851 protein-coding genes, 4 tRNA genes, 2 rRNA genes, 12 pseudogenes, 2 CRISPR repeat arrays and 10 riboswitches (2 of these 881 running past the window's edge) are annotated in these 922,746 nt (G+C 29.6%); of the genes and pseudogenes, 285 read left to right on the top strand and 584 right to left on the bottom strand.

Annotated features, from left to right (window positions below; genetic code table 11):
• From E0E45_RS05980 to E0E45_RS05955, 6 genes are all read right to left on the bottom strand, one after another.
• On the bottom strand, positions 1 to 619 hold the 5' portion of the coding sequence (locus E0E45_RS05980; protein WP_130890327.1) for a PhzF family isomerase. The gene continues 293 nt to the left of window position 1, outside the view; only the first 619 of its 912 coding nucleotides appear in the window; it begins with the start codon at positions 617 to 619; the stop codon falls past the left edge of the window.
• Between the two features lie 99 nt (positions 620 to 718).
• The gene (locus tag E0E45_RS05975; RefSeq protein ID WP_130890326.1) at positions 719 to 1,504 is read right to left on the bottom strand and encodes a family 1 encapsulin nanocompartment shell protein; all 786 of its coding nucleotides are present in this window, start codon (positions 1,502 to 1,504) and stop codon (positions 719 to 721) included.
• Between the two features lie 15 nt (positions 1,505 to 1,519).
• On the bottom strand, positions 1,520 to 1,879 hold the full coding sequence (locus E0E45_RS05970; protein ID WP_096402813.1) for a ferritin-like domain-containing protein: 360 nt from the start codon (positions 1,877 to 1,879) through the stop codon (positions 1,520 to 1,522).
• Between the two features lie 186 nt (positions 1,880 to 2,065).
• Positions 2,066 to 2,890 (bottom strand): glucosamine-6-phosphate deaminase, encoded by an 825-nt coding sequence (nagB, locus tag E0E45_RS05965; protein WP_130890325.1) that lies wholly within the window; start codon positions 2,888 to 2,890, stop codon positions 2,066 to 2,068.
• A gap of 40 nt (positions 2,891 to 2,930) precedes the next feature.
• The gene (locus tag E0E45_RS05960; protein WP_130890324.1) at positions 2,931 to 3,785 is read right to left on the bottom strand and encodes a MurR/RpiR family transcriptional regulator; all 855 of its coding nucleotides are present in this window, start codon (positions 3,783 to 3,785) and stop codon (positions 2,931 to 2,933) included.
• 16 nt (positions 3,786 to 3,801) lie between these two features.
• Positions 3,802 to 4,719: a TIGR01212 family radical SAM protein gene (locus E0E45_RS05955; RefSeq protein ID WP_130890323.1), complete on the bottom strand. Its 918-nt coding sequence runs from the start codon at positions 4,717 to 4,719 to the stop codon at positions 3,802 to 3,804.
• Positions 4,720 to 5,028: 309 nt separating this feature from the next.
• Here E0E45_RS05955 and E0E45_RS05950 point away from each other — a divergent pair, with 309 nt between their 5' ends.
• Complete coding sequence (locus tag E0E45_RS05950) at positions 5,029 to 5,874, top strand: DMT family transporter (protein ID WP_130890322.1); 846 nt, start codon at positions 5,029 to 5,031, stop codon at positions 5,872 to 5,874.
• On the opposite strand, the gene E0E45_RS05945 is transcribed toward E0E45_RS05950, so the two are convergent.
• The 4 genes from E0E45_RS05945 to E0E45_RS05930 all read right to left on the bottom strand — a co-directional run bounded on the left by E0E45_RS05945 (position 5,867) and on the right by E0E45_RS05930 (position 8,955).
• On the bottom strand, positions 5,867 to 6,577 hold the full coding sequence (locus E0E45_RS05945; RefSeq protein ID WP_130890321.1) for a 2-phosphosulfolactate phosphatase: 711 nt from the start codon (positions 6,575 to 6,577) through the stop codon (positions 5,867 to 5,869). The genes E0E45_RS05950 and E0E45_RS05945 overlap by 8 nt on opposite strands.
• Before the next feature lie 178 nt (positions 6,578 to 6,755).
• On the bottom strand, positions 6,756 to 7,481 hold the full coding sequence (locus E0E45_RS05940) for a basic amino acid ABC transporter substrate-binding protein (protein ID WP_130890320.1): 726 nt from the start codon (positions 7,479 to 7,481) through the stop codon (positions 6,756 to 6,758).
• A 42-nt stretch (positions 7,482 to 7,523) separates the two neighbouring features.
• Entirely contained in the window at positions 7,524 to 8,252 is a 729-nt protein-coding gene (locus E0E45_RS05935; protein WP_130890319.1) for an amino acid ABC transporter ATP-binding protein, read from the bottom strand.
• Complete coding sequence (locus E0E45_RS05930) at positions 8,245 to 8,955, bottom strand: amino acid ABC transporter permease (protein ID WP_096402805.1); 711 nt, start codon at positions 8,953 to 8,955, stop codon at positions 8,245 to 8,247. The genes E0E45_RS05935 and E0E45_RS05930 overlap by 8 nt, the downstream gene beginning before the upstream one ends.
• A 495-nt stretch (positions 8,956 to 9,450) precedes the next feature.
• Here E0E45_RS05930 and asnA point away from each other — a divergent pair, with 495 nt between their 5' ends.
• The 3 genes from asnA to E0E45_RS05915 all read left to right on the top strand — a co-directional run bounded on the left by asnA (position 9,451) and on the right by E0E45_RS05915 (position 15,267).
• Positions 9,451 to 10,434 carry an aspartate--ammonia ligase gene (asnA, locus tag E0E45_RS05925; RefSeq protein ID WP_130890318.1) on the top strand — a complete coding sequence of 328 codons (984 nt, stop codon included), beginning with the start codon at positions 9,451 to 9,453 and terminating at the stop codon, positions 10,432 to 10,434.
• 264 nt (positions 10,435 to 10,698) lie between these two features.
• Positions 10,699 to 11,613: an AEC family transporter gene (locus E0E45_RS05920; protein ID WP_130890317.1), complete on the top strand. Its 915-nt coding sequence runs from the start codon at positions 10,699 to 10,701 to the stop codon at positions 11,611 to 11,613.
• A gap of 474 nt (positions 11,614 to 12,087) precedes the next feature.
• A complete protein-coding gene (locus tag E0E45_RS05915; protein WP_130890316.1) occupies positions 12,088 to 15,267 on the top strand; it encodes an autotransporter outer membrane beta-barrel domain-containing protein in 3,180 nt (1,059 codons plus the stop codon).
• Between the two features lie 73 nt (positions 15,268 to 15,340).
• Here the strand turns inward: E0E45_RS05915 and E0E45_RS05910 are convergent, their stop codons facing one another.
• On the bottom strand, positions 15,341 to 16,672 hold the full coding sequence (locus E0E45_RS05910; RefSeq protein WP_130890315.1) for an MATE family efflux transporter: 1,332 nt from the start codon (positions 16,670 to 16,672) through the stop codon (positions 15,341 to 15,343).
• Between the two features lie 98 nt (positions 16,673 to 16,770).
• Here E0E45_RS05910 and E0E45_RS05905 point away from each other — a divergent pair, with 98 nt between their 5' ends.
• The 3 genes from E0E45_RS05905 to E0E45_RS05895 all read left to right on the top strand — a co-directional run bounded on the left by E0E45_RS05905 (position 16,771) and on the right by E0E45_RS05895 (position 19,259).
• Positions 16,771 to 17,607 carry a MerR family transcriptional regulator gene (locus E0E45_RS05905; protein WP_130890314.1) on the top strand — a complete coding sequence of 279 codons (837 nt, stop codon included), beginning with the start codon at positions 16,771 to 16,773 and terminating at the stop codon, positions 17,605 to 17,607.
• A gap of 74 nt (positions 17,608 to 17,681) precedes the next feature.
• Complete coding sequence (gene iadA, locus E0E45_RS05900) at positions 17,682 to 18,836, top strand: beta-aspartyl-peptidase (RefSeq protein ID WP_130890313.1); 1,155 nt, start codon at positions 17,682 to 17,684, stop codon at positions 18,834 to 18,836.
• 18 nt (positions 18,837 to 18,854) lie between these two features.
• Positions 18,855 to 19,259, top strand: coding sequence for a YkvA family protein (locus E0E45_RS05895; RefSeq protein ID WP_130890312.1), 405 nt, complete (start codon positions 18,855 to 18,857; stop codon positions 19,257 to 19,259).
• A gap of 268 nt (positions 19,260 to 19,527) precedes the next feature.
• Here the strand turns inward: E0E45_RS05895 and E0E45_RS05890 are convergent, their stop codons facing one another.
• From E0E45_RS05890 to E0E45_RS05855, 8 genes are all read right to left on the bottom strand, one after another.
• Positions 19,528 to 20,283, bottom strand: coding sequence for a class I SAM-dependent methyltransferase (locus E0E45_RS05890; RefSeq protein WP_130890311.1), 756 nt, complete (start codon positions 20,281 to 20,283; stop codon positions 19,528 to 19,530).
• Positions 20,284 to 20,307: 24 nt separating this feature from the next.
• The gene (locus E0E45_RS05885; RefSeq protein ID WP_096402797.1) at positions 20,308 to 21,024 is read right to left on the bottom strand and encodes an ABC transporter ATP-binding protein; all 717 of its coding nucleotides are present in this window, start codon (positions 21,022 to 21,024) and stop codon (positions 20,308 to 20,310) included.
• Positions 21,025 to 21,028: 4 nt separating this feature from the next.
• Positions 21,029 to 21,826, bottom strand: a complete 798-nt coding sequence (locus tag E0E45_RS05880) for an ABC transporter ATP-binding protein (protein ID WP_096402796.1) — start codon at positions 21,824 to 21,826, stop codon at positions 21,029 to 21,031.
• Positions 21,819 to 22,790: a branched-chain amino acid ABC transporter permease gene (locus tag E0E45_RS05875; RefSeq protein ID WP_096402795.1), complete on the bottom strand. Its 972-nt coding sequence runs from the start codon at positions 22,788 to 22,790 to the stop codon at positions 21,819 to 21,821. Before E0E45_RS05875 ends, E0E45_RS05880 begins: the two co-directional genes overlap by 8 nt.
• Positions 22,791 to 22,799: 9 nt before the next feature.
• Positions 22,800 to 23,684 (bottom strand): branched-chain amino acid ABC transporter permease, encoded by an 885-nt coding sequence (locus E0E45_RS05870; protein ID WP_130890310.1) that lies wholly within the window; start codon positions 23,682 to 23,684, stop codon positions 22,800 to 22,802.
• A gap of 71 nt (positions 23,685 to 23,755) precedes the next feature.
• Positions 23,756 to 24,916 carry an ABC transporter substrate-binding protein gene (locus tag E0E45_RS05865; protein WP_130890309.1) on the bottom strand — a complete coding sequence of 387 codons (1,161 nt, stop codon included), beginning with the start codon at positions 24,914 to 24,916 and terminating at the stop codon, positions 23,756 to 23,758.
• Positions 24,917 to 25,544: 628 nt separating this feature from the next.
• Positions 25,545 to 25,829 (bottom strand): GNAT family N-acetyltransferase, encoded by a 285-nt coding sequence (locus E0E45_RS05860; protein ID WP_130890308.1) that lies wholly within the window; start codon positions 25,827 to 25,829, stop codon positions 25,545 to 25,547.
• A 27-nt stretch (positions 25,830 to 25,856) separates the two neighbouring features.
• Positions 25,857 to 26,342: a toxin-antitoxin system YwqK family antitoxin gene (locus E0E45_RS05855; RefSeq protein ID WP_130890307.1), complete on the bottom strand. Its 486-nt coding sequence runs from the start codon at positions 26,340 to 26,342 to the stop codon at positions 25,857 to 25,859.
• A 252-nt stretch (positions 26,343 to 26,594) separates the two neighbouring features.
• Here E0E45_RS05855 and E0E45_RS05850 point away from each other — a divergent pair, with 252 nt between their 5' ends.
• The 4 genes and pseudogenes from E0E45_RS05850 to E0E45_RS05835 all read left to right on the top strand — a co-directional run bounded on the left by E0E45_RS05850 (position 26,595) and on the right by E0E45_RS05835 (position 30,588).
• Positions 26,595 to 26,837 carry a TIGR03905 family TSCPD domain-containing protein gene (locus tag E0E45_RS05850; RefSeq protein ID WP_096402790.1) on the top strand — a complete coding sequence of 81 codons (243 nt, stop codon included), beginning with the start codon at positions 26,595 to 26,597 and terminating at the stop codon, positions 26,835 to 26,837.
• Positions 26,838 to 26,953: 116 nt separating this feature from the next.
• On the top strand, positions 26,954 to 27,697 hold the full coding sequence (locus tag E0E45_RS05845) for a putative ABC transporter permease (protein WP_130890306.1): 744 nt from the start codon (positions 26,954 to 26,956) through the stop codon (positions 27,695 to 27,697).
• Between the two features lie 300 nt (positions 27,698 to 27,997).
• Entirely contained in the window at positions 27,998 to 29,524 is a 1,527-nt protein-coding gene (locus tag E0E45_RS05840) for an ABC transporter substrate-binding protein (RefSeq protein WP_130890305.1), read from the top strand.
• Positions 29,525 to 29,560: 36 nt separating this feature from the next.
• Positions 29,561 to 30,588: pseudogene (locus E0E45_RS05835) on the top strand (M42 family metallopeptidase).
• A gap of 172 nt (positions 30,589 to 30,760) precedes the next feature.
• Here E0E45_RS05835 and E0E45_RS05830 read toward each other — a convergent pair.
• The 5 genes from E0E45_RS05830 to E0E45_RS05810 are packed head-to-tail and all read right to left on the bottom strand — an operon-like array spanning position 30,761 to position 35,633.
• The gene (locus E0E45_RS05830) at positions 30,761 to 32,020 is read right to left on the bottom strand and encodes a PTS galactitol transporter subunit IIC (RefSeq protein WP_130890304.1); all 1,260 of its coding nucleotides are present in this window, start codon (positions 32,018 to 32,020) and stop codon (positions 30,761 to 30,763) included.
• 21 nt (positions 32,021 to 32,041) lie between these two features.
• Positions 32,042 to 32,428 (bottom strand): PTS sugar transporter subunit IIB, encoded by a 387-nt coding sequence (locus tag E0E45_RS05825; RefSeq protein ID WP_130890303.1) that lies wholly within the window; start codon positions 32,426 to 32,428, stop codon positions 32,042 to 32,044.
• A 9-nt stretch (positions 32,429 to 32,437) separates the two neighbouring features.
• Positions 32,438 to 32,875 (bottom strand): PTS sugar transporter subunit IIA, encoded by a 438-nt coding sequence (locus tag E0E45_RS05820; protein ID WP_130890302.1) that lies wholly within the window; start codon positions 32,873 to 32,875, stop codon positions 32,438 to 32,440.
• Between the two features lie 24 nt (positions 32,876 to 32,899).
• Entirely contained in the window at positions 32,900 to 33,550 is a 651-nt protein-coding gene (locus E0E45_RS05815) for an L-fuculose-phosphate aldolase (protein WP_096402783.1), read from the bottom strand.
• 19 nt (positions 33,551 to 33,569) lie between these two features.
• Positions 33,570 to 35,633, bottom strand: a complete 2,064-nt coding sequence (locus E0E45_RS05810; protein WP_130890301.1) for a BglG family transcription antiterminator — start codon at positions 35,631 to 35,633, stop codon at positions 33,570 to 33,572.
• 294 nt (positions 35,634 to 35,927) lie between these two features.
• On the opposite strand from E0E45_RS05810, the gene E0E45_RS05805 reads away from it, so the two are divergent.
• The 6 genes from E0E45_RS05805 to E0E45_RS05780 all read left to right on the top strand — a co-directional run bounded on the left by E0E45_RS05805 (position 35,928) and on the right by E0E45_RS05780 (position 43,351).
• Positions 35,928 to 36,458, top strand: coding sequence for a GNAT family N-acetyltransferase (locus E0E45_RS05805; RefSeq protein ID WP_130890300.1), 531 nt, complete (start codon positions 35,928 to 35,930; stop codon positions 36,456 to 36,458).
• Between the two features lie 101 nt (positions 36,459 to 36,559).
• Positions 36,560 to 36,811: a hypothetical protein gene (locus tag E0E45_RS05800; RefSeq protein ID WP_096402780.1), complete on the top strand. Its 252-nt coding sequence runs from the start codon at positions 36,560 to 36,562 to the stop codon at positions 36,809 to 36,811.
• A gap of 20 nt (positions 36,812 to 36,831) precedes the next feature.
• Entirely contained in the window at positions 36,832 to 37,581 is a 750-nt protein-coding gene (locus E0E45_RS05795; protein ID WP_096402779.1) for a toxin-antitoxin system YwqK family antitoxin, read from the top strand.
• Positions 37,582 to 37,776: 195 nt separating this feature from the next.
• Positions 37,777 to 39,195: a TolC family protein gene (locus E0E45_RS05790; RefSeq protein ID WP_130890299.1), complete on the top strand. Its 1,419-nt coding sequence runs from the start codon at positions 37,777 to 37,779 to the stop codon at positions 39,193 to 39,195.
• Positions 39,185 to 40,285, top strand: coding sequence for an efflux RND transporter periplasmic adaptor subunit (locus tag E0E45_RS05785; protein ID WP_130890298.1), 1,101 nt, complete (start codon positions 39,185 to 39,187; stop codon positions 40,283 to 40,285). Before E0E45_RS05790 ends, E0E45_RS05785 begins: the two co-directional genes overlap by 11 nt.
• Before the next feature lie 12 nt (positions 40,286 to 40,297).
• Complete coding sequence (locus tag E0E45_RS05780) at positions 40,298 to 43,351, top strand: efflux RND transporter permease subunit (protein ID WP_130890297.1); 3,054 nt, start codon at positions 40,298 to 40,300, stop codon at positions 43,349 to 43,351.
• A 55-nt stretch (positions 43,352 to 43,406) separates the two neighbouring features.
• Here the strand turns inward: E0E45_RS05780 and E0E45_RS05775 are convergent, their stop codons facing one another.
• The 4 genes from E0E45_RS05775 to E0E45_RS05760 all read right to left on the bottom strand — a co-directional run bounded on the left by E0E45_RS05775 (position 43,407) and on the right by E0E45_RS05760 (position 48,240).
• Complete coding sequence (locus E0E45_RS05775) at positions 43,407 to 44,489, bottom strand: GDSL-type esterase/lipase family protein (protein ID WP_130890296.1); 1,083 nt, start codon at positions 44,487 to 44,489, stop codon at positions 43,407 to 43,409.
• A 205-nt stretch (positions 44,490 to 44,694) separates the two neighbouring features.
• On the bottom strand, positions 44,695 to 45,714 hold the full coding sequence (locus E0E45_RS05770) for an aspartate-semialdehyde dehydrogenase (protein WP_130890295.1): 1,020 nt from the start codon (positions 45,712 to 45,714) through the stop codon (positions 44,695 to 44,697).
• A 12-nt stretch (positions 45,715 to 45,726) separates the two neighbouring features.
• The gene (locus tag E0E45_RS05765) at positions 45,727 to 47,049 is read right to left on the bottom strand and encodes an aspartate kinase (protein ID WP_096402773.1); all 1,323 of its coding nucleotides are present in this window, start codon (positions 47,047 to 47,049) and stop codon (positions 45,727 to 45,729) included.
• An 18-nt stretch (positions 47,050 to 47,067) separates the two neighbouring features.
• Entirely contained in the window at positions 47,068 to 48,240 is a 1,173-nt protein-coding gene (locus E0E45_RS05760; protein WP_130890294.1) for a homoserine dehydrogenase, read from the bottom strand.
• A 114-nt stretch (positions 48,241 to 48,354) separates the two neighbouring features.
• On the opposite strand from E0E45_RS05760, the gene thrC reads away from it, so the two are divergent.
• From thrC to E0E45_RS05745, 3 genes are read left to right on the top strand one after another with little or no spacing between them, the layout of a single operon-like run.
• Positions 48,355 to 49,833, top strand: a complete 1,479-nt coding sequence (thrC, locus tag E0E45_RS05755) for a threonine synthase (RefSeq protein ID WP_130890293.1) — start codon at positions 48,355 to 48,357, stop codon at positions 49,831 to 49,833.
• Positions 49,830 to 50,705 (top strand): homoserine kinase, encoded by an 876-nt coding sequence (gene thrB / locus E0E45_RS05750; protein ID WP_130890292.1) that lies wholly within the window; start codon positions 49,830 to 49,832, stop codon positions 50,703 to 50,705. The genes thrC and thrB overlap by 4 nt, the downstream gene beginning before the upstream one ends.
• A gap of 9 nt (positions 50,706 to 50,714) precedes the next feature.
• Positions 50,715 to 51,152: an ACT domain-containing protein gene (locus E0E45_RS05745; protein ID WP_096402769.1), complete on the top strand. Its 438-nt coding sequence runs from the start codon at positions 50,715 to 50,717 to the stop codon at positions 51,150 to 51,152.
• A 314-nt stretch (positions 51,153 to 51,466) separates the two neighbouring features.
• Here the strand turns inward: E0E45_RS05745 and ptsG are convergent, their stop codons facing one another.
• Positions 51,467 to 52,963, bottom strand: coding sequence for a glucose-specific PTS transporter subunit IIBC (gene ptsG, locus E0E45_RS05740; protein ID WP_130890291.1), 1,497 nt, complete (start codon positions 52,961 to 52,963; stop codon positions 51,467 to 51,469).
• 206 nt (positions 52,964 to 53,169) lie between these two features.
• On the opposite strand from ptsG, the gene E0E45_RS05735 reads away from it, so the two are divergent.
• Complete coding sequence (locus E0E45_RS05735) at positions 53,170 to 54,288, top strand: helix-turn-helix domain-containing protein (protein ID WP_130890290.1); 1,119 nt, start codon at positions 53,170 to 53,172, stop codon at positions 54,286 to 54,288.
• 39 nt (positions 54,289 to 54,327) lie between these two features.
• Positions 54,328 to 54,936: a CRISPR direct-repeat array (repeat unit 29 nt; unit sequence ATTTAAAGACTTCTGAGTTAATATTCTAC).
• A 170-nt stretch (positions 54,937 to 55,106) separates the two neighbouring features.
• Here the strand turns inward: E0E45_RS05735 and cas2 are convergent.
• The 16 genes from cas2 to E0E45_RS05660 all read right to left on the bottom strand — a co-directional run bounded on the left by cas2 (position 55,107) and on the right by E0E45_RS05660 (position 73,373).
• Positions 55,107 to 55,391, bottom strand: a complete 285-nt coding sequence (cas2, locus tag E0E45_RS05730; protein WP_096402766.1) for a CRISPR-associated endonuclease Cas2 — start codon at positions 55,389 to 55,391, stop codon at positions 55,107 to 55,109.
• Entirely contained in the window at positions 55,392 to 56,393 is a 1,002-nt protein-coding gene (gene cas1b, locus E0E45_RS05725; RefSeq protein WP_130890289.1) for a type I-B CRISPR-associated endonuclease Cas1b, read from the bottom strand. It abuts the gene before it with no gap.
• Positions 56,394 to 56,402: 9 nt separating this feature from the next.
• Positions 56,403 to 56,885 (bottom strand): CRISPR-associated protein Cas4, encoded by a 483-nt coding sequence (locus E0E45_RS05720; RefSeq protein WP_130890288.1) that lies wholly within the window; start codon positions 56,883 to 56,885, stop codon positions 56,403 to 56,405.
• Between the two features lie 13 nt (positions 56,886 to 56,898).
• On the bottom strand, positions 56,899 to 59,481 hold the full coding sequence (cas3, locus tag E0E45_RS05715) for a CRISPR-associated helicase Cas3' (protein ID WP_130890287.1): 2,583 nt from the start codon (positions 59,479 to 59,481) through the stop codon (positions 56,899 to 56,901).
• A gap of 7 nt (positions 59,482 to 59,488) precedes the next feature.
• Positions 59,489 to 60,241 carry a type I-B CRISPR-associated protein Cas5b gene (cas5b, locus tag E0E45_RS05710; protein ID WP_130890286.1) on the bottom strand — a complete coding sequence of 251 codons (753 nt, stop codon included), beginning with the start codon at positions 60,239 to 60,241 and terminating at the stop codon, positions 59,489 to 59,491.
• Positions 60,242 to 60,243: 2 nt separating this feature from the next.
• Complete coding sequence (locus E0E45_RS05705) at positions 60,244 to 61,188, bottom strand: type I CRISPR-associated protein Cas7 (protein WP_130890285.1); 945 nt, start codon at positions 61,186 to 61,188, stop codon at positions 60,244 to 60,246.
• Positions 61,189 to 61,190: 2 nt separating this feature from the next.
• On the bottom strand, positions 61,191 to 62,984 hold the full coding sequence (locus E0E45_RS05700) for a hypothetical protein (protein WP_130890284.1): 1,794 nt from the start codon (positions 62,982 to 62,984) through the stop codon (positions 61,191 to 61,193).
• An 18-nt stretch (positions 62,985 to 63,002) separates the two neighbouring features.
• Positions 63,003 to 63,698, bottom strand: a complete 696-nt coding sequence (cas6, locus tag E0E45_RS05695) for a CRISPR-associated endoribonuclease Cas6 (RefSeq protein ID WP_130890283.1) — start codon at positions 63,696 to 63,698, stop codon at positions 63,003 to 63,005.
• Between the two features lie 485 nt (positions 63,699 to 64,183).
• Positions 64,184 to 64,807 carry a hypothetical protein gene (locus E0E45_RS05690; protein WP_130890282.1) on the bottom strand — a complete coding sequence of 208 codons (624 nt, stop codon included), beginning with the start codon at positions 64,805 to 64,807 and terminating at the stop codon, positions 64,184 to 64,186.
• Complete coding sequence (locus E0E45_RS05685; RefSeq protein WP_130890281.1) at positions 64,804 to 65,457, bottom strand: epoxyqueuosine reductase QueH; 654 nt, start codon at positions 65,455 to 65,457, stop codon at positions 64,804 to 64,806. The genes E0E45_RS05690 and E0E45_RS05685 overlap by 4 nt, the downstream gene beginning before the upstream one ends.
• Before the next feature lie 81 nt (positions 65,458 to 65,538).
• Positions 65,539 to 65,967, bottom strand: a complete 429-nt coding sequence (locus tag E0E45_RS05680) for an N-acetyltransferase (protein WP_130890280.1) — start codon at positions 65,965 to 65,967, stop codon at positions 65,539 to 65,541.
• The gene (locus E0E45_RS17650) at positions 65,960 to 66,127 is read right to left on the bottom strand and encodes a hypothetical protein (RefSeq protein WP_172426502.1); all 168 of its coding nucleotides are present in this window, start codon (positions 66,125 to 66,127) and stop codon (positions 65,960 to 65,962) included. Before E0E45_RS17650 ends, E0E45_RS05680 begins: the two co-directional genes overlap by 8 nt.
• 82 nt (positions 66,128 to 66,209) lie before the next feature.
• Positions 66,210 to 66,542, bottom strand: coding sequence for an arsenate reductase family protein (locus E0E45_RS18070; RefSeq protein ID WP_331865016.1), 333 nt, complete (start codon positions 66,540 to 66,542; stop codon positions 66,210 to 66,212).
• Positions 66,543 to 66,566: 24 nt separating this feature from the next.
• Positions 66,567 to 69,365, bottom strand: a complete 2,799-nt coding sequence (locus E0E45_RS05670; RefSeq protein WP_130890279.1) for an AAA family ATPase — start codon at positions 69,363 to 69,365, stop codon at positions 66,567 to 66,569.
• Positions 69,352 to 70,533 carry a metallophosphoesterase family protein gene (locus E0E45_RS05665; RefSeq protein WP_130890278.1) on the bottom strand — a complete coding sequence of 394 codons (1,182 nt, stop codon included), beginning with the start codon at positions 70,531 to 70,533 and terminating at the stop codon, positions 69,352 to 69,354. Before E0E45_RS05665 ends, E0E45_RS05670 begins: the two co-directional genes overlap by 14 nt.
• Positions 70,534 to 70,535: 2 nt before the next feature.
• Complete coding sequence (locus E0E45_RS05660; protein ID WP_130890277.1) at positions 70,536 to 73,373, bottom strand: ATP-dependent DNA helicase; 2,838 nt, start codon at positions 73,371 to 73,373, stop codon at positions 70,536 to 70,538.
• 154 nt (positions 73,374 to 73,527) lie between these two features.
• Here E0E45_RS05660 and E0E45_RS05655 point away from each other — a divergent pair, with 154 nt between their 5' ends.
• The 4 genes from E0E45_RS05655 to E0E45_RS05640 all read left to right on the top strand — a co-directional run bounded on the left by E0E45_RS05655 (position 73,528) and on the right by E0E45_RS05640 (position 75,333).
• On the top strand, positions 73,528 to 73,719 hold the full coding sequence (locus tag E0E45_RS05655; protein ID WP_096402752.1) for a hypothetical protein: 192 nt from the start codon (positions 73,528 to 73,530) through the stop codon (positions 73,717 to 73,719).
• A gap of 207 nt (positions 73,720 to 73,926) precedes the next feature.
• Entirely contained in the window at positions 73,927 to 74,610 is a 684-nt protein-coding gene (locus E0E45_RS05650; protein WP_229097877.1) for a YoaK family protein, read from the top strand.
• 11 nt (positions 74,611 to 74,621) lie between these two features.
• Entirely contained in the window at positions 74,622 to 74,816 is a 195-nt protein-coding gene (locus E0E45_RS05645) for a hypothetical protein (RefSeq protein WP_130890276.1), read from the top strand.
• A 10-nt stretch (positions 74,817 to 74,826) separates the two neighbouring features.
• Positions 74,827 to 75,333: a GAF domain-containing protein gene (locus E0E45_RS05640; protein WP_130890275.1), complete on the top strand. Its 507-nt coding sequence runs from the start codon at positions 74,827 to 74,829 to the stop codon at positions 75,331 to 75,333.
• Positions 75,334 to 75,524: 191 nt separating this feature from the next.
• Here E0E45_RS05640 and E0E45_RS05635 read toward each other — a convergent pair whose 3' ends face one another.
• The 4 genes from E0E45_RS05635 to E0E45_RS05620 form a co-directional block, all read right to left on the bottom strand.
• On the bottom strand, positions 75,525 to 77,696 hold the full coding sequence (locus E0E45_RS05635) for a transglycosylase domain-containing protein (RefSeq protein ID WP_130890274.1): 2,172 nt from the start codon (positions 77,694 to 77,696) through the stop codon (positions 75,525 to 75,527).
• A gap of 27 nt (positions 77,697 to 77,723) precedes the next feature.
• Positions 77,724 to 78,779 (bottom strand): 23S rRNA (adenine(2503)-C(2))-methyltransferase RlmN, encoded by a 1,056-nt coding sequence (rlmN, locus tag E0E45_RS05630; RefSeq protein ID WP_172604224.1) that lies wholly within the window; start codon positions 78,777 to 78,779, stop codon positions 77,724 to 77,726.
• A 52-nt stretch (positions 78,780 to 78,831) separates the two neighbouring features.
• Complete coding sequence (locus tag E0E45_RS05625; RefSeq protein WP_130890272.1) at positions 78,832 to 79,956, bottom strand: alanyl-tRNA editing protein; 1,125 nt, start codon at positions 79,954 to 79,956, stop codon at positions 78,832 to 78,834.
• Between the two features lie 265 nt (positions 79,957 to 80,221).
• On the bottom strand, positions 80,222 to 81,013 hold the full coding sequence (locus E0E45_RS05620) for an HAD-IIA family hydrolase (RefSeq protein WP_130890271.1): 792 nt from the start codon (positions 81,011 to 81,013) through the stop codon (positions 80,222 to 80,224).
• Positions 81,014 to 81,262: 249 nt separating this feature from the next.
• Between E0E45_RS05620 and E0E45_RS05615 the strand changes: the two genes are divergently transcribed.
• From E0E45_RS05615 to E0E45_RS05605, 3 genes and pseudogenes are all read left to right on the top strand, one after another.
• Positions 81,263 to 81,877 carry a nitroreductase family protein gene (locus E0E45_RS05615; RefSeq protein ID WP_232044065.1) on the top strand — a complete coding sequence of 205 codons (615 nt, stop codon included), beginning with the start codon at positions 81,263 to 81,265 and terminating at the stop codon, positions 81,875 to 81,877.
• 245 nt (positions 81,878 to 82,122) lie between these two features.
• Complete coding sequence (locus tag E0E45_RS05610; RefSeq protein ID WP_130889724.1) at positions 82,123 to 82,365, top strand: transposase zinc-binding domain-containing protein; 243 nt, start codon at positions 82,123 to 82,125, stop codon at positions 82,363 to 82,365.
• Positions 82,366 to 82,380: 15 nt separating this feature from the next.
• Positions 82,381 to 83,331 (top strand): annotated as a pseudogene (locus E0E45_RS05605) (IS91 family transposase); the annotation flags it as partial.
• A gap of 239 nt (positions 83,332 to 83,570) precedes the next feature.
• Here E0E45_RS05605 and E0E45_RS05600 read toward each other — a convergent pair.
• Entirely contained in the window at positions 83,571 to 84,584 is a 1,014-nt protein-coding gene (locus tag E0E45_RS05600; RefSeq protein WP_130890270.1) for a toxin-antitoxin system YwqK family antitoxin, read from the bottom strand.
• 113 nt (positions 84,585 to 84,697) lie between these two features.
• Positions 84,698 to 85,270 (bottom strand): hypothetical protein, encoded by a 573-nt coding sequence (locus tag E0E45_RS05595; protein ID WP_130890269.1) that lies wholly within the window; start codon positions 85,268 to 85,270, stop codon positions 84,698 to 84,700.
• A 335-nt stretch (positions 85,271 to 85,605) separates the two neighbouring features.
• On the opposite strand from E0E45_RS05595, the gene E0E45_RS05590 reads away from it, so the two are divergent.
• Both E0E45_RS05590 and E0E45_RS05585 read left to right on the top strand, forming a co-directional pair.
• On the top strand, positions 85,606 to 86,490 hold the full coding sequence (locus tag E0E45_RS05590; protein ID WP_130890268.1) for an RluA family pseudouridine synthase: 885 nt from the start codon (positions 85,606 to 85,608) through the stop codon (positions 86,488 to 86,490).
• Positions 86,491 to 86,541: 51 nt separating this feature from the next.
• Positions 86,542 to 86,628 (top strand) — tRNA-Leu (locus E0E45_RS05585).
• A gap of 135 nt (positions 86,629 to 86,763) precedes the next feature.
• On the opposite strand, the gene E0E45_RS17645 is transcribed toward E0E45_RS05585, so the two are convergent.
• From E0E45_RS17645 to E0E45_RS05575, 3 genes are all read right to left on the bottom strand, one after another.
• Complete coding sequence (locus E0E45_RS17645; RefSeq protein WP_172604160.1) at positions 86,764 to 86,982, bottom strand: hypothetical protein; 219 nt, start codon at positions 86,980 to 86,982, stop codon at positions 86,764 to 86,766.
• Positions 86,983 to 87,196: 214 nt separating this feature from the next.
• A complete protein-coding gene (locus tag E0E45_RS05580) occupies positions 87,197 to 88,111 on the bottom strand; it encodes a site-specific integrase (protein ID WP_130890267.1) in 915 nt (304 codons plus the stop codon).
• The gene (locus E0E45_RS05575; RefSeq protein WP_130890266.1) at positions 88,101 to 88,520 is read right to left on the bottom strand and encodes a hypothetical protein; all 420 of its coding nucleotides are present in this window, start codon (positions 88,518 to 88,520) and stop codon (positions 88,101 to 88,103) included. The genes E0E45_RS05580 and E0E45_RS05575 overlap by 11 nt, the downstream gene beginning before the upstream one ends.
• A gap of 408 nt (positions 88,521 to 88,928) precedes the next feature.
• Between E0E45_RS05575 and E0E45_RS05570 the strand changes: the two genes are divergently transcribed.
• On the top strand, positions 88,929 to 89,114 hold the full coding sequence (locus E0E45_RS05570) for a hypothetical protein (RefSeq protein WP_130890265.1): 186 nt from the start codon (positions 88,929 to 88,931) through the stop codon (positions 89,112 to 89,114).
• 25 nt (positions 89,115 to 89,139) lie between these two features.
• On the opposite strand, the gene E0E45_RS05565 is transcribed toward E0E45_RS05570, so the two are convergent.
• From E0E45_RS05565 to E0E45_RS05395, 39 genes are all read right to left on the bottom strand, one after another.
• The gene (locus E0E45_RS05565; RefSeq protein WP_130890264.1) at positions 89,140 to 89,568 is read right to left on the bottom strand and encodes a phage holin family protein; all 429 of its coding nucleotides are present in this window, start codon (positions 89,566 to 89,568) and stop codon (positions 89,140 to 89,142) included.
• 15 nt (positions 89,569 to 89,583) lie between these two features.
• On the bottom strand, positions 89,584 to 90,075 hold the full coding sequence (locus E0E45_RS05560; protein WP_130890263.1) for a hypothetical protein: 492 nt from the start codon (positions 90,073 to 90,075) through the stop codon (positions 89,584 to 89,586).
• Positions 90,072 to 90,515, bottom strand: a complete 444-nt coding sequence (locus E0E45_RS05555; protein WP_130890262.1) for a lysozyme — start codon at positions 90,513 to 90,515, stop codon at positions 90,072 to 90,074. Before E0E45_RS05555 ends, E0E45_RS05560 begins: the two co-directional genes overlap by 4 nt.
• On the bottom strand, positions 90,512 to 91,039 hold the full coding sequence (locus E0E45_RS05550) for a hypothetical protein (protein ID WP_130890261.1): 528 nt from the start codon (positions 91,037 to 91,039) through the stop codon (positions 90,512 to 90,514). Before E0E45_RS05550 ends, E0E45_RS05555 begins: the two co-directional genes overlap by 4 nt.
• A gap of 269 nt (positions 91,040 to 91,308) precedes the next feature.
• Positions 91,309 to 92,268 carry a tyrosine-type recombinase/integrase gene (locus E0E45_RS05545; protein WP_130890260.1) on the bottom strand — a complete coding sequence of 320 codons (960 nt, stop codon included), beginning with the start codon at positions 92,266 to 92,268 and terminating at the stop codon, positions 91,309 to 91,311.
• A gap of 375 nt (positions 92,269 to 92,643) precedes the next feature.
• Positions 92,644 to 92,916: a hypothetical protein gene (locus E0E45_RS05540; RefSeq protein WP_130890259.1), complete on the bottom strand. Its 273-nt coding sequence runs from the start codon at positions 92,914 to 92,916 to the stop codon at positions 92,644 to 92,646.
• A 72-nt stretch (positions 92,917 to 92,988) separates the two neighbouring features.
• Positions 92,989 to 93,222 carry a hypothetical protein gene (locus E0E45_RS17640; RefSeq protein ID WP_172604159.1) on the bottom strand — a complete coding sequence of 78 codons (234 nt, stop codon included), beginning with the start codon at positions 93,220 to 93,222 and terminating at the stop codon, positions 92,989 to 92,991.
• A 336-nt stretch (positions 93,223 to 93,558) separates the two neighbouring features.
• Entirely contained in the window at positions 93,559 to 94,872 is a 1,314-nt protein-coding gene (locus tag E0E45_RS05535; protein ID WP_130890258.1) for a collagen-like protein, read from the bottom strand.
• Positions 94,872 to 95,609, bottom strand: a complete 738-nt coding sequence (locus E0E45_RS05530) for a hypothetical protein (RefSeq protein ID WP_130890257.1) — start codon at positions 95,607 to 95,609, stop codon at positions 94,872 to 94,874. The genes E0E45_RS05535 and E0E45_RS05530 overlap by 1 nt, the downstream gene beginning before the upstream one ends.
• Before the next feature lie 3 nt (positions 95,610 to 95,612).
• Positions 95,613 to 97,370 (bottom strand): hypothetical protein, encoded by a 1,758-nt coding sequence (locus E0E45_RS05525; protein WP_130890256.1) that lies wholly within the window; start codon positions 97,368 to 97,370, stop codon positions 95,613 to 95,615.
• A gap of 1 nt (position 97,371) precedes the next feature.
• A complete protein-coding gene (locus E0E45_RS05520) occupies positions 97,372 to 98,085 on the bottom strand; it encodes a hypothetical protein (protein ID WP_130890255.1) in 714 nt (237 codons plus the stop codon).
• Between the two features lie 3 nt (positions 98,086 to 98,088).
• Entirely contained in the window at positions 98,089 to 102,555 is a 4,467-nt protein-coding gene (locus E0E45_RS05515) for a phage tail tape measure protein (protein ID WP_130890254.1), read from the bottom strand.
• Positions 102,556 to 102,620: 65 nt separating this feature from the next.
• On the bottom strand, positions 102,621 to 103,238 hold the full coding sequence (locus E0E45_RS05510; RefSeq protein WP_130890253.1) for a Rha family transcriptional regulator: 618 nt from the start codon (positions 103,236 to 103,238) through the stop codon (positions 102,621 to 102,623).
• Between the two features lie 108 nt (positions 103,239 to 103,346).
• Positions 103,347 to 103,529: a CopG family transcriptional regulator gene (locus E0E45_RS05505; RefSeq protein WP_130890252.1), complete on the bottom strand. Its 183-nt coding sequence runs from the start codon at positions 103,527 to 103,529 to the stop codon at positions 103,347 to 103,349.
• Positions 103,530 to 103,625: 96 nt separating this feature from the next.
• On the bottom strand, positions 103,626 to 104,018 hold the full coding sequence (locus E0E45_RS05500; protein WP_130890251.1) for a hypothetical protein: 393 nt from the start codon (positions 104,016 to 104,018) through the stop codon (positions 103,626 to 103,628).
• A gap of 128 nt (positions 104,019 to 104,146) precedes the next feature.
• The gene (locus E0E45_RS05495; RefSeq protein WP_130890250.1) at positions 104,147 to 104,419 is read right to left on the bottom strand and encodes a Txe/YoeB family addiction module toxin; all 273 of its coding nucleotides are present in this window, start codon (positions 104,417 to 104,419) and stop codon (positions 104,147 to 104,149) included.
• On the bottom strand, positions 104,413 to 104,652 hold the full coding sequence (locus tag E0E45_RS05490) for a type II toxin-antitoxin system Phd/YefM family antitoxin (protein WP_130890249.1): 240 nt from the start codon (positions 104,650 to 104,652) through the stop codon (positions 104,413 to 104,415). Before E0E45_RS05490 ends, E0E45_RS05495 begins: the two co-directional genes overlap by 7 nt.
• Positions 104,653 to 104,753: 101 nt before the next feature.
• Positions 104,754 to 105,353 carry a hypothetical protein gene (locus tag E0E45_RS05485; protein WP_130890248.1) on the bottom strand — a complete coding sequence of 200 codons (600 nt, stop codon included), beginning with the start codon at positions 105,351 to 105,353 and terminating at the stop codon, positions 104,754 to 104,756.
• A 94-nt stretch (positions 105,354 to 105,447) separates the two neighbouring features.
• Positions 105,448 to 106,251, bottom strand: a complete 804-nt coding sequence (locus E0E45_RS05480) for a hypothetical protein (protein ID WP_130890247.1) — start codon at positions 106,249 to 106,251, stop codon at positions 105,448 to 105,450.
• Positions 106,252 to 106,575, bottom strand: a complete 324-nt coding sequence (locus tag E0E45_RS05475; protein WP_130890246.1) for a hypothetical protein — start codon at positions 106,573 to 106,575, stop codon at positions 106,252 to 106,254. It lies immediately after the preceding gene.
• The gene (locus E0E45_RS05470) at positions 106,572 to 106,898 is read right to left on the bottom strand and encodes an HK97 gp10 family phage protein (RefSeq protein WP_130890245.1); all 327 of its coding nucleotides are present in this window, start codon (positions 106,896 to 106,898) and stop codon (positions 106,572 to 106,574) included. The genes E0E45_RS05475 and E0E45_RS05470 overlap by 4 nt, the downstream gene beginning before the upstream one ends.
• Positions 106,891 to 107,241, bottom strand: a complete 351-nt coding sequence (locus E0E45_RS05465; protein ID WP_130890244.1) for a hypothetical protein — start codon at positions 107,239 to 107,241, stop codon at positions 106,891 to 106,893. The genes E0E45_RS05470 and E0E45_RS05465 overlap by 8 nt, the downstream gene beginning before the upstream one ends.
• Before the next feature lie 9 nt (positions 107,242 to 107,250).
• On the bottom strand, positions 107,251 to 107,679 hold the full coding sequence (locus tag E0E45_RS05460; RefSeq protein ID WP_130890243.1) for a hypothetical protein: 429 nt from the start codon (positions 107,677 to 107,679) through the stop codon (positions 107,251 to 107,253).
• Between the two features lie 9 nt (positions 107,680 to 107,688).
• Positions 107,689 to 108,813 (bottom strand): major capsid protein, encoded by a 1,125-nt coding sequence (locus E0E45_RS05455; protein WP_130890242.1) that lies wholly within the window; start codon positions 108,811 to 108,813, stop codon positions 107,689 to 107,691.
• 20 nt (positions 108,814 to 108,833) lie between these two features.
• A complete protein-coding gene (locus E0E45_RS05450) occupies positions 108,834 to 109,475 on the bottom strand; it encodes a hypothetical protein (protein WP_130890241.1) in 642 nt (213 codons plus the stop codon).
• Positions 109,476 to 109,484: 9 nt separating this feature from the next.
• Entirely contained in the window at positions 109,485 to 110,564 is a 1,080-nt protein-coding gene (locus tag E0E45_RS05445) for a phage minor capsid protein (RefSeq protein ID WP_172604158.1), read from the bottom strand.
• A complete protein-coding gene (locus tag E0E45_RS05440; protein WP_130890239.1) occupies positions 110,564 to 112,165 on the bottom strand; it encodes a hypothetical protein in 1,602 nt (533 codons plus the stop codon). Before E0E45_RS05440 ends, E0E45_RS05445 begins: the two co-directional genes overlap by 1 nt.
• A 13-nt stretch (positions 112,166 to 112,178) precedes the next feature.
• On the bottom strand, positions 112,179 to 113,504 hold the full coding sequence (locus E0E45_RS05435) for a PBSX family phage terminase large subunit (protein ID WP_232044064.1): 1,326 nt from the start codon (positions 113,502 to 113,504) through the stop codon (positions 112,179 to 112,181).
• Positions 113,494 to 114,249, bottom strand: a complete 756-nt coding sequence (locus tag E0E45_RS05430; protein WP_130890237.1) for a terminase small subunit — start codon at positions 114,247 to 114,249, stop codon at positions 113,494 to 113,496. The genes E0E45_RS05435 and E0E45_RS05430 overlap by 11 nt, the downstream gene beginning before the upstream one ends.
• 27 nt (positions 114,250 to 114,276) lie before the next feature.
• On the bottom strand, positions 114,277 to 115,173 hold the full coding sequence (locus E0E45_RS05425) for a DNA adenine methylase (RefSeq protein WP_130890236.1): 897 nt from the start codon (positions 115,171 to 115,173) through the stop codon (positions 114,277 to 114,279).
• 120 nt (positions 115,174 to 115,293) lie between these two features.
• The gene (locus E0E45_RS17635; protein ID WP_172604157.1) at positions 115,294 to 115,461 is read right to left on the bottom strand and encodes a hypothetical protein; all 168 of its coding nucleotides are present in this window, start codon (positions 115,459 to 115,461) and stop codon (positions 115,294 to 115,296) included.
• 18 nt (positions 115,462 to 115,479) lie between these two features.
• Positions 115,480 to 115,656: a hypothetical protein gene (locus E0E45_RS17630; RefSeq protein WP_172604156.1), complete on the bottom strand. Its 177-nt coding sequence runs from the start codon at positions 115,654 to 115,656 to the stop codon at positions 115,480 to 115,482.
• Positions 115,656 to 116,018, bottom strand: a complete 363-nt coding sequence (locus E0E45_RS05420; protein WP_130890235.1) for a RusA family crossover junction endodeoxyribonuclease — start codon at positions 116,016 to 116,018, stop codon at positions 115,656 to 115,658. Before E0E45_RS05420 ends, E0E45_RS17630 begins: the two co-directional genes overlap by 1 nt.
• A gap of 101 nt (positions 116,019 to 116,119) precedes the next feature.
• On the bottom strand, positions 116,120 to 116,344 hold the full coding sequence (locus E0E45_RS05415) for a hypothetical protein (RefSeq protein ID WP_130890234.1): 225 nt from the start codon (positions 116,342 to 116,344) through the stop codon (positions 116,120 to 116,122).
• 115 nt (positions 116,345 to 116,459) lie between these two features.
• A complete protein-coding gene (locus E0E45_RS05410; protein ID WP_130890233.1) occupies positions 116,460 to 116,657 on the bottom strand; it encodes a hypothetical protein in 198 nt (65 codons plus the stop codon).
• 12 nt (positions 116,658 to 116,669) lie between these two features.
• Positions 116,670 to 116,843: a hypothetical protein gene (locus E0E45_RS17625; protein WP_172604155.1), complete on the bottom strand. Its 174-nt coding sequence runs from the start codon at positions 116,841 to 116,843 to the stop codon at positions 116,670 to 116,672.
• Entirely contained in the window at positions 116,840 to 117,091 is a 252-nt protein-coding gene (locus E0E45_RS05405) for a hypothetical protein (RefSeq protein WP_130890232.1), read from the bottom strand. Before E0E45_RS05405 ends, E0E45_RS17625 begins: the two co-directional genes overlap by 4 nt.
• Before the next feature lie 10 nt (positions 117,092 to 117,101).
• On the bottom strand, positions 117,102 to 117,761 hold the full coding sequence (locus E0E45_RS05400; protein WP_130890231.1) for a DUF6475 domain-containing protein: 660 nt from the start codon (positions 117,759 to 117,761) through the stop codon (positions 117,102 to 117,104).
• Positions 117,761 to 118,549 (bottom strand): helix-turn-helix domain-containing protein, encoded by a 789-nt coding sequence (locus tag E0E45_RS05395; protein WP_130890230.1) that lies wholly within the window; start codon positions 118,547 to 118,549, stop codon positions 117,761 to 117,763. Before E0E45_RS05395 ends, E0E45_RS05400 begins: the two co-directional genes overlap by 1 nt.
• 364 nt (positions 118,550 to 118,913) lie before the next feature.
• Here E0E45_RS05395 and E0E45_RS17620 point away from each other — a divergent pair, with 364 nt between their 5' ends.
• The gene (locus E0E45_RS17620; protein WP_172604154.1) at positions 118,914 to 119,078 is read left to right on the top strand and encodes a hypothetical protein; all 165 of its coding nucleotides are present in this window, start codon (positions 118,914 to 118,916) and stop codon (positions 119,076 to 119,078) included.
• Here E0E45_RS17620 and E0E45_RS18025 read toward each other — a convergent pair.
• The gene (locus E0E45_RS18025) at positions 119,071 to 119,202 is read right to left on the bottom strand and encodes a hypothetical protein (protein ID WP_269472034.1); all 132 of its coding nucleotides are present in this window, start codon (positions 119,200 to 119,202) and stop codon (positions 119,071 to 119,073) included. The two genes, E0E45_RS17620 and E0E45_RS18025, sit on opposite strands and share 8 nt — an antisense overlap.
• Before the next feature lie 96 nt (positions 119,203 to 119,298).
• On the opposite strand from E0E45_RS18025, the gene E0E45_RS05390 reads away from it, so the two are divergent.
• A complete protein-coding gene (locus E0E45_RS05390) occupies positions 119,299 to 119,700 on the top strand; it encodes a hypothetical protein (RefSeq protein WP_130890229.1) in 402 nt (133 codons plus the stop codon).
• Here the strand turns inward: E0E45_RS05390 and E0E45_RS05385 are convergent.
• From E0E45_RS05385 to E0E45_RS05370, 4 genes are all read right to left on the bottom strand, one after another.
• A complete protein-coding gene (locus E0E45_RS05385; protein WP_130890228.1) occupies positions 119,680 to 119,862 on the bottom strand; it encodes a hypothetical protein in 183 nt (60 codons plus the stop codon). The genes E0E45_RS05390 and E0E45_RS05385 overlap by 21 nt on opposite strands.
• Before the next feature lie 63 nt (positions 119,863 to 119,925).
• Positions 119,926 to 120,111, bottom strand: a complete 186-nt coding sequence (locus tag E0E45_RS05380) for a hypothetical protein (RefSeq protein ID WP_130890227.1) — start codon at positions 120,109 to 120,111, stop codon at positions 119,926 to 119,928.
• A 128-nt stretch (positions 120,112 to 120,239) separates the two neighbouring features.
• Positions 120,240 to 120,671 (bottom strand): ImmA/IrrE family metallo-endopeptidase, encoded by a 432-nt coding sequence (locus E0E45_RS05375; protein ID WP_130890226.1) that lies wholly within the window; start codon positions 120,669 to 120,671, stop codon positions 120,240 to 120,242.
• 13 nt (positions 120,672 to 120,684) lie between these two features.
• A complete protein-coding gene (locus E0E45_RS05370) occupies positions 120,685 to 121,116 on the bottom strand; it encodes a helix-turn-helix domain-containing protein (RefSeq protein WP_130890225.1) in 432 nt (143 codons plus the stop codon).
• A 247-nt stretch (positions 121,117 to 121,363) separates the two neighbouring features.
• On the opposite strand from E0E45_RS05370, the gene E0E45_RS05365 reads away from it, so the two are divergent.
• The 18 genes from E0E45_RS05365 to E0E45_RS05305 all read left to right on the top strand — a co-directional run bounded on the left by E0E45_RS05365 (position 121,364) and on the right by E0E45_RS05305 (position 130,648).
• Positions 121,364 to 121,555, top strand: coding sequence for a hypothetical protein (locus E0E45_RS05365; RefSeq protein ID WP_130890224.1), 192 nt, complete (start codon positions 121,364 to 121,366; stop codon positions 121,553 to 121,555).
• A gap of 133 nt (positions 121,556 to 121,688) precedes the next feature.
• Entirely contained in the window at positions 121,689 to 121,958 is a 270-nt protein-coding gene (locus tag E0E45_RS17615) for a hypothetical protein (RefSeq protein ID WP_172604153.1), read from the top strand.
• A complete protein-coding gene (locus tag E0E45_RS05360; RefSeq protein WP_130890223.1) occupies positions 121,958 to 122,158 on the top strand; it encodes a hypothetical protein in 201 nt (66 codons plus the stop codon). The genes E0E45_RS17615 and E0E45_RS05360 overlap by 1 nt, the downstream gene beginning before the upstream one ends.
• A 14-nt stretch (positions 122,159 to 122,172) precedes the next feature.
• A complete protein-coding gene (locus E0E45_RS05355) occupies positions 122,173 to 122,844 on the top strand; it encodes a pentapeptide repeat-containing protein (RefSeq protein WP_130890222.1) in 672 nt (223 codons plus the stop codon).
• Positions 122,845 to 123,196: 352 nt separating this feature from the next.
• Positions 123,197 to 123,442, top strand: a complete 246-nt coding sequence (locus E0E45_RS05350) for a hypothetical protein (RefSeq protein WP_130890221.1) — start codon at positions 123,197 to 123,199, stop codon at positions 123,440 to 123,442.
• Positions 123,443 to 123,552: 110 nt separating this feature from the next.
• On the top strand, positions 123,553 to 123,726 hold the full coding sequence (locus E0E45_RS17610; RefSeq protein ID WP_172604152.1) for a hypothetical protein: 174 nt from the start codon (positions 123,553 to 123,555) through the stop codon (positions 123,724 to 123,726).
• Positions 123,727 to 123,737: 11 nt separating this feature from the next.
• A complete protein-coding gene (locus E0E45_RS05345) occupies positions 123,738 to 124,055 on the top strand; it encodes a hypothetical protein (RefSeq protein ID WP_130890220.1) in 318 nt (105 codons plus the stop codon).
• Between the two features lie 8 nt (positions 124,056 to 124,063).
• Positions 124,064 to 124,876, top strand: coding sequence for an ERF family protein (locus E0E45_RS05340; protein ID WP_130890219.1), 813 nt, complete (start codon positions 124,064 to 124,066; stop codon positions 124,874 to 124,876).
• Positions 124,876 to 125,445 (top strand): 3'-5' exonuclease, encoded by a 570-nt coding sequence (locus E0E45_RS05335; protein WP_130890218.1) that lies wholly within the window; start codon positions 124,876 to 124,878, stop codon positions 125,443 to 125,445. The genes E0E45_RS05340 and E0E45_RS05335 overlap by 1 nt, the downstream gene beginning before the upstream one ends.
• A gap of 1 nt (position 125,446) precedes the next feature.
• Entirely contained in the window at positions 125,447 to 125,587 is a 141-nt protein-coding gene (locus E0E45_RS17605) for a hypothetical protein (RefSeq protein ID WP_172604151.1), read from the top strand.
• Positions 125,584 to 125,751 (top strand): hypothetical protein, encoded by a 168-nt coding sequence (locus E0E45_RS17600; protein ID WP_172604150.1) that lies wholly within the window; start codon positions 125,584 to 125,586, stop codon positions 125,749 to 125,751. The genes E0E45_RS17605 and E0E45_RS17600 overlap by 4 nt, the downstream gene beginning before the upstream one ends.
• A 9-nt stretch (positions 125,752 to 125,760) precedes the next feature.
• The gene (locus E0E45_RS17595) at positions 125,761 to 125,928 is read left to right on the top strand and encodes a hypothetical protein (protein ID WP_172604149.1); all 168 of its coding nucleotides are present in this window, start codon (positions 125,761 to 125,763) and stop codon (positions 125,926 to 125,928) included.
• 75 nt (positions 125,929 to 126,003) lie between these two features.
• Entirely contained in the window at positions 126,004 to 126,714 is a 711-nt protein-coding gene (locus E0E45_RS05330; protein WP_172604148.1) for a DNA-methyltransferase, read from the top strand.
• A 77-nt stretch (positions 126,715 to 126,791) separates the two neighbouring features.
• Positions 126,792 to 127,376, top strand: coding sequence for a hypothetical protein (locus E0E45_RS05325; protein ID WP_130890216.1), 585 nt, complete (start codon positions 126,792 to 126,794; stop codon positions 127,374 to 127,376).
• An 11-nt stretch (positions 127,377 to 127,387) separates the two neighbouring features.
• Positions 127,388 to 127,747 carry a hypothetical protein gene (locus tag E0E45_RS05320; protein ID WP_130890215.1) on the top strand — a complete coding sequence of 120 codons (360 nt, stop codon included), beginning with the start codon at positions 127,388 to 127,390 and terminating at the stop codon, positions 127,745 to 127,747.
• A 1-nt stretch (position 127,748) separates the two neighbouring features.
• Positions 127,749 to 128,177: a hypothetical protein gene (locus E0E45_RS05315; RefSeq protein WP_130890214.1), complete on the top strand. Its 429-nt coding sequence runs from the start codon at positions 127,749 to 127,751 to the stop codon at positions 128,175 to 128,177.
• A gap of 90 nt (positions 128,178 to 128,267) precedes the next feature.
• Positions 128,268 to 129,674: a recombinase family protein gene (locus E0E45_RS05310; protein WP_130890213.1), complete on the top strand. Its 1,407-nt coding sequence runs from the start codon at positions 128,268 to 128,270 to the stop codon at positions 129,672 to 129,674.
• A gap of 353 nt (positions 129,675 to 130,027) precedes the next feature.
• Positions 130,028 to 130,648: an NUDIX hydrolase N-terminal domain-containing protein gene (locus tag E0E45_RS05305; RefSeq protein WP_130890212.1), complete on the top strand. Its 621-nt coding sequence runs from the start codon at positions 130,028 to 130,030 to the stop codon at positions 130,646 to 130,648.
• A gap of 243 nt (positions 130,649 to 130,891) precedes the next feature.
• Here the strand turns inward: E0E45_RS05305 and E0E45_RS17830 are convergent, their stop codons facing one another.
• From E0E45_RS17830 to E0E45_RS17765, 4 genes and pseudogenes are all read right to left on the bottom strand, one after another.
• Positions 130,892 to 131,074: a hypothetical protein gene (locus E0E45_RS17830; protein ID WP_232044063.1), complete on the bottom strand. Its 183-nt coding sequence runs from the start codon at positions 131,072 to 131,074 to the stop codon at positions 130,892 to 130,894.
• Between the two features lie 2 nt (positions 131,075 to 131,076).
• Positions 131,077 to 132,093, bottom strand: a complete 1,017-nt coding sequence (locus tag E0E45_RS05295) for a hypothetical protein (protein WP_232044062.1) — start codon at positions 132,091 to 132,093, stop codon at positions 131,077 to 131,079.
• A gap of 334 nt (positions 132,094 to 132,427) precedes the next feature.
• Positions 132,428 to 132,562, bottom strand: coding sequence for a hypothetical protein (locus E0E45_RS18020; protein ID WP_269472033.1), 135 nt, complete (start codon positions 132,560 to 132,562; stop codon positions 132,428 to 132,430).
• Between the two features lie 763 nt (positions 132,563 to 133,325).
• Positions 133,326 to 133,443: pseudogene (locus E0E45_RS17765) on the bottom strand (cold shock domain-containing protein); the annotation flags it as partial.
• A gap of 152 nt (positions 133,444 to 133,595) precedes the next feature.
• Between E0E45_RS17765 and E0E45_RS05285 the strand changes: the two are divergent.
• On the top strand, positions 133,596 to 133,850 hold the full coding sequence (locus E0E45_RS05285) for an IS3 family transposase (protein WP_420026340.1): 255 nt from the start codon (positions 133,596 to 133,598) through the stop codon (positions 133,848 to 133,850).
• A gap of 49 nt (positions 133,851 to 133,899) precedes the next feature.
• Here the strand turns inward: E0E45_RS05285 and E0E45_RS05280 are convergent, their stop codons facing one another.
• The 5 genes from E0E45_RS05280 to E0E45_RS05260 all read right to left on the bottom strand — a co-directional run bounded on the left by E0E45_RS05280 (position 133,900) and on the right by E0E45_RS05260 (position 139,497).
• Positions 133,900 to 134,184, bottom strand: coding sequence for an HU family DNA-binding protein (locus E0E45_RS05280; protein WP_130890210.1), 285 nt, complete (start codon positions 134,182 to 134,184; stop codon positions 133,900 to 133,902).
• A complete protein-coding gene (locus E0E45_RS05275; RefSeq protein ID WP_130890209.1) occupies positions 134,177 to 134,470 on the bottom strand; it encodes an HU family DNA-binding protein in 294 nt (97 codons plus the stop codon). The genes E0E45_RS05280 and E0E45_RS05275 overlap by 8 nt, the downstream gene beginning before the upstream one ends.
• Before the next feature lie 190 nt (positions 134,471 to 134,660).
• On the bottom strand, positions 134,661 to 136,988 hold the full coding sequence (locus E0E45_RS05270) for a YadA-like family protein (protein ID WP_130890208.1): 2,328 nt from the start codon (positions 136,986 to 136,988) through the stop codon (positions 134,661 to 134,663).
• A gap of 926 nt (positions 136,989 to 137,914) precedes the next feature.
• Positions 137,915 to 138,481 carry an RNA 2'-phosphotransferase gene (locus E0E45_RS05265; protein WP_130890207.1) on the bottom strand — a complete coding sequence of 189 codons (567 nt, stop codon included), beginning with the start codon at positions 138,479 to 138,481 and terminating at the stop codon, positions 137,915 to 137,917.
• A 425-nt stretch (positions 138,482 to 138,906) separates the two neighbouring features.
• Positions 138,907 to 139,497, bottom strand: coding sequence for a toxin-antitoxin system YwqK family antitoxin (locus E0E45_RS05260; protein ID WP_172604146.1), 591 nt, complete (start codon positions 139,495 to 139,497; stop codon positions 138,907 to 138,909).
• Positions 139,498 to 140,330: 833 nt separating this feature from the next.
• On the opposite strand from E0E45_RS05260, the pseudogene E0E45_RS05250 reads away from it, so the two are divergent.
• Positions 140,331 to 140,892 (top strand): annotated as a pseudogene (locus E0E45_RS05250) (DUF4240 domain-containing protein).
• Positions 140,893 to 141,083: 191 nt separating this feature from the next.
• On the opposite strand, the gene E0E45_RS05245 reads toward E0E45_RS05250, so the two are convergent.
• Positions 141,084 to 141,449, bottom strand: coding sequence for a hypothetical protein (locus E0E45_RS05245; protein WP_130890203.1), 366 nt, complete (start codon positions 141,447 to 141,449; stop codon positions 141,084 to 141,086).
• A 529-nt stretch (positions 141,450 to 141,978) separates the two neighbouring features.
• Here E0E45_RS05245 and E0E45_RS05240 point away from each other — a divergent pair.
• Positions 141,979 to 142,392 carry a DUF6173 family protein gene (locus E0E45_RS05240; RefSeq protein WP_130890202.1) on the top strand — a complete coding sequence of 138 codons (414 nt, stop codon included), beginning with the start codon at positions 141,979 to 141,981 and terminating at the stop codon, positions 142,390 to 142,392.
• Positions 142,393 to 142,785: 393 nt separating this feature from the next.
• On the opposite strand, the gene E0E45_RS05235 is transcribed toward E0E45_RS05240, so the two are convergent.
• Both E0E45_RS05235 and E0E45_RS05230 read right to left on the bottom strand, forming a co-directional pair.
• Positions 142,786 to 142,983: a cold-shock protein gene (locus tag E0E45_RS05235; RefSeq protein ID WP_130890201.1), complete on the bottom strand. Its 198-nt coding sequence runs from the start codon at positions 142,981 to 142,983 to the stop codon at positions 142,786 to 142,788.
• Positions 142,984 to 143,292: 309 nt separating this feature from the next.
• Positions 143,293 to 143,811, bottom strand: coding sequence for a hypothetical protein (locus tag E0E45_RS05230; protein ID WP_130890200.1), 519 nt, complete (start codon positions 143,809 to 143,811; stop codon positions 143,293 to 143,295).
• 424 nt (positions 143,812 to 144,235) lie between these two features.
• Here E0E45_RS05230 and E0E45_RS05225 point away from each other — a divergent pair, with 424 nt between their 5' ends.
• Positions 144,236 to 144,901: a YoaK family protein gene (locus E0E45_RS05225; RefSeq protein WP_130890199.1), complete on the top strand. Its 666-nt coding sequence runs from the start codon at positions 144,236 to 144,238 to the stop codon at positions 144,899 to 144,901.
• A 147-nt stretch (positions 144,902 to 145,048) separates the two neighbouring features.
• On the opposite strand, the gene E0E45_RS05220 is transcribed toward E0E45_RS05225, so the two are convergent.
• Positions 145,049 to 145,414 (bottom strand): hypothetical protein, encoded by a 366-nt coding sequence (locus tag E0E45_RS05220; RefSeq protein ID WP_130890198.1) that lies wholly within the window; start codon positions 145,412 to 145,414, stop codon positions 145,049 to 145,051.
• A gap of 427 nt (positions 145,415 to 145,841) precedes the next feature.
• On the opposite strand from E0E45_RS05220, the gene E0E45_RS05215 reads away from it, so the two are divergent.
• The 3 genes from E0E45_RS05215 (at position 145,842) to E0E45_RS05205 (ending at position 150,112) form a co-directional block, all read left to right on the top strand.
• Positions 145,842 to 148,091, top strand: coding sequence for a sensor domain-containing diguanylate cyclase (locus tag E0E45_RS05215; protein ID WP_130890197.1), 2,250 nt, complete (start codon positions 145,842 to 145,844; stop codon positions 148,089 to 148,091).
• A gap of 395 nt (positions 148,092 to 148,486) precedes the next feature.
• On the top strand, positions 148,487 to 149,080 hold the full coding sequence (locus E0E45_RS05210) for a sigma-70 family RNA polymerase sigma factor (protein WP_130890196.1): 594 nt from the start codon (positions 148,487 to 148,489) through the stop codon (positions 149,078 to 149,080).
• A gap of 498 nt (positions 149,081 to 149,578) precedes the next feature.
• Positions 149,579 to 150,112 carry a phosphatase PAP2 family protein gene (locus E0E45_RS05205; RefSeq protein WP_130890195.1) on the top strand — a complete coding sequence of 178 codons (534 nt, stop codon included), beginning with the start codon at positions 149,579 to 149,581 and terminating at the stop codon, positions 150,110 to 150,112.
• Positions 150,113 to 150,154: 42 nt separating this feature from the next.
• Here the strand turns inward: E0E45_RS05205 and E0E45_RS05200 are convergent, their stop codons facing one another.
• The 18 genes from E0E45_RS05200 to E0E45_RS05110 all read right to left on the bottom strand — a co-directional run bounded on the left by E0E45_RS05200 (position 150,155) and on the right by E0E45_RS05110 (position 197,654).
• Positions 150,155 to 151,660, bottom strand: coding sequence for an ABC transporter substrate-binding protein (locus E0E45_RS05200; protein WP_130890194.1), 1,506 nt, complete (start codon positions 151,658 to 151,660; stop codon positions 150,155 to 150,157).
• 391 nt (positions 151,661 to 152,051) lie between these two features.
• Positions 152,052 to 162,041 carry an autotransporter-associated N-terminal domain-containing protein gene (locus tag E0E45_RS05195; protein ID WP_130890193.1) on the bottom strand — a complete coding sequence of 3,330 codons (9,990 nt, stop codon included), beginning with the start codon at positions 162,039 to 162,041 and terminating at the stop codon, positions 152,052 to 152,054.
• A gap of 17 nt (positions 162,042 to 162,058) precedes the next feature.
• Complete coding sequence (locus tag E0E45_RS05190) at positions 162,059 to 162,640, bottom strand: hypothetical protein (protein WP_130890192.1); 582 nt, start codon at positions 162,638 to 162,640, stop codon at positions 162,059 to 162,061.
• A gap of 810 nt (positions 162,641 to 163,450) precedes the next feature.
• Positions 163,451 to 172,897: an autotransporter-associated N-terminal domain-containing protein gene (locus tag E0E45_RS05180; RefSeq protein WP_130890191.1), complete on the bottom strand. Its 9,447-nt coding sequence runs from the start codon at positions 172,895 to 172,897 to the stop codon at positions 163,451 to 163,453.
• Positions 172,898 to 172,913: 16 nt separating this feature from the next.
• On the bottom strand, positions 172,914 to 173,495 hold the full coding sequence (locus E0E45_RS05175; RefSeq protein WP_130890190.1) for a hypothetical protein: 582 nt from the start codon (positions 173,493 to 173,495) through the stop codon (positions 172,914 to 172,916).
• A 600-nt stretch (positions 173,496 to 174,095) separates the two neighbouring features.
• The gene (locus E0E45_RS05170) at positions 174,096 to 184,376 is read right to left on the bottom strand and encodes an autotransporter-associated N-terminal domain-containing protein (protein ID WP_130890189.1); all 10,281 of its coding nucleotides are present in this window, start codon (positions 184,374 to 184,376) and stop codon (positions 174,096 to 174,098) included.
• A 17-nt stretch (positions 184,377 to 184,393) separates the two neighbouring features.
• Entirely contained in the window at positions 184,394 to 184,975 is a 582-nt protein-coding gene (locus E0E45_RS05165) for a hypothetical protein (protein ID WP_130890188.1), read from the bottom strand.
• 431 nt (positions 184,976 to 185,406) lie between these two features.
• The gene (locus E0E45_RS05160; RefSeq protein WP_130890187.1) at positions 185,407 to 185,730 is read right to left on the bottom strand and encodes an HU family DNA-binding protein; all 324 of its coding nucleotides are present in this window, start codon (positions 185,728 to 185,730) and stop codon (positions 185,407 to 185,409) included.
• Positions 185,723 to 186,019, bottom strand: a complete 297-nt coding sequence (locus E0E45_RS05155) for an HU family DNA-binding protein (RefSeq protein WP_130890186.1) — start codon at positions 186,017 to 186,019, stop codon at positions 185,723 to 185,725. The genes E0E45_RS05160 and E0E45_RS05155 overlap by 8 nt, the downstream gene beginning before the upstream one ends.
• A 558-nt stretch (positions 186,020 to 186,577) precedes the next feature.
• Positions 186,578 to 186,844 carry an HU family DNA-binding protein gene (locus E0E45_RS05150; protein ID WP_130890185.1) on the bottom strand — a complete coding sequence of 89 codons (267 nt, stop codon included), beginning with the start codon at positions 186,842 to 186,844 and terminating at the stop codon, positions 186,578 to 186,580.
• Positions 186,837 to 187,130 carry an HU family DNA-binding protein gene (locus tag E0E45_RS05145; RefSeq protein ID WP_130890184.1) on the bottom strand — a complete coding sequence of 98 codons (294 nt, stop codon included), beginning with the start codon at positions 187,128 to 187,130 and terminating at the stop codon, positions 186,837 to 186,839. Before E0E45_RS05145 ends, E0E45_RS05150 begins: the two co-directional genes overlap by 8 nt.
• Before the next feature lie 81 nt (positions 187,131 to 187,211).
• Positions 187,212 to 190,583 carry an autotransporter outer membrane beta-barrel domain-containing protein gene (locus E0E45_RS05140; protein WP_130890183.1) on the bottom strand — a complete coding sequence of 1,124 codons (3,372 nt, stop codon included), beginning with the start codon at positions 190,581 to 190,583 and terminating at the stop codon, positions 187,212 to 187,214.
• A 124-nt stretch (positions 190,584 to 190,707) separates the two neighbouring features.
• Complete coding sequence (locus E0E45_RS05135; RefSeq protein ID WP_130890182.1) at positions 190,708 to 193,725, bottom strand: autotransporter outer membrane beta-barrel domain-containing protein; 3,018 nt, start codon at positions 193,723 to 193,725, stop codon at positions 190,708 to 190,710.
• Between the two features lie 521 nt (positions 193,726 to 194,246).
• Positions 194,247 to 194,564 carry a hypothetical protein gene (locus tag E0E45_RS05130; protein WP_130890181.1) on the bottom strand — a complete coding sequence of 106 codons (318 nt, stop codon included), beginning with the start codon at positions 194,562 to 194,564 and terminating at the stop codon, positions 194,247 to 194,249.
• Between the two features lie 112 nt (positions 194,565 to 194,676).
• Complete coding sequence (locus E0E45_RS05125) at positions 194,677 to 194,916, bottom strand: DNA-binding protein (protein WP_130890180.1); 240 nt, start codon at positions 194,914 to 194,916, stop codon at positions 194,677 to 194,679.
• Positions 194,917 to 194,994: 78 nt separating this feature from the next.
• Positions 194,995 to 195,801, bottom strand: a complete 807-nt coding sequence (locus tag E0E45_RS05120) for an ATP-binding protein (RefSeq protein WP_130890179.1) — start codon at positions 195,799 to 195,801, stop codon at positions 194,995 to 194,997.
• Between the two features lies 1 nt (position 195,802).
• A complete protein-coding gene (locus E0E45_RS05115; protein ID WP_130890178.1) occupies positions 195,803 to 196,741 on the bottom strand; it encodes a hypothetical protein in 939 nt (312 codons plus the stop codon).
• A gap of 562 nt (positions 196,742 to 197,303) precedes the next feature.
• Entirely contained in the window at positions 197,304 to 197,654 is a 351-nt protein-coding gene (locus E0E45_RS05110) for a hypothetical protein (RefSeq protein WP_130890177.1), read from the bottom strand.
• Between the two features lie 186 nt (positions 197,655 to 197,840).
• On the opposite strand from E0E45_RS05110, the gene E0E45_RS05105 reads away from it, so the two are divergent.
• Entirely contained in the window at positions 197,841 to 198,083 is a 243-nt protein-coding gene (locus tag E0E45_RS05105; RefSeq protein WP_130889724.1) for a transposase zinc-binding domain-containing protein, read from the top strand.
• A gap of 15 nt (positions 198,084 to 198,098) precedes the next feature.
• Positions 198,099 to 199,049: pseudogene (locus E0E45_RS05100) on the top strand (IS91 family transposase); the annotation flags it as partial.
• 190 nt (positions 199,050 to 199,239) lie between these two features.
• Here E0E45_RS05100 and E0E45_RS05095 read toward each other — a convergent pair.
• The 11 genes from E0E45_RS05095 to E0E45_RS05045 form a co-directional block, all read right to left on the bottom strand.
• Positions 199,240 to 200,478 (bottom strand): dicarboxylate/amino acid:cation symporter, encoded by a 1,239-nt coding sequence (locus tag E0E45_RS05095; protein WP_130890176.1) that lies wholly within the window; start codon positions 200,476 to 200,478, stop codon positions 199,240 to 199,242.
• 36 nt (positions 200,479 to 200,514) lie between these two features.
• Positions 200,515 to 201,495: a D-cysteine desulfhydrase family protein gene (locus E0E45_RS05090; protein ID WP_130890175.1), complete on the bottom strand. Its 981-nt coding sequence runs from the start codon at positions 201,493 to 201,495 to the stop codon at positions 200,515 to 200,517.
• 10 nt (positions 201,496 to 201,505) lie between these two features.
• On the bottom strand, positions 201,506 to 201,757 hold the full coding sequence (locus tag E0E45_RS05085; protein WP_130890174.1) for a glutaredoxin: 252 nt from the start codon (positions 201,755 to 201,757) through the stop codon (positions 201,506 to 201,508).
• A gap of 178 nt (positions 201,758 to 201,935) precedes the next feature.
• Positions 201,936 to 203,996 carry a sigma 54-interacting transcriptional regulator gene (locus tag E0E45_RS05080; RefSeq protein WP_130890173.1) on the bottom strand — a complete coding sequence of 687 codons (2,061 nt, stop codon included), beginning with the start codon at positions 203,994 to 203,996 and terminating at the stop codon, positions 201,936 to 201,938.
• A 363-nt stretch (positions 203,997 to 204,359) separates the two neighbouring features.
• Entirely contained in the window at positions 204,360 to 205,544 is a 1,185-nt protein-coding gene (locus E0E45_RS05075) for a MalY/PatB family protein (RefSeq protein WP_130890172.1), read from the bottom strand.
• Positions 205,545 to 205,739: 195 nt separating this feature from the next.
• On the bottom strand, positions 205,740 to 208,007 hold the full coding sequence (locus E0E45_RS05070; protein WP_130890171.1) for a GGDEF domain-containing protein: 2,268 nt from the start codon (positions 208,005 to 208,007) through the stop codon (positions 205,740 to 205,742).
• A 277-nt stretch (positions 208,008 to 208,284) separates the two neighbouring features.
• On the bottom strand, positions 208,285 to 209,913 hold the full coding sequence (locus E0E45_RS05065; protein ID WP_130890170.1) for an amidohydrolase: 1,629 nt from the start codon (positions 209,911 to 209,913) through the stop codon (positions 208,285 to 208,287).
• 31 nt (positions 209,914 to 209,944) lie between these two features.
• A complete protein-coding gene (locus E0E45_RS05060) occupies positions 209,945 to 211,321 on the bottom strand; it encodes an APC family permease (RefSeq protein ID WP_130890169.1) in 1,377 nt (458 codons plus the stop codon).
• Positions 211,322 to 211,767: 446 nt separating this feature from the next.
• Positions 211,768 to 212,406, bottom strand: coding sequence for a DUF4253 domain-containing protein (locus tag E0E45_RS05055; protein WP_130890168.1), 639 nt, complete (start codon positions 212,404 to 212,406; stop codon positions 211,768 to 211,770).
• Positions 212,407 to 212,418: 12 nt separating this feature from the next.
• Entirely contained in the window at positions 212,419 to 212,613 is a 195-nt protein-coding gene (locus tag E0E45_RS05050; protein ID WP_130890167.1) for a hypothetical protein, read from the bottom strand.
• Positions 212,614 to 212,708: 95 nt separating this feature from the next.
• Complete coding sequence (locus E0E45_RS05045) at positions 212,709 to 213,044, bottom strand: hypothetical protein (RefSeq protein WP_130890166.1); 336 nt, start codon at positions 213,042 to 213,044, stop codon at positions 212,709 to 212,711.
• Positions 213,045 to 213,254: 210 nt separating this feature from the next.
• Here E0E45_RS05045 and E0E45_RS05040 point away from each other — a divergent pair, with 210 nt between their 5' ends.
• Complete coding sequence (locus E0E45_RS05040; RefSeq protein WP_130890165.1) at positions 213,255 to 214,001, top strand: hypothetical protein; 747 nt, start codon at positions 213,255 to 213,257, stop codon at positions 213,999 to 214,001.
• A gap of 250 nt (positions 214,002 to 214,251) precedes the next feature.
• On the opposite strand, the gene E0E45_RS05035 is transcribed toward E0E45_RS05040, so the two are convergent.
• From E0E45_RS05035 to E0E45_RS05025, 3 genes are all read right to left on the bottom strand, one after another.
• Positions 214,252 to 216,267, bottom strand: a complete 2,016-nt coding sequence (locus E0E45_RS05035) for a DUF4139 domain-containing protein (RefSeq protein WP_130890164.1) — start codon at positions 216,265 to 216,267, stop codon at positions 214,252 to 214,254.
• 368 nt (positions 216,268 to 216,635) lie between these two features.
• Complete coding sequence (locus E0E45_RS05030; protein WP_130890163.1) at positions 216,636 to 217,418, bottom strand: SDR family NAD(P)-dependent oxidoreductase; 783 nt, start codon at positions 217,416 to 217,418, stop codon at positions 216,636 to 216,638.
• Positions 217,419 to 217,436: 18 nt separating this feature from the next.
• A complete protein-coding gene (locus E0E45_RS05025) occupies positions 217,437 to 217,955 on the bottom strand; it encodes a shikimate kinase (protein ID WP_130890162.1) in 519 nt (172 codons plus the stop codon).
• A gap of 143 nt (positions 217,956 to 218,098) precedes the next feature.
• Between E0E45_RS05025 and E0E45_RS05020 the strand changes: the two are divergent.
• The 4 genes and pseudogenes from E0E45_RS05020 to E0E45_RS05005 all read left to right on the top strand — a co-directional run.
• A pseudogene (locus E0E45_RS05020) lies at positions 218,099 to 219,130 on the top strand (asparaginase); the annotation flags it as partial.
• A gap of 607 nt (positions 219,131 to 219,737) precedes the next feature.
• Entirely contained in the window at positions 219,738 to 221,159 is a 1,422-nt protein-coding gene (locus E0E45_RS05015; protein WP_130890160.1) for an aspartate ammonia-lyase, read from the top strand.
• A gap of 582 nt (positions 221,160 to 221,741) precedes the next feature.
• Positions 221,742 to 223,316, top strand: coding sequence for a sulfatase (locus E0E45_RS05010; protein WP_130890159.1), 1,575 nt, complete (start codon positions 221,742 to 221,744; stop codon positions 223,314 to 223,316).
• A 39-nt stretch (positions 223,317 to 223,355) separates the two neighbouring features.
• A complete protein-coding gene (locus tag E0E45_RS05005; protein WP_130890158.1) occupies positions 223,356 to 225,077 on the top strand; it encodes a solute:sodium symporter family transporter in 1,722 nt (573 codons plus the stop codon).
• Positions 225,078 to 225,372: 295 nt separating this feature from the next.
• On the opposite strand, the gene E0E45_RS05000 is transcribed toward E0E45_RS05005, so the two are convergent.
• Positions 225,373 to 226,554: an ROK family transcriptional regulator gene (locus E0E45_RS05000; RefSeq protein WP_130890157.1), complete on the bottom strand. Its 1,182-nt coding sequence runs from the start codon at positions 226,552 to 226,554 to the stop codon at positions 225,373 to 225,375.
• A 193-nt stretch (positions 226,555 to 226,747) separates the two neighbouring features.
• Between E0E45_RS05000 and E0E45_RS04995 the strand changes: the two genes are divergently transcribed.
• The 10 genes from E0E45_RS04995 to codA all read left to right on the top strand — a co-directional run bounded on the left by E0E45_RS04995 (position 226,748) and on the right by codA (position 236,994).
• Positions 226,748 to 227,710, top strand: a complete 963-nt coding sequence (locus tag E0E45_RS04995) for an AAA family ATPase (protein WP_130890156.1) — start codon at positions 226,748 to 226,750, stop codon at positions 227,708 to 227,710.
• A 17-nt stretch (positions 227,711 to 227,727) separates the two neighbouring features.
• The gene (locus tag E0E45_RS04990; RefSeq protein WP_130890155.1) at positions 227,728 to 228,540 is read left to right on the top strand and encodes a DUF58 domain-containing protein; all 813 of its coding nucleotides are present in this window, start codon (positions 227,728 to 227,730) and stop codon (positions 228,538 to 228,540) included.
• Complete coding sequence (locus tag E0E45_RS04985; RefSeq protein ID WP_130890154.1) at positions 228,537 to 229,253, top strand: hypothetical protein; 717 nt, start codon at positions 228,537 to 228,539, stop codon at positions 229,251 to 229,253. Before E0E45_RS04990 ends, E0E45_RS04985 begins: the two co-directional genes overlap by 4 nt.
• Positions 229,253 to 230,212, top strand: coding sequence for a vWA domain-containing protein (locus E0E45_RS04980; protein ID WP_130890153.1), 960 nt, complete (start codon positions 229,253 to 229,255; stop codon positions 230,210 to 230,212). Before E0E45_RS04985 ends, E0E45_RS04980 begins: the two co-directional genes overlap by 1 nt.
• A 6-nt stretch (positions 230,213 to 230,218) precedes the next feature.
• The gene (locus E0E45_RS04975; protein WP_232044061.1) at positions 230,219 to 231,196 is read left to right on the top strand and encodes a vWA domain-containing protein; all 978 of its coding nucleotides are present in this window, start codon (positions 230,219 to 230,221) and stop codon (positions 231,194 to 231,196) included.
• Positions 231,186 to 232,247 carry a tetratricopeptide repeat protein gene (locus tag E0E45_RS04970; RefSeq protein ID WP_130890151.1) on the top strand — a complete coding sequence of 354 codons (1,062 nt, stop codon included), beginning with the start codon at positions 231,186 to 231,188 and terminating at the stop codon, positions 232,245 to 232,247. The genes E0E45_RS04975 and E0E45_RS04970 overlap by 11 nt, the downstream gene beginning before the upstream one ends.
• A 9-nt stretch (positions 232,248 to 232,256) precedes the next feature.
• Positions 232,257 to 233,891 (top strand): BatD family protein, encoded by a 1,635-nt coding sequence (locus E0E45_RS04965; protein WP_130890150.1) that lies wholly within the window; start codon positions 232,257 to 232,259, stop codon positions 233,889 to 233,891.
• Positions 233,888 to 234,079 (top strand): DUF4250 domain-containing protein, encoded by a 192-nt coding sequence (locus tag E0E45_RS04960; protein ID WP_130890149.1) that lies wholly within the window; start codon positions 233,888 to 233,890, stop codon positions 234,077 to 234,079. The genes E0E45_RS04965 and E0E45_RS04960 overlap by 4 nt, the downstream gene beginning before the upstream one ends.
• 415 nt (positions 234,080 to 234,494) lie before the next feature.
• On the top strand, positions 234,495 to 235,748 hold the full coding sequence (gene codB, locus E0E45_RS04955) for a cytosine permease (protein ID WP_130890148.1): 1,254 nt from the start codon (positions 234,495 to 234,497) through the stop codon (positions 235,746 to 235,748).
• A 10-nt stretch (positions 235,749 to 235,758) separates the two neighbouring features.
• The gene (gene codA / locus E0E45_RS04950; RefSeq protein WP_130890147.1) at positions 235,759 to 236,994 is read left to right on the top strand and encodes a cytosine deaminase; all 1,236 of its coding nucleotides are present in this window, start codon (positions 235,759 to 235,761) and stop codon (positions 236,992 to 236,994) included.
• A 235-nt stretch (positions 236,995 to 237,229) separates the two neighbouring features.
• Here codA and E0E45_RS04945 read toward each other — a convergent pair whose 3' ends face one another.
• The 4 genes from E0E45_RS04945 to E0E45_RS04930 all read right to left on the bottom strand — a co-directional run bounded on the left by E0E45_RS04945 (position 237,230) and on the right by E0E45_RS04930 (position 240,659).
• Entirely contained in the window at positions 237,230 to 237,667 is a 438-nt protein-coding gene (locus E0E45_RS04945; RefSeq protein ID WP_130890146.1) for a GNAT family N-acetyltransferase, read from the bottom strand.
• A 79-nt stretch (positions 237,668 to 237,746) separates the two neighbouring features.
• Positions 237,747 to 238,400 carry a type A chloramphenicol O-acetyltransferase gene (gene catA / locus E0E45_RS04940; RefSeq protein WP_130890145.1) on the bottom strand — a complete coding sequence of 218 codons (654 nt, stop codon included), beginning with the start codon at positions 238,398 to 238,400 and terminating at the stop codon, positions 237,747 to 237,749.
• Between the two features lie 87 nt (positions 238,401 to 238,487).
• Positions 238,488 to 239,873, bottom strand: coding sequence for an aminopeptidase P family protein (locus tag E0E45_RS04935; RefSeq protein ID WP_130890144.1), 1,386 nt, complete (start codon positions 239,871 to 239,873; stop codon positions 238,488 to 238,490).
• A 27-nt stretch (positions 239,874 to 239,900) separates the two neighbouring features.
• Entirely contained in the window at positions 239,901 to 240,659 is a 759-nt protein-coding gene (locus tag E0E45_RS04930; protein ID WP_130890143.1) for a YdcF family protein, read from the bottom strand.
• A 139-nt stretch (positions 240,660 to 240,798) separates the two neighbouring features.
• On the opposite strand from E0E45_RS04930, the gene E0E45_RS04925 reads away from it, so the two are divergent.
• Positions 240,799 to 243,159, top strand: a complete 2,361-nt coding sequence (locus tag E0E45_RS04925; protein WP_130890142.1) for an autotransporter outer membrane beta-barrel domain-containing protein — start codon at positions 240,799 to 240,801, stop codon at positions 243,157 to 243,159.
• 127 nt (positions 243,160 to 243,286) lie between these two features.
• Here E0E45_RS04925 and E0E45_RS04920 read toward each other — a convergent pair whose 3' ends face one another.
• Positions 243,287 to 243,748 (bottom strand): GNAT family N-acetyltransferase, encoded by a 462-nt coding sequence (locus E0E45_RS04920; protein WP_130890141.1) that lies wholly within the window; start codon positions 243,746 to 243,748, stop codon positions 243,287 to 243,289.
• A gap of 72 nt (positions 243,749 to 243,820) precedes the next feature.
• The gene (gene fusA, locus E0E45_RS04915; protein WP_130890140.1) at positions 243,821 to 245,881 is read right to left on the bottom strand and encodes an elongation factor G; all 2,061 of its coding nucleotides are present in this window, start codon (positions 245,879 to 245,881) and stop codon (positions 243,821 to 243,823) included.
• Between the two features lie 311 nt (positions 245,882 to 246,192).
• Between fusA and E0E45_RS04910 the strand changes: the two genes are divergently transcribed.
• The 4 genes from E0E45_RS04910 to E0E45_RS04895 are packed head-to-tail and all read left to right on the top strand — an operon-like array spanning position 246,193 to position 248,064.
• The gene (locus E0E45_RS04910) at positions 246,193 to 246,696 is read left to right on the top strand and encodes a GNAT family N-acetyltransferase (RefSeq protein ID WP_130890139.1); all 504 of its coding nucleotides are present in this window, start codon (positions 246,193 to 246,195) and stop codon (positions 246,694 to 246,696) included.
• Positions 246,696 to 247,109: a YchJ family metal-binding protein gene (locus tag E0E45_RS04905; RefSeq protein ID WP_130890138.1), complete on the top strand. Its 414-nt coding sequence runs from the start codon at positions 246,696 to 246,698 to the stop codon at positions 247,107 to 247,109. Before E0E45_RS04910 ends, E0E45_RS04905 begins: the two co-directional genes overlap by 1 nt.
• Positions 247,110 to 247,166: 57 nt before the next feature.
• Positions 247,167 to 247,532: a hypothetical protein gene (locus tag E0E45_RS04900; RefSeq protein ID WP_130890137.1), complete on the top strand. Its 366-nt coding sequence runs from the start codon at positions 247,167 to 247,169 to the stop codon at positions 247,530 to 247,532.
• Between the two features lie 40 nt (positions 247,533 to 247,572).
• Entirely contained in the window at positions 247,573 to 248,064 is a 492-nt protein-coding gene (locus tag E0E45_RS04895; protein WP_130890136.1) for a hypothetical protein, read from the top strand.
• 65 nt (positions 248,065 to 248,129) lie between these two features.
• On the opposite strand, the gene E0E45_RS04890 is transcribed toward E0E45_RS04895, so the two are convergent.
• The 6 genes from E0E45_RS04890 to E0E45_RS04865 form a co-directional block, all read right to left on the bottom strand.
• Positions 248,130 to 249,191, bottom strand: coding sequence for an alanine racemase (locus E0E45_RS04890; RefSeq protein WP_232044060.1), 1,062 nt, complete (start codon positions 249,189 to 249,191; stop codon positions 248,130 to 248,132).
• A gap of 1 nt (position 249,192) precedes the next feature.
• Complete coding sequence (locus tag E0E45_RS04885) at positions 249,193 to 249,927, bottom strand: transporter substrate-binding domain-containing protein (RefSeq protein ID WP_130890134.1); 735 nt, start codon at positions 249,925 to 249,927, stop codon at positions 249,193 to 249,195.
• A 376-nt stretch (positions 249,928 to 250,303) separates the two neighbouring features.
• A complete protein-coding gene (locus E0E45_RS17825; protein ID WP_232044059.1) occupies positions 250,304 to 250,513 on the bottom strand; it encodes a hypothetical protein in 210 nt (69 codons plus the stop codon).
• 279 nt (positions 250,514 to 250,792) lie between these two features.
• Complete coding sequence (locus E0E45_RS04875; RefSeq protein ID WP_130890133.1) at positions 250,793 to 252,004, bottom strand: diaminopimelate decarboxylase family protein; 1,212 nt, start codon at positions 252,002 to 252,004, stop codon at positions 250,793 to 250,795.
• A 26-nt stretch (positions 252,005 to 252,030) separates the two neighbouring features.
• The gene (locus tag E0E45_RS18015) at positions 252,031 to 252,159 is read right to left on the bottom strand and encodes a hypothetical protein (protein ID WP_269472032.1); all 129 of its coding nucleotides are present in this window, start codon (positions 252,157 to 252,159) and stop codon (positions 252,031 to 252,033) included.
• 225 nt (positions 252,160 to 252,384) lie between these two features.
• Entirely contained in the window at positions 252,385 to 252,690 is a 306-nt protein-coding gene (locus tag E0E45_RS04865; RefSeq protein WP_130890132.1) for an MGMT family protein, read from the bottom strand.
• 393 nt (positions 252,691 to 253,083) lie between these two features.
• Between E0E45_RS04865 and E0E45_RS04860 the strand changes: the two genes are divergently transcribed.
• Positions 253,084 to 253,446, top strand: a complete 363-nt coding sequence (locus tag E0E45_RS04860) for a YbaN family protein (RefSeq protein WP_130890131.1) — start codon at positions 253,084 to 253,086, stop codon at positions 253,444 to 253,446.
• Positions 253,447 to 253,727: 281 nt separating this feature from the next.
• On the opposite strand, the gene E0E45_RS04855 is transcribed toward E0E45_RS04860, so the two are convergent.
• From E0E45_RS04855 to E0E45_RS04835, 5 genes are read right to left on the bottom strand one after another with little or no spacing between them, the layout of a single operon-like run.
• Positions 253,728 to 254,618, bottom strand: a complete 891-nt coding sequence (locus E0E45_RS04855) for an ABC transporter substrate-binding protein (protein WP_130890130.1) — start codon at positions 254,616 to 254,618, stop codon at positions 253,728 to 253,730.
• On the bottom strand, positions 254,615 to 255,406 hold the full coding sequence (locus tag E0E45_RS04850; protein WP_130890129.1) for an ABC transporter ATP-binding protein: 792 nt from the start codon (positions 255,404 to 255,406) through the stop codon (positions 254,615 to 254,617). Before E0E45_RS04850 ends, E0E45_RS04855 begins: the two co-directional genes overlap by 4 nt.
• Complete coding sequence (locus E0E45_RS04845) at positions 255,406 to 256,377, bottom strand: FecCD family ABC transporter permease (protein WP_130890128.1); 972 nt, start codon at positions 256,375 to 256,377, stop codon at positions 255,406 to 255,408. The genes E0E45_RS04850 and E0E45_RS04845 overlap by 1 nt, the downstream gene beginning before the upstream one ends.
• Before the next feature lie 26 nt (positions 256,378 to 256,403).
• Positions 256,404 to 258,434 (bottom strand): TonB-dependent receptor, encoded by a 2,031-nt coding sequence (locus E0E45_RS04840; RefSeq protein ID WP_130890127.1) that lies wholly within the window; start codon positions 258,432 to 258,434, stop codon positions 256,404 to 256,406.
• A 37-nt stretch (positions 258,435 to 258,471) separates the two neighbouring features.
• The gene (locus E0E45_RS04835) at positions 258,472 to 259,740 is read right to left on the bottom strand and encodes a coproporphyrinogen-III oxidase family protein (protein WP_130890126.1); all 1,269 of its coding nucleotides are present in this window, start codon (positions 259,738 to 259,740) and stop codon (positions 258,472 to 258,474) included.
• Positions 259,741 to 259,967: 227 nt separating this feature from the next.
• On the opposite strand from E0E45_RS04835, the gene E0E45_RS04830 reads away from it, so the two are divergent.
• The 4 genes from E0E45_RS04830 to E0E45_RS04815 are packed head-to-tail and all read left to right on the top strand — an operon-like array spanning position 259,968 to position 262,267.
• Positions 259,968 to 260,474 (top strand): flavodoxin family protein, encoded by a 507-nt coding sequence (locus tag E0E45_RS04830; protein WP_130890125.1) that lies wholly within the window; start codon positions 259,968 to 259,970, stop codon positions 260,472 to 260,474.
• A gap of 27 nt (positions 260,475 to 260,501) precedes the next feature.
• Entirely contained in the window at positions 260,502 to 261,122 is a 621-nt protein-coding gene (locus tag E0E45_RS04825; protein WP_005977294.1) for a MotA/TolQ/ExbB proton channel family protein, read from the top strand.
• A gap of 2 nt (positions 261,123 to 261,124) precedes the next feature.
• Complete coding sequence (locus E0E45_RS04820) at positions 261,125 to 261,520, top strand: ExbD/TolR family protein (protein WP_005977292.1); 396 nt, start codon at positions 261,125 to 261,127, stop codon at positions 261,518 to 261,520.
• A gap of 18 nt (positions 261,521 to 261,538) precedes the next feature.
• Positions 261,539 to 262,267 carry an energy transducer TonB gene (locus E0E45_RS04815; protein ID WP_130890124.1) on the top strand — a complete coding sequence of 243 codons (729 nt, stop codon included), beginning with the start codon at positions 261,539 to 261,541 and terminating at the stop codon, positions 262,265 to 262,267.
• 434 nt (positions 262,268 to 262,701) lie between these two features.
• Here the strand turns inward: E0E45_RS04815 and nagE are convergent, their stop codons facing one another.
• Positions 262,702 to 264,153: an N-acetylglucosamine-specific PTS transporter subunit IIBC gene (nagE, locus tag E0E45_RS04810; RefSeq protein ID WP_130890123.1), complete on the bottom strand. Its 1,452-nt coding sequence runs from the start codon at positions 264,151 to 264,153 to the stop codon at positions 262,702 to 262,704.
• Positions 264,154 to 264,528: 375 nt separating this feature from the next.
• Between nagE and E0E45_RS04805 the strand changes: the two genes are divergently transcribed.
• Complete coding sequence (locus tag E0E45_RS04805; protein ID WP_130890122.1) at positions 264,529 to 264,921, top strand: adhesion protein FadA; 393 nt, start codon at positions 264,529 to 264,531, stop codon at positions 264,919 to 264,921.
• Between the two features lie 219 nt (positions 264,922 to 265,140).
• On the opposite strand, the gene corA is transcribed toward E0E45_RS04805, so the two are convergent.
• Complete coding sequence (gene corA, locus E0E45_RS04800) at positions 265,141 to 266,181, bottom strand: magnesium/cobalt transporter CorA (RefSeq protein WP_130890121.1); 1,041 nt, start codon at positions 266,179 to 266,181, stop codon at positions 265,141 to 265,143.
• A 410-nt stretch (positions 266,182 to 266,591) separates the two neighbouring features.
• Positions 266,592 to 267,287: an SAP domain-containing protein gene (locus tag E0E45_RS04795; RefSeq protein WP_130890120.1), complete on the bottom strand. Its 696-nt coding sequence runs from the start codon at positions 267,285 to 267,287 to the stop codon at positions 266,592 to 266,594.
• A 207-nt stretch (positions 267,288 to 267,494) separates the two neighbouring features.
• Here E0E45_RS04795 and E0E45_RS04790 point away from each other — a divergent pair, with 207 nt between their 5' ends.
• The 4 genes from E0E45_RS04790 (at position 267,495) to E0E45_RS04775 (ending at position 271,488) form a co-directional block, all read left to right on the top strand.
• Positions 267,495 to 268,367: a toxin-antitoxin system YwqK family antitoxin gene (locus E0E45_RS04790; protein ID WP_130890119.1), complete on the top strand. Its 873-nt coding sequence runs from the start codon at positions 267,495 to 267,497 to the stop codon at positions 268,365 to 268,367.
• Positions 268,368 to 268,577: 210 nt separating this feature from the next.
• Positions 268,578 to 270,011, top strand: a complete 1,434-nt coding sequence (locus E0E45_RS04785; RefSeq protein WP_130890118.1) for a Na+/H+ antiporter NhaC family protein — start codon at positions 268,578 to 268,580, stop codon at positions 270,009 to 270,011.
• A gap of 224 nt (positions 270,012 to 270,235) precedes the next feature.
• Entirely contained in the window at positions 270,236 to 270,835 is a 600-nt protein-coding gene (locus E0E45_RS04780; RefSeq protein WP_130890117.1) for a sigma-70 family RNA polymerase sigma factor, read from the top strand.
• Positions 270,836 to 271,107: 272 nt separating this feature from the next.
• Complete coding sequence (locus tag E0E45_RS04775; RefSeq protein ID WP_130890116.1) at positions 271,108 to 271,488, top strand: hypothetical protein; 381 nt, start codon at positions 271,108 to 271,110, stop codon at positions 271,486 to 271,488.
• 43 nt (positions 271,489 to 271,531) lie between these two features.
• Here E0E45_RS04775 and E0E45_RS04770 read toward each other — a convergent pair whose 3' ends face one another.
• From E0E45_RS04770 to E0E45_RS04740, 9 genes are all read right to left on the bottom strand, one after another.
• A complete protein-coding gene (locus E0E45_RS04770; RefSeq protein WP_130890115.1) occupies positions 271,532 to 271,741 on the bottom strand; it encodes a hypothetical protein in 210 nt (69 codons plus the stop codon).
• Between the two features lie 632 nt (positions 271,742 to 272,373).
• A complete protein-coding gene (locus E0E45_RS04765) occupies positions 272,374 to 273,165 on the bottom strand; it encodes a prohibitin family protein (protein ID WP_130890114.1) in 792 nt (263 codons plus the stop codon).
• Positions 273,166 to 273,307: 142 nt separating this feature from the next.
• Positions 273,308 to 274,033, bottom strand: coding sequence for a toxin-antitoxin system YwqK family antitoxin (locus tag E0E45_RS04760; RefSeq protein ID WP_130890113.1), 726 nt, complete (start codon positions 274,031 to 274,033; stop codon positions 273,308 to 273,310).
• Positions 274,034 to 274,037: 4 nt separating this feature from the next.
• Complete coding sequence (locus tag E0E45_RS18010) at positions 274,038 to 274,163, bottom strand: hypothetical protein (protein ID WP_269472031.1); 126 nt, start codon at positions 274,161 to 274,163, stop codon at positions 274,038 to 274,040.
• A gap of 205 nt (positions 274,164 to 274,368) precedes the next feature.
• Positions 274,369 to 274,905: a GNAT family N-acetyltransferase gene (locus tag E0E45_RS04755; RefSeq protein ID WP_130890112.1), complete on the bottom strand. Its 537-nt coding sequence runs from the start codon at positions 274,903 to 274,905 to the stop codon at positions 274,369 to 274,371.
• 171 nt (positions 274,906 to 275,076) lie between these two features.
• A tRNA-Leu gene (locus E0E45_RS04750) sits at positions 275,077 to 275,163 on the bottom strand.
• Positions 275,164 to 275,221: 58 nt separating this feature from the next.
• Positions 275,222 to 275,392: a hypothetical protein gene (locus E0E45_RS17580; RefSeq protein WP_172604145.1), complete on the bottom strand. Its 171-nt coding sequence runs from the start codon at positions 275,390 to 275,392 to the stop codon at positions 275,222 to 275,224.
• 82 nt (positions 275,393 to 275,474) lie between these two features.
• Positions 275,475 to 275,675, bottom strand: coding sequence for a cold-shock protein (locus E0E45_RS04745; RefSeq protein ID WP_005976955.1), 201 nt, complete (start codon positions 275,673 to 275,675; stop codon positions 275,475 to 275,477).
• Between the two features lie 208 nt (positions 275,676 to 275,883).
• A complete protein-coding gene (locus tag E0E45_RS04740; protein WP_130892322.1) occupies positions 275,884 to 276,711 on the bottom strand; it encodes an N-acetylmuramoyl-L-alanine amidase in 828 nt (275 codons plus the stop codon).
• 185 nt (positions 276,712 to 276,896) lie between these two features.
• On the opposite strand from E0E45_RS04740, the gene E0E45_RS04735 reads away from it, so the two are divergent.
• The gene (locus E0E45_RS04735; RefSeq protein WP_005976950.1) at positions 276,897 to 277,172 is read left to right on the top strand and encodes an HU family DNA-binding protein; all 276 of its coding nucleotides are present in this window, start codon (positions 276,897 to 276,899) and stop codon (positions 277,170 to 277,172) included.
• Between the two features lie 62 nt (positions 277,173 to 277,234).
• On the opposite strand, the gene hydE is transcribed toward E0E45_RS04735, so the two are convergent.
• Together hydE and E0E45_RS04725 are read right to left on the bottom strand one after the other, a co-directional pair.
• A complete protein-coding gene (gene hydE, locus E0E45_RS04730; RefSeq protein WP_130890111.1) occupies positions 277,235 to 278,326 on the bottom strand; it encodes a [FeFe] hydrogenase H-cluster radical SAM maturase HydE in 1,092 nt (363 codons plus the stop codon).
• 8 nt (positions 278,327 to 278,334) lie between these two features.
• Positions 278,335 to 278,823, bottom strand: coding sequence for a D-Ala-D-Ala carboxypeptidase family metallohydrolase (locus tag E0E45_RS04725; protein ID WP_130890110.1), 489 nt, complete (start codon positions 278,821 to 278,823; stop codon positions 278,335 to 278,337).
• Between the two features lie 27 nt (positions 278,824 to 278,850).
• On the opposite strand from E0E45_RS04725, the gene E0E45_RS04720 reads away from it, so the two are divergent.
• Positions 278,851 to 279,726, top strand: coding sequence for a DMT family transporter (locus tag E0E45_RS04720; protein WP_269472044.1), 876 nt, complete (start codon positions 278,851 to 278,853; stop codon positions 279,724 to 279,726).
• Here the strand turns inward: E0E45_RS04720 and E0E45_RS04715 are convergent.
• Together E0E45_RS04715 and E0E45_RS04710 are read right to left on the bottom strand one after the other, a co-directional pair.
• The gene (locus tag E0E45_RS04715; RefSeq protein ID WP_130890108.1) at positions 279,723 to 280,244 is read right to left on the bottom strand and encodes an NUDIX hydrolase; all 522 of its coding nucleotides are present in this window, start codon (positions 280,242 to 280,244) and stop codon (positions 279,723 to 279,725) included. The genes E0E45_RS04720 and E0E45_RS04715 overlap by 4 nt on opposite strands.
• Positions 280,245 to 281,012: a TrmH family RNA methyltransferase gene (locus E0E45_RS04710; RefSeq protein ID WP_130890107.1), complete on the bottom strand. Its 768-nt coding sequence runs from the start codon at positions 281,010 to 281,012 to the stop codon at positions 280,245 to 280,247.
• Positions 281,013 to 281,189: 177 nt separating this feature from the next.
• Here E0E45_RS04710 and E0E45_RS04705 point away from each other — a divergent pair, with 177 nt between their 5' ends.
• The 3 genes from E0E45_RS04705 (at position 281,190) to dnaN (ending at position 284,607) form a co-directional block, all read left to right on the top strand.
• Positions 281,190 to 282,392, top strand: a complete 1,203-nt coding sequence (locus E0E45_RS04705; protein WP_130890106.1) for an AarF/UbiB family protein — start codon at positions 281,190 to 281,192, stop codon at positions 282,390 to 282,392.
• A gap of 73 nt (positions 282,393 to 282,465) precedes the next feature.
• Complete coding sequence (locus E0E45_RS04700; protein WP_130890105.1) at positions 282,466 to 283,494, top strand: extracellular solute-binding protein; 1,029 nt, start codon at positions 282,466 to 282,468, stop codon at positions 283,492 to 283,494.
• Positions 283,495 to 283,515: 21 nt separating this feature from the next.
• The gene (gene dnaN, locus E0E45_RS04695; protein WP_130890104.1) at positions 283,516 to 284,607 is read left to right on the top strand and encodes a DNA polymerase III subunit beta; all 1,092 of its coding nucleotides are present in this window, start codon (positions 283,516 to 283,518) and stop codon (positions 284,605 to 284,607) included.
• A 192-nt stretch (positions 284,608 to 284,799) separates the two neighbouring features.
• Here the strand turns inward: dnaN and E0E45_RS04690 are convergent, their stop codons facing one another.
• On the bottom strand, positions 284,800 to 285,042 hold the full coding sequence (locus E0E45_RS04690) for a hypothetical protein (protein ID WP_130890103.1): 243 nt from the start codon (positions 285,040 to 285,042) through the stop codon (positions 284,800 to 284,802).
• Between the two features lie 547 nt (positions 285,043 to 285,589).
• Here E0E45_RS04690 and E0E45_RS04685 point away from each other — a divergent pair.
• Positions 285,590 to 286,042, top strand: a complete 453-nt coding sequence (locus E0E45_RS04685; protein WP_130890102.1) for a hypothetical protein — start codon at positions 285,590 to 285,592, stop codon at positions 286,040 to 286,042.
• Between the two features lie 43 nt (positions 286,043 to 286,085).
• Here the strand turns inward: E0E45_RS04685 and E0E45_RS04680 are convergent, their stop codons facing one another.
• The 9 genes from E0E45_RS04680 to E0E45_RS04640 all read right to left on the bottom strand — a co-directional run bounded on the left by E0E45_RS04680 (position 286,086) and on the right by E0E45_RS04640 (position 297,812).
• Positions 286,086 to 286,667 (bottom strand): flavodoxin family protein, encoded by a 582-nt coding sequence (locus tag E0E45_RS04680; RefSeq protein WP_130890101.1) that lies wholly within the window; start codon positions 286,665 to 286,667, stop codon positions 286,086 to 286,088.
• Positions 286,668 to 286,697: 30 nt separating this feature from the next.
• Positions 286,698 to 287,231, bottom strand: coding sequence for a GrpB family protein (locus tag E0E45_RS04675; RefSeq protein WP_232044057.1), 534 nt, complete (start codon positions 287,229 to 287,231; stop codon positions 286,698 to 286,700).
• Positions 287,228 to 290,299, bottom strand: a complete 3,072-nt coding sequence (locus E0E45_RS04670) for a UvrD-helicase domain-containing protein (protein WP_130890099.1) — start codon at positions 290,297 to 290,299, stop codon at positions 287,228 to 287,230. Before E0E45_RS04670 ends, E0E45_RS04675 begins: the two co-directional genes overlap by 4 nt.
• A 2-nt stretch (positions 290,300 to 290,301) precedes the next feature.
• Positions 290,302 to 292,965: a PD-(D/E)XK nuclease family protein gene (locus E0E45_RS04665; RefSeq protein ID WP_130890098.1), complete on the bottom strand. Its 2,664-nt coding sequence runs from the start codon at positions 292,963 to 292,965 to the stop codon at positions 290,302 to 290,304.
• A 15-nt stretch (positions 292,966 to 292,980) separates the two neighbouring features.
• Positions 292,981 to 294,327, bottom strand: a complete 1,347-nt coding sequence (locus tag E0E45_RS04660) for an MATE family efflux transporter (protein WP_147391519.1) — start codon at positions 294,325 to 294,327, stop codon at positions 292,981 to 292,983.
• 264 nt (positions 294,328 to 294,591) lie between these two features.
• Positions 294,592 to 295,908 carry an MATE family efflux transporter gene (locus E0E45_RS04655; protein ID WP_130890096.1) on the bottom strand — a complete coding sequence of 439 codons (1,317 nt, stop codon included), beginning with the start codon at positions 295,906 to 295,908 and terminating at the stop codon, positions 294,592 to 294,594.
• A 213-nt stretch (positions 295,909 to 296,121) separates the two neighbouring features.
• Positions 296,122 to 296,517, bottom strand: coding sequence for an META domain-containing protein (locus E0E45_RS04650; protein WP_130890095.1), 396 nt, complete (start codon positions 296,515 to 296,517; stop codon positions 296,122 to 296,124).
• A gap of 172 nt (positions 296,518 to 296,689) precedes the next feature.
• Positions 296,690 to 296,974: a hypothetical protein gene (locus E0E45_RS04645; RefSeq protein ID WP_130890094.1), complete on the bottom strand. Its 285-nt coding sequence runs from the start codon at positions 296,972 to 296,974 to the stop codon at positions 296,690 to 296,692.
• Between the two features lie 25 nt (positions 296,975 to 296,999).
• Entirely contained in the window at positions 297,000 to 297,812 is an 813-nt protein-coding gene (locus E0E45_RS04640) for a histidinol-phosphatase HisJ family protein (RefSeq protein ID WP_130890093.1), read from the bottom strand.
• A 484-nt stretch (positions 297,813 to 298,296) separates the two neighbouring features.
• Here E0E45_RS04640 and E0E45_RS04635 point away from each other — a divergent pair, with 484 nt between their 5' ends.
• The 9 genes from E0E45_RS04635 (at position 298,297) to E0E45_RS04595 (ending at position 306,116) form a co-directional block, all read left to right on the top strand.
• Entirely contained in the window at positions 298,297 to 299,262 is a 966-nt protein-coding gene (locus tag E0E45_RS04635) for a LacI family DNA-binding transcriptional regulator (RefSeq protein ID WP_130890092.1), read from the top strand.
• Entirely contained in the window at positions 299,262 to 300,185 is a 924-nt protein-coding gene (rbsK, locus tag E0E45_RS04630) for a ribokinase (protein ID WP_130890091.1), read from the top strand. Before E0E45_RS04635 ends, rbsK begins: the two co-directional genes overlap by 1 nt.
• A complete protein-coding gene (gene rbsD / locus E0E45_RS04625) occupies positions 300,172 to 300,579 on the top strand; it encodes a D-ribose pyranase (RefSeq protein WP_130890090.1) in 408 nt (135 codons plus the stop codon). Before rbsK ends, rbsD begins: the two co-directional genes overlap by 14 nt.
• 9 nt (positions 300,580 to 300,588) lie before the next feature.
• Positions 300,589 to 302,085: a ribose ABC transporter ATP-binding protein RbsA gene (gene rbsA, locus E0E45_RS04620; RefSeq protein WP_130890089.1), complete on the top strand. Its 1,497-nt coding sequence runs from the start codon at positions 300,589 to 300,591 to the stop codon at positions 302,083 to 302,085.
• Entirely contained in the window at positions 302,078 to 303,004 is a 927-nt protein-coding gene (rbsC, locus tag E0E45_RS04615; RefSeq protein WP_096403080.1) for a ribose ABC transporter permease, read from the top strand. Before rbsA ends, rbsC begins: the two co-directional genes overlap by 8 nt.
• 16 nt (positions 303,005 to 303,020) lie before the next feature.
• The gene (rbsB, locus tag E0E45_RS04610) at positions 303,021 to 303,899 is read left to right on the top strand and encodes a ribose ABC transporter substrate-binding protein RbsB (protein ID WP_096403081.1); all 879 of its coding nucleotides are present in this window, start codon (positions 303,021 to 303,023) and stop codon (positions 303,897 to 303,899) included.
• 274 nt (positions 303,900 to 304,173) lie between these two features.
• Positions 304,174 to 304,506, top strand: coding sequence for a DMT family protein (locus E0E45_RS04605; RefSeq protein WP_130890088.1), 333 nt, complete (start codon positions 304,174 to 304,176; stop codon positions 304,504 to 304,506).
• Between the two features lie 24 nt (positions 304,507 to 304,530).
• Positions 304,531 to 305,592: an NADH:flavin oxidoreductase gene (locus tag E0E45_RS04600; protein ID WP_130890087.1), complete on the top strand. Its 1,062-nt coding sequence runs from the start codon at positions 304,531 to 304,533 to the stop codon at positions 305,590 to 305,592.
• 47 nt (positions 305,593 to 305,639) lie between these two features.
• Positions 305,640 to 306,116, top strand: coding sequence for a pyridoxamine 5'-phosphate oxidase family protein (locus E0E45_RS04595; RefSeq protein ID WP_130890086.1), 477 nt, complete (start codon positions 305,640 to 305,642; stop codon positions 306,114 to 306,116).
• Positions 306,117 to 306,253: 137 nt separating this feature from the next.
• On the opposite strand, the gene E0E45_RS04590 is transcribed toward E0E45_RS04595, so the two are convergent.
• On the bottom strand, positions 306,254 to 307,981 hold the full coding sequence (locus E0E45_RS04590) for a phosphoenolpyruvate carboxykinase (protein ID WP_130890085.1): 1,728 nt from the start codon (positions 307,979 to 307,981) through the stop codon (positions 306,254 to 306,256).
• 220 nt (positions 307,982 to 308,201) lie between these two features.
• Between E0E45_RS04590 and mscL the strand changes: the two genes are divergently transcribed.
• Positions 308,202 to 308,603 (top strand): large-conductance mechanosensitive channel protein MscL, encoded by a 402-nt coding sequence (mscL, locus tag E0E45_RS04585; protein ID WP_130890084.1) that lies wholly within the window; start codon positions 308,202 to 308,204, stop codon positions 308,601 to 308,603.
• Positions 308,604 to 308,644: 41 nt separating this feature from the next.
• Here the strand turns inward: mscL and E0E45_RS04580 are convergent, their stop codons facing one another.
• The 10 genes from E0E45_RS04580 to E0E45_RS04535 form a co-directional block, all read right to left on the bottom strand.
• Positions 308,645 to 310,216 (bottom strand): helix-turn-helix domain-containing protein, encoded by a 1,572-nt coding sequence (locus E0E45_RS04580; RefSeq protein WP_130890083.1) that lies wholly within the window; start codon positions 310,214 to 310,216, stop codon positions 308,645 to 308,647.
• A 152-nt stretch (positions 310,217 to 310,368) separates the two neighbouring features.
• Complete coding sequence (locus E0E45_RS04575) at positions 310,369 to 310,644, bottom strand: HU family DNA-binding protein (protein ID WP_130890082.1); 276 nt, start codon at positions 310,642 to 310,644, stop codon at positions 310,369 to 310,371.
• Positions 310,637 to 310,933 (bottom strand): HU family DNA-binding protein, encoded by a 297-nt coding sequence (locus E0E45_RS04570; RefSeq protein WP_130890081.1) that lies wholly within the window; start codon positions 310,931 to 310,933, stop codon positions 310,637 to 310,639. The genes E0E45_RS04575 and E0E45_RS04570 overlap by 8 nt, the downstream gene beginning before the upstream one ends.
• A 31-nt stretch (positions 310,934 to 310,964) precedes the next feature.
• Positions 310,965 to 314,654, bottom strand: coding sequence for an autotransporter outer membrane beta-barrel domain-containing protein (locus E0E45_RS04565; protein ID WP_130890080.1), 3,690 nt, complete (start codon positions 314,652 to 314,654; stop codon positions 310,965 to 310,967).
• Between the two features lie 329 nt (positions 314,655 to 314,983).
• Positions 314,984 to 316,360: a class-II fumarase/aspartase family protein gene (locus E0E45_RS04560; RefSeq protein ID WP_130890079.1), complete on the bottom strand. Its 1,377-nt coding sequence runs from the start codon at positions 316,358 to 316,360 to the stop codon at positions 314,984 to 314,986.
• Positions 316,361 to 316,387: 27 nt separating this feature from the next.
• Positions 316,388 to 317,953, bottom strand: a complete 1,566-nt coding sequence (locus E0E45_RS04555; RefSeq protein ID WP_130890078.1) for a PTS transporter subunit EIIC — start codon at positions 317,951 to 317,953, stop codon at positions 316,388 to 316,390.
• 356 nt (positions 317,954 to 318,309) lie between these two features.
• Positions 318,310 to 318,627 (bottom strand): hypothetical protein, encoded by a 318-nt coding sequence (locus E0E45_RS04550; protein WP_130890077.1) that lies wholly within the window; start codon positions 318,625 to 318,627, stop codon positions 318,310 to 318,312.
• Between the two features lie 22 nt (positions 318,628 to 318,649).
• Entirely contained in the window at positions 318,650 to 319,528 is an 879-nt protein-coding gene (lsrF, locus tag E0E45_RS04545; RefSeq protein WP_130890076.1) for a 3-hydroxy-5-phosphonooxypentane-2,4-dione thiolase, read from the bottom strand.
• 14 nt (positions 319,529 to 319,542) lie between these two features.
• Positions 319,543 to 320,544: a dihydroxyacetone kinase subunit DhaK gene (locus E0E45_RS04540; RefSeq protein ID WP_130890075.1), complete on the bottom strand. Its 1,002-nt coding sequence runs from the start codon at positions 320,542 to 320,544 to the stop codon at positions 319,543 to 319,545.
• Between the two features lie 27 nt (positions 320,545 to 320,571).
• On the bottom strand, positions 320,572 to 321,207 hold the full coding sequence (locus E0E45_RS04535; RefSeq protein ID WP_232044056.1) for a DAK2 domain-containing protein: 636 nt from the start codon (positions 321,205 to 321,207) through the stop codon (positions 320,572 to 320,574).
• A 450-nt stretch (positions 321,208 to 321,657) separates the two neighbouring features.
• On the opposite strand from E0E45_RS04535, the gene E0E45_RS04530 reads away from it, so the two are divergent.
• The gene (locus tag E0E45_RS04530; protein ID WP_130890073.1) at positions 321,658 to 323,328 is read left to right on the top strand and encodes an FAD-binding protein; all 1,671 of its coding nucleotides are present in this window, start codon (positions 321,658 to 321,660) and stop codon (positions 323,326 to 323,328) included.
• A 237-nt stretch (positions 323,329 to 323,565) separates the two neighbouring features.
• Positions 323,566 to 325,245, top strand: coding sequence for an FAD-binding protein (locus E0E45_RS04525; protein ID WP_130890072.1), 1,680 nt, complete (start codon positions 323,566 to 323,568; stop codon positions 325,243 to 325,245).
• Positions 325,246 to 325,293: 48 nt separating this feature from the next.
• On the opposite strand, the gene E0E45_RS04520 is transcribed toward E0E45_RS04525, so the two are convergent.
• Both E0E45_RS04520 and E0E45_RS18005 read right to left on the bottom strand, forming a co-directional pair.
• Positions 325,294 to 326,361 (bottom strand): FAD-binding protein, encoded by a 1,068-nt coding sequence (locus E0E45_RS04520; RefSeq protein WP_130890071.1) that lies wholly within the window; start codon positions 326,359 to 326,361, stop codon positions 325,294 to 325,296.
• 200 nt (positions 326,362 to 326,561) lie between these two features.
• Positions 326,562 to 326,696 carry a hypothetical protein gene (locus tag E0E45_RS18005; RefSeq protein ID WP_269472030.1) on the bottom strand — a complete coding sequence of 45 codons (135 nt, stop codon included), beginning with the start codon at positions 326,694 to 326,696 and terminating at the stop codon, positions 326,562 to 326,564.
• 176 nt (positions 326,697 to 326,872) lie between these two features.
• Here E0E45_RS18005 and E0E45_RS04515 point away from each other — a divergent pair, with 176 nt between their 5' ends.
• From E0E45_RS04515 to blaOXA, 3 genes are all read left to right on the top strand, one after another.
• A complete protein-coding gene (locus E0E45_RS04515) occupies positions 326,873 to 327,283 on the top strand; it encodes a DUF6678 family protein (RefSeq protein ID WP_130890070.1) in 411 nt (136 codons plus the stop codon).
• 71 nt (positions 327,284 to 327,354) lie between these two features.
• The gene (locus E0E45_RS17575) at positions 327,355 to 327,513 is read left to right on the top strand and encodes a hypothetical protein (RefSeq protein ID WP_172604144.1); all 159 of its coding nucleotides are present in this window, start codon (positions 327,355 to 327,357) and stop codon (positions 327,511 to 327,513) included.
• 667 nt (positions 327,514 to 328,180) lie between these two features.
• Positions 328,181 to 328,978, top strand: a complete 798-nt coding sequence (gene blaOXA / locus E0E45_RS04510) for a class D beta-lactamase (RefSeq protein ID WP_130890069.1) — start codon at positions 328,181 to 328,183, stop codon at positions 328,976 to 328,978.
• 321 nt (positions 328,979 to 329,299) lie between these two features.
• Here the strand turns inward: blaOXA and E0E45_RS04505 are convergent, their stop codons facing one another.
• Positions 329,300 to 329,848, bottom strand: a complete 549-nt coding sequence (locus E0E45_RS04505) for a hypothetical protein (RefSeq protein WP_130890068.1) — start codon at positions 329,846 to 329,848, stop codon at positions 329,300 to 329,302.
• 615 nt (positions 329,849 to 330,463) lie between these two features.
• On the opposite strand from E0E45_RS04505, the gene E0E45_RS04500 reads away from it, so the two are divergent.
• On the top strand, positions 330,464 to 331,048 hold the full coding sequence (locus E0E45_RS04500; RefSeq protein WP_130890067.1) for a sugar O-acetyltransferase: 585 nt from the start codon (positions 330,464 to 330,466) through the stop codon (positions 331,046 to 331,048).
• 281 nt (positions 331,049 to 331,329) lie between these two features.
• Here the strand turns inward: E0E45_RS04500 and E0E45_RS04495 are convergent.
• From E0E45_RS04495 to E0E45_RS04425, 15 genes and pseudogenes are all read right to left on the bottom strand, one after another.
• Positions 331,330 to 331,770: pseudogene (locus E0E45_RS04495) on the bottom strand (fructose-specific PTS transporter subunit EIIC); the annotation flags it as partial.
• Between the two features lie 234 nt (positions 331,771 to 332,004).
• A complete protein-coding gene (locus E0E45_RS04490; RefSeq protein WP_130890065.1) occupies positions 332,005 to 332,292 on the bottom strand; it encodes a hypothetical protein in 288 nt (95 codons plus the stop codon).
• Between the two features lie 5 nt (positions 332,293 to 332,297).
• Positions 332,298 to 333,242 (bottom strand): hypothetical protein, encoded by a 945-nt coding sequence (locus tag E0E45_RS04485; protein WP_232044055.1) that lies wholly within the window; start codon positions 333,240 to 333,242, stop codon positions 332,298 to 332,300.
• A gap of 532 nt (positions 333,243 to 333,774) precedes the next feature.
• Complete coding sequence (locus E0E45_RS04480) at positions 333,775 to 334,371, bottom strand: tyrosine-type recombinase/integrase (RefSeq protein WP_130890064.1); 597 nt, start codon at positions 334,369 to 334,371, stop codon at positions 333,775 to 333,777.
• Between the two features lie 341 nt (positions 334,372 to 334,712).
• Entirely contained in the window at positions 334,713 to 334,907 is a 195-nt protein-coding gene (locus E0E45_RS04475; protein WP_130890063.1) for a hypothetical protein, read from the bottom strand.
• Between the two features lie 339 nt (positions 334,908 to 335,246).
• On the bottom strand, positions 335,247 to 335,531 hold the full coding sequence (locus E0E45_RS04470; RefSeq protein ID WP_130890062.1) for an HU family DNA-binding protein: 285 nt from the start codon (positions 335,529 to 335,531) through the stop codon (positions 335,247 to 335,249).
• The gene (locus E0E45_RS04465; protein ID WP_130890061.1) at positions 335,524 to 335,820 is read right to left on the bottom strand and encodes an HU family DNA-binding protein; all 297 of its coding nucleotides are present in this window, start codon (positions 335,818 to 335,820) and stop codon (positions 335,524 to 335,526) included. Before E0E45_RS04465 ends, E0E45_RS04470 begins: the two co-directional genes overlap by 8 nt.
• Before the next feature lie 385 nt (positions 335,821 to 336,205).
• Entirely contained in the window at positions 336,206 to 338,065 is a 1,860-nt protein-coding gene (locus E0E45_RS04460) for a PTS fructose transporter subunit IIABC (protein WP_130890060.1), read from the bottom strand.
• A gap of 12 nt (positions 338,066 to 338,077) precedes the next feature.
• The gene (gene pfkB, locus E0E45_RS04455; protein ID WP_130890059.1) at positions 338,078 to 338,992 is read right to left on the bottom strand and encodes a 1-phosphofructokinase; all 915 of its coding nucleotides are present in this window, start codon (positions 338,990 to 338,992) and stop codon (positions 338,078 to 338,080) included.
• A 1-nt stretch (position 338,993) separates the two neighbouring features.
• Positions 338,994 to 339,725, bottom strand: a complete 732-nt coding sequence (locus E0E45_RS04450) for a DeoR/GlpR family DNA-binding transcription regulator (protein WP_130890058.1) — start codon at positions 339,723 to 339,725, stop codon at positions 338,994 to 338,996.
• 477 nt (positions 339,726 to 340,202) lie between these two features.
• The gene (locus tag E0E45_RS04445) at positions 340,203 to 340,541 is read right to left on the bottom strand and encodes a nucleotide pyrophosphohydrolase (protein ID WP_130890057.1); all 339 of its coding nucleotides are present in this window, start codon (positions 340,539 to 340,541) and stop codon (positions 340,203 to 340,205) included.
• A gap of 57 nt (positions 340,542 to 340,598) precedes the next feature.
• On the bottom strand, positions 340,599 to 341,945 hold the full coding sequence (locus E0E45_RS04440; protein ID WP_130890056.1) for a CCA tRNA nucleotidyltransferase: 1,347 nt from the start codon (positions 341,943 to 341,945) through the stop codon (positions 340,599 to 340,601).
• Positions 341,946 to 341,948: 3 nt separating this feature from the next.
• Positions 341,949 to 342,929: a DNA polymerase beta superfamily protein gene (locus E0E45_RS04435; RefSeq protein ID WP_130890055.1), complete on the bottom strand. Its 981-nt coding sequence runs from the start codon at positions 342,927 to 342,929 to the stop codon at positions 341,949 to 341,951.
• Positions 342,930 to 343,190: 261 nt separating this feature from the next.
• On the bottom strand, positions 343,191 to 344,366 hold the full coding sequence (locus tag E0E45_RS04430; RefSeq protein WP_130890054.1) for a mandelate racemase/muconate lactonizing enzyme family protein: 1,176 nt from the start codon (positions 344,364 to 344,366) through the stop codon (positions 343,191 to 343,193).
• Positions 344,367 to 344,433: 67 nt separating this feature from the next.
• Entirely contained in the window at positions 344,434 to 345,786 is a 1,353-nt protein-coding gene (locus E0E45_RS04425) for a Na+/H+ antiporter NhaC family protein (protein WP_130890053.1), read from the bottom strand.
• Positions 345,787 to 346,083: 297 nt separating this feature from the next.
• Here E0E45_RS04425 and E0E45_RS04420 point away from each other — a divergent pair, with 297 nt between their 5' ends.
• Both E0E45_RS04420 and E0E45_RS04415 read left to right on the top strand, forming a co-directional pair.
• A complete protein-coding gene (locus E0E45_RS04420) occupies positions 346,084 to 347,016 on the top strand; it encodes a LysR family transcriptional regulator (protein WP_130890052.1) in 933 nt (310 codons plus the stop codon).
• Between the two features lie 258 nt (positions 347,017 to 347,274).
• Complete coding sequence (locus E0E45_RS04415; protein ID WP_130890051.1) at positions 347,275 to 347,751, top strand: DUF302 domain-containing protein; 477 nt, start codon at positions 347,275 to 347,277, stop codon at positions 347,749 to 347,751.
• 117 nt (positions 347,752 to 347,868) lie between these two features.
• Here the strand turns inward: E0E45_RS04415 and E0E45_RS04410 are convergent, their stop codons facing one another.
• The 8 genes from E0E45_RS04410 to E0E45_RS04375 all read right to left on the bottom strand — a co-directional run bounded on the left by E0E45_RS04410 (position 347,869) and on the right by E0E45_RS04375 (position 369,328).
• Complete coding sequence (locus E0E45_RS04410) at positions 347,869 to 348,330, bottom strand: hypothetical protein (RefSeq protein WP_130890050.1); 462 nt, start codon at positions 348,328 to 348,330, stop codon at positions 347,869 to 347,871.
• An 84-nt stretch (positions 348,331 to 348,414) separates the two neighbouring features.
• A complete protein-coding gene (locus tag E0E45_RS04405) occupies positions 348,415 to 358,584 on the bottom strand; it encodes an autotransporter-associated N-terminal domain-containing protein (protein WP_130890049.1) in 10,170 nt (3,389 codons plus the stop codon).
• Positions 358,585 to 358,596: 12 nt separating this feature from the next.
• Positions 358,597 to 359,157: a hypothetical protein gene (locus E0E45_RS04400; RefSeq protein ID WP_130890048.1), complete on the bottom strand. Its 561-nt coding sequence runs from the start codon at positions 359,155 to 359,157 to the stop codon at positions 358,597 to 358,599.
• 455 nt (positions 359,158 to 359,612) lie between these two features.
• A complete protein-coding gene (locus E0E45_RS04395) occupies positions 359,613 to 361,061 on the bottom strand; it encodes an alanine/glycine:cation symporter family protein (protein ID WP_130890047.1) in 1,449 nt (482 codons plus the stop codon).
• Positions 361,062 to 361,073: 12 nt separating this feature from the next.
• The gene (locus tag E0E45_RS04390) at positions 361,074 to 362,663 is read right to left on the bottom strand and encodes an amidohydrolase (RefSeq protein ID WP_130890046.1); all 1,590 of its coding nucleotides are present in this window, start codon (positions 362,661 to 362,663) and stop codon (positions 361,074 to 361,076) included.
• A complete protein-coding gene (locus E0E45_RS04385; protein WP_130890045.1) occupies positions 362,664 to 363,392 on the bottom strand; it encodes a gamma-glutamyl-gamma-aminobutyrate hydrolase family protein in 729 nt (242 codons plus the stop codon).
• A 405-nt stretch (positions 363,393 to 363,797) separates the two neighbouring features.
• Positions 363,798 to 367,595 (bottom strand): autotransporter domain-containing protein, encoded by a 3,798-nt coding sequence (locus E0E45_RS04380; RefSeq protein WP_130890044.1) that lies wholly within the window; start codon positions 367,593 to 367,595, stop codon positions 363,798 to 363,800.
• An 884-nt stretch (positions 367,596 to 368,479) separates the two neighbouring features.
• A complete protein-coding gene (locus tag E0E45_RS04375) occupies positions 368,480 to 369,328 on the bottom strand; it encodes a MurR/RpiR family transcriptional regulator (RefSeq protein WP_130890043.1) in 849 nt (282 codons plus the stop codon).
• 153 nt (positions 369,329 to 369,481) lie between these two features.
• Between E0E45_RS04375 and E0E45_RS04370 the strand changes: the two genes are divergently transcribed.
• Entirely contained in the window at positions 369,482 to 370,537 is a 1,056-nt protein-coding gene (locus E0E45_RS04370) for an alanine racemase (RefSeq protein ID WP_130890042.1), read from the top strand.
• Between the two features lie 84 nt (positions 370,538 to 370,621).
• Here E0E45_RS04370 and E0E45_RS04365 read toward each other — a convergent pair whose 3' ends face one another.
• On the bottom strand, positions 370,622 to 372,064 hold the full coding sequence (locus E0E45_RS04365; RefSeq protein WP_130890041.1) for an SLC13 family permease: 1,443 nt from the start codon (positions 372,062 to 372,064) through the stop codon (positions 370,622 to 370,624).
• Between the two features lie 12 nt (positions 372,065 to 372,076).
• The gene (locus E0E45_RS04360; RefSeq protein ID WP_130890040.1) at positions 372,077 to 373,330 is read right to left on the bottom strand and encodes an FAD-dependent oxidoreductase; all 1,254 of its coding nucleotides are present in this window, start codon (positions 373,328 to 373,330) and stop codon (positions 372,077 to 372,079) included.
• Positions 373,331 to 373,513: 183 nt separating this feature from the next.
• On the opposite strand from E0E45_RS04360, the gene E0E45_RS04355 reads away from it, so the two are divergent.
• From E0E45_RS04355 to E0E45_RS04345, 3 genes are all read left to right on the top strand, one after another.
• On the top strand, positions 373,514 to 374,440 hold the full coding sequence (locus E0E45_RS04355; RefSeq protein ID WP_172604143.1) for a LysR family transcriptional regulator: 927 nt from the start codon (positions 373,514 to 373,516) through the stop codon (positions 374,438 to 374,440).
• A 316-nt stretch (positions 374,441 to 374,756) separates the two neighbouring features.
• Complete coding sequence (locus tag E0E45_RS04350) at positions 374,757 to 375,338, top strand: beta-class carbonic anhydrase (RefSeq protein ID WP_130890038.1); 582 nt, start codon at positions 374,757 to 374,759, stop codon at positions 375,336 to 375,338.
• A 90-nt stretch (positions 375,339 to 375,428) separates the two neighbouring features.
• Complete coding sequence (locus tag E0E45_RS04345; protein ID WP_130890037.1) at positions 375,429 to 376,235, top strand: DUF368 domain-containing protein; 807 nt, start codon at positions 375,429 to 375,431, stop codon at positions 376,233 to 376,235.
• Between the two features lie 260 nt (positions 376,236 to 376,495).
• On the opposite strand, the gene E0E45_RS04340 is transcribed toward E0E45_RS04345, so the two are convergent.
• The 8 genes from E0E45_RS04340 to modA all read right to left on the bottom strand — a co-directional run bounded on the left by E0E45_RS04340 (position 376,496) and on the right by modA (position 381,663).
• Entirely contained in the window at positions 376,496 to 376,906 is a 411-nt protein-coding gene (locus E0E45_RS04340) for an arsenate reductase ArsC (protein WP_130890036.1), read from the bottom strand.
• A gap of 14 nt (positions 376,907 to 376,920) precedes the next feature.
• A complete protein-coding gene (locus E0E45_RS04335) occupies positions 376,921 to 377,256 on the bottom strand; it encodes a thioredoxin family protein (RefSeq protein ID WP_130890035.1) in 336 nt (111 codons plus the stop codon).
• A 32-nt stretch (positions 377,257 to 377,288) separates the two neighbouring features.
• Positions 377,289 to 378,302 (bottom strand): permease, encoded by a 1,014-nt coding sequence (locus tag E0E45_RS04330; protein ID WP_130890034.1) that lies wholly within the window; start codon positions 378,300 to 378,302, stop codon positions 377,289 to 377,291.
• Entirely contained in the window at positions 378,293 to 378,610 is a 318-nt protein-coding gene (locus tag E0E45_RS04325; RefSeq protein ID WP_130890033.1) for an ArsR/SmtB family transcription factor, read from the bottom strand. The genes E0E45_RS04330 and E0E45_RS04325 overlap by 10 nt, the downstream gene beginning before the upstream one ends.
• 141 nt (positions 378,611 to 378,751) lie before the next feature.
• Positions 378,752 to 379,225, bottom strand: a complete 474-nt coding sequence (moaC, locus tag E0E45_RS04320; protein ID WP_130890032.1) for a cyclic pyranopterin monophosphate synthase MoaC — start codon at positions 379,223 to 379,225, stop codon at positions 378,752 to 378,754.
• 11 nt (positions 379,226 to 379,236) lie between these two features.
• The gene (locus E0E45_RS04315; RefSeq protein ID WP_130890031.1) at positions 379,237 to 380,253 is read right to left on the bottom strand and encodes a molybdopterin-binding protein; all 1,017 of its coding nucleotides are present in this window, start codon (positions 380,251 to 380,253) and stop codon (positions 379,237 to 379,239) included.
• Positions 380,253 to 380,924: a molybdate ABC transporter permease subunit gene (gene modB / locus E0E45_RS04310; RefSeq protein WP_130890030.1), complete on the bottom strand. Its 672-nt coding sequence runs from the start codon at positions 380,922 to 380,924 to the stop codon at positions 380,253 to 380,255. Before modB ends, E0E45_RS04315 begins: the two co-directional genes overlap by 1 nt.
• Positions 380,914 to 381,663, bottom strand: a complete 750-nt coding sequence (gene modA / locus E0E45_RS04305; RefSeq protein WP_130890029.1) for a molybdate ABC transporter substrate-binding protein — start codon at positions 381,661 to 381,663, stop codon at positions 380,914 to 380,916. The genes modB and modA overlap by 11 nt, the downstream gene beginning before the upstream one ends.
• 167 nt (positions 381,664 to 381,830) lie before the next feature.
• Between modA and E0E45_RS04300 the strand changes: the two genes are divergently transcribed.
• Positions 381,831 to 382,319 carry a MogA/MoaB family molybdenum cofactor biosynthesis protein gene (locus E0E45_RS04300; RefSeq protein ID WP_130890028.1) on the top strand — a complete coding sequence of 163 codons (489 nt, stop codon included), beginning with the start codon at positions 381,831 to 381,833 and terminating at the stop codon, positions 382,317 to 382,319.
• A 248-nt stretch (positions 382,320 to 382,567) separates the two neighbouring features.
• Here the strand turns inward: E0E45_RS04300 and E0E45_RS04295 are convergent, their stop codons facing one another.
• The gene (locus E0E45_RS04295) at positions 382,568 to 382,789 is read right to left on the bottom strand and encodes a hypothetical protein (RefSeq protein ID WP_130890027.1); all 222 of its coding nucleotides are present in this window, start codon (positions 382,787 to 382,789) and stop codon (positions 382,568 to 382,570) included.
• Between the two features lie 231 nt (positions 382,790 to 383,020).
• Here E0E45_RS04295 and E0E45_RS04290 point away from each other — a divergent pair, with 231 nt between their 5' ends.
• Positions 383,021 to 383,833 (top strand): MerR family transcriptional regulator, encoded by an 813-nt coding sequence (locus E0E45_RS04290; protein WP_130890026.1) that lies wholly within the window; start codon positions 383,021 to 383,023, stop codon positions 383,831 to 383,833.
• A 20-nt stretch (positions 383,834 to 383,853) separates the two neighbouring features.
• Positions 383,854 to 384,006 carry a hypothetical protein gene (locus E0E45_RS17570; protein ID WP_172604142.1) on the top strand — a complete coding sequence of 51 codons (153 nt, stop codon included), beginning with the start codon at positions 383,854 to 383,856 and terminating at the stop codon, positions 384,004 to 384,006.
• Between the two features lie 198 nt (positions 384,007 to 384,204).
• Here the strand turns inward: E0E45_RS17570 and atpE are convergent, their stop codons facing one another.
• The 8 genes from atpE to E0E45_RS04250 all read right to left on the bottom strand — a co-directional run bounded on the left by atpE (position 384,205) and on the right by E0E45_RS04250 (position 397,961).
• Positions 384,205 to 384,492, bottom strand: a complete 288-nt coding sequence (gene atpE / locus E0E45_RS04285) for an ATP synthase F0 subunit C (protein WP_176892810.1) — start codon at positions 384,490 to 384,492, stop codon at positions 384,205 to 384,207.
• A gap of 392 nt (positions 384,493 to 384,884) precedes the next feature.
• Entirely contained in the window at positions 384,885 to 387,407 is a 2,523-nt protein-coding gene (gene mprF, locus E0E45_RS04280) for a bifunctional lysylphosphatidylglycerol flippase/synthetase MprF (RefSeq protein WP_130890024.1), read from the bottom strand.
• A 214-nt stretch (positions 387,408 to 387,621) separates the two neighbouring features.
• The gene (locus E0E45_RS04275) at positions 387,622 to 388,341 is read right to left on the bottom strand and encodes a PdaC/SigV domain-containing protein (RefSeq protein ID WP_130890023.1); all 720 of its coding nucleotides are present in this window, start codon (positions 388,339 to 388,341) and stop codon (positions 387,622 to 387,624) included.
• A gap of 298 nt (positions 388,342 to 388,639) precedes the next feature.
• The gene (locus E0E45_RS04270) at positions 388,640 to 392,083 is read right to left on the bottom strand and encodes an autotransporter domain-containing protein (protein WP_130890022.1); all 3,444 of its coding nucleotides are present in this window, start codon (positions 392,081 to 392,083) and stop codon (positions 388,640 to 388,642) included.
• Between the two features lie 34 nt (positions 392,084 to 392,117).
• Positions 392,118 to 395,549: an autotransporter domain-containing protein gene (locus E0E45_RS04265; RefSeq protein WP_130890021.1), complete on the bottom strand. Its 3,432-nt coding sequence runs from the start codon at positions 395,547 to 395,549 to the stop codon at positions 392,118 to 392,120.
• Positions 395,550 to 396,009: 460 nt separating this feature from the next.
• Positions 396,010 to 396,660: a tetratricopeptide repeat protein gene (locus E0E45_RS04260; RefSeq protein ID WP_130890020.1), complete on the bottom strand. Its 651-nt coding sequence runs from the start codon at positions 396,658 to 396,660 to the stop codon at positions 396,010 to 396,012.
• Positions 396,661 to 396,772: 112 nt separating this feature from the next.
• Positions 396,773 to 397,546 (bottom strand): alpha/beta fold hydrolase, encoded by a 774-nt coding sequence (locus tag E0E45_RS04255; RefSeq protein ID WP_130890019.1) that lies wholly within the window; start codon positions 397,544 to 397,546, stop codon positions 396,773 to 396,775.
• Positions 397,547 to 397,583: 37 nt separating this feature from the next.
• Entirely contained in the window at positions 397,584 to 397,961 is a 378-nt protein-coding gene (locus E0E45_RS04250) for a hypothetical protein (protein ID WP_130890018.1), read from the bottom strand.
• A gap of 335 nt (positions 397,962 to 398,296) precedes the next feature.
• Between E0E45_RS04250 and E0E45_RS04245 the strand changes: the two genes are divergently transcribed.
• Together E0E45_RS04245 and E0E45_RS04240 are read left to right on the top strand one after the other, a co-directional pair.
• Positions 398,297 to 399,820 (top strand): glutathione ABC transporter substrate-binding protein, encoded by a 1,524-nt coding sequence (locus tag E0E45_RS04245; RefSeq protein ID WP_130890017.1) that lies wholly within the window; start codon positions 398,297 to 398,299, stop codon positions 399,818 to 399,820.
• A gap of 23 nt (positions 399,821 to 399,843) precedes the next feature.
• A complete protein-coding gene (locus tag E0E45_RS04240) occupies positions 399,844 to 400,776 on the top strand; it encodes a sugar-binding transcriptional regulator (RefSeq protein WP_130890016.1) in 933 nt (310 codons plus the stop codon).
• Positions 400,777 to 401,428: 652 nt separating this feature from the next.
• Here the strand turns inward: E0E45_RS04240 and E0E45_RS18000 are convergent.
• Positions 401,429 to 401,563: a hypothetical protein gene (locus E0E45_RS18000; protein WP_269472029.1), complete on the bottom strand. Its 135-nt coding sequence runs from the start codon at positions 401,561 to 401,563 to the stop codon at positions 401,429 to 401,431.
• Between the two features lie 375 nt (positions 401,564 to 401,938).
• Between E0E45_RS18000 and E0E45_RS04235 the strand changes: the two genes are divergently transcribed.
• The 3 genes from E0E45_RS04235 (at position 401,939) to E0E45_RS04225 (ending at position 405,546) form a co-directional block, all read left to right on the top strand.
• On the top strand, positions 401,939 to 403,096 hold the full coding sequence (locus tag E0E45_RS04235; protein ID WP_130890015.1) for a replication initiator protein A: 1,158 nt from the start codon (positions 401,939 to 401,941) through the stop codon (positions 403,094 to 403,096).
• A 68-nt stretch (positions 403,097 to 403,164) separates the two neighbouring features.
• Positions 403,165 to 404,466, top strand: a complete 1,302-nt coding sequence (gene dnaB / locus E0E45_RS04230; protein ID WP_130890014.1) for a replicative DNA helicase — start codon at positions 403,165 to 403,167, stop codon at positions 404,464 to 404,466.
• Between the two features lie 498 nt (positions 404,467 to 404,964).
• Entirely contained in the window at positions 404,965 to 405,546 is a 582-nt protein-coding gene (locus E0E45_RS04225; protein WP_130890013.1) for a sigma-70 family RNA polymerase sigma factor, read from the top strand.
• Positions 405,547 to 405,688: 142 nt separating this feature from the next.
• On the opposite strand, the gene E0E45_RS04220 is transcribed toward E0E45_RS04225, so the two are convergent.
• The 4 genes and pseudogenes from E0E45_RS04220 to E0E45_RS04205 form a co-directional block, all read right to left on the bottom strand.
• Entirely contained in the window at positions 405,689 to 405,898 is a 210-nt protein-coding gene (locus E0E45_RS04220) for an EAL domain-containing protein (RefSeq protein ID WP_130890012.1), read from the bottom strand.
• A gap of 95 nt (positions 405,899 to 405,993) precedes the next feature.
• A pseudogene (locus tag E0E45_RS17820) lies at positions 405,994 to 406,329 on the bottom strand (HD domain-containing protein); the annotation flags it as partial.
• 135 nt (positions 406,330 to 406,464) lie between these two features.
• Positions 406,465 to 406,770, bottom strand: a complete 306-nt coding sequence (locus E0E45_RS04210) for a hypothetical protein (RefSeq protein WP_130890011.1) — start codon at positions 406,768 to 406,770, stop codon at positions 406,465 to 406,467.
• Between the two features lie 9 nt (positions 406,771 to 406,779).
• Complete coding sequence (locus tag E0E45_RS04205) at positions 406,780 to 407,931, bottom strand: hypothetical protein (RefSeq protein WP_130890010.1); 1,152 nt, start codon at positions 407,929 to 407,931, stop codon at positions 406,780 to 406,782.
• A gap of 217 nt (positions 407,932 to 408,148) precedes the next feature.
• Here E0E45_RS04205 and E0E45_RS04200 point away from each other — a divergent pair, with 217 nt between their 5' ends.
• Positions 408,149 to 408,391 (top strand): transposase zinc-binding domain-containing protein, encoded by a 243-nt coding sequence (locus E0E45_RS04200; RefSeq protein ID WP_130890009.1) that lies wholly within the window; start codon positions 408,149 to 408,151, stop codon positions 408,389 to 408,391.
• Between the two features lie 15 nt (positions 408,392 to 408,406).
• Positions 408,407 to 409,357: pseudogene (locus tag E0E45_RS04195) on the top strand (IS91 family transposase); the annotation flags it as partial.
• 192 nt (positions 409,358 to 409,549) lie between these two features.
• Here E0E45_RS04195 and E0E45_RS04190 read toward each other — a convergent pair.
• The 3 genes from E0E45_RS04190 to E0E45_RS04180 form a co-directional block, all read right to left on the bottom strand.
• Positions 409,550 to 410,143 carry an HD domain-containing protein gene (locus E0E45_RS04190; RefSeq protein ID WP_130890008.1) on the bottom strand — a complete coding sequence of 198 codons (594 nt, stop codon included), beginning with the start codon at positions 410,141 to 410,143 and terminating at the stop codon, positions 409,550 to 409,552.
• 24 nt (positions 410,144 to 410,167) lie between these two features.
• Positions 410,168 to 410,578, bottom strand: a complete 411-nt coding sequence (locus tag E0E45_RS04185) for an META domain-containing protein (RefSeq protein ID WP_130890007.1) — start codon at positions 410,576 to 410,578, stop codon at positions 410,168 to 410,170.
• A 1,323-nt stretch (positions 410,579 to 411,901) separates the two neighbouring features.
• A complete protein-coding gene (locus tag E0E45_RS04180; protein ID WP_130890006.1) occupies positions 411,902 to 412,615 on the bottom strand; it encodes an NAD-dependent protein deacylase in 714 nt (237 codons plus the stop codon).
• Positions 412,616 to 413,006: 391 nt separating this feature from the next.
• On the opposite strand from E0E45_RS04180, the gene E0E45_RS04175 reads away from it, so the two are divergent.
• Entirely contained in the window at positions 413,007 to 413,852 is an 846-nt protein-coding gene (locus E0E45_RS04175; protein WP_130890005.1) for an aldo/keto reductase, read from the top strand.
• 31 nt (positions 413,853 to 413,883) lie between these two features.
• On the top strand, positions 413,884 to 415,065 hold the full coding sequence (locus E0E45_RS04170) for a MalY/PatB family protein (protein WP_130890004.1): 1,182 nt from the start codon (positions 413,884 to 413,886) through the stop codon (positions 415,063 to 415,065).
• A gap of 101 nt (positions 415,066 to 415,166) precedes the next feature.
• Here E0E45_RS04170 and E0E45_RS04165 read toward each other — a convergent pair whose 3' ends face one another.
• Positions 415,167 to 415,391, bottom strand: a complete 225-nt coding sequence (locus tag E0E45_RS04165; protein WP_232044054.1) for a TSCPD domain-containing protein — start codon at positions 415,389 to 415,391, stop codon at positions 415,167 to 415,169.
• Positions 415,392 to 415,467: 76 nt separating this feature from the next.
• Here E0E45_RS04165 and E0E45_RS17815 point away from each other — a divergent pair, with 76 nt between their 5' ends.
• Positions 415,468 to 415,593 carry a TonB-dependent receptor gene (locus E0E45_RS17815; RefSeq protein ID WP_232044053.1) on the top strand — a complete coding sequence of 42 codons (126 nt, stop codon included), beginning with the start codon at positions 415,468 to 415,470 and terminating at the stop codon, positions 415,591 to 415,593.
• A gap of 67 nt (positions 415,594 to 415,660) precedes the next feature.
• Here E0E45_RS17815 and E0E45_RS04155 read toward each other — a convergent pair whose 3' ends face one another.
• Positions 415,661 to 416,254: a toxin-antitoxin system YwqK family antitoxin gene (locus E0E45_RS04155; protein ID WP_130890003.1), complete on the bottom strand. Its 594-nt coding sequence runs from the start codon at positions 416,252 to 416,254 to the stop codon at positions 415,661 to 415,663.
• Positions 416,255 to 416,532: 278 nt separating this feature from the next.
• A riboswitch (cobalamin riboswitch) is annotated at positions 416,533 to 416,712 on the top strand.
• Positions 416,713 to 416,847: 135 nt separating this feature from the next.
• On the opposite strand from E0E45_RS04155, the gene E0E45_RS04150 reads away from it, so the two are divergent.
• Both E0E45_RS04150 and E0E45_RS04145 read left to right on the top strand, forming a co-directional pair.
• Positions 416,848 to 418,878 carry a TonB-dependent receptor gene (locus E0E45_RS04150; protein ID WP_130890002.1) on the top strand — a complete coding sequence of 677 codons (2,031 nt, stop codon included), beginning with the start codon at positions 416,848 to 416,850 and terminating at the stop codon, positions 418,876 to 418,878.
• 20 nt (positions 418,879 to 418,898) lie between these two features.
• Positions 418,899 to 419,432 carry a hypothetical protein gene (locus E0E45_RS04145; RefSeq protein ID WP_130890001.1) on the top strand — a complete coding sequence of 178 codons (534 nt, stop codon included), beginning with the start codon at positions 418,899 to 418,901 and terminating at the stop codon, positions 419,430 to 419,432.
• Positions 419,433 to 419,545: 113 nt separating this feature from the next.
• Here the strand turns inward: E0E45_RS04145 and E0E45_RS17565 are convergent, their stop codons facing one another.
• From E0E45_RS17565 to E0E45_RS04100, 10 genes are all read right to left on the bottom strand, one after another.
• Entirely contained in the window at positions 419,546 to 419,716 is a 171-nt protein-coding gene (locus E0E45_RS17565) for a hypothetical protein (RefSeq protein ID WP_172604141.1), read from the bottom strand.
• A complete protein-coding gene (locus tag E0E45_RS04140; protein WP_130890000.1) occupies positions 419,706 to 419,936 on the bottom strand; it encodes a hypothetical protein in 231 nt (76 codons plus the stop codon). Before E0E45_RS04140 ends, E0E45_RS17565 begins: the two co-directional genes overlap by 11 nt.
• A 22-nt stretch (positions 419,937 to 419,958) precedes the next feature.
• The gene (locus E0E45_RS04135; RefSeq protein ID WP_130889999.1) at positions 419,959 to 420,705 is read right to left on the bottom strand and encodes a toxin-antitoxin system YwqK family antitoxin; all 747 of its coding nucleotides are present in this window, start codon (positions 420,703 to 420,705) and stop codon (positions 419,959 to 419,961) included.
• A gap of 134 nt (positions 420,706 to 420,839) precedes the next feature.
• A riboswitch (cobalamin riboswitch) is annotated at positions 420,840 to 421,026 on the bottom strand.
• A 236-nt stretch (positions 421,027 to 421,262) separates the two neighbouring features.
• Positions 421,263 to 421,574: a hypothetical protein gene (locus E0E45_RS04130; protein WP_130889998.1), complete on the bottom strand. Its 312-nt coding sequence runs from the start codon at positions 421,572 to 421,574 to the stop codon at positions 421,263 to 421,265.
• Positions 421,575 to 421,668: 94 nt separating this feature from the next.
• Positions 421,669 to 422,364 (bottom strand): energy transducer TonB, encoded by a 696-nt coding sequence (locus E0E45_RS04125; RefSeq protein ID WP_232044153.1) that lies wholly within the window; start codon positions 422,362 to 422,364, stop codon positions 421,669 to 421,671.
• 3 nt (positions 422,365 to 422,367) lie between these two features.
• Positions 422,368 to 422,778, bottom strand: a complete 411-nt coding sequence (locus E0E45_RS04120) for an ExbD/TolR family protein (protein ID WP_130889996.1) — start codon at positions 422,776 to 422,778, stop codon at positions 422,368 to 422,370.
• Positions 422,775 to 423,404 (bottom strand): MotA/TolQ/ExbB proton channel family protein, encoded by a 630-nt coding sequence (locus tag E0E45_RS04115; RefSeq protein WP_130889995.1) that lies wholly within the window; start codon positions 423,402 to 423,404, stop codon positions 422,775 to 422,777. Before E0E45_RS04115 ends, E0E45_RS04120 begins: the two co-directional genes overlap by 4 nt.
• Before the next feature lie 155 nt (positions 423,405 to 423,559).
• A riboswitch (cobalamin riboswitch) is annotated at positions 423,560 to 423,737 on the bottom strand.
• 280 nt (positions 423,738 to 424,017) lie between these two features.
• Entirely contained in the window at positions 424,018 to 424,797 is a 780-nt protein-coding gene (locus E0E45_RS04110; RefSeq protein ID WP_130889994.1) for an ABC transporter ATP-binding protein, read from the bottom strand.
• 1 nt (position 424,798) lies between these two features.
• Complete coding sequence (locus tag E0E45_RS04105) at positions 424,799 to 425,800, bottom strand: FecCD family ABC transporter permease (RefSeq protein ID WP_130889993.1); 1,002 nt, start codon at positions 425,798 to 425,800, stop codon at positions 424,799 to 424,801.
• The gene (locus E0E45_RS04100; protein ID WP_130889992.1) at positions 425,787 to 426,689 is read right to left on the bottom strand and encodes an ABC transporter substrate-binding protein; all 903 of its coding nucleotides are present in this window, start codon (positions 426,687 to 426,689) and stop codon (positions 425,787 to 425,789) included. The genes E0E45_RS04105 and E0E45_RS04100 overlap by 14 nt, the downstream gene beginning before the upstream one ends.
• Before the next feature lie 112 nt (positions 426,690 to 426,801).
• A riboswitch (cobalamin riboswitch) is annotated at positions 426,802 to 426,977 on the bottom strand.
• Between the two features lie 150 nt (positions 426,978 to 427,127).
• Positions 427,128 to 427,307, top strand: a riboswitch (cobalamin riboswitch).
• Between the two features lie 122 nt (positions 427,308 to 427,429).
• On the opposite strand from E0E45_RS04100, the gene E0E45_RS04095 reads away from it, so the two are divergent.
• On the top strand, positions 427,430 to 428,368 hold the full coding sequence (locus E0E45_RS04095) for a sirohydrochlorin cobaltochelatase (RefSeq protein ID WP_130889991.1): 939 nt from the start codon (positions 427,430 to 427,432) through the stop codon (positions 428,366 to 428,368).
• A 164-nt stretch (positions 428,369 to 428,532) separates the two neighbouring features.
• Here E0E45_RS04095 and E0E45_RS04090 read toward each other — a convergent pair whose 3' ends face one another.
• Positions 428,533 to 429,285: a DUF4261 domain-containing protein gene (locus E0E45_RS04090; RefSeq protein WP_130889990.1), complete on the bottom strand. Its 753-nt coding sequence runs from the start codon at positions 429,283 to 429,285 to the stop codon at positions 428,533 to 428,535.
• Between the two features lie 371 nt (positions 429,286 to 429,656).
• A complete protein-coding gene (locus E0E45_RS04085; protein WP_130889989.1) occupies positions 429,657 to 431,000 on the bottom strand; it encodes a hemolysin family protein in 1,344 nt (447 codons plus the stop codon).
• 184 nt (positions 431,001 to 431,184) lie between these two features.
• Between E0E45_RS04085 and E0E45_RS04080 the strand changes: the two genes are divergently transcribed.
• Complete coding sequence (locus E0E45_RS04080; protein ID WP_130889988.1) at positions 431,185 to 431,898, top strand: sulfite exporter TauE/SafE family protein; 714 nt, start codon at positions 431,185 to 431,187, stop codon at positions 431,896 to 431,898.
• A gap of 175 nt (positions 431,899 to 432,073) precedes the next feature.
• Here the strand turns inward: E0E45_RS04080 and E0E45_RS04075 are convergent, their stop codons facing one another.
• The 3 genes from E0E45_RS04075 to E0E45_RS04065 all read right to left on the bottom strand — a co-directional run bounded on the left by E0E45_RS04075 (position 432,074) and on the right by E0E45_RS04065 (position 434,303).
• Positions 432,074 to 432,508, bottom strand: coding sequence for a bactofilin family protein (locus E0E45_RS04075; protein ID WP_130889987.1), 435 nt, complete (start codon positions 432,506 to 432,508; stop codon positions 432,074 to 432,076).
• Positions 432,448 to 433,341, bottom strand: a complete 894-nt coding sequence (locus tag E0E45_RS04070; protein WP_130889986.1) for a M23 family metallopeptidase — start codon at positions 433,339 to 433,341, stop codon at positions 432,448 to 432,450. The genes E0E45_RS04075 and E0E45_RS04070 overlap by 61 nt, the downstream gene beginning before the upstream one ends.
• Positions 433,342 to 433,520: 179 nt before the next feature.
• Positions 433,521 to 434,303, bottom strand: a complete 783-nt coding sequence (locus E0E45_RS04065) for a sigma-70 family RNA polymerase sigma factor (protein WP_130889985.1) — start codon at positions 434,301 to 434,303, stop codon at positions 433,521 to 433,523.
• Between the two features lie 142 nt (positions 434,304 to 434,445).
• Between E0E45_RS04065 and ruvC the strand changes: the two genes are divergently transcribed.
• Together ruvC and E0E45_RS04055 are read left to right on the top strand one after the other, a co-directional pair.
• Entirely contained in the window at positions 434,446 to 435,018 is a 573-nt protein-coding gene (gene ruvC, locus E0E45_RS04060; RefSeq protein ID WP_130889984.1) for a crossover junction endodeoxyribonuclease RuvC, read from the top strand.
• 22 nt (positions 435,019 to 435,040) lie between these two features.
• Complete coding sequence (locus tag E0E45_RS04055) at positions 435,041 to 435,616, top strand: nitroreductase family protein (RefSeq protein ID WP_130889983.1); 576 nt, start codon at positions 435,041 to 435,043, stop codon at positions 435,614 to 435,616.
• Positions 435,617 to 435,758: 142 nt separating this feature from the next.
• Here E0E45_RS04055 and E0E45_RS04050 read toward each other — a convergent pair whose 3' ends face one another.
• From E0E45_RS04050 to E0E45_RS04020, 7 genes are all read right to left on the bottom strand, one after another.
• On the bottom strand, positions 435,759 to 436,931 hold the full coding sequence (locus E0E45_RS04050; RefSeq protein ID WP_130889982.1) for a GNAT family N-acetyltransferase: 1,173 nt from the start codon (positions 436,929 to 436,931) through the stop codon (positions 435,759 to 435,761).
• 201 nt (positions 436,932 to 437,132) lie between these two features.
• Positions 437,133 to 437,372 (bottom strand): hypothetical protein, encoded by a 240-nt coding sequence (locus E0E45_RS04045; RefSeq protein WP_130889981.1) that lies wholly within the window; start codon positions 437,370 to 437,372, stop codon positions 437,133 to 437,135.
• Between the two features lie 11 nt (positions 437,373 to 437,383).
• A complete protein-coding gene (locus tag E0E45_RS04040) occupies positions 437,384 to 438,742 on the bottom strand; it encodes a hypothetical protein (RefSeq protein WP_130889980.1) in 1,359 nt (452 codons plus the stop codon).
• 12 nt (positions 438,743 to 438,754) lie between these two features.
• Positions 438,755 to 440,056, bottom strand: a complete 1,302-nt coding sequence (locus tag E0E45_RS04035; protein ID WP_130889979.1) for an acetyl-CoA hydrolase/transferase family protein — start codon at positions 440,054 to 440,056, stop codon at positions 438,755 to 438,757.
• 4 nt (positions 440,057 to 440,060) lie between these two features.
• Positions 440,061 to 440,339, bottom strand: a complete 279-nt coding sequence (locus E0E45_RS04030) for a NifU family protein (protein WP_130889978.1) — start codon at positions 440,337 to 440,339, stop codon at positions 440,061 to 440,063.
• 3 nt (positions 440,340 to 440,342) lie between these two features.
• Positions 440,343 to 441,794, bottom strand: coding sequence for a 4-hydroxyphenylacetate 3-hydroxylase family protein (locus tag E0E45_RS04025; protein WP_130889977.1), 1,452 nt, complete (start codon positions 441,792 to 441,794; stop codon positions 440,343 to 440,345).
• Positions 441,795 to 442,031: 237 nt separating this feature from the next.
• Entirely contained in the window at positions 442,032 to 443,501 is a 1,470-nt protein-coding gene (locus E0E45_RS04020) for a sigma-54 interaction domain-containing protein (protein ID WP_130889976.1), read from the bottom strand.
• A gap of 246 nt (positions 443,502 to 443,747) precedes the next feature.
• On the opposite strand from E0E45_RS04020, the gene E0E45_RS04015 reads away from it, so the two are divergent.
• Positions 443,748 to 444,146 (top strand): acyl-CoA thioesterase, encoded by a 399-nt coding sequence (locus tag E0E45_RS04015; RefSeq protein ID WP_130889975.1) that lies wholly within the window; start codon positions 443,748 to 443,750, stop codon positions 444,144 to 444,146.
• Positions 444,147 to 444,161: 15 nt separating this feature from the next.
• The gene (locus E0E45_RS04010; protein WP_130889974.1) at positions 444,162 to 444,593 is read left to right on the top strand and encodes a DUF523 domain-containing protein; all 432 of its coding nucleotides are present in this window, start codon (positions 444,162 to 444,164) and stop codon (positions 444,591 to 444,593) included.
• Between the two features lie 133 nt (positions 444,594 to 444,726).
• Here the strand turns inward: E0E45_RS04010 and E0E45_RS04005 are convergent, their stop codons facing one another.
• The 6 genes from E0E45_RS04005 to E0E45_RS03985 all read right to left on the bottom strand — a co-directional run bounded on the left by E0E45_RS04005 (position 444,727) and on the right by E0E45_RS03985 (position 452,082).
• Entirely contained in the window at positions 444,727 to 448,167 is a 3,441-nt protein-coding gene (locus E0E45_RS04005) for an autotransporter outer membrane beta-barrel domain-containing protein (protein ID WP_130889973.1), read from the bottom strand.
• An 873-nt stretch (positions 448,168 to 449,040) separates the two neighbouring features.
• Positions 449,041 to 449,280, bottom strand: coding sequence for a hypothetical protein (locus tag E0E45_RS04000; protein ID WP_130889972.1), 240 nt, complete (start codon positions 449,278 to 449,280; stop codon positions 449,041 to 449,043).
• 47 nt (positions 449,281 to 449,327) lie between these two features.
• Positions 449,328 to 450,062, bottom strand: a complete 735-nt coding sequence (locus tag E0E45_RS03995; RefSeq protein ID WP_130889971.1) for a DUF4184 family protein — start codon at positions 450,060 to 450,062, stop codon at positions 449,328 to 449,330.
• A gap of 203 nt (positions 450,063 to 450,265) precedes the next feature.
• The gene (locus E0E45_RS03990; RefSeq protein WP_232044052.1) at positions 450,266 to 451,063 is read right to left on the bottom strand and encodes a patatin-like phospholipase family protein; all 798 of its coding nucleotides are present in this window, start codon (positions 451,061 to 451,063) and stop codon (positions 450,266 to 450,268) included.
• A 39-nt stretch (positions 451,064 to 451,102) separates the two neighbouring features.
• On the bottom strand, positions 451,103 to 451,387 hold the full coding sequence (locus tag E0E45_RS17810) for a patatin-like phospholipase family protein (RefSeq protein WP_232044051.1): 285 nt from the start codon (positions 451,385 to 451,387) through the stop codon (positions 451,103 to 451,105).
• Between the two features lie 14 nt (positions 451,388 to 451,401).
• The gene (locus E0E45_RS03985) at positions 451,402 to 452,082 is read right to left on the bottom strand and encodes a toxin-antitoxin system YwqK family antitoxin (RefSeq protein WP_130889970.1); all 681 of its coding nucleotides are present in this window, start codon (positions 452,080 to 452,082) and stop codon (positions 451,402 to 451,404) included.
• A gap of 282 nt (positions 452,083 to 452,364) precedes the next feature.
• Between E0E45_RS03985 and fabG the strand changes: the two genes are divergently transcribed.
• From fabG to E0E45_RS03970, 3 genes are all read left to right on the top strand, one after another.
• Entirely contained in the window at positions 452,365 to 453,087 is a 723-nt protein-coding gene (fabG, locus tag E0E45_RS03980) for a 3-oxoacyl-[acyl-carrier-protein] reductase (protein WP_130889969.1), read from the top strand.
• Between the two features lie 40 nt (positions 453,088 to 453,127).
• Complete coding sequence (locus tag E0E45_RS03975; protein ID WP_130889968.1) at positions 453,128 to 454,336, top strand: acetyl-CoA C-acetyltransferase; 1,209 nt, start codon at positions 453,128 to 453,130, stop codon at positions 454,334 to 454,336.
• Positions 454,337 to 454,427: 91 nt separating this feature from the next.
• Complete coding sequence (locus tag E0E45_RS03970; RefSeq protein WP_130889967.1) at positions 454,428 to 454,760, top strand: hypothetical protein; 333 nt, start codon at positions 454,428 to 454,430, stop codon at positions 454,758 to 454,760.
• A 168-nt stretch (positions 454,761 to 454,928) separates the two neighbouring features.
• Here E0E45_RS03970 and E0E45_RS03965 read toward each other — a convergent pair whose 3' ends face one another.
• Entirely contained in the window at positions 454,929 to 456,140 is a 1,212-nt protein-coding gene (locus E0E45_RS03965) for a class I SAM-dependent methyltransferase (protein ID WP_130889966.1), read from the bottom strand.
• Between the two features lie 328 nt (positions 456,141 to 456,468).
• Here E0E45_RS03965 and E0E45_RS03960 point away from each other — a divergent pair, with 328 nt between their 5' ends.
• Positions 456,469 to 458,829: a heavy metal translocating P-type ATPase gene (locus tag E0E45_RS03960; RefSeq protein WP_130889965.1), complete on the top strand. Its 2,361-nt coding sequence runs from the start codon at positions 456,469 to 456,471 to the stop codon at positions 458,827 to 458,829.
• Positions 458,830 to 459,056: 227 nt separating this feature from the next.
• Positions 459,057 to 459,596: a hypothetical protein gene (locus E0E45_RS03955; protein WP_130889964.1), complete on the top strand. Its 540-nt coding sequence runs from the start codon at positions 459,057 to 459,059 to the stop codon at positions 459,594 to 459,596.
• A gap of 305 nt (positions 459,597 to 459,901) precedes the next feature.
• Here E0E45_RS03955 and E0E45_RS03950 read toward each other — a convergent pair whose 3' ends face one another.
• The 4 genes from E0E45_RS03950 to E0E45_RS03935 all read right to left on the bottom strand — a co-directional run bounded on the left by E0E45_RS03950 (position 459,902) and on the right by E0E45_RS03935 (position 463,388).
• On the bottom strand, positions 459,902 to 460,639 hold the full coding sequence (locus tag E0E45_RS03950) for a hypothetical protein (protein ID WP_130889963.1): 738 nt from the start codon (positions 460,637 to 460,639) through the stop codon (positions 459,902 to 459,904).
• Positions 460,640 to 460,707: 68 nt separating this feature from the next.
• Positions 460,708 to 461,271 carry an elongation factor P gene (gene efp, locus E0E45_RS03945; RefSeq protein WP_130889962.1) on the bottom strand — a complete coding sequence of 188 codons (564 nt, stop codon included), beginning with the start codon at positions 461,269 to 461,271 and terminating at the stop codon, positions 460,708 to 460,710.
• A 10-nt stretch (positions 461,272 to 461,281) separates the two neighbouring features.
• On the bottom strand, positions 461,282 to 462,460 hold the full coding sequence (gene earP / locus E0E45_RS03940; RefSeq protein ID WP_232044050.1) for an elongation factor P maturation arginine rhamnosyltransferase EarP: 1,179 nt from the start codon (positions 462,458 to 462,460) through the stop codon (positions 461,282 to 461,284).
• Positions 462,429 to 463,388, bottom strand: coding sequence for an NADH:flavin oxidoreductase (locus E0E45_RS03935; protein WP_130889961.1), 960 nt, complete (start codon positions 463,386 to 463,388; stop codon positions 462,429 to 462,431). Before E0E45_RS03935 ends, earP begins: the two co-directional genes overlap by 32 nt.
• A gap of 222 nt (positions 463,389 to 463,610) precedes the next feature.
• Here E0E45_RS03935 and E0E45_RS03930 point away from each other — a divergent pair, with 222 nt between their 5' ends.
• A complete protein-coding gene (locus tag E0E45_RS03930; RefSeq protein ID WP_130889960.1) occupies positions 463,611 to 465,236 on the top strand; it encodes an ABC-F family ATP-binding cassette domain-containing protein in 1,626 nt (541 codons plus the stop codon).
• 255 nt (positions 465,237 to 465,491) lie between these two features.
• Here the strand turns inward: E0E45_RS03930 and E0E45_RS03925 are convergent, their stop codons facing one another.
• The 18 genes from E0E45_RS03925 to creD form a co-directional block, all read right to left on the bottom strand.
• Positions 465,492 to 466,961 carry a uridine kinase family protein gene (locus tag E0E45_RS03925; protein WP_130889959.1) on the bottom strand — a complete coding sequence of 490 codons (1,470 nt, stop codon included), beginning with the start codon at positions 466,959 to 466,961 and terminating at the stop codon, positions 465,492 to 465,494.
• A gap of 222 nt (positions 466,962 to 467,183) precedes the next feature.
• Positions 467,184 to 467,723, bottom strand: coding sequence for a spore maturation protein (locus E0E45_RS03920; RefSeq protein ID WP_096403259.1), 540 nt, complete (start codon positions 467,721 to 467,723; stop codon positions 467,184 to 467,186).
• Between the two features lie 30 nt (positions 467,724 to 467,753).
• Complete coding sequence (locus E0E45_RS03915; protein ID WP_130889879.1) at positions 467,754 to 468,350, bottom strand: nucleoside recognition domain-containing protein; 597 nt, start codon at positions 468,348 to 468,350, stop codon at positions 467,754 to 467,756.
• Positions 468,351 to 468,584: 234 nt separating this feature from the next.
• Positions 468,585 to 469,586, bottom strand: coding sequence for an ABC transporter ATP-binding protein (locus tag E0E45_RS03910; RefSeq protein WP_130889958.1), 1,002 nt, complete (start codon positions 469,584 to 469,586; stop codon positions 468,585 to 468,587).
• Complete coding sequence (locus E0E45_RS03905) at positions 469,586 to 470,587, bottom strand: ABC transporter ATP-binding protein (RefSeq protein WP_130889957.1); 1,002 nt, start codon at positions 470,585 to 470,587, stop codon at positions 469,586 to 469,588. The genes E0E45_RS03910 and E0E45_RS03905 overlap by 1 nt, the downstream gene beginning before the upstream one ends.
• 22 nt (positions 470,588 to 470,609) lie before the next feature.
• The gene (nikC, locus tag E0E45_RS03900; RefSeq protein WP_130889956.1) at positions 470,610 to 471,494 is read right to left on the bottom strand and encodes a nickel transporter permease; all 885 of its coding nucleotides are present in this window, start codon (positions 471,492 to 471,494) and stop codon (positions 470,610 to 470,612) included.
• Between the two features lie 14 nt (positions 471,495 to 471,508).
• Positions 471,509 to 472,435, bottom strand: a complete 927-nt coding sequence (nikB, locus tag E0E45_RS03895; protein ID WP_005980232.1) for a nickel ABC transporter permease — start codon at positions 472,433 to 472,435, stop codon at positions 471,509 to 471,511.
• A 176-nt stretch (positions 472,436 to 472,611) separates the two neighbouring features.
• Positions 472,612 to 474,147 (bottom strand): glutathione ABC transporter substrate-binding protein, encoded by a 1,536-nt coding sequence (locus E0E45_RS03890; protein WP_130889955.1) that lies wholly within the window; start codon positions 474,145 to 474,147, stop codon positions 472,612 to 472,614.
• 379 nt (positions 474,148 to 474,526) lie between these two features.
• Positions 474,527 to 475,606 carry a YibE/F family protein gene (locus tag E0E45_RS03885; RefSeq protein ID WP_130889954.1) on the bottom strand — a complete coding sequence of 360 codons (1,080 nt, stop codon included), beginning with the start codon at positions 475,604 to 475,606 and terminating at the stop codon, positions 474,527 to 474,529.
• Between the two features lie 122 nt (positions 475,607 to 475,728).
• The gene (rpsO, locus tag E0E45_RS03880; RefSeq protein ID WP_096404543.1) at positions 475,729 to 475,986 is read right to left on the bottom strand and encodes a 30S ribosomal protein S15; all 258 of its coding nucleotides are present in this window, start codon (positions 475,984 to 475,986) and stop codon (positions 475,729 to 475,731) included.
• Between the two features lie 150 nt (positions 475,987 to 476,136).
• Positions 476,137 to 478,374 (bottom strand): ATP-dependent zinc metalloprotease FtsH, encoded by a 2,238-nt coding sequence (gene ftsH, locus E0E45_RS03875; protein WP_130889953.1) that lies wholly within the window; start codon positions 478,372 to 478,374, stop codon positions 476,137 to 476,139.
• Positions 478,371 to 479,705 carry a tRNA lysidine(34) synthetase TilS gene (gene tilS, locus E0E45_RS03870; RefSeq protein WP_130889952.1) on the bottom strand — a complete coding sequence of 445 codons (1,335 nt, stop codon included), beginning with the start codon at positions 479,703 to 479,705 and terminating at the stop codon, positions 478,371 to 478,373. The genes ftsH and tilS overlap by 4 nt, the downstream gene beginning before the upstream one ends.
• 65 nt (positions 479,706 to 479,770) lie before the next feature.
• Complete coding sequence (locus E0E45_RS03865) at positions 479,771 to 481,435, bottom strand: B12-binding domain-containing radical SAM protein (protein ID WP_130889951.1); 1,665 nt, start codon at positions 481,433 to 481,435, stop codon at positions 479,771 to 479,773.
• Positions 481,435 to 482,391 (bottom strand): endolytic transglycosylase MltG, encoded by a 957-nt coding sequence (gene mltG / locus E0E45_RS03860; RefSeq protein WP_130889950.1) that lies wholly within the window; start codon positions 482,389 to 482,391, stop codon positions 481,435 to 481,437. The genes E0E45_RS03865 and mltG overlap by 1 nt, the downstream gene beginning before the upstream one ends.
• Before the next feature lie 138 nt (positions 482,392 to 482,529).
• Positions 482,530 to 484,113 (bottom strand): DEAD/DEAH box helicase, encoded by a 1,584-nt coding sequence (locus E0E45_RS03855; protein ID WP_130889949.1) that lies wholly within the window; start codon positions 484,111 to 484,113, stop codon positions 482,530 to 482,532.
• Between the two features lie 334 nt (positions 484,114 to 484,447).
• Positions 484,448 to 485,605: a hypothetical protein gene (locus E0E45_RS03850; RefSeq protein ID WP_130889948.1), complete on the bottom strand. Its 1,158-nt coding sequence runs from the start codon at positions 485,603 to 485,605 to the stop codon at positions 484,448 to 484,450.
• Positions 485,598 to 488,114 carry a DUF2339 domain-containing protein gene (locus E0E45_RS03845; protein WP_130889947.1) on the bottom strand — a complete coding sequence of 839 codons (2,517 nt, stop codon included), beginning with the start codon at positions 488,112 to 488,114 and terminating at the stop codon, positions 485,598 to 485,600. The genes E0E45_RS03850 and E0E45_RS03845 overlap by 8 nt, the downstream gene beginning before the upstream one ends.
• Positions 488,111 to 489,502, bottom strand: coding sequence for a cell envelope integrity protein CreD (gene creD, locus E0E45_RS03840; RefSeq protein ID WP_130889946.1), 1,392 nt, complete (start codon positions 489,500 to 489,502; stop codon positions 488,111 to 488,113). Before creD ends, E0E45_RS03845 begins: the two co-directional genes overlap by 4 nt.
• Positions 489,503 to 489,698: 196 nt before the next feature.
• Between creD and E0E45_RS03835 the strand changes: the two genes are divergently transcribed.
• Positions 489,699 to 490,397 carry an AzlC family ABC transporter permease gene (locus E0E45_RS03835; protein ID WP_130889945.1) on the top strand — a complete coding sequence of 233 codons (699 nt, stop codon included), beginning with the start codon at positions 489,699 to 489,701 and terminating at the stop codon, positions 490,395 to 490,397.
• Positions 490,394 to 490,726, top strand: a complete 333-nt coding sequence (locus E0E45_RS03830; protein WP_130889944.1) for a branched-chain amino acid transporter permease — start codon at positions 490,394 to 490,396, stop codon at positions 490,724 to 490,726. The genes E0E45_RS03835 and E0E45_RS03830 overlap by 4 nt, the downstream gene beginning before the upstream one ends.
• Positions 490,727 to 490,800: 74 nt before the next feature.
• On the opposite strand, the gene E0E45_RS03825 is transcribed toward E0E45_RS03830, so the two are convergent.
• On the bottom strand, positions 490,801 to 491,253 hold the full coding sequence (locus E0E45_RS03825; RefSeq protein WP_130889943.1) for a Dps family protein: 453 nt from the start codon (positions 491,251 to 491,253) through the stop codon (positions 490,801 to 490,803).
• Positions 491,254 to 491,347: 94 nt separating this feature from the next.
• On the bottom strand, positions 491,348 to 492,121 hold the full coding sequence (locus E0E45_RS03820) for a glucose 1-dehydrogenase (protein WP_130889942.1): 774 nt from the start codon (positions 492,119 to 492,121) through the stop codon (positions 491,348 to 491,350).
• A gap of 219 nt (positions 492,122 to 492,340) precedes the next feature.
• On the opposite strand from E0E45_RS03820, the gene E0E45_RS03815 reads away from it, so the two are divergent.
• The gene (locus E0E45_RS03815) at positions 492,341 to 493,693 is read left to right on the top strand and encodes an amidohydrolase family protein (protein WP_130889941.1); all 1,353 of its coding nucleotides are present in this window, start codon (positions 492,341 to 492,343) and stop codon (positions 493,691 to 493,693) included.
• 104 nt (positions 493,694 to 493,797) lie between these two features.
• Here E0E45_RS03815 and E0E45_RS03810 read toward each other — a convergent pair whose 3' ends face one another.
• The gene (locus tag E0E45_RS03810; protein WP_130889940.1) at positions 493,798 to 494,442 is read right to left on the bottom strand and encodes an O-methyltransferase; all 645 of its coding nucleotides are present in this window, start codon (positions 494,440 to 494,442) and stop codon (positions 493,798 to 493,800) included.
• 3 nt (positions 494,443 to 494,445) lie between these two features.
• Entirely contained in the window at positions 494,446 to 495,744 is a 1,299-nt protein-coding gene (gene rsmB / locus E0E45_RS03805; RefSeq protein ID WP_130889939.1) for a 16S rRNA (cytosine(967)-C(5))-methyltransferase RsmB, read from the bottom strand.
• 167 nt (positions 495,745 to 495,911) lie between these two features.
• Between rsmB and mgtE the strand changes: the two genes are divergently transcribed.
• From mgtE to E0E45_RS03790, 3 genes are all read left to right on the top strand, one after another.
• Complete coding sequence (gene mgtE / locus E0E45_RS03800) at positions 495,912 to 497,246, top strand: magnesium transporter (RefSeq protein ID WP_130889938.1); 1,335 nt, start codon at positions 495,912 to 495,914, stop codon at positions 497,244 to 497,246.
• 164 nt (positions 497,247 to 497,410) lie between these two features.
• Positions 497,411 to 499,231 carry a molecular chaperone HtpG gene (htpG, locus tag E0E45_RS03795; protein WP_130889937.1) on the top strand — a complete coding sequence of 607 codons (1,821 nt, stop codon included), beginning with the start codon at positions 497,411 to 497,413 and terminating at the stop codon, positions 499,229 to 499,231.
• 107 nt (positions 499,232 to 499,338) lie between these two features.
• On the top strand, positions 499,339 to 499,977 hold the full coding sequence (locus E0E45_RS03790; RefSeq protein WP_130889936.1) for a TrkA C-terminal domain-containing protein: 639 nt from the start codon (positions 499,339 to 499,341) through the stop codon (positions 499,975 to 499,977).
• 57 nt (positions 499,978 to 500,034) lie between these two features.
• Here E0E45_RS03790 and E0E45_RS03785 read toward each other — a convergent pair whose 3' ends face one another.
• The 35 genes from E0E45_RS03785 to E0E45_RS03615 form a co-directional block, all read right to left on the bottom strand.
• Positions 500,035 to 500,397, bottom strand: a complete 363-nt coding sequence (locus E0E45_RS03785; RefSeq protein ID WP_130889935.1) for an adhesion protein FadA — start codon at positions 500,395 to 500,397, stop codon at positions 500,035 to 500,037.
• A 95-nt stretch (positions 500,398 to 500,492) separates the two neighbouring features.
• Complete coding sequence (locus tag E0E45_RS03780) at positions 500,493 to 510,461, bottom strand: autotransporter-associated N-terminal domain-containing protein (protein WP_130889934.1); 9,969 nt, start codon at positions 510,459 to 510,461, stop codon at positions 500,493 to 500,495.
• A 12-nt stretch (positions 510,462 to 510,473) separates the two neighbouring features.
• Complete coding sequence (locus E0E45_RS03775; RefSeq protein ID WP_130889933.1) at positions 510,474 to 511,034, bottom strand: hypothetical protein; 561 nt, start codon at positions 511,032 to 511,034, stop codon at positions 510,474 to 510,476.
• Positions 511,035 to 511,334: 300 nt separating this feature from the next.
• Positions 511,335 to 512,504, bottom strand: a complete 1,170-nt coding sequence (gene tgt / locus E0E45_RS03770; RefSeq protein WP_130889932.1) for a tRNA guanosine(34) transglycosylase Tgt — start codon at positions 512,502 to 512,504, stop codon at positions 511,335 to 511,337.
• A gap of 18 nt (positions 512,505 to 512,522) precedes the next feature.
• Positions 512,523 to 514,703, bottom strand: coding sequence for a RelA/SpoT family protein (locus E0E45_RS03765; protein WP_130889931.1), 2,181 nt, complete (start codon positions 514,701 to 514,703; stop codon positions 512,523 to 512,525).
• A gap of 98 nt (positions 514,704 to 514,801) precedes the next feature.
• On the bottom strand, positions 514,802 to 515,314 hold the full coding sequence (locus tag E0E45_RS03760) for an adenine phosphoribosyltransferase (RefSeq protein ID WP_130889930.1): 513 nt from the start codon (positions 515,312 to 515,314) through the stop codon (positions 514,802 to 514,804).
• 14 nt (positions 515,315 to 515,328) lie between these two features.
• Positions 515,329 to 516,177 (bottom strand): tetratricopeptide repeat protein, encoded by an 849-nt coding sequence (locus E0E45_RS03755; protein WP_130889929.1) that lies wholly within the window; start codon positions 516,175 to 516,177, stop codon positions 515,329 to 515,331.
• On the bottom strand, positions 516,174 to 516,860 hold the full coding sequence (locus tag E0E45_RS03750) for a DUF502 domain-containing protein (RefSeq protein ID WP_130889928.1): 687 nt from the start codon (positions 516,858 to 516,860) through the stop codon (positions 516,174 to 516,176). Before E0E45_RS03750 ends, E0E45_RS03755 begins: the two co-directional genes overlap by 4 nt.
• Positions 516,853 to 518,127, bottom strand: coding sequence for a hemolysin family protein (locus E0E45_RS03745; RefSeq protein ID WP_130889927.1), 1,275 nt, complete (start codon positions 518,125 to 518,127; stop codon positions 516,853 to 516,855). Before E0E45_RS03745 ends, E0E45_RS03750 begins: the two co-directional genes overlap by 8 nt.
• Before the next feature lie 31 nt (positions 518,128 to 518,158).
• A complete protein-coding gene (locus tag E0E45_RS03740; RefSeq protein ID WP_130889926.1) occupies positions 518,159 to 518,602 on the bottom strand; it encodes a CBS domain-containing protein in 444 nt (147 codons plus the stop codon).
• 207 nt (positions 518,603 to 518,809) lie between these two features.
• Positions 518,810 to 519,265 (bottom strand): acetyl-CoA carboxylase biotin carboxyl carrier protein, encoded by a 456-nt coding sequence (accB, locus tag E0E45_RS03735; RefSeq protein ID WP_130889925.1) that lies wholly within the window; start codon positions 519,263 to 519,265, stop codon positions 518,810 to 518,812.
• A 13-nt stretch (positions 519,266 to 519,278) separates the two neighbouring features.
• Positions 519,279 to 519,728, bottom strand: coding sequence for an ACT domain-containing protein (locus tag E0E45_RS03730; protein WP_096403355.1), 450 nt, complete (start codon positions 519,726 to 519,728; stop codon positions 519,279 to 519,281).
• 31 nt (positions 519,729 to 519,759) lie between these two features.
• Positions 519,760 to 520,608 (bottom strand): bifunctional methylenetetrahydrofolate dehydrogenase/methenyltetrahydrofolate cyclohydrolase FolD, encoded by an 849-nt coding sequence (gene folD, locus E0E45_RS03725; RefSeq protein WP_130889924.1) that lies wholly within the window; start codon positions 520,606 to 520,608, stop codon positions 519,760 to 519,762.
• A 23-nt stretch (positions 520,609 to 520,631) separates the two neighbouring features.
• Positions 520,632 to 521,564 carry a methionyl-tRNA formyltransferase gene (gene fmt, locus E0E45_RS03720; protein ID WP_130889923.1) on the bottom strand — a complete coding sequence of 311 codons (933 nt, stop codon included), beginning with the start codon at positions 521,562 to 521,564 and terminating at the stop codon, positions 520,632 to 520,634.
• A 14-nt stretch (positions 521,565 to 521,578) separates the two neighbouring features.
• Positions 521,579 to 522,046: a transcriptional regulator NrdR gene (gene nrdR, locus E0E45_RS03715; RefSeq protein ID WP_130889922.1), complete on the bottom strand. Its 468-nt coding sequence runs from the start codon at positions 522,044 to 522,046 to the stop codon at positions 521,579 to 521,581.
• 9 nt (positions 522,047 to 522,055) lie between these two features.
• Positions 522,056 to 522,529 (bottom strand): PTS sugar transporter subunit IIA, encoded by a 474-nt coding sequence (locus E0E45_RS03710; protein ID WP_130889921.1) that lies wholly within the window; start codon positions 522,527 to 522,529, stop codon positions 522,056 to 522,058.
• Complete coding sequence (gene recO, locus E0E45_RS03705) at positions 522,522 to 523,235, bottom strand: DNA repair protein RecO (protein ID WP_130889920.1); 714 nt, start codon at positions 523,233 to 523,235, stop codon at positions 522,522 to 522,524. Before recO ends, E0E45_RS03710 begins: the two co-directional genes overlap by 8 nt.
• Positions 523,235 to 523,798, bottom strand: coding sequence for a LolA family protein (locus E0E45_RS03700; protein ID WP_130889919.1), 564 nt, complete (start codon positions 523,796 to 523,798; stop codon positions 523,235 to 523,237). Before E0E45_RS03700 ends, recO begins: the two co-directional genes overlap by 1 nt.
• A complete protein-coding gene (gene mreC, locus E0E45_RS03695) occupies positions 523,795 to 524,613 on the bottom strand; it encodes a rod shape-determining protein MreC (RefSeq protein WP_130889918.1) in 819 nt (272 codons plus the stop codon). The genes E0E45_RS03700 and mreC overlap by 4 nt, the downstream gene beginning before the upstream one ends.
• Entirely contained in the window at positions 524,610 to 525,722 is a 1,113-nt protein-coding gene (locus tag E0E45_RS03690; RefSeq protein WP_130889917.1) for a M20/M25/M40 family metallo-hydrolase, read from the bottom strand. Before E0E45_RS03690 ends, mreC begins: the two co-directional genes overlap by 4 nt.
• A gap of 182 nt (positions 525,723 to 525,904) precedes the next feature.
• Positions 525,905 to 526,882 (bottom strand): class II fructose-bisphosphate aldolase, encoded by a 978-nt coding sequence (locus tag E0E45_RS03685; protein ID WP_130889916.1) that lies wholly within the window; start codon positions 526,880 to 526,882, stop codon positions 525,905 to 525,907.
• Positions 526,883 to 526,955: 73 nt separating this feature from the next.
• The gene (locus tag E0E45_RS03680; protein WP_130889915.1) at positions 526,956 to 527,429 is read right to left on the bottom strand and encodes a hypothetical protein; all 474 of its coding nucleotides are present in this window, start codon (positions 527,427 to 527,429) and stop codon (positions 526,956 to 526,958) included.
• On the bottom strand, positions 527,413 to 528,684 hold the full coding sequence (serS, locus tag E0E45_RS03675) for a serine--tRNA ligase (protein WP_130889914.1): 1,272 nt from the start codon (positions 528,682 to 528,684) through the stop codon (positions 527,413 to 527,415). The genes E0E45_RS03680 and serS overlap by 17 nt, the downstream gene beginning before the upstream one ends.
• Positions 528,685 to 528,714: 30 nt before the next feature.
• Positions 528,715 to 529,308, bottom strand: a complete 594-nt coding sequence (locus E0E45_RS03670; RefSeq protein ID WP_130889913.1) for a TIGR03936 family radical SAM-associated protein — start codon at positions 529,306 to 529,308, stop codon at positions 528,715 to 528,717.
• An 83-nt stretch (positions 529,309 to 529,391) separates the two neighbouring features.
• A complete protein-coding gene (lpxD, locus tag E0E45_RS03665) occupies positions 529,392 to 530,402 on the bottom strand; it encodes a UDP-3-O-(3-hydroxymyristoyl)glucosamine N-acyltransferase (protein WP_130889912.1) in 1,011 nt (336 codons plus the stop codon).
• Positions 530,403 to 530,422: 20 nt separating this feature from the next.
• Positions 530,423 to 530,902 carry an OmpH family outer membrane protein gene (locus E0E45_RS03660; RefSeq protein ID WP_070577418.1) on the bottom strand — a complete coding sequence of 160 codons (480 nt, stop codon included), beginning with the start codon at positions 530,900 to 530,902 and terminating at the stop codon, positions 530,423 to 530,425.
• A gap of 29 nt (positions 530,903 to 530,931) precedes the next feature.
• On the bottom strand, positions 530,932 to 533,013 hold the full coding sequence (locus E0E45_RS03655) for a BamA/OMP85 family outer membrane protein (RefSeq protein WP_130889911.1): 2,082 nt from the start codon (positions 533,011 to 533,013) through the stop codon (positions 530,932 to 530,934).
• A gap of 15 nt (positions 533,014 to 533,028) precedes the next feature.
• Positions 533,029 to 537,468, bottom strand: coding sequence for a translocation/assembly module TamB domain-containing protein (locus E0E45_RS03650; RefSeq protein WP_130889910.1), 4,440 nt, complete (start codon positions 537,466 to 537,468; stop codon positions 533,029 to 533,031).
• Positions 537,469 to 537,485: 17 nt separating this feature from the next.
• Positions 537,486 to 538,187, bottom strand: a complete 702-nt coding sequence (gene rsmG / locus E0E45_RS03645; RefSeq protein WP_130889909.1) for a 16S rRNA (guanine(527)-N(7))-methyltransferase RsmG — start codon at positions 538,185 to 538,187, stop codon at positions 537,486 to 537,488.
• Positions 538,188 to 538,189: 2 nt separating this feature from the next.
• Positions 538,190 to 540,076 (bottom strand): tRNA uridine-5-carboxymethylaminomethyl(34) synthesis enzyme MnmG, encoded by a 1,887-nt coding sequence (gene mnmG / locus E0E45_RS03640; RefSeq protein ID WP_130889908.1) that lies wholly within the window; start codon positions 540,074 to 540,076, stop codon positions 538,190 to 538,192.
• Between the two features lie 28 nt (positions 540,077 to 540,104).
• On the bottom strand, positions 540,105 to 540,761 hold the full coding sequence (locus E0E45_RS03635) for a potassium channel family protein (RefSeq protein ID WP_130889907.1): 657 nt from the start codon (positions 540,759 to 540,761) through the stop codon (positions 540,105 to 540,107).
• Positions 540,762 to 540,788: 27 nt separating this feature from the next.
• Entirely contained in the window at positions 540,789 to 542,126 is a 1,338-nt protein-coding gene (locus tag E0E45_RS03630) for a TrkH family potassium uptake protein (RefSeq protein ID WP_130889906.1), read from the bottom strand.
• 180 nt (positions 542,127 to 542,306) lie between these two features.
• Positions 542,307 to 543,548 carry a peptidase T gene (gene pepT / locus E0E45_RS03625; protein WP_130889905.1) on the bottom strand — a complete coding sequence of 414 codons (1,242 nt, stop codon included), beginning with the start codon at positions 543,546 to 543,548 and terminating at the stop codon, positions 542,307 to 542,309.
• A 76-nt stretch (positions 543,549 to 543,624) separates the two neighbouring features.
• Positions 543,625 to 545,013: an MATE family efflux transporter gene (locus tag E0E45_RS03620; protein ID WP_130889904.1), complete on the bottom strand. Its 1,389-nt coding sequence runs from the start codon at positions 545,011 to 545,013 to the stop codon at positions 543,625 to 543,627.
• Between the two features lie 38 nt (positions 545,014 to 545,051).
• The gene (locus E0E45_RS03615) at positions 545,052 to 545,486 is read right to left on the bottom strand and encodes a MarR family winged helix-turn-helix transcriptional regulator (protein ID WP_130889903.1); all 435 of its coding nucleotides are present in this window, start codon (positions 545,484 to 545,486) and stop codon (positions 545,052 to 545,054) included.
• Positions 545,487 to 545,670: 184 nt separating this feature from the next.
• On the opposite strand from E0E45_RS03615, the gene E0E45_RS03610 reads away from it, so the two are divergent.
• The 6 genes from E0E45_RS03610 (at position 545,671) to E0E45_RS03585 (ending at position 552,621) form a co-directional block, all read left to right on the top strand.
• Positions 545,671 to 546,957 (top strand): HTH domain-containing protein, encoded by a 1,287-nt coding sequence (locus E0E45_RS03610; RefSeq protein WP_130889902.1) that lies wholly within the window; start codon positions 545,671 to 545,673, stop codon positions 546,955 to 546,957.
• 157 nt (positions 546,958 to 547,114) lie between these two features.
• Positions 547,115 to 548,686, top strand: a complete 1,572-nt coding sequence (locus E0E45_RS03605) for an AbgT family transporter (RefSeq protein WP_130889901.1) — start codon at positions 547,115 to 547,117, stop codon at positions 548,684 to 548,686.
• 47 nt (positions 548,687 to 548,733) lie between these two features.
• Entirely contained in the window at positions 548,734 to 549,441 is a 708-nt protein-coding gene (locus tag E0E45_RS03600; protein WP_130889900.1) for a DUF5058 family protein, read from the top strand.
• Between the two features lie 28 nt (positions 549,442 to 549,469).
• Positions 549,470 to 550,147: a hypothetical protein gene (locus E0E45_RS03595; protein ID WP_130889899.1), complete on the top strand. Its 678-nt coding sequence runs from the start codon at positions 549,470 to 549,472 to the stop codon at positions 550,145 to 550,147.
• A gap of 10 nt (positions 550,148 to 550,157) precedes the next feature.
• Positions 550,158 to 551,276, top strand: coding sequence for a M20/M25/M40 family metallo-hydrolase (locus tag E0E45_RS03590; protein WP_130889898.1), 1,119 nt, complete (start codon positions 550,158 to 550,160; stop codon positions 551,274 to 551,276).
• 25 nt (positions 551,277 to 551,301) lie between these two features.
• Positions 551,302 to 552,621 (top strand): M20 family metallopeptidase, encoded by a 1,320-nt coding sequence (locus tag E0E45_RS03585; RefSeq protein ID WP_130889897.1) that lies wholly within the window; start codon positions 551,302 to 551,304, stop codon positions 552,619 to 552,621.
• Positions 552,622 to 552,677: 56 nt separating this feature from the next.
• Here the strand turns inward: E0E45_RS03585 and E0E45_RS03580 are convergent, their stop codons facing one another.
• Complete coding sequence (locus E0E45_RS03580; RefSeq protein ID WP_130889896.1) at positions 552,678 to 553,556, bottom strand: LysR family transcriptional regulator; 879 nt, start codon at positions 553,554 to 553,556, stop codon at positions 552,678 to 552,680.
• 132 nt (positions 553,557 to 553,688) lie between these two features.
• Here E0E45_RS03580 and E0E45_RS03575 point away from each other — a divergent pair, with 132 nt between their 5' ends.
• Positions 553,689 to 554,264, top strand: coding sequence for a chromate transporter (locus E0E45_RS03575; RefSeq protein ID WP_130889895.1), 576 nt, complete (start codon positions 553,689 to 553,691; stop codon positions 554,262 to 554,264).
• 17 nt (positions 554,265 to 554,281) lie between these two features.
• A complete protein-coding gene (locus tag E0E45_RS03570) occupies positions 554,282 to 554,845 on the top strand; it encodes a chromate transporter (protein WP_130889894.1) in 564 nt (187 codons plus the stop codon).
• A gap of 25 nt (positions 554,846 to 554,870) precedes the next feature.
• Here the strand turns inward: E0E45_RS03570 and E0E45_RS03565 are convergent, their stop codons facing one another.
• From E0E45_RS03565 to E0E45_RS03270, 64 genes are all read right to left on the bottom strand, one after another.
• A complete protein-coding gene (locus tag E0E45_RS03565) occupies positions 554,871 to 555,752 on the bottom strand; it encodes a LysR family transcriptional regulator (RefSeq protein WP_130889893.1) in 882 nt (293 codons plus the stop codon).
• 54 nt (positions 555,753 to 555,806) lie between these two features.
• A complete protein-coding gene (locus tag E0E45_RS03560; RefSeq protein ID WP_130889892.1) occupies positions 555,807 to 556,268 on the bottom strand; it encodes a hypothetical protein in 462 nt (153 codons plus the stop codon).
• A 43-nt stretch (positions 556,269 to 556,311) separates the two neighbouring features.
• Entirely contained in the window at positions 556,312 to 557,886 is a 1,575-nt protein-coding gene (locus tag E0E45_RS03555; protein WP_130889891.1) for a ClC family H(+)/Cl(-) exchange transporter, read from the bottom strand.
• Between the two features lie 228 nt (positions 557,887 to 558,114).
• Positions 558,115 to 559,518 carry a tyrosine phenol-lyase gene (locus E0E45_RS03550; RefSeq protein WP_130889890.1) on the bottom strand — a complete coding sequence of 468 codons (1,404 nt, stop codon included), beginning with the start codon at positions 559,516 to 559,518 and terminating at the stop codon, positions 558,115 to 558,117.
• Between the two features lie 50 nt (positions 559,519 to 559,568).
• Positions 559,569 to 561,107 carry an alanine/glycine:cation symporter family protein gene (locus tag E0E45_RS03545; RefSeq protein WP_130889889.1) on the bottom strand — a complete coding sequence of 513 codons (1,539 nt, stop codon included), beginning with the start codon at positions 561,105 to 561,107 and terminating at the stop codon, positions 559,569 to 559,571.
• A gap of 402 nt (positions 561,108 to 561,509) precedes the next feature.
• Positions 561,510 to 562,751: a dicarboxylate/amino acid:cation symporter gene (locus E0E45_RS03540; protein WP_130889888.1), complete on the bottom strand. Its 1,242-nt coding sequence runs from the start codon at positions 562,749 to 562,751 to the stop codon at positions 561,510 to 561,512.
• A 22-nt stretch (positions 562,752 to 562,773) separates the two neighbouring features.
• The gene (locus tag E0E45_RS03535; protein ID WP_130889887.1) at positions 562,774 to 563,760 is read right to left on the bottom strand and encodes a D-cysteine desulfhydrase family protein; all 987 of its coding nucleotides are present in this window, start codon (positions 563,758 to 563,760) and stop codon (positions 562,774 to 562,776) included.
• Positions 563,761 to 563,782: 22 nt separating this feature from the next.
• Positions 563,783 to 564,619, bottom strand: coding sequence for a diaminopimelate epimerase (gene dapF, locus E0E45_RS03530; protein ID WP_130889886.1), 837 nt, complete (start codon positions 564,617 to 564,619; stop codon positions 563,783 to 563,785).
• Positions 564,620 to 564,750: 131 nt separating this feature from the next.
• On the bottom strand, positions 564,751 to 566,190 hold the full coding sequence (locus E0E45_RS03525) for a YfcC family protein (RefSeq protein ID WP_130889885.1): 1,440 nt from the start codon (positions 566,188 to 566,190) through the stop codon (positions 564,751 to 564,753).
• A 19-nt stretch (positions 566,191 to 566,209) separates the two neighbouring features.
• A complete protein-coding gene (locus E0E45_RS03520) occupies positions 566,210 to 567,391 on the bottom strand; it encodes a M20 metallopeptidase family protein (protein ID WP_130889884.1) in 1,182 nt (393 codons plus the stop codon).
• Between the two features lie 182 nt (positions 567,392 to 567,573).
• Positions 567,574 to 568,878 carry a diaminopimelate decarboxylase gene (lysA, locus tag E0E45_RS03515; RefSeq protein WP_130889883.1) on the bottom strand — a complete coding sequence of 435 codons (1,305 nt, stop codon included), beginning with the start codon at positions 568,876 to 568,878 and terminating at the stop codon, positions 567,574 to 567,576.
• A 46-nt stretch (positions 568,879 to 568,924) separates the two neighbouring features.
• The gene (locus tag E0E45_RS03510; RefSeq protein ID WP_008695718.1) at positions 568,925 to 569,359 is read right to left on the bottom strand and encodes a threonine/serine exporter family protein; all 435 of its coding nucleotides are present in this window, start codon (positions 569,357 to 569,359) and stop codon (positions 568,925 to 568,927) included.
• Positions 569,360 to 569,374: 15 nt separating this feature from the next.
• On the bottom strand, positions 569,375 to 570,148 hold the full coding sequence (locus E0E45_RS03505) for a threonine/serine ThrE exporter family protein (RefSeq protein WP_130889882.1): 774 nt from the start codon (positions 570,146 to 570,148) through the stop codon (positions 569,375 to 569,377).
• Positions 570,149 to 570,151: 3 nt separating this feature from the next.
• Positions 570,152 to 571,072: a S66 peptidase family protein gene (locus E0E45_RS03500; protein WP_130889881.1), complete on the bottom strand. Its 921-nt coding sequence runs from the start codon at positions 571,070 to 571,072 to the stop codon at positions 570,152 to 570,154.
• Between the two features lie 18 nt (positions 571,073 to 571,090).
• Entirely contained in the window at positions 571,091 to 571,630 is a 540-nt protein-coding gene (locus E0E45_RS03495; RefSeq protein ID WP_130889880.1) for a spore maturation protein, read from the bottom strand.
• A 30-nt stretch (positions 571,631 to 571,660) separates the two neighbouring features.
• Positions 571,661 to 572,257 (bottom strand): nucleoside recognition domain-containing protein, encoded by a 597-nt coding sequence (locus tag E0E45_RS03490; protein ID WP_130889879.1) that lies wholly within the window; start codon positions 572,255 to 572,257, stop codon positions 571,661 to 571,663.
• 340 nt (positions 572,258 to 572,597) lie between these two features.
• Positions 572,598 to 572,770, bottom strand: a riboswitch (Lysine riboswitch).
• A gap of 144 nt (positions 572,771 to 572,914) precedes the next feature.
• Positions 572,915 to 573,706 (bottom strand): glutamate racemase, encoded by a 792-nt coding sequence (murI, locus tag E0E45_RS03485; protein WP_130889878.1) that lies wholly within the window; start codon positions 573,704 to 573,706, stop codon positions 572,915 to 572,917.
• Positions 573,707 to 574,255: 549 nt separating this feature from the next.
• Entirely contained in the window at positions 574,256 to 575,761 is a 1,506-nt protein-coding gene (locus tag E0E45_RS03480; RefSeq protein WP_130889877.1) for a protein kinase domain-containing protein, read from the bottom strand.
• 119 nt (positions 575,762 to 575,880) lie between these two features.
• Positions 575,881 to 576,273, bottom strand: coding sequence for a phage holin family protein (locus E0E45_RS03475; protein WP_130889876.1), 393 nt, complete (start codon positions 576,271 to 576,273; stop codon positions 575,881 to 575,883).
• A gap of 13 nt (positions 576,274 to 576,286) precedes the next feature.
• Complete coding sequence (locus E0E45_RS03470; RefSeq protein WP_130889875.1) at positions 576,287 to 576,775, bottom strand: hypothetical protein; 489 nt, start codon at positions 576,773 to 576,775, stop codon at positions 576,287 to 576,289.
• Positions 576,768 to 577,205, bottom strand: coding sequence for a lysozyme (locus E0E45_RS03465; RefSeq protein ID WP_130889874.1), 438 nt, complete (start codon positions 577,203 to 577,205; stop codon positions 576,768 to 576,770). Before E0E45_RS03465 ends, E0E45_RS03470 begins: the two co-directional genes overlap by 8 nt.
• Before the next feature lies 1 nt (position 577,206).
• Positions 577,207 to 577,830 (bottom strand): hypothetical protein, encoded by a 624-nt coding sequence (locus E0E45_RS03460; protein ID WP_130889873.1) that lies wholly within the window; start codon positions 577,828 to 577,830, stop codon positions 577,207 to 577,209.
• A gap of 19 nt (positions 577,831 to 577,849) precedes the next feature.
• On the bottom strand, positions 577,850 to 578,794 hold the full coding sequence (locus tag E0E45_RS03455) for a phage baseplate protein (RefSeq protein WP_130889872.1): 945 nt from the start codon (positions 578,792 to 578,794) through the stop codon (positions 577,850 to 577,852).
• A gap of 10 nt (positions 578,795 to 578,804) precedes the next feature.
• Positions 578,805 to 579,356, bottom strand: a complete 552-nt coding sequence (locus tag E0E45_RS03450; RefSeq protein WP_130889871.1) for a putative phage tail protein — start codon at positions 579,354 to 579,356, stop codon at positions 578,805 to 578,807.
• Positions 579,357 to 580,415, bottom strand: coding sequence for a baseplate J/gp47 family protein (locus tag E0E45_RS03445; RefSeq protein ID WP_130889870.1), 1,059 nt, complete (start codon positions 580,413 to 580,415; stop codon positions 579,357 to 579,359).
• A complete protein-coding gene (locus tag E0E45_RS03440; RefSeq protein WP_130889869.1) occupies positions 580,412 to 580,864 on the bottom strand; it encodes a DUF2634 domain-containing protein in 453 nt (150 codons plus the stop codon). The genes E0E45_RS03445 and E0E45_RS03440 overlap by 4 nt, the downstream gene beginning before the upstream one ends.
• Positions 580,843 to 581,379, bottom strand: coding sequence for a DUF2577 family protein (locus tag E0E45_RS03435; RefSeq protein WP_130889868.1), 537 nt, complete (start codon positions 581,377 to 581,379; stop codon positions 580,843 to 580,845). Before E0E45_RS03435 ends, E0E45_RS03440 begins: the two co-directional genes overlap by 22 nt.
• Positions 581,376 to 582,353 (bottom strand): XkdQ/YqbQ family protein, encoded by a 978-nt coding sequence (locus tag E0E45_RS03430; RefSeq protein ID WP_130889867.1) that lies wholly within the window; start codon positions 582,351 to 582,353, stop codon positions 581,376 to 581,378. Before E0E45_RS03430 ends, E0E45_RS03435 begins: the two co-directional genes overlap by 4 nt.
• Positions 582,346 to 582,795 (bottom strand): phage portal protein, encoded by a 450-nt coding sequence (locus E0E45_RS03425; RefSeq protein WP_232044049.1) that lies wholly within the window; start codon positions 582,793 to 582,795, stop codon positions 582,346 to 582,348. Before E0E45_RS03425 ends, E0E45_RS03430 begins: the two co-directional genes overlap by 8 nt.
• Positions 582,796 to 582,799: 4 nt before the next feature.
• Positions 582,800 to 584,671, bottom strand: a complete 1,872-nt coding sequence (locus tag E0E45_RS03420) for a hypothetical protein (RefSeq protein WP_130889865.1) — start codon at positions 584,669 to 584,671, stop codon at positions 582,800 to 582,802.
• Between the two features lie 104 nt (positions 584,672 to 584,775).
• Positions 584,776 to 584,913: a hypothetical protein gene (locus tag E0E45_RS17560; RefSeq protein WP_172604140.1), complete on the bottom strand. Its 138-nt coding sequence runs from the start codon at positions 584,911 to 584,913 to the stop codon at positions 584,776 to 584,778.
• A gap of 17 nt (positions 584,914 to 584,930) precedes the next feature.
• On the bottom strand, positions 584,931 to 585,065 hold the full coding sequence (locus E0E45_RS17995) for a hypothetical protein (protein WP_269472028.1): 135 nt from the start codon (positions 585,063 to 585,065) through the stop codon (positions 584,931 to 584,933).
• A 33-nt stretch (positions 585,066 to 585,098) separates the two neighbouring features.
• Positions 585,099 to 585,344, bottom strand: a complete 246-nt coding sequence (locus tag E0E45_RS17805) for a hypothetical protein (RefSeq protein ID WP_232044048.1) — start codon at positions 585,342 to 585,344, stop codon at positions 585,099 to 585,101.
• A gap of 18 nt (positions 585,345 to 585,362) precedes the next feature.
• On the bottom strand, positions 585,363 to 585,797 hold the full coding sequence (locus E0E45_RS03410; protein WP_130889864.1) for a phage tail tube protein: 435 nt from the start codon (positions 585,795 to 585,797) through the stop codon (positions 585,363 to 585,365).
• Positions 585,798 to 585,809: 12 nt separating this feature from the next.
• Positions 585,810 to 586,874, bottom strand: a complete 1,065-nt coding sequence (locus tag E0E45_RS03405; protein ID WP_130889863.1) for a phage tail sheath C-terminal domain-containing protein — start codon at positions 586,872 to 586,874, stop codon at positions 585,810 to 585,812.
• A 9-nt stretch (positions 586,875 to 586,883) separates the two neighbouring features.
• Entirely contained in the window at positions 586,884 to 587,318 is a 435-nt protein-coding gene (locus E0E45_RS03400) for a phage tail terminator family protein (protein WP_130889862.1), read from the bottom strand.
• Positions 587,319 to 587,422: 104 nt separating this feature from the next.
• Complete coding sequence (locus E0E45_RS03395) at positions 587,423 to 587,737, bottom strand: HK97 gp10 family phage protein (RefSeq protein ID WP_232044047.1); 315 nt, start codon at positions 587,735 to 587,737, stop codon at positions 587,423 to 587,425.
• A 5-nt stretch (positions 587,738 to 587,742) separates the two neighbouring features.
• Positions 587,743 to 588,078, bottom strand: a complete 336-nt coding sequence (locus E0E45_RS03390) for a head-tail adaptor protein (protein WP_130889861.1) — start codon at positions 588,076 to 588,078, stop codon at positions 587,743 to 587,745.
• Entirely contained in the window at positions 588,079 to 588,357 is a 279-nt protein-coding gene (locus E0E45_RS03385) for a head-tail connector protein (RefSeq protein ID WP_130889860.1), read from the bottom strand.
• Positions 588,348 to 589,481, bottom strand: a complete 1,134-nt coding sequence (locus E0E45_RS03380; RefSeq protein WP_130889859.1) for a phage major capsid protein — start codon at positions 589,479 to 589,481, stop codon at positions 588,348 to 588,350. Before E0E45_RS03380 ends, E0E45_RS03385 begins: the two co-directional genes overlap by 10 nt.
• A 2-nt stretch (positions 589,482 to 589,483) precedes the next feature.
• A complete protein-coding gene (locus E0E45_RS03375) occupies positions 589,484 to 590,227 on the bottom strand; it encodes a head maturation protease, ClpP-related (protein ID WP_130889858.1) in 744 nt (247 codons plus the stop codon).
• On the bottom strand, positions 590,220 to 591,440 hold the full coding sequence (locus tag E0E45_RS03370; protein WP_130889857.1) for a phage portal protein: 1,221 nt from the start codon (positions 591,438 to 591,440) through the stop codon (positions 590,220 to 590,222). Before E0E45_RS03370 ends, E0E45_RS03375 begins: the two co-directional genes overlap by 8 nt.
• Positions 591,441 to 591,462: 22 nt before the next feature.
• On the bottom strand, positions 591,463 to 593,169 hold the full coding sequence (locus E0E45_RS03365; protein WP_130889856.1) for a terminase large subunit: 1,707 nt from the start codon (positions 593,167 to 593,169) through the stop codon (positions 591,463 to 591,465).
• Positions 593,170 to 593,172: 3 nt separating this feature from the next.
• Complete coding sequence (locus E0E45_RS03360; RefSeq protein ID WP_130889855.1) at positions 593,173 to 593,664, bottom strand: phage terminase small subunit P27 family; 492 nt, start codon at positions 593,662 to 593,664, stop codon at positions 593,173 to 593,175.
• A 91-nt stretch (positions 593,665 to 593,755) separates the two neighbouring features.
• Positions 593,756 to 594,187, bottom strand: coding sequence for an endonuclease (locus E0E45_RS03355; protein ID WP_130889854.1), 432 nt, complete (start codon positions 594,185 to 594,187; stop codon positions 593,756 to 593,758).
• A 47-nt stretch (positions 594,188 to 594,234) separates the two neighbouring features.
• A complete protein-coding gene (locus tag E0E45_RS03350; RefSeq protein WP_130889853.1) occupies positions 594,235 to 594,672 on the bottom strand; it encodes a hypothetical protein in 438 nt (145 codons plus the stop codon).
• Positions 594,673 to 594,697: 25 nt separating this feature from the next.
• Complete coding sequence (locus E0E45_RS03345; RefSeq protein ID WP_130889852.1) at positions 594,698 to 595,333, bottom strand: hypothetical protein; 636 nt, start codon at positions 595,331 to 595,333, stop codon at positions 594,698 to 594,700.
• A gap of 130 nt (positions 595,334 to 595,463) precedes the next feature.
• Positions 595,464 to 595,793 carry a hypothetical protein gene (locus tag E0E45_RS03340; RefSeq protein WP_130889851.1) on the bottom strand — a complete coding sequence of 110 codons (330 nt, stop codon included), beginning with the start codon at positions 595,791 to 595,793 and terminating at the stop codon, positions 595,464 to 595,466.
• A gap of 91 nt (positions 595,794 to 595,884) precedes the next feature.
• A complete protein-coding gene (locus E0E45_RS03335; RefSeq protein ID WP_130889850.1) occupies positions 595,885 to 596,310 on the bottom strand; it encodes a DUF1492 domain-containing protein in 426 nt (141 codons plus the stop codon).
• 68 nt (positions 596,311 to 596,378) lie between these two features.
• Positions 596,379 to 596,666 (bottom strand): hypothetical protein, encoded by a 288-nt coding sequence (locus E0E45_RS03330; RefSeq protein ID WP_130889849.1) that lies wholly within the window; start codon positions 596,664 to 596,666, stop codon positions 596,379 to 596,381.
• A gap of 20 nt (positions 596,667 to 596,686) precedes the next feature.
• Positions 596,687 to 597,163 carry a toxin-antitoxin system YwqK family antitoxin gene (locus tag E0E45_RS03325; RefSeq protein ID WP_130889848.1) on the bottom strand — a complete coding sequence of 159 codons (477 nt, stop codon included), beginning with the start codon at positions 597,161 to 597,163 and terminating at the stop codon, positions 596,687 to 596,689.
• 13 nt (positions 597,164 to 597,176) lie between these two features.
• Positions 597,177 to 597,479: a hypothetical protein gene (locus E0E45_RS03320; protein WP_130889847.1), complete on the bottom strand. Its 303-nt coding sequence runs from the start codon at positions 597,477 to 597,479 to the stop codon at positions 597,177 to 597,179.
• Between the two features lie 104 nt (positions 597,480 to 597,583).
• A complete protein-coding gene (locus E0E45_RS17800; protein WP_232044046.1) occupies positions 597,584 to 597,718 on the bottom strand; it encodes a transcriptional regulator in 135 nt (44 codons plus the stop codon).
• Between the two features lie 16 nt (positions 597,719 to 597,734).
• Positions 597,735 to 598,064, bottom strand: coding sequence for a hypothetical protein (locus E0E45_RS03315; RefSeq protein WP_130889846.1), 330 nt, complete (start codon positions 598,062 to 598,064; stop codon positions 597,735 to 597,737).
• 92 nt (positions 598,065 to 598,156) lie between these two features.
• Entirely contained in the window at positions 598,157 to 598,963 is an 807-nt protein-coding gene (locus E0E45_RS03310; RefSeq protein ID WP_130889845.1) for an ATP-binding protein, read from the bottom strand.
• A 2-nt stretch (positions 598,964 to 598,965) separates the two neighbouring features.
• Complete coding sequence (locus tag E0E45_RS03305; RefSeq protein ID WP_130889844.1) at positions 598,966 to 599,823, bottom strand: phage replisome organizer N-terminal domain-containing protein; 858 nt, start codon at positions 599,821 to 599,823, stop codon at positions 598,966 to 598,968.
• Between the two features lie 90 nt (positions 599,824 to 599,913).
• Positions 599,914 to 600,096, bottom strand: coding sequence for a hypothetical protein (locus E0E45_RS03300; protein WP_130889843.1), 183 nt, complete (start codon positions 600,094 to 600,096; stop codon positions 599,914 to 599,916).
• Between the two features lie 36 nt (positions 600,097 to 600,132).
• On the bottom strand, positions 600,133 to 600,393 hold the full coding sequence (locus E0E45_RS03295; RefSeq protein ID WP_130889842.1) for a hypothetical protein: 261 nt from the start codon (positions 600,391 to 600,393) through the stop codon (positions 600,133 to 600,135).
• A 10-nt stretch (positions 600,394 to 600,403) separates the two neighbouring features.
• The gene (locus E0E45_RS17555; protein ID WP_172604139.1) at positions 600,404 to 600,568 is read right to left on the bottom strand and encodes a hypothetical protein; all 165 of its coding nucleotides are present in this window, start codon (positions 600,566 to 600,568) and stop codon (positions 600,404 to 600,406) included.
• Positions 600,569 to 600,667: 99 nt separating this feature from the next.
• Complete coding sequence (locus E0E45_RS03290) at positions 600,668 to 601,204, bottom strand: hypothetical protein (protein ID WP_130889841.1); 537 nt, start codon at positions 601,202 to 601,204, stop codon at positions 600,668 to 600,670.
• Between the two features lie 9 nt (positions 601,205 to 601,213).
• Positions 601,214 to 601,474 (bottom strand): hypothetical protein, encoded by a 261-nt coding sequence (locus tag E0E45_RS03285; RefSeq protein WP_130889840.1) that lies wholly within the window; start codon positions 601,472 to 601,474, stop codon positions 601,214 to 601,216.
• Positions 601,475 to 601,479: 5 nt separating this feature from the next.
• Positions 601,480 to 601,773, bottom strand: a complete 294-nt coding sequence (locus E0E45_RS03280) for a hypothetical protein (protein WP_130889839.1) — start codon at positions 601,771 to 601,773, stop codon at positions 601,480 to 601,482.
• Positions 601,774 to 601,902: 129 nt separating this feature from the next.
• On the bottom strand, positions 601,903 to 602,097 hold the full coding sequence (locus tag E0E45_RS03275) for a hypothetical protein (protein ID WP_130889838.1): 195 nt from the start codon (positions 602,095 to 602,097) through the stop codon (positions 601,903 to 601,905).
• Positions 602,098 to 602,138: 41 nt separating this feature from the next.
• Positions 602,139 to 602,873, bottom strand: a complete 735-nt coding sequence (locus E0E45_RS03270) for a KilA-N domain-containing protein (protein WP_130889837.1) — start codon at positions 602,871 to 602,873, stop codon at positions 602,139 to 602,141.
• A gap of 400 nt (positions 602,874 to 603,273) precedes the next feature.
• On the opposite strand from E0E45_RS03270, the gene E0E45_RS17550 reads away from it, so the two are divergent.
• Positions 603,274 to 603,420, top strand: coding sequence for a hypothetical protein (locus E0E45_RS17550; RefSeq protein WP_172604138.1), 147 nt, complete (start codon positions 603,274 to 603,276; stop codon positions 603,418 to 603,420).
• Between the two features lie 70 nt (positions 603,421 to 603,490).
• Here the strand turns inward: E0E45_RS17550 and E0E45_RS03265 are convergent, their stop codons facing one another.
• A complete protein-coding gene (locus E0E45_RS03265; RefSeq protein WP_130889836.1) occupies positions 603,491 to 603,697 on the bottom strand; it encodes a helix-turn-helix domain-containing protein in 207 nt (68 codons plus the stop codon).
• 164 nt (positions 603,698 to 603,861) lie between these two features.
• On the opposite strand from E0E45_RS03265, the gene E0E45_RS03260 reads away from it, so the two are divergent.
• The 3 genes from E0E45_RS03260 to E0E45_RS03250 all read left to right on the top strand — a co-directional run bounded on the left by E0E45_RS03260 (position 603,862) and on the right by E0E45_RS03250 (position 606,210).
• Complete coding sequence (locus E0E45_RS03260; protein WP_130889835.1) at positions 603,862 to 604,221, top strand: helix-turn-helix domain-containing protein; 360 nt, start codon at positions 603,862 to 603,864, stop codon at positions 604,219 to 604,221.
• Between the two features lie 11 nt (positions 604,222 to 604,232).
• On the top strand, positions 604,233 to 604,892 hold the full coding sequence (locus E0E45_RS03255; protein ID WP_130889834.1) for an ImmA/IrrE family metallo-endopeptidase: 660 nt from the start codon (positions 604,233 to 604,235) through the stop codon (positions 604,890 to 604,892).
• 211 nt (positions 604,893 to 605,103) lie between these two features.
• A complete protein-coding gene (locus E0E45_RS03250; RefSeq protein WP_130889833.1) occupies positions 605,104 to 606,210 on the top strand; it encodes a beta family protein in 1,107 nt (368 codons plus the stop codon).
• On the opposite strand, the gene E0E45_RS03245 is transcribed toward E0E45_RS03250, so the two are convergent.
• From E0E45_RS03245 to E0E45_RS03230, 4 genes are all read right to left on the bottom strand, one after another.
• Entirely contained in the window at positions 606,146 to 606,751 is a 606-nt protein-coding gene (locus tag E0E45_RS03245) for a sce7726 family protein (RefSeq protein WP_130889832.1), read from the bottom strand. The two genes, E0E45_RS03250 and E0E45_RS03245, sit on opposite strands and share 65 nt — an antisense overlap.
• 306 nt (positions 606,752 to 607,057) lie before the next feature.
• The gene (locus tag E0E45_RS03240) at positions 607,058 to 608,548 is read right to left on the bottom strand and encodes a hypothetical protein (protein WP_130889831.1); all 1,491 of its coding nucleotides are present in this window, start codon (positions 608,546 to 608,548) and stop codon (positions 607,058 to 607,060) included.
• Between the two features lie 4 nt (positions 608,549 to 608,552).
• The gene (locus tag E0E45_RS03235) at positions 608,553 to 609,614 is read right to left on the bottom strand and encodes a hypothetical protein (protein WP_130889830.1); all 1,062 of its coding nucleotides are present in this window, start codon (positions 609,612 to 609,614) and stop codon (positions 608,553 to 608,555) included.
• Between the two features lie 50 nt (positions 609,615 to 609,664).
• Positions 609,665 to 610,102: a helix-turn-helix domain-containing protein gene (locus E0E45_RS03230; protein ID WP_130889829.1), complete on the bottom strand. Its 438-nt coding sequence runs from the start codon at positions 610,100 to 610,102 to the stop codon at positions 609,665 to 609,667.
• 147 nt (positions 610,103 to 610,249) lie between these two features.
• Between E0E45_RS03230 and E0E45_RS03225 the strand changes: the two genes are divergently transcribed.
• Positions 610,250 to 611,278: a tyrosine-type recombinase/integrase gene (locus E0E45_RS03225; RefSeq protein WP_130889828.1), complete on the top strand. Its 1,029-nt coding sequence runs from the start codon at positions 610,250 to 610,252 to the stop codon at positions 611,276 to 611,278.
• A gap of 427 nt (positions 611,279 to 611,705) precedes the next feature.
• Here the strand turns inward: E0E45_RS03225 and E0E45_RS03220 are convergent, their stop codons facing one another.
• The 6 genes from E0E45_RS03220 to E0E45_RS03190 all read right to left on the bottom strand — a co-directional run bounded on the left by E0E45_RS03220 (position 611,706) and on the right by E0E45_RS03190 (position 617,957).
• Positions 611,706 to 611,984 (bottom strand): hypothetical protein, encoded by a 279-nt coding sequence (locus E0E45_RS03220; RefSeq protein WP_130889827.1) that lies wholly within the window; start codon positions 611,982 to 611,984, stop codon positions 611,706 to 611,708.
• Between the two features lie 225 nt (positions 611,985 to 612,209).
• Positions 612,210 to 612,620 (bottom strand): hypothetical protein, encoded by a 411-nt coding sequence (locus E0E45_RS03215; protein WP_130889826.1) that lies wholly within the window; start codon positions 612,618 to 612,620, stop codon positions 612,210 to 612,212.
• 1,070 nt (positions 612,621 to 613,690) lie between these two features.
• Positions 613,691 to 614,011, bottom strand: a complete 321-nt coding sequence (locus E0E45_RS03205) for a hypothetical protein (RefSeq protein WP_130889824.1) — start codon at positions 614,009 to 614,011, stop codon at positions 613,691 to 613,693.
• An 83-nt stretch (positions 614,012 to 614,094) separates the two neighbouring features.
• On the bottom strand, positions 614,095 to 614,943 hold the full coding sequence (locus E0E45_RS03200) for an ABC transporter substrate-binding protein (RefSeq protein WP_232044045.1): 849 nt from the start codon (positions 614,941 to 614,943) through the stop codon (positions 614,095 to 614,097).
• A 74-nt stretch (positions 614,944 to 615,017) separates the two neighbouring features.
• On the bottom strand, positions 615,018 to 616,973 hold the full coding sequence (locus E0E45_RS03195) for a TonB-dependent receptor family protein (protein WP_130889823.1): 1,956 nt from the start codon (positions 616,971 to 616,973) through the stop codon (positions 615,018 to 615,020).
• A gap of 15 nt (positions 616,974 to 616,988) precedes the next feature.
• Positions 616,989 to 617,957, bottom strand: coding sequence for a TIM barrel protein (locus E0E45_RS03190; protein WP_130889822.1), 969 nt, complete (start codon positions 617,955 to 617,957; stop codon positions 616,989 to 616,991).
• Positions 617,958 to 618,021: 64 nt separating this feature from the next.
• A riboswitch (cobalamin riboswitch) is annotated at positions 618,022 to 618,198 on the bottom strand.
• Between the two features lie 169 nt (positions 618,199 to 618,367).
• Between E0E45_RS03190 and E0E45_RS03185 the strand changes: the two genes are divergently transcribed.
• The 3 genes from E0E45_RS03185 (at position 618,368) to argH (ending at position 623,080) form a co-directional block, all read left to right on the top strand.
• The gene (locus tag E0E45_RS03185; protein WP_130889821.1) at positions 618,368 to 619,861 is read left to right on the top strand and encodes a cobyric acid synthase; all 1,494 of its coding nucleotides are present in this window, start codon (positions 618,368 to 618,370) and stop codon (positions 619,859 to 619,861) included.
• Positions 619,862 to 620,166: 305 nt separating this feature from the next.
• Positions 620,167 to 621,645 carry a Na+/H+ antiporter NhaC family protein gene (locus E0E45_RS03180; RefSeq protein WP_130889820.1) on the top strand — a complete coding sequence of 493 codons (1,479 nt, stop codon included), beginning with the start codon at positions 620,167 to 620,169 and terminating at the stop codon, positions 621,643 to 621,645.
• Positions 621,646 to 621,664: 19 nt separating this feature from the next.
• Positions 621,665 to 623,080 (top strand): argininosuccinate lyase, encoded by a 1,416-nt coding sequence (gene argH / locus E0E45_RS03175; RefSeq protein WP_130889819.1) that lies wholly within the window; start codon positions 621,665 to 621,667, stop codon positions 623,078 to 623,080.
• Positions 623,081 to 623,257: 177 nt separating this feature from the next.
• On the opposite strand, the gene E0E45_RS03170 is transcribed toward argH, so the two are convergent.
• Entirely contained in the window at positions 623,258 to 623,671 is a 414-nt protein-coding gene (locus tag E0E45_RS03170; protein WP_130889818.1) for an EamA family transporter, read from the bottom strand.
• A 196-nt stretch (positions 623,672 to 623,867) separates the two neighbouring features.
• Here E0E45_RS03170 and E0E45_RS03165 point away from each other — a divergent pair, with 196 nt between their 5' ends.
• The 5 genes from E0E45_RS03165 to phnW are packed head-to-tail and all read left to right on the top strand — an operon-like array spanning position 623,868 to position 629,581.
• A complete protein-coding gene (locus E0E45_RS03165; RefSeq protein ID WP_130889817.1) occupies positions 623,868 to 624,899 on the top strand; it encodes a putative 2-aminoethylphosphonate ABC transporter substrate-binding protein in 1,032 nt (343 codons plus the stop codon).
• A 24-nt stretch (positions 624,900 to 624,923) separates the two neighbouring features.
• On the top strand, positions 624,924 to 625,907 hold the full coding sequence (locus tag E0E45_RS03160) for an ABC transporter ATP-binding protein (protein WP_130889816.1): 984 nt from the start codon (positions 624,924 to 624,926) through the stop codon (positions 625,905 to 625,907).
• Positions 625,907 to 627,631, top strand: a complete 1,725-nt coding sequence (locus E0E45_RS03155; RefSeq protein WP_130889815.1) for a putative 2-aminoethylphosphonate ABC transporter permease subunit — start codon at positions 625,907 to 625,909, stop codon at positions 627,629 to 627,631. Before E0E45_RS03160 ends, E0E45_RS03155 begins: the two co-directional genes overlap by 1 nt.
• Before the next feature lie 2 nt (positions 627,632 to 627,633).
• Entirely contained in the window at positions 627,634 to 628,437 is an 804-nt protein-coding gene (gene phnX / locus E0E45_RS03150; RefSeq protein ID WP_130889814.1) for a phosphonoacetaldehyde hydrolase, read from the top strand.
• Between the two features lie 25 nt (positions 628,438 to 628,462).
• Positions 628,463 to 629,581, top strand: coding sequence for a 2-aminoethylphosphonate--pyruvate transaminase (phnW, locus tag E0E45_RS03145; RefSeq protein ID WP_130889813.1), 1,119 nt, complete (start codon positions 628,463 to 628,465; stop codon positions 629,579 to 629,581).
• A 49-nt stretch (positions 629,582 to 629,630) separates the two neighbouring features.
• Here phnW and rbr (E0E45_RS03140) read toward each other — a convergent pair whose 3' ends face one another.
• Positions 629,631 to 630,170 carry a rubrerythrin gene (rbr, locus tag E0E45_RS03140; RefSeq protein ID WP_005981983.1) on the bottom strand — a complete coding sequence of 180 codons (540 nt, stop codon included), beginning with the start codon at positions 630,168 to 630,170 and terminating at the stop codon, positions 629,631 to 629,633.
• 154 nt (positions 630,171 to 630,324) lie between these two features.
• Between rbr (E0E45_RS03140) and E0E45_RS03135 the strand changes: the two genes are divergently transcribed.
• The gene (locus tag E0E45_RS03135) at positions 630,325 to 630,777 is read left to right on the top strand and encodes a GNAT family N-acetyltransferase (protein WP_130889812.1); all 453 of its coding nucleotides are present in this window, start codon (positions 630,325 to 630,327) and stop codon (positions 630,775 to 630,777) included.
• Between the two features lie 42 nt (positions 630,778 to 630,819).
• Here E0E45_RS03135 and E0E45_RS03130 read toward each other — a convergent pair whose 3' ends face one another.
• Entirely contained in the window at positions 630,820 to 632,238 is a 1,419-nt protein-coding gene (locus tag E0E45_RS03130; RefSeq protein ID WP_130889811.1) for a hypothetical protein, read from the bottom strand.
• Positions 632,239 to 632,455: 217 nt separating this feature from the next.
• Here E0E45_RS03130 and E0E45_RS03125 point away from each other — a divergent pair, with 217 nt between their 5' ends.
• Positions 632,456 to 632,749 carry an HU family DNA-binding protein gene (locus E0E45_RS03125; RefSeq protein WP_130889810.1) on the top strand — a complete coding sequence of 98 codons (294 nt, stop codon included), beginning with the start codon at positions 632,456 to 632,458 and terminating at the stop codon, positions 632,747 to 632,749.
• 24 nt (positions 632,750 to 632,773) lie between these two features.
• Here E0E45_RS03125 and E0E45_RS03120 read toward each other — a convergent pair whose 3' ends face one another.
• A complete protein-coding gene (locus E0E45_RS03120) occupies positions 632,774 to 633,232 on the bottom strand; it encodes a threonine/serine exporter family protein (protein ID WP_130889809.1) in 459 nt (152 codons plus the stop codon).
• A gap of 1 nt (position 633,233) precedes the next feature.
• A complete protein-coding gene (locus tag E0E45_RS03115) occupies positions 633,234 to 633,998 on the bottom strand; it encodes a threonine/serine ThrE exporter family protein (RefSeq protein ID WP_130889808.1) in 765 nt (254 codons plus the stop codon).
• 117 nt (positions 633,999 to 634,115) lie between these two features.
• Between E0E45_RS03115 and E0E45_RS03110 the strand changes: the two genes are divergently transcribed.
• Positions 634,116 to 634,526: an RrF2 family transcriptional regulator gene (locus tag E0E45_RS03110; RefSeq protein ID WP_130889807.1), complete on the top strand. Its 411-nt coding sequence runs from the start codon at positions 634,116 to 634,118 to the stop codon at positions 634,524 to 634,526.
• A gap of 42 nt (positions 634,527 to 634,568) precedes the next feature.
• Here the strand turns inward: E0E45_RS03110 and E0E45_RS03105 are convergent, their stop codons facing one another.
• From E0E45_RS03105 to E0E45_RS03080, 6 genes are all read right to left on the bottom strand, one after another.
• Entirely contained in the window at positions 634,569 to 635,900 is a 1,332-nt protein-coding gene (locus E0E45_RS03105) for an alanine/glycine:cation symporter family protein (protein WP_130889806.1), read from the bottom strand.
• 130 nt (positions 635,901 to 636,030) lie between these two features.
• Entirely contained in the window at positions 636,031 to 637,032 is a 1,002-nt protein-coding gene (locus tag E0E45_RS03100) for a 7-cyano-7-deazaguanine synthase (RefSeq protein ID WP_130889805.1), read from the bottom strand.
• 2 nt (positions 637,033 to 637,034) lie between these two features.
• Entirely contained in the window at positions 637,035 to 637,583 is a 549-nt protein-coding gene (locus tag E0E45_RS03095; protein ID WP_130889804.1) for a cell division protein SepF, read from the bottom strand.
• A 14-nt stretch (positions 637,584 to 637,597) separates the two neighbouring features.
• A complete protein-coding gene (locus tag E0E45_RS03090; RefSeq protein WP_130889803.1) occupies positions 637,598 to 638,275 on the bottom strand; it encodes a YggS family pyridoxal phosphate-dependent enzyme in 678 nt (225 codons plus the stop codon).
• A 14-nt stretch (positions 638,276 to 638,289) separates the two neighbouring features.
• Positions 638,290 to 639,366 carry a radical SAM family heme chaperone HemW gene (hemW, locus tag E0E45_RS03085; RefSeq protein ID WP_130889802.1) on the bottom strand — a complete coding sequence of 359 codons (1,077 nt, stop codon included), beginning with the start codon at positions 639,364 to 639,366 and terminating at the stop codon, positions 638,290 to 638,292.
• Positions 639,367 to 639,391: 25 nt separating this feature from the next.
• Positions 639,392 to 641,122, bottom strand: coding sequence for a phospho-sugar mutase (locus E0E45_RS03080; protein ID WP_130889801.1), 1,731 nt, complete (start codon positions 641,120 to 641,122; stop codon positions 639,392 to 639,394).
• A gap of 337 nt (positions 641,123 to 641,459) precedes the next feature.
• Here E0E45_RS03080 and gltS point away from each other — a divergent pair, with 337 nt between their 5' ends.
• Positions 641,460 to 642,647, top strand: a complete 1,188-nt coding sequence (gene gltS, locus E0E45_RS03075) for a sodium/glutamate symporter (RefSeq protein WP_130889800.1) — start codon at positions 641,460 to 641,462, stop codon at positions 642,645 to 642,647.
• Between the two features lie 65 nt (positions 642,648 to 642,712).
• Here gltS and groL read toward each other — a convergent pair whose 3' ends face one another.
• Positions 642,713 to 644,332 carry a chaperonin GroEL gene (gene groL, locus E0E45_RS03070; protein ID WP_130889799.1) on the bottom strand — a complete coding sequence of 540 codons (1,620 nt, stop codon included), beginning with the start codon at positions 644,330 to 644,332 and terminating at the stop codon, positions 642,713 to 642,715.
• Between the two features lie 16 nt (positions 644,333 to 644,348).
• Complete coding sequence (locus E0E45_RS03065; protein ID WP_130889798.1) at positions 644,349 to 644,618, bottom strand: co-chaperone GroES; 270 nt, start codon at positions 644,616 to 644,618, stop codon at positions 644,349 to 644,351.
• A 196-nt stretch (positions 644,619 to 644,814) separates the two neighbouring features.
• Here E0E45_RS03065 and E0E45_RS03060 point away from each other — a divergent pair, with 196 nt between their 5' ends.
• Together E0E45_RS03060 and E0E45_RS03055 are read left to right on the top strand one after the other, a co-directional pair.
• Positions 644,815 to 646,167 (top strand): MATE family efflux transporter, encoded by a 1,353-nt coding sequence (locus E0E45_RS03060; protein WP_130889797.1) that lies wholly within the window; start codon positions 644,815 to 644,817, stop codon positions 646,165 to 646,167.
• 12 nt (positions 646,168 to 646,179) lie between these two features.
• The gene (locus E0E45_RS03055; protein WP_130889796.1) at positions 646,180 to 646,632 is read left to right on the top strand and encodes a hypothetical protein; all 453 of its coding nucleotides are present in this window, start codon (positions 646,180 to 646,182) and stop codon (positions 646,630 to 646,632) included.
• A gap of 260 nt (positions 646,633 to 646,892) precedes the next feature.
• On the opposite strand, the gene E0E45_RS03050 is transcribed toward E0E45_RS03055, so the two are convergent.
• Positions 646,893 to 647,549, bottom strand: coding sequence for a YczE/YyaS/YitT family protein (locus tag E0E45_RS03050; RefSeq protein WP_130889795.1), 657 nt, complete (start codon positions 647,547 to 647,549; stop codon positions 646,893 to 646,895).
• A 97-nt stretch (positions 647,550 to 647,646) separates the two neighbouring features.
• On the bottom strand, positions 647,647 to 648,060 hold the full coding sequence (locus E0E45_RS03045) for a GNAT family N-acetyltransferase (RefSeq protein WP_130889794.1): 414 nt from the start codon (positions 648,058 to 648,060) through the stop codon (positions 647,647 to 647,649).
• A gap of 313 nt (positions 648,061 to 648,373) precedes the next feature.
• On the opposite strand from E0E45_RS03045, the gene rsgA reads away from it, so the two are divergent.
• On the top strand, positions 648,374 to 649,339 hold the full coding sequence (gene rsgA, locus E0E45_RS03040; protein ID WP_130889793.1) for a ribosome small subunit-dependent GTPase A: 966 nt from the start codon (positions 648,374 to 648,376) through the stop codon (positions 649,337 to 649,339).
• Positions 649,340 to 649,436: 97 nt separating this feature from the next.
• On the top strand, positions 649,437 to 649,709 hold the full coding sequence (locus E0E45_RS03035) for a metal-sensing transcriptional repressor (RefSeq protein WP_070579057.1): 273 nt from the start codon (positions 649,437 to 649,439) through the stop codon (positions 649,707 to 649,709).
• A gap of 118 nt (positions 649,710 to 649,827) precedes the next feature.
• On the opposite strand, the gene rbr (E0E45_RS17790) is transcribed toward E0E45_RS03035, so the two are convergent.
• Together rbr (E0E45_RS17790) and E0E45_RS03025 are read right to left on the bottom strand one after the other, a co-directional pair.
• Complete coding sequence (gene rbr / locus E0E45_RS17790) at positions 649,828 to 651,870, bottom strand: rubrerythrin (RefSeq protein WP_130889792.1); 2,043 nt, start codon at positions 651,868 to 651,870, stop codon at positions 649,828 to 649,830.
• Positions 651,871 to 651,887: 17 nt separating this feature from the next.
• A complete protein-coding gene (locus E0E45_RS03025; protein ID WP_005981913.1) occupies positions 651,888 to 652,265 on the bottom strand; it encodes a Fur family transcriptional regulator in 378 nt (125 codons plus the stop codon).
• A 447-nt stretch (positions 652,266 to 652,712) separates the two neighbouring features.
• Between E0E45_RS03025 and E0E45_RS03020 the strand changes: the two genes are divergently transcribed.
• From E0E45_RS03020 to E0E45_RS02975, 11 genes are all read left to right on the top strand, one after another.
• On the top strand, positions 652,713 to 654,578 hold the full coding sequence (locus E0E45_RS03020) for a heavy metal translocating P-type ATPase (RefSeq protein ID WP_130889791.1): 1,866 nt from the start codon (positions 652,713 to 652,715) through the stop codon (positions 654,576 to 654,578).
• A 279-nt stretch (positions 654,579 to 654,857) separates the two neighbouring features.
• Positions 654,858 to 655,109, top strand: a complete 252-nt coding sequence (locus E0E45_RS03015; protein WP_005981906.1) for a YhdT family protein — start codon at positions 654,858 to 654,860, stop codon at positions 655,107 to 655,109.
• Positions 655,109 to 656,551 (top strand): sodium/pantothenate symporter, encoded by a 1,443-nt coding sequence (gene panF / locus E0E45_RS03010; protein WP_130889790.1) that lies wholly within the window; start codon positions 655,109 to 655,111, stop codon positions 656,549 to 656,551. Before E0E45_RS03015 ends, panF begins: the two co-directional genes overlap by 1 nt.
• 433 nt (positions 656,552 to 656,984) lie before the next feature.
• The gene (locus E0E45_RS17545) at positions 656,985 to 657,128 is read left to right on the top strand and encodes a hypothetical protein (RefSeq protein WP_172426531.1); all 144 of its coding nucleotides are present in this window, start codon (positions 656,985 to 656,987) and stop codon (positions 657,126 to 657,128) included.
• Positions 657,107 to 658,681, top strand: coding sequence for an ABC transporter substrate-binding protein (locus tag E0E45_RS03005; RefSeq protein ID WP_130889789.1), 1,575 nt, complete (start codon positions 657,107 to 657,109; stop codon positions 658,679 to 658,681). The genes E0E45_RS17545 and E0E45_RS03005 overlap by 22 nt, the downstream gene beginning before the upstream one ends.
• Positions 658,682 to 658,711: 30 nt before the next feature.
• The gene (locus tag E0E45_RS03000) at positions 658,712 to 659,890 is read left to right on the top strand and encodes an amidohydrolase (protein ID WP_130889788.1); all 1,179 of its coding nucleotides are present in this window, start codon (positions 658,712 to 658,714) and stop codon (positions 659,888 to 659,890) included.
• A gap of 38 nt (positions 659,891 to 659,928) precedes the next feature.
• On the top strand, positions 659,929 to 661,491 hold the full coding sequence (locus E0E45_RS02995) for an ABC transporter substrate-binding protein (protein WP_130889787.1): 1,563 nt from the start codon (positions 659,929 to 659,931) through the stop codon (positions 661,489 to 661,491).
• A gap of 29 nt (positions 661,492 to 661,520) precedes the next feature.
• On the top strand, positions 661,521 to 662,693 hold the full coding sequence (locus tag E0E45_RS02990; protein ID WP_130889786.1) for an amidohydrolase: 1,173 nt from the start codon (positions 661,521 to 661,523) through the stop codon (positions 662,691 to 662,693).
• Positions 662,694 to 663,073: 380 nt separating this feature from the next.
• Positions 663,074 to 664,624: an ABC transporter substrate-binding protein gene (locus E0E45_RS02985; RefSeq protein WP_130889785.1), complete on the top strand. Its 1,551-nt coding sequence runs from the start codon at positions 663,074 to 663,076 to the stop codon at positions 664,622 to 664,624.
• 69 nt (positions 664,625 to 664,693) lie between these two features.
• Positions 664,694 to 665,863 (top strand): M20 metallopeptidase family protein, encoded by a 1,170-nt coding sequence (locus E0E45_RS02980; RefSeq protein WP_130889784.1) that lies wholly within the window; start codon positions 664,694 to 664,696, stop codon positions 665,861 to 665,863.
• 9 nt (positions 665,864 to 665,872) lie between these two features.
• Positions 665,873 to 666,364: a peptide deformylase gene (locus tag E0E45_RS02975; protein WP_130889783.1), complete on the top strand. Its 492-nt coding sequence runs from the start codon at positions 665,873 to 665,875 to the stop codon at positions 666,362 to 666,364.
• Positions 666,365 to 666,627: 263 nt separating this feature from the next.
• Here E0E45_RS02975 and E0E45_RS02970 read toward each other — a convergent pair whose 3' ends face one another.
• The 4 genes from E0E45_RS02970 to E0E45_RS02955 form a co-directional block, all read right to left on the bottom strand.
• On the bottom strand, positions 666,628 to 667,497 hold the full coding sequence (locus E0E45_RS02970) for a DMT family transporter (RefSeq protein ID WP_130889782.1): 870 nt from the start codon (positions 667,495 to 667,497) through the stop codon (positions 666,628 to 666,630).
• Positions 667,498 to 667,563: 66 nt separating this feature from the next.
• Complete coding sequence (gene galU, locus E0E45_RS02965) at positions 667,564 to 668,445, bottom strand: UTP--glucose-1-phosphate uridylyltransferase GalU (protein ID WP_130889781.1); 882 nt, start codon at positions 668,443 to 668,445, stop codon at positions 667,564 to 667,566.
• A 25-nt stretch (positions 668,446 to 668,470) separates the two neighbouring features.
• Positions 668,471 to 670,396, bottom strand: coding sequence for a methionine--tRNA ligase (gene metG / locus E0E45_RS02960; protein ID WP_130889780.1), 1,926 nt, complete (start codon positions 670,394 to 670,396; stop codon positions 668,471 to 668,473).
• A 33-nt stretch (positions 670,397 to 670,429) separates the two neighbouring features.
• Positions 670,430 to 671,071 carry a lysophospholipid acyltransferase family protein gene (locus E0E45_RS02955; protein ID WP_130889779.1) on the bottom strand — a complete coding sequence of 214 codons (642 nt, stop codon included), beginning with the start codon at positions 671,069 to 671,071 and terminating at the stop codon, positions 670,430 to 670,432.
• 200 nt (positions 671,072 to 671,271) lie between these two features.
• Between E0E45_RS02955 and E0E45_RS02950 the strand changes: the two genes are divergently transcribed.
• Positions 671,272 to 671,514 (top strand): transposase zinc-binding domain-containing protein, encoded by a 243-nt coding sequence (locus E0E45_RS02950; protein WP_130889724.1) that lies wholly within the window; start codon positions 671,272 to 671,274, stop codon positions 671,512 to 671,514.
• Positions 671,515 to 671,529: 15 nt separating this feature from the next.
• Positions 671,530 to 672,480, top strand: a pseudogene (locus E0E45_RS02945) (IS91 family transposase); the annotation flags it as partial.
• A 174-nt stretch (positions 672,481 to 672,654) separates the two neighbouring features.
• Here E0E45_RS02945 and E0E45_RS02940 read toward each other — a convergent pair.
• On the bottom strand, positions 672,655 to 673,992 hold the full coding sequence (locus E0E45_RS02940; protein ID WP_130889778.1) for a hypothetical protein: 1,338 nt from the start codon (positions 673,990 to 673,992) through the stop codon (positions 672,655 to 672,657).
• A gap of 324 nt (positions 673,993 to 674,316) precedes the next feature.
• Between E0E45_RS02940 and E0E45_RS02935 the strand changes: the two genes are divergently transcribed.
• Positions 674,317 to 675,273, top strand: a complete 957-nt coding sequence (locus tag E0E45_RS02935; RefSeq protein WP_130889777.1) for a hypothetical protein — start codon at positions 674,317 to 674,319, stop codon at positions 675,271 to 675,273.
• Positions 675,274 to 675,394: 121 nt separating this feature from the next.
• Here E0E45_RS02935 and carB (E0E45_RS02930) read toward each other — a convergent pair whose 3' ends face one another.
• Together carB (E0E45_RS02930) and E0E45_RS02925 are read right to left on the bottom strand one after the other, a co-directional pair.
• On the bottom strand, positions 675,395 to 678,601 hold the full coding sequence (carB, locus tag E0E45_RS02930) for a carbamoyl-phosphate synthase large subunit (RefSeq protein ID WP_130889776.1): 3,207 nt from the start codon (positions 678,599 to 678,601) through the stop codon (positions 675,395 to 675,397).
• Between the two features lie 9 nt (positions 678,602 to 678,610).
• A complete protein-coding gene (locus E0E45_RS02925; RefSeq protein ID WP_130889775.1) occupies positions 678,611 to 679,711 on the bottom strand; it encodes a carbamoyl phosphate synthase small subunit in 1,101 nt (366 codons plus the stop codon).
• Positions 679,712 to 680,084: 373 nt separating this feature from the next.
• Here E0E45_RS02925 and E0E45_RS02920 point away from each other — a divergent pair, with 373 nt between their 5' ends.
• Together E0E45_RS02920 and E0E45_RS02915 are read left to right on the top strand one after the other, a co-directional pair.
• Positions 680,085 to 681,290, top strand: a complete 1,206-nt coding sequence (locus E0E45_RS02920) for a M20 family metallopeptidase (RefSeq protein WP_130889774.1) — start codon at positions 680,085 to 680,087, stop codon at positions 681,288 to 681,290.
• A gap of 134 nt (positions 681,291 to 681,424) precedes the next feature.
• Positions 681,425 to 681,599: riboswitch (Lysine riboswitch) on the top strand.
• Between the two features lie 141 nt (positions 681,600 to 681,740).
• A complete protein-coding gene (locus tag E0E45_RS02915; protein ID WP_130889773.1) occupies positions 681,741 to 683,147 on the top strand; it encodes a YfcC family protein in 1,407 nt (468 codons plus the stop codon).
• Between the two features lie 207 nt (positions 683,148 to 683,354).
• Here the strand turns inward: E0E45_RS02915 and E0E45_RS02910 are convergent, their stop codons facing one another.
• The 5 genes from E0E45_RS02910 to E0E45_RS17990 form a co-directional block, all read right to left on the bottom strand.
• Positions 683,355 to 683,684 carry a hypothetical protein gene (locus E0E45_RS02910; RefSeq protein ID WP_130889772.1) on the bottom strand — a complete coding sequence of 110 codons (330 nt, stop codon included), beginning with the start codon at positions 683,682 to 683,684 and terminating at the stop codon, positions 683,355 to 683,357.
• A gap of 162 nt (positions 683,685 to 683,846) precedes the next feature.
• Positions 683,847 to 684,971 carry a patatin-like phospholipase family protein gene (locus E0E45_RS02905; RefSeq protein ID WP_130889771.1) on the bottom strand — a complete coding sequence of 375 codons (1,125 nt, stop codon included), beginning with the start codon at positions 684,969 to 684,971 and terminating at the stop codon, positions 683,847 to 683,849.
• 203 nt (positions 684,972 to 685,174) lie between these two features.
• Positions 685,175 to 688,381: a carbamoyl-phosphate synthase large subunit gene (carB, locus tag E0E45_RS02900; RefSeq protein WP_130889770.1), complete on the bottom strand. Its 3,207-nt coding sequence runs from the start codon at positions 688,379 to 688,381 to the stop codon at positions 685,175 to 685,177.
• Between the two features lie 24 nt (positions 688,382 to 688,405).
• Positions 688,406 to 689,458, bottom strand: coding sequence for a carbamoyl phosphate synthase small subunit (locus E0E45_RS02895; protein WP_130889769.1), 1,053 nt, complete (start codon positions 689,456 to 689,458; stop codon positions 688,406 to 688,408).
• A 64-nt stretch (positions 689,459 to 689,522) separates the two neighbouring features.
• Entirely contained in the window at positions 689,523 to 689,648 is a 126-nt protein-coding gene (locus E0E45_RS17990) for a hypothetical protein (protein ID WP_269472027.1), read from the bottom strand.
• 204 nt (positions 689,649 to 689,852) lie between these two features.
• On the opposite strand from E0E45_RS17990, the gene E0E45_RS02890 reads away from it, so the two are divergent.
• Positions 689,853 to 690,236 (top strand): GrdX family protein, encoded by a 384-nt coding sequence (locus E0E45_RS02890; RefSeq protein WP_130889768.1) that lies wholly within the window; start codon positions 689,853 to 689,855, stop codon positions 690,234 to 690,236.
• 17 nt (positions 690,237 to 690,253) lie between these two features.
• Positions 690,254 to 690,925 (top strand): hypothetical protein, encoded by a 672-nt coding sequence (locus tag E0E45_RS02885; RefSeq protein ID WP_130889767.1) that lies wholly within the window; start codon positions 690,254 to 690,256, stop codon positions 690,923 to 690,925.
• A gap of 78 nt (positions 690,926 to 691,003) precedes the next feature.
• Here the strand turns inward: E0E45_RS02885 and E0E45_RS02880 are convergent, their stop codons facing one another.
• Complete coding sequence (locus tag E0E45_RS02880) at positions 691,004 to 693,466, bottom strand: AMP-binding protein (protein ID WP_130889766.1); 2,463 nt, start codon at positions 693,464 to 693,466, stop codon at positions 691,004 to 691,006.
• Between the two features lie 604 nt (positions 693,467 to 694,070).
• Between E0E45_RS02880 and E0E45_RS02875 the strand changes: the two genes are divergently transcribed.
• The 3 genes and pseudogenes from E0E45_RS02875 to E0E45_RS02865 form a co-directional block, all read left to right on the top strand.
• On the top strand, positions 694,071 to 695,264 hold the full coding sequence (locus E0E45_RS02875) for a coenzyme F420-0:L-glutamate ligase (RefSeq protein WP_130889765.1): 1,194 nt from the start codon (positions 694,071 to 694,073) through the stop codon (positions 695,262 to 695,264).
• 97 nt (positions 695,265 to 695,361) lie between these two features.
• Complete coding sequence (locus E0E45_RS02870; RefSeq protein WP_130889764.1) at positions 695,362 to 695,604, top strand: transposase zinc-binding domain-containing protein; 243 nt, start codon at positions 695,362 to 695,364, stop codon at positions 695,602 to 695,604.
• Between the two features lie 15 nt (positions 695,605 to 695,619).
• Positions 695,620 to 696,570: pseudogene (locus E0E45_RS02865) on the top strand (IS91 family transposase); the annotation flags it as partial.
• 195 nt (positions 696,571 to 696,765) lie between these two features.
• On the opposite strand, the gene E0E45_RS02860 reads toward E0E45_RS02865, so the two are convergent.
• The 7 genes from E0E45_RS02860 to E0E45_RS02835 all read right to left on the bottom strand — a co-directional run bounded on the left by E0E45_RS02860 (position 696,766) and on the right by E0E45_RS02835 (position 704,725).
• The gene (locus tag E0E45_RS02860) at positions 696,766 to 699,267 is read right to left on the bottom strand and encodes an AMP-binding protein (protein ID WP_130889763.1); all 2,502 of its coding nucleotides are present in this window, start codon (positions 699,265 to 699,267) and stop codon (positions 696,766 to 696,768) included.
• A gap of 26 nt (positions 699,268 to 699,293) precedes the next feature.
• Complete coding sequence (locus E0E45_RS17540; protein ID WP_005951366.1) at positions 699,294 to 699,440, bottom strand: hypothetical protein; 147 nt, start codon at positions 699,438 to 699,440, stop codon at positions 699,294 to 699,296.
• A gap of 12 nt (positions 699,441 to 699,452) precedes the next feature.
• Positions 699,453 to 700,130, bottom strand: coding sequence for a response regulator transcription factor (locus E0E45_RS02855; protein ID WP_130889762.1), 678 nt, complete (start codon positions 700,128 to 700,130; stop codon positions 699,453 to 699,455).
• Between the two features lie 12 nt (positions 700,131 to 700,142).
• On the bottom strand, positions 700,143 to 700,772 hold the full coding sequence (gene trhA / locus E0E45_RS02850) for a PAQR family membrane homeostasis protein TrhA (RefSeq protein ID WP_130889761.1): 630 nt from the start codon (positions 700,770 to 700,772) through the stop codon (positions 700,143 to 700,145).
• 235 nt (positions 700,773 to 701,007) lie between these two features.
• Entirely contained in the window at positions 701,008 to 702,615 is a 1,608-nt protein-coding gene (gene ggt, locus E0E45_RS02845) for a gamma-glutamyltransferase (RefSeq protein ID WP_130889466.1), read from the bottom strand.
• Between the two features lie 42 nt (positions 702,616 to 702,657).
• Positions 702,658 to 703,836 carry a hypothetical protein gene (locus tag E0E45_RS02840; protein ID WP_130889760.1) on the bottom strand — a complete coding sequence of 393 codons (1,179 nt, stop codon included), beginning with the start codon at positions 703,834 to 703,836 and terminating at the stop codon, positions 702,658 to 702,660.
• Positions 703,837 to 704,071: 235 nt separating this feature from the next.
• Positions 704,072 to 704,725: a GntR family transcriptional regulator gene (locus E0E45_RS02835; RefSeq protein ID WP_130889759.1), complete on the bottom strand. Its 654-nt coding sequence runs from the start codon at positions 704,723 to 704,725 to the stop codon at positions 704,072 to 704,074.
• A 446-nt stretch (positions 704,726 to 705,171) separates the two neighbouring features.
• Between E0E45_RS02835 and nhaC the strand changes: the two genes are divergently transcribed.
• Both nhaC and E0E45_RS02825 read left to right on the top strand, forming a co-directional pair.
• Positions 705,172 to 706,563 (top strand): Na+/H+ antiporter NhaC, encoded by a 1,392-nt coding sequence (gene nhaC / locus E0E45_RS02830; protein ID WP_130889758.1) that lies wholly within the window; start codon positions 705,172 to 705,174, stop codon positions 706,561 to 706,563.
• A 118-nt stretch (positions 706,564 to 706,681) separates the two neighbouring features.
• The gene (locus tag E0E45_RS02825; protein ID WP_130889757.1) at positions 706,682 to 707,827 is read left to right on the top strand and encodes a M20 family metallopeptidase; all 1,146 of its coding nucleotides are present in this window, start codon (positions 706,682 to 706,684) and stop codon (positions 707,825 to 707,827) included.
• A gap of 184 nt (positions 707,828 to 708,011) precedes the next feature.
• Here the strand turns inward: E0E45_RS02825 and E0E45_RS02820 are convergent, their stop codons facing one another.
• Genes E0E45_RS02820 through E0E45_RS02810 form a run of 3 tightly spaced genes read right to left on the bottom strand, consistent with a single transcriptional unit; the run spans position 708,012 to position 710,013 of the window.
• Entirely contained in the window at positions 708,012 to 708,404 is a 393-nt protein-coding gene (locus E0E45_RS02820) for a YccF domain-containing protein (RefSeq protein ID WP_130889756.1), read from the bottom strand.
• A gap of 41 nt (positions 708,405 to 708,445) precedes the next feature.
• Positions 708,446 to 709,207: an ATP-binding protein gene (locus E0E45_RS02815; RefSeq protein WP_130889755.1), complete on the bottom strand. Its 762-nt coding sequence runs from the start codon at positions 709,205 to 709,207 to the stop codon at positions 708,446 to 708,448.
• Between the two features lie 2 nt (positions 709,208 to 709,209).
• Positions 709,210 to 710,013: a tRNA lysidine(34) synthetase gene (locus tag E0E45_RS02810; protein WP_130889754.1), complete on the bottom strand. Its 804-nt coding sequence runs from the start codon at positions 710,011 to 710,013 to the stop codon at positions 709,210 to 709,212.
• 103 nt (positions 710,014 to 710,116) lie between these two features.
• On the opposite strand from E0E45_RS02810, the gene E0E45_RS02805 reads away from it, so the two are divergent.
• A complete protein-coding gene (locus E0E45_RS02805; protein ID WP_130889753.1) occupies positions 710,117 to 710,431 on the top strand; it encodes a hypothetical protein in 315 nt (104 codons plus the stop codon).
• A gap of 133 nt (positions 710,432 to 710,564) precedes the next feature.
• Here the strand turns inward: E0E45_RS02805 and E0E45_RS02800 are convergent, their stop codons facing one another.
• The 3 genes from E0E45_RS02800 to sppA form a co-directional block, all read right to left on the bottom strand.
• Entirely contained in the window at positions 710,565 to 711,491 is a 927-nt protein-coding gene (locus E0E45_RS02800) for an SPFH domain-containing protein (protein ID WP_130889752.1), read from the bottom strand.
• Positions 711,492 to 711,668: 177 nt separating this feature from the next.
• Positions 711,669 to 712,025 carry a YbaB/EbfC family nucleoid-associated protein gene (locus E0E45_RS02795; RefSeq protein WP_130889751.1) on the bottom strand — a complete coding sequence of 119 codons (357 nt, stop codon included), beginning with the start codon at positions 712,023 to 712,025 and terminating at the stop codon, positions 711,669 to 711,671.
• 69 nt (positions 712,026 to 712,094) lie between these two features.
• A complete protein-coding gene (sppA, locus tag E0E45_RS02790; protein WP_130889750.1) occupies positions 712,095 to 713,849 on the bottom strand; it encodes a signal peptide peptidase SppA in 1,755 nt (584 codons plus the stop codon).
• A 559-nt stretch (positions 713,850 to 714,408) separates the two neighbouring features.
• On the opposite strand from sppA, the gene E0E45_RS02785 reads away from it, so the two are divergent.
• From E0E45_RS02785 to E0E45_RS02765, 5 genes are all read left to right on the top strand, one after another.
• Positions 714,409 to 715,953: an AbgT family transporter gene (locus tag E0E45_RS02785; protein WP_172604222.1), complete on the top strand. Its 1,545-nt coding sequence runs from the start codon at positions 714,409 to 714,411 to the stop codon at positions 715,951 to 715,953.
• A gap of 109 nt (positions 715,954 to 716,062) precedes the next feature.
• Positions 716,063 to 716,947 (top strand): DMT family transporter, encoded by an 885-nt coding sequence (locus E0E45_RS02780; RefSeq protein WP_130889748.1) that lies wholly within the window; start codon positions 716,063 to 716,065, stop codon positions 716,945 to 716,947.
• A 9-nt stretch (positions 716,948 to 716,956) separates the two neighbouring features.
• Complete coding sequence (locus E0E45_RS02775; protein WP_130889747.1) at positions 716,957 to 717,322, top strand: ACT domain-containing protein; 366 nt, start codon at positions 716,957 to 716,959, stop codon at positions 717,320 to 717,322.
• 85 nt (positions 717,323 to 717,407) lie between these two features.
• Positions 717,408 to 718,721 (top strand): hemolysin family protein, encoded by a 1,314-nt coding sequence (locus tag E0E45_RS02770; protein ID WP_130889746.1) that lies wholly within the window; start codon positions 717,408 to 717,410, stop codon positions 718,719 to 718,721.
• 20 nt (positions 718,722 to 718,741) lie between these two features.
• Positions 718,742 to 719,665 carry a multidrug resistance efflux transporter family protein gene (locus tag E0E45_RS02765; protein WP_130889745.1) on the top strand — a complete coding sequence of 308 codons (924 nt, stop codon included), beginning with the start codon at positions 718,742 to 718,744 and terminating at the stop codon, positions 719,663 to 719,665.
• Positions 719,666 to 719,856: 191 nt separating this feature from the next.
• Here the strand turns inward: E0E45_RS02765 and pepF are convergent, their stop codons facing one another.
• The gene (gene pepF, locus E0E45_RS02760) at positions 719,857 to 721,683 is read right to left on the bottom strand and encodes an oligoendopeptidase F (RefSeq protein WP_147391527.1); all 1,827 of its coding nucleotides are present in this window, start codon (positions 721,681 to 721,683) and stop codon (positions 719,857 to 719,859) included.
• A 336-nt stretch (positions 721,684 to 722,019) separates the two neighbouring features.
• Between pepF and E0E45_RS02755 the strand changes: the two genes are divergently transcribed.
• The 3 genes from E0E45_RS02755 to E0E45_RS02745 are packed head-to-tail and all read left to right on the top strand — an operon-like array spanning position 722,020 to position 725,060.
• Entirely contained in the window at positions 722,020 to 722,979 is a 960-nt protein-coding gene (locus E0E45_RS02755) for an ABC transporter substrate-binding protein (protein ID WP_130889743.1), read from the top strand.
• 15 nt (positions 722,980 to 722,994) lie between these two features.
• On the top strand, positions 722,995 to 723,858 hold the full coding sequence (locus E0E45_RS02750) for an ABC transporter permease (protein WP_130889742.1): 864 nt from the start codon (positions 722,995 to 722,997) through the stop codon (positions 723,856 to 723,858).
• Positions 723,858 to 725,060 (top strand): quaternary amine ABC transporter ATP-binding protein, encoded by a 1,203-nt coding sequence (locus E0E45_RS02745; RefSeq protein ID WP_130889741.1) that lies wholly within the window; start codon positions 723,858 to 723,860, stop codon positions 725,058 to 725,060. Before E0E45_RS02750 ends, E0E45_RS02745 begins: the two co-directional genes overlap by 1 nt.
• A gap of 51 nt (positions 725,061 to 725,111) precedes the next feature.
• Positions 725,112 to 725,400: a CRISPR direct-repeat array (repeat unit 29 nt; unit sequence ATTTAAAAACTTCTAAGTTACTATTCAAT).
• Between the two features lie 221 nt (positions 725,401 to 725,621).
• On the opposite strand, the gene E0E45_RS02740 is transcribed toward E0E45_RS02745, so the two are convergent.
• From E0E45_RS02740 to E0E45_RS02720, 5 genes are all read right to left on the bottom strand, one after another.
• Positions 725,622 to 726,872: a uracil-xanthine permease family protein gene (locus E0E45_RS02740; protein ID WP_172604221.1), complete on the bottom strand. Its 1,251-nt coding sequence runs from the start codon at positions 726,870 to 726,872 to the stop codon at positions 725,622 to 725,624.
• Positions 726,873 to 726,950: 78 nt separating this feature from the next.
• On the bottom strand, positions 726,951 to 727,328 hold the full coding sequence (locus E0E45_RS02735; protein WP_130889739.1) for a thioesterase family protein: 378 nt from the start codon (positions 727,326 to 727,328) through the stop codon (positions 726,951 to 726,953).
• A gap of 63 nt (positions 727,329 to 727,391) precedes the next feature.
• Positions 727,392 to 727,649, bottom strand: a complete 258-nt coding sequence (locus E0E45_RS02730) for a hypothetical protein (RefSeq protein ID WP_130889738.1) — start codon at positions 727,647 to 727,649, stop codon at positions 727,392 to 727,394.
• A 21-nt stretch (positions 727,650 to 727,670) separates the two neighbouring features.
• Positions 727,671 to 728,303 carry a thiamine diphosphokinase gene (locus tag E0E45_RS02725; protein WP_130889737.1) on the bottom strand — a complete coding sequence of 211 codons (633 nt, stop codon included), beginning with the start codon at positions 728,301 to 728,303 and terminating at the stop codon, positions 727,671 to 727,673.
• A 15-nt stretch (positions 728,304 to 728,318) separates the two neighbouring features.
• Entirely contained in the window at positions 728,319 to 729,143 is an 825-nt protein-coding gene (locus E0E45_RS02720) for an endonuclease/exonuclease/phosphatase family protein (RefSeq protein WP_130889736.1), read from the bottom strand.
• Positions 729,144 to 729,298: 155 nt separating this feature from the next.
• On the opposite strand from E0E45_RS02720, the gene E0E45_RS02715 reads away from it, so the two are divergent.
• The 6 genes from E0E45_RS02715 to E0E45_RS02690 all read left to right on the top strand — a co-directional run bounded on the left by E0E45_RS02715 (position 729,299) and on the right by E0E45_RS02690 (position 737,305).
• On the top strand, positions 729,299 to 730,015 hold the full coding sequence (locus tag E0E45_RS02715) for an HAD family hydrolase (protein WP_096403550.1): 717 nt from the start codon (positions 729,299 to 729,301) through the stop codon (positions 730,013 to 730,015).
• A 27-nt stretch (positions 730,016 to 730,042) separates the two neighbouring features.
• On the top strand, positions 730,043 to 730,381 hold the full coding sequence (locus E0E45_RS02710; protein WP_096403551.1) for a hypothetical protein: 339 nt from the start codon (positions 730,043 to 730,045) through the stop codon (positions 730,379 to 730,381).
• A gap of 56 nt (positions 730,382 to 730,437) precedes the next feature.
• Positions 730,438 to 734,667, top strand: coding sequence for a 2-hydroxyacyl-CoA dehydratase (locus E0E45_RS02705; RefSeq protein ID WP_130889735.1), 4,230 nt, complete (start codon positions 730,438 to 730,440; stop codon positions 734,665 to 734,667).
• Between the two features lie 66 nt (positions 734,668 to 734,733).
• On the top strand, positions 734,734 to 735,840 hold the full coding sequence (locus E0E45_RS02700; protein ID WP_130889734.1) for a pyridoxal-phosphate-dependent aminotransferase family protein: 1,107 nt from the start codon (positions 734,734 to 734,736) through the stop codon (positions 735,838 to 735,840).
• A 147-nt stretch (positions 735,841 to 735,987) separates the two neighbouring features.
• On the top strand, positions 735,988 to 736,716 hold the full coding sequence (locus tag E0E45_RS02695; RefSeq protein WP_130889733.1) for a GntR family transcriptional regulator: 729 nt from the start codon (positions 735,988 to 735,990) through the stop codon (positions 736,714 to 736,716).
• Positions 736,717 to 736,870: 154 nt separating this feature from the next.
• Positions 736,871 to 737,305 carry an RrF2 family transcriptional regulator gene (locus E0E45_RS02690; protein ID WP_130889732.1) on the top strand — a complete coding sequence of 145 codons (435 nt, stop codon included), beginning with the start codon at positions 736,871 to 736,873 and terminating at the stop codon, positions 737,303 to 737,305.
• 59 nt (positions 737,306 to 737,364) lie between these two features.
• Here the strand turns inward: E0E45_RS02690 and E0E45_RS02685 are convergent, their stop codons facing one another.
• Positions 737,365 to 737,916: a toxin-antitoxin system YwqK family antitoxin gene (locus E0E45_RS02685; protein ID WP_130889731.1), complete on the bottom strand. Its 552-nt coding sequence runs from the start codon at positions 737,914 to 737,916 to the stop codon at positions 737,365 to 737,367.
• A 94-nt stretch (positions 737,917 to 738,010) separates the two neighbouring features.
• On the bottom strand, positions 738,011 to 739,135 hold the full coding sequence (locus E0E45_RS02680) for an ABC transporter ATP-binding protein (RefSeq protein WP_130889730.1): 1,125 nt from the start codon (positions 739,133 to 739,135) through the stop codon (positions 738,011 to 738,013).
• Positions 739,136 to 739,272: 137 nt separating this feature from the next.
• A riboswitch (SAM riboswitch) is annotated at positions 739,273 to 739,358 on the top strand.
• Between the two features lie 79 nt (positions 739,359 to 739,437).
• Between E0E45_RS02680 and metF the strand changes: the two genes are divergently transcribed.
• The 3 genes from metF to E0E45_RS02665 are packed head-to-tail and all read left to right on the top strand — an operon-like array spanning position 739,438 to position 744,004.
• Positions 739,438 to 740,319, top strand: coding sequence for a methylenetetrahydrofolate reductase [NAD(P)H] (metF, locus tag E0E45_RS02675; protein ID WP_130889729.1), 882 nt, complete (start codon positions 739,438 to 739,440; stop codon positions 740,317 to 740,319).
• On the top strand, positions 740,319 to 743,660 hold the full coding sequence (metH, locus tag E0E45_RS02670; protein ID WP_130889728.1) for a methionine synthase: 3,342 nt from the start codon (positions 740,319 to 740,321) through the stop codon (positions 743,658 to 743,660). Before metF ends, metH begins: the two co-directional genes overlap by 1 nt.
• 56 nt (positions 743,661 to 743,716) lie before the next feature.
• Positions 743,717 to 744,004 carry a putative quinol monooxygenase gene (locus tag E0E45_RS02665; RefSeq protein WP_130889727.1) on the top strand — a complete coding sequence of 96 codons (288 nt, stop codon included), beginning with the start codon at positions 743,717 to 743,719 and terminating at the stop codon, positions 744,002 to 744,004.
• A 43-nt stretch (positions 744,005 to 744,047) separates the two neighbouring features.
• Here E0E45_RS02665 and E0E45_RS02660 read toward each other — a convergent pair whose 3' ends face one another.
• Both E0E45_RS02660 and E0E45_RS02655 read right to left on the bottom strand, forming a co-directional pair.
• Complete coding sequence (locus E0E45_RS02660; RefSeq protein WP_130889726.1) at positions 744,048 to 745,226, bottom strand: NAD(P)-dependent malic enzyme; 1,179 nt, start codon at positions 745,224 to 745,226, stop codon at positions 744,048 to 744,050.
• Positions 745,227 to 745,585: 359 nt separating this feature from the next.
• Positions 745,586 to 745,795, bottom strand: coding sequence for a hypothetical protein (locus tag E0E45_RS02655; RefSeq protein WP_130889725.1), 210 nt, complete (start codon positions 745,793 to 745,795; stop codon positions 745,586 to 745,588).
• 171 nt (positions 745,796 to 745,966) lie between these two features.
• Here E0E45_RS02655 and E0E45_RS02650 point away from each other — a divergent pair, with 171 nt between their 5' ends.
• Together E0E45_RS02650 and E0E45_RS02645 are read left to right on the top strand one after the other, a co-directional pair.
• Entirely contained in the window at positions 745,967 to 746,209 is a 243-nt protein-coding gene (locus E0E45_RS02650; RefSeq protein WP_130889724.1) for a transposase zinc-binding domain-containing protein, read from the top strand.
• A 15-nt stretch (positions 746,210 to 746,224) separates the two neighbouring features.
• A pseudogene (locus tag E0E45_RS02645) lies at positions 746,225 to 747,175 on the top strand (IS91 family transposase); the annotation flags it as partial.
• 169 nt (positions 747,176 to 747,344) lie between these two features.
• On the opposite strand, the gene E0E45_RS02640 reads toward E0E45_RS02645, so the two are convergent.
• The 10 genes from E0E45_RS02640 to glmS form a co-directional block, all read right to left on the bottom strand.
• Positions 747,345 to 748,496, bottom strand: a complete 1,152-nt coding sequence (locus E0E45_RS02640) for a hypothetical protein (RefSeq protein WP_130889723.1) — start codon at positions 748,494 to 748,496, stop codon at positions 747,345 to 747,347.
• 160 nt (positions 748,497 to 748,656) lie between these two features.
• A complete protein-coding gene (locus E0E45_RS02635; protein WP_130889722.1) occupies positions 748,657 to 749,412 on the bottom strand; it encodes a 5'-methylthioadenosine/adenosylhomocysteine nucleosidase in 756 nt (251 codons plus the stop codon).
• A gap of 72 nt (positions 749,413 to 749,484) precedes the next feature.
• Positions 749,485 to 750,639: a methionine adenosyltransferase gene (gene metK / locus E0E45_RS02630; protein WP_130889721.1), complete on the bottom strand. Its 1,155-nt coding sequence runs from the start codon at positions 750,637 to 750,639 to the stop codon at positions 749,485 to 749,487.
• Positions 750,640 to 750,732: 93 nt separating this feature from the next.
• Positions 750,733 to 750,820, bottom strand: a riboswitch (SAM riboswitch).
• 61 nt (positions 750,821 to 750,881) lie between these two features.
• A complete protein-coding gene (citF, locus tag E0E45_RS02625) occupies positions 750,882 to 752,426 on the bottom strand; it encodes a citrate lyase subunit alpha (protein WP_130889720.1) in 1,545 nt (514 codons plus the stop codon).
• A 25-nt stretch (positions 752,427 to 752,451) separates the two neighbouring features.
• Positions 752,452 to 753,324 (bottom strand): HpcH/HpaI aldolase/citrate lyase family protein, encoded by an 873-nt coding sequence (locus tag E0E45_RS02620; protein ID WP_096403567.1) that lies wholly within the window; start codon positions 753,322 to 753,324, stop codon positions 752,452 to 752,454.
• A 35-nt stretch (positions 753,325 to 753,359) separates the two neighbouring features.
• Positions 753,360 to 753,620: a citrate lyase acyl carrier protein gene (citD, locus tag E0E45_RS02615; protein ID WP_096403568.1), complete on the bottom strand. Its 261-nt coding sequence runs from the start codon at positions 753,618 to 753,620 to the stop codon at positions 753,360 to 753,362.
• Positions 753,621 to 753,751: 131 nt separating this feature from the next.
• On the bottom strand, positions 753,752 to 754,996 hold the full coding sequence (locus E0E45_RS02610; protein ID WP_096403569.1) for a methylaspartate ammonia-lyase: 1,245 nt from the start codon (positions 754,994 to 754,996) through the stop codon (positions 753,752 to 753,754).
• A 186-nt stretch (positions 754,997 to 755,182) separates the two neighbouring features.
• Entirely contained in the window at positions 755,183 to 756,655 is a 1,473-nt protein-coding gene (locus E0E45_RS02605) for a methylaspartate mutase subunit E (protein ID WP_130889719.1), read from the bottom strand.
• Between the two features lie 26 nt (positions 756,656 to 756,681).
• Complete coding sequence (glmL, locus tag E0E45_RS02600; protein ID WP_130889718.1) at positions 756,682 to 758,088, bottom strand: methylaspartate mutase accessory protein GlmL; 1,407 nt, start codon at positions 758,086 to 758,088, stop codon at positions 756,682 to 756,684.
• Positions 758,089 to 758,144: 56 nt separating this feature from the next.
• Positions 758,145 to 758,564: a methylaspartate mutase subunit S gene (gene glmS, locus E0E45_RS02595; protein WP_130889717.1), complete on the bottom strand. Its 420-nt coding sequence runs from the start codon at positions 758,562 to 758,564 to the stop codon at positions 758,145 to 758,147.
• Between the two features lie 572 nt (positions 758,565 to 759,136).
• On the opposite strand from glmS, the gene rimP reads away from it, so the two are divergent.
• The 16 genes from rimP (at position 759,137) to gmhA (ending at position 777,526) form a co-directional block, all read left to right on the top strand.
• Positions 759,137 to 759,616 carry a ribosome maturation factor RimP gene (gene rimP / locus E0E45_RS02590; protein WP_130889716.1) on the top strand — a complete coding sequence of 160 codons (480 nt, stop codon included), beginning with the start codon at positions 759,137 to 759,139 and terminating at the stop codon, positions 759,614 to 759,616.
• Between the two features lie 29 nt (positions 759,617 to 759,645).
• Entirely contained in the window at positions 759,646 to 760,731 is a 1,086-nt protein-coding gene (gene nusA, locus E0E45_RS02585; RefSeq protein WP_005981730.1) for a transcription termination factor NusA, read from the top strand.
• Positions 760,724 to 761,251 carry a DUF448 domain-containing protein gene (locus E0E45_RS02580; RefSeq protein ID WP_130889715.1) on the top strand — a complete coding sequence of 176 codons (528 nt, stop codon included), beginning with the start codon at positions 760,724 to 760,726 and terminating at the stop codon, positions 761,249 to 761,251. Before nusA ends, E0E45_RS02580 begins: the two co-directional genes overlap by 8 nt.
• 20 nt (positions 761,252 to 761,271) lie before the next feature.
• Positions 761,272 to 763,515, top strand: coding sequence for a translation initiation factor IF-2 (gene infB / locus E0E45_RS02575; protein ID WP_130889714.1), 2,244 nt, complete (start codon positions 761,272 to 761,274; stop codon positions 763,513 to 763,515).
• A gap of 45 nt (positions 763,516 to 763,560) precedes the next feature.
• A complete protein-coding gene (rbfA, locus tag E0E45_RS02570; protein ID WP_130889713.1) occupies positions 763,561 to 763,908 on the top strand; it encodes a 30S ribosome-binding factor RbfA in 348 nt (115 codons plus the stop codon).
• A gap of 7 nt (positions 763,909 to 763,915) precedes the next feature.
• Positions 763,916 to 765,634 (top strand): single-stranded-DNA-specific exonuclease RecJ, encoded by a 1,719-nt coding sequence (recJ, locus tag E0E45_RS02565; RefSeq protein WP_232044044.1) that lies wholly within the window; start codon positions 763,916 to 763,918, stop codon positions 765,632 to 765,634.
• Between the two features lie 14 nt (positions 765,635 to 765,648).
• Positions 765,649 to 766,935, top strand: coding sequence for a trigger factor (gene tig / locus E0E45_RS02560; RefSeq protein WP_130889712.1), 1,287 nt, complete (start codon positions 765,649 to 765,651; stop codon positions 766,933 to 766,935).
• Positions 766,936 to 767,042: 107 nt separating this feature from the next.
• On the top strand, positions 767,043 to 767,618 hold the full coding sequence (gene clpP, locus E0E45_RS02555) for an ATP-dependent Clp endopeptidase proteolytic subunit ClpP (protein WP_096403579.1): 576 nt from the start codon (positions 767,043 to 767,045) through the stop codon (positions 767,616 to 767,618).
• An 11-nt stretch (positions 767,619 to 767,629) separates the two neighbouring features.
• Entirely contained in the window at positions 767,630 to 768,880 is a 1,251-nt protein-coding gene (gene clpX / locus E0E45_RS02550; protein WP_130889711.1) for an ATP-dependent Clp protease ATP-binding subunit ClpX, read from the top strand.
• A gap of 13 nt (positions 768,881 to 768,893) precedes the next feature.
• A complete protein-coding gene (gene lon, locus E0E45_RS02545; RefSeq protein WP_130889710.1) occupies positions 768,894 to 771,203 on the top strand; it encodes an endopeptidase La in 2,310 nt (769 codons plus the stop codon).
• A gap of 21 nt (positions 771,204 to 771,224) precedes the next feature.
• Positions 771,225 to 771,815 (top strand): ribosome biogenesis GTP-binding protein YihA/YsxC, encoded by a 591-nt coding sequence (gene yihA / locus E0E45_RS02540; protein WP_130889709.1) that lies wholly within the window; start codon positions 771,225 to 771,227, stop codon positions 771,813 to 771,815.
• A 34-nt stretch (positions 771,816 to 771,849) separates the two neighbouring features.
• Entirely contained in the window at positions 771,850 to 774,510 is a 2,661-nt protein-coding gene (locus tag E0E45_RS02535) for a valine--tRNA ligase (RefSeq protein ID WP_130889708.1), read from the top strand.
• 78 nt (positions 774,511 to 774,588) lie between these two features.
• A complete protein-coding gene (locus E0E45_RS02530) occupies positions 774,589 to 774,903 on the top strand; it encodes a hypothetical protein (protein ID WP_130889707.1) in 315 nt (104 codons plus the stop codon).
• A gap of 85 nt (positions 774,904 to 774,988) precedes the next feature.
• Positions 774,989 to 775,771: a Cof-type HAD-IIB family hydrolase gene (locus tag E0E45_RS02525; protein WP_130889706.1), complete on the top strand. Its 783-nt coding sequence runs from the start codon at positions 774,989 to 774,991 to the stop codon at positions 775,769 to 775,771.
• Positions 775,772 to 776,069: 298 nt separating this feature from the next.
• A complete protein-coding gene (locus E0E45_RS02520; protein ID WP_005950969.1) occupies positions 776,070 to 776,942 on the top strand; it encodes a LysR family transcriptional regulator in 873 nt (290 codons plus the stop codon).
• A gap of 8 nt (positions 776,943 to 776,950) precedes the next feature.
• On the top strand, positions 776,951 to 777,526 hold the full coding sequence (gene gmhA, locus E0E45_RS02515) for a D-sedoheptulose 7-phosphate isomerase (RefSeq protein WP_130889705.1): 576 nt from the start codon (positions 776,951 to 776,953) through the stop codon (positions 777,524 to 777,526).
• Between the two features lie 67 nt (positions 777,527 to 777,593).
• On the opposite strand, the gene E0E45_RS02510 is transcribed toward gmhA, so the two are convergent.
• The 36 genes from E0E45_RS02510 to E0E45_RS02345 all read right to left on the bottom strand — a co-directional run bounded on the left by E0E45_RS02510 (position 777,594) and on the right by E0E45_RS02345 (position 810,911).
• Positions 777,594 to 777,848 (bottom strand): helix-turn-helix domain-containing protein, encoded by a 255-nt coding sequence (locus tag E0E45_RS02510; protein ID WP_130889704.1) that lies wholly within the window; start codon positions 777,846 to 777,848, stop codon positions 777,594 to 777,596.
• 24 nt (positions 777,849 to 777,872) lie between these two features.
• Entirely contained in the window at positions 777,873 to 778,154 is a 282-nt protein-coding gene (locus tag E0E45_RS02505) for an HU family DNA-binding protein (RefSeq protein ID WP_130889703.1), read from the bottom strand.
• Entirely contained in the window at positions 778,144 to 778,455 is a 312-nt protein-coding gene (locus tag E0E45_RS02500; RefSeq protein ID WP_096403588.1) for an HU family DNA-binding protein, read from the bottom strand. Before E0E45_RS02500 ends, E0E45_RS02505 begins: the two co-directional genes overlap by 11 nt.
• A 4-nt stretch (positions 778,456 to 778,459) precedes the next feature.
• A complete protein-coding gene (locus tag E0E45_RS02495) occupies positions 778,460 to 778,729 on the bottom strand; it encodes a polysaccharide biosynthesis C-terminal domain-containing protein (RefSeq protein ID WP_130889702.1) in 270 nt (89 codons plus the stop codon).
• Between the two features lie 106 nt (positions 778,730 to 778,835).
• On the bottom strand, positions 778,836 to 779,195 hold the full coding sequence (locus E0E45_RS02490) for an oligosaccharide flippase family protein (RefSeq protein WP_172604133.1): 360 nt from the start codon (positions 779,193 to 779,195) through the stop codon (positions 778,836 to 778,838).
• A 171-nt stretch (positions 779,196 to 779,366) separates the two neighbouring features.
• Positions 779,367 to 779,786 (bottom strand): MATE family efflux transporter, encoded by a 420-nt coding sequence (locus E0E45_RS02485; RefSeq protein WP_130889700.1) that lies wholly within the window; start codon positions 779,784 to 779,786, stop codon positions 779,367 to 779,369.
• 682 nt (positions 779,787 to 780,468) lie between these two features.
• On the bottom strand, positions 780,469 to 781,743 hold the full coding sequence (locus E0E45_RS02480) for a protoporphyrinogen/coproporphyrinogen oxidase (RefSeq protein ID WP_130889699.1): 1,275 nt from the start codon (positions 781,741 to 781,743) through the stop codon (positions 780,469 to 780,471).
• A 9-nt stretch (positions 781,744 to 781,752) separates the two neighbouring features.
• On the bottom strand, positions 781,753 to 782,643 hold the full coding sequence (locus E0E45_RS02475) for an NAD-dependent epimerase/dehydratase family protein (protein WP_130889698.1): 891 nt from the start codon (positions 782,641 to 782,643) through the stop codon (positions 781,753 to 781,755).
• The gene (locus E0E45_RS02470; protein WP_130889697.1) at positions 782,640 to 783,695 is read right to left on the bottom strand and encodes an NAD-dependent epimerase/dehydratase family protein; all 1,056 of its coding nucleotides are present in this window, start codon (positions 783,693 to 783,695) and stop codon (positions 782,640 to 782,642) included. Before E0E45_RS02470 ends, E0E45_RS02475 begins: the two co-directional genes overlap by 4 nt.
• Positions 783,696 to 783,697: 2 nt before the next feature.
• Entirely contained in the window at positions 783,698 to 784,240 is a 543-nt protein-coding gene (rfbC, locus tag E0E45_RS02465; protein ID WP_130889696.1) for a dTDP-4-dehydrorhamnose 3,5-epimerase, read from the bottom strand.
• Between the two features lies 1 nt (position 784,241).
• Complete coding sequence (gene rfbG, locus E0E45_RS02460) at positions 784,242 to 785,318, bottom strand: CDP-glucose 4,6-dehydratase (RefSeq protein ID WP_232044042.1); 1,077 nt, start codon at positions 785,316 to 785,318, stop codon at positions 784,242 to 784,244.
• Between the two features lie 11 nt (positions 785,319 to 785,329).
• Positions 785,330 to 786,103: a glucose-1-phosphate cytidylyltransferase gene (rfbF, locus tag E0E45_RS02455; RefSeq protein WP_130889694.1), complete on the bottom strand. Its 774-nt coding sequence runs from the start codon at positions 786,101 to 786,103 to the stop codon at positions 785,330 to 785,332.
• Between the two features lie 12 nt (positions 786,104 to 786,115).
• Positions 786,116 to 787,447, bottom strand: coding sequence for a lipopolysaccharide biosynthesis protein RfbH (gene rfbH / locus E0E45_RS02450; protein ID WP_130889693.1), 1,332 nt, complete (start codon positions 787,445 to 787,447; stop codon positions 786,116 to 786,118).
• A 14-nt stretch (positions 787,448 to 787,461) separates the two neighbouring features.
• On the bottom strand, positions 787,462 to 788,490 hold the full coding sequence (locus tag E0E45_RS02445; RefSeq protein ID WP_130889692.1) for a glycosyltransferase family 2 protein: 1,029 nt from the start codon (positions 788,488 to 788,490) through the stop codon (positions 787,462 to 787,464).
• 21 nt (positions 788,491 to 788,511) lie between these two features.
• Complete coding sequence (locus E0E45_RS17535) at positions 788,512 to 788,667, bottom strand: hypothetical protein (protein WP_172604132.1); 156 nt, start codon at positions 788,665 to 788,667, stop codon at positions 788,512 to 788,514.
• Positions 788,668 to 788,732: 65 nt separating this feature from the next.
• Positions 788,733 to 790,160, bottom strand: a complete 1,428-nt coding sequence (gene rfbD / locus E0E45_RS02440; RefSeq protein WP_130889691.1) for a dTDP-4-dehydrorhamnose reductase — start codon at positions 790,158 to 790,160, stop codon at positions 788,733 to 788,735.
• Positions 790,161 to 790,174: 14 nt separating this feature from the next.
• Positions 790,175 to 791,038 carry a glucose-1-phosphate thymidylyltransferase RfbA gene (gene rfbA / locus E0E45_RS02435; protein WP_130889690.1) on the bottom strand — a complete coding sequence of 288 codons (864 nt, stop codon included), beginning with the start codon at positions 791,036 to 791,038 and terminating at the stop codon, positions 790,175 to 790,177.
• A 1-nt stretch (position 791,039) separates the two neighbouring features.
• Positions 791,040 to 792,110, bottom strand: coding sequence for a glycoside hydrolase family 99-like domain-containing protein (locus tag E0E45_RS02430; protein WP_130889689.1), 1,071 nt, complete (start codon positions 792,108 to 792,110; stop codon positions 791,040 to 791,042).
• A gap of 28 nt (positions 792,111 to 792,138) precedes the next feature.
• Positions 792,139 to 793,173 (bottom strand): EpsG family protein, encoded by a 1,035-nt coding sequence (locus E0E45_RS18080; protein ID WP_130889688.1) that lies wholly within the window; start codon positions 793,171 to 793,173, stop codon positions 792,139 to 792,141.
• A gap of 47 nt (positions 793,174 to 793,220) precedes the next feature.
• Positions 793,221 to 793,364 carry a hypothetical protein gene (locus E0E45_RS17530; RefSeq protein WP_172604131.1) on the bottom strand — a complete coding sequence of 48 codons (144 nt, stop codon included), beginning with the start codon at positions 793,362 to 793,364 and terminating at the stop codon, positions 793,221 to 793,223.
• A 12-nt stretch (positions 793,365 to 793,376) separates the two neighbouring features.
• Complete coding sequence (locus E0E45_RS02420) at positions 793,377 to 794,057, bottom strand: nucleotidyltransferase family protein (protein WP_130889687.1); 681 nt, start codon at positions 794,055 to 794,057, stop codon at positions 793,377 to 793,379.
• 3 nt (positions 794,058 to 794,060) lie between these two features.
• Positions 794,061 to 794,711: a D-sedoheptulose-7-phosphate isomerase gene (locus E0E45_RS02415; RefSeq protein ID WP_005980597.1), complete on the bottom strand. Its 651-nt coding sequence runs from the start codon at positions 794,709 to 794,711 to the stop codon at positions 794,061 to 794,063.
• Between the two features lie 13 nt (positions 794,712 to 794,724).
• Positions 794,725 to 795,756, bottom strand: a complete 1,032-nt coding sequence (locus tag E0E45_RS02410) for a dehydrogenase (protein WP_130889686.1) — start codon at positions 795,754 to 795,756, stop codon at positions 794,725 to 794,727.
• Positions 795,740 to 796,912 carry a glycosyltransferase family 4 protein gene (locus E0E45_RS02405; RefSeq protein WP_005980594.1) on the bottom strand — a complete coding sequence of 391 codons (1,173 nt, stop codon included), beginning with the start codon at positions 796,910 to 796,912 and terminating at the stop codon, positions 795,740 to 795,742. The genes E0E45_RS02410 and E0E45_RS02405 overlap by 17 nt, the downstream gene beginning before the upstream one ends.
• Positions 796,913 to 796,914: 2 nt before the next feature.
• A complete protein-coding gene (locus E0E45_RS02400) occupies positions 796,915 to 797,745 on the bottom strand; it encodes a glycosyltransferase (protein WP_130889685.1) in 831 nt (276 codons plus the stop codon).
• On the bottom strand, positions 797,745 to 799,106 hold the full coding sequence (locus E0E45_RS02395) for a sugar transferase (protein ID WP_130889684.1): 1,362 nt from the start codon (positions 799,104 to 799,106) through the stop codon (positions 797,745 to 797,747). The genes E0E45_RS02400 and E0E45_RS02395 overlap by 1 nt, the downstream gene beginning before the upstream one ends.
• Positions 799,107 to 800,103: 997 nt before the next feature.
• The gene (locus E0E45_RS02390; protein ID WP_130889683.1) at positions 800,104 to 800,595 is read right to left on the bottom strand and encodes a thioredoxin family protein; all 492 of its coding nucleotides are present in this window, start codon (positions 800,593 to 800,595) and stop codon (positions 800,104 to 800,106) included.
• An 18-nt stretch (positions 800,596 to 800,613) separates the two neighbouring features.
• Entirely contained in the window at positions 800,614 to 801,210 is a 597-nt protein-coding gene (gene ruvA / locus E0E45_RS02385; protein ID WP_130889682.1) for a Holliday junction branch migration protein RuvA, read from the bottom strand.
• Positions 801,211 to 804,198: an excinuclease ABC subunit UvrA gene (uvrA, locus tag E0E45_RS02380; RefSeq protein WP_130889681.1), complete on the bottom strand. Its 2,988-nt coding sequence runs from the start codon at positions 804,196 to 804,198 to the stop codon at positions 801,211 to 801,213.
• Positions 804,199 to 804,425: 227 nt separating this feature from the next.
• Positions 804,426 to 804,520, bottom strand: a tRNA-Sec gene (locus E0E45_RS02375).
• 11 nt (positions 804,521 to 804,531) lie between these two features.
• The gene (locus E0E45_RS02370) at positions 804,532 to 804,795 is read right to left on the bottom strand and encodes a DUF3343 domain-containing protein (protein ID WP_232044041.1); all 264 of its coding nucleotides are present in this window, start codon (positions 804,793 to 804,795) and stop codon (positions 804,532 to 804,534) included.
• Positions 804,795 to 805,370 (bottom strand): sulfurtransferase-like selenium metabolism protein YedF, encoded by a 576-nt coding sequence (gene yedF, locus E0E45_RS02365; RefSeq protein WP_130889679.1) that lies wholly within the window; start codon positions 805,368 to 805,370, stop codon positions 804,795 to 804,797. Before yedF ends, E0E45_RS02370 begins: the two co-directional genes overlap by 1 nt.
• 20 nt (positions 805,371 to 805,390) lie before the next feature.
• Positions 805,391 to 807,268, bottom strand: coding sequence for a selenocysteine-specific translation elongation factor (selB, locus tag E0E45_RS02360; protein WP_130889678.1), 1,878 nt, complete (start codon positions 807,266 to 807,268; stop codon positions 805,391 to 805,393).
• On the bottom strand, positions 807,265 to 808,635 hold the full coding sequence (selA, locus tag E0E45_RS02355) for an L-seryl-tRNA(Sec) selenium transferase (protein WP_130889677.1): 1,371 nt from the start codon (positions 808,633 to 808,635) through the stop codon (positions 807,265 to 807,267). Before selA ends, selB begins: the two co-directional genes overlap by 4 nt.
• Before the next feature lie 5 nt (positions 808,636 to 808,640).
• Complete coding sequence (gene selD, locus E0E45_RS02350) at positions 808,641 to 809,618, bottom strand: selenide, water dikinase SelD (protein WP_420026339.1); 978 nt, start codon at positions 809,616 to 809,618, stop codon at positions 808,641 to 808,643.
• Between the two features lie 102 nt (positions 809,619 to 809,720).
• Positions 809,721 to 810,911, bottom strand: coding sequence for a Ppx/GppA phosphatase family protein (locus tag E0E45_RS02345; RefSeq protein WP_130889675.1), 1,191 nt, complete (start codon positions 810,909 to 810,911; stop codon positions 809,721 to 809,723).
• A 200-nt stretch (positions 810,912 to 811,111) separates the two neighbouring features.
• Here E0E45_RS02345 and htpX point away from each other — a divergent pair, with 200 nt between their 5' ends.
• The 3 genes from htpX to E0E45_RS02330 are packed head-to-tail and all read left to right on the top strand — an operon-like array spanning position 811,112 to position 813,767.
• Positions 811,112 to 811,957 carry a zinc metalloprotease HtpX gene (gene htpX / locus E0E45_RS02340; RefSeq protein WP_130889674.1) on the top strand — a complete coding sequence of 282 codons (846 nt, stop codon included), beginning with the start codon at positions 811,112 to 811,114 and terminating at the stop codon, positions 811,955 to 811,957.
• Between the two features lie 45 nt (positions 811,958 to 812,002).
• The gene (locus tag E0E45_RS02335) at positions 812,003 to 812,470 is read left to right on the top strand and encodes a hypothetical protein (protein WP_130889673.1); all 468 of its coding nucleotides are present in this window, start codon (positions 812,003 to 812,005) and stop codon (positions 812,468 to 812,470) included.
• 37 nt (positions 812,471 to 812,507) lie between these two features.
• A complete protein-coding gene (locus E0E45_RS02330) occupies positions 812,508 to 813,767 on the top strand; it encodes a YihY/virulence factor BrkB family protein (protein WP_130889672.1) in 1,260 nt (419 codons plus the stop codon).
• Positions 813,768 to 813,838: 71 nt separating this feature from the next.
• Here E0E45_RS02330 and E0E45_RS02325 read toward each other — a convergent pair whose 3' ends face one another.
• A complete protein-coding gene (locus E0E45_RS02325; RefSeq protein ID WP_130889671.1) occupies positions 813,839 to 814,291 on the bottom strand; it encodes a SoxR reducing system RseC family protein in 453 nt (150 codons plus the stop codon).
• 426 nt (positions 814,292 to 814,717) lie between these two features.
• Between E0E45_RS02325 and E0E45_RS02320 the strand changes: the two genes are divergently transcribed.
• The 10 genes from E0E45_RS02320 (at position 814,718) to rbr (E0E45_RS02275) (ending at position 824,064) form a co-directional block, all read left to right on the top strand.
• Positions 814,718 to 815,521 carry an ABC transporter permease gene (locus tag E0E45_RS02320; RefSeq protein WP_232044039.1) on the top strand — a complete coding sequence of 268 codons (804 nt, stop codon included), beginning with the start codon at positions 814,718 to 814,720 and terminating at the stop codon, positions 815,519 to 815,521.
• On the top strand, positions 815,505 to 816,083 hold the full coding sequence (locus E0E45_RS02315; protein WP_130889669.1) for a Maf family protein: 579 nt from the start codon (positions 815,505 to 815,507) through the stop codon (positions 816,081 to 816,083). Before E0E45_RS02320 ends, E0E45_RS02315 begins: the two co-directional genes overlap by 17 nt.
• A gap of 31 nt (positions 816,084 to 816,114) precedes the next feature.
• Positions 816,115 to 817,161, top strand: a complete 1,047-nt coding sequence (locus E0E45_RS02310; RefSeq protein WP_130889668.1) for a rod shape-determining protein — start codon at positions 816,115 to 816,117, stop codon at positions 817,159 to 817,161.
• Between the two features lie 22 nt (positions 817,162 to 817,183).
• Positions 817,184 to 818,806 carry a hypothetical protein gene (locus tag E0E45_RS02305; protein WP_130889667.1) on the top strand — a complete coding sequence of 541 codons (1,623 nt, stop codon included), beginning with the start codon at positions 817,184 to 817,186 and terminating at the stop codon, positions 818,804 to 818,806.
• Entirely contained in the window at positions 818,790 to 819,326 is a 537-nt protein-coding gene (scpB, locus tag E0E45_RS02300) for an SMC-Scp complex subunit ScpB (RefSeq protein ID WP_130889666.1), read from the top strand. The genes E0E45_RS02305 and scpB overlap by 17 nt, the downstream gene beginning before the upstream one ends.
• Positions 819,313 to 820,014, top strand: coding sequence for a pseudouridine synthase (locus E0E45_RS02295; RefSeq protein WP_172604220.1), 702 nt, complete (start codon positions 819,313 to 819,315; stop codon positions 820,012 to 820,014). The genes scpB and E0E45_RS02295 overlap by 14 nt, the downstream gene beginning before the upstream one ends.
• Positions 820,015 to 820,038: 24 nt before the next feature.
• A complete protein-coding gene (gene gatC / locus E0E45_RS02290) occupies positions 820,039 to 820,329 on the top strand; it encodes an Asp-tRNA(Asn)/Glu-tRNA(Gln) amidotransferase subunit GatC (protein WP_130889664.1) in 291 nt (96 codons plus the stop codon).
• 24 nt (positions 820,330 to 820,353) lie between these two features.
• Positions 820,354 to 821,811, top strand: a complete 1,458-nt coding sequence (gene gatA / locus E0E45_RS02285) for an Asp-tRNA(Asn)/Glu-tRNA(Gln) amidotransferase subunit GatA (RefSeq protein WP_130889663.1) — start codon at positions 820,354 to 820,356, stop codon at positions 821,809 to 821,811.
• Between the two features lie 29 nt (positions 821,812 to 821,840).
• Positions 821,841 to 823,286: an Asp-tRNA(Asn)/Glu-tRNA(Gln) amidotransferase subunit GatB gene (gene gatB, locus E0E45_RS02280; protein ID WP_130889662.1), complete on the top strand. Its 1,446-nt coding sequence runs from the start codon at positions 821,841 to 821,843 to the stop codon at positions 823,284 to 823,286.
• 202 nt (positions 823,287 to 823,488) lie between these two features.
• Positions 823,489 to 824,064, top strand: a complete 576-nt coding sequence (gene rbr / locus E0E45_RS02275; RefSeq protein WP_130889661.1) for a rubrerythrin — start codon at positions 823,489 to 823,491, stop codon at positions 824,062 to 824,064.
• Between the two features lie 42 nt (positions 824,065 to 824,106).
• On the opposite strand, the gene E0E45_RS02270 is transcribed toward rbr (E0E45_RS02275), so the two are convergent.
• From E0E45_RS02270 to E0E45_RS02255, 4 genes are all read right to left on the bottom strand, one after another.
• A complete protein-coding gene (locus E0E45_RS02270; protein WP_130889660.1) occupies positions 824,107 to 825,459 on the bottom strand; it encodes an MATE family efflux transporter in 1,353 nt (450 codons plus the stop codon).
• Between the two features lie 277 nt (positions 825,460 to 825,736).
• Positions 825,737 to 827,095 carry a PFL family protein gene (locus E0E45_RS02265; RefSeq protein WP_130889659.1) on the bottom strand — a complete coding sequence of 453 codons (1,359 nt, stop codon included), beginning with the start codon at positions 827,093 to 827,095 and terminating at the stop codon, positions 825,737 to 825,739.
• A gap of 32 nt (positions 827,096 to 827,127) precedes the next feature.
• Positions 827,128 to 827,397: an ACT domain-containing protein gene (locus tag E0E45_RS02260; protein ID WP_005952196.1), complete on the bottom strand. Its 270-nt coding sequence runs from the start codon at positions 827,395 to 827,397 to the stop codon at positions 827,128 to 827,130.
• A gap of 148 nt (positions 827,398 to 827,545) precedes the next feature.
• Positions 827,546 to 827,965 carry a CGGC domain-containing protein gene (locus E0E45_RS02255; RefSeq protein ID WP_130889658.1) on the bottom strand — a complete coding sequence of 140 codons (420 nt, stop codon included), beginning with the start codon at positions 827,963 to 827,965 and terminating at the stop codon, positions 827,546 to 827,548.
• A gap of 276 nt (positions 827,966 to 828,241) precedes the next feature.
• Between E0E45_RS02255 and E0E45_RS02250 the strand changes: the two genes are divergently transcribed.
• From E0E45_RS02250 to E0E45_RS02235, 4 genes are all read left to right on the top strand, one after another.
• The gene (locus E0E45_RS02250; RefSeq protein ID WP_130889657.1) at positions 828,242 to 829,108 is read left to right on the top strand and encodes a DUF4438 domain-containing protein; all 867 of its coding nucleotides are present in this window, start codon (positions 828,242 to 828,244) and stop codon (positions 829,106 to 829,108) included.
• Positions 829,109 to 829,321: 213 nt separating this feature from the next.
• Positions 829,322 to 829,756, top strand: coding sequence for a MarR family winged helix-turn-helix transcriptional regulator (locus tag E0E45_RS02245; RefSeq protein WP_130889656.1), 435 nt, complete (start codon positions 829,322 to 829,324; stop codon positions 829,754 to 829,756).
• Positions 829,757 to 829,820: 64 nt separating this feature from the next.
• Positions 829,821 to 830,723, top strand: coding sequence for a hypothetical protein (locus tag E0E45_RS02240; protein WP_130889655.1), 903 nt, complete (start codon positions 829,821 to 829,823; stop codon positions 830,721 to 830,723).
• A gap of 39 nt (positions 830,724 to 830,762) precedes the next feature.
• Complete coding sequence (locus tag E0E45_RS02235; protein WP_130889654.1) at positions 830,763 to 831,698, top strand: flavodoxin family protein; 936 nt, start codon at positions 830,763 to 830,765, stop codon at positions 831,696 to 831,698.
• Positions 831,699 to 831,793: 95 nt separating this feature from the next.
• Here the strand turns inward: E0E45_RS02235 and E0E45_RS02230 are convergent, their stop codons facing one another.
• The gene (locus E0E45_RS02230) at positions 831,794 to 832,939 is read right to left on the bottom strand and encodes a M20 metallopeptidase family protein (RefSeq protein WP_130889653.1); all 1,146 of its coding nucleotides are present in this window, start codon (positions 832,937 to 832,939) and stop codon (positions 831,794 to 831,796) included.
• A gap of 231 nt (positions 832,940 to 833,170) precedes the next feature.
• Between E0E45_RS02230 and E0E45_RS02225 the strand changes: the two genes are divergently transcribed.
• The 6 genes from E0E45_RS02225 to E0E45_RS02200 are packed head-to-tail and all read left to right on the top strand — an operon-like array spanning position 833,171 to position 837,258.
• Positions 833,171 to 833,422: an Imm17 family immunity protein gene (locus tag E0E45_RS02225; protein WP_130889652.1), complete on the top strand. Its 252-nt coding sequence runs from the start codon at positions 833,171 to 833,173 to the stop codon at positions 833,420 to 833,422.
• A 57-nt stretch (positions 833,423 to 833,479) separates the two neighbouring features.
• Positions 833,480 to 833,983 carry a YfbM family protein gene (locus tag E0E45_RS02220; RefSeq protein ID WP_130889651.1) on the top strand — a complete coding sequence of 168 codons (504 nt, stop codon included), beginning with the start codon at positions 833,480 to 833,482 and terminating at the stop codon, positions 833,981 to 833,983.
• 16 nt (positions 833,984 to 833,999) lie between these two features.
• Positions 834,000 to 835,082 carry an ankyrin repeat domain-containing protein gene (locus E0E45_RS02215; RefSeq protein WP_130889650.1) on the top strand — a complete coding sequence of 361 codons (1,083 nt, stop codon included), beginning with the start codon at positions 834,000 to 834,002 and terminating at the stop codon, positions 835,080 to 835,082.
• A gap of 18 nt (positions 835,083 to 835,100) precedes the next feature.
• A complete protein-coding gene (locus E0E45_RS02210; protein ID WP_130889649.1) occupies positions 835,101 to 835,577 on the top strand; it encodes a DUF2004 domain-containing protein in 477 nt (158 codons plus the stop codon).
• A 19-nt stretch (positions 835,578 to 835,596) separates the two neighbouring features.
• Positions 835,597 to 836,388 carry a DUF5713 family protein gene (locus E0E45_RS02205; RefSeq protein WP_130889648.1) on the top strand — a complete coding sequence of 264 codons (792 nt, stop codon included), beginning with the start codon at positions 835,597 to 835,599 and terminating at the stop codon, positions 836,386 to 836,388.
• A 6-nt stretch (positions 836,389 to 836,394) separates the two neighbouring features.
• Positions 836,395 to 837,258: a DUF2262 domain-containing protein gene (locus E0E45_RS02200; RefSeq protein WP_130889647.1), complete on the top strand. Its 864-nt coding sequence runs from the start codon at positions 836,395 to 836,397 to the stop codon at positions 837,256 to 837,258.
• 114 nt (positions 837,259 to 837,372) lie between these two features.
• Here the strand turns inward: E0E45_RS02200 and E0E45_RS02195 are convergent, their stop codons facing one another.
• The 21 genes from E0E45_RS02195 to E0E45_RS02095 form a co-directional block, all read right to left on the bottom strand.
• Complete coding sequence (locus E0E45_RS02195) at positions 837,373 to 837,654, bottom strand: HU family DNA-binding protein (RefSeq protein ID WP_130889646.1); 282 nt, start codon at positions 837,652 to 837,654, stop codon at positions 837,373 to 837,375.
• On the bottom strand, positions 837,644 to 837,955 hold the full coding sequence (locus E0E45_RS02190) for an HU family DNA-binding protein (protein ID WP_130889645.1): 312 nt from the start codon (positions 837,953 to 837,955) through the stop codon (positions 837,644 to 837,646). The genes E0E45_RS02195 and E0E45_RS02190 overlap by 11 nt, the downstream gene beginning before the upstream one ends.
• 797 nt (positions 837,956 to 838,752) lie before the next feature.
• Positions 838,753 to 839,967 carry an RtcB family protein gene (locus E0E45_RS02185; RefSeq protein WP_130889644.1) on the bottom strand — a complete coding sequence of 405 codons (1,215 nt, stop codon included), beginning with the start codon at positions 839,965 to 839,967 and terminating at the stop codon, positions 838,753 to 838,755.
• Between the two features lie 84 nt (positions 839,968 to 840,051).
• Positions 840,052 to 840,963, bottom strand: coding sequence for a WYL domain-containing protein (locus E0E45_RS02180; protein WP_172604130.1), 912 nt, complete (start codon positions 840,961 to 840,963; stop codon positions 840,052 to 840,054).
• Positions 840,941 to 842,191, bottom strand: coding sequence for a WYL domain-containing protein (locus E0E45_RS02175; protein WP_130889642.1), 1,251 nt, complete (start codon positions 842,189 to 842,191; stop codon positions 840,941 to 840,943). The genes E0E45_RS02180 and E0E45_RS02175 overlap by 23 nt, the downstream gene beginning before the upstream one ends.
• A gap of 96 nt (positions 842,192 to 842,287) precedes the next feature.
• A complete protein-coding gene (locus tag E0E45_RS02170; protein WP_130889641.1) occupies positions 842,288 to 843,148 on the bottom strand; it encodes a MerR family transcriptional regulator in 861 nt (286 codons plus the stop codon).
• Positions 843,149 to 843,163: 15 nt separating this feature from the next.
• Entirely contained in the window at positions 843,164 to 846,205 is a 3,042-nt protein-coding gene (locus E0E45_RS02165) for an efflux RND transporter permease subunit (RefSeq protein WP_130889640.1), read from the bottom strand.
• 3 nt (positions 846,206 to 846,208) lie between these two features.
• On the bottom strand, positions 846,209 to 847,264 hold the full coding sequence (locus tag E0E45_RS02160; protein WP_130889639.1) for an efflux RND transporter periplasmic adaptor subunit: 1,056 nt from the start codon (positions 847,262 to 847,264) through the stop codon (positions 846,209 to 846,211).
• Between the two features lie 202 nt (positions 847,265 to 847,466).
• Positions 847,467 to 847,856, bottom strand: coding sequence for a PG0541 family transporter-associated protein (locus E0E45_RS02155; protein WP_130889638.1), 390 nt, complete (start codon positions 847,854 to 847,856; stop codon positions 847,467 to 847,469).
• 17 nt (positions 847,857 to 847,873) lie between these two features.
• On the bottom strand, positions 847,874 to 850,954 hold the full coding sequence (locus E0E45_RS02150) for an efflux RND transporter permease subunit (protein WP_130889637.1): 3,081 nt from the start codon (positions 850,952 to 850,954) through the stop codon (positions 847,874 to 847,876).
• 35 nt (positions 850,955 to 850,989) lie between these two features.
• On the bottom strand, positions 850,990 to 852,060 hold the full coding sequence (locus E0E45_RS02145) for an efflux RND transporter periplasmic adaptor subunit (protein WP_130889636.1): 1,071 nt from the start codon (positions 852,058 to 852,060) through the stop codon (positions 850,990 to 850,992).
• A 167-nt stretch (positions 852,061 to 852,227) separates the two neighbouring features.
• Positions 852,228 to 853,499, bottom strand: coding sequence for a TolC family protein (locus E0E45_RS02140; RefSeq protein ID WP_130889635.1), 1,272 nt, complete (start codon positions 853,497 to 853,499; stop codon positions 852,228 to 852,230).
• Between the two features lie 37 nt (positions 853,500 to 853,536).
• Entirely contained in the window at positions 853,537 to 854,175 is a 639-nt protein-coding gene (locus E0E45_RS02135; protein ID WP_130889634.1) for a TetR/AcrR family transcriptional regulator, read from the bottom strand.
• A 214-nt stretch (positions 854,176 to 854,389) separates the two neighbouring features.
• Positions 854,390 to 855,778 carry a sensor histidine kinase gene (locus tag E0E45_RS02130; RefSeq protein ID WP_130889633.1) on the bottom strand — a complete coding sequence of 463 codons (1,389 nt, stop codon included), beginning with the start codon at positions 855,776 to 855,778 and terminating at the stop codon, positions 854,390 to 854,392.
• A gap of 16 nt (positions 855,779 to 855,794) precedes the next feature.
• On the bottom strand, positions 855,795 to 856,457 hold the full coding sequence (locus E0E45_RS02125) for a response regulator transcription factor (protein WP_005976167.1): 663 nt from the start codon (positions 856,455 to 856,457) through the stop codon (positions 855,795 to 855,797).
• A gap of 175 nt (positions 856,458 to 856,632) precedes the next feature.
• Positions 856,633 to 857,727 carry a hypothetical protein gene (locus E0E45_RS02120; protein WP_130889632.1) on the bottom strand — a complete coding sequence of 365 codons (1,095 nt, stop codon included), beginning with the start codon at positions 857,725 to 857,727 and terminating at the stop codon, positions 856,633 to 856,635.
• Between the two features lie 288 nt (positions 857,728 to 858,015).
• Positions 858,016 to 859,125: a hypothetical protein gene (locus E0E45_RS02115; RefSeq protein WP_130889631.1), complete on the bottom strand. Its 1,110-nt coding sequence runs from the start codon at positions 859,123 to 859,125 to the stop codon at positions 858,016 to 858,018.
• A 993-nt stretch (positions 859,126 to 860,118) separates the two neighbouring features.
• Positions 860,119 to 861,294, bottom strand: a complete 1,176-nt coding sequence (locus E0E45_RS02110; protein ID WP_130889630.1) for a M20/M25/M40 family metallo-hydrolase — start codon at positions 861,292 to 861,294, stop codon at positions 860,119 to 860,121.
• A 76-nt stretch (positions 861,295 to 861,370) separates the two neighbouring features.
• On the bottom strand, positions 861,371 to 861,892 hold the full coding sequence (locus tag E0E45_RS02105) for a GNAT family N-acetyltransferase (protein WP_130889629.1): 522 nt from the start codon (positions 861,890 to 861,892) through the stop codon (positions 861,371 to 861,373).
• A gap of 123 nt (positions 861,893 to 862,015) precedes the next feature.
• A complete protein-coding gene (hdcA, locus tag E0E45_RS02100; protein ID WP_130889628.1) occupies positions 862,016 to 862,945 on the bottom strand; it encodes a histidine decarboxylase, pyruvoyl type in 930 nt (309 codons plus the stop codon).
• 34 nt (positions 862,946 to 862,979) lie between these two features.
• Positions 862,980 to 864,464 (bottom strand): amino acid permease, encoded by a 1,485-nt coding sequence (locus E0E45_RS02095; RefSeq protein ID WP_130889627.1) that lies wholly within the window; start codon positions 864,462 to 864,464, stop codon positions 862,980 to 862,982.
• A gap of 220 nt (positions 864,465 to 864,684) precedes the next feature.
• Here E0E45_RS02095 and adiA point away from each other — a divergent pair, with 220 nt between their 5' ends.
• Positions 864,685 to 866,943, top strand: coding sequence for an arginine decarboxylase (gene adiA / locus E0E45_RS02090; RefSeq protein WP_130889626.1), 2,259 nt, complete (start codon positions 864,685 to 864,687; stop codon positions 866,941 to 866,943).
• Between the two features lie 106 nt (positions 866,944 to 867,049).
• Here adiA and E0E45_RS02085 read toward each other — a convergent pair whose 3' ends face one another.
• The 3 genes from E0E45_RS02085 to E0E45_RS02075 are packed head-to-tail and all read right to left on the bottom strand — an operon-like array spanning position 867,050 to position 870,553.
• The gene (locus tag E0E45_RS02085) at positions 867,050 to 867,931 is read right to left on the bottom strand and encodes a DMT family transporter (protein ID WP_130889625.1); all 882 of its coding nucleotides are present in this window, start codon (positions 867,929 to 867,931) and stop codon (positions 867,050 to 867,052) included.
• A 53-nt stretch (positions 867,932 to 867,984) separates the two neighbouring features.
• Positions 867,985 to 869,337, bottom strand: a complete 1,353-nt coding sequence (locus E0E45_RS02080) for an APC family permease (protein ID WP_130889624.1) — start codon at positions 869,335 to 869,337, stop codon at positions 867,985 to 867,987.
• Positions 869,338 to 869,362: 25 nt separating this feature from the next.
• A complete protein-coding gene (locus E0E45_RS02075) occupies positions 869,363 to 870,553 on the bottom strand; it encodes a MalY/PatB family protein (protein ID WP_130889623.1) in 1,191 nt (396 codons plus the stop codon).
• Between the two features lie 268 nt (positions 870,554 to 870,821).
• On the opposite strand from E0E45_RS02075, the gene E0E45_RS02070 reads away from it, so the two are divergent.
• Positions 870,822 to 871,322, top strand: a complete 501-nt coding sequence (locus tag E0E45_RS02070; RefSeq protein ID WP_096403663.1) for a MarR family transcriptional regulator — start codon at positions 870,822 to 870,824, stop codon at positions 871,320 to 871,322.
• Between the two features lie 42 nt (positions 871,323 to 871,364).
• Here E0E45_RS02070 and E0E45_RS02065 read toward each other — a convergent pair whose 3' ends face one another.
• Positions 871,365 to 872,018 carry a chloramphenicol acetyltransferase gene (locus E0E45_RS02065; RefSeq protein ID WP_130889622.1) on the bottom strand — a complete coding sequence of 218 codons (654 nt, stop codon included), beginning with the start codon at positions 872,016 to 872,018 and terminating at the stop codon, positions 871,365 to 871,367.
• Between the two features lie 17 nt (positions 872,019 to 872,035).
• Entirely contained in the window at positions 872,036 to 872,749 is a 714-nt protein-coding gene (locus E0E45_RS02060) for a DNA alkylation repair protein (protein ID WP_130889621.1), read from the bottom strand.
• A 139-nt stretch (positions 872,750 to 872,888) separates the two neighbouring features.
• Between E0E45_RS02060 and pepD the strand changes: the two genes are divergently transcribed.
• The 3 genes from pepD (at position 872,889) to E0E45_RS02045 (ending at position 875,670) form a co-directional block, all read left to right on the top strand.
• Positions 872,889 to 874,322, top strand: a complete 1,434-nt coding sequence (gene pepD / locus E0E45_RS02055) for a beta-Ala-His dipeptidase (RefSeq protein ID WP_130889620.1) — start codon at positions 872,889 to 872,891, stop codon at positions 874,320 to 874,322.
• Between the two features lie 9 nt (positions 874,323 to 874,331).
• Entirely contained in the window at positions 874,332 to 874,871 is a 540-nt protein-coding gene (locus E0E45_RS02050) for a GNAT family N-acetyltransferase (protein WP_130889619.1), read from the top strand.
• Between the two features lie 193 nt (positions 874,872 to 875,064).
• Complete coding sequence (locus tag E0E45_RS02045) at positions 875,065 to 875,670, top strand: hypothetical protein (RefSeq protein WP_232044038.1); 606 nt, start codon at positions 875,065 to 875,067, stop codon at positions 875,668 to 875,670.
• A 249-nt stretch (positions 875,671 to 875,919) separates the two neighbouring features.
• Here E0E45_RS02045 and E0E45_RS02040 read toward each other — a convergent pair whose 3' ends face one another.
• Positions 875,920 to 877,527: a SpoIID/LytB domain-containing protein gene (locus E0E45_RS02040; protein ID WP_130889617.1), complete on the bottom strand. Its 1,608-nt coding sequence runs from the start codon at positions 877,525 to 877,527 to the stop codon at positions 875,920 to 875,922.
• Between the two features lie 24 nt (positions 877,528 to 877,551).
• The gene (gene kdsB, locus E0E45_RS02035) at positions 877,552 to 878,292 is read right to left on the bottom strand and encodes a 3-deoxy-manno-octulosonate cytidylyltransferase (RefSeq protein WP_130889616.1); all 741 of its coding nucleotides are present in this window, start codon (positions 878,290 to 878,292) and stop codon (positions 877,552 to 877,554) included.
• Between the two features lie 110 nt (positions 878,293 to 878,402).
• On the opposite strand from kdsB, the gene E0E45_RS02030 reads away from it, so the two are divergent.
• Genes E0E45_RS02030 through E0E45_RS02020 form a run of 3 tightly spaced genes read left to right on the top strand, consistent with a single transcriptional unit; the run spans position 878,403 to position 880,595 of the window.
• Positions 878,403 to 879,179 (top strand): M48 family metallopeptidase, encoded by a 777-nt coding sequence (locus E0E45_RS02030; protein WP_130889615.1) that lies wholly within the window; start codon positions 878,403 to 878,405, stop codon positions 879,177 to 879,179.
• 29 nt (positions 879,180 to 879,208) lie between these two features.
• A complete protein-coding gene (locus E0E45_RS02025) occupies positions 879,209 to 879,823 on the top strand; it encodes a histidine phosphatase family protein (protein ID WP_130889614.1) in 615 nt (204 codons plus the stop codon).
• Positions 879,824 to 879,839: 16 nt separating this feature from the next.
• Complete coding sequence (locus tag E0E45_RS02020; RefSeq protein WP_130889613.1) at positions 879,840 to 880,595, top strand: EI24 domain-containing protein; 756 nt, start codon at positions 879,840 to 879,842, stop codon at positions 880,593 to 880,595.
• A gap of 179 nt (positions 880,596 to 880,774) precedes the next feature.
• On the opposite strand, the gene E0E45_RS02015 is transcribed toward E0E45_RS02020, so the two are convergent.
• Positions 880,775 to 882,163, bottom strand: coding sequence for a PLP-dependent aminotransferase family protein (locus tag E0E45_RS02015; protein WP_130889612.1), 1,389 nt, complete (start codon positions 882,161 to 882,163; stop codon positions 880,775 to 880,777).
• Positions 882,164 to 882,332: 169 nt separating this feature from the next.
• Here E0E45_RS02015 and pdxS point away from each other — a divergent pair, with 169 nt between their 5' ends.
• The 5 genes from pdxS to E0E45_RS01990 all read left to right on the top strand — a co-directional run bounded on the left by pdxS (position 882,333) and on the right by E0E45_RS01990 (position 887,210).
• Positions 882,333 to 883,208 carry a pyridoxal 5'-phosphate synthase lyase subunit PdxS gene (pdxS, locus tag E0E45_RS02010; RefSeq protein WP_008697867.1) on the top strand — a complete coding sequence of 292 codons (876 nt, stop codon included), beginning with the start codon at positions 882,333 to 882,335 and terminating at the stop codon, positions 883,206 to 883,208.
• A gap of 2 nt (positions 883,209 to 883,210) precedes the next feature.
• The gene (gene pdxT / locus E0E45_RS02005) at positions 883,211 to 883,789 is read left to right on the top strand and encodes a pyridoxal 5'-phosphate synthase glutaminase subunit PdxT (RefSeq protein ID WP_130889611.1); all 579 of its coding nucleotides are present in this window, start codon (positions 883,211 to 883,213) and stop codon (positions 883,787 to 883,789) included.
• Between the two features lie 360 nt (positions 883,790 to 884,149).
• Positions 884,150 to 885,688: an ABC transporter substrate-binding protein gene (locus E0E45_RS02000; RefSeq protein ID WP_130889610.1), complete on the top strand. Its 1,539-nt coding sequence runs from the start codon at positions 884,150 to 884,152 to the stop codon at positions 885,686 to 885,688.
• Between the two features lie 144 nt (positions 885,689 to 885,832).
• A complete protein-coding gene (locus E0E45_RS01995; protein ID WP_130889609.1) occupies positions 885,833 to 886,534 on the top strand; it encodes a 5'-methylthioadenosine/adenosylhomocysteine nucleosidase in 702 nt (233 codons plus the stop codon).
• Positions 886,535 to 886,622: 88 nt separating this feature from the next.
• Positions 886,623 to 887,210 carry a TMEM175 family protein gene (locus tag E0E45_RS01990; protein ID WP_130889608.1) on the top strand — a complete coding sequence of 196 codons (588 nt, stop codon included), beginning with the start codon at positions 886,623 to 886,625 and terminating at the stop codon, positions 887,208 to 887,210.
• A gap of 1 nt (position 887,211) precedes the next feature.
• Here the strand turns inward: E0E45_RS01990 and E0E45_RS01985 are convergent, their stop codons facing one another.
• The 8 genes from E0E45_RS01985 to E0E45_RS01950 all read right to left on the bottom strand — a co-directional run bounded on the left by E0E45_RS01985 (position 887,212) and on the right by E0E45_RS01950 (position 893,853).
• Positions 887,212 to 888,075 carry a YwqG family protein gene (locus tag E0E45_RS01985; protein WP_172604129.1) on the bottom strand — a complete coding sequence of 288 codons (864 nt, stop codon included), beginning with the start codon at positions 888,073 to 888,075 and terminating at the stop codon, positions 887,212 to 887,214.
• A gap of 10 nt (positions 888,076 to 888,085) precedes the next feature.
• The gene (locus E0E45_RS01980) at positions 888,086 to 888,826 is read right to left on the bottom strand and encodes a WGR domain-containing protein (RefSeq protein WP_130889606.1); all 741 of its coding nucleotides are present in this window, start codon (positions 888,824 to 888,826) and stop codon (positions 888,086 to 888,088) included.
• Positions 888,827 to 888,937: 111 nt separating this feature from the next.
• Positions 888,938 to 889,579 (bottom strand): peptidylprolyl isomerase, encoded by a 642-nt coding sequence (locus tag E0E45_RS01975; protein ID WP_130889605.1) that lies wholly within the window; start codon positions 889,577 to 889,579, stop codon positions 888,938 to 888,940.
• 42 nt (positions 889,580 to 889,621) lie between these two features.
• Entirely contained in the window at positions 889,622 to 890,281 is a 660-nt protein-coding gene (locus tag E0E45_RS01970; RefSeq protein WP_130889604.1) for a hypothetical protein, read from the bottom strand.
• A complete protein-coding gene (locus E0E45_RS01965; protein WP_172604218.1) occupies positions 890,259 to 891,404 on the bottom strand; it encodes a THUMP domain-containing class I SAM-dependent RNA methyltransferase in 1,146 nt (381 codons plus the stop codon). The genes E0E45_RS01970 and E0E45_RS01965 overlap by 23 nt, the downstream gene beginning before the upstream one ends.
• On the bottom strand, positions 891,401 to 892,531 hold the full coding sequence (locus E0E45_RS01960; RefSeq protein WP_130889602.1) for an AI-2E family transporter: 1,131 nt from the start codon (positions 892,529 to 892,531) through the stop codon (positions 891,401 to 891,403). The genes E0E45_RS01965 and E0E45_RS01960 overlap by 4 nt, the downstream gene beginning before the upstream one ends.
• A 9-nt stretch (positions 892,532 to 892,540) precedes the next feature.
• Positions 892,541 to 892,939, bottom strand: a complete 399-nt coding sequence (locus E0E45_RS01955; RefSeq protein ID WP_130889601.1) for a NusG domain II-containing protein — start codon at positions 892,937 to 892,939, stop codon at positions 892,541 to 892,543.
• An 8-nt stretch (positions 892,940 to 892,947) separates the two neighbouring features.
• On the bottom strand, positions 892,948 to 893,853 hold the full coding sequence (locus E0E45_RS01950) for a phosphatidylserine decarboxylase (protein ID WP_130889600.1): 906 nt from the start codon (positions 893,851 to 893,853) through the stop codon (positions 892,948 to 892,950).
• 98 nt (positions 893,854 to 893,951) lie between these two features.
• Here E0E45_RS01950 and mgsA point away from each other — a divergent pair, with 98 nt between their 5' ends.
• A complete protein-coding gene (gene mgsA / locus E0E45_RS01945; protein ID WP_096403689.1) occupies positions 893,952 to 894,320 on the top strand; it encodes a methylglyoxal synthase in 369 nt (122 codons plus the stop codon).
• Between the two features lie 19 nt (positions 894,321 to 894,339).
• Here mgsA and E0E45_RS01940 read toward each other — a convergent pair whose 3' ends face one another.
• Positions 894,340 to 895,872, bottom strand: a complete 1,533-nt coding sequence (locus tag E0E45_RS01940; protein ID WP_130889599.1) for a nicotinate phosphoribosyltransferase — start codon at positions 895,870 to 895,872, stop codon at positions 894,340 to 894,342.
• Positions 895,873 to 896,066: 194 nt separating this feature from the next.
• On the opposite strand from E0E45_RS01940, the gene dtd reads away from it, so the two are divergent.
• Both dtd and E0E45_RS01930 read left to right on the top strand, forming a co-directional pair.
• Entirely contained in the window at positions 896,067 to 896,525 is a 459-nt protein-coding gene (gene dtd, locus E0E45_RS01935; protein ID WP_130889598.1) for a D-aminoacyl-tRNA deacylase, read from the top strand.
• Between the two features lie 207 nt (positions 896,526 to 896,732).
• Complete coding sequence (locus tag E0E45_RS01930) at positions 896,733 to 897,365, top strand: hypothetical protein (protein ID WP_130889597.1); 633 nt, start codon at positions 896,733 to 896,735, stop codon at positions 897,363 to 897,365.
• A gap of 42 nt (positions 897,366 to 897,407) precedes the next feature.
• On the opposite strand, the gene E0E45_RS01925 is transcribed toward E0E45_RS01930, so the two are convergent.
• Positions 897,408 to 898,268 carry a GNAT family N-acetyltransferase gene (locus tag E0E45_RS01925; protein ID WP_130889596.1) on the bottom strand — a complete coding sequence of 287 codons (861 nt, stop codon included), beginning with the start codon at positions 898,266 to 898,268 and terminating at the stop codon, positions 897,408 to 897,410.
• A gap of 177 nt (positions 898,269 to 898,445) precedes the next feature.
• On the opposite strand from E0E45_RS01925, the gene glyA reads away from it, so the two are divergent.
• Complete coding sequence (gene glyA / locus E0E45_RS01920) at positions 898,446 to 899,696, top strand: serine hydroxymethyltransferase (protein ID WP_130889595.1); 1,251 nt, start codon at positions 898,446 to 898,448, stop codon at positions 899,694 to 899,696.
• 39 nt (positions 899,697 to 899,735) lie between these two features.
• On the opposite strand, the gene E0E45_RS01915 is transcribed toward glyA, so the two are convergent.
• Both E0E45_RS01915 and E0E45_RS01910 read right to left on the bottom strand, forming a co-directional pair.
• On the bottom strand, positions 899,736 to 900,371 hold the full coding sequence (locus E0E45_RS01915; RefSeq protein ID WP_130889594.1) for a LysE family translocator: 636 nt from the start codon (positions 900,369 to 900,371) through the stop codon (positions 899,736 to 899,738).
• A 24-nt stretch (positions 900,372 to 900,395) separates the two neighbouring features.
• Positions 900,396 to 901,337, bottom strand: coding sequence for a YheT family hydrolase (locus E0E45_RS01910; protein WP_130889593.1), 942 nt, complete (start codon positions 901,335 to 901,337; stop codon positions 900,396 to 900,398).
• Positions 901,338 to 901,852: 515 nt separating this feature from the next.
• Here E0E45_RS01910 and E0E45_RS01905 point away from each other — a divergent pair.
• Positions 901,853 to 902,284, top strand: a complete 432-nt coding sequence (locus E0E45_RS01905; protein WP_232044037.1) for a hypothetical protein — start codon at positions 901,853 to 901,855, stop codon at positions 902,282 to 902,284.
• Positions 902,285 to 902,364: 80 nt separating this feature from the next.
• Here the strand turns inward: E0E45_RS01905 and E0E45_RS01900 are convergent, their stop codons facing one another.
• The 9 genes from E0E45_RS01900 to E0E45_RS01860 all read right to left on the bottom strand — a co-directional run bounded on the left by E0E45_RS01900 (position 902,365) and on the right by E0E45_RS01860 (position 911,280).
• Positions 902,365 to 903,588: an ABC transporter permease gene (locus tag E0E45_RS01900; protein ID WP_130889591.1), complete on the bottom strand. Its 1,224-nt coding sequence runs from the start codon at positions 903,586 to 903,588 to the stop codon at positions 902,365 to 902,367.
• Positions 903,585 to 904,262 (bottom strand): ABC transporter ATP-binding protein, encoded by a 678-nt coding sequence (locus tag E0E45_RS01895; RefSeq protein WP_130889590.1) that lies wholly within the window; start codon positions 904,260 to 904,262, stop codon positions 903,585 to 903,587. The genes E0E45_RS01900 and E0E45_RS01895 overlap by 4 nt, the downstream gene beginning before the upstream one ends.
• The gene (locus E0E45_RS01890) at positions 904,259 to 905,368 is read right to left on the bottom strand and encodes an efflux RND transporter periplasmic adaptor subunit (RefSeq protein ID WP_130889589.1); all 1,110 of its coding nucleotides are present in this window, start codon (positions 905,366 to 905,368) and stop codon (positions 904,259 to 904,261) included. Before E0E45_RS01890 ends, E0E45_RS01895 begins: the two co-directional genes overlap by 4 nt.
• Positions 905,368 to 906,615 (bottom strand): TolC family protein, encoded by a 1,248-nt coding sequence (locus E0E45_RS01885; protein ID WP_130889588.1) that lies wholly within the window; start codon positions 906,613 to 906,615, stop codon positions 905,368 to 905,370. The genes E0E45_RS01890 and E0E45_RS01885 overlap by 1 nt, the downstream gene beginning before the upstream one ends.
• Positions 906,616 to 906,933: 318 nt before the next feature.
• Positions 906,934 to 907,797: a DMT family transporter gene (locus tag E0E45_RS01880; protein WP_130889587.1), complete on the bottom strand. Its 864-nt coding sequence runs from the start codon at positions 907,795 to 907,797 to the stop codon at positions 906,934 to 906,936.
• 105 nt (positions 907,798 to 907,902) lie between these two features.
• Positions 907,903 to 909,837, bottom strand: a complete 1,935-nt coding sequence (locus tag E0E45_RS01875) for a [FeFe] hydrogenase, group A (RefSeq protein WP_130889586.1) — start codon at positions 909,835 to 909,837, stop codon at positions 907,903 to 907,905.
• A gap of 289 nt (positions 909,838 to 910,126) precedes the next feature.
• Positions 910,127 to 910,324, bottom strand: coding sequence for a hypothetical protein (locus E0E45_RS01870; RefSeq protein ID WP_130889585.1), 198 nt, complete (start codon positions 910,322 to 910,324; stop codon positions 910,127 to 910,129).
• A 49-nt stretch (positions 910,325 to 910,373) separates the two neighbouring features.
• Positions 910,374 to 910,850 carry a DUF1456 family protein gene (locus E0E45_RS01865; RefSeq protein ID WP_130889584.1) on the bottom strand — a complete coding sequence of 159 codons (477 nt, stop codon included), beginning with the start codon at positions 910,848 to 910,850 and terminating at the stop codon, positions 910,374 to 910,376.
• A 175-nt stretch (positions 910,851 to 911,025) separates the two neighbouring features.
• On the bottom strand, positions 911,026 to 911,280 hold the full coding sequence (locus E0E45_RS01860; protein WP_130889583.1) for a hypothetical protein: 255 nt from the start codon (positions 911,278 to 911,280) through the stop codon (positions 911,026 to 911,028).
• Between the two features lie 471 nt (positions 911,281 to 911,751).
• On the opposite strand from E0E45_RS01860, the gene E0E45_RS01855 reads away from it, so the two are divergent.
• From E0E45_RS01855 to E0E45_RS01845, 3 genes are all read left to right on the top strand, one after another.
• Positions 911,752 to 912,330: a hypothetical protein gene (locus tag E0E45_RS01855; RefSeq protein ID WP_130889582.1), complete on the top strand. Its 579-nt coding sequence runs from the start codon at positions 911,752 to 911,754 to the stop codon at positions 912,328 to 912,330.
• A gap of 369 nt (positions 912,331 to 912,699) precedes the next feature.
• On the top strand, positions 912,700 to 912,903 hold the full coding sequence (locus tag E0E45_RS01850) for a hypothetical protein (protein WP_130889581.1): 204 nt from the start codon (positions 912,700 to 912,702) through the stop codon (positions 912,901 to 912,903).
• Between the two features lie 157 nt (positions 912,904 to 913,060).
• The gene (locus E0E45_RS01845) at positions 913,061 to 913,243 is read left to right on the top strand and encodes a YegP family protein (protein ID WP_130889580.1); all 183 of its coding nucleotides are present in this window, start codon (positions 913,061 to 913,063) and stop codon (positions 913,241 to 913,243) included.
• Positions 913,244 to 913,448: 205 nt separating this feature from the next.
• Here E0E45_RS01845 and E0E45_RS01840 read toward each other — a convergent pair.
• The 3 genes from E0E45_RS01840 to E0E45_RS01830 all read right to left on the bottom strand — a co-directional run bounded on the left by E0E45_RS01840 (position 913,449) and on the right by E0E45_RS01830 (position 915,782).
• Positions 913,449 to 913,525, bottom strand: a tRNA-Arg gene (locus E0E45_RS01840).
• Positions 913,526 to 913,539: 14 nt separating this feature from the next.
• A complete protein-coding gene (locus E0E45_RS01835; RefSeq protein WP_130889579.1) occupies positions 913,540 to 914,751 on the bottom strand; it encodes an FprA family A-type flavoprotein in 1,212 nt (403 codons plus the stop codon).
• Positions 914,752 to 914,813: 62 nt separating this feature from the next.
• Positions 914,814 to 915,782, bottom strand: a complete 969-nt coding sequence (locus E0E45_RS01830) for a D-2-hydroxyacid dehydrogenase (protein ID WP_130889578.1) — start codon at positions 915,780 to 915,782, stop codon at positions 914,814 to 914,816.
• Positions 915,783 to 915,987: 205 nt separating this feature from the next.
• Here E0E45_RS01830 and lgt point away from each other — a divergent pair, with 205 nt between their 5' ends.
• Entirely contained in the window at positions 915,988 to 916,857 is an 870-nt protein-coding gene (gene lgt / locus E0E45_RS01825; protein WP_130889577.1) for a prolipoprotein diacylglyceryl transferase, read from the top strand.
• A gap of 150 nt (positions 916,858 to 917,007) precedes the next feature.
• Here lgt and E0E45_RS01820 read toward each other — a convergent pair whose 3' ends face one another.
• A complete protein-coding gene (locus E0E45_RS01820; protein WP_130889576.1) occupies positions 917,008 to 917,571 on the bottom strand; it encodes a chromate transporter in 564 nt (187 codons plus the stop codon).
• The gene (locus E0E45_RS01815) at positions 917,559 to 918,140 is read right to left on the bottom strand and encodes a chromate transporter (protein ID WP_130889575.1); all 582 of its coding nucleotides are present in this window, start codon (positions 918,138 to 918,140) and stop codon (positions 917,559 to 917,561) included. The genes E0E45_RS01820 and E0E45_RS01815 overlap by 13 nt, the downstream gene beginning before the upstream one ends.
• Positions 918,141 to 918,259: 119 nt before the next feature.
• Here E0E45_RS01815 and E0E45_RS01810 point away from each other — a divergent pair, with 119 nt between their 5' ends.
• Positions 918,260 to 919,138, top strand: a complete 879-nt coding sequence (locus E0E45_RS01810) for a LysR family transcriptional regulator (protein ID WP_130889574.1) — start codon at positions 918,260 to 918,262, stop codon at positions 919,136 to 919,138.
• A 54-nt stretch (positions 919,139 to 919,192) separates the two neighbouring features.
• Here E0E45_RS01810 and E0E45_RS01805 read toward each other — a convergent pair whose 3' ends face one another.
• The 5 genes from E0E45_RS01805 to E0E45_RS01785 form a co-directional block, all read right to left on the bottom strand.
• Positions 919,193 to 920,146, bottom strand: a complete 954-nt coding sequence (locus E0E45_RS01805) for a DUF561 domain-containing protein (protein WP_130889573.1) — start codon at positions 920,144 to 920,146, stop codon at positions 919,193 to 919,195.
• Positions 920,147 to 920,166: 20 nt separating this feature from the next.
• Positions 920,167 to 921,105, bottom strand: coding sequence for an NAD(P)H-dependent flavin oxidoreductase (locus E0E45_RS01800; protein WP_130889572.1), 939 nt, complete (start codon positions 921,103 to 921,105; stop codon positions 920,167 to 920,169).
• Positions 921,106 to 921,192: 87 nt separating this feature from the next.
• Positions 921,193 to 921,930 carry a phosphatase gene (locus tag E0E45_RS01795; RefSeq protein WP_130889571.1) on the bottom strand — a complete coding sequence of 246 codons (738 nt, stop codon included), beginning with the start codon at positions 921,928 to 921,930 and terminating at the stop codon, positions 921,193 to 921,195.
• Between the two features lie 182 nt (positions 921,931 to 922,112).
• Positions 922,113 to 922,229, bottom strand: a 5S ribosomal RNA gene (rrf, locus tag E0E45_RS01790).
• A gap of 70 nt (positions 922,230 to 922,299) precedes the next feature.
• A 23S ribosomal RNA gene (locus E0E45_RS01785) occupies positions 922,300 to 922,746 on the bottom strand; it runs 2,464 nt beyond the window's last position.

The raw sequence follows: 922,746 nt of genomic DNA, 5'->3' as shown, positions 1-922,746 counted from the left end.
AACTAAATACAAAATATCCATTACAATTTATAATCCTGCTCAATTCATTAAGTTCTTTCATATCTGGTCTTAAATTATGAAGCTGTTTATAATCCTTTATTCCTATCATCACTTTTGAATGCCCTGTGGAAACTATCTGCACAGGAGCTTCTGTTATCAAGTCATCATTATCTATCCCTAAAGCTGAAACTAATCTGTCTAAATTCTTTCCATCTATAATATCACCAAATTCTACTTTTCCCTGTGTCATAATTATATTGTAACTATTATTCTCTATTGGTTCTATTTCTACTGGAAGTATTCCTGCTCCAGTTTTCTGTTTAATACAAGTTTTTTCCTTAAAATTATTTTCTAAAGCTATTACATAATGAGCTGCTATAGTGGCATGTCCACAGATGGGAACTTCTTTTAAAGGAGTAAAGAATCTTACATGAACATCATATTCATCAGAGTCAGATAAAAAAATAAAAGCTGTTTCAGAATTATTTAGTTCTCTCGCTATTCTCTGCATATCTGCTTCTTCTAATCCATCAGCTTTATAAACTACTCCAGCTGGGTTTCCAAAAAATTTTCTATCAGAAAAAGAATCAATCTGATAAATTTTATAGGTATTCTTCATAGTCCCTCCTATTTTATTTTAGTTTATTAGATTATAGCATTTTACTAGCAAAAATAAAAGAACCAGAATATCTCTATCCTGGTTCATAAAGTTAATGGCTTATTTAAATAGAACTATCAATGCTGGATCTAAAACTCTGAAAGTAAAGCTTTCAGTTACAAATAATTCTACAACACTTTCGTTATGATTTTGATATCCAATTGCATAATCTTCACCAATTACTAATTCGATATTTTCATCATCAAATGGAAGAAGTATAGCTCCATCTATTGATTTACTTACTACAATTTTTTGTCCTAATATTTTTTCTAATTTTTCAGGTAATGAGTATTCTTTTACTATAGTGTTTAAATAGTACCATTTTTCATTACTTACAACTAATACATAAGGTTTTTTAGCAAAAGCTGCATCTAATTTTAAAATACCATCAAATATAGCTTTTAATGTCTCGTCAGCAGTTTTTCCAAAGTCTAAAGTTTCATAGCTGCTTGATTTATAGATTCCATCTATTTGCCCATCTTCCAATCCTTTAAATATAGCTTCTTCTTCAAACTTGGCAGCTTTTCTAACCCCATCATCTAAAGAACTATAATCTACATCCTTTGCTCCTCTTTCGATATTATCTAATTCCCATCTGCTTAAAGGGAAACAGATTCTTGATTCAGTAAGAGGTTGTATTTTATATACACCATATTTAATGTCATCTTTAGTTTTTACATCCATTCTTCCAGTAGTTACTGATGTAATATCTCTCCCTAAAGGTCCTGTTACTCTTATAAATTTTCTAGCTGATAATTCTTTTGATAATACTGCAGTTGCTCTCTCTTCTATTTCTTTCCACCCATTAGCTGTAATAGGTGCTAATTCTCTTTTTAAAAAGTCCATATATATTCCCTCCTGTTATTTTAGATTTCCAATTTTTAATGAAGAAGATGATTGTGCCCCATCTCCAGAAGTTGCTTGAGCTTCAATATCTTCTAATGATCCTTCTGTAAATAGATAATCTTTTAATTCATGATCAAACTCAGGAATAGTTCTTCTTAACCACTCGATTATCATAGCAGCATGTTCTATTTCCTCATTTCTATTGTGTATCATAAGTTTTCTTAATTCTTCGTCAGTAGCAAGTTCTGCTCTTTGATTGTAAACATCTACTGCATCCAATTCTTCTCTAAGACTTTCAATTGCTCTTGTTATGTCTTTTGTATTGTTGCTTAATGTTTTCATACTCTCCTGCATTGCTTTCATAGCTTCTACCATAATTCTTACCTCCCAAATATATTACATTACTAATAAACTCTTATATAATATTATTCACCATCCTAAAGGCAATTCCTTTAAAAAAATAAAAAAATAGACTTAAAATTTTTATGATTTCAAGTCCATTTATTTCAATTAAAAATTATTTTTATAAGTTGTTAATTTTTATTATAAACATCTATAAAACTATTTAGTCTTGTATAAGTCAGCAAGAATTTTATCTGTGTCTAAATTATTTTTTTCAATATCTTTAAAGTATCTGTAAGTTCCAACTTTTAATTCTGCACAAGCTGCCTCATCTGAAACTATTATTCCACATCTGTGCAATTGAAGAGCAGAGATAGTCCACATATGATTAACTCCTTCTTCTACTCCATAATGAAGAGCTCTTGCTTTGTTAAGTCCAGTTACCATAATAAGTACCTCTTTAGCATCAAGAATTGTTCCAACACCTACTGTTAGTGCTAATTTAGGAACTGCATTTATATCCCCACCAAAAAATCTTGCATTAGCTGCTATTGTATCCATTGTAAGTTCTTTATCTCTAGTTCTAGAAGTAAGTGAAGATCCAGGTTCATTAAAAGCAATATGTCCATCTGGTCCTATTCCTCCTAAGAACAGATGAATTCCACCATATGATTTTATTTTATCTTCATATCTTTGACATTCAGCTTCATAATCTTCTGCCATTCCATTAAGTATATTTATATTTTCTTTCTTTATATCTATGTGATTAAAAAAATTACTGAACATATAATAATGATAACTTTGATCATTATCTGGTGTTAGCCCTACATATTCATCCATATTAAAAGTAACTACATTTTCAAAAGAAACTATTCCATCTTTATTTAATTGTATAAGTCTTTTGTACATTTCTAATGGTGTTCCCCCAGTAGGAAGTCCTAATACAAAAGGTCTTTCTTTTGTAGGTTTAAATTCATTAATTTTTTTTGCTACATATACTGCAGCCCAATCTCCAACTTTTTTGTCTGTGATGATAACTCTCATAATACCCTCCATATGATTTTATTTTTAAAAATCTTATTAATTAGCTAAGCTTGAAACTTTTCACAAGTTCTATCGCGTTGAAAATATAATCCTGCAATTTTTCATTTTCAAGCATAAGTTTTATATATATCATATCTATTACTGTCAATTGTGAAATTCTTGGAGATAGAGCTGTTGCTCTAAAATCACTTTTCATTTCTACTGTGCTTAATTTTATATCTCCTAACTCTCGTATAGGGCTTTGAACTACACTAGTTAATGTAATTATTTTTATTTTTTTATTCTTTGCAGCTTTTACAAGGTTAAATACTTCTAATGTTTTACCACTGTGAGATATTACAAAAAGAACATCATTTTCATTCATTGTAGCCAGACAACTCAACTGCATATGAGTATCAGCTTCAAATAAGCTTTCTTTACCTAATTCTAAAAGTTTAAAATGGAAATCTTTAGCTACTATCCCAGAGAATCCAACTCCTGCAAGCATAATTTTTCTTGCATCAGATATTATTTTTACAGCTTTTTCTAATTCTTTAAAATCTGTTATTTCATAAGTATTATTTACAGCCATTGTATTTTCAGTAGCCACTTTCTTTCCAATTATTTCAAAAGTATCTGTAGGTTTAATTTCTTCATGCATAATATTTACATGTGATTCAGCTTTTCTATTTCCAATATCCTGACTTAGTGAAAGCTTAAAATCAGGAAATCCCTTGAACCCCAATTTTTTAGAAAACCTTACAATAGAAGCCTGACTTGTGTCACAATTATTAGCAATTTCATAAGTGTTAAGATTTTTTATTCTTTCAGGATCAGCCAGTATATATTCAGCTATCTTTTTTTCTATAGATGTAAGCTGATTTTTCATAGCATTTAATTTAATAATTACTCCCATTTTTAAAACGCCCCCTTTAAAATTTTGTTCCCCCTTGGTATATATTTCCTACTTTCATTTCTTTTTCAATACTATTTAAAACATCTCTTTTATTAAGACTCCATAGTGGTGCAGCCAATGTCTCTTTATTTCCATCACCTGTCAGTCTATGTATAACTATATTATACGATATATTTTGTAATATTTTAACTACTTTTTTCACATATTCTTCTTTTTTTTGTATTTTTAATTCATTTCTTCTATAATATTTCTCTAATTCAGTATTTTTTATAATGTGCAACAAATGTATTTTTATTCCCCATGTGCCACATTTTTCAGAAAATACAGCAGTGTCTAGCGAATCATTTTCCTTTTCTCCTGGAAGTCCTATAATAATATGTGTAACAAATTTTATATTATGTTTTTTTAATTTTTCTGCTGCTGCTTCATATGTCTTTAGGGGATACTGTCTATTAATGATTTTTGCAACTTCTTCATTTATAGTCTGTAATCCTAACTCTACCCACAAGAAATATTTATTATTTATTTCATTTAATAATTCTATTACATTATCTTCTAGACAATCTGGTCTGGTGGCAATAGCCAAACCCATTACTCTAGGATGAGAAAGAGCTTCATAATATATTTTTCTTAAATATTCAATATCTCCATATGTATTAGTGAAATTTTGAAAATATGCTACAACCTTTCCTGAAGGAAATTTATTTTCTATTAGCTTTAGCTGTTCCTCTATCTGTTCAGGAATAGATAACTTTCTGCATCCAGCAAAATCTCCACTGCCACTTTCACTGCAGAATATGCACCCCTTGCTGCTCAAAGTTCCATCTCTATTTGGACAGGTAAATCCTCCATCTAATGAAACTTTGTATATTTTTTCTCCAAAGACGCTTTTAAAATAATTGTCTAATGAATTATATCTTTTCTTATTATTCATTGATTGTTCCTTTCTAAAATCGAAACTTCTTTATTATATTGTAATAAATTTTCAAAAAAAAAGAAACATTATATTTTATTTTTTATCAAGGAAATAAAAACATTGTGAAATACTTTAATATTATATTATAATGTTATTAATAGAAAGATTTTAGAATAAACATAAAATTAGAGAAAAGAGTAATTGTATTAAAAGAAAAATTGAAAAGAAAGTGATAATATACAAGTTAAAAAATAATTATAGAAACAACTGATAATAAATCTTTCTTGATATAAAAATTAAAAATATATGGCAGTATGGGAGGAAGAAATGAACAGGCAGTTAAGGGCAAATTTCTTTGTAGGGTTAGTAGCTTTATTTTGGGGGTCTACCTATTTTTTAACTAAAATAGGAATAGGACTGCTGGAACCTTTTAATCTTACTTCATTAAGATTTGGAACAGCTTTTTTGGTAACAGCTCTATTTTTTCACAAAAGGATATTAAAAGCTGATAAAGTAACTTTGAAATATTCAATTATACTAGGTATGCTTGCATTTATATCAGTATTAAGTATGACTATTGGTGTAAAATATACAAGTGCTTCTAATGCAGGATTTCTTATAAGTCTTTCTGTAGTGATGATACCTGTGATATCAGTTATTTTTTTAAAGAAGAAGATAAAATTCAAATTACTTGTCAGTGTTATTTTAGCAACTATTGGAATAATTCTTCTCACTTTGAATGATCAGCTTACTATCAATAAAGGGGATTTATTATGTATTATCTGTGCCCTTGCCTTTGCCTTACAAGTATTAGTTATGGAAAAAATTCCTAAAAATGCAGATTCAGTAGCAATAGGTGCTTTGCAGATGGGAATAGTGGGAATACTAAACATGACAATTTCATTAGTTACTGAAACTTTTAAAGTTCCACATAATATAGAAATATGGATTGTCATAGTGATCTTGGGAATATTTTGTACTGCAGTATGTTATATCATGCAGATATATGCTTTAAAAGATACAAGTGCCATACAGGCTGGAATAATTTTATCCCTTGAACCTGTATTTTCAGCACTTTTTGCCTTTATATTTCTTGGTGAACTTCTCACAATGAAGGGTTACATAGGAGCAGTTTTATTGTTTATAAGTGTTATTTTAGCTGGAGTTATTTAGTTATAACTCCATTTTTATATTCTGGAACTATATCAAACATGTCCATAGTAAAACAGTGGTTCATATCACCATAGAAACCTATAGTTTTTAAATATTCAAAATGCTTACTTCCTTCAAGAGTCTTTTCTATTCCCAAAGATGTTTCAGCTAATCTTTTCATAGCAAGACTGATATCAGTGAGATGAATATTCTTATTTTTTTCTTTTGCTCTCTTTATTATTTCCCCAGCACATAACGCATCATCTAAAGAAAAATTATTATCAGTACCAGAACAGATTATTACAGTATCAACATTCTCTTCTAATATTTTTTTAGCTACACTTTCTACATTTAAAAAGGCTGCTATAAAAAGTTTTTTAGAACCATTAGCAGAATTTTCAATAGCTCTTGTTCCATTGCTTGTTGTCATAAACATATCTTTTCCTGCTACTGCTTCCTTAGTATATTCCAATGGAGAATTTCCAAAATCAAATCCTTCTATCTTCAGTCCTTTTCTCTCTCCACCTAGGACAAAAGATTTAGATTTTTTTGAGTTTTCCAATACACTTTCAATATCTTTATAGGGATATACTGCCTTTGCTCCATTTGCCAAAGCTGTTATCATTACACTTGTGGCTCTAAGTACGTCTATAATTACTACGATTTTATCTTTTATTTTTTCAGATTGTATATCTGCTGCAGTTAAAATTACATCTATTTCCATTTCTCTTCTCCTTATGTAGGTTTATATAATAATTATATCACTTTTATCAAAAAAATGAAGAGAATGAAAAGTATTTTCAAAAATATAGCTATAAAAAATAAACAGCCTCTGTCCAATGACTATAGAACTTCAGCTGTTTAAAATTTTAAATTAGTTATTTAAATTATCATTATGCTTCTTAATTAAAATATTTTTGAATAAGTTTGTCATAAGTTCCATTTTCTTTAAGTTCACTAAGAGCTTTTTCTACTTTTTCTAAAAGTGCTTTATCATTTTTTCTAACTGCAATTGCATATTCTTCCTGTTCTGCATCAGCATCAGCTAAGACTAAACCTTTATTTTGTGCAACATAATTTTTAGCTGGTTCAGAATCTAATACTACAGCTTCTATTTTATCAGCTTTAAGAGCCATAATTCCTGCATAAGCAGCATTGAATCTTTCGATTTTTACTCCATCAATTTCACTGACTACCATATCTCCAGTAAATCCAAGCATAACTCCTACTCTTCTTCCTTTAAGATCATCAAAAGATTTTATAGAAGTATTTCCTTCTTTTACTATAATTACTTGACTAGCAGTATAATAAGGCTGTGTAAAAGATACTGTTTTCATTCTTTCTTCATTGGCAGTCATTCCAGCTATTACCAAGTCAACTTTTTTCATTTGAAGTGCTGGAAGCAGTCCATCAAAAGCCATATCAACTATTTTTATATCTGCATCTACCAATTTTCCAATCTCTTGAACTAAGTCCATATCAAAACCAGTTATTTTTCCATCTTCAAGATACTCAAATGGTGGAAATTCTGCATTTGTTCCCACATATATTTTTTCTTTTGCCAATGCTGTTGCTGATAAAGACAATACTATTGTTCCCATAAATAATAATTTTAATAATTTTTTCATAATTTACCCCCTCCTTATATCTTCTATTAAACTACAATTTTCTTATTTATTCAAGACTTTCTCTAAAAATTCTTTTGTTCTTTCATGTCTTGGATTATCAAATAGTTCAGCAGGGGTAGTATCTTCTAGTATATCTCCTCTATCCATGAAAAATAATCTATTTGCAACATTTCTTGCAAATCCCATTTCATGTGTTACAATAAGCATTGTCATTCCCTCTTTTGCCAATCCTCTCATAACATCAAGAACTTCTTTAATCATTTCTGGGTCAAGAGCAGAGGTAGGTTCATCAAAAAGCATAACTTCTGGCTCCATAGCAAGAGCTCTTGCTATGGCTATTCTCTGTTTTTGTCCTCCAGAAAGTTGGTTAGGATAAGCATCAGCTTTTTCTCTTAAACCTACTTTATCTAATAAAGCCATTGCTTTCTTGTTGGCATCTACCTGTGAATACCCTTTTAATTTCATAGGTGAAAGAGTAAGATTTTCTAAAACAGTCTTATGAGGAAAAAGGTTAAAATGTTGAAATACCATTCCTACTTTTTCACGAACTTTATTGATATCAGTTCCTGGAGCCATAAGATCTTCTCCTTTTACATAAATATGTCCTGCTGTAGGTTCTTCAAGTCTGTTTAAACATCTTAGAAAAGTAGATTTTCCACTTCCAGAAGGGCCTATTATTGCTACTATATCACCTTTATGTATTTCTGCACTTATATTTTTTAATACTTCTAGTTTTCCAAAATTTTTATATAAATTAGCTACTTTAATCACTTACCTTCAACCCCTTTTCTATTCCTCTCATAAATTTAGTAAATACAGCTGTTAATATTAAATATATCAACCCTACTGCCAATAAAGGTTCTACTCCTCTATATGTCTGACTTGTGATAATATTTGCTGATCTCAATAAATCTACTCCTCCAATGAATCCTACAATAGATGTTTCTTTTAATAAAGTAATAAATTCACTAACTAATGCTGGAAGTATTTTCTTTACAGCCTGTGGTATAATTATCTCTTTCATAGCAATTCCATAAGGCATTCCCAAAGCTCTTGCTGCTTCCATTTGTCCTTTGTCTAGTCCTTCTATACCTGCTCTTATTATTTCAGCAACATAAGCACCTGAATTGATTCCAAAAGATAATCCAGCTATAACAAGTATAGGTGTATCTCTTAAAGCTCCTACAAATATTAAGTTTGCAAGTATCATAAGCTGTACAACTGCTGGTGTTCCTCTTATAAGGTCTACATATGCAAATGCAAGTGATGATATTGGATTGAATTTTTCCCATCCCTTTTTATGTTTTAATGGATAAAAATGTGACAATTCCATAAGAGCAATAAATATACCCAATAATACTCCGATTAGTGCTGCCAGCATAGTTGTCCCTATAGAGAAAGCCAAACCATTTACAATATACATGTATCTGTTTCCTCCAAGAAAAATATCTTTTAGTAATGCTAAATACTCCATTTGTTCCCCCTTCATTTATTTAAATTTTTATTTTTTTTATAAAAAAAAGTACAGCCTTCAAAACAGGTCTGTACTTAAACTCCTAAAAAAATAAAATCAATAGATAAATATCTATTGACCATTCTCATTTTATACTCATGGAAATATATTAAAGAATAAAGATGATTTCCAATCTTTTCAAAGAAAGTTTAATTTTGATCAGCCAATTTTAAAGATAAGGTGATATTCAATTTTCTATTAGTAGATTCCTTATCCTATTATTCCTGAACTTCATTTTCTTTCTCCCTTTAATTTAATTCCTTTATATTTTTTATTATTATACGCCATTACTATTAAAAAGTCAATTCTTTTATTTATGATACTATTTTTTTAATAAATCGTTTTCTTAAAAAATTTTTTCATTTTTTTATTATTTGCTATTGACAACAGACTCAAGTAATGATATCATACTAAATTATATTGAAGTGATAATAATTTAATAAGGAAGTGATTAAAATGAGTTACAAATCAAAACTAGACATCAGGCAGACTGAAGTCGCAATTAAACAGGTAAAAGATTTCTTTGAAAGGGAATTAGCTAAAGAATTAAATTTAACAAGAGTTTCAGCTCCATTATTCGTTAAACCAGAAAGTGGATTAAATGATAATTTAAATGGAATCGAAAGACCAGTAAGTTTCGTCACAAAAGCTGGGGATAAAGCTGAGATTGTTCACTCTTTAGCAAAATGGAAAAGAATGGCACTTCACAATTATAACTTCAATATAGGAGAAGGACTATACACTGACATGAATGCTATAAGAAGAGATGAAGATACAGATTTCATCCACTCATATTATGTTGACCAGTGGGACTGGGAAAAAATAATAGCAAAAGAAGATAGAAAAGAAGAAACATTGAAAGAAATAGTTGGTGGGATATATGAAGTATTTAAAAAAACTGAAGATTATGTTAATTCATTATATCCTGAACTAGACAAAAAGATACCTGAAAAAATAACATTTGTTACTGCTCAGGAATTAGAAGATAAATATCCTCTTCTTACTCCAAAGGAAAGAGAACATGCAGCTGCCAAAGAGTATGGAGCAATATTCCTCATGAAAATAGGAGGAACACTTAACTCAGGAGAAAAACATGATGGAAGAGCTCCTGACTATGATGACTGGGAATTAAATGGAGATATAATCCTTAACTATGATCCTTTAGGAATAGGATTAGAGCTTTCATCTATGGGAATAAGAGTAGATGAAGATTCATTAGTAAAACAATTAGAAATAGCTGGATGTGAAGATAGAAAAGAATTAGATTATCATAAAAGACTTATCAACAAAGAGCTTCCATACACTATTGGTGGTGGAATAGGACAATCTCGTATCTGTATGTTCTTCCTTGATAAACTCCATATAGGAGAAGTACAAGCTTCTATGTGGCCAAAAGAAGTTCATGAGATCTGTAAAAAATTAAATATTCATCTTTTATAAGAATTTCAATAATTATTTTATATTCAAAAAAGTTGATTAATCAGGCTTATTTTATTAAAAATACAAAACTTATTCCATTATAATAGTTGTATTTTTTAGTATTTAATTTCCCTATATTAATCTGACTTTATCTCATAAATTACACAATTATTTATGTTTTATAAAGCCAAAATAGAAATAGATGTCCTCTCATTTAATTGAGAGGATTTTCTTTTGTAAAAAAATATGGTAAAATATTCTGATAAAACTAAGGGGGAGAAAAAATTGATTACTTATATTTTATTAAAACAAATAATAATAATGTTTATGCTTATGGGGGTAGGTGCTGCACTTTATAAATTAAAATATATCACTGATCAAGGAGCAAAGGAATTTGGAAATGTTCTGCTTCGTATAATTATACCAAGTGTTATTATAAAATCATACATAGTAGAATTTACTCCAGAAAAATTTAGAGATATGTGGATGTCAACTGGACTGGCTCTTCTTGGGCTTCTTTTGGCAATGGCTGTTTCTGCTGTTGTCTATGGTAAAAGAAAACCAATTGAAAATTTTGCTTCATCATATTCAAATGCTGGATTTATTGGAATTCCACTTACACAAGCAGTTTTTGGCAGTGAAGCTGTTTTTTATGTAGCTGCTTATGTTACTCTTTTAAATCTTTTTCAATGGACTTATGGAGTGTTTATAATGACAGGAGAAACTGAAAACATAAAGCCTAAAAATTTAGTTACTAATCCAATGTTGGTAAGTATGGTCATAGGACTTGTAATATTTCTTTTATCTATTCCAGTACATGAAACAGTTGTAAAAACAATAGGGTTTCTTGCTTCAATGAATACTCCTGTTGCTATGCTGGTACTAGGTGTATTTCTTGCAAAAGCTGATATAAAAGATATTTTTCTTGATTATAAAATTTATCCATGTATGGCTATGCGTCTTTTAGTTATTCCACTGATAACTTTAGGAGTATTTTATTTTCTTCCAATAGATAATACTACTATGGTAATGTCAGTACTTATTGCTGCTTGTACTTCTGTAGGAGGAAATATAGCAATATTTGCACAACAGTATGACAGAAATTATTTACTTGCTATAAAAACAGTTTGCTTAAGTACTATCCTTTCTATCATTACAATACCTTTATTTTTTATGGTTGTACAAATGTTATATATGTAGAGATAAAATTTCATTTTTTAAGAAGTTATTTATGAAAAATTATTATGATTAATTGATAAAAATTTTTAATAGAAAATTATATATTAAATATTTAAAAACGCCTTTGAAGAGGCGCTTTTTTAATTTAAATAATTAGGTTAAAATTATTTTTTAAAACTAATAATCATGCTCTATATAGAATAAAGTCCTCTTTTATCTATAAAGGCGAACATTTTCCCAATATTTTCTCTATCATTGTAATCTTTAAATTTATAAAAGTCAACATAAAAGATTTTGGAGAAAAAGAGGGTTCAAAAAATGAGATATTAAAAACAGGAAGGTTAGAGCTTCTAAAAGTTCGCCTTTATAGATAAAGAAGAACACTTCTCAGTTACCAGTTAAATTTCTATAAATAAATTCTCAATTTTAATTTGAATTTTAGAATAGAAAATTTAAGAAAAAGTTAAATAAAAATAAACTTGGGAGAGGAAATTTATGATTGAAAAGATTATGAAAGCAGTAAAAAGTAGCAACAAAAAAAGAGGAAGAAAAATAACAATAGGGGCAGTAATTGGATTCCTATTGTCATGCACAGCTGTGATGGGAGCAGATGAAATAGGAGTAAATATAATTGAGAAAAATGGTGAAATAGAAATTGACGATAAAGGTAAATTTTCTGAAAATACATTTGAAAATAATACTTACACTAACAATATGACAATTTCTGCTGAAAATCCTTCAAATGACGCTTATGGAATAAAACTAGCATTATCAAATAAAACTATAAATATAATAAATAATGGCTTAATATCTGGGCATGGTCATGGTTATGGTTATGGAATATCTAATTCAGTTAAAATGGAAAATATAGAAAATATAGGAGTTATAAGTGGTACTGGTTATGGTGTTAGTGGTGGTGCTGGTTATGGAATATTAAATGATAGTTATAGTAAAGAAATGGGAAATATAACAAATGCAGGAATAATAAGTGGTTATGGTTATAGTTATAGTACTAATTATAGTACTGGTTATGGTTATGGAATAAATAATAAATCAGGCACAATTGGAGATATAACAAATACAGGAGTTATAAGTGGTACTGGTTATGGTTATAGTAGTGGTTATGCCTATGGAATATTAAATGATGCTAATACTGAAAAAATAGGAAATATAACAAATATAGGAGTAATAAGTGGTTATGGTATTAGTTTTGGTTATGGAATATGGAATTATAAATATGGTACTGATAGTGAAATAAAAAATATAACAAATACAGGAATAATAAGTGGTTATGGCTATTTAGGTTATGGAATATATAATTATAGTTCAACTACAATGGGAAATATAACAAATACAGGAGTTATTTATGGAAAAACTAATGCTATAAAGAATAATAGTGGAACTATAGGTACATCAAATAATTATGGGATACTTATAAATGGAAAAAATCAAGATGTAAATGATGGGTTAACTAATAGTACCAATTATGGACTTATAATAAGAAATAATGGTAACAATGGAATAGATGCAGGAGTTGGAGGGGAGCAAACTGTAAAATTTGGAACTTCTGAAAGAGAAATGACTATAGAAAACGAAACTGTAAGCAATTCATTTTCTGGAGATAAAGAAAACCATATATTAAATGCTTTGAAAGATACATATAAGACGACTGGTGACAAAAATGATGAAGCTGAAGTAATAGGTTCAATAATCAATGCTTATGGAACAGCAGTTGTATTTGAAGGAGCTGATAAAAAGCTGACTTTATCAGGAACAATAGTGAATGGTGGAATAGATGAGAGTGATCCTGATACTAAAGGTACAGCTATATCAGGAAGTAGCAATGGAGATAATCTAATACTACAGTCAGGAAAAATTAAATATACAAATGGCAACGAAGTTACTCAAAATACTATAGTTAATGGAAATATAAATATGGGAAGGGGAGCTGATACTCTCACAGTAGGAGATGGAACAATAATTAATGGAACTCTTGATGGTGGAGATGAAGATGACACTCTTAATTTTGGAATAAGTTCAGTTGCTAAGTCAAATCCAGCAGAGAGTGAAGGAGTAAGAATCCTACATAATATATCTAATTTTGAAAAGATGAATATAAATGTAAATGTTACTCTATTTGAGAAAACTGTTAATGCTAGTGGAGTAGTAGAAGAATTAAAAATAACAGGTGCAGACAAGATAACAATAGGGGAAAATGGAACTCTTACATTGAGAATAAATAGCAGTAAAATGGGAAGTGCAGATGAAGCAGATAAGATTATGGGTCATGCACTATATGGAAATACAGGAGAAATATCTTCAACTGATGGAGGAAAACTTCTGCTTGCTCTCAATGGGGCAGGAAATAAAGAAATAATAAGTTTTGGAAGTACTAAATTAAATAGCAGTTTAGTAACAGCATGTGAGGGAATGTATTATGAAGATGTAACTTTTGGTACAACATCGTTGATTCATTTTGTAAAAAGAGTAAATGGAACAGAAAATGAAGTAGAAATAACAGTTAAAAAAAATCTTCCTTTAAAAACTTTAAAGTATGAAAAACTAAATAAGATATATCATGGAATTTTAAGTGTTGATGACTTAATAGGGAATTTTAATGTAGATAGTGATGAGAAACTTTCAACATTCTTAGGATACTTAAATGACATCTATGCAAGAAATCTATACTCATATTCAAGTGAACTTTCAAGAAAGTCAGTGGGAATGTTTAGAGATATAGCAGTGGAAAGTCAATTCAAACCAGAACTAAATAAATGGTTGATAATGGGTGGACTAACTCATGTAGATGGAGGAACAAAAGATACATACTATGGTAAAGGATATTATACTTATGACATAGGAAGTTCTGATATGGACGCAGATACTAAGATAACAGGAGCATATATGCTTGGAGAATATGGAGTATCAGATACATTGACTTATGGAGTAGTAATTGGAGGAAACAAACTTAAATCTGATTTGTCTAATGGTTCAAAAGTAGATGGAGATGCGCTGTATATGGGAGCATATGCTAAGAAGTATATTGGAAATCTAAAAGTAACAGGAGGATTAGGGCTACAGTATGGAGATTATGATGCAGATAGATTTGCAGCAGGAAAAGGAATAACAGAAACAAGAAGTTATTCAGATAACTATAATGATATGACATATGATATTTATCTGAATGGAAGATATTCTCATAATCTAGGAGAAAACTTATTCTTAGAACCATACGGAACATTGTCATATACATATGTAGACCAAGAGGGCACAGATGAAGGAAGCAAAGTATTAGCAATAGAAACAGATTCAAAATCATTTGATTATACAGCAGCTAAAGTGGGATTAGACCTTAAAAAAGTAATACCACATGAAAAGGGAAAAAGCACACTTTCAGCAGGAATAAGCTATACAAGACTTCTTACTGGGGCAGATGAAGAGAATATTACAGGAAGATTTAAAGGAGAAAATGCAAGTAACTTTGATATTTTAGTAGCTCACAAAAATGAACACAGCATAGAACTGAATGCTAAGTATACACTTGAACTGGAAAATGGAATTCTGTTTGATGTAAAGGAAAGTTACAATGTAGAAAGAGATTCACACAATGGAAGTGGAAAAAACAGAAACAAAGATGAATGGATAGTAGGTGCAGGGTTAGGATATAAATTCTAGTAAAACTAAAAGGCAGAAATTTATTTTGAGATAATTTCTGCCTTTTCATATAGCTATAATTTTAAATTTTTACTTACTGCATATATCCGTAATTATTTTTCTCTCTTCTTATAAAAAACAAAGATACAAGAATAGATAATATCTCTGCAAAAGGAACTGCCAGCCATATTCCATTCACTTGAAATATCATTGGAAGAAAGAATATTCCTAAAACTATAAAAACTAATGTCCTCATAAAAGAAATTACTGCTGATATCTTTCCATTAGATAATGCTGTGAACAGTGAAGAAGAAAATATATTGTACCCAGCAAAAATATATGTTATTGCAAATAATGAAAAGCCTTTTATTGCAATATCATAAACTTCTGTTCCTTCAGGAGCAAAAAATCCAACAATATATTTTGCAAATATCAATGAAAGAAGAAATACTCCCACTGATGATCCTATAATAAGTTTTGAGCATATATTGAATATTCTTTTTAACTGCTTCTTATTTTGATTTCCATAATTATAGCTTATAATTGGAGCTGTACCCATGGAAAATCCCAAATATACTGCTATAAAAACAAATTGTGAGTAAAGTATAATAGTTATAGCTGCTACTCCCTTTTCTCCCATATATTTCATCATTACTATATTAAAAAGAAAAGTAACTACTCCACTGGAAATATCTGTAACCATTTCTGAAGAGCCATTTATACAGCTTTCTATTATTGTTCCCCAATCTATTTTTACCTTAACAAAGTATAAACTATTTCTCTTTTTTAAAAAATATACTATTCCAAATATTGAAATTATCAAATATCCTGATACTGTTGCCAATGCTGCTCCTACCATTCCCATTGCAAAGGTTTTCATAAATAGATAATCTAATACAGCATTAGTAATACCAGAAACAATAGTCATTCTTAGTCCTAATTCTGGTTTACCAGCTGTTATAAAAAAAGTTTGAAAAAGTATCTGTAATATGAAAAAAGGAGCAAAGAACATGATTATTTTTAAATAATCATAGGAATATTTTTCTAATGCAGGGGAAGCTCCTAAGAATCTTATAATTTCATTTATAAATACATTACCAAAGACTGATATACAGATTCCAATAAATATTCCAGTATATACTATGAGAGAAAAAGTATTTCTTGCTTCTTCATCCCTTCCCTCTCCCATTTTTTTAGCTATAATAGCACTTCCTCCAGCTGCAAACATAATAGCTACTGCATGTATGAAACTTATAAAAGGGTAGACTATATTTAATCCAGAAAGTGCAGTTGTTCCAATAAGTCTTGAGATAAATATTCCATCAACTATTGTGTACAATGACATAAACAGCATCATAATTATTGCTGGAACTGTAAATTTAAGCAGTGATAATAAATTAAATTTTTTTGCTATTGTGTAACTCATTTTTTCCTCCATAATCTATAAAACTATTGAATTTATTGCTTACATCAGATATGATAAGGTATAGTGTAACCCGATAGTCAAGAGGAGAATGAAAAATTATGATAAATAAATCTAATTTATATTTTACTACAGGTGAATTTGCAAAACTTGTAAATGTAACTAAACATACACTTTTTTATTATGATGAGGTGGGGGTATTTTCTCCAATTATAAGAAAAGAAAATGATTACAGATTTTATGCTGTTGAACAGATAGAAGTCTTTGAAGTCATATTAACTTTAAAAGAATTAGGTATGTCCTTAAAAGATATAAAAGAATATATGAAAAATAGGAGTCCTAAAAATTTTATTGCTCTTATGGAAGAAAGAGAAAAAATAATAGATGAAAAAATAATTTATTTAAAAGAGATAAAAAAATTCTTTCATAAAAAGGCTGAAATAGTCAGATCAACTTTAGATATAGACACAGACAAAATAAAAATTGAAGAATACCCTGATGAATATCTTATACCTATAAAAGCTGAAATAAATAATGAAAAAGATATGGCTGTTTATCTGGCAAAACATATTAGATTTTGTGAAGAAAAAAATATATACAGCCCCCATCCTATAAGTGGTATGCAAGACTATGAAAATATTTCTAAGGGAATCTATTACAAGTATTCATCTTTTTATACTAAAATCACTATTGAGCAGCTTCCATTATTACAGAATAATAATATACCCTTTCTTTTAAAAGAAAAGGGGAAATATATTGTTGCTTATCATTCTAAGGGATACTATTCATTAGATGAAGTATATAATAAAATATTTGCCTTTATAAAAGAAAATAATCTGAAAACTATTGGAAATTTCTATGAAGATGTTTTATTAGATGAACTTTCTATAGAAGGATATGAAAACTATATGGTAAAAATATCTATTAAAGTTAAATAATTTAGGCTATGATATTTGCAGTTCATAGGTTATAATAATATTGAAGTTAAATACATATTAAGAAGAGGTGTTTTATGTTTAGATTAATAAAAAATGTTGAAGTATATTCTCCTAAATATCTTGGAGCAAAGGATATCCTGTTCTGTAACAATAAAATAGTAAAAATAGGAAATGATATAAATATTGATGGATTTGATTGTGAGATTATAGATGGAAGTGGAAAAAAGGCTATTCCAGGGTATATAGATCAGCATATTCACATTACTGGTGGAGGTGGGGAAGGAAGTTTTAAAACTAGAGTTCCTGAAGCACCATTATCTAAAATAGTTGAAGCTGGAGTTACTACAGTAGTTGGTGTACTTGGTACTGACAGTACTACAAGAAATGTTGAAAATCTTCTTGCTAAAGCTAAAAGCTTGAAAGAGGAGGGAATATCTTGCTATATCACAACTGGAGCTTATGAATTTCCTTCTCCTACTATTACTGGAACAGTAAAGAGAGATGTTACTTTTATCGAAGAAATAATTGGAGTAAAACTTGCTATTTCAGATCATAGAGCCTCTTTTATCAATGAAGATATTTTAGAGGATTTAGGATCACAAGTGAGAACAGGGGGAATGTTTGCCAATAAAGCTGGAATAGTAGTGCTTCATATGGGAGATGGAAATAGAATTCTTTCTCAAGTATTGAATGTAATTAGAAATTCTGAAATACCAATCAAACATTTTATTCCTACACATGTCAATAGAAAGGCCGAAGTATTTGAAGCAGCTTTAGATTTTGCAAAAAGAGGTGGATATATTGATATTACTTCTTCATTTACAGAGGAAGACTATATGACAGCAGCTAAAGGAGTAGTTGCTGCTCAGAAAGCTGGTGTGCCTTTAGATCGTATTACATTCAGTTCTGATGGATATGGAAGTTTTTCAGATTATGATGCAGCAGGAAATCTTATCAGAATAGGAGCTTCTCCTATAGATACTGACCATGAGCAGATAGTAGAGCTTGTTAAAAAACATGGATTCTCTCTTGAAGATGCTCTACAATTTCTTACAGTAAATCCTGCCAAAGCTCTGAAACTTTATCCTAATAAAGGAATACTGGCTGAAGACAGTGACGCTGATATGATACTGCTAGATGAAAACCTAGATATCAATGATGTTTTTGCACTTGGAAAGCAATTTGTAAAAAATAAAAAGGTTATTATAAAAGGAACATACGAAAATTAATTTACAGCAGGAGGGAAGATGTCAGAGAAAAATATCAATGAAGAAGATATTAATCTTGAAGATGAAAAATATCAGGATAAATATGATGAAAAAACTTTTCTTAATAAACTGGGAAGTGTTGTAAAAAAAGTAGGACTGAAAGGTGTTTACTACTTATTGATACTTTATTTTACTATGAAAAAGAAAGGGATTCCTCCAAAAGAGAAATCAATAATAATAGGTGCTCTAGGATATTTTATTCTACCTCTGGATATACTACCAGATATTACTCCATTAGTTGGGTATACTGATGACTTAATAGCACTGGGACTGGCCATTGCTAAAGTAGCTCCATATATTGATGATGAAGTAAAAGCTAAAGCTAAAAGTACAGTGAAAAAACTTTTTAAAACTAGTGATGAAGAATTGGATAAATTTCTATAACAATGAAGTAATAAAAAAGTTAGTTATATTTATGTTGGAATCTTTATGATGAACATTTTATAGAAAAAGACATATAAATATTTTTAGCAGTTTCAGTTTATTGAGCTGATTTAATGATATAAGACATATTTCTTCTAGTATATAGCAACTAATTTCCAAATTAAAATAGTGAGATTTTAAATAATTAGGGCAGTTAAAATTTTGACTGCCCTAATTACTGATATGCAATGCTGAAAAATTTCTAAAAGTAGATATCTTATTTTTATAATTAAATCTTTTTTGCTGCAATAAATTTTACTTTTGTATTATTTTGATGCTCAGGATTTTTAAAAAGTGTCAAAAGCTCCTGTTTTATTTCTTGTGAAATTTTTTCAGGATAATATTTATTTATATCTAACCTATCCAGACGATTTTTCCACATTTCAAAAACTTCATTACTCATAACTCCTGAAGATGTCAATTCAGTATCTTCAAGATCTTTTTCTGTAATTATTTCCATATTTAATCTTTTAAGAATATTTTTAATTTTTCTTCCTGCCTGAAAATCATATATTCCATTTTCTTTTATATGTTCTTCATATCTTGCAAGTTTTCCAAAATTTTCTTCTGATAAAGGCTGATGCCCTCTTAAAAGATCATCAATTTCTATTAAGGCTATCCATCCTCCAACCTTTAACTTTTCTACCCAGTTTTCAATAACTTTCTTCATATCTTTAGGGAAATAAGCTATTGTAAAACTTGAAAATATTCCATCTAATTCATCTGTAATATAGCCGATATTTGAAATATCATTCTCTACTACATTTATATTTTTTATATTCTTTTCTTTTAGGTTATTGAGGAGATTTTTATTCCTATCAACAGCTATTACATGCTTTACTTTTTCTGAAACTATTTCAGTAAATCCACCAGTTCCACATCCTAAGTCAGCAATAATCTGATTATTTTCTATAGGAAGTAATTCCAATATTTCCATCCATTTACGATATTTCTGTTGTTTTTCATATTCATCTCTCAATTCCATTTCAATCTTTGCTCCTTTTGTCTTCTAAGCACCTAAATATGCTTTTTTAATTTCTGGGTTATTCATAAGTTCTTTAGCATTTCCTTCAAGTGTTATGTTGCCAGTTTCAATAACATATGCACGATGAGATATAGACAGTGCCATTTTTGCATTTTGCTCCACCAATAAGATAGTAGTTCCTGCCTCATTTAGTTTTTTAATTACTGCAAATATTTCTTTTACAAATAATGGTGAAAGCCCCATTGAAGGTTCATCAAGTATTAAAAGCTTAGGTCTGCTCATAATAGCTCTCCCCATGGCAAGCATTTGCTGCTCCCCACCAGAAAGTGTTCCAGCCATTTGATTTTTTCTTTCAGACATTCTTGGGAAAACTTCATAAAATCTGGCACGGTCTTTTTCAAGATTCTCTGGACTATCTTTTATAGTAAAAGCTCCTAATTTTAAATTATCTTTTACCAATAGCCTTGAAAATATTCTTCTTCCTTCAGGAACTTGAGCTATTCCAATTTCACATATTTTATGTGATTTTTCTTTAGTAATATCTTTTCCTTCAAATATTATGTTTCCTTGTTTAGATTGGATAAGTCCAGAAATTGTCTGTAAAGTGGTCGTTTTTCCTGCACCATTGGCTCCAATTAGAGAAACTATTTCTCCTTGTTTTACATTTAGAGAAATTCCTTTTAAAGCATGGATATTGTCATAATATACATGTAAATCTTTTATTTCAAGCATGTTTTCCATGAGATTATTCCTCCTCTCCTCCAATTTCATCTTCATCATCCTGTCCAAGATATGCTGTAACAACTGCTGGGTCATTTACTACTTTCTTAGGGTCCCCAGAAGCAATTATATTTCCATGATCCAGTACAACAAGTCTTTCACAAATTCCCAATACCAGTTTCATATCATGTTCTATCAAAAGAATTGCTATGTTGAATTTATCTCTAATTAAACGGATAGTATTCATTAATTCTTCAGTTTCTGTAGGATTCATTCCTGCTGCTGGTTCATCTAAAAGAAGCACTTTTGGATTTGTAGCCATTGCACGTGCTATTTCTAGTTTTCTCTGTTTTCCATATGGCAGATTTCCTGCTGCTGTATGTGCATATTCTTCTAATCCAAATATTTTTAAAAGGTCCATAGCCTTTTTTTCAGCTTCTTTTTCTTCTCTCCAGTATTTAGGAGTACGAAACATTCCAGCTAGTATTCCATATTTCATATTAAAATTATTTGCTACAAGTACATTTTGAAGTACAGAAAGATACTTAAAAAGCCTGATATTCTGAAATGTTCTTGCTAATCCTTTTTTTACCAATTTAAATGTTGGCATCTTATTGATGACTTCTCCATTAAATTTATACTCACCAGATGTTGGGGAATATACTCCAGTAAGAATATTAAAAACTGTTGTTTTTCCCGCACCGTTTGGTCCAATAAGTCCTACAAGTTCATTTTCTTTTATTTCAAGATTAAAATCTGTAACAGCTTTAAGAGCACCAAAAGTGATAGATATATCTTTTGCATTTAAAATAGGATTACTCATTTGTATCACCTTTTTTCTTCATAAATCTTTCAATCACTTTAGTTATCTGGAATTCTTTACGTCCTAATAATCCAGTTGGACGGAATATCATTGTCATAATAAGGAGCAGAGAATAAACTATCATACGATAATCAGAGAATCCACGAAGAACCTCTGGAAGAATAGTTAAGGCTATTGCTGAAAGTATAGAACCTGTAAAGCTTCCCATTCCTCCAAGCACAACCATTACCAATATGTTGATTGAATAGTTATAATCAAACTGTCTTGCACCTAATATACCAAGATAATGTGCATAAACTCCTCCAGCCACTCCTGCAAATACAGCTGAAATAGTGAATGCAAATGTTTTATAATATGTAGTATTGATACCAGAAGCACCACTTGCTATTTCGTCTTCACGAATAGATAAAACAGCTCGTCCATGTCTGCTGGTCATAACTGAAAACATCATCATAACAGATACAGCCATAATTATATAAATAACACCAAATTTATTGAAACGAGGAATTCCACGAAGCCCTTGTGCCCCTCCAGTAAAACTGAAATATTCAATAAGTACTCTTATGATTTCTCCAAATGCCAGAGTAATAATGGCAAGATAATCTCCATTTAATCTAAGAGCTGGAATACCAATGATAATACCAATAATTCCAGCAACTATTCCTCCGATAATAAGAGCCAGAATGTATCCAGGAATTCCTTCAACAATTCCGCTTTTAGCAAATAAAGCAGCAGCATATGCACCAACAGACATAAATCCAGCATGTCCAATAGTTATCTGCCCCAGACATCCCACTGTAACATTAAGGCTTACAGCAAGAATTATATTTATACAGATAAGTGTAAGAATATTTGTCTGATATCTTGAAATAAATCCAGCTCCAATCATACCTGTAAGTATAAAATAAAGAACTGCTAATAAAATAAACGTTGAAATATAACTAATCATCTTTGTTTTTGACATCTATATCACCTATACCTTTTCTCTCATATTTTTACCTAGTATCCCTGTAGGTTTGACTAAAAGTACTACTATAAGGATAGCAAATACGAAAGCATCTGCCAGTTGAGAAGAAAGATAAGCTCTTGTCAGACTTTCTACAATTCCCAAAATAAATCCTCCAATAACTGCTCCTGGAAGAATTCCTATTCCTCCTAAAACAGCTGCAATAAAAGCTTTTATTCCAAGCATAGACCCCATAAGAGGCTGAACTTGGGGATAAGCTGAAACATACAGAACAGATGCTACTGCTGCCAATCCGCTTCCAATTGCAAATGTTAATTGAATTGTATTATCAACATTGATTCCTACTAATTTAGCTGCTCCATAATCTTCACTTGTAGCCATCATTGCTTTTCCATATTTAGTTTTTTTCATAAAATACTGAAGTCCTACTGATAAAGCTATTGTAAGAATAATAGTTACTACAGTTCCAAAATTTAAATGCATTCTTCCTATAACTATTGGAGCATTTGTAAATACTTTTGGAAATGCTCTAGTATTTGGAGTAAAAAGTTTCATAAAAGTATTTTCTAATAATAAGCTTACTCCTATGGCTGTAATCAGGTTAGAAATTCTTGGTGAATTTCTAAGAGGTCTATACGCTATCCTCTCTGTCAAAGTACCTAAAATTACACATATAATTATAGCTGGAAATACAGTAAGCCATACGGGCAACCCTATTCTTGTAAAGACTGGAATACTAAATAATGAAACATATGCTCCTACCATAATGATATCTCCATGAGCAAAGTTTATGAGCTGTGCTATTCCGTAAACCATTGTATATCCTAAGGATACCAAGGCATATATACTTCCTATTTGTAATCCATTTATTATCTGAAGTAAAAATTCCATTTATAATCTCCTTTCATGTATTATTTTTTAAAGAGAACCATCCCTCAGGGAGAGATGGTTCATGTCTTTAACTATTTAGGCTGAATAACTGAATCAAATGTATAGTTTCCATCTACAACTTTGATAATAGTTACAGCTTTTACTGGGTTATTTTTTGCATCAAAAGTAAGTTGTCCAGTTACACCATCATAATTTATATTTTTCATTGCTTCAACAACAGCTTTTTTATCTGTAGAACCAGCTTTTTCAATAGATGCTTTTACAATATAAGCAGCGTCATATCCTAAAGCAGAGAAAGCAGATGGATCCTCATTGTATTTAGCTTTATAAGATTTAATAAAGTTTTGTACTTTTTCAGAAGTGTCCTGTGTTGAATAGTGATTTGTGAAATAACTGTTTTCAATAGCACCATAAGCTGATTTATCTAGTGCTTTAGCAATTCCATCCCATCCATCTGGTCCAATGAAAGTAGATTTGATTCCAACTTCTCTTGCTTGAGTTGCAATCAAAGCTGCTTGTTCATAATATTCTGGTACAACTAAAACATCAGGGTTAGTTGGAGCGATTTTTGTTAATTGAGCTTTAAAATCTTTATCCCCATCTGCATATCCTTCTTTACCTACAATGGTAATTCCAAGTTTTTCAGCTTCTTCAGCAAATGATTTAGCAATTCCATCAGAATAATCACTTGAGTTATTTACTAGAATAGCAGCAGTTTTTGCATTAAGTTTTTGTTGTGCAAAGTTTGCTAAAACAACTCCTTGATATGGGTCAGTAAAGCATACACGGAATACATTTGGTCCTGCTTCAGTGATATTATATTGAGTTCCAGTAGGTGTAATCATAGGCATATTATCTTGGGCAGCAATTTCTGCAACTGCTAAAGTTGGCTTAGATGTAATATCTCCAATAAGAGCTACAACTCCATCATCAACTAATCTATTATATGCAGTAACTGCTTCAGTAGAATCTCCTTTTTCATCATAAACAATAAATTCTACTTTTTTTCCTAGAATTCCTCCATTGGCATTGATTTCTTCAAAAGCCAGTTTACTTGCATTTGATGCAGTAATACCATAAATGGCAAGTCCACCTGTAAGTGGTGCTAGTCCACCTATTTTGATAACTTCAGGTTCTTTTTTTTCAGCAGTGGCTGCTGGTTTTTCACTGTTTCCTCCGCATGATGTTAATAACAACGAAAGTCCTAATAAAACTGTGGTAAATTTTTTCATAATTGTTTCCCCCTTAATTTCTTTATTTTTATTTTAATTATAAACTAAATTGTGTACACCGACTAATAAAATAGTTATTTTGTTTGTTGTAGACGTACAAATTAATTGATTAAAAAAAAGCAGCCTTGTTAGGCTGCAAAGTATCTATTCTGTCCTTTGATAAAAGATACATCAAAGAAATAATTTAATCAATCAAACCACTTTATTGTTTTATATAAATATAGTTTAAAGATTCAGAATATTGTTTGTTAACCTTAACAAAATCATTTGCATATAAAATTTTACTCACTATGTGTATGAGTAGTATCATGTATATGACGAATGATATTATGCTAAGTATGAACATATTCTTCCTCCTCTTTAATAAAATTTATTGTTATGTCGAGTATAAACCTAAATTAAAAAAAAATCAAGTAAAATTTTTAAAATATTTTTTATTTTTTAAAATTTATTGAATTTTAATTTCTTAATAAAATAAAATACCAAAAAAACAGTATCATTTTTATTTTTATTTGTACATAAAAATTTTATAAAAAACTAATTTTTTTAATGTTTATACCAGAATAATTTTATCTATTTATCTTTATTTAAATATTTCTGTTTGCTTACACTTCTATATTAATTATTTCTATTTAATAACGTCTAGTAATTCTTCTCTATGTTTTTTTAATTCGTGAAGAACATATGGACAAGTAGCAAGTATTTTGATTGAATGTTCTCTGGCATAACTTACAAGCTGGTCAAACATTTCTTTTCCAAGACCTAACCCTTTTTGGCTGTCGTCCACCCAAGTGTGATCTGCTATCAGTATATCTTTTCCAGCAAAAACAAAAGTCATTTCTGCAACTCTTTTTCCATCTTTCTCAATATAAAATTCACCGCTTTTATCTGATATTTTTCTTAAAATTTCCATTTAAATTCCTCCTTAAATCATATATTTTTAGTTAAAAAAATCTTTTATTTTATCTTTCAATTTATCTGTATCTACTAAATATTGTTTAACATCTACAAGCTCTCCATCTTTGTATATTTCAGTAAGGATAAGTTCCTTTTCACTTGTATATCTGTTCCAGTCCCCTTCTCTTTTTCCATTAAGAAAGTTTCCTGTATAGGCAACTGCACCATTTTTATAATATTCATAAAAAGTTCCAACAGCTACACCGTTTTCGAAAGTAGCCTTTGATTGTATCTGTCCATTTTCATAGTATGTAAATTGTTCTCCATTATATTTTCCATCTTTGAAAGTTTCTTTAATTTTTAATTGCCCATTTTCATATTTTCCTGTAATAACTCCAGAATAAGGCTTTTCTTCGTTTACTATATATACTATTCCGCTTCTTTTCTGTTTTTTAGAAATATCAACTTCACTCAAACTGCATCCTACTATTGAAAAAGTTGCAAGAACTAGTAAAAATTTTTTAAACATATTTTTTAACCTCCAATAAATTACTTTAATTAATATTAGTACAAAAGATAGAGATTTCCTTTTATTTTTTTTATATTTTCTTAAATCTTTCTTTAAATATTTACCATTGTATCCCAAATTATTTTTTTATTCCAGAAAAAATAAATTATATAATTTATATATACAATAGTTATAAGAGGACTATTTACAATTTTTCATTTATTTTGTATAATGTTATGTAAATTAATTCGTAGAAAGATTTAAGGAGGGAAAATGCATTATTATTCAACTGAGAAAACTTGTGCAAGACAGATAGGTGTTACTGTAGATGGAGATGGAATCATCACTGAAATAGAATTTGTAGGAGGATGTGATGGAAATACTCATGGACTTCAAAATCTTATTTTAGGAATGACTAAAGATGAGGTTATCAAAAGATTAGATGGAATAGATTGTAAAGGTAAAGGAACTTCTTGTCCTGATCAACTTGCAAAAATATTAAAAAAAATTAAATAAACTTAAAAGAAACTCAAGAAAATTTTATTTCTTGAGTTTTTCTTTATTTTTAAAAAGAAAAACATTACTTTATCAGTAGAACTCTTATATAAGATTTTATTGAGGAGGAAATAAGTATGTATAAATATCTTTACTATTTTTTTATCTACTCTTTTTTAGGATGGTGTCTGGAAGTATGCTATGCAGCTTTGAATACAGGGAGGTTTATTAATAGGGGATTTTTAAATGGCCCTTACTGTCCTATATATGGTGTGGGAGTTGTAATTATTCTTCTATTTGTTTTCCCTTTAAGAAAAAATATGTTGGTACTCTATGTAGCTTCTGTTATTCTTACTTCTATATTAGAATTGACAACTGGATTTGCTCTGGAAAAAATATTTCATTATAGATGGTGGGATTATTCAAATGTCCCCTTTAATATTGGTGGATATATATGTCTTAAATTTTCTCTTATGTGGGGAATAGCATGTATCATGGTTGTGGATATTATCCATCCAATAGTTAATGATTTTGTAAAATGGATACCACATTTTATTGGTAAAATTTTATTAGGTATAATGATAATAATGATGGCTATAGATTTAGCAGCTTCTGTAAGAACAGTCTTAAAATTAAATTCAAGATTGGATAGAATTGATAAAATAGCTGTAGATATACATGACTTTTCAAATGATATTGGAAGTAAATTAACTACTGACTTTTTGGCTACTGATAAAAAAATACAGGAATTGAATAAAGAAAAAGAGGATTTGGTAAAAAAACTAGACTGGGATCAAAAACGTATGTTGAAAGCTTTTCCTAGTATGAAGTCAAATCATCATGAAAAATCTCTTGATAATATGAAAAACAATTTAAAATAATAATTCAGAGATGGTTGGAGAGCTAAGTTTTAGCTTTCTGATCATCTTTTTTATTTATTAATATTTTTTATAAAGTATTACATATAGTTTCCCTCAGATAAAAACATTGAACACGTGTTTAAATTTAAAATGTTTTGTTTTTAAGTATACTCCATTACTATATTATTTAAAATTTTAAGAAGATAATTTTTTACTTCTAAGCATATATTCTATATATTTTTAAAAAGCTGGTTAAAGGAGTAATATATACTAACAAATTCACGTTGTAACACCTATATATAAATACGGAGGAGGAAAAAAATGAAGAAAAAAATAATTACAATTTTAAGTTTAGCTCTCTTTATTTTTGGATGTTCATCTAAAGATGGAGAAAAGAAAACAGATGCCCCAAAAGAAAAAGTGGTAGTAGTTTCACAAGGTTCAAAGCCTAAAAGTCTAGATCCTAATATGTATAATGAAATCCCAGCTCTTGCTGTAACAGAGCAAATTTTCAATACTCTTTTAAGAATTGATGATAACGGAAATGTAGTCCCTGAGCTTGCTGAATCTTATGAGTATGCTTCTCCTACTGAACTTATTATCAAAATCAAGAAAAATGTAAAATTCCATAATGGAGATACAATGACTGTGAATGACGTTGTTTTCAGCCTTAACAGAATGCTTGAAAAACCTGCCAGTAGAATCATGATTGAAATTATTGATAAAATAGATATCCTTGATGACTCAACTATTAAACTTACACTAAAAAATAGTTCTGCACCTTTACTATTTAGTCTGGCTCATCCATTGACAGCTATACTAAATGAAAAAGATACAAAAGCTAAGAATGATATGATTGCTACTGAACCTATGGGAACTGGACCTTACAAATTTGTAAGCTGGGGAGATGGAGAAAAAATTGAATTTGTAGCTTTTGATGATTATTTTGAAGGAAGACCTAAAATAGATAAGCTTATAATAAGAGCTATCACTGAAAATAGCAGCAGACTTGCAGCTTTAGAAACTGGAGAAATAGATATTGCTTATTCAGTAGCTCCTGTAGACACTGGTGTTATTGAAAAAAATAAAAATCTTGAGCTTATCTCTGCTCCAACTACTTCAACTGAATATATGACTTTAAATACTACTAAAGCTCCTTTCAATAACAAAGACTTTAGAGTTGCTCTTAACTATGCACTTGATAAACAAAGTATGGCTGATTCAGTATTTATGGGAAAAGCTAAACCAGCTACTACTATAGTTAACCCAAATGTTTTTGGGTATTCAAGTGAAGTTCCTGGATTTGAATATAATCCTGAAAAAGCTAAAGAGCTTATAAAAAAATCTGGTGTTACTAATCCAAACTTCAAGCTATATGTAAATGATAATGCTATAAGATTACAGCTTGCTCAAATAGTTCAGGCTAACTTCAAAGAAGTTGGAATAGATATGGAAATAGAAACTCTTGAATGGGGAGCTTATCTGCAAAGAACTGCTCAAGGTGAACATACTGCTTTCATAGGTGGATGGGTATCTGGAACTTCTGATGCTGATATCGTTCTTTATCCCCTTCTTCACAGTAGTTCACATGGTGGAGCTGGAAACAGAGCTTTCTATACTAACAAAGAATTTGACAAAGAAGTAGAAATTGCCCGTGCAACTTCTGACCCTGAAGTAAGAAAAGCTCATTACAAAAATGCTCAAATGATATTACAAGAAGAATCTCCATTAATCGTTCTTCTATATAAAAATGAAAATATCGGAATCAATAAAAGAATAAAAGGATTTAAATATGATCCAACTACAATGCATAATTTATATAACCTAGACGTAGTAGAAGTAAAATAATAAAATTTTAACAATACATTTAAGGAGTGATTTCAAATGAATATTGATTTAGATTACATCTTAGATACAACAGTGGAACTTCTTGGTATTCCAAGTCCTGTTGGATTCACAGATGCTGTTATGAACAGAGTAGGAGAAGAACTTAATACTCTTAATGTTCCTTTCAAAATGACTAAAAAAAGGGCTATTATTGCTTTCATTGAAGGAGAAAACAGAAACTACAAAAAAATGATCTCTGCCCACCTTGATACTCTAGGTGCAGTAGTAAAAAAAATAAAGTCTAATGGAAGACTGGAATTGATTAATGTAGGAGGATGTCCTTGGGCTGGAGTAGAAGGTGAAAACCTTACTATCCACACACTAGATGGAAGAGAATATGAAGGGACTTTACTCCCTACAAAATGTTCTGTACACATTTATGGAGATGTAGCTAGAGAAATGCCTAGAACTGCTGAAACTATGGAAGTTAGACTGGATGAAGATGTCCATACAGCAGAAGATACAGAAAAATTAGGAATTAGGGTAGGAGATTTTGTTTCTTATGAAACTCGTACTCGAATCACTGAAAATGGATATATCAAATCTAGATATCTTGATGATAAATTATGTGTAGCTCAAATATTAGGATATATCAAATTTCTTAATGATTATAATCTAAAACCAAAATCTGATCTTTATATCTATTTTTCTAACTATGAGGAAATAGGTCATGGTGTATCTATAATTCCAGATGATCTTGATGAATTCATAGCTCTAGATATTGGATTAGTTGGAGCTGATGCTCTTGGAGATGAAAAAAAGTAAGTATTGCAGCTAAAGATAATAAAACTCCTTATGATATTGAAGTTAGAAAAGGATTGATGAAAGCTGCTGAAGAAGCAGGTATTAACTATACAGTTGATGTATATAATAGATATGGCTCTGATGCAAGTGCTGCTGTCCTTCAAGGATTTGATTTCAAATGTGGATGTATTGGTCCAAGTGTCGATGCTTCTCATCATTATGAAAGAACTCATATTGATGGAGTTATTGAAACTGTAAGACTTATGATTGCATATTTATAACAAGAAAAATTAAAGGCTGTTGGAATGAGTAATTTATTTTACTGACTTCTACAGCCTCTTTTCATATAAAAAACATTTTTGTATATACACATCAAAGAATTAAAAAATTTACTATTTAAAAAAGCTGACCTGAAAAATTCAAATCAACTTTCTCAATTATAATATATTTATCTTAATTAAATATTCCAAATACTTTCCACATGATATATGAAATAATATGCGATCCTGCATCAACTGAAGATACACTTCCTACACCTTTAGGTATATTGAAGCCAACTTCTCCTGCTACTCTAGTTAAAAGAGGAGCCATTGATGAACCAATAAGAAGTATCAAAGACATTATAATCATAGAAGAAATAAATGCCCTGAATATATTACCTTTTGCTGGAATTATTGCCCATGTCAATAAAATTGGAATAATTCCTATATCTGCAAATGGAAGCATTGTATTTCCTGGAAGCACTACTGCTAAAAGAAGCGACATAGGAACCATCATAACACCTACTGACATGATTGTTGGATCTCCTATTGCTATTGCTCCATCAAGACCTATATATACTTTTCTTCCCGGAAATCTGCCACTCATAAACTCCTGAGCTGCCTCTGATAATGGAATTAATCCTTCCATTAAAAGTTTAGTCATTCTTGGCATTAAGAACAAAACAGCTGCAAGGTTTATTCCTAAAAGAAGAACTGCCTGCCAATCATACCCTGCTAAAAACCCGATTATAACCCCTAATATCAATCCCATTATAGCAGGGTCTCCAAATATAGACATTAATGACCCAGTATTATCCTTTTCTTTTAATTCTATTTTGATATCTTTAATAACTGGTATCATATCTATTAATTTATTAATTGCATATCCAACAGGGAGCCAGTTGATTGTTTCAACATGGGCAAATGTTACCCCTTCCATACCAAAGTATTTACTTATTATTGGAGCTGCCCAATCTGCTAGTTTTAAAATTATTACAATAGTTATTGCAGAAGCTATCATTGCAAGGACAAAAGAACCTGTACTGTAATATACTAATGCACCTGTGAATATAAAATGCCAGAAATTCCAAAGGTCTACATTCATTACATTTGTCCAATTGAAAGCAAGCATGATAAAATTTATTCCTATTGCAAGTATAAATATCCATACAACAAGAGGAGTTGCAAAGGACATAGCTGCTTCAACAGGCCACCCTACATCCATTGTAGTTAGGTTAAGATTAAAGTTTTCAGACATTTTTTGTGTTGCAGTTCCTAGATTAGAAACCATCATTCCTATAACAAGGTTTATTCCTATAAACCCAATCCCAATAGTCAAGCCAGATTTAAAAGCTTCTTTTGGCTTTAATCTAAATATTAATCCTAAAATAAAAATGATTATTGGCAAAACAACTACTGCACCCATATCAAGCAATGCTTGTATTATATTCATAAGTCCCTCCTCATTTTATATTTATTTTTTTATAGCTTCAACAATTTCATCTAAAGTTTTTTTCATTCCAACTCCAGTTAAAAATGGTACCCCTGAAAAGACAGGGCAGTCAAATTTCTGATCCTTTGGCAAAACTACTGTATGTACTACAAAGTCAGGTTTTAAAGTTTTTGCCATCCCTTCAAGCTCTCCTATTTTGCATTGAGTGACATCTAAAAGAATCCCTCTCTCCTCAAATCCTTTTTCTATTTTGCTTCTAGCCATTGTTGATGTAGCAATTCCACTTCCACATGCAATTATTGTTTTATATTTTTTCTTTCCTGCATTTATTTTTATTTCAGTTTTTTCTTCTGTTGCTTCCGTTTTCTCTGTTTTATCATTTTTTAAAAACTTGCTAAATATTCCCATTTTACCTCCTTATAGAAGAATATCCAATATGTCTTCATCTGTCATTACAGAAAATCTCTTTAAAATATCTTCATAATTTTCAAACAAATCAGCCATAGCTGATAATATTTCATTCTTATTTTCTTTAGTTAATGCCATTATAAAAAATATATTACACTTTATATCATTTTTTCCATTTTCTATACTTTTAAAAATAACAGGATTATCAGCTATAATTATTGCTATTCTATCTTTTATTACATATTTATCATCTGTATGTGAAATAGCTATATTAGTCCCTTTTTCCAAAATCATTCCTGTTGGAAAATCTTTTTCTCTCTGCTGTAATGCTTTTACAAAACCTGCTGTTACAATTCCATCATGGTAAAATTTATTTCCAACAATTTCCAGTGCCTCATCTCTTGTAAGTTTTTCATTTAATCTGAATATATACTTTTTTTCAAACATTATTTCTCCCTTTATAGATTAGACTTATAGTTTGCAGTATGAACCAAATTTAGCAATATGCCTATCTATCTCTTCTTTAGAAAGTATTACTGGATTGCCTATGCTTCTGGCTTTTACATAAAGTTCTGCACAAAATTCTACATATTCTGTTATAGCAAAAGCATTTTCTATGTCTATTGCTCCCACATTAACTCCATGGTTTGCTAGCAAACATGCCTTTGCTCCTCTCATAGCTTCAAAAGCATTTTCTGCTAATTCTGGAGTTCCAAACATTGCATATTCTGCACATTTCACTTCATGAGTACCTGTTATTGCAAGCATATAGTCAACAGCTTTTAAGGGCTCTCTCAAACATGAAATTGTTGTACAATATATTGAATGTGTGTGAATAAGAGCTTTAATATCCTCTCTTCCTTTATATACCTTTAAATGCATTCCTGTTTCAGAAGAAGGTACATATTGAGGATTTCCATCTGCTACCTTTCCATCTAAGTCTACAAGCATAATATCTTCAGGCTTCAAAATATTATATGGAACACTGCTTGGAGATATTGCCACTAACTTTTCTTTTTCGTTATAAATAGATATATTTCCTCCTGTTCCTTTTGTTAACCCTTTTTCAATTAAAAGATTTAAATATTTTACAATTTTCTCTCTCTCAGTTTGTAATTTCATAAAATCATCCTCCTTAAAATTATTTACTAATATTTTCAATTATGTTAAAAATTTCTTCTGATGTACTGCATTTTTCTAAAATTTCTTTCAGGTTATTTTCATCAATATTCTTTTTTAGTTCAAGCAGACCTTTTATATGTTCATTCTTATCACAGCTTGCCAGAGCAAAAATATGCTTTATTTCCATTTCATCTCCAATCTTTACTGGTTCTATTAATTGCAGATAGCTAATTCCTGTTTTAATAACATTTTCTCCAATATCTGCATGAGGTAGAATTATAGCTTCTCCTATCATCATATATAGACCAAGTTCTTTTATTTTTTCTATCATTTCAAAAATATATTTTTCTTTTATGTAGCCATTGTCATAAAGTATTTTTCCTGCTTCAAATATGGCATCTTCCCATGTTGTAGTATTTTTTGTTATTTTGATATTTTTCAAAGGAAGAATATCTTTTAGTGAAAGGTCTATAAATTTTTCTATCTCCTTGTTTTCAATATTTTCAAAATAACCTGCCAGAATTTTTTCTAATTCTTCCTCGTTCTCTATACTAGAATATTTTTTAATTATTTCCATTATTTCTGGAATATTTACTCTGTTTTTTCGATTCTTTATTCCAACTGTTAATAAGTCAGTTATATTTTCTTTTGTAAGAATTGAATTTACCTTAACTATTGGTATATTTACCTCTAATTTTTTTATATCTGTTGTTGTGATTATAAAATCAATTTCACTTGTATCAATATTCTTTAAATTATTCAAAGGAACCAAATCTTTTATTTCAATATCAAAAAGCTCTTCCATTTCCTGTTTTAAAAGATTAGATGTTCCATATCCCAATCCGCATACTATCAAAATTTTTTTCTTTTCTTCTGATTTTTCAGCCATCCTTTTTATGGAAAGTACAAAATGAACTACAAAAAATGATGTTTCATTTTCAGAAAACTCTTTTCCTATAAAATCCTCTATTTTTTTTAATGCTGTTTTAACTTCATTATATAGAATTGGATATTGTTCTATGATTTCTCTATGAATTGAATTTTCAAGCTCTATATCATTTTTTAATCTGTATATTGTAGGTATAAGGTGATTTATCAATCCATCTCTTAAAGTATTGTCTTTTAATATATTCAAATTTATTTTTTCACTTACCTTTTTAATAAGATCATCTGCCATTTTCTCAATATAAATCCAGTTTTCATAAAATGAGTATTTAAAATTATAGGTATGTGCTCCTAGGAGAAATTCAGTTATTTTAACAATTTCTAATTCATTCATTTTAATATTCTCATTATTTTCTAAGATAAAAATATTGCTTTTAACAATTTCAAAATCATAAGTTGATTTTATAAATTCTTGATTCTGTAAATTTTTTTCTAATGTTAAGTTATTTTCCACTCTTTTAATTACTATAAGGAGATAAATCATAAGAATTTGATAGGCTTCATCTGAAATTTTTTTATTTAAAACTATCTTTAATTTTTCCAGATACTGTGTTACTGTTTGAATATTTTTTGAGCTTATATAATTTTTTATTATGTTGACTTCATAGCTGCTTATTTTTTCAAAAAATTTTAATTTTTTATTTTCTATTTCAAAAATTTTTTTTAGTTTTTCTAATAAAAGCTTTCTAATAATAATTTCATGTCCTACAATTATAAGACCTTTATTAGCCTTAGAGATTACTTTCAATTTCTTTTTTTCAAATTCCTGTCTTACAAATCTCATATCAATTTTAAATGTACTTCTACTTATATCAACCAAATTGCATATTTCATCTGCTTTGCATCCATTACTCGAAATTAATAAAAATAAAAATATTATTTCCATTCTTTCTGATTTTGAGAAATTATAATTTTTATCTTCAAGTTCTTTTATCACTTCTTCAAGATTTCCAAACCCTTTTATTATTCTGCTTTCTATAACTATTTTATAATCAATTTTTTCATCAATAAAAAACTCATTCAAATCTTCTATACGATATCTTATGGTTCTTTCAGATATGCCAAGAATTTCAGAGACTTTTTCTATATCCTCATTTAAATGATTTAATAATACAATTTTTTTATTATCTATAAACATATCGTCTCCTTTCTGTATATCTTAATATAATATTATTCTAAAAATTTTACATTTAAAAGGACTTTATTCTTCATTATTTTTGCAATTTTTTGTCCCTTATCTCAAATGCTCAAAATTATTATATTTTACAATTTATTTAAGGTTTTAAACTTTTATAAATCTAATAGTAATTAAGTACATAATAAATTATATCAAACTTTTTAAGGTATATGTTTTTCACTAAACTTCTTTTTAGTTGCAGATAAATACATTTTCCTGTAAAATTATCATTAAATATATATTTAGGGGGAAAAGATGGATAAATATGTTATTAGAAAAGGAACTGCAGGTGATTTAGATGAATTAGAAAAACTATATGATTCTTTGAATGACTATCTGGAACAGAATATTAATTATCCTGGCTGGAGAAAAGGATTGTATCCAGTCAGAGAAAATGCTGCTGATGGAATAAAAAATGAAAATTTATATGTAATAGAAATAAATGAACAGATTGCAGGAACTCTTATATTGAGCCATGAACCTGAAAAAGCTTATAATAAAGCTCTCTGGAAAACTGAAAATAATTATGAAAATATCATAGTTATACGAACTTTTGCTGTCCATCCAAAATTTATGAAAAATAATGCTGGATTTTCTCTTATGAAGTTTGCAGAAAAATTTGGAAAAGAAAATGGAATGAAATCTATCCGTTTAGATGTTGCCATTCAAAATACACCTGCCATATCCTTATATGAAAAATTAGGATATGAGTATATTGATACTGTAGATTTAGATCTCAATATATCTTGGCTGAAATGGTTTAAATTATATGAACTTCTCTTGTAATATAGATATTTTATAAGTTTTTTGTTTTCACAATGTAGTGTTAAAAGTATTTTTATGTTATAATGAAATATAAATTGAATATTTTGAGGAGCATTGTATTTATGGAAGAAAGAAAAAACTTTTGGAAAATTTGGGGTAAATTTGTTGGATTGCTTCTAGCAGTTCTGGCATTATGGATACTTCTAATATTTATATGTGATAAAGTATTAGGAAAAACTTTTGAAGAATTGAAATATATCCATTACTTTATTTTATTAGTTGTAATAATAAAAGTAAAAAAATGGTTCTTAAAGAAGCTGGATGAGGAAGATGAAAAAGAAATAATTGAAAAACATAAAACTGATGAAATATAGTTTTGGGCAGGAGGATTCAAATGAAAACTAGGGAAGTGGAATTTTACCAGAAACAATTAATGGATGGACTAGCTTATGTCTTAGGCGAAAATGATCCTTTCTCTGGAAATTTTATATACAGATATCGTGATGGTGAAATTAAAACAATTGAGCCTTATGTAAACGGTCTTAAAGAAGGAACTGAAATAAAATTTTATGAAAATGGTCAGATAAAAGAGTCGATAGATTTCGAAGCTGGACATATTTCTGGTGATTCTATTCAATATTATGAAAATGGTCAAATGAAAGAATATATGGGATTTCAAAATGATAGAATGGATGGGGAATGGGTAAAATATTATGAAGATGGTTCTGTTAAAACAAGAGGATTCTTTAAAAATGGTAAACTTAATGGAAACAAAATCACTTATTACCCTAATGGTGCAATAAAGGAATTAGCTTCATTTAAAGATAATCTGCTTCATGGAAGATATGAAACATACTTTGAAAATGGCGAAATAGAAGTTAGTGAGAATTTTTCCAATGGACTTCTTGAAGGAGAAGCTATCTACTATTATGAAAATGGCGAAGTAAAAATAAAAGAGGAATATAAACTTCATGTAAAAAATGGTAAATATGTAAGATATTATGAAAATGGAATCATTAATGCTGTGGGAAATTTTAAAGAAGGACAGCTTAATGGTGACTGGAGTATGTTTTATGAAAATGGTAAACTTTTAGGTACTGCTTCTTTTAAAGAAGGAGAAATAACAAAAGATGATGATGAATAAAATTATAGAAGACAAAGTATTTTGCTTTGTCTTTTTTTATTTCTGGTTATTTGTTTATTGCTAAAAAGAAGAGGAAATAAAAGAGTCTTTGGAGTATATTATTATAAGCATATTTAAACAAAAAATAATAGTGGTAAAAAACCTATTGTTGTAATAAAATATAAAAAACAATTAAATAACATAAAGGAGGTAAAATTGAAAAATTTAATCTTAGCAGTTTACTCTATTTTAATAGCAGGTTGTTCTGCTCTTAATACCTCTGATAAAAATGCTGAATTACTTGATAATCTCTCATTAAAAGAAAAGGAAAGCAAGGAATATATAAAACAATATAATAACATCCTTACTTTAGAAACAGCTTTAAAATTAAGTGTAGATAGGAACCTTGACTTAAAAGTAAAAATTATTGAAGAGGAAATAGCAAAACTTGATAAAAGGATAGCATTTGGCAATTTTCTTCCAAAAATATCATTAGGATACAGTTATACTATGTTAAACAACAAAGTTATGGGTGAAGCTTTAGATACTGGAATACCTGCTCTGCCTGGATTTCCTGCAGCATTAGAGGGAAGGCTGCTTGATAAAAGTTTTTCTCTTTTCAATGTCAATGCACAAATGCCTATTTTTGTTCCATCTACATGGTTTTTATATAGTGCCAGACAAAAGGGAGAAAATATCTCTGTTCTTACTAGAGAGCTTACAGAAAAAATGATTAAACTCCAAACGATTGGAGAGTATTACTATATTCTTGCTTTAGAATCTGAAAGAGAATATTTATCCAAAGAACTGGCTTCTGCTCAGGAGTTAAATAAAAATGCCAAAGTTGCACTGGAAACTGAAAGTATTCTAAAATGGGAGTATGAGGGAACAGAGCAAATGGTCAAAATAAAAGAACATGCTTTGAAGCAAAATAAACGTGATCTTCAAAGTGCAAAAATTTCTTTGATGAATACCCTTAATCTTTATCCATTTTTAGATATCCAGCTGCAAAAACCATCTCCTTTCACAGAAAATAATATTTCTATGGAAGAAGCTGTTTATGAATCTTTAAAAAACAGCGATTTTATAAAAATAAGAGATACTGCTGTGGATATGAATGAGGATGCTGTAAAAATAGCAGTTACAAATTTTCTTCCAAAAATAGTTTTAACTGGAGGATATATAAATACAAGTAATGAAGCTCTAGCTGACCCTGATTTCTTTATGGGTACTCTTGGAGGATTCTTTTCTATATTTAATGGTTTTCAAAATGTAAATGAATATAAGAAAGCTAGAAAAAATCAGGAAATTTCTTTTATTAGAAAAGAACAGGAGATAATGAAGGTTATTTTTGAAACTGTCAATGCATATAATGTGTTGGAAAGTTCTAAAGAAGAAAGAGATATAGCTTCAAAAAATTATATTGTAAACAAAGGAAGATTTGAACAGAAAAAAGCTGAAAAAGAAGTGGGAGCTATTGATAACTGGGAATATATAAAAGCTTTAGCTGATTACGAACAAGCTTTAAGTATAAAAGAAAAAACTGAATATAAGTATCAAATTTCTCTTTCTTCTCTTAATATGCTTATGGGAAAATCTATATTTACAAAAGGAGAAAAGATATATGAAAAATAGAAGAATAAAATCAATGATTTTGATTGCTGCTTCTATCTTGTTAATTTCTTCATGTGGAAAACAGCAAGAAGAAGAAATAATAATTCGTCCTGTAAAAATCATAGAAATAAAAAATTCTGATAGCATTGAATATTTTTCTTTTTCTGGAATAACTACTCCAAGTAAAGAAACAATTCTATCTTTTAAAATTGCAGGGCCATTGGAAAGTATGAATCTCACTCAGGGGCAAATAATAAAAAAAGATGAGATACTGGCTAAAATGGACAGCAGAGATTATAAAATAAATCTGGAAGTATACAAGAAAAAATATGAAGCTACAAAAGCTTCAGCTGATAACGCAGTTCTTCAATATGACAGAGCTGAAAAACTCTATAAAGCAGATGCTATGACAAAAAAGAATTTTGATGCAGCAACTGCTCAGAAAAAAGCTGCTGTTTCTCTTTTAAAAGAAGCACAGCAGGGAGTAGAAAATGCTCAAAATAAATTAAAGGATACTGAGCTTAGAGCTCCATTTTCTGGATATATTTCTAAAAAATTTGCTGATGCAGGAAGCGTTGTAAATGCTGGAACACCTGTAGTTTCTCTTTCAGCTGATGAAAATCCAGAAGTAACAATCAGTGTTGCTATTAAAGATACTGATATTTTAAAAAATGCTGTATCATTTATTTTTGTTCCAAATGACAGTGAAAAAAAATATGAATTAAAACTTAAAGAAATTGGAAAAAATCCTGAATTTTCAAAATTGACTTATCCTGCTACTTTTGAATTATTAGATGGAAAAGATATCAGAATGGGAATGAGTGGAAAAGTTATAGCTTCTATAAAAAGAGATGAATCCTCACCTATTATTATTCCTGCATCTGCCCTTTTTGAAGATAACGGAAGTAAAGTATATATTTATGATAATGGTGTAGCAAAAGCAAGAAAAGTTAAAATAGGCAATCTCTATCCTGATGGAAATATAGTAATTCTAGAAGGACTAAATAAAAATGACAAAGTTATCACTGCTGGTGTTAATACTATCATTGATGGAGAAAAGGTAAAACTTATTCCAGAAGAAAGTCATACTAATGTTGGAAATGTCTTATAAGAGGTGGAGCATATGAATATAATCGATTACTCGATAAAAAATAGAACAGTTACACTTTTTCTGACATTTGTCATTATAGCAGGAGGAATTTTTTCTTATGTTAACCTTGGAAAATTAGAGGATCCTGAATTTAGAGTAAAAGAAGCTATTGTTGTGACCTTGTATCCTGGAGCTGATCCTCATCAAGTTGAGCTGCAGGTAACAGATGAAATAGAAAGCGCCCTTCAACAAATTGCAAATGTTGAATATATTGAAAGTGTTTCTAAAGCTGGTTATTCAGAAGTTAAAATAAAATTAAATGAATCGTTAAAAGCAGAAGTAATAGATCAGTATTGGGATAATGTAAGAAAAAAAATAAATGATGTTCAAAAAAATCTTCCTACAGGAGCTATTTCCTCAGTAGTTTTAGATGACTATGGGGATGTATATGGAATGTTTTTTGCTGTGACAAGTGAAGGATATTCTAAGGAAGAATTAAATAGGTATGTAAATTATATAAAAAGAGAACTCCATTCTATTCCTGGGGTATCAAAAACTGCTGTCTATGGAAAAGTTGATTCTGCTGTAGAAGTAGTCATTGACAGAGAAAAGATAGATGCTCTTGGAATAAATGAAAAACTTATACTTACTTCTTTTATTTCTCAAAATCTTCCTGCCTACAGTAATTCTATAGAACATGGAGATATGAAAATAAGAGTAGATATCAATGAAGCTTTTAATAGTTTGGAAGATATAGAAAATCTGGTGATTTTTTCTAAAGAAAATTTAAGAGGTGGAGAAGAAACTGTTTTCCTGAAAGATATTGCAGTTGTAAAAAAATCTTTTTCAACTCCTATAAAAAGTAAAATGAGATATAATATGAAAGAAGCTATGGGGCTTATGCTCTCACCAGAGGTGGGAACAAATGTTATAAATACAGGTAAAGCTATTGATAAAAAACTTGATGAAATAAAGAAAAATCTTCCTATGGGAATAGAAATTGAGAAAGTGTATTACCAGCCAGAGCTTGTTACTAATGCTATCGGTCAATTCGTTAATAATCTTGTTGCCTCAGTAGTAGTAGTGGTTGGAGTTCTTTTATTTACAATGGGTATGAGAAGCGGACTCATAATAGGAAGTGGACTTATTCTTTCTATATTAGGAACGTTGATATATATGCTTGCTGTTAAAATGGATATGCAGAGAGTTTCTCTCGGTTCATTTATAATTGCTATGGGAATGCTTGTTGATAATGCTATAGTTGTAGTTGATGGTACACTTACCAGTCTGGAAAAAGAGGAAAATCGATATGAAGCATTAACTAAACCAGCTAAAAAAACTGCTGTTCCTCTCCTTGGGGCAACTGCCATTGCTGTAATAGCATTTCTTCCTATGTATTTAATGCCAACTGATGCTGGAGAATATATTTCCACTCTTTTCTGGATAATGGCTGTTTCCTTAGGTTTAAGTTGGGGATTAGCCTTAACTCAAATACCTGTATTCTGTGATATCTTTTTAAAAATAGATAAAGAAAAAGATAAAAATGGGAGAAAAGAAAAATTTTATGATTTATGTCACAAATTTTTAGAAAAAGTTTTAGCACATAAATTTCTTTCTCTGGGAATAGTAATTGGAGCATTTTTATTTTCTATGTTGCTTTTTACAAGACTGCCTATTACTTTTTTCCCTGATTCTGATAAAAAAGGATTTGTTGTAAATTTATGGCTTCCTGAAGGAACTTCACTTGATAAAACAGATAAAGTGAGTCAAATAGTAGAAAAAGAATTGCTTAAAGATAAAGATATAATAAATGTAACAGCAGCAGTTGGATCTTCTCCTTCCAGATACTATGTTGCAACTATTCCAGAGTTACAAAACAGCAGTTTTTCTCAGCTTATTATTTCAGTAAATAAATTAGAGAGTGTAAATAGAATTGGAGAAAATATAAAAAAATTTGTTAAAGAAAATATTCCTGATACTAAAATAGAGGTAAGAAAATATGTAAATGGTATTCCTACTAAATATCCTGTAGAAGTGAGAATACTTGGACCTGATCCATATGTACTGAGAGAGTTGTCTAAAAAAGTTATGAATATTATGAGAACTGTACCAAACGCAGAAAATATACAGACAGATTGGAAAAATAAAGTTTTGACATGGTCTCCTGTATTATCTCAAAATATTGAAAGAAAAAATCTGATTTCACCATTAGATGTTGCCAATTCATTAAATAGGGCAACAGAAGGAATGACTCTTGGAAAATATAAAGAGGGAACTGAAATAATGCCAATAGTTCTAAGAGAAAAATCTGGTGGACAGCAGCTTGAAATTAATAATATTGGTCAGACACCAGTATGGGGATTAGGAATAAAAAGTCTTCCTTTAAATAGAATTATTGAAAAAGAAAGTTTAAAATGGGAAGACCCTGAAATCTGGAGAAGAAACAGAGTAAGAGCTATAAAAGTTCAATGTGATATTTCTGGAGGTGTCACCGCTGAAAGTATTAGAAAGGCAGTTGAAACAGAAGTAAATAAATTATCTCTTCCAGAAAATTATAAAATTGAATGGGGCGGAGAATATTATGAGCAGAATAAAAATGTGGCTGCTGTATTCTCTAGTCTTCCATTACAAGGAACTATTATGTTTTCAATATGTGTACTTCTATTTGCAACTTTGAAAGATCCATTTATAATTTTTGCTATACTTCCTCTTTCATTTATAGGAATAGCACCTGGATTATTTCTCACAGGTAGGTCTTTTGGATTCATGTCTATAATAGGAGCTATAAGCCTCAGTGGTATGATGATAAAAAATTCTATTGTTCTTATAGACGAAATAAAATATGAGATAAATGTGGATAAGAAAGATCCTTATACTGCCGTTATTGATTCAGCAGTAAGCAGAATAAGGCCAGTTTCCATGGCATCAGTTACAACAATTTTTGGAATGCTGCCTCTTGTATTTGATCCACTATATGGAGATATGGCTATAACAATAGTTTTTGGACTTACAGCTTCAACTATGCTGACACTGTTTGTTGTTCCACTTTTATATTCTTTATTATATAAAATTGAAAAGAAGCAATAAAATGAAAAGATCAGAGGAGAAGAAAGATTTCTTTCCTTTGATCTTTTTTATATTTTTATGAAATTTCTAATATATCCTCAATAGACTTGCCAGTTATATCTTCAAAATATTTTTTGATATCATAAATAGCTCCCCATCTTTTAGTAGTATATTCATTTACTCCATACCTCATTGCTACATCTACAAACCTTTTTTCAAGAAAGCAAAAACCATTTGGAAGAGCTAGACTATCACACATTTGAACTAATTTATCATAATCATCATAGACAGCTTCAGTTATAAAATTTTTCATAAATTCATAGTCTTCTTTGGTTATATCCCATTTTCCAATAGATGTAGTTATATCTTTCAACATAAAAGAATGTGTTATGCATATCTGAGCAACTTCTTTCCATCCCTTAGACATACAATATTTATATCCTTCCAGCATATGTCTTTCCTGCACTATTCCAACTCTTCTGCCTATATCATGAAGCAATCCAATTATATAGGCTTTTTCACTGTTCATATGAGGACAATATTCTGCAATTTTCTCACAGGCAAGAGCTGTATATTTAGAATGGCTTATCCACTGTCCTGGATTAAGTTCTCCTGCTTCTTCTAATTCCCTTTCAGCAGTTTCTCTGTCTGGATATCCCATTTCCTTATATTTTACTTTTTCTACAATTTCAGTTAAAGCTTTATTAAAAACGTCATACCCATCATTATTTAAATGTATTCCATCTATAGTATATTTATCTGCCAGCAGTTCACGAACATCTAAAAACAAGTTATAAATATCAAAGAATTCTTCAGTGTATAAATTTTTTAATTTAGTATTTAACATTTTAGATTTTGCATTTATTCTTGGAGTATCACTTGGAAGCATACTTAATAATATAAGTTTTTTAAATCTTTGCCTGAGTATTTCCATAGTTTTATTATAATAATCTAATGTATATTCTTCTTGAAAACCACATAAAATATCGTTTACTCCCACTAAAAGTATTCCAATATCTCCTTTTATTTCAGGTTTTTCTTCCAGAAGCCATAATACATCTCTTGTTTTAAATCCTGCACGTCCATAATTTATATACTTACTGCTGTAATTCCAATCTATAATACTGTCACCAAGCATAACTATTTTTTCTAATGCCATTTTTATTCAGCCTCCTTATCTAACAATTAAATTATATTATAGATAAATTATAAAAACAATAGAATTTTCTTGAAATCAAAGAAAGAAAATGTTAGTTTTTTATTATAAAATTATTTTTTATCTATTTTATTATCGGACTTTTATGCAATGATAAAAATAAAATATCTGTACTCTGTTTTTTTACAGCTATACAGATATTCTAATTTTATATCATTTCTTTTTTTATAAGCAGTTCTGCAATTTGAACAGCATTAGTTGCCGCTCCTTTACGTACCTGATCCCCACAACACCAAAGAGTTAATCCTTTTCCTTCATCATTACTTATATCCTCTCTTATTCTTCCAACATATACCAAATCTTGATCACTTGTATCTAAAGGCATAGGATATTTTTTATTTTGAGGATCATCTACTAATTTTACTCCATCTGCTTTGCATAATATTTCTCTTGCTTTTTCTACATCTATTTTGTTTTTAAATTCAATAGTTATAGATTCAGAATGACTTCTATACACTGGAACCCTAATACATGTACAGTTAACTTTTAACTTGGGATTATTTAATATTTTTCTTCCTTCATTCTGAAATTTCATTTCTTCTGAACTGTACCCTTTTTCATCAAATCCACCTATCTGCGGTATTAAATTATAAGCTATTTGATAAGGAAATGTTTCCATAGTAAAATCCTTTCCCTCTGCTATAGCTTTTATTTCTGCATCCAGTTCAGTTATCCCACTGCTTCCAGCACCTGATACAGCTTGATAAGTAGATACTATCATTCTTTCTATTTCAGAATATTTATTAAGTTCATTTACTACTACCAATCCTATTATAGTTGCACAATTTGGATTTGCAATAAGTCCCTTATGGGCCTCTATAGCCTCTGGATTTACTTCTGGTACTATAAGAGGTACATCATCTGCCATTCTATAGGCACTGCTGTTGTCTATCACTATTGCACCATTTTCTATTGCAGATGGAATAAACTCCTTAGCCTGTTCATTTTCCACTGCTCCTAATAATATATCTATTCCTTCATAAATTCCTTTTTTAGCCTCTTCTATTTCATATTCTTTTCCTTTAAAAAATACTTTTTTCCCAGCACTTCTGCTACTGGCAAAAAGTCTTATATTTTCTACTGGAAAATTCCTTTCTTCCAATACTTTCAACATTTCTTTACCTACTGCTCCTGTAGCTCCTAGTATTCCTATATTATATTTTCTCATTTTTATATCTCCTTAAATAACAAAATTATTATATATAACATTTATTGCTTTTTCAAAATCTTCATTTTCAACTCCAACTATAATATTTATCTCATCTGACCCTTGAGATATCATTCTGATATTTACTCCGCTGTTTCCTATGGCAGCAAAAAGTTTTCCAGACATTCCAGGTCTATCAGCCATATTTCTTCCTACAGTAGCTATAAGACTTATATTATCTATTACTTTTACTTCAGAAGGTTCACATTCTCTTTTGAGATCTGCCACTATTTCATAAAGATATTTTTTTATATTCTCAGTGGCTGCCACTATAGAAAATGTATCTATCCCAGTAGGAATATGTTCTATACTTACTTTATACTTTTCAAATATCTCTAAAGCTTTTCTTATAGCTCCTACTTCTCCTGACATATGGTCTTTATATATTGATATAACAGAAAAATCTTTTTTTCCTGCTATTCCAGTTATAAAATAATTTTTGGCATTTTTCAATAACTCATTATTTTCATCAACTATTATAGTTCCAGGATTTTCTGGAGCATTTGTATTTCTGATATTAATAGGAATATTAGCTTTTTTTACTGGTGCTACTGCATCAGTATGAAGCACATTAGCTCCCATATATGAAAGCTCTCTCAATTCACTATATGTTATTATTTCTATTCTTTTAGGATCTTTAACTACATTTGGGTCTGCCATTAGTATTCCAGACACATCAGTCCAGTTCTCATAAATAGCAGCTTTTATGCAATCGGAAACTATAGCTCCTGTTATATCTGAACCTCCTCTGGAAAAAAGTTTTATTTCTCCATTTGGTAATGTACCATAAAATCCCGGAATAACTCCCTTAGGACTTCTTTCTACTGCTTTTTCCATTGCTTCTCTTGTTTTTTCAGTATCTACTTTTCCATTATAATCAAAAAATATTACATTTTCAGCATCTATAAAATCATATCCTAAATATTCTGCCATTAACATTCCAGCAAGATATTCTCCTCTGCTCACCAAATAATCTCTGTTCATTCCTTTTTTCATTCTGCTTTTTATTATTCTGAATTCGCTCTCAAGATTACATTTCAATCCTAATTCATCTCTTATTTCTAAATATCTGTTTTCTATAATAGAAAACATACTTTCATATGAAACAGAATACTTTATATGAGCATAACAAAGATATAATAAATCAGTTATTTTATTATCTTCCTTAAATCTTTTCCCAGCAGCTGACACCACTACAATTCTTCTATTTTCATCATTCTCTATTATATTTTTTACTTTTTTAAACTGTTCTGCATCAGCTAGTGATGATCCTCCAAATTTTGCTACTTTTATCATTTTAGTCTCCTTTAATTTCTAGTTCTCAAATCTAGCATAAAATATTTCTTTTTCCAGATATTTTTCTGCTGCTTTTTTCATAACACTACAGTCTATCTCTTTAGTTATATAAATAATATTTCCTGAATATTCTAATTTTTTTTCAATAATATCAGAATTATCTTCTGCAAATTGTTCATCATTAATTCTTACATAATATTTCCCTATTATTAGAGAACTGTCCTTTATTAAACTTTTCTCAAATTTTCTTTCAATTAAATTTCCTTTAGCTTCCATAATATCAATTATATCCTGTACTATTGCATTTCCAGTTGGCAGTTTACCTGCTCCCTGTCCATAAAATTTTAATTCTCCTATAGTTTTTCCACAAATAGTTCCTATATTAAAATTTTGTGGTACTGCTGCTTCTATTCTTTCATTTTTAAAAAGTACTGGCTCTACTACAGCACAATATCTATTTTCTGCTTTTTTTCCTTTTGCAATAAGTTTTACTGTATAACCAATATTATTAAAATATTCTATATCTTCTTTTTTTATATTTCTTATTCCAAAAACATCTATTTCTTTTTCTGGTATTTCACATTCAAAAGCCAGACTAGAAGTTATCAACAGCTTTCTCATTATATCTATTCCATCTATATCAGCTGATGGGTCACTCTCTGCATATCCTTTTTCCTGTGCCTTTTTTAATATTTCCTGAAATTCATAACCTTTTTTAGTCATATTATCCAATATAAAATTACTTGTTCCATTAAATATTCCATACATTTCGCTTATCTCATCTATTCTTTTTGCTTTTTCTAAAGACTTTATCCATGGAATTCCACCACAAACACTTGCTTCATATTCAAATGATACACCATTCTCATAAGCCGTTTTGGTAAACTCCTTTAAATATGCAGCTACTACTGCTTTATTTGCAGTTACTACATTTTTTTTATTTTTTAAGGATTTTATTATATACTCATATGCAGGATGAATTCCTCCCATTACCTCCACTACTAAATCAATATCTTTATCATTTAATATTTCCTCTGCATTTGTAGTTATTATATCCATAACTTTATCTTTTTCATCTTTTACAAGAATTTTTTTCACTTCTATATCATTAAAAAAACAGGTTGGACTGCTCTTAACTATCTCATATACTCCACTTCCTACTGTTCCAAAACCTAATAATCCTATTTTCATATTTTACCCCTTTCAAATTATTTTTTGTTTTTATTAGAAAAACACTTGTATTTATTTGAAAAACATTATATCATAGCAAGTAGGTAAATGCAATAACAATTTGGAGGAAAATTTATGAACAGCAAATTTGAAAGTACAAGAGAACAAGATATAACATGCTCAGCTTCACAAGCTGTAATAAAAGGAATTTCCAGTGATGGAGGACTTTTTGTAAAAAGAGATATGGAAAATTTAAAGATAAATATTTCTGAATTAAAAGGTAAAAAATATACAGAGATAGCTGAAATAATTCTTTCTAAAATATTAGATGACTATCCAGAAAAAAGTATAAAATATTGTGTAGAGAGTGCTTATGACAAAAAATTTAGTTCTAATGATATAACTCCCTTAGTTAAAGTCGGAAATGACTATATATTAGAATTATTTCATGGGCCTACTTCTGCTTTTAAAGATGTAGCTCTGTCTATACTTCCATACCTTTCTACTGAAGCATTGAAACTAAATGAAATAAAAGAAAAAATCCTCATATTGACAGCAACTTCTGGGGATACTGGAAAAGCTGCTTTAGAAGGCTTCAAAAATATTGATGGAATAAAAATATTGGTCTTTTTTCCAAATGATGGAGTCAGCAGAGTACAGGAAAAACAAATGATATCACAAGAGGGAAACAATACATATGTTTATGCCATAAATGGTAATTTTGACGATGCACAAAGTGAAGTTAAAAAAATATTTACAGATGAGGAAATAAAGAAAAAGCTAAAGAATAAAAATTATTCTCTTTCTTCTGCCAACTCTATAAATATAGGAAGATTGGTTCCCCAGATAGTTTATTATTTTTATTCATATATAAAATTAGTTGAAAGTAATGAAATTAGTTTAGGAGAAAAAGTTAATTTTACTGTTCCTACTGGGAACTTTGGAGATATTCTTGCTGGGTATTATGCAGAACTTATGGGACTACCTGTAAATAAATTAATATGTGCTTCTAATGAAAACAATGTTTTATATGATTTTATTCAAACTGGAACATATGATAGAAATCGTCCATTCTATAAAACATTATCTCCATCTATGGATATATTAATATCTAGTAATTTAGAAAGACTTATATATCATTTAAGTGGAAATGATAATAAATATATAAAATCGCTTATGGATAAATTAAAATCTGATGGAAAATATACTGTAACTCAAGAAATAAAAAGCTGTATAGATAATTTATTTTATGCTGGATATACTAATGATTTACAAACAAGTGAAACAATTAAAAATGTCTATAATGAATATAATTATCTTTTAGATACACATACTGCTGTAGCATACAATATCATGAAAGAATTTAAGGAAAAAGATTCTAAACATAAAAATATAGTTCTAGCTACAGCTAGTCCATATAAATTCAGCAAAGCTGTTTATGAATCTCTCTTTGGAGAAAATAATTCTGATGAATTCAAAATTATGGAATTGTTAAGTGAGAAAACAGGAGTTCCTATTCCTGAAAATCTTAAAAATTTAAAAAATAAAAAAGATATACATACTTCAGTTATAAATAAAGAAGACATGAAAAACTGTTTTGAGGTGATATTATGATTACTGTAAAAGTCCCTGCAACTACAGCAAATATTGGCCCTGGTTTTGATACTTTGGGACTTGCTTTTAAACTTTATTCATATTTTACTTTTAAAAGAATTGAATATGGTTTAAGAATTGTTGGTTGTGAAGAAAAATACCAAAATGATTCTAATTTAGTATATACATCATTTAAGAAAACTTTAGAAATTCTAAATTATCCTGTTGCCGGTATAGAAATAAGTATAAAAAGTGATATTCCCGTATCCAGAGGACTGGGAAGTAGTGCTGCTTGTATCGTTGGGGGAGTAATGGGGGCAAATATTATTGCTGGAAATCCATTATCTAAGGATGAGATATTTAAAATATGCAATGATATTGAAGGGCATCCTGATAATATAGCCCCAGCTCTTTTTGGAGGTCTTACAGCTTCCTTAGTGGAAGATGGTATTCCATATACTGTTCAGTATAATATTAGTGAAAATCTTTATTTCTGCGCATTAGTGCCGGATTTTAGACTGTCTACAGCTGAAGCAAGAAAAGTTCTTCCATCTGAAATACCATATCAAGATGCAATATACAATGTATCAAGGATTGCTGTTTTATTAAAAGCTCTTGAAAATGGTGATGAACTTCTTATAAAAAAAGCTCTCTCTGACAGACTTCATGAAAAATACAGAAATGTTCTTATCAATGAGTATGAAGAAGTAAAAGAAATTTGTGAAAAAAATGGAAATACAGCTCTTTTTATCAGTGGATCAGGACCAACATTGATGAATATTGCAAAAACTAAAGATTTTCAATGGAAGATAGAATATGAGATAAAAAATCTAAAAAACAGCTGGATTATCAGAACTTTAGATATAGATATGAAAGGAGCAGTTGTTTTATAGGAGGATATCATGAAAGAAAAATACCTTATTGTCAATAAAAAAATACTTCCAGATTATTTTGAAAAAGTAGTTGAAGCTAGAAATCTTTTAACTGAAGGTAAAGTAAAAGGAATAAGTGATGCTGCAAAAATTGTTGGAATCAGCAGAAGCACTTACTATAAATACAAAGATTATGTCTTTCTCCCTTCTGACAACAGTATAGGAAGAAAAGCTCTGGTTTCTATGATGCTTGAGCATAAAAAAGGAGTTTTGTCTGAAGTTCTTAATTATCTATCATTTGTGAATGGAAATATAATTACGATAAATCAGAATATCCCTATAAATAATGTAGCTTCTGTAGTAATATCCTTAGATATTTCAGATATAACTATCCCTATTGAAGATATCATTATAGGAATAGAGCAGATAAACTATGTAAGTTCAACAAAGCTTCTTTCATTGGAATAATAAATAAAAGAGAGAAATTTAAAAAGCAAAATAAATTTTATTTTAGAAATTAGAGAAATTTATATAATTAATGAAATGAATAAAATATAAAAATATATTTGAGCAAAACAAGTTTTCATTAATTGGGACAGTTAATATTTTAACTGCCCTAATTATTAAAACACAACATTGGAACTGCTGTAATCCTTATCTTTTTTATATTTTAAAAACAAAATTAATGACAAATCTCTTTACTTTAAAATTCTAAATTATATCTTTGCTTAAAAGTTTCTCTCTTTTTTATCTTAATGGAACAAACCCATTTTCCTTTTTTCCTAAATTCCAGTCATTTTTTTCAAATCATTGCATATAAATTGTGCTTTTGAACCAAAAATAGCTTGAACTCCATTAGTTCCTACTTTCAATACTCCAGAAGCTCCTAGTTTTTTTAATTCTTGATCACTTACTATTTTTGTATCTTTAACTTCTACTCTCAATCTCGTTATACAAGAATCAAGAGATACAAGGTTATCTTTTCCACCTAATGCTTCTAAAACTCCTACTGCAAGTTCATCTGACTTCACTTGAGAACCAGAAGATGCTGAAGAAGTTTCTACAATTGTTTCTTCTCTGCCAGGAGTCATTAAGTTAAATTTTCTAATAGCAAATCTAAACCCAAAATAGTAAACTACTGACAGACATAATCCTACTACTATTACTAAATACCAATTATTTTGAAATCCACTTGTTCCTGGAAGAACTCCAAAAGCGATATAGTCAATAAGTCCTCCAGAAAATGTCATTCCTATTCTTACATTAAGCATGTTCATAAGCATAAATGAAAGTCCTGCAAATATACAATGAATTCCATAAAGAATAGGAGCCACAAATAAGAATGAAAATTCTAATGGTTCTGTTATTCCTGTAAGAAATGAAGTAAGGGCTGCAGAAAACAATATTCCTCCTACTAGTTTCTTATTAGCTGGTTTAGCTTCCTGATACATTGCTAAAGCTGCTGCTGGCAATCCAAACATCATAAATACAAATTTTCCAGTAAGGAATTTCCCTGCTCCTTGATAAGTATCACTAGAGAAATTAACAACTCCATCTTTAAGCATAGCAAACCATATTGCCTGATCTCCATTGACAACTTGTCCTGCTGCATTTGTATATTCTCCAAATTGATACCAGAAAGGTGCATAGAATATATGATGTAACCCAAATGGAATAAGAGATCTTTCTATTACTCCAAATATAAAAGTAGATATATTTGTATTTGTTTCATTAGCCAGATATGATAATTTTGCTAATCCGACTTGAACAGGCTGCCATATAACAGGCATTGCTAATCCAATTATAAAAGCTGCCACTGCTGTCACTATAGGTACTAGTCTTTTACCTGCAAAAAATCCCAGAAATGCTGGAAGTTCAGTTTTATAAAATTTTTTGTAACATACTGCAGCTATTATACCTGCTATCAATCCACCAAAAACTCCAGTCTGAAGTGTAGGTATTCCTAATACCATTGCATATGACATATCGCCTGCTGCTATTCCTTCAGCTGCTCCTGATACAATTCCCATTGTAGTATTCATGATAAGTATTGCTACTACTGCTGATAAGGCTGCTACTCCATCTCCTCCTACGAGACCAATAGCTGCTCCTATGGCAAATAGTAATGGAAGGTTGCTGAATATTACCTGTCCTGCTTGTTCCATCAGTGTAAATTGCAATTTGTTTCCAAAAGCAAGGAATAGTCCAGCAGCTGGCAATATAGCAACTGGTGTCATCAATGCTTTTCCAATTTTTTGTACTTCTGCAAAAATCTTCATTTCTCCTCCTGTTTCTTCTACCCTTTTTTATTTATTCTCTGTAATTGAAATAATAATATTTTTTCAAAAAAATGTCAAGTTTTTTTCAAATAAAATGAGCTTTTTTCAAAATAAACTATTCATAATAGAATGATTTGCTTTTTTTTCCTAAATATAGTATTATCTATATAAGTAAATATTTAATTTCATATTTTAGGAGAAAACAAATGGAAACAGAAAAAGAATTACAATTGCAACGTTTCAAAATAATTGAGCCTTTTTTAAGAAAAGAAAAAAAATTAAAAGAAATAGAAGAAGAAACTGGTATTTCATACGCTACATTGAAGAGATGGGTAAATGCTTACAAAAAAAATGGGATATTGGGACTTGATAAAAAACAGAGAAATGATAAGGATTCATATAGAGCTATTGATGAAGATGGTGTAGAATATATTGAACAAATTTGCCGTGAAAGTAAGGAAACCAAAATTTCAAAACTTTATTCTTTCTGCAAAGAAAAACTTTCAAACAAATATAATATAAGCTATCCTACTTTTTATAGAATAGTCAGTAATTTAGATGGTTTTTTTAATAAATCCTCAAATTTCCATATGAAAAAAATAAAAAAGGAAAATCAAGTTTATCTTATTCTTGAAATCCCTTTATACATACTTGTATCTGAAGAAGAAAATGAGCATAAAATAGTTCCTCAGTTGTTAATCTCTATTGATACTGCTACTTTAAAACCTATAAATCATGCTTTGAACTATAATACTTCAAGTATATATACTCTTTTGAGTTTTATCAGAGAGAGTATACTTAAAGTTTCATATAAATCAGGAAAATCTGTAAAGCCTCAAGAAATTTTAGTTTCTTCTGAAAATATAAATAACAAAAAAATATTGAAGGAAATCTATGATAATACTTCTATAAAAATATCTGAATATTTTACTGAAAATGAGGAAATTAAAAAATTTATCTCTTTTCTTGAGGAAGATATAGAGAAATTTTATTATCAAAATAATAAAATTCTTTCATATCAAAATTTAAAAAACTTTCTTGATTCATATATCTATTTGGATAATGAAAAATATGATTTTTTACTTAAATATGAAATGATACAGGATGTTCCATATGTTCGTGAATTTGATATCTTTCTTCAGGAAGCCAGCAGAAAAATAAATAAATCTTCTTTAAGATTTAATAATTTTATTTACACTAATAATTTTTTAACCTCTCTGGAAGGAAAGAAAGTTATTGTTAAATACAATCCTTTGGATACTGATATCTTATACTTATTCTTTAAAAATCAATTTTTAGGAACTGCTAATATTGCAACAGGCTAAAAAATTCTTAGCCTGTTTTTTATATTTAATCTAATGAATATTTAAAGACTTCTGAGTTAATATTCTACTTTAAAATACATAGCTTCTCTAGGTGTTGATAAAAAATTTAAAGACTTCTGAGTTAATATTCTACAATTGCTTACTTTGCATAAAACTAAGCTTCCTGTAATTTAAAGACTTCTGAGTTAATATTCTACATTAGGAAGAATAATAGTAGGTGATAATTTAACAATATTTAAAGACTTCTGAGTTAATATTCTACCTGTACTAGTGGAAAAAGGACCTATTAAAAAATCTGATTTAAAGACTTCTGAGTTAATATTCTACAGTTAAAATGGTAGCTTTTAATGGACTAAGGTCATATTTAAAGACTTCTGAGTTAATATTCTACAAGTGCACACAATCAGGCAGCAACGACTATTACTCAATTTAAAGACTTCTGAGTTAATATTCTACTCTTCAACAGCATCTCCGTTTAATAATTGAATCATTATTTAAAGACTTCTGAGTTAATATTCTACTTGTCAAGAGCAAATTTTTATAAAAAAAAAGAACATTTAAAGACTTCTGAGTTAATATTCTACTAAAATTTATATTTAAAGAATTTTTTGTTAAATCTATTTAAAGACTTCTGAGTTAATATTCTACCCTCATGAAAAAAGAATTCATACTATTCATGATCTTTTCTATTATTGAATTTAAAAAGGTTTTTTATCTTTTTTTCCAAGCTATACAATTTTTTATACTTTAAATTTTTATCTTTTCAATCTCTTTTAAAATAACTCTTTAATAAAATTGCTAGTTTTTAGACTTGGAAATCATATAAATATATTTTCATCATCTTTCCAAGGTGTTCCTATTATTTCCTCATCAAAATAATGCTCACTTACCAATTTCACAATGCTTATAAAATCTTCCTTTTTATCAATTATATCTTTCAATTCCAAACGTAATTTTATTAAATTGCTAGGTGTTATCTCCCCACGAAATACAGATCTTTGGTGGTGACTTAAATATTTTTTACATATTTTAAAAACCTTATTTACTCTCTTCTCATTTATATCATAAAAAAGAAATATATAATTATAATTTTTACCTTTCATCTACATCTTTTCCTTTATATAAAATGGAACGAATTCTTTATTTTCCAATAAAAATTTTATTAATTTATATGCGTCATATTTCACAGCAGTTATATAACTAACTTTTCTTTTCAAAATAGGATGTTCAAAAGTTTCATTCATTCTGTCTTCTAAAGCACTTAAAAATATTTTTTTGCCAGTTTCATTTAGAATACAGTAATTTAAGTTTTTCTCAAAATGTTTTTCTACATTTAATTTTCTGTTATTTACACATTCAAAAATTGTTCTAAATACAATAATTGGTTTAAAAACTTCTGATAAATCTAAAGATAGTGAAAATCTTCTTTCAGATGGAGAATGTAAAAAACTTATTGTTTGCTCTAAATGTGTTTGATAAATCTGCCCAATAGTTTTAGTGTATAAAATTGAATTTCCAAAAGATATCAGAGCGTTTATCGGATTATCAGGTGGTCTTTTGACTCTTTTATTTATAATAAAATCCTCTCTTAAAAAGATTTTAAAACTATCATAAAATTTTGCCCAAATCTCTCCTTCCACTGCCATTATCTCATTTATATCATTACTCGCACTCAATCTTCTTTCTACATCATTAGAAAGCCACTCTAAATATTCTTTTAGCTCTTTTTTTTCATGACGATAATAGTGATAAAGTACTTCATAAATATTTTTTCCAATTCCTTTTACAATACTTTTTGCTATAACTTCTTTATGATTTTTATGAGCCTCTACCTGTTTTATTACTAACTTTCCACTGACATATTTTTCTCTTGGATAAAATGTTCCTGAGTATCCCTCATAGTGATTAAAAAAATGTAGTGTAATACCATGTTTAGCTAAAAAATCAAAAAGCTTTGTATTCACAGAAATTTCATCTAATGCAAATATTTCTTTAACTCCTTCTATAGGAATATATGTTGTTTTATTTTCATTTTTAAAACATAGAGAATTGTCTTTTCTATCAAGAATACCTTTACTCAAAATATATTTTGTTTCAGCTCCCATATACACTCCTTAAATATAGCAATATGAATAATATGCACATTTTTTACATTTATTATTTTTTTCAATTGGTGGCAATTCATCTCTTTCAACTAATTTTTCTATTTCCTCTATTATATTCTTGATATATGCCTCATTTTCAGCAGTAAGTTCAATCTCATAGCTTTTTTTCGAAGATTTATTTTTTTCTATTACTTCTATTTTTCCTTTTTTATCTATTCCTTTTTCTTTTAATTTCAAGAGATAATAAAGTACCTGCATTTTTGCTACTTCAATATCTGCATCTGATTTTTTTATCTCTATTAAATAATCTTTCTTTATTTTATCTACTTTGATATTTTCTACAGTTATTTCATCAGTCTTTTTCTCTTCATGCATAGCTTTTCCGATTTTTACTAATTCACTTTCATCTTCCATATTTATTCTATTGTAATGCATATAACATTGTCTTTTACAATGAATAAAATAATTTACAATTGTTCCATTTATAGGCATATACCCTCCATAGTTACAATATCATTTCATAATCTTTATCTGATTGCAGTTTCTTTCTGTCAAATTTTCCATTTACAAAATATTTTTCTCCATCTTCAATATATAGAATATTATCTCCAATTTTACTTTGATAAGATAATCTATATATCATTTCCACAGGAATATTATATGAAAACAGATCTACTTTCTCCATTACTTTAGATAGTTTAACTCTTCTTTCAGCATATCCTATTTTGTTATTTGAAAGTATTTCTTTAAATTCTTTCCATACCTCATTTCCTTCTATCTCTTCTCCTTCTATATTTACATTTCGAGAAAAAAATATCATCTTGGTTTTCATCTCATCTGTTATCAATTTCAATCTTTTATTTATTTGTTCAAAATTTAGTTGAACAACTTTATTTTTTCTAAAATTTTCTATATTCTCTTCATCTTCTTTATTTGAAAGATCATCTAATACCTCAAGAACTTTATTATAGTATTTATTAAAATCTTTATTCAAAAGAACTTCTCTCATCTCTTTATTTAAAAGAGTAAATTCTTTTCTTATTCTTACATCACTTTTATAAATCAAATTTCCTTCATCTAATTTAAAAAAACAAACTTTACAATTTTTCTTCTTACAAGAACGATTAATTCTTCCTAAAAATTGTTCATCAGCATCTAATATAGATATATTTTTGAATCCAATATCCATATCTATATCCACTCCTGCTTCAATTACCTGAGTTGCTATTAATAGCATACTTTTTCTTTCTTTATTTTTTGCTTCTTTTATTATTCTTTTTCTTTCAGCTTTATTATCATCACCAGTTATTAAGAAAATATCTTCTTTGGATACTTCATTGCTTTCTAATAATTTCTTGTAGAACTCAAAAGCAGAAGCTTTTTTAATAAATTCCACTACTACTTTTTTATTTTTATATTTCTCTAAAATAGTTTTTTCTATCTGTTCAAATAACTCTTCCTTTTCATATTCTTTTTCTAAAAATGAAAAATCTAAAGATACTCTATCTTTAAATATTGGATTTTTATAATATTTTTCTTTATTAGTTATAAGTGAAGGAATTTGCACCTTACTATTTGAAAGAAGAGATAAGTTAGGAAGAGTTGCAGACATAATTATTATTTTAATATTTAGAATTTCAGCATATTCTCTTAAGAAAATTATAATTTCTTTCCATATTTTATTTTTATAACTTTGGATTTCATCCATTATCACTACACTATTAGCTAAGTGTGGGAGAGCAAAACTACTCTCCCTATCAATACCAAATAAGTTTTCAAAAAAATGAACATGTGTTGTTAAAATTATTGGTGAATGTATAAATTGCCTGTTTAGCAATGATCTTTCATAGTCTATTTGGTCTTTTCTATATTCTTCCCCTTTCTCAACTTCTTTTATAGGAGTTATTGAGTTTATTACTGAAATATTTTCTTCTAAGGATGAACCTTGAAATATCTCTCTCAAAGATGCATTTGTTTGCTCAACTAAAGTATTAAATGGAAATATATAAAATATTTTATTTAGTTCTCTATTTTTTTCTAATAATTTCAATGCCAGATTAATAGAAGTAATTGTTTTTCCTGACCCAGTTGGAGCTTCTAAAAATAAAATATTTTCTTTTATATTTTTTTCTAAATTTTGTTCTGCTTCTATAAACATTTCACTTCTATAATAATTTATATTATTCTTTGCAAAAATTTTTCCTGTTTCTCGATGTAATTTTATTCCTTTATATATTTCTGTAGCATTAAAAACGGATATATACTCATCTATATTTGTCAGCAAATTTAGACTCTCTATTGGCTTTCCAGAACTATACTCACTAGTAGCATAAAAATCTGATGATACCAATAAAGAATACAGTAGTTTTGTATAAATATAAAAATCAACAGATTTCCAATCATAAGTTTCTATATAATTATTCCATTCTTTTTCTCCAATTTTTAATTGTTTCAATATCCTAAATAGGTTTTTACTTTCTTTTATTGAGAAATTTAAGTTAGGGCAATAATTATTTACTTCTTCAAATAACTCTTTGTATTCTTCATAATCTTTTATTATTTCATTAAAAAAATCTTCACTTAAACTTTTAGTTGATGAATGATGCCTTGATATAATATAAGAATTCAATATGATAAAAATAAAACATTTAAGTGCTGTTTTATTATCTAATTTTTTTTCTGAATATAGTTTAAAAACTTTATTGCTAAAATAATCAATATATATTCTTGCAGATAAATTAGAATGCCTTTTACTTTGATACAAATGCTTTCTGTCAAATATTTTATTTTTCATTTTATCAATTTGAAAATTTATATTCAACTTACCTATATCATGCATATAAATTGTATTGACTATCATTTCATTCCAAAATTTCTTTATGATCTTATTTTCCCCAAAAAATTTATCTGAAAATTTATCAAAAATTATTTCCAAGTTTTTATCTTCATAGATTTTTTTGAAATACTTTATCACTAAATCAGAATGTTCTAATAAGGTTTCTGGATTCTTTATATCTGATATATGAGCTAAAATTTTATTTTTATCTTTTACATATTTTTCTATTGAAAAAAGTTCCTCCTCAAACATATTCCTCCTAATAGAATTCTATTATTTGATTATTTACTTTTGCAAAATTACTTTTATCTTTTAAAATACATTTTTTATTAGTAAAAATTAAGCTTTCAACTTTATATTGATTAGAAATATTATCAAGAGAAATAGGTAATTTTTCTTCATATTTATAATCATATTTTATCTCATCTTCTTCTAATCCTAATATATTAAATTCTTCCTCTAAAAAGCCTTCTATATCTTTTTTCATAAACAAAGAATTTATTTCACTTTCATCTTCTAAAAAATTTTCTCCTTGAAGTATCTCTACATTATTTATTGTTGCCAAATGGTCATTCTTTCCAAGATATATTGTATATTCAAAATTAAAGTTTTTCATTCTTTCTTTTAATTCTTTATGAATCTCTGTATCTTCTATTTTTATAAAAATATCCCATTCTACATCTTCCAACCACTGCTCTTTAACAATCAGATTTCCACCCTCTTCATTACTTGCATATCCTACTGAATTATTAAAAAACTGAATTTTTTTTGAAAAACTTCCATTAGTATTTTTGGGCATAATAGAAATTTTGATATCTTTTAATTTTTCATAAAACTCTGGATATTCCTTTTCTCCTTGAGAATTATATCCTCCATAACCCATTACAGCTCCTAATAATCCTAATAAAGAAACTTTATGTATATGTCCATAAGAGAAGTATACATAAGAATTGACTTCTGGAATTTTAAAAAAAGCTGTTCTTCCACTTAAGGTAAATTTTAATATCTCCATGATTATACCTCTTTTCTAGTAAAGATATTATATTCTTTAGCTCCTTTTATATCATGTTTTACTTTCACATTTAAAGTATTGTAGTATATCTCTACAGACAAAATATTATCTTTGAATTGATTTATAAGCTCATCAAATCCTAATTCTATTACATCACAATCTTTTTCTTTAGAAAATTTTACATATTGAGCTAACTCTGGAAGATAATACCCTTCTTTTACTTCTATAAACAATGCAAACTCATTTTCACATCCTAATTTTGAGTTTGAATTAAAGAAAGTAGCTGAAGTCAGAGCTGCATCTTTAAATTTCTTATAGTCCTCTTCTGTATATCCTTCAGTCATTCCCATTTTTACAAAATCTCTATACACTTGTGGATTAATCACAAATGGATAAAAATAGTGAGCCTCATTACTTACTATTTTTGTCCCTAAAGTTGATTGACTGGCTTCTCCCTCTTTTTCATCCTTGCTACTATCTCTAAATGGTGACAATATTTGTTGTTCTTCTGTATATGAACCTGCATATTTATTAAATCCTTGCCCTATCTGAACTGCCCCTGTAATAGATATATTATTTTTCTCTTCTGCAAAAGTTGCTCCAAAATTCTTTACATCTATTGCTTTAAAAAGATTTTTCATTACATTAGTTTTATCTTTTTCATCTTTTAAATTAGTTTCAAATATTTCATCATATCTTTCTCTCAAAGATTTAGGTCTTACTGCTGTTTCTCCCTTTTTTCCTTCTCCACTATCTACTTTCAAACTTTTTACATATAGAACCTTTTCTCCTTCATTCTCCCACATTTTTTTCATTGGGTATTTCAGAGCTTTATCACTTCCAAAAACTTCTCCTGATGAAGTTGTTTTAGGAAATCCTGTAAAATCTGCATTCCAGTTTGCCATCATTGATCTTATTCCTATTACACCATATATTCTATTTTTCATAATTATTCATTCTCCTCCCCATTAGTTTCTTTAGTTTCATTATTAGCTTCATTTTCTTCTTTAGCTGATTTTTCATAAATCAATGAGTCAGCTAAATATCCTCCTAGTAATCTATCCATATTTATTTCTTCATTCTCAGCCTCATATCCTAACACTCTTTCATAAAGAGTATTAAATTTTGTACTGTAGAAACCTATATCATAAGCATATTTCCTAAAAAGTTTATAAATTTCTCTTTTTAACCCTTCAATATCTCTACTTTCAATAACTCTTACTGCTAATTCATGTGTTTTCACAGTTATTCTATTTCTAGAAATTAAAAATTTTGCTAATTGTCCTAAAGCGAAGAAATATTCTTCATCATTCTCTATCTCTCCCACACCAGTTTCAAATATATTTCTAAATTTTTCTTTCATTTTTTCATGTTTATTCACAGTCATACCCCTTTCTTGTTTTATACTATCGCCTATACTAGTCATTAAATTGAACATATCATAAGCTTCTGTTATGTAATCTTTTTTACACAAAGAATTTTTTATAAGTTCTAAAAATATTTTTCTATAATTATCAGCAAATTTTTTCATATCTCCTTTATATACTAATTCGAAGAATACTTCTTTATATTGATTTGCTATGTTTTTTATTCTTTCATCAAATATTTTCAAGTCTTTTAAATTTTCAAAAATTATTCCATAAAGTTTTCCATTGAATAAAAGATTATTCAATACAGCAGCCAATTCAGAGTTCTTTCTTATTGAACTTCCATATTCTAATTTTCCCTTATCCCCATTTCCTAAACAATCTAATATTTTTATTTCAGGATAAATTTCAGTTCTATAATCTGAAATAATATCATACCTCTCTATTGCGCTTTCACTTTTATCTTTTCTTATTCTCAGATAATAACCAGTAAAATTATCACTTAAAGATTCTTTTATTTCTAAAGGAATTATTTCTTTTTTATCAGATGAAATATATATATTTCTTTTTCCTGAATTTGCCATATTGTAAAGATAGTCAAAAAATTTCTTTTGTTTAAATACTTCTTTTTCATTTAATAAATAAGGAACAGTATATTTTTCTTTTCTTGTTTTATTTTCTAAATATGGTTTTTTAGAATTTAAATTAAGGTTATTATTTGGCAGCCCATAAGTTTCAGCATTTATTATTACATTATAGTCTACACTGTTGTATATGTTAGGAATAATATATCTCTCATTTTCTTTCTTGTACTCTTCTATATTTTCATCAAAGAATATTTTGACATATTCCTTCCCATCTTTTATTTCTTCTTTTATCTTATAGAGATTTGTTTTAATCCATTCTTGATTTTTTTGGATTTTTTCTTCTGAAGGTTTTCCTAACTTTTCTTCAAGTTGTGTATATACTCTTTTCTTTTCCCCTTTGTCATATTTGAGAAATGGATTTTTTAAAATTTCATAATACTTCTCTACACTTTCTTCTAATTCTTTTTTCTTTTCACTTAGAACATTATTCTTAACAAAAAAAGATAAATAATTATTAGAATGAATTTGTTTTTTCCCATCAATCGGCTTATTCATATCCAACAATCTGCTTAAATAATCTCTTTCTGCTAAATATTCATAATCTTCTACAGTTCTTCTATTTGAATTTTCTTCTGATTTTTTTGTTCTTTCTATTTTAGTATGACTATAACTTCCATCACTTTTAACTATGAAATAATCTCCTGGCTCCAATTCATAGCTATCTGTTATAAATCTTTCTCCTTTTTCTTTGTATATTTCAGTAAAGATTTCAACACATTCTCGTAACAAATAATCTCACCTCCTCTATTATACCCATCTTGGGTTCATGTAAGAAAATCCTCTTGCATTCATCTCTCCCAGTCCTACACTCAGACATAGAAAAGCTAATTTTTGAGCAGTTTCATTTTTAGCTATTCCTAGAACAAGCTTATCTCCAAGTAGATTTATATTTTTATATTTTACTTTTACAGGAACTTTATTTTTAAATTCAATAAAATTAAATAAATCAACATTTTCATCTAATTCTTCATTAAAAATGGAATTATATTTTTTTATTATATTTAACTTTAATCTATTTTCATACTCTTCCAATGAAAGATTTTTTTTCCAATATCCATTTTCTGTTTTAAGTATTGTAGGTGTAACAGAAACAAGCTTATCAATATATCTATATTCCATTTCCCTCTCTTTTATTATCAATCCTTTTAATTCCTTTGTTATATTATCTTTTAAATATTTCATAAAATGTTCTTTTAATTTTTCAGAAATAGTCCTTATTTGAACTGTGTATATTTCTCCTGCATTATACTTTTTAGTATTAACTTTTACTGGATAAAAAGAATTAAAGCAATATTCTTTAACTTTTTTATCTGTATGATATTCTTTCCAGTGCTCATCCTTATCAAAAGTAGAATCTATAAAAGCAGCTATTTTTTCTGTAGTTTTATATGGTTCTATGTCTTCTAATAAAAAAACTTTCAACTCTAGAATCCAACTTTTCATTTAATCCCTCCCTTTTAGTCCTCAATAATAATTATACCTCATTTTTTGATAAATAATAGACTTTAATTCAAAAATTTTAATTTTTTAAAAGATTTTTTTATTTTGCATATCTTTCCCTCTGATTTTAGATCTTTTAATATGAAAAAGACTGTTATAAATTTTTTCTTTATTATTCTATTAGCCTTGTCCCAAAAGATAAAGTACTTATTATTTATTTAAAAACTACTCAGTTATTATTCTATATAAAATAAATTGGTTAAAACTAGAAAATGAATATGATTTAAAAACTACTCAGTTATTATTCTATCCTCATGAAATCAGACTCCACATTATTTCCTAATCCCTTCAAACATGATTTTAACAAGATTTTCTTTTTATTTTTCCAAGTGTAATAAAATTTTTATCAAATAATTTTTTCTTTCTCAATTTACTCTGAAGTCTAGTTTAGAAAAAAATGTACTATTTTTAACTTGGAAAATTTTATTTTATTCAGTTTCTAAATCTATTAAATTTATTCCATAAAAAATTCCAAATGAACCTTTCTTTATTTTTATATTCATACTTTTTTTACCTAGATATTTGTCATAAAAATCCTTTTCTATAAGGAATTTTACTTCTTCTCCATTTACATCTGCAATTAAATAATAAAAATTAATATAATATTTGCTTCCAGGCTTTTTAAAATATTTTTTCTGATCTATAATCATCTTAATAATCTTATATTCCTTTTGCTCTCCTTTGCTTCCTATTCTGTTAAGAAAAAATTTTATTCTCATATAAATATATTTAGCAATAAAATTTCCCAGCCATAGCCCAATACAAAGTGATATTGTTCCTTTTAGTGCAATTGCTTCTTTTGTTGACACAACTTCACCCTGCAAATAGTATTGACAGTAAAATATAAATGATGAAAGTAAAAGCCCAATTACAATTGGAGAAAATCTCCCTATTCTATCCTCAAACATAACTACTTTCCATGTAGAAAAATATATCATTATTGGAATTATCATCAAAGCAAAATAATAATGATGATTAAGTCCTAATAATAAAAATAGTAATAAAAAACAAATTGAAATATTTTTTACAGTTTTTTCTGAAAAGTTTTTCATCTTTCCCCTCCGTTTTTTCCTCTCTTTTCTTTTTCAATTTTTTCTCTTTCTAATTTTGAAAATATACAGCCACAATAATCCTGTCTGTATAATTCATATTCTTTTGAAATTTCAATAGATCTTAAATACCTGCTTTTCTTTTTAAAATCTCCATTAAGGAATTTTACTCCATATTTTTTTTCAAGTTCCTCCCCTATTTCATTTATCCACTGTGCATTTTTCATTGGACTTATACTCAATACTGTTGTAAAGTATTTATATCCATCTTCTTTAGCTTTTTTTGCAGTTTCTTCAAGGCGGATTCTATAACATTGATGACACCTTTTTCCACCTTCTTTTTCATTTTCCACCCCTTTTATATTCTGAAAGAAGTCAATTTCAGGATTATATCTTCCTTCAATTACATTTATTTGATATCCTCTTTTTTTATGATATTCTTTTTGCTCTTCCAACCTCTTCAAGTATTCTTCTTGAAAAGTTATATTAGGATTAAAAAAATATATAGTTATTTCAAAATACTCCTGTAAAAACTCTAATATTGCTGAACTGCATGGTGCACAGCATGAATGAAGCAGAAGCCTAGGTTTAATCTTATTTTTTTCTATTTCCTTCAACTGCTTTTCCATTACTAAATCATAGTTAATTTTCATTATTTTAACCTCCAATATTGATTATATCATAGGTTTAATTTTTATCAAAATAAGTTTCCTAACATAAAAATGGAAGAGAGTTTATCTCCTCCACTCCATTAAATGTTCTTTTTCTTTTGTTTTTTCATCAATTTCAGTATTTAATATTTTGAAGCCTGATTTCAGATAAAAATTCATTGCTCTTGTATTCTTATCATATACTGCAAGCTGTAATTTATCATACCTTTCTTTTAAAAAATTAAGCATTCTGTTCCCAATTCCTTTTCTCTGATTGCCCACTTTTATAAACAGTCCACCTATAAATATATTTTCTATCAAACTTACAAACCCTTTTATTTCTCCGTCTTCTTCATATATATAAGTTGTAGAATTAGGTAAATAATTGTTTTTCACATTGTCATAGTTTTCCAGCCAATAGCTGTCAGGAATAAAATTTTGAGCTTCTATTGTTGAAGTTTTCCATAATTTCATAACTGTATTAATATCTTCATTTTTTAAATTTCTAATCATTTTTCTTCCTTTTTAAATTTTTTAATTCTTCCATTTGGGCAGCTAATGTCCTATATTTTTTGAGCAGGGCATTTCTTTCTGGTTCATAATCACATTCATGCAATTCTTCTTTCAGTTCATCGATCATTTTCTCCAGCTTTTCAATTTCTCCTATACTCATTTCCATCATCTCCCATAAGATTATTTATCTTAATATCTTATATACCTTCTGAAAGTCAAAAAATCAATAGTTTTTTCTTATATTATTTTAATTTTTCTGTCCAGTTTTTCCATATTTCTGGTTGATATCCTAATGTTATTTCATTTTTAAATCTTCCAATGGGGCTTTTAAATAAAACTGGGGTTTCCAATAAAGTTTCTTCTAAATTAAATACCATATATTGAAGATTTCTTTTTTTATATTCTGTTCCCTCTGTATCAATCAGTTCTTCAAGGGGATACTTACTGCATATGCTTTTTAACTCTCCTTTAGAAGGAGCTTTTTCTTTTAAATCAATAAATTGAACTTTTACTCCTCTCTCTTTAAAAAATCTTTCAGCTTTCTTTGAATCATTACAATTCTTTTTTCCAAAAATCTGTATTATTATTTTAATCTCCTCCTATAGCTCTATGACTTTTTGTGCCATTTCTCTAAAAGTATCATCATGAGTCACTATTATACTTTGCTCCAGATTTTTCAATATCTCCCCAATTGAATCAGCCAGACTTCTTCTTCTTTCTGTGTCAAGGTTATTAGTAGGTTCATCAAATATTGAAAATTTACTTTCTGTAAACAGTTCACTCATTGCCCCTCTTATAGAAATTGCTACTGCAACCTGTTCTCCTCCTGAAAGCTGCTCAAATTTCAGTTCTCCTCTGTCGCCATCTAAAAAAACAACATATTTATTCTTATCTTCATTAGACCAGATTATTTTTTCCCCTCTTCCAGTTATTTTTCTAAAATTCTCAGTTGCAAGTATTTCTATCTCTTTAAGCATATTTTTTGAAACTTCCTTACCCATAGATTTTATTTTTTCTCTAAATATCTTAGTAAGTTCTAATTTCATATTTAATTTTTCCAAATACTTTCTTTTATTTTTCAGCAAATCTTCATATTTTTTTATTTCTTCTAATTTTTTTTTTAAAGTTTCTGCTTCACTATTTACTGCCCCTAATTTTTCTCTTATCTCTTCAATATCAGATGTAATTTTACCATCTTTTTCCTGAATTTTTTCTAATTCTATATTTTCTATATCTTTTCTTTTTAGTTCTAATAAAGTACTTTTTTCTCTAAATTTCATTTCATTATTTTCAATAATCAATTTTATATTTTCAAGATTTTTTTCTAATTGATTTTTTTCCATGGCTTTTTTATAATTTTCAAGATAAAGATTGCTGCTTCTTTCCAAATTATCCATCTTTTTTTCTAATTTATCAATATTCTCATTAACAGTTATCAATTCATTAGAGAAAATTTTATTTTCATCAAGAAAATTTCTTTTTGCTTCTAAAGTTTTTATATTTTCTTTAATTAATATTTTTTTTGCTTCTATATTTTTTAATTCTATATTTATATTTTTATTAAGATTTTCTATCTCTTTTTCAAGGCCACCTTTTATATCTTCAGACTTTAATAAATCTAAGCTGTCAATCTTTGTTTTAAGTGTTATTCTTATTTCAGAAAGCTTTTCTTTGCTTTCAATATTATTTTCTAATTTAAAGTTTTTTAATTTCAACTTTTCATTTTCTATTTTAGATTTTCCAGTTTCTAGTTTTAATTTTTCTTGAATAAATTCTGCTTCTTTTTCATTAATTTCTTTTGATAAGGTATCTAATTTTATTATTTTTTCCATTATCTCATTTTTATTTATGAGTTTATGGTTTATTTCTTTTACAGTATTTTTTTTATCTTCTATCTCTTTTATATACTTCTCTCTTTTATCTTTAAAATATTCATCTATATTTTTTCCATCAAGATTTTTACACTGTTCTTTTAAATATGGACAATATGAAGTTTTCAACATTTTAAAAGCTTCTTCATTTTCTTTCAGCAGTAAATCTTTTTTTAATATCTCATCTTCTAATAACTTTTTCTTTTTTTCATGCTCCTCTAGTTCAGAAAGTTGGCTTTCAAGATTTTCACTCATTAAATATTTTCTTTTTTCTTTCTCTTTATTTATATCTTCCAACTTTTCCTCTAATTTTATCTCAAAGTTTTTTATATTATTTTCTCCAGATTCAAGCTTTTTTTCAAATTCTTCCAATTTTGCTAAAAGAGGTGTTATTTTATTTAATTCAGACTTATATTCAATAAACTTTGTCTTTTTATCCTCTATTTCTTTTTCTATTTCTAATAATTTATTATTTCTTTCTAAAAGAAGTGATTCATTATTTTCTTTTTTATTTTTAAAAACTTTTATTTCTCCATCAATTTCTGAATTTAACTTTTCTAATAAATTTATTTCTTTTTCATGTAAAAGACATTCTTCTTTTATTTTTTCCAACTCTTTTTTCCTGGTTTTTAATATATTTATTTCCTGAGAATATTTCTGATATTCTTCATATTTCTCTCTGTTTTCTTTTACTATTTTTTCTGAAATTTCACTTTCTCTTATAGAATTACTTACTTTGATTAATTCTTCATTTTTATTTTTTAGATTTCCAGTTAAAGCATTTATCTCACCAGTAAGTTTTTCTATCTCAATATTTAAAGAATTATATGAGTTCAAAAATTCTTTTACTTTGCTTTTCTCATTATTTAATAAAGTTAAACTCAAATTATATTCTTTTGCTCTTCCTTTTTCAAATTCCAATTTTTCTTTTATATCAGCAGGATCTTCCATTATTTCAGCTATATTTTCCATACTGCTTCTTTCTATCTCAATATCTTTTTCATATCTGTTTACTGCATCTCTTGAATATCCTTCATATATTTTTTTATAAATATCAGTGTTAAATACTTTATTAAATATTTTTTCTCTTTCATTGTCTTTTTCTTTAAAAGAAGATATAAATTCATTTTGCTTAGCAACAATTACATTATCATATATTCCTTTCAAGTCGCCTTTAATACCGCAAAGTTCTCTTATTCTATCTTCTTTTCCTATTAATTGAAACTCTGGATTATCTTTCTTATATATACTTGTTGATCCAGGTACTTTTCTTGTAACTATATAGTCCTCCCCATCTATTCCAGTAAATTCTATCTCTATTTTTGCACTTTTTTTTCCATATTTTATTGCTTCTCTTTGATTTCCTCCTCTTAATTCAGAATCAAAAAGAGCATATCCTATTGCTTCAAGAATAGATGATTTTCCTTTACCGTTTTCTCCAAGAAGAAGATTTATTCCACTGTCAAATTCTACATCTAGTTTATCATGTATACGGTAATTCTCAAGATGTATTCTATTTATTTTCATTTCCTATCTCCTCCTCAAGCATAGTATCAAAAAGTTCAAAAAAATCCTTTTCTCTATCATTTTCCTCTTGATATTCTTTAAATTTTTGAAGATAAGATGTTATTTTTTCAGCATCAGAAAATTCTTCCCAATAGTTTATAATCTCTCTTTCTACATCTCTCACAGAGTAATATCCCTCTTCTCCTAAATTTCTATCAAAAATAGAGTTAGGATATCTCAATTTTATATAACCTTTTAAAGCTCCATTACTTTCTAAGATTTTTTCCAATTCATTTACATTTACATATCCACTATCTTTTAATTTTATATTTACAATAACCAGTTCTTCACCAGTTAATCCTAAATTTTTTGAAAATTCTTCAAATTCATCTGTAATATTATTCTCATAAGTAAATTCCTTCTCTATTCTTGTTCTTGGAGAAAGTTCAGAAAATTCATATTCTAAAGTATCTGTATCAAAAATTATAACTCCCTTAGAGTTATTTTTTTCATTTAAAACATTCCAGAATTCAGTTGAACCTGGTATGAAAAAATATGGTTTATCTTTTGGATAGCTTATAAATGAATGGAGATGTCCTCCTGCCATATATATAACTTTATCTTTAAATCTTTTTATTATATCTGTATTTACCAGCCCAGGAAGAAATTCTGATCCTCCTAATGCTGTATGTACCATGACTATATTTTTTTCATTTTCATTTAAATTTTCACTCAGTTTTTCTAAAACTTCATCAACGGCAAACCCAGGATATCCTACTCCATAAAAATTAACATCTCCTATTGTTATTTTTTCAAATTCATATCCTTCATTTGAAGCTCTATATTTTCCTCGTCTTACATAACCTTTTCTCTCCAGATATCCAAGCCATGAGTTTATCTCATCATATCCTGATATGTTATCATGATTTCCTTCAATAAGAAGAACCTGGATATTATTATTTTTTAGCTTTAAAAATACCTTTTCACACCTGTCTAAAGTGTCTGGTGAAAGCTCTTTTTTATCAAATAAATCTCCAGTTATTAAAAAAATATCTACTTCTTTTTCTATTCCTCTGTCTGCAGCCTGTTCAAAAGCGTTAAAAAAATCCAAATATCTTTTTTGAGAAAACTCTTTTGTTCCAAAAGGTTTTTTTCCTAAATGTATATCTGAACAATGAAGTATTTTCATTTTTACTCTCCTCTGCAATAATCTTTAAATTCACATTCTCTGCATTTTTCTTCTGAATACTCTCTTCTATCGAATTCTCTATTCAATATTTTTTTTACAGTATCCTCAAAATTAGAAATAGTTTGCTTTATCTTGCTTTTTTCTAATTTTATCTCCACCATAGTTTCTTCTTTATTTCCTGTATAATACAAGTAAGCTCTTAAATTTTCTGAATTATATTTTTCCCTCAACATATATGAATATATTTCTATCTGCCTTTCATAAGAAGCATATCTGCTGTCATCATATCCAGAAAATCTTCCAGTTTTAAAATCCAGCAGTTCTATATAATCACCTTGTTTTCTTAGAAGGTCAATTGTTCCTTCTAAAATATAGTTATTTTCTACACTGTATTCTTTTTCTTCAGAACTTATTATATTATCCCAATTATTTTTTACACTATCCACATATCTTTTAATCTGTTCAAAAGCTCTTTCTCTTATATTTTCTCCAAGAAATACTCTGACATTTTTTTTCAGCATATTATAGTTTTTTTCAACAAGCTCTTTTAATTCCTCATCAGAATAAATTTTTTCAACATCACTTTTCACTTCTTTATGAATATTCTCAATTGATTTATGTACAAGTATTCCAAAAGATGTTTTATTAGTTTTTAAAGGCTTAAATTCAAATTCTTTGTAAAATCTATATCTCAAAGGACAGTCTTCATATATCAATATATGTCCTGTGTAAGATAAAAATTCTTTAGTTTCAGATTCTTTTAATTTAGATATCTGTAACTTTTCAAAATAAAAATTTTCATCATTCCAATAAGGTATAGTTTCATAAACAGGTTTAAAAATCTTTGATGGCAGTTCTTTTCCACCAGCTCTGTTTTCTACACTTGTCAATACAAGAAGATTTTGCGCTCTAGAAAAAGCTGTATAGAAAACTCTCCAGAAATCAAAAATATTTTTCCTATCTCCAGGTTCAAAATCATTTCCCAGAGTTATAACATCTTCCAGTCTGTCTTCTTCTGTCAACTCTCTATTATCTGGTTCAGACTCCAATGACCCTACTATAACCACTGGAAACTCCAGCCCTTTTGCCTGATGGATTGTCATAAATGACACTGCCCCCAGCAGAGTTTCTTTATTTTCATATTCATCTATTCCTTTTTCAAAAAGAAGCCTGATATGTGTTACAAAAAGATATCTTACTACTTTTTCAATATTTTCCTTTGTTATATACTCTATTCTGCTTAAATTTTCAAATTTATCAAAGATTTGTGAAAGAATTCCCAGATTGTATATTTCTCTTCCCTCTTTAGCACCATTTTTATTCAAATCTATAAGTTCTTTAAATGTTTTAAATGCAAAAAGAGAATAAAAAATTCTGCTTATATTTTCCCCTTTCTCCTCTCCTAAATCTAAATTTTTTTCTCTGTTCTTTAATATCCAATCATATAATTCCTTATCCTTTGCCAGATATTTTTTCAATTCAGTAATACAATCATTATAATAAGTAGCTGTTTTTCTTATATAGACATCATCTAAAACTAATGGCTTACTTTGTGGAAATAATACAAGCAGTGCTCCCAATACAAGTTTCACTTCTTTTCTATAGAAAAAATTCTTAGAACGAGGAGAATAAGCAGGAATACCCCTTTCTTCCAAATAATCTATCAATTCTTTAACTCTTGAGAATCTTACTGATTTAAATAAGAATGCCACTTGGCTGTAATCTTCTATTTTTCCCATTGTCTTTAAATTTTTTATAAATTTATATATATTTTCTTTCCATTGGCTTTCAGAATTTCCTCCTATTCTAATAACTCCAGGATTATCTACAAATTCTTTATCTGCTGGTGGCTGTATATCTTTTTGATATCTAAAATTTTTCCAGTTTATAAGGTTTATCCATCTGTTGCAGAAAGTTATTATATCCTTATGCGAACGGTAATTTATATCAAGAGTCACTATTTTGCATTCATTTTCATCAAATTTATTTGGGAATTCCAGTATATTTTTTACAGATGCTCCTCTGAATCTATATATTCCCTGATCATCATCTCCAACAACACATATATTTTTTCTGTTTCCTCCCAATTCAAAAATTATTTTTTCTTGAATTGAATTTGTATCCTGATATTCATCAATCATTATATATTGAATTTTTTCTCTGATTTCCTCCAATACAAAATTATTATTTAAAAGTATTCTATATATTTCCCTTTGTATAGAGGCAAAATCTATTACATTGTCCTCTATTAATAATTTTTGATATAATTCATGAGCTTCCTTTAAGAATCCTATTTTTTTATCCTGTTCTTCTTTTACATAATCCAGGCTTCTTCCTTCTTCATTTATTCTATTTACCCATTTTTGAATTTTTCCTGCTTTTCCCCAATTATTAACAGCTGGAATTTCCTTAAAAAACTCATTATATCCATCTATTTCTTTAAATTCCTTTATTTTTGAAAAAATAAAAAAATGCTGTTCAAGTTCATCCAGTACTTGATAGCCTTCACTAAAATCAGAATATTCTATATATTCATCTATTAAACGAAGACATATAGAATGCAAAGTTCCCATATATATAGCATTTATATTTATTTTTGAATCATAATCTTTTATTCTTTCAGATATCCTTCCAATTAATTCTTTAGAAGCTCTGTCTGTAAAGGTTGATACCATTATCTTTTCTGGAGATATCTTTTTTTCTATAAGCATATGGACTACTCTTTCCACTAATGTTCTTGTCTTTCCAGAACCAGGTCCTGCAATTACTAAAAGCGGTCCCTCTGTATAAGTTACTGCCTCTCTCTGTTCTTTATTTAAATTTATCTCTTTATTTTCCATATACTCAACTCCATCTTTTCTCTACCTCTATCCAATACATAAATTATATCATATATTCTTCAAGTAAAAAATTTTATTTTACTAAAAGTATTGACCTAATCTTAAAAAAGGACTACAATATAACCACTGGAGAGAAACAGGGAGATGGTCTTAAATGAAAGAACATAAATATGTAAATTTTTCTCAGGAGTATGATGTCCACTATATCATCAATAAATATCCTAAGAAAGAGCATGAAGCAGTTAAAGAATATCTTGAAACATTAAAAACTCAAAAAAATCTTACCCATGAAGATGTTTTTAATCTGATAGAAAAAAATTTAAAATTTAAAAAAATAGCTAAATAATCTACCTTTGATTAATTTTTGATATTTTAATAATTTTTAAATAATATCTCCAGTTACAAAAGAGCAGTCTAAATACTTGGACTACTCTTTTTTATAATCAGTATTCTTTTTATATTTTTTGTCCACTATAAATTAACTATTGTCAATTCTGATAAAAAGTTGTAATATTAGTATTGTCATAATGAATTTATATTGGGGTTGATTTAAATGAAAGTATTAAATAAAATGCTGCTCAATTGGATCTATATGCTTTGTTTTTTAGGTGGATATATCAATGCTATCTGCATTGTAAAATATTCATATACTGTTTCTCATTTTACTGGAAATATTTCCAAAACTGCTATTAATATTTCTCAAGGAAACTTTAGTGAGGTATTTAAAGTTTTTACTATTATAGCTGCTTTTGTTATTGGAACTACTATTTCTGGCTCACTTGTAGATGGGAGAGAATTTAATCTTAAAAGACGATACGGCTATGCTTCAATAACTTTAGGAAGTGGTTTACTAATCCTTTATTCATTTCTCTATGATACTCTTCCCTTTTTTTACTATCTCCCATTTATGATTGGAGTAGAAAATGGATTATTCATTTCATATAAAGGGGTAGTGGTGAGAACATCTCATATTACAGGAAGTCTTACTGATATGGGAGTATATATAGGACATTGTATAAAAGGAAAAACTGAAGATAAATGGAAAGTATTTTTCTGCTTATTTACTATTTTATCTTTTATGGCAGGAGGCTTTTTTGGAATAGAAGCTTTTTATGTATTTAAAAAGGAAGCTTTTCTTATTGCAGCTTTTTTATATATAGGTGTAGGACTGACTTATTTTTCAATTAGGCAGAGATATCAAAAAATATTAGGATATTCAGATTTGAAATTATATTGAAAGGAATTAAAATGGAAAAATATTTAATAACACTGAAGGAAAAAGAAAGTTATATAGAAAAATTCCCAGTTTTAAACTGCAATGAATCTATTGGAATAGATTATGATGGATATGTTTCTATTAAATGTAAAAAACTTTCTGGAACTTGTACTTACAGAATAAGTCAAAAAGAAGAATACAAAAATTGCAGACTTTTAACTAAATAATGGAGGTATTATGGCTTTTAATGCAGAACTTTACAAAGATTTAAGTTTTAAAGAAAAATATTCAGCTTTTTTAAATGAAATTGAAGAATATCTTTCTAGAGAGAGTGATCCAATTGCTAACCTTGCTAATGCTTCAGCTTTTATCTCAGCTTTTTTTGATGAAATAAACTGGTGTGGCTTTTATCTTCTAAAAAAGAATGAATTAGTTTTAGGTCCATTTTGTGGAATGCCTGCTACTACTAGAATTCAGATAGGAAGGGGTGTATGTGGTACTGCTGTAGAAAGAAAAGAAAAAATAGTAGTAAAAAATGTATGTGAATTTCCAGGTCATATTACCTGTGATGTAAGGTCTAAATCTGAAGTTGTTATTCCTCTTATTAAAGATAACAAAATATATGGGGTATTAGATATTGATAGTGCAGTTTATTCAAGATTTTCTTCAGATGAAGTAGTTATTTTAGAAAAAGCCATAGCTATTATTAATAAATATACTGATTATGAAAAAATAACTTATTAAAAAAGGGCTAATATAAATTTAGAATAGTTTAAACAATATAAAATAGGATTCTTTTTTAAATACTTAAAATAAATATCAAAGTAAAAATTAGTAGAAATCTATAAAATGATTTCTATTTTTTTTATAGAAAAATAAAAGAGGCTGTGAAAACTAGTATAATAAATTACTAATTCGCAGCAGCCCTATTTATATTAATTACCTAAAAGTCTTTTAAATAATGAATCATTTGAAGTTGTATTTTCAGGAGCTATATCATTGTTAGTTTTTTCAATAACTGGATTATACCCCTCAACTCCTTCAGTTCCATTTTCTTTTCTTACACTTCCAAATATTCCTGCTATTCCATTTGCATACTTCATTTCACTTTCCATCTGTAGCTTTCCTTTTCTTACAAGAAATTCTCTTCCTGCTCCAGAAATAAGCCCATTATTTACAGTCAGTGTTTGTAAATTAAAATCACCATTTTTCAAGTGATTTTCTAAGAAGGAAAAAGTACTTGGAGCATACAGTCCCTTATCAATTAAAGTCTGATAATACTTTGCCCATAGAGGAGCCACTCCAGTTCCTCCAGTAACATTTCCTTTTATAGATCTATTATCATCATATCCTATGTAGATAGTTGTAACATAATCAGGAGTTATTCCAGCAAACCAGATAGTTCTATTATCATTTACAGTTCCTGTTTTTCCTCCCTGTTCTATTCTCTTTTTATCTTTTGTATATACAGAAGCTCTGCTGGAACTTCCATATTGCACTGAACTTTTCAGCATAAATGTTATTATGCTTGTATTAATACTGTCAAATACTTTTTCTTTTTTAGGTGTATTTTGATATATAGGATTTCCATATCTATCTTCTACATCTGTTACTGTTACAGGCTCTACTACATAACCTCCATTTGAAAATATTGAATAGTCTATAGCATGCTGTAATGGTGTATTTTCAAATGATCCCAAAGATGCAGTAAGATCATCTGGTATATTTAAACTAGGATCAAGTTTTGCAACAGTTTCTTTAAAAGTTTTTGTTCCTATTTTTTGAAGCATTTTTATAGAAACTATATTTAAAGATCTATCCAAAGCATTAAGCAGAGTAACATTCTTTGAATATCTGCTTCCATAGTTTTTTGGTGTCCAACTTCCAAATGAAATAAATGAGTCCTCTACTACTGAATTCATTTCCATTCCATTTTCTATGGCTGTAAAATATAAGAAAGGTTTAAATGAAGAACCTAACTGTCTTTTTGCCATAGTTGCTCTGTTGAAATTTCCTGATTTAAAATTTCTTCCACCAATCAAAGATATTACGTGTCCATTATTTGGATCTATAGTTGCCATTCCACCTTGCAGTTCATCATTTTTTTTGAAGAACTCATAATTTTCAAATACTTCTTTTGCAGTTTTCTGCATTTCTAAATCTAAAGTAGTATGTACTCTCAATCCTCCAGTATACACCATATTCTCTCCAAATTTATCAACTAAAAACTCTTCCACCATATTTGAAAAATCAGGATAATTAATTGTTACATCACTTTTTTTGTTATATATTATAGTTGTATTATCATCCATTTTAAAATTTTCAGGAAGCTTATCTTCATTTATAAATTTATGATTTTTTGCCTGTTCATATTCTTCCTTTGTTATAAGTTTATCCTTATACATTTCAGATAAAATAAGATTAGCTCTCTTTAATGAAGCCTCTAAATTTCTTCTTGGATTATATTTCTCAGGTCTGTTAGGTATTCCTGCAAGGAGAGCTGATTCAGCTATGTTTATTTCAGAAATATCCTTTCTGTACAATTGTTTAGCTGCTGTCTTTATACCATAAGATCCAGCTCCGAAATATATCTCATTCAGATATTTTTCAAATATTTCATCTTTTGTATATCTTCTCTCTATTTCAAATGTTATAATAGCCTCTTTTATTTTTCTTGAAAGTTTTCTCTCATGAGAAAGAAAGGCATTTTTTGCAAGCTGCTGAGTTATTGAACTTGCTCCCTGTACAGCACGGCCACTACGAATATTAGCTACAATAGCCCCTATCAGTCTTTTTATATGTATTCCATGATGTGAATAAAACTGTTTATCTTCTATTGCTAAAAAAGCATTTCTGCTGTATATAGGAACTTCTTTTAGCTTTACTGTATCTCTGGATTCTCTGTATATAGTATCTATTACTTCACCATTTCTATCATACAGTACAGTTGGCAGAGATGGTGCATAGTCTTCTATCAAAGTTACTATATCAGGAAGTTCTTTGGAATATTTATTTATAACTCCTAAAACTACTCCCACAGATGCAATACTTCCAACAATAAATAAAACTATCATTATTTTTATTATTCTTTTTACAAGTATTTTCATAGTTTCAGTACTCCTTTTAAAATCAAACTATTTCTTAGGAGCTTTCTGTCTTAACTGACCACAAGCGCCGTCTATATCAGTCCCTTTTTCTCTTCTCAATGTAACATTTACTTTTCTTACATCTTTCAGGAAAGTAAAGAATTTATCTATTTTCTTTTCAGAAGGTCTTTCAAATTCTGTTCCAGCCACAGGATTATATGGAATAAGATTTACCACATGATCAAATTCATGTACAAAGTCAGCCAATGCATTAGCATCTATATCTGAAACATTAAAATCATTGATCATTATATACTCGAAACTTATTCTACGTTTAGTCTGTCTTTGATATTCCTGTAATATTGCATAAAGATCCTCAAGTGGATAACTTCTGTTTACAGGAATGATTGTATCTCTTTTTGCATTTATTGCACTGTGAAGTGATATAGCAAGTTCAATAGGAAGTTTTTCTAATAAGATTTTTTCTATATTAGGTACTATTCCTGATGTTGATATAGTTATTTTTCTTTTAGAAATATTTATCCCATTTTCATTAGAAAGTATATCAAGAGCTTTCAATACATTTGAAAGATTAAGCAAAGGCTCTCCCATTCCCATAAAAACTATATTACTTATGTTGCTTCCTTGCTTTACAAGTCTTCTTTCTACAGTATATACCTGATTGATTATTTCATTTACATCAAGATTTCTTACAAAGCCATCTTGTCCAGTTGCACAAAAAGCACATTTTACAGGGCATCCTACCTGTGATGATATACAAAGAGTATTTCTTTTGTCTTTATGTCTTAATAATACAGTTTCAATAGTATTTCCATCTTCAAGTTTAAAAAGAAACTTTTCTGTTTTATCAATTTTAGATACCTGCTGCTTCAAAAGATTTAAAAATGGTATATATGCTTTTTCAGCTAAAAGCTCTCTGTCTTTAAGTGAAAGATTTGTTATTTCATTAAGATCTCTTACTATTTTTTTATGAAGCCAGTTAAATATTTGCTTCCCGTAAAATTTTTTCATTCCAAGGGAAATTACTAATTCCTCTAGCTCTTGTTGATTTAAATTTAATAAATTAATTTTTTCTGACATTATTCCTCCGATTATAAAATTACTAACATAATATTATATCAAAAAAAATGCTCAATTACAACTTATTAAGAAAAGTTTCAAGTTGTTTTTTCAACTCTTCTTTTGATATTTTTCCTTTGAAATTTCCCTTTATCTGATTTCCCCCACCTTTAATATTGGTATTAGATGAAGTTAGTTCCTTTAGGAACTCTTTACAATTAATCCTATTTGAGATGATTGAATAACTGTCCTCATTTCCTGCTATCAATATAAAATCTTCTGGAGTAATATGTCTTGGCAGATACTGTACTGTTACCTTATCTCCTGTATATATAATAAATTTATATCCATTTATTTCCTCTGCCTCTCTCATCAGTTTTTCTCCTAAAAGTTCAGCAAATTCTGAAGCAATCATTTTCATTTCTGTTTCAGTTTTTTTCTTTTCTTCCAAGCTTTTGTTCAACATTGTGAGAATTTCATAATCTTTACAGCTGAATATATGACACAATTCTTTTGATAACTCATTTTTAAAAGCATAATCTTTTATAGCTCTATCTCCAGCTATAAAAAAGAATCTTGTGTAGTTTCCTTTTATTTTTTCATGAGATAATATTTTAAATAGTTTTATATCCTTTGTATTTTCAACATGAAAACCAGCACAAGCCCCTAAATCAATATCTGGTATTTCTACAAATCTTACATCTCCAGTCACTTTATCTTTAATAGCCTTTCTCAGTCCTTCTATTTTTAGAGCTTCTTCATGATTAAGTGTATATATTTTCAATTCTATAGCTTTTCTTATAACTTCATTCGCCTTATTTTCCAGTTCTTTTATAGTTTCTTCTGATATTGTATTAGAATCTAAATCTACTGAAGTATATTCTTCTGCCATTCTAAATCCTACAGTATTTAATTGATAGTCATTATATGCAAGAGCTGAAAAAAGATGTTGAGCTGTGTGCTGACAGGCTATATCTTTTCTTCTTTCTGCATCAATAGTATACTCATATTCTCCCAGAGTTAATTCTCTATCAATCACTATACTTCCATCTCTGACTTCAAGAACAATACTCTCTCCTATTGTTCCTCTATCTCCTAATTGTCCCCCTTTTCCATCTATGTAAAAAGAACCATTTCCATCACTTAATTTTATTATATATCCTTCTTTAATTTTTTCACAGTTTAAAACTTCAGCTTTCATTAAAGTATCCCTCCAGACATCTAGAATTTACCACTCTATTATATCACATAAAAGATTAAATTCTTAATAAAAAATAGAGGTTAATCAAAAGCCAACTTCAAATTTTAGAAACTTGTTATTTAGAGAAATTTGTTGACTCTCTCTAATAAAAAATTTCCAAAATTATATTTCTGCTTATGAGTTATCCTCTACTTCAAAAATTTTAATTTAAAAATTCCATATATAAAGTTATTTCAATAAATTCTTTTCAAACTAGATATTTATTTTATATTTTTATATCTTTTATGCTTTCTAATATAAAATCAGGCTTATATGGACTGTCCTTCACATCTTCTTTTTTGCTCTCTCCAGTCAAAACCAGAATAGTATCACAGCCATTATCATAACCACAAGCTATATCAGTATATAATCTGTCTCCTATTATTACAGTTTCCCCTTTAGAAACTCCATTTTTCTTAATGCAGTAATCTAATATTTCCCTTGAAGGTTTTCCTAAAAAAAGAGGTTTTCTTTTAACTGCATATTCCAGCATTTTACATATTGCACCACAATCAGGAAGAAATTTTCCACCCTCTACTGGATAAACAAAATCTGGATTGGCTGCCAGATATTCTGCTCCTTCACTAAGTAACTTGCAGGCAGTCACAATTTTTTGATAATTTAATTCGCTATCCAATGCAACTGCTACATAGTCAACATTATATTTGCCATTAACTTTTTGAGGCTCCTCTATTACTTTTACTCCCATATCTTCTAAAAGTTTTTTTAAAGATTTTGTTCCTACTAGGAATACTGATGGATTATCTTTTTTTTCAATTAGATATTCTCCAAGCATGTATCCAGCAGTAACTATCTCCTCTTCTAAAATTTCAATATTCATTTTTCTAAATTTTTCTACATATTCTTCTCTTGTTCTTGAAGAATTATTGGTAAATAACATAAGTTTTTTACCTTTTTTTCTTATTTCTTTAATTATCTTTTCTGCTCCATCTAAAGGTTTATTTCCTAAAATAAGTGTTCCATCAATATCAAATAGATATAATTTTTTATTTTTCATTTTATTTTCCTCATTTCAATTAGTTTTACTTTAATTATTATACAATAATTTTTCTGTTGTTCCTACAAACAAATACTATCTTTATTACTTTCATACAAACTTTAACATATTTCTGTAAAAAATATATAAAATCTCAGTTAATTATAAGTGAAAAACAGAAAATATTATTATTACTGTATCTATTGACATAAAGTATTTTGTAAGGTATAAAGAAAGTATAATATCTAACTGACAATAAAGGGGGAGTAAATGATGTCTGATATTTCAAAAATGTTATTAGAAAAATCTAAAAAACGTCGTACTTATCGCCAATTTTTAGAAGAGCCTGTAGATATTGATATAATCAAAGATTGTATCATGACTGCTGCCACTGCTCCAAGTGGTGCAGATAAACAGCCTTGGCATTTCTCAATAGTTATTGATCCAATTATGAAAGAGAAAATAAGAGAAGAAAGTGAAAAAATAGAAAAAGAATTTTATGACTCCAAAATTACTAAGGAATGGCAGGAAGATTTAAATAAATTGACACTTACATGGAAAAAACCTTTCCTTACTGAAGCTCCCTGTCTTATTGTCATATTTAAAGAATTTTATAAAGAAAATAAAGATGGAACTTTAGATAAAAATTATTATGTTAATGAATCTATTGGTATTTCCATTGGTTTTCTTATTAATGCACTTCATAATGCTGGGTATGCCAGTCTCACATATACTCCAGCTCCTATGATATTTTTGAGAGACTTGTTAAAAAGACCAGCTGGTGAGACTCCAGTTATGGTATTAGTTGTTGGAAAAGCTGATCCAAACTATTCTCTTCCTATTTTAACAAAAAAAACATTTGAAGAAATAGCTGAAATAATTTAAAATATTTTCACCCTATTATAAATTTTAAATTTAATAAATAAAAAAACTATTATAAATTTAAACTACCTCACTCATTGAAAAATAGAGTTATGAATTATCATTAATTATACTTTATTCATTAAAATAACTTAAATAAAAATAAATACTGAAGTAAAAAAAGCTGAGTAACATTTAAAAAAATGTTTTACTCAGCTCTCTTTTTTGTATAATATAGTTACCACCCTAATTATACAAAGGAGACATACATGCAAATCAAACATATTATCTCTAAAATCAATATAACAAATCTTTTAGGTAAAATCAAGAAATATTTTAAAAATGAGCATTTTGAGGATGTTAAACAGACTATTCAAAAATTCTTAGCTTGTTCTATTGATAAATCTTTTCTCTCTCTTCAATGCCCTAATTGTCACGATGCGCATAAAATTAAAGTTACTTGTAAATCTAGATTTTGTCCTTCCTGCGGTAAACGTTATTCTGCTCTTTGAACTGAAAAAACTTCCACTTCTCTTATTGATGTTAAACATAGAAGTGTCCTTTTTACTATTCCTGAAGAACTTAGAATGTTTTTCTTCTATGATAGAGATCTTTTAACTAAGCTTGCTTATGCTGTTAATGATGTTTTTAAATATCAATTTCATAACATTAAAGCAAAAAATCAAAGAATTCATAAAATTTCAAAATATTCTTCTAAATACTTTACTAACTCAGATATCATTCATTATGGATTGATTACTGTTATTCACACCTTTGGACGCGATCTTAAATGGAACCCTCATATTCATGCTATTGTTACTTTAGGTGGTTTCAATAAAAACTACCAATTTCTTGAAAAAAAATATTTTCATGTCAATTCCATTGCTGGACAATGGAAAAAAATGGTTATTGATATTGTTAAATCTGGAAATTATGACAAGCCTGAAATTAAAGCTAAAGCTTATGCTGCTGCTAACTACCTTTATCGCAAAAATACAAGATTCTTTTTCAATGTTGCAAAAAATGATTTAAATAATAATATTTATGCAATTAAATATATTGGCAGATATCTAGCAAGAGCTCCTATCGCAGAATATAAAATTATTGATTTTTATGATAATAAGGTTACTTTCTATTATGAAAGTCTTGCTGATGATAAACAAAGAATTGAGCTTACTTTAGATGCAGAAACATTTCTTTCCAAATTAATTATTCACATTCCCCCTAAACATTTCAAAATGATTAGGCGCTTTGGAATCTATTCTAGAAATATTAAATCAGAACTTAAAAACATCATGAAATTCATGAGAAAATATGTCTCTAAATATTCCAATTTTACTTTTTATCAGCTTGAAATATGGAAAGCTTTTGGAGTAAATCCTTTTTATTGTTTTAAATGTAATACCAGAATGAAAGTTAAAAAAATATCATATTTTAATATACATACAGGCTCCATTTGCTGGAAAGAATATCGCTAAATAGCTGATTAACAATCAGCTTTTTTGTGCTGTCAATTTTAATCTTATTCAATTAATATATCTAGTATGAATACAAAATAATTAATATTTTTTATTTTTTCAACAAATTTATCAAATTATAATTTCCTAAGAAATAAAAACTAATAGAAATCTATAAAATGATTTCTATTTTTTTTATAAAAAAAGAAGCTCTATAAATCAGTAAAATAAATTACTAATTTGCAGCAGCTTCTTTATTTTTATTTTATTACTTTTATAATTTCGTCATTTTTATATCTCACTTTTTTCTCTTCTTTTCCACTAGGAGTATAAAAAACTACAACTCCTTCTGCCTTTCCATTCTTATAATTTTTTTCAAACATAAGCTGTCCATTCTTGTAATATTCTTTATGACTTCCTTCTAATTTTCCATCTTTATAATGACTTTCATCTGCAATTTCCCCAGTCATATAATAACTTTTATAGCTTCCATCTTTTTTTCCATCTTTATATGAAGTTTCTATATTTAGCTGTCCATTGTTATAATATTGTCTATATATTCCTTCCTGTTTTCCATCTCTATATTTTGTTTCACTATAAAGCTGCCCATTTTCATAATAGACTTTATATTCCCCTCTTATTTTATTTTCTTCCATATTAGCTTCAATGTTTAAATTTCCATTCTCATAATACTTTTTATAAATTCCTTCTTTTTTTTCATTTTTTATATTAGTTTCAATACTCATATTTCCATTTTCATGATATTCTTTAAAAAGTCCTTCTATTTTTCCATTTTTAAAATTTGTTTCATATTGTAAATTTCCATTTGCGATATATGATTTATAAAGACCATCTTTTTTTCCTTTTTTATATTCAGTTTCACTTTTTATTTTTCCATCTTCATAATATTCCTTAAATATTCCATCAGGCTTATTATCTTTAAAATATTTTTCTATTGATAATTGTCCATTCTCATAATATTTTTTTTGTTCTCCATCCAGACGATTATCTTTATAATTCCATTCATTATGAACTTGTCCATCTTCATAGTATTCTCTTACTATACCTTCAAGTTTTCCATCTTTATATTGAGAATCCATTTTTATTTGACCATTCTCATATTTTGATATGATTTTTCCAGTAAATGGTTTTTTTTCATTTTCAATATATACTATCCCATTTTTTTCCTGTTTTTTAGATATATCTACTTCTTTTGGACCACCGCATCCAAATAAAAAAATTATTAAAAATACTGCTCCCAGTCTGTTTTTCATGGCTTCCCTCCATAAACATTATATTATTTGTATTATAACACAAATTTATAAAATAATATCCTATCTTTTATGAATTTAAAACCCCAGAATAAAATATCTGGGGTTTTTACAAATCATTTTTTTATTATTTCTTTGATTTCTTTTAATTTTTCTTTATCTTTTTCAATTCTTTTCTTAATCTTTTCTGCTTCATCTTTTAATCCTTTTTTCAATTCCTTATTACATTCTTCAATATCTTTTTTCAAATAGTCTAGATTTTTTTTCAATTCTTCAACTATTTTATCAGTTTCTTCTGAAATTTCTTCTTTAGTTTTAGAAGCAAAATCTTTAACTTTTACTCCAATTTCTTTTTCTTTTAAAAATATCTTGGGAGCTTCATCAGAAGCGGTACTTGGTCTTAATCTAAGCATTTCTACATTTCCATCATAAGGAACATAAATGATTATATCTTTATCTGATTCTTCTTTTTTTATTTCTTTTTCTTTAATCTTCACTTCTTTGACATGATATTTATCAAAATATTCTCCCATTTTTTCTTCAAGAAATCCTTTTAACTCTCCAATAGTTAAATCATTTGCATTTTTAGCGACTTCACATCCAAAAGCTTCTATAGCTTCCTCTCTTTTTTTCTTTGAATACTCATTAAATTTTTTGTTTGAAAAAGCATGAAATTCTTCGTGTTTCATGATATCATTCCTCCTAAAGTTTATTATAGTTATGTCTAATTTATAATTTGAATAAAATATTTTAAGCTTATTTAAAGGTTTTATCTCTTATTATTTCAGCAGATAAAACTGTATCTTTACAAAATAATTCATCTTTTTATTTTCTTATACTAAATATTCAATTAGAAATAACTAGTTCCTCTATTATTATTTAATATTTTTTCGTCATATAACGTTTTTTTCTCAAAAATTTATTCTTCAATTTTTAAATTTAAAGTTTAAATTATATAAGCTTTAATTTACTTAGTAAGTTAACTATGCTATAATATTCTTTGATATATAACAGGAGGCAAATAATGATAAATAAAAGCAAAAAAAATACTGTGTTTAAAGTTGAAGAAAAAAATGAGTTAATGAACTTTTTAATAGAAAAAATGCCAGAAAAAAGTCGTACAAGCATAAAATCTCTTCTTACTAAAAGAAAGGTTTTTGTTGGAAATGATGTTGTTTCTCAATATAATCATCCGCTTCTTCCTGGTCAAACTGTCACTGTTGACTGGGGAAAAGTAACTATTGAAACAACTATGAAAGGGGTTTCTATCATTTTTGAAGATGACAACATCCTTGTGGTAGAAAAAGAAAATGGTATTCTCTCTATTGCAACTGACAATGAGAGAGAAAAAACTGCATATAATATGCTTAAAGATTATTTAAAAAATAAAGACCCTAAAAATAAAATATTTGTTGTACATCGTTTAGACAGAGATACTTCTGGAATTATGATATTTGCTAAAACAGAAAAAGCTCAGGATATACTTCAAACTACTTGGAATGATTCTGTAAAAGAGAGAACATATGTTGCATTAGTTGAAGGAGCTGTTAAAAAAGAAAAAGACACTATAATATCTTATTTACAGGAAAATAAAGCTTTTATAACTTATTCAAGTCAGAATCCCAAAGAGGGTAAAAAAGCTATTTCCCACTATAAAGTTTTGAAAAAGAATAAAAACTATTCTCTTCTTGAAGTAAACATAGAAACAGGAAGAAAAAATCAAATTCGTGTACATATGCAGGAGATTGGCCACAGTGTAGTGGGAGATAAAAAATATGGTTCTGGTAAAAGTCCTATCAATCGCCTAGGACTACATGCTAATACTATTGTTTTCACTCACCCTATCACTAAAGAAGTTTTACACTTCTCAAGTAAGATTCCTGCAGTTTTTACAAAAATATTTAATTAAAAAAAGTGTTGACTTTTTTCAATAAATGTTATATTATAATTGAGTAACCAAGCCTGGGTGGCGGAACGGTAGACGCGACGGACTCAAAATCCGTTTCCTGTCAAAGGAGTGAGGGTTCAAGTCCCTCCCTAGGCACCAGACATAGCCCCACTATTGAAATATAGTAGCTATGAAAATTATATATATGTTAGCAATGCCTCTGGATCAAACGGTCTGAGGCCTTTTTTATTTAAAATATTTTTTATATAATTGATACTAAAAAAAGGGAAGAAATTAATCTTCTCCTTTTAAATATAGGTTTACCCTTTCAAAGTCCTTTAAAATTAATTTTATAAAGCCATTTTTTATGGAAATTCCTGAAATTTTCCAGTTTTTTCCATATATTATCCTATTATTCTTCCTACTAGTAAACCTTGATTTATTCCAGCTTTGAAAAGAAAATCTAATGGGATTCCTACTTAAAAATTTCATAACAGGTACTGTTATTTTCAAAAAAATTTTGAAGATATTTTAAATTCTACCTGTAGACTTATATAAAAAAATATAAAAATAAAAGGAGAAACTTAATTTCTCCTTTTGTTTTACTATTCAATTATTTACACATCTAGGATTAATGTAATTTAAAAACTTTTAGTTGCTATTCTATCTATTTGATAAAAAAATAAAAAATATAGTATTTGTATTATAAGACTTTTATAAAAAAAAGTCAATCTAGTATATTTAAAATTTCCTTTTCCTCATAAAATTTTATATGAGTATATGTCTTTAATGTTGTTTTTATATCTGAATGCCCCAATCTATATTGAACTAAATGGGGAGGAATATTGTTCTGAATTAAAAAAGTAGCGTGACTATGTCTTAGTCCATGATGGCTAATTTGTATATTTAAAGCCTTACAAGCTCTTTTTAATGTACTTTTATTAAAACCACTTGTATGAGGAATCCCTTTTTCTCTACAAAATATAAAATCCTGATTGTCCTTATGCTCTGTAATAAATTCTTTATATATTTTTAAGTCTTCTAGCAGAGACTTTGGGAGATGTATTATTCTAGTAGACTGTTTAGTTTTAGGCTTATTTATTATAAAATTTCCATGTGTTAAAGAATAAACAGATTTTCTTATAAAAACTGTTCCTTTGACAAAATCTATATCTTCCCATTGCAGACCTCTTGCTTCTCCATTCCTCATACCTGTTTTAAATAACAATTTCAAATAGAGAATTTCTTCTGTTCTATCTTCTTTGTCTTTTTGGATGTATCTTATTATATCTTCAAATTGCTCTAAATTTATAATTTTTGTGACTTTATATTCTGTAAATTTTAGGGGATTTATTAAATCCCCTATATTTACCTTTGTATGTCCCAGTATAAAGGACTCTTTTAAAAACTTTTTTATAAGTCTTATTAACCTAGCAACTAGGTTATTATTATATTTTCCATAGCATTTTTCTTTTAAAAGAATAATGTCCTCTACAGTAATTTCTTTTAAATCTTTATCTAAAATCTCTTTACTTTGTTTAAACATATTATTTGTAGTTGTATATGTTACTGTATAACTAGAGCTCCTAACCCTAGTTTTTAATTCTCTAAAATGAATATCTAGCATATCTTTAAGCGTCATTTTTATCACCTAAAGTTCTAAGATATTTTATAATATTTTCTTGAAATCCTCCTATCTTACAAAAGAATTCTGTATTCTTTGTATAGATAGTTTCTTTAAAAAATTCTAGGTATTTCTCTTGTCCTTTTACAGTTCTATCTTTTATATCATTGTGGAAATCTATCCAAGCTTTTCTAATTCTTATAGCTTGTGCCACATCTGCTGGTTTACCTATTAACTCTGGATAACCTGCTTCTATAAATTCTTTTTGTGCCTTTTCATTTTCTATTTTTTGTCTTTCTTCCTGTGCTTTTTTATAACATTTGTAACACAAGTTTCTATCTGCATTTTCTACTTTCCAATATTCCCCTTTTTCAACAGCCACTGTTCCTTCATGCCCACACCCGAATTTAACTTTATATGTTTTCATATTTTATTCCTCCTTATTTTTTAATGATAATTATAATTATTACTGTTAAAACAAGAAGTACCGTGGACACGATTATCAATCTTTTATTTTCTTTCTTCATATGGTATAATATACATGAGGTGGGGAGGTTCACTCCCCTTACTCTCTTATCTTGTTAAGTAAACAACTGCTATTATAGCCAGATTGTTAATTAATAAGATTAAGATAAAAGTTTTGTGTAGAGTTGGTAGGTCTTTCCCGAGAGATACCAACTCTTTTATTATTTGCCTCATGTTATTTCCTTCACCTCCTTTCTATAAATTAATTATAATACTTTATTTTAATTTTGTCAATACGAAATTAAAATATTTTTAATTTTATATTTACATTTTTAAAATAAAATGTTAATATGAGTTAAGAGGTGGTAATATGGCTGGTATTAAAGGTCAAAAAAGCGGTGGACATTCTACTAAAGGAGTAGCTGGAAGAAAAGCAAAAGGATATATAAAAAAACAATATTCCCTGCCTCCAGATGTAGCTGAATGGCTAGATGAACATGGGAAAAGTGAAAAAGTAATTGAATTAGTAAAGGAAAAAATGGACAAAGAAAAATAGAAAGCAGAGAGATTATTCCCTCTGCTTATCTTTTTTTTATATCTTTATCTCTACATTGTTCTAATGCCAATTTAAGCTTTTCTGGTATAGGTATTCCTAATATTGCAGCATTTTCTAAAATAGATAAAAATTCTGTTGCTACATAAAACATTAATACAAGGGTTCTTATCCCCATACCTTGCAAAATCATATCCATCTGGGTAGCTGCTACAATTATAACAAGAATAATTAATTTCTTTCTTAATCCTTTGTAGGCTCTGTTAGAATTGGCATTTTTGTTTTTAAAGCCTTTTGCAACTCCTGTTATATAATCAAGTACCATCATTATTAATAATGCCCTAAACAAATTATCAAAGCCTCCTATTAAAAAAATAGAAACGCTTATCCAGCTAGTCCAGGTCATAGCTAAACCTATTTTTGCTAAATTTATATATTCTTTTAGTAGTCCATCCATTATGTTCCTCCAGCTTTATATTTTAATACCTGCTCTTAATCCCCCAACTATATTGCTCTCTCCTTTAAAGTCTGTTCTTCCCTCTACAAAGCCTTCTATATATCCCTTACTATTAACATCTTGCTCCATTTGTTTTGTAGTCTTTAATATTTCCTGTGGAGTTCCATTTGCTGCTGTTTCTAAAATTTTATTTAAAATAGTAAGTTGTTTTTCTTTGCTACCTTTAAAAACTTTTTGCAAGTATTTTAACGCGTCCTCTATGGAATTAATAATAAAGGTTTCTGGAATAAGCCATGCAAAATATTTTGGTATTTTCTTCTTTAATTCTTTTATTGCATACTGTAACTTCTCTTTTCCTTGTCCAGACATAAACTCTTCCTCTGCTTGTATTACAATATAATAAGCAGTTGCTCTTACAATTTCTTTTAGAGTATTTCTTTTGTATCTGTATAATAAAATGATTCCAACTATAACAAATACTATAATCCCTATTGTTTCTTTATTCATTTTACATCTCCCCCCTTATATAATTTTATCTCTCTTTCTCTTCTACCTTGTAAAACTGGCAATATCTTGCCCCCTCCATAAATCCATCTCCTAAATTGTGCCTCTATTTCTTCTATAGGAGCAGAAGAATTTATTTTATTAACTAAAGCACTTTTAGAAAATGCTCCCTCTCCTACATTAAAAGCAAAGCTTACTAAAGCATCAAATTCCCTTTGTTTTAAAGATACTCTTATACTTTTATTAACTACATCTTCAAAACGCTTTATATCGCTTTTTAAGAACTCCCTTGATTGTTCCTTAGTTATCTTCATACCCTTTTTAACATCTTTTCCTGTATGTCCTACACCTATAGTCCAAACTTTCGCTGGACATAAATATGCTGTTAAAACTTCCCCTTCTTCTTTTATAATAAATTCTATTCCTTTTTCACTTATTTTCATTTTTCTCCTCCTAGTGATGTAGTAGAAGCTATTGCAATATTATTTATTTCTATTTCTAGCATTCCCATCTTTTCTACTACAAGCTCTATTTCCTCTAAAGTGCTAAATTTAGAACTTTCTAGTAATTTTTTATCTTCTTCTAGTTTAGAGTATTCTAAAATCTTGTCTTTTCTTATTGCTACTAACTCTTCTCTAGTTATTCTTTCCACCCAGTTTGGAGATTGCCACTCTATTTTATACCCTTCTGGCTTTTTTATTTTTCTTATTTCTCCATTTTCTATTATTTCCCCATCTTCTAATAATTCTATTTTGTTGTCTAAAAGAATTAATTCCTCTCTTGTTTTTTCCCTTATAACAGCATTATCTAAAATAGGATTATTATATTTTTCTAATGCTGCATACATAGTATTATCCCAGTCTGGATAGAATAAAACAGGATTTTCCTTAAACTCTTCCATACTATTTATATAAGGCTGTGCTATTATTTCTAAATCTTTATTATAAACATATATTATTTGTTCCATTTTTCTCTCCTTTTTGTAATTTTATTTGTTAAATATTCTAATTTTTACTATATGTAAATTATTGAATTTCATCAAAAATTTAAGTTTATTATATTTCGAAAGTTCCGAAATAATAAGGATTTATAAATTTTAAAATAAAGCTGTAGTTGATCCAAAAGTTAAGAGCAAAATTTTTTTAAAACTTTGTAAATTCAATAAAATCAAGGTATTTCAATCTTGAAACTTTATAAAAAATTGTGTAAATTCAATAATTTAACCAGTTTTTTGACTTAAATTAAGCCTTTTTCTCTACGAATTTGCAAAATTTTCTGACGATTTTCTGTACCTGTTTTTGCTTTAATATAATGTTCCACAGTAGTTTTGGTATCCATATGGTTTGCAAACTCTGCGGCTGTATTTATATCACTCCAATTTTTTAGTAGATTTACAGCTGTTTTTCTAAGAGTATGGGGATATAATTTATTGTATCCTATCAGCTCCCCTATTCTCTTAATCCTGTTTCTTATAGTACTTTGAGCCATCTGCCTGTATTCTTTATTTTCTTTGGTAATAAAGATATAATCTATATCTATGTTATTGTTTTTTCTGTACTCTATCCATTCCCTTAAAATTTTTTCTGTATTATCTAAAAAAATGACATCTACCATCTTGTTCCCTTTTTCCCTAACTCCTGTAAAATAACCATTTTTTAAATCTAATTGGCTAAAAGTAAGGTTTTGTACAGCCGATATTCTGCAAGCACTTTCCAGAAATAATTCCCATAAAAGCCTAGATTGGATATCAAATTTTTTATAATTATGTTGCATAAGTATTCTAGCTTTTATAATATCCTCTATATTTAAAAAGTAACTTTCTCTTCTCTTATCAAATGCCCCCTTTCTTAAACGATCTAACTTGTGCATGAAAGGGTGATGGGAGATAAGATCTCTTTTTACAGCCCAAATATAAAAACTTGAAATAGCTGTAAGCTTATTATTTATAGTCTGGTTATTATTCCCAGAATCTCTACAGAAATTTATGTATCTTTCTAAAACAGATACACAATTTTTAATAGTGCTATCACTCAGCAATAGCCTGTTCCCCTCATTTTTTTGTAGATATTGCATAAACTGTAGCATATTACTTTTATACACCCTATATGTAGTATTGAGCGTTTCAAAGTTCCTAGCTTTGTTACTTTCTAAGTACATCTCATATACCTCTAAATTTGCTTTATTATAACTCTTCATTTCCATTTCCTCCTGTTATACTTTCTTAGCATATATAGTATAACAGAAGTCATTAATTACAGAATTTAACTAACATTAGTATTGAAACAATATGGGAAGGAGCTTCAACTTGGGATAAAACTCTTTCTTTAAATAAAGATTTAAGAAGTTATAAATTAATTATTTTTGTTTTTTCAGGAACATATAACAATACAATCTTTTATAATCCCCTGATATATCCAATAAAAAAAACTGAAAATAGTTTTTCGATTATTTTAACTGATACTTGGGGAGGAACAGTTCATACTATAAATACTATCAATGGAACTATTACATATGCTGGATTTTATAATGGCTCAAGTCATGGTGACAATACATTCAGAAGAATAATAGGAATTAAATTTTAATCCCAACTATTGATTTTATTGTTATTAAATCATCATAGGCTTTGAAGTTTAAGATTGTATCACTTTTCTTTGTGACAAATAGTCCTATAGCATAATTGTGTCCACCATCACCACCACGAGTAATATTTATTCCTTGTTCTACAGCACTTTTAAGAACAAGTGCAACTCTGTAGAATCCTTGTTTATCCATATTTAAGTTAAATTTAAATTGAATAGAGAGTATTTTATAATTTGAAATATTAGAATTTAAAATAACATCCATATTTTGCCCACTGGAAATAGATTTAACTGTATCATAAAGAATATCTTCAGAATATATATTGAAATTCTGTAATTAATTACTTCTATATGGAAAAAATACAAGTGATTGAGAATCGTAACCTCCAGAACAATAAACAGTATCTCCTATACCTACTTGATAAATAAGTCTATTAGCTGCAGCATCACGAGTTTTATAATTAAAGTCGTTTCCATTTATTGTGATGGTAATAGTTAAATTGTTTGAAGCATAAAAATAAATTTGAATGATTCCATTTTTAACAATTGTATTATTTTGCCCCCAAGTCAATCTTTGAGGATTTGAATAATCAGGAATTATACTTAAATTCTGTAATTACAGAATTTAAATATAATTCCAACAAAACTTTGGACAGGAAGTATAGCAAATACTACATTACAAATTTCAGCATTAAAAAATTATTCTGTTATTTTTTGTAATGTAAATTTACACGGATTAAATAGCTATGTTTTTATAAAAAATGTTACTGGGGGAGGTGATGACGATGCTGATAATGCCAAAGGTTCTGGGTTTACTTTAAATTTTACTGATAGTTCATTGACAATAAAAACAGTGAGAAATAATTATTCTACTCCTACATTGACAGGAATATGGGGAATAATGTAATCAATACCCTATTGCTACAAATGAAAATGGGCTTTGAGTTCCACTACTATGAATTTTAAAACTTGAAGTATTAATAATATTTATTCCTAAGTTATTACCCCAAGAGTCATTTCGCAGATGTTCAGCTTGAGCATTAACTATATAATTAGTAGTGGTAAAAATTATAGGTAAAGTTATAGTTATTGTACTGTCTTGACCTATTGCTATACCTCTTCTATAAGCAATTTTTAAACCAATTATTTTTTCTTTAAACCAAAATCCATTACTATTAGAACCACTTTCCCAATTGGATAAATTCTGTAATTTCGCCAACAAGTCATTATTCGAAATAGCTTCGAATTTTGTGCTATCTGCGTAATTTAAAGAATTTGCAACAGTACATTTATAAGTTTTTTTAGTAGTATTATCATAATAGGCTGTTCCTACCACTTTGCTTGTTGTTGTATTTAAAGAACCACCATATGGGATTCCTAAAATTTCTGCTAACTTACTACCTTCCATAACAGTTCCTGCTGTAGTTCCATAAGTTATAGCTGTTGTGTCTCCTTTTGGTCCTATATCTCCTTTTTCTCCTTTTGGTCCTTGTATGCCTTGTTCTCCCTTGTCCCCTTTCTCTCCCTTTGGTCCTGCTACTCCTTGTAATCCCTGTATTCCTTGTGGTCCTGCTGGTCCTTTATCTCCTTTTGGTCCTGTTGCCCCTATGTCTCCTTTATCTCCCTTTGGTCCTGCTACTCCCTGTATTCCCTGTGCACCTGCTGGTCCTACATCTCCTTTATCCCCCTTCTCTCCTTTTGGTCCTTGTATTCCTCGTGGTCCTGTCTCTCCTTTTTCTCCTTTTAAATTTACATAATTATAGGCAGTTTCTCCTTCTACCCTTATTCCTAGTTCTGTTCCATTCCAATTAAATTCCAAAGATTTTCCCTGTGGTCCTATAAGAGATAACAACCATTCTTCTTCTGTTCCTTCAAACCCATTGTCTGTTGCTATTTCATAAGCATTTTCGCCATCTTCTACAATAAAAATATCTGTAGTACCATCTGTATATGTAAATTCATATGTTGTTTCTGGTCCTTGTTTCCCTTTTTTTAATAAAGAAAATATTCCCCTTCCTGTATCCCCTTTTATTCCTTGTATTCCCTTATCTCCTTTTTTAGATTCTATCTCTCCTATTACTACATTATTTTCTAAAATTACCTCATATATATTATTTCCATTTGCTAGAGTTTCTTTATATTTTAATTCTTTTATAGAAAGCCCTCTTGGTCCTCTTACTACTTCTGCACTTGCTTTTAATGTCATTCCACTTTTTCCCATTATATCAACCCCCATACTCCTTCTACTCTTCCAGTATAACCATCTTTTGGTCCAGGGTAATGGTTTACAGTAACTTGCAGTTCTCCATTCCATAAAGCACTTATAGCTCCACCACCATATCTAACTCCATCTCTAGATGCAATTCTTTGCCCTGGAATCATTATTAAAAAATGTATATCACTTTCTGTTCCCCCAGCTTTTATCATTAAAACCTTATATTTCTTAGCTTTTTCATCTAGCGTTATACTTCTGCTGCCTCCGTAAATGTTAAAACTTCCATTAATATCTACCTTTTCAACAGCATTCATGTCATCTAAGGATATTGTTCCAGTGTGTTTCCTTACTGCTTCCATGTTATTTGTCCATTCTATTTCTCCATTTTTTGGATTTTTATATGGTAACCCTGCTCCTTCTGGAATTGTTCCTTCTGTTTTTACTGTAGAACTACAATAAATATCCCCCACCTCTATGCTTTTATCTATATTTCTGCAAACTATCTTCCCAGCAGTATTTTTATTGTCTACATCTTGCTTTAACACTGTTTCTTTAAAAAAAGCTTTCATTATTTTAAAAGTATTCACTAAATTATCCCAGTTTATATTTAAGATATGCCCAAATTTTATATTTTTTATTGGTTTATTTAAATGGGTTTCTTCTTTGGCATAAACTTCTGGATTTTCTACTTCTGTTATTTTATCAATCATTCTTTCTAATTCATTTTTATCTAAATCAGCCACTTTTTACCTCCTGTATATAATAATTTCCTTATCTTCTTTTATATTACTGTCATTATAAAGCCATTTATTAAGCTTATACTTTACCTTTCCACCACCTGTTATAGTTGTATAACAGCTCATTTCTCCCTCTTCTCCTATCTCTATATTATGTTGTATAGAGTAAGCTCTAAGATATAAAGGTGTATCTGTTATATTTTCTTGGAAATACCAGAGCTGGTCGTTAAGTTTTAACTTTGGCATTAAATCCATACTCATGTTGTAGTTTACAACTGGGTCTTTAAGGTCTGCCAGTGCCTGTTCTGCAAACTTCTGGGCTCTTTCCTCTGTGTTTATTATGTCCTCTGTTACATCTAGCCCTAGCGTTATTCTATTTTGTCTATATCTGTCTATACTGTCTTGGTCTCTAAGCTCTATCGTTTTGGTATTGTTCCCATCGTTTTTATCTTTATATATAACCTCTACTATATTTCTAACTCTTTTTAAATCTCCACTATAAGTAAAATCTTCTATAAGGTCTTTTTTTAGTATCTGGTATGTAATATAGCTGGCACTTACACTGTCTTCAAACAAAAGCACCTGTTTATTTTGCTCTCTGTTATAGTTAAAATACAAGCTCCAACCCTTAGCAAGTGCTAAATTTTGTATAGCTTCCCAGATGGTAACATTTTCTATTTTATATTTTTCTGTTAAAGTAGCTGTATTCTCTACATCATATAAGAATTCCATATCTGTAAAGCCATTATTATTTAAGATACTTCTTATAGTCTGTTCAAATGTCTGCCCTTCTGGATATTCCTCGTTTATAGCCATAACATCAAGGTCATAAGAAAAATCTTGGCATTCTATATTTACTTCATGGTATCCAGTACCTTCAAAAGACTTTATCTTCCCATCAAAAATTATCGTATCTTCCTGCCCTGCGTAATATAGAGCTATTACCAGCCTTTCTTTGGTAGGAATGGAAGTGTTCATTTTAACATTAATTCCCAGTACCTTATCCCCTTCTTTTACCTGTGTAACCTCTGTTATCCAGTATGGAAAATTCTCTGGGTCATTACTTTTTGCAAAGTATATATAATCTACTCCATATAACTCTGTAAAATACAAAGCTTCAAAGTAGCCCTCTCCACTTTCTACCCAGCTATATTTGTAGTATCCTATTATTTCTATTACATCAGGATTCACATTTGGGATAAAATAAGTATCTTTATTCAATCCCTCTATTTCTACCCTGTCACTGTCCAAGTCCTCTGCCGTTACTATAACCAGAAAGTTTACCTTTTCATACTCCTTTACTTCTCTATTAAAATACACATACAAACTATTATTAAGTATTGTTGTATTTGTAATTTCTAAATCTGCTTCAGTGGGAGAAAGGGACTGTATTCCATCATATACACTGCTTATTTTTATTTGTTCCATTCTCTCTATATTCTGCAAAAATATGTAGTTTTTCCCTAATCCTGTTAAAGATAGATTATAGTAGTTTGTAGACTTAGCAGTTCTTACCTTAATCCTTACCCGCCTACCTGCCTGAAACTGGTTTGTTTCAAGAATAGGAGAGGCAGTTAACATATTATTCTTGTCATTATGTATTGTTAGGTTAGAAAATTTCTTCAAGCTGTCTATTCCAAAATCTTCACTTCCTACCTCTGCAATATTTCCCAGATTTATTGTTGTAGTTCCTACCACCTGCCCTGTAAAGTCTTGCCATACTCCTTCATTATCAAGAAGTTCATATTTAAGTTTAAAATCCCGCATTTTATACCTCCTCTAAAGTAAAGGTATAAGTTACAATGTCTACAAGTTTAGAATTTATAAAAGCTTGGGAATTTATTTCCTGCACTTCTTCTATTAGAACAACTGTATAATCTTTATTTTTATAAGTAAATGTTTTATAGTTCCCTATTCCGCTATACAATAGACTTTCAAACTTTTCTATTGTATTACTGTAGACATTTGGAGATAACATATATTCTTCATCTGCAAGAGGGATAGTTGTTATATTAAATCTTTTCTTTTTCTTGCTGTCTAAAGTTGTAGAAGTAATTATATTCCCTTCGTGGTTTCTTTTAGAACTCATCATTGTAAAAAATCCATCTGTGGAGATAGAGGCTATACAATTAAGCCTCACTCCATTTAAAATTATCCCGCTGTCTTTAGGTGCTTCCCCTTCATAAAAAAGGTTCCCTATATATTCCTCACTCTCTTCACAAATAAAGGTCAGTTCTGTAAAATTTTTAAGCTGTGCTGCCATTCCATAGGTTAAGTCAAGGGCTGCTATCTCTCCTTTTAATTCTATTTTAGGTTCAAATAAAATATTATCTTCCAGAGGTACAGCCCATGCTGGAATAGTAAAGTTTGGATTTATTCCATGGGTAAGCTGTAAACTAAATTCTATACTTACCTGAGAACCTTCCTTACTTATCACTATTTCATGTTCTGTATTATTTGCTTTTATAGTTTCCGTTCTCACTTTCTACCCCCTTCCTATTCCGTTCCCGCTTCTTCTGCTTCTTTGCATAGAATTATTAACAGTTTTTATTATATATCTGTCCATTTCTTTACCATTAAGCATTACTGGTATTTCTATTGTCTGGTTATTCTCTATTCTTACAGGTTCTTTTAATCCCAAATTTTGTTTCCATAAATTAGTTGCTATACCAGTAACAACGTTTTTACTCATATTCTTATTTAATGTATCCATGCTATTTGTTAAATTGTCCATGTTCATTCCAAGTTCCTTAAAGAGATCTTCTAGTTTTTCATTAGACATCTCCATATACTTTTTAATAAGGTCTATGTACTGCGTAAAAGTAAGATTCTCTAGGTTTCCAGTATCCAAATCTATTCCTAAGTTTCCATCTGCTTTAAACATTTCTTTTACATAATCAGCCACCTTATCTGATAAGCCATTAAATAAGTTTTTGGAAATTTCTGTATTTATAAAGGCATTCTTTAAACTATTAGCTAGCATTTTTTCTATATTATCCCCTAAGTCATCTAATCCATCAAAGAATCCATTTTTTACAACAGAAGCCAGACTGTCTGCAGAAAAGTCTATAATTCCTTTTATAGTTTCTTTTAAAGTTTTTTCCAGTTCTCTATTAGCTGTTGTTATTTGCTGTGCAAGTGCGGATATATCTACTTGTCCGTATTTCCCTTCCCCTGTAGTTAGATATCCATTATTTAATACTGCCCCACCAGCTACAGATTTAAACCAGTCCATTATTTGCTGTTCATCATACTGTGGCATTAAATTTTTTAATGTTTCCATAGAAACCCCATAATTTCCCTTAGAAGCTTCTAGGTCAGATAAGATATTATCATAGTTTGTGTTAGCTGCCACTTTATCATAGATTCCTAAATAGCTACCCATACCCATTCTTGCTAAATCTTCGTTATATTCTTCAACAACATCTTGCCACTTAAATTGTCCAGAAATAAGTCCTTTCTGCAATCTTTCCTGTGCTGCTTTTCTCTTTCTTGCTTCTCTCTTAGCCTTCTTCTTTTTACTTCTACCAAATACAGAACCTACAGCCCCACCAAGTACACCACCTACAACGCTTCCTACTGCACTTCCTGCTGGTCCCAATACCATTCCTGCCCCTGCTCCCAAAAGGCTTCCAATATTTCCCTCTGCTCCTCCGCCTAGTGCTCCAGATACTGCACTCCCTATTCCTGCACCCATACCAAAGTTTTTAAACCCTGCCATTTCAGCCACTCCGTCTGTGCCAAATATACTACCTAAAAATTTAGTTCCTACATCTCCACTTTTGGAAATAGTATCAAAAATGGTACTTCCCACATTTGCTATGTTTGCCAAATTTTTAACTGCTGTACTATTTGTATTATCTCCTATTGCTTGGAATAGTCCAGCTAAATTTCTAAGATTAGTGCTCATTTTGTTGATAGCTTCTGTATTTTTATCTTGTGCATCTTTTGCGTCTTTGTCTGCCTTTTCTTTTTCTGCATTAGCCTCTGTTAAACTTATTTCTGCTACAATAGCTTCTGTATTTGCCTTTTTTTCTTTATCTGTAGAATAATAAGTGTTATCTTTTTTATTCTTCAATGTTCCTATCTTCTTTTCTGTTTCGGCTTCTCTCTTAGCTTCCTCATAGGCTTTTTTTACTGCTTCAATTTCTTCTTTAGTCCCCTGTCCTTTAAGGTCTGCCATGGCTTTGTTATATTCTTCTGTAGCTTTTAACATTTTGTTATTATAGTCTGTATCTACTTTAAGTTGTTCCTCTTTATATCTTTTATCTACTTCTTTCTTAGCTTCTTCCTCTGCTTTTTTTCTTTGCTTTTCTGCTTCTTCTTGTTGCTTTATATCTGTTTCAAAGTCTGTTTTATTCCTGTTAGATGTTATATCTTTTATTTCATTTTCAAGTAATTTTATTTCTTCTTCTACTCTATCCCTTTCATTTTTTGGAGAATTAACAATAGAAGCTCCTAATCTTTCTACTTCATTTTTTTTAGTTTCTACTTTTTTCTTATCCTCTATTTTTCCTTTGTTTCTTTCATATTCTATATCTAATTTTTCTTTTGCTTTTATTTTGTCTTCCAAAGGTAAATTTTTTATTTTATCAAGTTCTTTACTATAGTTGTCCATAAGAACAGACAATTCTTTTGTGGCAGTATCTTTTATTTGTTTTTTTATTGCTTCATAGTTTGTATTATTCCCACTAGAAGCTGCATTTTGATATTTAGAAAGTTCCTTATTTAAATCAACTATTTCATTATCAATTTTTTTTTGAATTTCTGGATTTTTGCTCCCCACTCCTTGCAACTGCTTTATTCTTCCTTCGATTCTTTCTGCTTCTTTTCTCTTTTCTTGCTCTATATTTTTCAATTCTTTAATAGCATTTTTATATTCCTCGTCGTTTTGGATTGGGTTTGTAAGCTGGTAATCTTTGGACTTTTTATAATAGGAAGATTTTATTCTTGCTAAATTATCCCTTACTTCTTTTTCTCTATCTAATACAGTTCTAGGTTTAGAAGGCTCTTTGATTATTCCATTAGCTTTGTCAAGCTCTATTTCTTTTCCCTTTTTTATTTTAATTTTATCCTGAAGTTCTTCTTGTAATCTGCTTCTTTGAAGTGCCGCCTCTGACAATTCAGAGTATAGCTGACTATCAATTTCTTTTAATTTAGCCTTTTGCTTACTATCCAGTTGATCCCAGATTATCCCTTTTTCGCCTTCTAAATTTTCTCCATTTTTTCTAAGTTTATATTTTATCTCAGAATTTCTTCTTAATAGTATATTATTTTTATCTCTTATAGAGTTTTCAGTTTCTTCAACATCTTTTTTAGCAGTAGAATAACTTATTTCACTAGCTACTCTATTAACTTCTTCTTGCCTTTTCTTTATTAAAGATAGTACTTCTGCGTAATTTCCACCTTCTAAACTCCATTTTTTATATGCTTCCGCTACTTCTGGAGCCAGTATCTCTAATACTCGCAAAGCTTCGTTTAGCTTTTTTTGTTCTTCTTCATTTAAAGATTGTTTCTTAGACAGCTCATCTAAAGTTCTTAAATTATTATCTAATTCATTATTTAATTTTTGTCTATAGGCAATTTCCTTATCTATGCCAGCTACTGCATCCCCTACAGTAGCCATCATCTCTCCTGCTACTGCTCCAATATTCTGCTTTAATATTTGCCAATAGTTCCCAGCTCTTGCAAGTCTTTTCTCTTGTGTATTTAGTAGATTTTCAAAATTCCTATCTAATTCATTCACTGGGTCATTTATAGCTCTTAATTTTTCTATATATCCATCTATATCATTACCTAGATTCAGCCAGAAACTTTTTGCCTCTTTTCTGCCAAATAAGCTTTCTATATTAAAATTATTAGCATTAGAATACCCTTTCAACATCTTTAAAATACCTTCAAGGCTTCCTCCACCTTGCATAAAACTATTAATACTTTGCCCTGCTATTTGATTGAATAATTTAGATACATCACTTCCGGTGTCTAGCAATTCATATAAGAATGCCCCCATTTGTGTCTGTGCTACTTCCGCCTTACTTCCTTTAGCTGTAAGTAACGCAATAGAAGCCCCTATCTCCTCTATTTGAATGCCTAATTCTTTAGCTGTAGGAACTGTTTTATATAGTTGTTGCTGGAATTCCTGTACTGTAAGTTTTCCCACTTTTTGTGTTCTTACAAATACATTAGCTACTCTACTAGCTTCTTCTATTGCAATATTATAGGCATTTAAAACTGTTGTAAGTCCATCAACAGCCTCATTTGTAGAAGAAAACCCAGTTACAGCCAGCTTATTTGCAGTTTCTAACAAAGTATATTTTTTATATGTATCTCCTATAGCAGAAACAGTCTGGTAAAGTCCTTCTCTTAATTCTCCTAGATTTGTACCTGTCTTTTTTCCCATACTGTTTATGTTATAATCTATTTCAAGCCCACTAGCTCCAGAAATAGTTCTTATCTTTTCATTTGCATACTCCATCTGCCTATTAAATTTAGAACCCTCTGTTACCATTTGTTTCATGCCAGATATAGCTCTATTTATTCCACTTGCAACTAAATTACCAACAGCAATATCCATTAACCCAAATATTTTATTTGTTTCTTTAGATTGCTTTTTCCCTTCTCCTAAAGCTTTGTGCATTTCTTTTAATCTATCAGCTAGTTCTTTAGCTTGTTTGCTTCCTTCAGCGAAATGGATAGCTTTAGCTTTTAAGGCTATTGCCTCTATTTCGGATTTTAATATTTTTATATCTTCAGGAGAAAAGGCTTTTTTATTCAATTTTATTTCGTTTACTCTTTTCCCTAAAAGATTAGCCTCTTCTTTAGCTTCTTTTAAAGGATTCTTTGGAACTTTTATTTCTGCTTCTACTTCTATTTTTGTATCATTTAACCCATCTATTTTCTTTTCAGCCTGTGTGGTATCCGCTGTTACTATAATTTTTATATCTTCTTGCATTTCATCAACTCCTTTATTTTTGGTAATAAAAAACCCCTCAACTAAATATCTGAGGGGTAAAATAACTATTTAACTTTAATTTCTATGCTGCCATCATTATTTTTTTCTAATACTAAAGATGGTAATTCTTCTTTTGTTGCATCGTATTGTTCTGGATCTTTAAAATCTTTAAATCTCTCCACAACAAATACTGTTTTATAACTTATATCATCAACTATTTTTTTATATTCTGTTTCAAGTAACTCAAAGAGATAAGAAATCATATTTTCTATATGCTCAGCTCTATCTGTTCTATCTCTTACTCTTTTTATTAACCAATCAAACTTTTTATTAACTTTTATTTGTTCTAAATTATCGTGCGATTGTTTTATAAAATTTTCCATTTCATTGAACCTATTAATATATGCCATTTTAAATTCTGTAAAGCCTTGAACATGAAACATATAAAGTGTAAATCCATCTTTTGTGAGTTTGTATTCTCTATTCATTTTCCCATTTTTAGCTTTGTACTTCCCTTCGATTAATAGAGCTGAGATTTCGGCTCTACTATTTTCCTTAATGTTATCAATGCTTTCAAGTACGTTTTTATGCCTTTTCCCTAAGCCATCAGCTAAAGTCCTACTACTAACATAATACCCAATTTTTTCATCAAATTCTAAATTTAAATTTAATATTTCATTCATAATATCTTCCTCCCTTGATTATCAGAGAGAAAACTGATATAATGGATTTATCAGAATTCTTTCTGACACTGTAGAGTGTTAAGAATCCTTGGTTGGGGGATTAACACTCTATTTTTTATTGTCTAGTTCAACCTTTAACATCTTAATACCTTCTATTATTGTATCTGTTCTAGTTTTATTAAGTTTATTTGCACATTCTTGAATTAAATCTAATTCTTCTTGTCTTAACCTAATATTTAACTTTTTATCTCTGGTATTATCTGCTTTGGGTCTACCAGTTCTTGGACTCATTCCATCACCTCACTTTTTGTCCTTACACTAATTTTAAATCAGCACGCCCAAAAAGTCAAGTTTTATTTTTAACAAAAAAGTAAAAACCTCAGATTTTCACCTGAGATCTATTTTATAATGTATTTTTCTTTCTTTTTCTTCACTATTTTTTTTCTCACTATTTTTTTCATTCTGCTCAAGGATATATTCCATTTCAGCTTGTGCTTTAGCTTCTAAAATAGATAAGTCTTTTGTGTCCATTAACTCTTTTGTCCTTTTTGCTATATATACTTCTCTTTCTTCTGTTATTTCTTTTTCTTTCTTTTGATTTTCCTGAATTTTTTCTAATTCTTTTTTAGATTCTTCAGCAATTTTTCTGTCCTTTGCTCCACTGCCTCCAACTAACATTAAAACGATTCCTACTATTATAATAAAGAATCCTACTGCTCCCCCACCTAACAATAAGCTAAGAATCCCTATTATCAATAGTATAATCCCTAATATTCTCATTCACATCTCTCCCTTTAAAATTATAGTTAGTATATTATTAACCTATAATCCTATAAAAGTCAAGAATGAAAATCCCCCAGTATAAAAACTGAGGGATTGAGTATTATTCTATTTTTAGTTCTGCCTGTTTAAAATTCATAATGTGTCCACATACTCACAATCATTATTGTTTTTTCTTCTTCTAGTACCCTATAAACTAATCTGTGTTGCCTGTTTATTCTTCTAGAATATAATCCTTTTAAATTACCTACCAAGCTTTCATATGGTGGTGGATTTTTAAACGGTTCTACTTTTATAAGCTCTAATAATTTCTCCACAGTTCTTTTTAAAGCTGGTTGTTGCTTTATTTTTTCTTTATCTTTTAAAGCTTGTTTTAAAATTACTAACTTATATTCTACCATTTAAATTCCTCACACTCTTCCAATGTAGCTTTTAATCCAGCCTCAAGTCTTTCTTTCATTTCTGGGTTAGAACATAAATATAAAGTTTCTAGTAGTCCATTATACTCTGCTTCACTTATTATAACAACATTACCCTTTTTAGTATTTACATTAATAATATCATTATATTCTATTGCAGAATCTAAATAAGTAAAAAGATTATTTCTTAAATTTGTAGCATTCGTATTAGTCATATTCATCACCTTCCTTATATGTACATTATAACGTACATACATAGAAATGTCAATACTTTTTTCCTCAGATATATTTATTTTCCAATGTCCTATTTTTAATTTTATCTTTTCTTATCTAGCAGCTTACTTACTTTAGCAAACATAGAATAATCTCTATATTCTTGCTTTTTCTCTCTTCCTAGTATGTCTATAGCTGTTTTATTTCCCATTATTCCAGCCATTGTATTAATTATTGCATTTGTATGTATAACTTCTCTTTCTAGCTTCTTGTAATCTGCTTCAAATATAAGGTTTATATCCCAGTAAGACATATTTAATACCTCTTCTTGTGTATACCCCTTACTCATCAATGTAATAATAAGCTCTCTAAAATCCGTTTTAACAGGCTCTCTGTTTTCTGTTTGGGTATTTGTCTTGCTCTCTAGTTCAAACGGGTTTCCTGCTTCTCCTATAAGTTTTTGGAATAATTTATATAGTGCCTCATAGCTCTCTTTTACTGCTGGATAGCTCTGCAAGAAATATTCATAACTATATTCATATCCATGTAGAGATGCATGGATAATTCTTGTTATAGTTTCAAAATCCCTTTCTCCTGCCTTTGTGTACATTTCTGTTTCATCTACATAATGTTTACTTAGCTTTAGTCTTGCCCTTAAATCAAGCTTTAATTTATATTCATTCCCATTTATTTCTAATTTCATTCATTCCTCCTATTTCCCTTATTCTTTTAAATAAAAATACCTTATATTCTTACCTAAAAGGATAAGGAGAAAGGGGATTACTCCCCCTCTGCTCCTACTCTGTATATACTTTCTTTTCTATCATTCCTGATTGAAGTTTTAAGCTTGCTGTATAAGATAAAGCACTTCCGCCATCAAGAGTTCCCGAATGTGTAAACTCTGTTACTTTATACACTCCCTCTATATATGGAGCATTTTTCTTTTTAATAGCTCCATTTCTCGCCTTAATAGTATGTTCTCCATCAAATGCGAAGTTTAATGAAGCTACCGAAGGGAAAGAAGGATCGTAATACCCTTGTATTCCATCAATAGAAGATGTTTTAAGTCCTCCTATTGCACTTTCATACCCATTTGAATGTTTATTGTTAGTGCTTATGTCTGCCTGCTGCTCTGTAGATGTAAAATCTGTTATTTGTGCTATATCTATAAATCCATCATTTTCCAGTAAAATTGCATTTGTAAAAGCTGTGTCTTTTGACTCGTTTGCTAGTGTAATTTCTCCCTCTGCTATAGCTGTTACTTTTATTATTTCCACTAGATTAGGATTAGCCATTCCTTTATAATCCCCTGCTTTAGCTAATGTTTCTAGTTCTGTATTTTTAAATAAAGCTAAAACTATATGTTTTGGATCTGGAATTGCTGTTATTGTTACTCCTTCTTTTAAAGCAAATTTACTACCTGCTATTGTCCCTTCTAACATTTCCATTTTTGGAACTACAACTTTCATAGCTTCAGTATATTCGCTTTCATTCTTTATAGCTTCATATGACTGCATTCCAATGTAAAGCCCTGCTCCATTTGGCTGTACTTCTAAATATCTCTCTTTACTGTTATGTATTTTTTCTTTTATATCTTGCATTTATATCCCTCCTGCACTTAAATTAATAGAATAACTGTGTTTGTTGTTATACTCCCCTATATAGGATTCTGTTATGTTATAACAGTTAAGTTCTTCTAATTTTGTTCTTATTTTTTCTGCTATATCCTTACACTCTAAATACCCATCTTGGCTATCTGTTATACAGATTAAAACTTGTATTCTTCCACCTCTAGTATGTTTAGATGTATCTTTTAGAATAGTTTCTGTTACAAATATCCCTTTATCTGCTGTATTAGAATACCCAAAGTCTGCTTTTATCCCAAGTTCTAATTTATTTATCTCTGTAACTATTTTTCTAATCATTTTTTTACCTCTGCTTTTATAAAGGTTTGTATCTTATCTTTTTCCTCATAGAAAGGTTTTTCTATAAATTTATATCCAGTTCCAGGTGTTGTATAATTTATTTTTGGTATTTCATGGACATAAACATTATAGGGAGCTATTGCCCCACTGCTCCCCACTTCTACAGTTAAGTTATCTGCAGTTGCCTTTTTTATGTATATACTTCTCCTTAGTTCCCCTGTGTCCATTGGAGTAACATCTATAACCTTGCCTTTTAAATGTTCTCCGAAATTATTTAAGCCTCTTGCTACTGCCACATCTAATTTATTCTTTATATTAGACATAATAAATCCACTCTATTGGAGGTTTTCTTATTCTTGCCACTTCCTCCATAGTTATTATTTTTTTAGCTGCTGTACTTGGTCTGTCTCCTTCTGTTTCTCTCTGCTCTATAAGAATATTTTTTCTTATGTCTAGGAGCAAGGGAACAAGGGCATTTCCTACAGAAGAAACGCCATCACCTTTGGTATTCCTTATAGTTTTTATAGAGTTTTCCCATGTTCCCTGTACAACTGTTTTTTTCCATACCTTTGTTGGTCTATGGTATTGGTCCAATTCCCCTTCTGTCTCTTCCCAAATGGTTATTTTATCCCTATTGTATCCGAGTCTATCTCTTAAACTTCCCATAAACCCCTCCTACGATATACTTACAGATTTTCTTATATATCTTTCTAAAGTTTTTATAGATTCCAGATTATTAAATCCATATTTTGCTAATTCTTCCAGTTTATTGCCAGAATTATATGTAACACTTGCAGTTTTGTCACTTTCCGCAATTATTCCGTTTCTGTAAGGCAACAATATATCAGTTTCTTTACTTAAAGCCATATAAGCACTTTCTAAAGCACAAGCTATTTTTATATCTACTCCTATTTCTTTTTGATATATAAGGGGAAAGGCATTTTCTGCACTTCCCCTATAAGCTATATCAAGACTGTTTATCTTAGCAGTAGCTTTATCTAAGAAATATCGTTTCTTTTCAGGAGAAAAGGTTGAATATTCTGAGTATTCTTTTAGCTCAAATTCAAGTATTTTTTCTGCTTCCTCTACTGTTAGATAACTCATAAGATCACCCTATTTCTTTTTTGGAGCTTCTTCAACTTGTGTTTCTTCAACTGGTATTTCTCCATTTAGAACTGAAGCTCCAGAAACAACTTTTTCTTCAACTCTATGTTTTAAAAGAATAACTGCTATTTGTTTAGTTGGGTATGCTGCTTCCCAGTTAGTTCCTTTTATTAACTCAACATCTGGATTTATAACTTCATCTGTTGCCCCTTTCCATTTTGTTCCTCTTACATGGAAAATATGGTTCTTTCTTACTGTAATCCCTTCTTCTTCATAGTGTGGTATTTTCCCTATTTCTACTGGGTATTGTTCTCCGCCTCTACCATATGCAATAGCTCCTGCTACAAATAAGTAAGTTTTATATACTCCATCTGTATCTGGTTTTATAGCATCATCTACTATAACCCTTCTTTTTCCATAGTATTCTATCGGCAACCCTGCCTGATCTGCATTTGTTTGTACAGTTATTAAGTTTTGCTCTTTTAATAGTGTATATGTAGCCGAGTGCATTGCTATAGCTACTGTTTGGTCTTGCCTATCTCCTAGTAATCCTTGTGCTCTTATTAATGCTTTTGGAGAGAAAACAGCCTCTTTCCCTGTTAAAGTAGAAATATCTAAAACATTTTTAGACATATCTGTAGAAGCAAATACTCCATCAAGTAATTGGAATATTCTTTTTTGGTCTAGATTTGTAATTTTATGTCCAACCTTCGATTGTATAGCACCCATTGCATCGCTTCCAGCAAGTTCAGAAGCAAAAGAAGAGGCTCCTGCTCTATATACATCAAAACATTTTACTGCTACTTCTTTTTTAGCAGAGATCTTATTAAATTTAGGTGCTCCAGCATCATCATTATCTTTTCTTTGCTCATATCCACCCTCTAGTTCATCCCAATAAGGCATATTAATTGTGTACCCTGCCCCTGCTGCTAAATTGTCAAATTCTGGAGTTCTTACAAGTACCCCAGATTGATAAAAGGCATTTAATTCTAATGGATTTTTATTTATATATCCTGCAAATATCTCTGGTATTATCACATCTGCTATTCTTGTTGGTGTAGGTGTTCCAAATAGTTGTATTAAGAACCCTTGTGTTTTTAAATAATTGTCAACTCTCATTTTTTTGTTTTCCATTTCTTATCACTCCCTTTAAATTAATATTTATATCCTGTTTCTTCCATGTACTGTATAGCTAATTCCTTGTTTTCTTTGTATAGCTTTGTTTGTTCTCCTGTGTTCCAATTTTCTGCTAACCAAGGATTTTTTGGTGTTCCACCTTTCCCGTTTTTAAATCCTCCACCTGTATCGTTTCCTTCTTCATCTTCTTGAGTATTAAACAGTGTGGCAAATTTTGTTTTTAGTCCTGTTACTTGTTCTTCTAACCCTTTTATATTTAAATCTTCATCTAAAACAATTTTTTCAGCATCCAAGTGTGGTTTTAATAAGTCTGCCTTATCTCCTAAAGCCTTTCTTATTTCATAATCTTTAATTTTACCTTGGTATTTCCCTGCCTGCTCATTTAATACAGATTTTGGAACAAGTTCAAGAGCTATGTCCTCATCTGTAATATCTTTTTCAGTTTTCCCAAGTTTTCCAGCAAGAAATTTTCTTGTATTCGCTGCTGCTAGTTCCTCATTTAAAGTACTATTTTCTGTTAAATATTTTTTTACCCCTTCATCTGTATATTTCGCTTCCACTTCCTTTGCTGCTACAATATTCAAGGCTGTTAGTGCTGTTATAAATTCTTTATTCCCTTTGTTCTTTGTTATCTCTGCCAATAACTCTTCTATTGTCATATTTTCCTCCTATAACTCCTTAATTTTATCTTTTAAGTCTCTTATTTTTATATTTATCTCTCTATTTTTTCTTCTTAACACTGCTTTTTGGTCTTCGTTCTCAATTACATCTATTTTTTCTTTTATCCCTTTTTTTAATCTTTCAAGTCTGTTTATTTCCTGTTTAAGATTATATTTCTCTATCATTTTTGGACTTCTATTATCTTTTTGTTCCTTAGAAAGTTTTTTATTTTCTTCTATCTCTTTTTCTGTATAGCCTTCCTCAAAATAGCCAGATAAAAGGTGCTTACAGTTAGGGTGTATACTTTTATATCCTTTGTTAAAGCCTGGAATATCATACAGATATGGATATTTCTTTATCCTCTTATCTAGGCTATATACTCGACCTTCTGCATATTTAGCACAAGTTTCACAGGTCCAATAATGTTTAGAAAATTTTACAAGATTATTTTTTGTGTCTTTTACTGCTTGGATTGAAGCTGTATTTTTAGCCTGTTGGAACATTGTATTTAAATTCATCTTTGCATATGCTGGTAAAGACATCCTTATATGCTTCCCTTTATCTGTTTTAAGGTTAAAATATAGATTATCTTTAAGTTTTCCTGTTACATCTACTATCGCTTGTTCTTTACTTTTTCCAAGTTCTCTTAATACTAGCTCATCTCTCAATATTTTATTAAGTTCAGATGTATCTCTTTTCTCCTGCTCTGTGAAGAAAGATTGTATCTGCTTCCCTATACCTTTTTCAGCTCTGTTAAGCTTGTCATTAAAGATTTTATATAGTCCATTAACATTCTCTATGTCTATCTCTGTAAACTTCGTATAATCAAAGTCTAGAGCTACATTATTTATCCTTATGCTACTTTCTATCTCTTTTATTTTTCTATTAAGATATTCATCATTTAAGGTCATCTGTATTATTTTTTTCTGCTCCTTGATTTCTTCAAAAGCTTTCTTTAGGTTTAGGAGCAAAGCTCTTTCATAATCAATTTTTTTTCCTACTTTCAAGTTCTCTTCAAATACTTTTATAAGGTCATTTAGAGCCTGTTCATAAAGTTTTATAAGATAGTCTCTTTTGTCTTTAGCCACTATTCATCATTACCTCCTATATCTTCTTCTGTCACTGTATCCACAACTATTCCAGATAGTTTGTTTTGCTCTTCTGCTATCCTTTCAAGTTCTTTGTCTGCTGCTTCCTCTGTATATCCTTTGCTTATTAAATAAGTTTTTCTAGATTTTAACTTGTTGTTTATTTCCATAGAGGCATTTTCTGTCTCTTCCTTTTCAGATAGAGATATTCCATCGCTGAACTCTATATCTAGTTTAGAAAACTCTTTTCCTGTTTCTAATTTGTAAGCTTGGCTGTATAGTGCAAGAAGAGGGGTATATATATTGTTAACTATATCCCTAGCTTTATTTAAAGTAGGTGTTATGGCTTTTTTAAATGCTTCTCCACTGCTAATACTTCCCCCATCTGTTACTAATCCAAGTGCCACTGCATTTACTCCTAATTGACTATAAGCATTGGAGTAGTTTAATTCTAAGTGCCTATAAATAGTGTCTACATGGGAAGTTGGGGGCTCTACATATTTCATTCCCCCTATCCACTTTGGATCACTGATGATATGGTATCTTCCCTGCTTTACTGTTTTTTGTTCTTGATAGTCTGCTCCTAATACATTTTCTTTCCAAGTAGGAACTATAGAAACTTGGGTTTCAGATACATCTGGACCTATCATATTGGGATTATTTACCTTATTAAATAAATAACTGTTAGAAGTCATTCTTATAGTCATTTCTAAGAATGTAGAAGATAAGCCATTGTAAATACTTTCTGCGTATAACTCTCCAATATCCTTATCCAATCCCATAAAGTTTTGTATATCATAATCTTCTAGCTCTGTATTTATAGTATATTCAAAACCTCTCTGTCCCTTTTTAGAAGTATCTTTTATATTTTTTCCTACTGTAAAAGCTCTATCTATTGCAGATAAAGGTATTTGTGCTCCAATTTTATTACCAGCATATCTATAGGCTCTTACTATGTTCTTACCTTTAAGATGTAGCTCTACATATAAACCATCTTCTTCTTTTCCATTTATTTTTAATCTTTCTTCATAATACAGGTATGCTCCAAGTCTTCTGGCATTGTGCAATGCTGGTATAAGAAGTATATTTTCTGCTGGTAAAGGTGTCAGTTCTGCTTTTTTATCTATTCTTTCTATCTTGGTATAACAATTCCCAAGTGTTAGCTGTTCCGTTACCATTTCTTTTAATTTAGAATGTATAGTTTCTCTTTTTTCAAACTCTTTTACCCATTTGTCTTCTTCCTCCACCCCTGTGACAACAATAGGCTTTTCCCCTACAGAAAAATTTTTAAGTACAGTTATTGCACTCTTTGGCAAAGTACATTCCACTATAAGATCTTCTATTGTCAATTTTTGATTATTTACTGTATATGGAATAAACCTATTGTCAAGGTGGTATCCTATATATCCATCTTCATTCAACCAAGCTGCCACTTCATCTTGCAGTCTCAAATTTTTTATAAGTCTTGTTTTAAAGAATCTTCCCACATGATTTTCTCTAAATTCTTTATATTTATTGTATTTAGATACTCGACTATAATCTTTATCACTCTTAAAGTCTTCTCCAACTTTAAAAATATCATTAAAAGTTATTTCTCTCATATCCCCTCCTTCCTTATGTCCCTATTGGTTTCCCTGTAATAATAGCCCTAGATTTAATTATTAATGGTTCTACTGCATATCTCCAAGCATCCATAAGGTGATTGTAATTACCTATCGGTTCATTTAATGCTTTACCTGTTTTCTTATCTACTGCCCATACATAATTTTTTATCTCCATGATGAAGTTCTGACATTTGGGATGAATATATACTTTATATCCCTGTAAATACTGTATTCCAAAATTTACGCTATCTCTTCCTTTCTCTGCTTCAATTATATTTGGTAGTCCATTTCTTGCCATCCATTTAATAGATTTTGGCTCTGCACCATCTGCTATTATCTTTTCTTTTGAGTATCCCTTATAAGTAAGAATTCTTATTATATCTTCATTGAACATGGCCTTTTCATAATGTTCATCAAAAATATACATTTCTTTTCTAATTTCATCCACTATACAGGCTACAAAGGCACTAGGATCATTGGTAAATCCAAAGTCTAAACCAAAAGCAGCTTGCAGAATCCTACCAGATTTTAACAATTCTTTTAAATTAAATTCTAAAATCTCCCATCTATAGTAAACAGTTCCTTCACATATTCCCCAGTCTCCATTTCCTTCTACAGAGAATCTTTTTGGATTTTCCTGTTCCATTACCTTGAAAACTTTTTTATCTGCTTCATCTAAGAATTCATTAGCTCTAAAATTTGTAGTAATTGCCAATATATCTTCTGTATGTTTATGTATTGCTAAACCCTTACTTAAAAGATTTTCTTTATCCTCTACTCCATCTTTAAAAAAGCGTTCATTCATCCAGTGTGTTTCTGCCCAAGGGTTAAAAGTACAGGTAATTTGCTTGAATAGATGTTCTGGTACTGCTCCCCTAATAGATAAGTCAATCTTATTAAAATCATCCTCATTTTCTATCTGGTAAGCTTCCTCAAACCAGCACCAACAAAGATATCCTGTACTTACTGTTATAGATGTTAACTTTAAGGGATCATCTAGTCCTCTAAAAATAATCTTTTGCCCTGTTGGAATATATGTCATTTCCATGGGAGAAACGGTACATTTCCAGAGATGTCCTACTTTTAATCTTCTTATTGCTATCTGTAACTGTGCAAAGGTGCTTCCTCTTTGTGTGTCAAACACTTTCCTTACTACAAGTAGATTACTTTCTGGTAGTTTCATAAGCCTATAAATAAAGTTTAAAGCTGTTGTATAGCTTTTCTTGCTTCCTCTTCCACCTTTTACTACTCTATATCTGCCTTTATAGTTCCAAAATGTTTTATATCTTTTTCCTATTATTTCTGGTAAATTAACGTCTACATAATTAGTCTTCAAGGTCATCACTACCTTTAAACACTGGTGTTTCATTCTTAGATTTATTTTTATCTTGATATACTGGATCAAGTCCTACCCATTTTGTCAAAGCGTCTAAAGATTTACATTTCTCTATAAGTTCTATCTCCACAGTCCTTCTTTCTTCTGTTTCTGTTATCTTTAGCTTTTTAATTAAGCTTCCATCTGTTTCTGATAAAGGTTTTAAGCTTCCGTTTTCCTCAAAATACTCATTTATGTCCGAAAAAGCCACTTGAACGTGACGATTAAGAATCTTTTCTTGGGAGATAAGGAAATCTTGTTTTTGCTGCTCTTTTAATTTCCCTAAATATTTTTTTATGCTAGGATTTTCTAGGAGACGATATACATCAACTCTTGCATAACTTGGACTATATTCTGCCTTTATAGCTGCCTGAAAAGCATTCAAAGATTGCATATAATAATGACAGAAAAGTCTTTGCTTATCAGTCAATCCGTCCTCTTCATCTACCCATTCATAGCCTTTATCTTCATTGGAAACCAATTCTTTTTTCTCTTCTTTTGGTTTTGTAGTACTACACTTTTTATTTTGTTGTACTACATTCTTTTTTTCTTCTGTATTACATTCCCATTTATCCCTATATTTCCAAGTTGCTACTTTCTTTTCATCTATTCCTAAGATATTTGCTATCTCTCTATTTGTAATATCTTTGTTATTTAGATATAACTCCTTCGCTTTATCCCTTGCTGGATCTCTTATCCTTGCCACATCACCACCTCTTTTAATTATTTTTTTCTATTTTATTAAACAGAACCATTCCAATCTGTCTGTTACTTTCCCAAAAGTTTGGAATTTATAAATTTTCTCTGAAAATTCTGCATTTTTAAAATTTTTCTCTATAAGCTTTTTTAGATTATTTTCTGCACTTCCAAATATTAGGAATACATTATTTTTATTTAGATTATTTTCTATAAACTTTATTAGTCTATCATCATCTTTTAATCCCCACTCTTTTCCTCCGTCTCCTGCATATCCATACCCGACAAAATTTTGTTCTTTATCTAGTTTTGTCTTTTGGATATATGGAGGATCTAAAAATATAAAACTATCTTTATATTCCCAAGTCTCATCAAATTCTTTAAAATGTACCTTTAGTTTTTTAATTCCATCAATGTACCCTTTAAATTTCTCTGCCTTTGCTATGCTATAGAAAGTATTGGAAAGACTTTCCCCTTTTCCACCAAACCCCATTAATGCTTTTAGAATTTCCTTTTCATCTTCAGAAAATTCTTTATTTTCTACATTGTTATCTATCTTTTTACCACAGCAAGGGCAAACATTCTGGAATATACTTTTAAATTTTATATTTATTTCGTCGAATTTTGCTCTGTTTGTATCATAAAGGCTTCTAGAACTTTTAAAATCTATTTGCCCACATACATATGTTAACGCTCTTTCATAAAGCTTAAATACATCCTTATGCTTTATAAGAGCCTCTATTTTACAATCTTTAACATTTGCTTCTACATTCAAATCTGAAAACTCTACCTTTAAATTTACTGGTACTTCCATAGCTCCAGCGAATAAATCTATAAAGTTTTCTCTTTTATTCTCTATAAATACTTCTTTTATTTCTTTATAAAATCGCCCTTTGCTTCCCATATAAGGGAAGGGAACTTTTATTTTGCTCATTTTTCCTCCTAAAAACAAAAAAAGGAGCGAAAAACAAACCATATAGTTTCCTACATAGTTAGTTCTTGGCTCCTTTAATGTTGCTTGGTACCTTCAATTTATTTAATTTCTTAAATTATACTATTCTTTTTTATTGTTTGCAAGGCTTATTAGTGTTTTTTCTCCACATTTACAGGTTATTTCTATTCCTTCCCCTTGCACTATTATAGACTTACCCTTTAAATACAAATTTTTCTCTGTTTTTATGTTTGCTAAAAATCTTCTGCACTTTCTACAAAGGTATATCATGTACTTATACCTCCTGTATTATATTGTGTGTAATTTTTCTGCTTCAATCTCTATAATTTCCCCTACATTTTTAACCTCTTCATACTTCGCATCAACTCCCAAGTATCTATGCTGTTCCTCTATTTTTTTCTTATCTCCAGAAATGTATGTAGTTGTTTTATTCCCATTTTCATATTTAAAATAATATATTTTCATCATACCTCCTGCACTCTTAATATGAAGTTGTCCTCTTTCTCTCCTATATTCTTTTCTATGTTTAACTTTATAATCTGGCTGTCATCTTCCCACAATATCCCTGTAAGACTGTCTAGTATCCCCTTACAGTAATTATCTATATCCCTTTTAGTTTTACCTTTAAAATTTAATATAAGTTCTACAGCAAGAGGTTCACTACTTAATTTTTTATTTTTTTGGGTTCTCATAAAATTTTTTACATCTCTTTTAAAAGCTGTCCCTTTTTCAGAAAGATGTATATTTTTTCCAGATCTCCGCCAGTAAGTATTTACTGTTGGAGGCCTAAAAGGTATTAGGTATTCTTGTTTTATTCCTTGTCCCACTTCTCCATCTCCTCAAATGCCTTGTCTATTAATTTGTATGCTGCCATAAACAACATTATTATCATTACTCCTGTTATTATTATTACTTTCATCTTTCCCTCCTAGAAAAGATATGCTATCGCTCTTCTTAATAGCCCCTTTTCTCTATTTAATTTTATTTTGTTTAAATTATAGAGTATTTCTCTGCACTCTTTACCTGTTAATCTGCTAGTATCTTTTAAATCTATTTCTAATTCTGCTGCTAAATTTCTAACCTCTACTCTTAAAAAGTCTGTCTGGCTTATAAATTTTCTTTCTCTTTTTACTTCTAATTTTTGTTGTCCCATGTTTTTTCCTCCTATTTTTTAGCTCTATAATAATAACTCCCTGGTATTCCTTGTGTTTGTCCTGTTCTTTCCAGTATAGGAAAAGGCACACACAGGCTAAACATTTCCATTAAGTTCATTCTTTCACCTCTATAAAAATAACATCTTCCCTATCACTCCTGAGATGTTTCTGACATTCACCAGCTATATCCGGACTAAGACAGTTGCTCGCAAACCAGTATAAACAGCCATAACAATAATCCGTTGCACCCCTCACGCACTTTATCTTTGTCTTGTTATTGCTTTCAAATATCTCTCCTATTTTTCTTTCCATCTATTTCCTCTCTTAACCCAAATATAATATCAACAGACTTAATATTGAAAATAATGCAAAATCTATTTCAGCCATTATGAATCCTGTTACAAAAGCAATACATGCTGTTATTATTACATTTTCACCAGCTTTCATTCCCTTATCTACTAAACGATATATTATTAATCCCAGTAAAAAATATCTCACTTTACTATCACCTCAAAGTTTCCTATCTTCTCTTTTACAATCTTTTCTATTTCTTCCATAGGGCAATCTATAGACAAGGTTTGGCAAAATTCTTTTTTATGCTTTATTCTTGTTTCTCCTGCTCTTTCTACGATATAAAGTTCATAAAATTTAAGGTTATCTATCTTTATAAGATGGAGAAAAGCAAAGTATTTTTTATTTGCATATTTTTTTATTATTTCGGTTTCTAATTTTGCTTTTAAATCCATATGCTCCTCCTCATGCTATACACTCTTTTTTTAAGCCATTTACTAGATATTCTATAGCTGCTACCCCATCTTCATTTTTAGGTTTATTTTCTAATCTCTCAATTTTTTGTTGGTAGCTTAATATCCACTTTTTAGCCTTTTCTTCATTTCCTATATATTTAATCGTCTTATCATCTGCTTTTCCTTCCAACATTAGTGGGATATCTGCGTTTTTTCTGGTTGCATAAGCTTTATATAGCTTTGGAAAATCCCATTTTAAAAGATTTTCAAATTCTTCCATACTTGTCATACCAAATTTTATCCACCCCCCAAAATCTCTTATTACAAGATGGATTATAGGGTCATCAAATATCACTGTCATATAAGTTCCTACGCTGTTTATAGCCTTTTTTACTTTGTTTCTAGCTATTGCTACCCTTATATCTAAGTCCTCTTCTCTTGTTTCTAAACAATATTTTCTTATATCTCCAGGAGATGGGATATTAGCATAAGGTCTTTCTCTTAACATTGTCTTTATTCCAGTAACAAATTTTTCATCTGGAATATCATCTAGTAAGACTTTATATATATTTAGTTGCTCTGGTGTAAGTTCTACAGCAGCAACTCCTTTTGTAACTCTATTTACTTCCTGTATCATGTCCATACCAAGCATAAAATTTACATTTTCCATTATTTCACCTCTCCCCTTTCATAAGCTTCAAGCCATTGCTTGGTGTAACTTTTTCCAGCTGCCGTTTTATTGCTTACATTTTCCTTATAGCTAGTTATTTTTTTAGGAAATACCCCTTGGTACTGATTGGAAATTGTATTATTAATACTGTCTATTAGATGGATTTCATCTATAAAGTCTTTTCCCAATTGGTTTAGTAGGGCTTTTATAACAGTGTAGGTTTTTATAGGTTTCTTAATTTCTTTTCTGTAATCTACAAATTCGATTAATTTATTTTTAAGATTATCTGTTATATTTGTTTCCTGTATCTTATTTTTTATCTCAATAGTTACATCAGATTTTTTAGACTTCGATTTTTCTTTTATATTTTCTTTATTATATTTACCTGTATTATTAATACCTGTATTATTCTCTCTCGCCTTTTCCGAAGGGGGTAATTCGATATCTCGAAGGGGGTCTTCGGTTTTTCGAACAGGGTCTTCGAGTTCTCGAAGGGGTTTAGCAGAAAGATTCTTTACTCTTATAATTCTAGCTCTTATCTCCTTAGAACCTTCTTTATATATGTAATTTATTTCTATAAAGCCTTTTTTCTCTAAAGATTTTATAATCTCACTGCATCTACTTTTAGACAGGTCGAAAAAATCTGCAAAATAATCATTTCCAGCATAGCAGCCTTTTTCATTGTTCAAACTATCTATCTCTACCAGAAATAATTTTTCTTGCATTGTAAGTTCTTTGGATAACCACACTTCTCTTGGTATCCATATGCCTTTAAAATCTCTTTCCATATTTTCCTCCTCATATGAGAGGGTTAAGTGCCAGTTAATCCTCTCTATTTTTATTTTGTACCTACCCACCACAATGAAGATTAACTGGCTCCAGAGTGGAGAGCAGATATAAAACAAAAATATATGTTAATAAATAGAGCTATAAAGGATGGCTGATAAAAAGGGGAGTTTTCACCTCCATCAAAATTTTTTTATTTTTCTTCTTTATAGCTCTACAAGGCTTTGTTATAGATAAAATTTTTTATTTTTTTAGCCTTGTCAGAACACACATTTTTTGTGTGCTCTAATAAAGATAAAATCTTGTCTTTAATCCTCCAAAAAGTTATAATATATTTGCCATCATATATAGAAAGGAGGATTAAAAATGACTAAAAGTAATAAAGAATTAGCTGTAGATATTGCTTTAAAATATATCGAAGCTACTGGAACTGAAGGTAAAGCTATAGTAAAACCAGATATTTTACTTGATATAATTAAAAAAACTTACAAAACACTTGAAGAATTAGATAAAACAAAAGACTCTAAATAATTTCATCCTTCTCTTCAATTAAGGTTGTAACCATTTTAACGATTTTTTCTTTTTCAAAGTGGTTACAACCTTTTAATATTTCAGCTACTTCACTAACTTTTTGCATAATTTCTTTTTCTCCCATTCTCTCACCTCCTTTTCTAGTCTATAAACTTGTTTTTTACTCTACAAAAAGTTATAATATTAATGCCACAAAATATTATTAAAAAGGAGAAATTAAATGTTTAAAGATAGTTCAGAATTTGAATTAAGCACAATAGACTATGAAATTTTAAATTTTATAAATAAGCATGGAAAAATTCATAAAACTAAAATTTTAAAAAAATTTCCTGAACATATTTTTTCTACTGAACACAGAATAAAAACTTTAAGCTTTGAACCTGTTCGCTTTGTACTTGAAAATTATGAAGAACTTAAAGAGAAAGATGAATATCATAGACCTAAAATTAAATATTTAGAAACTTATTCTCTTACTGATAAAGGTTTGAAAGAGCTTTCTAATTATAAGAAAATATCTAAAGAAGAAAAGACAAAAACTTTCAAAACCTCATTTTTATATCCTGCTATTGCTACTGCTATAACTTATATTATATGTAATTTACTAGAGAAATATTTTAAATAATAACCTCATAATTATTGTTGTAGCTATTGATACTAGAATCGGGGTCATTGTTGGGTGTTTTTGTGCAAAAATCCAAAAAGAATAGTTAGCCCTTTTATTTTTGCCATTGTTGTTTCTTATTTTCTCTTTCATCTTTTCCCTTCTCTGTTTATCCTTTTCCACTCCCTCACCTCTTTTTTTAACTCTACTTTTTTTGCAATATTGCAAAAAAATATTCAAAAAAAATTATAATTTAAATAATTCCTTTGCTTTTTTTATTATAGCCTCTCTTTTATTAGGATTTTCTAATGCAAGTTTTAGCCCCCATCTGCTTTTGTATCCTAATTTTAGAGGAAGTTCTTTTTCTAATTTTATACCTTTTAAGCAAGCTAATGCTTTAAGGTCATTATAGTTATTTATAGTTATTTTCATTTTTCTTCCTCCTCTCTTAATATATAATAGCATTTTATTTGCGTAAACGCAATAAAAAAAATAAAAGCTTATCATAAATGACAAGCTTAACAATACTATTTTATTTCTTTTCTTTGCAATTAAATGCCTTAAAAAGTAAATTTGCTATTAAGTTTTAAACTTTTTAACTCTTCTAATACTTTAATATTTAGTTTAACTTCATACAAATATTCATACTCCATTTCTTCATCAATTAAAAGTTCAGCAGCAAATTTATTTGCCTCATATTCCCAGATAGAACTTTTTGGAAGTAAATGATGTTCTTTCATAAAGTTTATTTCTTTTGAAGTGTGCAGTAGAGCATGACCCAGTTCATGAGCTAATACAACTTTTAAGCTAAATTCATCTAATTTTTCATTTAAAACTATTATCTTTTTACCTACACTCTTTTTATAATATCCTTTTATTTCTCCTAAATCTCTATACATAATATCTATCTTTAAATATTTACAAAGAAGAAAAGGATTTCTTGTTTCCCATTTTTTTATTAGGTTGCTAACCCTTCTAGGAATATTTATCATTCCCCACTCTCCCCTATTTTTTTCTTTTATTTAAATACTTTGCTCTATAAAAAACATCTTGTAAAGAATCAAATAATTTTTGTTTATCTTCTTCTGTTATTTTTTCGTCATTAAAAAAAAGTGTTGCCTCTGACATAAAATCTTCGTACTGCTTTATCTCTCTTTTTGTTAATTTTGCCATACGTGGATCCATTTCATTATCCAAATATCCCAACTCTTTAAATATTTTAACATAATCTAAGTTATTTACTTTACATAGACCTCTTAAATATTTAGGATTCATATTTTTTACTGTTCCAGCTTCATATCTAGAAATATTACTAACATCTAGTTCTATGTCTAAATCTTTTTTTAACATAAGCTGCACATCTTCAAGACTGTACCCGTTTTCTTTTCTTTTCTCTCTTAATAAATTTCCTATTTTTTTATTCAAATCTTCAGTCATTTCCAATCCTTTCTTAAATTTTAATTTTATATTATAATTATAATATTTTTTTTGCGAAAACACAAAAAAATATATTGCAAATACGCAAATTATATGTTATAATTTTATTATAGAAATTAGAAACACTCAATAAACCTATTTTTTTTAACAAATTATTTGCAATATCGCAAAAATATTTATTGGAATAATAGAAGTCTCGCTTAATTGCCTAAAAAATATAGCAAGATAAATACAGGAGGATAGAATTATGAAAAAAGCTTTAAGTACTGAAATAGTGGAAATAGCAAAAGTTAGATTTGAAATTAAAGATGATTCCATTCTAATGCCCAGCAGAATAATTGAAGAGTACTGGACATTAGATGGGAGAATGGTGGGAAAGATAGACCCTTTAGATGATTATTTAGCTATTAAAGAAGCTGTAAAGAAGGAACAAGTATGATGGTAAAAGAAATATTACATTTATTAAATATAGTTTTATCACTTATTGATGTCTTAGCATTTTCAATTCTTGATGGTACTTATTTAAAAAGGGGGCTCCTAGTCTTGGTAGTTTTAGTTCATTTGACAGTTTTATGGCTTCTTCTAATAAAGATACAGTAAGTAAACAAAATATTTCTTTACTTTCCTTATGTCACGGAACTGGTAAACAAATAAAGGGAAATGAAGAAATGTTGAAGGTGGGAGAGAGCTATATAAAGATTGAAACATTGCAAAAATTACTTCTTTATGTAGGAAGAGATATACAAATATTTGCAGATGGTAAAAAAGAAACTCCTTTATTCTTTAAAAATGATATTGCTTATGGATTAGTAGCAAGTTGTAGGTATAAGGAGGCTAAATAATGAAAACAAGCACAATGGCAATGATGTTAATTTTAATGATAGAAGACTTAAAGCTTCAAGATAGATGTTCTAACTATAGTGACACTTGGGAAAACACAAAGGAGATTTTTCTAAAAGAAGCAGAAAAAGGAGAAAGTAATCCTATTTTCTGGGAAAGTTTGGAAAATATGGCTAAAGCTATAAAAGAGTTTACTAAATAAAAGGAGTGGTTTAAATGACAGAATTAGAATTAAAAGAGATTTTAGAAAAACATAAAAAATGGTTGAATAGTGAAGTTGGAGGGGAAAAGGCTGATCTAAGAGGGACTGATCTAAGAGGGGCTAATCTAAGATGGGCTGATCTAAGTGAGGCTAATCTAAGAGGGGCTAATCTAAGATGGGCTGATCTAAGTGAGGCTAATCTAAGAGGGGCTGATCTAAGTGAGGCTAATCTAAGAGGGGCTGTTCTAAGTGAGGCTGATCTAAGAGGGGCTAATCTAAGAGGGGCTAATCTAAGATGGGCTGATCTAAGAGGGGCTAATCTAGAAGTAGTACCAACTTATAATGAAGGAACTTGCTTTTATGCTTTACAGTGTCCTGAAGAAGGTAGCTTTATAGGTTTTAAAAAATGTAGAGAAGATAGAATAGTAAAAATATTGATAACTGAGGATGCTCTAAGAAGTTCTGCGACTACAAGAAAATGCAGAGCTAGTAAAGTTAAGGTGCTTGAAATATTGTCTATAGATAAAAAAGAAAGTTTTGAAAGAGCTGTAAGTAAACAAGATGCAGATTTCGAATATATAGTTGGGGAAACGATTGAAATAAAAGATTTTGATGAAGATAGATGGAATGAATGTAGTTCTGGAATACATTTCTTTATAACTAGAGGAGAAGCTGAACAATATTAGGAGGGAATTTATGGAAACTTTTAAATACTGGTTAGCATTATTCCTTATAGAATTAATAGTAGCATATACATTTTTAGAGGTGATGGGAAGATGAATATTTCTAAAATAGCTTTATACCTAATCCCAATACCAATAGTAATAAAAATAATTTTATATTTTACAGAATAAAAAGGGGGAATGATTTATGAAAAAGAAAATAGACAACAATTTATATAAAACACTTGCTGAACTATTTAGAATAACTGATGAAGAGGCAAGAAATGGTGGGTTGATATAATGGAAAGATTTGTTTTACTAGGTTTAGCATGGATAGGAATATATATGTTTGTCTTATGGGTAGCTGGGAGGTAACATGAGTATAAAAATTTCTGAACTAAAAAAAATGTGTGACTGGCTGCTTCTAAACTATGGTGATGGAGAAGTAGGGAGCTTGTATATAGGAAAGAAAGGTGATAAATTCTACGACCCTATAAACGATTGTAACTTTTCTCCAGAAGAACAAAAATTTATTCTAATAACTAATAAAAATGAAAAAGATAAAAAAGTAGATAGCAAGCATATTATAAAGCTAAAAGAACAGTTAAAAATAAATGATTAAGTTTTTATAGGTTTTCCAATAACAGTTTGGAGAACTTATTAAGAACTTAATACAAGCGAAGTTGTAACAGGCAACTGCAACCTGTTAAGAAAGTGTAAAAGGGGGAAAAAATGAAAGCTTGGAATAAGAAAAGACAACCTAAACATACTACAAAAGTTAAATGGCAGGAAGGAATTTGGAGATATGAAGCTATTTATAAACATTCTAAAAGTGAAGGTTTAACTGATGAAATATTTGGTACTGATAAATTTAAAGCATATCACACAAATAATTATATTAATTAGGAGGGATAAAGATGGAAATTGTAAATATAACAACAGCAAATTATACAACAAATATAATTTCTATCCTAATAAAATATAACTCTGGTAAAACTGGAAGTGTAGATATAGGAAATGGAGAAGTAAGAAATTCCACTCTTCCAGAAGGAGTTAAAAATAAAATAATATCTCTTATAGCAAAAGATAGTTATAAATGGTTAAAAGCTAAATATAAGCGAGTGACAGAAGAAGAGAAACAAGAAGATGATCCTGATTGCTGTTTAAGAGATTATACAAGAGAAAAAGAGCTATTAAAAAGAATACACAATGAATTAAAGATTTTATATACATAGGAGGAGTTATGAGCATATATAAAAAAATAGCTGAAGCAAGGGTAAAGCTACAGGATAGCAAACTTACCAAAAGTGGATTTAATAAATTTGCAAATTTTAAATATTATGAATTGGCAGACTTCTTACCTTCTTTAAATAGAATAAATTTAGAACTTGGAATTTGCACCAAGTTTGAATTAGATACTGCAGGAGAAAAAGCGATACTAAACATCTTTGATTTTGATAAACCAGAAGAAAAAGTAATATTTGATATTCCATATGTTCCAAGTAAAGTGCAGGGAGCAACAGATATACAGAATCTTGGTGGAACTATAACATATCTTAGAAGATATTTATTTTTGGTAGCCTTCGAGATTACAGATGGTGATGTTATAGATGCACAAGACCCAGATAAACCAAAAGTTCCTGAAGAAAATAAACCACAAAAAGATAAACCAGCTACACAAAATCAACTAACTAAAATCTTCGCTACTGCTGGAGAATTAAAAATAGGAAAAAGTGATTTAGAATGTGTTATTTTTAAAGATTACAATGTTAAAAGTATGAAAGAACTTACAATAACACAAGCAAATAAAATTATAGAAAATATGAAAACTATTGCTGAAGGAATTGAAAAAAGGAAGGAAGAATGTATAAAAGCGATAACTGCTTTGGAAATGGATGAGGAACTTATTACAATTATGGAACGAGATAATATTAAAAATCTTCCAGATTCTACCTTTACAATATGTAAAAAAGTTTATAAAGAGCTAAAAACAATAAAAGAACAGAAAGATAAAGAAAACAAACCAGAAGGAACCGAAGGAGGAGAAGCAAAATAATGAAAATACTATATCTTGATACAGAAACAACTGGAATAACTGCCAATTCGGCGGTTATCCAGTTTGCAGGAATTATAGAAATAGATGGAGAGGTTAAAGAAGAATTTAATATTAAATGCAAGCCTCATGTTAATGCCGATATAAGTGAGAAAGCTTTAGAGGTAACAGGAATGACATTGGATATTATAAATAGCTACCAAGAACCTAGAGAAGCACTCTGGGAAATGGAAAGTATCTTTGAAAAATACTGTAGCAAGTTTGACAGAAATGACAAATATATCTTAGTTGGACAGAATATAAAATTTGACTTCCAGAAGCTTTATGAATTTTACACAAGACTTGGTAATAAGTATCTGGGAAGCTGGATAAATTTTAAATTAACATTTGATACTCTAGCTGTAATACAAGCCCTGCAATTAGTAGATAAACTACCAATATTGGAAAATAACAAGCTTATAACATGGTGTAATTTCTTTGGCATTGAACTGGAAAATGCACATGACGCACTAGCAGATATTAAAGCTACTAGGGAACTAGCAAAAATCTTAATAAAGATATTGGAGGGATAATATGCACTCTATTTTAAAAGGAACAGAAACAATTGTTATAGCTAAAAACAAAGAGGTAATAAATAAAATCTTAAAGGGAATAGAAAAGTATTACAAACCAGAAAGAAAAATAAAATTTAAGCTTGTAGGAGAGGACAAATGAAAGAACTTATATATAAAGTAGAAATAACACTTGTAGCAACAGATACAGGAATGAGTGCTGCCGCTTCTGCAAATTTTGACCTAGATCCTATTCTTGCAGATGAAATAAACCGAAAAATAGCACATTACATTTGTAATGGACCTGATAATAAATCTATAAATTAGGAGGAAAATATGAATTTTAAATGGAAAATTTTAAGATTTGAAGATAAAGAAATAATTGGTTCTATTACAGGAATAGACGAAGCTAGAGAAATCCTTGATGGTTTAAATGGAAACGGAAAGAAAAACTATGGACTTATAAGAGAACCTATATATGGAGGAGGATATGAAAAAAATTAAAAAATATGGAAATATCTATAATAATTATACAGGAATTAGATTATCGCTTTGGGAATGGTTAAAAAGGAGATTAAAATGATAACTTTAATACATGGAGATGCTATTGAAGAACTAAAAAAAATTAAAATAAAAGTAGATTGTATTATAGCAGATATACCACAAGGTATAACTAGAAATAAATGGGATATTCCTTTTAACTTAGAAAAATTATGGCTGTCTATAGAAAAGATAGTAGATAATAACACTCCTATAATATTGATGTCAAACCAGCCTTACACAAGCATTTTAATTTCTAGTAATATCAAAAATTATAAATATAGCTGGTATTGGAAAAAGGGAAGAGGAAGAGGACATCTTAATGCTAAAAAACAGCCTTTGCGAGATATAGAGGAAATATGTGTATTTTATAAAAAGCAATGCTACTATAGCCCGATTATGAAAAAAGGAATTAAGCCACATAAAGTAGGCAAAGCATTAGGAACAAACAAAAATATAGGAACTACTTATAATAATTTTAAAAGAACGGACAGAGAAAGCAATCTGAAGTATCCAAAACAACTTTTAGAATTTAAAGAACCACATCCTGCAGTGTATAGTACTCAAAAACCTGTGGAGTTATTAGAATATCTATTAAAAACTTATACAAAAGAAGGAGATATAGTTTTAGACTTTTGTATGGGTAGTGGAACTACTGGAGTAGCTTGTAAAAAGCTAAACAGAAATTTTATAGGGATAGATAAATCTCTAGAAGCTTTAGAAATAGCTAAAAATAGATTAGAGTGGTGATCTAATGCAAGTAGAAATATACAATGGAATAGACGCAGAAAAACCAATTGATATCATTTTAATTTTAGGAGGAGCAAATGACTAAACCAGAACTAGCAAAAAGAATAAGCCAATTAAAACAAGGTGAGATTATACGAATAAATGATAATACAGGAGTTGAACTTGTAGTAACAAAGCAAGATTATAACAGTTATGACCTTGATGTTTGGTATGATGGAGGCTTAGAAGATTCAATCACAAAACTTACATTAACCAAATTATTTGAGCAATTCGACAGATTAGACCTATACTATGATAATGAAACAGGGATAGAATATATAGTTAAAGTGGAGGAAGCAATAATGAATAAAGCTAATTTAGATATGAATATGTTTACCATGGAATTTGGAAAGATGGATGTGTCTACAGGTGAACATTTTGATAAAGTTTATGAGGAATACAATGAACTTGATGAAGCTTTTGAAATATATGATTATAAAGAAGCGGAAGGTTATACAACAAATGAAGAAGATAGAAAAAATCTATCTAATGAAGCTCTTGATATGGTACAAGCCTCTATAAGCTTTGTATCACATTTAATTGAAAATGATATTATGTCCAATAAAGATATAGAAGCTTGGAAAATAAAGCTAGAGGATAGAAAGAGAAAATATTTGAAGTAGGTGAGAGATGAATGATGAAATTACAAGAAGATGTAAGAGAATTAATGTTTTTATTTAGACAAAGCTTTATAAATCATAATTGTGAATTAATCCTTGTTCCTAAAATTAATTTATATTTTGGATTAAAAGACATAAATACTAAAAGAGATTTAGATAAAAAAATGATTCACTGGGTATCTAGATCATGTACAAAATCAAACAAATACTGGAACAAATATATTACAGAAAAATTTAATAAATATTTTAAGAGAGAATTTACTGAAAAAGAACTGGAATTAATTTATGCGAGATTAGGAAATGAGGTCAATAAAGAACTAACTGAAAAGTTTTTAGATAGTGGTTTAAATTTGGAAGTGTTGAGGGAGGACTAAAATGAAAAATAAAAAATATGATAAAGAATATTGCTGGGCTTTTAAAGAAGATGAACGTTTTAATAATGGAGAAAAAACTATTATAGATACTTTGAAAGAGGCTTTTAATACAGCATCAGAAAGTAATTTTGAAAATGATGTTTTGATAGTAAGAATTGGAGAAAAAAGATATTATAATGATAATTCCACTTTAGATTTTGATGATGTTCTTGAAAGAATGAAAGACTGTGCTTGGGATGAAGCGGGCGAAATAGCTGAAGGATATCTTGAGTGTTCAAAAGAAGATTTAGAATGGGCTCAAGAAAAGTTTTTAAACCTGTGGAAACAGTTTAAAAAGAGAACAAAAAATGAAAGACCTTTTTATTTCGCTGAAAATATAGAAGAATACAAACTAGATATAAATGGTAATATTATTTTAGAAAATATATAGTTAAGGAGGTAGGGAAGATGATATATAAAAATGAAATAATTGAGCTTTTATATAAAATAAGAAATAAACAGTTACAAAGAGAGGCAACAAATGGAGAAATTGAAAGCAGTAGCATATTGTAGAGTATCCACAATAATGCAAGAAGAGGGGAGAAGTCTTGAATTTCAAATAAAAAAGTGTCAAGATTATTGTGAGTTCCAGAATTATGAATTGATTGAAATAATACAAGATGTTGAATCTGGTGGAAATGATGATAGAGAAGGATTTTTGGAGTTGAGAGAAAAAGTTAGGGCAAAAGCTTTTGATGTGTTGGTTGTATTTGAAAGTTCAAGAATATCTCGTGTTACATTAACAATGTTAAATTTTGTTTTAGAACTCCAAAAAAGCAATATTCATTTTGTGAGTATATCTCAACCAGAACTTAATACAACTACTCCAACAGGTATGTTATTTTTTACTATACAAGCTACATTATCTGAATATGAAAGAAAACAAATATCTGTGAGAGTAAAAAGCAATAAGTGGGCAAGAGCAAAAGCTGGTATATGGCAAGGTGGAAAATTACCTTTAGGTTATAAAAAAGACCCTGAAAATAATAATGTTATTTTAATAGATGAAGATAATGCTTTATTTGTTCAAAATATATTTTCATATTATTTAAAAACTCAAAGCCTTGCAAAAACTGCAAAAGAATTTGGGAAACATATGGAGAGTTTAAAATGGATTTTGACAAATACCTTTTATACAGGTATTTTTAGATATGGTAAAAAAGAAAATAATATTAACACTGGAATAGTTAAAATAAATGAAGATTATCAGTATTTTGAAGGTTTCCATCCTCCCATTATTGATAATGAAACCTTTAATAAAGTCCAAGATCTGATTGTTAAAAATAAAAAAAATAGACCTGCTAGTTATAGACTTTTATTTGCAGGATTAGTTTATTGTTCTTGTGGTGGAAAATATCATAGTTCTTTTGGTGGTGGTGGTTATAATTATAGATGTGAAAAATGTAAAAAAAACATATCTGCTAAAAAACTTGAACAAGCTATTCTAGACAAAATATTTTTAATGACTGAACTAGAAGAATTAAATAATAATGATTCACAAAATGAAAAGTATCAAGAAGAAATAAAATTACTGAAAAAAATAATAGCTAAAGACAAAAAAGAAAAAGAAAAAAATTTACTACTTTTTAAAAATGAAATTATAAATATTGAAGAATTAAAAAAAGAAATGGATAAAATATCTAATTCTATCATATCAAAAGAAAAAGAAATAAAAGAATTGGAAAAATTAATATCTAATAATAAATTAAATTTTGAAAAAAGCAATAACCTTAATTTATTAAAAGAAGTTGTAAAAAATATGGAAAATGAAGATAGAGAAGAGCTGAATAAACTTTTTAAACTTTTAATAGATAAAATTTTAATCCTTAACAAAAATGAAATAAATGTGTATAATAAAGAAATAAAAATAAGTATAAATATCAAATAGAGGGTTTATTGATAGCTCCCACCTAGGCACCAGACATAGCCCCACTATTGAAATATAGTAGCTATGAAAATTATATATATGTTAGCAATGCCTCTGGATCAAATGGTCTGAGGCCTTTTTTATTTAAAATATTTTTTTTATAATTGATACTAAAAAAAGAGAAAAAATTAATCTTCTCTTTTTAAATATAGGCTTACCCTTTCAAAGTCCTTTAAAATCAATTTTATAAAGCCTTTTTTAATTTTATTTTTTCTTGAGATTTTTTTCATTATTTAGAAATAATCCATAGAAAAGTTTATTTTTAAATGTTATAATTTGACAAAAATATATCTTTAATTTAATAGAGGTGAGTTATGAATTCAGAAGAAAAATGGTTGAAATGGGCTATGGAATTACAAAGTCTTGCACAAGCAGGCTTAACCTATAGTAAGGATCCTTATGATAAAGAAAGATACAATCAAATAAGAGATATCTCTGCTGAAATACTAGCATATAAATCTGATATTTCTGTTGAAAAAGTAAAAGATTTATTTTGTAATGAAGTAGGATATCAAACTCCAAAACTTGATACTAGGGCTGCTATTTTTGAAAATGGAAAAATTCTTCTTGTAAAAGAAAATAATGGAAAATGGTCATTACCTGGTGGTTGGGTTGATGTAAATGTCTCAGTCAAAGAAAATGTAATTAAAGAAGTTAAAGAAGAATCTGGATTAGACGTATCTGCTGATAAAATTATTGCAATTCAAGATAGAGCAAAACATAATTTACCATTGTATCCTTATGGAGTATGTAAAATCTTTGTTCTTTGCTCCATTCTAGGTGGAGAATTTGAAAAAAATATTGAAACCACAGAATTTCAATATTTTGATAAAGATAAATTACCTGACCTTGCAACAGAAAAAAATACTGTAGAACAAATTGCAATGTGTTTTGAAGCATATCAAAACAATTGCTGGATAACAGTTTTTGACTAAATAAATTTCCCATATTTAAATAAAAAAAGGAACATTAAAATAATTATAAATATACATAATATAAAACTTTTCCTCAAATATGTTTTTATATGGATAGCAAAAAGGAGCTTCCTTTCCAGAGGCTCCTTTTTCATCTTTTCAAATTCTACCTGTAGACTTATATAAGTAAATCATAACTATTGCTACTATTATAAAAATTATTCTTTTGCTCCATGAGCCTTCCATCAAATCTCCAGTTACCTTCTAAGCAAGTTCTAAAAATGCCCAAAATACTATTACTCCAAATAAAAAAAATAGAAATAAGAAAAAATCTTGTATTCCTAAAGGTACAAAAATTCCTGAAGTTATATATGCCCAAATTATAAAAGCAATAAATAACAATACTGCTGGAAGAAAATATTTTAATAAAAATATCTTTTTTTTCATTTCTATTCTCCTTTTTTAATTTCTGTTTTGATAGCTTCTTTTGTTGTATATGTGTCTGGCAATATATTTGCGAAATCTCCTAATAATGCTTTTAAAGTTGTAACACCATATTCTCTATATGGAACTGATTTTGTACTCCAAGTACTTACTGCTACATCTTTAAATTTGATTTTATAATACATTTTATTCTCTCCACTCTGTGGAACTAATCCTTTTAAGCCTTGGTATGATTTATTTATAGATTCATATAGTGTCAAGATAGATAAAGCTAAGTTTATATTATTATATGTATCTATTCCTATATTTTTATTTATATTAATTTTTGAACTTCTTCTTTCTAAAAAATCAACAAAAATTTCTCCTAATGGTTGATAAACCCAATCTCTAGTCATATTAAAGCTTCCCATTTTTTCAGGCTCTTTTTTCATAACAAAGGTAACATCTGCCATGAACTCACTTATCATTCCTGTACTGTGTGCTATAAAAAAGAAAGTTACTACTCCACTTGCAGTAGTTAGGGTAGTAGTCCCAACTTTCCCTAGTAACCCAATTCCTCCAAGACCATTCATTCCACTTAAAAAAGAATTATTCATTGTTTCTCTGAAACTAAATTCTTGTGGCATAATTATCATATCACCTGTTACTCCTTTAAGAGTAACCATTCTTACATATGCCCCATCTCTATTTATTTTTCTATGTTCTCTTAGAATAAAATGGAATCTATACCCTTTAGCATTATCATAAGTTTCATGGTAAGCAGATAAATAACCCTCAAATATCAAGTGCCTAAGAACATAACCATTTCTTGATATTTTAATTTCAATATCTCTCAAAGATTCTTTAGATGTTCCAGTAATCATGCTCCATTTATTTAACTTCATAATCTCTGCAAGATTCTTTTCATCTTCTCCTCTCAAATATCCAGTTATAATAAATATTCCTTTTTTAAGAAACATTTTTATATTAGAAAAATCTATCTGCTTTAGTTCTATTTCTTCATCATTAACTTTAGATTTCATACAATTTCTGTTTTTATTGCTTCATCTTCATAGTGATACAATTCCATAAAATCTCCCCTTTATTAAAATAGTTTTAATATATAAAATATTATACCATATAAATTTACTATTTAGTTTTTGATAAAATTATAGAGATACAATATAATTCTTTGTTACGTTTTTATTTTATACAAAAAATCTTAACAAAAATTTTTCTTGACTTTTTACCTACTTAAAGGTTTATAATTTAATTGTTTTCCGAACAATATATAAATATAGATAAAAGGAATCTCTTTCTCCGAAAGGCCTCTTTTTCATGTTATCTGTTTCTTATATTCCTTAAACTATTTTGAATTTATTTATTACTTTTATCTAATTTCTCCAACCCATCTTCAAGTTTATTTAATATTTTATGTACTTCTTTTTCTCCTCCTGAAACTGCTTCTGTAACTAAAAAATCTTTTTTCTTCTGAAGACACAGCTCCTGCAAAAACAATATATAAAACTAACAAATATTTTTTCATAAAATCTTCCCTTTTTGTAATAAAATTAATCTTTAAAATATATTTTAGGCAAACAATATTTTCATCTTTATTCCATTATATTAATGTGCTATACTAAATCTAAAAAGGAGTAATATGTCAAAAAAATTTAACATTTTTATTTTTAGTATTGGAATTTTATTGGTTGCTTTTAGTATTTTTTTGGATTTCTTTACAACTTTTCATTTGCCTTTTATAAGAAAATATATATCTTTCTTATTCTATCTATCAATTACTTTTTATTGTTTAAATGATAAAAAATTTACTTTAAAATATTTTTTTTATTATCTTATAATCTCTATTTATATTAATTTTTTACTTGGCAATACTATTTTTCATATTCTTTTCAATGTTCTTTTTTCTAATTATTTTATAATTTGTGAAAAGTTTTTTACCATTGTAACTATTGGTTTCAGTGCTAGTTTACTAAATTCTTTTTTATATAATTATTTTAAACTTAAATCATATTCTAATTCTAATATAAAATAAACATATAAAATCAAAGCAGAGAGATTATTCCCTCTGCTTATCTTTTCTATATCTTCTACACTACTCTAATACCAATTTAAGCAGGTATTCTCAGCATAGCTGTATTTTCCAGTATAGATAAAATTTTTTTGAATATTAAAAAGGACTAAGCTAGCTTAGTCCTGATTTTCAATATAATTATCTAGTTGTTATGTTAGAAGCTTGAGGCCCTTTTCGACCTTATGTTACTTCATAAGTAACTTCTTCATTTTCTTCTAAACTTTTAAATCCATCTTTTTGAATTTGAGAATAGTAAACAAAAACCTTTGTCTTGGTTAAACCATTTAATTGTACCTTTTATTTGTTACCTTCATAAATATATTTTTAATGATAAAATCTATCATTTCAACAAATTCTAAAAATGTTAGATCAAGATTTTTTAAGAATTTCAAATAATAGCAATTTAATATTGCACTTAGATCAAGGATGGCATATTAGTTAAAACAATATCAAATAAAATTAAAACATAAAGGAATTAGACAAAGTATGTCTAGAAAAGGAAATTGTTTAGATAACACAGTTATGGAAAACTTTTTTGGAATACTGAAAATAGAAATATTTTATGGGAAAAAGTTTAATTTTAAACCAAAAGATAATTTAAAAAAAGTAATAGAAAAATACAGAGAATATTACAATACCAAAAGAATAAAAATAAAATTAAAAGGATTATTTCCAGTAGAATACCAAAAACAATCCTTAGTAACTTAATTAAAATTTATATTCAACTCTTTGGGGTCAGTACAATCAATCTTCTCTTTTATATTTTATTTACTTCATTATAGATATTTTTAGATGCTCTAAATCTTACAGTTTTTGGTGGATAAATTTTCATAAGTTCTCTTGTTGCTGGATTTGATATTACTCTTGGTTTTTTTTCCAATATATCAAAAGTTCCTTTTCCTACAAATTTTACTTTTCCATCTTTTATGAGAACTTCTTTTACAGTTTCTAAAAAAAGATTTATCTCTTGTATAGCTTGTTTTAAGGTAATATCCCTCTTGCTCGTTTCCATATATATTTTTGCAAAATTTCTCTTATTCATTATCTCCTCCCTCTGTATTCACAGATTTTATTAATTCTCTTCCTGCTCTAAACTTTAATATTTTTTTAGGCTGGCTGTATACTTCTTTCTGAGTTGGAAGCACTATTTTTCTAGATTTAATATCTTTCTCTTCAAACACTCCCCAGTTTTTAAATACAACTTTTTTATCTTTAGATATAGCTTTTAATAATGCTTTCCAAAAATTATCTATTTTTTCTTTTGCTTCTTTTTGATTTTTAATTCTATTTCTTTTTTTATAAATTTTTAAAAAATCTTTTTCCGTCATGCCCTGTCACCTTTATTTTTTCATAGTTTTTAAAACAATACTTTTTAAAATATTTAAAATACTGCTTGACTTTTCCAATTAAAAATAATATTATTCTTTATAGCGAAATGGGAGTTGCCGCTCCCATTTCTGTACTAAAATATTATATTTCTAGTGGTAGACTGTTAAAATAAAAACTTATTTTAATAGTCTATCTTATTTTAAACTTATAAGTAACCCCTGCTCCTATTGTATTAGAACGTGGATATCCTGCTGTAGCTGCCCATTTAGCTGAGAATTTAAGATTATCTGTTGGAGCATATGCCACTCCTACAGCTACTGACTGTGAATTTTCATAGTGACCTATACCTGCTCCTATGCCTAGTTCTCCTGAATTTACATCTGTAAAGTCAACATTAGACATTGCAGACATTAAAGACATTCCTCTGTTTAATTTTGTTTCCATTTTATCCATTCTATTATTCAACCCATCTATTGCTTGCTTATTTGCTGCTACTGATTGTCTTATTTCTTCTGTGTTGATTACAGTATTTTGAATATATTTATCATGTTCTTCTAATTTTTCTTTATTATTTTCTATTTTTTCATTTAAACTTGGAGCTTTTCCATTATTAATATCTATAATTTCTTTTTCAGTTAATCCTGCGGCATTAGTCACTGCATCTAGCTGAGCCACATTTACAGCGTCAGTAGCATCGACTCCACCAGCTACATTTGTTATACGTCTTTCATTTCCTGTGCTTCCTACACTTACTACTCCTGATACAGAATCTTTATTTTGTATATTTGAATATTTAGTAACTGTATTTTCATAAGAACTTTTAGTTTCTGAATAACTACCAATAGCTACTGAATTATTTGCACTTGCTTTTGAATTAGTTCCAATTGAAACTGTGTTATCTGCATTTATTTCTTTACCTGCATTAGCTCCTAAAGAAACATTTCCATTTCCTACTGTCCCAACTCCAGATTCAGTACCTATAGCAGTATTATTATCTCCAGTTACTCCAACTCCTGACCAAAAACCAATTGATGTATTATTATCTCCAGTTGAACGTTGTCCTGAATAACTTCCAGAGCTAGTATTAAAACTTCCTTGAGTTTTATAATTTGATGCTTGACCAATCCCAACATTTTGATTTCCTACACTCTCAGCTCCTGCATTCTGACTTCCTATTGCTATATTAAGCCCTCCTTGTGCATTTTTATGAGAATTATATCCCATTGAAATATTGAATCCATTTGCTGATGTTCCAGTTATTGTATCTTTAAATTGACCAGCATTAGAACCAATTGCTACTCCTTGATTATTTTTTGCATTTCCCTTAGTTCCAGCATCATCCCCAATTACTACCTCTCCTAATCCTTTAGAATTTGTTTTGTTCCCAATCGCTATTCCCCCTACAGATTCTGTATTTGCTTTATTTCCAAGTGCTATACTATTTTTTTCTAAAGCATTTGAATCCCTTCCCATTGCTATAGAATTTTCACCAGTAGCTTTTGCTAAAGTTCCAGCTGCCATAGAATAATCTGCTGTTGCTTCAGAACTGGCTCCTATTGATGTAGAATATGCTCCTGTCACTGTATTACCACTTCCATAAGCAGAACTCCCTATTCCAGTTACATTATTTTTATATCCAACAGCTGTTGTGTAATTAGCATTCACAGCATTTTCAGACCCAATAGCATTTGAATATGCTTTTAATGCTTTATTATCATTTCCTATTGCAATAGCATTATCTGTTTTTACTATTACATTATTATCTGTAGGATGATTTTTAAGTTCAGCCCCTGCTATATTATTTTTTCCTATTGCAATAGAAGTATCATAAGCTTTAGAATTTAATCCAATAACAGTAGAATTACTTCCTTCTGCTGTTATATTACTTCCTATAGCTATTTGATTTTCAGTATGAGTCAAAATATTTCCATGAACTGCTGCTGCATTTTTACCTAATACTATACTTTCTGATACTTCAGAACGTGATTCAGTTCCTAGAACAATAGAGTCTCTCCCTCCATTTACTGTTCCACTTCCTATTGCTATAGCATTATTAGCCTTAGCATTAGAGTCTTTACCTATAGCGATAGAATTCTTATTGGAACTACTACTATTTTTTCCTATAGATATACTTTCAATACCTAAAGATTTTGCCTCATCTCCTATTGCTAATCCTGATTTCCATATAGAACTAGAACCATTTCCTATTACAACAGAATGTCCTCTTTGAGCTTTAGCATCTGTTCCAATAACAACTGAACTTTCTTTATTATAATCAGCATCAGTATAATTCTTATCTCCAGCACTTGCCCCATGCCCTATGACAATATTTTTTTCACCGTTTGCAACATTATCCGTTCCTTTTATTCCAATCACAATAGATGTTTCAGTCCCAGAATTTGCCATTACCTCCTTTTTATCTTTTCCATTAGTGGAAACATATACCTCTGCTTTAGCATTTAAGCTTATTAAGGCTGTTAATATAGCTAAAGTAAAAATTATTTTTTTTCTTTTCACGATCTTCCTCCTTAAATTTTTTTAAATATATATGACAACTTATATATACTTTAGCTAAAAAAAAAATAAAATTTGTTATTTTATTTTTGTCAAACTGTCAAACAATTTTTATTATTCCACTTTATTTTCTGGCTAAAAAACATATTATTGCATCTTTTTTTTTATAATATTACACACAATAAAAAAAGTCAAGTCTTTTTATCCTATGTAATATTATAATGATTACTTTTTTATTATATTTTTAATGCTATAAAGATATATTATAAATTTTAAAATTTTTAAATTAATTTTATAAAAATTTTTTAACTACTTTGAAATGAAAAGAATGCATTAATTCTTAATTAGATCACAAAATATAATTAAAATTTTATTTAAAGTATAAAGATATCTATTTATATTTTATAATTTAAAAAGACTATTATTAAAATAAAATAATTATCATATTTATTTTTTTTACAAGCTATTATTTATATTTGTTTTAATTTTAGCATTTAATAATTAATTATGCTTACTTTCTCAAATAAAAGGAAAATAAATGTTTTTAAGAATATCGATATATCCATAAAAAATTTTTCCTCTAAAAGATATTTTTAGTATATTAAAAAGAACTTTCATAATTGAAAGACCTCTTTTTAACTATAAAAAAAAAGCCACAAACAAAATTTATTTGTCTACAGCCTGAAGCTAGAAAAAATCTAACTTTTTTATTTTTTTATATTATAATAAAGCATAAACAAATATTTTAAATATACTAAGTGTAGTATAAAACTAAGTTCCCATCTAGGTACTATCATCAGTCAATACTATTCATATCATATGTGTTAGCAATACCTTTAGATCAAATGGTTTGTAACCTTTTTTGTTTAAAATATTTCTTAATAATTGATACTAAAAAAGAGAAGAAATTAATCTTCCTCTCTGTTAATCTATTTATAATTTTTATTTTTTTCAGTTTTTATTATATATTTGTAAGGAACTGAATTACATAGCCATACTCCATTTTCAGATAAATAAAAAACAATTCCGTCTTTTAACATTTCCTTAGTATTTATTAATAAAACCACTGGTACCCCATGTCTTTTTCCAACATTTATTGCTGTTTCTCTATCTGCTGAAAGATGTACATATTGTCTATTTCCTTTTATTATACCTTTTTCTGCTATGCTTTCTATAAAACGCTCTGCTGTTCCATGATATAGTATTTGTGGTGGTTCAACAATTTTAAACTCTATATCAATATTTATAGAGTGTCCCTGATTTGCTCTTATTTTAGTCTTATCCTTGTTAAAACTGTATCTATTTTTATTATTTTCATTAACTATTCTTTCTAATATATTCATATCAATATAGTTTCCAGAAAGTTTAATTCCATCTATTAGTTTGTCTACTTTTATCCAACCATATTTATCTAATGTTGCTTTTATTATACTAGGATCATGTCTTAGTATCAAACTAATAAACTTACCTAATTTTATATCATCTATTTTTTTCATTTTTCCTCCGAAATTATTTCTCCTTAATTTTTTGTTATCTCTATAGATGTGTTAATTTATAAACTTATCAAATATTTATCAAGAAATTTCATTAATAAGTCATCAAAAATTGATAAATGTGCCCTTTCCCCTAATTAAATTTTCATTTCTGTTAACTTAAAATTTATATGAACTATTTCTAAACTCCCATCTTAAATTAAAATAATTCTACATATATTTTAAATATGTTTTTATAAAGTCATTAGTACAACATTTTATTATTACTAAATTTTCTTATTTTTTAAATTTTTCAATTAAATTTTTTGCTACTATATTTGTTATTATTGCAAGGTTAAAATCTTGAAATTTCTACCATCTCTAATAAATTTTTCTCACATAAAATTACTCATTTATTAAAATAGAAATAGGAGGTTCTCTTTTCAAAATTATTCTTTAATATTTCCATTTTTATCATAATAAACTTCTTTTACTTCATTGTTATTATATGTTATTTCTCCAAAAAGCTCTCCACTTTCATAATATCTTTTTTCTACTCCAACTATTTTAGAAGATTTATAAGGAATTTCTAACCATAAATTTCCATTTTTATAATAAGTTTTTTCTATTCCCTCTTCTTTATCATTTATATAAAAAGCTTCATACCACAACTTTCCATCTGGATAATACCTTTTTCTTTCTCCATCTTTTTTACCTTTTTTATATGCAGTTACCTCATTTACTTGCCCATTTGGATAATATATTTTTTCTATTCCCTCTTTTATTCCATTTCTATATATTATCTCTTTTCTTAATTTTCCACCTTTATAATAACTTTTGTTCTCTCCATTTTTATCTGATATTATATGAAGCTTATTTTCTTCATATTTTTCTATAGATACTCCATCATAGGGTTTCTCTTCACCAATTACATAAATTACTCCATTTCTCTCTTCTAATCTTAATATATCTTCAACTCTCTCTTTCCCATAAATGACAATCGTTAATAACATGACTAATATTAATATAATTCTCTTCATAAATCCTTCCTCCATAGGTGTTATTATTTTTTATTATATCACGAAACAATAACTATGAAAGTATATTATTTATTAAATTTTTCATTTGAAAATAATATTTGTATATTCTCTTTTTTATATATTATTTTATATTTTCTATATTATTTAGTTATATAAAAATAATAGCTGTAAAATCCTGCCTTCATTTTTTCTAATATTAAAAATTATTTTTATTTAGTATTTTTTACCATCCCCATTTATTCCATTCCTCATCAAAAATTTTATTTACTATCTTATAAGCTGCTATACATAATATAATTACTGCAATCCCTGTTATTAGTATGGTTTTCATTTTTCCTCCTTGAAATAAATAGGTTATTATTTTCCCTGATAATTTCTTTTTTGCTAAATTTAATTCTATTAAGCTTTTCCAATTTTTTTCTATATTCCTTTTTACTAAATTTTCTGCTATTACCTATTTTTAATTAGTACTTCCTTCTTATTCATTATTTCATATATCTAATTCAATTATATTTTTTAATAAATTTTGTATTAATATATATCAGCCAATCTTTTCTTGTTTTTTAATTATGATATATAATAAAATAATCAATTTTTTATAGACAGAATTTTTTCAATTGTGTAAGTTTTTCTCCATTTTAAATATAATATTTTATTTGTAAAATTTTATACTCCAAATATATTTTTCTATAAAATACTGAATATAAGATCCCATATTATTATATAACCTATTCTTTCATGCTATTTTTTTATATTTTTCTTTAATTGCTTTTAAATAATTTTTACTATATACTAATATTAGTGTACCTATAAAATTTACTGGAGGAAAGATAATGACTAAGATGAAATTTTGGGAACTGATGGATGAATTCAGGGATAAAAGTAATGGGAATGATGAACTATTTCTTCAATATGCACATGAATATCTAAATAACTGTAATATAGAAGATATATATTATTTTAGTGGATATCTTGGAATCTGCAAATGAATCTATCTGGGTAGATATGGCTTGTAAAGTAATCAATGGATATGTAAGTGATGATACTGGATTATACTTCACATTATGGCTTATATCACAAGGAGAAGAAGTTCTTCTTAAAGCTCTTAGTGATCCTGATTCCTTAGTAGAAGTTCCTAATATTCCTTTTGGAAATGCTGAGTTTGAATTACTTATGAGTGTTACTTATGAATTACTAGGGGAAGAAATAGATATTGAAAAGAACAGTTCTATACAAATGAAATGTTTGGAAATAATAACTCCAGATATCAAATATAAAGATAATGATAAATATGGCAATTATGAGTCTTTTGAAGATGGAATGGAAGATGTTCCTAATATTCTTCCCAAGCTTATTGAAAGAAATTTTGATTGGAAAAATCTATATAAATTTTAATTTTATACTCAAGAATTATTATAAAAAATACTTATAATATTTATAATATAAGTTAGATATAGAGTTATTTACAATAAAAAAGAGCCAATATTCCTATAAATATTACAGGATATTTGCTTTTTTCTTTTTTTGTAATTTCAAATTTACTGCCTTTTAAAACAAAAAACTATTTAGTTAATATTCTGCATATTTTAAATTTTTTTTATATTTAATATTTCCTTTCCTACAAATAAGTCACTCTCTAAAAACTCTGTTAATGTCCTATTTAATGCTACTGGAACACATTTTTTATAATCATATAAAAACACTACTTTTAACAATGGGGAATAATTTTCACTTTTCAAATATCTTAACAATTCTCTATAATTCCACTTAAGGCACTCTAAAGCTATTTTTAATTCATTATGATGTGCAAGTTCAGAGTAATTAAATTCTGGAACTTCCACTTTAAAAGAGGCTTTCCTTCTTGTCATAAAGCTTTCTCTTAAAAGACTATGAACCTTTACCATAGAGTTTATTAATTTTTGTTCAAGCACATTATCAACTATTCTTTCCATTTAAGCACTCCTTTTTATTTAGATTATATCATTATTTTAATAAAAATCATTATTTTAAATAAAAAAGAGCTCAATTTAGATTAAAGCTCTTTTCTCCTATTATATTTCTTTATAACCTCTTTTATTTTTTTTAATTTTTCTTTATCTTTTTCTATCTTTTTTATCTTTCTTTTTTTTATAAAATTTTATAATTATTTAATTTGTTTATATCTTATTACAAAATCTATTTATTTATTTTTATTACTCAAGTTCTTATTTTTTCAAACTAGTAATTTATAATAAGATTTTTATAGATTATCCATCTTATTCTTATATTTAGTAAAATATTGTATTTCAATATTAAAAAAGATATAATATACTTAAGAAAGAGCAAAAACATATGTAATTAGTTAGTGAAAAAACATCTTTCTATGCTATAAGATAATCTCAAAGATAAATCAAAAATTTTATGTTTTATAAAAAGTTAATATATTTTATTGTATAAAAAGGCAAATTTATTTTAATTTTATTGGATGTCAAGGGAGGATTTATGAGTAAACATAAGAAATATAAATTACCAAATGTTATAGAAGAGGATGTACTGCCACGTGATTATAATATGGCAGACTGGAAATATGAAAAACTAGTAGAACAAATCAGAGAATTTGAAGAAATACTTGATGATGATCATGAGGTTGCTTTAAAGCTTGCATCTTTTGGTTCTTCTGTTGTAATGTCAGTTACAGATATTGGCTATCAGAATCCAGATATTCTATATTTTTATGGATTTGTAGATGGAAAGGAAGCTCAATTAATACAACATATCAGCCAGCTTAACTTTTTAATTACTTTTGTAGAAAGAGAAGATAAATCCAAACCAGCTAGACGTATAGGTTTTGCATTACCTACTATATCTGAAACTGAAGGTAAAAATGAAGTGGAAAATTCTGAAAAAAGCTTGTGATTGTCAAAAGATAAAATTTATGATTTAAATTTTAATTCTATAAACCAAAAGAGATGTTTCCTAGATTTAATAATCTCAGTAATATCTCTTTTCTTATAATTATTATATCTTATTTTATCTAACATTAAATATCATTCAATAAATTTATATCAAAAGGTAAATATTAGCTAAGTAGTTTTTAAACAAGAAGCTGCAAATTGATTATTAACTGATAAATTTTAAAATTATTTTTTATTCTAAATCTAATATTTTTTCTTTAATGATAGAATATTTAGAAAAGATTTTTATCAGATATTAATCTATATTTTTTCTAAATATATAGCTATCTTTACAATAAAAATTTCTCTAATAATTAAAAAAAGGCTAAGTTTCCTCAGCCTGATCTATTTAAAATTATCTAGTTTTTATGCTAGAAGCTTGTGGTCCTTTTTGACCTTGAGTTACTTCATAAGTAACTTCTTCATTTTCTTCTAAAGTTTTAAATCCATCTTTTTGAATTTGAGAATAGTGAGCAAAAACCTCTTTCCCATCTTCACCTGTAATAAATCCAAAACCTTTGTCTTGATTAAACCATTTAACTGTACCTTTCATTTGTTACCTCCGTAAATATAATTTTTTAATGACATAAACCTATCATTTTGATAGCATCCTCAAATATTAATTTAAGAATGTTGATAAAATTTAATACTTACTAATGGTAATTTCAAAGAAAGAACTTTATTAAATATTAAAACAATTTTCAAAACATATAAATCTCTTTATCACTATACAAGTATTATACACTAGTTTTTAAATTTTGTACACCTTTATTTTTTTATTTGTAATTTTTTTGAATTTTTTTCTCTTCAAGTACTTGTTTATTACAGTCTAGCTCATTTACAAATATTTAAAAATAAAATTTTACCATGCTCTAAAAGAAATTTTTTCATATAATTCTACACTTTTCTCTTTCAACATATCAGCAAGTTCTTTATTATAATTTTCAATTTCTTTTTTTAAAAAACCACATATTTCATTTATTTTAGTTAAAAGATTGACTAGTTCCTCTTTTATTTCATGTTCATTTTTGAATTCTGTTTCCTTTAGAAAAAATATTATCTCCTCTTCCTTCCTCATTACAGGAAGTTTTATTCCTTCTATTTTGTCTGGTGATACTTTTAATAACTCCCCACTTCCAGAGAAAGGCAGTGAAAATCCTATTCTATTTTTTTCTTCCATTTTTTTTATCTCATTATATGAAAAATTCAAATGCTCTATCCTGTTTTCATTATAAATTTTTTCTACAATTTTAGAAAATTTTAAAAAATTAGTTTTTCCTTTTTTAGTTTCATTTTCCAAATCTCTCAAAGCATAATCTCTCATTCTGCCCAAATAAGTACTGCAAATTGTTCCAGTAAAAATAACGAATCTATCTTCCATATTGTAATCCCCCTGTTCTCTTTGCCATTAAATTTGTAATAGAAATTGTCCTTCCAGAATTTATTTTACCTTTTCCAAATTTATTCATAAATTTTAATTCTCTATAATACATTATATCATACTTTTTAGATTTATTTTTTATTATCTCATTTTTTAATTTCTATTTTAGCAATAAAGAATCCAATTGAGAGTTTTATTTTATTTAAATTATCTTTTTTATATTATTGCTTTTTTATAAAATATAGTATACAATATACTAATTTAATTATATAAGATTATTTAGGTTTAATTTTATTTTTTCCCTTAATATTCTCTTAACCAAAATTTTATATTTATTTTTTTAGTTGTGTAAATTTTTTTCATTGAAAATAATTTTTGATTATGATATAGTCTAAATGCTATGAATAACTAGGGGGGATTTTAAATGGAAGTGAAAAAAGCTAAGGTAGATGAAAGTTTAATTTTTATGGGGCTTCTTACTTTTATTGGAGGATTTATCAATGCATATGCATTTTTTACCAGAGGACAAGCTTTTGTCAGTATGCACACAGGGAATATGGCAAAAATAGGTTTATCTTTATATCAAAATGATTTCAATATGCTTATATCTAGTATAGTTCCTATTACAGGATGTCTTTTAGGAGCTGTTCTTGCTCAATTGTTAAAGTTCAGTTTAAAAGAATATGAGGTACCAAAGTTGCAAAAAGCTCTTTTACTTGCAGAATTAATTGTTTTATTAGGAGTTGGTTTTATTTCTACTTCTTCTTCTAATAATGCAGTAAATTTTTTACTCTCTGTAATAACAACTTTCCAGTTGAGCAATTTCAGAAAATATAATGGCAATGTGCATAACAGTACTATTGCTACAGGAAATCTAAGAACTCTTGGAGCACACATTGGAGATATCTTTATAAAAAAAGATTCTGCTTCTGTTAAAGTTGCTTCTAAATATTTCATTCTAGTATTTTCTTTCCCAGTGGGTATATTCTTTGGTGGACTTTTAAGTACTCTATGTGGAATATATGCTATATGGTTCTGCTGTATTATCTTGCTATTTTTAGCTTATTTAGTAAATTCTGAATATAAATAATCAAGCAGAGTAGATATAAATTAAAATATAATTTTGACTTTTTTAAATAAAAAAATTAGTTATTAATTTAATAATCTCAGCAGCTATAACAGTTAAAATTTATTAACTGCTTTAGTTGCTGAGTATTTTTTTATCTATACTTCTTCATTAGATTTTCTTTATTTCTATCTCATCTTTTCCTATATACAAATCACTTCCTAAAAATTCTCCTAAGCTCATATTTACAACTGTTGGAACACAATATTCATAATCATATAAAAATATTACTTTTAATGATGGAGAGTAGTTTTTATTTTTAATATACTTTAGTAATTCTTTATAGTTATGCTTTAAGCATTCTAAAGTATTTTTCAATTCTGTGTAATATACTAGTTCTGAATATTGAAACTCTGGAACAATAATTTTAGTTTTTAATTTCTCTTTCTTCTTAAAGGATTCTTTTAGTAATTCATGATACAAAACCATAGAATTTATTAATTGCTGATCTATATTATTCTTGACTATTCTTTTCATTTTATATCCCATCCCATCTATATATATCTTCTTCTATTTTGATTATATCATTTGTACTTGATTTTTTAAATAGCTTTTAAAAAATAAAATTCACCATATTTTCTAAGTTTAGCATTTAAGACCAAAACAAAAAATAAAATTTTATAAATATTTTTTTAATTATCTTACTTTAAATATAACTACGATTATTTTAGAAAAAATCCTTTATTTCTTTATTAAAAAAATATTTTATAATTATCCCATATTAAGAATATATATCTTTTACTCTATAATATGTTTTATTTAATATTCAAAAATTAATTTTTACCTTTAATTCGAATTTATCATTGATATTTTTCTTGGATTATATTATAATTAACAAAAGCAGACTTAAATAATATTTTTTGATATAAAGTTGATTTTTGTCTTGATAGGGGGAGAGAATTTTATGACAATTTTAAATAAATTAAATAAATATTTTATACTGATTCTCAGTCTTTTTCTTATATTTCTTTTTTCTGCACTTTCACTTATAAATTTTTTCAAATCTTTTTATGCGAACGAAATAGATTTGTATAAGGAAAAATTAGAATATCGTTCTATATTGCAAAGTACAATTATAAAAAATCATTTAAAAAATAATATGATAGTATTAGAAAGTGCTGCTGATATTTTTACTCATAATGAAAATATCAATACTGAATCTATAACTAAAATTATAGAAAAATTGAAAACTTTGACTCAATTTGACCGAGTTTTTATAGCACAGAATAATGGAAAGGCAGCTTTTGCCAATGGAGATACTTATGATATTTCAAATAAAGATTACTTCCTAAATGCTATGAAAGGAAAACATGAGATAACAGAAATTACAGATTCATTTTTTGAAAAGGATGCTCCAATATTTTTAGAAACAGTTCCTATTGTAGTCAATAATGAAGTTATAGGGATAGTTGGAGGAGTTTATAAATTATCTACTTTTTCCTCTTTACTCAACGAGAGTCTTCAAGCTGAAAATGGTTATCTTATTTTAGCAAGCAGCTCTCAGGAATTTATTTTAAAATCTTCTAATATTAATAAAATAATAGCTGAAAATAATATTTGGGATTTTCTTTCTAATGCTACTTTTGATGACAACAATGCTGCTGAAAAAATTAGAAAAGATATTGTGACTCAACAAAATGGTTTTGCTGAATATATCCATGATGGAAATGCAGAATTTGCTTATTACAGTCCTCTAGGAATAAATAATTGGTATATTATATCTGTACTCTCTGTTGAAGCAGTACAAAATCGTTTAAAATTTATTCAGGCTATTATGAGTGCTCTTACTATAAAAGTATCTATTATTTTTATTTTTGGAATACTTTCTATTCTCTATTTTAATAAGAAAGCAAAAGATGAACTTATTGCAAGTAATGAAAAACTCAAACTGGATGAAGAGATATTTAGAGTTGCAATGGATAAAACTTCAAATATAGCTTTTGAATATAATCAGAAAACAAAAACTCTTACATTTAAAAATTCAGTTCCTAAAGGACACCAACTGATGCAGATAGTTGAAAATGTTCCTGAAAGCCTTGTGGAAAATAATTTCATTTTTGAAGAATCTATTGATGAATTTCTGCAGATATATAAGAGAATATTTAATAAAAACGTAAAAACTTCATCAGGGATTATTAAAGTAAGAACTAATAATGACTCTTATCTTTGGGAAAGGCTTACACTTACCAATATTTTTGATAATGATAAAAACATACTCAGAACTGTTGGGGTTATTGAAAATATTACTGAAGAAAAAGAAAACGAATTATCTCTTTTTCTCAAAAAACAATATTTTGAAGCTCTGCAGACTGATAATATATCTACATATGAAATAAATTTATCCAAAAATACGATAAACCCTTTTAATAACTCAAGTAAAAAGAAAAATTATGATAAACTTTTTGAATATTTTCTAAAACGTAAAATACATAGTGATGATATTGAGATCATGAGAGAAAGATTTTCAAGAAAAAATATGCTCATTTCATATTTTAATGGTATCAATGAATTCAAAGTAGACTATCGTACAAAATATGCTGATGGAGTTTATAAATGGGCAGAATTCTATATACATGTGATAAAGAAATTATCCACTGATGAAATAAAAGGTATTCTCCTCATAAAAGATATTTCCAACATAAAAGAACTTAAAGAAATGTCAGAAAAAGACCCTTTGACTTCTCTATATAATCGCAGAGCTACTAAGAAACATATCGACAATTTCCTTGAAAGTACAAAGGAAGATACTACATCTTCTCACGCTTTTATTATTTTGGATCTGGATAATTTTAAAACTCTCAACGATACTCTTGGACATATTATGGGAGATATTGCTCTCCAGGAATTTGCATTAAAATTAGTAGAATGTTTTAAAAATCAAAGTATCATTGGAAGGCTAGGAGGAGATGAATTTATTATCTTCTTAAAATATATTTCTTCAAAAAATGAACTGAAAGAAATTCTGAAAAAAATCTTAAATGATTTCTCTGTAACATATGGTCATTCTGATATTTCAGTAGGTATTTCTGCTTCTGTTGGAGTTGCTATAGCTCCACAAGATGGAAATACATTTCAAGAGTTGTACAAAAAATCAGATATAGCCCTTTATAATATAAAAAATGCTTCTAAAAATAACTTTTCTTTTTATAAATAATATACACTATATTAAAAGATATCTCTAATCAATAAATTGGTGATATCTTTTCTATTTTCTCAGTACTTAAACGGAACTTTATACTAATATATTATGTATTTTTTTTAAACAAACAAAACCATTTCAAAAAAATATAAAAATTTTTTTCGTATACAAAAAAAATATGATTTTTTTAATCTACTTTCGTTCACAAACCAGCTCGTTGTCTGTTTTTTTAGTATTTTTATGTTGATAATATTACAAAAGTAATTTTATATTTCTATATATTTTTTTATTTTTCTATTGAAAAAAATTTATTTTTCTATATAATATAGTCGTTAAATGTTTCTATATTAATACTGGGAGAAGATTTTATCATTTTATACATAAACTTAATTTACTTAAGGAGGAAAAAAATGATAAATATTCATACTATTCATGCCGCACAAGATGGTGATGAAGACGCCATACAACAAATCTTTGAAAGTTTTAAACAACTTATGATCTTCAAAACAAAAAAATATTTCTTTCATGGTGGTGATAGAGAAGATGTTATGCAGGAAGCTATGATTGGGCTTTTAAAAGCCATTAACGCTTATGATGAAAATAAGAATGCTTCTTTTACAACCTTTGCTCTATTATGTATCAAACGTCAGATCATAACAGCTTTAAAAAATTCCAATTCTGGAAAAAACAGAATATTAAATATGGCGGTTTCTACTTCTTCAGATGATGAAGATGAAGCAGATCTTACATATGACAATAAGTCATTTAATTTTTACAATCCAGAAGAAATCTATCTAAGCAAAGAAAAGATGAAATATCTGAACAAATATTTAAAAACACATTTAAGCCCTATGGAGAATGAGATTTTTGAATATATGCTTGCTGAGATGACTTATACTGAAATAGCAGAAAAAACTGGAAGAGAGTTAAAGTCTGTAGACAATAGTATTCAAAGAATAAAGAAAAAACTTAAAAACTTTATTGAAGAATATGAAAAGGAATAGAAAAGAAAAATCCCTTTACAAAGTATATAATACTCTGTAAAGGGATTGGTTCTTTTAAATTTAAATTACCATTAGTTTTTCTAAAAACAGCAGTTCAGCCACAACTACTCCCATAAGTCCTATTCCCAACATAATTAAAAATAATTTTACCTTCAATTATCTGCTTCCCCCTATAAGTCTAAAATACCTAAATTAAATTTCTAATATTATACCATATTTTTAATAAAAATTTAAATTAAATTATTATTTTTTTCATTGATTAAATCTATTTTTTCACTTTTACACGTTTTAGTGGACTTTCTATCCTATACTTTATTTTTTAATTTTATTCTTATTGTTTTTTAAATATTTATACCTCTCTTGATTTACTTAAAATATTTCTTGTGTTATAATGTTAAAATAATATTTGATGGGGATATTCTTTTAATAAAAAAATTATTTTATGTGAATATTAGTACAGTAATTATCAGATATATTTTTAAAATACCAGGAGGAATAATGTTTCAACTTTTTGAATCTACTGATATTAAAATTTTATTTTTTATTCAGGAACACCATAGAAATCTTTTTCTGGATAAGTTTATCCCAATGGTGACAAGACTAGGTGATTTAGGATTTTTCTGGATAGCACTTGCCTGTATTTTTATATTAATAAAAAAATATAGAAAAATTGGAATAATGATTTTTATAGGAATTTTCCTTTGTGCTTTAACTGGAAATATTATTCTCAAACCTTTAGTAAAGAGAATAAGACCATTTGATTTGGTTAATTTTACACAATTGCTAATTTCAGCTCCAAAAGATTTTTCTTTTCCTTCTGGACATACAATGGCTTCTTTTTCTTCTTCCACTGTGATAATTTCCCAGAATAAAAAATGGGGTATATTTGCTTTTATTCTTGCTTTTTTAATAGGGTTTTCAAGATTATATCTTTTTGTTCATTTTCCTAGTGATGTCATAATAGGAGCTTTTATTGGATGTATATTAGGAATAATTTCAGTAAAATTATATAATAAATTTGTTCAAATATAAAAAAACTCCCCTTAAATTTGGGGGAGCTTTTTTTATTCTGTTTTAAAATGATAATTTATAAAATGTAGGATTATTTATTGGTGATTGTACAAATCCCTTTACTTCTTTCCTTATTCCTGCACTTGCTGGCATAAAGTAAATTGGAAGAATTGGTACTTCTCTGTTCATAACGTCCTGAGCTCTTGCATAAATTTCTGCTCTCTTTTGAGGATTTAATTCCACTTTTCCTTCTTCTAATAATGTGTCAAATTCTTTATTGTCAAAGAAACTTCTATTTCCAGAGTTTCCTTTCATACTGCTGTGGAGCATAGGTGTAAGTCCATAATCAGCATCTCCTGATGAATTTGACCATCCTATCATAAATAAATCACTCTTTCCGCTTCCAGTAGTATTCAAGAAAGTTGCCCATTCTAGTATTTCTATTTTTATATTTATTCCAATTTCTTTTAATTGAGCTTGCATAATTTCAGCCATTTGTTTTCTTAGATCATTGTTACTTGTTACTATAGTAAGATCAAGAGTTTCATATCCTGCTTCATTTAATAATTTCTTAGCCTCTGCTGGATTATACTCAAAAGGCTTTGTATCCTTTGAATATCCTACCACTCCTGGTCCAAGAAGACTATTAGCTTTTTCTACTGCTCCCATTAAAACTGAGTCTATAATAATATCTCTATTTATTCCCATAGCAATAGCTTTTCTAACTCTCACATCCTGCAATGCTCCTTTAGAAGTATTGATTCCTAAATAAGCAACTCCCAGAGAGCTTATTTCCTCTATTCTTACGTCTTCTCTTCCTGCAAGGATCTTTCTGCCTATAGAGTCTATATCACCTGTTATATGGTGCTCTCCTGTTTCGATAGCAATAACTCTGCTGTTCTCTTCAGGTACTGCTCTTACTTCAACTATTTCTATAGCAGGTTTCCCTCTAAAATAATCATCATTTCTTTTAAGAGTCATATAATCCCCAGGTTTCCATTCTACAAGAGCATAAGCCCCAGTTCCAAGTGGATTATGATTAGTATTTTCTGTAGTTTCATAGTATTTTTTATTAAGAATTGAAGCAGTTATATGTGTTAAGTGATGCATAAGAGACCCTGATGGTGTACTTGTTTTAAATATAGCTGTATATTTATCAGGAGTTTCTACAGTATCTATCATTGAATATAAAGTTCCTACTTTTGCAGATTTTTTAGCATTTTCAAATGTATATTTTACATCTTCAGAAGTAAATTCATCTCCATTTTGAAACTTAACTCCTTTTCTTAAATTGAATTTTAATGTTAAAGGATCTACTTGTTCCCAACTTTCTGCCAATCCAGGAACTATTTCTAATTTCTCATTAGTTTCTATAAGTCTGTCAAAGATATTTGAAATTATTCTTCTAGAATACACATCTGTAGCTTCATGTGGATGAAGTGTCACTGTTTCACTACTCTGGCTGTATATCAGTTTATTTTCTTTCGGTTTTCCTGCTTCAGCTGCTTTTTCTTTTCCACAACCAATAAGCAGTAAGAGTGGCAATAGTATCCACAATACTTTCTTCATAATTATTCCCCCTAATATATTTATTTTCTGCTTCAATTTAGATAAGTCTATCAGAAAAGAACACTAATAGCAAATAAATAGCATGAATATGTCACATTTATTATTTGTATTATACCCATTCATCAAAGTGATTGTTTTGTTTTTTTATACTCTTAAATTCTTAAATTTATGACTAAATTATTTTCTTTTTTTAAATTTTTAATTCACTTATTTTCATATTATATATTATTTATATTTTGAAAGACCAGAAGAAATTAAATATTTCTATTCTTTTCTTGAAAAGAAGATAATTAAAAAAAAGGCGTAAAGAAATTAATCTGTTTACACCTTTTTTCTTTTAAAGTTTTTTACTTTTTGAAAAAATTAATTAGTTTAATATTTTAATTGTTAATTAGAATTTGTAATTGAATCTTACTCCATACTTAATTGATGAATCTTTTTTATGATTTTCATCTGCTGCCTCCACTTCAAATGTTACTCCCATGTGGTTAGCCTTTTCTATTGTAAGTCCAATTTTTCCACTCAGTTTTCCTTCTCTTTCCTCTGGAGTTATCAGACTGTAATATCCCTCTTCTCCATTTTTAAGTCTTGCTTTGTTTCCATCATAGTTATCTCCAAATTCATATGCATATTTCACATCTGCTGTTACTTTTACTGAGATGTCATTTCCTGCATAGATTCTTTGGGATGCCTTCACTCCTGCTCCAGCCTGTGCGCTTAAGTAGTCATTATCTTTAATCTGTACTTCAAGTCCGCCTTTGCTTCCTGCGCTTTCTTTAAAGTCATCTATTTTTCCATATTCCAAATCTAAATCAGCATATACATCCAACTGTCTAGACAAGTCTGTATAGATAACTTTTGTAAGTCTGTTATCAAGTGCTACAGAGTATGTATTATACTCTCCCTTATTTTCAAATGTTTCATGAAGGTTAAGTTTTCTCTTAGCAATATGTCTATTGTATCCAAGCTCTATTCTTGACAGCCATGATACTTTATGTTCCTCACTTAGATTTTTAACTCTGTGTGCTCCTACTCTTAGTGAATATACATCCTCTTTTGATCCACCATCATCAAAGTCAAACTTTGATCCTGCAAATCCTATTGTATATCCATATTTGCTTCCATACTCTGCTCCTTCTTTTTCTTTCATATATAGAAGTCCCATTACCTTGTAATCATATTCATCTATTCCTAATGTAGAATCTCTATATTTTCCATCAGTATAGATCACACTGTATTTACTGCTGTCTTTAGTCAGATTATATGAAGATTCAAGTTCATAGAAAGAGTTATCAAAAGCCTGATTGATATCCTGCATTCTGCCTTGAATAGTTGCATAAATATCCCCTCTGAACTCTGAAAGTTTTTGTGATGTTTCTCTTTCAAATTGATCTGATGGTAATCCATCTAAATATTCATTTAAACCTTTTAGTATTTCAGCATCTCTTCCACTTCCACCACTATTTTTAAGTATATTGTCAAGTCCCTTATCCATAGCATCAAACTGTTCTCCTATTGTCAGATCAGCATATGGTCTTTTTGCCACTGCTAAATGTCCATCTGTTGTTATCTTCGCTACAAATAATGGTGATGTCTTTGTAGATAGTTTTGAACCTGATATAGTTCCTGCTGCTGTATTTACAAAGTTTTGGAATAGATATGAAATTCCATTTCCTGTAGATGCAAAGTTAGACAGCAGTCTTACTTCTCCAGTTACATTTGAAGCATTGAACATAGGTACTCCTGTTGTTGCATCTACATAAGCTCCATTTACAACAATAGCACCTGCTGCATTTAATGTTCCTCCAATAGCTACATACTGATCATTAATTGTAATAGTTCCATCAGATTCTATTTTTACAGCTCCAATATTAGCTGTTCCAGATGCTCCACCAAGATTTGATTCTGTTCCACTTCCTGATACATTGATAGTTCCTTTATTGATAACTGTTCCTGCACCTTGTATTCCTACTCCACCAGTTACATTAAGTACTCCTGTATTGTTAAGGGTTCCTCCATGTTCCACCAGCATTCCAATTCCAGCATTTACATTGATAGTTCCTGTATTAAGAATTGTCCCTCCATTAAATGCTGCCATTCCTACAGTTTCTGCTCCACATATTGCCAGATTAGTTCCAAGAGTAATAGTTCCTTCATTTAATGCTATTCCTCCATCTTTTACAAGTATTCCTACTCCGCCACCATCAAGGTTCAGTACTCCAGTACCTTTATTTGTAAAGTAGCTTCCTGTACCTGTTACATAAACCCCTACTGAATGATCATGATTAACAGTGATTATTCCTGTATTTTCTGCAATACTTCCTCCTGCCAGATACATTCCAACAGAGTTTAAATGCTCATCAGTTTTACTGTGATCTCCTGATACTCCTAAATCAGTAGCGCCTACTGTTATATTTCCAGAATTATATATTTTATTCTTTCCATTAGAGAAAATTCCAACTGCTGATGTATCAAGTACCATGCTAGCATTATTATTTACTACTGCTTCCAATGCTCCTGACTGGTTTACATAAATACCATATCCACCTTTTCCTATATTCCAGCTGTCTGCTGATGTTGTCATTATTCCTGCTCCATCAACTTTATAAATACCAATAGACTTATCTCCTACACTTATAGCTCCATTATATATTACATCTCCAGTTCCATGGCTTACAATTCCTACTGATGTATCATTTCCAAGAGATATATCTGAAGTAACTTTCATATCAATTCCCTTACCATAAAAAGCAATTGTTCCGTTTCCTCCAGTTGTTCCTGTTCCACCTGTAAATGATGCTTCCATATTTCCAGATGTTCCTGTGCCATAGAATCCAATAGCTTTATCTCCAAGATTCATAACATTTCCTATTCCCAGATGTGTTATGCTTCCTCCTGCCATCTGATCTCCATAGATCCCTATACTGTTATCTCCTGCAGTAATATTCCCACTTCCTGTATATATACCGCCTTTCATAAAGATTCCTATAGATGAACTACTCTTATCAGTTGTATATGTAGAATTTCCTACAGAAATTCCCGAATTTGCTATGATATTACTATTTTCTCCATAAATTCCTATGTTTTTATCTCCCAATACTGACACTATTCCACCAGCAGTAATTCCAGAACCATTCTGTGCCATAATTCCTACTTGATTTTGTCCTGTAATACTTACTCCACTGGCTATACCTGATGAACCATTCAATACCATTCCTATTGTATAATTTCCTGTTTGATTAATAACTGGAGCTGTTCCTATTCCAGCTACCCCATCATAATAGATACCCATTGAATATTTTGAAGCTGTTCCACTTTGTAGATTAATAGTAGTTCCTGTCAGTGTTGGTACAGAACCTTTGATATATGCTCCTATTCCACCATTTGTTACTGTAATTGATGTCGCTCCAAGTGTTGTTACAGTTCCTCCATTAGCAGCTATACCTATTTGATTATTCACAGTAAGATTTCCAGCAAATGATAAATTACCTCCATTTGAATAAAGATAAACTCCTTCAGTCCCTACACTTATTTTGGAAACATCATTTATTACCGCTGTTGATGCTGTATTTACATATACTCCTATTCCATTAGCTCCTGTTGTAACTGTAGACCCTGCGCCAAGTGTTACATTAGCTCCATTTGCTGATACAAGACCTATTGAGTTATTTCCAGCGCCTACTGATATATTTCCATTGATTGTTCCTGTTGTAGCTGTTCCTGTAGCCATTACTCCAATACTGTTTCCTCCAAGTGAGATAGTTCCTACTGAAGCTGGTACAGCTGTATTTTCAAGTACAAGTCCTGTATTATTTGAACCTGTTCCTGTAATGCTGTTTCCTGATACAAGACCTGCTCCATCTTTCAGATAAACTCCTATTCCATCACTTCCATTCATCTTTATATCATCATTTTGGACTGTAATACCTACTCCATTAAATACTGCGTATATTCCTATTCCATTTGTTCCTACATTAATAGTTCCAGTATTTACTACATTTGCTGTATCTGTATATATTCCTATTGATGGGTCATCTCCAATAGATTTTCCAGATGCGCTGATAGTTCCTGCATTTGTTATTGTCACTACAGCTCCTGGCCCTGCTCCTGATTTTATAGCTGCAAGTCCTATTCCTCCACCAGTAGCATTGATAATTCCTGAAGCTGTATTTGTTATTACTTTAGGAGTAGTTGTAGCTGCTCCATATTCTCCTAAAAGTCCTACTGCTCCTGTTCCAATATTTAATGTTCCACTTGATGTAAGGCTTCCATCTTTTGTAGCTGCAAGAGAACCTGATCCTGTAACACTGATATTGCTTCCAATATTCATTGTTCCACCATTATTGTATATTCCTATTCCTCCTCCTGATGAGAAGTTAAATGTAAGGCTTCCTGTTGTTCCAAGATTAGCTGTTCCCTGATCTATATATACACCTGTTCCACCATTTTTTACATTCAAAACAGTTGTCCCTGTTGTAAGAGTAGTTCCATTTGCTACATAGATACCTATTCCATTTTCAGTAGTAACTGTACCATTGTGTGTAAGATTAGCTCCTGTTCCCAGATAGATTCCTACTCCATTTTTAGCATTTACAGTTACATTGTTCATAGTATATGTTCCTATTCCATTTGCCAGAAGTACTCCTATTGATGTATTTAATGAGTTAGTACCAGTTGTAATTACAGATCCATTAAATGAAACTGTATTATCCAGTACATATGCTCCAACAGAATCCTGTCCAGTTGTTATATTTCCTGATATTACCGAACCATTTTTAGCTGCAACTCCTACTGCTCCTGTTCCTGCTACATTTACTGCAAAATCTATCTTAGCATTCTCACCAAATACTCCTACTCCTCCTGAACTTATATTCAAAGTACCAGCAGTTATTTTATTAGCATCTGTATCTTTTAAATAGATTCCTACTGCATTTGATGTGATACTTCCTCCAGTTCCATCAAAGCTGTTTCCTCCACCATCTACATATACTCCTGTTCCTGTTGTTGCTGTTATTGTTCCTGTATTCTTTCCTGAACTTGTTCCAGCACCTGCTACATACATTCCAAGATTATTTCCTACAGTTATTATATTCTTATTTTCTACTGAAGCTGTATCTGATGCTGCATCAGCTTTAGCTACCATTCCTGCTGAGGATGTTCCTGCTGCTCCAGTTAAGTTAATAGTTCCATTATTTATTCCACTTCCTTTTCCTGTATATACACCTATGTTGTCTGTTCCTGTCATAATTATATTTCCATTTGAAGTCAGTGTTGAGCTTCCTCCTACATATGAAGCTATATTATTATTTAATCCTGTAGATGTTATATTTTTAGTATTTACAAGATTTATCCCATCTGCTGCATATATTCCTATACTTTTATTTCCTGCAAGCTCAATTTCAGATCCATTTGTTACAGTTCCTGAAGCTGTTCCTTTACTGTAGTATACTCCTATATTATCAACTGCAGCTGTATTACTTACAGTGATTTTACCTCCAGTTGCATAAGCGCCATCAGCAAGATACATTCCTGTTCCTTTATCTGTATCTGTATTAAGAGTTAGTCCTACAGCACCTATTGTTACAGCTCCTCTACTTCCATATACTCCTACTGCTCCTACTCCTGATGCGCCTCTGGCAGTTACAGTTCCTGTTATAGTTGATCCATCCTCAATAAATACTCCTGTAGTTTTTTCTCCATCAGCTGTTACATTTACATTTAAAGTATTATTTCCTTTTGAATAGATACCTACTGCTTCTTTCTGGACAATAAGCTGTCCTGTTGTATTGCTTGTAAATGTACTTCCTGTACCAGCATTTTCAAGATAAATTCCTACAGTTTTATTTCCTGCTGTTGCTGGAGTTCCCATTCCATCTATTGTTACAGTTTTACCTGCATCTATTTCAACTGCTGCATCTTTCCCATAAACATAGATGTTCTTATTTTCATTGCTATTTATAAATGACATATTATCTTTAAATTCAACAGTAGCTTCATCTGCAAATACTCCCAGACTATTTGTTACTCCTGATATGAAATTAATATTATTTCCAATGTTTAGCTCTGTCTTTGCACCATCTTTAACAAAGATACCTGTAGAGTTATTCACATTAAGATTTATTATATTTCCATTGGCAACTGTGTTGCCAGTTCCTTCAGCGTACATTCCTATATGAGTAGAATTATTTACATTGATAGTTCCTGTATTAATTATTTTCCCTAACTTTGTATACATACCTACAGCGCCAGTTTTTGTTCCTGTCAGATTAATAGTTCCTGTGTTAGTTGCTGTATTAGCGCTTGTATTCCCTTTCAGGAAGATACCTACTCCATCTTTTCCTACATCTATCTGTCCTCCAGATGACAGGTTCATCTTTTCTACAAATATAGCTGTTCCTTTATCAAAAGCTGAAGCATCTACAGCTACATTTATGCTTTGTAACTCTGAACCTATTCCCTTGTAAAATATACCAGTTTTACCATTCACATCTGTTCCTGCTCCTGCTGCAAGAGTAACTGATGTAGCTGTGATACTTGATGTTCCATCAGCCATTACTCCAATTCCATCTGCTCCTAATGTAAGAGTTCCAAGACTGCTGATAGTTGAACCTTTAATTCCATATATTCCAATTCCTTCTTTTCCTGTTTTAATATTTCCATTATTGGCAATAAAGGATTTATCTCCATAGATTCCTATAGCTGCATTTGTAGATGTAGATTCTCCTACCTCTATTGTTCCAGCATTTGTTACTTTGGAATTTGTATTTGCTCCTCCACTGTTATTATATGCATAAATACCTATAGTTCCTGTTCCATCAAGTTTAATATCCTGATTATTAGTAATCTCTATTTTTCCTTGATTTGCAAAAATTCCCCCACTTCCAAACTCATCTACAAGAGGAGTTCCCATAGGCTGTTCTCTATATGTCATTCCTAATATTCCTATGGCATTTTTTCCTGCTACACTGATCTCACCAGCATTTGTTACAGTGCTTCCATTTACTGCATAAACTCCTACTCCACTTTCATTTACAACATTTGCTTCTTTTTCTACCTCTACTACTGCACCTGCTGCAATATCCACTTTACCAAAGTTCATGTATAGCCCTATTGCTCCAGCTCCTGCATCTGTTCTGTCAGCTATGACTTTAGAACCTGTTTTTAAATTTATTTGTGCATCTGCTGCACTTGTTGCTGCTTTACTTGAGTTCATCTCCAGTCCTACTACTTGATTGTTGAAGTATGAAGTAGCGTATGCTGTATCAGTTGAACTTGTTACTGTAACTCCTGTATCAACTGTCAAATCAAGTCTTTGTCCTAGAAATCTTCTAGAATAGAAATATCCATCAGTAGTATCATTTTGACTATACTTATCCATATTGGCATCAATAGTCAAATCACCTCCATCTACTGTTGCTATCTTATATTTATCAAATGTAGTTAATCCAGAAGTTCCATCTACTATTGTTACTCCTGCTCCTAAATTTGTTTCAACTGTAGCCTTTAAACTATTAGAAAGAAGACCAGTAGCATTTTTTAGATTTGCCACTGTAGCATCATTTGACATCATTGTTATTTTTGTGTTATTTAAAATTATCTTTGGAGCAAGCAGATCAAGTTCTACTCCTGTTGCTTTTCCTGAAAGTTCTAAGTTAGCATTACTCAAGTTGATTGTTCCATTTCCATCTGAATATGCTGCATATCCCTCTCCAGAATATTTCAATTCTGAACCTATCAGGCTGATACTTGTTGCTGCTCCAAAAGCTGCTACTCCAGCTGCTCCATTTTTTACTTCTATTTTAGCAGCTCCAAGAGTTACATTCGCTCCACCTTCTGCATATACAGCTAATCCTTTTGTTGCTGGATTTGATGTATCATCTATTATGATACTTAAGTTGTTTCCAGATGTTGATGTTATTGTTCCACCATCACTGTATATTCCTGTTGTTCCATCTGCCCCTTTTAAAGCAACAGTTCCACTTATATTCACTGTATTTTCATTATATATTCCTGAAGAAGCTTCACCAGAAACTTCTATATTGCTTCCATTAGAAATAGTAAATGTTCCAGTATTATATATTCCTGATTTATTATTTCCTGTTCCAAGAACCTTTATAGTTCCACTATTACTTCCAGTAGAAGTATCTAATACTGCCATTCCTACATTATTGTTTCCAGTTCCTGTTATTTGTACAGTTCCCTTATTTTCTACAGAAGCCCCTGTAGTCCCACTTGAAAGAAGTCCAGTAAAACCTCCTAAAGCGCTGTTTAATACTGCATTATTTATTATTTTTCCAGTTTTAGTTGCCTGAGCAAATACATTTCCTGTAGAACCTAATGTAGAACTTATATCTTTATTTATTTGAATTCCATACTTATCACTTCTTACAAGAACACTATTTTTAGCCCCAGCTCCAAAACTAAATGTACCTATAGTTGCACTGTTTAAGAGCATATCATTAACATTATTTGTAGAATAATTAGCATTTCTCAGGAATCCTACAACATTTTCTCCAGTAACTTCTATATTTAAATTTGAAATATTAGCTATTGGATTAACATTTGCTGTACTTGATAAAAATTTTGTAATAGATACCCCTACATTATTTTTTCCTCCAACAGTAATTTTTGTTGCAGCATTACTTGAGTCTAAACCTGAAGTTATTGTAACTCCATTATCAAAATATGTATTTCCATGAATATCATTCATTCTTAAACCATAGTTCTTTTCCCCATTAACTTCAATATTTCCTACAGAAACATCCACTAACAAATAGTTATTAACATAATTACCAAAATCAATACCTATACTGTTTTGGCTATTGATAATTATTTTCCCTGTATTAATTGTTTTATGTCTTGCTGAATTAGCTTGTGGAGAAGTTTCAGTATCAATCATTATTCCAATTATATTATTTCCATTAGATAATAATATTTCTCCTCTATTTTCAAATACAGAATATGCTCCTATATGACAATTTGAATTCCATAATTGATGCTCTACTCCAACTAGAACGTTAGTATTATTTGTAGCTGCAATTCCTTGTAACTCTAATTTTCCAGAAAATACAGCTCTTCTCTCTCCAGGAGAATTAATCCCTTGGTATGATCCTCCTATTCCACCAACTCCTGCAGGATTATGACTTAAGAATATCTTAGTATTGTTTAGTCCACCTGTATCTTTCATTACATATTCTCCACCAATATTAGCATTATGATCTCTAAGTTCATTAATAAATGCATTTAAACGTGTTCCAGTAGATCCAGGAGTTAAATAATATGTTCCTGCTGTTGTAGGATAAGTAGAACCATTAGGACTTGTTACTGCTGTTACTGTTCCTCCTGTCCAAGTTGTTCCCGTATTCCCTGTTGTTATTATCACAGGAGCACTTGTAGTATAACTATCATAATTCTGCATAATGATATTACTCTTAGGCATATCTATAGCTGCTCCTTGACCAAAACCAGTTCCATTAAATGATATTACTGGTGGAGTAAAATCTTGTGGAACTACTACTTGTGGTGCTCCTGGCTTACTTGGTGTTGTTATTATTGCTGGAGTAAACCCTGCTGGTGCTATTGGTGGAGCAACTGTTATTATTTTATCATTTGGCGTTGTTGGTGTTGTTACTGCTGGTGCTGTCACTGATATTGCTGATATTGCACTTGGTGTACTTACATTTACACTTACTGTTGCTGGTGTTCCTGGCAGTACCAATGTAGGAGTCATTACAGTAGGGATAGTCACTACTCCTGGAACTACTGTTCCTGGTAATGTTCCCAGATTTACTGTTGGTGTTGATGCGCTTACATTTATATTAGGTTCTATTACTGGCAATTCAGGATTTAATGGCTTTATATTTGCTCCTAAATTAATTGTTTCACTAAAGCTTTCATTATCAACAGCTACTCCATTTCCAGACATTATTTTATCTTTTCCAATATTTCCTGTAGATCTAAGAAGACTTCTTCCAGTTTTTGTTCCATAATGCTTGTTGATTGCATCTATAGTTTCAGAAAATTCTTTATTTGTTCTATCTTTCATTTTTCCACTATCTAAGTATTGATATGAAAGAAATACTTGTGTACTGTTGAATAGAGGTTTTGAATAAAAATCTCCTTTCCTTACAAGTTCCACAAAATCTGAATTATATTCTTTTATTAATCTTTCATTTTCTGCTATTTTTCTTTTTATTTCTTCCCGCTCTGTTTGTATTCTAGTTAAAAGATCGCTTTTAGTTTCCTGTATTTCCTCTGCTGTTATTCCTGCACCTAAAGATATTCCTCCTGTTATCATGAAGGCTATCAAAAGCGAAAGAGAATAACTGACCTTTCTTTTCAAAAATCTCTTTAGAGATTTTTCAATGTCGTTCTTTCTCATAAAATCTTTCCCCCTATTTAATTTCCTGCTCTTACTTTCTGTTCCATTCTATCTAATCTGCTCAAGTATTCATTAAGCTTCTCATTTTCAAGTAAAAGTAGTTCAATCTCATTATTATTTGAATTAAACTGATCATATACTTTATCAAATTTTTGACTTAAAAATACTCTGTTTTCATCAGGTTCCATCCCCAAAACTTCTTCAAGTTTCATAATTTCTTCTTCTTCCATTTTTAAGAATGCCATTCTTTCTTTTCCTATTTCAAAAGCTGCTCCAGCTGCTGCTATTCTAGCTTCAGGATTATTTTCACTTCTGAATACTTTTTCTTCTAGAGATTCATTCATATCTCTTCTGATGTCTTCTAATATTTTCTTTCCTTTTTTCTCTTCAGCTTTTTCTGCTGCTATTCTAGCTTTTTCCTCTTCTGCTTTTACTTTTTCAGCATCTTCAATAGCTTTTTGTTTTGCCTTTTCCTCTGCCTGTATTTCTCTTCTTATCTGTTCAAGAACTTTTTTTCCCTCTTTTTCACTTATTTCTTGTGAATAAAGCGCTGTTGTCAAACAAGATAGAAAAAGAAACATAGTAATTACTTTTTTCATATCTCTTTCCTCCTTAAAATTAAATTACTTTCAAGATGTTTTAGCTTAATTAAAAAATAATATAAAATTCCCCCTTTTCATAAAAATGACAAACAAAAATTCTAAAAATATGGTTTTTAGAATATGTAAGTTTTTATTTTTGATAATTAAATTAGTTTACATAATAGCTTTAATAAATTAATTATATCACAATATTTTTTTACATACAATTAAAAAAGAAATATATAAATTATAGTTATTAGTATTCAGTGAAAAGGTAGTATCTATAATTAAAAGAGCAATGCAAAAGAAAAGTATTATATAGAATATTTTAAAAAAAATCTGATATAAATTTTAGAAAGAGATTATTGAAGTAGAATACTTAAGATTAAAGAGGCAAATAAAAAAAGTGTAAATAAATCAATCTATTTACACCTTTAATATTTAACATTTTTTATTTTTTAACAACATATTTTAATCATCCCTAAAAAAACTTATTTTTTAGACTTTTTCTATTTTTATATATTTTTTATTTGATATTTTTTCACTATATATTTTGTTCTTATCATTTTTATCTTCTAAAGTTTTTCTATATCTTTTAAAAAGATTAATTAATATTTTATTATTTGATCCATATTCATCCTTTAGCTTTTTTTAACTTTCTTGAATTAAAAAATATTCTTTTTCAGTAAAACAGTACTTAAGAGCACAGTAATTTTTTATTCCACTTCCTAAAGAATGGCTTTTTTTCTTCTTTTTACTCTGATCCTTTATATATGATTAGACTGCCCCTATTTCAAGAGCAGTCTAATATTTTAATAATTAGTTTAATTAGAATTTGTAATTGAATCTTACTCCATATTTGATTGATGAATCTTTTTTATGATTTTCATCTGCTGCTTCCACTTCAAATGTTACTCCCATGTGGTTAGCCTTTTCTATTGTAAGTCCAATTTTTCCACTTAATTTTCCTTCTCTTTCTTCTGGAGTTATCAGACTGTAATATCCTTCTTCTCCATTTTTAAGTCTTGCTTTGTTTCCATCATAGTTATCTCCAAATTCATATGCATATTTCACATCTGCTGTTACTTTTACTGAGATGTCATTTCCTGCATAGATTCTTTGGGATGCCTTCACTCCTGCCCCTGCCTGTGCGCTTAAGTAGTCATTATCTTTAATCTGCACTTCAAGTCCGCCTTTGCTTCCAGCACTTTCTTTAAAGTCATCTATTTTTCCATATTCCAAGTCTAAATCAGCATATACATCCAGCTGTCTAGACAAGTCTGTATAGATTACTTTTGTAAGTCTGTTATCAAGTGCTACAGAGTATGTATTATACTCTCCCTTATTTTCAAATGTTTCATGAAGGTTAAGTTTTCTCTTAGCAATATGTCTATTGTATCCAAGCTCTATTCTTGACAGCCATGATACTTTATGTTCCTCACTTAGATTTTTAACTCTGTGTGCTCCTACTCTTAATGAGTACACATCCTCTTTTGATCCACCATCATCAAAGTCAAACTTCGATCCTGCAAATCCTATTGTATATCCATATTTGCTTCCATACTCTGTTCCTTCTTTCTCTTTCATATATAGAAGTCCCATTACTTTATAGTCATAGTCATCTATTCCTAATGTAGAATCTCTATATTTTCCATCAGTATAGATCACACTGTATTTACTGCTGTCTTTAGTCAGATTATATGAAGATTCAAGTTCATAGAAAGAGTTATCAAAGGCCTGATTGATATCCTGCATTCTGCCTTGAATAGTTGCGTAGATATCCCCTCTTGTTTCAGCCAGTTTTAACGATGTTTCTCTTTCAAATTGATCTGCTGGAAGTCCTTCCAGATATTCATTTAATCCTTTTAGAATATCAGCATCTCTTCCATTTCCACCACTATTTTTAAGTATGTTGTCCAATCCTTTATGTAAAGCATCAAACTGTTCTCCTATTACTAAATCTGCGTATGGTCTTTTAGCAATAACAAGACTTCCCTTATCTGTTACTTTTGCAATAAATAGAGGTGATGTTACAGGAGTAAGTTTTGTTCCAGTAATTGTTCCCATTGCTGTATTTACAAAACCATCTATCTCATAAGAAATACCATTTCCTGTTGATGCAAAATTTGGAAGCAGTCTTACTTCTCCACTTACACTGTTTGCATTAAATAGAGGTGTTCCAGTTGTTACATCAACATATGCTCCATCTACTATTATATTTCCTGCAGTAGAAAGAGTTCCTCCTATAGAAGTATAGTTTCCATTGATTTTAATAGTCCCATCTGGTGTAATTGTAACAGCTCCAACATTAGCTGTAGCTAATCCTCCTGCTCCTTCACCTACTGCTCCTGGAGCTACATTCATTGTTCCTCTATTTTCTATTGTTCCACTTCCTGTTATTCCTACTCCATTATTAACATTTATTGTTCCTGTATTTCTTAGAATTGCCTGATTTTCAATAGTCATTCCTACTCCAGAATTTATTGTTATTATTCCTCTGTTCTCTATTGTACTTCCAGAACCAGATGCAGACATTCCTACATTAACAGCTCCACATGCAGCTGCATTTGCCCCTAATGTAATAACTCCTCCAATTTCATTTACTGCTATTGCTCCATTTCTTACAATAACTCCAACTCCACCATTGTCTATATCAATTATTCCATGGTTCTCAAATCTAGTGTTGGTTCCATCAACATACACTCCAACTGAATGATCTTCATGAACTTTTATTGTAGCTCCTGCTGCATTGTAAATCTTAGTTTCCCCTGCTCCATAGATTCCAACTGAGTTCAGATGTTCTGTTACATCAGAGTGATTTCCTCCAGGAACAAAAGTTTCTCCTACAGTTATATCCCCAGAATTATTAACTGTATTAGCTCCATTAGAGAATATCCCTACTGATGACATTCCTAATGTCATATCTGCACTATTATTAATTACAGCAGAGTTAGAAGTCATAGTTGATATTTCATTTCCTGATGCATCTTTGGTTACTTTTGCCTGTTGTACATAGATTCCATAACCTCCAGCTCCAACTGTCCAGTTTCCTGCTGAAGTATCTATAATTCCTGTTCCTTCCTTTTTATAGATTCCTACTGATGCTGCTTTGTCTGCTTTATCATTAATAGTTATAGATCCTGTATAGTCTATATTTCCATTTCCTATACTTGCTATTCCTACACTTGATCCTTTTCCTATAGTCATATTTCCTGTTACATCAGTATTCATATCTTTAACATAGACTCCTACTGCATTCATTGTTCCAATAGTTATTCCTGTAGTATTTACAGTTAAGTTCTTAGTTCCTGCTCCAACTCCTTCACCATAGAATCCAAGTGATGAGTTTCCAACATGAAGAGTTCCTCCATTATGTATTATATTATTTCCACCTTGAATACCAGTTGCATATAGTCCGATTCCATTATCTCCAACAGAAACATTTCCACTTCCATTAAAGCTTCCACCACTTAATACTACTCCTACAGACATATCTTCTGCAGCAGTAAGAGTTGAATTAGTTACAGCTATTCCACTTATATCTAAATTACTATTTGTTCCATATACTCCAATGTTTCCTTTTCCTCCTGCAGTTACTGTTCCTAATGTTGTAGTGGAATTTGAAGCAAATATTCCTATTTTATTTTGTCCGCCACTTGCTGTTACTGCTCCAGTTACTGTATTTGTCCCACCATAGATAGCTGCCTTAATTGAATAATCAGCATCTGTTATTGCTGGAAGATTTATAATTCCAGAAGTATTTAAATAATATCCTCCAATAGAGTAATTATTTGCATCTCCTGCATGAAGAGTTACTGTCCCAGTTGCTCCTCCCAATGTTGCTCCATTAACTACATATCCAACACCCTTTGTAACATTTAATGTTCCAAAATTTAAAATACTTCCTGAACCTACCAGATACATTCCTATACCACTATTAGTTACATTTATTGTTCCTAAAGCATTATCAATGTTTCCAACATCAGCATACATACCTACTGCATCTTGTCCAGTTACATTTATGATATTATCATTTTTCACAGTTACTGCAGCTCCTGTTCCTGTAGCTACCAGTCCAAGTCCTCCAGCCTGTACATTTATAACCCCTGTTGAAGTATTTGATACAGTATATGGTCCTCCAGCACTATATACTCCAAGAAGTCCAGCTGAACCATTTCCTATTGTGATAGTTCCTGAGTTAGAAAGGTTTCCATCTTTTGTAGCAGCTAATGTTCCTGTTCCACTTCCAATAGTTATATTAGCTCCAAGATTTACTGTACCTCCATTGTTAAATGAAAGTATTCCTCCTCCACCATTAAAGTTTACTGTAAGAGTTCCAGTTGTTCCTAGATTTGCTGTTGCTCCTGTATCTACCAATACTCCTATTCCAGTTCCTGTTATGTTTATAGTTCCTGCATTGGCATTAAGTGTAGTTCCTGCTCCTTTTAAATACATTCCTATTGCACCATTTCCTACATTTGTAGTTGCAGAATAGTTCATTGTATTTCCATTGTCTGTAAGGATTCCTATAGTTCCTGATGTAGGAGCATTTATTGTAGAATTTCCTACTGTATGAGTAAGTCCTGTTCCTCCAAGATATAGTCCAATAGATGATGTACTTGTAACTCCTCCAGCTGTGATTACTGCTCCATTTACGCTAGCTGTGCTATCTGCTAGATAGACCGCAACTGTATCTTTTGAATTTCCAGCATTTATAGTTCCAGATACTACTGAACCATTTTCTGCATATATACCAGTTCCTGATGTTCCATTAATAGTAACAGGAAAATCTATTTTAGCATTATCTCCATATATCCCTACTGAATTAACAGCAAGAGTTATAGTTCCTGCATTTGTTACTTTTCCAGCTCCTGTATTATCAAGGACAATACCAGTTCCTGCCCCTGTCAGATTTATTGTTCCTCCAGCTCCATTAAATCCTGCATTTGCTCCTTCTACATATACTCCAGTTCCTGTTGTTACATTTATAGTTCCTGTATTTATTCCTGCACTTGTTCCTGTTCCTGTCAAAACAGCCATTCCTACATTACTTGAAGTATTTATATTTCCAGTATTTGTAACTGTTGCTGTTCCTGATAAAGCAGAAGCTACCATTCCAACTGAAGCTGCTCCAGCACCAGTAATATCTATACTATTTCCATTTTCAGCAGTTCCATTATTTACAAAGTATCCAATTGCAGTTCCAGCTGTATTTGCTGTGAATACTCCTGTTCCTATATATGTTGAACCCCCGCCTACTAGAACACCAACAGAACCAGTAGCTGTATTATCTGTTATATTGCTGGTATTTGTTAAATTTAAGCCTCCATCTGCAAAAATTCCTACTTCTCTATTTGCTCCAGCTAATATTAAGTTAGCTCCATGAGTTGTACTGCCTGTTCCTGTGTAGTATAGTCCTATGTTAGATGAAGTTGCAGAACCATTAGTAACTGTAATTGTATCTCCAGTCGCTGATGCTCCATTAGCAAAATACATTCCTGTACCAGTATTACCACTTGTTCCTATATTTAAAGTAAGGCCTCCAGATATATTTACTTGTCCACCTGCAGCATATACTCCTACTGAATTTCCAGATGAAGATCCTGAATTTACTGTAGTATTAGCTAAAGTTCCTCCATTTGTGAAATAGATTCCTACTGTATTGTCCCCAGTAGAATTGTATATTCCATTTGTCAGAGAATTAGCTCCATTTGCATATACACCTATTGAACCATTTACTGCTGTTAAAGTTGAATTATTAATTAAAGTATTAATTCCATCTAAGTAGATTCCTACAGATTTTTTTGTAGGATTAGCTGCTATTCCATCTATTGTTAATGCTCCATTTATTGTTGTATTTGAATTATTTTTAGCATAAACATAGATATTTTCTCCTGTATTGGCAATTGATACATTTCCTCCATTTAGTACAACATTTGCATTATCTGCTGCTATACCAAAAGATTTTGTTGAACTGAAAGCTATATTTGAAGCTCCACTGTCTGTAATTGTTGCACCATTTTGTACAACTATTCCTGCTGCTCCAGTTCCTTTTAAGTCAATTATTCCTGTATTTGTTAAAATAGCATCAGTACTTACTCCTACCATTCCTAATTGAGTAGAATCTCCTACTTCAATAGTTCCAGTATTAGTATTAGTAACTGTCCCTTTTTTAGTGTACATTCCAACAGCATTTGTTTTTCCAGATGTCATTTCTATTTTTCCATCATTAGATGCACTTCCATTATTTACATAAATTCCTACTCCACTTGCTCCTATTTTCAGTACAGTAGCAGTATCAGTGGAAGCTCCATTTGCTCCTTGAACATACAATGAAGTCATATTGCTTATTGAACTAGTATCTAATGTCCCTCCAGGCATTACTATTGAAGTTGCTGATGGAGAACTTGTATCCCCATGAATTGCCATTATAACTCTGTCACTATCTCCCCCTGTTGTTGTTATTGTTCCAAAAGTTGCTGATAGATCCAACTTTGAGTCTGGACTTAAAGCAACACCTGTAGCTCCTTTTCCTAATTCAAGATTTCCAATATCTGTTACAGTTACAGCATTTTCTCCATATATTCCTGTAGAATTTTCTCCTACTTTTATTGTTCCTGTATTTCCTATTTTTGTTTCAGTTTCATATCCTGTTCCAGTTCCACTAGCATATATACCTATAGAATCTTTTCCAACAGTTATAGTTTCATTATTTGCAGCTGATATCTCTCTGTTCATTCCACCAGCTAAACTAGCATCTCTACTGTTATTTTCCAGATATATTCCTACTGAATTATCTCCATTAGTTGTTATATTTCCATTATTTACTACTGAAGTTTCTCCTTGATTTAAAGCTGCAGCTCCAAATTCTTCCCCAGCTAAAGTTCCTAAAGAAGTTTTTCTCCATGCTGTCGCATAGATACCCAGTGCTTCCTCTCCATAAACATCAATTATCGCTCCAGATTTATTATCCACTTTTGACCCATTTGTTGCAAATACACCAGCTCCACCTTTTACAGAAGTATATCCTTTCTGTATTTCAATAGTTCCATCATTATTTATTTGACCATAGTTAATAAATGCCCCAACTGCTCCAGCTCCTGTATCTGTTCTGGCTGCTTTTACTGTTGCTGATGAAGCTATATTAATCTGTGATGTAGCATTTGATACAGCACTTTTACTTGCATTCATTTCAAGAGCTATTACCTGTCCTTTAAAGTTAGCAGTTTGAGATGTAGCAAGTTCTGATGTAACATTTTGATTTACATTTAAAATAGTATTTTGTGCTATAAACCTATTAAAAAAGTAGAATGAAGCCCCAGATGTATCGGCTTTATTCAGTACAGTATCTATATTTATTGTAGCTTTATCCACTGCTGCCTCTATATATTGAGTATGAATTCCATCATTTGTTACTGTTACTCCTGGATTTATCGAAGCTTCTAATGTACTTACATTTAGTGGTGCTGTGATATTTTTAACATTAAAAACTATTACATCATTAGAAACTACTTTTACTGTTGTTCCTGTTACTGTTAATGGATTTACTCCTGATTTATAGATATCAAATGCTGTAGCATTTCCACCAAGTATTATTGTTGAATTTTGCATATTTATTTTTCCAGTTCCATCACTGTATACAGCATATCCATTATCTACTTCTATTGTTGAGCCTGCTGCTATATTTATGTTTCCATTTGTATTTATTGAGGCTACTCCAGCAGCACCATTTGTAACTTTTATATATACAGGAGATAGAGCATTAATAGTTCCACCATCTGACATTAATCCTATTCCTCTATACATACTAGAAGAATCACTTAAAGCCATTCCTGTAACATCAACATCTGGTGCTAAAGATGACCCAAGTGTATTATTTGATAAATTGATAGTTCCTCCACCAGTTGAAAAAGCCAACATAGAGTTATTCTTATTAGAAGTATCTGCTCCTGTTACCTGCATTCCTATTGCTGACACATCTGAAGTTACATTAATAGTCCCTCCATCTGAATATAACAATGTTCCATTAGTTGAAGTTCCTGTTGTTTTAGCAGAATCAACTGTAATTGAATACCCATTTTTTGCATATGCTCCAACATTTCCAGCAGAAGTTCCTGTTCCAAATTCTATACTACCTTTAGAAATTATACTTCCACTTTCTGTATATAAACCTACATTATTTGTTCCTCCTGCTAATACTACAGATCCAGTTCCTATATTTATATTAGCTTTTGAATAAACACCAATTGAATTTTTTGCTGTTCCAGATATTGTGAAAGCATGATTTGGCTTTGTTCCAGTAGCATCATTTAAAGTTTGAGCAAATTCTGTAAAATAACCTACATTTTTTGTTCCACCTGTAATATCAGCCTTTAATACTGATTGTTGTGCCAACTGATTTGTAGGTCCTACTCCTTGAGCTCCATGATATACTGCCACATTATTTGTTCCACCGCTTATTATAATTGGGGCATTTAATTCAACTGTACCTTTATTAATTCCAGTTCCTATAAATACTCCTATATTTTGACTTCCATCCTCTATTTCCATTAAACCATCATTAAAAAAACTTAGCACATGATTAATTCCAGTATTTTGTCTGTCAAAAACAACCATAGCATTATTTTTACTTGAAGTGCCTTCTATTTTCATGCTTCCTGTTTGTCCATCTAATGCATGATTTGAAAATGTGAAATATCTATGTGCAGCATCTCCTTCCGCTGTATAAGCATAGATTGCATTTTTTTCACCATTTATTTTTATATTACCAGTATTGAATACAAATACTTGTGAAGACCCTTGAGCAGAAGCATCTCCATATGAATGTCCTTGTAATCCAACTACATTTATTGTATTTCCAGTTAAATTAATATCTCCTTTTAAAGTTAAAAACATCGCTCTTTCATGTCCAGCAGCCATTCCATTATTTGCTTTGGCTATGTCATAATAAGCTTGCGCCTTTGCTTTTTCATCTGTTGTAGCATTAGTGATATTTGATATTAATGTAGCCTCTTCACCATGTGGATCAAAGTGAATAAACTGTCTTAGAGTATTTACAGTTCCACTTCTTGTAGTTGAATTTATATTAATAGTTGTTCCAGTTCCAAAAGAAGAATAAGGAGATCCTACTATTCTGTAAATTCCCATTTTACCTGAACCAATTCCAGTTCCACTATAGGTTTGATTAGTTATTGGTGCTCCTGCATATTGTGTTATTCCATCTTTTTGAAAAGGCATATAGGCTGAATATCCTGTAATTTCACTATCATATCCTGAATTAATAGTATTATTTGTAAAATTATTTATATTCCATGTACCTGCAGTCATAATTACTTGTGAAATAATTCCATTTGAACCTCCAGTATTCCAATACCAAGATCCATCACCGTTACCAGAACCATCTGTTGTTATACTAAAAGAATTTACTGTTATAGGAACAATAACAGGGGCTGTTGGGGCTGTTGGGGCTACAACCATTGTTGGGTCTACTGCATTTGGAATTGTTACAGTTGGTTTAACAATAGTCTTATCCTCTGGCACTGTTGGTGTAGGTACACTTGGTGCTGTTACGTTTATTGAAGCAACTGCTCCAGGTGTTGTTACACTAATCGTTGGAGGAATAATTGCTCCTGGTGCTGTTGGTGCTGTTACTGTTGGTGATGTCAAACTTGGAATTCCACCAATTGTAGGAACTCCTACAGTTACATTTATTGTTTTATTTATTTCAGGAAGTATTGGTTCAATAGGAACAATATTTGCCCCCACTTCTATTTCCTCTCTAAATACTTCAGTATCTACAGCTACTCCATTTCCAGACATTATTTTATCTTTTCCAATGTTTCCAGAAGATCTAAGCAGACTCCTTCCGCTCTTTGTTCCATAATGCTTATTGATTGCATCTATAGTTTCTGCAAACTCTTTATCTGTTCTATCTTTCATTTTTCCACTATCTAAATATTGATATGAAAGAAATACCTGTGTACTGTTGAATAGAGGTTTTGAATAAAAATCTCCTTTTCTTACAAGTTCCACAAAATCTGAATTATATTCTTTTATTAATCTTTCATTTTCTGCTATTTTTCTTTTTATTTCTTCTCGTTCTGTTTGTATCCTAGTTAAAAGATCGCTTTTAGTTTCCTGTATTTCCTCTGCTGTTATTCCTGCACCTAAAGATATTCCTCCTGTTATCATGAAGGCTATCAAAAGCGAAAGAGAATAACTGACCTTTCTTTTCAAAAATCTCTTTAAAGATTTTTCAATGTCATTTTTTCTCATAAAATCTTCCTCCTATTTAATTTCCTGCTCTTACTTTCTGTTCCATTCTATCTAATCTACTCAAGTATTCATTAAGCTTCTCATTTTCAAGTAAAAGAAGTTCAATCTCATTATTGTTTGAATTAAACTTATCATATACCTCATCAAATTTCTGGCTCAAAAATACTCTGTTTTCATCAGGTTCCATCCCCAAAACCTCTTCTAGTTTTATAATTTCCTCTTCTTCCATTTTCAGAAAAGCCATTCTTTCCTTACCTATTTCAAAAGCTGCTCCAGCTGCTGCTATTCTGGCTTCAGAATTATTTTCACTTCTAAATACTTTTTCTTCCAGAGATTCATTCATATCTCTTCTGATATCTTCAAGTATTTTTTTCCCTTTTTTTTCTTCAGCTTTTTCAGCAGCAATTCTGGCTTTTTCCTCTTCAGCTTTTGCTTTCTCAGCATCTTCAATAGCTTTTTGTTTTGCCTTTTCCTCTGCCTGTATTTCTCTTCTTATCTGTTCAAGAACTTTTCTCCCCTCTTTTTCACTTACTTCTTGTGAATAAAGCGCTGTTGTCAAACAAGATAAACAAAGAAATACCCCAACTATTTTCTTCATATCTCTTTCCTCCTTAAGATTAAATTGCATATTTTAATATTATGATTTTTGTAAAACCAATATTAAATCCCCCCTTTTTTAATAAAAATGACAAACAAATATTCTAAAAATATGGTTTATAAAAGTTAATAATAGCATTTTTAGCAAATATAATTTGTTATCATTATCTATTATTCAAGAAAATTATAACACACTTACTTTTTACACACAATAAAAAAATAGTTATACACCTTTTAATTGTTAACATTAAATTAAAAAAGATATACAACTATTTTTTATAATAAATGAAATTTTTTATAATTAAAGAAATCTAATAACTTTTTTATTTTAATTATTCTTGCCATATTTTATTTAAAAATAAAATAATTTTTTGCTAAAATAAAAAATTAAAAAAAGAATAAAATTAAATAAAGTAATTATAGAAACTTGATATAAATTTTAAGAAGAGGTCATTGAAATAAAAAAGTGTAAAGAAATTCAACTCATTTACACTTTTTACATTAGATTTTTTATTCCTAATTATTTTTTCAATAAACTTCTTAAAATAATAATAGACTGCCCCTGAATAAGAGCAGCCTAATATTTTAATAATTAGTTTAATTAGAATTTGTAATTGAATCTTACTCCATATTTGATTGATGAATCTTTTTTATGATTTTCATCTGCTGCCTCCACTTCAAATGTTACTCCCATGTGGTTAGCCTTTTCTATTGTAAGTCCAACTTTTCCTGTCAGTTTTCCTTCTCTTTCTTCTGGAGTTATCAGACTGTAATATCCCTCTTCTCCATTTTTAAGTCTTGCTTTGTTTCCATCATAGTTATCTCCAAATTCATATGCATATTTCACATCTGCTGTTACTTTTACTGAGATGTCATTTCCTGCATAGATTCTTTGGGATGCCTTCACTCCTGCTCCAGTCTGTGCGCTTAAGTAGTCATTATCTTTAATCTGTACTTCAAGTCCGCCTTTGCTTCCTGCGCTTTCTTTAAAGTCATCTACTTTTCCATATTCCAAATCTAAATCAGCATATACATCCAACTGTCTAGACAAGTCTGTATAGATAACTTTTGTAAGCCTGTTATCCAGTGCTACAGAGTAAGTATTGTATTCTCCTTTATTCTCATAAGTCGTATCCAACTCAAGCTTTCTCTTGGCAATATGTCTATTGTATCCAAGCTCTATTCTTGACAGCCATGATACTTTATGTTCCTCACTTAGATTTTTAACTCTGTGTGCTCCTACTCTTAATGAGTACACATCCTCTTTTGATCCACCATCATCAAAGTCAAACTTCGATCCTGCAAATCCTATTGTATATCCATATTTGCTTCCATACTCTGCTCCTTCTTTTTCTTTCATATATAGAAGTCCCATTACCTTGTAATCATATTCATCTATTCCTAATGTAGAATCTCTATATTTTCCATCAGTATAGATCACACTGTATTTACTGCTGTCTTTAGTCAGATTATATGAAGATTCAAGTTCATAGAAAGAGTTATCAAAGGCCTGATTGATATCCTGCATTCTGCTTTGAATAGTTGCATAAATATCCCCTCTTGTTTCAGCAAGAGTTCTTGAAGCTTCTCTTTCAAAGTCCTCACCAGAGAAGTCATTTAAGTAAGCATTTAATTTCTTTAGAATTTCAGCATCTCTTCCATTTCCACCACTATTTTCAAGAATATTATCTAAACCTTTATGCAGAGCATCAAATTGTTCTCCAATTACTATATCTGCATATGGCCTTTTGGCAATAGCAAGGTCTCCATTGCTTGTCACTTTGGCTACAAATAGAGGTGATGTTACAGGAACAAGCTTGTTTCCAGTGACTGTCCCAGCTGCTGTATTTACAAAGTTTTTCATCAAATATGTTATTCCATTTCCTGTTGTAGCAAAGTTTGACATAATATTAACTTCTCCACTTACACTTGAAGCACTGAATAATGGTATTCCTGTTGTAACATCTACATAAGCACCATCTATTATCAGAATTCCATCAGTAGTTAAAGTACCTCCAACAGATACATATTTATCATTTATCTTTATATTTCCTGCTGAATCTATTTCTATTGCTCCAACATTTGCTGCCCCTACTCCAGAAGTACTTCTATCTGTTCCAGTTCCAGTAACTGTTATAAGCCCACTGTTTGTAACTTTTCCATTCCCCTCTATTCCTATACCATTGAGTACATTAATTGTCCCTTTGTTAATAAGTTCAGCTCCTGTATTTACATACATTCCTGTTCCTTCATTTACATTGATTACTCCAGAAAGAGAGTTGATTATTTTTGCACCACCATATGCTGCCATTCCTACAGTTGGGCTTTTACAAGCTGCTAAAGTGTTTCCTAGATTAATAGTTCCTTTATTTTCAGCAGTTCCTTTATCTTGAACCAGTATCCCTATTCCACCATTATCTACATTGATAGTTCCTTCATTTGTAAATGATGTTGTTGAACCTGCTACATATACTCCAACTGAATGATCATGATTTATAGTTATAACTCCTGATGAAGTATTTATTCCTGTACTTCCACCATTTAGATATATTCCTATAGAATTTTCATGTTTTTCCAAATTAGCATGATCTCCATTTACATTTGTAGATCCAACTATTATATTTCCAGAATTACTTACTATGTTTTCTCCAGATGAGAATATACCTACTGCTGCCATCTGTAAATTCATATCAGCATTATTAGTAATTGTTGCTGAATGTCCTTTTGTCTGTTTTAAGTAGATTCCATATCCATTTTCTCCTACTGACCAGCTACCTGCTGATGTTGAAATTATTCCTGTTCCATCTGTTTTATAGATTCCTACTGATGCTGTAGAAGCTTTATTTGCTATTGTCATAGTTCCTGTATATGCTACATTTCCATTACCTTCACTTGCAATACCTATACTTGTATTTGCACCAATACCCATGTTTCCTGTTACTACTGAGTTCATTCCTTTTGCATATACCCCTATTGCATTGTCAGTTCCTACTGTAATGTTTGACATATCAGCAGTTATAGTCCCACCAGTTCCTTCTCCATAGATTCCAAGACCATTATTTCCAACAGTCATTATCTCTATTCCAGTTCCTTGAGTTATTACACTTCCCACTGTCATATCTTTTCCAAAGACTCCTATACTATAGTTTCCTACTGAAAGATTTCCATTTCCTATGTATGAACCTCCATTTATTGAAACTCCTATTGATGATGTTGATTTATTTACACATGTTGAAGAATCTAAAACAGTTATACTTCCTATTGTTCTAATTAAACTATCTTCTCCATATACACCAATATTTTCATTTCCATCAACTAAAACATTTCCATTTATTGTAAGATTAGAGCCTTTCTTTGCCATAGCTCCTATTTGATTAATTGAACCTGATCCTCCAATAGAAATTCCTCCAGCTGTTGTTCCTGTTGAATCATTCAATACCATTCCTATTGTATAGCTTCCTGTTTGTGTAATTACTGGGGCAGTTCCGATAGAAGATACTTCATCATAATAAGCTCCTATTGAGTATTGTGATGAATTTCCTGCCTGAACATTTATTGGTGTTCCTGTAAATACAGGAGCTGCATTTTTAACAAATACTCCTAATCCACCATTCTGAACATTTATTGTTGCTCCAGTACTAGTTACAGTTCCACCATCTGCTACTAATCCTATCTTATTATTTGCTGTGATATTTCCTGCAAAACTTAAATTAGCTCCATTGGAATACATATATACACCATTGGCTCCAACATTTATATTTGCTGCATTAGGAACTGTTATTGTTGTTCCAGCTCCTTCGGCATATACTCCTATTCCACCATTTCCTGCTGTTATTGTTGTTGCTCCAGCAAGAGTTATATTTGCTCCATTATCAGCTACTATCCCTATAGCACTTTTAATTGCATTAGAATCCCCTACTGAAATTGATCCTGTAATTGTTGAAGTTGTTGTTCCAGTTGCAACTACTCCTACTCCTGCTTCACCAAGTGTAATTGTTCCAGCATTTATTGCAATAGTTCCTATATCTTCAAGAATTACCCCTGTATTTCCTGTTCCACCAGTAGAAGTTATACTGTTTGATAGAAGCCCACTTGTTGCACCTTTAAGGTATACTCCTATTCCATCTGTTCCTGTCATTTTCATATTATCATTTTGGACTGATGTAAGAACTCCATTATGAATAGAATATATCCCTATTCCATCTGTTCCTACATTGATGTTTCCAGTATTTACTACATCTGCTATATCAGTATATATTCCTATTGATGGTTCTGATGTTCCAGATGATTTTCCAGAAATAGTGATAGTGTTAAAGTTATTTACTGTTATAGCAGCTCCTGGCACTCCTGCTCCTGCTTTAACTGCAGCTAACCCTATTCCACCACTGCTTGCTGTAATTATTCCACTATTTGTTATACTCTGTACTGCTATAGAAGAACTGCTGTATTGCCCAAGAAGACCAGTTCCACCTTCACCTACTGTGATATTTCCTGATGAAATAAAGCTTCCATCAGTTGTTGCTGCAAGTGATCCAGATCCACTAAGTGTAATATTACTTCCAATATTTAAAGTTCCACCATTATTGTATATTCCTATTCCGCCACCAGTTCCAAAATTAAATGCTAAGTTTCCACTTAAACCTAAGTTTGCTGTTCCCTGCTCTACATATATTCCAGTTCCACCATTACTTATATTTAATGTTGAAGTTCCTGTTGTCAAAGTAGTTCCATTTTTTACATATATTCCTATTCCGCCTTCAGTAGTTACAGTTCCATTATGGTTAAGAGTCATTCCAACTCCACCTAGATATATTCCCACTCCATTTTTAGCATTTACACTTACATTGTTCATAGTGTATGTACCAGTTATACCTGCATCAAATAGAACTCCTACTGATGTTCCTGAATTATTTGTTCCTGTTGTTATATTTGCACCATTAAATGTTACTGTGCTATCAAGAAGATATGCACCTACTGAATCCTGTCCAGTTGTTACATTTCCTGATATTACTGAACCATTTTTAGCTGCAACTCCTACTGCTCCTGTTCCTGCTACATTTACTGCAAAATCTATCTTAGCATTCTCTCCAAATACTCCTACTCCTCCTGAACCTATATTCAAAGTTCCAGCAGTTATTTTATTAGCATCTGTATCTTTTAAATAGATTCCTACTGCATTTGATGTGATACTTCCTCCAGTTCCATCAAAGCTGTTTCCTCCACCATCTACATATACTCCTGTTCCTGTTGTTGCTGTTATTGTTCCTGTATTCTTTCCTGAACTTGTTCCAGCACCTGCTACATACATTCCAAGATTATTTCCTACAATGATTATATTTTTATTTTCCACAGTAGCTATGTCTCCAGCAACATCTGTTTTAGCTGCCATTCCTGCTGAGGATGTTCCTGCTGCTCCAGTTAAGTTAATAGTTCCAGCATTTACTCCAGTTCCTTTTCCAGTATATATCCCTATGTTATCTGTCCCAGTCATAGTTATATTTCCATTTGAAGTAAGTGTTGAATTACCTCCCACATATGAAGCTATATTATTTGAAGTAGTTGAATTTATATTTTTAGTATTTACAAGATTTATTCCATCTGCTGCATATATTCCTATACTTTTATTTCCTGTAAGCTCAATTTCAGAGCCATTTGTCACAGTTCCTGAAGCTGTTCCCTTACTATAGTATACTCCTATGTTATCAACTGCAGCTGTATTATTTATAGTGATTTTTCCTCCAGATGCATAAGCGCCATCAGCAAGATACATTCCTGTTCCTTTATCTGTATCTGTCTTAAGAGTTAGTCCTACAGCACCTATTGTTACAGCTCCTTTACTTCCATATACTCCTACTGCACCTGCTCCTGATGCACCTCTGGCAGTTACAGTTCCTGTTATACTTGATCCATCCTCAATAAATACTCCTGTTGTTTTTACTCCATCAGCTGTTACATTTACATTTAAAGTATTATTTCCTTTAGAATAAATACCCACTGCTTCATTTGTAACAACAACTTGTCCTGTTGCTCCATTAAATGTACTTCCAGTACCAGCATTTTCAAGATAAATTCCTACAGTTTTATTTCCTGCTGTTGTTGGAGTTCCCATTCCATCTATTGTTACAGTTTTACCTGCATCTATTCCAACTGTTGCATCTTTCCCATAAACATAAATATTTTTATTTTCATTATTATTTAAAAAAGTCAAATTACTTTTAAGATTTACTGCTGCATTTTCTGCAAAAACTCCAACACTTGACTTACCAGCAAATGTTATGTTATTTCCAGTATTAAGTTCAGCTATTGCACCAGATTTTACATAGATACCTGTAGAGCCATCTACATTTAGTTTAATTGCTCCTATATTTGTAGCTTTGTTATTAGTTCCCTCTGCATACATACCTATTTGAGAAGAATCTCTTACTTCAATAATTCCAGCTATATCATTAATAATATTAGCAGTTTTAGTATACATACCTACTGCACCTGTTTTTCCAGATGTAAGATCAATAGTTCCTGTATTTGTTCCTGTTTGAGTCGAATTTCCTTTTACAAAAATACCTACTCCTTCTTTACCTATATTTAAAATTCCAGAAGAAGTAATATTCATATTTTCTACATATATAGCTGTTCCTTTATCAAGAGCTGAAGCATTTACAGCTACACCTATAGTTTTGCTTTCTGTTCCCAAATCTCCTTTATAGAAAATACCAGTTTTTCCAAGAATTCCAGCATTATTTGATGTAAGAGTAACAGATGTTGCACTTATATCTGAAGTACCATCAGCCATAACTCCTACTCCATCTGCTCCTAAATCAAGAATTCCGAGGTCTGTTATTCTACTTCCTTCTGTTGCATAAATTGCTACTCCCCCATCTCCTACAGATATTTTTCCAAGATTTGAAATAGTAGCTTTTTTTCCATAAATACCTACAGCAGCATTTGAGCTATCTGAAGAACCAACTGTTATTACTCCATTAACTGTATTTGTTACAACAGCATCAGTATTTAATCCAGAAGCCTTATTATTATGTGCATAAATACCTATTGTTCCAATTCCATCAAGTGTTATATTTTTGTCATTAATAATATTAACTTTTCCCTGATCAGTAAGACTGGCTCCAAATTCATTTACTATCACAGTTCCTATTGGAGCTTCTCTATATGCCATTCCTAAAATACCAATAGATCTATTTCCTCCTACTTCAATAGTTCCAGCATTATCAACTTTACTTCCATTAACAGCATATACTCCTACCGCCTCATTATTTACAACATTACTTCCTTTTTCTACTTCTACTTTAGAACCTGCATCAAGCTTAATTTCTCCAAAGTTCATATATAAACCGATAGCTCCAGCACCACTGTCTGTTCTGTCTGCTATTACTTTAGAACCAGTTGCTAGATTAATCTGTGTGTCGCTGACACCAGAAGCTGATGAACTGGAATTCATTTCAAGTCCTACTACCTGCCCTTTGAAATATGCAGTTGCTTCAGCACTGTTAATTGCTGCATTTACTTCTATTCCTCCAGTCACATTTAATTTAAGTCTTTGTCCTAAAAATCTTTTATAATAAAAGTATCCATTTGAGTCTGGATCAGGATCAGCTTTGTCTATATTAGTATCAATATTCAAAGTTCCACCATCAACTGCAGCTATCTTGTACTTATCATGTATTCCATCATCAGTTATATTGATAGCTCCACCTAGAGCAGTAATTATACTGCTTTTTAAATTATTAACTGACAATGCTGTTGATACATTTTTTAAATTTACAGCAGTAACATCATCAGAAACTATATGTATTTCTGATCCAGTTAATGTTAAAGGATTTGCTAAATTAAAATCCAAGTCAAAAGCAACAGAATTTCCATCTAATACAAGCTTTCCATTTGTTAAATTAACAGTACCTGTACCATCTGAATATACTGCATAACCATTATTTACATAAATAGTTGATCCTGAAATATCTATATTTCCAGAGTTTATTGAAGCTACTCCTGCTGCTCCATTTACTACTTTTATATAATTATTTTTTCCATTGATAACTCCATTGTCAGCCATTAATGCAAGACCTCTGTATTGACCAGAAGCATCCCCTAGTTCCATTCCTGTCACTTCAATATCAGGAGATGTTAAACTTCCAATAATTCCAGAATTATTCATGCTTATCGTTCCAGTATTAGATGCATATGCTGCTAAGATATTATTTTGATTTCCTGTTGTTGCTCCTGTTACTTTTAGTCCTAATAATTTTACATTATTAGTTACATTTATTGTTCCATTGTCAGCAAAAAGTATAACTGTATTTGCTACATTTCCTGTTGTTGTAACTTTTCCTACTCCAGCAGTATAATCTTTCGCATAGATGGCTAAGTTTCCAGTTCCATCAGTAAGATCAACACTTCCTGTTGTTGTAACATTTCCTTCTCTTGCAAATATACCAATATTATTTGTTCCACCATTTATTTTTATATATCCAGATCCTAGATTCAAGTTTGGATTTGCAGCTGTTATAGCCCAGTTGCTTGTCTGTCCTCCTCCAGTAAATGACCATGTATAAGCAGCTTTTTTTTGTGGAGCTACTCCTATATTCCCATTAGTTTTATCATGTATAACTATTCCATGTGAAGTAAGATTTATATCTCTATATGACAAAATACCTACACTTCCATCTACAGTATTTGTAGAAGTATTTCCACTCCAGTAGTCAGTTATTGATTCTCCACCATTAGTGTCATTTTCATCTATACTTATACTTTTGTTACCAGTATTTATTCCACCAATGTCTACATGGAAGTTTCCTGTAATATTAGATGAATTAAATTCTGATAATACATACAATCCAATACTTTCATCACCATATAACTGTATAGGCTTTCTATCTGTTCCATCCATAAAGTCCATCTGCAGAACACCTCGGCTAGCTCCTGAAACATTCCATGATAAAAACTGTCCATATACACCTATTGAATGTTTTCCTGTCATTTCAATGACACCTTTATTTACTACAAAATTTTCAGAAGAATTACAATAAGTTGTTGCCCCACCTCTTCTATACCAACCATTATTGATTGTAAATACTCCTGTATTTTGTGTAGAAGTATTTATTTCTCCCTTATTATACATAACATATTGAGCTTTATTAGCCTGCTGTTCTGAGGAAACTACAAAAACAGAGTTATATCCATCATATATTGTTCCTCCACTTTTATATGGTCTAATTTGTATTTTTCCTGTATTTATTACTATTCCACTTGTTAAAGCACTTGTATGATGATACATATTTGTCAGATTTAGATTTCCACCTTCCAAAGCTATATCATTACTGTTTACCCATGCTATTGCTCTTGCTGTATTTGTTGTATAGTTTGCTATTACATCATCCCATGCTGGCAGAACAGCTGCTGTAGCTGCTGTAGCTCCAGCTCCATCTGATGCTATTTTATCCACAGTATTAACTAGATGTGTTCTTATAGTTCCATGAGCTATTGAAGCATGTATATCCATGTGAAGAAATTCTCCCAGATATACAGTAGAAGAATCACTTTCTCTGGCAACTCTAAATTTTCCATTGTTAAAAGTAAGAGCTTGTCCTCCTACTATTCTCTGCACAGAAGCACTGTCAGCATAAGCATTAGCATAGGAAATAGCATATTTATCTCCAACAGTTCCAGCATTTACTATACTTCCAGCAGCTGAGTTTGCTCCCACTCCTATTGCCCCTACTTTTGCAAAAGCATAGGCTTTATAATTACTATAACTGTATCTAAATGAGTTATTAGCTGTAGTAGTAGCAGTTCCATAAGATCCCCCAGCAGTTGTTATTCCATAAGGAGTAAGAATCTCTCTTTTTACCATAAAAGTTCCATCTATTACAGATACTGCTGAAATTATTCCATTCTGTATTCTTGCACTGCTTCCTGCTCCTCCTGGTACTGCATCTACTTCTACATATGCTCCATTACCATTAGACATAGAAACAAAATTTATTGAAGGCATACTAGGTAATGATATTACTGGACTGCTTGGTGCTTCTGGTACTGAAATATAACTTGGATCATATCCTCCAGGTGCAGTTGGTGCAGTTACTGTTATTTCTTTATCACTTGGTGTTGTTGTTGGTATTATCACTGGAGTTGAAACTGCTATTTTATCTACAGCATCTGGTGTTGTTACTGTTAATAATATTCCCACTGGTGCTGATGGTGGTACTACTGTTGGAGGTGTTACTGTTGATATTGTAATTGGAGAAATATTTACCGTTCCAGGTAATGCTCCTAAATTAACAGTAGGTTCTGAAATATTTATCGAAACTTCTGGGTTAACCTCTGGTAAAATTGGTTCTACTGGTATTATATTAGCTCCCAGATTTATCTCTTCTCTAAATACCTCATTATCAACAGCTACTCCATTTCCAGCCATTATTTTATCTTTTCCAATGTTTCCAGAAGATCTAAACAGACTTCTTCCACTTCTTGTTCCATAGTGTTTATTGATTGCATCTATAGTTTCTGCAAACTCTTTATCTGTTCTGTCTTTCATTTTTCCACTATCTAAATATTGATATGAAAGAAATACCTGTGTACTGTTGAATAGAGGTTTTGAATAAAAATCTCCTTTTCTTACAAGTTCCACAAAATCTGAATTATATTCTTTTATTAATCTTTCATTTTCTGCTATTTTTCTTTTTATTTCTTCTCGTTCTGTTTGTATCCTAGTTAAAAGATCGCTTTTAGTTTCCTGTATTTCCTCTGCTGTTATTCCTGCACCTAAAGATATTCCTCCTGTTATCATGAAGGCTATCAAAAGCGAAAGAGAATAACTGACCTTTCTTTTCAAAAATCTCTTTAGAGATTTTTCAATGTCGTTCTTTCTCATAAAATCTTTCCCCCTATTTAATTTCCTGCTCTTACTTTCTGTTCCATTCTATCTAATCTGCTCAAGTATTCATTAAGCTTCTCATTTTCAAGTAAGAGTAGTTCAATCTCATTATTATTTGAATTAAACTGATCATATACTTTATCAAATTTTTGACTTAAAAATACTCTGTTTTCATCAGGTTCCATTCCCAAAGCTTCTTCAAGTTTCATAATTTCTTCTTCTTCCATTTTTAAGAATGCCATTCTTTCTTTTCCTATTTCAAAAGCTGCTCCAGCTGCTGCTATTCTAGCTTCAGGATTATTTTCACTTCTGAATACTTTTTCTTCTAGAGATTCATTCATATCTCTTCTGATGTCTTCTAATATTTTCTTTCCTTTTTTCTCTTCAGCTTTTTCTGCTGCTATTCTAGCTTTTTCCTCTTCTGCTTTTGCTTTTTCAGCATCTTCAATAGCTTTTTGTTTTGCCTTTTCCTCTGCCTGTATTTCTCTTCTTATCTGTTCAAGAACTTTTTTTCCCTCTTTTTCACTTATTTCTTGTGAATAAAGCGCTGTTGCCAAACAAGATAATAATAAAAATAACCCCAGTGTTTTTTTCATATTTCTTTCCTCCTCAAGAATAAATTACTTTTTAAAATATTACATTTTTTGAAAATAAAAATATCTCCTCCCCTTTTTAATAAAAATGACAAACAAATATTCTAAAAATATGGTTTATAAAAGTAAATAACAATATTTTTAGTAAATATAATTTGTTATCATTATCTATTATTTAAGAAGATTATAACATACTTACTACTTTTTACACAATAAAAAAAATAGTTACATACCTTTTAATTGTTAACATTAAATTAAAAAGATATACAACTATTTTTATAATAAATGAAATTTTTATAATTAAAGAAATCTAATAACTTTTTATTTTAATTATTCTTGCCATATTTTATTTAAAAATAAAATAATTTTTGCTAAAATAAAAATTAAAAAGAATAAAATTAAATAAAGTAATTATAAGAAACTTGATATAAATTTTAAGAAAAGGTTATTGAAATAAAAAGACAGAGAATTTTTTTCTCTGCCTCTCCATTATTTAAATATTTTTTAGACATTCTAAATTTTACTGTCTTTTTAGGATAAATTGTCATCAATTCTCTAGTTGATGGATTAGATATTACTCTTTGGTTTCTTGAAAATATTTCAAATATTCCTTTTTCTACAAATTTTACTTCCCCATCTTTCAACAAAGCTTCTTGTAACGTTTCAAGAAATCTATTTACTTCATTTTCTGCTTCTTTTAAAGTAATCTCTTTTGAATTCATCTCTCTATATATCTTTGCAAACTGTTTTTTATTCATTTACATCACCATTTTTATTTATAAAATCTTCAAATCCTAATCCTATCCTAAATTTTATTACCTCTTTAGGCTTTGTATAAAATACTTCTTCAAAATTTGGCATTATAACTTTTCTTGATTTTACCTCTTTCTTTTCAAAAGTTCCCCAGCCTTTGAACAACACTTTTTTATCTTCATCTAATGCTTTTAAAAGTACATTCCAGAATAGATTTATTTTATTTTTTATTTCTTTAGAATTTTTAACATTATTTCTTTCTCTATAAAACTTTATAAATTCCTTCTCTGTCATAATATTCCTCCTTTCCAGCAATTAAAATTCATGCTTTAATTATACTATTTTTTATTTTTTTCTATACCTTTGCATTATTTTGGCTACAATCATTTTTTATAGCTTTTATACTTTAAAAGCTTGGCTAATTAGGGAACTACAGCAGAATAAATCTGCATTTATTCATTAGAAAAGTTCTCTTTTATACATAAAAGAGAATTCTATATTATTATTTAAATTTCAAGAGTGTTATGAGCAATCAAAATATTGACAATTCTTTAAATTTAAGGTATCATTAATTAACATATTAGCAATATAAAGTTCCGCATTAAAGACAGATATTATTTTATAAAATTTGTAAGTGTTCTCTTTTATGTATAAAAGAGAACTTTTTTATTTTTTTATTATAGTTGCAAATTCTGAATAATTCGCAATTATAAACAGTATAATGAAACCTAATTATCAGAATATTATAAATGTTTTTATTTTATATAAAATAAAAAGCAGAGATTTATATTATTATCTCCATCTTATCTCTAAGATTTAAAATACAATATATTTTCTCTGCCTTTTTATTGGCTATTTCATTTTTTTAGACATTCTAAACTTTACAGTCTTCTTTGGATAGATTTTCATTAGTTCTCTTGTTACTGGATTTGATATTATTCTTGGTTTTCTTTCCTTTATTTCAAATATTCCTATATTCATAAATATTAATGAACGGCTTTTCTGTAAAGCCTCCTGTACTGTTTCAATAAATATATCTATTTCTTTTAGCGCCTTTCTTTCTGATATTTCTCCATTACTCATCTCACTGTATACTTTTGCTAATTCTCTTTTATTCATCAGTACCAGCTCCATTTACTATATCCTGTAATCCTGCTCCTGCTTTAAATCTTATCTTTTTCTTCGCTTTTGTATAACCAACTTTATCCATTTTAGATATCACTATTTTTCTTGATCTTACCTCTTTTTGCTCAAATGTTCCCCAATTTTTAAAGGTTACCTTTTCCCCTTCATTCAGAACTTTTAATAATGTATTCCAGAATAAATCTATCTTTTCTTTTACTTCCTGCTGATTCTTTAAAGCATTTCTCTTTTTATAGAATCTTATAAATTTCCCTTCTGTCATAACTTCCCCCTTGAAATATCATGATTACTTGTTGAGTTAAAAGGCTGGCTATTCATCAGCCAGCCTTTCACTTTTTAATCTTTAGAACTTATACCCCAGTCCTGCTCCTATTATCCATTCACCTTTAGTCTTGTTTTTTCCTGTCCCATTATGCGAATCTCTCTCTACTGCATAAGTTCCCTTTACATCAAACAGTACTCCATTTTCTAGTTCCAGTGCATATTTGGCATTTAATCCTATACTATGCTCATTTTTATGAGCTACAAGAATATCAAAGTCTGTTCCACCTTTAAATCTTCCTGTGATATGTTCTTCATCTGCTTCATCAAGTATTTTTGTATAGCTTACTCCTGCTGATAGTGTACTTTTTCCTTTTTCATGTAGTATCACTTTTTTAAGGTCTACTCCCACTTTTCCTGCTGTGTAGTCAAATGATTTTGAATCTGTTTCTATTGCTAGAGTTTGATTTCCTTCATCAGCTCCATCTTGATCTACATATGTATATGATAGAGTTGCATATGGTTCTAAGAAAAGATTGTTTCCTATGTTATGAGAATATCTTCCATTTAGGTAGATATCATATGTCATGTCTGAATATTTTTCATTATAGCTATGTCCACCAAGAGTTCTTCTGTCAGCATCATATTCTGAGTACTGTATTCCTCCTCCTGCTTTCAATGTTAGATTTCCTCTGTAATTTTCTACAAATGCCCCTATATATCCACTATTTCCTTTTACTTTAGACATTGACATTTCAGCTTCACTTCTGTTTCCACCTACTGCAACTCCTAATGATATATTTTCAGAATATCCATATTTAGCAAGAGCATAAGCCCCAGTAAGTTTCATATCAGCTTCTGTATCAGATGTACCAGTATCAAATCCATGATAATTTTTACCATAGTATGTATCTTTAGTTCCACCATCTGCATGAGTTAGACCACCCATTATCAGCCATTGATTTAGGTTTGGTATAAACTGATTTTCTTCCACTATATCTCTAAACATTCCCACTGATCTTCTTGATAGTTCAGAACTGTATGAATATGGACTTCCAGTGTAGATATCTCCTAAGTAATCCAGTAATTTTGCTAATTGCTCACTGTCTGTTACTGATGTATAATCTTCAGTTTTATTATTTATAGTAATTATATTTTTTAGAGCAATAAAATTATCATCTGTACTTGAAATTACCCCATTATATATGTCATTTAGCTTTTCATACTTTTGACTGCTTGCTTTTGCTTCTCTAAAGATATCTTTGTCAGCTTCTACTTTAATATCTCCTGCTTTTCCATTTCCTTCATCAGTTTTTAAAATTACTGCTTTGTCTAAGATAGAATTAGTTTTAGTAAAAAGGTCTTCATCTAAAGTTATCCCATCCATAGCTATTATGGAATTTAAACCAAGTCCATTAGTTACCAGATTCAATACTCCCACATTATATGTTCCATTTTCTGATTCTATTATTGATTCTCCTTTTCCTAGGCTGCTTGCATCTCCATTGATTGTCAGACCTGTATTTCCAAAGAGTGCATGTCCTTCATATCTTCCATTAGTTTCTGTAGTATCTATTCTTAAATTAAGTACTGAACTAGCACTTATATTTATTTCATTAACTCCGCTAATAGCTAGTTTCTCTATACTTCCATCATCTGCAATAGCCTTTTCAAATAGAGTTACATTTGTATTTATATTTATAGTTTCAAAATCTGATATATTATGCTGAATATTTATTTCGCTATTTCCCAAAGCTCTTGTTGTCTCTGGATTAAAATTAAGAGTATCATTATCTGCTCCTCCATCAAGAATTCCATTTATTTTTCCTCCACTAACAATATTAAGAACATCATCTCCAGCTCCCATTTTTACAGTTCCATTAATTATTGCACCTGTATTAGTAGTTATAGTATCTACTCCAGTTCCTGTAATTATATCTCCATTTACAATAGTATCGTTTCCTGCATCAATAGTATTTGTTCCATCTTTCATATCTATCTTTCCATTAATTGTTGTATTTTCAAGTACTAGTATATCTGTTGTTCCTGCTCCACTGCTTCCTGATATAGCAACAGTATCAGTTTTTATTCCACCATTTACAGTAGTCCCTGTTAGAATAAGTTTTCCACCACTTGTTCCATCAAATTCAACCGCTGTTTCATAGGCATTGATTATACTATTAGTTAATGTATTATTATCTGCTCCTACAACTTTAAGAGTATTCTCTATTCCATTTAGAATAACATTGCTTGTTGTAGAATATCCATCAGTTATTTCAGTAGTATCACTGTGTAATTTTCCACCTTCTATTTTAAAGCTTTTTATATTTGTTATAGCACCACCACTAGAATTTACATCTGCCTTTACATTTCTAATTGTGTAATCAGTTTCTCCAATCTTTACAGTAGAAGCAGGTGTATTTCCAAAATTATGATTTGTATCAGATTTACTATGATTTTTATAGTTCCCAAAGCCATCATCTGTAAAAGCTAGTCCAAAGTTTACTATCTTATTTTTTCCTGGAACAGTACCAATTGTTAATTCGTTATTTACCACATCAGTAGAACCAGATATAAGTAACCCATAGTTATTTGCATTACTAATTGTTCCTGTAACACTATTATTTCCAATGGCATTAGTTTTCCCATAAACAACTCCACTATTTGTTAGTTTTTCTATACCAGCTTCACCATCTACACTAGGTATATTAAAAATTCCATACTTTTCACTATATACATTTCCATTATTTGTCAAACTTTTTATAGTACCTCTTGTATTTGAGCTTGAGGCAGAAGCAATATTATAAATTCCATAATCTTTACCATATATATTTCCATTATTTGCTATATTTTCTATAATCCCTGTAATGTTTGAATTATCGTCGCCAAAACTTCCATTATAAATTCCACTATCTTCACCATATATATTTCCATTATTTATTAGACTTTCTATAGTACTGTTTGCATCTGATTTATTAGCACAATTATAAATTCCATGACGTTTACTAAATATACTTCCATTATTTTCTAGGGTTCCTATACTTCCATTCTCATTAAAGATTCCATAGCTACCGTAGTGTCCTTCTCCTAATATTGAGCCATTATTTATAAATTTTACCTGTTTTAAATCTCCACTTAATCTCACTCCATAGCCAGTAGGTCCACCATTATTTCTTCCATTCCCCTTTCCAAATAGTGTTATATTATTTACATAAGTATTTTCTCTCCAGCTATTATTATCAGAATAGGGATCTTTAACATCCCAAGTCCCACTTCCGCCATCATCAATAATACTAAAACTTATATTCCCACCATCATTTTTTATCCACAGATATTCATCTGCTCCCATCACTGCTGTACATGAAAGTAAAAATCCTACTACTGCTCCTACTGTTATATTGATGCTTCTTTTTTTGTTTCCCCTTTTTACTGCTTTCATAATCTTTTCAATCATATTATGTGCCCTCCCAAGAATATTTTTATTTTTTATATTTTATCTGTCTCATTTAAAAAATTTTATCCTTTTAATATTAAGCGGAAGACTGGCTATATCAGCTAGCCCTTCACTACTAATTTAATTAAAACTTATATCCCAATCCAGTTCCTACTATCCATTCACCTTTAGTTTTGTTTTTTCCTGCCCCATTATGTGAATCTCTCTCTACTGCATAAGTTCCCTTTACATCAAACAAAATTCCATCTTCAAGCTCAAGAGTATATTTAGCATTAAGCCCTATACTATGTTCATTTTTATGAGCTACTAAGATATCAAAGTCTGTTCCACCTTTAAATCTTCCTGTAATAAACTCCTCATCTGCTCCATCAAGTATTTTTGTATAACTTACCCCTGCTGACAATGTACTTTTTCCTTTTTCATGTGGTATTACTTTTTTCAAGTCCACTCCCATTTTTCCAACTGTGTAGTCAAATGATTTTGAATCTGTTTTTATTGCAAGGGCTTCGCTCCCCTCATCTATTCCATTTTGATCTACATATGTATATGATAGAGTTCCATATGGTTCTAAGAATAAGTTAGTTCCAATGTTATGAGAATATCTTCCATTTAGGTAGATGTCGTAAGCCATATCTGAATATTTTTCACTATAACTTTCACCTAAAGTTCTTCTATCTGCATCATATTCAGAGTATTGTATTCCTGCTCCTGCTTTCAATGTTAGGTTTCCTTTGTAGTTTTCAGCAAAAGCCCCAATATATCCACTGTTTCCTTTTACTTTAGACATAGACATTTCAGCTTCACTCTTATTTCCTCCAACTGTTACTCCCAGTGATATATTTTCAGAATATCCATACTTAGCCAGCATATATGCTCCAGTAAGTTTCATATCAACTTTTGTATTAGATGTACCAGTATCAAATCCATGATAATTTCTACCATAGTATGTATCTTTAGTTCCACTATCAGCGTGAGTCAGTCCACCCATTATCAGCCACTTATCTAAGTCTGGTCTGAAACTGTTTTCTGTAACTATATCTCTAAACATACCCATAGATTTTCTTGATAGTTCAGAACTATATGAGTAAGGACTTCCTGTATATATATCTCCTGCAAAAGAAAGAAGATTCAGCCATTGTTCACTTTTTCCTGTAGAATATATCATCTCTCTTAAAGCATTTACATTATTATCATGAGTTATTGAACTTTGGTATATTTTATTTAACGAATCATAATTTATATGATTTGGTAGTGCTTTATATTTTATATATCCATCTGAACTTATATCTTTATAGATTCCACTTAAATCTCCATTTACTCCAAGTTTTATATCCCCTTCATTTCCAGAAAGACTTCCTGCACCTAATACTTCAAATTCATCTATAATACTACTAGTACTAAGCTTTACATTTTCTAAATTTATTCCACCCATATCTATAACTGTATTAGTTCCAATTCCGTTAGTCATAAAATTAAGAGTTCCTGCTCTATCATCTGTATTTTCTTTTCCTGCTATAGTTAAACCTGTATTTCCTGTTGTAAGTGCATGAGTTGCTTTATCAATAGGACTTGCTCCTGCCTGTAATCTTAAATTAAGAGTTCCATCTTCTTTTATAGTTATTCTTTCTACTCCTGTTACCTGAGCTATTTCAAAAAAAGTTACATTATTTTCTATCTCTATTCTTCCAAAGTTTGTTATTTTATTAAAAATATTCATACTGTCATCACGAGTGCTTCTTGTATTATTTTCTTTTCCAGAAAGTATTAGAGTATTTAATGTTCCTGTTGATTCCATATCTCCATTAACTATTGTATCTCCTTTGATAGTTAGGAAATTATTTGTTCCTCCTACTAATATAGTAGGAGAACTTCCATCAAATCCACCATTCACCTTTGTATTATTTAGTTCAAGATAGGATTCATTTCCATTCATCACTATTGCTGTTTTATAGGCATTGATTACAGAATTATTCACTTCTTGCAGAAAAATATTTTTATTTACTTCTAAGGTATTTATTATTCCATTTAACACATATGCTTTATCTCCTGACAATTCTGAAGATAGTATGCTTTCAGTTTTAACTATATTATCAAAACTTCCTTCAGCTTTAGCATTTATTATTGTATATCCCCCTGCTTCAAATGTTTTTCCAAAGTTTTTAAAATCTCCTTCTGTTGCTGTATATTTCCCCACATCTGCCTTAAAAATAAGTCCAAAATTATCAAGTGTTAATGTTCCAGTATTTACTATTGTATCCACCATCCTATCACTGTTCATAAGTATTCCATAATTATATAAATCATTTATAGTTCCCCCTTCATTATTGATAGCATAGTCTTCACCAAAAATGGTCCCTGTATTTCTTAATACATTGATAGTTGACTCATTATATAGATCTAAACTACTTCTAACACTTCCATAGTTCTCTAAAATGTTTATTTCTGAGTCAACTAAAAGTGTAGTACAAAAGCTACTACTGATATTACCATTGTTAGTAAAATTATTTATTTTTGAATCCTCCATATATACACCATAACGTATATCAATATTTCCATTATTATTTAATTCCTTTATAGTCGAATACCTATGTAAATATATAGCCTTTTCTGTACTATCAGATATATTTCCATTATTTGATAACTCATCTATATGAGAGCCAAATATATCTATACCATTATCATCATCAGGTCCACCAATATTTCCATGATTAATTAATTTACTCAGAGTAGTAACAGTAAAATCAATTGCCTTATAATCACTTTTGATATTACCTTTATTTATGAATTCAAATTCACCTAAATCTCCGCTTAGTCTCAATCCATAACTTATATCAATACCATTATTATCTTTTCCATTGTTCGTAGTTGATAATAATGTCATATTATTTGTGTAGGTAGTTCCGTCCCAGCTATTTTTATTATATGGATTTGCTTCATTCCAAGTTCCATCAGTACCATCAAACTCAGTAGTTTTTGCTGTATTAAATTTTATTCCTCCCCCATCATTCTTTATCCAAAGATATTCATCTGCTCCCATTACTGCTGTACATGAAAGTAAAAATCCTACTACTGCTCCTATTGTGATGTTGATGCTTCTTTTTTTGTTCCCTCTTTTTACTGCTTTTATAATCCTTTCTATCATCTTTCCCCTCCATAAATTTCAATTCAATTTTTTAAAAAAAGTACCTGTATATTCTTCTCAAATCCGTATAAAAACTTCATAATTATATTCAACAACTGTTCGTATTTATACATAAAGGTGTACTTGCTAACATTTTTCAATTTTAAAGAATATTATTTGCAGATTAAATATTGACTTTTTATTAAATTTAAGGTATTATCTATCATAGATATTAAGTGTTCAAAGTATGGGTTAAAGGTTTTTTTAATAACAATTAAGTAGTTAGTGTTCTCCTTTATGTATAAAAGAGAACTTTTTTTATTTCTTTTTCTTCTGCTAAACTTTCAATAATTCCAACTTCACCTGCTCACCTTTATATACAAATGTGCATCCTTTAAAATTATTCACTAATTAAAAAATCCCCAGTAAACTATACTGAGGATTCTCTTTACTATTTTTTCCTAAGGCTGAAAATACAGATAATATATTTTAGAATTCTTATTACCACCCATTTCATGACTGCCTCCTTTTAAATATTAAAACTATGCTTCTGGTGTATTATTTTTTACATAAAAGCTGTATGCTGCAAGTAAACTTCTGTACTTGTCTATTGTTCCCAGTGAAGTGTTGTAAGACTTAATTTCTTTCTCTGCGCTTTCCTGCCAGTCAGTATATGATTCATATGCTGAATTTTCTGGAAATGCTGTTCCTGCCTCCACTAATTCTCCTATATGTTCAAGTGTTGCTGTGATGTCGTCTATATTTTTCAATATAGCCTTTTCTCTCTTGATTGCATTTTCTACCTTTACAATTTCCTTTTGTACCACTGTTAAAATTACTTGATTTTCTTCTGATGCCATTTTGTTACCTCCTATGTTTTTGTTGTTTCCATAGGTATATGATACTCTGGATGACAGCAATTAAACAGTGACGAATTGTTACAATTTGTTACAAATTGTGAAGCTCTCAAAATTATTCCATCAAAAAAATCAAGCTCCTTGTATAAATTAAAATTTTATTTCCAATTCTTCTATTGAGAACTTCTCCTCCTTCCACTTTGTCATAAATAATATTTTTATGTCTTTTAAAATACTTGGCTGCTTCCTCTATTGTTGCCCATTCTCCAAGTTGCTCCACCATTTTCTCTACCAGCAGTTTATCAAAATTTGAAAGACTTCCTAATTTTTGACACATATAATCTTCTCTAGTCATTTTGCACCTCTCCTTTTAGGTTTATATCCCTTTGTTTTTCTTTTGTATACTCTCTTCCCATTTTTCCCCTTGAATTTTTTAAGATATAAATTCTGCAAATCTCTTCTGGGTCATTCCCCTTCTGCTCTTCCCTGTTACTTCTACTGGAAAACACATATCTATTATTCTGTCCCTTATCCTGTTCTGCCCTTGTGTAGAGAATTTCTCGCTTAACTCGCATTTTCCCTCATCTGCGCTGAAATTCAAATTTGTTGAAATTATAAGGGGCTTCTCGCTTCTGTATCTCCCATCAATGAGATTGTATATCTTTTCAGCCCTCCATCCTGTTTGATTTCTATCCAGTCCTTTTTCACTGCCGAAATCATCAATAATCATCAAGTCGCATTTCTCTGTCTGCTCCAGAACTACTTTCTCAGCTTCTCCCCACTCCATAGTCAGTTTGTTAAAATACAGTCCTAGATTAATTACCAATACAGTCTTTCCTCTTTCCATGAGATAATTAGCTATACAGGCACTTGCAAATGTCTTTCCTGTTCCTACTCCTCCATACAGGAGCATTCCTTCTTTTTTGTCCTTGCTCATAAAGCTCTCTGCATATCTTTTTGACAGCTGCATATAATCACTTTTCATATCAGCCCTTTCAAATCTGCTTCTTGCGAATTTTTCATCCATCACAGAAATATCCTTACACTTTTTCATCCTGTTTTTCATACATTCCTGCATCCTCTTCCTTTCCAATTCCTCCAGTTCCCTTGTTTTACTTTCTTCCAGACAATTACAGGCTGGTATATATTCCAGATTCTTTTTAAAAATCTCTGGAAGAGAATCCATATACTTATATGGATTTTTCATATACACTTTCCCACAAAATTGACATTTTATCATCTTATTTTTCTCCATTTACTCCATTGAGCAAGTCTTTTATAAAGTCCCCTGTAGTATTCTCATATGCTGGTCTTTCAAACTCTTTCTTGTTTTCATAGGTATTCTTTATTCTATTTGCTTTATCTTTAAAATTTCCATTGAGAGCCTTTTTAAGATTTTCAATTTTAAATATTGCATTTATACTCATATTGTTTTTTACAAATTCAGATTGAGCTATCAATGTCAGTGCTTCATACAGCTTTGCAATTCCTAGCTCTCTATACACCCTCAAGATAATATGGTTCTCTGGAGGATATTTAAAATCCGGCAGTCCTAAATCTCTGTATTTTTTTAATATCTGCTGTATCAACACTGGTATATCTGCAATATTTTCTTTGTTCTCTTCTGTTTTCTCAATAACTTTGTCTTCTTGCTTTTTTACAGAAATATTACTTGTATCTTTTTCTGAAAGCGCATTATTTGTATTTTTTTCTTTCTCTTCTGTGTGTGTATTATTTATATCTTCTATTCTTTTATTATCTTCTAAAAGATAAATATCTTCTGATGTAAGCAAAAAACCATTAACGGTTCTCCCGTTACTGGATTTTAACTTAACGGTAGAAATACTTATTTCATCAATATTTTCAGGAGTGAATACTAAACTTTTTCCTTTGAATCTTCCATTCTCTTTTTCTTCCACAAGGAAAATTATTTTTAAATCTTCAAATATTTTTAGTCCTTTTGGAATCCATGCTTTACTCAATCCACTATATTTAGCTATTGTTTCAGTATAGTACTTTATAGTTTTCCCATTAAAATCACTATAGATTTCAGTAAGAGTTAAATACAAATTTCTAAGCTTGTCATGTTCTTTTCCCTCATACCGACATCTCAGTAATCGTAATATTTTTTTCTCCTGCCAGCAGAATGGCTGATTTCTTGTGCTTCTAGTATTATTCATTTCTCACTCCTGTAATTTTTTAATAATATTTATAAATCTTTTTTACATTAACACTCTATACAAACAAGTTTTAATCCCTATGTTTGTTTTTGGTAAACAGAAATATATATTAGCATACAATAACTATTCTTGTATATAGTTTAATTTAAGGGCATAAAATAGCCCTTGAAAACACAGGGATGAAAAAATAAAAAAAATATAATTTCAAAAAATAAAAAAATGTCAGATTTTTTTCTGACATCATTCTTAAATATCCGCATTTTATTTTTAAAACGATTTTTTTCTTTGAGAAATACTATATTTTTTGCTCTTCCCAATCGCTGTATATATTGTACATATTTATTTCCATCTTTTATATTTTTTCTTTAATAAACAATTATTTTATAATATCTTCACCAATTATTGTATTTATTATACATATTTATCTTATTTTTTTATTTCAATTTCTTTTTTTGAAAAATATCCTATTTTTTCTAATTGCTATCTCTCATAATGTTGATTTATTTCTCCATTCTCATTTTTATTTCCTAAAAAATATTTTACTTTTTAATATTTCTTCTGATTATTGTGTTTCATTATGTTTATTGATTATCTCTTCCAATATTTTCATTTCTCTTTTTAATTCTTCAAAAGATATTACTCTACCTGACCTTTTCTTCAAGAGTTTTTTTACTATTTCTACTCCATTCAACCAGTCTATTTCATAATATCTGCTGTTATCATTAAAAATTTGGTTCATACATTTTTTCAAGCTTTTCTCATCTTTTAAATCAACTTTTATTAAATGTTTTCTGTTGTTTGGGAACTTACAAGTTATATACCAGTTATATTCTTCTCCCTCTTCAAATTTTATAAAGTATTTCCAATGGTCATCTGTGTAATCTATAAATTCTAGTATTATATATTCTTCCACTTTAAAATACCTCCTCTTTTAATAATTATATACCTCACAAATACAACTTTGTCAATATATAAAGTTTCGTTTTCTTTTATTCTCCAAAAAAATAAAAAAAGCTGAGTAACATTTAAAAAAATGTTTTACTCAGCTCTCTTTTTTGTATAATATAGTTACCACCCTAATTATACAAAGGAGACATACATGCAAATCAAACATATTATCTCTAAAATCAATATAACAAATCTTTTAGGTAAAATCAAGAAATATTTTAAAAATGAGCATTTTGAGGATGTTAAACAGACTATTCAAAAATTCTTAGCTTGTTCTATTGATAAATCTTTTCTCTCTCTTCAATGCCCTAATTGTCATGATGCACATAAAATTAAAGTTACTTGTAAATCTAGATTTTGTCCTTCCTGCGGTAAACGTTATTCTGCTCTTTGAACTGAAAAAACTTCCACTTCTCTTATTGATGTTAAACATAGAAGTGTCCTTTTTACTATTCCTGAAGAACTTAGAATGTTTTTCTTCTATGATAGAGATCTTTTAACTAAGCTTGCTTATGCTGTTAATGATGTTTTTAAATATCAATTTCATAACATTAAAGCAAAAAATCAAAGAATTCATAAAATTTCAAAATATTCTTCTAAATACTTTACTAACTCAGATATCATTCATTATGGATTGATTACTGTTATTCACACCTTTGGACGCGATCTTAAATGGAACCCTCATATTCATGCTATTGTTACTTTAGGTGGTTTCAATAAAAACTACCAATTTCTTGAAAAAAAATATTTTCATGTCAATTCCATTGCTGGACAATGGAAAAAAATGGTTATTGATATTGTTAAATCTGGAAATTATGACAAGCCTGAAATTAAAGCTAAAGCTTATGCTGCTGCTAACTACCTTTATCGCAAAAATACAAGATTCTTTTTCAATGTTGCAAAAAATGATTTAAATAATAATATTTATGCAATTAAATATATTGGCAGATATCTAGCAAGAGCTCCTATCGCAGAATATAAAATTATTGATTTTTATGATAATAAGGTTACTTTCTATTATGAAAGTCTTGCTGATGATAAACAAAGAATTGAGCTTACTTTAGATGCAGAAACATTTCTTTCCAAATTAATTATTCACATTCCCCCTAAACATTTCAAAATGATTAGGCGCTTTGGAATCTATTCTAGAAATATTAAATCAGAACTTAAAAACATCATGAAATTCATGAGAAAATATGTCTCTAAATATTCCAATTTTACTTTTTATCAGCTTGAAATATGGAAAGCTTTTGGAGTAAATCCTTTTTATTGTTTTAAATGTAATACCAGAATGAAAGTTAAAAAAATATCATATTTTAATATACATACAGGCTCCATTTGCTGGAAAGAATATCGCTAAATAGCTGATTAACAATCAGCTTTTTTGTGCTGTCAATTTTAATCTTATTCAATTAATATATCTAGTATGAATACAAAATAATTAATATTTTTTATTTTTTCAACAAATTTATCAAATTATAATTTCCTAAGAAATAAAAAAAGAGACAAACTTTCGTCCGCCTCTCCTTATTTTAGGGTGTCTATATCTATTATCCTAAGTTTCTTTTCATCCAGTCTTTTCCCTCTACGAATCTAGTTACAAGCATAGATGCTAATGTATCTCCACTTGCATTTATCATTGTAGCAGGAGGATCAACAAGATATCCTATTGTAGCTATAATAGGAAATGCTTCTGGTGGAAATCCATACATAGTTACTATTAACATTTCCCCAATAAGTCCCCCACCAGGTACTCCTGACATTACTACTCCACCAGCTATTGCCAGCATTATTGCACTTACATAAGTTCCTACACCTGCAAATGGTATTTGGAATATTCCAAACAGAAAAGATATTTTTAATATAGTACTAAGTACAGTTCCATCCATATGTGCAGTAGCTCCAATTGGAAGTACTATCTCTCTTATATCTTTTGGTACACCTATATTTTCACAAGCTTCTAAGTTTACTGGGAGTGTGGCTATACTGCTTTGAGTAGCAACAGCAGTAACTGCTGGAGATATTACATGTTTCAAAGCTCTTACTCCATTCATTCCCCCAGAAATATATGCATATACAGGGAAAGCAGTAGCCATATATACAAAACATAAAGGATAGTATATTGCCAATGCTCTTGCATAAGAACCAATAAGTTCCTTTCCATGTTCTCCTACTAAGGCAGCAAAATAAGCTCCAAGTCCAATAGGTGCATAATACATTAACAATCCTATTATTTTTAGGAACACTTCAGATAATGCCTCAAGCCCTCCAGCTATTATTTTTCCTTTTTCACCTATTGCATTTACACACATTCCAAACACTAATGAGAATAGTATTAATGGAAGCATATTTTTTCTTGATATAAGTTCTGGAAAATCTGTAACTGTAAGAGCAGATACTATTTGACTTCCTGTAGAAAATGGCTTCAATGCTTCAGCAGCAGGCATACTAAGTACTACCCCTTTTGCTGGTGGAAAAATATTTACTACAATCAGAACAAGTACCCCAGCTACTGCTCCAGTAGATACAAATACTAATAAAAGACTTTTCAATATTTTTCCCAATCTTGCCATATCACTCATTGCTGATATTGAACCACTTATTGTAACAAAAACCAAAGGTACTACTACCATGAACATTCCATTTATAAATAAATCCCCTAAAGGTTTGAACATAACTGCCTTAGTCCCCATTTTTATTCCAATTAAACTTCCTACTAATATAGCTCCCACTAATATAATGGAAAATCTATATGCTTCCCACACACTTTTCTTCTTATTTTCTGCCATTGTCCTTCTCCTTTTACGTTGTTTTATACTTTAACCTTAAAATTTAAATTGATTCCTTTTAGAGAATATTCCAAACAATCCTCCTGTATGAATAAATAATATATTTTCCCCTTTTTCAAAAGTTCCTTTTTCTATCTCATTCATCATTCCATACATAGCTTTTCCAGTATATACTGGATCAAATATTACCCCTTCTTTTTTAGCAGTCTTCTGAATAAACTCTAACTCTTCAGGTCTGCTTTGTGCATAACCTATTCCTACATATCCATCTATTATATCCATATCTTCTGCTTTTACAAAGATACTCTTGTCTAAATATTTTTGAGCTTCCTCTATTATTTCCTCAGATCTTTTCTTAAAAAATTCTGCATCATCACATACGTTGAATCCTGTAATTTTCTTTTCTCCATTGAAAAATTCTGCATTTCCCATACAAAGTCCTGCATAAGTTCCTCCAGAACCTACTGCTGCAACTATTCTATCAAACTTTATTCCAAGTTCCTTTTCTTGCTCTTTGATTTCTTCCATGAATGAATAATATCCAAGACTCCCTATTCCATTGGATGCTCCTTCTGGAATTATATATGCTTTATGCCCTTCAGCATCAGATTCAGCTTTAATATCCTCCATAATTTCAGCTCTTCTCTCTCTATAATCATCACTTGATATTATTCTTACATCTGCACCTATGACTTTATCTAGAAAATAGTTTCCCTCAAGCTCTGGTATTTCATCTGATCTCAATACAAGTATTGCCCTCATCCCAAGTTTTATTCCTGCTGCTGCTGTAGCTCTTGCATGATTAGATTGTATACCTCCACAAGTAATCAATGTATCACAACCATTTTCTATAGCTTCATATATAGAATATTCTAATTTTCTGATTTTATTTCCAGATATCTCTGATCCTGTCTGATCATCTCTTTTTAGGTAAATATTTATTCCTGATTCTTTTGAAATTTTTTCTAATTTTTCTATTTTAGTTGGAAAATTAGCTAAGTTCAATTTTTTCTGCATCTTTTTCTCCTTATTTTTTTAATATATCATCTAAATCCATAGTTTCAGTTCCATCTTCTTTTATAAAACATGGGATTCCTATTCTTCCTTCAGCTTTTACTGGAACATATAGAGGACTTTTTTCTCTAAGCTCGAGGTATTCTTTTAAGTTGTCAAGACTAGCTGAAATATCATGAAATTCAAATTCCATTCCTTCCTCTTTCAATTTTGTCACTGCCCCCATAGTATCTGAACATAAATTACTTCCTATTACAATGATCATAATTAAACCTCCTAATTTTATTTTTTTAATTGCTGAAATAAAAGCAATTTTTATGCCAAAAAAATAAAAAATTTGAAATAGTTATTTCAACTAAAAAAGAACAAATATTTTCAATTTTATTCTTATAAAAAAATAAAAAGGGTGAATAGAAAATCCTATTTACCCTTTTTCTGCCTATTTATTTTATGAATTTCTTTCCTTTTTCTGAAAGTATACTTCCTTTTCTCCCCTTATAGACTTCTATAAATTCTATTTCTTCCAAGTCTTTTAATATCTTTCTGATTTCTTGTTCAGATAGAAAAATATTATTCTTATGACACTCTTCTGCCAGGCCCTTTCTTCCAGAAGATTTTCCTGCCATATTACTTTCTTTTATCTTTTTCATTATGAAAATATAACTGTCATATCTGCTTCCTGATTTTTTTCTTAATTTTTCTTCATCACTGATTTCTTTTTTCATATCAGAATCTTTTTTATATTCCTCCTCAAAGTAATCAGTTATAGCTGCTGGAAGATCTTCATATTCTATTATTTCTTTATCCAGATATGAAAAGAATTCAGCATAATTTTTCATTTCTCGTATATTTCCTTCCCAGTTATAGAAATCAAAAGCCTCTTTTGCCTGTTTAGAAAATCTAAATTCCCCTCCAGTTTCTTTTATAAATTTATTCATTAACAGTGATATATCTTCTTTTCTTTCCCTAAGAGGTGGTATCATTATAGGCAATGTATTTATTCTATAATATAAATCTTTTCTAAATTTTCCCTCTTTCATCAGAGATTTAAGATTTTCATTAGTAGCTGCAATAAGCCTTACATCTATTTTTATTACCTTATCCCCGCCAATTTTCATTATTTCCTTTTCCTGAATCACTCTCAGCAGCTTTATTTGAAGCAGAGGACTCATTCCCTCTATCTCATCAAGAAATAATGTTCCCATATGAGCAAATTCAAAAAGTCCTATTTTCCCTCCTTTTTTTGCTCCTGTAAAAGCTCCCTCTTCATATCCAAAAAGCTCACTTTCCAAAAGATTCTCTGGTATAGCTGCACAGTTTATTGCTACAAAAGGGGAATCTTTTCTTTCAGAATAATTATGTATTGAGTGAGCAAACAATTCTTTTCCAGTACCGCTTTCACCAGTTATTAATACTGCAGCATTAGTTTTAGACATTTTTTTAGCTATATCTTTTATTTTAGCTATCTGAGGTGAATCTCCAATTATGTCATCAAAATTATATTTAGCCACATGCCCTTTATTCATCAGCTGTCTTCTCAGCTCTTGCTGCTTTAATTCTTCATCCTGAAACTTCTGGATGAATGCAAAAGCTCCCATATAGTTAGCTGTCCTTACTATTGGAGTTATATTCAAGTTTATTGGCTGTTCATTTATTTTTATAAGCTTTGATTTTATCTCCTTCCTGCTTTCTTTTACTTCATCAAAAGGTATTGCAGGAAAAAATATATCCACCTTTTCTCCTAGAACTGTATCCGCTTTTCTATTTAATATTTTCTCAGCTCCCTCATTACAGGCACATACATAGTTGTCTTTATCTACCCCTACTATTCCTATATCCATTGTTTTCAGCAATATTTGGAGCTGACTTTCTGCTGTTGTAGCCTTTTCCAGTATTTCATTAAGACTGAAATCATTGGAAGCTACTGTCTTCAAGTATTCTTTTATTTCCTTATAATAAAGCATATGTTCATATTCAAGTTTCAGTGCTATTTCTATTATTGTATTAGCATCCAGCACTCTATGACCTATGTCTACTATTTCTCTATCTAAATATTTCTCAGGTATGAGAGCTATCTCTGCAGGTGTTATTATTATAGGAGTATCTGGCAGTTCTTCCATTTGTGGATATCCTGGAAGCAACTCTATATTATTCACTCCTAGGTGGTACAGGCATGAAATAGTTTCATATGTCATCTTTACTGTTACATTAAAAAGTACTGCCCTCGTTCCCTCAGGAAATTTTTTAAGAAATTCTAATTTGTCCTTTGTTATAGTCAAATCACATATAACTACATTTTTATTTTTTAAAAATTTATCATCAAAAAATTCACAAGCACTTGTAGAGATAAGATAAAGATCAGTCTTTTTTATATTTTTAGCACTTCCATCTTCAAAGTTATACAATTCAGTTTCTACAAGATCTCCAAAAAGTGTTTTAAGCTGAGTTGCATATGAACTTATTACCTCTTTAGCATTAGTTACTATTGCTACTTTCTTTCTCATTTCCACCCCTCGACTTTTATATTATTATATTCTTATTGTATCATTCTTATCTCAATGATTCAAAAAAAATAAAAAAAAGAGAGTAACTCTTGATTAAGTAAAATATAATTTTAAAATTTTTTAATAGAAAGGTTTTTTATTAACTTTGTCCATAAAACATAAAATGATAATTGCTTGTGTCAGTTTTTCTTTTCAGCAATTCAAATTACTTAACATTGAAAACTCACTTCATTCAAACAGTCTATTTTTTAAGTTTTATTTACTTTATTAATTTCATAAATCTTTCTAATTTCCAAACTTCTAAAATTTATTTTCTAGTTACTCTCAGTATTATTCTACTATTTTATTAATTTTTTTATTCTTTTATTTTCTCAAAGATTTTACTGCTTTCTCTATTCTTGTCAATCCTTCTTCAAGCATATATCTAGGACATGCAATATTCATTCTCTCATATCCAATTCCATTATCTCCGAACCAGTATCCATCATCCATTGCTACCTTAGCTTCTCTTTTCATAAATTCAGATAATCCTTCCTTTGTAAATCCTAAAGCAGAGAAATCAAGCCATAATAAATATGTTCCCTCTGCTTTGCAGATTTTCACTTCTGGAATTCTTTTTTCTATAAAATCTATTGTATAATCCATATTACTACTTAAAAATTTATTTAACTGATCTACCCATTCATCACATTTAGTATATGCAGCTTCAAAAGCTACTAAGCTGAATGGATTATTTCTTTTTATATCAAGTATTCCAAGTTCACGATCAAATCTTTCTAGTTCCTCTTTTCTAGGGAATGTAGCAAATGAAGCCTGAAGTCCTGCTATATTAAAAGTTTTAGTTGGAGAAAAACAAGTTATTGTAATATCTTCTATTTCTTTGCTGATAGATGCCAAAGGAGTGTGAGTTACTCCTGGCATGATGATATCTCTCCAAATTTCATCTGCTATTATTCTTACATTATATTTCAGACATAGCTCCCCTACTTTTGCCAGTTCCTTTTTTTTCCATACTCTTCCTACTGGATTGTGAGGGCTGCAAAGAATGAATAAAGTTACTTTTTCATCTGAAAGTTTTTCTTCTAAATCAGCAAAATCCATTGTATAATATCCATTCTCATCTCTTACCAACTCATTTGTTACAAGAGTTCTTTTATTATCCTTTATAGTTTCAGCAAATGGGTAATATACAGGTGTCTGTATTAATATTTTTTCATTTTCATTAGTCATAAGTTTTACAAGAATAGATAGACTTGGTACTACTCCTGGACTATGAATAAGAGTTTTTTCTGATATTTTATATCCAAATCTTCTTTCTAGCCAATCTACAGCACTTTTATAATATGAATCTGGTCTATAGACATATCCAAATATCTCCTGTTCCACTTTTTCTTTCATTGCCTGAACTATTTCTGGAGCTGTCTTTATGTCCATATCTGCTATCCACATTGGGAATAAGTCATCTGTTCCAAATTTTTTTCCTAATTCTGCCCATTTAGCTGAGTGATTTTTACTTCTATCAATTTTTTCATCAAAACAATATTTCATATTTTCTCCTTTTATACAACAAAAATTTTATATTTACATATAAAGCAATTTTTATGCCATAGTATATCATTTGCCTTTTTACTTATATTTTTCAAAAATTGCCTCTTTTCATTATAATCTAGACACTAAAAAAAATAAATAGGTTAAAATGTACCAGCCATTTAACCTATTTATAAAATTAAGACCCATTTTTTATTATTTTTTACTTTTATATTCCTTTACTTTTATATCTTTATTTTTTAAAAATCCTCTTTCAAACGCTTCTTTACTGAGAGGTTTTGAAAATACATATCCCTGTACTAAGTCGCACTTTACCTTCTTTAAAAAATCTAACTGAGATATTGTTTCAATCCCTTCAGAAATTGTAGTCATATTTAATTTTTTAGCTAACGATATTATTGATTCTATTACATTATTTCCTCTTTCATCATTTTCTTTGCTGAAAAATATTCTATCTAGTTTCAGAATATCAACTGGAATCTCTTTAAGAAGATTCAAAGAAGAATACCCACTTCCAAAATCATCTATAGAACAATGGAATCCCATTTGATGAATTTCACTTATAACTTTTTTTAAATGCTCAAAGTTTTCAAATACCATTGTTTCAGTCAATTCAATTTCTAATAGATCAGGTGGAACATTATATCTCAGCTGAATCTCTTTATATTTTTTCAAGAAATGTGGATTTTGTAAATGTATACGAGATAAATTTACTGATATAGGAACAGGATTAGTCCCTTCATCCATCCAACTTTTTATTATTTTACATACCTCTTCAAATACATAAATATCTAATTTTGCTATAAATCCATTCTTTTCAAATATTGGAATAAATTCAAGAGGTGGTATTATACCCTTTTTAGGATCTATCCAACGAACAAGAGCTTCAGCTCCAGCTACTTTATTGGTTTTTAATTCGACTTTAGGCTGTAGATAAACTACAAATTCACTATTTTCTAAAGCACGTTCCATATTATCTTCTATACTCTTTTCTTTTAAAGAATTTTCTATTTCTATATTATTATAGAAAATACAATTATAGAATAATTCAGTATTTGAAGAATTTTTACTATTTTTTCTAGCATGATTAGCACGATCACGTATTATTATTATATTTTGATTTTGATTATTAACTATATAAATTCCACAATCTATAGATAAATAATATGGAGTTTCTGAATCAGTATTAAATTCATTTATTAATGTAGAAAGATTTTTTACTTTACATCTTATTTCGCTTTCATTAGTAGAATTTAATAATATATTAAATGTATCTGAAGAAACACGAGATACACTCTCACCTTCTCCAATACTTTTCTTTATACAGTCATGTACATATTTTAATACATAGTTTCCTTTTTCTTCTCCAAAAGATTCATTTATAAGTTTAAATTTACGAATATCTAAAGAGATGAAAGTGAAAGGTTTGAAAACTTTTTTTACTAGTCTTTTTCTTACATCTATTTCAAAACGTGCAGCTGTAAATCCTTTTGTTATTGGATCTTCATATGCTATTTTACTTATTTCCTCATTTTTTCTAGCTGTTGTTTTCAGAATAAAAACAATCATTCCTAAAAATATAAGCATAGAAATAAATATAATTGCCATATTATATCTTGTATAGTTAAGTAGCTGTGATGAATATACTTCACTTGGAACAATAGATAATACATACCAGTTTCCATTTTTTAAAGGCATATAGTTAAGAGTAAATTTTACAGACTCTAATTCAAACTTTATATTTCCTACTTTATCTTCTAAAATATCTTTTTCTAATTCATTTAAAGATCTAGTATTTTTTTCCATTGTTTTTAAATTATCAAAAAAATTTATCCCTTTAACTTTAGAATTTTTATTTTCTGCTTTAAGAATAAATTCCCCTTGGTTATTAATTATATGAGAGAATCCTTCTCCACTAAATGACTCACTAAACAAAAGACGTCTTAAGGTATATGAGGGTGTAAATCCTATAATAACTCCTTTTACATTTGTATCACAGGGAACAGTATAAAGAACTCCATCTTCTCCAAAAATATTTTTAATATTGTTGCTTATTCCCCCTTTCCCTGCTAATGCTTTCTGGATAACAGGATATTCTAAAAAATTATCTGTTTTCCCATTCGAAATTTCAGCATCTCCATTAATATCAACATATCCAATCCAATTAAAAGGATAGCAATGTTTAAGATACTTTACATATTCTTTAATTTCAGCATCATTCATATTATTGTCTATTATATATTTTTTTATAGAATATAAAATTGTAAAGTTAGAATCAATTCTTGTGTCTATTTTTCCCTTAGACTGAATAGATAACTCGTAAAGATATTTTTCCATTTCTTTATTTATGGTTTTTTGATTATAAGTTACAGCAATTGAACTTATTATTACTACTAAAGCAACCATATAAAAAGCTACTTTTTTGATGCTTAAAAAATACGATATTTCAGATTTCTTTCCCAAAGCTCTTCCTCCAATTTTTTAAATATAAACTAATACAATCATGTCTTCATTATATCAAATTTTTTCTGCATTTACAAACTAATAAGTTCTTTAAATTGAAAAAAATGCTATAATAAAAAAACTTTATATAGAAGTATTTTCTTAATTTTATTACTTTTCTATTTAAAAATATATTTTCAATATGATTATCTTATATAAAAAATATAAAAATCCCCAGAATTATTTTTCTGAGGATTTTTTATAAACAACTTATTTATTTTAATTTCATTAATTGATATTATTTTTTCTCATACACTATTTTTCCGCCAACCATAGTTAATAATGGTTTTATATCTTTTATTTCAAGAGAATCTACAGTAAATATATCTTTGTCTAATATAACCATATCTGCATAGTATCCTTCTTTTATTCTTCCTTTTTTATCCTCCATGAACTGTGCATAAGCACTTCCTTCAGTATAAGCATCAACAGCTGTGTATACATCTACACATTCTTCAGGATAGAATCCTTCTGCTGGATTACCTTTTAAGTCTTTACGAGTTACTGCACAATATATATTTGGGAAAGGATTACATCCTTCTACTGGGCAGTCTGTTCCATATGAAATTTTTCCACCTAGTTTATCCAAAGTATTAAAGGCATAAGATGTTGATGCAAGATCTTTTCCACATCTAGACTCTACTATATGCATATCATAATCTAAAAATATTGGCTGATACATTACTAAAACATTTTTTTCAGCTATATTTTCAAGCATTTCCTTATTTGTTATCTGGCAGTGAATTAAAGCATGACGTAGAGGATTTTTCCCATCCTTTATAAGTTTCTCATATGTTTTCATTACACTGTTAGTTGCAGCATCTCCTATTACATGAGTAGCTATTTGCATACCATGTTCATCAGCAGCTCTACATAAATCATCTATGTATTTCTCATCAAATCTTTCTTCTCCATGATTTCCAGGATCATCTGCATAGTCATTTTCCAACATTGCTGTTCTGGCTCCTAAACTTCCATCTTTAAACAATTTTAAAGGTCCTAATGTCACCCATGAATCTTCTGGATAATTACCTTTTACAAGCTCTCCATTCTCTGCATATTCCTTTAATTCCTCAGGAGATTGGAAAGTTATCTGATGATGATAACGAAGAAGTCCTTTTCCTTCCTCATAAATTTTACGAAACATTTTGAAATATTTATCCTTTTCTCCTAAAACAACTGCTCCTAAATCATTACTCTGTACACTTGTTATCCCAAAAGAAACAGCATGCTTCATAGCTTCAACAGCCATTTTTTCTCTATCTTCCAATGAAAATTCAGGAATAACTTTTCTAAGCTGACGACAGGCATTTTCAGTAAATACTCCATTTGGATATCCATCTTCCCCTATCTCAAATGTTCCTCCCTCATACTGCTCAGAGTTTCCATCTATTCCCAGCATTTCTATTGCTTTTGTATTTGATACCATTTGATGTCCACATACTCTTCTCAAAATAATTGGAACTTCTGTAGATATTTTATCTACATCATGTCTGTTAGGTATTCTCTTATCCCCTTCAAATAAATCTTGATTCCATCCTATTGCAAATACACCATTCTTTGATAATTCAGGATTTTCTTTTATAAATTTTCTGCATCTTTCTATTATTTCATCAATAGATTTACTGTTTGTAAGTTTTACTGTTTGAAGAGATTCTCCCAATACCAATAGATGCATATGAGAATCATTCAATCCAGGAATTATTGTTTTTCCTTGACAATCTATCTTCTTACAATCTTTATCTGCCTCTTTTAAAAGTTCTTCACTTGTTCCAACTTTTGATATTATTCCATCTTTTACCAAGACAGCTTCAGCAAATTTTTCTCTTTCTATATATACTTTTGCATTATAAAATAATGTTTCCATTTCTGCCTCCTTATATTATAAAATATATGTACTATGCTTCTGTATCTATTTTTTCTTTTTTAATTTTTCTATCGAAATACATGTACAGAGCAACTGCAAATATCTGAACTGCACAGCTTAAAATAGAGTTTACAGGATCTTTTGCAAGATTGTTTAATATCAATCCTAAAAATACCAAAGATGTTATGATAACTGTTACAGGGTAAGCTATTACCTTATATGGACGCTCCATATTTGGATATTTTTTACGGAACACAACAACTGATAATATTGTTAAAAGTTTAAAAATCATTCCAGTAAATACAACTAAAGTAGCCAACTGCTCTAAATTACGTGACAGCACAAGAGTTATTGAAACTATTGCCTGAGCAATTATTGCATTTGTTGGAACTTTATATACAGGGTGTACATTTAAAAACATTTTAAAGAAATGTCCTTCTTTTGCCAAAGCATAATAAATACGTGGTCCTGATAATATCAATCCATTTAATGACCCAAAAATAGCTAGAATCATTCCAATTACAACTATTACTGCTCCAGCATTTCCAAACATTCTTCTAGCAACTTCTGTTCCTAAATAATAATCCCCTTTAGCTATCATATTTTTGATATCTTCCATTGGAAGAACACGAAATATAGCAAAGTTAAACAACATATATAATATTATTACTCCTCCAATTCCTATTGCCAGTGACAATGGTAAATTTCTTTGAGGTTCTTTTATCTCTTCTGCCAAAGAGTTCAAATTCTGCCAGCCATCATATGCCCATAAAGTTGCAACCACAGCAAAAGCTATCATACCTATGACACTTCTTCCTGTACTTTGAGCAGCTTCATTCACTGTAGACAATGAAACATCTGGAAAAATATTTCCCATAAAGAGAGCTGATATCATAATTAAAAGAATAGGTATCAATTTTGCCACCATTGATACATTTTGGAGAATTGAAGCTTTTTTTACTCCATAGCAATTACATATAGTAAGAAAAACTATAAGCATTACAGCTAAAGCTTTCAGCCCTACATCACTTATAGTGGTAAAAGTTCTAAAAGATGCAATAAGTGCTATTGAAAGTCCTGCTATTGAACCAGGTCCAGCAAGTAAGCATGATGACATACCTGACATAAATCCTACCATTGGGTGATAAGCTTCATTCAAATATACTGTAGTTCCTCCAGCTTTTGGCATCATACTTCCCAACTCAGCAAAGCATAATCCTCCCATTAAACTGATAAGCCCTCCTATCAGCCAGCATATTAATGCCAATCCAATATTCATTCCAACTCTCATAAGAACATAAGAGCCTATATAGAAAATTCCTGCCCCTATCATTATTCCACCAATAATACTAATTCCACCAAACACCCCTATTTCCCGTTTTAGTTCTGATGATTCATTTGTATTCATATTCTAGTCCTCCTGCTTCTCTTAAACTTTATTTTTCTCGTTTAATATAAAATTGGCCTTATTCTTCAAAAGTTTAAAAGATATTTAATTTCTATGTATTAATATGATTATAGTCTATTTTTTCAGTAATTAAAAATATAACGTTTGTATACAATCCATAACTGTCATATATAAATTTATTTGTCTATAATCATGACAAAAACAATTGATTGAATATATTTTTTTTAGTTTTGTATACGATTTCTTTTTAAAATGTATACAAAATCTCTGTCACAATTTGGAGTTTTTTTAGTTATATTTCTCAATTTTATTCTTAAAAAATAAAAAACTGACTTATAGAGTGAAATTATGCTCCTCTTGATTAGTCAGCTTCTTTAACTGTTTATATTTAGTCCATACATTTTATATTCATCAATATTCATATGATTTTTTTCTGGTAATACTTTTTAATCCCACCATAAAAACAGTTCATTATTTTCTTTTATTGATTCTTTTAGTTTTTTTATATCCCCCACACCTTGATCCACTATATCAGGGCAAAATTCATATACCTCTTTAGAAAATCTATCTAAATCCCTTGGCAATTTACTAAGTTCTATCCATACCCAATCTCTCCCACATCCAACTACATTTACTACATATTTCTTATCCCACTCTGAAACTTTATTTATAATATCTTCTGTTTCCAATCCATAATTAATCCCATCTGTCCTTCTATATCTTAAAACATCAAATTTATCATTTCCTTTTATTATAGCAACATGCTTTTCTGGATAATTGATTTCAAACAAAAAAACTCTATAATTATTTTTCTCCAGTTTTTCTTTTAACTTTACATAGTTATCATTATATTTATCAAAGTAGATTCCATTAAAATACTGTTCTTTTAATATATCACCAGTTTCTTGTTCAATAGCTGGCAGTTGTTTAAAGTCACTTTTTAACAATGATTTTACTTCTATTATCAAATTTTTATCAAAACCTATTTCATTTAACAAATTTTCTTCATCACTTGATAATTTATTTTTTTTTATACAACTGCATAATAATATCAAACATACTCCTAATAAAATTATTTTTCTCATACAAATCCTCCCCTAATAACAAACTTTACATGGCTGTCTATTCCCTGTTTCAGATAATTTTATTTCCTTAATAACCTTACTTCTTGCTAATGTTCTACAGTTCTTAGTAGAATGGTATTTCTTCCCTTTAGGTGTTATATACACAAACTGACCAGCAATACACAGAGTTGTTAAAATTATAAAAAGAAACATAATTATTTTTTTCATTTTTCCCCCACGATTTTATCAAAGTTTATAATTTTATTAATAACAAAGTCATTGTTAATAAAAATATTTAAAAATAATTTTGAATATCTTTTTTGCTAGACTTGGAAATGTTTCAATATTTTAAATATTTCATGGTTTTCACTCTGCTTTATTAAATTAGGATAACTGATAGAATAAGCTCCAACTTCTGTCCAAGATTTTGTTTTTAACATTGTTAAATTGGAATTATTAATTTTTTCTACTAAATCTTCCATTTTTCCTTTAAATTTTCCTATATTCAAAATATTAAACTCAAAATTTTTATGATTCTTGCTAATTCTAAAACATTTACTTACCAAAAGTTCTTTTCTTGCTTCATCTCTCAAATAAGGCAAAGATTTTTTCTCTATTATTTCTTCTTCTAAATTTAAAATATCCTGTTTATTTCTCATACTTCCCTCCATAATACCATTTAACTATTTTATACTTTTTATATTATAAATATAAAATATAGAGGTTTTATGTTATATTGTTGATATTAATTTCCTTCTATTTTTTATCAACTGCTAATTGACAAAAAGCAAGTACTACTTTCTTGTATGCAATTAAGATAAATGATACTATTATCTATAACAACATTGCTACTACAAGGAGGATTTATAATGGCAAAACTTACAAAAGAATGGCTGGAAAAGAAATTAAAAGCAATATCAAAGGGAATTGATGAATCAGAACAGGATGACTACAACTGGTATTTTGATATCTTATGGGAAGATTTTGAAAATGAAGATGACTCTATAGGAGTGATTGAGGAATATTTTGCTAAACAAGCTGTAAAATATCCAGAACTTCATCCATTAATGCGTGAAATAGTAGAAAAACTAATAAATGTGAATAGCCCTGAAGATGAAGTTTCATTGGATGGCGAATCTGCTGGAGGTTCATTTTTTGCAACAGAACTGGCACTGGTTAATGAAAAAGATGTACTTCTCTATGCAGAATTATTCCAAAGTACAGACCCAGATCATGAAGAACCAAGTTATTTTGAAGAAAGCTTTGCTCGTATAATAAAAAAATATGGCTGGAACAAAGTAATATATCCCCTTTTGTATGCTCATAGTTTTGTGCATAGTCAACATAATCTTGAAATATTCACAATAGATGATGCAAAAAAACTTAATGAAAATCTGAAAAAAAATGGTAATTTAGATGAATTTTTAAAAGGATTGGCAGAATGGACTAATAAATATGACTATTATGATTACCAACTTGAAAATGTATTTAGAATTTTGCTTGATGAAGTATTGAATTTAGAAAATGATGAAGCAGTTGAGAATGCAGTTGAAAAATTTGAATCTATAAAAGCAGAGGGAAATATTCCAAAAGAGAGTGATTTTAAAAATAAATAGAGAAACATTCTTACAATTACCAAATGATAGTTGTAATGAAGATGGCTTTTATTTATAGATATATTAATAAAAAAATATTTAATTTTTCCAGATAAAATTGTCAAAGTATTTGAATATAATATAAAGACCTCAGAATAAAATCTGAGGTCTTTTTAAAAGTATGAATTTCTGTAAATAATAACTTTTTAATAAAAAGTTTAAATTCTTAAAGTATTAATATTATGTAATGAAAATAGTATATTACAAATAATTATCCATTCAACCCTTTAATAAATTCATTATATTTATTTCTCAATTCTTGCAGCTTTTGAGTTGTTTCTTTTATTTTTCCATCAAGATCTTCTATCTTTTTATCAAGTGATGTCAGCTTTATAATATATTCTTTTCCTTGTACTGAAGTACTGCCAACAGTATCAATATTTTTTCTCATTCTATCCTGCTCTTTTACATAATTTTCACGTAAATCAGACATTTCTTTAAGTTTTACTTGCGTTTCTTCCATTTCACCATACATAGCTGCAGCTTTTACAAAAAACTCTCGAACATTAGGAGATATATCCTTATTTGTTGAATAATACACCAATGTATCCTTAGAAAAACTTACAATACTTGTACTAGTCAGCTTTGTTACCTCTTCTTTTACAGCAATTTTTGCCTCACTGCCATTTTTTATTTTCACATCAAAACGATATAAATTACCTGTTTTTTCTATATATTTTTGTGGTTCTATTAATTTTGAATTATTCATAATAGGATGCTCCACCACAATATTTTTATCTTTAGTACTAGTATTTTTAAATGTATAAACTTTTTCATAAACATGTTTTATACTTATATTCAGAACTCCTTTAGTTACTGTTATAGTATCTGTTTTAGCAGTTTCTGAAACTGATACTGTTCCAGTTACAGAAAGATCATCTCCATAGGCTATCATTCTTTCTTCATTCTCAGGTAAAAACTCTAAAAGTGCATCCCCCACATATGTTCCATCATCATATATTGTAATAGGACCTGCTGGTAATTTCATTCCAGAATTATTCTTAAACTTCACCCCAAGTGCTGGATTGGAAATAACACCATGTCTTGCATTTCTTCCATCAAATATGGATACTTTCTTTGCATCAAAAGTAGTTTGTACTAGTGGAATCATTGCGCTTTGCTGTCTTTCCAAAGTAACAGGCTTTGGTGTTGTAAACATAAACATATCCCCAGCATTTCTAGTATTAGTTACTTCTTGATTAGCATTTCCTCCAAAAGCCAAAGATGACCTCATCATTTTCTTTCCACTTATATTAATTTCTGAAGCAAAAACTTCCTTGCTCATTTCTATGTCTTCTATTTCATCATAATATATATCTGATATTCCGCTCTCATAGGTTTTAGCTTGTGCAAATCCAGCAATTGATAGTGGAATAATAGGTCTATTTAAATGATATGGTGCATATAGTTCCTGTATAAATGATATAGGTCTTCCCGTTACAAGAGATAACTCTACATTGTTCCAATCCATCTCACCTACATTGTCTACTATTGCCCATCCTTGAAGATATGGTTTTTCATCAGCTAAATCAAATCTATAAGTAGCCTTCCATACAGGACTTGCTATTACATAGCTGAATTCTATATCTCTTTTTTTATCTCCAGAAAGATTGATATTTATATTTTTTATATTTGTATTTTTAGAATTCAATATTAAATCTAATGCCCTGTTCATATCAGCTGTTATTTTAGAATCTGTAAAACTATAAGATATAATTTCATCTGTTTTTATAGTTTGGATTTGTCCTTCACTTAATACAGAAAGACTGGATACTTCTGCTATCTCATCTCCTACTTTTACTTTTTTAACTTTAGCACCTATTATTTTCCCAGTTATTTCTCTAGTGGCTACAATCTTTACTTCTGCTCCTCTTAGTGAATTTAATATCTCTTCAATGGAGGGATTATTATTAAGATCAATACTCAAGCTGGCAAGAGTCCTTTTCACAGTTTCTTCTGAAGGATAATTTATCACTGGTAAAGCAGTATTAGGATCATAGATAATAATAGATTTTAATACATCATTTAAAGCACTTGTTTCAAATGGCAGTGTTAATTTTGATGCATTTTCAATAGTTCCCTTATGCTCAAAATATCCCACACCTGATGAATATAATGTTACTTTTTTTATTGGTACATCTACATTCTTTACTGTGTCATTAGCTTCTAGGTTCATTGTCCCTCCCATTATTAATCCTACTAAAATCAATAAAAACTTTGATTTCATTATACCTCCTATCATGTCATTACAACAGAGATTTTTTATATTAAAACAAAAATAAAATAATTATCTTAATTAATTTTAAATATAGAGTTATCTAGTGTTTGAATATAAATCTTTTTTCAAAATTAACAAGTTTTATTTATATGATATCTTATTTTAATAAAAACTTCTACTCTTATAATTAAGTTTAATAACTAAAAAAATATTTTTTCTAATCTTTAAGATTATAATAAAATCAAAGATAAATATAATAAAAATAAAATGTATCATTTTTCCCTAGAATAATAGTTAGAAATATATTAAGTTGAATATATTTCCAAAATTTATTAAAAAACCACAGAAATAAAATCTGTGGTTTTCATCAATAAAATTTATTTTTTATATACAGTACGTCCATCAGCTTGGAACATAGGAGTCATAACTATCTCTGGAATTTGCACATTATCAGGAAGATTACAAATATATGTAACTGTATCAGCTATATCATCTGGAGTAAGAGCTTCTATTCCTTTATATACTTTTTCAGCTTTATCTTTATCTCCTTTAAATCTTATTACACTAAAGTTAGTTTCAACTAATCCAGGTTTTATATTAGTTACCTTTACTTTTGTATCAACTAAATCTATTCTCAATCCATCAGAAAGAGTCTTTACAGCTGCCTTAGAAGCACAATATACTGCTCCTCCTGCATATGCAGCATCTCCTGCTACTGATCCCATATTTATTACAAGAGATGGTTTATCTCTCTCTACCATTCCAGGAACTACTTCTCTTATCATATAAAGCATACCTTTTACATTTGTATCTATAACTGCATCTATATCTTCTGCTGAATTAGAATATACTTTCTCCATCCCTAAAGCAAGTCCTGCATTATTTACAAGAATATCTATATTTTTCCATTCACCTTCAAGAGCAGCTATTTTTTCAGCAACTTCTTTAGAATTTCTTGCATCAAGCTGTACAGGCAATACCTTTACACCATATTTTTTTTCTATTTCAACTTTAATTTCATTTAATACTTCATTTCTTCTTCCAGTAAGAATAAGGTCAACTCCCATTTCTGCAAGCTTTTCAGCACAAGATTTCCCTATTCCACTTGTAGCTCCAGTAATCAAAGCAAGTTTCCCTTTCAAACGATTTTCATTACACATAAAAAATCCCTCCTTATTTTAACTGTTATAAATATAAGCCTCTTTTATTTTTTCTGCAGTATCATACATATTGCTGTCTATATCTATCTTCACACTAAAATCAGCAGATATTCTGTATAGAATCTCTCTTTTAGAATGAAGTTCCTTTATCTTCTCAAACATATCATCTACATTAAGAAGAGGTCTTCCCTTACTATGTCTTACTCTTTCATATATACATTCAATAGTACAATCCAGATACACAATAAACGAAGTTTCTCTTAGAGTTTTTATGTTTTCATTGTCTATTATGACTCCTCCACCAGTAGCAATAACTATATTATTATCTAAAGATTCCTCATAAACAATCTCTCTCTCTAATTTCCTGAAATAAGCTTCTCCCTTTTCTTCAAATATCTCTGGGATTGTTTTTTTCTCTCTTGCAGAGATCATTTTATCTATATCAATGAATTTCATATCTAAGTATTTGGCTAGAACTCTGCCTATAGTGCTTTTTCCACTTCCCATAAAACCAATTAGAGCTATATTATCCTTCATTTGTTCCTCCTTTGGTAATTATACCATTTCTTTAGTATAATTTAAAGTTTAAATCTTAAAATATTTTTTAAATTATTTGTCTATTGTTTTTTTTATAATTTGTAAGTATAATTTAGAAAATAATATCAATTTTGGAGGAAAAAATGATAGATAAAGTTTTGATTATCAATACAGGTGGAACTATTGGAATGGTAAACAGTGAAAAAGAAGATCCTAATAGCCCACTAAGACCAGCTAACGACTGGAATGAAATTGCAAAAGAACACCCTATTCTTGAAAAATTTTTAACAGATTATTATCAGTTCTCTCCATTAATCGACTCATCAGATATGTCCCCAGAAGTATGGATTAAAATAGCTGGTATAATTGAAAAGAATTATGAAAACTATAGAGGATTTGTTGTACTTCATGGAACTGACACTATGGCATTTACAGCTTCCGCTCTCTCATTTATGCTTAAAAATCTTGATAAACCTGTAGTTCTTACTGGATCACAAGTACCTCTGCAATTTCCAAGAAGTGATGCTCTTCAAAATCTTATCACTGCTATACAAATAGCGGGTAATGACTTATATGGTGTAAAGCTTGTTCCTGAAGTCTGTATCTTCTTTAGAGATACTCTAATGAGAGGAAACAGATCAAGAAAAATAGATGCGACTAATTATTTTGGATTCTCTTCTCCTAATTATCCAGCTATTGGAGAAATTGGTGGAGATATCAGAATAATAAAAGATAGAATTCTTGACAGACCAGCAATCAAAAATTTTTATGTAGATGGAAAAATGAATAGCAAAGTTATTATCCTTGAATTATTTCCAGGATTAAATCCACAATATTTAAAAAGCATATTTGAAAATACTGATGAAATAAAAGGTGTTATCTTAAAAACTTTTGGAAATGGAAATGCTCCTACTAGTGAAGAATTTCTGAATGTACTTAAATACATTTCATCTAAAGGTATAGTCATAGTAGATATCACTCAATGTACAAAAGGTTTTGTAAAAATGGGATTATATGAAGCAAGTGCAAAGCTTACAGATGCAGGAGTAATAAGCGGAGTAGACCTGACTCCAGAAGCTGCTGTTACAAAATTAATGTATCTCATAGGAAAAGGATATGATACTGAAGCAATAAAAAGACTTATGCAGATAGATATGTGCGGAGAACAGACTATAAGCCAGTATAATTTTGTTTTTGAAAATACTTCTTCTGTTCCTTCAGATAATTTCGAACTTGAAGTAGCTATTCCAGATACATTAAGAGAAGAAGATTTATTTGAAGCAGTGGTAAGAATAAAAGAGATAGCAGACAGAGAATTTCCTGACAAAGAATTAAATATTGCTGTTTATATTGAAGGAAAAAATCATCATGAAAATGAAAAAATGCTGAAAATAAATAACAAAATAAATAAAATAATTGCTTATGATAAAAAAAGCCTTCATACAATTTTTAATCATTCTATAAAAAGTATCATTGATGAAAATGACATATTGAAGATAAAAATAAATAGTAATATGAAAATCAGTTGGAAAAAAATTAATTTTTCTGTTTACTCTGAATGCCTAAAATGATATAATAATTTTGTGATAAGATATTTTCATAACATTAAAAAAAAATATGTTTATTTTCATTTTCATTAAATAAATATATAATTATTTAATTAGTATATTTTTATAGCGAACTTCATATATTTTTTGAAGCTTTTTTTAGTACTTTCTATCTTGAAAAATATTTAATTACCCTGTATCATTATTGTGAGGATAAAAATTAGGGGGGGTAAGAATGACAAAATACAGATTAGAAAGTGATTCAATAGGAACTTTAGAGGTTCCTGCAGACGCATATTATGGTGTGCAATCTCTTAGAGGACAAAACAATTTTCACATTACAGGTTACAAAGTAAGTGATACTTTTATAAAAGCATTAGCATATGTAAAAAAAGCAACATCAAAAGCAAACTATGAAGCAGGAGTTATTACTCAAGAAGTAGAAGCTGCTATGATAAAAGCTGCTGATGAAATCATTGCTGGAGGATTCAGAGATCAATTCATCACTGACGTTATCCAAGGTGGAGCAGGGACTTCTATGAATATGAACATGAATGAAGTTATTGCTAACAGAGCTAATGAAATATTAGGTGGAGAACTTGGTAAATATGACAAATGTCATCCAAATGACCATGTAAACTATGGACAATCAACTAATGACGTTGTTCCAACTGCTGGAAAATTAACAGTTCAATTTATGATAAAAGACTTATTAGTTTCTTTACAAGAACTTTATGATACACTACAAGCTAAAGGAAATGAATTTGACCATGTAATTAAAATGGGAAGAACTCATCTTCAAGATGCTGTCCCTATTAGATTAGGACAAGAATTCAGAGCATTCTCTGGACCAGTAGCAAGAGATATCAAAAGAATCAAAGGAGCAGTAGAAGAGCTTACTTATGTAAATATGGGAGCAACTGCTGTTGGAACTGGTATCAATGCTGATGTTAACTATGTAGAAAACGTTGTAAGAATTCTTTCAGAAGTTTCTGGATTTGATTTCAAACAATCTCCAGACCTAGTTGATGGAACTAGAAATCTTGACAGTTTTGTATGGTTATCTTCTGCACTAAAAACTTGTGCTGTAAACCTATCAAAAACTGCTAACGATTTAAGACTTATGGCTTCTGGACCAAAAGCTGGACTAGCAGAAATTTCTTTACCTCAACAACAGCCTGGTTCTTCAATCATGCCTGGTAAAGTAAACCCAGTTATTCCTGAAGTATTAAACCAAGTATGTTTCCAAATATTTGGAAACGACATTACTATAGTAAAGGCTGCTGAAGCAGGACAATTAGAATTAAATGTATTCGAACCAGTTTTATTCTTCAACTTATTCCAATCAATAGAAATCTTGAAAAATGGAATCAAAACTTTCATAGAAAACTGTTTGAAAGGAATTACAGCTCAAGAAGAAAACTGTAAAGCTTGGGTAGATAGAAGTGTTGGTATCATTACAGCTCTTAACCCTCATATTGGATATAAAAATGCAGCTGAAATAGCTAAATTATCTATAAAAACTGGAACTCCAGTTGCACAAATCGTTCTTGAAAGAGGATTATTAAGTAAAGAAGATCTAGATATCATTTTAAATCCATTTGAAATGACTAAACCTGGAATCCCTGGAAAAGAACTTTTAAACAAAAACAAATAATAGCTCACAAACCGTCAATCATTCATAAAAAAAACTCCCTGTCCATGCAGGGGGTTTTTTTATTGTTTTTATTATTTCTATTATTTTATTTAATTATTCTCATTTATTTTCTTTTAATTACTTTCTTTTTTAGTTAATTCAATTAATCCTATTTCTTATTTTTTATTTTTATTTACTTCAATAAGATAATTTTTCTCTTATTAATTCAAGTTATTGTATTTCAAATATTTTTCTATTCTTATCAAATGCAATGTAAAAGTACTTTTATAAAGTTTTTTGAATAAATAATTCACTCTTCAACTTTTTTCCACCCAATAGTTTATTTAATAATGTTTCACCCTCAAAAGAGTAAAATAATTTAAAATAGTTACTGCATATAATTTTCAATATAATCATTAATTTTTTCAAAATATTTCGTTATTAAAATTAAATATTATTTTCCTTTTAACGGTTTATATCAGTACAAATAATATAATTATAAAATATTATCATATTATTTATTGACATATTTCAAGAAATATTATATTATAATTTTATAATTATTTCGTAATATAAAACAATTATTTTCAAGGAGATATTTTTATGAAAAAAAGACCTAATATTTTATTGATAACAAGTGATCAGCAGCACTTTGATACAATAGGTGCTTTTAATAAAGAGATTCTTACTCCTAATCTTGACAGGTTAGTTAAAGAAGGAACTACTTTTGACAGAGCTTATTGTCCAAATCCTACTTGTACTCCTACCAGAGCATCTATTATTACTGGAAAATATCCAAGTCAACATGGTGCATGGACTTTAGGAACTAAATTATCTGAAAATGAAACTACCATTGGAGATATATTCAGAGGAAATGGATACAAGAGTGCTCTAATAGGAAAAGCACATTTTCAACCACTGGCATCTACTGAGGAATTTTCCTCTTTAGAAGCTTACCCATATTTGCAAGACCTTGAGTTCTGGAAAAATTATAGAGGTAGATTCTATGGATTTGACCATGTGGAGCTTGCAAGAAACCATACTAATGAATCTCATGTAGGACAACATTATGCAATATGGCTTGAAGAAAAAGGATGCAAAAACTGGAGAGATTATTATTTAAATCCTACTGGTAATATGAGTGAAGAGGAATATCCAAGATTAGAAATATTAGTAGAAAAAGAAGGAAATATTCTTAACAGTAAAAGAAACTGGGGAAAATGGGAAATTCCAGAAGAATATCACTATAATTCATGGATAGCTGAAAGATGTAACAGTATGCTTGAAAATTACAAAAACAATGATGAAAGTTTCTTTCTTTGGGCAAGTTTCTTTGACCCTCATCCTGAATATTTTGTACCTGAACCTTGGGCATCTATGTACGATCCAGAAAAGCTTACTATAGATGAAGAAATAATAAATGATGATCATAAATATAATCCACCACATTTTAAGAAAACACAGGAGAAGAATCCTGATTTTAGTGAGTATAAAGAAACTGGATTTGGTATCCATGGTATGCATTCACATCTACAAAAAAAGGAAGATATCAAAAAAGACCTTGCCCTATATTATGGAATGGTATCAATGATGGATAAATATATTGGTAAAATTCTGGATAAATTGGAAGAGTTAGAACTTGCTGAAGATACTATAATAGTTTTCACAACAGACCATGGTCATTTTGTTGGTCAACACGGACTTATCAGAAAAGGTCCTTTTCATTATGAAGATCTTATCAAAATACCTTTTATTGTAAAATATCCTGAAGTTGTCCCAGAAAACAAAGTTTCTCACTCTCTTCAATCATTGGTAGACCTTGCTCCTACTTTCTTGAGTATGTGCGGAATAAAAATACCATATGATATGACTGGAATAGACCAAACTAAAGCATGGGCAGATGAAAATGTAAAATTGAGAGATCATGTTATTTGTGAAAACCACCATGAACCTACCACTATACATTTAAAAACTTATGTTGATGATAGATACAAATTAACAGTATATTACAATCAGTCCTATGGAGAACTTTTTGACTTAAAAGAAGATCCAAAAGAATTAAATAATTTATGGAATAATAAAAAATACAAAGAACTGAAAAGTGAGCTACTTTTAAAATATATTTGGGCTGAGCTTGGAAAAGAACCAATGTGGATGCCAAGAATAAAACAGGCATAATAAATTATATTAATAATACATATTCAAAAGGGGTGAAATATGAATCTATTAGCAGTGGTTACATTTATTTTCTTTACTGGATTAGTAGCAGTAATATCTTGGTATCTTACAAAAAATGAAAATCTTGATTCTAACAGTGGGTATTTTTTAGGTGGAAGAAGTTTAAGTGGCGTAGTTATAGCAGGTTCATTATTACTTACTAATCTTTCTACAGAACAGTTAGTAGGAATGAATGGAAATGCTTTTATGGGAGGGTTATCTGTAATTGGTTATGAAGTAACATCAGGTATAACTTTGATATTTATGGGATTATACTTCCTTCCAAGATATTTAACAAGTGGATTTACAACTGTTCCTCAATTTCTTGAAGAAAGATATGACAAAGGAACAAGAAATATAGTTGCTGTTCTTTTTCTGATAAGTCTTGGAGTTATTTTCCTTCCAGTTGTATTATATTCTGGTGGAGTAGCCTTAAACTCTCTTTTCAATATATCAGCAATGTTTGGAATATCAGAGCAGGCTGCTCTTGTACTTACTATATGGGGAATTGGTATCATTGGAGGAATTTATGCTATATTCGGTGGATTGAAAGCAGTTGCTGTTTCTGATACTATCAATGGTGTAGGACTTGTAGCTGGAGGATTACTTATTCCAATTCTTGGACTAAGAGCTTTAGGTGATGGAAGTTTTTTACAAGGAATAGAAAAATTAGTTATAAATCATCCTGAAAAATTAAATGCAATAGGAGATACTACTGCACCAGTTCCATTCTCTACTCTTTTTACAGGAATTATCTTGATAAATACATTCTACTGGTGTACAAATCAGGCAATAGTACAAAGAGCATTTGGTGCTAAAAGTTTGGCAGAGGGACAAAAAGGAGTTATCTATGCTGGATTCCTAAAAATATTTGCTCCAATTATTCTTGCAATTCCTGGTATAATTGCTTTCCATTTATATGGAAATGAAATAACTAAAGGTGATTTTGCTTATCCAATACTTGTAAATAAAGTTCTTCCTACTCCTTTAGTAGGGTTCTTTGGAGCAGTTCTTTTTGGAGCTATATTAAGTTCCTTTAACTCTGCTTTAAATTCAGCTTCTACATTATTCTGTTTAGATTTGTATAAGCCTATTGTCAATCCTGATATAGAAGATAAAAAGCTGGTAACTGTTGGTAAAATATTTGGAACTGTTCTTGGTATCCTTGCTATTTTAGTAGCACCATATATAGTAAATGCTCCAAATGGACTGTTTGAATTTATGAAAAAATTCATGGGATTCTTCAATGTTCCAACTCTTGTAATAGTATTTGTAGGTTTCTTCTCAAGAAAAATACCTGCTATTGCAGCTAAAGTTGCTATCTTTGTATTTATGTTCCTTTATGGAATGATGCAGTTTGTGTATAAAGTAAATATAAGCTTCCTTCATGTACTAGGAATGTTATTCTTTCTTTGTGTAATAATCATGGTTGTCATTGGGTATATTGCTCCTATGAAAACTCCTTATATACAAAGCAGAAAAAATGAAATTTCTTTGGTACATTGGAGATATGCAAAACCTATGAGTTCCCTAATAGCAACAACTACTATATATGTCTATACACTTCTTTCTCATAATGGTCTAGTTGGACTTACGAAAAATATCGGAAGCAGATTTACTATGATAACAGCTGTCTATATTATCTTATCAGCAGTATTATTTGTTCTTGTAGATAAAATGGGAATGGCAAAAGAAAAAGAGTCAGTAAAGCAGACAATATAAAAGTTAAATATATATTATACAAGAGAATACCCTATATAAAGATAAAAGTAGTTATTATAGAAAATGCTAAAGTGAAGATTTGATTTCCTCATTTCAGCATTTTTTTATTATTTTAAATTTTATAATCTTCTAATATATCTTAGTGAATAATTGATTAAAACTACATCTTCAAAAATATAGAAGTATAGATTTTAATAAAAAAATTTATATCTTTAATATAAAAAACTGAGAAATAAATGATTAAAAATCAGATTAGCTTTTTATTTATTATTCAATCTTTTCACAGTTTTATTTTTTACAACAGATAAAATTTCTCTTTTAATACTGAAAATATTGGAGCACATCTTTCCTCTTTATCTGAAATGCTGCTCACTGATATTATTTTTTTAAAATCAAATATTTGCTTATTATGAATATATCCAAAAAGATAATTGATAAACACATCATTTTTAAAAATATTTCCACATAACACAATTTTCTTTGGATAAAAAAGAGTAAACATATTCAGAATTAAAATTGCCAAATAATCTGCTGCCTCTTGAAGTATTTTAAGTACAGCTATCTCTCCTGATTCCCCCGCTTTAAGTATGATATCAAAAGAAAGATTACACTTATCCCCAGATGTCAAAGAAAATATAATTGGAGTACTTTCTTTAGAATATATCTTTTCTATTTTTTCCTGAATAGCTCTTTCAGAATAATTATTTTCAAAACACCCTTTTCTTTTACAAACAGGGCATATATTTTCATCATTATTAATTATTGAATGTCCTATCTCTCCACTCAATGAAGATTCTTTTTTAAAAAGCTCACTTTGAATAACCAGACTCCCCCCTACCCCTGTTCCATATTTCAGAAAGAAGAAATCTGAAAGTTCATCTTCTAAGAACATTTGATAAATAGCCAGATTTTTAACATTATTATTTACATAAATTGGAATTTCTAATTTCTCTTCCATTATTTTTTTTAGAGGTACAGCTTCATTCCAGAATCCAATAAAACTCATAGTAGAACCAGTATTAAAGTCAACTGCTCCAACTATGCTTATTCCTATTCCAAGAAATTCTTTTTTATCCAGATTATTTTCATTTATAAAGTTTCTTATCTCCTTTATAAGCTCCTCCAGAAAGCTATATGCTTCAGAAGTATCTTTATCAAAATATTTCTGAATCTCTACATCTCCTTTTAAATTAGTAAGAGTAAGAGAAAAAAAATTATTTTTTATATCTATGCCTATAATCTTTTTATAATCATAATTTATAGATAAAAGCACTTTTTTTCTTCCTGGTTTGTCACTGTTTACCTCTCCAAGCTCTTTTATTATCCCTTGCTCCAGCAAATCAGAGCATATTTCTGTCAAAGTACTAGGAGAAAGATTTACAATCTCTGAAAGGTCTTTTTTAGATGTATTGCTGTTTTTTCTTAATGCATTTAAGATTTTAGAAATATTTCTTTTTTTTATATCTTTTATTTTCATTGAAACCACCCTTTTACTAATGCTAATATATTATAGCATAGAGAAAGGAGATATTGTAAAACAAAAATTAAGTTCAATTTAAAAAAGTTTCAACAATTTTGTGATTTTCTTCGTCTAATATATTGTTGTAAAAAAGGATTCGCTCTATAACTTATTAATATAAATAGTAGAAACATCGAACAAGGAGGCATCAATGGAAAATCTAAAAGAACAAATTGAAATTGAAAGAGAGAATATTATCGCTCTGAAAAAAGAAATCGAAAAAAAGATAATTGGACAAGAGGATATGGTAAGAAAAATCCTTATTGGTATTCTTACTGGTAACCATATTCTTCTGGAAGGACTTCCAGGATTGGCAAAATCTTTAACTGTAAATACTTTAGCTCAAACTTTGGGTCTAAAATTTGCAAGAATACAATTTACACCAGATTTACTTCCAAGTGACATTATAGGAACTGAAATATATAATGAAAAAACTGGTGACTTCTATATTAAGAAAGGACCTATCTTTGCAAATATAGTGCTTGCAGATGAGATAAACAGAGCTCCTGCCAAAGTACAGTCAGCACTGCTTGAAGCTATGCAGGAAAAACAAATCACAATAGCTAGTGAAACTTTTAAGCTGGACAGACCATTTATCGTCCTAGCTACACAAAATCCTATTGAACAAGATGGAACTTATCCTCTTCCTGAGGCACAGCAGGACAGATTTTTAATGAAAGTAAAAATTGAATATCCTACAAAAGCAGAAGAAAAAGATATGCTTAAACTTCTTACTTCTGTAACTGATTTTGACTCTATTGAGATAAATGAAATATTAAATAAAGATAAAATAGAAAAAATTAAACAGATTATAAAAGAAATCCATATAGATGAAAAGCTTATGGACTACATTCTTGATATTGTATTTAAAACAAGAGAAACTAATAACTATATTGCCTGTGGAGCATCTCCAAGAGCTTCTATAGCACTTGTTGTATCTGCTAAGGCAAATGCCTTTCTAGAAGGAAGAGATTATGTTATCCCTCAAGATATAAAAAGAGTTATCTTCGATGTATTGCGTCACAGAATGATTCTTACATATGAAGCTGAAGCTGAAGGAAAAAAAGTAGAAGATATCATTACAGATATACTTGAAATAGTTGAACTGCCATAGTCTGAACAGGAGGAGTTATGAACAGAGCAGAAATTCTAAAAAAAATAAAAAAAATAGAAATAGCTTCTTCCATACTTGCTGATGAATTATTTGCAGGAAAATATCGTTCATATTTCAAAGGAAATGGAATGGAATTCTCTGATATAAGAAGATATGCCCCTGGAGATGATGTTAAGAAAATAGATTGGAAAGTTAGTGCAAGACAGAGAAAAACTTATGTAAAGGAATTTACTGAAGAAAGAGAACTTGCTATTTTCCTTCTTATTGACATTTCCAAGTCAAACAGCTTTTATGCTAAAAAAGATCTGCTGTGTCAATTAGTGGGAAGTCTTGCTTTCAGTGCCAATAAAAACAGTGACAAAGTAGGGGCAATTCTATTTACAGATAAAATAGAAAAGTTTATTCCTTTGAAAAAAGGAAGAAATCATTCTCTTGTCATACTGGATAATCTCCTTAGCTTTGAACCTCAAGGTAAAAGAACAGATATATCTAAAGCACTTGATTTTCTAAATAAAATAGCAAAAAGAAGAGCAATTGTATTTTTAATCTCTGACTTTATAGATAAAGGTTATGAAAAATCCATGGCTGTTACAGCTCAAAAACATGATCTTATCCCTATAAGAATAGCTGATAGAAAATATGAAACCCTTCCTAAGGGAGCTATATTCAACATGATAGATTCTGAAACAGGAGAAGAAATAGTAATAGAGAACTTTGATAAGGATATTACTCTTAATGAAGACATCCCTAAAAATATACTTAACATTTACACTGATGAAGATTATGTTGTTACTCTTTCTAATTTTTTCAAAAGAAGGAGGGCATTATGAAAAAAACATTAATTATTCTTTTTGTGACACTATCTCTTTCACTCTCTGCAAAAGATATTAATATAGGAGATACTGTAACTTTGCAGATAACAGGTATATCTAAAGAAAAAATAATAGACTCATTTAAAAATACAGATTTTTCTATTGAGAATATGAAAGATGGAAAAGATGGTGCAGTTATCCTTTCAGTAAAAGGATTTAAAACAGGTGAAAATATAATAAATATAGGAAATAAAGAAGTGACTATTGATGTAAAGTCAGTTTTGACTCCTGATGATAAAGAGATATTCATAAACCTTTCTGATGAAAGTAACAAGAACTTATTTCTTCATCAGTTTCCATATGGATCTGCCATAAGTGGAGTAGCTGGAATCACAGCTCTTGTGATTATTCTTCTTGGAATAAAAATTAAAAAAGATAAAACTTTACATTTAACTCCAGAAGAAAAATTTGAAAATGAAATGAATGTGCTGTCTAAAGATAAGTGGTTCTATGAAATGAGCTATGCCCTTAGAGAATATATAGACAAAAAATATGGTTCTCATTTTATCAATGGTATTTACTCTCCATTAAAAAAGCTCAATGATGAGGATATTCAATTTATTGAATGGCTGGATAATTATAAATTCTCTAAAGACAGAGATGACTACTTTCAACAGAGTAAAGAAAAAGCTTTTGAAATATATGGAAAAATAAAGGAGGTAAAAGAATAATGTTTAAATTTGCAGCACCATACTTCCTTATTCTGATACCTGTTGTCATTTTCTTTTTTCTGAAAAAAAGGAAAAATAAAGGTATTGAAGTTCCTGGAATCGAACCTATCAAAAATTTCAAATTAAAAACAAAAAAATATCTTATTGGAAAATATCTTATCCTTCTTTCATTGATACTGATGATAACAGCTCTAGCAAGACCTCAGTTATTATCAGAAAACAGAATTGTGAAAAAAGATGGTATTGATATTGCAATATCTTTGGATCTTTCTCAATCTATGCTTCAAGAGGATTTTACTCCAAATCGTCTGGAAAAAGCTAAAGAGGTTCTTAGTGAATTTATAGATAAAAGAACCGATGACAGACTTGCTCTTATTGTTTTTGGTGGGGATGCCTATACAAAAGTTCCTCTTACATTTGATCATAATGTAGTAAAGGAAATGACAGGAAAGCTTACTGTTGATGATATAACAAGCAATACAAGAACTGCTATCGGTATGGGAATCGGAGTGGCTCTAAACAGATTAAAAGATTCTGAAGCTAAATCTAAAGTTATAATACTTTTGACAGATGGAGAAAACAACTCTGGAGAAATGAGTCCATCTGCTGCTGCTGATATAGCTAAGGAACTTGGTATAAAAATATATACAATTGGTATTGGAGCAAAGGAAGTGAAAGTTCCTTCATTTTTTGGATACACTACAGTTAAAAATACAGAACTTGATGAAAATATGCTTAAAAGTATAGCTGAAACTACTGGTGGAGAATATTTCAGAGCCAGTGACAGTAAAGAGTTTAAAGAAATTTTTAATAAAATAGATGCCTTGGAAAAAACACAGATAGATGGAAGAACATTCTATGACAAACATGAGCTCTTTGAAAATTTATTAAAACTTTCTCTGATACTTTTAGTTTTAGGAATATTTTTTGAGTATGTTTTCTACATAAGAATACCATAATAAGAGGTGAATAACTTGGAATTTGGAAATATAAATTATACAGTATATATAATAGTTCCTGCTCTCATTCTCTTCTTTATGATAATTGGTATGAGTAAAAGAAACAGGATACTTGATATACTTAAACTAAAAAAATACAATTTTGTACAGATAATTAAAATTATTTTTATGACTTTAGGGGCAATTATGATAGTTATAGCTCTCCTTTCTCCCCAAAAACTTCTGAATGAAGATACTGTGGAGGTTAAAGGATTGAATATATATGCCCTTATTGATACATCTAGATCTATGATGACAGAAGATGTCTATCCTAATAGATTGGAGGCAGCAAAGAGAACTCTGGAAAATCTTCTTCGAGGTTTGAAAGGAGATAGAATTGGATTTATTCCTTTCTCTGACAGTGCATATATACAAATGCCTCTTACTGATGACTATTCTATTGGTAAAAACTATATCAACGCTCTGGACACTAATCTGATTTCAGGTGGTGGAACAGAACTTTATCAGGCTCTGGAACTTGCAGAGAAATCATTTAAAGAAATCAATAGTGATAACAAAACTATAATTGTCCTTTCAGATGGAGGAGATTTTGATGATAAATCTTTAAAATTTGTAAAAGATAATAAGATGAATGTTTTCTCAATAGGTATTGGTACTGATGAAGGAACCATCATCCCAGAGTATATCAATGGAAAAAAAGTTGGTTTTATAAAAGATAACAATGGTTCAGCTGTTGTAAGTAAACTTAACTCTGATTTTTTGAAAAAACTGTCTTCAGAGAGTGATGGAAAATATTATGAAGTGAATAATCTGAAAGATGATACTGCTAATTTCTTTAGAGATACTGCTAATTTGGAAAGAAAAAACCAAAGGAATGAAACTATGAAAGTGTATAAAAAATACTTTCAAATACCTTTAGGTATTGGAATACTCCTTATACTTCTTGGTTATTTCATAAGAGGAGGGGCAAAAGATGAAAAATAAAATAATATGCCTTACTATCCTTGTGCTCTCACTCGTTGCCTTTGCTGCTTCTTTTAACAGTACACAGGCTTATTATCATAATAACAAAGGAAACTCTTTCTTTAAAGAGAACAAATTTGAAGAAGCTCGTGATGAATACAATAAATCTTTAAAAATAAAAGAAAATAATGAAGTTAGAAATAATATTATAAAATCACTTTATGAGGAAAAAAAATACAAAGACATTACTGAAACTCCAAGTACAGAATATTTTATTAGAGGAAACTCTTACGCTTTCCTTGGAGATGAAGCTGTACAGAAAAATCCTGAGGAAGCTATAAAGGCATATAAAGCTGCTCTTGAAGAATATAAACTTGCTATGAAAACTTCCAGTGATGTTAATATTAAAAAGAACTATGAGATAGTTTTGAAAAAAATAGAAGATTTAAATAATCAGAATCAACAAAATCAAGATAAGCAAAAAGATAAGCAAGACCAGAACAAAGATCAAGATAATAAACAAGATCAACAAAACAAGGAAAATCAGCAAAATCAAGATAACAAACAGGATCAACAGAACAATCAAAATCAACAGAATCAAGATAAACAAAATGATAAGCAAGATCAAAATAAAGATCAAGATAATAAACAGGATCAGCAAAACAAACAAAATCAGCAGAATCAAGACAAGCAAAATGATAAGCAAGACCAGAACAAAGATCAGGATAATAAACAGGATCAACAGAACAATCAAAATCAACAAAATCAAGATAAACAAAATGATAAGCAAGACCAGAACAAAGATCAGGATAATAAACAGGATCAGCAAAACAAACAAAATCAGCAGAATCAAGATAAACAAAATGATAAGCAAGATCAAAACAAAGATCAGAATGATAAACAGAATAGTATTCCTCAAGGTGAGGTACAGCCTATAGACTCTAAAGATGATGTAAGAGAAGGAGAAGTCAGAGCTATTTTAAAAAGACTGGAAGGTAATGAAAAACAATCTTTTAAAAATAATGAAAGAGTCATAAATATAGATACTGGAAATTCAAATAATAGATGGTAGAGGTGAAAAATGAAAAAACTTTTTAATTTACTGCTGTTTTTACTCATCAGCAGTGTTACATTTTCTGAAATAATCTTAGATGTCAACAATAATAATCCATCTATAAATGAACCTATTTCTCTACAGGTAAAGTTTTTAGACAGTGACAAAAAAGATTATACAATAGATGGAATAGAAAATTTTAAGATAGCTTCTAAAGGAAGTCAATCAAGCTATTCCATAGTAAATGGAAAATCTACAAGTTCAAAATCAGATGTATATACTCTTATTCCTCTTAAAGAAGGAAACTTTACTTTAAAAGTAAATGGGAAAAAAGAGACATCAAATTCTATAAATATAAATGTTTCTAAAGAAACAAAAGTTAATGTAGAAGGAAAAATAATTATTCAGGATAATCTGAAAGAAAAAAATACTTTCTATTTTGGACAAAAAATACCTTTTGATGAAAAATTATTAACAACTGTTCCCTTAAGAAATTTAAAATATATAGACAGACCAAATTTTGGTGATCTTTCTGTAAAAGACATAACTCCAGCAAATAATAGAGGAGGTTACATCGAAAAATATTTTACTGATGAAAAGGGAAACAGAGGCTTGGAAATAACTCTTTATCAGGCTATATTACAAGCTAATTCCTCTGGAAATAAATCTATAAAAGGAGGATATGCTGCTGTAGTAGAAAGTGGTCCTAATGACAGTTTTGTATTTGGAAGTACTTCTGCTCCTGTATATCTTGGTTCTAAAGAGATGGAACTTAATATTCTTCCTCTTCCTTCTGGTAAACCTGCTGGTTTCCAAGAAGTTGTAGGAGAATTAAAAGGTGACTATTCTTGGAATAATGACAAAATAAAGTTTGGGGAATCTGTGGTTCTTACTTTAAAACTTTATGGAGATGTTAACTTGGATATGCTTGAAAAAATAGTTCCTAATAATCTCCCTGACTTTAATGTTTTTGAAAGTTCTAAAGAAAGTGGAGAAAGAATTATAGATGGAAAGTATTATGCTGAAAAAACTTTTGAAATAGCTTTTATTCCAAAAATAACTGATAAAGCAACTATTCCATCTATTAAAATTCCATATTTTAATACTGCCGAGAAGAAATACATGGATTTTGAAGTTCCTGCAAAAGAAATAGAAATTACAGGTTCAGCTAATGGAACAGTTATTCCTTCAACTGTGACTCCTGCTACTCCACCTGGGAATAATACTCCTGCTGTTATAAATGCTCCATCTGCACCAGCAGAAAAAATAGCTATCTCTTCTATCCCTGATTCGCAGATAGAAAAAATTGATATAGCAGACAATAAGCTTATGATTGGAGTTATAATTCTTTCTTTATTGGAAGCAGGTATTATCATATTTCTACTATTAGATAGAAAAATATTAAAAAATTCTTCTAACCCTAAATTAAAACAAATGAAAAAAGTAAAGGATGACAAAGAATTTTATAATCTTTATTGTGAACTTATGAAAGAAAAATTTGATTTCAGCCCAAAAGCTCACTTAGAAGATAAGCTTCTAAAAAGTGGGACCAATGAAAAAATAATTGAGTTGAATAGAGATATTGAAAAGAAAATCTATGCTTTTGAACCATTAGATAGAAATGAAATATTGAGAACACTTAAAAAGGAGTTAAAAGGATGAAATATAATTATCTGACAATGGATATAAATATTGCTTATAGTATGTTGAATATGAAGTTAAGGGATTTTTATTCATCTATTGATATTCTATGTGAAGATGAAGAAGTGGATAAAGAAGCTCTTATCTCACATTTCAAAGATAATAGATTTATTTATAATAATTCTACAAATCAATTTACAAATATGTGAGATGAGAAATAAAAACAGATAGATTTATTTTCTTAGATATTATTTAAAAAATTGACTGATAGGGATTAATTTCTGTATAAAACAGAAGTTAATCCTTTTAATTTTATCTTAATTCTCCTGTTACAATAATTTACCTGTTCTTCTATTTACAGCATTCTGTTTAAAACTTTTTATTATCTTTAATGCTTATTATTTCGCTGTAAAATAAAATATCAAATTAATTTAAAAATCCAATATTATTTTAAAAATTAATATTCTCTAAATATATAATATGTAATTGAATTTTTTATATTTTTCTGATATAATCCTACATTGGAATAAAGTTTAGTATTTATATATATTTTCTTTTTTATCTCTTTTAATGTACTGACTTTTATTATGTTTTTAACAAAATAATATATATGAGGAGCTGAAAATGAGTAACTTAAACAATCAAACGAATATTGAAAAGGATTCTGAATATTCTCTTTCTGCTGTTCCATCTTCCAAAAAAACACAGGGATTATGGGCAGCAATGGTAGTCCTTGTAGGATTTACATTCTTTACTCCCAGTATGACTGCTGGTGGAAATCTTGGTATTGGTATGAATATGATGAACTTTTTCACTGCCATGATTATTGGAAATGCATTTCTTGGGGTATACTGTGGAACTTTAGGCTATATTGGACAAAAAACTGGTCTTACTCTTGATCTTCTTGGGCATCATTCTTTTGGTACAACTGGTTCCTTTTTACCTTCTGCACTTATTAGCTTTACACAAATAGGTTGGTTTGGAGTAGGAGTTGCAATGTTTGCTATTCCTGTATCTGGTCTTACTGGAATTCCTGTATGGATTCTAATTGTTATAACTGGTATTGTTATGACTCTTACTGCATATTATGGAATAAAAGCTCTTGCAATATTAGGTTCTATAGCTGTTCCATTAATTGCAGTACTTGGAGTATTCTCACTGAATTGGGGAATAACAAAAGTTGGTGGATTTATGAATATCTTCCCTGAGAACCCTGCAACACCTTTGAATCTTGCCACTGGCATAGCGATTGTTGTGGGTTCTTTCATCTCTGGAGGTACTGCAACACCTAACTTTACACGTTTTTCAAAAACTGCTAAAATAGCTGTAGTTGCAACTGTAGTTGCTTTCTTTGTTGGAAATTCAATCATGATGATATTTGGTGCTGTAGGCGGAGCTGTTACTGGAGTTGCTGATATTTTTGATATCCTTATCCTTCAAGGGCTTGCTATCCCTGCTGTTATAACTTTAGGACTTAATATCTGGACTACAAATAACAATGCTCTCTACACTGCTGGTCTTGGAGTTTCAAATATTACCAAAGTTCCAATGAAGCCAATGGTACTTCTAGGTGGAATAGTAGGAACTGTTACTGCTGTATGGTTATATTATAACTTTGTTGGATTTCTTAACTTGTTAAGTGGAATGATTCCTCCAGTAGGTGCTGTTATTATTCTTCATTATTTTACTCACAAAGCTGAATATGGAAATAAAAATTATAAATATAAAGATTTTAACTTTGCTGGTATTTTTGCTGTTATAGTTGGAGCTTTAATCGGTATATTTATTCCATGGGGAATAAAACCTTTAAACTCTCTTGTCAGTGCTGGTATAATATTTATAATTCTTGACAATATACTTAATAAAAAAAATAACTAGGAGGTAATCAATGCTTATTAAAAATATATTTATTGAAAATAGTAAAACTGCTTCTGATATTCGTGTAGAAGATGGTATATTCAAAATTATTTCTTCATCTCTTGAAGCTCTTCCAGGAGAAGAAGTCATAGATTGTACTGGTAAATCAGCTTTTCCTCCATTTATAGAAAGCCATGTACACCTTGATACATGCCTTACTGCTGGTGATCCTGTATGGAATATGTCTGGAACTCTTTTTGAAGGAATTGAGTGCTGGTCTAAAAGAAAAGAAAAACTAAATAAGGAAGATGTAAAAGATCGTGCTCGTCGTGCTATAAAAATGCAGGCTTCAAATGGTATTCAACATGTACGTACTCATGTGGATGTTACAGATCCTACTCTTATTGCAATGGAAGGTATGCTGGAACTTAAAGAAGAACTTAAAGATTTTGTAAATCTGCAAATAGTTGCTTTTCCTCAGGAAGGTATTCTTAGTTATCCAAATGGAAAACAGCTTCTTGAAAATGCTGTAAAAATGGGTGCTGATTGTGTAGGAGCTATTCCTCATTTTGAATTTACTCGTGAATATGCTGTTGAAAGTGTAAATTTCTGTATGGAACTTGCTGAAAAATATGGACGTCTAGTGGATGTACATTGTGATGAAATAGATGACGAGCAGTCAAAAGGACTGGAAGTATTAGCTTGCCGTGCTCTTGAAAGTGGTATGAAAGATATGGTAACTGCCAGCCATACTACTGCTATGCACAGTTACAACAATGCTTACTGCAGTAAACTATTCCGCCTTTTAGGAATGAGTAATATCAATTTCGTATGTAATCCTCTTGTTAATACGCATCTTCAGGGAAGATTTGATACTTATCCTAAACGTCGTGGAGTTACACGTGTAAAAGAACTTCTTGCAAATGGAAATAATGTTTCTATGGGGCATGATGATATATTTGATCCTTGGTATCCTCTTGGAGATGGAAATATGATGACTGTAGTACATATGGGACTTCATGTATGCCAAATGCTGGGATACGAAGAAATACTTAACAGCTATAAGCTTATTACTCATAATGCTGCCCGTACTCTTCATTTAGGTAATTCTTATGGGATAAAAGAAGGTAACCCTGCTAGCTTTATAGTATTAAATAATGATAACTTCTACAATGTATTAAATAAGCAAAGTGAGGTATTGTACAGTTTCAATCGTGGAAAACTTATAGCTTCTGCTGTTCCTGCTGTAAAAAAAATTCTGTTTTGATAAAAAATGAGGACATCTTTAAATTTAAAATAAATTTTAGAAATTGAAAGAGTTAGTGTTATTAATTAAATAGGTAAAATATAAAAAATAGTAATATTCTGATTCAGTAATCTTAGTTACTCTAATTATTGAATTATTTACTTTTCTATATTTTACAATCAAAATTACCAATAAAACTCTCTACTGTAATAATTCTAAAATTTTATTTCTATTTAAGGAATGTCCTCTTTTCAATTTACTTTATAATATAAATAAATTCCTGACATGGGTAATCGAATACTGTTATGAGATTTCCTTCTGAAAAACCTGCTTTTTTATATAATTTTCTAGCATTCCTTCCCTTTTCATCTCCAGCTCTATAAGTAATTACAATCAGCTTTGTTCCTATTGGGAATAATGAGATAACTTTTTTTACAAGTTCCAGTCCTATTCCTTTATTCCTATACTCTGGATGTACTGCTAAAAAGCTTATTTCCTGTTCAGTATAAGAAAAAACTAAAGCTCCCACTACTTTTTCATTTTCCTTTACCACTATTGTTTCATTTTTCTCCATTTTCTCTATCAAAATATTTTTATAATACTCTAAATCTAACCCAGGAAAATTTCCACTTACAAGCTTTACAAGTTCCACCCAACTTTTAAAATCATTTTTTTCTCCAAATACAGCTTCCATATATTTTCTCCATTTACTTTATTAAAAAAAGAGAGAGTTAAAATCATTATTTTTTTGATTTTTTCTCTCTTTCATATCTTTATATCTCCAACCAATCTCTATCTATACACATTTTCTGCACTTCATTAAAAAACCTTCCAGCATGAAATCCATCACATACAGCATGATGTACTTGTATAGAAAGAGGAACTATTATTTTATCATTTTTTTTCACATATTTTCCAAAAGTAAATACAGGAAGAAGGTAACTTCCATCTGAATATATATTTAGATTAAATCCAGTAAAGTTTACCCATGGTATAATTGAAATTGAAAATGTATAAGATGGTATTTCTCCTTTTGGAAACATACTCTCGCTATTTTCATATAATTTTTCATCTTTTAAATAATTTTTATAAAATTTAAAAAAATTCTCATCATAGTCAGTCCACAAATTGAAAAATGTTTCTTTCTTTTTATTAAAAATAGTATAAGCAGGCATCATATTTTCCCAATATCCAAGTTTTTCATCCTTGTCTATACTTATTCTAAATTCTGTATATTTATTTACAATTCTTGATAAAAGATATATAAGTACAGGATAGAGTTTTATATTTTTTTCTTTCAAATTTATTCTTAGTTCAGTTATATCCAATTCTGCATTCATTGTAAAAGTACATTTTACATTTTTATAATAGTAATAAAAATATTCTTTTCTTTTCCAATTATCTATATCAATATATTTAAATTTCATTTTGTCCCTCCTGAATTTTTATATTTTCAAGAGGTTTATTTGCTTGTTCTTATCATTTTCTATCTCCTCTGACCAGCAGATAACAGTTTATTTTTTCATAATTTCTTCTATTTCATTATAGTATTTAGGCATTTTATCTCCCAATCTTCTAGCACCATCAGCAGTAATTACAAAATCTCCTTCATATCTCATCCCACCAAATCCAAAATATTCTTCTATTTTATCATAATTCAGATATTCCATAAATTTTCCTGCTGCTTTCCATCTTTTCACAAGTTCAGGAATAAAATATATACCTGGTTCTATAGTAAATACATACCCTTCTTTTAATACTCTTGCCAATCTTAAAGATTTTAATCCAAACTGCATATCTCTAGGAAAACTTTCATATCCTACAAGATCTTCTCCCAGATTTTCCATATCATGTACATCTAGTCCCAGCATATGTCCTAGCCCATGTGGGAAAAACACAGCATGAGCCCCAGCTTTTACAGCTTCATCTGCATTTCCTTTCATCAATCCTCTTTTTATCATACCTTCAGCTAATACTTTTGAAACAGCCAAATGCACATCTTTATAATTTATTCCAGGTCTTACCATTTCTTCTGCTTTTTCAAACATTTCTATCAATAGAGAATATATATCCTTCTGTTTATCGCTATATTTTCCATTTACAGGAAAAGCAGTTGTCATATCTCCACAATATCCTTCTCTGTTCTTTGCTCCACAGTCAAGAACAATCATATCCCCATCTTCTATGGTATTATCATATCCATGATTATGCAGAATATGTCCATTTTTAGTAAATATAGTAAAAAATGAAGTTTCTCCATAATATTTCTTTGTTACTGCTTCAATAGCTGCTACTACTTCATATTCTTTCATTCCTGCTTTTACTGTTTTCATAGCAGTAATATGCATTTCTTTTGTTACATTTACTGCTTTTTCTATCTCTTCTATTTCTATTTGTGATTTTACATTTCTTTGTTCTATTATGGCCTTTATTAAATTTAATGATGTATATTCATCATATTTAAACGGATCTAATTCTAAGGCTTTGCTTAACTTCATTATATTATCTGCCCTATATTGAGGTATTAAAAGAATATCTCTTTTATCTTTTTTTAGCTGAGCTGCAAATTTTTCAAATTCTGACATCTCAACAAAGTTTTCTACCCCTGCTTCTTCTGCATAAGTTTTAAGAAGTTTTTGTTCTCCCATCCACACTATATCATCTAGAGTGAAGTCCGTTCCAAATATATATTCCTTCCCATTATCTACATCTATCACTCCTATAAGACCTGGTATATCCATTCCAAAATAATAAAGGAATGTTGAATCCTGATCAAAAGAATAGCAGTTATCCTTATAGTTTCTAGGTGATTCATTGTTCCCTGGAAGAATCACTACTCCTTTTCCCAATTTCTTTTTAAGCACTTCTCTTCTTTGAACATAAATTTCTCTTCCCAGCATTTTTCCCCCTTGGTACTTTTTTATTTGTTAATATCTTATTTTATAATACACTATTCCAACATATTCTTTCAAGAGTATTCCTAACTTTTTAAAATTGCTGTACTTAGGAATATAATCAAAAAAGTTTTCAGGCTCACTTTTAGCCATAAAATCACATGGGGCTGGATAGAATACCATTCCTTTCTCTCCATCATCAAAAGTTTTTACACTTCTCAGCATATGAAAAGCTGATGTAATCAAGACTGCTCTTCTCTCTTTGGCTTCTTCCATCATTTTTCTTATATATACAGCATTCTCTCTTGTGTTTCTGCTTTTTTCTTCTATGATAATATTTTCAGCAGGTATACCTAAAGCTGTCAATTCTCTTTTATATACAGAACTTTCACTCTCTTTATTTTGAAGCGGACTTCCTCCTGATATATATATCTTCTTTGGATATTTATTATAAAGCTGTGCAGTTTTTATTATTCTTGCGTTAGCACCATCTGATGGAACATTTCCTCCAGAAGTATTTGGAGTTATTCCTCCTCCTAAGAGTATATACACATCTCCCTCTTGAAGTTTTACAGTTGATATTATAGGATATGCACTTTCCAATTTAAAAAGAAAGCTATCTATAAAAAAATCACATGTTCCAAGATAAGTACCAATTCCAATAAGTATAAGTACAAGACCAGATTTTATCTTCCTGTTTAATATATTTTTAAATCCTATATATAGAAAAATTAGAATAAATGGTAATGGTGATAACAGTGTCATTGAGATTATTTTTTCGATAATAAACATATTCAGCTCCTTTATATCCAAGTTCTTTATTATATATTACTATAATTTGTTGAAAAATAAAAGGATTTTTAGAATTTTGTCTAATAACTGTAAAGTGTAGGGGAAAATCAATTAATATATACTTTACAAGGAGAGAAAAATGAAAAAATATCTATTAATTTTCATCTTTCTCAGTATGTGCTTAAATAGTCCTGCTGTAGAAAATGAAAGTATTACTAACTCAGAAACAATTTATAATGGCATAGTTGGAGCTACTCACACAGATATATTAAATACTGGTATTATAAAAAATGATAGCTCTCATGGAATAACTGGTTCTTCATTCTCTTTAATACAAAATTTTGGAACAATAAAAAATAATGGTGATTATGGAATTGATGTATCTGGTGATTCAGTAATAGTTAATGGAAAAGGGGGTGAAATTTCCAATGATGGAAGTTTTGGAATAAGGCTTATCAATGGTGAAAAAGTATCTAATTTTGGAAAAATAGAAAATATAGGAGAGTACGGAATTTCTGCTTATTCTACCAAAGAAGCAATAAACGAAAAAAGTGGAGTAATCTCCAATAAGGGAAATACAGGTTTCTATATACATAACAGCACTGGGACAAATGATGGAACTATTTCCAATAGTGGAAATTATGGATTCACTGTAGATTTTCACAGTAAAGGAATAAACAATGGAATTATTTCTAATAAGGGAAAATTTGGGGTTTCTGTATACAACAGCACCTTTATAAATTCAGCTGCAGGTGAAATAAGAAATGGTTCAAGCTATGGACTTGCTATACAGAATGGAGGACATGGAGAAAATTATGGAATAATTGCCAACAAGGGAAATGTTGGAGTTTCTGTAAGTAATTCATCGTCTTTTGTAAACCACGGAACAATAGAGCAGGAAGGAAAAATAGCTATTCTTATGGGTAATGGAGATAATATGCTGGAACTTGGAACTGCTTCTAAAATAAATGGAATAGTAGAAGGGAACAGAGGAACTGATACTCTCATTCTCTCTGAAACACAATCAAGTGGAAAACCTATTTCAAATGGTGTAATTGACTACACTATCAAAAATTTCTCAAATATAGCAGTAAAATCTGGAACATGGAACCTCGATAAGGATATGACTCTTGCAGTTCCTGATAAATATAAAGGAAATCCATCTTCAGTTTCTATTCCTCCCATTTCCAGAGAAAAACTAGATGGAACTTTAATTATCAATCCTAACATAAAACTAACATTGAACATACAAGTAAGTGATCTTCTTACCCCTACATTAAGTACCAATCAACTTATAAACAATGGGATAATTAATGAACATCCTATGGATTCCATGTATGTAACAAATGATACTGTAATCAAAATACCTGCTGTCTACATAAAAGACAGTAATAATAGTAATATAGGAAAAATAAATGTAACCAATGTTGCTGAAGGATGGCTTGGAAATTATGAATATGATAAAGAAAATGGAATACTTTACCTTGTTCTAAATAAAAAACCTGATAATCCTTCCCCAAATAATGATATAGTTGGTGGGTTTTATGACTCTATATATAATTATCCAAAATCAAATATTCATGAAATAAACAATATGAAAGCCAGAGAAAAAAATTATTCTTTAAATAGAGAGTTCAATCTAAATCCTAATTTAACTACTCAATACGGAGAACTTATTACCTCTTATGGTAAATACTATGGAAATTCTTATCATCCAGCTTATTCATACAGATCTTATGGCTTTAATGGACAGTCTGTCTTCCCTTACAACAATTTTACATTTGGTTTAAATTATGGGTATGTTGGAAGCAAAGCTGATTTTAAAGACAAAGGAAATAGTAAAGAAGATATTGATTCATTCACTCTTGTTGGAAGTGTTTCTTATCTTCATAACAACTGGCTGAATATTTTTCAGGCAGGAACAGGATACTCTCGTCATGAACTAAAAAGAAGAATACTAGACAGAGAGGACAACTACAATAAAAGGGAGATAACAGGGAAATTTGATTCTTTTCTTACTTCTTTTGGTTGGGAAACTGGGTATATATTATCAGGAGATGATAGTAAAAATTATGTTTACCCTTATGCTGGACTAGATTATATCTGGAACAAAGATCAGGGATATAATGAGAAACAAGATACAACTGCTGATGAAGATAATTATGCTTTGAATGTTAAAAAGAATACTTCTCCATCTCTTATATCAAAAGCAGGATTAAAATATAAATACAATATTTCTGAAAGCTGGAATATTAATGGAGATTTGACATGGTATCATTCCAGTAAAAAACCTCGAAATACTCATGCTGACTTCATTTTCAAGCCTGAAGTACATTACACAATACCTGCACTGAAAGTATCAAAAGATACAGAAGTTATAAACCTTAATGTTTCATATACTGCACAGAATCTTTTAGAGTACAATGTTGGATTTCATGGTTTAATCAATAGAAACCATTTTGAATCCTCTGTTTCTCTAGGGGTAAAATATACATTCTAAATTAAAAGAGAGAATATCTGCAAGTAAAAATATAATTTTAGAACTTTTTTGATAGAAAAATTGAATTCTTTCTAATTCTCAAATCTCTAAAATTTATCTGTCTTGACTATATTCTCTCTTTTTTTATTTACAGTATACATTCCATTTTTATATCTGCTTCTTCATATTTATTTTCATCATATTCTAAATTTACAAAACCATACTTTTTATATAAATGAAGGGCTGCTTTTAACTGATGATTAGAGTAAAGCAGAAGTTTCTTTGCTCCCTCTTTCCATGCTTTTTCAAAACATTTTTCCATAAGAAGACTTCCAATTCTTTTTCCATGATATTTATCTGAAACAGCAAGTTTTAGTATTTCAAAATCTCCATTTTCTATTTTTCCCAATGAAACAGTTCCTACACACTCTCCATCCATTTCAGCAATATATACAAACCCACCTTTATCAATTATTTTCTCTCTAGGATTATTCAGCATTTCTTCATCTACTGGTTCTAATAAATCATACTTTGAAAGCCATTCATATCCTAATTTCTTAAAATCTTCAAGGTGTCTTTCCTCAAAATCAACTATAAATACTTCTCCCATTTCTCCCCTCCTTAAAAAAAAGAGACCACTCAGCAAATTTCTTTACTGAAGATGGTCTCTGCTGTCACAATATTATGCCTTTCTGCTTTCAATTATCTTTTTAGCTAATACTTCAGGCACTTCCTCGTATCTTGCAAATTCAAATCTATAGTGTCCTCTTCCTTGAGTCATAGCTCTAAGATCAAGAGCATATTTCAATATTTCAGCTTGAGGAACTTCTACATTCAATACTTGTTCTCCATATTGATTAGGTTCCATTCCTAAAATTCTTCCTCTACGTTTATTCATATCTCCCATTACATCTCCCATGTAACTTTCAGGAACTACAATTTCAAGTTTCATTATAGGTTCTAAAAGAACTGGTTTTGCCATTTCCATTCCTTTTTTGAATGCAAGTATAGCTGCCTGTTTAAAAGATATTTCGTTAGAGTCTACTGGATGGTATGATCCATCAAATATAGTTGCCTTAAAGTTAATAACTGGATATCCAGCAAGAATTCCTTTTTCTTTAGCTTCAAGAAGTCCTTTTTCAACTGCTGGCATATATGTTTTAGGAACTACTCCACCTTTTACTTCATCTGCAAATTCAAATTCATTTTCACATGGTTCAAATTTAATATGAACATCTCCATATTGTCCTGCTCCACCAGATTGCTTTTTATGTTTTCCTTGAACTGAAACTGTTCCTTTTATTGTTTCACGATAAGATACAACTGGATCAGTAAGTACAGCATGTACTCCAAATTTATTTTTTATTTTACAAAGAATTACATATAGATGTTTTTCTCCCTGTCCACCGATTAACAACTGCTTAGTTTCTGAATTTCTATGCATAACAAATGTAGGGTCTTCCTCCATCATCCTTTGAAGGCAAGTACTTAATTTTTCATCATCTGCTTTTTGAGCAGGTTCTACGCTTGAATACAGACAAGCTTCTGGAAGTTCAATGCTATCATAAACTATAGGTTTATCTTTATCACAAAGTGTATCTCCAGTTTGTGTAAATTGAAGTTTAGTTGTAGCTCCAATATCTCCTGCTACAAGTTCCTGAGCCTCTTCCTGTTTATTTCCTCTCAAATATATAATTTGAGATATTCTCTCTTTTTTATTCTTATTAGGATTTAATACCTCTGTATCTTTTTTTAATGTTCCTGAATTTATTTTAAATAATGATATTTTTCCAATAAATGGGTCAACAAGAGTTTTGAAAACTATAGCTGAGAAAGGCTCATCTTTACATATTTTTCTAGCTTCAGGTTCTCCAGTTACTGGATTAGTTCCAACTCTTTCACCATTGAACATCTCAGTTGGTGTAGGCATATAGTCAGATATCATTTTAAATAAAGTATGAACCCCTATTCCCTGTATAGCTGATCCAACTATTACAGGAACTATATCTCCAGAAATTACACCTTTATGCAATCCAGTTTTTATCTCTTCAAGAGTAAATTCCTCACCATTAAAATATTTATCCATTAAAGTTTCATCAGTTTCTGCTACAGCTTCTAGTAATAAATTTCTTACTTCTGATATATCTAAATCTTCAGGTATAGGTCCATCTACACATTCCACACCATTGAATATTCTTCCTATTAATTCTACTACATTTACAAATCCTTTAAACTCTTCTTTATCACCAATTGGTACACAGAAAGGAGCAATTTTCTTTCCAAATTTTTCTTTCATTTCACGTAATAACTTTTCATAATTAATATATCCCTTATCCATCTTGTTGATGAAAATTATTCTTGGAAGTTTTCTTTCTTCTAATATTCTCCATGCTTTTTCTGTTCCTACTTCTACTCCTGATGTGGCATCCATTACTATAACTGCACTTCCTGAAACTCTAACTGCAGAATATACTTCACCTGAAAAATCAAAGTAACCTGGAGTATCTAGAAAGTTATATTTACAATCACCATATTCTACAGGAACTATTGAAGTATTTATTGAAAACAGTCTACGAGTTTCTTCCTTATCAAAGTCTGATACTGTAGTTCCCTCTTCTACTGATCCCATCTTGTTTGAAAATTTAGAAATATACAGTAAAGCTTCTGTAAGAGTAGTTTTCCCACTTCCTCTATGTCCTAAAAGAGATATATTTCTTATGTTACATGTTTCAAAGTTTCTCATAATTATGCCCCCTTATTGTTTTGGAAAGTTCTTTCTGATATTTTGTTCCTAAATCATTGTACTATTGTATATAGCTAATAAATCTTAATTAGTCAATAGGTAAACTTAAATTTATTTTAAAAAGTCGCTTTCATATATCTCAAAAGTTTCTGAAAATTTATATTTTTAAAGAATATGAATTAAAATTTTTCTATATATTGGATTTATATTTTTTTTTAATATTTATTGCTACAAATTGACTTTTACTCCTAAATTCGAGTATAATATATAAAACAAAGATTATATTTACATTGTTCTTTCAGGAGGGAAAAATGGAAAAATTTCAGACAAAATTAGATGGATTTACCATAAGATTTGCAAATGAGGATGAATGTCCGCTTATTTTAAAGTTTATAAAAGAACTTGCAGACTATGAAAATCTCTTAAATGAAGTAGTGGCAACTGAAGAAATACTTAGAGAATCTATATTTGTAAATAAAAAAGCTCAGGTAGTTTTTGGTGAATTAAATGGAGAGCCTGTAAGTTTTGCTCTTTTCTTTAATAATTTTTCTACTTTTTTAGGAAGAGCAGGAGTATATCTTGAAGATCTCTATGTAAAACCTGAATACAGAAATAAGGGAATAGGAAAAATTATGCTTTCTTTCTTAGGAAAAGTAGCAAAAGACAATAATTATGGAAGAGTAGAATGGTGGTGTCTTGACTGGAACAAATCATCTATTGAATTCTATAAGAAAATGGGAGCTGTTCCTATGGATGAATGGACAGTGTTCAGAGTTACAGGAGAAAATTTAGATAAATTAGCAGGAGAGTTTTAATGAAAATCAAAACAGCAGAAGAATTAATGAGAGCAAGATATAATGCCTATGTCACTGGTGACATAGAATTTATAAAAAATACACATGACTCTGACCATATGGCTGGTATAGACTGGACTGAATGTGAAAAATGGTCTAAGGAATCTGAATGGCTGGGACTTGAAATAGTAAGTACTGACAAAGGAACTGAAGCAGATGATGAGGGAATAGTTGAATTTAAAGCGACATACAAGGAAAAAGGTAAAACTATAGTTCATCATGAAAAAAGTTATTTTGTAAAAAAAGATGGTATCTGGTACTATCAAAAATGGCTTCCATTACAAGGAACTATAGTAAATGAAAATAAAGTGGAAAGAAATGACCCATGTCCATGTGGAAGTGGAAAAAAATATAAAAAGTGCTGTGGAAAGTAAAGTTATATTATACATCTGGGGAAGATTATAATACATATAATTCAGGAGGAACCCAAAATGAAAAAAATATTATTAGGTATGTTCTGTCTTTTATCTGCAGTAAGTTTTGCTGGAGATTTTGACAGAGAAGAGCATATATTAGCTGGTGAAATTTATAAAAATTTTCCTGTACTTGAAGCTGGTAAAAAGATAAATCTAAAAGAAATAGATGTTGACATTGAAGATGACAAAGCTGTAGAAGTAGATGTCGAATTTGCAGTTGGTTCAGAAGTAAATGTTGCAGATTATGATGCTTATGCAAAAAAAATCAGTGCTGAAATAAATAAGAGTATAAAATCAACAATAGGAGATGAATTCAAGCTTATCAAACTTGAAATAGATACTTCTGGCATCAGAAATGACAAAAAGATATACAGATACTAAATCTTTCTTTTAAAATGTATAAAACAAAAAGGGGTAAGATATGAAAAAAATTGTATCATTTATTTTTTTGTTCCTTTCAGCAGCTTCTTTTTCTGAAAGGCTGGTAGTAAATCCCAATCTTTACATAGATTCTGCTGTTATCTTTATCAAGGGAGAAGAAAATGCTTACACAGGAACCCTTGTAAACAAAGATGAAAAAGGACAAATCCTTAATTCAGTAGATTATAAGAATGGAAGATTAAATGGTAAAGCTGTTTTTTACTATCCATCTGGTCATGTAGAATATGTTGGTGAATTTAAAGATGAAAAACCTATGTCTATAACATTATACTATACCAATGGAAATATCTATCAGAAAAGATATAGAGATAAAGATAATAATGAAATCCTTGAGGAGTACTTTCTCAATGGAGAAAAATCTAAAGAATATATAGCACAAGATTCTCTTATCCTTTGGAACAATATTTATTATTCCAGCGGAAAAATAAAAAAAGAAGAATTTACTGATCCAGAATTTGAGGTAGCTGAATAAAATAAAAATGAGGAAAACCACAACTAAATAAAATTCTAGAAGTTTGGTTTCCTCATTTTTAATACCTATATTTTTTCTCTTACTATCCTTGAACTTATTACTGGAAGAACTTCACATATATGAAGCCCTGTATCTGCTCTAACTTTTGAAACATCAGAATACAGTGCCACATGATCTCCCTCCTTTATTGACTCATCCACTTCTATAAAAGTGTTATCCATAGTTACTAAGAGTATTTTGTATGATTTTCCATTTATCAAGCAGCAACTTTTTTCATTTGCTTTTGAAAAACCTTCTCCATATCCGATTTTTATCTTTGCTGCATAACTAAAATTATTCCCAGATAAAATAGTTTTTAAATTGTAAGCTAAGTATTTTGATCTACTCATATCTCTTACTCCTGCTATTTTCCCCTCTAATTTAAATACCTGTTTTAATCCTTCATGGAAAAAACCTTCTTCCTGCAACCCATAGATGTATATGCCAGGCCTAAGATGAGTCATTATATCACAATTTCCATATAATAATACCCCTACACTATTTTGTATATGAATCACTTGAAATCTTTCTTTACCTAAATATTTTACTGTTTCTGTAAATTTTTCAATAAGTTCTGCTCCCTCTTCATACTCCACTGCATAAAGATGTGAATATATACCTTTAAAAAACAAGTTTTTTTCATCAATATATTTCTTTAAATTTTCAATATCCTCTTGAATTATTCCGTTTCTTCCAAAACCAAAATCTATTTTTAATTGTATATTATCTGAAGAAATTCCATTTTCTATAAGTTCTTTTAATTCTGCAAAAGTATTAGCAGATACTTCTATAGACCTATTATTTTTTATAATATCCAAAAATTCTATCCCAATACTTTCAAATACAAGTATTCTGCTTTCTGTAATTTTTTTATTTTCCAATATTTTTTCAGCTTCATTTAAACGAGCTACAGCAAATTCTCTATATCCATTATTATAAAGTATTTCTGATATCATTCCTATATCATGACCATAGGCATTAGCCTTTAGTACTGGAAGTATTTTCTTTGCATATTTCTTTTCTAAATACTTTATATTTTGAATGAGATTTTCTTCTGAAATCAGCATTTTTATAGAATTAACTGCCATTTTAAATACCATACTTTGCTTTTAACTTGTCAATAGCTCCATCTTCCATCATTTCTTTTAATACTTTATCAAATTTATCTTTCAATTCAACATCCTCTATATTAAAAGCCATTGCCTTATTTTCCCCTTCTACTGTCACTACTGTTTTCAAGTCTGAGTTATTTTCAAGATATTTTTTAGCTACTGTAGCATCTAACAGCATCGAATCTATTTTTCCTGATTTCAAAGCAAATAAAGCTGCTGTATGTCCTGAAAATGGTACTATTACTGCTCCAGGAACTTTCTTTACAATATCTTCTTCAGTTGTTCCTAATTCTATTCCAAATCTCTTATTTTCCAAATCTTCTATAGTTGTCATTGGACTAGTTTTCAGTGCTATATAACACATTGCTGGTGAGATATATGGAGTAGAAAAGTTGATATATTTTTTTCTCTCGTCACTGATACTCATACCTGCTATTACAATATCCACTTTTCTAGTTTGTAATGCTGAAATCAAACCATCAAAATTCATATTCGCCCATTTATATTGAAACCCCATTCTTTTAGAAAATTCTTCCATAATATCTGGATCTAATCCAACTATCTTACTGTTTTCCAAATATTCAAATGGCGGATACTCTGCATTTGTTCCAATTACATAGACTTTCTCTGCAGTTTTTACCTCTTTTTCTTTTCCACATCCTACAACTATTACAGCAATTACTACTGTTAATAAAACTAAAATTTTTTTCATAAATCCTCCTCCTCAATTTTTATATAAAAAAAACACCAGTCCAAAAAAGACTGATGTTGATTACAAATAAAGTCATCTTAATCTATAAATTAGTTAGATACAAAATGCTATTCAAACCACAAACTTTCTTTAAGGAACATATAATTATTATTTATTTTTAATCTGTTCCTTAATCTCCTTAGCATTATGCTCTCCTCCTATGAAATAATTTTCTCAATTATATCCCTATCTCCTATTAAAGTCAATATTTTTTTAAAAAATTTTTTTATTTTTTATATTTTTGAACTGTTTTTTTAATTTTTTAGATTCTAATCATTCAGGAAGTATTTTCTCCTCAAATTCCTATTCTAAATTCTGATTCTAAAGTTCCACCATTTTATAGTACGTATCTTTTATCTCCATCAAGCTTTTTGAGCTTCCCTGTTCCAATATCTTTCCATATTTTAAAACAATTATTTGATCTGCATTCTTTATTGTAGAAAGTCTGTGAGCTATCATCAGGCTTATTTTCAGTAAGAAATTCCAATGCTCTTTGTATTTTATGCTTATTTTCTAGGTCTGTAAAAGCTGCTGCCTCATCTAGCACTATTACAGGAGAATCCTTTAAAAATAGTTCCTACTATGGCTATTCTCTGTATCTTTCCCTCTATAAGATATACTCCCTTTGCTCCTCTATTCCATCAGAAAATTTCTTAATTATATCTTCACATTGTGCAGATTTTACTGCTTCCAAATACCTTTTTTTCAACAGATTGTATTATCTAAATTACTTTGTTATTTTCAAAAAATGAATAATAATTTCTTAATTTTTGTAATAAAAAATAGGCAGTCCCTAATGCTCCACCTATTCCATAATAATCACTATTTATAATATTTCATCTTCAGAAATTTTATTTTTATATAAATAATATTGTTTTGGGATTCTATGACTTGAAAATAAAAGGGGAGATAGTGAATATGCATAACTTCCTGCATTGGTAATCTCAATAATATCTCCTATTTGAGAATGATTTACTTCTGCGTTTTCACGAATAACATCTAACGCTGTACAGAGATTTCCAACAATATTAACCTTTTCTTTTTCAGCTGACTCATTTAATACCTGAACAGCAAATTCATCTTGACAAGTATATAGAGGCTCATACCCTGTAAGAATTTCTCCAGCAGTTTTATAAATCAGATTTGCTATAGTTGGACGCATAAATCCATTCATTGCATTTTCTACAATTAAATATTTTCGTCCCATAGATTCCTTTATATCTACAATTTGTGTATAATATTTCCCTGCATTACAAGTGATAAAACGCCCTGTTTCAATTAAAAGCTTGGCATTCAATACAGCATGATTTTCTTCAACAATTTCAGAAATCATCTTGCTGAGTTTTTCTAAATCCACAGGTTTATCTTGTGTTTCTCTGTATAAAGCCCCTATTCCACTTCCAAAATTAATAAATTCAATATTAACATTCTTCATATAATGAATCTTTTTGGCAAGCTCAAAACAGTTTTTATAATATTTTCCTAATATTTGAAAATCCAGTATTTGTGATTGAATATGGATATGAATACCAGTAATTTTAATACTTGAATATTCTGCTAAAATATCTTCTTCCTTTAAAAGCTGTTCTATGTCAATTCCAAATTTACTGGAAGCTCCACACTCATTCTGCATAGAAAAATTGGGATTCACACGAATTCCTATCTTTACAATTTCATTATGTCTGGCTGCTGTTGTGTTGATATGTCCAATCTCTGATATACTGTCAGCAATAATTGTACATTTTCCATAGCATATTTCAATATCTTTCTCAGTTTTTCCCGGAGCAGAGTAAAATATCTTCTCAGGTGGTATTCCATTTTTCAGAGAAAGAAGCACTTCCCCAGCAGAAGCTGCATCTGCACCAAAACCTTCTTTTGAAATATTTTGAATTATATGTGAAAAGGGATTTGTTTTAATGGAATATAAAAATTCAAAACCAGAAAGTTCCATTTTTAGTTTTTGACATTGGCTTGCAATCTGCTCTCCATTATAAATATAACATGGAGCATGACCCTTTAAAAAAGCTAGTAAATCCATCTTTCCCTCCCTAAAACTGCTGACTATTAATAAAAATATACATTTGAATCCACAGGTGCTTCATCTCGTTCTTTGTCCCAATATTCCCTGATTACTGAACAAATTGTAATTCTAATATGATTCAAACAAATTATCTCTGCCTTCCTTCTGTCCATCACATTACGCCACCCCTCTGCAATTGCTTCATCTGTCTATACATTCATAAATAGAAGTTTTCTTTTTTCATTCAGACTGGCAAATCGTTCAGCTCCAATGAATCCTTCAAATCCAGAGAACATAGGTTTTAACAATGCTGCCAAATTAAATATTTCTGCATACCTTCTTTAGTTGATTTCGCTTCAAATAAGATAATCTCATCTGCCATTCTTAGCTTCCCCATTTTAAATTTCTGAACAGTTCCATTGATATTTTTTCAAATCTACATGAGTTTTATTCTTTAAAGCAACACCCTCCTCCTCTAATAACAATCTCTGTGCTCCCCAGCCAGGAACAAGCCGACCAGCAGAATTGACTACTCTATGGCAAGGATATTCCCCATAATACTCTGCCATACTGAGAACTTTTCCCACAAGTCTTGAATTTTTATCTCTGCCAATTAACTTTGCAATCTGTCCATAAGTGGCAACACGACCTTCTGGAATTTCATCTACTACAGAAAGTATCTCATATATTAAATCTTCTTCCATAATATATCTCACCCCATTATAATGCCATAACTTTATAAATTATATTTTTAGTATAAGAACTATCAACAAATAATCTTTTGTTAAATTTATCTAAAGTATTTCTAGTTTTCTTATAATAATATTATTATATCATAATTTCTATTTGAGGTCTTGTTATTCAAGCATGATATTCAACTTTTTATATGTTGTTCCCAATAAGTTATCTCTATACAGATTATTCTTTTCAATTACAGATCCAAAGCTTTCCACCTCTAACTAAATTTATTATTTTATATTTATACTTATAGCACATTAATTTAGAACATCAAAATATTTTAAAATAAAATTTTATATATTGACATAAATCTGATTTAGCATTATTATCTATATAGATACAGAAAAAAGGAGTTAATAATGGTTAAGAAAAGATTATTATTTATTTTAGGTTTTATTTCACTTATATTGGGAATAGTAGGTATTCTACTTCCATTACTGCCAACTACCCCATTTTTACTGCTTAGTGCTTACTGCTTCAGTCGTTCTTCTGAAAAGTTTTACAATTATATTTTGAACAACAAAGTTTTTGGACAATATATTAGAGATTACAATGAAAAAAAAGGAATAACATTAAAAAACAAAGTAACTGCCATTTCCTTTTTGGTTTTAAGTATAGGATTTTCAATGTATAAAGTAGATCATTTTCATGTGAGAATAATGCTTGCTGTTGTTTTTATAGGTGTAAGTTTTCATATTTTAAAACTTAGAACATTAAGATAAAAAAAGGATAACTCTGTAATTTAGAAATATAATTTTAGAACTTTTCCAATAGAAATATTTATTATTAATTTTGTTCCTAAAATATAAAAAAATATTTGAAGGATTACAACAGTTCCACCGCTGCATTCCAGTAATTATAGCAGTTAAAATTCTAACTGCTTAATTGCTGGAAACTACCTTTGTTTAGACATTCTGTTTTTTTCGTTTTGCTTACTTCATTAATTACATAAATTTTTCTAATTTCTAAAATTTATCTTAACTTTTGGTTATCCTTCTCTTCTTTATTTTTTAACTTTTAAAAGTTCTTCATAAAATTCTTCCACTAATTCAAAAATTCTAGGTGACCCTCTCAATATCTTATTAGAATCTACAATAAAGATATTATCTTTTTGCCCAGCTTTTATCTCTTTTATAGCTGGATTGCTGTTCTTAATATCATCAGTTGATTTTATACTCATAGCTCCTGCTAAGAAATCTGGATTTTCCTTCAAAAGAAATTCCTGTGATATTATAGGTCTCTCTCCTGTCAGCTCATTAGTTATATTTTCAACTCCAAGAAGTTCAAGAACTTCTCCTGGAAGAGTCTTGCTGTTGAATCCCATCATTGGTGATACTGAATATAGTACAGTTCCTTTTAGTCCAAGAGGTTTATCTTTAACTCTCTCTTTCAGCTCTTCTACTTTAGCCACACTTTCATTATACAGTTTTTCACTTTCAGATTTTTTTCCTACTATCTCTCCATAAGCTTTTATATTATCCAGTATTTCTTCTATACTGCTTGCTTCAGTGATAAGATATGGTATTTTTAAACTTTTCAGAGTTTCTCCAGTCTTTGTAGACATTCCATTTAATATTACTAAATCAGGGGTATAAGATAGAATTTTTTCAAGACTTGGTTTTGCTATATTTCCTACACTTTCCAAATCTTTTGTTCTTTCCTCTGGATATATCTTGCTCATTGCAGTTTTTCCAATGGCTGCTATCTTATCTTCTCCTCCCAGTAAATATATAGTTTCCACTACTGCTGGATCTAATACAATCAATTTATTGTATTCTTTGATTTCAATACTATTTCCATGATTATCTTTTATATGACTTCCATCTATTTTTAAAGCAAGCATTTCCTGACTTGATATAAGCATTAATGCTGCTACTATTGCCTTTTTTATCATTTTTTCCCTCCTTTTGATTTTGGGATTATATAAGGAATATCATCTTCTGTATAAAAAATACTGCATTCCAGTTCATAGATTTCCTTCAAATTAGCAGCTGTAAATGTTTCTTTAGGAGTTCCTTTACAGTAGACTTTTCCATTTTTCATCATGACTATTTCATCACAGAACATTGCTGCAAGGTTAAGATCATGGAGTACTGCCACTGCTGTTATTCCTTTTTCAGCTATTATTTTCTTTACTTTCTCCATAAGATCTATAGCATGATTTAAGTCAAGAGCAGAAGTAGGCTCATCCAGAAGTATTATCTCTGTTTCCTGTGTCAATGCCCTTGCTAAAAGCACCCTTTGAAATTCTCCCCCTGAAAGAGTAACTGCCTTTCTTTTTATAAAACTTTCAAGCTCCAGATGAGAGATGCATTTATGAGCTGTTTCTTTGTCCCTCTGAGTATATCCATCCCAACTGTTCTGTAAATGAGGAAGTCTTCCCATAAGTACAAAGTCCTCTACATCCATAGCAGACATCAACTGTGATTTCTGTGGAACCAGAGAAATACATTTTGCTTTCTCTTTTTGAGTATAATCCTTGCTGTCTTTATCTAATATTTTTATCTTTCCTGAATCATTTTTCAAATATCCCAAAATATTTTTCAGCAATGTAGATTTTCCACATCCATTAGGTCCAAGTATTCCAGTAAGTTTTTTTGATTTGATATCCAAATCTATCTCTTTTAGTATCTGTTTATTTCCATAAGAGAAATCTAATTTTTCTACTTTTATTACATCCATTAAAAATCTCTCCTTTTATTCCTTAGAGCTAAATACAGAAAGAATGGTGCACCAAAAAATGCTGTTATTACTCCTATTGGAACTTCTACTGGAGCTAATACTATTCTTCCAAAAGTATCACAGATAAGGAGAAAGAAACCTCCTGCCAGTATAGTGCTTGGAAGCATTTTAGTATTTGACGGTCCTACCAGCATTCTTATAGTATGTGGTATTATGAGCCCTACAAATCCTATCATTCCTGAAAAAGCAACTGAAAAAGCAACTATCAATGCAGATACCGTCAAAATCTTCACCTTTAGCCGATTTACATCTACTCCCAGCGAATGTGCCTCTTCATCTCCTGAGAGAAGAGCATCCAGCTGATTTCTTTTAGAAAAAAAATAACCCACTGAAAATATCAATGGTATCAATATGAAAACAACTCTTTTCCATGTTGCGTTTCCTAAATATCCCATCATCCACATTGTTATTTTGAAAGAATCTTCACCTATGAGATACATAGCAAAAGAAGTAAATGCCCCTAAAAATGATGAAACTGCTATTCCAACTATAAGGAGAGTTGCTACATTCACTTTATTTCCTTTTTTAGCCATTTTAAAAATCAACAGTGTACTTGTAAGGCAGGTAACAAATGCAATGACACCATACATAAAATCTGGCATACCAAATACAAAAGCTATTACTGCTCCAAAAGTTGCACTTGCTGCTATCCCTATAATATATGGATCAGCCAATGGATTCTGAAATACTGTCTGAACTACTGCACCGCTTGAAGAAAGCATCATCCCTATCAGAACTGCCATAACAATTCTTGGAAGTCTCAAATTAAATATTATTATTTTCATGTATTCTGGAGCTTTCTCTGGAGTAAATATATATTCCAGAGGAATAGGAACACTTCCTAAAGGTATAGAAAGTATTCCAACTATAAAAATTCCTATTGTCAGCACTATAGGTAAAACTTTTTCCATTTTTATTTCCTCTCGTATCTTTTATTTTATAAGCTGTATCTGAATCCTACATAATAATTTCTTTCAGATGCAGGGTCATATGTGAATACTCCTGTAGATTCTGTATAATCTACATCTTCATAATATTTTTTATCAAATAAATTATTTACTCCAGCATGCAGGCTCAAACCAAAATCAAAGTTATAGTTTGCTCTGATATTTGTTACCACATGAGAATTTTTCTTTCCACCTAGATTTTTATTATTCAAATAAACATCATCTATATATACAACTTCTCCACCTACATTGAATTTACTAGTGAAAGCATAGTTTGCTCCTATATTAAATTTATTTCTTGGAACATTTGCTACTCTGTTTCCTGATACATCTACACCTTTTACTTCACCATCTTTAATTTTTGCATTGATATATGCATATGACTGTGATAAAGTAAGTTTATCTATGTATTGCTCTGCTTTTAATTCAAATCCTACTCTTTCAGTTTTTCCAAGGTTGTAGTTATCAATAGTCATACTTGCACTTCCCATTGTTCCAGAAGTTTCACTTGTTATCTCATCTTTAGTGATTGTATAGAATACTGAAGCGTTTAAACTTGTAAATCCTATGTAATCTGATACTCCAATTTCAAAGTTATCATATTTTTCTGATTTAAGATCATTCAGATAATATCCAGCTGCATTTTTATTTGTCAATAATGCTGGAGGTGGTGATGTAAATCCTCTTTCATATCTGATGTAAGTTTTTCCTGTATCTGAATACAGATAATTAGCTGATACTTCATATGCAAAGTTATCATCATCAGTAGTTGTGTTTATTCCCGGACTTGTTGAGCTTGTTCTTTTTACTTTGTAGTCTGCCCTCTCATATCTCACTCCCTGAGCAAATTCAAAATTTCCCCATACATAGTTATTCATTACAAATCCACTTATTGTTTCCTTGTTCAAATCATTTACAGTAAGGATATTGTTCATCATTGGAGGCATATTCATCAGACTTTTTCTCTTAGCATCATTATCAATATATTCCAATCCGAATATTACTGAACTTCCTTCACCATATCCGTATCTTAATTTAGATTTTACCCCTTTTTTCTCATCTCTGAACAGAGCATCCTGTGTCATCCAAAGCTTCATAGGACCCATAGTTCCTTGATAACTTCTGCTTTTTACTTTCATTTCTGTTTCCTGTGAAAACAATACTAAGTTCAAATCAAGATTTTCACTAAGTTTGTTATTGTATGTTAAAACATACTCATCTTTATCTGTTTTTGTTTTGCTGTGCTCTCCATCTGTAAGCCCTGATTGTTTTCTGTCATCTTCCACCTGAGCTCTTGTCAGCATTTCAGGATATGTCTCATCAGCCTTATATTTTGAATATTTAAATCCTATGTTCTGTGTATCTGATATTCTGTATCTAATATCCCCTTGGAAATAATCAGAATCAGATTCATCATAATCTCTGTATCCTTCTTTGTCATTTTTTGTATATGCAAGATTTATATCAAAATTTCCAAAAGTTTCTCCCACAGCTACATTAGTCTTATTGCTTCCATAGTTGCCATGATCGAATCCTACAGAGGCTGTCCTTCCAGTTCCTCTTTTTGTGATGATATTTACCACTCCTCCAGAAGTCCCACTTCCATAAAGAACTGATCCTCCTCCAGGCAATACCTCGATTCTTTCAATGTTATCTACAGCTATTGTATTGATAGGAGTAGCAGTCATTGATGTATCAAGAGAATTGATTTGTACTCCATCTACAAGTATTTGTACATTTTGTTTAGCCTTATCTCCCTGTCCTCTCAAGTCGATTATTGAATCTTTTCCCTGTTTTACAATATTGATACTTGGGATATCATTCAATATCTGATCAACAGTTTTGTAGTTTTTCTGTTGAATTTCTTTTGAAGTCATCACTGTTGGATTACTTGCTGTTTTTCTCATTTCAGTTTCAAATCCAGTAGTAGAATAAATAACACTTTTCCCTAAGTCTACACTTTGTTCTCCATACGCTGTTACTGCCAATACTGCCCAAAGCAAAGCTGTCTTCTTACTCATTTCTAATATCTCCTTCTTTAATGTTTTATATATATTTTTATTTATTAAAAATTTTTTCCATAACATAGATAATAGCATCACTTGAAAGATTATTTCCCCAGAATACACCTTCTGTTGTGAGAGTATAGTTATCATCATTTTCTTTTACTAAACCTTTATCTTCGTATTCTCCCATTTTCTCAGCAAAATATTTAAGTTCTTCCTCTTTTAAAATATTTCTCAATGATTCTTTAGATATTACTGGAAACTGCATTATTCCAGATAGTTTTGAAAATCTCTCATGATACTCTGTCTGCTGCGAATAAAAAGACATCTCTTTATTCATTCTGTAGACTCCAATTCCATGTACTGATCCCCCTGCTCCTACTCCAATAGGGAATGTATCTCCTCCCGTATTTCTGACTTTGATATATTTATAGTCATCTCCACCATTTCTTGCTATCTTTGTAAGCTCAAGAATATGATATTCATCTCCTCTCAACATTTCATCAACAAAGTGTTGATACAGAAGATAATCTCTTTTCATATCCTCTTCCATTTTTACCTTTTCAGCTTCAATATCTTTTGACAGCTTTGAACCTTCATGCACCATCAAGGAATAGAAACTTGCACTGCTAATTTCCAATTCTTTTACTATTTTTGCATCTTCTACTACATCTTCTATTTTCTGTTCAGGAAAATTATATATAATATCTATGCATACATCTCCCTTGAAGAGAGATTTTAACTTTTTAAGTCTTTCTATAGTTTCCTCTTTTCCATAAGTCCTATTATAAAATTTTCTTCCCTCATCAGAAAATGTCTGTATTCCCACACTAAGTCTGTTTACTCCATACTTCATCATAACTTCAAGCTTTTCCTCTGTGAGGTTATGTAGTGTAGTTTCAAATGTAAATTCATAATCCTTAGCTAATGTTACATTTCTCTTTATACTTTCAAGTATTACTTCAAGCTGATTTGGTTTATATACTGTGGGAGTTCCACCACCAAAAAATATTACATCAAAAATTCCCTTCTTAAAATATTCAGTTTTTCCATACTTATCAAATTCATCAGCTATATACTGAGCATATGAATCTAAACTTCCATCTATCTGTTTTCTGTTAAGATTGCAGAAAGAGCATATCTTGTCACAATAAGGTGTATGTACATATATTGCTTTTCTCCTGTCATCTGGTACTTCTCTCAACATGGCTTCAAAAATATCTTTATCTGCCTTCTTTCCAGAAATATATTTGTTAATCAAACTATTGCTATCATGATGTGATTTTAATCTTTTATCAAATAGCATTAAATTTTTTGTCATTCTTTCCTCCTAAATTTCACACATTAGAACTTCATTTTTTCCTACTGAAACCATACTTTATTCCAACAGAAAAAAAATTCATATCTGAAGTTATATTAATATTTATTTTTTTTATTGTCAAGTAAAAAATTATTTAATACAAAAATATAGTTTTTGAAATTATTTGACTTTAAAAGTATTTTTTGATATAACTTATGTGATGATAAAATTTTTAGGAGGTTCTTTTAATGAAAACACTTGTTACTTATTCTACAAAAACTGGTAATACAAAAAAGGTTGCTGAATCTATTGCTAAAGCTATAGAGAATGCTGAAATAAAAGATATTGCAGAAGTAAGCAATCTGGATTACAACTTGATTATTGTAGGAACTTGGATAGATAAAGGAACAGCAGATGCAAAGGCTATTAACTTTATAAAGACTATCAAAAACAAAAATACAGCCTTTTTCTTCACATTGGGAGCTTATCCTGATTCTCAACATGCTATGGATTGTGTTGAAAATATAACAAAACTTTTCACTGAAAATGACAATAAAGTATTAGGGCACTTCCTATGTCAAGGAGCTATTGATCCTAAACTTATAGAAATGATGCAGACTAAATTTGGACCTGAGCATCCTCATGGACCAAATCCTGAAAGAATAAAAAGATGGGCTGATGCAAGTCTTCATCCTGATGAATCTGATTTAAACAATGCATATACATATTTTAAAGACCTTATAGCAAAACTTTAATTAAATTTTTAGGAGGAACATACTGAAATGATGTACTATTTTAAAGTGGGAGGTCCACTGATGTGGATACTTTTCATATTATCTCTTATCTCTACTACTGTTATAATTGAAAGATTATTCTTTTTCTTTAAAAAAGAAAAAACTATGAACAGAAATTTTAGAAAAGAAGTAATACTAGCTGTTTCTAACAGAGATATGTGTAGAATAATTGAAATTTGTGACAAAGAGAGAAATTCTGTTGGATGTACAGTGAAAAAATTCCTTTGCAGATGCAATATATGTGATACTAATCTAAAAGATTTTCACCAGTTCGATCAGATAATAAAAGAAATTGAGATGGATGAGATAAGTCCTCTGGAAAAAAGACTTCATATCTTAGGAATAATAGCTCATGTGGCTCCTATGCTTGGACTTTTGGGAACTGTTACTGGAATGATTGATGCCTTCAAAGATCTTTCTAAATTTGGAGCTGGAGATCCTACTATTGTAGCTGACAGTATATCAAAAGCATTGATAACTACAGCAGCAGGACTTTCTATTGCTATTCCAGCATTAGTGGTATACAATTTGTTAAATAAGAGAATCGAAGAAATTGAAGAGGAAATAGATAAAATAACAACTAATGTTATTAATATTGTGAGGGGATAAGAATGGCTAGATACAAAAAAAAGAGAGCACTTCTTACTCCTGATCTTACACCACTTATAGATGTGGTATTCCTGCTTTTAATATTTTTCATAGTTTCTACAACTTTTAACAAATATGGTAATATTGATATCGACCTTCCAACTTCTACCTTAGCCAGTGAAGAAACTAAAGATAAGAATTTGGAAATTATTATTGATAAAGACAACAGATATTTCATTACTCTTGGGGATAAGAAAAATGTAGAAATAACTTTTGAGGAACTTGACAGTTATTTGAATGGAGTAGAAAGTGTCTCTGTAACTGGAGATAAAGAATTAAAATATCAGTATATCATAGATATCATAACTAAAGTAAAACAACATGGCATAGAAAATTTAGGAATAAATTTTTATGAGTAAAAGAATAAGAGGTTTAATATGAAGAAATACTTTATTATAGCACTTCTGCTGCATGGAATGCTCTTTTTTAAATTGAGTCTTCCCACTGTTACAAAAGATTTAGATGCTAAAGAAAATTCTTTGAAACAGAGTGTACCAGTTACTTTTACACAAGTGAGCAAGACGGTTCCAGCAGCAGCTCCACCACCTCAAACTGTTGCAGAGCCTCCAAAACCAAAGGAGATTCCTAAGAAAGAGGTAAAACCTGAAACACCTAAACCTGTTCCAAAGAAAACAGTGCCTAAAAAAGATATACCTAAAAAAGAAACAATAAAAGAACCAGAAGCAAGCGAAGTAAAAAAAGCCCCTGAACCTTCAGAAACTTCTACTTACAGCTCAAGTTCTGCCAATAACAATTCTGGACTTCCTGGTATGGACAGCTTACTTACAGCTAATGCTGATGGTACTTACAATGCTGTTTCCAATCATGGAATAAAATACAAGATAACTAGAGAAATTCCTCCTACATATCCTAAACAAGCTGAAAATATTAGATACAGGAAAAAAGTAATAGTAAGGGCTAAATTTCTTGTAGACCAGTTTGGTAATGTGAAAAACATATCTATTATTGATTCTCATAGTAAATTAGGATTCGATCAGGCTGTAATAGATGCTTTAGGAAAATGGAAATTTTCTCCTATTGTATATAATGGAAAAGTTATAAGTGTGTATTTCCAAAAAGAATTTGTTTTTGAACCAAAATCATAAAACTATATGGGGAAAAAATTAAGTTTTAGAATTTCAAGGTTTATATTCATGAAGTTCTAAAACTTTTTTATTCAACAAATAAAAACATTCAGCTCTATTCTCCTTGTTTTATATTTATTTCCTGTTCTCATTTTTAATATTCTAACTTTTCAAATAACTTTTCTTTCTATCGTTCCTATTATTATTCAATATTTCAAATGATTTCTATTCTCAATTTTCCTATAACTCTACCATCTGTAATTATAAAATACCACTTCTTAAAATTTAATTTAATGTTCTTTTCCTCTAAATACGCTTTCCTTTATTAAAATTTTTCTAATTTTTACTTAATCTTTTTTACTATAAATATATTCTATCATTTTAAATTCTGTGATTTTATAAAATAAAAAATGATGCAGTCACCCACACCATTTTTTATTTATATCTTTAAGTTATTATACTAATTTCTTTAATTCTGTTGCAACAAACTCAACCTCAGGACCAACTATTACTTGAACAGCTGTCTTACTTGGTTTTAATACACCAGGAACAAGTTTTTTGATTTCTCCATCTTTAACTACAGAGCTATCTACTACATCAAGTCTTAATCTAGTAGTACAGTTATCAATGTTGACTATATTTGCTTTTCCACCTAAAAGAGGTAATAAAGCAGTAGCTAATTCAGTATTAGAAGTAACTTTGACTGTTTCTGTAACTTCAGCAGTATCATCATCTTCTCTACCAGGAGTCTTTAGATTGAATTTTTCAATGGCATATTTAAATACTACATAATAAATTACAAAGAATACAAGTCCTTGTATTATAAGCATATACCAACCTTGAGCCAGTGGATTTCTTGTTGAAAGAACTAAATCAATAAATCCAGCTGAGAATCCAAATCCTGCCATCCAGTGCATAGATGCTGCAATGAATACAGATATACCAGTTAATATAGCATGTAATAAATATAATCCAGGAGCAACGAACATGAATGCAAATTCGATAGGTTCTGTAACTCCAGTAAAGAAACTTGCAAATCCAGCTGCTAACATGATAGAAGAGATTTTTGCTCTGTTTTCAGGTTTTGCAGTTTTTACAAATGCAAGACAAGCTCCTAACAATCCAAACATCATGATTGGGAAGAATCCAGCTTGATACATTCCAGTTTTTCCTATTACAGCTGTTCCTTCAGCGATAGATTTTGCTCCACCTAGGAAGTTAGGGATATCATTAATTCCAGCAACATCAAACCAGAATACTGAGTTCAAAGCATGATGTAATCCAACAGGTATTAATAATCTGTTGAAGAATCCATAGATTCCTGCTCCAACTGGTCCTAATTTACTGATTCCTTCTCCAAATGATACAAGTCCAGAATAAACTGCTGGCCAGATATACATAAGTATGAAAGAAACCAACATCATGACAAATGATGAAATAATTGGAACAAGTCTTTTTCCACTAAAGAAAGATAGGAATTTAGGTAATTCTACCTCACTGAATTTATTATAAAGTGCTGAAGATATAACCCCACAAAGAATACCTGTAAATTGGTTGTTTATCTTAGCAAAACCAGCAGGTACTTCATTTGCAGGAATTCCTTTTATCATTCCTACTGCACCTGGAGATAATAAAGTAGTTACAACTAAGAAAGAAACTAATCCAGCAAGAGCTGCTGATCCGTTTTTATCTTTAGACATACCAAATGCTACACCAATAGCAAACAGAATAGGCATATTATCAATTATTGCCCCTCCTGATTTAATAAAGAAAGCTGCTAATACACTTTCTCCCCCCCATCCTACAGGGTCAATCCAATATCCTAAACCTAATAATATTGCAGCAGCAGGCAGAACTGCAACTGGCACCATAAGCGCTTTACCTATTTTTTGAAGATAACTAAACATAACTTTCCCTCCTTATAAATATTTTTAAATTATTTTTTAGCATTTTTTGCTTTATTGAGAATTTATAATTCATTTGATTTCATTATAGCATAATAAAAAAATTATTTCTACTAGATTTTAAAAAAACAACTGTTCTTTTTCAGTGTCAATTATATTGAATAAAATACATTTAGTTTCCTATACTTAATGTTCTGCCTCTGTTATCGAATTTAGTTAATATATTCTTCAATAATTTTTTCTTTATTCCTTTAAAATATTTACGAATTATTTTTTCAAAATAATAAAGGAAATAAAATTTAAGGGATAATATATTAAATAGAAGTAGTTTATATATATTACGGAAAACTATTATTTTATACAACTTTGGAGGTAAAAATGAAAAAAATAATAACATTACTTGGTACTCTACTCATAACTATTTCATCTTTTGCTGTTTCTGCAGATGATTTTGAAGTTCAAATGAAATCTTTGGAAAAAGAATATCAGCTTCTTTTACAGAAAGAAGATCAAAGATATGCTGAAGAAAAAGAAATAGCTGAAACAGCAGCAACAGTTCTTACAGGACAAAAAGATCTTTACAAAAGTGTAACTGCCAGTCTAAACGAATTACAGCAAATGGGAAAATATGTTTTTTATAAAGATGACTATAATCAGCTTCTAGAAAAATATAAGATTATATTAACAGATATACAAAAATCTATGAATGAACAACAGATTATAATTGATAATTTTAAACAAATACAAGCAGAAAAAGAAGGAAATAAATAAGATTAAAAAAGGGTGAAAAAAGCATTATTTTAACTTTTGTCACCCTTTTTCAATTAATTTTTTGAATAAGTTTCTATTAGAGCTTATACACTAGCCCTGTTCCAACTATCTATTCTCCTTTAGTCTTATTCTTATGAGAATTATTGTGAGAATAATAAGTCCTTTTTATATTAAACAATACTCCCTTTTTTAGTTTCTTCTATATTTAAATTATTTATTTCACCACCAGTTTTTTCTTTTAAAGTATAAAATCATTCCTGCAACAACAATAAACATTAATCCTAAAACAAAGTAATATCCATATTCCCAAGACAATTCTGGCATATATTGAAAATTCATTCCATAAAGTCCAGCTAAAAAACTCAAAGGAATAAAAATAGTAGATATAGTTGTCAATATTTTCATTATTTCATTCATATTATTTCCTATTGATGAATGACAAAGCTGAATTAAATCATTACTTCTATTGTAGATTATTTCTATACTTTCATAGATTATAGTTCCATGGTCATGAAGATCCTTTAAATATATATTCATACTTTCATCAAAATAATCAACATTTGAAATTTTTATTAAAATTTCTTTAATAGGTATAACATTTCTTTTAAATTTTGAAATTTCTTTTTTTAAACTTATGATGTCTTCTATAATCTTTTGAGATGGATTATTGACTATTTTTTCTTCCAAAGCTTCTATCTTTTCTTCAAAATCCTCTAAAATTAAAAAGTAATTATCTACAATAATGTCAAAAAGTGCATACATCAAATAATTTTCTTTTTTCTTCCTTAGTCTTCCTATTCCATTTTCTATTCTTTCTTGAAGATTATCAAAAATATTTCCAGTTTTTTCTTGAAAAGTTATCAAATAACCTTCTCCTAAAATAAAAGAAATCTGTTCATATTCAATTTCATTATTTTTTTTATTTAGATATATCATTTTTAAGAAAAATGATATATATTTTTCTCTTTCTTCAAATTTTGGACGTTGATCTATATTCAAGATATCTTCCAGCACTAGATTATCTATTTCATAAAAAGTTCCTATTTTTTTTATTAATTCAACATCATGCACACCTTCAATAGCTATCCAATTTACAAAATTTTTTTCATTAAATAAAGATAATTTATCAAGAGAATTATCAATTACTTTTTTTACGGTTTCTTCATTATATGAATAAAAAATAATTTTAATTTTTTCATCTTTTAGCTCCCCAGTATATACAAGAGTTCCTGGTGCCAGTCCAACTTTTTTATTTTTCATAATGCCTCCTTCATTAATCCAATATATACAATAGTTTTATATATGAACCTTACTTCTATATTAAAAATTTTAGTAAAGCTTAAAAAGAATAATTTTAAATATATCTTGTTCTATTTTAAAATTATCTTAAAAAAATCACAAAGTTCTTTATTTCCATAAACTCCAATTAATCTTCTTTTTTCTTATTTATTTTTTTATTACTTTTTCAAATCATATATTATTATTTTTTCAATAATTTATATTATATTATAGCATATGCTCATCAGAAGCTTTATTTGATTATAAACTATTTCAAAAAACTACTTTCTTGATTTATCTTTGTTTAGTGTTTTTTAATTTAATAAATATTTTTTTAAAGATTTATAAAAGATATAAAAAATGGCTGCCAAAAGGCAGCTCAAATATCATTCTTATAAAAACATATTTATACATACTACAACTACAATAATTATAATTCCTGCTATTAGATAATTTTTTGCAAATTTATCTTTATGTACCAATACTTCTTTTTCATTTTTTTCTCTTGCTGTATCTTTTTTTATTTCCTCAGCTTTTACTTCTTCTTTTATCTCTTCTTTAATAATTACTTCTTCTAACTTATCTTCAATTTTTTCTATTTTTTCTTCAGCTTTAACTGTATTTTCTATTTTCTTTTGTATTTCTTCTTCTGCAATAATTTCTTCTCTTGTTTCTTCAACTACTGCTTCTTCTTTCTTTTTCTTTTCCTTTTCCTCATTTTCAGATAATGTTTTTTCAATATTTTCCATATTATCCTTTAAAAACTTTCTTCCTAACGGAGTTAATTTATACTTATCATTTCCAAAATACTTTTTTAATTCAGTTTCATTTACATTTTCACTAACCCTTTGGATAAGAGTTTCTTTATTCCCTGTTTGTACCAAACCAGCATTTTTTAAAATCTCTTTAAGTTCTTTTACTGTTCCTTGATGAATATCACATATTTTTATATAATCTTCTTTTAATGCTGTTTTCAAATAATTTTTTTCATTAATTTCATATTTATTCAGCAACGACTTTGAATCCTCTGTGTCATAGTCTCCATCATTTACCAACTTTAACAAAAGCCCAATCTTAAAATTTTCCACAAATTCTCCTCCTTCTATGCTTTATGAATATTCTTACTTTCTATAATATACTATTTATACCATAAAATCAAATTATATAATTTTTTTTAATTTTTATTAAGCAAAATTTCATCTATAATTCTAAAAAATCAACTTTATCTTTATAATATATCTTTTTAAACTATTTTTATGTGATATAATAAAAAGAAAAACAAAGGAGATTTATTTATGAAAAAAATTCTTATAATTTTTTCTCTTTTTATCTTAATGATTAGTTGTAATATTGGAAAAAGAGAGCTTGATATATCAAAAAAAGAAGAGAGAGATGGAATAATCTATATTATTAATGAAAAGAAACCTTTTACTGGAAAAATCACTGCCAAATATGAAGATGGCAAAATGAAATCTGAAGAGAATTTTAAAGAGGGTAAATATGATGGTGCTGTAAAAGAATATTTCTCAAATGGACAGCTCGCTTTTGAAGGAATGTTTAAAGATGGAGAATTAAATGGAGAAGCAAAAATATACTTTGATAATGGGCAAATAGAGAATGAATCATCTTATATTAATAACAAAATTGAAGGTATTTGTAAGATATATTATGAAGACGGAAAATTAAGAAATGTTATAAATTTTAAAGATGACAAAAGAAATGGTCCTTCTGAATATTACTATCCTAATGGACAACTGCAGTATTTAGAAAATTATGTTGATGATATACTCCAAGGAGAAGGAAAAATATATTATGACAATGGTATTTTGAAAGAGGAAAACAATTACCTTGATGGAAAATATCATGGTTTAGTAAAAGCATATTACCCAACTGGGAAATTGGAAAGCGAATATAATTATAAAAATGGAAAAGCTCATGGAGAATCAAAAATTTATTATGAAAATGGAAAGATAAAAAACATTGTTAATTTCGTTGAAGATAAAATCAATGGAGTTTCTAAAATTTACTATGATAATGGCCAACTTGAAGGAGAATATACTTTTGTTGATAATCAGTTTGATGGTTTATTCAGAAAATATTCAAGAGATGGTAAAGTTACTAATGAAGCTATATTCAAACAGGGAAAAGTAGAAAAAATTATTAAATAAATATTTAAAAGATGGATAGCTGCAGGTTATATTAATTTTCTTCCTGTGTGTTGTCCTCTTTTTTTATAACCTGTTTTACATTTTTATCCAGTTTGCCCCTTTTTGTTTCTTATATAATATGTTATTTTCTACAAAAAAAATGATTTCCTTGTATATTTAAAAAAAAACATGTATTATTGAATTAACAACAGTTTTCTTGGGGGGAAAATTATGGATCATGGTTTTTTAAATGTACTGCCTGTAATAGTTGCAGCAGTTCTTACAATAATTACTAGAGAAACTTTAGTTTCACTTTTTGCTGGAATTATATTAGGAAATATAATATTAACTAATGGAAATATATTTGCTGCTTTTATTAAAAGTATGACTGATATAATGACTCAGGTAAGAGGAAATGCTGAAGTAATTGCATTCTCTCTTCTTGCTGGAGCTTTAGTTATACTTCTTCAGGCTTCTGGAGGAGTAAATGGAGTTGTATATTCCCTTACTGAAAAAACCTCTGTTGTTAAAAATAGAAAACATGCTCTTTTTCTTTCATATATAATTGGAATATTTTTATTTTTTGAATCTTCTATCAACATACTTGTTTCTGGAACTATTGCAAAAGCTTTTTCTGAAAAGTATAAGATCTCCAGTGAAGAACTTTCTTATGAAAGTGCTTCTGTGTGTACAGCAGTTTGTGGAATATTTCCTTTCAATGGCTGGGGAGCAACTCTCATTGGTATAATTGGTGTACAGGTAGCAACTGGAACTATCAGTGGAAACCCTTCTGAAATATTAATAAAAAGTATCCCTTTTAACTTTTATCCATTAGTAACTTTAGTGACCCTTCTTTTTTATATATTCATAGGAAAGCACTGGGGAACTATGAAAAAAGCTACTGACAGAGCTAAAAATACAGGAAAACTTGTAAGAGATGAGGGAACTCCACTTATTGATACTAGTGGGAGCCAAAATTTAATGAGAAAAAATATGAAGCCTGATTTTATGAATATGGTACTTCCTCTTTTAGTTATTATTTTTATGATGCCTGTAGGGCTTTATATAACTGGAAACGGAAATATAATTCATGGTTCAGGCTCTGTTTCAGTATATTGGGCTGTTTCTGCTGCTCTTATCTGTACAGCTTTCTATTACATAGTTATCAAGAAAATAATGAGTGGAAAAGAATTTATGGCTTATTTTTATAAAGGAGCTGAAAATATGGTTCCTGTTATCATTCTTCTTGCTATGAGTTTCACTATTGGAGAAGTAGCTTCTCAACTTAATATAGGTAAATTTTTTGCTGCTGTTATCAATGGAAGAATTCACAGAATATTTGAACCTACTGTTATATTTATTATCTCAGCTATTATATCTTTTTCTACAGGAACTTCATGGGGAACATTTGCACTTATGATGCCTGTGGGACTTCAAATGTCATCTATTACAGGAAGTCACATGACACTCACAGTATCCTCTGTTATATCTGGAGCTCTTATGGGAGGAACTTGTTCTCCTGTTTCTGATATTTCAGTACTTTCTTCTATGGCTGCTGGTGCTGATCATATAGATCATATTAAAACACAGGTTCCCTATGCCATTCTCAATGGATTGATATCTGCTATTCTATTTATTATTTCAGGCTACATCTTTAATCGTTAAATATTAAAAAATTTTTGTTTTTTAAAGAACAATATTACAGTTCTTGAACTCATTTTTTTAATCGTTTTCTATCAAAAATGTATACATTAAAATTTTTATTTTGCTTAAATAATTTGCTTTTTTTGTTTTTATATAATATACTATATTAAGAGAATCCTTTTTAATATTATATTTTTATAAATAACTGGGGGAGATTTACCTTTAAATTTATGGAGGTGGTCTTTATGATAAGTTCACATTTAATTAAGAGGGCAAAAGCAGGAAGCGAAGAAGCTATCCAGGAAATTTTTAAAGTATTTCATGGTATTATGTTTCTGAAAACTAAAAAATATTTCTTTTATGGTGGAGATAAGGAAGATGTGCTTCAAGAAGCTATGATAGGGCTTTTAAAAGCTATAAATGGTTATGAGTCAGGTAAACAGGCATCTTTTAAAACTTTTGCAATTTTATGTATTAAAAGACAGTTGATTACTGCAATAAAAAGTTCCAATAGTGGTAAGCATAAAATGTTGAATATGGCTGTAAATAACAATGAAAATTCTTTTGATTATAATGCTGTTCCAGCATATTCTAATAAATCATTTAATTTTTATAATCCTGAAGAAATATATTTAAGTAAGGAAAAATTTAAATTTCTGAAAAAATACTTAAAAACACATTTGAGTAAAATGGAAAATGAAATCTTTGATTATATGCTTGTTGAAATGTCATATACAGAAATTGCTTCTCAAACTGGAAGAGAACCAAAATCAGTAGATAATGCTATACAAAGAATTAAGAAAAAACTTAAAAACTTCACTGATGAATATGAAGCTGTTCAATAGGTGATTCTAAAAAGTTTTGATAAAATAATAAATATATTTTATTTTAAAATTGTTTAACAAGGGTTGATTTCTGTAAACAGCAGGAGGCAATCCTTTTTTACATTATAGAATTCTTTAAAATCAAATTCAAAGATACTTACTCAAGTTAAGTTTTATCATTTTTTATCATCAAATAGATTTCAGGTAATTAATCTCCATACTTTTTTGATTTATTTACAAAATCAGTGTATAATAAATAATAGAACTAGAAAATATCATGCAGGGGGGTATCTATGAGCGAATCATTAAAAGAAATTTCTGGTGTAGTGAAAAAAATGTGGGTGGGAAATTTTAAATTTTTTACTGAGATAGAAAATATGTTTGGGGGATTTATTGCATATAAACACAGTAAATGCTTGGCTACTGTTGAAAAAGCATATTTATTGACTAATGACAAAATAATTCTTGAAGGAAGAGAAGAGATTACTGCTAAAACTATGACTACTATGTTGTTTGAAGAAATGGAAGGATATTTGAAATCTCATGCCTCTTATATTACCAACAGTGAGATGGGAGCTTTTTACATACACACTTCTCAAAAAGAAATAGCTGATTCTGAAGAAAAAAGACTTTTAGAGCTTCTTCATTCTATTAGAGAAGCTTTGACAAAATAAAAGGAACAGGGAAATTATTTTCCTGTTCCTTATTTCATTTATATTATTTATTCAAATATGGATTCTGATCCCTCAGCCATTCCAGTTCGCTGTCATATTTATTTTCAGCTATGACATCTTTATATTTTTCCAAAATATATATTTTATCACAGTGATCACAATAATAAGCAACAGTTTTATAGAATTTAAATCTGCTGACGCAGTTATCAGATAAAGTTCTTTTTACTAGATTATTGCAATTTTTACATTTCATAAATTCTCCCCTGATGTCTTATAATTTAATCACAATATCTCCATTGTAAATAAAAAAAATTCATTATTTATAAATTCGATAGATTATTGCCAATATAATAATAAAAAGAGAAATTATTTGTATATGCACTTTCTTACTCTTATATCCAATATAACTACATAATATTACTATTGCTCCTAGAATTAATTTCGGCATATTTTCCCTTTCCCCCTGTTTTTTAATTGGAAAAAATATACTTTATTATTTAAAAAATAATATATTTTATCACTCCTTTTATCCTATCAGACATTTTATTATATCATAATATTTATTGTTTTTATAAAAATTATAAAGGAAAGATTTATTTTTTTCTATTATTTTAATTATTATTTTATTCTTTTCCCTTTAATTTTATATAACTGTGGATTATAAAAAACTAATTTAATCTTTTTTACTGTTAGATTTTTAAATGGTTAGAAGTATTATTCTTTATTCTAAAAATTTCAATATTAAAAAACCTATAAACTTCAGAAATTTTTATTTCTAAAATTACATGGACTCATTTTTTTCTTAAATATTTATCTTCTTTTAATTTTTTTCATATTTTTTACAAAACAAAAGGACTAAATTCTTCTTTAGCCCTTTCCATATCTTTAGTCATTTAACTTTATTATTGGAGAATTATCTCCTCCACTAACTTGTGGAAGTTTTCCATCCCATTTTTCAATAGTTAATTTTCTTAACAGCATTGGTGATAATGATTCTGCCTCTACCTGATTAGCCTTTGCTTGAAGCTCTTTTTCCTTTAACTTGTATTCAGCTAATAAAACTTGATTTTCTGCTTCTACTCTAAATTTTTCTTGTTCAAATCTTGTTCTTTCTACTTCTTGTTCAGCAACCTTTTTAGCCTCAATAGCTCTTTCATATTCCACAGAGAAATCATGATTTGTTATAGAAACATTTGATACTGATAATCCATAAGCATTAAAATCATCTTTCAGATCTTCATATATTATTTTGCTCAATTCCTGTCTTTTTGAAACAAATTCTTCAATTGTGTATTTGCTTATTGAAGCTTGAACTACCTCTTTTGTTCTTGGAATAATAAAACTTGTTTCATGCAGTCCTCTAAATGATCTGTAAAGGTTTTCAGGATCAGAAACTGCACTTTGCACTGTAAGGTCTAAAACTATTGACTGCATATCCTTTGTACTTACTGACATATTATCAAAACTATATATTTTATCCCTTGTTGTTAACATTTCCTTTGTTTGAACTATTGGTATTTTAAAATTCAATCCCTCTTTATCAATTCTTGTAATTTTCCCCCAACTTGAAATAATTGCTACTTCTCCAGTTTTTACTGTATAAAATGATGTAAATACCATAAAAAATACCAATATTATTATAAATCCAGCAATTCCAAATACAATCTGTTTCTTCATTAATTCTCTCCCTTTTTGTACATAGATTAAGTATATCAAGCACTATACATAATTATTACATTTCATTAGTTTTACAAAATCTTTATATATTGAATATACTTTCAAGTTATTATAACAGAAAATTGATAAAGCACCAAATAAATCACTCATTAGAAATTTCATCAACACTTATTGTAGCCTCTTCATTATTAGATTCAGGAACAAACTTTCCATTTTCAAATCTACCTTCTAATAAAATCTGCCCATTTGGATCATACATTTTATATGAACCATTTGGAACATCAAGTTCATAGTACATCTCTATTTTTTTCTTTCCATTATCATAATATTCTTGAGTTAACCCTTCTCTCTTCCCATAACTATAGATAATCTCTCTCAAAAGTTTTTTATTTTGATAATATTCTTTTGCTACACCATTTAAAATCCCATCAGTGTAATATACTTCTATTTGAAGATTGCCAGTATCATTATAGTACTGTCTAGTAATTCCATCTCTTTGTCCATTTTTAAATATTGCATCATCAACTAAGATCCCTTCTTTTGTATAAAGTTGAAATACTCCATTCTGCATACCATTCTTCCAATGCCCTATTTCCTTTATTTTTCCATTTTGATAAGCAACATTAAGCCCATCCAATTGTCCATCTTTATAAGAATAAATTTCAATTCTATCTCCTAAATCAGTTTTAAGTCTTCCAGTAAATGGTTTTTGTTCTTCATTATTCACCATAACTCCATTTACATTACTATAGTTATCATCTAGCTGAGCAGGTAAAAATTTAAAAAGTAAATATCTATTATAATAAACTACAGCAGCTACACATAATAAAATTATGATAAGTATTATAAATATTTTATTTTTTTTCATCTTTCTAAAACCTCACTTTGTCTAAAATTTTAAATTCATATACTTTTTCAACTTCTTTTAAAATACTTTTCTTTGTTGTATTTTGATATATCAAAGAAAAAGCAATAACTATTTTAGATTTTCTATCCATAAGTAAAACTAGAAATAATAATACTTGAAATTAATATTATTCTTTTCATTGATGATATACACCCCTTTAAATTTTATAATTATGTTTTATTCTATCATAACTATTCTTTACATACAACCAATTATGAATGACTTTATGTAAACAATAATTGCCTTTTTGTAATATTTTTTATTTCTCTAGTCTTTAAAACTGAATTTTTTCTTTTCTAACGATATTTTCGATAATAAAAATAACTATCACTAACCATATTTGGCTGTTTATGGCTTATTGGAGTTCTCTTTTCAAATAATTCAAATCCAACTTTCTCTGCCACCCTGCAAGAAGCAATATTTGCACAATCTATAATCAAAATAAGATATGGTAAGTCAGATACAGATATACACCAATCAAATAATGCAGACAACACTTCAGCTGCATATCCTTTTCCCTGATGTTCTTCATCAATGAAATATGCCATTTCCACTTCATTAACTACATCCTCAAGTCCCATTCCAACTATACCAATTAATTTATCATCATTTGGAAGTACAACAGCATAACGTTTGCTTTCATATATATCTGTAGAATTTTTTTGCTTTTGATGCCAATCAATATATTTTTGAAGTACATCTGGAAATGAAGTATTTTCAGACCAATCTTTCATAAATTTAAGAACATTTTTCTGCCATACTATTCTGATTAATTCAGGTATATCTTTTTGTTCCAAGTCACGAATCACAAGCCTTTCAGTTTTAATATACATACCAGTTCTCCTTTATTTTCTGAATATTATTTTATTATATCATAAAATAGCAACTATAAAATAAACTATTTCTAAAATCATTAGAAAGTCAAAAAATAAAAAAAACTGTTAAAAACACAGTCTTTTATCCTCTATATAACTATTCATAATTTTTTTTAGTGTAAGTATACATGGTGCACAGGAAGAGACTTGAACTCTCACTGGAAAACTACCAATAAGGACCTCAACCTTACGCGTCTACCATTCCGCCACCTGTGCACACAAGGATTTTATTTTATCACAAATATAGTATTTTGTAAAGTAATTTCTTATGCCTTTAATACCATAATCCTTCTGTTCTTTTCTTGATTTTCTTTTTCTTAAATATTCTGTCATATTCTCTCAATAATATACCAAAAATAAAAAGTGGAAACAAAAATATTTTTACTGCTGTGTTAATGACAAAAGTATGAGATTTTTTTTCTTTTTTATTATATTCTTTTTTCATAGTTATCCCTCCATCAATCATTTCCACCAAGAAAAAATAGGGCACCTGCTGGCACCCCACAAATTTTTTCAGCAAATTTAAACTATGCTACAGTTACATTAGAAGCAACTGGACCTTTGTTTCCTTCAGTAACTTCAAAAGTTACAGCTTGTCCTTCTTCTAAAGATCTAAATCCTTTTGAATTGATATTAGAATAGTGTACGAAATAATCGTTTCCATCTTCACCAGAAATAAATCCAAACCCTTTGTCTTTGTTAAACCATTTTACAGTTCCTTTTAGCATTTAAAGCACCTCCAAAAATTTTAAGAAAATTAAAACCATTAAGAACAAACAAACCCTAAAATTTTTGAAAAGTGTTAAAAACTTAGTGTTTAATTTATAAATTAAGGTTTTACTACAGCTCTATTTTACCACTAATTAGCATTTTATACAAGCAAATTTTTTTAAAAAAGTTGCCTATTTATGTACTTCTATACAATTCTTAACTCACTTATTTATATTTTTTATTCAAAGCTCTTAAGATAGCAAAACTTTCTAAATCCATTTCCTCACTCAGCATTTTTGGATTAAAATGCGCTTTAAAATTATATACTACCCTCTTACTTTCCTCATCCCACTCATTTGTAGTATTAATTTTATAACCATATTTTCTAAGCTCATCTTTTATTTCAGAGATAGGTGTTACATTAAATAGAGTTTCATTCATGAAAAATATTTTATCACTCTCATCATACCATGCTCCTATATTATACTCTCTATAAAGTCTTTCCCATGGAAATTTTGGACCTGGATCAATTTTTCTCAATGGGGCCACATCTGAATGTCCCACAATAAATTTAGGTTTTATCTGATACTGCTCTGCCAAAACTTTTACCAATGCTGCTACCTTCATTATCTGTGCATCATCAAACTCTACATACTCATCATAAGGTCTGAAAAAGCCATCGTATTTAGGAGCATCTGGAATAGCTTTTATTCCCTTGTTTACTATTTCTATTCCAATTGATGTATCATTGATATTACTTCTTCCAGCAAATTCACTTACTCCAGCATGCCATGCTCTATCTTCATGAGGCACTAAAGCATATGTTGGTTCTTCAGCTTTAGAAGTTATCAAATAATGAGAACTAACATTTGGACCAGTTAAAGCTCTTATTCCTACCTCATCATTAGTTGCTGTATAATGCAAAACTATATATTTTATTCTACTATCCTTCCCCTTAGCCTGATAAGATTTTTCATCTATTTTATAGTTAACACGGCTGCATGAGAAAAAAATTATTGCCAACAGAAATAGCACCAAGCTTTTTTTCTTCATCATTTCTACCTCTCTCTTTTTTAAACTTATATTTTTATTTATCACTGAGTATATTCTACTATGTTTTCTCAAAATATCAAAAGAAATATTTAAAAAATTATAAAAAAAATTTGAAAATATCTGGATTATGTGATATAAATTAGGAACTTGTATTTTTTTAGTTTTATTTTAGGAGGAAATTTATAATGACAAAAAAGGATTTTGCAAAAGCTTTATTTGAAAAAGGGATATTTGTTTCTAAAGCTGAATCAGAAAGAAAAGTTGATGCTATTTTAACAGAGATCGAAGAAGTACTAAAGTCTGGTGATGAATTAAATTTTATCGGATGGGGAAAATTTGAAGTAGTTCAAAAAGCTGAAAGAATGGGAAGAAACCCTAAAACTGGTGAAGAAATCAAAATAGAAGCTAAGAAGACTGTAAAATTCAAAGCTGGAAAAACTTTAACAGACAAAATGAACTAATCTTTGTTTTTAAGAAGCTGGATCAAAATTGACCCAGCTTCTTTTTTATTTTCTCAGTTATTTTAATTTCTATTTTTCTTTCTTTTAAAATGGAGTGAATCACCCCATTCACCATATACTATTTCATCTCCTATAGATTTTACCTTCATATCCATATCATCTCTGCATTTTTCAACACTGTCTTCTATTCCAGGCTTATCATCATAAAGAAGATATTTTTTCTTATGTTCCTTTAGTGTAGCAGTTGGCATAAGTATATTAGCCCCTGCCAGAAGTCCTTTTTCTCTTCCATGAGGGTCTAATCCCTGTAAAGCTGTTGTAGCTGCTATATTTACATCTTTGAGGAATATTCTTGTTATCGCAATCATCTTTAAACCAAGCTCTACTCTTTTCTCCTTAGAAGGTACTATATGCTCCCATTCCTGCCCCAGTGGTGTGTCTTTATGAATTATATATGGTCCCATTCCTATCATATCTATTTTCATATCTCTATAGAAAATAATATCATCTACTAAATCTTCTTCAGTTTGACCTGGAAGTCCAATCATAACTCCTGTTCCTACCTGATACCCTATATCTCTCAAATCCTCTAGACATCTTTTTCTCACTTCAAAGGTATGTTTACCATCTTGAGGATGAAGCTTTTTAAATAGTTCCTCATTTGTACTTTCAATTCTCAAAAGATATCTATGAGCTCCTGCATCAAACCATCTCTTATATGTTTCATAAGATTGTTCTCCTAAAGAAAGTGTGATTCCCAGTTTTCCATTAGAAAGTTTTTTTATCTCTTTTACTATATCTTCTATAAAATCAGTAAATTCTTCATCCTGTCTTTCTCCAGATTGAAGTGCCAGTGAACCATAATTATTCTCATATATCCACTTTACTCCTTTCATTATTTCATCTTTAGACATAGAAAATCTTTCAGCCTTGCAGTTTCCTTTTCTTATTCCACAGTAGTTACAGTTTTTTATACAGATATTACTTATTTCTATAAGTCCTCTGTAATATACTTTTCTTCCTATTTCTTCAGTTTTAATCTCATAGGCTTTTTTATAAAGCATATCCAATTCTTTAGAATCAGATATTTTCATAAGAGTGACTAAATCATCTCTAGTAAATTTTTCTTTCTCTAATATCTCTTTTAATCTCATTTTTTCTCCTATTTTATCATTACTTGTTGTCTTTCTTTTTTCATATTTTTTCGAAAACCTATATGCAAATGTCCTCTTTTAGGATAATATATTAATTGGTCATAACTTAATGAAGATTTCATTATCTTTTGAAATTCTTTTTTTGCTGAACCTTTTTTCAGTATTATATCAACAGCCAGACCACTTTGATGAGCAGAACTATCAGAACCGCCTACTCTCTTATTCACACGGCTGCTCCTGTACCAACTGCTTACTTGAATTGGTCTTCCCAACAGTCTTCTAACTTTATCCAGCCTTACAGCTGTATATCTTATGTTAGCTGCCTGTTGTTTTGAAGGTGTGTTGTCTATCCCATATTTTTTGGCACTGGCACTATCTACTGCCTCTCCCATTGTAAAATATTTAGAGATTTTTTCATCTCTCCTAATCTCTGCTCGGGAAAACATACATCCTGAAAACAATATTGTCAGTAATATAAAAAATGATAATTTTTTCAAAATTTTCCCCCTTAAAAACTTAAACTAATTTATAGAAAGGATGTTCAAACTATGTCAAACAAAACCAAAGCCGTATTTTCCATGCTTATATCCGCCTTAGGATTTACCCTTATGAGTGTTACAGTAAAGTACCTGAGAGATATTCCTTTATTTGAAAAAGTATTTTTTAGAAATCTGGTGAGCCTTGTTATAGCATTCTACCTGATTAAAAAATCTGCTGTTCCTATTTTTGGACAAAAGAAAAGTCAGTTGGCTCTTTTTGCCAGAGCAGGATTCGGACTTGCTGGAGTTATACTTAACTTCTATGCTATAACTCATCTGACTCTTGCAGATTCCACCATGCTTGGAAAGCTCTCTCCAATATTTGTCACTATAATGGCATGTCTTTTCTTAAAAGAAAAAATAGATAAAGAACAGATTATTGGTATATTTATTACATTTGGTGGAGCATTACTAGTTATAAAACCTGAATTCTCTTTAAGTATAATTCCAAGTCTAGCTGGACTGCTGTCAGCTGCCTCTGCAGGAATTGCCTACACACTTCTTAGATACTTAAAGGATAAAGAAAGTCCTGATACTATTGTATTTTATTTTTCTGTTGTATCAGTAGTAGGAACTCTTCCTTTTGTTCTTAATGATTATATTATGCCTAATTCAACTCAGCTTATGCTTTTATTAGCCACTGGGCTCTTTGCTTCTATAGGGCAATTCGGTATAACTTATGCCTACAAATATTCAAAGGCTACAGAAGTATCCATTTATAATTATTCAGCAATTGTTTTTGGTATTATATTAGGATTCATATTCTTCCATGAGATACCTGATATGCTGAGCCTTTTAGGTGGTGCTATAATCATAGGAGTTGCTTACTATACATTCAGGCACAATCAGAAAAAAGCTTAACGTTTCTTATGATTTACAAAACTCACTGCCAGCATTGTTTTAGCATCTGAGAGATTTGTTATATTAATATCTTTCAAAGATATTCTTTCAACTTCTAAAAACTCATCATCATCTAGGTGTTGGTGAGTTTTTTTTAATTCTTCAGCATAGTAAATATAAAATTTACCATCTGTCATTCCTGGACTGTTATAAAATTCACACATTTTTTCTATTTTGCCAGCCTTGTATCCTGTTTCCTCTTCAAGTTCTCTCAATGCAGCTTCTTGAGGATCTTCTCCCTCTTCCACCAATCCAGCAGGTATTTCCATAGTTACCTTTTTTACTGCTGGCCTGTACTGCTTTACCATAAGTATTGTATTATCATCAAAGGAAGCAACTATTCCTACTGCCTCTTTTTTTCCAGTAAATGTCCAGTCTACTATTTTTTCATTAGGAAGCTGTAATTTTTCACTATAAACTGTAATATGATTATTTTTAAAAACTTCTTTTCTTTCTAAATGTTTGTATTTCTCTACCATTTATTCCCCCAGTATCTCCTTAGTTTTATATAAAATTATTCCACACGCCATGGCTACATTCAAAGATTCTGCTATCCCATAAATTGGTATTATTATTTTTTCATCACATATTTTTAAAAAATTCTGAGATACCCCATCTCCTTCACTTCCAAATACTATTGCATTTTTCTCTGTAAGCTTCATTTCAGTATAAGATACAGAATCTTTATCCAATGCTGTAACCTCCATTTTATAGTTTTCTCTTTTGAGAAAAGTTATAAGCTCCTCTTCTTCCATGTAAAGTATATTCATATTGAGAATAGAACCCATACTGCTTCTCACAACTTTCTCATTGTAACAGTCTACACTTCCCTTTGTGAGAATTATATCTTTAAATCCAGCTGCATCAGCTACTCTTATAATAGTTCCCAGATTTCCTGGATCTCCTATTTTATCAAGAACTACTATATTCTTCTGTAATTTAATCAGTGAGCCCTTAATATATGGATATACAACTATTACACCTTGTGAATTTTCTTGTGAAGTGAGCTGTGCAAAAACTCTTTCAGAAACAATTATCTTCCTGCATTGAAACTTTTCTAATTTTTCTTCTATTTCTCTAGTTATCCCATAATTTTCTCTAAAAACTATTATCTCAGGTTCAAAAGTAAAATCAAGAAATTTTCTTCCTTCAGCTATAAAAAGCTGTTCCTCTTCTCTATATTTTTTTATTTTAAGTTTCTTTATTTTTTTTATTGTATTATTTTCTAGACTGTTAACGTAGTCCACTGTTCCTCCTAAAACTTTTTTGATTATTTTTAAATTTTCCTACAGTAATTATATCATAATTTATCAAAAATTAGGATTTTAATTTATACTCTCCTCCCTTCTTAATATTTACTTTAAGGAAAATATGAGCTATAATTAATTGTACAAATATTGTATTACACTAAGGAGGAAGTTTGTATGCTTTTATTAAATTTTATAAAATTAATTTCATCTTTTCATTCCAAAAAACTTCCCAATCCAAATATTATTACAAAACTTGGTATACTTGGTATTCGGATAGCTCAGGAATATTCTTCAAGATTTGATGTCATAGATATAGAAAAATGTATTTATCTATCTAAATTTCAAACCTCTGATACAGAAAAAGAAGATAGGCACCTTCTGACTCTGCTGCCTAAAAAAAGTCCTCTGTTGTCACAAATGGAGTATTATGATAATGATTCCTACTCTTACTCAGACATAAACTATCTTTTTAAAGGCTGTCTGAAAAACGGTATTGAAATCACTATAAAAGCTGTTAATGAAAATGCTAAAAAGAATTTTACTAAAAAAGTAGCTTCATTGGAAAAAGAATTAAAATTTCTCTCTTGGTTCTATCCTAGATTCAACAAAAAATATAAGACAGTTGAGATAATTGAAAATTTAAAAAAAGTAACTGAACAAAAACTTAATCTTAACAATGAGATAAGAAGTACAGAACTTTTAAAAGACTATCTCAATCAATACAGTGGTTACAAAGGTTTTGCCAGATTAAAATTTCCTTCTATATATGCTTATCTTACATCTGATATCATGTTAGTAAGCAAATATACATATGGAACATATTTTTATCAGATGCTTGAAAATAGAAGGCTCAGCTATAAAGATGTACTGGAAGTAATAAGAATACAGCTTTTCTTTATTTTGAAAATAGGTACTTTTCACAGCAATCTTCATATGGGAAATATTATTCTTGGAAGTGACGGCTTTATATATTTTCAAGACTGCAATGTTCTTTCTTCAATAAATGATGATACAAGAATAAACCTATTTAAAATTCTTTCAGCTATTTCTAAATATGATTATTCTGAAATACCAGATATTTTAAATAATATGTCAAAAGTGAAAATTCAGCCTGAAAAAATGAATATACTCTCTGTAGAAATCAATAATATATTTAAAAACTCAAAAGGAAGCTATCTGCAAAAAGACAGCATATGCAAAAATATAATGTGTTCCTTCAAAGCAGGAATAAAATATGGAATGACTTTTAGCGATGAAATATATCCAGTTGTTAAATCTTTTATTTATCTGGAAAATATGGCACTTAAAGTCAAGCCAAAAACATATTTTGCCGAGGATATTTCAAGGATTTTAACCGAAATTTCTCTCTACCAATAATACGAATTTAATTGACTTAATCTTTATTCTATATTAAAATATTAAAAGATTATGAACTTAGGAGGATTGATAAATGAAAAAAATACTATTACTATTAACTTTGGCTTTCACTTTGATTTCTTGTGGAAAGAGCGGTAAAGATGAAAATACACTATACCTCTACGGATGGGCTGATTATATTCCAAAAGAAACTTATCAGGCATTTGAAAAGGAAACTGGTATAAAAGTCATTGAAGATATCTATTCTTCTAATGAAGAAATGTTTACAAAATTAAAAGCAGGTGGAGCTGGATATGATATCGTACTTCCTTCAGCTGACTATACTGAGATTATGATGAAAGAAAAAATGATAGACAAACTTGATAAAAGTAAATTATCTACATTGAAAAATATAGACCCTTTGGTACTTGAAAAGCTTCAATATTTTGATAAAAACAATGACTATGGTGTTCCTTATGTAATGGGAGCTACTGTTATTGCAGTTAATAAAGACTATGTAAAAGATTATCCAAGAGATTATTCAATCTACAATAGAAGCGATTTAAAAGGAAGAATGACTCTTTTAGATGATATGAGAGAAGTTATGACATCAGCTCTTGCTATGAATGGGAAAGATCAGACTACATCTAATGAAAAAGATATAGCTGATGCTGCTGAAATGGTAAAAGGATGGAAAAGAAATATAGCTAAATTCGATTCTGAATCTTTTGGAAAAGGTTTTGCAAGTGGTGATTTCTGGGTAGTACAAGGATATCCTGATAATATTTTTAGAGAACTTGATGCAAATGAAAGAAAAAAAGTTGATTTCATTATTCCTGAAAAAGGTGGAACTGCATATATAGATTCATTTGTTATTCTTAGCAATGCACCTCATAAAGAAAATGCTTACAAATTTATTGAATTTATACACAGACCAGAAGTATATGCTCAATTGGCAGATATACTGGAAACACCTTCTATCAATATTCCAGCTAGAGAATTAATGGAAGTAGAACCTCTATTCCAGATAGAAGATTTAAAAAATACTCAGGTATTGAGAGATATTCACAATACTCTTGACCTGCAGAATAAATACTGGCAAGAAATATTGATTGCTGATTAACAAATACCTTTGGAGGCACAAATGAAATTTTCTATAAAAAGAGAGGAATTGATTTCAATACTTTCTGAATATACAAATATATTAAAGGAAAATCCTATTAAACCTATTGTTTCAGGGCTGCAGATAAAAGCTGAAAACAATCTTATTACTTTTGTAGGAACTAATCTAGAAGTAGATCATATAAGAAAAGCTGAAGCTGAAGTTAAAGAAGAGGGAAATGTAGTTTTAAAACCATTTCTTCTACTTGAATATATAAAATTACTTGATGAAGAATATATTGAATTTATCTTAAGCAATGGATTTATTACAGTACATCAGGCAGAATTTTCAATACTTGAAGAGGGAACTTTCCCTATAATTACAGAAACTACACCTATAAAGCTTCTTACTATAACAGGAGGAGAACTTGTAAAACTCCTTGAAAAATCTAAGTTTGCAGCTTCTCTAACAAATGATAATCTTCAAATAAACTGTGTTAGAGCAATTTTCAAATTAAATGAAATCAATCTTGTATCTACAGATTCTTACAGACTCTTATATTTTAAAGCTGAAAAAAATTGTCATGTAGAAAAAGAGATATCAATTCCAATGGACAGTATAAATGTTATCTGTAAACTTTTAAAAGATTCAGAAGAAGAAGTAACTATTGGTTTCAGTGGAGAAAATGTTATTCTTGCTTGGAAAAATGCTTATTTTTCAAGCAAGACTATTGCTTTGCCTTTCCCAGATTTTAAAGGTATTCTTGCTAACAACTCTTTTACTAAAGTCATGGAATTTAATAGAGATGAATTAAAAAGTGCTTTAAAAAGAGTCATCACTGTAGCTAAAACAAGTGTAGATGCTAAATTTGGAGCTATATTTGATTTTAAAGGTAAAACTCTTTTAATCAATGCTTTTTCTGGAAAGGCTAAAATTAATCAAAAAGTTAATATGATAAAAGAGGGAGAAGATTTCAAATCTTCATTAAACTGTAAATTTCTTGCTGAATATATAGATAATATTTCAGATAATCCAGTTATTAAAGGAAGCAATGCTTCTTCTATGTTTGAAATAACTGAAACAGGAAAAGAGGATTACAGATATATCTTAATGCCATTGGCACTTAGAGATTAATGCTCTGAAAAATAAGATATTTTTGTAAATATAGTTGCATCAGCCAAGTATTTAAAGACTAATAAAAAATAAAAGGGAAGATTAATTTCTTCTCTTTTTTATTTTACTTATTCCTCATATTATTCTAAAAACCTTTTTTAATTTTATAAAAATAAGTATTTTTAAGCCAGTTAAATTTCATAATATAATTTTTTATTTTTTATTATTTTTATGACGATTTTTTAAAATTCTGTTATATTTAATTACTCTAGTAATAAAAAAATATTCTATCAGCAAAGTTCCACAAACTAAAATTAATATACCTGGAATAAAAATTTCAACTCCTGTAGATAAGTCCCTTATTAAAAGTTGAGCAAATTTTCCCAATACTACTAAACCTAATAAGGATAAAATAACCCAAACAGCTAAATTATAAACAACAATCAATTCCTTCATAGTTATTCCCCCACTAATATTTTTATATCTAAATTATAAAATAATTTTAACATAATATTAGCTTTACATACTACCAAGTAAATTTTTCATTATGGCAACCTTTTATTGCTTTTAGCTGCTTCTTACGATTTTACCATTCTTTCATAAAATTTTTTAAAGTATTGAAGCAACAGATTAATTTCTTCTCTTTTCAAATTCTTCCAGTAAATTTATATAAATATATCATTACCATTGCTACTACATAAATTTACTATTTAGTTTTTAATAAAATTATAAATATCCAATTTAATTCTTCATTACATTTTTATTTTTTTAAAATTTTTTACATTATATTTTAAAAGAGTATTTTTTATTTAGAAAGAAAAAAATAAATTTTTTAAGAATAGTGATATATCTATGAAAAAATCTTTCTTCAAAAAATATATAGTTGATTTCTTTCAATATTTCTACAATATTTTTCAAAAAATATTTTTTCTTTCAAAATAAGTTAACATCATTAATTTGTTTTATGATATAATTAACTATAAAAATTATCAAGGGGGATTTTATGAAAAAAATTATTTCAATTTTAATTGGAGCAGTATTGATTTTTACAATTATAGGTTGTGGCAACAAAAAAGCTATGACAGCTGGAGATTTTGAAAACAAGATGGGAAAAAATGGGTATGAAGTAATAAACATTACATCTCAATATCCTTCAAAGGCTATTAAAGATGTTTTAATTGCAGGAAAAGATGGTTACCAGATTGAATTTTTCATTGTTGAAAATGTAGATGTTGCAGTTAGTTCTTACAATCTTAATAAAGAAACTTTTGAAAAATCAAAGGGAAATAAGAGTGTTCAAACTCAAAAAACTGTTGGGAACACTTCAAGATTTACATTGAAAACTAACTCAAAATACAAAGTTATTTCTAGAGTGGAAAATACATTTATTTTTATTAATGCTCCTCAGGAAAAAAGTGAAGAGATTGATACAGTACTAAAAGAATTAAATTATTAGATTCTAAAACAAAAGGAGAATGATTTGGTCATTCTCCTTTATTTTATCCATATATTCTTTTACCAAATTCATATGCCCTTAAGAGATGTCCTGTTTCTTTAATCTTAGGCTTACCATTAGTATTTCCACATCCTCCTGCCAACACCATTCCCTTATCTTTAAATCCTATATAATTGACTAAAGTAAACTGATAATAAGAAGTTACCTGTTCAAATGTCCAGAAGAAATTATCTGCTGAAGTCATAAGCAGTGCACAGTCTTTTACAGGATATTTTTCATATCTTCCTAATGAAGGATTAGAATCCTCTTCTGCAATACAATAAAAACGTTCAATAAAAGCTTTTATTTTTGCTGAAATTGTCCAGAAAAAAAGTGGAGAAGCAAAAACCAGTAAGTCACAACTTTTTATATCAGGAATCAGCTCATTGAAATCATCTTTCTGTATGCATGGTTTCCCATAACGGCAGGCATTACATCCTATACAGCCATTTATTGTTTTATTTCCTAAAAAAACTTTTTTCACATGATGTCCAGCTTCTTCAGCACCCTTTATAAAAGAATCTGCTAATTGTTCAGTATTTCCATTTTTTCTTCCACTTCCAACAACTACTAATATATTTTTCATAAACCTCTCCCTTGTCAAAACTTTAAATGTCTACTTTTTATCCCATGCAAGAGCTTTTTTCTCTAAATTTTTTACAAAGGAATCTTTTCCATCACAATAGCCTTCTATATCTTTTGGAAACTTTTGTGCTAATTCATACTTCAGCTCTCCATATGCTTCTGCATCTTCTGGATGTTCTCTCAGATAATCTCTTACTGCAAGATGCCTTTCAATATTTTCTCTATCAGCAATTTGAAATATATGAATATGATGAGTTCTTTTTTCTTTTCCTTTTTTAAAAAATCTTCTTTTTGGTATTCCAAATTCACCCATTGGCTCATAGCCTAATTCAATAAACTCACTATTATACTGATCTATACTATTTATATCTTTTACCACTGGCATTATATCTATTATTGGCTTTGCTTTTAACCCTTTTACAGAAGTGCTTCCTATATGATATATTTTGATAAGCTCACCTTGAAGTATTTTTTTTATTTTTTCAGCTTCCTCAAGATACAAACAAGCCCATTCTGGATTGTGCTCTTTTACTTCAACTATCATATTTACTCCTTCTATTTTCATAATTTAAATTCTATAAATTCTGTGATTATTTCAAATTTATTCAGCATCTCTCTATCTTCTAAAAGTTTTTCTATTAAATATTTATAATTTTCTATCTGGTCTTCATCAGTTTCTCCAGTTTTATAGTCAACTATATATACTGTTCCTTTAGTATCTTCATCTGGCATTTTTATCATAAGTCTATCTATTCTGTATGTCTTGTCTTCTGTAAATACTTCATATTCAGGAAATATAAAATCCCATTTATTGGAAAAAATCTCTCTATTTTTATTCAAAATATATTCTATATTTTCATCTGACAAAAGTTCCTTTATAGCCTTTTCTCCTATGACAGAAGCAAATTTTGAAAAAGTAAGTTCCTTTGAGAGAGTCACCTCTTCATCAGTTCCATTTATAATATTTTCTAAGAAAAAATGTACTGTTGTTCCCCTTACTCTTTTTATCTCATTTCCAAGAGCATGAGAATAAATTTTTTCTCTTTCTTTTTCCATACTTTCTTCTGCATCAGGATATTCAGCTTCTGGTGTTGATAAATCAAGTACAAACTCCCTTTTCTTTTCCTTAATTGCATTCTTTTCAATTTTGCTAGGTATGATATCACTGTCTTCTATCTTGTCTTCACTGATAAAGAGTGCCTCAGAAAAAAGATTTTCTTTATCATTTTCAACTGCTATATATAAATTATTTTTAGGCCTCGTAAGGGCTACATACAGGTTATTTATCTCTTCATGCTTCTCTTTGATTTCTATATCAGCCAGATAGTCATACTCTCTTCCTAGAGATTTTATAACTTTTTTGAATTTGTCATGAGTAATCAGAAAACTTTCAGGCTCATTGTACTCTTTATCCATTTTCAGAAAGAATCTCATATTCCCTCTTGAGCTCCCTCTTGATGAAGGATTATAATAATAAAACAAAGTATCAAATTCTAACCCTTTAGATTTATGTATTGTCATAACATTGACACTGTTATCATCTTCCAATACCATTTTTTTAAATTTATCACTATTTCTTTTATCTTCAAATTCAACTATAAATTCCTCAAAATATTTATAGCTCTTTATTATTTTATAAAAAGAATAAATATTTGAAATATCACTTTTACTATTAAGTTTTCCACCTATTCCTACTTTTTTCAAAATATCATAAGTAAGAAAAATTGTTTCTCCATTGTTCTCCAGATATTCTTTTCTAATATCTCTCACTATTTCCAATACTTCAAGATCGACACCGTCTAATAGAATTTCTGCCTCTTCCATATTGAGATATTTTTCTACATCTTCTCTATTTTTTATCAAATATTTAAGAGCTTTTACCCTTATATTTATCAAATCCGATCTAAAAAAATCTAAAAGTGCTAGATAATCATTTTTTACAAGATAATTTATCAAAGAAAAAAGTCCATTTATTCCTCTGTAATCTACTATATTGGAATTTGAGTCTATAACATATGGAATATCTGCTTCTGATAATTTTTCTGCTATCATATCCAGCTCTTTATTAGTTCTTCCTAATATTCCTATTCCTCTATAATTTCCATTGAAATCATCTTTTATTCTTTTTATTATCTGATCTATTACTGTAGCTTCTTCCTCTGATTTTTTTCTCAATACTTCTATATGGCCTGATACATCTTCTGACTTTGAATTTACCTCATAGAAATTCCATGGTTCTTCTCCAAATTCTTCCCTATCTGACATTTTAGAAATATTTGAGAATATCATATTTGTAAAGCTCACTATATTTTTTTCACTTCTAAAGCAGGTAAAAAGTTTCTCCTCTTTTCCATCTATTATTTTTTCAAGATTTTCAAAAAGTTTTTTCTCTCCTCCACGCCAGCCGTAGATACTCTGCTTTTCATCTCCAACACATATTACATTGTTTGTCTGATCAATTATATCTTTTAGTATTTTCCATTGAAGTATACTTGTATCTTGAAACTCATCTATGAATATAGTATCAATTTTTCCATCTAATATTTCAAAAAATTCATCTGTCACTCCATTTTCATTTATAAAATTCAATTCCTTATCTCTGATATATTTAAAAGTGTAGCTGCTGATATCAGAATGGGTAAATCTTTTCTCTCTGAATTTTATATCATCATAAACCTCATATATTCTATTTAAAATATACAGAAGCTTTTCCTCATAAGGAATGATGCTGTTATTGTACATAGTCTTAGCTAGGTTGTCTCTCAGCTCTCCATAGATATATTTCATATCTTCCAGCTCAGAATCTATATCACCTTTTTTAGATTTTACTTTTACTCCATTCCATACTTCTTTTTCCAGAATATCTCCATTTTTTTCAAGTATAAAGCTCTCTTTTTCATCTTCATTCTTACATAAGAGATATTTTTTCAGTGAAGTTTTAAAAAGCTCCTCCAAAGATTTATCCTTTATTTTAGATACCCTCTCTAATATCTCAGTTATTCTGTCCATATATTTCCAGTTGCTTTCTGCTGACAGTCCATTTCTTTTCTCTTTCAGCTTTTCTCCCAGCACAATAACTTTCCATCTTTCATTTAACAGATTTTTTATAAGGGTAAGATAATTTTCCATATCTTTTTCTGAATTATCCTCCAGAAAACCTTTAAAAGCTCTGAAATCATCTTTATTATCAAATATCTTCTGAAATGTTTTTATAAGGATTTTTCTATTTTCATCATCATCAATTATCTCATATGAATATATTTTTAAATATGGAGCTATCGCCTTTTTAAATATCAGATTGGTAAAGGCGTCAATAGTATATACTTTTAATTTATCTCTATTTTGAATCAGATCTCTATATATAGAAGATATTTTTTCATGGTTAAATTCCATATCTGGATATATCTTCTTCAAATTTTCTTTTATACTTTCTCCATCTTTTGTATTTTCTTCCAGTTCTTTAAGAAATTTAAGTATCCTTTCTTTTATTTCAGCAGTGGCCTTTTTAGTAAAAGTCATTACAAGTATATCTTTAAAATCTATACCTCTGCATAATGCCCCTACATATTCCAGAGAGAGACGATAAGTTTTTCCTGTTCCAGCACTTGCTTTCAAAACCAGTCTGTTTTTCACAATTATCTCCCCCTTCCACATATTTTTATATATTCACAGCTGCTGCATGTTCCTGTTTTTTCAGCCAGAGAATATTCACTGCTTTTCAAGAAGTCAATTATATCCTCTTTTAATCCCTCTTTTGTAAGTTTTATCTCTTCATGTACTTCTATATTTCCTTTCCATACATTGAAAATATATTTTTGAGCTTTCTTTTCATCTTCATATAGAATTATGCTGTAATAATCCAGCTGTTCTTTGTTAGCTCCTCCAGTCTTGTAGTCTATGATTTCGTTTCCAATTTCACTTTCTATTACCAGATCTGCTACTCCTCTTAGAAATATCTGAATATCTCCATCTATAAATGGCTTTGTTTCATATACTCCCTTTTCTCCTTGAAATCTTTTTATTTTAATATTTTGATATTTTGTTTCTATATAACTAAAAAACTTCTCTATATTAGCTGTAATTATTGGAATCATTATTTCACTGCAGTAATTATCCATATGTACTGGTATTTTAGCTCTGCTGTATGAAAAATGTTTATTCAATATTTCCTCTATATAAGTACTGTCAATTTTAAAGTTTCCCTTTGATATTACTTCTTTCCACATTCCTTTTACTATTTCTTCTAATACTTTATGAACAAGTATTCCAAAAAATCTGCTGCTTATATCACTTTCTTCTGGCAGACATAGATATTCCAGATTATTCATCTTTTGAAAATAGAATTTCAATCTGCATTGTTTTAAATTGCTGTAATCGTATGCTCCCATACTTAATTTTCCATCTTTGAAATCTTCATTATCTTTTGGAAAACTTTCCATTTCAAATTGTGAATATCCTTTTTCTTTTTCAAATATAGAATTCTTAAGAGCCTCTATACTTCCATTTAGATCAACAGGTGCCTTTTTTATTTCTAAATTATATTTTATACAAAGCTCATCTAAAAATGGAGATATATCTATACCCTTATCTTCATTTTTTTTAGTAAAAATAACAGCATTGATGTTAGTGAATACAGCTTGAAAAAATCTATATTTTTTTATTTCTCTTTTTTCCTCTCTACTTACCATTCCCATATCTTTTCTTTGTTTTTCAGTAAATATAAGATTATCACCTATATTCCCTGGTAGAATATCCCCAGTAATATCCATAAAGAAATTAGTTTCTCCAAACATTTTTTTCTCTTTATATAATGATCTGCTTTCTCTTGCAAATCTAGCAGCTTCCATATTTTTAACAATAGCCCTTTCAGAATCTACTTTTTCATTTGAAGATATAACTATGTCTTTCATATACTGAATAACAAGCCTAAAAAGAGAACTTCCAAGATTTCCTTCAAAATATGTATTAAAACTATTATGAATACTCATATTTTCATTACTTTTCATTATTCCAAATATTTCAAAAAATTTCTCAAAAATACTTCCATATTCTTTCTCAATAAATTTTTCTAAATTTATCTGCTTTTTAAAATATTCATATATATCATCTACACCTTTTAATTCTATTATACTACTCAGATCAAAAAATATATTTTCCATTTTATTTCTAAATTCAACATTATTTGAAAATATCCATTCAGCTTCTGATGTGTCCAATATTTTAGAAGAAATATATTTATAATCTTCTCTCATAAAGCTATTAAGTGTAATTATATCTTCTGCACTCAGTGAATAATATTCTCTAAATACTCTATCATCAAATGCTTTTTTAAAAGCTGATATTAAATAAACTCTTCCAAGTTTTTCTTCCATATTCATAAGAATATTCAACTGTATATTTAAAAATTTATATAATTTTGTATCATTCATTGTTACTGCCTGAGATTTTCCAAAATATCTTGGGAAAATATTATGGTAGGTATTATTTTCTGGAACAGGCGAATACATATCTCCACTTTTCCTTTTTTCTTCAAATAAATAAATCAGACTCATACTCTCTTCTAATTCATCTTTAGACTGATATACATATATTCTGCTAGGAGAAATTTCTGGTAAAGTTATTTTTTCTATTTTAAGCTTATTTTCATCAAAATCTCCATTTTCTAATTGAAGTATTATTTCTATCTCTTTTTCTTCTAATAACTTATTTATTATTCTTTTATATATTTCTGGATATTCTATTATATCTACAAAAATTATTCTTTTGTATTTCTGAATCCACTTTGCCTGAAAATATTCCATACTCTCAAGCCAGTCATTCGGAATATAGTTATGTTTCTGACACAGCATATCAAATGACTCTTTTATTCTGTCAAAATAGTAGAAATATTTTTCCTGCCAGTTATGTATATTGTCTATCTTTTCTATATCATTTATATTCATTTCTCTGTAATATGTAAAAAAATTATTTGCAAAATCTATTATATCATAATATGATTTTATATTAAGCTCATCTTTCACATCTTGTGGTATAGACTTATAAAAGGCTAAGATTCTCTTAGCCTCTTTCAATACTATTTTATCTGAAATAAATATTCTCTCTCTAAACTCATCCATAGTCATAAACTCTGGTTGTTTTGAGAAAATATCTCTTTTCATTTTCTTAACAAATACAGATTTCATCCTGTTATCAGAAAAAAGGTACAGATTGCTCTCTACCTTGTCCTCTTTTCTCCAATATTCATCTGCAAAACTATTTCCATACCCAATATATCTAAAGTTTATTTTTTTTTCTGCCAAAACTACCTCCATTCATTAAACACTCAAGTATCTCCATCTTCCTTTTTTAAATGTTCTGTAGCAAGCTATACTTCTAAATCCTAGATCTATTGACATAACTACCCATGCTCCCAACAGCCCTGTATCTAATTTATATAAAAATAAATATGTAAGTGGTATTCTTATCAGATACATTCCCAGACTTGTTATAAGAAGAACTGCCTTAGTATCTCCAGCTCCTCTCAAGCAACCACTCAATACCATTGATACTGCAAGGAACGGCTGACATATTGACACCAATCTTAAAGCTCCTGTTGCCATCTCTCTAATAGCAGGCTCCTTAGTAAACATTGCTATTATCGTTCCAGGAAGTATAAAGAATGTCAATCCAAAAGCTGACATTGCGCAAAGTGCCAGCAAAGTTGTTGCCTTTGCATCCCTTTCAGCATTTTTAGGTGAATTTTTTCCTAACTGCTGTCCTACCAATGCTGTTCCTGCTACAGAAAACCCAAATCCCATATTAAATGAGAATGATTCAGCTGTAAGAGCTATCTTATGTGAAGTATATGCCATAGTTCCTAAAGATATTACCATCATTTCAAACACAAGCATACCTATTCTGAATATACCCTGTTCTACTGCAGCAGGTATTCCCACTTTCAATATTCTTCTTATCATGCTTCCATCATATTTTAATGCACTAAATGGTATTGAAACCCAAAACTTATTTGTAAATAGTGTAAGCACTAAATAAATAACTGTTACTATTCCCCTTGCTATTGTAGTAGCTATTCCAGCTCCAAGTACACCCATTCCAAGTGTAAAAATAAAAATATAATTCAATATAATATTTGAAATAACACTTATAAGATTTGCTATCATAGGGATCGTAGATTTACTTGTTGATCTATAGGCTGCTGCAAATACTACGTTAAAACATAAAAATGGCAGTCCTATAATTACTGCTCTGTAATACTCTGTAGTTCTTACTAAGTCCATATCATCAGCTCTTCCTACAAGATTAAGTATATTATCTCCAAAAATTAATAGGAGCCCTGCTATAATAATAGAAAATGGTACAGATAGAATTATACTCTGTGCCATTGAATTTTTCCCCTCTTTTTTATTGTCTGATCCAAAAGCTCTGCTGACTATGGCTGTTGTTCCAATACTTATTGCAAAAAACACTGGAATAACTGCCTGCACAGGAGCATTTCCTATTCCTACTGAACTTATTGCTACTGGCCCTAATTTTCCAACCATTATCATATCAAAAAATCCTAATAATGTTTGAACAAATAAATCAGCTATTGCAGGAAGAGCTATTGCCATAATCGCTGCAAATACTTTTTTATTTCTTCTCCACTCTCTTTTTATATCCATTGCCACTCCCCCCATGTATATTCTCTACTTTAATTATAGTACATTTCCTATTTTTTTTCATCTTTTTAATTTAATTTTTTAATTTCAGATTTTTAGATTATTTTCAATATAACAAAAATTAAATTGTATACTAAATATTTTTCAGTCAAATGTTTTATATTTTTTATTTCATAAAAAAAGAGACTGTTAAAATAATCCAAATTTTAAAATTTTTTATTACCAGAAAATTCTAATATTTTTTATTTTTAAAACAGTCTTTCTTTTTTATAATATATCTGTTTTCTTTCTCAATACTAAAGTTGTTAAAAATGTCATCAAATCTGAAAATGGCAGAGCCAACCATATTCCATTCTCACCTAAAAATTTAGGAAGAAGAATAAGTCCTATCAATACAAATACTGTACTTCTCAAGACTGAAAGTATATTGGCAGCCTTTGCTTTATCCTTAGATTGAAGGAAAGATATATTTATAAAATTAGCTCCCACAAATATTATTGCACTTGCATACAATCTTAACCCATGCACAGCAGTCTTTATAAGTTCTGGATCTTCATTAAACATTCTTATAAGGCTGCTTCCAAAGAAGTTCACCCATATAAGTATGATAACTGCTATTCCAAATGATATTTTATGTCCAATTTTAAATGTGTCTTCCACTCTTTCTAATTTTCTCTCTCCATAATTATAACTTACTATTGGCTGTATTCCCTGTCCCATACCATTATACAACATCCTGAATATATAAAATACATAACCAACTATACAGAAAGCTGATACCCCCATCTCCCCACTATACTTCATAAAGGAAATATTGAACAAGATTGTTATCAGTGCCACTGTAAATTCCATTATAAATGATGGAAACCCTATGGCTGCTATTTTTTTCATTATATCCATTTTTATTCTATTTTCAAATGAAAACTTAAATCTTGAACCAGGTTTCATAAAGTACCTTATAAGAAAAAGCATTGAAAATAATTGTCCTATTCCAGTAGCTGTTGCTGCCCCAAATATTCCAAAACCAAATTTCATTATAAAAAGCCAATCTAAAAATATATTGGTAACAGCTCCTATGACCATTGAAATAAAAGCATAAGCTGGTGCTTTGTCATTTCTTACCACAGCATTAAGACTATTTGATATCATTAGAAATCCCAATGCTGCTGTACATGGATACATATATGCTTTTACCATTGGAAGAAGATTATCATTTGCTCCCATAAGCCTTATTATTCTTTCATTAAAAAATATAACCAAAAGAAGTATAAGCAGATATGCAGTAACATTAAGCACTATTATATATGAAAAACATCTGTTACAAAATTCTTTATCCTTTGGATTTAAAGAAATAAGAGTAGCCCCTCCTATTCCAAACATCAGACTCAAGGCAGCTCCAAAATTCACTATTGGATAGCCTAAATTTAAGGCAGCAAGCCCTTCTGCTCCTACTCCCCGACCTACAAATATTCCATCCACTATAGAATACATAGCTGTTACTATCATTCCTGTCACTGCTGGGATAGAGAAATTTAAAAATAATTTCCATACTGGATCTTTACCCAAGCTAATACTTTTAGACATTTTATTCTCCTTATAAATTTTTTACAAAAAATTCAAATCCCTCTAATTACATAGAGGGAAATTTTAGATTCAATTTAATCCAATCATGTGGCAACAAGGTTACAATTGCATTAACAATATCAAATTTATTCTGTCTAAATAATTTTTAGCTTATTTCATATAAAACATTAAACTATTTTACAGTTTCCTATATACATTGACTAAATTATCTGACTATTTTTTTTCAAATATTAATTTTTCATTATCTTTAGTAAGTAATATGATACTATCATTTTTAACTTCTATTTTATCAGCTTCATTTAAGAGTTTGATATATCCACTTTCAGCCTGCATTCTATTTTCTGGCCCAGCCATCATAGTAGAAGCAACATTAAGTACTTCTATATTATCTCCCTCTATTTTAGCTCCTCCAAAATATCTATTTACACCAGAAAATCCATATACTCTATCTCCTTCAAATGCAATAGTTATATTTGCATCTTTGTACATATTAGTTAATAGAAATTCTTGTTTTTCTATACTTTTTATATCATTTTTTCCAGACCCTAAACTAGAACACCCAACTAAAAGAGCTCCTGCTGCTAAAAAAGTTATTATTTTTTTATACATTATTTCTACCTCCATTAAAGACTTTTAATACACTCTATCATTTTTTATATATTAAATCAAACAGTTTTTAAAACAAGCTGAAAATACAATTTTACCATTTCAAATTTCTTCATTATGTAAGTTTTATTAACATATTTTTAGTCATTAATTTCTAATAAATACTAAAAATATATTATTTTTTTCTATCAAGAACTTTATCTCTTACTTCTTGATCATCTTTTCCATTTCCAAGTCTAAATTCTTCAAATAACTCGTCATCATCATCTACATAAACAGTAGCTTCAACCATGTCACCATTTTTTATTTTTAATTTTTCAAAATCTTTGATATCTCTTATTACATATTCATCTTCAAGTCTTGATGTAAATACTACCAAATCTCCTTTCAATTTTTTTGCCGTTTTAGCAAATTCTTTTATCACTTCATTCATTACTTCTCTGCTTACTTCATATGTCATTTTATTTACCTCTTCCTTCTCTATATTATTTTATTTTCTTAAAAACTGGCTGCATTCCTTCAAAAGAAGTAATATATTTTTTACCTATACTTTCTAAAAAGTCATATGCTCTCTTGAAATCCATAGTTAAATACTCTTTTACATGAGCATCTGATCCTATTGTCAAGATTTCTCCCCCAAGTTCATAATATCTTTTTATGATATCAGTACATGGATAAAATCTATCTTCTTTATATCTATATCCAGAAGTATTAATTTCTATACCTTTTCCTTTTTCTATTAACTTTTTTAATACAGCATCAATTCTATCAAAATTTTCTTTATAGTTTAACCCTCTATATTTAGGTCCACCATATCTTGTTACAAAATCCAGATGTCCATAAACATTAAATTTATCATAAATCTCTACATTTTTTAATACATTGTCAAAATAAAGTGCCTGTACTTCTTCTTTTGTTTTTCCTTCCTGTATCTCTCCAAAAGCAAGATCTATTCTATTGATAGCATGGCTGGAATTTATTACAAAATCAAAAGGATAGCTGCTTACAACTCCCTCTAAATATTCCCTTGTATGAGTCTGTACTCCTACCTCTACTCCTAACTTTACATCTATTTCTTTTTTGTATTTTTCCTTCAGTTCCAATACCCTTTTTACATATTTATCTACTTTCAGTACCCATCTGTCAGTCATTCCTTCTATATCATATTCCAAATGGTCTGTGAGAGCTATCTCCTGTAATCCTAAAGAAATAGCCCTTTGAATAATTTCCTCCATATCCTGAGTTGAATCTCCTGAAAACTCACTATGTACATGATAGTCGCTTATAATATTTCCCAAAATAAACCTCCCTGATAAATAAAGCTTTTTAATCTATATTTTTACTTCTATGTTTTATATTTCACAAATATTCTTAAAATTTTATAATTACCAATTAACAATGCATATAGCACACACTAAGAGTATCATAATCTATTTAAATTTTCAAGTACAGCTGCTGACATTTTGATATTTTATCTTCCTTTTTTTTTAATTAATAATAATATTCTGACAATAATTTTTTCTGTTCGCATTTAAAACAATAAAAAAATAAGTACCTTTAAAAATCACTTTTTTTTATAAAAAGTTCTCATCAGGTAATGAGAATGCTTTTTACGTTCTATTTGTTTAAAATAATATAACATTTTTTTCTAAAAAATATGAATTTTTTTTTCAGAGTGCATATCATTTTATTTTTTAAACATTCATTATTGACAAAGTACAAAGTGTAAGGTAATATTCTATTGTAAACGGTTACATAACTATAAAAACAAGTGGTGATTATATGAATATGAAAGACATTGCAGCTCATCTCGGAATTTCAGTAGCCACTGTTTCCAGAGCTATTAATGGAAGTGAAAATATCAACCCTGAAACAAAGGAAAGAGTTCTGGCATTTGTAGAAAAGAAAGGATATACTCCAAATGTTATAGCTAGAAATTTATCTAAAATGGAAAATAATACTATTGCTTTGTTAGTTCCTAATATCAGCAACCCATTTTTTGCTTCACTTATAAATAATATATGTGCTAATTTTGCAAAAAGTGATTATCAGATAGCTCTTTACAATACATCTGAAAATATTGAACTAGAAAAGAAAGCTATAAAAAATATAATAGGACAGAGAATAGCTGGGGTTATTGCCATTCTAATTAATGGTAAATATGAGAAAAATCCTCTTCTGCCCCTTATTAATTACAATATTCCTGTTTTTCTTTTAGACAGGGATATTAGAGATTACACTCTTCCTGGAGTATTTCTTGATAATTATATTGGTGCCTATAAAGTAGTTACTGAATTATTGAATAGAGGACATAGAGATATAGCTATTATTACTGGAGATCTTTCATCCCTCAATGCAGAAGAAAGATTAAAAGGATATATAAACGCCCACCTTGATATGAATATTCCATATTCAAAAACTAATATTCATGAAGGAGATTTTTTATTTGAAAGCGGATATAAAGCTGGAAAAAAAATTTTGAATACTTCAGCTACAGCTGTTTTTGCTTCTAATAACCTTATGCTTTTAGGATTTTTAAAAGCTATGAAAGCTGTTGATAAAGAAATAGAATTATCATGTTTTGAGGAAATTGAATATCTTGAGGTACTTGGAATAAATATTATCTCTTGTAAAATACCACTTGATATAATAGGAGAAAAAACATACTCTCTTTTTTTTACAGATAAAAATAAAAGAAAAAAAACATATATAGAACCTATTTTGATAAAAAATAGAAAGGAGTTTTAATGAAAAAAGTTGTAGTTGCAGGAAGTATAAATATGGACTTGGTAACTGTGTGTGAAAGAGCTCCAAGGGGAGGAGAAACTCTTTTTGGAAAAGAATTTTTTCAAGTGCCTGGTGGAAAAGGAGCTAATCAGGCTGTTGCTATTGGAAAATTAGGAACTCAAGTTACAATGCTTGGCAAAATAGGAAATGACTCATTTGGTAAGGATCTTATATCATCAATGAATAACAGCGGAGTTGATACTGAATATATAGAAAATTCTGCTTCATCTACTGGTATAGCTAAAATAATAGTTGAAGAAAATGGTCAAAATAGAATACTTGTTGTATCTGGTGCAAATATGGATGTAGACAGAGCATATATAGACAGACATATAGAAGTTATAAATAATGCAGATATACTTGTTACTCAGCTGGAAATACCTATAGATACTGTGGAATATGTATTAAAAAAAGCAAAGGAAGCTGAAAAAATAACTATATTAAACCCTGCTCCTGCTGCTCTGCTGAGTGATGAAATCATAAAAAACAGCGATATAATTATTCCTAATGAAAGTGAACTTGGCATCATAACTGGTATGCCTACAAACACTTTAGAAGAAATAGAAGCTGCTGCTCAAAAACTTTTAAATATGGGAGTAAAAGAACTTATTGTTACTCTTGGAAGTCAAGGTTCTCTTCATTTAAATAAAAAAGGTTCTACACTTCATACTGCTTATAAAGTAAAAGCTGTGGATACTACTGCTGCTGGTGACAGTTTTATTGGTGGTCTTGTAAAAAATATTCAAGGTGATAATTTAGATGAAGCTATTGAATTTGCTACAAAAGTTTCTGCCATAACTGTAACAAGAAAAGGAGCTCAAATATCAATACCAACTATTAAAGAAGTTGAAAATTTCAAAGGAGAAAAGAATGAAAAAAAGTAGATTACTAAATAGTGAATTATCTTATGAAATAGCAAAAATCGGACATACAGCACATATCACTCTTTGTGATTCTGGTCTTCCTATTCCACAAAATGTCAAAAGAATAGATTTAGCTGTAGAAGCTGGTCTTCCAGGATTTATTAAAGTGTTAAACCCTGTACTTAGCGAAATGCAGGTAGAGGAAATCATTCTTGCTGAAGAAATAAAAGAAAAAAATATGTTTATGTATGAATCAATCATGAAATCATTTAAAGAAGCTGGCATGAATCCTAAAGTTGTTTTTGTTCCTCATGAAGAGTTTAAAAAAATTACTCATAATAGTGAGGTTATTGTAAGAACTGGAGAATGTTCTCCGTATGCAAATATAATACTGAAATCAGGAGTAGTATTTTAGGGAGAGAATATGGAAAAAGAAATAGTTTTAAAAATGACTGAAATTGTCAAAACTTTCCCTGGTGTAAAGGCCCTCAATGGTGCTCATTTAAATATATATCGTGGAAGAGTAATGGCTCTTTTAGGAGAAAATGGAGCTGGTAAGTCTACCCTTATCAAAATTATGACTGGTATATATCAAATGGACAGTGGGAATATCTATCTAGGAAATGAAAAAGTAAATTTTAAAAATGTAACAGATTCACAGGAAAGAGGAATTGCTGTTATTCATCAAGAATTAAACCTGATTCCAGAGCTAAGTATAACAGAAAATATCTTTTTAGGAAGAGAACTTACAAACAGCTTTGGAAAAATAGATGCTAAACTTATGGATAAAGAAGCAAGATTTTTACTTGATAAATTAAATGTCACTGAAAGCGAAAAAACATTAATTAAAAATCTTACTATTGGAAAAATGCAAATGGTGGAAATAGCTAAAGCCTTATCTCAAAATGCTAAAATAATAGTAATGGATGAGCCTACTGATGCTCTTACTGACAGTGAAACTGAAAGTCTTTTTGAAGTAATCAGGGAACTTACAAAAGAAAAGAAAAGCATTGTATATATCTCTCACAGGTTAAAAGAGATTCCAGAAATATGTGATGATATTACAATAATGAGAGATGGAAAATTTATATATGAAAAAGAAGTAAAAGATATTGATGAAGAATTTATTATTAGAAATATGGTAGGAAGATCTCTTGATGAACAATTTCCCAGAGTAAATGTAAAAAAAGGAAAAGAAGTTCTAAAAGTAAAAAATCTTAAAAATGACTTTATAGATGATATCTCATTTACGCTTCACGAAAGTGAAATACTAGGAATATCTGGTCTTATGGGAGCTGGAAGAAGTGAACTTGTAAAAACTATCTATGGCCATTTAAAAAAGCATTCAGGGCAGGTATTGCTCAATGGTTCTGAAAAAAATATAAAGTCAGCTCAAGAAGGTATTTCTAATGGAATTGCCTATGTATCTGAAGACAGAAAAGGTGATGGTCTTGTTCTTGGGTTAAGTGTTAAAGAAAATATGACTATATCATCTTTAAAATTCTTTTCAACTTTCTTTAAAATTAATAAAAAAAGTGAAAAAAACAGTGTAGAAGATTATGTAGAGAAATTTAGTATTAAAACTCCAACTATTGATCAGAAAATTAAAAATCTGAGTGGAGGAAATCAGCAGAAAGTAGCTATTGCTAAAGCTTTACTAACTAATCCTAAGATACTTATATTAGATGAACCTACAAGAGGAGTAGATGTAGGAGCTAAAAAAGAGATATATGACTTCATTAATGAATTAAAGAAAAAAGGATTAAGCATCATCATTGTTTCCTCTGAAATGCCTGAAATTCTTGGACTTAGTGATAGAATATTAGTTATTCATAATCATAAAATAACTGGTGAATTCACAGGTGAAGAGGCAACACAGGAAAAAATAATGAGATGTGCAGTAGGAGGAAATAATGTTTAAAAAACTTTGGAGCAACAAACCTTTGATTGGTCTTGTTATATTTTCTATAATAGTGGCTATTCTAAATCCCAGATTCTTGTCTATGGCAAATATTCTGAATGTATTAAGACAAACTTCTATAAATTCAATAATTGCTATTGGAATGACATTTGTTATTCTTACAGGAGGAATTGATCTTTCAGTAGGTTCAATTCTTGCTTTTTGCGGTGCAGTTATGGCTTATCTTTTAAATATTGGATTAAATCCCTTAATTGCTCTTATAATAACTCTCGCTTTAGGAATGATTTTTGGATTTTTCAATGGATTTTTAGTTTCAGTAATGAAATTACAGGCTTTCATTGTTACATTGGTGACAATGACTTTCCTAAGAGGTGCTACCCTGGTATTTACTAATGGAAAGCCTATTACTGTTCGTGATGGAGGTATGCTTTTTGAAAATATTGGTGATGGATATATTTTCAACATTCCAGTTCCTATATACTTAATGATTCTTTTATTTATTGGAGGTCATTATATCCTATCTCATACAAAATTTGGTAGATATACATATGCAATAGGTGGAAATGAAGAAGCTACCAAACTTTCTGGTATAAATGTAGATAAAATAAAAATATGGGTATATGGTACTTGTGGAGTTCTTGCAGCTCTTGCAGGAGTAATAACTACTTCCAGACTTTTCTCTGCTCAGCCTACAGCAGGTACAGGATATGAACTTGATGCAATAGCAGCTGTTGTTTTAGGAGGAACATCTCTTTCTGGAGGAGTTGGAAAAGTTACAGGAACAGCTCTTGGAGCCATTATCATTGGTGTTTTAGGAAATGCTTTAAATCTACTTGATGTTTCTTCTTATTATCAAATGATGATTAAAGCTCTAGTTATCTTAATCGCAGTATTAATAGACAAAAAGTCTAACAAATAAATAAGGAGTGGTGTAAATGAAAAAATTTCTAAAAGTTTTTGGAGTGGCAGCTCTGCTTGTTGCTGTTTCATCAGCAGCTTCTGCAGCTGGAGAAAAAATAGGTCTTGTTGTTTCTACACAAAATAATCCTTTCTTTGTAACATTAAAAGAAGGAGCTGTACAAAAAGCTAATGAATTGGGATATGAACTTATAGTTCTTGACTCTCAAAATGACCCTTCTAAAGAATTAGGAAATGTAGAAGATCTTCTAGTAAAGGGGGTAGATGTCCTTCTTATCAATCCTACTGATTCTGATGCTGTTGTAAGTTCTGTAAGAGCAGCTAATAGAAGCAAAATACCAGTTGTAACTCTTGACAGAGCTGCTAATGGTGGAAAAGTAGTTTCTCATGTTGCTTCTGACAATGTTTTAGGGGGAGAAGTTGCTGGTAACTATATTGTTGAAAAATTAGGTGGAAAAGGTAAAGTAGTTGAATTAGAAGGTATTCCTGGAACTACAGCTGCCAGAGATAGAGGAGAAGGATTTAACAAAGCTATTGCTGGTAAACTTGATGTTGTAGCTAAACAGGCTGCTGATTTTGACAGAACTAAAGGTCTTACAGTTATGGAAAATATTCTTCAGGCTCAACCTGAAATCAATGCTGTATTTGCTCACAATGATGAAATGGCATTAGGAGCTTTAAAAGCTATTGAATCTTCTGGAAGAAAAAATATAATAGTTGTTGGATTTGATGCTACAGATGATGCTGTTGCTGCTGTAAAAGATGGAAAATTATCTGCTACTGTTGCTCAAAAACCTGCTGAAATAGGAGCTATTGGTGTAGAAGTTGCTGGTAAAATAATCAAAAAAGAAACTGTTCAGGAAAATGTTCCTGTTGCTTTAGAATTAATAAAATAAATGATAGACTAATATTTTAATCAATACTTAACAAAATTTAAAAACCTCTTAACATTCTGATTATTTCGGAATAATAAGAGGTTTTTTTATAAAAATTTCCTTGTTTTTTTTCTTAAAAGTTATATAATTATATATATAGTTTTTCGAGAGAACTATATATATAATATATAGCAACTATTCGATTTTAATTTAAAAAAAATCTTGTTGATTATTATTCTTCTTTGGTATAAAATCATTATGTTAAAATTATGATTTACAAAGGAGAAAGATATTTATGAAAATTTTACCAATCTGCCTATTGTTTGTTTCTAACATTTTTATGTCATTTGCATGGTATGGACATTTAAAAAATACCAAAAGTGCTTTGATATTTGCAATAGCCACAAGCTGGGGAATAGCATTTTTTGAATATTGCTTTTCTATACCTGCCAACAGAATAGGTTCTCAATATTTCACTGTTGCACAGCTGAAAATTATACAAGAAGTAATTACTCTTATTGTATTCTCAGGGTTTTCTATATTATATTTGAAACAAGAATTTAAATTAAATTATATCTATGCTTTTTTCTGCATGATAGGGGCTGTATATTTTATGTTCAAGAAATAAAATGTAACATAAGGGGTGGCTTCAATGAAAACTATTTTCGATAAAACTAATCTTGCAAATCTCAAATTAAAAAATAGACTTTTTAGAAGTGCTGTTTGGGAAAATCTTGCAGATAATGGTCACATGACAAAAGAGCTTTTTGATCTTTATGAAAATCTTGCTAAAGGGGGAGTAGGTAACATAATTACCAGTTTTTCATCTGTATTAAAAGATGATCTTCCTGCACCTAATATGCTTTGTATCTATGATGATTCTTTTATAGATGACTATACTCTGCTTACTGAAAAAGTACATTCATATGGAGCAAATATTTTCCTTCAAATCGTTGCTGGAGGTTCACAAGGAAAAAATAATATAAACTCTGGTAAAACTATTTATGGTCCCAGCGCCCATAAAAATCCTATCACTGGTATAGAAGCTGTGGAAATGACACAGAAAGATATATGTAATTTAGTAGAAAAATTTAAAGAGGCAGCTGTGAGAGCAAAAAATAGTGGATTTGACGGTATCCAGATACATGCTGCTCATGGATATCTTTTAAGCCAATTCTTAAATCCTTTCTTTAATAAAAGAGAAGATGAGTATGGTGGAGATGTAGATGGACGTGCAAGAATACTGATTGATGTATATCTTTCTATAAGAGAAGCTGTTGGAGATGACTTCATTGTTGGTATGAAAATAAATTGTGATGATTTTGAAGATGAAGGACTTAACTTTGGTGAAAGTTCTTGGGTTTGTGAAAGACTTGCTATGATGGGGCTTGATTTTATTGAAGTGAGTGGAGCTAATCCTTCTAGAACTATTTCTTCTCCTTCTGAAGAAAGTTATTTCAAAGTATTTGCCAATACCATAGCTCAAAATACTCAAATACCTACTTTATTGGTAGGAGGAAACAGAAGTATAGAAGGGATGGAGGAAATACTCAATAATTCTTCAATAGAATATTTTTCGTTAGCCAGACCTTTTATTGCTGAACCTAATTTAGTAAAAAGATGGGAAGAGGGGGATATTAGAAAATCAAAGTGTATCTCTTGCAACAAATGTCGTGTTCCTAGTAAAAAAATAGAATGTATTTTTAACAGGTAATTGGTCTTACTTAACTAACAAATACTTATACATCATGGAGGAGATACATGGAAAATACTTACAATGAAAGCATGAAAGTTATGTCAGAATTATTTGGAAAAGATTACCATTTTGCTATGGCAACTGCAAGGGACAACATTCCTTCTGTAAGATTTGTTGATACCTTTTTTGAAGATGGAATATTCTATATAGTTACTTATTCAAATTCACAAAAAGTAAAAGATATCACTGAAAACTCTCATGTTTCTTTTTCCAGAAACTTTCACAAATTCAATGGAAAAGCATATAATATAGGGCATCCTCTGCTACCTGAAAACAAAGAAATTCGTTCTAAACTTATTAAAGTTTTTGAACCCTGGTATTTTGAACATAATAATGAAGCACATGAAAATATGTGTTTTGTTAAAGTAGAATTGGAAGATGGATTTTTTTATAAGAATAATGTAGGCTACAAAGTTAATTTTTTAGATAAAACAGCAGAGAAATCTGAAGTTTTTTATGGTGATGAAGAAATGACAATGTAATAAATAATGCAATAGAAAAGAGATTGATTAAAAAGCTAGAATGAATTTTAGAAATTTGGAAATTAGAAAAATTCTAAAATTATATTCTTGACTAATATATCAATCTCTTTTTATACTTTAAAATAAATCTTAAGGAGCTAATCTTTTATTAGATCAAATAATTTCTGTGCTGCTCTTTTAGGACCATCTTTTTCATTTCCTTTTATCCCTAATTGAGTTCTTATCTGACCTACTTTTACACCTTTTTTAAACATATCTTCAAAGAATTTTTCTATAAGTACATCTGTTTTTTCTATATTCTGCACAGGACCAAATGGGTTAGCAAAATATGAATCCACCAAACCTTTTTCACTTGTAGTTCCTTTAGCCATTCTCTTTCCAGCTTTAAATACTGGTATAGCCTCTTCTGCTGAATTAAAAAATTCTATCTCTTCTCCCTCTTCATAGTTGTTAGCATAAAGAAACATATCTATAGGATACCCCTTCATGATATCATTGTATGAAGCTATTGGAATAATTATTCTTGAATTTATCTTATCTGGGTTCATAAAAATACTTCTGTCTATCTCTTTATAGGCATATCCAGTATCAAGGTCGTCCAATCTTACAAAGGCTCCTATCTCTGTCCCATATGCTTTAGGACTTGTAGTTTCATTCAATACAAATGTTCCCATATCATCAAATATAACTTTCATATCTTTTACATACTTCTCGCTGAGAGTTCTGAACGCTTCTAAACTTTCCGATTTTCCAGCTCCACTATCTCCCATTATGGCAACATTAAATGTTTTTCCATTTTTCATGACAATATTTACCATAGCACCATGTATTGGAAGTTTTCCTTTTTCTATCATTCTTATATTGTGAAGTGTCAATATCATTTTTTTCATATATCCAAAGTAGTCTATATCTTCGTTGTAGTTAGCATATCCTATCATCATATTATTTTCTTTATCATTATAAAATACAGTTTTCATTTCATTTTCAAAGTCTTTTACTCCATAGATATATAATATATCAGGCCTTCTGTTCATATACTCCTCTTCTCTAGCCAATTCAAAAAGGTTGCATAAAGCTATCCCTTGTGACATAAAATATCTGTTGAAATATATAAAAGCCAGAGAATCTCCTACCTTAGCTGGATAACAAAACCAGTTTTCAGTATTTATACATATATCTTTAAATGGATTTTCTTTTACTTCTTGAAATATTCCTGTTCTTGTATTTCTTTTTGGGTAAGTAATAAATGGAGGTTGTAATATAATTGTTTCAATAAAAGGAATTTTCTCTAAAAATGAATATTCAGAAGGACAGCTTCTTTTTGTATCATTCAATATTATTCCTGCATTTATACCAGCACTTAATTGTCTATAAACTCTGTGTTTGTACCCCATCACAGCTTCTTCTATCTGTCTGTATGTACTGAGTATAAGGTTTTTAAAATTATTTATAGCTTCAATAAAGTTTACATTTTGTAATCCTTCTCCTCTTTTTGTATTTCTTACTACTGCGTATCTTTCATATTTTCTCCAAAAAGTATAAAGCCTTTCTATAAATTCTACTAATGTATCTCTACTTTCTAAAAGTCTAGCATATTTTTCATCTAATGTAGCTATCTCTTCAGCTTCTAAAACTATAAGAAGCTTGAAGAACTTTGTCATTACTTCTGGCAGATTGTCATCTGTATTGCATCTCTCCTTGATATATATGTAAACTGGAACTTCTTTTCTTTCCAATTTTTCTAAAAATGCTGTCATAATTCTTTTAAATCCATCACTATCTAACAGAGATTCTGCATTATTGCAATATTTTATTGTAAAGTTTACTGTTATGCTGTTTCTGTTAATAGTCGCTTCTTGTCTCATCTTATCCTCCTGAAATCCCCTTGCATAATTTATTCATAGGTATAAATTATCATCTTTTTAAAAGTATGTCAATATCTTTTTGCAAAATATTTTTTATTTTTCAAAAAAATGATTAAAATATTTTTATATATTTTAATAAAGGAATTTTACTTCCTTTACAGAAATATATGTTATATAATATATTTACAATATTTAACGATAGTTAGAAATGGAGGTTTTTATGGGATTTTTTAAAGAATTTAAAGAATTTGCAGTACGTGGAAATGTGCTTGATATGGCAGTTGGAGTAATTATAGGGGGAGCTTTTGGAAAAATAGTTTCAAGTATGGTTAATGATATTATTATGCCTTTGATTGGTATAGTTACAGGAAAAATTGACATTTCAGCTCTTGCTTTGACAATTCCTTCTCCAACTCAAGGGGCAGAACCTATTATGGTAAAATATGGAATGTTTTTACAAAATACTCTTGATTTTATAATAATTGTTTTCTGTATATTTATTTTTATTAAATTTATAAACAATTTTAAAAAGAAAAAAGAAGAGGCTCCTGCAGCAGCACCTGCTCCTTCTGCAGAAGAAGTTTTACTTACTGAAATCAGAGATTTACTAAAAAATAAGTAATATTACTAGCAAAATAAAACGAGGAACTATCCTCGTTTTTATTATGAATTCAAAAAATAATGTTCATATTTATTTAATAAAATCTCTTTAATCTCTTCATCACTTTTTTCCTTTATTTCTTCAATGAAGCCATTAACTTTTATCTTTCTGCTTCCTGTAGAAACTCCCAATGAAAATAGTTTCTCTACATCTTCATTTCCCAGATAAAAATTAAGCTTTATATTTTCATAACCATTAAATTCAAGAAGTGATTTTATTCTATTTGAAAAAGTGATTATCAAATCATATTCTGTATCTTTCAGCAGATAAAGTTCATTTATATTTATTTTCAAAACTATGTCTACATCTGTATATATTTTAAGAATCTCCACAAAAAAGTCTATCTTCTCTATTGCTGAGTTGCTCACTATCACTATCTTTTTTCTATTTCTTCCAAGAACTTTATTCTTCATAACAGTTTTTCTAAATATAAGGGTCATTGCAGATATTTGCTGGTGAGTAAAATATATTCCATATTTTTCCTCAATAGTATCTATAGATTCTTTTACTATATTATACAGACTTGTATATACATTTTTGGTATTTTCAATATTATTATCATAAAAACTATATTTAAAACTGTTTCTTATCAAGGATTTGTGTATATAGCAGTATATTTCATTAAACAGCTGAGTATAATTATAGAACTGTGTTATCACTCTGCTCTGTACTTTTTCTATAAATTCTTTAGTCAGATTTTTAAGCTCTTCACTAATAAGAGGCTCTGAACTGGCAGTATAATCAAGTGAAGATACTAGATAACTCAAAAAATTATCTTCAAATTTATCTCCCAATATATTATACTCATTGATTTTCACAATATTCTTTACAGTTTTATCCTCTATGTTGTGTTCTCTATTTATTCTGTACAAACTTAAAGCAATATAGATATATATAAATTTCTTTGAAGAATAAGATATTCTTAATTTATTCTTCTCTAAAAAGTCATTTAATATAACCTTTGCTCTACTTATCTCCTTAGCTCCCTTGACTATAAAATAATTGAATATCATTCTTTCAAGAGGATTATTTGCTTTTCTATTTATAAGACTGTCATCAAAGTCGAGATCAAATACATCTGACAATATAGAAGCTATAAGAATACGATAATTTCTTTCATTTCCTATTACTTTGATTCCTTTCTTTGCTACTATTTCAGATTTTAGTTCGTTAGATTTCAGCATATTATTTAATTCCTTGCTGTCTTTTTTCTTAGTAGTAAGACTGATTCCTAAATTATCATATAAGCTTGTCATATTTAATATTTCGCTGAAAAAAGAATAGACAATCATAAGGTTGACTCTTTCCTCTTGAGATATCATATAATCATTTAAGGAGAGGCTATGAACAAAATCTATATAATCTCTGTAATCTATTTCTGCTGTTACAGTATTATTTATTATTTTTAATTTTTTCTTTTCAGGAAGATAGTTATTGAGATTTACTATATTTCTTTTCAAACTTATTTCACTTTTATTAAATACATCTTCTGATTCTTCCAGATTAAAAGATTTTTTCTCCTGTATTTTTTTTAAAAGTTTAAGTTCAGATTTATTTATACTCAGCTTTCTCACCCCCTGAAAATATTATATCTAAATAGTACCACAGATATTAATCTATGTACAGAGGCAGGAAGTTCAAGAAGTATTTGAAAAATAAAAATAGCTGTACTTAAATACCAACCTTTCATTGATATTCAAAGTACAGCTAAAAATATTTGATCTTATTATTTTGTTATTTCATTTTTTTTAGATATTCTGAATTTTACTGTTTTCTTTGGATAAATTGTCATTAATTCTTTTGTTATAGGATTGGCTATTACTCTTGGTTTTCTTATAAGAATTTCAAATACTCCTACTTTTGTAAATTTAACTTCTCCATCTATTAATAAAGCTTCTTCCAATGTTTCAAGAAATATATCTATTTCTTTTATTGATTCATTTACTGTCAATGTTTTTGAATTCATTTCTCTATATAATTTTGCTAGTGACTTTTTATTCATTGTTTTCACCACTTTTATTTATCTTTTTTATTAATCCTTCTCCTGCTCTAAATTTTATTATTTCTTTAGGTTTACTATACCCCGCTTCTATCCACATTGGGACTACTACTTTTCTTGATTTTACACTTTTCTTTTCAAAAATACCCCAATTTTTTATTACAATTTTCTTTTCATTATCTAATAGCTTAAAAAATGCATTCCAGAATAAATCTACTTTTTTCTTTGTTTCTTTATAGTTTTTAGCCTTTATTTTCTTTTTATAAAGTTTGATAAAATCTGATTCTTTCATAATCATTCCCCCTTAAAACTTTATAAACCAATTAAAATTTATATCCTAACCCTGTTCCTATTATCCATTCTTCTTTAGCCTTATTCTTTCCAGAATTATTATTAGAATCTCTTTCTATTGTATAAATTCCTTTTATGTCAAATAGCACTCCATTTTCTAATTCAAGAGCATACTTAATATTAAGTCCTATGCTATGTTCATTCTTGTGAGCGACTAAAATATCAAAATCTCTTCCACCTTTAAATCTTCCTGTGATATATTCTTCCTCTGCTCCATCTAATATTTTTGTATAGCTGCCTCCTGCTGTTAGAGTGCTTTTACCAGTTGAATGTAGAATAACTTTCTTCAAGTCTACTCCCATTTTTCCAACTGTATAATCAAATGATTTTGAATCTGTTTCAATAGCAAGAACTTTGCTTCCCTCATTAGCTCCATCTTGATCTAGGTATGTATATGATAGAGTTGCATAAGGCTCTAAGAATAAATTATCTCCTATTGGATTAGAATATCTTCCATTTAAATAAATATCGTATACTACATCATTGTAATTATCAGAATATCTTATTATTGACTCTGCTATGTCAGAGGCTACTTTATTTAGGGCTATTCTGTCAGCATTATAATCTCCATACTGAAACCCTGCTCCTGCTATTACTTTTAAATTTCCTATATATTTTTTAGTATAAGCTCCAACATATAGAGTATCTCCATTTGTTTTTGAACCATTAGAAAGATTAGACTTAAGTTTATTTCCTCCAACAACTATGCCAGAGGTAAAAGTGTCAGATATTCCATATTCTCCCAACATATATGCCCCTGTTATTTTTGTATCTGTTTCTATATCTGAACTTCCAATATCATAAGTATAATACCCTTTTCCAAAGTAAGTATCTTTAGTTCCTCCATCTACATGAGTTAATCCCCCATATATCATCCATTTTCCTATATCAGATTTAAAGATATTATCAGTGACTATATCTCTGAACATTCCTGTTGATTTTCTTGAAAGTTCACTAGAATATGAGTATGGACTTCCTGCATAAATATTATTTAAATATCCTAAAAAAGTAGAAAGATTTTCTTTACTAACAATATTAAAATATTTTATCTGATCAGTTGAAAGAATTCCTTGATACATCTTATTTAACTGATTATAATTTATATCATCTGGATAAGGCATTACAGGTAGATTTCCTTTTATTGTTACTTTGATATCTTCACTTGAAATTTTTTCAATATTATGAAGAAGAGAAAGACTGTCCAATGTCACATCTAAAGCATAATTTATTTCATTTCCTTTCATTGAATCAGTCAATTCTGTTCCACCAAAGTTTACTATAGTTCCTACAGATAATTTCCCTACATCCAACAAAAGTTTCCCACCATTAGATGATATACTTCCTGTATTTCCATGCAATGCATGACCTGTAATTTTACCTTCCTCTTTCTGTGTACCATCTATTTTGAGTATTAGATTGCTTCCATTTTCCAATGTTATATCTCCAAGCTCTGCTGTCAATTTTTCTTCAGCAACACTCAAGTCTTTATCAAATACATAAGTTTTATCAAATATAGTTATGTTTCCATTAATTAATGTTTCATCAAATCCTTTTATATTATTAAAAATATTTATTTCTTCCTGTTCTGCACTGCGATTTAGATTTCCTTTTCCTAGAGTAAGAGCATTATTTCCACTTCCTGTTATAATTTCTCCATTTATTACTGTTCCTTCAGAGATTGTAAGTTTGTTGTCCCCTTCACCTAAATCTATACTTCCATTTATTACAGTATTTATTTTTTCACTACTTCCATCTTTAAATTCTACTTCTCCAGACTCTAAAATCAATTCATCATTTTTAGAATCTCCCTTAATGGCTATTCCTTTATCCTCTAACCCACCATTTATAATACTTCCAGAAATAGTCAAGGAATTATCTCCACTATCATCGAATTTTATTGCTGATGTATAGGCATTTACTACAGAACCTTTTATTGTATTCCCTGTTCCTGATATTTTAATTGTATCTGTTATTCCATTTATTATAGAATCTTCATAAGTTTTTTCTGAAAAGCTACTACTTCCATTTTCTGATGTGGCAGCATTTTTAACCTTCATTTGTCTTTCATTAGAAAACATACTTACATCTATATCTTCACTTCCATCATATCTATATGAAACATCATATTTGTCACTAGATTTAACTTTAAATACAATTCCATAGTTTTTTATTTCTTTTTCATCATCTCCTATTACTACATTATTTAGCTCTCCAATTAATAGTCCATAGTTCTTTCCTCCTACTGCTCCTAGACTATTTGCACTAAGAGCATAAGTATTTCCATAAACTATTCCAAAATTATTTATTTTATCTCCAACAATTGATTCACTACGAAATCCTGTTCCAGAAGACTTTCCTTTTCCTATTATCATTCCTAAGTTATCTATTGGATTTGTTATTGATGAAACTCCAGTATTATCTGATAATCCAACACTATTACCATTTGCAGATATTCCCATAATTTTTCCTGTATTTTTTATATTATCTATTTCTGAAGAATTAAAATTATTTTGAACTCCATATGCTTCATCATTATTTCCTACCCCTGCTATAAGTCCTGAGTTTTCTATTGTTCTTATTGTTGTTCCATTTATAAAAATTCCAAAGCCTCTATTTCCAGCTCCATATATTATTCCTGTATTACTTATATTTTTAGTTTCATTATCTGATGTATTCTTTATTGAGCTTCTGATACTGTTCATTGGTCCCATAGCTACTCCAGCCCCTAACCTTGATCCTTCCCCAGAAATTATTCCTGTATTTTCTATACTTTTTATTGTTCCAGAATAATTATAAATTCCTCTTGCTTGACTTCCTACTGTTCCTACAATTTTCCCACTGTTATTTATCTTTTTTATAACTCCAGTACTTTCATTATGTACCCCTGAAGACTGATTGAGTGAATTTCCGTATATTATTCCTGCATTTTTTATATTATTTATCATTCCTGTATTTCTTATTCCTAATCCATTATCTATTCCTTTTCCTAGTACTAAGCCATTATTTAATATGTTTTTTATTGTTCCTTGATCATTGTGTAAACGATTATATATTCCATATCCATCACTATTATTTCCTTTTGTTTCTGCTGATATTATTCCATCGTTCACTATATCTCCAATCTTACTTGAAAGATTATATATCCCATAACTAGATTGGGAACTGGCAGTTGTTTCTACAATTATTTCTCCTGTATTTACTATACTTTCTATTTCTCCATAAATATTATATATTCCACTACTGGAATTAGTTCCTTTTGCTGATATTGTTCCATTATTTTCTATTTTTTTTATTTTTGAGCTGCTATTATATATTCCATATGCCTCATCATTATTATCTGCTGATATTAAATTATTATTATATATCTCTAGTTGCAAATCATCAGCTATTTCTATTGCCAGACCTAACTGTCCATTATTTACTATTTCCATATTATTACTGTAGATATTATCCTCAAAAGTATTATATACAAATGGATGTGTTGCCTTATCGTAGACTTTATCATTAAATAATATTTTTTCTCCTGCCTCTTGAGTTATTTCCAATCCTTCTCCCATTGTCAATGGACATGATAACAAAAATCCTACTACAGCTGCTGTTGTTACATTCAAACTTTTTTTCTTTACTTTTCTTTTTACTGCTTTCATTATATTCTCTAGCATATTCTTTCCCCTCTGTCATTTTTTTTATAATTCCAGTAAAAAAAAGAGTTCTCTTTTGTGTATAAAGGCGAACTTTAACCCTTTGTATTTTCCACTATATAAAGATTCTATTTTTTGAACATATTATTTCACCAAAAAACTTTTTTCTTGATTTTTTTAAAATTAAAGGATATAATTAATATAAAATTTCCATGAAAAAAGGGCGCCTTTATACACAAATGCGCCTTTTTTAAATATACGATTTTAAGAGTATTTTCAAACAACAAAAAAATGTCCATAAATATTGACGATTTCAATACTTTAATGGACACTTTAATTTATTTATATATTTATTTTCTAATTTCTTCTGCTTTTTTTCTTGCCTTTTCTGCCATTTCCACTGCTAGTTCACTAGATAATCCTATATAGTTTTCAGGTTTGAGCATACTTTTTATCTCTTCCTCACTAAAAGCTGATGAAATTATCTCATTTTCTTTTAACAGCTGAAAATACTCCTTATGTTCTACCTCTGATTTTATAGCCAACTCATAAATTATTGAATGAGCCTTATCTTTTCCTAATTTCTCTGCTATCTTCATCATAATATACTCACTATTATCCAGCCCTTTATTGTTAAGAACATTCTGATACATTCTTTCTTTAAATACCTGTACTGTTCTAGTAAGTTCCTCAGTTCTTAACAGCACCTCTGTTATCAGTTCCATAGCTTCTTCCAATGCTGCATCAAAAAGCATATATGATGAGCTGTCAGCTTCAAAAGGTCTGCTTCCTGAATATAATCCCAGTGGTACTATTGAATAAAGTTTTTGTGAATTAGCTATTATTCCCTTAGCAAGTTTTGGGTTAATTTTTTGAGGCATTGTACTGCTTCCCACAGTTCCCTCTTCATAAGCCTCTGATATTTCTCCATATTCCTCTATTGAAGTACTATATACTTCCTCAGCTATTTTATGACAGTTGTTTGCTAAAAGAGCCAGTCCCATTATATATTCTTCTTTGTGGCTTGTTATATTTCTTGAAGGCACATCCATAGAGTACATTCCAAGTATTTCAGCCACTCTGTCCTGAACTTTTCTCCCAGTTTCTCCTACTGTATTAAAAGCTCCAACTGCTCCCCCCATCATTATTTTGAAAGTCCTCTTCTCCACTTCTTTCATTCTCTCTACACTTGTAAGAATATCACTTATCCATACAGATACCTTATATCCATAAGTTATTGGAGTGGCATGTTTTCCATGCGTCCTTCCAGCCATTACCGAATCTTTATTATTCTCAGCAAGTTTAGCTAGATTATCAAGTATTTTAGAGCAAATCAAAAGATATTTTTCATGTATTTGTTTCAATACAATAAGCTGTCCGCTCTGCTGTATATTTTGAGTGGTTACACCATAATGAATATATTTTGAACTTTCACTTTCTCCAGATATTTCATCACAAGCTTTTATGAAAACTTTTACAAATGGAACGAACCCATGTCCTATCTTTTTGTATATCTCATCCATCAATTTAAAATCTATATATTCTACCTTAGCTGCTTTTCCAATATTTTCAGCAGCTTCCTTAGGTATTATTCCAAATTCTCCCTGAGCTTTTGCCAGAGCAGCTTCTATATCCAGCCATGCTTGATATTTAGCTTCTTTAGACATCAATTCCTTTATACCAAAATAATTCATTGTCTTACTCTTTGAATCATAGAGTGCTCTCATACTTTCCTCCCAAAACTATATATTTCTTTATTTTTTAAGATAGTCATCAACAGCATTTTTTACAAATTCAACATATGGTCCAAATACCACATGGATATGCTTTTCTTGTGGGAAGAATATTCCAGAAGCCCCTGCTTCTTTTAATTTTGCCTGATTGATAAGCTCTTTATTCTTTATATCCACTCTTAATCTAGTTATACAGTTCTCTGCATTTACTATATTATCTTTTCCACCAAGACCCTCTACCACTATTTCAGCTACTTTTCCATATTGTTTTTCTTTCAGGTATTGATTATTTCTGTTGTCTTCCATTTCTCCCTGCTCCCTACCTGGAGTTTCAAGATTGAATTTAGTAATTGCAAATCTGAATACTAAATAGAATACCACAAAGTTTACAATACCTAAAAGGATGAGCTGTACCCAGTGTGTATTTTCGTATAGCAGTCCAAATATTCCAAAGTCAAATATAGTCCCTCTAATATATCCAATTGATACATTTAAGAAATTCAATGGAAGTGCCATTATTCCACAAAGGACAGCATACACAACGAATAATTGAGGAGCTATAAACAGAAATGAAAATTCTAAAGGCTCAGTAACATTTCCAAGAAAAGCTGTAAGTACAACTGTAAGGATAACCCCTCCAGCTATCTTTTTATTTCTTGCATAAGAAGTATGATACATTGCAAGCCCTATTGCTGGTACTCTAAATAGAGTTGTAAGCATCTGCCCTGCACCCAGATAACTTGTTAATTTAGGCATAAGTTCGTTCCAATAAGGACTTTGAGGTCCTAATACAAACAGTACATGATTTACAGCATTCAATATTCCAATATATGCTTGCCCCTCTATCATATATGTTCCCCCAGCTTCTGTAAATCTGACTATAGAAGCAAGTACATGGTGCAGTCCAAATGGAATAAGTGATCTGTGCAAGAACCAGTAAACTGCTAATCCAAATTTATCATTCATAAAGATGAAAGAAGATTTCAGCAGAACTTTTGTAATAACTCCCCATACAACTGGTACTACAATTCCTACTGGTATCATTACCATAAATGTTATAATAGGCACTGATTTTTTACCACTGAAAAAAGCAAAAGCCAATGGAAGTTCAAGCTTATAGAATCTGTCAGTTATCTTTGCAGCTACAAGTCCACTGATAATACCTCCAGCAGCATCTATTTTTAAAGTATGTATTCCTAAAACTATTCCCTGACCTACCTGTGACATTCCCTTTGTCACAAGAAGACCTGTTGTCTTCAGATATACATTCATAACAATATTCAAAGTAAGATATGCAAGAACAGCAGCAAATACAGCTATTCCTTTTTCTTTTTTTGACATACCATATGCCACACCCATTGCAAATAATAAAGGAATATTATCAAAAACCACACTTGTTATACTTTTCAAACTGTTGATAAGCATATTTAAAAATTCATTTCCTAAAAATGGAAATCTTGAAATCATATAACTTTGTGTTAATGCTCCTGTTATCCCCATTACCATTCCTATTGGAGCCATTACTGCTATTGGAAGAAGCAATGATCTACCAAAGACTTGTACATTATCTTTAAAACTATTTTTCATAAAGTCCCCCTTTATATTTATATATCCTTCTTATAGCTTCAGTTTAGTTTATTTTGATAATTTCTTCAAGGTCACTTTCAACAGGATTTTTTTTACACAAAGTTGCCCTTTAAATTTTTCTCTGGTATTAATATTTATACTCCCTTCTATTTCTAACTCAGATATTAAATTGTAGCATGTTAAATATAGAGATATTTAAAAATCAATTTTTGCAATTACACTATAAATTATATTCAAGAACTTAGAATTATTCCAATAGTTAAAGTTTTATAATTTATAAATTTCAGTTTTATATTTAAATATAAAAGAAAAAAGCGGCTTAACCCGCTTTTTTCACTCTATAACAATCTCTTTTCTTATTTATTTTTCTCTTCTATCAACTCAAAAATTACTCCCTCTTTGATAGCAAAAGCTATATTTATATCTCCAGCATCAAAAGTATCAAAGATAACTCTATCCATTTTTTTCTTTTCTTCTTCAATAGATGCCACCTTTATAGCTATGTGAGGCTGATGCTGCATTTCAATAGGAAGTGGAGTTCCACTTTCGTATCTTAAATATTCAAATTTATATTCATGATCATCGGCAACTGTTACAAATACTTTTAAAGGTGCTAAATATATCTCATTCTCTTTTATTTCTGTAGTAGGAACACCTATATGTACAAATTCCATATTTTATCCTCCTCAAAATCTCTTATTTTTTAATACTTAGATAATAGTCATAAGCTTCTTTACCAGTATAATTTTCATGAACTACTTTTGCTACTGCTTTAGCCATAGCCTTAGGATCTTCAGCTTGGAATATATTTCTTCCCATATCTACTCCTGCTGCACCTTGTCTTATAGCATTATATGTCATTTCTAAAGCTTCATCTTCTGGAAGCTTTTTCCCTCCAGCTACCACAATAGGTACAGGGCAAGCTGCTACTACTTTATCAAAATCTTCACAATAATAAGTTTTTATTATATGAGCTCCTAATTCAGCTAGTATTCTTGTTGCAAGAAGGAAATATTTAGTTGTTCTTTCCATCTGTTTTCCTACTGCTACAACTCCCATTACAGGTATCCCATATCTATTTCCCATATCAATAGTCTTTGTAAGGTTGGCAATAGACTCTTTTTGTCCTGGTGCTCCTATAAAAGTCTGTACTGCCATACATGTAGCATTCATACGGATAGCATCTTCTATATCTACCCCTATTACTTCATAGCTCATGTCATCATCAAGTACAGAACCTCCTGCTGTTACTCTAAGTGCTAAGCCTTTATCAAAATATGGAGGTATACAAGTTCTCATAGCTCCTCTTGTTGCCATAAAAACATCCACATCTTCTGCTAAAGGGGGAATAGCTAAATCTAATCTCTCTAATCCAGCAGTTGACCCCATTATATATCCATGATCAAAAGCCAGCATAACTGTTCTTCCACTTTTAGGATTGAATATTTTAGCTAGACGAGATTTCATTCCCCAGTCCATATTCTCCATTCCTTTTACATAAAATGATTTATTATTTTCAAAAGGGACATCTGTCATATAGTCCTTTGCTAATTTATTTCCAAATTGATCTGCCATCTATTTTACCTCTCTTACTTTTTAAAATATGGTGTATTACATGGTTGATTCCAGTAATGAACAAGTTCGTCATCCATTCTTGCTATCATCATTTGGAATCCTGCCTGCTCCTGAACTGTCAATAATTCTCCAACTGCATTAGCCACAACTTCTATTCCTTTTTCTTTTAGGTAATTATAGCACTTTCTAAATACTATTAATTGTTCCATAAGAGTAGTTGCCCCAGTTCCATTAATAACTACTAATAATTTTTCTCCTGTTTTGATATCTAAATCTTTTAATAGAGCATCAAGCATAATTTGAGCTGTTTCATCAGCAGTTTTAAGAGGCATTCTTCCTCCTCCACCTTCTCCATGCTGACCCATTCCAATTTCCATATCATCTTCATCAAGTTCTGCTATAACTCCACCTGTGCTTGGATGAGTAGCTCCTTTTGCTGCTACTGCTATAGTTGCCATATTGTCAGCAAATTTCTGAGCTATTTCTGCTACTTCTTCTAAAGATTTTCCTTCTGCAGCGGCTGCTCCAGCTATTTTATATAAAGGTACACATCCAACAAGTCCTCTTCTGTCATCAGCATTTTCTCTAGGTGCATTAGCCACATCATCTTGAGTAACTACTTTTATTACATTCAATCCAGCTTTTTTTACCATTTTCATAGTAAGGTTAGCAGTCAGCATATCTCCAGCATGATTTAATACTACAAAAAGTACTCCTTTTCCTTTATCAGCTATTTTGATAGCTTCAAAACATGGTTGTGGTCCAGGTGCAGCAAAAATATCTCCTGGTACAGAAATATCTACCATTCCTTCTCCTACAAATCCACTGATAGCAGGCTCATGTCCAGTTCCACCAAGAGTTACTATAGTCACTCTGTCTGCATCTTTTAATTTTTTATTTACTACTAATCTTGTTCCCTCAGTCAATTCAATAATATCTTGATTAGAAAGTGCCAATCCCTCTAAAAGTTCTTGTGTTAAATTACTTGGATCATTGATGAATTTTTTCATTTTCATAATAAAAACCCCTCCTATTAATTTATTTTATTCAAAACTTTTTGCAAATCCCTGGAATAAAAGATTCATTGAAACCGCTCCTGCATCTTTAAACCCAAGAGTTTTTTCTTTATAACTTTTAGCTCTTCCATATTTTGAGATGTAATTCTTAGTATCTTCACATCCCTGTTCTGCAGCGGCGGCTGCTTCTTTAAACATTCCTTTGATATCTGAATCAGAAGCTGCAATAGCTTCCACTGCTGGTATAAATGTATCCATCATAGTCTTATCCCCAACTTTTGCTCCAGATACATCATTCATCTCTTCCAATGAAGCTGCAAACATATCTTTTATAATTTGTTCATCCAGTTCTTCTGCTCCCTCTGGAATACCAATAGCCAATCCAGATATCCAGCTTCCCCAAAGAGGTCCTGCTGATCCGCCATTTACTCCCATGGCACTCATTCCAAGGTCATCTATAAAATCTTTTATACTTGTTCCTGAATCCCAGTTTTCTATATCTTTTTCTATAGCATTTGCTATCTTTACAATAGTTATTCCATGATCTCCATCACCAAACTTAGAATCAATCTCAGACAATTCATCAGCATTGGCTTTTAAAAGCTCACATGATGTCAGAAACATTTTTTTAATATCTTCTCTATTAATCTTCAATTTTGACACCTCCATATTTCTTTAATTTAATATTATCATATGTAATTACAAATGTCAACGATTATAAAAAGAGTAATTTGGTTTTTTTACGGACGGTATAACTATATATCAAAACATAATATTTTCTTTATATATTTTATTTTGTTTCCTTAATATATTATGTAAAATTTTTCTGAAAAATATTTTTCTGATAAAATATCTATAAATTTTAAAAATTAATTTTTATAAACTTCATTCCTAAAAAATATGGTATAAAGATATTTATCCATTCTACTTATAAAATTATTTTATCCTCTAAGCTAAGTCCTCAATTTTATTTTTTCAACTCTTTACTAAATATTTATATAAACAAAAATTTAGAATTTACTTTTTTCATTTTATAGATTATACTATTGAAGTATGTCAATACTTAAGAAGATTAAATGTTGACAATACAATACTTTAAAAGGAGAAATATTAATGAAAAAACTATTTACAATTGTATTATTTTTAATTATCAGTACTTTTATATTTGCAACTGTAACTACATCTGGGATTGGAGATGGATTTTCTGGTAAAATCAAAGTTGATGTTTTAACAAATGGGGAAAAAATAGAGGATATCAAACTTGTTTCAGATTCTGAAACTTCTCATATAATATCAAGAGCTTTCCCTATATTGAAAGAAAGAATTTTAAAAGCTCAATCACCTGTTGTTGACAGTGTGTCTGGTGCTTCTTACACTTCTTTTGGAGTTAAAAAAGCTGTTGCTGAGGCCCTTAAAGCTAATGGAAAAGATTTTGGAAGAATCAGATTCAATACTAAAGCACCTGAACAGCCAGCTGCTAACCTTGAAGCTGTAAACACTGATCTTGTAATCATTGGTGGGGGACCTGCTGGATTAGCTGCTGCTATATCTGCCAGAGAAGCTGGATTGAAAAATATTATTCTTATTGAAAAATTAGATATTCTTAGTGGTAATGGAAAATATGATATGAATTTCTATGATCTTATTAATTCAGAAGCCCAAAAAGCAAGAGGAATAAACGATACTGTTGAATCTCTTATTGCTGACAACAGCAACCCTCTTGATACTCCTGAAAGAATAAAAGCTCAGGCTGAAGGAGCATTTGTTTTGGATAAATGGCTGAGAAGCTTTGGGGTAAAATTAAACTATAATTATGGAAAAAGAGGACATATGGCAGAATCTAATGCTTATGCTGGGGCTCATGTACAAGATGGTATGGAGAACAAAGTAAAAGAATTAGGTATAGATGTTCGTACTGGTACAAAGGGACTTGATCTTATTATGAAAGATGGAAAAGCTGCTGGTGTTAAAGTACAGAATGGAAATAACTTCTATGATATTAATGCTAAAGCCGTTATCCTTGCTACTGGAGGATTCTCTGCCAACAAAGAACTTCTTAAAAAATATGTTCCTGGGTCAGAAGTTTTCCAAACTTCAAATCAAATTGGAGCTACTGGAGATTTCATCCCTGTATTTGAAAAAAATAATATAAAAACTGCTAATCTTGAAGTTTTAAATATATTCCCATTCATTATCAGACAAACTAGAGATTTGACTGGTGGTGGAGATGGATTTATTCTTGTAAATAAAGAAGGTAAAAGATTTACAAGTGAAAGTATTACTTATGCTACAAGATTCAGTACTGCACAAAAAATTCTTGATCAGACTGATTCTGCTGCTTTCTATATTTATGACCAAAAATTGTATGATTCAAGTTTCCGTCTTCAAAAGCATACAGCTCAAGGACTTCATCTAAAAGCTGATACCCTTGATGAATTAGCTGATAAATTAGGAATAGATAAGAATAATCTTAAATCAACTGTTGAGGAATTCAATAAAGCAGTTCGTGGTGAAATCAAAGATCCATTCAGAGAAAAACCTACTAAAAAAGAATTTATGAGTGAAGGGCCTTACTATGGTGTTCAAGTTGAATCTGCTATCCATATGACTAGAGGTGGAGTTGTTGCTGATGAAAAAACTCAGGTTCTTTATGACAATGGTAATATAGTAAATGGACTTTATGCTGCTGGAGAAGTTGCCAATAGCAACTCTGGTGCTTACAGTGCTGCTGTAATCTTTGGTAGAATTGCAGGGCAGGAAGCTGCAAAATATATTAACAAATAAAATATTAACTTTTTTAAGAGATTGATAGAAACTAGGACAAAATTTATCAATCTCTTTTTTATTTCTAATTTCCTCTTTAACTTTTATATATAATATATATTTATCCCATTCTAATTTAATTTTACTTTTAATAGATTTCAGGTTATAATACAAATATATAATGTCCTTAATATATAAAAAAAGTTTATATATTAACATTAAATTTCAAAATAATACAACATCTAAGGAGGATTTAAAATGAAAAAATTAACTTCATTAGCTGCTTCTGTTGTTCTAGGAACACTTCTTATAGCTTTCAGCTGTTTTGCTGCTGAAAAAACTACTACTGAAGCTGTTGCATCAGGATTTGGAGGAGATATTAAAATCGAAGTTGTAACTGAAGGAAAAAAAATTGAGGATATCAAGCTTATCTCTCATAAAGAAACTTCACATTTAATGGATAGAGCTTTCCCTATTATTAAAGAAAGAATACTTGAAGCTCAGTCACCTATTGTTGACAGTGTATCTGGGGCTTCTTATACATCTTTTGCAGTAAAAAGAGCTGTTGCTGATGCTATGAAAAAAAATGGTATAGATTTTGGAAGAATAACTTTTAAAACTAAAGCACCAGAGCAGCCTGCTGCTATATTAGAGGATGTAAATACTGACCTTGTAATTATCGGAGGTGGGCCTGCTGGACTTGCTGCTGCCATATCTGCTAAAGAATCAGGGGTAAAAAATGTAATTATTATTGAAAAACTGGATATACTTAGTGGTAATGGAAAATTTGATATGAACTTCTTTGATATGATTAATTCACAAGCTCAAAAAGCTAATGGAATAAATGATACTATTGAAGCTTTTATTAAAGATAAAACTAATCCAAGAGATACTATAGAACGTACAAAAGCACAAGCTGAAGGTGCATATGTCCTTGATGAATGGTTGAGAAGCTTTGGTGTAAATCTTAATTACAACTATGGATTGAGAAATCATATGGCAGAAGCTGATGCTTATGCTGGAGCTCACATTCAAGATGGTATGGAGAAAAGAGTAAATGAATTAGGTGTAGATATTCGTACTGGCACTAAAGGACTTGACCTTATTATGAAAGATGGAAATGCTGTAGGTGTAAAAGTACAGCAGAAAAACAATACTTATAACATCAATGCAAAAGCTGTTATTATTGCTACTGGTGGATTCTCTGCTAATAAAGAATATCTTGCTAAATTTGCTCCTGGTTCTGAGAGAGTTCAAACTTCAAATCAAATGGGAGCAACTGGAGATTTTATTCCTGTATTTGAGAAAAATAATTTAAAAATGGAAAATATGGAAGTTCTAAGTGTATTTAAAACTATAATTAATCCTACAAGAGATCTTACAGGTGCTGGGGATGGATTTATATTTGTAAATAAAAATGGTGAAAGATTTGCAGATGAAAGCCAATCTGGACTGCCTACTGCTTACACTATACTTGATCAGCCTGAAAGTAAAGTTTTTTATATTTATGACCAAGATCTTTATGATTCTAGCTATCGTTTACAAAAGCATACAGCTCAAGGACTTCATACAAAAGCTGCTACTCTTGAGGAATTAGCTGCAAAGTTAAATATTCCAGCTGAAACTCTTAAAAAGACAGTAGCTGATTTCAATAAAGCTGTTCGTGGAGAAATGAAAGATCCATTCAGAGAAAAACCTACTAAAAAAGAATTTAAAGCTGAAGGCCCTTACTATGGTGTACAAGTTGAATCTGCTATTCATATGACAAAAGGTGGAGTTGCTGCTAATGAAAAAGCTGAAGTACTTCATAAAGATGGTCATGTAGTAAAAGGACTTTATGCTGCTGGTGAGGTTACTAATACAACTGGCGCTTACAGTGCTGCTGTTGTGTTTGGACGTATCGCAGGACAGGAAGCTGCTAAATATATCAACAAATAAATATTAATTTTAAAAAGAGGATGCAGTGTCATCCTCTTTTTCTATATCTTATTTTATATAATCTTTATTTGAAAAAATTCCTGACATTATTATAAACTTTCTGATAAAAGGATTGTACATCAACTTTCCTTTCAAAACTTTTAGATTCAATTTTGTTCTCATACTTCCAGTTCTTTTATAATAATCTGTGAGTCCATTTTTTAAACCTTTTTTATTTATAGAATCTGCCAGATAATATCCACTGATAAGAGCGTAGCTTATCCCCTCTGAAGAACTTGAACTTATAAGCCCTGCTGCTTCTCCTATGAGAGCTATTCTGTCTTTTCCCATAAAATATTCATTCCATTTAGGTACTTTTATAAAAGTTCCCTCATCTCTAATTACATCATCTAAATTAATTCCCTCTGATTTGACTCTTTGCTCCAGCTTATGAAATCTATCCCAACAGTCCTTGCCTTTTTTCATAATAGTTCCCAAGATAAGTTCTTCTCCTTTAGGTACCATCCATGAATAGTAATTATTTATATTTTTATCAAATATAGCCATATGATATGAAAAATCTTCTTTCATCTTGTATACTCTTTGAATAGCTATGTAGTTATTTTTAGAATCTCTATCTATATTTTTTCTGACTAAAGAATTGGCTCCTTCAGCACTTATTATCATCTTAGTTTTTACTTTTTTGATATCCGTACCCATTCTGTATATCACAGTGTATATTCCATTTTCATCTTCAGAATAATCTATAAATAAAGCTCCTTTTATAAGCTCTACATGAGCTGCTCTCTGAGATAAAAGAAAACTGTCAAATTTTTCTCTATCAAAGTTCAGATAGTTTTTATAGTATTTTTTTCTAAGATTATTATCATAATCTATTACCTGTACATTGAATACCTGTGGTGATACCAGTACATCTTTAGATAAAGAATAACCCAATCCTGATAAAGCAGCCTGGGCCTCATGTGCCAGAAGTCCCCCACAGCATTTTATAACCTTATTATTTTCATCTTCATAATCTCTTCTATCCAGAAGAAGAACTTTGTATTTACTGTCAATAAATTTTGAAAAAACACTCCCTGCTGGGCCTCCCCCAATCACTACTATATCATATATCATTTATCCTATCTCCTATTGTTTGTATATTTTATAGTACCACAATAGTTTATATTATTCTACTAAATCATAAATTTTTTTAATCTAATTTTTTTTTTAATTTCGTTAATGATTTTTATTAATATCTTAATTTCAAAAGAATAAGTTTTCATACTTCTCTTCATCATCATTTTTTACTTTTTGTATTTCACTTTTTAAAGCTTCTAATATATAATCACAATCAGCAGGAAAAGCAGTTTCTCTTTTGTAAAAGCAACAGTTACAAAAGAACATATCAATGTAATAGGTCCTATTAAAAGACTATTCCCTATTGTTGACATTCTTTCATTCATATCCATTTCATTTACAGCTATGTATCTTCATTTTTTCTCATTACAAAAATATGATTTTCCTCTTTTTTTATTAATTAAATTCACTTGTCATTTTTAAACTCTTGAATTAATCCCTTTGATTATGATATAATCTCGTCGTTATAAAAAATATATTTCCTACTATAAAGGAAGGAGTTGGTATTTTGGATATTGTTCTAAAAAGAAAAATAAAAAAAATAGTAGATGAAAAAAGATTATACAGGATAATAAGTAATTCAAAATGGTGTGACCTTCTCTTAGCTATGGAAACTGAAATGCCTTTTGAACCTCCATTCATCTTAAAACGTCTTGATGAAGAAGCTCCCCCAGAAGAACCTCCCTTTGAAGATCATATGGTCTTTTTTGGAGATTGGTCATTTGAAAGTATCTGTAAAGGAAATTTTTTTGTTATTGATTGGATAAAAATATACCCTTATTATTATGCACATCAAAGATATATGGACAAGCCTAAAAAAGTAAATGCTGCAAAAAAACTTAAAGAAATATTAGAAGCATATGCTATTCCATATACTATTAAAAATGAATTATTTATTATCTCAGGATATAATAGATAATTTCAATTTTTTTATGTTATAATATAAAAAACAGTTACAATATTTGCTGATACAAAAGAGGGGGGATTTTTATGAAGATTCTAAAAGTATTAATTATTTTATTTATAATAATTTTTTTAATTGCTATTGCTCTTTCTATTTTTAACCCTGATTGTTTTCACAGTATTGCTAAAGCTTTAAGGTTAAAAATTCTTCCTACAAGTATTTTTAACAATAATTCAGCTGTTTAAAATTATCATCTTAATTAAAAAAAGGCTAATCAGCAATAAGCTGATTGGTCTTTTCTTTTATATAATTTAAATATAATCTATAGATTATTTCTCTATTGTTATAATTTTTTATATTTTATTTTTTCTTAAAATTTATCATAGACACCCTTACATTATTAAACATATCACTATTCCTACCCCTATTCCAACTCCTACAATTAAGAAAGTCATAGCAGCTAATATTGCTCCTGTTATTAAATATTTTTCCATATTTCACCTCATACTAATATTTACTCTCTAACTTTTTCATTCTAATATTTTAATGAAGTTCCTTTTTTAATATTTAATTATAATTTTATTCCTTGTAATATAAAAATCAAGACATTTAATTAATTAAAATATCTAGTAGAAATACTAGATCATTGTTTTCAATCTTTATTAGGTAGTCTTTCTTATTCTGAAATTTCAATTATTAAAATAACTTAAATTCAATACTCAGGTTAGTCAGTTACTAATATACTAATTATTTTATTAGGTATCTTTAATTATATTTTTTCTCTTCCAAAATTCAATTTACAATATTTATTTTCTTTCTCTCAAAAAATTTTGCATTATATTTTGAGATAGTATTTTTTATAAAAATAGCTTATTATATAAACAATATAAAGCTTAATGGAGGTAACATTTTATGAAAAAATTTTTTTTGATTATAAATATATTTTTTATATTTATCCCACAACTAAAAGCTACTGAGTTCTTTGAAAATGATGAAATAAAATATATATTTAAAAATCAAAATATTAATGGAACTTTTGTTGTCTATGATTTAAAAAAAGATGTTTTTGTAGGCTATAATAGAGAAAGAGCTGAACAACAATTTTATCCAGCTTCAACTTTTAAAATTTTTAATAGCTTAATAGGATTAGAAACTGAAAGTGTCAGGGATGTTGATGAAGTTTTTTATAAATATGATGGTAAAAAAGTTTTTCTTGAATCTTGGGCTAAGGATTCAAGTTTAAAGTATGCAATAAAAGTATCTCAGGTTCCTGCTTATAAAGAATTAGCAAAAAAAATAGGTTTAAAATCAATGAAAGAGAACATTGAAAAATTAAATTATGGTAATAAAAATATTGGAACAAAAGTAGATTCTTTCTGGTTACATGGCCCTTTAAAAATTAGTGCATTTGAACAGATAAACTTATTAACTCTTTTAGCACAAAAAAAATTACCTTATAACATTAAGCATCAGGAAGAAATTGCTGATATTACAATTTTAGAAAAGGGTACAAACTATGTATTACATGGCAAAACAGGCTGGGCAACTAATAATATAGAAATTCCAATAGGGTGGTTTGTTGGATGGTTGGAAACTCCTGATAATATTTTTATTTTTGCCACTAATATTGATAATCCTACTGCTGAACTTCTATATAAAAGAGAAGAAATAGTAAGAGAAAGTTTTAAAAAGTTAAATATTTTAAACTAAAGACTAAATTAATTCTTTAGAAACAAAAAAATTGCAATTATATATAACTCAAAAAAGACCAATTAGTACTAAGCTGATTGGTCTTTTCTTCTATAATATATTAAAGTTCATTCACTGATTTTTTCCAAGCTCCTAATATAAAGGCTGCTACTAATGAACTAACAATTATTGATACAAGATACATTGCTGGATTGGTAACTACTGGGAAAACAAATATTCCACCATGCAGACATTTATATATCCTTTTAAAACTAACCTCTTTACAATGCAGAGGTTCCTTTATTATAAAAATCTTACTTTTTTATTTTCAATAGATATAAATTATCTTAATATTTTATTAAAAACTTCAAATTCTTTTCCATAAATCTTTATAATATTTGGTTCTCCATCAGTTAAAAATATAAAACTATGTTTTATGGCTACATCTTTTGGAATTGTTACATCTTCAAAAGGACCAGAAGAAAAAACTGCAAATCCATTTTTATCTAAAAGTTGCAATGAACCTCTTTCTTGAAGATTTGTCATTCGCACTGGTTTATCAGTATTATTTTTTAGTCCAAGTGTTATTTTATATTCAATTTTATTTTCTGAATCCTCAATGTTTTTATCTGGTAAATTCTCTACTGAAATTATAGAAACCTTTATATATTTTTCTAAGGATTCCTTATCAAATATAATCATTGCTCCATCAATACTTGTTCCTTCTTTTCTTCCAGTATCTATCCCTTCTTTTACCCCTTTCAGTATATTTTTTCCAGTTGATACAGCTCCAGATACAACTGAAGACACTTTTTTAGTAATTTCTGCTTTTTCCTCTCCATAAACAAAACTAGAAATAAGAATACTTAAAACAAATATTATTTTTTTCATATTATCCCCTCTTAAAAAAATCTTTATTATTATCTTATCACAATTTTCATTTGACATTCAACCACTAATAATTAACTTTTTGGCAACTAGTAATTGCTATTTATAACTTTCAAATTTATGTTCAAAAATTTGTCTTCATATTGAAATATTGTTTTTAAATTCTTCCTGTAGATTTATATAAATATATCATAACTATTGCTACTACTATAAAAAATTATTCTTTTGTTCTGTAAGCCTTCCATCAAATCTCCAGTTATCTTTTGAACAAGTACCAAAAATCTTGGCAAACTTATATGTACATTTCAGCAAAGGAATAATAAAAATTTCTCAAAAAGATTTTCTTGTTTTTTAAATATAGCAAAATTGGAAACTGTTAAATATAGATAAAAAATGATATAACTTTGAAAAAATGAAATATTTTATAAGAAGATAATAAAGGGGATATCACCAAAATCAAAAATATATAGAAAAAAAGAAGAAGAACGTGTTAAAATAAGAACATAAACTAAAATTATAAATCATAATTAACCAAGTAGAGCTAAGGATACTTCCTGAAAAATAGTTCAAGAAGATTGTATTTGAAAAAAATTTAAAAATTAGAAGTTGGAGGAAATTATGACTGAAAGAGAAAAAATGTTAGCAGGAGAGCTTTATGATTGTGGAGATGCTGAGCTATTATCTCAATGGCATAAGGCAAAAAATTTGGTAAGGAGTTATAACAATATTAATTCTGAAAACACCAAAGAAAAAGAAAAGATTTTAAGTGAATTACTTGGAGGAATGGGTAAAAATCTTTGGATAACAGCACCATTTTTTGTTGATTATGGCAATAATATTTATTTTGGAAATAATTGTGAAGTAAATATGAACTGTACATTTCTAGATGATAATATCATTCATATTGGAGATAATGCTCTAATTGCTCCAAATGTACAAATATACACAGCTTTTCATCCAACAAATTCACTAGAGCGATTTGGAAAACCTAAAGAGGATGGTTCATTTGAATTTTGCAAAACTCAAACAGCTCCAGTTACAATAGGAAATAATGTATGGATTGGCGGTGGTGCTATTATTATGCCAGGTGTTACAATAGGAAATAATGTTGTAATTGGAGCAGGAAGCATTGTTACAAAAGATATTCCAGACAATAGCATAGCATATGGCAATCCTTGTCAAGTAATGAGAGAAAATAAATAAATTTTCATCTATCAAAAATAGTGTTTGATAGAATGACAAAACAAAAAACAGTGTGTACTTTTCTCATGCAGTATACACTGTTTTCATTGTTACTCTATTTACTAGTTATTGGTTTGATTATTTATAAAAAAATTAATAAAAAATGGCTGTCAGCAAATTTTTTTGATTTCCTCTTTCTTATTTCAAATTTTCAAATTAATATATCCTACTATATAATTTTTTGACATTTTTTAAAATCTTTTGTTTCATCTTATAATATGTCAAATTTTTCTTTATATAACTTAAATTTCATTCACTGGTTTTTTCCAAGCTCCTAATATAAAGGCTGTTACTAATGAACCAATAATTATTGATACAAGATACATTACTGGATTGGTAACTACTGGGAAAACGAATATTCCACCATGAGGAGCTGGTAATAATACTCCAAGTCCTCCAGCGATTGCTGCTCCTATTACACTTGCAGGGATAACTCTTATTGGGTCAGATGCTGCAAATGGAATAGCTCCCTCAGTTATGAATGATAGTCCCACTATATAACAAACTTTTCCTGCTTCTCTTTCATCTTTAGTGAATTTATTTCTAAAGAATGTAGTTGCCAAAGCTATTCCTAAAGGCGGTACCATACCTCCTGCCATTACAGCAGCATGAGGTGCATAGTTTCCAGCCGCTATCATAGCGATTCCAAAAGTGAAGCTCGATTTATTTACTGGACCTCCCATAAATAATTAAAGCATACATTCTAAAGGTATATATTGTATAGACTTCCCCTTTTAAAGTCCTTTAAAATCAATCTTATAAAGCTATTTTTTCTGGAAATTTTTAAAATTATCCAGTTATTCTTTCTATTAGCAATTCTTCATTTATTCCAACTTTGAAAAGAAAAGACAATGGTATTCCTACTTAAAAATTTCATAAACAGATACTATTATTTTCAAAAAAATTTTGAAGATATTTTAAATTCTACCTGTAGATTTATATAAATATATCATGACTATTGCTACTATTATGAAAATTATTCTTTTACTCCATGGACCTTCCATCAAATCTCCTGTTACATTTTGAGCAAGTACTAAAAAGCTTCGTAAGATAATGATTACTATAAAAAAGAAAAAAAACAATTTTAAATCACCTAGTGACAAAGGAACAAATATTCCAGAATAATGATATCCCCATATTCTAAATATAATATAAAGTATTACTGTTATAATTAGATTTTTTATTAAAAACTCTTTATCTTTCATATCCTTTACTTCCTTTTTTCAATTTCTGACTTAATGGACTCTTTAACTGAATATGCTCCAGGAACTAGAAAACCAAGATCCCCTAGTAAAGCTTTAATAGTTGTAGAACCATATTCTCTGTAAGCAGTTAATCTTCTACCCCATGTACTTACTATTGTATCTCTATATTTTACTTTATAATAGATTCCTGCTCCTTCATACCCTTTTAACATCCTATAACTTTTTTCTACATCTGCACTTAAAGTTAAAATTGAAAATGCTAAATTTGCATGATTATAAGCATCTATACCTATATCTTTATTTATATTTATTCCAGGAACTATTCTATTAATTTCTTGAGCTATTGATTCTCCCAATGGTTGATAAACCCAATCTCTAGTCATATTAAAGCTTCCTATTTTTTCAGGTTCTCTTTTTATGGCAAAAGTAACATCTGCCATGAACTCACTTACCATTCCTGTTCCATGTGCTATGAAATAAAATCCTAAAGCCCCTGTTATTATTTTACTCTCACTTGTTACAGCTAGTTTAATCCCAACATCTTTTAATAAAGAAGCTCCTGTAACTCCATTTAAACCACTTAACAAACTTTGACTAAAATTAAAGTCATGTGGCATTATTATCATATCACCTTTTACACCTTTTAATGTTACAGTTCTTATATATGCCCCTTCTCTATTTATTTTTTTGTGTTCCCTCAAAATAAAATGAAATCTATAACCTTTTACATTGTCATATGTTTCATTATAAGAGGATAAATACCCTTCAAATATTAAATGTCTTAACACATAGCCATTTCTTGATATTTTAATTTCAATATCTCTCAGAGATTCTTTAGATATTCCTGTAATCATGCTCCATTTATTTAATTTCATAATCTCTGCAAGATTCTTTTCATCTTCTCCTCTCAAATATCCAGTTATAATAAATACTCCTTTTTTGAGAAACATTTATATATTGGAGAAATCTATTTGTTTCAGTTCTATTTCTTCATCATTAATTTTAGATTTTATACTATTTCTGTTTTGATAGTTTCATTTTCATAATGATATAGCTCCATAAATCAATCCCCTTTTATTAAAATAGTTTTAATATATAAAATATTATACCATATAAATTTACTATTTAGTTTTTCATAAAAATATAGAGGTATAATATAATTCTTTGTTACGTTTTTATTTTATATAAAAAAATTAAAATAAAAAAGAAGCTAATAATAGAATTAAAAGCTTCTTTTCCTAATCTATTAAATTTTAAGGAAGGTTTTATCCAAATCTAAAATCTATTTTATATATTTCTTTTCTAATCCTTCAATATAACTCTTTAATAACCCAAATTTTTTGATTATTAATTTTTTTATGTTCATCAGTTTTTATTTATTGGTTAAATGATAAAGAATTTAAAATATTTTTCTTGCTATTTTATAATTTCCATTTATGTTAACTTTTTACTTACTACAACTTTTTCTTATTACTAAATTTATTAAATTTCAAACTTTTCATAAATTTTATTTATTTTATCTTCTTCTATTCCTATATACTTTAATGTTTGGTTGGCAGAAGAATGATTCAATATAGTCATTACTATTGCTATATCTAATGTCCCTTTATAAACTCTATGTCCCCATGTTTTCCTCAATGAATGAGTTCCTATTGGATAACTAATATTTAAATCTTTTCTAGCTTTATTTAAGTATTTAGAAATTCCTACTGTTGAAATAGGTTTATCTATCAATTCCTTCACATACTTTCTATTCAAAGATTTAAATAAAAAACCTTCTTCTGATGAAAAACCTAGTTCTTTATAATAAAATTTAAGTTCTTTTATTGCTTTTTGACATATAGAGTTAAACTTTATTTTTCTATTTTTTTTAGTTTTCTTTTCTTTTAACCTTATTGTATAATCACCATTTATGTTTTCAAATCTTAATCTAGAAAGATCTGAAATTCTTAATCCTACATTTACTCCTATATTGATTAATGCTAACATTATTATTTTTTTATTTTCTTTAAAATATTTTCTTATATTTACTAAATCACTTTTATTTATATATCTAACTTCCTGTCCTTTTTTATTCATGAAAATCTCCTCATCTAGTATTTTTTTTGGTTTCTTGGAACTTTCGAAAGTTTTAAATACAAATTCATTTGTTTTTAGTAAAATTTTTAGATAAAAATTTTTTTAATGAAATAAATATTTCAAAGTAATAATACTATATTTAATTTAAAATAGCAAGTTTTAAGAAAATTACACTAATTTTTATATATCTATAGAAAAATCTTTCCTCAAAAAGATATTTTAGAGTTCCTTAAAAAAGAAATAAAAAATTTAAGCTAGGTTCCCCTAGCTTTTTTCATTTTGTTTATCCCTATATAAAAAATACCAGGAAGAAATTACTCTTCCTGATATCCTGTTATCTTTTATCTTCCTAGCATTCTTTGAAATTCTTCCACTCTTCTTTTCACTTCTTCTTCTGAACAACTTAATGGAATAAATTTATTTCCATATATTTGAACCCCTGGATTAGTTCCACTACGTTCAGCTTTTACTTGACTTCTCTCAACTCCCAAAGTATTTACTACATAATTTACTAACTCTTGTACTGTATTAAACATCTCATTACCTCCTAAAATTTTATTTTTTTACCTCTAGAGATAACTCATCATAACACCTAAATTTAAAACATACCAAATATGTAAATTATTATTTTCTAAAAACTTCCCTCTCTAATTTTTTTATTTTAGTTTCTCCCATAGTTATTCTTTCTCTATCTATGCTTACCTCACTTCTTATAGTAAGTGATTGAAAAACACATATGTTAGCAATACCTCTGGATCAAATGGTCTGAGGCCTTTTTTATTAAAAATACTTTTTAATAATTGAAACTAAAAATGAACCCTCCTTATTAGACATCTTGTCCAACTTTTTGGGTTCACTTCAATTAATCTTCTCTTTTATATTTTATTTACTTCATTATAGATATTTTTAGCTACTCTAAACTTTACTGTTTTCTTTGGATAAATCTTCATAAGTTCTCTTGTAGATGGATTCGATATTATTCTTGGTTTTCTCTCTATTACCTCAAAAATTCCTCTTCCTACAAATCTTACTTTTCCATCTCTTATAAGAGCTTCTTCCACAGTTTCTAAAAAAACCTCTATCTCTTCCATAGTCTCTTTCATGCTAATACTATTTTTATTTATTTCCATGTATATTTTTGCAAAATCTCTCTTATTCATTATTTTCACCCTTTCTATTTATAGAGTCTATTAACCCTTTTCCTGCTCTAAATTTTAATGTCTTTTTTGGTTGAGTATATGTTTCTTTTTGATGTTTTGGAATTACTATTTTTCTAGATTTCACATCTTTCTCTTCAAATACTCCCCAAGTTTTAAATAAAACCTTTCCATCTTTAGATATAGCTTTTAATAATGCCTTCCAGAAATTATCTATTTTTTCTTTTGCTTCTTTCCGATTTTTAATTCTATTTCTCTTTTTATAAAATTTGATGAATTCTGTTTCTTTCATCTCTAACCTCCAACAAAATTATTACACACTTTTAAATTTTTATTATTAAAAATAATATCATAATTTTTAAATATATAAGACCTTTTTAGGACTTGTCATACTTGGAAAAATAATGATGGTAGTATGAAATTACTAGAAATCTGAAAGACCTCCCAAAATGAGAGGCCTTTTTCTTCCTATACTACTAAATATAAAATATCTTGGAGAAAGAGTTTTATATCAATTATATTATCATAAAATTTTATTTTTTGTATCTATATAAGTCATTTTTATATTGACAACTATCTTCCACAACGATAAAATAAATATAGTCTAAGGTATTACTTACTTTCATAAAAAAAGACCAATTAGCACTAAGCCGATTGGTCTTTTCTTCTATAATAAATTAAATTTCATTCACTGGTTTTTTCCAAGCTCCTAATATAAAGGCTGTTACTAATGAACCAATAATTATTGATACAAGATACATTACTGGATTAGTAACTACTGGGAAAACAAATATTCCACCATGTGGAGCTGGTAATAATACTCCAAACATCATAGAAAGCCCTCCAGCAATTGCTGCTCCAATTATTGAAGCTGGAATTACTTTTACAGGGTCTGATGCTGCAAATGGAATAGCGCCTTCTGTTATAAATGATAATCCCATTATATAACAAGTTTTTCCTGCATCTCTTTCATCTTTTGTAAACTTATTCTTAAATAATGTTGTTGCTATTGCTATTCCTAAAGGCGGTACCATTCCTCCTGCCATTACAGCAGCGTGAGGTGCATAGTTTCCAGCTGCTATTGTTGCTATACCAAATGTAAATGCTGCTTTGTTTACCGGACCTCCCATATCTACTGCCATCATTCCAGCTAATACAGCTCCTAAAAGAATAAGGTTTCCTGTTCCTAAAGTTTCAAGGAAATTAGTAACTCCTGTGTTCAATGCTGCAATTGGATCAATAATTACTCCATACATCAAAGCACCAGTGATAAATATCCCAAACAATGGATACAAAAGAACTGGTTTGATCCCTTCTAAACTTTCAGGAAGTTTACTGAATACTTTCTTCAACAATACAACACTGTAACCACCAAGGAATCCACCTATAAGCCCACCAAGAAATCCTCCACCATTATTCAGAGAAATAAGTCCTCCAACCATTGCTGGGGCAAATCCTGGTCTATCAGCTATACTCATTCCAATGAATCCTGCCATTACTGGTACCATTAAGAAAAATGCATTTCCTCCACCAATATCATTTAATAATTTAGCTATTGGGCTGAATGATGGATCATTAGGATTGCTTGCATGTATACCAAACATAAATGAAAGTGCAATTAATATTCCTCCCCCTACAACAAATGGAAGCATATTTGAAACTCCTGACATTATATGTTTATAGAATCCGCTCTTTTCTTTTCTAGAAGAAGATGATGATTTTCCACCTTCTGCTGAATATAGAGGAGCATTTTGTGCCACTGCATTTTTTATAAGTTTTTCAGGATTTTTTATTCCCTCTTTTACAGGAACTATCTCAACATGTTTTCCTGCAAATCTATCCATTTCAACATTTTTATCTGCTGCTACTATTATTCCTTTTGCATTTTTTATCTCTTCATCTGTAAGTTCATTTTTAACTCCAGTAGAACCATTTGTTTCAACTTTTATATTTACTCCCATAGCAAGAGCTTTTTTGATAAGAGCATCAGCTGCCATATAAGTATGAGCTATTCCTGTAGGACAAGCTGTTACAGCAAGTACATCTGGCATTCCAGTATCTCTTGTATCATGCTTTTCTTCTTCTTTTTCCATATCTGCTGATAATATTTCTATTACCTCTTTAGGCGAAGCTGCTTTTAAAAGATTTTCTCTTACATCATCATCTAATAATGTAGTTGTAAGTTTTGAAAGTACTTCTATGTGAGTATCAGAAGCATTTGCTGGAGCTGCTATCATAAAGAATAATTTTGAAGGCTCTCCATCTAAAGATTCATAATCCACTCCTGCTTTAGATAATCCAAAAGCAATACTTGGAATTTTTACTGCACTTGTTTTGGCATGAGGAATTGCTATTCCTTCTTCTAGTCCAGTTGAACTCTGTGCTTCTCTTTTCAGTATCTCTTTTTTATATTCTTCTTTATCATTAAGTTTTCCTGCTGCATATAAGATTTCTACCAGTTCATCAATAATTTCACTTTTAGTCGTCCCTTTTAAGTTAAGGTTTATACAATTTTCTGAAAGCATATTGTTTATCATAGTTTGTCCCCCTTATTTAATTTTTTCAATTTTAATATCTTTTAATAAGTTTTCCATAGTTTCCAATGTTGTCAGCCCTTCAGAAAATGCAGTAGCACTTCCTGATGCTATCCCATACTTATATGAATCTTCTATTGAATTTCCACCTGTTATACCATAGATAACTCCTGCTACCATTGAATCCCCTGCTCCTACTGAACTTATAAGCTTACCTTTAGGAGCATTTCCTAAATATACTCCGCTTTTAGTAATAAGCATTGAACCATCTTTACCCATGGATACAATAACATTTTCACTTCCCATCCCTCTTAGTTTTTCTCCAGCTTCTATTATTTCCTTTATTGTTTTAAGTTCTTTCCCAAAAAATTCAGAAAGTTCATTTTTATTTGGTTTTGTCAGATACACTCCAGCTTCAAGAGAATATTTGAAAGGCTCATCTCTTGTATCAAGTATTACTCTTACTCCTTCAGGTACTTTTGATATCATATCTCTGTATATCTCATTTCCCATAGTCTTAGGTACACTTCCAGAGAGAACTAATACATCTCCAGTTTTTATATCTTTCAGACTTTCTAAAAGTTCTTTTTTATTCTCCTCTGTGATTACAGGGGATTTTCCAGATATTTCACTTTCCTTTTCTTCTGTTTTCATTTTTATATTTATTCTAGTATTCTCTGCAAGTTCAACAAAGTTTCCTTTTATTCCATAATCTCTCAAACTATTTTTTATATAATCTCCTGTAAATCCACCTGCAAATCCAAGTGCTATATTTTCTCTGCCAAAGTTTTTTAAAACTTTAGATACATTTATTCCTTTTCCTCCAGCTAAAGTATATCCATCTTTAAGTGAATTTAATTCTCCTTCTATAAATCTGTCCATTACGATATAGTAATCTATAGCAGGATTTAAAGTTACTGTGTAGATCATTTTAATCCTCCTTTTTTTTCAAACTTTTTTCAAGTTCTATTGGAATTTTTCCATCTGTTATTAATATACCATCATCTAGGGAAGCAAAGTTTATAAAGCTGTTAGCCTTAAATTTCGATCCATCACAGATGAAATATACTTCTTTTCCTCTTCTTATAGCTTCACTTTTTACTATAACTTCTTCCGGATCTGGTGTAGAATATCCATCTAGTGTTATTCCATTAGCTCCTATAAAAGAAATGTCAAAGTTGTAGTTCTTAAGTGCCATCACTGCTGTAGCTCCTACTGTTGCACCTGTTTTCATTTTTACTTTTCCACCTATAAGGTATGTTTCAATTCCAAATTTTGCAAGTTCCTCCATATGTGTAAACCCATTAGTAACTACTTTTATATCTTCTTTATCTCCCAGATACTTAATCATACATTCTGCTGTACTCCCAGCATCAAGAAAAATTATATCCCCATTTTTTACATAAGAGGCTGCTTCTTTTCCTATTTTGTTCTTTTCCTCAGAAAATACCATTTTCTTATATATTATGTCCTCTTCTTTATTTTCTATTAAAACAGCTCCACCATGTACTCTTCTAATTTTACCTTTTTCTTCAAGAAAGTTGAGATCTCTACGAACTGTTGCTTCTGATACACCCATTTCTTCTACTAATTCATTTAATTTTATATTCTTTTTATTCTTAATTAGTTCTAAAATCAGATTATATCTTTCAATATTAAGCATTTTACTCCTCCCTTTCCTCTTCTTGATTTTATAGTATCACTCTTTTCTTAAAAAATCAATCATTTTCTTTCAAATTCTTTTAAAACATTTCACAATATCTTTCAAAATTCTTTCAACCTGGTCTAAAATCATTATTCTCGTTTTTATCGTATATGAAAAAATCATAAAGTTTTATTTCAAAACATTTATTTTCTTTTATTTTTTCTTGATCTTTATATAATTATTCTAATACAACTTTCATTTTCCTTCATTTTTTAATTTTTCTTTCAAATTCAATCACAGATAAAGAAAATAATATTCTTATTTACTAGAGTTATTTATTTTGTTATAATTCAATATGCAGAAAATTATTAAGACTTATAGAAGACAATTGATAAAGAATAGTAAAAAAAGAGAGGATAACATAAAAGAAAAATATAATTTTAGAACATTTCAAATTTCTAAAATTTATACTATCTTTTTGCTATCCTCTTTACTTTACAATTGATTATATTTTTTTGAACATCCCTTAGCTTTTTCTACTGGATATTTCTCTTCATTAAGTTTCATTTTCTCTTCCACTGCATCCAACAAATCTATTCCCATTTTATCACTCATTAAAAGAAGATAAACTGCTACATCAGCCATTTCATATTTTATATCCTGATAGTTATTCTCTTCAGCTTCCACACTGCTCTTCCACTGAAAACATTCCAGTAATTCAGCTGCTTCAATAGAAAGAGATATTGCTAAATCTTTAGGATTATGAAACTGGCTCCAATCTCTGTCATCTCTAAATTTTTTTACAAGCTCATTTATTCTGTCAAATTTTTCCATTTGCACTCACCTCTCAATGATTAGAATATCAAAATCTATAAGAAAATGCAATGAAAATCAAATTTTTAAAAGTGTTTTATACTGTTCTGCAAAATTCATAAGGATTTCTTTATCATTATTTGCAGGGTCTTCCAGTACTTTTCCTAAAAGGTATTTTAAAGTTTCTCCAATATTTTTTCCTTTAGTTATCCCTATTCCTATCATATCATTTCCATTTACTGCTAAATCTTTCATAGATACAGGCTCATTATTATTACATATTTCATGATATGCAATTTTTAATTTATCCAAAGCGGTAAAATCAAATGGAGGTTTATGAGCTATTCTATCTGCTTCCATCAATTTAAAAAGTTTTGGCATATTTTCATGTCCTATTTTATCAATCAATTTTTTGCAGTATTTTTTATTGCTGTTCTTTGAGTTATTCAAATGGTTAGCAATCAGCAAAGTTACATTTTTTATAATTTTATTTGTATACTTCATTCTTATAAGTATTTTTTCTGCCATAACAACACTTTCCTGTTCATGTCCATAAAAATGCCCTATTCCATTCTTTATGGTGTATGTTTCAGGTTTTCCTATATCATGGAGCAAAGCTGCAAGTCTTAGCTCTATGTCCCCTTCAATAGAAGCTACTGTCTTTTTAATATGTTCATCTAAAGTAAGATTATGATGTGGATTTCTCTGATTGAATCTTTTCGTTTTTGTCCATTCAGGTATGAGATATTCAAGTATTCCTCCTTGCTCAAGAAGTTCTATTGCTATTTCAGCATCATCAGCTGTTATTATCCTGCTGAATTCATCTCTCATTCTTTCCATAGACAGTTTTTTTACAAGAGGGATATATGGCTGAAGCTGTCCTATATCATTCTTGTTATTTAATTTTTTAGTTACAAGAAATCTTATAAACCTCATAACTCTCAATGGATCTTCCTTTATACGTTCTGAAGCTTCTCCAACAAAACGAAGATTTCTATTCATTATATCTTCTACAGCATGCTCTACATATCTGTAATTTTTCCCATCAAAAGCTATTGCATTAATAGTAAAATCTCTTCTTTTCAAATCCTCCATTATATCATCTGTAAACTCTATTTCCTGCTCTCTTCTGTCTTCTGGTATACCTACATCTTTTCTATATTTAGCTATTTCATAATGTGTTCCTTTATATTTTACCTGAATTATTCCAAAAGCTTTTCCAATCTCTTTTGGGCGAAACTCCTTAAATATATCCAAAAGTTTTTCATATGATAAGTTTGTCACAAAATCACAGTCTTTTGGTTCCAGTCCTAGAAGAGAATCCCTCACATACCCACCAACTACATAACCTTCTCCATGTTTTTGAATGATATCAAGAATATATTTTTCATTCTCCCCAAGTTCTATTTTTTTTAGTTTTTCCATTTATCATTCTCCTTTGAGCAAAAAGTCTTTGTATATTTCTATTACAAACTTTTCTATAGCTTCTATATCTGCCTTTTCAGGTATTACAATTAATTCAGGAGTACTCTCAAAACTTTTAAGCTTTTTCTCCAATTCCTCTACCAGCTCAATTACTTCCTCAAATTTCATTTCTCCCTTTTTTATCTTCATTATTAAATCTTTTTCCTTTAAAGGATATATCAGATTTCCAGTGGTTATTATCTCTATTGCTTCTAATAAAAGCCTTACAAGATGTGAAGCATATTTAGTATCATATCCTGATAATCTTATAAGCTCTTGTCTGTTGCTGCTCTCTTTTATTATTCTTTCTATAAGTTCACAGGCATTTTTTAGATTGAGATTAGAATTAATATTATATTCTCCTATCCTGTAAACATCTCCCTTTGCATCTCTTTGAATAAAGTTTTTCCAAAAATTTTTCTCTTTGCTCATTTCTGGCAAAAGAATTTTATCTGATTTATACTTTTCTATCATCTCTTTTATAAAATCTCTGGCTGAGTACAGTTTTTCAAGATTTTCTTTTTTTACATAAAGTTTATGCTTTTGTGAATTAGCAAAGCCTGAAAACTTTTCTATCAGTTTTTGTGAAAGAAAAAGATGTCTATTCTCCAGCAATTTTCTTCCATATTCGTTTATATATATGATATTATCTTCATCTACAAAGAGAAGTTCTATTATATTGGGATTATTCCCAGCTGCCAATGCAACAAATCTTTTTAGTTCATAAAAAGTTCTATCTACTGCTTCTGAACTGTTTTTTCCATTTTCCAGCTTAGATTCTACTCCTAAATCTACCTGCTCTAACTTTTGAAGTCCAATATGATATTCCCATGGAGCAAGAAATATTCCTGTATAGTCCTTATCTGAAGTTGAGGTAGCTAAGCCATAGAGGTGACTTCCTGTTCTTACTTCTAATATTCTGCCATTATTTACTAATTTTTCCATGTTCTCACCTCTTTTTTGATTTCTATAATTATATACTGGTTTCCATATTTTTTCAAATATAAAATACAGGTTCTGAAATGATAAAAATCCAAACTAAAAATGGATGACTTTTAAAATGAAAGATTACAACAATTCTACTGTTGTATTCTAGTAATTACAACAATTGAAATCTCAACTGTTTAATCACCAAAAATTTAATCTAACTTTTTAGTCATCCATTTAATATAAATTGTAATTTTTTTAGACTTTATTTCTAAATTTCTATTCTATAGTTACTTTTATAGAATTATTCATAGCACTTTCAGATAGTTCATTTCCCAATCCTGGAAGTTCTGGCACCTTATACTTTCCATTTACTGGCTGATAATCATAAATACAATAAGATTTATTATATGGAGTTAGATTTACTGCATGATGCTCATGGATTACAAAGTTTGGTATTACACATTCTAAGTGCAAAGCTACAACATTAGATAATGGACTTCCACACGCATGTCCCTGTACTCCTACATCATATGCATATGCCATATCACATATTTTTTTACCTTCAGTAATTCCTCCACAATTTCCAAAATCTGGTTGTATCATTTGTACAGAAGAATTTTCAAAATATTGAGCATACTGCCATCTAGAATAGATACGTTCTCCTGTTGCAATTGGTATATTTAATTTATCTGACATATATTTAGTAATTTTTGGATATGGTGTAGTTGGTTCTTCAAAACAGAATATATCATATTTTTCTGCCATTCTTCCTAACTGCAATGCTGACTGTGCATCTGTATAAGAATGATTTTCCATTATAATATCTACATCTGGACCAATTGCTTCTCTTACAGCTGCTATTCTTTTTTCAACTATATTTAAATATTTTTTACTCAAAAGTCCAAGTCTGTCATTATCATTAAAGAAGCCATCTTCTTCATTATATAGGAAAAAGTCAAATTTTACAGCATCATAACCTTCTTCAACAGCCTTCTTAGCATTTTTAGCATAATCTTCTGGAGTTCTTGCAGGTATTCTTACCTCTCCCCATCCAAATTGGAGCTGACTGGCATAGCATCTTAAATTATCTCTCTTTTTTCCTCCCAAAAGCTTATATACTGGAACTTTAAAATATTTTCCTTTTATATCCCAAAGAGCTATATCTATAGCTGATATTGCTGAAAATGTTACTGGCCCTCCATTTTGTCCCCAGAAAGTCGAACGATACAATTTATCCCATATAACTTCATTATCCAATGGATCCATTCCTATTACCATTTTAGCCAATTCCTGGAGCATTCCAAAAGCTCCTAATGCTCCCACATCATAAGCCATTGCAGCTTCCCCATCTCCATATATTCCCTCATCAGTATAAATACGGCAGACTATTGGACGCCAGTCTGGTCTTACATCTGTTCCTAACTGCATAACATCAACTTTTACTATTTTCATATTACTCCTCCTTATGTGGAAATAATTCCCATTTTATACTTTTTTATTTTATACTTCCATTTTATATTTATCCCTCTGTTTCAGCTTCCTGATATAATTCAACACCCATTTTTTCCTCTTTTGTTCTTAAAAGTCCAAACTGAATGGTAATTATTGCTGCTATTGCCAGTAAAAATGGATAATAAGAAACTCCTGCTATTGCAAATGGGGAAAGCCCTGTCATTGTACTTGCAAGAAGCATTTGTCCACCATGCGGTATTATTCCCTGCACTGCACAGCTGAAAATATCAAGAAGGCTTGCTAAACGTTTTGGTGCTATATTATAAATTTTAGCAAATGTTTTAGCTAAAGGTGCACTTACAAGTATTGCCACTGTATTATTTGCCATTGAACAGTCAACAAGAGATACTAATGCAGATATTCCATATTCTGCCCCTCTTCTAGAATGGATTCTCTTCTCCAATGAATTTACAAGCCAATCAATACCTCCATATTCTTTAGCTATTCCTGTGAGTCCACGAAGTACTATTGCAATTATGATAAGTCCTGACATACCATTAATTCCTTTAGCTATAGCTTGAGCATATGTGGAAAAAGTAAGACTTCCTGTTATAAATCCTATTACTCCACACATTCCTGTTCCAAGAAGTAAAACAACTATAACATTCATTCCCAGCAATGCTGTAATTAAAACTATAATATAAGGAACTATTCTTACCAGATTATAAGTATATTCTCCTGTAAGTTCTTCCCCTGCTCCAACAAAACTATATAAAATTATTGCGATAATAGCAGCCGGAAGAGCAATCAATAAATTCATTTTAAATTTTTCATTCATTTTACATCCAGCACCACGAGTTGCTGCAATTGTAGTATCTGATATTATTGAAAGATTATCTCCAAACATTGCTCCCCCTAAAACTGCTGCTATAGCAATTGAAGGTGATATATTTGCCTTCTCAGCAAGCCCTATTGCAATAGGTCCTATTGCTGAAATTGTTCCCATTGAAGTTCCCATAGCTGTTGCAATCAGAGCTGCTATGATAAATATTCCAGAAAATATAAACTTTCTTGGTATTATTGAAAGCCCTAGATTAACAGTAGCATCTACCCCTCCCATTCCTCTTGCTGCACCTGCAAAGGCTCCTGCTAGAAGAAATATGATACACATTAAAATTACTCCTGAATCTCCCCCATGTTTAGATATAATATCAATTTTAAAATCCACTTTATCTTTTCCCATAATAATAGCAGCTACTAATCCTCCTAACAGAGCTGCTTCTCTAGGAACCTGATTAAATGGTTTTTCTATTCCCATTAAAGTAAAAAATATTCCTGAACCAAGATAAATAATTAAAAAAACTGCCAGTGGAAAAAATGCTTTTATCCCATAATTTTTTTTAGATTGCAAATTATCCATACCTTCCTCCTTCTCATTTCATAATTAATTCCCACTCCAGATCGCGCAATCTTTGTTTTAAATTTGTTCTACTTATTTGTAAATAAATCAATTAATATATTTTTATAACAAAAGTATAGCACAGCGATTTTATAACTGTAAAATACCTAAAAAATATCTCTAGTTATAACAAATAATTATACCCCCTTAAATGTTCTCTCTTAGTCAGATAAAGTTATAAAAGAATTTAAAATATAGACTTTTTTTTGATTTTTAGTATAATTATGTTAAGTATTCTTAATAAAAGAGGTGATATAGATGACATTTCAGCAGATTCAATATATAATAGAAATTTCCAGATGTGGCTCAATCAGTAAAGCTTCAAAAAATTTATATGTTGCTCAACCTTATTTGAGTAAACTTTTAAAGGAATTAGAAGAGGAGATAGGCATAACGATTTTTAATAGAAATATAAAGGGAGTAGACCTCACTGATGAAGGGAAAGAATTTATAAATCATGTAAGACCTCTTTTAGAACAAAAGAAAAAGATCTTAGAAATGTATTCTCAACACAAAACAAACCCTACTATGTATGCTGCTGTTTCTACTCAAAGATATCCTTTTGTTATAAAAGCTTTCATAGAATTTTTTAAAGAAAAAATTACAGATAAATTTGAAATTCATATAAGAGAAGTTGGAATGTATAAAGTGATAAATGATGTTTATTCAAAAAGAAGCAGTATTGGAATAATATTTATTTCAGAATTAACTGAAAAATTTTTAAAGAAAGTATTGTCTTCTAAAGATATAGAATTTTATGAAATTGTGAAATTAACTCCTTGTGTCTTCTTTCATAAAAATCACCCTTTAGCACAAAGAAATGAAATAAGTATAAGTGATCTCTATGATTTTCCATTTGCATCTTTTGAAGAAGAAGCTTCAGCATCTATGGATTTTGCTGAAGAATTTTTACTTTATGATTTTAATCTCATAGAAAAAAAGATATTTGTTGAAGATAGAGGTACTATGATAAATATTCTCACTAATACAAGAGCATTTTCTATTGGAACAGGAATTCTTCCAACAGGATATGCTGGACCAGAAATAATAAGCAAACCTATTATTCAATATAAAGATGAAATAAGGCTTGGATGGATAAAGCTTTCTAATACTAAATTAGATAACGATATGGAAAAATTTATAGAAAATATAAAAAATATAGTTTCTGAAACAATAAAAAACTTAAACTAAAAACTGCTCCTCCTAATAAAATTTATAATAGTCATTATCTCAGACTCTAGTTTTATTATTTTTTTATCTAACTTAATTTAAAAAATAAAGTTACTTGACTTAATAAAGTTTAGATGATAATATAGGAATATAGATATGAAATGTTAAGAAAGTGACAAAAAGTCAAAGGAAATTTAAAAGTTATATCTTGGTTTTAAGTCATTTGCCTGCAGAAATTTAATACTTTATTTATATAAAAAATAATCTTAGGAGGAATTTATGAAATTAATTTTATTTGTATTTTTAATCAGTTCATCTTTTTTATTTGCAGATAACTCAAGTTTAAAACAAAAAAATCAAGTTGTTGCTGAAGAGGCCTTTTCCAATTATACAAGCTCATTTAACTTTGAGGAAACAATAAATGTAATTGAAAAAGAATTAAAAACTTTAGGTATTCCTATTTTTGCTGAGTTTGACCATTATCAAAATGCAAAGGAAGTAAATCTGGATTTAAGAAAAACTACGGTTATTGTATTTGGTTCTCCAAAGGTAGGAACATTATTAATGCAGGCAAATCAGAATATAGCATTAGAGCTACCTTTGAAACTATTAGTGATGGAAGATAATTCTGGAAATACAATTGTTAGATTTAAAAAAATGAAATATACAGCTAAAGAATACAATTTAGAAAATAATGAAATTGTAGTAAAAATAGATCAGTTATTAGAAAATATAGCTCAGAAATTAATTAAATAATACCAATTTAAAAAATCGAGTTTTTATAAAAGGGTGACTTATAAGTAGAAATTTAATCTATCTTATCTGTCACCCTTATTTTATATTATTATTTTAATGTAAATTATTTCACAGAGTCTAATTATTTTTAAACTTAGACTTTTCATAATTGTAAGGAATACTTGTTCCCACAAGGACATCTTCTATCTTATCAATGATAAGCCAGTCATCCATATTCCCCTGTCTGTCAAAATCAAGAGGTTCTATAGTTTCTACTTTTTCAAATTCAATAAGACAAAGGCATTTTTTATGCCAACGTTCTTTTTGCTTATCTGTCATATTTAATTTTTTCTGATTTTCTTCAAGTGTTTTTATTATTTCATCATCAGATAATTTTACATAGTTTTGAACAGCTTTTACTACTGCTTTTTCAGTTATTTTAGCTGTTCCTTTTTTCATAAAATACAGTACTTCCCCTTGAAAAACCCTGCTGTGAGGTATTTTTCTTCCAGCTGCACCACGAACTATCATCGTTTTTGTTCCATCTTTGATTTTCTCTAACACTTTTTCTTTATCATCACAATAAACTAAATGAACCATTTCCCCTCCAGATTTTTTTAGATAAGTGAACAGCTGAAAAGATTTAAATTATATTTTTCTCATAAGCTGCTCACTTCAGTATTTTTAGAATTTGTAATTAAATCTTACTCCATATTTGATTGATGAATCTTTTTTGTGTCCTTCATCTGCTGCTTCTACTTCAAAAGTAACCCCCATATGGTTAGCTTTCTCTATTGTCAATCCTACTTTTCCTATAATTTTTCCTTCTTGTTTCTCTGGAGTTATCAAACTATAGTATCCTTCTCCACCATTTTTCAATCTAGCTTTATTTCCATCATAGTTCTCTCCAAGTTCATACACATATTTTACATCTCCAGTCACTTTTACTGAAATATCAGATCCAGCATAAACTTTATGATGTGCTTTTACCCCTGCTCCAAGCTGTGCACTAAAGTAATCATTCTCTTTAATTTGAACTTCCAGTCCACCATTGCTTCCAGCTCTTTCCTTGAATTTTCCTATCTTTCCATATTCAAGTTCTAAGTCAGTATATATATCCAGCTGGCTCGACAGATCTGTATATATAGTTTTGCTAAGTTTATTGTCAATACTTACTGAATATGTATTGTAGTCAGCTTTATTCTCATAAGTTTTGTTAAGTTCAATTTTTCTTTTAGCACTATGTCTATTATACCCTAATTCTACTCTAGATAGCAATGAAACTTTGTTCTCATCACTAAGATTTTTGACGTTATGAACTCCAGCTCTCAATGAATAAACATCTTCCTTTGAACCTCCATCATCAAATTTAAATTTAGACCCTGCAAATCCTAATGTATATCCATATTTACTTCCATATTCAGCTCCTTCTTTTTCTTTCATATAAAGTACACCCATTACTTTATAGTCATAGTCATCTATTCCAAGAGTTGAATCTTTATAGTTTCCATCAGTATAAATAATACTGTATTTACTGCTGTCTTTTGTTAAATTATATGATGACTCTAATTCATAGAAAGAGTTATCAAAAGCTCTATTGATATCCTGCATTCTTCCTTGGATAGTTGCATAAATATCTCCTCTCAGTTCTGCAAGAGTTCTCGTAGCTTCTTTTTCAAAGCTGCCTGTATCAAGTCCATCTAAGTATTCATTTAATCCTTTCAATATCTCAGCATCTCTGCCCATACCATTACTATTTTCAAGTATATTATCCAGTCCTTTATCAAGGGCATCAAATTGCTTTCCTATAGTAAGATCTGCATATGGTCTTTTAACAATAACTAAATGTCCATCACTAGTAACTTTAGCTATAAACAGTGGAGAAGTTACAGGAGTAAGTTTATTTCCAGTAATAGTTCCTGCTGCTGTATTAACAAAATCTTCTATTAAGTATGTTCTACCATTTCCAGTTGAAGCAAAGTTTGAAAGAAGTCTTACTTCCCCACTTACACTATGAGCGTTAAATAATGGAGTTCCAGTTGTTACATCTACAAATGCTCCATTAACTATTATAGAACCTGCAGTTGAAAGTGTTCCTCCAATAGCTACATACTTGTCATTTATTGTTATATTTCCTTTTGAATCTACAACAACACTTCCTATATTGGCAGTAGAAGATGTTCCTGAAGTATCTTCATCTTTTCCTGTTCCAGTAACATATATGTTTCCTCTGTTTACTACTTTTCCACTACCTTCTATTCCTGTTCCATTAACTACATTGATAGTCCCATCATTTACAAGTTCAGAACCTACACTTAAAAGCATTCCAACACCTTCAATTACATTTATAACGGAATTATTGATTATTGTTCCTCCAGCGTATGCTGCCATACCTACAGTAGAAGCCCCACAATTAGCTAATGTTCCTCCTAAATTAATAGTTCCATTATTTACTGCTATTGCTCCAGCTCTTACCAGAACACCAATTCCCCCATTATCTATATTCATAATTCCATTATTTGTAAATTTAGTTTCTGCTCCTGTTCCAAATACTCCTAATGAATGATCATGATTTACTGTTATTATAGTTCCTGCTGTATTTACAGCTTTACTTCCAGAAGCCAGATAGATTCCAACTGAATTTTTGTGTTCTGCTACATTTGCATGGTTTCCTCCTGGTACAGTTGTAACTCCTACTGTTATATTCCCATTATTTGTTATGTTATTATTCCCAGAAGCATAAATTCCAACAGCAGCTTCTCCAAGGACCATATCTGCATCATTATTTATAGTTGCAGTATTTGAAGTAATGATATCTGCTTTTCCTTCTTCCTTTATTACCTGCTGAACATAGATTCCATAACCTCCATCTCCTACATTCCAGTTTCCAGATGAAGTAGTTATAACTCCTGTTCCCAGAGATTTATATATTCCAATAGATGCTTCTGATGTTCCTTTATTATCTACTGTTATATCTCCAGTATATGAAATATCTCCATTTCCAGAGCTTACTATTCCAACACTTTTTCCAGCTCCTACAAACATATTTCCTGATACCAGCATATTTATATCTTTTCCATAAGCACCTACAGCTTTATTAGTTCCCACTGTAATATTTGGTGCTGTTACAGTCATAGTTTCTGTTCCAGTTCCTGCTCCATAAATACCTACAGCCCCTGCTCCAACTGAAATAGGTGCTCCTGTCTGTGAAATATTTCCTACATTCACTCCATAGACACCAATACTGTTGGCTCCTACTGATACAGCTCCTGTTCCTGTATATGTTCCTCCATCAAGATATACTCCTATTGAAGCTTTTTCTCCTGTTGAAGAAGTTCCAACTAGTACAGCTCCTCCTATATTTAATGTTCCCCCTTCATTATACAATCCGATATTTTTATCCCCTGATACATCAATATTTCCAGTTACTCCTACATTATTGGAAACAGTTCCTTTTACCATTACCCCTACCTGATTGCTTCCTGTTGTTCCAATAGTAGTTCCTGCCAATGTTCCAGAAGATTTATTTAATATCAATCCAATAGTATTATTTCCAGTTTGATTTATTGTTGGAATAATTCCAACTGAGGTAACACCATCATAATAAATTCCTATTGAATGTTTCTCTGATGTTCCAGCTTGTACAGTTATAACAGTAGTTCCAAATGATGGAGCTGAACTTTTTACATAAGCACCTATTCCTCCATTTTTTGCTGTAATAGAAGAACCTAGAGTATTTACACTTCCTCCTTCTGCTACTATTCCAATTTTATTGTCAGCTACAAGATTTCCAGAGAATGTGAGATTTCCTCCATTTGAATATACAAATACTCCATCTGTTCCTACACTGATTTTTGAAATATCATTTATTATAACAGAAGAAGAAGCTCCATTTACATATACTCCTATTCCCTTATCTCCTGCTGAAATATTTGCAGAAGTTCCAATTGTTATATTTGAGCCATTGTCAGCTACAAGTCCTATTGATGTTTCTCCATTTCCAACTCCAATAGTTCCATTAACTGTTCCACTTGTTCCTTTAGCCAATACTCCTATACTGTCTGCTCCTAAAGAAATTGTTCCCATATTTAAAGGTGCTCCAGTAACATTTTCCAATACAACACCTGTATTATTAGATGCTCCAGCAACTGAAGTGATATTATTTGATATTATTCCAGTTATTGCCCCTTTAATATATGCTCCTATTCCTCCTGCACCAATCATTTTCATGTTGTCATTCTGTATTGACAAAGCTGTTCCATTGTTAGAAGAATAGATACCAATTCCATCTGTTCCTACATTGATTTGCCCAGTATTTACTACATCAGCAATATCTGTATATATTCCAATAGAGGCATTACTTGATGATTTTCCTGAGGCAGTTATTGTACCACTATTAGCTATTGTTATTCCTGCTCCTGGAAGCGAACTCCCTTTCATAGCTGCAAGCCCTATTCCACCTGATGATGCTGTTATATTTCCAGAATTTGATATACTTTGTGGTGTAGTTGTTCCACTATTATATTCTCCTAAAAGTCCTACTGCTCCATCTCCTACATTAAGATTTCCTGTTGATGACAGACTCCCATTAGATGTTGATGCAAGCGAACCTGATCCTGTAACATTTATATTATTTCCAAGAGTAAGATTTCCTCCATTATTAAATATCCCTATTCCTCCACCTGACAGGAAATTAAATGTAAGGTTTCCTGTTATTCCGAGGTTTGCAGTTCCTTTATCCACATAAATCCCTGCTCCTCCATCAATATTTAAAGTTGCATTTCCTGTTGTCAAAGTAGAATACTCAGTTACATATACTCCTACTCCTCCTTCAGTTTTTACAGTTCCATTAAGAACTAAATCCACCCCTGTAAAAGTTCCAGTATCATTTCCTAGATATATTCCTACTCCATTTCTAGCATTTACATTTACATTATTTATAGTATATGTAGATGTAATTCCTTTATCTAAAAGTATCCCTACAGATGTGTCTGATGTATTCACTCCAGTAGTTATCACTGCTCCATTTAATGAAACTGTACCATCTAGGATATATGCTCCTACTGATCCTGTTCCTGTTGTAATATTTCCTGATATTACTGAATTATTCTTAGCTGTAACTCCTATTGCTCCTGTTGATGTTGAAGAATTTACTGTAAAATCAATCTTAGCATTATCACCATAAACTCCTACAGCTCCTGAAGCTATATCTAAAATTCCAGATTTTATTTTATTAGAACCTGTATTTTCCAAATAAATCCCTATTCCGCTTGTCACTACTTCTATTTTTCCTGCTGACCCATCAAAGCTATTTCCTGCCCCCTCTACATATACTCCTGTTCCTTTATCTGTAGTTATAGTTCCACTGTTTTTCCCTGAACTTGAAGCAGTTCCTGAAATATACATTCCTAGATTTTGTCCAGCATCTGTTATTGTTCCTAGATTTTCTACAGAGGCTGTATTCTCTGCTGCCATACCTACTGAAGTACTTCCTAGATCATTAAGCAGTATCTTTCCCGCTGTAGAATTTATTCCCTGACCATTTTCAGAATATATTCCTATTCCTCCAGCTCCATTTAAAGTAATATCTGCATTAGAAGTATATTTAGAATTCCCTCCAATAAAAGCTCCTATATTTCCAGTCTTTCCTGCAAGAGTAGTAATATCTGAATTATTTGAAAGATTTATTCCATCTGCTGCATATATTCCTATTGTATTTCCATTTTTTAGATTTATTTTAGAACTGTTAGCCACAGGTGAACTTCCTGTTCCTTTGCTGTAATACACACCAATATTCTTATTTGAAGTGGTATTTTCAACATTGATATCTCCTCCAGCAGCATAAGCCCCACTTGTTAGATACATTCCTGTTCCTATTCCTGTCGTTGTTTTTAAAGTTAAATCTGTTACTCCTCCTACTCCTATATTTAATTTTCCACCATCTCCATATACACCGATTGCATCATTTTCAGCAACTACAGTTCCTCCTATATTTGAAGCTCTATCTACAAATATTCCAGTTGTTTTTGCTCCTGTTGCTTCAACATTTACAATAAGGTCATTCTCTCCTTTTGAATAAAGTCCAACAGCCTGATTACTTACCTGTATTTTCCCATTTCCTATATATGAACTTTTACCTGATGAATTTTCAAGATATATTCCAACTGTTTTATGTCCTGTAGTCACTGGTGTTCCAACTCCATTTACACTCAAAGTTTTTCCAGCATCTAAAGTTACCTTAGCTCCATTTTTTCCATAAGCAAAGATATTTTTATTTTCATTAGACTGAGAAAAAAGAATATTGTCTTTTATTTCAACTTCTGCATTCTCTGCAAATACTCCTACACTTTCTTTTCCAGTAAAAATAATACTTCCTAAAGTATTTAATTCTGCCTTAGCTCCATCTTTTACATATATTCCAGTAGAACTATCTGCTCCTAAATTTATTGTTCCACCATTTGAAACTGTATTTCCTGTTCCTGAAACAAACATTCCAATGTGTGTAGAATCATTTATGTTTATAGTATTGCTGTTGATAATTTTTCCAGCAGAAGTGTACATTCCTATTGCACCAGTTTTTCCAGATAATAGATTTATTGTTCCAGCATTAGTTGCAGTATTATTTAAACTTCCTTTTTTCAGGTATATTCCTACTCCATCTTTTCCAATATCCAGCTGGCTGTTTGAAACAAAATTAAGATTTTCAACATAAATAGCTGTTGCTTTCTCAAGATTTTGAGTATTTATTCCAAAGTTTAAAGTTTGTGTCTCTGATCCTGTTCCTTTTCCTTTATAGAAAACAGCTGTTTGCCCTGTTGTTCCACTTCCATTTTGATTTAAAGTTAAAGTTGTTGTATTTAATACTGTATTTTCATTAGCCAGTACTCCTATTGCATTTGTTCCTAATTCAAGAGTTCCTATATTTGTTATCTCTGACTCTTGGTCAGCATAAATACCAATAGCTCCTGACCCAGTTGATATAGTTCCAGTATTTTCTAAAGTTGCATCACTTCCATAGATTCCAACTGCCATCTCTCCAGATGTAGAATTGCCTATTTTAATATTTCCACTATTTTTAGCTGCTGCATCAGCTTTTGTTCCAGAAGGTTTATTATTAAAAGCATATATTCCTATATTCCCTTCTCCTGCCAGTTCTATATCTCCGCTATTATTAATAGCTATTGTATTTTCTCCTACTTTTCCACCAAATTCATCGATTATTGGTATTCCCAATGGCTGTTCTCTGTTAGTCATTCCCAATATACCAATAGCTTTATTTCCAGCTACTTTTATACTTCCCTGAGTATTTACTTTACTTCCATTTACAGCGTATACTCCTACACCTTTATCATTTACAGGACCGCTTCCAGTTTCTACTTCAATAGATGTTCCAGAATCTGCATTTATTTCCCCATAATTTATATATAATCCAATAGCTCCTGCTCCCCCAGAGTCTGTTCTATTTGCTGATACTTTAGCTCCTCCATCAATAGAATTATACTTCAAATTGATTTGAGTATCAGATACTGCTGCTGCTGCTTTACTTGAACTCATTTCAAGTCCAACAACCTGTCCTTTAAAATAGTCATTAGCATAAGTACTGTCTGTAGAAGCATTTACCTCTACTCCAGCTGCTACATCTAATTTCAGTCTTTGAGCTAAAAATCTTCTTGAATAAAAATATCCATCTGAAGTATTTACAGTAGAAAACTTATCCATATCTCTATCTATAGTAAGGTCTCCCCCATCTACTGCTGCTACTTTATATTTATCATATGTTCCATAGATATCAGTTCCTGGGTTAATATTTATATTTCCCCCTAGAGCTGTTATTATAGTTCCCTGAAGATTTGAGCTTTGCAGTCCTGTTGCATTTTTCAAATTAGCAACTATAGCATCATTTGACATCATAGTTATAGTTGTATTACTCAACTTTATTGGTCTAGATGCTTCTGCAATATTCAAGTCCATTTCAAGACCTGTTGCATTTCCCCCAAGTATTATTTGAGAATTTGTTAAATCAATTTTTCCAGCTCCATCAGAATATGCAGCATAACCATCTCCACTATATTCTAATTTTGCTCCATTTAAATTGATACTGCTTCCTGTACCAAAGGAAGCTACTCCTGCTGATCCATTTTTTACACTTATATCTGCTCCCTGTATATTTATAACAGATCCATTCCCAGCATAAACTGCCAGCCCTTTTGTCACAGGATTAGAAGTATCATCAACAGTTATATTTAATTTTTTTCCAGCTGTAAGAGTTATTGTTCCACCATTTCCATAAATACCTGTTGCTCCATTTTGGGCTTTTATAACAGTATCATTATTTATTGAAGTTGCTCCAGCACCAGTATTATACAGCCCTGATGATTTTTCTCCATTTACTTCTAAAGTTCCTGAAAGATTAAATTTTCCCTCATTAGAAATAGCAGCATTTTTTTCAGACCCAGTCATTTTAATTGTTCCTGTATTTTCTCCCTGAGTCCATTTATCTACATACATTCCTGTACTTTCTTTACCACCCAGAATGATAGTTCCACTGTTTCTGATATTCATTTTAGATGAAGCAGCTGTTCCAGTAGCTGATAGTCCTGTAGTTTGTACAAGACCGCTTCCAACAGTTATATTTCCGCTATTATATATATGCTGTGTCTGTCCATTAGAATGAGCAACTGTATTTCCGCTTCCACTGGCTCCAGTTGTTGTAATATCAGCCAGTATCTGAATTCCATATTTATCTGTTCTTATAAGGGTACTGTTAGTAGCTCCTGTACCTATATTAAAATTTCCCATTACCTGATTATTAAATATAAAGTCATTAGTATTATTAGTTGAATAATCAAGCAGCCTTAAAAATCCTATTACTTCATTTCCTACTATCTCTACATTAATTCCAAAAAAGTTAGATATTGGATTTGCTCCACTTAGCACACCATGATTTAAATTCCCAGCTTCTGTATAAGGATTTGGAGCTGAAGAAAGAGATTTTCCTATGGCTAATCCTACATTCTTCTGTCCACCTACAGTTATTTTTCCTGCTCCTCCTGATACAGTTACATCATCATAATATACATTATTAGAAGTAAATATATTCTTCATTCTATAACCATAGTTATTTTTACCATTTACCTCAATATTTCCAATTTCAACATCAACTGGAATATAAGTTTGAGCTGTATAAGCACCAAAATCTATCCCTATACTATTTTCATTATTTATTATAATAACCCCTGTATTTTTAGTTTGGTTGTTATTATACTTAGTTCTTCCTGTTTCATTAAGAGCTTCTGTATCTATCATTATTCCTATAACATTATAACCAGAATTCAGTGTTATTTTTCCTTTATTATTAAATATTGAATAACCAACTCTATTATCCTGACTATCCCATAATTGATGCTCTACTCCTACAAGTATTTCATACGTTGTTCCTACTACTGGATTTATTTTAGATGAACCATTCAATACTAGTGTTCCAGTGAATTCTGCTGTTTTTGCTCCTCCACTTTGTCCCAGCCATCCTGATGTCAGTCCTCCACCCATAGAAGGAAACCCATCAGCTGTGTTTCTTCCTGCTGGATTATGACTCAAAAACATTTTTGTATATGTAGCATCTGAAGCTCCATAAGACATTTTATAATTTCCACCAATAGTAGCATTATGATCTCTCAACTCATTAATAAAGGCATTTGTTCTCCCTGTATTTCCTGGAATCAATATCTCACTAAAAGAATACTCTACTGTAGTTGAAGCATGTATATTTCCATTACTCCATACAGTAGCATTCCCTCCTGCCACTATTTCTACTGGACTATCTTCTGTATTTCCTGGAGTAGAATAATTTTCATAGTTTTCTATTACTATATTAGCATCTATCCCTCCTCTTTTAGCTCCATTTTGTACTGACCCTATTCCATATGACTGCCCAAATCCAGTTCCTACAAAGTTTAAAGCTGGTGGAGTAAATTCCACTGGTGCTATTATTGTTGGTGTAGAAGGTGCTGCTGGAGGTACTATCATAGTTGGATCATATCCTTCTGGTGCTGCTGGAAGATTAACAACTATATTTTTTTCAGCTGGTTCTGTTGGAGTTGGAATAACTGGAGCAGTTATTTCTATTTTATCTACTGCTGATGGTGTTGCCACAGTTACACTTACTCCACTTGGTGTTGATGGTATGCCTGGCTGAGTTATAGATGTGCTTGGTACTGTAATTGCAATTGGATTTACAGCTCCTGGCAAAACTCCTAATACTACATTTGGGGTAGTCACATTTACAGATACACTTGGATTTATTTCTGGCATCTCAGGTTCTAAAAGCTGAATGTTAGCTCCTAGATCTATCTCTTCTCTGAATACTGAAGTATCTACTGCTACTCCATTTCCTGACATTACTTTATCTTTTCCAATATTTCCAGAAGATTTTAATGTACTTCTTCCTGCTCTTGTTCCATAATATTCATTTATTGCATCTATTGTTTCTTTAAATTCTTTATCAGTTCTGTCTTTTGTTTTTCCACTATCTAAATGCTGATAAGTAAAAATCACCTGTGTACTTGGAACTAAAGATTTAGAATAAAAGTCACCTTTTCTTACAAGCTCTACAAAGTTTGAATTATATTCTTTTATAAGTCTTTCATTTTCTGCTATCTTCTTTTTTATCTCTTCTCTCTCTACTTGGATTTTAGTTAAAATATCCCCTTTTGCTTCCTGTATTTCCTCTGTTGTTATTCCAGCTCCTAATGATATTCCTCCTGTTATCATAAATGCTATAAGCACTGAAAAAGAATAACTGACTTTTCTTTTTAAAAATCTTTTTAAAGATTTTTCTATCTCATTTTTTTTCATAAACCTTCCCCCCTATTTCCCCACTTTTACTTTTTGTTCCATTCTATCCAGTTTAGTCAAGTATTCATTAAGTTTTTTATTTTCATCAGATAAATTCTGAACTTCAACATTTTTAGAATTAAATTCTTCATATACTTCATCAAATTTTTGACTTAAAAATACTCTATTTTCTTCCCCTTCTATTCCTAAATCTTTTTCAAGATCCATTATCTCTTTCTCTTCCATTTTCAAGAAAGCCATTCTCTCTCTTCCTGTTTCAAAAGCTGCTGTTGTAGCTGCTGCTCTTACTTCAGGATCATTTTCACTTCTGAATACTTTTTCTTCAAGTGATTCATTCATATCTCTTCTGATATCTTCAAGTATTTTTTTCCCCTTTTTTTCTTTTTCCTTTTCTGCTGCTATTCTAGCTTTTTCAGCCTCTTCAATAGCTTTTTGTTTCGCTTTTTCCTCAAACTGTATTTCTCTTCTTATCTGCTCAAGTACTTTTCTTCCTTCTTTTTCACTTACTTCCTGTGAATAAAGTATAGTTGTCAAGCAAGATAAAAAAAGGATTACCCCAGTTATTCTTTTCATAATCTCTCTCCCTTTCCATATGTTTTATATAGAATATTTATTTATAAATTTTGTTATTTTATCTATTTTTGACGTACAAATATTTTAAATACAAGATTCTAAGAATATGTTCGTTTTATTTTTGTGTAAAAATTACATTTTTGTAAACAAAATTTATTTAACAAATTATAACATATTATTTTTCAGCACACAAATTAAATAATGATGTTTTTTTAGCACATATGTTATCAGTATACTCATCTAAGTTATCTATATATGTATTTTTTTCTCTGTTTTTAAACAAAAAAAAAGACTGCTTAACAGTCTTTAATTTTTTTATTATATTCTTAATTTTAATTTTTATTCTTTATTAGTACACCTTTTTTTATCTTTCCCTTTTTAGTTATTCCTCCACTTTGATTAAAAAAAGGAGTCTGCTACAACTCCTTTTTTTATAGGTATCATATCAAATAATATTAGTCTTCTTCATAGAATACTTTTATTTTATCTTCAGGTTTAACTTCTTCTTTCAAAATATATTTAGTTTTATAATCTTTGAACAGTTTAAAGAAAGTTCCACTTAATGAAAGCATAACTGCTATATTAATAAATGTAGGTACTGCTGTTGTAAAGTCAGCGAACAACCATACAGTTGATCCTGGCATTCCTATAGTAGTTGCCATAACCACCATTACAAATCCTGGTACTGGATAGAATATTTTATAGAATTTTAATATTCCATCTTTTAATTTAGGAGATGATTTCATAAGGTGTCTTAAAATAATTTCATAATAAGCATACCATCCAGATGAAGTAGTTACTCCAAATAGGAATATTCCAGTTGCTATGAATATTTTACTTGCTGATCCCATACCAGTTGCAAAAGCATTTAGAGTAAGAGTAGCTCCTGTTGCTCCACTGCTCCATACACCTGTGATGATTATAACAAGACAAGTCAAAGTACAAACTACGATTGTATCAATGAATACTTCAAATGCTCCCCATAGTCCTTGTTTAATAGGATGGTCAGTCTGTGCAGAAGCATGAATCATTGGAGAACTACCCCATCCTGCTTCATTACTGAATACTGATCTTGCCATACCGATTCTCATTACCTGGCTGAAAGCTGCTCCAGCAAATCCTCCAGCTGCTGCTGTTCCAGTGAAAGCTCCTTTAAATACAAGCCCTAATGTTGCAGGAAGGTTTCCAATATTTATAGCAACTATATATAATGCTGCTCCTACATAGAATACACACATAAATGGAACTATTTTTCCAGCTAATTTTCCTAGAGATTTGATTCCACCAATTATCAAGATATAGTTACATACAATGTAGATGATACTTGCGTAGATTATTTTAATTCCAAATGCAGCACTTACAGCTTCTGATACTGTATAGTTTTGTACTGTTATAAAGAATGTAGAGAATATTCCCCCACCAAATATAGCTGCAGGTATAAGCCACCATTTATGACCTTTTTCTTCTCCAAGACCTTTCTCCATATAGTAAGTAGGACCTCCATATGGATCTCCCTTTTCATCTTTCTCTCTGTAGTAAACTCCAAGAGATACCTCAGCCATTTTTAATATCATTCCAACAAAAGCCGCTATCCAAAGCCAGAAAAGCGATCCTGGGCCTCCTACTGCCATGGCAGTAGCAACTCCTCCGATGTTACCTACTCCAACAGATCCCCCAATTGCTGTTGCAACTGCTTCAAATGGAGTAATAAGTCCTTTTCCTTCTCCCTCTGCCTTATTTCCCTTTTTAATTATCTTGCATATAGTTTCAGAGAAAATATGCTTAAGATGAAATACTTGGAAAAATCCAGTTTTAAAAGTGAAATAAAATCCTGTTCCTAAAATGATTACAATTATAGGCAATCCCCATAGGAAACCAACCAAAGCTTCAAAATACGCCAACATTTTTATACCCCCTTAAATATTTATATATAGTATCTCTCCACCTATGATTGTTGAATCAATCTTAGTAGAAAGTATCTGACTTTTTTCAATAGTGAATATATCTCTATCTAATACAACAAAATCTGCCAGTTTGCCTTTTTTCAAACTACCCTTTATATTTTCTTCAAAAGATGCATAAGCACTGTTTACTGTATAGCATCTCACTGCCTCTTCCACAGATATTTTTTCATTTGGAAGCCATCCCTTCTCAGGATAAAAATTAATATCCTGTCTGTTCACTGCACAATGTATTGACCTTATTACATCTGCACTGTCTACAGGAGCATCTGAACCAAAACATAATCTTATCCCTTTATCAAGCATAGTTCTCCATGCGTATGATTCCAGACTTCTTTCATATCCCACTCTGTCTTCTACTATGTGCAGATCATAGTCCAGAAATATTGGCTGTATATACACTATAATATCCAACTCTTTTATTCTGTCTATAAGCTCCATTGTAGTTATCTGACAGTGAACTATTCCATGTCTTTTTCTGTTGAGTTCAGGAAGTTTTTCAAAACTGTCTAATGCCATTTTTACAGCTCCATCTCCTATAGCATGCACTGCTATTTGATACTCCAATGAATCTGCATATTTTACTATTTCATCAAACTCTTCCTGTGTATATGTCACTACCCCTTTATTTTCCTTTTCCCCAGCATAAGGCATTTGCAGCAAAGCAGTTTTTCCTCCCAGTGATCCATCTAGCAGAAGCTTTATAGGTCCCATTTTGAATCTTTCATCACCAGTTCCAGTGAAGTATTTGTATTCAGACAGCTCTTTTATTCTTTCTTTTACAGGCATAAGCCCCTGTTCATATACTCTCATTTTTAATTTTCCCTCTTGTTTAAGTTCTTCATAAGCTTGTATAACTTTTTTGAAGTCCTTATCTGGAAATGATTCAAAGTCATCTGTCTGTACAGAAGTTATTCCCATTGCCAGAAATTTTTCCTGAGTTTCCAGAATTATCTCTTTCATTTCCTCAAGAGAAAGTTTAGAGATATGTGAGTACACAAGATACAGCGCATTCTCTGTAAATATTCCTTTTTCATAATCTATATCTCCACCAAAACATTCTGTTTCTGGTGTTATACCACAAAGTTCCATAGCTTTGCTGTTGATTACAGCTACATGTCCACAGGCTCTTGTGTAGCATACAGGTATCTCTGTAGATATTTTATCTAGATCACTTTTTTCAGGTATTCTCTTCCCCCCTATAAAAAGGTCCTGATTCCATCCTCTTCCCAGTATCCATCCCCCATAAGGTGAAGTTTCTTTTCCAAGGGTAATAAGTTCCTCTATATTTTTGCAATCATTTAATCTTATTTTTTTACCAGTATATCCATAATTCATAAAATGTACATGACTGTCATTGAATCCTGGCACTGCTGTTTTCCCTTTCAAGTTGATAACAACTTTATCTTTTCTAGCTTCAAATTCTTTTAATACTTCCTCTGTCTTTCCAACAGCTATTATCTTTCCATCTTCTACAGCTATTGCTTCATATATATTATTATCTGAGTCAAAAGAATATATTTTCCCATTTGTGAATATATGCATCTATTTTACCTCACAACTTGCTACAAATTTTTCAAATATTTTTTTCATTTCCATATTTCCTCTAGCAGTCATCATTTCAGGATGCCATTGAATACCATAAAGGAATTTATGTGCTTTCATTTGAAAAGCTTCTATTACTCCATCATTGGCAGTAGCTATTGTAGTAAGTCCTTCTCCAAGTTTATCTATAATCTGATGATGGAATGAGTTAGTAGCTATCTCTTTACCATACAGCTCAAAAAGTATGTTGTCCTCTTCCACAATATTTACTCTGTGTGTAGCCAGTTCAGGATAAAGATCCTGTCTATGTTTTTGAACTTCCTTTCCATAATATCTTAGATCTTGAAATAATGTTCCATTGAAGTAGATATTTATAAGCTGATGTCCTCTGCATATTCCCAATATAGGTTTTTTAGTTTTCAAAAATTCTTCTAATATCATCATTTCGTAAGTATCTCTTTCAGGTGATATTACATTTATCCCCTCTTTAAAATCCTGTCCATATAAGAAAGGATTCAAATCTGCTCCACCTGATAAAAGCAATCCATCTATCAATTCTAATTGGGCTTTTATTATTTCTATATTATCAGTTACAGGAATAACCAAAGGAATTCCTCCCCCTGCAACTACTGCTTTTGTATAGTCTATGCTCAATGTAGTTCTATGATAATTTCTTAACCCTTCTTCCTTTTCATGTGCTGAAGTTATACCAATTATAGGCTTTCTCATATTACACCCTCCCTTTATCTTTGTAGTTCTTACTACAAGATACAACATTTCTGTAGTTAAGTCAACAATAATTTTCAATTTTTTTATCATTTAATTTAAAAATAATATTAAAAGTATATATATAGTACACTTCCCACCATTTATTTTTCTTAAAAATTTTTATTATAAAAGGACTGACTTATGCAAGGTGCAGAAATCAATCCTTTTCAATTTTGAGAATAGAGTAACTTACGATCTGTCTTCTACTCTTTCTACTATTTTACTATTTTTATTTATCCTAAATATCTTTGATACTCTTAATCCTGTTATTTCTTTTTAAAAAATTTTCATCAGTTCTTTAATTACTAAAGTCGATACTCCCTTTAGATTTTTTTATTATCTGAAAATTTTTCTCTGTTATCTTTATTAAAACCTATATCCCAATCCTGTTCCAACTATCCATTCACCTTTAGTTCTATTCTTTCCAGAATTATTATGTGAATCTCTTTCTACTATATAAGTTCCTTTTACATCAAATAGTACTCCATTTTCAAGTTCAAGAGCATATTTTGCATTTACTCCTATACTATGTTCATTTTTATGAGCAACCAATATATCAAAGTCCCTTCCACCTTTAAATCTTCCTGTGATAACCTCCTCATCTGCTCCATCTAATATTTTTGTATAGCTTACTCCTACTGACATTGTACTCTTTCCTTTTTCATGAGGTATTACTTTTTTAAGGTCTAATCCTACTTTAGCAGATGTATAGTCAAATGATTTAGAATCAGTTTCAATAGCTAAAGTTTTACTTCCTTCATTAGCTCCATCTTGGTCTATATATGTATATGATAAAGTTCCATATGGTTCTAAGAATAAGTTCTCTCCAATATTATGAGAGTATCTTCCATTCAGATAGATATCATATGTTATATCAATGTAGTTATCTGAATATTTCATTACTGATTCTGCTGTATCAGAAGCCACACTATTTATAGCTAATCTATCAACATCATAATCTCCATATTGGAATCCTGCTCCTGCTGCTACTTTTAGATTTCCTATATATTTCTTTGCATAAGCTCCTAGATACAGTGCGCTTCCATCTACTTTTGAGCCATTAGACAAGTCAGATTTCAGCTTGTTTCCTCCAATTACTATTCCTGATGTTAATGTATCTGATACTCCATATTCCCCAAGCATATATGCTCCAGTGATTTTTGTATCTGCGTCCATGTCAGAACTTCCTATGTCATATGTGTAATATCCTTTTCCATAATATGTATCTTTTGTTCCACCATCTACATGAGTAAGTCCACTATAAATTATCCATTTATTTGTTTCTGGTTTAAAAATATTTTCAGTAACTATATCTCTAAACATCCCAGCAGATTTTCTTGAAAGTTCAGGACTATACGAGTAAGGATTTCCTGCATAGATATCATTCAGATATCCTAAGAATGTTGATAATTTCTCATCATCATCTACATTAAAGTTCCCTAATTCATCTACTGAACGAATACTGTGATATATTTTATTCAGTTTTTCATAAGTTATGTCTGTAGGAAGATCAACTTTAGATGTAATTATTACCTCATTAGTTGTTCCTTCTACTCTCTTTACCCAGTGAAGCAGAGATGTTGCAGCAAAATTTATCTCTTCTTCATTCTTTGTTTCATGGGCTGTTACCAGACTTCCATCTATAGTAGTATCTCCAAAACTTATCACTTTTTCATTTCCTGCTCCATTTACTGCCAGCAGCAGTTTTCCTCCAGTTGAAATTATTTCTCCATTATTTCCATAGAGTGCATGACCTATAATCTTGTCTTGTCCTCCTAAATTAGCTGTCTTAGCTGAATCTATTTTCAGGGTAAGTACCCCATCTGTTTCTATTGTTATATTTTCTGCTCCTGTTATGGCTAAATCTCCTAATGTTCCATCATCTTTAACAGTTTTTTCAAATAAAGTTACATTTGTATTTATATTCATATTTTCAAATCCTGATATGTTATGATGAATATTTATTCCATTGCTATTTGATGTTCTTGTTGCTGGTGAATTAAAACTAAGAGTGTCACTTTCCATTCCTCCATCAAGAGTTCCATTGATAATACTTCCTGCTTCTATTGTAAGGGTATCATTAGCATTTCCCATAGTTATATTTCCATTAACCATTGCTCCAGATTTTAAAGAAAGATTATCATCTCCAGCTCCTCCATCAAAACTTCCATTGATAATACTTTCTGCTTCTGCTGTAAGGGTGTCATTCCCAGCTCCCGTAGCTATATTTCCATTAACCATTGCTCCAGATTTTAAAGAAAGTTTATCAATTCCTTCTCCTCCATCAAAACTTCCATTGATAATACTTCCTGCTTCTGCTGTAAGGGTGTCATTATCAGCTCCCATAGCTATATTTCCATTAATTATTGTCTCTTTATCAAAAGTAAGAGTATCATCTCCTGCTTTCATATCTATATTTCCATTGATTATAGTATTTTGAGTTCCTTTTCCCCCTGAATACTGAACTTCTCCAGATTGAAGTATCAATGTATCTCCAGCACCGCTTCCTGATACTGTTATTTTATTTTCTTCATCTACTCCGCCATTTACTATTGTTCCTGATAATGTAAGCTGACCATCTGTTCCTTCAAAAATAACTGCTGTCCCATAGGCATTTATTATTGAACCTTTTACCTCTTTGTCTGTTCCAGTAACTTTTAATGTCTCATTTTTTCCATTTAGTATTAAGTTATCAAATTCATTAGGAGCACCTAAAAATTCAAAACTATCTGTTGATGTTCCTATCCCAGTTCCTCCTCCTTGGATAACAGCATTTTTTATTACCAAATCTCTTGTTATTTGATATCCAACATCATTATAGCCTACAAATACAACTCCTGGTGGGCCAGCTGGATGATAATTAGAACCATTACTTACTATTCCAGTAGCTTCTGCAATCTCTAGTCCATAATTCGCTGTAAGGGTTATTGTCCCATCATCTTTTATAGGCGAATCTCCTTTTGTTGCTAATATTCCATTGTTATATATAGAACCTATTTCTCCACCAGCAGTATTGTTTATAGCACTGGTTTTACCATAAATAACTCCTGAATTTGATATATGAGCTATTCTTTCAGTACTTTGATTATTAATTCCATAACCCTCACCTTGTGTATCTTTTTCTGCTATTATTCCACTATTTGCTAGACCTTCTATAGTGGCGTTATTAGCAATTCCTGCATATGTTCCTGTTATTAACCCACTATTTGCCGCCCTTGTGATAGTACTACTACCATCATTAAAAATTCCATAACCTATATCTCCTTCAGATATTCCTGTTATTAAACCATTATTTACTAGACTTCCTATAGTAGATACTATATCATTATAAATTCCTAAACCTTTACCTCCTGTAACTGTTCCTATTGTTACTCCATTGTTTATTAGTACTGTTATTTCTTCTTCATTATTAATTCCATAACCTTCTCCATTACTTCCTGTAGCTGTTCCTGTTATTAAACCTGTATTTGTTAGACTTCCTATAGTTCCTGAAAAATTATAAATTCCTAAACCATAATTACCATCTTCTACAGTTGTTCCTGTTATTGAACCACTATTTATTAAACTTTCTATATTTCCTGAACTTCCTGAGTCACTATAAATTCCTACACCTTGTCCAAGAGCTCCTATAGATATTCCTGTTGTTGAACCATTATTTGTTAGACTTTCTATAGTTCCTAAAAAATTATAAATTCCTGAACCAGTCCCCCCACCTTCTTTAGATATTCCTGTTGTTGAACCGTTATTTGTTAGACTTCCTATAGTTCCTGAAAAATTATAAATTCCTAAACCGTTTCCATTAAATCCTGTAGATGTTCCTGTTGTTGAACCGTTATTTATAAGTTCAAATCCCCCTAAATTTCCTTCTAATTTTAATCCATAACCACCTGATTTAGGAGCATTACCTGTTCCTGATAATGCTATATTATTTATATAAATGTTTTCATTCCAGCTGTTTTCACTATATGGATTATCTGTACCTGCAGGATCACTGTTGTCTGTACTGAATTTTATTGTTCCATTATCTTCTTTTATCCACAAATATTCATCTGTTCCCATTACTGCTGTACATGAAAGCAGGAATCCTACTACTGCTCCTATTGTTATATTTCTGCTTCTTTTCTTATTCCCTCTTTTTACTGCCTTCATCATTTCTTCAATCATTATTTCCTCCCTGTTGATATTTTATTTAGAACTTATATCTCAATTCTCTTTCTATTGCAATATTTGCTCTTTAAAAAAAAAATTGGTGTAAATTTCAAAAAATACTTTTTAAAGTTCGCTTTTATATAAAAAAGAGAACAGTAGTGTTTATTGGTTATCTAAAAAAACCTTTAATCCATAATTTGAAACTGTATACTTACACTATAGATAATACATCATTTTAAAATAAAAGTCAATATTTAGTATGTTAATAATATTCTTTAAATTTAATAAATGAAAGATAGTTCTTCTTTTTATATAAAAGAGAACTTTTTTATTTCCTCTCTTTCCTATTAAGATTCCAAAAATTCCTGCTTCAAAGAAAATATTGAGAAACCTATTTTAAGAAAATTGTCTGAAAAAATTATTTTTTTAACACAAAAAAATACAGAGATTTTACTCCCTGTACTTTTTTATTTATCGATTTTATTTTTTCTCACTTACTTTTTCCTCTTTCCTCTGTGTGCATTATTTATAGCTTTTATTATCTTCTTAATGAAGACTATCTTCTGATATCTCAAAAAAAAACGTTAAGGGTTTTTCCATGAACGGTTTTACCATTAATGGTTTCTTAATGAATAGTTAAAAAATTGATTTTCAGCATATTTTTAATTTAGTTTTATAATTTCTTCCTGTATTTTTATTTCTGTTTTTAAAGTGGTTGAAAGATTTACTATCTACTTTAAAAGTTTTAATAAAAAAAATCCATGAATTTTAGAATTTTTATCTCTAAAATTACATGGACTTAAAAAAATTTTCTTAATATTATTTTCTTTATATATAGTAATTTAATTAAAAATGTACCCTTTATTTATTTTACCCTTTGAAATTATTATATACCAATATTAATTTTCTGATGTAAATAGGAAATCTTTTACAAGACTATTTTCTTTCAATTCTGCATATATGCTTGTTTTATTTTTTTCAAAAAGTGCTGTAAGTATTATATTACACAGTTCCATTGGTACTATATAAGAATTAAAAAAACCATTATTTTCAACAGATATTTTAAAAACAATGTCACTCAAAAAACTTATTTCAGAAAATACATTGCTTGTAACAGTTATTATTTTTGCTTTCTTTTCTTTTGCTAGCTTTACAGCTTTTATCTCATCATTTAAAAATCTAGGAAAAGCAAATATTATAACAATATCACCTTTTTTTATATGAGAAAAAGCTTCATATAGTCCCAATCCGCCTTCATTTACACATTCTGCATTAAATCCAAGTCTTTTTACATGCCAAAACATAAATTGAGATATAGCCCGACTTGAACCTATTCCTAAAAAATATATTTTCTTGGCTTCATCTATCATTTCTACAGCTTCATTTACTTGATCAAAGTCTACATTTAATAAAAATTCTTTTATATTTTCAAGATCAGCATTAACTATTTTATTTGCTATATCATTTTTAGAATTAAAATTATCCCAGTTTTTTACTATCCTGTCATCTGGGCTTGTTTCACTAAGTTCTAAAGCTATATAGTTTTTAAAATCATTAAATTTATTAAACCCCATAATTTTAGAAAATCTCAAAACAGAAGCATCACTTACTCCTATCTCTTTTCCTAATTCCAATGCCGACAAAACCATTACCTTTTTAGGATTCTTTACAAGAAATTCAGCTATTTTCTTTTCTACCTTAGTGAGTGTTTTGTAGTTTTCTTTATAAAATTTATGTACTTTATCCATATTTATTCAACCATTCCTTTTCAAATATAAGTTTCTTTTTTAATTATAACATAATTTAACTTTTTCTTGAAATTTTCCTTTTAAATATTTTGGGGTGTATTTTTTCTAATTTATGGTGTAGAATGTAAATAACAAAAAAATCAGGAGGAGTGTATGGTTATCAATTCAATAAAAATGGTTATCGATCAAAAAAATCTATTACATAACATAGATTATTTAAAAAAATTAAGAGGAAAAAATATCCTTCCTGTTGTTAAAGCCAACGCTTATGGACATGGGGTAGAGTTGATAGTAAAGGCTCTTTATGCTGGTGGACTGAAAGAAGTTGCCGTAGCACGTTATATTGAAGCTGAAAACATCTTGAAAATGAACTTAGGAAATGATTTTAGAGTTCTCGTCTTTGAAAGTATTGGAGATATTGAATTGATAAAAAATAATCCTAATCTAGACATAGCTGTCAATGATCTTAACGAACTAAAAGATTTTATAAAAGCTGGAATCCCGTCTGATAGAATGCAGCTTAAAATAGATCTTGGATTTGGAAGAAATGGTATATCTCTTTCTGAAATATCTGAATTAGAAAAATTCACTGATGAAAATAATTTAAAGTTTAAAGGTATATTTTCACATCTTTTTGCTGTAAATTATGAAGATGGTTTGGAATTAATAGATTTATTCACAGATGTAGTAAATTCTATAGGAAAAGATAAATTTGAAATGATACATCTGCAAAATAGTGCTGCTGTAATGAATTACAATTGCGAGATAGCTACTCATATGAGAGTAGGGATGCTTACATATGGGCTGCAGGAAGTTGGTTATTTTGATCCAAATTTAAAACAAGTCTTTTCTTTAGAAGGACAGATAGCTGGTGTAAGAGATATTGAAGATCATAAATATGTTGCATATGAATTAAAAGATGATCTGGATATTGAAGGATGCAAATATTTGGCAAAAATAAAAATAGGATATGGGGATGGTTTTCTTAAAAGAAATGAAAAAAGTAAATGTATCATCAACAACAAAGAATTTAAAATAGCTCAAGTAACTATGGACAATACATTTATAGAAGTAGATGGAAGTGTAAAAGAGGGAGATAAAGTTCTTTTATACAATGACATCACTAAAGCTGTAAATTTTACTGGAATGAATATATATGAACTTTTAACTATATTAAGTCCTAGAATCCCTAGAGTATATAAATATTAACAGTCAATAAATTAATAGAGTTAAAATATATTATTTTACAAAAATAGTGAGAAGCCTTGATATTTTTGGCTTCTCACTATTTATTTACATCAGCATAGCTGCTATTGGATATCCTATAATTACAGTTATTATAATAGATAATGTCATAAAAATTAATCCATACTTCATCACACTGCTGGTATCAGACCATCCTGATCCAATAGCCATAGCAACATGAGGCATAGCTGGCGGAGTAGCAAAAGCATAAGCAGACATCATTCCTATGATTGCCACCACTGCTGGACATGAAATAGCTCCATTAGTTGCTTGTACCAATGGAATAGCCACTGTTGTCACAACTGTTACTGTCACCATATTTGAAGAAAAATTAGTTTGTATGCAAGCCCATGCTGTAAATGCTACTACAAGAAGCATAGGATTGATATCTTTTAAAATTGGACTTAGCACATTTATCAAATAGTCAGCCAGTCCTACATTTCCATTAGTCATGGCACTCCCTATGGCAAGAGTTCCAGCAGCCATTATTATGCTTGACCATTGTACACCTTTTTTCATTCCTTCAGCAAAATTTAATAAAGGCTTTCCATCAAATGAAATAATTGAGTACAGAATTATTCCAAGCATAGGAGGCATTGCAGTTCCCATACGGCTTATTTGTGTAACTGCTGGAAAAATTTCTTTTAATAAGCTAGGAAGAACCCATAAAGCTACCACTAAACAAAATACAGCAAGAATAGTTTTTTCTTTCTTCTCCATTGGTTTTAATTCATTTTTTAAAAAAGAAATATCTATATTTTTTATCTGAGACATATCAGGATTCATAATAAATCTAAACATCAGCAAAAGAAGGACAATGCATATAATTCCAACTGGTATAGCAAATGCCATATATTGAGCATATCCAATAGTTAACCCAGTAGCTGTAGTATAAAATCCCATAGCCATAATGCTGAATACATGAGCTATTGGAGTCATTCCAGCTGATACTGATACAGCAAATGTCAATCCTATCATCAGCATATTTCCTATTTTATCACCTTTTTTTAATCCCAATATTTCATTAATTTTTTCCAGTATAGGAAGAAAAACAACAAAAAGTACTGTTGGCGAAACAAAACATCCTATACATATAATAGCTGTAAGAAAAGAAATTATAAACATCCAAGGGCCTTTTTTCGCCATTGGACTTGTAATAAAGTAAAGAGCACATCTTTTTAAAAAAGGAGTTTCTGATAAAACATAGGTACACATAAAAGTACACATTAGAAAAGCAAAAGTTTCATTTCCAAAAGAACTAAGAAATACCCCTTTAAATCCGATTCCAGGAATCATTCCTATAGCAGCTATACAAAGAAGGCTTGGCCAGTCTATAGCTACTGTCAGCCATAGCAGAAGGCTTCCAGCAAATATTCCTGTTACAGCCATACCTGCAGGCTTCATCCCTTCTGGAAGCGGCAGAAATCGTCCAAAAATAATTAATGCAAATGATATCATTATGTAAAAATTTCTTTTAGAATCTTGATTCATATATCCCCCTTGTTATAATATAGCCCCTTGTTTTTTTAATTCTGACTTTATAGAATTAATATCTATCTCTCCATATTCAGCCATATATGCTGCTCCTACCCCAGCTGCATGTCCTGTTCCAAAACTTATTCCCATCACACGTACAGAAGCAAACGCCATAGAGTCAGCACTTACAGTTCTTCCTGCACTCCATAGATTTTTTATATTCTTAGATAATAATATATCTATTGGAATTTCATAGTAATCATTATCTTTTACCCACAAATATTCAGCCATTTTATCTAATTTCTGATGATTTTCACAAGGCCATGCTCCTCTGGCTATTCCCCTTTTATTTTTAACTGCATTCAAAACTTCATCTAAAGAAAGTGTATATTTCCCTACAATATGTCTGCTCTCTCTTATCCCTAATTTCGGCCCAGTTGATATTAAAGTACAGTTTTCCATCCCAGGTATATATTTACGAAATGCTTCTATATACTCTTGTGCCTGTCTTCTTGTATTCATTTCACAGGCTGTTAATGTAGAACAGTCTAATGACCCTACCTGAATACTTGGTAAAATAGCATATCCATACTGCTCTGCTTTAAAAATTATTCCTGAATCTTTACTGAGATTTTTAAATCCATCTTTTTTAGCTGCCTGTATTGCTTTTTCTATAACATCTGGAGAAAGTTTTATGCTTATGTCAAAATTTCCTATTCTCATAATATTTGTAGACATCTGAGTAATTCCTTCTGGATTGCCGAATATGATTTCAGCACCAGCCAAATATGCTAAGTTTCCATCTCCACTGGCATCTACAAAAGCTTTCCCTTCAATGAAAATACTCCCCATATCATCAACACATTCAATCATTGTTATTTTTGAATTTTCTGTTTTAGCTTTTATTAAAGTACAATATAGTAAAGTTGGTATCTCATTTTCCAATACTAATTCATCCAGTACAAACTTTAATGCTTCTGAATCTAATGGAACAATAGCATTTCCCACTGTGGAAAGACGATATCCATCATATTTTCCTATAGCAGCTAATTTGTCCAATACCATCTGTCCTACCCCGCCAATTATTTGTTTTGGTTCAGATCCACTAGTAAAAAATCCACAATAAGAAGCTACATTTGCATTAGTTGCCTGTCCTCCCAAACAACTGCTTCTTTCTATCAGGACAACAGACTGTCCTCTCTTCTTAGCTCCTATTGCTGCTGAGATTCCTGCTGCTCCTCCTCCAATAACTACAACATCATATTTTAGTTTTCTTTCCATTCCATACTCCTTTTGCATATGTAGTTTTAACTTGTAATTGGATTATATCAAGAGAATTATTATTTGTAAAAATCAAAAAAACTATAAAGTTGATAGCTAAAAACTATATTTAAATTGACAATAAACTGATAAAAATGTAATAATAATATATATATTATCTTATTTATGAAAGGAAGTAGGTTTATGGAAAAAACTCAATTGATGTATGTCACAGCTACAGCTAAACATGGCAATATAACTAAAGCAGCTGAAGAATTATGTATATCTCAGCCATCTCTTTCTAATCAAATTATAAAGTTAGAGAATGAACTTAATATAAAACTTTTTGAAAGAAAAAGACATAGAGTGGAATTAACAGAAGCTGGAAGGGCTTTTGTTGAATCATCACTTCCTATACTCAATAGTTTTAGAAAATTAGAACAGCTTATGGGAGAGTATGCTTCTATGAGCAAAGGAAGTATTAATATCGGAATTTTACCTATTTTCTCTGCATTACAACTTCCTGATTATCTTTATGAATTTAAAGAAAAATTTCCTAAAATTGATATGATAATAAAAGAAAGTGGAAGTTCATCATTAGTTAATTCTATTTTGAAAAAAGAATTAGATGTGGCATTTACTATACTTACAGATGTATCTTTAAATAAATTAAAAACAGAATTGAATATAATAAAACTACAAAAAGATAGAATTGTAGCAGTAGTCAATGAAAAACATAAACTTGCGAGGAATAAAAGTATTGAATTGAAAGACCTTGCCAATGAAAAATTAATCTTTTCTAATGATAATTTTCAATTTCCAAATATAATATTAAATTATTTAAAACTACATCAAATTCCATATCAGATTTCATGCAGCTGCACTCAAATGGAAACTATTTTTAATTTAGTATCCAGAGATTTTGGAATAACATTCTGCAGTGAAATGACAGCGAAAAAAGAACTAAAAAAAAGTGAAAACAGGAATACTAAATTAAAAAGTATCCCTATCAGCCCTTTATCTGAACGGACTATTTATCTTATATCAGGAAAAAACTCTAGTTATCATCCTACAATAGATAACTTTACCAGATTTATAAGAGAAAAATATAATATAAAAACATTGAGATAAAAAAATTAATTAATGCTTCTCTAGTATCAGAAATCTCTCTGATATTGGAGAAGTTTTTTTATAGATATTTTTCTTTCTGTTAGTTAACTTTTTGTTTATTTATTGAAAATCTATTTTTCTTTATTTTTTCTCTAAAATCTATTTTTTATCTCCTGTGGGTATATATTTTTCCACGTTTTTTCATAATTATATAGTCTTTTTAGTTAATTTCTTCCATATAAATAGATTGACTTAGAGTTGCAATAGGAGTAAAATATTTCTTAAATAAAAATTTATTTCAAATTTAGTTTTAAAAACTATATAGAGGAATGGTGTTATGGAAATTAAAAATAATTTAGAAAAAATATTAACTTTTAACAAAGAATTTGTAGAAACTAAAGAATATGAAAAATATCAAACTACTAAATATCCTGAAAAAAGAATAGTAATAGTTTCTTGTATGGATACAAGGCTCACAGAACTTCTGCCAAAAGCTATGAATCTTAAAAATGGTGATGCAAAAATAATTAAAAATGCTGGTGGACTTGTAGTACATCCTTTTGGAAGTGCTATGAGAAGTATTCTTATCTGCATTTATGAGTTTAATATCAAAGAAGTCTTTATAGTAGGTCATTATGACTGTGGTGTGAGCAACCTTAATGCTGATAAAATAGTTGAGAAAATGGAGTCAAAAGGAATTGATATGAATACTCTGAATACACTTTTCTATTCTGGTATAAATGTAAAAGACTGGATGCATGGATTTGACTGTGTGGAAGAATCTGTAGAAAGAAGTGTTTCTGTAGTGAGAAATCACCCTCTTGTTCCAAAAGATGTTGCAGTTCATGGTCTTATTATGGACCCCCTTACTGGTGAAATCAATCTGGTAATAAATGGATTCGATTCAATGAGCAAATAGTTTCCTTTTAAAAAAATTTTTACTAAAATTTAATTTTTCTACAGTACTATGATATAATAATATATCATCAACAGCAGGAGGGTTCAAAATATGTTTAAACTTTTTTTTAAGGGAATAATAATTGGTGTGGCAAATATCATGCCTGGAGTTTCTGGAGGTACATTAGCCGTTATAATGGGAGTTTATGATAAACTTACAGAAGCCATTGGAAATTTTCTTACTGTTCCTTTTAAAAAGAAGATAGAGTATGGGAAATTTTTACTTCAGATTTGTTCTGGAATGCTTATAGGAATAATACTTTTTGCTAAGATAATAGAATTCTGCTTCATTAATTATCCAAGAAGTACAGCTGCTTTTTTTAGTCTGCTTATCCTCCCTTCTATACCTTTTATAGTAAAAGGAGAGAATAAAAAAGACAGAGGAAATATTACATCTTTCATCATTGGAGCTGCCATTACTTTAGTATTTGTATTTCTGGACTATCGTTTTGGAAGCGACACAGATCCAAAAACACTTGTACAGGTAATAACAGTTTCTTATTGTATAAAGCTTTTCTTCTGTGGTGCATTAGCTGCTGGAGCTATGATAATTCCTGGAATATCTGGTTCTCTGCTCCTATTGATGCTGGGAGAATACTATAATATACTTGGATTTGTCAGTAAATTCTTTGATGGTGCAGTGCATATTGCAAGTTACAGTTCTGTCACTGAGATAATACAGAATCTCTATATTATTCCTCTTACTGTTTTTTCTTTAGGAGTGATAATCGGGCTGGTAGTAATAGCAAAACTTATTAATATGCTTCTTTCTTCCAGACATAGAAGTGCAGCCCTTTTCTTTATTGCAGGTATTATAGTTGTATCTGTTCTCCAGATATGGGTAAATCTATATAAATAATTAGAAAATAAAAAAGATGGCTTCCAGATTTCTAAAATTTACTTTAGATTTCTGGTTACCATCTCTTTTTTATATATGAGCTAATGGCAGCATTATATCTTTTCCAAATCCAACTACATCTATATTAAATAGAGATTCAGCAACCATTTTAGAAAGAACTATTGTCGTCACTGCCAGCACCTAATGCAGCTCCTATCACCTTAATAGCTGTATAACAAGTGAATATAGAATATTTGTTTCAATATTAACTATAAATTTAATTATTGACTTTCATTAAAATTTAAATTATCTCTTAATTCTATAATTTTGTTTCTTATAATTTCAATTACCTTTATAAATTCCTCATCTGACTTTCCAGTAGGGTCTTCCAATCCCCAATCTTCCCTGTGTTCACAAGGTAAAAATGGACATTCAACATTACATCCCATAGTTATTATAATGTCAACTTTTGGAATATCATCTAATAGCTTTGGTTTTTGAGTTTTTTCCATATCTATTTCATAATTTTTTTTCATAAGCCGTACAGCATCTTGATTAATTTGAGTTTTTACTTCAGTTCCTGCACTGTAACTTTCAAAAATATTATCAGCATAATATTTTCCAAAAGCCTCAGCTATTTGGCTTCTACAAGAATTATGAACACATATAAAAGCTACTTTTTTCTTTGTCATTTTATAGCCTCTCTTTATAATTTCTCAATTATTTTTTCAATTTCTTCTGATTTCAATACTTTTCCATAAGAAACTACTTTTTCATCTATAACTAAGCCAGGTGTAGACATTATCCCATAACTTGAAATTTCTGCCATGTCAGTTACTTTTTCAATATTAGCTTCAATATTTAAAGTAAGAAGAGCTTTTTTTACATTATCAGTTAAGTTAGTACAATTTTTACAGCCAGTACCTAAAATTTTTATATTCATAACTCCTTCTTTTTTTATCACATTTCCATCTAAAGCTTCTTTTTCATTGCAACTACCACAACTACAATTACTTTTGAAAATTTTATTAAATATTCCCATTTTATTCACTTCCTTAAATATATTTTTTATTTTTAAATAAATAAGTAACTAAAAGCATTAAAAGCATATCCTATTATAATTATTCCAGCAGCAACTATTCCAACAAAATTTATAAGTAATTTATTTTGTACTACCTTTTTTAACATTATTATAGATGGTAAACTTAAAGCTGTAACTCCCATCATAAATGATAGAATTGTTCCAACTCCAACTCCTTTAGCAAATAAAGCTTCTGCAATAGGGATAGTTCCAAATATATCAGCATACATAGGAATTCCAATAATAGTAGCTATTAAAACTGAAAAAGGGTTGTTTGTTCCCAATATCTTTTGAATAATTTCAGCAGGAATCCAGTTATGAATTAAAGCTCCTATTCCAACTCCAACAATAACATACCAAAAAACTTTTTTTACAGTTTCCTTCACTTGTTCATGTGCATATATAATTCTTTCTTTAGTTGTAAGTTCTGGAGAATATATTTCTGTATTTCCAACAGGTTTTGTAAATTTTACAACATATTTTTCCATTCCCATTTTATCTAAAATACTTCCTCCTATTACAGCTAAAACTAAGCCTACAATCACATAGATAACTGCTATTGGTAATCCAAAAACACTTATCAATAAAATGAATGAACCTAGATCAACTAAAGGAGAAGATATTAAAAAAGAAAAAGTTACTCCCACAGGAAGTCCAGCATTTGTAAAACCTATAAATATAGGTATTGACGAACAGCTGCAAAAAGGAGTTACTGTTCCAAGTAAAGCACTTAAAATATTAGCTTTTATTCCTTTAAAATTCCCAAGTATTTTTTTTGTTCTTTCTGGTGGAAAAAAGCTTTGAATATATGAAATAACAAAAATAAGTATAGATAAAAGTACAATTATTTTTATTGTATCATATATAAAAAATTGTATACTTCCTCCTACCCTGCTATCAGCATTAATTCCAATATTAACAAGACCTTTTTTTACTAAATTATTTAACCATAACATTTTTAAAAATTGATTTTCAAAGAAGTCCCATAGGCTGATAATTATTGACATGAATTTTCCTCTCCTTTTAGATTGGCAGAACTAAAGTCTAATATATTATTTAATATTTTTTTTAATTCTTTGCTCCCCTCTTCATCAAAAGAATAATAGCTCCATTTACCATCTTTTCTACATTTGATGATTCCACTATCTGATAATATTTTCATATGATGTGATAAAGTAGACTGTCCTATATGGAGTTCTTCTAAAATTTTACAAGCACATTTTTCCCCTGACTTTAGCATTTCCAAAATAAAAATTCTATTAGGATCACTTAAAGCTTTAAAGACTTTTGCCATTTTTTCATATTTTTTTTCCATTTCCTCACCTCAAATCTATTTTTATCGATATATCATAAAACCATTATACATTCATATATCTAAATATGTCAATATGTTTTTGTAAAAAAAGTTTTAGAATCTCTAATTTGAAAAATCCTAAAACTCAATCTGTTTTTTATTTTATTTTTTATCCTCCAGAAGAAAATCGCTTTTTCCTCCAGTTTTGCTCATAAGTTTAATTTCTCCTATAACCATGTGTTTATCTATAGCTTTACACATATCATATATAGTAAGAGCAGCTATACTTACAGCTGTAAGAGCTTCCATTTCCACTCCAGTTTTTCCAGTAGTCTTTACAGATGCCTCTATCCAGATTCTATCTGCTTCAATCTCAAACTCTATATCTGCTCCTGTCAAAAGTATATTGTGACACATAGGTACCAAATCCCATGTCTTTTTAGCTCCACATATACCTCCTACTTGTGCTACAGAAAGGACATCTCCTTTTTTTATTCTTCCTTCAGTTACTGCCCTGATTGTATCTGCTCCCATTTGGATATATCCTCTAGCCACAGCTTTTCTTTTTGTTTCATCTTTCTCACTGACATCAACCATTCTGGCTCGTCCATTTTCATTAAAATGTGTAAAATCCATTTTCATACCTCTTATTTTCCAAATGTACAGTTAGGATAGTGACATACTTCACAACTTTGGCAAAGTCCTCCATTCCCATACATCATAATATCTCTAGTTGTAAGTCTTTCTCCACTCAATACTCTTGGAAGAACTAAATCAAATATAGTTCTCTTAGCAAACATCACACATCCAGGAAGTCCCATCACTGGTACATTTCCAAGATATGACAACAGAAACATAGAACCTGGCAGAACAGGTGACCCATAACTTACCAGTTCTCCTCCCAGCTCTATTATTGCAGATGGCGTCACATCATCAGGGTCTACAGACATTCCTCCTGTGAATATCAGCATCTCTGCTCCCATATCCAACAATTCCTGAGCTTTTCTTTTTATCATATCTTTATCATCTTGTGATAGAAATTGAGCTATTACTTCACAATCAAATTCTCCAAGCTTATCAGTAACTATCTTTCCAAATTTATCCTCTATTCTTCCATAGAAAACTTCATTTCCAGTAGTTACCATTCCTACTTTATATTTTTTATAACTATTTACATTTAGTATAGGAGATTTTGTAATATTTTCAGCCTTCTCCATTTTTTCTCTGTCAATAACCAGAGGAATAACTCTTGCTCCTGCTATCAGTTCACCTTTCTTTACTGGAATATTATCTGGAAGAGTAGCAAAAGATATCTCTCCAAGCATATTCAGCTCTAAAAGTTTTTCTGTATCTACTTTTAATACTCCATCCTCTTGAGCATAAAAATTTATTTTCCCCTCTTTTATCTCATCAGCCAGTCTGATATTTTTACCTTTTCCTAACTTTCCAAGTACAAGAGCTGCATCATTTTCATGCATTCCCTTATCTCCAAGTTCAAAAACATATATATTATCTTTTCCAAGTCTTAATAGTTTTTCTACATCTTCATCTTTTATTATATGTCCTTTTTTGAAGGCTCTTCCCTTTACTTCTCCAGGAACTATTTCTGTAATATCATGTTGTAATACGCATCCTACTGCATTTACAGTTTTTATCTTTTTCATTATTTCTCTGCTCCTTTAAAAAAATAGTTATAAAGGCACATAATACAGAAACTTATTATAAGCACTATTACCAAAAGTAAATTAGCTGTTCTGTTGTCTCCACGTTCTACTGCTGAATATATGGCAGTAGACATAGTCTGTGTCTTTCCAGGGATATTTCCAGCAAGCATAAGGGTAGCTCCAAATTCTCCCAATGCTCTTCCAAAAGATAATACTATCCCTGCAAGTATATTTCTTCTTATTAATGGAATTATTACCAGACGAAGTATCTGAAAATCAGAAGCTCCCATTTCTTTTCCAGCTTCTCTGTATGTATAGTCCAGTGATGAAAAGCCTGCTTTTATACAATTATACATAAGGGGCAGTGATACTACAAATGCAGTGACTATACCTGCCCACCATGAAAATATTACCTGAATATTAAAAAACTCATACAGATAGGAACCTATTATCCCTCTTTTTCCTAAAAATATAATAAGGATATATCCCAAAACTGTAGGAGATATAAAAAGAGAAAGATTTATAAGCATTTCAATTATACTTCTAAGTTTTTTACTCCTATTTTCCATACCCCATACTAAAAGTATTGCTACTATCAATGTCAACATAGTAGATATGGAGGCTATCTTTAAAGTAAGAAACACAGCATTTATATCAAATTTATTGTTCATTTACTATTTTAAATCCAAATTTTTCAAAAATTTCTATTGATTCTTTAGTTGTAAGGAATCTGTACAGGCTTTTTACTTCATCTCTCTCTTTATCTTTTAATATACCACAACTATATATGATAGGTGTATGAAGGGTATTAGGCACTTCAAAAACTATTTCAGCATTTTTCATAACTTTACTGTCTGTTTTGTAAATCATAGCATAGTCAACTTCGTAAAGGTCTACATACTGCATAGCACTTCTTACATCTTTAGACAATACAAAATTTTCCTGCATTTTATCCCATAACCCTACGTTTTCCAAAGTTTGTTTAGCATATCTCCCTGCTGGCACTGTATCAGGATCACCTATTGCTACCTTATGTTCAAGCATTTCAGAAAGGTTGTCTATTTTCTTTCTTCCTGCTACTACCATGGTATTTTCAAGGATATCTTTAGAAAATTTTTCTGATACCAAATCCTGTTTCTTCAAATCTTCTAAATCTTTTTTAGATGCAAAAAATACAAAATCTACAGGTGCTCCCCCTTCTATCTGCTTTTTCAAAGCTCCAGAAGCTCCAAAATTTATATTTACTTTTACATTTTTATTTTCTTTTTGATAATTTTCTACTACTTGAGATAATACTTCATTTAAACTTGCTGCTGCACTTATAGTTATCTCTTTTTTCTCAGTCTTTCCACATGCTGCTAGTAAAAAAATCAAAACTGCTGCTGTTGCTATCTTAAAAAACTTTTTCATCTACCCACCTCATTATTTTATCTTAGACCATTTTATCAGATTTAACATTTTATATCAAGAGTTCGAATTTTTATTTTACAATTTTCGTTGTTTTTCAAATATTTTTTCATTCTTTTCCTAAAAAATATATGATATAATAAAAAAAATCGTTATGGAGGCAATAATATATGTTTAGAACTGCTATTGTTTGTATGAGTGACAAAGGTGCAAGAGGAGAAAGAGAAGATATTTCCACTAATGTAATAGAAAAAATTGTTATTGAAAATGGATATAAAGTAGTTAAAAAGATACTGATTCCTGATGAATATGAACTTATCAAAGAAACACTTAAAAATATATGTGATAAGAATGAAGCTGATTTGATACTTACTACTGGAGGTACAGGATTTGCTAAAAGAGATGTTACTCCTGAAGCAACACTGGAGATAGCAGATAAAATAGTTCCTGGTATCCCAGAAGCTATAAGAGCATACTCTATGACTATCACAAAAAGAGCTATGCTTTCCAGAGCTGCTGCTGGTATAAGAAAATCTACTCTCATTATAAATATGCCTGGAAGTCCTAAAGCTGTTGAGGAATCTCTGTCTTTTATTATAGATTCCCTCTCTCATGGATTGGAAATTTTAGTGGGAAGTGCTTCTGACTGTGCAAGATAGCATAGCTGTTAGATATTTTTAGTTCAAATAAAAAATAGGTGCTCATAAGTTAGATTTTCATTAATAAGAAATCTTTCTGCTTATGAGTCACCCTTATTTTAGCTTAGTAAAATATTAAAGTAAACTTTAGAATTTTAGAATTTAGAAATATTTATATATCTTTTCTAATGAAAAATTGCTAAAATCTTAGTTTTACTTTCAGATTATTCTCTTCTTTAAATTAAAAGAAAATAAATAAACTCTCAAAATTATCTTTCTTCACTTCTTTCTTGTGCATATCTGTGAGCTGCTTCCTGTTTAGTTTCCATCTGTCTATTTTCTTTTTTCTCACCTATACCTTTTTTTTCCTGCATACTTACTTCAATTTTACTCATTTCTAAAGGTTTTCCATCTCCTTGTTCTGCATATACAATTCCATTTGATAAAGCCATAACCATTAATGTTGATAATATCATTGTTGTTTTTTTCATTTTCGCATCTCCTTTGTTATCATTTTTTATTAACATATACAAGAATATTTCTTTATATATATAATTATAAACCTTCAAGTTAGTTTAAGGTCAAGTATTTTTTAAAAAAATTTTATTAAAAAAATATAGTAAATTTCATCTAAAGTTGTTATTATTATATATGAATATAATTGATTTTAAACTTTTAATTTTGCAATAATTTTATGCCTTAAAATTATTCAGGGAGGAAATATGCAAAAATATTTTTTAGTTGGAGAAATTTCTAAGATTCTTAAAATTCCACGCTCTACATTGAGATACTATGATAAAGAGGGGATTGTTTCTCCTAAATTAAGAAAAGAGAACAACTATAGATACTATTCAAGAGCTCAAATAATAACAATAAAGAAAATAAGCACAATGAGAAAATTAGGACTTACCCTTGAGGAAATTAAAATCTTTTTCAGCAAAAAATCAGACAGCAGAAGTAAGGAAATAGAAAAAGATAAAGAACTCATAACAAATGTTTTAGAAAGAGTAAATGAAGATATAGAAAAGCTGAAGATAATAAAGAAAGATTTAGAAGGACATCTAAAGAGAATGGATAAAGCTTCAAAAATACCTATTGGAATTCCTTTTATTGAAGAAATAAAAAATATAAAAGGGTTAAAAATATATGAAGAGGAAAATCGTAAAACACTTACTTTTCCTAATAAAAAAATACTGGAATTAATTACTGAATATGATGGAAAGATATTATTTTATATAACTAAAAAGGATCTAAGTGAAATGGATGATGTAAATGTTCTAGGGTCAGGATATATTGTTGTAAAAGGTGATAAAAAAGTTGAAGAAGTTATTTTAAAAAAAGGCAGGTATGCCTGTATGTTTTTGAAAGGAAACCATTTTGAAAATAAAGTTTCAATAAAAAAATTAATTAAATGGATAGAGGAAAATAATTTTAAAAGAGCAAATGATGAAGTTAATATCATAATTGAACCAGGAAATTTAAGTATAAAAAAAAGAGAAGATATTTTCTATAAAGTAAGTATATTGATTGAATAACAGGTAAAATGGAGGCATTAATGATGATACACGATTTACTGCAGAATTTCTGGAAATATTTTGCAGCTGTAATTATAATAGTATCTGCATACTTAGTCTTAAAAAAGCTCTTTGAAATAATTATTGGACTCATTGTTGTTTCAGGGCTAGTATGGTTTTATTTTCTTAGATAATATTTTCCACTAATTAAGGCAATTAGAATATCTAACTGCCTTAATTAGTGAGATACAACAGTAAAAACTGCTGTGATCTTTATTTTTTAATTTTAAATTAGAAAGATTTATTGTCTTCTCTATCAAAATTACATCTCTGGTTCTCTGCCGTCTTTTTAATCAATCCACACTTATTTCTTATAGATTGATTATCAACTATTAATTAAAAACATTAAGCATTGGATTTGCATATAAGAGAATAAGTGCTACTACAAGTGCAAATATTCCTGTTGATTCAGCAACTGCCTGTCCTAATATCATTGTAGTTATAATATTAGCTTTCTGTTCAGGAATTTTTGTAACTGCCTCTACTGCTTTCCCAGCTGTATAACCTTCCCCTATTCCTGCTCCTAACCCTGCTATCATAGCACAACCAGCACCTATAGCTGATGCTCCCAATACTATCGCTTTCATTGTAGATACATCTAAATTAAGCAAAAAATTCATAATTTTGTGTGCAATCAAAGCTAAATCCATATTATCCTCCTTAGTTAATTAACAATAATTAAATAATAGGTAGAAGTCAATGAATCTTCTTTGTAAGTATCCCTTTCCTTTTCTAGTATAGTATTTTATGAAATGGGTAAAAGAAGTAAAAATGTAAAAGTTTGGAGGAATTCTTGGCTTTATCTCTATTTTTTTGTAATATATTTTTTACACTCTCTATAATTCCATTATACTCTTGAAAATTAAAAAATCAATTCATTTTTTTATAGAAATATATTTTTAGATACTCAGAATTATGAATAAAGATATTTTACAAATATAAAAAAATTTTTATAAAATTTAGTTGTTATATAAAAAATGAACCTGATCCTTCAGTCAGTTTATTTCATTTTCTATTTAGATATAAGTCCTTTTACTCCACCTGATATAAGAAGCGTCACATCTTTTAATACTTTTGGCATTGAAAATACTCCTGAATAAGCTATATATCTGGGTTCCCATTCAGGATAGAATTTATTCTTAAATAGTTTCAATCCTTGAAAGTTATAAAAACTCTCTCCATTTTTAAATACAAAGAGTCCTATCTTATTCCATACAGGAGCTATATCTCTATTCTCCATACCAGAAAGAGGTGCCATTCCAAGACTGAACCTCTCATATCCCTCATCTTTTGCCCAGAGTATTATATAGATAAAAAGATATTCCATAGTTCCACTGATACATGATCTTAGATATCTCATAAGGTCAACAGCTGCTTCTTTTTTAGAGTCAGTAACCATTATATTTGCAAAAGCTATTATTTCCTCATCTTTTTTAAGTACAGCTATTGGAAAATTATTCAGATATTCCTCATCAAAATATCCCAGAGAAAAGCCTTTCTCTTTAGCTTTTTTACTTTCCAGCCACTCATCAGATATCTCCTTTAATCTTTTCATATATTTTATTCCTTCACCTTTTGGAATAACCTCAAAAGTCATATTTTCCTTATTAAGTTTGTTATATGTGTACCTTATATTCTTTCTTTGAGGTATATTCAATGTAAATTCTTTAAGGTCAATTACTCCCTCTTCTCCTATCTTCAGGAAATTCAATCCAACATCCAGATAAAAATCAAGATAGTCTTTAGATACTTCATAGAATACAGGCTGTTTATTATTTTTTCTGCACAGCTCATAAAATTTCCAGATAGAATCCCCAGCTTTTTCAGGTTTCCCCACAGGATCACCCATAGCTATGTAACTTTTACCACTTTTACCATACATTATAAAACTTTCTTCTCCATCTTCCAGCACAATTTTCTTGTCATTTAGAAGCACCAGATTCCCTTCAGGATTATCTGAAAGAGAAAGACATTTTTTTACTTTTTCACTCACTTCACTGCTTTCTATTTCTACTATTTCATTTACAGGAGCAAAAAGCTTCCATACTCCAAATACTATAAGAGTAGCAGATATTCCAATAGTAGTTCTTAAAAATCTTGGAAACTCTTTGTTAAAGGCTACTTTCCACCATATCTCATTCATATAATCTGATTTGCTGTATGCAAAAAATCCTATATAAAGACTTGATATAGCTACTAAAAATATCATTACCATCCAGTTGAGAGTAAACTTTTCATTTATAATAGAAGTTTTTCTATAGAAATACTTTTTCAATGGAATTATTATAACCAGTATAATTCCCAGAAAAAAAGCTTCTTCATAGTCTAGTCCTTTCAGCAGTGAAAGAGTCATCCCTGCTCCAAGAAATACTATTGTCATATAGTATGCTCCATTGAGCCTCTTTTTAATTCCATAGGCAAGTATCAATAGAACTGCTCCAGTTATACTTCCAAGAAAATGTGATACCTTGATGGTAAATACAGGAAGAAGATCTTTTAATATTTTTATTCTGTAAATAAGGGGAGGCATACTTCCAGAAACTATAAGAACAATTCCAGCTGCAAATATCAATATAGATATGAGAAGAGGAATAAGAGAAATTATCATTTTACCAAGAACAATAGATATATTCTTCAGCTCTCCTTTTTTCAATATAACTCTGTAGATGCAATAAGATACCAGAGCTATTCCAAAAGGAGCTATATAATAAAGAAGTCTGAATATTATTAAAGCTGCTACTATTACTGAGGGAGGATAATATTTTCCCATTAAAGTAAGAAATACATAATCAAAAGCCCCTATTCCTCCAGGGAGATTACTTAATACTCCTATGATCTGTGCACTAAGAAATATTGGAAAAAATTTGATAAATGTAAGAGAATCACTATGAGGAAGAAAAATGTATATAAGTCCAGATACCATTATCCAGTCCAAAAGAGATATAAGAACTTGAAATATAGATATTTCAAAACTTTTCTTCTTTGAAAATACTTTATGAGAGGAGTATGATATTGCTATTATCAAAAGAATAATTCCTACTTCTCTAGTAGTTCCAAAATAAAAATCAAATCTACTCAAATCTACTGGTTCAAAAGTAAGAAATAATCCTCCTACCCACAAAAGCCCTATCCAGAAACTCACATAGCAGAATTTTATTACATTTATGATACTTTTATATGGAACATTCCACAGAGAATACAAGTTTATTCTCAACCCTGAACCTGTCAGTCCTGAAAGTCCTATAGAATTAGCAAATGCATAGCTTATAAATGAAGTGAATATTATTTTTAAATTAGAAAGCTTGAACTTTTCATTTTTAAATGCCAGTACATCATACATAGTAAGGAGGAGATAATCAACTATTACTATTCCTACCCCAAGTATTACATAACTGCCATTTATAGCTTTTAAAGAAACTTTTATATCTTTTACACTGTATATCTTCATCTCTTTATGGATAAAATATATCACTACACAGAATATTCCTATTTCAAGTAAATATTTAAGTTTATCATATCTGCCTTTATTATACATATTTTTTCCTCCTAGTCTTTATACCTATTATAAGTATTAGAAAAAAACTATATTATCCTTTTTATAAGGAAAAAAGCCCATGAGCTGCTTTTAATTTCCTTATACATTTTAAGAAAAAAATGGATAACTTTCCAGCAGAAATATAATTTCAGAACTTTCCTAATTTCCAAAATTTAATCCAGCTTTTTGTTATCCACATTCAAATCTATTATCATTAGAATTTTATCTTTATATATTTTTTAATATCTTTCTTATCAAACTTAAATATAGGCATTCCACTTGAATAAGGAGCTATTTCATAGTGAGGATAAAGAAATACTACATTATCTCCTTCAAAATACATAGCTGTATTTTTTACATTTGCCTCTGCATTTTCAAAGAATAATACCTCTTTTCCCTCAGTATTCAAAGCATATCTACTTCCATTATTTTCCTTGCTTTTAGTTATTATATCATTCATTTTCATATTAAAATATTCTTCTGCATTCTCATCAAATATGACATCATAATTAAGAAGAGAATAATCTTTTTTATTTATATTATATGTTTCAACAGTAGTAGTGCCATGTGCTCCCCCTTGATAGATATAGGAAGTCACAACTATTGAAAGTATATTAAAATTATTTTCCTTTAATTCATAACTCATTATAGCTTCTGCTGGAGTTTCACTAGAAGCAGTTTCTGCTGAAGCTGCTATATTTTCTATAATTATCCTTGCACTTTCCTGAAGAGAAAGATTAAGATAGGAAATATCTTCATTATCTATACCTTTTATCTGAGGTATCACTATATCATAAGTATATTTCTCTTTGTTCTCTTTATACTCAAGTTTTTCTACATTAGAATTATCTTTAACTGCAGTTTTTCCATTTTCACATGATATAAAAAGGAAAACAAGCAGCAGCAATCCCAGAAAACTTTTCATCTTTTTCATAAATTTACACTCCTATATTTTTCAAAATAATAATATAATACATTTTATCATATGCTCAACTTTATGTAAATATAAAGTGAAAAAAATGCCATTGTCCTCTTTGAAAGAAAACTAATTTCATTCTCCTCTAAAGAACTAATAAATAATATAAAAAAGAACTATCTAGCTGCAGTAGATAGCTCTCTCTGATATTTTATCTTTTAATTGTAATTGTTAATTTAATTATATACTAAAAGAAAAAGCAGCAAGTTTTTAGTTCAAAATACTAGAAATCTACTATATATTTTTTCCATACTCATTAAAATCTATACCCTGCTCCTAGACTTGTTCTGATATCTTTAGTTTTTTCTGATACTCTTCCTTCTACTTCTCCATAGATACTTATTCCATTTTCAAAAAGTTTTTCTCCTTTTACTTTCATTACAAAATAATCTCTATCTTCTTCATGTCCTCTTACTTTAAATTTATTATTTTCATTTCCTGAAAAGGATACTCTCATATCTGGATCATTTCCTGTAAGCACCCTTTCATATCCCAACGCCATTGTTCCTCTTCCTGTTTTGAAATTTTTTATTCCTTCTATTCCTAATCCTGCTGTTGTATAAATATTTTTAGATTTTTCAAATCTTTGAGAATATATTCCTGCTCCCTTTTCTTTAAAGTCTTCATTTTCATATCTGATAATATTTACCTCTCCATATGAATAAATAGATTTTGTCATCTCATAATTTACTTTTGCCCCTGCTTCCAGTGTCCAGCTGTCATATTTCCCTTTTGCTTTTCTGTCTAATACAGTTAAATTTCTCTCGCTTTCATTTCTTTGGAATCCTAGACCTAGATAACTGTTTAGACTAAGTTTATTCTTTTCATAATTTCCATATAGTCCTGTTCTAAAGTCTTTTATCTCTCCTTTATCATTTCCTGACTTGATATCATTCTCTCCATAAGCTAAATAATATCCACCTTTGTAATTACTGTTAAATTGAAAATCATTTCCTAATATGAATCCCTTCATATCTATATCTACAGAACTCATTCCTCTGCTCCTGTCTATATCTTTCCAGCCATTCAATACCTTTACCCACATATTTTTATCCAGTGATACTATTGAATTTTCTGCTCTGTTCAACACCATATCACTATCTGATAATCTTGAATATATTGAACTGTTTATCCTTGTATTCAAAGGAAGATTATGCACCATATCTGATTGCAGTCCTCCATATGTTTCCTGAAAAGCTTTTAAAGCTGTTCCTTCATCTTTTAGGTTGTATAGAACATCAAGTTCTCTCTGCTCATTTCTTCCAGAAAGCGCTGTATACATAACTTCTAAAGCTTCTGATGAAGTTTTTTTACTGCTGTTCATTCCTGATAATGAATTTAAGCCAGCTGTTTTATTTACTGCTAAATTATAGCTTGCAGATGTATCTCTAGTTAAAAAATTCGCTTGCTCTACATCATACCCTAAGAAGAGGGATAATTTTCCTGTAAGATTTTCTACATCTGCATTACCCTTTTCAGACACTAGAAAACCACTATACACATATTCTGGTATAGCTATTCCATTTATTTCTATTATTGTTCCTGCTATATTTTCTATACTTTCTACTGAAAGAGTACTATTTTTCATTCCATCTACATTTACTACTATACTTCCTGTTGAATTAAATTCTCCTTTTATTGTAAGAATATCTGTACTTCCCCAGCTTCCAGCCTGTACTTTTCCATAGTTGTATAAATCTCCATTAATTATTCCTTTTCCTGCAATAATTCCAATCCCCATTTCGTCATTAAGACTGTAAGCATCACCAGCTACTGAACCGTCTATCTGCAGAGTTCCTCCTCCTGCTATGCTTGCTCCTTTGTAAGTATTATTCCCTGTAAGAGAAAGTGTTCCTGCTCCTTCTTTCAATAACCCAACTGAAAGTCCTGCCAATCCACTTTCTTCTACTCTTTTATTATATTCATCTATATATTCTTTTCCATTTGACAAAAGAATATCATTATCAGTAGATGTTACTATTTCTCCACTCTCACTGTCATATCTATATTCATTAGAAAGATAAAACTTAAACATTTTACCAAAGTATTCTTTTTCCTCATCTGTTAAACTTGTATTTTTATTTATATATCCGTTTAACTTTTCTTTTTCTTCACTAGTGAATTTATTTATATTAGTTACTCCCTCTAAATTTCCTTCTGCTGTCATATACCCAGCTTTTGTTTCAGATATATCATTACTCCATGTTGAATCAAAGCCCATTGTATTTATTGTGTAGAGTGCCTGCTCATTTTCACTTAAATATTTATTCACTCTATTATTTGATGAACTTATATCTTCTTTTTCCAATCTTCTGGCATTAAGTGTTCCTAATCCCTTTACTGCCTTTCCTGCATCTAATACTCCCTGTCCATAGACTATTTCATATGGTACATTTTCGTAGATATGAGTTAAATTTCCTTCCATATAAGTTTCTACAAAATTTTCTTTATTTCCCTCTTCCCCAAACCCTAAATAATACATTCGCAACATCACTTCATTTGCATCATAATATTTTTCTATATCTTCTTTTAATTTATTCTTAGAATCTGATTTCCCAGTAAAATATATCATATTTAAAATAGGGGGGTTATTTACATCTTCCTGTATTGTTCCTACAAATTTTTGAGATTCATCAATAACTTTGTTTGTTGTAGACAGCAATACATCTCCTATCTGCTTTCCTGTCATATATGGAAATGCTTCCTGTACCAATCCACCTACCCCTGTTACCATTGGAGCTGCTTGAGAAGTTCCAGCCATTGGAATATATTCTTGAGAATTAGCAGCATTTGCTGAATTTATCATTACTCCTGGTGCTGATATACTGTTTTCTTCATTATATTTATTTAACTCTGAAAATACTGCTAGAAATCCCAGATTATCTTTTCCTGAAAATGTGTCTAATGCTGTTACTCCTATTATATTGTTTTTTATATCTTTATCTAAATATGATAATAATGGAATTAATGAAGGAGTTATATGTCCAAAATTTGAATTACTAAAAATTAAAAGTTTATTGTGTTTTTTCATGCTATTTTTTAATATTTCAATATTATCTGAAGCATTTTTATCTTCTTCTATTATTTTTAAAAATCCATCTCTGCCTTTATGCTTTCCTTCATCTGTATTATGAATTTCATCAATATACACATTATATCCCCAGCTATTATTAATTATTTTTATATCTTCTCTTGTATTAAAATAATCATATGCTTTTATCAGACCTTCACTAGTAGAAAAAAGACCAGATGCAAGATTACTGTTAAAAGCTGCTCCATGCATTCCCTTTCCATCTTTTGAGGCTGACATTATTCCTGCTACATGAGTTCCATGATCATTTTTCAACCAATCTATATCTTTAGGTATCTCTCCTATTACATATGAATTATCTTTCCTTCTAAATTCACTATGGGATAAATTTACATAAGTATCTACTATTCCTAATGTAACTCCTTTTCCTGTATATCCCTGTGCATATGCCTCTGCTGCATTTATTGTGTCTAATGGATTATTTCCTTCTCCCCAGCCCATATAGTAATATTCTTCTGTTCTAAATTCCTCTGCTTTCTTTTTTATCTCTTCTTCTGTCATTGACATAGACAATGTTCCAGCTATTAGAAATACTACCATTGTTCTCAATGTCATTTTTATTTTTCTTTTGAATATTCTCTTCATGTATTTAAAATCTTTCCTAGACATCTTAATTCCTCCAGATTCTTTTATGTTTCCTCACCTAAAATCTATACCCTGCTCCCAAGCTTGTTCTGATATCCTTGGTATTCTCTGATACTCTTCCTTCCAGTTCTCCATATATGCTTACTCCATTTGTGAAGAGTTTTTCTCCTTTTACCTTCATTACAAGATAATCTCTATCTTCCTCGTGTCCTCTTACTTTAAATTTATTATTTTTATTTCCTGTAAATGATACTTTCATATCTCCATCATTTCCTGTAAGTATCCTTTCATATCCCAAAGCTATTATTCCTCTTCCTGATTTATAGTTCTTTACTCCTTCTATTCCTAATCCTGCTGTTGTATAAATATTTTTAGATTTTTCAAATCTTTGAGAATATATCCCTGCTCCTTTTTCTGTAAAATTTTCATTTTCATATCTTATGATATTTATCTCTCCATATGGATATATTGATTTTGTCATTTCATAATTTACTTTTGCCCCTGCTTCCAATGTCCAGCTGTCATATTTCCCTTTTGCTTTCCTGTCTAATACAGTTAAATTTCTCTCGCTTTCATTTCTTTGCAGACCCAGTCCTATATAGCTGTTTAGACTAAGTTTATTCTTTTCATAGTTTCCATATAGTCCTGTTCTAAAGTCCTTTATCTCACCTTTATCATTTCCAGTTTTAATATCATTCTCTCCATAAGCTAGATAATATCCTGCTTTGTTATTACTGTTAAGCTGAAAATCATTTCCCAGTATAAATCCTTTCATATCTATATCTACAGAACTCATTCCTCTGCTCCTGTCTATATCTTTCCAACCATTCAATACCTTTACCCACATATTTTTGTCCAGTGATACTATTGAATTTTCTGCTCTGTCCAACACCATATCACTATCTGATAATCTTGAATATATTGAACTGTTTATCCTTGTATTCAAAGGAAGATTATGTATCATATCTCCCTGCAGTCCTCCATATATTTCCTGAAAAGCTTTTAAAGCTGTTCCTTCATCTTTTAGGTTGTATAGGATATCAAGTTCTCTCTGCTCATTTCTTCCTGAAAGCGCTGTATACATAACTTCCAAAGCTTCTGATGAAGTTTTTTCACTGCTGTTCATTCCTGATAATGAATTTAAACCAGCAGTTTTATTTACTGCTAAATTATAGCTTCCAGCTGCAGCTCTAATCATAGATTTTTCTACATCGTACCCTAAGAAGAGAGATAATTTTCCTGTAAGATTTTCTACATCTGCATTACCCTTTTCAGACACTAGAAAACCACTATACACATATTCTGGTATAGCTGTTCCATTTATTTCTATTATTGTTCCTACTATATTTTCTATACTTTCTACTGAAAGAGTACTATTTTTCGTTCCATCTACATTTACTACTATACTTCCTGTTGAATTAAATTCTCCTTTTATTGTAAGAATATCTGTACTTCCCCAGCTTCCAGCCTGTACTTTTCCATAGTTGTATAAATCTCCATTAATTATTCCTTTTCCTGCAATAATTCCAGTGCCCATTTCATCATTAAGACTGTAAGCATCACCAGCTACTGAACCGTCTATCTGTAGAGTTCCTCCTCCTGCTATGCTTGCTCCTTTGTAAGTATTATTCCCTGTAAGAGAAAGTGTTCCTGCTCCTTCTTTCAATAACCCAACTGAAAGTCCTGCCAATCCACTTTCTTCTACTCTTTTATTATATTCATCTATATATTCTTTTCCATTTGATAAGAGAATATCATTATCAGTAGATGTTACTATTTCTCCACTCTCACTGTCATATCTATATTCATTAGAAAGATAAAACTTAAACATTTTATCAAAGTATTCTTTTTCCTCATCTGTTAAACTTGTATTTTTATTTATATATCCGTTTAACTTTTCTTTTTCTTCACTAGTGAATTTATTTATATTAGTTACTCCCTCTAAATTTCCTTCTGCTGTCATATACCCAGCTTTTGTTTCAGATATATCATTACTCCATGTTGAATCAAAGCCCATTGTATTTATTGTGTAGAGTGCCTGCTCATTTTCACTTAAATATTTATTCACTCTATTATTTGATGAACTTATATCTTCTTTTTCCAATCTTCTGGCATTAAGTGTTCCTAATCCCTTTACTGCCTTTCCTGCATCTAATACTCCCTGTCCATATACTATTTCATATGGTACATTTTCATAAATAGAAATTCCAGAATAATTAATAAAGTAATCAATAAAATCTTCTCTACCTTCAAAAACATTACTTAAATAAATTTTTAAAAATTTTTCATTTTCTTTATAATATTTATCTATATCTTTTTTTAATTCTTCTTTAGAATTTGATTTATCTCCAAAATATATCATATTTAAAACGGGTTTTTTATCTTCGTCTTCCTGTATTGTTGCTGTAATTCCCTGAGTTTTATCAATAATTTTCTCTGCTGTTGATAACAGTACATCTCCTATCTGTTTTCCTGACATATATGGAAAGGCTTCCTGCACTAATCCACCTACTCCTGTCACTATTGGAGTTGCCATAGAAGTTCCATCATACTCAATATATTCCCCCATATTGTCTGCATATGCGGAATTTATCACTGTTCCTGGTGCTGATATACTGTTTTCTTCATTATATTTATTTAAATCTGAAAATACTGCTAGAAGTCTTGAATCACCTCTTTCATCATATGTATTTAATGCTGTTACTCCTATTATATTATTTTTTACATCTTTATCTAGGTATGATAATAAAGGGTATAGAGATGGTGTTATATGCCCAGAGTTTGCATTTCCAAAAATCAATAGCTTATTATATGATTTCATACTGCTTTTCAATACTTCCATATTATTTGAAATGTCTTCATATTCTTGCATTATTTTTAAAAATCCATCTCTGCCTTTGTAGTTTTCTCCATCTGTATTATGAATTTCATCAATATATATAAAATCTGCCCAACTATTATTTATTATCTTTATATCTTCTCTTATATTAAAATAACTATATGCTTTTACTAGACCTTCACTAGTAGAAAAAAGACCAGATACAAGATTACTGTTAAAAGCTGCTCCATGCATTCCCTTTCCATCTTTTGAGGCTGACATTATTCCTGCTACATGAGTTCCATGATCATTTTTCGACCAATCCATATCTTCTGGTATTTTTCCTATTACATATGAATTATCCTTATTTAAAAATTCACTATGGGATAAATTTACATAATCATCTACTATTCCCAATGTAACTCCTTTTCCTGTATATCCCTGTGCATATGCTTCTGCTGCATTTATTGTGTCTAATGGATTATTTCCTTCTCCCCAGCCCATATAGTAATATTCTTCTGTTCTAAATTCCTCTGCTTTCTTTTTTATCTCTTCTTCTGTCATTGACAAAGATATTGTTCCTGTTACTAGAAACATCACTATTGTTCTCAATGTCATTTTTATTTTTCCTTTGAATATTCTCTTCATGTATTTAAAATCTTTCCCAGACATATTAACTCCCCCAGATTATTTTATTCTATATTCCTTGTTTTTTTATAAATATAGTATAATACATTAATTTTGAAAATGGAATATCTTTATTTAATAAAATCTATATCCTAATCTAATATTTTACAATATTTATCCCTTCATCAATATTAAACAAAAAAGAACTATCTGATTATGGCAGATAGCTCTCTTTAGTATTTTATCTTTTAAGTGTAATTATTAATTTGATTATATACTAATTTATCAAAAATACAAGGTTGATATTTATAGAACTAGAATTATACCCCAATACTACTCCAACTATCCATTCTCCTTTAGCTTCATTCTTTCTAGATTGGTTGTACTAATCTCTTTCTACAGAATAAGTTTTTTATAAAATTTAGCCTTTATATTTTATTAGTTTAATAAAAAACTACACCTTCATCTTATCTATCCAAGATTCTGAATGTAGTTTTCTTTCAAATTATTTATAGAATAGAATTCTCTCTTTCCAGCTGAGGTTCAATAATTTCTTCTTAAATACTTTTAAATTATCTTTGGCAAAAGTATATCCTTGTTTTTCTGACATCTTATAGTATTTATATGCCAATCTGTATCTTCCCTGCTCCTCATATATTATTGCCAAATTATTTTGTGCAAGATGGTCTCCTCTATCAGCAGCTATCAGATAATATTTCTCTGCCAAATCCTGCTGATCTAAAGTATTGTATAAGTATCCTAATCCGCAATAACCATAATTACTTCCCTGATCTGCTGCCATTTTATAATATTTTTCAGATTCCTTATACTCTTTCTTTTGCTTATAATAATAATACCCTAGTCTTTCCTGAGAAGCAAGATATCCTTGATCTGCTGATAATTTATAATACTTTTCTGAAAGATCATATTTTTCCTGAACTTTATATAAAAGCCCCATATTGTATTGTGCTACTTTGTTTCCTTTATCTGCTAATGGCTTCCATATCTTTTCTGCTGAATCATAATTTTTCATTTCATAATATTCTATTCCTTTTTTGATTTCCTGAGTTTCCTCTTCTTCATTTCCTAAGACTATAAGAGATATATTAAAAAAAATTATTCCTATAACTAACATTAAAAATTTCTTTCCCCTCATTGTATACCCTCCTTAGTTATAAGTTGTTAGTTTTTACTATTTTATCATATTAATACATTTTTTTAATAACTTCTTTCAGTATTTAGTACTATATTAAATCTACATATTATTTTTATTTTAAGATGTTTGCTAATATTTTATTTGTTTCTTCAATATTTTCTAAATTAGAAATATGTCCTGCATTTTTTATTTTCATAACTTTACAATCTTTTATGTAAGTTGCCATTTCTACAGATTCATTGTATGGTCTTGGAATATCATATTCACCAACTAAAAAATATGTTGGTTTATCTATTTCACTTAAGAGATTCAAAGCATTTTCTCTTCCAAAAATTACTCTCCCTAATTTTACTATTCCCTCAATTTTTTCTTCCTGTATTCCCCTTAATTTTTCAACAAAAGTTTTATATAATACTCCTGATTTATCTATTGAAGGGCTAAAAAACATAGGAGCAATCTTTTCTATAAGTACATCAGGAATGTATTTAGCTTTTTCTATTGCATCCAGCATAGAAAAATATACTTCTTTTGTTTCAAGCGATTCTTCACCAACATATGAATCCATAATTATAATTTTATTTATCTTATCTTTATCAAGATTATAAATATAAGGTGCTAACATTCCTCCTACTGAAAGCCCTATATATGAATATTTTTCAATTTTTAGTTCCTTTAAAAATTCAGAAATATCCTTTCCTATTTTATCCAATGAAGAATTTCCAACGATATTTCTAGATTCTCCATGATTTGGAAGATCAATCGCAATACATCTGAAATCCTTTTTTAGTTCTTCAATCTGAGGCCTCCACATTTCTTTATCCCAAAGATAAGAATGAATAAATACAAGAGTTTCCCCTTTTCCTTCATCAATATAAGAAAATTTCATTTTTTTCTCCTTTAATTATAGTTATTTTTTATTTTAATTAAAAACCAAAACTTGTAGATACACTTGAACTCTTTTCTGAAATTTTACTTTTAGTTATACTTTCAGTTTTTGTATTGACTGTATTTGTATTCGTTTCTGTTCTCCTATTTCCACCATTAGAAAGACTTTGAGTACTTACATCAGAAATACTTTGACTGTTTATTTGTGTGTTTGATACCGTATTAATAGTCTCATGTGATTTAGACTTTGTCTTAGTATTTACTTTAGCAACCGGATATTCAATATTATTATTATATAAAAGTGTTGCTATTATTGATTCGTACACTAAATTGCTATTTGATTGAGAAGTATTATTGTTTGTATTAGTACAGCTTATTGTTATTAAACTAATAAAAACTATTATTAGTATTTTCATATTTTCCTCCTTGATAATTCATTTATAACTATATAAAATATTTTTAAATCTATTCTTTTGCAACTTCCACTCCAAATTCTTATATACTATTTTTATTTTTTGCTATAAAATTTCAGTCACTCACTTTCAGTATATAAAATCCAATAAATAATTTCAACTATATTTTTATTTAAAAAAAAATGAATTCCATATTTTCTCCAGTATATGATTTAAATATACAAAATTTCTTTTTTAAAGGGAGGTAGATGGAATTGCTCTATTGCATTTAACAGTTGTTTTTTTTTATGATTGCCTTTATAATATAATAATGAAAATGAAAAAGGAGAGATTTATTTATGTTTAAAAAATTATTTATGATTTTATTAAGTTGTACAATACTTTTTTCTGCATGTTCAGATGATAAAGCAGAAACTTCAGCAAAAGCTGTGAAAGAAAAGCTTATAGTAGCTCAAGATGGAGAACCTAAATCATTAGATGTTCACCAAGGAAATGATGGTTTTTCATTAAGAGCCAACAAACTTATTTATTCAAGGCTGGTGGAATCAGATGGAGATATGAATATTCTGCCTGGATTAGCAGAATCTTGGAAACAAATAGATGATAAAACTATGCAGTTTAAATTAAGAAAAGGAGTAAAATTCCATAATGGCTATGACTTTACTGCTGAAGATGTAAAGTTTTCATTTGATAGAATGGCTAATTCACCTAGAATAGCTTTTGTTCTTCCTCCTATCGAAAAAGTAGAAGTTGTTGATGATTATACTGTAAATATTGTTACTAAGACACCATTTGGACCTTTACTTGCACATCTTTCTCATCCTGCACTAGGAATTGTAAGTAAAAAACTTATTACTGAAGATGAGCAAAGTTTTAAAGATCATCCTGTTGGTACTGGAAGCTATAAATTTAAAGAATGGATACCTGGTGATAGTCTGACTCTTGAAAAAAATGAAGATTATTTTGATAAAAAAAATGGACTTAAATATATAGTATTTAAAAATATTGTAGAAGCTTCTAACAGAACTATTGGATTAGAAACTGGAGAAATAGACATCTCAATTGCTGTAAGCTCTGTAGATGAGAATACTATAAAAAACAATCCTAAATTACAACTTATAACTAAGCCTTCAATCTCTTATTCATATGTTGGAATGAATACTCAAAAAACTCCATTGAATGATGTAAGAGTAAGAAAAGCCATAAACTATGCTGTAGATAAACAAGCTATTGTTGATGTAATTCTTAATGGAAGTGGTAAAATAGCTACTTCTCCTATAGCTCCAGGAGTTTTTGGGTTTACTGATAAAACTAAAAACTATGAATACAATGTGGAAAAAGCTCGTGAATTGATGAAAGAAGCTGGATATGAAAATGGATTTAAAACAAGTATTTTAGTGTTTGGAGGAGAAGCTAATACTCAAACTGCTGAAATACTTCAAGCCTATTTAAAAGAAATCGGCATTGATTTAAGAATAGATGTAGTAGAAGTCAGTGCTTACTGGGATGCCACAGAAAAAGGAAGACACGACCTTTTCCTAGGATCATGGGGAGTAGTAACTGGAGATGCTGACTATGGACTTTATGCAATGTATCATTCATCTGCAAAAGGTGGGGCTGGCAACAGAGATTTCTATGAAAATCCAAAAGTTGATGAACTTTTAGATAAAGCTAAAATGACTACTGATCCTGAAGAAAGAAAAAAACTTTATGAAGAAATTCAATTATTAATAGTGGATGATGCCCCTGATATCATGCTTTACAACAGAATATTAGCTGTTGGTGCTCAAAAAAATATAAAAGGATTAAGTATCCATCCAGTTACTCTTCATGACTTCAGCACTGTCTATATTGAAGACTAATCTGCACAAATTGGAGGAAACAGATGTTAGATGATAATGTAAAAACTCAGAAAATGGTGGAAATAGCTAAAATGTATTATGAAGAAGACCTTACTCAAAATGAGATTGCTAAAAGATTAGGTGTATCTCGTCCTCTTGTGAGCAAGATGCTTGCTGATGCAAAGGAAGCTGGGATAGTTACTATCCAGATACATTCTCCATTTGTAAGTAACGAGTTTCTTATGGAAGAGATTAAGAAAAAATACAGCATTCAGGGGGGAATGGTTATTCCTCAAGCTGATACAGATTACCTTACTGATCAGGTAATATTGAATAATGTAATATCATATATGAATAATAATCTTAAAAAGTATAGGAAATTTGGTCTTGGATGGGGGAAAAATATTGGTGATCTGGTTCAGAAACTTGAAGTTTCAGAAAAAAAGATGGAACTTGAAGGCTATGTATGTCCTTTAGTTGGTAATATTTCCATGCCTACCAGAGATTTTCATTCAAATGAGCTGGTAAGAATATTTTCACAGATGACTTTCCTTAAACCATATTATCTATTTGCACCTGCATTTCTAGCTACTGAGCAGGAAAAAAATCTGTTTATCAATATTGAGAATTACAAAGATATAAAAAGGCTCTGGGAGAAACTGGATGTTGTCATCCTAAGCATAGGAAACCATCCATCAGTGCCTGACCTTGCTACTGCTTCAAGATTTGGAGATAATCTTCAAAAAGGAAAAGCTATTGGTAACATTCTTTCATACTACTATGATATAGATGGAAAATTTATCACTGGGGAGAATGATTTCTCTATAGAAATTCCTTTAAATGATTTGAGAAGAGTGGGTAATGTAATAGGTATATGTTCTTCCAAGACGAGCAGAGATGCTGTAATAGGCGCTTTAAAAACAGGAGTTATAACTCATCTGGTAATAGATGAAAATACTGCCAAGGAAATAATATAAATAACTATTTTAAAATTTACTCATATCAATATATATGAATTTATGGCAGAAATACTTTATAATTATAAGGAAAATAATTCTATAAATAGAACATATAAATATTTATCAAATAAATCTTTCATTACAGATAAATATATAAAATTATTCATCTCATAGTTTGTTAAAATCAAAGTATTTGCTTCATAAAAATTTTAAAAAAAATTAAAAAATAGTATTGACAGAGAAAATAAAATATGATATAAAATTATCAGAATGTCGCCTGCCTAGTGTGCGACCAAGAAATGACTAGGCTTTTTTATTTTTTGGAACAATTAAAAAAGCTACAGATAATTGATTTATCCATAGCTTAACTCTGTTTATCCTCTTACTAAATCAAGAAGATCAATAAATGAAAACACCTTATTTCTTAACAAATACTTTTCCACTTTCACAATTTATCATACCAAATATATCATGAATTAGAATATAAAATGAACCTTTACTGTTAGATTTTTTCTTCTACTCTAAATTAACAAATATAAAACTATCTTTTAATTCTAATATTTTCAATATAAGATTAACCTCTGTTATTCCTTCATTTGCAAAAACTATTCTACCCGTATTATCTTATATCCCATCTCTATTCTATAGCTTCTGCTTTAGAATAGAATCTTTATTTCAGTTCAGTTTTTACTTTTTCAAATCTATATAAGCTTACACTCTCTTCTTCATTTTTATTCAGAGCATTATAAAATTCACTTAAAAACTCTTTAGAATGTGTAGTTATAAATAATTGAACATCTTTCATATCTTTTATTCTACAATAATTCTTTATATACTCCCTCCATTTCTTTTTAAATACAGTATATATTATATCTTTCCATTTTACAATATAAAAGCTATAGTTATTTCTCTCTACATAATTTCCAAAATTTAAAATAAATTCCTATTTTTTTCTTCATTTTTATTTTCTATTGCACAAACTTGCACATTCATACACACCAGTGCACTGTTAAAAAAATGTATTTTACTTTACAATATATATTAAAGATTTTTACATTGTAAAGAAGAAAATAATTTTCCTTTTCACAAATCATCACAATTCGTCACAATTCATCACTGTCAAAAAAATATATTTCAGACTACAATATTTATTGAATACTTTATATAAGGGAGAGTAAAAATGACATTCATAAAAATAACAGACATCAATAAAAATTCATTCTTTAGAATAGAAAAGAAACTTTTTAACAACAGTTGCTATCAAAAAGAAATAAAAAAAGAGAAAAATATAGTAGTTAAAGGGGAAACTAAAATCGTAGAAGTGACAGTTATAAAAGAAAAGCTCAGTGATACTTCTAAAATTCTCTACAGTATATTGTGTGACCTGCTTCCTCAATCAGTAGAAAATGGCTGGTATGATAAAAACCAGAATATCTATATCAGATTTTCAGTAGAAAAATTATCAAAACTTTTAAATAAGAGTGTAGATACTATTGTCAGCTGTAAAAAAGAACTTGAAGCCAATGAACTTATCAAAATAGTTAAAAAGGGGTATGGAAAAGCTGATGTCATATTTTTATGTACTATAAAAAAATCTTTATCAAAAAAAGATAATGTTAATCCAGAATGCTGGAAAAATGATGTGGATATGGATGAAGATATAGAAAACCTCATTGCAGAAGAAAACAGTATTCTCACATTTGCTGAAAATAAAAAAGAAACTTCAAATATTTCTTTAGAAAAAACTACAGCTGGGCTTTTAAAAAACTCTGAAATAAAAAAGGAAATTGTCGAGTCGAAACCCATCGAAAGTTTCGAGTCTATTAAGACTATCTTTATCAAGAAAAGAAAAACTACTAAAAAAGAAAAAAATATTAGTAGTAGTTATGACTTTCTAAAACAAGAAAAATACCCTTTACTAAAAAATATTACTATCACCAATGTTAGCAAATTTATTCCTGATATTAGTGAAAATCAAGTTGATAAAATTTATTCACTTACTGAAAAAGCATTCTCTGCTGGTAAAATAAAAGATTTCAATGCTGTATTTTACAAAGGTCTGAAAAAGGAATGGGAGTTTGCAGAGATAGAAAATATCCCTGATGAACCAGATGAGGAAGAAATCATAAAAAATAATTTTGAAAGATATATAATTATGTTCAAAGCTTGTGACAATTTTTCTTTTGCACTAGAATGCTTTGTTAATTCCATAACTGGCTATGATAATGAGCTTCAGAAAATATATATTCAAAAGTTTCAAGATTTAGAAAAAGAAACTCCTGCTGCTCTCTCATCTGAAAATCAATATTTCAGTTTCTTGAGCATAGCTGGACAGTAACTTATACTAAATTTCAAATATTTTAAAATAAAAAAAACTATAAAATAAATATAAACCAAGGAGATAAAATGAATTTTGAAAATGTAAGAAAAATCCCATACAATGCAGAAGCTGAAAAATCTGTAATAGGGGGCATCTTTTTAAAGCAGAATGTAGTAGAAGAAATAACCTCAATTCTTTTACCAGAAGATTTTTTTAATGCAGAATTGAAAAAAATATATTCTTCTGTACTTCAGCTTCACAATAACAATAAGCCAATAGACCCTATTATTGTCTTAGAAGAGGACAAGAGCATTAAAGAGGATACTTTCTATGATGTAATTGAATCTATACCTACAGCTGCCAATATAACTGAATATGCCCACATAGTGAAGAATAAATCAAAATTGAGAGGTCTGCAGAATACTGCTACCAAAATAATTGAGATGACTTCAGATGATATGATCGTTCCTGATGAGATAATAGATAAAGCTGAAGCTCTTGTATTTGACATATCTAAAAAAAATAAAACCAAAGATGTTCTGTCAATAAAAGAATTATTGGGGGAAGAGTATCAAAGACTAGAGGAAATATACAGAAACGCTGACCTATACAGTGGCATTACTTCTGGATATCCCTCTCTGGATAAAATGATCAGCGGTTTCAATCCTTCTGACCTTATAATTATTGCTGCCAGACCATCTATGGGAAAAACAGCCTTTGCATTGAATACAGCTTTTAATGCTGCTAACGCTGGAAAATCTATATTGATTTTCAGTTTGGAAATGTCCAGTTCTCAAATACTTCAAAGATTACTGTCTATAAAATCAGGGATAGGTATCCAGAAAATCAAAAATGGCTTTTTAAAGGATGATGATTGGAAAAAGCTAGGAAATGCTAGTAATTTTCTTGGAAATTTTCATATTAATATAGCTGATATTCCAAATATTACTGTGATGGAGATGAGGGCAGCTGCTAGAAGGATGAAAGCAGCAGGAAAATTAGATATGATTATTGTTGATTACCTTCAATTAATAAAGGGGAGTAATCTTAGAATTGAAAATAGGCAGCAGGAAATATCTGAGATATCTCGATCACTAAAAGGTTTAGCCAGAGAACTTGATGTCCCTGTGATAGCCTTATCTCAATTATCCCGTGCTGTGGAGCAGAGAGCTGATAGAAGACCTATGCTTTCTGATTTAAGAGATTCTGGGGCTATTGAGCAGGATGCAGACATTGTAGCATTTTTATATAGAGATGGATATTACAATGAAAAAAACGATATCACAAATGGAGATACTGAAATCATAATAGGAAAGCAAAGAAATGGTCCAGTTGGAACTGTGAAATTAAAATTTATTCCAGAGTTGGCAAAATTCATTGAAGTATAATATTGAACTTTTCTAGATAATTGACATCATTTTTTATAAACTTATTATGATTTTTAAAAAAATAAATTTTATTTTATAAAAAATAAAGGATTTTTAATACTTTTTTTAGAATAACCTTAGTAAAATATCAATTAAAACAGGGGAGTTTTTATGAAAGTTCTTTTATTCTTTTTCTTCTGCCTATTTGGAATATCATTATTTTTTGTTGGGCTATGTATTTACTTTTGTGAATTTTTAATGCTTTTTTAATTCTTTAAAACTAAAATTTAGTCCTCTATATTGAATGAATTTTTTCGTTATCATTCAACTATTTTTGTAATACATATTAATTTTCTTTTATTTATTCAAATAATTATAAAGGAAGAAAGTAAAATCGCTGTATAGCCAAACATATACTAATTAAGTTTTAGTATGTGTTTTTTTTATATGCACAGCAATACTCAAATTTTGAAAATCTTTTTAGCATTACCACATAAGTTAAACACAGGAGGAAAAGAAATGGATTACAAAAAAATTAAAGATGCCAAAAATGGTGATGACAAAGCTTTTATTGAAATCTTTCAAAGTTTGAAAAGGATTATACTTTACAGAACTAAAAAGTATTTTTTCTATGGGGGCGACAAGGAAGATGTCATGCAGGAGGCTATGATAGGACTATTTAAGGCAATCAATGCCTATGATGAAAATAAGACTGCCTCTTTCAGAACTTTTGCATTGTTGTGTATCAAACGACATCTTATAACCACCTTGAAAAATTCTAATTCCCGAAAAAATAGAATACTTAATATGGCTATTTCAATTCAAACGGAAAATGAGTCAGAGCCCAATATAACATACACTCATCAGTCTTTTATATTTCATTCCCCAGAAGAACTATGTCTTGGAAAAGAAAAGATGGAATATATAAATAAATATCTGAAAACACATTTGAGTCCAATGGAAAATGAGATTTTTGAATATCTTATTGCAGAAATGACATATATTGAAATAGCTGAAATTACTGGAAGAGATGTCAAATCTGTAGATAACTGTATTCAAAGAATAAAGAAAAAATTAAAAAGTTTTATGATGGATTATTAAAAACAGAGGTCAGGATTTTTTCCTGACCTTTTAAAACATAGATATATTTATTTTTTACAATATAAAATTAAAATATGAACTTTAATTTTTATCCTCACTTTGATCTATTCTTCTAGCTGCAGCCTCTTTAAAAATAATTTTTCTATAAAAATTTATTCTCATATTCCTTAAATGGAATTGGTTTATTAATAAGATATCCTTGTATCCCACATTTCAACTCTCTAAGCAGTTCAAATTGCTCCTTTGTTTCTACTCCTTTCACAATCAGCTGAATATTCATATCATGATATATTCTAACAAATGAAGATATCAGTATTTGTGCTCTCTTGTTATTTATAATATTTTTCTTCAAGCTTCTAACCTATTATGTTGAGAAATATTTTTCAATATAAAAAATACTTTAAATGCTATTTAACAGCATCTAAAGTATTTCTATTCTTTATTTCTTTATTCTTTTATAATTCCTTTGTCAATATACTTTTGTATTTCTGGCATTACAAATTCGTGGAAAAGCTGTGGTGCATACTCAATTATAGGTGACATTCTTTTAAGAACCATTTCTTTTGTAGCACTGAACTTCTTCCATGTATGTCCATCAGAAGTAAGATTCTGTATAAATCCTTGGAATCTATCAAAAGTATTAGCAAACTTTGCTTCTTTAGTTTCCATATTCTCAAATTCAAGCCATAGCTTCATGAACTCTTTTTCCTGCTCTTCTGGAAGCATTCCATATATCTTCTCTGCACTTTCCAGTTCTTTTTTCCATTTCTCCTCTTTTGAAAAAACTGAAAATGCTGGAGTATTTTAAGAATAACAAAATTTACACTATATTATGTATCTTATCACATTTTTTTATTTTGTATTTATATTTTAAGGATATTATATCAGAAAAATGATTAAAATAAATCTTATCTTTTTTTATTTAAATAACTGACTTCTTTGATACACACCATATACTACTAATGCCATACCTAATATCAAAAAGATTTTTCCCATAGCAGAAGAAACTTTAAATTCTTTTATATATCCTTTTATCATATATTCCAAAGCACACAATAAAGGCATAAATATAATCAAGCCTATTGGAAAACTACCTAACAATAATCTTTTTATATCAGTACTGTTTCCAGTAACCATATCAAAAATTATAATAGTAACTAAACATGGAATATAGCCATAACAAAAGAATATCTTAATAAATTCTAATAATTTATTTTTTTTCATCTCCACTCCTTAATTAGCTATTTTTTCTTTATTCTCTTTAAAACCTTCTGCTTGAATTTTTAAGTTGTATCCACCAGTAGTTAATTGAAAGCCGTTATATATTGCTCTACCTTTTTTAATTTTCTTTGTACTCCCAGCCATTTTACCTAAAACTGGATGATAACCTGATATTTTAACATGCTTGAAATTACTTGCTACTCTCAATGATTTAGCAGTATCTCTTAACCCGATGCCTCCAACAACAATTTCAGATAAATAATATCCAGCATGACCTATAGCTCTCTTATCTTCTCCAATAGTATAACTAATTAATTCTCCAAAAGACCACTTTATTGGATTTACTTTCCAATCATCTTTTACTAGTTCTTCATCATCTCCAATATAATCTAAACGAAGAGATTGAATTCCACTAAAAATAGTATTAGCACAATATAAAATTGTCACTCCTATACCTATTGTTGCAGCCATAGTTAAACCCCCAGCTGCTAAAGCAGTTGCTCCAGCAGTTATTCCTATTCCTGCACATATTATTCCTGCTGAAGAAAATAAAAGATTTTCTGTTTGAAATCCTTTTTGTACTTCTCTTTTAGCTTCTTCCTTACTTAATGGAATTAATAACTTTTCTTTTTTATTTGGAAATTTAGCAATAGCTAATAATTCATTTTTTCTTGTTATTATTAAGTTTTCATTATAAAAATTTTCTCTATGTGTAATTACTAATTCAAATCTTCCATTACCTTTATTATCAAATATTTCATAATAATTAGCCACATATCCTATAAAGTTAAATTTATTAACATTTATGTTATCTCTATCCATGCTAGCAATACTAATCTCCACATTCTTAAAAAATGGAGTTTTAATTCTGCTTTCTTTAGATAATCTAGATAATTTTATAGTTTCATCCCCAGGATTAATATCTCCACTAAAAACAAATATCTTATCTTTTACATCTATATGAAAAGAATTAATATTATGTTTATCTATCTTTATAAACTCATTATCCTTTCCAATTTCAGATATTTTAAAATATGTAGCTTGTTTGATTTTTGCTCTTTCTTTTTGTTCAAACATTTTAATATCAGTATTTATCCTGCTATATTCTATAATATCTTCTGCTGGATAAGTATAACTGTTATAGTTTATATCTCGTAATCCCATAAATCAATCCCCTTTACTAAAATAGTTTTAATATTTATATTATATCATATCAATTAACTATTTTAATTACAAAATAAAAATATAAAAGTTATATATTCCTTTATTATGAGATTATTTTATATATAAAAAAAGCTGAGTAACATTTAAAAAAATGTTTTACTCAGCTCTCTTTTTTGTATAATATAGTTACCACCCTAATTATACAAAGGAGACATACATGCAAATCAAACATATTATCTCTAAAATCAATATAACAAATCTTTTAGGTAAAATCAAGAAATATTTTAAAAATGAGCATTTTGAGGATATTAAACAGACTATTCAAAAATTCTTAGCTTGTTCTATTGATAAATCTTTTCTCTCTCTTCAATGCCCTAATTGTCATGATGCGCATAAAATTAAAGTTACTTGTAAATCTAGATTTTGTCCTTCCTGCGGTAAACGTTATTCTGCTCTTTGAACTGAAAAAACTTCCACTTCTCTTATTGATGTTAAACATAGAAGTGTCCTTTTTACTATTCCTGAAGAACTTAGAATGTTTTTCTTCTATGATAGAGATCTTTTAACTAAGCTTGCTTATGCTGTTAATGATGTTTTTAAATATCAATTTCATAACATTAAAGCAAAAAATCAAAGAATTCATAAAATTTCAAAATATTCTTCTAAATACTTTACTAACTCAGATATCATTCATTATGGATTGATTACTGTTATTCACACCTTTGGACGCGATCTTAAATGGAACCCTCATATTCATGCTATTGTTACTTTAGGTGGTTTCAATAAAAACTACCAATTTCTTGAAAAAAAATATTTTCATGTCAATTCCATTGCTGGACAATGGAAAAAAATGGTTATTGATATTGTTAAATCTGGAAATTATGACAAGCCTGAAATTAAAGCTAAAGCTTATGCTGCTGCTAACTACCTTTATCGCAAAAATACAAGATTCTTTTTCAATGTTGCAAAAAATGATTTAAATAATAATATTTATGCAATTAAATATATTGGCAGATATCTAGCAAGAGCTCCTATCGCAGAATATAAAATTATTGATTTTTATGATAATAAGGTTACTTTCTATTATGAAAGTCTTGCTGATGATAAACAAAGAATTGAGCTTACTTTAGATGCAGAAACATTTCTTTCCAAATTAATTATTCACATTCCCCCTAAACATTTCAAAATGATTAGGCGCTTTGGAATCTATTCTAGAAATATTAAATCAGAACTTAAAAACATCATGAAATTCATGAGAAAATATGTCTCTAAATATTCCAATTTTACTTTTTATCAACTTGAAATATGGAAAGCTTTTGGAGTAAATCCTTTTTATTGTTTTAAATGTAATACCAGAATGAAAGTTAAAAAAATATCATATTTTAATATACATACAGGCTCCATTTGCTGGAAAGAATATCGCTAAATAGCTGATTAACAATCAGCTTTTTTGTGCTGTCAATTTTAATCTTATTCAATTAATATATCTAATATGAATACAAAATAATTAACATTTTTTATTTTTTCAACAAACTTATCAAATTATAATTTCCTAAGAAATAAAAAATACTTTAAATGCTATTTAACAGCATCTAAAGTATTTCTATTCTTTATTTCTTTATTCTTTTATAATTCCTTTGTCAATATACTTTTGTATTTCTGGCATTACAAATTCGTGGAAAAGCTGTGGTGCATACTCAACTATAGGTGACATTCTCTTCAGTACCATTTCTTTTGTAGCATTGAATTTCTTCCATGTGTGCCCATCTGAAGTAAGATTTTGTATAAATCCCTGAAATCTATCAAAAGTATTAGCAAATTTTGCTTCTTTTGTTTCCATATTCTCAAATTCAAGCCATAGCTTCATGAACTCTTTTTCCTGCTCTTCTGGAAGCATTCCATATATCTTCTCTGCACTTTCAAGTTCTGTTCGCCATTTCTCCTGTTTGTTGTAATTCGAAAACGCAGGAGTATCTCCTGCATATACTTCAACAATGTCATGTATAAGTATCAATTTTAAGACTTTTTCCATATCTATTTCTTCCAGATTAGAATATTCCTTCAAAGTCATTGCACACAATGCCATATGCCAGCTATGTTCAGCATCATTTTCTCTTCTATTTAAATCTCCCAGTACAATAGATTGTCTTAAAATACTTTTTACCTTGTCTATTTCTATTAAAAATTGTATCTGATTTGCTAATTTCTCCATTTCTTCCCTCATTTTCTTCAATTTTTATTTTTTTATAAAAATCATTTCATCTGCTTTATCATTAGTTAAGATTAGATTATTCCCATCTTTCTTTATTGTTTTAGCACTTTTCAAAAGAGTAAGATATTGATCTTCAACTATCATTTTATCTCTAGGTCCACCCATTCTAGTAGTAGCTAATGCTCCTATATTGATATTTCCATCATTTATATCAGCTTTTCCAAAAAATCTGTTTATTCCAGCAAATCCAAAAATTCTTCCATCTTTATCAAATCCAATAGTTAAATTATTTTCTGCAAAAAGATTAGTCAGTACATATTCATTACCAGCTACATTTTCAAGAGATACTTCTACAGGAACTTCTACTTTAACTGGAGTAGAACTACACCCTGCCAACAGCATCAAAGTTGCTAAAAAGATAAATATTTTTTTCATTGTTAAACCACCTCATATAATTTTTTGTTTCTTTTATAAAATTATACAACAAATAAACGCTTCTGTACAGATTAACAAAAATATATTTATTTTATAAACTTCTTTCTTTAATATATTTTACTTTTAATTTAGCTATACATTAATTTTATCAAAAAAATAGACTTATAGGTGAATTTCAAAGATTTATAAATTGGAAAATATAATAAAAAATTTTTAAAATATTAAAATTACACCACATTAAAAGAGCAGGATTTTACTCCTGCTCCTTTTAACTTATACTGAATATAATATTTTAGAGATAATATTATAGATTAGGGCTTAATCAGCAGAATACCCTGCTATTAAAAATTTGTGGTTTATATTCAAAAAAAATTTCTTTTCCTTATATTAAGTATATATCATAAACAAAATAAATTCAACAATATATTCAATTTATATTTATACAAATTTTATAGAATAAAGATTCTTTTATTTAATTTATATTTACACTTTTTACTATAATATCTTTACTTTAATAAATAGATTATATTAATTTTTTTTATTGAAATACTTGTTTTACTTCCTACTTTTTCAAAATCAGATTTAATAAATCAATTCTTAAATTCTAAAACTTATATAATAATTTATCTTGTATATCCTTGTATAAATATAACTTATGCTATATAATTATATTTAAGAAGAAATTCTTGGATGCATTGCCTCCCAGGTAATGTATATGTCAACTAATTTTCCTTCCAATGATTTTTTATCTGCCCAGTAAAAGCTCTATTGGAAGGAACTCCAAATTAAAAACTAAGGGAGAAAAAATGGAAAAAGTGTTATTATGTATTATTAGTATTTTAATAGCTTTTGTGATTAAGAATTGGATTTATCCTACCTTTATCCCATTTCTTTTTCTCATATTGTTATTAATCTTTATTCCAAGTTTAATAATAAAAAAATAAAATTTTAATCATCAACCAAATGGAAGATGTCTAATTTATCTCATATCATCATATCTATACTAACAATAGTCCATTATTGGGCTATTTTTATTTAAAAGATAAATATATTTTTTAATTAATTTATTCTTTAATACAAATTATTTTTTTACTAAAATTATATTTCTTATCCCTGCAAATCTACTAGAAAATCTAATATTTAAATCAACTCTAAAAGTGACAGAAAAATTTTTTAACAATAGAAAAATATTATAAAAGAATTAAAGTAAAATTAAAAGGATTAACTTCTATTTAATATAGAAATCAATCCTTCTTAATCAATACTTAAAATATAATGTCTAAAAAAATAGGTTTATTATATAAATTTCTCTTTTATTGTATTCTATTTATTCAATAATTTCATCGTTTCAGTCATTACTTTAGAAAAATTATCCCTTATTACAAGCTGAGCTTTTCCATCTTGAGAAGTAGGAGTTTCATTTAAGATAACAAGATTTTTTCCAGAAAAATAATTTAAATAATATGCTGCTGGATAAACTGTTAAACTTGTTCCTACAATTATTAAAGTATCTGCTTTTTCTATTTCTTTTATAGCTCTAGAAGTTACTTCTTCATCAAGCATTTCTCCATAAAGAGTTACCTGTGGTCTTACTATTCCACCACATTCACAATCAAATGATTTATTGTTTCTTTTTCCACATTCTAAACAATACCATTTTTTTAATGTTCCATGAAGTTCCAGGACATTTCTGCTCCCTGCTGCTTGATGAAGATCATCTATATTTTGTGTGATAACAGCTTTAACTTTTCCCATTTTTTCCAATTCAGCCACAGCTTTATGTCCAGCATTGGGTTTTATATCATTTATAGATAATTTTTCTACTAGATACTTGTCAAAAATATCTCTATGAGAAAAGAAAAAATCATGACTCAATATCTCCTCTGGTTCGTATCCCATATAGCTTCTATCATTATAAAGTCCATTTTTACCACGAAAATCACGGAGTCCAGAATCTGTTGATGCCCCTGCTCCACTAAATACAACTATATCTTTACTGTTTTTTATAATTTCAGCTAATTTTTCTATATTTTCCATAGGTAATCCCTCCTATTTATTTAATTTAAAATAATAATTTTATTTAAATATCCTTTTTAATATGGCAATACTGCTATTTCTTTCTTAGATACCTCCTATTTCTTTTTAAATCTATCTTTTGTATATTATACTATATTTTTTACTTTAAACTGCATATTTTTTTAACTTTTAAAACAATCTTCATTTTTAGCAATATTCTCATAAAAAACTGTATTCAGATATTTGAACCCAGCAAAAATATTTGTATAAAGAATAGTCCCTCTCTCTTCTTTTAACACCTTTTCAATCTCACAATTACACTTTGCTTATTTATTTTATAAAATAATTGTTATCACAAAAAAAATGAGTTATAATTATAATAGAACTATTAATTTAATACAGGGGGGAATATATGTACAAATTAAGAAACGGTGTAGAAATACCTGAAATAGCTTTTGGAACTTGGAAAATTACAGATCCAGAAGTATGTAGAAAAAGTGTAAAATATGCTTTAGAAACTGGATACAGACATATCGACACTGCAATGATATATAAAAATGAAGAATTTGTTGGAGAGGGAATCAAAGAATTCTTAGCTGAGAATAAAGATGTAAAAAGAGAAGATCTTTTCATCACTACTAAAGTGTGGAATTCTGATCAAGGATATGATTCAACTTTAGCAGCATTTGAGCTTTCTCTAAAAAAACTAGGCCTTGAATATGTAGACCTTTACCTTATTCACTGGCCTAATACTCCTAATATGAAAACTACAATTGATACTTGGAAAGCTCTTGAAAAACTTTACAAAGAGAAAAAAGTAAGAGCTATTGGAGTATGTAATTTTGAAATTCATCACTTTGAAGAACTTCTTCCAGAAGCAGAAATCATCCCTATGATAGACCAAATTGAGCTTCATCCACTGAATCAACAGCTTAAATCAAGAGCATACTGTGATGAAAAAGGTATTATAGTTGAATCTTGGAGTCCATTAATGCAGGGAAACCTTGAAAATGATATTATAGAAAAAATTGGAAAAGTACATGGAAAAACAGTTGCTCAGGTTATCCTTAAATGGCACCTTCAATCTGGACTTCTTCCATTGCCAAAATCTGTAACTCCATCTAGAATAAAAGAAAATAAAGACCTTGATTTTGTTCTTTCTCCTGAGGAAATGAATACTATCATAGCTTTAAACAAAGATGAAAGATTTGCAACTCACCCAGATAATATGAGTTCTGGTTTTGAAAATTTAAGATAAAATTACCAAATATTGATGGAGGAAATATTAAATGAAATATAATTTTGATGAAATAATTGATAGAAGTAAAACAAACTCTAGAAAATGGAATCCTGAAATATATAAAAATACATATAATGGAAAAACTGACCTGCTTCCTTTATGGGTGGCAGATATGGATTTCAAAGTTGCTCCTGCTATACTTGACAGCCTGCAGGCTGTATTGACTCATGGCATACTTGGATATACTTCAACTGATGATGAATATTTTCAATCTATTGTTAATTGGAATAAAAACAGAAAAAATGTAGACCTTAAAAAAGAATGGATAATCTTTACAAATGGAGTTGTCCCTGCTCTTAACTATATGATACAGACATTTACTAAAGAGGGAGATTCTATCCTTATACAAACTCCTGTATATCACCCATTCAGAATATCTACTGAAAACAACAACAGAAAAATAGTTACTAATCCTCTGATAGATACTAATGGCTACTACACTATAGATTTTGATGATTTTGAAAAGAAAATAGTTGAGAACAGTGTAAAAATGTTTATCTTATGCAATCCTCATAACCCTGTGGGAAGAGTATGGTCAAAAGAAGAACTTGAGAAAATGGGGGAAATCTGTTTAAAACATAATGTACTTGTAATATCTGATGAGATTCACTCTGACCTTATTTTCAAAGACAGTAAATTCACTTCATTCCTTACATTGAAAGAGGCACTTAAAAATAATTGTATAGTTTGTACAGCTCCAAGTAAGACATTCAACCTTGCTGGACTTCAAACTTCTCTTATCCTTATAGCCAATGATGAAATAAGAGATAAATACAAAAATACTCTTATGAAAATAAGACTCGAAACTCCTAATACTTTTGGTATAGAAGCTATCAAAGCTGGATATATGCATTCTGCTGAATGGCTTGATGAACTTATAGATTATCTTGATGGAAACAGAAAATTCATTGAAGAATATATCAAAGAAAATATGCCAGGAGTAAAATATCTAAAACCTGAAGGAACTTATCTTGCATGGATAGATTTCAGAGGGGTATTAAAAGATGGTGAAACTTTAGAAGAAATATTTGAAGATAAAGCTAAAGTTGCTATTGACTATGGTAACTGGTTTGGAGCAGAGGGAGCAGGCTATGTAAGACTTAACTTTGCGTGTCCTAGATCAATAGTTAAAGAGGCTCTGGACAGAGTTAAAAATGTAATATATAAATAATGAAATAGAATAGATTTAATGATTTTATAATAAGAAATTTAAATATTGATATATTTTCAAACAGCCTTAACCTTCACTATCAAGAGTTAAGGCTGTTTTATTTATCTTCCTGCCAGCTGCATAAGTATTTTGCATAATTCCCTCATACATGAAGTTCCTCTTTCTTTACACTCAATATGATATAGATCATTTACTATTTTATCTATCTTCATATCTTTCAATAGTATTTCAAAAGTTTTTGAATCTCCATCACAACATCCAAAAAATTTTACTTTTTTTAATATTCCATCTTCTATTTCTACACCAATTTCTTTTGCACACACCATTAGTTTTGTATATTTCCACGCTGCCCCTCCTAGAATATTAAATGCAAAATATCAGCTTGAAAATTGTATTTCTCTTGTGGCAAGAATCAATAATTTATTTGATGAAAAATATGAGGAATATGTTGGATATTGGAATAATATTAGTCAATATACACCAGCAACTGGTAGAAACTATTCAGTTGAAATAAATTATACTTTCTAAAATTTTAATTAAAATAATGGCTCTTAAAATAGTAATGTTTTCTATTTTTTAAGCCATTTTTTATATTCTATTCATTTAAATTTTTACTTGATACAATATCTCCATCTTTATATTCTCTCTCTAAAATTACTTTTCCTTTTTCATATATTCTTTCTATACCATGAAGTACATACTCTTTATAATTTTGCTCATGTTCCAAATTTCCATTTTTATCATAAAACTTTGATGTTCCATGTAGACAGTCATTTTTATAGTTTAGTTCTGCTATTATTTTTCCATTTTCCTGATAACCTTTTTCTATTCCATCCTTTTCTCCATCTTTATAGTTTGTTTCCATTTTAAGTTGTCCATTATCATAATAAATTCTGCTTATTCCATCTAATTTCCCATCTTTATAACTTGTAGATTCCCATTTTATATTTCCATTTTCATAATATCCTTTTGCTGAGTTCAATTTTCCATTTTCATAAACCTCTTTCTTTATTATTTTATCTTCTTCTGTTATAGTTACTATCCCACTGTATGGCTTTTCCTCTTCCTTTTTATACAAGAGTTTATCTTCTCTTACTTCCACATCATAATATTTTTCATTTCTTTCTGCCCCAGAAACATAGATAGAAGCTATTAATAACAGCAATAATATTCTAAAAACTTTTTTCATAAACTCATTCCCCCAGTATTTCAATTTTTGTACAACTCTTTAAATTTACAAAAAGTACTTTTTCTTTTAATGATATATAAAATAGGGTTCCTTGTCAATTAATTATTTATTCAGCTTTATATTTCCAGTATCTAAATCTTCTTAAAAAGACAAAGAAAGAAAATCAATACAATAAAAAGATCATTTTATTTAATATATTCATTTAAAAATTATTTTATAAAAGCTAATAATTGAAATTGATATTGACATTATATGTTAAATCAAGTACAATTAGTTCATAATCAAAAATATATTTAGGTGCTTTTTGTAAAGCTTAATAGAGGAAGCAGGGTGAGAATCCCTCACAGCGAAAGCTGCTGTATGGCAGACGAAATCACATTATGTCACTGGGAAACTGGGAAGGCGTGAGAGTAGAATGAAGCCAAGTCAGAAGACTTACCAAATAGTCATTATACATCTATCAATGAATTGAAATCTCATTGGTTGTTTTAACTTTGACTCTCTAGTAGGTAGAACTCTCTATTTATTAGAGTTTTTTTATTTACAAAACCTTATATATTTTTTGAAAAATAATATTTTAAAGGGGAGAAAAAATGTATAAGAGAATTGGTATTTTAGCATTAATTTTAAGTTCATCCCTCTATGCAGATGAACTAGGAAAAAAGGAGAATTTTGCTGTAAAACTTAATGAGTCAACTATTACATCAGAAAGATATGATGAAACTCCTGTTATTGAAACAGCTAAAAATGTCACTGTTATTACAGGAGATGAGATTGAAAAAAGAGGATACAAAAATGTAGAGGAAGCTCTTATAAATGTTCCTGGTCTTTCTTTTGCAGGTGGATATTTATCAATGAGAGGACAAGTTCCAAGTATGGGAAACAAACATCTGGTTGTACTGGTTGATGGAATTCCTCAAAATGGTATGGATAATAGATCCTTCGATTTAGATTTTATTCCTGTAGAACAAATAGAAAAAATAGAGGTTGTCCCTGCTGGTGGGGCTATTATGTATGGAGGAAATGCTACTTCTGGTGTTATCAATATTATTACTAAAGAAAATGTAAATAAAAAATATTGGGGAAATACTGGACTTCAAATAGGTTCATTCAATGAAAGAAAGTATAAATTGAACTATGGAACTAATCTAACAGAAAACTTATCAATAGATGCCAGATATATTAATACAGATAAAGATGGGTATAGAGATTATACTAAAAAAGAAGCAGAATTTGGAGAAATAGGAGCTAAATACAGATTAAAAGATGGAAATATAGGCTTTAAATATATTCGTAATGAAAGAAAATCAACAGGTTCTAGTTACCTTACTAAAGTTCAATATGATGAAGACAGAAAGCAGAATGGTTCAAGCTATAAGGAAAAAATAGCTCATGATACACAGGATAAATATATTCTTGAATTTAATAAAAAGCTGTCTGATAATTTATCTCTTTCAGCTGTAACGGAATATAGAGAGAGGGAATATACTTATTCTCAGCCTAAAACAGCTACATATTCATCATATCACAGTAGAGTAAAGAATACTGATTCTATATATACAAATGCACAACTAAAATATAGCTATATGGAAAAAAGCAGCTTAATCTTAGGTGGAGATTATTCAAAAGCAAAGGTTAAAGAGGATGGATACAGTACTTCTGGTTCTGTAATTTACCGTAAAACATATACAGAAACTGATTATGAAGCTATTGGGGGATATCTTTTAAATAAATATTCATATAATGATTTTATTTTTACTCAAGGAATAAGAGTAGAAAGAAATAAATTTGATGAAGATAAAACTTCTTATAATACTAATGGAAGTTTTAAAAATAAAAAAAATATTAATGATTCCAATACAAATACAAACTATGAATTAACAGCAAACTATATGTTTTCTGAAGATACTTCTGGATATATCAGCTGGAATAGAGTATATCGTTCACCTAATCTAACTGAATATACAGGCTGGAAAACAGATAAAGCTACTGGAGAAACTGCTTCAAGGGATTCACAAGAAGTTGATACTTTTGAAATTGGAGTTAAATCTCTTATAAATAATATCTATTTATCTGGAGCTGTATTCTATATTAAAGGAAACAAAGAGATAATGTATGACTATTATAGAGATGAAATACTAGATAGCTCAGAAAGTGGAAGCTACTACAATCTTAATGGGAAAACTGAAAGAATAGGAGTTGAATTTGCTAGTGAACAGTACTTTGACAAATTAACATTGAGAGAAAACTTTACATATATGCACAACGAAATTGTAGATGGTCCATATAAAGGAAATGATATTCCTGGTGTAAGCAATATAATATTTGGATTAGGAGCTACCTATGAAATAACTTCTCAATTTACTTTTAATATAGAATCAAATTACCATGGAAAAGCTTATCTAATCAATGATTATTATAATAAAGTCCCAAAAACAAATAGCTATATGGTTACAAATATTTCTGCTAAATATAATTTTGAAAACGGAATAGCTGTATCAGCTGGAATAGATAATGTCTTCAATGAAATATATTGTGATTATATTACTTATGCTGGTACAAAAATCAATTATTCTCCTTCTCCTGAAAGAACATATTATGTAAGTGCTGAATATAAATTTTAATATTGAATAAGGAGGAAGTAATGAAAAACTTGAATAAACTTTTTATACTATTATTATTTTTATCTTTCTCACTGAATGTATATAGTTACAGAGTAAAAGAAAGTCCAACAGAGAGATTTAAAATAGAAAATTTTAAAGATGATATTAAAAAGATGAACTATAATTTTGATGAATTTGGCAAAACAAAAGACTATGGAATTCTTGGATATTACAACTTTATTCCCTTAAAAAATAATAATAAAATATCTGCATATGCCTGTTTAACACATTTGAAAGTTTATGACAGACATGAACCTTTTATTGTTATAGTTTCTTTAGATGGGAAAATAATAGATTATTCTATTCCAGAAGCAAAGAAAAAACATTTTCCTCTTAATTCTGAAACTGTGAAAAAAACAGTAATTGGAAAAAACAAAAACAATGTAAAAATGGATGCAGTATCTGGTTCTACTTTTCATGTTCCTGCTATTAATGCTGAACTAAAAAATATATTAAATATTTTTGAATATCGAAAAGAAATAATCAGGAAAGATGAAGCAGAGAAAAAATCATAAAATAAACCTTGTATAATAAAATGAGATGAGCCTAGGTATATGAAGTTCATCTCATTTTTATTTACATTCTATTTTCTGCTATCTTATTTTAATTTAAAGTAAAAATATTAATTTTATTTTTTCTTTTCTTTTTCTATTTGGACATTCTTATTTAATTTTTCTAAAATATCAAAATTATTTACCTCATGGAATTCTTTTTCCTCACCTTCTTTTCCAATCTGAACTTTTCTATTTAATTCCTCCAAAATATTTAAATTATTTAAGTCTGTTTTTTTAGTTTTCATTTCTTTCTTCCTTTATTATATTAAATTTTAATAACTTCTCCATATTTGCTTTAATAAATTCATCAGTAACAATATATGATACTGTTTTTTGAACTATTGGAAGCTCTTTTCCAGAATAAATTAATCCTACTTTTCTTTCCACATTTTTAAAATGCTCTCCATTTTCAATTACTTTTGCCAATTCTCCTATATCAAAACCTTTTTTTAAATCTTTTTTCATCATTACCTCCTTCATTCTTGTATCATGATACATCCTTTATAATTTTCCCATTCATAAATGATGCTGTTCCAAAAAGCTTTCCATTTTCATAGAACATACTCCAATCACCATCCAGCATATCATCTTTAAAATATCCTACTGCATTGATTACACCATTTTCATAATATCTTATATATCTTCCATTTTTAATATGTTTCTTATATTCTTCTTTTATCTCTATATCTCCATTTTCAAAATAGTATGTAACTGCTCCTTCTAATTCTGCATTGACAAAGTTTCTTACTACCTGCATTTTTCCATTTTGATAATAGAGTATATTTCTTCCATGAAGTATGTTATTTCTAAACATACTGCTTTCCTGAATTTCCCCATTTGGGTAATAAAGCATCTTCTGTCCATTAAGTTTTCCATTTTTAAAAAATGCCCTCATCTTAATATTACCATTTTCAAAGTATTTTACCCATTCCCCATTCATCTGATCATCTTTAAAAAATATATATTCTTCTATATTTCCATTAGGATAAAACTGTGAGAAATCCCCATTTAATTTTCCCTCTTTGTATTCAGCTATTTCTCTCAACAGACCATTTGGATAAAATTTTCTACTCTCTCCATCTTTGATACCCTCTTTGTAGGTTTCTTCTTCTTTTAAAATATCAGTAGGATATCTGCATATTAATTTTCCACTAAAAGGCTTATCTTCTCCGATTATATATGCTACTCCATTCACAGAAATTTTATTAAAAAAAGGTGCTTCTCGTACTTCCATTTTTATCTCCTCCATTTCATGACATAAATAAAAAAATCCCAAAACTTACAATCATGTAAATTCTGGGATTAAATATTCTGTATCAAAAAATAAATAACAAAATACAATCTTTAAATTCACACTCGTCCTCGCAAGTTGATATTCTTATCAAAGGCAGGTCTCCTGACTTAGAATCACTTTACTCGCATACCTTCCCAAAACAATATAATCATTTCAGTGGTAAACTGCTTTCATCCTCTTTACAGTGGCGGGACCGTGCAGGACTCTAACCTGCTTCCCTTTTAATCTAGTAAAACTAGAACCATTTGATATTCTATTCTTTTCTTTGTTGTATATATTTATAAAGTCAATAATTCTATATTCAATAATTGAACCTTTCACCACTTAAATTTACTTCATAATTTTTGAAGTGGGAACTTCTAGGGAAGCAACTGCTTGCGTTAGCCAACTATATTTACCAAGTTATCTTTATAGTTCCCATGGCTCTTTTATTTTCTAGGTTGTTTTTCTTATTCTTGAATTATACTACAATTTATATTTGCCTCAAGTATTTTTTATTAAGAATTTGCTCCTCTTACTATTTCCACTTTAGATATGTTTCCAAAATCATTTAAAGCTTTAGCAAAAGAATTTTTTATAAGTTCCATATACTTTCTTACATATTCCTCTCCACTATTGATACAATCTACTGTCGCTTTATACACAGCATTTTCATCTTTGAAAAAATAAAGGTTAACAGTATCCATCACTGTAAATATTTCCATTTCTGCTATGTTACAAGGTATGTCATGATTCTTCGCTTCTTCTACTGCTTTGTTTATCAATAATGCTGGGATTATAGAATGTGTACTCTCTGAATTGATTCTCATAATTATCACTCCTTTAAATTTTATATAGCTTTTGAAAAACACTTATTTAAATTAACTTTATACACTTTATTTTTCTGAATATTATCTTAAATATTTACTTAACATTAAATCTGAAATCTTTATAGAAATAGAGTTTTATCTTTTCTCCATGATAAATTATTGGATCAAACTCCCATTTTTTAAGAGCTTTTTCTACCTCTTTTCTGAAGCCGTAAGAAGTAAAGTTATCCAAAAATATTATCTCCTCTACCTTTCCATTGAGTCCAATAAGGAATTTTGTTTTTATAACTACCTCATTTCGATAGTTGGCTCTTTTAGCAAGGACAGGATATTCAGGTTCAATTTCTCTTTTGATTCTATATCTGATTCCGCCACCACTCTTCTGATCCCCTATATATGTACCAGTTCCATCTTTCACTAATCCTGCTAATGGATTATATGGTGCTGAATTTCCAGAAGATATTTCCTCTTTTACTTCTTCTTTAGCTTCTTCCTTCACTGGTTCTTCCTTCTTTTTAACTTCTTTTTTAACAACTTTTTTTACTGCTTTCTTCTCTATTTTTTTTTCAATTTTCTTTTCTTCCTTTGGCTTTTCCTCTTTTTTAGGCTCTGGCTGTGCAAAAGACTGCAATGGTGCTGGAGCAGGTGTATTATTTTCCACTTTCAGCTCACTAAGATATACCAAAACATTTTTACTATCCAGTTTTACATCTTTTACAGGCTTGACATATATAGCAAAAAGCAACAGCAGATGACATAAAAAAGAGATTACATAGAATTTCAATTTCATCACCTACTTTATACTATTTATTTCTAATTTCTCCAGCCCTATATTCTTCAATCTTCCCATAGTTTCTATTACAGTTTCATATCTTAAATCTTTATCAGCACTAACTATGAGAGTCTGTTCTTTTCTCCCTTTCATCAGTTCTTTTACAGTTTCTTCTAGTTTTTCATTTTCTATCTCTACTGAATCTTCACCATTCTTAAAGAAATACTTGCCATCTTTATCTATTATCAGTTCAGCTCCCTCTTCTGTCATATTTATTTCCTCTACAGAAGATTTAGGAAGATTCATGTCAAATTTATTATACTGGCTGAATGTAGTCACCAGCATAAAAAATATCAATAACTGAAAGACCACATCTATCAATGGTGTCAGATCAGGATTAATTATCCCCTTCTTTCTTCTTAGTTCCCTCATATCTCTTCCTTCTTTCCAGCTTTTTTAATATTGATAAGTGCAGTGGAAGTTTTTTCTATTTCAAGCATTATCTTATCAGCTTTTCTGTTAAATGTTTGATATGCTATTATTGCTGGTATGGCTATAAGGAGTCCTGCGGCTGTTGTAAGAAGAGCTTCTGAGATTCCATTGGCTACTACATTTGGATCTCCAGCTCCCTGCAATGCTATTGCTTTAAATGATTTTATCATTCCAAGTACAGTTCCAAGGAGTCCAGCCATTGGAGAAATATATGCCACTATCCCCAATATAGATAATCTTCTTTCCAGATTCTCTATCTGCTCCAAAGCTTTTTCTTTCATTAGCTTCTCTTTACTTTCATATAGATCATTTTCATTTTTATAAGCTAATAGTATGCTCTTTACTGTTCTAGATACTGAATTATTTGTTTTATCACATAATTCTATAGCTTCTTTTTCTTTTCCAGCTCTTACCAGAGCTACTATTTCCTCTTTAAATTCCCTTGTTATTCCCTGCTCATTTTTTATGAAATAAGCAGTTCTTTCTAATATTGTTCCCAATCCCATTATAGATAAGGCAGCTAAAAGCCACATCATCATTCCACCTTCTATGAAGTAAGTATACATTTTTCCTCCTGATCTATATTTAAAATTAATTAATTACACTAAAAAAATCTCTGATAAAAAACAAGTGCTTACAAGCCCCCATTTTGTTTTTATCAGAGAATCTTAAATATCCATTGATATTTGATTGATGCTCTCTCTTTTTCCCACCGAAAAAGTAAAAAAACTAGTTTTTAGGTAAGTCTCCTGACTCGGTTTCATTCTACTCCCTTCCTTCCCAGATTAAATAATCCAGTGGTTGTTGGTTTCGTCCACCTTACAGTAGCGGGGGCTGTGTGGGATTTTCACCCATCTTCCTCTTTTAAGCCTTTTGGCACCTAACACTATATCCATATGATATGATTTATCTTGCTCTTTGTCAATCATTTTCATAAAATTTGATATATAAATTACGAAAAAATTACACTATTTAAAATTTTGTTCTTAATAATTTATATTTCAAAAGCTATTCCTTATCATATATTTATTATTTTTAATATTTTTTATAATAATCTCCATAGCTTCCTGAAATTTTTTATACTTCAAAGAATATCTTTTCTATATATTAATCTATTTCATTGATTATATATTTTTAATTTCAAGAATTTTTTTACTCTTTTATTTTAAAATTATTTTTTTATTTAACTATTCCTTTTAATCTGAAATATGGAACTCCATCTTCTATTTCAATTGAAGACTCCACTCTGTACACTTCTCTTATGAGTTGTGGTGTAAGAACTTCCAGTGATTTTCCATCTTTATATTTTTTCCCATCTTTAAGCACAATTATCCTGTTGCTGTATTGAGCAGCCTGGTTCAAATCATGAAGCACCATTATTATAGTTATTCCCAGATTCTGATTCAGTTCCTTTACCAGCTCCATTATCTCAAATTGATGACAGATATCAAGATATGTTGTAGGTTCATCTAATAGAAGTATCCCTGTCTTTTGAGCAAGCACCATTGCTATCCATACTTTCTGTCTTTCTCCCCCTGACAAGCTCATTACTTTTCTCTCTCTGAAATTATCCAATTTACACATTGTAATAGCCCAGTCCACTATATCTCTGTCTTCTTGGTTATATACCTCATACCATTTTTTATGAGGAACTCTCCCATACATGATAAAGTCATATACAGTTATATCATCAGGTATCTCATTATTCTGTGAAACAAATGCAAGTTTCTTTGCAAACTCCTTATTTTTTATACTGCTTATCTCTTCTCCATCTAAATATATATTTCCATTTTTACATGGAAGCACTCTTGATATAGCTTTTAAAAGAGTTGATTTTCCACAGCCATTGGTTCCTATTATAGAAACTACTTCTCCTTTTGTTATCTCGATATCAAGATCATGTATAATGACTTTTTCTCCATAAGCCAGCTCTATATTATACCCTTTTATAGTTTTCATTCTAGTCACCTACCTTTCTCAGCAGGTACAGAAAGAACGGCACACCAATTACAGCCATTACTATACCAGCAGGTATCTCAATAGGTGAAAACATAGTTCTTGATATTGTGTCTGCTATTACCAGTACTACAGCACCAAGAAGTCCAGCAAATGGTATTAGATATGTATGATCTGACCCTATTATCAATCTAGCTATGTGAGGAACTATAAGTCCAACAAAACCTATCAGTCCCACATTGGCAACTGATATTCCTGTTAGAAAACAGGCAAGAGCACAAAGCTTTAATCTTTTTCTGGGAATATCCACTCCAAGATTCACAGCAAAATTATCTCCTAATTGGAGAATATTTGCATCTCTTATCATAGTAAAACAGGCTAAAATTCCAACAACAGTATATGGAAGCAGTCCTGTTACATGTCTCCAGTTTTTTCCATTCAAGCTTCCATTGAGCCAAGACAATACTCCCTGTATCTCATCACTGAAAAGTATAAACATCAAACCTGTAATACTCCCAAGTATAGCATTTATAGCTACCCCTGACAGAATCACTCTTATAGGCTTCAAACCTTTTTTCCATGCTAGCATAAACACAATGGCACAAGCTATTGCTCCCCCTACAAATGCAGAGAAATTCATAAAAAATATAGCTCTAGGATAAAGTATCATAATAATCAAAGCAGTAACGCTTGCTCCAGAAGATACTCCTGTAAGTCCCGGATCAGCCAGTGGGTTTTTCATTACAGCTTGCAGTAATACTCCTGCTAGTGACAGATTGCATCCTACCATTACAGCAATCAGTATACGTGGTATTCTTATATCCCATAAAATAGCTTTCAATATCTCATCATCATAACTCTTTATGAAAAGAGATTTCAATATTTCTCCAGAAGTATAGTTCACACTTCCAAATCTCACTGAAAATATGATTGAAAAACTTAAAATAACCAAAGCAGTAAAGATAAGAATTATCTTTCTCCCTCTCTTATCTTTATTCATAAACATATCTGTATAATTCCTCCAATGCGTCTATCGAATTTACCCCAGCACTCATTCTGAATAATGTAGGATCGATATCCAGTATTTTATTATTTTTATATGCCTTTGTAAGCTTCCATACAGGGTTGCTTGAAAATATCTCTTCAAATCCCTCTCCATTTTTAGTCTGGCTTGTGGGAAGTCTCAATATCACATCAGGATTAGCTTTAATGAGCTGCTCCATGCTGAATGGTACTGATCTTTTCAAAAGTGCACTGTTATCAATAGAAGTTACTACATTTTCACACCCTATTTTATCCATGAGACCTTGGAGAAAATGATTTTTTCCAGTCATAAAGAAACTCTCTCCATTTCCATAAAGAATGGCTATTCTTTTTTTTTCTTTTCCCTTTAACTTTTCAGCTAGTATTTTTTCTCTCCTTTTTACATCATCAAGTATAGCTTTAGCTTCCTTGTCCTTATGAAAAGCTTTTCCCAGTATTTCAATGGCTTTCATAGATTCATCATATGTATCCACTTTCATATAAAAACTAGGTATATTAAGATTATCATATTTTGGTTTTAGTGCTGGTTTGGAATAAATAGTTGATATTACTAAATCTGTCCTCAAAGCTTTTACCAATTCCAAATCAGGTATTCCAGACCTTCCTATTCTGGGAATATCATCATATTTTTCAGGTATCTTTGTTGTAGAACTTGCCACTCCTACCAAATCAATATCCAATGCTGCCAGAAATCTTGATATTATAGCCGAATCTGTGACTACAGCCTTTGGAAAATAATCCAGTTGCAAGTCCTCTTCTCCCTGATGTATAGAAAATTTCTCTTTTCCAAAAGATATATTTCCTATTACAAGTAGGAATACAGCAGTTAGAATAATATATACTTTTTTCATTATTTTCTCCTGTTATATAATTTTATCCAATAAAAAAGCCCAGCACAAAGAAATACCAGGCTACATTAAAAGCTCTTTAAATTTCTATGTAGCATAACTTTCCTCGGAAGCTTGTACAATAATCTTTCTAAGCAGGTCTTCTGACTTATAGCTCAAACACAGCTTTCTCCTTCTCAGATATACATCCAATGGTATCTGAAAGCTATTTGCTAAATTACAGTGGCCGGACCGTTTGAGATTTTCACTCAATTCCCTTTTAATCATAAAACTTAGAATAAACATCATATAGCAATATATTTTAATACTCTAATTTTATTACTTAACTGCTTCTTTGTCAATGAAGAATTATATAAATATCCTTTCTACCCAAAATTCTAAAGTGTATTTTTAATTTTTACTATTGACATTTGAAAGAAAACATAGTATATTCATACTGAACAGAATAATTGAATTTGAGGTTCTATATTTTTAGAATAATTGGGAAGTGAGGTTTAATCCCTCCGCGGTCCCGCCACTGTGATGCTGACGAAAGATATAACCACTGGATTATTTAATCTGGGAAGGGTATCTTAAGAATGAAGCTAAGCCAGGAGACCTGCCTCAAATGAATACTGTAAATATCATTGCGTGGACAAGAGATATTGACCTTAATTATTTTTATTTAATCAAGGCTTATATCTCCTATCACAGGAGATTTTTTTATTTAAAAAAATCCCTGCAAATTTATTAGGAGGAAGATTATGGGAAAAATGAGAAATTTATTGGCTGGAGCTATGCTTCTAGCTGGAGGAACTGCAGCATTTGCACATTCAGAAGGAGGATATGTGGATAACGATTTTTTCAAAGGAATGCAAAAAGGGGATAAAGCAGCTGTGCTTATGGTTCACTTTGGAACTACTTATGATGATACTAGAGCTTTAACTATTGATGCTATCAATGCAAAAGCTAAAAATGAATTCAAAAATGCTGATGTAAAAGAGGCCTATACTTCAAGAATTGTTATGAGAAGATTAAAAGCTAAAGGAATTGAAAAACAAAATCCTTCTGAAGTTATAAACGATTTAAAAGCTAAAGGATACACTCATCTTTTAGTACAAGGTACTCACATCATGAACGGGGTTGAATCTAACAATCTTGCTGAAGAATTAAAAGGATATGAAAAAGATTTTAAAGATATAAGAATGGGAACTCCACTATTAACTACTCATGAAGACTATGAAGCTGTTGCTAAAGCTATAGCTAAAAAAGTAGGACCTTTAAAAGCTAATCAAGGTGTAGTTTTAGTAGGACATGGAACTCATCATTTTGGAGGATCTGCTTATGCTATGATGGATTATGTATTTACTGCTGAAGGAATGGATACTTATGCAGTTGGTACAGTAGAGGGATACCCTACATTTGACAATGTAGTTGCTAAATTAAAATCTAAAGGTGTTAAAGATGTTATATTAATGCCATTTATGTTTGTTGCTGGAGATCATGCTAATAATGACATAGCTGAAGATTGGAATAATGATCTTAAAGGAGCTGGATTCACAGTTTCTAAAATTATATTAGAAGGTTTGGGACAAAATCCAGATATTCAAAACATCTATATAGATCATGCTAAATTTGCTACTTACCATAAACCTGAAGACATGCAAGCTAAAAAAGTTCAATATGCAAATGAAAAAGATTAATTATTAATAACTTTTTATATAAATATTTAAACTTTAACTACAATTTAAACTTTCTGTGTATTAACAATAGAAAAGAGATATTTAGCTTAGACTCCTAAATATCTCTTTTTAATTTTCAAATAAAAAAACTGCCCTTATGAATCTGATCAGTTTTTATATATATACTAATATGTTATTTTTAGAGATTTTCCATTTACAAAAATACCAGAAGATACTTTAAAAGAAAATACTTTTTTTCCAATATTGAAATAGCTCCCTTTTTCAACAGTGATATCATTTTTTATTATTTCTCCAACTATTCTCAGAAGAAATTCAAATACCTCTTCACAATCTCTCAAGGAATTCAATATCTCTACCTCTTTTTTCTTAAAATGATTCAGTCCAAGAGTATAGGCTGATATACCATTTTCCCCTCCAGCTATTCCTATATATACCCATAAAAGTACAGGAAGTTTTCCTATTTTCAATTCCTTTGCCAGACATCTGTATGTTTCTCTCTCAATAATCATAGGACTCATATACACAGCAATAGTCCCATCCTCTGCCAATATACTGCTGGCTATTTTTGTAAATATTTTATATCTTTCAATAATATCTTTTCCATTAAGTATGGAAATTATTATATGTGATCTGTGTTTAGATACTTTCTTTTCTGCATCTTTCCACATCCAATTATCCTTGTAGTGGCTTTCTACCTCATGATCTGGAATTGGTTCTGGTACAAAGCTGCATGCTATAAGCATTTTATCCACATTAAAGGCTATTGTGTCCTCTTCTGCGGAATCTTTTATTTCTATTCCCCATTCCTTTTTTAAATTAACTTTCAATTCATTGAAGTCATAACTAATTCCTTCTAAAAGAACAAATCCAACTATGATATCTGGAAGCATTTTTTTCTTTTTTCCCCAAAACAACATTTTGATTCCTCCAATTATTCTGCTCTAATAATTATATAATTTCTTTTTTAAATTATACTCTTAATTATATTCCAATCCTTTCTCAAAAGCAAATAAAATATTCAATTTTTGTATGCAATTATGACTCATTTCATCTATTATCTGCAGATTTGGATATAAATTTTATATTTAAATATTTTATTTCAAAAACAAATATTTTTTCTTGCCAAATTAAATCATTAAATTTTTTCTTCTACTAAAAGTATAGTTTTCAGAGAAAATATTAAAATAATCATATAAATATAAAAACAACCTCAGCATAAACATATAAAATAATCATTAAAAAAAGAGTAACCAAAATCTAATTTTTGGTTACCCTGGTATTTGCTTTATTATTCAAGAGTTATATTTTCAAAATCTTCTTCCTCTTCATCATTTTCTTTTTTTGTTACCAGAAGTTGATCAACTTTAAAGTTATCTACATCTACAACTTCAAAAGTGTAATTTTCAAATTCCACCATAGCAGCTTTTTTAGGAATACTTTTCAGCATATACATCATAAATCCAGCTATTGTTTCATATGTATCCTCTTCTGGAAATTTTTCAATATCCAAAACTTTTTTTACATCTTCAATAGGTGTCACTCCATCCATAAGCCATGAACCTTCACCTCTTGATATTATCTGCTGTTCATCCTGATCCTGATAAACTATATCTCCCATAAGGGTATTTACTACATCATTTAATGTTACAAGTCCTACTACATGCCCATACTCATTTAATATTATAGCAAAGTCATCCCTTGCTTCATTAAATCTATCCAAAGCTTCTGATAATGTCAATGTATTTGGAATTATTAGAAGACTTGGATTGCATATCTCTTGTATATCATGAAGTCCACTCATTTCACCTTTTAATATTCTAGGAAGAATATCTTTAGAATCTACATACCCTAGAACCGTATCTATTTCGTTTTGGCACACCAAAAATTTAGAATGGGGATAGTTTGCTATTTTTTCTTTTATACTCTCTTCTCCCTCTTCTAAAGTGAGATACACTATCTCATCTCTTGTGGTCATTATGGAAGAAACCCATCTGGTATCTAGCTCAAATATATTCTCTATCAGATAATGTTCCTTTCTCTGAACTACTCCTGCCTCTGCTCCTGCATCTACTACAGCAAATATATCATCATAGGTTATACTATCATTTCTCTTCAAAGGGATTTTGAACAGCCTAAAAACAAATGTTGCTGTTCCATTGAATATAAATATCAATGGTCTTAAAACATATATCAAAACCATCATAGGACTTATTATGTGTACTGCAATAGCTTCTGGTGCCACCATTGCCAGCCTTTTAGGTATCAAGTCAGCAAACTCAATAAACATTCCTGTTATAAGAAGGAATGATATTATACTTCCTATCATGGGAGCTTTATCTGCAAGAGCTGGCATCCATTTTCCTATAAAGGAAGTTACCCATGGTCCTGCTATGTTATCTCCAATTATACCACCTAATATTGCAATAGCATTTATTCCAATCTGAATAGCAGTAAAAAAATTCCCTGAAGTTTCCTGTACCTTCAATACTTTTTCTGCATTCTCATCTCCCTCTTCTATCATTATCTGCAGTTTCATCTTTCTTGCTGAAGCAAGGGATATCTCACTTATGGATAAAAAAATACTCATCAGTATTAAAATAATAAGTAAAATAAATTTTAAAAAAACACTCATAATACCTCTCCTAACTTTATTATTTAAACAATATTGCTTCTATTGTACCCAATCTTCATTGTATCTTTTTGATTTTTTTTGTGTTAAAATAATTATAAAAGTATGTATAATTATTTCATTCATCCAATTAAAATTATACCATATTTTTATTGATATTGCATTTTAAATATTTGGAGGAGCTTTTATGACACCTATTGAAATTTTTGGAATGATTATTCTGGGACTCGGAGCTGGATTCAGTAAACTTGGGATCCCAACTGCTTTAGTCTTTTCTCCCCTTCTTGCTTCATTGTATGGAGGTAAAACTTCTGCTGGTATTATAATTATACCTGTAGTTATCTCTGACTTCATTATGCTGTACCTCTATGGAAAAGATCTTGATTTAAAGACACTAAAAAAAATACTTCCAATGACAATGTTAGGGATAATTGCTGCTGTATTTTTTGGCAACAATATATCTGATGAATTTTTCAAAAAAAGTATGGGAGTTATCATATTAGCAATAGGTATTCTCACTCTTCTAAAAAGTTTGAATGTCAATTTCTCAAAATTAAGTCATATATTTGGATTTCTTGGTGGATTTTCATCTTTTATAGGGAACGTTTCAGGACCTTTAATGAGCATATATCTTTTGAATATTAACCTTGATAAAGAAAAATTTTATGGTACTAGGACATGGTTCTACTTCATAGTTAATTTTTCAAAGCTTATACTCTATTTCTTTTTTTTAAAAAATGTTAATTTTTTTACTATTTCAAGAGGTGCCTGTGCTATTCCTACTATTTTTATAGGTATATTCATTGGACGATATCTAGTTGGAAAAATGAATCAAAATGTTTTTGAAAAATTTATTGTTATCGTAAGTATAATTAGTGGATTGAATCTACTTATTCGTTAGACTTTATCTGATTTATTTATAATGTGAATAAAACACAAAAATAATATATTTAAATAAAATAAATTTCTATTAATTAAGCAGTTAAACTTATGAGCAGGAAAATTTCTAAAATTTACTGTAACTTCTTAATATTTCACAAAAAACAGGTGGTACAATACCACCTGTCAATGTCTGATTATTCCTCTGTATCTGTATCATCATATGAATTTGTTTTATCTTCTTCTTCCTTCATACTCAAATACTCATTAGACTTTTTTTTCTTACTGTATCCCTCAAAATTTCCTCCATCTTCTATTACAAGTTTGTCACTGATAATATCTCCAATTACATTACTTGTAGATGAAAGTTCAACAGTATCACCTTCTAACTCACCTTTAAAAAAACCACTTATAACAATTTTTGAAGCTGCTATTTTACCTTCTACCTTACCTTTAGGTCCAATGGTAACTGATGCTCTCGAAAGTATATTTCCATTGATTTCCCCATCAATAACCAGATTACACTCACTTACCACATCCCCTGTAAATGAAGTCCCCTGAGATACTTTAGTTAGTTCTTTTGTTGAATAATCTGTGTCTGCAACTTTGTCATTTCTAGTAAAGATTGCCATTTTACCCCCTTTTCGTTTTTAAATATATAGTCATAATTCTCTAGACTCCATTTTGCAAAATTCTTTGGATCCATTCTCTTCCCAAGATAGTGTATTTCATAATGAAGATGAGGACCACTTGATCGTCCTGTATTTCCTGATTTTCCAATTACAGTTCCTTTAGTTATAAAATCTCCTACTTTTACATCTATCTCATTCAAATGAGCAAAATATGTTTTAAATCCAAAGTTATGTGATAATATAATAAGATTTCCAAATCCACCTGAATTAAATCCAGCATATTCTACTATCCCATCTCCAGGTGCCAATATATCTGTTCCTACTTTAGCTACAAAATCCAACCCATAATGGAATTTTCTCTGCTCTAGAACAGGATGGAATCTTCCTCCAAATCCACTTGAATATCCCTTGAATGGTGCTATCGGATTTCCATTTGGTATCATTTGAAGAAGATATTTTTTATCAATTATGTTCAGCTTAGTTAAATCAAGTCTTTCTATATCATTAAGATTCACTGAATTAATAGCAGTGTCCTCTCCCATAAGTCTTTCTATTTCACTTATTTTTTCACTTATGTTCTCAAGTTCAAGATTTTTCTCTTCCAAGTTTTGTCTATTTTCCTCTATCTGAGTATAAAGTTTTTCATTTTCAAGTTTAAAGTAGCTGTATTCATCTACTTTCTCTTTCAATACAAAAATCATTATTATCAGTAAAACAAGTCCTGTAAAGAAAAGGCTCCCAACTACAAAAAGATATTTTTTTATTATTTTATCAAAAGAATAACATTTTACTCCTCTGAAATCAGTTATAGTTATATAGAATCTATTTTTCAAATGTCTTTCTTCCCCTTTTCATACTGATTTGTTATTTTTGGCATACACTAATAATTTTATAATTTTTAACAATATATGTCAATTGTTTTCGTATCTATCTTATACTAAAAGACTCAACAATAGTGCAAAAAAAAAGGGTTTCAACCTATGAAACACCTTTTACATAATTTTTAAATTTTTTATAATGTTTCCCTTAGTCTATCAATAGCCTCCAGTTGTATCTGCCTTATTCTTTCTTTAGTAAGGTTCATACGTTCACCTATTTCTCCCAGAGTAAGCACTTTTTCATTCAAAAGTCCATATCTGTATATCAGAACCTCCCTCTCTTTTGATGGAAGCTTGTTTACTTTTTTCATCAAATCCATATTTGAATTTTTAGCAATGACTTTATCTTCAAAAGTATCATCAGATATTATACTGCTGCAATATTCTGCTATCTCTCCATACATTTCCTCTCCAGTACTGCTTCCCTTTTCCAATACCTCAATATATCTTTCTGCTTCTTTTTTTCTCATATCCAGATTTTGGCATATCTCATCAAGTGATGGAACATGTGAATATCTGTTTTTGTAATCCTGAATATATTTTTTCATTCTTGATATCCCATCATATACATATGATGGAAACCTTATAAGTCCTCTGCTCGATGTTATATATCTCAATATACTCTGCTTTATCCAAAATGTAGAATAAGTAGAAAATCTTATATTCTTGTCAGGCTCATATTTCTCAACAGCTTTGATAAGCCCCATATTACCTTCTTGTATCAAATCAAGTATAGGTATACCCATATTTGTATATTTTCTAGCTATACTTATAACTAGTCTAAGATTAGATGTAACCAGTTTCTCCTGTGCATCCTTATCTCCAGCCTTTGCCTTGACTGAGATATCTCTCTCCTCTTCAGGCGTCAAAAGAGGATATAAACTTATGTCTTTTATATATTCTGAAATATCCAACATTTTTTCTCACCCTTCCTCAAGTTATACTTTACATAAATTCTATACTATATAGTTGATGAAATTCCTTTATTTTTTTATATTTTTTATTTAATAGAAAAATATAGGTAAATATGTTACACTTTAATCAGAGAGGTGATTTTTAATGAGAGTACTGGGAATCGATCCAGGAACAGCAATAGTAGGTTTTGGTGTAATTGATTATGAAGAGAGTAAATTTAAAGTAGTAGATTATGGATGTTTTTATACTGATAAAGATACTCCTATGGAGGAAAGACTCTGCCAGATTTATGAAAAGCTTGGTGATCTCATAAAAAAATACAATCCTGAACATATGGCAATAGAAGAACTTTTCTTCTTTAAAAATAACAAGACTGTAATTTCTGTAGGACAGGCAAGAGGTGTCCTTCTCCTATGTGGAAAACAGAATGGTTTAAAAATACAAGGATATACTCCTCTGCAGGTTAAGACAGGTATAACTGGATATGGAAAAGCTGAAAAAAAACAGGTACAGCTGATGGTCCAGAAATTTTTAGGAATGAAAGAAATTCCAAAACCAGATGATGCAGCAGATGCACTAGCTATAGCTATTACTCATATAAACTCCTTGAACAGTGGTTATTTTGGACAGGCTCTGGCTTCTACCATCAGTACAAAAGCACTGCCAAAAGAAAAGCTCACTGCTAAAGAATACAGAGATCTTATTTTAAATAGATAACAAATAAACTTAGGAGGATGCTATGATTTTAAAAACTTTAGAAAACGTACGTTCACACAGAAGTTTTACTGACAAGCCATTGACTAAAACTGAATTGTCTAAGATAGTTGAAGGAGCCAGACTGGGTGCTTCAGCTAAAAATTCACAATCTATCAGATTTTTTTGTGTTTCTGACAAAAAATTATGTGATGAAATATTTGAGCAGATTAAATGGGCTGCTGCTGTAAGCTGGAACCCTGTACTTGAAGAATCTCCAAGAGCTTATGTCATACTTTGTGCTTGTAATCCTCTTACTCAGACATCTGAATCTTTACTCCACTTTGATATGGGTATAGCTTCACAAAATATGCTTCTTTGTGCTGGTGAAATGGGATTTGGAGGATGTATAGTTGGTGCTTACAACAAAAAAGAAGTTGAAAGAATAATTGGACTTCAAGAAAAATATAAGTCATATTTTATTCTTGCCCTAGGAGAACCAAAAGATAAAGTTAAAATAGTTGCAGCAGAAAATAAAGATACTAAATATTATAGAGATACTTTAAATAATCACTTTGTTCCTAAGTTATCTCTTAATGAAATCATAATAGGAAACAAATAAAAAATAATTGAAAATAATTGTTGACTTTTTTAATAAGTTATTATATAATTATTTTACAAATCCTTTCTTTTTAAAAGTATTTTAATTTTTATGTATTAACAAAAAAGCTGACAGTTGCATGAAACCTGCCAGCTTTTTTGTTTTATTGATATTCCTGTAGGTATACTTTCCTCTTAGGAAATATCTTTTTTATTTCTTCTATTTTTTCTTTATTGTTTATTTTTATTCTTTCCAGCTCTATCATTTCATCTATTGAAAAATACCCAAATATCAAATGATTCAAATCAGCTATATCTATTTCTATATCACTTTCTATACTTTTTTTCTTATCTTTTTTTGAAACAACTCCATATACAGAAATTTCATAGATACCATTATTTTCCTCTATTATCTTATCAATAACAGATATTTTTAATTCCATATCCTCTATATGAAGTCTTTTCAACATATTTTTTGCATTGACTATTCTTCCCATTATAAATGGAAATTCAGTTTTTTTCATAGATGTCTGATTATAAATATAGAAATTCATATTGCTGTTTATAGGAGCTTTTATTATAACCTCTGGATAGTATTCCTTGTAAGTTTTTATAAAGGCATATATAGATTCAATCACTTTTTTATTAAGTCCAAAAAGTTCTCTTACTTCTATAATTCCTTCTTTCTTATACAATGAAATATATCCTGCTGGTTTATTTTCCATATAGAAAATATAAATATCTCCATTTTCATTTTCCATCTCTTTCAAAGCTCTTCTATAGTAATTTTCATTTCTCTCTAAGTATGCAAAGCTATCTTTCATTTTTTTCTTATATATCTCTATTAAATCTGCACAGAAATTTTTTTCATTAGCTGCTTTCTTTATTTCATATGCTCTCTCTATTCTGTCAAAAGGTAAATCTTTCATGGAGATACTGTATCTTTCCAGACTGCTCATATATCCAAAACCATATTTTCTATATATTTCAGTATTTATTGGACTTAGAAAAACAAAGTCCAGCCCCTTTTCTCTTGCATTTCTCAAGCTGTATCTTATAAGTTCTCCCATATATCCTCTTCCTCTATATTGGGGAGATACTGCCACTGCCACTATATAGAAAGATGAAAGTTTTTCATTATTTATTATCACCTCATATTGATTTTCATGAAGTGAAGCCCTTATATTCTTTTCATCATCTTCTAATAATAAAAAATTTTCTTTTTTATATAATTCATTAAAATAAAACTCAACTTCATTTTCACTATCTGTAAAACACTCTTTCCATATATATTTAGCTTTTATTTTATCCTTATCATTTCCATATCTTATTTCCATATCATACTCCTTATACAGTATATTCTCTTCTTAATATTATAAATAATATAGAGGAAAAAATCTATATAATATATTTTTAAAGATTGGAAAAATAATATTTTTCTTTTCGTAAAAAAATACTGCAATAAAATAATTAATTAAAATAGTGAGGGATATTTCCAAACCTTGCTGGGATTTTCTTCTGAAAATATCTCTCTCTTATTATTTTACTTTCCTCATTATCCATTTCAATATTTCTTCCTCATCAAATTTACCTATATGTATCAAGTATTCCTGAACATTTATCACCCTCTTATTTCCTAAAGCTTTCACACACCCTCTCTGACAACCATTCAATATTATTATTATTTCTTCTTCATTTAGTGATAAAAGCTTTAGTTTTTCATATAGTTTTTCTCTATGATATAATGGATTACATCCTCCACAAAATCTAATTTCCATATTTAGATTCCTTATTCTTTTACTTCTGCTGTTTTTACCTGTTTATTTTTTACATTTGCAAGAAGCAGATGAAGAATAATACCTATTCCCATTCCCCATGCTGCACCTTTTGTTGCAAGTACTGCTGCCATTACTCCAGCTATTCCCATATCCAGTTCAGATTCACACATAGACATAGCAAGTCTTGTACAGATATATCCTTGTACCAGCATAGTAAGTGAAAGAGCCACTGGGAGTATAGGCTGTACCAATGAAACTATTGGTATCAACGCAACTGACACACAAGTCATTATTCTGAATGTCCCTACTCCACCATATATAGAGTCCATAGCTTCTCTTCCCTCTTTATATCTCTGTGAAACAGAAGCTGTAACTGCTGCCCATAATGGTCCGCACATAGGAACATATGGAATCAATACTGCCTGAACTATATTTCTAAGACCACTGATAAGATTAGAACGATTAGAGTTAAAATCTATTTTCTCATCCTGTCTTACTTCATCAGCTTCATTTATCAAAGCACTGCTTGTAACAAAATCTCCAAATGCAATTATATATATCATTACTGCCATAGGAATAGCACTTACGAAAAATGCCATCTTAGGAATTCCTACTCCAAATATACTTACTTCTCTCAATATATTTCCAATTTCAGGTATCTTTATAACCGATCCTATCTCTATTTTAGGAAATGGAAGTTCTTTTACCAATGGGCTGATTATTATACTTAAAAAAATTGCTGGAAGCATTCCATATTTACCAAAAGCATCTGCCAGTTTATTTCTTTTTCTTAAATCTCTAAATTTTATTGAGAAAAGAAGATAAAAAGAAAATAATCCTCCAAAGGCTATTGAAATAGGATATAGATTAAATCTCCCCTTTGCACTAAATTCTCCAACTACTGCTGCAAATCCTGCTCCTAACAATATTCCTGATTTAATAGATACTGGAATTATTCCCATAAGTTTTCCAGCTAGTCCTGTTATACCCATGATTATAAATATACAAGCAACTAATATCTGTAAAGCTATAAGGGCATGTATTCTGTCTATACCAATAGTGAATTTAGAAAGATAAACTATTGTCAAAGGAATAGAAGGAGTTATCCAACCAGGGACTACTGGATCTCCAAGAAGAGCATGGAGATTATATAATATTCCATTAATTATTACCATTGACCATGCCAGTTCAAAAGATATCCCCAGATGTTCTGTCAGTATAGGAATAGCTCCAAGACAAGTGGCACACATAAGTATTGCCTGCATAGCTTCTGACCATTCCCATTTGTAATGAATAAAAGGGAGCCTCAGCTTGAATATCCCTAATGGAGTATATGGTTGTTCCTGTCCGTATTCTCTCTTAATTGCCATACTTTTCCCCTCCTAAAGTGTTTTATATTTTTCCAATGCTTTCTGAGTCAATTCCTCTCTGAAATCAGGATGAGCTATTTTTATCAATTCCTTAGCTCTTTCTTTTAAAGTTTTTCCTTTCAGATCAGCAATACCATATTCAGTAATTACATACTGTACATCATTTCTTGAAGTAGTCACAGCAGCTCCTTCATCCAGATAAGCAGTGATTCTTGATACTTTTCCTTTGGAAGCTGTAGAAGGTACTGCTATTATTGACTTCCCATTTAAAGCAAAAGCTGTTCCCCTTACAAAATCAACCTGCCCCCCAGTTCCACTAAATTGTTTTGTTCCCATAGTTTCAGCATTTACCTGTCCCATAAGATCTACTTGTATTGCTGAATTTATAGATACTATATTATCATTTTTTGATATCACTCTAGGATCATTTACATAATCAACTGGATATATTTCTACACTTGGATTATCATCTACATAATCATAAAGTTTTCTAGTTCCCATGAGGAAGCTCACTATTGATTTTCCCTTGTGAAGAGTTTTCTTGCTGTTGTTGATTACTCCTGCCTTTACCAAATCCACTACTCCATCTGATATCATTTCTGAATGTATTCCTAAATCTTTCTTATTTTTCAAAAATGTAAGTACTGCATCAGGTATAGCCCCTATTCCCAGCTGTAAAGTATCTCCATCATTTATCAGACTCGCACAGTATTCACCTATTTTTCTTTCAACATCCCCTATTTTAGGCGGATTTAAAATAATTATAGGTTCATCTTTCTCTACTATTACATCTATTTCTGATATATGTATAAAATTATCTCCTAATACTCTTGGCATAAATTTATTTACCTGAGCTATTACACACTTTGCATTTTCAGCAGCTGCTTTTGTATAGTCACAAGTTATTCCCATACTGCAATATCCATGTTCATCAGGTGGTGATACCTGTATTAAAGCTGTATCTACTGGGAGTGTTCCTCCTTTTTTAAATAATTTAGGTATTTCAAAGAAAAACGATGGTGTATAATCTCCATTCCCTGCATTTACAACATCTCTGGTTCCTCCCCCTAAAAAAAGTCCATTGTGCCTGAAATGCCCTGCCATTTCCAACTTCATATAATCACATTTCCCAAGAGCTACCATATGAACTATTTCAACATTTTTATACTCTTTATAGTTTTGTACCATTGCATCAATTATAGTTTGAGGCTCTCCAGCTGCGTGACAGATTACCACACGACTGTCTGATTTTATTTTTTTCACTGCTTCTTCTGGTGAACACACTTTTTTCTTATAATCCTCTCTCCAATCCATAAATCTATCTCCCCCTTAAATATGCTTTAGCTATCTCTATGAATTCTCTGGAAGCACCAGCATTTACGTGCAGTACTTCTATCTCTGGAAATCTTTCTCTTACACTTATTTTTATAAAATTTTCACTAGTATCAATTGAGTGAGGGCAGGTACAACACTGCCCCATCAATCTTAAAACCAGTTTCCTATTTTGTTTATCATACTCCTCAATAGATATATCTCCATTATGTTTACGCAGTTCTGGTCTTATCTCTTCATCTAAAAATTTTTCTATTTTATCCATAAATTAATCCTTAATGTCTAAAATATCTTTTACAAGCTGTTTTTTAACTTCAAGGTTAGACTGTCTGCTTATCATAATTCTTTGTGCCTGAGGTGACCCAGCTCCATGCATAGATTCTGTTCTATATCCTACTGCTGCTGTTCCAAGTGTAAGATTTTCTATGAGTCTAAGCACTTTCATTCTATCTATTGTAGGTACAGCTGCTACTCCTTTTAGATATTTGTCTATATATCCTCCTAATACAGGATCTCTGTAGTCTTTTTCAGAAGGCATAGTTACAAACAATCCTCCAGCAATGTCCTCTGCCAGTCTAGCTATTTCATATGGGAATCTAGTTACATTCTGCTTACAGATATTAGCAAGAAGCATATCTATCTCATATGATCCTGCCACTGTTGGATGTCCTTCACTAGAACATGCAATTCCAGCACAGTATAAAGTTTCATTTAAATGTATCATCTCAATTATTTTATCTTTTACATGAGAAGCTTTTTTTGTTCCATTATAATCTGAAATAAGAGCTGCTGCTCCAATAAGTACATCTCCAACTCCTACTTTACATCCTCCATAACTCTGTCTGTGGAATCCTGCAAATCTTTCTACCAGCATTCCAGAAAAATCATATTCTTCACACATAAATATACGTTCAGTTGGTACAAATACATCATCAAATATAACCAGAGCCTCATGTCCTCCAAATTTAGGATTTCCCCTGTCTAAAGTTCCCTCTTCAAGTTTTCTTGTATCACATGACTGTCTTCCATATATTATTTTTATTCCTTTAGTATCTGTAGGTACAGAAAAAGCCACTGCATAATCTTTATCCTCTTCTGTCATAGATATAGTAGGCATTACAAGTACTTCATGAGAATTTACTATTCCAGTCTGATGTACCTTTGCTCCTTTAACTACAATACCGTCTGCTCTTTTTTCTACTATATGAAGGAATAAATCTGGATCTTCCTGTTTTGAAGGTGAAAGTCCTCTATCCCCTTTAGGATCAGTCATAGCTCCATCTACTGTTAAGTCTTCCCTTTGCACATATTCTAGAAACTTTTTAAATCTAGCATGATATTCTGTTCCATATTTTTGATCTGTTTCATAAGTAGTACTGTACACAGCATTAAAAGCATCCATTCCAACACAACGTTGGAAGCAAGCAGCTGTTTTTTGCCCTAGTAATCTCTGCATTTTTACTTTTTTTACAAGATCATCAGTACTTTGATGAATATGAGTAAATCTATTGATTTTTTCTCCTGTCATATGAGATTCAACTACCATAAGATCAGCATATTTAGGGTCTTGTGCAAGTTCATAGGTCATTATTACTGAATTTAAAGATGGTCTGATAATAGGATTATCCACTGGGTCCTTTACTCTTTCTCCAAAGAGATAAACTTCCAAGTTTAATTTTCTTAAACTCTCCAAATACTCCTGAGGTGTTTTTAAAGCCATACAAATCACTTCCCTTTAAATTTATTTTGATTCTCTGATATATGTAATAAGCAATTTCTCTGCCAACAAAATAAATTTCTCTTTATTTTTTCAAACTCCTTCCAAATCAAGTTTTGATATTTCTTCAAAAAGAATTAAAAAAAACTGTATTGCATAATTTCAATACAGTTTTTATATAGTTTTGCATTTTTGCAATTAATTGCATTTTTGCAATATAGATATAATTTATCAACTTAGTCATTCTACCCCTGCAAGTTTTCTTGTAATTGTTGCTGGATCTACCTGCAGCACTTTTGCTACCTGTCTTTGAGAACCTTTTTCTTTAAGCATATTTTTAATAAGGTTCTGTTGAAATTTGAGAGTTGCTTCTTTTAAACTCATTTTATGATACTGATAAAGTTCATCTATTCTTCCTGTTTCATCACTTTCTAATTCTAAAGCTCCCTTTTGAAAAATATATTTTGGAAGATAGTCAGTAGATATTTCATTTCCTTGAGATATTATTACAAGCTGTTCCACAAGATTTTTCATTTCCCTAATATTTCCAGGCCATTGATATCTGTAGAATACCTCTATTATCTCTTGACTGAAAAATTTATCCACATCATATTTCTTATTAAATTCTTTTAAAAATCTTAAACAAAGAGGTATTATATCATCCTTTCTCTCCTTTAAAGATGGAATATTTATAGATATTACATTCAATCTATAATATAAATCTTCTCTAAATTTACCTTCTTTTACCAACTCCCTCAAATCTCTGTTTGTAGCAGCTATTATTCTTGCATTCGTCTGAATAACTCTTTCTCCTCCAATACGCCTCACTTCAAGACTTTCCAATACTTTCAGCAGCTTTACCTGCAAATCTATATTCAATTCTGATATCTCATCCAAAAACAAAGTCGAGTTATTTGCAAGTTCAAAAACTCCCATCTTTCCTTTTTTAGATGCTCCAGTAAAAGCTCCTGCTTCATATCCAAAAAATTCTGATTCTATAAGACTTTCTGGTATAGCACCACAGTTTATTTCAATGAATGTCTGTTCATTTCTGTTGCTGTATTTATGTATTAGCTTGGCTATATGGGTCTTTCCAGTTCCTGTTTCTCCTGTAAGAAGAACAGATGTATCCATCTTTGAGATTTTTAATATCATTTTTAATGTATTAAACATAGATTTATCTTTAAATGTTATATCATCTATATCTACAAGCTGCTCTTTCATATTCTCCAGTTCATCTTTATATTTTTGTGTCAGATTCTGATTCAGAAACAGTTCTCTCCTCAGTCTTTCTATATCTGATAAATCTCTCACATTAGTTACAATATACTTTCTTTTTCCATCTTCATCAAATACAGGTACACTAGTAACCAATACTTCTTTACCAGATGATAATTTTTGATTAACTGTAGCTTCTTTTCCTGTTTCCATAACTACAAGAGAGCCTGAATTGTCATATACCCCTGCTGCTACCAGATCCTTCATATTTTTCCCAATCAATTCTTCTATATTTAGACCTGTTATTCTTCCATAAGATTTATTTACTAAAAGAGTATTTGCCTCTCCATCAGTTACATAAATTCCATCATAAGATGAATCAATTATAGACTTCATCATTTTATTAATATATCTATTCTCTACAATTTCATCTTTTAAAGATTCTGTTTCTATTTTTTCCTTGAATAAAAATCCATACCCTTTTTTCCCCATTCCTTTCTCCTTAGTATATATGTATTTTTCTTCCAACTCAATTTTATACACTAATTTCTTTCATTGTCAATATTTTTAATTTATCTTCTCTGTAATTAAATTTTATATGTTGCTTAAAATTTGATTTTGCACTAATTTATTATTTCTATTTTATTTTCTTTTCTTTAATATCTTTCTTTATTATAAGTTTTATAATATAATTGTTGTATTGATATTCAATTTAACAAGATTTTTTAGGGAGGTAAAATGTTTTCATACAAATATAAAATAGTACAGGAAGATATAAACTATGGAGGTCATGTTGGAAATGAGAGAGCTCTTCTTTTCTTCCAATTTTCAAGAATGGCATTCTTTGAATCTCTTGGATTTACAGAATTAGATTTAGGTGATGGAGTAGGAGTTATCCAAAAAAATGGATATGTTGAATATAATAAGGAACTATTTTTAAATGATGAAATAGAAATAAGAATAACTAAAGTAGAAATAGAAAAAATTAATTTCACTTGCCATTATGAAATATATAATAATGCTGGTGAAAAAGTTATCAATGGATATACTATGCTGGTATGTTATGATTATGCTGCGAAGAAAATAAAAAGAGTTCCTCAAGGTTTCAAAGATAAAGTTGAAGCTTTAGCTTCGTAATTCAGGAGGAATATTATGAAAATCCTGATCAGTGCCTGCCTGTTAGGTGTAGAATGCCGTTATAATGGCAAAGGGGAGCTAAGAGAAGATATAAAAGCTTTAATGAAGGAGCATGAACTTATACCAATATGTCCAGAACAGCTTGGAGGGCTTGCTACTCCTCGTGATCCTGCTGAAAGACAGGGTGATAAAATTATCACAAAAACTGGGACAGATGTTACAGCTGAGTATCTGAAAGGTGCAGAGGAAGTTTTAAAATTGGCTAAACTATATAACTGTAGTGCTGCTATTTTAAAGGAAAGAAGCCCTTCTTGCGGCTATGGAAAAATTTATGATGGTACTTTTTCAAAGATACTAATAACTGGAAATGGAGCTACAGCTGATTTGCTTGCAAAGAATGGAATAAAAGTAACTGGTGAATCTAAAATAAATAAAATATTTTTATAATAAAAAGAACCAGAAGAATTTAAATCCTTCTGGTTCTTTTTTATTTTGGAAGAGGGTGAAAAATTGTGAGATAATTTGGTTTTAAAACTCTTATATTATATTTTCTAAATATTTTTAATATTAATTTCTGTTATTAGAACTTATATCCTAATCCAGCTCCCACTATCCATTCACCTTTAGTCTTGTTTTTTCCTGCCCCATTATGTGAATCTCTTTCTACTGCATAAGTTCCCTTTACATCAAATAGCACTCCATTTTCTAGTTCCAGCGCATATTTTGCATTTAGTCCTATACTATGTTCATTTTTGTGAGCTACTAAAATATCAAAGTTGCTTCCACCTTTAAATCTTCCTGTTATAAACTCCTCATCTGCTCCATCTAATATTTTTGTATAGCTTACCCCCGCTGAAAGCGTACTCTTTCCTTTTTCATGAGGTATAACTTTCTTCAAGTCCACTCCTATTTTTCCTACTGTATAGTCAAATGATTTTGAATCTGTTTCTATTGCTAGAGTTTGATTCCCTTCATCTGCTCCATCTTGATCTATATATGTATATGATAAAGTTCCATAAGGTTCTAAAAATAAGTTATCTCCAATATTATGTGAATATCTTCCATTTAGGTAGATATCATATGCCATATCTGAATATTTTTCATTGTAGCTGTGTCCACCAAGAGTTCTTCTGTCAGCGTCATATTCTGAGTACTGTATTCCTCCTCCTGCTTTCAATGTTAGATTTCCTCTGTAATTTTCTACAAATGCCCCTATATATCCACTATTTCCTTCTACTTTTGACATTGACAGTTCAGCTTCGCTTTTGTTTCCTCCAACTGTTACTCCCAGTGATACATTTTCAGAGTATCCATATTTACCCAGCGCGTATGCTCCAGTAAGCTTCATATCCACATCTGTATCTGCTGTTCCTCCATCAAATCCATGATAGTTCTGTCCATAGTATGTATCTTTAGTTCCACCATCTGCATGAGTAAGTCCACCCATTATCATCCATTTATTCAAATCTGGTCTGAAGTGATTCTCTGTTACTATATCTCTGAACATCCCTGTTGACTTTCTTGATAATTCACTTGAGAATGAATATGGAGTTTCTGCATAGATACTGTTTAAGTAGCTCATAAGATTTTTAAGCTGCTTATCATCACTCATATTTTCCTCATAATTATTTCCAAAATTATTAAAAGAAATCAATATTCTCAGAGCATTAAGATTTTCATCTGTACTGCTGTAGATCCCTTTATATATGTTGTTTAAAGATTCATATCTTTTATTTGTTCTTGTATTTTCTGGTCTATATATTTCATTTAGGCTCCCATATGCTCCCAATATAATATTTTCTCTGTCAGTTATTTTATACCCATCTATTGGTGAACTAGTTTTAATATACAGGTTTTTTAATTCAATATCCGTCATATCTACATATATTTTTTTTCCTATTCCATTTGTTACAAAGTTTAGAGTTCCTGCTGTATCTACTCCATTTCCTTCTCCCTGTATGATCATGTCATTTCCAATAAAAGCATGATCTGCTTTTGCAATCTCCCCTTCTCCTTTTACATTAATTGTCCCATCAGCCTTAAGTCTAAGATTTAAGACTCCTGTTTCTTCTACTTTTATTTCTTTCAATCCTTTAATATTTACATCTTCAAAGAATGTTACATTATTTTTTATATTCATATTTTCAAATCCAGATATGTCATGCAGAATACTCATATTCTTTCCATGAAGATTGATAATATTATTATTTCCTGTTGACTCCATTTTTCCATTAACTACTGTATTTCCTTCCAAAGTAACATCATTATTATTTCCATCTACTTTTATAGCTGTATCACTGCTGTTTATAACAGAATCCCCCTGAACAGTAAGAGTATTTCCATCTCCTCCTATATTTACAGTACTATCTTTTACTCCTCCATTTACTTCTGTATTATTAAGAGTAAGCATTGACATTCCATTCATAGCCACTGCTGTTTCATAGGCATTTATTGTACTATTATTCAGCTCATTTCCTCTGCCAGTGACTTTTAGGGTATCTGTTATTCCATTTAAGATATATTTTTCATCTGAAGAAATATTAATTTTCTCAGAATTTCCATATGTTAAAACTCCCTTATCTAAACTCAAACTTTCAGTTCCTGTTATATTGTCTTTATCTTTTCCCAGTGCTTTAGCATTTATTATTATGTACCCACTTGAACTACTATCATATTTTTTTCCAAATTTTTCATAATCATCATCTGTCTTTGCAGTATAGTTTCCTTCACTAACTTCTTTAAATATCAAGCCCTCATTAGTTGGTATCGCTCCATTCACTGTATCACCTGTTTCACTTATAAGGAGTCCATAGTTATTAAAATTAGCTATTTTTCCACTATTCTTCCATATAGCATTAGTTTTTCCATAAATAACTCCTGTATTTGTTAATGCTTCTATTGTCCCAGAGTCATTATGAACTCCATAACTTTCATTACTATTTTCCACAGCTATTCCTGTTATTAAGCCGTTGTTTACTAGGCTTGTTATAGTTCCTTGTGCATTATAAATTCCATAACCTTCTCCACTACTTTCTGTGGATATGCCTGTTATTAATCCTATATTTGTTAGAACTCCTATAGTAGAAGAAGAATAATTATAAATTCCATAACTTTTTCCCGTCTTTCCTGTGGATTCTCCTATTATTGTACCATTGTTTGTTAGTGTTGTTGTTGTGGCTCCTAACCCATTAATAATTCCTGAACCTTGTCCATCTTCTCCTGCAGCTATTCCTGTTATTAACCCTATATTTGTTAGAACTCCTATAGTTTGATAATTTTCAATTCCTGAACCTCGTCCACTTTCTCTTTCAGCCGTTCCTGTTATTGAACCACTATTTACTAGGCTTCTTGTAGTTCCTATATTATTATAAATTCCTAAACCTTTTCCATAACTTCCTGTAGATGTGCCTATTATTGTACCATTGTTTGTTAGTGTTGTTATGGTTCCTGATTGATTAACAATTCCTGAACCTTGTCCCAGCTCTTCACCAGCTGTTCCTGTTATTGAACCATTATTTGTTAGACTTTCTATATCTCCTGAATCACTATAAATTCCTGAACCCCCACCATTCCTTCCTACACTTGTACTTATTATTGAACCATTGTTTGTTAGGTTTCTAATAGAGTCTGAGCCATTATAAATTCCATAACTCCCACCACTCCTTCCTGTTAATGTTCCTGTTATTGAACTGTTATTTATAAGCTCAAATCCACTTAAATCTCCTTCTAATTGTAATCCATAAGCACCTGCCCCAGCATTGTTATCTCTTCCTGATAATATTATATTATTTATATAAATGCTTCCATCCCAATTGTTTTCACTATATGGATTAACTGTACTTGCAGGATCATTGTTGTCTATACTGAATTTTATTCCACTATTTTCCTTTATCCGCAAATATTTATCTGCCCCCATTACTGCTGTGCATGAAAGCAGGAATCCTACTACTGCTCCTATTGTTATATTTCTGCTTCTTTTCTTATTCCCTCTTTTTACTGCCTTCATCATCTTTTCAATCATAATTTCCTCCTTAATTGATGTCTTAAAAAATTTCAATATAACTTTAAATTATAAGTTCACTTTGATTTGATAAAAAAATTCCTTTTATACTGTTAATTTTTATTGTTTTGCTTCATAGTTCTAACTTTTAAAATCAATATCAATGCTGTTTTTTATTCAGCTATATCAAAGGTTCTCTTATATAGATAAAAGCGAACATCTACAGGAGTAAAGAACCTTATTTTTAAGACATCATTTTTTTAACCTTTTTTTAAATTAAAATTTTTATATCTTGACTTTTACAACATTAGAGATTATAATGATAATCATTTTCTTGTTTTAAAGTTCGCTTTTATCTATAAAGAAGAATAATAATCTTTTTTTAGATTTTAAGAACTTTTTCAATTTATAATTTCAATGCATCTTTTTTCAATTGCTGTTTTTTTATTCTTGCCCTTCTTTTTTTAATTTTTTTATTTAACAGATCTCTGTTTGTATATTCTCATAAATTTTTTCTTCAGAATATTTATTTTTTCTTTCCTCTGTGTGTATTATTTATATCTTTTATTATCTTCTTAAAAGACTATCTTCTTATATCTCATAAAAACATTAAGGTTTTTTCCATGAACGGTTTCTTAATGATTGATTAAAAAATTGATTTAAAAATATTTTTAATTGTTTTTTATATATTATAAAAGCCCATATATTTTAGAATCTTTCCTTCTAAAACACATGAGCTTAAATTTTTTTAATTTCTAATTTAATTTTTAGTGAAATTTTTCAAAAAACAATAATATTTAAATAAATATTATTTATTTAGCAATTAGCAGACTTATAAAAATCAGAAAAAATATCTTTCCTGCTTTTAAAACCAATTTAAAATATAATTGGATCTTATATTAAAACTTCTGTATCTTCCAATATTAACTTTAATCTTTCAATAACTTCTTCCAACCACAATTCATTGGATTCAAATATTTCTATTTTTTCCATTATGCTGTCATGATACTGCATAATCTCTTTTTTTATCTCAGTGACTTCTCTTTTTTCTTTTTTCACTTTAGTTTCTGCAATCTTTTCTATATTCTCTCTAACAATTTTTAACAATTTTTTTGTTTCTGATATTTTATCCATGTCTATCCTCCTGAACCTTTATTTTCATTTATATTTCAAAGATTATCTTAACTATCCTTTAATTTTTTCCCTCTGAATATAAAAGATGTCAATACTAGAGAGAGAAGAAAAGCTGTAATAAAGTTCACTATCAGATGCCAAAAAGAATAATAAGGAATCCTTTTTGAAAGTCCATAAAACATTATTATTGGTGTTGAAACAATCAAAAAAAACCAATATTTATATTTCCCCCTTCGAGATATACAGTTTGTATCTGAAGGAAGGCTAATAACAGCTTTAATAACTACTATTCCTCCTATAAGAGTACTTATATGCTGCAGTCCTCTATATACAGGTATTTTTGTTCCAAAAAGTCTTATAGAGGATTTCAATACTGGAAATATTTTTACAAAATGTCCTGTTCTATGAGTAAATCCATCCCATAGTATGTGGGAACATACTCCAACTATAATTGAAATTATAACAATATACCAATTCTTTTTAAAATAGCTATTCCAATTAAAATCTCTAAGATTTATAAAACGTGATTCAAAAAAAAGAGGCATGTTATTAATCAATGCTTCTTTGATTAAATTATGAAAAATAAAAGCAAGAAAAATTCCCATAGGAAGATCATACCATAAAATGCCACTTATAGTATGACTGTACTTGCTTTTCATTCTCAGAAAATATTCAAAATCAGGGGCTATGCTTCCTACAATAAGTCCTGTCATTGATATATATTTTTTAGGTAGTTTCTTTAATGGCAATATAATTGCAGGATGTGAAAATGTAAATGGCATTGGCTTCTCCTTTTATGTTCAAGTTTATGTTTTATGATAAACATTCCTATTGATAACAAATTAGTTTATGAAAACTTTTCACAATTTTACTATACCAGATTTATCATTATTTTTAAATTTTTATTTTCAATAAAAAATGAGAAAGTTCTTAAAATCCTGATTTTTTTCTAAATATTTTTCAGTAAACTTTCTCATTAATTATTTTATTTTAAAATAGAATCATATGAATAATAAACACATTTTACATTCTCATATCCATGTCTTAATATCAAGTTATAATCTCTTTCATTAGGTTTATTCAAAGTAGTTTTGTAAGTTTTTACTTTAACACAGTCCTCTTCTTTTAAACATTCTTTTAACAATTCTTGCTTTATCTTTTCATCAAGCTTGGCTCCAGAAGTTATTTTTTCAGCAGAATTTCCTATCTGTACATACATACCAGCTTTTTTCTCTGTTACAAAAGCCATATATTCTCTGCTTCTCAATGCTCCAATCTGATCCATAGCTATATCCAGAAGTCTTTTTGTATCTCCCAGCTTCTCCAAAATACTTCTTCCACTTTCAGTAAATTCTGCACTTCCAGCTGAAGCATTACTCACTATACAAAAATCTACACCTTTTCTGCACGCTCCACCATTTCCCATTTTATAAATAGCTTCCAATCCAAGATTGTCGTAGACCCCTCCATCCCATAGATGTATGTGGTCATGTTCCAAGTTTTTTTTATCTTTACTTCCATAATCATACCAATTGTATTTTCTCGTATCTAATTTGTACATTCCTACTAAGAAAGGAAATCCTGCAGATGAAGCAATTGCATTTACTAAAGGAAAATCTTTAGAATCAAAATATCCTATTTTATAATCTCCACTGAATTTTTGTGAAAAACGAAAATTTTTTCCTGTTTCAAAAGTAGTGCAGTTAACTGACCATGCTGGATAAGCAGGAAGATCTCCAAAAGCTCCCTTTATTTTCCAGCATTTTTCCATCGCTTCTGCCAATATATTTGATTTACTTCCAAATAGTTTCCAAGGTTTTTTTTAACTTGTTATCAAAGTCTTATTTTGAACATCTTCTTTTAACATTGCAGTTTTCAGATTTGGAAGAACTTCTTCTAGATATTCTCTGCTTGTAGGCCATTTCATATTATTATATGTATATATCAATCCAATAGCTATACTAGCTCCAGATACTGAAGAAATATGTTTTATATTTTCCATAAGTTCATTTTCTGCCAGCCATTTAAAAAGTCCTAAATGGAATATAGTTGCTCTTATTCCACCACCAGATAAAGCAACTCCAATTTTTACATCTTTCTTTCCCATATAAATCTGACATTTTATTCTTCAATATCAATTCCTACTATTCTTCCATTCCTGTAAATTCCATTCATTAAAATATTTCCATCTCTGTCGAATGCATGCCATTCTCCATTTCTTATTCCTCTTTCATAATTTACAATATAGGCTATATTTCCATCTTCATCAAAATATTTCCATTCTCCTTGTCTTAACTGATTCACAACATTTCCATTACATAGAAGTTTTCCATTCTTTTGATATATTGCTATACTTATAATATTTTCCCCATCAATAAATATATTTTGTACTTCCAATTGCCCTTCTTCATCAAACATTTCCCAGAAGCCGCTTCTTTTTCCATTGGTATAATTACCTTTTACTTTTATTTTTCCATTATCATGATAATATACCTGTTCTCCATTAAGCTGTCCATCTTTATACTTTTCAATACTAGATATTTTCCCATTTTTTTCATTATAGAATATCCATTTTTTATCTCTTTTATCATCTTTAAAAAATCCTTTTACAGCAATTTTTCCATTTTCATAGTAACTTGTCATTTTCCCATTTCTTTTATTTCCCTCATATATTATCTTAGACTCCATCTTTCCATTTTCATAGTAAGTTTTTATACTTTCTCTAGGAGAAGAGGGAGTATTATTTCTTATATTTGTACATCCTATCATCAGAAAACTGATAACCAGAATAATAAATTTCATAGTTAGACCTCCAGTTGTTCCATTCTTTACTTTTTATTTTACAACAATTATAGTCACTATTCAACAATTATATTCCTCAAACTGCAAATAAATTTATTGTAATTTAAAAAAAAGATTACAGTAGTATTGTTCTAAGACTGATTATCCTCATAATCGGTCATTGATGTATTCTGAATAATGTTCTTATTGACTTTTATTAAAAAAAAAATTATACTTATCATAAGTGTTTAAAACAAATATGATTTAGCTTAAATTCATGCTGAAAGTTTAAGGAGGAAAATAGTGGATAGATTAAAAGGAAAAATCGCTTTGGTTACTGGAAGTGCTAGGGGAATAGGAAGAGCAGTTGTTGAAAAATTTGCTGCTGAAGGTGCAGAAATGGTTATCTCTTGTGATATGGGAGATGCTGTATATGAACAATCAAATGTAAGACATGAAATATTAAATGTTACTGACAGAGCTGCTATAAAAGAATTTGTTGCAAAGATAGCTGCTGAATATGGAAGAATAGATATATTAATAAATAATGCTGGTATCACTAAAGATGCCCTTTTACAAAGAATGACTGAAGAACAATGGGATGCAGTTATCAATGTAAACTTAAAAGGAGTATTTAATATGACTCAGGCTGTTGCTCCTATTATGTCAAAAAATAAATCTGGATCAATAGTTACACTTTCATCTGTAGTTGGACTATATGGAAACTTAGCTCAAACTAACTACTCAGCTACAAAAGGTGGAGTTATAGCTATGACTAAAACTTGGGCAAAAGAATTAGCAAGAAGAGGAGCTATCAGAGCAAACTGTGTAGCACCTGGATTCATTGAAAGCCCAATGACTGATGTATTATCAGAAAAAGTAGTTGCTGGAATGATGGAAAGAACTCCATTGGCAAGATTTGGAACTGCTGAAGATGTAGCAAATGCTATTCTTTTCTTAGCAAGTGATGAGGCTTCATACATTACAGGACAAGTTTTACCTGTAACTGGAGGACTGGTTATTTAATTTTCACAAATAAAATAAAATTTAGGTATAGGAGGATTTAATGAGTAAAGTATACATTGTAGCAGCAAAAAGATCTGCTATAGGAAGTTTTTTAGGAAGTTTAGCCCCTTTATCATCTAGCGACCTTGGAGCCGCAGTTGCAAAGCAAGTTATTGAAGATGCAAAAATTGATCCAGCTAATCTGGACGAAGTAGTTATCGGAAATGTATTACAAGCAGGTCAGGCACAAGGTGTAGGAAGACAGGTAGCCATAAAAGCTGGTGTACCTCAGGAAGTTCCTGGTTATACACTTAACATTATATGTGGAAGCGGAATGAAAACTATCATTTCATCATATGCTAACATTAAAGCAGGAGAAGCAAATCTTATTCTTGCTGGAGGAACTGAGTCAATGTCTAATGCTGGATTCATCCTTCCAGGAAAAGTAAGAGGCGGACATAAAATGGCTGACCTTACTATGAAAGATCATATGGTATTTGATGCTCTTACAGACGCATTTACAAATGTACATATGGGAATCACTGCTGAAAATATAGCTGCTAAATATGGAATTACAAGAGAAGAGCAGGATGCATTCTCATTTGCTTCTCAACAAAAAGCAATAGCTGCTGTTGACTCTGGAAGATTCAAAGATGAAATAGTTCCAGTAGTTATAAGTACTAAAAAAGGAGATATCACTGTTGATACAGATGAGTATCCTAATAGAAAAACTGATCTTGAAAAATTAGGTAAATTAAGACCTTCATTCAAAAAAGATGGAACTGTAACAGCTGGAAATGCTTCTGGATTAAATGATGGAGCTTCTATGATGATACTTGCTTCTGAAGAAGCAGTTGCCAAGTACAACCTTAAACCTTTAGTTGAAATAGTTGCTACTGGTATTGGTGGAGTAGATCCTCAAATAATGGGAATGGGACCTGTTCCTGCTATTGGAAATGCTCTTAAAAAATCTGGAATGAAACTTCAAGATATGGAACTTATCGAATTGAATGAAGCCTTTGCTTCTCAATCTTTAGGAGTTATGAAAGAACTATGTATACAACATGGTGTAGAAAGAGAATGGTTCAACGATAAAACTAATGTTAATGGTGGAGCTATTGCTTTAGGACATCCAGTTGGAGCTTCTGGAAATAGAATCATGGTTACTTTAATATATGAAATGAAAAAAAGAGGATTAACTTATGGACTTGCTTCTCTATGTATTGGTGGAGGAATGGGAACTGCTATAATCCTTAAAAATGTTGACTAATTAAAAAATTTCAAACTTTAGAAGCTGGTAAAAAAACCAGCTTCTTTTTTTGCTTAATTATGGTATAATTATTATAAGAGAGGTGATAATAATGTTTAAGAAATTATTATTTTTATGTATCATTATGAGCAGTTTTGCTTTTACAGCTCCTGCACCTAAAGATAGTGTTGAAATGAAAATAAAACAATTTAATGAATATAAACAACTGGTTGACTCAAACAGAGAAAAAGAAATTGCTAGAAATACTCCTAGTAAAGAAGAGATAGAAATAGAACTTATGAGAGAAAAACTGGAGTTTGACAAGCAGATAGCTATTGAGAGAGAAAAAAGAGAACAGAGAAGAGATAATCTTGTAAACACTGTCCTTATAGGTGGTATAGGTTATGGTGGCTATAGAATAGGAAGACATCATAGATGGTGGTAAAAAATTAAAAATAGATGACTAAAAAGCTAGAATAATTTTTAAAGCTTTAGAAACTAGAAAGATTGATGTAATTAATAAAGTAAATAAAATTAATAACAAATCTTTCTACTGGAAAAGTTCTAAAATTATATCTTTACTTAGAAGCCATCTATTTTTTTATTGTAGCTATTATAATTTTATCAAAAAATATGGTGAAAGCAGACTATCTAAAAGTGGTTCTATTCCTAGAAAATCTTTAAACTTTCCGTACTCTTCAAATCTTTTCTTCAAAGATTCAGTTGTTGTCTTTTCTTTTATTCCTCTGATAAGGGTATTCTTGGGAGTATGCTCCATGTCTATAAATTCCATTACCTGAGTTCTATACCCGCATAATTCCAATGCCTGAGCTCTAAAAGCATCAGTGGCAATAGTTGCATACTTTTCTAAAAGTATTCCATGCTTTCCTATAGGAAGTTGTGATGCAAAGAAATCACTTTTCTTATTGGCACTTATCTTATCATTAAATTCATGCTGACAGCATGGAACTGCAAGGATAGCCTTTGCATTTAGCTCCAATCCTTTCAAAAGTGCATAGTCAGTAGCATTATTACAAGCATGAAGAGAAAATATTATATCTACATTTTGAAGCTTGTCAAAATCTTTAATATCTCCTGTTAAGAACTCCAGATTTTCACATTTTAATTCTTTAGCTATATCATTGCATTTCTTCATTACATCTTTTTTTAAATCCAGCCCTATTATCTCAAAAGTAAAGTTTTTGATATTCTTTAAATAGTGATGAAGTGCAAAAGTAAGATATGATTTTCCACATCCAAAATCTACAAATTTAATATGAGAACCTATGAGCTTTCTATTTTGAAGTTCTCTTATAGTATCATCTATAAATTCCAGATATTTATTTATCTGTTTGAACTTATCATAGCTTTGCTTAAAAACTTCCCCCTTTTCTCCCATAACTCCCAATTTTATAAGAAAAGGTGCTGGTGTTCCTTCTTCAAGTATATAGTTTTTCTTTTTATTATGCTCTAAAGTTTTCAATGTTTTTGTATTTTCAGTTTTTTTGAGATTAAAATCGTTTTTTCCTTTCAATATCTGATAATCACTTCCATTTACAGATATAAGAATTTGTTTGAAATTATCCAGTATTTCAGAAAATTTCATTTTTGAAGAATCAATACAAATATTATCATGAAAAGCTTTGTTATCCTTAAATTGTTCAAATTGTATAAATATTTCATTCTTTATTTTTAATGGCTTCATATTTATCTTTGAATATGGATATTCCTTATTCACAGGACTTGAAACAATACCTTTAATAAAAATATTCTCATCTATAATATCAGAAAACAATCTCTCAATGTATTCCTTATTTACTTTCATTTCTACCACCCCTTTACCTTGATATTAACTCTCAAAGGATCTCTATTAATCTTATCATATGATAGATATAATGTCCACTTCTTTAAGATTATAGATTTACCACTGTTCAAAGTTTGTACAATAACATTATTATTTATATCTTTAAATAAAATCGAAAAGATATTTAATATAAAGTCGTATACCTTTAAAGGATAAGGGAATAAAAATATCTTTTATTATCTAATTGACAAAGAATAATAAATATGATATTTTATATATAGGGTATGGGGGTATATGCTATATCTGTTAAAAAATAATTAAACAATTAATAATATTATGGAGGATATATATGAAAGTAAGAGAGTATGCAGTGGATAACCTTGGCTGTGCTGGTTGTGCTGCCAAAATACAACATGAGGGTTCTAAAATGTCAGGTATACTAAACAGCAATCTTGATCTTTACAAGAAAAAAATGGTAGTTGAAACTGATGACAGTTTTGATGAAGAAAAATTTTTATTAGATATCAATAAAGTGGCTGACAAGCTTGAACCTGGAACAAAAATATATAAAAAAGAAAATGAACTGATAAAAACAAGAGAATATGTTGTAGAAAATTTAGGATGTGCTGGTTGTGCTGCTAAAATACAGCATGAAAGTTCTAAACTAGCAGGAGTTATCAACAGCAATCTTGATCTTTACAAAAAAAAGATGACTATTGAATCTGATTCATCTTTTGATGAAAAAAGTTTCTTAGAAAAAATAAACACAATAGCTGATAAATTAGAACCTGGAACTTTAATATACAAAGCTGAAAGTGATGATGACACAGATGAAGCAAGAGCTAAAAGAGAAGAAGAAATAGCTCAAGAAAAAGCAGAAGAGAAAAGAGAAAAAATGCTTCTTATTATTGGAGCTGTTCTATTTATTGTTTCTGTTTTCCTTAAACCTTTCCCAATGGTAAAACTTGCTGTATCTATAGTTGCATATATAATCTTAGGTGGAGATGTTGTTCTTAATTCCTTTAAAAATATTACAAAAGGAAATTTCCTTGATGAAAACTTCCTGATGACTATTGCTACATTTGGTGCTTTTTATCTGGGAGAAACAACTGAAGCTGTTGGAGTAATGCTTTTCTATAAAATAGGTGAGTACTTCCAAGAATCTGCTGTAAGAAATTCAAGAAAATCTATTGAAAAGCTTTTAGATATCAGACCTGATTATGCAAATATAAGAGATAACAATGGTGAAGTAGTAAAGATTTCTCCTAAAAAACTAAAAATTGGAGATATCATTATCATTAAATCTGGAGAAAAAGTTCCAGTAGATGGAATTGTAATAAAAGGTGAAAGTGACTTGAATACTGCTGCACTTACTGGAGAATCTCTTCCTTCTGATGTTACTGTAAACAGTGAAGTTCTAAGTGGAAGCTTGAATGGAGCTGGAGTCCTTGAAGTAAAGGTTACAAAACTTTTCAGTGATTCTACTATTAATAAAATAATTGAAATGGTAGAAAATGCAAGCAATAAGAAAGCAGAATCAGAAAAATTCATTACAAAATTTGCAAGATATTATACTCCAATAGTAGTGTTAATAGCATTGATAGTTGGACTTGGATTCCCAGCATTATTTGGCAACTTCAATATGTGGTTTGGAAGAGCATTGATATTCCTTGTTATATCTTGTCCTTGTGCTTTGGTATTATCTGTTCCACTTACTTTCTTCAGCAGCATAGGAAAAGCTTCTAAAAGCGGTATCCTCATCAAAGGAGGAAACTATCTTGAAGCTCTTACAACTATAGGGGCTGTTGTATTTGATAAAACAGGAACACTTACTAAAGGTAAATTTAAAATAGACAAACTTGAAGCTGTAAATGGAAATGAAGATGATCTTTTAAAAACTGCTAAAATAGGTGAATTCTACTCTAATCACCCAATAGGAAAAGCTATTGTAAGTCATGGAAGTATTGAAATAAATGAAGAATACATAGAAGGTTATAAAGAGCTTTCTGGATTTGGAGTACTTTCTTATTATGAAGGTAAAATGATACTTATAGGTAACTATAAACTTATGAGAGAATACAAAATAGAAGCTGAAGAAAAACATTATGCTGGAACTGTTCTCTATGTAGCTGAAGACAATGTTTTCCTAGGATATGTATATATTTCAGATGAAATAAAAGAAGATTCTCCTATGACAATAGCTGGATTGAAAAAAGTTGGCATCCAAAGTTATATGCTTACTGGAGATAGTGACAGAATAGGAGCAGTGGTTGGAGAAAAACTTGGTTTGAATCCTGACAATGTATATTCTCAGCTACTTCCACAGGATAAAGTAAGTAAACTTGAAGAAATTAAATCTAAAAATGATAAAGGTGTTGTCTTTGTAGGAGATGGTGTCAATGATGCTCCTGTACTATCTCTAGCTGATGTAGGAATAGCTATGGGGGGTGTAGGCAGTGATATTGCAATAGAAGCTGCTGATGTTGTTATAATGAAAGATGAGCCTTCTAAGATACTTGAACTATTAAAAATAGCAAAGCAAAATAAAAAAGTTGTTATGCAGAATATTGTTATGGCTCTTGGAGTAAAAGTAATAGTTATGATACTTGGAGTTTTTGGTATAGCAAATATGTGGATGGCTATATTCTCAGATGTTGGAGTATCATTATTAGCTGTACTTAATGCTTCACAGGGAATAAAAAGAAATTAAATTTAAATAATAAAAAGAGTGATAAAAAAGCTATATTAATTTTTCAGTAATTAAACAGTTAGTAATTTTAACTAATATAATTACTCAGATACAACAGTAATATTGTTGTAATCATTAATTATTTCGCTTATAAATCACTCTTTTTTCATAATATGATACTAAAAAAGATTTATTTTAAAAAATAAAATGGTATAATTTAGTTAATAAAACTATTGGAGGAAAAATAAATGATGAAAAAAAGTATAAAAGAATGCTATGAAAGAGAAAATGAAAAATATTTTGATTATTTTATATTAGCTATATCAGGAGTTTATCTGCTTATTACAATTCTAACTTACTGGCTTAGTTTTCTGCTCTTTCGTAGTCACAATGCTAATATTGCAGGAATTATTGTTGGTTTTTTCTTTCTGGCTGCATATATTGTATATTTTAAAATGGACAAATATTACAAGTTTGTATATTTTCTGATATTTCTTGTTTGTTCATGGGTGGTATCTGCTATTTTATCAGGTATAGTATCTGTTATTTTAATTTTGCCTGCACAATATCTAAAATATTATCAGAATTTTAATTTTAAATTAGAGTATATCCTTATGTTTATTCTTGTTATTAGAGGAATTATTGGAATGTTCATAAATTCATTTTTATATCAGCTTTTCAAAAAGCTTTCATACAAACATATTTATCTAAATCCAGAAAAATATGGAGAAGAGGAAAACGATGAAGATGAAGATGGAGAAGACGGGAATGAAGAATATACTATCTAAATAAAAAAATTAAATTTTTATTATTAAAAAATCAAAAGTTTTAACTGTTATAATTTATTTAAAAGTAGCTATGTTATTGTTGAAATTTTATATTCTTCTATATTTTATGAAAAAAATTAAAGGTAAGTATTTTTATTGCAAATTTTTTAAAATATATCTAATCTCTAAATTCTCTCTTCCATATTTCATTAAATATTTTATTGAAAGAATTTAAAAACTATCTCAATATTATCTAATAAAATAAAAGGATGATTTAAAGATAATTAAGTTTACTATCTTTCCTCTTTCAAATCATCCTTTTTAAATTATTTATCTTTATAAAAACTTGCATCTGCCAAAGGAAGTTCAGATAAAGCTTCCTGTAGGTTAAGAGCAAGAGGTTTCATTGTGATATAAGTAACTAATCCTGAAATTACTCCTCCTATATATGGAATAGCTTTACTTACTCCAACAGAAAAGCTCTGCTGACTGACTTTAATACCTAATATCGAGGCAGCTTTTTTGATTATTGGGTATACTGCACTTCTTGTCAAAGCTTTCTGCAATATCTTCTTTTCAATATTCAATGCAGCACTTTGAGCAAGTTTAACCACAGCATTATCTGCCAAGTCTACTCCAAACATCACTCCCATAAGTAAAGTCATACGATCAATAGTATCTCTGCTCAATTCCTCTTTATTTTCAAACATATCTTTCCAGCCATAAAGATAAGCTAGTTTTTGAGTTATTCTGATTATACGTCCAAAATATTGAGTAATATCAATAGATATAGTTCCAACAATAGCTATTCCACCTGGAATACCTATAATTGTTGAAATAAGAGTAGATTGCCTTATTTCACATGCAATCACTCTATCTGCTATTTTATTTATTTCAGAAACGTCTATTCCTGCAATAGCTGGATTCTCCTGAACAGCTTTTTTCACTACATCTTCAGAAAAATATTTAGATAATTCTTTATTCAAGAAGTTTTCTCTATTTATTTTTACTCCACGAACTTTCATTACTTTTTCTAAGATAGCATCAAATTTATTCCTATCCATACTAACCCCGCTTAATTAATATAATTAAAAAGCTGACCCAAGTCACCCGATCAGCTTTTATTAAAAAATTATTTTTTAATTCTTTCTACATATTCATTTGTTCTAGTGTCGATTTTAATCCATTCACCTTGTTCAACGAATAGAGGAACCTGAATTTCAAATCCAGTATTGATTCTAGCTGGTTTCATTACTTTTCCACTTGTATCTCCTCTTAGTCCTGGCTCAGTATACTCAACTTGTCTTTCAAGGAAAGTAGGTAGTTCTACAGCAACTGGAGTAGACTCATAGTATATTACATCTAATTCCATTCCTTCTTCAAGATAGTTGATAGCATCTCCTAGGTCTTCTTCTTTAAGTTCTACTTGGTCCCAAGTTTCCGGATTTGAGAATACATAAAAACTTCCATCATTGTAAGAATAAACAGTTTTGATTTTATCAAGTCTGATATCATCCATTTTTTCATCTGCTTTGTAAACAGCATCTGAAATATTTCCATTTAATAGATTTTTCATTTTAAATTTTACCACTGCTGCGTTTCTTCCTGATTTGTTGTACTCTGATTTTAGAACTACAAATGGATCGTTTCCGATTTTAATTGTACTTCCTGCTCTTAATTCTTGAGCTATTTTCATTTTTGACCTCCTAAAATTTCTCTATAAAATCTTTTATTTTATTTATAAGATTACAGTTTGAGATAAGAAAATCTCTAAATAGAGAATTGCATCTTTCTATCTCCTTCAGATTGTTGAAGAAAAATAAATATTCCTCTTTTCCTTCTTCTAAAGAATTTTCTCTTCTAAAATTGTAATCTTTAAAAAGCTTCTTGTACTCAAACAGATATTCATCTGAAGTTTTTCCCTTCATCTGTTTTTCATATTTATCTAAAAATCCTTCTATTTTATCCATATGAGCATAATCTTCCTGACAGTAAATATGCCATAGATAAGGCTTTCCTGTGAGTACTGCTCTTATAAAAGAATCTTCTCCTCTTACAAAATTAAAATCTGTCAGATTTATTAATTCTTCATAATCTTCCTGACTTAAAAATTTGTAGAACTGTACTTCTATTTTACCATATTTATAAATATTTCCAAGCTTTTCTATAAAATTTTTCTCAAAAAAGTTTTTAAAGCCTTCTTGCGTCTTTTCCCCCATAGCTAAAATTACTATTTCCTTATCTAAAGACTTCAAGTCTCTAAATAATGGAGTAAAGTTTTTTTCATATGAAAACACTGTTCCTATAATTTTTTTATCAATATTTTCTATTTCTGATAAATATTTTTTTCTGTAATATTCCTTGTTTTCAATTACATTTTTTATTCTATCCAGATAAAGTGAATCAGCAATGACTCCTCCACTTTTTTCAGTAAATCCAGGCATAAAAAATATCTTCTTTAATTTCCCTTTTCCGCTTGGTGATTCCTGTAAATGACAGCTCTCTATCCAGTCCTCAGCTGAGAGATATTCTAAATTTATCAGCAGTTCTGAATTGTCATAAGCTTCATTCATATACTCCTCAGGTATTGTACACCCAAAGGCTTCTATTATAACATTTGCAGTGGAAAAAGTACACATATTTTTCTTAACATATTCATATGTAACATATTGAATTCCCTCTAGTTCTTGATTTGAAATATTTTTTACCTTTGAATTTATATTAGTAAATTCATCAAGCCTATTAAGTATCACTCTTATTCTTGTATTTTCTCCAAAAACTTTCTTAAATTCCTTTCCCAGCCTGTATACTACACCTATATCACCAAAATTATCTATTATTTCACAGAATATATCAAGACTCTTTAATTCCATTTCTTTTTTCATACTCCTTCTTTGCTGCTTCTGCCCAGTTTGGTCTTGCTATCATAGCCCTTCCTACTGCTACAAAATCTAAAAGCTCATTTTCTACAAGCCAACTGGCTTCTGCTTCTTTTTTTATCTTTCTTACTCCTATTACAGGTATATTTACATATTTCTTAATTTCTGTTCCCATATATATTACCCAGTCCAGAGGAAATTCACATGGCATTTCTATTTTTCTTTCCTGTTTGAATGCAGGATCAGGTACACCGCTTGATACATGCAAAATATCTACTCCCAATTTTTCCAGATATTTTGCTATCTCTATTCCATCTTTTACTTCAGGTTCATTTCCACCCATTCTATATCCCAGAATAAAATCATCATTAAAAAGCTCTCTTGTTTCCTCTATGAGTCTTTTAGAAAAGTACATTCTTTTTTCAAAAGTTCCTCCATATTTATCTTCTCTCAAGTTCCATAATCTTGAATTTAGCTGTGATATAAGATAAGTGTGGGCTCCATGTATTTCTATTCCATCAAACCCTGCTTCTCTCGCTCTCTTAAAAGCCCTTTTAAAGCTCTCAAGTATTTCATCAAGAATATGTTCAGGGACATCCTTTATTTTCTCTTTAAAACCTGCATGGTGAAGTTGGATAAGGACTGGAACCTCATACTCATGACAAATATCTGCTATTCTTTTAAGTCCAGCAATAAATTTATCCTCCCATATTCCTAACTGGTTCTCTCTCAATTTTCCATCTTCTGCCACAGCAGAAGCTTCCACTATCACCAGTCCAGTTCCTCCAGCACAAACATCTTTATACCATTCTACCACTCTTTCTGTAACAAATCCGTCTTTCCCTACCATTGAAAATCTTACTAAAGGAGGAAGAACTATTCTGTTCTTTATTTTTATATTTTTTATATTTATACTATCAAATAATTTTGGCATTTTTACCTCTCTGAAACTTTACTTTGATGTAACATTATATCATATTTTTTATAATTCCATTCAAATTTTTTGATTTTTAGAGATAAAATTAAAAAAAATATAAACAAGGAAATATTTTAATATAATTTAAACTTCTATTGCTAAATTGTCAATAATTGTGGTATAATATAATGATTTTTTGAATATGTATAAAAGTAAAATTTATAGGAGGATATATATTAAATGATAGCTACTAGTAATCTTGGAATGAGATTTTCTGGAAGAAAACTGTTTGAAGATGTTAATCTTAAATTTACTCCTGGAAACTGTTATGGTCTTATAGGAGCAAATGGTGCTGGAAAATCTACATTTGTTAAAATACTTTCTGGAGATCTTGACCCTACAGAAGGAGAAATAATCTTTGATAAAAAAAATAAAAGAATGGCTGTATTAAAGCAGGATCACTTTGCCTTTGAAGATGAAGAAGTACTTAATGTAGTTCTTATGGGGCATAAAAAACTTTGGGATATTATTGTGGAAAAAAATGCTATATATGCAAAAAGTGAATTTACTGATGAAGATGGGTTAAGAGCTGCTGAGTTAGAAGGAGAATTTGCTGAATTAAATGGTTGGGAAGCTGAAACTGAAGCTGAAACTCTTTTAATGGGATTAGGTATAGGGATTGACTCTCATCACAGACTTATGAAAGAATTAACAGAACCTGAAAAAGTTAAAATACTTTTAGCTCAAGCTTTATTTGGACAGCCTGATGTATTGCTTTTAGACGAGCCTACTAACGGACTTGACATCAAAGCTATATCTTGGCTTGAAAATTTCCTTATGAATCTTGATAATACAACTGTTATAGTTGTATCACATGACAGACACTTTTTAAATAAAGTATGTACTCATATTACAGATATTGATTATGGAAAAGTTAAAATGTATGTAGGAAACTATGATTTCTGGTATGAATCAAATGAACTTATGGTAAAACTTCTTTCTTCTAAAAATAAGAAAATCGAGCAAAAAAGACAAGAATTACAGGAATTTATTGCCAGATTTAGTGCCAATGCTTCTAAATCTAAGCAAGCTACTTCAAGAAAGAAACTTCTTGATAAACTTCAATTAGAAGATATGCAGGTATCAAATAGAAAATATCCATTTATAGAATTCAAGCAAGAAAGAGAAGCTGGAAACAACCTTCTTAAAGTTGAAAATCTTACTAAAACTATTGATGGAGTTAAAATCCTTGACAACCTTACATTCACTATTAATACAGGAGACAAAGTTGTTTTCCTTGCTAAAAATGATATTGTTAAAACAACTCTTTTATCAATATTAGCTGGTGAAATGGAAGCTGATTCAGGAACATACACTTGGGGAGTAACTACAACTCAAGCTTATATGCCTAAAGATAACACTAAATTCTTTGAAAATAAAAATCTTAACCTTATTGACTGGCTAAGACCATATTCACCTGACCAGCATGATGTTTTTGTAAGAGGATTCTTAGGAAGAATGCTTTTCACAGGTGAAGATGCAATGAAAAGTTGTACAGTTCTCTCAGGGGGAGAAAAAGTAAGATGTATGCTTTCTAGAATGATGCTTACAAATGCTAATGTTCTTATGTTTGATAACCCTAATGACCACTTAGACCTAGAGTCTATCACATCATTGAACAAAGCACTTATCAACTTTAAAGGAACTATCCTATTTGGAGCTCATGACCATGAGTTTATCCAGACAGTAGCCAACAGAATTATTGAGATAACTCCTAATGGAATTCTTGATAAAATGATGAGCTATGATGAATATCTTGAAGATGAAAATGTACAGCAAAGATTAGAAGAATTATACGCTGAATAAATTAATAACTATCCTGCTTTTATAAAAATATTAGCAGGATTTTTTATTTTTATAGCAAATAAAAAAGATGATTTTAAAGGGAGCTGCTGCAAAATAGTAATTTATTTTACTGATTTTGCACCCTTTTTTTTGCTATAAAAAATAGAAATCATTCTATAAATTTATGTTAATTTTATCTTAAAAGAAAAAGCTGACTTGAATTTTTTCATGTCAGCCTTTTTAGTGATAGTAATTGAACTATTCCAACCCTTTTAATTAATATTTATAAAAAATACTGTCACCAATAAATTCTTTAAGTATTGAATCATCAGGAATATATTTTGAATCTATATCAACAAAACAATACAAGAATTTCATAAGTCTTTTTGCTTCTTCATAATATGGACTGTCTGCTCTTACTTTTATCAGCTCCCTTATAGCATATCTTTTCAACACTCCTAATTCATATACTAAATTAGAATTAAACATCACATCTGCATCTTCCTGAAATGGAAAAATATATTTTTCTTCTCCTTTTCTTACAGAATTCCACATAGCAATAGTTTCTTCTACAAATGTATCTCTAGCCATACTATCTCTTACAAGACGTCTTATTTTTCTTACATCACTTGTTGCTATTCTATTATGTCTGTCTATATTCAGCTGCGTTAAACAGCTTACATATATTTTAAATTTATTTTTCTTAGGTATAGATGCAGTTAATTTCTCATTAAGCCCATGTATTCCCTCTATGATTATAAGTCCATGTTCTGGAACTTTCATCATTTTCCCCTTTTTTTCTCTCTCTCCACTTACAAAGTTATACTCTGGTATCTCCACTTCTTTCCCAGCTACAAGTTCTTTTAAGTTTTCATTCAATAATTTCAAATCAAGAGCATCAATAGTTTCGTAGTCCTTATTTCCATCTTCATCAAGGGGAACATTTTTTCTTCCAATATAATAGTCATCTAAAGATATTACTATTGGATTTATTTCATTAGCCCTTAAATGAAGATATAATCTCTTACTGAATGTTGTTTTTCCAGAAGATGAAGGTCCTGCAATAGTTACCAATTTTATATCTTTATTTTCTGCTATTTGATCTGCTATTTTACTGATATTCTTATGATGAAGAGCCTCATTTATTCTTATTAACTCTGGAATTTTACCCTTTAATATTTTTTCATTTAATGTACCAATAGTAGATACATCTAAAATACAATTCCATTGCCCTGTTTCCTGAAATACTTTTGCCATTTTAGGATTATCTATATATGGTGGAAGTTCATCAGGAGTTTTTGTTGGATATTTTATTAAAAAACCACCATTATATAAAGAAATTTCATATAATTTTACATTTCCAGTTGAAGGATATGGCTCCTCATAAATGAAATCAAAATATCCATCTATTTCATATTCCATCATTCCTGTCCATCCTGAATTTTCAAGTAATGTCCTTATGTCTTTTCTTAATATGCTTTTACTTTTACTTTTACTTTTTAAAGTATCATTATCTTGACATATTAGAACTATCGGATAATTTTTTTCTATAATTTCTTTCATTTTTTTATCTATTTTTTTAATACCTTCTTCAGTTATTTTTTCTCCTTTTATTACAGTTCCATATGTTCCATTATTTAAAGAATGTTCTATCTCTACTTCAATATCTGGAAAAATTTCATAGACTGCTTTTAGAAAAACAAGTTTTAATGTTACTGCATACTTTTTGGGATCAAACGTTATCATAAAACACCTCATTTTTTTATATTTTAGTTTTTTAGCGATATTATTAAAGACTTGTTTATATTATACCAGATATTTTTAAAATTTTTCTATTTTTTAGATAAAAAAGAGAATGATTAATATAGAAATATAATTTTAGAACCTATTAAGTACAAATACTGACTATTTATTTTCAAGCTTCTAAAATTTAATTCACTATTTAATCATTCTCTACTGCTTTTTATTTTATCTAAACATTAAATTGCATATCCATACTGATGTCAGCAGCCCAGCCACATCTGCTAAAAGTCCTGCTGCTACTGCATGTCTTGTCTTTCTTATACTTACTGCTCCAAAATATACTGCCAGTACATAAAATGTTGTTTCTGTTGATCCCATCATTGTTGAAGCTATTCTTCCTATTAATGAATCTGGTCCATATGTCAGCATAAGATCATTCATTATTCCTGTTGCTCCTCCTCCTGACAATGGTCTCATTATTGCCATTGGTAATACTTCTCCTGGCATTCCTATCATTGAAAATATTGGATCCAATACTTTCATCATTATATCTATACATCCTGAACTTCTGAATATTCCTATTGCTACCAGCATTGCCACTAGAAATGGTATTATTCTTATTGCTGTTGTAAATCCTTCCTTTGCTCCCTCGCAAAATACTTCATATACTCTTACCTTCTTTACAAAGAATGCATATCCTACTATTATAAATATTATCATTGGTATTGCATAAAGCGATATTTGATTCATTATCATTACAAACATTTTCTATTCCTCCCTCTTCTGTTTTATCTCTTAAATTTCTTCTCTTTTAAATGATGGTAACTTTTGCAGAATTTTGCAAGCTATTATTCCTACTGCTGTTGATGCTATTGTTGCAACTATTGTTGGTGCTATAACCTCTGCTGCATTTGCTGAACCTGCTGCTGTTCTGTATGCTATTACACTTGAAGATATAAGAGTTACAGATGAAGTGTTTATTGCTAAAAACATTACCATTGCATTTGATGCCTCATCCTTATTTGTATTCAGTTCCTGTAATTCCTGCATGGCTTTTATTCCTAATGGTGTTGCTGCATTTCCTAATCCAAAGAAGTTCGCTGCCATATTTGCTACCATACTTCCCATAGCTGGATGATCTGCTGGTACTTCTGGAAACAATCTTATCATAAGAGGCTTCATTGCTTTTCCCATAGCCTTTACTAATCCTGCTTCTTCAGCTATCTTCATAAGTCCAAGCCACAATGCCATTACACCTACCAGTCCTATTGATATCTCCACTGCTGTTCCTGCTGACGATATTGCTGAGTCTGTCACTGCCTGAATCTTTCCAGTAAATATAGATACAACCACTCCAATAATTATCATTCCACACCAAATTGCATTAATCATCTTTTTCCTCCTAAATGTTTCAGTTCATATTATTTATTCTATATTATATTTTATCAAATTTTTTAGAATTTTCTAGCAAACAAAATAAATATATATTTGTTCATATTTTTATAAAAAAACTATTATAAATAGTGAAATAAATAAAAAATATAATTCATATTTTATGTATAAAAATAATTTTTTATATAAAAAACCCAGCTGACTTGTATCAACTGGGGCATATTATTTATTATTTTATTTTTTATCTAAAGATATTGCTTTTTCATCTACAAATCCAAGTTCTTTTGCTAAGTGACAAGCATAGAAGTGTCCTTCTCCAACTTCTTGAAGTTTTGGATCTTCCTGTCTGCATATCTCTTTTGCATAAACACATCTTTTTGCAAATCTGCATCCTTTTTCAGGATTGATAGGAGAAGTAATTTCTCCTTGCAGTCTTATTCTTTCCATTTTCTTCGTTACACTAGCTACTGGTATAGCTGATAATAATGCTTTTGTATATGGATGAATAGGATTTTTAAACAAGTCTTTAGAAGGAGCTTTCTCAACTAATTGTCCCAAATACATAACTGCAATATCATCAGAGAAATGTTTTACAACTGATAAGTCATGTGTTATGAACATATATGTAAGTCCAAACTCCTCTTGAAGGTCCTGCATCAAGTTTAATACCTGTGCTTGGATAGAAACATCAAGAGCAGATACTGGCTCATCACAAACTATGAATTTAGGATTCAATGCAAGTGCTCTGGCAATACCTATTCTTTGTCTTCTTCCTCCATCAAGTTCATGAGGGTAAGTGTTCATAAGTCTTTCACTTAATCCAACTGTTTCCATAAGTTCCATTACTCTTTTATCACGCTCTTCTCTATTTTTATAGATTCCATGAATAATAAGTGGTTCTGCAATGATTTCACTTACAGTCATTCTTGGATTCAAAGAGGCAAATGGATCCTGGAAAATAATCTGCATTTTCTGTCTAATCTCTATCATTTGTTCTTTTGTATAGTTTCTAATATTTTTTCCTTCAAATAAGATTTCTCCATCAGTAGCTTCCAGAAGTCTTAAAATAACTCTTCCAGTAGTTGATTTTCCACATCCAGATTCTCCAACTACTCCTAATGTTTTTCCTTCACGAATTGAAAAGTTTACATCATCCACTGCATGAAGCAGTCCTTTTGGAGTATTAAAATATTTTTTTAGATTTTTTACTTCAAGTAAAACTCTGCTATCTTCCATTATTTTTTATCCTCCTGTTCCGCTTTAAATTCTACCAATCCTTCACAAATAAGACATCTTACTTTATGACCTTTAGTTACTTCTACAACATTTGGATCTTGCTTAGAGCAAAGTTCTGTTGCATGAGGGCATCTAGGATGGAATTTACATCCTTTTGGCAGATCAGTAGGGTCAGGCATTAACCCTTGAATAGGTTTTAATCTAGTAGCTTCTTCATCTAAGCTAGGAATAGATCCAAAAAGTCCATGTGTATATGGATGCTTAGGATTTTCAAAAACATCTAACAATGTTCCTGCTTCTATTATTTCTCCAGCATACATTATAGCTACCTTATCACATACTTGTGCAACTACTCCAAGGTCATGTGTAATAAGGATCATTGCAGTTTTAAATTTTTCTTTAAGGTCATTCATCAAGTCAAGTACTTGGGCTTGAATAGTAACATCTAGTGCAGTTGTTGGTTCATCTGCTATCAGAAGCTTTGGATTACATGCAAGAGCAATGGCAATAACAACCCTTTGCTTCATTCCTCCAGAGAATTGATGTGGATAATCATTTACTCTAGCACCTGGAATTCCAACAAGTTCAAGCATATCTTTTGCTTTTTCTAAAGCTGCTGCTGGTCCTATTTGTTCATGAATATCTATAACCTCAGCTATCTGTTCTCCAACAGTCATAACTGGATTAAGTGAAGTCATAGGGTCTTGGAATATCATTGATATCTGACTTCCCCTAATTTTTCTCATTCCTTCTTCAGTTTCTTTCAAAAGATCTTTTCCAAAAAATTTAATAGATCCTTTTACTACTTTCCCAGGAGGATTTGGAACAAGTCCCATGATACCTAGAGCAGAAGTTGTTTTCCCAGCTCCAGTTTCTCCAACAAGACCTATAGTCTCTCCTTCATTAAGTTCTATATCAAGTCCATTAACAGCAGATACTGTTTCGCTTTCTGTAACATATTGAATAGTCAAATCTTTTATGTCCAATAATTTTTCGCTCATTTTATAATTCCCCCTAACTCTATTATTGTTTTAATCTTGGATCTAGTGCATCTCTAAGTCCATCTCCTAAAAGGTTCAATGATAAAATAGTTATCATTATAGCCACTCCTGGGAATGTAGTTACCCACCATGCATATCTAAGGTATTGTCTACCTCCAGATAGCATAGATCCCCATTCTGGAGCAGGAGGCTGTATTCCTAGTCCAATAAAACTCAATCCTGCTGTTGATAAGATTGCACTTGCAACCCCTAGAGTTCCTTGTACAATTACAGGAGCCAATGAGTTAGGAATTATATGTCTGAATATTATTCTCGCATTACTTGCACCAATAGCTTTTGCTGCCTCAACAAATTCCTGATCTCTTATAGAAAGAACTGATGCTCTAACTATTCTTGCATATCTAGGTATGTTAGACACACTGATAGCAACCATCAAGTTGATTATACTTGGTCCTAATGCAGAAACAATAGCAATAGCTAAAAGAATGCTTGGTACTGCTAGGAATATATCCATTATTCTCATGATTATATTATCTAATTTTCCACCATAATATCCAGCTAGAGCTCCTAAAGTTCCTCCACATATAATTGAAATCCCAACTGCTACAATTCCAACTTTTAGTGATACTCTTGCACCATGGATAAGTCTTGCAAATATATCTCTACCAAATTCATCAGTTCCAAGCCAGTGAGCTGCACTTGGTCCTTGTAATCTGCTTCCTAAATTTTGTTTAATTACTACTGTATCATAATTTGCTATAACATCAGCAAATAATGCTAATAAAACTAATATACATAGAATAACAAGTCCTAAAAGAGCCATTTTATTTTTCTTCAGCATTCTCCATACTTCTCTCCATTGGCTTCTTTTTTTATTGGCTTGTTTTGCATTTTCTTTAGATGACATCTTAATCCCCCTTACTACTTATATTGTGATTTGATTCTAGGATCAACATAAGCATATAATATATCTACCAATAGATTTACAACACTGAATGTTGCAGCTAAGAATATAACTGCTGCTAGAACTGTAGGAGTATCCTTTTGTCTGATAGCATCAACCATAAGTCTTCCTACACCAGGCCATGAGTAAACTGATTCTGTAAGAACAGCTCCTCCTAAAAGACCACCAAATTGTAATCCAACTACTGTGATTATTGGGATTAGCGCATTTTTAAGAGCATGTTTATTGATTACAACTTTTTCTGCAACCCCTTTAGCTCTCGCAGTTCTGATATAATCCTGTCTTATAACTTCCAACATAGAAGAACGTGTCATTCTTGTTATGATAGCAGCAGATCCTACCCCTAAAGTCACTGATGGTAGTATTAAACTCTTGAGCCCATCAAATCCTCCAGAAGGTAATAATCCTAATTTAACAGAGAAAGTAAGTATAAGCATAAGCCCTAACCAGAATACTGGCATAGAAACTCCTAGTAATGCTAATATCATACTGAAACTGTCTAAGAATGAATATTGTCTTGTAGCTGAAATAATACCAACTGGTATACCTATACAAACTGAAATTATTATTCCAATGACAGCTAATATAAGTGTATTTGGGAATCTGGAAAATATTTCTCCAAATACCTCTCTTCCAGTAGTGTAAGATCTTCCAAAGTCACCAACAACAGCTTTTCCCACATATCTAAAATATTGAACTAAGAATGGATCATTAAGTCCCATTTCTTCTCTCAATTTTAAGATTGCCTCTTTAGGTGCATTTTCACCCAAAATTAACTGTGCTGGATCCCCAGGAGTTAATGACATGATAGTAAAAACTAAAAGCGATACTCCTAATAATACAGGAATAAGTAATAAAAGTCTTCTTAATACGTATTTGTGCATCTTTTAGTACGACACTCTAACTTTTTAAAGTGCTCTCTCCTTTCCTTTAAATTTTAATATATATTTTAATTTTTGTTACAAACCCTTTTTATTTTAAAGGGCTGGATCTAAAAAGTATAAATTTTAGATGCAGCCCTTCTCTAAATATTTATTTTTTAAGTCAGTTTCTTTTAAAATTAATTTTGTTTAAATTTTGTACCATACAATCTATGGTGTCCTGCTGCTTTTAATTTAAAGTTATCTACATATTTTTGTAATCCAGCATTTTGAGCTTTGTATGCTGTTATGTATAAAGGCACTTCTTCTTGAACTATAATTTGTACTTGATTATATAATGCTTTTCTTTCATCTTGATCATTTGAATTTCTTGCTTTTGTTAACAATTCGTCAACTTTAGGATTGTCATAGAATGCTCTGTTTCCAGCTCCACCAAAACAAGATGTATGAAGTAATGGATATAATCCATAGTCAGCATCTCCAGTTACACTTACCCATCCTAATATAAACATTTCATGATCTCCTCTTGAAGTTCCATCTAAGAATGCTCCCCACTCAAGAGTTTCAACAGCTATATCTACTCCAATAGCTCTTAATTGATCTTGAACTATTATAGCTATATCTCTTCTGTCTGGATTTTCATTGATCCAGATTTTTGATTTAAATCCATTTGGATATCCAGCTTCAGCTAGTAAAGCTTTAGCTTTATCTATATCAACTGTCCAAGCTTTTGCTTCATCACTATGCCCAAACACTTTTGGTCCAATAAGTGAATTAGCTTTTGTTGCTGATCCTTTATATACTGTAGAGATAATATCATCTACATTGATTACAGATGCAATAGCTTGTCTTACTCTTACATCATTGAAAGGCGCTTTTTTAGTATTGAATCCAATATAGTCAATTGATAAAGATGGTTCTTCTAAAAATACTAGATTTTTATCTTCTCTTATTCTTTCTTTATCCATTCCTTCAATATCGTAAGCTATATCTATTTCTCCAGTTTCTAATCCTATTGTTCTGTTAGTTGCTTCAGGTATTGCTCTGAATATAACATTTTTTATAGGAGTTTCTCCTAAGAAATAATCAGGATTAGCTTCAAGTACTATTCTATCACCTGAAGCCCATGATACAAATTTATATGGTCCTGTTCCTACTGGATGTTGTCCATAAGAATCTCCAGCAGCTTTGACAGCTTTTTCATTAAGTATAGCTGCTGTTGGATGACATAAGTGGCTTAATAAAGCTCCGAATGGTTGTTTAGTTATTACTTTTACAGTATTTTCATCTACTACTTCTACTTTATCCACAGTTCCTATAATATGAGATACTTGTGGAGAACTTTTCATTCTGTCTAAAGAAAATTTAACATCTGCTGCAGTTAAAGGCTCACCATTGTGAAATTTTACTCCTTTTCTTAAATGAAATACAGTTGTCACATCATCAGGCTGTTCCCATGATTCAGCAAGACTTGGAATAATATTCATATTTTCATCTTGTTCAACTAATCTATCATATATTTGAACTGTTACTTTTGATGACGGTGCATCATTTGTTGCATGTGGATCCAAAGATTTTGCATCTGCTCCGTTAGCCACTACCAGTGTATCTTTTGTTGCTGCTTTTGCTCCTGCTGTTTCTTTACTTCCACCACAAGAGATAAATAAGAATACCGATAGAAGTGCTAGAACCAATAGATGTAATTTCTTTTTCATAAATAACATTCCTCCCTAAAACTATATTTTTATTTCGTTTCATTTTGAAAATTTTTTATTATATTTTCTAAAATGAAAACTTTTTTGAGTGTACATAATTGAAATAATTGTTTTTATTATAACACTCTTTCTATAATAAGGATACAACATTTTTAAAATAAGTAAAGAAATATTTTTTTCTACCGCCCTTAAACATTATCTTTTTTAAATATAATCATAGAAAGAATGTACTATTTATTGGGCTTTAAGTCAAATTTATAAAATTTATATAGCAAATATAGATTTTATATATGATAAAATATCGTATTATTAATAGAACAAGAGTACTAATTTTTCAGTCTTAAAATTAATTTTTTTTAATAATTGATGAAAATTAAGCTTATTTTTTTGAGTAAATTTTTGAAGCTACATAGGCTGTTATCGGTACTGCAACCAAAATACCTATGCTTCCACAAAAAGCTCTTAATATCTCTACAACTATTGATTCAAAGTTCAATATTCTTATAAGAGGATATTGACTTTTCTGCAAATATATAAAAATAGTAGTCATCAGGCTGCTTCCTATATAGGCAAGAATAAGCGTATTAATCATTGTTCCTATTATGTCACTTCCTATTCTCATTCCAGATAAGAAAAGCTCTTTTCTATGTATATCCTGATTTTTTTCTTTTATTTCATTTAATGCTGAAGATATAGACATGGCCACATCCATTACTGCTCCCATACTTCCTAAAATAACACCTGCAGATATTACCTCTTTTATTTTTATGTTCTGCAGCATTGAAGCATAGTTTAAGGCTTCTGTTGTGACATACCCTGTCAGCCTCATTGAATTTACAAATATAAAAGACAATATTCCTGCTACTAAAACCCCACCTATTGCTCCTAATATAGCTATTATCCCCTTATTATTAAACCCTGTCATGAGATATATTGTTATAATAGAGGCAAATAAAGCAGTTGCCACTGATAAAAGAATTGGAGAATATCCCACTATTATTCCTGGAATAAAAACTTTATATATAAATACAACTACCAACAGCAATGCAATCATAGCTTTAAAGCCTTTAAATTTTGAAAAAGCCAGTGTAGTAATTACAAAAAGAGCTCCTAAGTATATTATATCATTTCTTTTATCTTTATCAGCTACATAGTATTTTTCATTTCCCTCTTCATCTATATCATGATAAAGAACTATATTATCTCCCTCTTTTACATTTATATTAAAAGCGTCTTCTCTATAGATAGGAAATTCCACAAGAATTTTATCTCCTTTTCTCTCTCCTTCCATTATCACCACATCATAAAGAAGTATTTCTTTTAACTCTTCAACTTCTTCTTCTGGTGAAAGACAGTCCTCTAGTTTCAATATTTTCCCTTTTATGTATTCTTCTTGAGAATATATAGTTATAGAAAATAATGAATATATCATCAATGTCAGCAATAAAAATTTTTTCATAATCCTCTCCTGTTATCATTTATCCCTATACTATGTAGAATACTTTAAATTCATACAAAATTCAACTTTTATTTTAAAAAAGTTATAAAAAAAACGAGGATATCTCCTCGTTCTTTATTTAATTATTTTCTGATTCCTAATCTAGCGATTAAGTTTCTGTATCCTTCAAGATCTTTCTTAGTTAAGTAAGCTAGTAATCTTTTTCTTTGTCCTACCATTTTTAATAGTCCTAATCTTGAATGGAAATCTTTTTTATGAACTCTTAGGTGATCTGTTAGGTGATTGATCTTTTCAGTAAGAAGTGCGATTTGTACTTCAGTTGATCCTGTATCTCCTTCAAATTTTCCAAATTCTTTAACAATTTCTGCTTTGCTTCTCATAGCCATTTTATATTTCCTCCTGAGTTATATATTATTTGAGCCAAGTAATACGGGGCTAATCGTAAAACTGAGCACAAATTTACTAGATAATCATATCATATTATCTAACAAATGTAAATATTTTTATTCTTTTCATTTTAAAAAACTTTTTTATTCTTGATTCTCTTTATCAAATTCTTTATCTTCTTCTATTTTTTCAATTACTTCTTCTTTTTCTTTCTCTTCTATAACTTCATCAGCTTTTATTTCAGCAGCTTCTTTTTTTGATTCAGCTAAATCAGCAAGAGTTTTTCCATTCATTAGAGCTTCAAATTCTCCTCTATTAAGTGTTTCTTTTTCCAATAAAGCTTTTGCTATAACATCTAGTTTATCAAAATTATCTCTCAATAATTTTAAAGTTTCTTGATATTGAGTATTTATTATTGAAAGAATTTCCTCATCTATATCCTTTCCAGTTTCTTCACTATAGTATTTCTGCTGGAATAAATCTCCTTCTCTAGTTCCATCAAGAAGTATTGGTCCAAATTTATCTGACATTCCATAAACTTTTACCATACTATGAACAATACCTGTAACATGTTGAATATCACTGCTTGCTCCTGTAGTTATATCATTAAATACAATTTGTTCAGCTGCTCTTCCACCTAAAGCATATTTTATCATATTTAAGTATTCACTTTTAAAATAGTAACCTTTTTCCTCTTCAGGAAGTGACATAGTGAAACCTCCAGCTCTTCCTCTTGGAACTATTGTTACTTTATGAACTGGATCTGTATTAGGCAGTAGATGAGTCACAACAGCATGTCCTGCTTCATGATAAGCTGATATTTTTCTCTCTTTTTCTACTACTACTTTAGATTTTCTTTCTGGTCCTATGCTTACTTTTTCAGATGCTTCTTCCAAGTCATCCATAGTTATTTCTTCTCTTCCCGCTCTTGCAGCAAGAATTGCAGCTTCATTAAGCATATTTGCAAGGTCAGCCCCTACGAATCCTGGAGTTTTCTTAGCTATTATAGATAAATCTACATCTTTAGCAATTTTTTTGCCTCTAATATGCACTTTTAATATCTCTTCTCTTCCTTTAATATCAGGATTATCAACTATTACCTGTCTGTCAAATCTTCCAGGTCTCATTAGAGCTTTGTCCAGTATCTCAGGTCTGTTAGTTGCAGCAAGTACTATAATAGTTTCATCAGTTCCAAACCCATCCATCTCTACTAAAAGTTGATTTAGAGTTTGTTCTCTTTCATCATTTCCTCCACCTTGCCCAGAACCTCTTTTTCTACCTACAGCATCTATCTCATCTATAAATATAATACAAGGAGCACTTTTTCTAGCTTTATTAAATAAATCTCTTACTCTTGAAGCTCCTACCCCTACAAACATTTCTACGAACTCAGATCCAGACATACTGAAAAATGGCACCTTAGCCTCTCCAGCTACCGCCTTAGCTAGAAGAGTTTTACCAGTTCCTGGTCCTCCTAACAACAATACTCCTTTAGGTATCTTTGCTCCTACTTTTTTAAATTTTTCTGGTTCTTTTAAAAAACTTACCACTTCTTCAAGTTCTACTTTTGCTTCTGGAATACCTGCTACATCATCAAATGTTACTTTAGAAATCTCTTCTCCATTATCTTTAGCTTTAGATTTTCCCATATTGAAAATTTGAGGTCCTCCACCACTTCCTTTATTCATTCTGTTAAGCATGAATATCCATACTCCTATCAATAGAAGCATTGGGAACCAAGAAGCAAGCATATTTAATAAGAATGGTAATTCTTGAGGTGGAAGTGATTTTATAGAAGCATTATTTTCTTCTATTGTTTTGACTAAAACAGGGTCATCTCCCAATCTGTCAGTTATCATTCTTGCTTTATATGATTTTACTTCTTTCTTTTCATCTTCTGGCGAATAACCATATACATATCCCTCTTTTTCATTAACTTTAATTATCTCTTTATTTTTTACATGACTTATAAACTCACTATATCCAATTTCATTATTGGGAGTTTTAGCATTAGTTGATAAAAGAGCTGGTGCAGAAGCTATCAATGTAACAATGAAAAGTAACATTACAAAACCTTTAAAGTTAAATTTTCCTCCAAGGCTTTTTAATTTATTAGTACGATCTTCTTCTTTGTTACCGTTTTGATTTAACCCATCTCTTAATTTTGATTTTAATTCTTCTTTTCTTTCTTTTATTTCATCATGTATTTTTTCTTTTTCATCTTTTATCTGTTCTTCATCTTCTTGAGGCTTTTTACTATCTGGCTCTTGAGAAGTCTTTTTTTCATCCTCTTTTGGCTTCTCTTTCTTTTCAGAGTCTTTTACCTCTTTTTCTTCCTCTATATAAAGTACTTTTTCTTCTATAAAATCTTCTCTGTTCAACTACTGATCCTCCTTATATTCAATTTTACACAGCTTTTATAATCAGAATTTTTATATTTTTCATTTCCTTTTATTCCTGCAATCCATACTATCTCTTCATTATGTAACACTAAAGGGATTGTATCTCTTTTTTCTTTTGGAACTTTTTCATTTATAAGGATATCTTTTACTTTTTTTTCTGATATCATTCCTATTGGAATCATTCTGTCTCCATCGTTTCTACTTCTGATTTTAAGTTTATCTCCTTTTTTTAAGCTGGTATAAAAGTTTTGTTTATCATATAATATTTCATTACTAAGAACTGCTTCTATTATATAATCACCAAATGTTATCTGACCTGGCACTTCTAATTCAACTTCTTTGATATAGTTATCTTCTTTTTTTGTGTTCTTTTCTATTCCAAGGAAATCATAATCTTTTTTAAGAATAAATTCCCTATTTAAAGAAATATCCTTACTACCTCCTTTATATAAAATATCCTCTATCAGTTGGATTTTCTTTCTTGATACTTCTATTCCATAACTATATAAATATTGTATCAACACCTTACTAAGAAGATACTTATCTAATTGCTTCAATTTTTTTATACTTAATTTATTGTTAACCATGTACTGTTCGAATTTCATTTCCAATACTCTATTTGCTTCTCTTATTTCCTCTATTAAAAAATAAAGTTTATCCTTAAACTTTGGATTATATCTTTTTTCTATAAACGGAATCAGATCAAGTCTTATACTATTTCTTGTAAATTCATTTTCAAGATTTGTTTCATCTATTCTATAAGAAATATTATTTTCATTAAGATACTCAACAATATCCTTTTTATAAATTTCAGATATTGGTCTGATGTATATATCTCTTTTAGCAACAATACCTTCAAGACCTTCAAGACCAGCTCCCCTTATCAATCTAAACATAAATGTTTCCAACTGATCATCTTTATTATGAGCTAAAGCAATTTTATTTGCTCCTGTTTTTTCAAATATCTCTTTAAATAGATCATACCTTGCTTTTCTTCCTGCTTCTTCCAAGGTAAGTCCCATATCTTTTCCTAGTTCTGTTATATTTATCTTTCTACTAAAAACTTGTAATCCTTTTTTCTTTCCATAATCCAATGAAAATATCTCATCACCATCAGAGTTTTCCCCTCTTAAAAGATGATTTATATGGACAAGTACCATATCAAAGTTTATATTCTCCCTAAGTTTCACTAGCATTTCAACTAAAAAAACTGAATCAGGACCTCCTGAAAAACCAACAACTATTTTATCATTTTCTTCTATCAGTTTATTTTTTCTATTTTTTTCTAGGATTGCCTTGTATAAATTCATAAATTCTCCATTTCATTTTCATAAAATTATAACATATCTTACCATTTTTTTGCAAAATAATTTAACTATATTCTTTTATTTTTTATCACTTTATAGTTTTTTGTTTTATAATCGAAGAATATGTTTATTTCTTCTTTATTTCCAGAAAATATATCAAATCTAAAAAATTCAAGTTCACTATTTTTATGTCCTTCCCTTACACTTTTAAAACCTTTCTCTTTTATTATACTGTTATGAAGCTCTGAATCCTTTCTGCTAATTAACCATTCTGGATAAAATCCTGGTTTTCCTAACATTATAAAATCAAACTTTAAATATTCTTCAAATATTTCAACATCTTCAAATTGTTTTTCTCTATAGAAGTCATGCAATATATTAAAAAGAGCTGTTTCTTTATGACTTATTTTTAAATATCCTTTTTTATCATAATATTCTGCTATTTCATCATAAAAACCAAAAGAATTCTCATAATGATTTTTTATTATGTAATCTGTACTCATAGAAAATTTTTCTGAATTATAATAATAATCTAGAATTTTTTCAAGATTTTTGAGCTTTATTATTTCTGCAAAAGATATAAATTTATTTGAAAAAATTTCATATGGCGGTTTAGAAAAATATTTATATTCATACTTTTCAATTTCTTTGTACATTTGAGTTCCCTTTAATAGTTTTAAAAACCCAAGCTGTATCATCTCTGGTTTCAAATCATGAACATATTCAAAAGATTTTTTAAATATTTCATATGTTTCATAAGGAAGTCCAGCTATAAGGTCAAGATGAAGATGAATATTTTTATTTATCCTTCTTACATTATGAGCCAGCTTATCCAATATATTATTTCTGTTTATACTTTTCATAGTATCTGGATTTATAGTCTGCACTCCTATTTCAAATTGAAAGTATTCTTTTGGCACTGTTTCAAGAAAATCCAATGTTTCATCATCAAAAATATTTGCATTTATTTCAAAGTGAAATGTTATCCCTTCTCTATAGTTTTCCAAAAGAAATTTCCATATCTCCATGTATCTTTCTTTCTTCAAATTAAATGTTCTGTCTACAAATTTTAAGAGTCTTATTGGAGAGTCTAAAAATATTTTCAAATCCTCTTTTACTCTGTTCAATGAATAATATCTCACAGTTTTATCTATTGAAGACATGCAGTATGAACAATTAAAGGGGCATCCTCTTGAACTTTCATAATAAAATATCTTAGTTTTATCCTGTAATTCTTCTTTTTCATATGGAAATGGAATTATATCCAAATCTTCTATTATTTTTTCTGAGCCATTAAAACATATCTCTCCATCTTTTCTGTAAACAAGTCCCAATACTTTGTCGTTCTCATTGGTTAAAAAGTTTAAAAAAACTTTTTCCCCTTCTCCAACAAGTATATTGTCTATCTCTGGATTTTCTTCCATTACCTTCTCCCAACCAAAAGACACCTCAGGTCCTCCAAGTATAATTTTTACAGTAGGAAGCACTTTTTTTATCTCCTTTACTATCTCAAACACATATTCTTTATTCCAGATATATGTTGAAAAAATTATTTTATCTGGATTCAGCTCAAAAATATCCTTTATTATATTCAAAAGCTGATTATTAATATTTGTTTCATATATTTCTACTTTTATATTACTATTTGTTTCTGTATATTTTTTAAGATATCTCACTGCCAGATTCAGATGTACATATTGGCTGTTTATGGCAGCTATAACTACTTTGTTCACTATTTATTCTCCTTATTTTTTCTTTGAAATTCCAGATGTTCTTTATATGTTTTACTAAAAAAGTGTCCTCCATCCCCTGTTGCAACAAAAAACAGGTAGTCTGTATCAGCTGGATTGTATGCTGCTTCTACTGAAACTACGCTTGGATTAGATATTGGTCCTGGGGGAAGTCCCTTATATTTATAAGTGTTATATGGTGAATCTATTTCCAAATCTTTATAATACATTCTTCTTTTTTTATAATCATACAAAAAATTCACTGTTGCATCAGAAGAAAGTGTCATTTTCTTTTTTATTCTATTATAAAATACAGAAGCCATAAGAGGTTTCTCTTCATCAAGTTTAGCCTCTCTTTCTAAAATAGATGCCATTATCAATTTTTGGTAGAATTCATCTTTATCTTTATACTTTTCTGGTGGAAATTTTTTCAGAAACTCTCTTAATAAAGTTCTTATAATTAATCTTTCATTATAATTTTCTGGTATATAATAAGTTTCAGGGTATAAATACCCTTCAAAATTCCCTTCTGGTGTAGGATATGGAAACTCTATCCCATTAAATTCCTTATAAAATTTATCTTTGTCTATTCTTCCATTTTTTTCTAAAAGATCAGCAATTTCTGCTATGCTGTATCCTTCTGGAATAGTCAATTTAAATACCTTATCTTTACCTGCCTCAAGGACGTCTATAAGATCTTTCATTGACATTTCTCCTTTTAGTTCATAATATCCTGCCTTTATTCCCTTTCCCTCATTTCTGTATTTCAAATAAACTTTGAAAACAAAATTGTCTGAAACAGGAAGGCTTGATAATGAAGCTTTTAATGGAACACCTCTCTTTATCTCAATTATCTTTCGATAATTTACTTTTTTATTTATTTCAAAGTAGAAGAAAACTACTACTATTGTTGCAACTAAAACAAATAAACCTGCAATAGTATAGATCCATTTTTTCATTTCAGACTCCTTATATTATATTTTCTTATATTATAACATAATCTCCCCTACTATCAAGAATTTGTTGCTTTCTTTTCCAAAAAATGAAAACGACTCAAAAGAAATCTGAATGAGCCTTTGAGCCGTCTTATATATTTATTATTGTTTCTTTTCTTTAGCTTTTTCTATTAAAGGTTTTCTTCCTTTTTTATCTTGCTTGAATATTTCAATAATTTCTTCTGCTTCTTGGAAAGGAACAGATAAGAAAGAGAAGTTTTCATATACTTCAACATTCTTTAATTTTCTTTCATCAACTTTAGTTTTGCTAGTTACCATTTCTACTAATTTCTTAGGAGTCATTTCATTTTTTCTTCCTAAAGCAACAAATAGTCTTACTTTACCAGTTTTTTCTAATGGAGCACTATTATTTATCTCATTGTAATTGCTTTCATCAAGTACATCTTCATATGAATGTTTAATTAAAGCAGCTACAATATCTATAGCATCTTCCCCATTTAAAAGTTCTCTTGAAAGGTCTTTGAAATTATCAAAATTATTTTCAGCAAGTATATGATTTAATTCTTCTATTAATCTAAATTTTTTAGCTTGAATTACATCTTTTACTCCTGGAACTCTTTCTTTTCTGATTTCAGTTTTTACAATTTTTTGAATTTGAAGAAGTCTTCTATATTCCTGAGGAGTGATAAATGTTATAGCAGTTCCTTCTTTACCAGCTCTTCCAGTTCTTCCAATTCTATGTACATAACTCTCAGCTTCCTGTGGTATGGAATAATTGATTACATGAGAAAGATCATTTACATCTATTCCCCTTGCAGCTACATCTGTTGCTACCAATACATTTATTTTTTTAGCTTTAAATCTTTTTAAAGTTACTTCTCTATAGTTTTGACTGATATCTCCATGAAGACCTTCAGCATCATATCCTCTGTCATTTAATTTTCCAACTACATCATTTACATCATTTTTAGTTCTGCAGAAAACTATTCCATAGAAATCTTTAGTAAGATCTATTATTCTGCATAGAGCTTCAAATTTATCTCTTTCATGTACTTCAAAATAAATTTGATCAGTAAGATCAGTTGTAAGCTCTCTAGTTTTTACTGCTAAAACTTCATAATCTCTCATATGTTTTTTAGCAACTTTTAATATTTCATTTGGCATTGTAGCAGAGAAGAAAAGCATTCTTTTATCATCATTTGTAGATTCAAGAATTTTCTCTACATCTTCTAAAAATCCCATATTAAGCATTTCATCAGCTTCATCTAATATAAAATATTTAAGATTATCTAATTTTATAAGTTTTCTGTCCATCAGATCCATTACTCTTCCTGGAGTTCCAACAATTATGTCAGTTCCTTTTTTCAGTTGTCTGATTTGGAATTCTATTGATTGTCCTCCATATACAGGAGTTATTCTTATTTTTTTACCATTTGCAAGACTGTTCATTTCTTCAGCAACTTGGATAGCAAGTTCTCTAGTAGGAGCTAAAACAATAGCTTGTACCACTTTTCCAGGTTCAAATCTTTCTAATATTGGTAAAGAGAAAGCAGCTGTTTTACCAGTTCCTGTTTGTGCCTGTCCTATTATATCCTTATCTCCATCTAGTAATGCTGGTATAGTTAAAGCTTGTATAGGTGTTGGTTTTTCATACCCTTTTTTTGAGAGAGCCTTTATTGTTTTCTCTCCCAATCCCAATTTTTTGAATTCTTCTAATTTTTCCATTCTTCACGTCCTTTATTTAAATTATTTTATTTCATCATACCACACTAAAAAATCTCATATGCATTTAAAAACAATCAGAGTTACTTTCCCTCGTGTTCTACAACAAAAAATGTTTTGTAGCATTATAGGAATCCTCTTGTTCTTTTTAAAGATATTTTTAACGGTGTGTTGTAACAAAATACATTTAAATAAATATCTATCTTATTAAAGAATCCTATGTTTACTACCTAAGAATATATTATACTATACTTTTTAAGAAATTGTAAGTCTTATTTTTGTTCTAAAAATGAAATATGCTCTTTTCTCAATAAAAACAGCATGTTTCAAATGTAAATTATTTTTTTTTGCTTATTTTTTTTATCATAAAACTACTTAGTAAAAGTACAATCAATCCAATAAAAATATTGTAATACATACTCATATCTTTTGATTCTTGAACTGCTTCTTTTTCAACTGTATTTATTTTCCCAGCTATAACTAAATTTCTGTCTTTTATCATACTGCTGAACTCTTCCAAATCATACTTTGGTTTATACAAGTTTTCATTTCCAAAAGTTATTTTATATTTGCCATTTTCTTCTGCTTTAAACATTATCTTAGCAGGAATATATTCTCCTTGAATTTCAGTTATTACAAGAGGTTTATTATCTCCATTTTTTATCTCTAGTATCAATTGTTCTGATCTTGATATTCTTCTGAAATCTATCTGCATATTTTCTTTGTCGCCAACTTTGAAAATAGTTCCAGTTCTATAATAATCCCTGTTTCCGATTGAATAATTTCTTTTAAATTCACCACTGGCTTTTAAATATATTTTATGTATAGGAAGATTGTTAGTTTCAATAGTAATTATACTGGTTTTATCCTTTTCCTCTGATTGATATTCTAATTTTAGTAAAATAGTTTCTGTTTCCTTTTTTTCACTTCCATAAAATTTAAGAACTGCACCTTTAAAATTACTTTCTTTATTCAAATCAGTTACCAATTTATAATATGTATATTTTTCTTCTGGAAAATCTATTAGTAAATTTTCTCTGTCTGGAGTTTTATATATTTCTCCATAAGTTATATACTCCCAATTTTTTCCATTATTACTTCCTAGCAATTCATATTCAAAATAAAAATTCCTTTTAGGTATTATCTCTATTCTATTTCCAAATACATCATCTAACTCAGTTTTAGGAGAAAATTTAAAAACTGTTTCCATTCTTTCTTCTTTAGCTGTTTCTGAAACTATATTTCCTACTGAAATTATCCTCTCTATATTATTATATCCAGCATCTTTTTTTTCAATTACATAAGGTATTTCCTGTCCATTATCATCTAGTATCCTTATATCTCCCAAATCATTTTTGCTTTTAGAGTAAATGTCCTCTGTTATATAAAATTCTTTATATTTACTATTTCCATTTACTTCTATCTCTTTAAAATAATCATAAGAAAAAGATTGCAAAGATATTATAAATAATAGTATTGATATTATTCTATTCACCTTTTTCCTCCTTTTCTAATTTTTTAAGAGCTGTTTGATAGATATAAGAAGTTCCTATTAATATAACTCCCATACTGAAATATGCAAGAAGTTTGTATGTACTGCTGAAAGAAATAAAATCTATAAAGAAACTTTTTAAAACAAAGAATATTCCTATTCCAAGTCCTACCCTTCTTATATTTCTATTAGGTGTTCTGAATCCTTTCCAAACGAGATATCCACACATAAGCAGTCCTACAATATTTATTACCAGATTTGCTCCTTCTATATAAAGTACATTATTCATTAGTACATATGAAACTACGATTATATATATTGATTCTCCTATTATCCATGGAACTTTTTTCTCATTAGTTTTAAATAAAGTAAAATGAATGTCTTTTCTTCCAAAGAGGAATAAATATATATTTGCTGCTAAAATGAAAATTATTAGTAAGATTTTTTCTTTTCCATTCTCATATTTCACATATCCAAATACATTTATCATATTTATTATCAATATTGAAAATATCTCTATTATTGTTAAAAATACCAGACTAAATCTATCCTGAAGTTCTTTAACCTTATAAGTTACAGTTCTCAACAAAATATTTACAATTAAAACTGCTATTAAAACTCCAAACATCTCTCTAGTATAATATCTTCCTGGTATTTTTTTTATATTTAGAAAAATTATATTATTGATGAAAAATATTGAGTATAAGAATATAAGATACTTAAATGGAGCCATCAGACTTTTAATAGTTTTGTTATAACTTTTTTCCTTCACAATAAAATAAACTACAAAAGAAAGTGAAATTATCAAAATATCCTGTATGTACACAAGATAATATTTTTCCTCTCTTATAAAGAAATTTGTTAAAAGAGTTATTAAATATATAAAAACTGCTCCATATTCTATCTCTTTATTTTTATATTTTGAGGCCATAAAGTATAAGAACACTGCTTCCAGTCCCCATGCTAGCACTATGTATTCTTTAGAAAGTATTACAGGAATTATCACTATGAAACATCCTAAAGCTATTACATAGAAAATTTTGGATACTCTGTTTTCTTTAAGTTTATCCCCAAAGAATCCATATATAATACCTACTCCTGCTACTAATCCAGCTTTCATCCAGTTTGGTGTTGTTCCATCTGACAAACTATATATCAAAGAAAATTTCACAATAAGGTTAAGACTGAGAAGTATATAGTCTATAACATTACTTTCTCTGTTCTCTTTTCTGTGAGAATTAAGAAATATAAAGCTATATGCTGTTGTAAATATTACAATATAGAAAAATGCAGTAAGTTTATCTCCCATATTTCTTGACAGATAAAATACTATTCCTCCCATATTTGTTGAACCTATTACAAACCCAATTATTTTACTGTATAACCAGTCTTTTTTCCAAGACACTCCTAAAACTATTCCCTGAAGTATCAGAGAATAAGCTATCAGATAGTATATTTTTGTAATTCCACCTTCATAATAAATATAAGCTCCATATGGCAAATATCCCCCTATTAAAGCTAATATTCCTATAATTTGTGAACTATATCTTAATGCTAATATAACTACTAATCCTGTTAAAATAACTGAGATAAAAAGCCCCAGCATCATAGAAAACAGTCCAAGATACATTGTTGATAGCAAGGTAGTTATATATAGTATTCCTATTCCCCCACCTATCAATCCTACAGCAAAATGTTTTTTGTTCTTTTGATATAATCTCTCACCTGCAAAAAGGAAAATAATTCCTAAGAGATATGATCCTGAACTTTTGATATAATCATTATTAAAGAAGTCTCTAAACTGTGTTTTAAAAACTAAAAATATTCCTAAAAAAATTGATATTATTCCTAAAAAATTAAATCCTTTTAATCCAATAAGTTTTTCCAGAACAAAGTTTTTTTTCTCTTTTTCAAAAAGATATTTATCTTCTTTTAAGTCGTATTCTTTCTGTATTTCACTATGAAATACAGAACTCTCTTCTCCTAAAGCTATTCCAGCTTCTAAAGCTTTCTTCTTTGAATTTTCAATAAATACATCTGCTTTTTCAGCTACTGCTTTTAGTTCAGCTCTCAACTCATGAGATTCTTTAGACATATCTTTCATCAGTTCTTTATCTTGAATATTAATTTTTTTATATAATTCTTTCCTAAAATTATTAAGCCTGCTTATTATTCTGTCTTCAAGGTCTATTTTTACCCTTTTAGCAGCCATTACTTGAAATTTATTTATCTCTTTTTCTCTTCTTAACCTTTTACTTTCCCTTAATTCTTCTAAAAGCACTATATTTGAATTCTTTAAATCTTCTATCTCTTTTATCTTTTTCTGTAATTCATCTTTAATTTCTTTTAAAGTTTTCTCAAGTTTTTCCTTTTCTTCTAAAAGCTGAGTTTCTCTATTGATATCTGCATCATTTTTTATACTTGATATTATAGATTCAGCTTCTGAATTAAGTTTTTTTATTTCTTGATATTTTGCCTCCAAAAGTTCAAGCTCTTTTTTCTTATCTATCATTTTTTCACCTGTTCCTCGTTCTCAATTTCTTCTGTATCTGGAACTTTTTTACTTACTATTTCCATATTTTTAGTTACATACATCAGAAGATACAATACTCCCATAATTAGAAGTGTTCCTGTAAGAAGTGCATAATCTTCCATTTTTAAAATTGAGAACAATATAGAATATATACCTATAAGGAGAACAAACATCCCCAATCCATATTTAATATTTTTGGTAACACTAGTTATATACAAAGATACTGGTACTATAACTGCTGCTGCTGATATTCCATATGCAGTTATAAAACTTATATGTTCTGCCAGTGATAAAAGCAGCAAGTAGAACATAACTAAAGAAAATCCTACAATTCCATACTGAACATAATGAGTTTCTTTCTTCCCTGATATTTCAAAAAGGTATACAGCCAATAAGCTCATCATTATAAATAAAACTCCATACTTAGCTGCTCTTATTACCTGTCTGTAGTGAGTTATTCCATTATATAAAGCCACTCCTGCTTGTGCCTCTGATAAATCTATTTTATTACTTTCACTTGCAAAAAAGTATTGCTTATAATTTCTTGTAAGATGGGATATATTCCAATTTGCTGTAAATCCATTTTCATTTATAACTCTTTCTCTAGGAAGCATTCCATAAAAGCTTGGATTTTCCCATGCTGATTTTATAAAGAAGCTATTGTCTTTTCCCATTGGTAAAAGAGTTATCCCTTCACTACCTCTAAACACTAATTCTATATCAAATGGAATTTCTCCTAATTCTTCATTTTTTATTCCCAGTTTTCCCGAAATTCCTTTAGATATCTGAAATGGTTTTCCCAATCCAGTTCCTGATTCTAATTCTATCTCTTTGCCATTAAAATTAAATTTATCTATTTTAAGAAGAGCTTTTATATCTGTTATTCCTAAAGATATACTTACTTCATTGTAGTCTATAACTGCATTTTCTGGAATATTTGACAACACTTTAGAAAAATTTCCTTTCATGTTTAATTCCCCAGTATACACCATAGATTTATATATACCTCTTTTTCTCACTTCTTCTTTCAAATCAACATTAACATCTAATTTTTCAGGCAGAACCACTAAACTATTTTTTCTCTTTTTACTTTTAACAATTTCGATTTCTTTTCCCTGCTTGTCTACTGTATATTCTCTCTCATAATATTCCTCTGTATAAGGAACTACAATAACAGGTCCTGCTATTGTCTGTGTTTCTCCCCATTCTCTTCCTATATTTTTAATAGTAGAATCATAAAGATAATTTCTCTCATGGACTACTCCATTTACAAACATAAGAGGAATCTGTAACAAAAGGCTGAAAAAAAATAAAAATAGAGCCTTTTTTAGTAGTGGATTACCTGTTGTTTTAACTTTTTTCTTCATTGCTTTCCCTCCTGAATCCATATCTTATATAGATTAAGTTTATCATATTTACTGTTTTTGTTCTAATCCTTTTTTCCTCTAAATTGGAAAGAAGTTTTTTTTAAATTTGGTATTGTCTTTAATCCGTAATTTAGGTATAATAAGAAAATACATTAATTTTTTAATATCACAATTTAAATACAAAAGGGGGAATAAAATGAACACAAAATCAAAAGCATTCAAAGCCGCTTTTCCACATACGATTCCTATTTGTGCTGGTTTTACATTTCTGGGATTAGCCTATGGAATATATATGAATAAGATGGGGTTTTCTTTTGTTTATCCAATGCTTATGAGCCTTACTATCTTTGCAGGATCTATGGAATTTATAACTGCTAATCTTTTAGTATCAGTTTTTGATCCACTAAATGCTTTTTTATTAGCTGTTATGGTTAATGCAAGACATCTTTTTTATGGAGTATCTATGTTGGAAAAATACAGAGGAACTGGAAAGAAGAAACTGTACTTAATATTTGGAATGTGTGATGAATCCTTTTCCATTAATTGTACTGCAGATATTCCTGAAGAAATAGATAAAGGGTGGTTTATGTTTTTTGTTACTCTTTTAAATTATGCTTATTGGGTATCTGGAGCTACTTTAGGGGGAATCTTAGGTTCCTTTATAAATTTTAATACAAAAGGAATAGATTTTGTAATGACTGCTCTTTTTGTTGTTATATTCCTTAGTCAATGGGATTCTCAAAAAGATCATCTTCCAGCTATAATAGGAGTTTTAGCTTCTATTGCATGTCTTCTTGTATTTGGAATGGAAAATTTTATCATTCCATCAATGATAGCTATACTTATTTCACTTACATTGAGCAGAAAGAAGCTTGAGAAGGAGGAAATTAAATGAGACTTACAGTAGAACAAGAAATAATAACTGTGGCTATGGTAGTACTTGGAACTCTTTTTACAAGATTTCTTCCTTTTATAATTTTCCCTGCTAATAAACCTACCCCAAAATATATACAATATTTAGGAAAAGTACTTCCATTTGCTGTAATAGGAATGCTGGTTGTCTATTGTTTGAAAGGAGTTTCAGTTGTTTCATTTCCTTATGGACTTCCTGAATTTATTTCCATTGGTGGGATAGTAATATTGCACAGATGGAAAAAGAATATGCTTTTGTCTATTGGAGGAGGAACTATTCTATATATGATACTTATTCAATATATTTTTTAAATATAAAATCGGCTCACAAAAATATATGAGCCGATTTATTTTATAATATTTTAAAGTTAAATTCAGTTCTGTAACTATTTAGTCATCCAAGCAGTGTACATCCAAATATGTTTTTGGTAAGCTGCTCCTATTCCTGTAAATAAGTCTGCTGTTTCTTGATCTTCAACATCTTCAGCCATTTTTAATGCTACATTCATTTCATCTAAAAGGAGTTTAAAGTTTTCAAGTATTCCTTTTACTGCTTCTACTCCTGTATATGGTTTTGATTCTATTTCTTGAAGCATAGAATGTTCTAAGTATACTTTAAGAGAAGCAAAAGGTCTTCCTCCTATCATTAATATTCTTTCTGCTACTTCATCTATGTGTTCATCAGTTTCAGACATTACTCCATCAAGCATTGGATGTATAGTGAAAAAATGTTCTCCTTTTAAATTCCAGTGGTAATTATGCACTATAGTTTTAAAAATATGTAAATTAGCTAAAAATTTGTTCATTTGATAAATTAATTCTTCTTGTTTCTTTTTCATAGTAAAACCTCCTAATAATTTTGCTCCTTCTTTAGTTGCCACTCTATATATTATTAGGTAAGTTTTTTTTATTCCTTTTAATATTTTAATATTTTTAATCTAGTTCCTGAATTCCCCCTCCATTTACAAAAAGTATCTGCCCACTCGTCCAACTTGAAGCTGGACTTGCAAAATACAATACTGCCATGGCTATATCATTCACTTCTCCCAATCTTTTTATTGGAGTTTTAGCCAGCATTTTTTTCTCTATTTCAGATGTAAGAACTGATGCTAATGCTTTTGTTTTTATTGCTCCTGGACCTATTGCATTAACTCTGATTTCAGGTCCCAAATCAAGAGCTGCATATTTTGTAAGCTGATTTATTGCAGCTTTTGAACTTCCATATACACTCATATTTGGACTTACCATATTACTTGCCATTGAACTTATATTTATTATTGAACCATAATTATCTTTTCTCATGTATGGAGCACAAAGTTTCATAAGAGTAAAAATGCTAAATACATTAAGTTTATATATAAAACTTATGTAGTCCAGAGTTAACTCTTCTAGTTTTTCCCTTCCTCCACCACCTCCACCAGCATTATTTACTAATATATTAACTTTTCCAAAACTCTTTATAGTTTCATCTACAAGGCTTTTCAAGTCCTCTTCTATTGTCACATTGCATTTTACAGCTAATGCTTTCACTCCAAATACTGCAGCTTCCTTAGCTGTTTCCCTGGCTTTTTCAATATCTAAATCACTGCATACTACATCAGCTCCAGCTTCAGCCAATTTTAGGGCAGAAGCCTTTCCTATTCCATCTCCAGCTCCTGTTATAATTGCAACTTTTCCTTTTAAGTCATACTGCTCTATAATTTTCATTGAATCATCTCCTTTAAGAATTTCAATTTAATATATTTCATTATTTCATAACTATTATATCATAATTTTACTAATAAAATCTTTCTTATCCTTTTTACTGAGCATATTTTTACAAATATATGAACTATATTAAAAAAATATAAAAACTATATTATACAAATTCTGGATTATCTCTTATACTTATTTCTAATTAAAATATTTAAAGGAGGATATATCATCATGAAAATAGCTGTGAATAATGGAATTTTAATAGATCCTAAAAATAAAATATTTGAAAAAATGAATCTCCTTATAGAAAATGGAAAAATAAAAGAACTATCATTTGACAAATTATTTGGAGATCAGGAATTGGATTGCCAAGGATTGTATATATCTCCTGGATTTATTGATATACATATGCATGAAGATCCTATAAAAAATGGAAAAATCAAAATAAATATATTTGAAAAAATGTTGAAAATGGGTGTCACTACTGCTATTGGAGGAAATTGTGGAATTGGCCCAAACAATATAAAAGAATATTTAGATACAGTTGAAAAAGGGAATCCAGTAAATTTTGGTCTTTTTCTTCCACATAGTATACTTAGAGAATATATTGGAGCAAATGATAGATATGAAAATCTAGAAAGCAAAGATATTGAAAAAATGTATCAGTATGGTAAAAAACTTATTAAAGAAAATGATCTGTTTGGAATAAGTTTTGGAATAGAATATGTTCCAGGAATAGATTTTAATGAATTAGTCACTTTGTCTGGTCTTGGAAAAAATAGAATAATCAGTGCTCATCTTAGAAATGATGGTTCAGATGTATTTGAAGCTTTAGAAGAATTTTTAGAAGTTGGAAATTATGTAAAAGCTCATCTACAAATTTCACATATAGGAAGTATGGCTGGTTATGGACAAATGGATAAATTTCTTTCTATTCTAAAGGAGAAGAGAGATAAAGGAATTAATGTTTCTTGCGATTGTTATCCTTATGCTGCTTTCAGCACTCATATAGGGTCAGCTGTATTTGATAATGATTATATACAAAAACATGAAATGGAATATAATTGTTTAGAAATCATGGAAGGAAAATACAAGGGTCAAAGATGTACTGAAGAATTATTTAATATTCTTAGAAAAAAAATTCCTGACACTCTTGTTACAGGCCATATGATGCTGGAAAAAGATATAGAAACAGCTCTAAAAGATTCTAATACTATAATTATAAGTGATGGAATATTGGGAAGCGAGGGAAATGGGCATCCTAGAGCAGCTGGTACTTTCCCAAGATTTATCTCAAAATATGTGAGAGATAAAAAAATTATGTCACTGTATGAAGGAATAGAAAAAATAACTTCACATCCTGCTGAAATATTAAAATTAAACAAAGGAAGTTTAGGTATTGGAGATGATGCTGATATCACAATTTTCTCTTTGGAAGAGATGGAAGATAAAGCTACATTTGTAGATAGTACCCTTTCTCCTACAGGAATAAAATATGTTATTATCAATGGTGAAACAGCATTAAAAGATGGAAAGGTTATCAATTCAAAGCTTGGAAAGACAGTTAAGTATCCAAAATTATAAAAATAGGGGATGTTGCAAATTAGTTTATAAATCACTAATTTACAACATCTCCCCTTTTTTTATTATTTAAATATTCATATTTCCAATTTTTAAATTAGTTTTTTTCACACTTTTTCTCTTTGCTTATAATAAAGACCAACACCATCACCAAAAGGAAGCAAAACAAATTTCCCTTCTTTTTTATAAAGATAATCTATAAAACTATCTAATCTTTTCACTATAGTTTTAAACCTCTTTGGGTACTCTTTATACAAATATCCCCTAAACATTATATTATCAATAAATACTATTCCTCCATCATTCAACAATTTATATGAATCTTCAAAAAAGTCCATATAATGACCTTTTGAAGCATCTATAAATACAAAATCAAATCTATCCTCTATTTTTTTTACTTCTTCTAAAGCATCACCCTTAATAGAAATGATATTATTCAATCCAGATTTTTTAAAATTTTCTTGAGCAAGATTATATCTCTCTTCATCTATTTCAATAGTATATAGTTTTCCATTATCTTCCTTTATTTCTTTAGCCATAAGTATTCCAGAATAGCCTATAGCTGTTCCAATTTCTAAAATATTTTTTGTTTTATAACTTTTTATTAAGAATTTTAAATATTCAGCTACCTCTTTTGTTACAATAGGAACATTATACTCATGTGCATATGCTTCCATCTCAAGTATCAATTCATCTTTCTCTTTAATCTTCCCTACTATATATTCATTAGCTTCTTTTAATTCTTCTAACATTTTTTACCTCTTTTTTCTAATTTTTGCAATATAGAATCCATCTAAAATATCTTCATTATAGTCAATTGTAAATCCACCAACCTCATCATAAGTCCCTTTTACATTTTCAGGGATATATATTTCTGCTGTTTCAAATTCTGGATATTTTTTTAAAAATTTCTTTATATTTTCTGTGTTTTCTTCTTTTAAAATAGTACAAGTACTATATACCAACTCTCCTTCATCTTTAAGAACTTGTGAAGCTGACTCAAGTATTTCAAATTGTAATTCTGATAATAATTCTATATTTTCAGCAGTTTTATTGTATATAGCTTCAGGTTTTTTTCTAAGTACACCATAACCGCTGCATGGAGCATCTACTAATATTTTATCAAACTTTTTCCCCTGCTGATTTAATTTCCTTGCATCCATTTTTATAGGTTTAACTATATCTATTCCCAATTTTTTACAATTTTCTTCTATTAGTTTTAATTTATGAGGATAAATATCCAAAGCTAAAAGCTCTCCTTTATTTCCCATTAACTCACCAAGTACTGCTGTCTTTCCTCCAGGAGCACTGCAAGTATCTAAAACTAAATCTTGTTCATTTGGATTTAAATTTTTAGCTGAAAGATAAGATGAGGCATCCTGTACTATTATTTTCCCCTCTTTAAATTCATTGCTATATAGTAATATTCCTGAATCCACATAATATACTGTATCCACTTTTTTTATTATTTCTATCTCTTTACTTGAAAGTAACTCTTCAAACTCTTTTTCACTATACTTTAAGGTATTTACTCTAAAACTTATATATGGTATCTTTTTTAAAGACTCTAAAAACAATTCAGCTTCTTCTCTGTATTCTTCTTTTATTTTCTCATAAAACCATCTAGGATATGATAAAAGAATATCAAGCTTATCTGTTTCTCTCAATTCTTTTATATCATCCTCCATTTCTCTTAAATATCCTCTCAATACTCCATTTACAAATTTACCTACTGGAACACCAAATTTTTTCTTAGCAAGTTCAGAAGCTTCCCACACTACTCCCTTATTATCACTCTTCATGAAAGTAATCTGGTATATAGATATTCTAAGAAGATTTTTTATCCAATCTTTTTTTATTGTACTTACCCTTTTATTTATTTCATAATCTAAAAATATTTTTTTTCTTATTACCCCATAAAAAAGTTCTGTTATAAAGCCTCTCTCTTTTCTGTTTAGAGTATTTTCTCTAAAATAATCATTTAAAGCTATATTGGAATATTTTCCATTTTCAACTTCTTGTATAAGCCCAATGGCTCTTTGCTTTACATTCACTTTTATCCTCCTAAAATCTCTCTATCTTAATTATTATACAATATTTACAGTATAATTAAAAGTTTTCTGTTCAGAAATTAAATTTTTTTATAAACAAATATTGCGTTTTTTCTGAGAAAATGCTACCCTTATATGTGTAACAAAATTTTTAGAAATGGAGGTGGAATATGGAAAATGTTTTGTTTTTCCTAAAAAATAATCAATTAGCAAAATTGAAAGAATCACTTATGGAAGAAAACCCAGTAGATATTGCAGAACTTCTTGAAGATCTTACTAAAGAACAAAGCCTTAAAATATTTAGAATTCTTCCTAAAGATACTTCAGCAGAAGTATTTTCATATCTTTCTTCAGAGAAACAACAGGAAATTGTTGAAAATATAACAGATGAAGAAATATGTCATATAATTGATGAAATGTTTATTGATGACACTGTAGACTTCATTGAAGAAATGCCTGCAAATATTGTAGATAAAATATTGCAGAATACTTCTTCAGACACCAGAAAATTAATCAACCAGTTTCTAAAATACCCTGAAAACAGTGCTGGTAGTGTAATGACAGTGGAATATGTTTCTCTAAAGAGCGATATGAATATTGGACAGGCTTTAAATCATATAAAAAAAGTAGGTATTGATAATGAAACCATTGATATATGCTATATTATTGATAATCAAAGAAAGCTTGTTGGATTTATTTCACTAAAAAGTCTTATTTTCTTAGATGATATACTTCCTTTGGTTGATGCAATGGAAACTAATGTTATTAGTGCTGTTACTACTGATGATCAGGAATTTATTGCTTCTCAATTCAGAAAATATGACCTTACATCTATGCCAGTAGTTGATAATGAAGGAAGACTTGTTGGTATTATTACTATTGATGATGTGGTAGATGTCATTGATCAAGAAAATACAGAAGATTTTCAAAAGATGGCTGCTATGAACCCATCAGATGAAGAATATTTGAAAGAATCTGTATTTTCTCTTGCAAAACATAGAATCATATGGCTTTTGGTGCTTATGATTTCTGCCACTGCTACTGGTACTATCATAAGAAGATATGAAGAAGTACTTCAATCTGTTGTTATTCTAGCTGCATTTATTCCCATGTTAATGGATACTGGAGGAAATGCAGGTTCACAATCTTCTACTTTAATTATCAGAGGAATAGCTCTTGGAGAAATACAAATTAAAGATGTTGGAAAAATACTTTGGAAAGAATTTAGAGTAAGTTTGATAGTCGGGGTCACTCTAGCTGCTGTAAATTTTTTAAGAATATATTTTATAGATAGAGCTGGTCTTACTATTTCATTAGTGGTGTGTGCAAGCTTGTTATTCACAGTTGTAATAGCTAAAGTTGTTGGAGGAGTCCTTCCACTGATGGCAAAAGCACTTAAACTTGATCCTGCTATTATGGCAAGTCCATTGATCACTACAATAGTAGATGCTTGTGCATTAGTAGTTTATTTTGGATTATCAACTCATTTTTTAAATCTTGCATAATATATTTATAATTATAAAGTTATGAAATAGATTAAGTTTTAGAATTTTTTTATCTTTTAAAATTCTAAAACTTTTTTTATTTTTATATTGACATGAAAAATGATTTATGGTATATAATTATTAGCCACACAAGATATAGAGTGCTAAAAGGAGGATTTTAAAAAATGAGAAAAGAATCAAAAGTGTTTCAGGCAGAAACAAAAGAATTACTTAACTTAATGATAAATTCTATCTACACAAATAAAGAAATATTTTTAAGAGAACTTGTGTCAAATGCAAGTGATGCAATTGATAAGTTAAAATTTAATTCTCTTACTGATAGTGAAATATTAGGTGAAGATAAAGATTTTAAAATAACATTATCAGTGAATAAAGACAAAAAAGAATTGACTATAACAGACAATGGTATAGGAATGACTTATGATGAAGTAGCAGAGAATATAGGAACTATTGCTAAATCAGGTTCTAAAGCTTTCAAAGAAAAATTGGAAAATGCTTCAAAAGATGAAATAGACATTATTGGACAATTTGGAGTAGGTTTCTATTCTGGATTTATGGTTGCTGATACTATTACTCTTGTTACTAAATCTCCTTACTCTGATAAAGGAGTAAAATGGATATCTTCTGGAGATGGTTCTTATGAAATTGAAGAAATTGAATTAGAAAAAAGAGGTACATCTATCACTCTTTCTATAAAATCAGGAGAAGACTTTGATAGCTTCCTTGAAGAGTGGAAAATAAAAGACCTTGTTAAAAAATATTCTGATTATGTAAGATACCCAATCTATTTTAATGATGAAGTAATTAACTCTACAAAACCTATATGGAAAACTGATAAATCGACTTTAAAAGATGAAGATTATAATGAATTTTATAAATCTAATTTTCATGACTGGGAAGATCCAATGATGCATTTTCATTTAAAAGTGCAAGGAAATATTGAGTATACTTCACTTTTATATGTCCCTAAAAAAGCTCCTATAGATTTTTATACAAAGGATTACAAAAAAGGACTTCAGCTTTATACTAAAAATGTATTTATAATGGATAAGTGTGATGAATTAATTCCAGAATATTTTAGTTTTATTAAAGGCCTTGTAGATTGCGACAATCTTTCACTTAATATATCAAGAGAGATTTTACAACAAAATAGTGAACTTCAAGCTATCTCTAGAAACCTTGAAAAGAAAATAATAAGTGAATTTGAAAAACTTTTAAAAACTGATAGAGACAAATATATAGAATTCTGGGAAGCCTTTGGAAGAAATATAAAATTTGGTATCCATGATATGTTTGGAATGAATAAAGATAAACTTCAAAACCTTCTTATCTTCAGAAGTTCTCTTGATGAAAAGTATGTTACCCTAAAAGAATATACAGAATGTATGGGTGATAGAAAGGAAATTCTTTATGTAGTAGGAGAAGATTTAGCTACTGTTACTTCTCTTCCTAAAATGGAAGCACTAAAAGAAAAAGGAATGGAAGTTCTTTTGCTTACAGATAAAATAGATGAATTTGCCCTAAAAACTATGATGGAATATGATGGTAAATCATTTAAATCTATCAATGATTCAGATTTCAAAATTGATGACAGTAAGGAAAAAGAAGAAGAAATTAAAAAACTTTCAGAAGAAAATAAAACACTTCTTGATAAAATAAAAGAAGCACTGTCAAATAAAATAGTTGATGTTGAACTTAGCAATGATTTAGGGAAAGCTGCCTCTTCTCTTTTGGCAAAGGGAAATGTTTCATTAGAAATGGAAAAAGTACTTTCTCAAATACCTGGAAATGAAGGGGTAAAAGCTGAAAAAATACTTGCTTTAAATCCTGAACATCCTGTATTTAAAAAACTTCAATCTTCTGAAAATACAGAAACTTTCAACGATCTTCTTGATGTATTATATACTGAAGCATTGATATTAGAAGGATTCCAAATAGAAAATCCTGTAGATTTCATAAAAAAATTAAACAATCTTATTAAATAATATCTATTAGGGGGAGCATAACTTATATATTTAAGTTATTCTCCTCTATTATTTTTTTAAAAAACATTGTATAATTAATTAAAAACTATATCTCAAGGTGGGGTAAAATGAAAAATGAGATCATCGATGAAGTTCCTATCTATCAGAAAATTGCAATCGATATTGCAAAAAAAATAATAAATGGAAAATATAGTCTTGGCGAAAAACTTTCTGGAAGATCTACTCTTGCTACTGAATATAGAGTTTCCCCAGAAACTATTCGTAAATCTGTATATATTTTGAAAGAATTTGACATATTGAATATTTCTAAAGGAAGTGGAATAGAAATAAAATCTATTGAAAATGCTATCAGATATATGGAACAATATGGAGAAAGCCAAACTATTGATAGCATAAAAAAAGATATTCATGACTGGGTAAAAAGGCAGAAAAAAGAAAATGAAAAACTTCTAAACAGTATAACAAAACTTTTAGAAATCACAGATAAATTTGAAGCTGTAAATCCTTTTACACCTTTTGCTATACGTATTACTCCCAGTATGAATTTTATAGGAAAAACAAGTGCTGAAGTAATGTTTTGGAATCATACTGGAGCTACTATATTTGCTATTAAGCATGGTGAAAAAACTATTCTTTCACCAGGACCGCAAACTGTTTTTCAAGAAGGAGATATCCTTTATTTCATAGGAGATGAACAATCTTATGACAGAGTTAAAAATTTTTTTACTAGTGCTATTCAAAGCTAAATAAAAAAACTGATCTGAAGACATTTCATCTAAAGATCAGTTTCTTTTAATATTTGACTATTTCATTATTTCAAACATATAAATTATTTCTTCCTGTTTTTTCATTTCATCTTCTAAGGTTCTTTTTGCATCAGAATATTTTTTTGCAAGCTGATTATACTGTCCTTTATAATATCTAAATTCTTTTACATCTGCTATACGTCTTTCCTGAGCTATTATTTGTTGGTATGTTGCTTTTTGCTCTGCTAGTACTTTTTCAGCTGTTTCTGCCTCTGCTTTCCTTTGGTCATACATAGCTCTTTCTTCAGCTTCCAACTGTTGAAAATTTTGTTCAAGCTGCTCAAGTGTTACCATAACATCTGTTGCTGCAAAAGCTGTTACAGATACCACTAATAGACACCCTAATAATATTTTTTTCATACTGTTTTCATCCCCCTTTTTTGTTTTATGTAAGAGAATGACTTTAAAATATAATTTTAATCTATTTCTTCAGCCATTCTCTATCATTTAATTAATTAGAATTTGTAATTAAATCTTACACCATACTTAATTGATGAATCTTTTTTATGATTTTCATCTGCTGCCTCCACTTCAAATGTTACTCCCATGTGGTTAGCCTTTTCTATTGTAAGTCCAACTTTTCCACTCAGTTTTCCTTCTCTTTCTTCTGGAGTTATCAGACTGTAATATCCTTCTTCTCCATTTTTAAGTCTTGCTTTGTTTCCATCATAGTTATCTCCAAATTCATATGCATATTTCACATCTGCTGTTACTTTTACTGAGATGTCATTTCCTGCATAGATTCTTTGTGATGCTTTCACTCCTGCTCCAGCCTGTGCGCTTAAGTAGTCATTATCTTTAATCTGTACTTCAAGTCCGCCTTTGCTTCCTGCGCTTTCTTTAAAGTCATCTATTTTTCCATATTCCAAATCTAAATCAGCATATACATCCAACTGTCTAGACAAGTCTGTATAGATAACTTTTGTAAGTCTGTTATCAAGTGCTACAGAGTATGTATTATACTCTCCCTTATTTTCAAATGTTTCATGAAGGTTAAGTTTTCTCTTAGCAATATGTCTATTGTATCCAAGCTCTATTCTTGACAGCCATGATACTTTATGTTCCTCACTTAGATTTTTAACTCTGTGTGCTCCTACTCTTAGTGAATATACATCCTCTTTTGATCCACCATCATCAAAGTCAAACTTTGATCCTGCAAATCCTATTGTATATCCATATTTGCTTCCATACTCTGCTCCTTCTTTTTCTTTCATATATAGAAGTCCCATTACCTTGTAATCATATTCATCTATTCCTAATGTAGAATCTCTATATTTTCCATCAGTATAGATCACACTGTATTTACTGCTGTCTTTAGTCAGATTATATGAAGATTCAAGTTCATAGAAAGAGTTATCAAAAGCCTGATTGATATCCTGCATTCTGCCTTGAATAGTTGCATAAATATCCCCTCTGAACTCTGAAAGTTTTTGTGATGTTTCTCTTTCAAATTGATCTGATGGTAATCCATCTAAATATTCATTTAAACCTTTTAGTATTTCAGCATCTCTTCCACTTCCACCACTATTTTTAAGTATATTGTCAAGTCCCTTATCCATAGCATCAAACTGTTCTCCTATTGTCAGATCAGCATATGGTCTTTTTGCCACTGCTAAATGTCCATCTGTTGTTATCTTCGCTACAAATAATGGCGATGTCTTTGTAGATAGTTTTGAACCTGATATAGTTCCTGCTGCTGTATTTACAAAGTTTTGGAATAGATATGAAATTCCATTTCCTGTAGATGCAAAGTTAGACAGCAGCCTTACTTCTCCAGTTACATTTGAAGCATTGAACATAGGTACTCCTGTTGTTGCATCTACATATGCTCCATTTACAACAATAGCTCCTGCTGCATTCAATGTTCCTCCAATAGCTACATACTGATCATTAATTGTAATAGTTCCATCAGATTCTATTTTTACGGCTCCAATATTAGCTGTTCCAGATGCTCCGCCAAGATTTGATTCCGTTCCACTTCCTGATACATTGATAGTTCCTTTATTGATAACTGTTCCTGCTCCTTGTATTCCTACTCCACCAGTTACATTAAGTACTCCTATATTGTTAAGAGTCCCTCCATGTTCCACCAGCATTCCAATTCCAGCATTTACATTGATAGTCCCTGTATTAATAATTGCCCCTCCATTAAACGCTGCCATTCCTACAGTTTCTGCTCCACATATTGCCAGATTAGTTCCAAGAGTAATAGTTCCTTCATTTAATGCTATTCCTCCATCTTTTACAAGTATTCCTACTCCGCCGCCATCAAGGTTCAATACTCCAGTACCTTTATTTGTAAAGTAGCTTCCTGTACCTGTTACATAAACCCCTACTGAGTGATCATGATTAACAGTGATTGTTCCTGTATTTTCAGCAATGCTTCCTCCTGCCAGATACATTCCAACAGAGTTTAAATGCTCATCAGTTTTACTATGATCTCCTGATGCTCCTAAATCAGTAGCTCCTACTGTTATATTTCCAGAATTATATATTTTATTCCTTCCATTAGAGAAAATTCCAACTGCTGATGTATCAAGCACCATACCAGCATTATTATTTACTACTGTTTCCAATGCTCCTGACTGGTTTACATAAATACCATATCCACCTTTTCCTATATTCCAACTGGCTGCTGATGTTGTCATTATTCCTGCTCCATCAACTTTATAAATACCAATAGACTTAGCTCCTACACTTATAGCTCCATTATATATTACATCTCCAGTTCCATGACTTACAACTCCTACTGCTGTATCATTTCCAAGAGATATATCTGAAGTAACTTTCATATCAATCCCTTTGCCATAAAAAGCAATTGTCCCGTTTCCTCCAGTTGTTCCTGATGCACCTGTAAATGATGCTTCCATATTTCCAGATGTTCCTGTTCCATAGAAACCAATAGCTTTATCTCCAAGAGTCATAGTATTTCCTACTCCCAGATGAGTTATACTTCCTCCTGCCATCTGATCTCCATAGATCCCTATACTGTTATCTCCTGCAGCAATATTTCCACTTCCTGTATATATACCGCCTTTCATAAAGATTCCTATAGATGAGCTGCTCTTATCAGCTGAATATGTAGAATTTCCTACAGAAATTCCTGAATTTGCTATGATATTACTATTTTCTCCATAAATCCCTATGTTTTTATCTCCTGATACTGACACTATTCCACCAGCAGTAATTCCAGACCCATTCTGTGCCATAATTCCTACTTGATTTTGTCCTGTAATACTTACTCCACTGGCTGTACCTGATGAACCATTCAATACCATTCCTATTGTATAATTTCCTGTCTGATTAATAACTGGAGCTGTTCCTATTCCAGCTACACCATCATAATAGATACCCATTGAATATTTTGAAGCTGTTCCACTTTGCAGATTAATAGCAGTTCCTGTCAGTGCTGGTACAGAACCTTTGATATATGCTCCTATTCCACCATTTGTTACTGTAATTGATGTCGCTCCAAGTGTTGCTACAGTTCCACCATTGGCAGCTATTCCTATTTGATCATTTACAGTAAGATTTCCAGCAAATGATAAATTTCCACCATTTGAATAAAGATAAACTCCTTCAGTCCCTACACTTATTTTGGAAACATCATTTATTACAGCTGTTGATGCTGCACCATTTACATATACTCCAATTCCATTATTTCCTGTTGTAACTGTAGACCCTGCGCCAAGTGTTACATTAGCTCCATTTGCTGATACAAGACCTATTGAGTTATTTCCAGCGCCTACTGATATATTTCCATTGATTGTTCCTGTTGTAGCTGTTCCTGTAGCCATTACTCCAATACTGTTTCCTCCAAGTGAGATAGTTCCTACTGAAGCTGGTACAGCTGTATTTTCAAGTACAAGTCCTGTATTATTTGAACCTGTTCCTGTAATGCTGTTTCCTGATGCAAGACCTGCTCCATCTTTCAGATAAACTCCTATTCCATCACTTCCATTCATCTTTATATCATCATTTTGAACTGTAATACCTACTCCATTAAATACTGCATATATTCCTATTCCATTTGTTCCTACATTAATAGTTCCAGTATTTACTACATTTGCTGTATCTGTATATATTCCTATTGATGGGTCATCTCCAATAGATTTTCCAGATGCGCTGATAGTTCCTGCATTTGTTATTGTCACTACAGCTCCTGGCCCTGCTCCTGATTTTATAGCTGCAAGTCCTATTCCTCCACCAGTAGCATTGATAATTCCTGAAGCTGTATTTGTTATTACTTTAGGAGTAGTTGTAGCTGCTCCATATTCTCCTAAAAGTCCTACTGCTCCTGTTCCAATATTTAATGTTCCACTTGATGTAAGGCTTCCATCTTTTGTAGCTGCAAGAGAACCTGATCCTGTAACACTGATATTGCTTCCAATATTCATTGTTCCACCATTATTGTATATTCCTATTCCTCCTCCTGATGAGAAGTTAAATGTAAGGCTTCCTGTTGTTCCAAGATTAGCTGTTCCCTGATCTATATATACACCTGTTCCACCATTTTTTACATTCAAAACAGTTGTCCCTGTTGTAAGAGTAGTTCCATTTGCTACATAGATACCTATTCCATTTTCAGTAGTAACTGTACCATTGTGTGTAAGATTAGCTCCTGTTCCCAGATAGATTCCTACTCCATTTTTAGCATTTACAGTTACATTGTTCATAGTATATGTTCCTATTCCATTTGCCAGAAGTACTCCTATTGATGTATTTAATGAGTTAGTACCAGTTGTAATTACAGATCCATTAAATGAAACTGTATTATCCAGTACATATGCTCCAACAGAATCCTGTCCAGTTGTTATATTTCCTGATATTACCGAACCATTTTTAGCTGCAACTCCTACTGCTCCTGTTCCTGCTACATTTACTGCAAAATCTATCTTAGCATTCTCACCAAATACTCCTACTCCTCCTGAACTTATATTCAAAGTACCAGCAGTTATTTTATTAGCATCTGTATCTTTTAAATAGATTCCTACTGCATTTGATGTGATACTTCCTCCAGTTCCATCAAAGCTGTTTCCTCCACCATCTACATATACTCCTGTTCCTGTTGTTGCTGTTATTGTTCCTGTATTCTTTCCTGAACTTGTTCCAGCACCTGCTACATACATTCCAAGATTATTTCCTACAGTTATTATATTCTTATTTTCTACTGAAGCTGTATCTGATGCTGCATCAGCTTTAGCTACCATTCCTGCTGAGGATGTTCCTGCTGCTCCAGTTAAGTTAATAGTTCCATTATTTATTCCACTTCCTTTTCCTGTATATACACCTATGTTGTCTGTTCCTGTCATAATTATATTTCCATTTGAAGTCAGTGTTGAGCTTCCTCCTACATATGAAGCTATATTATTATTTAATCCTGTAGATGTTATATTTTTAGTATTTACAAGATTTATCCCATCTGCTGCATATATTCCTATACTTTTATTTCCTGCAAGCTCAATTTCAGATCCATTTGTTACAGTTCCTGAAGCTGTTCCTTTACTGTAGTATACTCCTATATTATCAACTGCAGCTGTATTACTTACAGTGATTTTACCTCCAGTTGCATAAGCGCCATCAGCAAGATACATTCCTGTTCCTTTATCTGTATCTGTATTAAGAGTTAGTCCTACAGCACCTATTGTTACAGCTCCTCTACTTCCATATACTCCTACTGCTCCTACTCCTGATGCGCCTCTGGCAGTTACAGTTCCTGTTATAGTTGATCCATCCTCAATAAATACTCCTGTAGTTTTTTCTCCATCAGCTGTTACATTTACATTTAAAGTATTATTTCCTTTTGAATAGATACCTACTGCTTCTTTCTGGACAATAAGCTGTCCTGTTGTATTGCTTGTAAATGTACTTCCTGTACCAGCATTTTCAAGATAAATTCCTACAGTTTTATTTCCTGCTGTTGCTGGAGTTCCCATTCCATCTATTGTTACAGTTTTACCTGCATCTATTTCAACTGCTGCATCTTTCCCATAAACATAGATGTTCTTATTTTCATTGCTATTTATAAATGACATATTATCTTTAAATTCAACAGTAGCTTCATCTGCAAATACTCCCAGACTATTTGTTACTCCTGATATGAAATTAATATTATTTCCAATGTTTAGCTCTGTCTTTGCACCATCTTTAACAAAGATACCTGTAGAGTTATTCACATTAAGATTTATTATATTTCCATTGGCAACTGTGTTGCCAGTTCCTTCAGCGTACATTCCTATATGAGTAGAATTATTTACATTGATAGTTCCTGTATTAATTATTTTCCCTAACTTTGTATACATACCTACAGCGCCAGTTTTTGTTCCTGTCAGATTAATAGTTCCTGTGTTAGTTGCTGTATTAGCGCTTGTATTCCCTTTCAGGAAGATACCTACTCCATCTTTTCCTACATCTATCTGTCCTCCAGATGACAGGTTCATCTTTTCTACAAATATAGCTGTTCCTTTATCAAAAGCTGAAGCATCTACAGCTACATTTATGCTTTGTAACTCTGAACCTATTCCCTTGTAAAATATACCAGTTTTACCATTCACATCTGTTCCTGCTCCTGCTGCAAGAGTAACTGATGTAGCTGTGATACTTGATGTTCCATCAGCCATTACTCCAATTCCATCTGCTCCTAATGTAAGAGTTCCAAGACTGCTGATAGTTGAACCTTTAATTCCATATATTCCAATTCCTTCTTTTCCTGTTTTAATATTTCCATTATTGGCAATAAAGGATTTATCTCCATAGATTCCTATAGCTGCATTTGTAGATGTAGATTCTCCTACCTCTATTGTTCCAGCATTTGTTACTTTGGAATTTGTATTTGCTCCTCCACTGTTATTATATGCATAAATACCTATAGTTCCTGTTCCATCAAGTTTAATATCCTGATTATTAGTAATCTCTATTTTTCCTTGATTTGCAAAAATTCCACCACTTCCAAACTCATCTGCAATAGGAGTTCCCATAAGCTGTTCTCTATATGTCATTCCTAATATTCCTATGGCATTTTTTCCTGCTACACTGATCTCTCCAGCATTTGTTACAGTGCTTCCATTTACTGCATAAACTCCTACTCCACTTTCATTTACAACATTTGCTTCTTTTTCTACCTCTACTGCTGCGCCTGCTGCAATATCCACTTTACCAAAGTTCATGTATAGTCCTATTGCTCCAGCACCTGCATCTGTTCTGTCAGCTATGACTTTAGAACCTGTTTTTAGATTTATTTGTGCATCTGCTGCACTTGTTGCTGCTTTACTTGAGTTCATTTCAAGTCCTACTACTTGATTGTTAAAGTATGAAGTAGCATATGCTGTATCAGTTGAACTTGTTACTGTAACTCCTGTATCAACTGTCAAATCAAGTCTTTGTCCTAGAAATCTTCTAGAATAGAAATATCCAGTAGTAGCATCATTTTGACTATACTTATCCATATTAGCATCAATAGTCAAATCTCCACCATCTACTGTTGCTATCTTATATTTATCAAATGTAGTTAATCCAGAAACCCCATCTACTATTGTTACTCCTGTTCCTAAATTTGTTTCAACTGTAGCCTTTAAACTATTAGAAAGAAGACCAGTAGCATTTTTTAGATTTGCTACTGTAGCATCATTTGACATCATTTTAATAGTTGTATTATTTAAAGTTATCTTTGGAGAAAGCAGATCAAGCTCTACTCCTGTTGCTTTTCCTGCAAGTTCTAAATTAGCATTACTCAAGTTGATAGTTCCATTTCCATCAGAATATGCTGCATATCCCTCTCCTGAATATTTTAGCTCTGAACCTATCAGGCTGATACTTGTTCCTGTACCAAATGCTGCTACTCCTGCTGCTCCATTTTTTACTTCTATTTTAGCAGCTCCAAGAGTTACATTTGCTCCACTCTCTGCATATATAGCCAATCCTTTTGTCACTGGATTTGATGTATCATCTACAGAAATTTTTAAATTTGCCCCTATTGATGAAGATACAGTTCCTCCAGAACTATATATTGCAGTTGCTCCACTTGAAGCATTTAAATTTACTGTTCCTGCCGAAACATTCACAGTTCCACTTTTATTGAAAAGTACTCCGCTTTCAAGACCAGTAGCACTTATTGTTCCACCTGTTATCCCAAAATTTCCCAAATTAAATATAGATGTTCCTTTATTTCCTATATAACTTATATTTCCACTATTGGCTCCTGTATTTCCAGCTGCTATAGCCATGCCAATACTTTCTGTTCCTCCTACATTTATTATTCCTTTATTTGTAGCAGAAGCTCCTGTTGAACCTATAAAATTTCCTGCTGTCAAAGCATAAAATTGATTCATATTTGCAGTAATAGTTCTCCCTGTATTCAAAGTAACTTTACCTGTTCCCCCAGCCTGCATGATACTATTTTGTGTTCCAGCAGCTGTTACAGAAAGATTTTTATCTAAAATAATCTCATCTATATCACTTCTAATAAGTGTACTTTGAGTTGCTGTAGAAAGAAAATCAAATGTTGTTCCTAACCTTGTACTATCCAAAGTCATTGCAGTATGGTTTGTAGTAGATGTATTATTATTTCTAAGAAATCCTACATTTTTATTTCCACCAACTTGTATCTGTATACTATTAGCATTAGCAATTGGGTCTCCACTAGACATTCCTTCAGCAATAGATATTCCTACATTCTGGCTTCCCATTACCTTTATAACTCCATTTGAGCCATAAAATTTAACCATATCATAGTATTGACTTCCATAATATTTTTGTCTATATCCATAACTTTGCTGCCCAGATATTTCTATATTTCCAAGATATACATCAGAATTAGGCCCTCTTAAATTAGCAGCATTTTGTACAAGGTAATAACCAAAATCTATCGCTACACTTTTATAAGCTCCACTACTTATCTTTATTAACCCATCATTTCTTGTTTGTGGTCTTTTGTTAAAGAAAGCATTTTGGCTATTACTAAAATATTCTGTATCTATCATTATCCCTATCATATTATATCCACTATTTAAATCAATTGTACCAGAGTTCTTTAGTATAGAAGTTGTTGTTCCATTATTAACATTTGCTACAGCAGTAGTTCCACTTCCTCCACCTGCTAACAACTGATGCTCAAATCCTAATATTCCTCCATTACTTCCAGAAGAAACTCCATGTAATGTCAATGTACCTTGAAAATTAAATGTCTTGTCTGCACTCGAAGTTTTTCCTACTTCATAAGGATTCAAACTTACAAACATTGGAAATTTAGATGTAGCTGTTGATCTCATTGTATAGTTTCCAGCTACAGATACATCATGGTCTAATACATCACTTATGAAAGTATTAAAGCTCCCAAATCCATAAGAAGAATTAGCTGGAAGAACAGAAGCATTGGCTGTCATTGTTCCAGTCCATTGTACTGTAGTTTCATTTGCTGAAATATCTATTCCCCCAGTTGTATATGTAGCAAAGTTCATTGCTGCAATTCCCTGACTTCCATTGAACTGTACTTGTGTATCCTGTCCAAAACCAGTTCCTTGGAAAGTAATATTTACAGGTGTTAAAACTGTAATTGTTGGGGTAGTTGGAGTAGCTGGCTTGTTAGGTGTATCAATTATAAGAGGTGTATAACCACCGGGTGCTATTGGTGGCGCCACTGTAATATTTTTATCAGCTGGTGTATTTGGTGTTGTTACTGCTGGTGCTGTTACTGATATTGCTGTGACTGCACTTGGTGTACTTACATTTACACTTACTGTTGCTGGTGTTCCTGGCAGTACCAATGTAGGAGTTGTTACAGTAGGGATAGCCACTACTCCTGGAATTACTGTTCCTGGTAATGTTCCCAGACTTACAGTTGGTGTTGAAGCACTTACATTTATATTAGGTTCTATTATTGGTAATTCAGGATTTAATGGCTTTATATTTGCTCCCAAGTTAATTGTTTCACTGAAACTTTCAGTATCAACAGCTACTCCATTTCCAGACATTATTTTATCTTTCCCAATATTTCCTGTAGATCTAAGCAGACTCCTTCCGCTCTTTGTTCCATAATGTTTGTTTATTGCATCTATTGTTTCTGCAAATTCTTTATCTGTTCTGTCTTTCATTTTTCCATTATCTAAGTATTGATATGAAAGAAATACCTGTGTACTGTTGAATAGAGGTTTTGAATAAAAATCTCCCTTTCTTACAAGTTTCACAAAATCTGAATTATATTCTTTTATAAGTCTTTCATTTTCTGCTATTTTTCTTTTTATTTCTTCTCGTTCTGTTTGTATCTTAGTTAAAAGATCGCTTTTAGTTTCCTGTATCTCCTCAGCTGTTATTCCTGCACTAAAAGATATCCCTCCTGTTATCATGAAAGCTATCAAAAGTGAAAGAGAATAACTGACCTTTCTTTTCAAAAATCTTTTTAAAGATTTTTCAATGTCGTTCTTTCTCATAAAACTTCCCCCTTAATTCCCTACTTTTACTTTCTGCTCCATCTTATCTAATCTGCTCAAGTATTCATTAAGTTTTTCATTTTCAAGTAAAAGTACTTCAATCTCATTATTATTTGAATTAAACTCATCATATACTTCATCAAATTTCTGACTTAAAAATACTCTGTTTTCATCAGATTCCATTCCCAAAACTTCTTCAAGTTTCATAATTTCCTCTTCTTCCATCTTCAAGAAAGACATTCTTTCCTTTCCAATTTCAAAAGCTCCAGTTGCTGCTGCCATTCTTACTTCTGGAGTATTCTCACTTCTAAATACTTTTTCTTCTAGAGATTCATTCATATCTCTCCTGATGTCTTCTAATATTTTCTTTCCTTTTTTTTCTTCAGCCTTTTCAGCAACTATTCTTACTTTTTCAGCATCTTCAATAGCTTTTTGTTTTGCTTTTTCCTCTGTTTGAATTTCTCTTCTTATCTGTTCAAGAACTTTTTTTCCCTCTTTTTCACTTATTTCTTGTGAATAAAGTGTAGTTGTTAAACAAGATAGAAAAAGAAATATCCCCAACATCTTTTTCATGTCTTTTTCCTCCTTTACAGCTAGTTTTGTCAAACAAATAATACATTTTAATTCTTTAAATCAATTTTATTTCTTGTTATTCCTCATGAATAAAATGTACTATTTATATATAAAAAGAACTTTTATAGTACAATTATAGCATGGTGTTCATTTTTTTTAAAGAATATATTTATTAAAATGTTTTATTAATAGCTGCATTTATTATTTTTAAAAAATCAACACATAAATGTTCTAAATAAAATCAAGCAAACAAAAAAAGAGAATGATTTCTTAAAATCATTCTCTTTTTATCATATTTTTTTATTTTTCAGATATTTTTTTTGCTTTAATCCATTCTGACTCTTTTCCCATAGTATAATTTCTTACAAAATTATTTTTATATTCTCCAAATTTATCTGCTATTATAGCTTCCCTAGCATTCTTCATTAATTTTAAAAGAAAATATAGATTATGGTAAGTAGCAAGTCTTTGTCCCAATATTTCTTCTGCCTTAAACAAATGTCTTATATATCCTCTTGTATAGTTTCTGCATACATAACAGTCACATCCTTCATCAAGCGGTCTGTCATCTTCAGCATAAGAAGCATTTTTTATAACAAGTCTTCCATATTTTGTAAATACAGTTCCATGTCTTCCTATTCTGCTAGGCTGTACACAATCCATCATATCTATTCCAGCTTCAACAGCTTCCAACATATCAAGAGGCTCTCCTACCCCCATTAAGTACCTAGGTTTTTCCTCTGGACATTTTTCTACTATATGATGAAGTATTCTATACATATCCTCTCTAGGCTCTCCTACAGCCAATCCTCCTATTGCATATCCAGAAAAGCTTTCATCCATCTCCATCAGTTCATTTAAACTTTTATCTCTAAGGTCCTCATATACTCCTCCTTGAACAATTGCAAACAGTCCTTGTTCATCAGGTCTCTTATGAGCCTCTATACATCTTTTTGCCCACCTAGTAGTTCTTTCAATAGATGGAATTATGTATTCTCTTGTAGATAAACCTGGAGGACACTCATCAAAAAGCATAACTATATCTGATCCAAGATTATTCTGGATATCTATTGATTTTTCTGGAGAAAGGAAATGTTTTGATCCATCAATATGTGAACTAAACTTTACTCCCTCTTCTGTAATTTTTCTCAAAGCTCCAAGACTAAATACCTGAAATCCGCCACTATCTGTGAGTATAGGCTTATTCCAATTCATGAATTTATGAAGTCCACCAAACTTTGCTATTAATTCATCACTTGGTCTTAAATAAAGATGATATGTATTTCCAAGTATTATTTCAGCTCCAATAGTTTCTAATTCTTCAGGTGTCATAGTTTTTACAGTTGCCTGTGTTCCTACAGGCATAAATACAGGTGTTTCTATCTCTCCATGAGGAGTTGTTATCTTTCCTGCTCTGGCTTTTCCCTGTTTTTTTACCAGTTCATATGTAACAGGTAATTTAATTGTCATATATTCTCCTATCTTATATTATCTATCTACAGATATTACATTTTTTAATTTTAAAATATTGTTCAATAAATATTTATATTCACTCTTATCACTTATTTCAATAGTTAATTTTATATTCATAAGTTTTTCCCCATTTTTAGTTATTTCATTAGAATTAACAGAAACAAGATGAATTTTATGATTTGCTATTGTATTTATAATATCTAAAAGTATATTTGGTTTATCATAAACCAAAACATTGAATGTAAACTTATATTTATTGACTTTTTTCTCTGTAAGAGCTTTATCCCAAGCCACTTCTATCTCTCTGGAAGGATCATGTTCTATCATTCCTTTTAGATTTTTACAGTCTTTACGATGAACAGTTATTCCTGTAAGTTTAGTTACATATCCAGTTATTTCATCCCCTGGCAGAGGTGTACAACATCTTGCAAACCTTATAAGAGTATTATTCACTCCATCAATAACTATTCCAAAATCATTTTTACCAGAAGTACTTTTTTCCTTCTCTTTTTTCTTTTCCATAAGTTCATCTATGTTGATATTTGAAATAGCTCTCTCTTTTTCTATTCTTGTTCTAAGTTTTTTTATAATAATATCTATTTTACTTCTTTTTTCTCCCACATGATAATAAAAATCATCTAAATTACTGATATTATTTTTTTCCATATGTTTTTTAATGATAGGATCCTCTTCCATTTCTTTTAAAGATATTCCTAATTTTCCTAGTTCTCTTTCAAGATTTTCTCTACCATTCTTTATTGTTTCATCCATTATCTGCTCTTTAAGCAGTTTTCTTATTTTACTTTTAGCTCCATGAGTAACTACTATATCCAACCAGTCTTTTGCAGGTCCTTTTGAATTTTTAGCAGTTATTATCTCTACTCTATCTCCATTTTGAAGCTTATAGTCAAGTGTTACAATTTTTCCATTTACCTTAGCTCCTACACATTTACATCCTATTTGTGTATGTATTGCAAAAGCAAAATCCAAAGGTGTAGAGCCTTGAGGAAGTTCCAAAATATCCCCTTTTGGAGAAAATACAAAAACTGTTTCATTCATTATATCTTCTGTTACACTTTTAATAAAATCTTGTGTATCCTCTGCTTCATTTTGAAGTTCAAGTATATTTCTAAGCCATCCATATACTTGATCTCCTTTTGTAACTTTTGTTTTTTCTTTGTAACTCCAATGAGCTGCGATTCCTTCTTCAGCTACTCTGTCCATATCCTCTGTTCTTATTTGGATCTCAATAAATTTACCTTGTGGTCCTACTATTGTTGTATGTATAGACTGATAGTTATTTGACTTTGGTACTGCTATATAATCTTTAAATCTTCCAGGAACAGGTCTAAAATGACTGTGAATAACTCCAAGAGTATTATAACATTCTCCTTCTGTATCTACAATTATACGTACCCCCATAAGGTCATATATATCATCAAATTCTTTTCCTTTTTCATACATTTTTTTATAGATACTATAAAAATGTTTAAACCTTCCTTTTACATTCCCCTTAATCCCTGTGTCATGAAGAAGTTTTACTATAGTCTTTATAAAGCTCTCTACATATTCGCTTCTTTCATCTCTTTTACTATCTATCAAAGATTTAATGTGTTCATATTCTTCTGGCTTTAAATAACGAAGGCATAAATCTTCAAGCTCCCACTTTATTTTTGCTATTCCTAATCTATGTGCAAGAGGAGCGTATATATCTAGAGTTTCTTGTGATATAGCTATCTGTTTTTCAGGTTTCATATATTTTAATGTTCTCATATTATGAAGTCTATCAGAAAGCTTAATTATTATTACTCTAAGATTTTGTGCCATAGCAAGAATCATTTTTCTTATATTTTCATCCTGCTTTTTAGTACCATTAGGAAGACTTTTTAATTTTGTAACTCCATCAACAAGTGTTGCTACTGTATCACCAAAATTATACTTGATATCTGCTAAAGTTATCAATGTATCTTCAACTATATCATGGAGTATTCCAGCTACAATAGTATCTGTATCCATTTTCATATCTATAAGAATCTTAGTAACTTCCACAGGATGCATAATATAATCTTCTCCAGATTTTCTATACTGTCCTTCATGGCACTCCTCAGCAAAATATAGAGCTAATTTGATTTTTTCCAGATCTACTTTTAAATTATTCTTATTTATCTGATTTACAATTTCTTCCCAATAGTTCATATACTTCCTCTTTTCTATAATGTGATTTTATTTTAAAAGAACTTAAAATAAAAAAGCCTAACCAAAACAAGTAAATTCTGAGTCAGGCTTCTGCTATTCTAATATTTCATCAAAGTCAAAACAGGATAATCTTTAAGTTTTTCCATTCCTTTTAACTCTTCAAGTTCAATTAAAAATGCTAGTCCCGCAACTATTCCTCCTAGAGATTCAACTAGTTTTATAACTGCTTCTATTGTTCCACCTGTTGCCAGTAAGTCGTCTATTATTAAAACTCTTTGTCCAGGTTTAATAGAATCTTTATGCATACATAAAACATTTGATCCATACTCAAGTTCATACGAATATTCTATAACTTCTCTTGGAAGCTTTCCTGGTTTTCTGACTGGAACAAATCCTATTCCTAAAGCATATGAAACTGGACATCCAAAAATGAATCCTCTAGCCTCTGGCCCAACTACCACATCTATATTATGTTCTTTAGCAAACTTTACTATTTGATCAGTAGCTTCTTTATATGCTTTTCCATCATTCATCAAAGGCGTTATATCTCTAAATACAATCCCTTCCTTTGGAAAATCTAATACAGTTGCTACATAATTTTTTAAGTCCATTCCATCTCACCCCATTAATCATCTATGCTCTTTCTCTTTAATTTTTTTCTGAGTTCTATATATTTAGGTTCATACTTATAACTATCTGAAATTAACTTAAAGGAATTAAATGCTTTTTCCTTATCTCCATTTTCTAGATACAATGTTGAAAGTATTAAAAATAGCTCATCATCTCCACCATATTCTGATATATATCTTATCAATATTTTGGCTGCTGAATCTTTTTCATTGAATACAGTTGATAAAGAATTACAATATAAAATTACATAATCTCTTTTATTTTTATAATTTTCATATTTTTTATTTAATAAAGAATATAAAATTTCTTTTTTATTCAATTTTATAAGATTATTTTTTATTGTATGATACAGCCTCATATCATATTTTTCCTCTTGTACTTCTTTTAGATAATTATATGATTTTTCATAATCGCTTTTTTCATAAGCTATATATCCTCTAAGTTTCAAAATATCATTATCATTTGAATTTTTTGGAAACATATTAAGATATTTTTCTGCTCTTTCAAACTGCTTATCTCTATAATAGACATTAGCTAAATTTTTTATAACACTTTCATCATTTGGGGCTATCTCATAAGCTTTTTCTAAATAATAAATAGCTGCTTCCTTATTTCCAAGTTCACAGTTTACTATTGCCATCTCTTTCATTACCATAAGATTTTTTGAGTCATTCTTATATATTTGTTCATACTCTTTTAAAGCTTCTTTTTTCTTCCCTTTATGATAAAGATTTACTCCTTTAATAAAGGTATAATCATCTTGAATAAGATTTTTTTCTTTCTTATCTGCTCCAGAGCATCCACCCAAAAGCAGTATTCCTAACAGAAAAAATATTTTTTTCATTCTATTGTTATCTGCTCCTGTTCTTCTTTTTCTTCTAAAGGTTTTTCTGGTAGAATAACTCCTCCAGATATTATCAACTTGACTGCATCATCTACTTTTATATCTAATATTTTTACATCTTTTGCATTTATAACTATAAACATACCTGAAGTTGGATTTGGTGAAGTTGGGATAAAGATATTATACATTCTTTCTATTCCTGTTGCCTTCTCCACATTAGGATTACTTTCAGATGTTAAAAATCCTATACTATAAATCCCTTTTCTAGGATATTCCACTGCTACTACTTTTTGATATGTTTTAGATCTGTCAGAAGTAATAACATCTATTATCTGACTTATTGTAGAATATATCTGATTTATAAATGGTATTTTAGCTAGAAAAGCCTTTGCTTTTTTAGCTATTTTTGCAAAAAATACCATTTTTAATGTAAGTCCTACAAAACAAATAAATACTACCATTGTAACCAGTGATAATATGTAGGTTAATATTTGAAAATAAAATAAATAATCCTCTTCTCCTACCAGATTTAATATAATTTCTTTTATTACTTTTGTAACAAATGAATCATTTAAAACTATCATTACTAAACTCATTACCCAGTTAAATATATATAGTGTCAACACTAATGGGAGAAGAGAAAATAATCCTGCATAAAAATAACTCTTTATATGTTTAGTCATTAGACTGTTGCTCCTTTTCTATTAGAACCCTTGATACTCTCATTTTATTTATTTCTAATACTTTAAGTTTAACTCCATTGAATTTAAGTTCATCTCCAATAGTAGCTAATCTACCTAATTCAGTAACAATCAATCCCCCAAGACTTTCATAATCATCAGATTCAGGAAGGTTTAAGCATAACTCTTTGTCAAGAGTTTCTATATCTATCATAGCATCTACTTCATAGCTATTTTCATCAATTTGAGTAATAAATTCCTCTTCCTCAGTATCAAACTCATCACGGATTTCACCAACTATTTCTTCTATAAGATCTTCTATAGTCAAAAGTCCTACAATTCCTCCATACTCATCTAATACTAATGCAATATGAACTTTAAGAGCTTTGAATTCCTTTAATATTTCTATAATAGATTTAGTTTCAGGAACAAAATACCCTGGTCTGATAAAGTTTTTTATAGGAACATTTGTATTTCCATCTTTTATAGAATTCATTATATCCTTTATATAAAGTACTCCCAATATATTATCAATAGTATCTTCATATACTGGTATCCTAGAAAATCCATTATCTACCATTTCATACCAGATATCGTCAATAGTTTTATTTCCTTCAAATGCAAGCATTGCTGTTCTAGGTGTCATTACTTCTTTAGCAGAAGTTTCTCCAAATCCTACTATAGAATGAATCATTTCCTTTTCATCCTCTTCTATTATACCTTCAGCTTCTCCTACATTTACAAAAGAAATTATATCTTCTTCTGTTATCATCAATGTCTCATCTTCTAGTTCTATCCCAAGAAGCCTTCCTATGAACTTTGATATCCATATCAATATTTTGATCAATGGCTTTGTAAAAAAGCTAAACCAATAAACAATAACTATAACCACTCCTGCTATCTTTAATGAATGATTTTTAGCTATTATTTTTGGAGTTATTTCTCCAAATACTAATATAATAATAGTCATTCCAATAGTCGCCACAGCAACTGATTTGCTTGAAGTCCCCATAAATTGAATAGTAACTATAGTTGCTATTGAAGAAGCAAGTATATTAACTATATTGTTTCCTAATAACAACCCTGTAAGCATCTCATTAGGATTTTTCAACCATTTCTTTAAAAGATTTACCTGCTTATCATGCTTTCCATCTTCTAATTTTTCTAAATGTATGCTTCTAAATGCTGTCAAAGCAGTTTCAGAGGCAGAAAAAAATCCTGATAACAAAATTAAAAACACAAGTAACACAACATTTTGGTACGTGTCCACTTTTACTCATACACCTTCCTTATTTTTTAAACTAATAACATTTATTTATTAAATCACTCTTTGTGACTATTCCAACTAATTTTTCGTTTTCCATAACTAAAACATAATTATATCCCTTATTAAGCATATTTGTTACTACATTTTCTAAATCATCATTCAGATCAGCAGTATAAAAATCTTTCTGCATAATATCTTCTACTTTAAATGAAATAAATTTTTTCAAACTTTCCTTATAACCCTTACTGTTAGGAAGAGCTATCATTACTTCCCAAAATGCAATAACTGGTGGTAAAGGAGTTTTTCCTTGCTTTATAAGTATATCCTCTCTTGTTACTACTCCAATTACTTTATCTCCATCTACTACTGGGAGCTTTCCAAACCCTTGATTCTTCATTATAAAAATGATATCTCCAAGGTGAGTATCTTTTCCTATTGTAACTATATTTTTATTATATACATCTTTAACTTTTTTCATAGAACACCTCCATGTGATATAATCTTACCATATAATTTATCAAAAAACAACATAACTTCAGTATATCCACCTGATACAGTTCTTTTTTTATATTTGAATTTTATAAATTTTATAGAAGATTTGCAAATAATACCTTTTACTATATATGTATACCACAAAAAAGTCAAATTTCATTTAAAAAAAATAAAAACCAGAAAGAATCTGGCTTTATTTTACAGAAAATAATTTGTCACCTTTCTTAACAAGCTGGCCATCTTCCACTAAAATTTTTACTATTGTACAATTTTTATGTGATTTAACCTCATTCATAAGTTTCATAGCTTCTATTATACATAATGTATCTCCTGCTGAAACTGTTTGTCCTTCTGCTATAAAAGCAGGATTTCCTGGAGCTGAAGATTTATAGAAAGTTCCTACCATTGGAGAATTTATTGTTTCCATTTCTTCTGTTTCTACTGTTGTTTCTACAATTTCTTCTACTGCAGCTGTTTCCACATTTTGTACTACAGCTGCCCTTTGTACTGCTGTAACTGTTTCTACTGCTGCTGGAATTTCTTTTTTTAGAGTTACTTTTGCTCCTTCACTCTCTATAACTACTTCATTTAAGTTATACTTATCAATATTTTCTGCTAAATCCTTTATAGTTTTTAAATCAATTTTCATTTTTTCCTCCAAATTAGTTGCTTCCTATTATTCTTAAATCTTTCACTCCATCAACTTCTGATATTCTTTCTAACATACCTTCTATTTTTCTAAGTACATTTTCAGTTGTTTGAAGTGAAATAGTTGATTTAGCTATTCCATCAATTGCAATATTTTGTATTATTGTAAGTATATTCATATCTTCTGTAGCTATTATTTCTAAAACCTTTGCAAGAATTCCTGGTTTATCCACAAGTGACATATGGATACTAAATACTTTATCTTTTCCACTTTCAAAAAAAGGTTTAATAAAATCTTTGTATTTATAATATGTACTTCTGCTTATTCCTACTTTTTTTATTGCTTCATATTTTGAGATTTTACTGTGTTGTACTAAATCATTAACTTTGATTACACTTTGAATAGAGTTTGGCAGTATTCTTTTATCAACTATGTAATATTCTCTTTTTTCTTTTTCGTTCATCTATCTTTTCCCTCCATATCCTTAAATATATTTATATTTTTCTATTATTTTTAAAAGCCTGCACAGTATTATGAAAAAGCATAGCAACAGTCATTGGTCCTACTCCACCTGGAACTGGAGTTATATAGGAAGCTTTTTTTGAAACTCCTTCAAAATCTATATCTCCAAAAAGTCCTTCTTCTGTTCTATTTATTCCTACATCTATAATCACTGCTCCATCTTTCACCATATCTTCAGTAATATATTTTGCAACACCAATAGCTACTACTAATATATCTGCATTTTTGGTTTTTTCTTTTAAATTCTTAGTTTTACTATTACATACTGTAACTGTTGCTCCTGCATTTATAAAGAACCCTGCCATAGGTTTCCCTACTATATTGCTTCTTCCAATAATTGTAACATCTTTTCCTTGAAGTTCTATTGAATACTTTTTCAATAATTCCATTATTCCTAATGGGGTACAAGGTTTTAATGAAGTTTTATTTCCTAAAAAAAGTAATCCTAGATTTTCAGGTTTAAACCCATCTACATCTTTTTTTAAAGCAATTTTTTGTATAACTTTATTTTCATCTATATGTTTTGGAAGAGGAAGCTGTACAAGCATCCCATCTACCTTGTCATCTTTATTTAGTTCATCTATTGTTTCCAATAGTTTTTCTTCACTGACATCTTCTGGAAGAAAATGTGGAAAACATTCTATCCCTATTTCTTTACAACCCTTTATTTTAGAATTTACATATATTTTTGATGCCGGATTTTCTCCAACCATAACTATTGCAAATCCTGGTACAAGTCCAGTTTTATTTTTTATTTCTAATAGTTCTTTTTTAAGCTCTTCTTTTACCTGAGAAGACATATTTTTTCCATCTAATATCATAGTTTCTCCTTCCAGCTGCACAGTTAATTTAGTTTATCACCTTTTTTTAGTACATTCCCATTTATGATATCTGTTCCATTCAGAAGTTTTTTATTTTCAGGTTTTACTTCTGTCAATATAACACTTCCATTACCAGTTTTCACAATGACACCTGCCCCTTTTTTTATGTCTACTATCTCTCCAACTGTTCCTTCTTCATAATTTCTAAAATTTTCTTTCACACCATATATTTTAAATATTTTATCATCTAAAGTTGTATAAGCACTTGGAAAAGGATTCATTCCTCTCACAAAGTTAAATATCTCTCTTTCACTTTTATTCCAATCTATTTTACAATCTTCTTTTTTGAAAGGTTTTACAAAAGTTGCCTCAGAATGATTTTGGGATATTCTTGGTGCTTCTTCTTTTTCTATAAGTTTTACTGCTTTTAAAAGAGCTTTTGCTCCCAAGTCTTTCAATCTGTCATGGAGAGTTAGAAAATTATCTTCATCTTTTATTTCAGTTGAAACACTAAGTATCATATCTCCTGCATCAAGTTCTTCAGCAATATACATTATAGTTACTCCTGATTCCTTTTCTCCATGTATTAAAGCTGCATTTATAGGTGCTGCTCCTCTATATTTTGGAAGAAGAGATGAATGAACATTTATTACTCCATATTTTGGCATATCTATTATCTCTTTAGGAAGTATCTTTCCATAAGCTACTACCACAATTAAATCTGGATTCAATTCTTTTATGACATTTTGAGTTTCCTCAATTTTTAAGCTATTTGGCTGATACACAGGTATATTATGCTCTAAAGCATATTCTTTTACTGGAGTAAATTTTATTTTCTTCCCTCTCATATTTGGTTTATCTACTTTTGTAAAAGCACCTATTATCTCATATTCTGAGTTTAATACATCAAAACAAGGAACTGCAAATTCAGGAGTTCCCATAAAAAGTATTCTCATCATTTCACCTGCTTCTAATCTTTTTTATTATTATCTTTATTTATATCTTCTACTATTTCTATGAAAGATTTTATATCATTAAATTCTTTATAAACTGAAGCAAACCTTACATATGCTACTTGATCTATACTTTTCAATCTTTCCATTACCATTTCTCCTAATTCTTGAGTTGTAATCTCTCCTCTCAGTGAATTTTGGATAGTTTTTTCTATTTCAAGAACAAAAGTTTCAAGACTCTCTCTGCTTATATTTCTTTTGACAGTAGCTGCTACAAGTCCTCTCATAAGCTTATTTCTATCATATCTATCTCTTCTTTTATCCTTTTTCACTATGTATAAAGGAGTTTCTTCTACTTTTTCAAAAGTAGTGAATCTCTTTTCACATTTTATACACTCACGACGTCTTTTAATTGAATATCCATCCATAAAAGAACGGCTATCTACTACCTTTGTATCTTCAGAATTACAAAATGGACATTTCATTTTTATCACCTATATTGATTCTTTATTGTTTATACACTCTAAAACCTCTTTAGGAGTTTTGCATGCAAGTAGTTCATTCCTAAAGCTTTCTTCTCTTATTAACCTTGATATTCTTGCTAAGACTTTTAAATATACTTGGCTGTCTTTGATAGGTGAAGCAAACACAAAAAACAGGTTTACATTTTCATTATCTAAAGCTTTAAAATCTATTTTTTCATTACTTATACCAAATGCTATTGTTAATCTCTCAGCTGCATCAGTTTTAGCATGGGGAATAGCTACTCCTTTTCCAATTCCTGTACTACCTAATTTTTCTCTCTCTACTAATGCTTTGTATATAGCATTTCCTGTATTATTCACATTAGGGCATGCTCCAATAAGCTCTGCAAGTTCCATTAAAACATCCTCTTTGTTTTTTGATTTTAGATTAAGAGATATTAAATCTTCTGACATATAATCAGTGATCTTTACTATATTAATCATTCTCTACCCCCATTAAATAATTTTTTAATTTTAGCTCTATTCCTAAATGAAAGTTTAGGTATCTTTCAAAAAGGAAAATTATATTTTTTATTTCCTTAATACTGTATTCTTCTTCAATTATACTTTTTACTTTTTCATTTAAAAATTTTTCTACTATCTCTTTTTCTTTAAGAGATACTTTAAAAAAAACTTCTGTTCCCTCTAATAAAAAAGTACTTCTTTCAAAAGAAAAACAGCATCCTTCCCCAGCTGAAAATCCCAGTCCTTCATCTTTGATCACTTTGAAAAGATAAAAAGCTGTTAATATATAGTTTTTTCTTTCATCATTACTGCTTTTTAAAAAGTTCAAACTTTTTAAAGTAAGTGAAAACAACTCTTTTTTTCTATTATTATCTACAAGAATAGAATTCAGTATAGATGTTATATATAATCCGATCCCCAATACATCTATATTTTCTTTTATTTCACTAAATGAATCAATTGTAGTTAAATTAGAAAGTATAAAATTCTCTCCTTTTTTATAAAAAGTAAATTTAGTCAAAGCAAGTATATCAGTTGAACTTTGTTCTCTTTTCTTGCTTTTTCTTATTCCTTTCACAAGGACATTTACCTTTCCAAAAGTTTCTGTAAAAATAGTTATATATCTATCTGCTTCTCCAAAATCCTTTTTATTTATGACTATTCCATTACTATCAAAGAATTTCATTATTCCAGCACAAATTCCTTCCCATCAAATTCAGGATTAATTTGATAATTTTCTATATTGATAACTCCAATTTTAATTTCATTATCAAAGAGTTCAAAAGATATTGGAAGAAGATACCCATCTATTTTTGTAAATTTATTAAATTTTATTGTCACTCCATCTTCAAGAGAGATTTCCTTTATCTCACTATTATAATACTTTTTTCTAAAATTGATATCTTTTTTTTCTTTTTCAAAAATATAATTTATTACTTCTATTATTCTATTTTCATCACTACTTATTTTTTCATGAGTAATTTGTTGGAAAATAGGAAGATATATTGTTTTTTCATTTCCATTATAAATATAAAGTTCTCCTTTATTCATTTCAGGAAATGTTATTTCTTTCCTTATTTTATCTGGAACTTGAAATTTTACATTATATCTAGTTTCTCTCTCTTTCCCATTCACTACCAAAGTTTCCTTAGTAAAAAAGGCTAATTTTTTAATATCTAAAATTCTTTTCTCTGAAGAAAAAGCTGTAAAAAATATCAAAAGAAAACATGTTAATATCCATTTTTTCATTCTTTCTCCTTTGGTATAATGACCAAAACCTCATTAAGATTCAATACATCTATATCAGTTTTTATTTTAATACTTCTGAATATCTCACTTTCATCCTCATTTATATCTGAGATATAACCAATATATAATCCTTTTGGATATATATCACTGATCCCAGAAGTATATACTTTTTCTCCTGATTTTATAGTGTTTTCAAAAGTATTTGGTTCAAAATAAAGCTCACCATTGCCTTCGTTACTACCTTTAGCTATTCCAAGCATATTATTTTCAGTTAAAGCACTTATATTAAAATTCTCTCCAGTCACCATATCTACCATTGAGTAATCATCATAAACTTTTCCTATTTTTCCTATTAGATTTTTACCAGAAAGTACAATCATATCTTTTACCATTCCATCATTTTTTCCTAAATCTATATAGAATCTTTCATAAAGATTACTTGGTGTTCTGAAGTTAACTCTTGCTACTCTTAAATCTTTTTGACTTTCTTCTTTCATTTCTAAAAGTTTTTTCAGTCTATCATTTTCTTCTACAAGAGTAACGTTAAATTCCATAACCATATCCAATTTTACATTTTCAGTTTTCAGCCTCTTATTTTCTTCTAAAATATGTTTATATTCTGTAACAGCATAGGAAGTTTCTTTTAAGTAATTTCCAGTATTATAGATGGATTTCTGAACTGGAAAAAAAAGATATCCTACTCCATCTATAATATGATTAAGAGCTCCTCTAAAGAAAAAGAGGAGCAGTATAATCCCTATAAACAAAAACAATATTTTATTCTTCTTGTTAGAGGACTTATCTTTTCTTATCATTTAGACAATTCCTTTGAAACTTCAAGAATTAATTTTGCTGTATCTACCATATCTTTGATTTCAATAAACTCTTCTTTAGTATGAACTTTGCTCATTCCTACTGCAAGATTTACAGCTGTAAATCCTTTAGCATTATAGACATTAGCATCACTTCCTCCCCCAGAAGATTTTTGTGTACATTCTAATCCAACATTTGCACAGGCCTTAGCAAAATATTTTAATATTTCTGACTCAGAATCTAATGTGAATCCATCATACCCTTTTTTAACATCATTAATAAATTCTGCTCCAAATTCTTTAGCTGTTGCTTCAAATATATCATTAGTTTCTTTTAAAAGGTTATCTAATTTTTCTCCTTGGAAACTTCTTGCCTCATACATTATAGAAAGCTCAGGCATTACTATATTAACGGCTTCTCCTCCTCTCACTATACCTATGTTAGAAGTTGTTTCACTATCTATTCTTCCAAGTCTTATTTTAGTTATAGCATGAGAAGCTACAGTTAATGCATTTATTCCATTTTCAGGAGATATTCCTGCATGTGCTGGTTTTCCAATTATTTTCATTTCACCTTTTGCTGAATATGGAGCCTGTATAATTGCTACTCCTGGTTTTCCACTTGAATCAAGAATAAATGAATAATCTGGTGAATACTTTTCTATATCAAAAACTCTCGCTCCACGTAATCCTATTTCTTCTGCTATTGAAAATACAACTATGATTTCTGGATGATCCAGATTATTTTCTTTTATTACATTGATCATTTCAAGGATTGCAGCTATTCCACCTTTATCATCTCCGCCAAGAACAGATGTCCCATCACTTGTGATGACTCCGTCTTTAATGATTGGTGTAACTTTATCGCAAGGAAGCACAGTATCCATATGAGCACTAAATAGAACTTTTTTCTTTCCTGGTGCTTTCAATACTCCTATAATATTTCCACAGTTTCCACTATGAACCTGTCCAGCATTGTCTTCATAAGCTTCCATTCCAAGTTCTTTTAATACTTTTAGTAAGTAATCTCCAACTTCTCTTTCTTTTAATGATGGTGATGAAATACTTGCCATATCAATAAAAGTTTGTACCAATCTGTTTTCCTTTACCATGATTCCTCCTATTTTCGTTTTTTAATACTTTCTTTCATATAATTATAATACATTGGTCTTTCTTTGTAAAGCATAAGTAGTATAAATCTTAAAAAATAATAAAAAAAATGCCATTTTTTTATTATACAAAAAGGACAGCACCTTTGCTGTCCTTTCATTCAGCCTATTTTTAGGCTCTTTTCTTATTTTGTTCCTTTTTTATAAGCCCCTTCAGAACCAAACACATCTACTATTTTAGTTTTGTAATAAGCTTTCATTTCATCTTTTGCAGCTCCAAGATATTTTCTTGGGTCAAATTCTTTTGGATTAGTTCCAAGAACTCTCCTGATAGCAGCTGTGAATGCAAGTCTTCCATCAGTATCAACATTAATTTTTGCAACTGCTGATTTAGAAGCTTTTCTTAATTCAGCATTAGGAATTCCTATTGCATCTTTAACTTCTCCACCAAATTCTTTTATCATATCTGTATATTGCTTAGGTACAGCTGATGATCCGTGAAGTACAATAGGGAATCCTGGGATTCTTCTTTCGATTTCTTCTAATATATCAAGTCTTAATTTAGGATCTTCACCTGGTTTAAATTTATGAGCTCCATGAGAAGTTCCTATAGCTATTGCTAAAGAATCAACTCCTGTTTTATTTACAAACTCTTCTACTTCATCAGGATTTGTATAAGTATGGCTTTCAGCTTTAACATCATCTTCGATACCAGCTAGAACTCCTAACTCAGCTTCTACTGTTACATCAAATTTATGAGCATATTCTACTACTTCTTTTGATACTTCTATATTTTTTGAAAAATCATAGTGAGATCCATCAATCATTACTGATGAGAAACCAGATTCAATACAAGTTTTTACAGTTGCAATATCAGGTCCATGATCTAAATGAAGAGCTACTGGAATATCTGATCCCATATTTCTTGCTCTGTCTACAGCTGCTTTACCTAATAAAGGCACTACATCAGCTCCCATGTAGCTAAGAGCTCCTTTTGAACATTGAAGGATTACTGGTGAACCCATTTCAGCACATGCTTCTACTATAGCAAGAGCCATTTCCATATTATTGAAGTTAAATGCAGGAACTGCATACCCTTCTTTATTAGCTTTAGCAAACATTTCTTTAGTATTAGAAAGTCCTAAATCTTTATAATTGTACATTTATAGCCTCCTTGAAATTTTGTATATACTTAATTCTACCAGATATTTAAAATAAAATCAATTCTATAATAGATCATATTTTTACTCTTATTTGTTTTAAAATATGCCTAAAAAACCATTTTATCTTCATTCTCTTTTTTATAAGGAGAAGTGCTTGAGGTACCAGATCTATGACATTCTCTATGACATGCTGATATCTGTTGAATTTTCCACTGATTATTTTCTTTGCACTCACTATCCAAGATATGAGTAGCAAGTTAAATATTCTTAAAAAATTTAATAAGAAATTAAACGCACCCTCTTCAGTTACATAAAAACTTCCTATTTTAAATAAAACTCTTCCTTCCTGTGTATAAAAAAGCTGGACAAGACATGTACTAAAATACAGAAAAAATAAAAATTTCATTTTTCCAATATTCTTTTTTAAATCTTTGTTCAAAATAAGGTTCATCACAAAAAGAATGATAGTTATTCCAAACATTATTTTTATATTTCCAATGAATATATTACTTAGAAGCAGTATAAATAAACTACTTTTTAATAACATCTATTCCACCCATATATGGAACTAGAGCTTTTGGAATAAGGAATGATCCATCTTCCTGTTGATAATTCTCCATAATAGCTACAAAAGTTCTTCCTACTGCAAGTCCTGATCCATTTAATGTATGGCAGAACTCACTTTTTGAACTTCCATTAGGTCTGTATTTAAGTCCCATTCTTCTAGCTTGGAAATCTGTACAGTTAGAGCAAGAAGAAATTTCTCTGTATTTATTTTGAGATGGAAGCCATACTTCTAAGTCATAAGTCTTAGCAGCTGAGAATCCTAAGTCTCCAGTGCATAGTTGAATAACTCTGTATGGAAGCTCAAGTCTTTGAAGAACCTCTTCAGCATTAACTACCATTTTTTCTAATTCTTCATAAGAAGATTCCTGAGTTGCTATTTTTACCATTTCCACTTTATTGAATTGGTGTACTCTGATTATTCCTTTAACATCTTTACCATATGATCCTGCTTCTCTTCTGAAACATGGAGAGTAAGCTGTATAATATTTTGGTAATTCTTTTTCATCTAATATCTCTTTTCTATGGATATTAGTCATTGTAATTTCAGAAGTTGAAATAAGGAACATATCATCAGTAGTTCTATACATATCTTCTTCAAATTTAGGAAGCTGTCCAGTTCCTTCACATATTTCTCTTTTTACTAAAAATGGAGTTATATGCTCAGTATATCCATGTTCTGTAGTATGCATATCAAGCATAAAGTTGATAAGAGCTCTTTCTACTCTTGCTCCCATTCCTCTATACAATACAAATCTTGATCCTCCTAATTTTGATCCTCTTTCAAAATCAAGTATTCCAAGATTTTCTCCTATTTCCCAGTGAGCTTTTGGTTCAAATGTAAATTCTCTTGGTGTTCCCCATCTTCTTACTTCAACATTTGATTCTTCATCTTTTCCTACTGGAGTTCCTTCTTGATACATATTCGGAATTACCATTTGGAAATAAGTAAGTTTCTCATCTACTTCTGCTAATTTTGCATCAAGCTCTTTTATTTGAGCAGAAACTTTTCCCATCTCTTCTATTATTTGAGAAGCGTCTTGTTTTTCCTTTTTTAATCTTGCGATTTCAGCAGATTCAGTATTTCTTTTTTGTTTTAAAAGTTCTACTTCACCTAGTATAGTTCTTCTCTCTTCATCAAGTTTGTCAAATTCTGCAAGATCAATGTTACTGTTTCTATTAGCAAGCATCTCTCTCACAAGTTCTCTGTTCTCACGAATAAATTTTAATTCTAACATATTTATCCCCTCTCTAAATTATTTGTTATTTTAAGAATTTATTTTATATCCACATCTTTTTATTTTTACATCTTGCTGCTCTATACCTACAAGCTCAAGATAAGAATTAGGTGAAGTATTTATTATTTCCATAGCAATCTTATTATTCTCTCTTTTAAAAGATTTTATTCTTACTTTAAGATCTCTTGTGGCAATTTTCCCCTTCTTCTCTTTTATTTCTACTATTTCATCTCTGTTCAAAAGTTCTTCTAATTTTGAGATATCTTCTTCACTGCCTTCAATCTCATATATCATGACAGTATATTCTTCCATTATGGAGGATTTTTTAGGTACTTCCTCAACTTTATTTACTTTGAAACCTACAACATTGCTACTATTAAGCCTTTTAAATACCTCTTCATTTGACATTGGAGTTTCCAATTCAAAATCCATCATTTCATCATATGCTTCTGTTCCCAAGGACACAGGACTTCCAAAAGACATTTTAGGTCTTGGATGGAATCCTTGACTGTATTTTACAGGAATCTGAGATTTTTTTAAAAGTCTGTCAAAAAATCTGAGCAAGTCTAGGTGGGAAATGAATTTCATTTCTCCAAACTTATCAAAATACACTCTTTTTTTCATTTTTACCTCTGATAATATTTATTTTGTATTCTGCCATTTTACCACTTTATTCCAGATAGTTCAAATATGTTTTTAATTTCTTTCTATTTTTCTTCTAATTTTTTTTCTATAGCTCTAACTCTTTTTAATAATTCAGGAAGTTTTTTCCATGAAACCCTTACTTTTAAATCTTCTTTATGATCCATTAAAGGATATCCTGATAACATTTGATTATCTGCCACATTTCCACTTACTCCAGATTTAGCTGCTATGACTACATTGCTTCCTATCTTTAAGTGTCCAGCTACTCCTACCTGCCCAGCAAGAGTAGTATTATCTCCCACTTCAACACTTCCAGCTATCCCTACTTGGGATATAAGAAGGCAATTTTCTCCAATTATATCATTATGAGCTATTTGTACTAGATTATCTATTTTAGTAAATTTTTTAATTACTGTATTTCCTATAGTTCCTCTATCTATTGTGGTATTAGCCCCTATTTCTACTTCATCTTCCAATACTACATGCCCTATCTGCTCTATCTTAGTGTTATTTCCAGCAATTTTTATAAATCCAAATCCATCTGACCCTATTACCGCTCCTGGCTGAATCACACATTTTTTTCCAATAACACAAAATTCTCTAATAGTTGCATTGGAATAAATAACTGTTCCCTCTCCTATTGTTACTCCTTCTCCTATTGTTACATTAGGATGAATAACTACATTATCTCCTATTACAGTATCATGCCCTATGTAAACATTTGGTGCTAGTCTGACATTATTTCCTATTTTGCTGGAATCTTCTATCATTTTTTCAAAAGGTCTAGTTTTCCTCTTAAAAAAATTCAAAAGTTTTGGCATAAGCGTTCTTGGATTTTCTTTAACTTTCAAATATGTCTTTCCAATATTTTCTGGTAAAGGAATATCTGGTACTATTATTACTTTTGCTCTAGTTTCATGCAGCTTTTTTAAAAATTTTTCATCTGATGCAAATGTCAGACTGTCCTCTTGTGCTTGAAAAAAGGGAGCAAGCCCAGAAATATTTTCCAGACTTAAATCTCCCTTTACTTCACAACCAAGGAGGGCAATCAAATCAACTAACTTGTAGTTCATGTTACCTCCTTAAAATATTTCTATTTTTTGTTTTTTTCCATAGTGCTTATTACTTTATCAGTTATATTTTCTCCACCAAATTTTACTGCTCCAGCTTCAAATACATAATCATATTTTCCAGCTTTAGCCACTTCTGAAATTGCATTATTCATTGTAGTTTCAATAGCTTGGAATCTTGTAAATTCCTCTTTGCTCAATTTAGTTTGAGAATCTTGTATAAATTTTTGGAAAGCTTTTACTTGTCCTTCAAAAGCTGTTTTTTCTTTATCAGTAACCTTTGCTCCTTTTGCTTGAAGTTCAAGTTGTGCTTTCTGAAGCGCTACTTCTTTTTGTTTGATTTCATTTTCAAGTCTAGTTTTTTCTTTATTTAAATTTTCTTGAACTGTTTTAGTTTGGGAAAATTTAGCAAAAGCCTCTTGTGAGTTAACATACCCAACTTTCATAGCAAATGCTGATACTGACAGCATTAATGCCATTGCTGGTATTAATATTTTTTTCATGTGTGATACCTCCGTTACTTTATATTATGTTAAAATGATTGTCCCATATTGAAATAGAACTCCATTCCACTATCCATTTTATCTCCAACTGGCCATCCAAAGTCAAATCTTAATGGACCAATAGGTGTATTAAGTCTTAATCCTACCCCTGCTGTTGTTGCAATTTTATCTGGAATATCTGCATCTTGACCATAATCTCTATCTCTTCCTTTATAATTCCATGCTCTACCAGCATCAAAGAATACAACAAATCCAAGAAGTTCATTGATTTGAGTTCTGTTTTCAACAGTACCAACAATCTTTTGAGTACCTTTAAAGAAACCACCATCGTATCCTCTAAGTGTACTTCCTCCACCTACCCAGAATCTTTGAGTTTCTTTTGTAGAATCTGTCATGATTCCTCCAACAACTTTATAAGCAAATGTATTATTTTTAAAGAATCCTCTATGATATTTTCTAAGTTCTAATGTAATATTTCCAAAAATATCACCATCATAACCACCAGCATATCCTCCTTCTAGTTGAAGTTTAGCATATTCTCCTGCTGTAGGATTCCAGAAATGGTTTCTTGTGTCATAAGTTAAAGATGGAAATAAACTCCAAATAAAGTAGTCATCATCAATACCTTGAACTTCTTCTCCACCATTAAACCAATAATATTTTCCACCATTTTTATAGAATTTATTCTTTTGAGCTTTTTCTTCTACATATTCAAATTTAGTTCCAAGACTTAATCTTACATTTTTAGTAAGTCCTTTACCTATATTGAATTTAGCTCCAATAGTATCTATTTCATGGAATAATTTACTGTCATCGTCTTCATAGCTATTTTTGTATAAGCTCCATCCCCATGAAATTCTATCTGTATCTTTGATCCAAGGATCATAGAAATTAATTGAAAAGCTTGTATAATCTTCATCAGATTTCTCAAATGTAAATCCAAGTTCCTGACCTTTACCTTTCCAGTTAGTATCTTTTATTGAGATAGTTCCTAATAGACCTATTTCAGAACCATAAGATATTGCTCCCTGAAGTATAGCAGTTCTTTCTTCATCAAGAAGAAGTATTATAGTTTTTCCATCTGGATCTCCAGGAATATCTCTTGATTCATATTTAACATTTTTGAAATGTCCTAATCTCATTAGATTTTTTACAGTTTCATCGTATTTATTTGAATTAAATATTTCATCTTTAGAAAATTCAAGTTCTCTCTCTATTACATATGTTTTAGTTTTTAAAACATCATCAGTAGGTTTTCTTCTAGCACCTTTTTGTTTTGTTACCATCTTTTTGAATTGAATATCTCTTACTGTTCCTTCACTCAAATAAATTTCAAGTTCTAGATTTCCATTGATTCCTATATCTGTAACATCAGTAAGTGTATACCCATCATCTTGATATTTTTTTAAAATTCTATCTCTATCTTCTCTGATAGTATTAATATTAAATATCTTTCCAGGCTCAGTTTGTATAACTTTCATTAAATCTTCTGTTGAATAAACAGTGTTTCCTATAATATTTACCCCATTAAGAATTGGGTTTTCCATAACTTCATATATTACTTTTACCCCTTTTCCACTTTTAACAGCATCAGGAATAACATCTCTGAAATATCCACTTTCAATAAGATTTTTATGTCCTTCTATAACCTTATTTTTAGAAAAATAACTTCCAACCTTTACTGGAACTTTATCCATAAGTTCTTTAGTACTTACATAATGATTTCCAATAAATTCAATTGAGTTTACTAGTAAAGATGTATCAACTTTTCCTCTTTCTGATAAAGGGATAATCCCTTTTTTCTCAAGCATAGATTTTGCATCCCTGTTTTCTGTTATATCAACAGTCAGCTTTATTCCACCATCATAAACTGTTGGTTGAATAGAAACATCATTTACATATTCTAACCCTTTGATACTTTTGTAATCTTCAATCATATTATCTGTTACAAACTTCTCTCCCTCTTTTGACCTCATGTTCTCCAAAATGATTTCAAAAGGAATCTCTCTATTGTTTATAACCTCCACTTTTTTAATGCTGTAATTAGATTCAGCACCAAAACTGAAAAGTCCCAATAGAAAAACCATTAGTACTATTAATTGTTTTCTCATCCTTACCTCCGTTTTTTATTGCTTTCTGAAGATATCTAATAGAGTATCATATTTTTTCTCAAATTTGAAGTCAATATGATAATTTATAGAATTTTTTGAATTTTCATCGGCCTTAGTTTTAGCCTTTCTAGGAAGCTTTCCTGCTCCTATTCCAATAGATTGTCCAGGTTTAAATCTGTATTCTACTGAAAAGTCATATTCTTCAAATGCTCCACTGTTTCTCTCGTTATTATTTTCTGCGTTATCATCCCCCAATAAGGTACCTCTTGCTACCCAGTATAATTTATCTTTGTAAATATTATCTTCTGCTTCTATGACAGCACCTAAACGCAGCCTGTTATCCTCTGCATTTGGATTCTGATTTTCACTTGTCAAAATATTTGACTTTATCCTAAATTTTGATATATTCAAAGTATTTTTTATAAGATTTGAAACTGGTCTGAATATTGTTTGCGATAATTGACTTCCTATTACAGTTTTAAATAATGTTGCTGAGGCACTGTCAGAAAATTCTTCATCCCCTATTAACAAAGATGATAAATTACCACTGGCACTTCCATTTTTAGATGTTATTGTAAATCTAAGGGCATCCAGTTCCCCATTTATGCTCATTCCTAATTCATCATTCTGTACTTTTACTCTAGAGTCTATAACTAAAGTTGGATTTACATTAGGAAAATAATCTTTTCTGTCATTAAATATTACAAGTGCTTTATCTAATTCAAACGTATTTCCATTTATTGCTAATGAACCATTTTTTATTTCTGCATCTCCTAAGAAAACAAATTTTCCATTTTTACCTGAAAGTCTTCCTCCTCCTACAACAATTCCTTCTACATCACCAACAAATATATTGACATCCTGTATATCAAGTTTGATTCCTTTATCTATTTTCAGCGTTACATCTAATTCTAATGATTTTTCAAAAATAGTGTTAATCTGAAAATCTTTTCCAAGATCTTCACTTTTATTTACTATTGAGGATGATGATTTAAATAAAAAGTTTTTGATTATCTGAAATAATGATTTTGAGTTACTTGGAATATTTTCAACTTCTCCATCTATGATATTAATATTTCCTGCTAATTTATTATTTTTCATATTAAATTTTGTATCAAACATAACTCTAAAGTAATCGCTGTATTTATAGTTTACTCCTTTAGTATCAAGTGATATATCATAGTCTAAATCTTCCATATAATAAGGATTTTCAGCTATATCTGTTATGCTTGGTAATTCCAGATATCCTTTTAAAGTAGTATCCCCATCATTCAGTTTTCCTTGGAAATTTTCTATATAAAGACGTTTTTTATCAAGTTTAATTGTACTATTAAAGTTATCCATATTAATAAAAAATTCTTTAGATTTCATTCCAAAATTCATCAAATTGAAATACCCGCTGTTTCCATCATCTTTCAAATCTAAATTGAAGGCTGCAATTCCTTCTATATTAGTTATACCATATTTTTCTAAAAAAATGTTTAAAAAATCTAAATTTATTTTAGAAGAGTTTACTAAAAAGTTGTATTTTTTATTTTCTAATGTTACATCTCCTTTAGAATAAAAGGAGTTCTCAAGGTACTTAAACGAAAATTCATCTAAGAATACTTTATCAAGATTTCCATTTATTTTTATTAAAAAATTTTTAAAATTTATTTCTTTCATTGAAATAAGATTACTATTTATTTTTAAATCATATTTCAGGTCTTCTACTTTTCCAGAAAGTTTTCCATTAAAAATAAGATTTCCATTTACAGTTTCTTCTTTTGTATACTCTTTTAATGTATCCAGTTTGACCACCTGATTATCTATGTCAGCACTTATTTCTTTTGTCTGTAAATTATAGCCTGCTGTCAATTGAAGAATATCTTTCATATCTCCATTCGAAAGAACTATTTTATTTAATTCAATAGTTCCATCAGGAATATTATCAGTTTTATATCTTCCCTCTACATATACATTTGGAAGTTTTGTTCCTCTCATATATATCTTATCTATTGTAGAATTTAATCTAGCATTTATTTTTTTATCTTCACCATCTACTTTCAAAGTTCCAATTACTCTATATTTTAAATTTGTATCCAAATAATATTCAGATGGATCATCCTCTATTATGTTTAAAACAGCATTATATTTTTTATTTTTCAAATTATATTTTCCATTAAAAATATTGCTGTTAAGATAAATTTTATTTGCCTTTACAAGTGATTTAGAATAATTTATATCTCCATGAACAAGGATATCTTTTTTTTCATCTCCAATATCCAGTTTTATGTCATTTATTTTTACATCTATTTTTGGATCATTTATCTTTCCAGTTATTTTCCCTTTTACATCATTAATATAGAATTTAGGATATTCTATATTAAATTTTTCAAAGTCTAAATCTTTTACAGAAAAATTGATATTTGAAGCTAAATTTTTCAGGTTTATATTTCCATTTATATCTATTATCCCATTTCTAAAATCTCTTATTTCAAATTTGTCATCTTTTATTCTCATTGCAAAAATAAATCCATTAAGATCATAATCATTATATCTTACTTGGCCTATGCTGCCTTTAAAGTCTCCAAAAATTTTTTCATCTTTTTTAAATTCAAACTTCCCAGCAATATCTTTAATTTCAGCTAGATATTTAAAAGTCAGAGATTTAACATCTACTGAAGCATTTATGTTTCCATTTTCTCCTGATATCTCTCCATTAAGAGAAGCATTTAAAAGAGCATCTTCGTTCAAAATATTTCGTTCTACATTCAATTCTTCAGCATCAAATTTTAAATCATAAGACATTTTACTTATATCAGTTTCTCCAGTAAGATTAAAAGTTATTTTATCCTCGTTTTTATCATGAGCAGTAAGACTATCTATCATTATTTTGTTATTTTCTGCTATAAAATCGAGAGCAAATCTAAGATTATATAGATTAAAATCTATTACTCCACTCCCTCTTTCGAGATTTTTATTTTTTAAATCATAATCAAGCGAAAATTTCCCTGCTCTGTAAAGATTTATTTTTTCAATATTTGAATAATACCTTCCTCTTAACTTAATAATATTTGATAGAAAATTAAAATTAAAATTTTTGTTTTTTGTTTCAAAATTAAATACTCCATTAATATTAGGAATATAATTATTTATAGATTCATTCCCTTTTATATCAAAGGTTAAAGCCCCTTCGTCTTCAAAGTAATCAAGTGATAATGCTATTTTCTTTTTAAAAAGTTCTTCTTTTCTTTCTTTGTTCCAGAATGAAAAATCTGTACTTAAATCCTTTATATGTATCCCTTTACTATCATAAACAAATTTTCCAATAGTATTTCTAAGTTCTAAATTATTTAGAACAAAATCCTTACTTAAAAAATCTATTGTAACTTTAAACTCTCTTTCTGAATTAAGATTAAGATTAAATTTTACATCATTTATAACTAAATTCTCTATGGGCAGATTAATATCTTTAGCTAAAGAATACTTCTGTATTTGAGGATATGTTACATTTTTAGCAGCAAAATCTATATTCAGTTCATCATCAGCATATACCAAAAGAAATTTTTCTTTTGTATCAAATACTTCATAATCAGCTTTAACTATTACAGTTTTACCTTGAAAATCCACTGTTCCTTCAGATACTTTTATATCTGTATCCAATTCTTTATATTTTACTGTAACGTCTTTAAAATCAGCATTTCCAAATAAACCTTTAGGTGAAATTGAAAGATCTAAATTTAGCATTCCACCTTTGTATGATATCTCATCTCCATCATAAGCATATTGAAGCAGCTCTGTTTTTACAGCTATATTTTCAAGTTTTATATTTATATCATATGGCTCTTTACTTGTATTTAAAGCAAAAGTATATAACTGCTGTTCATTTTTGCCTTTAAATATTAGATTAATTCCTTTTTCTTTACTGAAAGTAAGAAATCCATTTGTTCCATAAGCAGTTTCCTGTATAGGATTCGTATATGAAAGATCTGTATAATTAGTTGTAGCATTTATAGCAGTTATCCTGTTTATAGGTACTCCTATACCAGGTTTGTATTCTTTTTCTTTTGTTTCTATATCAACACTTTCTTCCTTACTTCCTACAGTAAATGCAGCAACTATATTTATATCTCCATTTTTCTCTCTAGTTATGTTTGCTGTCCCATCATATATTATGATATCTTCTATTCTTAGCTTTTTAAGTGATTCTTTAGAATAAAGAAGTTCCACCTTAGGAGCCTCAATAATAGTTTTTTTATTATTTACCAGTTTAAGATTTTTTATTTCTATTAACCCATATCTTTTAAATTCAATAGAACTGCTTGAAATTTTAGGTCCTAAAGCTATCTGAAGTATTATCTCAACTGTTTTTGACAGATGATATCTCACAGACCAATATCCTCCTGCCAAAATTAAAAGGAGGGAAAGTCCAGTTATGATTTTTTTCTTATTATTCTTGTAAAATTCTTTCATTTCCTCCTCCTGCGGTTTTATAGAGGTCTCTTCAAAGGTATCCCTGCTCTTCTTGGATACTTTTTGTCATTTGAAGCAGTTTTTTCTATCTTTATAATTACTCTGGAATCTTTAGAATAAGGCAATTGTAAATTATATATTTCAATTATTTTACTTTGCAGTATATTTAAAGCATTTTCAGCTTCAGCCTCTTCTCCAGTTCCTTCCATTTTTTGTGACAAAAACTCACCATTTATCTTTAGAAAAGGGATTATATATTCAAGAATAGTTCCAAGTTTTGACACTCCTCTGCATAATCCTAGATCATATGTTTCTCTATTTTCATCATTTATATAATCTTCTGCTCTGGAAGTTACTACATTGACATTATTCAGTTCAAGATCTTCTTTTACTAATTCAAGAAATTTAGTCTTCTTTCCAATAGAATCCATTAAGGTAAATTCTATATCTGGATTGAATATTGCCAATACCATTCCAGGAAATCCTGCTCCTGTTCCAATATCTATAGCTTTTTTACTTCTATTTTTAATAAGGTTCTGAAGTAAAAGAGAATCCAGAAAATGTTTCTCTATTATACTTTTCTCATCTCTTAAAGCAGTAAGATTAGTATGTGAGTTATATTCAATTAATAATCCTAAATACTTTACAAGATCATCTACTTTTTTATCTGTATATTCAATATTTAATTTTTTTATTCCTTCCACTAGGAATTCTCTCATGATTAATTACCTCTCGCTTTTAAATATATTAATAATACTTGAATATCTGCTGGTGAAACTCCTGATATTCTTGAAGCTTGACCTATATTATATGGTCTTACAGCTTTAAGTTTATCTTTTGCTTCTTTTGGTATATTTTCCAGAGAATCATAATCTAAATCTTCAGGAAGTTTTTTATTTTCTAAACTCTTATGTTTTTCTATCATTTTCATTGATCTTTCTATATAACCTGAATATTTTACCTGTACTTCTACTTGATATTCTGTATCTTTAGAATAATCTCCTAACTCTAAATCAGAGAGTTCAGCTATATATTTTATATCAGAATATTTTACATCTGGTCTTCTTAAAAGTTCAAAATATGTAGTTCCATCTTTTAATTCAGCTTCTCCACATCTTCTTAATACTTCATTTACTCTGGGATTACTTGGTCCAACATAATTTTCCTTTAATTTTTCTTTTATTATTTCTACATCCTTACCCTTTTGTACCACTCTTAGATATTCCTTTTTTGGAAGAAGCCCTACTTCATATCCAATTTTTGAAAGTCTTAAGTCTGCATTGTCTTCTCTTAAAGCCAATCTGTATTCACTTCTTGCAGTAAACATTCTGTATGGTTCATTAGTCCCTTTAGATACTAAATCATCTACAAGTGTTCCCATATATGAATCTGCTCTATCAAGTATTACAGGCTCTTTTCCTTGTAACTTTCTTACTGCATTTATTCCAGCTAAAAGTCCTTGTGCTCCAGCTTCTTCATAACCAGAAGTTCCATTTATCTGTCCTGCCAAAAATAGATTTTCTACAGTTTTGCTTTCAAGTGTATATTTTATTTCTTGAGGTGGAACATAATCATATTCTATAGCATATGCATATCTCATAATATGAGCATTTTCAAGTCCAGATATATTTTTTACCATTCCATCCTGCACATCTGTTGGAAGTGAAGATGAAAGTCCTCCTAAATATATCTCTGTAGTATCATATCCTTCTCTTTCAAGAAAAAGATGATGTTGATTTTTATCACCATATCTAAAGACTTTATCTTCAATAGAAGGACAATATCTTGGTCCAGTTCCATGTATAGTTCCATTAAATAATGGAGATCTTTCCCTATTATTTTTTATTATTTCATGTACAGTTTCATTTGTGTGAGCTATATAGCATGAAATCTGCTTTCTTCCTTTTAATTCTTCATCAGGTGTTCTTGTGGAAAATTTTAATATATCTTCTGTTTCTCCTGGCTGTTCTTCAACTTTTGAGAAATCTACTGTTCTTGCATCTATTCTTGATGGTGTTCCTGTTTTAAACCTAGCTAATTTTAATCCTGCCTTTTCTAAAGATAATGGTAAATCATCTGAAGAAAGTTCTCCCATTCTTCCACCACTAAAATGCTTATCTCCAATGTGAATAAGTCCTCTCAAGAAAGTTCCAGTAGCTATTATTACAAACTTTGCTCTATATTCTACTCCTTCTCTGGTTTTTATTCCAATAACTTTTCCATTTTCAACTATAATCTCTGTTACCATTCCTTGAATAGCACTTAAATTATCACAATTTTCAATAGTTTTTTTCATTTCTTTACTGTATCTTACTTTATCTGCTTGAGCTCTTAAAGATCTCACAGCAGGTCCTTTTTTAGTATTAAGTATTCTTATCTGTATATATGTTTTATCAATGTTTCTTCCCATCTCTCCACCTAGAGCATCTATTTCTCTAATAAGATGAGATTTTGCTGGTCCTCCAAGAGAAGGATTACATGACATCACTCCTATATTATCTAAAGTTATAGTAAAAATAGCTGTTTGAGCTCCCATTCTGGCAGCAGCTAAAGCAGCTTCACATCCAGCATGTCCTGCTCCTACCACAATGACATCAAAATTTTGCATTTGTTCCTCCTACAATATATAAATTAAATTACTTTAAGTTTTCTAAATAATCAGCAGTTTTATTATCTGTTATGACTAATAATACATCTCCCTTTTCTATTAGAGTATCTGCTGAAAGATTTGGTTTAAATGATTGATCTTCTTTTTTTATTCCAACTACGTTTACATTATATTTTTTTCTAATATCTAATTCTACCATAGTTTTCCCCCAGAAAACAGATGGAGCTTTTACTTCCAGCAATAAAAATTCTGAAGAAAATCTCAAATGCTCTATCATATTAGGTTCCATAGCTAACTGAGCAACTCTTCTTCCCATATATTCTTCTGGATAAATTACTTTTGTTGCACCTATTTTAGCCAAAACTTTTCCATGACTTTTACTTACAGCTTTAGCAATAATCTTTTCTATTCCAAGCTCTTTCAAATTAAGAGTTATCATTATACTTGGCTCTATATCTCCTGTACATACAAAAGCTATATCATAATTGCTTACTCCAAGTTCTTTTAAATTTTTCACATCAGTTGCATCCATTACAACAGCATTATCTACAATATTGCTGTTTATAGCTTCCTGAACAAGTTCTTCATCTATGTCCAAAGCTAAAACTTCTTCATTAGATTCATATAAAGTTTGTGCTACACTTGTTCCAAATCTTCCAAGACCTATAACTAAATATTGTTTCATTCTATCCTCCATTTATTTACCATTAATCTACCCAACCAGAATATTTTCTTTTGGATATTTAGATAAAGCTTTTTTCTTTGTTTCTCCAATAGCTAAAGCAAATGTCATTGGACCTAATCTTCCTATAAACATAGTAATTATTAAAAGAAGTTTTGAAAAAGTAGTAAGATCTGGAGTTATTCCTAAAGTCAATCCCACTGTTCCAAAAGCTGAAATAACTTCAAACATTATCTCTTCTGGACTAAAACTTTCTGCTATCAGCATCAGCATTATTATGACAATTACATAAGTTATTGCAAGAACCAATATAGCTAATGCCCTGTTCATTATTTCCCAATCAAGTCTTCTGTTAAATATTTCAACATTTTCTTTCTTTTTTACTATTCCAATAACATAAAATAATATTACTCCAAAAGTTGTAGTTTTTATTCCTCCACCTGTTGATCCTGGAGAAGCTCCTATGAACATCAAAATACAACACATAAAAATAGTTGAATTTCTAAGTTCTCCAAGTGGAATAGTATTAAATCCTGCTGTTCTCAATGTGACACTTTGAAAATATGAAGCCAGCACTTTTTGTACAAAGTTTAAATCCCCTAAAGTTGCTGGATTTGAATATTCTAAAACAAAAAATAAAATCATTCCACCAAAAGTTAAAATCACAGATATTATAATCGCAACTTTTGATGTTAAATTGAATCTATCTATCCCTCTTCTTATAACCATAATAACTGATGTAATTACAGCAAATCCTATTCCTCCCAAAGTTATTAAATAACCAATAGTAAGATTTATAACGGGATTAGCTTTATATGCCTCCAAATTATTAGAGAAAAGAGCAAATCCTGCATTACAAAATGCTGATATTGAGTGAAATATTCCATAAAACACAGCTTTATTCAATGGCATTTCCTTTGAAAACTCCCATGTAAGGATAATTGCTCCTATACTTTCTATAACAAAAACTGTAAGAAGAAGCTTTTTTATAAAACCTGATATTTCTCCACTGCTGTCTGCATTTCTTTCTTCTTTTAAAAGTTCTCTTTCATAAAAGGTCATTCTTTTCCCCATTACCAGAAACAGAATTGATGAAAATGTCATTACTCCCAGTCCACCTAATTGTATAAAAAATATTATTACTAAGTCTCCTGCTGGACTGAATACCTTACTCACATCTACTACTGTCAGTCCTGTTACACACACTGCTGATACAATTGTAAATAAAGAGGATAAAAAATTCAATTTTTCCCCTTCCCTAAGTGAAAAAGGCATCATTAAAATAAATGTTCCTAAAAGTATTGCAAATAAAAATCCCAATATCAGCTTCCTTGAAGGTGATAGTTTTTTAAAGTAATCTATATCCATAACCACGCCTCACAATTTCATTCTATATTTATTTTCCATAAAAATTTTCCCCATATCTTATTAATTATACATTATTTTATCTCCCCTTTCAATCTTAAAAAAAACTACTTTACAAAATATTGTAAAATTAAAAGAACCTGTATCTAATTATACATTAGACTCAGGTTCCCACTTTCTTTTTTATTTCTCTTCAAAATTTATTTTTACTAAATTTTCAACTATTTTTACAATAAGATCTCTTGCCTTTTCCATAGATTGGATACATACATATTCATATTTTCCATGAAAATTATGTCCTCCAGTAAAAAGATTTGGACAAGGAAGCCCTTTATAAGAAAGTCTTGCTCCATCTGTTCCGCCTCTTATAGGTTTAATACAAGGTTTTATATTAAGTTCTTCCATAGACTTATGAGCAAGATCTATAACATACATTACAGGTTCTATTTTTTCTTTCATATTATAATAACTATCTTTTACTTCTATTTCTATTTCTGCATCTTTATATTTTTTAGATAAATATTGCACAGCATCTTTTATAAGGATTTTTTTCTCATTAAATTTTTTCATTGAATGATCTCTAATTATATAATTCATTGAAGTATCTTCTACAGTTCCTTTCATATCATTTAACAGAAAGAAACCTTCATAATTTTCAGTATACTCTGGTCTTTGCTCTATAGGAAGCATAGAATTCAATTCCATTCCAATAAGAATTGAGTTTATCATACTGTTTTTAGCTGTTCCAGGATGAATATCTCTTCCTTTTATCTTAATTACAGCAGAGGCTGCATTAAAATTTTCATATTCTAACTCTCCTATCCCTCCACCATCTACTGTATAGGCGAATTTACAATCGAACTTCTTTACATCAAAAAGATTTGCTCCTCTTCCAATTTCTTCATCTGGTGTAAATCCTATTTTTATCTTTCCATGCTTAATTTCAGGATGTTCTTTCAAATATTTTACAGCTTCAATTATTTCAACTATTCCAGCTTTATCATCTGCTCCCAACAGAGTTTTTCCATCTGTTACTATAAGATCCTGTCCTATATAATTTTTTAAATGTTCAAAATCTTTTGGAGAAAGGATTATTTCTAATTCTTTATTTAAAATAATATCTTCTCCATTATAACTTTCTATAATTCTTGGATTAACTCCTCTTCCATTGTAAGTAGGTGCTGTATCCATATGTGCTATAAATCCAATAGTTGGAATATCTAAATCACAATTTGCTGGAAGTGCAGCCATTACATATCCATTCTCATCTAATGATATTTCTTCAAGTCCTAATTCTTTCAAATCTTCTATTATTACTTTTGCTAAATTCCATTGTATATCACTACTTGGACATGCTTTGTTTGAAGGATCTGAATCTGTATCAATTTTTACATACTTTAGAAATCTTTCAACTAAATTATTCATCAATAACAACTCCTTATATAATTTTAGTATCTATATTTTAGTACTTTTTCAAAATTATTTCAATCTCTATTTCTTTTTATTTTTCACTTGCCAGTATAAGTTCTTCCTCTCTGGCTATTTGCAGTTGCTTTAATTGTTTCATTTCTCTTTTTATCAGAATAAATGTTAATACTGTTGCAATGAAGTCAGCTGTTGGAGCAGCAAACCATATTCCAGCTAATCCAAACATTCTAGACATTATTATTATACAAGGAATTAAAACTATTATCTGTCTTGAAAGGCTTATAAAAAGACTCAATTTAGGTTTTCCTACTGCCTGAAAATACACAGAAGATATTATTTGGAATCCAATAATAGGAAACATCATTGTATTTATTCTAAGTCCATGAGAAGCTATATCCAACAAAGCTTTTTCTCTTGTAAATATGAATATAAAATATTTTGATAAAAACTGAATAGTCAAGAAATCTACTATGCATATTATAGAAGCTCCAAGTATAGCTTTACGAAGTGCTTCTCTTACTCTCGAATAAAGTTTCGCTCCATAATTATAGCCCAATATTGGCTGAACTCCTTGGTTGATTCCAAATATAGGCATAGCAAGAAATATTGTTATTGCTTGAATAATTGCCATTGCTCCAATTGAATTATCTCCTCCATACACTTTTAGTGTACTGTTGAAAGTATAATTTACTAGACTTGATCCCATTTGCAATGCAAATGGTGAAGATCCTAAAGCCATTATATTCTTAATTTTTTCCCATTGTAGTTTCATATTTTTTAAATATAATTTAAGTCCACTAAAACTTGATTTAAAATAAAATATAGTCCATGCTGCTGAAATATATTGTGAAATAATTGTAGCCCAAGCTGCACCTGATACTCCCATATCCATTCCAAATATAAAAATAGGGTCAAGTACTATGTTTATTATGGCTCCTATCAGCAAAGTAACCATTGACATTTTAGGGTTTCCATCTGATCTGATAGCTGCATTTGCTACATATCCAACTATTGTTGCTGGAAATCCATATGCTACTATCCATAAGTATTCTCTTGCATATCTGCTTGTATTCTCGCTTCCTCCTAACACTGCAACCAATTTATCCATATACAACAATACAAATACTGCTATTATTAGTGAAATAATTATTCCATATCCTATTCCATTTCCCAAATATTTTTCAGCTTCATCTTTTTGCTTTCTTCCAAGACTTAAAGATATATTTGTTGCCCCACCAAGCCCTATTAATACAGCGAAAGCAAATACAAAGATTGTAACTGGGAAAGTAAGTCCTACTCCAGCTATTGCAAAGTGTCCTACATCTTTTATATTTCCAATATATATTCTGTCAACTATACTGTACAAAGCATTTACAAGCATTCCAATTATAGCTGGAAGTGAAAATTGTACTAAAAGCTTTGTTATTTTTTCTGTTCCCATAAATTGATGTTTATTTTTCATTTGTTCCTCCTAAAAACTTTCCTGTTACATTTTAAATTCTACCATTTTTCTAAAAGCTTTGACATTATCCTCTTTAAAGTATCTATTTCATCTTTTTCAAGTATTTGTTCTACTTTTTTATGAAAGATTTGTGACACATCAAAAATAACTCCTATGACCTCTTCTGCCTTTTCTCCTAGTTCTAAATGCATAACTCTTCTATCTTCAGAACAAACCCTTTTTCTTACATATCCCTTTTTTTCTAGCTTATTTACAAGGATGGTTACTGTTGATTTATCTTTGGATATTTTTTCTGTTATTTCTTTCATAGAAAGAGTTTTAAAAACATATAATACTATTATTATTCTTATATGAGAATATCCCAAATCTGTTATTCCCTTTTTTCTCAGTTCTTCATCCATAAAAATTCTGCTTCTATGATGGGCTCTAGACAGATAGCTATACAATGAATTTCCAAAAGCTTCATTTTTCATATTTCATCACCTATCCTTTAATTTAACATGAAATTAGTTTTATGTCAAACTATTATTTGCATATACAGATATAATTTTCTTACTAAAATACAAATAATAATTATTCATTTTTATTATATTTTAATTAAAAAATATGATATAATCCACTGTATAGAATAACTTAATTTTTAAAGAGGTAATTTTAATGAAAATAGCTATTATTGGAGCTCCTGACTCTGTTGAAAAAATATACAGTATACTTTCTTCTGAATATAAAGAAGTAAGTTTTTTTAAATATCCAAAAGAAAAAATTGAAGAAATGATTCCTCTTATTCAAAAATTAGAAAATGATGTAGATGGGATATATCTTACAGGAATTGGAATTTATTCATCTCTTAATCTTAAAACTGATCTTTCTAACAAAGCTATTGTTTATACTAAAAGAGGTGAAATGGGAATAATCAAAGCTTTTTTATCTCTCCAAAAAGACTATGAATCCATAGATAATTTAAAAATAGGTATAGATCTTATTGAAGAAAAAATGCTAAAAGATGTCTTTGAAGAATATGAAATTCAAATAAAAAATTACTATCTTCAAAAATATGAATATTCTAAAACTGAAGAGGAATACCTTAAAAATTATCTTGAAAAATTAAAAACAAAAGAAATAGATTGTGTTATTACAGCTTTTGGATATATTTATTATTATTTAAAAAGACTTAATCTTCCAGTTTATAGGCTACAAGCAACCAACACCGAAATAAAATTAGAATTTAAAAAACTTGAATTAATAGCAAAAATAGAAGAACTTAAAAAAACAGGTATTGGGGTTCAAATAATTAAACTTATTAAAAAAAATATTTCTGAACTTACTCAAAAGACTTTACAAAATAAAAATAGTTTTGAAACTCAACTATTAGAATATGCTAAAGAAATTCAAGGAAATATACAATTTCTTGGAAATGAAGAATATTATATTTTAGCTAATAAAGGTCTTTTATTAGATGAAGACACTTTAAAAATAATTACTACTCTTATCAAAAATACTACTAAAAAAGATTTTTATGCAGGAATTGGGATTGGTGAAGGACAAACTATTTTACAAGCTGAAGCTAATGGAAGAAAAGCCTTAAAAATAAGCCTTTCAAAAAATAAAAATGAAATATACTTTTACGATGGAAAAAATGTTTCTGGCCCTTTATTGACAGAAAATATGCTTCAATATAGTGATTCTGTCAATAAAGATATTTTTGAACTTTCAAAAAAAATAGGTATTAGTTCTACTTATTTAGAAAAATTAAAATCTATTATAAAGAAATATGGTAAAAATACTTTTTCCAGTAAAGAACTTGCTGAAATATTTGAAATTAGTGAAAGAAGTGTCAATCGTTTATTAAAAAAAATCATTGAAAATGGCTATGGAGAAGAGGCTGAATTTGAAAATACTCCTGGTGCTGGCAGACCTCGGAGAAAAATAAAATTTAATTTTTAAAAGTATAAATTTGAAAGTAATTGTTCTTAATAAAAACAATTACTTTTTTTATTGAAAAAAATACATTGACAAATATTAAAAAAAATTGTATAAACTATTTAACTAAAAAATTAAAGACATATTAAAGACAAGTCTTTAATATCTAAGGGAGGATTTTATGACACAAGGAAATGTTAAAAGCACCAAAATGACAACTTTTATTAAAACTGTAGAAAGAGTTGGAAATAAATTACCTGACCCATTTATTTTATTTGGAATATTTGCTGTTTTCACTTTAATTATATCTCTTATCTTATCAAAAATTGGAGTAGAAGCCTCTTTTATGGAAAAAGGTGCAAAAACTCTTACCATAGTAAAAATTGAAAATTTACTCACTTTTAATAAGTTAAGACAAGTTGTTTCTGATTTTCCTACTACTTATGTTAATTTTCCATCTTTAAAACTTGTTCTTATCATGATGATGGCTATTGGAGTAGTTGAAGAAACTGGCTTCTTTGACTCTGTAATGAGAAAATATCTATTAAAAGCTCCTAAAGGTGTAGTAACAGCTGTATTTATTTTTGCATGTGTTAATGCTAATGTTATGTCAGATGCTGGGGTTATTCTTACACTTACATTAGGAGGAGTGGTATTTGCTTCAATTGGAAGAAGCCCTATCCTTGGAATAATGCTTGGATATGCAGCTTGTAATGGTGGATATTGTGCTAGTCTTTTAGTAGCTGGAGCAGATGCACTTGTAGCTGGTATCACTGAACAAGTAGCTGTAGATGCTGGTTTTCATTTAGATATCAATCCTTTATGTAACTATTACTTTATGGCAGCTGCTACAATAGTTCTCACTGTAGTTCTTACAATATTTACTGAGAAATTTATAATGAAACTTTTTCCAGAAGAAGAAACTGCAGATGATTCTATGTTAAAGAAATATGAACTTACTGATTTAGAAAATAGAGGATTAAAATTTGGAATGTATGGTTTTATTTCTTTTGTAGTTATTATGCTTATTTTAACACTTCCATCAAATGCATTTTTCAGAAATGCTGCTGGAGGATTTTTACCTAAATCACCACTACTTTCATCTATTGTTGTTATATTATTCTTCCTATTCCTTTTCATAGGTGTGAGCTATGGAATAGGAATTAAAAAAATAGCTAGTGGAAAGGATGTTTCTAGGCTTCTTCAAGCTGGTGCAAAAAAATCTGCACCATTGATGGTTACTTTTCTTACTTGTGCCTTATTTATGGACCTTTTAAATAAAAGTAACATTTTAAGAATAATCGCTATAAAAATGGCTGAACTTATTAAAGCTGCGAATGTAGGTCCTTTATTTCTTCTTGTTTTAGTAATTATCCTTACTGCTATGATGAATCCATTTATGACTTCTGCATCTACAAAATGGATATTATTAGCCCCAATGGTAGTTCCTGTATTTGGAATGATTGGAGTTAACCCTGCTTATGCACAGCTTGCTTATAGAATTGGAGATTCAGCAACTAACATAATCTCACCTTTGCATCCAGCAATAACTGTTATCATTGGTCTTATGGCTCAATATAATTCTGAAAAGGAAAAGAAAACAGGAAGAAAAATAGAAGAAGCTGGTTTTGGAACTATCTTCTCCTTAACTCTTCCTTATTCTATAGTTATTCTTGTAACTCTTACTGTTCTTATGGTTATTTGGTATGTTTTAAGATTACCTATTGGTTTAGGTGTTTCTACATTTATATAATACTTACTAAAAAATTTAAAATACTATATAATTAAAAAGGAGATAAAATGGAAAATTCAAATCACATGATTTATGCTAACCATCCTTTACTTTGGTTAATTTGCTCAATTGGAATTATCATAGTTTTAATCCAATCTGCCCTAATTATTAAAAAGTCTATTCAAGCTGGAAAAGATATGGGAATTCCTAAGGAAAGAATGAATAAAGGAATAAAAACAGCTGCAATTGCAAGTATTGGCCCTGCTCTTGGTGTTGTTGGAAGTCTTTTAGCCCTTCTTGTCACAATGGGATCTCCTGTTTCAGCTCTTAGACTTAGCGTTATTGGAGGTTCTAATTTTGAAGCTATGGCTGCTAATTTTGGTGCTCAAGCAATGGGTTCAGAACTCTCTACTCATATGACACCTCTTGTATTCACAAATGCTCTTTGGGCAATGGCATTAGGATCTATGGGATGGATTATATTTGTTTTTCTTTTTGCACATAAGATGGATAGAGTAAATGGACTTCTTACTAGTGGAAGAAAAGCTCTTCTTCCTGCTGTAGGTCTTGGAGCTATGCTTGGTTCTTTTGCTTATTTCAACATAGGAAATTATCTAAAAGTTACTACAAATCCAAATATTACTTTATCTGCTGTGTCTGGGCTTATTATAATGATTATTTGTTTGAAAGCAGGAGAAAAATTTAATTGGTTAAAAGAATGGGCTTTAACTATTGCAATGTTTGGTGGAGCTATAATAGCTACAATAGCATTTTAAAACTATAAGTAACTAGGAGGAAATTTAAGTGAGTATTTATGATAACTATATTGAAAGTATAACAAAAATTGGTAGATCAACAATGGTTTTAGGTTTAGTAGCAACTTTACTTCCACCTTTAGTAATGACATTTTATTTTGGTTTTAATCCTGGAATTGCGGCTATAATGGCTGGAGCTATTTCTCAAATATCTGTTTCTGGTGCTTTTTATTTCAGTGAACCAATCAGCTACTATCCTATAGTTGGTAGAGCTGGACTTTATATGGGATTTTTATCAGGAAATCTTGTCAATATGAGAATCCCTGCTGCAATAGCTTCACAAGAAGCTGCTGAATATGAATCAGGTACTGAAGAAGGAGCTATTATGGGAACTATTGGTATTGGAGTTTCTATTTGGATAGGAATAGTATTTTTACTTCTTTCTGTTTTTGCTGGACAAACTCTTTTATCAAAATTACCTGTTTCTTTTATGACTATGCTTAGTCTAATTATTCCAGCATTATTTGGAGGAGTTTTTGCACAATTTGCTATAAAATCTCCCAAAACTGCAATATTTGCTCTAATAGTATCTTTTATCATGACAAAATTAGTAGCTCTTATTCCAGGAAATCCATCATTTATAGTAACATTGGTATCTGTTTTTTCAACAATAACTTTTGCTAAAAAACTAATGGATAAAGAACTTTCTAAAAAATCTGTAAAATAAGGAGAATAAAATGAATAAAAAAAGAATGATAGAAAATTTCTTAGAAATGATAAAAATACACTCTCCTTCTAATAATGAAAGAGTATATGCTGAATATTTAATAAAACTTTTAAAAGAACTTGGTGGAGAAATCTATTTAGACAATGGATATAAAAATTATGGAGGAAATGCTCCTGTTATTTTTGCAAAATTTCAAGGAAACTTACCTGAAAAAGGAGTAACTTTAGCTGCTCATATGGATGTAATAGAACCATCCTCAAATGTAAAACCTAGAATAGAAAATAATATAATAAAAACTGATGGTACTACTACTTTAGGTGGAGATGACAAGGCGGGAATAGCTAGCATTATTGAAGTTCTAAGAACCATTAAAGAAAATAAATTAAATCATAGAGATATTTTTGTATTATTAACTCCTTGTGAAGAAGCTGGTATGCTTGGTGCTAAAAATATTGATTGGTCCTCTGTCCCTGCCACTATGAAACCAGCTACAAATATGCTTGTTATAGATAATGCTGGTAAGGCTGGACTCATTGCTCATACTGCCCCTAGTAAATATGGAATCACTTTTACATTTACTGGAAAAAAAGCTCATGCTGGAATAGAACCTGAAAAAGGAATTAATGCTGTATGTATGGCTGCTCATGCTATATCTAATATGAAAATAGGACGTATTGATGAATTTACTACTTCTAATATAGGAAGTATCAAATCTAATTTTCCAACTAATGTAGTTTCTGATTACTGCATATTTACTGCTGAATTAAGAGGCCATTCTGAAGAAAAGATTATTGAAATGTTAAATAATTATGAAGAAGCATGTAAAAATGCCTCTATTTTATTTGGTGGAAAGTATACTATGGAAAAAAGTCATGATTATCCTGCTCTCAAACCAAAAGATGATTTGAAATTTGCTAAAGAATTTGCTAAAATTTATGAAGAGATTGGTATTCACTCAGAACTAAAAATAATTGGTGGTGGATCTGACAGCAATATTCTAGCAAAAGAAGGTTTCAATTCTATAATCATTGGTGTTGGAATGTATGATGTTCATACTGTTAATGAATATCTTGTTACTGATGATTTATTTAAAACTACAGAGGCTATTTTAAAGTATATCACAAAATAAAGCCTCAGAGGAGAAGAGAGTCATTATGAATAAAAACGAATTGAAGGAAAGAGTACTTGCAGCAATTGAAGAAAACAAAGATACAATCATAGCAGTAGGTAGAAAAATATATTCAAATCCTGAATTTGGGTATAAAGAATTTGAAACAACAAAAACTGTAAGTGATTTTTTTAAAAATGAATTAGGATTAGAGGTTGAAGAAAAAATAGCTTATACAGGATGCAGAGCTAGAATAAATGAAGATAAAGATGGACCTAAAGTAGCTATTCTTGGAGAATTAGATGGAATCTCTTGTTCAGAACATCCAGATGCTAACAGTATTGGTGCTTCTCATACTTGTGGTCACAATGTACAGATAGCTGGAATGCTTGGAGCAGCAGTAGGTCTTATTAAATCAGGGGTTTTTAAAGAACTTGATGGTAAAATTGATTTTATAGCAACTCCTGCTGAAGAGTTTATAGAACTTGCTTATAGAAGTAAATTAAAAGCTGAAGGACATATCAAATATTTTGGTGGAAAACAGGAGCTTATTAGAAAAGGTGCCTTTGATGATGTAGATATGAGTATAATGTTCCATGTTCTTGATACTGGAGATAAAAAAGTACTTGTAGGACCTGAAAGTAATGGATTTATAGGAAAAGAAATTAAATTTATTGGTAAAGAATCTCATGCAGGTTCTGCTCCATACGAAGGTATAAATGCTTTGAATGCAGCTATGCTTGCAATCAATAATGTAAATGCTCAAAGAGAAACTTTCAAAGAAGCTGACAGAGTAAGATTCCATCCTATTATCACAAAAGGTGGAGATATTGTAAATGTAGTTCCTGCTGATGTAAGAATGGAGTCATATGTAAGGGCCAGAACAATAGATAGTATGATAGATGCTAATAAAAAAGTTAACAGAGCACTTATTGCTGGAGCTATGGCTGTTGGAGCTGAAATAGAAATAACTGAACTTCCTGGATATCTTCCTATTTTAAAACATGATAATATGGAAAAAGTATTAAGAGAAAATCTTCATTATATTGGACTTACTGATGAAGATATTATAGATGGTGGAGATTTCACTGGATCATTTGATTTTGGAGATGTATCTCATATTATTCCTACACTTCATCCAATGTTTGGTGGAGTACAGGGTGCTCTTCATACTAGAGGATATTCTATAGTAGATGAAGAATATGCTTACCTTGCCCCTGCTAAATCTATGGCTCTTACAGTAGTGGATCTTTTATTTAATGGAGCTGAAACAGGAAAAGAAATTCTTAAAGACTTTAAACCAGTTATGACTAAAGAAGAATACCTTGCTTTCATGGAATCTAATGATAAAACTATAAAAGCATAATTTTTTAAATAATAAAAATGAGGATAATCATAATAAGTATGATCTACCCTCATTTTTTATTTTTCCATATTTCTGCACATTTCAATAAAAGACATAGCTGAAGAACTCAAATATTTATTTTTGTGATAAATAATATTAAATTTTCTCACAAACTTAATATTATTTATTTTTACTCTGGAAACTATTTTTTTATCAAGTTCTTCTTTTACAAGATAGAATGGTAATACTGCAATTCCTATATTTTGCTGAACAGCAATTACTAAAGCCCTTGTACTGATACTTTCCCATAATGGTTCTATCGTTATTCCTCTAGAAAAAAGTATACTGTCAAACAACTCTCTTGTTCCACTTCCTCTCTCTCTTAAAAGAAAATTCTGATTCTTTATTTCTTCCAGTGAAACTGTTTCTTTTTCTGCTAAAGGATTTTTAGGACTACATATTATAACAAGTTTATCATCTAAAATCGGATCACTTATAATATTTTCAGAATGAATTATTCCATCAATTATAGCAAGATCCAATTCATTTGTAAGCAATTTATTTTCTATAATTTTTGAGTTTTCTATATAAACATTGATTTTGACCTCTGGACATATTTCGGCAAATTTCTCTACATATTTTGGCATAAAATATGTTCCTGTTGCTATAGTAGCTCCTATTTTTAAATTACTCATTGAATCATAACACTTTAACTCTTTCTCCATTTCATCAAAAAGAGATGTTATATGAGAAGCATAACTTAAAAATTTTTTTCCTGGTTCAGTAATATAAAGTCTCTTAGATATTCTGTCAAAAAGTTTTATTCCATAATATTCTTCCAATTCTTTTATAGCAAGACTTGCTGCTGGCTGAGCTATAAAAAGTTCTTTTGCAGCCATAGTTACATTATTGTACTTACAAACTGCTAAAAATATTTTTATATGTCTTAATGTCATAAATAATCCTCCTATCATATAAAAAAAATTATATACTTTATAATATTATATTATTTTTTTTATAATTAAACAAGTTATATAATAAGTATATAAAATAAAAAGAAAAAATTACTAAAAAACTGGAGGTAAATTATGGAAAACTTAAATTTAGAAAAAAAGAGCTATTGGAAACTTTTCACAACCATGCTTTACCTTAGTGCATTTACATTTGGAGGCGGATTTGTTATTGTTTCTCTTATGAGAAAAAAATTTGTGAAAGAATATCACTGGATAGAAGAAAAGGAAATATTGAATCTCATAGCTATTGCTCAATCATCTCCTGGTTCACTATCTATTAACATATCTATCTTGGTTGGATATAAATTGGCAGGTATCCCTGGTGCATTGATCTCTGTAACAGCTACAGCGCTTCCACCTCTTATTACATTGTCAATAATTTCATTTTTTTACATATCATTTAAAGATAATGTAACTGTAAATGCTCTAATGAAAGGTATGCAAGCTGCTATTGCAGCAATAATTTTTGATGTTACCTTCTCATTAGCTAAAGATGTAGTGAAAAGAAAAGAACTAATTTTTAGTTTAATGACAATAGCAGTATTTGTAGCAGTTTATTTCTTTGAAATAAACATTATCTTTATAGTTTTAGTTTGTGGATTCGTTGGTGCTGTTTCTAGCAGTTACAAATTTAAAACTCAACACATTTAATAAAGAGGTGATAATTTATGTTATATTTAAATTTATTTATAAGTTTTTTCAAGATAGGATTATTTAGTATTGGGGGAGGATATGCAGCTATGCCACTTATTAAATCTCAGGTAGTTGACCTTCACCAATGGCTTACATTAAAAGAATTCACTGATATTATAACTATTGCTGAAATGACTCCAGGATCTGTATCTTTAAATTGCGCTACGTTTGTAGGAATACAAATAGCTGGAATAAAAGGTGCTTTAGTTGCTACTCTTGGATGTATTACACCATCTTTTATTGTAGTTATGATATTTACATATCTTTATTTTAAATATGGGGACCTTAAAGTCATTAAAGGTATATTAAGAGGTTTACGTCCTGCAGTTGTAGGTCTTATCGCTTCTGCTGGAACTACTATAGCTCTTATAGCTTTCTTTGGAGATAAAATAAATATAAAAGAAAATCATATAAATTATATTTCAGTTGCAATTTTTCTAAGTGCTATAATAGCACTTAGAAAATTTAAAGTAAATCCAATTTGTGTTATGCTTGCATCTGGAATTTGTGGAATAGGAATATATGAATTCTTAGTATAAGAGAAAATGCTGAAAGAAATTACTTTCAGCATTTTTTCATAAATTTAAACCAGTTTTTATATTCATCTTTGTGAATACTGTCTTTTAAAAAGACAAAATTAAATTCTCTTTCTGCATGGAAGTTTTTTAAATTTATAATTGAAAGCTCTTTATTCTCAACTTCCTTTTCAACTGCTGTTTTATATATAAAAGTTATTCCTCTCTCTTCTTTTACCATCTCTTTTATTACTTTTATATTTTCTATTTCATATTTTTTATTGAAATCATTGATAGATAAATTATTATCATAAAGTATCTTTTCAAAAATATCTCTGCTTCCTGACCCTTTTTCTCTGACTATTATTCTTTCTCCCAGAAGTTCCTCAAATGTAAATTCTCCTTGAGAAAATCTGCTTTTATTAGAACACACAGCAACAAATTCTTCCTTTGAAAAAAGAAATGAATCATATTTTGTTTTCTCAAAAAAACCTTCTACTAAAAGAAAATCAATATCTCCATTTTCTAATTTTTCAAGAAGTAATTTAGTATCTTTTACTGAAATAGAAACACTAATTTCTGGATAATCACGAGAAAGTTTTTTTAATACTCTTGGAATTAGGTATTCACCAATTGTAAGAGTTGCTCCAAAATTTAAAGTATGAATATTTGAAGATAGATTCAACACTTTTTCCTTTATTTTTTCTGAATCAGAGTTCATAGCAATCAAATATCTATACAGCAGTTTTCCATATGCTGTCAATGATAAAGTTCTTCCTGAATACAGAAACAATTTATTCTTATAAAATTCCTCTAAAAATTTTATATGCTGGGTTACAGCTGGCTGAGTCATATGAAGATTTTCAGCAGTTTTAGTATAACTTAATGTTTTACACAATTCTAAAAATGTATAAATTCTAAAATCAAGCATTCTACCCTTCCTTTCTTCCCTCTTTTGAATATCTTTATATTTATAATATGTTAATTAAAATCCTCTGATTAATATTGTAAGTATTATAGCTATTGCGAATAAAAGTAATATTCCCCCAATTGTAGAAAGGAGACTCAATCCTATTTTTGTTCCCATTGGTTTATCTGTAAGGAAAGTATTTCTTATAAAATAAATATTAGCCACTGCAAATACAGCTCCTAAAGCTCCTCCTTTTATTAAAAAGAAAAAAGAAGGAATTATAAAGAAATAAGCTATTTTAGAATAATTTTCCATCACTTTTATTTTTTCAGTTTTATCAACAACTATCATTGGAGAATTAAAAAAATTATCTGATATTTTAACTTCTCTTTCTATTCCATTATCATCAAGAAGCTTTGTTTTTCCCCATTTTAATTTAACTGGATTCCCTTTATATTTAAGTGTGCTCTTTAATCCAGATATTTCCCAAGTGATTCCATTATCCACAAAGTGTGGGTGTTTCACTTTAAATTCCATATCTATTCCCCCTGTATAAAATATTTTATGTAAAAATTATTACTTAACTGCAAGTACCTAATTTATATAGACTTTCTTTCATAATATGAACTTTTTTTTCTGGAAGAAGTATTGTTAATCTATCTCCTGCTTCTATTCTGGTATTTCCCTTAGGAATTATTTCATGTTCATTTCTTACAATAGCTACTACCAGAACATCTTCTGCCCACTTTATTTCACATATTCTTTTTCCATCTAATTCTGATTCTCCTGTAACAGGAATAGCTATAATGGTTTTCTTACTGTCTTCCAATTTTTCATGAGGAACATCTTTTGCCATTCTTTCATAAAGAATCTCATAAATAGGTTCTAATCCCATCAAATCTGTTATATAATATGCTACCACAGAAACAGTTACAAGTGCAAGTAAATGATCAAAATTTCCTGTCATTTCCAATATAAGAACTGCTCCAGTAATAGGTGCTCTTACTACTGCTACAAAGTATCCAGCCATACCCAATACCATATAATGTGGTATGAATTCTGGTCCAACTTCTAATATATTAACCAATAGGATTCCATATATTTTTCCTAATATAGCTCCTAATACAAGCATTGGAAGAAATATACCTCCAGCAAAACCTGTTGCATATGATAAAGCTGTAAATAATAATTTCACAACAAATATAACCATAAGTAATTGTACAGTTCTATTTCCTCCAGCCATCTCTTCTACTAGTTCATGTCCACCACCAGTTACTTCTGGCAAAATGAAACATAAAATAAATGAAGTTGTCATAACAAAAGAAACTTTTGTCCATCTTGGCAGTTTAGCCCCTTTATAGATATCCTGAACTTTTATTAATGTCATTGTAAATATTTTTCCAAAGCAGGCAATAATTATACCAAATAAAATAAATAATCCAAATTGGAAATAAGGATTTATATCTTTAGGATAATTTACACTTAAATTAAAAGCTGTCTGCATACCAAACATTCTTCTTCCAACAAAATCAGAAGCTATACTTGCTAAGAATGTACATATTAGAAGTTTTGATGATATGAACTTATGTAGTTCTTCCAGACTGAACATAACCCCTGCCAGAGGTGCTCCAAAAGCTCCTGCCAATCCTGCACTTGCTCCACTTGTTACAAGATATTTTTTTTCAACAGAGTCTCTTTTAAATATTTTAGTAGCCCCATATCCAATATAAGAACCTAATTGTACAGATGGTCCTTCTCTTCCTAAAGAAAGTCCACATCCTATTCCAAATAGTCCCCCAACAAACTTTGCAACTAATTCCTGAAACCATTTTACATAATCAAGCTGTCTTAATATTATCCCTTTTACTTGTGGAATTCCACTTCCAGATGTTTTGGGATATTTTTTTGCAATCAGATCTACAAATAGTCCAACAACAATAAATCCTATCCATACCATCATAAGAAACATAGGACTTGACATATCCTCATGACTAAAGATGCTTTCTCTTATATGATTAGCATATCCTAATCCCCATCTGTAAATAGAAACAATAAGACCTGTCAGTGCTCCTACTCCCAAACAGAGCATATACAATTTTCCACTTCCTTTTTGCAGTAATTTTAAATTATCTTCTGCAGTCTTTTCAGAATTCATAATGAAATCCTCCATAATATATTAATTTTCTTTTTTATTCTATCTCTTTTTCCAATATAATACAATAACTTTTTAAATTTTTTGAAAAACTATGATTTTCCATTAATTTTAATTTGCAATTATTAAAATTTTATAAATAAAATAAAAACTAGTTCATCAGAAATACATATTTCAGCCTTTCTTTTGAACTAGATTTTATTTTATCTTACTTTATTTAAAATATAATTCCTAGTACCCTTTTATTAATTCAGGGTTAATAGTTTTAAATGTTCCAGTAAAGAATCTTAATACTTTTGGCTCATAATCCCATTTCAATCCACTGATGTCCTTTCTTTTGTTATATAGATCAATAACTGCATCAGCTACAAAATCTAAGTGTGCATATGTATATACTCTTCTTGGTATAGTCAATCTAATTGTTTCTAATTTAGGGTGATGATCTTTTCCTGTTATTACATCCCTTCCTGCTGATATGATTCCTCTTTCCATTGTTCTTACTCCTGATGTTTCATACAATGCTGCTGCTAGTGATTGCGCTGGGAATTCATCCTGTGTTAAATGATCTAAAAATGCTCTTGCATCTACAAATATTGCATGTCCTCCAAATGGTTTTACCATTGGCACTCCTGCTGCTTCTAATTTCTCTCCAAGATATCTAATTTGATTTACTCTATAACTGATATATTCATATTGAACTGATTCTGTTATACCTATTGCCATTGCTTCCATATCTCTTCCTGCAAGTCCTCCATATGAAGGCATTCCTTCAAATTGAACTACCATTCCTGTTGCTCTTACATACATATCATGGTCATTCATACATAGGAATCCTCCAATATTAGTTATACAGTCCTTTTTACCAGACATTGTACATCCATCTCCATATGAGAACATTTCATGAACTATTTCTTTTATAGTTTTATCTTGATATCCTTCTTCCCTATCTTTAATGAAATAAGCATTCTCAACACATCTAGTAGCATCAAACATAACCATTATTCCATTTTTGTGAGCTAATTCAGATACAGCTTTGATATTAGCCATTGATACTGGCTGTCCTCCAGCTAGGTTAACTGTTACTGCAAGACAGATGTAAGGTATTTTGTCTGCTCCAACTTCATCTATCAATGCTTGGAATTTTTTAAGATCTACATTTCCTTTGAATGGCAAATCAGCTGCTGGATCATGCGCTTCATCTATGATAACATCTCTAAATGTAGCTCCATTCCTTTCCTGATGAAATCTAGTTGTTGTAAAGTACATATTTCCTGGTACATAATCTCCTGGTTTAATCATTAAAGTAGATAAAATATTTTCTGCTCCTCTACCTTGATGTGTAGGAACTATGTATTTAAATCCAAAATATTCTCTTACTACTGCCTGTAGATGATAAAAATTCTTACTTCCAGCATATGCCTCATCTCCAAGCATAAGTCCAGCCCATTGTCTGTCACTCATTGCATTAGTTCCTGAGTCAGTTAAAAGATCTATATAACAATCTTCTGATCTCAATAAGAAAGTATTATATCCAGCTTCTTTTATTGCAGCTTTTCTTTCTTCTTTATCTAAAGTTCCCATGTGTTCTACCATTTTGATTTTAAAAGGTTCTGGCATAAATTTTCTTTTTTCCATAATATTTTCCTCCTCATTTAATGTAAGATATTTTGTTCTATATAAAATTTTTAAATTACTTTCTGTATTTCTTCAATAGTTTCTATTTTTTTAATCTTTTTATTCATAAAATTTACTTCATAATCTTTTAATGATTCTATTGCCTGCCCTGATAATGGTATTATTGCCATCATATTAAAGACTGTCATAAGTCCTACTCCTAAATCTCCTAGTTCCCATACAAATGTATATTGTGCAAGTCCTCCTGCAAAAAGCATTCCTAGTGCAAATATTTTATACAAGTTCTGTGATTTCCAGTTATCTCCAAAAACATAAGCTACATTCCCTCTTGCATAGAACATTATTCCAAGGAAAGTACTGAAACTGAATAAGAACAATATTACTGCTATGAATATGACTCCTGCCTGTCCTATGTGATGATTCATTGCTGCTTGTAAAAGATCCATTCCCATTAGTCCTTTTGTTACACTTTCAGGTGCAAGAAGCATTATGAAAGCTGAACAGCTGCATATTAACAATGTATCTATAAATACTCCTAAAGCTTGAATTAATCCCTGTTTAACTGGATGAGCAACATCTGCTGCTGCTGCCGCACATGGAGCTGACCCTGAACCAGCTTCATTAGAAAACAATCCTCTTTTTACTCCCTGCATCAATATAGCTCCAAATCCTCCTGCTACTGCCTGTCTAAACCCAAAAGCCTGTACAAATATATTTTCAAACATTTGAGGTAAAAGCCCTATATTCTTTATTATTATAAACAATGTTACTGAGAAATACAGTATTGCCATTGCTGGAACTACTTTATTAAGTACATCTACTATCCCTTCATTTTTAAACAATACAATTGCTGATATAACTACTAAAGCTATTGTTGTATATAATGGTGGAAAGTTGAAAGCATTTGCAAATGATTGACTTACTGAGTTAGCAATAACTTGACTTATTCCTGCCCAGCAAAGTAATCCAGAAAGTGCAAATAATACTCCTAAAAGTCTGAATCTAGTCCCTCTAGTATAATATTTTTTTCCATCTGCTGATACATACTTAGAAGTTCCTTTTATATTATCAACGAACTCATCTTCTTCTTTTATCCAAGTTATTATTCTCATTCTATCCATAAAGTATGCAGGTCCGCCTCTGAATCCTCCATATAATGGATCTTTCTCTTTATATATCTGAGCTAAAGTTGATTCTATAAATGCGCTTGAAGCACCTATTAATGCAGCCAGCCACATCCAGAATATTGCTCCAGGTCCACCAAAGGATATTGCTGCTACCACTCCAGCCAGATTTCCCATTCCTACTCTTGAAGCTGTAGCTATGAATAAGGCCTGCAGTCCAGATATAGAATCTTTATCTGTGGAGCTTTTAGGTTCCAACACACACTTTATCATTTCTGGAAACATTCTAAATGGGAGAAATTTTGTTCTCACTGTAAAGTATAACCCTATTGGGATAAGAATAACTACCAAAAGACTAAGCTCCACTATCGTTTCTCCAACATTTACTGTTATGAGCTTCCCCCATAGCAATCCATTTATTGAAAGCACCATATTTTTAATCGAGTTAATCAAACCTTCAAACATTAACGCACCTCCTGAACCATATATTTATATTTTTTTAAAAAATTTAAATTTATTTTCAAAGTCATTAAAATTAAGATGATATTTCTGATTCTCAATATTTTTATTATTCTTTCATTAAAGTTTCCTTCTTGATATAAGTTTAGTACAATTTTTAAACTTAAGCAACTAAAGCAAAACAAAACTGTTATATTACAACTCATTCAACTATTTGTTTTCTTAATTTCTAAAAACTTTTCCTTTCAATCTTTTTTAGACAGCAAATAATGTAAATTTTTTCTAATTTTATATTTTTTTATATTATATCTTTAAAACATATATATTTAAATTATTTAAAATTTCAAAAAATAAAAAATGACCTTCAGATAAAATAAATTATCTAAAGGTCAAAGAAGTCTTTTGTTATTATCCAAGATTTTTCTTAATCCAGTCTTTTCCTTCTACCATTCTTGTTACAAGCATAGCTGCCACTGTATCTCCAGTTGCATTTATCATTGTAGCAGGAGGGTCAACAAGGTATCCAATTGTTGCTATAATAGGAAATGCTTCTGGAGGGAATCCATACATAGTAACTATAAGCATCTCTCCAATAAGTCCTCCACCTGGAACTCCAGACATTACTACTCCTCCTACTATTGACAGAAGAATGGCACTGACATATGTTCCTGCTCCAGTAAATGGAACCCCAAATATACCAAAAAGAAATGAAATTTTAAGTATAGAACTAAATACAGTTCCATCCATGTGAGCAGTTGCTCCTATAGGAAGAACTATCTCTCTTATATCTTTAGGAACCCCAATTTTTCCAGCTGCTTCCAAGTTAACTGGAAGAGTAGCTATACTACTTTGTGTAGCTAAAGAAGTTAAAGCTGGTGAAAGAAGATGTTTAAGTGATCTCAATCCCTCTTTTCCCCCTGCTATATAACCATAAACTGGAAACATAAAGATAAAATATGCAAAGCATAGAGGATAATAAATTATCATAGCTCTTGTATATGAACCTATAAGTTCTTTTCCATACTCTCCAACAAGTGAAGCAAAGTAAGCTCCTAATCCAATTGGTGCATAGTACATCAATAAGTTGATCATTTTTAGAAATACTTCTGCTAAAGCATCTAGTCCATCAGCTATTTTTCTTCCCTTTTCTCCAACCATATTTACGCACAATCCAAAAACTATTGAGAAAAGAATCAATGGAAGCATATTCTTTCTTGAAATAAGTTCAGGAAAGTCTGTAACAGTTATAGCTTTTACTATCTGATCTCCAGTTTGGAAAGGTTTTAATGCCTCTGCTGCTGAAATGTTAAGATTTACTCCTTGAGCTGGAGGAAAAATATTTACTATAATCAATATTATTATTGCTGCTACAAATCCTGTTGAAACGAATACAAGTATCAAGTTCTTAAGAATACTTTTCAATCTTGTCATATCACTCATACTAGAAATCGAACTACTGATAGTCACCATTACCAATGGGACAACTATTGTAAACATTCCATTGATAAATAAATCTCCAAAAGGTTTAAATACTTTTGCTCTTTCTCCCATTACAGTTCCAATGATACTTCCTAAAATTATCGCTCCTATTAAAATAATAGAAAAACGATAGGCTTCCCATACACTTTTTTTCTTGTTCAACTCTGCCATTTTAACACCTCACTGTTTTTATTTAGAATTTAAATTCTTCCTGTTTAGGGAATAATCCCAAAAATCCACCTGTATGTATGAATAAAATATTTTTACAATCTTTTAGATTACCTTTTTTAACTTCATTATAGAACCCATACATTGTTTTTCCAGTATATACAGGGTCTAATATTATTCCTTCTTCTCTTCCTAGCTTTACTATAAACTCCAGTTCTTCTGGCCTGCTGAGAGCATATCCTCTTCCAACATAACCATCTATTATACACATTTCATCTTTAGAAAATTCTAATTTTTCTTCAAGATATTTTAGACTTTCATTCACTATATCCTTTACCTTATTCTTAAAAAATTCTGCATCATCACAGACGTTTACTCCTACAACTTTTTTACCTAGTCCAAGTAGCTTATTTCCTAAGAACAATCCTCCATAAGTTCCTCCTGAACCTACAGCTGAAAGAATTGTATCAAAAGTTATTCCAAGTCCTTTTTCCTGTTCTTCTATCTCTTTCATACATTTTAAATATCCAAATGTTCCTATTCCATTTGATGCTCCTTCTGGAATTATATATGCCTTATGTCCAGCAACATCAGATTCAGCTTTTATCTTCTCCATTATTTCTTGTCTTTTTTCACTATATTCCTCTGAAGTAATTATTCTCACATCTGCTCCTAACAGTTTATCTACAAAATAATTTCCTTCCATAGCTGGTTCTTCATTTGATCTAAGCACCAATATAGCTCTCAGTCCTAATCTTGCAGCAACAGCTGCTGTAGCTCTTGCGTGATTAGACTGTATTCCTCCACATGTTATAAAAGTGTCACACCCTTGATCTAACCCTTCTTTTGTAGAAAATTCCAGCTTTCTAACTTTATTTCCTGAAATTTCACATCCTGTAAAATCATCTCTTTTGATGTAGATGTTTTTTCCAAGTTCTTTGGAAAGTCTTTCTAATTTTTCAATTCTTGTAGGAAGATTAGCTAAACTTATTAATGCTGGCATTTTTAACATTTTTATTCCTCCTAGTTTCCTTTTATTTTAAAAACTCCCCATGACATATAGTTTCAGCTTTTCCAGACATAGTTATTTCATAGTCTTCTCCTATCTCTATGAAAAGTTCTCCTCCTTCTGCCAGAAGTTTTATTTTATCTTTTTTTATTTTCCCCAGTTTATGTGCAAGAGCTGCTGTAGCACAACAGCCTGTTCCACATCCAAGCGTTCTTCCAGCTCCTCGCTCCCATGTTTTTATCATAATTGTATCATCTGCTGTCACTTTAGCAAAATTTACATTTGTTTTTTCAGGAAAAATATCTGCTTTTTCCATAAGGCTTCCTGTTTCATTTACATCATACTCATCAAAGTTTTCTACAAAGATAGTTGCATGAGGAACTCCCATAAGAACACTTGAAAATATTACTTTCTTATTTCCTATCATTATTTCTTCTTCTAAAATATTTTCTTTTTCAATAGTACATGGAATATTTTTCCCTTTAAAATCAACTTTTTCCATATTTACTTTAAGGTATTCTATAGCTCCTAATGCCCCTATGTCAAGCTTTATATATTTTATACCTGCGTCTGTTTCCACTGAAAATTCATTCTTTTTTACAATTTCATTATCATATACAAATTTAGCAAAGCATCTTATTCCATTGCCACACATTTCTCCTCTAGAGCCATCTGAATTATAGTAATTCATTTTTATATCTGCTTTCATACTTTCTTCACAGAACATAAGTCCATCAGCACCTATTCCAAAATGTCTGTCACATACTTTTTTAGCTGTTTCATTCCAATTTAAAGATTTTTCTATCATCCCATTCATAAGAATAAAATCATTTCCTGCTGCCTGCATTTTTGAAAATTTCATTCTCTCCTCCTTTCAGTTTCCACAGTTTTGAAAATGTAAAAATTGGTAATCTAATTTATGATCTTTATTCTGTTATTCCTCAAACTTTCATCATCTTATATTACCAATTTAAATTTACTTATTTTTTATATTTAATATCCTATTATATGAGCTATTATTACTGCTATAGCCCCAATTGATAACCAGATTCCCATCAAAGGTCCCATCCATTTTACCCATTTTTCATATGGTATTTTAGCTATAGCTAAGTAACTCATTAATCCACTTGCTGTTGGATTTATATAGTTTGTAAATCCATCTCCATATTGAAATGCCAGTACTGTTGTTTGTCTTGAAATTCCTAATAAATCTCCTAAAGGAGCCATTATAGGCATTGTTGTTGCTGCTTGTCCAGAACCTGATGGAATAAATACATTTGTAAATATTTGAGTTATATACATCAATACTACTGATATATATCCTGGAAGATGAGAAATAGCTTGTGATAATGAATGCAATATCGAATCTATTACCTGACCTTGCTGAAGAACTACTAAAACTGCATTTGCTATTCCAATAGATAAAGCCCCAAACAAAACACCCTTAGCTCCCTCTATGAAATTTTCAGCAGCCTTACTTGGTCCTATGCCACATACAAAACTTGAAGTTAGTCCCATCAATAAAAAGACACTTATCAATTCATCTGTTCCCCATTCATATTTCAACACTCCATAAATAATAGTTCCAAATCCTAGAAAAAATATTCCTAAAACTATTCTTTGAGCTTTTGTAAGCTGTGGAAGAGCATCAAAGTCGATACTAAAATTATCACTTTTTTCTAAATCTCTTACTACACTACTCTCTGGATTAGCTTTTACTTTATGAGCATATCTTATAATATATGCACAAGTCACAACATATAAGATTACATATACTACAACTCTATATCCCATCCCTGAATATATAGGAAGCTGTGATACCTGCTGTGCTACTCCAACAGTAAAAGGATTTACAAATCCTCCAACAAATCCAACTCCTGCTCCAAGAGCTACTATTGACATTCCAACCATAGCATCAAATCCCAACGCTCTTGCCATTACTATTCCTAAAGGAACAAAAGCAATAGCTTCTGTATTCATACCTATTGTAACTCCTCCAATAGAAAATACAAATACTGCTATTGGTATAAGAAGCATACTCTTATTTTTTAGAAGAAGAGCTATTCTTGCTATTCCACCTTCTATAGCACCTGTTTTCTGCATCATATTAAATGAACCACACACTAAGAAAGTAAAAAATACTATTCCTGCTGAGTTTTTCAAACCTTTAACAAATGCTGTAAAAAGATTAGGTTGAGTCATTGAAAAAAACATTACTGGAGTGTTTTCTACATATTTAAAGGTTGTTGGATCTATAATGTTTCTTCCTGATGTTGGATCTAAAACTCTTTGATATACCCCTGCTGGCACTAGATAAGTAGCTATAAAAGCTAATAATACTATACATGAAATTATTACATATGTATGTGGTATTTTCATTCCTTCAAAATATTTCCTTCTTTTTACTTCAGACATTCCTGTCATTTCTGGCATTTATTTCCTCCCAAGAATTTTATTTTTTATTGAAAGCTGAATAAATATTTAACAACTGCATTTCTACTCCTACAAGAAGTGCATCCTCATCAATATCAAATAGTCCATTATGTGCAGGAGCATCTATACCTTTTTCTTTATTTGCTACACCTAAAGTAAAGAATGCTCCAGGAATATTTTCTATAAAATATGCAAAATCTTCTACTCCCATATTTGCAGTTTTCTTTTCAAAAATATTATCTTCTCCTAAAAGTTCCACAGCATTTTCTTTTACTATATCTACTTGCTTATCATGATTTATAAGAGCAGTATATCCTTCTTCTCTTACAAACTCTCCACTTCCTCCAAAAGCTTTTGGTACATTAATAACTATTTCTTCTATCTTTCCTAACATAGTTTTTCTAACTTCTGGGTTTAATGTTCTTAAAGTTCCTACTAATTGAACCTTATCTGCTATTATATTTCCCTGTGTTCCTCCATGAATTGTTCCAATAGTAACAACTCCACTTTCTCTGGCATCTATATTTCTGCTCACTATAGATTGAAGTGCTACCATTACATGAGAAGCAGCCAATATTGCATCTACTCCTCCACTTGGATAAGCCCCATGACAAGATTTTCCATATATATTTATTTTAAGAGTATCTGATGAAGCATTCATTGCTCCATACTTTATTCCAATGTGCCCTGTTGGAAGATATTCATCTACATGAAGTCCAAACACACAATTAACATTCTCAAGAGCCCCTTCCTGTATCATTGGTTTTGCTCCTCCTACTGTTTCTTCAGCAGGCTGGAATAAAAATCTTATATTACATGGTGGAACTATTTTATTAGCAGAAAAATATTTTGCAACTCCTAATGCAATAGTTGTATGAGCATCATGCCCACAAGCATGACATTTTCCTTCATTAATTGAAGCATAAGAAGTATTTTTTTTATCTATTATAGGCAATGCATCAATATCAGCTCTCAAAGCTATTGTATAACCTTGGTCTTCTCCTTTTATTTCAGCTATTACCCCAGTTTTAAATACTTTATTTCTATATGATATTCCCATTTCTTGTAAATATTCACATATTTTTTCCATTGTTCTGAACTCTTCCTGCCCTAATTCAGGGTGCTTATGAAAATCTCTTCTAACATTTATAAGCCATTCTTTTTCTTTTTCAACATTTTCTTTCATTGTATTGATATTCATTATTCCTCCAAATTTTAGGAACTATTTATTCCTTAATGATTTTACCAATTTATTCACTTTTGTTCTATCAATCAAAATAAATAATTTTTTGTTCACTATTTTTTAGATTATCACTTAATTTTTATAAAATATTTTTCTAAATAATTCATTTTTTTAGAATATACTATTTTGTAAAAAAAATTTTATAGTTCTATCAACACATCATTTCTAATTAAATCTTCATAGCTTTCTCTTTTTATTGATAAAGTACTTTTTCCATCTTTTACAAATACTACTGCTGGTCTAGGAGCTTTATTATAATTATTTGACATTGAGTGTCCATAAGCTCCTGTAGTAGCTACTAACACTAAATCACCAGTTTCTGCTTTTGCAAGTTTTCCATCTTTTATTATTAAATCTCCTGATTCACAACATTTTCCAGCTACTGTTACTATTTCTTCTGCTGAAGCATCTGCTTTATTTGCTACAATAGCTTCATATTCAGCCTGATATAATGCTGGTCTTATGTTATCAGTCATTCCTCCATCTATGAATATATATTTTACTCCACCATATGTAGTTTTTGTTCCTCCAACTGTATATAAAGTACTTCCAGCATTGGCTACTATACTTCTTCCAGGTTCGATAGATACTTTTTTAATTTTCAATTTTTCAGCTTCTATGCTTTTTTCTAAATGTTCTATCATAGATCTCATAAATTGCTCTATATCTATCGCAGTATCTTTTTCTGTATAATATACTCCAAATCCTCCTCCAAGATTTATTTCTGGTATATATATACCTAAAGCTTCAGAGATTTTCTTAGTTTCTTTTACCATTGATTCAATCCCTTCATGAAATGCTTTTGTATCAAATATTTGAGAACCTATATGACAATGGAACCCTAAAAATTCCATATTTTCATCTTTTACTATCTTTTCTACTATTTCAGTTATTCTCTCATCAAATATTGATTCTCCAAACTTTGATGAATGTTTAGAAGTTTTTATATATTCATGTGTATGAGCATCTATTCCAATATTTATTCTCATCATTACTTTAACTTTTTTATTTTTTTCTTTACAAATTTTTGATAATCTTTCTATCTCTTCTTCATTATCTATTACAATACTTCCTATTTCATAGTCCAGACACATTTCTAATTCCTCATTAGTTTTATTATTTCCATGCATATGTACTTTTTTCATTGGAAGTCCGCTTGCTTTTATAGCATATAGTTCCCCTCCAGATACAGCATCTATATCTATATCATACTTTCCAACCAACTGACATATAGCTTTTGACAAAAATGCTTTGGAAGCATAAACTATTGATGTATCAAATTTAGTGCTTTTAAAATTATTTTTATATTTTATTATATTTTCTTCTATAAGAGCTTGATCCATAATGTATAGAGGTGTTCCATATTTTGCTGCTAATTCAGTAACTTTTACTCCCCCTATCATCAGTACCCTATTTTCTACTTTCATAGTACCAAACAATTTCATTTTTCCCTCCTGAATTTAAGTTTTTCCAAGTTGTATCCTAAATTATTTATTGTGTTCTTTTCTTTTTTGAAAAGTATATCTGACATATTGTTGAACCTAAAAGTATGCCTACAGCTATTGCCCCTGCTACTATAAAGGTTTGGATTCCTTTTTGTACTGTCATTTGCATATCATTTTTTATAAGTCCATACATGGTATAATAAACACCACTTCCTGGAACTAAGGGTATAAACCCCCCTATAAGAAATGTTATTGCAGGAGATTTTAATTTTCTAGCCATTACTTCTGAATATATTGTCATCGATAAAGAAGCTGCTAAAAATGCTATTGCTTCTGATAGATTTACTTTTAATGAGATTAAATAGAAAAACCACCCTATTCCTCCACTTATTCCTGCAAAGAACAGTTTTCTTCTATTCAAGCCGAAAAGTATTCCAAATCCCAAAGTCGCAGTTATCGCGGCAGCTATTTGAATAATCATCCTTCCCCCTATAAATCATAGAAAAATAGAAAGTATCATCCCTGACCCTGAAGCTAGTGCTATTCCTGTAGTTACAGCTTCCACTCCTCTTGATATCCCTGAAACAAAATCTCCAGCTATAATATCTCTTATTGAATTTGTAAAAGATATTCCAGGAACAAGGAGCATTAAGGCAGATATTATAGAAATAGATATATCCTCTATAAAGTTAAACTTAAAAAATGTCAATGAAATTATTGCTGCAATTACTCCTCCAATAAAATTGACAAAGAAATTATTTAATTTCAAATCTTTTATAAGTTCATCTGTACATGCAAGAACAAAGGTAGAAATAAGAGCTACAACACTATCTCTTATCCCTCCTCTGAAAAGTATGGCAAATGCACTTCCAACAAGAACATTCCCCAATACTTTTTTCTTAAAGCCCATTTTATTTTCAGCTTCTATTTCCATTATTTTTTCTTTGACTTCTGCTATCTTATATTCATCAAGATTTCTTGCTATATGATTCAATCTATCTACTTTATCTAAATTTAAAGTTCTCGAATCTATCCTATCTACCTTTGAATATCTCTTTCCATCAAAAGAATCTATTGAAGTGATTATAGTATTTAAAGTAGCAAAGCTATTAGCTTTTATTCCATAGTGTTCACAAGTTCTCCTTATAGTTTCTTCTGTTCTATAAGTTTCTCCTCCATTTTGTAGTATCAATCTCCCCATATAACATGCTACAAAAAGAACACTATTTTCTTCTATCTTTTCTTTTAAAATACTATTTTTTTTATTCATAGATTATCTTACAACCTTTTCTAAGATTTTTATCTCTTTAACTGCTGTATCTATTCTTACCTTTGCTCCCATAGGTAATGTAATCATAGGTTCACTGTGACCAGATTCAAAATTATATACCACTGGCATTTTTAAATCTGAAAGATAATCTTTGAATACATCCATTAAACACATATCATTCTCAGAATCTGTTGGGCAGTTTCTGAAATCTCCCAGAATAATTCCATTTATTTTTTCAAAAACCTTAAATTTTTTCAACTGGTTCAGCATTCTGTCAATTTTATATGTCTTTTCACCAATTTCTTCTAAGAAAAGGATTTTCCCATTATAATCTACATCATATTCAGTTCCAAGACTGGCTATCATTGTAGCTAGGTTTCCTCCTACTATTCCTCCTTCTGCCCTTCCTTCAGAAAGCACTCCTAATTCTTTAGTGAAATTTTTTAATACTATTTCATCATTATCATTCATAAGTACTTCTTCAAAACTTCTGTAAGTATCTTGATTATATTCTCCAGAGAAATTACTTACAGCCATAGGCCCATGGAATGTTACAAGCCCTGTCTTTTGAAAAATAGACATATGCAGAGTAGTTATATCACTATATCCAATAAAAACTTTAGGATTTTTTTTAATAACTGAATAATCTACCATTTCAACAAGTCTGTTGCATCCATATCCTCCTCTCATACATATTATTCCATCTATATTAGAATCAGCAAAAAAATCATTTATATCCTTTACTCTTAGCTCTTCTGGACCAGCATATGAATACCATCTGCTTTTAGTACTTTCTCCAAGAATAACTTTAAACCCCATTTTTTCAAGATTATTTTTTGCACTTTCTACTTTATCAATAGAAGTAAAGCTTGCTGGTGCAATAATACCCAAGGTATCACCTTTTTTAAGTTTATTTCCTAACACACTACCACCTCAAAATTTTTATCTAAACATTAAATTGCAGATCCATACTGCTGTTAGCAGTCCTGCTAAATCTGCTAAAAGTCCTGCTGCTACTGCATGTCTTGTCTTTCTTATACTTACTGCTCCAAAATATACTGCCAGTACATAAAATGTTGTTTCTGTTGATCCCATCATTGTTGAGGCTATTCTTCCTATTAATGAATCTGGTCCATATGTCAGCATAAGATCATTCATTATTCCTGTTGCTCCTCCTCCTGACAATGGTCTCATTATTGCCATTGGTAATACTTCTCCTGGCATTCCTATCATTGAAAATATTGGATCCAATACTTTCATCATTATATCTATACATCCTGAACTTCTGAATATTCCTATTGCTACCAGCATTGCCACTAGAAATGGTATTATTCTTATTGCTGTTGTAAATCCTTCCTTTGCTCCCTCACAAAATACTTCATATACTCTTACCTTCTTTACAAAGAATGCATATCCTACTATTATAAATATTATCATTGGTATTGCATAAAGCGATATTTGATTCATTATCATTACAAACATTTTCTATTCCTCCCTCTTCTGTTTTATCTCTTAAATTTCTTCTCTTTTAAATGATGGTAACTTTTGCAGAATTTTGCAAGCTATTATTCCTACTGCTGTTGATGCTATTGTTGCAACTATTGTTGGTGCTATAACCTCTGCTGCATTTGCTGAACCTGCTGCTGTTCTGTATGCTATTACACTTGAAGATATAAGAGTTACAGATGAAGTGTTTATTGCTAAAAACATTACCATTGCATTTGATGCCTCATCCTTATTTGTATTCAGTTCCTGTAATTCCTGCATGGCTTTTATTCCTAATGGTGTTGCTGCATTTCCTAATCCAAAGAAGTTCGCTGCCATATTTGCTACCATACTTCCCATAGCTGGATGATCTGCTGGTACTTCTGGAAACAATCTTATCATAAGAGGCTTCATTGCTTTTCCCATAGCCTTTACTAATCCTGCTTCTTCAGCTATCTTCATAAGTCCAAGCCACAATGCCATTACACCTACCAGTCCTATTGATATCTCCACTGCTGTTCCTGCTGACGATATTGCTGAGTCTGTCACTGCCTGAATCTTTCCAGTAAATATAGATACAACCACTCCAATAATTATCATTCCACACCAAATTGCATTAATCATAATCTTTCCTTCCTCCCGTTTTAAAATATTTTTGTATTTTCAATAAAATATTTTATACTTCTTTATATACTCCACAATAAAATAAAAAACAAATATCTGTTTTCTATATTCCCAATATCATTCTTATATATACTCTAAAAAAAATTTACAGAATATATATAAATAAGATACTATTATTTATGTGAAAAACCTATATAAATAAAATAAAATATATTCATTCATATGATTTATGATTTTTAATTTAAAATAAAAAAAATCACAGTCAATGCTAAACTGTGATAAATGCAATCATAAAAATAATATTATTTATAAATAAAATAATATCATCAAAATTATCGTTCCCACAGATAGCACTCCATTGATAATCAATGACAGTAATATAGATATTATCTATACTCCCAACAAAAGAGCATGGCTTCTCTTCTATTTCGGCAAAATTCCCTTTCTAACTATCTCAAAACATCTGCCAGACTAAATAGTTATACTTTTGTTTTCTGCACCTCTATCTAAATCAATATTATAGGATTGAGTATACTCTATACTCCAAATTTTGTACAATATATTTTATATATATTTTCTAATAAAAAAATAAAGATAGCCCAACATGAAATTTTTCATTGACCTATCTTTATTCCAATTTTTTATTAATATTTAATTTTAATATAAAGAGAACATGTTTGTTATTTCTTCTTTTTCAAATAATTGTTCAGCTACATCTTTGAAAACTTCTTTATCTCCATTAATATAAAATTCTATTCTTCCCTTTTTGTATCCCTCTCTCAATAAATCTTCCTGTCCCAAAACTCTAAATAATTCTATTGCACTTTCAACTGAAGAATCAACAATTTTTTTACTAAAGAATTTTTTTATATCATTTAAAATAAAGGGATAATGTGTTCCTCCTAGAATTAATGTATCTGCTGTATCAGGTATCTGGCATAAATAACTTTCAAGTACTTCAATTCTATCAGGATAATTTTCCCAGCCTTTTTCCAACATTGTGCACAATGCTTTACATGAAATTTGATACACCACTATATCTGGGTCTATTTCTTTTATATTTTTTTCATATACATTAGATTTTATTGTAAAGGCTGATCCCATAACAGCTATTTTTTTCTGCTTACTTTCAAGTATAGCAGATTTTACCCCTCCCTCTATCATTCCAATTATTGGAATATTATATTGAGATTTAAGAAAATCTAAAGAAGCAGCTGAAAATATGCTGCATCCTATAACAACAGCTTTACAATTATTTCTAATAAGAAAATCCATTATTTTTGCACTAAGGTTCTGTATATCTTCCTTGCTTTTTTCACTATATGGATTGTTTTTCCAATCTCCATAATAGATTATATTTTCCCTTGGAAGTAATTCTCTTATTTTTTTTAAAATAGTCAACCCACCTATTCCAGAATCAAAAATTCCTATAGACGACTCTTTATTCATAATTTATGCACCTCTTTCCCAAAACACTATATTAAATTATACCTTTTTATTTATTTTATGACAACTAGAAATTTATTTTTTTATTTGTTTTTCAAAATATTTGTTGACAGAATAATCATATATGTTATAATAATATTGTCATAGGACATTTCCTTAAATTACATTTTAATTTCTACGAACAAAAGCTCTCACTCTCAAGGGAGCTTTTGTTGTATGTTTGAGAGAAATATATTATTTCATTTTTGTTATTTGTGACCAACGCGTGACCAACCACCTGGTACATATATTTTTTCTTTAGAATATTAGTGTACCATTTTTTCAGTATATTGATAAAAAATATAAAATATTAATTTGATTATAAAACTGTTAGAATATAAAAGACCTCATGAAAATATTATGAAGTCTCTTATATTATTCAATTGGTAATTTCTAATAATTAAAAATAAAAAAACCTCTTAGATTAGTCCTTAGAGGTTTTTTATTTATCATGCTTATATCATTCAATTAACTTATATCATTCAATTAAATTTAAATCAATAGTTTATTTTCTTATAATTTTTCACTCACTTGTAAACGTTTATTTCTTCTTATCTTCATAAAAAAATCTTTAATTATTTCAGGAGTTAATTGATTATGATTCTGAATAGTTTCCAAATACTTATCATTCTCAGGCATAGTAATTGAATTGAAAAAAGTCCCAATAAAATAGTACTTATGATTTGCCATATTGGTAGTAATTCTTTCTTCTATTTTTAAATCTCTATTATCAACAACACTTCCATTATATCTTGTATATCCTCCCTCTATTTTGTGCAAAGGAACTATCTCATCATCATTAATTTTAGCAACATGAGTATGTGGCTCTCCATCAATTATATATGGATCTATCTTGTCTGTTTCTATAATCAAGATATCATCATATAAACTGTCACCTAGTTTCCCCCATATTTTAATTATTTTTATTTCCCCCATATTTAATAAAAAATTTCCTGTGTCTATTTTTTTCAGCCATTCAATTCTATTATTTAAAATTCCTGTATTAAAATATAAAGTTTTATTATTTATTTCTTCAAGTTTTTCTATAATAGTTTCAATTTCCTTTTCTGATTCTGTACAATATGGTCCATCTATGTAGAATTCGGGAACAACGGATCTCAAAACCATATTAAATTTCGTCATTTCTTCAAAAGGATCTTTTTCTCTATCTAAAGATCTAATTTCATCCAGATGATCATTCAACTCTTCTATTGTTTGATATCTCTCTTTTGGATCATCTCTTAAACATTTATCAATAATTATATCAAAATATTCTGCTTCCCCTTCTGGAAATACTTCTGTTAATCTTTTTCTTCCAGTTCCTTTAGTTATTTCTCCAAAAACAAACCAATATAATATTAACCCAAAAGAATATATATCAGTTGCTAAAGAGGTATGAAAAGGCGGTTTTACTTGTTCAGGAGCATAAAATTCAAAATTTGCTAATCTTTCTCCATCTTTTGTTAACCCAACCATAGGAAAAGTATTTTCATCAGCAAAATGTGCAATTCCAAAATCTGCTATTTTATAATTCTCATTTTCATCTATAAGAATATTTTCAGGTTTTAAATCTCTATGAATTATTTCAAATTCCTCTAAAGAAGATAGTGATTTGGATAAATCAGAAAATAGTTTTTTCAAATCTTTAAACTCTATTTTTGAAAGTTCTTTCCTTTTCATTTTTAATGATTTACAATACCTTTTCATCAAGATATAATTATAAGTATATTTTTTTGATCCCTCTTCTATATCAATTGTTTCATAGTGAAGATTATTTACTATATTTATTAATTCATCTTTTACCATACTGATATTAATATATTCACTTTTAAATCGATCCAATTTTTTTTTATCATTTGTTACTAAAAACTTTATAGCAACAGGAACTTGGTTATTAATTTTTCCAGAATATACTAACCCATTAGCTCCCTCTCCTATTATTCTTAAATCAGAAATTTCACTGAATAAAGTTTCAATCTTATTTTTTTCTTTTAAATAATTCCTTAATATTTGTTTCATATTTTATCTCTCCCATATTTGTTCTTTATTTAATTATTATATATTTAGCTTTTAAAGTCAAGTAAATAAAAAAATGGGACTTTTCCCACTTTTATTATCTATATTTACTTTTTATTTCTTCATCTATTTCTATATTGCTCTAATGCTACTTTTAATTTTGTAGGAATGGGTATTCCTAATATTGCTGCATTCTCAAGAATTGATAAAAATTCAGTTGCTACATAGAACATCAATACCAACGACCTAATACCTACATCATGAAGTATCAAATCCATTTGAGAAGCACCTACCACAATAAGTAATACTGTTACCTTTTTCTTTATGCCTCTATATGATACATTGGAGTTTATATTTTTATTTTTATACCCCTTCATAATTCCAGTTATAAAATCTATAATCATCATTACTAAAAGAGTTTTTATCAATATGTCATAACCTCCCATTAAGTAGATAGTCAAACTTAAACAACCACTACCTAGATATAACCCCCATGTTTTTATTAAATTTATCATTCTCAACTCTCCTTTACAATTTGATTCCTGCTTTTAATCCTCCAACTAAATTAGAGTTTCCTCTAAAATCTGTTCTTCCTTCAATATATCCTTCTACATATCCTTTACTATTAATATCTTTTTGCATTTCTCTTGCTACTTTTAATATATCTTTTGTAGCTCCTGTGGTTGCTGTTTTAAGGATTTCATTTACTATTGTGAGTTGTTTATCCTTTGACTTTTTAAACTCCTCTTGTAGTGCTTTCAGAACTTTTTCTATTAAAGAAATGATAAATTTTTCAGATATAATCCAGGATATATATACTGGTATTCTCTTTTTAAATTCTATAATAGCATATTCAAGTTTTTGTTTCCCCTGACCTGATGCAAATCCTTCCTCTGCTCTTGTTACCACATAACAGGCTATTACCCATAAAGTTTCTTTTTTATACTTGTATAAGTAATATGTCCCCATCATAACTAGGATAATTGTTATTATTAAAAATAATGTTTCTTTATTCATATCTTCCTCCTTTGTATAGTCTAGCCTCTCTCTTTCTTCTAGGTAGTAATATAGGTTTTCCTCCTGCTAGCCTCCACTGCTTAAATTGAAATTCTATTTCCTCAATAGTAGCATTTGCATTTATCTTTTTTACTAGAGTACTTTTAGAAAAGTTTCCAACTCCTATATTAAAAGCCAGACTTATTAAAGCGTCAAATTGGTGTTGTTCAAGTGGAACTTTGATATAAGTGTTGACTGCTTTTTCAAAACGGCTTAAATCAGCTTTTAAAAGCTCTCTTGATTTTTCTTTTGTTATTACCATTCCTTCTTTTACATCTGCTCCTGTGTGTCCTACCCCTATTGTCCATACTCCTGCTGCACACTTATATGCTTTTAATCTTTCTCCTTCTTCCTGGATTAAAAATTTAATTCCTCCTTCACTCATTTTCATTTTATCTCCTTCCATCTGCTATCTGTGGCAGTTCTTTTAATAATTCTTCTAGTGTAGGTATTCCTCTTTTCTCTGTTAATACATCTTCAAGTATTGTATATGCTTTATCCCATGTGCTATCTCTCCAATCTAGCAATGTTCTACTGTCATTTTTAAATCTTTCTACTTTAGAATCTATATAACTTGCAGCATTAAATACACTATCAAATCCATATGTTTTTGCCTTATTGTCCATATATTCTTGCAATTTATCCATAAAATATTTTTCTATCTCTTTTAAAGTTGCTATTTCTTCCCATTCCCCTTTTTCATTATCCCATATTGGCTTTATCATTCCTTCTGGTATTTCTATCTGTTCTATTCTTCCATTTATATATACTTCTCCTACATATAAATCTCTATCTCCTCTTTCTAGTTTTTCTTCTTCTGTTGCCTCTCTTACTGTGTTACCTTCTTCTACATAAGTTATATAGTGTGGTAAATCTTCCCCAATGTACAAGCAACATCTATCCCTATATTTAATTTTCGTTTCATTTTCACTTAAAGCCTTATCTGATACTTCATAAACCAGTGCTATTCCTTTTTTTGCTTCTTCTTTACTTAAATAAATATATTTTTTATTCACTTCAATCACTCCTCTAATCTTAACTTGTTCTTCTCCAAATATTAACTACTAGATATGGTGGCATATTATTAAAAGCTGTTCCTGAACCTGTATATCCTACTGTTATTGCAGGTTGAGCACTTCCTGTATTATCTCCTCCTGCTCCTCCAGTTGCTTGTGTTCCTATTGCATTATATCCAGCATTATAGTTAGAAACTCCAGCTCTATTTCCTCCCTCATAACTTGTTACAACATGGCTATGAGCTGGTTGTGTATGAGCATGAGCCGATTGTGTCGCACTATGTGTATGTGATGGAAGGTTAGCTACAGTAAGAACGGATGTTGTGCTTCCAGCAGTAGTCCCTACAACATAAGAACTACTAGATCCTAATAAAAACCTTCCTTCTATTTTTTCCCAAGTTGTCCCTATCCATTTTACTGCAGGATTTTGACTACTTGTAGTAAACATAATATCCCCAATACTATAAGGGCACATAAAAGAATAATTTTTAGTATTAATTATTCTTTCCCATTTAATATTTTTTACTCCTTTTTGAAAACATCTTGTATATTGTTCTCCAACACTATAATAAGATACTGCACTTTGATATACATAATTTGAATGAGTCCACACCTTCACTAATGCCGAATCTCCATATGGTGCATTTGCTGCTGGAGAGCTGCTTACACTTCCTGTTAGTATATAAAATCCATCTTCTGTTAGTTCATCATAGTCTCTTATATCATATCTCATTTGATACTTATCTATTTTTCCACTTATGTCTACAGCAGGATTTCCATGTAAAAATCCATTTTCATCTATTTTTAAATTTGTTCCTACTTTAATTCTTCCAAACTGTGTACTGGATGCAGTTTTAAATATTTCATCATCTACTAAGAGCAAGTTATCTGTTATATGCTCTTTAACTTTTACATAATCATTTGGTTCTGGCAATTGCATTTTTAAATTTTTTGATGTTATCATTGTCCCCCCTTTATGCTATTTCTGCTCTTTGATAAAGCTCATCCCAAGTAAATGGTTCTAATTCTCCCCATCTATAAGGAGATAATTCTCCCCAAGTTCTATACCTAAATACAACAGTGTATGTAAGATGTGCTGGCTTGATAATCTCTATTGTTTCTTTGAAATCATCCATATTAGGAGGAATCCCTATTATACCTGTAAAAATAATTTCAAATAAATATTTTTCATTATGTTCCACAACTTGAACTTCCCCATTTGTAAAAGCATTTCCAACTCTTACAATCATTTCTTTTGTTGTAGTTCCATAACTTCTAAGTTTAGAAATTAAATTTTCTCTTCGTTCTTGTATATTCGTAGTTTCATCCCCAACAGGTAATCCGAAAATCCTTTCCCAAATTGGTAATGACCAAGTAGCAGTATAAATAAAGAATTGTTTTAGTACATCTTCACTTGTAAAATCAATAACTTCTAGTTCACTTTGAATAGTTTTTTGCAATACTACTATTTCTGCTATAGTTCTATAATATTTTGGCATATGCTGCATAAGTCTTTTGGCCTCCACCTATATCACTTCCTTCTGTAAAGTTATTGATGCAAGCTCTGGTATCTCTTCTTCTTGTAAATCGATATTTAATACCCCATCATTTAACTGCAAATCACTATAATCTACTACTCCCTGTACATTTAAAAGTGTATTTCCTACCTGTGCATAACTAACATAATTTTGATTAAACCCAATTTTTTTAAAGTATTCTCTAACCTCTTCCTCAAAATCTTTTTTTACTTCTTCAAAATCAACATTTTTAGAAATTTTCACAATTCCTGTAATTGCTATTCCTTTATTTATAGCACTTTTAACTGTTACAGTTGCCCCAATTGGTCGTACTTCCTCTAAATAGTCTCTTACTCTTTGCTGCAACTCCTCATCTGCTGCTTGGATATCTACATTTACTATAACCACTTTCACTGTTCCTGGTCCTGCCCAAAGTGGAAAAACCTTAACTCCTCCAACTCCTTCTACTTCTAAGCACCATTTTTTATAATGGTAAATATTTCCTGATGTAACTGGCTCCCTGACTTTAAAATAATACCTTTCTCGCAGTTCATTGTCTTTCTCTCCATCATACCCATCTGTAGTTGCTAGCTTATTTGTAACTCTTTGTAACCCTGGAATTGTAACTGGAAAATTTACTATAGTTTCTGCTGGTATGTTATATTCTGATCCAGCATTTTCACTTTCAATAGGTACTAATATCTCTCCCTGTTCTGGAATTTCTTTTTCTTCTGTAGTTAAGTAAATATATGTATCTGAAGCAACTTTTGTTCCTATTGTAATCACAGTTCCTATTGTTCCTTTTATTGTTACAAAACCTTTACTCTTTGTAGGTTGTCTTCTGAAAACTCCTACCTCTTTAGCTATATTATCCAAATATTCCCCTTCAGCAGTTTCTGCAAAAGAATTGAGAAATATATAATCTAATTTTTGATAGAGTTCTTCTAATTCTATGCTTACTGGTGCTAAATTATCATAAAACAGTCCCCCTTCTGTTCTATCATATTCCTCATTTACATTCCTGAGCATCCCATCTAATATCTCTTTTTGTTCTTTTTTTATTATCATAAATAACCCTCCCACTCAAATTCTTGGAAGTCCTTTAACACTACTGTAAATTTAGTTTCCAATGTATGTTTTATTAGTTGTATGTCTATGTTTTTTATTTCAATAATTTGTTTATTTTTTAATATTGTTTCTTTCAGCTCTCTTATGAATTCACTATATAAAACAGGAGTTGGAAATCTTTGTCCTTGTAAATTGGCTTTATAAGTCATTCCATATTGATTAATTCCATTACCTTTGTAAATATTCCATTTATATTTCTCTGTCAAAAGTACTTTTTCTAGCCACATCCTTACAGCTCTTTCATCATCTGTTTTAATTAGTTTTCCATTTTTTCTTAACATCTTCCCTTTTTTGAAATCGATTAGAAAGGTTTTTCCATTTGTTTCTTTTTGAATCTCTGCTACTTGTTTTGAATAATCAATAAAATTTATTTCTGGTAATATTCCCATTCAAGGCTCACCTCCGGAGCATAATTAAATACATCAACTACAAAAAATTTATCTTCCTCATAGTTAGGTATTACTAAAACATACATTCCAGGAATTAAATTAAATACAGTCTGCAGTATAAATTTTCCTTTAGTTTTATTTTCTTTTTCATTTGTTTGTTTTGGGATTTTTATATCAACACTTTCTGTCTTATCATTTGATGGTAAAGGTAAAGTAATAGGCTTGAATGGGGTCCATGTTCCAGTCTCCATAAAGGAACTTTTCATGTTTTCAATACTATTACCCATACTTTCAAAGTCCTTTATTGTGCATTCTATAGCTAATCTATTTGTAATAGCATTAGAAAGATAAATCTTATCTGCATCTAAAATCCCATAACCGCCTAATAATTCAATTGATATATCAGGAAGTGGCCTTAAAATTTTTCCTAAGACTGCTCCAATAGGCTTTGGGTTATCTCTTTCTTTAAATTTCTCTGCCATAGCTATATCCCAAGCTTTTTGATTATCACTCATTCCTGATACACCTCCAACTTTAGTTCTGATTTGTGAATTCCATTTTGTACTATATGATTGCTTTCCTTTATTAAATATTCCCCTTTTAAATTGAAAAAAGGTATTTCTAAATCAATTACTCTGCCACTTTTCACTTTATCATCCCCTAAGATAGTGATAGAAAAATTTTCAGTAATTCTATTTAATTTTTTTAACTCATTCTTTGCCACAAGTTTTGCTTTTTTATATTCCTTTTCATCAAGTATTACAACCTCTTGCAACATTCCATACTTTTTAATACTTTCTTGATCCTGTTCCTTTCCTACTGTTCTCACAGCTTCTTTATCTGCTGTTATTACCAAGACAGAGTTTTTCATGTCAATAATAGATTTATTTAAAGAAACATTACCTACAAAATCAGCCACATTAACAAAGTGATTTTTATGTAGCTCATACTGCCCTGTTACCTTTATTTTTTTAAAAGACCCTACTTTCAATATCCCTTTATCCATTTCAATAAAAAATTTCTTGGAATTGTGTTGTGAGCATTGATTAATAATGTCATAAATCACTTCTGAAACAGCTTTATCTTTATATATTTTATCTATCTTAGTATCTAACCCAGAAACTTCAACTTTAATTCCAATTTCTTCACATAAAGATTTTACACATTCATTTCCTATCATTTTTTTAAATTGTCTAATAACTGTAGATTTATTTAAATACCAAGCCATATCATATGCCACAAAGTTTGTTGTTTTTTCATTTAAATTTTCTGATACAATAATAGCTTGAAGCAAACTTTCACCTTTACTATTTATGAGCTGTACATTATCCCCAAGTGTGATATCCCAGAGAAAAGAAAAGTTTTCATCATGTCTATTTACTGCCACATCAAAATTTAACTCTACTCCTAATGTATCAACACTATCACGCCAATTTAGATTTGCTGTGTAAGCTGTTATATCCTTATCTTTTACAATAATTTTATACATTGTTATCACTTCTTTGAACTGGCAAAACATATTCTTTTATTTCCAGTGTGTATGGAATATCTCCAGCTTTATCTCTTAATGCATAAGTAAACTTATATCTGCAAAGCATATTTAAAACTACTTTATATCTATCTACTACAATTATCCTGATTGGGATTTTTAAATCTCTATATTTTTCTAAAAAATCAACATACTCTTGCATGTCTTGGTATCTTACCCAACTCACAAAACTATATTTCTTGCTAGGAAAAAAAGAGGAAAAGGAAAAACTTCTTAATCCTTTTCCTCCTATTAAATTTAAAACAGATCCATCTATCGTTTGAAATTCTTCATCAGTAGTTTCACAAATAATTGGCTCAATTCCCTGAACTACAGGGATTGTGATTGTTTCTTGTTGGCCATTTTCATTTTCTGCTATAAATATAATATCCAAACCCTGCACCTCCTTACATATTACCTATTGCTGCTATAACTTTTCTTCCTGTATATTCTGCATATCGTTCCATATGTTCCCTTTCTCCAATAAAATTTCCACTAATATGAACATGTACTTCTACTTTTTGATTAGATTTTCCAATCATAGTTTTACTTTGTTCATGGCTCATTACTTTTGTTCCTGCTGGTAAGATAGCCGTTTCTGTTCTGCCACCTTCATTTATTTGTGTTTCCCCACCTTTAAAATAACTTGTTCCAAGTGCTTTCCTTCCAATTGTCCTAGTTTTAGATTTATCTGAGGCTTTATTCTCTGTAATATTAATAGTTTTATCTTTTATTTCTGTATTATTCCAAAATTTAAGTTTATCAATAAGCCCACCAATAGCATTTTTAGCCGTATCTACTGGATTTTTTATCATTTCTAAAATAGGAATAAATTTATTTTTTATTACATCCCAGTTATCATAAATATTTTCTTTTAACCACAAAAATAAATTAATAGCCTGTCCAATTGGATTTACAAACTTAATAAACCATTTAATCACACGCCCAATTGGATTATTGTCAAGCATCTCCCAAAGTTGCAAAGTTTTTGCTTTTACTAAATCCCAATTTTTATATAGCATCCATCCAACTCCTACTAATGCTGCTACTGCTGTAATAACTATTCCAATTGGATTAGCACTCATGGCAACATTCAAAGCTATTTGCTGGATTGTAAGCCCTTTAGTTTTAGCTGCCTGTATTCCATCCCATATAGTTTTTAGCTTCATAGCTCCAACCATAGCTAAAGTGTAAGTAGATGAAATAAACATGACAGTTTTATATGCAGCCAAAGCACCAACCACAGTATAAACTATTGGACTTATCCTGTCCCAGTTATCGATAATGCTTTGTGCAATATCTATAGCCTGTCCTGCTCCTTCCAATAATATATTTTTAAATTCTTCAAGTGCAGGTTTTCCTTTATCCCATAAGCTGCCAAACAACTGCTTGATTTGTGTAACATATGGATCAATTTTTATAATAAGCTGTTCTACTTTATCAGCAGTTCCCAATATCAAATCTTGTATACCTGGAATTTTAGAATGAAACCATACAGCTAATTTACCTAAATAAGGCATAAGTTTCTTTCCTACTTCTGCCTGCATGTCTCCAAAAGCTCCTTGTGCTGAAATTATTTTCCCTTCATCAGTTTCTCTTAAAGCTTTATTTGTTCCTCCTATAGATGTATTTAATTTTTTAGTGATAAAATCCAATCTTTTTTCAGCCTTCATTGTTTTAAAAACCTTTTCTTCTGCTTTTGTCAATTGAACTCCATATTTTAATAGCCCTTTAGTTTTACCATCCAAAGCTTTTCCAATAGCATCTGCCATAGCGATACTATCTTCTTGTGTTGCATTAAATCCTTTTTCTTTAGCCACCATATCACCCAAAATAGGCATAGTTTTTTTAATTTGATCATAATTCAATTTATACATAGCAAGCTGTCCTGCTCCTGCAAGTATAACATCATCTCCAACTACTCCCAAATCTTGTAAAGCTCCTGCTTCATCCTTGAGTGCTGACATTCTTTCTATTGAAAAATTCTTTGTTCTCTTCAAATTTGCTTCAAGTAATCTATCTACTTTCAATTTATCTTTTGCTGCATCAATAGATTGCTTTATAAATACCCCTGCTGCTGCAGTTAATGCACCAAATCCTATTGCTGTATACTTTGCTGCTGTCTTCATCGCTTCTTTTGTTGCATTCCCAAAAGCTTTTACTTTATTACTTGCTTTCTGCAAATGGTTATCCAGTACTTTTGTATTTTTAGTTGCATTTTGTAATGGTTTTGTAAATTGGTCTTTCAAGCTCAATAAGACATTTATATTTTTAGCCATTTTTCACCCCCTAAATTTTGCTATTTGTTTATAAAACTCATTTGGAAGCCTTTCACAATACTTTCACCCAAGTTTTGAAAGGCTTTAAAATCAATTTTACAAAGCTATAATTTTACTTCTTTATTCATTCTTTCAATCTCCAGCTCCATTGTTGCAAACATAAACATCTTTTCAGTTATATTTAAATTTAATAAGTAATCTATTTTAAATCCTTTCAATGTATAAAAAGAGAGGAATGCCATTTCAGCATCCCCCAATATTAGTTTTTTATTTCTTCAACCTCTTCTTCAATTAAATTTGATTTTTTCTTTTCATCTGCTAACCCATAAATCCCCAGTATTTTCTCTGCTAGTTTTCCAATCTCTCCCAAATTTTCATCAAAAACTTTAATCACTAATTCGTGAGGTTCTGCTACTCCATAAGCTGTTTATAATTCTTTTTCTCTAAAGATTGGACAATGTTTTAAAATTATCTTACAATTCATTTCATTTGAAGCCTCCATCCCTCTCTCATCTGAACTGTCCATAATTTTCATAATATCTCTTGCTTTTTGTTTTATAATTTCAATATTTCCCCCCAGAACTTCTGAATTAAAAAGAAATACTTTCATTTTATCATTTTCTGATTGCTGCTTTCTTGCAAGTAATGTTTCCAAAGTTATATTTTTAGCCATTTTATGTTCCCTCCTAAATTATTTAATCATATCAATGAATCTATATCCTGAAAAAGAAAATGGAACTTCTTCTTCTCTGATTTCCTTATTTGCCCATTTTAAAGCCATTAGTTCATTTATTGTTACTCCAGTAAATTCTACACGTTCTGCCCCATATGCTGTTGGATCTTCTAATTTTCCAACTAACTTTATATCAGGAAGATCTCCAGTTTGAATTCCTTCATGTAATAGCTCAGCAATAGAAGAATCTATTTTATGTAATGTCATAGTTCCTTCACCTGTAAAGCCCATATATCTTTTATGCTTTCCTAAATCTCCCACAATGTCAATATCTTCATATTCTAAGTTTATCTTAGCCTCAAAAGACTTTGCTGCTCCTAGTTCATCATTGTTTAGCCAGACAGCCCCAAAAGAACCACGCAATATTTTATTTTTATCCATTTTTTTTGCCATTTATCTCCCCTCCTAAAACATATCAATGGTAAATATAAAGTCTTCTACTGCATTCAATATTTTGATTTGTGCCATCATAAATACTTTTTTCTTAAATGTCAGTTTTTTAATTTCTTCATCTTCCATATCTTCAACTTCTGTTTTTCCAACTGCTAACCATGCTAACCTTTGAGCTTCAACATCAACCTCTGAATAATTGTTATACTCTTTATCCAGGATATCTTCTCGAGCCAATTCTTTAAAATATGCATTAATTGCAGAAAAGAATAAAACCTGATTATCATATTTATTTTTATACTTTCCTATCCATCCTTTAAATGTAGAGTAAATATCATCCCTCATTAGGTCCATAGACTCGATAATGATAATATCTTTCATGTCTTCAGTTTCATTCTGTGTGATTTCCTGTAGTGATGTACAAGCTCTTGCAACCCTTATATCTCCCTCATCTTTATGTAGGCAAAATCCTCCTTTGTCAATAACCTCATCAATATCATCAATTATTGATACTTCTTGTAAATTACTACATAAAAAACTTGTTGCAGATCTTGTCATTGGAAGCCCTGCCAACATTCCTAAAATAGATGGGATATACTGCCACCCTTCTACTTCTCCACGACTATCAACAAATGTAACTTTTTCATTCATTAAATTAACTATCCCTTTGTTATCTGGCTTTACAGCTTTATGAACTACTGCTTTATAAGTTTTTCCTGCTTTTCTCATTGATTTTATCCAAGAAACAAGTGTTGCCGTATCAGCTTCTGCTCCATCATACCCTAATCCTAACCAATTAATTCTCTCTTGAGCTACCAATTTCAGTATATTTGCTAAAGTTCCATCTTTTATATTAAATACAACCACTTTAGCTGGAGTGAATTGAAAACAGTCTTTTACCAATTGCAAAAAATCCTCTGTATAATCTTCATCTTTAATATCTGTTATAATTTTATATTCTTTTCTTGTCCAATCTTTTGTTGGATCTTTTATAATCAATCCCACAATTCCTAATTGACTTCTTTTTACTGCAGTAATTGCTTTCTGTTTAAAAATAATATCAATAGTTGGTCTACCCATTTTTTCCTCCTAACTTTTATAATTAAATTCTAGTTCCTCCATCATATCTCCAGTAATATCATTTTCAATCTCTTCCATTGTATAACTGTCAATGCTTGCTATTAATACCCCATCTGTTTCCTCAAATTCAATCTTTTCTGCAGGAATAGCAAAACTTTCATTTATCCAAAGAGTTCCAAGAAAAGCTTCTTCTAAATCATCTATCATTTTTAGTCTTTCTATTCTTGATTTTCCAATATTTTTAGGGAAATAGTAAATTCTGATTGTTAAATTTCGTTCTTTATAAGTTGTCATAAAAGCACTTGTTCTTAACCCTTCTAGCTCTGTACGAAAGCTAGGCCGATTAAACTTTTCTGTTATATCTTTACTATCTATTTCAACTTTAGGAAAGGTTTCTGCAAGTTTATCATTTACTGCTTTTAAAATTTCACTCAATTTAACCATTAGAAACCTCCATTTTTGATAATTTCATCCATCAATCCATCTGCATTCTTTACAAATTCATTTTGAAATTCTGCTCTTGCTTCTTCTAAAATCCTATATCCTTTTTAAAACCCATGTTCTTTCCCTGTCTTGTCTTTAATTGTATGCCCATATTCAATTAAGTGAGCATGTAGCATATTATTATAAACTCTCACTGTATCCTCTTCTTGATTGTATTTATAAACTTTCCCACGTTTAAACCCTTTCAGATAGTTTCCACTTTTTTCTTTTAATTTGGATTTTGCTTTCTTTTTTACTCTTGCTTTTAGCTTATTTCCCTGATTTTGTAAAAATTTCTTTGTTTCTTTTGGATACTTTTTTGCAAGTCTTAAAACTTCTCTCTCCAAATTTTCTAAATCTCTTGAGCTAAATCCATCCATAGTTTTTACTCCTCTATTCTTTTACAGAATACCTCAATGAATTGATTATCTTTAAAGTCTCTGTTGAAATAGACAACTTCATATTTTTCTTTCTCAAATATAAAAAACCAGTCCTTTTGAATTCCTTGAACTGATTTTCTTCTAAATGTGAATTTAAATTGATGTTCGTTACTCTCCGTTTCTGCCTGTCCCTGTTTCACACTAGAGTTTTGAGGAACAATTTCACTAAAAGCATTTTTAAATTTTTCTGGTATTTTTTCATTCTCTCCAAGTTCATTTTTACCATCTATCATATGCCATACTTCTACAGAATGCCTTAATCGCTTTGTTATATTATTCATTTAGCCACCTGCTTGCAATTGTGTCATCATACTTCTTATTGTATAATTAAAGTCCTTGCTTTCCCCTGCTTCGCGATTATCATACCAATCCTGGATAATTACATACATTAAAATTTTAGCTCTTTCTTTAAATTCTTCTTTTTCCAAATGTTCTTTCAGGTTACATATAGCATCATTTAAATAATTTTCTGCTGCAACCATTAAAGATTGCAGCAAATTATCATCTTCATCATAATCAATCCTGAGATAGTCCTTTACATCTTCTATTTCTAAAAGCATAAGCTACCCTCCTCAGCTGCTGTTTCCACTTCCAAATATACCATTGCTTTTCCATCTACCTTTTTAACATCAAATCTTTCAATAGCCCTGATATAAGTAGCATTTTTAGTGAATCCTGCCTCACTAGATATTGCAAGCTCTAACCCTTCTCTGTCAAAGAATGTTGCAAATTCCGTCATATCTCCAACAAATACAGGAGCTTTTGTTGCTTTCATTGGTAACAGTACATCAGAAAGTACTATTATTTGTCTTCCTTTTAACAGTTTTTTAGTTTCATCTTGTAAACTAACTGTTAAAAGTGGTCTTCCTTGTTTATCTTCCATTTGGTCCAGAATATCAAAATAGGTTTGATTTGTAATTATGACTGCATTTTGAGAAATTGCAGGATCTAAATCTTTATTTAAAGCTGTAATAATTCCTTTATAGTTAGGAACTGCTGTAGCAGTTAGAGTATTTAATAAATCAATAATCTTTTTATTCTCAGTGTTAACAGCTTTTTTATTAAATCTCTTTCCTATGTATGATATTAGATTAGCTTTTTCATCTGCTAATAAAGTATTGGATATAGGAATAATATCCCCATAGTCTGCTGTATTGTATGCAACTTGTGCAAAATCCACATCTGATTGATCTATTTCATTTAATTCCTCAAATGCAATTAATTCTCCTGTTCCATCTTTTTCAATAGGCATTGTACCTTTAAAAGAAGTAACTGGAACAATGTTACATAAAGTTTTTAAAGAAACTAAAGTTCTTCTTAATTCTTTAATTTGTGTAAATTGCTCAGTAGGAACTAAGTATCCTCCCTTTCCATCAGTAGCTTCTACTTGTCCTGGTGTTCCTGCAGCATTTAAAAAAGCCATTTCTTCTTCTGAAACTGACTTTCCAAGTAATACTCTGTTATAAATTCTATTTAAGTTCATTTCTTTTTTATTTGTCACTTGTTGCTTATCTCCTCCTGCATTTAAACTTTCTTCCAACTCTGCTTCTCTGATTTTGTTTTCGATATCTTTTAAACTTTGCAACATTCCATGTGCTTCTTCAACTTTGTTTTCTGCTTTTAAATTTTTGATTTTGTTTCTCATTGCTTCTGCATCTTTTCTTAATTCTACCGATTTTTTCATAATTAAATCCCTCCTAAGGCTAATGTAATATCAATTTCTTTACTTAAATTTTCCAGTCTTGCCACTTCTTTTGCTTTTAATTCATCATTTTTATGATCTGTTTTATTTATAATTTCTTTTGGAATATTCTTAAATTTCTGATTTGTCCCAACATAATTTACAAAGTTACTTCCTTGCTCTAAAGTTATATTGAAATATTTTACTGCATCTTTACCTGTGAACCATGTTTCTTCTTTCATTAAATTTAAAATTTCCTCTTTGGTTACTCCTTCAACTGCTTTTTCTTCATAAGTATTTGCAATTCCATCTTCTAGTTTTTCTAAAACTTCAATTTGAGTTCTCAAATCATCAGCATTTCCAAAAACTCCACAACTTACTCTGTGTATCATAAGGTATGCATTATTTGGAATAATAACTTCATCACAACCAAAAGCAATGATTGATGCAGCACTTGCAGCTAATCCATCAACGTAAGCAACTGTTTTTCCTTTATAATTTTTTAACATATTGCAAATGGCTACTCCTGCAAAAACTTCTCCGCCATAACTATTGATATGAACATGGACTTCTTTATTATCTGCCTCATCTAAAGCTTTTTTTACTTCTAATGGATATGTATTTGTATCTTTCAAGCCAAACCATTGCTCCATGATACCATCATTATGAGCATCATTTTCTATATCTCCATTGATAAAAATTTCTGTAATTTCTGCTTGATTTCTAATTTCTAACCACTTTTTATTCACTTTCTTCACCCCACTTTCGATATGCTGCTCCTATTTGCTCTAATGGTACATAGCTTCCATTTAATATAATCACATCTCCTCCTTCAACTTCAGGCATTCCTGCACGTTTTCTTGCCTCATTTATTGTGTAAATTCCTCCAGAAACATATTTATTTAAACATTCTGCCTGTGTCTTTAAATCTCCTCTTAAAATACTTGCAACATTGAATTCAAAATGTATCCCTTGTGCTCTTTCTTTTTCTGTCAGTAATTTCAAATTGAATTCTTCTTCATACAAAGTCAGAATATATAAAAGTGTATCAATATAAAAAGTCAAGTTTTGCATTTCTGAATTTGCATAACTTGACTTATCATAATTATTTAAATGGTTAGGCTTTACTCCATAGGCTGCTGCAACCTGTAATGCTGTGAATTTTTTTAATTCAAAGAATTGGCTATCTGTTAGTTTAAGATCCAAAGGAACAACATCCATTCCAGGAGGTAATGGCATAACTCCAGTAGGATTGGTTTTTGAATTGATAAAATCTTCAATTTTTTCCAATAGTTTTTTTTGCAAATCTTTATTCAAATCTCCTGTATATCTTAAAATTGCTTTAGCAGTCAATCCTCTATCATAGAGATTATTGAGGTACTGTTGGCTAGCTTTTACCCCTCGAAGTGTTGTAGCAAGTGTTTCACGCACTGACATACCTACTATTCCATCTTTACTTAGTCCTCCTTTCAAGTGTAAAATCTCATCTTTACTAAAAAAATATGACTTTCCCTCTTTATTATATTCATACCAAAGTGTTTCTGTGCCATTAAAAAGTCCTGTATTATCTATCCAAATTCTTACATATTGCGGATCCAATGGATATATTCCAATTAAATTCCCATTAAGGTCATAACTAAGATATGCATAAGCATTTCCATAATGATTTCTCCAATATTCTAATAAAGTTTTAAATGTGCTTGATGTCATAAAAGGATTTACTCCATTTTTTAATCGCTGTAATGCATCATGATTAGTAATCCTATTATTATCACTATCTTTTAAATGCAGTGATAACTTTCCAAGGCTCTCTGAGAGTACTTTTAAGCAGGTGAAATAAGTAACTTCTGATAAATCTGTTCCTGTTTTCAAGCCAAAAAATTCTCCAAAATTCATTCCTGTTATTCTTGTACTTTCTGTTTTTGTTGCATCTTTATTGAAAAATCTTTTTATAATTCCCATATTTCACCCCCTTTATAATTTCTTATCCCATCAACTCCAACCAATCCTTTACAGATTCGTTGATGTCAACATCTTCTTTTTTATTTAGCAACATAATTTTCCATGCATCAATAATTGCATCTACAGGATCAATTCTATTTTTTTGTGCTTGTTTATCAATCTTAATTTCTCCAAAGCTATTACTTGTTGTTGTTGCATTTGCAATTGACCATTTCAATAAACTATTTCTCTTATCATAAAGTACTTGTATTGCCTTTACAGATAGAGCAAAATCAATTGTTGCATCATTTAAAGATTTTGCTGATTGTTTCACTTCTGTTAAATCGCAATCTAAAAATTCTAAATCACTTAAAAAAGACCCTGCATTATGAGCATCATAACCGCATTCTAGGATTTCAATTTCATACTTTTCTATAATTTCTTTCAAATGTGAAATAATAAACTTATAGTCTGTCTTTACTCCAAAGCCCCCAGTAGTAAGTGTTAAAAGTCCTTCTCTTACCCAAATTCTATAAGGTACATCATCTGTTTTTTCATGTTCTGCCAATCTAAGTTCAGGCATGAAAGAGTGACTATAGATATAAACCTTCTCTTCTTCCATAGGGAAAATAAGAGCTATGCTAGTTAAATCCCCACCTTTGGAAAGGTCAAAACCTAAATAAGCTTTTCTTCCTTTCATGTCTTTTAATGTAAGTTCACTTTCACAACTTTTAAACTTTGCTAAATCAATGTATTGACCACCTTTTGCACTAACCCACATATTCAACTGTTTTGTTAAAAAATTGGTAAGATCTTCTCCGCCTTTTTCTTTTGCATCAATTGCTTTCTCTGCATATCTAGCCAGTTTCTTTTCATTTATTGTCCCATCTTCATTGAAAAGGAAATAAGGATTTGCTTTTAACCAATTTTTAGGTTCCCAAATATCATCATCTTTATCCATTTCGCAAATAAAAATAAAAAGAGACTCCTTATCCACAAGTCCCTCTAATATTTTTTCACAAAATTGATAGTGTTCATAACAAAAGCTGTTTAAGTTAAAGCCTGCTGTTGTAATTGCTAAAGTTAAAGCATTATCTACATCAGCTTGACCATCTAATAAAAGCTTATACATTTGGTTATTTGGATGTGCATGCAGCTCATCACAAATAGCTAGAATATTTCCAAAACCATCCATTGATTTTGTATCTCTACCCAAAGACTTAATAACTGTATCTGTAATTAAACTTTTTATGGTTCTATCATGTTCTTTTACTTTATATAATTCAATCAAATCCACATCAGATTCTATAAAATTACGAATATCATCCCACACTATATTAGCCTGTTCTTGCTTTGTTGCTGCACAAAATATCCTGTCTTTCATTCCTAAATAGCTGCTAAAGAATGTTGCCTGTTCTCCAGATAAAAAAGATTTCCCATTTCTTCTACCTACTTGAATATATGCTTCCCTGAAACGTCTTTCTTTTGTTCTTTTTCTTCTCCATCCATGTAAAGAACCAATAATAAAATCTTGAAAACCTCTTGTTTTTAAAGGTTCTCCATTCTTCATAATAAGGGTATTTGCAAAATCAATAGCAAATTCTGCCTCTTCAACATCAAATTTGAACTCAAATTTCTTTCTTTTTAAATCATCAAGATGTCTTTTACATGCTAAAAACTCTTTTCTTCCAGCTATTTTTTTACCACTAACTACCGACTTTGCATATAATGTTGTTCTATCTTGTCTCATAAGCTATCCTTGTTTTCGATTTCTTATCAATTCTATAAACTTATTTTCTTTTGGATCTTCTTTTGTTGGAACAATCAACTTTAGTCTGTCTGTTGTGGCCAATCCAAGTTTTGTAGAACACTGCATTATTTGTTTTACATATTTTTCTTGAACTATTAAAAGAGGATGTACTGTTTCATAGTCATCATATTTAGTTGTTCTCATTCCAAGATAACCATTTTCCTGAATTAATTTAGAAACATCAACATAGTAGGAATATGCATTACAATAAATTGCAAGTATTCCCAGATCCAAATTATCTAGGATATCTATTTTTTCTGCTTCTTCAACAACTCTTTCAAATTCTTCTTTAGCCTCAACTCTAAGCCATTCAGGAGCTTTCAATTGTTCTCTTCCAAGTTTTAATTTTTCTTCCTGGATTTTTCTATTTTTAATTGCTTCTTTTCCAATTTTTCCTGTTGAAATATCAATTACTTTTCTTGGCCTTCCTGCCATGATAACACCTCCTTTTTTATTTTGAATTTTATTGAAATTTCATTTCTGGCATTTTCTTGGGAAAATATGGGGGATGCGGTATTACGAACCCTTACCCAAAACTTTTTTTATCTCCCCCATAGGTATATTTTTTTATAATATTAAATAATATTTCTTGCATCTTCTCTTTAGCTTCAGCACTCTTTATATACTCTGCATGTATGAAGGCATGTGTCCTATCCCCTACCCATATAAGATTATTAATATCTAAGGCTCTTCCTCTATTCTCTTCTAGCTCTTCTATATGGTGTGTCAGACTACCTTTAACTATTCTTTTATTTATCTCAAGCTCATATAGATCTAATCCATTTGCTCTAAGTTTACATAGTCTAGTCAGTTTCTTCCATTCTCTGCTATTATAGAACTTGGCATTTACTTTATTTCTATTTTCCCTATCATACCCCCTCCCCCTCTTCTTTCTACAAGAACAAATCTCATCATGTTTTATTTTATTTCCACAGCTGCCACATATTTTATATAGCATATATCCTCCAGCAAATAAAAAAGAGAATCAAATTAATGACTCTCTTTTTAATCATTTGATTTTTTTCTTATGTTAAATCCCTTAGTTGCTAAAATTTTATCTTCACTTATAGCTATTAAATCATAATTTCCTTCATTAGAAGTAATATTTAAATTCAATGCTATTTTTGAAGTTGCATTTGTTATAATCCCAATATTTGTTTCTATTCTACTATTTATTTCTTTATTCTTTTCTCTCATTCCATTTTTATCTAATAAATAATCCCCAACTTTATATGTCTTAAAGGTTCCATCAGTATTGTTTGGTCTATAATACAAGTTTAATTCTATATTATAAACAGATTCTTTATCAAAAAATTGTGAGTATATATTAAAAGGTATTTTTATTTTTTCTTCTTCCAATGGCACATAAATAGTATTAAGCTCATTTTTTAAAGTTATAATAAAATTCAAGTCATTATATAATTTTTCTTTTTTTATTTTCATTTTCATCTCCTACCAAAAATAATTTCTAATCTTCTTCTTCTAAATATTTTGTACCTTTTGTTTCTTGCGGTTTTTCAGTAGATATATCTATATTTAATTTAGGAACTCTGTTTTTAATTTCAAGTATTGTATCTTCTATTTTTGTAAAATGCTCATTCATTTCTTTTTTTATTATATTAAGATTCTCTTTAACTTCATCTCTAACATCCTTAACTACATTCTTTGTCATACTATCTAGTTTCTCTTTAATATTTTTTTCACTCTCTTTTTGCAGTTCTAAATTATAAAAACTTAAAAACATAGAAATTATACTAAAGACCATGGCAACCATACCTAACCCCAATCCTACCCATAACTGTATTAGATTGAATATTTCAAATACACCTTTTAAATGTAGAAACATCCTATTGTTATCATCAATAAAAAGTTTAATATCAATTAAATTAGAGATAACTCCTGAAACAAAAATAAACCCTAAGCTAAAAAATAATGCCATTAAAGTATACTTTCCCCATTTATACTTAAAAACTTCTACTGCAATACCTAATTTTAACAAAGGTTTTAATTTTTCATATTCATTAAATATATCACATTCATTTGTATTTTCCTTAAATTGGCATTCACTTGTTTCTTCTTTAAATTTACATTCATTCTTTGGCATAATAACTTTTCTCCTATGGTTTTTATTTAAAATATTTTTTTTATATTATACCAAATAAAAAGCTACTAATCAAATCCATTTAATAAACTAAAAAGAGAACCATTTTACTGATTCTTCTCTTTTTCTGTAATTATATACTATCAAAACATTTTTGTGTTGTCTCTACTAACTCGTCTAAGAAACCTTCCCAATTTTCTTGGTTTTTATAAATATCTGACTCAAATGTAAGTCTATTTTCTAAGTCATCAAAAATCTTTTTCCAACCTTTTTCTATTTCACTTTCTTCTTTATCTGCATTTGTAGCATTTATTATACATGTGACTGCTGTTTTACAATCACTTACAAGATCTAAAATAAGTTGTCCACTTTTCTTTTCTGTTCTTACATTTTTTAGATGTTCCACAGCTTTTTTTAGTTGGTCTAAAAATGAAACTCTAATAATTATATCAGTTCTTAGCATTTTATATTTCCCTCCAAAAAGTCCAATATTTTATAAAGATTACTTTAAATAACTTATTTCTATATTTTATATAATATCATATTTTTTACTATCATTCACTATCATTTTTATAAAATTTAAAATTTACTAATGCTTTACCATGAATTCTGTAAGTATGGCTAAGAGAATAGCATATTTTATCAGCTATCTGGTCCCATGAAAGATTAAGAATATATTTACTCTCCATCAAAACTTTCTCATCTATATTCTCTATTTTTTCTAATTCTGACAATAATTTTTGTTGAAAATCATCAAGTTTGCATATCTTATATTTTATTCTGTTTTCTAATTCTATAATTTTATTCATTCTATTGACTATATTACTGTCATCTTTAGTAGGTCCACCCTGAACTCTTTCTGAATTTTGCATAGCTTTAAGTCCATCTAAATTTGCCTGCAATTCTTTTAAAATTTCTTTATCATGTTCAATCTCTCTTTTTAACTTAAATCCTTGTCTAAGATATTCTTTCTTTGTCATTTTGTTTCACCTCAATTTGTTATTAAAAAACCCCTCAACTGAATAATCTGAGGGGTAAAATAACTATATTAAATTGGACTATATCCAATATATTGAGCCCTTATTATATCTCCTTCTTCATCATAAATTCTTTGTAATCCCATTCTTAATCCTAAAATATATCTTTCTTCTTTGTGAATAATTCCATTCTTATGCCTTCCTATTATTGTACCTGTATATGGTATATACTCTCTTTCAAGGTAAACAATAGTTAGCAGTGCCCTTTTTCTAGAGATATCAACTTCTCTTGTATAAAAAATAATTGCCAATATTATAAACCCAATTAGAAATATAATTTTAGTGGGCTTATCTTTCATAAATCATTCCTTTCAAATTTTTATAAAGAAGGTTTAGGATTCCCATTCTCATCATACCAGTTTGTTGGAGCTATTTTTTCACCATTCTTGTATTTTGATTCACTCCATAATTGACCATTTTCATAATAAACTCTTACAGACCCATTATATTTTCCATTTCTATATGTGGCTTCAGTTTTTAAATTTCTATTTTCATAATAACCTTTATGAGCTCCATCTAATTGACCATTTTTGCATACATCTATTAATGCTAATTGACCATCTTTATAATATGTTTCTTGTTTCCCATGTAAAATACCATTTTTAAATCTATTTATTTTTGCTAAGTCACCATTTTCATATTTTTTAATAAATACTCCTGTATATGGTTTATTTTCACCTATTACATAAATTTTATCATTTTTTATTTCTCTTTTTGAATTGTCTTCAATTCTTTCTTTGCCACATCCTGTTAATGTTAACAAAAACATAATTAATATTAATACAATTTTTTTCATACATCCACTCCTATTATTGTTCTTCTGATAATTCCAAATCTAAACCATGATTCACTGCATATGTTGCAAGTAAAAATCCAAGTGTTTCTATTTGCTCTTCTATTTTTGTTTTATCAAAATCATTTAGCAATAAAAGTAATGAAAGCAATGTTTGACCTTTTACAATTAATTTTTTATCTTTTATATACATTAGACCATCTTTCATCTTAAGTATTACTTGTACTTCCTCATGCAAATTTTTATCTGAACATGCAAATGTTGAAACTTCTGTTGTTAATAAAAATACAACTGATAAAATTAATAAAAATTTTTTCATAAAATCACTCCTCCATAAATATTTTCATGATGTTATTATACCATGTAATAACATAGCATTCCTCAAATTATTCACTTGCCAATGTACTTTAGTTCTTATAAGTATTATTCTTCAAATTCTATATTTCTTGTTATTGTGGCTTGATCAATTTCTCCATTTTCATCAAAATGAACTGCTATTTCACAATCACATAATTCTCTATCTTTTAACATTTTTACTATTTGCTCTCTCTTAGTCATTTTTATTCCTCCCTAATTATTTAGTTCTCATAATCAAATCTTCTCTATCAAACATACTTTTATATATTTGAATAATATCTCCATAAATATTTTCCTCTTCTATGTAAAGAACTTCATATTCTTCACTAAATTTATAAAAACTAAAAATTTCAAAAGTTTTTATAAGTTCCTCTAAATACAGGATAGATTGTTTATATTCTGATGGAATATCAAATTCTCTTAAAAGATTGCTTTTTTCTTTGAAACCTTCTTCTGAAATTTTAATAATCTCAGTAATTTCTCTGAAACAAACTTTATTTGAATCTTTTAAAAACTGTATAGTTAGTGTTTTTTCTTCTAGTTTCATCTTTTCTCCTCTCTTACATTTTTATTTTAATTTTTCCATATCTTGTAATTCTTTTAAAATCAATTTCACAGCTTTAGAATTATTTTTTATTTTTATGACATAAAGTTCTTAAAATTTTCTCCAATTATTTTTCCTCTTTTACTGCTTCCTTCTACCTTTACAGGAAAACACATATCAATTATTCTATCTCTTATTCTGTTCTTTCCTTGACTAGAGAATTTTTCTGTTATTTCACATTTTTTTTCATCTTTGTCAAAATTTAAGTTAGTTGATATAATTAAAGGTTTTTCTGCTCTGTATCTAGCATCAATCAAGTTGTATATTTTCTCTGCTCTCCACCCTGTTTGGTTGCCATCCAGTCCTTTTTCTGCCCCAAAGTCATCGATTACCAAAAGATCACAAGTTTCAGCTTGCTTTAATATATCTTGCTCTGCTTCATCCCATTCTCTTCTTAACTTTCCAAGATATAAAGCTAAATTCATTGCAAGGACTGTTTTCCCTTTCTCCATGAGATAGTTAGCTATGCAAGCTATAGCAAATGTTTTTCCAATACCTACATCACCATAAAGTAACATACCTATTGGTTTGTCCTTTACTAAAAAATTATCTGCATATCTTTTAACTAAAACCATATGTTTTTCACTCATATCAGCATTTTCAAATTTGCTTTTTAAGAATTTAGAATCTATTACAGAAATATCTTTATATTTTTTTACTCTGTTCATGATACATTCTTGAAGTCTCTTTTTTTCTAGCTCTTTCAGTTCTTTTTCTCTTTGTTTTTCCAAACAGTCACAAGATGGAATAAGCTTTATTTTTTCTTTTATGTATTCTGGTAATGCCTCATGAATACTAGGATTTTCTATATACTCTTTTCCACAATGTTCACATTTTTTCACTTTTATCCTCCTTCAATTCCAAGTATTTCATCTATGATATCTCCTGTAAAATCTTTATATTCTGTTTTTTTAAATTCTTTAGGTTTATCTTTTGTTTTTTTCTTTTCCTTAAAATTCCCATTAAGAGCCTTTTTTAAATTATCTAGCTTGAATATAGTGTTAATGCTTAGATTGTTTTTAACAAATTCACTTTCACTCATTATCTTTAGTGCTTCCAGTAGTTTATTAGCTCCTAAATTGTTATATACTTCAAGGATTACGTAGTTATCTGGTCTATACTCATATTCTGGCAATCCTAACTCTTTATATTTTTTTAATACCTGCTGGATTATTACAGGATCATTATTTAAATTTTCTACTTTTTCAATTTTCTCTGTGTGTGTATTATTTATATCTATCTCTTTATCTAACTCTATCTCTTTCTCTTGTCGGACAATGTCTTTTTTTGTCTCAATATTGTCTTCTCTTTTGTCCTCAATTAATTCTTGTTTCTTTTTCTCTCTATATTCCCTCTGTTTCTTTGCGTATTCAGTTTCACTTCCTATCATATTTTGAGTTTCAATCATGAATAGAGCTCCATCATCAAGTTTATCCATCATACCCAATTGAATAAACATTTTTACAGCACTTCTCACAACATCTATATTTGTATTTGTTATAGTTGCTAACATTTCATCAGTGTAAGGAATAACATCCTTGAACATCAATCTTCCATCAGTATTAGTACTTTTTAACAATAATTTCATATAAAAAATAATATAATCTTTTCCATTTGGAGAATTTTCTATAAGTTTTATTTCCTCTCTATCAAAGAAATCTATATTCAATTTTAACCAGTAATATTTTTTTGTTACAGACATTTCTCCTCCTTAACATTGCAATAATCTAACCCCTAGTTCTCTATCTAGAGGTTAGATATATTTTCTTTAAAATTATCTTTTTGAATTTATTCACATATCTTCTATTTTTATCCACATATGCAACATTACAGGTATAAGTGGAATAAGTATTTCTCCACCTAAAGCAAAATATCCTCTGCGCTCATAGGCTACTGGCATACTCAGTATTGTTATCAATGCAGATAAAATATATGTCTTTGCTATATTTCTTCTAATAAATTTTTTAATTGTCATTTAAGCACCTCCTGTGCTATAATTCAAGTAACGTTTTTAGTTATTTGCACTTGTTGATCCTGCCAGATCTTCAGGTGCTTTTTTAATTACTACAGTATGTGGAATACCTAAAACAGTAAGTAATTTTGCTGTATAGATTATAAAATTCCATTGCCCTGATGGCATCTTAACAGCTTCTCCCCACTCAACACCACTTATGAGGAGTTCTCTTATAAAGTCTGTTCCTCTACCTAACCATTTTCTAGCTTCTTCTGGTTTCAATGTCAATTTTTCTTCACTGTCTCCGACTTTTACCATTTTTTACCTCCTAAGCTATGTTTTGTCTTGGTGCTTTTTTCTTTGCCCTCAATTTTTTAAGTGATTCTTTTTCTTTTAATTGAGCTCCTAATTCTTTCATTTTTGCTAAGTTAGCTTGATTTTTCTCTCTTATCCTCTTTGCCCTTTTCTTTGTTGCACTTTTACCTCTACCCATTTACACTCCCTTCAACGCTTGGAGTATTTAAAATTTTTGCAATCTCACTAATTTCTTTAAGTGCTTCAATTACTATTGTTTTAGTTTCTCTATCCATATTTATTCCTCCTCTCCACAATATTTTTTTATCTCTTCTGCCAAGATATCCAGTATTGCTTCATAGAATTTCTCTTTTGTTGCTTCTTCTTCTAAAATTTTATGAATAACTTCCCAATTTATATTTTCTTGTAATGTCCCATCTTTATAAAAATTATGGCCTGTACAGTTAAACAATTCACCAATAAGTAAAAATAATGCCATCTCTTCCTTTGAAGTAAATTTTTCTTTTTCTTCATCTTTTTTTATTAATGCATCATACCTCATTAAAATATTTTCTGAAGCTTCTCCTATTGTTTTATATGATGCCTCAGGATTATCTAATTTTTCTTGTGTTATTTTAAAATCTACTTCATCAAACTGCTGCCAAGTATACCTTAATATATTTCTTGCTTTTGCTGCCTCAGATGGATTTTTAAATCTTGCTATTTCTTGAAATGATACTGTTTCCCCAGCTTCATCTTTGATCAATTCTATAAATCCTATTTCTTTTTCAGTTTCTGAATATCTAATTTCTAAATAACTTCTCATGTCTTTCATAACTCCTCCTTATTTTGATACTACCGTATCCATATACAACATTCCATATTCAAAATATTTTTCTTTAACTACTTGTAAAGAACCCAATACAGCATTTTCTAAAGCTTCTGATCTTTCATTTCCATTTTCAGTGCCCTTTAAAAGCTCCTTTACCTTATAAAGTTCTTTCATTACCTCTTCTGTTTTTTCAAATACTTCATCTTTATAGCATCTATTGTCATAACAAGTTTGAATGAATTCTAATATTTCTTTACTTGTTTCAGTTAACATATTCCTCACTCCCTATCCTCTGATAACTTATATTCTGATATTTCTCTAGCTACTGCTCCATAATCAAAATATTGATTTTTTAGTTTACTTATGAGATTTAAAATTTTTTCTTCTAGTTGATTAGCTTTAATTTTAAATTCTTCATGATTAATTCCTTCAAAGTATTCTCCCATTTCAAAAACTTCTGTAATTATTTCTTTTTCAGCTTCTGTAGTTTTGTCCATGTCTGTTGCTTGTAAAAAGAAAAATATTAAATTCTTTTGCTCTGGTGTTAATTGGCTATTTGACTCCATTAACATATTTATTCCTCCTTAATTATGAATTTTCTATTTTATTTGAATTGATAGTATACCTATACATCTGTTCTAAAATTTCTTTTATTTTTTTCTCATTTTCATTCATCCTATTTGTCATAAACTCATCTCTTTTTATAAATCTAATAGTGTTTCTCTCAAATTATTTAAAAATTGTTCATATTCTTCATCATCTCGCTCATTTAATATATTCATTAATATTTCTGCTGATTCATTACAAGTATGTTTTTTCTTCATATCACTATCCTTATAAAATACAATCTTGTCTTGTTGTGCTAATTCTATAATTAAACTATCTATTAACACCATCACTCTTTCTCTTTTTAAATCATCATATGTATAATTTATTTTTAATTTCCTCCATTTAATACTTTCTTAAATTCCTCTATAGCACACTCATAATATCTAAAAGCTTCTACAGACTTATTACTATAAGGTGATTTATCTTGAGCTAAATAACCATTTTTTTCAATTTTTAATCCATTAGCATTTGCTATTCTTCCTACCATATTTTTAGATATACCTAATATTTCTCCTATTTCTTCAGCTGTATAGCTTTTTTGTTCTAATTTTGGTAATGGTAAAATTTCTTTATTACTCATAGTATTAGTTCCCAAAGCAATTAAAACTTCTTTGTATCTTGGATTATTTGTTAATTCTGCTAGTTTTAAATATTGTTTACTCATTCTGACATTAGCATTCTTTTCCATTATTTCAAGCCTTTTTTCTTTAGAAATAGGATTTTTACTTTCTACTCTCCCTTCTCTCAATAAAGTAGCTATTTGTTCATCACACCATAACTCGAATTCTACATTAAGGTATCTTGCAAAATTTAAAATAAGTTTTTCATGTATCCATGTTCCACCATATCTTCCCTCTTCACTTTTAACTAGGGAAATTTTCCCTAGTTTACTTTTAAAGGCTTCAAGGTATCTTTTGGTATTAGGACTATCTTTCCAATCTTTCAGTTTTTGATTTCCTCCAAAACCATCAGCCATTCTATTTGCATTTGCATATACACATCCATCTACTACTCTAAATTCCATACTATTTCCTAAATAATCTTTAATTACTAAGTTTTTCATTAGTTACCTCCCACATCTTTATTAATTATTTTAAATTTTTATAATTATAATTTTAATCTCAATTTTCCTTTTCAAAAGAGTTTAATTTTATTTTTCTTCTCTTGTGAAGCGTAAAATAATCATTTTTATTAACATATATTTCATAAAAAAGTAATCACATTTACATCATGATAATACATTAATAATTTATCTTATACAATTTTCTATACTATTAATTAAATCTTGTTATTTTTCATCACCAACTTACTCTAATAAATACATTTTTCTCTTGACACATTTTTGTTATTTATGATAATATATAGATATTAGAAATCGTTCTATAAAAACGCTAATACAACTAATGGTGGTATGTTTTCTTTGATTATCTTTATTTTTCATATTTCATGAGGAGATGATTTCCATGGCAAATAAAAAGCAAACTTCTAAAGGAGTAGCAACAACTGCATCTAAAATTTTGAAAGATGCCAGATATAGTGATGCTGCTAAATCTGTTGCTGGTAGTGCTTTGTCTCAAACAAAGACAACAAAAAGTTCTAAAAAGAAATAGTTAATTGAGGGTAGTAAATAAAATGCTACCCTAATAAACTTTTTAACTTAAGCTTTTATTAAGTCACTTTTTAAGTGACAGATTTTTTAAAAAAAATTTCAATTGGATTATCAATATTTAAGATATTAATCATTTCTTCTATTTCATCACTGTCAAAAACTCCTTTTTTCATTTTTTCATAAAAAGTTTTAGGTGTAATTTCTAGTTTTTTAGCTACACTAGCTTGTGAAAATCCTCTTTTTGCTATTATTCCTCTTAACTCATTCACATCTATCATATTTTAAACCTCCTTTTTTGTTTCGTCACTCAACAAGTAACTAAATATTATCATGTCTTCTATCACGTGTCAAGTGATTTTTTTGCTTTTTTTAAACTTTTTAGTTGCATAACATGTGAAATATGTTATAATTAATATAAACAATAACATAAGGAGGCTTAGTTGTGGGAATATTAAATACTAATATAAAAAAATATCGATTAAAAAGAAACTTTACTTTAGAAGCCTTAGCTAATGAAGTAGGAACAAGTAAACAAACTATTCAAAGATACGAAAGTGGAGTTATTACTAATATTCCTTCAGATAAAATAGAAAAAATTGCAGAAGTATTAAAAGTGTCTCCTGGTATCTTAATGGGATGGGAAAAAGAAAATGTAGAAAATGCAACTTCTATAGAAGACCCTTTTATTACATATAAAATAGATACTGATGGATTAAAAACTGCTGATATAGAAGAATTGAAGAAAGAACTTGATTCTTTTACTGATTACCTAATTTCAAAATTAAAAAATAAAAAGGATTGAGTGATTTCTGGATGCGTTATGGAAATATTGAGGTTTCAGAAGAGATGTATAGATTTCTTCACTTTAAAATAACACAAGTAATTAGAGATATTAATGATTGTTTTAAAATTTCTTTCAATGATATCACTTTCAAAGAAATTCAAAAATATTATGAAGAAAAATTTAATTATACTTATGCTGATTATCCTTTATCTGACAAAGCTTATATCATAGCTGGAAGTTTAGTAAGAGGAGAAAATGGAAAAATAGTTATAGGGGTTAATGTTAATTCTAATATTAGTAAAGAAAAACAAAATTTAACAAAAATGCATGAAACAACTCATGGATTAATGCATACAAAATCTAATCTGCATTCTCAAAACTTTTCTAAAATTTTAAATTATTTTGCTTATTCTGAATCTGAGCAAAGAGATGAAGCAGAAGCAGACTTTGGCGCTTTAATTTTTATGATTAATGATATGGCACTTTATAATCATATTATCAAAGAACATAGTTTTAAATTTCTTTGTCAAAAATTTGGTATTGATTCACCTTCGTTAGCATTAAGATTGAAACTATTTCTTCACTATAATTGTGGTCTTTCTGAAGCTACTTCTCATTTATTTGTTTCAAGATTTATAGAAGGTTATAACACTCCTATTTTGAACACTTTTAAACAGAGAATTTTCTAAATAAAACATCTTTAATTCACATGAATCATATTCAAGTAAGAATTTTAAATTATTCTTAAATTTATTAAAACTGGAAATAATTTTATAAAAAATAATTAATATTGCTTTTAAATAAAATTAAATATCATAACTAAATAACTTTGATTTTACTATCCTAAAGTGAAAAAATTTAACATAAATTTTACAAATCAAGATAAAAAGGAGGTAAATAATGAACAATGATCTAACAATACATCAATCAAAGGAGGTTAAAATTATAGACAATATTATTTATATGCCTATTTTAAAAGCAAATCAAGGTGAGTTTAATGGTTATTATATGTTAGAAAAAAAAAATAAAAATAAAATGATTCCAATATTTGAAATGAAAACAATTGAAGAATTAAAAAAATTTAAAACTGAAAGTGAGCAAGAGCAGGAAATAGAAAAAACAAAAAAATCACTGAAAAAAAATATAGATAAAACTTGTGCTTCTTTTTATGGCTTAGATAGTAAAAATCATTATGAGTTTTTAGAAACAATGGTAGAAGAATATGAAAATATTATTCCAGTAGTTGAAAGTAAATATTTTTCTATCTTTGAAAAAAATATATTGCAAAATAAAAAAATAAAAAACTTTATTTTAAGAATGAAATTGCCAATTTTTATAGATGAAATGGAAGAAGAAGAAATTTTAAATATTGTAAAAAAATATGAAAAAGAATTTAAAATATTGATTAATCTTGATCTACAAGATGCATACAATGATAGCAATACTAGAGAAAATTATAGTCAAGCAAAAAAAATATTAGAATTTTTTGAAAAAAATGATCTAAAAAATGAAATAATCATATCTTCATCTTCTTTACCTAAAAATCTTGAAGAAATTGAGAATGGAGGAACAAAAGAATTTTTAAAATTAGAGTTTGAAATTTTTAAAAAACTATGTTCTAAATTTAAAAATTTAAAATTTATTTATTCAGATTATGGAATAGCTAAAAATGTTGATGTTATGATAGATTTTTCAAAAATAAATAAACAAAGCATTTTGGCAAAAATAAGATATACTTTACCAGAGTCATATTTTTTATTAAAAGGAAAAAATGCTGATAAAAAATTGCAAACACCTAAAATTTCTATCAAGGAGCTTATAAAAAAGCTAATAGATTCTGATAAATTTTTAGGAGAAGATTTTTCAACTGGAGATAAAAAACTAAAAGAAATATTAGATGATCCTAAAAGCAAGGGAACACCTAAACAAGTAATAGAATATACTACAAATCATCACATAGTTTTGATACTAGAACAGCTCTCTCAATATTACGAGTCTTTAATTTAAGTCTAGTGAAGTTTTTAATTTCATTAAAAGAAAAATTTTTTATAATAATTTGAGTGAGATCTTCTTTATTTTTAGATTTCACTCCTTTTTTAATATTATTAGATAACAATAATTCCAGCATTTCATTTCTCCATAATAAGGATAGAAATGCCTCTATTTTAATATCTTTATTCAATTTTGATTTTTTTTCTACAACTAACTTAGGTTTATTTCCAACTGTTTTTATATAATATATCCCCCACCATTTAGGAATTATGTTTATTAATTTATCTTTAAACTTCTCAGAAACAACCAATGTCATTTTATCAAAAACCATATTATAAAAGAATATTTGATCTGAAAGTCTATCTAATGTATCTTGTTCACTTTTAATTTCAAAACCATGTAGTTTTCCATTAACCACAGCTATATCAACTCTAGCAGATCCTTCAACTACAGGAAATTCATCTATAATAATAGAAGTATTATCTGAAGTAAATTCCTTCAAGTTTGAAATTTTATCATATAAAATTGGTCTAATATCTTTATCATAAATTTTCAAGACACTTTCCTCCTAGAAATATTATACAGCTATTTTATAATTAAAAATATAAAATGTCAAACTATAAAAATAACTTAAAAACATAAAAAATGTATCAACTTTAATTTCTTTTTACACTCTTGGTGTATTAATTTAAGAAAGAACATAAAAATATTAAGTTGATAAAATTACCATTATTAAATTAACTAAGTAATAAATATTAGCCTATTTTAAACAAAAAAACTCACACTACTCAAAGTGTGAGTTTTAAATCATTCTTTATTATTTTGATAAAAAAGTTTATTTCTTAAAAATTACTATTCAGACTTAAATAAATTTTTCTAATTCTTTAACCACTCCATCTTCTAAAAAAATTTTTTTATCAAACTGAAAATTTGTTTCAAAATCAAAGAAAACAGAAGAAACTATTAATTGGTTATTAGGTAAATATTTTTTAGTAATTTCTAACATTAGAGTAGCTACTTCTTCTTTCATTTCACTTGCTCTTGGAGAATCAATTATAAACGGAAGTTTTATTCCAAACTTAACTTCAACCAATTTAGTTAATGCAATTTTATAAGCTAATGATAACTGATGCATCTGTGTTCCTGATTTTCCTGCCATATCATTAGTTAAAATTATTTTTTTATCTTTGTATTCTTTCCCTATTTCTAAATCATTTAAAATAGGAAGCAATATTTCCCAAAATTCATCAATAGTTTTTTTTATTTCTTCATTTATAATTTTATTATTTTCTTTTATTTTTCTTCTATTAGAATCTTTAAGCAATTCTAATTCTTCTGCTGAAAAGTCATTGTTTTTTAATTTGCTAAAAAGTTTTGACAATTCATTGTTAGAATCTGTTTCTTCATTATCTTTCCTTATTTTTCTTATTTCAGTTTTTATTTTATTATTTTCTTTCTCTAAGTACACTATTTCTAATTCTATTTCATTTCTTTTCATTTCTAAAATATCATTGTTATAATCATATGACTTTAAGTTCTCTTTATTAACTACTATATCTTTTCCATTGTAATTGATAATAATATTCATATCTTCAATCTTTTTAGCAAAGTTTTCATTTTGAAATAAAATATCTTTTAAAATATCTAGTTCTCTTTTTTTTGAATAAATCTTTTGACTTAATATATTTTTTTCTTTTTCTAAATTTTTAATTGTATTAATAATTTCTTTTCTATTTTCTTCTGGAGTTTCATTGTAAATATAATTTTCTTTCATTACTTTTAATAAAAAGTTAGCTCTTTCTATTCCATTCTCAAGAGTTCTGTTTTCTAAAAAATAATTTTCAAATTCTACTTTGTTTTCAATATTTATAAGAAATTGTTCAATATTAAATCTAATTTTTCCTATAACTATACCTCTGTTCAATAAAGTCCAACCTTTTTCTTGATCTATGTAAAAACACCCCAGTAATGAACTAGATATATATTCATTTTTTATTCCTAAAACAATACTTAGCATAGGAATAGATTCTCCCAAATCATTAGCTTGAACAAGTTGTGTTGTATTGTTTCCATCTGTAATATATTGCTTTTGCCCATCTCTAATTAAAGAATATTTTTTATTATCATGTAAAACTTCTAGATTAGTTTTGTATTCATATATTTTCATTCCATCAGTTTGAGGAATTTTATAACCTAATGCATATAAAATAAATCTTATTAAAGTAGTTTTTCCTTGAGTATTTCCAGCATGACTAGTTATTAAAGTATTTTCTCCGAAATCATATACTGTTTTTCTAGGAAATAGGGTTAAATTTTTTTCTGAATGTTCTATTATTAATTTTGATATTTTCATATTTTCATCCCCTAATGTCAAATTCATCATATATTTTTCTAGCATCATTTTTTTTCAAATACATGTAGTAAGAGAAAAAATAATAAATAAGTTTAATTTCTTGTTCTTTGTAATTATCTGAGCATTTTATATATAAATATTCTTTTTCTTTAAAGGGGATAGATATATATTCAATAAATTCTTTGATATTATTTTTACTAGGCTTTCCCTTGCTTATAAAAAAATCCTCACTTAATTTTTGGAAATGCATATAAATTTCATAGTATTCCGAATAGTTTTCTATCATATCAATAATACTCACATCTTCTAGCAAGAACTCTATATCAGTTACATCTGAATCATCTAATTCTTTACTAAATTCTTCATTAAATTTATTAACTATTTTTTCTTGGTTTATTTTCTTTTTTATAAATGTCCATGCTACATTTTTTTTGGTAATTTTTTTTATACGATCACAACTATTTTCAGTAAACAATACTTTTAAAGCATCATAAATATTACTTTCAATGTCATTCAATGCTAACTTATTTATTATTTTTTTTAACTCTGGGATAATTTTAGATTGATTCAATAAAAAAGAATCATCTATTCTAGCCAAATAAAGCTTTTGATCTATAGTATAATTAACTTTTTTAGAAAAATCAGAAATTTCCTCATCTGAAAAATCTTCATATAAATTATAGATAAAATTTTCTTCTTCTCCTTTTTCTATTTTTTTATCTAATCTTTTTATTCCCTGAAAAAACATATTATTAGCTAGAATAAGTTTATTTACTTTTTCACCTTCTTTTTCAGCTACTTCAAGGGCTTCATATAGTGTTAAAATTCCTTTTTTAAATTTTTTTCCATCAAAACAAGTGGCTTTTGCTGGTTTTTCTTGAGTTTTTACTTGAATATAATCCTTAGTTTTATCATAATAATAAATTTCTATATCTTCTTTTTCTCCTTCAATTTTAACCCAATCAATTTCTTTATAATTTTCATCTTTAAAGAAAAAATATATTCCAAAATAACTTTGTAAAATGTACCCCTTTGCACTAGCTGTAGCCTGTCTTTTATTGTTCATAACTCACCTTTTCTTAAGTATATATTTTTATTTATAACTTGTAAATGATTTTATCCAATTTTTTTTATAAACTCTCTTATCTCTTCTAATAGCTTCTCATCTTTTTTGTATTTCTCATCATCACTCAGCTTTTCTAATTTACTTACAATCAATTCCATTACTTGTTTTTTTCCATTAATATCTAATTTACTAAATAATTTTAAAAAAAAGATATTAAAAGAATCCTCTTTTAATATTATATTAGTCATTTCATCTATTCTACTATAGATAGATTTAGGGATTTTTTCCTTACAATATGTTAATTCTAAAGCTTCTTTATCTTCTGAATAAATTATTGTTACTTTTTCTAAAAATTCTAAACTTGAAGGTCGAGTTCCATTTTCGATTTGTTGAATATAACTATGAGTTACTCCAGTTTTTTCAGCTAATTTTCTAAGGCTATCTTTGTTCTTTTTCCTTATTTTTTCTAACTCTTTTCCAAAACTCATTATTCTCACCTTAATTTTTATTTTTCATTATATTATAACTTATTTTCCATAAAAAGTAAAAAAAGATTGACATCGTATAGCTATCGATATACTATATTGATAATAAATTTTATAGAAATATAGTTTTAATACTAAGGAGATTGTTTTATGAAAAGAGCTAATGGAACTGGTAGTATAACCAAATTAACTGGAAATAGGCGTAATCCTTGGAGAGTAAGAATAGCAACTAAAAATTCTGATGGAAGAACCTACAGAGTTAATTTAGGATGCTATAAAACTAAAAAAGAAGCTGTAGAAGCTTTAGCAGCTTTTCAAACTAACCCAAGGGATTTATCTCTTGATAAACTTACTTTTAAAAATATATATGACAGATGGGTTGATTATGAATTCCCTCTATTAAGTAAGGAACGTCAATATGTGTATAAAAGAATGTTTGAAAAATGTTTTATTTTACACAATGTCAAATTTAAAGAATTGCGTCACACAGATTTTTCAATAATTCTAGATGAAAACACCCATTCAATAGGTATTGAAATAAAAAACTTATTTAGCAAAGTTTCTAAGTTTGCTATGAAAAATGACTTGATAGAAAAAGACTATAGCCTATTTTTAGAATACAGGAAAAAACATGAGGTTAAACGTGAAAAGAAAACATTTACTGATGAAGAAATACAAGAATTATGGAATAATTTATATAAACATGAAGAGGTAGATACAACACTCATTATGATTTATTCTGGATTGCGTATTGGTGAAATTATAGCTATGAAAAAAGAGAATGTTGATTTAGAAAGTGGAATTATCAAAGGAGCTGGAATAAAAACAGATGCTGGTAAAAAAAGAGTAGTTCCAATCCATTCAAAAATATATAGACTAATCCTCAATAGGTATAAAATGACTTCTAGTGAATATATTTTTGAGTTTCCAGGTAATACATATGGAGCAAAGCATCAACATTATAGAAGAGCTTTAGATAAATTAACAAAAGAATTAAAATTACACTATCACAGTGCCCATGATTGCAGGCATACCTTTGCTACACTTTTAAATAATGCTGATGCAAATACCACAGCAATTAAAAATATAATTGGCCATAGCAGCTTTGATCTTACTGAGCAAGTATACACACATAAAAGTATAGATGAACTCAAAAAAGCTATAGAAAAGATAAATTAATTTTATATGTTAAAATTTTTATCAACAATATATTAGTATTAAATATTAAATACTATAAAATTTTCTATTTGTGACCAACGCGTGACCACCCGAGAAAATTTCATGTAATTTTATACCCATTTTTATCTATTCATTTTCAAGGAATATAGATAGTTTGTTGTTTTTGAATTTTGTTATTTTATTACATTTTAATTTCTACGAACAAAAGCTCTCACTCTCAAGGGAGCTTTTGTTGTGTGTTTGAGAAAATTACTGAATAAAAAAGAGAAGTTTGGACCATTTAAAACTCTTTAAAAATAAGCCATATCAAAATAAATAGTACAAAATTAAATATTTATTAAATTACTTAGGTACCCAAAGTGTTTTTATCAAATAGAACAGAATATAAAAACCAGGAAGACATTAATCTTCCTGATTTTAAAAATGATTAATTAAAACTAATCACTACTTTATTTGGAATATTTCCAGGTTGACTAAGAGTAAGATTTAATCTTACTTTACTAATTTTAAAAGCATTATTTGCAAATCCAGTATATCCAGTACATTCATAAGTTGTATCATTCATAACAATACTAGTATCCCATGTCACATTTCCTTCACAAACATACCCAAGAGTTTTGGGAAAAGAAGTTATTGTATCTGCTTGAAAAATAACATCTCTTATAATATTTCCGATTTTAACATTTTTTAATACAATTTGTTGCATATTTATTACCTCCTATAAAAGTTACTTTTTCTCTAGAGATAACTCATCATAACACCTAAATTTAAAACATACCAAATATGTAAATTATCTAATATAAAAATTCTCCTTTAAAATTTTATTTGCTTCTTAAGATAACTATTTTATAATCACTGCAAAAATAAAAAATGCTTCTCAAAATATAATTTTTTAACTAGATACTTTAGAAACATTTTATTTAATCTTATATTAAGTTAATTCTCCTGAAATTAATTCTATAATCACCATTATTCCAAATATTACAATAGGAAGTATTACACTTAGTCCTACTCCTAAAAGTAATGACTTGGCTCTTTTAGGATATTTTTTATGAAAAATAACAAATAATATAATCCCTATTCCTGAACTTAAAAGACCAATCAGTAACCAACCTATACCACCTTTATCATTTATACTTATATCTTCAAATAATTTTTTATCAGGCTCAGATTTTATTTTTTCTTCTTTTTTAACTATTTCACTTCCATTTATTTCTATTCCTTTTTTACTTTCCCTAGAAAGTATCTCATAACATTTATTACAATATTCTTCCCCTCTATACATATTTACTTCTTTAAACCAAAAAAGTCTTTTGTTACATCTTTTACATCTTCCTTCCAAAAATAAACACCTCTTCTCTCCTAGTAATTCTTAATTGTATTTGTAGTTTAACAGAAATTGATTTGTGTTGTCTACTTAAAACAATACAATTTTCAAATAAAATTATATATAAGTCTCATTCCAAACAAGATTTAAAACCTTATATCTTTTTTTAAAACATCCTATATTCCTATTTTAAAGACATCAAATTTTCTTGTAACGAACTTAAAATTATGATAAAATTTATCATCAATTAGGAGGTCTTTTATGAATAAAAAATTTGATAAATTTCTTATTATACTTGGAATTATATTTACTTTCATTGCTATATTTTTACAAATTTTTGTAAGTATACATTTATTCAATATAAAAAAATATGTCTATTTTTCTTTTTATTTTATAATTTTTATATATTGGTTGAGAGATAAAGATTTTAAATTTAAATATTTTTTAATTTATACTCTCATCAGCTTTTATTTTAACTTTTCTCTCACAAATACCTTTTCTATAGTATTTACTAGAACACTTTTAGATTGTCTAGATATTTCAGATTTATTTCAAAATATATTAATAACACTAACTCTTGGAATCGTTAATACATTTATCACTTCTTTTATCTATCAATTTTTAAAGAAAAAATCATTGCGTTCAAACAATTTATAAATTTTATTCTAACTAGTGAAAATAATTTTTTCACTAGTTTTTTTATTTATTAAAATTAGAATTATCTATATCTTTATTTTCTATAATTTTAGAGATATTTTTAACAAAATATATAATACTTCTTAAAAAATATTTTTTGATTATCAAAATATTTGTTGACAAAATATTAAACTAATGATATTATAAAGATGACCCTTTCCTTGAAGTGTTACTGTATTTTAAATTTAACCAAATTTAGAAATAGGATCTGAGACTCCCAATGTCTTAGATCCTATTTCTAATTTACAGATATTTTATTTTATACTTGTGACCAACCACAACACTTATTATTTAATGATTTCTTTAATCTCTATCTATTTTTTATTCTTAGTTAACAGCAAAATTTATGCTGAAAATTAAGCTAATAAATTTTCCCCCAACTTTTTTAATTATTCTCTATTTATTGCTTCTGTTACTGTCCAAACTGTTTCTGTTCTCCCAACTAACCTTATTTGAACCAATCCTTGACTGCTGTCTACAATTTCAACTTCCAACCCTCCATCTAATGCTCCGCCCTCACCTGTTATCTGCAATTCTTTAATATATTTAATAAATTCTTTTTTATTGTTATTTCTTACATATTCCACAAGCTTAACCATTTGTTCCTTAGTTCTCGCAAAAAGATATCCATTCAATGTTGTTCCTTTAACAGAAGCATAAATATTCAAAGACAGCATAGCTAACATAAAGATTATTACAATTTTTTTCATAAAGCATTTCCTCCATAGATATTATTTTTAATTACATCATAAAGTAACAATATTTTTCTTTTCTATTTCTACTTCAAGAACTTTTATTTACTTTCATAATACTCTGGATAACTTACTTCTGCTATTCTTTTTATTACTTCAATTATTCTAATAGATGGTCTGACAGCTTCTCTGCTTATTGGATATATTTTTCTTTCTCTTACAGCTTTTATTATATTCCAATTTCCTCTATCAATAATTTCTTTTACTGGATCATCAACTTGATAAGTACTTGTAAATATTATATCTGGATTTCTTCTTGCTATAACTTCTAAACTTGGAATAAACCATCCGCTTTTATCATTAAATATATTTTCTACCCCTGCAATTTCTAACATTTCATTCATAAATACATCTTTGCCAAATGTATACATAGAAGGGAAGGGTGATATTTCAAAATATGCTTTCTTTTTATTTTTTATATTTTTACTTATTTCTTTTACTTCGTTTATTTCTTTTTCCATTTTAGAAATTATATTTTCTGCTTCAGATTTCCTTTCTGTCTTTTCTCCTATTTCTCTAATACAACTATAAATATCCTCTATACTTTTTATATCAGAAATATAAATTACATCTGTTCCCTTTTTCTTCATAAATTCAATAAAATCTTCTCTATCTGCTCTGTTAAATGTAGAAAGTATTATCAAGTCTGCTTTTAATGAGAAAATACTTTCAGTATCTATTTGATAAAAACTTACTTTTGGTATTTTCATATCATCTAACCCTTTTACATCAGAATTTTTATCCATTGCAATTATTTTATCTTTCAATCCTAATTCATAAAGTATTTCTGTTACTGATGGACTTCCAGATGCTATCCTGTTGTATTCTTTAGAAAAAGATGTAACTGAAAAAAGGAATAAAATTATTACTAAAAACTTTTTTATCATCATTATCACTTATCCTTTAATTTTAAAATAGACAGAGAAATCTCTGTCTATCTATTATATCATTTTATTATGCCATCCTAAAAATTATATTTAAATCCTGCATAATAACTTCTTCCATCTGCTGGATAGCATACTTTATATTGAGTATTAGATGTTACAATATTTGCATATTTTTTATCAAATAAATTTCTTATTCCTGTGTATATTTCTAAACCATTTTCAAAATTATATTTCAAGTTAGTATCAACTGTTATATAATCATTATCCTTACCTAATTTATTAGCAAAGTCATCAGTTGAATAAGTTTTGCTTGAGTAATATATATCTAAGTTTCCTAAAATATTATCAGTAAAGTTATATGTTGCTCCTAAATTAGCATTCCATCTTGGCACTCCAGCAAATTCTTTTCCATCATATTTTCCACTTGTTACTTTAGGTTGAATATATGAAATATTTTCTCTTAAAGTTAATCTATCAAAATAATGTTGTAGAGAAACTTGTCCCCCTATTCTCCTTACTTTTCCATCAAAGTTAGTATTTTTTCCATATTTTCCATAATCTTTATCTGTAGGATCTTTTTTCAAATAAATTTCATTATCTGTATCAATTAAAAATATAGAAGAAGAAATATATGTATTTTTATACATATCTTTTACTCCAAGTTCATATGCTTTTGTTTCTTGCACATCAATATCTCCATACCATGCTCCTAAATCATCTGCATTTGGAGTTCTAAATCCTTGTGTAAAACTTAAATAAATACTACCTGTATCAGAATACAAATAATTTGCTGCTAATTCATAGGCATCACTTGAAAATTTCTTTTTTATTTTAATATCTGGTTGTGAAAACTCAAAATAATCAAAATCACTTCTCTCTTTTCTATATCCCTGAGTAAATTGGAATTGCCCAACTGTTGTTTTATTTAAAATATACCCTCCATATGATTCTTTTTCTTTATCTGGATTTTTAGATACTCTATCTTCTACTTTCCCATTTTTATAATCTCCACCCAAAATCACATAACTATCTTTTCCATAAGTATATTTTAATTGTGGTTTTATATAGTATTGAGTTATTAAATTTCTTTTATTTTCATTGTATGCAGTTGGATAATATGTTGCTTTATATCTATAATCATTCTCTGTATATCCTCCATAAATCAGAAAAGATAATTTATCAGATAATTTTTTATTATATGTCAAAGTATATTCATTTGATATATTTTTATATTTTCCTCCTGATGCTCCATGTTGTTTTATACTGTCATCAAATTTTTCTTTTGTTAAATAATCACTGTAGCTATCTTCTACTTTGTTATAATTATATCTCATTTCCAAATATCCATCATCAAGCAGATATCTACCTCTTAGCCAAAGCGATTTCTTTGTATCTCCATCTTTATAGTCAGGATGAGGAGTTCTATATCCATCTCCCTCAGTATATGTATATGAAGTATCCAACAAAAATTTATCTCCTATTTTAGTTCCATAATTTACAGTTCCTTTTCTTGTGTTCCACGACCCTGCTTCCATATTTACACTACCATAATTTTTCTTATCTTGAGGAAGTTTTGTAATGATATTTATCACTCCACCAGTAGCTCCATCTCCATACATTACAGCTCCACCTGAAGGAATTACTTCTATCTTCTCTATTTGATCAATAGGAATTTGACTTGTAAAATATCTTCCTTCTATATTATTCAAAGGAACTCCATCTAAAAGTACAAGCGTGTTACTTCCTGCTGTAGCTCCTGATCCTCTCATATCAAATACTGGATCGGAACCATCCATTGATCTTATATCTAACCCCGGAACTCCTCTAAGAGCTTCTGCCACTGTGCTGGCTCCCTTATTCTGGATATCTTCCTGAGTTACAATAGTTACATTTTTAGCAGTATCCAATACACTTGTTTCAAAATTCTCTGTAGAAATAACTGATTCATTTAATCTCTGACTGGCTATATTTTCCTCTGCCATTATTGTTGTACTCACTGTTAGTATTGCTGCTGCCATTAAAACTTTTTTCATTTTTCCTCCCAGACTTTATTTAAAATTTAATTTCTTTAATATTTTATCCTGACATTCTACCTTTTTCTCTAAATCCTCAACATCATAATATATAAACTCATATACCACCCAATCCAATGGCAGACTTTCCAATATTTCTATTATTCTTCCATCTTCAAAAGGAAGATGTTGATCTATTTGACTTACATGACTGTATATATTTTTTAAAGTTTTTTCTCTCTCAGCTTCTGAACTTTTATGTTTTTCTATAGCTTCTGTAAAATATTTTCCTGAAAGAGAAAAGTTCAGATGAACTCCCTTTATATACTTTTTCAATTCTCCCATTTCAGCAATATTTTTCTCAATATACTCTATTCCTTCATCAACTGTTCTAAGCTTAAGTTCATTATTCAGCATATGCCCTGTATCAAGCATGAAGCCAATATTTTCATAGTTTATATTTTCCAACAGAAATTCTATCTCTTCTCTTGAAGTCAATCTAAGACCTGGCCACCATAAATTTTCTAATAGAAGTTTAAACTTATATTTTTTCTCTCCAAAAACTTCATTCACCAGATCAACAACATTTTGAAGAACCTCTTTATCTGAATATTGAAATTCATATATTAAACTTCCTTCATCATCTACATAGCATGCATGAAATACAACATATTCTGCTTCAAGTTTATCTGCTGTTTCTAATTCTTTTTTATAGTACTCAATTAATTCCTCTCTGGTAGTTCCACCACACCAGTAAAATATTTCCTGATTCTCTTTAAATTTTTCTTTGAGCATCTCATATTTTCCCTGATATAGATCCAGCCACATTGGAAAAAATCTCATATGATAACCTCTTATCAATTTTTTCAATGGAGCATTGTCCTTTTCTAGATTAAATTTTATAAGCTCAAAGCCATTAAAATTATACTTATCACAATAATATTTCATCATTTTTTCATTTTCTTCATTAGTATAAAAATCTGTTATATTAAGAATTTTCCTCATCAAAAACCTCCAAATAAAAAATCCAATAAAATAGTCTGCCTACCTTACTGGATAAATATATCAAAATATACTTTTATCTATTGGTAAGTCTCCTGACTCAGAATCTTTCTACTTTCACACCTTCCCAGTTTCCCAGTGGCACACGTGATTTCGTCCTCTATACAGTAGCTTTCGCTGTGTGGGGTTCACACCCATCTTCCTCTATTAAGCTTAAATAAGCACCTTATTTTTATTTCTCTGTTTGTTTATCAACTTTATGATATAATTTTTAGACATTTTTGTCAATCTCTTTAGAATTACATTCAAATATTAAAAGTTTTATTTCCTATTCATATATTTTTTAGCTGTTGAAATTATACACAAAACTATGATACCATCTAATTGAAAGAAAATAATAATAGAGGTGTATTATGCATAAAAAAATTATGATACAAGGAACTGGTTCATCTGTTGGAAAGAGCATTATAACTGCTGGATTATGCAGAATATTTGCTCAAGATGGATACAGAGTTTCTCCTTTTAAATCTCAAAATATGGCTCTCAACTCATTTGTAGATATAGACGGATTAGAAATGGGAAGAGCTCAGGTAGTACAGGCTGAAGCTGCTATGGAACTTCCAAGAGTTTTTATGAATCCCATACTTTTAAAACCAAACTCAGATAATAATTCCCAAATTATTATTGAAGGAATCCCAAATACAAATATGAATGCTGTAGATTATTTTTCAAATTCTAAAGAATTGAAAGTTATAGCAAAAAGAAATTATGATATAATAGAAAATAATTTTGATATTGGAGTGTTAGAGGGTGGAGGAAGCCCAGCTGAAATTAATCTTAGAAAATGGGATCTGGTAAATATGGGAATGGCTGAACTCGTAGATGCTCCTGTTATTTTAGTTGGAAATATTGAAACTGGTGGAGTCTTTGCTTCACTGTATGGAACCATTGCCTTACTTGATGAAAATGACAGAAAAAGAATAAAAGGGGTTATAATAAATAAATTCAGAGGTGATCTGGAACTTTTAAAACCAGGTATAGGTATGTTTGAAAAGAAATTAAAAGATGAAGGGCTGAATATAAAAGTATTAGGTGTAGTTCCATATGAAAAGCTGGATATTGAAGAAGAGGATGTTCTGGCTAAAAAGTTAACTACTAATACAAATGAAAAAAGAGATATAAACATCAGTGTAATAAGAACTAATAAAATGTCTAACTACACTGACTTTGATGCTTTAAGCCAATATCCTGATGTAGCTCTGAATTATGTATATAGGCCTGAACAGCTTGGAGACGAGGATATAATTATTCTTCCAGGAAGTAAAAATACTCTTTCTGATCTTGAACTACTGAAAGCTAATGGTATTTTTGATAAAATAAAAAAACTATACTCTGCTGGAACTACTGTAATAGGTATATGTGGTGGATTTCAAATGATGGGAAAAGAGATATTTGATCCTCACCATATTGAAAGCGACATCGAGAAAACTGAAGGTTTTGGAATAATGGATACTGTTACTACAATGGAAAAAATGAAATATACAAAACAGGTAGAAAAAACTCTTTCTGATTCTAAGTGTGGTCTACTAGCCGATTGTGAAGGGCTTCATATAAAAGGTTATGAAATTCATCAGGGAATTACACATGGAAGTGAAAAAAATCTTACTTTGGAAAGCGACTACACTGTTCTTGCAAAAAATAATGCCTTCGGAACATACATTCATGGAATCTTTGATAACAGCAAATTCACCAGAACATTTTTAAATAATATCAGAAAGAAAAAAGGATTAAATCCATTGAATGAACTTTTTGAATTTTCTGAATTTAAAGAAAATGAATATGATAAATTAGCTGATTTACTTAGAAATAATTTGGATATAGATGCAATATATAATATTTTAAAATAATTTTTTATTGACATATCTGCTTTTTTTTAGTAGTATAACTTAGATAAAAAGTAAAACTGGGGGAAATAAAATGTTATTGAGGCATGAAAGGCATGGTATATCTAACTTATAAAACTAATATTCCACTTTCAATGGCTGACTGATTTATTTCTTTTGGAAAAGATTAAAGATACAATTTTTATCTTTATGAGCATAAAAAAGTTTTTTAGCCAATAGTATATCTATTGGCTTTTTTATTAAAATCAAGCTGGTCATTTATTTGGCTGGCTTTTTATATTAAAATTAATTTCAAGGGGGAATTTTTTATGGAAAACTATGGATTTTTATCTATATTGCCTATTATAATAGCAGTAGCTATGGCAATAAAAACCAAAAATGTAATTTTATCACTTTTCAGCAGTGTCTTTTTAGGGGCTCTTATACTATTAAATTATAATCCTCTTCTTACAACAAAAACATTGATGACAGATTATTTTGTAAAACAACTGACTGACAGTTACAATGCTGGAGTCATTGTTTTAATGATATTCATAGGTGGATTTATTGAACTTATGATGAGATCTGGAGGAGCCTATGCTTTTGCTCAAAGTGTTGGTAAGTATATCAATTCAAAGACTAAAGCTCAGCTTTCAGCTTACCTTGCAGGAATAATTATTTTCTTTTCTGATTTAGGAACTCCTTTAATTGTAGGACCAATATTTGCTCCATTTTTCAAAAAACTAAAGATCTCTAAAGAAAAACTTGCTTTTATACTTGATACTACTTCATCACCTGTAGCAGTATTAGTTCCTTTTATAGGGTGGGGAGTTTTTATCATTGGGCTTCTTCAAAAAGAGTTTGAAAATTTAAATTTAAATCTTTCAGACTATGAAAGTTTTGTGAAATCAATTCCATTTAACACATATCCTCTTCTTGCTCTTACTATTGTTCCTGCTCTAGCTCTTATGAAGCTGGATTTTGGACCTATGAAAAAAGCTGAAGATGATATATTTAATGAGAGAGAACTTGAAGTTCTTGAGAAAAAAGAGTATATTGTAGAAAATGCTAAACCTATCTATGTATGGCTACCTATATTAGTACTTTTAATTACACTATTTTCTATGCTTGGATTTGATTTCATGTTTAAAAGATTTTCTGGAAGTGAATTCAGAGCTGCATTAAGCAGTGGATATCTTTATGCAGCTATTGTTCTTTCTGTTATGATGATTATAAACAAAAGTAAAACTTTTGATGAAATATTTTCAATATACCTAAATGGTATAAATAAAATGACTCAAATAGCAATTATTTTAATACTTGCATGGTCTTTAGGAACTATTAATAAAAATCTTGGTTCTGCAGATTATATTGTTCATTTTATAAAAAGTATAAACCTTAATTCAGGTTTTATTCCAATGATAGCTTTTCTTCTTGGATGTATAATATCGTTTTCTACTGGAAGTTCTTGGGGAACATATAGTATAATGATTCCTATAGTTATACCTATGGCTGTTGCACTTAATGCTCCATTATATGTAACTATTGGTTCTATATTATCTGGTGGTCTATTTGGAGACCATGTTTCACCAATATCTGATACAACTATATTGGCTTCTGCTGGTTCTGGATGCAGTCATATTGAACACGTAAAAACTCAATTCTACTATGCATCTATCAACGGAATAATCTCTATGGGAACTTTCCTTATAGGTGGATTCTTCCAGAGTTATCTGGTTCTTGCAGCTGCTATTGTTTTACAGCTTACAATTTTAACAGTTATAAAAATAAAACAGGTAAATAAATAATTTTTAAGGAGATGTTATAATGCAATTTTTTTCAGGAAGATTCAAAGAAAAGGCAAGTCATCTTATTCTTGACTTTCATTCATCAATAAACTTTGATAAGAGACTTTACAAATATGATATTATGGGAAGCATTGCTCATGTAAGAGGGCTTGGTAAACAAGGAATAATACCTGTTTCAGACTGTGAACTTATAGAAAAAACACTTAGAGAGATACTAAATGACATTGAAGAGGGGAAAATTACTTTCTCAATAGAATATGAAGATATTCATATGAATATCGAAAAAATACTTATAGATAGAATTGGAGATGTAGGAAAAAAACTTCATACTGGAAGAAGCAGAAACGATCAGGTTGCTTTAGATATGAAATTATTTACAAAAGATGAAATAGTAAAAGTACAGGCACAGCTTCTTGATCTGCTTGAAATAATAAATGGAATTGCTAAAGAAAATATATCTACATATATGCCTGGATTCACTCATCTGCAAAAAGCTCAACCAGTTTCTTTTTCTCACTATATTTTAGCTTATGCTGAAATGTTCAGAAGAGATTTTATCAGACTTAAAAATGCTGCTGCTTTAGCTGATACATCACCACTTGGATCTGCTGCTCTAGCTGGAACTACTTATCCTTTGGACAGAAATTTCACAAGTTCTATACTTGGATTCTCTTCTCCTACTTGGAACAGTATGGACAGTGTAAGTGACAGAGATTACCTGATTGAAATAATGAATGCTTTTGCACTTATTATGGTACACCTTTCTCGTTTCTGTGAAGAAATAATAATCTATAGTTCTAATGACTTTGGCTACATAGAATTAAGTGATTCTTTCTCTACTGGAAGCAGTATAATGCCTCAAAAGAAAAATCCTGACGCTGCTGAACTTATAAGAGGAAAAAGCGGAAGAGTTTTTGGAGATTTAATGGCTCTACTTACAACTATGAAAGGAATTCCTCTTGCATATAATAAAGATATGCAGGAAGACAAAGAAAACTTCTTTGACAGCCTTGATACAGTAAAAGGGTGTCTGGCTGTATTCAATGGAATGATTCACACTATGACTGTAAAAAAAGAGAGACTTCTGGCAGCTGCTGCTCAAGGATTTATCAATGCAACAGATGTAGCTGATTATCTGACTGAAAAGGGAATGAGCTTCAGAGATGCCTATAAAATAGTTGGAGGTATGGTTGCTTACTGTATTGACAACAATACTACTTTCGAAGAAATTTCAATAAAAACTTACAAAGAATTTTCTCCTTTATTTGACAAAGATATCTATGAAATGATTTCTATCAAAAACTGTGTGGAAAAACGTTGTACTCTTGGAGGACCTGGAAAAGAGAGCATCAATGCACATATAAAATTCCTAGATGAATTTATTACTGAATCTGAAAGTATAGTTACAGATTATAAATTAAACGATATATTATAAAGTTAAATAAGAGGTTGACTAAAAAGTTAAAATAAATTTTAGAAGTTAAAAAAATAGAAGTAACACTTTTTTAATGAAGTGAATTTATTATTTCTAGTTTTATAAGCAAAATTAACTGCAAATCTTTCTGCTGAAAAAATTCTAAAATTATATTTCTAACTACAAGCCAACCTCTTTTTACAATATCATAATAAATGTTCCTATTGTTATAAATATTCCCCCTAAAACAGTTTTTAATGTAACTGCCTCTTTCAATATCATAAAAGCCATTATCATAGTTATAACCACACTGAATTTATCCACTGGAACAACTTTTGAAGCTTCCCCTATCTGTAGAGCCTTGTAATAAAACAGCCATGAAAATCCAGTTGCCATTCCTGACAATATTAAAAATATCCAGCTTTTCTGCCCTATATTTCCTATCTGATTTTGAGTCCCAGTAACAAATACCATTCCCCATGCCATAAACAATACCACAACTGTCCTTATAGCTGTTGCCAGATTAGAATTTATTCCCTCTATCCCTATCTTTGCAAAAATAGATGTAAGTGCTGCAAATACTGCTGACAGCAATGCAAATATAAACCACATTTCCTTTCCTCCTGTATAATTTTTTAATATACCTTTTAATTCTATTCTTTATATATAAAAAAATCAATAGTTTTGTGTAAATACAGTGTTAATTCCCTTTTCACTTTCTTTTTACTTCAAATTAAAACTTCATTAACATCTATATTTTAAACTAGAAAAAATATAAAAATACAAATTATATGTATGGAGGAAAATAATGAAAAAATTTTTAACTATTCTTTTTGCAGGACTTTTATTGACAAGCTGCCAGTCTAAAGAAAGCAGTTCTTCTCAAAAACCAAAAGAAATCAATGTCTACACTGCTCTTGAAAATGAACAAATACCTGTATTCCTTGAAAATTTTAAAAAACATCATCCTGATATCAAATTAAATATAACTCGTGATTCAACTGGTGTCCTTATCACAAAAATCTTGGCTGAAAAGGATAATCCTCAAGCTGATGTAGTATGGGGAACTGCTGCTACTGGACTTCTTATGCTGGACAAAGAAAATCTTTTAAAACCTTATGCTCCAAAAGGACTTGAAAAAGTTGATCCTAAATTTAAAGACTCTGCTGAAAAACCTGTATGGGTAGGAAATAATGCTTGGATGGCAACTTTTGCAGTAAATAAAACTGAGCTTGAAAAACTTGGGCTTCCTATTCCCAGAACTTATGAAGATCTTCTGAATCCAGGATATAAAGGGCTAATTTCTATGCCCCATCCTGCTTCATCAGGTACTGGATTCCTTGCCATAGCAGGATTTATGCAGGTAATGGGAGAAAAAGAAGCATGGGAGTATATGAAAAAACTTCATGAAAATATGGGGGTATATACTCATTCAGGTTCAAAACCTGCTAAACAGGCTGCCAGTGGAGAATATCCAATTGGAATCTCTTATGATTACCCTAGTGTAAAACTTATGAATGAAGGAAACCCTATTGAAGTAGTCTTTCCAGCTGAGGGTTCTGGTTGGGATTCAGAAGCTAATGCCCTTATCAACAAAAAAGATATAAAAGAGGAATCAAAAATATTTCTGGACTGGGCTATCTCAGAAGAAATGATGAAGCTCTATGGTACTCAATATGCTATAACAAGCATTGATATCAACAACCCTATTCCAAATGGCTACCCTTCTGACCCTGTAAGCCATCTGGTAAAAAATGATTTTAAATGGCTTGCAGAAAACAAAAATACTATTTTAGATAAATGGAGTGAAAAATTTGGTGCAAAAGCTGAACAAAAATAGAAATATCCTGATTCTGGAGGAAATATGAGTTATTTAGAAGTAAAAAATGTAAATAAATATTATGGAAAATTTCATGCTTTAAAAAATATAAGCTTATCTATTGAGAAAGGGGAGTTTATCTCCTTTCTCGGCCCCAGCGGCTGTGGAAAAACTACTTTATTGAGAGTTATATCTGGACTGGAAGAACTTAATTCTGGAAATCTTTTTCTAAAGGGAAAGGATATCTCTTCACTTCATCCATCGAAAAGAAACTTCTCTATAGTTTTTCAGTCATATGCCCTTTTCCCCAATATGACAACATGGGAAAATATAGCTTATGGACTAAAAAATAAAAAAATGCCTAAAGATTTAATAGAAAAGAAAGTTAAAAGTGTATTGGAGATGGTAGGACTTTTTTCTATCAGCAATAAATATCCCAATGAAATGAGCGGAGGGCAGCAGCAGAGAGTGGCTCTTGCTAGAGCAGTTGCCCTTGAACCAGATATACTTCTGTTAGATGAACCTCTTTCTGCACTGGATGCAAAGGTAAGAGAAAAATTAAGAAATGATATTAAGTCCCTGCAAAAGAAGCTTGGACTTACTACTATTATGGTAACTCATGATCAAGAGGAAGCCTTATCTATGTCAGATAAAATTATGGTCATGAAAGATGGAGAAATAATGCAGTGGGGAAGTCCAAGAGAGATATATGAGAATCCCAACTCATTTTTCACAGCAGATTTCATAGGTAAAATAAATTTTCTGGAAAATGGAAAGGCTATACGTCCAGAACATGTAAAAATAGTATCTGATGTATTGAGTAATAAAAATAAATTTATAATGAGAGAAATAGAAAGCTGGGAATACTTAGGCCCATCTTACAGGCTTTTTTTCAAAAATAGAGATAGAATATTGAAAGTTGAAGTTCCTTGTAATTTTATAAATGAACAAACTTTGAAACAGGGAAATAAATTTTTTCTTGAATTTGATGAAAGCTTCTATCTCGATTTCAGAGATGAGGTATCATAATGGAAAAAACTAAAGATGAAGTAATCAGAGAAATACTCACTTGGTTTATCCTTATTTTTTTGATAGTTGCCATAGTTTTTCCTCTAGGGCTTTTACTGACGAAATCCTTTGAAAACAACTCTGGAGAATTTATTGGACTCAGCAACTTCAAAGAATATTTCTCAAATAAAAATCTTCTTATCTCATTAAAAAATACATTTACTATCTCAATAGCTTCAAGCATCATATCTCTGGTACTAGCTTTTATCTATGCCTATGGTGTACAGAGAACTACAATCAGATTTAAAAATATATTCAAATATATAGCCCTCATGCCTCTCTTTGCTCCTACAATGATGCATGGTATATCTCTTGTGTATCTCTTTGGGAGAAAAGGGGCTGTAACTACTGGTTTTTTTGATAAACTTCCTCAGTTTGCTTTTGATATTAATCTCTATGGTGCTACTGGAATAATAATAGCTGAGGTTTTATATATTTTTCCACAGATATTTCTGGTATTGAATATTGCTCTTTCTACAACTGACTACAGACTTTATGAAGCTGCTGATATGCTGGGAACAAGTAATTTCAGAAAATTTTTTACTATCACTCTTCCAAATATGAAATATGGAATGATATCTTCTTTTATTATAGCATTCATACTTTCATTTACAGATTTTGGTGCTCCAAAAGTAGTAGGAGGAAATTTCAGTGTTCTGGCTACAGATGTATATATTAAAGTAGTTGGACAGAATAATATGTCTATGGGAGCTGTTGTCAGTATCATTCTATTGATTCCTTCTGTAGCAGCATTCTTTATTGATCAGAAGATACAGAAAAAACAGGGGGTAGTCCTCAATGCAAAATCTATTCCCTATACTGCAAAGGAAAATAAGGCGAGGAATATATTTTTCTACATTTATACTATATTGATTTGTTTATTTATCATATCAATTTTTGTCACAATATTTGTTTCAGCTTTTTCTAAACTATGGCCCTATGATCTTAGTTTCAGTCTGAATAATTTTAAATTTTATGACTATAACGGCGGTATTGAGATATTCTTTAAAAACTCTTTTATTCTTGCAGTTCTTTCTGGAATATTTGGAACTTTTATGACATTTATGAGTGCTTATCTTATTGAGAAAAAAGAAAAGAAAACCTTAAAGGATAAAGTGATATATTTTCTTTCTCTTGTTCCCCTAGCACTTCCAGGAATGGTAATAGGTATTTCATATATATTCTTTTTTAATAAAAGCTATTTCACAATACCTTTTTTAAATATAAGTATAATGAATCCTTTCAATTCATTGTATAAGACTATCTGGATAATGGTACTGGCAAATGTGATACATTTTTACTCAATATCTTTTTTAACTGCCAACACAGCTTTGAAGAAGCTGGACAAAGAATTTGAAAGAGTTTCTCTCTCAATGGGAATACCTTGGTACAAAACATTTTCCAATGTAACCTTCCCAATGTGTCTCGAATCAATATTAGAGATATTCTTCTATTACTTTGTAAATTCTATGGTAACTATTTCAGCTCTTGTATTCCTTTATACATCAAGTCTGAATCTCCTTTCCATAGCAGTAATCAATCTGGATGATACAGGGGAGATAGCAAAAGCTTCTGCAATGTCCATAGTAATACTTCTTACAAATATAATAATTAAAATAATATATCAGATAATTTTAAAGTTTTTACAAAAAAGAAAAAATAAAATGAAAGAGGAGAATGTTTAATTATGAAAAAAATAAATCTTGTAATTTTTGACTGGGCTGGAACTGCTGTTGATTATGGATGCTTTGCTCCTGTACAGGTTTTCCTTGAAATATTCAAAGAAAAAAATATAGATGTAACACTGGAAGAAGCAAGAGGCCCTATGGGAATGCTGAAAATAGATCATATCAAAGCTATGCTGTCACTTGACAGAGTTACTGCTCTATGGAATGAAAAATATAATAAAATGTGGAATGAAAATGATATAGAAGAGCTTTACAAAAATTTTGAAAACAAGCTTTTTAAAATACTTGCTGACTATACTGAACCTGTTCCACACTGCATAGAAACTGTAAATATTTTGAGGGAAAGAGGATTGAAAATAGGTTCAACAACAGGATACACACAGGAAATGATGGACATTGTCACTGCTGGGGCAAAATCTCAGGGATATTCTCCAGATTACTATACTACTCCTAATGCTGTTCCAGCTGGAAGACCTGCTCCATATATGATATATCAGAATATGCTTACTCTTGGAGAAGAGGACACAGACTGTGTTATAAAAATCGGAGATACAATCTCTGACATTAAAGAGGGAAGAAATGCGAAAGTGTGGACAGTTGGAATATTAAAAGGAAGCAGTGAACTAGGATTATCCCTTGAAGAAGTAAACTCTCTTTCTGAAAAAGAATTGAAAGAAAAGATGGAAAAAACAGCTGAAAAAATGCTTTCAGCAGGAGCTCATTTTGTAATAGAGGACATTTCAAAAGTTCCATATATTATAGATATTATCAACAACAAATTAAAAAACGGCGAAAGAGCCTAAAACAGTTAAGCTGGAGGAATTAAACATGCATACTTTAGAAGAATATTTAGAAAAACCATATCTGCTTTTAACACCAGGACCATTAACTACAAGCAATGGAGTGAGAATGGCTATGCTTAAAGACTGGTGTACATGGGATAAAGAATATAATAATATAGTTCAGGAAATAAGAGAAAAATTAGTAAGATTAGCTGTTCCATCAGGAAATTATCATAAATATACTTCTGTTCTTATGCAGGGAAGCGGTTCTTTTGGAGTAGAATCTGTTATAGGAACTGCTCTTCCTGAAAATGGGAAGTTATTAATTTTATCAAATGGAGCTTATGGAAACAGAATGGGAGAAATTGCTCAGGTTTTAAAAATAAATAATATCATAGAAAAATTTGGTGATAAAGATATTATAGATATCAACAGAGTGAGAGAAATCCTTGAATCTAATCCAGATATCACTCATGTAGCTGTAGTACATAGTGAAACTACAAGTGGAATTTTAAATCCTATTGAAAAGATAGGAGAATTAGTTAAAGAATTTAATAAGATATATATTGTTGATGCTATGTCAAGTTTTGGCGGTATTGAAATAGATATTGAAGAGGTAAAAGCAGATTTTATAATCAGTTCTTCAAATAAATGTATACAAGGTGTTCCGGGTTTCTCTTTCATCATATGCAGAAAAGAAGTTTTAGAAAACTGTTCAGGGCAGGCTCGTTCTCTTTCTCTTGATCTATACAATCAATGGAAAGTCATGGAGGAAAATAATGGAAAATGGAGATTCACTTCCCCTACTCATACTGTAAGAGCTTTTTATCAGGCTCTTTTAGAATTAGAAAAAGAAGGGGGCGTGATAGAAAGAGAAAAAAGATACAGAAAAAATAATACTATTTTGAGAGAGGGAATGAAAAATCTAGGCTTCAAATCACTTATTTCTGAAGAGTATCAATCCCCAATAATAACTACTTTCTTTGCACCTGAAAATCCAGATTATAATTTTGAGAAATTCTATTATAAGTTAAAGAAAGAGGGATTCGTCATCTATCCCGGAAAAGTTACTGACATGGAAAGTTTTAGAATAGGAAATATTGGTGAAGTATATCCAGATGATATTTATGCACTACTGAAAGCTATAGAAAAGGCTACATGGTAATATAAAAAGACCAGCTTGAAGTTAACAGGCTGGTCTGATTTTTACTTAATTAGAAATTTTTAGGCTGAATCATGAAGTAAGCTTGTGGATGAGCACATACTGGACAAACTTCTGGAGCTTTCTTTCCATAGTGAATATGTCCACAGTTCATACATTCCCATGCTACCTCTTCTTCTCTTGCGAATACCATTTCTTCTTTGATATTAGCTAATAATTTTCTATATCTTTCTTCATGTTCTTTTTCTACTTTTGCTACACCTTCAAATAATCTAGCAATTTCAGTGAACCCTTCTTCTTTTGCTACTTTTGCAAATTCAGCATACATATCAGTCCACTCATAGTTTTCTCCCTCAGCAGCATCTAAAAGATTATCAATAGTTGAAGGAATATTTCCACCTTTTAAAAGTTTGAACCAAAGTTTAGCATGTTCTTTCTCATTGTTAGCAGTTGCTTCAAATAATTTTGACACTTGCTCAAATCCATCTTTTTTAGCCTTTGATGCATAATATGTATATTTATTTCTTGCTTCTGATTCCCCAGCAAATGCAGTCATTAAATTCTTCTCTGTTTTTGACCCTTTCAATTCCATTTAAAATCATCTCCTTATTTTCTTTTTACATTTTTGTAATCTCTACAAATAAGATAACATATCATCTTGATAATGTCAAATAAATTTTGAAATATTTTGTATTTAAAGGTATAATCTAGAGATAGATATTAACAATAATAAGGGGGAACAGCACATGGAATTTTCTATAAAAAGATTTGATGAATTATCTGCTAGAGAGCTTTATGAAATTGGAAAAATCAGACAGGAAGTATTCGTAGTAGAGCAGAATTGTTCTTATTTAGATTTTGATGAAAAAGATTTTGATTCTCTCCATATTTATTCAAGAGATAAAGATACTGGTAAAATTATATGTTATGCCAGAGTTTTAGCTAAAGGATTATCTTATGACACTGTTTCTATTGGAAGAGTAATGGTATTGAACAGCTATAGAAAGTATGGATATGCCAGAAAATTAGTATTACAATGTATAGAATGTGTAAAAAATATTTTTGGAGAAAATGAAATTACTATTGGTGCTCAATTTTATCTAAAAGATTTTTATTCTTCAGTAGGATTTACAGCTGTATCTGATGTGTATGATGAAGATGGAATACCTCATATTGATATGTATATGCAGCTTTCTTAAAAATAAAAAGTTCTCTTGCTTAATTGTAGAGAACTTTTTATTTTAATATTTTTTTGGTATGTTAAATTCATCTAAAACATTTATTCCATTCCAAAAATCGCTGAGATAAATTTTTAAAACTGGGATTCCATGTGGTTCATCATCTAAATTTGCAAGGGATATAATAAGATCTATGTCTTCATTTTCAGAAAGAAAATATTCTATCCTATAATCAGGTATTACTTCTATAATCTCTATATTATATGTGCATTGAAGCTTTTTTATAACCATTTTGGTAGCTCTCTGTTCAAAAGTATTATCTACAACAAGTATTTTTTTAGGTTTGCTTCCTGCATATTTTTCTTTTTCTATATTTTCCTGAATAATTATTGCTAAAAGTATGAAATCCTCCATAACAAATTGCATAAAATATTTGGGTATTAGTTCATATATTGTATTAAATATTTTTGAACAATATTTAGGAACATCTGTAAAATCAAGATTTTTCTGTACTATATTAAATTTTGATTTATACACTGAAATTTTGATAACTGAAGAAATTCTATAAACAAATTCTTCATTCATGTTTAATTCATTATTACATCTTTTCTTTAATTCTTTTAAAAACTCTTCTATATTTCTATGTAGGTTTTCATCTAAATCTGTTGAATATATCTCCATAAGTATGAGGGTTATATTATGAACAGCAAAGTTGCTCAGCTTTATATCATCTTTTATAAACTCTCTTACCAGATTAAAATATTCATAATACCGCTGTGAAGAATAAGAATAAATATAGTTATCTTCAAATTTTTTTCTTTTTAAATGTGAATCTACAAATATAGCTATTATTGAATAAAAACTATATGTCTGAATATTTTTATCTGCCATTTTAAGTAATTTATTTCCTTTAAGCATATATTCATTTAATTTTTCTTCTGTCACTATTGAATAAAGTAGCTCCTTAAATATATTTTTAAGTTTTCTTCCTTTTGAAATAAACTTAGTAAGGAAAGCAATTAATAGTATTTTTAGATGTTTCTCGTTTCCATGCAAAGTTATTCCCTTTCCATGTATAACTTCAACAGTTATAGAATAGGGTGCCAAAAATTTTTTTATCTCTACTAAATCATAATTTAAAGTTCTTCTTGTTACATCTAATATTCTACTTTCGTGACTCAATATTATTTTGTCATCTATTAAAAGTTTAGTTATTAAATAATCTCTTCTGTCAATAAAAGTGAGTGAAGAAAATTCTGAAATTAGCTTTTTTATTTTAACCATTTCTTTTTTTTCAAGAAAATATTTATCTTTATTTTTTAATATTCCATTTAAATTACATTTATTTAGCACTGAATTTATATCTTTTATATTATAACGTATAGTCCTCGAATTGAGATTTAAAACAGAAGATAAATCCTCAACAGTGTATTCATTCTGAAATAAAAGTTCTAAAATATTCAGATTTTTTCCATTAAGCATCTTTAACTCCTTTCAAATTTTGTATACATATTTGTGAAAAAGTGACCTATGAAATTTTTTTCATTATTTTTGAAAAAAAATTCGAATTTTATATTAATCAAAACAATGTTAATATAGGTTATATTAATATGAATATACTCATAGTATACTTCATTTTAAGAAAAAAAAGAACCATCTTTAAAAATAAAAATAGAACAAGTCAAGGAGGCACACAAAAATGACAGAAAAAGAATTTATGAAGATGTATCTAGAATCTTTCAAGTTGGATGGAAGACTGAAAAATATAGGTGAAGCTAAAAAAAGAGTAAAAGTTTTTTTTGATACTTTAAAACAAGTTATTGATAAAGATGAAAAAGTTATTTTTAAAGACTGGGGTAAATTTGAAATAGAACATAGAGAACAAAGAACTTATGGTAACCCTAGAACTAAAGAGAGAATAGTAATTCCAGCTAAGAGAGTTTTAAAATTTACAGTTGGAAAGAAATTTGCTGAAAGAGTAAAAAACAGTTAAAAAGGGGAAAAATTCCCCCTTAATCTAAGTATTCTTATTAACTCTAGACTTTATTTCATCATAAAGTCTAAAGACAGTTGATGCTGAAAAGATTCCTACAGCCATTGCTCCTGCTATAATAAAAGTCTGAATACCTTTTTGAACTGCCATAGGATAATTTTTATCAATTAGATTATACATTGTATAATAAATACCTCCTCCAGGTGCCAAAGGTATTAGAGCAGCTATTAATATCGTTGTTACAGGCGTATATATTATTCTGGAAACTGCTTCTGAATACAGTGCAAGTGCAAATGTTGCTATAAAAAATGTTAATCCTTCAGAATAGTTTAAGTGCTGTCCTAAAAGATACACTGCCCAACTCAATCCTCCAGCTATACTGGTATGAAAGAGATTTTTGTGTTTTATGTTAAACATCAACCCAAACCCAAAGGTAGTAAATACAGCAGCTGCAATCTGAAATATTATTTTTTCTACTGACATATTATACACCTCCCAAGTTTAGAAGTAATTTCAGTGCTATACCTGACCCAACAGCTATTGAAGTTCCTATCATGGCAACTTCTCCCAGTCTGGAAAGCCCTGTAACAAGATCTCCTGAGAATATATCTCTCATGGAATTAATAAACGCAACTCCTGGAACTAATATCATCAATGTGGAAATTATTGGAATAGAAACATCTGTTATAAATCCTAAATAAAGAAATAAACAGGCTGTTCCTGAAGAAATTCCTCCACAGAGAAGATTAGTAAAAAAAGTTCCTAATTTTAGTGCGTCTGTAATTTTTGATGCTATTGCAATGACTATACCACATAAAAAAGCAGCAATAAATTCTCTAATATTACCTGAAAAAAGGAAGATAAAAAATCCAGCACCTATAGAGTTTCCTGCTATATTTATGAGGAGTGGATATGGTTTTTCATTCTCAATCTTGAGAAGCTCATTTCTAAGTTCATCACAGCTGTAATTGCTTATGTCCCTTATAAGGGAATATACTTGATAAACTTTATCTAAATTAGTAGTTCTTGACGTCACTCTTTCTACTAGGGAGATAACTTCCCCTTCAGAATTTTTAAGAGTTATTATTATACAGGTAAGTGTAGCAAAACATTGAGGAGTCATACCATAATATTCAGCTACCTGGCATATATGATTTTCTACTCTATATACTTCAGAGCCGTTCTGCAACATAATTTTTCCTGTAAGGCAGGCAAGTGAAAGAATCTTATATTCAGTTTTTTTATCCATTAAAATCTCCCAGATATTATTTATATTTACCTAAATTATAGCACAAAATATAAAAAATAGAATATACAAAAATACAATTTTATAAAATGATTTAATTAAATAAGGAGTGATACATAAATGAAAATAACACAAGAAAGTGATTACGCAATAAAGATCGTATTATATTTATCAAAATTAGATAAAGGTGAAATAGCAAATGCAAGAGAAATCAGTGAAGCTGAAAAAATGTCTATGAAATTTGCTCTTAAAATATTAAGAAGACTTTGTAAAGTTAAACTTGTTGAATCTTTTAGAGGAATTAAAGGAGGATACAAATTAAAAAAGTCTGCAAACGATATCAGTTTGAGAAATGTAATAGAAGTGATTCAGGGTGACCTTTTTATCAATACAAGTTTAAAAAATGTAAGTTCTGCTAAAAAAGTTGAGGCTGATCCAGTGAATTCACTGCTTTACTCTATACAGGAAGATGTTAAGAAAAAATTGAGTGATACAAGCTTTAAAGATTTAAAAGATGCTGCTGCTCAATAATAATTAACATAAAATGGGTATCCAAGAGGTTACCCATTTTTTTTATTTCTTTATATATTCTTTTTCATATTCTTTTAATGATTCAATCGCTTTATAAGTTAATGGATATACTCCTATAAGATTAACTATTGTCATAAGTCCCAATCCTAAATCAGCCAGATTCCATACTAAAAAGTTCTGTCTTACTCCACCAACAAAAAGCATTAACAGAGTAAAGATTTTAAATGCTTCCTGAAGCCATGGTTTGTCACATAAAAAGGCTAAATTTGGTTTAGCATAGAAACTTACACCCAATATAGTACTGAAGGAAAATAGGAACAATATAACAGCTGTAAATGCAACTCCCCAGTTTCCTACCTGATATCTAAATGATTCTTGGAGGAGTGTCATCCCTCCAATTCCTTCTGCAATATCTCCCTTTGATAAAAGTATAACAAAAGCCGTTGCACTGCATATCAATATAGTATCTACAAACACACCTAAAGCTTGTACTAACCCCTGCTTTACTGGATGATCTATATCAGCTGCTGCTGCTGCACATGGAGCAGATCCTGACCCTGCTTCATTAGAAAACAATCCTCTTTTTACTCCCTGCATTACTACGCTTCCAAATGTTCCCCCCAGAAATTGCTTTATTCCAAAGGCATGTTCAAAAATATCCTTGATTGTTGCTGGAAGTATAGTTATATTTTTTAATATAATAAAAATAACTACAATAAGGTAAACAGTTGCCATTGCAGGAACCATTTTATCCAGAACTTTTACTATTTTATCCCTTCTTCCAAAAAGAACTGCTGCTGCCAGCATTACAATTACTATAGATGTAATTCTTGTACTTATTCCAAAAGCAGTATTGAAAGATTCAGTTACAGAGTTAGATATTATCTGAAATACTCCAGCCCAGCATATGAGGGCAAATATTACAAATAAAACTCCCAGCCATTTCTTATTCAATCCTTTTGTAAGAAAATATGGAGCCCCTCCTCTATATCCACCTTGAGGATCCTTTTCCCTATATATCAAAGCTATTGTTGATTCTACAAATGCAGTAGCTGAACTCAAAAGAGCAACTACCCACATCCAAAAGACTGATCCTGGGCCTCCTACTGAAACTGCTGCTACTACTCCTGCCAGATTTCCTACTCCTACTCTTGAAGCTGTACTTATACAAAAAGCCTGAAACGAACTTATTCCATCCCTATTTTTTTTCGTTTTTTCTGTTATGAGAGATATCATATGACCAAATAATCTGAACTGTACTCCTTTTGTTTTTACAGTAAATATTATTCCACTCACCACTAATATTACTACTAATAAATTTTTATTCCACATAATATTATTCATAAAATTAACTATTGACTCAAAAGAATTCATTTTTCCTCCAATTTTTAAATACAAAAAAAGAGCCTGATACAAAAATACTTTATATCCCTCTGATGTGAATAGATACAAGTAATTTTTGAATTAGACTCTTTTAATTTTTTACTTTATATTTTCTATTCTACTATCCTACTATTTGAAACTCTTTTATCTTTTCTTCTACTTTCTCAATATCCACTGGGAGAACTTTTACTATATTGCCATTTACTCTAACTTCTATCTCTCTTTTCCCTTTTACTTTAGAATATCTTGAAAATAAATCTACTGCAAACTGTTTTTCCTCTTCTGTAAACTCACCATAACCAAGTATATGAGGCCCTGCTATCTGACATCCTGTTACATGAAGACTTCCTACTTCTTTATATTGATCTATCTTATTATTTCCTTCTTCATCTCTTCCAATGAAGAAATATTTTCCTTTATCCAATCTATAGAATCTTCCTACTTTTAACAAATGGAACAGATATGAATTTTCCTCTTCAAGAAGTCCATCCTTCTCTAATATTTCCAGCCTGTCTGAATAAGCTGGATCAGTCAGCAAACATCCTCCACCTGGTGTAGGGTAATCTTCAATCCCATAGTATTTCATAAGATCCATCTGTCTTCCTCTACCTCTACCCTGAATATCAAGAAGTTTTTCTCTGTCTATCCATCCTTCCAGTTCTGCCTTGCTTGGAGGAAGAAGTTTAGCTGACAATGGTCTTAATACTAAATCGTCCATTCCTGAAAGTTTTTTTACTTTTTCTAATGCAGCTGCATTCTGTGACATTGGTCTTTGACCAAGTACTTCTCCAGATATTACAAATTGAGCTCCATATCCTTCTAAAAGTTCCCCTGCTATCTTAAACATTAGTGAATGGCAGTCAATACATGGATTCATATTTTTCCCTCTTCCATATACTGGATTTTTTAATATTTCTGTATGTCTTCTTTTAAAATCTATATATTTTAGTTTTATTCCAAGCTGCTCTGCCATTTTTTCTGCTTTTTCATTTTTACCACCAAAAAAATGCGAAACAAAGTTCAGGGCTATAACCTCTACTCCCTGGTCTTTTACAACTTTTACAGCAAGCGCACTATCCAGCCCTCCAGAAAAAAGAGCTAATGCCTTTATCTTTTTTTCCACTTCTATTTTTCCTCTCTTCCAAAATCTAAAATTGTTCTTCCTTTACTGTCTTTTTTTCCTTCATAGTATACTTTCATACTCTTAGGAACAGCAGTATATACTTTTTTACTTATTTCAATAAAACTGGCACCTTTTATACTCATAGCTCCTGCTAGGAAATCCATCAATCTTTGAGCTGTAGGCAGATCAAGATATTCCAGATTTAAAGTTACCATTTTATCACTCTTTATGTATGCAGCTATCTTTTTACAATCAGCAAAAGTTTTAGGATCTACAAATATAGTTTGATAATTTCCTCCAGCATTCAATTCTGCTTCTAGACTTGAAGAAGATTTGCCATATCCACCTAGATTTAATGATGTACTTTCTTTTGGAGCAGAAGTTTCAATATCTTTTCCATTAGAATTAACTTCAATTATTCCTGTTTCATCAAGACCTTCCAGTCCATCCATCTCATCTATTTCATTTGTTTCAGGATTATCTATCCCTAAAAGTTCTTTTAAATCTTGAAAAACTTTAAAAGAGTTTTTTCCGCCTTCTTTTTTTTTCATTCTATTAAAACCTCCTATTGAAAAATCTTTCTGCCTATTCTTATCAATGTTGCCCCTTCTTCCAATGCTATCTTGTAGTCGTTAGTCATTCCCATAGAAAGTTCAACCAATTTTCCTTTAAACCATTTTTCATTCAATTCATCTTTTATTTCTCTTAATCTTTTAAATACACTTCTCAACAGCTCTTCATCTTCAACGAATGGAGCCATAGTCATAAGTCCAATTATATTTATATTTTTCAGTTCCATCAACTGAGGAAGTTCTTTGTACAGCTCTTCCAAATCATATCCTTCCTTACTCTCTTCTCCAGCTATATTTATTTCAAGAAGAACGTCAATGATTCTATTATACTGTTTTGCTCTTTTGTCAATCTCTTGAGCAAGAGAGAGTTTATTTACTGAATGTATCATTTTTACATACTCAGCAATATACTTAACTTTATTTTTTTGAAGATTTCCAATGAAATGCCATTCTACATCTTTTATTCCCATTTCATTAAATTTTTCCTGTTTATCCTTCATAACCTGAGCTTTGTTTTCTCCAAAAACTTTTACTCCGCAATCTATTATTGGAAGCATCTCTTCTGGCCCTACATATTTTGTAACAGCTATAAATCTTGACTTTTCAGGATTTAATGAGTGCTTTTTTATATCCTCTTCTATTTCTGAAATATTCTTTTTTATATCACCCATTATTTTTCAACTCCTCATATAAATTCATCTAATACATCATTTGCAACCATAAGTCCTTTTCTGGTCAAAATAAAATATTCACCTTTTTTCATAAGATAACCTCTTTTTTCAAGAGATATACACTTTTCAATATACTCCCCATCTGGCTTAACTCCTTTTTTTAAAAGTCTAAAACCTAGAATATATTTATATTCCTTTTTTTCTTTCAAAGTTATCTCTTCTTTTTCCATAATTGGTTTTGTTCTACTTTCTATACTATCATAATATTCTAAAAATTTCATCTCATTTTTATATCTTATATCATCAATATATCCAGAAGCTCCTAATCCAATTCCTAGATATTCTTTATTTTCCCAGTATTTTGTGTTATGGACAGCTCCCTTCTCAGGTAGAGAAAAATTAGATATTTCGTAATGAATATATCCTGCCTTTTCAGCTGTATCTATTATTCTTTCAAACATATCTGCTTCTATTTCATTTTCAGTTTCTCTTAGAAGTCCTTTTTTCAGTTTCTCAAAAAATATAGTTCCCTCTTCCCAAATAAGTGAATAAATAGAAAAATGTTCTGGCTTTATACTTAACAGTTTCTTCAAATCATTTTCTACTTCTTTCACACTTTGTCCTGGCAGTGAAAACATCAAATCAAGACTTATATTTTCAAATCCAGCTTTTCTTGCATTATAATAAGTTTCTATTCCCTCTTCAGAAGAATGCATTCTTCCAAGTATTCTCAAATATTTTTCATCAAATGATTGTATTCCTATACTCAATCTGTTTATTCCGATTTTTTTTAATTGGACAAGTTTGTCATAATCTACAGTTTTAGGATTTACTTCAAGAGTTACCTCTGCTCCTTCTTCTATATCTAGTTTTTCCAATATTCTTTCTATATCTTCTAAATCCAAAAGAGAGGGGGTACCACCCCCAAAGTAAACTGTATTATATTTATATGAAGGATATAATTCTATTTCCTTCAATAAATAATCTACATATTTCTTTCTGCTCTCTTTATTAGATTTGAATGATAGAAAATCGCAGTAATTGCATTTGTTTAAACAGAAAGGAATATGTATATATATTCCATCTACCAATGATTTTCCTCCATTTATATTTAAATTATAATGAATCTACATAAGCTTGGAATCCAGCTTTTATCTCTTCAAGTTTAGCTAATGATTTTTCTTTAGTTGAGTCTACAACACAGATATAATATTTAATTTTTGGCTCAGTTCCAGATGGTCTTGCTGTTACATAAGTTCCATCTTCAAGTATGAATTGAATAACATCTGACTTAGGCAGATCTATTTTTGATGTTTCTCCTGTTTTCATATTTTTTTCTACTTGAAGTTTAAAATCTTTATAACATTCAACTTTTTTTCCTGCTACTTCTTTATGTTCATGTGTTCTAAGATTTTCCATTATTCTTCCAATTTCTTCTAATCCATCTTTGCCTTGTTTAGTTATAGCAACTGTTTCTTCAACAAACCATCCATATTTATCATATAATTTATTTAGTTCTTTATATACAGTTGTCCCAATACTGTTATAATAAGCTGCCATTTCAGATATCATTAAAGTAGCTACTACAGCATCTTTATCTCTTACATGTGTTCCTACTAAATATCCAATAGATTCTTCAAATCCAAACAAGAAAGTTCCATCAAGTTCTTTAGTTTCAAACTGTCTAATTTTTTCTCCTATATATTTAAATCCTGTAAGTGTTCTGTATAATTTTATTCCTTTGTCTTTAGCTATCACATCAAGCATAGGAGTAGAAACTATTGTAGATATTATAGATCCATTAGCTGGTATATTTTTATTCATTTCTAATAGATAGTTCATTAAAAGAACTCCTATTTGATTTCCATTAGGATATACCCAGTTTCCTTCATTATCTCTAATTGCCATACCAGTTCTATCAGCATCTGGATCATTAGCAAGACAGATATCTGCTCCTATTTTATCAGCCAGTGCTGTACTTAATTTAAATACAGCTTTATCTTCTGGATTGGCATATGAACAAGTTGGGAACATTCCATCTGGCATTTCCTGCTCAGGTACTGTATATACAGAGTCAAATCCCATTTCTCTCAATACTCTCTGTACTGCTACTCTTCCTGTTCCATGAAGTGGTGAATAAACTATTTTAAAATCTTTCTTTCCAGGTATATCTCTATTGATAGCCTGTTTTTCCACTTCCTCTACAAATCTATCATCTACTTCTTTACCAATATATTCTAATAATCCTTTAGTTTTAGCTTCCTCTTCTGAAATCATTTTTATATCCTTAAATATATCTACATTGTTCACCCCATTTACTATACCACTTGCCTGAGGTTCTACTATTTGTGCTCCATCTTCCCAGTATACTTTATATCCATTATATTCCTGAGGGTTATGAGAAGCTGTTACCATTACCCCTGCTTGAGCTTTTAATTCTCTTGTAGCAAATGAAAGTTCAGGTGTTGATCTTAATGATGTAAAAAGATAAGCTTTTATCCCATTTCCTGCTAAAACAAGAGCAGTATTTAATGCATATTCAACAGAACCTATTCTGCAGTCATAAGCTATAGCAACTCCTTTTTTCTTTCCAGTTTCACCTGTGCTTTCTATGATATAATTGGCAAGTCCTTGTGTTGCTTTTCTTATATTATATTTATTGATTCTGTTTCTCCCTATTCCTCTTACTCCTCTCATTCCAGCAGTGCCAAAACTTAAGTCTGTATAGAATCTGCTTTCAATCTCTGCATTATTTCCTTTTATGCTCATTAATTCTTCTCTATCTTCTTTATCAAGATAGTCTGAAGCTAACCACATTTCATATCTTTTTAAAATTTCTTTTTCCATACCCATTCCTCCAAATATCTTAAGATTTTCATTTCGGTTAAAGATTATTCTAATATATATTATACCTCATTTGAACCTTATTTAGAAAATATTTTTTTAAAAATTTTTTTTAATCCCTTCCTTTTTCTCTTTTTAGTGTTTCATTTTTTTAGACAAATGACTTATAAATATACAAAACATTTATAAAATTTAACTTTATTTAAATTTAATATATTATATATATTTGAACTATATATAAAAAGTGTGGTATATTGATTCTTGTAGTATATTTTATATATAATTAGAATATAATTTTTTTACGGTATAAAATAATCAATATTTTCAAGGAGGACACAAAATGGTATTAAATCTTACCACTATTCAAACTATGGCATTAGCTGTCTTAGTTCTTTATTTTGGAAAATTTATCAACAACACTTTCAAATTTCTAAAAGAAAACTGTATTCCTGACGCAGTTACAGGAGGGACTATATTCTCTATACTGACTTTGATAGGACATGAAACTGGTATTTTTTCTTTTGTATTTGAAGATACATTGAGAGAAGTTTTTATGATAGCCTTCTTCACAACAGTTGGTTTCTCTGCAAGTATAAAATTATTAAAAAAAGCTGGAATTCCTGTTTTAATGTTTTTACTGGCTGCTGTAGGTCTTGCTATTCTTCAAAACATCTTTGGAGTAGCAATGGCTAAATTCCTTCATATAAATCTACTTATTGGACTTGCTACTGGTTCTCTTGCTACTACTGGAGGTCCTGGTACTGCTGGAGCTTTTGGCCCTATCATAGAACAGTTTGGTGCTCAAGGAGCAACTATGGTTGCTATGGCAACTGCTACTTACGCCCTTATTGCAGGAAGTATAATTGCTGGTCCTATATGTAAAAGACTTATAAAGAAACATGAATTGCTTGAAAAGAAAAATAATAAATCTGATTTTGAAAGTTCTAGAAATAAAAATGAATTTCTTTCTGCTAAAAGAGTTCTTCCAACTGGGTTTCAAATTGTTATAGCCATGGGAGCTGGAAGCCTGATTTCAAATTTTCTAAGCAGTTTAGGTCTAGTTCTTCCTCCATATATAGGAGCAATGTTCGCAGCATCTATTATGAGAAACATGTCTGACTATTCAGGAAAATTTGAAATTGATTTGGATATAATCTCTATTATTGGAAGTTTTACTCTTGCTATGTTTCTTTCAATGACACTTATGAGTTTCAAATTATGGGAATTAAAAGAATTAGCTCTACCTTTAATCCTTATGCTTGTTGGTCAAACTATTCTTATGGGTGGATTTGCATATTTTGTTACTTTCAATATTACTGGTAGAGATTATGATGCTGCTGTTATGACAGGTGGACACTGTGGATGTGGTTTTGGTACTACTCCAAAAGCTCTTGCTAATATGGAAGCTCTCACAGAAAAATATTTACCATCACCTAAAGCATTTTTTGTTATTCCTATTGTTGGTGGACTATTTATTGATTTTTTCAATGCTGCTATTATCACATTTTTTATAAATTTGGTTAAATAATCCCTTTTTTAACCTCAATCAAAAAACCTCTCCTTTAAGGAGAGGTTTTTATTATTCTATTATAATTACATCATTCCAGGCATCATTCCAGGATTACCCATTTCAGGTTCTTTTGCCTCTTTTTTAGTAGCAACTAATACTTCAGTAGTAAGTATCAACGAAGATACTGATGCAGCATTTTGTATTGCTGATCTAGTTACCTTAGCTGGATCTATAATTCCTGCTTCTACCATATTTACATATTTTTCAGTTGCAGCATTAAATCCAAATCCTTCTTCCATTTCTCTTACTTTTTCTACAACAACTGCTCCATCTACTCCAGCATTTTCTGCTATTTGTCTTAGTGGTGAAGTCAATGCCTTTTTAACTATTTCTACTCCAATACCTTCTTCACCTTCAAGTTTGAAGTTTTCCATAGCTTTTACAATTTCTAATAAAATAGTTCCTCCTCCAGGTACTATTCCTTCTTCTACTGCTGCTCTTGTAGCATTTAGAGCATCTTCTATTCTCAATTTTTTATCTTTCATTTCTGTTTCTGTAGCTGCTCCTACTTTTATAACAGCTACTCCACCAGATAATTTAGCAAGCCTTTCTTGCAATTTTTCTTTATCATAATCAGAAGTTGTAGCTTCTATTTGATTTTTTATAGAATTTACTCTTCCTTTGATATCTTCACTTGTTCCCATTCCATCTACTACTACAGTCATATCTTTTGTTACTTTTACTTTTTTAGCTCTTCCTAACTGAGTAATAGTTGTTTCTTCAAGTTTCATTCCTTTTTCTTCAGAAATTACTTCTCCACCAGTAAGGACTGCTATATCTTCCAACATAGCCTTTCTTCTGTCACCAAATGCTGGTGCTTTTACTGCTACAACATTTAAAGTTCCTCTTAATTTATTGATTACAAGTGTAGTAAGTGCTTCCCCTTCAAGTTCATCTGCTATTATAAGCACTGGTCTTGAAGCTTGTACTGTTTCTTCCAATACTGGAAGTATATCTTTCATGCTTGATATTTTTTTATCTGTTATAAGAATATATGGATTATCAAGTTCTGCTGTCATTCTTTCAGTATCTGTTACCATATAAGGAGAAATATATCCTTTATCAAATTGCATTCCCTCTACTACTTCTAAAGTTGTTTCAAGAGATTTTGCTTCTTCTACAGTTATAACTCCTGTTTCTCCAACTTTTTCCATAGCCTGAGCTATAAGTTTTCCAATTTCTTCATCTCCTGCTGATACTGACGCTACTTGTGCTATTTCATCATTAGATTGAATTTTTTTAGCTCTTGCTTTTAGGTGCTCAATAACTTCTTTTGTTGCTTTATCAATACCTTTCTTGATAAACATAGGATTTGCTCCTGCACTTACCATTTTCAATCCTTCTTTTACTATTGCCTGAGCTAATATAGTGGCTGTTGTAGTTCCATCTCCTGCTACATCATTTGACTTAGTTGCTACTTCTTTTACTAATTGAGCTCCCATATTCTCAAATGGATCTTCCAGTTCTATTTCTTTTGCAATAGATACACCATCATTTGTAATAAGTGGTGATCCATAACTTTTTTCAAGAACAACATTTCTTCCTCTTGGTCCTAATGTTATCTTTACTGCATCTGCTAATATATTTACACCTTTTTCAAGTTTTTTTCTTGCTTCTTCATCAAATTTTAATATTTTTGCCATTATATATCCCTCCTGATTATTCAACTACTGCTAGTATATCTTCTATATTTAAAATAAGATATTTCTCTTCTCCATCCTTTATCTCAGTTCCAGAAAATTTAGCATAAACTACCTTTTCTCCAACCTTAATATCAGATAGTTTTTCTCCCTTTCCTACTGCAATGATTTCACCTAAATTAGGCTTTTCCTTATCTCCAGCTCCTGGAAGAATAATTCCACTTGCAGTTTTCTCTTCCATTTTCACAAGTTTAATTAAAACTCTTTCTCCTATTGGTCTGATATTCACAACATATCCCTCCATTTAATTATTTTTTATTAGCACTCATTGATAACGAGTGCTAGTTTTTACATATACATATTAAAACATTTACTTTTCTCTGTCAATACTTTTTTTCAATTTTTTATTTTCTTTTTATGACTCTTGTATTTTGATTTTTTTATTGATAAAATATCTAAATAGCATATTTATCTTGGGAGGATTCATGCAAAAAGAAAAAGTAGATTTATCTGAATTTTATAAGAGTTTCCTTACTATTGGAATACCTTTAATGATACAGCAGCTCATATCTTCATCACTAAACTTTATTGATAATCTGATGATAGGGAGATTAGGAACTGAATTTATTGCCGCAGTTGGATTTGCCAACAGTGTCTACAGAATACTGGATCTTTTCTTATTTGGATTGTGCAGTGGTATGGGAGTATTTATAGCTCAATATTTTGGTAAAAAAAACTTTGAAATGATAAGAAGAATATTAGGAAAACTTGTTCTTGCAGGTATTACCCTTTCTCTTATCTTTTCTATTATCACTTTTATTGGAGCTGAAAAAATAATTGGAATTTTTACTAAAGAACCACAGGTTTTATCTATTGGAGTATCTTATATTAGAAGGGCACTGTTTTCTTATACATTTTATGCCATCTCTTTTAGCATAGGCTTCTGTCTAAGAGCTATGGGGCTTACTAGAATACCTATGATATCTGCTTCTATTGGGGTTACTGCAAATACATTTTTCAATTACTGCTTTATATATGGTAATTTAGGATTTCCACGTTTAGAAGAAAGGGGAGCTGCTTTAGCAACTGTTATTGCTAGAATGTTAGAACTTTCAACTATTTTATTTATAGTTTATAAAAAAGATTTTAATTTGAAGGGAAATATCCAATCATATTTAAATCTTCCTAAAAATCTTATAAAAGAAATAATAAAAATTTCTACTCCTGTTTTTCTTACAGAAATGTTGTGGATACTCGGAGTAGTTTCTCTTTCAGTAGCATATTCAAAACTTGGAACTACACAAGCAGCCTGTGTACAGATAGCTGATATTATCACTGCTATTTCTTCTATATTATTTATGGGAATATCTAATTCAGCTTCAGTTATAATTGGACATACTATTGGAAAGGGAGATAAAAATAAAGTTATTACCTATTCAAGAAAAATACTGCAAATAGCTTTTGGAATGGCTATAATTAGTCTTTTACTTGTTCAAGGTCTTACTAATACTATTGTTTCATTGTATCATCTGCCACCAGAAACACATATAATGGCTGTGAAAACTATGAGAACTGTTGGTATGTTTGTTTTTCTAAAAATGATTAATTGGACTCTACTTATAGGATTATTCAGAGCAGGAGGAGATACAAAAGTTGCATTTTGTTTAGACATATTTCCACTATGGTTCTATGCTGTTCCAGTGGCTTTCATTGGAGCATATTACAAAGTCCCTGTTTATATTTTGGTTGGAATAGCAGATTTTTCAGAAGTTATAAAACTTGCTTCTTCATTATTCAGATATAAAACTTTAAAATGGATAAGAGATGTTACTGTATAGGAGAATAAAATTATGCCAGAAAAAGAATTAGAAGAAAATACAATTGATTTAGAACAGGAGTTTTTAGATATAAATATATCAACTTTTGGAAAATTTTTCCCTGTTAAAAACTTAGAAAAAACTCTTGGAAATTCTATTTATAAATATTATCTTGCAAAAAATAAGATATGGGAAGAAGAAATCATTTTAGAATATGTAAGAATAAAAATCGAAAGAATAAAACAACAAAAATCTTTTGATAAGGAAGATACAATAATTTTAAAATTATTTGAAATATATGAACTTATGGAAGATGCTGAAAAAAACAATGATGATGATTTTACAACACAATACCTAAATTTAGCAGATGAGAAAGAAATTCTTTTAAAATTATTTATGATGATAGAAAGAAGATTCAAGGACTCACTTGATACTGCTCTTGATCTTATAATTGGACAATCTTTTTCAGATATTAGCGAAGAATAAAAAAACTGCCTTCATAATTTGAAGGTAGTTTTTATTCTCATAATTTTATTTTTAAAATTCTTTATTGTTTTTATCTTCTTTTACAGTTTCTGCAATTCCTAATATAAAAAGATAGATAAAATAAAATGGTAAAAATATACAATAAAGTATTTTTTTCATAACCTCTCCTGGGAACTTATTGTCCAATTCTATTTTATAATAAATGATTTCCTTAATTTTAAATTCTAAATTGAAAGATAATTCTGGATTTCTGTTTATATTTATTTTGCTTTTCCAATTTTACTTAAGTGTTTTATTTCTTCTTTGATATTTCTATGCTGAAGTTCTTTCACATCTACATTATAATATTTAAACATTATCTCTAAAATAATTCCCATAGAGAGAGCTGTAATTATTGTTCCCAGTCCAAGCTCCCCTCCCAGCAGCCATCCTAAAGAAAATGCAATTATTTCTATTACATTTTTTATAAGTCCTACTGAATATTTTGTTCTTTTAGTAAGTATCTGCATAAATCCATCTCTTGGTCCACATCCCATTCCTTGTACCATATATAGAAAAATACCATAACTATAAATTAAAATCCCTATCAACAGCATAACTATTTTTAAAGGCAGAGATTCTGCAATTGGAATAAAATTTAAGTATAATATTAAATCCATGAAAACTCCTATGGACATAAAGTTTAATACTGTTCCAAGACCTATTGGCTGTCCTAAAAATATATCTAATACAACTATCATTAATCCTAAACCTATACTTGCCTGCCCTATTGTTATTCCCAGAGTTTTAGATAATCCCTGATGAAGAACATCCCATGGAGATAATCCAAGGTTTGCTTTTAAAATTACCATACACCCCAATGCACAAGCAAACAATCCAATAAATAATTTAATAAATCTTATAACTTCTTTTTTCATTTTTCCCCCTGAATAAAATGTTACTATTCTACAATACTTCTATCTTACTACATATTCATTTTTATTTCTATGATTTTATCAGTTATTTTAAATCACATTAAAGTATCTTAGTTAAATAATATCTTTTTCCAAATATAGGATAATTTTCCAAGACAAACACTTCTCTATAACCATATTTTTTATAAAATGCTGGTGCCTGAAAACTAAAAGTATCTAAAAATACATATTTACATCCCCTTGTTCTAGCTGTTTCTTCTGCCTGTTCTAAAATCTGGCTTCCTATCTTTTTCTCTCTTAATTCTTCACTTACCCACAAATATTTTATGGAAAGCCAATTACCATGTGTATTTCCTATCAACCCTGCAGTTTTCTCTCCATTCTCATTTAATAAAAAAATTCCTAAATCTTTAGGAGTTTTATCCTCTATTCTTGATAAATTATATTCTAATAATCCTTGAAAAATAATTTCTTCATCTTCTTTTTCAATTTTATCAGTAATTTTAAAGTCCATTTTTACACCTCTTAATATTTAATTATCTTACTTTTTATTCTAACATATCACAGCAAAATCTACTACTTATTCATATTATTTATATTTTATAATTAATCAACCTTGGTTTCCATCTTATATAAATTTTCTAAAATAAAATTTACTTAATTTAATTTTTTTTATGATATAATAAAATATATTTTATGGAGGTGTGGTTTTATGAAAAAAATGGATAGTGTATTCTTCCTATAATAGGAAGGTGCTCTAAGAACCCTTTCTATTATAGGATTTGAAAATAAAAATTCAAATATTAATAATAGTAAAGGAGAAAAAAATGAATAATTATAGAGTTATATCTATAGGAAAAAATATATACAAAATTTCAAATGGAACTGAGGAAATCAATGCTGTTATAACTGGAAAAATGATATTGGAAAAATTATTTCCTGTAGTTGGAGATTATGTTGCTGTCAGTGAAGAAAAACAAATAATTGATATACTTCCCAGAAAAACGAAACTATCCAGAAAAGCTGCTGGAAAAGATATGAGAGAGCAGGTTATAGTCAGTAATGTCGACTATATTTTTATAGTTACTTCTTTAAATAAAGATTTTAATATAAAAAGATTGGAAAGATATCTCACTCTGGTATATGATTCTGGTGCTATTCCAGCTTTTATTCTGACTAAAGCTGATTTAGAAGATAATATTTCTGAAAAAGTATCTGAATTGGAATCTATTGCTTTTGGTGTCCCTCTTCATATAGTTTCATCTTATAAAGATAAAGGTATTGAGGAACTAAAAGATTATTTAAAAAATGGTTCTACTATTGCTTTAATAGGTTCTTCAGGAGTAGGAAAATCAACTCTCATCAATAAACTTATTGGAGAGGATATTATCAAAACTTTTAATATCAGAGAATTTGATTCTAAAGGAAGACATACTACTACAAGCAGGGAAATATTTAAAGTTGGAAATGGTTTCATAATTGATACTCCTGGTATGAGAGAACTTCAAATATGGAATGGAGATACTGATACTGCTTTTAAAGATATTGAAGAACTTGCTCTTCAATGCAGATTCAGCGACTGTACTCATACTTCTGAACCTGGATGTGCTGTAATCAAAGCTGTTGAATCAGGAGAAATTTCTCAGGAAAGGCTGAATAACTACTTCAAATTAAAAAAAGAAATAGTTAATACTCAAAACAAACTTTTACATGGACATAAATTTATGGAAAAAGAAAAAGTAAAAAATATGATGGGATCATTAAGTGCAAGAAAAAAGCTTAGTAATAAATAGCTTCCCACTTATGCAATATCTGCCTTTTATTTTTGACAGAGTAAAGATCCTGTGTTAGAATTCAGATACCCCTAGCAGTATAAAGGATGGTGTAAAAATGAAAAAATGTATGGACTCTAAGACTCTTCATGTAAGAATAAAAAAAATCATCGGGCAGTTAAATGCTATAGATAAAATGATTGATGAAGATATTCCATGTGAAGACGTTCTTATTCAAGTAAATGCTACCAAAAGTGCATTACATAAAGTAGGGCAGCTAATATTGGAAGGGCATTTGAATCATTGTGTTCGTGAAGGAATTGAACATGGAGATTCAGAAAAAACTATTGAAAAATTTACTAAAGCTATTGAACAGTTTTCAAGAATGTAGCTACTAAAAAATTTTAAAGAAAAAGAGGATTCCTCTAAGGAGAAAAGTATTGAATCTAATCTCCTTGAAGATATCCTCTTTTTTAATTCAGACAGATTTTTTACTGTCTTATTTTATCTTAATAGTTTTCAGCTTTTCTTTCAAAGTAAGCTTTAGCAAATCCACAAGTTGGACAACTTTCAGGAGCTTCAGCACCATAATGTACATGTCCGCACTGTCTGCACATCCATTTAGTTTCTCCCTCATTTTTGAATACAAGGTTTTTCTCAACATTAGCAAGAAGTTTTAAGTATCTTTCTTCATGCTCTTTTTCTACTCTAGCTACATTTTCAAATTTAACAGCTAACTCTTCAAATCCTTCTTCTCTTGCTTCTTTAGCCATACGAGCATACATATCTGTCCACTCGCCATTTTCTCCCTCAGCAGCAGTTTTTAAGTTTTCAGCTGTATTTCCAAGTCCGTGGAATTCTTCATACCACATTTTAGCATGTTGGCTCTCTTGCTCAGAAGTTTCCATAAATATAGCAGCTATTTGTTCAAATCCTTCTCTTTGTGCTACTTGTGAGAAATATTTATATTTGTTTCTAGCTTGTGATTCTCCAGAAAAAGCTTCCATAAGATTTTTCTCAGTTTTAGTTCCTGCATATTTGCTTCCAGAAGCTTTCTCTTCTTCTACTAAAACAAATTTGTCTGCCCCTTGTTTACATACTGGGCACTTTTCAGGTGCAGTTTCCCCTTCATGAATATATCCACATACTGTACATCTAAATTTTTTCATATTATCCTCTCCTTTTCCTAATTCTTTACTTCTATCATAATATTGAGTATGCAGCATTTCTTCTGCCAGCTCACTCAATGGATGACCATAAAACTCTTTATATAACACTATTATTTCACTATTTTCGTGACTGCTTCTTATTGGTGTAAGTGTATCTTTTTTATATAGGCTGTCTATTCTTTTTTGATTTATTTCATCTCTTTCTTTATCAAGATCTTTAGGCTGACCTCCTCCACCAATACATCCACCTGGACAAGTCATCACTTCTATAAAATGATATGATTTCTCACCATTTTTAACTTTCTCTATAACCTTATCTGCATTCTCTGTACCATATATTACTGCTACATTTACAATTAAGTTGCCAACCTTTATTTCAGCTTCTTTTATTCCTTCCATCCCACGAACTTCTTTTAATTCGAATAAGTCAGCAGGTGCTTTTTCATGAGTAACATACTCATAAGCTGTACGAAGTGCTGCTTCCATTACTCCACCTGTGTTTCCGAATATTATTCCTGCTCCTGTAGATTCTCCCATCACTTTATCAAATGATGATTCTTCTAAAGCTTTAAAATCCACTCCTGCTTCTTTAGCCCAAAGAGCCAACTCTCTTGTAGTGATTACATAATCCATATCACGCATATCTTCTATTCCAAGTTTTTTACCAGCATCTTTCATTTCATCTCTGCGAATTTCAAACTTTTTCGCTGTACATGGTGTCACAGCTACATTTACTATTTTTTCAGGGTCAATATTCATCTTTTTAGCAAAATAAGTTTTTATAGTTGGACCCTGCATTCCAATAGGACTCTTTGCAGTAGATAGATTAGGCAGTATTTCTGGATGATAGATCTCTGCATATTTTACCCATGCTGGACAGCAGCTTGTAAACTGCGGCAAAGGTTTGCTTCCAGTAGTTATTCTTTGAATAAGTTCGCTTGCTTCCTCCACTATAGTAAGGTCAGCTGCAAAGTTAGTATCAAGAATATAGTTTCCTCCCAATGCTCTCAAAAGAGATACCATCTTTCCTTCTACTAAGCTCCCTTTCTCCATTCCAAATTCTTCACCCAAGGCTACTCTTACTGAAGGAGAAGTTGAAAAAATAACTATCTTATCTTTGTTTTTTACTGCTTCAGCAATCTGCTGATACTCGTATTTTTCTGTGATACTGCTTGCTGGACATACATTAGCACATTGACCACAGTTAATACAAACAGCTGTATCATTTGTATCTTTCAAACTGTATGTTCCATGTACGCCTATATAATCACGGCATATATCTCTGCACATACCACACTTAATACATTTTTCTTCAAAACGCATAATTGACGGATTATCAAGCTCAATAGGAACTCTGATATCCATTGATAAGTGTTTACTCACGGCATTTCCTCCTAAAATTACATTTTTTTCTTACACTCTTTACATATTCCTACAAACTCTAAATTATGACTTTCTATTAAAAACCCATCTTCATCTTCGTGATTGATAATCTCGTGATAAGGATAAGTACTGTCAATTATTTTTCCACAGATTTTACATCTCAAATGATAATGTTTTTCTGTATGAGGATCATATCTGTCCTCTCCATCTGGAGAACTTATCTTAGTAATTATTCCATCTTTTTCAGCTTCATTCAATACTCTGAAAACAGTTGCTCTACTTACTTTATATCCTCTTTTTTCCAGTTCTTCCATTAATACAGCAGCAGTAGGATGGTTGTCTAGTTCTTTTATTACTTCAAATATAGCTTTTTTTTGCGGTGTATTCCTTTTCATCCTAACACCTCCTTATTGATACTTAGTCTCAATAAGATAATAATATATTTTTTATAAAAAATCAAGCTTTTTTTCGTCTTTATACAAGAGTATGGATTATATTTTTATTCCAACCAAAGAAAATACTGGAAAAGAATCAATTTATTTTAAATAATTTTTTTATTTTTTTCTTGACTTCATATACCCCTATAGGTATAATTATACCCGTATGGGTATATTGCTTTTACATCCAATTTTTAATTATTAAAGGAGGAGTTTATGTATTTTACTATTTTCATGATCATAGCTGGTTTTTGTCTTCTGCTTGCTGGACTTCATTTTTTTCATCAAAGAAAAGCACGATAAAGACAGCAGAAAAGTTTATGGAAGTATGACTTTGATATGAGCAATTATAGTTATAATCAATATTTTTAAAATTTAATTTATAAAATTTAAGGGGGAAATACTTTGGAAAAAGCAGAAGAATTTTTAAGCAGTATTCCTATGACAATCATAGGAGGAATATTTTTAGGAATAAGTCTTGTTTGTATGCTTACAGGGATAGAACTTCCTATAAATCTAGCATGGGTACCAATAATAATATCTGGTATTCCTATCTTATATGGAGCTTTAACAGCTCTTTTTTGTGAAAAAACTATTTCATCTGAACTTTTAGTCTCTACTGCAATAGTTGCATCTGTTGCAATAGGAGAGATATTTGCAGCTGGTGAAATTGCCTTTATTATGGCAATAGGGGAAATACTGGAAGATATTACTGTAAACAGAGCAAAAAAAGGTATTAGCCAGCTTATAAAATTATCCCCTCAACAGGGACGTAAAATAATAAAAGAAAATGAAAAAACAACAGAAAAAATTGTTCCAATTGAGGAAATATACAAAGATGATATATTGAGAGTACTCCCAGGAGAAATAATTCCTGTAGATGGAAAAATAATTTTTGGAAATTCATCTGTTGACCAGTCTATAATGACAGGGGAATCACTTCCTATAGATAAAACTATTGGAGATGAAGTTTTTTGCGGTACTGTAAACTGTGATGGCTCTATTGACATCATAGCCACTAAAATTGGAGAAGATTCTTCTCTTCAAAAACTTATAAGAATGGTAAAAGAAGCTGAAGAAAACAAAGCTCCAATGCAGAGAATCGTTGACAAATGGGCTGGTTGGCTAGTTCCAGCAGCTTTAATTATAGCTGTTGCAGCATATTTTATCACATCTGATATTATTAGAGCAGTTACTGTTTTAGTTGTTTTCTGTCCTTGTGCTCTGGCTCTTGCCACTCCTACATCTATCATGGCAGCTGTGGGACAGGCTGCTAAAAATGGAGTTTTAATAAAATCTGGAGAAGCACTGGAAAAAATGGGAAAAGTCAACTGTATTGCCTTTGATAAAACAGGTACGCTTACCTTTGGAAAGTTGAAAATAAGTGATATTATAACAACTTCTTCAGCAACAGAAAATGAATTATTAAAACTGGCTTGTTCTTCTGAAAAAAGGTCTGAACACCCATTGGGAAAAGCTATTGTGGAACATGGAAAAAAACAGAATGTAGAATTTCTGGAAATGGAAGACTTCAAAATGATTCCGGGAAAAGGGATTGCAGCAAAAATTGAAAATAATGAAATATATTGTGGAAACAGCAGATTTCTTCAAGAACAGGGAATAATTTTAGATGAAAATATTGAAAGTATTCTGGAAAATCTTCGTAAACAGGGAAAAGTATCAATATTAGTAGGAAAAAATAGAGAATGTATAGGTATAATAGCTCTATCAGATACTATTCGCCCTACTGCTAAAGAAATAGTAGTAAAATTGAAAAATATGGGATCAAGGGTAGTTCTTCTTACAGGAGATCACAAACAGACAGCAGATTATTTTGCTGAAGAAGTAGGAATTGAAAATGTATATTCTGAGCTTCTTCCAGCTGAAAAAGTTACATATATAAAAAAATTGGAAGAAGATGGAAATAAAGTCTGTATGATAGGAGATGGAGTAAACGATGCTCCTGCTCTGAAAACTGCTGATGTAGGAGTATCTATGGCAAGTATGGGTACTGATATTGCTGTTGAAGCTTCTGATATTGCTCTTATGGGAGATAATATAGAAAAAATTCCATATCTGAAAAAATTATCTACAGCCACTATAAAAACTATAAAATTCAACATCACTGCTTCTATGGTTATAAATCTTGCAGCAATTATTTTATCTGTTATGGGACTGCTGAATCCTATCACTGGAGCTCTTGTGCACAATGTAGGATCTGTTCTTGTTGTATTAAACGCCGCTCTCCTTTATGATCGTAAATTTGCATAAGATTTAAAAATATTAGAAATATCAACAAGCTGATTTAAAAGTTAGAATGAATTTTAAATATTTGAAAATTGAGAGGTTTTAAAATTTTCTCCTCTTTTATTGAAAAATTATTAAAATAATATTCAGACTTATGAATCAGCCTTTTTTATAATCTATCCAAGTATAAAAATATTCCAGATAAATATTTTTTGTTAATTGTATGTAAAAAAAATTGATTTTTTTTGTATTTTAATATATTATCCTCTTGTATAGCAAATAAATTTCAATAAGAGGTGAAAAATGAATGTAAGAAAACAAATAAACAAAGAAGTCGTTATTACTATTATTCTTTATTTAATATATTTTATATGGTGGTATTTCTGGGGATATATTGATGAAAATATTCCCCCTTCAGAATATAAATTTATTTTAGGGTTGCCTAGATGGTTTTTTTATTCATGTGTTGTTGGACTGTTTCTCATTAACATACTTGTTTTTTTAGCAGTAAAATTTTTCTTTAAAGATATTGATTTAAATCAGGAGGAAGAATAATGATAATAATTCCAATAATAATCTATATTTTAGTTATTCTTCTTATAGCATGGAAAATGGGAAAATACAAAAATGAAAGTGGAAAGTTTATAGAGGAATACTTTATTGGAAGCAGGAGCATGGGAGGTCTTGTTCTTGCTATGACTCTTATCAGTTCCTATGTAGGAGCCAGCTCTTTTATAGGCGGTCCCGGAATAGCATATAAATTAGGGCTCAGCTGGGTATTTCTTGCTTGTATTCAAGTTCCTACCGCTTTTCTCACTCTTGGAGTATTGGGAAAAAAGCTTGCCATTATATCAAGAAAAATAAATGGTGTCACTATAACAGATTTTTTAAGAGCAAGATATGAGAGTAACCTTGTTATTATTCTTTCATCTCTTATGATGCTCATATTTTTCATCGGAACTATTGTAGCTCAATTTGTAGGAGGAGCCAGATTATTTGAAAGTGTAACAGGATATTCCTATACTCTTGGACTTATAATATTTTCTGCTGTAGTAATTATCTATACAACTTTTGGAGGATTTCGTGCTGTAACTATAACAGATGCCATACAGGGAATAGTCATGCTTCTTGCCACTGGGCTTTTATTTGTGATAATCCTGAATAAAGGCGGTGGCATGGAAAACATCATGAAGAAAGTTCTTGAAACTAATTGTTCTCTCCTGACTCCTGATGGCGGAGGTGCTGTATCAAAACCTTTTATATTATCTTTCTGGATGCTGGTAGGAATAGGAGTATTAGGACTTCCTGTCACTGAAGTTCGATGTATGGGATTTAAAGACAGCAAAGCTATGCATAGAGCTATGATAATCGGAACTTCATTTGTAGGTCTGCTTATGCTTGGAATGCATTTAGTAGGAGTAATGGGAATAGCAGTAGAACCTGGAATTGAAGTAGGAGATAAAATAATTCCTATACTTGCAATAAAAAATATGTATCCTATACTTGCTGGTATTTTTATTGCTGGTCCTCTTGCTGCTATTATGTCATCAGTAGATTCTCTGCTCATAATGTCATCTGCTGCTATTGTCAAAGATTTATATATAAACTATATAGAAAAAAATCCCAGCGAAGCAAGAATTAAAAAGCTTTCTCTTGTAACTTCCCTCACACTGGGAATAATTGTTTTTGTTTTAGCTTTAAATCCTCCACAGCTTCTGGTATGGATAAATCTTTTTGCACTAGCTGGTCAGGAAGCAGCTTTTTTCTGTCCTATACTTTTTGGTCTATACTGGAAAAAAGCTAATGCCACTGGAGCAGCTGTTTCAATGGTATTCAGTGTTATATCTTATTTATATATGGTAATTATGGACGTAAAATTTATTGGAATGCATCAAATTGTTCCTGTGATAATTTTTTCTGTAATACTTTTCATTGGAGGTTCTCTTCTTGGAAAGCCTAATTCACAAAAGATAGACAACTTATTTTTTGGTAATTAAGTATTATTTTTTTGTAATTTTAAAAAATTTCTCTTGCATTTTTTTTAATTTAGGTTTATACTCTGAACAACAAATAAATCAAGGGGAGGTCAGAATATGTTTTTATTTAACATAATAATATTTGTCATATGTATAATAGTGCTCATACTCAGTTCTAATAAAATTTCATATGCCAATAATTATGTTAAGGTCAATTTAAACATTATTCGACTTTTTAAGGAATATAAAATATATAACTTTTCTATTTAAACTTAGATTATATCAAGTTATGTATTAATCCTATTTATAAATATTTTTAAATTCTTTGTGATATTCTGTATTGAGTTTATCTTTAAGAATAAAAATATAAAATGTCGTTTTAGTTATTAAAGCAGCCTAACTGGCTGCTTTTTTTTATACAAAATATTAAAAAATAACTTTAGGGGGAATAAAAATGAAAAACTTTAAAACTAACTATTCAACACTACTCTGTTCATCACTATTACTAAACGCTGGAAGAAATATTGCTAATTCTATCTTTAATAATTTTGATGATAAACACAGGGAGTGGTATAAATGGAAAATAAAAATAAAGTAATAAAAAGAATCGGAGCAGCAGCTGTTGCAGCAGCAGTTATATTTTTTACTGGAATGAACGTCATTGCTACTGATAAAAAAACTGAAACTAAGAAAACTGAAGCAGTTAAACCATATAAAGAAAACATCGTAATAGCTTCAAAAGCTGATGCTAAAACACTTGATCCTCAAAGAACTATTGATACAACATCTAACAAAACTATTCGTTTAATATTTAATGGATTGTTGTCACTAGATAAAGATTTGAATGTTCAGCCTTGTTTAGCTGAAAGCTGGGAAGCAGTAGATGATACAAACACTGTATTCCATTTGAAAAAAGGGGTAAAATTTCACAATGGAGATACAATGACTGCTGAAGATGTAAAATTTTCTATAGACAGAGCAAGAGTTTCTAATCAAACTGCTTATTTATATAAACCAATAACTGAAGTTACTGTTATTGATGAAAATACTGTAAAAATAACTACTGAAAAACCTTTTGGTCCTTTATTGACAAACTTGGCTCAAACACAAGGTTGTATAGTGAGCAAAAGAGCTGTGCAGGAAGTTGGAGAGGAAAATTTCTTCCAGCACCCAGTAGGAACAGGACAATATAAATTTAAAGAATGGATACCTGGAGACAGAATAATCGTTGAAGCTTTTGATGAAGCTTTCCAAGGTGCTCCAAAGGTTAGACAGATTACTATGAGAACTATAACTGAAGTAAGCAACAGAATGATAGCTTTGGAAACTGGTGAAGCTGATATCGCTTTCGATATTGGAATAATGGATAAGGAAGCTGTTAAAAATAATAAAAATATGGAATTTTTAGAAGTTGCTTCTCCATCTTCATTGTACTTAGGATTTGACCAGACAACTCCTGAATATCAAAATAAAAAATTAAGACAGGCAATAGCTTATGCTGTAGACACTAAAGTCTTGGCTGACGCTGTATTCAGAGGTTCTGCAATAGCTGCTGACTCTGCTTTGCCAAAAGCTTGTCCTGCTCATATCACTCCAGCTAAACAATATGATCAAAATATTGAAAAAGCGAAACAATTAATGGCTGAAGCTGGATACAAAGATGGATTGAATATAGAGTTGTGGGTAAATGACGATGGTCCTAGAACTGATATGTGTGTAATTATGCAGGAACAGTTAAAAGCCATTGGAATCAATGCTGAAATTAAAATATTTGAATGGGGAGCATATGTATCAAGAACTGCTCAGCCTAACAAGCAATTATACTTGCTTTCTTGGAATTCTACTAGTGATGGAGATGCTGCTTTATATGCTTTATTCCACTCTACTCAACAAGGATTATCAGGAAACAGAAGTTACTATAAAAATGAAAAATTAGATGAAGTTTTAGATAAAGCAAGATACTCAGTTAATCAGGAAGAAAGAACAAAAATGTATCAGGAAGCTCAGGAAATATTACAGGAAGATATTCCTCATTACACTTTAGTATATCCAATGTTGAATGTAGCTATAAGAAAAAATGTAAAAGATATGGTATTCAGAAACGATGGATATATCAGTGTTGAAAATATGTATGTTACAAATGAAAAATAAAATAGATAAATAAAAATGGGAGGAACCAATATGAAAACTATAGATTTAGCTAAAAAGAACCACGATTATGTCATACAAATGAGAAGAGAATTCCACATGAATCCAGAAGTGAGCATGCAGGAATATAATACTTGCAGAAGAATAAAAGAGGAACTTGAAAAAATGGGTGTTGAATATAAAGGGATAGCTGGTACTGGAGTAATAGCTACTATCAAAGGAACTAAACCTGGAAAAACTGTAGCACTTAGAGGAGATATAGATGCTCTGGCTGTTGTAGAGGAAACTACTCATGACTATGTTTCTAAAGTTCATGGAATGATGCACGCATGTGGACATGACACTCATGGAGCTATGCTTCTTGGAGCTGTAAAAGTTTTAAATGAAATGAAAGATGAAATAGAAGGTACTGTTAAATTCTTCTTCCAGCCAGGAGAAGAGGTAGGAAAAGGAGCTGCTGCTATGGTAGCAGAGGGAGCTCTTGAAGGCGTAGATGGTGTTATGGGAATACACATATCTTCTGATATGCCTGTTGGAACTATAAATGCTGATCCAGGACCTAGAATGGCTTCTGCTGATTCTTTTAAAGTAACTATTACAGGAAAAGGAGGACATGGTGCAAGACCTGAACAATGTATAGATGCTGTTGTAGTAGGTGCTGCTACTGTTATGAATCTTCAATCAATAGTGAGCAGAGAGCTTTCTCCATTTGATCCTGTTGTTGTAACTACTGGATCAATAAAATCTGGAACTAGATTCAATGTAATAGCTCCTACTGCTGTATTGGAAGGAACTGTTAGATATTATAAACCTGAATACAAGCAAGTCATAGCTGATGCTATTGAGAGAATAGCTAAGTCTACAGCTGAAGCTTACAGAGCTACTGCTGAAATGGAATATTCTAGTCTTGTAAAACCTACTATAAATGATAATGCTTGTGCTGAACTTGCTCAGGAATCAGCTGCTAAAATAGTTGGAAAAGAAAATGTAATACATACTCCTGCTGGTACAGGTGGAGAAGATTTCTCTGAATTTTCTTCAATAGTTCCAGGAGTTATGACTAGACTTGGAGCTGGAAATGTGGAAAAAGGAATAACTTACCCTCATCATCATGGAAAATTTGATGTGGATGAAGATGCTTTTGTCTATGGAGTTGCATTTTATGCACAATATGCTATTGATTATTTAAAGAAAAATCCTAAGCCCCTCTAAGGGGGCCCTTGGGAATAACTAAGGAGATGTGATTAAAAATGAATTATAAAATGCTTAAAAAACTTGGAATGGGCGTATTGTTGGTTTGTGTTGGATTATTTAGTGCCATGAAAATTTCTGCTTCATCAAAAGAGGAAAAAGCAGCACCTGCTGCTACTGCCAATGTTCAGTTGAAAGATACTCTTGTTGTAGCAATGAAGTCTGATCCTAAAACTCTTGATCCTCAAAAGAGTATTGATACTATGTCCAATAAATCTATTAATCTTATGTATGATTCTCTTTTAGAATTAGATGAAAACCTTAATGTAGTACCTGCCCTTGCTGAAAAATGGGAAAGAATTGATGAATATAGTATTGTTTTTTATTTAAGAAAAGGTGTTAAATTTCATAATGGTGATGAACTGAAAGCTGAAGATGTTAAATTTACATTGGAAAGAGCTGTTGATTCTCCACAAACTATGTATCTTTATAATCCTATTTCTGAAGTTACTATTATAGATGACTATACTGTAAAAGTTACTACAAAAACTCCTTTTGGAGCTCTTCTGCAAAATCTTGCTGCTATTCAAGGGGGAATTGTTAACAAGAAAGTTGTAGAAGCTGCTGGAGAAGATTATGTTAAAAATCCTGTAGGAACTGGACAATACAAATTCAAAGAATGGCTTCCAGGAAATAAAATTGTTTTTGAAGCGTTTAACGATTCATATCATGGTGCTCCTAAAATCAAAGAAATTACTTTTAAAACTGTTCCAGAAGTAAGCAATAGAATGATTTACTTAGAAACTGGAGAAGCTGATATCTCTTTTGATATTGGACTTATGGATAAAGAGGCTGTTAAAAATCACAAAAATTTAGAGTTACTTGAAGTAGAATCTCCTTCTATTCTTTATCTTGGATTTGACCAGACTGTACCTAAGTTTCAAAATAAAAAACTAAGACAAGCAATTGCTTATGCTATTGATAATAATGTTTTTGTAGATGCAATTTTCAGAGGTTCAGCTGTTGCTGCTGACTCAGTTATGGCTAAAGCATCTCCTGCATATAACCCAAATGTAAAAAAATATGATCAAAATATTGAAAAAGCTAAAGAACTTTTAAAAGAAGCAGGATATCCTAATGGACTTAATCTTCAGTTATGGGTAATGGATGATGGACCTAGAGTTGATATGTGTGTTATTATTCAAGACCAGTTAAAAGCTGTTGGTATTAATGTTGAAATTAAAGTTTTTGAATTTGGTGCTTATGTTTCTAAAACAGCTCTTCCTGATAAAGAACTTTACTTTCTTTCATGGAATTCATCTGGAGATGGAGATGCTTCTCTTTATCCTTTGTTCCATTCTACTCAGCATGGAGCATCTGGTAACAGAAGTTTCTATTCTAACAAAGAAGTTGATGCTCTTTTAGATAAAGCAAGAACTTCAGTAGATCAGGATGAAAGAACTGAAATCTACAAAAAAGTACAAGATATTCTTCAAGAAGAACTTCCTCATTACACTTTAGTTTATCCTAAATTAAATCTTGCAAAAAGTACTAAAGTAAAAGGTATGATCTTCAAGAAAAATGGATATGTTGATTTAACTAAAGCATATGTTGAAAAATAAAAGCTGAACCAGTTGGGAGGAAAAAATAAATGCAGACTAAAAAATTAGCAGAAAAATATAAAGATTATGTAATAAAAATGAGAAGAGAATTTCATATGAATCCTGAAGCAAGTATGGAGGAATACAACACTTCAAGGAGGATAAGAGAAGAGCTGGACAAAGCTGGTATTGAAAACAGAAGCATAGCCGGTACTGGGGTTATAGCAACTATCAAAGGTGATCATCCCGGAAAAACTGTAGCTCTGAGAGGTGATATTGACGCTCTGGCTGTAATAGAAGAAAGTGGAAAAGAATATGCTTCAAAAGTTCATGGGCTTATGCACGCCTGTGGACATGATACTCATGGAGCTATGCTTCTGGGATCAGCTATGGTGCTCAATGAAATGAAAGATAAAATCAATGGAACTGTTAAATTTTTCTTCCAGCCTGGTGAAGAAGTTGGAAAAGGTGCTGCTGCTATGGTGGCAGAGGGAGCTCTTGAAGGTGTAGATGGTGTTATGGGAATGCATATTTCCAGTGGACTTCCATCTGGTACTATCAATGCTGACCCTGGTGCAAAGACAGCTTCTGCTGACTATTTTAAAATTACTGTAACTGGAAAAGGTGGACATGGTGCTGAACCTGAAAAAACAATAGATGCTGTTGTTGTTGGTTCTGCTGTTGTTATGAATATGCAGTCTCTTGTCAGCAGAGAATTCAGTCCTTTTGATCCTCTGGTTGTAACAATTGGTTCTATCCAGTCAGGAACTAGATTCAATGTAATAGCTCCAAGAGCTGTTATTGAAGGGACTGTAAGATACTATAACCCAGAATTTAAAGAAAAAGTTCCAGCAGCTATTGAAAGAATAGCTAAGGCTACTGCTGAAGCATATAGAGCAACTGCTGAAATGGAATACTCTAATCTAGTAAAAATAACTATCAATGATGATGCCTGCACTTCCATTGCTCGTGAAGCAGCTGGAAAGATAGTAGGAAAAGAAAATGTAGTAGAAACTCCTCCAGCTACTGGTGGAGAGGATTTTTCTGAATTTTCTTCTATTGTTCCTGGAGTTATGTGCAACTTAGGTGCCAGAAATGAAGAAAAAGGCACTACATATCCACATCATCATGGAAAATTTGATGTAGATGAAGATATATTTGTAGGTGGAGTAGCATTCTATGCTCAATATGCTCTTGATTTCTTAGATAAGAATAAAGATTAAAAAATATTTTAAAATATTTCTTGACTTTTCGTTTTTTTAGTATTACAATCCTCTACAAGAAGTAATCATTTTGAAAAGGAGGACACAGGGTATGTTAAGAACTAACTTAGAATTTAGAGCATTTGTATATTTTTATTACTTTTACTACTTTTTTTACTTTTACTTTAAAAGAAATATATATACAATTATCTCTGATGTTAGGTTTAGTTTTCATAGTTTTAATAACTTTTGTGTTCCTATTGATATCAGTCATAATTAATAGGGAACCCTTATTGGTTATGAGTGTATAAGTCAAATGATTATTTTAGGATAAATAAAAGTATATTTAGAGCAGCCTGACTGGGCTGCTTTTTTTTATACAAAATTTAAGGGGGAAAAAAATGAACAAGAAAATTTTAAAAACATTGGGATTGATACTAACGATACTGGTATTAGTTGGATTTGGAAAAACTGTTGCTGCTGAAAAGAAAACTGGTAATGATACTGCTTTAAAAGAGACTCTTGTTATAGCTCAAAAATCTGATGCTAAAACTCTTGACCCTCAAAAGAGTATTGATACTGTTTCAAACAAAGTTATGCAGATGATGTTTGATACTTTGACTTCTATGGATGAAAATCTTAATATCGAACCAGGGCTTGCTGAAAAATGGGAAAGAGTAGATGATTACAGCATGATCTTCCATTTGAGAAAAGGAGTTAAATTCCACAATGGAGATACAATGACTTCTGAAGATGTAAAGTACTCTCTCGACAGAGCAATAGCTTCTCCACAGGCTTCATACCTTTTTAATCCAATAAAAGAAGTTGCCATCATTGATGAAAACACTGTAAAGGTAACTACAAAAGAACCTTTTGGTCCTTTGCTAAAACATCTGTCTACTACTAATGGTTCTATTATCAACAAAAGAGCTGCTGTAGAGGCTGGGGATGATGTTTTCAAAAATCCTGTAGGAACTGGACAACATAAATTCAAAGAATGGATAACAGGAGACAGAATAGTTCTTGAATCATTCCCTGAGAGTTGGAAAGGTGAATCAAAAATAAAAAATGTGGTTTTTAGAAATATCCCTGAAGTAAGCAACAGAATGATATCTCTGGAAACTGGTGAAATAGATGTAGCTTTCGATATTGGTATCATGGACAGAGAGGCTGTTATGAATCACAAGAAGCTTGAATTAGTAGAAGTGGAAGCTCCTTCAAGTCTTTACCTTGCTTTTGATCAGACAAATCCATTATTTGCTGATATCAGAGTAAGACAAGCCATTGCTTATGCTGTAGACAACAGAGTTCTTGCAGAAGCTGTATTCAGAGGTGCTGCTGTTCCGGCAAATTCAACACTTCCTACTGTAGTAGCTGGATACAATCCTGACTCTAATATCTATGAAGTAAATATAGAGAAAGCTAAGGAGCTTTTAAAAGAAGCTGGATACCCAGATGGCTTCAATATAAAATTATGGGTAAATGATGAGTCTACAAGAGTTGATATGTGTGTCATCATTCAAGATCAGCTGAAAGCTGTTGGGATAAATGTTGAAATAGAAGTTTTTGAATGGGGAACTTACCTTTCAAAAACATTAGAGCAAAATAAACAACTGTACCTTTTCTCATGGAATGTATCTTCTGGAGATGCTGACGCTGCTCTATACCCAATGTTCCACTCTTCACAGAGAAATGGTTCAGCTAACAGAAGCAACTATGTCTCTAAAGAAGCTGACGAACTTTTGGATAAAGCAAGAAACTCTGTAAATGAAGATGAAAGAAACCTTATTTACAAAGAGGTACAAGATATACTTCAAGGAGACCTTCCTCATTACACTTTAGTTTTTCCTAAACTTAATCTGGGAATGAATAAAAATGTAAAAGGGCTTGTTATGAAAAAAACTGGATATATAGATATCTCTAATGCATATGTATTAAGAGAGAAAAAATAATTCTATTTCCATAAATAAAAATATGAGTTAAAATGTATCTAATATTTTAATATATAAGGGGGAAACAAAATGAAATCACAAGAATTAGCTAAAGAATATAAAGATTATGTAATAAATATGAGAAGAGAATTTCATATGAATCCAGAGCCAAGTCTTCAGGAATATGAAACTTCTAAAAGGATAAAAGCAGAACTGGAAAAAGATGGAATAGAATGTGAAATAGTTGCTGATACTGGAGTAGTTGCTACAATACATGGAACTAATTCTGGAAAAACTGTTGCATTAAGAGGAGATATTGATGCTTTGGCTGTTATTGAACAGACTGGAAAAGAATATGCTTCTAAAGTTCATGGATTAATGCATGCATGCGGACACGACTCACATGGTGCTATGCTTCTTGGAGCTGCTAAAGTTCTAAATAAAATGAAGGATGAAATAAATGGTACTGTTAAACTTTTCTTCCAGCCAGGAGAAGAAGTTGTACTTGGAGCCAAGAAAATGATAGCTGCTGGAGTTATGGAAGGAGTTGATGCTATTATGGGAATCCATGTTTCATCAGATGTTCCTTCTGGACAGATATCTGCTGACAGTGGTGCAAGAATGGCCTCAGGAGATATGTTCAAAATAACTGTAACTGGAAAAGGTGGACATGGAGCAAGACCTGAGCAGTGTATAGATGCTGTTGTAGTAGGTTCTGCTATTGTTATGAACCTTCAGCCTATTATCAGCAGAGAGTATTCACCTTTTGACCCTGCTGTACTTACTGTGGGAGAAATTAAATCTGGAACTAGATTCAATGTTATAGCTCCTACTGCTATATTGAGCGGTACTACTAGATGTTACAGTCCTGAAGTTAGGAAGAATTTCTTTGACTCTATAACAAGAGTAGCTAAATCTACAGCTGAAGCTTACAGAGCCACTGCAGAAGTAGAATTTACAGAAGGAGTAGGACCAACTATCAATGATGATAACTGTGCTGCTCTAGCAAGAGAAACTGCTGCTTCTCTTGTAGGAAAAGAGAATGTTATTACTGTTCCTCCGTCTACTGGAGGAGAAGATTTCTCATTTTTTTCTAATATAGTTCCTGGGGTTATGGTTAAACTTGGAACTGGAAGCAAAGAAAAAGGAACTGACTTCCCTCATCATCATGAAAAATTTGATATAGATGAAGATATGCTTGAAGTTGGTACTGCATTATATGCTCAATTTGCTTTAAATTATTTATCAAGTAATAAATAGGAGATTATCATGAAAAAAGAAATCATTCTTCTTGGAAATGAAGAATTATATCAGATAAGTGAACCATTAAAAAAAGATGAAATAGAAAATATCAAATCTATAGTTCAAAATCTTCACGATACATTATTGGATTTTAGAGAAAAGTATCATGCTGGTCGTGCTATTGCAGCACCTCAGATAGGTATAAAGAAAAGACTGCTTTATATGTTTATTGATAAACCTGTAATTTTTATAAATCCAGTTCTTGAATTTCCAGATGATGAAATGATGGAAGTATTAGATGATTGTATGTCTTTTCCAAATCTGCTTGTTAAAGTAATGCGTCACAAAAGATGCAGAATAAAATATTTAGATATGAATTGGGAGGAACAGGTAATGTCTTTAGAGGGAGATCTTGCTGAACTTCTACAGCATGAATATGATCATCTTAATGGAATACTTGCTACAATGAGAGCAATAAATAATAAATCATTTATAATAAAAAAGTTAATTAAAAAATAAAGTTATTTATATTGCAAAAAAGAAACCAAGTAAAAAGAAATATAAAATTTGGAATTGATTAGAAGATTTTAGAATAATATAGCAAAATAGAATGATGAAAAATACAAATATTTGAAGCTTTAGCTGAGTTTTGTATTTTCAATGAGATGAGTCTAATTATTCAAGATTTTCTAATATGGAATAATTTTATATTTCTTTTTTATTTATTATTTTTAATTCCTCTATCACTTTATATGACTATTTCCTATAAATAAAGTTCTTATTTATTTCTCTTTGCTCTTTGTAAGTTCACTTATCAAAGTAGAACTTAAAATTAGAATTCCTCCTACTATCTGTAATACTCCCATTCTTTCTCTCAAAAATATAGCTGAAATTATTACAGCAGATATAGGATCTATATAGCTCATAACTGCTATAGTCTGACCTTTCAATTCTTTCAAAGATGAAAAATATAGTAGATACGCAAGTCCAGTATGAACTACTCCCAATATCAATATATATGGTATTGAAGATACAGGCATTCTAAAAATATTAAATCCTTCAACAGTAAATACATAAGGCATAAGCACAACCGCTGCTAAAATTAACTGTATATAAGTTGTTTCAAGACTTTTTAAGTTTTTTAAAAATTTATTCATAAGTACAACACTTGCATAAAAAGCTGCTGCTGCAAGTCCATAAGAAATTCCTAGAAAATCATTTCTCCCCTCAGCAGCTCCCCCACTGTTTCCTACTATACACATCATTCCCAGCATTGCACAGGCAACACAGAGTATTTTTTTTAGAGTAAGTTTTTCTTTCAATATAAATGGCGAAAGAAGCATAACAAAAACTGGTGCAAAATAATAACTTAATGTAGCATTAGAAATAGTTGTATATTTATATGCCTGAAACAGAAATATCCAGTTCAATCCAATTGCTCCCCCTGATAATAATAGAAGCAGAAGATTTGCTTTTACATCTTTAAAAGAAACTTTATTTTTTGTAAGAAGAGAAACTACAACAAGAATAATTCCCCCTATTACTCCTCTTACCAATGCTATTTCACTGGAAGTCAAATCTATATTTTTTACAAATAATCCTATTGTTCCAAATATCAGCATTGCACTTACATTTCTTAACTTCGCTCCCATTCTTTCCCCCTATGTATAAAAAGAATGATGAGGTGATTTATAAAATCATACTCATCATCTTAGTTATTAATCTAATTTAAGTTCTGTTTTTAAATATTTTAATAATTCTTCTCTTGTTTCTTCATTTTTAAGTCCAAATTCTATATTAGCTTTCAGAAGTCCAACTTTATTACCAATATCATATCTTTTTCCTTCAAAGTTGTAAGATAGAACTCTTTCTCCATCTTTAAGCATATCCAATATAGCATCTGTAAGCTGTATCTCTCCACCTTTTCCTGGTTTAACTTCTTCAAGATATTTAAATATCTTTCCTGTAAGAAGATATCTTCCAAGACAAGCAAAATTTGAAGGTGCTTCCTCAATGGATGGTTTCTCTATAAAATCTTCTATAACACAAGTACTCTCATCAAGTCTTTCAATAGGTTTAACTATTCCATATTTAGAAATATCTTTTTCTTCTACTTCCTGACACCCTACTATACTTGAACCATATTTTTCATACACATCTATCAATTGCTTAGCTACTGGTCTTTCTGGATTATATACTATATCATCTCCCAAAGCTATAACAAAAGGATCATCTCCTATAAAAGATTTTGCTTTTAATATAGCATGTCCCAATCCTTTGGGAAGATTCTGTCTTACATAAAAAATATTTGCCATAGTTGAAAGATTTTCTATTTTTTCTAAAAGCTCATCTTTTCCATCTTTTTGTAATGTATTTTCAAGTTCATATGAATAGTCAAAGTGATCTTCTATAGAATTTTTATTTCTCCCTGTAACAATTACTATATCTGTGATTCCAGATTCTACAAGTTCTTCTACAATATATTGCAAAGAAGGTTTGTCAACTATTACAAGCATCTCTTTAGGCTGTGCCTTTGTAGCAGGTAATACTCTTGTTCCTAACCCTGCTGCTGGAATTACTGCCTTTGTGACTTTTTTCATTCTATATTTTCCTCCTATATATTCCTTATTTTGCTCTTGACCCTACTACTATACTTTTATCTACTTCTACTAATTTTAATCCATTTACTTTGTCTTCAGTGCTTAGAAGCATTCCCTGAGATACTTCACCTCTTAATTTAACTGTTTTCAAATTAGTTATAGCAAGAACTTTTTTACCTACTAATTTTTCAGGTTCTGGGTATGATTTTGCAATACCAGAAACTATCTGTCTGGCATGATCTCCAATACTTACTTTAAATTTAAGAAGTTTATCTGCTCCAGCTATTTTTCCAGCTTCTAATATTTCCACAACCTGTATTTTCAATTTATCAAATTCAGAAATATCTACAGCATTTTCTATTACTAATTCTGGATCAATTGCCATTGGATCTTTTTTAGGTTCAAGAGCTTCTAAATCAAGTCTTGGGAATATTGGTTCAGCATTTCCTAGTATATGTCCTGCTGGAAGAAGATCCCAACCTTCAACATCTGATACTCTAGCATCTCTTACAGATTTTTGTACCCCTAATTGATCCCAGATTTTTTGGGCTGCTGTTGGCATATATGGATAAATCATTACAGCAGTTTTATATAATCCATTTACTAAATGATTCATTACAACTGCCAATCTATCTTTTTTATCATCATCTTTTGCAAGTGTCCAAGGTGCAGTTTCATCAATATATTTATTAAGTCTTGATATAAATTTCCATATTGCTTCAAGAGATTTTGAAAATTGAACTATATTCATCTGCTCAGTGACTTCATTTAAAGTTTCATTCCATAAATTTTCTATTTCATCATCAAAAGTATCTCTTGTTATTCCAGCAGTAATTACACCATCAAAATATTTTTTATACATCCCTAATGTTCTATTTAATAGGTTTCCTAAATCATTTGCAAGATCAGAATTTATTCTAGTAACTACTGATTTTGTTGAATAATCTCCATCATTTCCAAATTGAACTTCTCTAAGAAGACAATATCTGAAAGCATCTACACCATATTTTTTGCTTTCTGCTACTGGGTCCACTACATTCCCTCTAGATTTAGACATTTTTTCCCCTTCAGAAGTCCACCATCCATGAGCAACAATGTTATCTGGAAGTTTTACTCCTGCTGATAAAAGCATACAAGGCCAAATAATAGCATGGAATCTTACTATATCTTTTCCTAACAGATGCATAACTTCTCCATTAGTCCAGAATTTATCAAATAATTCAGAGTTATTTTCATACCCTACTGCTGTAAGATAGTTAGTAAGAGCATCAAACCATACATAAGTTATATGTCCTGGAGCAAATTCTATTGGAATACCCCATTCAAAAGTATTTCTTGATATAGATAAGTCTTGTAATCCCTGTTTAATAAAAGAAACAACTTCATTCTTTCTTGAACGGGGAAGAATGAAATCTGGGTGAGAATCTATATGAGCTAAAAGAGCATCCTGGTATTTTGACATTTTAAAGAAATATGATTCTTCTTTTACTACTCTTAATTCTTTTCCACAGTCAGGACAATGATTTCCATTTACTATCTGATTTTCAGGAACAAATGTTTCACAAGATACACAATATTTTCCTGAGTATTCTCCTTTATATATATCTCCATTATCATAAACTTTTTTTAGTATTTTCTTTACAGCTTCCTTATGTCTTGGTTCTGTAGTTCTTATAAAGTCTGTATATTCTATATTTAAAGCTTTCCACATTTCCACAAATTTTGGTGCCATTATATCTGTCCACTCTTGAGGTGTATATCCCTTTTGTTTAGCTGTTTCTTCTATTTTTTGTCCATGTTCATCAGTTCCAGTCAAAAAGAATACATCATATCCCATAGTTTTTTTATATCTAGCTATAACATCTGCTGCTATAGTTGTATAAGCACTTCCAACATGTGGATCTCCATTTACATAATAAATAGGTGTTGTTACATAAAAATTCTTACTCATTATATCTCTCCTCTTTATGATTAGACATTCCTACTAAAAATATTTTTCAGCTTCTTTATCTAATTCATTTAATTTATTTTTTAAAATTTCACAATATTCTTCTATATTTGCATCTTTGGGTATTTCTATTGGATCTCCCATCAAAAATACCATTGTTGTAAAAGGTTTTGGAAATTGAAATTTATCCCATGCTCTATTAAACGTCCATTTTCTCTTATAGGCCCCTCCCAGGGGAACCATCCGCATCTTTCCCTTTTGAGCTAAATAAATCATTCCAGGTTTCACCTCATATATAGGCCCTTTAGGTCCATCTACTGGAGTTCCTATACTATAGCCTTTTTTCATCAGTTTAATAAGAGATATTAAACTGGATGTTGAATTTTTATCTGAAGAACCTCTTACCATATGAAATCCCATTTTTTCCAATGGAACAGAAATAAGCTCACCATCTTTTGATGGACTGGCAAGCACTGCTCTTTTCTCTATATAATTAAGACAAAGAGTTGGAGCTACAAGTTTATTATGCCAGAATGCAAAAACATAACTCTCCTCATTTTCTTTGACTTTTTCATTTTTTATTATTTTTATATTTAATGTTTTTCCTACTATTTTCAGTATGTAATAAAGAATTAGTCCATACCTTCGATATTTAACTGCTTCTCTCTCCCTACTCATGTCAATTCTCCTCAAGTTAATTATAGTATTTATTAATTATAGCACATTGAACTAATTTTAAAAAGTAGCTTTCTAAAAAAGCTTTTAACCTTTTTTATCGTATTTATAAAAAAAGCTGAGTAACATTTAAAAAAATGTTTTACTCAGCTCTCTTTTTTGTATAATATAGTTACCACCCTAATTATACAAAGGAGACATACATGCAAATCAAACATATTATCTCTAAAATCAATATAACAAATCTTTTAGGTAAAATCAAGAAATATTTTAAAAATGAGCATTTTGAGGATGTTAAACAGACTATTCAAAAATTCTTAGCTTGTTCTATTGATAAATCTTTTCTCTCTCTTCAATGCCCTAATTGTCATGATGCGCATAAAATTAAAGTTACTTGTAAATCTAGATTTTGTCCTTCCTGCGGTAAACGTTATTCTGCTCTTTGAACTGAAAAAACTTCCACTTCTCTTATTGATGTTAAACATAGAAGTGTCCTTTTTACTATTCCTGAAGAACTTAGAATGTTTTTCTTCTATGATAGAGATCTTTTAACTAAGCTTGCTTATGCTGTTAATGATGTTTTTAAATATCAATTTCATAACATTAAAGCAAAAAATCAAAGAATTCATAAAATTTCAAAATATTCTTCTAAATACTTTACTAACTCAGATATCATTCATTATGGATTGATTACTGTTATTCACACCTTTGGACGCGATCTTAAATGGAACCCTCATATTCATGCTATTGTTACTTTAGGTGGTTTCAATAAAAACTACCAATTTCTTGAAAAAAAATATTTTCATGTCAATTCCATTGCTGGACAATGGAAAAAAATGGTTATTGATATTGTTAAATCTGGAAATTATGACAAGCCTGAAATTAAAGCTAAAGCTTATGCTGCTGCTAACTACCTTTATCGCAAAAATACAAGATTCTTTTTCAATGTTGCAAAAAATGATTTAAATAATAATATTTATGCAATTAAATATATTGGCAGATATCTAGCAAGAGCTCCTATCGCAGAATATAAAATTATTGATTTTTATGATAATAAGGTTACTTTCTATTATGAAAGTCTTGCTGATGATAAACAAAGAATTGAGCTTACTTTAGATGCAGAAACATTTCTTTCCAAATTAATTATTCACATTCCCCCTAAACATTTCAAAATGATTAGGCGCTTTGGAATCTATTCTAGAAATATTAAATCAGAACTTAAAAACATCATGAAATTCATGAGAAAATATGTCTCTAAATATTCCAATTTTACTTTTTATCAACTTGAAATATGGAAAGCTTTTGGAGTAAATCCTTTTTATTGTTTTAAATGTAATACCAGAATGAAAGTTAAAAAAATATCATATTTTAATATACATACAGGCTCCATTTGCTGGAAAGAATATCGCTAAATAGCTGATTAACAATCAGCTTTTTTGTGCTGTCAATTTTAATCTTATTCAATTAATATATCTAGTATGAATACAAAATAATTAATATTTTTTATTTTTTCAACAAATTTATCAAATTATAATTTCCTAAGAAATAAAAAAAGAAGCTGAATAATTCAGCTTCAAAAATATTTTTTATTTTTTAGAAGAAAATTTTATTTTATAGTTCTTTATAAATTCGCAAACAAAAATTAAAAATATACTTGCAAATAATCCCAGTACAGCCCCTACTCCTAAAAATAAAATCAATGGTTTCCCTGATTTTATAATTTCTACAGGAGTTAGCACTTTTATCATATTTCCATATTTAACTTCGTAAAATTCTTTATTTATAATATTAGCCTGCTCTATTATTTCATTTAATTTATTTATCAGCATATCTATGCTTTCATTTATTTCTTTACTCTCTTTCTTTGTTGGGTAACTAATTTTTGATATTTCTTCTTCTTTAAACTTAATTTCATATTCCACATTTTTTATCAAAGTATTAACAAGAAGATATTTTTCAATTAATTTTGAATAATATTCATTTTCTGTTTCAAGTTTTATTCCCATTTCTCCCATAGAAGGAACTATTATTTGTCTATTTGTTGGCTTGTATTCATCCAATATTGCTTTTATTACTCCTGATTCACCAATTAATTTTTCTTTTTTTAATTTTAGAAGTTTTATATCTGCTCTAAATTTAGTTTCTCTTGAATTTTTTGAATTTGATAATCCTTTTATATCTAGAAATGATTCTAATTTTCTTAATTCTATATTTTGAAGATTATCAAGTCTATTAGCTAACTCTACAAATGAATATCCTAAAGCTTTAGAAGAATAGTTTATTTTATCATCTAAAGAAAAGTTAATCTTTAAATTTTTAATTTTTTCATTAAACAATAATAAATAATCATCATAATCATAAATATCATTTACTTTTTCCATAAATAATATTTCAGTTTTAGGTTTATATTTTTCTTCAAATTCTTTTATTCCTTCTTCTGATAATTTTTCTAATACCTCTTTATTTTTTTCCTTCATTTTTATTTTATATTGTGTAGGATAATAACTTATTATTTCCCCTTTTTTTAGAGATGATTCTATTTTTTGAGAAATATTTTCAGGAATAATTCCTTCAATCTTTAATGAATTTCTAAAATCAGCAAATTTTTTTGCTTTTATTGCTTTCCCCTCATATTCATCAAATACTAAATTTAAAGTTTTTATACTTATAAGATTTTCCTTTGTAAAAGGAGTTTTATCTGGATTTAATCCTGATTCCAATTCAGGATAATTAAGTGCTATTACAACACTCGTTTCTATATTTTTTTGATTAAAAATATATCCAGCTATTCCTGAAATAAAAATAGTTATTACTGTTATACCTATTAACATTAATTTATGATTTAGTAAAATTCTTAATAATTCCATCAAATCTATCTCATCATCTTCCTGATTTTGATAAACTCTTTCTTCTAATTGGTTCATTATCTTTCTCCCTTTTTATTTTGATTTATAGGGAGATTTTAACTCATCAAAATATTTTTGTCAATACAAAAATCTATTTTTAACATAATCAGCACATTAAATATACATTCTTTTATAATAAAATAATTTGATTTCAACTTTTGACATTATACCTCTTAAAATCAAATAAAAATGATATATTTTATTTTTTAAAACAATAAAAATTGACAAAAAATATATTATAGGATAAAATTATTTGTGGATATGGGCTTTCCCAACCAATAAAAACTGATATCTCTCTACTTGAAATATTAAAATTATAAAATACTATATATAGGAGTTGTTATGAATCAATTAGAAAGAAAAGAATACTATGAAGAAGATGAAATTGATATCTATGAATTAGTAGATATTATCATCAAAAGAAAAATATTAGTTTTAGGAATTTTTATTATCTGCTCTTTGTTAGGATTAGGAGCTGCATTATTTGTCAGAAGTCTTAAAGAAGATACTCTAGCTTTAAAATTTAATATTAATTATTCTAAAATTGAAAGTAATTATTTTTTTAAAAAGTCTGGACTGACTCTTACTAGAATCAATATAAATAATATTTTAATTACTAACAAATATGTTGATGAATTTTTCAAAATAAAAGATCTTAACAATCTTTATTTAGAAAAAGTAAAAGAAGAAAATAAAACTGATTATTCTAAATCTAAATTTTTAAATAATATTTTAAAGGTATCTTATAATAATGATGGAAATAATTATACTGTATCAGTTACTATGAAAAAAAATCCTGAACTTCAAAAAGATATCTTGAATAAATATATTGAGATTATAAAATCTATTAATCATACACAGGTTGATGATGAAATAGAAAACAGATATGCTTTTATTAAAACTGAGAACATATCTTCAAAAGAAAAACTTAATTCAATAGAAAATAATATTAAAGAAATTCTTGAAAAAGAAAAAAATTTTATGACAAAAGATACTAACATCAAAGAATTCATAGAATATACTAATCCTGTATTAGCTGTAGAAAAAGAAAAAATAAGTGATTTATATAATCAAAGTGCTGAAATGCTAATTGGCTTAGATGGATTAAAAAGAGATGATAACATAAAGAATATAATTTCTTTAGATTCTTCTGTTTATGAAATAGAAACAAAAAGTAAAGCAAAAATGATTTTAGTTATTGGAATATTATTTGGAATGGTACTTGGAATAATGAGTGCTTTTATTGCTGAATTTATAGATAATTACAAAAAAAGAACAAATACTCTTGTAAAAAAATAAAATTGAAGCTGTCTTAGGGCAGCTTTTTTTACATCTTTTTTCCAATTAACTCAAGTTAAATTTTTAATATAAAAAGGCTACAGATAAAATTACCTATCCATAGCCCTTTACTTAATTAAAATTAAATTTTACTTACATCAAATACATCTAATTTTGCTTCATCTACATGTCTATCCTGCATTCTAAGTATAGCACTTATAGTATCAAGAGATGTTAATACCTCTACTCCATACTCTATTGCTGTTCTTCTCATTTTAAATCCATCTCTTTGAGCATCATTTGCTTTTGTTGGTGTATTTATTAATAAATCTACTTCTCTATTTTTCAATACATCTGAGATATTTGGTGATGGTTCATCTATCTTATTTACTACTGTTGCTTCTACTCCATTTTCTGCTAGAAATTTTTGTGTCCCACTTGTTGCAAATAGGATTGAGCCATGCTCTACTAAACTTTTAGCAATTGGTAGAAACTCATCTTTATCCTTATCTCTAATAGTTACTAATATCTTTCTGTCTTTAATCAAATGTACTCTTTTTGCTCCTAATAGTCCTTTGTAGATAGCTTCATCTACATTGTTTCCTACTCCCAGTACCTCTCCTGTTGACCTCATTTCTGGTCCTAATGATACTTCTACACTTGATAATTTTTCTGTTGAGAATACTGGTACTTTTACTGCTACCACATTTGGTTTCTTATAAATTCCTGTTCCATATGGCATATCTTTCAGTTTTTCTCCGAGAGCTACTCTTGTTGCGATTTCAATAACTGGTACTCCTGATACTTTTGAGATATATGGAACTGTTCTTGATGATCTTGGATTTACTTCTATTACATAAAGTTCATTTTCATATGCGATAAACTGGATGTTCATCATACCTTTTACCTCTAGAGCTTTTGCTATTTTATAAGTTATCTCAAGAATTTTATCCTCTGTTCCTTCATATAAATTTTGTTGAGGATAAATAGTAATAGAATCTCCTGAGTGTATACCTGCTCTTTCTAAATGCTCCATTACTCCTGGAATAAGTACCTCTTCTCCATCACACACTGCATCTACTTCCAATTCAATTCCATTTAGATATTTATCTATCAATACTGGATTTGATGGATCTCTGTCAAATGATGCTTCCAGATATTTTACTAGATTATATTCATCATGGCATATTTCCATTCCTTGTCCACCTAATACATATGATGGTCTTACTAATACTGGATAATTTATTTCATTTGCTATTTCTATTCCATGAGCTACATCCCATACTGCTCTTCCTTTGGGTCTTTTTATATCCAATTCTTCCATCATTTCTTCAAATCTTTCTCTGTCTTCTGCTTCGTCTATTTTATCTGCACTTGTTCCTATTACCTTAATTCCTCTGTCGCTCAAATCATTTGCTAATTTGATTGCTGTCTGTCCTCCAAATTGAAGTATTACTCCCTCTGGCTTTTCTTTTTCAAGGATATTCATTATATCTTCTGTTACCAATGGTTCAAAGTATAGTTTATCTGCCGTTGAGAAGTCTGTTGATACTGTTTCTGGATTATTATTGATTATTATACTTTCTATTCCTAACTTTTTCAATGTCTTTACTGCATGAACTGTACAGTAGTCGAATTCTATCCCTTGTCCAATTCTGATTGGTCCTGATCCTATTACTACTATTTTTCTCTTATTAGATACTTCTACCTCATCATATTGGTCATATGTTGAATAATAATATGAAGATGTTGCTTTAAATTCTCCAGCACAAGTATCAACCATTTTATATACTGGTAGTATATGAAGTTCTTTTCTCTTAGAAGTTATATCTTCTTCACTTATTTTCATAAGTTCAGCTATACCTTTATCTGAAAACCCTTTCTTTTTAAGTTTTCTTAAATAAATTTCATCTAAATCTCTAAGAGACATTCTTTTTATTATTTCTTCCTGTTTAACAATCCATTCGATTTTCTCCATAAAGAATTTATCTATTCCAGTAATCTTCTGTAACTTTTCTTTAATATATCCTCTTCTAAGCATCTCTGCCACTATAAAGATTCTCTCATCATCTGGTTTTACAACTGCTGCTTTTAACTCTTCCATAGTCATTTTCTTAGCAACTGGATGCTCTAAGTTGTATCTTCCTATTTCAAGTGATCTGATACCTTTTAAGAATGCAGCTTCAAAGTTATTTCCTATTGCCATAACTTCCCCTGTTGCCATCATTTTTGTTCCCAATCTTCTATTTGCTTTTTTAAACTTATCAAATGGCCATTTAGGTATTTTTACAACTATATAGTCAATTGTAGGATCAAAACAAGCATAAGTAGTTTGAGTGGCCTCATTAACTATCTCATTAAGAGTGTATCCCATAGCTAATTTTGTTGATACTCTTGCAATAGGATATCCTGTTGCTTTAGAAGCTAGTGCTGATGATCTTGATACTCTTGGATTGATTTCTATTATTGCATATTCAAATGATTTTGGATGAAGAGCAAATTGTACATTACATCCTCCAATAACTCCAACTTCATTTACTATTTTTACAGCTGAAGCTCGCAACATTCTGCATTCTTTATCAGATAAAGTTTGTGTAGGAGCAACAACTATTGAATCTCCAGTATGAATTCCTACAGGATCAACATTTTCCATATTACATACAACTATTGTATTTCCATTTTTATCTCTTATCACTTCATATTCTATTTCTTTCCAACCATAAATAGACTTTTCAAGAAGAACCTGACCTACCATTGATAGAGCTAGCCCTTTCATAAGTATATCTTCTAATTCATTAGGATCATTTGCTATTCCTCCACCAGTTCCCCCTAATGTATAAGCAGGTCTTACAACTATTGGATATCCTATCTCTCTTGCTACTTCAAATCCTTCTTCAAGGCTCTCTACCACTTTACTTTGAATAATAGGCTCTCCAAGTTTATTCATAGTTTCCCTGAATATTTCTCTGTCTTCACCTTTTTTAATAGCTTCTACAGAAGTACCTATTACTTTTACTCCATATTTTTCAAGAATACCTTTTTCATGTAACTCTACTACCATGTTCAGACCAGTTTGTCCTCCCATTCCAGCTATTACAGAATCTGGTCTTTCTTTAGCTATTACCTTTTCAACAAAATCAAAAGTAATTGGCTCAATATATATTCTATCAGCTACTGCTTTATCTGTCATTATTGTTGCTGGATTAGAGTTGATAAGTACAACTTCTATTCCTTCTTTTTTCAATGTTTCACAAGCCTGAGTTCCTGAATAGTCAAACTCTGCTGCTTGTCCTATTATGATTGGTCCTGAACCTATTACCAGTGTTTTCTTTATAGACTTATCTAACATTTTATCCTCCTAATTTTCAAATTCTTCATCCATATCACAATATTCAATTCCTTCTAAATTTACCCCTTTTTCAATAAGAGATAAAAAGTCAGCAAACACATTGTTTGAATCTTCTGGATAAAAATCGGGCATAAATTGAACTCCCATAGCTGCAAGATCATCACATCTAAATCCTTCTACTGTTTTATCATTAAGATTAAAATGTGTAGCTTCAGAAGATATTCCTAATTTTTCTATTGAATATCCATGATTTTGAGAGGTTATATATATTTTATCTCTTTTTAAGTCTTCAACAGGATGATTTACCCCTCTATGCCCATTATTCATTTTTGCTACCTTTCCACCTAGAGCTAAGTTAATTATTTGGGCTCCTAAAGAAATTCCAAGCATTGGAATATTAGCTAACGTTCCTCTTACAGCTCTAACTATTCTATCCATTTCATTTGGATTTCCAGGTCCACTTGAAATTATAAGTCCGTCAAGTTTGTGTTTTAACAATTCATCTGATGAAGTATCATAAGGAAATACTGATACAGCAAATCCCATTTTTTCCAATGTATCTAAAGTACTTCTCTTTACTCCTAAATCTAACACACCTATTTTCAATCCATTTCCTCCAATTTCAATTATTCCTTTTCTGCTTACTTGCTCTACTGCATTTTCATATGAAAAGTTATCAAATCTTTCTTTTAATTCCTTATGTGTTAATTCTTTATCTGTAATAATAGCCTTCATTGAGCCATTATCTCTTATTATTTTAGTTAACTCTCTTGTATCTACTCCTTTGAATCCAACTACATTATACTGACTTAAAAAACCTTCTAAAGTCATTTCACATCTGAAATTATTTGGAAGTTTTGCATCTTCTTTTATAATAAATCCTTTCAAATGTATTTTATCTGATTCCATATCTTCAAGATTTAACCCATAGTTTCCAACCATTGGGTAAGTCATAACAACTATTTTTCCATAAAAAGATGGATCAGTTAAAATTTCTTGATATCCAGTCATTCCAGTAGTAAAAACTATTTCCCCAGTTGTTTCTCCAAAATGTCCAAAAATTTTTCCATCAAAACTCATACCATTTTCTAGAATAAGCTTTCCTTTCATTTTCCCTCCTCTAAAAAAAAAGATATAACTACAAAAGTTATATCTCTATAATATAAAAATTTAAATTGTAATCATAAAGTGTAAAATTAGAAAAAATCTTTCTTAAAAAAAAATAAAAAAACGAATTAAAAAAGTTTGGTACAAATATCTGTTTGTTGATAAGCATTGATATTTCTGACCTTTTCATCTCTTTCCTCCTAATTTTTACTAAGAAGTATTATAACTATTTTTCACTAATTTGTCAAGAAATTTAAAAATATATTTATTATATAAATATCTATTTCAAATTAATTATATCAAATAATCAATTGACATGCTATATTTTTTAATGTAACATTTATAAATATTAAACAATTTAAGTCTGGAGGGAAAAATGTTTAAACTAGAAAGTATTAAAAAAGAACTTTATACTGTTGAAGATACTTACAAAAAAGATATTGAAGCTGTATGTGACTATATTTTTAAAAATCCCGAGCTAGGAGAGAAAGAATTCCTTTCTTCAAAATATCTTATAGACCTTTTAAAGAAAAATGATTTTACTGTAAAGGAAAATTATTGTGGACTTCCTACTGCTTTCAGAGCTGAATTTGGAGATGATAATGGACCAAGCATAGCTTTTCTTGCTGAGTATGATGCTCTTCCTGGATATGGACCTGATAAAGTTCCTGGACATGCTTGTGGACATAACTGGATAGCTGCTGGAACTTATGGAGCTGCTCTTGTTTTATCAAAATTTAAAAATAATTTTAAAGGTAAAATAATTCTAATTGGAACTCCAGCAGAGGAAACTTTAGGTGGAAAAGTAAATATGGTTGAACAAAATGCTTTTGATGATATTGATATTGTCCTTCAAATGCACTTAGAAGCTAATAATAATCTTAACTGTAAAACTCTGGCTATTGATTGTATAAAATTCCAGTTCACTGGTAAGGCTGCTCATGCTGCTGCTCATCCAGATGAAGGAATAAATGCCTTAGATGCTGTTCAATTAATGTATAGTGGTATTAATTGTTTAAGACAACATATAACTTCTGATTCAAGAATTCATGGTATTATCACAAGTGGTGGAGATGCCCCTAATACTGTTCCTGATTTTGCTGAATGTAAATTTCATATCAGATCAAATGACAGAGCTTATTTAAACACTCTTACTCAGAAAGTAATAAACTGTGCAAAAGGTGCAGAACTTATGACAGGTGCTGTTTTAAAATATGAAAAATATGAAAATTCATTTGATAATTTGCTGAATCTTCCATCTCTCCAAGATTTAATGCGAAAAAATCTTATAGAAGTTGGAGTAAGCAGTTTTTTAGACGAAAAGCATGGAGCTAGTGGTTCATCAGATATAGGGAATGTAAGTCAGGTTTGTCCTACTATGTATACAGAATTAGCTCTTGATATTGATGAAGTATGCTTTGTTCATGATGAGGCATATTTGAAATATGTAAATTCAGAAGAAGCATATGATAAACTTCACAAATCTGTAAAAGCTATGACTGGAACTGCTTTGGAACTTTATTGTGAACCTGAATTATTAAAAGTTGTAAAAGAAGATTTTAAAAAATTAAAAAGAAGTTAATTTCTGGTTATTAAAGAATAACTATTGATTTTATTGTGTCCATTTTTTATATTTATAAAAAAAATATAATTGATTCATTTATTATATTTTACTTTTTATGCATGTTGACGTATAATCAGCCTTATAAAATTAAAAAGAAAGATAGAGGCGCAGAAAACATCAGTAGGATCATTTAGTTTAGCAAACAGTGAGGTGATCTGAAAGGGAATTCTGCCGAAATGAAAAAGAATGCTGAAGCTTTTTTGTTGGGAGTATAGATAATATCTGTACTACTGTCATTGATTACTTCAATGGAGTGCTATCTGTGATTCTGATCTATGTGCATTTTTTGCTTTGCATATAATTAAGTTGTTTTGTCACAGTTTAGTGTTCTGAGCTGTGGCTTTTTTATTTTATAAAAATATCAAAAACATGTTTTTATATATTAAAATTATCTTGAGGGAGGAAAAAATGTCAGAAAACACTACTAGAAGAAAACTTACAATACCACATACTTATGTAATAATTGGAATCATTCTTGTTATTTTAACTGTTTTAACTTATATCATACCAGCAGGTACTTATGAAAGAGCTGTAGACCCAGTTTTAAATAGAACTATGGTTGTTCAAGGATCATTTAAGTATATTGAGCAGACTCCTGTTTCTCCTTTTCATATGTTTATGGCAGTTGTAGAAGGATTGGTTTCTACTGCTGATATTATATTTTTTATCTTTTTTGCTTATGGATTTGTATATCTTTTAATAAAAACAGGAGCTTTTTATGGTTCTCTTGGTGCTCTTATTAAAAAATTTCATGGTAAAGAAACTATGATTTTTCCTATCTTTATGATAGTATTTGGAATCTGTGGATCTACTTTTGGTCTTTATGAAGAAACTTATGGACTGCTTCCAGCATTTATGGGAATATCTGTAGCTTTAGGATATGATGCTCTTGTTGGAGGAGCTGCAGTTATACTTGGTACAGCTACTGGATTTGCTGCTGCTACACTTAATCCCTTCACAATTGGAATAGCACAAGGAATAGCTGAACTTCCAATAGGGTCTGGAATTGGATTGAGAATCGTATGTTTTATAGTTTTTCAAGGAACTGCAATTATTTATCTTATGCTTTATGCAAGAAAAGTGAGACTTCATCCTGAATTATCTATAGTTAAAGATGTTAAATTTAATTTCTCTAATGGTATGAATCGTGAAGAGATGGAAAAACTTCCTTTCACTGGAAAACACAAACTTATCATGATGCTTTTTGTTGTAACTATAGCTATGCTGGTATATGGTACAAGTCAACTTGGATGGTATTTAAATGAACTTTCAACTTTGTTTTTTATCATGATGATAATAACTGGACTCGTTGGAGGATATAATTTCAGCCAAATTGCTTCCCTTTTTATAGAATCAGTTTCTGATGTTATCTTTGGGGCATTAGCAGTTGGAGTAGCAAGATCCCTTACTATAGTAATGGAAAATGGGCATATTATTGATACAATAATCAATTTCATGGCTAGTACACTTGCTACTATGCCTAAAACTGTTGCTGCTATTGGAATGGTTGTTGTACAAAACTTTATTAATTTCTTTATTCCATCTGGCTCAGGACAGGCAGCTACATCTATGCCTATTATGGCTCCTTTGGCTGATGCTATTGGACTTACAAGACAGACAGCTGTACTTGCATTCCAATTTGGAGATGGGTTCTCAAATATGTTCTGGCCTACATCAGCAGCCACTGTATGTGGACTTATGAGTCTTCCAATAGAGAAATGGTATAGATTTATTACACCATTATTTCTATTTATGTTCCTGCTGCAAGTTGTATTTATGGTTATAGCAGTGGCAATTAATTATGGACCTTTTTAATATTTAACATATATGAAGGGGCTGTCTCCATGGCAGCCTTTTTACTTATATCTTTACTTTTTTATAAATTTAAATTCCCTTTTCCCATCATATTTTTAACAGTTCATTTTTAAATTTCTCCTCTGATTTATTTTCTCTCATACTTTTCTAAACTTGCTTAATTATAAAAATAAGGAAGCTGATTTTATCCAACTTCCCAAATATGTATTATTTCCCTATAAAATCCATAAATTCTTTTTCATTTCCTTCTGGATCTTTTATATATAGTTCATATCCATGATTCTTTGAATATTTTATCAATCCTGTCATAACAATAGATAATGAATCTTCCAATCTATCCTTGTCACCTTTTATAGCTAAAAATGTTTCTATAATAATTTTTTCACTATCTACTACAATTTTCTTCCCCTGTACTTTCAAACTTGCTGTTTCTTTGATATATCTTTCCATTTTTCCATGAAAATCTGTGTCTGGACATGCTGCTGCTATTCTTGCCAAAAGTAAAAACAAAAGTATTACCTTTTTTAATAATTTCATTAAGTATCTCCTCCTGATGTTTCATTTTTTTGTATTTCATTATACCATTTAATTTTTATAATTCAATTTTCTTTTCTAGGAATATAAAAAGTGTTGATACCCTTTTAGTATCAACACCAAGTATTATACAACTATATTTACTATTTTATTTTTGTTTTTAATTTATTTAAGTGTTGACTCATAAGAATAATATACACATTTAGCATTTTCATATCCATGCCTTACTATTAAATCAAAGTCTTTTTCACTAGGCTTGAATAAAGTTGTTGGATAATTTTTCAATTTTTCGCTTTCCTCTTTACCTAAACATTCTTTTAAAAGTTTCTCTTTTACTTTTTCATCTATTATTCCTCTAGCAGTTATTTTTTCAGCCGAATTTCCAATTTTTAAACACATACCTGATTTTTTATTAATTATAAAATCAACAAAATTTCTCAATCTTAATCCAGCAACCTGATCCATATCTATATCCACCAGTCTTTTTATATCTGTCAGCTTTCCAAATAAATTTTTACTTGGTTTTGTAAATTCCTCTGTTCCTGCTGAAGCATCACTTACAATACAGAAATTTATTCCCTTTCTGCATTCTCCACCATTATCTGGTTTATATAGAGCTTCTATTCCAAGATTGTCATATACTCCTCCATCCCAAAGGTGAATTTTATCTGCTGGTAATTTTACCTCTTCTCCTTCATAATTTTTCCAGATATATTTATCAGTTTTTACTTCTGTCATTCCTATTAGTATGGGGAATCCAGCTGAAGCAGCTACTGCTTCTGCAATAGGAAAATTGCTGCCATCAAAATATCCTATTTTATAGTCTCCACATCTTTTTTGACTGAAACGGAAACATTTTCCAGTTTCAAAAGTTGTACAGTTTATATACCATGCTGGTTTTTCAGATAATTCTTTAATTATTCCATCCATTTTCCAGTATTTTTTCATAGTTTTAGCAAGAGATTCTGCCTTGCTTTCAAATAGTTTCTTTATATCCCATCCTTCAAGAGTTTTTCCAAAAGCTCCAAATGTTACATCTTTATCTAAAATCTTTTTCTTTATTTCAGGAAGTACTTTTTCAAGATATTCCTTGCTTGAAGGCCACTTCATATTATTTGATGAATAGACTAATCCAGCACCAATACTCCCCCCAGATACTGTTGATACATGTTCAATATTTTCTAGAAGCTCCATTTCAGCCAGCCATTTTAATATTCCCAAATGAAAAAGAGTAGCTCTCATACCTCCACCTGATAATGCAAGCCCTATTTTTATTTCTTTTTTATCCATACATTTCCCTCCATTGAACAGAATATTTTGCTTATGCTATTGTATTACTCTATTTCCATTTATTTGTCAATGCCTATAAAAAATAATCTTTAAATAATATTATTTTTGAAATAAAATCCAATAAATTATGCTATATTATAAACTTACAAAAAAAGAACAGCTAAACCTGTTAAAGCTTTTAACTGTTCCATTTTATATAATTATTAGATTTTACTTACATCAAATACATCTAGCTTGTCCTCTTCTATATGTCCATCCTGCATTCTAAGAATAGCATTAATTGTATCAAGAGCTGTTAATACATCCACTCCATACTCTATTGCTGTTCTTCTCATTTTAAATCCATCTCTTTGAGCATCATTTGCCTTTGTTGGTGTATTTATTAATAGATCTACTTCTCTATTTTTTAATACATCTGAAATGTTTGGCGATGGTTCATCTATTTTATTTACTACTGTTGCTTCTACTCCATTTTCTGCTAGGAATTTTTGTGTTCCACTTGTTGCAAATAGGATTGATCCATGTGCAATTAAGCTCTTAGCAATTGGTAAAAATTCATCTTTATCTTTATCTCTGATAGTTACCAGTATTTTTCTGTCTTTGATAAGGTGCACTCTGTTAGCTCCAAGTAGCCCTTTATAGATAGCTTCATCTACATTGTTTCCTACTCCCAATACCTCTCCTGTTGATCTCATTTCTGGTCCTAATGATACCTCTACACTTGATAGTTTTTCTGTTGAGAATACTGGTACTTTTACTGCTACTACATTTGGCTTCTTGTAGATTCCTGTTCCATATGCCATATCTTTTAGTTTTTCTCCAAGTGCTACTCTTGTTGCTATTTCAATAGCTGGTACTCCTGATACTTTTGAGATATATGGAACTGTTCTTGATGATCTTGGGTTTACTTCTATTACATAAAGTTTATTTTCATATGCGATAAACTGAATATTCATCATACCTTTTACTTCAAGAGCTTTTGCTATTCTCTTAGTTATTTCTAAAAGTTCAGCTTCAGTTCCTTCGTATAGATTCTGTTGAGGATAAATAGTAATTGAGTCTCCTGAGTGAACTCCAGCTCTTTCTAAATGCTCCATTACTCCTGGTATTAAGATATCTTCTCCATCACAGATAGCATCTACTTCTAATTCGATTCCATTTAGATATTTATCTATCAACACTGGATTTGATGGATCTCTGTCAAATGATGCTTCTAGGTATTTTACCAGATTATATTCATCGTGACATATTTCCATTCCCTGTCCACCTAGTACATATGATGGTCTTACCAGCACTGGATAGTTTATTTCATTTGCTATTTCTATTCCATGCTCTACATCCCATACTGCTCTTCCTTTTGGTCTAGCAATATCAAGCTCTTCCATCATTTCTTCGAATCTTTCTCTGTCTTCTGCTTCATCTATTTTATCTGCACTTGTTCCTATTACTTTGATTCCTCTATCGCTCAAATCATTTGCTAATTTGATTGCTGTCTGTCCTCCAAATTGAAGTATTACTCCCTCTGGTTTCTCTTTTTCAAGGATATTCATTATATCTTCTGTTACTAATGGTTCAAAGTATAGTTTGTCTGCTGTTGAGAAGTCTGTTGATACTGTCTCTGGGTTATTGTTTATTATGATGCTTTCTATTCCCAGTTTCTTTAATGTTTTTACTGCATGAACTGTACAGTAGTCAAATTCTATTCCCTGTCCAATTCTGATTGGTCCTGATCCTATTACCACTATTTTTCTTTTATTAGATACTTCTACCTCATCATATTGATCATATGTTGAATAAAAATATGATGAATCAGCTGCAAATTCTCCAGCACAAGTATCAACCATTTTATATACTGGCTCTATGTGGAAATATTTTCTTTTTCTTTCAATATCTTTTTCAGTAACTCCCATTAAAGATGCAATTCCTTTGTCTGAGAATCCTTTCTTTTTAAGATTTCTTAAATATGTTTCATCTAAATTTTTAAATTCTGTATCTTTTAAAATTTCTTCCTGTTTAACAATCCATTCTATTTTTTCCATGAAGAATTTATCTATTCCAGTTATCTTTTGTAATTTTTCTTTGATGTATCCTCTTCTAAGCATTTCTGCCACTATGAAGATTCTCTCATCATCTGGTTTTACAACTGCTGCTTTTAACTCTTCCATAGTCATCTTTTGAGCTACTGGATGCTCTAAGTTGTATCTTCCTATTTCAAGTGATCTGATACCTTTTAAGAATGCAGCTTCAAAGTTATTTCCTATTGCCATAACTTCCCCTGTTGCCATCATTTTTGTACCAAGTTTTTTATCAGCCTTTTTAAATTTATCAAACGGCCATTTAGGTATTTTTACAACTATATAGTCAAGAGCTGGCTCAAAACAAGCAAAAGTTTTTCCAGTTACTTCATTTTTTACTTCATCTAACAGGTATCCTAGAGATAATCTTGTAGCTACCCTTGCAATAGGATATCCTGTTGCTTTAGAAGCTAGTGCTGATGATCTTGATACTCTTGGGTTGATTTCTATTATTGCATATTCAAATGATTTTGGGTGAAGAGAGAATTGTACGTTGCATCCTCCAATAACTCCAATTTCATTTACTATTTTAATAGCAGAAGTTCTAAGCATTTGGTATTCTCTATCTGATAAAGTTTGAGAAGGAGCAACAACTATTGAGTCTCCTGTATGAATTCCTACTGGGTCAATATTTTCCATATTACATACTGTAATACAGTTTCCATCTTTATCTCTTATTACTTCATATTCTATCTCTTTCCAACCAAGAATAGATTTTTCAATAAGCACCTGTTTTACTCTAGACAGAGCCAGTCCTTTCATAAGGATATCTTCAAGCTCTTTTGGATTATATGCAAATCCTCCACCAGTTCCTCCAAGTGTATAAGCAGGTCTTACTACTACTGGATACCCTATTTCTCTAGCTACTCTGAAACCATCTTCAAGGTTTTCTACTATTTTACTTTGAATAATAGGCTCTCCTATTTTTTCCATAGCTTCTCTGAATAGTTCTCTGTCTTCTCCTCTTTTGATAGATTCGATAGGAGTTCCGATTACTTTTACTCCATATTTTTCAAGAATACCTTTTTCAGATAGTTCAACAGCCATATTTAATGCTGTCTGTCCTCCCATTCCAGCAAGAATAGAGTCTGGTCTCTCTTTAGCTATTACTTTTTCAACAAAGTCTGCTGTGATTGGTTCTATATATATTCTGTCAGCTACTGCTTTATCTGTCATTATTGTTGCTGGGTTAGAGTTGATCAGTACAACTTCTATTCCCTCTTTTTTCAGAGTCTCACAAGCCTGAGTTCCTGAATAGTCAAACTCTGCTGCCTGTCCTATTATGATTGGCCCTGAACCTATAACTAATGTCTTTTTTATAGACTTATCTAACATTTTATTCCTCCCTCAAACTTTAAATTAACCTTCTATAACTTGTAAGAAATCATCAAACAGATAATCAGAATCAGATGGTCCAGGCCAAGCTTCTGGATGGTACTGTACACACATTATTTTCAATTCGCTGCTTTTCATTCCCTCAATAGAATTATCGTTCAGGTTTATATGAGTTACTTTCATAGCCTCTGGTACATTATCCACTACATAACCATGGTTTTGTGAAGTTATGAATATCTTATTTTTCTCTAAATCTTTAACTGGATGATTGCATCCTCTGTGACCATATTTTAATTTAGTAGTAGATCCTCCAAGTGCCCATGCCAGAAGCTGATGTCCAAGACATATTGCAACTATTGGAAGTTTTCCTACCATTTTCTTTATTTCATTTATTACTTCTGTAAGATCAGCTGGGTCTCCTGGTCCATTTGAAAGGAACAATCCATCAAGATCATATTTAATTATCTCTTCAGCAGTTGTGTTCCAAGGAAAAACTACCATATGACAATCTCTCTTTTTAAAACTTCTAAGGATATTTCTTTTGATTCCAAAATCCATTACCCCTATTCTTTTTCCAGTACCTGGTATTTCATATATCTCTTTTGTACTTACTTTGCTTACTGCATCTTTGTTGCAGAATTTTTCAAAGTGTTCATCTATCTCTTTTTGAGTCAGGTCTTGAGAAGTGATTATAGCTCTCATAGCTCCCTCTTCTCTTATTATCTTTGTAAGCTGTCTTGTATCTACACCTTTGAATGCCACAACTTTATTTTGTCTCAAGAATCCATCTAAAGTCATCTCGCATCTAAAGTTATTTGGAAGTTTTGCATCTTCTTTAATAACAAACCCTTTTAAATGTATTTTAGAAGACTCCATGTCCTCTAGATTTATTCCATAATTTCCTATCATAGGATATGTCATTACTACTATCTGCCCACAATAAGAAGGATCTGTTAAAAGCTCCTGGTACCCTGTCATTCCTGTATTAAAAACAAGTTCTCCAACAGTTTCCCCTAACTCTCCAAAAATCTTTCCTTCAAAACTCATACCATTTTCAAGAATAAGCTTTCCTTTCATTTGACCTCCCGTAATTTAAAAGTTTCCCTAAAAAAAAAGATATAACAGTTTGTCATATCTTTTTTTAAGATAAATATATATGAATTAATTTTAAAGACAATATTCCTGTAAAAACTTTAGAAATAAATGTAAAAAAGTAGAAAAGAGAATCCTTTATCTTCTTTAACGATAATTTTTTTATTCTTTCCATTCCCTTACCTCCTTTTTTTACTAAAAGAAAGTATATCTATTTTTTCAGATTATGTCAAGAGTTTTTTGATAATATCCATTTTTAATTTTTTTCTGACTTTTTTTTATGCATTTTTTACAAAATATTAAAAAAATATAAATTTTTTCAGTTTCTTGTATTGACTATTCATCATTTATGTGATAATAAAATATCGGGAGGTGCATCATGGATTTTATAATTATCACAAATAACAACAAGGTTTATAATTTTTACAAAGAAACAAATGATATTTTTTATTTTCAAAAAAAAGATTTTCTAGATCTTTTAGAGATAGTGAAAGAAGAAATTTATAAAGGTCATAAACTTCTTTCTGACCCTATCATGTATAATCTAGAAAATTCTGAGAATCCATATAAATCTATTGCTGTTTCTAAAAATACTTTTTCAGATGATGGAAGTCAAAAAAAACTAATAGATGGAGTAATCAGTATAGCTAAAAAAATCCCTAACAGAAAAAACTTTTCTGAATTTTCTGAAACTACTTTAGAAGAATTTAGATTCATTGACTTAAATCTTTTAACTGATGGAATTAAAGATTTTAGCTATTAATCATTGGGAGGTAGATTGTGGTTCAATTTTATTTCAAAAGAATCCTTGAAAAAATAAATTTCAATTTCATTCCTGTTTTCGATTTAGAAGAGAGTTCTGTTTATGGTTATAAAATCATAAAAGACTTTTCTCTAATAGGATTCAATGACAAAGATCTCATGTATCAAATGGCCTTTGAAGATGATACATTTGAAACTCTTGTTTTAAAGCTTCTTGAAAAGTCGTTTCAAATGGCTATTGAAAACAATTATATCGATAAGAAGCTTTTCTATACTTTAAGATTGAATTATGTCTTGGACAATAGTATATTCTTTGATAGAATACATACTTTGGTATCCTCACTCAATCTCAATGAAAGTAATATTATCTTTGATATAAAAGGAATAACAAATTGGGAAAAGTTTTATGAAGAAACTAAAAATTGTAAATTTGAATATCTTAAGCTCTACAAAGCAGACAAAGATATTCCTATTAATTTAAACATTGTTGCTCAGGAAAAACCAGAACTTATTGAAATCAGAGATACTCAAAACTTTATACTTATAAAAGAATATTTAGATAATAATATTAAGATAATTTTCAATACAAATACTAATTCTTCTTTAACAAAAGAAGAATTAAAAGAAATAGGAGTAAACTATCATTATTACTTTAATAAGAATAAACAATTTGATGAAACTGAACTTTAACATCAAACTAATAAAAAAACCTAATTCAAGAAATTATTGTATTAATAACTATTGAATCAGGCTTTTTTTATTTTTTATTTACTTTTTATCTTCTACCCATTTTACAAGACTCTCTCTTGTTCTTTCAACTATTTCATCATAATCTAGCTTCTCAGGAGATATTTTTTTAAAAAATTTAATTTCTATTTTAGAAGCTTTAGGAAATTTAGTATTTGCAGGAAAAGCTTCAAATGCTCCTCTTATTCCAAATGGTATAACAGGTATATTAAGTTCCTTTGCTAAAATAGCAAAGGCCTTTTTAAATTCCAGCATCTTTCCATCTCTTGTTCTAGCTCCTTCTGGAAATATAACAACACTCTTTCCATCTCTCAATACTTTAGCCATTGTCTGAAGCACTTCACCAAGATTTTTATTTATATCTACAAGAATAACATTGGAATTTTCTCCAAGTTTTTTCATATATCCTTTAGAGAAATGCTTTACTTTTGCAAGATAATATATACTTTTAAGTATTTTTGATGGAACTGAATGATTAAATATAAAAGCATCTAAAAGACTTTGATGGTTTCCAGCATAAATAACTGGCTCTGTTGTTAGATTTTCCAATCCATTTTTTTGTATTCTTAAATATAATTTGAAAGGAAGCCATGTAAAAAATTTCCCAATCATTGTTACTATATTTGATTTAGGCAACTCTGCTTCTACATCTTTATTCAAATAATCTTTCCAGTTAATTTCTTCAATCTTTTCATCACTTCTATTTTCTTTTACAAATTCAGCTAGCTTTTCTACAGTTGGATTATCAAGAATTATATTCTCTGCTCCTTTTACCCCAAAATTGCTCTCTAAATAAGTTAAAAGCTCTACCATATCTAAAGAATCCATTCCCAAATCAAGTTCTATATGAGCTGTTGGAGATACTGGTCTATTTTTCACTTTTATCAAATAATCTTTTATGGAAGTATATTCTTCATATTTAGGTTCTTCTATTTGAAGACTTTCTGTTTCCTTCTCTTTTAACATATCAGCTATCATAAATCTTCTTATTTTACCTATTTTTGTTTTAGGCATTTCTTCCTGTACAATTCTTATATCAAGTATTTTTCTATAGTTAGGAGCTTTTCCATTATATGAATCAATGACTCCCCATTTCAATGTTTCTTTTATATTTGTTACTTTTTCATCATATATTTTTTGAAAATTAGGATATATTACTGCTGTGAGTACAGAATCAATCTCTGCTATAACTATTTCCTGAATAAGATTTGTTTTATTCATTATCTGCTGCTCTATTTCTATTGGATTAATATTTTTTCCATTTGATAAAACAATCATTTCCTTTTTTCTTCCAGTTACATAAAGAAAACTATCTTTTATTTCACCTAAATCTCCTGTATGTATCCATCCTTCATTATCAATTGTTTCAGCAGTTTCTTCAGGTTTATTGTAATATCCCTTCATTACATTTCTGCCTCTGGCAATAATCTCTCCATCATCTGCTATTTTGGCTTCTATTCCTGGAAGTATTCTTCCTGCTGATCCTGGCCTTATCTCATTTAATGGTGTAAATGAAATCATTGGAGAAGTTTCAGTCATCCCATACCCTTCACATACTTTTAATCCAAGTGTAAGAAAATCTTTTGAAACTCTTGGATCAAGTTTTGAACCACCTGATACAAAAAATCTTACATTTCCACCAAAATTATCATGCACCTTTTTAAATATTTTTTTGCTGAAAGATATACTGTCTACTTTTTCGCACAATTTAAAAATAAATTTAGTTATTTTTCCTGCATTTATTTTTTCCATTATCTTTTGATGAAGCATTTCCCATAATCTAGGTACTCCAATCATCATAGTCACTTTATGAATCTGAAAAGCATCTATCATAGCTTGTGAAGACATTTCTTTAAGAAATATAATTGTAGCTCCTTTAGCTAATGGAACAACTCCTGAACCTAATAATGGAAATATATGATGCAATGGAAGAAGTGCCAATACAATATCCTCTTTGATAAACATATTATATTTATCTAATCCCTCTATATTAACAAGTATATTATCAAACTTCAGCATTACTCCCTTAGGTTTTCCAGTAGTTCCAGAGGTATACAGCATTAAAGCTATATTTTCAGGTTCTGGTGAATTGAGAACAAGTTCATCTGTTACTTCATAATCTTCAACCTCATCTACAACTACTATTTTTAAATTTTTTCCAGTTATTTCCAAAGCTTTTTTTACATTTGAAAGATTATTTTGTGATGTATAAATATATTTTGAATCAGAATCTTCTATATAGTAAACGAGTTCATCTCCTGACAAACTTGAATCAAGACATACACATGTTCCTGATTTATCCCAAACTCCCAAAAATGAATAGAGAAATTCTGGTCTATTTTCCATATAAATAATGACTCTATCTTCATTTTCAATTAAAACCTGTGAAGAAAAAATCTTAGCTTTAGTTATCATTTCTTTATAGCTTATATTTCTTCCTTCATATATTATCGCTGTCTTATTATAATCCCTTACGAATTCCAACTTATCCCCCTAAATATTTTAATCGTTTAGCACAATTATAGCATATTTTATAATTTTAGACAATTAAAACAGTCCCCCTGTATATATTCTAAATATATGTTAATTCAACATTTAAAATCATTATTTTACTAAAAACACTAAATAATGAACTTATTCTTATTTCTTTTATATTTTTTAAATATTCTGGAATAAACACTTTTATTCCATTTATATCTTTTATAATATATTTTATCTCGCTTTGTGAAATATTAACTGTATCCTTTATGAATTCACCCTGAATTACATCTTGACATCCTGCTCATCCAAAGCTCTGTATCTCTTTTTTTAATATTATTCCATTAAAATTATTTTTTTTCATATACTTTAAAACTTTTTCTTTTATTTCTATCAAATTTTTCCTCCTTTCAAAATTTAGTATTTTCTTAAATTTTATCATATTTTTGTATTAATTCAATATAAAAAATTTGCATAAAAAACAACATTTAAAAATAAAATTTCATTTTTAAAATATATAAAATTTTATTATTCAATTAAAGGGTTTACATATCTTTAAATATGTATTATAATGAACTGTTAATACTTTATAACTTTAAAGGAGAATGTGATGGGAAGATTAGTTGGAACTATTTCTAGAGGACTTCGTGCACCTATTATTCATCAAGGTGACAAAATTGAAGATTTCGTGGTTGATGCAGTGTTAGCTGCTGTTGAAAGCGATGGTATTACATTAAGAAACAAGGACATTGTTGCTGTTACAGAATCTATAGTTGCCAGAGCTCAAGGAAATTATGCTACTACTGATGATATTGCAGCAGATGTAAAAAATAAATATGGAGATAATACTATTGGTGTTATTTTCCCAATTTTAAGTCGTAACAGATTTTCTGTATGCTTAAAAGGAATAGCTAAAGGAGCTAAAAAAATTGTTCTTATGTTTAGTTATCCATCTGATGAAGTTGGCAATCACTTCATAGATATGGAACTTTTAGATGAAAAAGGAGTAAATCCTTGGAGCGATATTCTTAATGAGGCTGAATTTACTGAAAAATTTGGAAAACCTCTTCATGAATTTACTGGTGTAAATTATATTGAATATTATTCTGAGTTAATTAAAGAACAAGGAACAGAAGTAGAAGTAATATTTGCTAATAATCCTACTGCTATTTTAAATTACACTGATTGCGTTTTAAACTGTGATATCCATACCCGTTTCAGAACTAGAAAATTATTAAAAAAAGCTGGGGCAAAAATAGTATTTGGTATGGATGAAATCCTTACTTCTTCTCTAAATGGAAGTGGATATAATGAAGATTATGGATTATTAGGATCTAATAAAGCTACTGAGGATACTATAAAACTTTTCCCTCGTGATTGTAAGGACACCGTTCTTACTATTCAAAAAATGTTTTTAGATAAAACAGGAAAAAATATTGAGGTAATGGTATATGGAGATGGAGCATTTAAAGACCCAGTTGGAAAAATATGGGAACTTGCTGACCCTGTAGTTTCTCCTGGATATACTCCCGGTTTAGAAGGAACTCCTAATGAAATAAAATTAAAATACCTTGCTGATAATGATCTTGCTGGACTTACTGGCGAAGAATTGACTAAAGCAGTTGCTGAAGCTATAAAAAATAAAGATTCTGATCTTAAAGGACAGATGATAACTCAAGGAACTACTCCTAGAAGACTTACAGACCTTATAGGTTCGCTATGTGATCTAACTTCTGGAAGTGGAGATAAAGGAACTCCTATCATTTTAATTCAAGGATATTTTGATAACTACATAGATAACTAATAATAAAAAAAGCTGAGTAACATTTAAAAAAATGTTTTACTCAGCTCTCTTTTTTGTATAATATAGTTACCACCCTAATTATACAAAGGAGACATACATGCAAATCAAACATATTATCTCTAAAATCAATATAACAAATCTTTTAGGTAAAATCAAGAAATATTTTAAAAATGAGCATTTTGAGGATGTTAAACAGACTATTCAAAAATTCTTAGCTTGTTCTATTGATAAATCTTTTCTCTCTCTTCAATGCCCTAATTGTCATGATGCGCATAAAATTAAAGTTACTTGTAAATCTAGATTTTGTCCTTCCTGCGGTAAACGTTATTCTGCTGTTTGAACTGAAAAAACTTCCACTTCTCTTATTGATGTTAAACATAGAAGTGTCCTTTTTACTATTCCTGAAGAACTTAGAATGTTTTTCTTCTATGATAGAGATCTTTTAACTAAGCTTGCTTATGCTGTTAATGATGTTTTTAAATATCAATTTCATAACATTAAAGCAAAAAATCAAAGAATTCATAAAATTTCAAAATATTCTTCTAAATACTTTACTAACTCAGATATCATTCATTATGGATTGATTACTGTTATTCACACCTTTGGACGCGATCTTAAATGGAACCCTCATATTCATGCTATTGTTACTTTAGGTGGTTTCAATAAAAACTACCAATTTCTTGAAAAAAAATATTTTCATGTCAATTCCATTGCTGGACAATGGAAAAAAATGGTTATTGATATTGTTAAATCTGGAAATTATGACAAGCCTGAAATTAAAGCTAAAGCTTATGCTGCTGCTAACTACCTTTATCGCAAAAATACAAGATTCTTTTTCAATGTTGCAAAAAATGATTTAAATAATAATATTTATGCAATTAAATATATTGGCAGATATCTAGCAAGAGCTCCTATCGCAGAATATAAAATTATTGATTTTTATGATAATAAGGTTACTTTCTATTATGAAAGTCTTGCTGATGATAAACAAAGAATTGAGCTTACTTTAGATGCAGAAACATTTCTTTCCAAATTAATTATTCACATTCCCCCTAAACATTTCAAAATGATTAGGCGCTTTGGAATCTATTCTAGAAATATTAAATCAGAACTTAAAAACATCATGAAATTCATGAGAAAATATGTCTCTAAATATTCCAATTTTACTTTTTATCAACTTGAAATATGGAAAGCTTTTGGAGTAAATCCTTTTTATTGTTTTAAATGTAATACCAGAATGAAAGTTAAAAAAATATCATATTTTAATATACATACAGGCTCCATTTGCTGGAAAGAATATCGCTAAATAGCTGATTAACAATCAGCTTTTTTGTGCTGTCAATTTTAATCTTATTCAATTAATATATCTAGTATGAATACAAAATAATTAATATTTTTTATTTTTTCAACAAATTTATCAAATTATAATTTCCTAAGAAATAAAATTAAAAGAGATTAGCTGAAAAAATTTTTTCAGCCAATCTCTTTTTTTATTATATTATTATTTTATTAACCATAACTCTATTTCATCCTTACTTTTTTCAACTATTTCTTCCACTGTCAATCCTTCTGGCATCACCTTATCAAAAAATTTTATAGATATTGGCATCATACTAGGAAATCTTTGCCCATAAGGCATAGCTTCATATGCACCTTTTATTCCAAATGGAACAACTGGTATATTCAATTCCTTAGAAAGAATAGCAAAAGTCTTTTTGAAATCTTGTATCTCTCCATCTCTTGTTCTTGCTCCCTCTGGAAATATAACAAGATTTTTTCCTTCTTTCAATACCTTTGCGCTTACTTGTAAAGTTTCTTTCAGATTTTTATTTATATCTATAATAAGAACATTTCCTCTTTCCGCCAGATATTTTCTTAAAGGTGAATCAAAATGCACTATTGTTCCAAGATAATATGTATCCTTCATCTTGGCAGAAGATATTGCCTGATTAAAAATAAGAGCATCTAGAAAACTCTGATGATTTCCAACATATATTGCAGGTTCTGAAAGTATTTTATCCTGACCCTCTTTTTTAAGACTAAAGTATATACTGAATAATGGTTTAAATATAAATCTCATAAACTTTCCTACCCATGCTGATCTAGGAAGCTTGATGTCTATATCTTGATTAAGGATAGTTTTCCAGTCTACTTCATTATCACTGAATTCTCCTCCTCTTTCCTTAACAAATTTAGCCATATCCAATACATTTTTTATATCAGTAAACTCTTCTTCTGTTATTTTTATTCCAAAACTCATTTCTATAAAAGATAGTATTTCTACTATATCCAGTGAATCTAATCCTAAATCAAGTTCTAAATGAGCATCAGGAGTAACTTCCACATTATAATTTTTCTCTATATAATCTTTTAAAGTTTTATATTCAGATTTAAATTCCTGAGGAATTACTATTTCCTTTTTTATATCAGCTTTTGAATTTTCTTCATTCCCATCTTCTATTGCTTGTCCTGCAAGAAAATCATTCAGCATAAATCTTCTTACTTTTCCGAGTTTAGTTTTTGGAAGTTCATCTTTTACAATTTTTATTTCAAGTATTTTTCTGTATTTAGGAGCTGTAACATTATATTTATCTATTATCTCCCATTTTAATGTTTCTTTTATATTAGTTATCTTTCTATGTTTTATAAGGTCAAAATCTGGATATACAACTGCCATCAAATGATTATTATATTCCATAACAGCTATCTCTTTTATAAGATCTGTTCCTTTGAATATTTCACTTTCAATATCACTTGGGTTAATATTTTTTCCATTTGAAAGAACAATCATTTCTTTTTTTCTTCCAATAATAGTCAGATAATTATTTTCTAATTTACCAAGATCCCCTGTATGAAACCATCCCTCATCATCTATTACTTCAGCTGTTGCTTTAGGATTATTATAGTACCCTTTCATTACATTGGTACCTTTTACAAGAACCTCTCCATCTTCAGCTATTTTTACTTCTATATCTGGTATAAGTTCTCCTACTGTTCCAGGTTTTATTCTATGAGGATTATTGAATGAAATAATTGGAGAAGTTTCAGTAAGTCCGTATCCTTCCATCAATGGCAGACCAAGAGTAAGATAATCTCTGGCAATCTCAGTATCTAATTTGGCTCCTCCTGATGCCATTACCCTTAATGATCCACCTAATTCATCATTAACTTTTTTAAATACTAGTCTGCTAAGTGCACGACTATTTATCTTCTGACACAATTTGAATAATTTTTTAATTATCCAGCTTTTGTTTATCTGCCCCATTATAGCTTTATGAAGCATTTCCCACACTCTAGGGACTCCAATTATTACAGTTATTTTATAATCTTTCAGGGCTTTTTTTAAGGCTTCTGAAGACATTTCATCTAATATTACAACCAAAGTTCCAAAATACATAGTCATAAGTAAATTTATATTTAATGGAAATATATGATGATATGGAAGTATAGCAAGTATTCTGTCAGTTTCATCTACCAGTTCTATTGCTTTTATAGCATTTATATTAGATAAAAGATTATTATATGTAAGCATTACACCTTTAGGATTTCCAGTTGTTCCAGAAGTATACAGCAAAAGAGCTACATCTTCTACATCATCTATATTTACTTCATAATCAGTTGGTATAAAATTTTCTGGCACTACTATCTCATCTACATTTATTACTTCTATTTCTTTTCCATATTTCTCTTTAGCTTCTATAACATTTTTATAATTCTTATTAGTTGCATAAATATATTGAGGTTTTGCATCTTCAAATACATAAAGAAGTTGTTCTGCTGTATAACCTGCATCTAATACAACTCCTATTCCTTTTGAATTCCATACAGAAAAAAGTGCTTCTATTATCTCAGGTCTATTTTCTATATATACAACAACTTTATCACCTTTTTTTATTTTTAATAATGTGGAATAATACTTTATTCCTGTTATTAGCTCCTTATATGAATATTCTCTATCCTTATATATAATAGCTGCTTTTCCCCTGTCATGTAAAAAATTCATTACTGCCTCCTGTTGTCAGAGATATCTTACAGATTATCTATCATCTCTTCCAATTGTTTTCTATCTTTATTATTTAAATCTATTCCAGATTTTAGTTTTTTTAAAACTTCACTTTCTTGTGCACTCATGCTTTTTTCCAAAACCTTTATAAGCATTTTTACATAAAAATTCATACTCATCTCCTTTTATCCTTTGAGGATATATCCCACTCCTCTTACTGTATATATTAATTTATCTTTGTGATCTTTATCTATTTTTCCTCTCAAATGAGTCATATATACATCTACTATATTGGTATTACTTGTAAAGTTTATACTCCATATTTTTTCTTTTATCATTGTTCTACTGAGAACAAGATTTTTGTTTCTCACCAAATATTCAAGAAGAGAAAATTCTTTATATGTAAGCTCTATAAGTCTGTCTCCTCTTCTCACCTCTCTTGTAAGGAAGTTTATTGATAAGTCTTTTATTGTAATTACATTATTTCCTGCAGCAGAGCTTTTTACACTTCTTCTTATCACTGCTCTTATTCTTCCTAAAAGTTCTATAAAAGAAAAAGGTTTGACTATATAGTCATCAGCTCCTGCATCTAGAGCCTCTACTTTTTTCTCTATTTTATCTTCAGAAGATATGAAGATTATCCCTGATTCGATATTCTCCTTTCTTATTTTCTCACATAATTCTATTCCTGTTTTATCTCCAATTATAGTATCAAGTATTATAAGCTCATAATTACCAGATACTGCATGATAATAGGCATCTTCCCAGTCAGAACTATCCTCTGCTGAATACCCTGCTTCTTTTAACCCTTTTTTCAAATATTTTTTTATATCTATATCTTTTTGCACTATAAGAATATTCATTTATTCCACCTTTTATGTATGGATAATATTGTAAATAGAAAGATAATTAAGAACACTTCCTCCTATTACAAACATATGCCATATAGAATGAGCAAATTTAAGTTTTTTCATTGCATAAAATATTACTCCTACTGTATAAACAACTCCTCCTGTTACAAGAAGATTCAAAGAAACAGGACTTAAAGAATTTTTAAGATCTTTAAATACAAATACTACTATCCATCCCATAACTATATATAATAAAGTAGAAATAATTTTAAATCTTCCAACAAAGAATATTTTAAATATTATACCTAAAAAAGTCAATCCCCATTGTACTGCAAAAAGTATCCATCTGCTTTTACCTTCAACTACAGTAAGAAGATAAGGTGTGTATGATGCAGATATCAATACATATATTGCCGAATGATCAAGTATCTTGAATATTTTTTTTGCTTTTCCTTCTTCCAGCAAATGATAAGTTCCAGACATAACATACATAAGAATAAGAGCAGCTCCAAATATAGAAGAACCTACTATATAATTTGAATATCCTGTTCTAACTGCATGCACTATTAATGTGACACACCCCGCTATTGCCATTCCTGCACCTATATAATGAGTTATAAAGTTAAATTTTTCTTCTAATTTATTGTAATCCATATTACTCAGCTCCTTTCAAAAAATATAACCATCCTTTTTTAAGTATTTTCTTTTTTATATTATATCATATTTTAAATCCAACTTTTCAAAATAAATCAGCTCTAAGATTTATATATTTTCTATATAAACCTAGTTTCTATATTTTTTTATTTTACATTATACCATAAAAATCATAAAAGGGATATTGTTCTTTCAACCAATACCCCTAATAGTCTTTTAATGTATTTTTTTCATACTAATATAAAGCAATATGTCCATCTGTTCTAGGTTCAGTTCCTCCTACAAGAACTCCATTTTCCATTCTCCAGATGATCTCTCCTCTTCCCATCATAAGTGGATCATAAAGAACTTTTATATCATGTCCCATAGCTGCAAGCTCATATGCTATATGCTCAGGAACTCCATGTTCAAGTTCTATATTTTTCTTTCCTACCCATTGCCATCTTGGTGCATCTAATGCTGCCTGTGGATTCATTAGGAAATCTACTGTATTAGTTACTACCTGTACATGTCCTTGCGGCTGCATAAATCCTCCCATTACTCCAAATGGGCCTACAGCTTTTCCATCTTTTCCAAGGAATCCAGGAATTATTGTATGATATGGTCTTTTTGCTGGTCCTACACAGTTTGCACTTTCAAGGTCAAGGTTAAAGTTATTTCCTCTGTTATGAAGAGCTATTCCTGTTCCTGGTACTACCATTCCAGAACCAAATCCCATATAGTTGCTTTGAATATATGATATCATATTTCCTTCATTATCTGCTGCTGCAAGATATACAGTTCCTCCACAGAATGGATCTCCTGCTTCTGGCATTATTGCTGTATTTCCTATAAGTTTTGCTCTATCCTCTGCATATGCTTTAGATAGCAGCTGCTCAACTGTTACTTTCATAAATCTAGGATCAGCTACATATTTTTGTACATCTACAAATGCAAGTTTCATTGCTTCTATCATTGTATGATATGATCTTACTGTTTCTCTCGCTTCAAACTGGAATCTATCAAGAATATTAAGTGCCATAAGAGCGCTTATTCCATGTCCATTTGGTGGAAGTTCATAAACATCATATCCATGATATTTTACAGAAATAGGTTCTACCCATTCTGCTTCAAACTCCTCTAAGTCATCTTTTCTAAGGTATCCATTATATTTTTTAGAGAATGCATCTATTTTATCTGCAAGCTCTCCTTTGTAGAAAGCATCTGCATAAGTATCACCTATCATTTCCAAAGTATCTGCATGATCAGGAAGTCTTACTATATCTCCTATCTCAGGACATTTTCCATCTTGAGTAAAAGTATCAAACCAAGGTTTAAATTCTTCTCCCTCTTCTTTTCCAAAGTTAACAGCTGCTTTCTTCCAAAGTTTAGCAACATTTACAGGTACAGCATACCCTTCTCTTGCTAACTTTACAGCTGGAGCTACAACTTCACTTAAAGGAAGTTTTCCAAATTTCTTGCTTAATTCTGCCCAAGCTTTAGGTATTCCAGGTACATTTACAGGAATAAATCCATATTTAGGCATCTCTTTCAATCCTTTGTTTAAAAGGTCTTGAGCTTCAATAAGCTTTGGTGAAGGACCGCTGGCATTAAGTCCATACATTTTATTATTTACACTAAGGATAGCAAATCCATCTCCACCTATTCCATTACCTGTAGGCTCTACAACAGTAAGAGCAGCAGCAGTGGCAATAGCAGCATCGATTGCGTTTCCTCCTTTTTTTAGTATTTCAAGTCCAGCCTGTGCAGCAAGTGGAGATCCAGTTGCCACCATACCATTTTTAGCATACATCACATTTCTTCTTGATGGATATGGATAAATAGTAGAATCAAATTTTAACATCTTATTCCTCCCTAATATTCATAATTATATGTTATTAAAAAATTAAAGCATTTTAACAAATTCTCCTGCTACAATTACTGATAATGTAGTTACAGAAGCCAGTCCAGCAACAACATATGCAGGTGTAAGTTTTGACATTATAAACTCATGTTCTTCTTCATCTTCTGCCACAGCAGTAGCTATCTCATTACAAATAAGATAAGTTGCTGGGAATCCCAAAAGCTGAGCAACAACTATACCCATAGCCAAATTTTTAGACCCAACAAGTTTCCATATTGGAAGTATTTGTGTAAATACATATAGCCCAATCATTGTTGCACCAAATATAACTATCAGATAATATCCCATAACTATCAGATCATCAAATTTTATCTTAGCAAGCGAAGGAATAATCTGAGCAAATGTCAGCATTGAGAAGAAACCAGACATTTTACCTCTATCAAGTATTCTTGGTGGAATTATTCCTAAATATGCAAGTACAGCAGCTATAACCAATGACCAGATAGTAGCTCCAACCCCAGTGTACTTAGCAAGTATTGATGCAAAATAACAGCATATAGCTGTTACTGCAAAACATACATAAACAGTAAAATACTTATCATATTTTTTATACCATTCTTTTTTTACTTCTTCTTTTTTCTCCTTTCCCCCAGAGACTATTATTTTTTCTCCATCAGCTTTTTTCAGTCTGTAATCTGCTATTATTACTTTCGCTTCTCTTAAACCAAAAAATGATGCTGGTGGTGTTCCAACAAATTTTTGAATAGCATAAGCAAATGTACCAAAAGCTGCTGCTGTTACAAATCCTTTTTCAAGAGCTCCATTTACCATGATATTTGTAGCAACAATCCCCCCGTTTAATACAGGAATACTAACTATAGCCACTTCTTTTCCTACAATTGGCATTACAAGGAAAACTGCAATACAAGTTATTACCATTCCTATGAAAGCCATTAAAACAGTTTTCCATTCCTCTATCAACTGTTTTACATTTACCATACTTCCCATATGGAATACTAATATAGGACTTGCTAAAGTTGCTACTTTGTCTAATTGCGCTTTTGCAATTAGATCTGAAGGTATAATCCCTGTCATAAACAAGATAAGAAATCCCATCAAAGCAATGAATACTGATGAAAGTTTAGCTTTTGTTGCAACTCCTAAAATGTCTCCAATTGCAAATAAGCCAGCTACAATACTAAGCATCAAAAATTTTTCCATTTCTACTTCCCCCTTGTAGATTTATTAATACTTTTACAAAAAAGTATTTACTAAGATATACCTTGAAAAATATATTTTTACAAATATAATTTCTATATCATAATAATGCATCTCTTATATTTTTCGTATACAATATATTATTTTTAGTATACAAAACTTAACAGTAATAAAATATTGGTGTAAATTTACTATGAAATAAAAAAAAATGGAATTTATTTCCATTCTTTTTTTATTTTTATATAGATATTTTATCAAAAGTTTTTACAACATACTCAGCTGCATTATCTAAATGCTCTTCTAAAGCAAGGTAGATTTTATCATTATTTTTTTCTTTTAAAGCTAATATTATTTTTTCATGCTCATCAACTGTTTCCTGCATATTGGGATTTGTTTTCTTAAATATGTTCATATAAAATGATAATTCAGAAAGTATTTTTAAAGATAATTCCTTTTTAGATAACGAATAAAGATAATTATCAAATTCTTCCAACGTTTCTGAAAATTTTGCAAGATTATTAGTAGTAGTATATTTTTGACTTTTTGCTATTATTTTTTCAACTTTTTTTATATGTTTATCTGTCATTATATCTTTTATTTCTTTATATATTATGTATTCAAGTTCTAGTCTTATCTCATATATTTCTTTTACTTTATTTGAATCAAACTTTTTTAGAAACACACCTTTAAAAGGTATTCTTTCAATTATCCCCATCATTTCTAATTTACTTAATGCTTCTCTCAAGGGTGTTCTGCTTATATTATATCTGATAGAGTATTCATTTTCATTTATCTTTTCTCCAAATTTTATATTACCATTTATAATATCATTCTTTAATGCTTCAAATACAAGTGTTCTTCTATCCATAACCTCTATAGCATTTTCTCTCATATGTTACACTCCTTAATAAAATTTACCCAAAAATTGATTCTCCCACAATAATTTTATCATACTTTTTCTTTTTAATCTAGGATTTCAAATTAAATTCTACTAAAAAAATCAATAATAATAAAATATTTTCAAATTTTACATATTTTTTTATATATCTAATAATCCACAAAATATACTTTATAAAAAATTATATGCTATATAGAATAATTTTTGAGTCATTGTCATTTTTTCCAAACAACAATTTTTTAGATATATTATCTACATTTTAAATATTAAAATAAATCAAAAAAAATTAAAATAATACATTTATATCAAAAAAAGTATTGACAAATCACTGATTATCTATTAAACTTTGTTTAAGAAATCGTATACAATATTCTAAAATTAAAAAAGTTGTATACAATCTTTAAAGGGCATATATTAAATTAAAATGGGGGGTTATCTTTATGGAAAACCAAGCAAAAAAGGTTTCATCTGGTCAGGCTATGCTTATTCTTATTATTTCGATACTTGTTATCATATTAGGAATAAAAGTTGTTAAGGCACCTACTGCTATTATTTTATTATTTGGAGGAGTTATCACTGTTATAATTTCTACTATCTTTGGAATTGAATATTCTAATATCCAAAGTGATATAGTGAAAACTATAACTACTATGGCTGTTCCTATCCTTATTGTTCTATCTGTTGGAGTTTTAGTTGGGGCATGGATGATTTCTGGAACTGTTCCTCTTATGATATACTATGGAATGAAAGTTCTTAGTCCAAGTCTTTTCTTGGTAATGGTATGTATAATTTGTACATTAATGTCAGTTATGGCTGGAACATCTTGGGGAACAATAAGTACCGTTGGTATTGCATTTATGGGAGTTGCTGTTGGATTGGGAATATCTTTACCTTTAACAGCTGGAGCTGTTGTTAGTGGAGCTATCTTCGGAGATAAACTTTCACCTTTGTCTGATTCTACTGTACTTTCAGCAGCAGTTTGTGAAGTTAATCTTTTAGAGGCAATAAAGCATTCTTTTAAAACAACTTTACCTGCATTTATAGTAGCATTGATAATGTATTTTGTGATTGGTCTTCAATATAAAGATGGAGTTATTGGTGGAGAAAGTTATGATCTTATTATGGGAACTCTGGAAAAAACATTTACATTAAATCCATTGTTACTAATTCCACCAGTATTGGTTTTAGTCCTTATTATCATGAAAAAACCTACATTACCAGTATTTACTATTGGAATTATTGCTGGTGGTATTTTAGCTATGATATTCCAAGGTTCTTCATTAAATCAGGTAGCAGGAGCTCTTTCTAATGGATATACTGCTAAAACTGGTGTAGCTATTGTTGATAAAATGCTTGTTAGAGGTGGACTGAACAGTATGCTTAGTACAGTTGCTCTTCTTATAGCTTCAGCTATATTTGGTGCTCCATTGAGAACAGCAGGAGTTGTTGATATTCTGCTTGAAAAAATAACTAACATAGCTAAAACTGGTAAATCAATGATGGTTGGAGTATTTATTTTACACTCTCTATTCTTTACAATAACTGGAAGTTACTATGTAACTTATTCAGTTCTTGGGCAAATGGTAAGAGGTTTATTTGATTCTTATGGATTAAAAAGAAAAAATTTAGCTAGAATACTTTTAGATACAGGTACTGGATTTGCTCCAATTGTTCCATGGAGTGTTACAGGTGTGTTTGTTGCAACTACTCTTGGAGTAAAAACAATGGATTTTATTCTATATGCTCCAGTCACTTATTTAAGTATAATAATTTCTTTTATCTATGTAATTACAGGATTCACTATTGAAAAAGTTGATGGGAATAAACAATAAAAAATTAATTTTAAGGCAGAGAAATAACAGACAGGGGAAAAGCATCAGTGCTTAAAAAATAAAAAGAATAAAACTTAAAACTAAACCTAAAAAATAAACTATATTGGGGGTTAATATTATGATAAATGAAAATTTGATCAAAGAGTACTGGTATGATATGATAAAAATCAGAAGCATTACTGGAGAAGAAGCAAAGCTTGCTGAATATGTTTCTGAAAAATTAAAAGAATTTGGACTTGAACCTAAAATGAGTTATTATGAAGGGGATAAAGAAAAACAAAGTCCCTCTGTATATGCTGTTTTAGATAGTGGAAAACCTGGTCCTAGAGTTATGCTTATTGGTCATATAGATACAGTAAAAGTAGCAAATGGATGGAATACTGATCCTTTTACTCCCACTGAAGATGGAGATAGAACATATGGTCTTGGTGCTATGGATATGAAAGGTGGACTTGCTGCTATTCTTGCTACTGCAAAATACTATTCAGAAAATAAAGATAAATTTACTGGAGAACTTGTTCTTGCTTTTGTATCAGATGAAGAAAATCTTTCTAAAGGAACTTATCAATTAGTTAATGAAGGATTAAGTGCTGATATGGCTATAATGGCTGAATGCAGGTTTGACAATATGGCTATTGGTTTTAGAGGAAGATACAGCATTGAAGTTACTGTATCTGGAAAGGCTGCTCATGCTAGTCATTATCCAAATGTTGGAGAAAATGCTCTTATCTCTGGAAGTAAGCTAGCAATAGCTATAGAAGAACTTCCTACTATTATCCATCCAACTCTTGGTGGAGGAACTTGGGTAGTAAGAAGTATAGAGGGTGGAGTAAAAAATGCTCTTATAGTTCCTGAAAAATGTGATCTATTCATAGACAGATACACTGTTCCTGGAGAAACTTATGAAGTTTGTGAAAAACAAATACTAGAGGCTGCTGAAAAATTAGGATTAGCTGGTAAAGTAGATGTAAGGTTAAAACCTAGAAACTCAGCATATATGGAACCATTTGCATTAGAAGAATCTCATATATTAGTTCAAACTGTAAAAGAAACATTCAAAGAAGTAACTGGTAATGAAATCAGAATAGAATTTGACAAATCAGTTTGTGACTCTAACATATTAGCTAACTCTTTAGATATTCCTACAGTAACTTTTGGACCTTCTGGAGGAAATATGCATGGAGCTAATGAATATGGACATATCCATCAAGTACTTGCTGCCACAGAAATTTATATAAAAACAGTTTCAAAGCTTTCAAAATAATCATTAAGTATCCCTAAAACAAAGAACACCAAAAAAGCTGACTTGAAGATTTTCTTCTTGTCAGCTTTTTTCTATAAAAAGAACTATCTGATTAGAACAGATAGTTCTTTCTGGGATTTTACCTTCTAAATTATAATTACCAACTAAAATTTACCCAAAATGCAAGTAAGGATATTTATCCTTATTATTTTCTGCCTGTAAATCTTCTGTCTACCAAAGTATATTTATATGGATTAAAAGCTATCTTAGCTAATTTAAAATTCTGTATTCCCATAGGTATTCCTATTATTGTTATACATTGTAATATTCCAGCTATGATATGTGATATTGCCAGCCATATTCCTAAAAGAATTATCCATAAAAATGCTGATATTGGTCTTGGTAGCTCTCCATATTCAGTTTTTAGTACTATATCCTTTCCAAAAGGTGTCAAACATGAACTAGCCATTTCAAAGCAACCCCTTGCAAATGGTATAGTTATTATAAGTACTGTACTTATTATTCCTGCTATAAACCATTCAAAAGCTAGAACTAATCCTCCTAAAAATAGCCATATAATATTTAATAATAAACTCATAATTCCTCCTTATATTTGTAATTCCAATTGATGTCTAAATTTTAATCCAGTAATTCTTTGATGCTGTTAAAAATAACACTCCTTACATCTTTATTTTCTAAAGATATCTCTTTTATAAGATTTTTAACTCTCAATCTTCTTGAATTTTCGCTGACTTCATATGGACAATCTGATTTTACCACAGGAAGATCCAATTTATTCACATATCTTATTATATCTTTTTCTTCAACAAATGCAAGTGGTCTTATTACAGTAACTCCATATTCTTTTGAAAGATAACACGGTTTCATCATTTTCATATTCCCTTGATAAAATACATTCATAAGAAAAGTTTCTATTATATCATCTTTATGATGCCCCAAAGCAAGTTTATTTATTTCCTGCTCTTTCATCATTCTATAAAGAATTCCTCTTCTTATTCTTCCGCACAAAAAACATGGATTTTTTACTTCCTTTTCTCCAAAAAGCATATCACTTAAATTTGTATGCTCCACTTGAAGTTTTAATCCCAGTTTTTCACAATACTTTTCTATTACTTCAAATGACGCTTTATCAATATTAGGGTGTATATGAATAGGAATAATTTCAAAATCTATATTAGCTATCTTTTTTATTCTTATTAAAGCATTTAGAGTAGTCAGACTGTCTTTCCCTCCTGATACCCCCACAGCTATTCTGTCTCCTGCCCCTATCATATTATATTTATGCATTGCACGACCTACAGGGCTCCATATAGTTTTACTGAAATTCTTATTTTCTATAAAATTTAATATATTATTTTCTTTTTTTATTATCTCTTCCATTATTATTCCTCTGTCTTATTAGTATCACTTTTATTTCCTCTTGTATATCCAATGACATAGTCAAGGTTGATATTCTTCATAGAATTAAAAATACTTTGCTTTATATTTGGATTTTTTTCTTCAAGTTCATTCAAAAGAATTTTTATCTCTTTTCTTTTAGAATCAGTTTTACCAGATTCCACAGGACACCCACATCCCATAGCTTCTATCTCGTTTCTTTGAGTATAGGCTATTATATCCTTTTCTTTTATGTATACCATAGGTCTTATAAGTTCCATTTTCCCACTTGTTGATTTTACCTTAGGTATCATTGTTTTTACAGTTCCTGCATAAAATATATTTATCATAGTTGTTTCTACCACATCATCAAAATGATGTCCTAAAGCAAGCTTGTTATATCCTAGCTCCTCCACTTTATTATAAAGTACCCCTCTTCTCATCTTGGCACATAAAAAGCATGGACTTTCTGGATTTTCTTTAAATGCAATCTCCCATACATTAGCTTCAAAAACTTCACATGGTATTTCAAGTTCTTCAAGATTAGCTTTAAACTGCTCCATATCCATAGCTCCAAAACCAGGATTCATTGAAATAAAAGCTACTTCAAACTTTTTGCTTCTATCTTTTTTCATTTCTTGAAATAATTTACATAAAAGAAGGCTGTCCTTCCCTCCTGATACTCCTACTGCTATTCTATCTCCATCTTCTATAAGATTAAAATCTTTTATGGCTTTTACAAATTTTGTCCATATTTTTTTTCTATATGTAGTTCTTAAACTTTCTAAAGCTATTTCTCCCTTTTTCATCTGTTCCTCCTTTTGCGATATGATATTATAATATTTTTTCCAATTTCTGTCTAGGATATGATATAATTTATTTAAACATATCTTATTTATGAAAGGAAAAATTATGACTGATATCGAAATAAAACTTATAAAATTCCTTCTTTCATCAGCTGTCTATAGTGACAGTGCTATAATGAAAAATTTAGGAATAAACGAAGAAGAGCTTGTAAAAGCTTATGAAACTCTGGAAAAAAATGGATATTTAGAATCATATGAAGCTTATGAAGCTAGAAATCCTAAAACTGACTGTTCTTCTAACTGCTGCAGTGATGGAGATTGCAGTACCTGCAATAAATGCAGTATGAACAGTACTTTTGACACTTCTAAAGTAAAGGTAATCACAGCAAAAGCAATTCGGGAATTTGAAATGGAAGATTAATTTTTTAAACTGAGCTCTTTTTAGAGCTCTTTTTTTCTGATTTTTATAAAAATAGTGAACTTTTTAAAATAAAAAATATATGGAAATAAATAAAAAAAGGCCTCCACAATTATGAAAGCCCACCTTAATAAAATTATTTATCTTTTTCTTTGAATTCTCCAAATAAAGTACTGAATGTAGTTAAGTTTTGTAATTCCGATGGAATAATTATCTTAGTAGATTTACCATCTGCAACTTTACTGAATGTTTCCATTCCTTTTATCATAAGTACTTCTTTACTTGCATCTGCTTCTTTTAATAATTTAATTGCTTCTGCCTCTGCTTTTTGTACAGATAGTATAGCTTCTGCTTTACCTTGAGCTTCTTTGATAGCAACTTCTTTTTGCCCTTCTGCTCTTAGGATAGCTGATTGTTTTTCTGCTTCTGCTCTTAAGATTTGAGATTCCTTTTCTCCTTCTGCTACAAGAACTGCTGATTTTTTTTGTCCTTCTGCTCTTAAAATAGCCTCTCTTCTTTCTCTCTCAGCTTTCATTTGTCTTTCCATTGCATCTTGAATTTCTCTAGGTGGAATTATATTTTTTAATTCTACTCTGTTAATTTTCATTCCCCATGGATCTGTAGCTTCATCAAGAATAGCTCTCATTTCAGTATTGATAGTATCTCTAGAAGTCAAAGTGGCATCAAGTTCCATATCTCCTATTATATTTCTAAGAGTAGTAGCAGTAAGATTTTCTATAGCATTCATAGGATTTTCTACTCCATATGTATATAGTTTAGGATCTGTAATCTGGAAATATATTACAGAGTCTATCTGCATAGTTACATTATCTTTAGTTATAACAGGCTGTGGTTTAAAATCAATAACTTGTTCTTTTAAAGAAACTCTTTTTGCAACTCTGTCAATAAAAGGAACCAGAAAATTTATTCCAACACTCCAAGTTTCCTTATATCCTCCAAGTCTTTCTATTACATAAGCTCTTGATTGAGGTACTATTCTCACATGAAAAGCTATTAATACCACAATAAATACAAATAGTAAAAATACAATAAATGAACTCATTTTTTTCCTCCTTAAATAAGTTGATAATACACTTAATGATACCATAAAATAACTGGAATTAAAACAGATAATTTCAAATATAATTTTCTCAATTCTGCATTTTATCTTAATTTCTAATTTTTTATCATTTAATGAAAAAAAGAGACTGAAAAAATTTCAGTCTCTGTACATTTATTATTAGAATAGTCCAGGGATATTGATTCCACCAGTTACTTTTCCCATTTCAGCTTCTGCTAATTCATCAGCTTGTCTCATAGCTTCTTTTACAGCTGAAAGAATAAGATCTTCAAGCATCTCTTTATCTTCAGCAGCTTCTTTAACTATTTCATCACTTAATTTAACTTCTAACAGTTCTTTTTGTCCATTAACTTTTACTGTAACAGCTCCTCCACCAACTGATGCTGTTAACTCTTTTGCTTTAAGCCCTTCTTGAACAATCATCATTTCTTGTTGCATAGATTGAGCTTGCTTTAATATATCCATTTGGTTTGAAGCTCCATTACCTGTTCTTCCACCCTTTAATTTTCTTACCATTGTTTTTTTCCTCCTAAAATTTTTGTTCTTCACGATTGATTATATCATAATATATCCTATTTTTTCAACCTATAAGTTTATATCATAAGGAAAATAATATATAGGCTTAAAATAAAGTTCTTTATCTAAAATAAACGAATCATATTTTTCTAATATTTTTACTGCTGGAACATATTTTTTTATAATAGAGTCATAATTAGGTGCATTTATTATCTCAACAGTATCATAATCTCTTAATTTCAAATCATCTGCAAGTCCTTTTATAGTATTTTCTAATCCACCTATTTCATCTATTAATCCTAATTCTAAGGCTTCTTCCCCTAACCATACTTTTCCTTGAGCTACTCTTTCCACATGTTGTCTATTAAGTTTTCTTCCAAAAGATACTGTATCTAAAAACTCATTATATACTTTTAAATTTGAAGCATAAAGTTTATCTCTTTTATCTGCATCAAAATCTTTCACCATAGAATAGATATCTGAATATTCTCCTTTTTTAACTTCATCTACATTAATAGATACATTCCCAAGCATTTTTTTTATGTTGGGTATTATACTTACTACCCCTATTGAACCTGTAAGGCTTTCCTTATCTGCATATATTTTTTCTCCTGAAGCAGCTATATAATATCCTCCTGAAGCGGCTACACCCCCAATTGAAATATATATAGGTTTAATTCCATTAGCTTCTATTATCTTATTGCTTATAATATTGGCTGATAATGCTGATCCTCCTGGTGAATTTATTCTTAAAACTATTCCTTTTACACTACTATCATTTAGTGCCTTATTTATCTCTTCTATTAACACATTTGGAGTTATACTTCCAGAAATTCCTCCTGAAGTACTGTCCATAAACATTGTTCCTTCAGCATATATCACAGCTATTTTATCTTTTCTCTTATTTCCATTCAATCCTAAAAGATTATTTTTTGACAGAAAAGAATTATAATTTTCAAATGAAACAAGTTTTCCATCACCAATAACTTGTTTTAGATGATCATAATACATAAATTCATCTATCAAATTTAATTTTTTCATTTGATTTGGCTCTGATGCCATTAAGTCACCATTAAGAATTTTTTCATTAATAAAATCATGATTAACTTTTCTTTCAGTTGCTATATTATTTACAAAATTATCATATTTTTTGTTATACATTCTTTCTATATTTTCTTTATACTCCTTCGATATATGTTCTTTTGTAAGATTTTCACCATATGCTTTATAGTTTCCAACATGTATAACATTAAATTCTATACCTAGCTTATCTGCTAGAAGTTTATAGTACATAAGTTCTCCATAATAACCAGTTATATTTACAGGTGCACTCATTGCAGGAGGCATAAATATATGATCGCTTTTTATAGCTAATGAATAGTTTTTATTATCAGCCATTGTCATATAAGAATATACTTCTTTTTTACTCTTCTTCAAGCTATCTAATTTTTTACCAAGCTCCTCTATCTGAGCACTGCTAAGTGATAAGTTATCGAGCTTTAACACTACTCCTTTAATATCTTTATCTCTTTCTATATAATCAAAAGTTTTTAACATAGAAAAAAAGTTAGTCTCTTGCCCTTTTAAAAACTCAGGTAAATTTTTTCCTTTTTCCTTATACTCTTTTGATAAATCTACTTCTATATAACTTCCTTTTTCAATAGTTATTTTATCTTTTTCTAATGCTGTTTTTGTAAAAAATATTCCTATTGAAAATATTACCACTAGAAACAAAAAAGCTTTTATGAAAAAAGAAAATATTTCTTTTATTACAAATAAAATTGTTCCTAAAATAAATTTCTTTAAAAAATTTAAAAATTTCACTATGCTACACCTGCCTCTACAATTTATTCCTTATAGTTTTATAATAACAGTTCCACACACTTGTGTCAAACTTTATCACTTTTTTAAAATAATTTTTCATTTAACAGATAACTTTAGAATTCTTTAATACAATGACCATATACTAAATTCTATTTTTCACCTTTCTCTACTATGAATAAAATAACATCAAAATTATTCTTTATATTTTTTTTACTTCTTTATTCTTAATATTTATTCCTATTAATTTTCTTTTTTATTTTTAAAATAAAATATTTTTTAAATTAAATATATATATTTTTATTAAATCATACTATTTTTTTACTCTTTCAATATATTTAATACTATTAATCAAGTTCTTATATACCCAGTTTCTTTCAATAATATATATAATATATTGTTTCCATAAGTAATATCAAATTGATTTTAATATCATTTCCATGTATAATTTGTTCAGATAATGACTTTTGATTTCAAATATATACAAATTGTTAAAAACAAATGATAATTTTTGATATCAAAAAGGTCAAGAATAAGTTTTAGGGAGGATTTTATGAATCAAATGAAGCAAGAAAAAAAGGGCTTTTTTAACAAGTTCCTTGATTTCATCGAAGTTGGTGGAAATAAACTTCCACATCCAGTGACACTTTTTGTGTTATTCTGTTTAACTATTATTATAGTATCTGGAATTACTGAAAAAATGGGTGTATCTGCTACTTACAATGCTTTAAACAAAAAAACTGGAAACTTTGAAGAAATAACAGTTACTGTTAAGTCTTTAACTAATGCTGCTGGTATAAGATATATATTTAACTCTATGGTTAAAAACTTTACAGGGTTTGCTCCATTAGGTACAGTTCTTGTAGGTATCATTGGTATTGGAGTTTGTGAAGGAAGCGGACTTATGTCTTCTACCATCAAAAAAGTTGTTATGGGAACTCCAAGAAGAGCTATAACTGCTATAGTTGTTTTTGCTGGAGTTATGTCTAACGTTGCATCTGATGCTGGATATGTTGTACTTGTTCCTTTAGGAGCAGTTATTTTCCTTTCATTTGGAAGACATCCACTAGCTGGATTAGCTGCTGCGTTTGCTGGAGTATCAGGAGGATTCTCTGCTAACCTTTTACTAGGAACTACTGACCCATTACTTGGAGGTATTACTACAGAAGCTGCAAGACTTATCAGACCTGATTATTTTGTTGCTGCAACTGCTAACTACTATTTCATGTTTGTATCTACATTTATCATCACTGCTTTAGGTACTATTATCACTGAAAAAATAGTAGAACCTAGACTTGGTCCTTATCATGGTGATGTTGAGCATGACATGAAAGAATTAACTGATCTTGAAAGAAAAGGATTGAGAGCTGCTGGTCTAGTTGTTCTTGCTTACCTTGCAGTTATGTTAGTTCTTACTTTGCCAGCTAATGCTGTATTAAAAATTGATGGAAGCTTAAAAGCTTGGACTTCTTCTGGACTTATTCCAGCAATGATGTTCTTCTTCTTACTTCCTGGATTAGCTTATGGATTTACAGCTAAAACTTTAAAAAGTGATAAAGATGTTGCTAAACTTATGGGCAAAGCTCTTGCTGGAATGGGTGGATATATGGCCCTTGCATTTACAGCTTCTCAATTTATAGCATACTTTGGGTATACAAATCTAGGAACTATCCTTGCAGTTAAAGGAGCTGACACTCTTAAATCAATAGGATTTACAGGATTACCATTAATTCTTGGATTCGTTCTATTCACTGCATTCATTAATCTATTTATGGGTTCTGCATCAGCTAAATGGGCAATCATGGCTCCAGTATTCGTTCCAATGCTTATGGAACTTAACTACTCACCTGAATTTACTCAAGCTGCTTACAGAATTGGAGATTCATCTACAAATATCATTTCTCCATTAATGTCTTACTTTGCAATGATAGTTGCTTTCATGCAAAAATATGATAAAGATTCTGGTATGGGAACTCTTATTTCAATGATGCTTCCATTCTCAATTTGTTTCTTACTTGGATGGACTATCCTTTTAGCTATCTGGTTTGCTTTTGGATTACCAATTGGACCAGGAGTATTTATTGAATTCAGCAAAATGTTAGGATAATAAATTTAAGAACCTGATGATTAAAATCAGGTTCTTTTTTATTTCTCTTTTTATTTTTTAAAAAATATACTATAATGTATCTTAACAAATAAAAAAATAGGAGGAAAAAATGAATTATTTGGGGGAACTCTATGCTTTAATAACAGCTTTTGGTTGGGCATTTAGCTCTATATTTTTTGAAGCAGCTTCTAAGAAAGCTGACAGTGTAACAGTTAATGTAATAAGACTTATTATGGGAATAATTATGCTTGGTTCAGTTACATTTCTCTCAAGGGGGGTATTTTTCCCAACTGATTCTACATTACACAATTGGACTTTCTTGAGTATTTCTGGAATAATTGGACTTTTTCTTGGAGATATGTTTCTTTATGAGTCTTATATCCTCATAGGGGCAAGAATATGTATGCTCTTTATGACAATGACTCCTCTTATTGTAGGTTTATTTGGATTTTTGTTCCTTGGGGAATCTCTTACACTAATTCAGACATTAGCTATGTTTATCACATGTTCTGGAGTCCTTATGGTAGTATTAAAACCTAAAAGTGAAAATCTAGAAGATAAGAAGCTTTCTCCTAAAGGAATAGCCTTTATTACAACTGCAGTTATTTTAGAAGCTCTTGGCAACATCTTTACAAAAATAGGGGCAAGGGGATATGATCCTAGTTCATCTACGCAAATACGAATGATTTGTGCTATGGGAGTATTTTTATTTTATCTCACATTTAAGAAAAAATGGGGAAGAATATTTTTCTCTTTTACTGACAAAAAACTTATGGGACTTATTTTATTAGGTACTGTTACAGCTACTGTTGGTATCACTTTTCTTATTTCTGCATTTAATTTAATAAATGCTGGTGTTGCCTCTACTTTTTCTTCTATTAGTCCAATTATAGTAATTCCAATTTCTATAATTGTTTTCAAAGAAAAAGTAAAAATTAGAGAGATAGCTGGAGCATTTGTTTCTGTTATTGGAATTGCTTTATTTTTTTTATAAGGAGGTTTTATGAATTTAAAAATTTTACCTAATGATTTTTCCATCTGTAAGATAAAAAATCTAAATGATATAAACTATGAGGATGAATTTATTTTCATTGGAAAAACTGATGAAGAGCTTTCATTAGTATGTTCTACTAAGTATGTTCCTCAAGAATATATTGAATGTGACAACAACTGGAAAGGTTTTAGAATAGAAGGAGTTTTAGATTTTTCATTGATTGGTATACTTGCTAAAATCTCTACTATTCTTGCTGATAATGGAATAAGTATATTTGCTGTTTCTACATACAATACAGACTATATTCTTTTAAAAGCTGATAAATTTGATAAAGCAGTAGAAATTTTAAAACAATCTAATTATATCTTCAAATAAAATTTTATAAATATACTTTGACTTTTATTATTAAATTTGATAAAATCCTCTTAATTTAAATCAATTATTTTAGGAGGATTTTTTTATGGATGAAACACCTGGTACGACCAACGTCATATCTCAATTATTATTTCTTTTAATTTTAACTATTGCAAATGCTTTTTTTGCTGGTGCAGAAATGGCTACAGTTTCTGTGAATAAAAATAAGATTAAAATACTTGCTGAAGAGGGAAATAAAAATGCTCAGCTTCTTCAGGAACTTTTAAAAGAACCTACAAGATTTTTATCTACTATACAAGTAGCAATCACACTTTCAGGATTTTTAGCAAGTGCTTCTGCTGCTACTAGTTTCTCCTATCCTTTAAATGCTATCATGACAAAATTAGGAATTCCTTATGGAGAAACAATTGCAATTATTATAGTTACTATTATTCTTTCATTTTTTACTTTAGTTTTTGGTGAACTTGTACCTAAACGTATTGCTTTGCAAAAAGCTGAAATAGTAAGTCTATTTACTGTAAAACCTGTTTTATTTATTTCAAAACTTACTTCACCATTTATCAAACTTCTGTCTTTTTCTACAAATTTTGTTCTTCAGATTTTAGGAATGAAAGCTGAAAATCTTGAAGAAAATATTTCCAAAGAAGAAATAAGATCTATGGTAGAAGTTGGACAAGCTAATGGAGTATTTAATGAAACTGAAAAAGAAATGATAAATTCTATATTTGAATTTGATGATATCCTAGCTTCAGAAATAATGATTCCAAGAACAGATGTCTATTCTATTGATATTGATGCTTCTATTACTGAGTATTTAGATGAACTGCTTTCAACTAAGCATTCTAGAATACCTGTATATGAAGAGGATATTGACAATATTATAGGTGTCCTTTATATAAAAGACCTTATTTTAGAAGCAAGAAATAAAGGCTTTGAAAATGTAGATATTCGTTCTATACTTCGTAAACCTTATCTTGTTCCTGAGAGTAAAAATATAGATACATTATTTAAGGAAATGCAGAAATCTAAAAAATATATTGCTATACTTATAGATGAATATGGTGGCTTCTCTGGAATAGTAACTATGGAAGACCTTGTAGAAGAAGTAATGGGAAATATTGATGATGAGTATGATGATAATGAACCTAAACTTGAAAAAATTGATAATCATATTTACTTAGTTGATGGAATTTATTCTATAGATGACCTTATAGACAACCTTGATATAGATATTATTTCTAAAAATCACAATACTATATCAGGATATCTAATAGACATATTAGGTGAAATACCTGATGATACATATCTTGATAAAGAAATAGAAGTAAATGATATTATATTTAAAATAAAAAGTATAAAAGAAAATAGAATAGATAAAATTGAACTTATTTTAAAGTAGATTTTTAATAGGAGAATAAAATGAAAAAAGCACTTTTATTTGGAATAGGAGCCTCTTTTTTCTTTTCCTTTACATTTGTCCTTAATAGACAGATGAATATAGGAGGAGGAAGCTGGTATTGGAGTTCATCTTTAAGATATCTCTTTATGCTTCCTATTTTATTTTGTATAGTAGCAACAAAAAAACAATTATCCCCAGTTATTGAAGATATCAAAAAAAATCCTGTTTCATGGTTTATATGGAGTACTGTAGGTTTTGGATTCTTTTATGCTCCTTTAAGTTTTGCTTCAGCATATGGAGCTTCATGGCTGGTAGCAGGAACATGGCAGTTGACTATTATTGCTGGTGCTCTTATGTCTCCATTTTTTTACACAATAGTTGATGGGAAAAAAATAAGAAGCCATATTCCAAAAAAGTTTCTGCTTGTTTCTCTTGTTATTTTGACTGGTATATTTCTTATGCTTTCTGAAGAAGCTAAAAAAATATCTATCATTGACAGTCTTTTTGTGGTTGTTCCTGTTCTTTTTGCAGCATTTTCTTATCCACTGGGAAACCGTAAAATGATGGAATTATGCAGCAACAGATTGAGTACTCTTCAAAGGGTATTTGGAATGACATTATGCAGTATTCCATTCTGGATAATCATTGTAATATTTGGTTTTGTGCAGACAGGACCTCCAAGCCATAATCAGCTTATTCAATCTTTTATTGTTGCTGTCTCATCTGGAGTTATTGCCACAATAATGTTTTTCAAAGCTACTGATATGGTTAAAGGAGATACTCACAAACTTGCTGTTGTAGAATCTACACAGGTTGGAGAGCTTATATTCACTCTCTCAGGAGGTATTCTTGTTTTCCATGACACTGTCCCTACTACTTTAGGAATAGTTGGAATAATCTTAGTAGCTATTGGAATGATGGTTAATAGTTTTATTCAGGAATAAATAAAATAAAAATAAAAGAGTGCCTCTTAAACAGGATTTATATCCAATCTTTGAGACACTCTTTTTTATTATTCATATTTCTTCTATGGAGCAGATTCTTATTTAATTGAGATATTGATGCCATTTTTAATATCAACATCAAATATTATAACTTTTATTTCCTATTCTGCTTCCTGTTTTATTCCTAAATTTTACTTGTTGTTTTCTAATTTTTCAAGCTCAGATTCCAGTTGATCCAGCAGTCTATCAAATTCTTTTGCTACTGCATGGAAGCTCTCCTCTTTTTCCAAATCTACCCCAGCTTTTTTCAGCTGATTCATTGGGTGATCGTTTCCACCTGATTTTAATAGTTCAAGATATGCAGAAGTTGCTGCTCCTCTTTCTTCTATTTTATATTTTTCATTAGTTATTCTGTCATATAAATTTGCTGATGAAGCAAAGCTTGTTGCATACTGATATACATAATATGGTGAATTATAAAAATGTGGTATTCTTGCCCAAACTATTTTTTGAAGTTCATCCATAGTAAGAGTTTCTCCAAAATATTGTTTAAACAGATTATTCATTATTCCACTTAATACATCTGGTGTTACTGCTTTTCCTTCTTCTACTAATTTATGAGCCTGATATTCATAGTTAGCAAATAAAGTCTGAATATAGAAAGTCCCTACTATATTTCCCAAAGCTTGTTCCAGTAATGCTATTTTTTCTTTTGGATCATCACTATTTTTTATCATATAATCAAGCATAAGTCTTTCATTAAATGTTGATGCTACTTCAGCTACAAATATTGTATAGTTAGAAGAAGCATATGGCTGGTTTTCATTAGAAAGTATTGTATGCATTGTATGTCCAAGCTCATGTGCTAATGTAAATACATCATTCATAGTAGACTGATAATTTAAAAGCATATATGGATGAACATCATAAATTCCAATTGAATAAGCTCCACTTCTTTTGTTCTCAGTTTCATATACATCTATCCAACCTTCACTAAGAGCTTTATTCATTTTTTCACTATAGTCTTTTCCTAATGGAGCTATTGAATTTAATACCATCTCTCTTGCTGTATCATATGAAAATTCTTTATTATAATCAACAATATTGATACTATTATCATAATAATGGTAATTTTCTAATCCTAAAGCTTTTTGTCTAAGTTTTACATATCTTTGAAGTGGTGCATTATTATCTATTGCTGATTTCAAAAGTGTTTCAAATACTTCAGATGGCACATTTTTAGGTTCAAGAGCCTTATCTAGTGTAGAATTATAATTTCTAGCTTTTGATGAAGCTACATCTCTTTGAAGAAGTGATCTATATATAGCTCCATAAGTATTTTTATTAGCATCATATGATCCATATAAAGCTTCAAAAGCTTTTTTTCTATCTTCTTGATTTCTGTTAGTAGATAAAACTTTTGAATAAATACCATTAGTCACTGGTCCTTTATAACCATCTGAAAGCTCTACTTCATTCCATTTTATATCTGAAATAGAAAGTTCTCCATATATATCATCTGGAGCTCCCATATATTGCCCATAATAAGATAAGAGTTTTTCTTTTCCTTCATCTAATACATGCCCTTGTAATCTATATATTTCCATCAAACTAAATTTATGTTCTTGTAAAATTTGATTTTTTTCTATCCATTTTTCCATTGTTTCTTTTGATATTTCCAATATTTCAGGTGTCATCCAAGAAGTAGCCACAGAATATTCTGTAAGTATTGCCATTATTTCCTGTAATTTTATAGAAGCTATTTCATCTTTTGAATTAATGTCTTTCAACATATATGGATATATATACAATTTTTCTATTGTTCTGCCTATTTTTTCTTCCAATTGAATCATTTCTGTAAATTTTTCAGAACTATATTTTATTTTCCCTTTATATTCCGGAACTTTTTTCATTAATTCTTTTGTTTGCTCAAGTTCTCTGTTCCATGCTTCCCAATTTGGATAATATTCTTCTAAATTCCATTTATATTTTTTATCTATATCTTCCCTTTTTAAAATTTTCTTTTCCATTTTTTCTCCTTCTTTCTCTTCTTGTTTTTCTATTTTTATATCTTCATTATTATGATTTTCTTTTCCCTTTCCTTCATTTTGAAAATAAAATTTTGCACCTATGAGTGCAGCTAAAAATCCAATTACAAATATCTTTTTTATAGTCTTTACCCCCTATTATTACTAATCATATACTTTTTTATTATAGCATACTTTTACAAAAAAATCTTGACAAAAGTAACAACTTAGTTATAAAATAAAGTTGTTACTTTTAAAAAAAGAATTTTTTGTTTATAGTCGAATAATAAATTAATATAAGTTTTAATTCACAAGAGGAGGTTTTATATGAAGAAAAAAATACTTACTTTTATTTTCACTGGTTTTCTTACATTAGTATTCTTAGGATGTGGTGGAAGTGATAAAAAAGAGGTACGTTTTGCAGATGCAGGATGGGACAGTAATAAAGTTCACAATGCTGTTGCAGGTTTTATTATAGAAAACGCATTTGGATATACTTGGAGTGAAGTTCCTGGTTCTACGCCTATTTTGCATGAAGCAATTAAAAGTGGTGAGATAGATATACATATGGAAGAGTGGACTGACAATATTCCTAGCTATTACCCAGATCTAAAAGCTGGACTTTTTCAAGAATTAGGGGTTAACTTTGATGATAACAGACAAGGAATATATGTTCCTAAATATGTAATAGAAACTATGGCTCCTGATCTTAAATCTGTAAAAGATCTGCCTAAATACAAAGAACTTTTCAAAGATAGTGAAAATCCTGAAAAAGGACGTATTTATGGTGCTATTCCAGGTTGGGAAATAGATAATATTATGTATAAAAAATATGAAGCTTATGGTTTAGATAAGGATTTTGTATATTTCAGACCAGGTTCAGATGCTGCCTTATCTGCTGCTTTTACAGCAGCATATGAAAAGAAAGAACCAATTGTAGGCTATTACTGGGAACCAACTTGGTTGTTAGGTAAATATGATTTTGTCCTTTTAGAAGATGAGCCATATAATGCTGAAGCATTTCTTGAAGGGAAAACTGCTTGTCCATCTGTAAAAGTAACTATTGGTGCAAGTAATAAATTTAAAGAAAAATCTCCAGAAATTGCTGCTTTTCTTAGCAAATATCATACTTCAAGTAAATTGACATCTGAAGCTTTAGCACATATGCAGGAAACTGGAGATAACTACAATGCTACTGCTAAATGGCTTCTGAAAAACAATGATAACTTAATCGATCAATGGCTGGATGCTGATAAAGCAGCAGCTGTAAGAAAAGCTTTAAATTAATAACAGGAGGACATTATGGATTGGATTTTTAATTTCCCCTTCAAATTGAATATAGATGTTGCTCTTATTGATAAAACTGTTAAAAATTTTAGTATTCAATTTAGTGGATTTTTTAATGTTATAAAAAATATTTTAAATGGATTGATAGGTGGTATATTGACCATACTTAATTTTATTCCTTGGTGGGTACTTGTTTTTCTTGTATTCATTGCTGGATGGAGACTTACAGGTAAATTAAGAAATGGAATACTTTATAGCTGTATGCTTTTTTTCATAGGAGTAATTGGACTTTGGGATTTAATGAATGATACACTTTCTATTGTTCTTGCTGCTGTATTTATATCTCTTTTGCTTGGATTCCCAATAGGAATATTAATTTCTGGTAATGAGAAAATAAACAGTTTTGTAAGACCTATACTTGATACAATGCAGACAATGCCTGTCTTTGTCTATCTTATTCCAGCAGTTCTTTTCTTTGGACTTGGAAAAGCTCCAGCAGTTATTGCTACTACAATATATGCTATAGTTCCTGTTATCCGACTTACAAGTCATGGTATCAGACAAGTAGATAAAGAAGTGGTTGAAGCTGCAAGAGCATTTGGTTCTACAAAATTTCAGACATTATGGAAAGTACAAATACCTCAAGCTCTTCCTACCATCATGACTGGTGTAAACCAGACATTGATGATGGCTATGGCTATGGTTGTTACATGTTCAATGATTGGTGCTAGTGGTCTAGGTATGGAAGTCCTTATAGGGGTAAATCGTATTGAGATAGGCCGTGGTCTTGTTGCAGGAACTGCTGTTGTTATAGTAGCTATTCTAATGGACCGTATCACTCAGGCATGGATCAATAGAAGCGAGGTGAAGAAAAAATAATGAACAAAAATATAGAGAATGATGCACATGATGAAAAATATATTTTAAGTGTAAAAAATTTAACAAAACTTTATGGACTTAATAAAAATGAAGCAGTAAAAATGCTCAAATCTGGAGCAGAAAAAAATGAGGTTTTTAAAAAAACTGGTGTAACTTCTGCTATCTGGGATATGTCTTTTGATGTAAAACAAGGAGAAATCTTTGTTATTATTGGTCTTTCTGGCTCTGGTAAATCTACAGTTATTCGTTGTTTAAACAGACTTCATAATCCAACATCTGGTACTATCCTATTTGATGGTAAAGATATTGGAAAATTTTCTCAAAAAGAGCTTATAGATTTTAGAAGAAATAAAATTTCAATGGTATTCCAAAATTTTGGTTTGATGTCTCATAGGGATGTCATAAGTAATATTGAATACGGTCTTGAAATCAAAGGTATTTCAAAAGAAGAAAGAGAAAAAAAAGCTATGGAAGTATTAAAAATGGTAGGTCTTGAAGGACTAGAACATACAAATATCAATAGTCTTTCTGGTGGAATGAAACAAAGAGTTGGAATTGCCAGAGCTTTGGCTAACGATCCTGAAATACTTCTTATGGATGAACCATTTTCAGCTCTTGATCCATTAGTTCGTAGCGATATGCAGTTTGAACTATTATCAATACAAAAAAAACTAAAGAAAACAATAGTATTTATTACTCATGATATAAATGAAGCTTTTAAACTTGGTGATAAAGTTGCCATTATGAAAGATTCAAGACTTATTCAGTTAGACACACCAGAAAATATGTCAGCTAATCCAGCTGATGATTATGTCCGTCAATTCATTGACAGTGCTGATAAAACTAAAGTTATAAGTGTAAAGCAGATAATGTTTAATCCTTCTTGTATAATTCGTTTGAAAGAAGGTGCAGGTATTGCTATTCGTGAAATGAAAAGCAACAGAGTTTCAAGTGCTTATGTTATAGATAATCATATGAAATTTTTGGGAATAATAACAATTGACAATGCTCTTAAATGTAGAAATGAAAATGGATTTCTTTCTGATTATATATTCAATGAAATTCCAACTACATCTTCGGATGCACTAATAAACGATATTCTTCCTATTGCTGCAAATACTAAATTCCCTATTGCAGTTATTGATAATGGAGAGCTTATGGGAATAGTTTCTAAGGCATCTATACTATCTACATTAATCTAAAATAGAATTTATTTGATATTTTATTTTCTTTTTTCAAATGCTACAATATATAATTAAAAACTTCTAAATTATTATTCAATGAAGCCGAAAATTACAAAGCGGCTTCTTTTATTTTATTTAAAAACTTCTAAGTTACTATTCAATCTGTTTCGGCTTCCGACCATTCAAGCCTTAGTTTATATTTAAAAACTTCTAAGTTACTATTCAATATTAATTGAAGCATATTGTAAAGAGGTATTACCAGAATTTAAAAACTTCTAAGTTACTATTCAATTTTTTAAACTTATTCCATTTAGATTTAAGTATACTTTATTTAAAAACTTCTAAGTTACTATTCAATGCTCATAAATTCACAACTTTTACTTTTCAATATTTTCTCTACTGCTCTAATTATACCATCTCATTTTAATTTTTTCCAACCTAAATAAGTATTTAATTCTTTTCGTTTTTTTCTCCTATTATAATCTAAATTTCTAAATTTAAAATCAAAAATTGTTTTTTTAACTTGGAAATTAAAAAAATCCACTAACCAAAATTCTTTAATCAATGGATTTATTTTAACTAATCTATTTTCTTATTTATTGTCACTTCTCTATCTAGTGGAAGAACTTTATTTAAAATCACTCCTGCAAGAGCTGCAAGAGCAAGTCCTGAAAGAGAAACTGTTTTCCATATAACAATATTATCTACTGCTATTCCAAACACAAATATCAATGATGCTATAATAAGATTTCTTGAATTAGAAAAATCTAATCCTGCATCCACTAATGTTCTTGCTCCTACTGCAGATATCATTCCAAATAATATTATTGAAACTCCCCCCATCACTGGAGCAGGTATAGTTTGAAGAATAACTCCAAATTTTCCTAAAAGTCCTAAGATAATTGCATAACATGCTGCTATTCTTAAAATTGAAGGATCATAAACTTTAGTTACTGCTAAAACTCCTGTATTCTCTCCATAAGTAGTATTTGCTGGCCCACCTAGAAGTCCTGCCACAATTGTAGCAACGCCATCTCCCATAAGTGTTCTATGTATTCCAGGATCTTTAAAGAAATCCTTTCCTACAACAGCACCATTTGTTGTAATATCTCCGATATGCTCAATAAAAACTACCAAAGCTATAGGAGCTATTGCAAGTATCGCACTTAAAGAAAAAGCTGGAAGTGTGAAAAGATCAGCAGCAGCTTCAGCTGAGAGTCCCAGCCAGTTTGCCTGTGCAATAGGTTCAAAACTTACAAGCCCCATACACATAGCTACTATATATCCCAATGTTACAGATATTAAAATGGGAACAAGTCTAAAAAATGATTTCTTCATTATTGTTATACTAATCATAGAAATAATAACTACCAAAGCTATTATTAAACTTTTTGGTTCAAACTTTCCATTTGCATATCCTGCCATATTTAGAGCTACTGGACTCATTCTAAGTCCTATTACCATTATAATTGGCCCTGTTACTACTGGTGGAAAAAAAGATTTAATTTTTTCTACACCAAAAACTTTTACTAAATAAGCCATTATTAAATAAATAAATCCTGCAGCTATAACTCCACCTTTTACAGCTCCTATTCCTTCTTCTTTCAATACCAAACTTAAAGCACCTATAAAGGCAAAAGACGATCCCAAAAATACTGGAACTATCCTTTTAGTGCAAAAGTGAAATATCAATGTCCCAGCTCCTGCTGCTATAAGTGCAATTGAAGGATTTAACCCAGTTAAAAAAGGAACTAAAACTGTTGCCCCAAACATTGCAAGAACATGCTGCGCTCCTAATAAGAGTTTTGTTTTACTTCCTATTTTTTCCATACTATTTTCCATTTTTCCCCCTTTTAAAATATATTATTTAAAACTTTATTTTTCCTTAAAAAAAGGATAGTACTGAGACTACCCCTTTAATTTATTTAAAAATTTTTCTTCATTTACTATAAATCTCTCATGCTTTCCTTCTCCAACTAAAGTGTCCTTATGATACACTTTTACAGAAAATTCAAGTTTCTTCCCATCAATTTTTTCAAGAATAGATATACATCTAATTTTATCTCCTACAAGATTAGCCTTTAAATGTTTTATATTTACTGATATTCCTACTGTTGTTTCTCCTGCTGAAAGTTCTTTTTGTACCAACTCAAATGAGGTATTTTCCATAAATGCTATAAGTATTGGTGTTGCAAAAACATTTAAAGCTCCTGATGCAATTTTAGCTGCTGTTTCATTTTCATTTACTATTTTTTCAAGTGTTAAGCTCATTCCTTCTTTCAGCATTATTACCCTCCTGATATTAAATTCTCGAAAATTATACTACAATAATGCGTTTCTGTCAATAGTTTACTTCAATGTATCTTTTTTTAGTTTAGGTTTTCTTCCATTCAAGGCCATATACCCTATCCATAAAATAATATAAGAAAAGTATATTCCTAAATTATTTTTCTTTCTATTAAAATATTCAAATATTTTATAACCTGTTCTTAATACTCCTACAACATATTTATCATCTGATTCTTTTGTTGAACTTACTAAAAGAACTCCAAAATATGCTGCAATTATTAATAATGATACTCCTATAGCAATCCATACTTTCAACATATATTACCCTCCTATATCAGTCTATTCACTTAATACTATTCCCATCAATTTCCCTGTATCAAAAGTCACTTTGCATATATCCTCTATGGCTATATTGCTCATACAAATGGAATCTCCCTGATGGAGTGTATATTTATTTAATGGATATTTAAATCCTTCTAATGTAAGTCCTTCAACTTTTTCAGAAAATGGGACAAAAGAAATAGTTTTTCCATTCAATTCTGTTAATTCAGCTTTTTTTTCAATAGAGAATATTCTTTCTTTTTCTGTTACAAACATAAGATTTTTAAATTTGAAAATAAGATTCAGATTAGTTAACGAATGGTCTATTCTTCCTCCTAATCCTCCAATTACAACAATCTTATCATAGCCCAGCTTGGAAATATGCTGTAATATTAACTCACCATCTGTATAATCTTTATCCTTAGGAAATTTTTTTATTGTTACATTATTAATACGATATTTTTCTATAATTTCCTTTGTTACAGAATCAAGATCTCCCCATATTTCTAATGGTAAAATATTTAAAAACTCCAAATGGTTAGCTCCACCATCTGCACAATAAATATCCCCTTTTTTTTCATTTATTAATTTTGTATAAAATTCCTTACTTCCTTCAAGCTGCCCATTAAAAAATACATATGCTATTTTCATTTTTACCTCTATTTTTTAATCATCATCCTCTGATATTTCTACTACTATAAATATAGGAAGATGATCTGATATTTTATCTTTCATAAGTCTATATTGTCCCTGTGTAAAATCTAAAGCTCCACTTTTTCCAGTAAATTCCTTAGTATATATTGTAGAAAGAAACATATTATCATAAGAACTTGCCAGACTTTTCTTTCCTAGTGTAGTTTTAATAGTTGGACTTAAAGCATATATTATCTTATCTGGATGAGAAAGTAATTTTTCAAATGATTCATCAAATCCTGAAAGATTGAAATCTCCAGCAATAATAACATCATTTTCTTCTGAATCCATATTTTGAAAATAGTCATACACTTCATTCATCTTAAAAGCTTCTGCTCTTCTTGCACTTTCATTTTTTCCAAATACTGAATGAACAAGAACAAATGTAAAATCAAATTCTCCTATTTTAAAATCTGCTCCATATGGTGGTCTTGCAAATTTCTCTTCTACATCTTTATAAAAACCTCTTTCTTTTAAAAATTCTACTTTATCTTTTTTCCATACATAAGCAAAATATTCCTTATAACTATTCTTTCCTACTGGATATGGAGATATATGATAATCCCATTTCTCCCCTGAAACTTTATTCAAAGCATTAACAAGCTTTTCTACCCCTTCTATATCCATTACTTCTATAAGTCCTGCTATATCAAACATTTCAAGAGCCTGAGCTGTCAAAGTATAATCTTTCTGACTTTTTCCAAGTCTTAATGTGTTAAAAGACGCTATATATCCTTCTTGAGCAAAAATTACTGCTGTTAATATAAAATATATAAAAATCAATTTTATTTTTTTCATATTTCACACACCTTTTTTACAAAAAATACTATTATATTAATTTTACCATATTTTAGTCAAGAAACAATGAGAAAAATTGACTTTTTTTTATTTTTGAACTATAATTTCTTAACATGGATAGTTAATTCCATATAAAAAATGAGGGGATGATATATATGATTGCGGCATTTTTTGATATTGATGGAACAATTTATAGAAATTCTCTTCTGACTGAGCATTTTAAAAAACTTATAAAATATGAATTGTTGGATTTCAGAGAATACGATACAAGAGTAAAGGAAGCTTTTAAACTCTGGGATGAAAGGGTTGGAGATTATGACAAATATCTTCTTGGCCTCACACAAACTTATGTTGATGCTATAAAGGGACTTTCTACAAAATACAATGATTTTGTGGCAGATCAGGTAGTAGAATTAAAAGGGAATAGAGTTTATTCTTACACAAGAAGTATGATAAAATGGCATAAAGAGCAAGGACATAAAGTTATTTTTATTTCTGGAAGTCCAGATTTTTTAGTGTCCAGAATGGCTAAAAAATGGAATGCTGATGATTTTTGCGGTTCTATATACCATGTAGAAAACGGAATCCTTTCTGGAAAGATTTCTCCAATGTGGGATTCAGAAAATAAAATGAAATCTATAGATATGTTTTGTAAAAAATATGGTATTGATTTAATGAAAAGTTATGCTTATGGTGATACTCATGGGGATTACAGTATGCTACTTAGTGTTGGACATCCCAGAGCTATTAATCCAAGTCTTGAACTTTTGAATAGTATAAAAGAATCTGATTATCTGAAAAAAAATACAGAAATCATTATAGAAAGGAAAGATGTTATTTATAAAGTACATTCTAATGTGGAAACTTTATAATTTTTTAATTTTAACAAGGAGGCAAATATGACAATGAGATTATTTTATTTTGTAATTTCATTTATGTTTATGTTTTTTACTTCTAATTTTGATATTCAGGAAAAACATTCTGCTTTTAAAGATTTACCTCAAAATATTCTGCTTTTAGGTAAAATAGAAAGTACTAGAGAATATAGTTTTATAAAAATAGACAAAATAGAACTTGCAGATAGGGAAACTTTAAAAAATCCTATACCTGCTTTTTTAGAAATGACAGAGATTGTTACAGAAGAGCCTTGCATAAATACTGTTATTTATCCACAAAAAGATATTTTAACATTTTATACAATCCTTGAACGGTATGATTCCCGAATTCTTTTGATTTAACAATTTCTCATAAAAATCACATTATATTCAAGAAACAATAATAAGGAGATTAATTTATGAGAGAATTTCATATAGGAATGGATGTTGGTTCTACTACTATAAAAATAGTATGTCTTGATGAAAAAGATAATATTATCTATTCAATTTATCAAAGACATCTATCTAATGTTAGAGAAACAACTAAAAAAATGTTTGATGATTTTTTAGAACATATGAAAAATAATTTTGGTGAAGATATAAAATACAAAATAAGTATCACTGGTTCTAGTGGAATGGGGATATCTTCATGGATAGGAATAGATTTTGTACAAGAAGTTATTGCCTGCATAAAATCTATTGAAGCACTTATTCCAGAAACTGATGTAGCTATTGAACTTGGAGGGGAAGATGCAAAAATAACTTTCCTTAAAAATGATATGGATCAAAGAATGAATGGAAGTTGTGCTGGCGGTACAGGAGCATTCATTGATCAAATAGCTACCCTTTTGGATACAGATGCTTCAGGTCTTAATGAACTTGCTAAAGGATTTGACTCAATTTATCCAATCGCTGCCAGATGTGGAGTATTTGCAAAAACTGACATACAACCTCTTATTAATGAGGGGGTAAGAAAAGAAAATATAGCTGTATCTGTATTTCAAGCTGTAGTCAATCAAACTATAACTGGTCTTGCATGTGGTAAGAAAATTACAGGAAAGGTGGCTTTTTTAGGGGGTCCTCTTTTCTTTTTAAGCGAGCTTAGAAATAGATTTATTGATACATTAAAATTAGCCCCTGAAGATGTTGTTTTTCCTGAAAATTCACAACTTTTTGTTGCTCAGGGAGCTGCTTTTCTATCTAAAGAAAATGATGCAGTATTTTCTTATGAAGAGCTTAAAACTAAAGTAGAGCGTCTTAATGAAAAAGATACCTCTGATACTTCAAGATTACAGCCATTATTTGAAACTGAAGATGAACTGAATGAATTTCTTGAAAGACATGAAAAAGAAAAAATAGAAACAAGGGATTTAAATACTTATGAAGGAAATGCTTACCTTGGAATAGATGCAGGTTCCACTACAATTAAAGTAGTTCTTATTTCAGAAGAAAAAGAGATATTATTCTCACATTATTCTCATAACAAGGGAAATCCACTTGATAATATTATTGCTACGCTTAAAAAACTGTATTCAAAAATGAATAAAAATATTATTATTAAAGGTTCATGTGTAACTGGATATGGAGAAACTCTTATCAAGGCAGCTTTAAGAGTAGATATTGGTATAGTAGAAACTATGGCACATTATAAAGGATCACAATTTTTCCAGCCAGATGTTGATTTTATACTTGATATTGGTGGACAAGATATGAAATGTCTGAAAATACAAGATGGTATTATTACTTCTATTCTTTTAAATGAAGCTTGTTCTTCTGGATGTGGATCATTCCTTGAAACTTTTGCTCATTCCCTTGGAATGGATATTCTGGAATTTTCCAGATTAGGAATGGAATCTAAATCTCCAGCTGACCTTGGTACCAGATGTACTGTATTTATGAATTCAAAAGTTAAACAGGCACAAAAAGATGGAGTAGAAGTGGCTGATATTTCTGCTGGACTTTCTTACTCTGTTGTAAAAAATACACTTTTTAAAGTTATAAAAATAAAAAACAAAGAGGAATTAGGAAAAAATATAGTTGTTCAAGGAGGAACTTTCCTTAATAACTCTGTACTGAGAGCTTTTGAATTGGTTTCAGAAAGGAGTGTAATCAGACCTAATGTTGCTGGACTTATGGGAGCTTTTGGAGCTGCCCTTATAGCAATGGAACAGGCTGGAGAAAGTTCATCTATTATGACTTTAGATGAATTAAATAATTTCAGCTGTACTACAAACCTTACTAGATGTAAGCTTTGTAATAATCATTGTTTATTGACTATCCATAAATTTAAAAATGGTGAAAATTTTATATCAGGTAATAGGTGTGATAACCCTCTTGGAAAAATGAAGAAAAATACAGCACCTAATATGTTTGATTACAAATACAATAGATTATTTAATTATACACCTTTAGAACCTTCAAAAGCTGCTAGAGGAGAAATCGGTATTCCTAGAGTTTTGAATTTCTACGACTCATATCCATTCTGGTTTACACTGTTGACTAACCTTGGATTTAGAGTAATTATATCTGATGATTCATCTAAAAAATTATATGAAAAAGGGATTGATACTATTTCTTCTGATTCTATATGCTACCCTGCAAAACTTGTTCATGGACACATTGTAGACCTTATAGAAAAAGGTGTAAAAAGAATCTTCTATCCTTGTGTTATATTTGAAGAGAAAGAAGATGAAAAATCTTCTAATCAGTTTAACTGTCCAATTGTTATGTCATATCCAGAAGTTATTAATAATAATATGGATATTTTAAAAGAAAAACATATAGATTTAATACTTCCATTTTTCTCATTTGAAAGCAAAGAAATTCTTTATAAGACTGTTTTTGAAGAATTTGAAAGATTTGGAATATCAAAATCTGAAGCTAAAATTGCTGTAGATGCTGCATGGGAAGAAAAATATAACTTTAGAAAAGATATGAGAAACAAAGCTCTTGAAATAATTGCTGATCTAGAAAAAACTGGAAAAACTGGAGTAGTTCTTTGTGGAAGACCTTATCATTGTGACAAAGAAATTCATCATGGTATTCCAAATATAATAAATTCTTTTGGAATAGCTGTTCTTACTGGAGATGCTGTTGCCAGTCTTGCTTCTCTTGATGAAGAACTAAGAGTAATAGATCAATGGACGTATCATTCAAGATTATATAGAGCTGCTGCTTATGTTGGAAAAAGTAAGTGTCTTGAACTTATAGAGCTAAATAGTTTCAGCTGTGGTATAGATGCAGTAACTACTGATCAAGTAGAAGAAATTTTAGCCAATTATGGAAAAGTACATACTCTTTTAAAAATAGATGAAATAAGTAACCTTGGAGCTGTAAAAATAAGAATAAGAAGTCTTTTAGCTGCTCTAGACTATAAGAAAAATGCTCTTAGATCTTCTATTAAAAAGAAAATAGAATATAAACGAGCTCAATTTACTAAAAAAATGAAAAAAGAATATACTATTCTTGCTCCACAAATGGCACCTATGCATTTTAAATTATTAAAAACTGCATTCAAAGCTGAAGGATATAACCTTGAAGTGCTGGATGAAACACAAGAAGCATTAGATTGTGGACTTCAATATGTTAACAATGATGCTTGTTACCCATCTATATTGGTTATTGGAGAGCTCATTGCAGCATTAAAATCTGGAAAATATGATCTTGATAAAACTGCTGTTATGATTTCACAAACTGGTGGAAGCTGTCGTGCTACTAACTATTTAGGATTCTTGAAAAAAGCTATAAAAGACAGTGGTTTTGAAAAAATTCCTATTCTTTCTTTAAATGCAAGCGGGTTTGAGAAACAGGAAGGTTTTTCTATAACTCTTCCTTTTGCTCATAAATGCCTGATAGCTGTATCATATGGGGATATTCTTATGAAACTTCTTTATCATGTACGCCCCTATGAAAAAATTAAAGGAAGTGCTTTTGAATTATATGAAAAATGGAATGAAAAAGTCAAAGAAAATATATATAATGGTAAATTTTCTCAATTTAAAAATAATATAAATGCAATAGTAAATGATTTTTCTAAAATTGAAGTATCTGATGAGAAGAAGATAAGAGTAGGAATAGTAGGAGAAATTCTTGTTAAATTCAGTCCTTTTGCTAACAATAATTTAACTGACTTTATTGAAGCTGAAGGTGGAGAAGTTTACACTTCAAGTCTTATGAGCTTTGTAAAATATTGTATATATAGTGACATATTTATAACAGAAAGATTCAAAGGTAAAATTGCAGCAATGAAATTAAAAGCTGCTCTTTGGATAATAGATCAGTATACAAAAGTATTAAATAATGCATTACAAAAAAATCCTAGGTTTGGTCATGAAGATTCTATTCAAGACCTTGCTAAAAAAACTTCTCAATATATTTCAATAGGAAATCAGTCTGGAGAGGGTTGGTTCCTTATGGGAGAAATGATAGAGTTTATTGAAAAAGATGTTCCTAACATTGTTTGTGTTCAGCCTTTTGGTTGTCTTCCTAATCATATAACAGGAAAAGGTATGATCAAAAAATTACGATCAGAATACAGTAATGTCAATATAGCTCCTATAGATTATGACCCTGCTTATTCTGAAGTTAACCAGTTAAATAGGATAAAACTTATGCTGTCTGTTGCCAGAAAAAATCTAAAAAACTCTTAAAAAATATTCAATTTATGATATAATTAAAGAAATAAAGAGGTTTTAAATTTTTTGGAGGTGGATTGATTGTATAAAGCTAACTATCTTATGATGACTCCTGGACCTACAATGGTAAGAGAAAATGTTTTAAAAGCTAGATGCAGCTTTTTTGGAAACCCTGATTTAGATCCTAATTTTTTTACTTTTTATGATAAATTATGTAAAAAAACTGGAAAATTATTTGGTGCTAAAAAAGCCCAGACTGTTATAATGAATGGCGAGGGTATGCTTGGATTAGATACTGCTTGTGCTTCACTTACTGAACCAGGAGATAAAGTTCTTGTTATATCTAATGGTATCTTTGGAGAAGGTTTCAAAGGTCTAGTAGAAACTTATGGTGGAGAGGTTACTTTATTTGAAACTGATGTTAAAAGTACTCTTGATATAGATAAATTAAGAATATTTCTTGAAAAAAATAAAGATTTTAAATATGCCACTGTAGTTCATTGCGATACTCCTTCTGGGGTACTTAATAATGTTGAAATTATTTGTAAAATTTTAAAATCTGAAGGGATCATGACAGTAGTTGACAGTGTTGCTGCTGTAGGTGGGGTTCAGTTAAATGTAGATGAATGGGGAATTGATATTGCTCTAGGAGGCTCTCAAAAAGTTTTTTCTGCTCCTTCTGGGATTACAATAATGACAGTAAGTAATGATGCATGGGAGGCTATTGAGAATAGAAAAACTCCAATCGCTTCTTTTTATTGTAACTTATCTTTATGGAAAAATTGTGTAAAAGAGCAGCTTTTCCCTTATACAATGCCTGCTAGTGATTTAATAGCTTTTGATGTTGCAATTGATAACATCTACAAAGAAGGAGTAGAAAAAGTTAGAGAAAGACATCATACTGCTGCTGAATATGTAAGAACTAGGCTTATGGATATGGGAATAGAACTTTATTTAAAAAATGGATATTCTCCAACAGTAACTGCTTTCTGCCTTCCAGAAGGTTATGATTACAAAGAAGTATCCAATTATCTTCTTCACAACTTTGAAGTAATGATAGCTGATTCTTATTCTTATCTAAGCAACAAAGTACTTAGAATAGGTCACATGGGTGAAAATGCTCGTTTCTACAGACTTGATTATACTTTAAAGGCTATTGAAAAAACTTTAAGAATTCTAAAAAAATAAAGTTTTGCATTAAAAGTCTCTTTTATGACATCTCAAGTCCTAAAAGGGACTTTTTAAGTCCAAGCTATTGCCTTTATTCAATTCTAACTATATATTATATAATGCTAGTATTATAAATAATTTCAAATTCAGGGGGAAGGAGGATTTATGTGCGATTTTGAAAAAAACAATAAAATGCCATTATATGGGCAATTAATGAATTTTTTACTTTCAGAAATAGAATGTGATAAGTTCAAAGAACATGAAAAACTTCCTTCTGAAAGAGAACTTTGTGATAAATTTAATCTAAGTCGTGATACTGTAAGACAAGCTATTTTTCAGTTAGAAAAAATGGGATATATCTATAAAAAACATGGAAAGGGAACTTTTGTTGCTCCAAAACAATTGAAGCCTGATTTATATAAGTTTTATGATTTTACAGAAGAAATGAAAAAACTTGGAAAAGAAGCCATTTCTAAAGTTTTATCCTTTGAAATAATTCCAGCTGATAAATATATAGCAAATGCTCTAAAAATAAAAGAAAACAGCAATGTTCACAGAATTACTCGTTTAAGGCTTGTAGATTCTATCCCTCTTATTTTTGAAAAGGCATATCTGCCAATAGAAAAATTTAATTATTTTTATATAGATGAATTAAACACTTCTTCCCTTTGTAATATACTTAAAAATAGATTTTCTATAAAATTTTCTAAAGGAGAAGAAACTTTTTATCCAATTACTCCTGATGAAGATATAACAAGATATCTTAATTTAATGAAATTTCAGCCAGTAATAAAAATAGAAAGAACCACTTTTGAAGATGAGGAGCCAATCATGTTTACTGAAAGAATAATAAGAGGAGATAAATTTAAATATACAATAACAACTTCATTCTAATTTTAAAGGAAACTAAATTCATAGAAATTTGTACTCCAACATATCTTAAGCAATAAGTCTCTAATTAACATAATTTTTTATTTCTAAAAAACTATACTCTAAAAATATATTCTGTGATATAATTCAATATATTTTAGTTAAAAAGGAGTAAAAAATGAAAATAACCCAGGAAACAAATTGTGCTATAAAAACTATTCTATATTTATCTACACTTCAAAGAGGAGAAATATCTTCTGCAAAGATTATTGGAAAAACTATTGATTTTTCTGATAAATTCGTTCTTAAAGTTCTGAGACCTTTGACAAGTGCAAATATAGTTCTCCCATTTAGAGGTGTTACTGGAGGATATTGTTTAGGAAAAACTATTGATAAAATCAATCTCTTAGATGTTATAACAGCAGTACAAAGTGATATAAGTATATTAACTGTTATGAAAAATATGCCTAAAAAAAATATTAAAAAAGATGAAATATTTTCTATATTTGATCAGATACAAGAATTTGAAAAAAAATTTTTAAAAAAAATTACCTTTGATATGATTTTAAGTAACAAAGTAAATTTAAAAAATATATTAGAAGATATTATTTAATAATAAAAAAGCTGCCTGTAAGTATTTTTTCTTCAGGCAGCTGCTATTTTTTTTTTGAATTATTTAAATTGTTCAGAACCACTAGAATAATGGCACTCTTTTACCAATTTACCTTCTGCATCATATTCTTTATAAACACCATCTAATTTTCCATTTTCTCCATAATTACATTCTATATAGAGAACTCCATTTGAAAAATATTCTTTATAAGGACCATACATAGCTCCATTTTTAAAATTAACATCAAGTTTCACTTGTCCATTTGGGAAATATTTTATATTTTTTGTTGTTGTAGAATTGCTAACATGTTCTGATGATTTTTTTAATTTTCCATTTGGGAAAAATTCTTCATAAAGTCCAACTGTTTCTCCATTTACAAGAGTACGTTTAGAGCTTAATTTTCCATCGCTGTAGAAAGTTTCATATACTCCATGGATATTCCCATCTTTATAAAATTTATGAGTTTCTACCTGACCATTCATATAATATGATTTATATTCTCCTTCTCTAATTCCATTTACATAATTTTTTTCTTCTTGAATTCTCCCATTATCGTAAGTTTTTACCCATAGTCCTTCTTTTTTACCATCTTTATTATACTGATTTGTCATGATTATTCCCCCTTTGAATAATGATAATGATGTATAGTTAATATTAGTATACCTCATAATCTTTAAGAAATAAAGAGATTAAATTAAATTTTCCCTATTTTGATATATTTTTTTCTGTTTTATAATGAAAAATATGAATATTTAACATATTAAAGTCAAATAATAGTTTTTTTCCAAAGGAAATATTTTTAATTACATCTGTGGAAGTTCTTGCAGTAAACTCCTTTTTTCCTATTTTAAAATATATATATACTTCATTTCCCATGTTTTCAACTACACTTACAGTTCCTTGAATTCTATTTTTTTCAATTTTATTATTATCTGAAACTTTTATATTTTCTGGTCTTATTCCAAACCATATTTTCTCTCCAACATTATCTTTTACTTTTTCTGCTTTCTCTTTATCCAAAACCAAATAAACATCATTATCTAACTTTACTAAAATGTCTTCATTCTTTTTCAGAAGTTCTCCCTCAACTATATTCATAGCTGGTGAACCAATAAATCCAGCTACAAATTTATTTACAGGAAAATTATATATATTCATAGGAGTATCTACTTGCATAACTTTTCCTTTATTAAGTACACATATTCTGTCTCCCATTGTCATTGCCTCTACCTGATCATGGGTTACATATATCATTATAGTTTCTTTCCCTTCATTGAGAAGTTCTTTATGAAGCTGTGTTATTCTTACTCTCATAGACACTCTTAATTTGGCATCTAAATTAGAAAGAGGTTCATCAAAAAGAAATACTTTTGGCTCTCTCACTATAGCTCTGCCTAATGCTACTCTCTGTTTTTGTCCCCCTGACATTTCTTTGGGTTTTCTATCCAGAATATCACTTATTTCGAGTCTTTCAGCAGTTTCTCTTACTCTCTTATCTATTTCTTTTTTAGAAAACTTTGCCATTTTTAATCCAAAAGCCATATTTTCATAAGTAGTCATATGAGGGTAAAGAGCATAATTTTGGAATACCATAGCTATCCCTCTGTCTTTAGGTGGAAGTTTATTGGAAAGTTTTCCTTCTATCCATAATTCTCCTCTTGTTATATCTTCCAGTCCAGCTATCATTCTCAACATAGTTGACTTAGCACATCCTGATGGACCAACAAGTACCATAAATTCTCCAGATTTTATTTCTAAATCTATCCCATGAACAGCCTTAAAGCCATTTGAATATATTTTTTCAATATTTTTTAAAGTAACTCCACTCATATTTACTCCTTTTTTTGTATTCTACACTAAGGATTATACCATATTTTTCTTATCTTGTGTAAAGACAAAAGAACACTCAGATATTTTTCCTCTATTGACAATAATTTTTGAATGTGATACAATTCATGAAATAATTAAATCCATAGAGAGAGATGGAGGGACAGGCCCTTTGATATCTCAGCAACCTGCTTCAAGCGTGGTGCTAATTCCTGATAGATGGTTTAGATTCTAGCATTTTAAGCTTTTTTCATCTATCAGGTGGAAAAAGCTTTTTTTATTGGATTCAAATAGGAGATGAACAAATGAAAATTTCAGAATTATTTAAAACAAAAAAAACAATTGTATCCTTTGAAGTATTTCCACCAAATAATATATATTCTTTAGAAGATGTTTATTCTTCCATTGATGAGCTGGCAAAATTACAGCCAGACTTTATGAGTGTCACATATGGAGCTGGAGGAGCCACTAGAGGAAGAACAGTAGAGATTGCATCAAAGATTAAGAATGATAATAAAATAGAGGCTCTGGCACACCTCACTTGTCTTGGAGCTAAGGCAAATGAAATTGATGATATATTAGAACAGTTAAGAAAAAATAATATAGAAAATATTCTTGCTTTAAGGGGAGATAAACCTAAAGGTGGACTTCACATTGAAGATGGTGATTTTAAATATGCTCAAGATCTTATTTCTCACATAAAGAAAAAGAAAGATTTTTCAATAGGAGGGGCATATTATCCTGAGGGGCATCAAGAAACAAATGATCTTCTAGATCTCTTTAACTTAAAAACAAAGGTAGACTCTGGAACTGATTTTCTTATTTCTCAAATATTTTTTGATAATGAATCCTTTTATCGTTTCAGAAACAAATTGAATAAACTTCAAATAAATATTCCATTAGTTGCTGGAATAATGCCTGTTACAAATGCAAAACAGATAAGAAAAATAACCTCAATGTGTGGATGCAGTATTCCAGAAAAATTTCAAAAAATATTAAATAAGTACGAAGATAATCCTCAAGCACTGAAGGAAGCTGGAACTGCTTATGCTACTGAACAAATTATAGATTTAATAACATCTGATATTGATGGAATACATTTATATACCATGAATAAAGTAGATACAGCTAAAAAAATAATGGCAAATATAGCACATATAAGAGAAATTTCTGGAGGTAGCAGATAATGATAAATGAACTGAAAAAAAGAGTACTTGTACTAGATGGAGCTACTGGAACAGCTATTCAAAAATATAATCTTACAGAAGCTGATTTTCAAGGAAAAAAAGGCTGTAATGAAATTTTGAATATAACAAGGCCTGATGTAATAAAAGAGATACACACTAAGTATATTGAAGCTGGTGCTGACATCATAGAAACAAATTCATTCAACTGCAACAAAATATCTCTGAAAGATTATCAAATAGAAGATATGTCTTATACACTTTCAAAAAAAGGAGCTGAGTTAGCTAGGGAAACGGCAGATACTTTCTACAAAACTTCTAGAAAAAAAATATATGTTGCTGGTTCTATAGGTCCTACAAGTAAAAGCCTTTCCCTTCCAATAGGAGATATTCCTTATGAAAGAGAAATTAATTTTGATCAGATGAAAAACATATACTCTGAGCAGATAGAAGGTGTCATAGATGGTGGTGCTGATTGTATATTGATAGAAACTATATTTGATGGATTAAATGCTAAAGCTGCACTTATAGCTGCTGAGGAACTTTTTGAAAAGAAAAAAATTCAACTTCCAATTATGATTTCTGCAACTGTAAATAAACAGGGAAAAATTTTCTCAGGACAAAGTATAGAATCATTAATTGTTGCTTTAAATAGACCTTCAGTTATTTCTTTTGGGCTCAATTGTTCTTTTGGAGCTAAAGACCTTATTCCAATGATAAAAAGAATAGCTTCTTTTACAGATAAATATATTTCTCTGTATCCTAATGCTGGACTCCCTAATGAAGAAGGAGAATATGAAGAAACTCCTGAGATAACTGCTGGATATTTAAAGGAATTAGTAGATGAAAAAAAGGTAAATATTCTTGGAGGATGTTGTGGAACACATTTTTCACACATAAAAGCAATAGCCGATTTAGTAAAAAATAAAGAACCTAGACTTCCAATTTCAAAAGAAAACAGATATTTTCTCTCTGGAAATGAAATATATGATTTCAGTAATAAATTCACAATAGTTGGAGAAAGAAATAATGTAGCTGGTTCTAAAATTTTTAAAACATTGATTGAAGAAAAAAACTATACAAAAGCTCTAGAAATAGCTCGTTCACAAATAGAAAAAGGAGCTGCTGTACTAGATATTAATCTTGATGATGGACTGTTAATACCTCATGAGGAAATGGAAAGATTTTTAAGAATAATTCAAAATGATCCAATAGTCTCAAAAATTCCTATAATGATAGATTCATCAGACTTTTTCACTATTGAAACTGCCTTAAAAAACATAGCTGGAAAACCAATAGTAAATTCCATCTCTTTAAAAGAGGGAGAAGAAGCTTTCAGAAAAAAAGCCAGAATAATAAAAAAATATGGTGCTGCTGTTGTTGTTATGGCTTTTGATGAAAATGGGCAGGGAGTCTCTTATGAAAGAAAGGTAAAAATCTGCAATCGTTCATATAAAATATTGGTAGAAGAAGGGATTCCCAACTCAGATATAGCTTTTGATCCAAATATATTGACTATAGGTACTGGAAGTGAAAATGATAGATATAATGGGGTGAATTTTATAAAAACAGTTCAATGGATAAAAAAAAATCTTCCTCAATGCAGTATTACTGGTGGACTTAGCAACTTATCCTTTGCCTTTAGGGGAAATAATCCTTTGAGAGCAGCTATACACTCTCTATTTATTGAAAATGTAAAAGAAAAAGGAATGAATTTTGCTATAATGAATCCTAGTGAGAAAGCTCCTCAGCTTACTTCAGAAGAGAAAAACACAATCCTATCCTTAATAAATGGAGAAGAGGATTCTCTTGATTCTATATTGAAACTTGCTATAAAATTAAAAAATGCCTCTGTTCTTCTTAAAAAGAACAGCTCCTCTGCTCCTAAAATAATAAAGAATGATTTTGATTCTTTAAAGGACAGAATAGAAAATGCTCTTATTTATGGAGGTAGTACAACTTTTGATACAGATATAAATACTGCTCTGGAAACTCTGACACCTTTAGATATTATACAAAATATTCTAATGAAATGTATGGATAAAATAGGTATTCTTTTTGAAGGAGGAGAACTGTACCTTCCACAGCTTATAAGATCATCAAGTGTTATGAACAGAGCTGTTGATATTTTGAAACCTCATATGAAAATAGAAGCTAATATAGGAATAAAGGGCAAGGTTCTTATGGCTACTGTAGAAGGAGATGTTCATGATATTGGTAAAAATATTGCTGGAACAGTTTTGAAATGTAATGGTTATGAAGTGATAGATTTAGGGGTAATGGTAAGCAAAGAAAAAATACTCGAAGAAGCTGTAAAAAACAGTGTAGATATCATTACACTAAGTGGTCTTATCAGTCCTTCATTAAAAGAAATGGAAAAGATTCTTTTTCTTTTAAACAGCAGCAAACTTCCTATTCCTGTATTAATAGCAGGAGCAGCTACTTCTAAATTGCATACTGCTGTAAAATTAGAGCCATTTTATCAAGGAAAAACTTTCCACACTACAGATGCTTTAGACACTCTTACAATAATAAATAAGTTGATCTATGGTGACAAAGATTTATTTATGAGTGAGAAAACAAATGAACTCAGAGAGTTGTGCAAAGTATATTTGAATAATAAAAAAAACAGCTCTAAAATATCAGTATCTCCTAAAGAAGATTTTACTTCTAAAGTCATAGTTCCTAATCAATTGGGAAAACAGTATATAGAATTTCCTCTCCAAAAGATTGAAAAATATATTAACTGGAATTTTCTTCTTTATAATATGAAAGTTAAAAATACACCTTTAGAAGAAAATACGCTTAATGATGCTAAATATATTTTAGAAAAAATGAAAGAAAATGACATAAAAATCAAATGTGCTTTTGGAATTTTCCCTTGCACAAAAAATTCTAATAATTTAAGTATAAAAGATGGTGATAAAAATTGGAATATCTCTTTTATAAGAGGAGAAGTAAAAAATAAAAATATTGGAATAAGCGATTTTTTCAATGAAAATGACTTTATAGGGACTTTTATTATTTCAGTAAACAGCTCTCTATTTGATGAAGATAACTATATGAGCATAATGGAAAACATTCTCCTTACAAGAGTTGCTGAAGCTGCTTCTGAATTTATGGAAATTTATTTGAAGGAAGAAAATATCTGGCTGCCTAATATCAGACCTGCTATAGGCTATTCATCTATTCCAGATCATTCTATCAAGAAAATTATTTTTGAAATCACTGAAGGTGAAAGAACAGGAGCATATCTTACTAATAATTTTGCTATGTCTCCACTGAGTACTGTGTGTGGTATTTATATTTCCAATCCAAAGAGCTTTTATTTTGATTTGAAATAATTTTAAATACCTGCTACAGTATATTTATACTAAAAAAAATTAAGGAGGCCAATATTATGATAGTTGTATATGCAAAATCTATTGTACCTGAAAAAAATATTGATAAATATTTAGAAATAGCAAAAAAATTAGCAGATGAAACAAGAAAAGAAAATGGAAATATTTTTTATGAAATGATACAGGACAAAGATAACAGAAGTATTCTTGCTTTTATTGAAAAATGGGAAAATATGGAGGTTTTAGATAAACATATGAAAACTCCACATTTCACTGTATTTGTTCCTCAATTAAATGAATTAAGAGAAGGAGAATCTGAACTCACTATACATGAAGTTCTATTCTAAAAAAATTGGCAGCCTGTATAAAACAGACTGCCTCTTTTATTTACTAATCTCTGCATATTCCTTGTTCTTTTGCTACTTTTTCAACTGCATCTGCAACTGCATCTGCAACTCTTTTATCAAAAGCATCTGGAATGATGTAATTTTCATTCATTTCTTCATCAGTAATAAGAGAAGCTAATCCTCTTGCTGCTGCAAGTTTCATTTCTTCAGTTATTTTTCTAGATTTTGCTCTTAAAGCCCCTTTGAATAATCCTGGGAATACAAGAACATTATTTATTTGGTTAGGATAATCTGATCTTCCAGTTCCTACTATTTTTGCTCCTCCTGCTAAAGCGTCTTCTGGCATTATTTCAGGAGTAGGATTTGCCATTGCAAATATTACAGCATCTTTATTCATTGTTTTTACCATTTCAGTAGTAAGAATATTTCCTACAGATACTCCAATGAAAACGTCAGCTCCTTGTACTGCAAATGCTAAATCTCCAGCAAGGTCATTAGGATTAGTTATTTCAGCTAACTCTCTCTTAGAGAAGTCATAAGATTCTTTATCACTTTTTCTAAGGATTCCAGGTTTATCAAGAACTAATATTTCTTTTGCCCCTAAATCTCTTATAAGTTTAGTTATAGAACTTCCTGCTGCCCCTGCTCCATTTACTACAACTTTAGCATCAGAGAATTTTTTACCTACAACTTTGAAAGCATTGATAAGTCCCGCAGCAACTACTATTGCAGTTCCATGTTGATCATCATGGAATACAGGAATATCTAATTCTTTCTTTAATCTAGTTTCTATTTCTATACATCTTGGTGCTGATATATCTTCTAAGTTTACTCCTCCAAGTCCTGGAGCTAGTAATTTTACTGTTCTAATAATTTCTTCTGGATCTTTAGTATCTAAACAAATAGGAATTGCATCTACCCCTGCAAATTCTTTGAATAGTACACATTTACCTTCCATTACTGGAAGAGCTGCTTCTGGACCGATATCTCCAAGTCCTAATACTGCTGTTCCATCAGTTATAACTGCAACCATGTTTCCTTTAGCTGTATATTTATATACATCCTCTTTGTTAGCTGCTATTTTTCTACAAGGTTCTGCAACACCTGGTGAATAAGCAAGACTCAAATCATCTTTATTAGCTACTTTTACTTTTGAAACTATTGATATCTTTCCTTTATTTTTTTCATGCATTTCTAGTGCTCTTTCGAATACTGTTGACATAATATCTCCCTCCGTTTATTATAAAATATTTTTTGAAAATTTATTTTCGTTTATTGTAACAGTGCAAACTATATTCAAATAATATATATTTGCCTTTAAAGCTTTATATGATGTATTATATCCCCTTTTTGTACAAAAGTAAAGTACTTTCTTTTTTTCTTGTCTTATTTACGTATTTAATATCTAATATTGATATAATAAACTTAAACTAGTACATATATTTTCTGAAAATAAATTTTTAAAATATTTTTTTCATCAGTGCACAATATATAATATTTATTATATGCTTTTTTACAAAAATTTAGGTGATTGAAAAAATTTTTTTATTTTTCAGTCACCTAAATTTTAAAGTAATGTTCTTATTTTAATATTCCTAATTTTTTTAATTTTTCTTCATTCTCTTCTACAAATTCCTCAGTAATAGTATAAGATATCGTTTTTGTAACTACTATTGCTGTTCCATCAAAAGATATTTCCACTTTTTTATCTTTTTCCAAAAATTCTTCACCTTTTTCTACAGCTCTAGCTAAATTTTCTGCATCTATCCTATCTTTTAAACCATATTTCATAAAAATACCCCCTTATTAATATATATTTTTATATATAAATTATACAAGATAAAAACTTCTTTCCTTTTTCCTGGAAATAAAAAAAGCTGAGTAACATTTAAAAAAATGTTTTACTCAGCTCTCTTTTTTGTATAATATAGTTACCACCCTAATTATACAAAGGAGACATACATGCAAATCAAACATATTATCTCTAAAATCAATATAACAAATCTTTTAGGTAAAATCAAGAAATATTTTAAAAATGAGCATTTTGAGGATGTTAAACAGACTATTCAAAAATTCTTAGCTTGTTCTATTGATAAATCTTTTCTCTCTCTTCAATGCCCTAATTGTCATGATGCGCATAAAATTAAAGTTACTTGTAAATCTAGATTTTGTCCTTCCTGCGGTAAACGTTATTCTGCTCTTTGAACTGAAAAAACTTCCACTTCTCTTATTCATGTTAAACATAGAAGTGTCCTTTTTACTATTCCTGAAGAACTTAGAATGTTTTTCTTCTATGATAGAGATCTTTTAACTAAGCTTGCTTATGCTGTTAATGATGTTTTTAAATATCAATTTCATAACATTAAAGCAAAAAATCAAAGAATTCATAAAATTTCAAAATATTCTTCTAAATACTTTACTAACTCAGATATCATTCATTATGGATTGATTACTGTTATTCACACCTTTGGACGCGATCTTAAATGGAACCCTCATATTCATGCTATTGTTACTTTAGGTGGTTTCAATAAAAACTACCAATTTCTTGAAAAAAAATATTTTCATGTCAATTCCATTGCTGGACAATGGAAAAAAATGGTTATTGATATTGTTAAATCTGGAAATTATGACAAGCCTGAAATTAAAGCTAAAGCTTATGCTGCTGCTAACTACCTTTATCGCAAAAATACAAGATTCTTTTTCAATGTTGCAAAAAATGATTTAAATAATAATATTTATGCAATTAAATATATTGGCAGATATCTAGCAAGAGCTCCTATCGCAGAATATAAAATTATTGATTTTTATGATAATAAGGTTACTTTCTATTATGAAAGTCTTGCTGATGATAAACAAAGAATTGAGCTTACTTTAGATGCAGAAACATTTCTTTCCAAATTAATTATTCACATTCCCCCTAAACATTTCAAAATGATTAGGCGCTTTGGAATCTATTCTAGAAATATTAAATCAGAACTTAAAAACATCATGAAATTCATGAGAAAATATGTCTCTAAATATTCCAATTTTACTTTTTATCAACTTGAAATATGGAAAGCTTTTGGAGTAAATCCTTTTTATTGTTTTAAATGTAATACCAGAATGAAAGTTAAAAAAATATCATATTTTAATATACATACAGGCTCCATTTGCTGGAAAGAATATCGCTAAATAGCTGATTAACAATCAGCTTTTTTGTGCTGTCAATTTTAATCTTATTCAATTAATATATCTAGTATGAATACAAAATAATTAATATTTTTTATTTTTTCAACAAATTTATCAAATTATAATTTCCTAAAAAATGAAAAAGAGGATAAATAAATATCCTCTGCTCTATCTATATAAACAATGAATATAAAAAATTTGCTGCCATTCCAGCTGCTAATCCACCAATAGTATGACTGAATATTGCTTTTCCAGTTAAATCTCTATATTTTAAACTATCCATCATAGCCACATGGGTACTTAAATATCCACTCCAACACATTCCCATACTTGTAAAGACAGCTATCTCTCTTGGTCCTATTACTCCTTCTTTTATAAATTGTGGCACAAGTCCAATAGCAGCTCCCACTGCTCCAAGTGCTGTTATAGGAAAAGCTATTGCTTGTGGACTAGTAAATCCAAACAATGGTCTTAATATAAAATTAAGCTTTTCTCCAATTATTGGAAGTACTCCTATTCCTTCATAAGCTGCTCCTGTATACCCACCTTCTGGCATACTATTAGTAAGCATGAGTACTGTTGTACATATGATGATTACTCCAGGAATTATAGCAATTCCCATTTCTACTCCTACTTTTCCACCTTCTAGCATTGCTTCTAAAAATCTTCCAAAAACTGTTCCTCCTCTTACTTCTCTTGTATCAAGAACAAATTTTTCTATTTCTTTTTCTTCTTCAGATTCTCCTATACTTTTAAAATATTTTTTACTATAATATATCATTAAATTTACACTTACTATACTTCCAACTATTGCTCCAAGATTTCCAATAAGAACTGCTTTAAAAAGGTTCACTTTCATCAGTCCACCTTGTGCTACCATAAATGCTGATACTATAAACCCCATTCCAAAAGATGTTCCTAAATTAGTAAGAGCTGTAAATTGATAATTTTTAAAATATTTTCTAAATTCTTTATTTGCTGCTAAACTGAGTACAGCTGGATTATCTGATATATAAGTTGTCACTATTGCTAATGCAGAAGCTCCTGGCAATCTATAAAGAGGATAGATTACAAAATAAAGCAATTTATTTATCAGGGATATCACTCCAAATTCAGATAATATTTCTGAGAGTGCTCCTGCTAATACTGCAACTCCCATTATAAAAAATACAGTATTTATCAAAAGATCATGTGCAGTTCCCATTATTGTATTTATCATATTCACAGGTCCCATTATATTGGCTGTTGCTATGCAAGAACCTACCAGCAACCCTAAACATATAAAAGCTTCTAGACTTATTGCTTTCTTTTTCAATTTTTCCATGTATCTGTCTCCTTGGTTTTTCTCATACTACAAAAGTATAACACTGGATATAAAAGGTGTCAATAATTTTGTATTTAAATGCTTTTCAATAAAAAAAGTGTATCTTTAAATATTGCTTTTTCAGCATCAAAGATACACTTAAAAATATATTCAATTTTCCTTACTTAATTTTTTTCAGCATTTCTTTTACAATATTAGCTGAATTATTAGCTGCAATTATGACAAAATCTTCATATGTTATTTTAGCACTTCCATCTGCTTTATCTGAAACTGCTCTCAATACAACAAATGGTATATTATACAAGTGAGCTACCTGGGCTACAGCTCCACCTTCCATTTCCACAGCAGAAGCTCCAAAAACTTTTCCTATCATTTCAACCTTATCTTTATCAGCTATAAATTGATCTCCAGTTGCTATTCTTCCAATTTTAACTTTGTCTTTCCCAAGAACTTTTACAGCAGATTCATAGGCAATATCTATTAAATTTTTATCAGCTTTAAATTCTATAGATTCACTACCTGGTATCAGTCCCATTGGTCTCCCAAAAGCTGTTAAATCAACATCATGCTGCACTAAGTCTTTTGATACAACCATATCAGCAATATTTAATTTATTATCTACTGCTCCTGCAACTCCTGTAAATATTATACTTTCAGCTTTAAACTCTCTAATAACTGTATCTGCTCCAATAGCTGCATTTACTTTTCCAATTCCTGTTTTTAAAAGTACTACATCCTTCTCTTCAAGTATTCCTTCATAATAAGTTATGGCTCCTATTTTTGTTTCAGTCACATTTTTCATAGAATTTTTAAGAATCTCTATTTCAGAATCCATTGCTCCTATTAAAGCAATCTTTTGAGCAAAAGCAGTTATTCCTAAACAAATCATTAGCAACACTGTTATTAATTTTTTCATCTTCTTCCCCTTTTAAAAAAAGATGATCAAAAACCTAATTTTAAATTTTTGATTCATCTTTTTATATTTTAATTATTTATTTAAAGCTTTTTTTAATTCTTCTACTTTATCAACTTTTTCCCATGGAAGATCTAAATCTGTTCTTCCTATATGACCAAATGCTGCCAAATCTTGATATTTAAATTTTCCACTTCTTAATTCAAGTGCTCTTTCTATTCCTCTTGGTGTCAAATCAAATACTTTTTTTACTGCCTCTGCTAAATCATATTCATCTACTTTTCCTGTTCCAAATGTATCTACTTTTACTGATGTTGGTTCTACTACCCCTATTGCATATGATAATTGTATTTCACATTTATCTGCCAAGTTCGCTGCTACTATATTTTTAGCTACCCATCTTGCTGCATATGCTGCTGATCTGTCTACTTTTGAAGGGTCCTTTCCTGAAAAAGCTCCTCCTCCATGTCTAAAGAATCCTCCATATGTATCTACTATTATTTTTCTTCCTGTTACTCCTGTATCTCCATGTGGCCCTCCAATTACAAATCTTCCTGTTGGATTAATATGGAAATGTTTTACTTCTTCTGGATTAAGTTCATATGCTCTTAAAACTGGTTTTATTACTTTTTCTATTACTTCTTCCCTAATTTGAACTTGAGTTACATCTGGATTATGTTGTACAGATACTACCACTGTATCAACATGATCTATTTTTCCATTTTCATCATAAGCTAAAGTTACTTGTGATTTTGCATCTGGTCTTGCCCATGGAAGCTCTTTTGCTCTAGTCATTTTAGTAAGTTTTACCAATATCTCTCTAGCTAATACAAGAGCTAATGGCATTAATTCTGGAGTTTCTTTTACAGCTCCTCCAAACATTATTCCCTGATCTCCTGCTCCTCCAATATCTACTCCCATGGCAATATCTGGTGATTGAGCATGAATAGCACTCAGTACTCCACAATTTGAATCAAATCCCATTCCTTCTTTGTATCCAATCTCATCTATTTTACTTCTTACAATATCTTGAATATCTATATAAGTGGTAGTTGTAATCTCTCCTCCTACAACAACTTGTCCTGTTGTACAAAATACTTCACATGCTACTCTTGAATTCGGATCATCAGCAAGACATGCGTCTACTACTGCATCCGAAATTTGATCTGATACCTTATCTGGATGACCAGGTGATACAAATTCTGATGTGAAATAAGTTAAATTTTTCATTTTTCCTCCTTAAAATATATTAATAATTTAATGTTTAAGATAAAAAAATCCCTTTCACCAGACAGATGAAAGGGATTAAGTATTAAATCCAATATTCCATCTATCAGGAGTTAGCACCACACTTAAAAAGCAGGTTGCTGAGATTTCAACGGGCCAGTCCCTCAATCTCTCTTGATGGTATTCTTTATATTTATCATTTATACCTTATTATATATTTTTTTACTAATCATGTCAATAATTATTTAGTTATTTTTTACTTGTCTTACAACATCCACTACAGTACCATCTCTATATTGTACTACAGCAACTACTTTATCCTCAAATTCTATTGCTTCTTCCTTTCCTGTCATAGCTTCTGCTATTTCCTTTAGTTCTTCTATTGTTTTTATTGGAAGGTTAGAATTTTTAAATTTCTCTATTAAATCTTTTCTTAATGGATTTATTGCTATTCCTCTTTCTGTTACCAGTACATCTACTGTTTCTCCAGGAGTTGTTACAGTAGTTATTCTATCTTTCACTACTGATATTCTTGCATTTACAAGTTGTGATACTATTATACACAATTTTGAACCAGCAGCTGTGTCACTATGTCCTCCAGACCCTCCCATAATAACACCATCAGATCCTGTAGTTACATTTACATTGAAATTTGTATCCATTTCTGTTGCACCTAGTATAACTATATCAAGCATGTTTACTACCGAACCTTTGTTATTTGCATTTGCATACATTGTTGCTGACATTTTTATATGATTTGGATTCTCTTTTGCTGATTTGATTGCATTAAGATCAAAACATTGTACATCAAATAAAGCTTTAAAAAGTCCATCTTTATACATATCTACTATATATCCTGTTATTCCTCCAGCAGCAAAGCTACCCACTATATTTTTTGATTTCATAAGATTTCTAACTTCTGCTGCAACAGCAAGTGATATTCCTCCTGCACCTGTCTGAAAACTCATTCCATCTTTTAAATATCCTGATTGTTCTATAAATTTAGCTGTAAGATCAGCAACTTTTAATCCAATTGGATTTTTAGTAATCTGAGTAGTTCCAGATACTATTCCCTTAGGATCTCCAATAGCATCTACTACTAATACATAATCTATTAAAGTCTGATTGATTTCTATTGTTGTATTGGGATAAGGAACTAAATTATCAGTAATTGCTACTACTAATTTAGCATTTTCAACATCTGAATGAGCATATCCTAAAGCTCCACATGCTGATTTTCCATCTACTCCATTAATATTTCCATATTCATCTGATGTTGGAGCTGCAACAAAAGCTATATCTACTTCAACTTCTCCTGTTTCCATTATTCTTGCTCTTCCACCATGTGTATGCATAACAGCTGGTTTTTGCATTTTCCCTTGTGATATTGCTTGAGCTACTGGTCCTGACATATATCCAGCATATATTTGTGTCACTATTCCTTTTTCTATCATTTCTACTAAAGGTTTATGACATGGGAATATAGAACTTGCAACTATTGTTACATCTTTGTAACCTCTTTTTGCTATTTCTGCCATTACTAAGTTTAATACATAATCTCCATTTCTTAAATGATGGTGAAAAGACACTACCATCCCATCTTTTAATGGAAGTTTATCCATTAATTCTACAAAATCAGTATGAAGTTTTTTATCATTAGGAGTTACAGCTTTAAAACTATAATTCTTTTTTACTACTCCTGTTGTATTTGCTAAATATCCATTATAATGATTGATTTTTCCGTATCCTTCTATAAAATCAGGAACTTCTCTTCCTAAAATATTTTTCATCTATAAACACCTCACATATTATTGATTAATCTATCAGACCAATAAGTCTTGCAACATCCAATGTATGAATAGCTCTATTTATAATTGGAAGGTCAACCATTTTTCCATCTAATGAAAATACTCCAAGACCTTCTTTAGCAGCTTCATCTTTAGCAGCTATTACTCTTAAAGCATGATTGATTTCAGCTTGTGATGGACAATAAGCTGCATGAATTGTATCTATTTGTCTTGGGTTTATAGCAAGTTTTCCTGTAAATCCTAACATTTTTGCTTTTAATGAATCAGCCATCAATCCTTCATAGTCATTTGTATCTGTAAATGGAGTATCTATTGCATCTACTTTACAAGCTTTACATGCATTTACTACTTTAGTTCTTGCATAGAATAGTTCATCTGATGACTTAGTTCTTTTTACTCCTAAATCAACTGCAAGGTCTTCTCCTCCTAACAAAACTGAAATTACTCTTGGACTTGATTTTATAGTTTCATAAACTGTTTCTACTCCATAAGTAGTTTCTACTAATGGATGTATTTTTATACTTCCAGCTTCAAATCCCATTTCTTTTTCTATTTCATTTAGTTTTTTATCTAATACAGCTATATCTTCAGGACATGCTTTTGGAAGAAGTATAGCATCTGGTTTCAATCTTGCTATTACATCTATATCTTTTTCTGCATACGGAGTAGATAAAGGATTAACTCTCACTACTACTTCTACACCATCATATTTATTTGTTCTTAAAGCTTCACTTATCAAATATCTTGCAGCATCTTTTTCTGTTAATGCAACAGCGTCTTCCAAGTCAAATATAACAGCATCTGAACCAAATACAGCAGCTGTTTGGAGCATTCCTGGGTTATTTCCAGGCATAAATAACATAGTTCTTCTTAATTCCACGATAAACACCTCTCATATAAAAAATAATATAATTATTATAATCCTCTAGCTACAGCAGCTTCTATTCTTGCTCTGATAGTATAATCAAGAGCTCCTTTATCTTGAGCTTGTACTTTTACACCTTCAACTCCAAGTTCTACAAGTTTATTTTTTATAACTTCTCTTATATGAGCTCCAAATTGTTTTTCTACAGTACTTTCTAATTCTACTTCTATTCCACTTTCAGCTGGAGTTAGAATCACAAATATATCATTTGATTCTAGAGTACCACATTTAGCAGCTTTCTTTATTGTCATTTGATTCACCTCATTATTAAATTCTAAATAAAATTTTCTATAAATATTAGGACTAATTAAAGGAAAAAGGTAGTCATATAACTACCTTTCCCAAAATCAAAATAAATTATAATTATACTTTTAAAAGAAAACTATTTCTTTCTTCTGTTTACTAAAGCTTCAACTCTAGACATTTCGTTAAATACGATCATGTATCCTTCGTCAACACCCATTCCTGGTTTAGCAAGAACTTGAAGAGCTCCACAAGCCATACCAATGTTAGTAGTAACTTCAGCAGATCTGTTAGTTTCGTTACAAGTTCCTCCACAGTATGATCCAATTCCTACTTTATTACAATAAAGAATTGCATCAGCTATGTTGTTTACTCCTCCAAGATCTGGAGTTTTGATTTGAACTACATGTCCAGCTTTTTTATCAGCAAATAATTTAATATCTTCTAAAGTATTACACCATTCATCAGCAACTAGTTCAACTTCGATTCCTCTTGCATCTACTTCTGCAGTTAAAGCAGCAAGAGCTTCAATTTGTTTATCTCTGTCTTCAACGTCCATAGGTCCTTCTATTCTTAATTTGAATGGTTTTGCAGCTTCTACTAATGTAGCTATGTAATCAGCCATTTTTTTAGTATCACAATCAAATGCAGCACCAATAGTTCCATAAACATCTATGTGGAATATTGGAGAGTAGTCAGCATCAGTTCTTTGAGAAATGATTCTGTCTCTTAACCATTTAACATAGTCAAGTAAGATTTCCCCATGTAATCCTAATTTTTCTTTTACATTGTTAATCAAAGCATGAGGTAAAACATCAGCTTCTTTGATTATCATTTTATCAGCAGCGACATATCTGTCATCTCCTGATTGAGTAAATATAGGTCTCTTAGTGATTTCTAATCCTGTATTGTAGTCAGCTTTAATAACTTCAGCTAAAGTTACTTTTCTAGCTTTTGCAACACCATCTAATAAAGCTTGAGTAATTCCATATCTTATTGCAGTATGTAATCTTTTTCCATTAACTTCTAATGCATCAAATTCTTCAGCAAGAGATTTGAAATTATCAAGTTCTCTTCCTATTAATTTTGGAGCAATTTCTTTTTCTATTACTGGAATAAAATCTTTTGCTAGGAATAAAGGATCTCTTCCTCCTGCACCTGAGTATTGAACAGCAGCACAATCACCATGAGCAACTTGTCCATCTTCAAGAACTAGTAAAACAGAGATAGCTTCTCCTGCTTGTCTGATTGATTTGAATCCTGGTGTTACTGGAGTTCCTAGATAGAACATACCATCATGTCCAGCTCCTGCTTTTATTGCTCTTTGGTCATCAAAATAGAATCCTGTTTTTCCTGCAGAACATACTACATCTACAATTTTCATAATTAAGCCTCCTAAGATTTTAAATTGTGTGGGAATTTTTCAATTCCCACTTTCTTCCTAATTAAATATATAATCTATTTCCAACATAATTGCAACCAACATTTAAAAATTGATTTTCTAAATTATTTTACATTTATCATATCAATTTTATACTATGATTTCTACAAATTTTATTCACTAATCGAATTAATTGTTTTTCATATGTTCAGTTTCAGGTCTTCCAATAAGAGTTCCTTTTCCTACTGCGAATATATCATCAACAGTCATTTGGAATCCTACTGCTCTTCCTTCAAATTTAGCTCTTTCTTCTAATTGAGCTAAGTTAAAGTCTACTAATTCTTTACTTAATGGAACATTTCCAACAGCTAGATATCTTACCTTACCTACATTATCTCTAGCTGGCATCATTTTACCTGCATTATATTTAGATGGAGCAAATGGAACATCTAGTACCCCTTGCTCAAAAGCTTTAACTACACCAACAGCCCAGTCTCCTTCTCCTAATTCTAATACTTTATTCAAAATACATTTAGTTTCAGCTTTAATAACATCGATTTCTTTTGCTAATTCTGGAGACATTGATAATGCTTGTCCTTTAAGAAGATTAAGAACCATTTTTGTAGCTTTGATTCCCATTGCATTAGCTTCTTTTGTAGGAACTCCAATAGCTTCATGAGGAGTTTTAACAATAACTTTTGTAGCTCCAGCAAGAGCAGCAGCAGAAGCACCATTAGAGATAACTCCAAATGCTTTAGCTTCATCTTCTGGGAATCCTCCCATCCATTGGTGGAATACAGTTGTTAAATCAATATCATTATATCCATACTCTTTAAAGTACTCTTCTCCTTGCTCAACTAATGCTCTGATAGCAGCAACGTCTTGGATTAAGTTTCCACATTGTCCATATCCTAAAGTAATATTTTTAACTCCTTGTTCAGCAGCTAGTAATCCTTCAAGGATTCCGACAGCATTTGACATTGATGGAGGAACTAGTGTCCCAGTTAATGGTCCAAATGGTTCTCTGTTAATTGATACTCCATGTTCTTCATACCATCCAACTAGTCTGTCAACATATTGCCAGTCAATTAGAGTTTTTTCTAGAGAAACTGATTTAGCATAAGGAACATTATAACTGATTCCTCCACCCTCATCAGAAGTAAATCCAGCTGCAATCATAATTTCTGAAAGTAATCTAGCATCTGGAGTTCCATGTCTCATTTGTAGAGGTAGATCAATAGCTTCAACAACTTGTCTACATCCAGTAACTCCATGATTTACACCTGGGAATCCATTAAGAAGTGATCTTCCAGCTTTTTTAGATTCTTCTATTCCTTTTTCACAGTTTTCATATTTATTTTGTCTTGTATAAGAGTCAATAGTTGATGGAAGCAAATCCGCTCCTCCAACTTTGTCTAAGTAGTCTAATAATTCTATATGTTGTTCTATTAAAGCAACCCCTGCTCTAGGTTGAGCTAGAGTAATTCCTGCATTTTTAGCATCTACTAATTTTTTAGAGAAGCTTTTTGATTCTGGTAATGCTTTATGATAAGCCACAGCTTCTTCTAAGTTTACTTCTTTACCTGTAGGCCATCCTTTTAAAACTTCTTCTCTTACTGCGAAGAACTCTTCTTCAGTCCATTTTTTAAATTTAAGTTTCATATTTAAATATTCCTCCTTATAATTTCTTATACTTCGACTAGATATTTTTTCATTATTCTAACAGCTAAATTTGGATAATCTTGAGCTAATAGTCCCATTGATGACAGTATATATGTTTTATCTACAAGGAACTTTGGAGACATAGGTTTTAAATGAACAGGATCCTGCTCACTAAAATTTCCAGCTTTTAATATTCCTTGAGGATTTAGACTATGAATAATAACTCCTCCTGTTCCAATAACATAAGGTGCCTCAGTTAAATCTTTTCCACTTTGATTAAACATTGTTCCCATAGGAGTATAAACACATTCTAATACTCCACAGTGTCTTGTCATCGCAATTTCAGTAGCTGCCATTGCCATTGCCTCATCAAATCTAATTTCTTCTTCAGTTTGAGGCACCATTTTGATGTGATCATGTCTATATTGACATGCAGCTTTTACATCAATCTGCTTTAATGAATCATGTAAATAGTTTCTTATTTTTCTTGTTCCTGCTGCTTCTAAAAGAGCTACTGATGAGTATCTCATTCCAAGATCTCCCTCTACAGTTCTTTTAGCAAATGGTTCTTCCAAACCTTTTATCATGATAGAAGGTTTGGTAGGTTCTCCTTTAGCTATTGAGTGAACATCTGTGGTTGCTCCCCCAATATCTACTACTATTAAATCTCCTATTCCATCTTCATCATCAGTACCCTCTGCAAGCACTTCAGCTGCTTTTAAAACTGCTGCTGGAGTAGGCATCAGTATACCTTTTATAAAATCTTCTGCATTTTTCATTCCTTTAGCTTCCACTATTCTACTCATAAAAACTTTTCTGATTTCCTCACGAGAAGGTTCAACATTAAGTTTATTTATTACTGGCATTACATTTTCAGTTATAAAATAGTCTATTTCATTTTCTTTAAAAATAGCTTCCACCTGGTCAATAGCTGCTTTGTTACCAGCAACTACAACTGGCACATCAAGTTTATACTCTGCAATCATTTTAGCATTATGAATGATACAGTCTTTATTACCACCATCTGTTCCACCAGCTAATAATATTATGTCCAGAGGAGTAGCCTTGATCTCTTCAAGTTCTCTGTGATTTAGTTCATAAGCATATGTCTTTATTACTCTTGCTCCAGCTCCCAGAGCAGCTTTTTTAGCAGCTTCAGCTGTAAGTTCAGGTACAAGTCCTATGGCTACCATCTTCAATCCACCAGCAGCAGACGAACATGCAGTTTTACTTACAAACTCTACAGAATCAAAATCCATCTTTTCTTTTATTGTAGCTTTTAATTTTTCATAAGCCTTATTAAATCCAATCATGATGTCTTCTTCAACTGTAGTAATATCTTTTGCTGTCGCTAAAATAACTTCATTATCCATATCTATAGCAGTAAGTTTAGTATAAGTACTACCAAAATCTATGGCTAGATAAACTTTCATAACAACCACTCTCTTTTATTGTAAAATATTTTTGAAAATTTCTAATTGACTAAAAATTAAGCAATTCCCAAATCTTTCTTTAAATCTTCTGTAGTATCTTCAATAGGAGTTCCTGGTCTGTAAACTCTATCAAATCCCATAGCTTTAAATCTTTCTTCTACCTCTTCCCAAACTTGTTTTCCAACAACAATGTTTCCACCTACATAAAGGATGATGTCGTTAAGTCCTGCTTCTTTACATTTTTCTCTCATTCCTTGACAATCTAGTTCCCCATGCCCATATAAAGAAGAAACTATTATAGCATCAGCACTAGTTTCAACAGCTGCGTTGATAAAGTCAGCTTGTGGTGATAAAACTCCAATGTTTACTACTTCAAATCCGTTAGACTCTAAAACGTGATGAATAATTTTGTTTCCAACTGCGTGACAGTCTGATCCAATAACTCCAATTACAACTTTTTTTCCATTTTTTTCCATGAAAAATAGCCTCCTCTGTGTATGATATTTAAACTTTAATAATAATATACCTCTTTTTTGTAAAAAATCAAGCATTATTAATAATATGAATGATAAAAATTTATTTTTTTAATAAAATATATCAAACTTGCTATTTTATACAGTTTTGTTAAATATTTGTTAATGTTTTTAAATTACTAATTAACAGATTCTTATTTCAAGTTAATTTTCCTTTTTTATGTTGTAAAAAATATATTTCAAAATTATAAAAAATATATGTTTTTTTTCATTTCTGAATAAAAAATACTCAAAACAAGATTTTTAATTAACATTTTTTCTGATTACTTCTTTTACATAATCATTTTCTAAAAGTTCTTTTTTTAATTGAATTTAAAAACAATCTTTACTTTTATCTCTTTTCCCTTTGCCTGTCTATGTTTTTCAATGAAACTTCCCTTAGTTAAATTTGATTTTTTCAAGAATGTGTGTTATAATATCTTGAAAATAAATTATACTAGCTAATGTAGGGGAGTGGGTTTTTAGTCCACTCCCTCTTTAGTAGTTATCTTGAAAGTGAGGTGAATACATACTTTATGGAAAAAAATAACAAGGAAAATATTTTGAAAAAAATTGAAACCATTGTTACTCCTGTGGTAAATGAAATGGCGTTATCTCTTGTTGATATTGAATACCTTCAAGATGGTGGGTATTGGTATGTGAGAATATATGTCGAAAATTTAAAAGGTGATATAACTCTTGAAGATTGTGCAGCTATCAGTAATAAAATAGATGAAGATATAGACAAACTCATTGAGCAAAGATTCTTCTTAGAAGTATCTTCTCCAGGAATTGAAAGACCCTTAAAAAAAATGGAGGATTATATCAGGTTCAAAGGTGAGAAAGCAAAATTAAGTCTTAAGCATAAAGTCGATGAGAATAAAAATTTTGAAGGAATAATTGCAGATTGTAGAGATAGTATTATATATTTAGAAATAAATGATGAAAAAGTAATGGAAATTCCCTTTTCAGAAGTAAGAAAAGCCAATCTTGTTTATGAATTTGAAGAATTTTAATAGAATTTTCAGGAGGTAATGAAAATAATATGAAAAGTAAAGATGCTAAAGTTTTTTTAGAAGCACTAGATGAATTAGAAAGAGAAAAAGGAATAAGCAAAGAAAATCTTCTTTTAACTGTTGAACAAGCTCTTTTGGCAGCTTACAAAAAAAATCATGGTGAAGAGGAAAATGTTGAAGTTGAAATCAACAGAGAAACTGGTGATGTAAAGCTTTATGAAGTTAAAACGGTTGTAGAAACTGAAGACCTTTATGATGCTGCTATCGAAATCTCTCTTGATGATGCTCAGGAAATTAAAAAAAGAGTAAAAGTTGGTGACATAGTAAGAATAGAAATCAACTGTGAAGAGTTCAGAAGAAATGCTATTCAAAATGGAAAACAAATAGTTATTCAAAAAGTAAGAGAAGCTGAAAGACAATATATTTATGATAGATTCAAAGGAAAAGAAAATGATATTATAAATGGTATCATAAGAAGAATTGATGAGAAAAAGAATATATTTGTTGAATTTGATGGTATAGAAGCTATACTTCCAACTACTGAACAATCTCCTGCAGATACTTATAGAGTAGGTGAAAGACTTAAAGTGTTTTTAGCTGAAGTTGAAAAAACTAATAAATTCCCTAAAATAGTTATTTCTAGAAAGCATGAAGGTCTATTAAAAAAATTGTTTGAACTTGAAATTCCAGAAATCACTTCTGGATTAATAGAAATAAAAGCAGTTGCCAGAGAAGCTGGTTCAAGAGCTAAAGTTGCTGTATATTCAGCTGATCCTAACATTGATACTGTTGGAGCATGTATTGGACAAAAAGGTCTTAGAATAAAAAATATTGTCAATGAATTAAATGGAGAAAAAATAGATATTGTTATTTGGAAAGAATCTGTTGAAGAATTCGTTTCAGCGGTACTGAGTCCAGCAAAAGTAAAAAGTGTTGAAGTTATTGAAGATGAAAATACAGCAAGAGTTATTGTAGATAATTCACAATTATCTCTGGCTATTGGTAAAAATGGTCAAAATGCTAGACTTGCTGCCAAATTAACTGGTATGAGAGTTGATATAAAAACTGAGAATAGTTCTAAAGAAGACTCTTTAGAAGGAGAACAAAGTGAGTAATCAGGACTTTCCAGAAAGAACTTGTTTAATCTGCAAAGATAAAAAAAATAAAAAAGATTTATTTAGACTGGTTAAAACAGGGGAAGATAAGTATGTTTTTGATGAAAAACAGAAACAGCAAAGCAGAGGCTACTATGTCTGTAAAACTCATGAATGTCTTCAAAGGCTTGCTAAGCATAAGAAGATAAAGATGAACACAGATGACCTGATGAAGATGTTGAATCTTTTAAAAAAGGGAGAAAAGGACTATTTGAATATTTTAAAGGCAATGAAAAATTCACAAGTTTTGTCTTTTGGAATGAACATGGTTTTAGATGAGATAGAACATACTCATTTCTTAGTTTTGGCTCAAGATATAAGCGAGAAAAATGAAAAAAAACTTCTCCTTAAAGCTAAAGAGCTAAATATAAACTTTGTTTATTTTGGTAATAAAAACCAACTTGGAGACATTTTTGGCAAAGATGAAGTAAGTGTTGTTGGTGTCAAAAATAAAAAAATAGCCCGTGGCCTCATAAATTAACCTAATTTAGGAGGTAATTAATGAAAGTAAGAGTACATGAATTAGCTAAAAAATATGATATGGGAAATAAAGAATTTTTAAATCTTTTAAAAGATGATATTAAAATTACAGTTTCTTCTCATTTATCTGGTTTAGCTGAAGAAGATGTGAAAAAAATAGATAAATATTTTGAAAATATGAATAATAAAGAAGATGTAATTGTGAAGCCTGAAAAAACGACTTCAAATGGAAAGGGAGATAGTTTGAATAAAAAGGTTGTAGAAATAGAAGCAGAAACAGATGATATATTTGAAGAGGAAGGACTAGGTAATGGTAAAAAATCTCAACAAATAAAAATTGGAAAAGATAAGAAAACTTGGAAGGGAGCTAAGCCAGCTTCTGGAGAAAAAACTAGTAATGATGATGAAAAATCTAAAAAGAATAAAAAGAAAAAAGGAAGAAGAACTGACTTTGTTATGAAAACTGTAGATAATGCTGGTTCTGAAACTATTGAAGAAGATGGAGTAAAAATAATCAAAGTAAGAGGAGAAATCACTTTAGGTGATTTTGCATCAAGACTTGGTGTAGGAAGTGCTGAAATAATCAAAAAACTTTTCCTCAAAGGCCAAATGCTTACTATTAACAGCCCTATATCTATAGAAATGGCTGAAGAAATAGCTATGGATTATGATGCTTTAGTTGAAAAAGAAGAAGAAGTAGAATTAGAATTTGGAGAAAAATTTGCTCTTGAGCTTGAAGATAAAGATGAAGATCTTGTAGAAAGACCTCCTGTAATTACTATCATGGGACACGTTGACCATGGTAAAACATCATTGCTTGATGCCATCAGAGCAAGTAATGTAGTATCTGGAGAAGATGGTGGAATTACTCAAAAAATTGGAGCTTACCAAGTTATTAAGAGTGGTAAAAAAATTACTTTTGTTGATACTCCTGGTCATGAGGCTTTTACTGATATGAGAGCTAGAGGAGCGCAAGTTACTGATATTGCTATCTTAGTAGTTGCTGCAGATGATGGAGTTATGCCACAAACAATAGAAGCTCTATCACATGCAAAAGCTGCCAATGTTCCTATTATTGTTGCAGTAAATAAAATTGACAAACCTGAAGCTAATCCTCAAAAAGTAAAACAAGAACTCATGGAACATGGACTTGTTTCTATTGAGTGGGGAGGAGATACTGAATTCGTTGAAGTATCTGCTAAAAAACAATTAAACCTTGATACATTACTTGATACTATACTTATTACAGCTGAAATTCTTGAACTTAAAGCTAACCCTAAGAAAAGAGCTAAGGGAGTTGTTCTTGAATCTAAACTTGATCCTAAAGTTGGACCTATTGCAGATATTCTTGTTCAAGAAGGTACATTAAAAATAGGTGATGTTATTGTTGCTGGTGAAGTTTATGGTAAAGTAAGGGCATTAATTAATGATAGAGGAGAAAGAGTTGAAAAAGTTGAACTTTCTCAACCAGCTGAAATTATTGGTTTCAATCAAGTTCCTCAAGCTGGAGATACTATGTATGTCATTCAAAATGAACAACATGCAAAAAGAATTGTTGAAGAAGTTGCTAAAGAGAGAAAACTTTCTGAAACAAGCAAGAAAACTATCTCTCTTGAATCATTATCAGAACAATTTGACCATGAAAATCTTAAAGAGCTTAACCTTGTATTGAGAGCAGATTCTAGAGGTTCAGTAGAAGCTTTAAGAGAATCATTAATGAAGCTTTCTACTAATGAAGTTGCTGTTAATATTATTCAAGCTGCTTCTGGAGCAATTACAGAAAGTGACGTTAAACTTGCTGAAGTTTCAAATGCTATTATAATAGGTTTCCATGTAAGACCTACTACAAAAGCGATAAAAGAGGCTGACGTTAATGGTGTTGAAATAAGAACTTCAAATATTATTTATCATATTACTGAAGATATAGAGAAAGCTCTTACTGGTATGCTTGAACCTGAATTCAAAGAAATATATCTTGGAAGAATTGAAATCAAAAAAGTATTTAAAGTTTCTAAAGTTGGAAACATAGCTGGATGTGTTGTTGTTGATGGAAAAGTTAAAAATGACTCAAACATCAGAATACTAAGAGATGGAATAGTTATGTATGAAGGAAAACTTTCTTCATTAAAAAGATACAAAGATGATGCTAAAGAAGTAGTTGCAGGACAAGAATGTGGTCTTGGAGTAGAAAACTTTAACGATATCAAAGAAGGAGATATTGTTGAGGCGTTTGAAATTCAAGAAATCAAAAGAACTCTGAAATAAGAAATAACTAGATCAATAGTTCATATAGAAAGAGAGTGATGTAAAATGAAAAGACAAAGATTAGCAGGAATAGAAAAAGAAATGGCTAGAGTTATATCTCAAGCTCTTCTTGAAGAAGTAAAAAATCCAAAAATAAAAGGTATTGTATCAGTTACAAGTGTTCATGTCACTGAGGACTTAAAATTTGCAGATGTATTTTTTAGTATAATGGGACAAGAAAATGTAAATACTGATGAAGTTTTAGAAGGATTAAATCAAATAAAAGGATTTCTAAGAAAGAGAGTAGCTGAAGAGATCGAAATTAGATATATCCCTGAAATAAGAGTTAAAATAGATGACTCTATCGAACATGCAGTTAAAATATCAAAACTTTTAAATGATTTGAAAAGGTAGTGGTATAATGCAGTGGGAATATAGTTCGCTACCTCAGACTCTTATTGATACTAAGGCTGCTCAATGGAAGAAGAATAGATTACTTACTACCTTATTACTCAATAGAGGCTTTGAAGATGGAAAAAAAGCAGATGAATTTATAAGCCCAAAAATTTCTGATTTTAGAGACCCTTTCAAATTTGAAAAAATGGAAAAAGTAGTAGATAAAATTTTAGAAAAAAGAGAAAAAAAGGAAAAAGTTTTTATTTATGGAGATTATGATGTTGATGGAATAACAGCAGCTGTATTTCTTGTTCTAGTCTTCAGAAACATTGGGATAGAAGTAGACTATTACATTCCCAACAGGATGGAAGAAGGTTATGGACTGGATAAAAAAACCATTGACTTTATTAACAAAGAAAATGGAAAACTAGTTATCACTGTTGATACTGGGGTTAATTCCATAGAAGATGTAAAATATGCAGAAAGTTTAGGGATAGATGTGATTGTTACTGACCATCACAAAAGTATAAAAGAGGAGGAAGATGATCATCTCCTTCTCTTAAATCCCAAATTAAGCGATACCTATGAATTTAAATATTTATCTGGAGCAGGAGTAGCTCTAAAAGTAGCTCAAGGTGTTTATCAAAAGCTGAAAGCTGATATAAAAAACCTATATCAATACATGGACATAGTAATGATTGGTACTGTTGCTGATGTTGTTCCTATGACAGATGAAAATAGAATAATAATAAAACAAGGTCTCAGAGCTTTGAAAAAAACCAAAGTAAAAGGACTTATGTATCTTTTAAAATATCTTAAATTTCAAAATAAAACTATAAACACAACTGATGTAAGTTATTTTATATCTCCTCTAATTAATTCTCTTGGAAGAATAGGTGTTTCTAAAATGGGAGCTGATTTTTTCTTAAAAGAGGATGATTTTGAAATATATAATATAATAGAGGAAATGAAAAAATCAAATAAGAAAAGAAGAGAACTTGAAAAAAATATATATGATGAAGCTAATCATGAAATTGCAAAAATAGGAATAAAAAATCTAAAATGTATATTTTTAAGTTCTGAAAAATGGCATCCTGGAGTAATTGGTGTTGTTTCTTCAAGATTAAGTGTAAAATACAACATCCCTGTAACACTTGTTGCTTTTAAAGATGGAATTGGAAAAGCTTCTTGCAGAAGTGTAAAGGGAATAAGTGTTTTTAATATTTTTCAGAAAATGGGTAAAAAACTTGTCAGATTTGGTGGTCATGATCTGGCTGCTGGTTTCATAGTAAAAGCTGAAAATCTTAATGAGGTTAAAAACATTTTTGAAGCAAGTATAGAAAATATAAAAATAGAAAAAGAAAAAAAGAGTTTGAAGATAGATATAGAATACTCTATTGAAAACATTGATGAAGATATGTTTGAGACTATGGAAAGTATATCTCCATATGGTCTTGAAAATCCACATCCTTTATTCATTGATAGAGATCTTTCCTTTGAAAATATAAAAAAATTTGGTGTAGATGAAAGACATTTTAATGGAATGATAAGGAAAAATGGAAAAAATTACCATATGGTAGCATTCGATCTAGGTCACAAAATAAATGAAATAGAAGCCAATATTCAAAAGTTTGATATTGTTTATTATCCTGAAAAAACTCTGTATAGAGGAGAAGAAATTTTTCAAATTAGGATAAAAGATATTAAAATAAAAGATGATTTTTATGAAATTTTTACTAAATAGATCAAGGAGGAAAAATGAAACACGAAATCAAAAAATTAGAAAATTCAGCAGTAGAAATCAAAATTTCTCTTACTGCAGAAGAAGTAAGCCCTATTAAAAATGAGGTATTAGGAGAACTTGCAAGTAAAGCTGAAGTTCCTGGATTCAGAAAAGGAAAAGCTCCTTTAGACAAAGTTGAAGCTCAATTTAAAGATGCTTTGAAAGAGGAAGTTACTGAAAAAGTTTTACATAAATACTATGAAGAAGTAGTAAAAGCTGAAAATATCATGCCAATCAGTTATATCCACAGTTTAGTAACTAACCTTAATGATTCTTTTGATCTTACTTTCAAAGTTGATGTATATCCAACAGTTGAGTTAGGAGAATATAAAGGTTTGGAAGCTGAAAAAGAAACTTTTGAAATGACAGAAGAAGTTTTAAATAAAGAACTTGAAATCATGGTAAACAGCAAGTCTAAATTAGAAGATACTGAAGCTGAACATAAAGCTGAAATGGGAGATACTGTTGATCTTGCTTTTGAAGGATTTGTTGATGGTGTTCCTTTTGAAGGAGGAAAATCTGAATCTCATACTTTAAAATTAGGTTCTAAAATGTTTATTGACAATTTTGAAGATCAATTAGTTGGTTATACAACTGGACAAGAGGGAGAAATTAATGTAACTTTCCCTGAGCAATATCATGCTGCTGACCTTGCTGGAAAACCTGCTGTTTTCAAAGTTAAAATCAACGCTATCAAAAAACTTGTTGTTCCAGAATTAAATGAAGAACTAGCTAAAGAATTAGGATTTGAATCTATTGAAGATCTTAAAACTAAAAAAACTGAAGAAATTAAAGCTAGAGAAGAAGCTAGAATTAAAAATGGGTACATTGGTAAATTACTAGATAAAGTTGCTGCTAATTCAAAAGTAGAAGTTCCTTTTTCAATGGTAGCTACTGAAGTTAAAAACAGAATTTCTGAAATGGAAAACCAACTTTCAGCTCAAGGTATAGGAATGGATATGTACTTACAAATGACTGGAATGGACAGAGCTAAATTAGAAAATCAAATCGCTCCTATGGCTGCAGGAAAAGTAAAAGTAGATCTTATACTTGAAGCTATAGCTAAAGCTGAAAATTTAGAAGTTTCTGAAGAAGAAATTACTGCTAAAATGACAGAAGTTGCTAAATACTATGGAATGGATTTAGCTAAATTAGAAGAAGAATTAAAAACTCATAATAACTATGATAACTTTAAATATACATTAAAAGGTGAATGTATGATGCAAAAAGCTATTGATCTTTTAGTTGAAACTGCAAAATAATAATTATAATACTATAGGAAGCAGCTAGCTGCTTCCTATAGCTTAAATAAATAACTGAATAATTGAGAAATCTATCATTTTGTTATTTATTTAAGGAGGTAATATTTATGTATAGTCCAACAGTAGTAGAGAGTACAGGTAGATCAGAAAGGGCCTATGATATATATTCAAGACTTTTAAAAGATAGAATAATATTTTTAGGAACAGAAATAGATGATAACGTGGCAAATGCAATTGTAGCTCAACTTCTTTTTCTTGAAGCTGAAGATCCTGACAAAGATATCATTATGTATATAAATAGTCCTGGTGGAGTGGTAACAGCAGGAATGGCTATATATGATACCATGAACTATATTAAACCTGATGTACAAACTGTCTGTATTGGTCAGGCAGCAAGTATGGGTGCTCTTCTTTTAGGTGCTGGAGCAAAAGGAAAAAGATATGCTTTAGAACACTCTAGAATAATGATTCATCAGCCTTTAGGCGGAGCAAGAGGTCAGGCTACAGATATAGAAATACAGGCAAAAGAAATTTTAAGAATGAAAGAAATGCTGTCTCAAATATTGGCTGACTGCACAGGAAAGTCGCTTTCAGAAATCATAACTGATACAGAAAGAGATAATTATATGTCAGCTGAAGAAGCAAAAAATTATGGTCTTATTGATCAAGTCTTTAAAAAATAAAGGAGAATGATATGAGTAAAAAAGCTAGATGTTCCTTCTGTGGAAGTACTGAAAATGAAGTTTCTAAATTATTCAGTGGAATAGATGGAGCTCTTATCTGTGACAGATGTATAGAAAGCTGTTTTGATATCCTTGAACTTTCTAACGAAAAAATGGGAGAAAAACTTCCAGAAGATATATCAACAGATTCTCTTTTGACACCAAAGGAGATAAAAGAAAAACTCGATGAATATGTAATTGGACAGGATGAAACAAAGAAAATCCTTTCAGTTGCTGTATATAATCATTATAAAAGAATATTAGATAAAAATAATTATGGTGAAGAGGATAATAATGTAGAGTTACAAAAGTCTAATGTCCTTTTAATTGGACCAACTGGTTCTGGTAAAACTCTTCTGGCTCAAACACTTGCAAGATGCTTAAGTGTGCCTTTTGCAATAGCTGATGCTACCACTCTTACTGAAGCAGGATATGTAGGAGATGATGTTGAGAATGTATTAGTAAGACTTCTGCAGGCAGCTGATTATGATGTAGATGCTGCTGAAAGAGGTATTATTTATATAGATGAAATAGATAAAATAGCAAGAAAATCAGAAAATGTGTCTATTACAAGAGATGTTTCTGGTGAAGGTGTACAGCAGTCTCTTCTAAAAATAATAGAAGGTACTAAATCACAAGTTCCTCCTCAAGGTGGAAGAAAACATCCTAATCAGGAACTTATTGAAATAGATACAGCAAATATCCTTTTCATAGTAGGAGGAGCTTTTGAAGGACTTGAAAAAATTATAAAATCAAGAACTAATAAAAAAGTTATAGGTTTTGGTGCTGATGTTAAAAGTGAAACTGAAGAAAAGGTTGGAGAAGTATTTATAAAAGTTTTACCTGAAGATTTGGTAAGACAAGGTATAATTCCTGAATTAGTAGGAAGACTCCCTGTTATAACTACTTTAAAAGATCTTGATGAAAAAGCTCTTATCAGAATACTTACAGAGCCTAAAAACGCAATTGTCAAACAATATAAAAAATTGTTTGATTTAGAAGGGGTAGATTTGGAATTTACTCCAGAAGCACTAAAAAAAATCGCCGTTCTTGCTCTTGAAAGAAAAATAGGAGCAAGAGGTCTTAGAGCAATAATAGAACAAACTATGCTTGAATTAATGTACGAAGTTCCTTCTGATGATTCTATATCTAAAGTTATAATTGGAGAAGAAGCTGTCCTTGATTCAACAAAGGCTATTATTGAAAAAGAACAAAAAAATTAGGAGGGATAACTTTATGAGTAAAACACTATTTTTACCTACTAGGGACTTAGTTATCTTCCCAGGTATAGTAACACCTATATATGTAGGTAGAGTAAAAAGTATCAATACACTAGAATCAGCTGTAAACAGCAAAAGTAAATTAGTACTGGGAATGCAGATGGATCCATCTAAAGAAAACCCTGATCTTCCTGAAGATATATACAATGTTGGAGTAATAGTAAATATACTTCAAATAGTCAAAATGCCTAACAATAATATAAAAGTGTTAGTGGAAGCAGAAGACAGAGTAATCATAGAAGATATTGATGCTGGGGAGACAGAGTATAAAGCTACATATAAAATCTTAAAATGTACTAATGGAAAAACTAAAGAAACTGAAGCAGTATATAGAAAAGTTTTAAGCTATTTTGAAAAATATGTAGGACTAACTGGAAAGATATCTTCAGAACTTTTAGTTAATTTAAAAGGAATCAAAGATATCAACAATGCTTTTGATATCATTTCATCTAACCTTCCTGTAAAAAGTGAAATAAGACAGGAACTTTTAGAAATATTTGATATCAAAGAAAGAGGATATAAGCTATTAGAACTTCTTACTAATGAAATGGAAATAGCTTCTCTTGAGAAAAAAATAGATGATAAAGTAAAAACTAAAATGAATGAAGCTCAAAAAGCTTACTACATAAAAGAAAAAATATCTGCTATGAAAGAAGAATTAGGAGATTATTCACAAGATGATGATATGCTTGATCTTGTTGAAAAGTTGAAGAAAGCTAAACTTCCTAAAGAAGTTAAACAAAAACTTGATGTTGAAATGAAAAAACTTTCTAAAATGCCACCATTCTCTGCTGAAGCAACAGTATCAAGAAACTATATTGAAACTGTACTTGATCTTCCATGGGAAAAATCTACTAAAGATATTCTTGACTTAAAAAAAGCTAATGAAATTTTAGAAAGAGATCATTATGGATTAAAAGATGCTAAAAACAGGGTTTTGGACTATCTTTCTGTAAAAAAACTTAATCCTAATATGAAAGGTGGAATTCTTTGTCTTGCAGGACCTCCTGGAATAGGAAAAACTTCCCTTGTTAAATCTATTGCTGATGCTATGGGAAGAAAATTTGTAAGAGTTTCTCTTGGTGGTGTAAGAGATGAAGCTGAAATAAGAGGACATAGAAGAACATATATTGGTTCTATGCCTGGAAAACTTATTAAAGCTATGAAAGATGCTGGAACTAAGAATCCTGTTATCTTACTTGATGAAATAGATAAAATGTCTAATGATTACAAAGGAGATCCAGCTTCAGCTATGCTTGAAGTTCTTGATCCTGAGCAAAACAGCCATTTTGAAGATCATTACATTGATATGCCTTTTGACCTTTCAAAAGTATTCTTTGTAGCAACAGCAAATGATCTTAGAACTGTTTCTCCTCCTTTAAGAGATAGAATGGAAATAATTAATATTTCTTCATATACAGAATTTGAAAAACTTCATATAGCTAAAAATTACCTTATTAAACAAGCTAAAGAAGAAAACGGTCTTAAAGATTATGATATTCATATTCCTGATAATGTTATCATGAAAATTATTGATGAATATACTAGAGAAGCTGGGGTAAGAAATTTAAAAAGAGAAATTATAACTCTATGCAGAAAAATAGCTAGAGAAGTAGTTGAACAAAAGAAAAAGAAATTTACAATAAAAAGTTCAAGTCTTGAAAAACTTTTAGGAAAACCTAAATTCAGACCTGAAAAAGCTAAAGAAAAACAACCTAAACAAGGTGTAGTAAATGGATTAGCATGGACTTCTGTAGGGGGAGTTACCCTTGAAGTACAAGGCGTTTCTATCCCTGGTAAAGGAGATATATCTTTAACAGGAACATTAGGAAATGTAATGAAAGAATCAGCTCAAGTTGCATTTACTTATGTAAAAGCTAACCTTGATAAATATAAATTAGAAAACCCTGAATTCTTTGAAAAGAAGAATATACATCTTCATTTCCCAGAAGGAGCAACACCTAAAGATGGTCCTTCTGCTGGTATAACTATTGTTACAGCTATACTTTCTGTTCTTACTGGAAGACAGGTAAGACAAGATATAGCAATGACTGGTGAAGTTACTATTACTGGAGATGTCCTTGCAATAGGTGGAGTAAAAGAAAAAGTTATAGGAGCTCACAGAGCTGGTATCAGAGAAGTTATTCTTCCTGATGACAACAGAATGGATGAAAGTGATATTCCTTCGGAAGTAGCAAAAACTATGACTATCCACTTTGCTAAAACATATGATGATGTAGAAAAACTGGTTTTTGCAGACAAATAATTTTTTAAGTGAGGAAGATTTATGAATGTAAAACAGGCAGATTTTGTTAAATCGGCAGTTTATGAAAAAGATTACCCAGAGCAATTAAACAATATGGAATTTGCTTTTGTAGGAAGATCTAATGTAGGAAAATCCTCTTTAATCAACAGCATTACTGGTAGAAAGAAATTGGCAAAAACAAGTAAAACTCCAGGAAGGACTCAACTTATAAACTATTTCAAAATAAATAATGAATTCTTTATAGTTGACCTTCCAGGATATGGATTTGCTAAAGTACCTAAAGAAATGAAAGCTGAATGGGGAAAAACAATGGATAGATATATTGCCAGTCCAAGAAAAAAACTGGTATTTGTTCTTTTAGATATAAGAAGAATTCCTAGTCAAGAAGACATAGAGATGCTTATATATCTTGATCACCATGATATCCCTTTTAAAATAATTTTTACTAAGATGGATAAAGTTTCAAATAATGAAAAATTTAAAATAATGAAAGAAATAAAGAAAAAGATAGAATTTCATAATGAAGATGTTTTTTTTCATTCTTCACTTTCAGATAATGGAAAAGAAGATATTCTTAATTTTATAGAAACTCTGTTGGAAAAGAAAGATTAAATATTATATATAAGTTTATTGGGAGGAATTTTAAATGGAAGAACTTAATAAGACTTATTCCCCTAAGGAAATAGAGTCAAAATGGTATAAGATCTGGGAAGATTCTAAATACTTTGCAGGAAAAATGGAAGAAGGAAAAGAAAGCTATTCAATAGTCATCCCTCCTCCAAACGTCACTGGTATACTTCATATGGGGCATATACTTAATAACTCTATCCAAGATACTCTAGTAAGATATAAAAGAATGTGTGGATATAATACTTTATGGCTTCCAGGATGCGACCATGCTGGAATAGCCACTCAAAATAAAGTTGAAAGAAAACTTGCTGAAGAGGGACTAAAAAAAGAAGATTTAGGAAGAGAAAAGTTTATTGAAGAAACTTGGAAATGGAAAGAAAAGCATGGTGGGATTATCACTACTCAATTAAGAAAAATTGGTGCTTCTCTTGACTGGGACAGAGAAAGATTCACAATGGATGAAGGACTTTCAAAAGCTGTAAGGGAAATATTTGTCCATTTATACAATGATGGTCTTATCTACCAAGGTGAATACATGGTAAACTGGTGCCCAAGATGTGGTACTGCTCTTGCTGATGATGAAGTTGAACATGTGGAAAAAGATGGTCATTTATGGCATGTAAAATATCCAGTAAAAGATTCTGATGAATTTATTATAATAGCTACTTCAAGACCTGAAACAATGTTGGCTGACGTAGCAGTTGCTGTACATCCTGAAGATGACAGATACAAACACCTTATAGGTAAAAAGCTTATCCTTCCACTAGTAGGAAGAGAAATCCCTGTAATAGCTGATGATTATGTAGACAGAGAATTTGGAACTGGAGCTCTTAAAATAACTCCTGCTCATGATCCTAATGACTTCAATGTAGGAAAAAAACATGATCTTCCTATAATCAACATGCTTACAAAAGAAGCTACAGTTACTGACGAATTTCCTAAATATGCTGGACTAGACAGATTTGAAGCTAGAAAAGTAATGGTTGAAGAATTGAAAGAAACTGGAGCACTTATTAAAGTAGAAAATATAAAACACAATGTAGGTCAATGTTATAGATGTCAGACTGTGGTTGAACCAAGAGTTTCTAAACAATGGTTTGTAAAAACTGAAACTTTAGCTCAAAAAGCTTTAGAAGTAGTAAAAAATGGTGAAATAAAAATTATGCCTAAGAGAATGGAGAAAATCTATTATAACTGGCTTGAAAATATAAGAGATTGGTGTATCTCAAGACAACTTTGGTGGGGACATAGAATCCCAGCTTGGTATGGTCCTGATAAATACATCTTTGTAGCAAGAGATGAAAATGAAGCTAAAGAAATGGCTGCTAAACATTATGGAAAAGAGGTAGAATTAATTCAAGAAGAAGATGTACTTGATACTTGGTTCTCATCTGCTTTATGGCCTTTCTCTACAATGGGATGGCCTGAAAAAACTAAAGAACTTGAAACTTTCTATCCTACATCTACACTTGTAACAGGAGCAGATATCATCTTCTTCTGGGTAGCTAGAATGATTATGTTTGGACTATATGAAATGAAAGAAATTCCTTTTAAAGATGTATTTTTCCATGGAATTGTAAGAGATGAAATTGGAAGAAAAATGTCTAAATCTTTAGGAAATTCTCCTGATCCATTGAATTTAATAGAAGAATTCGGAGCAGATGCTATCAGATTCTCTATGATATATAATACATCTCAAGGACAAGATGTACACTTCTCTGAAAAACTTCTTGAAATGGGAAGAAACTTTGCTAACAAAATATGGAACGTTGCAAGATTTGTTATCATGAATCTCGAAGGATTCGATGTAAAATCTGTAAATAAAGAAGAACTTAAACTTGAATTGGTTGATAAATGGATATTCTCTAGAATGAATGAAACTTCTAAAGAAGTGGCTGACTATATTGATAAATTCCAATTAGATGATGCTGCTAAAGCTGTTTATGAATTCTTAAGAGGAGACTTCTGTGACTGGTATGTTGAACTTGCAAAAGTAAGACTATACAATGATGATGAAGCTGGAAAGGCATCTAAAACAACAGCACAATATGTACTTTGGACAGTGTTAGAAGCTGGACTTAGAATGCTTCACCCATTTATGCCATTTATAACAGAAGAAATCTGGCAGAAAATTAAAGTTGAAGGAGATTCTATTATGATACAGGAATATCCTGTAGCTGATGAATCACTAATCAATAGAGACATAGAAAATTCATTTGAATATATTAAAGATGTTATTTCTTCTTTAAGAAATATTAAAGCTGAAATGGGAATCTCTCCAGCTAAAGAAGTAAAAGTTGTTATCAAAACTTCTGATGAAATGGAACTAAAAACTCTTGAAGACAACTATATCTTCATAACTAAGTTAGCTAAAATAGAAGAGCTTAAATATGGAAAAGATATGGCTAAACCTGACCAAAGTGGATTCAGAGTAGCTGGAAATTCTGAAGTATATATGATACTTACTGGACTTTTAAATGCTGAAGTAGAAATCAAAAAAATTCAGGAACAGATAGAAAAAGTACAAAAAGATCTTGATAAAGTTAATGCTAAACTTTCTGATGAAAGATTTACTTCTAAAGCTCCTGCCCATATTCTGGAGAGAGAAAGAAGAATTCAAAAAGAACATCAAGATAAGATGGATAAACTTACTGAGAACCTTAAAAACTTTATGTAATATTAAAAATCTATTTTAAAAAACTTAAGAAAGTTGTATAATAAAATTGTAGAAGGCTTTTTTAAGGAGGTAGATCTTATGAATTTACAAGAGATGGTTTTCAGAGCCCTTTTGGACTTCGAAGCTCAAGGGGAAATATATATAGAAAAAGAGAGAGTAACACTTGGCTGTATGGCTAATGGAAGTGAAATGGAAACTGTAAGAAAGTTTTTAAACACTGTTGAACTACAGGAAAAATTTAAAGATTATCCTTTAAGTGAAATCAATAAAGCTGTACAAAGTCTTGTAGAAAAAGATTTTATAAAAGCTAGAATAGTTACTACTACTACTGGTGTTACCTTTTATGAACTTCTTAAAACTGAATGTGATTTAGATGAGTTCTTAGAAGGATAAAAACATTTTATTTTGAGAAAATAGGGCTGGCTCAAAAGTTAATTTTGACCAGCCTATTATTTTATCTTTATTTAAGGAGGATTAAATGATAAAAGCTGTATTTTTTGATATTGATGGAACTCTTGTAAGTTTTAATACCCATAAAGTCCCTGAAAGTACAATGAAAGCTTTTGAACTGCTTCATGAAAAAGGAATAAAAACATTTGTTGCAACAGGAAGACATCCTTCAATTATGTCATTAGGCAACAATCTTGATCAATTAAAATTTGATGGTTATGTAACTCTTAATGGACAGTATTGTTTTAATGATAAAGAGATAATATATAAAAATAGTATATCTCCTGAAGATATAAAAAATCTTATTGAATTTTTAAAAGATTATCCTCATCCTTGTGGTTTTGTAGAAGGAGATGGGGGAATGTATATTAATCATATAAATGATAATGTTAAAGCTGTTTTAGATGCTGTAAACCTTCCTATGCTTCCTATAAAGGATATATCCAGAGCTTTAGAGAATGAAATATTCCAATTAAATCCTTATGTATCACCTGAAGAGGAACATATTTTTATGAATGCATTAAAAAATTGTGAAGCTACAAGATGGAATCCGCTATTTTTAGATGTTATCCCTGCTGGTGGAGGAAAACATGTAGCAGTGGAGAAAGTCAGAGAGTATTATGGCTTTTCTAAAGAGGAAACTATGGCCTTTGGAGATGGGGGAAATGATATCACTATGCTTTCAAATGTAGGAATAGGAATTGCTATGGGAAATGCTAATGATGATGTAAAAGAGATTGCTGATTATGTCACTGACACAGTAGATAATGATGGAATTTTTAAAGCTCTAAAGCATTTTTCTATTATTTAAAAAATATACAATTTTTTATATTAAATATATTAAAAAAAATTCTTTTTATTAATTTTTATTTATTGTATTATTTCTAAAATTAAAGTTCAACATATAAAAAATTTATATAATTTACCTTTTTATTTTATCTTTTAAAACTTTTTGTTCTTAATAAAAACATTATTCTGTTTTTTTAAAAAAATTAAATAAAATATTTTAAAATTTTTTATAAAAAAATTATGAAATATAAGATTTTTATGATAAAATAGATGTACGCATAGTTATTTATTACATATATATTTCTTTGGGGAGTGGTCAAATGGATTTACATTATTTAAAAATATTTTATGAAGTAGCAAAAGAGAAAAGTTTTACTAAAGCAGCAAGCAAACTTTACATCAATCAATCAGCTGTGTCTATTCAAGTTAAAAAATTTGAAGAAATTTTAAATGCAAAACTTTTTGACAGAAGTTCTAAAAAAATTAAGCTTACTTATACTGGTGAAGCTTTATATAAAATGGCTGAAGATATATTCGACAAAGTTAAAAGAGCAGAAAAAGAAATATCTAGAATAATTGATCTAGATAGAGCTAGAATCTCTATAGGGGCTACATCTGTTATTGGTGAACCTCTTATCCCAAGATTAATGAAAGGATTTTCTAAAGCTCATGAAGAAATCGAGTATGATGTAACTATTGCTGATAAGGCATGGCTTTTAAAACTATTAAAAGAGGGAGATCTTGATATCCTGATTATAGATGAGGAACATATCACTGATTCTAACCTTGAAGTTTTAACTATTGAAAAAATGCCTTATGTTCTTGTAAGTAAAAAAGAGTATCATAGTATGGAAAGTGTATCTAAAGATCCACTTATCACTAGAAAAACTATTCCTAATAATAATGAAGCTATTGCTGTAATTGAAGATAAATACAGAATATCTTTTGATACAAAGATATCTGTACTTGGAAACCTTGAAGTAATAAAAGGAATGGTAAGAGAAGAGATAGGAAATGTAATCCTTCCTTATTATGCAGTTCATAAAGAGATTGAAAGAGGAGAATTCAAAATAATCTATAAGGTTAATGAAGTAAAAGATGGATATCAGGTAGTTATCACAAAAGATAAGAAAAGCCTTATTCAAATTATCAAATTCATCAACTTTATACAGGATTACAAGATTCAATATTAGGAGGTTGAATGAACTTAATAGATTCATACAAAACAGAACTTGTACTTCTTGAAAATTTTATCAAGGAAGAAGAAAAAAGAAAAGAAACTGAAAAAGTTGCCAAAGCTTTGGCAGAAGTTTTCAACAATGGAAATAAAGTATTGATATGTGGTAATGGTGGAAGCAACTGTGATGCTCTGCACTTTGCTGAAGAATTTACAGGAAGATTCAGAGGAGACAGAAGAGCTCTTCCTGCTATAGCAATATCAGAATCATCTCATATAACTTGTGTAGGAAATGACTATGGATTTGATCATGTCTTTTCAAGAGGTGTAGAGGCCTATGGAAAGTCTGGAGATATGTTTATAGGTATTTCTACCAGTGGAAACTCTGGCAATGTAATTAAGGCTGTAGAGGCTGCTAAGAAGATAGGGATGAAAACTTGTGTACTTCTAGGAAAAGATGGAGGAAAACTTAAAGGAATGTGTGATTATGAATTTATCATTCCTGGAAAGACTTCTGACAGAGTACAGGAGATACATATGATGATACTACATATCATCATTGAAGGTGTAGAAAGAATAATGTTCCCTGAGAACTACTAATACAAAAAGAGCCTGAATGAATACATTCAAGCTCTTTTTTGATTTACAGAAATTTTTTCATATTCCCCTATATATCAGTATTATTATTTTTTAAAAATATCCTTATCATTTTCATAAAGTTTATATCCAATATCTTACATATTTTTAATAACAATTTTAGATTTATCTCACTTCTACAGTTTTCATAATGACTTACAGTCTTTTGTGTTATCCCTAACTCTCTAGAAAATTCTTTTTGAGTATATTTTTCTACTCTTACATTCCTTATTTCTTGAATTAACTCTTGATAACACTTATCATAAATCATTATCCACTTACTCATCTTCCCTCCAAAACTTCTTATCTCTTAATTTATTTCCAAAACTTTTGACTGTACAAACTTTATTGTTTTTTTAGGAACTATTTCTCTTACTTCTTTTGAAGTTGGACTGCCTATTCTTCTCTTTTTTCTTTTTAAAAGTGAAAATGTTCCTTTATTTTTAAATTTTACCTCTTCATCCATAGCTGTTACTTCTGCTATAAGATTAAATATTTCTTCTATCTCTTCCCTTGCTTCTTCATATTCTACTGTCTCATCCTGTTCTTTTCTCAATTTCTTGTAATATGATACAAATTCTCTAGTGTTCATATTCCTCCTCTATGAGAGTATTGAGCTCATTTACTTTATCTATCATTTTCATTCTAGGTCTAAATTTAATAACTTTCTTTTCTTCTGTCACCATCATTTCTCTTGTTGCTAAGTTTAATATCTTTCTGGGTTTTACTTCCCTTTTCTCAAATATTCCCCAGTCTTTTATTATTACTTTTTCTTCTTCTTCTAAAACATCAAAAAGAGCTTTCCAGAAAGAATCTAATCTTTCTTTTGCTTCTCTTATGCTTTTTAGATTCCTTCTTTCTTTATATAAGGTTAAAAACTCTTTTTCTGTCATCTATTTACCTCTTTATTTTTTCCAATTTATTTTTTAAAACTTTTGGTAAAGTAAAAATATTAGTTATCATACAAAAACATGTGGCCAATATTACTCCATTTACTCCAAGAGCAGTATACTTTATAAATATATAGGAAAGTAATATGTTCATTATTGCTTGAACTATTGATAAAGCCATCAGAAAATTTATTTCATTTATTCCTGTTAAAATTGTTGCATACATATGGCTATAACAAGTTAACATTACTGATATAGATGTTATAATAATTAACAATATTGAAGGATCTATTTTATAAGTTGTCCAAATAAATATAAATTTTTACCAATACAAATCATCAATAGAATTATTAAAACGAGTAAAATAAATACTTTTTAATTTTTTAAAATATTTTAAACCATTCATAATTTCTATCATAATATTCCTTTGTTGCTTCTGGCCATACTGGTCCTAATATTAAATTAATAGCTATGAATGGTATTGAAAAAAATTTATATACAACACTATATTCTGTTATCATTTCTGGACCTAAAAAATTAGTAATTATAAAATTATCTGTAGAAAAAATTATCAATCCTGCTATCTGAATAACAAATATTTTCCCTCCTATATTTAATATTCCATGCAATTTATCTAAAGATACATCTGAAATTTTTGGAATTAATATTTTATTTTTATTAAAATAAAATATTGTAAAAATAATATGAGAAATTGATATACTTATTCCATAGGAAATACTCAAATAAAAATAGATTTTTCTTTTTTAAATATAAAACTCCTATAAAGATAAAATTTAAAATCTGGCTTAAAACATTATTCAATCCTGATAAATACATTTTCTGTGATCCTATAAAAATATTATTGCATAAAGAAAGTATAAAATTAAAACATACAAATCCTACATTTATTATCATTAAAAATAATAACTCATTTCTATTAAAAAATTTACTTTCAATAATATATTTAGATTTAAAATTTTAAATGAAATATAAATTAAGCAAAAAAAAATAATTAACGATAATATTGTTACAAAAAAATAACTTGTTATTATATACTTTTTTATTTTATCATAATTTTTTAGATTTAAGTATTGAGCTATTTTATTTTTTAATCCATTTCCTATTCCTATATCAAATGTGTATATCCAGTTAGTGATTGATAAGATTAATATCCATAATCCATATTCTTCACTATTTAGATAATTGAGCATTAAAGGAATTGTTAAAAAATTTATTACTATTGAAAATCCTTTTAATAAAAAATTAAATACTATATTTAATCTTAATTTATTATTTTTAATTTTAGAAAAATAATATTTTACTTTTCCTTTCATTTTTCTCCCTTATATAAAATTTGTTTCTATCAACTTAAAATTTATATGAAGTACCCCCAAACCCTAAGATATAATAATTTACTAAAAACTATCATATTCTCTTAAAGGAAAGAAGCAGTTACTAACAGTGCAATTTTATCTATGTCAGGTTAAAAAGTTCTACTTATTCATACCCCAAAACCTTTTCTTCTATTAGTTCTATTGTTAAGTACCTTAGTTCTTCTTATGAAATAGTATGTTGATGAAATTGTTTATTAAAATTGCTGATAAAAGGTATTATATATAGACTTTAATAGATTCTTAAACCAAATATATCTTTAATTGGTATTTTACTGCTTCAAGAAAAGCCACTTCAGCTTTACTCTATTTTCTAATAATGAAACTCCTACTATTGCTTCTGATTTTATTCAATACCTATTAAGGCAGTTTTTGATTCTTCAAAACATATTAAAGTTCAATCTTGGTTTGGTGGAACAATGAACAATCTCGTAGAAAGCCTTTTTTAAGTATTTTTAGAAGACTTTTTCTTTTTTATAATTATATCAAACCACATTCAGATTTGAATAACGAAACTCCAACAAGAGCAAAATATCCAGAATTACAAAGAGTTAATTCATTTTTAAGGTATAGACAGTTATATCTTTCTCTTTTCTAAGACTTGTTTCCATTTTAAATTAACACATTAGACATTTTTCCCACTCATTAAACTTTGATCACTCCAAAAGTAATCCCATTCTCCAAATCTTCCAATTGTTTTTATTCCTTTTTCTTCAAAATATTCTCTTATTTTTTTTCTAGAACTGTATATATTAAAGTCAAATAGTATATTGGCATATTTTTCATATCTTATATCTTTTACAATAATATCTTCTTCTTTTATAATTTTCATTTTTATAAGTTTTTTTATACAATCTTTTAGAATATCTTTTTTTGATAAGTTTAAAGGTTTATTACTTTCATGATATATTTCCAATTGAAGTGAAGAACATCCTTCTGGACAATTATCTAAAGACTTATGACTAGGAGAATATATCCTCGCTGGTAAAATATCTTCATCATAAATATAAAACCACAGATAAGGTGGAATATTTTTAGTATTTATTCCTAAAGATACTATATATCCTGATGTCCATCTTAATAATTTTGATACTTCTCTTATTTCTTCTGGAATATTTTCTGTTAATTTTACAAGTTCTGGTAGCGGAATACTTGATATAAGCTCATCATATTTTTTAGCATTTCCATTAGAAAAATATATAACTTTTTTATTCAAATCTATTTTTATTACTTCATAATTTAATTCAATATTTAATCCTTTTGCCATAGAAGATAAATAACTTTTATATCCTCCTTTTTTAGGATAATACATCTTTTTAGCATAATAAGTTATAGGAGTATCTTCTGTTTCCATCCCTTTTTTTATCTCTTCTATAGTAGGTTTATACATTCTTTCTCCTACCCACTTTGTTTCAAGTTCTTTAGCTTCTACTCCCCAATATTTTTTTGTGTATTTCATAGGAAAGTTTTCAGCAAAATAATCTCCATATTGTATTCTTAACCATTCTTCATAGTTTTTAATTTCTTCAATAGATTTTTCTTTTCTATTTTCAAAATCTAAAAGGATTTTATCTTTTTCTTCTTTTGAAAGTGAGAACAAATTATTTTGGGCTGGATGTTTTAACCAGTATCCTTTGTAGTAATTACTTGGATTTGGAAGATGTTCAATACTTTCTGAACTTTTTCTAAATATTTCTTTAACTTCTCTATTCTCTGTAAAAGAAAAATGTACAAACTTATCAAATCTAAAATCATCTATTTCAAAGTTATCACACAGTCCTCCCCATGAAGAATTTTTTTCATAAATCGTTATATTATACTTTTTATTATTTTTATCTTCTAAAAAGTACCCTGCTGCTATCCCAGAGATTCCAGCTCCAAGTATCACTACTTCTTTCATATTTAACTCCTAATTAATTTTATCTTTCCATTCTAAATTTAATTTTTTATTTAATATATTTTCTAATTTTGATATATCTAGAGAAAAATTCATCATTTCATTTTTTCTATACGGAATTGCTCCAAATTTTATTTCTGAACTAGAATTTAATTTTTCTTTTAAATAAAGAATTATTTCCTTTAGAGAAATACTTATTCCACTTCCTACATTAACTACTTCGCCTCTTATTTTTTCACTATTTTTTAGTAAATCTTTTATAATTTTTGAAAAATCTTCTGCATATATAAAATCTCTTTTCTGTTCACCAAATGTTGTCAATATTTCTTCATTTTTCCTTAATTTTTCTAAAATATACGGTATAAATTTACTTGTATTTTGATATTTTCCAAAAAGATTAGAAGGTCTAATTACGCATACAGGATAATTAAAATTTCTATTTAACATTAAAGCTGTATTAGTTGTTATCTGTTTTGCTACAGCATATGGTGATGAAGGTTCTTCTTTATTTTCTTCTTTAAAAGGTGCTGAAATATTTCCATACTCTTCTCCTGAACCGAATTGCAGCATTATTTTTAAAGATTCCAATTTTTTGGAAGCTTCATATATTTTCAGAAAAATATTCAAATTATCCTCTATCATTTTAGGGAATAGATTTAATTCTCTTTCAGATGTAACACAAGATATCAAATTTATAATATATTCAGGTTTTTCTTTAGATATTATTTTTTCTAATTCTTTTTGTGATGAAAAATCAAATTTATATGACTTTATATTTGATATCCTTCGCGCAAAATCCTCATCTATATTTTTATCAATTGCTATAATCTCATATTCATTAGTTAATTCTTCTATCAAATTTTTTCCAATAAATCCAAATCCACCAAAGATTAAAATTTTCATATAAACACCTCTAAACTATTTAAAGGTATTTCTTTGATTAAAAAATTAATTTTATCTTTATTAATTGACTTAAATATGCTAGGATTTACTGCTCTGCTCTGCTCTGCTCTGCTCTGCTCTGCTCTGCTCTGCTCTGCTCTGCTCTGCTCTGCTCTGCTCTGCTCTGCTCTGCTCTGCTCTGCTCTGCTCTGCTCTGCCAATTGATCTTCTAATTTCAATTTAGCCTTCCAATTTAAATACTCAATATTATTTCCCAAGGGAGCAACTGCATACATTATATCTCTTTCTCTATATGGAATTTTTCCCCATTTAATATTTGCTTTTTTAGTATATATTTTTTCTAATATTTTACTTAATTCTCTTATATTTGTTCCCTTTCCTGTTCCCAAATAAAATTCTTGTTCATTTGGTATTTCTTTTTCATGAAATAATAATATTTTTATAAAATCACATACATCATCTATATGAATAAAATCTAATATTTGCTCTCCATAAGACATGTCTACTTCTCTTTCAAAACTTTCTTTTATATAATCAATTACCTTTTTTTGTGTATCTTTTCCACCATAAATTGTATATGGAATTACATTATAATATTTAAAATTTTCTATTTGAGAATAATATTTTAATATACTTCGAAAAGCTGTTTTAGTAGCTGTATATAAATAAGCACTATCTAATCCATTTCCTAATCTGTACTCAGCAAAAGATCCAAAATTTATAAACTCTTTAATTTGACATCCTCTCAAAGTATTTAACAATAAAGTTCCAAATTTTATATTTGCATCCAGTATTTTGTCTATAACTTCACTATCATTTCTACTTGTTAAAAAAGAAGCTAAATGAATAACTTTATCAGGTAAAAATTTTCGAATAACTTCTTCATATCCCTCTTCTATAGTACAAACATCTACTTTTTCCGAATAAAGACCTTCAACTTTTTTTCTATCCCTTATCAGAATTAATATTCTTTCTATTTCTGCTTCTTTTTCTAATATAGGAATTAAATTTCTTCCTATAAACCCAGTTGCTCCAGTTATTAATATTTTCATATTTAAAATACCTCTTTTTTCAAAAAATCATTCATACTCTCAAACTTCTTATCTCTTGGTGACATTATAGGGTTTTCTATTTTCCAATCAAATCCAATACTATTCCAGCTAATTCCATAATCACTTTCAGAATTATATACTGTTGCTACATTGTAAACCATGATACTTCCATCTTCTAGAGACTTGAATCCATGCGCTAATCCTTTGGGAATATATACAGAATATCCATTTTCTTCTGATAATTCTAAACTTATATATTTTCCTAAAGTTTTAGAATTTTTTCTTAAATCTACAATAACATCCAATACTTTTCCTTTTGCTACATAAACTAATTTTTCATGTTCAAAAGGAGGAAGCTGAAAATGCATCCCTCTTATTACATCTTTATTTGAAATTGAAAAATAACTTTCTCTAAATTCTGTACAAAGATTATTTTTTTCAAATTCATCTTTATTATATGTTTTAATAAATATTCCTCTTCCATCTTGGAATATTTTATTTTTTATAATAAAGACTCCTTCTAATTCTGTTTTTATAATTTCCATATTATTCACCCAACTTAGAAAATTCATTTATCTGTTCTACACAAAGTTTGTATACATCTTCATTTAGATATCTCTTGTACCATTCAGTAGTCAGTTCTACGCTTTTATCTATGGTTAATGTAGGCTTCCATCCTAGTTCAAATCTTGATTTTGTTATATCTAGTAGTAATAATTTAGCTTCATGTAAAGAATTTGGATTAGAAATATCTTTTAGATTTCCTTTTCCATAATCTTTTACTATTTTTTCTGCTACTTCCCATACATTTACTATTGCATCAAGATTTGGCCCAAAGTTCCATCCTTCACAATATTTTATTGGATCTTCCATCATCTTTTGCCCTAATAGAAGATAACCACTTAAAGGTTCAAGTACATGTTCCCATGGCCTTATTGATTTTGGACTTCTTATCTCTATATCTCTATCTTCTTCCAATGCTCTTATACAGTCTGGCACTATTCTGTCTTTTGCCCAGTCTCCTCCACCTATTACATTTCCTGCTCTCACACTTGCTATACTTTTTCCATGTTTTTCATAATCTTTAGGATTAAAAAATGAATTTCTCCATGATTGTATAGCTATTTCACAAGCTCCTTTAGATGAAGAATATGGATCATATCCTCCAAAAGCTTCATTTTCTCTGTATCCCCATATCTGTTCTTTATTTTCATAGCATTTATCTGTTGTTATCATTATTCCTATTTTAGTATTCTCACAGTTTCTTATCTCTTCCAATACATTTATAGTTCCCATAAGATTAGTTTCATATGTTTCTACTGGAATATCATATGAAAGTCTAACTAATGGTTGAGCTGCTAAATGAAATACTATCTTTGGCTGATATTTATCAAATACTTCTCTTAAATGTTTTCTGTCTCTTATATCTCCTCTAATATCAACTACCTTTTCTGATAAATGAGATAAAACAAAATTGTCCTTTTCTGTATACGGTTCTAATGAATAACCTATTACTTCAGCGCCTAATTCTCTAAGCCATATTGACAGCCACGATCCTTTAAATCCTGTATGACCTGTTACCAGAATTCTTTTTCCTTTATACACATTATTAAAGTTTTTCATTTTTCCTCCAATTACCATACTTTCCATGGAGCTTTTCCACTATCCCACATATCATTTAATTCTTTATTATCTCTTAATATATCCATAGGCTTCCAGAATCCTGTATGTTTAAAAGAATTCATTTTTCCATCTTTAGCTATATTTTCTAAAGGAGCTCTTTCAAATATAGTTGAATCGCCTTCAGTTATATAATTAAATACTTCTGGCTCACATATGAAATATCCTGCATTTATCCAGCTTCCATCTCCTGCTGGTTTCTCTGTAAAAGCCTTTACATTTCCCTTCTCATCTATATTCAATGATCCAAATTTTCCTTGTGGTTTATATGCTGTAACAGTTAAAGTTTTTCCACTTTCTTTATGGAATTTTATACTTTCACCTATATTTAAATCTGTTACCCCATCACCATATGTTAAAAGAAAAGTTTCATTTCCTATATATTTTTCTATTCTCTTAATTCTTCCACCTGTCATAGTTTCAAGCCCTGTATCTACAAGAGTTACTTTCCAGTTTTCTGAATGGCAGTCATGTACTGTCATTTCATTATTTTGCAGATCAAATGTTACATCGCTTGTATGAAGAAAATAATTTGAAAACCATTCTTTTATTACATATCCTTTATATCCACAGCAGATGATAAATTCATTTATTCCATAATGAGAATATGTTTTCATAATATGCCATAGAATAGGTTTTCCTCCTATTTCTACCATTGGTTTTGGGATAAGGTTTGTTGCTTCACTAAGTCTTGTTCCATATCCACCTGCTAATATTACTGCTTTCATCTCTTATCCTCCCTATCCAATTATATATTCTTTTATTTTCTTTATCATAAAGTCTAACATTTCATCAGTCATTCCAGGATATACTCCTATCCATAAAGTATTATTCATAATGAAGTCTGTATTTTTTAAATCTCCTATTACTCTGAATCCTTCTCCAGTCTTTCTCATTTCATCAAAAGCTGGATGTTTTAAAAGATTTCCTGCAAATAGATTTCTTGTTTGTATTTTATTAGTTTCAAGATATTTTGCAAGTTCTACTCTTGATTTTCCTGTTTCTTCTTTTACAGATATTAAAAATCCAAACCAGCTTGGTTTTGAGTTCTTTTCTGGTTCTGGAAGTATTATCTTATCTTGAATATCTTTTAATCCTTCATACAATCTATTCCAGTTTCTTCTTCTTGCTTCTACTATATGTGGAAGTTTATCTAATTGCGCAACTCCAATAGCTGCCTGCATATCTGTCACTTTTAAATTATATCCAAAATGTGAATATACATATTTATGATCATATCCTAATGGAAGCTCTCCATACTGTTTAGTAAATCTCATATGGCATGTATCATCTACACCACTTTCACACCAGCAGTCTCTTCCCCAGTCTCTGAAAGATTTTATTAATTTATGAAGCAGAGGATTATCTGTATATACTGCTCCTCCCTCTCCCATAGTCATATGATGAGGTGGATAAAAACTTGATGTTCCTATATCTCCTATTGTTCCTGTTTTTTTCCATTCTCCATCTATACAGTATTCAGAACCTAAAGCATCACAGTTATCTTCCACAAGCCATAGATTATGTTTCTTACAGAAATCTTTTACTCCTTGAAGATTAAAAGGATTTCCTAATGTATGTGCTATCATTACAGCTTTTGTTTTTTCACTTAATGCTTCTTCCAACATATCTGTATCTATGTTATATGCTGGAACTGTTACATCTACAAATACTGGAACTGCTCCATATTGAATAATAGGAGTAACTGTAGTAGGAAAACCAGCCGATACAGTTATTACTTCATCTCCTCTTTTTATTCTTCTGTCACCTAATTCTTGAGCAGTTAAAGCCATAAATGCAAGAAGGTTAGCTGATGAACCTGAATTAGTTAGAGAACAATACTTTATATCAAGATATTCAGCCATTTTAGTTTCAAACTTCTTAACCCATGGTCCAGAAGTAAGCCAGAAATCTAAAGAAGAATCAACAAGATTAACCATTTCCTGCTCATCAAAGAATCTTCCTCCATAATTAATATATGTTTCTCCCTCTTTAAATTCTTTTTTATCTCCAAATTTTATATTATGATATTCTTTTACTTTTTCTAATATTTCTTGTTTTAAACTATCCATTCTTACTCCTTATTTTAAATTCTATGATAAATACCCTTATTTTTTCTCTCAATTGCACTTTTAAATTTTTTATTTAATTTAGATAATAATTTTATAAAAAATGGTTTATCTATAATAAAGTACAATATATAAAACATAACTTTATCTTTCACTAAATATTTATATTTTGATTCCTTATATAGATCATAATAAACTTTTTTATAATTTTTTATTTTATTTTCTAAATATCCTTTAAGATAAAGTTCAATAAAATTCCCTTTTATCGAACTAGTAAAAAGAGTAAATAGCCTCCTCAACTTAATTTCTCTCTTTTTATCAATATCTAAAAATAATGTTTTTGTTCCATAAATACTTCCTAATCCTACAATAAGGTCTGAATAAGTATCTCTTTCTTTTCCTAGTTCTATTATATTAGTTCTTAAAAATTGCACTCCTTCTCCTCTATTTAACTCAAGATAAAAAAATAAAATAATATTATGAGGCATATATGAATTAGAAAATTGATATCCATATAGCATATAATTTTTCATTTGTTTTATCTTTTTTACATTATAAACAGATGTAGAAATAAATAATAAATTTCCATACCTTTTTTCTGGGTTAGTTTCATACAGAAAATCTATTAAATTTTCTAAACCAAGAATTATTTTATTTTCTTTTTCTTGGGAAATTATAGAAGAATATTTCATTAAAACTATTTTTTCTTCTATTTTATTTATATCTTCTAAAATTGTTTTTACACTATTTTCAGAAGGAATATCATCATCTCCTAGTAACCACATCCATTCACTCTCAGTTTCCTCAAAACACTTGACTATATTTGAACACATCCCTATATTATTTTTATTTCTTTTTACTTTTATAAATTTTTTAAAGTTTTCTGAAATTTCATTATATACTTCAAATATATTATAGTCAGAAGCATTATCTAATATTAATAAATTAACTTGATCTGAAAGTTGTGGCAATAATATGTTTATAGATCTTTCTAATTCATTTTTTCTATTATATGTTGGAATCGAAATTGTTAAAATAGAGCCCATTATCTTTCTCCCTTCAATTAATTACTTTTCTATTTTAATAATATTTAATTTATAAAACAATAAATCTTTGTTAGTAATGAAAGTTCTTTTTTTTATTATTTTAAAAATTCCAGTTTCCAATAATAAACTATTATTTCTTGTTGGAATAACTATTGATAGATAATAATTATTCTTCATTATCAAGATACCACCTTGTTTGTTCCTATGAAGCCTGCTGCCCCTGTTACAAGATATGTTTTCATCTACATTTCTCCCTTTTTTTTCATTTCTTCTAAAAATCTATCTATTCCACTTTTCCAATGTGGTATTTTTTTATCAATTACTCTTTCGAGTTTACTGCTGTCTAATTTAGAATATTCCGTCCTCTTTGCTGGTAGAGGAAAATCCATTGTCTTTGCTCTTTCCAATATTCCACTCCATCCTATTTTCTTTAATATATATTGGGCTTGTTCAAATTTTGATGCTTCTCCATCATTTGATAGATTGTACAATCCATATTTATCTGTCTGAACAAGTTTCCATGAATATTCTGCCAAATCCTTTGAATATGTTGGAGAGGATATTTGATCATCTACTATTCTTAATTTATCTTTTCCTTTGCTCCAATTTATTACCTGTTTGCAGAAATTATTATTCCCCATTCCAAATACCCATGATGTTCTTATTACAAAACTTTTTTCATATTCCAGAGAATATCTTTCCCCCTCTAGCTTTGCTTTTGAATATATTGATAATGGATTTGGAATATCTTCTTCTATATATGGTATTTCCTTCTCTCCATCAAATACAAAGTCTGTTGAATATGTTACAAATACTATATTTTTTTCTTTACATATCTCTGCCAGATACTTAGGACCATGAGAATTTAAAGCATAGCATTTTTCTGGTTCCTCTTCTGCCTTATCCACATTATTATATGCTGCACAGTTTATTATCATTGTAAAATTATTGCTATTTACAAATTCTTTTACTTTCTCTTTATTAGTTACATCTAATTCTTTATAGTCAGTAGCTGTGTATTTTATCCCTGATTTATCAAAAAGCTTTTGAAAGTCCTGACCTAGCTGTCCATCTGCTCCTGTAAGCAATACATTTTCTCCAATATATTTTTCTGTGTACTCCTTAAAAGATTGATGTTTTTTATCTTTTTCTGATAAAACTATATCCTCTTCTTTTAATCCATATTTTTCAAAATTCCAATTGATATTTATATCTTTATCATTCCATATTATTCCTGAATCATATTGAGGCACATAAAAATCTGTACACTTATATTGAAATTCTGTTTCATCTTCTAAAGTAAGAAATCCATGAGCAAATCCTTTTGGTATAAAAAACATTTTCTTATTTTCTGCACTTAATTCTACCCCATACCATTTTCCATATGTACTGCTGTCTTTTCTAATATCTACAGCTACATCATATACAGAACCTTTTATTACTCTTACAAGTTTCCCTTGAGAATGTTTAGTTTGAAAATGAAGCCCTCTTAGCACTCCTTTTTTAGATTTAGAATGATTATCTTGTACAAATTCATCAAATATCCCTATTTCTTCAAATTCTTTTTTACTGTATGTTTCCAAAAAAAATCCTCTTTCATCTCCAAATACTGTTGGTTCTAATATGTATAAGCCTGCTATTCCTGTTTCTATCTTTTTAAATTTACTCATATTGTCCCCTTTATCTATTTGATGAGATCCATCAAATATTCTCCATATTTAGATTTAAGCAGTGGCTTTGCTAGTTCACATACTTTTTCTTTTGTTATCCATCCATTTCTATATGCAATTTCTTCAAGACAGGCTACCATTACTCCTTGTCTGCTTTGAATAGTTTTTACATAGTTTGCTGCTTCTAACAAAGCTTCATGCGTTCCTGTATCAAGCCATGCCATTCCTCTTCCTAGACTTGTTACATTTAGAGTTCCCTCATTAAGATACATTTCATTTAGTGTTGTTATTTCAAGTTCTCCTCTTTTTGAAGGTTTTACTTTCTTAGCTTTTTCTACTACTGTATTATCATAAAAATACAATCCAGGTACTACATAATTAGATTTTGGATTCTCTGGTTTTTCCTCTAATGATATTGCTCTATTATTTTCATCAAATTCTACTACTCCAAAATCTCTAGGATTTTGTACATAATATCCAAATATTGTTGCTCCTTTTTTCTTTGCTTCAGCTTCTTTTAACATCCCTGTAAATCCATGCCCATAGAATATATTATCTCCAAGGACTAAAGCACATGAATCATTTCCAATGAAGTCTTCTCCTATCAAAAACGCTTCTGCTAAGCCATTAGGTTGTTCCTGTACTGCATAACTTAGAGATATGCCGAAATCAATCCCAGTCTGTAATAACTCTTCAAACATAGGAAGATCTCTTGGAGTAGAGATAATTAAAATATCTTTTATTCCAGCTAACATTAAAACTGATAAAGGATAATATATCATTGGTTTATCATATATTGGTGTTATTTGTTTAGATATTGATTTTGTTATTGGATAAAGTCTTGTTCCACTTCCTCCTGCTAATATTATTCCTTTCATCTCATACCTCTGTTTCCATAACTTCTTTTATAACTTCTAAATAGCCATATTTAAATTTTTCATCAGGTTCTAGATACATTCCTTCAGCCCATTCATTCCATGCATTCAAAAAAATATAGTCTACATTTTTTTCTTTCATTATTTTTTTTTGTTCCAATAAATATTTTTTAAATAACTCTGGTGTATTTTGCTCAATCACATATCCCCTCTTCCCATGTCTTGAAGTATTATCCCAGCCAGTAAATATTCCTGGATATATTTTTTTATTTAAAAATTTGCTAGATATGTCTATACTCTTTTTTAAAAACTCTTCATATTTATATTTTTGGACAAAGTATAAATAATTTTTTGAAAAATTATTTTTTAATCTTTGAATAACTTTTTGAAAAATATTTCTTTTACTGAGACAACAATTAGGTTCCCTTAACACCATTGCAGAACTTTTAGGTGAAAAAAAATTTGAATTTTTTAGATTATTTTTTGACTCTATTATATAAATTCCTGAATAACCTATTTTTTTACATGCTTTATTAAAAAAATCTATCATTTCATCAAACTTTAAAATATCTTCTGATTGGTATATTATAAATACTGGTTTTTCATCTATTTTTATATATCTTTTATCTAAAAAAAATGGAGCCAAATAATTAAAGTGTTCTTGCCAATCTTCTTCTTCTCCATACTCCTGTTTTATAAGGATTTCATTTAATCCATTCCAAGTTTTTTTCCAAGAATGATTAGCCCAACAAAAACAGAAATTTTGCTTTATTTCTTTCCATTCAAGTAAATTTTCTGCTGGTTTCTCTAATATTTTTCTTCCTTTAAACCAATAGTGATAATAACAAAATCCATATATTCCATATTCATTTCCTAGTTTACTCTGCCATTCTACTGTTTCTTTATTTAGCAAATTATAATAATTATTATTTAATGGTTTTAATGGTTGACTATGCCCTTTAAATAATTTTTTCCCATTTTTTACATTTGTCCATTCTGTAAAACCTTTTCCCCACCAAAGATTATTTTCTTCAATTTCATGAAATTGTGGCAGATAGTATGTTATTATCTTCATTAAAATTATCTCCTTATCTACTTTTTTATTAAAACTCAAACAAAATAAAATTATATTTATAAGTTGGAAGCTGTAATAAAAAGGTTTTAAAATATAAAATTGAAATACAAATAAAAAATAGAAATTTAATTACTTTAGAATATTTTTTTGTCAAATACCCTAATAATTGTGGAATTAGAATAATATAATAAAAAGTAAAATACGAACTCATTCGTATAAACACTTGATTCATTGTAGGGAAATTTTTTTCATTAAGAAAAATACTTAAAACTAAAAGTATTGTAAAAAAATTTATATTTTTACTTACATTATCTAAAAAAATTCTATTTGAAAAAATTTCTATTAATAATGCTAAAATAAAAAACAATGATAAAGTTATAAAACTTGTTGTTGCTTCATATTCTAATATTGTATATTGTCCATAACCTAGTATTTCATAAGCTTTAGGTAACAAAAAATTAAAATTTACTGTAATAGAAATTAAAATAATTTTTATAAATCTATTATATTTTAAATTTAATATCCAATATAATGGCAATAATACAATACAACTTTTATGGAATAAACTTCCTACAATTATAAATAAAAAATATTTTATTATTTTTTTCTGTTTTATAAAAATAATCGAATAAAAAAATATACTAATTGCCATAACTTGCCTAATCAAATTAAATCCTGCTGAATAATAAGCTCCTACTAAAAAATAGATAAGCGTAGACATCAATATATCACTTGATTCTTTTTTTATATTTTTATATATTAAATAATTTGTAAAAAAAGCTATTACTAAAAAAGTTAATTGTTGTGTCCCATTTATACTGACAATAAATTTTACTAAAAAATAATAACCTTTTTCTAATCTTAAAACTTCATAATCATTAATATTATTTTTTATAAAGAAAAATATTTTCATATACATTGGATAATCTACTCCAATATAGTACCTACATCCAGAAAATAAAATTAATATTAAAAATATTAATCTTATTATATTTATATTATTTTTATTTAAATATATTATTCCAATAATAATTACCAAGAAATATAAACATATGTATTCCATCTTTTATCCTTTTTTATGTCTTTATTTTAAAAAAAAAATTTCTATAATTAAACTTCAAAATATTTTATTGTTTTACTGCAATAATTGTTATTAACTGTAATGGCTTCATATTTTATTCCTTTAGTTTTCTTTATTGTATTTTCAGTTAGCTCTAAAGTGTTGCAATTAACAATTATTACAGATACATCCATTAATTTCTCCTTTTAAACTACTTCAAATTGCTTTCTTATTTTAAAATAATCTTCTGGTATTCCTATATCTATAAAATAACCTTCACTTTCATACGAATACTTTTCTATTTTTTTATCTTCTAATACCTCTTTTTCAAATGAAAAATTTTCTTTCTCCACTCTATTCAATAAATCTTTTTTTATTAGATATATTCCTCCATTTATTTTTCCTTTAGCTTTCTTCTTTTTTTCTTCAAATTCTATTATTTTATTTCCTTTTATTATTAAAGAGCCATATCTATCAAAATTTTCCATTTCTTTTACTGTAACTGTTAAGATACTTTTATTTTCAGTGTGAAATTCTTTCATTCTTTTTAAATCAATATCAAAGAAAGTATCTCCATTAACTATAAAAACATCTTCTTCTTTAGCTAACTTTAAAGCTTTTTTTATAGCTCCTCCTGTTCCTAGAGGAGTTAATTCTTCTGAATATGTTATTTCAATACTTTCATATCTATTTTTAAAATATTCTTTTATTATTTTCTTTTTATAACCAACCGCTAAAATAATATGTCTTATTCCTTTTTCTCCTAAATCTTTTATTAAATATTCTAAGAAAGGCTTTCCATTTACTGGAGCCATCGGTTTAGGAACATCTGATACCACTTCTTTTAATCTTGTTCCAAAACCTCCAGCTAGTACTATAGCTTCCAATTTTTATTCCTCCCCAAACATTTCATTTTCTACTCCTAAACATAGAGTATGGTAAATCGGCAAATGATATTCTTGAATAATATATGTTTCCTCTTCTTCAACATTTATATTTATATCTGATATATCTTTTAATTTTCCACCAAACTTTCCTGTCAATGAAATTATTTTCATCCCTTTAATTTTAGATATTTGCGAAGCATAAATAACATTTTTTGAATTTCCTGATGTACTTATAGCTATTAATATATCTCCTTCATTCCCATAACCTAATACCTGTTGAGCAAAAACAAGTTCAGAATTATTATCATTGCTATAAGCTGTTATCAATGAAATTTCACTTACCAAAGCTATTGCAGGTAATGAGCTCTGTAAGTTATTTATAAAATATTCTGCTTCTTGTGGAAATGTATTTTTAATTTTATCTATATATTTATTTTCTAATTTTCTTGGAAGAACAAAGCTTTTCATGAGTTCTCCTACTATATGTAAAGAATCTGAAGCACTTCCACCGTTGCCACAAATTAGCAATTTCCCTTTATTTTTATAGCAATTTACTATCTCTAATATTGAATTCTCTATTTCTACCTTACAATTAGATAATTTAGGAAATCTTATAATTAAATTCTCTATTAATATATTTGTAGATTTTTTCAATTTTATACACCTCTTATTCATATAAAGTCCAAGCCTGTGCCCCTTTTTCTGAAAATTGTGCCAATATAACTTTCCCTTCTTTTCTTCTTAATTTTTCTATTAGAGCATATCTTTCTTTTGGATCACAAAGTATCATCATAAAACCCCCTCCACCTGCTCCTGATACTTTAGCTGCTTTTCCACCATTATTCATTATAAAATCATAAGTTTCATTTATAAAATTATTAGAAATTGCATTTGACATTTTCTTTTTAGATATCCATCCATTTTTTAGACACTCAGCAAACCTTTTGAAGTCACCTCTTAAAATTGCATTTTTCATCTCAATGGCTGATTCCTTTAATTCATGCATTCCTTCTAAACTTTTTTCAGACTTTTCTTTTACATTTTTGATTTGCTCATCAATTATTTTTGCAGATTCTCTTGAAGTTCCTGTATAATATAGAATAAGTGAACTTTCTATCTCATTTTTTATCCATTTTTTCAATCTTAATGGATTTACTATCACTCTATTTTCTGAATAAAATTCCATAAAGTTAAATCCACCAAATGTAGCAGAAAATTGGTCTTGTTTCCCTCCACTTAAATTCAAATCTATTCTTTCTATCTCATATGCCAAATTAGCTATATCATATTCCCCTAATGGTAAATTTAACCATTCCATATATGCTTTTATTATAGCTACTACCATTGTTGAAGAAGAGCCTAAACCTGAACCTGCTGGAGCATCTGAATAAGTTGTCATTTTAAAAGATAATGGTTTCCCATCATTGTACCTTTTAACGATTTTATTATAGACTCCTTTATGAAGCAAAAGATTATTATCTATTTCTAAATAATCCTTACTCTCTCCTTCAAATATTTCATGTCTATCAGCTGAATTAAAAATTATCCTATTATCAGCAGTAGGCTCAATAGTACAATAGGCATACATATCTACTGTAACATTAAGCACAACTCCTCCATATTCATCACAATATGGAGATACATCTGTTCCTCCTCCAGCAAGTCCTAATCTTAAAGGTGCTTTAGATCGTATTATCATTTGTATTTCCTTTCACTTCTAGTTCTTCAAATAATTTTTTAAATTTTTTTATTGAAGAATTATAGCTATATTTTTCTATAAAAATTTCATTTGTATATTTATTTATTTTAGGCATTCCATTATTTTTCCAATATTTTATATAATTATTTATTTTTTCTATAAATTCTTTTGAAGAATTACAAATACCGCCAACTTTGTCATAATCCATTTCATAACCTTGAAAGGATTCTATAGTTCCAAAGATAGTTTTTCCATAAGATAGCGCTTCTCCAGTTTTTACTTTCATCCCTCCTCCAGCAAAAATAGGAGCTATTACTGCATCAGCATCTAAATAGTAATTATCTAAATTTTCAACTGTTCCAATAACTTTTACTTTTTTATTTAATTTTTCAAATTTTTCTTTATATTTTTCCATTCCCTTGCCTACAATATATAAATCTGCTTCTACTCCTTCTAAAACATTTTTTATAAAAAATTCTACTCCATTTAAATTAGGTTTTAAACTTGCTGTTCCCACAAAAAGTAAATTAAATTCTACTGAATTAAATAATTTCTTTAATTCTTTTTCTATTTTAGGTATAGGTAAAGTTACTTCTATCTCTGCATTAGATTTATACCCATACTCTTTTTCTAATAATTTTGTATCTCTGCTATTAAGAGTTATAATCTTATCTGAATTTTTAAAAGATTTATTTTCATTTATTTTTGCATTAAAGATTTCTTTTTTAGCTTTTAATATTCTAAAAAAGCTTTTTAAATTAAATTTATCTTTTTTATATTCAATAAGTATAGAAGAGAAAAAGCAATAATTAATATCATGGCAAAATATTATTATTTTCTTTTCAGGAAATTTTTTTTTAATTTTTTCTGCTAAATAACCAAATCCACTATTATCTAAAAAAATAATATTATAATTTTCTATTTCTATTTTCTTAATTATTTTATTTTCTATAATTAATGAACTGGATTCTAATCTATTAAAAAAAGTTATACTCACAATTCTTGAAAAAATATTTTTAGATATAACATCATAGATATCAACTTTTTCTTTTCCAAAAATAGTTACTATATTTTCTAAATTTCTTTTAGATCCTAAATAACCTCCACTTTTATTATCTTTTTTTAATCTATTCGTTATAAATAAAATTTCTTTCATTTTCACCTCTTTTTTAACTCTTTTCTTAGAAAGTTTTTATAAATTATTTTTCTTAGCCTATTTCCACAAATTCTTACCCCTGATCTAATTACAATATTTGTTAGATAATAATAAGTATTCATATATCCTTCTTTATAAAACTTTGTTAAAGCTTTTATTTCATTTTTGATATATGAAATCCCTCCTCTTCTGTCATAAACATCCAAATTACTCCTTATGTAAAGTAAATTTTCTTGAATATTATATCCTTTGCCTAACTTCAACATTCTTAAAAATAAATCATAATCTTCAAACCAAAAACAATCATGATAATTTCCTGCTTTTATTACATAACTTTTTTTAAAACCTATTCCTGCATGTATAAATGGACATCTTCTTTTTGAAAATTTTAAAATTTCTTCATTCTTTTCAGGTAAAATTCTTTCTGAAATAATATCATTTTTATCTTTATCAAAATCATATCCATTAGTTCCAACTAAGATTAAATCTTTTTTTTCAGTAAAAATTTTTACTTGTTCAAATATTTTCTTAGGATGCATAATATCATCTGTATCCATTCTTATTATTATTTCATTTGAACAATTTAGTACTCCTTCTCTTAATGCTAGTCCTAATCCTTTATTTTTTTCTAAAGGAACTGTTTTCATGTTTATCTTATTTTTATACTCTTTTATTACTTGTTCTAATTCCTCTGTTAAAGGCCCATCTTTTACCAAAACTATTTCATCTGGCAAATAAGTTTGCTCCAATATACTATTCAAACTTTTTCTAAAATACTCAGCTTTTTCTTTAGAGTATATTGACATCAAAACTGATACTTTTGTTTTCTCCATCAATATGCCCCCTTTTTTCCGATAACATTCTTTATTGTTTTCACTGTTATTATTATGTCCAGCCACAATGACCAGTTTCTTATATAGTAGAGATCCAATGCTATTCTTTCATCATAGTTCTCTACATCTGACCTTCCATTTGCCTGCCACATTCCTGTTATTCCTGGTTTTACTGCAAATATTTTTTTACTATTTTCTTCTCCATAATATAAATCTACTTCTTTTTGTACTACTGGTCTTGGACCCACAAATGACATTTCTCCCTTTATTACATTTATAAATTGTGGAAATTCATCTAATGATGTCTTTCTTAAAAATTTTCCTACCTCTGTTATTCTTGGATCATCTTTAAGTTTAAAATTCTTATAATATTCTTCTTTGAGTTTTTCATCTTTAGACAACATCTCTTCTAGCCTTTTCTCTGCATCTGCATACATAGTTCTAAACTTATACATTTTAAAAGTTTTTAAATACTGACCTATTCTTGTGTGAAAAAACATTGCTTTTCCACCATCCTTTTTTATCTTTGGAGCATATATCAGATAAAGTATTCCTAGCACTATGCATCCAGCTATTCCTGTAGCTATATCAAAGCTTCTTTTTAGAAATTTATTTGTTCTTCTATTCATTCCATTGTATGAAGATACAAGCATTATTCCATCATAGTCTTCTATATTTGAATTAAAAGTATATGTTCCATTTAATTCTGGTGTGAATTTTATCTTATTTACTTTTCCATCCAATCTATTTATTATCTCTGACATCTGCTTGTTATCTGCTAATGGCAGTGCTATTATTACTTCATTTATATTATTCTCTTCTATTACTCTTTCTATATCACTGCAGTTTCCAAGTATCTTTTCTTCTTCTACTCTTATACTTTGATTAACTCCCTCTAAAGAATTAGCTGATATATATCCCAGTAAGTTGTACATTGTAAAATTATTTTCTTTTATTACATGAGTTAATTCTCTAGCTGTATTTCCTACTCCTATAATAAGAAGCCTTTTTTCCAATGATTTTCTAAATATATTTCTTATAATTTTTATTATGATTAAGTTAAAGAAGGTAAATGTTATTCCCACTATCAGATGAACTGGTATATACTTACTTCCCCAGAATGCTGCATCATTTATCAGCATTACTATGAGATATTCTGTATGAACAAAAAGTTGTTTTTTCAGTTCTTCCCATATAAGTATAGTTTTAAAGGAATACATATTCTTAGTAAGATTTAATGCAAGATAGATAAAGAAAGTGTTGTACATAATTCTATCTGGAACTTTAAATATTTTATTTATTAAAAAATAGAATATGAATTGTAATACTATCATTAAAATCTTTGAACTCTGTCTTTTCACTTTCCCCTTGCTCCTTGACTTTTATTTTAAGATGTTTCTTTTTTTATATTTTTTCATTTTATATATTTCTCTTTTTTATTTTCTTAATTTTATATATTTTGTAATATTTTTAATTTTAAATATACAATTAATAGTATTATTTGAAATAGATAGATTTCAACTTATATTGTCTGACTTCTACCTCTTTTTTTTCACTCTTTTCCAAAACTTAACTCTCATATTTTTTCCAGCTTTCAAAATTAAATATCAATTTTAAAGTTTTGTAAAAATTACTACTTTCATAAAATTGAAAAAAGTTCGCATTATTACAATAATGAGAACTTTTACACATCCAAAACTCAGCAAAGTCGTTTTAACATTTCTTAAAAATATCAACTTATGACTTTTTTTGGTATTGACAATATTCTATTTTAGTAGTATTATTTCACTATACTATTCTATAATTCTAAAAAGTTTCAAAAGAAATTTTCTTGAAGAGATTTCTACAGGGCGCTTTATTGTAATAAGGCGAACTTTCACATCACTTGAACCCTTATTTTTTAAGGAGTCATTTTTTACCTCTCTATTTTAGAACTTTTTTACTTTTCCCCTCTGATATAATTTTTTTCTTTTTTTATATTTCAATTATCTGTTTTTTATATATTTCATCATACTTTATTTGTTTTTTTATATTTCTCTTTTCTTATCTTTTTCTTTCTTATTTTTATTTTTTCTTTATATAATAGTTTTTAATTCACATAGCTACTTTTTCATATATTCTTTATTCTTTTCTTTTATTTAACTTAATTACATTAATTAAAATATCTTGATTTATATGAGATTTATTCTCTTATTGTCTTTCATCAAAAAAAGACTATATATTTTCTCTTTTAAAATTTTTTATTTTTCTAGAAATATACCATTTCTTATTTTTATATACACTTTAAATTTATTTTTAGGCATAAAAAAAGGAACCCTAATTATTTAAGATTCCTTCTCCATTTTCAATATTTAATTTTTAGTAACCCATTCTATCCAATATTTCTTCTACAATATCATCAGAACGATGTCCTTTAAAATATTCACTGCTTACATTTTCAAATCCTATATTCCTATATTTACTTGGTCTTCCTATATATCTAGCAGCAAAATTAAAATTCTCATCAAGTATAGCTAAAGTAGGTACTACATATTTCTCTTCTGGTATTCCTAATTTCTCTCTTAGGAATTTAAATCCTCTTCCTTCTGTTATTATACTCATCTTTATATTAGGATTTAACTCTATCATTTTCATAAGCACTGGCACTGTTGCACGAACATATGGACACCATGATTCAGCACTTAATAGAAAATTATATTTTTTATCTATTTTCTTGATTCTTTCAATATACTCATCTGTTATTTTTACTACTGAAGCTATTTCTTTGATTTTCTCTTTTTCAGATGCACTTGCTATATTAAAAAATGTATCAAATGTCATTCCTGTTTCAAATAGTTCTTTATATTCCATAATTCATACCTCCTAAATTTAGTAATTAACCTTTTTCAGCACTCCTTTTATAGCCTCTTCAATAGTTTTGAAACTTTTAAGTTCATCTCTAGTGATAAGAGCATTTATCTCTTTTTTACTGTATCCCAATCCTTCCAGAGCAGAAATAAGTTCCTCTTCTATCATGAGATGTTTTGCTGCATCATCATTTCTTGTATCTATAGAAAGAGCATCTAATGTTTTTAATTTACTTTTTAAATCTAAAATTAACTGTTGAGATTTCTTTTCTCCCAACTTAGGAACTCTTTTGAGATTAGTATAGTCATCTGTTGCTACCAGATCTCTGATTGTATCTATATCAAAAGTAGACATTACTGAAAGAGCCAGAGATACTCCTATTCCTTTTACTCCAAGAAGCATTTCGAAAAGATTCCTCTCTCTTTCTTCCAAGAAACCTATGAGTTTAAAAGCATCTTCTTTGATGTAGTTATAGATATATAGTTTCACTTCTTCTCCAACACTAATAAAATCATATGTTCTTAAAGATATATTTACTTTATATCCAACTCCATTTACATCTAATGCCAGATAATCTGGTTTCTTATATTCAACTTTTCCTCTCAAATATTCATACATCTATTTCCCCAGCTCCTCTTTCTTTTTTCTTCCTCTTTTTTTAGGTTTCTCCTCATAATCTATTACAGGTACTTCTTCAGCAGCTTCTAGCATAGTTTTGTTAAATACAGGAACTACTTTAGCTTTTTTCTTTTGAGTTTTCTTATTTTCTTTTCTTCCAGCACCTTTTAACATTCTGTCTATGTACACAGCAGTATAGCTTTTTTCTACATCAGATATTTCTTCTGGAGTTCCACAAGCTACTACAGTTCCACCTCTGTCTCCTCCATCAGGTCCTATATCTATTATGTGATCTGCTGTTTTGATAACATCTAGGTTATGTTCTATAATAACTACTGTATTCCCTTTCTCTACCAGTCTATCCAGCACTTCCAAAAGTTTTCTTATATCTTCAAAGTGCAGTCCAGTAGTAGGTTCATCTAAAATATAGATAGTTTTACCCTTTGTCATTTTAGAAAGTTCAGTTGCAAGTTTTATCCTCTGAGCTTCTCCTCCTGAAAGAGTAGTTGCAGGCTGTCCAAGTTTTATATAGTCAAGTCCTACATCCATAAGTACTTTTAATTTTCTCTCAAGAGATGGTACAGCTTTAAAAAATTCATAAGCTTCTCTTACACTCATATTCAATACATCAGAAATATTTTTTCCTTTATAATAAACATCTAATGTTTCTTTATTATATCTTTTTCCCTTACATACTTCACATTCTACATATACATCTGGAAGGAAGTTCATTTCTATTTTAATTATTCCTGCTCCTTGACATGCTTCACATCTTCCACCTTTTACATTGAAAGAAAATCTTCCCTTTGTAAATCCATGTAATTTGGCATCTTTTGTTTCAGCAAAGATAGTTCTTATATCGTCAAAAAGCTTAGTGTACGTAGCTGGGTTAGATCTTGGGGTTCTTCCTATTGGGCTCTGGTCAATATTTATTACTTTTTCAAGTTCCTCTATTCCTTTAATTTCTTTATACTCCAAAGGGTAAAGTTTTCCTTTATTCAGCTTATTAAAAAGTGCTGGGAACAGAGTATGATTAATAAGTGTAGACTTTCCGCTTCCACTTACTCCTGTAACTACAGTCATTACTCCTAAAGGAATTTCAACATCTATGTTTTTCAGATTATTTCCCTTTGCTCCTATTATTTTTATAGATTTTTTCCACTTTCTTCTTTTTTCAGGTATCTCTATTTTCAAATCACCTTTTAAATATTTACCTGTGATAGATTCTTCATTTTCCATTATTTCCTTAGGACTTCCATAAGCAACTATTTCTCCACCAAAATCTCCTGCTCCTGGTCCTAAATCCAATATTTCATCAGCCTGCAGCATAGTATCTTCATCATGTTCTACTACTATCAATGTATTTCCTAGATCTTTAAGTCTTCCTAAAGTAGCAAGAAGTTTGTCATTATCTTTTTGATGAAGTCCAATACTTGGTTCATCAAGCACATAAAGAACTCCAGTAAGACCTGATCCTATTTGAGTTGCAAGTCTTATTCTTTGAGCTTCTCCTCCTGAAAGAGTTTTTGTTTCACGAGCTAGATTTAAATAGTCAAGTCCCACATTTATCATGAATGAAAGTCTTTCTCTTATCTCTTTTAGTATCTCTTTAGCTATAAACTCCTGTTTATTTGTCAGTTTCAAATCAAGGAAAAATTTAAGTGAATCTTTTATACTTAATTCACATATCTCCATAATGTTTTTATCTCCAACAGTGACAGATAGGACTTCTGGTTTTAATCTCTTTCCATTGCAGACTTTACATATTCTTTCAACCATATATTTATTTTCTATCTCTTCTTTCATTGCATCTGAAAAAGTTTCGTGATATCTTCTCTCCAGATTTTTTACTGCCCCTTCATACTGCTTATATCCATGAAACTGGAAGTCATCCCCTTCATAATCAAATTTAAATTTTGTATCACTTCCATGGAATATTATCTCCATATCTCTTTTTGAAAGATCTTTTATAGGCTTATTAATATCTATTTTCAGATGTTTCGCCATTGCTTTAAATATTTCCCAGCTATATCCTTTTCTAGCCATAGCTCCTGGTATATACATTCCTCCCTCAACAATAGAGAGTTCATCATTATCTATCAGCTTATTTTCATCCACTTCCAGATTTTTTCCTATTCCTTTGCATTCAGGACAGGCTCCAAATGGTGCATTGAATGAAAAAAGTCTTGGATTCAAATCAGGTATACTTACTTCATCATGCTCAGGACAGGCAAAATTTTCACTATATGCAAAATCCTGATTATTTACATTTAAAATAACTTTACCATTTGAAAGTTCTGTAGTAGTTTCAACTGATTGTGTCAGCCTGCTTTGAAATTCTTTATCATTTTTCTTTAAAACAAGTCTATCAACAACCACTTCTATATTATGTTTAAGATTTTTATCAAGTGTTATCTCGTCTTCTAAATAAAGAATTGTTCCATTTACTCTTGCTCTTACATATCCTTTTTTCAAAAGATTAAGAAAAAGATTTTTATGTGTACCTTTTTTATCTTTTACTACTGGAGCTAAAACTATTATCTTATCTCCTTCCTGGAATCTCTCTATCGCTCCCTCTGTTATCTCTTCTGTACTTTGCTTCTCAACTTTCCTTCCACAGATAGGACAATGAGCTGTTCCTATATGTGCAAAAAGGAGTCTCATATAGTCATATACTTCTGTAATAGTTCCTACTGTAGAACGAGGGTTTCTGTTAGTAGTTTTCTGCTCAATAGATATAGCTGGAGCCAGTCCCTCTATGCTATCTACTTCTGGTTTGCTCATCTGACCAATAAATTGTCTTGCATAAGCAGAAAGACTTTCTACATATCTTCTTTGTCCTTCAGAATAAATAGTATCAAAAGCAAGAGAAGATTTTCCACTTCCACTTACTCCAGTGATAACTACAAATTTATTCTTTGGAATTTCAATATCTATATTTTTTAAATTATGTTCCCTTGCACCTCTTATTACTATTTTATCTAACATATACACCTCTTAATTTAAAAACGTTATTAATTTATATTCATTACAAATATTATAACCCATTTTTTATATTTTTCAAACTATTAATTTTTCTAAAAATATACAGGGTTACAAAACCAATTCAAGTCACTTTTAACTATATTCATTTATAAGTATATCATTTTTTTAAATAAAAAACAAGCTGGGAGAAATCATTTTATTTCCACCCAGCTTTAATATATTTTTGTTTATGGCGGTAGCGTGTAGGAATCGAACCTACCAATGACTTTTCAGCCACCACGACAGTTTTGAAGACTGCTGAAAACACCAGTTTTCCTCCGCCACCATTTACTCTTGTTAATTTAATTTTTCTATATGCTTTTTTAATCCTGTTTTTATTACACTATATCCATCCAATTCTATTCCATTAAATTTAAGTATTTCATCAACTATATCTTTATTTTCAATATCTGTTCTTATTGAAAGACCACAAGTTGCTTTTACCTCAGAAGGAAGTGGAATTATTCTACATTCTATCCCATTTTCTTTAAGTATTTTTTCACTTTTTATTATAAGATGTGTAGAATCTGCAGTAAGTAAAAAAAACTTTTCCTCTTTCATCATGGTTTTATTATCCTTCTTGCATACAGCTGTTTATTCACTATATTATACATATTAGTTATAGTACCAATTTTTACCTCATCTGTCAACCCATAAAAATTAACACATGTTCCACAGCAAAGTATCTCTACTCCTCTTTCTTCAAGATTTTTCAAATCTTTTAAACTTTCAGAATTTTCAACAGCAAGTTTTACTCCTTCATTATAGAAAATTACAGTCTTAGGAAGAACTTCCACCTCAGTAAGAGTATAGATAAACCCTTTCATGAGTATTCTTCCAAGTTCAGGATCGCCTTTTCCCATGTACATAGAATCTATTACAACAACTGTATTATCTTCATCTTCAAATTCTTCTACTTCTTCTTTTATTTTATTGATAACTATTTTAAAAACTTCACCAGTTTCAGCAATACTGTAGTCATAACCCATTTCTTTTGACATTTTTTGAAGATTCTCAAGAGATATTTTATTATCAACTAATACTTCCACTTCTCCTTCTTCTATATCTTTCAAAGCATTCTTTGTCATTATAATAGGAATTGGACAAGTTTGTCCTACTGCATTAACTTTTATCATGATATTACCTCCTGATATATTCATTTTAAAACCCTATATTCATCAATTCTTTTTGTTACTCCATTTTCATCTAATTTTTCCAATATTAAAAGAATTGATTTTCTACTAACTTTAAATAGATCTCTAGCTTCTGCTAAAGTTATTTTCCCATTTTCTTCAAGATATTCCTTTATCTTTTTTTCACTTTCTGCAAAAAATCCTCTAAGCATAAAGTTTTTTTCTCCTAACCCTATAATAAAAGAATTATAAAGCATATATGAGTGAATTTCTGAAAAAAGATTTCTATCTTCAAATATTTTTCTTATATCTTCTATTTGCTGTGGAATAAATCCACTTTTTTTATATAGTGAAAATATATCTTCCTTCATTTTTTTCTGCTCTTTATTTAATTTTATTCTAAAACCTTTTTTAAAAATATATTCTTCTGATATTGTAATAATATCTTTTTTTCTAAAATACTCTAGAGCTATATTATACACCTTTATTGAATAATTTTCAAAAAATCTATTTTTTAGCTCTGATCTTTTTACTCCAACAGATAATGGATATTTTTGATGATATTGTTCTACATATTCTAAGATTTCATTTTTTAAATTTTCCAGCTTAATAGTATTTACATAAATATCCTCAGATACTTTCTCTGTATTTGGAGAGTCTTTCATTTCTGTTTCTGTTATTTTTTCTCCCAAAAGAAGTGATATACTTCCTTTATCTACAAAGACATCTTTACTGTTTAATACCAGATTCTCTATTTTTTTATGTTTATTTTTAGATGAAAGAATCTCTAATCTTTCTAAGTATTTTAAGTCTTTTCTTTTTTTTCTTTCTTCAGGAATATTTATTATTTCTACTCCTCCAATAGTATTTACTGGAGAAAAGCTTCTGACTATTCCTACATCTCCTGCAGAAAAAGCTGATTCTTTCTCAAGCTCTATTTGTACAAATTTTTTATCTCCTGAGGATATCTCATCTTGAAGGAATATTTTTACTCTTCCTATGAGTTCTTCTGTGCCAATATTTATTCTTACTCTTTGATTATTTTTAAAATTACTGCTTCTTTTTAAAAGAGTAAAAACACAATCTATTCTATTAGAAATAATAAGAGAATCTTTTTTAGCTATAATGTTTCCTCTTTTTATCTCTTTAGGATCTATATTTATATTCAAAGCACATCTATTCCCTGCTTCTAAGGTTTCCACTTTATTTCCATGATTTTCTATTCCCTTTATCTTCACTTCTTTTTGCTGAGGATAAATCATCATAGTATCTCCAACAGATATTTTACTATTCTTTGAAGTCCCTGTAATTACTGTTCCAAAACCTTTTACAGAAAATACCCTATCTATATCCATTCTGAAATCTCTGATGTCATCTTTAGAGTCTTCTATTTTCAATATTTCTTTTTCTAATACTTCTTTTAATTTTTCAAAACTTTGTATATCTTTATCAGATATCTCCAATATCACACTATTCTCTAAATATGAATTTTTAAAAAGCTCTCTTACATCTTTTTTTACTTCAGTGGCTCTAGCTTCATCTACTAAATCTCTCTTAGTAAGAAGAATCAATCCATTTCTTACACCTAATATTTTTATAATGTCAGCATGCTCCAAAGTTTGTGGCTTAATTCCATCATCACAAGCTATAACAAAAAGAATTATATCTATTCCAGTAACGCCTGCTGTCATGTTTTTTATAAATTTTTCATGTCCAGGAACATCTACTATTCCAGCTTTTCTTCCATTACTCAAAGTAAAAAAGGCAAACCCTAAATCTATTGTCATTCCTCTTGACTTTTCTTCTGGAAGAGTATCAGTATTCTTTCCAGTCAATCCTTTCACAACAGTTGTTTTCCCATGGTCAATATGACCAGCTGTACCTATTATTATATTTCTCATAGAAATATCCTTTCAGCCGCCCCTAATATTTCTTCAAAATCTTTTTCTCTCAGTGTTTTTACATCTAAAATAAAATAACCATTCTTTATTCTTCCTATTATAGGAATATCATTTCCTCTGAATCTCTTCTCCAGTAAAACAGCATCTCCGTTAAAACAGATGGCATAGCTTTCCACTGTTTCTTCTGGCATTGATCCACCGCCTATTTTAGATTCTGTTTCAATTATATTGTTTTCTATATTTCTTTCTTTAAGCATAGCTGACAGCTTTTCTGCTCTTTCTAATACTTTTTCCTTTTCTTCTGTTATCATATTTAAAATAGGAATTTCTTTTACAGCTTCTCTTTCATCTTTATAATATTGAAAAATATTTTCAAGTATGGAAATAGTTATTTTATTCACTCTAAAAGCTCTCAAGTATTGATTCTTTTTTAATCTTTCTATAAGTGGTTTCTTTCCTAAGATTATTCCACATTGAGGTCCTCCCAGAAGCTTATCTCCACTTACAGTGACTATATCAATTCCAGATTTTAAGCTCTCTTGTATAGTTGGCTCCTTAGGTACTCCATATTTTGAAAAATCTACTAATACACCACTTCCAAGATCTTCCATTGTTAATATCTCATATTTTTTCCCAAGTTCAGCTATATCTTTTTTATCTGCTCCCTCTGTAAAACCTATTATCTTAAAATTAGATGTGTGAACTTTTAATAAAACAGCAGTTTCTTCATCTATATTATTTTCATAATCAAAAATATGAGTTTTATTTGTTGTTCCCACTTCTTTTAATGTTGTTCCAGCTAATTTCATTATTTCAGGTATTCTAAAAGACCCTCCAATTTCAACTAGTTCTCCTCTTGATACAACTGTATTTTTACCATCAGCAAATTCATTGAGACACAAAATAACAGCAGCAGCATTATTATTTACTATTAACGCTCCCTCTGCGCCTGTTATATCACATATCAACTTTTCTATATGAGAATATCTGCTTCCTCTGCTCCCAGTTTCCAGATCATATTCAAGGTTACTGTAATTTACAAGTATTTCTTCTAAATCTTCAGCTATTTTTTTATTAAAAATAGAACGTCCTAAATTAGTATGAATTATAGTTCCAGTACCATTTATCACTCTTCTTAAATTTGGTTTATTTTTAATTCCTGAGAATTCTTTTATTTTTAAAATTACTTCATCTTCTGTAAAATCATTTATCTCTCTGTTTTTTATTTTATTTCTAAAAAATTCTATTCCATCTTTCACAGCCTGGTAATAATTATGATAACTTAAATTTTTGCTTATCTCTTCCAGCTTTTCACTTTTCATAAGAATATCTACTTTAGGAAGTTTTTGAAACAGATTTTTCTCCATAATGGCTACCTCACAATAATAAATTTATCTCTCTTATCAGCAACACTTCCAACTATATGTGCTTTTATATTTTTAGATTCAAATTCTTCCATTAATTTTTTTACATACTCTTTTTTTATAGAAAATAATAATCCTCCTGAAGTTTGTGGATCAAGAAGTATTTCCTGCATCCATAAAGGAATATTTTGAAATTCTACGTGTTCCTGTACATAGTTTCTATTCTTCTGCCCACCACTTGTTATAAGAAAATCCTTTGCATATCCTTTTGCTTCTTCTATAAAAGGAATAAACTCAGATTCAAAAATCAATGTTTTCTCAGAATTTTCAGCCATTTCAAAAGAATGTCCTAAAAATCCAAATCCAGTTATATCAGTACATGCAGTAACAGGATATTTTACTATAATCTCTCCTGCATATTTATTTAAAGCAGTCATATTTTCTATTGATTCTTTTAAAGCTCTTTCACTGGCAAGTCCTACTTTTGAAGCTGTTGTGACTATTCCAGTTCCTAAAGACTTTGTACATATAAGAATATCTCCAGTTTCACATCCATGATTTTTTAATATTTTATCTGGGTGAGCAATTCCTGTAACTGACAGTCCGTATTTTATTTCAGGGTCATGTATAGAGTGTCCACCACTTAGGACAGCTCCTGCTTCTGCAACTTTTTCAGCTCCACCTCTTAATATTTCTCCAAGGATATCTATATCCATTTTTTCAGGAAAACACACTATATTCATTGCCGTCTTGGGAACTCCTCCCATAGCATATACATCACTCAATGAATTAGCTGCTGCTATTTGTCCAAAGACATAAGGATCATCTACCATAGGAGTAAAAAAATCCAAAGTCTGTATCATGGCTATATCATCAGTAAGCTTATATACTGCTGCATCATCTGATTTATCAAACCCTACTATTAAATTTTTATCTTCCACACTTGGAAGTTTTGAAAGTATTTCACTTAAGACCTCTGGTCCTATTTTACTGGCTCAACCACCTATAGAACATCTATCTAAATACAATTTTTTCATTTTTTCACCTCCTGCATTTTATATGGAATTAAAATATCTTATTTATATTTACTAAAGCATTTTTACTATATTTACCAGAATTTTTACCAAAAACTCTCTTTTATGCTTATCCTCTTCATTATATATGATATCAGCCATCTCTTTGATATCCTCTTTTATCTCTTCTTTTGTTGCAGGATCATAGGCATCACTTATTTCCCCTCTGAAGTCCTGCATGAAATAGTCAAAAATATTCCCTGCTACCAATCTTCTTTCAGAAGACCTTCTAAAACTCTCATAAGCTTCAAGTATCCACTCAAGCCTTTCACTCATTTTTTCCTCCTTTATCATAGCTCCTGTCAAATTATCTGATTCAGAAACAATTATCTCATCTTTATTTAATTCCTTTAAAATTGTTATTAAAATGATTGTTCCTGCTATTATTACATCTGCTCTTTTAGGTTCAAGTCCTATTATCTCTTTTCTTTCTTCTAAATTTTTTGAAATAAAAAGTCTTAAATTATCTTTTAATTCTTTAACAGATATTTCAGACATATGTACTTCCTGACTATTATATATTTCCATTTTCTTTTTCACTGATATTTGTGTAGTAGCTGTTCCTGCTACTCCTACAGTTCTAAATTTTTCATTTTTTATTTTTTTTATTTCTTGAATATTTTCTTTTACCCATTCTATACATTTTTCTATATTTTCTTCAGAATAATTTTCTTGAGAGAAAAATTTTTCTGTGGCTCTCACTGCACCAATATCTATACTTTTTATAAAATCAATTTTATCATTTTTTCCAAGGGTGAACTCAGTACTTCCACCACCTATATCTACAACTAATATCCTTTCATCAAATACCAATGAATTTCCAAGAAAATTCAACCCTGCTTCCTCTTCTCCAGAAATACATTTTATTTCAATTCCTAAATCTTCTACTTTTTTTAGAAATATCTCTCTATTTTCTGCATCTCTTGTTGCTGATGTAGCAAAAGCTTTTAATTCTTTCACTTCATATTCATCTGCTGTTTTCTTATATTTTTTCAAGCACTGAATAGTTCTTTCTATTGCTTCCTCTTTGAGATAATGATTTTGATTTACACCTTCTCCAAGTTTTACAATTTCTACCTCTTTTACTAATTCATTTAAAATATTTATTCCCTTTTCATTTTTTAAAACTTCAGCAATAAATAATCTGCATGAATTTGTTCCTATATCAATTATTCCTTTTGTGTACCTGCCATTTTTATCTGCCATTTTCCTGCCTCTCATTTTATAAGATTTTAAAGATATTACCTACTTCTCCCTATTATAGATTATACTCAAATTTTCCTTTTTATTCAACAGATAGATAAAATTTCTAAATTTTGACAGAAAAAAAATAATATGTTATTTTAGAACTAGATAGTGATATAATATAGTAAACTAAAATCAAAAAAGAAAAAGGAGTGAATAAAGTGAAAACTTTAAAAACTTTTATATTAATGGCTGTTATGACATTTATTCTTATGCTTATAGGAAATGCAGTAGCTGGAAGAGAAGGTCTTATTTTTGCTTTAATAATGGCAGGAGTAATGAACTTTATCTCATACTGGTTCAGCGATAAGATAGTTTTATCTATGTATGGAGCTCAACCTGTAGATGAAAACAGTCGCTTATATCAGCTGGTAAAAAAGCTGGCTATAGAAGCTGACATACCTATGCCTAAGGTATATATATTAAATGAAGCTCAACCTAATGCTTTTGCTACAGGAAGAAATCCAAGTCATGCTGCTGTTGCAGTGACAAGAGGACTTATGGATATAGTTGATGAAGATGAACTTTCTGGAGTCATTGGGCATGAATTAGGTCATGTACATAATAGAGATATCTTAATAGGAACTGTTGCTGCTACTATGGCAGGAGCTATAACTTTCCTTGCTAATATGGCAAAATGGGCTGCTATCTTTGGTGGAAGAAGTAATAGAAGTGATGATAGAGATGGAGGAAATCCTTTAGCAATGATTGCTGTAGCTATCTTTGCTCCTATCGCTGCTATGCTTGTACAGATGGCTATATCTAGAACCAGAGAATATAAGGCTGATGAATTTGGAGCAAAAGTCAGTGGGAACCCTTTATATCTTGCCAGAGCATTGAGGAAGCTTGATGATTACAGCAGAAGAATTCCTATGAGAAATGCTGCTCCAGCTACTGAAAATATGTTTATAGTCAGTCCTCTTACAGGAAGTAAAATGGCTTCTCTTTTCAGTACTCATCCAGCTACTGAAGAAAGAATAAGAAGACTTCAAGAAATGGTTTATTAAATACTTATAAAAAATAAATACAACTAAAATATTTCAGGAGGAAAAATGAAAAAAATCTTAGCTACACTTGCAGTTTTTTCTTTAACTGCTTCAATTACACTATCAAAAGAGATAATTCCAGAGTATTACATAATGGAAAAGCTTCTTATTCCAATTAGTGCTTCTCCAGTTTTTTCTTATATCGGGGAAAAGAAAATTGATGACTTTAAAGAGATAAAAGCTATTCAAGTAGACAATAAAGTTCTTCAAGATATTGGTACACATGAAAATCCATTTTATATGAAAGATTCTGATGGTAAAACTGTTGCTGTAAGAGTAGGAGATTATGTAATATCTCCAATGACACTTTCTACAGTGTATTCAATAAAAAAAGATGATTTTGAATTAAATTACAGAGATCTTAATGCACCTGATGTTTCTCTTGTAACAGCTGATGTAACTACCATTGGAGAAAAAATAAGAACTGATGAAATAGATGAAGTAAATAACAGAATAGAAACATCTGAAGAATAGTACATAATTTTAAAAGGAAAAGAGGGGAATAGTATTTATGAATATAAAAAGAAAATTAATTTACTTTTTAAAGGAAGTAGCTAGGCAGGGAAAAATATCTAATATAATTTCTGGTATCCAAAGAGCATTAGAAAATTATAAAAGAGCTAACTCTGCCCTTTGGGTTACATCTCTTTGTTTTTATACTCTTCTTTCTCTTGTTCCTGTATTTGCAATTTTATTCAGTTTAGGAAGCTGGCTTGGAGTAGCAGAAAGTATTATCATTCATTTGAGTAAATACTCTCCTTTGAATGAAGAAATGATTGCTTTCCTTGTACAATTTTCTGAAAATCTTTTGGAAAATGCAAGAAGTGGAGTTTTAGCTGGAATAGGATTTTTATCATTGGGATGGACTTTGATTACTATGTTCTCCATTGTCGAAAAATCATTCAATGATATATGGCAGGTAGAAAAATCAAGAATGATATTGAGAAAAATAACTGATTATATTGCTTTCTTTCTTTTATTTCCATTGCTCATACTTACTATAAATGGTGGTATGGTTATTATAGGAAAAAAACTGGAAGGAATCTATGATATCTCTCCATATTTCCTGCAGATAATACCATCTCTTAGTATATTTTTATTTTTTACAGCATTGTATATGCTTATACCTAATACTAAAGTAAAATTAATTCCTGCTTTTTTTTCAGCAGTTTTTACATCAGTACTTTTTTCAGGACTTCAATATTTTTTCATACACCTTCAAGTAATGATTATTACATACAATAAGATATATGGAAGTTTCTCTGTCATCTTTATTTTCTTCTTCTGGCTGAAAATAATGTGGTTCTTCATTATCCTTGGAGCTCATTTATCATATTTTTTACAAAATAAAGATTTAAAATCTCATTCTAATGATGTAAATAGTATAAGTTTTAAATCTAAAGAATACACTGGTATGATAGTAATAAGAGAACTTATAAGAAGATATTTAAATAACCTTTCTCCAGTTACAGTAAAAGAACTTGCTGAGAATAATAATATTCCTTATGATCTTGTTCTTTATGTTCTAAATGTATTTGAAGAAAATGGACTGGCTGCAAAAATTATCAATGTAAAAAATGAAGATGAGATAAGTTTTACTATACTTCAAAATATAGAACAGATAAATTTCAAGAAAATATTTAATATTTTAGAAAGCTCTGGAGAAGATATCAAATTACAAGTCAATGATGATAACAGAGCATTTTATAAGATAATAAAAAATAAAGATTTTGATTTCCTAATCAAAGATCTTTTAGAAAACAACAAGTAATAAAAGAGGATGTACTCTACTAAAGCAAACTTCTAAAATTTGTTTCAGTAAAATACATCCTCTTTTTTATTTTAAAATATATCTTTATTTTTACAACTGTCTATCATTTCGCTTGTATCTTCTTTTTCAATAGAAATTATATCTATCTCAGAATTTTTCTGTTTTTTAACTATAAATTTGTCATAAAGAAATAAACAGGCAAAAGATATTCCAAGTGCTATGAAGCTTGAAGCTATACTCTGGTTTTCAGAACCTCCAAGTGTATTAGCTATAAAATATCCCAATATCATTGCTACCGCTGGAAATATATATGCTATAGAAGCAGCCTTTATAACTTTACCTGCTGCTATTTCAAATGTAACTGTATCTCCTATTTCAGCTTTTCTATCTGTTGTAAATTCAAAATCTTTTCCATATTTTCCATCTCCACTACATCCACTGCAGTGTGAACAAGAAGTATCTTTATATAATTTTACTACTATTTTATCTCCATTTATTTCTTTGATTATACCTTTATTTAACATATTTACCACCTTTCCATTTTATTCTTCTCTATTGTAAATTATAGCACAAAAAAAAACTTAAAAAAAGCTAAAGGTATATTTCTTGAAAACTATTTTTCTCTATGATACAATATAGAATAGTTTAATAGTAAATTGAGAACGAGGGATGGTATGAAAAAAATATTAAAATTTCTACATTTGAAATATTTATATCTTTATTTTGTTATTTATTTCATATCAAGTTATTTCTTTAATGGAAAATTAAAAAGTACTGATATATACTCAACCCTAGAAAATTATCTTGGTATTATAATTTTTCCAGCTCTACTTATGTTGGTACTTTCTTCTCTTTTTTTCTTTATTAAAGATAGAAAGAAAAAAATGGTACTCAATGTAAAGTCACATGCCTTTTTCATTTTATTAATAAGTTGTCTTTATCTTTTTATAATGTATAAATTAGAACTTCCTTTTACTAAGGAATTCGCAGATAATAATGTTATAGAAAGATTTTTAAATATTTCTATATACAAGTATAATATAGGATTAATTGCAGCTTATTTATTTTATCTTATTCTAAAAAACATTATGTATTGCTACATATATGCTGGGCTTGGTTTTTTAATATTTTCTACATTTTTCCTTATAACTATAAAATTTATTAAAACAACAATATGCAGAATTTATTATGAGCATAAGGAAAAGAAAAGAATTCAGAAAGAAGAACAGCTTTTAAAAGAACAGATAGCAATAAAAGAAGCTTTAGAAAAAAGAGAAGCTGATAAAAAACTAAAAATGGAATTAGAAAAAGAAATAAGAATAAAAGAGAGAGTTGAAGAAGTTATTCTTAACAAAGAGTTAGTTTTAGAAAGCTATTCTATTGATGAAAATGAGAATAATGATATAATAAATAATATAGAAGAAACTAAATTTGATGAGGAAGAGGATGAAGATTTCCTAAAGATAATTGATCCTGATTTTGTCAGCAAATCAAAAGATGACAAATCTAAGGAAGAAATTACTGAACAAGAAGAAGAAAAAATAGAAAATCCTGCTTCTGACATGGCTTATGAAAGCACTATTGATTTTCCATTGTTTACTATAACAGATTCTACAACTAAAAAAGAAACAGTTGATAATGCAGAAAATCCAATAGAATCTGTTAATGAAAAGCCAACAAAAAAACCTAAAAAAGAAAGAGAACTTTTAACAATAAGAACACCTGGAGGAAAAAAAGATGATTCTAGCTTCTAAATCTCCCAGAAGAAAGGAGATACTTGAAGATACTGGATTTAAAATACAGATCAAAAGTGCCCAAATAGAAGAAATAAGTGACAAAATATCAATTACTGATAAAATTATGGATATAGCAAGAAAAAAAACTTTAGCAGTTGCCAAAATGTATCCTGACGAATTTGTTGTTGGTGCTGATACAATAGTTGAAGTTGATGGAAAAATAATAGGAAAACCTGTTAATGAAGATGATGCTTTCAATACATTAAAAATATTATCAGGGAGAGAACATAATGTTATTACTGCATATAGTCTTATTAACTTATCTAAAAAAATAGATATTACAGATTATGATATTACTAAAGTTTCTTTTAGGGAATTATCTGATAATATGATAAAATGGTATATATCTACTAATGAACCTATGGATAAAGCAGGTTCCTATGGAATACAAGGAAAGGGAGCTGTTTTTGTCAATGGTATAAATGGAGATTTTTTCAGTGTAATGGGATTTCCCATTGGTAAATTTGTTGAAAAAATTTCACATTTAGGGATAGAACTAAAAGATATAGAAAATATATAATAAAAAACATAAATACATTTAGAGGTGAAGAATGAAAAGATATTTTAACAAACTTTTAGGTTTTTTTTCTGAGGACTTAGGAATTGACTTAGGAACATCTAATACATTAATATGTGTGAAAGATAAGGGAATTATTTTAAATGAACCTTCTGTAGTTGCTATAAATACAAGAACAAAAGATATATTTGAGGTTGGTGAAAGAGCTAAATTAATGATAGGTAGAACTCCAAATAATCTTGATACAATAAGACCTTTAAAAAATGGAGTTATCGCTGACTATGAAATAACAGAAAAAATGCTTGGTTCTTTTTATAAAAGAGTAAGCCACAATAGATTTTTTTCAAGTCCAAGAGTTATTATCTGCGTACCTGCTGGAGTTACTCAGGTTGAAAAAAGAGCTGTTATAGAAGTAACTAGAGAAGCTGGGGCTAGAGAAGCTTATCTTGTTGAAGAACCTATGGCTGCTGCAATTGGTATAGGGCTAAATATTTTTGAACCTGAAGGAAATATGATTGTAGATATTGGTGGAGGTACATCTGAACTTGCAGTTATTTCTCTGGGAGGAGTTGTTAAAACTTCATCTTTCAGAGTAGCAGGAGATAGATTTGACACTACAATAATAGAATATATCAGACAAAAGCATAATCTTTTAATTGGAGAAAAAACTGCTGAAGATATTAAAAAACAAATAGGAGCTGTTGTTGAACTTGAAGAAGATATCTCAATTGATATTAGTGGTAGAAATGCTCTTAATGGACTTCCTAAGGATATAAAAATATATTCTTCTGAAATAGTAGAAGCTTTAAGTGAATTACTACAGCAGATAATAGAAGAAATAAAAGTTATTCTTGAAAAAACTCCTCCTGAACTATCTTCAGATATAAAGAGAAGAGGAATATATATTACTGGTGGTGGAGCACTGCTTAGAGGTATAGATAAAAAGATTTCTGAAAGTCTTAATCTAAATGTAACTATTTCTGATGATCCATTAAATGCAGTTATAAATGGTATTCAAATACTTTTAAAGAATTTCCATATTTACAATAAAGTTTTAATTTCTCCAGAAACTGACTATTGATTTCAGAGAAAGAAGGGGTTATATGAAAAGATTTATTTTGATTTTTCTTATGATACATACCTTTTCATATAGTAACTATCTCATTAGTAATAGTGAGATAGTTCTTTTTTATGATAAAAATTTTAATAGTGTTCACTTCTTAAAAGGAGATGTTTTTAATCCAATAGATATCTCTAAAATAGAAGGAAAGCTAATTATTGATGGAAAGGAAATAATATCTATCAACCGTTTTTTTAAAAAAGCTGAAATAGTTCCTGAAACTAATATTTTAAAGCTTTACTATTCTATCAATGATCAGAATATAGATGTAACTATTATTCCATCTATGATAGAAAGAGAAAAACTGTATGTAATAGTAGATTTGAAAAGTCTGAAAACTGATAAAAAAATAGATTTTGCATTCCATATATTTCCACAGCAGGATAATGGAAATATAGAATTTATAAGAGAAACAAATTCATTTGTTTATGGCAAACATATTTTTTTTAAATCTGAAAATTATGGTGGACAGGTATTCATTGGAAGAGATGATGTAATTGAAAATTCAGTTCTGGAAGAGGTTACAACCAAAACTAAAAAATATCAAGATGATAATTTATATTATTTAATGAATAATATAAATAAAGATGAACCTATTCTTTTTACATTTAAATTTTTCGATAATTTTAAAAATAATAATCTTGTAAAAAGCAGCAGTGTTATGGCTAATGAATTTAACTACTGGCTTGGGCTTAAATCTAATCAAAAATCTTTTAAAAACCAGAAAGTTGTAGACACGCAATTAAGAATGCTAGATATCATAACTTCAAGAGCTGTTATCCCTGATTCTATTTCTTATAATAACAGCAAAGAAGATCTCACTAATAAAATAAAACTTTATTATATATCAAGCTTATTCAAAGATAATTTTGATGAAAGAAAAATGTTTGTTGATATTAATATAAGAAAAACTGAAACTGAAAGTGCTGCTTATTATACTTATCTTTTTAGATATCTAAATGATAAAAATAAAATGTTTGATATCAATTTTTTTAACTGGAAAATTAAACCTGAAGTTCTTTCTATGGTTGACTCCATTGAAAATGATGGAGAAATATTTGATGGCAGAGATAACATTTATAATTATCATACACAATATAAACTTTTAGAAATAATATCACAGTTAGATGAATTTAAAGAAGATATGAAGTTGATTGAAGAAAGAAAAAATCTTCTTCATCAGTTTATAATAAAACACTATACTTTTGAAGATGGAATAAAAACTAGAAGGGCAGATGAAAGAAGTAATTACAAGAATATTGCTTATTTGGATATACTTCCAAAAAACCACCAGAAAAAAATTCTTCTAGCTGATTATAAAAAATATTACAATAAAGCTTCTGGAGTTTTAGTTGATAAGGATAAAACTACAGTTGATATGAATTATAATTTGAATTTTGTCATAAAACTATATGAAAATGGATTTAAAGAAATGGCTGATAACCTTCTTACTAATCTTGAAACTTTAGTTGAAAAAAATAATTCATATATAATTCCTAAAATATATCTAAATAAAAGTAATTCTGCTGGAATATATGGAGAACCTCTTTATCTGTATTTAACAGCTGTCCAATATAGGGAGAATAACAATGAGCATACAAAATAAAATAGAAGCTATTCTTCTTCTAGGTGGAGATGAGGTAAAAATAAAGGATCTTTGTAAATTTTTCTCTCTTCCTATAGAAGAATTGATGAAAATATTAGAAGACTTAAAATTAGAAAGAAAAAATAGTGGTATTAATATAGAATTCAGTGGTGAGTTTGTCTATTTAGTAACTAACCCTCTATATGGTGAATCTATCAATCAGTATTTTGAACATGAAACAAAACCTAAAAAACTTTCAGGTGCTGCTCTTGAAACTCTTTCTATAATTGCATACAGACAGCCTATCACTAAAAGTGAAGTTGAATCTATAAGAGGAGTTTCTGTGGACAGAATAATCCAAAACCTTGAAGAGAAAAAATTTGTCAGAGTTTGTGGAAAAAAAGAAGGTATAGGAAGAGCTAATTTATATGAAATAACAGATAAGTTTTTAGGATATATTGGAATAAGTTCAATAGCTGAACTACCTAATTATTTAGAGGTAAAAGGGAGACCAGAAGATGGAGGAAATGAGAATCAATAAATATCTTGCTTCTCTTGGAGTTGCTTCAAGAAGAGAAGTAGATAAAATGATAGAAGAGGGAGCTATAAAAGTAAATGGAGAAAAGGCTGCTCCTGGCATCAAAGTCAGTGATAAAGACGAAATATGTATCAGAGGAAAAAAAATAGAAAAGAATACAGAAAAAAAAGTTTACTATATTCTTAATAAACCTCTTGAAGTACTGAGCTCATCAAAAGATGACAGAGGGAGAAAAACTGTAGTTGATCTTATTAAATGCAAAGAGAGAATATTTCCTATTGGAAGATTAGACTATAATACTTCAGGTCTTATTATTCTTACTAATGATGGTGAGCTTTTCAATAGAATAATCCACCCAAAAGCAGAGATATTCAAAGAATATTATGCTAAGGTGTTTGGAGAAATAAAAGAAGAAAATGCTGAACTTCTTAGAAAAGGCATTGAACTGGATGACGGAATGACTCTTCCTGCTAATGTTAAAATACTTAGAAGAGAAAGAGGGAAAACTGAACTTCTAGTTGCTATAAGAGAAGGGAGAAATCGGCAGGTAAGAAGAATGCTGGATAAAATAAATCATCCTGTAATTACTTTGAGAAGAGAAAAAATAGGTGACCTTTCTCTTGGTAATCTCAAATTAGGAGAATACAGAGAACTTACAAATGAAGAAATAAACTATTTATATTCATTATAAAATTTAAATTTTGAGGAGGAAAAGATGGCTTTAACTAGAGAAGAAGTTTTAAATGTAGCTAAGCTCGCTAGACTTAAATTCGCCCCTGAGGAAATAGAAAAATTCCAGGTAGAGCTGAATGACATACTAGGATATATTGATATGCTGGATGAAATAAATACTGATGAGGTAAAACCTCTTATACAGGTCAACAACACAGTAAATAATTTAAGAGAAGATAAAGTGAGAGAATCACTATCAGTGGAAAAAGCTCTTTCTAATGCTCCTGATTCTGGAGATGGAGCTATAGTAGTTCCAAAAGTTGTTGGTGAATAATAAAATATAAGGAGGATTCCCAAAATGGAAAATTTTTATAAATTATCTGCTGTTGAGATAAAAGAAAAAATCTCAAAAGGTGAGATAAAATCTGAAGATGTTGTAAAAGAAATATTTGAAAGAATAGAGAAAATAGATGGAAATATAGGAAGCTTTGTTCATCTTAGAAAAGAAAAAGCTTTGGAAGAGGCTAGAAAAGTTGATGAGAAAGTAAAAAATGGTGAAAAGCTTGGTGCTTTAGCTGGAATTCCTGTTTCTATAAAAGATAATATGGTATCAGAAGGAGATGTAAGCACTTCTTGTTCTAAGATACTTGAAGGATATACTGGAATATATGATGCTACTGCTGTAAAGAAACTGAAAGAAGCAGATGCTGTAATTATTGGTATAACTAATATGGATGAATTTGCAATGGGAAGTACTACAAAAACTTCTTGCTACAAAAAAACTAAAAACCCTTGGGATACTGAAAGAGTTCCTGGAGGGAGCAGTGGAGGAGCTGCTGCTTCAATAGCTGCTCAAGAAGCTTTTATATCTCTTGGATCAGATACTGGTGGAAGTATCAGACAGCCAGCTTCTTTTTGTGGAGTAGTTGGAATGAAACCTACTTATGGAAGAGTTTCAAGATATGGACTTATGGCCTTTGCTTCATCATTGGATCAAATAGGGCCTATAGCTAAAAATGTAGCTGATATTGCTCTTTGCATGAATGTTATCGCCGGTGAAGATGACTATGATGCCACTGTATCTAAAAAAGAAGTTCCTGATTATACAGAATTTCTAGGAAAAGATATCAAAGGAATGAAAATAGGAGTTCCTAAAGAATATTTTATTGATGGAATAAAAGAAGATGTAAAAAAAGTAATAAATGAAGCTCTTGAAAAATTTAGAGAACTTGGTGCTGAGATAGTTGAAATCTCTCTTCCTCATACTAAATATGCTGTTCCTACTTATTATGTACTAGCTCCAGCTGAGGCAAGTTCAAACCTTGCAAGATTTGATGGAGTAAGATATGGATACAGAAGCAAAGATATTAAAAATATAGATGACTTATATATTAATTCAAGAACAGAGGGATTTGGAGATGAAGTAAAAAGAAGAATAATGATTGGAACTTATGTATTGAGTGCTGGTTTCTATGATGCTTACTTCAAAAAAGCTCAAAAAGTAAGAAAGCTTATTAAAGATGATTTTGATAAAGCTTTTGAAAATGTAGATATCATCTTTACTCCTGTATCTCCAAGTACAGCTTTTAAATTAGATGATGTAAAAACTCCTATTGAATTATATCTTGAAGATATATTCACAATTTCTGCTAACTTAGCAGGTATTCCTGGTATTTCCATACCAGCTGGACTTGCTGAGGGACTGCCTGTTGGTATACAGCTTCTTGGAAAACCTTTCTGTGAAGGAGAACTTATACAAGCTGGAAATGCATTTGAAAAAATTAGAGGAGAATGGAAACTTCCTGTAATCGACTAGGAAGAATCTGTTTAGAAGGAGAGATAGATATGTTGAAAGAATGGGAATCAGTAATAGGGTTGGAGGTTCACCTTCAATTAAAAACTGGAACAAAGGTCTGGTGTGGTTGTAGTGCTGACTATGACAACGCTGACTCTAATACACATACTTGTCCTATCTGTTTAGGACATCCTGGAGCTCTTCCTAAACTTAATAAAAAAGTTGTGGAATATGCTGTAAAAGCTGGACTTGCACTTAACTGCAAAATAAATAATGAGAGTGGTTTTGATAGAAAAAACTATTTCTATCCTGATACTCCCAAAAACTATCAAATAACTCAATTTGATAAATCATATGCTGAAAAAGGTTCATTAGAATTCAAACTTAATTCTGGAAGAATAGTAAAAGTTGGTATCACTAAAATTCAAATAGAAGAAGATGCTGCAAAATCTATCCATGCTGAGCACGAATCTCTTATCAATTTCAACAGAGCTTCTATCCCATTGATAGAAATAATTTCTGACCCTGATATGAGAACTTCAGAAGAAGCATATGAATATCTTAATACTTTAAAAAGTATTATCAAATATACTGGTATCAGTGACGTATCAATGGAACTTGGTTCTTTAAGATGTGATGCTAATATCTCTGTTATGGAAAAAGGTTCTAAAGTATTTGGAACTAGAGTAGAGGTTAAAAATCTTAACTCATTCAAAGCTGTTGCCAGAGCAATAGACTATGAAATTGGAAGACAGATAGAAACAATAGAGAATGGTGGAAAAATAGATCAGGAAACTAGATTGTGGGATGAAGAAGCTCAAACTACAAGAGTAATGAGAAGCAAAGAAGAAGCTATGGACTATAGATATTTCCCAGAACCAGACCTTTTAAAGCTTGTTATTACTGATGAAGAGATAGAGAATATAAAGAAAATAATGCCAGAATCTAAGGCTGACAAGTTAGTAAGATTTATCTCTGATTATGGTATTCCTGAATATGATGCTAATATTCTTTGTGAAGACATTGAACTAGCTGATTATTTTGAAGCAGTTGTAAAAACTTCAAATAATCCTAAATTAAGTTCTAACTGGATAATGACTGAAGTAATGAGAAATTTGAAAGAGAAAAATATAGCAATTGGTATGTTCACCATCTCAGCTGAGCATTTAGGAGAAATAATTGCTCTTATAGAAAAGAATATTATCTCTACAAAAATAGCTAAGGAACTTTTCGAAATCAAGCTTGCTGATGACAGAGCTCCTGAGGTTATAGTAAAAGAAAAAGGAATGGTACAGGTAGCTGATACTGGTGCTATTGAAGCTATGATAGATGAAGTTATTAATGCTAATCCTAAAATGGTAGAGGATTACAAAAATTCTGATGAAGGAAGAAAGCCAAGAGTTATGAAAGGACTTATTGGTCAAGTAATGAAGCTTTCTAAAGGAAAAGCTAACCCTAATATGGTTACAGAATTAATGACTAAAAAACTAAGCTAAATATAATCAAACATAAGAAAGTTGATCTATAGACAGAAATATAATTTCTGCTTATAAATCGCTTTCTTTTTTTATTCTAACTTTTTTACTTATCTATACTTTCTTTTTTTATTTAAAAAGGATTCCCCTTGTTTAATTTGAATAAATATATTATAGAGATTAAAAGAGTTTGTTTGTAATTTATTATGGAGGTGTTTTTATTATGTCTATTAAAGGTACAGAAACTGAAAAAAATCTATTAAAATCTTTCGCTGGAGAGTCTCAAGCTAGAATGAGATATACTTATTTCGCTGAAAAAGCTAGAGAAGAAGGATATGAACAGATTGCTAATATTTTTATTGAAACTGCTGAAAATGAAAAAGAACATGCTAGAAGATTCTTTAGTTTTCTAGAAGGTGGAGAAGGACTTGAAATACAAGCTGCTTATCCTGCTGGATATGTTGGAACTACTTTAGAAAATTTAAAAATGGCTGCTGCTGGAGAACATGAAGAACATTCAGACCTTTATCCTCATTTTGCAGAAGTTGCTGAAAAAGAAGGATTCAAAGTTATAGCTGGAGTATTTAGACTTATTACTAAAGTTGAAATTGAACATGAAAAAAGATACTTAAAACTTTTAGAAAATGTAGAAACAGATCATGTATTTAAAAAAGATGGAAGTAACAGATGGAAATGTATCCTATGCGGATATGTTCACGAAGGACCTGAAGCTCCTGCTAAATGCCCAGTTTGCTTAAATCCAAAAGCATTCTTTGAAATAAAAGAAACTAATTACTAATATTATAAAAAGAGAGAGTGGTCACCCACTCTCTTTTTTATTCTACTCTTTTACAATTACAGCCCTCATCCATTTCTTAGAAAAGAAGAATATTGCTCCCATCAATACCCCAAACATAGAAGCCAGTGGAGCTCCTAATCCAAGTCCATACAATCCTTTATTAAGAAATATTCCTAAAAAATAACATGCTGGTATCCTTATAAACAATGAAGCTGAAGCACTGTTTATAAAAGAGAACTTTGTATGACCTGCTCCTATAAATAATCCATTCAAGCAAAATACAAATGGTACTAGAATGTAATCATAACTTATTGCATTCAAATATTCTACTCCATGCTTTATCATCTCTTCATCTTCCCCAAACATACTCAAACACTCTTCTGGGAAAATTCTCATAACTAAAAATATTACAAATGAAATTCCTAAAGAAAAAACTATTCCTGTCTTTAAAGTCTGTACAGCTCTTCTTATCTGTCTTGCACCAATGTTTTGAGCACTCATAGCTGAAACCGAAGCACTTACAGCAACAGTGGGAAGAATTGCAAAACTATTCAACTTACTTACTGCTCCAACAGCAGCAGAAGCAGATACTCCAAAAGTATTAGCTAAAGCTGTTAGAAATAGAAATGACACACTTACAATAGCATTTTGAGCTGATGTAGGTATTCCTATTTTCAGTAAAAGATCAAATCTATCTTTGTAGAATTTAAAAGAACTTGGTTTAAAATCAAATATAAAGCCATTTTTCTTCAAATAAATAATACACAATATCATACTCATAGCCTGAGAAATAACAGTGGCTATTGCTGCTCCCCCTGCTCCCATTCCATATTTAGCTACAAGCAATAAATCTAAAACAATATTTATTACACAAGCAATGGCAACAAAATATAATGGATTTTTACTATCTCCCATTCCTCTCATAACAGCACTAAGAGCATTATATCCAAATATAAATATTGTCCCTAACGTAGTTACAAAGAAGTAAGCTCTTGTTTCAGAAAAAGCTCCTGCTGGAGTCTGAATCAATCTTAATAATGGATCCATAGTAAATATCATCAAAGTAGTTATTACAACTGCTACTACCAGTAAAGTTGTAAATAGAGTACTTATAGTTTCTTTCATAGCCTTTCTATTTCCTATACCTAGATATTGAGCTACAAGAACTGTTCCTCCCACAGTAAATCCCATTACCATATTAGTTATTACAAACTGCACCTGTGAACCATTAGCAACTCCTGACATACTTGTAGTAGAGGCATATCTTCCTACTATTACCATATCTGCAACACTGTACAGTGTCTGTATCAAATTAGATATGAGAAATGGTACAGAAAATTTTATTAATTGTTTTACAACATTTCCTTTTGAAAGGTCATTTTCAAATTTATTCATTTGCTCTCCCCTTGAAATAATTATCATATTCTTTTCATTTTACACTACTTTTTTTAGAAATAAAAGTATTTATTCATAAAGAAATTAGATATTTTGAATAAAAAAAGAGAATGACTAAAAAGTTAGAATAAATTTTCCAGTAATTAAGCAAGCTACAATTTTAGCTGCTATAATTACTGAGATACAACAGTGGAACTGTTATAATCCTTAAGAAACCTTTCTAATGACATTCTCTTCTTTATAATTATAGTATCATCTATTTTTTATTAAAATTCAGTTAGTTTTTAAAGCTGTGGATAGGAGCAGGAATTCTTCCTCCTCTTTTGATGAAGTTTTCACAGCTAAATTTATTTACAGCCATTATAGGAGCATACCCCAACAGTCCACCAAATTCTACCATATCTCCTACTTCTTTTCCTATTACTGGAATAAGTCTGGCAGCAGTAGTTTTGTTATTTATCATACCAATAGCTGCTTCATCGGCTATGATACCAGAAATAGTTGCTGCTGTAGTACTTCCAGGAATAGCCACCATATCTAATCCAACAGAACATACACAAGTCATGGCTTCTAATTTTTCAAGAGTCAAAGCTCCAGCTTTTGCAGCTTCTATCATTGCATGGTCTTCACTTACAGGGATGAAAGCTCCACTTAATCCTCCAACATATGAAGAAGCCATTACTCCACCTTTTTTTACATTATCATTTAATATAGCAAGTGCTGCTGTAGTTCCTGGAGCTCCTGCATGCTCAAGTCCCATCTCTTGGAATATTTCTGCAATACTATCTCCAACAGCTGGTGTAGGAGCTAATGAAAGGTCAATTATTCCAAAAGGAACATTCAATCTTCTTGAAGCTTCCTGAGCAACTATCTGCCCGACTCTTGTTATTTTAAATGCAGTTTTCTTTACTACTTCACAAAGTGTTTCAAAGTCAGCATCTCTTACTTCCATCAATGCTCTTTTTACAACTCCAGGTCCGCTTACTCCTACATTAATAACACAGTCAGCTTCTCCCACTCCATGAAATGCCCCTGCCATAAATGGATTATCTTCCACTGCATTACAGAAAACAACAAGTTTAGCACATCCTATGCTATCTCTGTCTTTTGTAAGCTCAGCAGTTTCTAATATTATTTCTCCCATTTTTTTAACAGCATTCATATTTAAACCATTTCTTGAAGTTCCTATATTTATAGATGAACATACTCTCTCTGTAACAGCCAGAGCTTCTGGGATAGAGTCTATTAATATTCTGTCTGAAGGTGTGCATCCTTTTTGTACAAGAGCAGAAAATCCCCCTATAAAGTTTACTCCACACTCTTGAGCAGCTCTATCAAGAGTTTTAGCAATACTTACATATGAATCAGTTTTACATCCTGCTGCTGCAATAGCAATAGGTGTAACTGATATTCTTTTGTTTACTACTGGCACTCCAAATTGTTTAGCAATTTCATCTCCAACTTTTACTAGGTCTTTTGCATATGAAGTTATTTTTTTATATATATTTTCATTAAATTTATTAACATCTGGATCAGCACAGTCTATAAGACTGATACCCATAGTGATAGTACGGACATCAAGATTAGCTTCCGCTATCATTCTATTTGTTTCCTGTATCTCTACTCTGGAAATCATGACACTCCTCCTCTAAATTTCAAGCTGGTTGATTAAATACGGTGCATACAGTTAAAGATATCTTCATGCTGCATTGATATTATAACTCCCAATACTTTTCCAATCTGTCTAAGTTCTTCCCCTATAACTTCCATAGGTTTTGATGGAGCAGTGATATCCACTATCATCATCATATTAAAATAACCATCAACTATTGTTTGTGAAATGTCAAGAATGTTTACATTGGCATCTGATAAATAAGTACACACTTTAGCTATGATTCCAACTTTGTCTGTCCCTAAGACAGTAATAATACATTTCATTTCTTACCTCCTGAATTTTTTTATTTATATAAATTTTTTAATAACCTAAAATAATCCTAAAAGATTTTATAATTATACCAAAAAATACATCTTTTTACAATCACAAAAGAAAGTTTTATTTATTTACATTCTTTTTTAAATTAAATTATTAATATTTTTTATATATTCCAAGTTCACGTTTTTTTTCAGAAACTTTAGCTAAAAGAGTTCCTTCAATTACATTTCTATATCCCTGTTTTTTAATTATATTTTTTATATAATCTATATGAGGACATCTGTCATAATGATGATTGTCTGTAACCATACAAGAAGCTAAATGAATAACTGTTTCCTCTTTTTTTATAATATCTTCTTCCTTCAGCTTTCTGGACAGGTGACCCAATAGACTCGATATCTCTTTACCGCAACATCCTCCACATTCAAACATCATATACTGTATATTTTCTTCTTTAGAATAAATACTGAATGCCCTGTTTCTCTTATAAAAAGAATCCATACAATAAAAACCACTGCATCTTCTTTTTGCTATTTCACATTGTATTATCACTATCAGCTTAGTTTTTTCCATTTTCCCTCCTCATACATTTAATTTCTTTGTTAAAATAATAGTAGTCTAGAAAAACTTTTTTGTCAATTTTTTCAATCTAATTGTAACACAACTGTCACAATGTATTGGTATATTAGTATTATAAAATCTTTCCCCAAGATGTTTTATAATATAGATTTGTGAAGACAGGATAATTTGAAAAATGAGTTCAAATTATCCTGTTTTTCTTTACTAAAATTGAAAAATATATTAAAATATCAATAATCAGTAATCATTAAAATATTCAGGAGGAAAGAAATGATTAAAACAAACAAAGAATTTTTAGTTATGCAATCAGTAGGAGGAAAAGTACACAGCCCTACTATAGCTTCTCCTTACAGAATTTCCAGAGATGGAGATCCTATGATTTTACCAGCTACTGGTGGTATTTCTTACAATGTAAAAGTTGGAGATTCATGTATGACATGGGTAGGAGATCATGTTGAACCAGGAGTAAGTGTCAAAAATGATAATGTTAATGAAAATAATGCTCTTATGGTCCTTGGATGTATTGGAAATACAGCAAAAATAATGTCAGGAGATGCTAAGGGAGCTACTGGTTTTGTTACTGGGGGGCATGGTGGAATTGAACATACTCTTGTATATTTTGATGAAGAAACTTTAGAAAAATTAAATATTGATGATAAAATACTTGTAAAAGCTTTTGGACAAGGACTGAAAATAGTGGGATTTGATGATGTTGTTTGTATGAATATTGATCCTACTCTTTTAGAAAAAATGGAAATAAAAATAACAGAAGATGGATGTCTGGAAGTTCCTGTAGTTACTGAAATTCCTCCATACTTAATGGGGTCAGGAGTAGGAAGTGCTACTGCTTTTTCTGGAGATTATGATATCATGACTGGAGATAAGGAAGCAAATGAAAAATATGGTATCAATGAATTAAGATTTGGAGATATAGTTCTTCTCCAAGACTGCAACAACTGCTTTGGAAGAGATTATCTAAAAGGGTCAGTTACTATTGGGGTAATTGTTCACAGTGACTGTATAAAAGCTGGGCACGGACCTGGAGTTACTGCTATTATGAGTTGCCCTGTTTCAAAAATCAAAGGAAGAAAAGATAAAAATGCCAATATAGCATATTACCTAGGAATTACAAAATAAATTTAAAATATCCAGAAATTACAAACAAATTCAGAGATATATAAATTACAATTAAATTTAATATATCTAAAAGTTATAAATAAATTTAAAATATTTAAGATGGATGACAAAAACTCGTCCATCTTTTTTTACAAAAAACTTGTTGCATAAATCTTAAAAAGATGTTATATTAATTTTATGTGGTTAAACACATATTTTTCAAAAGGAGGATATATGGAAGACTATAATTTACAAAAATCATTGGGATTTAAGCTGGAACTTGCCTCTCGTCTTACAACTGGAAATTTCAGTAAAAAATTAAAAGAAGATAAGTTCCCTATTACTCCTGAACAGTGGGGAGTTATCAATTTTCTTCTCCATGAAGATGGACTTACTCAAAGTCAAATATCAAAACTAGTTGGAAAAGATCATACTTGTGTATCAAGACTTATAGAAAATCTTATTAAGAAAAATATTGTAAAAAAAATACCTGATACAGATGATAAAAGAATCAATCTCATATATCTAACTGAAGAAGGGAAAAAAATACAGAACAATGTTGTTCTCACTGTAAAAGAAAATCTGTATAAAGTTTTTGCTAATGTTACAGATGAGGAGAAAATTATATTTTCAAAAGTATTAGATAAAATAATAAAAAATTTGGAGTAGAGATATTCTAAATTTTTTGTTCAAATATGTGGTTAAACACATAAAATTAATGGGAGGATTTATAATGAAACAAATCAAATCTTTAAAATTTATACTTCTGATATTTCTGTTTATTTTTACAATTTCAGCTATGGGAAAAACTCCAGCAGGTGAACAGCAATTAAAAAGAAGCTATCTTATTCTCAATCTAACTGACCTCAATGATCTGCCTAAGGCTAACAGATGGCTGTTTAAAGATCATGCCTCTGACACAGTAAATATCAATGGACCTATCTTGGCTGGGTATTCTACCTATAGAGCTCTTCCTTTGCCTGAAGGAGCTGATCTTTATGGTGCATATAATTGGAGAATGACTGAACACTATTGGAGAGAAGATCCTTTTTCTATGGAAGATGAATTAAATCAAGGAACAGCTATGAGTGAAGTATGGGTAGAGGGATACAATGAAATGATAGGAAACCCTGTAAATTCTGAAAAGAGAGCTGACTGGGAAGAACAGGAAAATAAAAATGCTCACCCTGCTGCCTTTATTTTTGTAAACAGAAGAATAGACAACGACTTCAAAGGATATGGGCTCACAAGTGCTGATGGACCATTTTTTAGATTTGTAGCAGCTATCAAATATCCTGACAATGTTTCAGAAAAAGATGGAGAAGAATGGTTTATTAATTCTTTTATCCCTTCTATAATCAAACAGGATGATCTTCTGAGATGCTTTTCATATAAGGCTATTTCCCCTAAAACTTCCCCTTTTATAAGAGTAGTAGAATTCTGGTATAGAGATTCAAATACTTGGAAGAAAAACTGGGTAGATAATATGCCAGATACTGAAAAGCCAAAATGGGCTGAAAAAAATCAACAATTTCCTTATCTAAAACCATATAAAGATATTGTAAGTATATTTTTAGAAGAGCATGCAGAAAGAGATTTTTTGAGAGATGGAACTGAGTATCATTTTACAAATTAATTAAAAAAGTAGAAATAATAGTAATTTAAGGAGGAACAAATGAAAATATTAGGAATATCAGCAGGAACTAGAAATGGAAATAATGACTCTATGTGTAAGGAAGCTTTAATGGGTGCTAAAGAAATGGGAGCTGAAATTGAATTTATCAGACTTCTTGATCTTGATATAAAATATTGTACTGGATGTATAGCTTGTGTCAAAAGTCTAATGAGTGGTAAAGGCGGTCAATGTATATTAAAAGATGATTTTGAATGGCTGAGGGATAAAATGATGGATGCAGATGGAATTATCTTTTCTGTCCCTATTTTCGAAAAAGGAGCTGCTGCAATTTTCCGTTCACTGACAGATCGTTTTGGACCTAGAATGGATAGAGGAAATAATCTGGCTGCTACTGAGATAGCAAAGCAAACTAATGGAAAAGTTCCTGATCAAAGAGTTTTTAAAGAAAAAGTTATTTCATATATAGGTCTTGGAGGATCTGACTGGACTACAAGAATACAGTGTGATTTTGAAATGCTTTCTTTAACTCCTATGTGGAAAACTATAAATAATGAAGTTTTTTCATGGTCAAAAAATGTAATCATGGAAGATGAAAAAGTAGCTAAAATACATCAAATAGGAATTAATTTAGCTAAAGCTGCTGTTGATATGGAAAATGCTCAATACCTGGGAGATAAAGGAATATGTCCTCACTGTCACAGCAGAAACTTCTATCTAAATGATGATTCTACTAAAGCTATATGCTGCCTATGTGGAATAGTTGGGGAAATAAAAACAAAAGATGGGAAAGTAAAATTTGAATTTCCTCATGAACAATTAGAGCATGCACATAATACTATGCCTGGTAAATTTATTCATATGAATGATATTAAAAATAATGAAGAGGCATTGATAGAAACTAAAAAAACAGAAGCATATAGAGAACGTCTAAATAAATACAGAGAATTTATTCAGCCATCTCTTCCTATAAAATAATTTTAAAGTATTTTCATTATACTAAATATTTAAATATCAAAAAGAACCTAAATTACAGAATATAATTTAGGTTCTTTTTACAATATCATTTTTTATTATTTATTATGACTTTCTAATATTTTAGCAAAAGCCTCTACACCTTTTAATAATACTTTTTCATCAAAATTGAAATGACAGTTGTGAAGTGGATGAATGTATCCTTTCTCCTCATTTCTAGTTCCCAATAGGAAAAATATTCCTGGTACTTCCTGCTGATAGTAAGCAAAATCCTCTGATATTGTCAAAGCATCCTGCTCTCTATAATTCATATCCTTCATAGTTTCTGTAAATTTTTTATAAAGTTCTTTGTCATTTATTACTGGTGGATAAAGAATCACAAGATCTTCATCTATTTTTACATTGTAAGTAAGCTCTATTCCTCTATGTATCTCTTTCATCCTCTTGATTATAAATTCAGAATCAGACTGTGCAAATGTTCTTGCTGTTCCCCAGAACTCAACTTTTTCAGGAATTATATTCTGAGCACTTCCTCCAGAGAATTTACCTATTGTAATAACTCCTGGATCAAATGGAGAAAAGTTTCTTGAAATTATTGTCTGATAAGCATCTATTACTTTAGTAAAAGCAATAAGGGGATCTACAGCCTTATGAGGCATAGCTCCATGTCCGCTTTTTCCTGTTATTCCTACACTGATTACAGTAGCCTGTGCAAAGAATGGTCCCTCTTTACAAGCAACTACTCCTTCTGGAAGCTCTGGGAACAGGTGCATTCCATAGATAGCTTTTACATTGTATTTTTTGAAAATTCCTGTTTCTACTATATCTTTGGCTCTTCCAGGTGCTTCTTCAGCAGGCTGAAATATCAATAATACACTTTTTTCAAGTGGCTGTATAGTTGTTAAATATTTTGCAAAAGCTAAAAGAGTAGACATATGTCCATCATGTCCACAAGCATGCATTTTTCCACTATTTTTAGATACAAAGTCTATTCCTGTTTCTTCTTCAATATTTAAAGCATCTATATCACTACGGAAAGCTATACAATTATCTTTATCCTTTCCTTCAATATACACATATAGTCCTGTTTCTACTATATCTTTTGGCTCAAGTCCTATAGAGATCAAATAATTCTTTAGATACTCTTTTGTCTTAAACTCTTCTAAAGCTGTTTCTGGCATCTGGTGTAATGCTCTTCTATTCTTTACAATATCTTCTAATAAAAAATCTAAATTAAGTTCCATTATATATCCCCCTTTAGTTATACAGTTTTTAAGTATCTGAATACATATTAACATAAAAGCAGAAAAAATATAATAAAAATATGAAAAAGAACTTTTATATTTTTCCATTTGCAACCTTTCTTTGACATTCTGTAATCAAATATTTCCATTAATTCTACCACAGAGTAATAGCTAAATATTTATCAATATGGTAAAATTATACTATAAGAAAAACTTATCTTGGAGGAAAATATGGAAGAAGCTGGAAAAAATTTTATGAAACTATATGGTGTTTATCTTATTCCCTTAGCTAGATTTATATTCCTATTTGGAGCAATCTTTAATTGGAAATGGATAACTGATCCTGCTGGCGCTAAATTATTTATGAGGTTTATCTATAGAACATTTGGAGAAAAAGGCTACAGAATAACTATTGGAATATCTGGAGTTATTATTATCATTTGCAGTACCTTTCTTATAATGATGGATAAAAGAGGTTTTTAAAATATAAATAAAAAATCACAACAAACAAATTATTTAATATAAAACAGGAGGAATAAAATGGGAATGCTTGCACAATATATGGCTGTTGATAATAAAATATTCAATGGTATGTTAAAAATGAATAATGAAGAGATAATTGATAAAATAGAAGAATTATCTGAAAATGAACAGTGTGATATCTGTGATATTGATAAAATGTGGGATGGTCTTCATTTCCTTTTAACTGGAAGATCAGCTTCTGAACCAATAGAAAGTAATAAATTAAGTGAGGCAGTTGTAGGAACAGGCATATTTGATGAAAATGGGGATGATTTTCTAGCTTATATCAAATCTGAAGAATTGGCAGTTATAATAGGTGCAATGGAAAATATTGCTATTAATGAGTTATTAGACAAATATAATATGGATGACTTCAAAAATGCTAAAATATATCCTAATATTTGGGAAAAAGAAGATGAAAATGATATTCATGATGAACTTATCTTTTGCTTTGAAAGTATGCTGGATTTCTATAAAAAATGCAATAAGAAAAATATGAATATTATAGTAAGTATCTATTAATAAGTAGGGGGGAAAAATGTATAGTATAGGAAATATTGGAAACTTTGAAACTATTCCAGAGCCTGCTGCTGCCATATATGACAAGAATCTAAAAAAAATGCAGGAATTGTATGAAAGAGGCTGGAACATAAATGAAAAAATAAGTCTAGGAAAATATTCTAATGTTACTCCTTTAGAAATAGCTGTAATTACAAATAATTCTGCTCCTTTAAGATGGCTGTTGGAAAATGGTGCTTCTCTAGATGTAGGGAACTTTACCATCATAGAACAGGCTGCTCAGCATTGTAATGATAAGATTGTATCACTTTTGTTGAATCATGATGCTCTTGACTTCCTGCCAGAAAAAAAATATCCTGATATCTTTATTAGAATATCTTATGGAAAAAAATTTGAAAATATATCAATATTTGAAAAATATGGAATAACTGTAAAAAAATATGGTGGTCGTGCTTTAAGATCAGCAGCTTCTGATGGCAATATGAAAGAGACAAAGATGTGGGCAGAAATGGGAGCTGATTTAAATTATCATGAGCCTGATATGGTATTTCCATATGCTTCTACTCCTATTATTGAAGCTGTCAGAAGCGACCACACAGAAATTGCTGAATATCTGATAAAGCAAGGAAGTGATATCACTATTACTGATAAATATGGCGACCGTCCATATTCTCTTGCATCTAAAAATAAAAATCTTAAATTAATGGAATATTTAAAATCTCTGGAGCCTGCTGAATGGCATAATGAACAGGAAAAATTAAGAATGCTTAAAGATTATAAACTTCCTGCTGATATGCTGGAATATCTAAAAAAGGAACCTGAAAAAATTAATTTTTCTGAAAAAGAATACTATCCAAAATATATACGTTTCTATAAATTTATGGACTTACAAGAGATGAAGTGGAAAAGAAAAAAACTTCTTTCTTTGGTAGAAGAAGTAGAAAATTATGAGATATTTATAGTTTGGTCTCCATCAGAAAAAGCCATCTGCTATATAGATTCTGAACATGAAATATTTGCAAAAGTATGCACATGGAAGGAATTTATCAGCAATACTGAAAAATATATAATTGATATAATAGATGGAGAATACGATAATTAAGAATAACTGGAGGTATAAATGAAAATAACATATTTTAATGAATTTGATCCTCAAAATGATTATGCAGAAACTACTATCATTTTAGATGGCAAAGAAGTAGAATTGGATTTAAATTGTGAAGAGGTTATTGGTTCTACAGATTGGATTCCTGAATATGAAAAGTATGTAGTTCAATTAGAGAGAATAAAAAAAGATATTTTACAATATATAAACAACGATTTTATTGAAGAGGGATTAACAAAGGAATGGATAACTTTTCATTTAGAAGAAATAGATGAGGAATATATTGATGCTCTCTTAAAAAATGCAGAACAATTTTTAAATAAAGAAGAACAGGCACTATCTCTATTAAGGCTTAGGAGAATTGGACTTTATCCAGAATATGAAGGATATGCTATATGGGATTTTGTACTAGATGATGAGGTAAGTGATGAAATACTTACCCTGCAAACTGATATTAATGGCAATATATTAAATATTGCTTGGGAAAGTTAAAAATTTTAAGGAGGAAATTATGAGTTATGATTTAATGGTATTTGAATTTTCTAAAGCTCCTAAAACACAAGCTGAATTTTTACAATGGTATGAAATGCAAACTGAATGGGAAGAGGATCATGATTATGAAAATCCAGAAGTAACTTCTCCAGCTCTTAGAGCATGGTTTATGGAAATGATAAAAACTTTCCCTCAAATGAATGGACCTTTTGCTCTTGAAGATGATGAAATTGAAGATGACTCATATCTTACTGATTACAGTATTGGAAAGGATGTTATCTATGCAGGTTTTGCTTGGTCTTTAGCAGATGAAGCTTACGATTTAGTAAGAGAACTTTCAGAAAAGTATAAAGTTGGTTTTTTTGATGTCAGTGGCAATGGAGATATTTTTTATCCTGATGGAACTATCTTTTCTCATGATGAAGAGGAGCTATTAGAAGAAGAATATGAATACAGCTATGATGGAGCTACTGTCTATTTTGCTGTTAAAAAATTTGACAGTAATTTCAAATTATTAGATGATATGTATAGGGATGATTATTATCCAGATTTTTTGGTAGATAAAATAGCAGATGAAATTAAAAAAGTTATAGCTTTCTTAGAAAATGGAACTCATACTTATGAAGAGATACAAGAAAAGTTTGATATTATGACCATTGCTATCAATGATTTAGAAGAAGAATTTGAAGATAATGAAAGTGAAATAGAAACTGTAGCAAGAGAAAGTATAGGAGCTGCTGTTGACTATATTCTTGAATGGTTTGGAATAGCTATAGATGTAGAGGAAGCTATAGGAGAAAGGGAATGGTAATAAACAATGGAAAAAAGATTGAAAGATGAATTTGAAAATCTATTAGAAAAAGCTGAATATAGTAAAATAATAAAAAAAATTAAATCTATCCCACCTGAAGATAGAGATTATGAAATTAATAGTTATATGGCTAGAGCCTTCAGTGGAGAAGGAAAATTTGATAGTGCATTGAAAGTATTGTTCTCTATTGAAAAAGATGGAATAACTGACCCTCTATGGCATTACAGAATAGGATTTGCTTATTATTCTCTTGAAGAATTTGAAAAAGCTCAAAAATATACAAAACAATCTTTGGAATTAGATCCTAATGACAGATGGACAATAATGCTTTTAAGAGTATTAAATAAAAAATTAAATATATATGAAGGTAAAAAAACCGAGAATGATCTTAAAGCTATAGATTTTAAAAAATCAGATGTATTTACTGCTGAAACTTTATTCAGCATCTGGAAAAATGACCTTGCTGATCTATACATTGACACTGAAGATGATTTTAAAATCGATTCTTTTCTTCCACAGATAAAGAACAAATTAAAATGGATTGAAGATAATTCACAAATAATAGAAAAAGTGCTTATAGATGATGGAATACTTGAATTAGCTGAAGAATGGGCTTCCAGTGCTGAAGAAGCAGAGGATGAAGAGCAGGAATGCTATATAATGGAAGATGGAGAAAAAGTATTTTTTCCAATCTCTGAAAAAGATTTTACTGACAGTTTATATGTTGAAAGTATTACTATGAATATTGAAGACAATGAAATCTCTTTAGAAATATTTTTCTGCTGCTGTCCAGATTACTTTGCAGGACACTGTATAATAGTGGAAATAGATAAAGAAGGGAATATCACAAATCAAAGCTTGGCTGGATAAAATTTAAAAATTTTCCATGCTTTTAAACTATACAATCAAAAAGCTGATTTGAAGTTTTCCTTCTTGTCAGCTTCTTTAATAATTGAACTATTTTAAATTTATAGTATTTTTTCCTCAATTTATTTCTAATATTTTTGATTGTACAAATTTTATTGTCTTTTTAGGAATTATTTCTCTTATTTCATTTGATGTTGGACTTCCTATTCTTCTCTTTTTTCTTTTTAAAAGTGAAAATGTTCCCTTATTTTTAAACTTTACCTCTTCATCCATAGCTATTACTTCTGCTATAAGGTTAAATATCTCTTCTATCTCCTCTCTTGCTTCTTCATATTCTATTATTTTGTCTTTTTCTTTTCTCAATTTCTTGTAATATGATACAAATTCTCTAGTGTTCATATTCCTCCTCTATGAGAGTATTAAGCTCATTTACTTTATCTATCATTTTCATTCTGGGTCTAAATTTAATAACTTTCTTTTCTTCTGTCATCATCATTTCTCTAGTGGCTAAGTTTAATATTTTTCTAGGTTTTACTCTCCTTTTCTCAAATATTCCCCAGTCTTTTATTATTACTTTGTCTTCTACATCTAAAACATCAAAAAGAGCTTTCCAGAAAGAATCTAATCTTTCTTTTGCTTCTCTTATGCTTTTTAGATTCCTTCTTTCCTTGTATAAGGTTAAAAACTCTTTTTCTGTCATTTTTATTCCTTTCTTTTAGCATTTGTTAAAATAAGATATTTTTTATCAATTTTAAAATTTTGTAAAAATTACTACTTTTATAAAATTGAAAAAAGTTCGCATTATTACAATAATGAGAACTTTTATGCATTCAAAACTCAGCAAAGTCGTTTTAACATTTCTTAAAAATATCAACTTATGACTTTTTTTGGTATTGACAATATTCTGTTTTAGTAGTATTATTTTCCTATATAGTTCTATAATTCTAAAAAGTTTCAAAAAAAATTTTCTTGAAGAGATTTCTACAGGGCGCTTTATTGTAATAAGGCGAACTTTCACACCACTTGAACCCTTATTTTTTAAGAGATCATTTTTTACCTCTCTATTTTAGAACTTTTTTATTTTTCTCCTCTTGTATAATTTTTTTCTTTTTTTATATTTCAATTATCAATTTTTTACATATTTCATCATACTTTATTTGTTTTTTATATTCCTCTATTTTTCTTTTTCTCTTCATATTTTTATTTTTTCCTTGTAGATTAATTTTTAATTGTTCCTACTATTTTTTTATATATTTTCTTCTCTTCTGTTGTTTTTTATTTTTTAATATATCAGTTAAAAGTCCTGTATTTATACTATATTTATCTCTTATTAAAAAAGTATGGTATATTTTATATTTTATATCTTAAAATTCTTTTATTTTTCTAAAAATATATTATTTCTTATTTTTTATATACAATTTAAATTTATTTTCAGGTACAAAAAAAAGAGAGTAGCCTATAAGCAAGATTCATAATCTTCCTCAGGTACTCTCTCTTTTATTCTCCAGCTTTAAAATTATATATTGGTATAATTCTTTTTACAATATCTACAGTATCATCTATATTTTTTATGATATCTTCCATAGCTTTATATGCCATAGGACATTCATCCAAAGTGTCTTTATTTACAGAGGTAGTATATATTCCTTCCATTTCTTTTTTAAAATTCTTCAATTCAAAAGTTTTCTTTGCTTTTGTACGACTCATCAATCTTCCTGCACCATGTGGAGCTGAATAGTTCCAATCTTCATTTCCTTTTCCTATACAGATAAGGCTGCCATCTCTCATATTTATTGGTATTAAAAGCTTTTCTCCTTTCTTAGCTGATACTGCTCCTTTTCTCAATATCATCATATCAGTATCAATATAGTTATGAATTGTAGTAAATTCTTCAATTACTTCTGTTCCCAATCCTTTTATTATTTCATCCATCATGGCTTTTCTATTTAATACAGCAAATCTTTGTATCAGCTTCATATCATATATATAGTCATCAAAAAGCTCTTCTGATACATATGCCAAAGCTGGTGGAATATCTGTTATTATCTGTTTTTTAATTTCTTTGATTATTTTATTTATTTCTTTTTCTCTTCCTTCACATTTTAATTGTTCTATAGTTTTATCAATATCTATATCACTTACTTTATTAAGAGCTTTATATCCCATCTTTTGATAATAATTAGCAACTTCCAACCCTAAATGTCTGCTCCCAGAATGAACAGTTATATAGATATTTCCCACTTCATCTTTTCCAGCTTCAATAAAATGATTTCCACCACCTAAAGTTCCTATACTTCTTATAGCTCTATCCATTTTTACATGTCCTGTACATCTCAATTGATTCAAATCAATTTCATTTATTAATTCATGAGGAGTCTTTCTTATATTATGACCTGATGGTATTTTTTCATAGATAAGTTTATCTAATTTTTCTAAATCAATTTCTTTATCTGCTATCATGACTGTTTCCATTCCACAGCCTATATCTACTCCTACTAAATTAGGTATTACTTTATCAGTTATAGTCATTGTAGTTCCAATAGTACATCCTGCTCCAGAATGTACATCAGGCATAATACGTATTTTACTTCCAGTTATAAATTCCTGATTACATAATATTTTTATCTGTTCTACAGCTTCATTTTCTATCACATTTGTAAAAACTTTAGCTGTATTATATTTTCCAGTTATCTCATAAAATTTAGTTCTCATATTTTCTCCTTTTAGCTTGCAAGCAATTTCATACTTTAATCATACATGATATTTTTTCTATTATCATTAAAAAAAATCTGCGAACTAAAAAGTCCACAGTTTTTTCTGTTTTTTCAATCTTTCTTTTATCAGTGAAACAAATCTTTTGGGATAGATAACTCTCAGCATTGGACCAAAGGATAGTACTCTTATAAGGACTTCTGTTTCATCAATTGCTTCATAATATATTTCCATCTTATATTTTCTTTCCTCAATTTTTTCCGTTATCTTTTTAAAATCTGAAAAATGCAGCATAGCTCTTTCTAAAGCATCTCTGGAATCTACCAAATCAACTGTTATTTTTCTCTGCTCCATAGGTGTTATTTCTTTTTCAATTTCTTCATATACCTCTGTTAATTCACATTCTAATATATTTGACATGTTAAATATTTTTTCTTTTCCACCTTTTATTCCTAAAAAACGAAATTTATCATCTTTATATGAATACTCTATTCTATCTGGAATTACTTCTATCTCTGTTATTCTTTTTCCTCTATTCAAAGATTTTACTATCAATTTTCTTCTTTCATTTATTCCCTTTAAGATTCTTCTGAAATTTTTTACATACTTTTCATCATCATAGTTATCTCCATTTTTCTTTCTATCAAAATAATAAAAATCTTTCTCTTGATAAAGAGGTTTTATTTCAGCTAATTCTGGAATTTCATCACAAAAAAGTTTAATCTTTCTATCCATAAAAACAGATTTCAGCCATCTTTTTTCCAGCTCTGTAAGGTATGGTTTTATAGGGTTATTTATTACAGTTTCCATATCTTTTGTTATGAGCTGCCATCTCTCCTCTTTTATAGATTGATATATTTGTATAAAGCTCTCTAAAAAAGCTGTTTCTTTAATTATCTTTATCATTTCTCTATCTGTTAATGGTCTTTTTAATAATTCATTTATGATTCTGGATACAGTTAGATAATATACATTATTTATTTCGTTGAATATCATTTTTTCCTCCATCATAAAATCTATACACAGATTCAAAATCCCTATAAAATTTTCTGCATACATCTTCATTAGTTGACTCTAAAGAAATTATCCTCCCAGTAAAAGTTCTTATCCATGGGAGCATCTCTAAAGCATCGTATACTTCTATTTTATACTCCCATTTATCATTACTTAATTGTTTAATTATTCCATGTCTTCCTTCATTTCTAAGTCTATCTACTATGTATTCTTCTTTCTTTCCAATGTATAGCACCATTTTCAATGTTTCTAATTCGTTTTTCTTAAAAGAGACCCCCCATAAATATTGTAATTTATTTTCTATTTCATTTTGTAATTTAATGAAATTTTCATCTTTTTCTAAAACTTTTACATCTTTTATTTTATCAAGTCTATATGTAAATACAGAACCAGATTCTAAACATCCAACAATATATCTTCTTCCTGTTTGTACACTTACAAATACCTTTAATGGAGTTATCTTTTTAATAATATATTTTTTATCTTTTTTCATAAAATATTTTAATTCTATTTTTGATTTTTTATTCAATCCTTCTAATATTTTATACAATATTTCACTTTCCATAGCATAAAGTATATAGTTATGTTTAAAAGAAAATTTCATATTTCTGATTTCAAATCTATCCATTATAAAACTTCCTATAACTCCAATAGGAGATACTACACTAAAAAAAGATATTGTATCTTTATAATTTAAAATATCTATATCTACACAAAAAAAATTATAATATACTTCCTTACCATTTTTTTCACTTTTTAATATTCCCTCTTTTACATATTCTGAAAGTTTAAGTCTTATGGTTGCTGTATCTAAAATATTACTTTCTCTAAATTTTGAAAAATAATCATTATTTATTTTATCTGTTATCTCTCTTAAAGTAAATTTTTTATTTCTTGATAAAATATCCAAAATTATAAAATGTAATGTTATATCATTTTTAGTAAAAGATTTTGTTTTAAATACTTTATACAATGGATTTTCAGTTATTTTTCTGCTGTCTACTGAAAGAAATATATTTTTTCCATTTTCTCTTTGATTAAATGACATATACCCTGTTAGATAGCTTTCTATACGTCTTTTATCATCATCATAACTTCTAAGGCTTTTTAGAGCTAATTCTTCTCTGCTTTTAAATCCATAAATATAAAATTCCCTCATATAATCTCTTATTTTATCAAATTTCTTTATCAATTCATTAAATTCAGCCATAATCTATCCTTTCTATTAAGAGATTTTTATATTAATTTTATTTTATCATATTTTATTTCTTATATCAAAAAAGACAGAGATAATTCCCTGTCCATTTTATTTTATTGGTACTTTTACTGCATAGAGTAATTCTTTAGGATCCTTTACAAAACCAGGCCCTGCTAGAAAATGTATAATAGCATCTCCTATAATTTCAAAGTTGTTCTCTTTTATCCATTCTAAAAGTTTATCAATATATTCTCTTCTGTTTTTAAATTTATTTTTACAATAAAGACATGCATACCTATTTTTAGGTATTGTCATTCTTTTTTCAATATTTTTTACATCCTGCATAAAAATAATTTTCTCTTCTTTAAAGCTTCCATTGTCAATATTTTCCTTAGGAATTATCAAAGCATATATTCCTATTGGCAAAACAGTATTATTTAAAGGAGCATCTATTTTTTTAGTCACTTCAGAAGAATTACTAGAATTCAAACTGCTGTCCAATTTTTTAAATGCTGCTTGAATTATTTTCTTAGAATCAATATCTAAAGAAATTTCTGCATATACAGCTTTTATTTCATCTATCTCTTCTATAAAAAAAGTATCTATTTTTTTCTCTATTTCAATCAGCTGTTTTATCTGTCCAGAATTTTGTACTAACTCTTTTTCTATTCTTTGAAGTCTTTTTATTTCTACCTTTGTTTCTTCTATTATCTTTGTTATTAATTCCAAAGTGTGAGAATAATTAAGATTATTTAGATGGCTTTTTATAGAATCATTTGTAAATCCTAATTTTTTCAAATGTACTATTATCTTCAATACTGGGATTTGGAATCCTGTATAGTATCTATAGTTGTTTTTTTCATCTTTTAAAGCAGGAGAAAATATCCCTTCACTATCATAATAACGTAATGTAGAGATAGAAACTGCTGTAAGTTTCGATATTTCCCCAATTGTTAAGTAATCTTCCATGTCCTCTCCTCTTTTTTACAATTTTTTTGATAATTTTTTTCTAAATTTTCTCATTAAAATTATAAAGTCATCTATCAGATAATAGAATACAGGTATTACTACCAGAGTCAAAAGAGTAGCTGTAGAAAGTCCAAAGACTACAACAAAAGACATTCCTTTATATATTTCTGATCCCTCACCATTACTGAACATCAATGGAACCATTCCAAGTACAGTAGTTAGCGTAGTCATCATAATTGGTCTAAGTCTTGTCTTTCCTGCTGTAATAAGAGCTTTATTCATATTATCACCAGCAGCTCTCCTAATATTAATGAAATCTATTAATACAATAGCATTATTTACAACTATTCCTGCCAACATTACAAATCCTACAGATACCATGGCATCTATACTAAGTCCTGCTGCATAGAGAGCATAAAATGCTCCTGTAGTTGACAGTGGTATAGATAATATAATTACAAAAGGCATTATAAATGACTCAAACTGCCATACAAGAATAAAGTAAATAAGAAATACTGCAATGGCAAATGTTGATTTCAATTGAGCTCCCATTTCAGCCATATCTGCACTTTTTCCTCCAGTTCCATAAGTCAATCCATCTGGATATCCCATATCTTCCAAAGTTGCAGTAACAAGCTTTTGGGCAGTTTCCAAATCTAGTTCATCTTTTAAGTTGGCATATATAACTATTTTCTTTTTTTTATCTTTTTTTTCTATTTTTGAAGGTCCCTCTTCAGCTCTAAATTCAGCAACATCAGATATTCTGATATTCCCACCATTTGGAAGGGTTATTCTTGAATCTAATATCAAACCTGTAGATTCTCTATATTTTTTCTGTAATTGAAGTGTAACATCTATTTCACTATTATCACTGTTGATTTTAATAGGAGTTCCACCTAATATCTGTGTTTGTATCATTGTTGCTATGTTTTTTACATCTAATCCATAATATTCAGCTTTTTCTCTATCTATATAGAATTTTCCTTCTGGTTTTCCACCTTCAAATGATGAAGTTACATCATAGATACCATCAATATCTTTTATTTTTTCTTTAAGTTCCTGGGAAATTATTTGAAGCTGTGATTCATTATCTGAATAAAGTTCAAACTCTAAATCATATATTCCTCTTGTTCCAAATTTATATCCTGGAGTTATTGTCAATTCTACATCTGGGAATTCCACAAAAGTTTTTCTTAGTTCTCTTATTATTTCTTGCAGAGATTCATCTCTTGAAGTTTTCAACCCTGCATTTATATTAAGAATAGCATTTGAACTGTTTCCTGAAACTGTATAATCTCTCACAAATGAAAGTGTTGCTGCTTTATCTTCAAGAACTTTTCCTATTCTATCAGCTTTATTTACATCTGCTCCTGATGGAAGCTTTGCAACTACAGCATATCTTCCCTCATCAACAGTTGGAATATATCTACCCCCTATTTTTGATGCAGCAAACATTGATCCTATAAACAAAACTGCTAATATCCCTAATACTGCTCCTCTATGTCTTATAGCCCATTTTAATGTTGCCACATACATTTTTCTAAAGCCTATCATTATTTTTCCTTCAGCATTCAGATCTTTTTTACTATCCATTACCTTACTTGCTATCATTGGAACAAATGTAAGCGATATTACTAATGAAGCCAGCAATGAATATGATATTGCATAACATAAGTTATTAAATTGTTCTTTTGCCAACCCCTCCTGAAAAACCAAAGGTAAAAATGCAGCAACAGTTGTCATGGTTGAAGCCAATACAGGAAGTGCCATTTCCTCTGCTCCATCTTTTGCTGCCTGCAATTTCGTTTTCCCAAGTTCAGTCATATGTCTGAATATATTATCCACAACTACTACTGAGTTATCTACCAACATACCTATTCCCAGAGATAATCCCATAAGAGATATCAGATTGATACTTATTCCCTGAATATTCAACAAGAAGAAAGTAAAAATTATAGATATAGGAATAGCCACAGCTATTATTAATGTAGCTGAAATACTTTTTAAGAAAACAAAAAGTATAACAGATGCCAAAATTAATCCCTGCATCCCACTTGATTTAACATTAGATATTGAATTCAGTATTGTGACAGAAGAATCAAATTCATAATTTAGTACAGTATTAATAGGCAAAGATCCTCTGTTTTTCTCTATAACCCTTTTAGTTTCATTAACAATTGCAACAGAGTTTCCATCATCTGTTTTTGAAACAATAACTACAATACTGTCCTTTCCATTTTTTCTATATATTGATGTTCTGTCTTTTGGAGCAACCTGTATTTTTGCTATATCTTTTAATTTTAAAAGATGTCCATTTTTATTGCTTAGAACTATTTCTTTTATTTCATCAGCAGTTTCTATCTCTGCCTCTATTTTAATAAGGTATTCTTTTTCTCCCTCTCTTAAAATTCCTCCTGGAAGATTAACACTTGCCTTATTCATTTTATTATATACATCCATTATTCCAAGATTATAGTTTTCCAGCTTATTTGGGTCTACTTCTACTGATACTTCCTGTTCTTGTCCTCCAAAAACTTGTATCTGAGCAACTCCTGAAATTCTTTCAAGCATAGGTTTTAAGTTATTTTCAGCATAACTCCTCATTTCCATTTTATCTCCACCAGCCATAGAAAATGTAATAGCTGGCACATCTGACATAGAACTCTTTCTTATAGAAGGTTCCTTCATGTCATCTGGAAATTTATTTCTTATCTGATTTATCTCATTTTGTATAAGAGTTATTTTAGTTTCAACTTCAGTCCCATATTTAAATTTTACAAATATGAGAGACTGTTCAGCAGAAGATTCTGATGTATATTCCACTATTCCCTCTACATTTGGAAGAACATCTTCTATCTTTCTTGTAATCATTTTATCTACATCAGATGGAGTTGCTCCATCCCATTTTATTCTTATTCTTACAGTAGGTTTATTTATATTAGGAAGCATTTCTATTGGCATTTTTTTAAGACCTAGTATACCAAAGAAAATCATTGATATTATAAACATTGTAGCTGTAGCTGGTTTTCTTATTGAAAATTCTGAAATTGATTTCATAACCTAGTTCTCCTTTATTTTATCATTATTATTAAGAAGATACTGTCCCTCTACCACTACTTTATCCCCTGCTTGATAATCAGGAAATTCAATCATCTGTTCATTTCCTATTGTAATATCTGGAGTAACCTTATAAATAACAGCAGTATTATTTCTAGAAATAACTATATATGAATAAAGATCTTTTATCATTATTGCCTGTTTAGGAACGAATAAACCTTTTATATATCCCTGTTGTAATTTTACTTTTGCATATAAACCTTTTAAAAGTCTTTGGTTTTCATTTTTCACACTAAGTTTCACAGAATATTTTTTTGTATTGCTGTCTGAACTCAGATTTATTTCTGTTATAGTTCCTTCTAGTTTTTCCCCTAATTCTTCTACCAGAACTTCTGCTTTTCCTCCAACTTCAGTAAACTCTGTATCTTTACCTGAAACTGCTATTACTAATTCCATACTGCTATTATCAACTATTGTTAATATTTTTTGAGAAGCAGGAACTTTTTCAAATTCTTTAAGATCTAAATCTGTAATAGTTCCATCTATTTTAGCTGTAACCTTCAATCTTGAAAAATTATCTTTTGCTCTTATAAAATTAGCTTCAGCTATTTTTAATCCTCCTAAACTTGTTTCATATTTATTTTTAGAATTTAAATATTCATCTTCAGATACAAGTTCTTTAGCAAAAAGTTTTTTATATTTTTCATAAGATATTTTATCCGTTGAATAACTTGACTTTGCTTTTAAGAGATTTCCCTCTGCCTCATAATAGCTCGCTTCAGTTGAAGCATCTGTAAGCTCAAGTATTAGATCTCCTTTTTTTACTTTATCCCCATTTTTAAAATTTATCTTTTTTACATCCCCACCTGTAGGAGTGATAATTGTCACTTCATTAACAGGTTTTAATTCCCCATTATAATCTTTTATATATTCAAGATTTTTTTCATTTAGTTCTATGGTTTTTGCTAATTTTGCTACTTCTTTCTTTTCTGGCTGTGCTGTTTTATCTCCACATGCAGCAAAAGCTAAAAGATAAATAATCAATAATAATTTTTTCATAATTCCCCCTGTTTTCTATCTAGAATTCACTATCTTCAAATCAAAATTTAATTTTTCAAACTATAAAGCTACTTTAGGGTAATAGCTTTTACATATAAATATACACTAAAAAAGAAAAAAATGCAATTTATTAGTAAATAAAAATAGGGACAACTTCTCTGCCTTTTCTGACATTTAAGTTATCCCTATGTTATCTATTTTGTTACTTTACTTTATGTTTTTCTTTTAATTTTGCTAAAAGTTCTTCATCTGGCACTATGTCCTCATTAAGAAAGTCTATAATTATTCTGTCTACAGGAATTACTCCTGCTGTCATAACTATTCCATGTGGTAGTGACATTCTGAAAGTCTTTAAGTTCTTCAGCATTTTATCTAGATTTCTTTCTGGTACAGTAAGGATAAAAGTACAATCTGTTCCTGGCCAAATAAGAGTATTCTTATGTTTTACTTTAGCATCCCATACACTTTCTACCTTTTTCTGTACTGTATAATAATAAAATTTTATTTCGTCAAAAAAATCCTCAAGTCTAGCTTTCTGAGATTCGTTTATATTTACGAATATCATTTTGTAATTGTAATGTCCATCTGTCATTATAAATCCCCCTCCTCTTAGTCTCTTCCACTTAATTTTTTAGGTAAAAGATCCATAATTTTATTATACACTTTTTTGAGGAATTTTAAAATAGCATTATTCATATCCTCAATCAATGTATATAGAATTGGGATTACAACCAATGTCAGAAGTGTTGAGAATGTAAGTCCAAACATAACTGTAATAGCCATTCCTCTATATATTTCCGAACCTTCTCCCAATCCTAATGATAATGGCAGCATTCCAAGTACTGTTGTCATAGTTGTCATAAGGATTGGTCTAAGTCTTGTTCTACAAGATTCTATTACTGCTTCCTGCCTCTCACTTCCTCTTTCTCTGGTCATCTTGATAAAGTCAATCAGTACGATGGCATTGTTTACAACCACTCCTGCCAGAAGTATAACTCCTATCATAACCATGATATCTACAGGCTGTCCAGTTAATAAAAGCCCCCATACTATACCTACCAGTGCAAGTGGTATTGAACCTATGATTATTACTGGAAGTACAAAGTTCTCAAACTGTGCTGCTAGTAATGCATATATCAAGAATATTGAAATTCCCAATGCAAATCCCAGCTGACTTGTTGCATCACTAAGGTTTTCTGAGTTTCCTCCCCATCTGTAATCAACTGATTTTGGTGGATTAGCATTCTCATATGCTTCTACAAGTTTATCTTGAATAGCTTTCATTCCCACTCCGCCATCATTTGCAGAAACTGTTACACTATATATTCTATCTGTTTTATTTATCTCTGATGATCCTTCTGCCATTACTATTTCTGCAACGTCAGATAGTTTTATAAATTTTCCACTATCTATTTTTATGTTAAGATTTTTTAAAGCATTGATGTCATTTCTTTTTTCTTTAGGTAATCTTACCATAACATCTATTTCTTCTACTCCAGTCTTAACAGTTACTGTATCTCCTCTGTCTCCTCCCAATACTGAGTAACTCAATGTCTGAGCAATTACAGATGGATTGATTCCATAACTTTTGATTTTATCTCTGTCAAGTACTACCCTTGCTTCTATATTTCCTGGATCCAATGTTGATTTTACGTCAACTGCTCCTGGATAATTTTTTATTTCTGTAAGTACCTTTGCTCCAACCTCTTTTATTTCATTAAGATTAGAACCAACTATATCAAACTGTACATCTCTCTGCTGTGATCCCATTGCAAAATCTTCAGACAAGTTTGTTCTTGTATCAGGGATTTTTTCAACAATTGGTCTTAATTTAGTAATTATATCAAATACAGAAGTTTTTCTTGTATCTTTCTTTCCTATATCAACGTTAATGGAAAAACTGTCCTTTTGAACAATAGTAAAGTAACTTTGAGTATTAGGTTCGTTTATAACTATATCTTCTATCTGTTTAGCTATTGCTTTTGATTTTTCCAAATCAAGTCCTTTTCCTAACTCAGCAACTATTGAATATCTACCTTGGTCTTGTTTAGGCATAAATTCCATCTTCAAGAATCTTGGTACAGTCACCATTGAAATTACAAAGACAAGTACTGTTATTCCAACTGTTTTTCCTCTATGGTCTACTGCCCAGTTTATCAGTTTTAAATAGTTGCTTTTTACTGTTCCAAATATTTTTCCTTCTTTTGTAATATCTGCCTTATTTGTAAGGAATCTGCTTGCAAGCATTGGTATCAATGTAAGTGAAACTATTATGGCTGCAAGGTTTGAAAATATTATTGAATATGCCAGGTCTCTAAATATCTCTCTTGCTATCCCTGGAATAAACAATATAGGAATAAATACAACCATTGTTGTAAGAGCTGATGCTATAACTGACATAGCAACTTCTGTTGTTGCATTATCTGATGCTTCCATTACTGGTGATTTCAATTCCGTCATGTGCCGATATATATTATCCACAACAACAACGGAGTTATCTGTCAGCATTCCTACCCCTATTGATAATCCCATTAGAGATATTAAGTTCAAAGATGTTCCATTTAATGCAAGGAATGCAAATGTAAATATAACTGCTACTGGAAGAGCTGCTGATACCAATAGTGTTGCTCTCATATTTTTCAAGAACAAATACAATACTATTGTTGCAAGAATAAGTCCTTGTACTGCTGTTCCACTAACGTTTGATATTGATTGGTTAATGTCTATAGATGTATCAAGCAATACATTATATACAGTTTCTGGAGGCATTATAGATTCCAGACTTTCAAGTGCTTCAAGTGCTTTTTTATTCAAATCTATTGTACTTCCATCTGATGATTTTTCTACGATTACTGCTATTGATTCTTTTCCTGATAGATATGAAATATCATCTGGATCTTCTGTAGTCAGTACAACATTAGCTACATCTTTAAGTCTTAAAGTGTTTCCATTGCTATTTAAAATCATATCTTTAAAAGTATCTATATAGTTTAATTCTCCCATAAATCTAACAATTACATCTTTAGACCCTGTACTTATTGTTCCTAAAGGTACATTTAAACTTGATACTCTTATCATATCATAAAGTTCCATTGGAGAAAGGTCATAAGCTGCAAGTTTGTCACTGTCTATCTGAATTTGCAATTGTTTATCTGGATTACCAAATACATTTACTTGCCCTATACCAGGCAGACTTTCAAATTTAGGTTTCAAATATTCCTCAACAAAACTACTTAGCTCTGTTTTATTAGGAGCACTCATCATTATTACCAATGTTAAATTTCCTGTTCCTGCCTCTACTTTTTTAGCAATTGGTGTATCAGCAGAACTAGGAAGATCATTTTCTATCTTTGATAATTCCCTTTGTATCTCTGTTACTTTTTCATCTGCATTAATTCCATAATCAAATTTTACAACTATAGTTGATACACCATAAGTTGATGTTGATTCTATTTTATCTATCCCCTCAACATTAGGAAGTATCTCTTCTATTTTTTTAGTAACCTGTGTTTCTACATCTTCTGCTACTGCTCCCTGCCATGTTGTTTTTACTGTAACAACTGGAATATTCATATTTGGTAAAAGCTCTGATTTCATAGAAAACATTGCCATTAATCCAATGAACATAACGGATATCATAATCATTGTTGTAGCAACTGGTCTACGTATTGATAAACCTGCTAAAGTCATTTATTTATTCACCTCATTAATTTTGATTTAAAATATTATTTTGCTTCTGTATTTTCCTCTACTTCATTTCCTTCTTCTAATCCGAAGATACCTTTAACTACTATTCTATCTCCTTCTTTTACATTATCTGAAGAAATTTCAGTATATGGAAGATTTGTAGCTCCTGTTTTTACCTCTACTCTTTTTGCCACTCCATCTTCTACTTTAAATACATAGCTTAGCAAGTTTCTTACAAATATTGCTTCATCTGAAACTGACAATACATTGATTTCTCCTACTGGAATAGTTACATATGAATACATTCCATCTTTTATAACTCTATCAGGATTATCAACCGCTATTTTTATCATATATTTTTTAGTTGTTGAATCTGCAATTGGGTTTATCTCTAAAATTTTTCCAACAAATTTCTTACCCAATGCTCCTACTTCAACTTCCAAATCCTGTCCTACTTTTATTTGAGTAAGCCACTCTGCTGGGAATCCCACATAAGTTTCCATAGATTTATCATTTACCACTGTGAATATAATTTCACTTGATGATATTTCATTTCCTTCTTTTCCAAAAAGGTTTCCTACAATTCCATCTATTTCTGCTTTTCTGAATAATTTATCATAGTCGCTTTTTGCATTTTCATAAGAAGCTTTAGCTGCTTCATAGTTTCCTTTTGCACTTACATAAGTATTTTCATAACCTACATATTCAAGATAAGATACTAACTCTTTTTCATAAAGATTCTTAAATTTTTGATAGTTATTCTTTGCAATATTAAGTGAAGACAATGCTGATGTATAGTTAGCTTTTGCTGTAAAATAACTTGATTCTGTAGCAGCATCTGAAAGTTCCATTACAAGCTCACCTTTTTTTACTGCGTCTCCATTTCTTTTTAGAATCTTCTCTATCGTTCCACCTTTTTCAGTTTTGTGATCAACTTTATTTTTAGGTTCCAATACAGCATCTGATTTAAATACCTGATTCATTTTTCTCATTGTTGCAGGTTCTGTGATAACATATTTAACTTTTTTCTCTATCACTTCTTCTTGTTTTTTCCCACAACCTGTCATAACTAATATTAGAAGTAATATTAAATAACCTGTTTTTTTCATTCTTGCTCCTCCTAAAATTCCTAATAATTAATTCCAAATTTAATCTTTAATTCCAAATTATCTATATGAGCAAATTTAAAAAAGTTTTAAAAGATACGGAATTACCTTATAAAACTTTTTTAAAAGTATAAGCAATTGTTCACGTAGAAATTTTATATGTATTTTTATTAAATAAGTAATGATCTATATTTTTCAAATGCATACAAATAATCTATTACTACCTGATTATATGATACTTTTGCTTCTCTTACTTGTGACTCAGATAATAAATAATCTACTGTTGAAATCAATCCTGCATCATATCTTTCCTGATCCATTCTGAAGTTCTCTATTGCTGCTTCCATTGCTCTTTCTTTAGAATCTCTTTCCTTTTCCATTCTGATTAACTCTAAATAGGCATCAGTTACATTTATATCAATACTATCCTTTGAAACTTTTTCTCTCAACATTTCCTGTTCTTTTCCTATTGCTGCGACTTTATAGCTATCATAGTTCTTTCCAAACTCAAATACATTCCATGTTACCTGTACTCCGCCTCTCCATTCAGCTTCATCTATTGTTGGATTGTATTTTGTTCTTTCTGATGTCCCATAACTTGCGAAAGCATTTACTTTAGGAAGCATATCTGCCCTTGACACCATTTTTGAAGCATCTGCTGCTTCTACATAGTTCTTAGCCACCAAAGCATTTATACTCTCATTCATAGCCTGATCCAAGTCTGCTTTGAAGTTTATATTTCTGCTTAGATACATAGGAACATCAAAGTCTACTACTGATACATCTTCATGTTTTGGAATTCCTGTTTTTATCTTAAGATTTTCTTTTTCAATAGTTATTCCATTTTTTGTTCCAATAATTTGTGATTCAACTTCTAAAAGTGAATATTCAGTTTTTAATAAATCTGTTTTTGTAATAAGTCTTAAATCCAATTGTGCCTTTTGTTTGTCATATCTTGCCTGCAATTCTTTTTTTGAAGCTTCTAATGCCTCTAAATCCTTTTGGTATTTAACAATATTAGAATAATTTTGAATAGTTCTAAGTCTTGTATCTCTTCTTTCTCCTAAATATAAAAGATTAGCTATTGTTTTATAAGCTTTAGCTCCTTTTATTCCTCCAATAACAGCTCCACCTTGAAATAATGGCTGTGATATAGATATAGTCTGAGTGTATCCACCCTTTCTTTCTACCTGATCTTCCCATCCATGTCTATACATCTTGCGGTCAGATTCACCTCTAGTATATGTTCCACTATATACAACACTTGGCAATGCATCTTTGAATGCCATTCCTACTTTTAATTTTGATACTTCAACATCTTTCTCTGAAATTTTAATCTCTTTACTATTCTCCAATGACATTTGTATAGCCTGGTCTAGAGTGATCTCTCTAGCGAACACAGAACTACTTAATATTAAAAGTAATCCCAATATTTTTTTCATTACTAACCTCCTGAATATATATAAATAATCTTTAAAACTATTTTAATATTTTTAAAATACATGTGTAAATAAAATCTATTCCTTCATTAAGTTTTTCATTATTCATTTTTTCTATTACTACATCAAAATCTTGAATAAAAATATTTTCATTATTCCCTCTGTCTAGAAAAAAACTTACTACTTTAAATTCTCTTATTATTGCACTTATAAGTTCTGAATATTTTTGAAAATCTTTTTCTTCAGCAGTTAATTCTTTTTTAAATTTTATAAGCATTTTTTTTATAAAATCAATATTTATCTGCTCTATTTTTTTTAATATTTCCCTATTTTCAGGACTTAAAGCTTCTATATTTTTTATTAGACTTATCAGTACAAGTTCTCTTTTCATGCTTTCATGAGAAAACTTAAGTCTTACCAGAATAATATTCTTTAAAGTTTCTTCAAAGGAAAGACTATTCTCAAGAATACCATCCTGTTTTTCCACCATTTCTTCTATTTTTTTCTCTGCAATAGTCTGTAATAATAAGTTTTTAGATTTAAAATAAGTATAAAAACTCCCCTTAGCTATTCCCATCTCATTAGTTATATCTTCTACTGAAGTATGAGAGTAACCTTTTTTTAGTATAAGTTTTGTTGCAGCCTCCAATAACTGCTCCCTTTTTCCCATGACTGGCATACCCTGCTCCTTATAATTTTTTTGACCAACAAGTCATGCTAAATTCTACACCTTATTGACTAATAAGTCAATCTTTTTTTATCATTTCAAAAAATAAAAAAAATTAATGTTGTAAAATTTAGAAAACTAAGAATTTCAGCTAAGTAGAGAAAATTGTTTTCTAAAACAACATTAATTTTAAACTATAAAGCTACTTGAGGGTCAAGAACTTTTTTTAATTAAATTTAATTGTAAATATAACATAATTTTTTTCGCTATTAAAAACAAGGCTATGTTCTAGATTTAAACTTGTTAATATATTTTTTACTATAGAAAGTCCTAACCCTGCTCCACCATATTTTCTGTTTCTGGAAGAATCAAGTTTATAAAACGGTCTGAAAATATTTTTAAATTTTTCTTCTGGTATAAATTCAGAACTATTTGATATTTTCAAAATTTTATTTTTAAATTCTATTTCTATCACTTTTCTATCATCTACATAGGTAATTGCATTAGTAAAAAGATTATTTAAAATAATTGATATGCGATATTTATCAATAAAAATTGTATCTTCATCTATATCAGTTATTAATTCAATATCCTTTTTAATAAAATCAAGATTATATTTATTCAATTTTTCTTCTAAAATGTCTTTTAAATGAAATTCTTCATAACTTTCATCTGAAAAACTAAATTCATATTTTAAATATGTATTTAAGTTCTTTATAAGTTTATCAAGAAATATCCCTTCATTATATATGATCGAATACACATTTCCTTTTTCTTCATCTGATATTATATCATCTTGGAGAGCTTCTATATATCCATTAATTATGGCAATAGGTGTTTTCAATTCATGTCCTATTGAACGCATAAAATCTTTTTCAAAGTTTATTAATTTCTCTTTTTCTTTCAATTCTATTTTCATTTGTGAATTTAAATCATTTAATTCATCTATATTATTTTTTAATTTTTCAGACATTCTCTTTAAATTATTTCCTAGAGTTTCCAATTCATTATTATATTTAAAATCTATATTTGATGAAAAATCCAATTTTGATATTTTAGATGATATTTTTTCTAAAGTCACAATAGGATCAGAAAAATATTTTGAGAAAATATATGCTAAAACAAAGAGTATTGGTACTATAAAGGCTGATAAATCCAAATAAAAAGATGACATCATTTTTGTGACTACATTTGGAACTATGGTTGGAGATATAATTACCAAAAATTCTGTGTCCGAAATTTTCTTTATAAGTAGAAAATAATTAAGAAAGTCTGTCATACTTGTCAGTCTTATTGTATAATCTCCAGTATGGAGTTTCTCTAAATTCGCTTTTATTTCAGTTTTATTAAAATAATTAAAAAGTTCACTTTCTTTTTTAGAATGTGAAAAATTTATATATGCAACTTTTATGTCCTTATTCTCTTTACTCTCTATTATTCTATCCAGAGGAATATCTTTAATAGAAATTTCTTCGGATACTTTTATAAGCTGTTCTTTTGTATTTTGAACAATGTATTTATCCATATACAAAAAGTTAAAATAATATATCACTATCAACGGAAGATAAGAGATTACAATAAACGCAAAGAATATTTTATAAAAAATTTTTTTCATTAAATAACTGTTCCTCCTAATTCTTTATTTCAAATTTATAACCTATTCCTCTAACAGTTTTTATACATTCTTCTCCCAGTTTTTTTCTTAAGTTTTTTATGTGCGTATCTATTGTTCTATCACTTCCAGGAAAATCATATCCCCATACCTCAGTGAGCATTTTATCTCTGCTCAAAGCAATTTTATGATTCTTTATAAGGTATATTAGAAGCTCATATTCTTTAGGTGCTAAAATAACTTCTTCTCCATCTACTGTCACTGTATGAGATGTATCATTAATAATTATTTTTCCTAACTCGATAATGTGATCTGTATTATTACTTGTATTTTTTATAAGAGCTTTTATTCTTGCTAAAAGTATTTTATTATTAAAAGGTTTAGTGATATATTCATCTGTTCCTATTTCAAAACCAAACAATTCATCTTCATCATCATCTCTTGCAGATAATATCATAACAGGAACTGAGCTATATTTTTTTATTTCTCTTAAAACACTCCATCCATCTTTTTTAGGAAGCATTATATCAAGTATCACCAAATCAAAAGGTTTTTCATAAAAAAGTTTTATTGCCACCTCTCCATCTTCTGCTTCCGTCACATCATAACCTTCCTTTAGAAGATACAACTTCAGAATATTTCTTATCTCCATTTCATCTTCTACTATTAAAATTTTTTTCATATATTTATTGTCCTCCCATTTTTATATCTTATTTTACATCTCTATTTTATTTTTTTCAAATATATAAGAAAAAAAGAGTTAACCAAAATAAAAGCTTTGGCTAACTCCCCTTTATAATGTTGGTTAGTTAAGAATGTCCTAAGTTGTAATGTAGTAACCTAACATATTGTATTCACTAGAATGTTGATCTGAATCCTGCGAATACAGTTGGCTGCCATCTCCAGTCTCTTGCTGAATTTTCATTGTCAATTCCCCAGTTTCTATACTCTGCTCCAGCTGCTGCATAAACTTTTAAGCTAGGAGTAACTTGGTAATTAACTTGAACTGTTGGTAATGCATAAAGTGAATAGCTAGCATTGTCATCTCCATAGTTTCCTAAATATCCACCAGATTTGTTAAACATTTTTTCTTTAGACCAAGTGTATGGATCATATCCTCCTTCAAAGTTGAAGTCAATAGTAACATCCCCATTAGTATATAGGTTAGTTGTATTGTAGATGTATGCTTCCATATCTAGTGTAAAGTTTTTGTCTTCCATATCTCTACCATTGTCAAATCCTTGATCATCTCCATAGAAATGTTGAGTTGCATATAAGTTGAACTCAAATGAGAATCCCCATGGTAATTCATGCATTGTGTATAAATCTACACCAAGTTGATTATCATATTTGTTATCATTTCCTGATCCCCATTCATAACGATATTTTGGAGCAACTACGAAATTAGTAGTTTTTACAAAATCGCCATTGAACATGTACTCAGCAAAGTTAAATCTTGCTTGATATTCTAATTCTTGATGACCATTAGTATCATCTCTGTCTCTGTAGTGAAGTCTTGATGTAAAGTTTACATTAGAATCTCCTACATTTCCATGATTATAGAAATATCTTAATCTTGTATCAGTACCATTTTTTCCAGTTCCTTCTTTTTCTGAAACACTGTTATAGTTTCTGATTCTGTATTCAAAAGCTTGATTTTCAGTCATGTTGATTTTTCCCATTAACTGAGTTCTTGAATAGTTAGTTTTTCCTGCCCAACGATCTTCACCGTTTTCTTTGTTTTCAACTTCTCCATACCATCTGTATTGTAAATCTACATATCCATTTGGTCTGAATCCTACTGGTGCTCTGTCTCTGTAGACAATAACTTCTTTTTCAACGATTTGTACTGGTGCTTCTGTTACTACAACTGGAGCAGGTACAACTTCTTTAGCTTGTGCCATTGCTGCAACTGTTAAGAATGCACCAACTAACAATAAAGATTTTTTCATAAAAAATACCCCCTATTTTCTATATTTTAAATTATATATATCGAAATATATAATAATTCACATTAAAGATGACAATTTACCTAATCTGGGAAACTGGTAAATCATCATCTCATTCTTGGGAAGAGCAATAATATATAAAAGATTAGCAACTTTTATAATATTTCTCTTATACAAAGAATATAATATAGAAAAGTGAAGAGAATATGTTTTATTAGTGTTTATCAACAGAAAAAACTCTTTTTAATAAAAGAGTTCTTCCTTTTATATAAAATTCTAGACTTTTAAAGTTTAAAAAGTTGTCTTAAATCCTACAACAGCTGTTGGTTGCCATCTCCAGTCTTTAGCACTTTTTTGATTTATATTTGCCCAGTTTCTATATTCTGCTCCTAGTGAGGCATATACATTAAAGTTAGGGCTAACTTTATAAGTTGTTATAATTTGTGGATAAGCATATAATTCATAAGTATTATCATTGTAAGTATAATTTGTAGGATCATTTTTTAACTTATCATCTTTAGATATAGCTGTTCTTAACACTTTTTCTGAATTCCAGTTGTATGGATCATATCCACCTTCAAAATAGAAATCTACATCTACTTTATCATTTGTATATAAGTTAGTTGTATTGTATAAGTAAGCTTCCATTGTTAATCCTGTGTTGTCTTTAACTGTACTATGGCTGCTAGTATATTGACGTTGTCCATAAAAATATTGATCTCCATATAAGTTAAATTCAAATGAGAATCCTAATGGGAATTGATGCATTGTGAATAAGTCTATTCCTAGTCTATTTTGATAATCATCACTGTTAGATGCCCAATAATATTTATATTTAGGAGCAATTGTAAAGTCAGTAGTTTTTACAAAATCATTATTAAATAAATAATCTGCAAAATTAAATCTTGCTTGATATTCTAATGATTGTGCATCATTGTCTGCCTCTTTTCTGTATTCTATTCTAGATGTTAAATCTACATTAGAATCTCCTAAATTTCCATGATCATAGAAGTATCTCAATCTTGTTTGAGTACCATCTTTTCCTCTTTGCTTTTCATTAGATGAAGAATTCCAGTCGTTATATGTTCTGATTCTATATTCCAAAGATTGTTTCTCTGTCATATTAATTCTTCCCATTAACTGTGTTCTTCCATAGTTATTATTTACACCATCATTTTTGTAGTTAAGTTCTTCAGCTTCTCCATAATATCTATATTGTAAATCAACATATCCATTTGGTCTGAATCCTTGTGGTTCTCTGTCTCTGTAAACAATAACTTCTTTTTCTACAACTTGTACTGGTGCTTCTTCTACAACAACTGGAGCAGGAACTATTTCTTTTGCCTGTGCCATTGCTGCAACTGTTAAAAATGCACCAACTAATAATAAAGATTTTTTCATAAAAATACCCCCTAGTATTTGTTATATAAAGTATAAGAATATGGCAACCTGGGAAATTGTCACATTCTTATAACTTTAAATTAAGAGAAAAATAATTATGAGATAATTAGCAACTCTCATAATTTTTTGTTTTCTACACTATTAATATAATAAATTCTGATGAAATCTATGTGAAAAAGGCAAGAAATATATATATTCCTCTTTTATATCTTAATTTCATTAATTTATAAGCTATTATTTACGTATATAGACAAGCACTACATTTAATATAAGATAGAATTTTTTTTATTTCAATATTTTTATGTATATTTTTTTTTGTATATCTGACACAAATTTGTCACATTTTTACATAACAACCGTAAAATAAACTCACTAAAAATCAATATAAAATATTTTTATTGTTATCTTATTACTAAACTTTTAAAAAAAAAATACATTTTATCTATATTAAGTTCATAAAATATTGATTAATAACTCAAACAATAAGTTACATTTTAGAATTTTATATTTTAATTTTTAATTAAAAAAAGTATAAAAAAACTTACCTAAAGTATGAATTTCATAAATTATTATAATATCTGTTTTTGAAAAATAGTGTATATACCATATAAAAATCTTAAAATGCCAAATAAAAAGTAAAATTTTTATAAAAAATATTGCAGAATTTATATCTGCAATATTTTTAAAAGTATTATTCACATCGATAGAAAAAGCTGCAGTCGCTATAATAAAATATGAAATAATATTCATTTTAAAGTTTGAGAAGAGGAAAATAAAGCTTCATGCTGTCCTGTGGCTTTTCATTTATTACAAATAATGAAATTTATATTATGGAAATTCAATGAATAAATATTCTGTTGCATAATAAAATGGGTATATCGCCCCCTAGACAATATACCCATTTACTTTGTACTCTGTATAGCAAATGCTCTAATTCAATTTATTAGTTAATTATGTTTTATCAATAGCTGTTAATCAGCTCTTTTTTATTTATTAAATTGTTTCTGGTAGTGACAATATAGAAGCTACAATAAGTTTTGTTCTTTCAACAAAAGAACTTATCACAGCTCTTTCTCTTATTGTATGATTTTCATATCCTTGTACTCCCATTGCACAAATAGTAGGAATTCCTAAAGCTACTGTATATGCTGCATCTGATCCTCCACCAAGAAAGCAAGGATAAGGTATTCCTAAATCTAATTTTTCAGAGGTATCTTTTACTATTTCAAATAATCTTTTATTTTCTTCTGTTTCATCCATAGAATCGAAAATAAGTATCTCTTTTAATTCTGACTTTGTTCCCTTTACATATGATTTTTCTGTTATTCTATTTAAAAATTCTCTTATTTCCTTTATATCAGCAGCTTTTCTATATCTTACATCAATAGTTAATGTGCAATTTTCAGGAATACTTCCTACATTAGTTCCTCCATTGATTATTCCTACATTATAATGAGTATTATTATAGTCATTTTCTTCTTCTATTCTAAGGATTTTATAGGCAGCTTCTTTGATTGCACTTATACCATTTTCAGGTTCATTTCCTGCATGAGCTCCCTTTCCTTGAATTATAATTTGAAATCTTGCTGCTCCTTTTCTCCCTACTACTATTCTTCCATCTGTAAAACCTGTTTCACAATCTATAGCTGTTTTGAATCCTTTTGCTTCTTCCAAGAAGAATTCTTTTCCTTTTCCATTAGTAGGTTGATGTCCTACTTCCTCATCTCCTGAATACGCAAGTTTTATCAATTTATCATGTCCAATATGATTTAAAACTCTTGCAACAAAAGCACCTATTACAACTCCACCTTTACAATCAAGAACTCCAGGTCCATAAACCATATCATTCTCCTCATCTACTTTTATTACTTCTTCTCCAAAGCTTCCTTTTTTGTGAACAGTATCTAAATGTCCTATTATAATTGTTTCAAGTTCTTTACTTCCATTATCAAAGTATGCAGTTATACTATTTCCTCCACTGCCATAATCAAATACCTGCGTTTTCATTCCAAAATCTTTAAGATTTTTTTCTAAAAATTCGACAGCTTCATTTATTCCTTCTCTATCAGAAGATTGACTTTCTATTCTACATAAATCAAACCATAATTTTTTCATTACTTTTTCTTCTTTTTCAATAAATTCAAAAGCATTTTTTAATTTATTTTCCATCCTCATTCCCCCTAATCTGTTTTAAATAATAATTATTTAATATAATACTCCATTTTTTTGATATGTAAAGATTTTTTTACATTTTTTTCTCATAAATATATGATGGATGATACAAACCTGTTGGTAGATAGTATTCATCTCTCAAGTAAATGAACCCCAGCTTCTTTATCAAATGGGCTGACCCAAAGTTTTTAGGGTTATGCCCTGCAAAAAGAGATGAAACCTTGAAAGTTTCAAAGGCATATTTTATTATTTTTTCACATGCCTCTAAAGCTATTCCTTTTCCCCAATATTCTTTTTTTATATGTATTCCCATTTCCAGTATATTTTTTTCAATATTATATGGTCTTAATCCACAACATCCTACAAATACTTCATTTTCTTTTAAATATAACGGAAAATATTGTATTCCATATTTTTCATAATTTTCTATTTCTTTTTTCAGCCTATTTTTTATCTCTTCTTCATTCATTTTTCCAGAAGCAGTTATTAATTTAGTTACTTCTGAATCTCCCCAAAGTTCATATGCATATTTCAAATCATTTTCTTCCCATGTACTAAAAAATAATCTGTCAGTTTCAATAATTTTCTTTTTCATTTTTTCACCCCTAGAAAAATATTAATTTTCTTATTATATAATTTATTTTTTTAATTTACAACAAAAAGAGGAGGACAAGCCTCCTCAATATAATTATATTTTCAATTTTATATTATTTTTTGATTATTTGCTGCAGCAAGAGTTTTTTCTTTTTTCTGCAAGTGAATCAAATTTCATATCTTTTAGCCATTCTGTCAATGTCATTTCATTCAAAGAATTAAATCCATTTGTTGGTACAGCATTTCTTGCAAGGCTTACATATGGAGCACATGTTAAAGATGTTCCAATTTCTCCTGGTTTCATTATAGTATAAGCAAATCCTACATAAGTTCTTTCAAATAATACATCTGAATCTTGTCCACAGCTTACTACTGACCAGGCAACTGATTTTCTGTGTTCTTCCAAAAATTCTTTTAATTCTTCTGCATTATCATTTTTAGTCCATAATCCAGCATCTTCTATAAATAAATCTGCACAGTTATCTCTGTCTGCAGAAAGTGATAAAGCTATGAAACACCATACTCCATAAGCTTCTCCTTCTTTTAATGGTCTGTCTTCTTTAGGTCTGTATGCAGTAACTCCTTTATTTGCACAAATAGTATGTGCCCCTGGAACAAGTGTAAATCTTCTTTCTTTTTCAACACCAAAAAGTTCCATTCCTGCTTCTAATAATGGTTTTGCATCATATACAGGCAATTTAGAGCCATCAAATTGTATAGCTTCTAAAACTGGTTGAATTTTTTTAGCTGCAACATCATCATGAGCTGCTAAATCATGCCCCCATACTTGTCCTGCTATTCCACAGAAAGATGAGGCAGTAAGCATATTTATTTGTCCTACATAGGCATCATTTATTTCAGCTCTGTCATAAGATACTATACCATCTAATAAAAAGTCATCAGTCTTTTCTACAGTTCCTACAGATACTTTTAATACAGAAATATATCCATTTCCTTGAGCTCCTGGAGCTCCATATCCATCACAATAATTTTCATAAGGACTTATTGCAGTCTTATCAATTCTTGGTGCACGTACTTTAGTTTCTTTTTCCATTGTAAAACCTCCGAATTTTAATTTAATCTATGCTCTAAAGACTGACTCTTTTAGTAATTAATAGGAATAAAGCTATTATTGCTATTATTGTCAACCCTATTGCCAATATTTTTTCTACATTAGTAAAACTACTTTCATTTGGTGCTTTATTTTCTTTACGAGCTTTATCAAAAACTAATATTCCAATGGCAAATAGAATACTAGCCATTACTAAATATTTTAATCCAGCAGCATAAATAAGCCATGCTCCATAAATACTTCCCAAAACTCCTGTAATAAGTGCAGTTTTTTCTTTTATATTAGTCCCTTTAGGAAATTGCCCTTTTGCACACATTTTCCATAAATAAAGAGTTGAAGCTATATAGGCAGGAAGTATCATAACTCCTGTAATACTTAACATTACATTCCATGCATTACTAGCAAAATATACAAATATCATAGTTATTTGCATACCTATACTTGATACTAAAAGTGAGAAAGATGGAGTTCCATTTTTATTTACTTTGGCAAAAATTTTAGGAAAAGTTCCGTCTTTAGCACAAGCATATGGAAGTTCAGCTAAAAGCATTGTCCAAACAAGCCATGAACTTAATAGTGCAATTATTACTCCTGCATTCATAAACCAGCTACCCCATTTTCCAACTATATCTGCAAGTATAGAGGCAGAAGATGGTGGTGCCAATACTGATAATTCACCTTGAGATAAAGTTCCAAATGGAAGCATTGAAATAGCTACATATGATAACCAACATAATAAAAATCCTATTAATGTAGCTTTACTTACTGCTGCTTGACTTTCAGCTCTATCTGAAATAACAACTGCTCCTTCTATCCCAATAAAAGACCATAATGTTACAAGCATTGTACTTTTTATTTGTCCTCCTAAATTTCCTAAATCTACATCATGAAGAGATTTTATTGTTTCATCTCCCCAAAAATTTGTATGGAACATAGAAATTTTAAATACAAATAAACATACTAGAATAAATACAGCAATTGGAACTAATTTTGCTATTGTTCCTATAGTATTAATACTAGTTGCTTGACGAACACCAGCCATTATCATAAAATACATTAACCATATTAAAATAGAACCTCCAATTACTGATGGAAGATTATTTCCTCCTTTAAAATGTGGTGGAAAGAAATAATTTAAAGAATCCATAAGTAAAATTGCATAACCTACATTGGCAAATATAGCTGAAAGCCAATATCCCCATGCCATCAAAAATCCTACAAATTTACCAAATCCTAATCTTGCATAACTATATATCCCAGACTTAGCATCAGGAACAACTGTTGATAGTACTCTAAAAGTATTAGTTAAAAAATACATTCCTATACCTGTTATTATCCAAGCAACCCCAACAGCCCCTGCTGATGCTGATTGTGCCATATTTTGTGGAAGATTATAAACACCTCCTCCAATCATAGCACTAATAACAAGACCTGCAAGTGCAATAACACCTAGTTTTTTAGTATTAGTAGTATTTGATGTACTACTATTTTCAGTACTCATATAACTCCTCCTTTAAATTTTCTTTTTAAAACTTTTATTGTTTCCAATTGTTTCTAAAATGGGTATTCTAAAAAATTTATTTTTTCCTTTTTTAAATTTTTTTATTTTTTTTAAAAGGAAATCTTTTTTTTATCTGTATGACTATGACATGAGAAGTTTATGAGAAAAAATTTAAAATATCACATGAACTTGATTTTGAAAATATATAAGGAGGATTAAAATGAAAAGTTTAGAAGGTCAAAAATATACTACTGTTGTTATTCAAAACAGCTTTTTAAACGAAGATTCACCTGTAACTAAAAGAATTGCTCTTTTAAAAAATGATTTAAGAGAAAGAGGAATTGAAGTAATAGAAGTGAAAAACTTCAAAGAAGCAGCTGAAGAGGCAGCTATTAATAAATCAATAGACTGTTTGCTTGTAGATTGGGATATCAATAAAAAATCTATTGAAAAAGAAAAAGAATTTGTTAATTTAATTACTGTATTGCATGAAAGACAAGAAGGAGTTCCAGTATTTTTATTAGCTGAAAAAGCTGATACTACATCATCTCTTGATGAATGTACATTAAACTCTATTGATGAATATATATGGATATTGGAAAATGATATTGATTTCATTGGAGAACGTATTTCAGAAGAGATTAAACAATATAGAGATGCACTTTTACCACCACTAGCTAAAGCTGTATTCAATTACAACAAAGTTGCTGAATACTCTTGGGCAGCTCCAGGACATCAAGGTGGAGTTGGATTTTTAAAAACTGCCATTGGTAAAAAATTCTTTGACTATTATGGAGAAAATCTTTTTAGAACAGATACAGGAATTGAAAGAACAAGTCTAGGTTCTCTACTTGACCATACTGGTGCTTTCTTAGAATCAGAAAAAAATATAGCAAGAATATTCGGATCAGATAGAAGTTACAGTGTATTAGTTGGTACATCAGGTTCTAACAGAACTGTTTTCCAAGCATGTCTTACTGATGAAGATACTGCTCTTATTGACAGAAACTGTCACAAATCTATTGAACAAGGACTTATCCTTACAGGAGCAAAACCAGTATATATGACTCCTACAAGAAATAGATATGGAATAATCGGACCTATTCTTCCAGATCAAATGAAAAAAGTAACTGAAGTAACACCTAAATATGTTGTAGTTACTAACTGTACTTATGATGGTGTTTGTTACAATGCTGCAAAAGCTGAAGATATATTCCAAGGTAATGCAGATTATATCCACTTTGATGAAGCTTGGTATGGATATGCAAGATTCAATGAAGTATATAAAGATCACTTTGCTATGAGAGGAAATCCAAAAGATTACAAGAATAAATCTACAGTTTTTGCAACTCATTCAACTCATAAATTATTAAATGCTTTATCACAAGCTTCATTTATTCATGTAAGAAATGGTAATAATCCTATTGATGAAGACAGATTCAATCAATCATATATGATGCATGCCACAACTTCTCCACTATATGCAATAGCTGTATCAAATGATATTGGTGCTGCAATGATGGATGGAAATTCTGGTAAATCATTAATAAAAGAAGTAGTTAAAGAAGCTGTTGAATTCCGTCAAGAAATTGGAAGATTATATAAAGAATTCACTGCTAAAAATGACTGGTTCTTCAAACCTTGGAATGCTGAAAAAGTAACTGATCCTAAAACTAAAAAAGAATATAACTTTGAAGAAGCACCTATTGAACTTCTTACTACAGAACAAGACTGTTGGATAATGCATCCAGAAGATAAATGGCACGGATTCGCTAATCTTCCAGAAAATTGGGCAATGTTAGACCCTATCAAAGTTAGTATCCTTGCTCCAGGAATGGGTGATGATGGAGAACTTCTTGAAAAAGGTGTGCCTGCTGCTTTAGTTTCTGCTTATTTAGCAAAATATGGAATCGTTCCTACAAGAACAACAGATTTCCAAGTTATGTTTCTATTCTCAATGGGTATCACAGAAGGAAAATGGAGCACACTTGTAAATGTACTTCTTTCATTCAAAAAACATTATGACAATAACACTTTATTAAAAGATGTACTTCCTGAACTAGTTGCTGCTCATCCTGAACATTATGGAGAAATGGGATTCCATGATTTAGGAGATGAAATGTTTGCTTATCTAAAAGCTAATAACCCAGGAAAAGTTCTAAATGAAGCATATTCGACTCTTCCTAAATCTGAAATGTTGCCAAGAGAAGCTTACAATAAAATTGTAAGTAAGGAAGTTGAATTAGTCCCAGCTGATAAATTAGTAGGAAGAGTAACAGCTAACTCTGTTATCCCTTATCCACCTGGTATCCCAATGCTTATGTCAGGAGAAAATTTTGGAGATGAAAACAGTCCTCAAATTAAATATCTAAAAGCATTATCTCTATGGGATAAAGCATTTCCAGGATTTGAACATGAAACTGAAGGTACTCATGTAATTGATGGAGTTTATCATGTTCTTTGTGTAAAAGAAAAATAATAAAATTTGAATTCCCACTTTTAAAATAAAATAAGCAAAAAATTAAAGTACATCTAAAAATATTATATTAGTAATATTTCAGATGTACTTTTTTATTTAAATTCTATTAATTTTTATCTTTTTTATAATTAATCACAAGAGAAAATACTACAAGAAACATTGCAGATATTTGAATCATTGTAACCTTTTCTCCCAATATTAAAAACGCTAATCCTATGGAATATATTGGAATTAAGTTAGTATACATAGCTGCTTTTACTGCTCCTATCTTTTTTATCCCTTTCTGTTGTAGTATAAAAGCCAGCAATGATGAAAATACTCCCATATATAATAATGAGATTATCGCTTTCAAAGACACCTCATTTATTTTGTACATATTTCTTTCCATATATAGTGCTGGGGACAAAATCAAAGCTGTAAAAATAAATAAAAAAGTTAATATTTTGCTGGGAGAATATTTCTTCAAAACTTTTTTTGAACCTATTATATATATACTATTTGATACTACTGCACCTAATATTATTAAGTCTCCCAGATTTAATTTAATTGATAATAATAAAGAAATTTTTCCATTAGTTAGTAAAAGTAATATTCCGCTTATAGAAAGTATCATCGATAAAATATTTTTTATATTTATTTTCTCTTTAAAAAACAGTATGCTTATTATATATACTATTACAGGAGTTGTACTGGATATTATTGCAGTATTGACAGAAGATGTCATTCCTATTCCTTTGAAAAATAATACACCATTCAAAACTATTCCTACAAATGACAGCATCAGGATATATAATATATCCTCACTGGCAATATGAAATTCTTTCTCTTTAATATAATGTATTATTCCCATTCCAATACCTGCCAACAAATATCTAATTAAAGTCAATGTCATTGGAGGCATTTCTGCTGAACAAAATTTACCTACTATCAATCCCAAAGCCCAGAAAAATGTTGCTGCAAGCAGATAAAAATTTTCTTTCTCTATCATTTTTACCTCTTTAATTATTTTTTAAAATAATTTTGAAAACTTTAAATCTTATTTTATTGTTCTTCATAACTGATTTCCATTTCTACTTTTCCACTTTTTTCACGGAAGTATCCAAACAACAGAGCAATTATGCACACTAATAAATTAACTCCCATTTTTGACCATGTCATAGTACGAAGACTCATATATGCTCCAAATATACTTGCCAAAGTTCCAAGTATTGTCCAGAACCATAATACCCCTGTAGTTGTATGCCAACGTGATTTATTCCATTCATTGGGAATAACTTGTGGCAGACGAAATACAAATACTGCAAGGAGTACATCCATTACATTAGATGCAAACACCGCTGTTCCTGAAATAGTGTTCATATTAAAATTAAATATTAATGGGAGTAATCCAACTAAATAAAAGAATAGTATTAAATTATGAGGAGTTTTATATTTAGAGTTTATAGCTCCTAATTTTTTAGGAAGCCATCCATCTATACAACCTTGAAGCAATGGTTTTGTACACCAACCCATTTGAGCATTCAAAGTAGTTAAAAGTGCAAACATTGCTCCTCCAATTAAGAAAAATACATATAGTGGTCCTGGTAAAATTTTAGAAGCCACCAGAGATAATGGCTGCCCCATAACATCTCCTATAGGAAGTATTCCAGTTGCAACTATTGCCATAAATGCATAGAATATAGCTACAACTGCTGTAGAAACAATTATAACAAATGGCATATCTTTAGTTGGATCTTTTGCTTCAGCAGAGAAATTAATAATATTTTGAGCTCCTCCACAAGCAAATGTCAGTATAGCTGCTGCACTGCAAAATCCCAATGGTCCATCTGTAAACATTCCTTCTGGTTTCATATATTCTACATAATCAACTTTAAATATTCCAAATGCAGTAAAAATAGCTAATGCTGCCATTAAACATACAACCAACAGCTGCTGTACTCTTGCTGCATTTTTAACTCCAACAAGATTAACCAATGTTACTATTGTCAAAACTACTATTGCTACAATTTGAACATTTATTCCATGGACTGCTTGTCCGAAATACTGCCCAATTGACAAGGCATACATGGATAGTGAAATATTGCTTAATACATGAATAATTAAATAAGCCCCAGCCAATACATTAGTAGATAGCAAAGCGATATATGTATAACTACCTCCACGCATACGTACAGAACCTAATACAAAAAGTCTTGGAGCTAATTTCAGTAATGTAAGAACAGCTGCTATAGCAAATGCAAAACTTGCAGAACGACCAGTCAATCCTATAGCTTGTGGTAAAAGTGAAAAAATTCCAGCCCCTATAATCTGCCCCACAGCAATAGCAAAGAAATCTTTTTTCCCCAAAACTCTATCTAAATCTTTTGTGCTGCTAATAGTATTTGAATTACTCATCTTAATCCCCTCTTTCAAATCTTAGTTATTTAGCTATAGCAGAAACTAACCCATCAACTGCTTTTTCTACCCATTCTGGAGTTGTTGCCAAATTTAATCTGATAAATCCTTTTCCCCCTATTCCAAACCAATCACCATAATCGACAGCTAAACGAGCTTTATTTTGAACAAAATCTTTCATTCCATCTTCACCAGCTTTTCCTGTATAAGCACTTAAATCCAGCCATGCAAGATAAGTACCTTCTAATGGACTCAATTTAGCTTCTGGTAATTCTTTTGCTAAACGAACCTTTATATAATTATAATTATCTCTAATAATCTCTATAACTGTATCAAGCCATTCTCTTCCATGTGTATATGCAGCTTCTACAGCATAATATCCCAGCATATTTCCTGTATCTTCATGAAGAGTAACTATCAAATCATCAAATTTTTTACGAAGTTCCTCTCCTGGAATAATAACAAAAGAATTTTTCATTCCAGCTAAATTAAATGTTTTTGAAGCGGCTGTTAAAACAATCATAATATCAGCATATTTTCCTTTTGATACTATTGCAGAAGGTATATGAGGATGGTCACCTATAATTAGATCATGATGTATTTCATCACTTATAACTTTAACATTATGTTTTTTACAAATAGCAAAAAGTTTATCTAATTCTTCTTCCTTCCAAACACGTCCAACTGGATTATGAGGACTGCATAAAATATATAATTTAACATTATTCTCAACTACTTTTCTTTCAAAATCATCAAAATCTACTGTATAAACTCCATTTGTATTTATCAATTCACTGTATACCAGTTTTCTTCCAACATCTTCTATTGCATGATGGAACGGATAATACACTGGCATATTTATAATAATAGCATCATCTTTTTGTGTAAGCATATTAACACACCAGAAAATACCAGTTACAACTCCAGGAGTAAAACGAATCCAATCTTTTTTAACTTCCCAGTTATGATATTTCTTTTCCCATCGAATAAAAGATTCATAATATTCATCTTTTGTAAGTGAATATCCAAATATTCCAAAATCAATTTTTTTACGAAGTGTTTCTATTACTTCTTTTGGAGCTTTGAAATCCATATCTGCAACCCACATTGATATTAGTTCTGAATCTCCATATTTCTTCTCTAAAATATCCCATTTTGAACAGTTGGTATTATGACGATCTGGGCAATTCTCCTTTAAAAATTTTTCTTTGTTCATATATATCCTCCTTTATAAAATATGGTTTAAGTATTAAACTATTTATAATTTGATTATAGTATACTATTTTATAAAAATCAAATATTTTCTTTACTTTATAAATATTTATTTTAAATATCAATCTTATAATTATTTAATGATTAAATTATTTTTATTGTTTTAAATAATAGACAAACATTTTTTTTTATTATATACTAAGGTGTAACAATCTTTATTTCAAATAAATAGTTTAATTATTAAAAGATTCGATATTTTAAGGAAAGGATAGATGAACTTGAAGAAGAAAAAAGAACCAAGTGCTGAACTTTTTCATATGATGAAAGAAAGAATTAATCATATTTATAACTTTGTAAAATTATACAATGATTATACCAATACTCCTCATACTTATGGAACTGAGGATAAGATAAATATGTTGGGAATACATATTTTAACTGATATTGAAGAAAATCCTAAAATTACTGTTACAGAATTAGCTTCTAAATGGTACAGGACTAAAGGAGGAATTTCTCAAATTATTAAAATGCTTGAGGAAAATGGATATATTTTTAAAGAGAAAGGTGAAACTAATAAAAAAATCTTTCATTTATATCCAACTCCAAAAGGTGCAGAATTAAGTCTTGCTCACAAAATGTATGATTTAAAAAATTTAAATCATACTATTGAATATCTTCTTGAACATTGTACTGAAGAAGAAATATATGCTTTTCATAAAGTTATTGATTGCTATATTAAAATATTGAGCAATAATCAAACTCAAGGTAAATAATTATTTTTTAAAAACAAAGAGGTCGAAATTAATCGACCTCTTTTATATATTCATCCATATTTCTACATCTAAAATTATTTCTTGAATATCATTTATTAGTTTGCAGGTATGATATCCATCAGCTACTGCATGAACAGCAAAAACAGAAAATGGAAGCAATATTTTCCCTTCTTTTTCATAATATTTTCCAAATACTGTTACAGGAAAAAGCATATTTGACTCACTGTAAGTATCATTGCTATAACCTGTAAAGCTCAGCCATGGGATAGAAGATACTGGAGAAAAATTGTCCCCTCGTCCAGGCTTGCTTTTTATTCCCTTTACATCTTTATATTTCTCCATATCATTTACTACATTGGAATAAAAAACCGAAAAATCTTCTGAATATTCACTCCATATATCTGAAAAAGTCTTGTCGTCTTCATGAAAAATGGTATAAGAGGGATTACAATAATCCCAATAACCTAAATTGCCCTCTTTATCATAGCTCATTCTAAATTCTCTGTTTTTATTTATTCCTCTCATAACTGCATAAATAATTGTAGGATAAAATTTTAATTTCTTTTCTTTCACTAATTTTAAAAGTTTTGTTATATCTATATCAACATTAAGATTATATTTAGACTTTATAAAATTTATGTAATAATGGTAATATTCTTTTCTTTCCCAAGTTTCCATATCTATCTTGTGAAACATACTGCTGCCTCCTAAATCTACTTCTTTAGACCCTTTACCAATTCTTTATCTTCTTCACTTACTCTGAATGATTCTCTTATTTTTTGGATAGCTTTATTCTGCGTCCATTTATCCAAAGAATTATCTTTCAAGTATTCTAAAGTTTCATCTCTGAATTTTATAAACAATGTTGAAATAAGCCATGCCTGCCCCATTTGTACATAATATTCTTTATTTTCTACTCTTGAACATATTTCAAATATTTCATCTATATACTCTTTTTCTATATAATAAGACATAAGGGTTATAAGCCCAAATCTTATCTTCCATTGATCTTTAGATTCTGCCATTTTTTTAACCATTGGATAAAAATATTCTTTCTCTTTTTTTATTATTTTCAGATTACCAATAAAACTGTCACATACTCCCCAATTATCTATTTCATCAGTATATTTTTCTATATACTCTTTTATTATCTCTTTATCTGCTTTAGCAAAACCTATGACTTGTCCTCTTAAAGTAGTTTCTTCATAATATTTTCCTTTCTTTTGAGCAAGGAACCCTTTCCAATCTCCTTTGGCTATTTTCTTAGCTATATCTTTCACCACTGGACTTCTTAAACCAATAACTTCAACCTCTGCTCCAATTATTTTATTATGAAATTCTCTGTATTGTTTGTCCTGCATTCCCTTTAATTCGCTAATAAACTCTTTATAATTTTCTTTATTCCACTTTATTAATGTATAATCCATTTTATCCTCCCGGCTCATATTTTATGTTCTCACTTATATATATACCTTAATATTTAAAAAAAATCAAAATATCTCTTGCTAAAAATGATATTTTGGGGTAATAATTACATAAGACTTTGAAAATACGGGAGGAGTAAAAATGAATTATGTTTTAAATGAATATCTGCCACACCAAAAATATTTTGAGGATATTTCTAGAATTCCTCATGGCTCACACAATGAAAAAGAATTAAGTGACTATCTTGTAAAATTTGCTGAGGACTTAGGACTAAAAGTAAAACAAGACAAATTATACAATGTCATAATTTACAAACCTGCAAGTGAAGGTTATGAGAATCATCCTGCAATTATTCTTCAATCTCATATAGACATGGTTTGTGAAAAAAATGGAGACTGTGATTTTGATTTTGAAAAAGATTCTTTAAAATTATACATAGAAGATGGCTTTGTAAGAGCAAAAGGAACTACTCTAGGAGCTGATGATGGGGTCGGAGCTGCTTTGACAATGGCTGTTCTTGCTGATAAAACTTTAAAACATCCTGCTCTTGAATGTGTTTTTACAGTGTGTGAAGAAGTTGGTCTTATAGGTGCTCAAGCTCTTGATAAAAATGATTTTACTTCAAAAAGACTTATTAACTTAGATAACAGCAGTTCATTAAGTACTTATGTTTCTTGCTCTGGAGGTCTGAGATTTAGACTGAAAAAGAAATTAGAAATGGTTAAATGCAGCTCTTCTGCTTACAGATTGGAAGTAAGAGGACTCTATGGAGGACATTCAGGAGGAAACATTCATCTTGAAAGAGGAAACTCAAATAAAATATGCAGCAGAGTTCTTTATCATTTAAACAAAGAAGCTGGAATCAACCTTGTAAATATAGATGGAGGTTCTAAGGAAAATGCTATTCCTAGAGAAGCTACTGCTATTTTTGCCAGTGCAGCTGATTTTGAAAAAATCAAAAATATTGTTACCGAACAAAGAAAAAAAATTAAAAAAGAACTTATGTACAGTGACGCTGGCCTTACTATAGAAGTTTATGAAGATAAAACAGAAAAAATGTGCTCAAAAGATATAAGTGATTCTATAATTACTATGTTCTATATGCTTCCTAATGGATTTAAACATAGAAGTATGGTAATTGATGGACTTACAGTCGCTTCTCAAAATATGGGTGTAATTAAAACTATAGATAATGAAGTTATCTGTACATACTCTCTTCGTGGAGCAATAGAATCATATAATGATGAAGGTATGGAAATATTAGTTAATTTCTGTAATATATTTGGTTTTGAATGGGAAAGTGGTTCACGTTATCCAGCATGGGAATATAGTGAAGATTCTGTTATGAGAGAAATCTTAAAAACTGTATATAAAGATTTTTATGATAAAGATATTCAGATAAAAGCTACTCATGGTGGTCTTGAATGTGGAGTATTCAAAAAAATTATTCCTGATATTGATATAGTTACATTGGGAGCTGAATCTTATGATGTTCACACTCCTAATGAGCGTTTAAACTTGGAATCATTTGACAATACATATAAGCTTCTTGTACAATATTTAGAAAATCTTTAGGAGGTTGTTATGATAGAAGGAAAGAAAATAATTCTGCGTGCTTATAAAGAAAGTGATATTGAAATTTCTTTTAAGCTTATAAATACTCTAAATATAAGAACAATGCTTGGAAGAGTTGATGTCTTTCCTTTCTCTATGGCTGCTCAAAGAGAATTTGTAGAAAAAGCTATGAGTAACAGTGGTCCTGCTTTTAATTTTGCTATTGAAGAAAAAGAAAGTGGCAAATATATTGGTGGATGTGGAATAAATTCCTATGATTCTAAAAATAGGAAAGTGGTTATTGGACTATGGCTTGGAGAAGAATATCAAGGAAAAGGTTATGGAAGTGATACTCTTCGGACTCTTTGCAGCTTTATTTTTGATGAAATGAATATTCATAAAATTGACCTTGATTATTTCAGCTTCAATGAAAAAGGAAAAAAATGTTATGAGAAAGTTGGTTTCAAACAAGAAGGAGTAAGAAGAAAAGAACTTTTCAGATTTGGAAAATATCATGACATAATTGAAATGGGACTTTTTAAGGAAGAACTTATTTTAAAAGAAGATTAAGTTTAAATTAAACTATTATTATTGACTGGCTATTGATTAAACTTATATCTATATAGAGTTTCAGACTTTTTGCAGAAAGGATTAGAAAAATATGAAAAAAATGCTGATATTTACTCTATACTTTTGCTTCTTCTTATCAATTATTGCATCAAAGGCAAGTGACATAGAAAAAAAGGGGGATGAACATAAAAGGATGGAGAATATAACTGAATTTGGACTCACAATTAATAATATATATTATCCTATCCCAAGTACTTTAAAACAATTTCTTGATAAGGGGTGGATTATTAGTACACAAACACCTCATCTCTTGCCTTTGGTTAGTGAAGATTATTATGAAGTACGCTCTAATTTTTCACTATCTAAAGATAGTAAAGGAATTTATCCAGGTGGTTCTATTATTAGGTTATTAGAAAAAAATGAAACTCTTCTAGAAGTAACAATAGCAAACCAAGTAGATTCAGAAAAAGATAAAAACTTCCAAGAAATTACAGATGGAACTATTACTTCCATCACAATTTTTTATGACAGTTCACAAACAAGTATTAAGCTTAATGATATGGAATTAAATAGATTGTCTCAAGAATCTTTGCTTGTATCTTATCCTAGAAGTGATGGATGGACACATGCTCCAACAAATTATAGAAATCATCCAGAGTTTGGAGTATCAACTGATTACTATATTACACAGCATTTAAATAATTACAACAGATCAATTTCTGTATATTTCAACCTAGAAAATACAGCTTTTGGAATAACAATATTAAATGAAATACCATTAAAATTTTATTCTAAATGAGTAATACTTTTGGTATATCCACTGACAGGCCAAGTATATGACTAGCAGCATTCATTTATCCATTCCTAGAAGTTGTTCATAAATTCTAAATATTTTCTTAAAATTCTAAAAATAAGCAAAAATGTGGCTTTGCTTTATTTCTTTAAATAAAAATGGGCTATCTTTAGTAAGGATAGCCTATTTTTATTGTCATATTTTCTTTGCTAGTTGCTTTATTCTTATTTCTTTATGGTGGTACTCTCAGAAAGATTACCATACATAATTTGCTGCTTCAGTAAATCCTCCTGATGTAGAAAAATACTTTGCATCTACTGGATTATCTCCATGCATTAAAACTTTTCCTTTTGTACTCTCAATAGCTTCTTTTGCATCATCGTTTTCAACCTGATTATTATACACCTGACTTTCAGTAGTATCTTTTACATGAAATCCTTCATTTTTATATCTAAATTTCAAATAATCACTTAATGCATAAGTTCTAGCTGCAACTGCTTGAGCTTTAAGAGCTTCTACTCCAAAACTTTGTGGCATTTCACTAGGAACTACCTGTTTTAGATAATCTTCCATATAGATTTCATTTATTATTCTGATACCTCTGCTGGCAGTTCTTGAAGGTTTTAATTCTATAGTTCCACGATAGTTAGGATTTGTTGTATGTACCTTTTTTATTCCTTCTAGAGTGATATAATATCCAGTCCCTTCAACTACTACTGGATTAACAGTTTTTACTCTTTGTTTTCCATTTACTTTTATAGAAAGTTTTTTCCCTTCATTTATAACCTCTATTTTTTGTCTTACAGGTACATCTATTTTAAATCCTGACCCTATTATTTTTAATTTTCCTCCACTATGAAGAGCAACTCTTGTATGATCTAATCCACCATTACTGTTGCTTATTCCAACTCTGATATTTTTATCCACACCCTTCATGCTATACATATTTTTTATATCAGTATTAGGATAATATCTTTTTAATACATCTTTATATGAATAATTATAATTTTTAGTTAAATCATATGCTGTCCATTGGGGCATACCTACTCCATGACCATTTCCTCCACCATATAAAGTTATATTTCCAGAACTTTTTTCTATAGCAAAATAAGCTGATGGTAAAAGAGTTATATTATTTCTTAAAGCTTTTAAGTTATAACTTTCAGTTCCACCTTTTGTTCCATAAAGAGGAATAGTTCTATTAGTTTTGGTACTATTTTTATCTGCAGTAAGAAGCTTTCTTACATTTAATTCTTTAGATACTAGAAATTTATTTTTATTAGTAGTTACCAACAGATAAGTTATTACTCCTGATCTTCCTCTTGCAGCTACTTCTACATTTTTTACTTCTCCAACTGTTGCTGCAGTTATAGGGAGGGATTTCCATTCTCCATTGCTTAATGTCATCACATCCCTTGGTCTTACTTTATATACCATAGGTAAATTACGAGCTGCTGAATTCATTAACTCCTTTTCAGTAAATGTTATCTTCCATCTCCAATAATTAGAATTTGAACCATATCCTGTTATAGTTGTATCTTTAAAAAACTTAAGCATCTCTTTTTCATTATATTTTTTAAAGAAACTGTATCCATGTTCTTTTAATACATCATTTCCTGGTACTAGATATTCAACAGATTTTCCTTTAAAATTATCAGGAATTGGAAGTCCTTTTTCTTTAAAGAAACTATAGTCTAACTCATAGTCAGCATCTGTATGCTGTGCCTTTTGCGGTTTTGAGCTTGTAAATATACCACCAAAACCTCCTCTAGAAGAAGGTTTCTTAGTAGGTGTAGAACTACACCCAGCTATATAGACAGCCATTAGTACTACAAGAAATATTTTACTTAAATTTTTTTTCATAAATTTTGTTCCCCCTGAATGATGTTATTTTATTTTTATATTATGTTCTGTGATGTACTTTCTAACTTTATCCAGTTCTTCTTGAGTATCTACACCTATTATTTTATATGGAGTTTCTATAACTTTTATTTTATATCCATTTTCTAATACTCTAAGCTGTTCCAAAGATTCTGAAAGTTCTAAAGGAGTAGATTCCATTTTCGAATATTCCATTACAAAATCTCTTTTATATCCATATATTCCTATATGCTTATAATAATTTTTTAAATCCAGATTTCTTGGATAAGGAACCACACTTCTCGAAAAATATATTGCAAAATCATTTTTATCAGTAACTACTTTTACAAAATTTGGATTTTCTATTTCTTCCATAGTATTTAATTTATGTTTTAGTGTACTCATAACAATAGATTTATCTTTTAAAAATGAATCAATTATGGAATTTATCATCTCAGGTTCTATTAAAGGCTCATCACCTTGAATATTTACAATAACATCATAGTCAGAATATGTTTTACAAACTTCTGCTATTCTGCTTGTTCCATTGATATGATCTTTTCTTGTCATAATAACATTTCCACCAAAAGATTTTACTTCTTTTATTATTTTTTCATCATCTGTTGCAATTACCACATTATCTAGTTTTGATAAAAGAGCTCTTCTATATACCCATTCTACCATTGTATGTCCACATATATCCTTCAATGGTTTTCCCTCTAATCTTGTTGAGGCATATCTCGATGGTATAACTCCTAAAAATTTCAATTTACATCCTCCTTCAAATTGTGTAAAATAAAAGTATCAATATTCTTATTATACCTAAAAATAAAAGAATATTCAAAGAAAAAATATCATATTTACATCGGAGGGATTTTATGAAAATGAAAAAGGTTTTATCAGTGGTATTTTTGGCTCTTTTCCTTATCTCGTGTTCTAGTACTCCTATTACTGGAAGAAAACAGCTTCTTTTAGTAAATGAAGAAGAAACTATCCAAAACAGTTATACTCAATATGCTCAAGTCATGAAACAAAGTACTGTATTGAATAATAATGATGCTAAGCTTGTAAAAAAAGTTGGAAACAATATTGCCAAAGCTGTAGAGAAATATTTTGAACTACATCCTGAACAAAGAACATCTAAAGTTAAATACCAATGGGAATTTAATCTTATAAAAGATGATACTCCTAATGCTTGGTGTATGCCTGGTGGTAAAGTTGCTTTCTATACTGGTATTCTTCCTTATACAAAAGGTGAACAGGGAATTGCAGTAGTTATGTCACATGAAATTGCCCATGCAATAGCAGAACATAGCAGAGAACAACAAAGTCAAAGTATGGTACAAGGTGGAGTAGGAGCAGTTCTCCAAGTTGCATTTGGAGTTCCACAGGAACTTTATGGAAGTGCCTCTAATCTAGTTATGCTTGGATACAGTAGAAAACAGGAAACTGAAGCTGATGAGCTTGGACTTATCTTTATGAAGCTTGCTGGATATAATCCTAGTTATGCGCTTACTTTCTGGGAAAGAATGTCAGCTGCAAGTGGTGGAAAACAATCACCTGAATTTTTAAGTACTCACCCTAATGACAAAACTAGAATAGAAAATATCAAAAAGTTCTTGAAAAGTCCTACATTTTTAAATGTAAAAAAATAAAAAAATTTTAAGAAGGGAAATATAAACAAATGGAAATTTATTTTATCAGACATGGAGAAACACTATGGAATACTTTGAAAATATTTCAGGGAAGTTCTGATTCTCCACTTACAGAACTAGGGATATCTCAGGCAGAAAAACTTTCAGCAAAACTTAAAGATGTTAAGTTTACAGATTTTTATTCATCTCCTATGGGGAGAACTATCCAAACAACAAAAATAATTATGGGAGATAGAAAACAGAAAATAAAATTTATAGATGAATTCAAAGAAATCTCTATGGGAGATATTGAGGGTGTACCTCGTTCAGAATTTGAAGAAAAATATCCAAAAGAATTTTATGACTTTTTTAATAATCCTGTAGATTACGATCCAAAAGTTTATCATGGAGAAAACTATTATGAAGTAATAGAAAGAGTAAAAAAAGGATTAGATAAACTTTTATCGTATCTTAATGACAATGATAGGGTTGTTGTTGTTACTCATGGAGTAACTCTAAAAGCCTTATTTCATATCATAGCAAAAGAAAGAATGGATGAATTAGGAGCTGCTAAAGTTCCACAAAATACAAGTGTTTCAATTGTAAAATATAAAGATGGAAAATTTAATATAGAAGTTTTTTCTGATACATCACATTTGGACTAACACAGGAGATTAAATTATGAAAAGTATAAAACTTGTACTGGCTTCTTTTTCAGATTCTTTTAGAATCATTAATGAAGCTAAATTAAAAAAATATTATTTTCTGCCAGGAATCATTGGTATTTTCTTATTTGTAGTCTTGATATTCTTAGCAAATTTACTTTCATTTGGAATAATGAGTTCTTTAGAATCAATATTCGAATTAGAAAAATATCATGCTTTAGTATCTATTCTTATCAGAATACTAATATGGGTAGTAGCAGTTTTTCTCTACTATCTTGTATATAAATCATTACTGTTACTGCTCTTATCTCCAATACTTGGATATGTTTCTGAAAGAGTAGACAGTCACCTTACAGGAAAAAAATATGATTTTACAATTAAAGATAATATGAGATTTTTAATGAGAGGGGCTGAAGTAGGGTTTAGAAGCTTTATTAAACAGCTTGTTGGAACATGTATTATCATGCTGTTGAGCTTTGTTTTTCCTATAAATTTATCTATTCCTCTACTTATATTTTTGCTTCAGGGATATTTTACAGGATTTTCATTTATGGACTATACTTTAGAAAGATATGAATTTTCTCCTAAAGAAAGTCTTGAATTTTTAAAAAAGAAGAGATTTTACTCTCTTCTATGTGGAAGTATATTTACTCTTCTATTTTTCATCCCCTTCATTGGGATATTTCTAGCTCCCCTTATTACTTGCGTAGCTACTACTAAAGTAACTCTGGAACTGATAGAAAGAGATAAATTTCCAGAAGTAATAGATTAATAAAAATAAAGAGAGATTACCTTATTAATAGAAATATAATTTTAGAGGTATCTCTCTTTTTATTTTATCTAAAATATTTCATTCCAAAAGCTATTACCACCAAAACAGCTAATATCACCAGTTTTATCTTTATTCTTTTTACATTTCCATCTTTTCTGTTAAACATAATTCTCTTCTCCTCATCTCAATTCATCAATTACTTTTTCCAATATTTCTATTCCCTCATCTATCTCTTTTTCATTACACTGAGCAAAACTCAATCTTATATAGTTATATGATTTTTCAGAAAAAACCACTCCTGGAAGTATTCCTACTCCTCTTTTAGCCAGTTTCATATATACAGCTTCACCTGTTATTTCCTTTGGAAGCTCTATCCAGAAACACATTCCACCCTTTGGTTTGTTGATTTTTATATTTTCTATTTTCTTTAGTCTACTATACATATATTTTTGCTTTTTATGAAATTCTTTTCTAGATTTTTCTATATGTTTATTCCAAATACCATTTTCTAGAAAATATTGAAAAACTCTTTGATTCAGTCCTGAGTTAGATATATCACTGGAATATTTTCCTGCTAATACAGAATTTGCTATTTTTTCTGGAGCTATCATAAATCCAAGCCTGAAACCAGGCATAAAAACTTTAGAATAACTTTTTATATATATCACTTTCTTATTTTTATCATAACTTTTTATACTTTTTATTTTTTTATTATCGAAATATATATCTGAACTGCAGTCATCTTCTATAATATAAAAATCATACTTTTCAGCTAATTTCAAAAGTTCAATTCTCTTTTTTTCTGATATCGATATTCCAGTTGGATTATGAAAAGTAGCTGCTGTATATATAAATTTTATTTTATCTCTTTTCAGAATCTTTTCCAATTCTTTTATATCAAGTCCATCTTTTTTCATAGGTATTCTTTCTACTTTTGCTCCATTATTTCTAAAACTTACAATAGCACCTTTATATGCTGGATCTTCTGTCACTACAATATCTCCTGGATATATTAATGATTTACTCAATATATCTATCCCTTGTTGAGCTCCTGACATTATTTGAATATCTTTTGTTTCTATATCTATGCCTTCATGTTTCAATTCTCTTTTTATAGTTTTACGAAGTTCAAGATAACCTTGCGGATTTTCATAAAGAAGAGCTTTTCCACCATCTCTGTCTAAAACGTAGTTAATTGCTTTTTTTAATTCTTCAATAGGAAAAAAATCAGCATTTGGTGATGCAGTAGAAAAATCTATCCTGTATTCAGAATTAAAGTAACCATATTTAAATATTTCATTTTCCATATGGTCTTCCAGATAAAATTTTTTTTCTCTGTTGTATTTTACATAAGCTCCGCTTCCTCCACGAAGGTATATATATCCATTTTTTTCCAGCTGTTCATATGCTTTTACTACTGTTGAAATACTCACTCCTAAATTCTTAGCAAGCTCCCTTATAGAGAATATTTTCCCTTTTATCTCTCCATTTTCTATTAATTCCTTTAATTTGTAATAAAGCTGAAGATATATTTTTTCTCCATTCTCTGTAGATAACTCTATTTTCATTACCCCTCCAATAAAAGTGTTACGGTACAATTAGTGATTTTTAGAATTGAATAATTTTATATTTTATGTGATACTATCATTAGAAAATTAATTTTTTAATAAATTGTATCGATACTCTTATTATAATATTAATCAAAAAAATAATCAATGAATATATGGAGGGAAGAATATGTCAAGATATGATTTAAACAAAAACTTAGCTCAAATGTTAAAAGGTGGAGTAATAATGGATGTAACTACAGCTGCTGAAGCTAAAATAGCAGAAGAAGCTGGTGCTTGTGCTGTTATGGCATTGGAAAGAGTTCCTGCTGATATAAGAAAAAATGGTGGAGTAGCAAGAATGTCTGATCCTAAAATGATAAAAGAGATACAGGCTGCTGTTTCTATTCCTGTAATGGCTAAAGTGAGAATAGGACATTTTGTAGAAGCTCAAATACTTGAAGCTCTTGAAATAGATTATATTGATGAAAGTGAGGTTCTTACTCCTGCTGATGATAGATTCCATGTGGACAAAACATTGTTCAAAGTTCCTTTTGTATGTGGTTCAAGAAATCTAGGAGAAGCTCTAAGAAGAATATCTGAAGGAGCAAGTATGATAAGAACTAAGGGAGAACCTGGAACTGGGGATGTTATAGAAGCTGTAAAACACATGAGAACACTAAATGAAGATATCAGAAAAGTAGTTTCTTCTCCTGAATCTGAACTTTATCATATTGCAAAGGAATTAGGAGCTCCATATGATTTAGTAAAATATGTACATGATAATGGAAAACTACCTGTTGTAAATTTTGCTGCTGGTGGTGTAGCTACTCCTGCTGATGCCGCTCTTATGATGCAGCTTGGATGTGATGGTGTCTTTGTTGGTTCTGGAATATTCAAATCTGGTGACCCAGCAAAGAGAGCTGCTGCTATTGTGAAAGCTGTAACAAATTACAATGACCCAAAAATTCTTGCTGAAATATCAGAAGATCTAGGAGAAGCAATGGTAGGTATCAATGTTTATTCCCTTGCTGAAGATGAGAAAATGGCTAAAAGAGGTTGGTAATTATGAAAATAGGAATTTTAGCTCTCCAAGGAGCTTTCCAAGAGCATAAAAACATCCTTGACTCTCTAAATGTAGATAACTGTCTGCTAAAAACTAAAGAGCAGCTGGAAGATATAGATGGTATAATTCTTCCTGGTGGAGAAAGTACTGCTATGGGGAAACTTTTAAGAGATTTTGATATTCTCAAACTTCTCAGAGAAAAAATAAAAAATGGCCTTCCTGTATTTGGTACTTGTTCTGGGATGATACTTCTTGCTGAAAAACTTTCAAACAGTGAAGTTGTGCATTTAGGAGTTATGGGAATAGAAGTTAAAAGAAATGCTTATGGAAGACAGCTTGGAAGTTTTGAAACAGAAGCAGATTTTAAAGGAATAGATAAAAAAGTGAAAATGGTATTTATCAGAGCTCCTTATGTAGAAAATACAAAAGAAGGAGTTAAAATATTGGCAACTGTAAATGGAAATATAGTTGCCGTTAGAGAAAAGAATATGTTAGCTGTATCTTTTCATCCAGAGCTTACTAATGATACTTCTGTTCATGAATATTTTTTAGATATCATAAAAAAAATAAAAAGTAGTTGACTTTTAAAAAGATTTATCATATACTCTTTACAAGAAATAAAACTATGAAAAAGGAGGTTATCAATATGATATTATCTAACTTAAACACTGTATTCCAATATTGGTGGTGGAGCTGCACAGAAAAACTGTATACAGAAATTTTTAATGTTAGATATAAGCTTACGTCTTTTGATAACTTTTATACTTCTGTGTAAACTCCTTTAAAATATTTGAATATATAAATCTAAATTTATATATGTCATGTTTTTAGGAGCACGCATGATATATATGAGAAATATCACTTGTTTTTTAAAGCAATCTAACCAGATTGCTTTTTTTTATTCTTAAAGAACTTTTAAATGATACCGAGGGGGAAACAAAATGAAAAAGAAACTATTGGCTGTAATTTTTTTACTTACTTTTGCTTTATTATTAGGAGGAACAAAAGCTATAAAATCTGAAACTTCAGAAGATGTTAAACTAAAAGATACTTTAGTTATCGCTCAAAAAGCTGAAATCAAAACTCTTGATCCACAAAAAAGTACTGATTCAGTGTCTAACAAAATAATTCAGCTTATGTTTGATACTTTGATAACTATGGATAAAGATCTTAATCTGCTTCCAGGATTAGCTGAAAGCTGGGAATCTGTTGATCCCTTAAATACAATATTCCATTTAAAGAAAAATGTTAAATTCCACAATGGAGATATTATGACCGCTGAAGATGTAAAGTTTTCTTTGGATAGAGCAAGAAGCCTTCCTCAATGTGCATATAATTTCACTCCTATAAAAGAAGTAACTGTAATTGATGAAAATACTATCAAAATAACTACAGATACTCCTTTTGGAAGCCTTTTGAATCAACTTAGCATTACAAATTCTTCAATAATTAATAAAAAGTTAGTTGAATCTTCAGAAGATGTATTTCTTACTAATCCTGTAGGAACTGGGCAATTTAAATTTAAGTCATGGGATATAGGGAATAGACTTACTATGGAGAGATTTGATGATTACTATGGAACTATTTCAAAACTTAAAGAAGTAGTTATTAAATTCATAACTGAAAATAACAGCAGAATGATTATGTTGGAAACTGGTGAAGCTGATATCTCTTTAGACATGGGTGTTATGGATTTGAAATCTATCAAAAACAACAACTCTTTAGATTATATTGAAGTTGAAGCTCCTACTAGCCAGTTTATTGGATTTGATACTAAAAATGAGTTGTTGAAAGATAAGAGAGTAAGACAAGCAATAGCTTATGCTGTAGATAATAGTGCTATTACCCAAGCTATATATGGAGATTCTGCAACACCTGGAACTTCTGTAGTTCCTCCTGCTATGACAGATTTCAATCCTGATGCTAAAAAGTATGATTTGAATACTGCTAAAGCAAAAGAACTTTTAGCTGAAGCTGGATACCCTAATGGTTTCAATATTGATTTATGGGTAAGTGATGATTCTGCAAGAATTGATGCTTGTGTTATTATTCAGGAGCAGTTAAGAGGAATAGGAATTAATACTGAAATTAAAGTTTTCCAATGGGCTACTTATATTAAAATGATTGAAAATGAGAATGAAGTAAAACCTATTTTCTATATGTCATGGAACACAGCTAATGGAGATTGTGATAAAACTATGTATCCTCTTTTCCATTCATCTCAAATAAAAGGTTCTATGAATGTAACTGCTTTTGTAAATAAGGACTTAGATGATACTCTTGATAAGGCAAGAATAACAATGGATCCTAAAGTTAGAAAAGAACTTTATGGAAAGGCTCAGGAGATATTACAGGAAGAGCTTCCTCACTACACTATTCTTTATCCAAAACTAAATCTTGGGATGAGAAAAAATATTCATAATCTTATTATGAAAAATAATGGTTATTTAGATCTTACAAATGTCTATGTAACTGAATAGCAAAACTTTCCCTCTCGAAAAATATAATAATAAAGTGTGGATGATCAAAAAGCTGGATTAAAATTTCTGCTTATGAATCATCCACATTTTTTATTATTTGTGATAAGATATGAGTAAATTAATCTATAAGTCAGGAGGAATTAAATGGCTTTAAAAGTTGGAATAATCTGTGCTGGAGATTCTGAGTTAGAACCCTTCCTAAATCACATTCAAAATTGCACTGCTACAAAAAAGGCAATGCTGAAATTTTATGAAGGAAAAATAAATAATATTTCTGTTGTTGCTTTATATAGTGGTGTTTGTAAGGTAAATGCTGCTGTTGCTGCTCAGATTTTAATTGATTCTTTTTCTGTAAATACAATTATCAGTGCTGGTACAGCAGGTGGAATTGAAAAAACAGTAAAAGTTTTTGATACAATTATATCAACACAACTTGCTTATCATGATGTAGCTGATGATATACTTGTAGAGTTTCATCCTTGGCTCCCTTCTATCTATTTTAATGCTGATGAAAAATTATTAGCTGCTGCAAAAAAAATGGTACAGAATCAAGCTGTTAATCATCCTGTTATTTTTGGTAAAATGGTAACTGGAGAAAGTTTTATTGATAAGAATATGCGGGAAATAATAAACAAAAAATATGCTCCTCTCTCTGTTGATATGGAAAGTGCAAGTATCGCTCATGTATGCTATGTAAATAATATCCCATTTATTTCAATACGAACTATTACAGATACAGCTTCTCACTCTGGAGTAGAAAATTTTGAACAAAACTGTAGCAAAGCTTCTGTAATATCTAAAGATATTGTCTTGGCATTTTTAAAAGAACTAAAAAATAACTCCTAATATCTAAAGAAGAGGAATCCCTTAAAAAAGGAATTGCCTCTTTTTTTTCATATAATGATTAAAAGATATTTAAAAAGGAGATAATATTATGTTTGAAAAAAATAGAATAGAAGCATTTAGTGATGGAGTAATAGCCATCATTATAACAATAATGGTATTGGAATTAAAAGCTCCCCACAGGGCAGATATTTCTGAGCTTTCCAGTTTATTTCCAAAATTTTTCAGCTATATTTTAAGTTTTCTCTATGTAGGAATATACTGGAATAATCATCACCACACTTTCTCTGTTGTCAATAAGATAAATGGAAAAATACTCTGGGCAAATACACACCTGCTATTCTGGCTTTCCCTCATACCATTTACAACAAGCTGGATGGGTGAAACAAACTTCTCTGAAATTTCTACTATGATGTATGGAGGAGTTCTTTTAGCCTGTTCCATAGCATACTATATTTTAATTCATCTTCTTATAAAGTCACAGGGCAAAAATTCAAAATTAAAAAAAGCTATTGGAAATGATATAAAAGGGAAAATTTCTCCTATTTTATATCTTACAGGAATAATTTCAGCATTTTTCCTTCCTGTTATTTCCCTGTTTTTCTATGCTCTCACTGCTGTTCTCTGGATAATTCCTGACAACCGTATAGAAAAAATGCATCTGGAAGAAGAAAAATAAATTAATAACATTGTAAGATGAGCCAAGAACTATCAAAGTTTTTCTTTTTTAGCTCATCTTTTTTTATAAAGTAATATATTCTTCCACAATCTCCAAACATAAGTTCAAATTCATCATCTTCTACAGTATCCAACTGGAATAAAAGCTGCCATTCCTTACTTCCTTTATTCATTTTTTCTTTCATAGGCTTTTCTAATTCATGAGGTTTTCCACATAAAATTCCATTTGTGACCTCTTCACATTCTAATTTCATATCACCCTGTATTACATCTGCATACCCTAAAAATTTGCTTATAGTATTGCTGTCATTTTCAATATATTTCACAAGTTTTTCTTCATACTCATCATAAAACTCATCATTAATATCTTCATATCCCATATCATTTAATATTTCATCAAACTCTTCATAAGATGGAACATCCCTTCTATTACTAAAAACTATTCTTTTTTCTGGCATTTTATAATCTTCATCTAATTCTTTTGGAAATTCTCTTCTTTTTAATTTAGAAATATCTCCATTATAATAAAATACTTTTGCACTTCCTCTATCTTCTGGAGAAAATCCCCAAGTCATAGTTTCCATTTCATAAAAAAAGTACAGTATTCCACTTTCAGGAAGCAGATTTTCCTTATCATATTCTTTTATCTCTTTACAATTAATCTGAACTAAAAAACTTAATGGCCTATTTTCTACTTTTCCTTTGTATCCTTTACCTTCATAGTAATACCATTCAAAATCTTCTGGTAAATCTGGTCTTCCTCCAAATTTTGAAACACCTATTGGAAGCTCACTTTCTATTTTCTTTTCGAAATTTACAAGAATTGTATTTTTTTCCATTTCTTTAAATAATTTTTCTAATTCCATATTTTCCTCCTTAATTTCCAAATTTTGCCATATCATTTTCCATCTCATCTATTATATTTGAATGACCATATCCATCCATCTCCATTACCATATTCCATCTCCTTAATGACATTAAAGCCATTTTTTTCAATTCTTCATCAATTTTTCCCATTATTTTTATTTGACCAAAAGCTGTTGCTATAATCACTTGATCATTTATTATAAGAAGATGTGAATTTTCTATACCACTGACTTTCTTCCCAGAAATAAAATTTTTCAAATCCTCTTTAAGTAAATTTTCTGGAGGACAATATATCATTTCCCAATTTTTTTCAATTACCTTTTTAGGAAAATTTTTTATATCCTTATCTCCATTCTTTCTTATATGTTCGTAAAGATAAGATAAAGTATCTGATCCATTATCATTTCCAAAGGGAGATTCTTCCTCTCCACAATCATAATAATTTTCTCTATTAAAATATTTATCAAATAAAGGATGTGAAGTTTTTGGATGTAAACCTATTTCTTCTGAATCAAAATAAAGATGATTATTAAAGTCAAATTTTTCATCTTCTATATATCCTTTTTTTATTTTCTGAGCTATAAGTTTAAGAGCCTGTTTTTCACATTCTTCTACAGTTTCAAATTCTTTTACTTCATATTTTCCTACAGTTCCATTCTTTCCATAATTTACAGCAAAATCTTTTCCACTATAATTTATCCACCAAAACTTATCTGATTTTTCATCTTTAAATTTAAAAGCTTTTTTCATCACATCCCCCCAATAAATTTTTAATTTTATATTACCTTTAAATTTAAAAAAAGTCAACCAACCACTGGTTTAGATAACGCAGCTGGTAGTTGACTTTTATTTTTATTTCTATTATTTTTTTAAATTAGGCATTGTTTGAGCTAATATCTCATCCATTTTTTCTTTCATTTCTTTATTAGCCTCTAAGAATTTATCTATATCTCCAGTGATTTCTATTGTTTCAATAGTATCTCCTTGTGCTACTTTATTAACTACAGCTTGGTCAGCATCAGAAACTACTTCTCCAAAAATAGTATGTTTGTAGTTAAGCCATTCAGTTGGTACATGAGTTATAAAGAATTGAGATCCATTTGTTCCTGGTCCTGCATTAGCCATAGCTAATTTCCCTGGTGCATTAAATGTAAGCTCTTCAACAAATTCATCTCCAAATTGATATCCAGGTCCACCTGCTCCTGTTCCTGTTGGGTCTCCTCCTTGAATCATAAAGTCTGCTATTACTCTATGGAATATTAATCCATCATAATATCCTCTTTTTGCTAAATATGCAAAGTTTGTTACTGTCATTGGTGCTGCTGCTGGGAATAATTTTAAATTTATATCCCCTTTTGAAGTTTTTATTTTAGCATTTAATACTATATTTTCCACCTTTGTTCCCTCCTTAATTTTTAAATCAGCTGAACGACTTTTTCTTGAATGATAGAAAAAACCTCCTGCGATTATTAATAGCAATATTACTATTTTTACCATTTTCATTTTCTCCTCCATAATTCTATCATACTTTTCTAGAAATCATAATTATTTTTTCATAATTTTATTATAAGTTTCCAACATTTCTTCTTTTGATATAGTTCCATATATTTCATATGGCCACTCTGACTCTAATCTTTTATTCAATACATCAAGTTTTTCTTGAACTTTTATTATTTTTTCTTCTATTTTTCTGAATTCAGCTCTTACAGGTTGAAGTTTATAAATATATTCAATCTGCTCCTCTTCCTGTACTGCATTTTTCATTTTCATAGAGAGTTTTTCTTCCTCTTCCAATACTTTATCAGCTCTATCCAGAAGTTCATATTTAATTTTTTCAAGTTCTTTCTTTTCATATTGAAAAAATCTTTTTACTACTTCGGCTCCAGAATCTCCCTTTAATTTTTCTCTTAATTCTATCTGATTTTTTATGTATTCCTTACTGAACTTATTTTCTTTCATTATATCTTCAATATATTTTTTAATAACAGAAAGCTGTTCTTCATCAAACTTTTCAACAGCTTCTCCTGTCAAACCACCATAAAGTTTTTCATATTTTGGTATAACATCTTTTTCCAGTATTTCTATTCCTGAAATATCCCCTATCTCTTTCATTTCATCTATTTTTTTATTTATAGATTTAAAAACCTGTAAAATTACTTCTATAGAAAATTTTAAGATTTCATTATTTTTTACCATTTTTTCCATTACTTTCTCCATAATATTGATAATAATAGCATTTTATTCCACCATTATATAGTTTTCTATTCTTAGTAGCTTTTCCTCCAAAGCATTTTTCAAACTCTTCATATGAAGTAATTATATAGTAAGACCATTTAGGTATTCTCATTCTGCATACATCTCCAAGAAGTCCATAAAGCCTTTCTACTGCCTTTTCATCAAGAAGTCTATCTCCATATGGAGGATTTGTTATTAGACACCCTTGTCTTGATTCCATTTCTATATCTAGGAAATTTTTACATTCAAGAGTTATATCATCTTCCACTCCAGCCTTCTTTATATTTTCTTTAGCTATCTCTATAGTTTCAGGGTCTATATCTGAACCATAAATCTTAACTTCTTTTTCATAATCTTCATTTGAGAAAGCTTCATCCCTTGCTTCTATCCATTCATTTTCTGGAATTATTTTCCACCCTTCAGATGCAAAGTTTCTATTTGCTCCTGGAGCTATATTTCTTGCTATCATAGCTGCTTCTATAAGAATAGTTCCTGTTCCACACATAGGATCTAATAGAGGTCTTTCCCCTCCCTTCCATCTTGAAAGTCTTACAAGAGCTGCTGCCATAGTTTCTTTTATAGGAGCTTCATTTTTTATTGCTCTATATCCTCTTTTATGAAGTCCTTCTCCACTTGTATCCATCATAACTACAAAGATATCATTATGTGCCTGAATTTTTATTGCATATAAAGCTCCATCTTCATAAAAATAATCTTTTTTATAAGTTTCTTTCATTTTCTCAACCATAGCTTTTTTAGCTATTTTCTGTATATCAGATTTTGAAAAAAGTTTAGATTTTACAGAGCTTACCCAGCTTATAGGAAATTCTCCATTTTCTGGAATAAAATCAGCCCATTCTATCCTTTTCATATTTCTAAAAAGATCCTCAAATGTAACAGCTTTAAATTCTCCCATTTTTATAAATACTCTATCTGCACATCTTAAATGTATATTTGCTTTAACTATATCTTTTACAGTTCCTTCAAATTCTACTCTTCCATTGAATGCCCTCACATTTTCAAATCCAAGTTCTACACATTCATCTTTTACAACACTTTCAAGCCCCATTGTACTCGAAGCTATCAAAGTTATTTTTTCCATTTTTTCTCCTTTTTATTTTTATTATTTGTACTGCTGTTCTCAGTTTTTTTTAATTGTGTTTCATAGATAAGTTTTATTATACCAAAAGCTGGTACTCCAAAGAACATTCCTACTGGCCCCATAAGGCTTCCACCAATAAGTACTGCTACTATTACCCAGAATGTACTCATTCCTACTGTTTCACTTACAATTTTAGGTCCTACTATCCACCCATCCACTGTCTGACCTACCATCATTGCAATAAGCAGATATATTATTTTTGAAGGCTCTGCTAAAATTACTAAAAATATTGCTATAGCTCCTGCTACAATTGAGCCTACATATGGTATCATATTTCCCATTCCTATCATCAAAGAACTTAATAATGCATAAGGAACTCCTGTGAAAAAAAGTACTATAAAAGTTACTACTCCCACAAAAGCTGAAGCTATTATCCTTCCCCATACATAATTTAAAAGGACATTTCTTGACTGATTAAGAAAATCACTCAGATATAACCCTTTTTCCTTTCCAAAAACTATTGTAAGTATATTTTTTATAAATCTAATAAAATACTCTTTATCCAATAAAATAAATACAGCAAGAAAAAATCCTATAAAAAATTTACTCAATGCAACAGTCCACCATACAATATTTAAAAGAACTGATATTCCAAATTCCTGTAAATTTCCTATATTTCTTTTTAATAAGCTAATTATATTATCTTCTATCTGCTTCTCTCCAATTACAAGAAGTTCCTTTTCTTTAAGAAAATCCAAAACCCTTTTTATTAGATTTCCAAGCTGTTCCTGCATATGAGGAAGTTTATTGTATAGTTCCTTAAAACTTTTTCCAAGCTGTGGAAGTATCAACCCTACAAATCCTGCAACTCCTATTACTACAAGTACAATGACTATTGATACAGCTATCCATCTTTTAAGTTTAAATCTCTCTTCTATTTTACTCACTAAAGGTTCCAAAAATATGGAAATAAATACCGCATATATCATTGGTATAAGATAGCCGATATATGTACTGTATATATCTTTAAAAGCATCATATTTTTGAAAAAAGCTCTGTACCAGTATAAGTATTATCCCTGCTCCTAAGAATTTTAAAAAAGTCCATTTTTTTTCCACTATTCTCGCCTACCTTATTACGAAGTCTAAATCTTCCCCAGTGTCTTTAGAATCCCCTACTATCTTTATTAAAAGTCTATCTGGAACTCCAATTATAACCTCTCCTGGATCTTTTATCCATCCTTGTTTTACATTTAACTTCAAAGGTGAATTGGAAGTTGTCACTCTTACCATATTATCTTTGAACTTGACATTTACTCCTCCCAGATTTGTGTCAACAAAGACATCTCTCTCTTCCTCTTGTAGTGGATATACATATTGTAATTGCCCATCTACATATATTTCTACCTTAGAAGCTTTTTCTTGAGACAATTTTGTGATATTCATTCCTAAAGTAACAAAGAAAAACAGAAGAAAAGAATATATGACTAAATCTCCTATTTTAAAGTATTTCGCCTTTCTTTTCATACCTCTCCCTATCTTTTATTGGAAATCCCAATTTGTTCTCCCATATATACCTTCGTTTCAATTCCATTTTTAGTATTTTCAAGCAAATCTTTATCAATCTGTATTTTCCCCTTTTCAAAAACCAGTATACAAGTAGACCCTCCAAAGAAGAAATAGCCCTTTTCTTCTCCTTTTTTTATATTTGAATCTGGAATATACGTCTGTTTGATTCCTCCTACCATAGTAGCTCCAACTTCAAACATAGCTATATCTCCAAATTTTTCTGTTTCAAGTATAGAATACTCTCTTTTATTTTCACAGAATATTCTAAAATTCTTTTTTATAGCAAGAGTTGAAACTGAATAATAGTATCCATCTATTAATTGACTTTTACTTATTTTTCCATCAGAAGGGAAATGGAACCTGTGATAATCTACTGGAGCTAATCTTACTATAAGAAAAACTCCTCCTTCATATTTCTGAGCTAATTCTTTACTTCCAAAAAATTCTTCCAAAGTAAATTTATCCCCTTTTACAAAAAGCTTATCTTTATCACTTAGATTATCAAATACCATTATTTTTCCATCTGCTGGCGAAACAAGTACATTTTCATCTTTATTTATAGGTCTTCTTCCATCTTTTAACTCTCTGTAGAAAAAATCATTAAATGAAGTGAATTCCTCTACAGACTTTTTTGCTTCCTCTATGTTTATTTCAGCTTCTTCTATAAAAGATGGTATTTTCTTACAAGATTCTCTGCTGTCCATTTTTTTTCCATAATATTCTGTAAGAAACTTTTTTCTTACTATCATATTTAAAGGAAGTTCTCCAAGAGGGTTATAATATAAAAATTTCAAATACTTTTCTCCTGGCACTTTTTCCACAAGAACCTCTCCTGTTTTTCTCTCTATATATCTTATTTTACTAAATTCCATAGTATCACCCTTTTTTTATTTTGAAATTACTGGTAATTTCATGCAAAATTATTATATAATAACTATATCAATTAATTTCCAAGGGAGGAACTATAATAATGGAAAGAATCGCTCTTATAGCTCATGACAACATGAAAGATGAAATAGTTACTTTTGTAAAAGAAAATCTTGATTTCTTTAAAGATTTTGAATTAGTAGCTACTGGAACAACGGGGAAAAGAATAGCAGAAGCAACTGGACTAAATATCCATAGATACCAATCTGGACCAATAGGTGGAGATCAACAGATTGGAGCCGATATTGCTCTCAACAAAATCAAAGCTGTATTCTTTTTAAGAGATCCTCTTACTGCCCAGCCTCATGAACCTGATATTTCTGCTCTTATCAGACTGGCTGATGTACATAAAATCCCAATTGCTACTAATCTTTCTACTGCTCGTTTATTAGTGACAGCTTTAAAAAAATAGATTTTATATGATGACTCTCTTATTTTTTACGAGAGTCATCTTTTAATATTTCAGATTGTATAGTTTTTATCATATCATATTTTAATTTTATTAAATTTTCAGAAAGGTCCACTTTATATTTATGAGGATTTTCCAATCTCTTTCTTTCTGCTGATATTTTCTCTAAACTTTCCAGATAATATTTTTGAGAACCTAATACATCAAATAATTTTTCATATTCATCTGCAACAACTTCTCCATCTTTTACATATGTTCTAGTAAGTTTTTTCACACTATATGCGCCCTCTTTTAAATCACTAAATTTAAAATCATACTTCTCATCTCTGATAGTAATATCTTTCCCATTTATTAATTTTTCTTTATCACTGTCATTCTTTACAAGAGTTACTAAATCAGCATAAGCTAATCCATCTTTGTCATATATTCTATATACTTCCTTAAATCCAGGATTAGATATTTTTATAATGTCCTCTGATAATTTTATTACTGGTTCATTGTCTATTTCAACTATTTTATATACTCCTCCGAAGCAAGGATTAGATTTACTTACAGCAATTTCATCTCCTACTCCATAAGTATCTGCACATACTCCCTGCTCTCTCAATGATCTGATAAGTTCTTCATTCAATGAATTAGTAAGGAATATTTTTGCCTTTGTAAGTCCTGCTTCATCCAGCATAGCTCTGCATTTTTTAGAAAGATAAGCAAGATCCCCTGAATCTATTCTTATTCCATATACTCCAGGATAATTATCATCTATTCCACAAGCTTTGAACGAATCAATTGCATTTCTTATTCCTATTCCAATAGTATTATATGTATCTATAAGAAGAATAAGAGCATTTGATTTTCTATTTCTTCTATGTTTTATAAATGTATCAAAAGCTATTCTTTCAGCATGGCTTCCCACTCCAAAAGTCTGAATATAGGAGTGAGCCATAGTTCCTATACTTGGCACTCCATATTTATACTCTGTCACAAGATTGGAATGACTTACACATCCACCAATGATTGCTGCTTTATTTCCAGCAACTGCACTGTCAAATCCATGAGCTCTTCTGCTTCCAAAAGATGAAACCTGTACAGGATATGCTGCTCTTGTAACTCTTGAAGCTTTTGTAGCTATTGCCATCTGCATATTCATTATATTTAATATAGGTGTTTCTAATATTTTTGCTTCTATTAATGGAGCTTTCACAGTAATAACAGGTTCATTTGGATATGCTATTTCTCCATCTCTCATAGCATAGATATCTCCAGTAAATTTTATTTTTGAAAGATATTCAACTAACTGTTCTTCATGGATAAGTTTTGAAAAATACATTCTTTTTTCTTCTTCACTTGTACTGTTCAAAATTTCTATAAGATTAATCACTTCCTGTACTCCAGAAACTACAGCAAATCCTCCATCCTCTGTTTTTCTGAAAAATACATCAAAAACAGCTTCTTTTCCCTCCATATGTTCCATCAAGAAAATATCACTTTCTGTATACTGGTATCTATCTGAATTTATTACTCTTGCAAACTCTGTTAAAACTATTTCTTTTCCCATACTCTAACTCCTTTTGACACAAAAATATAGTCTATAAAATAATATGTTTTATCCTAACAATTATATCATTTATTTATCGTTTTTCCAAATTCTTATTTGATTCAAATCATTTAATCTATCAATTTTTACTTCTTGCAAAAGTCAGAAATTTATAATAGAATTAACTAGAATATAAATTATTTAGAGGTGAAAATATGAGAGCAGTTATTCAAAGAGTAAAACATTCAAGTGTCACTGTAGATGGAAAAATTTTGGGAGAGATAGGAAATGGTCTTCTTGTACTTCTTGGTGTGACACATACAGATACAGAAAAAGAAGTGAACTGGATGGCTTCTAAAGTAAAAGATCTTAGAATATTTGAAGATGCAGAAGGGAAGATGAATTTAGGACTGGAAGATATAAAAGGAGAACTCCTAGTTATATCTCAATTTACTCTCTATGGTAATTGCATCAAAGGACGTCGTCCAGGATTCACAGAAGCTGCCAGACCAGACCTTGCTGAGCCATTATATGAAAAATTTTTAGAAAAATGCAGAAGTTTTGGAATAAAAACTGAATGTGGAGAATTTGGTGCAGATATGAAAGTGGAACTTCTTAATGATGGTCCTGTTACGATGATAATTGATACAAAAGATATTGCAAATTTAAAATAAAAAGGCAAAAAAATTTTCTTCTTTTTATTTATAAAATTCTTTCTGTTGATTTAATAGCTGTCAAATGTTATCATATATATAGATATCATTCAGCAGCTATTTTTTTATGCTCTGAAAGATATTTTTTATTTTTGATTATATACAAACTTAAAACAATGAGATATTAAAATACCTCAAAAGTAAAAAGTAACTATAGGGGGTGTTATTGTGCTTTATACATCACAAATTAAAAATCTTGATTTATTTAAAATCAAAGATGATACAACAGACAAGGTATTTTTGGGATGTGACCAAGAGTGGTACCTGGAAGAAATACAACGTCGTGCAGGGTGCGGCCCTACTACAGCAGCAATGCTTACACACTATTACAGATATATCAAAGAAAGTCCAGAAAAGCTTCCATGTATAAAAAGTTCTATGCTCTCTCTAATGAACGAGTTATGGAAATTTGTTACCCCTGGAAATAAAGGAATACCAACTACTGAAATATTCTGTGAAAAATTTAAAACTTATTTAAAAGAAAAAAATATGACAGTTAATTTACATACTCTTGATGTTCCTGAGCCTAATGAGGATAAACCTTCTTTTGAAGTTCTTTTATCATTTCTTCTGAAAGCCCTTTCAAATGACAGACCTATAGCATTTTTAAATCTATGCAGTGGAGAAGAAACAACTCTTGATAGATGGCATTGGGTAATTCTTACATCCATTGACTATGATACAGAAAATAAGGTTATACAGGGAATTATATATGATGAAAGTATTGAGAAAAAGGTAGACCTTGCTTTATGGCTTAAATCTACTACTCTTGGTGGTGGATTTGTATATATGGATTATTAACTGAAAGTAAAAGAGATTGACTCATCATCAATCTCTTTTACTTTAAATATAATACTCATAATAGTCTGCTTGAAAATCTATTTTAAATCCTAATTTTTTATATAAATTATAAGCAGGCATATTATCTGAATCCACATCAAGAACAGCCTTTTCTCCTTTTTCAAAAGCTTTCTCCAAAGCAAAATTTAAAAATTCTTCTCCATATCCTTTTCTTTGAAAACACTCTCTTATTCCCAGACCATATAGAAAAACTCCATCTTCAGTATAATTCATATTAAAAACACCTATTTTTTCACTATTAAGATATCCTATATAAGCATCTCTATCAGTTGATTTTATCGCATTTTCCACAAAATTATTACTTGTTCCTTCAGACATTTTAAATATCTCTTCTGTTATTTGAGAATATATCTTTTTATTATCTTCAGAAGCCAGTTTAAATTTTAATCCTTTTCTATTCTTATTTTTTTGAAATTTTTCTTTTAAATAACTCATTGTATATTCTGATCTTATCAATTTTGTTTCCCCAATTTTCTTTAAAACTTCTTTAGAAGTATAGCTTTCAGGCTCTGCTACAAATAATATCTTGGGTACTCCATTTTTTCTTAAAGCTTCTACTGCCTCTTTAAGAAGCCTTTTAAAATTACCTTTTTTCCTATAAGCAGGATGTGTAAAAGTTGATATTTCTCCCTCTTCTCTGGTTGGAACAAAAATAGTTAGAAAAGCTACCAATTTTTCTTCTTCATATCCAAGAAAAAAACAAGGAATATCTTTATTAAAATTTATTTCATTGGATAAAAAAACTTCTCCTTTCAGATTTTCAAAATCATTACAAGTTTTTTGAAGGTTATTAATATTGTCTTTTTGTTTTTCTGTAAGCACATTTGTAATTTCAATTTTCACAATTATCCTCCTTATTAAAATCTAAAGATTATATATTCTAAGTTATTATATTACATTTATTTCAGATATCATAGGATATACTAAAATTTAAATAAATTTTCTATTTTAATTTTGATAAAAATATTTTTTTATGCTATATTATAATAATAACTTATTTTTAATTGAGGAGGGGAACCAATGAAAGATTTAGAAAAACTTTTTATTGATGACAAAGAAATTTATGATGCTATAGAAGCTGAGAAAAAAAGACAAAATGAAGGAATAGAACTTATCGCTTCGGAAAACTTTGTATCAGAATCGATATTAGAAGCAGCTGGAAGCGTAATGACTAATAAATATGCTGAAGGTTACCCTGACAAAAGATACTATGGTGGATGTGAGTGTGTAGATATAGCTGAAAAATTAGCAATTGAAAGAGCTAAAAAACTTTTTGATGTAAAATTTGTTAATGTACAGCCACATTCTGGATCACAAGCTAATATGGGAGTGTATAAGGCTCTTTTAAATATAGGTGATACTATTTTAGGAATGAAATTGGATCATGGTGGGCATTTGACTCATGGTAAAAATGTAAATTTCTCTGGAAAAGATTATAATGTTTATTCTTACAGTGTAAGAATGGATGATGAGCATATAGATTATGATGAAGTTGAAAAACTAGCAATGGAAGTTAAGCCAAAACTTATAGTTGCTGGGGCAAGTGCATATTCTAGAACAATAGATTTCAAAAAATTCAGAGAAATAGCTGATAAAGCTGGAGCTATACTCATGGTAGACATGGCTCATATAGCTGGACTGGTCGCTGCTGGAGAACATCCAAGCCCTGTTCCATATGCTCATGTAGTCACTACAACTACTCATAAAACATTAAGAGGACCTCGTGGTGGAGTAATAATGACTAATGATGAAGAGATAGCTAAAAAAATAGACAAAGCTATTTTCCCAGGAATACAAGGTGGACCTTTAATGCATATAATTGCTGCAAAAGCTGTTGCATTTAAACAGGCTCTTGAACCTGAATTTAAAGAATATCAAAAACAAGTTGTAAAAAATGCAAAAGTATTGGCTGAAGCTTTAGGTGCTGGAGGACTAAGAGTTGTCAGTGGTGGAACTGATAACCATATGGTGCTTATAGATGTAAAAGCAAATAAAAAGCTTACTGGAGCTCAAGTAGAAAAGGCTCTTGGTAAAGCTGGAATTACAGTTAATAAAAATGGAATTCCTTATGATACTGAAAAACCAATGATTACAAGCGGAATCAGAATAGGATCTCCTGCTATGACTTCTAGAGGTATGAAAGAGGCTGAAATGAAAGAAATTGCCAATTTTATTCTTCAAGTAGTAGATAATATTGATAATGATGAAAAATTAGCTGAAATTAAAGAAGAAGTTAAAAAACTTTGCTTAAAATTTCCATTATATGACTAATAAAAAAAGGTGGCTTCCATAGTCACCTTTTTTATACTTTTAATTTTTTAATTTAGCTCTTAGCAAACTTAACCCTAGAAAAATATATATACATCCAGATATTTTAGTCATCATTTTAGAAGCTCCAGGCTTTTTAGCTATTAACCCTGCTGCTGAAGAAGCAAAAGAAGCAAGAACTATTCCATATAAACTGCTTGTGATAAAAAAACTTAATCCTAATAAGAGAAATGGAATTACTCCATAATTATTATTCACATCTATAAATTGAGGTAGAAAAGCAAGAAAAAATAAGGCTACTTTAGGATTTAATACATTTGTTATTACCCCTTGAAAATAAACTTCTTTAAGTTTTTTCTTCTCTTCTTTTTTATCATTCATAAACAAAGTCTTTTTATCTAAGATAGTTTTAATTCCCATATATACAAGATATGCTGCTCCCATATATTTTACAGTATTAAATGCTGCAGCTGACTTTGCAAGTATAATAGATAATCCAAAAGCAGCTAATAAAGTATGTACCAGCACCCCTGTGGAAATTCCTAAAACTGATACTACTCCAGTTTTTTTATCTTTAGACATAGATTTTCCCAAGATATACATAGTATCTGATCCTGGTGTAATGTGCAATATTAAACATGATGTTAAAAACATTGTATAATTTACTATTCCAAACATTATTTCTTCCCCTTTGAATATATTTTAATTTTTTTCTTCTGCATTTTTTACATATTCAAATAATCTTTCTTCCAGCCAGTAAGTTTTCGAGCATAGTCTTGCAAACCCTACATGTCCTCCATATTTAGGAGTTTCTAATTCTACATAATCATTTTCTGCTGCTTCTTTAAATGGATAGCATTTTTTAGACATTATAGGATCGTCTAAAGGCATTAATATAAAAGTTTTTTTCTTTATATCAGGAATAAAATTTATACTGCTTGTTTTTTCATAATAATCAATTGCATCTAAATATCCGTTTAAAGGAGCAGTAAATAAATTATCAAAATCTTCAATATCTTCCACTTTAGATATAAGGTTCATATTTATTTTAGTTGGGTATAAAAAAGCCTTTTGAGCAGCTTTTTCTTTCAATTTATTAACAAAATATTTTCTGTAAATTATATTTCCCAACTTTCTAAAGGCAATAGAATTGGAAACAAGGTCGCAAGGAGGAGATACCGCCATTCCACATAAAAGATTAACTGGATAAACTTCTCTTTCTCCCATATACTTCAGTACAAGATTTGCTCCTAAACTGAATCCTGCTATTACCAATTCCTTATATTCTTTTGTTTTTTCAAGCACAGTTTCTAAATCATATGTCTGTCCCATATGATAAAAAGTAACCTTTTTATTTAATTCTCCACTACATCCTCTGTAATTCATAGCAAGTATATCCCAGCCTCTCTCTGAAAAATATTTAGCTGTTCCCTGTATATATTTGCTTCTAGAACTTCCTTCTAATCCATGACATAATACAATTACTTTATTATTTCCATTTTTTATCCAGTCAATATCTAAAAAATCTTCATCAGGTGTTGCTATTCTTTCTCTAGTGTAATTAACGCTTATTCTTCTGAAAAGAGTTGGAAAACAAGTATTTATGTGAGCATTTCTAAAAAATAATGATGGTTTATAGTCCAATGTTTTTTCCCCCCTGTTTCATATAAAAATAGTTCCAAAATTTGCATTGGAAATTTTTAATTGAATTATTTTTAATTTTTATCCTCCTTTTTTTATTCTCCCCCGAAAATAAAATTCCTTCATTATATACTTTTTTTATACAATTTATTATAAGAATTTCCTTTTTTAGAATACTAAAAAATTATTGTCTGAAATTATAATCTCTGCTTTTTAATACAAAAGTCTCAGATTTTAATATACAAATCTCTAAAAATTTTATAACACATACAATTATAAGTCAATGCTTTTTTATCTTATTTGGAAAGTTCTCAATTAAATATTGACTTTTTTTAAACTTCACGGTATTGTAACTACATAGAAATCTTTTTACACTTTATGTCAATGTTAAATGAGAGGATAATATGAGAAAAAGAAAATTATTTTTAATTTTTTTCCCACTTTTTTTAGGGATAGGAATTTATCTGCTCTATAGAAGCAGAAATCTCTTTTATTTCAAATTAATACATTCCACTTTTTTGAGTAAACCTGTTTTACATATAAGAGATTTTGCAAAATTATATAGAAAAATGTTTTCCACTTGGGTAGTTTATTCCCTCCCAGATGGTTTATGGCTTTTTTCTTTTGGAGCAGCATTATTAGTTGATAGAACATTTTATTTTTATGATTTTGTTGTATTTACCAGCATCTATATAGGAATGATAATTTTAGAATTTCTCCAGTTGTATTTTGGAGGACATGGAAGTATTATTGGAACTTTTGATACTATGGATATATTCTGCTTTACCCTTGGATATATCTCCATTGTACTGATTTCCAAATATTATCATAAAAAAAATCTTCCAGATAAATCTATGTTTACAATTGAAAATAAGAAAAAAGAAGTTCTTTATAATGTAAGAACTATAATAATATTTACCATTTTAGGTATTTTGCCAAGTCTTCTTTAAAATTGAAAAAAGGTTGATTTATAAAAGAAATATAATTTTAGAATTTTTCTAAAATTTATCTTTTCTATCAACCTCTTTTTTTATTCACTTCTTAAAGCATCTACTGGGTTAAGCTGTGCCGCTTTTTTAGCTGGTGTTACCCCAAATATTATTCCTATTCCTGTTGAAACTATTAAAGAAGAAACAATAGAAACTGTTGAGAAAATTGGTGGTATTTTTACTACAAAACCAATTCCAATCCCTAAAAGAACTCCTATAATTATTCCAAGTATTCCTCCAAGTCCTGTTAAAATGATAGATTCCATCAAAAACTGTATCATTATATCTGCATTAGTTGCCCCTATTGCTTTTCTGATACCTATTTCTTTTGTTCTTTCTATTACACTTACCAGCATTATATTCATTACTCCAATACCTCCTACAAAAAGAGATATTCCAGCAACAAAGGTAACAAATATATTTAAAGTAGATAATATATTATCAAAAGAAGCTGCTGCATTAGACTCAGCATTTACTTCATATAATTCTTCTATTCCTGTTATATCTGCCATAAGTTTTTTAGCATCAGTCATACTCTCAGCTAATTTTTCTGGATCTTTTGATTCTACTATCAATGAAGTATAACCTCCTGACTGCAAATCAAAAAGTTTATCATAAGTGTTGAGAGGCATTCTTAAAAATCTTGGTATTCTACGCCCTCCCATTATTTTTATCATCTGTTCCAGAGGATTTTTATACACTCCAACTATCTTATATGTTATATCATTTCCTCTTCTCCCTTGTGAAAGCTCCACAGTTTGTCCCACTGCATTCTTTTCATTGGTAAAAAGTGCTCTAGCTGTAAGTTGATCTATTGTTATAACTTTTTCTCCACTTTCATATTCAAAAGGAAGAATATTTCTTCCATAGACAATATCAATTTTATCAATTTCTTCAAAATCTGGAGTAGTTACACTGAGAAACATCATTTCTTTTCTTTCGCCAATTTTTACTGCAAAGTTGCTGCTGATTTTAGGACTGACAGCTTTAAATTTTCCACTCTCTTTTATTTTATCTATAATACTGTCATCTAGAAGATATTTCCATCTGAATTCTTCATCCTGTTTATCTACAGATATTGAAAATTTCCCATAACCTCCTTCTTTGAGGTTACCTGTTATATTTTCCTGACCACCTTTTCCTATTGCTGACATAGTTATAACAGAAGAAATTCCTATTATTATTCCCAGCATAGTAAGAAATGATCTCATTTTATTTCCTTTAAGACTCTGAATGGCACTCTTCAAACTTTCTATAAAATTCATTCTGGCTCACCATCTCTTATTATTCTTCCATCTTTAAATAAAAGAACTCTTTTTACATATTTTGCAACTTCTGGTTCATGAGTTACTACTATTATAGTTTTTCCCTGCTTATTAAAATCTGTAAATATCTCCATTATCTCTCTTTCAGATACACTGTCCAGATTTCCTGTAGGCTCATCTGCAAGTATTATAGCTGGATCATTTACCAATGCTCTCGCTATTGCCACCCTTTGCTTTTGTCCACCAGAAAGTTCATTAGGTCTGTGGTGCATTCTATCTTCAAGCCCTACTTTTCTTAAAACTTCTTTTGCTTTTTCTTCTCTTTCTTTTTTTCCCACTCCAGCATATATCAGTGGAAGCTCTACATTTTCAAGAGCAGTTAACTTTGATAATAGATTAAACGATTGAAATACAAAACCTATTTTTATATTTCTTATTTTGCACAATTCTTCATCTTTAATTTTTGATACATCTATACCATCTAAAATATATGTTCCTTCTGAATTTTTATCCAAACAGCCCAATATATTCATCATTGTAGATTTTCCACTTCCACTGCTTCCCATTATAGCTACAAATTCTCCCTCTTCTATGTGAAAGGACAAATCTTTTAATGCATGGAGTTTCATATCACCATTGATATAGTATTTATTAAGATGTTCTACTCTTATCATGCCCTTCCAGCTCCTTTTCTTTCAGAATTTTTAAACTGAAGAAATACTTTGCTCCCCTCCTTTAAACTTTCATCAGGAGTTACCAGTATATTCTCTCCAGCTTTTAAGCCATTTTTTACAACTATGTCATCACCTTTTATATTTTCTACTTCTATTCCTCTTTTTGAAAGCACTCCATCATCAGAACTTACAAATACAAAATACTTTCCACTCTCTTCAAGAATAGCTGTCTTAGGTATAAGTATTCCACTATCTCTTTGTTCCAGATATATTATTGCTGACACTTTAAATCCTGGTACTATATATGGAATAGCTTCATCAGGTTTTACTTCTACTTCCAGAACATTTTCTGATGTAGTTTCAGAAACTTTTGATATTCTTGATATTTTTGTTACTACCCCTGGATATGATTTTTTCTTTTCAAATACTTCAGGTTTTATCATCAATTTCTGTCCAAGTTCTATATCTTTTACATCATATTCAGGAACTTCCAAAACTATTTTAATATCTGACAAATCTGCAATTTCCATAAGAGGAGAGTCTGTATCTACTAGATAATTTTCCTGAGCAGTCAGAGATGTTATCGTTCCACTTACAGGACTTTCTATTTTTTCTGCTGTTTTAGAAAGGTCTTCCATATATTCTTCTATATTTATTTCTATTTTTCTTATTTCTTCATTTAATTCCTTTACAGCATTGTCAGAACTTCCACCTATTTTATTAAGTTCTCTCTCTACTTTAATGTCTCTTTTTAATTTAGCCAATGCCAGTCTTTCTCTTTCTAGTTTTCTCATTGTATTATTTCTTTCAGTTTCATCAAAAGTCATTAGAATCTGTCCTTTTTCTACATAGTCTCCTTCCTGAATAAAGACTTCATCAACTTTTAATTTTTTATCCACAAAGACTTTTTTTGTATCATTTGCAGCAACATTTCCATCTGCTTCTATGTATCCTCTTCCACCATTATCTTTAACTCTTAAAGCTGCATATGTAGATATATCTTTTTTAGTATCAACAGTTGTTCTATATCTTATAAATTCTACTCCAGCTACTATCAATATTAAAATTATCAAAAGTATTATTTTTATATCAAGCTTTTTTTTCATTATTCACCCCTAACCATGATTTCATATATATATCCATTCAAAGTATTAATAGCTTTTTCTTTTGCAACTTCATAATCAAGATAGTCATCAAAAGATTCCATTACATCTATATAATTGACTTTTCCTAAATTGTATTCAAGTTTTCTTATATTATACTTTGATAGTTCCAGTTCAGCCTTATTCTTATTTACTTCATATTCTTTTAAGTAATTATAGTAATTATTCATAGCCTGTAATTTTTCAGCTTCATTTTCATCTATTTTCTGTTTCAGTGTCACATCCTGCTCTAATAAGCTATTTTTTTCCTCTTCTAAATCAAGATTAAAATCAAATAATTTTTTTGAAAATTTTGCAACTACTCTATTTTCATCAAATTTTGTACTATGCTCTACTCCTAATGATATTTCTGGCATTCTGTCATCATATTTTAAATATTTCAAATTTTCATTTGTAAGATCTTTTTGATATTTAAGTTTATCTAAATCCTTTGCTCCATATTTTCTCAGTAATTCACTTATATTCTTTTCCATTGGAGCTATTTCTGCCAAAGAACTGTTCCTTATATCAAACTTATATTCATAATAAAATCTTCCTTGAAGTTTTATCAGATTATCTTCTAAATTTTTTATCTCTATCTCAAGATTCCTTATGCTGTATTGAAGAGTATCCAGCTCTATCTTAGCTATTGCTCCTAGATTAAAAGATTTATTCATAGTTTCTTCCTCTTTTTTAAGAGTAGATAATCCATTTTTCTTTATTTTAAGTTCCAGCTCATTTATTTTATAATCTCTATATAAATTAATAAGATCTATTTTTTGAGTTTCCATATTTTTTTCATGTGTTACTCTATCTATTTCTCTACTTATTCCTAATTTGTTAAGTTCACTGTCACTTTTAGAGAAAATAAGATCTTTTAAATTTTTTTCAATACCAAAAGAAGCATAGTCGTCATCTGAATTATAAGGTTTTGTCCCTTCTACATAAAAAGGTCCATAACTTACTTTTCCAGTAGTTTGAAAACTATCCTCTTGATTACTGTATTCAGAAGTTACTGAAGTTTCTACTCCATTAAAAGTATCCAATTTATAATATTTTTCTTTAGAATCATTTGTACTTTTCCTTATTTCATATATTTTATTCTGATAAGAAGTTCTTGATATTTCATCTAAAAGCATATCTAAATTTATTTCTTTTCCATAAGAAATAATTCCAAGAAAACAATATATTACTAAAAAAAATCTCTTCATCCCTTTCTCCTTCTGCACCTTATGTTTTGTATTTAAGTATCTCATTTTTTTTTGTCCTAAATATGTCAAAATAAATCTTACCTATCTATTATATCAAATTTTTAAATTTTTTCACTCTTTTATTTCGCATTTCAAATTTTTTTTATTGCTTTATATTAAAAAAATAGATGACTTCAAGGTAGAGATATAATTTAAGAACCTTTCATAGATAATATTATCATTAATTTTCTTTATTTTATTAATTGACGAATATTTCTAATTTTAAAATTCAAAAATTTAATCTCACTTTTAGTCATCTTTTTTCAAAATAATTAATCATTAATTTTTATTTTTTAAATTTTTTATTGTAGAATAAAATACAGTTCCTAAGACGAGTAGCCCTCCTATAATTTCTTTTGCAGAAGGCATTTCATTTAAAAGAAATATTGATAAAATTATTCCGTATAATGGTTCTAAACTGGAAATTATTCCTGCTGTCTGTGTCTTGATGTCCTTCAAACTATTTATGAAAAGTGTGTGTGTTACCCCTGTAAATACAGTTCCTAAAAGTAGTAATAGAAAAATATCTTTTCTGGTAAATACTGGTTCCATAATAAAGAAAAAAGGCAAGAGTACTGTGAGAGATACCAATTGTTCATAGAAAGCTATCACCATCCCCTTGTATTCTTTTGCATATTTTCTATTCAGTAATGAAAGAACTGCATATGATAAGCTAGATAAAATACCATACATTGCTCCCACAGTCATCTCATTTCCCATGTGAAAATCAGGTATAACAAACATTACTCCAGCAAAAGTTATAAATGCCAGTATTATATCTTCTTTTTTTAATTTTTCCCCAAAGAAAAAAGGCTCCATAAATGTTACAAAAATTGGAAAAGTAGAAAAAGTCAATAATCCTATTGCCACTGTTGAAAGTTTTATTCCCTGAAAGAAAGTACACCAATGTATAGCTAGTATTACTCCCATGAAAGCTATAATCAACATATCTTTTCTGCTTTTCAATTTTAAATTTTCTTTAGTTATTGTTAATCCTATATAAAGAAATATGCTCGAAAAAAATACTCTTCCCAGAACAATTATTATTGATGGCTGTGTTAAAAATTTTCCAAATAGCCCTGATACTCCAAAAAGAAATACTGCTATATGAAGTTGCACTAAAGATGATTTCTTATTATCCATTTATTTTTCTCCATAGTTTTATATATATTTTATCATATAAATAAAAAAAGAGGTTAACTAAAAATCTAAGATAAATTTTAGTCAACCTCTATATAAATTATTTAACTATCTATTTTTAATTTTCGGGAAATACTTAGTGTGTAAAAGTTCATGTGCCTTGTGACTTAATGGATAATCTAAATATTTATCATATATAGCTTTAACATATGGATTTTCATGAGATCTTCTGATCTTCATTCCTCTGTCAATAGCATTAAGCCCCTCTGCTCTTTTTTCCAGTGTTTCTTGTTTTTTAACAGCTTTTGGCTGTCCTCCACCACCAATACATCCCCCTTTACATGCCATGATTTCAATAGCATGGAAGAATTCTTCTCCTGCTCTTATTTTATCAAGCATTTTTGCAGCTTCTTCCAGTCCATGAGCAATACCTATTCTAAGTTCTATATGCCCAATAGTAAGTTCAGCTGTTCTGAAACCTTCCCATCCTCTTAATTCTTTAAATTCTATCTCATCAAGATGTGTTCCAGTTATCATTTCAATAGTACTTCTTGTTGCTGCTTCGATAACCCCTCCAGTTCTTCCGAAGATAATACCTGCTCCTGAATACTCTCCTAATGGATTATCAAATTCTTTTTCTTCTACATTTTTAAGATCAATTCCAGATTCTTTAAATATTTTAATAAGTTCTCTTGTAGAAATAACATAGTCTGTATCATAGTTATCTCCTCTTGAGAATTCTGGCCTTGAAGCTTCATATTTTTTAGCAAGGCATGGCATTATTCCTACTACTGATACCCTCTCTCTTACATATCCTTTTTCTTTAGCCCAGATATCTTTTGCTATTGTAGAGAATATCTGCATAGGAGATTTTACAGAAGATGGTACATCTAGCATGTCAGGATAACTTTGTTCAATAAATTTAACCCATGCTGGACAGCAAGAAGTCAGTATTGGAAGTCTTACTGTATCATCTCCCTTATAGTATCTTTCAAGTCTTTCTTGGAATTCACTTGCTTCTTCCATTACTGTAATATCAGCAGCCCAAGTTGTATCAAATACATAGTTTACACCTAATTTTTTTAAGGCTCCCACCAATTTTTTCTCAACATTTGTTCCTGCTTCAAATCCAAAAGCTTCTCCAATAGCTACTCTTACTGCTGGAGCTATTTGAACTACAACAATTCTGTTAGGTGTTGCCAAATCTTTTAACAGTTTCATTGTGTGATCTCCCTCAAATATTGCTCCTACTGGACAGGCAGCAACACATTGACCACAATGAGTACATCTGCTTGTATCTAAAATGTGTCTTTCTTTAATTTTTCCACTAATACATTTTACTGGACATACCCTGGCACAAGCTGTACATCCTATACATTTTTCAGTTATTCTAAATTTTAAAAGATGTATGCATTGCCCTGCAGCACATTTATGCTCTTCTATATGCTCTTCTATTTCATCATAAAATTCTTCTATACTTTCTAATACAAGATTATGTCTTTGATTTAATTCTGTTTTAATAGTTTCAGACAGACATCTAAGAAGATAGATATCCCTCATATTTGCTTTTCCTTTAGAAATTCTGTCTAATATTCTCCATATTCTTTCTATTTCATTTTGTACTGATGTATATTGGATATATTCACTACGTTCTATTTTACTCATTAAAAATTCTACATAGAATTTAGCAAATGAAACAATACAGTCTTCTTCTGATAAAATAATGATGTTTCTATCTATCCCTTCTGGAAATAGAGAAAAATCAATAACCTTATCTAAACTTTTTTTAGTAAGGAATCCTCCAAAAGGTAATCCAAATTGAGCTGCCTTAAAACTTTTCTTATTTTTAATTCCACCTGCCAACCCAATCACATCATTTAAAGTTGCATTTTCTGGTATTGCTATAACGCCTGGATTATTTACCCTTCCAGCAACTACTACCATTCTGCTTCCACTCTCAATACCTTCTCTTTCTTCAATATCTTCTACTGTTGAAAATACTGATCCAAATGAACTTTGAAGAATAATATTTTTGCTTGTCATTTGACCTCCTGATATATTTTAAATTTATTTAGTTTCCAAAATTTAACTTATTAGTCTATTAAATAGAACTTTATTTTGTAAAATATAGTTTAACTTTTATACACTCATTACTATTCTATCAAAAAAAATATAAATTTCAAGTTATTTTTTAATTTTACAAAATTTCTTCATTTTAAAAAGATAATTCAATATCATTGATTAAATAAAAAGCAAATGTTTGTTCAATTTTTAATCCAAATAAAAAATATTTATCATATGAATAAAATCTATTATTTTTTTAGAATTTACTTTATAAAACAAAATTTAAAAAAGTAGTTAAAAAAACTACTATCATTATTTTTACCATCAGTAGTTTTTGATATATAGGCATCTTTAATGTTTCAGCATAATGCTTTAAAGTAACATATCCTTTAAATTTCTTTTGATTATTTAAAAATAAAAAAGCATCAAAAGTTATTACAAGTAAAATTATATAGACCATATTCATAAAATCCTCCCTTTGAAAAAAGGCTGACTTATCCCGTCAGCCTCATTAATTAACCTCTATAATAAATAGTCAGACCTTTTAAAAAGTTTCTGATATATTTATCTCCACATTCTCTGTAATTTTTATGATCTTCTTTTCTAAAAAGAGCACTTAATTCAGATGATGATAACTCTAATCCTGCTAGTTTAAAGATTTTTAACATATCATCACTTCTAAATGAAAGAGCTATTTTTAACTTTTTAAGGATGATGTTATTTATATTATTTCTGTTTATTTTAACAACTTGAACTTCCTCTCCAGGTTTTGGTTCCTGTTTTCCTCTTTTCAAAATAATAAGCCCATCTAAAAATGCTTCAAGAACTTTATTATTACACTTTTCAAACCCTTCTTCATCTTCTTTTTTTAATAGATTTAATAACTCTTCATGAGTAATTACACAATCTACAGATTTAAAAATTTCCAACATAGCAGAGTCTTTTAAATTCAATGCATATCTTACCCTTCTTAATATATCATTATTTACCATTTTTCCTCCAAATATTTCTTTTATTCTATAAAACATATTTATACAAATTTATTTATTCCTAATAATTGTACTCTATTTACTTATATTTGTCAATTTAGAATGATGTTTTAAATAATATAAAAAACTCAAACCATAATATGTTTGAGCTTTAAGTATATTGTTATTTTTTTGCTTCTTATATTTCCTCTTCTCCATCATAATTTTCATTATCTAACCCTTCTTTTTCATAATCTTCTCTAGTATATCCATTGAAATCATATCCTTCCAGATTGAATCCATCTTTATCATACCCTTCAGGATCATACAAAGTATTAGTTACTTTATGCTTTCCTATATTTTTCCCCTCAATATAAAACCCTCTTTCATCAGTTTTGGCACCACAAGCACTCATAACCATCAATAAAAAGAATATACCTATTATTTTTTTCACAAAATCACTCCCTTATAACATCATTTAAGGAATTTCCCCATATATATGATACAATATTTACCAAGAAAAATCAAATATTACAAGTTAATATTATTCCATTTATTGTTGGATACAGAAAAATAATATTCTATAATTCTCTTTTTTTCTTTATATATAATTTAAAATATTTTTTATTGCTTCCTAATCTTTATTTAATTCTTATTTAAAGCTTGTTTTAAGTTTTTCTATTTCACACATTATCTGCCAAAAGATTATTATTATATTATTTTTATTTTATTTTTTATATTAAAAAAGATAATTTTACATACTATAATATATAACTAAATATTTTTTATTACAAAAATTATAAAATACAATAAAAAATATTTGAATTTTATCATTTTGAATAATTTATAATAAAAATATATTGATATAAGAAAAGAGACATGATATACTTTGATAAATTTTATATTATATCTGAGGGGGAACTTTATGAAACAAATCACTAAAACACTTGGAATTCTTGTTATAGTAATTGGAATTTTTGTATGTAAATTATTCCTTTTACCCAACAGTATAGCAAAAACTAAGGATAATATTTCGAGAGTAGAAAACTCTGATAATTATAGTATCACTTTTAATGAACTTATATCTTTACTTGAAGAAACTGCTAAAAAAGAAAAAATTGAAGTGAAAACTTTAAATAGAACTGCTACATTGGGGAAAAAGAAATATTACAAAAGCACTGCTTATCTTAAAAAATATCTGATTGAAGGTTTTTCAGAAGAAAAAGATGGAAAGCTGGCTTTGATAAAAATTTATTCTCCACAAGGAAAGTTTAAAAGTACAACTAGAATTGAATTTAATGAAACTCTAATAAAAAACTTTAGAAAGTATGCTGCACTTCTAAGCAATGTTTTAAATTCTGATAAAAATCAAAAAGAAGTTCTTGAATTTTTAACTAAGCAGACTGGAAAGAAAATCTCTCCTGCCAGAAAAAATATTGATAACTTTTCAATAAGTCTTAGTGTGTCTGGGAAATCTCTGGTAGTTATATTTAGACCTCAATAATCTCAAAAAATTGTTCTGTACTTTATATTATTTATACCTATTGTAAAAACTTTCATTTTTTTCTTTATATTTATAAAGACATTTTTTAAACCCTAGAAATAAATTAAGTTTTTAGATTAACTTTTAATAAATTTATTTTTTATTTGTATAAATATGAAGCAAAAATTTTACAAATTTTATTAAAAAAAATATTTAAATTTAAGTACAACTATATTTATTTATTTGTTTAAAAAAATATGTTTATTTTAAGTTATTTAAAATCAAATAAAGAACAAAAAGTAACCATAACTATTTTTTAACTCCTATTAAAAATATGCTATACTCTCTATAGAACAATACTTAGTTTATAAATTAGCTGGAGGGGATTTTATGCCTTATTATGTAATTGATTTAGAAAAAAATAATGATGGTTACAATGTGGTACACACTACAAAGTGTAATTCTAGAATTAAAGCAACTCAAACTAAATCTTTAGATTGGTTCCCTGATGGAGCTTCTGCAATAAATTTTGCTAAAAATCAAGGTTATAATGCTATTGGTTGCCAGTGTTGTCATCGAAAAAATGACATTTAAATATTATTTATAATAAGGAGAGCTAATCTCCTTATTTTTTATTTATTCTCCAATTAACTTTTTTATAAAAGAAAATCTTTATTTAGATTGTATATTATATACAAAGAATTTAAAAGTTTTTGATTCTTACAAATAAAATAACTTAGGAGGTATTTTTATGTATTTTAAAGTTTTGAAGGCTAAAAATGAACAATTCTATTTTAATGGTTATGGAAATAATCATGAAATTATTCTTTCAAGTGAAATGTATAAATCTAAGCAAGCTGCACTCCATACTATTGAAGTTATTAAAGAGCAAGCTGCTAAAGCCGAAATCAAAGATGAAACCGATAACAAATAAATTTTATTCCACTTCCTCCTCTTTGGATAGAGGAGGATTTATTTTTATAAAAAAACCTCAGCTAATTAAATATCTGAGGTTTAAAATTTTTTATATAATTTAATAACATTCCTATAATTTTTGAAATATTCAATTAAATTATTAGACTTTTATCTAAATTTTCTTCTATATATAGTTGTTAATATTATATAGAACTAATTGTTTTTGGCGCTCCCAAGAGGAATCGAACCCCTAACCCTCTGATCCGAAGTCAGATGCTCTATCCGATTGAGCTATGGGAGCTTTTTACCTATTTATTAATTTCTTTCAGCTATAAGTTTAGCTGCCAATTCTCTTCCTATATTTTCTAATCTTGTTATATCTTCAGCTTTTGGAGTTCCTTTTGCTTCAACAGGTTCTGCTACTACTTCTATACCTTTTAGTCCATTAGCAAAAGCTTCTATTCCTCTTACTCCTCCACCACTCCACATCATAGTTCCAAATATTCCTAGATATCTATTTTTTAATCCATAATTTTCTAATTTATGAAGTAATGGTTGTATTTTTGGATAAACAGAATTATTATGCGCACAAGAACCAATTACCAGTCCTTTATATTTCCAGATTTCAGCTACTATGAAAGAATGATCTGTTTTAGAAGCATCATATATTTTTACTTCTTTTATTCCTTGAGCATTTAGCTCTCTTCCTATAAATTCAGCCATTTTAGCTGTATTTCCATACATGCTTCCATAAACTATTACTACTCCTTCTTCTTCTGGAAGCAGTTGAGCCCAAGTACTATACAATGATACCACCTTAGCTATATCTTTTCTCCAGATCAATCCATGAGAAGGACATATAAGTTTAATTTCAAGTCCACTTAATTTTTTGATAGCACTAGTTACTTGTGCTCCATATTTTCCAACTATATTTGCATAGTATCTTCTCATTTCATCAATATAGAAATCAAAATTTACTTCGTCATCAAATATTCCACCATCTAATGCTCCAAATCCTCCAAAAGCATCATTAGAGAAAAGTATTTTCTCAGTAGTATCATAAGTAACCATTGACTCTGGCCAGTGTACCATTGGTATCATAGCAAAAGTAAGTTTATGTTTACCTAAATCTAAAATATCTCCCTCTTTTACAGTAACAAAGTTTTCATCTGGAAACTCAATATTAAATGCTCTAAGCATTCCTAGAGTTTTAGCATTTCCTACAACTTTTACATTTGGAAAAACTCTTAGTATATCTTTTAGTCCACTTGAATGATCTGGTTCCACATGATTGATAACTATATAATCAAGATTTTTTCCATCAAGACCTAATATTACTTTCTCAATATAAAGAGCAGAACTTCCAAATTCTACTGCATCTATAACACAAGTTTTCTCATCATTAATAAGATAAGAGTTATATGCTACTCCATATGGTAATGGCATATAATTTTCAAATCTTTCAGTTTTTCTGTCATTAACACCTATCCACGACACATCATCTGTAACTTTAGTACAACAATACATTTTTTCTTTTCCTCCTAATAAATTTATTTAATCAATAATTGACAATTAATATGAAGACATTCCTATTTTATAAATTTTCTATATCCTGTTTTAAAATCTACCAAGTTCTTCATAGGGGTTTTCTTGTAAAAAGACTCAAGATTCTCTATAGAAATCTTTCTTATTCTTTCAAGAGTTTCCTTTAAATGATATCCCCCTGATACATGTGGTGTAAGTATCAGATTTTTTGCGTCCCATAACGGACTTTCCACTGGAAGTGGTTCTGTATCTACTACATCTAATCCTGCTCCTCCCAATATACCACTATTTAATGCTTCACATAAATCAGCAGTATGAACAGTACTTCCTCTTCCTACATTTAAAAGAATCGCTCCTTTTTTCATTTTTCTAAATTTCTGTTTGTTAAATAAGTTTTTAGTTTCTTTGGTTTCTGGCAGAGATAAGGCTACAATATCAAACTCATGAAGTATATCATCAAGTATGTCAAGTTGATATATGCCCTGAAGATATTCAGGTATCTCACTTTTATTTCTTCTCACTCCATATACTTTACTTCCAAGAGCATGCATTCTCATTGCAAACTCTCCTCCTATATCCCCTAAACCTACTACTAATGTTTTTGAGCCATATATGGAAGTTACAGTTCCCTCATCTTTCCATAAATGTTCCCTTTGATTTACACTATAAAGATGCAGTTTTTTCTGCAGATTCAATACCATTCCAAGCATATGCTCTGCAATGGCAAGTCCATATGCCCCTGTAGCGTTAGTTAATATAGTTCCTTCTAAAAGGACTCCTTCTTCTGTATATTGATTAGCTCCTGCACTATTAAGCTGCAACCATTTTAGATTTTTACTTCCTTTTACAGCCTCAACTGATACATTTCCTAAAATTATTTCTGCCTCTTGTACTATAGATCTTTCTGCTTTATCAGGTGTTGTATATATAACCTCAGCGTCTGAGGCAATATCCTCTATTTTTCTTTTATGTTCCTCTTTTAATGGAATAGTAACCAATATTTTTCTTTTCATTTGTTCCTCCTGAAAGCCATTCTATATACCTTTAACTTATAACTTTCCATAAATCTAAAAAATAACCCTATATATATAATATTCGACTTATCAAAATATTTCAACTTTTTTATTAAATTTTTATAAAAAAGATATATATTTTTCCAAAAATGGAAAAATTGTGATATAATTTCTTGAAGAAAGTTCACATTTAGGAGGTACTTATATGCATCCAGTTTTATTTACTATAGGTGGATTCGAAATCCGTTTCTATGGTTTAATGTATGCACTATCTTTTTTTCTAGGGATAGAAATTGCTAAATATATGGCAAGAGAAAGAAATTTTAAAACAAATATAATCGAAAATTATGCATTTGCAGCTATGATATCAGGTTTACTAGGTGGAAGATTATATTATGTAATGTTCAACATGAATTACTACCTTTATCACCCATCTGAAATACTTGCTACTTGGCATGGTGGAATGGCTATACATGGTGGAATAATTGGTGGAATAATTGGTACTTTTATTTATGCTAAAATCAAAAAATTAAATCCTTTAACTTTGGGAGATTATGCTGCTGCCCCTCTTCTGCTGGGACAGGCACTTGGTCGTTTTGGTAATTTTATGAATGGAGAAATACATGGAGTTCCTACATTTACACCTTGGAGTGTCATCTTCAGTATAAAGCCAAAATTTTATGAGTGGTATGCTTATTATACTTCTCTTCCAGCAATTGATAAAATGGATTTTAAGACTCTTGTTCCATGGGGAATAGTATTCCCTACCTCTTCTCCTGCAGGAAGCGAATTTCCTAACATGGCACTTCATCCAGCTATGTTATATGAGCTTGTACTTAATTTTATTGGATTCCTTTTTATCTGGTTTGTTCTTAGAAAAAGAGAAAATAAAGCTCCTGGATATATGTGGTGGTATTACATTATAATATACAGCGTAATCAGAATCTTTGTAAGTTTCTTTAGAGCTGAAGATCTTATGATTGCAAATATAAGAGCACCTCATCTTGTAAGCCTTATTCTTATTGTCTTTTCTGTAATTATGATAAAGATTGGAGAAAAGAAAACAGTAAAATAATTTTTTAAGATATATAAAAATTATAGTAAAAGTGGATAACTAAAAGGTTAGATTACTTTCTCATTAATTAAACAGTTAATAATTTCAGCTGTTATAATTATTGATATCATCTTTCTCTTTATAAGTTATCCACTTTTTTATTACATATAATTAATATAGAAAGAAACCAGCTGTTCCACTTAATACCATTATTAACATTGGATTGAGCTTAAATTTTCTCAACAAAAATATGGAAACAACAAATATTATTATTGCCATTGTATTTATATTAACTCTTCCTGCTTCTTCTAATTTTGATATACCTCCAAAAGCTATCAGCAATATTGTACTGGCAGATGAGGCTATCAGTCCTACAGATACCGCTCTCAATCCTTTAAGAATATTTAAAACAGTATCAGCTTTTCTATATTTATTAAAAAAATTATATAATAGTATAGAGATTATAAAACCAGATATAACACAACCAAATGTTGCTGTTACTGCTCCTGGTATTCCTGCTACTCTTATTCCTACAAATGTAGATGTATTTACAGCCAAAGGTCCTGGTGTCATTTGAGAAATAGTTATTATATCTGTAAACTCTTGAAAAGTCAGCCATTTATGGATATTTACCACCTGTTCCTGTATCAATGGAATTGTAGCATATCCTCCCCCTATACTAAATAGTCCTATCTGTAAAAAACTTATCAGCAGAATTAAAATTAAAGTCCACATATTTTCTCTCCTTTTTTCTTTTTTATCCATCCATCAATAAAACAAGCTGTAGAACAACATAGAATTATAAATATAACATTTATATGAAATATGAAGCTGGCTATAAATGTTACTGGTATAATAAATGACATAAATTTTTGTTTTTCTTTAAAGACAGCTCTGCTCATATCTAAAACAATATCTACTATCAGTGCTCCTACTCCTGCTTCCATTCCTTTTAGTACTGCAGAAATCACTTGATTATCTCTAAACATCATATAATATATTGAAATTACTCCCAATATGATTAATGGTGGAAATACTGCTGCTATACAGCTTATAACTGCCCCAATCATTCCAGCTGTTCTATATCCAGATAAAACTGAAAGATTTACTGCTATTGCTCCTGGTGAAGATTGGGCTATTGCAGCCATATCCATTAACTGTTCATTATCAAAAAATTTCTTTTTATCTACAAAATATTTTTTTATCATTGGTATTACTACATACCCACCACCAAAAGTGAATGCACTTATAAAAAAATTTATTCCAAAAAGCCATAAGCAGATTTCTGCTTTATTATTTTTCATACTTCAACTCCTTTTATTTTTCTGTTCTACATATTATATCAATTGATTTATAATAAATAAAATGTTATTATTTTATAAATAACATGATTTTTTAATAATGATTAAAATGGAGGAAAATTATGAATATAAGGCATCTGCACATTTTTAAAGCTGTTTGTGATGAGATGAATTTTACCAGAGCTGCTGAAAAACTCTATATGACTCAGCCTGCTGTATCTCATGTAATAAATGATCTAGAAGAAGAAACAGGACATATCCTTTTTGATCGTATATCAAAAAAAATATACCTGACTGAAATGGGAAAAATATTTCTGAATAAAACCTTGAGAATTCTTGAATTGTATAATGACTTAGAAAATAATTTTTATAGTTCTGAAAAAGATGTTCCTATATGTATTGGTTCATGCATAACAATAGGTAATTTTTGGCTTCCTTCTATCATAAAAAAATTTAAAAAAGTTTATCCTGAAACTCCATTAAAAATACAAATTGACAGTGCAGCAGCAATAGAAAAAATGCTTTTGAATAATACTATTGATATAGCCTTAATTGAAGGAGGAGTACATAATGAAAACCTTATTAAAACTATTTTTTCTTCATATGAATTAAGTGTCATCTGTTCTTCACATCATCCTTTTTCCAAAAGGAAATCTATATCAATAGAAGAGCTTATCAAAGAAGATCTTTTATTAAGAGAGAAGGGAAGTGCTATTCGAGATTGTCTTGATAATGTTTTGGCTGGAAAAGATATCTTTGTTGCTCCTTCATGGACAAGTACTAATTCACAAGCTTTGATACAAGGTGTAAAAAATAATCTTGGAATAACTGTTCTCCCAGATATTCTTGTTGCAAATGAGCTTGAAAAAAAAGAATTAAAAAAACTTTTTATTGAAAATATAAAATTAAATAATAATAATTACATTGTTCATCATAAGGATAAACATATTTCAAATACAATGTCTGCCTTTATTGAATCTGCAAAACAAACTATTCCATAACAAAAAAACAGACTTAAATTTTTTATTAAGTCTGTTTTATTTTTAATTGTGTTATTATTTCCAGATTGACATTCTTTTGTCTAGGTCTGCTTTTGCTTCTTCCAAACCTTTCATCATACTTTCAAGTATTTCTTTTACAGTAGTTTTTTCATTTACCATAGCAGCAACTTGTCCTGCCATTACACTTCCATTGTCAACATCTCCATCAACAACAGCAAGTCTTAATCTACCTGTTCCCATTTGTTCAATCTCTTCTTTAGGAACTCCCTCTTTTTCTTTCTCTAATATTAATTTAGCAAATTTATTTTCAATAACTCTTACAGGGTGTCCAGTATAGTTTCCAGTTGATACAGTTGATCTATCTTTAGCTTTCAATATAGCTTGTTTATAATTTTCATGTATTGTACACTCTTCAGCTACTAAAAATTTAGTTCCTACTTGTATACCACAAGCTCCTAATGAAAGAGCTGCTAAAAATTGTTTCCCTCCTGCTATCCCTCCAGCAGCAATTACTGGGATATCAACTTTTTCTACCACTTGAGGTACAAGAGCCATAGTAGTTATACTTCCTATATGTCCTCCACCTTCCATACCTTCAGCTATTACAGCATCTGCTCCAATTCTTTCCATTCTTTTAGCTAATGCTACTGAAGCTACTACTGGTAAAACTTTTATTCCTGCTGCTTTTAATTTTTCCATATAGGGCCCTGGATTTCCTGCTCCTGTTGTCACTACTTGGACTTTTTCTTCTATACAGATGTTGATTTGTTCTTCTACATCTGCCATCATAAGCATTAAATTTACTCCAAATGGATTAGAAGTTATAGCTTTAGCTTTTCTGATTTCCTGTCTCAAAATATCACAAGGCATTCCACCACCAGCAATAATTCCTAGACCTCCCTCTTTAGAAACATGCCCAGCAAGATTTCCATTAGCGATCCATGCCATTGCTCCTTGTATGATTGGATATTTTATTCCAAGTAGTTTACAGATCTTGTTATTACTCATAAATCCTCCTAAAATATAAATTATTCCTTGAATACTTTTTTAAATCTATCAAAAATTTCTTTAACTGAAAGAATTTCATTTATCTTCCATGCATCTCTTCCAGCAAAAAATATTCCTTCCTCATAATTACCATCATGTGCTTTTACTAGTCTTTCATTTACACAAAATTTATATGTACATTTCTTTAAACATCTATCACAATGCTTTGGTGGTTCTGTAGTTTCATTTAAAACTTTTTTTACATAAGGAGAAATAATAGCATTAGCTGGCAAACCAGCAGAACTCATCATTTCAACTACATCTCCCTCTTTACAATTTATATACATTTGCTTGAAGAAATCATCTACTTCACATTCTTCAGCAGCTATAAATCTACTTCCCATTTGAACTCCATCAGCACCTAATGCAAGCATTCTTTCTGCATCTTCAGGAGTTATTACTCCTCCCGCACCAAAAACAGGTATAGATACATTTTCAGCAATTTCTCCAACTATATCCCATGAATCTTTTTCAGTTCCTAAGTGTCCTCCAGCATTTCCACCTTCAACAACAATAGCATCTGCTCCTAATTTTTGAGAAATTTTAGCTAATTTAAGAGATGATACAACTGGTATTATTTTTACCCCAGTTCCTTTAGCCACTTCAAATATATCTCTTGAGAATCCAGCACCAAATATGATGACATCAATTCCTGCCTCAATAGAAGCATGTACAAGATCCATAAAGTCAGTAGTAGCATACATGATGTTTACACCTAATGCTCCACCTTTATTTACAATCATATCTTTTGCTCTTTTGATCTCTTTTTTTAGTTCATCTATTGATAATGCTGTTCCAGCTATTACTCCTATTCCACCTTCATTTGCAACAGCAGCAGCTAGTTTTGCCATTGATGCTCTGATTGCCATTCCACCTTGGATAATTGGGATGTCTATTTTTAAATCACCTATTGCTAACATTAACTTTACCTCCTAATATATAAATAATTATTTTCAATTATAACATATGTAATATTATTAGTAAAGTATTATATAACAGGTGTTTTTTTAAATCTCTTTTGTCCTTAGGTTTTTCCTTAATCTAAGGAAGTTCTCAAGGCTTTCAATTGATGAGTTTATTATGTAGTTTTCTGGAAAGTTAGTGTTATTTAATAATCTTTCAGCCTGCTCAAAGTTTCCTATATCATAAGAAATATGTGAATCTGTACCTAATGAAATCATACATTTATATTGTTTGCATAGTTCCAGTATTTTTTGGCAATTAGGCTCAGATCCTAATCTTGAAGTTACCAAAGATGAATTATTAAGTTCAATAGCTATATTCAATTCTTTAGCTTCTTTTACAACAGCTTCATAGTCAAGAGGAAATTGTGGATTTCCTAAATGAACCATGATGTCTATTTTTTGTTTTCTCATGATATTAAGTACTGCTCTAGTATTTTTTTCTTTATTTCCTGTTTCACCATAAGCTTCTACTGGGTGAAGGCCACAAAGAATTATATCCATTACATCATACACTCTTTGATTTATATCAAAATTTCCACAATCATCTATCAGGTTAGTTTCTACACCCTTTAGTATTCTCATTCCTTCTACTTCATTTGGAATAACTTTCATATTAGCTAGACTCCACCAGTGAGGAGAATCCTGCAGTGCTGGACCATGATTAGTTATGGCAATTACTTTCATTCCTTTTTTTAAAGCAGAATTTATATCTTCTTCTAATGTGCTGTAAGCATGTGGATTTGCATTTGTGTGTATATGTAAATCTATAAGATATGACATTCCTATCACTTCCTTTCGCTATATTATATCATAACTTCACTAGAGTTCAAAATAATTACAGCAGTTATATTTATAAATTTTTAATAAAAAATTACTTTTTTTAAATTGAACTTATAAAAATATGAATACAAGGTAATAACAAAAAAATATTTTAAAAATTTATCTTCAAAAAATAAAAAAAAGCTTGGCAAGTTCCTATCCTCCCAGGAGGCTTCCCTCCAAGTACTTTCAGCGTTTACGGGCTTAACTTCTGGGTTCGGAATGGGACCAGGTGTACCCCCGCAGCTATTCTTACCAAGCTGTGTCTTTATTTTTTCTAATAGACACTTGAAACTATATAGTAGCATACGCTTTCGCGCTTTCAATCTTTAGGTTAAAACTTTGACTTATTAGTATTGGTCAGCTAAAAGCCTCGCAGCTCTTACACCCCCAACCTATCAACCTTCTAGTCTCGAAGGAGTCTTAAAGAATACTTATCTTGAAGCTGGTTTCCCGCTTAGATGCTTTCAGCGGTTATCCGTTCCAAACGTGACTACCCAGCTGTGCCACTGGCGTGACAACTGGTACATCAGAGGTTTGTCCATCCCGGTCCTCTCGTACTAAGGACAGATCTTCTCAATATTCTAACGCCTACAGTGGATAGGGACCGAACTGTCTCACGACGTTCTGAACCCAGCTCACGTACCGCTTTAATGGGCGAACAGCCCAACCCTTGGGACCTTCTCCAGCCCCAGGATGCGATGAGCCGACATCGAGGTGCCAAACTTTGCCGTCGATATGGACTCTCGGGCAAAATCAGCCTGTTATCCCCAGGGT

Source organism: Fusobacterium ulcerans ATCC 49185, assembly GCF_900683735.1.
GTDB classification, from domain to species: Bacteria; Fusobacteriota; Fusobacteriia; order Fusobacteriales; family Fusobacteriaceae; genus Fusobacterium_A; species Fusobacterium_A ulcerans_A.
This window is presented reverse-complemented; position numbering and strand designations above follow the sequence as displayed.

Excerpts from the sequence above, each read along its gene's own strand:
- dnaB (WP_130890014.1), top strand. The coding sequence starts at position 403,165 with ATGAATTTTGAAAATGTAAGAAAAATCCCATACAATGCAGAAGCTGAA.
- E0E45_RS04345 (WP_130890037.1), top strand. The coding sequence starts at position 375,429 with ATGTTTAAACTTTTTTTTAAGGGAATAATAATTGGTGTGGCAAATATC.
- cas5b (WP_130890286.1), bottom strand. The coding sequence starts at position 60,241 with ATGGAGATATTAAAATTTACCTTAAGTGGAAGAACAGCTTTTTTTAAA.
- E0E45_RS02370 (WP_232044041.1), bottom strand. The coding sequence starts at position 804,795 with ATGAAAGAGGAAAAGTTTTTTTTACTTACTGCAGATTCTACACATCTT.
- E0E45_RS03125 (WP_130889810.1), top strand. The coding sequence starts at position 632,456 with ATGACAGAAAAAGAATTTATGAAGATGTATCTAGAATCTTTCAAGTTG.
- E0E45_RS03570 (WP_130889894.1), top strand. The coding sequence starts at position 554,282 with ATGTTATATTTAAATTTATTTATAAGTTTTTTCAAGATAGGATTATTT.
- E0E45_RS03050 (WP_130889795.1), bottom strand. The coding sequence starts at position 647,549 with ATGAAAAAAGAAGTTATAAGATTTATTAAATTATTTATTGGATTGTTT.
- E0E45_RS05525 (WP_130890256.1), bottom strand. The coding sequence starts at position 97,370 with ATGCGGGATTTTAAACTTAAATATGAACTTCTTGATAATGAAGGAGTA.
- E0E45_RS04755 (WP_130890112.1), bottom strand. The coding sequence starts at position 274,905 with ATGTATATTAAAACTGAAAGGCTTGTGATTCGTGACTTGGAACAAAAA.
- E0E45_RS05125 (WP_130890180.1), bottom strand. The coding sequence starts at position 194,916 with ATGACTAGAGAAGATTATATGTGTCAAAAATTAGGAAGTCTTTCAAAT.
- E0E45_RS02260 (WP_005952196.1), bottom strand. The coding sequence starts at position 827,397 with ATGAAATGTATTATTACTGTCTTAGGGACAGACAAAGTTGGAATCATA.
- E0E45_RS05565 (WP_130890264.1), bottom strand. The coding sequence starts at position 89,568 with ATGGATGGACTACTAAAAGAATATATAAATTTAGCAAAAATAGGTTTA.
- E0E45_RS04945 (WP_130890146.1), bottom strand. The coding sequence starts at position 237,667 with ATGGAAGCTGTATTTGGAGAAAAAAATGATTTTAAAAGTTGGGTGGAA.
- rpsO (WP_096404543.1), bottom strand. The coding sequence starts at position 475,986 with ATGAGAAGCAAAGCAGAAATTGTTAAAGAATTTGGAAAATTTGAAGGA.
- E0E45_RS03955 (WP_130889964.1), top strand. The coding sequence starts at position 459,057 with ATGATGAAAAAAAGTATAAAAGAATGCTATGAAAGAGAAAATGAAAAA.
- atpE (WP_176892810.1), bottom strand. The coding sequence starts at position 384,492 with ATGAATTTTTTGCTTAATTTAGATGTATCTACAATGAAAGCGATAGTA.
- E0E45_RS03825 (WP_130889943.1), bottom strand. The coding sequence starts at position 491,253 with ATGAAAAAGAAACAAGAAGAATTAATTTATCAAATGAACAAATTTTTA.
- E0E45_RS04555 (WP_130890078.1), bottom strand. The coding sequence starts at position 317,953 with ATGAAAAATAGTTTTAAAGATAATGTACAAGTCTTTGGTAGATCATTG.
- E0E45_RS05065 (WP_130890170.1), bottom strand. The coding sequence starts at position 209,913 with ATGGAAACATTATTTTATAATGCAAAAGTATATATAGAAAGAGAAAAA.
- E0E45_RS02335 (WP_130889673.1), top strand. The coding sequence starts at position 812,003 with ATGAAAAAAATCTTAGCTACACTTGCAGTTTTTTCTTTAACTGCTTCA.
- E0E45_RS03360 (WP_130889855.1), bottom strand. The coding sequence starts at position 593,664 with ATGGCAGGAAGGCCAAGAAAAGTAATTGATATTTCAACAGGAAAAATT.
- hdcA (WP_130889628.1), bottom strand. The coding sequence starts at position 862,945 with ATGGAAAAAGAAACTAAAGTACGTGCACCAAGAATTGATAAGACTGCA.
- E0E45_RS03135 (WP_130889812.1), top strand. The coding sequence starts at position 630,325 with ATGGAATTTTCTATAAAAAGATTTGATGAATTATCTGCTAGAGAGCTT.
- E0E45_RS03565 (WP_130889893.1), bottom strand. The coding sequence starts at position 555,752 with ATGCTTGATTTTAGAATTTATACATTTTTAGAATTGTGTAAAACATTA.
- E0E45_RS04100 (WP_130889992.1), bottom strand. The coding sequence starts at position 426,689 with ATGAAAAAAGTATATATTATTCTAACTGCTGTATTCCTACTTGTAATA.
- E0E45_RS05335 (WP_130890218.1), top strand. The coding sequence starts at position 124,876 with ATGAAAATACTATATCTTGATACAGAAACAACTGGAATAACTGCCAAT.
- E0E45_RS03130 (WP_130889811.1), bottom strand. The coding sequence starts at position 632,238 with ATGCTTAATGGAAAAAATCTGAATATTTTAGAACTTTTATTTCAGAAT.
- E0E45_RS02445 (WP_130889692.1), bottom strand. The coding sequence starts at position 788,490 with ATGGGCTCTATTTTAACAATTTCGATTCCAACATATAATAGAAAAAAT.
- E0E45_RS04350 (WP_130890038.1), top strand. The coding sequence starts at position 374,757 with ATGGAAATTAAAAATAATTTAGAAAAAATATTAACTTTTAACAAAGAA.
- E0E45_RS03615 (WP_130889903.1), bottom strand. The coding sequence starts at position 545,486 with ATGAAAAATGAAGCTTTTGGAAATTCATTGTATAGCTATCTGTCTAGA.
- E0E45_RS03185 (WP_130889821.1), top strand. The coding sequence starts at position 618,368 with ATGCATAAAAAAATTATGATACAAGGAACTGGTTCATCTGTTGGAAAG.
- carB (WP_130889776.1), bottom strand. The coding sequence starts at position 678,601 with ATGTTAGATAAGTCTATAAAGAAAACACTGGTAATAGGTTCAGGACCA.
- E0E45_RS03890 (WP_130889955.1), bottom strand. The coding sequence starts at position 474,147 with ATGAAAAAGAAATTACATCTATTGGTTCTAGCACTTCTATCGGTATTC.
- fusA (WP_130890140.1), bottom strand. The coding sequence starts at position 245,881 with ATGAGAAACTTTGAAACATGTAACATAAGAAATATATCTCTTTTAGGA.
- E0E45_RS04265 (WP_130890021.1), bottom strand. The coding sequence starts at position 395,549 with ATGTCTGGGAAAGATTTTAAATACATGAAGAGAATATTCAAAGGAAAA.
- E0E45_RS01950 (WP_130889600.1), bottom strand. The coding sequence starts at position 893,853 with ATGGAATTTAGTAAAATAAGATATATAGAGAGAAAAACAGGAGAGGTT.
- E0E45_RS02190 (WP_130889645.1), bottom strand. The coding sequence starts at position 837,955 with ATGACAGAAAAAGAGTTTTTAACCTTATACAAGGAAAGAAGGAATCTA.
- E0E45_RS04980 (WP_130890153.1), top strand. The coding sequence starts at position 229,253 with ATGTTTAAATTTGCAGCACCATACTTCCTTATTCTGATACCTGTTGTC.
- metF (WP_130889729.1), top strand. The coding sequence starts at position 739,438 with ATGAAAATTTCAGAATTATTTAAAACAAAAAAAACAATTGTATCCTTT.
- E0E45_RS02045 (WP_232044038.1), top strand. The coding sequence starts at position 875,065 with ATGGAGAATATAACTGAATTTGGACTCACAATTAATAATATATATTAT.
- E0E45_RS05115 (WP_130890178.1), bottom strand. The coding sequence starts at position 196,741 with ATGAATAATACTAGAAGCACAAGAAATCAGCCATTCTGCTGGCAGGAG.
- E0E45_RS03345 (WP_130889852.1), bottom strand. The coding sequence starts at position 595,333 with ATGCCAAAGAATGAATGTAAATTTAAAGAAGAAACAAGTGAATGCCAA.
- E0E45_RS05120 (WP_130890179.1), bottom strand. The coding sequence starts at position 195,801 with ATGATAAAATGTCAATTTTGTGGGAAAGTGTATATGAAAAATCCATAT.
- hydE (WP_130890111.1), bottom strand. The coding sequence starts at position 278,326 with ATGAGATTAAAAGAGATATTAGAGAAAGAAAAATTTACTAGAGATGAT.
- earP (WP_232044050.1), bottom strand. The coding sequence starts at position 462,460 with ATGAAAAAAGAAATGGAATTAAAGAGTCTTGATATATTCTGTGAAATA.
- E0E45_RS02345 (WP_130889675.1), bottom strand. The coding sequence starts at position 810,911 with ATGGCAGATAAAAATGGCAGGTACACAAAAGGAATAATTGATATAGGA.
- E0E45_RS02125 (WP_005976167.1), bottom strand. The coding sequence starts at position 856,457 with ATGAAAAAAATTTTAATAGTAGAAGATGAAATGGAGATAAGAAATATT.
- E0E45_RS04055 (WP_130889983.1), top strand. The coding sequence starts at position 435,041 with ATGATTTTAAAAACTTTAGAAAACGTACGTTCACACAGAAGTTTTACT.
- E0E45_RS05690 (WP_130890282.1), bottom strand. The coding sequence starts at position 64,807 with ATGAAAAACTTTTCAGAAAAAACTGTAAAAAATATTTCAATTTGTTTT.
- E0E45_RS05720 (WP_130890288.1), bottom strand. The coding sequence starts at position 56,885 with ATGCCTATAAATGGAACAATTGTAAATTATTTTATTCATTGTAAAAGA.
- E0E45_RS05405 (WP_130890232.1), bottom strand. The coding sequence starts at position 117,091 with ATGGATTTAAAAGCAAAATTAGAAACCGAAATAATAAAAAAATATGCA.
- E0E45_RS02145 (WP_130889636.1), bottom strand. The coding sequence starts at position 852,060 with ATGAAAAAAACAGGTTATTTAATATTACTTCTAATATTAGTTATGACA.
- E0E45_RS04525 (WP_130890072.1), top strand. The coding sequence starts at position 323,566 with ATGAAAAAATTAACTTCATTAGCTGCTTCTGTTGTTCTAGGAACACTT.
- rbr (WP_005981983.1), bottom strand. The coding sequence starts at position 630,170 with ATGGAATTGAAAGGGTCAAAAACAGAGAAGAATTTAATGACTGCATTT.
- E0E45_RS05320 (WP_130890215.1), top strand. The coding sequence starts at position 127,388 with ATGATGAAATTACAAGAAGATGTAAGAGAATTAATGTTTTTATTTAGA.
- E0E45_RS17575 (WP_172604144.1), top strand. The coding sequence starts at position 327,355 with ATGAAGATTCTAAAAGTATTAATTATTTTATTTATAATAATTTTTTTA.
- E0E45_RS17570 (WP_172604142.1), top strand. The coding sequence starts at position 383,854 with ATGATGATACACGATTTACTGCAGAATTTCTGGAAATATTTTGCAGCT.
- E0E45_RS05230 (WP_130890200.1), bottom strand. The coding sequence starts at position 143,811 with ATGGAAGATAGATTCGTTATTTTTACTGGAACAATTTGCAGTACTTAT.
- E0E45_RS02980 (WP_130889784.1), top strand. The coding sequence starts at position 664,694 with ATGAAATCACAAGAATTAGCTAAAGAATATAAAGATTATGTAATAAAT.
- E0E45_RS03970 (WP_130889967.1), top strand. The coding sequence starts at position 454,428 with ATGTTTAAGAAATTATTATTTTTATGTATCATTATGAGCAGTTTTGCT.
- E0E45_RS18025 (WP_269472034.1), bottom strand. The coding sequence starts at position 119,202 with ATGGGAGAAAAAGAAATTATGCAAAAAGTTAGTGAAGTAGCTGAAATA.
- E0E45_RS03200 (WP_232044045.1), bottom strand. The coding sequence starts at position 614,943 with ATGATGATAAAAAAGTTTTTAGTAATAATTTTATTCCTTTTTTCAGTT.
- E0E45_RS03105 (WP_130889806.1), bottom strand. The coding sequence starts at position 635,900 with ATGAATTCTTTTGAGTCAATAGTTAATTTTATGAATAATATTATGTGG.
- E0E45_RS04990 (WP_130890155.1), top strand. The coding sequence starts at position 227,728 with ATGAACAGAGCAGAAATTCTAAAAAAAATAAAAAAAATAGAAATAGCT.
- E0E45_RS01975 (WP_130889605.1), bottom strand. The coding sequence starts at position 889,579 with ATGAAAATGGTAAAAATAGTAATATTGCTATTAATAATCGCAGGAGGT.
- E0E45_RS03765 (WP_130889931.1), bottom strand. The coding sequence starts at position 514,703 with ATGAACTATTGGGAAGAAATTGTAAATCAGATAAATAAGAATAATTTA.
- E0E45_RS05210 (WP_130890196.1), top strand. The coding sequence starts at position 148,487 with ATGATAAATATTCATACTATTCATGCCGCACAAGATGGTGATGAAGAC.
- phnW (WP_130889813.1), top strand. The coding sequence starts at position 628,463 with ATGCATACTTTAGAAGAATATTTAGAAAAACCATATCTGCTTTTAACA.
- E0E45_RS05970 (WP_096402813.1), bottom strand. The coding sequence starts at position 1,879 with ATGGTAGAAGCTATGAAAGCAATGCAGGAGAGTATGAAAACATTAAGC.
- lsrF (WP_130890076.1), bottom strand. The coding sequence starts at position 319,528 with ATGGCAGATCAATTTGGAAATAAATTAGCAAAGGACTATATGACAGAT.
- E0E45_RS04425 (WP_130890053.1), bottom strand. The coding sequence starts at position 345,786 with ATGGATAATTTGCAATCTAAAAAAAATTATGGGATAAAAGCATTTTTT.
- E0E45_RS05480 (WP_130890247.1), bottom strand. The coding sequence starts at position 106,251 with ATGCAAGATATAAAAGAAAAAATACATAACAGTAAAGAGAGATATTTA.
- E0E45_RS05830 (WP_130890304.1), bottom strand. The coding sequence starts at position 32,020 with ATGAATATAATACAAGCATTGCTTGATATGGGTGCAGTAGTTGTTTTG.
- E0E45_RS04395 (WP_130890047.1), bottom strand. The coding sequence starts at position 361,061 with ATGTTGGCGTATTTTGAAGCTTTGGTTGGTTTCCTATGGGGATTGCCT.
- E0E45_RS05910 (WP_130890315.1), bottom strand. The coding sequence starts at position 16,672 with ATGAGTTACACAATAGCAAAAAAATTTAATTTATTATCACTGCTTAAA.
- panF (WP_130889790.1), top strand. The coding sequence starts at position 655,109 with ATGATAATAATTCCAATAATAATCTATATTTTAGTTATTCTTCTTATA.
- E0E45_RS04145 (WP_130890001.1), top strand. The coding sequence starts at position 418,899 with ATGAAAAACTTGAATAAACTTTTTATACTATTATTATTTTTATCTTTC.
- moaC (WP_130890032.1), bottom strand. The coding sequence starts at position 379,225 with ATGGATTTTACACATTTTAATGAAAATGGACGAGCCAGAATGGTTGAT.
- E0E45_RS02195 (WP_130889646.1), bottom strand. The coding sequence starts at position 837,654 with ATGAACACTAGAGAATTTGTATCATATTACAAGAAATTGAGAAAAGAA.
- E0E45_RS01855 (WP_130889582.1), top strand. The coding sequence starts at position 911,752 with ATGAAACAAATCACTAAAACACTTGGAATTCTTGTTATAGTAATTGGA.
- nikB (WP_005980232.1), bottom strand. The coding sequence starts at position 472,435 with ATGCACAAATACGTATTAAGAAGACTTTTATTACTTATTCCTGTATTA.
- E0E45_RS05460 (WP_130890243.1), bottom strand. The coding sequence starts at position 107,679 with ATGAGTTATCTAACAGTAGAGGAAGCAGAAAAAATACTTGAATTTGAG.
- E0E45_RS05205 (WP_130890195.1), top strand. The coding sequence starts at position 149,579 with ATGTTTCAACTTTTTGAATCTACTGATATTAAAATTTTATTTTTTATT.
- E0E45_RS03630 (WP_130889906.1), bottom strand. The coding sequence starts at position 542,126 with ATGGATATAGATTACTTTAAAAAACTATCACCTTCAAGGAAGCTGATA.
- E0E45_RS03305 (WP_130889844.1), bottom strand. The coding sequence starts at position 599,823 with ATGTCTGTAACAAAAAAATATTACTGGTTAAAATTGAATATAGATTTC.
- E0E45_RS02250 (WP_130889657.1), top strand. The coding sequence starts at position 828,242 with ATGATTAAAACAAACAAAGAATTTTTAGTTATGCAATCAGTAGGAGGA.
- E0E45_RS02470 (WP_130889697.1), bottom strand. The coding sequence starts at position 783,695 with ATGAAAATATTAATAACTGGAGCAACTGGGTTTATAGGAAGAAATTTA.
- nrdR (WP_130889922.1), bottom strand. The coding sequence starts at position 522,046 with ATGAAATGTCCATTTTGTAATTCTGAAGATACAAAGGTAGTAGATAGC.
- E0E45_RS03610 (WP_130889902.1), top strand. The coding sequence starts at position 545,671 with ATGAAAATAGCTATTATTGGAGCTCCTGACTCTGTTGAAAAAATATAC.
- E0E45_RS04820 (WP_005977292.1), top strand. The coding sequence starts at position 261,125 with ATGGCTAGATACAAAAAAAAGAGAGCACTTCTTACTCCTGATCTTACA.
- E0E45_RS04420 (WP_130890052.1), top strand. The coding sequence starts at position 346,084 with ATGACATTTCAGCAGATTCAATATATAATAGAAATTTCCAGATGTGGC.
- mltG (WP_130889950.1), bottom strand. The coding sequence starts at position 482,391 with ATGAAAAAATGGATCTATACTATTGCAGGTTTATTTGTTTTAGTTGCA.
- asnA (WP_130890318.1), top strand. The coding sequence starts at position 9,451 with ATGAGTTACAAATCAAAACTAGACATCAGGCAGACTGAAGTCGCAATT.
- E0E45_RS05150 (WP_130890185.1), bottom strand. The coding sequence starts at position 186,844 with ATGAATAAAAGAGAATTAGCAAAAGTATACAGTGAGATGAGTAATGGA.
- E0E45_RS04090 (WP_130889990.1), bottom strand. The coding sequence starts at position 429,285 with ATGTTGTTTTGGGGAAAAAAGAAAAAAATGCTTCCAGATATCATAGTT.
- E0E45_RS03015 (WP_005981906.1), top strand. The coding sequence starts at position 654,858 with ATGAATGTAAGAAAACAAATAAACAAAGAAGTCGTTATTACTATTATT.
- E0E45_RS04065 (WP_130889985.1), bottom strand. The coding sequence starts at position 434,303 with ATGTTGGATATTTCAGAATATATAAAAGACATAAGTTTATATCCTCTT.
- E0E45_RS01970 (WP_130889604.1), bottom strand. The coding sequence starts at position 890,281 with ATGGAAAAAATGGTAAAAAATAATGAAATCTTAAAATTTTCTATAGAA.
- E0E45_RS05280 (WP_130890210.1), bottom strand. The coding sequence starts at position 134,184 with ATGAATAAGAGAAATTTTGCAAAAATATATATGGAAACGAGCAAGAGG.
- E0E45_RS05665 (WP_130890278.1), bottom strand. The coding sequence starts at position 70,533 with ATGAAAATACTTCATTGTTCAGATATACATTTAGGAAAAAAACCTTTT.
- E0E45_RS03060 (WP_130889797.1), top strand. The coding sequence starts at position 644,815 with ATGCAAAAAGAAAAAGTAGATTTATCTGAATTTTATAAGAGTTTCCTT.
- E0E45_RS03335 (WP_130889850.1), bottom strand. The coding sequence starts at position 596,310 with ATGACAAAGAAAGAATATCTTAGACAAGGATTTAAGTTAAAAAGAGAG.
- E0E45_RS01800 (WP_130889572.1), bottom strand. The coding sequence starts at position 921,105 with ATGTTAGCAATAGGTGATTTAAAAATAGACATCCCAATTATCCAAGGT.
- E0E45_RS04355 (WP_172604143.1), top strand. The coding sequence starts at position 373,514 with ATGGAAAAAACTCAATTGATGTATGTCACAGCTACAGCTAAACATGGC.
- argH (WP_130889819.1), top strand. The coding sequence starts at position 621,665 with ATGCAATTTTTTTCAGGAAGATTCAAAGAAAAGGCAAGTCATCTTATT.
- E0E45_RS04380 (WP_130890044.1), bottom strand. The coding sequence starts at position 367,595 with ATGATTGAAGAAATGATGAAGGCAGTAAAAAGAGGGAATAAGAAAAGA.
- E0E45_RS02110 (WP_130889630.1), bottom strand. The coding sequence starts at position 861,294 with ATGGAAAATAAATTAAAAAATGCTTTTGAATTTATTGAAAAAGAAGAA.
- pepD (WP_130889620.1), top strand. The coding sequence starts at position 872,889 with ATGAATTATGTTTTAAATGAATATCTGCCACACCAAAAATATTTTGAG.
- folD (WP_130889924.1), bottom strand. The coding sequence starts at position 520,608 with ATGATATTAGATGGAAAAAATATGTCTTCTCAGGTAAAAGAAGAGCTT.
- E0E45_RS02745 (WP_130889741.1), top strand. The coding sequence starts at position 723,858 with ATGAACAAAAATATAGAGAATGATGCACATGATGAAAAATATATTTTA.
- recO (WP_130889920.1), bottom strand. The coding sequence starts at position 523,235 with ATGAAATTCTTTGATAGTAATGGAATAGTCATAAATAAAAAGGATTTT.
- E0E45_RS03295 (WP_130889842.1), bottom strand. The coding sequence starts at position 600,393 with ATGGTAAAAGTCGGAGACAGTGAAGAAAAATTGACATTGAAACCAGAA.
- E0E45_RS04110 (WP_130889994.1), bottom strand. The coding sequence starts at position 424,797 with ATGAAAACTATAAAAGGGTATAATATAGAGCTGGCTTATGGAGAAAAA.
- E0E45_RS05095 (WP_130890176.1), bottom strand. The coding sequence starts at position 200,478 with ATGGCAGAAAATAAGAAGAAAAGTGTGTGGGAAGCATATAGATTTTCC.
- E0E45_RS02480 (WP_130889699.1), bottom strand. The coding sequence starts at position 781,743 with ATGAAAGAAGTAGTGATACTTGGAGCTGGAATCTCTGGGATAGCAGCA.
- E0E45_RS02205 (WP_130889648.1), top strand. The coding sequence starts at position 835,597 with ATGAGTTATGATTTAATGGTATTTGAATTTTCTAAAGCTCCTAAAACA.
- E0E45_RS04340 (WP_130890036.1), bottom strand. The coding sequence starts at position 376,906 with ATGACAAAGAAAAAAGTAGCTTTTATATGTGTTCATAATTCTTGTAGA.
- E0E45_RS05455 (WP_130890242.1), bottom strand. The coding sequence starts at position 108,813 with ATGGAAAACAAAAAAATGAGAGTTGACAATTATTTAAAAACACAAGGG.
- E0E45_RS05635 (WP_130890274.1), bottom strand. The coding sequence starts at position 77,696 with ATGAAAATACTTGTAAAAAGAATAATAAAAATAATGATAGTTTTATTT.
- E0E45_RS04190 (WP_130890008.1), bottom strand. The coding sequence starts at position 410,143 with ATGGAGAAATTAGCAAATCAGATACAATTTTTAATAGAAATAGACAAG.
- citD (WP_096403568.1), bottom strand. The coding sequence starts at position 753,620 with ATGACAATAAAGAAAGCTGCTAAATGTGGTACTCTAGAATCAAATGAT.
- E0E45_RS03730 (WP_096403355.1), bottom strand. The coding sequence starts at position 519,728 with ATGAACGAAAAAGAAAAAAGAGAATATTACATAGTTGATAAAAGAATA.
- E0E45_RS04925 (WP_130890142.1), top strand. The coding sequence starts at position 240,799 with ATGAAAAAATATCTATTAATTTTCATCTTTCTCAGTATGTGCTTAAAT.
- E0E45_RS03540 (WP_130889888.1), bottom strand. The coding sequence starts at position 562,751 with ATGGCAGAGTTGAACAAGAAAAAAAGTGTATGGGAAGCCTATCGTTTT.
- E0E45_RS04015 (WP_130889975.1), top strand. The coding sequence starts at position 443,748 with ATGTTTTCATACAAATATAAAATAGTACAGGAAGATATAAACTATGGA.
- E0E45_RS04095 (WP_130889991.1), top strand. The coding sequence starts at position 427,430 with ATGGGAAAAATGAGAAATTTATTGGCTGGAGCTATGCTTCTAGCTGGA.
- E0E45_RS03760 (WP_130889930.1), bottom strand. The coding sequence starts at position 515,314 with ATGGACTTAAAAAATTATGTAGCAACTGTATTAGATTTTCCAAAGGAA.
- E0E45_RS05655 (WP_096402752.1), top strand. The coding sequence starts at position 73,528 with ATGAAAGAACATAAATATGTAAATTTTTCTCAGGAGTATGATGTCCAC.
- E0E45_RS05200 (WP_130890194.1), bottom strand. The coding sequence starts at position 151,660 with ATGAAGAAAGTATTGTGGATACTATTGCCACTCTTACTGCTTATTGGT.
- E0E45_RS03350 (WP_130889853.1), bottom strand. The coding sequence starts at position 594,672 with ATGAAAATAAAAAAAGAAAAATTATATAATGACTTGAATTTTATTATA.
- codA (WP_130890147.1), top strand. The coding sequence starts at position 235,759 with ATGCTTATTAAAAATATATTTATTGAAAATAGTAAAACTGCTTCTGAT.
- E0E45_RS03580 (WP_130889896.1), bottom strand. The coding sequence starts at position 553,556 with ATGACATTAAGACATATAAAAATATTTTTAGCAGTTTGTAAGTACAAT.
- E0E45_RS05145 (WP_130890184.1), bottom strand. The coding sequence starts at position 187,130 with ATGACAGAAGGGAAATTTATAAGATTCTATAAAAAGAGAAATGCTTTA.
- E0E45_RS04935 (WP_130890144.1), bottom strand. The coding sequence starts at position 239,873 with ATGCTGGGAAGAGAAATTTATGTTCAAAGAAGAGAAGTGCTTAAAAAG.
- E0E45_RS05575 (WP_130890266.1), bottom strand. The coding sequence starts at position 88,520 with ATGAAAACATATAAAGTTAAATTCGGGTGTGGGCATGAAGGAACAGTG.
- E0E45_RS02510 (WP_130889704.1), bottom strand. The coding sequence starts at position 777,848 with ATGAGTAAGTGGATAATGATTTATGATAAGTGTTATCAAGAGTTAATT.
- E0E45_RS01895 (WP_130889590.1), bottom strand. The coding sequence starts at position 904,262 with ATGATAAGAGTAGAACATCTTAATAAATACTATATCAATGGTGATATG.
- E0E45_RS02805 (WP_130889753.1), top strand. The coding sequence starts at position 710,117 with ATGACTGATATCGAAATAAAACTTATAAAATTCCTTCTTTCATCAGCT.
- E0E45_RS04315 (WP_130890031.1), bottom strand. The coding sequence starts at position 380,253 with ATGAAAAAGATAAAAACTGTAAATGCAGTAGGATGCGTATTACAACAT.
- E0E45_RS02985 (WP_130889785.1), top strand. The coding sequence starts at position 663,074 with ATGAACAAGAAAATTTTAAAAACATTGGGATTGATACTAACGATACTG.
- E0E45_RS02990 (WP_130889786.1), top strand. The coding sequence starts at position 661,521 with ATGCAGACTAAAAAATTAGCAGAAAAATATAAAGATTATGTAATAAAA.
- E0E45_RS03965 (WP_130889966.1), bottom strand. The coding sequence starts at position 456,140 with ATGAAAGTAAATAAGGAATACATTGAGAGATTGTTTTCTGATATTATA.
- cas6 (WP_130890283.1), bottom strand. The coding sequence starts at position 63,698 with ATGAAAAGTTGGATTCTAGAGTTGAAAGTTTTTTTATTAGAAGACATA.
- E0E45_RS04225 (WP_130890013.1), top strand. The coding sequence starts at position 404,965 with ATGGATTACAAAAAAATTAAAGATGCCAAAAATGGTGATGACAAAGCT.
- E0E45_RS03995 (WP_130889971.1), bottom strand. The coding sequence starts at position 450,062 with ATGCCATTTACATTTTCACATCCTGCAATTATATTGCCATTAAAGAAA.
- rfbG (WP_232044042.1), bottom strand. The coding sequence starts at position 785,318 with ATGAAAAACTTTAATAATGTGTATAAAGGAAAAAGAATTCTGGTAACA.
- E0E45_RS05860 (WP_130890308.1), bottom strand. The coding sequence starts at position 25,829 with ATGGAAATTTTAAGAAAAATATCAGATAAAAGCGGTGAATTTTATATT.
- E0E45_RS04000 (WP_130889972.1), bottom strand. The coding sequence starts at position 449,280 with ATGGATAAAATATCAGAAACAAAAAAATTGTTAAAAATTGTTAGAGAG.
- phnX (WP_130889814.1), top strand. The coding sequence starts at position 627,634 with ATGAAAAAAATAAATCTTGTAATTTTTGACTGGGCTGGAACTGCTGTT.
- E0E45_RS03820 (WP_130889942.1), bottom strand. The coding sequence starts at position 492,121 with ATGAAAATTATAGAGCAGTATGACTTAAAAGGAAAAGTTGCAATTATA.
- E0E45_RS05395 (WP_130890230.1), bottom strand. The coding sequence starts at position 118,549 with ATGGAAAGAGATTTTAAAGGCATATGGATACCAAGAGAAGTGTGGTTA.
- E0E45_RS05600 (WP_130890270.1), bottom strand. The coding sequence starts at position 84,584 with ATGAAAAACAGACTGGGAGCAGTATTTTTAATAATTTTTTTATTTGGA.
- E0E45_RS03905 (WP_130889957.1), bottom strand. The coding sequence starts at position 470,587 with ATGAGCGAAAAATTATTGGACATAAAAGATTTGACTATTCAATATGTT.
- E0E45_RS01850 (WP_130889581.1), top strand. The coding sequence starts at position 912,700 with ATGCCTTATTATGTAATTGATTTAGAAAAAAATAATGATGGTTACAAT.
- E0E45_RS02225 (WP_130889652.1), top strand. The coding sequence starts at position 833,171 with ATGGAAGAAGCTGGAAAAAATTTTATGAAACTATATGGTGTTTATCTT.
- fmt (WP_130889923.1), bottom strand. The coding sequence starts at position 521,564 with ATGAGAATACTTTTTATGGGAACTCCTGAATTTGCAGTTCCTTGTTTT.
- E0E45_RS03160 (WP_130889816.1), top strand. The coding sequence starts at position 624,924 with ATGAGTTATTTAGAAGTAAAAAATGTAAATAAATATTATGGAAAATTT.
- E0E45_RS02680 (WP_130889730.1), bottom strand. The coding sequence starts at position 739,135 with ATGAGTGGAGTTACTTTAAAAAATATTGAAAAAATATATTCAAATGGC.
- adiA (WP_130889626.1), top strand. The coding sequence starts at position 864,685 with ATGAAAAGTTTAGAAGGTCAAAAATATACTACTGTTGTTATTCAAAAC.
- E0E45_RS05955 (WP_130890323.1), bottom strand. The coding sequence starts at position 4,719 with ATGAATAATAAGAAAAGATATAATTCATTAGACAATTATTTTAAAAGC.
- E0E45_RS03000 (WP_130889788.1), top strand. The coding sequence starts at position 658,712 with ATGAAAACTATAGATTTAGCTAAAAAGAACCACGATTATGTCATACAA.
- E0E45_RS02025 (WP_130889614.1), top strand. The coding sequence starts at position 879,209 with ATGGAAATTTATTTTATCAGACATGGAGAAACACTATGGAATACTTTG.
- htpG (WP_130889937.1), top strand. The coding sequence starts at position 497,411 with ATGAGAAAAGAATCAAAAGTGTTTCAGGCAGAAACAAAAGAATTACTT.
- E0E45_RS03055 (WP_130889796.1), top strand. The coding sequence starts at position 646,180 with ATGCCAGAAAAAGAATTAGAAGAAAATACAATTGATTTAGAACAGGAG.
- E0E45_RS04760 (WP_130890113.1), bottom strand. The coding sequence starts at position 274,033 with ATGAAAAAAAATAAAATATTTATAATACTTATCATAATTTTATTATGT.
- E0E45_RS03420 (WP_130889865.1), bottom strand. The coding sequence starts at position 584,671 with ATGGCTAAAAATATAAATGTCTTATTGAGCTTGAAAGACCAATTTACA.
- E0E45_RS03545 (WP_130889889.1), bottom strand. The coding sequence starts at position 561,107 with ATGTTTGAAGGTTTGATTAACTCGATTAAAAATATGGTGCTTTCAATA.
- E0E45_RS05865 (WP_130890309.1), bottom strand. The coding sequence starts at position 24,916 with ATGAAAAAATTTACCACAGTTTTATTAGGACTTTCGTTGTTATTAACA.
- E0E45_RS04970 (WP_130890151.1), top strand. The coding sequence starts at position 231,186 with ATGAAAAATAAAATAATATGCCTTACTATCCTTGTGCTCTCACTCGTT.
- E0E45_RS05055 (WP_130890168.1), bottom strand. The coding sequence starts at position 212,406 with ATGAGAAAAATAATTTTATTAGGAGTATGTTTGATATTATTATGCAGT.
- E0E45_RS05190 (WP_130890192.1), bottom strand. The coding sequence starts at position 162,640 with ATGAAAAAAGTAATTACTATGTTTCTTTTTCTATCTTGTTTGACAACA.
- scpB (WP_130889666.1), top strand. The coding sequence starts at position 818,790 with ATGAGCATACAAAATAAAATAGAAGCTATTCTTCTTCTAGGTGGAGAT.
- cas3 (WP_130890287.1), bottom strand. The coding sequence starts at position 59,481 with ATGTTTGAGGAGGAACTTTTTTCAATAGAAAAATATGTAAAAGATAAA.
- E0E45_RS17540 (WP_005951366.1), bottom strand. The coding sequence starts at position 699,440 with ATGAATTTTTATGTAAAAATGCTTATAAAGGTTTTGGAAAAAAGCATG.
- E0E45_RS05260 (WP_172604146.1), bottom strand. The coding sequence starts at position 139,497 with ATGAAGAGAATTATATTAATATTAGTCATGTTATTAACGATTGTCATT.
- E0E45_RS04740 (WP_130892322.1), bottom strand. The coding sequence starts at position 276,711 with ATGAAGAAAAAAAGCTTGGTGCTATTTCTGTTGGCAATAATTTTTTTC.
- E0E45_RS04520 (WP_130890071.1), bottom strand. The coding sequence starts at position 326,361 with ATGATATATGATATAGTAGTGATTGGGGGAGGCCCAGCAGGGAGTGTT.
- E0E45_RS04375 (WP_130890043.1), bottom strand. The coding sequence starts at position 369,328 with ATGGATAAAGTACATAAATTTTATAAAGAAAACTACAAAACACTCACT.
- E0E45_RS05175 (WP_130890190.1), bottom strand. The coding sequence starts at position 173,495 with ATGAAGAAAATAGTTGGGGTATTTCTTTGTTTATCTTGTTTGACAACA.
- E0E45_RS04005 (WP_130889973.1), bottom strand. The coding sequence starts at position 448,167 with ATGATTGAAAAGATGATGAAGGCAGTAAAAAGAGGGAATAAGAAAAGA.
- E0E45_RS05825 (WP_130890303.1), bottom strand. The coding sequence starts at position 32,428 with ATGGGAATATTTAGCAAGTTTTTAAAAAATGATAAAACAGAGAAAACG.
- E0E45_RS03670 (WP_130889913.1), bottom strand. The coding sequence starts at position 529,308 with ATGAAAAAAAGAGTGTATTTTGATAAGTTTGGAGAAATGAAATTCATT.
- E0E45_RS02820 (WP_130889756.1), bottom strand. The coding sequence starts at position 708,404 with ATGAGTTTATTATTAAATATTATATGGCTATTTTTAGGAGGATTAGTT.
- E0E45_RS05685 (WP_130890281.1), bottom strand. The coding sequence starts at position 65,457 with ATGAAAATTAACTATGATTTAGTAATGGAAAAGCAGTTGAAGGAAATA.
- trhA (WP_130889761.1), bottom strand. The coding sequence starts at position 700,772 with ATGGATTACAATAAATTAGAAGAAAAATTTAACTTTATAACTCATTAT.
- E0E45_RS02530 (WP_130889707.1), top strand. The coding sequence starts at position 774,589 with ATGAATTTACAAGAGATGGTTTTCAGAGCCCTTTTGGACTTCGAAGCT.
- E0E45_RS05490 (WP_130890249.1), bottom strand. The coding sequence starts at position 104,652 with ATGACTAATACGAATGCTACAAATTTAAGAAATAATCTTTTTACTTAT.
- E0E45_RS18015 (WP_269472032.1), bottom strand. The coding sequence starts at position 252,159 with ATGGACAGAAGGAAGGCAGAGATAATTTGTTTGAATCATATTAGAATT.
- E0E45_RS03845 (WP_130889947.1), bottom strand. The coding sequence starts at position 488,114 with ATGATAGATAAGAAAAAAGAGCTTGAACTTTTGGAGGCAAAATATCAA.
- E0E45_RS02105 (WP_130889629.1), bottom strand. The coding sequence starts at position 861,892 with ATGAAAAAGAAAATTATTGAAACTGACAGATTATTTTTTAGTACATGG.
- E0E45_RS02840 (WP_130889760.1), bottom strand. The coding sequence starts at position 703,836 with ATGGAAAAATTTTTGATGCTTAGTATTGTAGCTGGCTTATTTGCAATT.
- E0E45_RS04470 (WP_130890062.1), bottom strand. The coding sequence starts at position 335,531 with ATGAATAAGAGAGATTTTGCAAAAATATACATGGAAATAAATAAAAAT.
- ptsG (WP_130890291.1), bottom strand. The coding sequence starts at position 52,963 with ATGAAGATTTTTGCAGAAGTACAAAAAATTGGAAAAGCATTGATGACA.
- E0E45_RS04390 (WP_130890046.1), bottom strand. The coding sequence starts at position 362,663 with ATGCATATATTCACAAATGGGAAAATATATTCTTTTGACTCAGATAAT.
- E0E45_RS02915 (WP_130889773.1), top strand. The coding sequence starts at position 681,741 with ATGTCAGAAAACACTACTAGAAGAAAACTTACAATACCACATACTTAT.
- E0E45_RS05650 (WP_229097877.1), top strand. The coding sequence starts at position 73,927 with ATGAAAGTATTAAATAAAATGCTGCTCAATTGGATCTATATGCTTTGT.
- E0E45_RS03250 (WP_130889833.1), top strand. The coding sequence starts at position 605,104 with ATGAACAATGATCTAACAATACATCAATCAAAGGAGGTTAAAATTATA.
- E0E45_RS05370 (WP_130890225.1), bottom strand. The coding sequence starts at position 121,116 with ATGACTGAAGATTTGAATAAAAAAATAGGAAATTTATTAAGAGAGAAA.
- E0E45_RS02485 (WP_130889700.1), bottom strand. The coding sequence starts at position 779,786 with ATGAAAGGAAAAGTAAAATATTATTTTTCTAAAATTAAAAATAATAAA.
- corA (WP_130890121.1), bottom strand. The coding sequence starts at position 266,181 with ATGAAAAATAAAAAAGTTGGACTGGCACCAGGAACTCTTGTATATACT.
- E0E45_RS03400 (WP_130889862.1), bottom strand. The coding sequence starts at position 587,318 with ATGGTTAAATTGAGTGAAATTTTAAAAGCAGTAAATGATAAACTTGCA.
- E0E45_RS05275 (WP_130890209.1), bottom strand. The coding sequence starts at position 134,470 with ATGACGGAAAAAGATTTTTTAAAAATTTATAAAAAAAGAAATAGAATT.
- pdxT (WP_130889611.1), top strand. The coding sequence starts at position 883,211 with ATGAAAATAGGAATTTTAGCTCTCCAAGGAGCTTTCCAAGAGCATAAA.
- E0E45_RS03445 (WP_130889870.1), bottom strand. The coding sequence starts at position 580,415 with ATGATAATAAAAAAAGAACAAAAAGAGATATTAGATGGGATGCTCAGG.
- E0E45_RS03225 (WP_130889828.1), top strand. The coding sequence starts at position 610,250 with ATGAAAAGAGCTAATGGAACTGGTAGTATAACCAAATTAACTGGAAAT.
- E0E45_RS04985 (WP_130890154.1), top strand. The coding sequence starts at position 228,537 with ATGAAAAAAACATTAATTATTCTTTTTGTGACACTATCTCTTTCACTC.
- E0E45_RS04860 (WP_130890131.1), top strand. The coding sequence starts at position 253,084 with ATGGTTAAGAAAAGATTATTATTTATTTTAGGTTTTATTTCACTTATA.
- E0E45_RS02040 (WP_130889617.1), bottom strand. The coding sequence starts at position 877,527 with ATGAAAAAAAATTTAAGTAAAATATTTCTTGTAGTACTAATGGCTGTC.
- E0E45_RS03340 (WP_130889851.1), bottom strand. The coding sequence starts at position 595,793 with ATGCTAAGAACTGATATAATTATTAGAGTTTCATTTTTAGACCAACTA.
- E0E45_RS05845 (WP_130890306.1), top strand. The coding sequence starts at position 26,954 with ATGTATAAATATCTTTACTATTTTTTTATCTACTCTTTTTTAGGATGG.
- E0E45_RS03365 (WP_130889856.1), bottom strand. The coding sequence starts at position 593,169 with ATGAGACAAGATAGAACAACATTATATGCAAAGTCGGTAGTTAGTGGT.
- E0E45_RS02230 (WP_130889653.1), bottom strand. The coding sequence starts at position 832,939 with ATGGAACTTAATTTAGATTTTTTATTAGAAGATATTGTAAAGAATAGA.
- E0E45_RS04655 (WP_130890096.1), bottom strand. The coding sequence starts at position 295,908 with ATGTCTAAAAGTATTAGCTTGGGTAAAGATCCAGTATGGAAATTATTT.
- E0E45_RS03355 (WP_130889854.1), bottom strand. The coding sequence starts at position 594,187 with ATGCTATATAAAATATGTGGCAGCTGTGGAAATAAAATAAAACATGAT.
- E0E45_RS05105 (WP_130889724.1), top strand. The coding sequence starts at position 197,841 with ATGCAAATCAAACATATTATCTCTAAAATCAATATAACAAATCTTTTA.
- E0E45_RS02520 (WP_005950969.1), top strand. The coding sequence starts at position 776,070 with ATGGATTTACATTATTTAAAAATATTTTATGAAGTAGCAAAAGAGAAA.
- E0E45_RS04600 (WP_130890087.1), top strand. The coding sequence starts at position 304,531 with ATGAAAACTATTTTCGATAAAACTAATCTTGCAAATCTCAAATTAAAA.
- E0E45_RS02750 (WP_130889742.1), top strand. The coding sequence starts at position 722,995 with ATGGATTGGATTTTTAATTTCCCCTTCAAATTGAATATAGATGTTGCT.
- E0E45_RS02765 (WP_130889745.1), top strand. The coding sequence starts at position 718,742 with ATGAAAAAAGCACTTTTATTTGGAATAGGAGCCTCTTTTTTCTTTTCC.
- E0E45_RS03535 (WP_130889887.1), bottom strand. The coding sequence starts at position 563,760 with ATGTTAAAAATGCCAGCATTAATAAGTTTAGCTAATCTTCCTACAAGA.
- recJ (WP_232044044.1), top strand. The coding sequence starts at position 763,916 with ATGCAGTGGGAATATAGTTCGCTACCTCAGACTCTTATTGATACTAAG.
- E0E45_RS04140 (WP_130890000.1), bottom strand. The coding sequence starts at position 419,936 with ATGAAAAAAGATTTAAAAAAAGGTTTTGATATAGGAGAATTGGCAAAA.
- dnaN (WP_130890104.1), top strand. The coding sequence starts at position 283,516 with ATGAAATTTTCTATAAAAAGAGAGGAATTGATTTCAATACTTTCTGAA.
- E0E45_RS02000 (WP_130889610.1), top strand. The coding sequence starts at position 884,150 with ATGAAAAAGAAACTATTGGCTGTAATTTTTTTACTTACTTTTGCTTTA.
- E0E45_RS05170 (WP_130890189.1), bottom strand. The coding sequence starts at position 184,376 with ATGAGAAAGAACGACATTGAAAAATCTCTAAAGAGATTTTTGAAAAGA.
- E0E45_RS02430 (WP_130889689.1), bottom strand. The coding sequence starts at position 792,110 with ATGAAGATAATAACATACTATCTGCCACAATTTCATGAAATTGAAGAA.
- E0E45_RS17635 (WP_172604157.1), bottom strand. The coding sequence starts at position 115,461 with ATGATATACCTTTGTAGAAAGTGCAGAAGATTTTTAGCAAACATAAAA.
- glyA (WP_130889595.1), top strand. The coding sequence starts at position 898,446 with ATGAAAGATTTAGAAAAACTTTTTATTGATGACAAAGAAATTTATGAT.
- E0E45_RS04805 (WP_130890122.1), top strand. The coding sequence starts at position 264,529 with ATGAAAAAAATAATAACATTACTTGGTACTCTACTCATAACTATTTCA.
- E0E45_RS04290 (WP_130890026.1), top strand. The coding sequence starts at position 383,021 with ATGCAAAAATATTTTTTAGTTGGAGAAATTTCTAAGATTCTTAAAATT.
- E0E45_RS05440 (WP_130890239.1), bottom strand. The coding sequence starts at position 112,165 with ATGAGAGAAATAACTTTTAATGATATTTTTAAAGTTGGAGAAGACTTT.
- E0E45_RS05770 (WP_130890295.1), bottom strand. The coding sequence starts at position 45,714 with ATGAGAAAATATAATATAGGAATACTAGGAGCTACAGGAGCAGTAGGT.
- E0E45_RS04830 (WP_130890125.1), top strand. The coding sequence starts at position 259,968 with ATGAAAACACTTGTTACTTATTCTACAAAAACTGGTAATACAAAAAAG.
- E0E45_RS05780 (WP_130890297.1), top strand. The coding sequence starts at position 40,298 with ATGAATATAATCGATTACTCGATAAAAAATAGAACAGTTACACTTTTT.
- E0E45_RS02970 (WP_130889782.1), bottom strand. The coding sequence starts at position 667,497 with ATGGGAGCGAAGTTAAGAAATGTAAGTGCAATGCTGATATTTGGAACA.
- E0E45_RS02070 (WP_096403663.1), top strand. The coding sequence starts at position 870,822 with ATGAACTTGAAGAAGAAAAAAGAACCAAGTGCTGAACTTTTTCATATG.
- E0E45_RS05240 (WP_130890202.1), top strand. The coding sequence starts at position 141,979 with ATGAGTAAACATAAGAAATATAAATTACCAAATGTTATAGAAGAGGAT.
- E0E45_RS05510 (WP_130890253.1), bottom strand. The coding sequence starts at position 103,238 with ATGAATGAAATATTAAATTTAAATTTAGAATTTGATGAAAAAATTGGG.
- E0E45_RS05535 (WP_130890258.1), bottom strand. The coding sequence starts at position 94,872 with ATGGGAAAAAGTGGAATGACATTAAAAGCAAGTGCAGAAGTAGTAAGA.
- E0E45_RS02875 (WP_130889765.1), top strand. The coding sequence starts at position 694,071 with ATGGGAAGATTAGTTGGAACTATTTCTAGAGGACTTCGTGCACCTATT.
- E0E45_RS02695 (WP_130889733.1), top strand. The coding sequence starts at position 735,988 with ATGTGCGATTTTGAAAAAAACAATAAAATGCCATTATATGGGCAATTA.
- E0E45_RS05330 (WP_172604148.1), top strand. The coding sequence starts at position 126,004 with ATGATAACTTTAATACATGGAGATGCTATTGAAGAACTAAAAAAAATT.
- E0E45_RS03755 (WP_130889929.1), bottom strand. The coding sequence starts at position 516,177 with ATGAAAAAAATATTTTTTCTGTTAGGAATACTGCTTTTGGGTGGATGC.
- E0E45_RS05485 (WP_130890248.1), bottom strand. The coding sequence starts at position 105,353 with ATGAAATTAGAAATAAATGGGAATGAATATAAATTAAAGCTTGATTTA.
- E0E45_RS18005 (WP_269472030.1), bottom strand. The coding sequence starts at position 326,696 with ATGGATATGAATGAAAGAATGTCAACAATAGGGAATAGTCTTTTAATA.
- E0E45_RS05805 (WP_130890300.1), top strand. The coding sequence starts at position 35,928 with ATGGATAAATATGTTATTAGAAAAGGAACTGCAGGTGATTTAGATGAA.
- E0E45_RS02140 (WP_130889635.1), bottom strand. The coding sequence starts at position 853,499 with ATGAAAAAAATATTGGGATTACTTTTAATATTAAGTAGTTCTGTGTTC.
- E0E45_RS18010 (WP_269472031.1), bottom strand. The coding sequence starts at position 274,163 with ATGGATAGAAAATCTAAAATAGTTATTGCTTTTTCTTTGATATATCAA.
- E0E45_RS02320 (WP_232044039.1), top strand. The coding sequence starts at position 814,718 with ATGTATAAATTAGAACTTCCTTTTACTAAGGAATTCGCAGATAATAAT.
- E0E45_RS05390 (WP_130890229.1), top strand. The coding sequence starts at position 119,299 with ATGTTTAAAGATAGTTCAGAATTTGAATTAAGCACAATAGACTATGAA.
- E0E45_RS05735 (WP_130890290.1), top strand. The coding sequence starts at position 53,170 with ATGGAAACAGAAAAAGAATTACAATTGCAACGTTTCAAAATAATTGAG.
- E0E45_RS03935 (WP_130889961.1), bottom strand. The coding sequence starts at position 463,388 with ATGCCAAAATTATTTGATAGTATAAATATAAAAAATATAAAAATAAAG.
- E0E45_RS05425 (WP_130890236.1), bottom strand. The coding sequence starts at position 115,173 with ATGAGCAAAATAAAAGTTCCCTTCCCTTATATGGGAAGCAAAGGGCGA.
- E0E45_RS03470 (WP_130889875.1), bottom strand. The coding sequence starts at position 576,775 with ATGAATAAAGAAACATTATTTTTAATAATAACAATTATCCTAGTTATG.
- selB (WP_130889678.1), bottom strand. The coding sequence starts at position 807,268 with ATGAGAAATATAATAATAGGTACAGCTGGTCATATTGACCATGGGAAA.
- E0E45_RS02735 (WP_130889739.1), bottom strand. The coding sequence starts at position 727,328 with ATGCTGAAAGAAGGAATGAGCTTAACACTTGAAAAAATAGTAAATGAA.
- E0E45_RS05895 (WP_130890312.1), top strand. The coding sequence starts at position 18,855 with ATGTCAGAGAAAAATATCAATGAAGAAGATATTAATCTTGAAGATGAA.
- E0E45_RS05930 (WP_096402805.1), bottom strand. The coding sequence starts at position 8,955 with ATGGAGTATTTAGCATTACTAAAAGATATTTTTCTTGGAGGAAACAGA.
- E0E45_RS05815 (WP_096402783.1), bottom strand. The coding sequence starts at position 33,550 with ATGAAATTACAAACTGAGAGAGAGAAAATTGTAAAATATTTAAATCTT.
- E0E45_RS02725 (WP_130889737.1), bottom strand. The coding sequence starts at position 728,303 with ATGAAAATAGCATATGTATTTTTTAATGGGCAGCTTGAAGGAAGTAAG.
- accB (WP_130889925.1), bottom strand. The coding sequence starts at position 519,265 with ATGAAAATTGATTTAAAAACTATAAAGGATTTAGCAGAAAATATTGAT.
- lysA (WP_130889883.1), bottom strand. The coding sequence starts at position 568,878 with ATGAAATTGTTTGGTACTATGAAAGTAGAAAATAGGGTACTGATGATA.
- pfkB (WP_130890059.1), bottom strand. The coding sequence starts at position 338,992 with ATGATCTACACAGTAACTTTAAATCCTGCTATAGATTACTATATCGTA.
- E0E45_RS04850 (WP_130890129.1), bottom strand. The coding sequence starts at position 255,406 with ATGGATGTAATAAAAGTAGAAAAATTAGATTTCTCTTATGGAAATAAA.
- E0E45_RS04440 (WP_130890056.1), bottom strand. The coding sequence starts at position 341,945 with ATGGAAAAACTAAAAAAAATAGAACTTGGGGAGAATGAAAAATATATT.
- E0E45_RS03095 (WP_130889804.1), bottom strand. The coding sequence starts at position 637,583 with ATGAAAAAAAAAGAAGGCGGAAAAAACTCTTTTAAAGTTTTTCAAGAT.
- E0E45_RS05305 (WP_130890212.1), top strand. The coding sequence starts at position 130,028 with ATGAATTCAGAAGAAAAATGGTTGAAATGGGCTATGGAATTACAAAGT.
- E0E45_RS05785 (WP_130890298.1), top strand. The coding sequence starts at position 39,185 with ATGAAAAATAGAAGAATAAAATCAATGATTTTGATTGCTGCTTCTATC.
- E0E45_RS02835 (WP_130889759.1), bottom strand. The coding sequence starts at position 704,725 with ATGAGAGAAAATGCTATAGAGGTTATGGATAGAAGAACACTTGTATTT.
- gatA (WP_130889663.1), top strand. The coding sequence starts at position 820,354 with ATGGAAAATTTTTATAAATTATCTGCTGTTGAGATAAAAGAAAAAATC.
- E0E45_RS04635 (WP_130890092.1), top strand. The coding sequence starts at position 298,297 with ATGAATATGAAAGACATTGCAGCTCATCTCGGAATTTCAGTAGCCACT.
- E0E45_RS05545 (WP_130890260.1), bottom strand. The coding sequence starts at position 92,268 with ATGAAGAGTTATAATAAAGCAAATTTAGAGGTATATGAGATGTACTTA.
- E0E45_RS01845 (WP_130889580.1), top strand. The coding sequence starts at position 913,061 with ATGTATTTTAAAGTTTTGAAGGCTAAAAATGAACAATTCTATTTTAAT.
- blaOXA (WP_130890069.1), top strand. The coding sequence starts at position 328,181 with ATGAAAAAATTTTTTTTGATTATAAATATATTTTTTATATTTATCCCA.
- E0E45_RS04045 (WP_130889981.1), bottom strand. The coding sequence starts at position 437,372 with ATGGAAATTAGATTTTGTGGAGGATGTAATCCATTATATCATAGAGAA.
- E0E45_RS17530 (WP_172604131.1), bottom strand. The coding sequence starts at position 793,364 with ATGGATGTATCTGTAATAATTGTTAATTGCAACACTTTAGAGCTAACT.
- yihA (WP_130889709.1), top strand. The coding sequence starts at position 771,225 with ATGAATGTAAAACAGGCAGATTTTGTTAAATCGGCAGTTTATGAAAAA.
- E0E45_RS03300 (WP_130889843.1), bottom strand. The coding sequence starts at position 600,096 with ATGACAATTAAAAAATTTATTAGAAGAAATATAGCAAAGACATATATT.
- E0E45_RS03975 (WP_130889968.1), top strand. The coding sequence starts at position 453,128 with ATGAGTAAAGTATACATTGTAGCAGCAAAAAGATCTGCTATAGGAAGT.
- E0E45_RS05015 (WP_130890160.1), top strand. The coding sequence starts at position 219,738 with ATGACAAAATACAGATTAGAAAGTGATTCAATAGGAACTTTAGAGGTT.
- E0E45_RS04180 (WP_130890006.1), bottom strand. The coding sequence starts at position 412,615 with ATGGAAAATATAGAAAAATTAGCTGAAATTATAAAAAACAGTAAAGAT.
- E0E45_RS03550 (WP_130889890.1), bottom strand. The coding sequence starts at position 559,518 with ATGGAAAAAAGAAAATTTATGCCAGAACCTTTTAAAATCAAAATGGTA.
- E0E45_RS03655 (WP_130889911.1), bottom strand. The coding sequence starts at position 533,013 with ATGAGAAAACAATTAATAGTACTAATGGTTTTTCTATTGGGACTTTTC.
- E0E45_RS05645 (WP_130890276.1), top strand. The coding sequence starts at position 74,622 with ATGGAAAAATATTTAATAACACTGAAGGAAAAAGAAAGTTATATAGAA.
- E0E45_RS05400 (WP_130890231.1), bottom strand. The coding sequence starts at position 117,761 with ATGGAAAATGTAAATTTTATGCTTGGTATGGACATGATACAGGAAGTA.
- E0E45_RS03650 (WP_130889910.1), bottom strand. The coding sequence starts at position 537,468 with ATGAAAGAATTTTACAAGAATAATAAGAAAAAAATCATAACTGGACTT.
- E0E45_RS01915 (WP_130889594.1), bottom strand. The coding sequence starts at position 900,371 with ATGTTTGGAATAGTAAATTATACAATGTTTTTAACATCATGTTTAATA.
- E0E45_RS03920 (WP_096403259.1), bottom strand. The coding sequence starts at position 467,723 with ATGTTTGTAATGATAATGAATCAAATATCGCTTTATGCAATACCAATG.
- E0E45_RS02245 (WP_130889656.1), top strand. The coding sequence starts at position 829,322 with ATGGAAGACTATAATTTACAAAAATCATTGGGATTTAAGCTGGAACTT.
- E0E45_RS04385 (WP_130890045.1), bottom strand. The coding sequence starts at position 363,392 with ATGAGAAAGCCTATAATTGGTATAACTTCAGCACATGAAAAGGAAGAA.
- E0E45_RS04960 (WP_130890149.1), top strand. The coding sequence starts at position 233,888 with ATGAAATATAATTATCTGACAATGGATATAAATATTGCTTATAGTATG.
- E0E45_RS05180 (WP_130890191.1), bottom strand. The coding sequence starts at position 172,897 with ATGAGAAAAAATGACATTGAAAAATCTTTAAAGAGATTTTTGAAAAGA.
- infB (WP_130889714.1), top strand. The coding sequence starts at position 761,272 with ATGAAAGTAAGAGTACATGAATTAGCTAAAAAATATGATATGGGAAAT.
- E0E45_RS05540 (WP_130890259.1), bottom strand. The coding sequence starts at position 92,916 with ATGGATGTTATTTTAAATTCTAATATTTCAAATTATAAAATACTCTCT.
- E0E45_RS05375 (WP_130890226.1), bottom strand. The coding sequence starts at position 120,671 with ATGATAAATATTCCTAGAAGGGTTAGCAACCTAATAAAAAAATGGGAA.
- mnmG (WP_130889908.1), bottom strand. The coding sequence starts at position 540,076 with ATGCAAAATTTTGATGTCATTGTGGTAGGAGCAGGACATGCTGGATGT.
- E0E45_RS02410 (WP_130889686.1), bottom strand. The coding sequence starts at position 795,756 with ATGATAATACGATCTAAAGCACCTTTAAGATTAGGACTTGCTGGAGGA.
- E0E45_RS03985 (WP_130889970.1), bottom strand. The coding sequence starts at position 452,082 with ATGAAATTTATTATTCTGGTTATCAGTTTTCTGATGATAGGATGTACA.
- E0E45_RS01870 (WP_130889585.1), bottom strand. The coding sequence starts at position 910,324 with ATGAATATGGTCTATATAATTTTACTTGTAATAACTTTTGATGCTTTT.
- rbsA (WP_130890089.1), top strand. The coding sequence starts at position 300,589 with ATGGAAAAAGAAATAGTTTTAAAAATGACTGAAATTGTCAAAACTTTC.
- E0E45_RS04480 (WP_130890064.1), bottom strand. The coding sequence starts at position 334,371 with ATGAATAAAAAAGGACAGGAAGTTAGATATATAAATAAAAGTGATTTA.
- E0E45_RS03480 (WP_130889877.1), bottom strand. The coding sequence starts at position 575,761 with ATGAAACAAATATTAAGGAATTATTTAAAAGAAAAAAATAAGATTGAA.
- E0E45_RS03120 (WP_130889809.1), bottom strand. The coding sequence starts at position 633,232 with ATGTCAGTAGAAAAAATAATATTTCAGATTGCAGCTGCTGTATTTACT.
- E0E45_RS05025 (WP_130890162.1), bottom strand. The coding sequence starts at position 217,955 with ATGAAGGATAATATAGCTCTAATTGGTTTTATGGGAAGTGGAAAAAGC.
- mgsA (WP_096403689.1), top strand. The coding sequence starts at position 893,952 with ATGGAAAGAATCGCTCTTATAGCTCATGACAACATGAAAGATGAAATA.
- E0E45_RS03810 (WP_130889940.1), bottom strand. The coding sequence starts at position 494,442 with ATGTTAGAAGAATTAAAAGAAGCTAATGAATATATAGTAGGGAAGATT.
- E0E45_RS04300 (WP_130890028.1), top strand. The coding sequence starts at position 381,831 with ATGTTTAGAACTGCTATTGTTTGTATGAGTGACAAAGGTGCAAGAGGA.
- E0E45_RS02235 (WP_130889654.1), top strand. The coding sequence starts at position 830,763 with ATGAAAATATTAGGAATATCAGCAGGAACTAGAAATGGAAATAATGAC.
- E0E45_RS03855 (WP_130889949.1), bottom strand. The coding sequence starts at position 484,113 with ATGGAAAAATTAGAAGAATTCAAAAAATTGGGATTGGGAGAGAAAACA.
- E0E45_RS04125 (WP_232044153.1), bottom strand. The coding sequence starts at position 422,364 with ATGAAATTGAAATTCTATGTAATCTCTTTTTTATGTCATCTGCTGTTG.
- E0E45_RS02785 (WP_172604222.1), top strand. The coding sequence starts at position 714,409 with ATGAAGCAAGAAAAAAAGGGCTTTTTTAACAAGTTCCTTGATTTCATC.
- E0E45_RS01890 (WP_130889589.1), bottom strand. The coding sequence starts at position 905,368 with ATGAAAAAAAAGCTTGATATAAAAATAATACTTTTGATAATTTTAATA.
- metG (WP_130889780.1), bottom strand. The coding sequence starts at position 670,396 with ATGAGTAAGAATTTTTATGTAACAACACCTATTTATTATGTAAATGGA.
- E0E45_RS05045 (WP_130890166.1), bottom strand. The coding sequence starts at position 213,044 with ATGAGAAATAAACAGGATATTTTAAATTTAGAAGAAGAAATAATAGAG.
- E0E45_RS03380 (WP_130889859.1), bottom strand. The coding sequence starts at position 589,481 with ATGAAAAAATCGGTAGAATTAAGAAAAGATGCAGAAGCAATGAGAAAC.
- E0E45_RS01865 (WP_130889584.1), bottom strand. The coding sequence starts at position 910,850 with ATGGTAAATAATGATATATTAAGAAGGGTAAGATATGCATTGAATTTA.
- E0E45_RS03700 (WP_130889919.1), bottom strand. The coding sequence starts at position 523,798 with ATGAAAAAATGGATATTAACATGTTTTCTTTTGATATTTTTTACAGCT.
- E0E45_RS02720 (WP_130889736.1), bottom strand. The coding sequence starts at position 729,143 with ATGAAAAAAATAAAATTGATTTTTATATATTTTATATTAACAGCAGTA.
- E0E45_RS04010 (WP_130889974.1), top strand. The coding sequence starts at position 444,162 with ATGAAAATCCTGATCAGTGCCTGCCTGTTAGGTGTAGAATGCCGTTAT.
- E0E45_RS04570 (WP_130890081.1), bottom strand. The coding sequence starts at position 310,933 with ATGAAAGAATCAGATTTTATCAAACTTTATAAAAAGAAAATAAAGGCT.
- E0E45_RS04815 (WP_130890124.1), top strand. The coding sequence starts at position 261,539 with ATGAAGAAATACTTTATTATAGCACTTCTGCTGCATGGAATGCTCTTT.
- E0E45_RS03525 (WP_130889885.1), bottom strand. The coding sequence starts at position 566,190 with ATGCCAGAAATGACAGGAATGTCTGAAGTAAAAAGAAGGAAATATTTT.
- E0E45_RS04400 (WP_130890048.1), bottom strand. The coding sequence starts at position 359,157 with ATGAAAAGAATAACTGGGGTAATCCTTTTTTTATCTTGCTTGACAACT.
- E0E45_RS05610 (WP_130889724.1), top strand. The coding sequence starts at position 82,123 with ATGCAAATCAAACATATTATCTCTAAAATCAATATAACAAATCTTTTA.
- E0E45_RS17545 (WP_172426531.1), top strand. The coding sequence starts at position 656,985 with ATGAAAAACTTTAAAACTAACTATTCAACACTACTCTGTTCATCACTA.
- E0E45_RS02170 (WP_130889641.1), bottom strand. The coding sequence starts at position 843,148 with ATGGAAGATTACTTAACAATTGGGGAAATATCGAAACTTACAGCAGTT.
- E0E45_RS02215 (WP_130889650.1), top strand. The coding sequence starts at position 834,000 with ATGTATAGTATAGGAAATATTGGAAACTTTGAAACTATTCCAGAGCCT.
- E0E45_RS02270 (WP_130889660.1), bottom strand. The coding sequence starts at position 825,459 with ATGAATAAATTTGAAAATGACCTTTCAAAAGGAAATGTTGTAAAACAA.
- E0E45_RS04050 (WP_130889982.1), bottom strand. The coding sequence starts at position 436,931 with ATGGAAATAAGATATGGAAATGATAAGGATAAAATAAAAGCTAAATAT.
- catA (WP_130890145.1), bottom strand. The coding sequence starts at position 238,400 with ATGAAATTTAAATATATTGATATAGATAATTGGAAAAGAAAAGAATAT.
- E0E45_RS03605 (WP_130889901.1), top strand. The coding sequence starts at position 547,115 with ATGACACAAGGAAATGTTAAAAGCACCAAAATGACAACTTTTATTAAA.
- E0E45_RS03275 (WP_130889838.1), bottom strand. The coding sequence starts at position 602,097 with ATGGTGTTAATAGATAGTTTAATTATAGAATTAGCACAACAAGACAAG.
- E0E45_RS17560 (WP_172604140.1), bottom strand. The coding sequence starts at position 584,913 with ATGGCATTCCTCTCTTTTTATACATTGAAAGGATTTAAAATAGATTAC.
- E0E45_RS04085 (WP_130889989.1), bottom strand. The coding sequence starts at position 431,000 with ATGAGTGTTTTTTTAAAATTTATTTTACTTATTATTTTAATACTGATG.
- E0E45_RS05380 (WP_130890227.1), bottom strand. The coding sequence starts at position 120,111 with ATGAAAATAACTATAAATAACTATAATGACCTTAAAGCATTAGCTTGC.
- E0E45_RS03170 (WP_130889818.1), bottom strand. The coding sequence starts at position 623,671 with ATGTGGTTTATATTTGCATTGCTGTCAGCAGTATTTGCAGCACTTACA.
- E0E45_RS02165 (WP_130889640.1), bottom strand. The coding sequence starts at position 846,205 with ATGAAATCAATTTCAGAATTTTCAATAAGAAAACCAGCTACAGCTACA.
- E0E45_RS04825 (WP_005977294.1), top strand. The coding sequence starts at position 260,502 with ATGATGTACTATTTTAAAGTGGGAGGTCCACTGATGTGGATACTTTTC.
- E0E45_RS04270 (WP_130890022.1), bottom strand. The coding sequence starts at position 392,083 with ATGTCTAGGAAAGATTTTAAATACATGAAGAGAATATTCAAAAGAAAA.
- E0E45_RS03235 (WP_130889830.1), bottom strand. The coding sequence starts at position 609,614 with ATGAACAATAAAAGACAGGCTACAGCTAGTGCAAAGGGGTACATTTTA.
- E0E45_RS01940 (WP_130889599.1), bottom strand. The coding sequence starts at position 895,872 with ATGGGAAAAGAAATAGTTTTAACAGAGTTTGCAAGAGTAATAAATTCA.
- E0E45_RS05620 (WP_130890271.1), bottom strand. The coding sequence starts at position 81,013 with ATGAAAAATAAAAAATTATATCTATTTGATATTGATGGAACACTTATT.
- E0E45_RS02665 (WP_130889727.1), top strand. The coding sequence starts at position 743,717 with ATGATAGTTGTATATGCAAAATCTATTGTACCTGAAAAAAATATTGAT.
- E0E45_RS03090 (WP_130889803.1), bottom strand. The coding sequence starts at position 638,275 with ATGGGTGATATAAAAAAGAATATTTCAGAAATAGAAGAGGATATAAAA.
- E0E45_RS02755 (WP_130889743.1), top strand. The coding sequence starts at position 722,020 with ATGAAGAAAAAAATACTTACTTTTATTTTCACTGGTTTTCTTACATTA.
- E0E45_RS04910 (WP_130890139.1), top strand. The coding sequence starts at position 246,193 with ATGGAAAAATTTCAGACAAAATTAGATGGATTTACCATAAGATTTGCA.
- E0E45_RS04475 (WP_130890063.1), bottom strand. The coding sequence starts at position 334,907 with ATGTTTAATACAGTACAAGAGTTAGTAAATTATGTAGTAAATACTTTG.
- E0E45_RS02075 (WP_130889623.1), bottom strand. The coding sequence starts at position 870,553 with ATGAACAAAGAAAAATTTTTAAAGGAGAATTGCCCAGATCGTCATAAT.
- E0E45_RS03575 (WP_130889895.1), top strand. The coding sequence starts at position 553,689 with ATGGAAAACTTAAATTTAGAAAAAAAGAGCTATTGGAAACTTTTCACA.
- E0E45_RS02770 (WP_130889746.1), top strand. The coding sequence starts at position 717,408 with ATGGATGAAACACCTGGTACGACCAACGTCATATCTCAATTATTATTT.
- E0E45_RS04675 (WP_232044057.1), bottom strand. The coding sequence starts at position 287,231 with ATGAAAATAGAAGGAGTAAATATGATAGTTGAAGTAAAAGAGCACAAT.
- E0E45_RS03240 (WP_130889831.1), bottom strand. The coding sequence starts at position 608,548 with ATGAAAATATCAAAATTAATAATAGAACATTCAGAAAAAAATTTAACC.
- E0E45_RS02655 (WP_130889725.1), bottom strand. The coding sequence starts at position 745,795 with ATGAAATATGGTTTAAAAGATAGGATAGATGCAGAAAATTTAGCTAGA.
- E0E45_RS01820 (WP_130889576.1), bottom strand. The coding sequence starts at position 917,571 with ATGTGGACTTTAATTTTAATTCTGCTGATAAGTTTTTTACAGATAGGA.
- E0E45_RS04890 (WP_232044060.1), bottom strand. The coding sequence starts at position 249,191 with ATGGCAGTTAATTCTATAAAAATGCTGATTTCAGAAGAAAATCTCATT.
- E0E45_RS05640 (WP_130890275.1), top strand. The coding sequence starts at position 74,827 with ATGGCTTTTAATGCAGAACTTTACAAAGATTTAAGTTTTAAAGAAAAA.
- E0E45_RS02120 (WP_130889632.1), bottom strand. The coding sequence starts at position 857,727 with ATGAAAAAATCTTTATTGTTAGTTGGTGCATTCTTAACAGTTGCAGCA.
- E0E45_RS05820 (WP_130890302.1), bottom strand. The coding sequence starts at position 32,875 with ATGTTTGAAAAAAAGTATATATTCAGATTAAATGAAAAACTTACAAGA.
- E0E45_RS05975 (WP_130890326.1), bottom strand. The coding sequence starts at position 1,504 with ATGGACTTTTTAAAAAGAGAATTAGCACCTATTACAGCTAATGGGTGG.
- citF (WP_130889720.1), bottom strand. The coding sequence starts at position 752,426 with ATGAAAAATATTTTAGGAAGAGAAGTTCCTGATTTTATAGAAGGATAC.
- E0E45_RS04765 (WP_130890114.1), bottom strand. The coding sequence starts at position 273,165 with ATGAAGAAACAGATTGTATTTGGAATTGCTGGATTTATAATAATATTG.
- E0E45_RS04150 (WP_130890002.1), top strand. The coding sequence starts at position 416,848 with ATGTATAAGAGAATTGGTATTTTAGCATTAATTTTAAGTTCATCCCTC.
- E0E45_RS05885 (WP_096402797.1), bottom strand. The coding sequence starts at position 21,024 with ATGGAAAACATGCTTGAAATAAAAGATTTACATGTATATTATGACAAT.
- E0E45_RS03190 (WP_130889822.1), bottom strand. The coding sequence starts at position 617,957 with ATGAGGAAAATTCTTAATATAACAGATTTTTATACTAATGAAGAAAAT.
- rfbD (WP_130889691.1), bottom strand. The coding sequence starts at position 790,160 with ATGAGTAAATTTAAAAAGATAGAAACAGGAATAGCAGGCTTATACATA.
- E0E45_RS03285 (WP_130889840.1), bottom strand. The coding sequence starts at position 601,474 with ATGTTAACTGAAACAAGTAAAGAAATATTAGAATTCATTCAAACTTGT.
- E0E45_RS05340 (WP_130890219.1), top strand. The coding sequence starts at position 124,064 with ATGAGCATATATAAAAAAATAGCTGAAGCAAGGGTAAAGCTACAGGAT.
- E0E45_RS17600 (WP_172604150.1), top strand. The coding sequence starts at position 125,584 with ATGAAAGAACTTATATATAAAGTAGAAATAACACTTGTAGCAACAGAT.
- E0E45_RS04025 (WP_130889977.1), bottom strand. The coding sequence starts at position 441,794 with ATGGCTTTAAAAACACCTCAGGAGTATTTGGAGAGTTTAAGAAAATTA.
- E0E45_RS05950 (WP_130890322.1), top strand. The coding sequence starts at position 5,029 with ATGAACAGGCAGTTAAGGGCAAATTTCTTTGTAGGGTTAGTAGCTTTA.
- E0E45_RS04895 (WP_130890136.1), top strand. The coding sequence starts at position 247,573 with ATGAAAAAAATTGTATCATTTATTTTTTTGTTCCTTTCAGCAGCTTCT.
- E0E45_RS03635 (WP_130889907.1), bottom strand. The coding sequence starts at position 540,761 with ATGAAACAATATTTAGTTATAGGTCTTGGAAGATTTGGAACAAGTGTA.
- E0E45_RS04370 (WP_130890042.1), top strand. The coding sequence starts at position 369,482 with ATGGTTATCAATTCAATAAAAATGGTTATCGATCAAAAAAATCTATTA.
- E0E45_RS04645 (WP_130890094.1), bottom strand. The coding sequence starts at position 296,974 with ATGACATATGAAGTAAGCAGAGAAGTAATGAATGAAGTGATAAAAGAA.
- E0E45_RS03325 (WP_130889848.1), bottom strand. The coding sequence starts at position 597,163 with ATGAAAAAAATTGTATTAATATTAATTATGTTTTTGTTAACATTAACA.
- E0E45_RS04605 (WP_130890088.1), top strand. The coding sequence starts at position 304,174 with ATGAAAATTTTACCAATCTGCCTATTGTTTGTTTCTAACATTTTTATG.
- E0E45_RS17595 (WP_172604149.1), top strand. The coding sequence starts at position 125,761 with ATGAATTTTAAATGGAAAATTTTAAGATTTGAAGATAAAGAAATAATT.
- E0E45_RS03835 (WP_130889945.1), top strand. The coding sequence starts at position 489,699 with ATGAACACAAAATCAAAAGCATTCAAAGCCGCTTTTCCACATACGATT.
- E0E45_RS01805 (WP_130889573.1), bottom strand. The coding sequence starts at position 920,146 with ATGAGTAATAACAAGATCTGTAAACTACTTGGAATAAAATATCCAATC.
- E0E45_RS04785 (WP_130890118.1), top strand. The coding sequence starts at position 268,578 with ATGGATCATGGTTTTTTAAATGTACTGCCTGTAATAGTTGCAGCAGTT.
- glmS (WP_130889717.1), bottom strand. The coding sequence starts at position 758,564 with ATGGAAAAAAATGGAAAAAAAGTTGTAATTGGAGTTATTGGATCAGAC.
- E0E45_RS02710 (WP_096403551.1), top strand. The coding sequence starts at position 730,043 with ATGACAATGAGATTATTTTATTTTGTAATTTCATTTATGTTTATGTTT.
- E0E45_RS05745 (WP_096402769.1), top strand. The coding sequence starts at position 50,715 with ATGAAAGAAAAATACCTTATTGTCAATAAAAAAATACTTCCAGATTAT.
- E0E45_RS05760 (WP_130890294.1), bottom strand. The coding sequence starts at position 48,240 with ATGAAAATAGGATTATTAGGTTTTGGAACAGTAGGAAGTGGAGTATAT.
- E0E45_RS04790 (WP_130890119.1), top strand. The coding sequence starts at position 267,495 with ATGAAAAAAATTCTTATAATTTTTTCTCTTTTTATCTTAATGATTAGT.
- E0E45_RS03440 (WP_130889869.1), bottom strand. The coding sequence starts at position 580,864 with ATGGGAATATTACCAGAAATAAATTTTATTGATTATTCAAAACAAGTA.
- E0E45_RS02925 (WP_130889775.1), bottom strand. The coding sequence starts at position 679,711 with ATGAAAGGAAAGCTTATTCTAGAAAATGGTATGAGTTTTGATGGAAAA.
- mprF (WP_130890024.1), bottom strand. The coding sequence starts at position 387,407 with ATGTATAATAAAGGCAGATATGATAAACTTAAATATTTACTTGAAATA.
- E0E45_RS05195 (WP_130890193.1), bottom strand. The coding sequence starts at position 162,041 with ATGAGAAAGAACGACATTGAAAAATCTCTAAAGAGATTTTTGAAAAGA.
- E0E45_RS03370 (WP_130889857.1), bottom strand. The coding sequence starts at position 591,440 with ATGGGAATTATAAAAAGATTTTTCAATAAAGATGCAACAAAAACAGAA.
- E0E45_RS02810 (WP_130889754.1), bottom strand. The coding sequence starts at position 710,013 with ATGAAAAAGGGAGAAATAGCTTTAGAAAGTTTAAGAACTACATATAGA.
- E0E45_RS03680 (WP_130889915.1), bottom strand. The coding sequence starts at position 527,429 with ATGTTATTAAAAAGTAGTTTATTTATACTGCTTCTAAGTAATATATTC.
- E0E45_RS03330 (WP_130889849.1), bottom strand. The coding sequence starts at position 596,666 with ATGAAAGATAAGCCCACTAAAATTATATTTCTAATTGGGTTTATAATA.
- E0E45_RS03685 (WP_130889916.1), bottom strand. The coding sequence starts at position 526,882 with ATGTACAATTATAAAGATTTAGGACTTTCTAATACTAAAGAAATGTTT.
- E0E45_RS02475 (WP_130889698.1), bottom strand. The coding sequence starts at position 782,643 with ATGAAAATTTTAATCTTTGGTGGATTTGGATTTATTGGAAAAAATTTG.
- E0E45_RS01875 (WP_130889586.1), bottom strand. The coding sequence starts at position 909,837 with ATGACAAGCAAAAATATTATTCTTCAAAGTTCATTTGGATCAGTATTT.
- E0E45_RS02160 (WP_130889639.1), bottom strand. The coding sequence starts at position 847,264 with ATGAAAAAATTATTATTGATTATTTATCTTTTAGCTTTTGCTGCATGT.
- E0E45_RS04325 (WP_130890033.1), bottom strand. The coding sequence starts at position 378,610 with ATGGAAAAAAAATATGAAAAAATGGCAAAAGTCTTTAAAGCTTTAAGT.
- E0E45_RS05310 (WP_130890213.1), top strand. The coding sequence starts at position 128,268 with ATGGAGAAATTGAAAGCAGTAGCATATTGTAGAGTATCCACAATAATG.
- E0E45_RS04135 (WP_130889999.1), bottom strand. The coding sequence starts at position 420,705 with ATGGAAGTACGAGAAGCACCTTTTTTTAATAAAATTTCTGTGAATGGA.
- E0E45_RS05000 (WP_130890157.1), bottom strand. The coding sequence starts at position 226,554 with ATGAAAATAAAAGATATAAAAAAAAGAAATATTTCTAAAATCTTAAAT.
- mgtE (WP_130889938.1), top strand. The coding sequence starts at position 495,912 with ATGGAAAATGTTTTGTTTTTCCTAAAAAATAATCAATTAGCAAAATTG.
- E0E45_RS03710 (WP_130889921.1), bottom strand. The coding sequence starts at position 522,529 with ATGATTAATATAGTAAAGATCACTGATTATATGTCAGAAGATTTAATA.
- E0E45_RS05850 (WP_096402790.1), top strand. The coding sequence starts at position 26,595 with ATGCATTATTATTCAACTGAGAAAACTTGTGCAAGACAGATAGGTGTT.
- E0E45_RS05265 (WP_130890207.1), bottom strand. The coding sequence starts at position 138,481 with ATGAAAAAAATAGATGATATAAAATTAGGTAAGTTTATTAGTTTGATA.
- E0E45_RS05410 (WP_130890233.1), bottom strand. The coding sequence starts at position 116,657 with ATGGAAAGAAAAATAGGAGAGATATTTGAAAGCAATAACAAGACAAAG.
- E0E45_RS03280 (WP_130889839.1), bottom strand. The coding sequence starts at position 601,773 with ATGTTAATGGAGTCAAATAGCCAATTAACACCAGAGCAAAAGAATTTA.
- clpP (WP_096403579.1), top strand. The coding sequence starts at position 767,043 with ATGTATAGTCCAACAGTAGTAGAGAGTACAGGTAGATCAGAAAGGGCC.
- E0E45_RS04505 (WP_130890068.1), bottom strand. The coding sequence starts at position 329,848 with ATGAAAAAAATAATATTTGTTTTAAGTATTCTTATTTCTAGTTTTGTT.
- E0E45_RS04155 (WP_130890003.1), bottom strand. The coding sequence starts at position 416,254 with ATGAAAAAAGTTTTTAGAATATTATTGCTGTTATTAATAGCTTCTATC.
- E0E45_RS02940 (WP_130889778.1), bottom strand. The coding sequence starts at position 673,992 with ATGAACCAATTAGAAGAAAGAGTTTATCAAAATCAGGAAGATGATGAG.
- E0E45_RS04330 (WP_130890034.1), bottom strand. The coding sequence starts at position 378,302 with ATGTCAATAATTATCAGCCTATGGGACTTCTTTGAAAATCAATTTTTA.
- E0E45_RS05945 (WP_130890321.1), bottom strand. The coding sequence starts at position 6,577 with ATGGAAATAGATGTAATTTTAACTGCAGCAGATATACAATCTGAAAAA.
- E0E45_RS04680 (WP_130890101.1), bottom strand. The coding sequence starts at position 286,667 with ATGAAAAATATATTAGTAGTTGTTGGAAGTGGAAGAAAAAATGGAAAT.
- E0E45_RS03045 (WP_130889794.1), bottom strand. The coding sequence starts at position 648,060 with ATGGACTTTAAAATTACTGATAAAATTGAAAAAGAAGATGAAGAAATT.
- E0E45_RS03775 (WP_130889933.1), bottom strand. The coding sequence starts at position 511,034 with ATGAAAAAGATGTTGGGGATATTTCTTTTTCTATCTTGTTTAACAACT.
- E0E45_RS02020 (WP_130889613.1), top strand. The coding sequence starts at position 879,840 with ATGAAAAGTATAAAACTTGTACTGGCTTCTTTTTCAGATTCTTTTAGA.
- galU (WP_130889781.1), bottom strand. The coding sequence starts at position 668,445 with ATGAAAAAAGTCACAAAGGCAGTAATTCCAGCAGCAGGGTTAGGAACA.
- E0E45_RS02685 (WP_130889731.1), bottom strand. The coding sequence starts at position 737,916 with ATGACAAATCAGTATAATAAAGATGGTAAAAAAGAAGGACTATGGGTA.
- rbr (WP_130889661.1), top strand. The coding sequence starts at position 823,489 with ATGTCTATTAAAGGTACAGAAACTGAAAAAAATCTATTAAAATCTTTC.
- rfbF (WP_130889694.1), bottom strand. The coding sequence starts at position 786,103 with ATGAAAGCAGTAATATTAGCAGGTGGATATGGAACAAGACTTAGTGAA.
- E0E45_RS03115 (WP_130889808.1), bottom strand. The coding sequence starts at position 633,998 with ATGGATAAAAAAACTGAATATAAGATTCTTTCACTTGCCTGCCTTACA.
- E0E45_RS02325 (WP_130889671.1), bottom strand. The coding sequence starts at position 814,291 with ATGTTAAATAAAGGTATAATCAAAGAAATAAATGGAGATAAAATAGTA.
- E0E45_RS05235 (WP_130890201.1), bottom strand. The coding sequence starts at position 142,983 with ATGAAAGGTACAGTTAAATGGTTTAATCAAGACAAAGGTTTTGGATTT.
- thrC (WP_130890293.1), top strand. The coding sequence starts at position 48,355 with ATGAACAGCAAATTTGAAAGTACAAGAGAACAAGATATAACATGCTCA.
- clpX (WP_130889711.1), top strand. The coding sequence starts at position 767,630 with ATGAGTAAAAAAGCTAGATGTTCCTTCTGTGGAAGTACTGAAAATGAA.
- selA (WP_130889677.1), bottom strand. The coding sequence starts at position 808,635 with ATGGAGAAAAATCTGTTTCAAAAACTTCCTAAAGTAGATATTCTTATG.
- E0E45_RS02305 (WP_130889667.1), top strand. The coding sequence starts at position 817,184 with ATGAAAAGATTTATTTTGATTTTTCTTATGATACATACCTTTTCATAT.
- E0E45_RS05795 (WP_096402779.1), top strand. The coding sequence starts at position 36,832 with ATGAAAACTAGGGAAGTGGAATTTTACCAGAAACAATTAATGGATGGA.
- E0E45_RS02265 (WP_130889659.1), bottom strand. The coding sequence starts at position 827,095 with ATGATTTCCAGAGTAGAGATACAGGAAACAAATAGAATGATAGCGGAA.
- carB (WP_130889770.1), bottom strand. The coding sequence starts at position 688,381 with ATGTTAGATAAGTCTATAAAAAAGACATTAGTTATAGGTTCAGGGCCA.
- E0E45_RS03385 (WP_130889860.1), bottom strand. The coding sequence starts at position 588,357 with ATGCTTTTAGAAATAGAAGATGTAAAGGACTATCTCAGGATTGATTAT.
- E0E45_RS03950 (WP_130889963.1), bottom strand. The coding sequence starts at position 460,639 with ATGGATAGGAATAAATTTGATGCTATCTTAGAAAAAGTAATGAAAGTT.
- E0E45_RS02815 (WP_130889755.1), bottom strand. The coding sequence starts at position 709,207 with ATGGAAGAGATAATAAAAAAAGAAAATAATATATTAAATTTTATAGAA.
- E0E45_RS04595 (WP_130890086.1), top strand. The coding sequence starts at position 305,640 with ATGGAAAATACTTACAATGAAAGCATGAAAGTTATGTCAGAATTATTT.
- nusA (WP_005981730.1), top strand. The coding sequence starts at position 759,646 with ATGAAAAGTAAAGATGCTAAAGTTTTTTTAGAAGCACTAGATGAATTA.
- E0E45_RS03750 (WP_130889928.1), bottom strand. The coding sequence starts at position 516,860 with ATGACTAAACATATAAAGAGTTATTTTTATGCAGGATTATTTTCTCTT.
- E0E45_RS04700 (WP_130890105.1), top strand. The coding sequence starts at position 282,466 with ATGAAAAAAATACTATTACTATTAACTTTGGCTTTCACTTTGATTTCT.
- E0E45_RS04080 (WP_130889988.1), top strand. The coding sequence starts at position 431,185 with ATGACACCTATTGAAATTTTTGGAATGATTATTCTGGGACTCGGAGCT.
- E0E45_RS04865 (WP_130890132.1), bottom strand. The coding sequence starts at position 252,690 with ATGGAAGAAGATTTAATATATGAGATACTTTCTGTAGTAGATGAAATT.
- E0E45_RS02255 (WP_130889658.1), bottom strand. The coding sequence starts at position 827,965 with ATGGAAAAAACTAAGCTGATAGTGATAATACAATGTGAAATAGCAAAA.
- E0E45_RS17810 (WP_232044051.1), bottom strand. The coding sequence starts at position 451,387 with ATGGGAAAGAAAGATGTAAAAATTGGAGTTGCTTTATCTGGTGGTGGA.
- E0E45_RS04035 (WP_130889979.1), bottom strand. The coding sequence starts at position 440,056 with ATGGATTGGAGAGAGGATTATAAGAAAAAAGTGTGTTCACCAGAAGAA.
- E0E45_RS04845 (WP_130890128.1), bottom strand. The coding sequence starts at position 256,377 with ATGGAAAAAGTTTTACCTATAGTGCTGACAATAGGAATTTTTATAGTT.
- E0E45_RS03195 (WP_130889823.1), bottom strand. The coding sequence starts at position 616,973 with ATGAAAAAAGTTTTAATGGCAGCAGCAATACTAACAGTGAGTACAACA.
- E0E45_RS17630 (WP_172604156.1), bottom strand. The coding sequence starts at position 115,656 with ATGAAAATATATTATTTTAAATATGAAAATGGGAATAAAACAACTACA.
- E0E45_RS02505 (WP_130889703.1), bottom strand. The coding sequence starts at position 778,154 with ATGAACACTAGAGAATTTGTATCATATTACAAGAAATTGAGAAAAGAA.
- E0E45_RS02995 (WP_130889787.1), top strand. The coding sequence starts at position 659,929 with ATGAATTATAAAATGCTTAAAAAACTTGGAATGGGCGTATTGTTGGTT.
- E0E45_RS05905 (WP_130890314.1), top strand. The coding sequence starts at position 16,771 with ATGATAAATAAATCTAATTTATATTTTACTACAGGTGAATTTGCAAAA.
- E0E45_RS05680 (WP_130890280.1), bottom strand. The coding sequence starts at position 65,967 with ATGATTAGAAATTTAAAAAATGAAGATATTAATACAGTTATGAAATTA.
- metH (WP_130889728.1), top strand. The coding sequence starts at position 740,319 with ATGATAAATGAACTGAAAAAAAGAGTACTTGTACTAGATGGAGCTACT.
- E0E45_RS05415 (WP_130890234.1), bottom strand. The coding sequence starts at position 116,344 with ATGGGACAACAAAAATTAGAAGTAAAAAGAGAAAGAAAATTTATAAGC.
- E0E45_RS03165 (WP_130889817.1), top strand. The coding sequence starts at position 623,868 with ATGAAAAAATTTTTAACTATTCTTTTTGCAGGACTTTTATTGACAAGC.
- E0E45_RS05915 (WP_130890316.1), top strand. The coding sequence starts at position 12,088 with ATGATTGAAAAGATTATGAAAGCAGTAAAAAGTAGCAACAAAAAAAGA.
- E0E45_RS01880 (WP_130889587.1), bottom strand. The coding sequence starts at position 907,797 with ATGGATAATAAGAAATCATCTTTAGTGCAACTTCATATAGCAGTATTT.
- ggt (WP_130889466.1), bottom strand. The coding sequence starts at position 702,615 with ATGTTAAAATTTGATTCTACTATTTATCCATATCCATCAAGAAGAAAT.
- pdxS (WP_008697867.1), top strand. The coding sequence starts at position 882,333 with ATGTCAAGATATGATTTAAACAAAAACTTAGCTCAAATGTTAAAAGGT.
- E0E45_RS05590 (WP_130890268.1), top strand. The coding sequence starts at position 85,606 with ATGATAAATAAAAGCAAAAAAAATACTGTGTTTAAAGTTGAAGAAAAA.
- E0E45_RS04540 (WP_130890075.1), bottom strand. The coding sequence starts at position 320,544 with ATGAAAATGAAAAAATTCATCAATGATCCAAGTAATTTAACACAAGAA.
- E0E45_RS04235 (WP_130890015.1), top strand. The coding sequence starts at position 401,939 with ATGACATTCATAAAAATAACAGACATCAATAAAAATTCATTCTTTAGA.
- E0E45_RS05800 (WP_096402780.1), top strand. The coding sequence starts at position 36,560 with ATGGAAGAAAGAAAAAACTTTTGGAAAATTTGGGGTAAATTTGTTGGA.
- E0E45_RS02095 (WP_130889627.1), bottom strand. The coding sequence starts at position 864,464 with ATGAGTACTGAAAATAGTAGTACATCAAATACTACTAATACTAAAAAA.
- E0E45_RS05625 (WP_130890272.1), bottom strand. The coding sequence starts at position 79,956 with ATGAAAGCTGAAGTTTTAAACTGTGAAAAAATTAAAGAAGGATATATA.
- tig (WP_130889712.1), top strand. The coding sequence starts at position 765,649 with ATGAAACACGAAATCAAAAAATTAGAAAATTCAGCAGTAGAAATCAAA.
- E0E45_RS04255 (WP_130890019.1), bottom strand. The coding sequence starts at position 397,546 with ATGAAATTTTCTTATATTGATGAAGGAAAAGGGGAAACTCTTGTATTT.
- E0E45_RS04965 (WP_130890150.1), top strand. The coding sequence starts at position 232,257 with ATGAAAAAACTTTTTAATTTACTGCTGTTTTTACTCATCAGCAGTGTT.
- yedF (WP_130889679.1), bottom strand. The coding sequence starts at position 805,370 with ATGATAAAAGTTAATGCAGTAGGACAAACTTGTCCAATTCCTATTATA.
- E0E45_RS02330 (WP_130889672.1), top strand. The coding sequence starts at position 812,508 with ATGAATATAAAAAGAAAATTAATTTACTTTTTAAAGGAAGTAGCTAGG.
- E0E45_RS04275 (WP_130890023.1), bottom strand. The coding sequence starts at position 388,341 with ATGAAAAAGATGAAAAGTTTTCTGGGATTGCTGCTGCTTGTTTTCCTT.
- E0E45_RS01900 (WP_130889591.1), bottom strand. The coding sequence starts at position 903,588 with ATGAATTTTATAGAAAGTTTGAAGAGTGCCATTCAGAGTCTTAAAGGA.
- E0E45_RS05220 (WP_130890198.1), bottom strand. The coding sequence starts at position 145,414 with ATGAAAAGAATAGTCAAGAATAATATAGATCAGCAATTAATAAATTCT.
- E0E45_RS02500 (WP_096403588.1), bottom strand. The coding sequence starts at position 778,455 with ATGACAGAAAAAGAGTTTTTAACCTTATATAAAGAAAGAAGGAATCTA.
- E0E45_RS05870 (WP_130890310.1), bottom strand. The coding sequence starts at position 23,684 with ATGGAATTTTTACTTCAGATAATAAATGGATTACAAATAGGAAGTATA.
- E0E45_RS02975 (WP_130889783.1), top strand. The coding sequence starts at position 665,873 with ATGAAAAAAGAAATCATTCTTCTTGGAAATGAAGAATTATATCAGATA.
- E0E45_RS05705 (WP_130890285.1), bottom strand. The coding sequence starts at position 61,188 with ATGAAAAATAGAATATATGGTGTAATAGGAATAAGATCAATGATGGCA.
- nhaC (WP_130889758.1), top strand. The coding sequence starts at position 705,172 with ATGGAAAACCAAGCAAAAAAGGTTTCATCTGGTCAGGCTATGCTTATT.
- rfbH (WP_130889693.1), bottom strand. The coding sequence starts at position 787,447 with ATGGATAGTTTAAAACAAGAAATATTAGAAAAAGTAAAAGAATATCAT.
- E0E45_RS02690 (WP_130889732.1), top strand. The coding sequence starts at position 736,871 with ATGAAAATAACCCAGGAAACAAATTGTGCTATAAAAACTATTCTATAT.
- E0E45_RS03930 (WP_130889960.1), top strand. The coding sequence starts at position 463,611 with ATGATAGCTACTAGTAATCTTGGAATGAGATTTTCTGGAAGAAAACTG.
- tgt (WP_130889932.1), bottom strand. The coding sequence starts at position 512,504 with ATGACAATTAAATTACCTGTTACATATGAACTGGTAAAAAAACAGGGA.
- E0E45_RS02870 (WP_130889764.1), top strand. The coding sequence starts at position 695,362 with ATGCAAATCAAACATATTATCTCTAAAATCAATATAACAAATCTTTTA.
- E0E45_RS03915 (WP_130889879.1), bottom strand. The coding sequence starts at position 468,350 with ATGATTAATGCAATTTGGTGTGGAATGATAATTATTGGAGTGGTTGTA.
- E0E45_RS05225 (WP_130890199.1), top strand. The coding sequence starts at position 144,236 with ATGGAAGTGAAAAAAGCTAAGGTAGATGAAAGTTTAATTTTTATGGGG.
- rbsC (WP_096403080.1), top strand. The coding sequence starts at position 302,078 with ATGTTTAAAAAACTTTGGAGCAACAAACCTTTGATTGGTCTTGTTATA.
- E0E45_RS05130 (WP_130890181.1), bottom strand. The coding sequence starts at position 194,564 with ATGGCATCAGAAGAAAATCAAGTAATTTTAACAGTGGTACAAAAGGAA.
- E0E45_RS04715 (WP_130890108.1), bottom strand. The coding sequence starts at position 280,244 with ATGGTAGAGAAATACAAACATTTAGAAAGAAAAGAAGTTTTTAAAAAT.
- groL (WP_130889799.1), bottom strand. The coding sequence starts at position 644,332 with ATGGCAAAAATATTAAAATTTGATGAAGAAGCAAGAAAAAAACTTGAA.
- E0E45_RS03255 (WP_130889834.1), top strand. The coding sequence starts at position 604,233 with ATGCGTTATGGAAATATTGAGGTTTCAGAAGAGATGTATAGATTTCTT.
- E0E45_RS03080 (WP_130889801.1), bottom strand. The coding sequence starts at position 641,122 with ATGGAAAAAGAAATTTTAAAAAGATATGAAATGTGGTTAGCTTCAGAC.
- E0E45_RS05030 (WP_130890163.1), bottom strand. The coding sequence starts at position 217,418 with ATGTGTAATGAAAATCGTTTGAAAGGGAAACTTGCTTTGATTACTGGA.
- E0E45_RS05880 (WP_096402796.1), bottom strand. The coding sequence starts at position 21,826 with ATGAGTAATCCTATTTTAAATGCAAAAGATATATCTATCACTTTTGGT.
- E0E45_RS02310 (WP_130889668.1), top strand. The coding sequence starts at position 816,115 with ATGAAAAGATATTTTAACAAACTTTTAGGTTTTTTTTCTGAGGACTTA.
- E0E45_RS05345 (WP_130890220.1), top strand. The coding sequence starts at position 123,738 with ATGGAAATTGTAAATATAACAACAGCAAATTATACAACAAATATAATT.
- rimP (WP_130889716.1), top strand. The coding sequence starts at position 759,137 with ATGGAAAAAAATAACAAGGAAAATATTTTGAAAAAAATTGAAACCATT.
- E0E45_RS02860 (WP_130889763.1), bottom strand. The coding sequence starts at position 699,267 with ATGAATTTTTTACATGACAGGGGAAAAGCAGCTATTATATATAAGGAT.
- E0E45_RS04175 (WP_130890005.1), top strand. The coding sequence starts at position 413,007 with ATGTACAAATTAAGAAACGGTGTAGAAATACCTGAAATAGCTTTTGGA.
- E0E45_RS04735 (WP_005976950.1), top strand. The coding sequence starts at position 276,897 with ATGACAAAAAAGGATTTTGCAAAAGCTTTATTTGAAAAAGGGATATTT.
- rbsB (WP_096403081.1), top strand. The coding sequence starts at position 303,021 with ATGAAAAAATTTCTAAAAGTTTTTGGAGTGGCAGCTCTGCTTGTTGCT.
- rbsD (WP_130890090.1), top strand. The coding sequence starts at position 300,172 with ATGAAAAAAAGTAGATTACTAAATAGTGAATTATCTTATGAAATAGCA.
- E0E45_RS02220 (WP_130889651.1), top strand. The coding sequence starts at position 833,480 with ATGGGAATGCTTGCACAATATATGGCTGTTGATAATAAAATATTCAAT.
- E0E45_RS03885 (WP_130889954.1), bottom strand. The coding sequence starts at position 475,606 with ATGAAAAAATTTTTATTGCTGACATTGATGATATATTCATTATTTTCT.
- E0E45_RS04485 (WP_232044055.1), bottom strand. The coding sequence starts at position 333,242 with ATGTTTCTCAAAAAAGGAGTATTTATTATAACTGGATATTTGAGAGGA.
- E0E45_RS04465 (WP_130890061.1), bottom strand. The coding sequence starts at position 335,820 with ATGAAAGAAACAGAATTCATCAAATTTTATAAAAAGAGAAATAGAATT.
- E0E45_RS04550 (WP_130890077.1), bottom strand. The coding sequence starts at position 318,627 with ATGGAATTTGTACATATAGGTGTTCCTACTACAGAAATAAAAGAGAAT.
- E0E45_RS02315 (WP_130889669.1), top strand. The coding sequence starts at position 815,505 with ATGATTCTAGCTTCTAAATCTCCCAGAAGAAAGGAGATACTTGAAGAT.
- dtd (WP_130889598.1), top strand. The coding sequence starts at position 896,067 with ATGAGAGCAGTTATTCAAAGAGTAAAACATTCAAGTGTCACTGTAGAT.
- E0E45_RS02935 (WP_130889777.1), top strand. The coding sequence starts at position 674,317 with ATGAATCAATTAGAAAGAAAAGAATACTATGAAGAAGATGAAATTGAT.
- rbsK (WP_130890091.1), top strand. The coding sequence starts at position 299,262 with ATGAAAAAAGTTGTAGTTGCAGGAAGTATAAATATGGACTTGGTAACT.
- E0E45_RS05035 (WP_130890164.1), bottom strand. The coding sequence starts at position 216,267 with ATGAAATCAAAGTTTTTATTGATTTTAGTAGGATTAATAATGGGAGGG.
- E0E45_RS01985 (WP_172604129.1), bottom strand. The coding sequence starts at position 888,075 with ATGGAATTAGAAAAATTATTTAAAGAAATGGAAAAAAATACAATTCTT.
- E0E45_RS04030 (WP_130889978.1), bottom strand. The coding sequence starts at position 440,339 with ATGGATAAAATAGAAAAATTTTTAGATGAAGAGATAAGACCAGAACTG.
- E0E45_RS05595 (WP_130890269.1), bottom strand. The coding sequence starts at position 85,270 with ATGAAACACGAAGAATTTCATGCTTTTTCAAACAAAAAATTTAATGAG.
- E0E45_RS17610 (WP_172604152.1), top strand. The coding sequence starts at position 123,553 with ATGAAAGCTTGGAATAAGAAAAGACAACCTAAACATACTACAAAAGTT.
- E0E45_RS02085 (WP_130889625.1), bottom strand. The coding sequence starts at position 867,931 with ATGATAGAGAAAGAAAATTTTTATCTGCTTGCAGCAACATTTTTCTGG.
- E0E45_RS04590 (WP_130890085.1), bottom strand. The coding sequence starts at position 307,981 with ATGAGACAAGAAGCGACTATTAACAGAAACAGCATAACAGTAAACTTT.
- rsmG (WP_130889909.1), bottom strand. The coding sequence starts at position 538,187 with ATGAGAGAATTCCTAGTGGAAGGAATAAAAAAATTAAATATTGAATAT.
- E0E45_RS03510 (WP_008695718.1), bottom strand. The coding sequence starts at position 569,359 with ATGATTATTCAAATAGCTGCCGCGATAACTGCGACTTTGGGATTTGGA.
- E0E45_RS01815 (WP_130889575.1), bottom strand. The coding sequence starts at position 918,140 with ATGAAAAATAATAAAGCAGAAATCTGCTTATGGCTTTTTGGAATAAAT.
- E0E45_RS04165 (WP_232044054.1), bottom strand. The coding sequence starts at position 415,391 with ATGGTGTGTGCAAAAGAAATTGGTGTAGAAATAGAAGATGGAATATTA.
- E0E45_RS05470 (WP_130890245.1), bottom strand. The coding sequence starts at position 106,898 with ATGTCTAATATAAAGAATAAATTAGATGTGGCAGTAGCAAGAGGCTTA.
- ruvC (WP_130889984.1), top strand. The coding sequence starts at position 434,446 with ATGAGAGTACTGGGAATCGATCCAGGAACAGCAATAGTAGGTTTTGGT.
- E0E45_RS05580 (WP_130890267.1), bottom strand. The coding sequence starts at position 88,111 with ATGACGCTTAAAGATATGCTAGATATTCATTTTAGAGAATTAAAAACT.
- iadA (WP_130890313.1), top strand. The coding sequence starts at position 17,682 with ATGTTTAGATTAATAAAAAATGTTGAAGTATATTCTCCTAAATATCTT.
- nikC (WP_130889956.1), bottom strand. The coding sequence starts at position 471,494 with ATGTCATCTAAAGAAAATGCAAAACAAGCCAATAAAAAAAGAAGCCAA.
- rfbC (WP_130889696.1), bottom strand. The coding sequence starts at position 784,240 with ATGGAAATTATAAAAACAGAATTAGAAGGAGTCTTTATTATAAAAAAT.
- E0E45_RS17800 (WP_232044046.1), bottom strand. The coding sequence starts at position 597,718 with ATGACTAAGAGAGAGCAAATAGTAAAAATGTTAAAAGATAGAGAATTA.
- E0E45_RS03475 (WP_130889876.1), bottom strand. The coding sequence starts at position 576,273 with ATGATAAATTTAATAAAAACATGGGGGTTATATCTAGGTAGTGGTTGT.
- E0E45_RS02185 (WP_130889644.1), bottom strand. The coding sequence starts at position 839,967 with ATGAGAACTAAATTTTATGAGATAACTGGAAAATATAATACAGCTAAA.
- E0E45_RS02825 (WP_130889757.1), top strand. The coding sequence starts at position 706,682 with ATGATAAATGAAAATTTGATCAAAGAGTACTGGTATGATATGATAAAA.
- E0E45_RS03555 (WP_130889891.1), bottom strand. The coding sequence starts at position 557,886 with ATGAATTCTGAAAAGACTGCAGAAGATAATTTAAAATTACTGCAAAAA.
- E0E45_RS04115 (WP_130889995.1), bottom strand. The coding sequence starts at position 423,404 with ATGTATACTTACTTCATAGAAGGTGGAATGATGATGTGGCTTTTAGCT.
- tilS (WP_130889952.1), bottom strand. The coding sequence starts at position 479,705 with ATGAATTTATACAAGGCAATCCTAGAAAAAAATAGAAAAAATAAACTG.
- E0E45_RS03785 (WP_130889935.1), bottom strand. The coding sequence starts at position 500,397 with ATGAAAAAAATATTATTAGGGTGTCTATTAGTGGTATCTGTAACAGCT.
- E0E45_RS03435 (WP_130889868.1), bottom strand. The coding sequence starts at position 581,379 with ATGAGTGATAATCAAAAAGCTTGGGATATAGCTATGGCAGAGAAATTT.
- E0E45_RS01980 (WP_130889606.1), bottom strand. The coding sequence starts at position 888,826 with ATGAAAAAAGCTTTTAAATTTAAAGATGAAAAATCAGATAAGTTTTGG.
- metK (WP_130889721.1), bottom strand. The coding sequence starts at position 750,639 with ATGAAAAATTTAACTTATTTCACATCAGAATTTGTATCACCTGGTCAT.
- E0E45_RS17990 (WP_269472027.1), bottom strand. The coding sequence starts at position 689,648 with ATGGAAAGAATAAAAAAATTATCGTTAAAGAAGATAAAGGATTCTCTT.
- E0E45_RS04690 (WP_130890103.1), bottom strand. The coding sequence starts at position 285,042 with ATGAAGGAATTGATTGTTGTTTATAATTTAGCTGTTTGGGTTATTTTA.
- E0E45_RS01955 (WP_130889601.1), bottom strand. The coding sequence starts at position 892,939 with ATGAAAAGAAAGGCGAAATACTTTAAAATAGGAGATTTAGTCATATAT.
- E0E45_RS03585 (WP_130889897.1), top strand. The coding sequence starts at position 551,302 with ATGAATAAAAACGAATTGAAGGAAAGAGTACTTGCAGCAATTGAAGAA.
- E0E45_RS05960 (WP_130890324.1), bottom strand. The coding sequence starts at position 3,785 with ATGGGAGTAATTATTAAATTAAATGCTATGAAAAATCAGCTTACATCT.
- E0E45_RS05465 (WP_130890244.1), bottom strand. The coding sequence starts at position 107,241 with ATGGGAAGTTTAAGAGATAGACTCGGATACAATAGGGATAAAATAACC.
- E0E45_RS01795 (WP_130889571.1), bottom strand. The coding sequence starts at position 921,930 with ATGTCATATCTTATAGATTTACATATACACACAAATGCAAATCCACAT.
- E0E45_RS03780 (WP_130889934.1), bottom strand. The coding sequence starts at position 510,461 with ATGAGAAAGAACGACATTGAAAAATCTTTAAAAAGATTTTTGAAAAGA.
- E0E45_RS05360 (WP_130890223.1), top strand. The coding sequence starts at position 121,958 with ATGAAAACAAGCACAATGGCAATGATGTTAATTTTAATGATAGAAGAC.
- E0E45_RS02780 (WP_130889748.1), top strand. The coding sequence starts at position 716,063 with ATGAATTATTTGGGGGAACTCTATGCTTTAATAACAGCTTTTGGTTGG.
- E0E45_RS04775 (WP_130890116.1), top strand. The coding sequence starts at position 271,108 with ATGAGCGAATCATTAAAAGAAATTTCTGGTGTAGTGAAAAAAATGTGG.
- thrB (WP_130890292.1), top strand. The coding sequence starts at position 49,830 with ATGATTACTGTAAAAGTCCCTGCAACTACAGCAAATATTGGCCCTGGT.
- E0E45_RS04745 (WP_005976955.1), bottom strand. The coding sequence starts at position 275,675 with ATGCTAAAAGGAACTGTAAAATGGTTTAACAAAGACAAAGGGTTTGGA.
- E0E45_RS17580 (WP_172604145.1), bottom strand. The coding sequence starts at position 275,392 with ATGAAAAAAGAATATAATAAAAAAGAAAAAAAATCTCATACTTTTGTC.
- E0E45_RS03740 (WP_130889926.1), bottom strand. The coding sequence starts at position 518,602 with ATGAAAAAAGTTAAAGATGTATATAATAAAAATATAGTTACAATAGGA.
- E0E45_RS04205 (WP_130890010.1), bottom strand. The coding sequence starts at position 407,931 with ATGGGATTACGAGATATAAACTATAACAGTTATACTTATCCAGCAGAA.
- E0E45_RS02400 (WP_130889685.1), bottom strand. The coding sequence starts at position 797,745 with ATGGAGAAAACAAAAGTATCAGTTTTGATGTCAATATACTCTAAAGAA.
- E0E45_RS05810 (WP_130890301.1), bottom strand. The coding sequence starts at position 35,633 with ATGTTTATAGATAATAAAAAAATTGTATTATTAAATCATTTAAATGAG.
- E0E45_RS17615 (WP_172604153.1), top strand. The coding sequence starts at position 121,689 with ATGGCTTCTTCTAATAAAGATACAGTAAGTAAACAAAATATTTCTTTA.
- E0E45_RS05135 (WP_130890182.1), bottom strand. The coding sequence starts at position 193,725 with ATGATAGAAAGGATTATAAAAGCAGTAAAAAGAGGGAACAAAAAAAGA.
- E0E45_RS05875 (WP_096402795.1), bottom strand. The coding sequence starts at position 22,790 with ATGTCAAAAACAAAGATGATTAGTTATATTTCAACGTTTATTTTATTA.
- E0E45_RS03690 (WP_130889917.1), bottom strand. The coding sequence starts at position 525,722 with ATGGTAAAGGAAAACAGATTGGTACAAACTTTTATTGATATGGCAAGT.
- uvrA (WP_130889681.1), bottom strand. The coding sequence starts at position 804,198 with ATGTTAGATAAAATAGTAATAAGAGGTGCAAGGGAACATAATTTAAAA.
- E0E45_RS04360 (WP_130890040.1), bottom strand. The coding sequence starts at position 373,330 with ATGGAAAGAAAACTAAAATATGATGTTGTAGTTATTGGAGGAGGAGCA.
- E0E45_RS03660 (WP_070577418.1), bottom strand. The coding sequence starts at position 530,902 with ATGAAAAAAATATTAATACCAGCAATGGCATTAATGCTGTCAGTATCA.
- modA (WP_130890029.1), bottom strand. The coding sequence starts at position 381,663 with ATGAAAAAGTTTTTTAAGATAGCAACAGCAGCAGTTTTGATTTTTTTA.
- E0E45_RS05050 (WP_130890167.1), bottom strand. The coding sequence starts at position 212,613 with ATGAAAAAAATAATTATGTTTCTTTTTATAATTTTAACAACTCTGTGT.
- E0E45_RS04565 (WP_130890080.1), bottom strand. The coding sequence starts at position 314,654 with ATGCTAGAGAATATAATGAAAGCAGTAAAAAGAAAAGTAAAGAAAAAA.
- E0E45_RS04930 (WP_130890143.1), bottom strand. The coding sequence starts at position 240,659 with ATGTTTATTATCGAAAAAATAATCTCAATGACACTGTTATCACCATTA.
- E0E45_RS04295 (WP_130890027.1), bottom strand. The coding sequence starts at position 382,789 with ATGAAAAAAACAACAATGATATTATCAACATTAATGGTTATGGCTTTA.
- glmL (WP_130889718.1), bottom strand. The coding sequence starts at position 758,088 with ATGAAAGTTTATCTAGCCATAGATTTTGGTAGTACTTATACTAAACTT.
- E0E45_RS05500 (WP_130890251.1), bottom strand. The coding sequence starts at position 104,018 with ATGAGAATATTAGGGATTATACTATTGATAATAGGGATTCTTAGCTTA.
- nagB (WP_130890325.1), bottom strand. The coding sequence starts at position 2,890 with ATGAGAGTTATCATCACAGACAAAAAAGTTGGAGATTGGGCTGCAGTA.
- E0E45_RS17620 (WP_172604154.1), top strand. The coding sequence starts at position 118,914 with ATGACTAAAAGTAATAAAGAATTAGCTGTAGATATTGCTTTAAAATAT.
- E0E45_RS04840 (WP_130890127.1), bottom strand. The coding sequence starts at position 258,434 with ATGAGTAAGAAGACAGCTTTGCTTTGGGCAGTATTGGCAGTAACAGCG.
- lpxD (WP_130889912.1), bottom strand. The coding sequence starts at position 530,402 with ATGAACTACAAGTTAGTTGATTTGATTGCCCTCCTTGGTTGTGAAGTA.
- E0E45_RS17555 (WP_172604139.1), bottom strand. The coding sequence starts at position 600,568 with ATGGGTAGAGGTAAAAGTGCAACAAAGAAAAGGGCAAAGAGGATAAGA.
- E0E45_RS04170 (WP_130890004.1), top strand. The coding sequence starts at position 413,884 with ATGAAATATAATTTTGATGAAATAATTGATAGAAGTAAAACAAACTCT.
- E0E45_RS03495 (WP_130889880.1), bottom strand. The coding sequence starts at position 571,630 with ATGTTTGTAATGATAATGAATCAAATATCGCTTTATGCAATACCAATG.
- E0E45_RS04415 (WP_130890051.1), top strand. The coding sequence starts at position 347,275 with ATGAAATTAATTTTATTTGTATTTTTAATCAGTTCATCTTTTTTATTT.
- E0E45_RS05450 (WP_130890241.1), bottom strand. The coding sequence starts at position 109,475 with ATGACAATAGAAGAGTTATTGGCAGAGATAACAAAGAACAAAGGGAAT.
- E0E45_RS02060 (WP_130889621.1), bottom strand. The coding sequence starts at position 872,749 with ATGGATTATACATTAATAAAGTGGAATAAAGAAAATTATAAAGAGTTT.
- E0E45_RS03230 (WP_130889829.1), bottom strand. The coding sequence starts at position 610,102 with ATGAGTTTTGGAAAAGAGTTAGAAAAAATAAGGAAAAAGAACAAAGAT.
- E0E45_RS04120 (WP_130889996.1), bottom strand. The coding sequence starts at position 422,778 with ATGAGGGAACTAAGAAGAAAGAAGGGGATAATTAATCCTGATCTGACA.
- serS (WP_130889914.1), bottom strand. The coding sequence starts at position 528,684 with ATGTTAGAATTAAAATTTATTCGTGAGAACAGAGAACTTGTGAGAGAG.
- E0E45_RS03390 (WP_130889861.1), bottom strand. The coding sequence starts at position 588,078 with ATGAATAATATAACAAAGCGATTAAGGCATTCTGTAGAAGTATGGCAT.
- E0E45_RS03590 (WP_130889898.1), top strand. The coding sequence starts at position 550,158 with ATGAATAAAAAAAGAATGATAGAAAATTTCTTAGAAATGATAAAAATA.
- E0E45_RS02240 (WP_130889655.1), top strand. The coding sequence starts at position 829,821 with ATGAAACAAATCAAATCTTTAAAATTTATACTTCTGATATTTCTGTTT.
- E0E45_RS03270 (WP_130889837.1), bottom strand. The coding sequence starts at position 602,873 with ATGAAAAACTTAGTAATTAAAGATTATTTAGGAAATAGTATGGAATTT.
- E0E45_RS03315 (WP_130889846.1), bottom strand. The coding sequence starts at position 598,064 with ATGAAACTAGAAGAAAAAACACTAACTATACAGTTTTTAAAAGATTCA.
- E0E45_RS02210 (WP_130889649.1), top strand. The coding sequence starts at position 835,101 with ATGAAAATAACATATTTTAATGAATTTGATCCTCAAAATGATTATGCA.
- rsgA (WP_130889793.1), top strand. The coding sequence starts at position 648,374 with ATGAATAATTATAGAGTTATATCTATAGGAAAAAATATATACAAAATT.
- E0E45_RS02895 (WP_130889769.1), bottom strand. The coding sequence starts at position 689,458 with ATGAAAGGAAAGCTTATTCTTGAAAATGGTATGAGTTTTGAAGGAAAG.
- E0E45_RS04200 (WP_130890009.1), top strand. The coding sequence starts at position 408,149 with ATGCAAATCAAACATATTATCTCTAAAATCAATATAACAAATCTTTTA.
- E0E45_RS05890 (WP_130890311.1), bottom strand. The coding sequence starts at position 20,283 with ATGGAATTGAGAGATGAATATGAAAAACAACAGAAATATCGTAAATGG.
- E0E45_RS05365 (WP_130890224.1), top strand. The coding sequence starts at position 121,364 with ATGAAAAAAGCTTTAAGTACTGAAATAGTGGAAATAGCAAAAGTTAGA.
- E0E45_RS05010 (WP_130890159.1), top strand. The coding sequence starts at position 221,742 with ATGAAAAAAAGACCTAATATTTTATTGATAACAAGTGATCAGCAGCAC.
- E0E45_RS04240 (WP_130890016.1), top strand. The coding sequence starts at position 399,844 with ATGTTAGATGATAATGTAAAAACTCAGAAAATGGTGGAAATAGCTAAA.
- E0E45_RS02950 (WP_130889724.1), top strand. The coding sequence starts at position 671,272 with ATGCAAATCAAACATATTATCTCTAAAATCAATATAACAAATCTTTTA.
- E0E45_RS03410 (WP_130889864.1), bottom strand. The coding sequence starts at position 585,797 with ATGGCAAAAAAAATGGATAAAAATAAAATATTGCGTGGTTCTTTTGGG.
- E0E45_RS04105 (WP_130889993.1), bottom strand. The coding sequence starts at position 425,800 with ATGTTTATGAATAAAGATAAGAGAGGGAGAAAGATAATTCTTATCTTT.
- E0E45_RS01835 (WP_130889579.1), bottom strand. The coding sequence starts at position 914,751 with ATGTATTGTTGTACTAAAGTTACAGATGATGTGTCGTGGATAGGTGTT.
- E0E45_RS04130 (WP_130889998.1), bottom strand. The coding sequence starts at position 421,574 with ATGAGAATCAATTCAGAGAGTACACATTCTATAATCCCAGCATTATTG.
- gltS (WP_130889800.1), top strand. The coding sequence starts at position 641,460 with ATGGTATTAAATCTTACCACTATTCAAACTATGGCATTAGCTGTCTTA.
- E0E45_RS04210 (WP_130890011.1), bottom strand. The coding sequence starts at position 406,770 with ATGAAAAAAAATAAATTATTAGAATTTATTAAGATATTCTTTTGTTAT.
- E0E45_RS04405 (WP_130890049.1), bottom strand. The coding sequence starts at position 358,584 with ATGAAAAAAAATGAGATAGAAAAATCTTTAAAAAGATTTTTAAAAAGA.
- E0E45_RS05075 (WP_130890172.1), bottom strand. The coding sequence starts at position 205,544 with ATGAAATATTGTTTTGATGAAAAAATTGATAGAAGTAAAAATCACTCA.
- E0E45_RS05040 (WP_130890165.1), top strand. The coding sequence starts at position 213,255 with ATGGCAAAACTTACAAAAGAATGGCTGGAAAAGAAATTAAAAGCAATA.
- E0E45_RS03455 (WP_130889872.1), bottom strand. The coding sequence starts at position 578,794 with ATGATAACATCAAAAAATTTAAAAATGCAATTGCCAGAACCAAATGAT.
- E0E45_RS02775 (WP_130889747.1), top strand. The coding sequence starts at position 716,957 with ATGAATTTAAAAATTTTACCTAATGATTTTTCCATCTGTAAGATAAAA.
- E0E45_RS02890 (WP_130889768.1), top strand. The coding sequence starts at position 689,853 with ATGGATTTTATAATTATCACAAATAACAACAAGGTTTATAATTTTTAC.
- E0E45_RS04885 (WP_130890134.1), bottom strand. The coding sequence starts at position 249,927 with ATGAAAAAAATTTTAGTTTTATTAACAGTAGTAATTGCTGTAATAGTT.
- E0E45_RS01885 (WP_130889588.1), bottom strand. The coding sequence starts at position 906,615 with ATGAAGAGATTTTTTTTAGTAATATATTGTTTTCTTGGAATTATTTCT.
- E0E45_RS02180 (WP_172604130.1), bottom strand. The coding sequence starts at position 840,963 with ATGATATTCAACGAAATAAATAATGTATATTATCTAACTGTATCCAGA.
- E0E45_RS03790 (WP_130889936.1), top strand. The coding sequence starts at position 499,339 with ATGAAAAATGAGATCATCGATGAAGTTCCTATCTATCAGAAAATTGCA.
- E0E45_RS03290 (WP_130889841.1), bottom strand. The coding sequence starts at position 601,204 with ATGAAAGACATGAGAAGTTATTTAGAAATTAGATATTCAGAAACTGAA.
- E0E45_RS05085 (WP_130890174.1), bottom strand. The coding sequence starts at position 201,757 with ATGATCATTGTAATAGGAAGTAATTTATGTTCAGATACTATGGGGGCA.
- gmhA (WP_130889705.1), top strand. The coding sequence starts at position 776,951 with ATGAACTTAATAGATTCATACAAAACAGAACTTGTACTTCTTGAAAAT.
- E0E45_RS01810 (WP_130889574.1), top strand. The coding sequence starts at position 918,260 with ATGAATATAAGGCATCTGCACATTTTTAAAGCTGTTTGTGATGAGATG.
- E0E45_RS04770 (WP_130890115.1), bottom strand. The coding sequence starts at position 271,741 with ATGAAATGTAAAAATTGCAATAATCTAGTAAAAAGAACTTTATCTGAT.
- E0E45_RS04445 (WP_130890057.1), bottom strand. The coding sequence starts at position 340,541 with ATGGAAAAATTTGACAGAATAAATGAGCTTGTAAAAAAATTTAGAGAT.
- E0E45_RS04410 (WP_130890050.1), bottom strand. The coding sequence starts at position 348,330 with ATGGTTCATTTAGTTTATTGTGATGATAAAGAAAAAGTGTTAGAGAAA.
- E0E45_RS03155 (WP_130889815.1), top strand. The coding sequence starts at position 625,907 with ATGGAAAAAACTAAAGATGAAGTAATCAGAGAAATACTCACTTGGTTT.
- E0E45_RS05765 (WP_096402773.1), bottom strand. The coding sequence starts at position 47,049 with ATGATAAAAGTAGCAAAATTTGGAGGATCATCACTAGCTGATGCAGAA.
- E0E45_RS04335 (WP_130890035.1), bottom strand. The coding sequence starts at position 377,256 with ATGGGAATATTTAATAAAATTTTCAAAAGTAATTGTAGTTGTGGTAGT.
- E0E45_RS02175 (WP_130889642.1), bottom strand. The coding sequence starts at position 842,191 with ATGGCTGAATTTAATGAATTGATAAAGAAATTTGATAAAATAAGAGAT.
- E0E45_RS05295 (WP_232044062.1), bottom strand. The coding sequence starts at position 132,093 with ATGAAATCTAAAGTTAATGATGAAGAAATAGAACTAAAGCAGATAGAT.
- E0E45_RS04365 (WP_130890041.1), bottom strand. The coding sequence starts at position 372,064 with ATGAATCAAGATTCTAAAAGAAATTTTTACATAATGATATCATTTGCA.
- E0E45_RS03110 (WP_130889807.1), top strand. The coding sequence starts at position 634,116 with ATGAAAATAACACAAGAAAGTGATTACGCAATAAAGATCGTATTATAT.
- mreC (WP_130889918.1), bottom strand. The coding sequence starts at position 524,613 with ATGATAAGAAAAGATAAGTCCTCTAACAAGAAGAATAAAATATTGTTT.
- E0E45_RS05840 (WP_130890305.1), top strand. The coding sequence starts at position 27,998 with ATGAAGAAAAAAATAATTACAATTTTAAGTTTAGCTCTCTTTATTTTT.
- E0E45_RS03205 (WP_130889824.1), bottom strand. The coding sequence starts at position 614,011 with ATGAAAAAAATTGTAATAATCTTTATGTTAGCTATGCTGTCTTTGAAT.
- E0E45_RS03025 (WP_005981913.1), bottom strand. The coding sequence starts at position 652,265 with ATGAAAAGGAATACACCGCAAAAAAAAGCTATATTTGAAGTAATAAAA.
- nagE (WP_130890123.1), bottom strand. The coding sequence starts at position 264,153 with ATGTTTAGTTATCTTCAAAAAATAGGTAAAGCGCTTATGGTGCCAGTT.
- E0E45_RS04660 (WP_147391519.1), bottom strand. The coding sequence starts at position 294,327 with ATGGATATAAAAAGAGAGTGGAGAAGAAATAAAAAAGTATTTGCAGCG.
- E0E45_RS04450 (WP_130890058.1), bottom strand. The coding sequence starts at position 339,725 with ATGCTTAATATTGAAAGATATAATCTGATTTTAGAACTAATTAAGAAT.
- E0E45_RS03815 (WP_130889941.1), top strand. The coding sequence starts at position 492,341 with ATGAAAATAGCTGTGAATAATGGAATTTTAATAGATCCTAAAAATAAA.
- E0E45_RS04875 (WP_130890133.1), bottom strand. The coding sequence starts at position 252,004 with ATGGATTTACTAGCTTTTTTAAAGGGTCATGCTCCATGTTATATTTAT.
- E0E45_RS03395 (WP_232044047.1), bottom strand. The coding sequence starts at position 587,737 with ATGGATGGATTTAGCTCAAGAGATTTAGAAAATTTGGAGAGAGAAGTT.
- E0E45_RS02920 (WP_130889774.1), top strand. The coding sequence starts at position 680,085 with ATGTTTAAACTAGAAAGTATTAAAAAAGAACTTTATACTGTTGAAGAT.
- E0E45_RS05215 (WP_130890197.1), top strand. The coding sequence starts at position 145,842 with ATGACAATTTTAAATAAATTAAATAAATATTTTATACTGATTCTCAGT.
- E0E45_RS03560 (WP_130889892.1), bottom strand. The coding sequence starts at position 556,268 with ATGGAATTTAAAGTGAAACACCCACACTTTGTGGATAATGGAATCACT.
- E0E45_RS04460 (WP_130890060.1), bottom strand. The coding sequence starts at position 338,065 with ATGATAAACAATATGCTTTCAGAAAATTGTATAAACCTTAACTTAAAA.
- E0E45_RS03465 (WP_130889874.1), bottom strand. The coding sequence starts at position 577,205 with ATGAAAATGAGTGAAGGAGGAATTAAATTTTTAATCCAGGAAGAAGGA.
- E0E45_RS03910 (WP_130889958.1), bottom strand. The coding sequence starts at position 469,586 with ATGGAAGATAGCAGAGTTTTACTTGAAGTAAAAAATCTAAAAAAATAT.
- E0E45_RS05670 (WP_130890279.1), bottom strand. The coding sequence starts at position 69,365 with ATGAAAATAAATAGAATACATCTTGAGAATTACCGTATACATGATAAA.
- E0E45_RS02080 (WP_130889624.1), bottom strand. The coding sequence starts at position 869,337 with ATGAGTAATTCAAATACTATTAGCAGCACAAAAGATTTAGATAGAGTT.
- E0E45_RS02200 (WP_130889647.1), top strand. The coding sequence starts at position 836,395 with ATGGAAAAAAGATTGAAAGATGAATTTGAAAATCTATTAGAAAAAGCT.
- E0E45_RS02905 (WP_130889771.1), bottom strand. The coding sequence starts at position 684,971 with ATGGATAAAAAAGAAATAAAAATAGGGCTTGCATTATCAGGTGGAGGT.
- ruvA (WP_130889682.1), bottom strand. The coding sequence starts at position 801,210 with ATGTATGAATATTTGAGAGGAAAAGTTGAATATAAGAAACCAGATTAT.
- E0E45_RS02535 (WP_130889708.1), top strand. The coding sequence starts at position 771,850 with ATGGAAGAACTTAATAAGACTTATTCCCCTAAGGAAATAGAGTCAAAA.
- lon (WP_130889710.1), top strand. The coding sequence starts at position 768,894 with ATGAGTAAAACACTATTTTTACCTACTAGGGACTTAGTTATCTTCCCA.
- lgt (WP_130889577.1), top strand. The coding sequence starts at position 915,988 with ATGCATCCAGTTTTATTTACTATAGGTGGATTCGAAATCCGTTTCTAT.
- E0E45_RS04260 (WP_130890020.1), bottom strand. The coding sequence starts at position 396,660 with ATGAGGGGAAAGAAATTTTTAATGTTAGTTATAGGAATAATTTTTTTT.
- E0E45_RS02390 (WP_130889683.1), bottom strand. The coding sequence starts at position 800,595 with ATGGAATATAAAGAACTATTTGAAACAGGAATGACATTTGATACATTT.
- E0E45_RS03005 (WP_130889789.1), top strand. The coding sequence starts at position 657,107 with ATGGAAAATAAAAATAAAGTAATAAAAAGAATCGGAGCAGCAGCTGTT.
- E0E45_RS03265 (WP_130889836.1), bottom strand. The coding sequence starts at position 603,697 with ATGATAGATGTGAATGAGTTAAGAGGAATAATAGCAAAAAGAGGATTT.
- E0E45_RS03220 (WP_130889827.1), bottom strand. The coding sequence starts at position 611,984 with ATGCAACAAATTGTATTAAAAAATGTTAAAATCGGAAATATTATAAGA.
- E0E45_RS05315 (WP_130890214.1), top strand. The coding sequence starts at position 127,749 with ATGAAAAATAAAAAATATGATAAAGAATATTGCTGGGCTTTTAAAGAA.
- E0E45_RS04855 (WP_130890130.1), bottom strand. The coding sequence starts at position 254,618 with ATGATAAAAAAGGCAATAGTAGCAGCATTAATGCTTATATCAAGTCAG.
- modB (WP_130890030.1), bottom strand. The coding sequence starts at position 380,924 with ATGAACAATAAATTTGATATAAATGCTGTGTTTCTTACTTTAAAGATA.
- E0E45_RS03830 (WP_130889944.1), top strand. The coding sequence starts at position 490,394 with ATGAGACTTACAGTAGAACAAGAAATAATAACTGTGGCTATGGTAGTA.
- E0E45_RS04575 (WP_130890082.1), bottom strand. The coding sequence starts at position 310,644 with ATGAATAAAAAGTCACTAGCAAAATTATATAGAGAAATGAATTCAAAA.
- E0E45_RS02650 (WP_130889724.1), top strand. The coding sequence starts at position 745,967 with ATGCAAATCAAACATATTATCTCTAAAATCAATATAACAAATCTTTTA.
- E0E45_RS05775 (WP_130890296.1), bottom strand. The coding sequence starts at position 44,489 with ATGGCATTAGAAAAAATAGTTATGCTTGGTGACAGTATTATAGATTGG.
- E0E45_RS04250 (WP_130890018.1), bottom strand. The coding sequence starts at position 397,961 with ATGAAAATACTAATAATAGTTTTTATTAGTTTAATAACAATAAGCTGT.
- E0E45_RS05475 (WP_130890246.1), bottom strand. The coding sequence starts at position 106,575 with ATGATTAGAAAAATAGTTACAGAGATAAATAAATTAGAACTTGGGATA.
- E0E45_RS04995 (WP_130890156.1), top strand. The coding sequence starts at position 226,748 with ATGGAAAATCTAAAAGAACAAATTGAAATTGAAAGAGAGAATATTATC.
- E0E45_RS04835 (WP_130890126.1), bottom strand. The coding sequence starts at position 259,740 with ATGACAAAAAATTTAATGCTATTTGATAAAAGATTAAAATCACATCAT.
- E0E45_RS05140 (WP_130890183.1), bottom strand. The coding sequence starts at position 190,583 with ATGATTGAAAAGATTATGAAAGCAGTAAAAAGGGGAAACAAAAAAAGA.
- E0E45_RS02150 (WP_130889637.1), bottom strand. The coding sequence starts at position 850,954 with ATGACTTTAGCAGGTTTATCAATACGTAGACCAGTTGCTACAACAATG.
- E0E45_RS04490 (WP_130890065.1), bottom strand. The coding sequence starts at position 332,292 with ATGAAAGATAAAGAGTTTTTAATAAAAAATCTAATTATAACAGTAATA.
- E0E45_RS04075 (WP_130889987.1), bottom strand. The coding sequence starts at position 432,508 with ATGGCAATCTTTACTAGAAATGACAAAGTTGCAGACACAGATTATTCA.
- rbfA (WP_130889713.1), top strand. The coding sequence starts at position 763,561 with ATGAAAAGACAAAGATTAGCAGGAATAGAAAAAGAAATGGCTAGAGTT.
- E0E45_RS02295 (WP_172604220.1), top strand. The coding sequence starts at position 819,313 with ATGAGAATCAATAAATATCTTGCTTCTCTTGGAGTTGCTTCAAGAAGA.
- E0E45_RS05660 (WP_130890277.1), bottom strand. The coding sequence starts at position 73,373 with ATGGAAAATAAAGAGATAAATTTAAATAAAGAACAGAGAGAGGCAGTA.
- E0E45_RS02855 (WP_130889762.1), bottom strand. The coding sequence starts at position 700,130 with ATGAATATTCTTATAGTGCAAAAAGATATAGATATAAAAAAATATTTG.
- E0E45_RS04780 (WP_130890117.1), top strand. The coding sequence starts at position 270,236 with ATGATAAGTTCACATTTAATTAAGAGGGCAAAAGCAGGAAGCGAAGAA.
- rfbA (WP_130889690.1), bottom strand. The coding sequence starts at position 791,038 with ATGAAAGGAATAATATTAGCAGGAGGAAGTGGAACAAGACTTTATCCA.
- E0E45_RS05005 (WP_130890158.1), top strand. The coding sequence starts at position 223,356 with ATGAATCTATTAGCAGTGGTTACATTTATTTTCTTTACTGGATTAGTA.
- E0E45_RS17535 (WP_172604132.1), bottom strand. The coding sequence starts at position 788,667 with ATGAAGAATAATTATTATCTATCAATAGTTATTCCAACAAGAAATAAT.
- E0E45_RS04905 (WP_130890138.1), top strand. The coding sequence starts at position 246,696 with ATGAAAATCAAAACAGCAGAAGAATTAATGAGAGCAAGATATAATGCC.
- E0E45_RS02030 (WP_130889615.1), top strand. The coding sequence starts at position 878,403 with ATGAAAATGAAAAAGGTTTTATCAGTGGTATTTTTGGCTCTTTTCCTT.
- E0E45_RS05090 (WP_130890175.1), bottom strand. The coding sequence starts at position 201,495 with ATGCAGAAAAAATTGAACTTAGCTAATTTTCCAACTAAAATAGAAAAA.
- E0E45_RS02135 (WP_130889634.1), bottom strand. The coding sequence starts at position 854,175 with ATGCCAGTCATGGGAAAAAGGGAGCAGTTATTGGAGGCTGCAACAAAA.
- E0E45_RS02635 (WP_130889722.1), bottom strand. The coding sequence starts at position 749,412 with ATGAAAAAATTAATAACAGTGTTGCTAATGATTTGTTTAGGAATAACT.
- creD (WP_130889946.1), bottom strand. The coding sequence starts at position 489,502 with ATGAAGAAAAAAGTTAAAACAACAGGTAATCCACTACTAAAAAAGGCT.
- E0E45_RS03035 (WP_070579057.1), top strand. The coding sequence starts at position 649,437 with ATGAAAAAATGTATGGACTCTAAGACTCTTCATGTAAGAATAAAAAAA.
- cas1b (WP_130890289.1), bottom strand. The coding sequence starts at position 56,393 with ATGGGAGCTGAAACAAAATATATTTTGAGTAAAGGTATTCTTGATAGA.
- murI (WP_130889878.1), bottom strand. The coding sequence starts at position 573,706 with ATGAATAAAGAGTCGTCTATAGGAATTTTTGATTCTGGAATAGGTGGG.
- E0E45_RS02910 (WP_130889772.1), bottom strand. The coding sequence starts at position 683,684 with ATGAAATTATTAAAAAAGGTAATACTTTTGTTTTTACTTTTGGCAAGA.
- E0E45_RS02130 (WP_130889633.1), bottom strand. The coding sequence starts at position 855,778 with ATGAAAAAAATTTTTTATAAAATATTCTTTGCGTTTATTGTAATCTCT.
- E0E45_RS17565 (WP_172604141.1), bottom strand. The coding sequence starts at position 419,716 with ATGAAAACTAAAAAAACAGACTTAAATAATTTAAATATTTTGGAGGAA.
- E0E45_RS02065 (WP_130889622.1), bottom strand. The coding sequence starts at position 872,018 with ATGTTTCACAAGATAGATATGGAAACTTGGGAAAGAAAAGAATATTAC.
- E0E45_RS03960 (WP_130889965.1), top strand. The coding sequence starts at position 456,469 with ATGAAAGTAAGAGAGTATGCAGTGGATAACCTTGGCTGTGCTGGTTGT.
- E0E45_RS02955 (WP_130889779.1), bottom strand. The coding sequence starts at position 671,071 with ATGAGTAGGGAGAGAGAAGCAGTTAAATATCGAAGGTATGGACTAATT.
- E0E45_RS03620 (WP_130889904.1), bottom strand. The coding sequence starts at position 545,013 with ATGAAAAATAAACATCAATTTATGGGAACAGAAAAAATAACAAAGCTT.
- E0E45_RS05550 (WP_130890261.1), bottom strand. The coding sequence starts at position 91,039 with ATGGAACAAATAATATATGTTTATAATAAAGATTTAGAAATAATAGCA.
- E0E45_RS04500 (WP_130890067.1), top strand. The coding sequence starts at position 330,464 with ATGACTGAAAGAGAAAAAATGTTAGCAGGAGAGCTTTATGATTGTGGA.
- E0E45_RS17550 (WP_172604138.1), top strand. The coding sequence starts at position 603,274 with ATGGCAAATAAAAAGCAAACTTCTAAAGGAGTAGCAACAACTGCATCT.
- E0E45_RS05350 (WP_130890221.1), top strand. The coding sequence starts at position 123,197 with ATGAGTATAAAAATTTCTGAACTAAAAAAAATGTGTGACTGGCTGCTT.
- E0E45_RS03505 (WP_130889882.1), bottom strand. The coding sequence starts at position 570,148 with ATGAATAAAAAAAATAGTATTTTAAAAGAAAAGATAGAAGAAAATAGT.
- E0E45_RS05855 (WP_130890307.1), bottom strand. The coding sequence starts at position 26,342 with ATGTTTAAAAAATTTTTACTAGTTCTTGCAACTTTTTCAATAGTAGGA.
- E0E45_RS05165 (WP_130890188.1), bottom strand. The coding sequence starts at position 184,975 with ATGAAAAAAACACTGGGGTTATTTTTATTATTATCTTGTTTGGCAACA.
- E0E45_RS04245 (WP_130890017.1), top strand. The coding sequence starts at position 398,297 with ATGTTTAAAAAATTATTTATGATTTTATTAAGTTGTACAATACTTTTT.
- E0E45_RS05505 (WP_130890252.1), bottom strand. The coding sequence starts at position 103,529 with ATGAGTCCAAGAACTGGTAGACCCAAAGCAGATAATACCAGAGATAAA.
- E0E45_RS05160 (WP_130890187.1), bottom strand. The coding sequence starts at position 185,730 with ATGAATAAAAAACAGTTTGCAAAGATATATAGAGAGATGAATTCAAAA.
- E0E45_RS02795 (WP_130889751.1), bottom strand. The coding sequence starts at position 712,025 with ATGGTAAGAAAATTAAAGGGTGGAAGAACAGGTAATGGAGCTTCAAAC.
- E0E45_RS01990 (WP_130889608.1), top strand. The coding sequence starts at position 886,623 with ATGTTTGAAAAAAATAGAATAGAAGCATTTAGTGATGGAGTAATAGCC.
- E0E45_RS03320 (WP_130889847.1), bottom strand. The coding sequence starts at position 597,479 with ATGAAAAAATTTTTATTAATTTTATCAGTTGTATTTTTATTAACAACA.
- E0E45_RS18080 (WP_130889688.1), bottom strand. The coding sequence starts at position 793,173 with ATGGAATACATATGTTTATATTTCTTGGTAATTATTATTGGAATAATA.
- E0E45_RS05560 (WP_130890263.1), bottom strand. The coding sequence starts at position 90,075 with ATGAATAAAGAAACAATAGGGATTATAGTATTTGTTATAGTTGGAATC.
- E0E45_RS02640 (WP_130889723.1), bottom strand. The coding sequence starts at position 748,496 with ATGGAAAAATTGAAAAAGAAAGCAATAAGTCTAGAAGCTTTTATATGT.
- E0E45_RS03490 (WP_130889879.1), bottom strand. The coding sequence starts at position 572,257 with ATGATTAATGCAATTTGGTGTGGAATGATAATTATTGGAGTGGTTGTA.
- E0E45_RS05355 (WP_130890222.1), top strand. The coding sequence starts at position 122,173 with ATGACAGAATTAGAATTAAAAGAGATTTTAGAAAAACATAAAAAATGG.
- E0E45_RS04185 (WP_130890007.1), bottom strand. The coding sequence starts at position 410,578 with ATGAAAAAAATATTTATCTTTTTAGCAACTTTGATGCTGTTGGCAGGG.
- E0E45_RS02730 (WP_130889738.1), bottom strand. The coding sequence starts at position 727,649 with ATGTTGAAAGTATGGATTGCTATAGGAGTATCATTATTAATAATTGCA.
- E0E45_RS04435 (WP_130890055.1), bottom strand. The coding sequence starts at position 342,929 with ATGGAAAAATTAGTAAATAATGGCAGAATATTAGAAGTAAGAACAGGA.
- E0E45_RS03405 (WP_130889863.1), bottom strand. The coding sequence starts at position 586,874 with ATGGGTAGACCAACTATTGATATTATTTTTAAACAGAAAGCAATTACT.
- E0E45_RS02115 (WP_130889631.1), bottom strand. The coding sequence starts at position 859,125 with ATGAAAAAATCTTTATTATTAGTTGGTGCATTTTTAACAGTTGCAGCA.
- E0E45_RS02705 (WP_130889735.1), top strand. The coding sequence starts at position 730,438 with ATGAGAGAATTTCATATAGGAATGGATGTTGGTTCTACTACTATAAAA.
- E0E45_RS04040 (WP_130889980.1), bottom strand. The coding sequence starts at position 438,742 with ATGGCAATTAAGAGAGAATACGGACAGGAACAACCATATACTCCATTA.
- E0E45_RS02605 (WP_130889719.1), bottom strand. The coding sequence starts at position 756,655 with ATGAAACTTAAATTTAAAAAATGGACTGAAGAAGAGTTCTTCGCAGTA.
- E0E45_RS05495 (WP_130890250.1), bottom strand. The coding sequence starts at position 104,419 with ATGGTAGAATATAAGTTAGTAATTTTAAAACAAGCTTTAAAAGATAAA.
- E0E45_RS04920 (WP_130890141.1), bottom strand. The coding sequence starts at position 243,748 with ATGGGAGAAGTATTTATAGTTGATTTTGAGGAAAGACACCTTGAAGAT.
- E0E45_RS02015 (WP_130889612.1), bottom strand. The coding sequence starts at position 882,163 with ATGAAAATAGAGTTATCTACAGAGAATGGAGAAAAAATATATCTTCAG.
- pepT (WP_130889905.1), bottom strand. The coding sequence starts at position 543,548 with ATGAATAATTTAGTTGAAAGATTTCTAAAGTATGTAAAAATTGATACA.
- E0E45_RS02660 (WP_130889726.1), bottom strand. The coding sequence starts at position 745,226 with ATGTCAACAGTATTCGAAAGAGCACTAGAAATGCATGAAAAAAATAAA.
- E0E45_RS04430 (WP_130890054.1), bottom strand. The coding sequence starts at position 344,366 with ATGAAAATAGTAAAAGTTGATGTTATGCAGTTAGGAACAGATGTAAGA.
- E0E45_RS02715 (WP_096403550.1), top strand. The coding sequence starts at position 729,299 with ATGATTGCGGCATTTTTTGATATTGATGGAACAATTTATAGAAATTCT.
- E0E45_RS04530 (WP_130890073.1), top strand. The coding sequence starts at position 321,658 with ATGAAAAAACTATTTACAATTGTATTATTTTTAATTATCAGTACTTTT.
- E0E45_RS05555 (WP_130890262.1), bottom strand. The coding sequence starts at position 90,515 with ATGAAAATAAGTGAAAAAGGAATAGAATTTATTATAAAAGAAGAAGGG.
- E0E45_RS03430 (WP_130889867.1), bottom strand. The coding sequence starts at position 582,353 with ATGTATAAAATTATTGTAAAAGATAAGGATATAACAGCTTACACAGCA.
- E0E45_RS04650 (WP_130890095.1), bottom strand. The coding sequence starts at position 296,517 with ATGTATAAAAAAATAATAACTTTTTTAGCAGCAGGAGCTCTTTTAGTT.
- dapF (WP_130889886.1), bottom strand. The coding sequence starts at position 564,619 with ATGAAATTTTCAAAAATGCAGGCAGCAGGAAATGATTTTATTCTTATG.
- E0E45_RS02525 (WP_130889706.1), top strand. The coding sequence starts at position 774,989 with ATGATAAAAGCTGTATTTTTTGATATTGATGGAACTCTTGTAAGTTTT.
- E0E45_RS03520 (WP_130889884.1), bottom strand. The coding sequence starts at position 567,391 with ATGAATATCAATACAATGAAAGAAAATGTTGAAAAAGAAAAAGAATGG.
- E0E45_RS05325 (WP_130890216.1), top strand. The coding sequence starts at position 126,792 with ATGACTAAACCAGAACTAGCAAAAAGAATAAGCCAATTAAAACAAGGT.
- E0E45_RS02405 (WP_005980594.1), bottom strand. The coding sequence starts at position 796,912 with ATGAAAGAAATTTTATTTATAACGAATAGATTAAAAAAAGATAATAAA.
- mscL (WP_130890084.1), top strand. The coding sequence starts at position 308,202 with ATGGGATTTTTTAAAGAATTTAAAGAATTTGCAGTACGTGGAAATGTG.
- E0E45_RS17805 (WP_232044048.1), bottom strand. The coding sequence starts at position 585,344 with ATGGCTAAAAATATAACTTTGGAAACATTACTTGCAAGAAAGCAGCAA.
- E0E45_RS17650 (WP_172426502.1), bottom strand. The coding sequence starts at position 66,127 with ATGAGTATAGGAGAAATTGAAAAGCTGGAGAAAATGATCGATGAACTG.
- E0E45_RS17830 (WP_232044063.1), bottom strand. The coding sequence starts at position 131,074 with ATGAAAAAAAAGATATTTTTATTAAAATATTTTCTTCCAGCAGTATTG.
- E0E45_RS05155 (WP_130890186.1), bottom strand. The coding sequence starts at position 186,019 with ATGACAGAGAAGGAATTTATAAAGTTTTATAGAGAAAGAAATAATGTT.
- gatB (WP_130889662.1), top strand. The coding sequence starts at position 821,841 with ATGTTGAAAGAATGGGAATCAGTAATAGGGTTGGAGGTTCACCTTCAA.
- codB (WP_130890148.1), top strand. The coding sequence starts at position 234,495 with ATGAGTAACTTAAACAATCAAACGAATATTGAAAAGGATTCTGAATAT.
- E0E45_RS04560 (WP_130890079.1), bottom strand. The coding sequence starts at position 316,360 with ATGAGAGCACTCTATGATTCAAAGAGTAAGACAATGAATTATTTTGGT.
- E0E45_RS05080 (WP_130890173.1), bottom strand. The coding sequence starts at position 203,996 with ATGAGAAAGAAAGTAGCAATAGTAACTAATGCTAAAGAGGTAATAAGT.
- E0E45_RS02740 (WP_172604221.1), bottom strand. The coding sequence starts at position 726,872 with ATGGAAAAAATAGGAAGTAAAACAAAACTCTTATTAGGAGCGCAGCAT.
- cas2 (WP_096402766.1), bottom strand. The coding sequence starts at position 55,391 with ATGAAAGGTAAAAATTATAATTATATATTTCTTTTTTATGATATAAAT.
- E0E45_RS05060 (WP_130890169.1), bottom strand. The coding sequence starts at position 211,321 with ATGAATACAAATGAATCATCAGAACTAAAACGGGAAATAGGGGTGTTT.
- E0E45_RS17605 (WP_172604151.1), top strand. The coding sequence starts at position 125,447 with ATGCACTCTATTTTAAAAGGAACAGAAACAATTGTTATAGCTAAAAAC.
- E0E45_RS04900 (WP_130890137.1), top strand. The coding sequence starts at position 247,167 with ATGAAAAAAATATTATTAGGTATGTTCTGTCTTTTATCTGCAGTAAGT.
- gatC (WP_130889664.1), top strand. The coding sequence starts at position 820,039 with ATGGCTTTAACTAGAGAAGAAGTTTTAAATGTAGCTAAGCTCGCTAGA.
- E0E45_RS05615 (WP_232044065.1), top strand. The coding sequence starts at position 81,263 with ATGATGTCTGATATTTCAAAAATGTTATTAGAAAAATCTAAAAAACGT.
- E0E45_RS05570 (WP_130890265.1), top strand. The coding sequence starts at position 88,929 with ATGGCTGGTATTAAAGGTCAAAAAAGCGGTGGACATTCTACTAAAGGA.
- E0E45_RS01830 (WP_130889578.1), bottom strand. The coding sequence starts at position 915,782 with ATGAAAAGAAAAATATTGGTTACTATTCCATTAAAAGAGGAACATAAA.
- E0E45_RS02155 (WP_130889638.1), bottom strand. The coding sequence starts at position 847,856 with ATGACAGATGGACATTACAATTACAAAATGATATTCGTAAATATAAAC.
- E0E45_RS05245 (WP_130890203.1), bottom strand. The coding sequence starts at position 141,449 with ATGGAAAGAATAGTTGATAATGTGCTTGAACAAAAATTAATAAACTCT.
- E0E45_RS03600 (WP_130889900.1), top strand. The coding sequence starts at position 548,734 with ATGGAAAATTCAAATCACATGATTTATGCTAACCATCCTTTACTTTGG.
- efp (WP_130889962.1), bottom strand. The coding sequence starts at position 461,271 with ATGAAAATAGCTCAAGAATTAAGAGCAGGAAGTACAATTAAAATCGGA.
- E0E45_RS02800 (WP_130889752.1), bottom strand. The coding sequence starts at position 711,491 with ATGAGTTCATTTATTGTATTTTTACTATTTGTATTTATTGTGGTATTA.
- E0E45_RS05940 (WP_130890320.1), bottom strand. The coding sequence starts at position 7,481 with ATGAAAAAATTATTAAAATTATTATTTATGGGAACAATAGTATTGTCT.
- E0E45_RS04685 (WP_130890102.1), top strand. The coding sequence starts at position 285,590 with ATGAAAAAAATTATTTCAATTTTAATTGGAGCAGTATTGATTTTTACA.
- E0E45_RS04020 (WP_130889976.1), bottom strand. The coding sequence starts at position 443,501 with ATGGGGAAAAAAGGGTATGGATTTTTATTCAAGGAAAAAATAGAAACA.
- E0E45_RS03925 (WP_130889959.1), bottom strand. The coding sequence starts at position 466,961 with ATGATAACGTTTGATCCCAAAAAGTATGCAGTAACATTAAAACTTGTT.
- E0E45_RS02610 (WP_096403569.1), bottom strand. The coding sequence starts at position 754,996 with ATGAAAATTGTAGATGTAGTATGTTCTGCAGGAAAAACAGGATTCTAT.
- E0E45_RS02050 (WP_130889619.1), top strand. The coding sequence starts at position 874,332 with ATGATAGAAGGAAAGAAAATAATTCTGCGTGCTTATAAAGAAAGTGAT.
- E0E45_RS05515 (WP_130890254.1), bottom strand. The coding sequence starts at position 102,555 with ATGCAAGAAGATATAAAAATTATAGTAACAGCGGATACCACACAGGCT.
- E0E45_RS04705 (WP_130890106.1), top strand. The coding sequence starts at position 281,190 with ATGCTTTTATTAAATTTTATAAAATTAATTTCATCTTTTCATTCCAAA.
- E0E45_RS18000 (WP_269472029.1), bottom strand. The coding sequence starts at position 401,563 with ATGAAAGATGTTCAATTATTTATAACTACACATTCTAAAGAGTTTTTA.
- E0E45_RS01995 (WP_130889609.1), top strand. The coding sequence starts at position 885,833 with ATGGCTTTAAAAGTTGGAATAATCTGTGCTGGAGATTCTGAGTTAGAA.
- E0E45_RS03180 (WP_130889820.1), top strand. The coding sequence starts at position 620,167 with ATGGAAAACTATGGATTTTTATCTATATTGCCTATTATAATAGCAGTA.